Origin of the sequence: Pseudoclavibacter sp. Marseille-Q434, from assembly GCF_050315415.1 — a bacterium.
GTDB lineage: Bacteria > Actinomycetota > Actinomycetes > Actinomycetales > Microbacteriaceae > Pseudoclavibacter.
On record NZ_JBNPQH010000001.1, the window covers coordinates 55688 to 966617 of the forward strand.

The following is a 910930-nucleotide window of genomic DNA, read 5'->3' on the forward strand; positions in this document are numbered from 1 at the left end:
CAAGGCGCTGCGCGTCGCCACAGGCATCCCGCTCTACGCGGTGAACCACCTCGTCGGCCACGTCGCGGCAGACGTGCTCCGCGACGATGTCGGCCAGCTCGAGCTGCCCGCCGTCGCGCTGCTCGTCTCGGGCGGGCACACGTCTCTCCTGCACGTCCGCGACCTCGTCGATGATGTCGAGCTGCTCGGTGAGACGATCGACGACGCGGCGGGCGAGGCATTCGACAAGGTAGCGCGCCTGCTCCGCCTGCCGTACCCGGGCGGTCCGGAGATCGACAAGGCTGCCGCCGGCGGCGACCCGAGGGCGATCCGCTTCCCGCGGGGACTGACCAAGCCGAAGGACCTCGAGAAGCATCGCTACGACTTCTCGTTCTCGGGCCTCAAGACCGCTGTCGCCCGGTGGGTGGAGGCGCGGGAGGATGCAGGCGACCCCGTGCCCGTCGCCGACGTCGCCGCGAGCTTCCGGGAGGCGGTGGCCGATGTGCTCACCGCCAAAGCGGTCGCCGCCTGCACCGAACTCGGCGTGCCCCGTCTTGTTCTCGGCGGGGGAGTAGCGGCCAACGCCCGTGTGCGTGAGCTTGCCGAGGAGCGCTGCGCGGAAGCCGGGATCGAGCTGCGCATCCCACCCCTCCGTCTCTGCACGGACAACGGGGCGATGATCGCCGCGGTCGGTGCGATGCTCTTCGCCGCGGGCAAGGCGCCGGCGCCGCTCGACTTCGCCGCGGATTCGACCCTGCCGGTGGCGACGCCCCTCGGGGTGCAGGTGGGATCAGCGATGAGGGATTCAGCAGGAGGGGGAATCGCGTGACGACACCGGAGCAGCCGAAGCTGCCGCCGCGCAAACCGGTGGAGCTGCCGCCGATCGACCGCACCCCGGTCGAGGACACCAGCAACGCCGCCTACTCGGCGCTCACCCCGCGGACGACCGCAGACGGTCACCCGCCGGCGGAGGCCGGCACCGAAACCGCCGCGGTCGCGGCGTCGGCTCCGCGCGTGGAGGTCGACCCGGCCGTCGCGCATGTCCAGGCCAACGCGACCGCGTCAGCATCCGCTCCGACGACGAGATCGCCTGAGCCCGCAGGTCTGGGCCTGAGCCGGTTCGCGCTCGTCGTCTCCGCGCTGCTGTCGCTCACGGCCGGCATCGTCGCAACCGCGCTCTCGGTCGCGGTGACGCCGTCTCCGCTCTGGCCGCTGTACACCGGTGCGAGCATCGCCGCGGTCGCCGTGCTGCTGGCAGTGCTCGCGCGTCGGCATCGCGGTTGGGTCGTGGCTCTCGTGCTCGCGGCGGTCATCGCCGTCGGCTGCGTCGGCTTCGCGTTCGCCGTCGCCTGAGGCAAGCAGAGAGCCGCGGGTCGTCCTGCCTGCCGTGAAGTCATCCTGCGGGATGACGGTGCTCTGACCGCGGGGATGACGCTCCGCCAAGCCCGCGGCCGTACCGTTGGAGCATCCCAAGACGCTTTGAGAGGAGCGGACATGACCTGGTCAACACCAGAAGGCCACGGAGCGCGGATCCCCGCCCCGAATCTCAACGAACGTCCTGAAGACAGGGCCGCGGATGTGCGCCAGGACTCGCTCGATCAGCGGGGTGGCGGCGCATCCGTTCCACTCTTCTCGACCCCCGACGTCGCCTCGTCAGGCTACGATTCTGGATTCTCGACAGGCACAGCCAGCTCGACGGGGTACGGCCAGGGGTACGCGGGAAGTGGGCAGCCCATGCCCGCACAGCACCCCGCCTATCCGGTCGCCCCCTACACGCAAGCCCCATACGCCGGCCCGCGACCGCCAGTAGCCGGCACGCTCACCCTCAGCATCGTCGCGCTCTGCCTCAGCGGCGGCTCGTTCCTGGTCGCGCTGATCCCGGTGCTCCAGTTCGTGTGGTGGATGGTCGGCATCGCTGGCGTCGTGTGCGGTTTCATCGCGCTGCGCCGCGAGCCGCGAGGCCGCGCCCTCGCCGTCACCTCCATCGTGCTCGGGTTCATCTCCGTCTTCGGGCTGCTCCTCCTCATCGTCCTCGCGCTGCTCTTCTTCGGCGGTATCGGACTCCTCGGCGGCCTCAGCTCCTACTGAGCGTCAGCGACCGACCGCACCATGTGTGACGGTTCCCAGTCAAACCCTGGGAACCTAGGGTCTGACGGACGCCCGCAAGAGCACCCTCGCCTGCTCCACGCACGTGAACACCAGCCAACAACACCGCGAGAGCGGTGAACCGGAAGGAGCTCCGCAATGAGCGACAGCAACCAGGTCCCAGGAGACAAGCCCAAGCTTCCCGACGACGGGAACACGCCTCCCCAGTACGAGGCGCCCGCCGCCTACACGCCTCCCGCGGAGTCCGTGGACTACTCGGCACCCGCAGCTTCGGGAACCGACTACACGCCGCCGGCCGCGTCCGGCACGGACTCCTCGGCTCCCTCGTCCTCGGGAGGCGACTACACGCCGCCTTCGTCCTCGGGAGGCGACTACACGCCGCCTTCTGCCGCGGGCAGCCAGTACACGCCGCCAGCAGCTTCCGGGTCGGCCGCTTCCGGGTCGGCCGCTTCCGGGTCGGTGAGCTACACGCCGCCGAGCGAACCAGCTGCCGCGCCCAGTGCCGCTCCGTACTCCCAGGCGCCCTCAGCAGGACAGGCGCCCGCGTACGGGTCCGCGCCTGGACAGGGACAGGGACAGGGACAGCCGCAGGGCTACGGCGCCACGCAGGGCTATGCGACTCCCGGCTACCCGACGCAGTCGGCGACGCCGAAGCGCACGCTCAGCATCGTCGGACTCTCCCTAGGTGGAGTCGGCGTCCTGCTCGGGCTCCTCGGCCAGTTCTACCTCGGGCTCCCGCTCGGTGTCGCAGGCCTCATCTGCGCGATCATGGCGAAGAAGCGCGAACCGCAGGCCGGAGCGATCCGCACCTGGGGCTTCTGGGTCTCGATCGCCGCGATCGTCATCTCGGCCATCGTCGGCATCATTTTTATTGCCGGCGCTGCGCTGTTCCTGAACGAGATGTCGGGATACGGATACTGATCACCAGCTGACAGAACCGGCAGGAGTGCGGGCGGAAGTCTCCGCCCGCACTCTAAGCTTGAACAGCACCTGCAGCCTTGTCGACGACTGAGAAGGACACCATGTCTGACCCGAACGGCCCCCAGTACCCTCAGCAGCCTCACCAGGGCGGGCAGCCCCACAATGGTCAGCCCCAGAACGGGCAGGCGCCGTATGGCCAGCAACCATACGACCAGTCCCAGCAGTATGGGCAGGCCCAGCCGGGAGGGCAGCAGTTCGGCCAGCAGCCTGGCGGCTACGGTCAGCAGCCAGGCTATGGCCAAGGCGACGGCGGCTACGGTCAGCAGCAGCCCGGGTACCCGGGCTACGAGCAGCAGGCGCCGTCTGCCCAGCAGGCTCCAGCGCAGCAGGCCTACGGCGCACCCCAGCACGACCAGTACGGGCAGCCGCAGTTCGGTGCTCCGGCGCAACAGGGGCAGTACGGCCAGCCGCAGTACGGCGCGCCGCAGCAGGGACAGTTCGGTTCCGCTCAGCAGGCGCAGTACGGCCAGCAGCCCGGTCAGCAGTTCGGTGGACAGGGCTACGGGCAGCAGCCGAAGGCGCCAGCGCCCGTGCTCGGCATCATCGCGGTCGCACTCGGCGCGCTCTCGCTTCTTCTCCTCCTGCTCCCGGGGTGGGCCTACATCGTCTCGCTCGTCTTCGGCCTCGGAGCCGTCGGGCTCGGTATCGCCGGGCTCCGTGCGCCCAAGGGCCTCGGGCGCACGCTCGGGATCGTGGGCCTCATCACCGGTGGACTGGCCGTGCTGGTCGCCCTCGCGACGCTCATCGTCGTCCTGACCGTCTGAGGTCCTGTCCGTCAGCTCAGGCGATCGGCGAGGATCGCGACTCGCTTGTCGCCGATCCTGGTGAGGATCAGCACGGCGGAGCTGGCTCCCTTGAGCGCCAGCCTGCGCCGGAACTCCGCGGGGTCGATGTCGACGCCGCGCTTCTTGATCTCGAGCACGCCGATATCGCGCTTCCGCAGTTCGCTCTTCAGCGATGACACATGCAGGGGGAGCACCTCGCGGACCGAGAAGGCGCTCGCGAACGGGGAGGGCGCGAAGGTGTCCGCCGTCATCCACGCGATGCTCTCGGAGATCATGGTGGCCTCGAGCGACCGCGCGAGGTCGCCGATGAGGCGGGCACGGATGATCGCCGGGTCGGGTTCGTAGAGCACGGCCCCGAGCTCGCCGACCTCGGCATCGTGCACGTCCTCGCTGCTGGTGAGCTCGGTCGCCCCCCGCTTGCCGATGACCATCGCCGACCGGCGGATGCCCGCGCGCGCCGCGTCGTGCATCCACACCGTCGCCTCGACGAGGTCGCCGCCAGACGACACCCACTGGGTCTCGGCATCCGCCGGCAGGTACGAGTGGTCGATGCCAGGACCGAGCTTGACGCCTGTAGGGCGCTCGCGGCCAGCCGCGAACACGAAGTCGAGCGCCGGGCTCCAATCAGAGGGGTCGAAGTGCCGCGCGGTGCTTCCGCCGCTGGTCGTTCGCCGAGCCGGGTCGAACCAGAGCGCGTCGAAGCGGCCGAGGTCGACCTCCTCCGCCCTGCCGTGCTTGACCTCGGCGTTGGGGAACGGTGCGAGGTTGTGCGCCGCGATCGCCGCCGTGACCTCGTCGAGGTCGTAGGCGGTCACCTCGAGCCCGAGCGAGGCGAACGCCATCGAGTCGGCGCCGATGCCGCAGCCCAGGTCGGCGACGCTGACCGCGCCCGCTTGACGGAACCGGTCTGCGTGGTGGGCCGCGACCTGCAGCCTGGTCGCCTGCTGCAACCCGGCGTCGGTGAAGAGCATTCGCTCGGCGAAGGGCCCGAACTTGGCGAGCGCGCGACGCCGCAGCTTCGCCTGCGTCACCACGGCGGCGACGGTCGCGGGCGATCCGCCGGCGGCGCGGAGCCTGGTCACGAGCGCGAGCGCGTCTGCGGACGACGCGACGGCCGGGGCGTCGTCGAGCAGCGTCATCGCCTCGGGCGTGAGGAGGGCCAGGAGTTCGTCGCGCTGCACGTTCACTACGCTACCGGCGTACGCCCGAAGACGGCGCCGCGTTGCAACCCTCGCCGGATCGCCCCTACACTCGGAGTTAGCACTCTCATGGGGAGGGTGCTAATTCTGAACTTCCTATCGCTGAGAAAGAGGTCAACCGTGTCGGTGAACATTCAGCCGCTCGAGGATCGCATCGTCATCAAGCAGGTCGAGGCCGAGCAGACCACGGCTTCGGGTCTTGTGATTCCGGACACCGCCAAGGAGAAGCCCCAGGAGGGCGAAGTCGTCGCAGTCGGCCCCGGCCGCATCGACGACAACGGCAACCGCGTGCCGCTCGACCTCGTGGTCGGCGACAAGGTCATCTACTCCAAGTACGGCGGAACCGAGGTCAAGTACGGCGGCGAAGAGCTGCTCGTGCTCTCGGCTCGCGACATCCTCGCGAAGATCGTCTAGTCTCCAGCTCCACTGAGACTGCCAGGTCCTTCGGGACTGACTGGCTCGCAATGGCGTCCACCTCCGGGTGGGCGCCATTCGTGCATCCGGAGGCCGGCTCGGGCGTACGATCGCGAGGTGACGGAATCTCCTCGGTCCGGCCTCTGGCTGGCGTTCAGCGCGTACGCGCTCTGGGGGTTCATGCCCCTCTACGTCGTGGCGACCGCTCCGACGACACCTGTCGAGCTCATCGCGTGGCGCATCATCCTGAGTGTCGTGTTCTGCCTGCTCGGCGTGCTCGTCATGCGTGCATGGCGTCCGTTCCGGGAACTCATCTCGAAGAAGCGGGTCGTGCTCGGCCTCGGCGTGGCCGGGGTCCTGGTCTCCGCGAACTGGCTCTTCTACGTGCAGGCCGTCGCAACCGGGCACACGCTGGATGCCGCGCTCGGCTACTTCCTGAACCCGATCGTGTCAGTTGCGCTCGGTCTCGTCTTCCTCCGCGAGAGGCTGCGCCCGCTGCAGTGGGTTGCGGTGGGCCTCTCGCTCGTCGCCGTCCTCGTCATCTCGCTCGGCTACGGCCGCATCCCCTGGCTCGGCCTCGGCGTCGCCATGACGTTTGGACTGTACGGGCTCGTGAAGAAGCGGGTCGGTGTGCAGGCGGACGCGCTGAGCGGGCTCGCCGTCGAGACGACCCTGATCCTCCCCATCGGAGCGATCTGCCTCGTCTGGACGATCCTGTTCGGCGGAGGGATCACGTTCGGGACGGTGTCGGCGGTGAACACGGGCGTCCTCCTCTTCGCCGGCGTGGTGACGAGCGTGCCGCTGCTCCTCTTCGCCGCGGCGGCCAGACGTCTTCGCCTCATCGAGCTCGGACTGATGCAGTACATCGCGCCGATCCTGCAGTTCGTGCTCGCCGTCGCGGTCTTCTCGGAGCCCATGCCGCTGGAGCGGTGGATCGGGTTCGCGATCGTCTGGGTCGCGCTCATCCTCTTCACGATCGACCTCGTCCGGACGGCTAGACTTGGCGCCAGGATTCCCTCGGTGGCTGACCAGCTCGGTCCGCCGACACGGGGCTGAGGCCCGAGGGCCGCGGAGTGGGACGTCCCGGGAATGCGTCCGCGGTTCGCGCTGTTCCACCACCACTGAGCTGTTTCCCCACACACGCGGATGCCGCCGAGCGGCGCATCCCAGATACCTCCTGGAGCGTAATGACCGAGTCGGACCCCTTTGGCTTCACCGGATTGACCTACGACGATGTGCTGCTGCTCCCGGGGCACACCGACGTCATCCCGTCTGAGGTCGACACGACGACGCAGCTGACGCGCGGCATCACCTTGCGCGTCCCGCTCGTGTCGGCGGCGATGGACACGGTCACGGAGGCTCGCATGGCGATCGCCATGGCGCGCCAGGGCGGCATGGGCATCCTGCACCGCAACCTGTCGATCGACGACCAGGTCGAGATGGTCGATCGAGTCAAGCGGTCCGAGTCCGGGATGGTCACGAACCCGGTCACGACGACGCCGAACGCGACCGTCGCGGAGGTCGACGAGATCTGCGGGCAGTACCGCGTCTCCGGCCTCCCCGTGGTCGACGAGGTCACCGGCAAGCTCGTCGGCATCATCTCGAACCGCGACATGCGCTTCGTCCCGGAGTCCGAGAAACGTTCGACGCGCGTGCACGAGGTCATGACCGGTGAGGGGCTCGTGACGGCGCCCGTCGGCATCTCGGGCGACGACGCCTACAAGCTCCTCGGCAAGCACCGCATCGAGAAGCTCCCGCTCATCGACGACGAGGGCAAGCTCGCCGGGCTCATCACGGTGAAGGACTTCGACAAGAGCGACAAGTACCCGAACGCCACGAAGGACGACGCCGGGCGACTGCGCGTCGGAGCCGCGATCGGCTTCTTCGGCGACGGCTGGGAGCGCGCCGAGCGCCTCGTGGCGGCCGGGGTCGACGTGCTCGTCGTCGACACGGCCAACGGCCAGTCCGCGGGCGTGCTCGACATGATCCGGCGCCTCAAGAGCGACCCGGTCATCGGGCACGTGCAGGTCGTGGGCGGCAACGTCGCGACGCGCGAGGGCGCGCAGGCACTCGTGGATGCGGGTGCTGACGCGGTCAAGGTCGGTGTCGGTCCCGGCTCCATCTGCACCACGCGCATCGTCGCCGGCGTCGGCGTGCCGCAGATCACGGCCGTCTACGAGGCGTCGCTCGCCGCGACTCCCGCGGGCGTGCCGGTCATCGCGGACGGCGGACTGCAGTACTCCGGTGAGATCGCGAAGGCGCTCGTCGCTGGCGCGTCGGCCGTCATGGTGGGTTCGCTGCTCGCTGGCACGGACGAGTCGCCCGGTGATCTCATCTTCGTCAACGGCAAGCAGTTCAAGAGCTACCGCGGCATGGGCTCGCTCGGCGCCCTGCAGTCGCGCGGCGAGCGCACGTCGTACTCCAAGGACCGCTACTTCCAGGCGGACGTCCCGAGCGACGACGAGCTCATCGCGGAGGGCATCGAGGGCAAGGTCGCGTACCGCGGCTCCATCCGCCAGTCGGTGTTCCAGCTCACGGGTGGCCTACGCCAGTCGATGTTCTACGTCGGCGCTCGCACGGTGGCCGAGCTCAAGGCGAAGGGGCGCTTCGTGCGCATCACGCCTGCGGGGCTGAAGGAGTCGCACCCGCACGACGTGCAGATGGTGTCGGAAGCGCCGAACTACCGTCGCTAGCTGTCGCAGCGGCGTGGCGCGTCGGGGTCTCCCCGCCGCCGCGCCGCAGCAGCGGGCACGGGGGAGGGCTAGGCTAGGCAGGTGACTGAGATCGAGATCGGCCGCGCAAAGCGAGCCCGCCGCGTGTACTCCTTCGACGATGTGGCGATCGTGCCATCGCGGCGAACCCGTGACCCGGAGGATGTCTCCATCACGTGGAAGATCGACGCGTTCACGTTCGACATCCCGCTCATCGCAGCTCCCATGGACTCGGTCATGTCGCCCGAGACGGCGATCGGCTTCGGCAAGCTCGGCGGCCTCGGCGTGCTCGACCTCGAGGGCCTGTGGACTCGCTACGACGACCCGGCCCCGCTGCTCGCGCAGATCGCGGATCTGCCTGCCAAGCAGGCGACCGCCAAGCTCCAGGAGATCTACCGCGAGCCCGTCAAGGGCACGCTCATCAAGGAGCGCCTGCAGCAGATTCGCGAGGCCGGTGTGCCCGCGGCAGGTGCGCTCTCCCCGCAGCGCACGCAGCAGTTCATGAACGATGTGCTCGAGGCAGGCACCGACCTCTTCGTCATCCGCGGTACGACCGTGTCTGCCGAGCACGTCTCGCACAACCAGGAGCCCCTGAACCTCAAGCAGTTCATCTACGAGCTCGACGTGCCCGTCATCGTCGGCGGGGCCGCGACGTACACGGCCGCCCTGCACCTCATGCGCACGGGCGCCGCCGGCGTGCTCGTCGGCTTCGGCGGCGGAGCGGCGTCGACCACGCGTCGCGTGCTCGGCATCCACGCCCCCATGGCGACGGCCATCGCCGACGTCGCGGGTGCTCGACGCGACTACCTCGACGAGTCGGGCGGACGCTACGTGCACGTCATCGCGGACGGCGGCATCGGCACGTCCGGTGACCTCGTGAAGGCCATCGCCTCCGGCGCCGACGCGGTCATGATCGGCGCGGCGCTCGCACGTGCGACGGATGCGCCTGGCCGCGGCTGGCACTGGGGTGCCGAGGCGCGCCACGAGAAGCTCCCGCGCGGAAACCGCGTGCAGGTCGGGCAGGTGGCTCCCATGGCGGAGATCGTCGCGGGCCCCGCTGACAGCGCCGACGGCATCTCGAACCTCACGGGAGCCCTCCGCCACTCGATGGCGACGACCGGCTACTCGGGACTCAAGGAGTTCCAGCGCGCCGAGATGGTCGTCGCCCCCTACACGCCTACGGCCTAGCCGGAGCCGCGGTCGGGCCGGCTGACGGCTCGGTCAAAGGTTGAGCGTTCAGACTTCCCCTACAAGCAGCAACTGAGAACGAGGAGCAGGTTATGGCGAACAGCGTCTCTCGAAGCGACAAGCTCGGCCCGCAGGAACGTGCTGCGGCGATCGAGTCCCTCAAGACCAAGAACCTCGACGTGCTCGTCGTCGGCGGCGGCGTTGTCGGTGCGGGTGCCGCACTCGATGCCGTCACCCGAGGCCTCAGCGTCGGCATGGTCGAGGCGCGCGACTTCGCCTCCGGCACATCGAGCCGTTCGTCGAAGCTCATCCACGGCGGCATCCGGTACCTCGAGCAGATGAACTTCGGCCTCGTGCGCGAAGCGCTGCTCGAGCGCGGTCTGCTCCTGCAGCGCCTCGCCCCGCACCTCGTGAAGCCCATCCGCTTCCTCTACCCGCTGAAGAACCCGCTGGAGCGCTTCTACATCGGCGCCGGCATGCTCATGTACGACCTCTTCGCGAAGACCGGAGAGGTCAAGCCGGGCGTGCCCATGCATCGCCACTACACGCGCAGCCAGGTCGCGAAGATGTCTCCCGGGCTGTCCAAGAACTCGTTCTCGGGCGGGCTCACCTACTACGACGCGGGCGTCGACGACGCGCGGTTCGTCGCGGTCCTCGCCCGCACGGCGTCCTTCTACGGCGCCCACGTCGCGCCGCGCGTGCGAGTCGAAGGCTTCCTCAAGGTCGGCCAGCGCGTCGTCGGCGCCCAGGTCGTCGACCTCGAGACCGGCGAGCGCTTCGAGATCCGTGCGAAGCAGGTCGTGAACGCCACCGGAGTCTGGACCGACGACACCAACAAGATGGTCGGCGAGCGCGCCTCCTTCCGGGTCCGCGCCTCCAAGGGCGTCCACCTCGTCGTGCCCCGCGACCGTTTCCAGTCGGCGTCCGGCCTCCTCCTCCGCACGGAGAAGAGCGTGCTGTTCGTCATCCCGAACGGTCGCCACTGGATCATCGGCACGACGGACACCGACTGGAAGCTCGACAAGGCGCACCCCGCCGCGACGGCCGCCGACATCGACTACATCCTCAAGCACGTCAACGAGGTCCTCGCGGTGAAGCTCACCCGAGCCGACGTCGAGGGCGTCTACGCGGGCCTTCGGCCGCTGCTGTCCGGCGAGTCGGACGAGACCTCGAAGCTCTCCCGCGAGCACATGGTTGCGCACTCCGTGCCCGGCCTCGTGCTCATCGCCGGTGGCAAGTACACGACCTACCGCATCATGGCGAAGGACGCGATCGACGCGGCAGCGGATGCGCTCGACGGCAAGATCCCCGCCTCCACCACCAAGGACATCCCGCTGCTCGGCGCCGTCGGCTACAAGGCCGCCTGGAACCGACGCGGCAAGATCGCCCGAGCCTTCGGCCTGCACCGCGTGCGCATCGAGCACCTCCTCAACCGCTACGGAACGCTCACGGACGAGATCCTCGACCTCATCCGTCAGAACCCGAAGCTGGCGGAGCCCATGCCCGGTGCCGACGACTACCTGCAGGCGGAGATCACGTACGCGGCGACCCACGAAGGTGCCCTGCACCTCGACGACGTGCTCGCGCGCCGCACCCGCATCTCCATCGAGGCGTGGGACCGAGGCATCTCGGCGGCTCCGGTCGCCGCGCGCCTCATGGCGGACGCCCTCGGGTGGGACGAGGAGCGCACGCAGCGCGAGATCGACACCTACGTCGAGCGAGTGGCGGCAGAGATCGCGAGCCAGGAGCAGCCCGACGACGAGTCAGCCGACCGCATCCGCCTCGAAGCTCCCGACATCGACTCGGTCCTCGGCCACGCCGGTGACAACACGCCCTTCGGAACTGCTCCGGCTCTGCCGATGATCGAGGTCGACGAGACTGCAGACGTCGAGGCCGCGACGGTCAAGGCCGAGTCGAAGGATGCCCAGAAGTCCTGATGTCCGAAGCTGCCAGCGCTCATCCCGCGCCGCCGTCGATGGGTCGAGTGCTCGTGCGCCCCAAGTGGTTGGGCGTGCTTGCCCTCGCACTCGTCGTCGCGTCGGTCTTCGCGTGGCTCGGGCGCTGGCAGCTGGAATCCGCGTTCCTCTCACTGGAGCACGGCAGGACCGTCGCCCAGGAATCGACGCGGCCGCCCGTGGGTCTCGGAGAGCTGGCGCAGCCGCAGCAGCGGGTTGCTGATGCGGCCGTCGGCCGGCAGGTCACGTTCGCCGGTGTCGTGGATGCCCGCGATTTCGATGTCGTCGCCGAACGACTCCAAGGGGAGCGGCTCGGCTACTGGGTGATCGGGCACGTGGCGGTCACGGATGACGAGGCCGGCGGGTCCGGTGCGGCTGAGGTGGCCCCGGGGCTTGCGGTCGCGGTCGGGTGGACGGAGGATGCGGCTTCGGCGACCGAGCTGGCGACGAGGCTGCAGGCCTCGGCGGGCGATGGAGAGCTCGAGCTCTCCGGCAGGCTCGAGTACGGGCAGGCGCCGCAGGTCAATCGCGGTGACGACGCGCAGGCGCTCACCGCCATGGCGCCCACGCACCTCATCAACCGCTGGGCAGAGCCGGCCGCGCAGAACTACGGCATCTACGTGAGCCTCGACGAGCCCTCGATGCTGGCGGTTCTCGGTCCAGCTTCTGGCAGCGGGGAGCTCGAGGCCATCACGCCCCAGGCCCTCGAGGCTCCACAGCTCAACTGGCTGAATATCTTCTACGCCATCGAGTGGGCGCTCTTCGCCGGGTTCGCGATCTTCATGTGGTGGCGGCTCGCCCGCGACGAGTACGAGAAGGGGCGCCGTGAGGCGGCCGAGGCGCCGAGCGTGCTCGCCGAGCAGCTCAAACGCGACCGGCTCAAGGCCATGCTCGACGAGCGAACGAAGGGCGAGGCCCTTCGCCTAGACTAGAGGCCATGCCTCACGACGCCCTCCTGAACGCCAACCCCGGTTTCCGACGGGCGCTCCGCTTCTATCAGGTGACGGCGTACGTGACCGGCATCCTCCTGCTCTTGCTGTGCATCGAGATGTTCCTCAAGTACGCCTTCCACCTCGAGGTCGAGGCGTTCGGCCCGTTCGGGGTCATCGCGCTGGTCCAGGAGGGCACGACGACCGCGCTCAACCTGAGCCTGTGGGTGCTCATCGTGCACGGCTGGTTCTACGTCGTGTACCTCGTCGCCTCCTATGTGCTCTGGCAGCAGATGCGCTGGCCCATCGTCTGGCTCCTCGCCATGGCGGCTGGCGGTGTCGTGCCGTTCCTGTCGTTCGTCACCGAGTGGTTCATGTCGCGACGAGCGAAGCGCGACCTCGTGCTGCGAGAAGAACAGCGACTCGCCGCCGCCGGTGAGGAGCAAAAGCTCCGCGACTTCGAGGCGAGCCTGAGCGAGTCGGAACGCGAGCAGCTCGAGAGCGATGTGCAGCAGTCACTCGCCGAGCACCAGCGCCGCGCGAACTGACGCGCCAACTTTCCCAGCCGCACTCTCCGCACCACCCGAAAGGTGTCCATGGCAACCACCGACCCGCAGGCCACAGCTCCGCAGCAGTCGACAGATCAGCGCCCAGTGCTCGTCGTCGACTTCGGCGCGCAGTACGCCCAGCTCATCGCTCGGCGCGTTCGCGAGGCGAGCGTCTACTCCGAGATCGTGCCGCACACCATCTCGGCCGAGGAGGTGGCCGCGAAGAACCCCGTCGGCATCATCCTCTCGGGCGGCCCCTCCAGCGTGTACGCCGAGGCGGCTCCGTCGCTCGACTCGGGCATCCTCGACCTCGGAGTGCCGACGCTCGGCATCTGCTACGGCTTCCAGGTCATGGCGACGCAGCTCGGTGGCGAGGTCGCGAAGACCGGTCGTCGTGAGTACGGTTCCACCGCGGTGAAGCTCGCAGGCGGCGAGTCGAGCCTGCTCGACGGTCAGCCAGACGACCAGACGGTGTGGATGAGCCACGGCGACTCGGTCGCCCGCGCGCCCGAGGGCTTCACGGTGCTCGCCACGACGGAGGACACCCCCGTGGCGGCGTTCCAGAACACTGAGCGGGGCCTCTACGGGGTGCAGTGGCACCCCGAGGTGCTGCACTCCGAGCACGGTCAGGCGCTCCTCGAGGGTTTCCTGCACCGAGCCGCCGGCATTCCCAGCGACTGGACCCCCGCGTCGGTGATCGACGAGCAGGTCGCACGTATCCGCGAGCAGATCGGCGACGCCAAGGTCATCTGCGGCCTCTCCGGTGGTGTCGACTCCGCCGTCGCCGCCGCCCTCGTCTACAAGGCCGTCGGCGACCAGCTCACGTGCGTGTTCGTCGACCACGGCCTGCTCCGTCAGGACGAGCGCCGTCAGGTCGAGGAGGACTTCGTCGACGCGATCGGCGTGCGCCTCGTGACGGTGGATGCACGCGAGCAGTTCCTCACGGCACTCGCGGGCATCACCGACCCGGAGGACAAGCGCAAGACCATCGGCCGCGAGTTCATCCGCAGCTTCGAGCAGGCCGAGGTCGACCTCATCAAGGAAGCGCAGGAGTCGGGGGAGCGCATCCGCTTCCTCGTCCAGGGAACGCTCTACCCGGACGTCGTCGAGTCCGGCGGCGGCACCGGCACGGCCAACATCAAGAGCCACCACAACGTGGGCGGCCTGCCGGAGGACATGCAGTTCGAGCTGGTCGAGCCGTTGCGGACACTCTTCAAGGACGAGGTCCGCGCTGTCGGCCGCGAGCTCGGAGTTCCGGAGCCCATCGTCGCTCGCCAGCCGTTCCCTGGCCCGGGGCTCGGCATCCGCATCATCGGCGAGGTCACGCAGGAGCGGCTCGATCTGCTGCGCGAGGCCGATGCGATCGTGCGCCAGGAGTTGACCGCGGCTGGGCTCGACACGGAGATCTGGCAGTGCCCGGTCGTGCTGCTCGCCGACGTCCGCTCGGTGGGCGTTCAGGGTGACGGTCGCACCTACGGGCACCCCATCGTGCTGCGTCCCGTCTCCAGCGAGGACGCCATGACGGCCGACTGGACGCGTCTGCCCTACGATCTGCTCGCGCGCATCTCGAACCGCATCACGAACGAGGTCGACGACGTGAACCGCGTGGTGCTCGACGTGACGTCGAAGCCGCCGGGAACCATCGAGTGGGAGTAGTCCTCGGCGAAAGCTGAGCCGAGCGGGGATGCACACTGTGCATCCCCGTTCGTGCATTCTGTGCCAGATCAGGTGAAATCTGAGCAGAAGCGCGACACCAGCGTTCCGGAGCTCGCGGCGCGGCGGCGGTCGACCGGTGTCCGGGTGTAACGCCCCGGGCAAATGTGCCCGGACATAAATGCCTGGTTGGGGTGATCAAAACCGAGGAGGCGAAAGGTTTTCGGTTTCCGAGCCAGGGATTCCGGATTTCCGAGCCGGGAACCTCGGGTGCCCGGACGGGAGAAAACGCCTGTTTGGTGGGCGAATCGTGGCTAGTGATGCTCGTTGGGTGGTGGCATGGTTGAGGGGTTCCCAGATGTGCAACTTCACCTCCCCGCTCAGAGAGTTCGCGACATGGCACCACGTTTCCCAGCAGACCCGCTTCCCCAGGTACCCGCCGACACAGGGCTGATCTCGACGCCCCAGGGCGAGGACTCGACCTCAGGTCATCTCGTCGACCACGAGCTGCTGCAGGACGCCGCGGGTCAGCTCCTCGAGGCGGACCCCGAACACGGGCTCTCCGTCGAATACCAGGGCCAGTGGGCGTCAGTGCGGCCAGGCGAGCGCATCGAGATCGGGCGCGACGCCGACATCCGCCTCGACGCGAACCCGTTCCTGCACCGCAAGCTGCTCCGCATCGCCGCGAAGGACGGGCTCTGGTTCGTGTCCAACATCGGGACCCGGATGACGCTCAGCGTCGTCGACGGTTCGGGGCGCGTCCAGGGGCGGTTGCTGCCAGGCGCGCACCTTCCGATCGTCTTCGAACGCACGAGCATCCACTTCTCCGCCGGCGAGCGCCAGTACGAGGTCAAGGTGCACGCCGCCTCACCGGTGTACATGGATCTGCCGGGCGGCCCCGGCTCAGCTCCGGAGACCGCCGGGCGCGAGCTGACGCACATCGCGCTGACCCCCGCACAGCGCCTCCTGCTGCTCGCGCTCTGCGAATCGGTCCTGCTGCGAGGCGAGCACGGCCTCGGCGACATCCCCACGAGCGCTCGCGCCGCTGAACGCCTCGGCTGGACCGTCACCGCCTTCAACCGCAAGCTCGACAACGTGTGCGAGAAGCTCGACCGAATCGGCGTGGAAGGCCTCCGCGGAGGGGCTCGCTCCTACGCCACCAACCGTCGCGCTCGACTCGTGGACTACGTCGTGCGCAACAAGCTCGTCGGCGAAGACGAGCTGTACCTGCTCGATGTCGATCCCGACGCGGGGTTCGACGACCGGACGCTGCCGGCGCGCCGGTAACGCCACGCACCGCACGTCGGACGCACGAAGGGCCGCTCCTCTCGGAGCGGCCCTTCTCACATCCCGGGGGATGTTCTGCGCTAGTTGTTGCCTCGCAGGATGGCCAGCACGCGGATGATCTCCACGTAGATGAAGACGACGGTGGAGACGAGGCTGTACGCACCGATCCAGCCGTACTTGCGGGGAGCGCCACCCTCGACGCCGTTCTTGATGAGCTCGAAGTCCATGACGAGCATGTACGCGCCCATGAGGACGGCGAAGATGCCGAGGATCACGCCGAGCGGGATACCGAAGACCTCCATGGAGCGCATGCCCCACGGGCCAGCCGCGCTCTCGAACCCGAACATCATCATGCCGAAGTTGATGAGCGAGAAGAGCGCGTAGCCGAGCATCGCGACGAGCACGATCTTCGTCATTCGGGGCGAGGTGCGGACCTTGCCGAAGCGGAACAGCACAAGCGTCACGGCGACCACGGAGAACGTCGCGAGGACGGCCTGCATGGCGATGCCCGGGAACATCCCCTCGAGGATCGAGGAGAGGCCACCGACCAGGAGGCCCTCTGCCGCGGCGAACGCGAAGATGAGGCCCGTCTTGGGCTCGCGCTGGAACGCGAGCACGAGCGAGAGCACAAGCGCGCCGATCGCGCCGACGATCATGAGCATCGGCACGAACCAGGCCACAGCAGCCGCGACGAGCACGATGCCGAAGAGGCCAGCGGTCTTCGCGATGGTGTCCTCGTAGGACATCCGCTCCATCTGGTCGGGTGTCGCGGGCGGTGCCTGGAACTGGGCGTTCAGCTGGTCGGCGGTGAGCGGCGCGGGAGGCTGCTGCCCGTAGGTCGACGCGGACGGTGCGTTGCCGTAGGAGGGAGCGGTGGGCGCCTGGCCGAACTGTTGGCCGTGCTGCCTGCGTGCCTCCCCGTTGAAGTAGGGGTTGCGTTCTAGCGCGGAATTCGCCATGGCTGTCCGTGAGTCCGTTCTGTCTCGAAGGTCAAGATGCCCGCCAGAGACGGGGTTGCCGGGATTCTAACGAAAGAGTTCGTGAATACGACTTGGAGGTGTGCGCCCTCAGCGGACGGCGGCCCTCGCCTCGTTCGTCGAGCGGGCGTCGCGGCCGGTGCCGAGCAGCAGTCGCGGCAGGAGCAGGAACGCGCCGAGCACGATAGAGGCGACGATGATGAAGGGGACCTCGGCGGTGTCGCCGATCATGAGGCGCAGCAGCATCCCGCCGCCGACGGTCACGATCCAGACGAAGACGCCGGCCGGGAACGGGCGCCAGGGCTTCCAGCGGAAGAGCGTCACGAGCACCCAGGCGAGGAGCAGGCCCAGGACGAACGGCCAGCCGGTCGTCACGATGCCCGCAAGCGAGAGGCCCTCTGCGTGGCTCATCCGCCCGATGACCGCGAACACCACGACAAGGAGGAGATCGACGATGAGGGGGAGCGCGTAGCCGCCGCCAGCGCGATAGACCGAACGTGTTCGCCGCATGACACCAACCGTACGCCTGGGTCCGGCACACTGCGCGCGTGAACGCGCCAAGCCAGCACAAATGTCCCCTCGTCATCGGCCACCGCGGTGCCCCCGCGTACCGGCCGGAGCACACGGCCGAGGGGTACCTCCTCGCCGTGCGGCAGGGCGCTGATGCGCTCGAGCCGGATGTCGTCCCGACTCGCGACGGCGTGCTCCTGATCCGCCACGAGCCCATGCTCGGGGCGAGCACCGACATCGCCGCACGCCCAACCGAGTTCGGGCACGCTCGCACCCGCTCGACACCGGACGGGTCGCTCACCGACTGGTTTGCGCACGACTTCACGTGGGAACAGCTCGGGCCGCTGCGGGCGGTCGAGCGCATCCCCCACATCCGCCCCGCCAACGCCGTCTGCGACGGGACGTCAGCGCTGATGCGGCTTCGCGAGCTCGTCGAGCTGGTGGAGCACGAGCGGACCGCGGCGGGAGCACGGCCACGCCTGGTGATCGAGCTCAAGCACGCGAGCTGGTTCCGCGAGCTCGGGTTCGATCTGGCTGCGCTGCTCGAACGCGAGCTGGCCGGGCTGTGGGGTTCACCCGCGCTCGAGGGACTCGTCATCGAGAGCTTCGAGGGCGAGGTGCTGCGCGACCTTCGGCGGCGAGGCATCGCGGTGGACGCATCGCTGGTCTACCTGATCGACGACGAGGGGGCCCCGCACGATCGGCTCGCGCGGGACGGCTCCCGCGCGCAGAGCTACGCCAGCGACCTGACGGGGCCGGGGCTGGATGCGGTTGCGGGGTGGGCGGACGGTATCAGCCTCAGCCACCTGCTGCTCGGGGTCCGCGACGAGGCCAGCGCCGCGCATCCCCAGGCGGGCCGGAGGCTCGTCGAGCGAGCTCACGCCCGCGGCCTCGCGGTGTACACGTGGACCCTGCGTCCGGAGGACGCGTTCCTGCCGACGGCGTTCGAGGGGCGCCCAGAGGCGTACTGGCGGGGCATCCTGCGCACGGGTGTCGACGGCGTCTTCGCGGATGCGCCCGACCGCGTCCGCGCGCTCGTCGATGCGCAGACGCGGCGCACGGAGCGCACGGAGCGCTCGGACCCGGCCGCCCGGACGAGACATGCGAGAGATGCAGGTTCCCGCGACCGAGAACCTGCATCTCTCGCACCTCTCTGCTCGAGCGAGGAGCGAGCGGGCGCTGACTGCGCCTAGGCGACCTGCGCGGAGACGCGGTCGAGCGTCCGCAGCTCGTCGTCGGTGAGCGCGAGCGTGAACGCGTCCGTGATGAGCGGCAGCTGCTCAGCGGTGCGGGCGCTGGCGATAGGGGACACGACGCCGGGCTGAGCTGCGAGCCAGGCGAGCGCGACCGTTCCCGGCTGGGTGCCGTGGGCCTGCGCGATGTCCGCAACCGCATCCACGATCGCGTAGCCGCGATCGGTGCGGTACTGCTCCACGGAGCTCGCACGGGCCGAGTCGACCTCGACGTCCTTGCGGTACTTCCCGGTCAGGAAGCCGTGCGCAAGCGCGAAGTACGGGACGACCCCGAGGCCCGCCTCGCGGGCGAGCGGCAGGAGCTCGCCCTCGATGTCGCGCTCGAGGAGGTTGTACTCGGGTTGCAGCGCAGTGGGCTGGTGCAGTCGGTGGCTCTCGACGGCGGAGAGCCACTCGCGCAGACGGGTCGGCGAGTAGTTGGAGACGCCGATGGCCTTGATCTTGCCGGCATCGACGAGTTCGGAGAAGACCCCCGCCGTCTCGGCGATGGGCGTCTCCGGGTCGTCCCGGTGCGCGTAGTAGAGGTCGATCTGCTCGACGCCGAGGCGCTTGAGGCTGTCGTCGACCGCTGCACGCACGTTGTCGGCGCTGAGTCCGGGCCGCTTGGCGAACTGGGCGACCTTGGTCGCGATGACCAGATCCTCCGGACGCCCGCGCGAGCGGAGCCATTCGCCGATGATCGTCTCGGACTCGGCCCCCGAATTGCCGGGGATCCAGGCCGAGTAGACGTCGGCGGTGTCGATGAAGTTGCCACCGGCCTCGACATAGCCGTCGAGGATCGCGAACGACGCGTCGCGGTCGGCGGTCCAGCCGAACACGTTGCCGCCGAGCGCGACGGGGGAGACGGAGAGCGTGCCGCCGAGCGCGCGGCGGGCGGGGGAGAGCTGCGTGGTCAAGGTGATTCCCTTCCGCGGCCCACGCGATGTCGGTGGCCGCACCTACAATCAACGAGTCATGACGCTACTGCCACCAGTCTTCGATCCCTCTGAAAACGACCTCCTTGACGGACTCAATCCGCAACAGAAGGAAGCCGTCACCTACCGCGGCCCCGCGCTGCTCATCGTGGCGGGTGCGGGCTCCGGCAAGACGCGGGTGCTCACCCACCGCATCGCCGGCCTCATCGCATCCCGTGAGGCGTGGCCGAGCCAGATCCTCGCGATCACCTTCACCAACAAGGCCGCCGCCGAGATGCGCGAGCGCATCCAGCACATCGTGGGCGGTGCTGCGGATGGCATGTGGATCTCGACGTTCCACTCGGCCTGCGTGCGCATCCTGCGCCGCGAGGCAGATAAGTTCGGCTTCACCACGAGCTTCACCATCTACGACTCCGCCGACTCGAAGGCGCTCATCAAGCGCATCGTGAAGTCGCTCGAGGCTGATGTGCTTGGCTTCACGGTCTCGAGCGTCCAGTCGCGCATCTCGAAGCTCAAGAACGAGCTCACCGACGTCGACGGGTTCGCCCGCCAGGCCAACATGAGCGACCCCCGCGACGCCATGTTCCTCGACATCTACCGGCAGTACACGCAGTCGCTGCGCCGCGCCAACGCCTTCGACTTCGACGACCTCATCTCGCAGACGGTGTGGATGCTGCGCGCCTTCCCCGACGTCGCGGCGCAGTACCAGCGTCGGTTCCGCCACGTGCTCGTCGACGAGTACCAGGACACGAACCACGCCCAGTACTCGCTCATCCGGGAGCTCACGAGGCCCGTCGAGCCGCAGCACGTGCCGCTCGACACCCGGATGGAGCTCGACGAGCGCGGCGGCATCCCCGGCGCATCGCTCACGGTCGTCGGCGACTCCGATCAGTCGATCTACGCCTTCCGCGGTGCCGACATCCGCAACATCAGCGAGTTCGAGCGCGACTTCTCGAACGCCAAGGTCGTGCTGCTCGAGCAGAACTACCGCTCGACGCAGAACATCCTCTCGGCAGCCAACGCCGTCATCCGCAACAACTTCGATCGCGTCGACAAGAAGCTCTGGTCCGACGGCGGCGAGGGCGCGAAGATCGTCGGCTTCACCGGGTTCTCGGCGCATGACGAGGCGCAGTTCGTGGCCGATGAGATCCACAAGCTCCGCGACGCCGGCCAGAGCTACAACGACATGGCCGTCTTCTATCGCACCAACGCGCAGACGCGTGCGCTGGAGGAGATCTTCATCCGCTCCGCCGTGCCGTACCGCCTCGTGGGCGGCACGAAGTTCTACGAGCGCGCCGAGATCAAGGACCTCATCGCGTACCTGACCGCCCTCGTCAACCCGGCGGACGAGCTGTCGACGCGACGCATCCTCAACTCCCCGAAGCGCTCGATCGGCCCAGCCACCGAGACGGCGATCTGGGACTTCGCGAACAGGTACGGCATCACCTTCCGCGACGCCATGCGGCGTGCCGGCGAGCTCGGGCTCGGTCCGAAGGTCACCGGTGCGATCGCGCAGCTCGCGAAGCTGCTCGACGACGCGACGGCCGGCCTCGACATCGACTCGCCGACGGGACGCAAGACCGTGAGCCAGACGCTCAAGACGATCGTCAAGGGCACCGGCTACCTCGAGAAGCTGCTCCAGACCGGCAACCCGCAGGACGAGGCGCGTGCCGAGAACGTCGAAGAGCTCATCTCGGTCGCAGCCGAGTTCGACAAGAACAACGCTGGCGGCTCGGTCATCGACTTCCTCACCGACGTCGCGCTCGTCGCAGCCGCAGACGACCTCATCGACGAGTCAGGCGCGGTTGTGCTGATGACGCTCCACACCGCGAAGGGGCTCGAGTACGACTCGGTCTTCATCACGGGTGTCGAGGAGGAGCTGCTGCCGCACCGCATCGCCGCCGACGAGCCGGGCGGCCCCGCGGAAGAGCGACGCCTGTTCTACGTCGGCATCACGCGCGCCCGCAAGCGCCTCCACCTCTCGCTGGCGATGATGCGCTCGCAGTTCGGCGAGACCGCCGCCTCGCTCCCGAGTCGCTACCTGCAGGAGATTCCCGAGGAGCTCATCGAGTGGCGGGTCTCGCCCGGTGCCGCAGGCGGCCGTGGCGGCTACGAGCAGCGATCGGTCACCTCAGCACGCAAGCCGCTCGGCAGCGAAGGCTACGGAACGGCGGGCGGCTACGGCAGGAGCTCCTCCGACGCGGGCAGCGCCGGCTTCTCCAGCGCGGTCCGCTTCCGAGACTCGGATGCGGGTCGCGAGACGGCCCCCAAGGCGAAACCGAAGCAGAAGTGGATCAACGAGGTCACGGGACAGATGCGCGACAACAGCGGCATGGAGCTCGTCGCCGGCGATCGCATCTCGCACGTCGACTTCGGCGAGGGCACGGTGCGCGCGATCCTCGGCAGCGAGGCGAAGCGGATCGCGGAGGTCGACTTCGACAGTGCCGGGCGCAAGAAGTTGCTCGTGAAGCTCGCGCCGATCGAGAAGCTGACCAACTGAGGCGCGCGCGGGCACTAGGCTGGACGACGGACGTGTTTAGCCGGGCGGCGGGCACACACTGCCTGCCGGCGATGCGGTCCGCTCTGCAAATTCTGAAGGCTCGAGCGCGAGAATCCGAAGGCTCGGGCGAACGAACGCGACGACGCGTCGCGGATGGGATGAAACGTGGATCTCTTTGAGTACCAGGCGCGAGATGTATTCGACGCCCACGGTGTTCCAGTTCTCCAGGGACTCGTGGCCTACACGCCCGAGGAGGCGAAGGCCGCAGCCGAGAAGATCGGCGGCGTGACCGTCGTCAAGGCGCAGGTCAAGGTCGGCGGTCGAGGCAAGGCCGGCGGCGTCAAGCTCGCGAAGACCCCAGATGAGGCGTTCACCGCTGCGGAGGCCATCCTCGGCCTCGACATCAAGGGCCACATCGTCGAGAAGGTCATGATCGCGCAGGGTGCGGACATCGACCAGGAGTTCTACTTCTCCGTGCTCCTCGACCGTGCCAACCGCTCCTACCTCGCCATGGCGAGCGTTGAAGGCGGTATGGAGATCGAGCAGCTCGCTGTCGAGAAGCCTGAGGCCCTCGCGCGCATCGCCGTCGACCCCATCCGCGGCATCGACGCAGCCAAGGCGGAAGAGATCGCGCGCGCCGCGAACTTCCCAGAAGAGCTCGTCGCGAAGGTCGCCGACGTCTTCGTCAAGCTCTACGAGGTGTACAACCAGGAAGACGCGACGCTCGTCGAGGTCAACCCGCTGGTGCTCACCAAGGGCGGCGACATCGTCGCACTCGACGGCAAGGTCACGATCGACGAGAACGCTGAGTTCCGTCACGCCGACCACGTCGCGCTCGCCGAGGCGGCAGGCGGACTCGACCCGCTCGAGGTCAAGGCCAAGGCGCACGACCTCAACTACGTGAAGCTCGACGGCTCCGTCGGCATCATCGGAAACGGCGCAGGCCTCGTCATGTCGACGCTCGATGTCGTCGCTGGCGCAGGCGAGAAGCACGGCGGACAGAAGCCCGCCAACTTCCTGGACATCGGAGGCGGAGCATCCGCTGAGGTCATGGCCGCCGGTCTCGACGTCATCCTCGGTGACGAGCAGGTCAAGTCGGTCTTCGTGAACGTCTTCGGCGGCATCACGTCGTGCGACGCGGTCGCCAACGGCATCGTGGGCGCCCTCAACACGCTCGGCGACGCAGCCACCAAGCAGATCGTCGTCCGCATCGACGGCAACAACGTCGAGGAGGGCCGTCGCATCCTCGCCGAGGCGAACCACCCCCTCGTGACCGTCGTCGCCACCATGGACGAGGCAGCCGACAAGGCCGCCGAACTCGCCGCCCGCGCCTGAGTCGCCAGAAGAAAAGCAGAGAAGGAACAACAATGTCGATCTTCCTCGACGAGAACTCCAAGATCATCGTTCAGGGCATCACCGGCTCGGAGGGCTCCAAGCACGCCACGCGCATGCTCGAAGCCGGCTCCAACATCGTCGGCGGCACCAACCCTCGCAAGGCCGGGCAGACGCTCGAGCTCGCGGGCAAGGAACTCCCCATCTTCGGCACCGTGAAGGAGGCCATCGAGGCCACCGGCGCGAACGTCACCGTCATCTTCGTGCCGCCGGCCTTCGCCAAGGACGCCATCATCGAAGCCATCGACGCGGAGATCCCGCTGGCCGTGGCCATCACCGAGGGCATCCCGGTCAAGGACTCGTCCGAGGCCTGGTCGCACGCGCAGAGCGTCGGCAAGACCCGCCTCATCGGCCCGAACTGCCCCGGCATCATCTCGCCGGAGAAGTCGCTCGCCGGCATCACGCCCGCGAACATCACCGGTGCTGGCCCCATCGGCCTCGTCTCGAAGTCGGGCACGCTCACGTACCAGATGATGTACGAGCTCCGCGACCTCGGCATCTCGACCGCCATCGGCATCGGTGGCGACCCCGTCATCGGCACGACGCACATCGACGCCCTCGAGGCGTTCGAGGCTGACCCCGACACGAAGGCGATCGTCATGATCGGCGAGATCGGCGGCGACGCCGAAGAGCGTGCGGCCGAGTACATCAAGGCACACGTGACCAAGCCCGTCGTCGGCTACGTCGCAGGCTTCACGGCCCCCGAGGGCAAGACCATGGGCCACGCCGGCGCCATCGTCACCGGCTCCGCGGGAACCGCGCAGGCGAAGAAGGAGGCCCTCGAGGCCGCTGGCGTTCGCGTGGGCACGACGCCCACCGAGACGGCCAACCTCCTCCGCGAGGTCTACGCAGCGCTCTAGCGAGCGGCCGGGCGCCGCGAGGCGCCTCGCAACCAGCGCAGAGCATCGGCTCTGCACACAACGAAGTGGGCTGCAGTCCGTGGAAACACGGGCTGCAGCCCATTCGTCTCACCGCGACTCGACGCCCCCGCGTCGCGTCGCGCGCTTGAAGTTCCGCCGGATTCACGCCGACGGGCCAGGATTCGAGACAGGATGCACGTGTCACGACCAGAGTCGGCCCCCGCACGACCGCACGGTCACGCCGGCGCGCATCCGGGCGGGCGTCCCGGGGCGCGCCCCGGCCCCGCGCCCGCTGGGCGCCCGGCCGGACCCGCCGGAGTCGCCGGAGGGCATCGTGGCGACGGGTCGACTGGCCGCCCCGGCGGCCACCCGGGCGCCGCATCCGTCCCGCTCGACCCGCGGGTCGTCGCGGCGACCCCGAGGCACCGCATCGCCGGGCCGCTGGCGATCGGCTGGCTGCAGGCCCTCGCGCTCGCCTTCACGTTGCTGCTCGTCGGGGGAGTGCTCGACGGTGTCCTGAACCACGAGTCCCCGAGCCGCGGCACCGTCGCGCTGCTCGTGGTCCTGGTCCTCATCGCCTCCGCCGTGACGGCGGCCTCGACGATGCTCGTCCAGCGCAGCAAGAGCGCAACCGAACGCGCGCTCCGCCGCCTCCTCGTCGGCCAGTTCTTCACCATCGGGCCCCTCGCGCTCGGTCGGGAGCGCACAGGCTCGCTCGTCAGCCGCGCCACCGCATCCGTCGAACGCGCGGCCGCCTACCGCGCCGGCTTCCTCGGCCCCATCATCGCGTCGCTCACGACGCCACTCCTCGTCCTCGCGGTCATCGCCACCGCGATCGACCCGGTCACGGCCGGGCTGCTCCTTCTGCTCGTTCCGCTCATCCCGCTCATCATCGTCGGCGTGCAGCGCGCGTTCCGCTCCTCGACCGGCGCCTATCGGCGCAGCGCGGGGCAGCTCTCCGCGGCATTCCTGAGCGCCATCCAGGGGCTCACCACGCTCACGCTCAACCGCGCCGCGACGCGCACGGGGGACGAGCTCCGGGTCCGCGGCGAGCAGAACAGGCGCAACGTCATGCGGCTGCTCGCTGGCAACCAGGTGCTGATCCTGGCCGTCGACGCCGTGTTCTCGCTCGCCATGATCACGGGCGCCGCCGCGCTCGCCGTGTGGCGCCTCGGCGACGGCGCGATCACGCCTGGGCAGGCAGTCGCGATCGTGCTGCTGTCGACCTTGCTGACGGGCCCGGTCGACATCGTCGGCCAGTTCTTCTACATCGGCATGACCGGACGAGGCGCGGAGCGCGAGCTGAGCGCGGCCATCGCGGCGCGGCCGAGCCGAGACGCGGGCGGCCAAGCGACGGATGCAGCCGCGGCCGCAGCTGTGCACGCCGCCCTGGAACTCCGGGGCGTCACCGCAGGCTACGACCGGGCGCCGAACATCCTCAGCGACTACTCGCTCCGCGTCGAGGCCGGTGAGCGGGTCGTCATCACCGGGCCGAGCGGTTCGGGCAAGTCGACGCTGCTGACCCTCGCCCAGGGGCTGCTCGCGCCTCGCGAAGGGACAGTGCTCATCGGGGGAGCGCTCGCAGGAAGCTCAGACGCGCGAGCCGAACTCGCCGTCGTCGAGCAGAGCACGTTCCTCTTCACGGGCTCCGTCGCAGAGAACCTGCGGGTCGCGAAGCCGGACGCAAGCGACGACGAGCTGTGGGCCGCACTCGACGCGGCCGAGCTGCGCGACGACCTCGAGCGTGCGCCGGACGGGCTCGCGACGCAGGTCGGCGAGAGCGGACTCGCCATCTCGGGTGGCCAGGCGCAGCGTGTCGCAATCGCGCGGGCGTTCCTCCGCGATGCGAGTGTGCTGCTGCTGGACGAGCCGACGGCGCAGGTCGACCTGCGCTCCGAGCGCCTCATCACACGTGCCCTCGCACGGCTGGCCGAGGGGCGGACCGTGGTCATGGTCTCTCACCGGCCGACGAGCATCCTGGCCGCCGACCGCGTCATCAGCCTCGGCGCCGCCCGCTCCGAGCGCCGCGAAACTGCCAGCGGGCCCTCGCACTCCCGCGGGGTTGCGGATGAACCGTCGGCTCCCGGACAGCACGGCTCCAAGACCGCCAGCGGAACGGGGGAGCACCGATGAGCACCCTGACCACTCCAGCGACGCAGCAGCGCGAGCCGGCGCCGCCGAGCCGGCCCCAGCTGGTCGCCTGGCTCCTGCGCCAGACGGCGCCGCTGCTGTGGCCGCTCGCCCTGGCGACCGTGCTGCGAGTCGTCGGCCAGCTGGCCGGCATAGCGATCCTCGTCGTCGCGGTGCTCGGGGTCTCCGGCCAGCTCTCGCTCTCCGCCACCGTCGTGACGATGGTCGTCCTCGCGCTGGCGAAGGCGGTGCTGCGGTACCTCGAACAGTTCAGCGGGCATTTCGTCGCGTTCGCGGCGCTCGCTCGACTCCGCGACCTCTTCTACGCCCGCCTCGCGCCGCAGGCTCCCGCGGCCACAGAGGGGGCGGGCAGCGGCGAGCTGAGCGAGCGCGCCACCCGCGACATCGACCGCGTCGAGGTCTTCTTCGCGCACACGGCGCCGCCGGCTCTCTCTGCGGTGCTGGTGCCCGCCATCGCGCTCGCCTGGCTCGGCGGTACGCAGGACGTGATCCTCGCATCTGCCATCGCGCCATTCGTCATCCTCGTCGTGCTGGTCGTCCCAGCGCTCGGCGGCGGGGCGAGCTGGCGGGCATCGCGAGACGCGGTCGCGGCGAAGGGAGCCGTCGCGCAGCACGTCAGCGACTCGGTGCAAGGGGTCCGCGAGGTGCTCGCCTTCGAGCACACCGCAGCACGCCTCGATGACATGGACGCACGGAGCGAGTCCGGCGCTCGGTCATCGCTGCTCGCTGCCCGGATCTCCGCGGTCCGAGGTGCGCTCGTGCTGCTGCTCCAGTGGGGGTCGGTGCTGGCGGCACTCCTCGTCGGAAGCGCGGGCGTTGCGGCCGATGAGCTGACCTGGTCCCAGCTGCTCGTCGCCCTCGCCGTCGCCATCGGCCTCTTCGTGCCGACCCGCGCCGTGGAGAGCTTCGTGACCGACCTCAACGCGTCGTTCGCTAGCGCCGCGCGCCTCTACGAGGTCATCGAGCGGCCGCCGATCGTGACGGATGCACTCGCGCAGCCCGGTGGAGCCGGCCAGGCCGATTCCGCTCGGCGGGAGCACCGCGAGCATCCCGTGGCGCTCGCCTTCAATGGAGTCACGTTCGCGTATCCGGAGGGAGTCGGCTCGAATTCGGAAGCCCACGCCGCCCCCAGTCGGGTCGTCCTCGACGATGTCACCTTCGACCTGCGCACCGGGGAGCACCTGACTGTCGTCGGCCCCTCCGGAAGCGGCAAGTCGACGATCGCCTCCCTCGCCCTGCGATTCTGGGACCCACTCGGAGGGGTGGTCTCGCTCCGTCGCGACGCCGACGTCGCGCCAGAGCCGCTGCAGCACATCACGCTCGACGAACTGCGAACCCGTACGGCCCTCGTCCCGCAGCGTCCCTACCTGAGCGACGGCACGGTCGGCCAGAATGTGTCGCTCGCGAAGCCCGACGCGAGCGACGAGGAGATCCTCACCGCGCTGCGCGTCGCAGCACTCGACGAGTGGGTGCTGCAGCAGCCGAAGGGTCTCGACACCCCCGTCAGGGAACGCGGCGGCGGGCTCTCCGGCGGACAACGCCAGCGCGTCGCGATCGCGCGAGCCGTGCTGGCCGACCCGCAGCTGCTGGTGCTCGATGAGGCGACCAGCGCGCTCGATGCGGCCACCGAGCAGACCGTCCGTGATCGCCTCGCCGCGTGGGCCGCTGGACGTAGCATCCTCGAGATCAGCCACCGCATCGACACGCTCGGCGACACCGACCGGGTGCTCGTCCTCGACGCTGGCCGCATCGTCGAGGTCGGCTCGCCCGAGCGGTTGCGCCACGCGGGCGGCCCGTTCCAGCAGCTCCTCGAGCGCTGAGCAGCCGCGGCGGCATCGGCAGCTGCACCCCGTCTGCACGCCACTTCGCCGCTCCGCACGCCGCGCGCGCCCACGGGTCGCCGCTTGTCAGCCGCCCGCAGGATCGCCGCCGCGGGCCTGGCCAACTTGCGTGATGGATGGCGCCGTTGGGGCGTCTTCGCTCGCCCGCGGGTTGAGCGATCCCGGAAGTTGGTCAGGCCAAGGCCGAGGCCGAGGCCGAGTCCGAGTCGGAGTCGGAGTCGGAGTCCGAGGCGGAGTCGAGGGCCTCGTCGGCCTGCTCTCGCAGCTCGAGCGCGATGAAGGCACCGATCATGGCGCGGTAGGTGGCCTCGACGACGTCGGGTGACGCGTCGGCCGACTCGGCAAGCGAGCGCACCTTGGAGATGACCTGCTCCACACGCGCCGGAGCGCGAACGGCGCCCTGCCCTTGCCCTCGTTTCGCGACGGCTGCACGCTCCACCCACCGCTGCCGCTGGCCGATGAGGGCGACGATCTGCGCGTCGAGGGAGTCGATCGCCGCGCGGATGCCGGTCATGTCCTGCGGGCCTGTTGATCCAGTCATTCCGGCAGGTTAGCGGCTATCGTCGGGGTGCTATGCCTCGCCCGATCACGTACTTGTACTCGGCCGTCGACGCGCTTGTCGCGGCCGCGGTCGGCCTCGGCGTCCCGCTGATCGCGGTCGTCGCGGTGCAGTTGGCGACGGCTGGCTTCGGCAGTGATTTCCTGGCTGGGTTCCAGTACGCGGCCGCCGTCTGGGCGCTCTCGCTCGGCGGCTTCGTGAACGCTGCGATCGACCCGAGCTCAGGCCTCCTGCCTGCTGGCAGCGAAGCGATTGCCTTCACGTTGCGGGTCATGCCGCTCGGCCTGACGCTCATCACCGTGTGGCTGGCTCGCGTGACGGGCGTGCGCATCCGTGCCGGTTCCGACATGGTCTGGCCGGGCCTGCTCTTCACGACCGCCGTCTTCTCAGCCTGCGCGGCCGGCGTCTCCATTGCGGCCACCGGTCGTGGCATCGACATCGGCGTCTGGCAGACCACGATCGTGGGCGCAGTCATCTTCCTCGGCTCCGCGTTCATCGGAGCCAGGGCCTGGCAGGTCGCCCCCATCGAAGCCGCCGTCTCGAGCCTTGAAACGCGCGGCCGCGCGCTCCTCACACAGGGTCTCCGGGCCGCCGGCATCATGATCACGGGCGTGCTTGGTGCTGGTGCGGTGCTCCTCGTCATCGCCGTGGTGGTGGGCCTCGCGAGCATCCTGGCCCTGTTCCAATCGCTGCCGCTCGACGTGACCAGTGCGATCGTCGTGGGCCTGAGCCAGCTCGTGATCGCCGTCAACGGCGTCGTCTGGTCTGCGGCGTGGATGCTCGGCACCGGTTTCGCGCTCGGCACCGGCTCGAGTGTCACCCCGACCGAGACCCTGGTCGGCCCGATGCCGGTCGTGCCGCTCCTCGGTGCGATCTCCGCCTCGCCGCCGCTGCTCGCGATCTCCGTCATCGCGGTCCCCGTGCTCGTCGGCCTCGCGGCGATGGTCGGCGTACGGATGCACGCGCCAGCTGGTGCCGCGCGCGGGGTGTGGTCGCGCATCTCGGTCGCGCTTGTCGCCGCCGGTGTCGCCGCTGTCGCTATCGGGGTCCTGGCGCTCGCCGCGGGGGGCTCCGCCGGCCCCGGGCGGCTCGCCGACGTCGGGCCATTCCCGCTCCTCACTGGTGCGAGCGCCTTCGGGACGCTTGCGCTTGGCGCGCTGGTCGGCGCGCTCGTGCCGCTCTCCACCGAGGAGTTCGACGACGACGCGGATGAGTCCGACCGCCGCCGCGATGCGCGGGAGAACGACGAGCCGGTGGACGCGACGTCGACGGCGAAGGCAACAGCAAAGACGAAGGCAGGGTCAAGGACAGCGAGTTCTCGCGCCAGTGCGAACGCCGCGAAGCGAGATGCGCCTGCAGGCGCATCGACTGCGCCGGCTTCGTCCGGGAAGGGCGCGGGCGCCGCGGCCAAGTCGTCGGCCGCGAAGCGTCGCTCGTCAAGGGACAGCGCCGACGAGCGTCCGTGGGTGGCTGACGCCGTCTCGAAGCGCTTCGAGGACCCGGGCGAGTCCGAGAAGAAGCCGGGGACCGCGCTCGAGGTGCGGGCCGACGACCCGCCGGCGGAACGCCAGACGTCGGAGATCCGTCGCGCGAAGCGGCTCAAGGTCGAGAACCCGCGCTACGACGACGAGCCCGACATCTACGCCGATATCGACATCGACGACTGACGAGCCCCGACCTGCGACGACTCTCGGGATGACGGGAATGTCCACTCGACTAGACTGACCCGGTGCTCAAGGTCGTTGTCCTCATCTCCGGCGCTGGTTCGAACCTGCGTGCGCTGCTCGAGGCACTCCAGGCATCTGCCGCTTCCGCTTCGCCCATCGGGGCCGAGGTCGTCGCGATCGGCGCGGACACGCAGGCCGCTGGCCTCGCGCTCGCGGAGGAGTTCCGCATCCCGTCGTTCGTCGTGCGGCCGAAGGACTTCGCCGACAGGGCGGCCTGGGGTGAGGAACTGCTGGCGCAGATACAGCGATTCGAACCCGACCTGACGCTGCTCTCCGGGTTCATGCGCCTCGTGCCGCCTGCCGTGGTGGATGCGCTCGCCCCGCGCCTGCTGAACACCCACCCCGCGTACCTGCCCGAGTTCCCCGGTGCCCACGCCGTGCGCGATGCGCTCGAGGCCGGCGTCGCCGAGACGGGCGCCTCCATCATCGTCGTCGACAACGGTGTCGACACCGGACCGATCATCGATCGCGTCCGCATCCCCGTGCTCCCCGGTGACACCGAGGAGCTGCTTCACGACCGCATCAAGGTCGTGGAGCGCCGTCTGCTGGAAGACACCGTCAGAGGCGTCGCCTCCGGCGAAATCGCACTCGAGGAAAGAGCCACCGCATGAGCACCCCCGCCTCCCACGGACCTTCCCACGGGTCGCTGACGACCCTCGAGCGCATCGAGCCGAAGCGCGCGCTCGTCTCCGTGAGCGACAAGAGCGGCCTCACCGAGCTCGCGGCTGGCCTGAAGGCCGCCGGGGTCGAGATCGTCTCGACGGGGTCGACCGCGAAGACAATCCGTGAGGCCGGCTTCGACGTCACCGACGTGCAGCAGGTGACGGGGTTCCCCGAATCGCTGGACGGCCGCGTGAAGACCTTGCACCCCGGGGTGCACGCCGGCATCCTCGCCGACCGCCGCATCGACGACCACGTCCGCCAGCTCGAGGAGCTCGGCATCGCCCCGTTCGAGCTCATCGTCGTCAACCTGTACCCGTTCGTGGAGACGGTGGCGTCAGGGGCGGATGCGCCCGCGATCATCGAGCAGATCGACATCGGCGGGCCAGCGCTCGTGCGCGCGTCGGCGAAGAACTTCGCGAACGCCACGATCGTCACGTCTCCTGGGGACTACGCCAAGGTGCTCGAGGAGATCCAGGGCGGCGGCGTCACGCTGTCGACGCGTCGCGCGCTCGCGGCGGCCGCGTTCCAGCACACCTCGAGCTACGACCAGGCGGTCGGCGCATGGTTCGTCTCCCACATCGCAGAGGTCGGGGGAGTAGAGGCCGGGGACGGATCGATGCTGGCCACCGCCTCGGACACGCTTCCGGATTCGTTCACGCTCCAGGGCACGCAGCTCGCGACGCTGCGGTACGGCGAGAACTCGCACCAGGTCGCTGCCGTCTACGGCCGCGCCGACGGTCGGGGAATCGCCCAGGCTGAGCAGCTCCACGGCAAGGAGATGTCGTACAACAACTTCGTCGACGCGGATGCGGCGCTTCGCGCGGCGTTCGATCACGCGGCGCCAGCCGTCGCCATCATCAAGCACGCCAACCCCTGCGGCATCGCCGTGGCACCGGAAGGGCTCGCACCCGCTGAGGCAATCGCCGAGGCACACCGTCGCGCCCACGCCTGCGACCCGGTCAGCGCGTATGGCGGCGTGGTCGCTGCGAACCGCGAGGTGTCGCTCGAGATGGCGCAGACGCTCTCCAAGATCTTCACCGAGGTCGTCATCGCTCCGAGCTTCGCGCCGGAGGCGCTCGAGGTGCTGAGCGCGAAGAAGAACATCCGTCTCCTGCAGCTCCCGGCGAACCCCGCCCTCGAGGAGCGCGAGGTGCGTCAGATCTCCGGCGGCTTCCTCGTGCAGAGCGCAGATCGCTTCGAGCCGAACGCGTCGCTCATCGAGGGATGGACGCTCGTGGCGGGTGCGCCTGCCGCAGGTCAGGCCGTCGAGGACCTCGAGTTCGCGTGGCGAGCATGCCGCGCCGTGAAGTCGAACGCGATCCTCCTTGCCTCAGACGGAGCCTCCGTGGGTGTCGGGATGGGCCAGGTCAACCGCGTCGACTCCTGCCACCTCGCCGTCTCGCGCGCGGGGGAGCGCGCCGCCGGATCCGTCGCGGCGTCCGACGCGTTCTTCCCCTTCGCGGACGGCCTCGAAGTGCTGCTTGAAGCTGGCGTGAGCGCCGTCGTCCAGCCGGGTGGGTCCATCCGCGACGAGGAGGTCATCGCCGCCGCAGAGAAGGCAGGCGTCACGATGTACTTCACGGGCGAGCGCCACTTCTTCCACTGACCCGCGCCGATCTGCGTGTCGCGCAGGTCCGCCCGAACCCGCATCCGACTTCCACGAGAGCAGCAATTGAGCACCAACACCTCCCAACCCGTCACCCGCGTGAGCGAGCTCGACGGCGGAACACGCTTCAACGCGGCGCTCGTGAGCGCCATGGGGGTTGCACTGGCGACGCTCCTCACCTGCCTGGTCGTGATGAACGAGCGCGACCTGACCCTCGTCCTCTCGCCGTTCACCACCCTGAGCAACACGTTCGACTTCTACTCGCTGCCGGTGCTGGTTCTGCTGTTCCTCGTCACGCTCGTCGGCTGGCTCGGCTGGCTCAGGAACTGGTGGATCGCCGCGATCGCCGGGTTCGTGCTGGCGCTGATCGCTGGCACGGTCGGGTACGTCGTGCGGCTCGCGACGGGCGGTGCCGACTTCACTGGCGAGACCTGGTCGGCGATCTTCATGGAGTTCTTCGGACTCAACTTCGTGTTCCTCGTGTCCGCCACGGTGTACACGGCCATCATCGGGCCCGCCCTGTTCCGTCGGCAGGTCGCCGACATGCTCCGGGATGTGTCCGGGCGGGTCGCGCACGCCGGGGAGCTCCGACGGTTCTCCGAGTCGAACAGCAAGCTCGCGCTCGTGCGCATCCCCGCCGCGAACCCGCAGGACGCCCAGGTCACGTTCCAGGAGCGAGCCGAGGTCGATCGGGATCGCGCCAACGAGCAGTGGGAGTCCTATGTGGCGCTGCTCGATGAGCACGGTTGGGAGACGCGCGAGGTCCCTGCGGCCGAGACCATGCCGGATTCGGTCTTCACCGAGGACCAGGTGATCGTGCTAGGTGAGGTCGCGATTCTGGGTCGCAGCGGTGCGGCGTCCCGGCGCGCCGAGCTGCCCGGCGTGCGCGCGGCGCTCGCCGAGACCGAGCTCGTCACGATGGAGATCGAGGCCCCGGCGACGTTGGATGGCGGCGACGTGCTCCTGGCTGGCGACACGGTCTATGTGGGTGCCTCCACGCGCACCAACGCGGAGGGCATCCGCGCGCTCCGCGAGATCGCGCTCGACCTCGGCTACCGGGTCGTCGCGGTGCCCATCAGGGGTGCCCTGCACCTGAAGACCGTCGCGACGGCGCTGCCGGACGGCACCGTCATCGCGTGGACACCGGCCCTCGAGCAGCCGTCGCTCTTCGGCGGCTACATCGAGGCACCAGAGTTGCTGGGAGCCAGCGTCCTGCCGCTCGACTCCGAGACCGTTCTCGTGTCAGCGGCGGCCCCGGCGACCGCGAAGCTCGTGAAGCGCCTCGGCTACAGTGTCGTGTCCCTCGACATCTCGGAGTTCGAGAAGCTCGAGGGCGGCGTCACCTGCCTCTCGGCCCGCGCCTACTAGGCGGAAGCCGAGGGCGGCGGCACAGCTCGAGCTCGCGTCAGCGAATCACGGCATCGGCCCGCGTCACAGCGAGCCGGTGCCGTGGTCGTTGAGCACGCGCTCACCGATCGTCTCGCCGTACTGCGTCTCACCCGTGACGACGAAGCCCAGGCTCCGGAAGAAATCTCCCGGCCCCAGGTCGCCCTCTTCCCAGATGGTCGTCACCTTGTCGAACCCGCGGCGTGCGGCCTCGTCGAGGATCGCCGTGACGGCGAACGACCCGACGCCGCGGCGCTGGAAGTCCGCGTCGACGTTCATGCGCATGATCGTGGCCCTGAACAGCTCGTCGGGGGCGTCCTCATCGAAGTTCGCCATGATGAAGCCCACGACCCGACCGTCGAGCACCACGACCCTCGGCCACGACGTCGTCTGGTTGACGTAGGCCTCCGAGATCGAGTGCGAGACGGGCGCGACGAACGCCTCCTGGCCTGGTTTCAGCGTGAGCGTGTTGGCGGCGACGATGTTGTCGGCGGACAGCTCTTCGATATACAGCTCGCTCATGGATGCAGAGTAGCGGTCCGTCTGAGTATTTCTCCGAATGCGTCCCCGGTAGGCTGGAGGCAAACCGCGCGCAGAAGGAGGACTTTATGGCGAAGATCAAGGTCGAAGGAACGGTTGTCGAGCTCGACGGCGACGAGATGACCCGCATCATCTGGCAGAAGATCAAAGACACGCTCATCCACCCGTACCTCGACGTGAACCTCGAGTACTACGACCTGGGCATCGAGAAGCGCGACGAGACCGACGACCAGATCACGGTCGACGCGGCTCACGCGATCCAGAAGCATGGCGTCGGCATCAAGTGCGCGACGATCACTCCAGACGAGGCACGCGTCGAGGAGTTCGGCCTCAAGCAGATGTGGCGCTCCCCGAACGGCACCATCCGCAACATCCTGGGCGGCGTCATCTTCCGTGAGCCCATCATCATCTCGAACATCCCACGCCTCGTGCCGGGCTGGAACAAGCCCATCATCGTCGGCCGGCACGCATTCGGCGACCAGTACCGGGCTACCGACTTCCGCTTCGCCGGCGAGGGCAAGCTCACGGTCGAGTTCACGCCGGACGACGGCTCCGAGCCGCAGAAGTTCGAGGTCTTCCACTCGCCGGGCGACGGAATCGCCCAGGTGCAGTACAACCTCGACGCGTCGATCACCGACTTCGCTCGCGCGTCGCTCAACTACGGACTCACGCGCGGCTACCCAGTGTACCTGTCGACGAAGAACACGATCCTGAAGAAGTACGACGGTCGCTTCAAGGACATCTTCCAGGAGATCTTCGAGGCCGAGTTCAAGGACAAGTTCGAGGCTGCCGGCATCACGTACGAGCACCGCCTCATCGACGACATGGTCGCGGCGTCGCTCAAGTGGGAGGGCGGCTACGTCTGGGCCTGCAAGAACTACGACGGCGACGTGCAGTCGGACACCGTCGCGCAGGGCTTCGGCTCGCTCGGGCTCATGACGAGCGTGCTCACGACGCCCGACGGCAAGGTCGTCGAGGCTGAGGCCGCGCACGGCACGGTCACGCGCCACTACCGTCAGCACCAGCAGGGCAAGCCGACGTCGACGAACCCGATCGCTTCGATCTACGCCTGGACGCGCGGCCTCGCGCACCGCGGCAAGCTCGACGGCAACCAGGACCTCATCGACTTCACGCAGGCCCTCGAAGAGGTGGTCATCGAGACCGTCGAGTCCGGCAAGATGACGAAGGACCTCGCCGCGCTCGTCGGTGAGGGAACCCCGTACCAGACGACCGACGACTTCATGAACTCGATCGCCGAGAACCTCGCCGCACGAGTGTCCGCGTAGGCGACACCACTGCTCAGGGGCTCTCGCCTCACAAGCCCCGCATCCTGCTTCGGCAGGGTGCGGGGCTTCTGCATGCGGCCGGCTCCTGGCCTGCGGAGAATAGGGTGGATGCATGAGCACCTCGCCAGTCCGCATCACCGTCACGGGAGCAGCAGGCAACATCGGCTACTCGCTCCTCTTCCGCATCGCATCCGGCTCCATGCTCGGCGATACCCCGGTCGAGCTGCGGCTCCTGGAGATCCCGCAGGCCGTCAAGGCCGCCGAGGGAACGGCGATGGAGCTCGCGGACGGCGCCTTCCCGCTGCTCCGTTCCGTGGACGTCTTCGACGACGCCGATGCGGCCTTCGACGGCACGAGCATCGCGCTGCTCGTCGGCTCCATGCCGAGGCGCGACGGCATGGACCGCGCCGACCTGCTCGAGGCGAACGGCGGCATCTTCGCGCCCCAGGGGCGCGCGATCGGCGAGCATGCCGCTGACGACATCCGCGTGCTCGTCGTCGGAAACCCGGCCAACACGAACGCCTTGATCGCGCGCGCGGCAGCCCCCGACGTGCCGGGGGAGCGGTTCACGGCCATGATGCGCCTCGACCACAACCGCGCCATCGCGCAGCTCGCGGCCAAGGCAGGCGCTGGCGCCGGAGAGGTGTCGCGCATCCACGTCTGGGGCAACCACTCGAACACGCAGGTGCCGGATGTCGACCACGGCACGATCGGCGGCGTCCCGATTCGTGAGCGCATCGCCGATGACGCGTGGATCGACGGCGACTTCACCACGACCGTCGCGACGCGCGGAGCCGCCATCATCGCGGCCCGCGGGGCGTCCTCCGCCGCGTCTGCGGCCTCGGCCGCGGTCGATCACGTGCGCAACTGGGTGCTCGGCACACCGGAGGGGGACTGGACGACGGCGGCCCTGCCGTCGGAGGGCCACTACGGGATCCCCGAGGGGCTCGTCGCCGGAGTGCCGGTCATCTCGCGTGGCGGCCAGTGGGAGGTGGTGCAGGGCCTCGAGGTCAGCGAGCTGACGCGGACGCGCCTCGCCGCGACCGTCGCGGACCTCGAAGCGGAACGCGATAGCGTTGTCCGTCTGGGATTCGTTCCGTCGACCTCCTGAAGTGAGAAGAGCAGCAATGACCAATGCCGAACCGGACGTCCTCGCACTGGAGGTGCTGATCCGTCGTGACGGCGTCGGCGAGATCCGGGAAGGCGGCGCTGTCGAGCGCATCATCGCGGCCGACGCGGACGAGCTTCGCTCAGAGATCATGACGCGCGTCGTCGATCGCGCGACGCGCGAGGAGATCGTGATCGACCTCCGCACGATCGACATCGACGGCGTCTTCCCCCTCCGGGTGTCGCCAGATGGAAGCCTCGTCGAGACGGGCGACGTCGGCGAGCTCGCACCAGGCGACGACCAGCTGACCGACCGGCTCGCGCACGCCGAGCCAGCGGAGTCGGGCATTTCGACTGAGCCGGCCGTCGACGGCGGCTACGAGGCCTCGACAGGCGCGAACAGCGATGGCTTCCTCCCGCAGGGCAACGTGCACGAGACCGTGCGCATCCCTCGAGTCGAGATGATGCACCATGCGCTCGACCACGAGTCCGACGACGATGGCGTCATCCCCGGCCCGCCGCAGGGACAGGCAGCCGGGCCAGCCCCCGCGCCGGAGCTCCACGACGAACGCCACGACGCGACGCAGGGCGCGCCCGTGCCACAGGCGGAGACCCCACCCGTGTGGTTCGAGGACCGGATCGACGAAGACGGCCTCGAGGACACCCAGCCGTGGCAGCCGCGCTTCCCCCGCGACGCCCGCGCGCAGCGCGACCTCGACGAGGTCGAGAATGTCGAGACGGGACCGCGCGACATCATCCGACCCGGCCTGCCGCCCAGACCGACGAACACCGCACCGGTCGCCGCATCCGCCTCGGCAGGCACCGTGTCGAAGGCCGCATCCAGCACCGCCCCGGAGCGGCGCAAGAGCGACACCTCCGCGCCGACCCTCGCCGACCTCCTCGCCGACAAGCAGGCGGCGCCCGAAGCGCCCGCCCAGCAGGGATGGCGCAGCGCGCTGCGCGTCGGCACCGGAGGGCTCATCAAGCTCGGCCCGGGCGAAGCTGAGCGCATCAAGCGGGACGAGATCCGTCGAGTGCAGCGCCAGTTCGACGGATCAAGGACCGTCGTCGTCATGAACCCCAAGGGCGGCGCCCACAAGACCACGGCCACGCTCATGATCGCCGCCACGTTCGGTGAGATCCGCGGCGGCTACACGCTCGCCTGGGACAACAACGAGACGCGCGGCACCCTCGGGTGGCGCTCGCACCCAGGCAGCCACCGCAACACGGCCGTCGACTTCCTCAGGCAGCTGCCACGCTTCGAGGTCTCCGGAGGCGCGACCATCGCCGACGTCGACCGCTTCGTACGACCCCAGGGCGACGCCCAGTTCGACGTGCTCGCCTCCGACGACGACGCGGCCTCGGCCGCCATCATCGACGCAGAGGCGTTCTCGCGCATGCACCGCACCCTCAGCCGCTTCTACCGCGTGCTCGTCGTCGACACCGGCAACAACATGCGCGCCAGCAACTGGGAGGCCGCCCTCGACGTCGCCGACCAGCTCGTGATCGTCTCCACCGCGCGCGAGGACACCGCCGCATCCGCAGCATGGCTCGCCGACGGCCTCCGAGAGCGGGGCTTCGGGGACAAGCTCGAGAACGCGGTCACGATCCTCTCGAGCCCCTCCGCGAAGGAGGACCAGGCGCTCACCGTCCGTCTGCGTCACCACTTCGAACGGCTCACCCGCGCCGTCGTTGAGGTACCGTACGACCAGGCTTTCGTCGGCGGCGGTGAGCTGAGCGTGTCCAGTCTCAAGCCCGCGACGCGCGACGCGTGGCGCACCGCGACCGCCGCCATCGCGGAACGCCTCTGACCGAATCCCAGACCTAGGAACCCAGTGCTCACGATCACCCACACCTCCCGTGCTGCCAGCCCGGAGGAGATGGACGACATCCAGACCGGTCTCAACGACCGCTACGGAGTCGTCCTCTCGTCCGGCGTCGAGTACCCGGGCAGGTACACGCGATGGGACATCGGGTTCATCGATCCTCCGCTCATGATCGAGGGGCGAGGCTTCGCCCTGCGGATGCGCGCCCTCAACGAGCGCGGCAGCATCCCGCTGAAAGCCTTCACCGAGGCGTTCGAGCGCCTGGATGGCGTCACGGTGCGGGTGCTCGCCGACGGCGAGGTCGAGATCGACGTGACCTCGCAGCGCGACGAGATCATCCCGGAAGAGCAGCGCACGCGGAGGCGTTCCAGCTTCAGCGTGCTGCGAGCCATCATCGAGACCATGCCGGACGATGCGCCCCACCTCGGCCTCTACGGCTCGTTCGGCTACGACCTCGTGCGGCAGATCGAGGCCCTCGACGCCCCGAACGGCGGCGACCAGCGCGACCTCGTCGTGTTCCTTCCCGACTCCGTGCTCGCCGTCGACCGCCAGCGCGGCGACGCCACGCGCCACGACTTCGAGTTCTCCGACGGCATCACCTCGACCGAGGGCATGCCACGCACCCAGGTGCCGAGCCCCTTCGTCGCACCCGCAGCATCCGCGCAGTCATCGCGCGACCACGAGCCAGGCGAGTACGCTGCCCTCGTCGAGTCGGCCAAGGCCTCCTTCGCCCGCGGCGACCTGTTCGAGGTCGTGCCCGGTCAGGCCTTCCGACGCCCCGTCCGCACCACCCCAGCCGACGTCTTCGCCTACCTGAAGCGCAACAACCCGGCACCGTACGGCGCGCTCATGAACCTCGGCGGGCAGGAGTTCCTCGTGAGCGCCAGCCCCGAGATGTTCGTCCGCGTCGCGGGCAGCCGCGTCGAGACCGTGCCCATCTCCGGCACCATCGCCCGCGGGGCCGACGCGATCGAAGACGCCGACCGCATCCTCGAGCTCCTCAACAGCGACAAGGACCGCTCCGAGCTCACCATGTGCACCGACGTGGACCGCAACGACAAGTCGCGCGTCTGCGAGCCCGAGTCGATCAAGATCATCGGCCGACGCCAGGTCGAGCTGTACTCGAAGGTCATCCACACGGTCGACCATGTCGAGGGGCGACTGCGCCCCGAGTTCGACGGGCTGGATGCGTTCGCGACCCACATGTGGGCCGTCACCGTCACCGGGGCCCCGAAGATCTGGGCCATGCGCTTCATCGACGAGCACGAACGCAGCCCGCGCACCTGGTACGGCGGGGCCATCGGCGTGCTGCACGCCAACGGCGACGTCAACACCGGGCTGACGATCCGCACCGCCATGATTCGCGACGGCATCGCCGAGGTCCGCGCCGGCGGCACGCTGCTCATGGACTCGACCCCAGCCGCCGAAGAGCTCGAGACCGAGATGAAGGCCTCCGCGCTCCTCGAGGCGCTCGACGCCGCCGCCGAGTCCGCATCCCCCGAGGTCGCCGCCGAGCCGGCGCCTTCCTTGAGCGGCCGCGGTCACCGCATCCTCTTCCTCGACCACGAGGACTCGTTCGTGCAGATGCTGGCCGGCTATATGCGCGAGACCGGCGCAGAAGTGCGCACCGTGCGCATCCCCAAGGGCGGCATCGAGCGCGAGGAGATGGCCCGCATCCTGGACGAGCAGCAGCCATCGCTTGTCGTCATGTCGCCCGGGCCCGGCGCGCCGAGCGACTTCAAGTCGTCCGAGCTGCTCGACGAGATCGTCGACCGTTCGCTTCCCATCTTCGGCGTCTGCCTCGGGCAGCAGGCCATCGGGGAGTACTTCGGCGCATCCCTCGGCCAGCTCGGGTACCCGCTGCACGGGCAGGAGCGGGAGGTCGTCGTGACCAACCCGGGATTCCTGGACGCCCTGCCGGAGCGCTTCGTCACGGGCCGGTACCACTCGCTGCACATCGACCCCGCGACGATGCCGGAGAGCCTCGTGCTCGTCGCATCCGACGACGACGGCATCCCGATGGCGATCCAGCACCGAGACCTGCCGATCTTCGCTGTCCAGTTCCACCCGGAATCGCTCATGACGCTCCGCGACTCCGCCGGAAAGCGCATCATCGAGGCCGTCATGGAGCGCATTCCCGCGCGGGTGCCTGCGGCGTGAGCCACGTCCGTCATAGCGCGTGGCCGACTTCCGTGATGGACGGGAAGATCTGGCGTGCTGACGGGCGTCGGGAGCGTTTTCGTCACGCAAGTCGGTCAGGGCAAGCGTCAGGCACGGATGCCGGGCGCCGTCACGGGTGCCGTGGGCGTCAAGAGGCCGTGGGCGGAAGCGCCGCGGCGCTGCTCGTTGGCAGCGGAGCACTCAGCGACGACCTTTGACGCCTGCCAACGGCACCCGCAGTAGACCGGCCGGTCCAACTTCCGTGATGGATGCGCGTGGCTGAGGCGCCCGGGGCCCGTTGGCGTCGTCTCGTCTCGGAAGCGGGTCAGGCGCCGGGCCGTCGGCGCGAGCCGCGTAGGTGGCTGCCTTCGGCGAGAAGTGCCCGCAGTGTGGCCTCGACACGCGGCCACTGGAACATCACCTGCTCGTAGGTCAAGCGCAGGACTCGGTATCCGAGCCTGTTCAGCACCAGGTCTCGACGGCGGTCATTCCGAGAGTGCCACTCCGCGGAATGAAACTCCTTAGAGTCGCACTCGATGACGAGGCGATCGCCGACAAGCAGGTCCACATCGCCGACGCCGACCACGTGGAACTGCGGAGTGACGCGCACGCCGCGCAGCTGGAGCCACAACCGGACGATGCTCTCCGTGCCGGATTGGCTCCGCGCATCCACGAATTTCAGCTTCTCGCGCGCGCTCACGGCGAGCGGGGCGGCCAGCTCGGTGAGCGAGCTTCGCGTGATGAGGCGCAACTGGAGCGCCGAGTCGGCGACGACGACAAGGTCGCGTTCGGGGAGGCACAGGAGCGCGCATTCGAGAGCAAGATCGATGTCGTCAACCGCATGCTTCTCAAGCGGGCGAGCTTCATGGACTGAGGCTCGATGCAGGACCACTTCGCCCGTGCGGGGGTTGGAAGACGTTGTGCGCGTGATGCCGAGTGCGCTCGCTGCGATTCGCACATGCACCCCGGAGTGAGGCGGAGTCCATACTCCTTGCGAACTGAGAGCCGTGAGGCAAGTGGCGCGACCGTGCAGGCGCACAGCTTCAACGACTGCGGCGGAGGCGTCTGGCGTTGCAAACCAGCCAGGCGAAACCCGCCAGAAGGTCCCTTGTTTGAGCGACGCCTCTAACCCGCGGCGAGTTCCGCCCTCTCCATTCCATTCAGCGCGCGAGAAGACCCCTCCGTTGGTTCGCGCGGGCGCTCTCGCAGTTGCTGGTTCTGGCATGCGCCAAGCACAGCGCAGATCTACCGACCCGTGAACAGGAAGCTGGCCTCCTGTGGAGTCGTCGCCATCCACAGCTCGCCTGCTGCGAAGTACGTGTCCAACTTTCGTGATGGGAGGCGAGCACAGAGCGCCGGCGTGCCCGAAGTGGCCGATTCATCACGGAAGTTGGCCAGCAGCAGCAGCAGACTGACCGAAGCGAGCGGAATTCGGGTCAGTGGAAGATGATCGTGCGCTGCCCGTCGAGCAGCACGCGGTGCTCGGAGAACCACTTCACGGCCTGCGTGAGGGTGCGCGATTCTTCGTCCTGGCCGATGGCCATGAGCTCCTGGGGCGCACGCGTGTGGTCGACGCGGACGACGTTCTGCTCGATGATCGGGCCCTCGTCGAGGTCGCTCGTCACGAAGTGCGCCGTCGCGCCGATGAGCTTGACGCCGCGGGCGTGCGCCTGACGGTACGGGTTCGCACCCTTGAAGCCGGGCAGGAAGGAGTGGTGGATGTTGATGGCGTGGCCTGCGAGTTCTGCGCAGAGCTCGGGGGAGAGGATCTGCATGTAGCGGGCGAGGACGACCAGCTCGATCTGCTGCTCCTCGACGACCTGCAGGATGCGGGCCTCGAAGGCCGCTTTCTCGTCTGGCCCGGTGACGGGGAGGTATTCGAATGGCACCTCGTAGAACTCGGCGAGGCTCGCGAGGGCTTCGTTGTTCGCGAGGACAAGCGGGACGTCGATGTGGAGGTGGCCGGAGCGTTGACGGAAGAGGAGGTCGTTGACGCAGTGGCCGGCTTTCGTCGCGAGGATGAGGGTGCGAACGGGGCGGCCGGCCTCGTCGAGGGAGACCTCGGCGCTGAAGCGCTCGGCGACTGGCTCGAGGCGGGCGAGGAGGTCCTCGCGGCTGGCGTCGGTGCGGATGTCGACGCGCATGAAGAAGCGACCGGTGTCTGTCGAGGAGAACTGCTGGAGTTCTTCGATGTTGCCCGCGGAGTCGACGATGGCTCCCGTGATGGCGTGGACGATGCCGGGCTGGTCTGGGCAGTTGAGGGTGAGCACCCATCGAGTTGCTTCTTGAATCACCACATCAGGGTAGCCGTCCTGCGCCTGAGGGGTAGACTTCACTGTGGTCGTGCGTATCGCTCGGCCCCCGGCGTGCCGGTACGCACGCAGTCGACTCCCTGGCGAGGGTTCCCGCTCGCCCGGAGTGCGCCGTTCGGATATTGCGAATGACTTCTCTCTCTGCTCCTGTGATGACGTCTGCCCCCAGGCTGCCGCTCGTCCCCCTGATCGCGCTTGCGTTCTCCACGTTCATCAGCGTCACGATCGAGATGCTGCCAACTGGCCTGCTCGAGCTCATGACCGTCGACCTCGGCGCGACGCGTGCGGAGATCGGCTGGCTCATGACGATCTTCGCCTTCACGGTCGTCCTGACGAGCACCCCGCTGACGGCGCTCACGAAGCGCGTCCCTCGACACGCGCTGCTGGTCGTGGTCCTCGCGGTCTTCGCGATCGGCTCCATAGCTTCGGCGTTTGCGCCCACGTACGCGTGGCTCGTCGTGACGCGCGTGGTCACGGGCCTCGCCCACGGCGTGTTCTGGGCGGTCGTCGCCTCCTATATCTCGCTCATCGCCCCGAAGGAGCTGCTGACGCGGGCGGTGTCGATCACGCTCGGCGGCGGCGCGATCGCCTACGTCCTCGGGGTGCCGATCGGCACCGCGCTCGGGCAGGCGTTCGGCTGGCGGTTCGCGTTCGGCTCGCTCGCGGTCGTGACGCTGCTCGTGGCGGTGCTGCTCTGGTTCCTGCTGCCACGCGTCAACCACCTTGACGACTCCTATTACACGCGCCCGATCGCGCTTCCGGATGACTCGGATGAGGATGCGGTGTCTGCGAAGCGCGTCCGCTTCGCGCAGCGCTCGCTGCTGACGGTGATCCTGCTGTGCGTGATCACGCTCATCACGATGACGGCTCAGTACGCCTTCTACTCCTACATCTCGCCGTATTCGCTCGACGTCATCGGCTTCCCCGTCGAGACGCTGAGCCTCGTGCTCTTCGCCTACGGCATCGCCTCGGCGGGCGGGACGGCGCTCGCCGGTGTGTTCTTCACGGCACGGCCTCGCGTCGGCCTCGCGACCGGTTACGGCCTCATGCTCATCGCCGTGACGCTGCTGCTGTTCGCGCACGACACGACGGTGGCGCTCATCGCGCTGGTCATCTGGGGGCTCGGGATGGGTGTGCTGCCGCCGCTGCTGCAGTCGCGCATCCTGAACGCCGCCCCGTCGCGCCACCGCGACCTGTCGAGCGCGCTGTACACGTCGGGCTTCAACTTCGGTATCGGCTCGGGTGCGCTCGTGGGCGGTCTGCTGCTGGATGCGGCGGGTCTCGTGGCGCTGCCGGTGTTCTTCCTGGCGATGGTCGGGCTCGGCCTGGTGAGCGCGCTGGTGCTCGACGCGGTGCTGGCTAGGCGTCCGCTGCAGCAGACGAGCTGACGCCGGACGAGCTGAACGCCGCCGGGGTCGCCGCTGGCAGGGTGATGGCGGCGGTGCTGAGGCCGGTCGCGCTGAGGTCGTCGGCGACCCGCTGGAGTCCGTCGCGCACTGCGGCGATGGTCGGCGACGCCGCGCTCGCGGTTCGGATCGACGTGAAGATCTCGCGCCGTGGTGCACCCGCGAGGCTGAGGAATCGCACGTTGGGCGTGGAGTGGGCCCAGGTGAGGTCGTTGAGGATGCCGACGGCGTGGCCGGTCTCGATGAACCGCATCTGCGCCTGCAGGTCGGCGGTCTCGTAGCGCACGTCGGGTTCGAAGCCCGCGACGCGGCACTGCTGCTCTCCCCAGTGGCGGGATGCTGAGCCCTGCGGTTCCATGACCCAGGAGAGCTCCGCTGCGTCGGCGAGGGTGGTGACGGGGGAGTCGACGGGCACGGCGAGGCGCAGCGCGTCGCCGGTGAGGAGCCGCTGGTCGAGCCCGGGGTGGTGGGGCGCGGCGTGGCCGGGGTACTGCTCGGCGACGACGACGTCGAAGTCGCCCGCGAAGGTGTCGAAGAGCGCGGATTCCGGTTCGTGCTGCACCATCTCGATGCGGAGGCCCGGGTGCTCTTCTTCCAGGACGCGGAGGAGCGGCGGGATGAGCGTGAGGGCCGCGGATTGGAACACGGCGATGCGAACCGTGCCGACGGCGCGGCTGGTGGAGGCGAGGACCTCCTGCTCTGCGATCTCGAGTCGTTCGAGGATCTCGGCCGTGTGCCCTGCGAGGATCTCGGCCTGCTGGGTGAGCTGCACGCGGCGCCCGTGCTTGCGGAGGAGTTCGACGCCGAGTTCGGCTTCGAGGGCCGAGAGCTGCTGCGAGACGGCCGACGGCGAGAAGTTGAGCGCCTTGGCGACTTCGGCGAGGGTGCCGCGGAGCTGCACTTCGCGGAGGAGTCGGAGCTTGCGTACGTCGAGCATGATCAATCATCACACGCGCTGACGGAAACGCGTCAATTTCCTTCACTTTACCTAACGGAAGTCGGGTGCCGATACTGGTCACATGACCGCCACCGAGACGCCTGTCTTCCCCACAGATTCCCTCACCGAGCTCGCGCCGGAGGCTGTCGCGCTCGTGCGCCGATGGCTGACGGAGGCGGCCGAGATCCCGGTGGATGCATCCGCCGCTCAGCTCGCCGGCGTGCTGAAGGATCCGCAGGGTCTCGACTTCACGGTCGGGTTCGTGGACGGGGTGGTGCGTCCCGAGGACCTCAAGGTCGCTGCGCGCAAGCTCGGCGCGATCGCCGATCAGGTGCCCGGCTTCCTGCCCTGGTACATGAAGAGCGCCGTGCGGGTCGGTGGCACGGTCGCGCCCGTCCTGCCTGGCGTCGTCGTGCCGGCCGCACGCAAGGTGCTGCGGGACATGGTGGGGCACCTCATCATCGATGCGACGGATTCGAAGCTCGGGCCCGCGATCGAGAAGATCCGCGGCAAGGGCGTGCGGCTCAACATGAACCTCCTCGGCGAGGCGGTTCTCGGCAAGAAGGAAGCGGCGCGTCGTCTCGACGGCACGACGAAGCTCCTGGCTCGCGACGACGTCGACTACGTCTCGATCAAGGTCTCCTCCACAACCGCACCGCATCAGCCGTGGGCGTTCGACGAGGCCGTCGCCGATGTCGTCGAGGAGCTGACTCCGCTCTACCGGCTCGCCGTGAAGAGCCCGACGCGCAAGTTCATCAACCTCGACATGGAGGAGTACAAGGATCTCGAGATGACCATGGCGGTCTTCACGCGCATCCTGGACGACCCCGAGTTCCTGAACCTCGAGGCCGGCATCGTGCTGCAGGCCTACCTCCCAGACGCGCTCGGGGCGATGATCCGACTGCAGGAGTGGTCAGCGGAGCGCGTCGCGCGTGGCGGTGCACCGATCAAGGTGCGGCTCGTGAAGGGCGCGAACCTCCCCATGGAGCGCGTCGAGGCGTCGCTGCACGGCTGGCCGCTCGCGACGTGGGGCACGAAGCAGGATTCGGACACGAGCTACAAGCGGGTCATCGACTACGCGCTCACGCCTGAGCGCGTCAAGAACGTTCGCGTGGGTGTCGCTGGCCACAACCTCTTCGACGTCGCGTTCTCCTGGCTGCTCGCCCAGCGCCGGGGCGCAACCGACGGCATCGAGTACGAGATGCTGCTCGGCATGGCGCAGAGCCAGGCCGAGGTCGTGAAGCGCGAAGTCGGCGGGCTGCTGCTGTACGTGCCGGTCGTGCACCCGCAGGAGTTCGACGTGGCGATCGCCTACCTCATCCGCCGCCTCGAGGAGGGGGCGAGCCAGGACAACTTCATGTCGGCGGTGTTCGAGCTGGCTGACAACGAGGAGCTCTTCGAGCGCGAATCGCAGCGATTCATCGCGTCGCTCGACGTGCTCGACCGTGAGGTGCCAGCGAGCAACCGAGTGCAGGACCGCACGGCGCAGCCAGCCCCGCTGCCCGCTGATCGCTTCGAGGAGACTCCGGACACGGACCCGTCGCTGCCCGCCAACCAGGCGTGGGCGCGTGGAATCCGCGAACGCGCAGAGGCGTCCACGCTCGGCGCAGAGACCATCGAGGCGAACACGATCGGCACTGCCGGCGAACTGGATGCGCGCGTCACGCGTGCCGTCACGGGCAGCCAGTCGTGGGGTGCCCTGTCCGGCGCAGCGCGTGCCGAGATCCTGCACCGGGCGGGGGATGCGCTCGAGCGGCGCCGGGCTGATCTCATGGAGGTCGCCGCGTCCGAGGCGGGTAAGACCCTTGACCAGTCAGACCCCGAGATCTCTGAGGCCATCGACTTCGCGCACTACTACGCGGAGCTCGCCCGTGGGCTGGACAACGTCGACGGCGCATCCTTCGTGCCGTCGAAGGTCATCGTCGTGACGCCGCCCTGGAACTTCCCCGTCGCCATCCCGGCTGGATCGACCCTGGCCGCGCTCGCGGCGGGCGCCTCCGTCATCATCAAGCCGGCGCGGCCAGCGGCTCGCTGCAGTGCCGTCATGGTCGAGGCGCTCTGGGAGGCTGGCGTGCCGCGGGAGGTGCTGCAGTACGTGCAGTTCTCCGACCGCGAGCTGGGCAGCGAGCTCATCAAGAACCCGTCGGTCGACCGGGTCATCCTCACTGGTGGTATCGAGACGGCCGAACTGTTCCGGTCGTTCCGCCCCGAGCTGCCGCTGCTCGCTGAGACGAGCGGCAAGAACGCCATCATCGTGACGCCGAGCGCGGACTACGACCTCGCGGCGAAGGACGTCGTGGCGTCGGCGTTCGGCCACGCAGGGCAGAAGTGCTCCGCCGCCTCCCTCGTGGTGCTGGTCGGTCAGGCGCAGCGCTCACGCCGCTTCCGCGAGCAGCTGCTCGACGCGGTGCGCTCGCTCACGGTCGGCTACCCGTGGGACGCGCCGTCGCAGATGGGGCCGATCATCACGCCGGCCTCTGGCAAGCTGCTCGACGGGCTCACGACGCTCGGCGCGGGGGAGCGCTGGGTGGTCGAGCCTCGCCAGCTCGACGACAGCGGGAAGCTCTGGAGTCCTGGCGTGCGTGCGGGCGTGCAGCGCGGCTCCGAGTTCCACCTCGTCGAGTACTTCGGCCCGATCCTCGGCATCATGACGGCGGACACGCTCGAGGAGGCAATCGAGATCGTCAACGAGGTCGACTACGGGCTGACGTCCGGCATCCACTCGCTCGACCGCGGTGAGGTGGCGCAGTGGCTCGACACGATCCAGGCGGGAAACCTCTACGTGAACCGGGGCATCACGGGCGCGATCGTGCAGCGCCAGCCGTTCGGCGGGTGGAAGAAGTCGGTCGTCGGATGCACGACCAAGGCGGGCGGGCCGAACTACCTCGTCGGCCTCGGGACGTGGGAGCGGGCCCGCGCCGTCGACATCGCACCGGTCTCGAACGCCAGCGCGCAGACGCTCCTGGATGCGGCGGTGGCGATCGCGAAGGCGCAGCCGGCGGTGCTGACGAGTGGTGACACCGCGATGCTCGAACGCGCGCTCGGCAGCGACGCGCAGGCCTGGGCGGAGGAGTTCGGGCGCGACCGCGACGTGCAGGGGCTGTACGCCGAGCGCAACGTCTTCCGGTACCTGACGTTCCCGGGTGAGATCACGGTGCGGCTCTCCGAGGATGCACGCGTCGCGGATCTCCTGCGGGTCGTCGCGGCCGGACTCGTCGCCGGAGCGCAGCTGCGGGTCTCGACGGGGGTCGAGCTGCCCTCGGCGGCCAAGGCAGCGCTCGCGGGGGCCGGCGTGCGCATGCGGGCTGAGTCCGACGCGGAGTTCCTCTCGGTCGCAGGTTCGCTTCGAGGTGGGCGGATGCGTCTCATCGGCGGCGATGCGGTCGCGTTGGCGCGTGCCGTGGACGGCCGGGTGGACCTGGCGATCTACTCGGGAGCAGTGACCGAATCCGGTCGGGTGGAGACGCTGCCATTCCTTCGGGAGCAGGCGGTGTCCATAACGGCGCACCGTTTCGGCACGCCGAACGCGCTCACCGAGGGTCTTCTCTCTCGGTGATGTTCGATCGCATTCGAGGTCGCTGAATACCCCGCGATTCTCCAGCCCGTCTTCTCTCGGTATTCTGATCCGAAGGTTGGGCAGGCTGGTGTCGGGGGTATTCAGTGCCGGGGAATGCACGTCAGGATCTCAGTGAGTGGCTCGGTAGGATCGCGCACTCGGGGGAGTCGTCAGGCTTCTTCTCCGCCGATGACGTAGATCCCGGCGCATTCGAGGAATTCCGCGGAGAGTCGGGCTTGGCCCAATTCACGGGCACATCGACGACGATGAATGCCGCGGCGGGCGCGGATTTCCACGCGTACCTCCTGAATACGCACGTCGGAACCGTGCAGCTCTTCGGCAGCCTTCGCCGGAGTTCCGGCTCGGAACGCGAGGGCGTGGATATCTCTCGCATCGAGAGCGAGAAGCTCGTCGTCATCGGAATGATCCGCGGGTCGCTCAAGTTCCGAACCGGCAGCCTCTCTGGTGTGCTCAACCCCGGCGACGTCCTCGTCGTGAACTCGAAGCATCCACTTGTCACGGCGAGTCTCGGCCCCATCGAGACGCTCGGCTTGGCCGTGCCCCTCGACGATGTCGCGAACGATGCGAGAATCACCGTCAGCGACCGCGCCGTCCGCCTGCCCGAGACGGCTCTGACCGCTGCCTTCCTGGCGTTCATCGGCCGCTACCTGGTGGAGGCGACGTCGGGCACCGGGGGCGGTCGCCGGTCGCCGGCCAGCACGGAACCCGTGCTCCACGACCTGCTGCGGGCTGTCCTCGCGCAGGTGACGCTTCCGGCATTGACACCCGCCCAGCATTCGCTGCGGATGAAGGAGGCGGTGCGCGAACTCATCGAGAAGTACCACGTCATCCAGGGCTTCGACGCGGACAGCATCGCGCGCGCCCTGCACATCAGCAGGCGGAAGCTGTACCGCGATCTCGCCGATGAGGCCGACGGCATCGCGGGGCTCATCGCGGCACGCCGGGTCCAGTCGGCGGCGGCGCTCCTGGTCGAGCAGCCGCAGCTCTCGCTCAGCGACGTGTCGGCTGCGGCGGGTTTCGGGGATGCGACCACGATGCGGCGACATTTCCTCACGCGACTCGGCATGACACCCGCCGACTACCGCAAGGAACGCGCCTGACCGCGTAGCCTCATGTCTGCGGCTCCGGGCTCCCGCGGCGGGCTCGCCGAGGCGCCAGGCGCAGCGTAGCTCCCCGTTCCCTCATCGCCGACAGAAGGATGACCGTGGCCTCGTCCATTCACCGCCCAGCGCTCGTGACCGCGAAGATCGGGTTCGGTCTGCTCGCCTTCTCCTCGATCGTGTCGGAGATCGCGACGATCGTGGAGCGCGGCACCTGGGTGCCGGAGAACTTCTTCGCCTACTTCACGATCGAGACCAACATGCTCGTCGTGCTCTCGCTGCTGCTCAGCGCCGTCGCGACGGCGGCCAACGCGCAGGGGGCCCGGATCAACGCGTTCCGCGCCGCCGTCACGGTCTACATCCTCATCGTGGGCATCGGCTTCGCGCTGCTGCTCTCCGGCCTGACCGATGTCGACTTCACCGCCGTCCCGTGGAACAACACCGTGCTCCACTACGTCATGCCGGTCGTGATGCTGATCGATCTCCTCATCGACCGGCCGGCGAAGCGCATCCGGTTCGGCACGGCGCTCATCTGGCTCATCTTCCCCGCTGGCTACGCGGCCTTCTCGCTCGTGCGCGGCAACCTCATCGGCTGGTACCCCTACCCCTTCCTGAACCCAACGGAGCAGGGCTACGCGCCGGTTGTGCTCACGATCATCGGCCTCGTCGTGCTCGGGGTCGCGCTCACCTGGCTCGTCACGCTGCTCTCGCGGCGACCAGGCAAGTCGCGCTAGACTTCTGACGGCCGCGACTGGCGTTCAGGTGGGTCACCACCGGGGAGCGGCTCTTCGGGTTTCGAGCCGTTCGCCTGGGCTCGCCGGTTCACGACCACATGTTCGCCGTGCCATCCGGTTTTCTGAAGGAGCCTTCGTGACCGATACGTTCAATTCCCCACTGAGTGAAGTCGACCCCGAGATCGCAGCGGTCCTCGAGCAGGAGCTCGACCGCCAGCGCTCGACACTCGAGATGATCGCCAGCGAGAACTTCGTTCCGCGCGCGGTCCTCGAGGCCACCGGCAGCGTCCTCACCAACAAGTACGCCGAGGGCTACCCCGGTCGCCGCTACTACGGCGGCTGCGAAGTCGTCGACATCGCCGAGAACCTCGCCATCGAGCGCGCCAAGTCGCTGTTCGGCGCCGAGTTCGCGAACGTCCAGCCGCACTCCGGCGCAACCGCCAACGCCGCCGTCATGCACGCCCTCGCGCGCCCGGGCGACACCCTGCTCGGCCTCTCGCTCGACCACGGCGGACACCTCACGCACGGCATGAAGATCAACTTCTCCGGCCGCCTCTACAACATCGTCGCCTACGGCGTCGACGCCGAGACCTCGCAGATCGACATGGAGCAGGTGCGCGAGCTCGCGCTCGAGCACAAGCCGAAGGTCATCGTCGCCGGCTGGTCCGCATACCCGCGTCAGCTCGACTTCGCGAAGTTCCGCGAGATCGCGGACGAGGTCGGCGCCTACCTGTGGGTCGACATGGCGCACTTCGCCGGACTCGTCGCCGCTGGCCTGCACCCCAACCCGGTGCCGCACGCGCACGTCACGTCCAGCACTGTCCACAAGACCATCGGCGGACCCCGCTCCGGCTTCATCCTGACCAACGACGCCGACCTGGCGAAGAAGATCAACACGGCTGTCTTCCCCGGCCAGCAGGGTGGCCCCCTCATGCACGTCATCGCCGGCAAGGCGACGGCGTTCAAGCTCGCGGCGACGGACGACTTCAAGGACCGCCAGGAGCGCACGCTGCGCGGCGCGAAGATCGTCGCCGACCGCCTCCAGCAGGCCGACGTCGCCGGCGCCGGCATCTCGGTCCGCTCCGGCGGAACCGACGTGCACCTCATCCTCGTCGACCTCCGCAACGCGGAGATCGACGGCAGGCAGGCCGAAGACCTCCTCCACGAGGTCGGCGTCACCGTCAACCGCAACGCGGTCCCCAACGACCCGCGCCCGCCGCTCATCACGTCGGGCCTGCGCATCGGCACGCCCGCGCTCGCGACCCGTGGCTTCGGCGACGTCGAGTTCACCGAGGTGGCCGACGTCATCGCGCTGGCACTGCTTCCTGACGCGGATGTGCCCGCCCTGCGTGCTCGCACGAAGGCGCTCGCCGACGCGTTCCCGCTCTACCCGGGCCTCGGCGAAGCATGACCGCTGCCGCACTCGACGGCAAGAAGGCCGCGGCCGACATCAAGGCCGAGCTTCGTGAGCGCGTAGCCGCGCTCGCGGAGCGGGGCGTCGTGCCCGGACTCGGGACGATCCTCGTCGGCGACGACCCGGGGTCGAAGTGGTACGTCGCGGGCAAGCACCGCGACTGCGCCGAGGTGGGCATCGAGTCGATCCGCGTCGACCTCCCCACGGAGACGACGCAGGAGGAGCTCGAGGCGGAGATCGATCGCCTCAACGCGGATCCGGCCTGCACGGGGTACATCGTGCAGTTGCCGCTGCCGAAGCACATCGATCAGGACCGCGTGATCGAGCGCATCGACCCGTCGAAGGACGCGGACGGCCTGCATCCCACCAACCTGGGTCGCCTCGTGCTCAACGCCAACGACCCGATCGTGACGCCGCTGCCGTGCACGCCTCGCGGCGTGATCGAGCTGCTGCGCCGCAACGACATCTCGCTGAACGGCAAGCACGTGCTCGTCATCGGGCGCGGTGTCACTGTCGGCCGCTCCATCGGTCCGCTGCTCACGCGCCGCGAGAACAACGCGACGGTCACCCTCACGCACACGGGAACGCCCGACATCGGCGTGCTCGCGCGCGAGGCCGACGTCATCGTGTCCGCGGCGGGTGTCGCCGGCATCGTGCGCCCCGAGTGGGTCAAGCCTGGCGCTGCGGTGCTCGATGTCGGCGTGAGCCGTGTCGACGACCCTGAGACGGGCAAGTCGAAGGTCGCGGGCGACGTCGACCCCGGTGTCTGGGATGTGGCGGCCTGGGTGTCGCCGAACCCGGGCGGAGTCGGGCCGATGACTCGCGCGCTGCTGCTCGAGAACGTCGTCGAGCAGGCCGAGCGCCTCAACCCGGCGGTTTAGCCCCACACAGCGAAGGGCCCGAGCAGTTCATCGAACTGCTCGGGCCCTCTGCCGTCGCTCCCGGATCCCGCGCCGCGGCCGCCGCGCGTTATGCCTGGGGCCGTCGCTTGCGCACCGCAGTGATGCCGAGCACTCCAGCACCGCCGGCCACGAGGGCGACGGCGAGCGTCACGAGCCACGACGCGTCAGTCGCGCCAGTCTGGGCGAGGGTGGGGCTGCCGCCGGCCTCAGCCGTCGACGTCGGTGCCGTCACGGGCGGGGCCGCGGATGCGGTCGGCGCGACGGTCGTGCCGGGCGTGGGGACAGCGGTGGGCTCCGCCGTGGGTCCTGCCGTCGGTGGGGCGACCGTCTCGACTGGGCCTGCGGTTGTTGTCGGTGTCGGTGTCGGCGTGGGCGTCGGCACTTCGATTGCCAGCTCCGGGGTCGTCGAGGGGGCGACCCGGTGCAGGGTTGCCTGCTCGTAGTCGTAGGACATCGCGAGGAGTGCGGCGTCCTGGCTGCGCGGTGCGGCGAGCTCGAGGCCGACCGCGGCGCCCGTCGACGTGAAGCCGGCGGGCAGCGAGACGGTCGGGATGCCGGTGTTCGCGCCGAGGTCGCAGAACGTGGTGCCGGCCCAATCTGGCGTCGCGGAGGTGGCGCTCGTCGGCATCGCGAGGGCGTCGAGGTTGTTGTCGATGAAGAACTGGTCCATCGCGGCCTTGCCGGCATCCTGCTCCGCCACTGCGGCGTCGTAGGCCGCGTTCGGGATGTCCTCGTTGCTGAGGAAGTAGTCGATGTCGTCCTGCGTCATCGACGACTTCCCGTCGGCGATGACGTCGGCGAAGGTCAGCTCCTCCGGGTCGCCCGTGAGCTCCGCCAGCCCTTCCGGCCAGGACGCGGCCGTGCTGGTGAAGAACGAGTCGATGCTCGGGCGCATGTCGATCCAGCCACCGCTCTTGAGCGTGCCGGTGAGGAACTCGCTCGTGAAGGCCGGCACCTCGACGACCTCGGCGCCCTGGGCGCGGAGATCTTCGATCGCCTGGTCGATGAGGGCGGTCGTCTCCTCGAGGCCGGGGCGGTCCGGGTTCTCCTCGTAGTCCCAACGGATGTAGCCGATGCGCTGCCCTTCGAGGGCGGAGTCGCTGAGGCCCTCGACGTAGGAAGTGGTGTCCTGCTCGTTGGCGATGACGGTCTGCGGGTCGGTCGGGTCGTACCCGGCGAGCACCTCCATGAGGAGTGCGGCGTCGGTGACCGTGGTGGTCATGGGGCCGGAGACGTCCTGCCGCAGCGAGAGCGGCACGATGCCGGTGACGCTGGTCAGGCCCATCGTCGGGCGGTACCCGACGAGGCTCTGGTGGGCGCTGGGGCCGACGATCGAGCCGCAGGAATCGGTGCCGAGTCCGGCCGGTGCGAAGGCAGCGGCGACGGCCGCTCCGGTTCCGCCGCTCGAGCCGCTGGCGCTGTTCGCCTGGTTGTACGGGTTGTTGGTGCGCCCGCGTTCGGAGCTCAGCGTGTAGGTTCCGTGCCATGCGAACTCGGAGAGGTTCGTCTTGGCGATGATGATCGCGCCGGCGTCGCGGAGGCGCTGCACCGCTGTCGAGTCGAGCTCGGTCTGGTAGGTGTGCAGGGATGCGCTGCCGGCGGTCGTGGGCATGTCGAACGTCGCGTAGTTGTCCTTCACGAGGATCGGGACGCCGTGCAGCGGCCCGCGCAGGGTGCCGGCGGCGCGCTCGGCGTCGAGTTCGGCGGCCGTGCTGAGCGCCTCCGGGTTGGCGAGGATCACGGCTGCCAGGCCGGGCTGGTCGCCGTACGGGTTGTCGTAGGCGGCGATGCGGTCGAGGTACCGCTGTGTGAGGTCGACGGAGGTGGTCCGTCCCGCTTCGAGGAGCACGAGCGCATCCGTGATGCTGAGGTTCACGACCTCTGGTGCTGCGGGGAGCGTGACCTCGGTGCTTGGGGCACCGAATGCTGACGGTGCGGTGAGGGCGGCGCTCAGGGCCAGGCCGGAGCAGAGGGCGGTGGCGGCGGTGATCTGGGTGACTCGGCGGAATGCGGGCTTGTGTGGCAACGGAGACCTTTGCGAGGAGGGGACGACGGGGATGTCGTCAGTCTCGGCTGGTCTGGTTTCGCTGCTGTTTCGAGCGTGTTTTGTTTTTCGCACGGGTGCGCCCGGCAGATGCATCTGATCGATGCGCCCACCGGGCCGCGCGCCCAGGCGGTCAGTCGCGCGTCGCGACGACCCTTGTGAGCGTGATGCGGGTCTGCTTCTTGGGCAGGGCTTTGCCTTCGCGGCGATCCACGTACTCGGTCTCGCTGACGCGGAACGTGCGGCCGGGGCGGTGGGGCGTGTGCAGGTCGGGGAAGACCCCGCGGGCGACCTGCTCGAGCAGCTCGAGCCCTTCGGCCTCTGTGCCGACTGGCTCGGAGTGCCCGAGCTTGGTGCCGACTGCGCTGATGCTCACGGTCTCGGTGATGACAACATACTGCTCGCTCATGCTGATCCTCCAGTGCTCGGCCGGGGTGCATCCCGACACCTTCACGCTACGAGGAGGAAGGTGGCGGGCGCTTCGGCCGTGCGGCGGAGTTGCAGCGGGATCTGGCCGAGCGGTTCAGCCCTGAGGCTGAGCCTGGCGCTGCGCGTCGAACGAGGCGAGCAGCTGCTCGACGCGCTCCGTGATGACCTCGCTGCCGTATTCGGGGACGGATGCGATGGTGCCGTCGGCGGCCAGGAGGAGTGCTGCGGGGGTGGCTTCGGCTTCGAAGTACTCGGTGACCGCCTTCGCCCCGAAGTAGGTGGAGGGGAGGGCGCTCGGGTAGCTCTTCTTGATGGAGGCGCGGCTGGAGGAGGTGGCGACGATGATCTGCGCGTCGTCGCCCATGCGCCGCGACCAGTCGCCGATCTGGCTGAGCACGGGGCCGCAGGAGCCGCATCCGACTCTCGCGAAGATGAGGATGGTCGTCTTGCGAGGGATGACGACGAGGTTGTAGAGCAGCTCGGGGGAGCCGTCGCCCGACACGAGCTCGAGGTTGTGGGGAATCATGTCGCGCGCGCTCGGGTCCGAGATGAGGTCGGGGCCCTGCTCGACGAGTTCGAAGTCCTGCCCGGAGCTGGCCGCTCCGGCCGTCGACGTCACGGTGGGAGCCGGTGTCTTCACGAGGCTCGCGACGATGCCGAGCAGGGCGGCGATCGCGATCGCGACGAGCCACATCCAGTCGGCCAGCGAGAAGAGGGCCAGCTGGGTCGGCACGCCGAGGGCCATGCCAGGGATGACCGTCGCGAGCAGGGCGGCCACGGTGAGGCCGGCGTTGCGCCAGATCGTGATCTGGCTGACCGGTTCGGTGCTGAGGGCGCCGAAGCAGTTGCAGTCGACGGCCTGGCGCTTGGCGACGCTTCGGGCGACGACGGCGAGGTAGGCGGCCATGAGGAGGGTGCTGAGGCCGGCGGCGACGAGGTACGCGGGGCCGCTCAGGAGGAGGAGTGCTGCCCCCAGGATGATCTCGCCGATGGGCAGGGCGACGGCGGTCCAGGGTTTCCGGAGCGCGGCGGGTACGCCGAAGGCGGCGAACGACTGCAGTGTGCGGGAGCGTTGGGGGAGCTTCAGGGCTCCGCTCGCGATGAGCACGCAGGCGACGAGAACAGGGAAGATCACGAAGGTGGGAAGCACTCGTTCATTATCGCTGGTGTGCGGCGCGTCGCCTCGTCGAGCTTGACCGTCGGCTCGGCGGCGTCGAAGATCGACGCATGCGCCTGAATTCCCTCGATGTGGTGCGCGGCTTCGCGATCTTCGCCATGATCATCGCTCACACGGTCGTGTTCTTGGACGACCGCGAGCCGCGGGCGCTGGAGGTGCTGTTCCACTTCCTCAACGATGCGGCGTCGCCGCTGTTCGCGCTGGTGATCGGTGTGACTGCGGGCTACCAGCTGCGGGAGGCTTCGCGGTGGGATGCGCGCCGGAAGAGCTTCTTCGCGATCTCGTGGGTCATCAAGTCGATCGTGCTCATCCTCGTTGGCCTGCTGTTGAGCATCAATTTCTCTGGCGTGCTCATCGTGTTGGACTTCCTGGGCATCATGATGCTCGCGGCGACCCCGTTCCTCTTCCTTCCTGCGGCGTGGTCTGCGGGTGCTGCCCTGGTGTTCCTGGCGGCGGCGCCGCTCGTGAACGAGGCTGCCCGCAACTGGGCGCTCACGTCGGCGTTCTCGCCGACGTCGATGTACGACCCGACGGCGCTGCTGCTGGATTGGACGGTGCTGGGTTCGGCGTACCGCCTCACGAACTTGCTGCCGATGCTGCTGATCGGCTTCCTGCTGGCGCGGTGGCAGCTCGGCGATCTGCGCCGTACGGCGTGGGTGTTCGGCGGGGGAGCGGTGCTGCTCGGTGCATCATTGCTCATGCGCCGTTGGGAGGAGGCGACGACGGGGGTCGCCCAGTCCGGTTCGTATGGTGATGAGGCTCGTGATCTCGGGCTCGCGCTGCTCGCGTACGCGGGCATCCAGCTGCTCGGTGACTTCTCGGGTGAGCGGATGCGCACGTGGTTCGCTCGGCTGACGAGGCCGCTTGCCGATATGGGCACGATGGCGTTCACGATCTACTGCCTGCACGTGCTGATCCTGACGGCGATCTGGTCGCAGCTGCTGCTCGGCGAGGAGAACTGGCTGGCTGGGCCGGGGCTGATCTACCGGCAGCCGGAGGGTGTGCTGACGATGGTGGCCATCATGGTGGTGTGCATGCTGTTCGCCACGCTGTGGCGCCGGTATCTCGGGGTGGGGCCGCTGGAGCGGGTCATCGGCGTGCTGTCGCTCAGGCATCCGCCGGAAACATTGCTTGCAGTTCCTTCCGCTTCGACCAGGCGATCCGAACCAGCTCTTCAAGCACCTCGAGGTTGAGGGAGGAGAAGCGGCCGGCCCAGATGCAGTCCTTGCCGAGCTTCACCTTGCCGAGCTGCTCGATGAGGCCCTCCGGGGCCCACATCTGCAGACCGTAGATGGACATCGACGCTTTGCGCGGTGAGAACCCGAGGATCATCGCGTCGCCCGAATGGCCGCTCTCGTATGTGTAGTGGTAGCTGCCGTAGCCGATCATCGTCGGCCCCCACACGACGGCTTCCTCGCCCGTGGCCCGATCCATGATCTCCTTCAGGATGCGCGCATCTTCGCGCCGCCCCGCGGGCTCCGCCTGGTCGATGATGAGATCGGGTGAGACATCTGACGGCTTCGTCTTCGTTTCTGCCATGACGAGAGTATGGACCCAGCCGCCGACAAAACGTGTCCCAGCGGCGCTGAACCCTGGTCACGATTCGCGATAGGATTCCCCACGGTCGCCGCACTCCAGGCGACTGTGGGGCCTGTAGCTCAGTTGGCAGAGCATCGGACTTTTAATCCGCGGGTCGTGGGTTCGAGCCCCACCGGGCCCACTTATTCCACTCGCCTTCTCCTTCTGGCCTCAAAGGCTTATCGTCATCCGTCTCTCCGATCAGGTAGGCGACGGACGTGCCCAGAGCCTCGGCGATCCCTACAATTTCGAACAGATACCAGCGGCGGTTTCCGCGAAGCTTCGAACTGATGTTGGGGCGCGCGACGCCGATCGCATCGGAGAGGTCTGACTGGCGCATCTTGCGACGCCATAGAAGCGCAACGATGCGTTCCGATGTCAGATCTCGATCTTCGCCTTGGCTTGGCGTCTGTTCTTCCTCGATACGATTCGCGCTGCTCATGCGTCGATAGTACCTCAGTGGGACTTCCGTGCGCATGTGGATCCTATGGGTCAGTGGTTGACGCAGTGTACCAATGTGATCATCCGTGCTACTTTTCGTACATGCCACAGAACCTAACCGTCGCTCAGGTGGCGGCGCTGCTCGAAGTCACACCCATCACGGTGCGCCGCTGGATCAAGCGCAAGAAGCTCCCTGCCAAGCAGCTGTTTGGCGGCAACTGGCGTATCTCGCGTCAGGAGCTTGAGGGCGCTCTTGATATCGCGTTCACGGATGAGCAGATCGAAGCGGTGAAGCAGGCATGAGCGCGCGCACCTTCCACGTGCTGAACGAGGTCACTCTGGCCGCGACCGTCCTCGCGATCCTCGCCGCGGTCGTGTGCGCGTTCATGGGGCAGACAAATGGTGCCCTGATCGTCGCAGCGGGTGTCTCGCTCCTGGTTGGGGCCGGTGCCGTGGCTGCGAACGGGAGCCTCGAGAAGTACCGCCCCGCTTGCGAGTCGGCGGTGACGCGATGAGCGCGCACCTGGTGGCGATCGATGGGCTCGCTGCGGATCCCGAGTTCGTCGCGCTGTGCGATCACCTCTTCGATGGTGAGCCGCTGATACTTCCGCACGCGTACCTCGGGCACGAGCAGGCAACGTCGCCCGCGGCACACGCGCATGTCTCGCTCTCTGTCGTCAACGGCCAGGGCGTCGGCCTGACCCGCCACCCCTACAACGGTCGATACGCGGTGAGCGTGGAGGACCAGGGCCACCAGTTCTGGGCGTCGGTCGATCGCCTCGCGCACGACATGGCATGCGAGGAGTGCTGGACCCGTCTATGGGTTCCGATGAGTGAGCGCGCAGCGCAAGCGGGTCCCGGTGAAGGCATCTACGGTCTCGCGGATCTCGGCAGTGCTGTTTTCTCCGTGGACGCGGAGGACCTCCGATGAACGAGGGGCGCGAGCTGAGCGACGACTTCGTTGACGGCCTGGAAGCGATGCTGAAGTTCTTCCTGATCTCCCTTGCGGTCGGTTCCATTCTGGCCGCGGTCGTCTTGGGCGTCATTCTGGGCAGCGCTGCAGGCGACGCTCTGGTCACGTACCTTCCGGTGCTCTCGTGAGCGGCGTCAGCGTTCGCGCTTCGTCGCCGGTGCTCGCGTGGACGGTCGCTGCGGGTGTCGTGGTGCTGGCCGGGTCGAGCTTCGCGCTCTCGTTTAGTGCCCTTGCGGAGCTGGCTGTTGCGTCGGGCGTTCCCGAGCACCTCGCGTTCCTGTGGCCGGTCATCGTAGACGGCTTCATCGTCGTCGCGACGCTGGCTGCGTTCTCGTTCAGCGCTCGCCCGGGACGGGTGCAGTTGTACCCGTGGATGGCGCTGGGCGTGTTCGCGATCGTCTCGGTCGCCGGGAACGCGCTGCACGTGCAGACCCTCGCGCCCGGAGTTGTCGTGGTTGCGGACTGGATCGCGGTCACCGTGGCCTCGGTGCCGCCCGTGGCGCTGCTCATCGCCTCGCACCTGCTCGTGGTCATGATCTCCGGACGCCCAGACGCTGCCGAGCTCGCGTCGACCGATCCTGCGCCTTCGCGCGCGTCTGAGGACGTTGACTCAGAGCAGCTTCCGGATCGGCTCACGCGCGACATGGAGCCCGAATGGACTTCCGGCGAGTGGACCCGCGAGGCACCGACTGCTGGGTTCCCGGAGGGGCACCCCGTTCTCACGCTGCACTCGGACTGGGTCCCGGACGCCGAAACGCCGACCGCGGCGGATGCGCCGGCACAGGGCGAGGCCGACGTGGAGACGCCAGACGCGGACATGGCTGACTTTCTGCAGGTGCCCGAGCGGTTCTCCGCGCAGGGGGTGCGCCAGCCGGGGCCCGTCGCCCCGGCAATGACGGACGATGACCGCGCACCGATCTTGGCGCAGTCCGCGAGCCAGCCCGCCGTCACCCGTGCCGAGGCAGCGCCGTCCGCGGATCTCGAATTGATCCGCGATCACGAACAGCAGGGCGGGGAGCTGACGGCGAAGGCCGTTGCAGTGCTGCTGAACGTTTCCGAGCGCACCGGGCGGCGAAAGCTCGCCCAGTACCGCGAACTCTCTGCCTCCTAGGGCAGGGCCCAAAACAGCCGCACGCGTCGCGTCCGGCATGCCAATGAGGGGGCGTCATGACCATCACACCATCCACCACGACCGCACCAATCGAACTCCCAGAACTCGCCGCGCTCCGCTCGCGCACCTTGCCGATCGTGCTCGGCGTGCACGTCGACCGCCGCTTCGAGCAGCTCGGCTTGAACGCGCAGGCCCGGTTGCAGCGCGGCGAGCTTCGTGCGCGGTCCTACGACCACGAGCTCCCCGCCGCCCAGGCGCAGGAACTCGCGTGGCTCGAGGCGGACATCCTGCGCCGCCACGTTGAGGATCAGCGCGAATACCTCGAGCTGTATCGGCTGGCCGCGCAGGACGTGTTTCGGGAGCACGGCATCACTGCCCCAATCGAGGCGCTGAACATCAGCGGACTCCCGGGCGGGGCCTGGCAGTTCGAGAACACCCTGATCCGCTCGCTCGCTGAGCAGGCCCACGAGCGGACGCGCCTCCCGATGACCTGGGAGCCCGCCGACTACAGCGAAGGCTCTCCTGCAGACGCGCTCGCGCTCGACGGCTTCGACTACCTCTCCCGCGCCACCCGAACCCTCGCCACGAGCAGCGGCACTCCGGCTCTCGAAGCCGCACCCGCTGCGACTTCCGCGACGTACGCGTTCGAGCTCAGCGAGGGGGAGCTGATGCAGCTCGCCATGCTCCTCGGGCTCGTGAGCACTCGTGAGCGCGCCATCGCCGCAGATGGCGACGCGATCGCGCGCCGCATCGAAGCCGCCGCCGACTCCGTGCTCCACGCGGAACGGGCGGATCCTCGCTCGTCCCGGCACTAGCCATGCCCACGCACCTCATCACCGCCACCAAGACCTGGGAGCCCCCAATGATCCGATTCGCCCGCGCTGACAAGCCGGCCTTTCCCGCCTCGCGCGCCGAGGCAGACCGACGCGCGCTCGAACTGGCCGACGTGCACGAAGTCAGCAACGTCCTCGAGCACGTCGAGATCCGGCCCGCCACGCACGCCAGCGACCCGCGCCCGCAGCACGTCGACGTGCTCCGCTGCATTCCCACCGCGGGGACCGCGCACGCCGACGCGCTTTGGGTGCTGGAGCAAGAGCCCTACCAGCGCACCCGCGTGCAAACGGGCGTGCGGTTGCCGTGGGAAGCGCGACGCTTGGCGCAACTCGTTGCCCGCACCGTGGCTATCAGCGAGGCGCTCGACAAGCATGAGGTGGCAACGCTGGCCGTGCGCAGCGACCTTGACCTCATCTGGGCGCAGGGCACCTCTCACGACGTCGGCACTGAGGAGACCACCCGCCGGGCAGGACGTCCACTCCGAGCGTCCCACCACGACCTCGTCGCGACCGTGCGCCGCAACTTCTACGACGACGAGACCGCCGTGCGCCGCCTGATCGACGGCGTCCAGATCACCTTCGCCTGGTCGACGGGAGACGCCCTCACGGGGCGCATGTTCCTGCCCTCCCGCGCCTGGATGGGACTCACGAGCCCGCTCCGCGGCATGGACGTCATCGAGCACCCGATCCGGGTGCTGCCTGCGGCGCCCTACCGGCTCAGGAGCGACCGCGCCGACGCTCGACGGCTCCTTGCCTCAGTGCGCCGCACCGAGCCCGGAACGGTCGCCCTGCAGCGCCACAGCATGCGCCACCGAGCCTCAAACGCCAGCCGCTGACGACATCCGAACGCCCCCGCATTCATCGACTCATCAAGGGACAGACAGTGACCGAAGAACCCCTGCAGGGAGAGTTCCTGCGTGACGAGCTCGCGATCGACCGCGAGTTCTCCCAGGTGCGCAACTGGTGGGTGCGGTACCCGAAGATCGTCGGCAATCCGCTCTCGATCTACTTGTTCATCCGCTCTCACAGGGCCGGTTACCGGCTCACGCAAACGTCCGTGCGTGAGCAGCTCGGGCTCGGCAAGGACGCGTTCCTGAAAGCCCGTCGCTGCCTCGAGGAGCAGGGGTTCCTGGAAGTGCTGGACTACGTCTACCCGGCAGGGTCAAGGGACGGCCAGGGGCGATCCATCGGCGGTCATCGACTCAAACAGTTCCGACTCCTCGACCCGCCCAAACCAGTCGAGATGAGCGCCCAAACAACGTCCCGTGAGGCCACGGAGGAAAACCCGCCGAGGGTCCGAGCAGCCTGTGGACAAACCAAGGAGGATTTTCCGCCGAGGGTTGCCGCGACGTCCTCGCGTGGAGCCATGGAGGATTTCCCGCCAAGGCTCGTTCCGCACCAGGGCGCGGCAGAAGCCATGGAGGAAAACCCGCCGAGGGTTGCCGCGGCCTGTGGACAACCCAAGGAGGGAAACCCGACGTCGGGTTTCCCGCCTCTTAAAGAAGACCAAGATAAAGAAAACCAAGATCACTCATCATCAGTTGAGAACGTAACTCCGGAAGCCGTCGCGGCTTCGCCGGATGATGATGATTCGGATCTGAGCTCGTGGTTCGTGGATCTGGTTGCTGGCCGTGCGCAGCTCGTCGGGGTGCGCGTCGATGCCCGTGCTGTGCTCGAGCGCATCGCTCGCCAGCACCCCAGCATTCCGAGCTTCGACCTCGTCGCAGCAACCGTGGAGATCCTGAAGCGCGCACGTCTCTCAGGAACCCCGATCAAGCATCGAGACGGGTACGTTGCCTCGGCGCTGTCCGCTGACCTCGCCACGTTCGTCCGCAACTTCCCGGTTACCGCAGCACCGGCCGCGGCCCTCGCGGCACGGCCAACGCAGTCGGGCTTCGGAACGACGGCGCACGCGGCAACACGAGCATGCGAGGAGCGCGGCCACCGGTTCGTGATCGGCCCCGCGCACGATCGCTCCTGCGACAGGTGCGGGGCTCGCGAGCTGGACCTGCAGGCGGAGCGCGACGCCGCCCACGCAGCGGCGCAGCAGCAGTGCGCAGCGTCCGGGCATGACTGGGCGCAGCCCACGCCGCACCGGGTCGGCACGATCGCCGCGGGCACGATCCTGTGCCGCCGCTGCGACGTCGCCGCGTCCTCGAACCGTCAGGCGGTGTCCAGATGACGCTCGCACCCGACCGGCCAACCGTGGCCGCGCCCAGCGTGGAAACCCTCCACCGCGCCGTCGAGGAATGCCGGGGACGGGTCGGCGCGCGCGTCCCGGACCATCTGGTCGATGACGTGCTCTCGCTGACGCTGATCGAGGCGTGGAAGAAGGTCGCCACGTTCGACTCGACCCGCGGTCAGGTCGAAGCGTGGGTGTGGGGTATCTGCCACAACATGATCCGCAAGGCCCTCAGGGATGCAGGGCGTGTGGGGAGGATCGCGGAGGCCGCCGAGACGAACCGCATGCACAGCCAGCGCTCGTCCTCGGACCCGCAGCACCTCCTGACCGAACGCTATGACCACGTTGACTGGATGCAGCGCGTGGCTGAGTTCGTCGGCGACGAGGACTGGGACGTCATGCTCGACCTGGCCTTGACTGACGAGCATCCGAAGGACGTCGCGGACCGTCACGGTCTCTCGCTGCGCAAGGTGCAGGTCGTGCGCCAGCGGTGCGAGGCCATTGGGCGCGTCGTGCGCGCCGCCCAGGAAGCACCGTTGCCGAACCTGCACGCCGAGTTCCGGGACGCCGCTGTGGCGTGCGTCCCGCTCGACGTGTTCGACGCGGACCGAGTGCTTCCGCTGCTCAATCGCCACGATCTGAAGGCCTCGTCCGCGGACGAGCTCGCCGCGGAGCTCGGCGTCTCGGTGTCCACTGCGCGCCGTCTCCTCAAGGGCGTGCGCGAGCTGATCGATATCGCCTTCACCGTCCTCGACCAACGCTCACTGACCCGGGAGTTCTCATGACCACGCCCACCACTCTCCGCGACCGCATGCGCGAGCTTCGACGCTCTCGCAACGCGCAGCTGCTGTTCGTCGCACTCGCTGCGTCGCTGATCATCGCGCTGGCGGCGCTGCTCATGAACTGGAACCGCACCAGCAACGAGACGGCCCCGGAAAGCACGGAGACCGCGGCTGCTGCCGCGTCACCAGCGCAGACGCCCATCGGTGTGCGGGCGACGCCCGATGCCCCATCCGCTGCGCCCTCGGGAGTGCTGCAGCGCACGGTCGACGGGCTCATCATGCCGCCTGTCACAGGGGACCCTGCCGAGTACGCGTCGGCGGCAGCGTTGGCGCTGACGAACTACAACACCGGCCAGGTGTCGCGTGATCGCGTGCTCGAGAACTTCGTCACGTTCACGCAGCCCACGGACTCGTACGTCGGTCCCACGGCCCCCAACGGTGCGCAGAGCTTTGTGGATGCGGCCTTCCGAGAGAAGTCGGCGCTCAACCGCGGGGGCAAGTTCTTGCCGGCCGAATCGGCGTTCGAGCAGATGTGGCAGAACGGCGGGTGGATGACCTCTGAGGTGCGGTCCGTGCGCGTCGACGGGCAGCACGTGTCCTGGCCGAGCTGGGAGCCGAGCTACAACGACGCCGACGAAGGCTACGCCCTCGTGACCGTTGAGCTGGCAACGCTCGTGGGGAACGCAAGTGGTCTCACCACGGAGGGCACCCAGTGGGTGAGCTTCGAGCTTGACTGCGACGAGGACGACGCGGGTCAGCGCACCCAGTGCGGCGTCGTGCTGCTGGCCAACGAGGTCGTGCAGTGAAGCTCATGGTCGCTGCGAAAGCGGCCCAAGCGCTGAACTCGCCCACCACGCGACGCGCGGTGCTCGGCGTCGGATTCATCGGCCTTGTCGGGCTCCTCGGCACCGGTTCGATGCTCGCGCAGGCAGTGTCGGCGGGGATCACGGTTCCCGCGCTGCCGGGAGCACCGACAGCCCCAGGTGGTGCCGCGTGCGCGCCCGGCGCATGTGTGGTCTCGGAGTCCGAGCAGGAAGCGGCGCAGCAGCTCGCCGCAGCGATGGCAGCGGGACGTCTCGTGTTCCTGAACGGTCCGGGCGACGCATACGGGCAGCAGATCCTCGGCATGGCCGACGGGTCCGGATCCTGCCTGATCCAGCTGCCTGCCCTGCAGCTCATTCAGATCGCGCTCAACATGTTCGACTCCGTAGGCATCAGCGACCTCAACCGCGCCTGCACCGGCGATCTCCCGGGCTCCTCCGGGTACTCGGCGCACTGGGTGGGTCGCGCGATCGACTTCTACTCCTTCAACGGGGTCGCCCTCACCGGAGCAGACACGTACAGCGTTCAGTACGTCAACGCGGTCGCCGGGATACTCCCCGCGGGCAGCCAGATCGGGCAGATCAACGCACGGATCGCAAACGGCACCTACTTCGACATCCCGGGCGTCTCGCAGATCGACGACGCCCACAACCACTTGCACGTCGACGTCGGACGCTCCGTCACCGACGGCCTGCGCCTCTAGCCAGCTTTCACCTCACCATCACCACCAACCGCCGAGAAAGGCACCAACCATGTTCGAACTCATCACCGGAATCTCTGACCTCGCCCTCACCGCCCCGACGACGGTCCCTGACTGGTCATCCGTGATGTCCATCCCGGAGGTCAAGCCAGACCTGAGCAGCTCGTTCGCGCAGGCCGCTCTGCGCCTCACCACGATTGTCGCGGGTGTGGCCGTGATCCTGTGCATCCTCGCGCTCGCCGTCTGCGGCGTTCTGATCGCCACGAAGGGGCTCGGCAACGCACGCGTGCAGGAGGGTGCTGCGACCGCCTCTCTGTGGGTGCTCGGCGGGCTCGTGATCCTCGGTTCGCTCACGGGCATCGCTGGCTTCGCCATCGGTTTCAAGATCTTCTAACCCACCCCCTCTTCAAGCCCGGAAGGGGCAACGCATGGACTGGCTTTGGAACTCCGACGGGGCGCTGACCTTCATCTGGGACTCCACTCGCGACATCATGGAATGGACCCTCGACTGGGGCAGCGTCAGCCCAGGGACCGCCGGGTGGGCGGCAGCCAGCCAGCTGGCCGGGTTCTGGATCGGGCTGACCGCGCTGTTCGTCACCACCGGAGTCGGCGCGTTCGGCATCGCTCGAGGCGTGATTACGAACAAGCACGACGAGGCATGGCGAGCCGCCCTCGGGATGGCGTTCGCCGTGCCCGCCGCTCTCGTCACGATCTGGTTCATCGCGGAAGTCCTGAAGCTGCTCGAGTTCATCCCGGGCATGCTCACCGACCTCAACGACGACGTGCCCGCCGTGGAAGGCATCATCCAGTACTACGGACTGAACGAGGACTCCGATCTGCTGCTGGACATGACCGCGGGCAACGTCTTCGCGGCCATGACCAACGGAGTCCTCAGCTTCTTCGGGTTCTTCACCCTTGGAGCTGTACGCCTGGTGCGGGGGCTGGGGATCATGGCCCTGGTCGCGTTCGCCCCGTTCGTGTTCACGATGCTTCCCATACGTGAAGGGTCGGATGTCCACCGCAACTACACGATCTTGCTCACCGGCCTGCTCCTGACCGATCCGATCCTGCTCGGCATGATGCACATGCTCACGTTCATGGCCAAGGTGATCGAGGACCCGTGGAGCACCGACGGGCTGCTGCTCTCCTTCGGGCTCGCGATTCTCGGGATCGCGCCGATGGCCGTGCTCGGCATCTTCTCCTGGGCCGGAGCCGACCGCGACGCGGGTGGACACTCCACCTCGCGCGGACTCGAGCGCGGTGGACGTGCGGTCGGACGCGGCATCCGAACAGCGGCCCCCGTCGTGGGACGCGGTGCGACCGCCGCCGCTGGTGCCGCCGGACGCGGCGTGCAGACCCTGGCGACGAAGACGAAGTCCGGCATCGGACGGCTTCGTTCCGGAGGGCCTGGTAGCCGTGGCCGCTCGGGTGGGGGAACACCCGGCACGCCGGGAGCCGGCGGCAAGCCTGGCGGGGCGGGCACTGGCAAGCGACCCTCGCCCGGTCACTCAAAGCCCGCACCGTCGCCGGGTGGCGGGAGTCCCAACAATCCCGGACCCCGAGGCGGATCCCCGGGTGGCGGGTCGGGTTCGCCAGGCGGAGGCAGGCGCGGACCAGGTGGCGGCGGGCCCCGGACGCCGCCGTCATCGCCGCAACCACCTCCGTCTCGTCCAAAGCCCTAACCGGGCACACCACCAGTAGCTCGAGGGGGCATCACGATGTACGACGACTACGAGGAGCGCAAGTTCGCGTTCCCACGCCTACCGAAGCAGGGCATCATCCTGCACCTTCAGATGGAGAACCTCATCGTCACCGCAGTCGGCATCGTGCTGCTGCTCATCTGCGTGTACGCGACCGGTCAAGGGCCGCTCGGCGCGCTCATCGGGTTCCCGTTCTGGTTCCCGTTTGTCGCGATCGGGCTCGTGACGATCCGATCAACACCATTGCCCGTCATCGTGTGGAGAGAAATCATGTTCCAGTTCAGGAAGCTGCGCCGCCGCAACACATACGTGCTGCGCCCCGACGTGCCAGTGCTGTCCGAGATGCGCCGCGAAGGGACGCTGCTGCTCCCGGGACGCCTGCAGAACGCACGCCTGCTGGAAGCAGACGGTATCGCGATCGTGCACGACGCAGGGCAGCGCACCGCGACGATGATCGCCACCGTCGTTGCCCCGTCCTTCACGTACGCCGCACCCCGCCGCCAGGACGCGATGGTCGCTGGTCTTTCGTCCGTCCTGCGCGGGTGGACGCTGCGCCCCGGCATCAAGCGGTTCACGCAGATCGCACGCACCTCGACGGGATCCGTCGCGGCTGAGCGAGCACACGCGCGGGATCGAGTCTCCTCGCGCTCGAGCCTCGATGAGGCGCGCGAGTCGTACGAGGAGATGCTGACGTTGGCGGGCAACATCGTGCGCTCGCACGTCACCGAGATGGCCATCACCCTCGATCTGTATGCCCTCGCGGGGCAGATCAAGAACTCTGGAGGCGGCGTCGACGGGCTGCGCCGCGTGGCCCTGCTTGAGGCTGAGGCGATCCAGGCGGCGCTGCGCGGGGCTGGGTTCGTGCGCGTCGAATGGCAGAGCCCCGCGGGAATCCGCATGAGCATCCGCAGCCTGCTCGACCCGGTGATGCAACCGCAGCTCATGGAGCGCGCATCTCGGGAGCCCGAAGCCGGTGTCGAGGCGGGCGGGGAGGCGGTCATGTACTTCGAGGAGCACCGCGACTTCGTCCGCACCGACAGCGCCGTGCACCGCGTGTTTTGGATCGGACAGCTCCCCGCCTTCGAGGTGCGGCCAGGCCTGCTCGACTCCATCATCTTCGGACAGCTGCCGGACGGTCGCCCCGTGCGGCACATCGCGAGCATCACGTCCGCGCCCGTGTCGATCGCGCGAGCCATGAAGCGCATCGAGAGTTCCAAGAAGTCTTGGATCGCGTCCGAAGGGCTGCGGCAGAAGCGCAACCAGATCACGTCCGAGGCGGACAAGCACGAGTGGGAGCTGCTCGTCGAGCAGGAACAGGCGCTCGTGGCCGGTCAGGGCGAGTTCGAGCTGTCCGTCTACATCGCGGTGTCTGCGACCGATATCGACGAGCTCGACCAAGCATCGTCCGCGCTGCGCACGCACATCTCGAACGCGGGCATGGAACCGCACGTCCTGGTGGCCCAGCAGGGGGAAGCGCTCATGATGTGCGCGATCCCCACTGGGGAGGGACTCGCATGAGCATGCGCGGGCAAGAAGCACGCCGCCAAGCGGTCGGGCACATCGACGGAGACACGAAGTCGCAGCGCCAGTCGCGCAAGCAGATCCGTGACCGGCTTCGGCAACCAGTGCAGCTCGAACGCCGCTCGTGGACGAACTCCGAACTTCCGACGGTCGCCCGCGGGGCCAAGCACGGCCCCAAGGTCGGTCAGCCCGAGTCGGGTGGTTTCCGGTCGACGCTGCGCATTAAGCCGCCGTCGCACCGGCTCACGTCGGAGGAGGTGGCCGCGTTCTGGCCGTACCTGACCGGTCAGCCGTGGCCGGCCATCGGACCGGCCATGGGTATCGACCTGGAAACGGAACAGCTCTGGTGCTTCGACCCGTGGGAGGCGTACAACCGGGCCTTGATCCCGTCGACGGGCGTGCTCATCATGGGCGGCTACCGGAAGGGGAAGTCCTGGTTCCTCAAGCGGTTCATCGTGTTGCTGGTGCTCTTCGGGCGCCAGGCCATTAACACGTCCGACTCCAAGGGCGAGCATGTCCGCGTCGCGCACGCGGTCGGCGGCACCGTCATCCAGGTCGGCGTCCCCGGCTCGCGCCTGCGCATCAATGCCCTGGACGGTGGCCACCGGCCACGCGGGTGGGACGCTGACCAATGGGCGGACGCGGTCCGGACACGGCGCAGCCTCGTGCTGCAGCAGATCGTGACCATCCTCAACTCGGGACTGCGCGCGATGACCTCCCACGAGCGCAACGTCCTCGACGTCGCGCTGGCCAACGTCGTGAGCGCGACCGGTGACCGGCCAACGATTCGCCTCGTGTGGCTGGAGCTGGCCGCGATCGCGCGCGGCGACGTCCTTGACGAGGAGATGGGCGACATGCGGGAAGCTGGCCGCGAATTGTGGGCAACGCTGCGCCGCTTGACCGTCGGGAACCTGTCCGGGATGTTCGAGGACGAATCGACCGTGGAGTTCGACGTCGACAGCCCGTACACCGTGTTCGACACGGAAGCGATGGCGATCCGCGGCGAGGACGCCCTCGCGATCGCGCAAGCGGTCACGCAGGCGTGGGTGATGTCGGTGCTCTCGGACAAGAAGTCCGGACGCAAGTTCGTGGTCGCCCGCGAGGAGGGGTGGCGAGACATGAACTCCGTGACCGCGCTCGAGGCGCAACGCGCGCAGCAGAAGCTCGCGGGTGAGCTCGGCATCGTCCAGTTGCTCGTCGTCCACGAGGGCGGCGACTTCGACGCGGTCGGCCCTGCAGGGTCGAAAGAGCGTGAGCTCGCGCAGCAGCTGGCGAAGGGTTTCGCGGTCAAGATCAGCTTCGCGCAAGAGATCGGGCAGCTCGCAGCGTCCGCAGCATCCGTCGGTCTCACTCGAGAACAGTCCGACCTCATCGCGGACCTCGAGGTCGGGGAATGCGTCGTCGCGATCGGCTCCACCTCAATCGTGCTGAACACCACCGAGCTCACCACCGACTGGGAGCGCACCTACTTCGACACATCGGGCTCCATGCGGGACAACCCGGCAACCGACAGCACACCCACCGGAACACAGGAGGTCCTCGCATGAGCGAGCAACACATCACCATTCGCGTGCCCATCCAACTCGGTAACGAGCTCGGTGCGGCCCTCGATCTGCTCGACGAGCGCCTGATTGGCCACATTCCCGCATGCCTGGTCGAACTCGATCGGTTGATCCTGGAGAACACACTTCGACCGCGGGTCATGGTCATGGTCGGTTGGAACGGCGAGCCTGGGCCCTGGGAGAAACCCCGAGACTTGACACCGGACGAGGAAGCCGAACTCGACCGCATCACCGACGAAATGAACATTCCATCTCCGGAACAGCTGGCCGAGGAAGCGAGAGCAGAGCGGTTCCGGGCCTTCTGTACGTCGAAACAGGAGGAGACGAATCGCTGGCTCGAAGAGTGGTTCCAGGACTACGCGAACAAGTTCCAACGTGACCTCGCGCACCACCAACGGACCCAGGGCCGAGGCCTGCAGATGGCCTTCAGACGGCACGAGGCCGGCGCATGAACGGCGGGGGAGAAGCGCCCTGGGTGCGCGTCTTCGTGTTCGTGCTCGCCGGGGCAGGAATCGTCGCCGGACTGTGCGTCGCATCGGTATTTATCGCGTCGCTGATCGCGTGCGGACAGACACCAGCCTTGCCATCGATGTGGTCAGGGTTCGGGTTCCTGATCCACGCCGACGGCTCGAGCCTCGAGCTCCCTGAGTCGTGCCACGGCCCGGCTGCAGGCTGGGGGCGCGGGCTGATCATCGGCGTCCTGGTGCTCATCAGCGCGGGGACCCTCGTCGGGTTCCTGCTGTGGGGGTCATGGAAGCAATCGGACGCGTACTTCGTGAAGCAGCTCCGCGGGCGCGACGGCCTCGCACGAGGGCGGGAGGTGCGCCTCACGTTCGGGGCGAAGACCCGGCTGAAGTCGGCGGTCACGGTGCGACCGACGCTGAAGAATCCGCGTCCAGAAGACGTGGCGATCCACATCGGCCTCGGGCACGGACGCAGCGTGTACCTGTCAGTCGAGGACTCCGTGGTGGTCGAGGGATCCCCGCGTTCCGGCAAGGGATTCCGACTCCTCATTGGCGTCATCATCGACTGGCCCGGCCCCCTGATCACCACGTCGACGCGCAATGACAACCTGGCTGCGACGATGAAGCGCCGCGCGAAGCTCGGCACGGTGACCGTGTTCGACCCGCAGGGGCTGTCTGGGATCGCGAACTCGATGAAGATCAACCCGATCCGCGGCTGCGACGATGCGCTGGTCGCGAGACAGCGAGCCGCCGCACTCATCGGCGGCACGGAACTTGGCATGTCGAGCTCGAACTCGGAGTGGGCGCAGGAAGCCGAGGTGCTGCTCTCGCGGCTGCTGATGGCGTGCGCCCTGGGCAAGAAAGACGTGAACACGCTCCGGGACTGGGGCGCGTCTCCTGACCTCGCGCGGCCAGCGGTCAAGATCCTCGAGAACCAGGGCCCTCCCGGATGGGCGTCCGCACTCAAGACCGTGCTCGACGGCGACTCCAAGTTGCTCGGCTCACGATGGATGGGCGTCGCGGCCGCAACCGCACCGCTGCAGCTGCCAAGCGTCGCGGCCGCGATGTGCCCGACGGGGGACGACGACGAGTTCGACGTGCAGGCGTTCCTATCCGGGCAGAACACGCTCTACCTGATCGGGACTAGGTCAGGTGCGGGAGCCGCTGGCGGGTTCCTCGGCGCCCTGTTGGACGACGTCGTGGAGCAGGCACGCCGCAAGGCGCTCACCTCTCCCGGGAGTCGTCTGGATCCGCCGCTGGGGTTGGTGCTGGACGAGATCGCGAACATGTTCTCCTGGAAGGCGCTGCCGACGGTGCTCTCCGACGGTGGGGGCATCGGGATCTGGACGCTCGTCGTCCTGCAGGGGTTCTCCCAGGCGCGCACCGCGTGGAGCGCGGACGAGGCCGACACGATCTGGACGTCCGCGATCGCGAAGATCCTCTACGGCGGCGGGAGTGACGAGTCGCACCTGAAGGGGCTCGAGTCGATCCTCGGCACGCGGGAGGTGCGGACAAAGTCGCGGTCGGTTTCGATGCAGGGCAACTCCACGCAGCTCGGCATCGAACGCTTGCCCGTGCTCAGCATCGACGAGCTCCACCGCATCCCCACCGGGTACGGCGTGCTCGCCTACAAGAACAAGCGCGGCGTGCTCTTGGAGATGCCCGGATGGACGGAGCGAGCAGACGCTGACGACATCTCGACGGGTAAGAAGCAGACCGAAACGGAGCAAACGGACGAGTTCCGCCGGCAAGGCCGGCTGATGCCGCAGCCGCTGCAACTGGAGGTGTCATAGCCATGTCAAACGGTCGAGCAGGTATCGCGTCACGCGCGTACCGCCTCCAGTACCTGAAGTCGAAGCAGTGGCACGCCAGACGCGCCCGGTGGTTCGACCAGAACCCTGCCCAGCACCAGTGCTGCGTGTGCAAGCGGATGGAACCGCAGGCCAAGCGCCGCCTCGAGCTGCACCACATCGACTACCGCGGTGTGACGCAGCTCCTGAACGGCGGATGGCTCGCCAACGAACGCGACGAGGACCTGCTGCCGATGCACCCCCTCTGCCACCGACTGGTGCACGAGCTCATGGACAACGACGGCGCGCTTCGCTACATGCGCAGCCGCAAGGAAGCCACGCTGCTGGCGATCGCCAAAGTGCGATCCCGCCTGCGCAACCTGATTGGAGCACGATGACCGCCGACGACCACAACCCGGACGAAGCAGATCTGGACGAAGGGGACTTCGAATTCGATGATGACCTGTTCCCGACCGACGTGGACCCGGCCAATCGCGGCGAGGTCGTGCCGGGCTTGTACCCTACGGTGCTGGCCTGGCAGCGCTTCGCCGTCGAGAACGCCGACGTCGACAAGGAATGGACGGAGCTCGCGAAGTTCGTGCGCTGGGTCGTCGTCCGCTACGAACTCGACAGCATCCCCGAGTGCTGGCACCTGCACGGTGCACTCGTGGAAGAACTATCGGCGTTGAAATCTGCACACATCGCCTCGTTCGATGCTGGGGACTCCGGCATCGGCCCGATTGGCTGGCACGAACGATTCCACCTGGCACAGCAACGCATCAAGGAGTGGTATCGCGGCGACTGCCGAGACGGGCATATGCCTTCAGCCAGGAAGTGGGCCGAGCTCGGCACCGACGAATGGGCGACGTGGATAGACGGTGGGTGGCGCGAGCTGATCGAACCCGCCGTGGCTGCCTCGCCCCGCCAGGGGGCAACGGCATGATCACGGACACGCAAGGCAACGCACTGGCCGCAGCCGTGGACGTCGTCCTCGCTCTGCTCGCTGCCGCTGAACGCCGCTCGAGCTTCTCATCACCCGGTGAGGCCCCAAGCGACTTAGACGCAGAGAACGAACGCAAGAAACGCGAGGCGATGGCCAGAGAGCGAGCGCGGTACCGGTCGCTGCGCAAGCGGATCGACGCCGACGAAAAACACGGCGTGCCCGTTGCTCTCGATGCCCTGGACCTGGCCCTGGGGGTACGTCCTACGACATGGATTGACGACAACGATGACACGGAAGAGTTGTACAAGCTCTACGTCGAGAGCTTGTAGGCACCAACCGGTTAGAGGCTGCATTCGCTGGTGACATGACAATGCCCCGTTCGTGTCGAACGGGGCATTGTCGACTCGTCCAGACGGTAGGAATCTGTCATCCGCGCGCTGGACTATCCGCGGGCTACCGTCGAGAGGGACTCCAAAACGGCAGCCTTGCGCCAGTTGTAGGGAGGTAAGGTCGATCTATGGCTAGTAGCACTCCGATCAATAGGGCTCTCGGCCTGATCCCCAAGCGAGCCGAGCAGCAGGCTGACACGGAGTTGCGTTCGACTTTTGAAGACTCTGGTGTTGTGCAGAGCCTGGAGAGCATTGACAACCAGATTGTCTACGGACGTCGAGGAACGGGCAAGACGCACGCGCTTCGGTACCTAGCCACCACGCTCGCCGGTGAAGAGAACATCGCGGTCTACGTAGACCTACGCACCGTGGGTTCTCCCGAGGGGCTCTACGAGGGCGCGGAGATCGGACCAGTTCAACGAACCGCCCGCTTGCTAGTTGATCTGCTGACTTCAGTACATGATTCGATCTTCGCCGCGGCCGTGGAAGACGAGGGGCTGGGATCTGACTCGAATTTCGTTGCTTCGCTCGATGGTCTTCTAGCCTCGATCAGCACCATCCGCTTGGACGGTGAGGTAGAAACAACTAGCCACCAAGAGAACTCGACCAGCAACGTAGGCAAGTTCAGTCTTGGTCTCGGCAGTAAGCGTGGCATCGAAGCCGATGTTGCTGCCGAGAGTGGCGACCGTCATCAACGGCAGGTCACCGAAACTCGAAAGGGTGGCGAGAAACTTGCCATCAACTTCACCGACGTCGCTCGCGCCCTGCGTGCGCTGGCAGATTCACTCTCCGTGCACCGAATCTGGATTCTGCTCGACGAATGGACGAGCGTCCCACCCAAGGTTCAGCCCTATCTCGCGGCCTTTCTGACTCGCTGCGTGCTTCCGCTTCAATCCTTCACTGTAAAAATTACGGCTATTGAGCAACAAGCAGTCTTTAGGACCGTTGCCGATGACGGCACCGTAGTTGGGTTTGAGGTCGGAGCGGATATCACCGCGAACCTGAGCCTCGATGACTTTATGGTTTTTGAGCAGGAGGAGGATCGGGCACGCGAGTTCTTCCTCCGGCTCTTCTATAAACACCTCACTAGTGGGAAGTTCTCGAGCACCGTCAACGAACTGCATGGTGAGACGGACCTGATCACACATGGCTTCACGGACACTCGCGCGTTCGACGAGCTTGTCCGTGCAGCCGAAGGTGTGCCGCGAGACGCCATCAACATCGCCGCAATCGCTGCGCGTCGCGCGAATGACGGGCGCATCTCCATCCCTCACGTTCGAACAGCAGCTCGGCAGTGGTACCAAGGGGACAAGGAGCGGGCCGTGCGTGATCTGCCCGGTGCCCTGGATCTGCTGAACTGGGTCATCGACAAGGTGATCCGGGACAAAAAGGCCCGCGGGTTTCTGGTCAATCAGCGCGATAGCGGAGCTGATTCGTTACAAGCGCTCTTCGGTGCACGAGTTTTGCACCTGGTGCGCAGGGGGTATTCAGCTCAGGATGCCCCGGGCGAGCGTTTTGACGTGTACGTGATCGACTATGGGGCGTACGTAGACCTGATCAGCACGAAAAATGCCCCTCTGGGAGTCCTGCCGATCTATGGCGAAGGTGACGAACTTACCGGAGACTATGTGGATGTGCCGTCGCAGGACTTGCGCGCACTTCGAAGGGCTGTCTTGGATCTCAAGGAATTCAAGGGCGAGTAGGTTTTGATTCGTCCGAGACGTTGATCGACGCCGTTGGCTGAGGTCTCGTCAGGTGCGGTCAGCTGCCGAACGCGACCCTCCGAATAGCTCCACGCGCGGGGTCGAGACCTTACAGATGCAACTTTGTGGTCGTCATCCTCTCCTGCCGGAGACGTTTCCCGTTCGAACCGAACGGAATCGTTGGCGCTAAGCGAGGTTCGGTCGGGGACGAGCTTGAATCGTTAGCGTCGAGTGGTTCGCGCCCAGGCGGCTGAGTACGCCCGGTGCTGGCCCCCGGCCTTTGAGAGCGGTGTGGAGTGCGAGGGCTTCGCGGGTGTCGACGTCGACGAGGTGGTCTCGGTCGTCCAGGCGGATCGCCAGCTTCCCGTAGCTGGTGTACGACCTGTCAGCGGGGGGTGCTGCGGCTCGGACGGTGCAGGGGATGCTCCCCGCGGCGTCCGCCTGGACGGCGAGGTGCACAGTCACGGGAGGGACGGCCTCGCGGAGGGGGCGAACGCGCCGTGCTCTCCTGATGTTGCTGCGCACCCGCACAGCCTAGGAGCTGCCTCTCCCTCGTCGTGGGGATTGCCTGCGGAGTTCCTGATGCGTGCGTTCTCCGCGCGTGTTTGGGGGAGGTGCGGGCAATAGCTACTAGAGGGTGACACGGGAAGCGTGCCCCGCCAGTAGGAAGGGGCAGCTCGTGCCCGCGTTCGAGACAGACATGGCAGTTGAGGGGAACATCACCACCACCCCCGAGTTGAAGATGAAGGGCGAGCAGGTCTACACGCGGTTCCTGCTCGCGAAGAACGATCGCAACAAGGTCGACGGGGCCTGGGTCAACGGGGAGCGCACGTCAGTTCCTTGCGTCGCGTATGGGCAGGAGGCGGAGATGATCTGCCGCACGTTCCAGAGCGGCGACCTGGTCGTCGCCGCGGGCCGGTATGTGATGGGTACTCGCAACGGGAAGCCCAGCAACCAGTTGACGGTCAAGCTCGTCGGCCCGTCGCCCCGGTTCGCGACGGTGCACATCGACCGTGAACGCCGCGCCGCGCCCGAGACGGGCCCGGTGGTGGAGGTCACGACAACGTGGGCGACGAAGACGCCCGGCTCGGGCCTGGAGTAGGTGTCCGTCATGGAGCGAACGGTCGAACTGGTCTCCACCCCGGACTGCCAGCAATGCAAAGCCACGGAACGAGCCTTCGAGAAGGTAGGCGTCGAGTACGAGAAACGTGACGCGAGCGTGGATCCCGAAGCTGCTGCGGAAGTCAAAGCACTCGGCTACTTCCGCGCCCCCGTCGTGCTCGTGAAGCTCGACGGCAAGCTCATGACGCATTGGGGCGGGTTCCGGCCGGACAACGTGAGCGTTCTCGCCGCCTCCCAGAAGCCACGCGACGTCGAGCCTGTGCGGCCCGTCGACGTGCACGCGGACGAAGCGCGTGCAGCGCTCGATCGGCACCGCGTCGCGGCCTCCGTCGCTGGGGCGTCTCGGTCGATCTGACGCGACCCCAGGGCCTATCCGGCTCACTACACCCGACTAACAGAAGCCGGGCATTATACACTACGGTGATTCTAGTGCTGCGGCGTCTTCTTCACGAGAAACGAAGGATTCATGGCCCGCAAGGGAAAGCGCAGCACTGACTGGAATCAGATGGCGTTCGACATCTTCGGATTGCCGGAGTCGGTGGCCGATGCGAAGGTTGCCGCAGCACAACACGGAGGGATGGACGATGAGCCACAGGTACGAGTCGAACGTGCGGGACTACCTGCAGCGAGCGACGCCACGGGAGTGGGCCGCGATGCAAGACCGGGAGCAAACGGTGGTGAGCCTCGCGTCGCAGATCCGCGAGATGGTCGAGCAGACGGAGAACCAGCTGCTTGGGCAGACGTCTTCGAACCCGGACTACTTGCAGGAAGTGGGTCGGCGAAACCAGGCCAAGCGCACGGCCGAGGAGATCGCGTTCGACCAGATTCTTCACGAGGCGTACCCAGCAGAGGAGGCGGACGAGAACGAACCCGAGCCGATCACGGGACCCCTGTGGTCGAACTCGGACGAGCTACCACCGAACTTCCGCAGCATGCCATCGCTCGAGGGGATCGACGCGCGACTCCGGGAGCTGCCACAGACGTGGACCGAGCTGACCACGATGAAAGTGGTGCTCGAGATGGACGGATCGAACAGCCCGTCGTGGGCAGACGTCCCGGGCCGGGAAATGAACACGGGGGACCTGGGGCACGCGATGCACTTCCTGCGGGAGGAGCGGATCGTGGTGGCGTTCCTGTTAAGCCTGGACTGGCCGCAGTGGCGGGCGATTCGCCCGAGCCTGGAGCGGGTCGTAGCCGAGCAGCTGCAGCAACCGCTGTGGGACCTGCCGTGGGAGAGCTTCTTCGCGATCATGCGCGACGAGCTCAGAGCGGGGAACCCGCAGCGGATCCTGCAGGAGCAGCTGCTCCCGCAGTAGCGTTCCGCGTCGAGTCGTCGGCGCAACTCGCCCCGTCGGGTCCGAAGGCCCGGTACGCGGCGAACATCGCGGCGATCCGACTCGCGTTCCAGCTGCGGGACGCCGAGCGGGCCGCGACCGCAGACGAGCAGCAGCTCCTGGCACGGTACTCCAGTTGGGGTGCCGTGCCAGGCGTGTTTAATCCCGCCGACGGGGTCTGGGGCGATGAGTACACGGAGTTGCGTGAGCTCCTCAGCCAAGATGCGTGGGCGCAAGCACGCCGCACGACCCTGAATGCGCACTTTACCTCCCCGGAATTCACGACAGCCATGTGGGACGGCCTGCGCGAGCTCGGCTTCGACGGCGGGCGCGTACTCGAGCCAGGATCCGGGCTCGGCACGTTCATCGGCACCGCGCCGGACGGGGCGCGCATGACGGGCGTGGAGCTCGATGCGACCACCGCGCTCATCAGTCGTCTCCTGCAGCCGCAGGCGGAGATCCGCACGGGGAGCTTCGCGGACGTCCGCTTCCCGGATGGGTACTTCGACGCGACGATCGGCAACGTCCCTTTCGGTCAGGTGAAGCTGCGCGACGCGCTCCACAACCCGGGCCGCGCGCTGTCGCTGCACAACCACTTCCTCGCGAAGTCCTTGCACCTGACCCGCACGGGCGGCATGGTCGTGGCGCTCACGAGCCGCCACACGCTCGATGCGGCCGACGATTCCGCCAGGCGTCGTCTGTATGAGCTCGGAGACCTGGTGGGCGCGGTCCGCCTGCCCGAGCGAGCGCACAAGGAGCTGGCCGGCACGGACGTCATCACCGACGTGCTCGTGTTCCGCCGCCGCGAGGAGGGCGCCGAACGCGGCGACGCCCGCTGGCTGACCGTGGCCGACGTGGACACCGAGGGCGACGTGCCGGTGGCCATGAACCGGTACTTCCACGCGCACCCGGAACATGTGCTCGGGAACGTGTCCGCGGACATCGGCCGCTTCGGGCCGGAGTTGCGGGTCGTGGCGGAGGATGCGTGGGATGCGGCCCCGCTGCGGGAGGCGTTGTCCGGCATAGCGCGGTCAGCGGTCATGGCCGATCGCGGCATGACCGCCCGGACAGCGGACGCGGACACCGCCGCGGATACGGCCATGACCGACGATCTGACCGCAGCCCCAGAAGGAGCGTGGGAGGGCACCCTCCTCGAGCAGGACGGCGGCTTCTTCGAGGTGGCCGGTGGCCACCTCGCCCCGGTCAAGGTGGCCAAGGCCGCGTTGACCGAGCTGCGCAGCCTCGTGGCCATGCGGGACCTGTCCCGCGATCTGGTCACGCTCGAGGCGGAAACGTTGGAGGACACCGCGGAGCTGGCCGAGTTCCGGGTCGAGCTGCGCGCCACGTACGAGGCACACCTGGTTGCGTACGGTCCGGTCAGCCGTGTCAAGCTCATCGAGCTCAAGAGCGTCGACCCGGACACGGGTGAGCCGCGCGTGCAGCGCCGGACGCCTCCCGCGACGCGCGCGTTCCGGCAAGACCCGGGGGCGGCGCTCGTGTTCGCGCTGGAGAACTACGACGAGCAGGAACAACGGGCGACCCCCGCGGGCCTGTTGCTTGGCCGTGTCCGCGCGCCGCGGCCTGTGGTCACGAGCGTGGACACGCCAGCGGACGCGGTCGCGGTCAGCCTTGACCGGCATGACCGCATCGACGTTGAGACCATAGCCGGCCTTTTGGGCGTCGACGAGGAGCTAGCGCGCTCGCAGCTCGACGGGCTCGCGTTCGAGGATCCCGCGGACAACGTGCTGCAGCCTCGCGCCGAGTACCTGTCCGGGAATGTCCGCGTCAAGCTGCGCGAGGCGAGAGCTGCCGCGTTGGAGGAGCCGCGCTTCCAGATCAACGTCGCGGCGCTCGAGTGCGTGCAACCAGCGCCGCTCGGCGTTGAGGACGTGTACCCGCAGGTCGGGGCGTCATGGATCGACTCGCAAACGTTCCAGGAGTTCCTGCAGGCGCGCTCCAATGACCGGAACGCGCGTGTGGAGCGATTGGGAGCCTCCGAGTGGCGCGTCACGGGAGCCACCTTCGGTGTCGCGAACACGGACGAGTACGGCACGGCCCGTCGCCCGTTCGGCAAGCTCTTCGGCTCGCTCCTCAACATGAGTGAAATCAAGGTCACGGACCGAGACCCAGACGGTCGCGAGATCCCGAACCCGGAAGAGACCGCGGCCGCGCTGGAAAAGGCCGACGAGATCCGCGAGAAGTTCCAGGACTGGGTGTTCGATGACCCGGAACGAGCATCCCGGCTCCTGGCGATCTACAACGAGCGCTTCAATGCGATCGCGCTGCGGGACTACTCCACGGAGGGGCAGGCGCTGCAGCTGCCTGGCTTGGCGGAGACGTTCACGCCGCATCTGCATCAGCGGGCGGCGATCGCTCGCATGATCGCGGAGCCCACGGTCGGGCTCTTCCATGAGGTCGGGGCGGGCAAGACCGCGGAGATGGTGATCGGCACCATGGAGCTGCGCCGCCTCGGGTTCGTGACCAAGCCCGTCGTCGTGGTGCCCAACCACATGCTCGAGCAGTTCTCCCGCGAATGGCTCCAGCTCTACCCATCGGCGCGCGTCCTGGCCGCGGATTCGGGAGACGTGACGAAGGAGAACCGGCGCAGGTTCGTCGCGCGAGCGGTCACGAACCCGTGGGACGCGATCATCATGACCCGCACCGCGTTCAAGGGCATCCCCGTCTCGCCCGAGTGGGAGGACACCTACAGTCGCCGCGAGCTCGCGGCGCAGTCTTCCTACCTCGACCGGGCCGTGGAGTCCGGGTCCATGACGATCAAGGAAGCCGAAGACGCTCGCAGCAAGCTCGAGCAGGAGATCGCGAAGCAGGATCCGTTCGTGCGAGACCACGGTGTCGCGACGTTCGAGCAGATGGGCATCGACTACCTCGTCGTGGACGAGATGCATGACTTCAAGGGCCTCGCGATCGGCAGCAAGCTCAAGGGCGCGAACATTCCCGCCGTGTCGGGTCGCGCCACCGACCTGCACATGAAGATGGAGCTGCTGCGCGCTACCAGCGAGACGGGACGCATCGCGACGGTGGCCACGGCCACGCCGCTCTCGAACTCGCTGGTCGAGGCGTACACGATGCAGCGCTACCTGCGCCCCGACCTGCTCGAGGAGGCGGGCGTGCACGACTTCGACGCGTGGGCGGCGACCTTCGGGGAGCTGCACACGGAGATGGAAGTCGACGTCGCGGGCGGCATGAAGACGCAGACGCGGCTGAGCCGGTTCAAGAACCTGCCCGAGATGCTGCGCCTCTGGCGAGTCGCCGGTGACGTGAAGACCGCCGCGGACCTGAACCTGCCCACTCCCGAGCTCGCGCTCAACAGCAAGGGGCAGGCCCGCCCCGAGATGGTGATCGTTCCGGCCTCTCCCGCCGTGCGGGAGTACATCGGGGAGCTGCGCGTCCGCATCGACAAGCTCACCCGCGCCGACAAGAGCGACAACATGCTCCGCATCAGCTCCGACGGCCGCAAGGCCGCGCTGGACGCGGAACTTGTTGGCCTGTCCGACGACGGAGCGGAGACGAAGATCGACCGCGCAGTGGAGAACATCGCCCGCATCTACCGGGACAACGCGGTGAACTCGTACGCGGATCCCGACACTGGGAACGACGCGGCGCATAAGGGTGCGCTGCAGATCGTGTTCCTGGACCTCGGGACGCCGAACAAGGACCGCGGCTGGTCCGTGTACGAGAAGATGCGCGATCGCCTCGCGGCTGCCGGCGTGCCCCGGTCGGAGATTGCGTTCGTCCAGGACGCGAAGGGCAGCGCCAAGAAGGCGGCACTCTTCAAGGCTGCCCGGGACGGTCAGGTGTCGGTGCTGTTCGGATCGACGGAGACGATGGGCGTCGGCACGAACGTGCAGCGCCGTGCGATCGCGGTCCACGACATCGACTGCCCCTGGCGCCCATCCGACCTGCAGCAGCGGGCCGGACGCATCATGCGCCAGGGCAACCAGAACGACGTCGTACAGCACTACCGGTACGCGACGTCGCACTCCTTCGACGCGTTCATGTGGCAGAAGCAGGAGCAGAAGGGCCGCTTCATCGCCCAAGCCATGCGCGGCGACGCTCGCGTGCGCGACCTGGAAGATATCGGCACCGCCGAGCTCGAAGCGGGCGAGGCGAAAGCGCTGGCCACCGGAAACCCGAAGCTGGTGCAGCACGCGCAGCTGCGCACCGACGTGACGAAGCTGCGCCGCTTGGAGCGAGCCCACGCTCAGTCTCAGGCGACGCTGCGAATGACCGTCGACAACGCGCGAGCTCGCGTTTCCCGGCGCGAGCGGGAGATCGAGCAGTTGGAGTCAGCCTTGCCGCACCTGCGCGATCTCGACGGCGACCGCTTCTCCATGACCGTCGGACGCGGCACCTTCTCGAAGCGCACCGAGGCAGGGCAGCAACTCGTGCGGCTCTTTCACCGCGGCGGGATCCCGCAGGGACGCGGCGGCTACTCCACGTCCTCTGCTCGCGCTGCCGTGGGCGAGCTCAGCGGCATGACCGTACTCGCATCCCAAGGGAGAGAGTACGGGCAGCGCCTCGTGTACCTGGAGCTCCAAGACGTCCCCGGCAGCGAAATCAGCACCGACGCGGAGCGGTTCCTGCAGAGCCCCGAAGGCGCGGTCACGCGACTCGCCAACCGCGTCGCCGCGATCCCTGCAGGGCTGGCCGAGCGACGCCTCGACCGTGACGAGAAGCACCGAGTCGCCACGGAAGCCGAGGAACGCATCGGCTTGCCCTTCCGCCGAGCTGACGAGCTGCGCGACAAGTGGGCCGCGTTCCAGTCCCTCAGCAAGGAACTTGCCCGCGAAGCAGCTCGTCCCAAGACCCCCGAAGAGCGTCCCGCTCGCCCGGTCGACATTCACGCCGACCACACCCACACCCGACCCGTCAGCGGCCCCGCTGGCGCGTCCATCTGAAAGGAACCCTCATGAGCCGTCGATACCGCAAAGCGGTCGAACAGTACCTCACCACCCACGCACCCACAGCCCTCAAGCGCTCGAACGACCCGAAACAGCTCATCAACACGTACGCCGCAGAGATTGCTGACGCGGTGAGAGACGACGTGGACTTCGTGGCGGTGAACAATCTGGAGCGACCCACGCGTGAGCTGCGTACCCGCGTCGAGCGTGTCGTGTTCCCCGTCATCATGACGCGCGTCGCGCCACCCGAGCTCGAGAAGGCCAAAGGCATCGTCGAAGCCGAGACCTTCTATGTCGCGCTCTCCGACACCATCACCAGCGTTCCGACGCCGATGCGGTTGCGCGCGATGGAGGCCTACGACACGTTCCGGTGGGACACGAACCAGCCCGTGTTCCTCGTGAGCGGCGAGGTCGCGACGTCTCGGGAGCAGATCGACCAGGACCACCAGCTGCAGCGGGCGGCACTGCAGCAGTTGCGGCAGCTCGACGGGCAGAGCCTCGCCGACACGGAGGACTTGATCACAGCGGCCCTCGGCCGGGACGGGGCGAAGGGTCCGTGGGGGTCCGCGACGTGGGCCGGGACCGTTCGTGTCATGACGCAGGAGATCGCTGCTGGGACCTTCGAGACGCCCTCCACTCCGCCGCAGCTCGTGCGCTCGGAACTCGAGGAAGCCGGTGAATCCGAGATGTACGCCGGTCGCAACGAGGTAGGCGACCGCTTCCGACTCCGCACCCACCTCTACAACCTCGCAAACCCAGGCCAGGAGATAGCCGAGCGGATGCCGGACGCGCTCCGGGCGACAACAGCCGCGACCCTGGACTACGACTTCGTGCAATACACCGTGCAAACCTTCCAACGCGACGCGGATCCCGCAACGCGAGCTGCCGTGTCCGTGCTGCAAACGATCCGCCCAGAGCGCGTGGAGCAGCTTCGCGACCTGATCCGGTACGAGCACGTCGCGCCGGGAGCTGACCACCAGCGACTGTCCACAGCCAAACTCCTGGAATCGATCAAGGAGGAAATCGACGGGAACACCTTCACGGCCCCCAGACAACGTCCGCACACGCCCGCCTTCGGGGACCACCACGGTCACCTCGACAACGATGAGCGGGACGAATACTGGGAACGAGCTGCAGTCGGCTACGCGCGTGACATGTTCCGCGCCGACGCCTACGAGCGCAGCACGGCCAGACCCAACGACATCCACGCGACAGCAAGCATGCCGCGCCCAGCATCGTCCGAGGCCGTCGCCGGCCCGAGCCTCTGAGGGAGACGCCATGATCACGAAAGCCAACGCCGCCGTCGAACGGACGGTGCGTAGCTACTTCACGGACGGCCCAGTCGTCGACGGATTCGAGGACGTTGAAGACCAGGAGAATTTCCTGCACCACGTCGCGTGGAGCGCCACCCGGGAGATGCGCGCGCACGCCGTCGAATACGTGGCACGACGAGGCCAGACCGGAGACCTCAAGGACGTGAAGCGCAGCGCCGGACGCCGCGCGCTGCGTCTCGCCGTCCCGATCTGGCTCGAGTCCCGCTACCCGAGGCACGACCCGGCCCGCACAGCGCTCCCCTCACAACTGCGGCAGTCTGTGCGCGAGGGTGGCATGCCATCTGAGCAGCTGCTCCAGCTGCGCCACGAGCTCCGCGTGGAGCAGTTCACGCACGGCGAGTGGACCCTGCACACGCTGCCACCCACGAACGCATTCGGGTCTCGCCCCGGCCCCTACGCGATCGGCAAGCGGGAGGCACCGGTGCAGACGCTGGAATGGCTGGATGCGGCGTACCAGTCGGAGCTCGCGAGCGTGCGACTCTTGCGCGACCTCGACGCACATCAGTGCTCGGACCTCAGCGGGCTCGTGCGCTTCTCCAGCGGCCTCGACCGGCCCGAAACCGCTCCCTGGTCGACCTACGCGCACGTGTTGCAGGAAGAACGCGCGCGAGGCGGCCTCGCCGCCTACCTCGTCTCCCGGATCCCCGAAGTCGCGCCCGTGACCCCCGCCGTGAAGGCACTGTCCGACGAGTTCCGCGCCTACGCGCACGACACCAGCCTTGCGCGGCTCGCGCTCTTCAACAACAACAACCGCATCGAGCGTCGAAAAGTCGACCAGGTCGAAACCCTGCACAACGCACGTGGATACGGCATCCTCCAGTTCGAACTCAACGGACCCGCCCGATCCATCGCCATGGGCAACAAGCTGCTCCGCCAAGACGAGGCCGAATCAGACCGCCTCCGCGACGTCCTCTGTACCCCGTTCGCGCGAACAGAGGAGCTACGGCAAGCGACGAGAGGTCTCGACCTTCACAAGCTCGCCAAAGCGTCGACGGGCATCCGGTTCGGCAACGACGCGCGGTCCACCGTGCCCACACCCGCTGCAGGACACGCGGGAGTGTCCATGTAGTCCTTGTGCGAGCGCATGGGCTGGCTTCCCCGATCACCGGTGCAGCCGAACAACGACGATGCGGCCCCGGAGCCACCATGGTTTCGGGGCCGCGTTGTCGATGTAGCGCGAATGTCGGTGCTGACCCCTACGGCGACGTCATGGACGCTCTGGGGCGTCGTTGATCACACGGCCTTCGATGCGATGGGCGAGCCGACGTGCCACGGTAGTGGCAGGAGCGCCATTTGGTGGCCGACCAACGCTCGCCTGAACGGCCGACGGGACCGAGATCGAGAGGCTGGAGGCCCTGAGCGGTGGCACGCAGAGCCGCGTCCGCATGGGGTCGTTGGGAGGTCGCAATGGGGCTCACGTGCGCTCGCGCTGACTACCTATCGATCAACGCGACACACGCCAGCCGTGCCACGACCTCCGCACGCTCGAGCAATCGCTTCATGCCCGGGCGCTCGATCGCGGTCCGACTCCCGGACGTCACGTCGGTGAAGACGTCGCGCTTCTGCACGCCGACGCCCAGGAGTGCGTCGAGCTGAAGCTGCGCATCCTGAGACGCGGTACTGGCGCGGGTATAGCCAAGGGGCTCCACTCGGACAGTTTGCCTCAAATATTCCCTCGCTCATGGAGGCTGAGACGATTCACGATGAGGCGAGTTTTAAGACAAGTCGGATCCCGAGTTCACGGGGGAGTTGTCGCAACACGAGCAAACTGCCGCGGTGTCTCGGAAACCTAATGATCTCTGGCCCACCTGCAATGGCAGCAGACTTTTCCGTAGCGCTCCTGGCACGCGGATGCTCCCACTCGAACCCCGAGTAACCAGAACCAATGCCACGATAGAGCTGACAGCGCAGCCGAAACACCAACAGCATTCAGGGTGATCATGAACGCAACCAACCCGTCCGCAGCTTCGACTTTGCCCCGTGCCTGTCGAGGTCGAGTGACACCTGCCGTGATTCGAATCCAGACTCGTGCATCGCTCGGATTAGACCTAGCCATGGTCTCGACGTCCCGGTGACTAGAGAACACACGGAGGTCCCTGCGCCTCTAAGTAACCCTGAGGTCGGCGACACCTCCGCCCGCCTCAGCCCTCGCCGACAGTCGTTCGATCCAACTCCTGGTGCCGCCGGCCCCAAGCAATTCTCCAGAGACGATGCGACGCGAGTGAGCAGGGCTCTTCTCTTGCTCGTTCGCGCTCTCGAGCTCACGACATTCGAGACTGCGGCAGACCCGCCACCTCATGGCAGCACTGCAGACCACCTCTGGCGGAGTGCCGAAAGAAGCTACGCGCTTGATGGGTTCATCACCATGCAGTACGCGAATATGTCTGCGCTCGATCATGTTCGTGGATTTGTCGCTCTGGTGCGTACCCCCACCGTGCACTCCACGGCTTTGGCCACGATCGCGCGAGGTGCCCACGAATCGCTCGCTCGCACGTGGCACCTACTCTCACACTCCGGTGATAAGGACTTCATCTACCGGACCATCTGCCTCCTGCGGTCGGATTTACGCTATTCGGCACTCTTGAACGGAGCTCTGCGAACACGAGACGGCGACGCAGTGGATCCAACGGCCAAGCGTGCGTTCTACGCCGCCGAACTCACCCGGTTGGGCCTCCCTGCCCAAGCGCGCATGGACATGTCAACAATGGTCGCGGCCATGCTCGATGCTGAGTTCAGCGGTGACGGCGGCCGTGAGTACTACTCCGACTTGTCATCCATCGCCCATGCTCAACGACTGGGCCTGAACACGTTCGTGCTCGCAGACGACGAGGGAAAGATCTCTGGCCTAAGTGCCCCGCGTGCAGTTGTCGTTGAATTGGCAGTCCATCTGATCGGAGCGATCTACGGAACAGGGAGACAGTTCATCGCTTTCTACGGCGACCAGACACGACACGTTGAGCATATGGAGACTGCTCTGCAGCGCTCCTTGCGGGCCATCGATCCGATCACGAAAAGCATCTGGCCAGGACGGGATGAGGCCAGTACCGCGTAATCCAGTCGCACAGAGTCGCGGAACCCTAGGGTTACGCGACAGTGCCGATGAGACACCGGACCGGGGGAGCGGGCGGCGGAATCTCGCGGCGGTCAGATTCTCAAAACCATGTTTCGTAACCAACTCACCCAGGACGTGTCGCGGGGGTCGGTTTTGCGAGACGTATGGTGCATGAATGACCAAGCTCATCGAACCCTCGCATGTTGCAGTGAATGCAACTGTCCGTGCTTGCAATCGATACCTATTCGGCTCCTTCGGTGTCGAAGTGTTCCGACCATAACAGCGTGATCTCGCGGATGCGGAGATCTGGGTTGACACAGTGATGCACTGTCCCATACTTTGTTGCATCTAATGCAAGATTTTGAGGCTTCTCCAGCGGCGCTTCGGCTGATCACGTCAGCATCGAACGTCGCACTGGCGAACCCGGAAGCGCAGGTTTTCAGTGCGATGATCGATGGTTGGCGGAACCAGCAGCTGTCGCGCGGGCTCCGTGAGCAGACGATCCGGAACCGGACGGCGACGGTGACACGGTTCCGTGATTTCGTGGACAAACCGCCTTGGAGGTGGACTGTCGCGGATGTGGATGAGTTCACTGCTCAGTCTGGCGGTCGCACTCGGACGTTGTCGACGATGCGCGCCAACCATGGGTCTATCCGTGGGTTCTGTGACTACCTCACGAACCCGTTGTACGACTGGATGGAGATCTGCGATCGCGAGTTTGGGGAGGTCCCTTCGCAGGTGTGCCTGCCGTGGAACACCGTGGCGCACCGGTTCGAGTTCGAAGGCCATGGGAAGCGTCGCCCGTTCACGTACGACGAGATCGAGCGCCTGTTCGATACGGCCGACGCCCGCGTCGAGCTGCTCGTGAGTTCCGGGCGAAAGAGTGCGCTCGGCGCGTTGCGGGATGCCCAGTTGCTGAAGACGGTCTACGCGTTCGGTCTGCGCCGCACTGAGGCGGTGATGCTCGATACCGTCGATTTGCACCACAACGCGAAGATGCGCTAGTGGGGCCGCTACGGCGCGGTCCACGTGCGATGGGCGAAGGCGGCGGGCGGTGGCGCGCCACGACGTCGCACGGTGCTGCTGGTGCCGGAATTCGACTGGTGGGTCCCCGGCATGCAGCAATGGCTCGAGCAGCCCCGGGTCCGTTTCGCGCCCGGAGACGACCTCGACGCGCTCTGGGTGACCGAGCGCCGCACGCGTCTGTCTGCTGGGTATCTCGATCGGAGGTTCGCAGAGTTGCGTGATGAAGCCGGCCTGTCGAAGGACCTGACGTTGCACAGCCTCCGGCACTCCTATGTCACGCACCTTCTGGAGTTCGGGTACGCCGATCGATTCGTCCAAGAGCAGGTCGGGCATATGCATGCCTCGACGACCTCGATCTACGCCTCCGTCAGCTCGGACTACAAGAACCGTGTGCTCGCCGAAGCGCTGAAGGCCCTCATCGAAGGAGAAGCTGATGACCGTTGAGCTCGACACCGGCTGGAATCTGCGCAGCGTGATGGCGTCGCGCGGGATCTTCCAGACCTCCAAACTGAAACCCCTACTCGAAGAGCGCGGCATCGACCTGTCCCGGGAGCAGGTGTATCGGCTGGTGACTCAGCCGCCCCAGCGGGTGCGTCTCGACGTGTTGGCGGCGTTGTGCGATGCGCTGGAGTGCTCGCTCGACGATCTCGTGACGATCACTCGCCGGGAGGCCTCGACCCCGGTGGCGGTGGGTGAGGAGGCGACACGGGGGGCGATCGGTGATCTCCGTCCTGTTCGCGCGGCGATCCGTCGGCCGCGTACGAAGTAGCCGCGGTGGCCAAGCCTCCGCAGCTGCCGCGAGTCGCTGAAGTCGTCGCTCTCGTCCGCCCTCTCGTTCCCGAGATCTCTCCCGAGCGACTCACTGAGATCGTGCATACGGTCGCGCCAGTACCCCTCACGCAGCGGCTTCTTGAGCTCGCGCTGATCAAGCAGCCCGGAGTCCTGGAGGGGCAGCATGCGAACGTGCCAGCGACCGTTCAGAATCTGGCCCATGCGCTGGTCAAAGAAGGGGCGAGCCGGGTGGTGTTGCCGACGTGTGAGTCCTGCGGACGCGCGGTGAGAATGCCCCACAAGACGCCGGGCGGTGGTCGGCACTGCTCCCGATGCGAGCGGAAGGCCCGGTCCGTCTCCTGCGCGTCCTGTGGCCGGGTCCGGCCCGTGCAGCGCACCATCGACGGACAGCGTTTCTGCCGTGACTGTTGGCGAGCCGACCCTCGATCGTTCGGCGACTGCTCGCGGTGCGGTCAGCACGCGACCATCGTCGTCCGTCGCCCGGAACTCGTCTGCCTGGCCTGCTACACCGCACCGATCAAGACCTGTGGTCTTTGCGGAGAACCTGGCCGCGTCGCCTCGCACCTCGACGGACGACGAGTATGCGCGCGCTGCTACTACGCGATGCGCAGACCCCAACCTTGTCCCGAGTGCGCGCGCAGAGTGTTCCTCACCGGGTTCATGAATGGCCAGAAGGTCTGCGCCGACTGCGCGGGCACTCCGATCACGATGGCCTGCCCTGGATGCGGCTCGATCGAGGAAATCCGCAAACATCACCTCTGCGTCGAGTGCCGCCGGCCCGTCGCGATCCAACAGCTGCTCGCCGACGATGCGGGAGAGATCCGTGAGGATCTCCACCCGCTTGCTGACTATCTGCTCACGCACCATGGCAAAGCGGCGTCGCTCGAACGCTGGCTGCACAAGAGCAAGTGCGCGATGGTGCTCCGCGAGCTCGCGGACGGGACCCTGCCGCTCACCGCCGAGGCGATCATCACCCGAGCCCGGTCGGGACAGTCGGTCGCGTTCCTCCTCTCACTGCTGGTCCGTTCCGGCGTGCTGCCGGAGCTCGACGTCGAGGGCACGCGCTTCGACCACTGGCTCAACGACTGGCTCGGTGGCATCGACCATCCCGAGGACCGGCTGATCCTGCGCCGCTACTGCACCTGGGAGCTCCTCCGATCCACTCGGACACTGCGCAGCGCGTCCAGCCCTGCTTCCGGCTTCCAGAGGCAGAGGGCTGCACTGAAGTACTGCGCCGCGTTCCTCGGGGAGATCCGGGCGCAGCAGGAGACGCTGGCGACGTTCCCGCAGCGCCTACTCGACGCGTATCTGACCGATTCGCCTAGCCAACGCGACGCGCTGGCACCGTTCACTCGCTGGCTGCGAAAACACCGGCTGAGCACCCTTCGGGTCGAGTTTCGAGCCCATCGCCTCGAGGGGCGAGACTACGCCTCTGATCACCGATGGCAGATGGCCCGCAGGTTCCTGTCCGATGCCGACATGGACCCGAAGACCCGGGCCGCGGGTCTCCTCGTGCTGCTCTACGGGATCCAGCTGACCCGCATCGTCACGATCACCCGGGCACAGGTCGACACGAGCTCGCGGCCCGTGACGCTCACCGTCGGGGCCGAGCCGATCGAGGTCCCCGCGATCCTCGGCGACGCCATCGTCGAGCTCGTCGATGCCACAAAGGGCCATCCTGAAGGGTGGTCGTTCCCCGGCCGGAACCCGGGCCGTCACCTCACCCCGGGGCCGCTCAGCCGTCGCCTTCGCGCCGAAGGCCTGCTTGCCGGGAGCGCCCGCACGACAGCGCTCATCGAGCTCACCCGGCAACTGCATCCCCGGATCGTCTCGGATCTCCTCGGCATCACGACGGCATCCGCTGCCTCATGGTCGCGTCTCGCCGGTGGCGAGTGGTCCGATTACCCGGCTCTCCGCTCCACCCACCCCTGATCAAGCATCACCCGTCAGAGCCGGGCCGGAAATCGCTTCGCGCAGTTGCTCGACGGTCGGAGAGCCTCCCAGCCCGGCAGGGGTACGGAACACCCGGCAGGCGAGCCCGACCGGCGTGTGCTCGTCGGCGAAGGGATCGACGCCGTCGACGAGGACGGTCGGTGACCCGTGGAATCCGAGGCGCTCGGCGTCCTCGGCGGTCTCGACCAACTGTCGTGTGACGCGGATATCTGATCGACCGTCGAGCAGCTCAGCAAGCCGGCGGTCGAGTACTTCCCAGTTCGGGCAGCCGTCGAAGTACTGCAGGGTGATCTCCATGGTTGGCCCTCTCAGTTCTCGGTGCCGCGGAGCATCAGGAGCGCTCCGGCAATCGTAGCGGTGACGATCACGATGTCGGCGAGGTTCCCGATGAACCAGTTGCCGTAGGCGAGGAAGTCGACGACGTGCCCCCGGGCGAATCCTGGTTGGCGGAAAAGCCGGTCGCCGGCGTGCGAAGCAGCGGCCCCGCCGAGCGCACCGATCACGATCGCCCACCCGGGGCGTCGGACCCGGAACGCGAACACGATCGCGGTGGCCGTGGCCGCGACGGCGATGAGAGCGAACACCCAGGTGAAGCTCTCCCCGAAGGAGAACGCCGCGCCGGGGTTGTACGCGAGCTGCAGGCCCAACAGGTCGCCGATCAGCGGGATGCGCTCGTGCTCCGACAGGGTGGCCTCGGCCCACACTTTCGTTCCCTGATCGATCACGACGACGACCACGGCGATCAGAAGCGCCCAGGCAGTGAGCCGCCAGCGTCCTCTCTGCGGACGCTCTCCCGACGCCGATGCCGACTCAACGTCGGTATTCGTGTCCGGGGTCATGCGAGGGCCTCGAAGAGACGGACGATAACGCCGGATTCAATGAGGATGAACAGGCCCAGGCCGATGAACACGACGGGGACGAGCCAGTGCTCGACACGTTCGAGCGTTTCGGTGACGGCCTTGTGGGTGCCGATCAGTCGCCCGGCAGCGCACCAGACGGCGACGAGGATCAGGAACACGACGATCATGACCGCGACGTCGCCGGGCGAGCTGGTGCGGAAGATCGGCGTGTAGAGGGAGATGTTGTCGGCCCCGTTGGCGATCGTGATCCCGGCGACCCCCCATAGTCCGACCGCGGTGATCTTGGAGTCGTCATCATCGTCGTCGCCGTTACGGCGCAGGCCGCGAATGAGCGTCCAGATGCCGATGCCGAGCGGGATCAGACCCAGGAAGCCGACCCATTCGTCCGGGACGATCGTGAGACCGAGCGCGGCGATCACGCTGATCACGACGAGTGTGATGAACCCGAGGTACTGGCCTGCGACGATCTGCCACGGTCGCGGCTTTCCCCGGCTGGAGGCGAGGAACAGCACGGTGAGCACGACGATGTCGTCGATGTTGGTCGCCGCGAACAGGCCGATCACCGACCCGATGGTTGCGAGCATCAGCTTTCCATTCGTGGTGTGCGGGTGCGTGCGGCGCGCAGGCCGTTGAGGATCACGATGACCTCCGCGACCTCGTGGACCAGGACGACAGCCGCGAGCCCCAGGACCCCGAAGAGCGCGAGCGGGAGCAGTGCGGTGATGATCAGCAGGGACAGGATGATGTTCTGGTTGATGATCCGCCGGCCCCGCCGCGCGTGATCGAACGCCCGCGGGATGAGCCGCAGATCATGACCCGTGAAGGCCACGTCCGCAGACTCGATCGCCGCATCGGAGCCGGTCGCTCCCATCGCGATGCCGATGTCCGCGGACGCCAGGGCCGGGGCGTCGTTGATGCCGTCACCGATCATCGCGACCGATCCCGCCTTCGACAACTCGCCGATCGCGGTCGCCTTGTCCTCAGGGCGCAGCTCCGCGCGCACATCAGCGATCCCGGCCTGCGCAGCCAGCGCACGAGCGGTGCGGGCGTTGTCCCCGGTGAGCATCGTCATGCCGACGCCCTGATCCGCAAGCGTGCGGACCACCTCGGGGACTTCCGGACGCAGCTCGTCGCGGACGCCGATCGCCGCGACCGGTGCCTCGTCGCGGTGCACGATCACGACAGTCATGCCCTGCTCCTCAAGCCCTGCAACCCGGTCGCCGAGCTCGCCGGCGTCGAGCCAGCGGGGGCTGCCGACCGTGATACGAGCGCCATCGACGGTGCCGTCGATGCCGTGCCCGGCCTGCTCGGTCACATCCGCGGCCACGGGAACACCCGGGGCTGCAGCGGTGATCGCCGCCGCAAGGGGATGCGTGCTGTGCTGCTCCAGAGCCGCCGCCCAAGCCAGCGCCTGCTCCTCGGCAATGCCGTTCGCAGTGAGGACCGCGGTGACCGCGGGCTCGTTACGGGTCAGGGTGCCGGTCTTGTCGACCGCGACGTGCCGGACCGTGCCGAAGCGCTCGAAGACCGCGCCGGACTTGATGATCACGCCGAACTTGCTCGCCGCGCCGATCGCGGCAACGACCGTCAACGGCACCGAGATCGCCAGCGCGCACGGAGAGGCCGCTACCAGCACGACGAGCGCACGAGTGATCCATACCTCCGGGTCGCCCAGCAGTGACCCAATGATCGCGACGAGCGCTGCGAGAATCAGCACACCGGGTACGAGCGGGCGGGCGATCCGGTCCGCGAGACGCGCACGCTCGCCCTTCTCCGTCTGCGCTTTCTCGACCAACTCCACGATCGTCGTAAGCGAGTTATCGGTACCGGCCGCGGTCGCCTCGACCTCCAGCACGCCGGAGCTGTTAATCGCGCCGGCCGACACCGCGTCCCCGGGCTCGACCTCGACGGGGATCGACTCCCCGGTGATCGCCGAGGTGTCCAGGCTTGAGCGGCCAGAGCGGACGATCCCGTCGGTTGCGATCCGTTCGCCCGGGCGGACCACCATGACCTGGCCGACCGTCAACTCCCTCGCCGGCACCTGCGCAGAGACGCCGCTCTGCAGCACGGTCGCCGTCTCCGGCACGAGCTTCAGCAGCGCCCGCAGGCCGCCACGGGCACGGTCCATCGCCTTGTCCTCAAGCGCCTCAGCAATCGAGTACAAGAACGCCAGAGCAGCGGCCTCCTCCACATAGCCGAGGATGACCGCGCCGATCGCGCTGATCGTCATCAGCAGCCCGATCCCGAGCTTGCCCTTGAACAGCTTCCGAATCGCGCCAGGAGTGAACGTCGACGCGCCCAGCAGCAGGCCGATCCAGAACAGTACGAGCGCCGGGATCTCGAGCCCGGACCATTCAAGGATCAGACCAGCCAGGAACGCGACACCGGAGAAGACCGGCACCATGATCCCACGGTCCCTCCACCAGGGCCGCTCCACCTCTTCGGTCTCATCCTCCGCCGCAGTGGCAGGCTCGTGCTCGCAGCTACACGCCGCGCTCACGCGTCCGCCCCTGTACCGCAGCAGCCCGGCACCGTGCACGACGAGTCCACACACGGCGCGTGCTCATCGACCGCCAGCGTCACATCCACGAGCGCGACGAGCGCAGCCGCAAGATGCGGGTCAGCGATCTCGTAGCGCGTCTGGCGACCCTCAGGCTCGGCGACCACGATCCCGCAGTCACGCAGGCACGTCAGGTGGTTCGAGACGTTCGAGCGGGTCAGCTCCAGCTCGCGCGAGAGCACGGCTGGATAGCTCGGGGCGTTCAGCAGAGTCATCAAGATCCGGGAGCGCGTCGGGTCCGCCATGGCCCGGCCGAGCCGGTTCATGACGTCGAGGCGCGAAGCAATAGTCAGCATGTACTGAACTATACAGCAAGCGCTGATCAATCATTGGTGATCAGTTCCCCACCATTCATTGGGAGAAGAGTCGGAAGCCGCTGAATACGCAACGCAACAACAGTCGGCGCTACCAGTAGCTACGCCCGCGTCTCGACCCGACACCAGGACACCGATCGACAGGAAGTCGATCTGCGCGCAGCCGGTGTTCGCGCCGACGACCTCTACTTGGATCGAGGAGCGTCAGGCGCGAACGCCTCCCGACCCGCACTCGACGCAGCGTTGAGGGCGCTCGAACGTGACGACACCTTCGTGGTGACGACGCTTGATCGCCTCGGACGCTCGACCGGCAACATGCTCACGCTCGCCGAAGAGCTCCGCGACGAAGGAGTCGCACTGCGGGTTCTGAACTTGGGCGGGGGGGCGTGGACACGTCGACCCCGATGGGGTCCATGGTGTTCACCGTCATGGCTGCGCTCGCGGAGATGGAGTTGGAGATCAAACGCGAACGCGTCCTGGACTCCGTGAGTAAGCGTCGAGCATCTGGAGCTGACCTCGGGGGACGCCCCCGGAAGATCACAGACAGCCAACTGCGCAACGCCGCCCAGTTGATCGCGGCCGACGTCCCGGTGGCCGAAGTTGCCCGGAACCTCGGCATCTCCCGCGCCACGCTGTACCGGCGGCTGTCAGAGGTAAACCCCGCAGCCGCGGAGCTACACGAAGTCGCAGAGGGAACACACCCTCCGGCACTTCACGGCCTAACGACCCCAGTCAAGCGCCTGTAACTACCACAAGGCGGGCATCTGCTGAGTCGGGTGCGATCGTTCGCATGCGTACGGGAATACGGCGTCGAGCCTCGCTGTTTCGCCTGTACCCCCTAGGGGTATCTCAGAACAGAGACCGATCAGCGCACCGAGGAGGACCTCATGGTCCAGATGCATGCACATCACAATGAGCACGCCCACCACGACCATCAGCCGGAGAGCGAGCACGCGGGGCACGGCGGGCACTCTGGACACGGAGACCATGTCGCGCAATTCAGGAAGCTGTTCTGGGCGAACCTGATCCTCGCGGTCCCGGTGGTCGTCTTCTCGGGGATGTTCGCGATGCTCCTCGGCTATCAACTCCCTGATGCGGCGTGGGCGGTGTGGGTGTCACCGATCCTCGGCACGGTCATGTACGTGTGGGGTGGAGCTCCGTTCCTCACGGGCGCTGTTACCGAACTCCGTTCCCGGAAGCCCGGGATGATGCTCCTGATCGCTCTGGCGATTACGGTCGCGTTCGTCGCGTCGTGGGGTGCGAGCCTGGGGCTTCTCCACCACGAGCTCGAGTTCTGGTGGGAACTGGCGCTGCTGATCGTGATCATGCTGCTCGGGCACTGGATCGAGATGCGCTCCCTGGCGCAGACGACCTCGGCGTTGGATTCGCTCGCCGCACTCCTGCCCGACGAGGCGGAGCGCGTGCAGGGGGACGTTGTATCGAAGGTCGCGCCCGCCGATTTGGCGGTCGGTGACGTCGTGATCGTGCGCCCCGGGGGGAGCGTTCCTGCTGACGGAGTGATCGTCGACGGGCAGGCCGATATGGACGAGTCCATGGTGACCGGCGAATCGAGCACGGTCGCACGAGGTGTCGGCGATCCGGTCACTGCGGGCACCGTCGCGACCGATTCCGGGCTCCGTGTCGCCGTGCGAGCAGCCGGCGAGGACACGACGCTCGCCGGGATCCAGCGACTGGTCACCGATGCGCAGAACTCCACGTCGCGCGCGCAGCGCATCGCGGACCGCGCCGCGGCCTGGCTCTTCTGGTTCGCGCTGATCGCCGCGGCCATCACCGCGCTCGTGTGGACGCTGCTCGGCTCCCCGGATGCGGCCGTCATCCGCACCATCACCGTCTTGGTGATCGCCTGCCCCCACGCCTTGGGGCTGGCGATCCCGCTGGTGGTGTCGATCGCGACCGAACGCGCGGCACGAGGTGGGGTGCTCATCAAGGACCGCCTGGCGCTCGAGAGCATGCGCACCGTCGACGCCGTACTCTTCGACAAGACGGGCACACTGACCAGAGGCGAACCGATCGTGACGGCCATCGCCCCCACGACCGGGCATTCCGCTGAGCAGGTCCTCGCGCTTGCCGCTGCCGCCGAAGCCGACAGCGAGCATCCACTCGCCCGGGCGATCCTGCGCGCAGCCGCGGACCGGGAGCTGTCGGTGCCCACCGCGAGCGGGTTCAGGTCATCGCCCGCCGTCGGCGTGCGCGCGGACGTGGACGGCGCGGAGATTCGCGTGGGTGGCCCCCGCCTCCTCGCGGAGCTCGGCGAAGAGGAACTCGACGCGTCCGCCGATTGGAAGGCCGCGGGCGCGATCATCCTGCACGTCGCGCGAGAGGGCCGCGTCATCGGGGCGCTCAGTCTTGCCGACGAGATCCGCCCCGAATCCCGCGAGGCCGTCGACGCACTCCACAAGCTGGGCGTGGAGGTCGTCATGATCACGGGCGACGCGCAAGCGGTCGCCTCCGCCGTCGGCGACGAGCTCGGCATCGACCGAGTCTTCGCGGGGGTGCGTCCCGAGGACAAGTCAGCGAAGATCGCGGAACTGCAGAGCGAAGGCAAGAAGGTCGCGATGGTCGGTGACGGCGTGAACGACGCCCCTGCCCTCGCGCAGGCGGACGTGGGCATCGCGATCGGTGCCGGAACGGATGTGGCCATCGCGTCGGCCGGCGTGGTCCTCGCCAGCGACGACCCCCGCTCGGTGCTCTCGGTCATCGAGCTCTCGCGGGCGAGCTACCGCAAGATGCGGCAGAACCTCTGGTGGGCAGCTGGCTACAACCTGTTGTCTGTCCCTCTCGCCGCGGGCATCCTCGCCCCGATCGGATTCGTCCTCCCCATGTCGATCGGCGCGATCCTCATGTCCGCGTCCACCGTCGTCGTCGCCCTCAACGCGCAGCTGCTCCGACGCCTCGACATCGCTCCCGCGCTCAGCGCACGACGCATTCTCGACCGATAGCGAGCGGGAGTCGCGTGCGCGCCCCAAGCGGGAATCTGCCCCGGCTGCGCGCGCCACTCCCAGGCGCAGCTGGCACACGGCACGGTGCGCGCCGGCTGCTGGGCTGCGTGGGTTAGACGCCCGCACCTACCAGGGGTGGGGAAACGACGGTGCTGGGGGTGTTGTACTGCTTGAGGAACGCGAGGCCGTCGAGCTTCTGACCTGCGGCGTCCTGGACCTCGAGATGCAAATGCGGCCCCGTGGAAGTGCCGGTGTTGCCGACCTGGCCGATCTGGTCGCCCACTCCGACCACGGCTCCCACCTGGAGCGTCGCGGACCCCTCGAGCATGTGTGCGTACACGCTCCGGTACGTGGCCCCGTCGATGACGTGCTCGAGGGTGATATTCACTCCGAGACCACCGTTGTCCGTGGGGGTGACGCTCGTGACGACGCCATCCGCGATCGCCCCGATGGGCGTGCCCTGGGCTGGCGCGAAGTCCACGCCCATGTGGTTCGTACTTCCGATACCGCCCGGGGAGACCCGAGGTCCGAAGTCGTCCGTGATCGCGACACCGACCGGGAACGGCCACTGCACGGGGGCAGACAGGTCGTTCGCGAACGCGCCGTTATCGACCAACGTCGCGAGGTTCGCGGTGGCGGCCGATCCCACCGTCGTCACCGAGTAGACAGAGTCGCGCTCACGCGCGCTCGTTCCCTCACCAGTCACGGTGAGCGTCTGGCTTGGAGCACCGGACGCGGGCTGCACGAGCGCCGCCGCCCCAGTCTCGGCAACCCGATCATGGTTCGTTGGGACTGCCGTGGCTGGCAGCGCAGCGAACGCGGCGACACTGCCGGCGATCCCCAGCCCGAGCACACCACCCGCGAAGCGGAGCGCGGTCTTGCCGCTGCGGTGGGGGCGTCCCGAACGGATCGTCGCGCCCTCCACATCGAGATTGTGGAGGCCAGTGCCCTCACGCTCCGAGGATTCTGCGTCGACCTCAGCCAACACCAAAGCGGGCGTAGAGCTCTGGTTGGTCTCCGGCCGGCTCGCCGGAACACTAGTTGGAAGGCTGGGCGTGGACGCTGGCGCTGGCGACTCGCGCCGGTCGATGCGACCCGCGCGCTCCGCGTCACGTCGCTCCCGCCGCGTCGACAGAACTGGCGCTGCACTCGTGACCGGGCCACGACCCGCCTCAGCCAGGGCGCGCTCCTGCGCGCGCAGTTCCCGACGAGTACTCGCGTGTGAGTCATGGTGCATGTGGACACTCCCGCAGATCAAGCCACCCCTGGATGGGAGCCGCCCGGCAAAGATAACAGAACTATCACGTTTGTCTCGGATTCATAACGTAGGGTTCTGATAGGTGTCACGGGGCGGCGACTGACTCGCGGGCAACACAGGGATTGCCGCCAATGATCGGGTACCCTCCGGGGGTAACTGATGAGCGTGCGAACGGAGAGAGGTGGCGTCATGGAGACCACTCCTGAACGACCTCGCGGCATGCTGGCACGCACCACCGTCACGGTGCTCCTGCTCCTCGGGATACTGCTCGGGCTGGCGAGCGTGCACGCGCTCGCGACCCACTCTCTGCACGAAACCGCGCACAGCCACACGCTCGTCAGCGAACCCGCAGGACACGCTCCGTCCGCAGCGCAGGCGGGCCACGCTGCCGCGATCGACAATCCCCAGTACGGCGAGCAGCGAAGTGTCGTGCCCGTCATGCCGTGCGATGACTGCCTCATGGGGCCAGCGGGCGTGATGGTCGCGCTATGCGCAGCCCTCCTCCTCACTGTGGCCGCCGCAGCTGTCGTCTTCCGCCATCTTTCGACGGGGACGACCGGGACCGTGGCCACGGCGTGGCCACCTCGAGGTCCCACGCCCAGGGCCCAGTTCCATGTCTTCCGCATACCCCTGACCGTTCTGACTGTCTGCCGGATCTGATTGCTCGTTCGGTCGCGACGCGACCGCTCCGCCCCCTCAGGGCAACGCGCAGATCCCCACCCACAGACTCAGAACGGACAACCCCTCATGAAGCACTCACGCATCGTGCTGCTCTCAACGACCACGCTCGCCGCAGCTCTCGCCCTAGCCGCGTGCTCACCCACCAGCGCACCCGACAGCATGGGCGGCATGGACCACAGCACCATGACCGAAACCACGCCATCACCTTCATCCGCGGCGACCGGCGACGCCAACGACCAGGACGTGATGTTCGCGCAGATGATGGTCCCCCACCACGAACAAGCCGTCGAGATGTCGGACATGATCCTCGCCAAGAGCGACATCAACCCCGAGGTCACCACCCTCGCCGAGGAAATCAAAGCCGCGCAGGGACCCGAGATCGAACAACTCAACCAATGGTTGAGCGACTGGGGGGCTGAGTCCATGTCCGGGATGGACCACAGCATGGACGGCATGATGAGCGACGAGGACATGGCGAACCTCGACGCCGCCACCGGCGACGACGCCTCCCGCTTGTTCCTCGAGCAGATGATCGAGCATCACGAAGGAGCCGTCTCGATGGCTCAAGAAGAAGTCGACAACGGTCTGAACTCGGACGCCACTGCCCTCGCCCAGACGATCGTGGACACGCAAACAACCGAGATCGAGACCATGAGAGAGCTCCTCACCTCCCTCGCATAACGCACGGTCAGCGAAGCTCGACACACGTGCCCCGGGCGCAGCGCACGCCAGCGCCAGCCCGGGGCACCTCTCACGCCCAACGAATCCCCAAGCCAGGAACACGAGCGACACGGCACAGCTCGCTGCTTGCAGGGAGCTGTGCGACAGGAGCAATGACCATCCCGGCACGCAAAAATGAAACCCACACCTTATCCGTGCGCCGATGCGATCAGCACACTCACGAGCTGTCTCATAACTTCGATGCTTATGAGACACCTGAAGGCAGACTCCTGCATACTCAGAGGAGGATGCTTTTTTGAGCTACCGGCGGGGAACGCGGGCGAGCATGTCGCCAATCGCGCGGAGGATCGCCACCACGCGCTTTGCCGGGACACCACTACGACCGAAGAGTACGCGCAGAACAATCACCGCGGCGAGCGCGATGAGTATCAGGGCGAGCCCGGTCAGGATGACCAGCAGCGCGGTGGGATCCACCGAACCGAGGAGCTCAGGCAGCAGGTTCATCATGTGGACCTCCACTGAGTTCGGCGCACGAGTGTGCGCCAGGATTCACCGCCCGGGACGGGCGATGAGCTTGTCGAACGCTCGACACTGAGCGCTCGTGAATTCGGGACTTCCGTCTGCATGACAGAAGAGCGGGCCAGCAGGGCGGCCTGTGCCCGGGCATGAAAAAAAGCCGACACGAGGTGTCGGCGTCGAATCCGCAGGCAGACGGATCATCAATACGAAAGGAAAGTACCGGATTTCCCACTTTTCCGGCAACCACACAGCTCCATGCTCACGGTAGGAGCGGAAGTCGGTGCCGAGCAAGAGGATCCGGGGCCGACCCTGGATGACTATGCCATCTGGCACGCTCGGGCAGACGTCTCCCCGGAGCCTCGATCATCCCTCGAAAGACAGTCACGCTGCAACCCCGCTATGGAGCGCCCATCTTGAAGCTACTGGGTGACATCGCTCACGCGTCAAGACCTGCACCGATCGAGCTGGCACCGAAAAAGGCCAACCGCGCGGTTGGCCTTGGGCGGAGTGAACCGCCAGGGGCGATCCTATCCCGAAGGTGCGACATCCGCGCAAACAGTGGGATGTCGGTCCCTCGCATCTTCAACGTACTGGGTGAAGACAGTACGGCGTCAAGATCGTCCTGAAACGAGAAAAGGTCAGCTCATGGCTGACCTTTTGAGCGCAGAAGTCCGCGTAGGGACATCATCGCTCGATTTCCGCAGCGACGTCAAGACCCAGCCTCGAGGCTGCGCGCGTCAGATCCGTGCGTGGAGGACTTCGACGCGGGCGCGAATGTCGTCGCGGACGAGGCGCATGCGGTCCATGCCTTCGATGCCGCGCTCTGAGGGCTCGTCGGTGATCCACGTCTCGATCAGCACACCGGCAGTCTCCGGTACCCGCGCTTCTGCGCCGAGCACGACGATGAGGTCGGCCGCGTCGATCATCTCCGGCATGAGCTGCTTCGGATGCTCGTCGCCGACGCTCACGCCGATCTCGGCGAGCGAGTCCACGGACTGCTGATTCAGCGCAGCGCCGGGCTTCGTACCCGCGGAGGTGACGTGCACCTCGGGGCCGGCGACGGAACGCAGGAGAGCTGCGGCCATCTGGGACTTGCCGCCGTTCTTCTGGCAGACGAAGACGATGTTCGTGGGGCTGGAGGTCATCGGGTCGCTCCGGTGAGTTCGTTGCTGGTGAGGAGGGCGGCGAGCGAGTCGAGCGCGCCGGGGACGAGACTGAAGTAGGCCCACGAGCCGCGCTTCTCGCGGGCGAGGATGCCCGCCTCGACCAAGATCTTCAGGTGGTGGGAGACGGTGGGCTGCCCGAGTCCGAGCGGCTCCGTGAGGTCGCAGGCGCACGCCTCCGCCTTCTCCTGCGCAGCGATCATCGAGATGAGCCGCAACCGGGCCGGGTCAGCGATGACCTTGAGGGTGCGGGCCAGCTTCTCGGCGTTCTCCGCGGAGATCGCCTCGTCGGTGAGGGGCTCGCAGCACGCGGTCACGTCGGTGAGCGGCAGGAGTTGCGTGAACGACATCTGAACGTCCTCCAAGGAAATTGACAGTCATCGATACCCTAGCCATACTCGTATCGATCCGCATCAATATCGACCGAGATCAATATCTCTCTGGAGCTTCATGACTGCTGTCACCCCGCCCGTCAAGCTCGGCACCACGGACCGGTTCCTGCCGGTCTGGATCATCGCGGCCATGGCCCTCGGCCTCGCTCTCGCGGTGTTCGTCCCCGCCGTGGGGGAAGCACTGCACGCGTTCGAGATCGGCTCCGTGAGCGTCCCGATTGCCGTCGGGCTGCTGGTGATGATGTATCCGGTGCTCGCGAAGGTCCGTTACTCGGATGCCCGGGCCGTCGCCGGTGACCGGAAGCTGCTCATCTCCTCGCTCGTCATGAACTGGCTCGTGGGACCCGCCCTCATGTTCGCCCTCGCCTGGCTGCTGCTGCCAGACCTGCCCGAGTACCGGACCGGACTCATCATCGTGGGGCTCGCACGCTGCATCGCGATGGTGCTGATCTGGAACGACCTCGCCTGCGGAGACCGGGAAGCCGCCGCGTTCCTCGTGGCACTGAACTCCGTGTTCCAGGTCATCATGTTCGGGGCGCTCGGCTGGTTCTACCTGCAATTGCTGCCGTCCTGGCTGGGCCTGCCCACGACCAGCGCGGACTTCTCGTTCTGGGCGATCACCCTCAGCGTGCTCGTGTTCCTCGGCATCCCGCTGCTCGCCGGCTACCTGTCCCGCCGCATCGGGGAGTCAACGAAGGGCAGCGACTGGTACGAGTCCAGGTTCCTCCCCAGAGTCGGGCCGTTCGCGCTCTACGGGCTGCTGTTCACCATCGTCATGCTCTTCGCCCTCCAGGGGCAGCAGGTAATCGACCGCCCCTGGGACGTCGCCCGCATCGCCTTGCCGCTGCTCATCTACTTCGCCGTCACCTTCCTCCTCGGCTTCGGACTCGGGAAGCTGGTGGGCCTCGGTTACGAGCGCACGACGACGCTCGCGTTCACCGCGGCGGGCAACAACTTCGAGCTCGCCATCGCCGTCGCGATCGGCACGTTCGGCGCGACCAGCGGGCAGGCCCTCGCGGGCATCGTCGGCCCGCTGATCGAGGTTCCCGTGCTCGTAGCCCTCGTCTATGTCGCCCTCTGGCTGCGCCCCGGCTCTTCCCCGCCGCAGCAGCCACCCCGACACCCGCTGCGTCGACGTCCACGCTCGTCTGACCCCGCTCCACGTACCTCTCTGCCCCCGCTTCACCCACCTCTGTGAAAGGCCTCTGATGTCCACGAAACCTTCCGTGCTGTTCGTCTGCGTCCACAACGCTGGCCGCTCCCAGATGGCCGCCGGCTACCTCACCGCCCTCGCAGCCGGGCGCATCGAGGTGCTCTCCGCAGGGAGCGAGCCGAAAGACCAGATCAACCCCGTCGCCGTCGAGGCCATGGCCGAAGAGGGCATCGATATCGCGGGCAACACCCCGAAGGTGCTGACCACGGAAGCCGTCCGGGCCTCCGATGTCGTGATCACCATGGGCTGCGGCGACGCCTGCCCGTTCTTCCCCGGCAAGCGCTACGAGGACTGGAAGCTCGACGACCCCGCAGGCCAGGGCATCGAGGCCGTGCGCCCCATCCGCGACGACATCAAGCAGCGCGTCGAAGCGCTCATCGCTGATCTGCTTACCGAGAAGGCGTAGCCGACCATGACCGATCTCAGCCAGCGCCGGGGACTGCCGGGCCTCGCCTACCCCGAAGCCTCTCTCCAGCGCCTCGCGGGCGAGCTGGCCGAGCAGTTCACCGGCATCTTCACTCCAGAAACCGTCGAGCGGTACGTGCTCGAGTCCTACGCGGCCCTGCTGCGCACCTCCACCGTCAGAGCGCACCTGGTCACCAACACGACGAGGTTCGCGAAAGACCGCCTCACCGCGCTCGCGCAAGCCAAGGGCGACATCGCTCGCCCCGTGCCGGAAATCCTGTTCCTGTGCGAGCAGAACGCTGGCCGCTCGCAGATGGCCGCGGTCCTCACCCAGGCGCTCGTCGGCGACAAGGTGCACGTGCGCTCCGCGGGTTCCGCACCCGCGAAGGTGCTCCACCCGGAGGCGGTCGACGCGATGGCGGAGCTCGGCCTCGACCTCGGCCAGGAGTTCCCGAAGCCCCTCACCGACGACGTTGTGCAGGCCGCGGATGTCGTGATCACGATGGGCTGCGGCGACGCCTGCCCCGTCTACCCGGGCAAGCAATACCAGGACTGGAACCTCACCGATCCGTCCGGGCTGGGTGCCGACGAGGTGCGGGCGATCCGCGACCAGCTCCACAGGCACGTCACCGAGCTGCTCGCCAGCCTCGGCGTCACCCCCATCGCGCTCGAAGGCTCCCGCGCGTGAGCGTCGAGAACGTCATCGTCGTCGGCTCCGGCCCGGCCGGGTACACGGCTGCGATCTACCTGGCTCGCGCCGGCCTCTCCCCGGTGCTGCTCACCAGCGCTGTGGAAGCGGGCGGCGCGCTCGTGAACACCACGGAGGTCGAGAACTTCCCGGGCTTCCCGGCCGGCATCCTCGGCCCCGACCTGATGGAGAACATGCGCCAGCAGGCGGAACGGTTCGGGACGCGCATCGTCGTCGACGACGCCACCGCACTGCGGCTCGACGGCACGATCAAGGCCGTCGAAACGGGCTACTCGGGCACGTTCGAGGCGCACGCCATCGTCCTGGCCATGGGATCCGCGTACCGGAAACTCGGCATTCCGGGTGAGGAGCGGTTGACCGGGCATGGGGTGTCCTGGTGCGCGACGTGTGACGGGTTCTTCTTCAAGGGGCAAGACATTGCCGTCGTCGGGGGTGGGGACTCCGCTCTGGAGGAAGCGATGTTCCTGACTCGGTTCGCGAACAGCGTCACGCTCATCCACCGCCGCGGGCACCGGCTGCGCCGCAGCCCAGGACGCGGAGCACTACCTCGCCTCCGCGGGCCTCGCCACCTACCCGCAGGCCGTCACCGCGGAACTTGACGCGGCCTCCTCCCCCGTCCGCTAACCCAAGGAGCCAGTCATGACCACCTCCCCAGTCCTCACCCCAGCGTCGACCACCGGTCTCGATGCGTTGCCGGTCGCGATCATCGGCGCGGGGCCCGTTGGTCTCGCCGCCGCCGCGCAGCTGCTGGAGCGAGGGCAGGAGGTGGTTGTGTTCGAAGCGGGAGACCAAGCTGGATCCTCTGTCGCAGCGTGGGGGCACACGCGCCTGTTCTCACCGTGGGAGTACCTCGTGGACGAGGCCGCCGCGCGCCTCCTGGACGATGCTGACTGGAACGCACCACCCGCCAAAACCCTCCCCACCGGGCAGCAGCTCGTCGACGACTACCTCCTGCCGCTCGCCGCGGTCCCCGCCCTCGCGGACCGCATCCGCTACGGCCACCGTGTGCTCGCCGTCACCCGCCGCGGCATGGACCGCACCCGCACACTCGGACGCGAACGCGCCCCCTTCGTGCTCCGCACCGAATCCACTGCTGGGGTCACCGAAACGCTCGCGCGTGCCGTGATCGACGCGTCCGGCACGTACGAGACGAGCAACGCCATCGGCTCCAGCGGTTTGGAGCCCATCGGCGCGGACCAGGTGCGCGAGCACCTCAGCCACGCCCTGCCCGACGTGCTCGGACACGACCGTGCTCGATTCGCCGGGAAACGCGTCCTCGTCGTCGGTGCCGGCCACTCCGCCACGAACACCCTGCTGAAACTCGCCTCCCTCGCCAAGCGGGAACCTGCCACGCAGATCTTCTGGGCCATCCGTGGCAAGCAGCCCACCCGCGTATACGGGTCCGCCAACGACGAGCTCGCAGCGCGAGGCGAACTCGGCGGGGCCACCCGGGCGCTCGTGACCTCCGGGCAGGTCCAGCTCCTCGACGAGTTCGAAATCGATGCCCTCGCTCCCGCGGAGGATGGCGGCGTTCGAGTCACCGGGATTCGCGCGGGACTTGCCGCCTCCGTAGACGTCGACGTGATCGTGAACGCGACCGGGTTTCGCCCCAACCTTGACCTGCTGCGCGAACTCCGACTCGACCTCGACACCGTCGTGGAAGCACCCCGAGCGCTGGCACCGCTGATCGACCCGAATGCGCACTCCTGCGGCACCGTCTACCCACACGGCGTGGACGAGCTCACCCACCCCGAACCTGGCTTCTACATCGCTGGCATGAAGAGCTACGGCCGCGCCCCCACCTTCCTCCTCCTCACCGGATATGAGCAAGTGCGATCCATCGCGGACGAGCTCGCCGGACGCCACGAGCAGGCGCGCCTCGTCACGCTCGTCCTCCCGGAAACCGGAGTGTGCTCGACGGGTACTCCAGCTGAAGCCGAAGAAGCACGCTATGTCGCGCCCGACCTCATCAGCAACGACGGAAAAGCCGCAGCGCTCACTTCAAGCTGCTGCATCTAATCCACGGTGCGGTCGCCACCAACCCTCGCAAAATCCCGACACGGGGCACGCCTGGGGTACTGGCCAGTCAGAGGGATGGGCTTGAGAAGTCTCGCTCTGCTGGTCGCCCGTTACCCGGGGCGACCGGACCCGCATGCACGTCGACCGGTCTCGTACCTCGAGCGCGTCGCGCCTCCACCACGCGTTCCTGTTGCTCTCTGCTGGACGTGCTCGCGTCAAGCAGACGCTCGCGGGTGATGCGTTCAGCGTGGATTGCATCGAGCTTGCGCAGATCTGGCAAGGAGGCCCGCGTTGCTTCGCGCTCGAGACCGCGCGCTTCGTTCACCTGGACCTGGAGCGCATCGATTTCCTCGGTCTTTGGTCCCTCGCCCCGGCGCGGGTCCGAGTTCGCGTCGTTGCGGGCCTGGCGGAGCTGCCGCAGCTCGAATTCGAGGCGGTCGGCAGTGTCCTTGATGGCCTGCAGCTCCGCGTGCGTGTGCGCGGGGAGGATCTGCGCCTCAGCAGCGTCCAGGTCGAGCAGGTGCCCTGCAGGGCGCTGTTGCCAAGGCCCGGGCGCGAACACGCCTTCGCGGACCGAGATCCCGAGTTCGCGATGCAGCGCCCGGTAGTTGTCGTGCAGGCTGGCTTCGAGCTCACCGCGGCGCAGCGACTCCACGAGTTGCCGTTCCGCGGTGGCGTCGTCGCTCGCGACGAGGAACGCTTCGTTGACGCGCTTCCCTCGCGTGAGGCCGACGTAAAGGCCGGCGGCGTCGACGCCGGGGCCAACAATGGAGCCATGCACGGTCTCACCCTGGATCCCGTGAATCGTGGACGCGTAGGCAAGTGCGAGTTTGTCGGCCGCGTAGTCCGCGTCGACCGTGGTGGTGAGCCCCTTCTGGTCGACGGACTCGAGGAGCAGCTTCCCGGACAGCGTCTTCTTCCGGACGGTCCAGACCTGACGGTTCTCCACGTTCTGTTCGCTGTCGTTCTGCCTGGTCTGCACGACGTCGCCCGCGTAGATGACCGACCCGTCCGCCGTGCTGGCCAGCATCTGGCCAGTCACCTGACCGCGGACAATGCGCTCTTCTTGGATGAGGTCGTTAAGGGTGACCGCTTCCTCGTTCGTGGCCACGCATAAAGCGGCCCGGTCCTTGTGTCCGGCGAGTTCCAGGTACCGGTCACGCATGGCCGCGTGCAGCTCGGTCATGGTGGCCGCTGTCCGGACGTGACCGGTGGCCACGAGCTCGTGCGCCACGACGTCCGGGGCGTCGCCGGCGCGCATGCGCAGCGTGAGGTTCGCGTAGGCCCTGTCCGTCTCGCCCTTTTCGGTACGGAACCGGTGCACGGACTCGAGATCGACGTGCGTGTCCGCGTAGCGCTGGCCGAGCGCCATCGCGCCCGTGTGGCCGACGGGGTTGACCTGGGCGGGATCCCCGACGAGCGCGATCCCGGTGCCCGTCTCGGCGGTCACCTGGAGCAGCGCGTGCATGGTGTGGAGGTCGACCATGCCTGCCTCGTCCACCACAATGCGGGTCTTCCGGTCAACGACGGCGCTGTCCTTCGGCCCTCGGTAGGCGTGGCCGTCCTTGGACATGGGGTCTTTCTGACCGATGGCAAGGCGCTGCCAGACTGGCCGTCCGGTGTCCTTGTCCGCGGTCGATCGGAAGCCGTACTGGTAGAGCAGTGCGTGCAGGCTGGTCGCGTCCGCTCCCGTTTCGCGTCCGGCCACGGACGACGCTTTCTTCGTCGGCGCGACGATGAGCACCTTCCGGCCCTGGCCGGACAAGGAGGCCCTGGCCACTTTCAGCATGGTTGTCTTGCCCGCACCCGCTGGCCCGATGACCGTGACCAGACGCGACGAACCAGCGATCGCGGCTGCGGCCGCGGTCTGCTGCTCGTCGAGGCCGTGCTCGCCGCCGATCTTCGGGTTGCTGGCCAGCTGGTCGATGAGGTGCGTCGCCACGTTCTTCCCGCGCTTGGCCTGCGCCCGCATCCCCTCATCGACGTCGCGCTTCAAGGTGGCGGTTTCGGCCAGCATGTACCGGCCAACCCCACCCGGCACGTCGATGCTGTCCGCGGCCAAGTCGATCAGGTAGTGGTCGCGTGCCCGGTCGAGGGCAGCGTCCACGGCGGATGCGAGCACGTCGCGGTCGCCGGTGGCCACAACGCGAGCGACCGCGCGGACCGCGCCCGCGCGCAGCGTGAAGTCCGAGAACCGGCCACTGGAGGAGGTCGACCGGGAGTCGGCGTCCGCGATGGCCAGCCTGGCCACCCGGTCAATGTCCGCCGCAGATACGCGGACAGCCCGGTCAGTGACCGGGGGAGCGACCGGCTTCCGCCGCTTGAGGAGGGCCGGGTCGAGGTCAGTGAGCTCGCGGCGGACGCTCTCCGCCCAGTCCTCCTCGGACACCATGTCCGGCTTCTCTGGCCGTCCGACCGCCCACGCGCGCCGGTCAATGGCCATCTGGTCATTGACCGTCGGTTCCTGTCCGGGGTGGTCAGTTTGCCACTCGGCCAGGAAGCGGGCCTTGGCCGCTTCGATCTGGTTCGACCGCTTCGAGAACGACCGGACAAGATGCTGCAGTTGCTCGACTTCACCCGTGGCCGGGTCGATCGTGAAGCCCTTGGCCGCGAGCGTGGCCACCCATTCCGTGTCCGTGATCGCGGCCAACTGACCTTCCGCGTTCACCAGCGTCTGGAAACGCAGCATTGTCCGGGAATCGAGGTTTGACCAGCGGCCATCTTGTCCGAGGACACGAGCGTTGAGCCACATGTGGGTACGCGCGTGCGGGTCGAGGGACCGTGACCGGGCGTGCTTCAGCTCGACCACCTCGATCTGCGCGAGGTCCATGCTGATGCGACCTTGCGCGCCGCGGCGCGCGTTCAGTTCGGTGCGCCACATGTCGATGGTGCGATCGCGGATCCGTTCCTGCAGCGCGTCGAACGCGGCCGCGATCTCCGGGTCCAGCATCGCGGCGAGCGACAGCGTCTTGGGTGCGTTCACGGTCGCGTCGAACAGGAGATCCGCGTCGGGCCCCTGCACTTGGTAGCCGCGGTGCACGCCCGTGGCCGGGTCGCTGCCGGCGACCCACGCTTTCAGCTGCTCCACGCCCAGCTCATCGGCGGCGATGCCCGCTTCGGTGGCGGTGAAGCGGGTCACGGTCGATCCGGCGTGCGCGTACCCGATCGCAGCGTCGACGGACGCGAGTCGGTCGGCTCGAGCGCCGTCGCAGACGCCGTCGAAGGCGTAGTGGACCGCGGCTCGCAGGCCATGGCCTGCGACGCCCCGCTTCCATCTCGCTACTCCGCCGCGCACGGAATGAGCGTAGCTCACACTGAAAGTGCCTGCGTGCATTACATCCTTTCTCTCCTCGTGTCCGTCACTTCCCCTCTCTCCGTTTCCCTCGTCTTCTCCACTTATTTCTCCTCCCTTGTCTCCCTGATCCCGTCATTCCTCGTTCTCCCTCGTCCCCTCATTCGTTCGCTGCTCTCACTCCTTCGTTGTCCTCTCCGCGTGACTCTGACCGTTCCTCTCTCGACGCGAATCGAGGCGGTTCAGTCGTCGTTGACGCGTTCCGGGAGAGCTCACGCATAGAGGGGTAGGGAAAGCACACGGCTTGCCCTCCGGGGACGCCCAGCGCTGACCCGGGAACACCGTCGGGCGCGGCAACGCGACCCGGCGAGGAGAGGTCAGTCATGACACGCACGAACCGCACCGCAGCGAACCAGCTCCGCAAGCTCGACCAGCAGTGGGCAGCCGAAGACCACCAGGCGCTCGTCGCCTGGTTCACGAGACACCCGGACACGGCGTCACGGGAACTTCCCGAGCTCGAGGAACTCGTGACCGCGGCCACCGAATCCGGACACCCACCAGCGGCCGCGCTACTGGGCATGGCCGTGCTCGTCACGGACACCACGATCCGTCTCGCGGACCCGGCCACTCTCGACCCGGTGACAGGTCGTCTCGACCGCGCCGCGGTCGAGGGCTACCTGGCCGCGCTCGACCTCTGGGTCGGACCGCCGCTGGACGGCGCTGACCGCAAACCGGTCAAGCGGACACGTGACCTGTTCGGCAACGAGATTGGCCGCGCTCACCTCATCGAGGGCTGACCGGTCCCACGGGCACGCTTGTCCGGAGGTGCGGAGATCACGCTTCCGGACAAGCGGCTGCCGTGACGCGGCCACGAGCTTCCCGGACAAGATGCCACGTCCGGGCAGTGTCCACCTGGGCTGACCGGTCATTGGCCGGACAGTCGAGCACCAGACATCCGCTCCGAGCAGCCGGCGAGTGCCGCGCCCTTGTGGGGTGTGGCGTCCGCGTCGGTGAACTGATGACCAGCTCGGCGGGTTAAGCGCCACCACACCTGGAGGGGCGTCGCCTCGTGGGAAATGACCACCCTCGGTCTAGTACCGCAGCCGGATCCGGCTACGCAGTAATCTCGATTTCATGGACCGACAACCTGGGCTCACCGACTTGGACGACTTCTATCGGAGAACGAACGCGCAGGAAGATGTCGTTGTGCACCCGGTCGGGCGTTCGGGGAAGCCGTTCGTCATTGCAGCCCTGTTCGATGGCAAGGACGCCATGCTTCCCCCGGCCGCGACGGTGTACGTCGGGGACGAGATCGTGAGACAAGACGCGCGGGGTGGTGAGACTCGATACCTGGTCACCGATCACGTTCCACATGTGCATCCCAACCAGCCGTCTCGGAGCTTCTCCTTGGCCACGTTGGTGGACCGTCAGCAGGTGGATAGAGACCAGACTCGATCCCCGGGCGGCAACAACTTCTACATCAGCGGAGGTCACAACCAGCTCGCCGTTGGAGACGGAAACCGGCTGCAGCAGGAGAACCACGGTGACAGTGCAGCAGTCTCGGCCTTGCTCGCCAGCATCATCGAGAGGATGCCACGGGAGCTGCTCCCCGCATCGGTCGCCGCGGACATTGAGGATGCAGTGGAGGAAACCCGAGAAGTGCTGGCATCCGGTCCCACCCCGTCGAGGATGAAGCGCTCGCTGAGAGCACTGAAGGGGACTGTGGAGGACGTCGTAACCTCGGCACGCGCGGGACTGGCTGTCGGGGTCAAGACTTGGGCGAGTACGAGTGTGGCAGCAGTGATGCAGCAAATCGACGGACTCTAGGCAACTCTGCGCGGTGTCGCAAATGTCGGTGGTTCACCTGACGCTTCTTGCATGTTTCATGCCTTCGATCCCGGCGCGGACGTGCCCGCCGCGGAACTTGTGAGCGCTGATCAAGCGCTGGCATCGCTCACGTTGCGGTGCGCGCGAATCGAATACACCGGTTCTAAGGGGTATGTGCACCAGCGAGACGTCTATTGGGTGCCGCTCGCTGTGCGCCCGCGAGACGGGTCCTCGTGGCTACTGTGGGAGAAGGTCCCGCCGGTCTACCCAGACACCTCCCGCGCTCTTCCAGTGCAAGGTCTGAGCTCGTCGGCCATGGGGGTCGACGGTGAGGTGTACCGCGCTGAGCGCTTCAACTACCTCGACGTGCCGAACGTCGAAACGCTGCCGCCTGGTGGGTGGATGGCGTCGTAGATGGGCATTGATGGGCGTTGCGCCAACCTCTGGTTTTGAGCTGTCGAGATTCGGGACATGAGCAAGCGACGAACCGTGGTCGGTCATTGGCGTGATCGAGCTCATGGCGACGCGCTGGCTCGTCGGCCTTGGGGATGTGCCAGCGTAGATTAGCTGGACTGATCACGTCAAAGGGGCGCGGAATGGATATCGGCTGGATTCAGACACTCGTGGGCATTCTCGTTGGCGCGGTCACGCTGCTTACTGCGATGGTTAGCGTGTTCGGGTCGAGCGCGCGTTCCATCAGGAACGGACTCAAGACTGATGGAGAGCTGATCGATTTCCTCGACGGTGATGCGCGCGACCAGCTACGAGCCGACCTGCAGCGCCGGACGTATGCCTTGCTCGCGGCGATCCGTTACCCAGGACTGACGCTCTACGAGGTCCTTGAGGGATTGCTACTCGCTGCCATCTTCGCTCTACTGCTTCTGCTTCCGCGGGATATTGCGACGTACAGTCGAGAGGAACTCCTGTCCGGCGACGGCGCAATGCTCGCATTTGCGGTTCTGAACATGATGGTGATTGCGTTCCTGGTGTTCGCGCGCCTATCCCGGTCATGGTGTGGTCGAGCGAGGATGCGATTGGCCTACGTAAGGACGCACCTCGGTGATGACGACGCAACCCGTCTACACGCTCTCCTTAAATTTCCGGCATGGGCTGGATGCATCATCCTTACGGCAACTCTGAGCTGGGCCGTCCTGACGCAGCTGTCAGCGGCCAGCAAGATCGCAGGCTGGGGACTCGGCGTCGTGGTCTTGGGCGCGGTGATCACCGTCGCCATCGGTCTTGCCGTCGTCATGGGTGTGTCGATAAAGAACTCTTTTGATCCTGACTCCGCAGGAACGACGGACGCGACAGAGCCATCGCACCCCCAACCGGAGGCCGCTGTTGAGCAGCCATCTTCTTCGAACTCGAGGGTCGAGGGACAGGAGGACCACGAACGGATGCCCTCGATCCCTGTGGTTGGATCCGCCCTAGACGAAGATCCTCGCAACGCCGAGGACAATGTGGCCCGCACATAGCGGCTTGGCGTTCCGGCCCGCAACTCGACAGAGGAGCGCCACCCTTGGACGTCCGTGTCATCGAGTTGGCGATCAAAGCGAGTTATTCCTGGACTGGGCCTTACTCGCTAGTCGCTAGTTTTTGCGCATCTCCAACTCTCCACACACCACCTCGAAAAACTCGAGCGCACGGTGACTACCATTCCGGGAGAATCACCACCTCGAACACTCAGGCAACCTCCCCTTGGAGGCGTGGGATCGATCGGAGCGCAGCGGAGAGCGATCGCGCGGCAACCCCAGCCGCAGGCTGGCTCTCGACGACCGAGCCCTGCCCGCTAAGAAGCGGGTGACCTAGATCCAGCCGGAGTGAGTCTCAGGCCAGGCCACCTTGGCGTTGCTCACGAGTGAACTCCGCCCACTTCTGCTCGGGGCGTGCGATCGGCATGCTGCGCCGCCACTGACGGCGGATCCTGGCCGACCCATCCTGGTGACGGACGAGCCAGGCGGTCAGCAGCACCCAGTTGAGGACGAGGGCCGCGATCGCGATCCACGTCCCGGACTGGAGGTGAAAGTCGAAGCTGAGTTCGCTGTCCCTGATGTGCATCGTGATCTGTCCGAGCGCGATCCACACGACGACGACCGTGGCGATGATGCTCTGCCCGAGCCAGAACGTGCACAACCACAGGATTGTGATCAGGATCGCAGGCATCCAGGCGAACGGGTTGAACATGACAGCGCTGATGCTGAACGGGTAGCGGATCCAAGGCATGTCTGCACGCTAACCGCGACCACAGACATTCGTGAATGGAACTTCCTGAATTCGTGCGCGTTTCGTGCGCAAACAATCGGTGTCTCGGCAATGGGTAGTGAACATGTTCGTTCGTTACCTGAAGGGGCACCCTTGCAGTCCACACGAGTACTGGCCACCTCCACGGCCCTAGCCTGCGGAATCGGCTTCACGCTGCTGACCGCTCCCGTCGCTCACGCCACGGAACTCACCTCACCCGACTCGACACCTGCTGCTTCGACGCACGCGATGGTGATCGACGACGCCGAGCCACCCGCGGCCGACGACGGCACGGAGCCGACGGAGGAACCCGAACCGCCAATCGAACCTGAGCCGACGGGGGAGCCGGAACCCGAGCTGCCGCAGCCGGAGATGCCCGTCGTCCCGGTCGCCCCAGCAGTGCCGGACGCTCCCGCTCCCGACTTCGCGGAGTCGGAACTCGAGTACGACACCGACTCCGTGTCCACGAGCTCCGACTTCTCCGACGAGTCGGAGGATTCGACAGAGGAATCGGCCCCAACCAAGCTCGCGGTCACCGGCCCTGAGTCCTCCGGTGCCACCGTCACGGCGCTCGGACTCGCAGCCCTCGCCGCTGGCTTGGGCGCGCTCGGGATCCGCCGACGCTTCCGCCGCGCATGACTCGCAACCGCATCACCCGATCCGGCGCCGCTCCTGCGCGCGTCTCCATCACGACCGAAGGAACGACCACACGCATGAACACCACCCAGAACCGCGGCGCAGCATTCCGCACCAAGCAGACCGCCCGCATCGGCATCACCAGCGCAGCGCTGCTCGCGATCGTCGGCGGCGGCGTCCTCACTTCCGCTGCCGCCGCAAACGCCGCGCCCGGTGGCCCCGCCATTCAGCCCCAGGCTGAGATCACGAACAACATCGGCGACGTCATCAAGAACGTCAAGGTCGAGGCCATCGAGAACGCCCCAGCCAATCCGGACGTTGACCTGAGCTGGCGCTCCGCCCTCATCACGAGCTTCGACCTCCACGTGCCCAACGACGCGCAGCCGGGTGACACCATCGGCATTCGCGTTGGCGACGGACAGTTCCGCTTCCTCGCCTTCTCCGGCGTCGAGATCAAGACCGCCGCTGGCGAGCTCATCGGCACCGCCTCGCGATCCGCCGACGACCAGCGCATGATGTACATCAAGCTCGGTGACGCGGTGGCGACGTCCGAGAACATCGTGGGCAAGGTCACCGTGTCCGCGCAGCCGCTCCAGCACCGCGACCAGACCACGGGCACCTTCTCGCTGTTCAGCAACGACGGTGCGGTCAACCTCGGGCCGAACACCGAATACGTCATCTCGGCCACGTCCCCGGCCTCCACCAACACGATCCTCGCTCCGGCCACCTTCGGCAACGAGGTCGGCTTCAACACGCTCACGCACAGCACTGGTGGCGTGCCGGCTGATCTCAGCCAGGTCACCATGACCATCAAGCCGATCGAGGGACAGAAGGGGCTTGTTCCCGACTGCGAAAAGTCGCAGGTCAACTGGCTCTCGGACGGCAGCTACGTCCAGACCGACGCGGGCTTCAAGCCGCGCATCATCAGCTGCAACCTCGCCACCGGCGAAGTCACGCTCGGCTTCCCCGCAGGAGCTGTGGCCCCCGCAGACATCGACGGCAAGGCCCTCACTGGCTTCACGTTCCGCACGTTCTGGGTTGCCGACAAGCCGCAGACCGAGTACTCGCTCACCAGCTCGACCATCCGTGGAACGGGAGCAACCCCGCAGGTCACGACCGGCAAGGGCACGTCCCCGGCCATCGATGGCGTAGGCGAAGGTCAGGTGCGTCAGGCCGCAACGAGCATCACCAAGACGAGCAACGCCCCCGAGCGCCTCATCGTGGGTGCGAAGTTCGACTACGAGATCATCTCCTCCAACGACGAAGAGCTGCGCCCGGCGTACGCGATCCAGGACTTCGACAAGCTGCCCGAAGGCGTCGAGTTCGTCTCGGCAACCGCGGGCGGCAAGTACGACGCCAAGACCCGCACCGTCACCTGGCCCGCCGTCGACATTGAGGGCGCGGGTGAGCGCAAGCTCGGCGTGACCGTCAAGGTGCTCGACTCCGCAGCCGACGTCATCACGAACACCGCCTGGCACATCGGCACGAACACGCCGAAGGCCGAAGCGTCCGTGAGCGACACCCTCACTCGTCTGGGCCTGGAGCTCGAGAAGAAGCTCCTCGAGGTCGTCGACGCCAACAACGACGGCACGATCGGCAACGCCGGCGACGTCAACAAGTACGGCTTCGACGTCACGAACACCGGCACCGCCCCGGAGAAGGTCATCACCCTCAACGACAAGCTGCTCGGCATCGACGGACAGGAGATCATCCTGGACACCGCGCTCGAGCCCGGCGCGACGATCCAGCTCCCCGGCGAGTACGCGTACACGATCACCGCCGAGGACGAGAAGGCCGGCAAGGTCGTGAACGAGGCCAGTGTCTCCGTTCCCGGCATGCCCACCCCGGTGACGGACACCATCGAGACGGAGACCTCGACCGGTCCTGGCCCGACACCGGCACCGACGCCCGCGGCATCATCGACGCCCGCTCCTGCGGCAACGGTGGACCTCGCCAAGACGGGCGCTGACGCGTTCGGCATCTGGGCCGCGGTCCTCGGCGGCATCACCCTCCTCGGCGGGGGAGCAGTCGCCCTGCTCCGCCGCAACCGCACGGCGTCTCCTGCCGAATCGACGCCCAGCGAGTAGTCCTCGCTCCATCTGACAGCGACGGCCCACACCCCACGCGGGCGTGGGCCGTCGCCCATTTAACGGAAAGGACACTCCTCATGCATTCTCTGCTCACCGAACCCCCAGACACCCGCCAGCACCTGGTGCGGGCGCGTGCACGCAAACGCCGCAGCCGCAGCCGCTGGGGATCCGCGCTCATCGTCACTGTCATGGCCGCGGGTAGCGCCATGGTCCTCGGCGCGATCGCCGCTCCCGACCTCACCGAACAGCTCGCAGAGAAAGGCGTCGGCCAGGTCCGACATGTCGCGAACGCCGTCAGCGTGGAACTGGCCCAAGCCGCGGATCCGGACACGGAGCAGTTGCCCACCGTCACGCTCGGTGAGCTCGGCCCCGACGCGCTGCTCGATGTGTGCGCGACCGGCGTCTTCCCCGAGCTCGAGAGCTACCGAACCCAGGACGGCCTGCAGCCGGTGTTCGCCGCGCACAACAACTGCGGGGGAGACGTGATCCTGCCCCTCCAGCTCGGACAGCGCGTCGCGATCATCGACCAGGCGGGGACCGCCAGCACCTACCAGGTCACGGAGCTGCGCGACGTCGACAAGCACACGGCCACGACCGAAGACGTCACGGGCATGGCCGGCTCGCTGCTGCTGCAGACCTGCCACTGGGGCGATCCCATCATGCGCTTCGTCGCACTCCAGCCAGCCGCCGATCGCTGACCCCGCCACAGATTCGCGTGACCGCGCCGCGGTCAACGCCACCACCACTTCAAGGAGTTTCCCCTCATGTATGACCACCCAGCCGGCCTCTCACGACGTTCGATGCTCGCCAGCGCCCTCAGCCTCGGCGCGCTGGCCGCAGCCGCACAGATCGCTCTCCCGGCGCCCGCGCTCGCTGCCACTGCGATGCCGAAGCTCGCGGCCATCAAATCGCCCGCTCGCGCCCTCTTTGCCGAGAACGAGCAAGTGCTCGCTCGATACCTCATGAGCCTCTCGGGCATGACCAACGACATCGTCGACAACGAAGACGCCACCTACGGGTTCATGGGCGGCGGTTGGTGGCGACCTGCGGACACGCAGACCCCGACCAACTCGCGCATCATGGAGCACATCGCGACCCTCGCCTGGTTCTACGCCAACGAGCGGCCCTGGAACCCGTTCTACAAGAACGCGGATCTGCTCACGCGGCTCGAAGCGGCGATCAAGTACTACACGTCCCTGCAGCTGAAGGATGGCACCTACCCCGAGTACCGGGGAGAGCCGAGCCTGGCTGCGACGACGTTCGGTGTCGTCGCTCAGGCCGACGCCTACGAGTCGCTGCGCAAATTCGGCGTCTCCTACGACGCCCGCCTCCAGCTGCGCCAGAGCATGGAACGCGCCGTCACCTGGTTCATGAACCCGAAAGCGGCGCACTGGACGCCGCCCGTGCCGGTCTTCAACCAGGTCGCCGCGGGACTTGTCGCAGCGCAGCGCACGCTGCAGGTGCTGGACAAGCCCACCACCACACAAGCGGCGGTGAACGAGCGCATCACGTACCTCATGGCCAAGGGGCAAGCCCCGGCTGGGTTCTTCCACGAACCGTACGGCGTGGACTTCGGCTACAACTTCACGGTCACGCTGCCGGATCTCGCCTGGCTCTACCGGCACACGCAGCACCCAGACATCATCACCATGGTCCAGCGATACAGCGAGTTCATGCGCTACGCCGTGATCCGCGAACCTGACACCGGGCAGCTCTCGCACATCCCCGCCCTGCACGTGCGCAACAGCGTCTCCAACATCACCCGCCCAGCCGAGGACCTCTCCGATCGCGGCGCGCTCGCCAAGGACTTCCTCGCTCACGTTCCGGATCTCGCGGTGTTCTTCCCCTCCGTCGAGGAGAAGGCGCAAGTCAGATCCACGTTCGTGGCGTCGACGAAGGGCATCAGCGCGCTCGGGAAGCCGGACACATCCCCGCGCACGTGGATGTACGGCATCCTCGCCGCCCCTGGCCCGACCAAAGCAACGCGCGACGTTGCGGAGGCGAACCTGCCGATCCTCGTGAGCGAACGCTTCGTGAAGTACGGCAACGGGTCCAAGAAGGACCAGTACCTGTTCGTGCGCCGCCCCTCCTACTACGTCGCCAGCGTCTTCGGGAACTGGGGTGGAGACACCAGGTTCAAGGACGCGAGATCCACCCGTCAGCTCGGCACGCTCTGGAGCCCCACCATGGGCACCATCCTCACATCCGCCAACAACCTCGACGCTCCTGAGAGTTGGGAGACCGTCGGGCCGGACGGGGCGTTCTCCACCCGTCAGTCCAGCGCCAGTAGCCGATACTACGACGCACGCACCTCCGCCACCGGCCCTGAGCTCAGCGGCGACAAGCTGCCAGAGCGACCGGGCATGTTCTCGCAGCGCACCGAGTCATCAGCGGGCGCTGCCAAGTACGCAACGGGCTGGGGCTATTGGGACACCGGACTCCGATTCACCCTGATCACCAGGCTCACCGGCACCTGCACGCACCGGCTGCCCATGCTCCTCAAAGCCGGAGACACACTCACCTTCGCAGACGGCTCCACGTTCGCCTCCGGTGACGCTGATCGCGACGTCGTGAGCTCCAGCATAATCCTGACCCGAGGCGGCAAGCGCGTGCTGTTCAGCCTCGGCAAGACACCCCTCAAAATCTTCATCAAGCGCAGCAAGAACGAGATCGCCGGAGGCGTCATCCACCGCATCGGGATCCTCTTCGAGAAGCAGCTCGACCTCGGCATCGTCTTCCTCAGCGACGACCCGGGCCAAACCGTGCAGGTCGAAGCTCACCGCCACGCCAGCGGCGACATCTCCATGCGAGTCATCACCCTGCCGCAGCTGCGCGGAACAAAGCTCTCCTTCGCAGGAGCCGCGACCGGCGCTCAGGTCACTGTGCCAGACGTCGCGGACTACAACATCTCCGAACAGACCCTCCGGGCAGCGCCGGGCAATGCACGGACACGCAGCGTCGGAAGTGAAATTGTGACAGTGAGTGCCGCCACCCCTGACGGCATCGAGGTAGCTTCATCTGAAACGGCAATCGTCTGACAGTTGCAATCCAAATCGGGAATCCCTGCAGTCAAGGTGCAGGAGATGGGCTCGCCGCCTCTTCGCCGACCCCGTATTCATTCAGTCGTGCAGAGCGGGGCGATCTTTAATGCGCATTCGTGCTGCCCTGGTATGGACCTGTTGGCCAATGTCTAGGGGCGCGATGTTGCTTTGCAACCAGGCAGCCCTCCGATCGGCAGCCCTCAGATTGACACGCTCGGGCTCAGGGGCGTCAGCTCCGGCTCTGGGCCCGCGGGCCGGGAGGCGCGCGACAGCATCGCCCGGATGAGCTCGTTCTTCGCATGCTTACGCAATGGCGTCAGGTGTAGGGCAAGGTGATGGTAATCAGAGCCACACCGCAGTTGCTAGCGTGAGCCGCGAGAGCGAACGAGACTGCCCCTCACCAAAGCAGGATAGGTGAGGGGCAGCTGCTCACAGCACCCAGTCCTGAGTGCGAGCTGCGCCACGTGGGGGGACGTGACGCGGTACCAGCCTAGTGAAAAACGGTGCCAGAATGCGACGACTCAACGCCCCAACCGAGCAGCGGGTTGATGGGCAAAAGGCGACGACGCATGCCTCGCTAGCGCGAGCAGTTTGTCAGTCTGCTGGTCTGCGTCTCGACGCGCTCAGGCAGCGGCGCGGTATGTCGCAGTCCGCTGAGTGACTTCAACGCGCCCGCGTCGTGGCTGACCGTTCTAGCGGGGCGAGTTCGGACCAGTGATGCCTCGGCCGAGTCTCACGTCCAGCAGATTGGCTGCGCTAAGCACGTTGATACGCAGCGCGGCGACGTCGAAGACACCACTGCCGGAGGTCTGCGCGTTGATGGTGAAGTTGAGCACGTTGGTGAGGACGCTGAAGAGGTTCTGCAGGAGCACGTTCGTCGATCCGAGCGCCGTCACGATGGCGTCGCGGACGGCGGTTGTGATGGCCTGACGGATTGCTGCGACCGTGCCGGGCAGCAGGACCGGGATGCCGACGACGCCGATGCTCAGGTTGTTGAGCGTCCCGGTGGCGGTGACAATTCCCGCGACGTTGATGTTCACCGTGATGACGTTGAGCAGTGCCGCCAGGAGTCCGTCAGCGAGGGTTCCGATGGCGTTGCCGAGCGCGTTTGCTGGGAGGCCGGCCTCGACGAAGAGGCGCGTGTTCGGGGCGCGGTTGTTGAGGAACGGCGACTGTGCTCCGGTGTAGGCGCCGCCGAGGAGAGCTGCGAGGTCGACGACGACCGAGCCCGCGCCGAAGTTGATCGTGACGGGGTTGTTTCCCGACGAGGGGATGGACGCGTTCGTCAGTGCCCCGGTGTTCGCAGTCACGGACGCGCTGACCAGGGCAGGGCCGACTCCGGCAAGGAGCGGGCCGACGATCGGGATGCCCTGCAGTGCGGTGAGCAGGGTCGTGGTGTTGATCGAGAGCGACCCCAGGCTGGACAGGAGTGCGCCCACGACTGGGCTGACGGCGGCGACGCGGAGGGAGCCGAGCAGGTACTCGCGCGTCGCGACGGTCGGAACGCCTGCGAGGCGGCACTGCGCGTCGATGAAGGACCGGCCGGCGACGGCACCGATCTGGGCGTTCAGGGCGGTGACGTTGCTGAGGAGCGCGGTGAGCTCGGGGGATCCGGTGGCGTTCTGCAGGATCGTGCGGAGGTCCAGGGTCGCGAGCTGCGGGACGCCGGAACTGGTGTCCAGCTGGATGGTGCCGTTGTTCGCGATCGCGCCGCTCGCGCCGGTGGAGGTGCCGTCGTTGACGGCGCGTGCGTACTGGTTGATGATGCCGACCGGGACGTTGGTGGGGATCGTCAGGATGGAGCTGAGCGCGGTGGCTACGCCGCCGAGGTTCACGGTGATGGCGCTGAGGGCGGAGACGCTGAGGGGGTTGCTGACCTCGACGGCCGGCTGCGAGCTGGCGGTCGCGTTCGCAACCGCGCCGTTGAGGGATGCGACGGCGTCAAGGTTGGTGCCGCCGAGCGTGCCGCTGAGTAGGCGTCCTTGTGCGCTGGCGTTGAAGAGGGTGCTGTCGGGCAGGCAGGAGGCGGCCCAGGCGGGTGCTGCTGCTGCGGTGATGATGATCGGAGCCGACCAGGCGGCGCCGCGCACCACTGCGCGGCGGCTGACTTCGGAGGGCTTGGATGCAGGCTTGATGTCGTCCATATCGGGATCCATTCGCACGGGGGACAGCGCCGAGGGGAGGCGCTTGCCTGCGATTTCACCCGGAAATTCACCTGGATTCGGTCACGTGCGCAACTCGTCCGGTGGTATGCGCGAATCGTCCGTCATTTGATGTGTTTGCATGGAAGTCAGGCTTCCGGGGGTAGGTCTTTGAAGGCCCGTCGCATGACGTGTGCGGAAGAAAATCCGGCGTAGCGGGCGATCTGGTCCTTGGTGAGGGTCGCGTATCGGCTGTCGCGCAGCAGGGATTGGGCATGGCGGGCGCGAGCGTTGCGGATCTCGCCAGCGACGGTCTCACCGTGGTGGGCGAAGATCTTCTGCAGGAGACGGAGCGAGACGCCGGTGTCGTGCGCGAGCGTCGCGGGGGCGAATCCGTAGTCCGCGTGCTTGGCCTTGATGATCGCCTTCGACTGGCGGTAGACCGTGTGTCGGGGTGAGAGCTCGGGCTCCGCGTAGCTTGCGCTGCTGAGCAGGATGGCCCCGAGCTGTTCTTGGAGCAGCCGCTCGAGCAGGAACTTCGTGAGGTTCATATCAATGGCGTGGTGCTCGACAAGCGTTTCGCTAAAGCTCGCGATCGGGCGCAGGAGGTCGGTGTCCGCGTCGATACGGTTGCACTCCCCGTCGATCACGGCGCCGTATTCCTCGAGCACAGCCGTTGACGCCACGATGAGAATGAACCGTGTTGGGACTGTCCACGTGAGGTTGCAAGTTGCCGCGGACGTGATGTGGAAGCACTCACCGGGCAGGAAACGCAACGAAGCGCCGGACGGGATTTGTGCGTCGACGCGGCCTTGGGTGACGATGCCGACGATGAGGGTGTCCGCATCGATCCCGGGCGTCTTGGTCGCGGTGCCGGGAGAGGTCGACACCCGCCAGACCGAGGAGGTCTCGAAGACGGCCCCGTCCGCCCTCAGACGCCAGTTGCGATCCAGGGAAGATAGTCCACCGAACCCGGCGAACCGGACTGGGTCCACGCCTGACGTGGCGACCTGGTGGCTATCGACACGGATCGACGCAGCACCTGACTGGAACACGTCAGCCATGAGGACTCCTCGGGGGAAAGGACTACCAGGGGGGCGTTGCTGCAGGGGTGGGGGGGGGCTACTTCAGCGGAGCCGCACTTCGACCATAACGTCCTTCTTCTCAGGTCGTAAGAAAACGCCGCCGTACACCATGGCGACCCCAGTTACCCGGGACGTTCCCCATCCAATTCGCCGCTTACTCCGAACTGTCCGTGGTCATGTTGAGCTCGGCGCGTGCGCGCCCGCCTGACATGACGTCAGAACATGTATCAAGGAGAGAACGCTCGTGGACGAAACCGCAGCCGACACGGCGAACGCCGCAGCTACAGACGAGTGGACACCGGGATCCGGGCCTCGAGCCCAGCGGTCACCCGCCGTGGAGAGCTCCGATCGGTTGTCGCTGATTCTGGAAGATGGTCGGGCTCTCCTGAACGGCCAGGCCGTCGGCAAGGGAATGTCGACCCCCCTGGGGGAGTTCACGGGCCCGCATGATGGATGGGTCGCCCGTGCCGATGGCGTGATGGTTGGCGACAGTGGAGTCTTCATCGCGAACGTACAGTCCGGCAGCGTCCATCTCGAGGCGATCGAGGGGGGCACGTCCCTCCTAGTCGGGTTCCTCCTCGACGGCGCGCTCGAGGTCTCATCTGATGCTGATGGAACTGAACAGGTCGAGGTCGGGGGTGGTTTTGCCATGCGAGCCAGCACCTCCGGCACCTTCCACTGGCGTCAACCCTCCGCGGCCGTCATGCTGGTCGTCCCCGACACCGAGGGGTTCAGCGGGCACATCGGAGAAACTGTGGTGCGCCTTGATCCCAGCAACGCGCTCCTGCCACCGGTCACAGCGTTCCTGAAAGCGGTCGCCACTGCCCAGGCGAAGCCGTCCGAACAGTCCGCGAAACTCCTGGAGCAGCTCATTCGCAGCCAGATCGACGCGGTCCTCCTCACTCACCTCGCCGGCGCTGACGGCAACCACTCGATCGTCGGGGACCACGAATGCGCAAGCCAACTCAAGCACGGGTAGAGATTGGGGCATTCGAATCGCTCAGCGCCGTGAGAGCACGGCGGTGCTGAACCGATTTGTGCCGTCACCACGGCGGGACAGCTACTGCCTCTCACCGGAGTGCCCTTCGGTGAGAGGCAGTAGTCGGCTGACCTAAAGGCTTTGATCCGCGCCGCGGAAGTCGGGTCCCGCCTTCCTCCTGCGGCCACCATCAGGCGCCGGCGGCCCTGAAGGCTTGGGTAATGCGCCACAGGAGTCGGGTCCCCACCTTTGTCCTGCGGCCACCAACAGGAGCCGGCACCGATTGTAGCGGCCAGCTTTTGGCGCACCGTACCCCCGCTGCGAATCCGGGCGCACCGATATGCGTTCCGATTGGAAGCTGCCGCTGTCTGGGACACCGTAGGGATGGCTAGGGTGAAGGGCACGAGAGGGCGCTGACCGACGCAGGTCGGTGTTCGCCTGAAATTACGTTGCCGACCAGAAGGAAGTCAGGGACATGTCTGCCGACAGCAACCATGAATCCGTACCAGCGCCAGCCCTGCGAGCCGGACACCTGATGCTGGATCTTCTCGCGAGCAAAGATGACGACGCCGACCTCGCCTCCAACCAAGCCGCTTACGTAACTGCAGCGGCTGCCATCGATCAAGCGTTGTGGGACGAAGCGGATGCCGACCAGGCGGTCCAGCCCGCGGATCTTGTTGGTATGTCGTATGTCCTGCAGGACTGGTTCCTGAATCAGCTCGGAACCGCTGCAGGGGTGGATGCGCCCACGATCATCAGCCGGCTTCGCGAGTTCCTCGAGCTCTTGAGACAGGGGGAGCTGTCCTATGAAGAGATCTACGCGCAAACCGCGGTCTCGCTGCCGAAGGAAGAGCCCCACGCCGATGTGCGTCTCCTCGTGGTCCATCTCCCGAAGCAGGCGTTCAGCGCCGGAGGGATCATTGACTTGTCCTTCTCTGAGTACGAGGAGTTCACGAGGACGCACGGCCCAGGATGGCAAATCATGAGCCAAAGCGTCGTGTCCAGCGATGAGGAAACTGTCGTGCTCTCCTTCCTGCTGACGAGAAGCGCCCAGTAGCCGTGGACCAGACAGATTCTGCAGGCACGACCACTTGCTTGTTCCATACGAACCGTGCGCGTGGGTGTCCAGCGCTTCTCTGACCGACCAGCGGAAGGTTGCCGGTTCTCCCCGGGAGGTCAGCATGTCAGAACAGCAGCCAGGTGCCGCCGAGATTCCAGAAGAGGTCCCTCGCCGGACGATCAGTTCGGGGGCCGGGTGGCGGGTGCCCAGCTTGGAAGATCCGACCCAGTTCCAGGATCTCTACCAAGGGGCAGCCTGGACCGTCCCCGTCATCGCCGACGACGAGAACGGTCCGGAGGAGTCAGCCCCGTAGAAGCGCCAATCGCTGGTCGCTGGGGAGGTCAGCGGCTCAGCGATCGTGTAGCGAGATGTCCCGAGCCATCAGAGCTGCGGGATGCGTCGGCGCCGACTAAGCGGTCTTGGCGATGCGGGGTGCGTTCACGGCGATGTCGTCACCGGCGCCGGTTCCGGTTGCGGTGAATGTCCAGGCGTAAACGAACTGCACCGACGTGCGCTGCGTCACGGTGACAGTCAGCACGTTGCCGTTCCGGCTCGTGGCGGCCCCGGTCGTGGTGGTGAACGAAGTAGTCGCGAGTGGCGTTGCGGGACTGTTGACGTTGCGCACGCTCGCGGTGAGGGTGAGATTACGTGGGTTCGCGTTGTAGAGACGCGCATCGAACGTGAAGGTGTAGGTGCCGGGAGCCAGGCACGCGGTCACGCTCGTGAGCGTGGTCGAAGACGCAACGCCCGTGGGTGGGTCCGCGACGACCAACGCTGCGGCGGGCAATCCGTTGTAGGTGCCGGAGTACTCGACCACAGGCGCGGTCCCAGGGGTCCGGGCCGTCGTCCATGTCCCGAGATTGCCGTTGAACTGCCAGTTGGCCTGGATCGTCGCCGCGGCTTGCGGCGTGCAGTTCGCCGAAGCAGACGCAGCGGGCGCTCCCACGGCGAGCATGACGGTCGGGACTGACCAAGCGGCTCCCATCACGAGCGTGCGGCGCTTGATGCCAGTCTGGCGTTTGGTGTTGGCGGCGTCGGTGTTGCGCATGATTCCTTGGTGGTCCTCACGGACGCGATCAATGCCAACGCGCGACGGTAAATGCCACACGAAGCTCACCGTCGTCGTGTGAGGCCCTGCCGACCAGCATCCCATTCCCCTGGAGGCCTCGCAACGCCCCGGGGAACGGCCTGGCTGCCTCTTGTGCGCCAGCGTTTCGTGTTGCTGAGAGGGAAGTGCAATCCCTCGGGCACAGGTCCCGTGAACCCCTCAGCAGCCGGGAGGCTCATGCCGCGAGCGGGAGACGGAGCTTGGTCCCGAGTCCGTGACGGCCCACCGGAGGTGATGTGGCCGCGTGGCATCCTCGCGAATGAGGAAGACGTTCTGGTGATCTCTATCTCTGGGAAGTCGATCGTCTAGATACACCAAGTGCAAGACGAGAGCGGCCCTCTCGGGAGAGCTGCTCTCGCGTGACGGGTGGATCAGGGAGCCGGAGGCTTGCGCCATCGACGCGCAACGAATGGCTGTCGGCGGATCCATGAGGACATCGAATTGACACCTGTGGGCCAGTAGACGTCTCGAACCTCGCGACCACCTACTGCAAAGCTGCTGTAGACCTGGGCAAGAGGGGTAGGCGTCTGCCTGCTGTTGACCCAGAGTCCAGGGGTCAGTACCGGGGGAGACGCAGTCGCGAGCAGGTCGTGACGCTCGGCGGGTTGAATCTGCACCCATCCCTGCATGTCTCGGCTGAGCGACGCAAACACCTCGGCCCGGGCGAGCGCTTCGACTGGGGCTCGAACGGCTTCTAAGGACTCCCGCAATGTAGCCGCGGCCGCCATAGACAGAGCGGCGTAGTCCGCATCGGCGCGCGCCGATTGCAGACGCTGCAGCTGCAGACCAAGATGTTCTGTGATCGCGTTGAGATGCCCCGCTACGTCGAGTACGGCGCTCTCGACCTCACCGGGTGAATGGAACAGGTGCAGGTGGCCGTGTTCGTCCACGCCCGCGGGGTCCAGGACTGTGCCGGTCACGGAATGGATCCCTGCCTGGAATCTTGAAGCTGTCGTTGTCATATGTTTCCCCTAGAGGTGTCGAGGCCTAACCGGCCATCTCTTCGCGCACCGGGATGGTGGACTTGATGATGTCGATGTTCCAGCCATGCTGGGCGAGCTTGCCCGCGAGATGAGTCGCCTGACTGAGCAACTTGTCGAGAGGTTCACTTGTGTCAGGGTCGCGGGCGTTGGCGAAGCTTGTCGCTTCGGTGATAGCCGCGGTGCTGCGCCGGTCGAGCTCTACGTAGATCTCGGTCGTGGCCAAAGAAGAATGTCCCAAGAACTCCTGGGTTGCTCGTATGTCAAGCGTGCGTGTGTAGCCGGTCGTACCAGCCCGGTGGCGCAACGTGTGCAGACACTCGTGTGGCATCATGCGCTTCACATAGACGTAGACGGTTTGAGGGTGGAGATGGGAGCCGGCCCAGCGTCCCGGAAAGTAATAGCGAACCCCCGGGGCCGTTTCTGCCTCGATGGAGCGCAAGAGGTGCAGAGTGATGTCGTCCAAGATGAGTACGCGTTCGCGCTGGCCCTTGCCGACCACTGTTAGTTCGCGATCACTCCGGGCTGAGAGTTGTAGCGTGGCAATTTCGATCCTTCTGAGGCCCATGGTGGCGGCAAGTGCAAGGATCGCGCGCTCTCGTAGGGTGGCCTTGTCGAAGGCATCCAGGACCAGGTCGTCAGGTGCGGGACGGCGGTGCCTCTTCTTGGGGATCTTGACGCTGGGAAGGTCTCGGCTAGCGTCGATCTGGCCAGGCAACGTCATTGCGCGCCACTGGAAGTAGGAGCGGAAGCTAGAGCGGATCCGCTTACAGTACTGGGGTGCCCAGATGGCGTAGTGATCTGCCATGTACTCGAGCAGAATCTCCGGTGTCGCATCCTCGATCTCAGAGCCTGTGGATCGTTCGAAGCGCTGCAGGTCCCCGACTCGCTGTGCGATCGTTCCGGGGGCCTTCTGGCCCGCAAAAAGGTACTGCCGATAGCTCGTAAACTTATCTTTCACTGGGATTTCCTACCGCGCGCCTGGGCACAAACCAGTATTGCCCGCCGCCGGTAGCGGAAAATGAACGGAATTCGTTATGTCAGCGCCCAAAATTCTCACGCTGCAAGACAGTTGCCAGGACTAGCATCACAGTGAGCAGCGGCAGGGTGGGGACCCCTTCGCCGTGAGCAAGTGTGGGGGAATCTGAAATGACATAACCCGCGGGTCGTGGGTTCGAGCCCCACCGGGCCCACTCTTCATCGGTTCCTCGTTGAACCCCAGCTCCGTTGCAGTCGACGATCACAGTGTCGGTTGGACGGCCGTTGTCGCTCGGGCAGTGCTCGTCTAGCGCCCCTTGCGTACGATCACCGAGTGGATGCCGACTCTGAGACGCTGATCCAGCGGACCTCGAACGCGCCGTGGCTGCCGCCCGGTGGTACCGCCGAGGTCATCCGTCGGGTCACGCCGCCTCGCCCGATGAGCCTGGTCCGCGTCCTGCTCCGTCGAGCGGACACCGTGTTCTGCGTGCCGCGTCCGGAGTCCGGTCGCTTCGACCTCCCCACGGCGATCGCGAGCACCGACGATCCGAACGGCGTTCGTGCCGTCGAGGACCTCGCCGACCGGATCACGGGAACGCCGGACGGTCTCCAGTTCCTCGGAGCCGTGAAGAACATCGTGGTCTCACCGGCGGATGGATACGTCTGGCCGACGCCGCACGCGTACTTCGGGGTGTGGACGTTGCCAACGGATCCCATCGTCGACGGCTCCTGGCTGGCCCTCGGATCGCACTCCGAGTTGCGTGACCGTCACTGGTACCCGCTGGTGGGCTGACCTGCCGGCACCTGCCGGCACCTGCCGGCACCTGCCGGCACCTGCCGGCACCTGCCGGCACCTGCCTGCACCTGCCGGGTTATGCCGAGGGCGGGGGAGACCGCGCTGTGTCCCTCTTGCGTGATCGTCTAGGTTTATCCGGTGATGATGATGTCGAGGTGGGCCGCCTGTGCGCTCCTCGTGTCGGTTGCCGCGGGAAGTCTTGCCGCGGTGCTCGCAACCATCCGCCTCGACTGGGCCATGGGTCTGGCGACACTGACCGCGCTCGCGGCGGCGTGGGCGACGGTCTGGCTGGTCCTGAAGGACCACCAGCGCGACCGGAAGCGGCTCGAGGAGGTCACCGAGCTCAGCACGAGGCGCGCCGACCAGGCGTCGGTGCTCAGCCACGAGCTGCGCACGCCGCTCGCCGTCATCCAGGGGGCCGGTGAGCTGCTCGCCGAGGAACGCGCGGGTCCGCTCACCGAGAAGCAGGCGGTGTTCGTGCACCGCATCGTCGACAACGCGGTCCGCATGCACAACTTCTCGGAGCAGCTGCTCACCCGCGCTCGACTCGAGGCTGGCCTCGTGTCCATCGAACGCACGTGGGTGGACCTCCGCGTCCTGTTCCGCGGCGTCGTGGAGGAGCTGTCCGAGATCTCCGACGTCACCGTGGTGCTGGATGCGCCGGGCGCCCCGGTCAGCGCGTTCGTCGACCCGCAGCTCACCCGCCAGGTCATCACGAACCTCGTCAACAACGCGGCGAGGAGCGAATCCACCGGCGGGCGCGTGGAGGTGCGTATCGTTCCAGGAGACGACGAGGTCATGATCTCCGTCAGCGACGGGGGAACCGGGATGAGCGAGACGCAGCGGGAGCGGCTCTTCAGTCGCTTCTCGAGCGGCCGGCCGCTCGGCAACGGAACCGGGATCGGGCTCTTCATCTCGCAGCAGTTCGTTGAGCTGCAGGGCGGGCGCATACACGTCGACACGATCTCCGGGAAAGGGACGACCATGATGTTCACGCTGCCGCTCGCCGACCCGTCGCTTCGACGGCGGCGCCGATGACCGCGCCGAGCAGCCTCGCCTTCGTCGTCGACGATGAACCCGCGATGCTCGACATCGTCACCTTCGCGCTCGAGACGCAGGGGTTCACCACCGAGTCGTTCCGTTCGGCCGAGGCCGCCTGGTCCGCCCTCGAGCGCTCCCGCCCCGACCTCGTGGTGCTCGACATCATGCTGCCTGGCATCTCGGGCATCTCGCTCTGCCAGCGCATCAAGTCGCGCTGGGACGTGCCCGTCATGCTCGTCACGGCGAAGGGCGAGGTCTCCGACCGCATCGCCGGGCTGGAGGCGGAGGCCGACGACTACGTCGCGAAGCCGTTCCACCCCCGCGAGCTCGCACTTCGAGCGCAGCGGCTGGTGCGGCGCACGGACTCGTCACGCGTCGTCGTCACCGCGGGTGTCCGTCTTGAGCTCGACCCCGCGAGCCACGACGTGATCGTCGGGACCGAGCGGGTGTCGCTCACCAACACCGAGTACAAGCTGCTGGCCGCCCTCATCTCGCATCCGAATTCGCCGCTCGACTTCTCGCAGCTGCTGCTCATGTGCTGGGGTGAGTACGACCGCCACGGAGACCGGGAGATGATCAAGGCGGCGATCTACCGGATGCGCCACAAGCTCGAAGCCGCCGTGCCAGGCAGCGCCGCGGCCATCGAGAGCGTGCGAGGCACCGGCTACCTGCTCCGCGCCGACCGCTGACGGCTGGCGATGCCCGCCAAGCCCAGGTGAGCCCGGGTCCCGCAGCCGCTCGGTGACGAAGCTGTCACCGAGCATCACCAAGCTGTCACGGACGGATGCCCGCCCCGCTCCTAGCGTTGGCATCGTCAGGCACAGCGTCCTGATGCTCGACAGCACGGAAACAAGAACAAAGGAGTTCTCCAGCATGCAACGCAAAATGCTTCCTCTCGCAGTAGCGGCAACCGCCGCCACTGCTCTCCTCGCCGGTTGCTCGGCGGGTGCAGGCACTGAAGCTGGCGGCTCGAGTGAACCCGTCACGTTCATCTGCAGCCCGCAGGAGGACTGGTGCCAGCTCATCGCCGCCGAGTTCACGGCCGCGTCCGGCATCCCCGCCAACTACGTCCGCCTGAGCGGCGGCGAAGCGGTCGCCCGCCTCAGCGCGACCGGCGAGACGCCCGAGTTCGACGCGTGGTTCGGCGGAGGCGCTGAAGGGCACCTCGCGGCCGACGAGTCGGGCCTGCTCGAGCCGTACACCTCCCCGAACGCCGAGCAGATCCCCGACGAGTACAAGGACGCCGACGGCACCTGGACCGGCGTCTACGTCGGCGCGCTGAGCTTCTGCTCGAACACGGACGTGCTCGAGGAGATCGGCGCCGCAGCGCCCACCTCGTGGGAGGACCTGCTCGACCCCAAGTTCAAGGGCAACATCGCGATGGCGCACCCCGGAACGTCAGGCACGGCCTACCAGGCGCTGTGGACCGAGGTCGAGCTGAACGACGGCGACCAGGATGCGGCGATCGACTTCTTCGGGAAGCTCCACTCGAACATCCTCCAGTACTCGAAGAGCGGCAGCGCACCCGGCCAGATGGCGGGCCGCGGCGAGGTCGCCACGGGCGTGATCTTCGCCCAGGACTGCCAGAAGTTCGTGAACGAGGGCTTCACGAACCTCGAGACGACGTTCCCGTCAGAGGGAACCGGCTACGAGGTCGGGGCCGTCTCCCTCATCAAGAACGCCAAGAACCCGGAAGGCGCCAAGGCGTTCATCGACTGGAGCCTGACGGCCGAGGCGCAGGACCTCGCCGCGACGGTCGGCAGCTACAGCGTGCCGACGAACCCCGACGCGACGATCACCGAGGACATGGTCGACTTCGACACGCTCGAGCTCGTGCACGCCGACATCGACGCCGCAGGCAAGGCGCGCAACGAGCTCACGGGACGGTTCGACGCGGAGGTGGCGCCTGCTCCGAAGGAGTAGAAGCGCAGACGAACAATGACCTCCACACTCGAAGCAGTCGCGGGCGGCGTCACGCCGCCCGCGACCCCGGCCGCCCCCAGGCGCGGCAAGCGCCCGGCTCCACGAACGCGAGCACGCGCCGATCGCAGCGTCGTGATCCTCGGCCTTGCCGTCGCCCTCGTCCTCCTGCTGCTCATCGGCTACCCGGTGGTGAGCCTCCTCTCCGCGGCCTTCGCCCCGGACGGCCTCGCCGTGCTCGGCAGCATCGTCACCGACCCTGTCAACCACCGCATCATCCTCAACACCCTCACCCTCGGACTGATCGTCGGCGTGATCGGGACGATCATCGGCTTCCTGTTCGCCTTCGCCCAGGTGCGGGTCGCGTTCCGTGGGAAGCGCGCACTGCACCTGCTCGCGATGGTCCCGATCGTCGCACCGCCTTTCGCGGTCGCGACGGCCGTGATCACGCTCTTCGGGCGCAACGGCGCGATCAGCAACGGCATCTTCGGCATCAAGGGCGACATCTACGGCCTCACCGGCCTCGTTATCGTCCTCTCCCTCTCCTTCTTCCCCGTCGCCTACATGAACTTCCGGGGCATGCTCGAGTCGCTCGACCCGAGCCTCGACGAGGCCGCCGCCGGTCTCGGCGCGAGCAAGCTCAAGGTGTTCTTCTCCGTCACCATCCCCATGCTGGTCCCCGGCTTCGCCGGGTCCTTCCTGCTGCTGTTCGTGGAGTCGATCGCCGACCTCGCCAACCCGCTCGTCCTCGGCGGCGACTACACGGTGCTCGCCAGCAGGGCGTACCTCGCGGTCACGGGCGACTACAACACGAGTGCCGGCGCCGCCTACTCGCTCACGATCCTCGTCCCGGCCCTCCTCGTGTTCCTCGTGCAGCGCTACTGGGTCTCCAAGCGCAGCGTCGTGACGGTGACCGGGAAGCCGACCGGGCGATCCGAGCAGATCACCGCCGCGAGCATCCGCGTGCCCATCCTCCTGCTCGTCGGCTCGATCAGCGCGCTCATCGTCACCATCTACCTGACCGTGCTGTCCGGCGGCTTCATGAAGGTGCCGGGCGTCAACAACGAGTTCACCCTCGAGCACTTCCAGTTCGTGCTCACGGGCATCGGCTCCAAGGCGATGACCGATACCGCCACCCTGGCCCTCATCGCAGCACCCATCGCGGGTGTGCTCGGGATGCTCATCGCCTGGCTCGTGGTGCGCAAGCTTCGGCGCACGGCCGGCATCCTCGACTTCGTCGGGATGCTCGGGCTCGCCGTGCCTGGCACGGTGCTCGGCATCGGCTACGCGCTCAGCTACATCACGCCCACGACCATCTTCGGCGTGCAGATCCTGCCCGCGCTCGCGGGAGGCAGCGCCGCCTTCGCCGGTGGCATCGCGATCGTCATGGTCTACATCACGAGGTCGCTGCCGTCCGGTCAGCGCTCGGGCATCGCAGCGCTGAACCAGATCCACCCCGCCATCGAGGAGGCCTCAACCTCGCTCGGCGCGGGCTCTGGCACGACCTTCCGCAAGGTCACGCTGCCGCTCATCCAGTCGGCCCTCCTCACGGGCCTCACGTTCGCCTTCGCGCGGTCGATGACAACCCTGTCGCCCATCGTGTTCCTGACCACGCCCGGCATCAAGATCATGACCTCGCAGATCCTCGCCGAGGTCGACTCCGGCCGGTTCGGGAACGCGTTCGCGTACTGCACGGTGCTCATCCTCATCGTGCTGACGCTCATCCTCATCATCAACTTCCTCGTCCGAAAGGTGATCTTCCGTGGTCGCACACACCGTCGTTGACTCCGTCGAAGGCCTCGCCGAGGCCGTCGGCATCGACCCAGAGGCCGCGCTCGGCCGCATCACGCTCCGCAAGCTGACGAAGCGGTACGGCGCGAAAGCGGACGACCCGCTCGCGGTCGACTCCATCGACCTGGAGATCGAGCCGGGCGAGTTCATCACCCTCCTCGGCCCGTCCGGCTGCGGCAAGACCTCGACGCTGCGCATGATCGCCGGCTTCGAGGAGCCGACCTCCGGCGAGCTGGAACTCGACGGTGCGGACATGATCCGCGTCGCCCCCAACCAGCGGCCCATGTCGATGGTGTTCCAGTCGTACGCGCTGTTCCCGCACCTGTCGGTGCGCGAGAACGTGTCCTACGGCCTCAAGCTCAAGAAGATGCCGGCGGCGCGGATGCGCGAGGAGGTCGACACCGTCCTCACGATCATGAACCTCATGAACTTCGCCGACCGTGCCCCGCACCAGCTCTCGGGCGGCCAGCAGCAGCGTGTCGCCCTCGCCAGGGCCCTCGTCATGCGCCCGAAGGTGCTGCTCTTCGACGAGCCCCTGTCGAACCTCGACGCGAAGCTGCGCGTGCTCATGCGCAACGAGATCCGGCGCCTCCAGCGTCGCCTCGGCATCACGAGCATCTTCGTCACCCACGATCAGGACGAGGCGATGACCCTCTCCGACCGGATCGTCGTGATGAACCGGGGCCGGATCGAGCAGGTGGATGTGCCGGACACCGTCTACCGGCGTCCAGAGTCGGTCTTCGTCGCCGACTTCATCGGCCGGGCCACCTTCCTCGACGCGACCCTGCTCGCCGAGCCCACGGACGGCCGGGCTCGCGTCGTCGCGCTCGGGCGCGAATTCGAGACCGACTGCCAGGACAGGGTCACGATCGACACGGAGGTGCTGCTCATGATCAGGCCCGAGTCGGTTCGCCTCTCGGAGCGGGTGGATGCGGCAGACGTGCACGGGGACATCGGTCGCGTGCTCAACGCGATCTTCCACGGCGACAGCGTCGAGTACGAGATCGAGACGGACACCGGCACCATCGTCGCGCAGGTGTCCGACCCGTCCGTCGAGGACATCCTCCGGCCCATGGACTGCGTCCGCGTCAGCATCGCGCCTGACCGCGGGTGGCTGCTGCCGAAGACCGACTACGAGGAGGACGCCGCGGCGGCGCACTAGTCACGTCGGCACCGTGAACTCGGGCCGTCTGCTCCTCTCGGAGCCGGCGGCCCGATTTCCGTCATGGCGCTCACGTGCGCCTCCCGGGCGAGGTCCTTGCCCGTATCCGAACGGCTATAGTCGCGATCATGGAGCCAGAAGACACCTCGCCCGTTGGCATGGCCGGCATCGCCGCCGCCGCGGGCGTCTCCGTCTCCACCGTCTCCCGGGCGCTCAGCGGCGTGCCCGGCGTCTCCACGGCGAAGCGCGCGGAGATCCGCAGGATCGCGCGGGCCCAGGGGTACCTGGCCGACGACGTCGGCCGAGAGCAGAACCGGGACGCCCGAACCGCGGGGCGGATCACGGCCGTCATCCCGGAACCCGACCGCTGGGTCTTCGGCTCCATCCTCGCCGGGCTGCACGACGTGCTCACCCCGACGGGCGCGACGCTCACCGTCTACCAGGGGCTCTCCGGGCGCGAGCGGGCGAAGCTGTTCGAAGCCACCGCGCTCTCCCGCAGCAGTGACGTCGTGGTGCTCGTGCCGATGCCGCATCGCATGCCGGTCCCTGACGTGCGGCGCCTCGGCGTTCCCGTCGTCGTGGCTGGATCCGTCGTCGAGGGCGTCGCGAGCGTCGGCATCGATGACGTCGTCGTCGGCCAGCAGGCCACGAACTCCCTCATCAACGGCGGATGCACGAGCATCGTCTACGCGTCGAGCACCGACCACGAGGGCACGCCAGGCAACGCCTCCCGCCGCCGAGCCGAGGGCTTCGAGTCGCGCATGCAGCGAGCCGGACTCGACCCGAGCTGGCAGGTGCAGGTGCCGTTCGGCCCCACGGCGGGCCAGGTCGCCGCGGAGCAGCTGCTGGCCGGGGAGCGCCTGCCCGATGCGGTCTTCGCGTCGTCCGACGACCTCGCCTCCGGCATGATGTCCGCGTTCCGCAAGGCCGGGGTGCGCATCCCCGAGGACCTCTCGATCATCGGCGTCGACGACAGTCCGATCGCGAGCCTCATGCACCTCACCACGATCGCGCAGCCTGCACGCCAGCAAGGACACCTCGCGGCATCGATGGCGTTGCGTGCCCTGCAGGGTGACCCGCCGAGCGAGGCGGTCACGCTCGAGACGCGCCTCGTCATCCGCGAATCGACGGGGCACCCGACCGCGAGATAGCGCGCGCTTCGCGGTCTTGCGGGTGGTTCCGGCCAGTTGCGCAAAGGCACGCAACAGTCACGCAAGCGCCCCGAATCGCGTCGGCCCCGGTCCTAGGCTTCTGCCGATGCGTACTGAATCCAACGGCGGCTTCCAGCAGAGCACCGTCTACCAGATCTACCCGAAGTCCTTCCTCGACTCCACGGGCAGCGGCGTCGGCGACCTCCGCGGTGTGATCCGGAAGATCCCGTACATCGCGTCGCTTGGCGTGGACATGGTCTGGTTCAACCCGTTCTTCGCGTCGCCGCAGGCCGACAACGGCTACGACATCTCCGACTACTACCGCATCGACCCCGAGATGGGCACGATGGCGGACTTCGAGGAGCTCGTCGCCGGCCTCAGGGCAGCGGGCATCGACGTCATGCTCGACATGGTGCTCAACCACACGTCCACTGAGCACGAGTGGTTCCAGCGTGCGCTCGCGGGCGAGGACGAATACCGCGACTTCTACTTCGTGCGGCCGGCGGGCGCCGACGGCGGCCCCCCGAACAACTGGGTGTCCAAGTTCGGGGGAGCGGCGTGGGACCGCTTCGGCGACACCGACGAGTACTACCTGCATCTCTTCGACCGCACCCAGGCGGACCTCAACTGGCACAACCCTCGAGTGCGCAGCGAGATGGCCAAGATCGTCGAGTTCTGGCGGCTCAAGGGCGTGCGCGGGTTCCGCTTCGACGTCATCAACCTCATCTCCAAGCCCATCGACCTGCCCTCGGCGCCCGAGGGTGCCGACGACCGGTACATGTACACCGACGGCGAGCTCGTCACGACGTTCCTGCGCGAGCTGGCGGAGGCCTCCTACGGGAAGGATGCAGGATGCGTCACGGTCGGCGAGATGTCCTCGACCTCGATCGAGCGGTGCGTCGAGTACTCGCATCCCGAATCCGGGGCCCTCTCCATGGTGTTCAACTTCCACCACCTCAAGGTCGACTACATCGACGGCAAGAAGTGGTCGGTCGGGCGCTTCGAGCTCGACGCGCTGCGCCGTGTGCTCATGGAGTGGGCCGACGGCATGCAGGCTGGCGGCGGCTGGAACGCGCTGTTCTGGAACAACCACGACCAGCCCCGCGCGCTCAACCGCTTCGGTGACGCGGGCCGGTTCCGGGTCGAGTCGGCGATTATGCACGCCACGCTCCTGCACCTGTTCCGCGGCACGCCGTACGTGTACATGGGGGAGGAGATCGGCATGACCGACCCCGAGTACACGTCGATCGACGACTACGTCGACGTCGAGGCGATCAACGCGCACACGGCGCTTGTCGGCACCGGCCTGTCCGACGAGGACGCACTGCAGATCGTCCGCGCGAAGGCCAGAGACAACGCCCGCACCCCCATGCAGTGGGAGCCCGGCCCAACCGCCGGCTTCACCTCGGGCACGCCGTGGCTCCGGCCCACGAACGCCGAGCTCATCAACGTGGCTGCCGAGGAGCGGAACGGGCGCATCCTGCCCCACTACCGCCGGCTCATCGAGCTGCGGAAGGCGCACCCCGTCATCAGCCACGGCGAGATAGCCGGGTATGCGCCAGAGCACCCGCACGTCTTCGCCTACGAGCGCACGCTCGGCGAGACGCGCCTGCTCGTCCTCGCGAACTTCCTCGACAGCCCCACGCGCATCGACGTGCCGGCCGAGTTCACTTCGGGTCGCGTGCTCATCTCCACCATCGACCGCGCCGCCGCGCCGAGCTCGCCCGACGTCGAGCTCGCGCCGTACGAGGCACTCGCGATCCTCCTCGAACCTTCCGAAAGCTAGGAGCAGCAATGTCCCAGACCGAACTCAGCGGAGGCATCGTCGCGCCGCTCGCCGGCACGATGGTCGCCATCACCGATGTCCCAGACCCCATGTTCGCCTCGAAGGCCATGGGCGACGGGTTCGCCGTCGCGCCGAACGCAGACGATGTCGTCGCGCCGTGCAGCGGAACCGTCATCATGGTCGCCAAGACCGCGCACGCCTTCGGCATCCGCACCGACGACGGCCTTGAGGTGCTCGTGCACATGGGCATCGACACGGTCGAGCTCGAGGGCGCGCCCTTCGCGATGCACGTCGACGTCGACGACCGCGTCGAGGCCGGGCAGCCGCTCGGGCGCATGGATCTCGCTGCCGTCGAAGCCGCGGGCAAGAGCACCATGACCATGGTGATCTTCCTCAACCTGGCCCAGAAGAAGGGCTCCGTCGAAGCCGCGACCGGCCCCATCGGGCTCGGCGAGCGGGCTGCGACCCTCGACATCCCCGAGCAGGATGCGGATGCGCCAGCGGCGGCGCCAGCGGCAACGGCAACCACGGAGGCGTCAGCGCAGAGCGCGGCTTCGCCCGCGACTGCGAAGACCGCCGTGGCCACCGGGCACCCCTCCGGCGCGACCGGATTCGACGCCCTCGCCTACGACATCGTCGAGGGCATCGGCGGCAAGGACAACATCCGCAACGTCGTCCACTGCATCACCCGCGTTCGCTTCACGCTGAAGGACACGGAAGCGGCCAACGACGACCTCGTCAAGAACCTCGATGGCGTCATCGACGTCATCAAGGCCGGCGGCCAGTACCAGGTCGTCATCGGCCCGGCCGTGGAAGACGTCTACGACGCCGTGGTCCGTGTCATCGGCGGCACGGGGGAGGCGTCGCCTGACGACGAGACAGTCGAGCGGCCGACGACCATCGTCGGGTGGTTCCAGTTCGGCTTCAGCTCGCTCATCGGCGTCATCACCGGCTCGATGATCCCCGTGATCGGGCTGCTCGCCGCATCCGGAATCCTGAAGGGCATCCTGGCCCTGCTGACGCAGTTCGGGGTCGTCGAGAGCGACAGCTCGACCTACGCGCTCATCGACGCGATGTCGTCGTCGATGTTCTACTTCCTGCCCATCATCATCGGGTTCACGGCGGCACGCAGGTTCGGCTCCGACCCCATCATCGTCGCCATCATCGGCGGCGTGCTCGTGTTCCCCTCGGTCGTCTCGATGTCGGACCCTGCGGCCGATGGCTACACGGTCGTCAGCCAGCTCGGCAACACGATCTTCAACGCCGACTTCTTCGGCATCCCCGTGGCGCTGCCGCAGGGCAACGCCTACGCGTACTCGATCTTCCCGATCATCGTCGCCGCCTACCTCGCGTCGCTGCTCGAGCCGCAGCTCAAGAAGTACATTCCGGCGGTCGTGCGGATGATCTTCGCACCGCTGCTCGAGGTCTTCATCATCTCGACCGTCATGCTCGTGGTCTTCGGCCCCATCATCATGACCATCTCGGGCGGCATCGCGAACGGCATCAACGGCGTGCTCGAGGTCAACTACGCGATCGCTGGCCTCATCATCGGCGCCCTCTACCAGTGCCTCGTCATCTTCGGCCTGCACTGGGCGGTCATCCCGCTCGTCGCCTCGCAGATCGCGATCGACGGCTCGTCGCCGCTCAACGCGATCATCTCGGCGACCATGGTGGCGCAGGGTGGCGGCGCGCTGGCGATCTGGATCCGCACGCGCAGCCAGAAGATCAAGACCCTCGCGGGCCCCGCGACCATCTCGGCGTTCTGCGGCATCACGGAACCGGCGATGTACGGCTTGAACCTCAAGTACGGTCGAGTCTTCATCACCGCGTCCGCCGGTGGCGCGGTCGGCGGCTTCCTCACGGGGCTCATGGATGTGAACATGTACGGCTTCACGGGAGCGTTCGTCGGCTTCCCGTCGTTCGTGAACCCTGCAGGGCTCGACCACAGCTTCTTCGGATTCCTCATCGCCTCCACGGCTGCACTCGTGGTCTCGTTCACGCTCACCTACTTCTTCGGGTACAGCGACAACGACCTCGAGACGGAACGCGCCGTCAAGAAGGTTCGCCTCGGGAAGCGCGAGCCCGCGGGCGTCTAGAGTTCCCGCGCCGCCACGTCGTCGGCGGCGCGGGGCGACAGAGCGGAGACCCCGGTGGTCACCTCGAGGATGCGCCCTCGAGGTGGGCACCGGGGTTCTTCGGTTGAACGGGGCGGCACTTGCCGCCGGCTACTCCCGCTTCTTCTGCGTGTAGGCGACCGTGGCGGCGGCCGCGAGCGAGGCGCCGATGGCGACGAGCACCCCGCCGCCCCCGGTGAGCGGGGTGAGGAGCCCAGCCCCCGCCGGGATGAGCGACTGCGCGAGCCTGTTGCCGACGAGTCGGAGCGAGAGAGCGAGGCCGCGCTGATCCTCCGGCGCCACGTCGGTGAGCCAGGCCATCGTGATGGGCTGCGTGACACCGATCGCGAACCCGTAGAGCACGGCCGCGACGACGAGCCAGATCGGGCCGATCGGGAGGCCCGTGAGGGCGAGAGTCACGGCAGCCGCTCCCAGCGAGATCAGCAGCAGCATGCGCCGGGAGAGCCGTCGACTGAGCGCGGGGAGGGCCGCCCGGGAGGCGAGCGTCGCGAGGGCGCGGCTCGTCAGCATGAGGCTCACGAGCGCCGCGGAGATACCGGGCTGCGTGCTGAGCGCGGGCCAGAACGCGAGCGTCACGTCGACGGAGGCGATGGCGATCCCGCCCGCGACGACCGCCCGGAACGCGCCTGGCTCGCGCAGGATCTTCCGGCTCGACGCGAACGACCCCGGCCGCTTCGCGGTGCTGGCGCCTCGCGACCCGCTCCCCAGGAAGAGGCTGGCGACGCCGAGCAGGACGGCGGCTCCCATGGCGCACCAGAACACGAGCGAGAGGTTCGGGCCAGGGCCGGCGGGGTTCGGGATGGCCAGCAGCAGCGGGCCGAGCGTCTGGCCGATGGATGCGGCGAGCGTGTAGAGCCCGAACGCCGACTCCCGAGACCCCACCTTCGAGCGATTGGCGACTGCGGTCTGCTCGCTGATGATGCTGAGCAGATGTCCGACGCCGAGGACGAGGGCCGCGACCATGAGGCCTGCGACGCTCTGCAGGGACACCAGCGCGATGCCGATCGCGGCGATGAGCAGGACGCTGCCGAGCACCGCGATGGTGCGTTCGCCGCGCCCATCCGTGAGCCGGCCGGCGGGCAGGGCGAGGAGGAGAGCCGGGAGCGCGAACGACGTCGCGAGCAGGCCGATGACGGCCTCCTGGCCGCCCGCTTCGAGCACGGCGAACGAGAGCCCGGGGCGAACCGCATACGTGAGCACCTGGATGAGCACGGCGTGCACGATGATCCACGGCCACCGCGAGCCGGGTGTGCCCGGCATTCAGCGCACCTCCGTCGCGCGCGTCACTCCGCGGTCTCGGAGTCGCGCGCAGCGCTCGGCTCGAGGGTGCCGATCGCGCGACGCCCGAGGCTGTGCGTGATGTGCTTGCGGGAGCGCTCGCGGGCCAGCTCCGGATCGCCGGCGACGATCGCGTCTCGGAGGGCAGTGTGCTGCCGGTGCACCCGTGCCCGGTCCTCCGCCGTCGGGGACCAGGCGCGCAGCGCCCGCTGTCGGTAGAGGTCGGTCTTGTCCCAGAGTCCCTCGAGGATGCCGAGGAGTGTCGGGTTGGCGGCGGCCTCGTAGATGGCGAGGTGGAAGCGGCGGTGGGCGTCAAGCGCTTCCGGGGAAGCGACCCCGGTGAGTGGTTCGAGCTCACTGAGTGCCGCATCAATGCGCGCGATGTCCGCGTCGTCTCTTCGTTCCGCTGCGAGACCGCACGCGAGGGGGTCGGCGGCGGCGCGCACTTCGTACAGGTTCTGCGCCTCCGCCTGGGAGAGCGGGACGACCCGGGCGTCCCGGTGCGAGCCGAGCTCCACGAGTCCTTCGGTGGACAGGCGTTTGAGGGCTTCCCGCAGCGGGGTCGTGCTCAGGCCGAGTTCGGCGGCCAGCTTCGTCTGCCCGATGACCTCACCCGGTTCGATGACGCCGGTCAGGATGCGGCGGCGGAGTTCCTCGTAGGCGAGTTCGCTCTTGCTTCGGAACAGCGGCTGCAGCGGGGATGCAGGGGCGGGCATATGCCGATGGTAGCAACTCCCACGGCATCATGTAGCATCGAGCCTATAACCTACAACGTGGAATGAGACGGAGGAAGCGTGCTGACGGACACCGAGACGACGACGGTTCTCGCCACCGCATACGGCGACCTCGAGATCTGGCCCATCGCCGCGGTCCCCGGGGCGGAGCGGCTGCCGTTCGCGCACCGGATCATCCTCGAGAATCTGCTCAGGCATCAGGACGGCGAAGTCGTGACGCGAGGCGACATCGACGCGCTCGTCTCCGGGGGAGCTGGCACCCACGACATCGCCTTCCACCCCTCCCGCGTCTTCCTGCACGACACGAACGGCGTGCCCGTGCTCACCGACCTGGCGGCGATGCGAGACGCCTTCGCGGCCAGAGGCATGGACCCAGCGCTGCTCGACACCGAGGTTCCGGCGCAGCTGACCGTCGATCACTCCGTGGTCACCGACTTCTTCGCACGGCCGGATGCCCCGGCACTCAACGTGCGCCGCGAGTACGAGCGCAACGCCGAGCGCTACCGCTTCATCAAGTGGGGCCGTGAGGCCTTCTCGGGGCTGGAGGTCGTGCCGCCGGGCGCCGGGATCATGCACCAGGTCAACGTCGAGTACCTCGCCGACGTCGTCACGGTGCGCGATGGCCGGGCATTCCCCGACACCGTCGCGGGCACCGACTCCCACACCACGATGGTCAACGGACTCTCGGTGCTGGCGTGGGGTGTCGGCGGCATCGAGGCGGAGGCCGCCATGCTCGGCGAGCCCGTCACGATGCTCATTCCGCCCGTCGTGGGCGTCGAGCTCATCGGGCGCCTCCGACCAGGCGTGACGGCGACGGACCTGGTGCTGACGCTCACTGAGCGGATGCGCGCCCTTGGCGTCGTCGGGAACATCGTCGAGTTCCACGGGCCGGGCGTCGCCGAGGTCTCGCTCGCGACGCGCTGCACGATCGCCAACATGAGCCCGGAGTTCGGCTCGACGTCGGCGATCTTCCCGATCGACGACGCGACGATCGAGTTCCTGCTCATGACGGGGAGGAGCGAGCGGCAGGCGAGCCTCGTGGAGACCTACGCTCGGGCACAGGGGCTCTGGAGCGACCCCGCCAACCCTGCCGAGTACAACCGTCGGGTCGTCGTCGACCTCGACGGCATCACTCCGAGCCTGGCCGGCCCGCGGCGCCCGCAGGACCGCATCGAGCTGGCAGGTGCGCCCAGCGCGACCGCGCGTGCCCTCGCGGAGGCGCACCAGGTCGCGCCGCTCACCTCCGACGAGGGTGAGCGTGCGGTTCCGGACGGCGCCGTCGCGATCGCATCCATCACCTCCTGCACCAACACGTCGAACCCGGCCGTCATGATGGCGGCTGGGCTGCTCGCGCGAAACGCCAGGGCGCGCGGGCTGCGGTCGAAGTCGTGGGTGAAGACGAGCCTCGCCCCCGGGTCTCGAGTCGTCACCGACTACCTCGCGAAGGCGGGGCTCATGTCGCCGCTCGAGGAACTCGGCTTCGGACTCGTCGGGTTCGGCTGCATGACCTGCATCGGCAACTCGGGCGATCTCCTTCCCGAGGTGCTCAGCGGCATCGAGCAGGACGGCATCGTCGTCGCCTCCGTGTTGTCGGGCAACCGCAACTTCGACGGCCGCATCAACAACGACGTCGGCATGAACTTCCTGGCCTCGCCGCCGCTCGTCGTCGCCTACGCGCTCGCCGGCACGATGCACGTCGACCTGACGCGCGACCCGCTCGGGTACGACGCGGCAGGGGCCCCGGTCTACCTCGCCGACATCTGGCCGAGTGACCAGGAGATCCAGCAGGCCGTCTCGAGCTCCATCGACCCCGAGATGTACACCGACGCCTACTCGACCATCTTCGACGGCGACGAGAACTGGCAGGGGCTGGATGCTCCTGGCGGCGACGGCTTCGACTGGGATCAGGATTCGACCTATCTGCAGCGGCCGCCGTTCCTCGAGCTCGACGACGCCGCGGGCAGCGCCGACATCGAGGGTGCGAGAGTGCTCATGTTCCTCGAGGACTCGGTGACGACCGACCACATCTGCCCAGCCGGGCGCATCCCAGCGGCCAGTGCGGCGGGCCGACACCTGACCGAGCTCGGGGTAGGGGCCCGCGACCTGAGCAGCTACGCCTCGCGGCGCGGCAACTGGCGCGTCATGAAGCTCGGCGGGTTCACGAACACCCGCCTCGTCAACCGCCTGGTGCCAGCAGGCAACGGCGGGAGCACCCGCGACTTCCTCGCGGGGGAGCCGGCGGCGACGGCGCCGATCCGCGAGATCCACGCGGTCGCAGACGCCGCGGCCGACGCGGGGGTGCCGCTCATCGTGCTCGCCGGGCGTGAGTACGGAACCGGGTCGTCCCGCGACTGGGCCGCGAAGGTCACCCGCCTGCTCGGGGTCCGGGCCGTGATCGCGCAGTCCTTCGAACGCATCCACCGCTCCAACCTGGTCGGCATGGGCGTGCTCCCGCTGCAGTTCGAGGAGGGGACGAACGCCGACACGCTCGGGCTCGACGGCAGCGAGCGCTTCAGCATCCGCGGCCTCGCGGTCGACGCCGACGTGCCCGACCGTCTCGAGGTGGTGGCGGTGCATCCAGAGACCAGTGCGGTCACCTCGTTCGCCGTGCGCGCACGCGTCGACACGTCGCTCGAGCAGCGCTACCTCCGTTCGGGCGGCGTGCTGCCGTACGCGCTCGAGCGGGCGGCCTCGCGCCACGAGCAGAACCTGGCAACCTCCGAGAAGGGCGAATGAAGATGGCAGACAGTACCCACGTGAGCACAACCGATCTCGTCGACGAGCACGAGGACAGCATCCAGTCGTGCGACGTGCAGCTCCGCGACCTCGGCGGACTTATTCGGTTCTCCGGACGCATCGCGACGTTCCGCTCTCCCGTCGACAACCTCCAGCTGAAGGCCATCGTCGAGGAGCCTGGCGACGCCCGCGTGCTGGTCGTCGACGCCGGAGGGTCGCTGCACGCCGCGATGGCGGGCGGGAACATGGTCGCGAGGGCCGCGGCCAACGGCTGGGCGGGGCTCGTCGTGAACGGCGTCGTCCGAGACACCGAGGAACTCGCCGCGCTGCCCATCGGCGTCAAGGCGATCGGCACGAACCCGCGGCGCTCGACGAAGAACGGCCTCGGTGAGCGGGACGTCGAGGTCGAGTTCGGCTCGGTCGTGTTCCGACCGGGGGAGTTCCTCGCCGCCGATGAGGACGGCGTCGTCGTCCTCACCACACCAACGGGCTGAACCGCCCACGCCACCCTCCCCACAGGAAACAACGGAGTTTCATGTCAAAGACACCCAGAACACCGCTCCGACGCGTCGTGAACGTCGTCGTCGGAGTCTGTGCCGTCGCGATCGTCGCCTCGGCCACGGCGCTCTCCATCAGCCGTTCATCGGCAGCGGAGGACGTCAGCGCGAACCTCACGCTCATCGCTCCAGCCGGTCCTGGAGGCGGCTGGGACGGCTTCGCCCGCGAGCAGCAGCAGGCGCTGCGTGCGACTGGCCTCGTCGGCAACGTGCAGGTCGTCAACATCCCGGGTGCCGCCGGAACGATCGGGCTCGGCACGTTCACGACGATGACGGGCCGCAGCGACACCCTCCTCGTGACCGGGTCGGGAATGACCGGCGGCATCGCGCTCAACGACTCACCGGTCGGCTTCGACGACGTCCGGCCGGTCGCGAAGTTCGCCGAGGACTACGACGTGATCATCGTGCCGGCCGACTCCCCGTACACGACCCTCGAGGAGCTCGTGGGTGCGTGGGCTGCCGACCCGAAGTCCATCCCGTGGTCGGGCGGCTCCGCCGGCACCATCGACCACCTCCTCATCGCCGAGCTCGCGCAGGCCGCTGGCATCCAGCCTGCGGAGCTGACGTACATCCCGAAGTCGGGCGGTGGAGAGGCCATCCAGGCGCTGCTCAATGGAACGGTGGACGCGGTCGCCACCGGCTACAACGATGTCTCCGACCAGATCGAGGCCGGTCGAGTGCGTGCGCTCGCGGTCAGCGGGGCGGAGGAGCTGGAGGGTGTCGACATCCCGACGATCATGTCGCAGGGGTACGACGTCGAGGTCGCAAACTGGCGCGGGCTCCTCGCGGCCCCGGGGGTGAGCGACGAGGCCTTCCAACAGCAGCTCGAGATCTTCAGCGAGCTCAGGGAAAGCGACGAGTGGCAGGAAGTGCTGACTCGTCTGAGCTGGGAGGACTCCTGGCTGACGGGACCGGAGCTTGACGCGTTCCTTGTCGAAGACATGGCCCGAACCGAGGCACTGCTTGAGGAGCTGGGACTGTGACCGCACACACCGAGACGCATCTCGACGACTTCGACACCGGGGGAGCCCAGCAGAGATGGTGGACCGGCCGATCCGGGCTCATCTTCCCCGGCATCCTGGCCGCCTTCGCGAGCTACCTCCTCTACGGCCAGGTGACCATGGACGTCGCACCGGACACGGACCCACCCGGCCCCGGGTTCTTCCCCGGCGCGATCATCGCGCTCCTCTACCTGTTCGCGGTTCTGCTGGCCATCGGCATCATCCGCAAGCCGCAGCTGCCGGAGGACGTGCACAGCGACCTCCGCACCGCGGAGATCAGCGTGCTCGGCCAGGGCGGTCCGCGCTGGTACAGCGACTGGTCCCGCGTCGCGTGGGCGGTGGGCGGGTTCGTGGCCTTCATCCTGCTGCTGCAGCCGCTCGGCTGGATCATCGCGGCCGGCCTACTGTTCTGGACCATGGCGCGAGCGTTCGCGTCGCCGAGTCCCGTGCGGGACATCCTCGTCTCGCTCACCTTCTCATCAGTGCTGTATCTGCTGTTCGCCGGACTCCTCTCGGTGAACCTGCCAGCCGGATCGATCTTCGGCGGAGGGATCTGACATGGACATCATCAACAGCCTCCTCGGCGGCTTCGAAGGGGCGCTGACCCCGATCAACCTCATGTGGGTGCTCATCGGCTGCCTCCTCGGCACCGCCGTCGGCGTCCTCCCCGGCCTGGGTTCATCCATGGCGGTCGCGCTTCTGCTGCCGATGACGTTCGCGCTCGACCCGACCGGGGCGTTCATTCTCTTCGCCGGCGTCTACTTCGGCGGCCTCTTCGGCGACTCCACGATGGCCATCCTCATGAACACGCCAGGCTCGTCGTCGGCGATCGCCTCGACGTTCGAGGGGCACGCGATGGCGAAGGCCGGGCGGGCGCCACAGGCACTCGCCACGGCGGCCATCGGGGCATTCATCGGTGGCTTCGTCTCCTCGATCGCGGTCGTCTTCCTCGCACCGGCGCTCGCGGAGCTCTCGTCGAACTTCGGGCCAGCCGAGTACGTCGCCCTCGCCCTCTTCGCGTTCATCGCCACGTCCTCGATCGTCGCCGAGTCGGTGGTGGCAGGACTGGCGAGCCTCACGCTCGGGCTCGGCATCTCCGTCATCGGCATCGACTCGGTCACGGGCACGGAGCGCTTCACGGCTGGCGTGCCCGAGCTGTTCGACGGCATCTCACTGGTCACGGTGACGGTCGCCGTGCTCGCGCTCGGCGAGGTCTTCCGTGTCGCCTCCCGAGCCCGCCGCGAGCCGGCGAACGTCTCGATGATGTCGAGCCGCACGCCGCGCCTCTCACGCGTCGAGTTCTTCAATGCGCTCCCAGCGTGGATCCGAGGGACGGGTATCGGCCTGCCCTTCGGCGTCATCCCCGTTGGCGGCTCTGAGGTGCCGACGTTCATGGCCTACAGCCTGGAGAAGAAGATCGACAGCCGCCGGAAGGATCCCGAGTTCGGCAAGGGCGCCATCCGCGGTCTCGCCGCGCCGGAAGCGGCAGGCAACGCGACGACGGGCACCGCCATGGCCTCGCTGCTTGCCCTCGGCCTCCCGGTCTCCTCGACCGCGGCGATCATGCTCGCGGCCTTCCAGCAGTACGGCATCCAGCCTGGGCCACTGCTCTTCGAGCGGGCACCCGACCTGGTCTGGGGCCTGCTCGCGAGCTTCTTCATCGCCATGATCGTGCTGCTGCTGCTCAACCTGCCGCTCGCGCCGCTCTGGGCGAAGCTCGCCGACATCCCGAAGCAGTACCTGTACCCGGGCATCGCGGTGTTCTGCGCGATGGGCATCTTCGCGACGTCCGCTTCGATCTTCGACCTCTGGATGCTCCTGCTGCTGGCCCTGCTCGGCTTCGCCATGCGCCGCTTCGGCATCCCGCTCGCACCACTCATGATCGGGATGGTGCTCGGGCCGCTCATGGAGACGAACGTGCGGGACGCGCTCCTCAGCTCAGGCGGCGACTACTCGGTCTTCTTCTCGAGTCCCATCGCCGTCGCGCTCTACATCGTGCTGGCAGGCGTCATCGCCTTCACGATCGTCGGACGGGTGCGCTCGTACCGGCCGAAGAACGTCGAGTTCCAGACCACGCGCGAGACGAACTTCGAGGTGTCAGGCAAGAAGCGCCGCGACTGACGTCCGAGGCGAGGCCGGCAGCGCATGCTGCCGGCCTCTTCACGCCTGCGCCCACTCGCCCCGCACGTGCCCGATGTGCCGCGCGACGATCTCCTGCATCCGCTCGCGGTCGCCGTCGAGGGCCGCCTCGATCATCTGCTCGTGCTCGAGGGTGGATGCGGTGAGCTGGCCAGCCTCGGCGAGGGGCACCAGGTTGTGGAGGCGGCTGCGCTCGCGGGCGCGGCGCACGATCTGCACGAGCTCGGGGTTGCCGTGCACGGCGAGGAACGCGGTGTGGAACTCGGTGTCGGCCGTGAGGTACGCCACCATGTCGTTGGCCTTCTCCGCCTGCTTCATCGCCTCCACGAGAGGGCGAAGCGATCGGATGCGCGCGGCGTCGTCGTCGCTGCGGACCTCGGCGATGTCGCCCATGACAGGCACCTCGAGCAGCAGGCGCACCTCCGCGAGGTTGTCGAGTTCCGCGCGCGTGACCTCCGTCACCCGGAAGCCTGTGTTCGGAACGACCTCGACCATCCCGTCGCGCGCCAGGTCGAGCATCGCCTCGCGCACGGGGGTCGCCGACGAGTCAAAGCGCGCGGCGAGGGTGGGCGCCGAGTAGACCTGGCCTGGCGCGAGGTCGCCGCCGATGAGCGCCGCCCGCAGCTCGGCCGCCACCCGCTGGCGAACGGAATCCCGGCGCCCCGCCCCCGGGGGAGGCTCGGCGCCTGACGGCCGTGCTGGAGCCGAGCTCATCCTCGGCGCCCATCGGCGTCGGCGATCGCCTGCGCGAGCACGAGGTCCTCCCACGACATGCCGGCGCTCTTGAACACGACGGGCCGCCCGCCGCGAAGGCCGCGGCTGCCTCGCACGAGGTCGCCCATCGGGATGAGATCGTCGGCAGCGAGGTGCCCCTCGTCGATCGCCAGCACCACGTCGCCGCATTCGCGGAGCGCCGCGCCGATGTCCTCCACGATCACGTCCGACCGGCCGAGCAGGGCCCCCGGCAGCTCGCGCGCATCCGGCGAGTGCGAGCCCACGGCGACGACGACCGCGTCGTCGCGCACGACATCGTCCTCGAACAGCGGAGTCGAGGCGGTCGTCGTGCAGAGGATGAGCCCCGCGGCACGGGTCGCGGCTCCGGCCTCCTCGGTGCCCGCCGCCACGACCGCATCGAAGTCGGCACCCGTCGTCACGCGGGCGGGGGAGCGGACCACCGAGGTGACGCTGCCCACGAGTCGAGTGCCCTCGAGCACCGCGCGGACCGTCCGCACGTGCGCTCGGGCCTGTGGGCCCGCTCCGAACACGACGATGTCCAGCGTTCCGGAGTCGCGCTCGAGCGCATCCCTGATCGCCGCGACCGAGACGGCCGAGGTGCGGATGTCGGTGAGCGCGGGACCGTCGATGAGCGCGCGAGGGCTGAGCGTCGCCGAGTCGAACAGCACGTAGAGGCCCTGGATGCGCGCGAGGCCCCGCGCGGGATTGTCCGGCGCGATCGTGAGCACCTTGATGCCGGTGCTTGTCGCCGTCTCCGCGGGCATGAGCAGGAACTCGCCGCCATCGAGCTGCTCGAAGATGCGCGCGTGGTCGGTCTCGGGACGGAAGCCGCCCGCGAGGGCGCGGCGCAGCGCATCCACGGCCGCCGTGGGCGTGAGCAGGGCCTCGACATCGCTCGCGTCGAGGAACGGGATGCCGGCGCTCATCGCAGCACGAACCCGGGGGTCATCTCGTCGCGAGGGTCGACCTCGAACACATGCTCCCCGGTCTTGTGGGCGATGCCGGAGACCTGCGTCGTCGTCGCCCGGTGCCCGGCTTCGACGCCTTCCGCCACGACCCGCGCCAGGAATCTCGAGCCGACGATCGAGTCGTGCACCAGTTCTCCGCCGACGGGCAGGATGCCTTCCTCGGTCAGCGTGGCGACCCGCGCGCATGTGCCGGACCCGCAGGGAGAGCGGTCGAGCTCTCCGTCTGCGAAGACCGTCGCGTTGCGCTGGTGCACGACGCCGTCCGCGCTGTGGTCCGAGTACAGGATCGTGCCGTAGATGCCGTTCAGGCGTCGGTCGCTCGGATGCTCGGCGTGCGCCGAGTCGTTCAGGAGCCACTTCACCTCGCGGCCGAACGCGATGACCTCGCTCACGTCCTCCGGCTCGATGGACAGCCCGACCGCGGTCGCGTCGACCTGGGCGTAGATGGCCCCGGCGAAGGTGATGTCGGCGAGCACTTCACCGCGGGATGTCTGCACGGGCACACGTCGAGCAAGCACGTACCCGGGCACGTTGATGAAGTCGGCTCCGGTGACCGTTCCAGCCTGGTCCGTGCGGACCCGGGCCGTCACTCTTCCCGAGGGGACGTCGATGACGACGTCCGTCGTCCCGCTCTCGTCGGCAGTCACGAGCCCGCTCTCGATCGCCCACACGCCGAGCGCGATCGTGCCGTGCCCGCAGGCCGTCGAGAAGCCGTCCTTGTGCCAGAAGAGCACCCCGAGGTGAGCGCCGGCGTCGTCCGGCTCGACGATGAAGCCGCCGTACATATCGGCGTGCCCTCGCGGCTCGAAGCAGAGGAGACGACGAGCGCGGTCGACCTCGGGGGACGCTGCGGCGAAGACGCGCTTGCTGGCGACGTCATCACCGTCGATCGCGATGCCGAGATCCGGGACGATCCGGAACGGCTCGCCGGCTGTGTGGTAGTCGATCGTCGCGAACCGTTCGCGCATGATGCCTCCCCGTCGATTGCAATTGCAATAACACTACGCCTCGTCTGGCTCACGAGCGAGGATGGTGACACGCGACGCGCGCATCCCTCGAATGTGGCCTAGAACATAGGTACGATGGCGTGGTCATGAACTCGTACCTGCTCCATGCCGACGCCGATGCGTTCTTCGCGTCGGTCGCGCTGCGGGATCGGCCGGAGCTCGCGGCCAAGCCCGTCGCCGCAGTGGCGCACCTCTTCATCGCGAGCGCCAACTACCCGGCCCGCGAGTACGGCATCCACGCGGGCATGCTCGTGACCGAAGCCCGAGAGCTGTGCCCCCGCATCCTCCTCGTCGAGTCCTACCGGCAGGAGGTCGAAGCGGTGGGGGATGCGCTCTTCGCGCTCTTCGACTCGATCGCCAGGGGTATCGAGCCCGGTTCGATCGAGGAGGCGTTCCTCGACGTCGGAGCCACCACGCCGGAGGGGGCGCTCGAGGTCGCGCACGAGCTGCGACGGCGTGCCGCCACCGAACTGCGCATCCCGGTCAGCGTCGGCATCGGCCGCACGAAGCTCATGGCGAAGCTCGCGTCACGCAACGCGAAGCCCGACGGTGTGCACGTCATCGACCCGGCGCGCGAACTCGAGCTGCGCACGGAGCTGCCCATCGGCGACGTCTGGGGCATCGGAGCCCGCACCGAGGCGAGGCTCATCAAGCTGGGCGTCGCGCGCATCGGCGACGTCGACGTCATCCCGCGCGACGAGCTCCTCCGCGTGTGCGGCACGGCGATGGCGAGGCGGCTGTGGCGCATCCGCGCCGGCACGGACGAGGCCATGATCTCGCCCATCAGGCATCGCACGTCGCTCACCTCCGAGTCGTCGACGTCCGGGTATGCGCGCGCGGATCGCACGCCCGTCGAGGTCGTCGAGGGGTGCGTCGAACGCGTCTGCCATCGAGCCACCCGCGCCGGCCTCAGCGCGACCGGCATCAAGCTGGAGCTGCGCCCGACCGGTCTCGCCCCGATCCGCGAGAGGTATCAGGGCATCGACTCGAGCGCTTCGTTCGACGTGTGGATGCCCGTGGCTGAGCGGTTGCTCGTCGCCTCGAAGGCGACCGAGATCGAGTCGGCCAGCGTGACCCTCACGGGGCTCCTGCCCGTCGAGCTGGTGCAGCCGACGCTCTTCTGACCCGGGCGGGGCTCGTTCTCCTCGGTTCGCGAGTCTCAGCCCGCGGACAGCCAGGTGCGAACGCCGTCCCACGCACCGGGTGTGGCATCGTCGACCGTTGCTGCGAGGTCTGCGATCGAGACGCCGCGAAGCGAGTCACGCCAGGCGATCTCGGCCTTCGCCATGACCTTCGCGATGCCGCAGGGGGTGGTGCACGCCTCGGGTGGCGAGGCGAGGGGGCCCTGTTGGCGTATCTCCGTGCATCGGAATGCCCGCTCCGGTCCATCGATGGCTCGCACGACGTCGTAGACGGAGATGTCCTCGGGGCTTCGGGAGAGTCGGTAGCCGCCATCGCGCCCCTCGACGGCCGCGATGATGTCAGCCTTCGACAGCGCCTGCATGTGCTTGGCGAGGTAGCTCTTCGAGACGCCGTGGAGCTCGGCGAGCTGCGCGACGGGCACCGGGGACTCGCTGGCGCTGAGGACGGCGCAGCAGTGCAGTCCCCACTCGACCCCCGCGGACATCTTCACGCAGCTCATGATACTCGGATATGAAATGTCTGTGTATGCTCGTGATGACGGACAAGATTTGTCCGAGTTAGATGGGAGGAAGCACCATGCGCATCGCAATTGCCGGATCCACAGGTCTCGTCGGGCGGCACGTCGTCAGAGAAGCTCTCGCTGCAGGGCACGACGTCCTCGAGCTGTCACGTCAGAACGGGGTCGACCTCACGTCCCCTGACGGTCTGGCGGGCCGTCTCGAGGGCGTCGACGCCGTCGTCGACGTCACCCAGAGCCCGACCCTCGATGAGACGGAATCAACGCAGTTCTTCACGACCGTCGCCGGAAATCTGGGCGACGCGGCTCGGGAAGCCGGGGTCACCCGCAGCGTGACGCTCTCGATCATCGGCATCGACCACGTCCCCGACTACGGCTACTACGTCGCGAAGCTCGCCCAAGAGCGGACCGCCATCGAACGTGGACCCGCCGCCCGCATCCTGCGAGCCGCCCAGTTCCTCGAGTTCCCAGGTCAGATGCTCGACTGGAACCGTGACGGCGACAAGGTGGTCATCCCAGAGCTCAAGACCCAGCCGGTCGCGATCTCGGAGATCGCACGCCTCCTCGTCCGTCTCGCCGACGACAGGGTCCCAGAGGCCATGGTCGAGCTTGCCGGCCCCGAGTCCGGCGAGCTGACCGACTTCGTGCGCCGCGTCGCCGAGGCACGCGGCGTCGAAGTCGAGGTCATCGGGGTCCGCGCCAGCGAGGGAATGGCCGACGGGGCCTGCTTGCCGGGCCAGAACGCCATCATCGCCGGCCCGGGGTTCACCGACTGGCTGGCCACACAGGCGTAACCGGTCCCGTCGACCGCGGCTTCCCGCGGTTTCGTTGGCCCGCGCCCTGCCTCTACGCTGAACTGCAGATCGCGGGATGCGCGAGCGGACGAGACGAGGACCCCACGATGAGCAGCACCGTCGAGCCGCGCGAGGGCATCCTGCGCCCCATCTCGGCCGGCGTCGTCTCCGCGCTCGTCGCGTTCACGAGCTCGTTCATCGTCGTGCTGACCGGTCTGACCGCTGTCGGTGCCAGCGCAGACCAGGCGTCGAGCGGGCTCCTCGCGGTGAGCGTCACCATGGGCCTCGGCTGCATCCTCCTCGCGAGCTGGACCCGCCTGCCCATCACGGTCGCCTGGTCCACGCCCGGAGCGGCGCTGCTCGCGGCGACGGGCACGCTCGAGGGCGGGTGGCCAGTGGCCGTCGGCGCGTTCCTCGTCACGGGCATCCTCATCATCGTCACCGGCCTCATTCCACAGCTCGGTGCACTCGTGGCGCGGATCCCCGTCTCCGTCGCCCAGGCGATGCTCGCAGGGGTGCTGTTCCAGCTCTGCCTCGGACCGATCACCGGCATGGCCGAGAACCCGCTGGCCGTCGCGCCGGTCGTCGTCGCGTGGCTGCTCGCGCTGCGCTTCCTGCCGCGCTGGGCCGCGCCCATCGCGTTCCTCGTCGCCGCGATCGTCATCGGCGTCCACATCGTGGCCTCCGGGGCTTCTCTCGACGCCGCCGACCTGGCGCCGCGCATCCAGTTCACGGCACCCGAGTTCTCCGTCACCGGGATGATCGGCATCGCGCTTCCCCTGTACCTCGTGACGATGGCCTCCCAGAACGTGCCAGGCGTCGCCGTCATGAAGGGGCTCGGCTACGACGTCCCGTGGCGTCGCTCCCTCATCGTGACGGGCATCGGCACGGTCGCGGGAGCCCCGGCAGGTGGGCACGCCGTCAACCTGGCCGCCATCAGCGCCGCCCTCGCGGCCGGTCCGGAGGCCGGGGAGGACCGTTCGAGGCGCTGGATCGCGAGCGTCACCAACGGGGTCGTCGTCATCGTGCTCGGCGTCGCCTCCGCCGCGTTCGGGGCGCTCGTGCTGCTCGCCCCTGCTGGTGTCATCGCCGCCGTCGCCGGGCTCGCGCTCGTCGGCACGCTCGCGAGCTCGCTCAAAGCAGCGTTGGCAGAGACCGGGGAGCTCGTCCCCGCCGTCGTGACGTTCGCGACCGCCGCATCCGGCATCGCCATCGGCGGGGTCAGCGCCGCGTTCTGGGCGCTGGTCGCGGGCCTCATCGTCCGCGTCGTCGTGCGCCCGCGCCGCCCGCCCGCCCAGGGCTGAGTTGCGGTCCCTAAGACCGCGGAATGACGACCAGAAGTCCGCCGCGGGCCGCCGGCATAACCGCTGAGCGTGGCTCAGTCGTTGCGCGGCGCGGTGAGCCTCACGACCACGAGGAAGACGGCGAGCGCGGCGATCGCACCCACGATCGCGGAGGTCCAGTTCGGCAACGAGAAGGGGTCGCTCGTGCTGCTCCAGAAGAGCACGCTGCCGAGCCAGCCTCCGAAGAGCGCGCCGAGCGCGCCCACGAAGAGCGGCGCGATCCAGTCGTCCCGACGGCGAGTCGGGAGGAAGCGCTTCGCGACCACCCCCGCGACTAGGCCGATGGCGAGGAAGGCGAAGTAGCTCACGCGTGCTCCTGAGGTTCTGGGGACGAATCGACGGGCTTCAGCTCCCGGTACGCGAACGGCGGGATCTCGGCGACCGGAACGAGGACAACATCCCGCAGCTTCCAGTCGAGCCCACGACAATCCTCCGTGAGTCGATGCAGTTCCGCCAACTCGAGCGCGGCGCTGTCGCGAGGCACGATGAAGACCTCCGCCTGCAGCTCATGCCCTTGGTCTCGCACCCGGCACCCGACCTGCGCCACCCAGTCTCGTGCCTCCACGAACGTGTTGAGCTGTCCCGCCAGCGGGTGCGGGCGTTCGCCGTCGTAGGTGCGTGCCTGCTCATCCATGAGGTCGAGCACCGCGATGCGCAGGTTCCGAACACCGTCGTACAGGATGCTCGCCGAGATGAAGAGCGCCGCGACGGAGTCGAGCCACCAGAGGCCGATGCCGATCCCCGCGACCCCGACGGCCGACCCGACCGCGGTCTGCCAGTCGGCCTTGTTCATGTCGGCGTCCGCGTACAGCACCTTGTCGTGCAGCTTCGCGGCGAGCTTCATCTTGTGGTGCCCGATGATGACCGGTGGCCACGCGATGAAGATCATGACGCCGATCATCAGCCAGCCGAGCCAGATCTGCCGCCCGAACAGCTCGACTGAACCGATCGTGGGGTGCTCCTGTGCGAGCAGCCCGGAACTCGAGTCGACGATCAGGAACACGGCCATCGAGGTCAGTGCGATGCCGGACACCAGGTGCCCGATGCCGACGGCCCGGTGGTAGCCGTAGGGATGCTCCACGGTCGCAGCCCTCCGGCTGATGCGAGCGGCGATGAGGAACGCGAACGGCGGGATGAACGACAGCAGGTCCTCGAGCCAGGCGGCCTTCATGGCCTGCGAGTTGCCGAGCACCAGGTAGACAAGGGTGACCGTGACGGCCAGGAAGCCGATGGTGATCCACTCGAGCCGGATCGCCTTCCTGCGGACCTCGTCGTGGGAGTCGCTCATGAGGTGGCCTCCGCAAGGTACGTCTCGAGCTCGACGAGGTAGGCGTTCTCGCCCATGGGCGTGAGCATCACGTGGGATACCTTGCCGCCCGCGGCGTCCTCGGTCTCCAGGAACGGCTGCGTCGAACCGGCCTCGTCGACGTAGGGCGAGTCGTCGCGGAAGCCGGCGATCGCGAGGTCGAGCGTGCCGTCCTCGAGGCCCTGGACGAGGGCGGCCTCGGAACCGTCCACCCAGGTGATCGAGGCGCCGAGCTCGTCGGCGAATCCCTCGACGAGCTCGACCTCGACGCCCGTCGGGTCCGCGCCCTCAGCGATCCCCGTGAACGGCGGGTTGTGGGAGACGCCGACGCGGAGCTCACCGCCACGAACTCGATCGAGGGTCCCGTCCGGGTCGGTCGGGACGCTCATCCCGCACCCGCACAGCATCAGCACGGCGGTCGCGACCGCCATCGCCACGGCGATCGTCCGTCGCACGCTCGTCAACTCCCAGACGCGCAGAGCCATGTCAGCAGGTTAGGAGTTGTCGCTGTGCTCGAGCTCAGCACTCCGCGGCTGGCCGGGTTCCTGGACGACGACGCATGGCTCGTCGCCGAGACCGCCCTCGAGGAGGCCGAGCTCGCGAAACGCCTGCAGCCAGCCGACCATCGGCCACACCCGCCAGCGCTCGCGGAACAGGTTCGCGTTGCGCGCGATGTCGTGGAGGTGCTGCACCGGCGGATTCGAGGTGGGGTGCCACTGGTGGTAGGCGCGGGCACCGCCGACCCAGGCGAGCCCCACGCCCAGGTTCCCCGCGACTCGCGCGAAGTCGGTGTCCTCGGCGCCGTACCCGCGGTAGCCCTCGTGGAAGCCGCCGATGCGGCGCCAGTTGTCGGCGGTCACGGCGAAGGAGAGCGACCAGAAGAGGTTGCGATCGTCACCGAGCTGCACCTCGCCAGCCGCCGGGGCGGGGCGAGCGGGATGCGGGGCGTCCTTCAGCTCCACGCGTTCCGCGTCGTAGCCGTTCGGCCCAGGGGGCTCGAGGTAGGTGACCGGGCCGCTGAGCAGGCTCGACGCCCAGCGGGGATCCTGCGCCGCGTCCTGGTAGGCCTCGACGAGCCCACGGCCGGGGATGCAGTCGACGTCGAGGAACACGAGCAGCTCGGCACCCCGCTCCAGTGCGATCCGCGCCCCTTCGTTGCGGGCGGCGGCGAGGGGGAGCCCGTTCGCGTCCGCGGGCATCTCGACGGTTGTTCCCGGCAGCAGTCCGTCGGAGATGAGCTCCGCGATCTGCGGGTCGCCCATCGCGACGACGATGGCGTCGTCCGCGGGTACCGACTGCCGGAGGAGCCCCCGTCGCTGCTCGAGCAGGTGGCGATGGCGCCCGTGCGCCAGCGTGATCGTCGCGGTCTTCATCGGCTCGCCATCCGGTCGAGCAGCGCGGCCGCTCGCAACGCGCCACCGCCGTCGTTCCACGTCGCCCACTGCCTGCCGTCGAGCTCGGACGCGGCATCGAGGAGCCCCGCCCAGTCGTCGCGGTCGAACGTCTCGGCCACGATGACCGGCAGGTTCGGCGTCGCCGCGAGCACGCGCGCGGAGGTGATCTGCTCGTCGTGGGGCCGGGGCTGGGGTACGACGATCGCGGGGACCTGCGCCGCGGCGACGTCCGCGATCGCGCCCTGGCCCGCGTGCGTGATGACGAGCGACGCCTCGCGGATGCGGGGGCCGGGGTCGGCGACGCGGTTGCCGGGCGTCGTCCCGATCTCGTCCCACTCGACCCCGGGCGTCTGCCGTTTCGCTTCGCGGATCTGCGCCGACGTCATGCCGCCGCCGCCAGAACCGGCGAGCACGAGCACTCGTCTGATGGGGCCAGGGCCGGCGCTGTGGCCTCGCTCCGCAGCCGAGATCGCACCGACCTGATGGATGCGCGCTTCGATGTGGGACGGAACGCCTGGCAGCATTCCGGTGATGCCGACGGGCCAGGCCGCGAGGATCGCGTCGGACAGGCCGAAGCCCAGCGTGTGCGGCGCGTCGGTGCGCACTCCGGGGAGTGCCACCGAGACGACTGGAACCCCGTGGAGTCTGGCCAGCGCGGCAACTTCGACGGAGACGTCGGAGACGAAGACGGTGGGTGCGGTCTCAGCGATCCAGGCGGAGATGCGGGCCATGCGGCGCCGCATGCCCTCGTCGTCGACGGGCGCCCAGTGCAGCGCGCCGTTCGCCGTCGGCTCGAGGGGCGAGAGCGCCATGTCGTCGCGCTCCAGGCGAATCCAGGGTCCGAGCCAGGCGTCGGGCTTGGCGAGCGTCGAGAGTCCGGTGACGGGCATCGAGCATTCGCGGGCGATGGCAAGCGCACGGCGCGCGTGCCCGCCGCCCTGATGGTGGACGTAGTAGCCGATGGTGCCCGTGACCGCCGAATCACCGGCGTTCGGACCGTTCGCTCCCGAGATGGTCATGCGGCTACCCGCCCTTCTGTCACCGAGCGCAGCAGCGCTTCGTACTCGTCCACCATCCGCTCGAGCGAGCAGAAGGTCTCCGCGCGTTCCCGCGCGCCTGCTCGGGGCAGGTTCGCCGCCTGCAGCAGTGCAGCTGCGAGCGCGTGGATGTCGTCGCCGGGGGCGAGCCGTCCGCTGCGGTCGTCGAGGATCTCGCGCAGCGCGCCGCGATCGAACGCGGCGACGGGGGTGCCGGCCGCCAGCGACTCCGCGGCCACGAGCCCGTACGGTTCGTCCCAGCGCGGGGTCACGAGCGTGACGCTCGCCCGACGGAGATGCTCGAAGAGAACATCGTGGTCGAGGTGCCCGAGGTAGCGGACGCTCTCGCCCAGACGTGGGCCGATCGCAGACTCGAAGTAGTCGCTGTCGTAGGCGGGCCCCGCGATGTCCAGCGGGACGCCCGCGAGGTTCGCGGCGTCGATCGCGAACTCGAGCCCCTTCTCCGGCACGATGCGCCCCGACCAGAACGCGGGCCCGCCTCCGTCGCCCGGACGAAGGCGCTCGGTGTCCACGCCATTGAGGATCACCGAGCAGTCGATGCTGTCCGACCACGCCTCCCGCATGTGGGAGCTGACCGCGACGAACGTGCCGGCAGACCCGTCGACCCGAACCGCCGATTCGATCCAACCGACGGGAGGAGTGTGCAGCGTGGTGACGACGGGAACATCGAGCAGTCCCGACATGGCAACCGGGAGGTGATGGATGCTCACGTTGAGGACCGCGTCGAATCGGTCGCTCGAGTTCCGTGCGAGACCGACCATGAGCGACAGGTAGGCGTGATGCTCGCGCATCCACTCGGCCGGCATCGCTCCGACGTCGCGCCTCGCAGTCTCGCTCATGGAGAAGTCCGCGACGTCGAGGAACTCCACGCCGAGACTGGGGTCCGAACCGGGTGCCGCGAACAGCGTCACCTGGTGCCCGCGGCGCTTGAGCGCCGTGATCAACGCGTGCGTATGCGCCTCGAGCCCGCCGGCGAAGGGCTCGCTGATGGGGAAGCGCGAGGGGCCGATGACGCAGAGCCTCACTGGGTCACCCGCACTCGGGTCAGCGCCGCCGCATAGATGTCCGCGTGCGCGGCGGCGATCTCATCTCGCTGCGACGCCCGGAACTCGGGGGCGTGGCGGGGCGCGACGGCGCGTGACGCGGCGAGCACCGCATCACGCAGCGAACGGGCGTCGAGTGCGTCAGCCGCGCGCCGGTAGGTGAAGACGGGCCCCTGATCGGCGTAGAAGCCCACATCGGGGGCGATGACGGCCGTGCCGAGGTCCAGGCACGCCTCCAGCCAGCCCGAGTGCGTCCCGAAGCGATAGGGGAGCACCGACGCGTCGAGCGAGGCCAGGTAGCGCCACAGCTCTTCGTCGCTCAGGTAATCGTGGATGCGCAGCTCGATGTGGCCCGCGTCCGCGAGCTCCCGCAGGCGCGAGGCGAGCGCCTCTTCGTACTTGGCCCCACCCGGCTCGAGGATCTCACGGTGCCCGTTGACGTGGACGACGATCGACGGCTCGACACGCGCCAGCTCGACGAGCGCCTCGATCACGGGCAGCGGCTCCATGCTCGCGCGCAGGCTCTTCGCGTGCACGCCCACATGGAACTCGCCACGTGTGTCCACCCGCCCAGCCAGAGCGGTCTCGACTTCAGCAGGCTCGACGATGTGCGGGTGCGGGATCACGGCCGGTCGTCTGCCCCACCGTCGTTCGACCTCGTCCGCGGCCCCCTCCGTGAGGGTGATGAGCTCATCCGCCGCGGGGATCAGGATGTCGAGGTGAGCGAGGTGGGCCTCAGGCGTCGCGTGGTGTGGGTTCGTGAGGTCGTGCACGGTGTACACGAGCGGCTTGCCCTCGCGGCGGAGCGCATCCACGAGCTCCGTGAGGACGTCCGGCGAGAGTGCGTCGAATCCGAAGTGCACATGGAAGACGTCGAACTCGTCGGCGTGCTGTTCGATCCAGGACGGCTCGAGCATGACGGGGGGCCACCAGCGCTCGGCTGCAACTCGAGCGGAGCCGTCGGGGTGGGGGTCCGGGAGTCGGAGGATCGCTGCGCGCGATGGGTCTGGCGTGACGGCCGAGAGGTGCCTGACGTAGACGTGTCCCGCGGGAACGCTCGCAATCCGAATGGTTCGACTGAGGTCGTCGACGACGTCTGAGCTGCTGGGGGATGACACCCCTCCACCTAAACAGCTTCAACAGAGGAGCGTCGCGCTCTTGACAGTCCTCGACCATCGTGCATGCGTCCGCTCGGCCCTGGAACCAGGCGCGAGGCGGGTCAGTCGCCCGGGTTCGGCTCCACGACGACGAGGCCGATGCCAGGGCCGACCAGCAGGTTCGCCGGCTCGAGGCGTCCTTCACCGCGGTCCCCGCGCACCCAGAACCACTCTCCGCTCGCGACGCGAGCAAGGATCTCGGCCTGGAACGTCCCGATGTCGTCCACGAGCTTCGAGAACGTCTCCCCCTGGTAGAGGAGCTCGATCCTGGTCTGTCCGTTCATGACGCCCTCTCTGCGGGTTCAGCGATCACGGCCAGGCCGGCCTGCGAATTGGCGCCCTGCACCAGCGCCTCAACCCACGATCGGTTGATGTGCACCTGCCGACTGCCGAGGAATTTGAAGCGGATGGGGACAGCCGGGTGCATCCAGACGGTACTGCGACCGTCGCCACCTGCGTTGTTGTCCTTCCAGCTGAAGAAGAACGACTCGCCGCGGCGCAGCTTCGTGCCGATTGCGAGCTGGAGGTGCGCAAGCAGGCGATCCTCGAAGTCGACTGTGACCTCGGAGTTGTAGATGAACTTCCCCACGCTGAACCCTGCTTTCTGGTCTGTCGCGCATTGTGTGCGCCGTCCATTATCACTGTCTCGGAGCTGACGTTTCGCCAGCTCGGCGTCTAGAGCTCGTCGAGCCAGTCGGGATGCGGCACGCGCGGGTCGTTCGACGACCCCTCTTCGACGAGCGCCTCCGGTGCCCCGTGCTCTTCGGCGAGCTCGGCACGGAGTCTCTGGAAGGTCGCGAGCGCCTCGCCGTCGTCGAACTCCGGGACCTCGGAAGTGACCGTCTCGGTCGCGATCTGGCTCGACGGCCCGACCAGCACGGAGAGCATGTTGTCCGAGCCGTCGGCGTGGCGTACCGGGATCTCGACGATTCCGGCCTGATGGACAGCGGCAAGCGCCGCCGCATACTCGACCAGCTCTTTCGCGATCCTCGTGCTCGTGAAGTAGACGCCACCTGCGTAGTGAAGTTGGTCCATCGTTTCCCCAGACGATCGCGTGCGTGCAGAATTCCCCGAGTCTCGCAGGCCCAGTTGGGTGCGTTTGGAGTATTGCCTTCTGAACCGTTGTATGAAGCGGCGGCATCTGTTTCCCGAATGGAAACGCAGAAGGAGGCTCCGTAGCGCTACGCTCAGTGCAAATCCCACGCCTTGGCAGTGCCTGATTGGAGTCCCTGATGTCTACCCCTCAGCTCGACGCCCCGCTCTACCCACCGCTCTACGGAGCCAGCTTCGGTCAGGCGGTGAAGCGGTTCTTCAAGAAGTACGCCGTCTTCTCCGGTCGGGCCAGCCGCAGCGAGTACTGGTGGTGGATTCTCTTCGGCGTCATCGTCAACGCCGTGTTCTTCCTCATCGGCTCTCTCGCCGGCGGGCCGGGCACCATGGATTCCTCCGGCCAGTTCACCGGTGCCAGCGGTGGCTACACGGCCGTGTCGGTCGTGCAGTCGCTCTGGGGCCTCGCGACGCTCATCCCGGGGCTCGCGCTGCTCTTCCGCCGCCTGCACGACACGAACCGCTCCGGCTGGTGGTGGCTGCTCCTCTTCATCCCGCTCATCGGCGCGATCGTCATCCTCGTGTTCGTGATCAGCGACTCGCGCCCCGAGGGCGCCCGCTTCGACCGCCAGTAGCACTGGCCGCCGAACGACCGAACCGCCACCCTCGATCGAGGGTGGCGGTTGCGTCGGTCAGCGGGCTCGGTTCGTGAGCGTCACGACTCCGGGGTGACGGCCTCGGCGACCGCACCGAAGCGGCCGAGGAGTCCAGAGAAGACACGCAGCTCCTCTGGCGTCCAGTCCCGCAGCACAGCGTGCAGGCGGTGGCGGTTGCGGGCACGCACCTCCGTGACCCGTTCGACGGCGAACGGCGTCGGCGTCAGAATGCGCGCCCGCCCGTCGTTCGGGTCCGACCCGACCGTCAGCAGCTCGAACTCCTCGAGCATCCGCACCTGTCGACTCATGACGCTCTTGTCGACGGCGAGCTGCTCGCCGAGCATGCCGGCGTGCGCCGTTCCGTGCTGCACCAGTGCGGAGAGGATCTTGTAGCCGATCGGCTGCAGTGACGGGTGCACTGCGACGGCCGACTCGCTCCACGTGGTGCGGACACGGCGGTAGAAGGTGCCGAGCTCCGTCTCCACCGAGGCGATCGCCTCCGCGAAGTCGGCGTCGTCTGGGGACTCTGGCATGGTCGCCATCTTAGGTGCGGTCCGCCCGCCGCCCCGAGTCGCCGAGGATCGGGATGGCGCCGGTGCGGGGGATGCCGACCACGGCCTCGGCGACCTCCACGAGGTCCTCCGATGCCGACTCTGCACCCGCGTGTCCGCTGGGGTTCTCCTCACCCTTCGCGCGCTGCACCGCGTTCTGCGTGCCGAGCTGCGCGTTCGGGAGGAACGAGACCGCGACGAGGGTCACGATCGCGAGCGGCAGTGCTGCGAGGAAGATCGCACCGACCGAGGTGCCGTAGGCGTCCTCGACGAGGATCCGCAGCCACTCGGGGAGCGTCGCGAGCTGCGGGATGCTGCCGCCCGCGAGCGACTGCGCCGCAACCGCCTGCTGCTCAGGTGGCAGCGCCCGCACGCTCGTGGAGATCGTGTCCGCCACGACCGTTCCGAGGATCGACCCCATGACGGAGACGCCGATCGTGCCGCCGAGGCTGCGGAAGAACGTGACCGCGCTCGTCGCGACGCCCATGTTCTTGACCTCGGCCTTGTTCTGCACGACGAGCACGAGGTTCTGCATGACCATGCCGACGCCGGCGCCGAGCGCGAACATCGAGAGGCCAACGTAGAGGTACGGCGTGTCGTAGTGAAGGCGGCTCAGCAGGAAGAGGCCGACGACCATGAGCGCGCTGCCCGTGACGACGAACGCCTTCCACTTCCCGCGACGGCTGATGAGGTTTCCCACGATGGTCGAGGCGACGAGGAGGCCCGCCATCATCGGGATCGTGAGGATGCCCGACTCGGTCGGGGTCGCCCCTCGCGCGAGCTGCATGTACTGGCTGAGGAAGACGCTGGTGCCGAACATGGCGACGCCAACCGAGACGCTCGCGATCACCGCGAGGGTGAAGGTGCGGTCGCGGAAGAGCGTGAGCGGGATGAGCGGCTCCTTGACGCGCAGCTCGACGAGGACCGCGATGACGAGCAGCAGCACGCCGCCGCCGGCCATGAGCCAGGAGGGGAGCGAGTTCCACTCGAACTGCGAACCCGCGAGGGTCACCCAGATGAGCAGCAGCGAGACGCCGCTCGAGATGAGCACGATGCCGAAGTAGTCGATGCTGACCTTGCGCTTCTTGGGCTTCGGCAGGTGCAGTGTGACCTGCAGCAGGATGAGCGCCACGACCGCGAAGGGAAGCCCCACGAAGAAGTTCCAGCGCCATCCGAACGCGTCGGTGATGACGCCGCCGAGCAGGGGGCCGCCGACCGTGGCGAGCGCCATGACGGCACCGAAGAAGCCGGCGTAGCGGCCGCGCTCGCGGGGGCTGAGGATGTCGGCCATGACGATCTGGCTGAGCGCGCCGAGGCCACCGGCGCCGAGGCCCTGGAACACGCGCATCGTGATGAGCATGGACGTGTCCTGCGCGAAGCCGGCGATCGCCGAGCTGACGACGAAGATGACCAGCGAGATCTGCAGGAGCAGCTTGCGGTTCGTGAGGTCGGCGAGCTTGCCCCAGATGGGGGTTGAGACGGTCGTCGCGAGGAGGGTCGCGGTCACCACCCAGGTGAACGCGCTCTGGTCGCCCTTGAGGTCGCTGATGATGAGCGGCAGGGACGTGCTCACGACGGTCGACGCGAGCATCGACACGAACATGCCGAGCATCAGGCCGGAGAGGGCCTGGAGCACCTGGCGGCGGCTCATGCCGGATTCGGTGAGCGCTGCTGCTGGCTTGGTGCTGGGTCTGGGGTTCTTGCTAGACGACATCGACGCGGGGCCTCCTGATAGTTGACGACGGTCAACCATACATAGATGGTTGACCGCAGTCAACTACCAGAAAGGGCCCCGCGAACGGGGCCCTGATCCTGCGTACTGCTGACTGCGGCGCTGTGCCTAGTCGATCTTGCGCTTGAGGTTGTCGAGACCCTCCTTGGCGCCGTCCTTGACATCCTCGACCTTGTCCTTGAACCCGGCCTTCGCCTGGTCGGACCGGCCCTCGGCCTTCAGCTCCTCGTTGCCGGAGACCGCCCCAGCGGCTTCCTTCGCGCGTCCGCCGAGGTCTTCTGACTTGTTCTCAATACGATCGTCGATTCCCATGAGGGGATGCTCTCAGGCCAACTTGAGCGCCGCCTGTGGCGACGCATGACCCGGACGCTCCACGGATCGGGGTGCGGTCCCGCGGGCGCCTCAAGCCCCCTGGTGGCGTTCGGTCTGCCCGGACAGCGCCTCGAAGACGGCAGCAACAGCCTCGTCGTCGCCCACCCCCAGCTCGCGTGCCTCGACGGCAAACGCCCGCGCCGCTGCCGTGAGCCGCACATCCCCGTTCCGGCTGTTCGCCGTCACGAAGGTGCCGGCGCGCCCACGGCCCTCGACGACGCCCTGTTCCTCGAGGGCCGTGTAGCACTTCGCGACGGTGCCCGGTGCAACACCGAGGGTCTCGGCGAGGGAGCGCACAGGGGGCAGCCGCTCGCCGGGTTGGAGGTCACCGCGCTCGACGGCGAGGATGATCGCATCACGAAGCTGCCTGCCCGGCGCCTTCGACGAGTCACCCCCGATCGCGAGGTGCTCGAAGAAGTCACCTGTGCTCATGCGCGAGGTCGCTTGCCTGGGCTCGTGTTCTCGTCGATCGCAGTCTCCGAGCCGAGCGAGATCTCCTCGTCGTCATCCGGCTCGACGAGGTCATCGAACATCGCGGCACTCACGGCCTCGTCGTGCTTCTTCGCACGCTGCGGGCCGAAACCGAGCCACTTGCGAGTCGGGTAGTGGAGCTTCTCACGCCGCCACCACAGCGTCGCGAGCACCAGCGTCGCGATACTCGGCACCAGCGCCAGCCACGCTCCGTAGGCGATCGGGTACTGGCCGTTCGCCGCATCCACACGCAACGTCGCGAAGACGAACAGGAACAGGATGCCGAGCGTCGCGAGGGCGGCGTAGACCTGGAGGATTTTGGCCGAGATCACCGCGACACCGGAGATCCGCAGGATCAGCACCACGACGAGGCCGAGCAGGGGAATGGTCGGGACGAGCCCGAACAGGAAGGTGCCGAACCAGTTGTAGCCGAGCGCCTCGTCCATCTGGCTGAGGCCGGTGCCCGCCAGGAACAGCTGCCAGCCGTTCAGGGTCGGGGCGATGCGGTTGAGGGGGATCTCGGAGTTCCACCAGGGGAAGAACATCACCACGAGCAGCAGGGCCGCCAGGGCGCCGAACGCGATCTGCTTGGGGCGGTAGGCCGGGTACGACGACATCGCCGCCGTGTCCTCGACCAGCGAATCGTCGTCCTGCGCAGTAGCCATACCCCCAGCCTACGAGGCAGGTTCGCAATCGTGGCTCCGAACGCGCAGACTGGATGCGGCCCCTCACGAGGCCGAACGGTCTCAGGCGGCGAGAGGGGCAGCATGACGGAACGACACCACAGGCCCGTGCGCGTGCCATCGCAGGCGTTCGAAGCGCTCATCGGCGCCGATGACCCCGCGGCGGTGAGCCGCGTCGCCCACGATACGGCGAGGGCACTGCTGCAGCGGGCGCGCGGAGAGGGCGACCAGGCCGTCGTCGCGCGTCTCGTCGCCTACGCCGACGAGCACGGCATCGATGAGATCGCCGAGCTCTGGGCCGGCGCCAGCTCGCGGTCGCTGCCTGGCGCACTGTGGCGTCTCTACCTGCTGCGGCAGGCCGTGCGCGCGAACCCCGCGGAGACGAGCTACCTCTTCCGCCGCGGCTACGAGGTCGACCGCTCGATCAGCTCCGTCGTCGCAGGAGCCGCCACGCCGACCGGCCCAGAAGAGGTCGTCGCCCTCGCGGACGTCATCCTGCACGGCGCCTTCTCCGGAGACTTCGCGCTCGCGCTCGAGCGAGCCGCCGCGTTCTGCCGCGTCATGTCACAGGGCGCGACGAGTCTCGCGAAAGACGAGGAAGGGCCAGCGCCCGCTCGAGCCAGGCAATCGACGCGTCGTGCCGTCCGCTACCTGGAGATGGGCGACGACCTGCACGCCTCCGCCGGCATGTGGCGCCTCGACACCCTCGACTGAGCCGCGGCGCGCCGCATCCCGCCCACGCACCCGCTGCCGGCCGCTTCGCCCGCGACTTCGCCCAGAGGGCTGCCAAAGCGGCTCCGTGACCCCCCTTTGGGGCAAGTCGCGTGCGGAGCGGGCGTTCGAGCGAGCCTCTGCGACGAGCCGAGTGCAGCACGACGTCGGATGTGTTCGCGGAGAGCCGATCCGGCTTCCGGAGCGCCCGAGGTTCGGTAAACTCGACGTCGCCGGGCCGCAGTAACCCCGGGCTCCAATATTCGCCGCTGCGAGCGGCCTTCCGCCGAGAGGCGTTCCTGCGGCCTGGCTTTTCTCTTTCCCGCGGCCGCGCCCCGCATCCGTCGTCTCGGGATGGAAACCTCGCATCGTTGCGGGAAGTTCTCCAGCACGAAGTGAGAATCCCATCCCGAGTCGGTGCGTTGCCGTGTTGCCGGCCGCGCGGTCCATCCGTCGTTCGAGATGGGTTTCGCGCTTCGGGATGCGTTGCAACCCATCTGCAGGCGTGGAACCCATCTCGAGTCGGGAAGATCGAGGAGTGGCCCCGCGCGCGAGGACGGGGCCGACGCAGCGCGCGACGAAGGCCCCGGCGAGATCGCCGGGGCCTTCGTCATGATGCGGGGAGTGCGGTCTAGCCGAAACGGCCCGACACGTAGTCCTCCGTCGCCTGGACGGACGGGTTCTCGAAGATCGTCTTCGTCGTGTCGTACTCGATGAGCTTGCCCGGCATCCCGGTTCCGGCGATGTTGAAGAACGCCGTCTTGTCAGAGACGCGCGACGCCTGCTGCATGTTGTGGGTCACGATGACGATCGTGTACTCGGTCTTGAGGTCCTCGATGAGGTCCTCGATCGCGAGCGTCGAGATCGGGTCGAGGGCAGAGCAGGGCTCGTCCATGAGCAGCACGTCGGGGGAGACGGCGATGGCGCGGGCGATGCAGAGACGCTGCTGCTGTCCGCCGGAGAGGCCGGAGCCGGGGAGGTCGAGGCGGTCCTTGACCTCCTTCCACAGGTTGGCACCCTGCAGCGACTTCTCGACGAGGGCGTCCGCGTCGCCCTTGGAGATCTTCGTGTTGTTGAGCTTCACGCCGGCGAGCACGTTCTCGCGGATCGACATCGTCGGGAACGGGTTCGGGCGCTGGAAGACCATGCCGACCTGACGGCGCACGAGGACGGGGTCGACCCCCGGGCCGTAGAGGTTGTTGCCGTCGATGAGGACCTCGCCGTCGACCCACGCCTTCGGGATGACCTCATGCATGCGGTTGAGCGTGCGGAGGAACGTCGACTTGCCGCAGCCGGATGGGCCGATGAAGGCGGTGACGCTGCGGGGCTCGATCACCATGGAGACGTCTTCGACGGCCTTGAACTTGTCGTAGTAGACGTTGAGGTCGTTGACTTCGATGCGCTTGGACACTGTGTTTCCCTAACTTCCTGGCTGGTCGGCCTGGTCAGTCTGACCGGTTAGCCCTTGGGGGCGAAGAGCTTGGTGATCATGCGTGCGACGAGGTTGAGCAGCATGACGATGATGAGGAGGACAAGTGCGCCTGTCCAGGCGAGGTTGAGCATGTTCTCGGCCCCGGCTCCGACCTGCTGCGTGTAGGAGCGGTAGACGAAGACGGGGAGGCTCATCATGGCGCCCTGCGTCATGTTGTAGTTCATGTAGATGTTGAAGCCGGCGGCGATGAGCAGCGGCGCGCTCTCGCCGATGACGCGGGAGATGGCGAGCATGACGCCAGTCGTGATGCCGGCGAGCGCGGTGGGGAGCACGACCTTGGAGATCGTGAGCCACTTCGGCACGCCGAGCGCGTAGGAGGCTTCGCGGAGCTCGTTCGGGACGAGGCGGATCATCTCCTCCGAGGAGCGCACGACGGTCGGGATCATGAGCACGGTGAGGGCGATGGAGCCCGCGAGTCCCGTTCGCACGTTGGTGAGCGGGATGCCGAGCGTCTGCAGGATGAGCATGATCATCGTGTAGGCGAACAGACCCGCGACGATCGAGGGGACACCCGTCATGACATCCACGAAGAAGTTGATGGCCTTGGAGAGGCGGCCCTTGCCGTACTCGACGAGGTAGATCGAGGTGAAGAGTCCGATCGGCACCGAGATGAGGGTCGCGACGAGGGTGATGAGGAGGGTTCCGACGATGGCGTGGATGCCACCGCCGCCTTCCGTCACGACGCCGACCATCGAGGAGGTGAAGAACGTCATGTCGAAGCGGGCGAGGCCGTTCGCGACGAGGGTGAAGAGCAGAGAGAGCAGCGGCACGAGGGCGAGCACGAACGCGGCGGTGACGAGCGAGGTGACGAAGCGGTTCGTGGCCTGGCGGGGGCCCTCGATGATGCGGGCGATGATCCACTGGCCGGCGATGTAGAAGATCGCGCCGAGGACGGCGAAGCCGGTCCAGTTGAACTCGCCGCCGCCTGCCGCGAGGAGCAGGGTGATCACTGCGGAGAGCGCGAAGCCGCCGACGAGGATCGCGTACGGGCCCCACTTTGGGAGGCGACCGTGCGTGAGCGGGTTGATCATCTCGGGAGCCGACTGGTTCTGGGTTGGTTTCTGCAGTGTTGAGGTCATCAGTTGGCTCCTGAGAATTCCTTGCGGCGGCTCACGATCCATCGTGCGAGGGAGTTCACGAGGAGGGTGATGGCGAAGAGCACGAGACCGGATGCGATGAGCACGTTGATGTCGAGGTTCGACGCTTCCGGGAAGGAGAGGGCGATGTTGGCGGCGATCGTCGACGGGTTGGTGTTCGACGTCAGCTGGAAGGTGATCACGCCGGTCGCGGAGAGGACCATGGCGACGGCCATCGTCTCGCCGAGGGCGCGGCCGAGGCCGAGCATGACGGAGGAGACCATCCCGCCGCGTGCGAAGGGCAAGACGGCCATCTTGACCATCTCCCAGCGCGTCGCGCCGAGGGCGAGCGATGCCTCTTCGTGGAGCCGCGGCGTCTGGAGGAAGACTTCGCGGGTGAGGGCGGTGACGATGGGGAGCACCATGACGGCGAGCACGATGGCGGCCGTCAGGATTGTGCGGCCCGTTGCCGAGACTTGGCCCTGGAAGAAGGGGAGCCAGGAGAGGTTCTCGTTGAGCCAGACGTAGAACGGCTGCACGAACGGACCGAGCACGGTTGCACCCCAGAGGCCGAAGACGACCGAGGGAACTGCGGCGAGCAGGTCGATGACGTAGCCGAGGGGGGCGGCGAGCTTGCGCGACGCGTAGTGCGTGATGAAGAGCGCGACGCCGATGGCGACGGGGACTGCCATGAGCAGCGCGAGCAGCGAAGCCCAGAGCGTTCCGAAGATGAGCGGCAGCACGTACCAGAAGAAGTTGCCTTCGGCCTCCGGGTCGGCGAGGTTGCTCGCGCCGGCGACGAAGTGGCTGTTCTCGGCCGCGTCGGGGAAGAAGGCCGGGAGTCCCTGGAAGAGCAGGAAGAAGAACACGGCGGCGAGGATCGCGAGGATGAGCGATCCGGAGAACGTCGAGAGGAAGCTGAAGACGCGGTCGCCAGGACGCGACTTGGCCTTCACCGTTGTGCCCGCATCTGGGGCGAGTTCTGCAGTCATCTGCTGAGGGTTTCCCTACGTCATTTGGGTGGAGCGGGGCGAGGAGCTGAAGAGAGCCGAATCGCCCGGTGCCATGCTTTCACAGCACGGCACCGGGCTGAAACGGAACTTCAGTCCGCGCTGACTACTTGATGGCGTCGACTGCTGCCTGTGCCTGGGTGCGGAGGTCGTCCGAGATGGGCGCGGAGCCTGCGTTCTCGGCCGCCGCATCCTGCGCCTCGGGGCTGATGACGTAGTCGAAGTACGCCTTGACGTTGGCTCCGACGGCCGGGTCCGTGTACTCGGCGCAGCCGATGAGGTACGAGACGAGGACGATCGGGTAGACGCCTTCGGCCGAGCGGTCGAGCTCGAACGAGAGGTCGGTCGCTGCGCGGCCTTCCTCGAGCGTGGAGTTGTCGACGACGGCGGCTGCCGCCTCGGGGGAGAGCTCGACGAACTCGGAGCCCGTCTGGATGGCTGCCGTGCTGAGGTCGCCGGCTGCGGATGCGTCGAGGTAGCCGATGGTGCCGTTGCCGGAGGTCAGCGCCTGCTGGACGCCGGGGGTCTCCTGCGCGCCTTCGCCGCCTTCGATGGGCCAGTCGTCGCTGTCCTCGAAGGTCCACACGTCGGGGGCTGCCTCGACGAGGTAGGACGTGAAGTTGCCCGTCGTGCCCGAGGTGTCGGAGCGGTGGACCGGCGTGATGGCGAGGTCGGGGAACGTGACGCCCGCGTTGAGCGCCGCGATCTCGGGGGCGTTCCAGTTGGTGATCTCGCCCTTGAAGATCTTGGCGAGGGTCGCGGGGTCGAGGTTGAGCGTGTCGACGCCCTCGACGTTGAACGCGACGGCGATGGGGGAGATGTAGGCGGGGATCTCGACGAGGTCGGTGCCGTCGACGCAGTTGCCGAAGCCGCCTGCCTCGATCTCTTCCATCTTGAACGCGCGGTCGGAGCCGATGAAGGCCGACGTGCCGTTCGTGAAGTCGGTGCGGCCGGCGCCGGAGCCGCCACCCGCGTAGTTGATCTGGATGCCGGGCTGGACAGCCTGGAAGCCAGCGATCCACGAGGTCTGGGCGGTGCCCTGCGACGATGCGCCCGACGCGGCGAGGGTGCCCGTGAGCTGCTCTTCACCTGCAGCTGCGGTTCCCGGCTCTGCTGCGGTTGGCTCGTTGCTGGCGCAAGCCGCAAGCGTGAGTGCGGCGATTGCGGCCATGGCGACCGATGCGCCTACTCGCGTGAACTTCATGGAGTTTCCCTTCGGGGACAGGTGACATTCCGTTGGATCAGTTGCGATCCGTCGGTGACGCTATGCGCGAAGGGTGACGAGACGGGGCGGGGAAAGTGAACGGGGGGTGAACGGGCTGGGAATGCGCGCAGATTTCACCCGCATCCGTCACTTCATCTGCTCCAGGACGGGCTCGATCTGCGCCCGGAGGGTGGCGGAGATGGGCGCGGATCCGGCAGCTTCTGCCGATGCCGCCTGCCCCTCCTCGCTCACGACGTAGCTGAAGTAGGCCTTCGCGTTGGTGCCCTCGTCGGCGTCGGCGTACTCGGCGCAGCCGATGAGGTAGGAGACGAGCACGATCGGGTAGACGCCCGGCGTCGTGCGGTTGAGCTCGAAGGCGAGGTCGGTCGCGGCGCGACCTGCTTCGATCGTCGAGTTGTCGACGACGGCCGCGGCGGCTTCGGGGGAGAAGGGCACGTACTCGCCGCCCGTCTCGACGGAGGCGGTCGTGAGGCCGTCGGCCGCGGACGCATCCATGTACCCGATCGTGCCGTTGGCGCGGAGTGCCTGCTGCATGCCGGCGCTCTCCTGGGCCGCCTCGCCGCTCTCGACCGGCCACTCGTCGACTTCGCCGTAGCTCCAGGCGTCGCCTGCCGCCTCGTCGAGGTAGGCGGTGAAGTTGCCGGTCGTCCCGGACTTGTCCGAGCGGTGCACGGGGGTGATGGCCAGAGACGGCAAGGCGGCGTCCGGGTTCAGGGCCGCGATCTCCGGCGCATCCCACGAGTCGATGTCTCCGGCGAAGATTCCGGCGATCGTCGCCGCGTCGAGGCGCAGCTCGTCGACGCCGTCGAGCGCGAACGCCACGGCGATGGGGGAGATGTAGGCGGGGATCTCCACGAGGTCGCTGCCGTCTGCGCACGTCCGGAACGGGCCCTCCTCGATCTCCTCGAGGTCGAAGGCGCGGTCGGAGCCGATGAAGGCGGAGGTGCCGTTCTGGAAGTCCGAACGGCCGGCACCGGAGCCGCCACCCGCGTAGTTCACTCGAACGTCGGGCTCGATGGGGTAGAAGCCTGCGATCCACGCCGTCTGCGCGACGCCCTGCGAGGAGGCGCCCGACGCGCTCAGCACGCCGGACAGGTGCTGCGAGCGGGGGTCCTTGCTGACCGAGATCTCGTTGAGCGCGCATCCGCTCGTCGCCAGAACGGTGGTTGCGAGGAGCGCCAGGGCGGCGAGTGCTCGGGAGTGGTGCATCGAGTTCCTTCTGCCATCAGGTGTCAGGCGATCCCAGGACCCACGGGGACCGACTACGGGCCTGAATCAGTATGGACGAGAAGTGGACGGGACGTGACGCGCGGGTGAACGGATCGGCACCCGCACGGGCGGATCCGACGGCGGGGGTCAGGTGATCGGACCGTGCGTCTCGGCGGCGACGACGCCCGCCCTCGGGTGGTTGACGGGCACGTGGATGACGGAGCACTCACCGGTCGAGAGCATGGCGTGCCGCGCGAGCGAGCTCGGGCGCGTCGCGGTGTACAGCGCGATGGAGCGGACGATGGCGGGCATGACCGGTGAGTGACTGCAGATCACGGTGCTGCGGCGCTTGGCGATGAGCTTCCGGACGACCTCGTCGAGCTCCTCCTCGTCTCGCGTGTACGAGCCCTGAGCGATACTGCGCTCGACCTGCGGCGTCAGCCCGAGGAGCGAGCTGATGGGAGCGACCGTCGAGCGGCAGCGGACGGCGTTCGAGGTGATGACGGCCTCCGGTCCGAAGGCCCGGAGGATGGGCACGACCGTCTCCGCCTGCTCGAGACCGCGGGCGGTTATCGGCCGGGAGTCGTCGTCGCCAGGCCACGACTGCGGGGGCACGGCCGTCGCGTGGCGCAGCACGAGGATCGCGAAGGTCCGGTGCAGGCCACGGCGGTACCGGTCGGCGAAGACCTCGAGCAGCTCGCGGTCCCTGTCGTAGCTGAGGAGCTTCTTGGCCTTCTTCAGGGAGACCCACTCGATGGCGTCGACCTCGTCGTTCGGCTCGAAGACGTGCGCCTCGAAGGATGCCTCATCGACCTCGGCCGTCCAGTAGTGCACCTCTTTCGGTCGGCCGTTCGGCATGACGTACTCGATGTACCCGAGCGGCGCGCCGAGCTTCGCCTCGTATCCGGTCTCCTCCTCGACCTCGCGCGCGGCGGTCTCCGGCAGCGTCTCGCCGGGGTCCACCTTGCCCTTGGGCAGCGAGTAGTCGCCGTGGCGCCCACGATGGATGACCAGCACCTTGAGCTTGTCGTCCGCGATGTCTTCATGCCACAGCACAGCGCCTGCCGCGTAGACGGTGCGCGAGGCGGCAGGGGAGTCGATCGTCATCCGGTCAGGCCAGCGTGGTGGGCCTGCGACGCTTGCTGATGCGACGCATCATCTCGTCGTGGAGGTCGGTGAGTCGCTGCCCGTTCTCGTCCCTGGCGTGGCGGACCCACTCGGCGTCCGAGCCGAGGTGCCAGGTCGCGGTCGTGTCGTCCATCGCGAGGTCGAACATCGCCGCGATGTCGGCGGCGTGGTGCTCGTCGATGATGCGCACGAGTGCTTCGATGCGGCGGTCGAGGTTTCGGTGCATCATGTCGGCCGATCCGATGAAGACGCGTTCGTCGCCGTCGTTCGCGAAGCAGAAGATGCGGGAGTGCTCGAGGTAGCGTCCGACGACCGAGCGCACGCGGATGGTCTCGCTGAGGCCGGGGACTCCCGGGCGGAGGCCGCAGATGCCGCGGACCCAGATGTCGACGGGCACGCCCGCCTGGCTCGCGCGGTAGAGGGCGTCGATGATCTCCTCGTCGACCATGGAGTTGACCTTGATGCGGATGCGGCTCGGCTTGCCGTCGAGCGCGTTCTTGCGCTCCTTGTCGATGAGGTTGAGCAGTCCGGGGCGCAGGTGCATGGGGGCGACGAGGAGTCGCGTGAACTTGCGCTCGATGGCGTAGCCGGAGAGCTGGTTGAAGAGGCGCGTGATGTCGCGGGAGATCTTCTCGTTGCAGGTGAAGAGGCCGAGGTCCTCGTAGATGCGGCTCGTCTTCGGGTTGTAGTTGCCCGTGCCGATGTGGTTGTACATCTTGAGCTCGTTGTCTTCCTTGCGGATGACCTGGAGGAGCTTGCAGTGGGTCTTGAGCCCAACGGTTCCGTAGACGACGTGCACGCCGGCCTTCTCGAGCTTGCGTGCCCAGACGATGTTGTTCTGCTCGTCGAAGCGCGCCTTGATCTCGACGAGGACCAGCACCTGCTTGCCGGATTCTGCCGCCTTGATGAGGGCGTTCACGATGGGGCTATCGCCTGAGGTGCGGTAGAGCGTCTGCTTGATGGCGAGCACGTTCGGGTCGGCGGCGGCCACCTCGAGGAAGGCCTGCACGCTCGTCGAGAACGCCTCGTACGGGTGCTGGACGAGCACGTCGCGGCGGGCGATCGCACCGAACATGTCGGGCTTCTCGTCGCTCTCGGACGTGCGGAACGCTGCCGCTGTCACGGGCACGTGCGTCGGGTACTTGAGGTCGGGCCGGTTGATGGCGCCGAGCGCGAAGAGGCCGCCGAGGTCGAGTGGTCCCGGGAGCACGTAGACCTCGTTGTGGGTGATGTCGAGCTCGGTCATGAGCAGTTCGAGCGTCACGTCGTCCATGTCGTTGGACACCTCGAGGCGGATGGGCGGGCCGAAGCGTCGCCGCAGGAGCTCCTTCTCGAGGGCCTGCAGGAGGTTCTCGGTCTCGTCCTCCTCGATCGTCATGTCCTCGTTGCGCGTGAGGCGGAACGCGTGGTGATCGAGGATCTTCATGCCGGGGAAGACGTGGCCCAGGTGCTGGGCGATGAGGTCTTCGAGCAGGATGAAGCGAGCCTTGCCGTGGTCGGACTGCAGCGGGTAGAACCGCGGAAGCACGGGCGGCACCTTGAGGCGGGCGAACTCCTCCTTCTCACTGCGCGGGTTGTAGACGCGCACGGAGATGTTGAGGGAGAGGCCCGAGATGTAGGGGAACGGGTGCACCGGGTCGACGGCGAGCGGCATCAGCACGGGGAAGATCTGCTCGTCGAAGAGGTCGCCGAGCTCGACGCGCTCGGCATCGGAGAGCTCGTCCCAGCTGACGATGTGGATGCCCTGGTCGGCGAGCTCTGGGCGCACGCTGTCGTTGAAGATCGCCGCGTGCCGCTTCTGCAGCTCGTAGGCCTTGGAGCGGATGGTGTCGAGGGCCACCTGCGGCGGGACGCCAGCGGGGGTCGGGACGGCGAGGCCGGTCGCGATACGGCGCTTGAGGCCGGCGACGCGCACCATGAAGAACTCGTCGAGGTTCGAGGAGAAGATCGCGAGGAAGTTCGCCCGCTCGAGGAGCGGCGTCGAGGGGTCCTCGCCGAGCTCGAGCACACGCTGGTTGAAGGCGAGCCAGCTGAGCTCGCGGTCGACGAAGCGGCTTCGCGGCATGTCCGGCGAGTCTGCACCGGCCTCGGGGGCGCGGAGTTCGATTGTCATGCGGTCATCCTTGCAGGTGTGCGGAGAAGAACGGTGCCTCGATGCGCCTGTCCCGCAGGATCGAGGTGATCCTGTGGGGGTGAAGCTCAGCAGACCCATTCAAACGGATCATGAACGGGTGTGTCGGTACTGCACGTCGATCGAGAGCTGCTCGTAGCCGAGGGACCGGTAGAGCGCGAGTGCTGCCGTGTTGTCGCCCTCCACGTACAGCGAGGTCTCCCTGGCGCCGGTCGCGTGCATCCGCTGCAGGCCGGCCTGCATGAGGGCGCGGCCGAGCCCGCGGCCCGCTGCCTCCGGTGCGATGCCGACGACGTAGATCTCGACCTCATCGCCTTCTCGCTTGAGCCAGTTGTAGCCGAGGAGAGCGCCGTCTTCGTCGCGCAGGAGCAGGAAGTCGTCGGCGTCGAACCAGTCGGTCGACCGTCGCGCGTCGAGGCCTGCCGCGTCGAGCGCCCCCTGCTCCGGGTGGCTGCGGAACACGACGGCGTTCAGCGCCAGGAAGTCGTCGGCGTCCGCTTCCGTGAAGGGTGCCATCGTGAGGCCGTCGGGGGGAGGGGACCCGCCGGCATCGGCTTCCGTGATCGGCCGCCCGAGCTTGAGGAGCGTTCGCACGGCCTCGAGGCTCCGGCTCGAGGCGAGTGCCGATGCGCCCGCCAGGTTCCCGTGAGCCCACAGAACCGGGGCAGCATCAGCGGCTGAGGAGACAGCGTCGTAGAGCCGTGCGCCGAGGCCCGCTCGGCGATGCTTCGGATGCACGACCAGCTCGCCCTCGATCGTTCCGTCGCCGAGGTCTCTCGTGAGCGCCACGGCGACGAGCTGACCCGAGTCGTCGATGGCGGCGAGCCTCCGAGCGTCGAGCGACAGCATCGTGTCCTCGTTGAAGGGCGAGACTCCGTCCGCCGAGAGCGCGGCGTCGGTGATGGCGCGGATCTCCTCGCCGCGAACGTCGGCAGATGCCGCGGTGGAGATCTCGGACGTTTCGGGCATCTCGGCTCCTAGGCCTTGGCGGTCGCTTCGTCTGCGTGGCCCGTGGCCGAAGGCTCGTCGCGGGAAGCCTCGCCCCCGCGCAGCAGACGGTAGCCGACATTGCGGACCGTGCCGATGACGCTCTCCTGGTCGCCGAGCTTCGCGCGGAGACGCCGCACGTGCACGTCGACCGTGCGTGTGCCGCCGAAGTAGTCGTACCCCCACACCTCGCTCAGCAGCCGTTCGCGCGTGAACACGTGGTCGGGATGCGAGGCCAGGTAGCGCAGCAGCTCGAACTCCTTGAAGGTGAGGTCGAGGGTGCGTCCGCGGTACCTGGCGGTGTAGCTGTGCTCGTCGATCGTCAGGGGGCCGATGGCGATCGTGCCGCTCGGCTCCTCCACAGCGGCCTGTGGGCGCAGCAGACGGATGCGCGCATCCACCTCCGCCGGTCCTGCAGTGCGCAGGATGACGTCGCCGATGCCCCAGTCGGAGGAGATGGCCGGGAGGCCTCCCTCCGTGATGGCGAGGAGCACCGGAACCGACGACTCGATCGTGTTGAGCACCCCGCACAGTCGCTTCGCACTGGGGAGGTCGCTGGTGCCGTCGATGATGTTGGCATCGGCTTGGGGGGCCGACGCGAGGGCGGATGCGGTCGGAGGGAGTACCCGGACGCGGTGCGCCAGCAGAGTGAGGGAAGGGAGAGCGTGCTCGACGCCGCCGGCGCTGAACAAGAGGACGTCTGCCAAATGTGGCCTCCTCGATGTTTGGTCGGACTCGCTGGCTAGTCTACGCACCCTCGGGACAGCTCCAGCGTGCACAATGGGGCAATGACCCGCGAACGAGTGAGCATCGGCATCGTCTGGCTGGCGGCCATCGTCGGAGTGTTCGGCGTCGCGATCCTCGCCGACCCCTCGCGGCACCTGGTCTGGGTGAGCATCCTGATGCTGACGCTCATCTGTCTCACCTGCCTCCTCCAGCTCCGCCTGCAGGAGAGCGACGGGTTCATCATGAGGATGAGCCTCAGCCTCGTCGGCGCCCTCGTCGTGCTCGGCGTCGCCTCGCTCGGCTTCGCGCTGCTCGGTGGAGACGCGGTCGTGGGCACGCCGAGCCACAGCTAGCCGCGCCGCGTCTCGCGTGCATCCGCGCTGACTCTCGCGTGCATCCGCACTGACTCTCGCGTGCATCCGCACGGCTAGGATGGTCGGCATGGACACCGTGCTTGTTATCGAAATCATCTTCACCGGGCTGCTGGTGCTCGCGCTCGTCGCCATCAGCTTCGTCTCCGTGGTCGTGCTCAAGAACCTCTTCAAGGGCCAGAACTAAGCAGCCAAGCGGAGCGACACTGCAGCCGGATCGAGAGGAAACCATCGATGGTCTACGACATCCCCACTGACCTCCCGCCGGAGATCGTGCCGCTCTCCTGGCTTCTCGGCGTGTGGGAGGGAACCGGCCACGTCGAGTACAAGGTGGGCGAAGAGGTGCGCGAGCAGGCGTTCCGCCAGCGCGTGAGCTTCAGCCATGACGGTCTTCCCTACCTCAACTACTCTGCCCAGCTGTGGCTCGAGGAAGGCACCGGCGACGAGCCAGTGCAGGTCCCGCTCACGGGCGAGACCGGGTTCTGGCGGCTAGCTCGCACCCGGGACGACGGCGATGTCGGCCCCGGCTACCTGCCCCCGACCGCCCCGGCCACGATCACGGACGCCGATGGCGTCGAGGGACTGCGCGACGACGACCAGGCGTTCCCACTCGAGGTGTCGATCGTGCATCCGACCGGACTGCTCGAGCGGTACAGCGGCAGCGCCAGAGGCCCGCGCATCGACCTGAAGACCGAGGAAGTCCTGCTCGCGCCCGGCGCGAAGGAGTTCACCGCGTCGACCCGCATGTACGGCTACGTCGCGGGCGAGCTGCTGTGGGCGTGGGACATCGCGGCCCTCGGCCAGGAGCTGGCGACCCACGCGTCGGCGAAGCTGGCCAAGCTTGACTGAGCAGGCTGTTCCGAGCGGCTCGGCGGCGGCCGCCGACGAGCCCCAGCCGTATCGCTCGGCGTTCCTCGCGCTACCCGGAGCGGTGGAGGGCGTCGGCATCGACGCGGGCGTCGCCTGGCACTACGGGCAGGTGACGGCCGATCAGCGCGACCTCGCTGCGGGCCGCTCCGTGGTGGACGCATCGCATCTCGGGATCCTCCGCCTCACCGGCGGCGACAGGCTCAGCTGGCTCGACTCGCTCACCTCGCAGCGTCTCACAACGCTCCAGCCCGGTGAGAGCGCGGAGACCCTGCTCCTCGACATCCAGGGTCACATCGAGCACGGTGCGGCCGTCGTCGACGACGGCGCCGCCACCTGGCTGATCACGGAGCGAGATTTCGCCCCCGCCTTCGCGGCCTGGCTGAACCGCATGCGGTTCATGCTCGACGTGCAGGTCGCCGAGGTGACCGGAGAGTTCGCCGTGATGGCGACGCTCGGCGAGCTGGACCTCGGTGCAGCAGCCCCGAACGGCACCCCACTCGTGTGGAGCGACCCGTGGGCCGCGCCGCCGGAGCACGGCTGGAGCTACTCGCCATACCCGGTCGTGCCTGCTGAAGGCATCACCGACGCGCACCCGGGGGCCGACTTCCCCCTCAAGCTGCACGTGGTCGAACGTGCACGGCTGCAGACCATCGTCGACCGCGCTGCGTCCGGCGAGCTGCCCATCGCAGGCATGCATGCGCTCGAGGCGCTGCGCATCGCCGCCTGGCGGCCTCGCCTCGGCGCCGAGGTCGACTCCCGCGCCATCCCGCACGAATTCGATTGGCTCCGTAGCGCCGTACACCTGGAGAAGGGCTGCTACCGCGGGCAGGAGACCGTCGCGAAGGTGCACTTCCTGGGCCGCCCGCCGCGCAGGATCGTCCTGCTCGACCTCGACGGCTCGCTCGGTGAGCTTCCCGAGGCCGGGAGCACCCTGTCGGTCGAGGGCGACGCCGGGGCGCAGACGGTCGGTCGAATCAGCTCCGTGGCCATTCACCACGAGGACGGACCCATCGCACTCGCGCTCGTGAAGCGTTCCCTCCCGGAGGACGCCACCCTCGTCGCGCATCTCGCTGACGAGCAGCAGGTCACGGCGAGTGCCACGACGATCGTCTCGCCGGGTGCGGGACGAGCGGCCGAGGTGCCACGGCTGCCGCGCCTCGAGCGCCGCGGGCAGTAGACGTGGCGGCTCCGGCGGTCGGCGTCGGGGCCGCGTTCGCTCGCGTGCGCGCATCCCTGCCGGCGGTCGTGCAGATCACGGCGGCCGCGTTCGTGGCCTACGCGATTGCCCACTGGGGGCTCGGGCATCCCATACCGTTCCTCGCGGTGACGGTGGCGATCACGAGTCTCGGGCTGCAGCGGGATGCGCGGCCCCGTCGCGTGTTCGACACCGCGCTCGGCATCACCTTCGGGGTGCTGCTCTCCAATCTCTCGCTGGTGCTCTTCGGGCGCGGCGTCTGGCAGGTCGCGGTCGTCCTGGCCGTCGTGCTCCTGCTAGGGCGGCTCGTGCACCCGAGCCCGGGATTCGCGATCGGCGCCGCGGTGCAGGCTTCGCTGGTGCAGCTCATCCCGGTGCAGGGCGTGGCCGAGTACTCGCGGCTCCTGGACGCCGTCATCGGCGGGGCCGTCGCGATCGCGGCCACAGCGCTCGTGCCGCGCAACGCGGCGGCGCTCGCCAAGAACGAGGCCAAGGGTCTCATCGGGGCACTGGCGCAGGCGCTCGGTGACATCTCTCAGGCGCTGCGTCGCGGCGACAGCGACGCTGGGCTCGCCGCGCTCGAGGAGCTGCGCCGGACGCAGGACACGCTCGACGCCTGGTCGACGGAGCTCGAGAGCGCCGCATCCATCGCCCGCCTGTCGCCGTTCATGCGCCATCACCGCGGGCGAGTCGATCGCCTGGTGGAGCTCCGCACGAGCATCGACCTCGCCACTCGGAACCTGCGCGTGCTCGCCCGTCGCGCCTGGTCGCTGTCCTGGGACGGACGCCACCGCGAAGAGCTCGCTGACCTTCTCGGCGACATCCAGTCGGGCATGCTCGAGCTGCGGCTGGGCCTCGACGACGACGCCATGCTGCACCAGTCCCGGCAGACGCTGCTCATCGCGGCGGCGCGACTGGAGCCCGACCATCTGCACGGGGCGCAGCTCGCCGATTCCGTGCTGCTCATGCAGTGCAGGCCCCTCGTCGTCGACCTGCTCATCGCGAGCGGCATGGACCCGGAAGCTGCCCGCACGGCGCTCCCCGAGGTCAAGTAGCCCTCCTCTCGCCGATCGCTGCCAGTGAAGTGGCCGTTCTGGCCGGTTCGGAAGGGCCCTTCGGCTGGCAGCGATCGGCGGATGAGTGCGGGGCGCATCACCGGGGCTTCGGGGTACTGCTCAGGGGCGCGTCGGCGCGAGCGCGCCGGAGGAGGGCGCGACCGCGTCCCAGGCGACCGTGACCTCGCCGAGCCGCCAGCGCTTCTGCGTGTCGACGAGCGGCCAACCGGCCGCGCGCATCCGCTCGCACACGGCGAGAAAGCGCTGCCTGGCGCCGAACGTCTGCCGCGGGGCCTCGCGCTGCCAGGCGTCGTCGAGCGCCTTCAGGTAGTCGTGCACCCCCTCGCCGGGCACGTTGCGGTGGATGAGGGCCTTCGGCAGGCGCTCGGCGACGATCAGCGGTGAGTCGAGGCTCGCCGTGTGCAGCGAGACCGTGAACGTGCGGGGTCCGCCGGCGTCGATGCCGACCCAGGACGACACGCGGCCGACCTCGTTGCACGTTCCCTCGACCAGCAGTCCGCGCGGCGCGAGTCGCGCCGTCATGCGCGACCAGGCATCTGCGACCTCCGCCTCGTCGTACTGGCGCAGCACGTTCATGGCGCGGATCACGGCGGGCGGCTCGGACGTCGGCGTCGGCACCTCGAACCCGCCGACGGCGAACGAGACCCGGCCGGCCAGCTCGGGCCGCTCGGCGAGCTGCTGTCTGGCGAGCGCCACGCGCCCTGGGTCGATCTCCAGTCCGTGCACGCGCACGTCGGGGACCGCGCGACCGAGGCGCTCCGCCAGCTCGAAGGCTGTCGCTCCGCTCGCCCCGTAGCCGAGGTCGACCACGAGCGGGCGTTCGGCGGACGTGAGCGCCGGATGCTGCGCGATCCAGCGGTCGACGCGACGCAGACGGTTCGTTCCCGTCGTCCCGCGCGTGAGTCGACCCAATGGCATACGACAAGACTATTGAGCCACCGAGACTATTTCAGCGCGCGACGACTCCGCGTCGCACACGGGCCAGCCCCCACTCGGTACGCTTGGACGCATGACTGAAGCGCTGACCCTCATCCTGGTCCGTCACGGACAGAGCGAGTGGAACGAGAAGAACCTCTTTACCGGCTGGGTGGACGTTGAGCTCACCGAACAGGGCCGGGAGGAGGGCGCCCGTGCGGGCCGCCTCATCCGCGAGTCCGGCCTCAAGCCGAACGTGCTCTACACATCGCTGCTCACGCGCGCCATCGACACCGCCAACCTCGCGCTCAAGGAAGCGGGCCGCGGCTGGATCGACGTCAAGCGCACCTGGCGCCTCAACGAGCGCCACTATGGCGACCTGCAGGGCAAGGACAAGGCCCAGGTCCGCGACCAGTACGGCGAGGAGCAGTTCATGGAGTGGCGCCGCTCGTACGACACGCCGCCGCCCGCGCTCGACGACAGCAGCGAGTTCTCGCAGGCCCACGACGAGCGCTACGCCGACCTCGGCGACGAGCTGCCCCGTACCGAATGCCTCAAGGACGTCCTCGTGCGGTTCCTGCCCTACTGGGAAGATGAAGTCCTGCCGACGCTCGTGCAGCGTGGCACCGTCATGGTCGCCGCGCACGGCAACAGCCTCCGCGCGCTCGTGAAGCACCTCGAAGGCATCAGCGACGACGACATCGCCGCCGTCAACATCCCGACCGGCATGCCCCTCGTGTACCGATTCGACCCCGAGACGCACGAAGTGCTCGGCAAGGGCGAGTACCTGGACCCGGAGGCAGCAGCAGCGGGAGCCGCCGCCGTCGCCTCGCAGGGCAAGTAGCGCCGAGCGACCCCCAGGCCCCCGCCGGGCCACGCGAACGAGGAGCTCCCCGTCATCGGACGGGGAGCTCCTCGTTCGCGATCACCAGTGACCAGGAAGATTGTCAGTGGTCGTCGTGCTCGTGCTCGTGGTCGTGCTCGTGCTCATCTTCCAGGAGCATCCCGACCGACGTCGCGCAGGCATCGCCCTTCCAGGCCTCGATGCCCTCGCGCACCGCGAAGGCGGCGATGACGAGCCCGGCCACCGCGTCGGCCCACGCCAGGCCGAAGAGCGAGTTCAGCACGAGGCCGAGGAGGACGGCGGCGGACAGGTACGTGCAGATCAGGGTCTGCTTCGAGTCGGCCACGGCCGTCGCCGAGCCCAGCTCGCGCCCGGTGCGTCGCTCGATGAGCGACAGGAACGGCATCAGGACGACGCTCACGGCGGCGAGCACGATGCCGACGGTGCTGTGCTCGACGTCGGAGCCCGATGTGAGCGCGAGCACCGAACTGATCGTGACATAGGCGGCGAGCGCGAAGAAGGCGATCGCGATGACGCGCAGCGTCGGCTTCTCCCAGAGCTCCGGATCCTTTCGCGTGAACTGCCAGGCGACCGCTGCGGCTGAGAGCACCTCGATGATCGAGTCGAGGCCGAACCCGATGAGGGCCGCCGAGGATGAGGCTGCGCCCGCACTCAGCGCGACGGCCGCCTCGATCACGTTGTAGGCGATCGTGAACGTCACGACCAGGCGGATGCGGCGCTGCAGCAGCGCGCGGCGCGCCTCCCGGTTCCCGCGTGCGGCACCGACGCCGCCGGGACTGGTGTCTGCTGCGATCTTCGGCGTCGAGGTGGGTCGCTCGGTCACGAGACAGGCTCGCAGCAGCCTGGCACCGGGCAGGACGCGTCCTGGCACGGGGCGGCCTCGTCGACGGCGAGGACGACGCCGACGAGCGTCGTGAGCGACTGGGTCAGGTGCGGGTCGGCGATCTCGTATCGCGTCTGCCTGCCTTCCGGCTTCCCCACGACGATGCCGCAGTCACGAAGGCAGGTCAGGTGGTTCGACACGTTCTGCCGCGTCAGCTCCAGGTCCGCGGCGAGACGGGCGGGGTAGTCGGGGCCGTCCAGCAGGCGCATGAGGATGCGGGACCGCGAGGGATCGGCCATGGCGCGCCCGAGGCGGTTCATGACCTCGAGGCGTGAGGTGGTCGCGGTTGTCATGCACCCATTAATACAGTGCCCGCTGTATTAAGCAACCCGCGGGCGGCGACATGCGGCCCGAGAACAGACGACTGCACCCCTGGTCGCCGGCGTTCCCGGAGGAACACCGGCGGCAGGGGTGCAGTCGGTGGTGAGGTGCGTGGTGCTACGCGCCCGGGGTGACCGGTGCGACGGGCGTGGACGGCTCCTTCTCCTGCATCCACTCGCCGCTCGTCAGGTACTGCACCTTCTGCGCGATCGAGACCGCGTGGTCGGCGAAGCGCTCGAAGTAGCGGCTCGCGAGCGTCGCGTCGACGACCTCGACGCTCTGCGCCTGGATGTCGTCGGACAGGAGCGCGTCGAACGTGCTGCGGTGCAGGTCGTCGATCTGTGTATCGCTCGCCTTGATCTCGTCGGCGATGCGGTTCGTCTCCTCGTCGTTGCCCGCGTCGAGCAGGGCGACGAGCTGACGCGCAACCGCGACGTCGAGTCGGCTCATCTCGGCGAACACCGGACGGAGCGTGTTCGGGCCGACGCCGCCCGGGAAGCGGTAGCGGGCGAGCGCCGCGATGTGCGCCGCGAGGTCTCCCATGCGCTCGAGGGACGAGCTGATGCGCAGCGCGCTCACGACGAGTCGGAGGTCGCGTGCCACGGGGGACTGGCGGGCGATGATCTCGATGGTGTGCTCATCGAGGGCGATCGCGAGCTCGTCGATGCGGGCATCGTCGGAGATGACCTGCTCGGCGAGGGCGACGTCGGATGTGGTGAACGCAACGGCGGCGCGCTGCATGGCGGACTCGACGTGGCGGGCGATCTCCACGAGGCCGTTGCTGACCTCAGCGAGTTCCTGCTGGAAAACTTCGCGCATGTTTATCCTCTGTTTCGTGGCAACGAGCGATGTGCCGCTGCCCGTAGTTCTGGGAAGACCGGTCGTCCGGTGCCTTGGGAGTGACGCTGCCTTCGCGGGCGAGTCTACGGAGCCAAGGTAACGGACTCGTGTACGACGGGTGACACATCCGATGGCCCATATGCTGGGCACATGGACTCGTCCGTCGCAGTGGTCCTTGCGATCGTACTCGGCTTCCTCTTGGGCGCAGGTTTCGTCTGGCTGCTCCACGTCGCCTCAGTACGGCAGGCAAAGGCGCGAGCTGCCTTCTCACCCCGCCTCCCAGAGGGCATCGAGCATCTGCTCGGCGCCCTCGACTCCATCGTGATCGTCACTGACCCTTCGAGGAACGTCTACCAGTCGTCCCCTGGAGCCACCTCGAAAGGGCTCGTCCGCCCCGGCGGGCGCCTCGACGAGCGGGTCGGTGCCGTCGTCGACGAGGCCAGAAGGCAGGGCGAGGCCGTCACACGGGACCTCGAGATCGCGCGCGGCCCGTTCGGCCGCTCGGAGATCCACGTCCGCGTGCGAGCCGCGCCCCTCTCCACGAGGTTCTTCCTGGTGCTGGCCGAGGATCGAACCGAGGCGCTGCGCGTCGAGAGCGTGCGGCGGGACTTCGTCGCCAACGTCAGCCACGAGCTCAAGACGCCGATCGGGGCGGTCACACTCCTCGCCGAGGCGATCGCGGAGTCCGCGGGCGACGAAGAGCAGGTCAAGTACTTCACGGGGCGCCTCAGCAAGGAGAGCCTGCGCCTCGCATCGATCACCAACGAGCTCATCGAGCTGTCGAGGCTGCAGTCGAGCGACTCCCTCGCGCATCCGGAGCTGATCTCCATCCACGAGATCCTCTCGCTCGCCGTCGATCAGTCACGCGTCCCGGCCGACGTCGCCGGGGTCGAGATCGTACTCGGCGACGACGTGGATGCGTTCGTGTACGGCGAGCGGACCCACCTGCTCATGTGCTTCACGAACCTCGTCTCCAACGCCGTCCAGTACTCGTCGACGAACTCGCGCATCGGCATCGGCACGCGGCTCGTCGACGACACGGTCGAGGTCGCGATCTCCGACCAGGGCATCGGCATCGCCCCGGAGGACCAGGGGCGGATCTTCGAGCGGTTCTTCCGCGTCGATCAGGCGCGCTCTCGCCGGACCGGTGGAACCGGCCTCGGCCTCAGCATCGTGCGACACGTCGCGGAGAACCACGGTGGTGACGTCCGCGTCTGGTCGCAGCTTGGCAAGGGATCGACCTTCACCGTGCGTCTGCCCTCCGCGGACTCCGTCGTCGAGGAGATCGACCTGCAGCGGTTCACCGAGCGGCGCTCCGCCTGACCAGATCCAAGGTCCCGTCGCTCACCGCGCGCATCACGCGAGCCGTGACGCGCCGGTCCGCGTCCACGTCACTCAATGTTCACGAAAGATATGCACAATGACCACCGTGACCCGCATCCTCCTCGTCGAAGACGAATCAGCACTGCACGAGCCGCTCTCCTTCCTCCTCGGACGGGAGGGGTATGACGTCGCAGTCGCCGAGACCGGACTTGACGCGCTCGATCTGTTCGACCGCGACGGCGCCGACCTGGTGCTCCTCGACCTCATGCTCCCCGGCGTTCCAGGCACCGAGGTGTGCAAGCAGATCCGCCTCACCTCGAAGGTGCCGATCATCATGCTCACGGCGAAGGACAGCGAGGTCGACATCGTCGTGGGGCTCGAGCTCGGCGCCGACGATTACGTCACGAAGCCGTACTCGACGCGCGAGCTGCTGGCGCGTGTGCGTGCCGTGCTCCGCCGCAACGAGCAGGAGGAGGAAAGCGAGGACGACAGCATCATCGAGGTCGGCGAGGTGCGCATGGACCTCGACCGTCACACGCTCGAGGTCTCCGGCAAGGTGACGCCGATGCCGCTCAAGGAGTACGAGCTCCTCGAGTACCTCATGCGCAACTCGGGACGCGTGCTCACCCGCGGCCAGCTCATCGACCGCGTCTGGGGGCCCGACTACTACGGCGACACGAAGACGCTCGACGTGCACATCAAGCGCATCCGCAGCCGCATCGAGGACAAGCCGTCGACACCGGTCAGGCTCGTCACCGTTCGTGGCCTGGGCTACCGCTACGAGGGCTGAGCTCGCTCCTGGCCCATGCCAGGTGAACGCAAGAAGGGCGCATCCGGGTGGATGCGCCCTTCTCGGCGGTCTGCGGGTGGCGGCTAGGCCGTGCCGCCCTCTTCCGGCTCCTCGGTGGGGGCCGGGGTCGGGGCGATGCTCGGCGGTGCGGCCGGCGGCTCGGTCTGAGCGGGCCCAGGCACGAGCGTCGAGTACTCCGGAAGCGTGCCGTCGAGGACGGGAACACTGACGGCCTGCACCGACTGCTCGCCGTCGAGTGTCGCGGTGAACGTCACCTCGTGGGTCGAGCCCGGGGCGAAGTCCATGCCTTCGAGGAGTACGCTGGCGCCCTCGCCGAAGCCGACCTGGGTCACGCCTGCGGCGGCGTCGACGGGGACGGTCACGACGACGTCCTGCTCGACGCCGTTGATCAGTCCCGTGTAGGTGATGTCGAGCGAACCGGCGCTGCCTGTGTGGTTGACGACCGCGAAGATGAGGTTGGCACGGTCGGTGACGTCGGTGCCCGTCAGCGTGTCGGTGATGAGGATCGCGTTGCGAACCTCGAGCTCGCCGACGTTGGCGTTCGTGCCGTCACTCGCCGAGTACTGGGTCGTCGTGCGCTGGGGGGAGATGTAGTTGCAGCCGGCAAGCCCAACCGCGACTACGGCGGCAAGGGTGACGGACGCGACGGCGCGGATCTTCACGTCTGGAGCCTCCAGGTTCGGACCGTGCGACTGTCGCCGCACGAATTCACAGGATGAAGCAAGCCTATCTGATCTAGCTGCAGCTCCCGGACGACGCGGCGGCGGACTCTACCACTTCCACCCTCGGATGGGCCCTTTTGACATGGTACTCTTAGGTGCCGAAAGGGGCTTGTATTTATGCAGTTTGAGGTCGGGGAGACAGTCGTCTATCCCCATCACGGCGCGGCCACCATCTCAGAGGTGAAGATCCGAGTCATCAAGGGTGAAGAGAAGACGTTCCTCAAGTTGAACGTTGCACAGGGAGACCTCGTCATCGAGGTCCCTGCTGACAACGTCGACCTGGTCGGAGTGCGCGATGTCATCGGACAGGACGGTCTCGACCGTGTGTTCGAGGTTCTGCGAGCCCCCATCACCGAGGAACCGACGAACTGGTCCCGCAGGTACAAGTCGAACCTTGAGAAGCTCGCCTCTGGCGACGTCATCAAGGTCTCCGAGGTCGTCCGCGACCTCTGGCGCCGCGACCAGGACCGCGGTCTCTCCGCTGGAGAGAAGCGGATGCTCGCGAAGGCCAGGCAGATCCTCGTCTCGGAACTCGCTCTCGCGGAGAAGACCGACGAGGAGAAGGCCGGAGACGTGCTCGACAAGGTCCTCGCGTCCTAGTCGGCTGACATCGGCGGTCTCCCTCGGGACTGTCGTTCGGCACACGCCACACGCTTCATCGTCGGGGCCGCAGGGACGTTCACTCGTCCGTGCGGCCCCGACGCGTATGCTGGTGCAGTGAATCAGCGCATCTACGACACGCAGACGCAAGCACTCGGCGACTTCACGCCGCTCGTGCCAGGCGAGGTCTCGCTGTACGTCTGCGGGCCGACGGTGCAGTCCGCGCCGCACGCTGGTCACCTGCGTTCTGCGCTGGTCTACGACCAGTTCCGTGCATGGTTCGAGGCGACCGGGTCGCGCGTGACGCTGGTTCGCAATGTCACGGACATCGACGACAAGACCCTCGCCGGCGCGACGGCGGACGAGCCGTGGTGGGCGCTCGCGTACCGAGTCGAACGCGAGTTCAACGCGGCGTACTCGGCTCTCGGCATCCGCCCGCCCACGTACGAGCCCCGCGCGACCGGCTCCATCCCGGAGATGCAGCAGCTGATCTCGCTGCTCATCGAGCGCGGCCACGCCTATGCAGCGGCCGACGAGAGCGGCGACGTGTGGTTCGACACCGGCAGCTGGCCGAGCTACGGCGAGCTCACCCACCAGCGTCCTGAGGACATGGCGGAGGGGGAGGCCCCCAGCCGAGGGAAGCGGAGCGCCGCCGATTTCGCCCTCTGGAAGGGACAGAAGCCGGGCGAGCCGGACTCGGCGGCCTGGTCTTCGCCGTGGGGTTCGGGGCGACCGGGCTGGCACATCGAATGCTCGGCCATGTCGACGAAGTACCTCGGGCCGACCTTCGACATCCATGGCGGCGGACGAGATCTCCGCTTCCCGCACCACGAGAACGAGCTGGCGCAGTCCCGCGCGGCGGGCCTCGAGTTCGCTCGCACATGGGTGCACAACGGCCTCGTGTCGGTTGCCGGGCAGAAGATGTCGAAGTCGATCGGCAACACCGTCTCGGCCGCCGATCTCCTCGCCGCCGCGCGTCCGATCGTCGTTCGCTACTTCCTCGGATCCGCCCACTACCGCTCGACGATCGAGATCGGTGAGAACTCGCTCGACGAGGCGGCGGCATCCTTCGCGCGCGTCGAGGCGTTCCTCGAGCGTGCCGAGCGGGCAGGTCTGCTCGCATCCATCGTCGAGGACGCGCCGCCGAGCCTCGCCAACCTGCCCGAGGCGTTCGTCGCGGCGATGAACGACGACTTCGCAGTCCCTCAAGCCATCGCCGCGCTGCACGAGGCCATCACCGCCGGCAACCAGGCATTCGACACCGGCGCCCCCGACGCGGCGGCGCGCGCCGGCCGTGAGGTCACCGCGATGCTCGACATCCTCGGCATCAACCCACGCGCTGAGCAGTGGAGCGGGGGAGTGGATGCGACGGGCGAGACGGCCCTCGCCGCCCTCGTCGATGCGCTGCTCGTCGAGCGCACGCAAGCCCGCGGTGCGAAGGACTTCGCCCGCGCAGATCAGATTCGAGACACGCTGGCAGCAGCCGGCGTGCAGATTGAAGACTCGCCGAACGGCAGCTTCTGGACGTTGGAGAAGGCATGAGCACGAACTCGCGCGGAAATCGCAGCAAGAAGGGCCCCACGAAGGGCACCGGCGGCAATGGCCGCAAGTCCCTCGAAGGTCGGGGCAACACGCCTCGCGCCGAGGACCGCTCCTGGCACGTCGCCGGCAAGCGCAAGGCGGCGAAGGAACGCCTCGAGGCTGCTCGTGGCGGCTCCAAGCCGCGTCCGGCGCAGCGTGAGGGCGGGGCGCCCCGCCGCGCCCGCACCGACGACAGCACGGAACTCGTCACCGGCCGCAACTCGGTCGTCGAGGCGCTCCGCGCCGGCATCCCGGCGACGACGCTCTACGTCGCCGCCCGGGGCGAGATGGACGAGCGCGTCAAGGAGATCTTCAAGATCGCCACCGAGCGCAAGATCCCGATCCTCGAGGTCATGCGCCCCGAGCTCGATCGCATGGCGGGCCGCGACGCGGTGCACCAGGGCGTCATCATCAAGGTGCCGGCCTACACGTACGCGGACCCCATGGAGGAGCTCGACCGCGCCATCCAGCGCCGTCGCAACCCGCTCTTCGTCGCGCTCGACGGCATCACCGACCCCCGCAACCTCGGTGCCATCGTGCGCTCGGTGGCCGCGTTCGGTGGCGACGGCATCATCGTGCCGCAACGTCGCTCGGTCGGTATGACCGCCTCGGCGTGGAAGACCTCGGCAGGTGCCGCTTCGCGTCTCCCCGTCTCCATGGCCTCGAACCTGACGGCCACCATCAAGGCGTACAAGAAGGCCGGCGTGTTCGTCATCGGCCTCGACGGCGACGGCGACGTGTCGCTGCCCTCGCTAGAGCTTGCGACCTCACCGCTGCTCATCGTCGTAGGCAGCGAGGGCAAGGGCCTCTCGCGCCTCGTCACCGAGCACTGCGACGCGATCGTCTCGATCCCGATCGACGGGGCCACCGAGTCACTCAACGCCGGAATCGCCACGAGCATCACGATGTACGAGGTCTCGAAGCTCCGCGCGGAGAAGCGCGCGGCCAAGTAACCAGGGCGTTCGACGCCGAAGGGCCTCACCCCCGCGGGTGAGGCCCTTCGTCATGCCAGCACAGACGGATGACCGCTGGTAGCCGTCAGCGGCACCACGAGGTCAGGAAGCCGGTGAGCCGACGCAGTTCCGCGCCGCTCGCGATGTCGATGACGGTGGTCGTCGACTGCTTCATGCCAGGGAGCACCGCGTAGCCGTCCGGCCCCTGCGCGCCGAGCCCCGTCTCGACGGCGAGGTACTGGCCGTTGGGGGAGACGCAGATGTCGCGCAGCCATTCGCCGCTCTCGCCCGGGTCGAACAGCGTCCGCTGCCCAGCCGTGTCGGCGAGCTCGACCGTGACGTCGGCGAGCCCGGCAGCCGCATCCGCAACGGCTGAGATCTGCGTCCCATCTGGACTGAGCACGCTCGTCTGCGTGAGGTACTGCGTCTCGCTGAGCGAGATCGGGGCGGGGGTCAGTGCTTCGGCGGTGCCCGAGCTGAGATCGAACAGCGTGTAGCCGCCGACACCGGACGTGACTGCGGTTGCCGTGCCCGGCACGAAGCCGTGGAAGTGCTGCGCCTGGCCGATCGGCTCGGCGGGTGTGCCCGCCAGGACGTTGACGAGGTAGAGCTGCTCGTCGAGGGTCTGCGCGATGAGCGCGCCGGTTCGAGGGGCGAACGCCCACGCGGAGACCATGAGCGGGGTCCCGTCTGGTCCCGCGACCTGCTTCGGCCGGAACGAGGTGTCGCTCGTGTCGAAGACGAACAGCGACCGAACGAGCTCCGTCTGCCCGTCGGCGTGCATCCCGTCGATGACGAACCCGATGAGCCCACTCTCCGCATCCGCGGCGAGACTCGAGAAGTTGCCCGTCGCATCCACGTTCAGGGGTACGGCCGGGCCGGGCTCGGCGCGGGGTGCGACGCCCACGGTTCCGAGGCCCGCGGCGTCCTGCTCGACGACGGCGACGAACGCGTCGGTCAGCGCGTACTCCTGGATGCGAGGCGCGGTGAAGAGAATACGAGGCTCACCGCCGCCGGAGACGTTCGTCTCCACGACACGGTCCTCGAGGCTGCCGCCCGTGGAGATGGCACCGCGCACGAGCGTCGACACCTCGAGCTGGGGTGTCGTGAACTGCGTCTCGAGCGTCGATGCGACCCCCGTCGAGGAGCTGACCGCGTCTGTGACGGTGAGCGTGTAGTTCGTGTCGTAGGCGAGCAGCTGCTCGAAGGTGAGCGTGATGGTGCCGTTGTCCTGCGAGAGGCTGTAGGCGGCGGCCGGTTCGAGGACGACCTGTGCGGGGTCGATCTCCTGCAGCCGCTGGTTGGGTGTCAGTACGAGGCGCGTGCCCTGCTGCTCGACCGTGCCGATCGCGTTGACCGCCGTCGAGGCGACGCGCGGCCCCTGCAGGATGTTGCCGACGGCGAGACCCGCCGCGAGCAGGGCGAGCACGACGACCGCGAGGATGAACGTCTTCCGGAAGCCTCGTCCCGTGCGGGCGTCAGGCGAGCTGAGATCAGTAGACATATGGGTCGCTCGGCTGGTCGATGGCGGTGACGGTCGTGGGCATGAGCGCCACCCGTTCCGCGCTGGACGCGCTCGGGTTCGTGACGAACGCGCCGTCCACCTCGACCCAGGTGTCGACCGGGTAGTTCGCCTGCCAGCCGGGCTGGTGCACGGCGACGCCGACAGGCGCGGCGTCGATCGCGCAGCAGTTCACGACGAAGCGGGCGAGGATGAACGCATCCGGCGCGTCCGGATCGACGGTCACGAAGCCGACGAGCTTGGCGCGCTCGCCCAGGACCTGCTGCTCGCCGTCGCCCTGCCGGAGCATTGCCGCCCAGTCCTTGACCGTGAAGCTGCTGGTGTCGCGGCCGCGCAGCGTCTCGCCTTCGTCGATCGGAGAGTCCACGGTCTGCGCGTTGGCGTTCAGCGAGCGGTTCTCGACGGCCGCCGAGCTCAGGGTCACGGGCGGCGCGATGATGAGCGCGACGAACGCCGTCACGACGACGACCAGCGTGACCGTCGTCGAGGCGATGACAGCGATCCGCTGGCGGGCGCCGAGGCGCGGACGTCGATTGTTGCGCCGGGCGCTCGACGTGCCGAGCGCATCCGACTCATGCGAGTGGTCGTGGTCGTGCTCGTCACGGGAGGGCGTGGCCGCGATCGCGGCGATCGCCAGGATCCCGCCGATGACCGCCATGATCGAGGTGAAGACGAAGTAGCGCGGGTGGATGTATAGCGAGAGGCCGCCGGTCATCGAGAGCCATACCGTCGCGACGACGGTGATGAGGGTGAGGGCGACTCCGCGCCACCTGGAGAGCAGTCGTTCAAGCAATGAGGTTCACTCCGAGTCCGAGGGTGAAGGCCGACAGCGCGACGATGAGGGTGATGCGGGCGAGGACCGCGCTCGTGTAGGTCGTGCGCATGAGGGCGAGCATCTTGACGTCGATCATGGGGCCCATCACGAGGAAGGCGACGATGCCGCCAGGCATGAAGGTGCCGACGAACGAGAGCGCGAAGAACGCGTCGACGTTCGCGCAGATCGAGATGACGAAGCCGAGGGTCATGAGCACGAGCACGGAGAGCACCGGATGCTCTCCGAGGGTGGTGAGCAGGTCGCGCGAGACGCCGACTTGGATGGCCCCGGCGATGGCCGATCCGACGAAGAGCGCGGGCAGCATCGTCGAGGTCTCCGCACCGAACATCGACGCGCTCGCGCGGAACCGCTCGCGCACGCTCGAGCCCGTCTCGTGGCCGTGTTTCGCCTCCAGCTCGCACGTCGCGGCGAAACTCGGTGTGAGCAGGTCCTGTGGCTTCGGGTGGCGGCTGAAGAGGAACCCGATGACGTTCGCGATGACGAAGCCCCCGATGATGCGGGCGGCGAGGATGCCGTGGTCCCAGCCGAACGCCTGGTACGTCGTGACGATCGTGATGGGGTTCAGGATGGGGGCCGCCAGCAGGAACGTGATCGACTCGGCGGGCGTGAAGCCGCGCAGCACGAGGCCGCGTGCGAGCGGAACGTTGCCGCACTCGCAGACGGGCAGCGCGATGCCGAACAGTGAGATGACGGCACGCCGAAGCCACGGCGTGTGCGGCAGGATGCGCATGAGGAAGCCCGGCGGAAGCCAGTGCTGCACGACGATCGAGAGCAGGATGCCGAGGATGATGAACGGCATCGACTCGATGACGACGCTCAGCGAGAGCGTGACGAAGTCGGTGATCGGCCCGAGTGCCGGCTGGTCGTCGAGCGACGCCGTGAGCGTGCGGATCGCGATGAGCGTGAGCACGAGGCCCGCCCCGATCGTCAGCCCGAGAACTCCGCGGTTGGCGGCCGTGCGCTGCTGCGGGAGCTTGGTGCGCTGCGCGGTCGTGTGCTCGTGCATCCAGCCGAGTATAGTTCGGGCCGCTTTCACGAGGTGTCGACGTGTCAGGGCTGTGCGCCGGAAGACGCATCGTGGAGCCGACTGCGAGGTTCGAACTCGCGACATCCGCTTTACAAGAGCGGTGCTCTACCAGCTGAGCTAAGTCGGCCTGCTGCAATCGCAGCGGCACCATCATAGTCATGCGGTGCACGTCCCCGCGCACCGCATGGCTGTTGATGGATGCCCGTGCGCTTACTCGGCGGAGGTCTCTTCCTCGGGTGTGAAGGAGAGCGACAGCGAGTTCATGCAGTAGCGGTCGCCCGTTGGCGTGCCGAAGCCGTCAGGGAAGACGTGACCGAGGTGGGAGCCGCAGTTGGCGCAGCGCACCTCGGTGCGCACCATTCCGAGCGAGCGGTCCTCGAGCAGCTCGACCGCGTCCGGCCGCACGGACTCGTAGAAGCTCGGCCAGCCGCATCCGGAGTCGAACTTCGTTCCGGCCTTGAACAGCTCTGAGCCGCAGGCGCGGCAGGTGTAGAGGCCTGCGCGACCCTCCTCGAGGAGCTCTCCCGTGTAGGCCCGCTCCGTGCCTGCCTCGCGCAGCACGTGGTACTCCTGCGGCGTGAGCTCCGCGCGCCACTCGGAATCGGGCTTGTTGACGGCGTAGGACACCGTGCCTCCTGGAAAATCGACGAGACCGCTGGGAGCGGCCGGGGAGGATCGAGCATACGCGCGTTGCGTGAGTCCAGTCGGTGAACCCTGCTCGTACACTTCGTGCATGGCACGGGACGTGGAGCTCAGCGACCTCGAGCGCGCGCTGCTGGATTTCGAAGACGGGAATCCGAGGCAGAATGCGGCGAAGGCGGCAGCGATCAGGGATCGCTTCGGCTGGTCGACGACGCAGTACTACCGAAATCTCGCTACGCTCATCGAGACACCAGCTGCGCTTGTCCATCAGCCGATGCTCGTCGGCCGCCTGCGGCGTGCGCGCGAGCGGCGAGCGGACGAGCGCCAGTTGCGGCGCGAGCAGCGAATGTCCAGCGCCTCTCCCACCTCAGGACGGATTCGGTAGACACGTGAATTACCCCAAGGATCGCTTCGACGACATCCCACCAGGGCTTGACCGCCGCGGAGCGCATCGCGCGCCCCGCACGCGCCTCGCCAAGCTCGCCTCGTGGCTCTGGGGTCTGCTCGCCGTCGTCGTGATCGTCGCCGTTGCCGCCGTCGCGATGCAGGTCATCAACGGCGCCGTCTCCTTCAGCCCGACCGCGGAGACAGAGACGAGTGAGACTCCGACGGCGGAGGCGCCGGTCGAGGAGGCTCCGGCCGAGGTCGTGCCGCAGCTCGACCCGAACGTCTCAGTGCGCGTTCTCAACGGAACCGAGCTGGCGGGCGTCGCTGGCGGCACCACCACGGAGCTCGCAGCCGCGGGCTGGAACGTCACCGAGACGGCGGACGCTCCGACGTCCGACTACGAGACGACGACCGTCTCCTACAACGACGCCTCCCAGGAGGCTGCGGCGCTCGCCCTCGTCCAGTCGCTCGGTGGGGGAACCGCCGTCCTCGACCCGAACGTCGCCGCAGCAGGCACGATCGTGGTCATCGTCGGCCTCGACCTCGCCGGGTAGCCATTCGCGCGTCCACGGTGGCTCGACACGGAGGATGATCCGAGGATTCTCCGGGGAATGCGGCTCGTGTGTTCCGTGCGTGTGAACATCTGGAGACAAAACGTCGCCAGGTGACGTGATCCCGGTTTTGGGCTTCCTCGCTCAACAGGTCGCCACCTAGTATCTTGCTCGAGTCCTGGGCACCATCGTTCGTCCCCCTCGCACGCATGCAGGGCTCCGCGGGTTGGCGCCTGCGAGTACTACTGAGCAATGGAGACAAACATGGCGAATGGAACCGTGAAGTGGTTCAACGCTGACAAGGGCTACGGCTTCATCACTGTGGATGCGCTCGACGGCGCTGCTGCACAGGATGTGTTCGTGCACTACAAGGCCATCGAGATGCAGGGCTACCGAGTCCTCGAAGAGGGCCAGAAGGTCGAGTTCGAGATCGGTGCGGGCGACAAGGGCCCGCAGGCGGAGTCCGTGCGCGCGCTCTGACCGCAGGCTGGGAACGGCGTCGGCCCTCATGGGTCGGCGCCGTTCCGTGTTCAGGCGGACATCGGCGTCTCTTCAGGCCCGGCTCGTTCGCCCGCAGCGAGAAGGCGTGGGGTGGCTTGCACTCGACAGGGTCGAGTGCCAATATGGATTTGCACTCGCCTCGTTCGAGTGCCAACCACGAACCTCACGAACCACGTCCGGAAAGGACGCAGTACACATATGTCGAAGATCATCGCTTTTGACGAAGAGGCCCGTCGCGGGCTTGAGCGTGGACTGAACACGCTCGCCGACGCGGTCAAGGTCACGCTCGGCCCACGTGGCCGCAATGTCGTGCTCGAGAAGAAGTGGGGCGCGCCCACGATCACGAACGACGGCGTCTCCATCGCCAAGGAGATCGAGCTCGAGGACCCGTTCGAGAAGATCGGCGCCGAGCTCGTCAAGGAGGTCGCGAAGAAGACCGACGACGTCGCCGGTGACGGAACGACCACGGCTACCGTCCTCGCTCAGGCACTCGTCCGCGAGGGCCTCCGCAACGTCGCAGCTGGCGCCGACCCGATCTCGCTCAAGCGCGGCATCGAGAAGGCCGTCGAGGCTGTCGTCGCCGAGCTCCTCTCCTCCGCCAAGGAGGTCGAGACCAAGGAGCAGATCGCTGCCACCGCGTCCATCTCGGCCGCAGACGCTCAGATCGGCGAGATCATCGCCGAGGCCATCGACAAGGTCGGCAAGGAAGGCGTCGTCACCGTCGAGGAGTCGAACACCTTCGGCACGACGCTCGAGCTCACCGAGGGCATGCGCTTCGACAAGGGCTACCTCTCGCAGTACTTCGTCACCGACCCCGAGCGCCAGGAAGCCGTCTTCGAAGACGCGTACATCCTGATCGTCAACGGCAAGATCTCCAACATCAAGGACCTCCTGCCTGTCGTCGACAAGGTCATCCAGGCCGGCAAGCAGCTCCTCATCATCGCCGAGGACGTCGAGGGCGAAGCTCTCGCGACGCTCATCGTCAACAAGGTCCGCGGCATCTTCAAGTCGGTCGCCGTCAAGGCTCCCGGCTTCGGAGACCGCCGCAAGGCTCAGCTGCAGGACATCGCCATCCTCACCGGTGGTCAGGTCATCAGCGAAGAGGTCGGCCTCAAGCTCGAGAACACGACGCTCGACCTCCTCGGAACCGCCCGCAAGGTCGTCGTCACCAAGGACGAGACCACGATCGTCGAGGGCGCTGGCTCGCCCGAGCAGATCGCCGGCCGCGTTGCGCAGATCCGCGCCGAGATCGAGAACAGCGACAGCGACTACGACCGCGAGAAGCTCCAGGAGCGCCTCGCGAAGCTCGCCGGTGGCGTCGCCGTCATCAAGGCCGGAGCCGCGACCGAGGTCGAGCTCAAGGAGCGCAAGCACCGCATCGAGGACGCCGTCCGCAACGCGAAGGCTGCCGTCGAAGAGGGCATCGTCGCCGGTGGTGGCGTTGCGCTCATCCAGGCTGGCGCTCGCGTGCTCGGCTCGCTCGACCTCCAGGGCGACGAGGCGACCGGCGTGAACATCGTCAAGGTCGGCATCCTCGCACCGCTCAAGCAGATCGCAACGAACGCTGGTCTCGAGCCCGGCGTCGTGGCCGAGAAGGTCGCCGGACTCGAAGACGGCTGGGGCCTCAACGCCGCAACCGGCGAGTACGTCAACCTCATCGAGGCCGGCGTGCTCGACCCAGTGAAGGTCACGCGCTCCGCGCTGCTCAACGCAGCGTCGATCGCTGGTCTCTTCCTCACGACCGAGGTCGTCGTCGCCGACAAGCCCGAGAAGGCTGGCGCACCGGCGATGGACCCGGGCGCTGGAATGGACTTCTAAGCACCACACGCAAGTAGACAAGCGGGCGGCTCCCCAGGGAGCCGCCCGCTTCGTCGTGCCGTCGCCGGGTGAGCGGGACCAGGTCGGTCAGACGCTGAAGAGCCGCCTCACGTCACCCTCGACGGTGCCGTAGCTCGCGCTCGCGCTGCCGAGGGCACCGTTGATGGTGGAGATGCTCGACTCAACCTGCGCCTGCGTGGCTCGCCACTGCTGCACGAGTCCCTGGAAGGCGGTGGCGGCCTCGCCGGTCCACGAGCCCTCCAGGGCGGTCAGGTTGCCCAGCAGAGCGGCCACCTCCGCCTGGACGCGGCCGATGGATGCCTGCGTGTTGGTCACCGTGAGTTGCAGCTGCTCGCTGTCGACCATGTAGACGGCCATGGATGTTCCCCCTTCGTCGGCCGCCGAGCGGTTCCGGCGGCTCTTCGCGAGAAGGCTACGGGGGAGGAGGGCGGTGCCGGCCTCAGGAGTTCGGGGCTGTGGACGAGGCGCTGTCCACAGGCGCGGACATGAGGAGTGGGAACTTGAGGCGGAAGGTGGCCCCGCCGCCCGGCGTCTCGAACACGTCGACCTCGCCGTCGTGCGCCTTCATGATCGCGGAGACGATCGAGAGGCCGAGTCCCGAGCCGCCGGTCTCGCGGGCTCGCGAGGTGTCCGCGCGCCAGAATCGCTCGAAGATCTTCTGCCTGATCTGCGGTGGGATACCTTCGCCGTGGTCGATGATGTCGACGATCGCGAGCTGATTCGGCAGGTCCACGGTGACACCGACTTCCAGCGGCGAGCCCTCAGGTGTGTACCGCATGGCGTTGCCGAGCAGGTTCGAGATCGCCTGGCGAACCTTGTCCTCGTTCGCGTGCACCATGGCTGGCACGTCGCCGTAGTCGTCGTCGACTTCCGGGGCCTCACCCGTGCTCGGCTCGACGCCGCGGCGGCGGATCGGGAAGCCGCGGAGGGCGGGCCGTGGCAGAGGCCGCCTGCGCCAGATGGCGCGCCTCGCGGCGGCGGCTTCCGGGGCAGCGGCGTCACCGGCGGGCACCACGTCCGCCTCGATCGGCGCTGGCAACTCGCCCGTGGTTGCCGTTCCGGGGACGTCAGCCTCATCTCGCGGCTCCTGGATGATCCGCACGGGGAGCGCTCGGACGACGCGGTCCTTCGAGGTCGCGTGCGCATCCATGGCAGCATCTTCTGCGATGGGCTCGAGGTCGATGACATCCTTTACGAGCTCGCGGGTCTCGTCGAGTCTCGCGAGCTGCAGGAGGTCCTCGACGAGGCCGCCCATGCGGAGGGCCTCCTTCTCGATGCGTTCCATGGCCTGCCCGACCTTCTCCGGGTCGTTGAGGGCGCCCATGCGGTAGAGCTCGGCGTAGCCGCGCACCGTGACGAGCGGCGTTCGCAGCTCGTGGCTCGCGTCGCCGACGAAGCGGCGCATCTGGGCGATGGTGCGGGTGCGCTCGTCGAAGGCATGGTCGATGCGCACCAGCATCGTGTTGAGCGAGCGCGAGAGGCGCCCGACCTCGGTGTTCGGCGTGCCAGCAGGCAGCCGCTGCGAGTAGTCGCCGGAGGCGAACTGCATGGCCGTCGCCTCGACCTGGCGCAGCGGCAGCAGGGTCGCGGAGACGAGGACTCGTGTCAGAGCTGCGCCGAAGATGACGACGGTCAGCCCGAACCCGAAGAAGATGGCGAGGAAGTTGACCATGGTCGCATTGACGCTCGTGAGCGGAGCGGCGATGAGCAGCGTGCCACGGACCTGGTCGGCGGCGTACTCGCCCTCTGGCACGGTGATCGTCCGCCACGTCGCGCCGAGCGGGTCCTCCATGTCGAAGAGGCTCTGGCTTCCTCGGTTCGCGGCATCGGAGGGCACTTCCGGCGCGAGGGCCTGCGGGCGCTGCCACTGCCCCCAGTTGTCGACGACGACATTGCCCTCGGCGTCGAGCACCGCGACGTACAGCGTCGAGGGCGCGATGCGGATCGCATCGTAGGTGATCAGCCGGGACGAGGGGTCGGCGGCGAGGAACTGGGTCGGATCGCTCGCGTAGACGCTCAGCTGCGAGTCGGTCTGCGACACGAGTGTCGGTCGCAGCAGCAACGTCGTGCCGATGCCGGCGACGACGATGCCGAACGTCAACAGGGTGATGTTGACGATCGTCAGCTTGTTGCGGAGCGAGAGCCGATCCCAGCGCCAGGCTTTGAACGGCACCGCCTAGTTCCCCTCGTGACCGAGCCTGGCCACCTCTGTCAGGCCTTGGCCCCGGAGACCTTCAGCATGTAGCCGAAGCCGCGCTTGGTCTGGATCAGGGGCTCCTCGGTGAACTGGTCGAGCTTGCGACGCAGGTAGGAGATGTACGACTCGACGATTCCGGCGTCGCCGTTGAAGTCGTACTCCCACACGTGGTCGAGGATCTGCGCCTTGGAGAGCACGCGGTTCGGGTTGAGCATGAGGTATCGCAGCAGCTTGAACTCGGTGGGGGAGAGCTCGATGGGCTCGTCTCCGATGAACACCTCGTGGGTGTCCTGGTCCATGGTGAGCTCGCCTGTGCGGATGACCGCTTCTTCTTCGGCCTGCATCGTGCGGCGGAGGATCGCCTTGATGCGGGCGACGATCTCGTCGAGGCTGAATGGCTTGGTGACGTAGTCGTCACCGCCTGCGTTGAGGCCCTCGATCTTGTCGTCGGTGTCATCCTTCGCCGTGAGGAAGAGGATGGGGCTCGTGTACCCGGATGCGCGGAGGCGCTTGGTGACACCGAAGCCGTTCATATCGGGGAGCATGACATCGAGGACGATGAGGTCGGGCTCCTCCTCGATGACGGCGGAGATCGCAGCGGCGCCGTTGCCGACGGCACGCACCATGAACCCTGCGAAACGCAGGCTGGTCGACAGGAGTTCGCGGATGTTTGGCTCGTCGTCAACGACGAGAATCTTGGGGCCATCAGTCATGCACTAAGTATCTTGACGCCGTCTGAGTGAAGTCTGACGGCGCGCGGTGTCGCGGCTACGCGGGTGCGCTAATCTGCTGGGCCGCGTTCTGTCGGATGCTCGGACGAAGGCGCTGCGCTACTGTGCCGACATGGATGACTCCGCAGCACCGAGGTACACCCACGGCCATCACTCGAGCGTGCTCCGATCCCATGGTCGACGCACGGCGGAGAACTCCGCCGCCTACCTGCTTCCCGAGCTCCATGCGGGGATGCGCGTGCTCGACGTCGGTTGCGGGCCCGGTTCGATAACGCTCGACCTCGCAGGGCGGGTCGGGAGCACCGGGCAGGTCACGGGCATCGAGGTCGTCGACGAGCCACTCGGCGTTGCGCGTGCCGCGGCCGCCGATCGCGGGGACACTCGCACGAGGTTCCTCCTGGGTGACGTCTATGCGCTCGACTTCGCTGACGGCGAGTTCGACGTGGTGCACGCGCATCAGGTGCTCCAGCATCTGGCCGACCCGGTCGCCGCGCTGAGGGAGATGCGCCGTGTGACGAAGCCTGGCGGGCTCATCGCGGTGAGGGACGTCGACTACGGGACCTGCGTCTGGGCTCCCCAGCTCCCGGCCCTCGACCACTGGCTCGCGGTCTACGACCGCGTCGCGCGTTCGAACGATGGCGAGCCGAACGCGGGACGGTTCCTGCGGCGCTGGGCGCGGGCCGCCGGCCTCGAGAACACGCGCCTCACGGCGAGCGCCTGGATCTTCGCGACGGCCGACGAACTCGAGTGGTGGGGATCCACGTGGGCGGAGCGCGCTACGCGGTCGCGCTTCGCGGAGGACGCGCGCGCGAGGGGCATCGCCTCGGCGGGTGATCTCCAGCAGATCGCCGACGCCTGGTCCGCGTGGGCCGAGGATGACGACGCGGAGTTCGTGATGACCCACGTGGAGCTGCTCGCCCGCGTGTGATCGGTTCGGTCGGTTGCTGCTAGGCGGGTGCGAGGATCGCGTCGGCGTCCAGGATCTCGTAGGAGTAGCCCTGCTCGGCGAGGAAGCGCTGCCGGTTCTGCGCGAAGTCCTGGTCGACCGTCTCGCGCGAGACGAGCGTGTAGAACGACGCGGTCACGCCGCTCGAGCTCGGACGCAGCAGGCGACCGAGGCGCTGGGCCTCCTCTTGCCTCGACCCGTACGAGCCGGAGATCTGCACGGCGACGGACGCGTCGGGGAGGTCGACCGAGAAGTTCGCCACCTTCGATACGACGAGCACCTTCTCACGTCCCTCGCGGAACGCCTGGAACAGCTCCTCGCGTTCGGCGATGGGCGTCTGACCGGTGAGCTTCGGCACGCCCAGCTCCTCGGCGATGCTGTCGATCTGATCGAGGTACTGCGCGATGACGAGGATGTTCTCGCCTTCGTGCTTGCGGATGAGGGCCTTCACGAGCTCGTGCTTTGCCGGTGCCGTGGCGGCGATGCGGTAGCGTTCGTCGTCGCTCGCCGCGGCGTACTCCATGCGGGTCTCGTACGGGAGGTCGACGCGCACCTCGTAGCACTTGGCCGGCGAGATGTAGCCCTGCGCCTCGATGTCCTTCCACGGGGCATCGAACCGCTTGGGCCCGATGAGGCTGAACACGTCGCCCTCGCGGCCGTCCTCGCGCACGAGCGTCGCGGTGAGGCCGAGCCGTCGGCGCGCCTGCAGCTCGGCCGTGAGCTTGAAGACGGGGGCCGGGAGGAGGTGCACCTCGTCGTAGACGATGAGGCCCCAGTCGAGGGCATCGAGCAGCGAGAGGTGCGTGTAGACACCCTTCCGGCGCGCCGTGAGGATCTGGTACGTGGCGATCGTGACGGGCTTGATCTCCTTGATCTCGCCCGAGTACTCACCGATCTCCTCCTCCGTGAGCGTGGTTCGGCGCAGCAGCTCGTCGCGCCACTGCCTCGCGGAGACGGTGTTGGTCACGAGGATGAGGGTGCTTGTGGACGCCGTGGCCATCGCACCGGCACCCACCAGGGTCTTTCCTGCGCCGCAGGGAAGCACGACGACTCCAGAGCCGCCCTCGAAGAAGTGGTCGACGGCGGAGCGCTGGTAGTCGCGCAGCTGCCACTCGGACTCGTCGAGCGCGATGGCGTGCGGCGTGCCAGGGGTGTACCCGGCGAGGTCCTCGGCCGGCCAGCCGAGCTTCACGAGCTGCTGCTTGAGCTCGCCGCGTGCCCAGGCCTGGACACGGAATCCTGACTCGCCGGTCGGTCCTTCGAGGAGCGGCGCGACGTGCTTGGCCTTGGAGATCTGGAGGAGCACGGCGGGGTCGTCGCTGGAGACGATGAGCTCACCGTCATCGTCTCGGGAGATCACGAGCTTGCCGTAGCGCGCCACCGTCTCGCGGATCTCCGCGGAGACCGAGGCGGGCACCGGGAACTTCGCGAAGCGCTCGAGCACGTCGAGCATCTCGTCGGCCTCGTGCCCGGCGGCGCGTGCGTTCCAGAGCCCGAGGCGCGTGATGCGGTAGGTGTGAATGTGCTCGGGTGCGCGTTCCAGTTCGGCGAACACGGCCAGCGCGTGGCGGGCTGCTTCGGCGTCGGGATGCGCCACTTCGAGCAGGACAGTTCTGTCGCTCTGTACGATCAACGGTCCAAGTGCCATAACGGTCGATCATACTCGTCGGCATCGGTGCGCCTGAGTGCTTGTCGGTGAAGCGCTCCGAATGCGTGGGCGCTACTCGACGTCCGGCTGTTCGGAGAGCTGGACTTCGAGGATCGCGCGGATCGGCAGGGTTCGCTCGACGTCGGCCGCGAGGTCGCGCGCTCGCAGGCGTCCCGCCGCGACGCTCATCGGGACGAGTCGGAGGGTGGTCTCCTTGCCGCCGCCGAGGTCGACTCTCACCGTCACTTCGCTCTTCGCCCGCCTGGCGACCTCCAGCTGCCGCTGCACCCACGTCTGCGCGTCGTCGCCGGCATCGAGCCGGGTCGCCTCGTCGTGCAACGCGTCGGCGAAGCGCAGTGCCGCGTCACTGGGACCGAGCTCCCGGTCGGGGGCCGTCTCCCTCGGTCGCAGAGGAACGAGCTGGCCCTCGGCGTTCTCGGCGCTGGCCGGGTATCGAGCGTCGAGGAGCATCAGCACGACCGTGTCTCGAGAGGCTGAGGAGACGAGCGCGCCTTCCCCCGACTGGCGCAGCCCGAGCGGAGCGACCGCGGCATCCACCCGGAGCGCGTCCATGAGGGCTGGGTCCTGGCTCGTGACGATGGTCCCCGGTCTCACGGGATGCTCGCGGACCCGGACCCGACCGTGCCGGTTCGAGGCCTCGCGGAGCAGGTACTCGACCGGTTGCGGGATGCCCGTGAGGGAGAGCCTCGCCAGCGTCGCCTCGATCTCGGCGATGGAGAGGCCCGTGCCGAGGGCGTGCGTGACGGACGCCTCGGAGAGGCGGTAGCTCGACGCGAGCCCGCGTCGCTCGAGGGACGCCACCGCCTGCAGCGCCTGCTCGTCGACGGGGGCGAGCGGGCCGGGCGCGATGATCGAGAGGTCGGGCTGCAGGTAGACGCCTGCCACCTCCTCAGGGAGCGCGGACGCGAGGAGCTCTGCCGCGGCCCGGAGGTCGTCGTGCGTGAGCAGGAGCCCGAGCTGGCTGAGTCGGCCCTCGACGGTCAGCCCGAGGAGCTCCGTCTGCGGGGTCGCGTGGCTCGCGCTGTCGCGGAGCAGGCCTGCGCGGTTCGCCACGCTGAGCTCGGCCAGCCAGCACTCGGCCAGTCGGCGCCAGCGATCGAGCGGGGCGCTCAATCTGAATGCGCGCCCGGCGGCCGTCGGGCGCATGGCATCCGCGACCGGACTGCAGAGGCCCAGGTCGAGCATCCACTCGAAGAGCGGCGAGAGCACGGTCTGCTCGGTGTGCAGCTCGGCGGCGATGCGCCGGACCGTCGTGGCGCCGAGTTGCAGGCCACCCCGACCGTCCCGGTAGGCGCGCGGGGCGAGGTCGAGCGAGGCGATCGCGTCCGCCGCGAGCTGCGCTGCGCCGTGGGCGCGCTCTGTGGCCTGGGGGAGCGGCGCGAGGTTCGCCCGCTCGACCGACACGTCGTCGCCCGCCCCGGCGAGCTGTCGGGTGAGCGCGGCGGATGCGGCGGGCAGGAGCTCGGGAGCCTCCGGTGTGCCGACGGCGAGACCGCGAAGCCGCGCGTTCTGCAGCGCCTCCACCGAGCCCGAAGCCAAGCGGGATGCATCCCGCCAGCCGAGCTTGCCCACGGCCTCGCCGATGTCGGCCTCATCTGCGAGGGCCTCGGCGATGTCCATGGCCCCGTTCGAGCCGCGCATCGACAACCTGCGCCAGCTTGCGAGGGCGGCGAGGTCGGTGCGATCGAGGCTGCGGAGGAGTTGGAGCACCCGCAGCGCGCTCGGGGAGGCGTCGATCAGTTCTCGGACCTGCCCCGCGAACGTCGGTTCGCGACGACGCGCCAGATGATGAGCGAGAGGATGAGGAGGAACGCGATCGGGAACCCGAGGTAGGTGACGAAGAGCAGCGTCGGCCAGATGGGATTGGTTGCGTCCACTTCGATGCCGAGAAGCGGCGTCGCGAGAAGCACCAGGAGCGCGATGAACGAGATCGCCGCGATGCCGAGGGACATGAATGCGAGGATGCGTTCGCCCTTCGCGATGGGGGCGCCGTTGGAAGAGGTCACCGAACCAGACTAATCGACATGCGCGCCACCGTAGACTGGTTCGGATCAGCCGCACGCCGCGGCCGACCAGGGGAGACGAAGTTCGCCGCCCCGCCTGTGAAAGTTCGATCTGGTGCTCTACGCGCCGAACAAGGAGATGGCCATGCCCACCGGCAAGGTGAAGTTCTACGACGAGGACAAGGGATTCGGTTTCATTGCGGCCGACGACGGTCAGGAGATCTTCCTGCACGCGACGGCGCTGCCAGCAGGGACCTCGTCGGTGCGCCCGGGAACGAAGCTCGAGTTCGGCATCGCCGACGGCCGACGCGGTGCGCAGGCGCTGTCGGTTCGCGTCCTCGAGGCGCCCCCGAGCGTCGCGCGCATCCAGCGCAAGTCGCCTGATGACATGGCGGTCATCATCGAGGACCTCGTGAAGCTGCTCGACACGGTCGGCGGCGCGATGCGTCGAGGCCGCTACCCAGAGAAGCCGCAGGGCGCGAAGATCGCAGCGATGCTCCGTCGCGTCGCGGACGACTTGGACGCCTGATGACGAACGAGGCCGTGCTTCCAGCCCCGCTCGGGGTCGCCCTCGACGCGGCCGAGCTCGAACCTTCGCGACGGCTCGCGTGGGCCGCGCTGCTGGACGTGACGCCGGCCTCGGAGCTCGGCGAGCTCGTCGCCGTCGTCCCGGAGACGGATGACGGGGTCTACACCCTGCAGTACACGACCCGCCTGCCTGGATACCCGGACTGGCGCTGGAACGTCTCGCTGGTTCGGCTCGTCGACCAGGCGGAGCCGACGGTGCTCGAGGTCGAGCTGCTGCCCGGAGACGGGGCTCTGCTCGCACCCTCGTGGGTGCCGTGGTCCGACCGACTCGCCGATTACGAGGCCGCCCAGCTGCTCGAGGCCGGTGAAGCCGCCGAGGTCGGCGGCGAGCCGGCCGAGGCGACGGGTGAGGAGCCCGCTCCGAAGTCGAGCAAGCGCATCCGCCGCACTCGTACGCGTCGCCGCATCGGCGCCGATGGGACCGCCGAAGTCGAGCCGACAGGCGCTGAGTCGGGTGAGGACGAGGCCACCGCCGCTGAGCCGGGTCAGCTCGCTTCCGCCGAGGATATCGACGCGGGCGCAGCGGCTGAGAAGCCGAAGAAGAAGAAGCGCAAGAAGGACAAGTCCGCGAAGAAGGCGAAATCGGAGGCTGGAGACGAGCTCGCGGCTGGCAGCGTTGAGCGCGGTGGCACTCCCGAGGACGCCTCCGGCGCTGCCGTCGACGAAGCACCGAGCGAGGGCAAGCCGAAGAAGTCGCGGCGCAAGCGTGTCGACCAGGCCAGTCCCGAGGCGATCGAGCTGACCGACGGCAGGCCGGACGAGGCATCCGACGAGACTGCCCCGCAGAAGCCCGAGCGTCGGAAGCGCAAGAAGGCCGTCAAGGCGGCAGACGCCGCGCCGGTCGTTGAAACGGGTGCGGCCGACTCGGCCGACGGGCCCGTCGCATCCGACCGGGTCGCTGCGGTGCACGCCGAGCCCGCGAAGGCCAAGGCTCGGGGCAAGCGCCGCCGCGTGGTGGTCGTGCCGAGAAGCGAGGACGAGCTCCCGGCGCAGGATCCCGTCGAATTCGGTGAGGCAGCCGACATCCGCGAGTTCGCCGACGACATGGACGACGTGTTCGATGGCGTCGATTTCGAGCCTGAGACGCCTCCCGACGACTCGCGGGCCGCGGACTCGACCGCTGCGGACACGGCTCGCACGGAGGACTAGCGCGACGCGGGCACCTTCCGCGGAGAGGGAAGGGGCGTCACCAGCAGCTGCTGGTGACGCCCCTTCTTCGTGCGTCGCTTCTCGCTCAGCGCGAGAGATCGACTCAGCCCAGGTGCTCGATCACGTAGTCGATAGCACCGGTGAGACGTCGGACATCGTCGGGGTCGACGGAGGTGAAGGTCGCGACCCGCAGCTGATTGCGGCCGAGCTTGCGGTAGGGCTCCGTGTCGACGATGCCGTTGGCACGGAGAGCCGCAGCGATCGCGGCGGCGTCCACGTCGTCGTTGAAGTCGATCGTCGTGACGACCTGCGAGCGTTCCGCCGGGTTCGAGACGAACGGGGTCGCATACGCCGAGGCCTCGGCCCAGTCGTACATGATCCCGGAGGATGTGCGGGTCCGGCTGTCGGCCCAGGCGAGTCCGCCGTTGCCGTTGATCCAGTCGAGCTGGGCCTCGAGGAGCAGGAGCGTCGAGATCGCGGGGGTGTTGAGCGTCTGGTTCTTCCGCGAGTTCTCGACCACGTGGCTGAGCTTCAGGAAGTCGGGGATGTAGCGGTCTGAGGCCGCGATGCGCTCGATTCGCTCGAGAGCGGCGGGCGACGCGATCGCGATCCAGAGGCCACCGTCCGAACCGAAGTTCTTCTGCGGAGCGAAGTAGTAGACGTCCGTCTCGCTGATGTCGATGTCGACGCCGCCGGCAGCGCTCGTCGCGTCGATGACGGTCAGTGCGCCCTCGTCACCGTGCACGCGGCGGATGGGGGCCATCGCGCCCGTCGACGTCTCGTTGTGCGGCCAGGCATAGACGTCCACACCGGCAAGGGCCTCGGGGGCGGCGATGGTGCCGGGCTCGGCGGAGCGCACGTCAGGGGCTGTGAGCCACGGGGCGGCTGCGGCCTTGGCGAACTTCCCGCCGAACTCGCCGAACGTCAGGTTCTGGGCGCGGTCGGCGATCAGGCCGAAGGCAGCCGAGTCCCAGAACGCGGTCGACCCGCCGTTGCCGAGGAGGACCTCGTAGCCGTCGGGAAGTCGGTAGAGCGACGAGAGCCCGGAGCGGACCCGGCCGACCAGGTCCTTCACCGGCGCTTGGCGGTGCGAGGTGCCGAGGATGCTCGTGGCCCCTGCGACGAGGTGGTCGATCTGTGCGGGCCGTACAACCGACGGGCCGCAGCCGAATCGGCCGTCGAGCGGAATGAACTCAGTCGGGATGCGAATGTCAGGCATGCTGCAAGCCTATGCGCGCGAGTGGCCTCGCTCGCCGCTAGGCTTGGCGGACCAATGCAACGGGAGGTGGCGGGGCGTGACCAATCTGGTGGACACCACGGAGATGTATCTCCGCACCATTCTCGACCTCGAGGAAGAGGGCATCACCCCGCTTCGCGCTCGGATCTCCGAGCGGCTCGGCCACTCGGGGCCGACGGTGTCGCAGACGATCGCCCGCATGGAGCGCGACGGACTCGTCTCCGTCGCGAGCGACCGCAGGCTCGTGCTCACCATCGACGGTCGGGCGAAAGCCACCCGAGTGCTTCGGAAGCACCGCATCGCCGAGGGGCTGCTCGCGAACGTGATCGGCCTGGACCTCGCGCAGGTGCATGAAGAAGCCTGCCGCTGGGAGCACGTCATGAGCGACGAGGCCGAGCAGCGCATCTTCGAGATGCTCGGGCGCCCGAGCGAGTCGCCGTACGGCACGCCGATTCCCGGGCTCGACGAGTTCGGCGCCGAGCCCGCTGAGGAGTTCCTGTCCGGCGTCGTGAGCGTCTCGACGCTGCTCGAGGTCGCGGCGAGCGGCGCGACGTCGACCGAGCCGGTCCTCGCGAAGGTGCGTCGCCTCGGCGAGCCAGTCCAGTCCGACCTGCAGACCCTTACGCTGCTCCGCGAGGCCGGGGTCCTTCCTGGCACCCAGGTCACGCTGCAGCGTCGCGGTGCGTGGATCGGTCTCCTGCCCGCGTCCGGCGGCATCGGTGTGGAGGTCTCGCTGGAAACCGCAGAACACGTCTACGTGGATGCGATCCTGAGCCCCGAAGGTGCGCTAGGCTGAGATCTGGTCACGGCCAGCTGAAGATCTCCTCCGCGTTCTGCGGACCTCGAAGCGCCTGACTTCCGCTCTATTCCGGGACTCGTTACCTCGGCGTTAGGGTTCTGACACCGAAGCGTGACAATTCACAGGTTTTCCACTAGTGTTGTCCGAGTCATGAGCTATGCAATCTGCATAGCTGGCAGGCCGAGGCGCCGCATCCCGCTCCTCGACCTAGCTTCCCCTGGTAACAGGCAAGAGCGGGATCGGCTCCCAGGAGTCAGGCGCTGGAGGAACGACTTGGAAAACTTTTCGAACGCCACGGCACCGCTGACGCGACGCCAGGCTCGTGAGATCGAGCGCCGCACGGGCCAGCGCCCGGTGGCGACCGTCGGTGTCGCGGGTGTGTCCGCGCCGGTGATCGAGGCTTCGGTCGCAGAGATCACCTCAGCGCCCTCTGCATCTGTGCACGACACAGCTCACATCGAGCGCAACGAACTCGGTGCGCTCGTCTCCGTGCTTCCCACGACCACGGCACTGCCACAGGTCGCTGGCGATGAGGCCGTCGAGACGAAGCTCGCCGAGGTCATCGAGATCCCCGAGGCATTCACGGGGCGCTCGCTGAGCATCCGCGCTGCCAAGCCTGCCGCAGTCGTCGCTCGCCAGCGTCGACGCACGGCAGGTGGCTTCGCCGCCGCTGCCACGGCAGCCGCGATTGCGACGGCTGGCGTCGTCGTTCCGGCCGCAGTGGCTGACGGCAACGGTGCCGACCAGGCCCAGGCCAACCTCGTCGCCGCTACGACCGTTGAGACGGACGCTCCGGCGGCCGAGCCCAGCGCGACAGCCGAGGCCACCGAGGAAGCGACCGCTGAGCAGGTCTCTGTCGACCTCGTCGCGGCCCCCGAGGTCGCGGTCGACCGCACCGAGTCGAGCGTCGTGACGTTCTCGAGCGACCAGGTCGCCGAAGTCGTCGCAACTCCTGAGCCCTCGGCAACGGCAGACACCCGCGCCTCGACCGGTGGCACGACGTCCACCGGCGGAAGCACCTCCGGCCAGGCCACTTCGGCTTCGACCGGTGGACTCAGCGTCGACTCGTCGAGCGTCTCTTCCGCCGCCATGAGCTACGTCGGCACGCTCTTCGGGTCGTGTGACCTGCTGACGCAGGCTGCGTATGCAGCAGTCGGCATCTCGCTCCCGCGTGGCGTCTCCGCGCAGGCAGCGATGGGCACACCGACCACGAACCCGCAGCCCGGCGACCTCGTCGTCTGGCCCGGCGAGCACATCGGCATCTACGCGGGCAACGGAATGGTCATCGACGATCCGGGCGACGGCTCGCGGTCGGTCATGTACCGCTCGATCTCGTGGGGCAGCCCCTACTACGTGACGCTCCGCTAAGCAGCGATTCACCTCGACAAGCGCGTCCAGCTTCTGCTGGGCGCGCTTCGTCGTTATGGCTCCGTGATTCCACGTGCATCGATTTGTGACCTGGCCGTGACAATTCTGTGACCTTTGTGTAGGCTCGTACGCGTCGAGGATGCCGGCTCCAACGGTGTTCGAAAACACCCGAGGAGAAGTCTTGAGCACATCGAGCACCCCGCGCACGGACAGCACCAAGGTGCTGACCCGCCGCGAAGCCCGCGCGATCGAGCGGCAGACCGGAGTTCGGCCCGCCGCGGCTCCCGCGGCAGTCACCGGCGTCTCTGCCCCGGTCATCGACGCGTCCATCGCCGAGCTCTCGGCTGCGGAGACCTCGCGCCCTGACGCCACAGCAGCATCCGTGCACGACACGGCTCGCATCGAGCGCAACCAGCACGGCTCGCTCGTCTCTGTCCTTCCCGTTGCGCCCGCTGTCGACCGCGCCGCCTTCCAGGCAGCCGAGCAGGCCGACGATGCGCCCTCGGCCGACGTGACCCCCATCTCGGAAGCCCTCACGGGCCGAGCGGTGAGCATCCGTGCGGCCAAGCCGGCCGCGCTCGTAGCCCGCGGTCGCCGCCGCACGGCCGCGAGCTTCGCCGCCGCCGCGACGGTTGCCGCCGCCGCCACGGCAGGCATCGTCGTCCCAGCGGCTGTCGCAGATGGCAAGAGCGAGGTGCAGTCACAGGCCAACCTGGTCGCAGCGACCGCACCGGACGCAACTGCCGCTCCCGCCGACGCCACCACGACTCCCGCCGCGGAAGCTGCGCCCGCCGAGGAAGTCGCCCTCGTTGCGGCTCCCGAGGTCGCCGTCGACCGCACTGACTCGACCGTCGTCTCCATCTCGAGCGACGACCTGGCCGCGGTCGCCGAGACCCCGACCCCGACGCCGACTCCCGAGGAGACTCAGGAGCCAGAGGCGGAGTCGTCGACGTCGTCCAGCACATCGTCCGGCGGCGGCACCAGCAGCCAGACCTCGACGACCTCGTCGTCGTCATCCTCGTCAGGTGCTTCCTCATCAGGATCGGGCAACGTCGACACGTCGAGCTTGATCGCCGCCGCGCACAGCTACGTCGGCTCGTACTTCCCCGCCTGCACCGATCTCACCAAGGCCGTCTACGCCACGCAGGGCATCTCGCTGTCTGGATCGGTCAGCAACCAGATCGCAGGCGCCCGCCAGACGTCCAGCCCCCAGCCCGGCGACCTCGTCGTGCAGCCAGGAGCGCACATCGGCATCTATGCCGGCGACGGAATGGTCATCGACTCACCCGGATACGGCGGCAAGGTCGTGCAGTACCGCTCCATCTGGTGGAGCAACCCCGTGTACTACACGTTCAACTAGGTTCGGCCAGTTCGGACTCGTTGCATCACGACGCCGCGCACAGCATCTGCTGTGCGCGGCGTCGTTGTTCGTGACCTAAACGTGACGTTTTGGGATGCTTCTGTGATCTGAGCGTGACAATTCCGTTATAAACGGTTACGCTCGTCGGAGTCCAGGGCACCGGTTGGTGCTCAGCTCCACCCGAAGGAAATCCATGAGCACCACGCTGACTCGTCGCGAGGCACGCGCCATCGAACGCCAGACCGGTGTGCGCCCCGTCGCAGCTGCCACGAAGTCGCTGAGCGCATCGGCGTTCGCCTCCGTCGCCAACCATCTGTCCTCTGCATCCGCTCAGATCGAAGAGACGGGTCGCATCGAGCGCAACGCGATGACCTCGCTTCTCTCGGTCGTCCCTGCCGAGCAGGCCGCGGCCACGTCCGCCGGAGCGGCCTCATCCGGACCCGCGGTTCCAGCATCGTTCGCGGGCGAGCGCGCCATGACGATCCGTGCCCCACGCCCCAAGCAGCTCGTCGCCCGGCGCCGCGTCGCCGGCGGCCTCGCCATCGCGGCGTCGCTCGCCGCCGTCACGACCGCAGGCGCCATCGTGCCGAGCACGATGGCGGCGCCGGCCAGCGAGGCAAGCCTCTCCAGTGCCGTGACAGCCCAGGACGGCACCTCCGACGACACCAACGCAGACGCGCAGAACGACCAGGCATCCGTCGAGGCGGCCATCGCCGATGCGGTTGCCGATGCGACTCCCGCCGTTCCTGCACCAGAGACCGTCACCGACCGCACCGAGACATCGGTCGTCAGCTTCAGTGCAGACCAGGTCGCCGCCGTGGCGACGCCCGAGCCAACGGCCGACGCGACTTCGGCAGACGCGACAAGGGCTGACGCCAGCGGAGCGACCGGACAGAGTGCTGTCGGCGCCAGCGTCGTCGAGACCGCCTCGCAGTTCATCGGCGTCTCGCCGTACGTGTTCGGGGGAGCGACGCCAGACGGCTTCGACTGCTCCGGTCTCGTGAAGTACGTCTTCGGCCTCCACGGTGTGGATGTCGCGCACGGCGTGAGCGCGCAGGCGGCCGCCGGAACGCGTGTCTCCGACCCGCAGCCGGGCGACCTCGTCATCTTCCCGAACTTCCATGTCGGCATCTACGCCGGCAACGGACAGATGATCGACGCTCCGACCGAGGGTCGCATGGTCGAGCTCGGCGGCCTCGACGCCGGTGGCAGCTACTACTTCGTGCGCCTCTGACCCCTCGGTCCTCCTGATGCGGGAGGGGCAGCTTCCTGTCTCGGGCCTTTCCGGCCCGTGAACAAGCGAAGATGCCCCTCCCGCATTCTGCATGCGTGGTCTACGCTGATGCCAGATCGACGACACTCGGGAGCGTCAATGAGGGCACGCAGCAGCATCCACGCCACGGATGCGCGCGCGTGCTCAGCCCTCGACGTCTACCAGAGCGGTGAAGCCTGTCAGACCATGCGAATACAGGCCGACGAGTCTCGTCAGTCCATCTACCTACTCGATTCAAGGGTGCCGCCGATCCGGGCGGTGCCCTTTTTTCGTACGGATGCGAAAGCAGGTCCGCGATGCGAACTCTCGTCCTGAACGCAGGCTACGAACCACTCGGGGTGGTCTCCGACCGGCGGGCGCTCGTGCTGGTGCTCCACGGCAAGGCGAGCGTCATCGACGTGGATGAGGAGCACCCCGTGCTCGCGTCCAGCGGCGTCTGGGAGCGGCCTCGCGTCATCCTGCTCACCAGGTACGTGCGCGTGCCCATGGCGCGCATGCAGCCCGTCAGCCGGAAGGGAGTGCTGCGCCGGGACGCGAACCGGTGCGGCTACTGCGACGGGTTCGCGAACACGATCGACCACATCCTGCCCCGCTCGAGAGGAGGGCGCGACAGCTGGGAGAACCTCGTCGCGTGCTGCCTGCGCTGCAACAACGTCAAGGGCGACAAGACGCCGGGGGAGATGGGGTGGCGACTTCGCCTCACCCCACGGCCGCCGCGGGCCACCGGCTGGTCACCGCGCAGCGTCGAGCGTGAGCTGCCGGAGTGGGCCGCCTACCTGCCAGCCGCTTAGCGGTTCCGCTGTCAGACGGCGGCGAGCTGCTCGGCCCATGATGCGAACGCGTCGGCACGTTCCTTGAGCTCGCGGTCGAATACGGGCTTCGTCGCAGCTCCGAGCGTCGAGGCGAAGACCGGGGAAGCGAGCTTGTACGTGTACTTCCAGGTCGCCTTCGTGCCGCCGTCGACGGCCTCGAACCGCCAGCCCTCACCGAACGAGGCGAGCCAGGCCGGGCCCTTGACCATCTCTGCGGCGCTCATGAGCGGCGCGTGCACAACACGCAGCTCGAGGATCATGCGCCGCCCGCTCGGGGTCTTCGTGAAGAAGTGCGCGCCAGGGTGGGGTGCGCTTGCGCCGCGGATGTACTGGCTGCGGACGACGCCAGGGTCCCAGCTGCGTGCCTCGCCGACGGTGTGCGCGAGCGCGAACGCGTCGTCGGGGGAGAGTGGCACGATCACGGACGCTTCCAGCTGAGGCATGGAACCAAGTCTAGGAGTGACTAGCCTGGTGCCATGACTGACGCCGATGCCCGTATCGAAGCCGCACGCAGAGCACTCGAGGAAGCCACGGCCGCCCTCGCTGCCGCCGAGGCAGAGGCTGAGGCCTCCGCGGCCGCCGAGTCCGAGCCCGTGCCCGAGCCCGCTCCCGCTCCCGCCACCGCGGCGAGCGTCTCCGGTCCGCTGGACGAGCAGCAGCTCGAGGCCGTGCGTGCCGGGTACGCGTTCGAGGCGGCTGCGCTCGAGATCGGCGCCATCGTGAACGGCGAGGCCGTGCCAGGGGTGCCGGTGCGCATCCCGCTTGCGATGACGAATCGCCACGGGCTCGTCGCTGGGGCAACTGGCACCGGCAAGACGAAGACCCTGCAGGTGCTCGCCGAGCAGCTCTCGGCGGCTGGGGTGCCCGTGTTCGCGGCCGACATCAAGGGAGACCTGTCCGGCATCGCCACCCCGGGTGAGCCGAACGACAAGCTGCTCGCGCGCACGCGGGGCATCGGCCAGGACTGGGTGCCCGCTGCCGCGCCGACCGAGGTGTTCTCGCTCGGCGGGCGGGGCATCGGCGTTCCGATCCGCGCGACCGTGTCGAGCTTCGGACCCCTCATGCTGTCCAAGGTGCTCGGCCTCAACAAGACGCAGGAGTCGAGCCTCGGCCTCGTCTTCCACTTCGCAGATGAGCACGGGCTCGCGCTCGTGGACCTGTCGGACCTGCGCACGGTGCTCCAGTACCTCACGAGCGCAGAAGGCAAGGCCGAGCTCGAGGGAATCGGCGGCCTCTCGAAGCAGACCGCCGGCGTGATCCTGCGGGAGCTCGTGAACTTCTCCGAGCAGGGCGCTGACATCTTCTTCGGCGAGACCGAGATCGATACCCGTGAGTTCCTGCGTGTCACGGACGACGGGCGTGGGGTCGTCAGCCTGCTCGAGCTCCCCGGAGTGGCCAGCAACCCGGCGCTCTTCTCGACGTTCCTCATGTGGCTGCTCGCGGACCTGTTCAACGAGCTCCCCGAGGTCGGCGACCTCGACAAGCCGAAGCTCGTGTTCTTCTTCGACGAGGCGCACCTGCTCTTCTCCGGCGCCTCGAAGGCATTCATCGAGCAGATCACGCAGACGGTTCGGCTCATCCGCTCCAAGGGCGTCGGCATCTTCTTCGTCACGCAGACGCCCAAGGACGTGCCGGACGACGTGCTCGCCCAGCTCGGCTCGCGCATCCAGCACCAGCTGCGGGCACACACGCCAGACGACGCGACCGCTCTGCGGCAGACGGTGCGCACGTATCCCAAGAGCGGGTACGACCTCGAAGAGGTGCTCACGCAGCTCGCCACCGGTGAGGCGATCGTCACGGTCATGAACGAGAAGGGCGCGCCCTCACCGGTCGCCTGGACTCGGCTGCGCGCCCCGCAGGCATCCATGTCGCCGACCCCGGAAGATGGCCTCCGGCAGCTCGTCGCCTCGTCGTCCCTGTACCCGCGGTATGCGCCGGTGCTCGATCCGCAGTCGGCGCATGAGGTGCTCACGTCGAAGATGAACGCCGCGGCAGAGCGGGAGCGCGCGGAAGCTGCGGCCGCCGAGGCCGAGAAGCAGGCCGCGAAGGATGCGAAGGAGCGGGAGCGCGCCGAGAGGGCCACGCGCTCGCGCACGCAGACCCGCACCACCACCAGGGCGAGGCAGGATACGGGCGGCGGCAATGTCGTGAGCGACCTCCTCGGCTCGCGCACCGGCCAGACGATCGTGCGCGAGGTCGTGCGCGGCGTGTTCGGCACGCTCTTCAAGAAGCGACGCTGACCGGCCGAGCGCGGTCCGGCCGGGCATGACGGAGGCGGGTGGCGGATCTCCTCGATCCACCACCCGCCTCCGTCATGCTGCCGCGTCGTTCAGCTCAGTGCGCTTGAACCGACGTCGACGACGAACTCGGTGCCGCCCTTCAGCGCCGAACCTGCCCGGTCTCCTCAGGCGGTGGCGACGATCGGCACGCCCTCGCTCGGCTGCACGACGACGAACCCGGGCCCGTGGAATGCCAGCTGGAACGACTCGCCCGAGCCGCGGCCGATGAGCGAGCCCATCTTGAAGTCGTTCTTGATGGTCGGCTGCAGGTTCTGCGACCAGCAGATCGCCGCCTGCGGGTCGACGAAGGTGGGCTGCACGGAGCAGTCGAGGACCATGGGCGGGCCGTCGCTCGAGACGGCGACGGTGCCGTGTCCGCCGACCTCGAGGTTGAAGAGGCCGCCCGTCATCATGCCCGCGTTCGCGAGCATCTTGATGTCCCACTGCAGGTTCGCGTCGAAGGCGAGGAGGTTGGACGTGTTGATGGTGATGCCCTCGCCCTCGAGCGTGAGCGTGAAGACGTCCGCGCCCTGGCGGGCGAAGAAGACCTCACCCTGGCCGCCGACGCGCATGAGCGAGCCGCCCTCGCCCGAGACCATCTTCTTCATGAACTTGCCGAGGCCGCCGGAGCCCTCGTGCTTGAAGTCGAACTGGCCCTGGTAGGCGACCATGGCGCCCTTGGCCGCGAGGACCTCTGGGCCGAAGCCGACGCGCAGCATCTTCTTCGACTGCAGCACCCAACGCTCGGTGCTCTGGCTCTCCCGGTTCGCTTCCGCGAATAGCTCGCTGCGCATGCTCATTCTCCTTGTCGTCTGCTTCACTGAAGCACGATGCCTGCAATCGCGGGGCTGAGGGCCTCGCTGTTCAGAATCATATTGCCGTTCGCTTGCGGGGCGCATGGGGAGTGCTCCCCATGCGCCCCGGGTTTCGCTCAGGCTCGTGCGGTACTGCCGAGCCGCGGAATCCTGCGGGTGGCCGCTCTAGCTCAGCGCGATCTCGTTCGGCACACCGGGGAGCGTCTCCGAGGTGGTGATCTCCTCGGTCTCGAGGTCGACCGCGTGGATGCTGCTGGTCGCCGGGTCGGTGACGTACGCGATGCCGTCCTGCACCTTCAGCGCGGGGTGGGCATCCTGCCACTCGGCCGGCCCCTCCCACGCGTCGATGACCGGGATCGAGGTGATGAGCGAGCCGTCCGCCTCAGAGAAGAGGTGCAGCGAGCCATCGGAGCCGAGGATGATCGCCTCGTTGTCCGAGCCGCGACCGAGGTCGCGGAAGGTGTAGCCGACACCCTCGGGGAGCTCGTGCACCGAGATGGTGCCGGCCGCCGTGTCGACGAGGCTGAAGGCCTGGAGGAGGTAGCCCTCGGCGTCCGGATCCGACTTGTAGTCGCCGAGCGCGATGGCCGATTCCTCGGTCGTGAACATGTTGCCGATTCGACCGAAGTCGTCCGGCGACGAGAGCTTGGTGATCTCGCCGTTCGCGTAGGCGAGCGCGCCATTCTCGCACCCCACGATGACGACCTCATCCTTCACGGTGCCCTCGCCGTGCACGCCGGGGCACTCGGTCGAGCGGGCGACCTCGTTGCCGTCGGCGTCGGTCGCGACGATGCCGGTGCGGTCGCTGAGCGTGGTCACGAACGTGCCGTCGGAGAGCTCGATCGACACCCCGTGGTGAGCGGCGTCGCTCTCGACCGTCGTCGTCTCCGGCAGCGTCGTGTTGTCGGCGAGGAGCGCATCCGTGTCGAAGATGACGGAGTCGCCGGTGCCGTCGAAGAACAGCACGGTCTTGCCGGCGTGCGGCACGGCGTGGCCGGCCTTGGAGCCCTCGAACGTGAGGCCGGTCAGGGCCGGCTGCTGGGTGTCGAGCACCTGGAATCCGGTCTCGGTCGTCACCAGCACGTTCTGGCCGTCGCCGACGGGGTTGACGCGCGTGAATCCCTCGATGGGCACGTCGCCGACCACCTCGAGGGTCGCGGCGTCGAGAACGACGAGTCCGCCGTCGTAGGTGAGCGTGACCGTCTCGGATGCAGGTGCGGAGGCGGACCCGGGGGTTGCCGCCGCTTCACCGGGGCGGCCGGGGTGGTCTGCGCGCAGCCGGTCAGGGCGAGGATGCCGAGGGCGGTGACGGCGATGGCGCCGCGCGTCTTCGATGGTGATGCGATGGTCATGGAGACCTTTCTGTGTGCGGACTTGCTTCTGGGATGGGGGATCGTGGTCGGGGCCGGTCGGAGCATCAGGGCGCGAGGCCTGAGGTGATGCGCTCCGTGTTGGCGCGCATCATCTCGAGGTAGCTCTCGGCACCGCCGCCCGCCGGGGTGAGCGATTCCGTGAACAGCGGCTCGACGCGCACGTCGATGCCAGCCTCGTTCGCGAGGGCGCGGGCGAGGTCGTCCGGGCTCGATGCATCGGCGAAGATCGTGGAGACGCCGGCGGTCGTGATGTCCGCGCTGAGCTCGGCGAAGTCGGCGGCGCTCGGCGCGGCCAGCGTCGTCCCACCGGGGATGACGGTGCCCACGATGGTGAAGCCGAACCGGTCTGCCAGGTAGCCGAAGACGTGGTGGTTGGTGACGAGGCTCTTCGACGCGCTCGGGATGGTGTCGAACTGGGCCTGCATCCACGTGTCGAGCTCGTCGAGCTGACCGGAGTAGTCGGCGACCGAGGCATCGAGCGCCGCCTGGTCGAGGCCGTCGACGTCCGTCGAGAGCTGGCGGCTCAGGGCGTCGACGACCGCCGACATCCTGGCCGGGTCGGTCCAGAAGTGAGGGTCGTCCATGCCTTCCGCGTCCCCTTCCGTGTAGGCGAGTGGCTCGAAGGCGTCGCTCGCGACGAAGTGGGGGATGCCCGCCGCGTCGACCTGCGTGAGGTGCTGCGCGACTCCCTCCTCCAGGCCGAGCCCGTTGGAGACGACGAGGTCGGCGTTCTCGATGGAGGCGGCCTCCTGCGCGGAGAGGCTGAAGGAGTGCGGGTCGGCGCCGGGTCTCATGAGGGTCGTGACGGTGGCCTGGTCGCCGACGAGCTCGGTGACGACGTCGCCGAGGATGTTCGTGGTCACGACGATCTCGGGTCGGTCGTCGGTTCCCGTCGCGCCGCAGGACGCGAGACTCGCCGTGATGGTCACGGCGGCGAACGCGGCGGCGATCGTCCGGAGGGTCGGGGGCTGGGTGCGGCTGGTCATGGTCAGTTCCCCGTCTCGAAGGCGAAGGCCGGGGCGGAGGAGAGGTCGAGGGTGCGGGCGATGCGGGCGCTGTCCTTGTAGTCGATCTCGTGCAGGTCGGTGGAGGCTGGAGTGCTCAGGTAGGCGCGGCTCGTGTCGACGGAGAGGTGGACGCTCGCGGCGGAGTCCGGGGTGCCGATGAGCCCGGCCTGCGTGCCGGTCACCTCACCGGTCTCCCCGTCGATGACCAGCAGCGTGCCTTGGCGGTCGACAGCGACGATGCGGCTGCTGTCGTCGGCGACTGCCACGGCGGTGAGGATCGGGTCCGCAGTGGGGATGAAGCTCAGCTCCTGCGTTCTGGACGAGGCGAGCCAGATGCCTGCGTCTCCGGCCGGGCCTGCGACGGCGGGCCGGTGCGGGCGGTTCTCGAGCGAGCTCGCCGGGCCGACGGGTGCAGCGCCCTGGGCTGTCGTGCTGCTGACCGCCGGATAGGCGACCTTGGTGAGGGCGGGGGCCGCGGACTCGGCGCCTGCCTCCGCGGCAGCTGCGAACACGAGGCCGTCGGAGCACGCGAAGGTCGCACCGAGGCTCGTCTGCTGGACGTCGCCCAGTCCCGGGCATTCGACGTCGACGCCCAGGTCCTGACCGTCGAGCGAATAGGCGCCCAGCGTCGGCGCTCCGCCTGGCGACTCGACGCTGCTGGCGACGACCGCATCGCCGACCGGGGCTGCGGCCGCACCGTGGGCGGTGGACTCGACTCGGGCGAGCTCGACCACCTCGCCCTGTCCGAGTGCGTGACGATCGAGGATGACGGTGGTCCCGGAGTCTTCGAAGCTGAGGGCTGCGACGGCCTCGTCCGAGGAGACGCGGGCGGGTCCCGCCTCCGCGAGCTCCCCGGTGATGCCCGGAGCTGTGCGGTAGTAGTGCACGTGGTCGCCGTGCGGCACCGTCCACACACCCGTGTCGATCACTTGCGTGGTGCCGTCGCCGTCAGCTCCGGACCCCGTGAAGACGAATCGCCCATCGCTCGCCGCCCAGACGGGGTTGGCGACGGAGTCGAGCGTCGAGCTCTCGCCAGTCAGGAGGTTGAGCACGTTCACGGAGCCGTCCGCTCCGATGCTCGCGATGCTCGACTGGGCTTCCGTGAGCTCCTCGGCGCCGGCGACGAAGCCGTGCGGCTGCTCCTCGGGCGCAGCGCTTCCGGCGGGCGCCGCATCCTCGGGAACGGGGGAGGCGCACCCGGCGAGGGTGAGCATCCCGACCGCCGCCAGGGTGGCGACGAGGGGGTGTCGACGAACGGATGCGGGGGAGAGGCGGAGGGTTAGGCGTGTGCGGGGCAAGACGTGACGCTTTCTGCTGGAGCGGTGGATGCGGAGGAGGTGCGGGCGTGCGCGCCGCGGAGCCGGGCCGGACGCACGAGCGCGGCGACGGCGACGGACAGCACGGCGGCGAGCGCGATGGCGGGGCCGGCGGCGATCGCGAGGTGCCAGGAGGCGTAGAGGCCGACCACCACAGCGGCGACGCCGATGGCGCTGCCGAGCGCCATGATGCCGACGACGCTCTTGCGTGTGAGGGATGCGGCGGCAGGCGGAGCCAGGAGGAGCGCCGTCACGAGCAGGGTGCCGATGGCCTGATACGACGCGATGACGGCGAGCGCGACGAGCGCGATGAGGGCGAGGCTCGCGCGCTCCGGGCGCAGGCCGAGGGTGAAGGCCTTGCGCTCGTCGAAGGCGAGTGCCGTGAACCCGCGGTGGAAGAAGGCGAGTCCGGCGACCGCGAGCACGAGGGATGCGCCGATGAGCCAGAGCTCTGCCGGTCCGATGGCCAGCACGTCGCCGAACAGCATGGCCGTGACGTCGACCGCGAAGCTCCCCGATCTCGAGACGATCGCGATGCCGAGCGCGAGCATCCCGACGAAGAGGATGCCGATGGCGGTGTCGTTCGAGAGGCGGGTGCGCTTCGTCAGGGTGCGCACGCCGACAGCCATGACGGCGGCAGAGGCGGCGGCGCCGGCGACGGGCGGGAAGCCGAGGAGCACAGAGAGTGCGACGCCGGGCAGGATGCCGTGGGCCAGCGCCTCGCCGAGGAAGGCCATGCCGCGCAGCACGACCCAGGTGCCGACGCAGGCGCACAGGACGGCGGCGAGGGAGCCGCCGATGAGGGCTCTGGCGAAGAAGCTCGCTTCGAGGGGATCGGTGAGGAAGGGCACGAGGAAGGACCGTAGCATAATGAAAACGCTTCTCATTACCGATAGGGTTCGAGCATGGCCGCCCTCACCACACTCGCGAACGCAACTGTCCGCTACGACTCCCACGAGGCGCTCGCGGGAGTCTCGCTCGAGATCGCCCGCGCCGCGATCACGGTCGTCGTCGGACACAACGGCTCAGGCAAGAGCACGCTGCTCGGCGTGCTCGCCGGAACCACGCCGCTCACCTCCGGATCACTCGAATGGCACGACTTCGACGCATCCCCTGGGCGGATCGCCTTCGTGCCGCAACACGCCCGACTCCCAGAGGCCTTCCCGATGACCGTCGGGGCAGCGGTCGCGATGGGCAGGTGGGCCGAGCGAGCACGAACCGGCCTCCGCCTGCGCCGTCGAGCGCACGCGGATGGGCGCCGGAGCTCCGACGCCCAGCACGTGCGCGAAGCCATCGAGCAACTCGGCCTCGGCCCTCTGCGCGGACGGCTCCTCGGCGAGCTCTCCGGCGGCCAACGGCAGCGCACGCTCATCGCGCAGGGCATCGCGCAGGACACCGAGCTGCTCCTCCTCGACGAGCCGACGGCAGGCGTCGACGCCGAATCGAACGAGCGCATCGCAACCTGCCTCGCCGCACTCGCGGCACGCGGCAGGACGATCGTCGTCGCGAGTCACGACGCCCACGAGATCTCGGCGGCAGACGCCGTCATCACCCTCAGGGACGGTCGGAGGATGGACGAAGAGCCCACGCCGTCGGTGGGCCTGCGACGCGCGCTTCGTCACTAGGATGACGGCAACCCCTCGCTCTCCGGACGAGGGGCGTCGACGCCGCGCGCGGCGCATCCCCCGCTGAAGGAGTCCGCAGTGAGCCAGTCCACCCCCATCGTGCGTTTCAACCTCAACCCGACGCGCCTGAGCCCGAAGCAGGTGACGACGCTGCGCTGGATCTTCGGCATCGGCGGCGCAGTCGCACTCGCCCTCGGCATCGTCGCGTTGGCCTTCCCCGAGAAGGCGCTCACCGCCATCGCGTGGGTCTTCGGCATCTTCTTCGTGTTCACCGGAGTGCTGCGTCTCGTGCGCGCCATCGTCTCCAAGGGGCTCCCCACCGGGTGGCGCGTCTTCAACGCGGTGGTCGGCCTGCTGCTGATCGCCGGTGGAATCCTCGCGCTCGTGCAGCCCGCGGCGCTCATCGACGCGCTCGGCATCCTCATCGCCATCACCTGGATCATCGAGGGCATCGCATCGCTCGCGGATGCGTCCCCCGACCAGTCGCGCTGGTTCGCGATCATCTCGGGCGCGCTCAGCATCGTCGCAGGTCTGCTGATCCTGCTGTGGCCGGCTGGGATCGTCGTCGTGATGCTCTGGATCGTCGCGTTCATCCTCATCATCGGCGGCATCACGCAGCTCGTGATGGCATTCCGGTTCGGCAAGACGGCCCGGAAGGCGTGACGATCATGGCGATCAAGAGCACGGATATCCGACTCGCCGACGAGGCACCCACCTCGCGGCTTCGGACCGTCAAGCGCGTGCTCCTCGGCGGCTTCCTCGTCTTCGCGGGGGTCACGCACCTAACCGTCGCGCGGGATGAGTTCAAGGCGCAGGTGCCGAAGTCGGTGATCAGGTACGCGCCCCTGACGACCGACCAGGTGGTGCTCGCATCCGGAGTCGCCGAGATCGCGCTTGGCCTGTCGCTGCTCTTCGCCCGTCGAGCCCAGCGGCCGACCGTCGGCTGGGTGGCCGCGGCGTTCTTCGCGGCCGTGTTCCCCGGCAACCTCGCGCAGTTCGTGCACCGCCGGGACGCGTTCGGGCTCGACACCGACAAGAAGCGCTTCCTTCGCCTCTTCTTCCAGCCCGTGCTCATCGCCTGGTCGCTGTACGCGACCGGAGCCTGGCGCCGCCGCGTCAGGTAGGAGGGGCGGGCGCGCGCGAGCCGCCGCCAGTCTCGTCCCGGGCGCCAGCAGACTCGGGATGGGTGGAGACGCGGCGGCACCCGCGGCGGAGCTAGTGGGGCGCGGGCGCGTCCTGCTCGATGCGGTCGAGGTGCGCCGCGGCGTGGCGGTGCCCCACCGACTCGTAGCCGATCACGACGACGACGGGTGCGAGCATCCCGACGAGCAGGCTGACCGAGATGCTGGCGCCGTTGGCGGCCATGACGACACTGGCAGCGAGCACGGCGACGGATGCGAGCGCGAGCAGCGTGTGGAACGCGTCGATCGTGCGCAGCAGGTACGAGTAGAGCGTGAACACCGTGAGCAGGAAGATCAGCACGGGGATCGCGACGGCGAGCACCGCCGTGACGTCGCTCACGTGGTAGTGCTCGTCGAACGTGTACGCCACGATGTGGAGACCAGCTCCGGTCGCGGCGATCGACGCGAAGATGAAGAAGTGGCCGTAGCCCCACGGGAACGAGCGCTCGCGGTGGACGTGCAGCACCTCGGCCGCTGGCACCATGAAGTACACCCACCACATGCCGAAGATGAGCACCATGCCGACGACGACGAGCACGATCGCGTCGAAGCTCCAGCCGTACTCGGTCGTGATGGTCGTGACGGCGGCGATCGTGCCGAAGACCCCTTCTCCGAGCGCGATGATCGCAAGCAGCGAGTAGCGCTCGGCGATGTGGTGCGCGTGCCAGGGCGTTGCCGTGCCGTTCTTGGCACCGCGGCTTTCGGCGACGAGAGGGCCGGCGATCTCGACGAGGAGAGCGAGGAGCCCGCCCAGCAATGCGAAGACGAGCGTGAGCGGCAGGATCGCGACGACGATCCAGAGGATCTGGGCGACGGAGACGAAGACCGCGTACGTCATGGCCGTCGTCCGGTACCGCGAGCCGCCCCTGGCCGCGCGGAGCCACTGGCAGACGAGTGCGACGCGCATGACGACGTAGCCCGCGATCATGACGCGGTTGTCGAGCACCTCGCCGTGATCGATGGACTCGAACATGGCCGGGAGCCCGAGGGCGAGGATGACAACGCCCGCCATCTGCACCATCGTCAGCAGCCGGAAGAGCCAGTCGTCGGTGTCGAAGGCCGAGGCGAACCAGGAGAAGTTGATCCAGGCCCAGACCAGCGAGAACATCGCGAAGCCGAAGCCGATGATCGCGGGCACCGTGTGTCCCTCCGCGATGCCGTGGGCGAAGAGATTCCCGGCGGCGGCGAACGACGCGGCGAACGCGAGGTCGTAGAGCAGCTCGAGCGGCGTCGCGGCGCGCCCCTGCTCGTGGGTGTCGCGACCGAGCATCCGCTGGAGTCCGTGGTTCAGCCGCCGCGGGGCAGGCGTGAGCGTTTCTGAGGTCATGAAGTCGTCCGATCTGGCGAAGTGAGCGAGCTTCGGAGGTCTCGCAGACCGACGCTGATGTTCCCCCACCGGCTCCGAAGCCTGTACATGTTACGTCGTCCTCCGCGTTCCCGCGCGTCGTCTCCGACTGAGCACATGTGCAGATGCGACACTGCGGGGGTGGATGCACACCTCCGACCATGGGTGGCCGACGATGCCCCTGCCCTTGCGAACGCGATGCGAACGTCGCCCGATCTCGCAGCGCAATTCCCGGGAGGGGTGCCTTCGACGGAACTCGACTTCGTCTCGTACATGGCGCAGCACCTCGTCTCCGGCACGGCGAAGCACGACTTGGCGATCATCGTCGACGGCATCGCCGTCGGCAACGTGGGGCTCAGCAACATCGAGCACGTGCACCAGACGGGCTGGGCCTACTACTGGCTTGCGAAGGGGGCGCGGGAGGGCCTCGCCACGCGGGGCCTCGCGACGATCGCCGACCTGGCGTTCACGGAACTCGGCCTCTTCCGCCTCGAGCTGGGGCATCGAACAGGCAACGCCGCGTCCTGCCGCGTCGCGAGCCGCGCTGGCTTCCGGCCGGAGGGCATCGAACGACAGAAGCTGCGCTACGGGAAGCAGCGCTTCGACGTGGAGACGCACGCGCGCCTGACGCTCGACCCGGTGCCGGACATCGAGCTCATCCCGCGCACGGCCTCCTTGACCGGACCCCGGCAGCCGGATCTGACGCGCCCGGATCTCGGCACCGCCTGACCGAGCGCGAGCGATGCGGGACCGGTGTCCCGGTCGGGTGCCGTCGAGTTCATGCGGGGTAACGCAATTGCACGGGGCCCCGCCGGTGGTGGCAGTTTGGTATCTGATCTCCCCCGAACTCCACTGCTGAGGACCCCCACGTGCGCATCTCCCCGACGGTTCCCGAGTCGATCGCCTCGCTGACGGCAGCCAAGCCCGAGGTCATCGAGCAGACGCTCGCCGCCTACTCGGCGCTCTACGAGGCACCCCAGGCGCTCGAAGCCACGCTTCTGCACGGGTTCGCCCGCACGGTGGCCCGCTGGCAGGGCAACGCCCAGCTCGCGGAGTGGCACCTCGCGCAGGGCGCGGACGCACGCCTCGTCGGCGACGAGCTGCCCGCCGACCCGAAGCTCCGTGCGCTTGTCGAGCACGTCGACCTCATCACGGTGTCGCCGGCGCTCGCGACCCACGAGGACCAGCACGTGCTGCCGCTCACCGGCGTCACCCCTGACGAGATCGTGCTCCTGAGCGAGCTCGTCGCGTTCGAGAGCTACCTCGCGCGCGTGCTCGACGGCGACGCGCTCCTCGCAGGCCGGTCGCCGGAGCGGGTGGATGCGCCTGCGCGCTCGACGGTCGCGGCCGGCCGCTCGAAGGACCTGAGCGGACGCACGATCTCCGGCCTGCAGAAGCCGACCGCGTACACCCAAGAGCAACTCGAGTGGTCGCCGTGGATCGCCGCTCCCGCGGAGGACGAGCTCACTCCCGAGCAGGTCGATTCCTTCGCCGCGAAGGCCACCACCAACAGCGTCTACTTCAGGCTCCTGTCCCGCGTTCCCGCCGTGCTGAAGGCGCGCAGCGCGATCGACAACGCCGTCTTCCTGAGCAAGGACGGACTGCCGCGTGCCGAGCGCGAGCTCGCGGCGGCGGTCGCCAGCAAGGTCAACGACTGCATCTACTGCGCGTCCGTGCATTCGCGGAAGGCGACGTTCCAGTCGAAGCGTCACGACGACGTCCAGCTGGTCATCGACGCGAGCCTGCCGAGGGACGCGAACTGGCAGCCGACCGCGCTCGAGGCGCTGAGTGCGAAGCAGGATGCACGCTGGTCCGCCATCATCCGCTTCGCGGCCAGCCTCTCGACGCTGCGCCCGAGTGCGACGCCCAGCCAGATCGAGGAGCTCCGTGCTCTCGGCCTCGACGACGCCGAGCTGTTCGACCTCGTCGGGTCGACCGCGTTCTTCGCGTGGGCGAACCGCCTCATGCTCAGCCTCGGCGAGCCCAACTGGCCCGCGTCCGCCGCGTCCGCCAGCTGAGCATCCCGACCCTCTTCCTCGCACCTTCTTCTGCACCCCCAGCCACCGAGAGGTTCCCCTATGCCCATCGCACGTCGACTTCCCGCCGCCATCGCGGCCCTCGTCGCCAGCACGCTGCTGCTCACCGGCTGCGGCACCGTCACCCCCGAGGGCGGGGCCGACGCCGAGACGATCACCGTCATCGACGACCAGGACCGCGAGGTCACCATCGACGGACCCGTCGAGCGCGCGGTCGTGCTCAACAGCTACGGCAACGAGTTCGTGCGTGCGATCGGCGCGGGCGACACGGTCGTCGGCGTCGACCGCGCCTCCATCAACCGCCTCCCGTACCTGCCAGTCGACGAGGCAGACGTCATCGCCGAGGGCCTCGACCAGATCAACTACGAGGCGGTCGCCGAACTCGACCCCGACGTCGTCATCATGCCCCGCAACGCCGTCTGGCGTGAGGCTGCAGAGCAGCTCGAGTCGTTCGGCATCCCCGTCGTCGTCGCGACCGCGTGGGACTACGCGGTCTTTGACGAGACCGTGAGCCTCCTCGGACAGGTCTTCCAGAAGGAAGAGGGCGCGCAGGCGGTCACCGACTTCTCGAGCGAGATCCTCGACGTCGTCGCGGAGCGCACCGAGGGCGTCGAGCCCGTGCCCGTGTACTGGGAGACAGTCGACCCGTACCTGACGGTGCTCCCCGGCTCCGGCTTCCACGCGATCATCGAGGCGGCCGGCGGCACCAACGTGTTCGAGAACGCCGCGGGCGGCGGTGACGAGCAGGAGGAGATCACGGTCGACCCCGCCGAGGTCGTCACCCGCAACCCCGCCGTCATCGTGCACGAGTTCGAACCAAGCGCCACGCCGACAGGCCAGGAGCGCTTCGATTCGCTCGGCGCGGAGATCACGGCCCGCCCGGGCTGGTCGAACGTCGACGCCATCAAGAACGGTGAGGTGTACCTCGCGAACGGATGGGCGACCAGCGCCGTCGCGAAGTCCATCGGCGCGCTCTACCTGGCGAAGTGGCTGCACCCGGAGGAGTTCTCCGACGTCAACCCCGACGAGTTCCTCGAGCGCTGGGTCGTCGACTTCCAGGACACCGACTTCCCCGGTGCAAGCGAGTACATCCAGCAGTACCAGGCGGGCGCGTAGTGACGGTCGCGGCACCAGAGGCCGGCACAGGCTCGGCCGGCGAGCAGAACGCGGTCGCGTCGAGCGAGCGCAAGCGCGCCAACGTCAAACGGCTCGCGATCGTCGGCGGCCTGATCGTGAGCGCGCTCGCGATCATCGCCGCCGTCACGATCGGCACGGCGGGCGTTACATTCGGGGACGTCTGGGCCGCGGTCGTGCTGTCGATCTTCGGCGGCACGCTCGAGAACGACTTCGCCCAGAAGTTCTCGATCGTGACGGAGCTGCGCCTGCCGCGTGTGCTGCTGGCCTTCGCCGCCGGCGCGGGACTCTCGCTGTCCGGCGTGCTCATGCAGGGGCTGCTGCGCAACCCCCTGGTCAGCCCCTTCACCCTCGGCGTCTCGCCCGCGGCCGCGTTCGGCGCAGCCCTCGCGATCACCATCGCGGGCGGCACGACCCTCCCGTCGTGGGCGATCATCGCGAGCGCGCTGGTCGTCTCCCTCGCCGTGTCTGCGCTTGTGCTCGGCCTCGCATCCGCCAAGGGAATGGCGATCGCCACCCTGCTGCTGCTCGGCATCGCCATCACGCAGCTCTTCGAGGCGCTCACCGCCGCCCTGCAGTTCACGGCCAACGAGAACACGCTGCAGGCGATCGTGCGATGGACCTTCGGCTCGGTGAACGACGCGACCTGGGGGGACGTGCAGACGGTCGGGATCCTGGTGCTCGCGACGATCCCGTTCGTGCTGTGGTTCGCGAAGGACCTCAACGCCGTCGCCTTCGCCGGCGACGACGCCGCGAAGAGCCTCGGCGTGAACGTGCAGGCGCTTCGCGTGGGGCTCATCATCGTGGCGGTTGTCCTCGCCGCGGTCATCGTGAGCTTCTGCGGCGTCATCGGCTTCGTGGGCCTCGTCGGGCCGCACATCGCGCGCCTCATCATCGGCGCGGACCACCGCTACCTCATCCCGTTCTCGGTGGTCACCGGCGGCCTCCTGCTGCTCGTCGCCGACACGGTCGGGCGCACGATCCTCGCGCCCGCCGTCATCCCCGTGGGCATCGTCGTCGCCTTCATCGGCGCGCCCATCTTCATCCAGCTCATCCTCACGAGGAAGACGGCCCTCAAATGAGCCTGACGATCGACGGCATCGAGTTCGCCTACGGCAAGCACAAGGTGCTGAAGGGTGTGAGCCTCGAGGTGCAGGACGGCACGTTCTGCGCGCTCCTCGGCCCCAACGGCTCCGGCAAGTCGACGCTCACGAAGGTCATCGCCCGCGTGCACAAGCCCAGCGAGGGCACCGTCACGTTCGACGGCACGGATGTGCTGAGCCTCGGGAGGCGCGAGCACGCTCGGACGGTGGCCTACGTGCCGCAGTCCGGCGAGGCTCCGTTCGATCTGACCGTGCGGGAGGCGGTGCTCCTCGGCCGCACCCCGCACTACGGCATGGCCCCCGGTGCCGAGGACTGGCGCCACGTGCAGGACGCCATCACGCTGCTCAACCTCGACGAGCTCGTCGACCGCAACATGTCGGAGCTGTCCGGAGGGCAGGCGCAGCGTGTGCTCGTGGCCAGGGCGCTCGCGCAGGACCCGAAGGTGCTGCTGCTCGACGAGCCGACCAGCGCCCTCGACCTGCGCTACCAGATCGAGACGCTGCAGATCGTGCGCCGCATCACGCGCACGAAGGGCATCACGGCGCTCATCGCGATCCACGACCTCAACCACGCCGGCCGCTTCTGCGACCAGATCGTCATGCTCGACCAGGGCACGATCATCAAGAGCGGCACGCCAGCCGAGGCGCTGCAGGAGGACACCCTCAAGCAGGTCTACGGGCTGCGCGTGACGGTCGAGGAGCGCGAAGGCTTCGTCGAGGTGCGCCCCGTCGTCGAGGACGACCTGGAGTACCGCATCTGATGTTCGACGCCGTCATCGTCGGGGGAGGGCCGCGCGCCGTCGCCACGGCGCTCCGGGTGGCGGCTCGCCGGCCCGCGACGCGCATCCACCTGGCCATCGTCGACGCGATCGACGTCGGCGCCGGGGCGACCTGGCGCATCGACCAGCCGGCCGAGTTCCTCAACAACACGACGTCCGGTTCGACGACCATCCACGCCGACGAGTCGACCAGGATGTCCGGGCCCGTGGTGCCAGGCCCAGACCTCGTCGACTGGGCGGAGGCGATCGTGCAGCGCGGCGAGCACCCCACCCCGTGGGTCCTGGACGAAGCCCGAGCCGTCCGGCCCGGGAGCTTCCCTTCGAGACGCCTGCAGGGCATCTACTTCCGCGAGCAGCTGGAGGCCGCCGAAGCGAGCGGGTACGTCAGCGTCACTCGCATCGAGGGGACAGCCGTGGATGTGCGTGGCGACGGTGCCGCAACGCGCACCGTGGTCCTCTCCGACGGCACCGAGCTGACGGCGTCGGTCGTGGTGCTCGCCCAGGGCATGGTGCAGGCGCTGCCGAGCGAGGAGACGGAGCGATTCGAGCGAGCCGCTCGCGAGCGGGGCCTCGTCTACATCGCACCGGGAATGCCAGCCGAGCAGGACTGGGCGGTCGTGCCCGGGGGCGAGGACGTCATCGTCCGCGGCCTCGGCGCGAACTTCTTCGATGTCGTCGCCGTGCTCACGGCGGGCCGCGGAGGCAGGTTCGAGCCCATCGCGGGCGACGAGAGGGGCCGACTGCGCTACCTGCCCTCCGGCCGGGAGCCGCTCCTGCACGCAGGCTCGCGCCGCGGCGTGCCGTACCGTGCGAAGGCTGACGGCTGGGCGGAGGCGACACCCTTCTCCGCCCGACTCGCCGACCGTGCCTGGTTCGACGCGCTCGCCGCGGCGGAACCGGCATCGCTCGACTTCCGCCGAGACGTGTGGCCCGCGATCGCCCGCGAGTTCGCCGTCGCGTACCTGACGGCACTCGCCGGCTGGGCCCCGGGAGCGATGCTGGTGCCGCTGGACGCCGCCCTCGAGGAACTCGACCGGGCGCAGGACGTGGCCGCTCTCGACGAGGTGCTCACCGCATCGATCGACCAGGACCTGGACGATGGAGCGCACGCCTTCACGATCGACTCCCTCCGCCGGCCCACGCGAGGCGAGCAGGTGACGGCAGAGCAGTGGGCGCGGCAGGTCGCGCAGCTCGTCGAAGCGGAGCTCGGCTCCATGTCCGCACCGGACACGCACCCGCGCGCCGCCGTCAACCGCGCGATGGGCGCGCTCCGAGGCCAGGCCGGACGGCTCTCCGCCGCCGGCGTCCTCGAAGGGCGATCCGCCGTGCTGGACTTCGAGGGGTGGTTCAACGCCGACGGCCTGTTCCTCGCATCCGGCCCGCCCTCAGGGCGCACCCGCGAGGTCCTCTCGCTCATCGACGCCGGGATCCTCCACCTCACCGGGCCCGAGACCGAGGTCTCCCTCGACGAGGCAGCAGGCGAGTTCGTCGCCCGCTCGGCGATCACCGGCGCCGTCGTCCGGGCCCGCGCGCTCATCGAGCCCCGCATGTCCAAGGGCAAGGTGCCCGCCACGAACGACCCGCTGCTCCGAGCACTGCTCGACTCAGGCCGCGCCCGCGTGCACACGCGGCGCTCGCGGGACGGTGTCGACGTGGAGACGGACAGCATGGAGGCGACCGGGGCAGTACTGGACGATCACGCGCCAGGCCTCAACCTCGTGCGCGGCGACGGCTCCGTGGACGAGCGTGTCGTCGTGCTCGGGATACCGGCGCTCAGCACGCAGCCTGGCAGCGCGATCGGGGCGACCCCGGGCAAGCCGTCGCCGCTGCTTGCGGGTGCGGATGTCGCGGCCAGGCAGATCATCGCGGCCGCGCGGTCGAAGCCGCAAACGCCGGGTGTGGGACAGCTGCGGGCCTGAGACGGGCCCAGCCGCGCCGCGCATCCCCCCTCCCTCTCGGGATGGCCCCTCTCTCTCGGGATAGGCCCCTCTCTCTCTCGGGATGGGCCGTGCCTCTCGGGATGGGAAAGTCGCTTCGTGCTGGGAAGTTTCCCGCAAAGAAGCGACTTTCCCATCCCGAGACCGAGACCGAGCGCGGCGCGAGCTCAGACCTGGGCGGGCTCCGGGCGTCGATCGTGCGCGCCACGACCTGCCCAGGTCAGCGCGGCGACGACCGTCGCGACAAGGCTGACCCCGCCGAGCACCACGGCGGTCGGCGCGAGTCCGAGCCAGGCGCCGAGGAAACCCGCCGCCGGGTAGCAGAGGATGTAGCAGGCATGCGAGAGCGAGAACTGGGCCGCGAAGACGGCCGGCCGCTCATCGCTCGACGCCGCCCGGCGCAGGAGGCGAGACGACGGGGTCAGCACGAGTGAGGTGGCCGCGCCGAGGAGCGCCCACACCGGGAGGGCGAGCATCCACCCCAGCTCGCTCGACGTCGAGAGGGCGCCGGCCGCAGCGAGGAGGCTGACGGGGACCAGCGCGGCACCTGCGAGCATCACCCTGCGGTCGGAGACTCGCTCCAGCACGCGCGGCAGGCCGAGCGCGACGAGCATGGACCCCGCACCGGAACACGCGAGCAGCACGGCGAGGTCGGATTGCGGCCGCCCGAGTTGCGCCTGCACGAGCACGACGGAGTTGACGATGACCATCGCCGTCCCGGCGGCGACCGCCAGGTTGAGTGCCAGGAGCGCCCTGAGGTCGCGGCTGCGCCAGAAGACCCGGATGCCCGCGGTCAGTCGAGCGAGGAAGGGGCTTGGCGCGGCGAGCGCGACGCTCGGGAACCTGGTCGCGGCGACCAGGGTTGCCGAGACGAGAAAGCCGACGACGGTGCCGACGAACAGGGAGTTGTAGGTGACGACCGTCAGCAGGAGGGCTGCGAGGACGGGGCTTGCGAGCGCCTCGAGGTCGTAGGCGAGGCGGGAGAGTGAGAGTGCGCGTGTGTAGCGGCGCTCGTCCGGGAGCACGTCGGGGATCACGGCCTGGAACGTCGGCGTGAAGGTCGCCGACGCCGCCTGCAGCACGAAGATCAGCAGGTAGACCTGCCAGACCTCGCCCACGAACGGCAGCCCGAGAGCGATGGCGGCCCGGATGAGGTCGGCCGAGATGAGAACTCGCCTCCTCGACCACCGGCTCGTCACCGCGGCCATGACCGGGGAGACCACGACGTAGGCGATCATCTTGATCGTGAGCGCCGTGCCGAGCACGATGCCGGCGTCGCCGCCTGCGAGGTCGAACGCGAGGAGGCCGAGCGCGACCGTGAGGAGGCCCGTCCCGACGAGGGCGACGACCTGCGCCCCGAAGAGGTGCCGGAACGCCCGGTTCTCGAGCAGGTCACGCATCGGAGTCCCCAGCGGTGACCGGTCCGCGCGCGTCGTCGTTCCGGTGATGCGGCGGGATGGCGTCGGCGCCACCGACTCCGGCGACGGAGTGCTCGGCCTGGAAGATGGCATCCGCGACGAGACGCCTGGCGTGCCCGTTGATGAGCCGGTAGAAGACGCGCGTCCCCTCTTGTCTGGTCGCGACGATCCTCGCGAGTCGCAGCTTCGCGAGGTGCTGCGAGACGCTCGCCGGCGTCTTCCCGACGGCTTCGGCGAGGTCGTTGACGGCGTGCTCGCCGGTGCTGAGGACCAGCACGATGCGCACGCGGGTGGCGTCGGCGAGCATCCCGAAGACCTCGGCCGCGAGTTCGACGGTGGGGCTGTCCAGCTCGACGAGCGGTGCGGTGTCAGCGGGACCGAGCGAGGCACCCGTCGATGTCTGCTTATCTGCATGCATACGCAGATAATGTCACGTGGCCTCCGCCTGGTCCAGTGCGGCACCGGTGCGCCGGCTCGAATCGCCGCGCCAGACCGCCTTCAGGACGTAGCTGACGGGCGGGACCTACGCTGGAGGCATGTCTGCAGTTGAAGATTTCACGCGCTTCCCGATCGACGAGACCTCGAAGGCGAAGCTCGCCGAGTCCGGCCTGCGCTACGAGACGCTGGACGCGAGCGACGCAGCTGGCTTCGCCGCGTGGGCGCGGGCCGACCTGCGCGGGTTCCTCGCGGCAGAGCCCAGCGAGAAGCACCTCGAGGGCATGCGGGCATCGCTCGGCTACCGGCGCACGACTGGCGTCTGGGACGATTCCGCTCCCCAGGCGGATGAGCCCGTCGCGACCACGAGCTCGTGGCCAGCCGAGCTCACGCTGCCAGGCGGCACCCAGCTGCGCGTGTGGGCCATCAGCTCGGTCACCGTCTCGCAGGCGCGCCGCAGGCGGGGGATCGCCAGGAACCTGCTCGAAGGCGAGCTGCGCACGGCGGCTGCGCTGGGCATTCCGCTCGCGGCGCTCACCGTCTCCGAGTCGACGATCTACGGGCGCTTCGGATTCGGGCCCGCGACCTTCGCGGCGAACCTCAGCATCGACACCCGTCGCGTTCGATGGAGCGGCCCCACGCCGAATGGTCGCGTCGACTACGTCAGCCGCGAGCAGTGGGTGGAGCAGATCGCGGGCCTCTTCGACACCGCCCGGACGTCGACGGTCGGCGAGATCGAGGGCTGGGACGGCATGTGGCCGCGCCTCGCAGGAACGGTGCACGACGAGGAGGGTGAGGGCAAGAAGCTCCGAGCCGTCACCTATACGTCGGAGTCCGGCGAGCTGCAGGGGGCGGCGCTCTTCAAGTACGAGGGCGGAGACAACGATTACGCGAGCCACACGCTGAGCGTCGAGTTCCTCCGCTCGGTGAGCGATGACGCGTACGCGGCCCTCTGGCGCTTCTTCCTCGAGGCGGACCTCGTCTCCACCGTCAAGGCGGAGCACGTCGCCGTCGACGAGCCGGTCAGGTGGATGCTCGGTGACCAGCGGGCTGCGAGCGTCACGACGACGGATCACCAGTGGCTGCGGATCCTCGATGTGAAGGCGGCGCTGGAGGCGCGAAGCTACGCGTCGCCTGGAGTGCTCGGCCTGGAGGTCGAGGATGCGCTCGGATTCGCGGACGGGTCGTTCCTCCTCACGGTCGGCTCGGACGGGGCCGGAAGCGTCGAAGCGGTCGACCGCCTCCCGGAGGCGGTGCCTGCGGTGCGCCTGCGCGTGGATGCCCTCTCGTCGCTCCTGCTCGGTGGGGTCGCACCCGCCGCGCTTCGCGCAGCAGGGGTGCTCAGCGAGGTGACGGACGGGGCGAGCGCTCAGGCCGCGCGCCTGTTGCGGGTCTCGCCGGAGCCCGCTCCCGGCATCTGGTACTGAGCCGGGCTGCGGGGCGCTCCGCCGGCGGTGAACATCGACAGCTTCGCCCGGTGACGCGCAACTAGAATCTGCGGCATGGCATCTGGATTCTGGGGGCGCGCTCGCCGCGCGAAGCAAGCGCAGCAGGCCGAGATCGACGCTCACGACAAAGACCTGGCGATGAAGGCGGGAGTGGCGCTGGTCGACGCCGACGAGCGCATCCGCCTCATGAACGACGAGCTGTCGTTCGCGGAGGCCGAGCTCGGCTCGGGTGCCACGCAGGACCTCAGGGACACGCTCGTCAATGTGCGCAAGTACATGGGCGAGGCGTTCCATCTCAATCAGCTCAACGTCGACGACATCCCGGACACGCCAGAGGAGCTGCGCACCAGGAACGCGCGCATCGTGCAGATCTGCGAGTGGGCGATGGGCCTGCTCGAGGAGAAGTCCTCTGTGCTGGAAGAGGCTGTCGCGGTGGTTCGTCAGACCCCAGCCGTGCTGGAGGGCGTCAAGCGCGACTCGGAGCGTCTCCGGGCGCGCATCCCTGACGCGCAGGCGAGCATCGATCGGCTTGCGCTCCGGTACTCGGATGCCGCACTTCACCAGGTCGGCGACAACCCGGCGGAGGCGGCGCAGCTGCTCACCTTCGCCGAGCACAGTGCCGACGTGTCGCTGCGTCGACGCGAGGCGGGCCAGAACGAGCAGTCCCGGCTCGCGCTCGAGGCATCGACGGAGGCCGTGCGCCGAGTGCACACGCTGCTCGACGCCGTCGAGAACTACGAGATCGAGGCGCTTCGTGCCGAGTCGACGCTCGCCGCGGTCATCGCCGATTCCCGAGGCGACCTCGTCGCGGCGCGAGACGTGCCGCGCAGTCGCGAGGTGGAGGAGGCAGCCGAGCGGCTCACAGAGGCGCTCGCCTCGCTCCCTCCGGCGGGTGAGCGTACCGACCCGTTCGCGTCGCTCTCGCGACTCCGGGCTGCGAACACGGGGCTTGACGAGGCGGTGGCGAAGGCGAGGGATCGAGCGGCGCGCCCCATCCCGTCGCAGGCGCAGGTCGCGACGGCGATCGATGACGCAGACCGGCAGATCGCCGTCGCGAACGACGTGATCTCCGGGCACCGAGGGTGGATCGGGTCCGCGCCGCGGACGCGCCTGGCCGAGGCCGAGCGCATCCGGAACGAGCTCGTCAGCTACCGCGGCGGTGAGGAGGAGCGTGAGCAGGCCCTGTCGCTTGCACGGCGGGCGGGTTCGCTTGCGAGCGAGGCGCTGCAGCTCGCGCAGCGCGACATCGACCAGTCGCGCCCACAGCAGCAGCAGGGTTACGACGAGTGGGGCCAGCCGCGCGGTGGCGGATACCAGGGCGGGTACGGCGGTCGCGGGGGTCGACGTGGTGGCGACATGGGGGACGTCGTCGGGGGTGTGCTCGGCGGTCTCATGATCGGCGGACTGCTCGACGGGATGTTCGACTAGGGCACTGTTTCACGTCCCTCACCGTTCGGTTGGTTGAGATGGGTGAATATCCGGGTGAATCACCACGTGTGACGCGGATATGTGGATCAGACTCCAGGACGCTGTGGTACTGCGCTATGTTCTTGTCCTAGCGCGTGATTTCGGAGTCGAAGTACCCAGCGTCTCCGACGCACGTGGTCCCACTGCCATTCGTCCCCCCAGCGAAAGAGTGCCGCCGAATGCCCAGCACATCCCAAGAATCATCTGCCCAGACCCCGCAGGTGCCGAGTGCCTTCGCGGCGACTCCGACACGCACCGGGACCGTCACACGTCGCTCCATCGTCGCCGGCGCCGCCTGGACGGCACCGCTCGTCGTTGCCGCCGCATCCGCGCCCCTCGCCGCCGCGTCACTGACGACCGCCGGCTGCCTCCCGACCGGCACCCTGTTCAACGCCGGCTCGAACGGTCGCCTCCTGAGTGGGACGCTGCTCGGCACGGAGCTGCTCGGCGGGCTGCTGGCCGGTCTCACGGGCGCCCCGACGCAGCTCTCGGGGAACACCGTCCAGGCCGACAACACGTCGCCGCTCGACGGAGTCATCGACCTGCTCTCCGGCGTGCTCCAGATCGTCACGGGGCCCCAGTCGCTCGGCCTCCTGAACCAGCGCTCCTACGCGAACCAGTACGGCACGACGGACGGCTCGAGCGGCGCGGTCGCGAACGACGGCCTCATCGCCCTGACTCCCGCCCAGAGCGAGCTGACGCTCGGAAACCTCGACCTCACGAAGGTCTTCACGCAGCTCGGCACTCTCATCGGCTCGCCGGTCGCTGCCGACCTCCTGAACTCGCTGACCGACCTCGACCTCGACATCGGGGCGGTGGCCGGCCGCACCTAGGCGAACGTCCTGTGCGTCCCGCCGCAGACCGTCGTCGGCACGCCGCCGGCGCCGAACACCACCACTGGTTCTGTCTCGGAGGCGTTCCGCGGTGCAACAGCCCCGCCCGTCACCGTGCAGCCACCGACCGGCGGCATCCAGCGCCAGTACATCCTCAGCCACCTGCGTGCCAAGGTGACCTCGGGAGTCGTCGGTGCGCTCGGCACGGCCCTCCAGACGACCATTCCGGTCAACCTCCCCGTCAGCACCCAGGCGATCTTCGACGTCCTCGCCGGTATCCCGCTCCTCAGCGGACTGGTCGCCGCGCTCGGCGGCGCCGCCGCGCTGAACGTCTCTGCCACCGTGGATCTCGCGGCCCTCACCGCTGCGCCCATCGGCGGGGCGAACTCGCCGCTTCGCCTCGACCTCACCGCCGGCACCGTCACGGTCGATCTCGCCACGCTGCTCAATACGCCGGATGGCAAGACCTTCAACAACCTGCCAGCCAACACCCGCCTGTTCGCCGACCTGGCACTGCCCACCAACGCCGTCGTCGCCGCGCTCAACACGCTCGTCGAGGACATCATCACGCGGCTCGCGGGCTCGATCGCGATCTCCATCACGGCGAGCGTGCTTGGAGGCGTCACGACCGTCAACATCAGCGGCACGCTTGCACAGTTCCTGGCCGGTCCGACGGGCGGAGCAACGGCAGTGATCCGTGTTGCCCTGGTCACTCTCAACCTCACGCCTATCCTCGGCACGCTCCTCGGCGGGATTGCGGGCGTCGTGGCGGGCACGGTCCGCAACCTGCTCGCTCCGAACGGCACGCTCAACGCGATCTTCACGCCGCTGAACAACCTGCTGTCGTCGCTGTTCAGCGCGCTCACGAACGTCCTCGTGATCACGATCAACGCGCAGAACGACGGATCGTCGAAGGATCCGTTCAGCAGCGTGCGCGTGCCGCTGCCAGCGGGAGGCACCATTCCCGCCTCGCCGACGTTCCGCGTCTTCGAGACGGCGGCGCTCCAGGTCGGGGCGATCGGGTTCCTGAACCTGCTCAACCTGTTCGTGGCTCGCGGCTCGAGCGGACCGAACCCGCTGCGCCCGTAACACCGACTGCGGGGTTCTCCGCAGAGAACGAGCCCCGTCGGCGCTTCCCAGCGCTGACGGGGCCCGTTCTCGTCGACGGAACCAGCGGTCTCCACGGGCCAGGCACCCCTGGGGGGCGCCAGTGCTGCCTACTTCGTCGAGCGGACCGAGAGCAGCTCGTACCCTTCCGGCACCATGGCTTCGATCTTCGACTTCGCTTCTTCGTAGGAGTCGGCTTCCGCCTCGATCGTCTCGCTCGCGACGGGACGGATGACTGCAATGACCTTGACCATCCGCTGATCATAAGGCTCTCGGTCGCCACTGTCGGAGAAGGACGCGACCGCCCCTAGTCGGTGTCGGTGTCGGCGTCGGCGTCGCGGAGGATGCGCTTCGTCGCCCTCGCCCGCCACGCCTCCTGCAGGACTTCGCCCAGTCTCGCCGCGGACACGGCCTCGAGCCGCACGAGCACGCTCGGGTGGCCGTCGTAGTGCGGGGTGGTGAAGAACGCCTCCGGCTCGCCCTGCAGGAGCGCCTCGCGCTCACCCAGATCGGCGCGCCAGCACACCAGCACTCCGGGCTGATCGTGGAAGCGTGCGAACATCTTCCTCCCGACGTAGAACGCCGGAGTGCCGTACGCGGTGCGCTCCTCGGTCTCGGGGAGCGCGAGCGCCAATCGCCGAACATCGTCGTCGCTGCTCATGACGCCATCGTGTCACTGCTTCTGCCAGGGAACCAGGCTGAGCGCGGAAATCGGCCGAGGAGGCTCGCCGAGCGGGGAATACCTCGCGCCTCGGCCGTGCTGGACCTTGGTATGAAGGCAATCGTCTACGCATCCACCGGTCCCTCCGACGTCCTCTCCCTGGTCGAGCGCGAAGTCGCGCAGCCGGGGCCAGGGGAGGTGCGCATCAGGGTCGTCGCCTCGGGCGTGAACCCGACGGACTGGAAGGCACGCGAGGGAGGCGGAGCCGGAAGCGCACTCGGCTTCGACGAAGTCGTCCCGAACCAGGACGGTGCCGGGGTCGTGGATGCGCTGGGCGAGGGCGTGACGGGGCTGGCGGTCGGCGACCGCGTCTGGCTCTACCTCGCGGCGCACGAGCGCCCGACGGGTACCGCGCAGGAGTTCACGGTGCTGCCCGCCGATCGGATCGTCGCCCTGCCCGAGGGCATCGACTTCGATGTGGCTGCCAGCCTTGGCGTGCCGGCCATGACGGCGCACCGGGCGCTGACCGTGCACGAGCACGGCCCCGCCCGTCTCTCGCCCGGGGCGCTCACCGGCCGCACGGTGCTCGTGCACGGTGGCGCCGGCGCGGTCGGGCACGCGGCGATCCAGCTCGCGGCGTGGGCAGGTGCGACGGTCATCACCTCGGTCAGCAGTGACGAGAAGGAGGCACTGGCTCGGGCTGCCGGAGCCCACCACGTGGTGCGCTACCCCGACCCCGCGCTCGCCGAGCGCATCCAGGAGCTCGCCCCGAACGGCGTCGACCACATCGTGGAGGTCGCGCCGACGCAGAATGCGGCGCTCGACGTCGAGGTCATCGCGAATCACGGCAGCATCGCCTACTACGCGAACAACAACGGCGACGAGTTCACCGTGCCCATCATCGCGAGCTTCGCGAAGAACGTCCGCTGGCAGGGACTGCTGCTGTACACGGTGGGGCCGGATGCGCTGCACGCGGCCGCCGAGGACGTGACGGCGGCGCTCATCGACGGTGCGCTGCCCGTGGGGGAGTCGGCAGGTCTGCCCATCACGTGGTTCCCGCTCGAGGAGACCGCGGCGGCGCACGACGCTGTCGAGGGTGGCGCGGTCGGGAAGGTGCTGATCCGCGTGGCTGACGAGGCCTGATCCCGACCCCGCGGTGCGGCCTCGCCCTCGGGGCCGTCACCCAGGGAAGCGGGGGTCGCGGCGATACTCGTCGAGCCTCGCGCCCAAGGCGGCGTGCACCTGTGGTGGGGCGTCGTCGCCGATCAGCAGTCGCACTCTCGTGTCATCCGGGTCGGCGACGTGCGCGAGGATCTCTGCGGCGGCATCCGCGGGCGAGGTGCCACTGGCCTGCGGCTCGTCGGTGGCCGACGCAGACGGCCACGGCACCTGCGGCGTCCCGAAGAGGCTTGTGCGCAGCTCGTCGTAGGCGGCCAGTGGCTCGCTGAACTGCATGCTGCCGCCGGCCCAGTCGGTGCGGAGCTCGCCGGGTTCCACGATCGTGACGCGCACCCCGAAGCTGGCGACTTCGGCGGCCATGGCCTCGCTGAACCCCTCGAGGCCCCACTTCGCCGCGTTGTAGAGGCCGAGCGTCGGCATGGTCCCAACCGCGCCGACCGTCGAGATCTGCACGATGTGCCCCGATCCCTGCTCGCGCATCCCGGGCAGCACCGCCTGGCTGAGCCAGAGCGGGCCGAGCAGGTCGGTGTCCAGGATGCCCCTCGCATCCTCCTCCGAGACCTCCTCGGCAGCCCCGATGAGCCCGTAGCCGGCGTTGTTGACGAGGACGTCAATCGCGCCGAAGCGGGTGGTGGCGCGGTCGACCGCCGCGAACGCGTCGGCTCGGTCGCGGACGTCGAGCGACAGCACCAGCAGGTGTTCGTGCGCCGGGAGCGAGTGCTGGCCGCGGGCCGTCGCGACGACGTCGTGGCCGGCATCGAGTGCGGCGATGGTGAGGGCGCGTCCGAGTCCGCGGTTCGCGCCGGTGATCAGCCAGGTCTGCGATGAGGTCATGTCCGCAAGGGTAGGAGGCGATCCTCGCCGAGACGTGTGTGCAGCGGGGAGCCGGAGTCCCTACTCGCCGACGCTCCCGTCGATCGCCTGGCGGAGCAGGTCGGCGTGCCCGTTGTGCCGCGAGTACTCCTCGACCATGTGGATGAGGATCCACCGCAGCCGCGGGATGCGGCCGTCCGAGAAGCCGCTCGCCGCGGGGTGCTCGAGGCCGCCGAGCTGGAAGGCGCGCTCGGCCGCGGCTCGTGACCGCGACACGGCCGCCTCCCACGCTGCGAGGAGCTCGGTGGGCTCGCTGTCGCGGGCGGTGTCCCACTCCCAGTCGGGCGTGGCTTTCCAATCAATCGAGGCCCACGGTTCGCGCGGCTCTTCACCGAGGAGGACGACGCCGAACCAGTCGTCCTCGACGTACGTGAGGTGCTTGACGAGGCCCCCGAGGGTCATTGTGCTGGGTGACAGCGTCTTCGCAAGGTCACCCGCGCTGAGCCCTGACACCTTCCAGGCGAGTGTGGCCCGGTGGAAGTCGAGGAAGCCGTTCAACGTCGACCACTCATCCTCGCCGAGCGGCGGCTCCGGGCGATGCTGCTCGTCGAAGATCGTCGTCATGGTCCGATCCTACGGACCCACTCGTGCCAGCGCGGGATTGCGGCCGCTGCGATGCACCGAAGAACTGGTGCCCCTGGAGGGACTCGAACCCCCAACCGTTTGCTTAGGACGCAACTGCTCTTCCATTGAGCTACAGAGGCTGGCGCGACAATGCTACCGGTGCTCGCGGACTTCCGCGCGCACTGCGACCCGCTGCAGCCTGGGAGCGGCCGGAAGTTCATCATGATTTCGCAACGAACGGGTCCGTGGACCGCTCGAAGTGGAAGTGTTGGGTCATGAGCACCTCAGAACAGCGAAGGGCGAGCCTCGCGGGCCCGATCGGCCTCGGCGTCGGGCTCATCATCATGGGCACCGCCTACCTTCTTGACCGCCTCGGCGTGCTCCCCATCGAATGGGGCATCCTCTGGCCGATCTTCCCCATGATCGTGGGCGCCGTCGCCCTGATCACGAGCATCCGCAACTGGTGGGGGTGGATCCTCATCGCCGTCGGCGCGTTCTTCTTACTCAACGAGCTCGTGCTCGGCGGGCTCGGCAACATCTGGGAGCTGTGGCCGGCTGCCGTCATCGTCGTCGGCATCGTGTTCATCGTGAACGCCATCCGGGGGCGGAACAGGTCGGAGACGGTCGGCGGGGATGGGGCAGCCGGTCAGGTGCCGCCGTACGGTACCGACCCCGAGTCGCGCGAAAACTAGGCCAAGCTCGGCGCAACCCACGCGCGCCTCCACCCTCCGACCGGCCGAGACACTTACAGTGTCACGCGTGTGGGGTCTGTTTCGTAAACGAGGTTCAGAGCCGGGCGACGCGAAGAGCGACGATCACGGCTCCGGCAAGGGTGCGCCCACAAACAATGAGACGGAGCCGATTCCCGACCTGAGTCCGGTGCGGGAACGCCTCGAGCGCGAGCGCGCCGAGCGTGGTGATGGCGACCGCGATGACCACGACGACGGGCAGTCCCTCGACCTCGGACGCGACCACGAGGACGGGGTGCGCGCACGGAGCGCCGACGGTCCGAGTCTCACGCGCGGCCGTTCCTGGGTAGCGGATGCGGTAGCGCACGAACGCAAGACCCATCCAGTGCCGTCGGCGGACGAGCAGGCGCTCACCGCGCTCGACCTCGAACGCGCCGAGCAGGCGCGGGCGCTCGAAGCGGCCGTCGACGCAGCCCAGGACGCCTGGCTGCACGAGCTGGCGCAACTCGGCGGGCCATCTCCGCTCCTCGACTTCGCCGACGAACCAGGCACGTATGTCGAGCTCACCAGCGCGCACCCAGGCGGAATCGCGCCCTTTGCTGCGGGCAAGACCGTGCTGCTGTCGGCGCTCGTGCGCGAGAACTCGTCATTCCGTGGCGCTCGGGACGCCGCCGACCTCATCGCGCAGAAGGGCACCGAGCTGCTCGCCGGCCGCGGCATGAGCACGATCCAGCTCGCCACGGGCTTCGCCGAGTGGACGCAGGACGGGAAGCACTTCCGCGCGCCCATCCTCACCCGCACGGTCGACCTGCGCCGTGCAGGTCGCGACTACGAGTTCACGCTCAAGGGCCCGAGTCGCGTGAACGCCTCACTCGTGCGCCACCTCGCGCAGCACTTCGGCGTGCGCCTCCCGGTGGCCGAGCTCCTTGAGCTCGCGAAGTCCAACGACGCCTTCCTGCCGCAGCAGGTCTTCGACCGCACGCGAGCGCTCGGCGCGTCCATCCCGCAGTTCACGGTCTCGGCCCGCGCCGTCATCTCGAGCTTCGGCGAGGTGGCAAGCGCCATGCTCCGCGACACCAACGAGCTCACCCACCCGGTGCTTCGAGCCCTCGCGGGTGACGAGGAAGCACGCCGCCAGGTCGCCGCGCCGCGGCCCGCCGAGCAGCGGCCGAGCCCAGACCGTCGCGACCCGGTCGGGGACCGGTTCCTGCTGGACGCGGACACCGAGCAGGAGCGCGTCGTCGACGCGATCGCGGCCGGCAACTCAGCCGTCATCAACACGATGCCGGGCACCGGCCTCACGCAGACCGTCATCAACGCGCTCGGTCTGCTCGTCGCCGACGGCAAGCGCGTCCTCGTCGTCACGCCACGCTCAGCGAGCATCCGCGCCATCAGGGCTCGCCTCAAGAGCGTGGGACTCGAGGGCCTCGCCGTGACGCCACGAACCCTCCGCCGTGACGCGATCGCATCCATCTCGCGCAACGAGAAGGCTCGCAAGCCCGCGATGCACGAGCTCGACGACGCGCTCGTCCGTCTCCGCCACGTGCTCGCCGACTACCGCGACGCACTCGTGCACCCTGACCCCGCGCTCGGCGTCTCCGCGCTCGACGCCCTCGAGGAGCTCTCCCGCCTCGAGCTGCGAGAGCACCCGCCCATCACGACGGCGCGTCTCGACCGCGACGCCATCGAGGCCATCGCCACGGGCCGCGATGCGATCGCGCGTCAGCTCCGCGCCGCCGGCGAGCTCGGCCAGTTCAAGTACGGCCCGGACGACTCGCCCTGGTACGGCGTCTCGTTCGAGTCAACCGACGAAGCGAACCGCGCGCAAGAAGCAGCCGTTGAGCTCGACGCGGGAGTGCTGGTCGAGGTCATCGACCGGGCGCAGGAGCTCGTCGGCAGAACCCGGATGCGCCCCGCCGAGACGTACGGCGAGCTCGGCATCTACCTCCGCCTGCTGCTCGACCTGCGCGAGACGCTCGACCGCTTCCGCCCGGCGGTCTTCGACCACTCGCTGACGGACGTCATCCACGCCACGAATCCCAAGCGGGAGGGCAGCGACCTGACGTCGGCGCGCCGCCGCCAGCTGCGGCAGCTCGCGAAGGACTACGTGCGGCCCGGCGTCGTCGTGGAGGACCTCCACGAGTCGCTCAAGCTCGCCCAGCGTCAGCGCATCCTCTGGCACCGCTACGTCACGGATGGCTCCACCCCGACCGTCCCCACCGGCATCTCGGACGTCAGGAAGTTCCACCGCGAGGTCGCCGAGAAGCTGCGCCTCCTCGACGAGCCGCTCGTCGACGCCGGCGCCGTCTCGCTGAGCGAGCTGCCGCTGGCCGACCTCCCGGCCCGCATCACGGAACTCGCGGCCGACAGCGAGGTGCTGCACAACATCGTCGAGCGCCTCACCATCATCGAGCGCCTCGAGAACCTCGGCCTCACCCCGCTGCTCGAGGACCTCTCCGAGCGTCACGTCGAGGCGGATGCGCTCGGCGACGAGCTCGAGCTCGCGTGGTGGCAGTCGGTGCTGGAGGACCTCCTCGACCGCGACAAGGCCCTCCTCAACGCCAACACCCGGGTCGTGACGCGACTCGAGAGCGACTTCAGGGTCGTCGACCAGGCGCACACCGATCACTCCGCGGCGCAGCTCGCCTGGCAGCTCGCCGAGGCATGGAAGGTCGCGATCGTCGACTACAGCGAGCAGGCGGATGCGCTGCGGCAGCTGCTGCGCCGCCCCGGCGTGCCCTCCACGAAGCTCGCCCTCGAAGCTGGCGACGTCTCGAAGAGCATCGCTCAGCTCTGGCTCACGACTCCATACGATGTGCCGCTCGTCAGCGAGCGCATCCACTTCGACACCGTCGTCCTGGTGGATGCGGGAACGATGTCGATCGCCGAGAGCATCGGGGCGATCCGTCGCGGCGACCAGGTCGTCGCGTTCGGAGACCCGGTCACCCAGTACCCGACGCCGTTCACGGTCGCCGTGACCCGACCGTCGGCCGACAGCACGGACACGTGGGGTCTCCGGCACACCGACCAGGTCGGCGAGTCCGTGTACTCGCGGCTCGCCGAGTTCCTGCCAGAGCACGCGCTCACGCGCAGCTACCGAGCGGGCGGCGAAGACCTCGCTGAACTCGTCAACCGGCGCTTCTACAAGGGGCGGATCCGCTCCATGCCCTGGGCTGGCACGTTGCTCGGCCACTCGAGCCTCAGCTTCTCGTTCGTGGAGAACGGAACGGGGCTTCCCGACCCGATCACCGGCGGCGTCGAATCGACGGACGCCGAGGTGAGCCGCGTCGTCGAACTCGTCGTCGACCACGCCGTCCACCGCCCACGCGAGTCACTCATGGTGGTCACCGCGTCTGCCCTGCACGCCCGTCGAGTCGAGCAGGCCGTCTACTCCGCGGCTTCCCGACGGAGCGACATCGCAGAGTTCTTCACCTCAGCCCGCGGCGAGCCGTTCACCGTCACGACGATCGAGCTGGCCACCGCCCAGTCGCGCGACCGCGTGATCTTCTCGATCGGCTTCGGACGAACGCCGCACGGCCGCGTCCTCGCGAACTTCGGAGTGCTCGGCACCGAGCTCGGCGAACGTGCGCTTGCCGTCGCCATGACGCGTGCCCGCCGGTCTCTCGTAGTCGTCTCCTGCATCCGGCCCGGCGAGCTCGACCCGTCGCGCATGTCGCGGGGCGTTCTCGGCCTGGCGCAGATCCTCGGTGAAGCCGACCCGGACGCGGCCAAGGCAGGCACGCCCGCTGGCAGCGCCGCACCGTCTGAGCCCACTGCCGGAGACCCCGCGACCGACGAGGAGGGTGACGGCGAGGCACGCGACGTCGAGGCGCCGCCCATGCTGCTCGACCTCGCGAACCGTCTCGAGTCGTTCGGCATGACCGTCGAGCTGTTCCACCGCGGGCGCATCCCGCTGGCCGCCGCCTACCGCGGCCGTGCGATCGCGATCGACACGGACGGGCTCGACCTGCGCATCGCGGGCTCCGCGGATGCGACGCTGCGCGAGACGCTGCGCCTGCGCCCAGAACTCCTCAAGCGCCTCGGCTGGTACTACCTCCGCGTGCACTCCTTCGAGCTGTTCGCGCACCCGGAGGCCGTCGCGCGTCGCATCGGCAAGGCCCTCAAGGTGCCACTGCCCGCGGAGACGGCCGGGATCTCGGCCGGCTCGATGCAGGGGGAGCTGGGTGAGCTGACCTCCGGTCGGTCGACGATGGATGCGGGGGCCGCGGCAAGCGCGAGCCTCGCGTCGGTGACGCTGCCCGATGGCAATCAGCAGATCGCGATCGCTCGCCCGGGCGAGCCCGGCGGTTCGAGCTGAGCGTGACCCATTCGGACGACCAGAGCGAGGACGCAGCGACGCGCATCGGGGGCAAGCCGCGACGCCGCGTGACGACGGCGCCGCCGCACGGCAGCGACCCAGCGCCGCAGTCGGTGGACGGCAGGCGTGAGCCCGCCGTGCTCGCCGGCGAGGACTCTCCGAGCGCCTGGGGCGACGCCGACGTGCGCTACGCCGACGACCGTGCTGAAAGCCCCAGGGGGCCCAACGACGACCGGCTGCGCGCCGACAAGCCACCGCACTATGGCTGAGCGGGCCATCGAACCGAACGACCCCAACGTGCCGGGTTCGGATCCCGAGCATCCCACCACCGGACAGACCCCCGTCGTCTCGAGCGCGGACGGCCCCAGGCCACCGATTCCCGCGGAGATCTGGGTGCTGCTCGTCGCCACGTTCTTCATCGCGATCGGCTTCGCGCTCATCGTGCCCGTGCTGCCCCAGTACGCGTTGAGCTTCGGCGTCGGCGCGACGCTGGTCTCGGTGGTCGTGAGCGCGTTCGCGTTCATGAGACTCGTGTTCGCCCCCGGGGCAGGCGCCCTCATCAACAAGCTGGGGGAGCGGCGCATCTACGTCGCGGGACTCCTCATCGTGGCCGCATCGACGGCGGCCGTGGCGTTCGCTCAGGACTACTGGCAGCTGCTCGTCTTCCGGGGGCTCGGTGGCGTCGGGTCCGTGATGTTCACGATCTCCGCCGCCGGCATGATCGCGCGCTACTCGCCGCCGCAGATCCGCGGGCGCATCTCGGCCCTCTGGGGCGGCATCTTCCTCGTCGGCAACATCGCCGGACCCGCGGTCGGCGGGGCGCTCGCGCAGTTCGGCATCGGCGTGCCGTTCCTCGTCTACTCGGGCACCCTCGTCATCGCCGCGGCCATCGTCGGGGTCATGATGGGGCGCGCGCACCGCGTCACTGCCAAGAAGGCCGCCGAGGAGGCCGGACTGCACGATGCCGGCGACGACCGAGCCCCCGGCATGAGGAAGCTCGAGCCGAAGTCCCTGCGCGAGGCGCTCCAGGACTCCGCCTATCGTGCCTCGCTCGTGTTCGGCTTCGCGAACGGATGGGCGAACTTCGGCGTGCGGACGGCGATCCTTCCCTTGTTCGTCGTGACAAGCATCAGCCAGGAGCCCTGGGTGATCGGGGTCGTCATCGCCGTCGGCGCGGTCGGCAACGTCGTCTCGCTGCAGTATGCGGGGCGGAAGACGGACCGTGTCGGGCGTCGCCCGTTCATCCTCATCGGCCTCGGCGTCTCGGCGGTGGCGATGTTCGCGACGGCGTTCGCCAGCGATATCGTCACGATGCTCGCCTTGAGCTTTGTGCTCGGACTGGGCTCGGGGCTCGCAGCCCCCGCGGAGCAGGCCGTAATCTCCGACATCATCGGCTACGGACGCAGCGGCGGCCAGGTGCTCTCCACGTACCAGATGACGCAGGACGGTGGGAGCATCCTCGGCCCGATCGTGGCCGGCGTCATCGCCGACCTCTTCGGGTTCACCTGGGCGATCATCGTCTCGTCGCTGATGCTCGCCATCGCGTGCCTCTCCTGGGTGTGGGGCCGCGAGACGTTCCGTTCGTCCTGATCGGCCCATGGCCTGCCCTTGAGACGGCGCCGAGACGCAAGAACGCCGCCGGGGTGACCGGCGGCGTTCTTGCGCAGCGCTTGGGGCTGCGGCGCTGTAGCGAGTTCGACTAGGCGCGAGTCTCGGGGCCTTCGCCCTGGAGCTTCGCTGGCGACTCCTGCTGGGCCTTGAGGAGGTCGCGGATCTCCTCGAGGATGTCCTTCTCGGTCACGGCGGCCTCGACGGCGGGCTTCGGCTTGCCGTGGATGAGGCGGTAGCTCATGTCGTTGAGCTTGTTGATCGGCACGATGATCGCGAAGTACACGACCGCTGCGATCAGGACGAACTGGATGATCGCCGCGATGACCGCGCCGAAGCCGATCTGCGCCCCGGCGATGTTGACGGTCGCGGCCGCGATGTCGTCAGCCTGGAAGATGGTAGCGATGATCGGGTTGAAGATGCCATCGACGATGGCGGTGACGATGCCGGTGAACGCGGCGCCGATGATGACGGCGACGGCAAGCTCGATGACGTTGCCACGCATGATGAATTCGCGGAATCCCTTCACGGGGTCCCCTTTCGTTCTGTACTCGCGTACGGAGAAGTTGTCAGTTCAGGAAGAAGCTGAAGTGCTGCTGCTGGAGGTGCTGGAGGCCGCGGCTGGAGCCGGGTCCTTCTTGGCAGGTGCTGGCTTCGACTCGGAGGTGGCCCCCGAAGAGGAAGCGGAGCCGGAGCCGGAGCCCTTCTTGGCGCTGGCCGCGGAGTCGGTCCGGTAGAAACCGGATCCCTTGAAGGAGACGCCGACGGCACCGAAGACCTTGCGCAGCTTGCCTCCGCACGCGTCGCAGACCGTGAGGCTCGAGTCGGCGAACCCCTGCTGGATGTCGAAGGCGTTGTCACATTCGGTGCAACGGTAGGAATAGGTAGGCATAATCTCGCTTTCGGGACCAGGACAGCATAAACGCGCCGGAGGGCCCGCGGGGTAATGCGTCAGAAACGTGTGATCCCGGACGGCGTGACGACGCCATCCACCCGCTCGTCGTGCACCTCGCGGGGGACAACGCCGACGAGTTCGTCGTCGAAGACCACGGCGAAGACGGGCGGCCTGTCGGCCATCGAGCCGAGCGTCCGGTCGTAGTAGCCGCGCCCCCAGCCCATCCGGTAGCCCTCCAGATCGATGGATGCGGCGGGCACGATGAGGAGGTCCGCGTCGCCGAGCGCTATGGGCCCGAGGAGCTCGCCGATGGCTTCGGGAAAGCCGAGCTCGTGCGGGTGCTCCGATTCGCCGTCGGAGACGACCCAGTCGAGGAGTCCGTCTTCACGTGTGACGGGGAGGAGCACGGTGATGCCAGCGTCGCTCGCCCAGTTGAGGAACGGCCTGGTGCTCGGCTCGAACTCGCCAGAGAGGTAGCAGGAGATGCGTGTCGCGCCGTGGGCGACGACGAGCTCCCGCAGGTGGTGCGCGAGGTGTTCGGCGTGCTCCGAGAGCAGCAGCTCTCCGTGACTGCGTCGTCGCTGTCGGATCTCCGCGCGGAGGGCGCGCTTCTCGGTCTTCGCGTCGGTCGCCATGGCAAGGAGCCTAGCGAAGGGCACGTGCGCGGCTCACGCGCGGCCGTCGAGGGACCCGCAGGTGCCGCGCCGCGATGACGCGCGCGGGCGCTTCGCGTTTCGCGACGACCTGCGAGGGCCATACGATACGGCCTATGTCCTCGCGCATCACAAAGGCCGTTATTCCTGCTGCGGGTCTCGGGACGAGGTTCCTGCCTGCGACGAAAGCCATACCGAAGGAGATGCTGCCGGTGGTGGACCGGCCGGCGATCCAGTACGTGGTCGAGGAAGCAGTCGAGGCGGGCCTGTCGGACGTGCTCATGATCACCGGGCGCAACAAGACGACCCTCGAGAACCACTTCGACCGGGTCGCCGAGATCGAGGCGCTCCTCGAGGCGCGGGGCGAGACGGAGAAGCTCGCGAGGGTGCGGGCGGCGACGAATCTCGCCGACGTGCACTACCTGCGTCAGGGCGACCCGCTCGGGCTCGGGCACGCTGTGCTGCGCGCGCGTCAGCACGTCGGCGACGAGGCGTTCGCCGTGCTGCTCGGTGACGACATCATGGCGGGTGGCGGTTCGCTGCTCTCGCGCATGATCGAGGTGCACGAGGCGACGGGGGCGAGCGTCGTCGCCCTGCAGGAGGTCGACCCGGCCATGATCTCCTCCTACGGGGTCGTTGCCTATGACGCCGCCTCGAGCGTCGCGGAGGGTGTGCCGGGCGCCGGTCCGGACACGATCCAGATCACGGGTCTCGTCGAGAAGCCGTCTGTCGAGGACGCGCCCTCGAACTTCGCGGTCATCGGCCGCTACCTGCTGCGCCCCGAGGTCTTCGCCGTGCTCGAGCAGACGAAGCCGGGCGCCGGGGGAGAGATCCAGCTCACCGACGCCCTCCAGGTGCTGGCCGCGAACCGGGCGGAACTCGGCGGTGTCGTGGGCGTGGTCTACCGTGAGCGTCGCTTCGACACGGGGAACAAGCTCGACTACATCAAGGCGATCGTCGAGCTCGCCGTCGACGACCCCAAGCTGGGGCCGGCGCTCAGCCCGTGGCTGCGGCAGTTCGCGAAGTCGCTCGCAGAGTAGACTCCGCTTCCTATGAGCGCTTCCGTTCCCACGCTGACGCACGGCCCGGTGTCGCTGCGTCCCATCAGGGTCCGGGATGCGCGGGAACTCGAGTCAGTGCTGCTCGCGAACCGCGAGTGGCTGCAGCCGTGGGAGGCGACGAGCCCCGGTGGTGGCGGTCGCTGGGACGTGCGCGGCGGCATCCGCTCTCTGCTGTCCCAGGCCTCGGCGCACACGGCCCTGCCGTTCGTGATCACGTACGAGGGTCGATTCGCCGGCCAGCTGACGGTGTCTGGCATCAGCTACGGTGCCCTGTCCTCGGCGACACTCGGCTACTGGGTCGCGCGTGACTTCGCGGGGAAGGGGCTTGCGACTATCGCGACGGCGATGGCCACCGACCACTGCCTGCAGGGGCTCGGTCTGCACCGCATGGAGATCTGCATCAGACCCGAGAACGCGAAGTCCCTGCGGGTCGTCGAGAAGCTGGGCTTCCGGTACGAGGGCCTTCGTCGTCGGTACATCCACATCGACGGTGACTGGCGCGACCACTTCTGCTTCGCCGTCGTGCGCGAAGAGGTGCCGCAGGGGGTGCTGCGACGGTGGCGCGAGGGCGCCGCCGACGAGCGTGAGGCGCAGGTGCCCGAGGCTGATTGGGAGCGGACGTCGAACCCTCTCCGGTGAGGTTCAGCCCGCGCGTCGCGAGAAGTTCAGGATTCCCGAATCTGACACTCCGCAGCAATCGGCGGCCGCGGGTGCGTCCGCGCTTAATGTTGACGCCATGCAGTTCGGCAGCAGTCTCGTCCTCGCCCTGGCGGTGACGCTCTGGCTCGCCTATTTCGTGCCGACGTGGGTGCGCCGCCGCAACTACCTCGCCACTGAGCAGAACGCCATCCGCATGCAGCAGGCGCTGCACTCGCTCGCGACCACGAGCGATCTCGGTGGGGCTCGCGTGCGGGCCGACGGGCGTGGCGTGAGCGAGCAGGAGCGCCGCATCAAGCGTGCGAGGGCCGAGGCCGAGCGCGCGGAACGTGAACGCGATGAGGCGGCTCGTCGGGCACTGCCTGCCGTGACCGTGCCTCGCTCTGCTGAAGACCGCCAGCGCGCCGCGCGTGCGACCCGGCGCGGTCGTCTCGTCACCTCTCTCGTGACGCTCGTGGGCATCGTCGCGGTCGGAGTGGGCATCTCGCTCGGCGCGGCCGCAGGGGTCTGGTGGGTGCTGGTTGCCGGTGTGGTGACGGTGCTCGCCGGAGTCGCGGGCCTGCAGCGTCTCGCTCGCATCGCGAACGCGCAGCGGCTCGCGGCACGAGTCGCGGTTGGCGCCGAGCGCCAGCCGAAGGCTGAACGACGCGCGGATGCAACGATCGACTTCTCGGTGAGCGACGCGGCCGGCCCCGCAGCTCAGCCAGCCGCGGAGGTCCAGGTCACGGAGCCGCTTGACGGCTGGGTTCCCGTTCCAGTGCCGAAGCCCCTGTACCTCGAGCGTGCGTCCGCGGAGTCGCTGACTGCTCTTGAGGAGGAGTCGGGGACCCCCGGGCGGCCCGGTCCGGACGGTCCTGGCGGCGGTGTCGAGGTCGAGAAGGTCAACCACCTCGAGCTGCTTCGTGAGGCAGCGCGTCGGTCCGAGCAGAAGATTCGGGATGCGCACGCGCAGCCAGGGATCGCGACGTTCTCGACGCGCGCTTCCGCTGCGATGCAGGGGGTGCCCCTCGCGCAGACCGCGGCCACGCGTGCCGGGCTGGCCCAGTCGTCGCCGCAGCTGAGCGAGGCCGTGCTGAACCCCATCGTGGTGGCCCCGGTCGAGAAGCGGCCGAGCCGCTGGGCGAGCATGGGCATTCTGGACGAGGTCGAGCCCGGCATGGGCGATCTCGACGCCGCGCTTCGGCGTCGCCGCGTCGGCTAGTCGCCGCCAGGCGGTGCAGGCGATCCACTAGTGTGGTCGGATCATGGCAACACCAGTAGACGGCGACCCGTTCGCGAAGACCGACGACTCATCGATCGATGTGCCGAACGGGATCTTCGCGGCCGGCGATGAGACGCTCGACCGCACCGGCGCGACGAACGCTCGTCTCCTCCTCGGTGGTCCCTTCGCGCGCTTCCGTGCCGCTCCGGCTGCCGCCCGCGTGAGCTGGTTCGTGGCCGCCGTCGCACTTGTGGTCGTCGTCGTGGTGATCCCCGTCTCGATCGGCTCGTTCGCCGCGGTCCGCAAGGAGGCGCTCGCAGCCTCCACGGCTGCCCCTGCGCAGCCGGCCGTCGTGGTCCTAAGCCCGGAGACCCTCGCGGTGAGTGCGCAGGTCGACGCGATCGAGCCGGCGTACGTCATGTCGAACGGTCTTGTGACGGACGAGTCGAAGACCAAGATGGGCGACCTGCTCGCGACGGCTCGGGATCAGATCGACGCGAACGACGCCGCCGGCGCCACTTCGACGATGCAATCCGCCGTGCCGTACTTCGTCGCGGAGTACTCGCAGCGGGTTGCGACCGCAGCGGAGACCGAGGTCGAAGAGTACGACCAGTCCGAGTGGGAGACCGATGAGCGGCTGGCTGAGCTCATCGAGATCGTCCGCGCCAACGCGCAGGGTCAGGATCTGACGGCGCTGGTCGCCGCGGTCATCGAGATCCCGCAGGTGGTTGGCGATGCCCGAGCCGAGCACTTCGGCAACCGCCGCACCTACGTTCCGCCTGCTCCCACGACCGCTGCGCCTGCCCCCTCGGCGCCTGCGGCGACGCAGCCACCAGCGACCGAGGCTCCGCAGATGACGCAGGCGCCTGCGCCGTCGCAGGCTCCTGAGCCGGAAGAGACGAAGCCCCCGGAGCCGAAGCCGGAGCCGCAGCCCAGCGGTGGCCCCAACTTCACATCAGCCCCCAACGGCGACTGACCCGGCCGCCCCTCAGTTCTCTGCCCGGCCGATCTTCCAGTACCCCGAGAAGGTGATCGAGCTCGGCGGCAGGTCGCACTGGCGGACGAGGTGTCGGCGGATGACCTTCACCGTCGACGATTCGCCGGCCAGCCACGCGTAGAACGAACCGGAGATCTCCGTCGCGACGGCCCAGGCATCCACGGCCTGGGTGAGCCGCTCGCCGTATGGGTGCTGCCCTCTCACGAGCCACGTGACGACGACGTCCGCGTTGCCGGTGGGGAGGGGAACGCAATCGGCGGCCGACGGGACTTCGAGGAACACGCTCGCCGCGGTCGTCGTCGGGAGGCGCTGCAGGATGTTGCGCACGGCTGGCAGCCCCGTCTCGTCGGCAGCGAGCAGGAGGCGCCTCGCCCCGTGGGGTTGGAAGTCCATGCCGCCGGTCGAGTCGTCCGCTCGGACGTCGGGGCCGACGACGATGAGCTCGTCCCCGGGCCTGGCGTTCGCCGCCCACGCGGTGGCGGGGCCGGCCGGCTGGTGGAGGACGAAGTCGATGTCGATCTCCCGGAGCGATGGGCGCGTCGCACTGGGTGTGTAGGTGCGGATGGGGTTCCGCTGCTCGTCTGGCAGCGTGCGCCACTTCGAGTACCAGTCGGTGAGCGCGGGTGCTGGAGAGCCCTTGATACCGAAGTCGCCGTAGCTGCCGTCGGCGTGCTGGAAGACGAGCTTGATGCGGTGGTCGTTGCCGTGCGGCGCGAAGTGCTCGAGGCCGTCGGCACCGAGCGTGATCCGCACGTAGCTGGGGGAGACGCGAGCCACCCGCTTGACCTGGGTGACGAATGGCGGGAATGGCGTGTATTCCTCGGTCATGCAGGCATTGTCGTGGGAGACCGCTGCACGAGGGCGGAGTGGGCGAGGGGAACGACGAGCGGCGTGTCCGTCTCAGGGTCCGGCACGATCCGTGCTCGAACGCCGAAGACTTCGGCGACGAGCTCCTCGGTGACGACGCTTGCCGGGGGCCCTTCGGCGATGAGCTCACCCGCGTTCAACGCGATGAGGTGCGTCGCGTAGCGTGCTGCCTGATTGAGGTCGTGCAGGACGGCGATGAGGGTCTTGCCTTGGCGGTGCAGCTCGGCGCAGAGTTCGAGGACGTCGATCTGGTGCGCGAGATCGAGGTAGGTGGTCGGCTCGTCGAGAAGCACGACGGGGGTGTCCTGAGCCAGCACCATGGCGATCCACACGCGCTGGCGCTGACCGCCGGACAGTTCGTCAACGCTGCGCGCCGCGAGGTCGGTGAGGCCGGTCCGCACGAGGGCCTCTTCGACCGCGTCGTCGTCGTCGTGAGACCACCGCTGGAGGATGCCCTGGTGCGGGTGCCGGCCGCGCGACACGAGGTCGGCGACCGTGATCGTGTCGGGGGCGATCGAAGACTGGGGGAGCAGCCCGATGCGCTTGGCCAGCTCCTTGGCTTTCAGCGTGCGGATATCCGTGGAGTCGAGGAGCACGCTGCCGCCAGCAGCGGGCAGCAGACGGGCGAGCGAGCGCAAGAGGGTGGATTTGCCGCACGCGTTGGGTCCGACGATGACGGTGAAGGAGTTCGCCGGGATGGTGACGTCGAACCCATCGAGGACGGTCCGCTGGTCGTAGGCGACCGTGAGGTCGGCGGCGCGCAGCTCTCCGCTCACGCGAGGCCGCGCTTGCGAGCCTCGGCGATCGGCGGTGCACTCGCAGGGGTGAGCTCGGTGGTGTCTCGCATGTTGTGGACCTACTTCGTCTGGCGGGCACAGGCTAGGCTTGCCTTGCTCCCGAGTATCCCACGGTTCGGCTGTGTCTGGTGTTGAGAGTCCGGTCCTGCGCCTCCCGGGACGCTCCGCGGTTCAGGCGATGAGGGCGTGCGCGCGGTACTGGCCCGGGGTCATCGCGAGCACTCGTCTGAAGGCGTCGATGAACGTGCTGGTCTGCGCGTACCCGAGCGTTCGGGCGACGAGCGCAACGCTGTGCCCGTTCGAGAGCTGCTCGAGCGCTGATTGCACGCGGACCAGCTGGCGCCAGCTGTGGAACGAGACGCCCGTCTCGTTCTGGAAGATCCGGGCGAGCGTCTTGCTGCTCACTGCGAGCGATTCGGCCCATTCGTCGAGCGATCGGCGGTCGCCCGGGTCTGCGCTGAGCACGTCTGCGATGGGCAGGATGCGCTGGTCGCGGGGCATGCGGACGCGGAGGTCGTGAGACGTTGGGGCGAGGTTGTCGAAGAGGACCCGCTCGATGTTGCGGCGCTGCACCTGGGTGAGGTCGGCGGCCTGGAGGCGGACCAGCAGTTCCTGCAGCAACGGCGTGACCGTCACTCCGTAGGCGTCTCGGGGGCGGAGGAACGACTCCCGCTCAGAGAAGAACGTCGCCTGGAACTCGCAGTCTGCGGAGACGCGGCTCGTGTGGACGATGCCGGCAGGGACCCAGACGGCGAAGTGAGGCGGCACCACCCAGACGCTTCGCTCTACCACGAGCTTCATGATCCCGCGTTGCACGGAGAGGAGCTGGCTCACGGGATGCGAATGCGGCTCCCACTGGACAGCGTGGCCCTGCTCTTGCCTTGGCAGGGTTCTCGCCGCGGGAAGCAAGGCGAGAGGCGGGGAGACGTCCGGCTCGATCACGGAGGTGTGCGAGTCACGTTGCCACGTAGGCGGGAGTCCGGCGGTGCGCATACCTCGAGATGGTACACACTGTGGGACCGTTCCAAACGATCCGTATGAGTAGTCAAGAAGCTCATACGGATTCCTCCAATGTTGACGTCCGTGATCCAGGATCGTGGAACCTTATGCGGGATGCACGGTGGCTCTGATTCGGCGACGGCTCGCGCGGGTCGCGTTGGCAGTCCGTGCTGCCCAGTGGTAATGTTTCCTCCCGTCAGGGCCTATGGCGCAGTTGGTAGCGCGCCTCGTTCGCATCGAGGAGGTCAGGAGTTCGAATCTCCTTAGGTCCACAGCACTGAGGGCCCGATCACTCGATCGGGCCCTCTTTTCGTGCGCTCCGCGTCGCTGGCTATCAGCTGAGGTCGCGGTAGCGCTTCGCCTCGGCGAGCGCCGCCACCAGCTGGGGTTTCGTCGCTCGGGCTCCATAGCCCGGGGTGTCGCGCTGGATGCGCCACCCCTCGGCGAGCGGCGTCACCTCGACCGTGTCGAAGCCGAACTCGTCGTAGAGTCCGCGGACCACGTCGAGGGCGTCCTGGCTGTCGCTGGCCGCGACCAGAGCGCGCCGATCGGCGTCTCCCGCGGGGCGAGCATCCCTGGTGATGTCGGCGGCGCCGATGTGATTGAACGCCTTGACGACCCGCGACTGGGGGAGGTGCTGCTGGAGCAGCTCGGATGTGGTGGTGGTCTCGTCGTCGAGTTCGGCGATGGCACCGTCGCGCTGCGGATAGTAGTTGCTGGTGTCGAGCACGATCTTGCCGGCGAGTGCCTCGACCGGCACGGCGCTGTATGCGTGGAGCGGGATGGTCACGACGGCCACCTCCGCGGCTTCGGCAACTTCTATGGCCGTCGCCGCGCGAGCCGTCGGTCCGAGTTCCGCGACGAGCGACGCGAGCGTCTCCGGCCCGCGGGAGTTGCTGATGACGACGTCGTACCCCGCCTCCACCGCCTTCCGAGCGACCTGGCTGCCGATATTGCCTGCACCGATGATTCCGAGAGTTGTCATGCTCGAACCAACTCCGGATGCGCGCGGAATCTTCCGATGTGACAGCGCGTGACGGCAGGTGACGTCGCTAGAATCTGGACAACACGAGGGAGCTGACATGGCAGGCCATCGCATCTACGGGACCGCGTTCGCGGACGTCTACCCGCACTACGTCACGAAGGCGGAGCGGAAGGGGCGCACGAAGGCCGAGGTCGATGAGATCATCCGCTGGCTCACCGGGTACTCCGAGGAGCAGCTCGACGGGACCATCGAGCGCCGCGTCGACTTCGAGGGCTTCTTCGGCGATGCGCCGCTCATGCAGCCGAACCGCGCCCTCATCAAGGGCGTCGTCTGCGGCATCCGAGTGGAGGAGATCGAGGAGCCTCTCATGCAGGAGATCCGCTACCTCGACAAGCTCGTCGACGAGCTCGCGAAGGGGAAATCGATGGAGAAGATCCTCCGGAGCTGACTCCGCCTCCCCGCGGGGACGTGCGCGTCGGCGCGCCGTGACGGTAGCGTGAATGCGTGAGCGCCCAGAGCATGCCAGGCAAGCCGGCCGCACCCCTCCGAGGTGGTGGGCCTGCCGGCGAGGGCGCTCGGCGCGCGGGACGCATCACGGGCCTCGACCTCGCGCGCTTCCTGGCGCTCATCGGCATGATGGCTACGCACGTGTGGGTCACCAACTCGGATGGATCCACGCCTGCCCTCGCCGCGTTCCTCGGCGGCAAGGCGGCCGCCCTCTTCGCGGTGCTCGCCGGGATCGGCGTCGTGCTCACCACGAGGAAGCAGCGGGACCGCCGCGCCTTCGGAGCGGCTGCCCTCAACGTCTTCGGGCGAGGCCTGGCCCTCATGGTGATCGGTATGACCCTCGGCCTCGTGCCCGGCCCGATCGCCGTGATCCTGGTCTACTACGGGCTCGTGTTCTGGCTCGTCGCGCCGCTCCTCCGGCTCTCGAACGTGTCGCTGCTCATGGTCGCGACCGCCTGGGCCGGGCTGTGGCCGTTCCTGTCGATGCTCCTGCGCGCGCCCCTCAACGTCGGCTCCGAGCTCGGCACACCCAGCTGGCTCGACCTCGCGCATCCGCTCGAGCTCCTCCGGGGGCTCTTCGTCACGGGCACCTACCCGGTGCTGACCTGGGTGGTCTACGCGATCGTCGGCATGGTGGTCGGGCGGATGCTCCTCGTCGCCCGCGAGCGCGGCACGATCCTGCAGCTGAGCCTCGGACTCACGGCCTTGGGATCAGTGCTTGCGCTCCTGGGCGTCGGCATCAGCATGCTGCTCGCCGGGCCGTTCGGCGGTCTGAGCTCGATCAGCGCCTCGACGGGTGCCGGAGATCAGGCGTCCGAGCTCTTCTACTCCGCCGCCTTCGGCACCACCCCGACGGAGAGCGGCTGGTTCCTGGCATCGCCCGCCCCTCACTCCGGGACGACGTTCGACCTGGCGATCACGGCGGGCACCTCAATCATCGCCATCGGCCTGTGCCTCGCCGTCTGCCTGCGACTCGGCGACGCGACACTCCGCGTCCTCGGACCGGCTCTCGGTGCGGGGGCGACACCGCTGACGATCTACACCCTGCACGTCATCGTGGCAGGGGTCACCTATACGGCGCTGGTCCACGGCGGTGTGCTCGCGGATGCCCCGGAGCTGTTCTGGCTCGTCTCGAGCGCCCCGATCTGGCTTATCCATGTCGCGTGCGCGCTCGCCGTCGGCGCCGTCTTCTTCTGGTGGCGGCATCGGGGCCCGCTCGAGGCGGCCGTGACCTGGACAGGGCAGCGATTCGCGTCCCTCATGGATGCGCGTCGCGAGTGAGCGCGCCGAAGGTGCGCAGGCGGAGACGGCGCCCGCCACCGGGACTCGGTGGGCGGGCGCCGTCTGCGTCAGGGTGCGCGCTACTTGCCGGCGAGCGCCGTCTGGATCTGCGGGGCGACCTGGTCGATGGCGTACTGCACGGCGAGCGTCGTGCCGAGTGAGTACGCCGAGGCGACGTCGCCGTCGATGACGACGGCACGCCCGTCCGCGACTGCGGGAATCTGCTGCCACTGCGCGTCATCGGTGATGGCCGACTTCTCGATGAAGATCGGGAACGCGACGATCAGGTCTGCGTCGAGCAGGTCGAGCTGCTCGTTGGAGACGGTCGAGGTGAAGCCAGACTCGGCGACAGGGAGCTCGGCGATCTTCGGGCTCTGCACGAAGCCGAGGTTCTCGAGGAACGCGACACGCTCGCTGCCGTCGATGTACGCGCCCCAGCCCTCGGACGTCTTCGTGGCCGCGGTCGCCGTCTTGCCAGCCCACTCCGGGTTGGCGTCTGCGACAGCAGCGAAGGCCGCGTCCACGTCCGCGAGCAGCTCGTCACCCTTCTCGGGGACGCCGAGTGCGCTCGAGATGAGCTGCATCTGCTGCTCGGTCGACGTCAGGTAGCTGTCGCCTCCCTCCGGCACACCGACCGTGGTGGTGATCGAGGAGAGACGGTCGTAGCGGTCCTGGTCTCCGGAGCTCTTCGTGTCGAGGATGAGATCGGGTTCGAGGGCCGCAATCGCCTCGTAGTCGGGCTCCATGGTCTCGATGATGACCGGGGCCGTGTCGTAGAGACCCTCAGCCCAGGGGCCGACACCTTCACCGCCGAACGCCAGCCAGTCCGACGCGCCGACAGGCTGGACGCCGAGCGAGAGCGCGGTCTCGGCATCACCCCATCCGAGGGCGACGATGCGGGTCGGTGCCTCATCGATTGTGACCTCGCCGAACTTGGTGTCGACGACCGCTGGGAACGTGCCACCGGCTGCCGGGGCGGACGTGTCTCCTGCATCGGTGTCGGCGGTCGCGGAGCATCCCGTCAGCAGGAGAGCGGCTGCGGAAGCGAGGGCGAGGCCCTTGGCGAGGTGTTTCATGGAGACCTTCTGTCTGAGTGAGCGGCAGTCGATGTAGGTTAGCCTAAACTCGGTTGTCGTGACGACAGAAGTGAAAGCCGGGCCACCTGGCGGCGTGGTCCGTTCCGCGGCAGGCTCGACCAAGCGCGTCTCAGCGGCGCGGCGAGGCTCCATGCTCCTGATCTCGACCCTCCTGCTCGCCCTCGCCTGCGCCCTCAGCATCGCGATCGGCTCCCGGGAAGTGCCGCTCGGGCAGGTCTGGGCCGCGGTCACCGGGGGAGACGTCGACCAGGCCACGCGCACGGCGATTCTCGACCTGCGTGTCACGCGCACCATCATCGGCCTGCTCGTCGGCGCCGGCCTGGCAGTCGCTGGTGCCATCATCCAATCCGTCACCCGGAACCCCCTCGCGGACCCCGGCATCCTCGGCGTCACCTCGGGGGCATCCTTCGCCGTCGCGCTCGCCGTGGCCGTGCTCGGCGTGACCAGCCCCAACGGATACGTGTGGTTCGCGTTCCTGGGCGCCGCGGCGACAACCGTGCTCGTCTACTTCCTGGGCAGCGGAAAAGGCGGGCCGAACCCGCTCAGGCTCACACTCGCCGGCATGGCGTTCGGGGCAGTGCTGAGCGGCATCATCGCCGCGATCCGCTTCTCCGACCCGCAGCGGTTCAACGCCCTGCTCGTGTGGGAGTCCGGCTCCTTTCAATTTCGAACGCTCGAGACCACGCTGCCGGTCGCGCCGTTCGTCGTCGCAGGAGTGGTGCTGGCGCTCTCGCTGGGCCGCTCGCTGAATGCGCTGGCGCTTGGCGACGACCTCGCGCACTCGCTCGGCTCCTCGGTCGCGCGCACCAGGGTGCTGTCCATCGTCGCCGTCACGCTGCTCGCGGGAGGCGCCACGGCGATCGCCGGCCCGATCGCGTTCGTCGGCCTCATGGTGCCGCACCTCGCACGGGCCATGGTCGGTCAGGATCAGCGCTGGATCCTCGGACTCAGCGTCCTCCTCGGCCCCTCTCTCATGCTCGTCGCAGACGTCCTCGGCCGGGTCGTGCTCCGGCCAGGCGAGCTCCCCGTCGGCATCGTCACAGCGTTCATCGGCGCCCCGGTGCTCATCGCCCTGGCACGCCGGAAGAAGGTGAGCGGCCTGTGACCAGGCAGGACATCACGCCGCGGCGCGATCACCAGGCGGCACCGTCGAGGCCCGCAGGTCCCGCGAGGGTCGCGCGCGAGTTCCGACTGCGGCGCACCGTCGTGGTGACGCTCATCCTCAGCGGCGTCGCCGTCCTGCTCGCCGTCGTGGCGCTCGGGCTCGGCAAGTACCCGCTCACCCCCATCGAAGTGCTCGAGGCGGTCTTCGTCCCCGACGGCGGCTTCGCAACGACCGTCGTGCTCGAGTGGCGAGCGCCGCGAGTCGTCGCGGCACTCGTGTTCGGGGCGGCCCTCGCCGTATCCGGCGCGCTCTTCCAGTCGCTGACGCGGAATCCGCTCGGCTCGCCAGACGTCATCGGGTTCTCGACCGGCGCGTACACGGGCGCCGTCATCGTCATCATCGCCGGCGCGGGCACCTTCGTCGGGACGGCACTCGGAGCGCTCGCCGGCGGCCTGCTCACGGCCATCCTGGTCTACGCCCTCGCACGTCGGGGAGGCGTCAGCAGCTTCCGCCTCATCGTGGTCGGCATCGGCGTGACGGCCTTCCTGCACGCCCTCAACACCTGGATGCTCCTGCGCGCGCAGACGGAGGTCGCGATGACGGCGTCCATCTGGGGCGCCGGGTCGCTTGCGCTCGCCCAGTGGTCGCAGCTGGTGCCCGCCGCGGTCATCCTGATCCTCCTCGTGCCCGCCGTCGCGCTGCTCGCCGGCCCGCTGCGGCAGCTCGAACTGGGCGACGAGACCGCGAGGAGCCACGGCGTGCGGGTCGAGCCGACACGCTTCGCAGTGCTCATCGTCGGCGTCATGCTGACGGCAGTCGTGACCGCGGCGACAGGCCCCATCGCCTTCGTCGCGCTGTCGGCGCCGCAGCTCGCGCTGCGTCTCGAGCGCGGGCCGGGTGTGCCGATTCTGTCCTCCGCGGTCCTCGGGGGAGTGCTGCTGCTCGCGGCCGACCTCGTCGCGCAGCACGCGCTCGGCGGCGCTGTCCCGGTGGGAGTCGTGACGATCGTCATGGGCGGCGCCTACCTGGTCGTCCTGCTGGCTCTGCAGGCCCGGCGGTAGGGCGAGGCGCACGTGCTGTGCTTGGATTGCATCATGCTCAGCAAGCACCACGACGACGCGGTCGGGGAGTGACCTCCCGGGCTGACCGGCGGGCGCGCATCGCCGTCGCCGCCATGTTCCTCACCAACGGGGCGCTCTTCGCGAACCTCCTCCCCCGGTATCCTGGGCTCAAAGCCGAGCTCGCGCTCAGCAACGTCGAGTTCGGGCTCGTCGTCGCCGCCTATCCGAGTGGCGCGCTCCTCGCAGGGCTCGCCGCGGCCGCGCTCATCCGCCGCTTCTGGTCGTCGCGCCTCGCGGTGGCCGGCACGGCGATCACCAGCGTCGCCTTGTTCGCGGCGAGCTTCGCGCCGAACGGGGTGCTGCTGGCAGCGGCGTTCGCGCTCGGCGGCGCGGCGGATGCGCTCACCGACGTCGCGCAGAACTCGCACGGACTGCGAGTTCAGCGCCGCTTCGGGCGCTCCATCATCAACGGATTCCATGCGATCTGGTCGATCGGCGCAGTGCTCGGCGGGCTCATGGGAGCGGCGGCCGTGGCGCTGCATGTTCCCCTTCCGCTGCACCTCGGCATCAGCGGCGTGCTCTTCACGATCGTGGCGGTTCTCGCGTACCGGTGGATGATCCCGGGCCCAGAGCACGACGACGTCGAGGTGTCGACTGCCGGAATCAGGGTCGTGCAAGCGGGCACGGCCTCTCGGGGTGGGTCGGCGAAGTACGTCGTGCTCCTCGCGCTTGTCCTCCTGACCGTCGCCGGCTCGGTGGTCGAGGACTCGGGCAGCACCTGGGCGGCCCTCTACCTCGCCGGCTCGCTCGATGCACCTCAGGCGCTCGCCGCGTTCGGCTTCATCGCGCTCGTGGGCGCGCAGTTCGTCGGGCGGATGCTCGGGGACCGCCTCGTCGACCGGTTCGGGGAGCGCCGAGTCGCGCAGGCGGGTGGTCTCGTGACGGCGCTGGGCATGGGGGTCGCCTTGCTGTTCCCGAGCGTTGGCGGGACCATCGCAGGGTTCGCCGCTGCAGGCTTGGGCATCGCGACGCTCGTGCCTGCCGCGCTGCACACGGCTGATGAGCTGCCCGGGTTCAAGCCGGGCACGGCTATCACGCTCGTCTCCTGGCTCATGCGACTCGGGTTTCTCGCGGCACCGCCCCTCGTGGGGCTGCTTGCCGATGCAACCTCGCTCCGGGTGGGTCTCATCGTGGTGCCGGTCGCGGGAATCGTCGCGTTCCTGTGCGCCGGTGTGCTCGCCGGACGCCACCGCAGGCACGAATAAGCAGACAGGGGAGCTGGAATGCAGGAATCAATGGACCGCGTGTTCGAGATCGTGGCGGTCGCCGTCGAGGTCCTCGGTGCCGCCGCGATCATCATCGGCATCATCGTCGCGATCGTGCTCGCCGGCTTGGCGCTCCTGCGCGGGCAGGGCGGAACCGCCGCTCTTGCGACGCTGCGCACGTCGCTCGGGGCTGGCATCCTCCTGGGGCTCGAGGTGCTCGTCGCCGCCGACCTCGTGCGCACCATCACGTCGAAGCCCTCGCTGGAGGACGCGCTCATCCTCGGACTCATCGTGGTGATCCGGACGGTGCTGAGCATGTCGATCCAGATCGAGATCGAGGGGGTTCTGCCGTGGCGTCGGGCCCTCACCACGAGCGGCGCGCAGGTGCTCGCCGATCAGGTGCGAGCTGCGCGGCGCCCGCCCATCGGCGAGGACGGAGCGGCGGGAGTCCACGGCACCGACCCGCGGTGACGGCTGCGGCCCGCGCCCGTGCCAGGCGCGGGCCGCAGACTGCGGTGCGGGTCAGACGCCCAGGACGGCGCGCAGCATGTGCGCGACGCGCGCGCGGTTGCTCGGCGTGTCCTGCCAGGCAAGCACACGCCCGAGCGAATCCACGACGTGGAAACCGGCATGGGCGATGCAGCGGGCTTCGGAGGCGGAGAACTGCGGCTTGACCGCGCGCAGCAGCCCAGCCCACTCCTCGATGTGGTCCCGCTGCAGGGCCAGCAGGCGCTCACGCTCTTCGTCGCTGAGGTTCGTCGACTCGGCGATGTAGACCTGCAGCAGCTTGTGGTGCGCGAGCTGTGCTTCGACGTACGCGTCGATCAGGCCATCCAACGCCGCATCGTTGGAATCGACGGCCGCGAACACGTCACGCGTCACCTGACCGAGGTACTCGGCGGCCCGGGAGCAGGCGGCTGCGAGGATCCCGCTCTTGCTCTCGAAGTGCCGGTACACCCCGGAGGCCGTGATGCCGACGGCACCGCCGATCTCCTCGATGCTGACGAGGTTGTATCCCCGGGCGAAGAACAGGTCGATCGAGTGCGCCACGATCTGCTCGCGCTTGGCGGTCGACGGGATCCCCGTGGCGGCAGGAGCGACGTACGCCTCCGTCTCGGGGAGGTCGGCTTCGAGAGCACGCTGCGAGGCAGTGCGCAAGTACTCGGAGGTCGCCGCGGAGATGCTCGTCCGGTGCATGGACACGCTCGCGAGCACAGCGAACGCCGCCCGGCTCTGCAGCGCGCGGTCCTCGCTGCTCAAGCCTGGACGCAGCTCCTTCAGCACGCTCGAAAAGCGTCCGTAGACCTTCGCGAGGCGCTGGTCCACCGAGGCGCGGTCGGCCGGTTCGAGGTAGCGAGACTCCCAGCGGATGATCTCGCCGGTCCCTCGGCACTTGATGAGACTGTCGAGCGTCGCGTGGATGAGCGCAGCAGCCCGCTCCTCGGCGGGGGCACCGGCGGCGACGGTGGTCTCGGTGACGTCATCCGTTGCGCCCTCGACGGCGTCGACGATACCGAAGGCCGTGTGCTTGAACAGGTCGTACTTGTTGGCGAAGTGGCGGTACAGGGCCGGGGCGGAGATGCCGACCGAGGCAGCCACGTCGCTCATGCTCACCTGGTGGTAGCCCCGAAGCGCGAACGCCTGCGTGGCGGCCGACTCGATGCGCTGCTTGCGGTCCTTGGGGCGGATTGTCGGAGTGTGAGGCCACGTGGGGGGAGTGGTCATGGAGGGGGTGTTGCTCCGTTCAAGATCTGGTGCTGGTAGTGAACGAGGTCTTCGGCGCTCGGGGGTTCGCCTCTCGCCCCAGAAGGATACCCGTCCTACCGGTGGTTCTTCTTCGAACACACCCGATCTGCGGAGCGCGAACGGTGTCGTCCGTGAACGACGAATGCCACCCTGTCGAGGACAGGGTGGCATTCGAGAGCTCGCGCGTTAGGGCTGCGAGCGCCTGGTGCGTGCAAGAAGCATTGCACCAACTGCCAGGAGCAAGGCGGCTGCGGCCGCTGCGAACGGCGCAAGCGTTTCGGCTCCGGTCGTCGCGAGGCTACTCTCCGGAGTCGGCGTGACCGTCGGCGTCACAGGAGGATGCGAGGCACTCGTTGGCGTCGGCGTGAGGGCTGGTGTCGGTGTCGGTGTCTGCGTGGCGGTTGGCGTGGGTGTCTGCGTGGCAGTTGGAGTTGGTGTTGGTGTCGGTGTCGGCGTCGGCGTCGGCGTCGGCGTGGCAGTTGGAGTTGGTGTCGGCGTCGGCGTGGCAGTCGGTGTCGGCGTGGCAGTCGGAGGCGTTCCCGTGCCGTTTCCGCCGCCCTGCTGTTTGACCGTCGTGATGTGCTCGACGGTGCTGCCGTCGACGTTCGCGCTGTTGCCGAACTTCTGCCCGAGCACGAGAGGGCCCGTTGCGGTGGTCCTGTACATGAGGCGGTATCGAGCGTCAGACGTGATCGGACCCGCGAACGTGAAGGTGTAGCTCAGCAGGTCATCACTCACCGAGACGGAGTACTCGGACGGGTCGACATCCGTGAGTTCGCCATCCCCCGTGGCTGCGGCGAACGAGAACGACCCGGGATCGATCTCGTGGGGCGCGAATCCTGCGCCCGCATTGAGCGCATCCGTGATCGTCAACGTCTCCTGGCCCGCGAACTGCGAACCGGGCACGTAGATGCGCCACGTCATGCTGCCACTGGCCGTGATCGGGAAGGAGTCCTTGACCAACGACGTCACCGGCGGCTCACCGGCCGGGACGCCGATACCACCGCCAGGGAGGGGGACGACCGTCACGACGCCGTTGACCACGAAGTCCAGTCCGTCTTTCTCCGTGACCTCACTTGCCTCGGCCCAGAACCACAGGTCGCCGGCAACGTCCTGGAGGGCGTCGACGTGGTCGGTGAGGGTGCAGGTCACCACCGGGGCGTCATCGTCGCTGACTGTGCAGTTCGCGACGGTCGTGTCCGGGTCCTCCGGCGCGGAGATCGAGAACGTGCCGGCGCCCGCTATGCCGAATTCCGGGGGGAGCGTGATGCCGAACGTCTCACCGGCCGTCGCCCCAGTTGGGACTGACCATTCTGCGTCGATGCGGAGCCAGTCCCACTTCTTCGCTTCCTCCGACGATGAGCCGCTATTGGTCGTGATCGTGATCGACGAGGGATCGATCGCGGTCGGGTAGGTGAAGTCCGCTTCCGCGGCACCCGCCGTGGTGATGCCGCCGCCGATTGCGAGTGTGCTCGCGGCGAGCGTTGTCGCGAGAGCGAGGCTGGTTCCGCGGTGTTCCGCTCGGTTCGTCTGTGTTGCGCTCAATCTTCCCCCTGAAGTCGGTGTGGTGCGCGCCGCATGGCGCGCGACCCGATCAGGGTAGGCAGGAGCCCCATCGAGCGCCCGCATCTCAGGGGAGGGTGGTGCCGGATTTAGTCCGCTTCGATAGCTCACCAACCCGGAGCTGCGTCCGCATACAAACACAGCGAGTGCGACCCGAAGGTCGCACTCGCTGGGCGTGGTCAGCTCGTCGGAGGACGAGGACCGCTGAGAGCCTGTATTTAGAGCGGGCGGATGCTCTCGGCCTGGAGACCCTTGGGTCCCTGGGTCACATCGAACTCCACGCGCTGGTTCTCTTCAAGCGTGCGGAAACCCTGGACGTCGATTGCGGAGTGGTGCGCGAAGACGTCGGGCGTTCCGTCGTCCGGAGCGATGAAGCCGTAGCCCTTGTCTGCGTTGAACCACTTCACGATGCCAGTTGCCATGTTTTTCTTCCTTCATTGTTATGCAGCCCGTACTTCGGGCGATTGATCCGCGTACGGATCTGTGCTTATTAGGCACGGTCTATTTCGCGCAGGACTGCGCTGTCCGAATCTGGAGCGATTCGGGTTGCTGTTCACGACAGCGTGAACGAGCAAAGATCAGGGGTGGATAAGTACTTGGGTCGGTGCTGTCTGGGGGCAGTTCCGATTCGGATGGGGCGCGCGCTCGACCCGTATTCACTGCGGTGCTACTGGACGGCTTCCCGACACTCAGCGCGTGAGCCCAACGCTATCACGCTCTGCGCCCGCTATCGCGGGCGAATTCAGGCGAAAATTGTCACGCGGGGTCATAGGCCGGAAACCCACCGTCTGGTCAGCTGTGGGTGGCGTCGACATTGCCGAGTTTCCGGTACCCGCAGAAGGTGACCTGTGCTTTCGGAACGCGGTCCAGGTGGTGATGTTGGACATGCGGCGCTTCTCTGGGGTTAGGTTGGCCTCAGTGATGAACCGGCATCCGACGAGCGTGAGTTGGGATGCTCGACCGAGCGCTCCCTCTGCCTCGGAACGGCCGGGCGGCCGCCACCGCGTCTACGCTGGAGCGTGAATGCGTACCATTGAGAGCCAGCGAAGGAGTGGATCGCATGACGGGTGATGAGGCAATCTCGCCCGTGCGCGCGCTCCGCGCCCTCCACGCGGCACGGCGGTCCGGCCGTGCATCCGGGTCCGAAGGATCGCGCGTGGAGCTCGATGTGGGGCCCGTCGAAGTCCTCGAGTGGCTCTCCTCCCAAGGGCGCAAGTATGACAACCTCCTGGTCCTCGACGAGCGACGTTCGGCGACCGCGGGAGTCCTCGCCGAGCTGCTTCCGGACGCGCACGTGCTGGCGCCGTCTCTCGACGACCTCGGCTGGGCCCAGAGGTCAGAGGTCGCTCCGTCGACCAGCATCCCGGCTGTCGTTCAGCTGCTCGACCATTTTTCCATCGAGCGCGCAGTGCTTGTCGGGGCTGCGGACGCCGCAGACCTCGCCATCGCCGTCGCCGGAGCGCATCCAGATCGTGTGGGGGCGCTCGTGCTGGTCAACGGTGGTATCGGGCCGTCTGAGGAGCGCGCCGGCGTGACCGAGGGCACCGGGTCCGGTTCGCGCGACGCGCTGTCAGGGCTGCGGGTGCCCGTTGCCTTCCTGTTCGGTGGGCCCCTGGCCGAGTCCATGGGCTACACACCCGCATCGGTCCGAGCGACCACGTCCTGGCTGCGGCACGTCGACGCGCAGCATGTGGCTGCGGACGAGCATGAGCAGTTCGAGGAGCGGGCGCTCGCTCTCGTCGCCGACATCGTCGAGGCCCAGCTCGCCGCGGTACGTGCGCGGGCGGCGCATCCCGCGACCGGCTCCCACCGCGTGATCACGCCGGTCGACGACGCGAACTGATCGCCGCTCGCCCGCTGTCTGAGCGACTGCGCGCGGCGTCGTCGTATGCTGGACAGTTGCACATACGGGCGCGTCGAGCCCGGAGAAGTATTGGATGGTCTATGAGCGTCGCAGCTAGCGTCGAGCCACGCACGAACACGAACCCGGGCAGTTTCATCGTCCGAGAAGCCCGAGTGGACGAATTCGAGGCCGTTGGGGCGCTGACGGTTCGCTCCTTCGATGCTGGCTCCCACGGCAGCGCACGGTGGCGCGAGTGGCGTCGCCCTGCGGAGCGGGACGTCCTCGCGCGAAGCGAGGCCGGCACGGTGCTCGTGGCGGTCACCGATGGCAGCGAATCGCAGGCCTCCGTGGTGATCGGGACGACGACGGTCCTTCGCGCCGGAACGGACCCCGCACGTCTCGCACGCGGGGACGAGGCCGAGCTGCGCTTCACCGCGGTGGCTCCCGAAGCGCGAGGCGCGGGAGTTGCGGATGCCCTGGTTCACTCGGGCCTGGAGCTCGCCCGCCGGGGTGGCGCGAGGGCGGTCGTCCTCGACGTCGGTGCCGCGAACACGCAGGCCAGACGGCTGGCCGAGCGGGTCGGATTCGCCAGGGTGAAGGGCCGGGACACCCAGGACGAGACCGCCGGCGTGGAGCTGGCCTACCGCTACGACCTGACGCAGACCGAGGGCATCCGCATCCGCCTGGTCAGGCACGGTGAGATCGAAGCCATCGGCAGGCTCACCGAGCGTGCTTACAGCAACGACTACGAGGTGACGCCGAGCTACGCGGAGGATCTGCGCGACGCCGCCAGCCGCGCGCGACGCGACGAGGTCTGGGTGGCAGAGGATATCGCTACCGGGCAGATCCTCGGCTCGGTGTGGACGCCGCGTCCTGGGGAGCGGATCTCCCAGCTCGCCCGGCCGGGAGAGCTGGACTTCCGCATGCTCGCGGTCGCTCCTGAAGCCCGAGGTCGGGGCATCGGTCAGGCGCTCGCTGGCCACGTCATCGCGCTCGGCCGTGACCGCGGGGCATCGCGCGTGGTCATGAACAGCGGCCCGGAGATGCTCGGCGCCCACCGCCTCTACGAACGTCTCGGATTCGTGCATCTCACCGACCGTGAGGGGCCGAAGGAAGTGGCCCCCGGCATCGTCGTGCACCTCTACGCCTTCGGCTACGACCTCAGCGCCTCCCCGGCAGTGGAGATCTGACGCTCCTAGACTCGGTGCATCCAATCTCTCGTTCGGCGGTGAGGAGCAGACGATGCCCAGGTACGAGCGCTTCGACGCAGGGGACCCCTGCTGGGTGGAACTCGCGACATCGGACCCGCGGGGGTCGGCGTCCTTCTATTCCGCGGTTCTCGGCTGGACCCTGGAGGACATGGGGCCGGAAAGCGGGCACTCCCACCTGATCGAGGCGGGTCCCCTCCCCGACGGTGGCTCGGCAGTCGTCGGCGGGCTCGGTGCGGCCGAGTCCGGCCAGCGGACCTCATGGATCGTGTACTTCGCGGCACCGGATATCGAAGCGGCCCACGCACGCGCCCCCGGGTGCGGGCGCGTCATCGCTCGTCGACCCGAGTGATGTCGTGGACCAGGGGCGGATGGCGCTGCTCGCCGACCGACAAGGCGCGACGTTCGGACTCTGGCAGCCCGGCGGGCGCCGAGGCTTCGACGCCTGGGGCGAGCCCGGTACCACCGCGTGGTTCGAGCTGCACACGACCGAGCTGGACGAGGCGACCGAGTTCTACGCGGCGGCCACGGGGTTCGACCCGCATCCCATGGCTGGGCCGCCCGAGTTCCGGTACACGCAGTTCGGGCCGAGGCCGGGCGGCGAGGATGCACGCTTCGGTGCCTTCGAGGACTCGGCCGGGAGCGGGACCGTCACCAGGGGTGCAGCGCAGCGGCCAGACGCCGAGTGGGTCGTGTACTTCGTGACGCCCTCCGTCGATGAAGCCACGTCCAGAGCTCGCAGCCTCGGGGCAGACGTGCTCGGCGAGCCCGCGGACGCCCCCTTCGGAAGGATGGCGAACCTCGTCGATCCGTTCGGCGCGGGCTTCTGCCTGGTCGAGGCGATGGAAGGGGCTGGAGAGTGAGGGCACCCAGCGAGTACGGGCCGCATGACCTGACGGGTCGCCGCTACCTGATCACCGGGGCCTCGACGGGGCTCGGCTTCTTCACGGCGAGGAGCCTCGTCGGACGGGGCGCGGACGTGGTCATCACGGGCCGCAGCGCCACGCGCCTCGCCGCGGCTGCAGCCGGGACCGGACGTCCTGACCTCACCACCACGCTGCCGTTCGACATCGCCGAGCTGGGGGAGGTCGAAGTTGCCGCGCAGACGCTGCTCGATGGGCAGAGCGGCGGAGGCGGGTTCGACGGCGTCGTGCTCAACGCCGGTGTCGTTCATCCGCCCGCAGATCGCGAGACGACGAGCGACGGCATCGAGCGGGTCTTCGCGACCAACGTGCTCGGACACTTCGCCCTGCTGAGCCGCCTGACGGCGGGGGAAGCGCTCCGCGAGAGCGCGGCGGTCGTGTGGCTCGGCAGCATCGCGCCCGCCCTGACTCGCGCGCACCTGCAGGACGTGCAGCTGCGCGGCGGTTACACGTCGTGGAACGCGTATGCGCAGTCGAAGCTCGCGACGCAGGTGCTCGCCATCGAGGGCGATCGGCGGGCGCGCGGCGCCGGCGGGCACGTGCGGAGCCTCGTCGCGCATCCGGGATACTCGACGGGTGGGCTCACGCCGACCGTAGCGGGCGTGCACGAACCCTCGGTGGGCAAGCGCGCCATCGACGGGATGCTCGCCTTCGCTGCCCAGGGCAAGGACGATGGCGCCCTGTGCCAGCTCCGGGCCGTGACCGACCCGGAGCTCCGTGGCGGGGAGACCATCGTCCCGGCGCGTCTCACGCGAGGGCGCCCGGTGCTGGGCACCTCGCACTGGCGCAGCTACGACAGCGAGCTGGGCGAGCGCCTCTGGGACTACTGCGCGTCGCTCGCCGGCGCCGCGCCCGACTTCTCGGCGATCTCGGCGCGGACCTGATCCATGTCGACGTTCTCGAGCGCCTCGATGAGCTTCTCCACCCCGGCGAGGGGCATCGCACCGGGCTCGCGGTAGAGCAGCACACCGTCACGGAATGCCATCAGCGTCGGAATCGACGTGATCTGCAGGCCAGCGGACAGCTCCTGGTTGCTCTCGGTGTCGACCTTCGCGAACGTGATGTCGTCGTGGCGCTCCGACGCGGCGGAGTAGATGGGACCGAACTGACGGCACGGGCCGCACCATTCTGCCCAGAAGTCCACGAGCACGATGCCCGAGGAGTCGACCGTGTCCTTGAACGTCTCAGTGGTGATGTCGATGGTTGCCATGCGTCTCCTATCTCGGGGCGTACGGGGAGCACAACGCCCCACGGATGCACGCTATTCCGTCGGCGCTGAGCGTGGCATCTGCAAGGCGCGTAGCATCCCCCCTCGTGGAAACTGTCTCCCGCCCCTGGCCCGCCCTCTGGGCCCTCGTCATCGGCTTCTTCATGATCCTGGTCGATTCGACGATCGTCTCCATCGCGAACCCGGCCATCCTCCGGGACCTGCAGACCGACATCACCGCGGTCATCTGGGTCACCAGCGCCTACCTGCTCAGCTACGCCGTGCCGCTGCTCATCACGGGCCGGCTCGGCGACCGCTTCGGGCCCAAGCGCATCTACCTCATCGGCCTCGTCGTGTTCACGCTCGCCTCACTCTGGTGCGGCCTGTCGGGTGACATCGAGACCCTGATCGCCGCCCGCGCGGTCCAGGGCCTCGGCGCCGCGCTCATGACACCGCAGACCATGTCCGTCATCACCCGGATCTTCGCGCCAGACAAGCGCGGCGCCGCGATGGGCCTCTGGGGTGCGGTTGCCGGCGTCGCCACGCTGGTCGGGCCCATCCTCGGAGGGTTCCTGGTCGACGGCCTCGGTTGGGAGTGGATCTTCTTCGTGAACGTGCCGGTCGGCGTCGTGGCGTTCATCCTGGCCTGGCGCCTCGTGCCGACGCTCGAGACGAAAGCGCATTCCTTCGACTGGCTCGGGGTCGTGCTGAGCGCCGTCGGCCTGTTCCTGCTCGTGTTCGGCATCCAGGAGGGCCAGACCTTCGACTGGGGGCAGATCGCCGGACCCATCTCGGTGTGGAGCCTCATCGTGGCCGGCGGTGTCGTGCTCGCCGGCTTCGTCGTCTGGCAGCGCTTCAATCGCAGGGAGCCCCTCCTGCCGCTCGGCCTCTTCCGGGACCGGAACTTCACGGTCGCCAACCTCGCTATCTCCGTGCTCGGACTCGCGATCGTCTCCATGCCGCTGCCCATCGCCTTCTACTTCCAGACCGCGCGTGCCCTCGAGCCCACCCAGGCAGCGCTCATGCTCGTGCCCATGGCGGTCGTCTCCGGAGTCATGGCGCCCTTCGTCGGCCGGCTCACCGACCGAACCCAGCCGCGCTGGATCGCGTTCGCCGGCTTCCTCATCGTCGCCGTGTCGCTCGCCTGGCTGTCGCTGCTCATGACGGCGGATCGGCCGCTCTGGCAGCTGCTCATCCCGCCCGCATTCCTGGGTCTCGGACTCTCCGGCCTCTGGGCTCCGCTCGCGACGAGCGCGACGAGGAACCTCCCGCCGGCGCTCGCGGGGGCGGGTTCGGGGGTCTACAACATGACGCGCCAGGTCGGGTCCGTGCTCGGCTCTGCCGCGATCGCGGCCCTCATCAGCTCGCGCCTCGCGGCTGAACTGCCGGGGATGCCGCCGGAGGCTGCCGAGCAGAGCAGCGGCGAGCTGCCCGCCGCAGTCGCCGAGGGGTTCTCGACCGCGATGGGGCAGGCGCTGCTCCTGCCGATCGCGGCGTTCCTCGTTGGGGCGGTCATCGTCCTCTTCTTCGAGAAGCCCCGAGTCGAGGAGACCGCGCGGGCCGAGAGCCGCGCATAGGCGACCGAACCGAGACGAAGCCGGCCGCCGCGAGTGCGGCGACCGGCTTCGTCCACGAGGTTCGTGCGGTTACGGGACGAACGGACCGAAGACCGGGGTCCACTCGTAGACATCGGTCTGGCGGATGACGCCGACCTGCGCGAACGGATCGGCGGGGATCAGCTCGCGCAGCGATGCTTCGTCGTCGCTCTCCCACAGGAGCAGCGCGCCGGCGTGCGGTGCCGCCCACGGGCCCGAGGCCTTCAGGATGCCCGCATCCTTCTGCTCGCCGAGCCAGGCTCGGTGCGCGGGGCGGTGCTCGTCGCGGGTCGCGTCTGAATCGTCGTCGTAGTGGTAGATCGTGGCGAAGATAGGCACGGAGGCTCCTAGGTGCGGTCGGTGGTGCTCGGGTCGGTCGTCTCGTCGTTCGGGCGCTGGAAGCCGATCTCTTCCCACTCGTTGACGGTGGGCGCCTCGAACTCGTCATCGTCGGCCGCTGCCTCGGCCGTCGCGATGAGGCGAGTGTCGTCGTCATCGGCGGTGAGTAGCGGTGCCGCCGTCTCGTGGGCGTCGAGGCTGGCTTCCGTGTCGAACGCCGAATCCGAGACGGACTCGGCGAGCAGCGCATCCTCGGCCAGGGTCGCCTCGTCGGTCTCGCCGATGTCGTCGCTGCTTCCCTCGAAGACGACCGGAGCGCTGCCGGGGCGCAGCTCGCTCCCGCCTTCGACGAGGCTCGTCTCGGTGCCGTTCTCGGGCATGCGACCGGGAACCTCGTAGTGCACGTAGAGAGCGTCCTCCTCGGCGGGGCTGAGGTTCTGGTCGACCTCGGTGCTCGGCGCGCTCGTCACAAGCGACTTCGCGTACGGGACGAGGATCCGCTTCTCGTCGAGCTCCGCGAGGTCGAGCGGGATGAAGTACTCCTTGGTGCCGAAGAGGCCCGTCTTGACAGTGACCCAGTTCGGGTCGCGAGTCTGGTCGTCGAGGTACACCTGGCCGACACGGCCGATGCGCTCGTCGCCGGGGCCGAAGACCGTCGCCTGGAAGATGCGGGTGAGCTTGGCCTCGTGCGCCTTCAGCTCGGCGGCAGCGTTGCTCTCCCCGCTGAGAGCGGGGCCGCCCGCCGTCAGGGAGTCGGAGCCCTCGTCGACCTGCTGCGGGGGCGCGATCGGGTCGTCCTCGAGTCCGCCAGCGACCTCGGCGTCGGTCAGGCCCCGCTCGGGGCCCCCGGTGGCGTCGATGCGCGTAGTGTCGTCGTCGCCCGGCTCGAAATCAGGGTCGAACTTGGTGTTCGTGTCGTCGGCAGCCATGCTGTGCTCCTCGGTCAACGTGGATGTGGCGGGTCGCTCGCGCCGGCCTGCGCGCGAGAGACCTGCACAAGACTAGCGATCGCGGCGGTGCGCTCGCCGAGTCGCGGCTAGGACGAGGCTCCGGGCGGCGCCGTCTCCCCGGATGCCGACGGCCCCGTCGAGGCCTGTGGGCCCGCAGGTGCGTGGTTCGGGACGGCTGGCGCTGCCGCTCGCCGGGCGGCCCTTTGCCCTGCACCCTTCACGCTGAGCCGCACGATGAGCCATGCCGCGGCACCAAGGACGGTCAGGAGCACGAGGCCGGGCAACGCGAAGCCGAACGCGGTCCAGAAGGCCGCGAATCCGCGGAACAGGGCAGCCATGCCATCACGCAGTCCCGCCAGGAACCCGGCCGGCTCACCGCCGGGCGATGGTGCGTCGCTCGAGATCGAGATGGACACGGTCGAGTAGGCGATGCTCTCCTCGAGCACTTCGAGCTGTGCGCGCAGGCTCTGCAGCTCGCCGGTGCGCTCGGTGAGCGTCGTCTCGATCGCAAGGAGGTCGTCGACCTCCGTCGCTGAGGAGAGCATTCCCCGCAGGGAGGTGACCGAGGCCTCCAGCGTCGCCACCCGGGAGGACATGTCCGTCTTCTGCAGGGTCACGTCGACCGCCGAGGTCTCGACCGAGACGACATCGCCGACGTCGCGCAGCTCGGTGATGAACGCGTCGTAGTCGTCAGCGGGGACGCGGGCTGTCAGCTGCGCGGAGATGAAGTCCCCGCCGGTCTCCGACCGAGCGTCGATGCGCCCGTCGCGTGCCTTGACGAGAGCCTCGACCTGCTCTCGAACGCCCGGCACGTCACCCGTCTGGATCCCCACGTACCCCGTCGTCACGACATCGCGATTCTCCTCGGTGGCGCCCGTCATGGGGGCCTGGCCGGCGTCTTCCTGCGCGACTCCTTGCGGAGCCCCGGCGGACTCGGCCGAGGAGGTGCCATTGCCTGCGCATCCGGCGAGCAGGAGGGCCGACAGGGTGAGGGCGGTCGCGGCTCCGAGCCGCCTCAATGTGGTGCGCATAGCTGTCATGCAAGCACCTGTAGGGGGCGGGCGCGCTCCGAGTTCCCCCAGAGAACGCGCGTCGAGGAGTGCGTCGCGTTCGATCTGCGCCGGGGGAGAGGCGCTCAGAAGAAGAGGTCGGGGTCCTTGCCGGTCCGTTCGCCGGATTCGAGTGCGGCGATCACGGCGAGGTCCTCGGCGTCGAGGCTGAAGTCGAAGACCTCGAGGTTCGAGGCGAGCCGCTCGCGGTGGACGGACTTGGGGATGACGACGTTGCCGAGGTCCAGCTGCCATCGCAGCACCACCTGAGCGACGGTCTTGCCGTGCTTCTCGGCGAGTGCGACGAGCGCGGGCTCCTGGAGCAGCGTGCCTCTGGCGAGCGGGGACCACGCTTCCGTCAGGATGCTGTGGGCGCTGTTGTAGGCGCGCGTCTCGGTCTGCGGCAGCCGGGGGTGCAGCTCGATCTGGTTGACGGCCGGGACGGTGCCGGTCTCCGCGGCCAGGCGGTCGAGGTGATGCCCCTTGAAGTTCGAGACGCCGATCGAGCGCGCACGGCCTTCGTCGCGCAGCCGTTCGAGGGCTTGCCACGTCTCGACGTATCGGTCCTGCGCGGGGGCTGGCCAGTGGATGAGGTAGAGGTCCACGTAGTCCAGCCCGAGCCGCTCGAGGCTCTCGTCGAACGAGGCGAGCGTCTCGTCGAAGCCGTGCCGGTCGTGCCAGACCTTCGTCGCGACGAAGAGGTCATCGCGAGACGCCCCGGTCTCGCGGATTCCGCGCCCCACGCCCACCTCGTTGTCGTAGAACGCGGCCGTGTCGATGTGGCGGTAGCCGAGGTCGATGGCGTCGACGACGACTCGCGTCGCCTCCTCGTCAGGCACCTTGTAGACCCCGAGCCCCAGCTGCGGGATCTCGATGCCGTCGTTCATGGTCAGGCTGGGGGAGAGCGGCGAGGTCATGGAGGCCTTTCGTTCGGCGTGCGGCTGAGCGAGGGTCGATCAGGAGGGCGCGTTCAGGACGTTCATCGGCTCGGTGTCGGGGCGCGGAGCGATGTCGGTGCCGCGGAGGTCCGGGATGCTCCGACGCCAGACGAGCGCGACGGCAGCGCCGAGGAGCGCGAAGGCCGCGCTGACGAGGAAGCCGCCGAGAGAGCCGGCGAGGTCGTTGGCGATGCCGGCGAGCGCGGAGCCCGCGGCCGCGCCGATGAGCTGGCCGGTCGCCATCCACCCGTACGACTCTGCGCTCTCGCTGAACCTGACGCTCGAGGACACGGCCGAGAAGCTGCCGGAGAAGACCGGCGCGATGCCGAGGCCGCTCACGAAGAACGCCGCGCCGAGCCAGATCGGGTTCGTCGAGATGAGTGCGAGACCGATGCCGAGGAACACGATGCCCATGCGGCGCGCCAAGGACGCTGGGGCCAGCGGGAGGTGTCCGAACGCGAGGCCTCCGACGAGGGAGCCCACGGCGAACACCGCCAGCAGTATCCCGGTCTCGACTCGCTCGTGCCCGAACTCGGCGACGACGGCGGCCTCGATGGCGGAGCAGCCGCCGACGAGCAGCGCGCCGATGATCGACATGAGAACGACCACGGGATTGCGGAGCACCGCCCCGGCCCTCCTCCTCGACTTCGGGATGCGGACCTTCCCCACCTCGGGCGCTGCCACGAACCAGAGGCCGCCGAGGAGCAGGATGCCGGCCGCGACGAGGATGCCGGCGGCGGGGGAGATCGCGAACGCGACGGCCGTGGTGGCGACCGGGCCGATGACCCAGATGACCTCCTGGAGGGAGGCGTCGAGGGAGAAGAGCCGAGAGAGGAGGGCCGCGTTGACAACCTTGGGGTAGATGGTCCGTACGGCAGGGGAGACGGGAGGGATGGTGAGGCCGGCGAGGACGGCGATGATCGCGGCCTGCCAGAGCACCGGCGGCCAGAGGGCGAGGGCCGTGAGCGATACGGAGCACGCGACCATCGTCGCGATGAGAACGGGGCGCATGCCCCAGAACGTCATGAGGCGACCCGCCACCGGTCCGGAGACCGCCTGGCCGATGCTCAACGCGGCAAGGACGACGCCGGCCGAGGTGAAGTTGGAGTACGTGTCCTCGATGTGCATGAGGATCGCGAGCGAGAGCATGCCGGCGGGGAACCTGGCGACGAGCTGCGAGAGCAGGAGTCGTGCCAGGCCAGGGGTTCTGAGTACAGTCGCGTAGTTCGTCACAGCGCCGACAATCGTACGCCTCAGACACAGAATGTCGGTGGTTGGGGACAGACTGTGCACAACCGCCGAAAACCGGTGGAGAAACGCCGGAAACAGGGGCATTTTCTGTGGAGGACTTGTGGAGAACTACACGGTTGTAACACCGCATCTAGTGGTGGTAGCCTCATCGAGCACAAGATGTAGTGGCCGCGGGAAACTGCGACACAACGGGGGTTCATCCACCTGGCACCGCGTGAGACTGCTCCGGCAGGGCCGCGGAAGACCGGGCGAGACGCGTTCACCGCACTGCACGAATAGCACTCCCAAGCACTTAGGAACCAGGAGAAAACCCATGGCAATCGCCGTCTACAGCAAGCCGTCATGCGTGCAGTGCACCGCCACCTACCGTGCCCTCGACAAGCAGGGCATCGAGTACGAGATCTTCGACGTCTCGGCCGACGAGAAGGCACTCCAGACCGTCAAGGAGCTCGGCTACATGCAGGCTCCCGTCGTCATCGCCGGTGACGACCACTGGTCGGGCTTCCGTCCCGACAAGATCAGCCAGCTGGCTGCTCTCGCCACGGCCTAGCCGTCGCACCGCGCTGCTCTCGCCGCTGCTGAAGAAGGGACTGCACCCATGACCGGGCTCATCTACTTCTCGAGCGTCTCAGAGAACACGCGTCGCTTCGTCGAGAAGCTCGAGCGGCCAGCGAGCCGCATCCCGCTCTTCCCGAGCGAACCCCAGCTTGTCGCGGACGAGCCCTACGTGCTCATCCTCCCCACCTACGGTGGGGGAGATGGGCGCGGGGCCGTCCCCAAGCAGGTCATCAGGTTCCTCAACGAGCCGCGCAATCGCGAGCTCCTCCGCGGCGTCATCGCCGGCGGCAACACGAACTTCGGCAAGGGCTACGGCCTGGCAGCCGACATCATCTCCGCGAAGTGCGGCGTACCCACGCTCTACCGCTTCGAACTCTTCGGCACGCCAGACGACGTCGCCGCAGTCAACTCTGGATTGGACAGGTTTTGGCAGCAACAACCGCTCTCGACGACGCAAGTGTCATCACGATGAACGCACCAACGGCGGCGAACACGCTCGACTACCACTCGCTGAACGCGATGCTCAACCTGTACGACGAGAACGGCCAGATCCAGTTCGACAAGGACCGCGAAGCCGCTCACCAGTACTTCATCCAGCACGTCAACCAGAACACGGTCTTCTTCCACGACCTCGAAGAGCGCCTCGAGTACCTCGTCGAGAACGAGTACTACGAGCCCGAGACGCTCGCGATGTACTCCCACTCGTTCATCGAGCAGCTCCGCAACCGCCTCTACGCGAAGAAGTTCCGCTTCCCCACGTTCCTCGGCGCGTTCAAGTTCTACACCTCGTATGCCCTGAAGACGTTCGATGGCAAGCGCTACCTCGAGCGCTTCGAGGACCGCGTGCTCATGGTCGCGCTCGGCCTCGCGCAGGGTGACGAGGCGCTCGCAACCTCGCTCGCCGACGAGATGATCGCCGGTCGCTTTCAGCCAGCAACCCCCACGTTCCTCAACACGGGCAAGAAGCAGCGCGGCGAGCTCGTCTCCTGCTTCCTCCTCCGCATCGAGGACAACATGGAGTCCATCGGCCGCTCCATCAACTCCGCGCTGCAGCTCTCCAAGCGCGGCGGTGGCGTCGCCTTCAACCTCTCCAACATCCGCGAGTCCGGCGCTCCGATCAAGCAGATCCAGAACCAGTCCTCTGGCATCATTCCGATCATGAAGCTGCTGGAGGACTCCTTCTCCTACGCGAACCAGCTCGGCGCGCGGCAGGGTGCCGGAGCCGTGTACCTCAACGTGCACCACCCGGACATCATGCGGTTCCTCGACACGAAGCGCGAGAACGCCGACGAGAAGATCCGCATCAAGACGCTCTCGCTCGGCGTCGTGGTTCCCGACATCACGTTCGAGCTCGCCAAGCGGGGCGAGGACATGTACCTCTTCTCCCCGTACGACGTCGAGCGCGTCTATGGCAAGCCGTTCGGCGACATCTCCGTCACGGAGAAGTACTACGAGATGGTCGACGACGCGCGCATCCAGAAGACGAAGATCAGCGCACGCACGCTGTTCCAGACGCTCGCCGAGATCCAGTTCGAGTCCGGCTACCCGTACATCATGTACGAGGACACGGTGAACCGTGCGAACCCCATCGAGGGCCGCATCAACATGTCGAACCTCTGCTCGGAGATCCTCCAGGTCAACTCGCCGACGACCTACACCGACGACCTCGGCTACGAGACCATCGGCAACGACATCTCCTGCAACCTGGGTTCGATGAACATCGCGGCAGCCATGGACTCCCGCGACCTGGCGACGGCCGTCGAGACGGCCATCCGCGGTCTCACCGCCGTGAGCGACATGAGCCACATCGCCTCGGTGCCGTCCATCGCGAAGGGCAACGACGAGTCGCACGCCATCGGCCTGGGCCAGATGAACCTGCACGGATTCCTGGGACGCGAGCGCATCTTCTACGGTTCGGAAGAGGCTCTCGACTTCACGAACATGTACTTCTACACGGTCGTGTTCCACGCGATCCGTGCCTCGAACCTCATCGCGACCGAGCGCGGCCGCTCCTTCGCCGGCTTCGAGCGCTCCACCTACGCGACGGGCGAGTTCTTCGACAAGTACGTCGACGTCGAGTGGGCTCCCAAGACGGAACGCGTCCGCGAGCTCTTCGAGGGCATGCACATCCCGACCCAGGCCGACTGGGCTGAACTGCGCGAGCTCGTGCAGAAGCACGGCATGTACAACCGCAACCTCCAGGCTGTGCCGCCGACCGGGTCGATCAGCTACATCAACCACTCGACCTCGTCGATCCACCCGATCGCGTCGAAGATCGAGATCCGCAAGGAAGGCAAGCTCGGCCGCGTCTACTACCCGGCGCCGTACCTCTCGAACGACAACCTCGAGTACTTCGAGGACGCCTACGAGATCGGCTACGAGAAGATCATCGACACGTACGCCGAGGCGACGCAGCACGTCGACCAGGGCCTGTCGCTGACGCTGTTCTTCAAGGACACGGCGACGACCCGCGACATCAACCGCGCGCAGATCTACGCGTGGAAGAAGGGCATCAAGACGATCTACTACATCCGTCTTCGTCAGCTCGCGCTCGAGGGCACCGAGGTCGACGGCTGCGTCAGCTGCATGCTGTAACAGCACTCCTCGGCCAGGCCGGCCTCCGGGCGAATGCCCGACTATTCCCGCACGAACGCGACAGAAAAGAACTCACGCAGATGAACCCGCAGGTCGAGACGAGCCACCTCCTCCAAAAAGTCGAGGCGATCAACTGGAACCGCATCCCGGATGAGAAGGATGTCGAGGTCTGGAACCGACTCGTCAACAACTTCTGGCTTCCGGAGAAGGTGCCGCTGTCGAACGACGTGCAGTCGTGGAACACGCTCACGCCGGCCGAGCAGACGCTCACGATGCGCGTCTTCACGGGGCTCACGCTGCTCGACACGATCCAGGGAACCGTTGGCGCTGTCAGCCTCATCCCTGACTCGCTGACGCCGCACGAGGAGGCCGTCTACACGAACATCGCGTTCATGGAGTCGGTGCACGCCAAGAGCTACTCGTCGATCTTCTCGACGCTCTCGAGCACGCCGCAGATCGACGACGCGTTCCGCTGGTCCACGGAGAACGAGAACCTGCAGCGCAAGGCGCAGATCGTCATGAACTACTACCACGGCAACGACCCGCTCAAGCGGAAGATCGCGTCGACGCTGCTGGAGTCGTTCCTGTTCTACTCGGGCTTCTACCTGCCCATGTACTGGTCGAGCCACGCGAAGCTCACCAACACGGCCGACCTCATCCGCCTCATCATCCGTGACGAGGCAGTGCACGGCTACTACATCGGGTACAAGTTCCAGAAGGGCCTCGAGCTCGTCGACGAGGCCAAGCGCCAGGAGCTGAAGGACTACACGTTCGAGCTGCTCTTCGAGCTGTACGAGAACGAGGTGCAGTACACGCACGACCTCTACGACGAAGTCGGCCTGGCCGAGGACGTCAAGAAGTTCCTGCACTACAACGCCAACAAGGCGCTCATGAACCTCGGCTACGAGCCCATGTTCCCCTCCAGCGTCACCGACGTGAACCCGGCGATCCTGTCGGCGCTCTCGCCGAACGCCGACGAGAACCACGACTTCTTCTCCGGGTCCGGCTCCTCCTACGTCATCGGTAAGGCCGTCAACACGGAAGACGAGGACTGGGACTTCTAACCCCAGGCCCCCGCAGCGCCACCCTCGAGGCGGCACCGACCAGGAACCTGGCCGGTGCCGCCTCGAGGCGTCTCTCTCGACAACGCGCCCCTGACTTTCTTCCCGCAGCCCGCCCCCCGGGCTCGTGGCGTCGAGCTCTGTGTGGCTTTGGGGAGTCCGACTTCTGGTCCGATCCAGGCCGCGCGCGCTACGCTCTGGGCAGCGGCACCCCGCCGCCGGAGGGCGAGCACGGTTCCCCCGAGCACGATCGAAGGAGATCCCATGGGACACGACAAGAACGAGGAACTTCGCGAGGAGCACGAGCACCAGGAGGAGCACCGCCAGGAGCGCCGCGACCAGACGTTCGAGGCGGGCAGCGGTGCCGTCGACGACGAGGGCTCGCAGGACCGCCGACGCCAGGACGGCGTCAGCGACCTCTCCTGACCGCTGAGTCCGGCGCGCCCCCGACCCTCGGCTCGGGGAGCGCCGGACCACCAGCACAACGAAATACCCGGCACCTCCAGGAACGCAGGAGAAGTCATGGTCGACAACGAGGTCACCACCACGCCTGACGACGGGCGCGACGAGACTCCGAACGAGCGCTACGACAGGAACTGGAACGAGCTCATGCAGGAGTTCCGCGTGCTGCAGACGGGCACGCAGATCATGGCCGGGTTCCTCCTGACACTGCCGTTCCAGCAGCGCTTCACCGAACTCGGGACGTTCGACCACGTGCTCTACCTGTGCCTCGTCATCTTCGCCGTCGTCGTCACCCTGTTAGCCCTCGCACCGGTCATGTTGCACCGAGTGCTCTTCCAGGAGCGCGCGAAAGCCCAGCTCGTGCACGCGGGGAGCGTGATCCTCCTCGTCTGCCTCGTCGCAGCCACGCTCCTCTTCGTCGGCATCGTGCTCTTCGTCTTCGACTTCGTCGTCTCACCCACCGCCGGCCTATGGGCCGGCGGCGGGATCGCCGTGCTCGCCGTCCTGCTGTGGACCTTCGGCCCCAAGCTCCTCAGGGCCGCACGTGACCGCGCCGCAGACGACTACCCCAGCGGGAACGCGTCGAAGAGCTGAGCGGGGGCGTCCGGGCTGCGCGAGTCGACCACGTAGCTCGAGACCTCCGCACCCGCATCCGCTGACGCGGTCAGGACGCTGAAGACACTCAGCTCGGGGTCGGCGACGTATGGGAGCGGCTGGTCTTCGGGTCCCAACCGGGGGCGGATGTTCGGCACGATGGGGGTGAGGCCGCCCGGGTCGCCCTGAGCGAGGGCGTCGTGGGCATTCCAGAGGCGAGGCGGGCGGGCGCGCTGCCGTCCGCCGCCGCTCGCGAACGCTCCGTGGGTGCTGCCCGCGTGCGAGGTCTCGAGGTAGTGCACGCCCGCTGGCGACGTGAACCTCGACCAGAGGTGGGAGTGCCCGCCGATCACGAGCTCGACGCCTGCCGCTTCCAGCAGCGGCGCGACGTCGCGAAGCAGGATGTTCTCGCTCGACGGGTAGTCGTAGCGCACCCCGGTCACCTGCCCAGTCGCATCCCGCTCCTCGAGGCGAACGGGATGCGCGAAATGCGGCATCGCGTTCACGCCGATGCTGTGCGGGCTCTCGTGCATGACGACGATCCGCAACCTCGCCTCCGCGAACTCGGGACTCCGCAGTTCGCGTCGCAGCCAGTTGTACTGCGGGCTCCCGGCGCTCAGGTCGTCGATGATGTGCGAACCGTAGCGCTGGGCGAGCGGGTCGTCGAGCACGTCGCGCGACTCCTGGTACCTGCTCGAGGCGACACGGTCCTCGGGGTGCTCCTCCGCGCGGTCGGATCGCCAGACACGCGCCGCGCTGAGCGCGATGATGCGCACGCCGCCGAAGGTGATGGCGAAGAAGCGCGACCCTGACGGGGACGGGAACAGCATCTCGTAGATCGAGAGGCTCAGGCCGTCCGGGCTGACGGCGAGCGGCAGCGCGCTCTCGAACGATTCCGCGAGCGTGGCCCCGGCCTCTCGCATCCCTTGGACTTCATGGTTGCCGACAACCGAGAGCATCGGCGTGTCGGGCAGGATGCCTCGCATCGAGGGGAAGAACGCCGAGCCGCGGGCGTCATCGAACCACTCTGACGCGCGGTCGGGGACATTCACGAAGTCGCCCGCGTAGAGCACGGCGTCGAAGCCCCCGGTTGCGGCGATCGCCTGCTGCATCGTGGCGGGCACCGTCGCTCCGAGCTGGTGGTCGCTGGTCAGCAGCAGCCTCAACGAGGGCGAATCCGCTGGGGGAGCGGCTGACAGGCGGGCGACGTCGGATGCGACCCCGGAGCTGGCAACTCGGTACGCGTACGCCCGCCCGGGTTCGAGGCCCGTCGCTCTCGCGGCGATCCGCCAAACCTCGCGTGGCACGGTCACGCCGCTTGTCTCGCCGCTCTGCAAAGCGAGACGAAGGTCGACCAGCCGCGCGGGGAGCATGCTCTCTCGGTCTTCGGCCATCGCGGACAGGCGCGTGCTGGCGGCCTGCACCCGGACAGCGGCGGGAAGCTCGCCGCCGATCGACGCATCCAGCAGCTCGTCCGGGCTCAGCTGCTCGAGGCGGTCGGCAAGCTCCCACGGCGCGAAGACCAGGCGGCTCGCGCGCGGCCTCCGATCGGTCACCCAGGCGACCTCGACACCTGTCTCGTCCGGCAGCAGCAGGTACGGCTTGCACAGCAGTCCGATTTCGTCGCTCACACGCCCCATTCCGTCATCTGAGCCGCTCCGACTCTTGCGGGTCTTCCCACCAGTGGCAAGAGTATGCACATGGACACCCCTGTGACGCCTCCCGCCAGCGAGAATCCCCTGACGATCTTCAGCAGCGCCGATGAGCTCGCGCCGCTTCCGAAGCTGGAGCTGCCCGAGCACGGGACGAGGAGCGAGGTCGCGCACCAGCTCGTGCGTGACGACGCGATGCTCGACGGCAATGCCAGGCAGAACCTCGCCACGTTCGTGAGCACGTACATGGACGAGCACGCCGACCGCCTCTACTCGGAGACGTTCGACAAGAACATCGTCGACAAGGACGAGTACCGACGGACTGCCGAGATCGAGCAGCGGTGCTGGAAGATGATCGCGAACCTGTGGCACGTGCCCGACGTCGCGAAGGCGATCGGCACGAGCACGGTCGGCTCCTCGGAGGCCGCCATGCTCGCGGGCCTTGCCCTCAAGAAGCGCTGGGCCGCTGCGCGCAAGGCCAAGGGGCAGTCGGCGGATGCACCCAACATCGTGATGTCGAGTGCCGTGCAGGTGTGCTGGGAGAAGTTCTGCGTCTACTGGGACGTGGAGGCCCGCTTCGTGCCCATCGACGACGCGCATCCGACACTGACGGGCGATCAGCTCGACGCCGTCGTCGACGAGAACACCATCGGCGTCGTCGCCATCATGGGCGTCACCTACACGGGCGCGTACGAGCCGGTGAAGGAGATCTCGGCGGCGCTCGACCGGATCCAGGCCGCGCACGGACTGGACATCCCCGTTCACGTCGACGGCGCGTCCGGCGGCATGATCGCGCCGTTCCTCAACCGGGACCTCGAGTGGGACTTCCGCGTCGACCGGGTCGTGTCGATCAACACCTCTGGCCACAAGTACGGGCTCGTGTACCCGGGCCTCGGCTGGGTCGTCTGGCGAGACGTCGACCTCGTGCCGCCCGAGCTGATCTTCCGGGTCAGCTACCTGGGCGGCGACATCCCCACCCTCACCCTCAACTTCTCGCGCCCCGGCGCGCAGGTGCTGCTGCAGTACTACCAGTTCCTGCACCTGGGCTTCTCGGGGTACGAGCGCGTGCAGCGCGCGACGATGGACGTGGCGCAGTTCCTCGCGCAGGCGATCGACTCCATGAACGAGTTCGTCCTCTTCAACAAGCAGCTCGACATCCCCGTCTTCGCCTGGCAGCGCACCGACGCGGGCGGCGCGTGGACCCTCGCCGATGTCTCCGACCGGCTGCGCATGACCGGCTGGCTCGTGCCCTCGTACCCGCTGCCGGACAATCTCTCGGACAGGCTCGTCCAGCGCATCGTGGTTCGCAACGGGCTCGGACGAGACCTCGCCGACGACCTCATGGGCGATCTCCGCGCCGCGGTCCGGGATCTCGAGTCGGGCGCAGCAGGGCGCTCCGGCCGAGGGGATGACAAGCGCGGGTTCACGCACTAGGAGTGCTCCCGCAGTTCTCCCTGTCGGCCGCACGCGCGCGGCGAGCGGCACCGTCAAGGCGCCTCCCGTGAGACCGGAATTGGCGATTCGCTGCGTCGGATGAACATCACAAGGCGAGCACGATCTGCGGATCGCGTCATCCAGCTGACTCTCAGGCAGGTAGCGTTGCGCACACAATTCGGCTGAGGCGATCTGCGTCAGCCGACAGACCGGTAGACGCGGGGGCAGCCGGGTTCCGACAGGTTCCAACGCTGCTCCAGGTTCTGCCCTGGCCGAGGAGCACGATGCGAATTTCGCTCACCTCACTCCTGCAACGAGTCGCAGACTCACGAAACCAAGTCCTGTCCGTCATCGCGGTGGCACTGCTGCTGCTGTTGACCGGCGGCGCCATCGCGGGAACCGCCCAGGCGGCCACGATCGGCAAGAGCTCGGTCGAGGGACAGACCTTCACGATCGCCACCGACACCACGTGGGCGCCGTTCGAGTTCGAGATCGACGGCGAGCTCCGCGGTATCGACATGGACCTCATCAACGCCATCGCGGACGATCAGGGCTTCACGGTCGACATCAAGTCGCTCGGGTTCGATGGCGCGTTGCAGGCAGTGCAGACCAATGCCGTCGACGGCATGATCGCCGGCATGTCGATCACCGATGAGCGGAAGGGCACGTTCGACTTCTCGAACCCCTACTTCGACTCGGGCATCCAGATGGCCGTCGCCAAGAACAACGGCGACGTCACCACGTACGAGGACCTCGCGGGCAAGACCGTCGCCGCCAAGAACGGCACCGAGGGCTTCACCTTCGCCGAGACCCTGGGCAAGGAGATCGGCTTCACCGTCACCGGCTTCCAGGATGCATCCGACGCGTTCAACGACGTCACGAGCGGCAACTCGGTCGCGGTGTTCGACGACTTCCCGATCCTCCAGTACGGCATCGAGACCGGCGAGATCAACCTCAAGACGGTCACCGAGCCGGAGCGCGCGTCGTCGTACGGCTTCGCGGTCAACAAGGGCCAGAACGCGGAGCTCCGCGAGGCCTTCAACGAGGGCCTGAAGAACGTCGTCGAGAACGGCACCTATCAGGGCATCCTGGACGAGTACCTCGGCGACGGCGCGCCTGACGCGACCAAGATCTCCGGTGGCGTCGTCACGCTCGGCAACGAGGTCATCGAGGACGACGGTCCGGGCACACTGCCCAAGAACCCGCTCTTCGCGGTCGACACCCCGCAGGACAAGGGCTCGTTCGTCATCGCGACGGACAACACGTACGCGCCGTTCGAGTTCGAGCAGAACGGCGAGACGATCGGCATCGACATGGACCTGATGCGCGCGATCGCCGCGAACCAGGGCTTCACCGTCGACATCAAGCCGCTCGGCTTCGACGCAGCACTCCAGGCCGTCCAGTCGGGTCAGGCCGACGGCATCATCGCCGGCATGACCATCACGGATGAGCGCAAGGAGGTCTTCGACTTCTCGGAGCCGTACTTCACCTCCGGTGTGCAGATGGCCGTCGCCGACGGCGACACCAGCATCGCCGGCTACGAGGACCTGGCAGGCAAGAACGTCGCCGTCAAGACCGGAACCGTGGGCGCCACCACCGCCGAGGAGCTCTCGACCGAGTACGGCTTCACGATCCGCACGTTCTCCGACACCGCCGACATGATCGCGGAGGTGCAGACGGGCAACTCCGTTGCACTGTTCGAGGACTTCCCTGTGCTGCAGTACGGCATCCAGCAGGGCAACGGCCTCATGACCGTCGGAGACCCCATCGAGGGTGGCGAGTACGGCTTCGCGGTACTCAAGGGACAGAACGCGGACCTGCTCGAGATGTTCGACGCCGGCCTCGCCAACGCCGAAGACACGGGCGTGCTCGACACGATCAACGACCGCTACCTCGGCAGCGAGGAGGAATCGGGACAGCTCGGCTTCTTCGAGCTCGTCGTGGCCGCCTTCCCGTCGCTCATGGTCGGCCTCGGCTACACGCTGCTGGCCACCGCGCTGTCGCTCGTCTTCGCCATGATCCTCGGCCTCGCGTTCGGCTTCCTGAAGATCTCGAAGAACCTGCTGCTCCGCGGCATCGCGTCGACGTACGTGAACATCTTCCGAGGCACCCCGGTGCTGGTGCAGGCGTTCTTCTTCTACTTCGGTGTGCCAGCCGTGACGGGCATCTCGCTCGACGCGCTGACGGCCGGTGTGATCACGCTGAGCCTCAACGCCGGCGCGTACATCACGGAGACGGTGCGCTCGGGCATCCAGTCGGTCGACCCCGGCCAGATGGAGGCGGCTCGCTCGCTCGGCCTCACGCGCGGCAAGTCCATGCGTCGAGTCGTGCTGCCGCAGGCGTTCAAGATCATGACGCCGTCGCTCATCAACCAGTTCATCATCACGCTGAAGGACACCTCGCTGCTGTCCGTCCTCGGCTTCGCTGAGCTCACCTACCAGGGCCGCATCGTCATCGCCTCGACCTTCCGGTCGTTCGAGATCTGGCTCGTCGTCGGTGTGCTCTACTTCATCGTCATCTACCTGCTGACGGTCCTCTCCAACTACGTCGACAAGAGGTTCAACAAATGAGTGACGTGAACAACTCAGCGTCGGATGCGTCAGCCGTGGAGCAGACGCCATTCACCGGTCGCTTCGACGCGGTCAACTCGGGCGAGCCGCGCGTGCGCGTCGTCGAGATGCACAAGTCGTTCGGCCCCGTGGAGGTGCTGAAGGGCATCGACCTCGAGATCGCCAACGGCGAGGTCATCGCCATCATCGGTCCGTCCGGTTCGGGGAAGTCGACGCTGCTGCGCTGCCTCAACCGCCTCGAAGAGGTCACCAAGGGCCACGTCTTCATCGACGACGACGACATCACGGCACCCAAGACGAACCTCGACAAGGTGCGCCAGCGCATCGGCATGGTGTTCCAGCACTTCAACCTCTTCCCGCACATGACCGTGCTGGAGAACGTGACGCTGGCGCCCCGCGAGATCAAGGGCACGAGCAAGGAAGCGGCCAACAAGCGTGGCGAGGAGCTGCTGCGCCGAGTCGGTCTCGACCACCTCATGGACCGCCGCCCCTCGCAGCTCTCCGGCGGACAGAAGCAGCGTGTGGCGATCGCCCGCGCGCTCGCCATGGACCCTGAGATCATGCTCTTCGACGAGGCGACCAGCGCCCTCGACCCCGAGATGGTGGGTGAGGTGCTGCAGGTCATCCGCGACCTGGCCAAGTCGGGCATGACGATGGCCCTGGTCACGCACGAGATGGGCTTCGCGCGCGAAGTCGCCGACCGTGTCGTGTTCATGGCCGAAGGCAAGATCGTCGAGATGGGAACGCCGGACGAGCTGTTCGGCAACCCGAAGGAGTCGCGCACACAGGACTTCCTCGGGAAGGTGCTCTAGCACTTCCGCGTTCCCGGCACCGAAGAACGCGGCACCCCCTGTCCGGTGGACAGGGGGTGCCGCGTTTCCACTAGCCTGTCGAGGTGACGCTCAACGATGCACCCACAGCAGCCCAGTTCGCGAAGGACACCACCCCCGGATCCGAATGGTGGCGCTCGGCCGTCATCTACCAGGTCTACCCGCGTTCGTTCGCGGACGGCACCGGTGACGGCATCGGCGATCTCGCCGGCGTGACCGCGCACATCCCGGACCTCGCCGACCTCGGCATCGACGCCATCTGGCTCTCCCCGTTCTACCCGTCGCCCCTCAACGACGCCGGCTACGACGTCGCCGACTACTGCGATGTCGACCCCGTCTTCGGTACGCTCGACGAGTTCGACCGGATGCTCGAGGCCGCTCACGAGCGGGGCATCCGCATCATCGTCGACATCGTCCCGAACCACTCCTCCTCGGAGCACGCCTGGTTCAAGGCGGCCGTGGCCGCTGGCCCCGGCAGCCCCGAGCGCGCCCGCTACCTGTTCCGCGAGGGCAAGGGCGAGCATGGTGAGCTGCCGCCGAACAACTGGCAGTCGCTGTTCGGCGGGCCCGCCTGGACGCGCCTCACGGAAGCCGACGGGACTCCCGGCCAGTGGTACCTGCACCTGTTCGACTCGACGCAGCCCGACTTCGACTGGTCGAACCCGGTGGTGCACCAGGACTTCGAGAACATTCTCCGATTCTGGCTGGACCGCGGCGTCGACGGCTTCCGCATCGACGTCGCCCACGGCCTCGCGAAGGAAGACGGACTGCCCGACTACATCCCCGTCGAGAGCAACCTTCCCATCGTCGGCGACCCCCGCACCCCGTACCTCGGCCAGGAGGCCGTGCACGACATCTTCCGCGCCTGGCACCTCGTGGCCGCCGAGTACGACGGCGACCGCGTGCTGTGCGGCGAGGCCTGGCTGCCGAGCGTCGAGGAGATGGCCGAGTGGGTCCGCCCCGGCCAGCTGCACCAGACCTTCAACTTCGCGTACCTGCGCGCCCCGTGGGACGCGGACGGACAGAAGGAGGTCGTGACGCGCTCGCTCGCCGCGTTCGCCGCATCCGGTGCCCCCAGCACGTGGGTGCTGTCGAACCACGACACGGTGCGCCACGCGACCCGCCTCGCGCTGACCGAGCCGAACGCGCACGGCGAGGGCGTCGGCCCGAAGACACCAGGCCAGCCGGACCCCATCGTGGGCGAGCGTCGTGCCCGCGCCGCGACCGCGCTCATGCTCGGACTCCCGGGCTCGAGCTACCTGTACCAGGGCGAGGAGCTCGGCCTGCCCGACGTCATCGACCTCGCCGACGACGCACGGCAGGATCCGATCTTCATCCGCTCCGAAGGCGAGCTGTACGGTCGCGACGGGTGCCGCGTACCCATCCCGTGGGAGACCGAGGGCGACAGCTACGGCTTCAGCGCGACGGGGGAGTCATGGCTTCCGCAGCCTGAGCTGTGGGCGAAGCTCGCCCGCAGCGAGCAGGTGCACGACCCCGCCTCGACGCTCAACCTCTACCGTTCGCTGCTCGCGCTCCGACGCGAGCACGACCTCGGGCTGGGGGATGCGCGCTTCGAATGGGTCGACGGCTTCGGCGACGAGGTGCTCGCCTACCGGAACGGCGACGTCACCGTCATCACCAACTTCGGCACCGAGCCGGTCGCGCTGCCGGAAGGTCTTCGCGTGCTCGCCCGCAGCGAGGTCGCGCACGTCGAGGATGCGGCTCAGCTGCTGACCGACACGACGGCCTGGCTGGGCACCGCCGAGTAGCGCTGGCGGATCGGGCGCGCCTGGCGCGCCTGCACGCAGCTGCAGGCGGCGACTCATCACCGAGCTCGCGTGCATGGATACAGCTCACTCGGATCGTACGCCTCTTCGCTGACCCGAGACACAGCCATCTGCGGCTGCGCGGGAGGACACTCGAAGCGACGGCCGGATCCCACCGGCCCAGCTTCGGAAGGAATCAGCAGATGGCATTTCAGGACAAAGTCGCGATCGTGACCGGCGGCGGTTCCGGGATCGGCGAGGCGATCGCCAAGGACCTCGCAGCGAACGGCGTCAAGGTCGTCGTCTCCGACATCAACCTCGATGGCGCGAAGCGCGTCGTCGGCGAGATCGAGGCAGCCGGCGGCACGGCGTCGCCGTTCGAAGCGAACACGGCCATCGCCGAGGACAGCGTCCGCACCGTCGAGCACGCCGTCGCGACCTACGGCAAGCTCAACTACGCCGTGAACAACGCCGGCATCGGCGGCAAGGCTGCTCCGGCGGCCGAAGTCGAGGTCGACGACTGGGACCGCGTCATCAACATCAACCTCAACGGCGTGCTCTACGGCCTGCGCGCGCAGATCCCCGCGATCCTCGACGCAGGTGCCGACGAGGGCGCGATCGTCAACATGGCGTCGATCCATGGCACCGTGGCTGCGATCGGCAGCGGCGCGTACACCGCGGCGAAGCACGGCGTCGTCGGCCTCACCAAGAACGCGGCGGCAGAGTACGGTCCGCAGGGGCTGCGCATCAACGCGGTCGGGCCCGCGTACATCCGCACCCCGCTGCTTGAGCAGCACCTGGACGCGGCCGGTTTCGCGGCGCTCGAGGCGAAGCATCCCCTTGGCCGCCTGGGCCAGCCCCAGGAGGTTGCAAACCTCGCCACGTTCCTGCTCTCCGACAAGGCGAGCTTCATGACGGGCTCCTACGTGCTCGTCGACGGCGGCTACACGGCGGTCTAACCCTCAGGCGCGTCATCGCTGCCTGAGAGGCCACCCTCTCGTTCGCTCGAGGGGTTGGGTTCTCAGGCAGCGATCTGCGTTGCGGGGCGCTACTTCTCCGCGAGGGCCTGGCGGATGCGCTTGAGCGAGACGGTCTCGGCCGTGCCGAGCTGCTGCGCGAAGAGGCTCACGCGGAACTCCTCGAGCATCCACCTGGCCTGCACGACGGACGCGGGCGCAGTGCGCGCGACGGGGAACGTGCCCCCGGCCTCCGTGTACAGCGCCGTGGCCTGCTCGACCTGCATGAGCCCAGCGCGCTCGATGCTCGAGTGGCTGAGCACCCGCTCGAGGCGGTACGTGAGCGCGCGCAGGTAGCGGGGCAGGTGCGCGAGGCGCGCGACGCCCGTCTTCAACACGAACCCCGGGTACACAAGCGCCTGGAGCTGCGACCTGGCGTCGGCGAGCGATGGCAGCACTGAGATGTGGTTGGCCGACTTGAGCGCCTTGTTGGCTTCGCGGAAGCGGTCGAGCACCTCGGAGACGAGCTTCGTCTGCGCGAACATGCGGTCGACGAGCGTCGCGTTGAAGGCTTCGCGCAGCTCGTCGAAGGCCGCACGCGTGCGCACGGGCCCGCCGTGCTCCACGGAGTACGAGGCAACCGCATCCTGGGCGAGCGCGGCGACGATGTCGTTGAAGAGCGCCGGCGTCGAGTGGTACGGGCTCGTCGCGAGGGCGAGCTTCTCCTTCGCCGTCAGGTGCTCCTGCACGTAGCTCGCGGGGGAGGGCACCGATGCGGCGAGGAGCGCGGCGACGCCGACCGGATGCTCGCGCGCCTGGTCTTCTGGGGTCGTCACGAGGCGCAGGTCGATGCTGCCCTTGACGACGGCCAGCGACGGGTAGGCGCGGATGACGCCGTGCTTGCGCTTGATGTCGATGAGCTCTGGGATCTCATCGAGCGGCCACTCGGTGAGCCCGTGCTGGTCGTAGCGGAGCTCCGCCGTCGACGCGCTCTGCGCGGGCACCGAGCCGGCCTCGCGCACGCCGTTCCCTGGTCGAGCCGGTGCGGCGACCTGTTGCGTGGCGCGCAGCACCGACGCCTCCGACGCCTTCTTGAGCTTGTCCTGCAGCGTCTTGAGGTCTTCGCCCGTGCCGAGCTCGCGGCCGCGGTCGTCGAGCACCCGGAATCGCACGCGCAGGTGCGACGGCACACGGCTCCAGTCGAACTCGGAGACGTCGAAGCGGATGCCCGCCTGCCGCTGCATGATCTGCCGGAGCGTGTCGTCGAAGTCGCCAGGAACCTCCTGGCCGAGGTCGGGCCTCGCCTCGCCGAGCTCGCCGAGCAGCTTGTCGGCCCAGTCGGCGGAGGGCACGAAGTTTCGACGGGTCGCCTTCGGCAGCGACTTCAGCAGCGCGATGACGAGCTCGCGGCGCATGCCGGGCACCTGCCAGTCGAAGCCGCGGTCGTCGAGTCGGGACAGGAGGGGCAGCGGGATGTTGACGGTCACGCCGTCATCTGGCGCGCCCGGGTCGAAGCGGTACCTGAGGCGCAGCCGCTGGTCGCCCTGCTTCCACTCGGTCGGGAACCCGGCACCTTGTTCGTCGGGGTCGGCGTGCTCCTCGCCGAGCACATCCGCCCGCGTCATGGTGAGCAGCTGCGGGGTCTGCTTCTGCGCGCCCTGCCACCACTTCTCGAATGTGGACTGCGAGACGACGTCGCGGGGGAGCCGTTCGTCGTAGAACTCGAAGACGGCGTCCTCGTCGTCGGTGTACGCGCCGCGCGACCGGGTGCGCTCCTCGAGGTCGGCGAGGCTCTTGCGCAGCGCCCGGTTCTTCGAGTCGAAGCTGTGGCGGCCGTTCCAGTCGCCCTCGACGAGGGCGTGGCGGATGAACAGGTCGCGGGACCAGGCCGGGTCGATCTTCGAGAACTGCACCGTGCGTCCGCGGACGATGGGCACGCCGTAGAGGGTCACGCGTTCGATCGCGACGGCGGAGCCCTGCTTCTTCTCCCAGTGCGGGTCGGAGTGGTTCCGCTTCGCGAGGTCGCCCGCGAGCACCTCGGCCCAGGCTGGATCGATCTTGGCGACGGTGCGCGCGAAGAGGCGGCTCGTCTCGACGAGCTCGGCGGCCATGACGACGTCCGGCTGCTTCTTCGCCTTCGCGAGGCCCGAGCCGGGGAAGATCTGGAAGCGCGTGCCGCGGGCTCCCGCGTAGTCGCGCTTCAACTCGTCGCGGATGCCGATGTGGCTGAGGAGGCCGGCGAGCATGGAGCGGTGGATGGCATCGGCCAACGCACCGGGCTCCTGCACCTGGCCGGCGGCGGGCCGCTGCACCTTGAGCCCGATGGGGCCGGCGAGCTGACGCAGCTGCCGGAAGACGTCCTGCCATTCGCGGAAGCGGACGAAGTTGATGAACTCGTCGCGGCACTTGCGCCGGAACGCGCTCGAGCCGAGCTCGTGGCTCTGCTCCTCGAGATAGTTCCAGAGGTTCACGAGCGTGAGGAAGTCGCTGGTCGGGTCGCGGAAGCGGGCGTGCAGCTCGTCGGCCTTCTGCCGGTGGTCGAGCGGCCGCTCGCGGATGTCCTGCACCGTCATGCCGGCCACGATGATGAGCACCTCACGGCTCACGTCGTGCTGCTTCGACTCGATGACCATGCGCCCGAAGCGGGGGTCGATGGGCAGGCGGGCGAGGCTGCGGCCGATCTTCGTGAGGCGCAGCTGGCTGGCCTTCCCCTGGCCGGCCTTGCCCGGTTCGACGGCACCGAGCTCGCTGAGCAGGTCGGTGCCGTCCTTGATGCCGCGTGCGTCCGGCGGCTGCAGGAACGGGAACTCGGAGAGCGCGCCGAGGCCGAGCTCGAGCATCTGCAGGAGCACGCTCGCGAGGTTCGTGCGGAGGATCTCGGGCTCGGTGAACTCGGGGCGGCGGTCGAAGTCCGCCTCGGAGTAGAGGCGGATCGCGACGCCCGCCGAGGTGCGGCCGGCGCGGCCGGAGCGCTGCTTGGCGGAGGCCTGCGAGATTGCCTCGATGGGGAGGCGCTGCACCTTGGCACGCGTCGAGTAGCGGGAGATGCGCGCGGTGCCCGTGTCGATGACGGCCACGATGCCCGGCACCGTGAGGCTCGTCTCGGCGACGTTCGTCGCGAGCACCACACGCCGCCGCACGCCCGGTGGGCGCTTCGACTCGAACACGCGGTGCTGCTCGGCGGAGGAGAGGCGCCCGAAGAGCGGGAGCACCTCGGTGGACTCGGGGCGGCGGTCGCGCGCGACGTGCGCGCGGATCGCGTCCTGCGCATCCCGGATCTCCTGCTCGCCCGAGAGGAACACGAGCACGTCACCCGGCAGGTCGCGGTCGAGCTCGTCGAGCGCATCCACGATGCCCTCGAACATGTCGCGCTCCGGAGTCTGCGGGGCCGCGTCCTCGTCCTCTTCACCGGGGAGCGGCGCGTCCGCGACGAGCGGCCGGTAGCGCACGTCGACGGGGAAGGTGCGGCCCGAGACCTCGATCATGGGGGCGTCGTTGAAGTGCTTCGAGAACGACTCCGGGTCGATCGTCGCCGACGTGATGATGACCTTCAGGTCGGGGCGCTTCGGCAGGAGCGTCTTCAGATAGCCGAGGAGGAAGTCGATGTTGAGGCTGCGCTCGTGCGCCTCGTCGATGATGATCGTGTCGTACTTGCGCAGCAGGCGATCGCGGTGGATCTCGTTGAGGAGGATGCCGTCGGTCATGAGCTTGACGCGCGTCTCGGCCGACACCTCGTCGGTGAAGCGGACCTGGTAGCCGACGAGCCCGCCGATGTCGCCGCCGAGCTCATCGGCGATGCGCTCGGCGATCGTGCGCGCGGCGATGCGGCGCGGCTGCGTGTGCCCGATCATGGTGCGCCCGAGCTCGAGGCAGATCTTCGGCAGCTGCGTCGTCTTGCCCGAGCCGGTCTCGCCCGCGACGATGACCACCTGGTTGGCGGCGATGGCGTCGCGGATCTCGTCCCGCATCTGGCTGACGGGCAGCTCCGGCGGGTAGGAGATCTCGAGGGGCGTCGTAGTCATGAGCAGTTCAGTCTATTGCCAGGTGGCTCGCGAATGTGCCCCGCACCGGCCACTCAGCGGTCGCGATCCGCGCTCGTTCGCTTCCAGCGTCGCTCGCCAACTCGCTTTAGTTGCACACGCTTGGTAAAACTGTGGAATGACCGCATTGCAGATCCCAAACGTATCCCTCAACGACGGCACCAGCATCCCCCAGCTTGGCTTCGGCGTCTTCAAGGTCGACCCGGCGGAGACCGAGCGCATCGTCTCCGACGCCCTCGAGGTCGGGTACCGCCACATCGACACCGCGAAGATCTACGGCAACGAGGAGGGCGTGGGCCGCGCCATCGCGAAGTCGGGCATCCCGCGCGAAGAGCTCTACATCACCGCGAAGCTCTGGAACGACGAGCAGGGACGCGACACGCCCCGCGCCGCGATCGACGCGAGCCTCGAGCGCCTCGGCCTCGAGAAGGCCGACCTCTACCTCATCCACTGGCCGACGCCGAAGCAGAAGAAGTACGTCGAGAGCTGGGAGGCGCTCGTCGAGCTGCAGCAGGCCGGTCTCACCACGTCGATCGGCGTGTGCAACTTCTTCGAGTCGCACCTGCGCGACATCATCTCCGCAACGGGCGTGAAGCCGGTCGTCAACCAGATCGAGCAGCACCCGATCTTCCAGCAGCCGGAGCTCGACGCCTACCTGCAGGCCGAGGACATCAAGACCGAGGCGTGGGGCCCGCTCGGCCAGGCCAAGTACCCGCTCTTCGAGCTCGAGCCCGTCAAGGCCGCAGCGGATGCACACGGCAAGACGCCCGCGCAGGTCGTCATCCGCTGGCACATCCAGAAGGGCAACATCGTGTTCCCGAAGACCACGTCGCGTGAGCGCATGGTCGAGAACGCTCAGGTCTTCGACTTCGAGCTGTCCGGCGCCGAGTACGACGCCATCACGGCGCTCGAGCGCGGTGAAGAGGGTCGCGTCGCGGCGCACCCCAACGAGGTGAACTAGCCTCCAGCAGGCAACAAGACGGCCGGCGCTCCCTCAGGGGACGCCGGCCGTCTCGCGTGCGCGCCGCATCCACACGGGGAATGCTGGCTCCTGGCGGCAGGAACCGGCAGCTCTGGGGTGGCTCCAGCGAGTCGGGGCGGCACGAAGCAGGGGGGCCTGTCAAGCGACGTCGCCACCGAGTTCGTCGTCGATACCGTCGAGAGCATGAGTTCCCCCGCACCTGCTCACGGCACCATCGAGCGCATCGCGCGGGAGCGGTTCGGGTGGGAGTCATTCCTCCCCGGCCAGAGCGACGCGATCCGCTCGGCGGCCGCGGGACGCGACACGCTGCTCGTGCTCGCGACCGGTGGTGGGAAGTCCGCGGTCTACCAGGTCGCGGGCGCTGCGCGCGGCGGCATCGTCCTCGTGGTCTCGCCGCTCATCGCCCTGCAGGCGGACCAGCGCGCGTCGATCGAGGCCGCCCCGGATGCCCCGGACGTCGTCGCCATCAACTCCTCGCGGGGTGCTGCCGCCGTGGCTCGCGCTTGGGAGCGCATCGACGAGGGCGGATCGCTCTACGTGCTCCTCGCGCCCGAGCAGCTCGCGGACGAGGACAACGTCGCCCGGCTCGCGGCGCAGGACGTGTCGCTGCTCGTCGTGGACGAGGCGCACTGCGTCTCCTCCTGGGGGCACGATTTCCGGCCCGACTACCTGCGGCTCGGCGACGTGCGCTCAGCACTCGGCGACCCGCCGGTGCTCGCGATGACCGCGACGGCCTCGAAGCCCGTGAGGGCGGAGATCGTCGAGCGGCTGCGGATGCAGGACCCGGACGTGCAGGTGCACGGCGTCGACCGCCCGGAGATCCGTCTCGTGGTGCAACGCCACGAGAGCGACGACGACAAGCGGGCCGCCGTCATCCTGGAGGCGCGCAGCTGGACCGCCCCCGGCCTCATCTACGTGGCCTCGCGCCGGGAGACCGAGGAATACGCGGCGGAGCTCACCGCGGAAGGCCGCCACGTCGCCGCCTACCACGCAGGGCTCAAGGTCGCCGAGCGCCGAGCGGTCCAGGATCGGTGGCGCGACGGCGAGCTCGACGTGGTCGTCGCGACCTCCGCGTTCGGCATGGGCATCGACCGGGGTGACGTTCGCTTCGTGCTGCACGCCGCGACGACGGAGTCGCTCGACGCCTACTACCAGGAGGTGGGGCGCGCGGGCCGCGACGGCGAGCCGGCGACGGCCGTGCTGCACTACCGCGTCGAGGACCTCGCGCTGCGGCGCTTCTTCGCGAAGCGCTCGGTCGACAAGGCCGCGCTGCAGGACCTCTGGCGCGCCATCAAGCGCAAGCCGGGCGCCAGCGTTCGAGAGCTCGCCGAGGCCGTCGATCGGCCCGCCAGAACCGTCTCGAGGCTCCTCAACCAGCTGGTGGACGCGGAGCTCGTCGATACGGCCGACGGAGTGCGTCCGCTGCGCAAGACCCGAGTCGATGTTGTCGTTCGGGCCGTCAAGGATGCGGTCGCCGCCAGGGGGCGCATCGCCGAATCGCGCCTCTCGATGATGCGCGCCTACGCGGAGGAGTCGCAGTGCCGCCGTCGGGTGCTGCTCGACTACTTCGGGGTGGACGGGCCGGAGTGGTGCGGCAACTGCGACGGCTGCGAGCGGCGCGAGGCCGCGGGAGATGCCGGAGTCGCTTCGGACGCCGCGGGCGCCGGCGGCCCCCGCGACGCGGGCTCGGGCGTCGAGAGCGCTCCTGACGCGCCACTGTCCGTCGACGAGCCCGTCGAGCACCGCGAATGGGGACCGGGCACGGTCGTCAGCGTGGAGGAGGACCGTGCGACGATCTTCTTCGAGTCGGAGGGGTACAAGGTCGTCGCGCTCGCGGCCCTGGACGCCGACGTGCTGCGCCAGGTGGAGACCGCCTGACGGGGGTGACGACGACGCGTCGCCGAGGAGTGCTTCACCTCGTTCCGCGAGGGACCGGAAGCAGCGTCTGAGCCGGTGCGCGGGCCGGGAGGCGCCCTCCGACTCGGCCGTCTAGGGGAGACCGCGAGCGATCGCTGCGAGGTCGCTCACTGAACCGTCGGCGATGACCCGGACGCGCTCGGTGATGGTCTCGATCGGCCAGTCCCACCAGGCGACGTCGAGCAGCGTCTCGACGTCGGCGTCGTCGAAGCGGCGGCGGATGAGCGTGGCCGGGTTGCCGCCGACGATCCCGTAGTCGGGCACGTCCTTCGTGATCACCGACGCGGTGGAGATGATCGCCCCGTGCCCGATGCGCACGCCTGGCATGATCGTGACGTCGCTGCCGATCCAGACGTCGTTGCCGATGACGGTGTCGCCGCGGTTCGGCAGGTCGGTGACGAGGTCGAGGTGCTGCGCCCACGAGCCGCCCATGATCGGGAACGGGTACGTCGAGGGGCCCGACATGCGGTGGTTGGCCCCGTTCATGATGAATCGGGTGCCCGCCGCGATCGCGCAGAACTTGCCGATGATCAGACGCTCGGGCCCGTAATGGTGGAGGACGTTGCGCGTCTCGAACGACGTCGGGTCGTCGGGGTCGTCGGAGTAGGTGAAGTCTCCGACGCTGATGAGCGGGTTCGTGATGAGCGGCTTCAGGAGGACAACGCGGTCCTGACCCCCGATGGGATGCAGCGTGTCGGGGTCGGGAGGGAGCGCGGGATCAGTCACGGGCCCAGCCTAGGTCTCCGCCTGTCTGGGCTTGCTGGTCCTGGAATATCGACCTTCGCCGCCTCGTTGCACCCCTGATGACCTCGAACTCGAACGACACCACCGAAACGCAGAAGACCGCGCTCGTCGTGGGAGCCTCCGGGATCACCGGCTCGGCCCTCGTGGATCGCCTGACCGAGGACGGCTGGGAGGTGCTCGCGCTCTCGCGCAGCGCCGCGAGCACCGACAGGGTGCGGGGCATCGCCGCCGACCTGCGCGACCCTGTGGGCCTCAAGGCGGCGCTGGCTTCCGAGGCCCCGACGCATGTCTTCTTCACCGCGTGGCAGCGCCAGGCGACGGAGGCGGAGAACATCGCCGTGAACGGCGCCATGGTCCGCGACCTCCTGGCCGCGTTGGCGCACGCGCCCGTGCAGCACGCGGCCTTGGTCACCGGACTCAAGCATTACTTGGGCCCATTCGAGGCGTATGCGGCTGGCGAGATGCCGGACACCCCGTTCCGCGAGGAGTCCGAGCGGCTCGACACCCCGAACTTCTACTACGCGCAGGAGGACGAGCTGTTCGCCGCGGCCGCCCGCCAGCAGTTCACCTGGTCGGTGCATCGCTCGCACACCGTCATCGGGCACGCCGTCGGCAACGCGATGAACATGGGCCTGACGATCGCCGTGCAGGCCGCGCTCACGAAGCACCTCGGCGTGCCGTTCGTGTTCCCCGGCAGCGAGGCGCAGTGGAACGGCCTCACCGACATGACGGATGCGGGAGTCCTCGCCGAGCAGATGGTGTGGGCGTCCACCGAGCCTGCCGGCCAGAACGAGGCGTTCAACATCGTGAACGGCGACATCTTCCGCTGGCGGTGGATGTGGCCGCGCCTGGCGGAGCTGCTCGGGGTCCCGGCGGAGCGGGTCGTCGGGTTCGAGGGCGTGGCGCGCCCGCTCGAGGTGCAGATGGCGCAGCTCGAGCAGCACTGGCCGGCCGTCGTCGCCGAGCACGACCTCGTCGAGTCCGACATCTCGCGGCTCGCATCCTGGTGGCACACCGACGCCGATCTCGGCCGCGAGATGGAGGTCGTCACCGACATGGGCAAGAGCCGCGACGCCGGCTTCCTCAGCTTCCGCCGAACCGACCAGGCCTTCGCCGACCTCTTCGAGCGCTACCGCGCCGACCGCCTCATCCCCTGAGCTCATCCCGGTGCGCGCGTCCGCTGCTCACTCGAAGAGGCCACTTTCGCCCCTTCAGCGGGCGCACACCGGGTCGAAAGTGACCCATGCTCGGCCAGGAGTCACCGCGCGAGCGCCGCACGCAACCGGTCGAGGAACGTCGCGGGGCTCGGGAACAGGTCGGCGTGCGTGATGCGGATGACACGCCACCCGGCGGCGATCAACGACTCGGTGCGCGTGATGTCACGTCGGAATTGCGCAGGGCTCAGATGCCCTTCGCCCTCGTACTCGACGACGACGCGCTGGTCTCGAAACACCAGGTCGCCGCGCGCCAGGAAGCGTCCGCCTTCGTAGATGTCCGCGTTGACTGCGGGCTCCTCGATGCCGGCATCCACGATGATGCAGCGGAGCCAGCTCTCGGGCGGTGAGGCGACATGTTCCCGAAGGCGAGGCAGCGCCCTATGCAGCACAGCTCCGCCCCGGAGCCTGCCCCAGCGCTCACCCATGTCGAACAGGCTCGACAGCCGCACAAGCGGACCGGGGGACATGCGCCCCGGGTAGCGGTCGAAGCTGCTGATCATCGCGTCGCCGACCGTGATCAGCTCTGTCTCGCTGAACGAACCCGCGAGGAGGGCGAAGAGCAGCGGGAGGGTGACCACCTGGACCCCCTCGATTCGGTCCGCCGCCCAGAGGTCATCTCGTATGCGCCGCGCGAGAACACCCTCCGCCCGTGGTCGTGACGCCGACTGCCTGACCAGCACATCCACGATCGCGGAGCGATGGCGTCTGGGAAGCGGTAGCCCGTAGACGAGCAGTGCGGAGCGGGCACTCAGTGCCTGGCCATCCCGAAGTCGCGGCCCGAAGCGGAGGACCTGCTCCCTGCTGTCATGCGCCGGCTCTGTCGCTCGCACACCGCGATACGGCCGAACGAGGCTCTGCCGCGCGAGCGCTTTCGTGCTGAGTCCGGCGGCGTTCCCCTCAGCGATCCCGAACGCTCGTCCCCGCAGCTCGTCTGGAATCGGTCTGCGATCGGCCATGCCGGGAACCTACGCACGTCGTGGACGTCGCGCTGAAGTTCTCCACAGCTTGACGCATCCAGTCCCTTTCCCGGACGCAGCTGCACCGCGTGAAGAGGTCAGTTCGAGCCCAAGTCGGACGTCGTGGCGGGGCGGAAGTGACCTAGCTGGGGGCGAGGAGTGCAAGCGGGTGACGGATGCGGGGCACGCGCGGCCGCAGGGCCTGAGCCGCCGCTACCGCCAGCTGGGCAGCCAGTGGGTCAGCGACCAGTAGGAGGTCGAGATCATCTGCCCGGTCCACACGGGCCAGAACAGCACTGAGACGAGCGCCATGATCACGAGCAGCACCCCGACCGCGGAGACGCCGATCGTCCGAGACGTGCGCGGCGTCTCCCGGTCGCCGGCGATCGTCTGGACCACCACGAGCGACGCGAGGATCATGAACGGCAGGAACGCGATCGCGTAGAAGTGGAAGACGGCCTGGCGCTCGAGGTAGGCGAGCCACGGGAAGTAGCCGGCGCCGTACCCGACGAGGATCGCGAAGTACTGCCATTTCGGCCGCAGGAAGCACATGATGATCAGGAACAGGATCGACACGGTGCCGAACCAGAAGATGATCGGGTTCGAGATCGACGTGATGGCCTCGACGCACTGGTCGACGTCGCAGCCTGAGCCGTCGCCCTTGCCGCTGTAGATGTAGCTGAACGCGGTCGGGCGGATGAGGAACGGCCACTCCTGCGGCCCCGACTGGTACGGGTGCTCGGCGCTCAGGCCGCGGTGGAAGTTGTACGCCTCCACCTGGTAGTGCCAGAGGCTCTGCAGGGGGAGCGGCACCCAGGACAGGAGCCCCGTCCAGGCGTTGCCTGCCTGCTCGGCCCAGTCGCGGTAGAAGCCACCGGTCGTCGTGAGCCAGCGGGTCCACGTGGCGAGGTAGGTGAGCACGGCAAGGGGCACGGTCAGGATGAACGAAACGGGGCCCTGCAGGAGGATCGCGGCCGACCCCCAGAACGTCACGCCGAGTCGCTTGCGCTCGATCATGTCGACGACGAGCGTGTAGACGCAGAACGCGGCGAGGAAGTAGAGGCCCGACCACTTCACGGCGGAGGCGGCGCCGAGGGTGACGGCGGCGGCCATGAGCCACGGGCGCCACCACAGGCGCGGCCCCCAGTCGGGGCCGACCGGCTTCACATCCGGGGCGCGCGAGGTGGTCGTGGCCTTCGTCGGAACGGGCTCGCCCTCGAGCCCCTCCTCGGCGCGCCACGCCATGATCTTGGAGCGCAGCTTGCGCCGCTGGTCGTCGCGGTCGAGCAGCACGAACAGGAAGGCCAGCAGCACGAAGAACATGAGGATGCCATCGAGGATCCCCACCCGCGACATGACGATCGCGTGCCCGTCGATGGCCAGCATGCCGGCGCCGATGGTGGCGAGCACGGGCGAGCGGAACAGCTTCTTCGCGATGACCCATAGGAGCGGCACGGCGAGGGTGCCGACGAGGGCCACGCCGAACCGCCAGCCGAAGGGGTTGTCGGCGCCGAAGACGAGCATCCCGAGCCCGATGATGTACTTGCCGAGCGGCGGATGCACGACGTACGACGGGTCGGTCGTGTAGCCGTTCGGGTCGCCCGCGTTGAACGCGTCGTTCGGGTTGTCGGGCCACTCTGCCTCGTAGCCGAGGTTGAGGAGCGTCCACGCGTCCTTCACGTAGAACGTCTCGTCGAAGATCAGGTAGTGCGCGCCGCCCAGGTTCCAGAACCGCAGGACGGCGGCGAGCAGCGTGACGACGCCGAGGAGGATCCACTCGGTGCGCACGCGGAGTCGCGGCGTGCTGGTGACGCGGGCCCAGAGGTCGTCGAAGACCGAGCCTCGCTCGACCTGGGCCCTCGGGGCAGGATCCGTCGCTGGCGAAGCGGAGTCGGCCGCCGGAGCCTCGACCTGAGCCGTCGCGGGGGCAGCCGCCGCGGGGGACGTGGCCGCCTCGTCTGGGGTTCCGGTCTCTGCTTGCTCGCTCACGCAAGCAATCGTAGGGGGCCATGCGCCCAGCGCGTGGGAGGATCGCAGCCATGATCATCCTCGCGGGCACCCCCATCGGGAACCTCGGTGACGCTTCGGCGCGTCTCATCGACACGTTCAAGAACGCCTCCCTCGTGGCGTGCGAGGACACCAGGTCGACGGCGAAGCTGCTCGGGATGCTCGGGGTCGAGAACCGACCGAGGCTCGTCGCCCTGCACGAGCACAACGAGGACGAGCTGGCCAAGACGATCGTCGAGCAGGCGCGCGACTCCGACGTCGTGCTCGTGAGCGACGCCGGGATGCCGGGCATCTCCGACCCCGGGTACCCGATCGTCGCGCTCGCGGCGAAGGAGGGGGTGACCGTCACCAGTGTGCCCGGCCCGAGCGCCGTCATCACGGCGCTCGCGATCTCGGGGCTGCCCACCGACCGCTTCACGTTCGACGGCTTCCTGCCGCGCAAGGCGGGGGAGCGGGAGACGTTCCTCCGATCCCTCGCGAACGAGCCGCGCACCGTCGTGCTGTTCGAGTCGCCGCACCGCCTGGCGAGGACGCTCGCCGACATGGCCGCGATCTGGCCGGCCGACCGCCGCATCGCGGTGTGCCGCGAGCTGACGAAGCTCTATGAGGAGGTCAAGCGCGGCACGGCGGCCGAGCTCGCGCCCTGGGCCGAGGAGGGCGTGCGCGGCGAGATCGTGATCGTCGTCGAGGGGGCGGCACCCGCGGTCGTCGACGCCGCCGGCGCGCAGGCGATGGTCGCCGACCTCGTGGCAGGCGGGATGCGCCTCAAGGAGGCGGCCGCGCAGGTCGCCACGGAGACGGGCATGAGCAAGCGCGACCTCTACCAGGGGCACCTCGCGTCGTAACAGGGCCCAGCCGACAATAGGATGATCTCCATGGCTTCCGGCGAATCGTTCTACATCACGACACCGATCTTCTACGTCAACGACGTTCCCCACATCGGTCACGCGTACACGGAGGTCGCCGTCGACGCGCTCGCCAGGTGGCACCGCCAGCGCGGTGACACGACATGGCTGCTCACGGGAACCGACGAGCACGGCCAGAAGATCATGCGCTCGGCGCTCGCGAACAACGTCACCCCGCAGGCGTGGGCCGACAAGCTCGTCAGCGAGGCGTGGAAGCCCATGCTCGAGACCCTGAACATCTCGAACGACGACTTCATCCGCACGACCGACGAGCGTCACGAGACGCGCGTGCAGCGCTTCCTGCAGAAGCTCAACGACGCCGGCTTCATCTACGACGCCGAGTTCGAGGCGCTCTACTGCGTCGGCTGCGAGGAGTTCAAGCCCGAGTCGGAGATCGTCGCCGGCACCGGCCAGTACGAGGGCGAGAAGGTCTGCGCCATCCACTCGAAGCCGCTCGAGCTGCTGCAGGAGCAGAACTACTTCTTCAAGCTCAGCGACTTCCAGGAGCGCCTGCTCGCGCTCTACGAGGAGAACCCCGAGTTCATCCAGCCCTCGTCGGCGCGCAACGAGGTCGTCTCGTTCGTGCGCTCGGGCCTCCGCGACCTCTCGATCTCCCGCACCACGTTCGACTGGGGCGTGAAGGTGCCGTGGGACGAGTCGCACGTCGTCTACGTGTGGTTCGACGCGCTGCTCAACTACATCACGGCCATCGGCTACGGTGACGACGAGTCGGAGCTCGAGAAGCTCTGGCCCGCGCACCACGTGGTGGGCAAGGACATCCTCCGCTTCCACGCCGTCATCTGGCCCGCCATGCTCATGGCCGCCGGACTCCAGGTTCCTGCCGGCATCTTCGCGCACGGCTGGCTGCTCGTCGGCGGCGAGAAGATGTCGAAGTCGAAGCTCACTGGCATCGCGCCGACCGAGATCACCGACGTCTTCGGCTCCGACGCGTTCCGCTACTACTTCCTGCGCGCCATCCACTTCGGCCAGGACGGCTCGTTCTCGTGGGAGGACCTGTCGGCCCGCTACCAGTCCGAGCTCGCGAACGGCTTCGGCAACCTGGCCTCCCGCGTCATCGCCATGGTCAACAAGTACTTCGACGGGGTCGTGCCGGAGCAGTCGACGCTGCTCGACTCCGAGCAGGTCATCATCGACCTCGCGACCGACGTCGCGGTGAAGGCCGACGAGGCGATGCTCGCCTTCGACATCGATGGTGCGCTCGCGCACATCTGGCGGCTCGTGGATGCGCTCAACGGCTACATCACGGAGCAGGAGCCGTGGGCGCTCTCGAAGCAGGGCGACGAGGGGCGCGCTCGCCTCGCCGCGGTGCTCGAGGTGACGACCCGCTGTCTCGGCCACCTCGCCGTGCTCCTCAACCCGTTCATCCCGATCGCCGCCGAGAAGCTGTGGTCCGCGATCGGCGGAGACGGCGAACTCGCCGCTACCCGCATCGCCAACGCCTACGCGCTGGTCGGCTCGCGCCCGCTGAGCGAGCTGCCGCCGCTCTTCCCGCGCATCGAGCAGGAAGTCCAGCGCTGACGGTGCCCGAGTCTCAGCAGGGCGAGCAGGGCGAAGCCCAGCAGGGCGAGGCGGAGCGGGCGGCCGAGAAGCTGCGCCGCCGCTCGGCGACGAGCGAGTCGGGGCACACGCGCATCCTCGCCTACCCGCCGTACCCCGAGGCGCTGGATGTGCCCTGCTACGACAACCACACCCACCTCGAGATCGAGGACGGCGAGGAGGACGAGCGCCTGTCGCTCGACGAGCACCTCGACGCCGCCGCCGCTGCGGGAGTGAAGGGCGTCGTCCAGGTCGGGAACGACGTGCCCTCGAGCCGGTGGTCGGCCCGCATCGCCGCGACGAACGAGCGAGTGCTCGCCGCGGTGGCCCTGCACCCGAACGTGGTGCCCGAGCTCGCCGCCGCTGGCACCCTCGACGAGGCGATCGCCGAAATCGACCGCCTCGCGGCCGAGCCGCGCGTGCGCGCCATCGGCGAGACGGGGCTCGACTACTTCCGCACGCCGGAGAAAGCTGACCAGCTGCTGCAGGTCGGCGCGTTCGAGCGGCACATCGAGCTCGCGAAGCGGCACGGCATCGCCATGCAGATCCACGACCGGGACGCGCACGACGACGTCATCTCGACGCTCAAGCGCGTCGGTGCCCCGGAGCACACGGTCTTCCACTGCTTCTCCGGAGACGCCGACATGGCCCGCATCGCGGCCGACGAGGGGTGGTACCTCTCATTCGCGGGGACGGTCACGTTCAAGAACGCGGCCACGCTGCGGGAGGCGCTCACGGTGACGCCCCTCGACCGCATCCTCGTGGAGACCGACGCGCCGTTCCTCACCCCCGTCCCGTTCCGCGGACGCCCGAACGCGCCCTACCTCATCCCCGTGACGTTGCGCGCGATGGCCGAGCACCTCGACGTGCCGGTCGACGAGCTCAGCGCGCAGATCAGCGCGAATACCGAGGCTGTCTACGGCAGCTGGAACCTGTCGGGCGACGCACCCGCCGCCGCATCCACCCAGAGAGATTCCGCATGAGCGTGAGCCTGCTTGGCGCCAACGAGATCCGCGAGCTCGCGGCCGAGCTTGACGTGACCCCCACGAAGAAGCTCGGGCAGAACTTCGTGCACGACCCAGGCACGGTGCGGCGCATCGTGCAGACCGCGAAGGTCTGCGCCGGCGAGCACATCCTCGAAGTCGGGCCCGGCCTCGGATCGCTGACGCTCGGCCTGCTCGAGACGGGCGCGAGCGTCACCGCCATCGAGATCGACGAGCGCCTCGCCGCCCGCCTGCCGCAGACGGTCGCCGAGCACGCGCCCGGCGCCCAGCTCGACGTGATCGTCTCCGACGCCCTCCAGGTGCAGGATGTGCCGGGCGAACCGGTCGCGCTTGTCGCGAACCTGCCGTACAACGTGTCCGTGCCCGTGCTGCTGCACCTCCTCGAGCGGCTGCCGTCGCTCGAACGCGGCGTTGTGATGGTGCAGGCCGAGGTGGGGGAGCGCATCGTCGCGGGCCCCGGCTCGAAGGTCTACGGATCGCCGAGCGTGAAGGCCGCCTGGTATGGCTCCTGGACGAGCGCCGGCCTCGTGGGCCGCAAGGTGTTCTGGCCTGTGCCGAACGTCGACTCCATCCTCATCTCCTACACGGAGCGTGACACACCGCGCGGCTCGGAGGAGCTGCGCCGCAAGGTGTTCCGCATCGTCGACGCCGCCTTCGGGCAGCGGCGCAAGATGCTGCGACAGGCGCTCTCCCCGCTGCTCGGCGAGAACGCAGCGTCGACCTCCCTCGTCCTGGAGGCATCGGGGATCGACCCGACGGCCCGCGGTGAGACGGTCGGCATCGACGACTACGTGCGCCTCGCGCAGGCCTGGCAGCCCGAGGCCTGAGGCCTGCGTCAGCGAGGAGCCAGACGACGAGAGCTCTTCGAGCCTCGGGCCTGACGCGCACCGGCTGAGATCTCCGCCATTTCGCCGCATCTTCGCGGGGACTCGTGCAGACTACGAGGACAGCACCACAACGAGGTCGGTGCCCCGGAGCTAGGCGAGGGATTGGGAATGGGCGAGTCCGCCGCGGCTGACGCAGACGTTCCGCTGCCGTCCCGCCGCGCGCGCATGCTGACGATCGGTGCGATCGTCGTGGTGCTGGCGCTCGCCGCGGGCTGGGTGGTCCTCGCCTTCACCGGTGACGGTGACACCTCTTCGACGGACGTTGTGAGCGAGTCGACGCTCCCCGGCTACCCGACCCGTGGTGCCGAGGCGAAGCTCGACGAGCAACGGCCGCTGGTTGCTGCGGCCGATGCCTGGCGCGACTATGCCGAGGGCGACACCCTTCAACTCCCGGAGGGGCAGGCCATCGAGCTCCTCTGGGCGGGAGACGTCGACTCGACGAAGGTCGGCACCTCATCCGTGCGCGCCTCGTTCTCCGCGCGGCTCGTCATCCTCCGATCGGACAACGCGGTAGCCGCGCTCGTCCGCCCGCTCGACGGCGCGGGCAGCGGCGACGACACGGCCTACTCGGTGCTCGGCACCTCATCGATCGCGACGGCCCGCTACGAGCGCGGTTTCACCGTCGCGACGGGCGTGCTGCTCTTCAACGAGCGGATGCAGCGGGGCACGTCACTCGAGACCGTCACCTTCGCCGCTGGGGCGGCCCCCTCGCTCGGTGAGACATCCACCTCGGACGGACTCCTTCTGCTCGCAACCCGTTCGCTGCTGCGGATCCCGGATGCGGGCGGTTCGGGGATCGACGTGGTCGAGGGCTTCGCCTACGTGCATCCCAGCTCGGGCCTCACGCTCCTGCAGACGGAGGACGCCGACGGGGACTGGTCCGCCGTCATCGACGCTGAGCGGGGTAACGCGAGGTTCGCGGCGCTCTCGCGGGGCATCATCACGGCTCGGGAGGAGGAGAAGGGCCGGCGTCTGCGCGCCTCGATCCTCGACGACCAGACCATGCCGTCCGGCGCCCCGCTTTCGCTCGTCGAGGTGGCGCACCTCGAGAGCCAGGGGAGCGGGTCCGGTGTCCTCTGGGCGGTGGTCGTCGCAACACGCGACGACGACGATCCGACGCTGCTCGGTGCAGGTCCCGTCGCGAGTCCCGTGAACGGGGCGCCGCAACTTCCCGTCATCGCCGCGAGGTGGCTGCGTGACGACGGCGTGGACGTGCTTGTCGTCGCCGGCTCCAAGGGAATCACCTCGTTCGAGGTCGAGGCGTCCGGCGGCACGACGAGCCGGAACGGCTCGAGCGGCGTCCTCGAACGCGCAGCCCTCGCGCTCACCTGGGAAGACGATCCCGAGAACAACGTGACGCGTCCGGCCCTGGTGGTCGTCGGCAGGTCCGGGGCCGGCCCAGTGCAGCCGCTCGAGCCGGTCAGCTGAGCGCAGACCTCGCGGGGACTGGTTGGATGACAGTCATGAACACGCAGAGCGTCACGAACCTGCCATGGAACGACGGGCAGTGGACCAACGAGCCGGTGTCCGTAGAAGTCGTCGACGGCGACCTCCTCGTCACGGCCGTCGAAGGCAGCGACGCGTGGCGCACAACCTCCTACGGGTTCATCCACGACACCGAGCACGCGCTCCTGCGTGACCTCGAGCAGGATTCCGCCGTCGAGGTGGAGTTCCTCGCCGACTTCAGCGAGCAGTTCGACCAGGCGGGCATCTTCCTGCGGAGCGACGAGACGACGTGGATCAAGGCCGGCATCGAGCTCAGTGACGGGCAGGAGCAGCTGGGTGCGGTCGTGACCAGGGGCGAGTCCGACTGGTCGCTCGCACCGGTTCCGAGCTGGGGCGGCCGCCGCGTCACGGTGCGGGCGAGCCGCGCCGGCAACGCGGTCATCGTCCGCGCTCGGGTCGATGAGGAGCCGTGGCGGCTCGTCCGCGTTGCGCCGTTGGCGACGGATGCGCGAGTGCAGGCTGGCCCGTTCTGCTGCGCGCCGTCTCGCAGCGGCCTGACCGTGCGCTTCCTGGCCTGGCGCATGACGCCCGCTGACGCCTCGCTGCATCCGTGAGGGTTCGCGGCGATGGCAATCGCAGTATCGTTGGCGCCCTCCCGCCAGACCGACGCCAGCCGCTCGACGTCTGACCCCGAGACCGGAAACCGGAAACCGGAGACCGGAAACCGGAGACCGGAAACCGGAGACCGGAGACCGGAACCCCGCGATTGGAGACCGGAAGCCGGCGCTCTGGCCCCTCAGCCCGCGAGTTCGAGAGACAGCGCGAAGATCTGCGTCCACGCCTCTTCGCCGTGCTCGAGCTCAGGGCGGCGCTCGAAGCCGAGTTGCTCGAGGAGGCGCTGCATGGCGACGTTCTGCTCGGCGACGTACGTATCGATGCCCGTCGCGAGGTGCAGGTCGGCCCACGTGATGGCCGCCCGCGTCACTCGGGTGCCGATGCCGTTGCCGCGCAATTCTGGCGCGACCCAGAGCTCGTCGAAGACCAGCTCGGCGCCGACTCCGTCGAGGTCGCCGGAGAGGGCGGCGGTGGCGACGACTCGTGTGCCGTCGAAGGGAATGGCGTGGAACTCCACGCGGTCGGCGCCTGCTCGGGTGGTGGTCACACGGACGGCGTTGCCGATCGACGTGTGCAGCCCGAGGCTCATTGCGGCGCCAGCCTGCCCGTCTCGACGCGCTGCTGGCACATGAAGTTCAGGCCTGTCGTCGTGTGTGTCATCTTCATGCTCCTTCCACGGTCGGGGTCGTGCGGTCCGCTCCTCGGTGGGGCGGGCTTGTGCTCGTGGTGGGTACCGTACGCCTCACTTCGCGGGGCGCGCATCCAGTGTTGCGTCAGAAGTCCTCCGGGGGCGGCAGGTGAAGCGCAGCCCGTCACACAGTGATGCGCGGTTCCTAGTCTGCGAGGCATGACTCACGAGAACCCGCCGTTTGCCATCGCCGTCGAAGCCGGCAGCGAGGGCGTCAGCCCGACCCGCATCCGCGCGGCGATCGCCGCCCTCGAGCGCTTCGGCGCGACGATCGCGACGTTCGAGGACGCAGGCTTCCCCGAGCTCGGCGAGACGGCTCCGCGACTGGATGCGGTGACGCAGGCGGCGTTCGCCGCCCCGCTCTCCGGCGCGACCGGGCTGGTGCCGCTCGTGCGCGTCACCGCGGTCGAGCCGTTCCACCTCGCGACGCAGCTCGCGACCCTCGACTACGCCTCGCACGGCCGAGCCGGCTGGATCGGCGAGGCCGACGGCGGCGCGCTCGAGGCCGCGGCGTTCGACCGGGCGCCGCTCGACGGACCAGGATCGCGTCGCACTGAGCTCGACGACACCATCGAGGTGCTCGGTCGCCTCTGGGACTCGTGGGAAGACGACGCCGTGATCCGCGACAGGGCGACGGGCCGGTACCTCGACCGCGACAAGCTGCACTACGCCGACTTCGAGGGCGCACGCTTCAGCGTGAAGGGCCCGTCGATCATCCCGCGCCCGCACCAGGGGCTCCTCCCGACGTTCGCGGTCTACGGCTCGGCCGCGCCCGAGCTCATCGACGTCGCGCTGATCCGCGAGCGAACAGTCCTCGAGGCGAGCGCCGCCGCCGGGCAGGCGGACACCCAGGGAATCGAGCGCACGGTCGTCGAGGTCTCGTTCGCGCTCGACGCGCGCGGGAGCGCTGCGGCCGACCGTGTCGGGAACCGGGCGTCTGAGGCCGAAGCGGCGGGGCGCATCCACTACTCGGGCGACGCCGCTGGCCTCGCCGAGCTCATCACCGAGGTCGCCTCCTTCGCGAACGGCGTGCGCCTGCTGCCGGCCGACTTCGGCGCCGACGTGCAGGAGCTCGGCCGTGCCGTGCTCCCTAGCCTGCGCCGCGCCGGCGTCTTCACCTCGCCGCGGGCAGGCGAGCACCTGAGGGGCGCCCTCGGGCTCGCGCACCCCGTCAACCGCTACGCCGCCCAGGCACTCTGAACGCGAAGGATCACGACGATGACACAGCACAGCACGGGCGCGACTCGGCCATCGGCGAGCGCCGAGGGCTCCGGCCAGATCCAGTTCGGCGTCTTCTTCCAGGGCGTGAACTCGACGACCATCTGGTCGAGCGAGCAGAGCGGCTCACAGACCGAATTCGAGTCGTTCCGCCGCATCGCCCAGACGGCCGAGCGCGGCCTCTTCTCGGCGTTCTTCCTCGGCGAGGGTCTTCGCCTGCGCGAGCACCTCGGCAAGATCCACGACAACGACGTGGCCGGGCGACCGGATGGCATCACGCAGCTCGCCGCGCTCGCACCCATCACCGAGAAGATCGGCCTCGTCGCCACGCAGAACACGACCTACAACGAGCCGGCCGACCTCGCGTACCGCCTCGCGAGCCTCGACCTCCTCAGCGAGGGACGCGCCGCGTGGAATATCGTCACGACCGACAACGCGTGGACCGGCGCCAACTTCCGCCGCGGCGGGCACCTCGCGCACGAGCACCGGTACGACCGCGCTGCTGAGTTCGTTCGGGCGGCCAAGCAGCTGTGGGCGAACCGGGGCGGAGTCGACTTCGACGGCGAGTTCATCCGCTTCGTCTCCGATCGTGTCCTCCCGCAGAGCCCGCAGTCGCGGCCCGTGCTGTTCCAGGCCGGCGACTCGAGCCAGGGGCGTGACTTCGGAGCCGAGCACGCCGACGTCATCTTCTCCGCGCATCCCGAGCTGGAGGGCGCGACCGCGTTTGCCGCCGACCTGCGCGAGCGGCTCACGAAGTTCGGTCGTGCCCGCGACGAGCTCGCATTCTTCCCCGGCGCGACCATCGTCGTCGGCGGGACGCCGAAGGAGGCCCAGGAGAAGGCGCGCTGGGTGCGCGAGCACCAGATCTCGCCCGCGACGTCCCTGCGCTATCTCGAGCAGTTCTGGGGCAAGGATCTCTCGCACCTCGACCCAAACGGACCGCTGCCCACCGAGGACCCGGTGGTCGCCGTCACCGACGGCACTCGTGGCACCGCGTTCCAGAACGCGAAGGCGCTTGAGCTCGCGCAGCAGTGGCGCGAGAAGTCCGAAGCGCTCGGCCTCTCCATCCGCGACTTCGTCATCCACCTGTCCTCGCAGCGCGGATTCGTCGGCAGTGTCGACGAGGTCGCCGACACGCTCACGGAGCTGGCCCGGAGCGGGGCGGTGACGGGGATCAACCTCACCCCGTACCTCGTGCCCTCCGGTCTCGACGACATCGTCGACGACCTCATCCCGGCGCTCCAGGAGCGTGGCTCGTACCGCACCGAGTACCCGGGGACGACGCTGCGCGAGAACCTCGGACTGCCTGCGGTCGTCGAGGACCTGGTGCCCGCGGGCGCCTGAGCGTCGCTGTCATCACGCCGGCCGCAGCGCCGGCAGCCGGCCGATTCCTCTGCGAAGGGCGTTCGTGGACGTGCACCGGTGGTGTCGACTGGCGGCTTCTGGGACCCCGGCCCTGCACGTTCGCGCGTGCCCGGCAGGCCACGTGACCCCGTGCAACGCCCGAGCACGCGGACCCGCCGCCTTTCGCCCAGGATGAGGGCATGACTTCGCTTCGCGACGAGACCGTGGCCCTCCTGCAGCAGCTCATTTGCGCCGAGACCGTCAACGACGGCGCGCTCGCCTCCGGCAACGAATGGCGCGCCGCCGCGGTGCTCGAGGCGTTCTTCGCCGGCAGCGGCGTCGAGCTGACGCGCGTCGAGCCGTTCCCGGGACGCGTCTCGGTGGTCGCTCGTCTCGCGGGCACGGACCCCGCGGCGGAATCGCTGGCGCTCGTCGGGCACACCGACGTCGTGCCCGTGAAGGCCGCCGACTGGGTGCATCCGCCACACTCGGGTGAGCTCATCGACGGCGAGGTGTGGGGCCGCGGCGCCGTGGACATGCTGTTCCTCACCGCCTCCTACGCCGTCATCTTCAAGCGGCTCGCGACGAGCGGCTTCGCACCGACGGGCGATCTCGTCTTCGCGGCTGTCGCCGACGAGGAGCAGGGCAGTAGGGCGGGCGTCGGCTGGTTCTCGGAGAACGACTGGGCGACGATCGCTGCAGACAACGTGCTCACCGAGTGGGGAGGCGCGCGCCTCGGCGGTGTCGGCAGCACCGCCATCACGGTGGGCGTCGGCGAGAAGGGTGCAGCTCCGCGGCGCATCGTCGTGCGCGGCGACGCGGCCCACGCGTCTGCTCCGTGGGGGCGCTCGAACGCCGCGGTCACGCTCGCGAAGGTCATCGACCGCCTGCAGGCTGTGGCCCCGGCGCCGCGCATCAGCGAGCAGTGGCTTGAGACGCTCGCGGCGCTGGAACTGCCCGCCGAGCTGAGCCGTCGTCTCGCGGACCCGGCCACGATCGACGCCGCCATCGACGAGCTGAGCGGGCATCCCAAGCTCGGCGAGCTCGCCCCGTTCGTGCACGCCTGGACCCACACGACTGTCGCCGTGACGATCGTCGAAGCTGGCTCGAAGGTCAACGTGATTCCCGACAGCGGGTCGATCTCGCTCGACATCCGCGTGCTGCCCGGTGTCACGGAGGAGGACGTCGCGGCGCACCTCGCGGCGGTCGCCGCTGAGTTCCCCGGCCTCGTGAGCGTGGAGGGGGACTGGTTCTCGCCGGCCAACGAATCGGCGACGACCACGCGTCTCTACGCACAGATCGAGCAGACCCTCGCCGAGTTCGTGCCCGGAGCGAAGCCCGCGCCGATCCTCGGCGTCGGCGGCTCCGATGCCCGCTTCTACCGGCTGCACGGCGCGAACGCGTTCGGCTTCGGGATCCTCAGCCCCGAGCTGACCTTCTCCGTCGCGCGCAACCGCTTCCACTCCGCCAACGAGCGTCTCGACCTCGAGTCGATCGACCTCACGGTGCGCGGCCTCGACCACGTCGTCAGGAACTTCCTCTCAGCGTGACGCTTGACCTTGACGTTGCGTCAACTTCTACAGTCGTTCTCGAGCGGTTCGCTTCTCCCGAAGATCGGGGGAGCCGCTCGTACGATCTGGGAGAGGATGCGGTCATGGAGTGGTCGATCGGCGAGGTGGCGAAGCAGTCGGGGGTGACCTCGCGCACTTTGCGGCACTACGAGAGCATCGGCTTGCTGCGGCCGAGCAGCACGGGCAGAAACGGCTATCGCTACTACGACGAGGGCGCGCTCGTGCGACTGCAGCGCATCCTGTTGCTTCGCGAGCTGGGCGTCGGCCTCGTCGCCATCGGCGATGCGCTTGCCGGGCGGAGCGACGACGTCGCTGCCCTCGAGACGCACCTCGGCTGGCTGAACGACGAACGAAGCCGCCTCACGACGCAGATCGGATCGGTGCGCGCGACTCTCGCCGCGCTCCAAGGGAAGGAGACGCTCATGCCTGAGCAGATGTTCGACGGGTTCGACCACACGCAGTACGAGGACGAGGTTGAGGAGCGCTGGGGCGCCAAGGCGTACGCCGACGGCGACACCTGGTGGCGTGGTCTCGGCGAGGAGGGCAAGCAGGGGTTCCTGGAGGAGCAGACGCGGATCCAGGATGCGTTCAGCGCGGCCCAGACTGCAGGTCACGGCCCCGACAGCGACGAGGCGCAGGCCGCGGCGCGCCGGCAGTTCGAGTGGGTCAAGGCCGGCTGGAACGGAGAGATCCCCAGCGCGGAGGCGTTCGCGGGCCTCGGCGAGATGTACATCGCCGACGAGCGGTTCGGCAAGAACTACACGCGCGTGCACGCCACGGGCGCCGAGTTCGTGCGCGACGCGATGCGCGTCTACGCCGAGCGCAACCTCGCGTAGGGCGAGTGCCGGCCCCGCGAGCTGCCGCAAAGGGTCGCCGTTCGTCGCGAATGGCGACCCTTTGCGGCAACTCGCGAGGTGTCTTGGAGGGGCGAGCTCAGGCTACGCTTCGAGCACCTCGGAGAGCTCGAGCCAGCGCTCTTCGAGGGCGTCGACCTCGGCCGCGAGCGCCTGGCGCTTCGCGGTGATGACGCCGAGCCCTTCGTAGTCGCCCTGGTCGTGGGCGGCGAGCTCCGCGTCGACCTTTTTCATCGACTGCTCGATCTTCTGGATCTTCCTCGTGATGCCCTGCACCTCCTTCTCTGCCGAGCGGCGGTCGGCGCCTCCCAGAGAGAGGCCGGTCGAGGCAGATGCGGAGGAGGACGACGAACCGCTGGCCGCCGCATCCGTCGTGCTGGAGAGCGTGGCGGGGGCTGAGCCCTTGAGGCTGTTCGAGCGCAGCTCGAGGTACTGGTCGACGCCGCCGGGGAGGTGGCGGAGGCCGCCATCCCACACCGCGTACTGCTGGTCGGTGACGCGCTCGAGCAGGTACCGGTCGTGCGAGACGACGAGGAGGGTGCCAGGCCACGTGTCGAGGAGGTCCTCCATGGCGGCGAGCATGTCGGTGTCGAGGTCGTTGGTGGGCTCGTCGAGGATGAGCACGTTCGGCTCGTCGAGCAGGATGAGGAGCAGCTGCAGGCGGCGGCGCTGGCCACCCGAGAGGTCCTTGACGGGGGTCTGCAGCTGGGTGGTCGTGAAGCCGAGGCGCTCGAGCAGCTGCGACGGCGTCATCTCCTTGCCGCCGGACACGTAGCTCGACTTCTGGCGGGCGACGACCTCGCGGACGCGGTCGTTCTGGTGCTCGTCGAGCTCGGCGAGGCGCTGCGAGAGGGTCGCGATCTTGACGGTCTTGCCGCGCTTGACCTTGCCGCTCGTGGGCTCGAGGCTGCCGGCGACGAGGTTGAGCAGGGTCGACTTGCCGGCGCCGTTGACGCCGAGGATGCCGGTGCGCTCGCCGGGCGCGATGCGCCACTCGATGTCGCGCAGCACTTCCTTGTCGCCGAAGGTCACGCCCACGTCGAGGAGGTCGACGACGTCCTTGCCGAGGCGGGCGGTCGCGAGCTGGGACAGCTCGACGGGGTTGCGGACGGGCGGCTCGTCCTCGATGAGCTGCGTGGCCGCCTCGATGCGGAACTTCGGCTTCGCCGTGCGGGCGGGGGCGCCGCGGCGCAGCCAGGCGAGCTCCTTGCGCATGAGGTTCTGGCGCTTCGACTCGATGGCGGCGGACTGGCGGTCGCGTTCGACGCGTTGCAGGATGTACGCCGCGTAGCCGCCCTCGAACGGGTCGAGCACGCGGTCGTGCACCTCCCACGTGGTCTGGCACACCGCATCCAGGAACCACCGGTCGTGGGTGACGACCACGAGCCCGCCCTGGTTCTTCGACCAGCGGGAGTTGAGGTGCCCCGCGAGCCACGCGATGCCCTCCACGTCGAGGTGGTTGGTGGGCTCGTCGAGCATGATGATGTCGTCGTCGCCGATGAGCAGGGCGGCGAGGGCGACGCGCCGCTGCTGTCCGCCGGAGAGGTCGCCGATCTTGTCGGTCCACTCGAGGTCGCCGGCGAGGCCGTTGACGACGTCGCGGATCTTCGCGTCGGAGGCCCAGTCGTGGTCGTCCATGTCGCCGACGATGGCCTGCTTGACGGTGAGCTCGGGGTCGAGGGTGTCTGCCTGGTCGAGCATCCCGACGCGCACGCCGCGCCGCCGCGTGACCTTGCCGCCGTCTGGCTGGATGCGGTCGGCGAGCAGCTTGAGGAGGGTCGACTTGCCGTCGCCGTTGCGCCCGACGATGCCGATGCGGTCGCCCTCTTGGATGCCGACGGAGACGCTGTCGAAGACGACTCGGGTCGGGAACTCGAGGTGGAGCGCTTCCGCGCCGAGGAGATGGGCCATCAGACCAGCTTAAGGCCGGAGTGGCCCGGCGCCCGCCGAGAAAGGGGGGGCGGAGCTCAGTGCGCCGGGTCGTCCATGCGCAGCGAGAGTGTGCGCAGGGCAGTGGCCAGGTCGTCGCGCGTCTCCAGGTCGAGCTCGGCGAGCAGCTCGCGCTCAGCAGCGACGAGGCGGGTGAGGGCCTCGTCGACGAGGTCGCGCCCGTCGACGGTCATGGTCACGAGGATGCCGCGCCCATCATTGGGGTCGACCTCGCGGGTGACGAGGCCGCGGCCCACGAGCCGGTCGATGCGGTTCGTCATGGTGCCGCTCGAGACGAGGTTCGAGGCGAGCAGGTGCTTGGGGCTGAGGCGGTGCGGGGATCCGGCGCGGCGCAGGGCCGAGAGGACATCGAACTCCCAGAGCTCGAGGCCCGTCTCGGCGAAGGCCGCCTTGCGGAGGGCGTCGAGCTGCTTCGCGATGCGCTTCACGCGAGAGAAGATGCGCAGCGGGTCGACGTCGAGATCCGGGCGCTCCCGCGACCAGTCGCGCACGATCGTGTCGACGGTGTCGACCGGATGTGCGGCATACACGGGGCGGCCGCCCGCGTTCAGCTCACCCGCGTCGCGCGAGAAGTCGCGCTGCTGAGCTGCACGTCCGGGGGCATCCATACCCCCATTATGGCGAGTCCCGCGGTCCGGGGGCGACGCGCCGACGGGGAGCACGGCCACCGCCGAGCACTCGCGGGGTCTCCCGCCTACGAGTTGGGGTGGTGGGCATCCACTTCACGCTTCGTCACGACGAGCCCCGTCTCGGCATTGACGGGCGCCGACGTGTGCTCGTGCGCAATGGCCCACTCGCCCTTGTGCCGCACGAGCGCCCACGTGAGTCGGTTGTCCATCCATTCGAGCTCACCCTCGGGGCTGTGCCACGAGTAGCGCACGTAGCTCTCCACGACGATGACGTCGTGGTCGCCGTATGCGCGCAGGTCGGTGAACGTCGCGGAGTGCGTGCCCGACTCGATGGAGTCGAACCATTCGCCGATCGAGTCCCCCCAGGTGCCGGCCCCCTCGTGGGACCAGGTGCTCCACAGGTCGAAGACCCGGACGTCCGGTGCGTAGAGCGACATGATCGCGGTCTTGTCGCGCCCCGTGACGGCGGCCGAGTACGTGTCGGTGAATCGATTCGCGACGGCGAGGGCTTCGGACATGACGCCTCCTTGGGTCTTGTGATCCGCCAGTCTGGCGCACTCACCTCCACACCACCACCGTGGCAAGCGCGCGGCCCTCCCGGTTCTGGCACAATTGGCGAGTGCGCGCGTGAGCGGGCACGTTCCTCCTTGGTGTAACGGCAGCACGACAGCCTTTGGAGCTGTTAGGTCCAGGTTCGAATCCTGGGGGAGGAGCGGCGCGGGGGTGCTGCATGCCACCGTGGACCGTGATGGCGTTCGCATCGCGGCGCCCACAACGAGGAGGATCTGTGACCGATCGAGAACTCGCAATCGTCATCCTGGCGGCTGGCCAGGGAACACGGATGCGCTCGAGCACCCCGAAGGTGCTGCACCGACTCGGAGGCATTCCCCTCGTCGGGCACGTGCTGCACACCGCCGCCGAGCTCGGCCCTGCGCACACCGTCACCGTGGTGCGCCACGATCGTGACCGCGTCGTCTCAGCCATCCAGGACCTGGCTCCAGACACGCAGTTCGCGGACCAGGACGACGTTCCCGGCACTGGGCGGGCACTCGAGGTGGGTCTTGAGTCGCTGCCCGCGGACTTCGACGGTGTCGTCGTCGTCCTCTCCGGCGACGTGCCTCTTCTCGACTCGGGCACGATCGCCCGCATGGTCGAGCAGCACCGTCACGCGAAGAACCAGCTCACCCTCCTGAGCGCCTTCGTGCGGGAGCCGGCAGGCTTCGGGCGCATCGTCCGTTCGTCCGGCGGCGACTTCGACGAGATCGTCGAGCACAAGGACGCGAGTGAGGAGCTGCTGCGCATCTCCGAGATCAACGCGGGCGTGTACGCGTTCGACGCTCGCACGGTCCGCCAGGTGCTGAGCCGCATCGACGACTCGAACTCGCAGCGCGAGAAGTACCTCACCGACGCGGCGAGGCTCATCAAGGCGGATGCGGGGCGCATCGAGGCGATCGCCGTCACCGACCCGGAGATCGTGCAGGGCATCAACGACCGGGTGCAGCTCGCGGAGGCGCAGCGCTACTACAACGCTCGGCAGATCCGGCACTGGCAGCTCGAGGGCGTCACCGTGCACGACCCGGCGACGACCGTCATCGAGGGCAACGTGTCGCTCGGGCGCGACGTGGAGCTGCTGCCCGGCACGCAGCTGCGCGGGGCGACCTCGGTCGCCGACGGCGCCATCATCGGGCCTGACACCACGCTCGTCGACTGCGAGGTCGGCGAGGGGGCCGTCGTGAAGCGCACCGACGCGACGCTGAGCGTCATCGGGGCCGGCGCATCCGTGGGCCCGTGGGCCTACCTGCGCCCGAACACGATCCTGGGTGCCGGCGGCAAGATCGGCACGTTCGTGGAGACGAAGAACGCGCAGATCGGCGACGGCTCGAAGGTGCCGCACCTCTCGTACATCGGCGATACGGAGGTGGGTGTCAACTCGAACGTCGGAGCGGGCACGATCACCGCGAACTACGACGGCGTGAACAAGCACCGGACGACCGTTGGCGACAACGTGCGCTCCGGCTCGCACAACGTCTTCGTCGCCCCGGTTAGGATTGGCGACGGCGCTTACACCGGGGCTGGGACGGTGGTCCGCAAGGACGTTCCAGCGGGTGCACTCGCCATCAACGTCGCACCTCAGCGCAACGCCGAGGGGTGGGTGCTCAAGAATCGAGCAGGCACCGCCGCGGCCGAGGCCGCTGAGGCTGCCTCGTCGCGCGAATCAGAACCGAACGCGTAACAACAGAGCAAGCACAGGAAACGGGCGGTACAGCGTGTCTGGCATCATCACCTCCACTGAGAAACGACTTGTTCTCGTCTCCGGCAGGGCTCATCCCGAGCTGGCCGAAGCAGTCGCGGCAGAACTCGGCATCGAGCTCGGGGAGACCGAGTCGCGCACTTTCGCGAACGGCGAGATCTACGCTCGCTACGGGGAGAGCATGCGAGGGGCCGACGTGTTCGTGCTCCAGTCGCATTGCCCGCCGATCAACGAGTGGCTGATGGAGCAGCTCATCATGCTCGACGCGCTCAAGCGTGCGTCGGCGAAGCGCATCACGGTCGTGGCTCCCTTCTACCCGTATGCGCGTCAGGACAAGAAGGGTCGCGGCCGTGAGCCGATCTCGGCCCGCCTCGTCGCCGACCTCTTCAAGGCCGCTGGTGCCGACCGCATCATGTCGGTCGACCTGCACGCGCCGCAGGTGCAGGGCTTCTTCGACGGCCCCGTCGACCACCTGTTTGCAATGCCGGTGCTGCTCGAGCACTTCCGTCAGAAGCTCGACCCGGCGACGCTCACCGTCGTGTCGCCCGACATGGGCCGCGTGCGCGTCGCCGACGTCTGGAGCGACCAGCTGGATGCGCCGCTCGCGATCATCCACAAGCGCCGTGACCCGAAGGTCGCGAACCAGGTGAGCGTGCACGAGATCGTCGGTGACGTCGAGGGCCGCGTGTGCCTGCTCGTCGACGACCTCATCGACACCGGTGGAACCATCGTCAAGGCCGCGGAGGCTCTCAAGGCCGCCGGCGCGATCGGTGTCGTGGTCGCCGCGACGCACGCCGTCTTCTCGCACCCGGCCGTCGAGCGTCTCAGCTCGGACGCCATCGACGAGGTCGTCGTCACCGACACGCTGCCGCTCCCGCCCGAGAAGCGCTTCGACAAGCTCACGATCCTGCCGATCGCGCCGACCCTCGCTCGCGCGATCACCGAGGTCTTCACGGACGGCTCGGTCACGTCGATGTTCGACGGCGCCGCGTAGGCGGACGAGCCTCCAGAACGCACAGACGCCCCGGCGGAACCACTCGGTTCCGTCGGGGCGTCTGGCGTTTGCGTGAGCCGATGCTGCAGGCTTGCTACCGGAGGCGCTCGAGCGGGTTCTCCTCGAGCTTGCGGAGCAGCCCGCCGTCGACGAGCCTGCGGGCTGAGGTCGTCGGCTTTCGCGACGCCTGGTCGGTGACGCACCTGCCGAACTCGGCGGCGAGGGTGCCGCGCGGGTGCGCCGTGAGGACTTCCCGCAGGAACACCTCGGGCAGCGCGTCGGGTTGGCTACCCGTGATGTCGAGGCCGGTGGCGCGCTCGAGCAGGTACCCCTCGAGGTCGAGTTCCGGGTCGACGCTCGGCCAGTTGTGCCGCACGATGACGTCGAGGACCCGGTGGCGGCGCTCGGCGGGCCAGCCGGCGCCGGCTGTCAGGGCGACGGCGACGTGCCCGCCGGCGTGCTCGTACGAGACGGTGTGGTTGTCGTACTCGGTCACCGTTCCGAGGTCGTGCAGGACGGCGGCCACGTAGAGGAGTTCGTGGTCGATGCCGGTGCGGCCCTCGGCCGCCGCGATGCCCTCGGCCCACAGCCACGACCGCAGGGCGTGCGCGGTGATGGCGGCCGACTGGTATTCGGTGGCCAGCTCGAGGGCACCGCGAGCGGCAGCCGTGTCCGGCACAGGGAAGTCAGCGATGCGCATGGCCAACTGTCGCACAGTGGGAGGGTCGTGTCGTGAGGGGGCGTCGCGCTCGCAGAGAGGGGCCCGCCCGATGACTCGACGTCATCGGACGGGCCCCGCTGTGGTGCTCAGTCGGTGGTGGCTACGCGGAGAGCCGCGGGTAGTCGGTGTATCCGACCGCGCTGTCGCCGTAGAAGGTCGCCGGGTTCGGCTCGTTCTCGGGGTGCTCGCCGAGCCAGCGCTCGACGAGATCGGGGTTGGCGATCGCGAGGCGACCGACGGCGACGGCGTCGGCGTTGCCCTCCTTGACGAGGTTGACGGCTTCCTCGCGGGTCGTGACACGGCTGAAGCCGCTGTTCGCGATGAAGGCGCCGCCGAAGCGTACACGCAGGTCCTGCACGAGCTCGCCCTCGGGGTCGCTGTGGAGCACGCTCAGGTAGGCGAGGCCGAGGGGTGCGAGGCCGTCGGCGACGGCGTCGTAGGTCGCGCGCACGTCGGCGTCGTCGGTCTCGACGACGTCCTGGATGTTGTGGGCGGGCGAGAGGCGCAGGCCCACGCGGCCGGCCCCGATCGCTTCCGCGACGGCCGCGGTGACCTCGACCACAAAGCGAGCGCGCGCCTCGGGGGAGCCGCCGTACTCGTCGGTGCGCTGGTTGGATACGGGGGACAGGAACTCGTGCAGGAGGTACCCGTTGGCGCCGTGGATCTCGACGCCGTCGAGGCCTGCCTCGATGGCGCGGCGGGCCGCATCCACGAACTCCTCGCGAACATCGGCGAGCTCGGCCGTCGTGAGGGCGTGCGGGACCGGGTACGGCTTCTTGCCGTTGGGTGTGCGCACCTCGCCGTCGATCGCGATGGCGCTCGGGGCGACGATGCGGGACGTGCCCGTGATGTCGGGGTGCGAGACGCGTCCGCCGTTCATGATCTGCATGACGATGCGGCCACCCTTGGCGTGCACGGCCTCGGCGACTCGGCGCCAGCCTTCGGTCTGCTCGGGGGTGACGATGCCCGGCTGGCCGGGGTAGGAGCGAGACTCGGCGCTCGGGTACGTGCCCTCGGTGATGATGAGGCCCAGGCTGGCGCGCTGCGCGTAGTGCTCCGCCACAAGCTCACCCGGTACACCCTCCGCGCTCGCACGTGTGCGAGTCAGCGGCGCCATGACGACGCGGTTGGCGAGCTGGATGTCGCCGAGGGTCAAAGGAGAGAAGAGGTCCACTGATAGTGCCTTTCGGATCGGGGGCTGAGCGCTGGTGCGTTGCCCCCCAGATCGAACAGCACGGTTGCTCGCCGCATTCCACGTCGGTGTGTTGCCGGGCGGTGAGCATTCGGTCTCTTCACCTGCGGATGGTCAGGATTCAGGACCCCAGGGGTTCAGATCCACAGCGCTACAGGTCGAGGATGCCGTCGCGCAGTGAGCGAAGCGCGTGCTGGACGGCGCCCACGGAGACCACGCCGGCTCCGAGCTCGGAGCGGACGAGCTCTGGCACCGGCAGGTGCAGGAGCGCCGGCAGCTCCTCGCGGGCCGCCGCGATGAGGCCGTCGGCTCCGGGTGCGACGCCGCCGGCGATGATGACCCGTTCGGGATCGAACAGGCTGGCCACGAGTCCGACGATGCGCGCGAGGACGCCGCCGACTTCGGCGACGATGCGGAGGGCATCGATGTCGCCCTCGTTCGCCGCCTCGAGGACGAGCTTGCCGTTGATCTCGTGGGGTGGGACGCCGAGCAGGGCGCTGTTCGGCGCCACTGCGTTCTGCTCGACGGCTGTCCGCGCGAGGCGTGCGGCGCGAAGCCCCAATCCGTCGACACCCTCCGCTCCAGCGACGAGGTCGAGGCCGAGCATCTCACCGACCCCGCCGTGCGCGCCGCGCAGCAGGCGTCCGTCGACGACGATGCCAGCGCCGAACCGCTCGCCGCTGAGGAACGTGACGAAGTCGCTGCAGTCGACGCCTCCTCCCACGCTGCCCTCGGCGACGGCCGCGAGCAGGGCGTCGTTCTCGACGCGGATGATCGGGACCTGGTCCTCGAAGACGGTGGCGAAGTCGGGGTTGGTGCGCTGCCAGAACCCCTCGACGTGCGCGGGGGAGGTGCCGCGGGCGTCCACGGGCGCCGGGACACCGACACACAGGGCGGCCACCTGATCGATGGTGTGCCTGGTCGTAGACAGCTGGTCGGTGACGACCTTCCGGAGGAGCGCTCGCCGGGTCTCAGGGGAGTCAGCGCCCGGGTCGACCTCGACCTGGCCGGAGCTGATGGTGATGCCGCGGAGGTTCGACACAGTCGTGGTCAGGTGCTCGCGTCCCGCGTCGACGCCGACCACGATGCCAGCGTCGGCCGTGAACTCAAACCGCCTAGCCGGGCGCCCCTTCTGGTAGCTGCCGTCCTCGCGGGCATTCGGCAGCTCGGTGACGAGGCCGCAGCCGGCGAGCTCGTCGAGCAGGTCGATGATCGTCGACCGAGTGAGGCCGATGCTCAAGGCCTCGGTTGCCGTGAACGCTCCTGAATCCCATGCGTACTCGAGCAGCAGCTGCAGGTTCGCGCGCTTGAGGGGCGCTGGGGTGGCGGGGAGTCTGAACACGGTGTTGACCTTTCGCTGGCCGTCGGCTTACATTACCTCCAGTAGTAAATTTAGACACAAAATTTAGTGTTCGTTTCAATGTCTGGCCTCCCCGAATCTCCCTAGGGCTGCCAGCTCAGCCCAAGGGACAATGACGTGCCATCACCATCGAAACGCTTCCGGCCCCGCACCCTGCTCCGCGCCCTCGTGGCCACGCTTGTGCTCGTGCTCGCCGGCTCCGGCCTCGTGGCCTGCAGCAGCACCGGCCCGACCGAGGTGCGCTTCTTCCTCAGCAAGCCAGAGGCCATCCCGTACTTCCGCGAGCTCATCCAGGACTACAACTCCTCGCAGAGTGAGGTTCGCGTCGTGCTCGACACCTCCTCGAACCTGCAGGCCGGCTTCCTCCGGGGCAACCCGCCGGACCTCGGACTCCTCAACTACAACATGGAGATGGCTCGGTTCATGGAGCGCGGCGCGCTCTCCGACCTCTCCGACCTGCCGGAGGCCGAACGCATCCTGCCGGAGATCCAGGACCTCGTCGACCAGTACGCGAGCTACCCGGGACGCACGAGCGTGCTGCCCTACTCGGTGATGGCCGCATCCGTCATCTACAACAAGGACATCTTCGAGGAGCAGGGCCTCGAGGTCCCGACGACCTACAGCGAGCTCATCGAGGTCTGCGAGCAGCTCAAGGAGGCGGGCATCGACCCCTTCTACGCGACTTTCAAGGACCCGTGGACCGTGAGTCAGGGCTGGTTCGACTACACCGTGGGTGGCTCCATCGACGTCGCTGGCTTCTACGACGAGCTCAACGAGCTCGGTACCGAAGTCGGCCCGGACTCACCCGTCTCGTTCGAGTCGACCATGACCGACTCCGTCACCCGCATGACCGAGCTCGCGAGCGAGTACACGAACGCGGACGCCGGCAGCCGGGGCTATGGCGACGGCAACGTGGCCTTCGCGGAAGGCAAGGCCGGCATGTACCTGCAGGGCCCGTGGGCGCTCGGCGAGATCGCCAAGACGAACCCGGATGCGAACCTCGGTATGTTCCCGCTGCCCATGACCGAGAACGCCGACGACCGCGAGGTGCGCGTCAACATCGACCTCGCCGCCTGGATCCCCGAAGCCTCGAAGCACAAGGAGGAGGCGCGCGAGTTCCTGCAGTACCTCTTCCAGCCGGACATCATCAACGCCTACAACGCCGCACAGCTCGGCTTCGGCACCACGGTCGACGCCGACCCGGTCACCGACCCGCGGCTCGTCGAGCTCCAGCCGTACTACGAGAGTGCCGCCTTCTACCAAGGCCCGTCAAAGGCGATCCCGCTGACGATCCCCACCGAGAACTACATGCAGGGACTCGTCACCGGGGGAGCGAGCGTCGAATCGACGCTCAGCACACTCGACGCCGACTGGGCCCGCCTCGCGCTGCGCCAATAGATCCGCTCATGGAAACGGGCAGCACCACTCGATCACGAACCGGAATGGAGACAACAGTGTCGACCACCACCGAGGCGATCCGCACCGACGAAGCCCAGCGGGCAGGCAAGAAGCTCAGGCCACGCAGCACACGTCGAGTCGACCGGGTCTTCTACCTCTTCCTCGTCCCGACGCTCGTGCTGTTCACGATCGCCATCACGATCCCCGCCGTCATCGGCATCTTCTTCAGCTTCACGAACTCCATCGGCTTCGGCGAGTGGAACTTCGTCGGCGTCACCAACTACATCGCCATGTTCGGCGACCCCGCCATCTGGCAGAGCTACGGCTTCACGATGGGCTTCGCGGCCGTCACCGTGATCCTCGTCAACGTGCTCGCGTTCCTCCTGGCGGTGGGGCTCGTGGCGCGCATCCGTCTCAAGGCCCCGCTGCGCACCGTGTTCGTGATCCCCATGGTCATCTCGGGAATCGTCATCGCGTTCGTGTTCAACTTCCTGTTCTCCAACGCGGTGCCGGCCCTCGGGCAGAGCCTCAACATCCCGTGGCTCTCGGAGAGTATCCTCGCGAACCCCAACCTCGCCTGGATCGGGATCGTCATCGTCACGGCCTGGCAGGCGATTCCCGGCACGCTGCTCATCTACATCGCGGGCCTCCTCGCGGTGCCCGGGGACGTGTACGAGGCCGCCGAGCTCGACGGTGCGACGAAGCTGCAGCAAATGATGCAGATCACGCTGCCGCTCGTCGCGGGCTACGTCGTCATCAACGTCATCCTCGGGTTCAAGAACTTCCTCAACGCCTACGACATCATCGTCGGCCTCACCGACGGCGGCCCGGGCACGTCGACTCGAAGCATCGCAATGACTATCTTCACCGGCTTCAGCGGTGGCGACTACGCCTACCAGATGGCTAACGCGACGTTCTTCTTCGTGATCGTCGTCGTCATCTCCCTTCTCCAGCTCCGCCTCACCCAGGGAAAGAACCAACTCTGATGGCCCTTCAGCAACCCATCGTCGGCCGCGCCAGCTTGGCCCCGGCGAACAAGAACTTCGGCGGGCGGAACCGATGGTCGACGACGATCATCCTGCTTCTGTGCGCCGTGACCGTGCTCATCCCGCTCTACGTGACCGTGGTGACCGCCTTCAAGACGACGTCGCAGGCCGTGAGCGGCAACGTCTTCGCGCTGCCGGCGCCGTTCAGCGTCGACGGCTTCGTCGAGGCCTGGAACCTCACGAACTTCCCGCAGGCCTTCGGCGTCTCCGTGTTCATCACGGCGGGCACGGTGGCCGGCGTGATCCTGCTCGCGGCGCTCGCGTCGTACGCCATCACGCGCAACTGGAACCACCGCTTCTTCCGGGGGTCGTTCTACTACCTGCTCGCGGCGATGTTCCTGCCGTTCCCGGCGGTCGCGCTGCCGCAGATCCAGATGAGCGGACTCTTCGGCCTCGACAACCCGGTCGGCGTCATCATCCTGCACGTCATGTTCCAGCTGAGCTTCTCGATCCTGCTCTTCACCGCGTTCCTGCGGTCGATCCCGGGCGAGCTCGAAGAGAGCGCGCGCATCGACGGGGCCAGCACCTGGCAGACGTTCTGGCGGGTCATCTTCCCGCTGCTCGCCCCGATGAGCGCCACGGTCGGCATCTTCGCCTTCCTCGCGTCCTGGAACGACTTCATGATGCCGTCGCTCATCATCTCCGACCCGGCGATGCAGACGCTGCCCGTCGTGCAGAAGATCTTCCAGACGCAGTTCAGCAACAACTACAACGTGTCCTTCGCCTCCTACCTCATGGCGATGGCGCCCGCCCTGATCGCCTACCTGTTCACGCAGCGGTGGGTCATGGAGGGCGTCACGCAGGGCGCGGTCAAGGGCTGAACGCATCCCCGGCCAGCGCCTCCTCCTCCCAAGCAACGCCTCTCTCACCCCAGACCACCAACAACCCCAAGGAATACTTCGACTATGAGCTCGACCTTCTCGGCAGAGACCGACGTCCTCACCCGCTCCCACCCGCACGACGCCGACTGGTGGCGTCAGGCGGCTGTCTACCAGATCTACCCGCGCAGCTTCGCGGACGCGAACGGCGATGGGCTCGGCGACCTGCCCGGCATCACCGCGAAGGTGCCGTACCTGCAGGGGCTCGGCATCGATGCCGTCTGGCTCAGCCCCTTCTACCCTTCGGAGCTCGCCGACGGCGGCTACGACGTCGCCGACTACCGGAACGTGGATGCGCGTCTGGGCACGCTCGACGACTTCGACGTCATGGTCGCGGCCCTCCACGGCGCAGGGATCCGCGTGATCGTGGACATCGTGCCCAACCACTCGTCGGATCAGCACGCGTGGTTCCAGGCTGCCCTCGCGGCGGGGCCGGGGTCGCCGGAGCGCGAGCGCTACATCTTCCGTGACGGGAAGGGGCCGGATGGAGCCGAGGCGCCGACCGACTGGGAGTCGGTATTCGGCGGACCGGCCTGGCACCGGGTCGAGGACGGCCAGTGGTACTTCCACAACTTCGCGGTCGAGCAGCCCGATTTCAACTGGGCGAACCCGGAGGTGCGCGAGGACTTCCTGCACACGCTGCGCTTCTGGTCGGATCGTGGCGTCGACGGCTTCCGCATCGACGTCGCCCACATGCTGACGAAGGACCTCAGCGGGGAGCTGCCGACGAAGGCTCAGCTCGACGCGCTGCCCTTCGACGGACACCACCCGATCATCGACCGTGACGACGTGCACGAGGTGTACGCCGAGTGGCGCAAGGTGTTCGATTCGTATGACCCGCCGCGCACGGCGGTCGCGGAGGCGTGGGTTGAGCGTGACCGTCGGCCGCGCTACGCGAGCCCGGAGGGGCTCGGGCAGGCGTTCAACTTCGACCTTCTGGAAGCCGACTTCGAGGCGGCGCAGTTCTCGAGCATCGTCGCGGACAATCTCGAGCTGGCGGAGCGTTCCGGTTCGTCGACCACCTGGGTGCTGTCGAACCATGACGTGGTGCGGCACGCGACCCGGTACGGCCTCCCGCATGCGGAGCGGAACGAGAAGGGGCACCCCCTCGTGAAGCACGGCTCGGAGTGGCTGCTCTCTGGTGGTGCGCGTCCGACGCTCGACGCTGAGGGCGGCCTGCGTCGTGCTCGCGCGGCGACGCTGTTCACGCTCGGGCTGCCGGGTTCGGCGTACCTCTATCAGGGTGAGGAGCTCGGTCTTCACGAGGTCGCCGAGATCCCGGACGCTGACCGCCAGGATCCGACGTTCTTCCGCAACCCGGGGGTGGACATCGGTCGCGATGGCTGCCGTGTTCCCCTGCCCTGGGCGGCCGAGGGCCGGTCGTTCGGCTTCGGGGAAGCTGATGGGCACCTTCCTCAGCCTGAGTGGTTCGGTGCGTCGGCCGTCGAAGTGCAGGATGGCGATGCGAGCTCTGTGCTCGCGCTCTACCGCCGTGCGCTTGCGCTCCGTCACGAGCTGCAGAGCGGGGAGCATCTTGAGTGGCTGCCGAGCGATCGGGGCGACGTTCTTCGTTTCTCTCGCCCGAACGGGTGGGAGGTCGTCACGAACTTCGGCGCAGAACCCTTCGATCTGGGTTCCGATGCCGAGGTTCTGCTGCGCAGCGACCTCGGGGATGGCACGACGCTGGCGGGGGAGACCACCGCCTGGGTGCGCCGCCGCGGGTAGCCAGCCCAGACTGCCACTGTGGCGCGCCCCCTCTCGACCAGGGAGTGGGGCGCATCTCAGCGCAGGGCATCGTCGGGTCAGAACGGTGGTGTCATCGGCAGGTGCCCGAGCCTCGACGATGGGTCGTCGGATTGTCGCGGTCCTGGTTCGCGGTCCGGGTCCTTGCGAAGTCGTGGGAGCTCATCCGTCGGTCTGAAGAGTTGGTCGGTTGGTCTGAAGATCACGCCGTGTGGTTCGGGTCTGCTGATGTAGATCTTCCCGCTTGGTGTGGTCCATTCGAGGACGCCGCCGCCGAGCTGTCTGACTTTCCAGGCGGTGTGGTGCTTGACGATGTGGTGGTTCTTGCAGAAGTCGCTGAGGTTCCAGACCGCGGTCTTGCCGCCGTGCTGGTAGTCCTCGGTGTGGTCGAGCTCGCACCTCACGGCGGGTTGTCGGCAGCCGATGAAGCGGCAGTGGATGTCGCGGGCCTGCAGGAATGCGCGCATCGCCGCGGTGGGCTTGTAGGAGTCGACGGCTTGTACGGCCCCGGTGATGGGGTGCGTGAGGACGCGGAGGAAGGCTGGTGCGGTCGCGGCGAGGCGTTTCGCGTCCTCGATCGGCATGGGTGTCATCCCGTCGAGCAGCGCGGGCGCCCGGCCCGGCTGGTCGCTGGCGGGGTCGCTGTCGGCGAGTACCGTCGTGATCGGGATCGAGAGCTGCACGTTGGCCTGGATGCCGGCGGCGGCGGAGTTGCCCATCGGATCGCTGGTGAGGAGCATGTCGGCGACGACGTCGGACATGACCTCGTTCAGACTCCGCTCGTCCAGGGCCGCGGCACTCTCCGCCCCGCTGTCGACACCACTGTTCAGCTCAGACGCAAGGGCAGGGTCATCGCCTGCGCGAGCATGGTCGACGGCGGCCCCGAACGCACTCGCGGATTCGGACGCGGAACTTGACGACCCCGAGCTGTCTTGGTCTCCGACCTTCTGGCGCGCCTTGATGATCGCGAGCGCCTGCTTCCGCACCCGGTCGCGGATCGCGTGCGCGACGAACGTGTCCGTCGTGACCCGAATGATGCTCATGCCGTCGCCAAGATCTTCGACCGTCGCTCGGCGCTGCAGCCTCGCCCGCGTATGCCGCTGATCGATGGACTCGCCAGTCAGCTCCTCCGCGACCCGCTCCGCGGCCTTCCGCAGTGCCTGCGGCGGCAACGGCTCCCGCCGCACGCGCTCGAGCATCACCTCCACGAACAGCGCCCGCCGCTCCGCCTGCTCGACCGGATCCTCGTGGTTGACTTTGAGGCCTACCTCGACGAGCTTGTGCACCTGCGCGGGCGTCACGACGTTCTCGTCCAACGCGACCGCCAAGGCAGGGAAGTCCTGCTGCGTCATCGACGCGAGCGCCAGCTGTCCCTGAGCAGCCCCGGACGTCACCTGCATGACCAGCGCAACCTCGTTCGCGATCGACCGCACATGCATCGCCGACTCCGCGCACCCCTCCGCCGCATCCAACGCGTGACCGAAGTCGTACGCCGCAGCGTGCGCCCGCAACTGCAACGCGGACCCTGCCGCGATCATCGCGGCCGCCCGCTCCTCCAACGCCAGAATGTCCGACCTACGCGCAGCAACAGACGCCGGATCCGAAGGGTCGAACCCCGGATCCGAAACGTCGGAGGAGCGGTGCTGTTGCATGACCCCAACGCTACGGACAACCACCGACATTCTGCAGATTCGCGGATAACTTTTCTTCCAACTGAGGTTCCCGTGAAGGGAGGCCCGTGGTCGTTGCACAGGAATCACGACGAGGCGACGAGTCGATCGTCGTCTCGGTAGGCCCACCTCGTGCGCTGATCAGAACGCAACCGCACCCGGGGGGTCTTCTTCCCCTTCGATACCCGAGCGCGTCTCGCATCTATCCGCGTCCCGGCTCCGCCAGCATCTCCCGCAGCGCGGTCAGCATTCGCTGGGCCGCGAGGCGCCCGTTGTTCGGGTCGATCGCGTGGTGGGCGGCCATGCACGCTCCGTGCAGCCTGCCCTCATCGACTCCTGCGGGCAGACTGATCTCCCAGTCGACGCCGAATGGCTGCTCGGGAACGCCCGCGTGAGCGAGGTATTCGGCGGTCGTGACATGGATGAGCGTGCGGATCTCGTCCGTGGCGGGCTCCAGCGGGTGCCCGTCTCGGCTGTGGGTGGGGTACGTCGCGGGCCGCTGGGACACGTACTCGGGGCCAGCCAGGTACGCGATGAGCGCCGTCCACCCGTTCAGGTCGAGGTGCACACGCGTTCCTGCGCGTGTGCTCTCAGTCGGGAAGTCGCTCCACTTTCAGGTTGGCAACTCGGGCTCGGCAGGCCGGGACGCCTCATCGGCGAGGAGCGACTCGGAGAGCTCCCACAGGCGCCGCGCGGCAGTCTCGTCGAGCGCGTGGGCGACGACGCCGTGAACGCCGTCGACGATCTCATCGACCACCTTCGCCGGGTGGCAGTCCTCGTAGTAGGCGGGCGTGCCTGGTCCAAGCGTTGCGAGCGTCGCGACGAACACCGAAGTCGCGGCGCCCTGCTCCGGCGTCTTGGTCGGGAAGCGCCGCTTCATGTCGGCCAGCACCTCCGGGTCCCAGTGTCGCTGCAGGTTGGTCCAGATCCCACCCGGCATGAGCGCCGCTGCCGCGATGCCGCGGTCCGCCCAGCGTCTGGTCGCCTCGAGCGCGAACAGCACGTTCGCGGTCTTCGACTGGCCGTAGGCGAGCCCGCGGTCGTACGCATCTCGCACGAAGAACGGGTCGTCGAAGCGGATGCCGCTCGAGGCGTGGCCGCTCGAGCTCACGGCCACGATGCGCGCGTTTCCCGCCTCGGTGAGTGCGGGAAGGAGGGCGTTGGCGAGCGCGAAGTGCCCGAGGTGGTTGACCGCGAACTGCAGCTCCCAGCCGTCCGGGGTGCGGAGCTCCGGGGTGTGCATGATCCCCGCGTTGTTGATGAGCAGGTCCAGGGGTCCCGCCCAAGTTGAGGCCAGCTCACGCACCGTGGCGAGGTCGGCGAGGTCGAGGTGCACTACCCGGATGTCGTCGTTGCCGGTGGAGGCTCGCAGCTCGGCCGCAGCACGCTCGCCCGCCTCGGTGTCCCGCACGGCGAGCGTGACGTGCGCGCCCGCCGCCGCGAGCGCCCGGGCCGTCTCGACGCCGATCCCGGAACTCGCCCCGGTGACGAGCGCCGTCTTGCCGCTGAGGTCCACGCCTTCGACCACTTCGAGGGCGGTTGATGCTGCGTCGAACGTGGGGGAGTCCGCTTCCGTCATGGTCTGTTCCTACCAGTTCAGCGTTGCGGATCCCTGGTCGGGCCGTCAGGACTGCGCGTGAGGGACGGCCACGACGCGGACGCTGCCCGCTGGCACTGGATCGTCCGACGAGACCGACTCGCCCGTCAGCAGGTCATGCCCCGAGATCCCGGCCCTCGCATCCTGCGCTCCGTGGTTGATCTGGAACACGTAGTCGACGCCGTCACCGCGGCGCACGACGCGCTCGACGTCGCCGACGGGGGAGTAGTCGACCGCCGCACCGTCGAGCACCCGCGTCACGAATCCGTCGAGGTCGGCGCCGTCGAGCGCGGTGGCGAGGTACCAGGCCGTGCCGTCGCCGAAGCTGTTCTTGGTGACCGCCGGACGGCCGACGCCCGGGCCGTCGGCGAACTCGGCGACGCTCGTGGCGCCCCGCAGCTCGATGTCGTCGCTCCAGACGCGCCCGCGCGCACCGTCGCTGAGCGTGATCCGCTCGCCGGCCCGCAGGGGCAGGAACTCCTCGATGACGAGGCCGAGCACCTCACGGAGCTGGCCGGGGTATGGGCCGGTGGGGACATCGTCGTTGCTCGACACGATGCCGGAGAAGTAGGAGAACGCCAGCGTGCCGCCCTGCGCCGCGTACTCGCGCAGGTTCGCTGCCGCGTCGTCTTCGATGAGGTAGAGCGCGGGGGCGAAGACGACGTCGTACCTCGTGAGGTCGGCGGCGGGATGCACGAAGTCGACCGTGACCCCGCGGCGCCAGAGCGCCGCGTAGAAGGCCTCGATGCGCTCCCGGTGGTCGAGGTCGACCGAGGGGCGCCAGTCGAGATCCTGCGCCCAGAACGACTCCCAGTCCCAGGCGATCGCGACCCGCGCATCCACTCGCGAGCCGAGAACCGGCGCCAGGGCGGCGACGTCGGCGCCGAGCGCCACCGACTCCCGCCACTTGCGCGACGTCGCGCCGGCCTGCGGGATGAGGGCCGAGTGGAACTTCTCGGCGCCCCTCTGCCCGGCCCGCACCTGGAAGAAGAGCACCGCGTCGGCGCCGCGGGCCGCGTGGGCGAGGCTGTTGCGACGCATCTCGCCCGGTCGCTTCGCGATGTTGCGCGGCTGCCAGTTCACCGCCGACGTCGAGTGCTCCATGAGGATCCACGGCTTGCCCCGCGCGAGTGAGCGGGTGAGGTCGGCGGCCCGGGACAGCTGGATGTGGTTGTCCTGCTGCTCGGCGGAGAGGTAATGGTCGTTGGCGACGATGTCGACCTCGTCGGCCCACCGCCAGAGGTCGACGCTGGGGCACATGCCGGCCATGAAGTTCGTCGTGATCGGCTGCGAGGCGTGCTCGCGGATCGCGTCACGCTCGGCCTTGAAGCACTCGAGCAGTGCCGCCGAGCTGAACCGTGCGAAGTCGAGGCGGTGGGCGGGGTTGCTTGCCGTGCCCGAGGTTCGCGGCGCATCGATCTCCTCCCAGGCGCCGTAGCGCTGACCCCAGAAGTTCGTGCCCCACGCCACGTTGAGGGTCTCGAGCGTCGCGTAGTGCTCCTGCAGCCACGCCTGGAACGCCGTGACGGAGGCGTCGTCGTAGCTCTCCGTGACCGGGGTGCCGTATTCGTTGTGGACATGCCAGAGCACAACTGCCGGATGCTCGGAATAGCGCTCGGCGAGCTTCGCCGCGATCGCCGTCGCGGCGCGTCGGTACTCGGGGGAGCTCGGGCTGACGATGCCGCGCGACCCGAAGGCGAGGGGCATGCCGTCGCGCGTCACGGCTCTCGAATGCGGGTACTTCCGGTAGAACCAGGCTGGCGGCGAGGCCGTCGGGGTCGCGAGGTCGACGTCGATGCCTGCGGTGTGCAGGAGGTCGATGATCTCGTCGAGCACCGCGAAGTCGTAGACGCCTTCCTCCGGCTCGAGGAGCGCCCACGAGAAGATGCCGATGCTGACGAGGTTCACGCCGGCGTCTCGCATGAGGCGGATGTCCTCATCCCACACCTCGCGGGGCCACTGCTCTGGATTGTAGTCGCCGCCGAAGCGGACTGTCTGGCGGCCGGGCATCCACGTCGATGTCTTCACCCGAACGAGCTTACGTCATCGTAAACGAGGCACGCCATTGACTTACGAATGCGAAAGTGGCTGAATCGGACCATGACCGCAGTCGCGCACTCCGAGTACACCGCCGCCGCCGATCGATACGAGCGGATGCGCTACGCACGAGCGGGGCGAAGCGGGTTGAAGCTCCCCGAGCTCTCCCTCGGCCTGTGGCACAACTTCGGCCGCGAGCGGCCGGTCGAGACGCAGCGCGCGATCATCCGCCGAGCGTTCGACCTCGGCATCACCCACTTCGATCTCGCGAACAACTACGGGCCGCCGCCAGGGTCGGCGGAGGTGAACTTCGGTCGGATCCTCGCGGCCGACCTCTCCGCCCACCGGGACGAGATCATCGTGTCGTCGAAGGCCGGCTACGCGATGTGGCCAGGACCGTATGGCGAGTGGGGCTCGCGGAAGAGCGTGCTCGCGTCGCTCGACCAGTCGCTCGCTCGCCTCGGCCTCGACTACGTCGACATCTTCTACTCGCATCGCTTCGATCCCGAGACGCCGCTCGAGGAGACCATGGGAGCGCTCGCGACTGCCGTCACCTCCGGGCGCGCACTCTATGTCGGGGTCTCGAACTACGACCCCGCCCAGACGCGCGAGGCCGCGCGCATCCTGGCGAGCCACGGCATCCCGCTCACGATCCACCAGCCGCGCTACTCCATGTTCGACCGCCACATCGAGCGGGGCCTGCTCCCGGCGCTCGATGAGGTGGGAGCTGGCGGGATCGTCTTCTCACCGCTCGCGCAGGGCCTGCTCACCGATCGCTACCTCGACGGCGAGGTGCCCGAGAACTCGCGCGCTGCCACGTCGAGATTCCTCCCAGCCGCTGGCATCGACGACGAGTACCTCGCGCGGGCTCGCGCGCTGAACGAGATCGCCGCCGGCCGCGGCCAGACGCTCGCGCAGCTCGCCCTGAGCTGGGTGCTGCGCCACCCGCAGGTCACGAGCGCGCTCATCGGTGCCTCGAGCGTCGCGCAGCTCGAGCAGAACGTCGCCGCGTTGGATGCCCCCGGGCTCACGGAAGCCGAGCTCGCGGAGATCGACCCACTGGCGGTGGACGGCACGGGCCAGGTCGCCAGGTAGGTGCCGGCTGAGACGGTGCTCGGTCTCGTCGATCGGGTGCGTCTGGCCGGCCCGTGCTGATCTCCTCCTGCCCCGTTCCCTGAGTGTCCGCCGAGAGCCACAGGAACTTTGTGACGCTCCGGCGTCGGCGCACGTCTCCTCTGTAACGCCCCCGATCGGTGCACACGCACCAGGGCTCGATCTCAAGGAGAACCGCACATGTCGAACGTCACCCCCAACACGACTGCCACCCCGAGCGTCGTCGCTCCGTCCAAGGCGGGCACGGGGTCCACTGACAAGAGTGTCGTTCCCACCAGCCGCACCGGCTCGGAGGTCGCAACCGGCCACGGCACGACGACGGTCGTCGACAGCGTCGTCGCCCGCGTCGCCGGTATCGCCGCTCGCGAGGCGCACGGCGTCTACGACCTCGGCGGTGGCGCAGCCCGCGCCATCGGCGCCATCCGCAACGCCATCAACGCCACCGACCAGGGCCAGGGTGTGAGCGTCGAGGTCGGTGAGACGCAGGTCGCCGTCGACGTGACCATCGTGGCCGAGTACCCGGTCGCGCTGCAGGATGTCGCCAACGGCGTGCGCGCCGACGTCATCCGTGCGATCGAGACGATCGTCGGCCTCGAGGTCACCGAGGTCAACGTCACGATCAACGACGTGCACCTGCCGAGCGACGAGCAGGACGAGCCGGCCGAAGCTCGCGTCCAGTAGCTCATACCGCCTCACCTCTTCAGCCGGCCTGGCCGCCGTTCGGTGGCCAGGCCGCGGCACTTAACCCCGCACGATCTCACCTCACCGAAAGCAGGCAACCATGTTCCTCCGCATCGTCACATTCGTGCTCGGAATCGTCGTCAAGAAGCAGAGCGCCAAGAAGAAGCGCGAGCAGCAGGCCGCGTCGCGTGCCAAGCAGTCGAAGCGCTCGAAGCACGGCAAGCCCGGGAGCGCTCAGCGGGGCGGACGCTCGAAGCGCGCGTCGTCGAAGCGCAGCCGTCGGCGCTGACCCGAACCTGAGCCGATCCCGCCGAGCTGCCGCGCACCTCCAAGGTCGGCGAGGTACTCCTCAACGCGGTCTCGCGCAGGTTCGCTCCCGTCAGCGGGGAAGTGGGCGTAGGGTCGGTCCGCGGTGGGTTCGGGGGCGCGTGTCGCGGTCGCGGACTGCGGACGACGCCTCACCGACATCCGACGTGCTAGGAGGGCAGCCCATGGCCTTGATCGACAACGGGATCTACGTGAAAGGGCGTCGGTGCTTCACGCCGGCAACACTCGACGAGACGTTCGAGAAGCTCCGCGAGCATGCGGGGATGGCCTGGATCGGCCTCTTCCAGCCAAGCAACCAGGAACTCGACGCCGTCGCGAAGGAGTTCGACCTGCATCCGCTCGCCGTCGAGGACGCACGGGTCGGGCATCAGCGACCGAAGATAGAACGCTACGGCAGCACCCTCTTCGTGGTCCTCCGACCAGCCTGGTACGTCGACGCCACCGAGACGGTCCACTTCGGGGAGATCCACCTGTTCGTCGGCCCCGAGTTCGTGGTCACGGTCAGGCAGGCCGCACGCCCGGAGCTGGGCGACGTCCGGCACCGGATGGAGCAGAGCCCGGCGCTCCTCAGCCTCGGTCCCGAGGCGGTCCTCTATTCGGTGCTCGACCAGGTCGTCGACGGGTACGCCCCGGTGACCGCCGGTCTCGAGAATGACATCGACGAGATCGAGGATCAGCTGTTCGCGGGCGACGAGCGGGTCACGCGCCGCATCTACGAACTCCTCGGCGAGGTCATCAACTTCCAACGCGCGACGAGTCCGCTGCGAACCATCCTCGAAGCGCTCCTGCGGGGCGCCGAGAAGTACAACACCAGCGAGGAGATCCGCGCTCGCTACCGGGACGTCCTGGACCATGCGCTGCGCATCGCGGAGCGCGCCGACTCGTTCCGGGTGCTCCTCGAGAACGCCCTCACCGTGCACAGCACGCTGGTCACGCAGCAGCAGAACGAGGCGATGCGGGAACTCTCGGAGGCGAGCCTCGCGCAGAGCGAGGAGACGAAGAAGCTGTCGGAGCAGAGCATCGCGCAGAACGAGGAGATCAAGAAGATCACCAGCTGGGCGGCGATCCTCTTCGCGCCGAGCCTGGTGGGCACCGTGTACGGCATGAACTTCACGAACATGCCGGAGCTCGACGCCGAGTGGGGCTACCCGCTCTCGTTGCTGGCGATGCTCGGCCTGGCCGTCACCCTGTGGTCGGTCTTCAAATGGAGGAAGTGGCTGTAGTCGACGGCCGCGCTCGCGGACTCCGTCACGTCGGACGCGGCGGCCGGCACACCGATTCTCGGTTTCCCACTTCTCACACCCTCCCCGGATCCGTGTGCCAAGGAAGTTGCCTCGGGGAAACAGCAGCACGCACCCCGTGAAACATGCGGTTTCTACGCTCTGAGCATGTCAGCGACCGACCGTCGCCGTTCATCCACGGAGGAGCCAGCATGCGCACACCAAGTCGAAGCGACCGGGACGAGCTGTGATGAGCACGAAACATTCGCCGCACGGTGACGAAACATCCCAGACCTACGCTCGCGACATGCTCCCCCCGGCACCGCGCTCCCGTCACGTCGTGGTGATCGGCGCGGGCATGGTCGCGCACCGCTTCGTCGAGTCGCTGCGCTCGCAGGACACGGACCACGTCTGGGCGATCACCGTCATCGGCGACGAACCGTGGCGGCCGTACGACCGAGTCCAGCTCACGAGCACGTTCTCGGGCGTCGACCCGGCTGCCCTGGAGCTGGGCAGGCCGCTCATGTGGTCGCACCCGAACGTCACGCTCCGCACCTCCGAGACGGTCACGAGCATCCACCCAGGCACCCGCACGCTCGTGACGTCGCTCGGCGCGACCGAGCACTACGACGAGCTGGTCATCGCGACGGGCTCGTCCGCCGCGAAGCCGCCCATCGCCGGGGTGGATGCGCCCGGCGTCCACGTCTACCGCACCGTCCACGACGTGGTCGCGCTCAAGGCCGAGGTTGCCGAGTTGTCACAGCGGCTCGGCCGCACGGTCCGCGGTGCGGTCGTCGGCGGCGGCCTGCTCGGGCTCGAAGCCGCGGGCGCCATGGTCGCCCTCGGCGCGGAATGCACCGTCGTCCAGTCCTCCGGCCACCTCATGTCCGCCCAGCTCGACGCGGGCGGCGGCGAGTCGCTGCGGCTCCTCATCGAGCACCTCGGGGTGGATGTGCGAACCGGGTCCCGAGCCAGCGCGGTTGCCCTCGACGCCGACGGCCGCGCGGCCGGCCTCGACTTCCCGAACGGCGAGCCCGAGCCCGCCGACCTCGTCGTCTTCGCCGTCGGCATCACGCCCCGCGACGAGCTGGCTCGCGACGCCGGGCTGACGCTCGGCGCTCGCGGTGGCATCGAGGTCGACGAGGCGTGCCGCGCATCCGCCGCCAGCATCTGGGCGATCGGCGAGGTCGCCTCGATCGGCGGTGAGTGCTTCGGCCTCGTCGCCCCCGGCTACTCGATGGCCGAGGTCGTCGCCAACCGGCTCACCGGCGGAGCGGCGACGTTCCCCGGCGTGGACCTCTCGACGAAGCTCAAGCTCACGGGTGTGGATGTCGCGAGCTTCGGCGACGCCTTCGCCGAGTCGCCGGGCGCGCTCGAGGTCACGTACGCCGACCCGGTCGGCGGCGTCTACAAGAAGCTCGTCATGTCGGACGACGGCAAGGTGCTGCTCGGCGGCATGCTCGTCGGGGACGCCTCGGCCTACACCTCGCTGCGCCCCATGGTCGGGCGCGAGCTCGGCACGGACCCCGCCGCCTACCTGCTGCCCGCCGACGGCATGCCGGAGGTCGGTGGCGACCTGCCGGACGACGCCACGGTCTGCTCCTGCAACAACGTGTCCGTCGGCGCGGTGCGCGGCGCCGTCACCGACCACGCCTGCACCGACCTCGCCGGCGTCAAGGCCTGCACGAACGCCGGCACCGCCTGCGGCTCCTGCGTGCCGCTCGTGAAGAAGATCTTCTCGACCGAGCTCGCCAAGACGGGGGTCGAGGTCAGCAACGCCCTCTGCGAGCACTTCGCGCTCTCCAGGGCGGGGCTCTTCGACGCCGTGCGCGTCACGGGCCTCTCGACCTTCACGAGCATCATCGAACGCCACGGCAACGGCGGTCGCGGCTGCGACATCTGCCGCCCCGTCGTCGCCTCGATCCTCGCCTCGCTCGGCAACGGGCACATCCTCAAGGGCGAGCAGGCGGCGCTGCAGGACACCAACGACCACGTCATGGCCAACATGCAGAAGGACGGCACCTACTCGGTCGTCCCGCGCATCCCGGGCGGCGAGGTCACCCCCGACGGGCTCATCGCGATCGGGGCCGTCGCCAAGGAGTACGGGCTCTACACGAAGATCACGGGTGGCCAGCGCATCGACCTCTTCGGGGCCCGCATCGAGCAGCTGCCGGAGATCTGGAAGAAGCTCATCGATGCCGGCTTCGAGTCGGGCCAGGCCTACGGCAAGGCCCTGCGCAACGTGAAGTCGTGCGTCGGCTCGACGTGGTGCCGGTACGGCGTGCAGGACTCCGTTGCGATGGCCATCTTCCTCGAGCTCCGCTTCCGTGGCCTCCGCTCGCCGCACAAGCTGAAGTTCGGCGTCTCCGGATGCGCGCGCGAGTGCGCCGAGGCGCGCGCGAAGGACGTCGGCGTGATCGCCACCGAGAAGGGCTGGAACCTCTACGTCGGCGGCAACGGCGGCTTCACGCCCCGCCACGCGGAGCTCCTCGTGGAGGACCTCGACGACGAGCAGCTCATCACCGCCATCGACCGATTCATCGGCTACTACATCCGCACCGCCGACCGGATGCAGCGCACCGCGCGCTGGATCGAGGACCTCGACGGCGGCATCGACACGCTTCGGGCTGTCGTGCTCGAGGACAGCCTCGGCATCGCGGCCGACCTGGACGCCATGGTCGCGAACCACGTCGACAACTACAAGGACGAATGGCAGGAGGCGCTGAACGACCCGGAGGTCATGCAGCGCTTCGTGTCCTTCGTCAACGCGCCCACCACGCCTGACCCGTCGCTCGGCTACGTGCCGGAGCGCGGCCAGCTCCGCCCGGCCAACGAGGCCGACCGAAGCGCCGGAACAGTAATCGCAGGAACAACCCTGGAGGTCCGACGATGACCATCGCACTCGACACTCGCAGCGCCACCCGCGAACGCCCCTCCGAGGACGCCGGCCAGCACTGGATCGCGGTCTGCCCCCTCGACGCCCTCCACCCCGAGCGTGGCGTCGCCGCAATCCTGGACGGCACCCAGATCGCGCTGTTCCGGCTCCGCGACGAGCGGGTCTTCGCCGTCCAGCAGGCAGACCCGTACTCGGGCTCGCAGGTCATGAGCCGCGGCCTCGTCGGCTCCAGGAGCGGACGCGTCACCGTCGCCTCCCCGATGTTCAAGCAGATCTTCGACCTTGCCACGGGCGAGTGCCTCGACACCGTCGGCAAGGATGCGCGCACCCTCACGACCTACCCGGTGCGCATCGACGACGACGGCACGGTCCTCGTCGACCTGAGCCTGCGCCTCGAGGGAAGGCAGACGCGATGAGCACGCTCATGGCCCTCGACTTCACCGGCCGCGACGTCCTCATCGTGGGGGCAGGAGCCGTCTCCGCGAGACGCGCCCAGAAGTTCGTCACGGCCGGCGCATCCGTCACCGTCGTGGCCCCCGAGCTCGGCGGCACGCTCGGCGGTCTCGTCGCCGACGGGCTCGCGACCTGGCTGCAGGAGCCCGTGCAGGCACACCACCTCGACGGAGCCTGGTTCGTGCACACCGCGACGGGCGACAGGGCCACCGACCTCCTCGTCGCCGAGTGGGCGAACGAGCGCCGCGTGTGGTGCGTGAACGCGAGCGACGCCTCCGCCGGCAGCGCCAAGACCCCGGCGACCTCGGATGCCGGGGCCGTCGAGATCGGCGTCGTCTCCAAGGAGGGCGCCGACCCGCGCCGCAGCCGCCTCATCTGCGACCAGCTCGCCGAAGGGCTCCGTGCCGGCAACGTCGACCTGCGCAGGCACCGACCAGGTGCCGGCAGGGTTGTGCTCGTCGGCGGGGGACCGGGCGACGCCGACCTCATGACCCTCCGCGGGCGGCGCGCGCTCGCGGAAGCCGACGTCGTCGTGACGGATCGCCTCGGCCCGCGCTCCGTGCTCGCCGAGCTCCCCGCCGAGGTCGAGATCATCGACGTCGGCAAGCAGCCCACCCACCACCCCGTGCCGCAGGAGGAGATCAACCGCATCCTCGTCGAGAAGGCCCAGCAGGGGCTTGTCGTCGTGCGGCTCAAGGGCGGCGACCCGTTCGTGTACGGGCGCGGCGGCGAGGAGGTGCTCGCGTGCAACGCGGAAGGCATCGCCGTCGAGGTCGTCCCCGGCATCAGCAGCGCCATCTCGGTGCCCGCGGCCGCCGGCATCCCCGTCACGCACCGCGGCGTCGCCAACTCCTTCCAGGTCGTGACCGGGCACCAGCGCCTGGGCGCCGAGCTCCTCTGTTCCGTCAAGGGCGACACCTGCACGCTCGTCGTGCTCATGGGCGTCTCAGCGCTCGGCCGCATCTGCCAGGAGCTCGTGGATGCGGGAGTGCGCGACGACATGCCCGTCGCCATCGTCGAGAACGGCCACACCCCTCGCCAGCGCGTCACGAGGGGAAGCCTGCGCACGATCGACGCCACGGCGCGCAGCGTCGGTGTCGCCAACCCCGCCATCATCGTCATCGGCGAGGTCGCCCAGTTCGGCCTCCTGCAGGCGACACGGTCGCTCCAGGAACAGGACGCGCTGTCAGCATGAGCCCCGAACCCGCGAGCGGGGCGCGCGGCCGCGCACCCCAGGAACAGCACCTGGCCGGCGTCGTCGTCGTCGTGACGAGCGACCGCCGTTCCGGTGAGCTCGCGACGGCGCTCGAGCGACGCGGGGCCATCATCCGCCACTCGCCGTCGCTCAGCATGACCGCGGTCGAAGACGACGCCGACCTCCTCGACGCGACGAAGCGCGTCATCGCTGACCCGCCCGACATCGTCGTCGCGACGACGGGCGTCGGCTTCCGCGGCTGGATCGACGCGGCGGATGCACACGGGCTGGTCGAGGATCTCGTCGCGGTGCTCGCCCGCGCGCGCATCGTGGCGAGAGGCCCGAAAGCACGCGGGGCGATCCAGGCGGCGGGGCTCAACGCCGACTGGGTCGCCGAATCGGAGACCTCGGCGGAACTCGCCCAGTTCCTCCTCGCCGAGGGAGTCGAGGGCGCCCGCATCGCCCTCCAGCACCACGGCTCGGGAGCCGACGGCCTCGACGAGCAGTTCGCGGTCGCGGGCGCCGACGTCGAGAGCCTCATCGTCTACAAGTGGGGACCGCCAGCCGACCCTGCGCTGCTCGCTCGGTGGGCGCTCAAGGCGGCAGACGGCGAGGTCGACGCCATCGTCTTCACCTCGGCTCCCGGGGTCTCCGCGTGGCTCGGATCCTTCGCGGACGAGTCGGGTCCGGCAGACGGCGACGACGCGCTTGACGTGGGGACTTCCGGAGCCCTCGAACGACTCAAGGCACGCTGCCGTGACGGCTCGCTGGTCACCGTCGCGGTCGGCCCCATCACCGCGGCGCCCCTGCGGGCCGTCGGCATCGAGCCCGTCGTGCCGAAGCGCGGACGACTCGGCGCGCTCATCCGCGAGCTCATCGAGCACTACGCCCAGCGAGCGGCCGAGGGCATCGAGACCGAGGCTGGCCGCCTCTTCCTCCGCTCGAGCTGCGCCGTCATCGGCGACGACGTCGTCGAGCTCTCGCCCGGAGCGCTGCGCGTGCTGCGGCTGCTCGCCGGCAACCCGGGTGGCGTCGTGAGCCGCGAGCAGATCCTCGCTCGGCTGCCCGGCAACCCGACGACCAACCATGCCGCCGACGTCGCCGTCGCGCGCCTCCGTGAGTCGTTCGGCGACCGGGCCATCGTGCAGACCGTCGTGAAGCGGGGCTACCGGCTGCGCGTCCGCGCGACGTGAGCGTGCAGCGCAACGTGACCGAAGCCCACGCGATGTCAGGGTCCCGCGTGACCGCGCACGCCGACGGGCGAGCATCAGGAACGACCATCAGCACGGAGAGCGAGCACCGAATGAACGAGCAGCACCCGCGGCAGACGATCCTGGTGGGCGCATCCCACGGAACCGACAACACCGAAGGTCAGGCCATCATCCGCGAGCTGCTGCGCCGCGCGCAGGCGATGCGGCCGAGCGTGCAGGTCGTCGAGGCGTTTGTCGACGTGCAGCAGCCGAGCCTCGTCGAGGTGCTCGCCGGACTGCCCGCCGACGCTGATGTCGTCATCGTGCCAGTGCTGCTCACGGTCGGCTTCCACACGCAGGTCGACATCGCGGAAGCCGCGGCCGCCCGACCCGGCACCTCGGTCGCGGCGCCCCTCGGACCGGACCCCAGACTCTCGCAGCTGCTGTGGGACCGGTTCCTCGAAGCTGGCGGGAGTGCCGACGACGGGGTCGTCATTGCCGTCGCGGGCTCCACGGCGGCCGCCGCCGTGCCCCGCTTCCATGAGCTGCGCGAGCAGTTCAACGCCATCGGCGGCGCGGATGCGGTGCTCGGCTACGGAGCGGCCCTCGACCCGCGCGTGCCAGCGGCGGTGCAGCTCGCTCGAGGAGCGGCTGGCGTGCGCCGCGGGGGAGGCGCCCAGGCGCGGCGGGTCAGCATCGCGAGCTACCTGCTCACCCCCGGCTTCTTCCACGACCGCGTCACCGAGGCGGGCGGCGACATCGTGGCGGCCCCCCTCGGCGTCGACGACCGTATCGCGCACATCATCCTCGAGCGCTTCGACGCCGTCGTCCCCGCCGCGGCCCCCGTCTGATCGCACTTCTCACAGCCCCGCGGCGGGGACGAGAGGGAAAAGAAACCAGAACGCACCGCACGAGCCACGGGGCCGAAACTGCACCCCAATAGCTTGTGGATATCGGGCCGAACATGGCCGCAGAGCATCGCCAGAGCGAAAGGGAACCCGTGTCCTACGTCAAGCCGAATGACCTCGTCACCACCATGATCGATGCCGGGGAGAGCAAGATCTTCCTGTCGACCCGCGACACCATCATCCGCTCGACCATGGGAGGCGCGTTCCTCACGATCGCGGCCGCCTTCGCCGTGACCGTCAGCGTCACGACCGGCGTCCCGCTACTCGGCGCCCTGCTCTTCCCCGTCGGCTTCATCATGCTGTACCTGCTCGGCTACGACCTCCTCACGGGGGTCTTCGTGCTCGGGCCGCTCGCCTGGCTCGACAAGCGGCCGGGCGTCACCCTCCGCGGCGTGCTCCGCAACTGGGGCCTCGTGTTCGTCGGCAACTTCCTCGGCGCCTTCACCATCGCCGTGCTCATGGCCATCGTCGTGACGAACGGCTTCGCAACACCCCCGAACGAGGTCGGCGAGGCCATCGGGCACATCGGGGAGGGCAGGACCGTCGGCTACGCCGAGCACGGCGCCTCCGGCATGCTCACCCTCTTCGTCCGCGCCGTGCTCTGCAACGCGATGGTCGCGACGGGAGTTGCCCTCGCCATGATCTCGAAGAGCGTCTCCGGCAAGGTCATCGCCATGTGGATGCCCATCATGCTGTTCTTCTTCATGGGCTTCGAGCACTCCATCGTGAACATGTTCCTGTTCCCCTCCGGCCTGCTCCTCGGCGCCGACTTCACGCTCATGGACTACCTCATCTGGAACGAGATCCCCACGGTCGTCGGCAACCTCGTCGGCGGACTGCTCTTCGTCGGACTCCCGCTGTACTACACGCACGGCCGCACCCGAGCATCCCGTGCTCTCGCGCCGAAGGTCGCCGCATCCGACGCGAAGACCCCCGCCGCGGTCTAGCCCCTCTGCGCAGTGAGGCGGCTGCGCGGCCAGGAAGCCACACGCTAACGAGCGACGCACGACAAGGCCCCGTCCTCCCAGCTGATGCTGGGAGGACGGGGCCTTCTTGGCGCCGAGCTACGCGTTGTGCTCGGTGCGGTCGCCGGACCAGTCGGTGTGGAAGACGCCGTCGCGGTCGACGCGCTTGTAGGTGTGGGCGCCGAAGAAGTCGCGCTGTCCCTGGATGAGGGCGGCGGGGAGGCGCTCGGCGCGCAGTCCGTCGTAGTACGACAGGCTGGAGGAGAACGCGGGGGCGGGGATGCCGGCCTGCGCTGCCTGCACGACGACGCGGCGCCACGCCGCCTGGGCCGTGTTGACGGCGTCGGTGAAGAAGGGCGCGGTGACGAGGGCCACGAGGTTCGGGTTCTCGGCGTAGGCGTCGGTGATGCGGTTCAGGAAGCGGGCGCGGATGATGCAGCCTGCTCGCCAGATCGCGGCGATGTCGCCCTTCTTGATGTCCCAGCCGTACTGCTCGGCGCCGGCGATGATGGCGTCGAAGCCCTGCGAGTAGGCGATGATCTTGGACGCGTAGAGCGCGAGGCGCACGTCCTCGACGAACGCGTCGGCGTCCTCGACCTGGAAGCCGTCGGGGCCGGGGAGGGTGCGGGATGCGGCGCGCTGCTCGAGCTTGGAGGACACGGAGCGGGCGAACACGGCTTCGGCGATGCCGGAGACGGGCACGCCGAGGTCGAGGGCCGTCTGGACCGTCCAGGCGCCGGTTCCCTTGGCACCGGCGGCGTCGAGGATGACGTCCACGAGTGGCTTCCCGGTGTCGGCGTCGACCTGGCGGAGGACCTCCGCGGTGATCTCGATGAGGTACGACTCGAGCTCGCCCTTGTTCCACTCGGCGAAGATCTCGGCGATCTCGGCGGGGGTCTTGCCGGTGCCGCGGCGGATGAGGTCGTAGGCCTCGGCGATGAGCTGCATGTCGGCGTACTCGATGCCGTTGTGGATCATCTTCACGAAGTGGCCGGCGCCGTCGGTGCCGACGTGGGTGACGCAGGGCTCGCCCTCGGCGACCGCGGCGATGGTGCGCAGGATGGGGCCGAGCGTCTCGTACGACTCGGCGGTGCCGCCCGGCATGAGGGAGGGGCCGTTGAGGGCGCCCTCTTCGCCGCCGGAGATGCCGCAGCCCACGAAGTGGATGCCCGTCTCTCGCACGGCTGCCTCGCGGCGGCGGGTGTCGGTGAAGAGGGCGTTGCCGCCATCCACGATGATGTCGCCCGGCTCGAACGCCTCGACGAGCTGGTTGATGACCGCGTCGGTGCCGGCGCCTGCCTGGACCATGATGATCGCGGTGCGGGGCTTCTGGAGTGACGCTGCGAAGTCGGCCACCGACTCGGAGGGCACGAATCCTGCTTCGGGGTGCTCGGCGACGAGAGTGCGGGTGCGTTCGGGGGAGCGGTTGTAGACCGCGACGGTGTTGCCCTCGCGGCTCGCGAGGTTCCTGGCGAGGTTGGAGCCCATGACGGCCATGCCGACAACGCCGATGTTCGCGCTGGGGGACGAGCCGGTTTCCGAGGAGATCGAGGGGGCAGCGTCAGTGGTCATAGATGCGTCTCTTTCAGAGTGGATGCTTGTCTCCCGTCAGGGCGATGCACGGGACACTCCACGGTATTGCACGACGGGCAGTCGTACGCTGACTTGTGGCACGAGCACGGCAACGATTTCCGAACATGACGAAACGTCGCCGAACTCGGCGCACGGCCAGGACCAGATCTGGCGGTGCGCGCGACCGCGAGCACCTAGACAGGGAGACACTCAGTGGCTGATCACGACGCCCGCACGAGAGCCTACGATTTCGGGCGCCCAGACGATGATGGCGACGCCATCACCGACGAGCAGCCGACGACGGCGATGCCGAGGACGCGTGCGACGCCGAGCGCTCCATCCGCTCGCTCGTCGTCGAGTCTCTACGCCGGCAGCGAGGAATCGACCCGCGTCATCCCGCAGCAGGCACCGCCGCCCGCGGTGACACCCGTCGCTCCGACCCGCACGCCCAAGGAGGGCAGGCAGCAGCCACCCGCCGCGCAGCAGCCGGGGCAGACGGATGCGCGGGGGCAGGCGAACAAGTACGGCCGAGCCCGCGAGTCGGCCAGCCCCAGCGTCTGGGCGCGCATCGGCTCCGTCTTCCTCGCCGTGCCCCTCTACGCCATCTGCGTGGTCGCCTTCAGCGCCATCCCCCTGCTCATCATCGTCTCCGGCGTCTCGTCGTCAGCAGGCAGCTTCATCGGGGACGGTGGGGGAGTCTCACCCGTCTGGACGATGCTCGTCACCATGCTGGCGGCCGTCGGCTTCTTCCTCATGGCGCTCACGATGCGACTGTCCGGAACCGGGTCGGTCGTCGCGGGGGCGCTGTCCGTCCTGGCGGGGCTCGCCTCGTTCCTCTTCCACGCCCAGCTCACATCCGCCATCGCCGCCGCGCCGCTGTGGCAGGACCAGCTCGCGACGTTCGCACTGTTCGCGGGCCCTGCATCCGGAATGGCTGTCTCGCTGCTCGCCGCAGAGCTGGTGGTCTTCGGGTTCGCGATGCTGGGTGCCGGCGCCGCCGTGAGCAGCGCTCGCCGCCACGGCTGGCGCAAGGCCGTCGGCTTCTGACGGGGAGCTCAGCAGAGCTTTGCAAGAACGTGCCCACCCGCGCGCTCGATGACGTAAAGTGGGGGGCTGAACTTCGGCGAGGGGCCGTGAGGCCCGTGATCGACGCGGTGATGTGTCCTTGAATGGGCCTCCACACGCTTCCTCAGTCTGTCGAGAACCACCACCAAGGAGACAACATGGCAGAGACCAACAAGCTCAGCGTCGAACTGCGCAACCAGTTCGGCAAGGGTGCGGCACGCAAGATCCGCGCCGCAGGCAAGATCCCCGCGGTCCTCTACGGCCACGGCACCGAGCCCCGCCACCTGACCCTCCCGGGTCACGAGACGATGCTGCTCATCCGCAAGGCGAACGCGCTCATCGAGCTCGACATCGAAGGCGACAAGCAGCTCGCGCTCGTCCGCGACGTCCAGCGCGACCCGGTGCGTCAGATCATCGAGCACCTCGACCTCGCGGTCATCCGCAAGGGCGAGCGCGTCGAGGTCGACGTGCCGCTGCACCTCGTCGGCGACCCGTTCCCCGGCACGATCGCCGTGCAGGACGCGACGACGATCCTCGTCTCGGCCGACGCCACCACGATCCCGAGCTTCATCGAGGTCTCGGTCGAGGGCCTCGAGGATGGCACGCTCATCCACCGCGAAGACCTCAAGCTGCCCGAGGGCACCGAGCTGGTCGACCTCGCGGAAGACGCAGAAGAGGTTGCCCTCGTCTCGATCCAGACGCCTCGCGGCGAGGACGAGGACGAGGACGAAGAGTCCGAAGAAGCAGCCGCCGAGTAATCTCGCGTCTGGCGTCGTCGACTCGACGCATCTTCGTCGAAAGGCGGGCGGCTCCGGCCGTCCGCCTTTCGCGTTCCAGAGATCCCACGGGTCGTCGCGCGGCGCATCCCGTCGCATGAAAGGCTTTGCAGCATGGCAGCAGACACCTGGCTCGTGGTCGGACTCGGCAATCCCGGCGAGAAGTACGCGAAGAACCGGCACAACGTCGGTCAGTTCGTCGTGGACGAGCTCGCGAAGCGACTCGGCGCGAGCTTCTCGCGGCACAACAAGGCGAACGCCCGCACCGCCGAGGGGCGCACGGCCCCGGGTGGGCCGAAGCTCGTGCTCGCGAAGTCGAACGGCTACATGAACACCTCGGGCGGACCGGTCTCGCAGCTCGTCGACTACTACGGTGTCGACGTCGACCACGTGATCGTCGTGCACGACGAGCTCGATCTCCCGTTCGACACCCTCAAGCTGAAGGTCGGTGGCGGCCACGGCGGTCACAACGGCCTCCGCGACATCAGCGCGGCACTCGGCGACCCGAGCTACCTGCGCGTGCGAGTCGGCATCGGGCGTCCTCCGGGCCGGCAGGACGCGGCCGACTTCGTCCTCAAGGACTTCGCGGGCAGCGAGCGCGAGGTCCTCCCAGTGCTCGTCGGTGACGCGGCGGACGCCGTCGAGCTGATCGCGAGCGACGGCATCCAGGCCGCTCAGCTGCGCGTGCACACGGCAGCGGGCGCGTGAAGCTCGTCATCCAGCGCGTCACCGAGGCGAGCGTCACGGTCGACGAGCGGACCGTCGGCCGCATCGACGAGCCGGGGCTCCTGATCCTCGTCGGCGTCACGCACACCGACACCGACGCGGATGCGGCGAAGCTCGCCCGCAAGGTGCTCGGGCTGCGCATCCTGAACGACGAGAAGAGTGTGCTCGACACCGGCGCCCCGGCGCTGGTCGTCAGTCAGTTCACGCTCTACGGGGATGCACGCAAGGGGCGACGGCCATCGTGGTCGCTCGCGAGTGGGAGGGCCCACTCGGAGCCGCTTGTCGCCGCGTTCGTCGCGGCCCTCCGGGAGGGTGGAGTGCACGTCGAGACCGGTGAGTTCGGCGCCATGATGAAGGTCGCGAGCGTCAACGACGGTCCCTTCACCGTGCTCCTCGAATCGGCAGACCTGGCGTAGATCGCCGACAGCGGGACAGCGAGCCTGGGCACTGTAGGAAGTATCTTCGCCTCGGCGCGTACAATTCCCCGAGTGACTCTGCACGGCTTCGTACGCTCCATCCAGTCCACCCCTTCCTTCGAGCGCGCCATGGGGCGAGCCGGTCGTGACACCGACTTCTCGCTCGTCGACGGGGCGAGGGCGCCGCTCATCGCGAACCTCCTCGCTGCGCGCCAGGCCGAGCTCGGCGCGGCACCCATGCTGTTCGTGCTCACGGCGACGAGCCGCGAGACCGAGCAGTTCGGCACAGACCTGCAGACGTTCGTCCCGGACGCGCACATCGCCGAGTTCCCCGCGTGGGAGACGCTGCCGCACGAGCGCCTGAGCCCATCGGTCGAGACGACGGGCAAGCGACTGCGCGCGATGCGCGAGCTCACCGAGTGGAAGGCCAGCGAGCGGACGTCTCCGTTCGTGCTGCTCGCCTCCGTGCGCGCCGCCCTGCAGCCGCTCCTGCCCGGTCTCGACGCGGCCACGACCATCCGCCTCGAGCGCGGCTCCCGCGGCAACGACCTCTCGAGCCTCGCCCTGCAGCTCGTCGACCTCGCCTACTCGCGCGTCGACATGGTCACCCGCCGCGGCGAGTTCGCCGTGCGCGGCGGCATCCTCGACGTGTTCCCGCCGGACGCCTCGCACGCGCTGCGCATCGACTTCTTCGGCGACGAGGTCGACGAGATCCGAGTGTTCTCGGTCGCCGACCAGCGCTCGCTCGAGTCAGAGGTCACGGAGGCGCTCATCACGCCGGCGCGCGAGCTGCTGCTGACGGAGCGCGTTCGCCAGCGGGCTCGCGAGATGCAGCACGAGTTCCCGAACCTCCAGCAGATGCTCGCCAAGATCGCCGAGGGCATCCCGTCGGAGGGCATGGAGTCGCTCGCGCCGGCGCTCGTGAGCGAGCTCGTGCCCATCACGAGCTACCTGCCAGAGGACGCCGCCATGGCGGTGCTCTCGCCCGAGCGAGTCGCCACGCGCGCCGTCCACCTCTCCGAGACCAACCACGAGTTCCTCGAGGCCGCCTGGAGCGCGGCGACGGCCGGCGCCGACGCCCCCATCGACCTCAGCTCCGGCGACTTCCTCACCGTCTCAGGGCTGCGGGATGCCCGCGGCGCGAGGCCGTGGTGGTCGCTGTCGCCGTTCCAGTCGCTGGAGATCCCGGAGGAGCAGCTCGACGCGAGCGAGATCCTCGCCGTCAAGATCGAGGGCGACGCCGTGCCGAGCTTCGCCGGCAACGCCGACGGCGCCATCGAGCACGTGTCGGCTCTCCTCAAGGACGGCTGGCGGGTCGTCGTCACGAGCCAGGGGCCAGGGCTCGTCGAGCGCGCGAGCCAGCTGCTCTCCGAGCACGGCGACGGGGCGCGGCTCGTCGATGAGCTCCCCGACGAGCTCGAGCCCGGCGTCGCCTACCTGACCCAGTCGCCCGTCTCCACCGGCGTGCAGGTGCCCGGGGAGAAGCTCGCGCTGGTCACCGAGACCGACTTCTTCGGTCGCTCCGTCGGCTACGACTCCAGGCAGCCGAAGAAGCTCGCCAGGCGCCGCACGAACTCGGTCGTCGACCCGCTGCAGCTCAAGGCGGGCGACTTCGTCGTGCACGAGACGCACGGCATCGGCAAGTTCATCGAGCTGCGACAGCGAGAGGTGCAGGCCGGCGGCCGGAACGCCCCGAAGACCGTACGCGAGTACCTCCTCATCGAGTACGCGCCCTCCAAGCGCGGGCAGCCCGGCGACAAGCTCTTCATCCCCACCGAGCAGCTCGACCAGCTGACCAAGTACGTCGGTGGCGAGGCGCCAGCCCTGTCGAAGATGGGCGGTTCCGACTGGTCCGCCGCGAAGGGCAAGGCGCGCAAGGCGGTCCGCGACATCGCCGTGGAGCTCGTGAAGCTCTACAGCACGCGCATGGCGTCGAAGGGCCACGCGTTCGGGCCGGACACGCCATGGCAGCATGAGCTCGAGGAGGCGTTCCCCTTCGTCGAGACGCCCGACCAGCTCCAGACCGTGGACGAGATCAAGCGCGACATGGAGCGGCCCATCCCCATGGACCGCCTCGTCTCCGGCGACGTCGGCTTCGGCAAGACGGAAGTCGCCGTTCGCGCCGCGTTCAAGGCCGTGCAGGACGGCAAGCAGGTGGTCATCCTCGTGCCGACGACGCTGCTCGTGCGCCAGCACCACGAGACGTTCTCCGAGCGGATGGCGGGCTTCCCCGTCACCATCAAGCCGCTCAGCCGCTTCCAGTCGAAGAAGGAGTCCGAGGAGACCATCCGCGGGCTCGCGGACGGCTCGGTCGACATCGTCATCGGCACGCATCGCCTCCTCACCGACTCGATCGCGTACAAGGACGTCGGGCTCATCGTCATCGACGAGGAGCAGCGCTTCGGCGTCGAGCACAAGGACGCCCTCAAGAAGCTCAAGGCCAACGTCGACATCCTCGCGATGAGCGCGACGCCCATCCCGAGAACCCTCGAGATGGCCGTCACCGGCATCCGCGAGATGTCGACCCTCGCGACGCCGCCGGAAGACCGGCACCCGATCCTCACCTTCGTCGGCGCCAAGTCCGACCGCCAGGTCGCAGCCGCGATCCGCCGCGAGCTGCTGCGTGAGGGCCAGGTCTTCTACGTGCACAACCGCACCGCATCCATCAACCGGGTCGCGGCCGAGATCGCCGAGCTCGTGCCTGAGGCGCGTGTCGCGGTCGCCCACGGCAAGCTCAGCGAGGCACGCCTCGAGCAGATCATCGTCGACTTCTGGGAGCGCAAGTTCGACGTGCTCGTGTCGACGACGATCGTCGAGACGGGCCTCGACATCGCCAACGCGAACACGCTCATCATCGACGACGCGGAGCGGTACGGCCTCAGCCAGCTGCATCAGCTGCGCGGGCGTGTTGGCCGCGGCCGCGAGCGCGCCTACGCGTACCTGCTGTACGACGGAACGCGTCCGCTCACGGAGACCGCCACCGACCGCCTCGAGACGATCGCCGCGAACAACGAGCTCGGCTCCGGCATGCAGGTGGCGCTCAAGGACCTCGAGATCCGTGGCGCCGGAAACCTGCTCGGCGGCGAGCAGTCCGGACACATCGCGGGCGTCGGCTTCGACCTCTACCTGCGCATGATCGGCGAGGCCGTCAACACGTTCCGCGGCGAGGTCGCGGAAGGCCAGACCGAGCTGCGCCTCGAGATCCCCGTGGATGCACGCGTGCCAGAGGACTACGTCGCGAGCGAGCGACTGCGCCTCGAGGCGTACCAGAAGCTGTCGAGCGCCTCGAGCCCCAACGCGAAGCCCGGCCAGATCGGGCTCGTCCTCGAGGAGCTCCAGGACCGCTACGGCGAGCCGCCCATCGAGGTGCAGCGTCTCATCGAGGTCTCGAAGCTGCGTCGCCTCGCCGTCAAGGCCGGCCTCGGCGAGCTCGTCGTCTTCGGCAAGACGCTGCGCATCGGGCCCGCCGAGCTCAGCGACTCCAAGCAGATGCGCCTCCGCCGCATGTACCCGGGGTCGAAGGTCGTCGACGCCACCCATTCGCTCGCCATCCCGGTGCTCGAGGGCCGCGATGGCACCCTGCCGAGCGACGAGGAGATGCTCATCTGGGTGCGCGGCATCCTCAAGTCGATCTTCGAGTTGGAAGACGAGACCGTCGAGGTGACGAGCGACGCGGAGGCGAAGTAGCCGTGGCCGACGCGAGCGAGCGGTCGGGGCACTGCGAGCATCCGGAGCTCCTCCGTCTGCTTGAAGTCGTCGGGGCGTTTCGCGGCGACGGCGGATGCGCCTGGTACGAGGAGCAGACGCACGCGACGCTCGTGAAGTACCTCACGGAGGAGACGGCGGAGCTCGTCGAGGCCCTCGAGGACGACAACCCGGCCGACATCAAGGAGGAGCTGGGAGACGTGCTCTTCCAGGTGCTCTTCCATTCCGACATAGCCTCCACGCGGGGGAGCGGCGCGTTCACGCTCGAGGACGTCGCGCGTGAGCAGGCCGACAAGCTCGTGCGCCGCAACCCGCACGTCTTCGGGCCGACCCCGACCCGTGACATCGACGAGATCATCCGCCTGTGGCAGGAGGCCAAGGCCGTCGAGAAGCGCGACCGCACGAGCGTGCTCGATGGCGTGCCCCGCGACATGTCGGCGCTTGCGCTCGCCCAGAAGCTCCTCGGGAAGGAGCGCCAGGTCGCCGCGGCGGTGTCGCCCGCCGTCGCGGCTGACACCGCATCCGTCGCCACCACTCTCGATTCGGGATGGGGAAATCACCTCGGGATGGAAAACAAACCATCCGGAAGCGAGAAAGCCATCCCGAAACCTGGGGTGGAGGTCGGTGCGGCCGGAGTCGACTCGGTCGACTCGGTCAGCTCGGTCAGCGAGGAACTGGAACTTGGGCGGACGCTGCTGGCGCTCGTGCGAGACGCGGATGCGCGGGGCCTCGACGCCGAACGCGCGATGCGGCTCGCGAACCGCGAACTCGAGCAACGCATCCGCGCGGCCGAAACCCGACGCGGCTGATTTCCGTCACCGGCGCCGCCTCACGAGGCCCCGTCCGGCCGCCCCTCGTCCCGGTGCTGCGGCCGCGCATCGCTGCCAGGCAGATGGCCGCTTCTGCCGGCCTCCCGCGAACTGCTGCCAGTCAAGTGGCCGCTTTGGCGCGGCCTAACGGGCTCATCGGTGGCAGCGTTGGCTCGCGGCGCAGTTGGGCCAGCGCAATGTCAGCGCGTCGTCGTCAGCGCGCCAGGTCAGGCCAGGACAGGTCAGGTCGTGAGGGCGCCCGCGAGGTCGCGGGCGAGGGTGCCGCGGTCGGCCACGACGATATCGTCGAGGTTCTGCCAGGCGGCCGCGTCACGGAGCAGGAGCGCGGTGCGCTCGGCGATATCGGTGGGCGCATCCGCTTCGCTCCACGCAGATTGCACGCGCAGGATGCGCGACTGGCGGTCGTTCTTCAGGTCGACGCGGCCGACGACGGCGTCGCCGAGGAGGATGGGCAGTGAGTAGTAGCCGTACACGCGCTTGTGGGCGGGGGTGTAGATCTCGATGCGGTAGTGGAAGTCGTGCATCCGCTCGGCTCTCGGCCGGTACCAGACGACGGGGTCGAACGGTGAGAGGAGCGCGGCCGCGTCCATCGCGCGTGGGCGGCGGGCGTCCCGGTGCAGCCACGCGAGGCCGGGCTGGCCGTCTTTGCCCCACTCGGCGACTCGCACGGGGAGGACCTCGCCAGAGTCGGCGAGCTCTTCGAGCGCGGTCTTCGTGAGCGCCATCGGCACGCGGAAGTAGTCGGCCAGGTCAGCCGTGGTGCCGATGCCGTGGGCGGCGGCGGCCATCCCGGTGAGCTCGCGGACCGCGTCGCGCGTGCTCACCTCAGCACCACGCACCTCGGCGGGAAGCGCCTGCTCGGGAAGCGCGTAGCGTCGCTCGAAGCCCTTGCGGGGAGCTGACGCCAGCTCGCCCCACCGGAAGAGGTACTCGAGCACGATCTTGACGTCTGACCACTCCCACCACGATCCGCGCCGTTTGTTGGCCTCGTGCTCGAACTCGCTGGCGGCGAGCGGTCCGCGCTCAAGGAGCTCGGCGCGCAGCCAGGCGATCGTCGCCGCGTGGCCCTCGAGGAACTCCGCGTTCTTGCGCCGGTCGCGTTCCGCTTTGTCGCGCATGCGCCACCCGAACAAGGGGAGCGACGCGACCGGGAGCAGCGCCGCCTCGTGGGCCCAGTATTCGGTGAGCCGCGGGGTGCGGCCGGACGCGAGCCGGTCGAGTACGGCTTTGTCGTAGCCGCCGAGGCGCGAGAAGACGGGCATGTAGTGGCTCCGCTCCCACACGTTGACGGAGTCGATCTGCAGGAGGTGGATGCGCGAGAGCAGCGAGCCGAGCTGCCTGGTGCCGACTTCGGTCGCGGCACTTCGGGTACCGAAGCCCTGGGCTGCGAGCGCGATGCGCCGGGCCTGGCCTGCACTGACGAGGGGGAGCTGGGCGGTCATGCCTCGTCACGCCGTTCGAGCGTGATCTCGACGCGGCCGGTCTCAACCGGCAGCGGGCCACCGGTGACCGGGGTGGGGGCAGGCATCACGCGCTCCGCCTCGAGTGCCTCCGCGGCCTCGGCGTGGGTCGGGGCGAATGCCTGGTCGACTCCGGTCATGGCGCCGGACAGGGCGCCGCCGACGCGTGGGCGGCCCGGGCGTCCGATGCGCGAGAAGCTCCAGAACATGCAGGCAGCGAAGAGAAGCGCCGCCGAGAGGATGATGAGGCCGGTCACCGCGCGCCCCCGGACGTCTCGCGTGCGATCATCCTGCGAGAATAGTGCAATGGCTTCTCAGATCACCCCGCCTCGTGGCATGCGCGATTTCCTCCCGGCAGACAAGCGCAGGCGCGAGCGCATCCTCGGCACGATCCGCGAGGTGTACACGAGGCACGGCTTCGATGAGATCGAGACGCCCGTCGTCGAGGACACAGCGCGGCTGCACTCGGGGCTCGGTGGCGATAACGAGAAGCTCTCGTTCGCCGTCATGAAGCGGGCGCTCGACGGGGACGCGCTGGCCGCCGCGGCTGAGGCTGGGGACCCGCTTGCGCTCAGCGACCTCGGCCTGCGCTTCGACCTGACGGTGCCGCTCGCCCGATTCGTCGCGACGCACCGCGGCACGCTGCCCGGCGTCTTCCGCAGCCTGCAGATCGCCCCCGTCTGGCGCGCCGAGCGCCCACAGAAGGGCCGCTACCGGCAGTTCGTGCAGTGCGACATCGACATCATCGGCGAGCCGGGGGCGCTCGCGGAGGTCGAGTTGCTCGTGGCTTCGTCGGCTGCGCTCGTGGAGCTCGGCCTGGACGACTGCACCATGCGAGTCAACGACCGACGCCTGCTGACCGCGCTGCTCGTGCACTGCGGATTCGCGGATGCCGAGCACGGCGCCGCGCTCATCACCATCGACAAGCTCGACAAGATCGGACCGGAGGGGGTCGCCGCGGAGCTCGCGACGATCAACGCGACGGCGGCCCTGCAGCTCGCGGCGGCGCTCGCCACCTGGGCCCCGCTGCTCGAGTCGGGCATCCGCTTCGACCGCGAGACCATCCTCACGAGCCTGCCCGGCGCGCTCCGCGAGGACCCGGCCGTCGTCGAGGTCGTCGACGGCATGGTCGAGATCGCGGATGCTGCTGCCGCTGCTGGCGCGTCGACCCGGCTCGTATTCGACCCGAGCCTCGTGCGCGGGATGGGCTACTACACGGGCACGATCTTCGAAGCCGCTCACCCCGAGTCCGGTTCATCGGTCGGTGGCGGCGGTCGGTACGACGGCATGATCGGCCGCTTCCTCGGCCAGGATGTGCCGGCCTGCGGCTTCTCGATCGGCTTCGAGCGCATCGTCGATCTGGCGCAGCTGCCGGAGACGGGGGCGGAACGGGCCATCGCGCTGCTCTTCGACAAGCGCGCATCCGTTGCCGACATCGCGAAGGTCAAGGGCGCGGTCGTGCGCTCGGGGGCCTCGCGAGTGCGCGTCGCGAAGAAGCCCAAGAACGTGCGTGGCCTCCTCGCCTCGCTGGCCGAGCAGGGGTTCACGCATGTCGCTCACGTGCGTGACGAGCACGTCGAGGCGCCGGAGACGCTCAGCTTCGAAGCGCTCCAGGACTCGTAGTCTGGCACCTCCGAACGAGGGGGAGCTTTGGAATCGAGCGCGCTACGAGTGAAGCCAGTCAGCAGAGTCCGAGGGCGTTGGCTCGCGTCCGCCGGCCTCGCGCTGGCAATGGCAACGTCAGTGAGCGGGTGCTCACTGCTCGGCGAGTGGGACGACCCCTTCACCTTCCAGGAGGTCGTCATCCCTGAATCAGTTGCCGAGCCCGGCAGCCGATTCGAGTACCAGGAGACCGCGCTGCTCCCGCTCGAGGACGGTCGCGAGGTCGCCGTCACCTTCTCGGTGCTGTCGATCGGTGGTCCGGAGAACGCGGGCCTCGCGGAGATCGGCGACGAGTGGACGCACCCGGAATCGGTGAACGTCGAAGTCGGATTGCAGGGTGACGCGCAAGATGGGACGTCGGCGCTTCCACCGGATCTGGTCGGCATCCTCGACGACGGTTCGGTGGCGCCGCGCGAGACCGTCGACGAAGCGCCTGACGCAGTCGTCTGCGAAGAAGCCCTGGGCGTCCCCAAGCAGGACGAAGCCGACTCGCAGCAGCTCCGCTGCGCTCTCTATCTCGTACCTCCCGGCAGGGCGCTCGAGCAATTGCAGTGGAATCCGGCGGGCGCAGCTGCCGAGTACGCGCAGAACCCGGTGGTGTGGCGGGTCCCGAGCATGGCGGAGCTGATGGCGGGGGAGACTGCCGGGTTGCCGTCGCCCACCCCGTGAGCTCGTCAAGCCCCTCCTTCCTCACGTTCCACCGACCCCGATACACTGACGAAGGACCGCGTCTCTGGCGGTCCGTACGCTACTGATTCGCAAGGAGCATCCTGTGGCCCTTATTGACGTCGTCCACGCCCGCGAGATCCTCGATTCCCGAGGCAACCCAACCGTCGAGGTCGAGGTTCTGCTCGATGACGGATCGACCGGCCGCGCGGCCGTGCCGTCCGGTGCATCCACCGGTGCCTTCGAAGCCTTCGAGCTGCGCGACGGCGACGCCGACCGCTACCTCGGCAAGGGCGTCCAGAAGGCCGTCGAGGCAGTCATCGACGAGATCGACCCCGCCATCGAGTTCTTCGACGCCAGCGACCAGCGCCTCGTCGACGAGGAGCTCAAGGAGCTCGACGGCACCCCGAACAAGAAGCGCCTCGGCGCGAACGCCATCCTCGGCGTGAGCCTCGCGGTCGCCAAGGCTGCAGCCGACTCGGCTGGCCTCCCGCTCTTCCGCTACGTCGGCGGCCCGAACGCCCACGTGCTGCCCGTGCCGATGATGAACATCATCAACGGCGGCGCTCACGCTGACAACGGCATCGACGTGCAGGAGTTCATGATCCTCCCCATCGGTGCAGAGACCTTCAGCGAGGCGCTTCGCTGGGGCACCGAGGTGTACCACCAGCTCAAGAAGACGCTGCACTCCAAGGGCTACGCGACGGGCCTCGGCGACGAGGGCGGCTTCGCCCCCGACCTGCCCAACACGCGTGCGGCTCTCGACCTCATCGTCGAGGCCATCGGCGCGACGAAGTACGAGCTCGGCACCGACATCGTGCTCGGCATGGACGTCGCCTCGAGCGAGTTCTTCAAGGACGGCAAGTACCACTTCGAGGGTGCTGAGGTCTCGGCCGAGGAGATGACATCCTTCTACGAGAAGCTCGTCGCCGACTACCCGATCGTCACGATCGAGGACCCGCTGGACGAGGACGACTGGTCGGGCTACCAGGCCCTCACCGCCGCCATCGGCGACAAGGTGCAGATCGTCGGCGACGACCTGTTCGTCACCAACCCGGAGCGCCTCCAGCGCGGCATCACAGAGGGCGCGGCCAACTCGCTCCTCGTGAAGGTCAACCAGATCGGCACGCTCACGGAGACGCTCGACGCTGTCTCGCTCGCGCAGCGCGCCGGCTACACGGCGATCCTCTCGCACCGTTCGGGCGAGACCGAGGACGCGACGATCGCGCACCTCGCAGTCGCCACGAACTCCGGGCAGATCAAGACGGGTGCGCCCGCCCGCACCGACCGCGTCGCGAAGTACAACGAGCTCCTCCGCATCGAGGAAGAGCTCGGCGACGCCGCCGTCTACGCGGGACGCAGCGCCTTCCCTCGCCACAAGGCGTAGGCACTGCGCCGCGCTGATCAGCGCGACACACGAACGGGTCGGGGCAAGTCCCCGGCCCGTTCGGCATGATGGAGAGTCGACACGGAGAGGGGGATGAGCATGCCCAACTCGACAGGCAAGTCCGGCGCAGGCAGGAAGACGGGCGCAGCGGGCGATTCGAGCACCAGCGCGGGTTCGCGAGCTGGCTCGAAGTCCACCCCGAACACGACGTCGAAGACGCGGCCAGCAACTGCCGCGCCCCCGAAATCGAACGCGAAGGCCAAGTCGAACGCGCAGGACAAATCGAACGCGAAGGCCAAGTCGAGCGCGAAGCCGAAGTCCAAGCCCCGCGCCAAGTCCACGTCGACGTCGCCCCGCACATCCGGGCAGGGCGCTTCCGGCTCGCGCAGCCGCATCCCGACCGTGCGCCCGAACGGCGCGACCGTGCTCGTCGCCCTCGTGGTGATCCTCGGCATCGCCGTGCTCGCGCCCACGGCCCAGCGCTACATCGCGCAGCGGCAGTACGTGGCGCAGCTGCAGGCCGAGCTCACCCAGACGCAGCAGAGCGTGGACGAGATCGCCACGGAACGCGACAGGTGGAGCGACCCCGCGTACATCCAGTCGCAGGCACGCGGTCGACTCCTCTTCGTCATGCCGGGGGACACGAGCTACCTCGTGCTCGACCCGCCGGCGACCACCAAGCAGCAGCAGAGCAACATCAGCACCGACCTCCACGAGACGCAGTCAAGCTGGCTCGACAGCTTCGCCGAGTCGCTCGTGACCGCGGGCACGGCCCCGGCGCCGACTCCGACCGACTAGCAGCAGACGCACCACCACGATCAGTGGATGCGCGTGAACGCGGATCCACCCGCACAGCCGAAAGCGACCAATGCTCGAGTACTCAGAAGCCACCGAACGCGATCTCGACGTCATGCGCGAGCAGCTCGGCCGCCCCATGCGGGGGGTCGTCGGCATCGGCGCGCGCTGCGCGTGCGGCAACCCGACCGTCGTCGTCACCCGCCCGCGCCTTCCCGACGGCACGCCGTTCCCCACGCTCTACTACCTCTCCCACCCGGCCGCGACCATCGCCATGTCGCAGATCGAGGCAGACCAGATCATGCCAGAGATGCAGCAGCGCCTCAGCGAGGACGACGAGTTCCGGGCCGCCTACCTCGCCGCGCACGAGCGCTACCTGGCGGAGCGCGAATCCCTCGAGGTCGTCGAGGAGATCTCGGGCGTCACCGCGGGGGGCATGCCGACACGCGTCAAGTGCCTGCACGCGCTCGCCGCCCATTCGCTGGTCGCGGGGCCCGGTGTGAACCCGGTCGGCGACTGGGCCCTCGAGCTGTCAACGTGGTCACCGCAGCGCTGCGTGTGCGCCAACCCCGGTGATGCACTCACCGGTGATGTGCAGGAGTAGACTTGACAAGGTTTTCCTCGCCCAACCATCGCATGCAGGGAGTACAAGTACGTGACTAAGATTCTCATCGTTGGCGGAGGTTACGCCGGCTTCTACACGGCATGGCAGCTCGAGAAGCAGCTGAACCCGGGCGAAGCCCAGGTCACGGTTGTCGACCCACTGCCGTACATGACGTACCAGCCGTTCCTTCCCGAGGTCATCAGCGGAAACATCGAGCCGCGTCACGCGGTCGTCTCGCTGCGACGTCACCTCAAGCGCTCGCGTGTCATCACGGCTGAGGTCACGAACATCGACCACGCCACGAAGACGGCGACCATCACGCCTGAGATCGGCGAGCCCTACACGGTCAACTACGACATCATCGTGGTCACCGCGGGTGCTGTGTCGCGCACGTTCCCGATCCCGGGCATCGCCGACAACGCCATCGGCGTGAAGACGGTCGAAGAGGCCACGTGGATCCGCGACACGATGATCGACAACTTCAACAAGGCGTCGACGATGGCCCCCGGCCCGGAGCGCACGCGCCTCCTGACCTTCGTGGTCGTCGGCGGCGGCTTCGCCGGCATCGAGTCGTTCGCTGAGATGCGCTCGCTCGCGACCGCGCTGCTCGAGGACTACCCGTCGCTGCAGTTCGACGACGTGCACTTCCACCTCATCGAAGCCGCCGGGCGCATCATGCCCGAGGTCTCCGAGGACACGGCTCTCTGGGTCATCAAGAACCTCGCCGAGCGCGGCGCGACCGTGCACCTCAACACGCAGGTCACCTCTGCTGTCGACGGTGTCGTCGAGACGTCGGCCGGCGACAAGTTCCCCACGGACGTCATCGTCTGGACGGCTGGCGTCATGGCTGCTCCGATCATCAAGAGCAACAGCGACCTCCCCGTCGACGAGCGTGGACGCCTCCGCGCCCGCGCCGACCTCCGGGTCGAGGGCGACAACGGCATCGTGCAGGACGCCTGGGCGGCCGGCGACGTGTCCGCTGTCCCGGACCTCTCCGGTGGCGGAGTCGGCGGCTTCTGCGTGCCGAACGCGCAGCACGCGGTTCGCCAGGGCAAGCTCATGGCCTCGAACCTCGTCGCAACGCTTCGCGGCGGAACGCCGAAGGACTACTACCACGAGAACATGGGCGCGGTTGCCGGCCTCGGTATCGGCGTCGGCGCCTTCCAGTCGGGCACCTTCGCCCTGACCGGCGTGCTCGCCTGGCTCGCGCACCGCGGCTACCACGACCTCGCGATCCCGACCGTCGAGCGCAAGATCCGCGTCCTCACGGGCTGGATCAACAACTTCGTGCTCGGGCGCGACTTCGTGTCGCTCAGCGCCCGCGAGACGCCTCGCGCCGGCTTCGAGCGGTTCGCTTCGCGTCCCCGCCCGGCCGTCGCCGACGCGAAGAAGGACGCGCCTGAGAAGCTCCCCGCGTCGAGCGAGCACGGCGGCGGCAAGCCCGCTGCGCCGTCGGACAAGCCCGCCGCTGACACGAGCGGCAAGAACGCTGCCGAGAAGGTCACGGCTGAGGCAGGTTCGGCCGCTCCCAAGCCCGCCGCCCGCTCGGCGAAGGCTCCCGCTGGCGACAGCAAGTAGCGACGCTCGTCGGGGCCGCCTCATCTCCGGATGCGGCGGCCCCGACGTGTACGCCCCTATAGCCCAACTGGCAGAGGCAGAGGACTTAAAATCCTTGTGTTCTGGGTTCGAATCCCAGTGGGGGCACTTCGCAAGCTCCTCGCTTGCTCCGAGGTCCGCGTGGCACCATGCCCACATGGTGATCGAGGTTCGGGCGGCGAAGCGGTTCGCCGACGTGCAGACGATGGTCGGCCCCAAGCGTCCCGACGCCAATGTGTGCTGGTGCCTCAGCTACCGCATCCCGTCGAAGGAGAACCAGTCGTTGGCGGGCGTCGAGCGTGGTGAGCGCGTCAAGCGTCTGCTCCGCCAGAAGATTCCGCCGGGCGTGCTCGCCTACGACGGCGACGAGGTCGTCGGCTGGGCCGCCGTGCACCCGCGAAGCGACACGAGCTTCGCCCGCAACCGCCGCATCCCGCGCCTCGACGATCTGCCCGTGTGGTCGCTGTGGTGCGTTCGGGTGCGTCCCGGGTTCCGCGGCCAAGGGCTCTCGCATCGCCTCGTCGAGGGTGCTGTTCAGCTCGCGAGGGAGCACGACGCCCCTGTCGTGGAGGCGTATCCCGTCGACAACGGGGGAGCGAAGGTCGATCTCACGATGGCCTATGTCGGCACGCGGGCGCTCTTCGAGAAGGCCGGCTTCTCGAAGGCGTCCGACACCGACTCCGTGCTGAACGGCTTCCCGCGTGTCCTCATGCGTCTCGATCTGCGCTGAAGCGGCCGCGTCGAGGACGCGCCATACTGGCGTCATGCCGATTCTGAATAAGGACATGACCCTCTGCATCTCGCTCGCCGCCCGGCCGTCGAACCTCGGGACGCGCTTCCACAATTTCCTCTATGACGAGCTCGGCCTCAACTTCATCTACAAGGCCTTCACCACGGAGGACATCGAGGGTGCCGTTCGCGGCGTTCGTGCACTCGGTATCCGCGGCTGCTCGGTGTCGATGCCGTTCAAGGAAGCCGTCATCCCGCTCGTGGACGAGCTGGACGCGTCAGCGCTCGCGATCGAGTCGGTCAACACGATCGTGAACGACGGAGGGAAGCTCGTCGCCTCCAACACCGACTACGAAGCGATCGCCGCTCTCATCGCAGAGCACGACATCCGACCGTCGCTGCCCGTCGTCGTGCGCGGGGCGGGTGGCATGGCGAAGGCCGTCGTGGCCGCGTTCCGGGATGCGGGCTTCGCGGATGTCACGGTCGTCGCGCGCAACGAGACGACAGGCTCCGCGCTTGCCGAGAAGTACGGCTTCCGGTGGCAGGCCGCCGACCCGTCGCCTGGCCCGTTCGCCCTCGTCAACGTCACCCCGCTCGGCATGACGGGTGCCGACGAGGGGGAGCTGTCATTCAGCGAGGAGCACGTTGCCGCAGCCGAGCTCGTCTTCGATGTCGTCGCGTTCCCCGCGGAGACCCCGCTCATCCGCCTCGCACGTGCTCGTGGAGTCCCCGTGATCACGGGCGCGGCCGTGGCTGCCCTGCAGGCCGCGCGGCAGTTCGAGAAGTACACGGGGACCACGATCACCGCCGATCAGGTGGAGCGTGCCGCCGCATTCTCGCGGCAGGCCATCTAGGCGGTGATCGCTGCTCGGCGTCCGACGCGCTCAGGCCGCTGGGCACCGAGCATTGCGTGCACGATCATGTCCTCGTCGAGCAGCTCGGAGCGGCCTTCGAGCGCAGTGCGTCCGTTGGCGAGGACCACGACCCGGTGGCTCCACTGCAGGAGCTCCGTCATGTCGGTGCCGAGGAACACCACCGCGGTGCCGGTCTCGGCGAGGCTGTGGAGGAACGCGAATACGGACCGTCTGGCACCGACGTCGACGCCCTGCGTCGGGTGAGCCAGCACCAGGACGCTGCCGCCGCGTTCCACGGCGCGGATGAACTCGGCTTTCTGCTGATCGCCGCCGGAGAGCTCATCGAGCGCGGCGTGGATGTTCGTCGTATTGATGCGCAGACGGTGCACCAGGTCGATCATCTTCCGAGCCCGCGTGATCTCGGCGCTGAGCGAGCTGTCGGCCGGATCGACGCCCTGGCTGAGGCTCCGGTCCGAGTCGAACGAGGGAACGGCGTCCGGGAGGAAGCTCACTCCGTGCGCTTCCGCGGCCCCTGACTCCGTCAGATCGATCGGCTCGCCGAACAGCTCCACGTGACCTTGCCCGGGGTGCTGGGCGCCGCCGAGGATCTCGATGAGCTGGCGGACGCCCGAGTCGTGTGTGCCGGTGATGCCGACGACCTCGCCTGGGCGGACATGTAGATCGACGCCGTGCAGAAGCTGGCCGTCTCCGACGCCGAAGGCAGCGAGTGCCGCGCGATGAGCGTCATCGGCGGCGACCGCGAGCGTCGCATCGGATTCCGGCAGCTCGCCCAGGAGCATGATCGTGAGCTCTTCCGAGCTGAGCCCCGCGATGGGGGTGTCGATGGCGATCCTGCCCTCGCGGAGCACGAGAACACGGTCGACGATGGACTGCACCTCGTCCATCCGGTGCGTGATGTAGAGGATGCCGCGTCCTTGCCCGGCAAGCTGGCGCAGGACCCGGTGGAGCAGCGCGATCTCGTGATCTGCGAGCGTGACGGCCACCTCGTCGATCACCACGAGCTGTGCCTCCTCGGCGAGCATGCGCACGACCTCGACGAGCGCGCGTCGACCACGATCGAGCTCGCTGACCATGGCGCCGAGGTCCAGCTCGGCACCGGTCTGGTCGAGCAGCTCGGTCGCGCGTTCGAGGACCTCCTCGTGCGCTTCGCCCGCCCGGTAGGTGTTCCGGAAGAGCGCCTGCGCAACCGTCAAGCCGGTCGGCGGTTCCGCGTTCTGCGTGATGACGCCGACTCCGCATGCCTGCGCTTCGTCGAGCGACTCCGGCGCGTACGGCTCGTCGCCGAGAATCATGGTTCCGGAATCGAGCTGGTGTCGTCCGACGAGCGTGTTGACGAGCGTGCTCTTCCCGGCCCCGTTGACCCCGATCAGGCCGACGATCTGACCTCGGTACAGGGTGAGGTCGATGTCTCGAAGTACGTGCCGGTTGCCGTACGAAGCGGTCGCATCAGTCATATGCACAAGAGTGTCCATCGTTCCCCCTCGATAGCTCTGCGACGCGTGATTCTGGGATCGACAACGCGCCGTTCGTCCGCCCCCTCCGCAGCGAACTGCGAACTCGGACGAGCCAAATCTATACGATCGCTGACCTCTGCCGCGTATTTCTGGGGTCCAGGTGTGCGTTATGGTCATGTCGGCTGCCGTCGGCAGCCAACACCGACTGGATCTTCGATGCGGCTGAGGTTTGACGTGCGGACACCCGATTCACTGCCATGGTGGCGGTGCTTCCTGGGCCTGGCTGCCGCGGATGTCACGGCCGGGTCTGGAGCTGCGACTGCTGCGGAGCATTCTCCGGGACGCATGAACGATGGCTCGGATGCGTTGGGGAATCTGGTCGGCAAGGGGGAGTCGGACGACGAAACCGCTTCGGAATGGACGATAACGCAGGACGATCTTTCGCCTGCCGTTCCTGAAGGTGTGGAGTCGGCGACTCGAAACGCAAAGGGGAAACACCACATGAGTTCACTCGACGAAGCCATCAGGCAGCTGCTCAGCATCGAGGGCGCCACCGGCGCTGCGATCGTCGACTATGCCAGCGGCATGGCGCTCGCGCAGGGCGGCAATCCGTCCTTCGACCTCGGCATCGCGGCCGCCGGCAACTCCAACGTCGTGCGGGCGAAGCTCGCGACGATGAGCGAGCTCGGCGTCACCGACGAGATCGACGACATCCTGATCACGCTGAGCTCGCAGTACCACCTGATCAACGTGCTCAACACGCAGGGGTCGAACGGCCTGTTCATCTACCTCGTGCTGAGCCGTACGAGCGCGAACCTGGCGCTGGCGCGGCACAAGCTGAAGGCGGTCTCGTCGCAGATCGCGGTGTGACGGCCGGCGACGGGCGCGCGGAGGGGTGACCAATGGTCGCCCCTCTTTGCACCGAGCAACGTTCTTGTACTGCGTCCACAATATGCGACACTAGTGCCATGATGCATGTGCTGACACCGGGATTCGGGCCAGAGGCCGTCGAGTACGCCGAGGCGCTCGGGATGCAGCGCGCGCTGCACGCCGAGCGGGTCGCCGGTTCGCGCGCTGACACGGTCGTCCTGCTCGAGCACCCGAGCGTCTACACCGCCGGGCGGCTGACACGGGCCAGTGAGCGTCCCGTGGACGGGACACCGGTCGTTGATGCAGACAGGGGCGGCCGTCTGACCTGGCACGGGCCGGGCCAGCTCGTCGGGTATCCGATCGTGCGGCTTCCGGAGCCGATCGATGTCGTGGCGCACGTCCGTCGGCTCGAGGTGGCGCTCATCGAGCTGATCGGCGAACTCGGCGTCGTCGGCCGCCAAGTGGCCGGACGGTCGGGAGTTTGGGTGGGACCTGAGGATGCACCTCGGAAGATCGCCTCGATCGGCGTCCGCGTGGTCGAGGCGTGCACCATGCACGGCTTCGCCCTGAACTGCTCGAACGAGCTCGAGCCGTTCCAGCGCATCGTGCCGTGCGGGATCAGCGACGCAGGCGTCACCTCCCTGAGCGTGGAGCTCGGACGGGCGGTCACGCCGGCGGAGATCGCCCCACGAGTCGCCGAGCTGCTCACCGAGCACCTCGGCATCCGAAACGAGGTCGCGGCATGACGATCAAGCCCGAGGGGCGAAAGCTGCTCCGTGTCGAGGCGCGCAACGCGGCGACGCCGATCGAGCGCAAGCCGGAGTGGATCAAGACGAGAGCCAGGATGGGGCCCGAGTTCACGAGGGTCTCCGAGCTCGTGAAGGAGGGCGGTCTGCACACGGTCTGCCAGGAGGCAGCCTGCCCCAACATCTACGAGTGCTGGGAAGACAGAGAAGCCACGTTCCTCATCGGGGGATCGCAGTGCACGCGCCGGTGCGACTTCTGCCAGATCGACACGGGCAAGCCAGCTGAGTACGACACCGACGAGCCGCGGAGGGTCGCTGAATCGGTGACCGCGATGGGGCTTCGCTACGCGACGGTGACGGGCGTCGCGCGAGATGACCTGCCTGACGAAGGCGCATGGCTTCATGCGGAGACCGTGCGGCGCATCCACGCCGACAACCCGGCAACAGGCGTCGAGATCCTCGCGACGGACTTCTCCGGGAACCCGGAGCTGCTCGCGGAGGTCTTCTCGTCGCGGCCGGAGGTGTTCGCACACAACGTCGAGACCGTGCCGCGGATCTTCAAGCGCATCCGCCCCGCGTTCCGCTATGAGCGGTCGCTCGGCGTCATCACCCAGGCGAGGAACGCGGGCCTCGTCACGAAGTCCAATCTGATCCTCGGCATGGGGGAGGAGCGCCATGAGATCGAGCAGGCGCTCGCCGACCTCCGCGAAGCCGGCTGCGACATCATCACGCTCACGCAGTACCTGCGCCCCAGCCCACGACACCTGCCGGTCGCCCGGTGGGTGAAGCCGCAGGAGTTCGTCGAGCTGAAATCGGTCGCCGAGGAGATCGGCTTCCTCGGCGTCCTGGCCGGCCCGCTCGTGCGGTCCTCGTACCGTGCGGGGCGCCTGTGGGCGCAGGCTGCTCGGCGCCGGGGGATGCCCATCCCCGAGCACCTTCGGCACCTGGCGGAGTCGGCGTCCAGTGAATTCGCTCAGGCGGTGAGCTGACCCCGCCGCCTCGCAGTCGATGCGGGATACCATTCCGGCATGCTCGAAGTCTGGATCGCCGTCGGAGCCGTGCTCCTCATCGTCATTGCCATCGCCGTGTACGCGGTCGCCACGAGCCGCGCGTTGAAGCGGCTGCAGACGCGCGTGGATGCAGCCTGGACTGACATCACCGCGCAGCTCGTTGCCCGCGAGGAGCTCCTGCCGCAGCTCGAGAGCAGCGTGCGGACGTTCGCGACGCACGAGGACAAGGCCTTCGCCGCGTTCGCCGAGGCGCGTCAGGTCAGCTCGCAGGCGCAGACCCCTGAAGAAGTGAGCGCCGCAGAGAACGGGGTGCAGGGCGCGCTCCGCGGTCTCTTCGCCGCCGCAGAGGCCTACCCACAGCTGCAGGCGAGTCGGGAGTTCCTGCAGCTGCAGTCCGACCTCGTCGACGTGGAGAACCGCATTCAGGCATCGCGTCGCTTCTACAACGGAGGCGTTCGCGAGTACAACACCAAGGTCAAGGTGTTCCCCAACAATCTCGTCGCCGGCCCGCTCCATTACGGGCAGCGCTCGTTCTTCGAGGTGGCCGACCGTGCCGCCATCTCGCAGCCCCCTCGGGTGCAGTTCTAGTGGCACCGACGCGCCCGCGGGCGCTCCTAGTATTGAGCCTATGACCGAACGAGACCTCGACGAGACGACCGCCACGGCGGCCTCGGCGAGAACCGGCTCCACACTGGCGCAGAACCCCTCGCCAGCGCTGCGCAACGAGAGCGAAGACGAACTCGTCCCACGCGGTCTTCGCATCGGCGCCGCCTGGGCCTGGCGCAGCGTGGCCATCCTGCTCGCGCTCATCCCGCTCGGCTGGCTCGTGACCCAGGCGTCGCTGCTCGTCATCCCCCTGCTCGTGGCCGCACTGCTCGCATCGCTGCTAGCCCCACTCATGAAGTGGCTGGTGGGGAGCGGGCTGCCGCGCTGGGCCGCGCTCATCCTGTCGCTCATCGTGCTGCTGGTCGCCATCGGCACCCTCATCACGCTGGTCATCAGCCAGTTCGCGCAGGGGTTCAACCTCGACCTCGGAAAGCTCGAGGCGCAATACCAGCTGGCCCTGCAGTTCCTCAGGGACTCCCCGCTGCACGTCACCGAGGAACAGGTCGATGCGGGGCTGAGCGAGATCGTCGGCTGGGTGCAGTCGAACGTCAATTCCATCGCGTCGCAAGCGGTCTCGGTCGGGTCGAACGTCGCCGCCTTCCTCGCGGGGACGCTCGTCACCGCGTTCGCGCTGATCTTCTACCTGCTCGACGGGCGCAGCATCTGGCTCTTCATCGTGTCGATCTTCCCGAAGAAGGCGCGCGCCGCCATCGACGGAGCGGGGCAGCGTGGGTGGATCTCCGTGGGCCACTACGTGCGCGTGCAGGTGCTGGTCGCCCTCATCGATGCCGTCGGCATCTACCTCGGTGCCGTCATCCTCCAGGTGCCGTTCGCGCTGCCGATCGGCGTCATCGTGTTCCTCGCCTCGTTCGTGCCCTACATCGGAGCGATCTCGGCGGGCACGATCGCCGTCGCGGTCGCCCTGGCGTACAACGGCTTCCTCAACGCCCTCATCATGCTGATCGTCGTCGTCGCCGTCATGCAGATCGAGTCGCACATCCTGCAGCCGCTGATCATGGGCAGCGCCGTCAAGCTGCATCCGCTCGCCGTGCTGCTGTCGGTGAGCGCCGGAACCATCTTCGGCGGCATCGCCGGTGCCGTCTTCGCGGTCCCGCTCGTTGCAGCGGGCAAGGTCATGGTCCAGTACATCTCGCGGGGCTCCTGGCGAGACGAACCCGACCCGACCAAGCTCACCAAGCCCCCAACACCCCAGCGCGAGAAGTCGCAGCGCGAACAGAAGGCAAGCACGGTATGACCGCTCCCATCATCACGCTGGACCAGATCGTCGCGGCACGCGAAATCGTGCGGCAGGTCATCTCGCAGACGCCCATCGACTCGGCACGCTTCCTCTCGGAGAAGCTCGGCTCGCCTGTGCTGCTCAAGTGCGAGAACATGCAGCGCACCGGGTCGTACAAGATCCGCGGCGCCACGTACCGCCTCTCGCAGCTGAGCGAGGAGCAGCGGTCTCGCGGAGTCGTGGCGGCCTCGGCAGGAAACCATGCGCAGGGCGTCGCGTTTGCTGCGCGAGAGCTCGGCATCAAGGCGACCATCTTCATGCCAGTGGGCGTGCCCCTCCCCAAGCTGCAGGCCACGCGCGGATACGGCGCCGACGTGGTCCTGACCGGTGTCAACGTCGCCGACGCTCTGGTCGCTGCGAAGCAGTTCGCGGTCGACACGGGAGCGGAGTTCATCCACCCGTACGACCACGCCGACATCATCACGGGGCAGGCCACGCTCGCGCTCGACATCCTCGAGCAGGCACCCGACGTCGACACGATCATCGTGCCCATCGGCGGGGGCGGCCTCATCTCGGGCGTCAGCGTCGCGGCGTCGCTCCTCGGCGAGCAGCGTGGTCGGCCGATCCGCATCATCGGCGTGCAGGCCGCGAACTCCGCGCCCTTCCCGGTCTCACTCGAGGCGGGCTACCCGGTGAAGATCCAGGCGCGACCGACGATCGCCGACGGCATCGCCGTCGACGTGCCAGGGGACATCACGTTCGAGGTCGTCCGCAACCTCGTGGATGAGGTGGTCACGGTCTCCGAGGACGACATCTCGCGGGCGATCCTGCTGCTCGTCGAGCGCGCCAAGCTCGTCGCCGAGCCAGCCGGGGCGACTGCCGTCGCGGCGATCCTCGCCGGCAAGATCAAGGACGCGGGCACGACCGTCGCGATCCTCTCGGGCGGCAACATCGACCCGCTCATGCTCGAGAAGGTGCTGAGCCGCGGCCTCGCCGCATCCGATCGCTACCTGAAGCTCGTCATCGAGCTGCAGGACGTTCCGGGTCAGCTCGCGCTCATCGCGAAGACCATCAGCGAGGTCAACGCGAACGTGGTCGAAGTCCTGCACACACGCCACAACAAGGGCCTGCAGGTGAGCCACGTCGAGCTCGAGGTCTCCGTCGAGACGCGCGGCACCGAGCACTCCCATCAGGTGATGGATGCGCTTCGCGCGCTCGGCTACCAGCCGCGCACGAGCCGGGACGCGGCTCCGATGCCGTGACCCGAGCATCCGGCGCGCAGCCCTGACACAGAAGAGGACCTCCCACGGGAGGTCCTCTTCTGCTGCACCGCGTGCGCGCTGCGGCTGGCGCCTACGGGTGGAAGGTCTCGACCTCGACGATCTCGACGTCGATGGAGTTGCCGTTCGGCGCCTCGTAGCTGGTGGATGCGCCGACTGCGAGGCCCAGGATGGAAGCCCCGAGCGGGCTCTCACCCGAGTACACGCGCAACTGCGTCTGCGAGGCCATCTCGCGGCTGCCGAGGAGGAACTTCTGCTCCTTGCCGCCGATCTTGGCCGTCACGACGGTTCCGGTCTCGACGATGCCGGATGCTTCCGGCGCTTCGCGGACCTCGGAGTTCTTCAGCATCGTCTCGAGCTGGTTGATGCGGGCCTCGATCTTGCCCTGCTCGTCCTTCGCCGCGTGGTAGCCGGCGTTCTCCTTGAGGTCGCCGTCTTCGCGCGCCTCTTCGATGCGCTTGGCGATCTCTTCACGACCGTTCACGGCGAGCTCGTCGAGCTCCGCCTTGAGCCGGTCATACGTCTCCTGGGTGAGCCAGGTCACCGATGGGTTAGCCATGCTGGAACTCCTTGTGCAGCCGGATACGACCAAAGCCCTGACGCGAGTCAGGGCCTCAGTCGCCATTCTACGGCAACCAGCATTCCTTCACCAAAGCCGTCGTGCCCGCCTTCGTCGTCCGGACCTGGACATTCAGCACCTGGGACGCCTCGTCGGTGGGTGGGACGTCCACGACGTCCCAGCCGACGACTGCCTGCTGCTCGTCGCGGATCTCGATGGCGCAGGTCACCTCGGTGCCTGCCGGGGCCGTGATGCGGTAGTCGAAGCTCACGTTCGCGTCGTCCAGGATGGAGAACCGGACGGTGTCGGCGCGGATCGCCGAGGAGGAGACCGGGCCGACGGTCGTCGTCGCCCAGAACGCGACGACCGCGATGACGAAGATGCCGACCAACATCCAGATCCAGCGTTCCGGCTTCTTCTCGGAGCGGGGGGCGCGCGCGCCATATCGATCGACGAGATCAGCGCGGGATGCGAGGTCGGCTGCGGGGGTGGCCGCGGCGACGGTTTCGCGTTCAGCTGACACTGGGGGTTCCTCTCGGCGGGAGGGCGTGCACGGCCAGAAACTGGCGGCCGCGCGAGATAGGCTCTCTACCTAGGTTAACGTTCCACGAGGAGACCAGTGACACTTCGACTGATGGCGGTCCACGCCCATCCCGATGACGAGTCCAGCAAGGGTGCCGCGACCTACGCCGCGTACCGTGCGAGGGGTGCCGAGGTCATGGTGGTCAGCTGCACCGGTGGCGAGGCTGGCGACATCCTCAACCCGGGGCTCGAATCCGTCTTCCACGCGCAGCGTGACCTCGCGGGCCTCCGCCGCGTCGAGATGGCCGCCGCACAGGAGTTCCTCGGCGTCGAGCACCGCTGGCTCGGGTACGTCGACTCCGGAATGGCGTCGGAAGACGGCTCGCTGCCCGTGAACTCGTTCGCGAGCATCCCACTCGACATCTCCGCGCGGCCGCTGCTGCGCCTCGTCCGTGAGTTCCGCCCGCACGTGCTCGTCACGTACGACGAGAATGGCGGCTACCCGCACCCAGACCACATCCGCACGCATGACGTCTCCATGCGCGTCTGGCGAGAGTCCGGACTCGCGTCGCACCCCGAACTCGGAGCACCCTGGCGCATCTCGAAGCTCTACTACGACCGCACCATGAACGGCAAGCGGGCGGACAGCCTCCTGCAGCACATAAAGGGACTCGACCCGGAGTCGCCGCTCCTCGAGCGCCTCGAGCAGATGCTCGCCTGGATGCGCGACAAGCCCAGCAACGTCACGACCCAGATCCAGATCGACGAGTTCTTCGACGCCCGCGACTCGGCCCTGCGTTCGCACGCCAGCCAGGTGGCACCCGATAGCGGTTTCTTCGCGATTCCACGCGACATCGAGGCGGCGGCCTACCCGTACGACGACTTCGAGCTGGTGGACTCACGCGTCGATGCTCCGACGCCGGAGACCGACCTCTTCAGCGGTGTCGACGAGCGGAATGACGACAAGCAGCGCTCCCCGGGGGCTTCCGCGTGATGCTCGTCGCGCAGGCCCAGACCTGGATGCTGACACTCGCCGCGACCGCGCCGACGCCGGGGGAGGAACTGCCTTTCAACCCGGATGACGTGACCCCGGGCCCGCTCGGCTTCTTCGTCTTCATCTTCGTCGCGGTCGCGACCGGACTGCTCGTGATGGACCTCATCCGACGGACGAGCCGCGTCCAGGCGCGAGCGCGCATCCGCGAGCAGCTGCAGGCCGAGGTCGCTGCGGGCAAGGCCGCGGACGCTGCGGCCGCTGCGCGGCCGGCAGGCTCGGGCGCCGTGGCGACGGGAGATGCCCACCCGGACGGACAGGCCGCACCGGACGCAGAGCAGGCCGCAGGCGAGAAGAAGATCGCCGACTAGGTCCGTCCGGTCAGCCGGTGAAGACCGGCGGGTCGATGCACAGCAGCAGGATGCCCGTCCACTGGCTCAGGAACGCGAGCACCGTGAAGACGTGGAACAGCTCGTGGAAGCCAAAATGGCCCGGCCAGAAGTTCGGACGCTTGAGCGCGTAGAAGACCGCGCCGACGGTGTAGAAGAGACCTCCGACGACGATGAGCACCACCGTCGCCACGTTGACAGCCGCGATATCGCCGAGGTACGCGACGGCCGCCCACCCGAGTGCGATGTACAGCGCCACGTAGAGCCAGCGCGGAGCGCCGATCCAGAACACGCGGAAGCAGATGCCGAGCAGCGCGGCGACCCAGACGACTGCGAACAGCGGCCACCCCTCCTCCGGTGGCAAGGCGACGAGCGCGATGGGCGCGTACGTCCCCGAGATGAGCAGGAAGATGTTGGCGTGGTCGAAGCGCTTGAGCGCGACACGAGCCTTCTCGCTCCAGTTGAAGCGGTGGTAGAGCGCTGAGATGCCGAACAGCAGCCACGAGCAGAGCGCGTAGAGCGCGCAGGCGAGCTTCGCGGTGGTGCCCTCGGCGAGCACGATGAGCACGATGCCGGCAACGACCGACACGGGAAGCGTGCCGGCGTGCACCCAGCCGCGCCAGGACGGTTTCGCCTCCACGACGGGAGCCCCCGACTCTGCCTCGAGCACCGGCAGGTGCACCGTGGGCTCCGGCCCCGGGTCGAGTTCATCGTCTGCGTGATGTTCTGAAGCCACCCTCGAACTCTACGCGGCCTCGTGCACGTGTATCCGACCCGGGGTCCGGTACGTTGGCTGAACCATGTCGATGATTCCCACCAGCTTGCGGAGCTTCCTGTACGGGCTGTACACGAGGCGTCTGCGTCGATCTCTGCACGGACGTCCCAAGCCGAAGCACGTCGCGATGATCATCGACGGCAACCGGCGCTGGGCCAGGCAGCTCGGCCTGCGCGACGCCGCGCAGGGGCACGCGGCGGGCGCGGCCAAGATGATGGAGTTCCTCGCCTGGTGCGACCGGGAGGGAGTGCAGGTCGTCACGCTCTACCTGCTCTCGAACGACAACCTCAAGAACCGCAGCAGCGAGGAGCTCGACGCCCTCATCGACATCATCGAGAAGCTCGCGGTGCAGATCGCCGACAACGCGCGCTGGCGAGTGCACCATGCGGGGTCCTCGGAGCATCTCCCAGCCGGGCTCGGGGCGACGCTCGAGCGCCTGCAGCGCGACACGGCCCAGCGCCGTGGCATGCACGTGAACCTTGCCGTGGGGTACGGAGGCCGCAGCGAGATCGTCGACGCGATGCGGCGGATCGTGCGAGCGCACGCAGCAGACGGGGGCGATGTCGCCGCACTCGCGGACATCCTCACCCCCGATCTCATCGCGGAGCACCTCTACACAGGCGGGCAGCCAGACCCCGACCTCGTGATCCGCACCTCGGGTGAGCAGCGGCTCAGCGACTTCATGCTGTGGCAGTCGGCCCACTCGGAGTTCTACTTCGTCGAGGCGCTCGGGCCGGACCTGCGAGAGGTCGATTTCCTGCGCGCCCTGCGCGACTTCGCTTCGCGCCAACGCCGCTACGGGCAGTAGCGGCCGCGCTCCCAGACACGAGCCAAGATTTAACGTTCGCCTGCGCGTGGCGTGCGCGGCATCGTCGTACGTTAATGCCATCAGGTACGGTGCCTGATCGAAACGGCCACAGGTTCCCGAAGTTCGTTTCACCCTACCGAGTGCCCCTGTGGTCGGAACGTAACCCAACGACGAGCGAGAGCTTGGCGAAGGAGCGGAACTGCCGTGACACCCGCACAGCGCAACACCGACCACCTCGAGAACGAGGAAGGGAGCGCCGTGCACGTCGCGGTTCCCGACACCGCGACCTCGACCCGCACCTACGTGCTCGACACGTCGGTGCTCCTCAGCGATCCGAGGGCCCTGTTCCGTTTCGCGGAGCATGCCGTCGTCATTCCCGTCGTCGTCATCACGGAGCTCGAGAAGAAGCGGCACGACCCGGAGATCGGGTACTTCGCACGCCAGGCGCTCCGGTTCCTCGATGAGCTGCGCATCAAGCATGAGCGCCTCGACTTCCCGATCGCCATCGGGGAGGCCGGAGGCACGTTGCGAGTCGAGCTCAACCACTCGAACATGAGCGTGCTGCCCAGCGGGATGCAGCTCGGAGACAACGACACGCGCATCCTGGCGGTCGCGCAGAACCTGGCTGGCGAGGGGCTCGCGGTCACCGTCGTCTCCAAGGACCTGCCGATGCGCGTCAAGGCGTCGGCGATCGGCCTCGCCGCTGAGGAGTATCGGGCCGAGTTGGCTCGCGACACCGGCTACACGGGGGTCGCCGAGATCTCGCTCGGGGCGGACGAGCTCGACACGCTGTACACCGACGAGAATGTCGCGACCGGGGCCGTCGACGAGCTGCCCGTCAACACGAGCCTCGTGATCCACTCGGATCGCGGCTCCGCGCTCGGACGCGTGTCGGGGAAGGGCGCCGTCCGACTTGTGCGGGGCGATCTGGATGTGTTCGGCGTGCACGGGCGTTCGGCGGAGCAGCGTCTCGCCATCGACCTGCTCCTCGATCAGTCGATCGGCATCGTGTCGCTCGGCGGACGCGCGGGTACTGGGAAGAGTGCCCTCGCCCTGGCCGCGGGCCTCGAGTCGGTCCTCGAACGCGGGCTGCACCGGAAGATCATGGTCTTCCGCCCGCTCTTCGCGGTGGGCGGGCAGGAGCTCGGCTTCCTGCCCGGCGACCAGGGCGAGAAGATGAACCCTTGGGGGCAGGCGGTCTACGACGCCCTGTCGGCGATCGTCTCCGAGAACGTCATCGACGAGGTCATGGATCGTGGCATGCTCGAGATCCTCCCTCTCACGCACATCCGCGGGCGGTCGCTCCACGACGCCTTCGTGATCGTGGATGAGGCGCAGTCGCTCGAACGGAACGTGCTGCTCACGATGCTCTCGCGCATCGGCAAGAACTCGCGCGTGGTGCTCACCCACGATGTCGCTCAGCGCGACAATCTGCGCGTCGGTCGGCATGATGGCGTCGCCTCGGTGATCGAGACGCTCAAGGGGCACAAGCTCTTCGCCCACATGACGCTGACGAGGTCCGAGCGCAGCGACATCGCCGCGCTGGTCACCGAGCTGCTGGGTGACTACGAGGTGTGACGCTGCGGACGGGCGCGGGGACTGCCCGGATTGCACTTCGGGCAGCGCCCACGCCCTCGATCCTGTGGATAACTTCTGCGCGGCACGAGTGTGGTGACTAGCGTTCTGGCATGGCAGAGAGAGCAAGGGGGAGCTCTTCTGCCGTGACGAGGCTGGGCTCCGCGCGCGAACACGGGGGAGCGCGGGGCCCGGCCTCTTCGTCACGGCGGTGGAGCTTCGGGGAGTTGCTGTGCGTTGGCGCCCTGGTCGGCGTGGCGGTCGCCGCGGCGGTTGCGGGGCGGCTCGGCGAGCTCCCGGTGATGGTCGCGCTCGCGATCGTCACGCCCCGTCTCGTCGTCACTGACGTGAGGGAGCACCGACTGCCGAATCCGCTTGTGGTGTTCGCCGCGCTTGGCCTGCTGCTCGCGTGCTGCCTCGACTGGCTCCTCACCGGGAGCCTCGACGTGGTGGCGATCGTCATCGGCGTGCTGGTCGGAGCTGTGCTCCTGCTCTGCTCGGTGCTCGGCGGGCTGGGCATGGGTGACGTGAAACTCGGGGCCGTCCTCGCGGCCGCGGCGGCTCTGGTGCACCCGTCCCTCGCCGCTCTCCTCGTCTTCCTCGCCGTCCTGTTCGGGGGACTGCAGAGCATCGTCGTGCTCGCCTGCACCCGCGATCGGCGGCGGAGCATCGCGTTCGGGCCGGCGCTGCTCGCCGGTTACTGGCTCCCCGTGGCGTGGCTGGCCGTGTCCGGGCCGGTGTGACCGCCACGCGCGTGCGACGGCGCCCGCCCGCTTGAGGACAGCGCCGGGGGATGACAGCAATGACCCGCCGTGTCGCCACGGCGGGTCATTGCTGCGCAGACGCGCGCTTACAGGTTCGGCGAGGTCATGCTGAGCACGTCGAGCTTCTCGTCGAGCTGCTCTTCCGTGATGTCGCCACGCTCGACGTAGCCGAGGTCGATGACGGCCTGGCGGACGGTGACCTTGTTGGCAACCGAGTACTTCGCGATCTTCGCGGCGGCCTCGTACCCGATGACGCGGTTGAGCGGAGTGACGATCGACGGGGAGGACTCGGCCAGGGCGCGAGCGCGCTCTTCGTTGGCGACGAGGCCATCGACGGTCTTGTCAGCGAGCACGCGGACGCTGTTCGCGAGGAGACGGATGGACTCGAGCAGCGCGGTTCCCATGACGGGGATCTGCACGTTCAGCTCGAACGAACCAGAGGCTCCTCCGAAGACGATGGCCGCGTCGTTGCCGATGACGCGCGATGCCACCATGAGGACCGCCTCTGGCACGACCGGGTTGACCTTGCCCGGCATGATCGAGGAGCCCGGCTGCAGGTCGGGGATCAGGATCTCGCCGAGGCCCGTGTTCGGCCCCGATCCCATCCAGCGGAGGTCGTTGTTGATCTTGATGAGGCTCACCGCGATCGTCCGCAGCGCGCCCGAGGCTTCGACGAGGCCGTCACGCGCACCCTGTGCCTCGAAGTGGTCGAGCGCCTCGGTGAGGGGGAGCTTCGAGTTCTCGGCCAGCTCGGCGATGACCTGCTGCGAGAACCCGGCCGGGGTGTTGATGCCGGTGCCCGTCGCGGTTCCACCGAGGGGGACCTCGGCGACGCGTGAGATCGTCGACTGCACGCGCTCGATGCCGAGGCGGATCTGCCTGGCGTAGCCGGCGAACTCCTGGCCGAGTGTGACCGGGGTCGCATCCATGAGGTGCGTGCGGCCGGCCTTCACGGTGGTCGCCCACTGCTGGGCTTTGCGCTCGAGGGCTTCAGCGAGGTGCTCGAGACCGGGGACGAGGTTGTTGAGCAGCGCGTCCGTGACGGCGACGTGCACCGACGTCGGGAACACGTCATTCGACGACTGCGAGGCGTTCACGTGGTCGTTCGGGTGAACGGTCTCCCCGAGGCCTCGTGTGGCGAGAGTCGCGAGGACCTCGTTGATGTTCATGTTCGACGAGGTGCCAGAGCCGGTCTGGTAGACGTCGATCGGGAACTGATCGAGGTGCTCTCCGTCGATGATCTGCTGTGCGGCGGCCACGATGGCGTCGGCCACGGGCTGCTCGATGATGCCGAGCTTGGCGTTCACGATCGCGGCGGCGCGCTTGATGCGTGCGAGGGCGATGATCTGGCCCGGTTCGAGGCCCGCACCGGAGATGGGGAAGTTCTCGACGGCGCGCTGAGTCTGCGCAGCGTAGAGGGCGTTCTTGGGAACGCGGACCTCGCCCATCGTGTCGTGCTCGATGCGGTACTCGTCTTGATTTTCCACCACGTTGTGTGACCTTTCCAGGTAGCCGATCTCTGTAGAGGCCAGCCTACCGAGTACTGGCCTCAGCCGAGGTCGGCAGCGACGAGCTCTGCCAGTTTCGTGACGGTCTCCGGCTTGTTGTTGCCGTAGACGAGGTAGGCCTGGTCGCCCTGCTCGTGGACGAGCATGTAGGCACGGTTGCCGGCGTCCTCCGGGCTGAGGTTCGTCGCGTCGTACTCGATCCAGTCGAGGCCGCCGACCTGCACGGTGCCCGTCGGCGTGCGCTCGCGCGTTGCGTCGAGCAACCAGGTCGGGTTGACGCCGATGCCCTGGCTCAGCCCCACGTACTCCGTCGGGGCATCCTTCGGGCCGACGAGGAAGCCGATGTACCACTCGCTCACGCCGTCGGCGCTCGTGCGGATCTCGGCCTCGTTCGCGGTCCAGTCTGCCGGGACCTGCGGCACGACGAGCGGCTCGGCGAAGTCGCCCTGCGCGCTCTCGGCCTCCGAGGCGAAGTCGACGTCGAAGGACACCGGCGTCTCGTTGCGCGGAACGATGGCGACGATGAAGACAACGAGGCCGAGCGAGACGAGGAGCGAGTAGACGAGATTGTTGATCGTCTTGCGCTTGCGGTACAGGCGCGAGGACTCGGCCTTTCGCGCGAAGGTCTCTTCCGGAGTCTCGGGGCGACCGAGCTCCGCGACGATCGGGGGTTGCTTCTGCTTGGCCATCAGGACTCGTCGGTGTCGTCGGTGCGCCGGCGTGCCGCCTCGAGGCGCTTGCGTGCGCCGAGCAGCCACGACTCGCAGTGCGCCGCGAGCTGCTCGCCGCGCTCCCAGAGCTTGAGTGAGGCCTCGAGCGAGGCACTGCCCTGTTCGAGCTGGCTCACGACGGAGATGAGCTCGTCGCGTGCCTGCTCGTAGCTGAGCTCTGCGATGTCGGACTGTTCCTGCATGGTGGTCATTCTACGTTCGCCTCCGTTGCGCCATTCGAGGCGCCGGTCGTGATGATGGGCTCGCCGCCGAGGGACGAGGCCGTGATGCGGCCGTCAGCCGTGCGGATACGGAGCTCGGCGGATGCTGGGGCGTCCTGCCAGGCCGTGACGAGTGTGCGAGCGGCGCCGTCGACGCGCTCGACGATCGAGTATCCGCGCTCGAGCGTGCCCTGCGGGGAGAGGCCGCGCAGATGGCGGGCCAGCGACTCGAGCTTGTCCTGTTCTCGGTCGAGGCGACGGGTGATGAGCTCTTCGCCGCGCTGCGAGGCACGCATGAGCTCCTCGCCGCGCTGGTCGATGATCCAGGACGGGTTGGCGAGCGCCGGGCGAGACACGAGGGATTCGAGGGCATTCGACTCGCTGCGAACGCGGTCGACGATGCGCTGCAGGATTCGGGACCTTGCCTGCTGGACTCCAGCGAGTTCCTCCGCCACGTCTGGCACGACCCGCTTGGCGGCGTCCGTCGGGGTGGAGGCTCGGAGATCGGCGACATCGTCGAGGATCGGTCGATCGGCTTCGTGGCCGATGGCGCTGACGACGGGTGTCGAGAGCTCGGAGACGAGCCGCACGAGGCTCTCGTCGCTGAAGGGGAGGAGGTGCTGGAAGTCGCCACCGCCTCGCGCGACGATGATGACATCGACCTCTGGGTCTGCGTCGAGCTGCAGCAATGCGGCCGAGACCTCGGCGACCGTGCGCTCGCCCTGCACGGAGGTGTGGATCGTGCGGAACTGCACTGCTGGCCAGCGGAGCTCCGAGTTGCGTCGCACGTCCTTCTCAGCATCGGACTCTCGCCCCGTGATGAGTCCGATGGTGCCGGGCAGGAAGGGGAGAGCCTTCTTGCGGCCATCGGCGAAGAGGCCCTCGGCGGCCAGCTGCTTGCGGAGCCGTTCGAGCCGTTCGAGGAGGTCGCCGAGTCCGACGTGCCGCAGGTCGGAGACTTGCATCGAGAGCGTGCCGCCCTTGACCCAGAAGTCTGGTTTGACGCTCGCGATGACGCGGTCGCCTTGCTTGAACTCGCCGTCGAGACGCTGGACGACGCTGCGCCAGGCGGTGACCGAGAGCGTGGCGTCCGCGTCGAGGTCCTTGATCTTGCCGTAGGCGTGCCCGCCTCGGATGCTCCAGCCGGTGAGCTCGCCCTCGATCCAGACGGAGCCGAGGCGCGCGATCCAGTCTCGAACGAGTTCGGAGACGACGCTGACCGGCCAGGGTGCATCCGGTGTCGACTTCGGGGGCTGGATGACGACCACGTGCCTCTTTCGGAGATCTGGGCTGTCCCGCACGGATGCGATCAGGACTGCGCATCAGGACCGAGAAACTCGGCCCTGGCTTGCGATATCGAGGATATCGCGTGCCAGGGCCGAGTTCTCGTGCCTGTGGAGAGCGCCACCGCGCTCTTCGGTGGCTACCGGGCGTGTCGCGTCAGGTGGACGTCGGCGTCGCGGTTGGCAGTGCGCCGGTCGAGAGCGCCTGAAGTAGCTCTCCGTGGAGCAGGATCGCGGTCAACGTGAAGCCGAAGATCGTGATCAAGGTGACGACGGCGCCGATGACGGGAATCCACATGGCGCGCTTGCCTGCTTTCCAGCGGATGAGCGTGAGGTACAGCGTGAGCGCGTAGATCGCGGGAAGCACGAGGATCGCCGTCGTGGACAACACGCCGAGTCCTTCAGGCCGGACGTAGTCGCTGATCCCGAAGTCCTCATAGAGCAGGGCCATCTGGCCCGCCAGCGAGTTCTCCGTGAACGTCGTCATGTTCAGGATCGTGGCGACGAGGCCGAGCACCAGGAACCCGATGCCGAGGAAGCGGTCGTTCTTGCGTTTCGCTTCCTGCACCGTGTCCTGCTGCTCGGCTCCCGGCGTCACACTCACGCCGCTGAGTGACCGAACGAGCCGAGCTGCTTGGTGGCCTCGACGACGCGAGCCGCCATGGCGGACTCGGCCTTCTTGCCCCACGAGCGGGGGTCGTAGACCTTCTTGTTGCCGACTTCCCCGTCGATCTTGAGGAAGCCGTCGTAGTTCTTGAGCACCGTGTCGGCGACCGAGCGGCTGAACGCGTACTGCGTGTCCGTGTCGATGTTCATCTTGATGACGCCGTTGCGCACTGCCTCGGCGATCTCTTCGTCGGTGGAGCCCGAGCCGCCGTGGAAGACGAGGTCGAGCGGCTTGGCCCCGGTGCCGTACTTCTCAGCCAGGCCCGCCTGGATCTCCGCGAGGAGTTCAGGGCGGAGCTTGACGTTGCCGGGCTTGTAGACGCCGTGGACGTTGCCGAACGTGAGCGCGGCCATGTAGCGGCCACGGTCGCCGAGACCGAGAGCTTCGACGGTCGCGATCGCGTCATCGAGCGTCGTGTAGAGGTGCTCGTTGATCTCGTGCGCGACGCCATCTTCTTCGCCGCCGACGACACCGATCTCGACCTCGAGAATCTGGTTGTTGGCCTGGGTGAGCTTGAGGATCTTCGAAGCGATCTCGAGGTTCTCAGCGAGCGGCACAGCCGAGCCGTCCCACATGTGCGACTGGAAGATCGGCTCGCCGCCGCGCTTGATCTGCTCGGCGGATGCCTCGAGGAGCGGGTAGACGAATCCGTCGAGCGCATCCTTCGGGCAGTGGTCGGTGTGGAGTGCGACCGTGATGGGGTAGTTCTTCGCGACCTCGTGTGCGAATGCGGCCATGGCCAGCGCGCCGGAGGCGCGTGCCTTCACGGACTGGCCGGCGAAGTAGTCCGCACCGCCCGTCGTGACCTGGAGGATGCCGTCAGAGCCGGCTTCGGTGAGACCCTGGAGGACGGAGTTGATGGTCGACGAGCTGGAGACGTTGATCGCGGGGTACGCGAAGCCGCCTTCCTTGGCTCGGTTCAGCATCTCGGCGTACTGGTCCGGTGTTGCGATGGGCATGTGTGCTCCTTCAGCGCTTGGAACTTACGCGTGAAGTCTAGCCAGGGCCGCCGACTTTCTCCGAGCGCGCGTACTAGGGTTGGGAACTGGATAGCGCGGAGCAATGGTGTCGTGTGATTGCTCGGCGAGAACGTCCACAACGCCAGCGAAAGGGACCCCTGTGACCTCGACTTCCGCCACTCCGACTCCTGAGCACGGGCAGCTCTTCGCGAACCCGGACCGCAACCTCGCTATGGAGTTGGTGCGCGCAACCGAGGCCGCTGCCATCCGAGCGACGCCGTTCATCGGGCGAGGCGACAAGAACGCTGCCGATGGCGCCGCGGTCGATGCCATGCGCAAATTCCTTTCGACCGTCGACTTCGCCGGCGTGGTCGTCATCGGCGAGGGTGAGAAGGATGAAGCCCCGATGCTGTTCAACGGCGAGCAGGTCGGCAACGGTCAGGGCCCTGACTGCGACATCGCGGTCGACCCGATCGACGGGACGAGCTTGACCGCCGCCGGGCGCCAGAACGCGTTGAGCGTCATCGCCGTGGCTGACCGCGGTTCGATGTACAACCCGAAGGATCTCTTCTACATGGAGAAGATCGTGACCGGCCCCGAGGGGGTCGGCGTCATCGATCTCGCTCGCCCGATCGGCGAGAACATCCGCGCGCTGTCGAAGGCGAAGAACAAGCCGGTCGAGGACATGGTCATCGCCGTGCTCGATCGACCTCGCCACGAAGAGCTCATCAACGAGATCCGCGAGGCCGGAGCAGGGACGCAGCTCATGCTCGACGGTGATGTAGCTGGCGGCATCAACGCGGCGCGGGGCACCGGGCGCATCGACATGTGCGTCGGCATCGGCGGAACGCCGGAGGGCATCATCACCGCCTGTGCGATCAAGGCCCTGGGCGGCGTGCTCCAAGGCCGCTGGTACCCGCGCAACGCTGAGGAGCGCGAGCGGGCGATCGCTGCTGGACACGATCTGGATGCGGTGCTCACGCAGGACGATCTGGTCCGCACGGAGAACACGTACTTCGTGGCCACGGGTGTGACTGACGGTGGTCTGTGCGCGGGTGTCCGCCGGGTCGGCAACCGCATCATGACGGATTCGGTTGTGCTCCGTTCGCGTTCGGGCACGGTCCGCAGAGTCACGGCTGAGCACCTCGCCGACAAGTGGCTCTGACCCGGGTCTCTCTCTGACACATTCGCTGTTCTTCGGATGCTCCGCCCGCCACCAGGCCGGTGAAGCACCCTGGGGCAGCGATGTCTCGGGTGACTTGGGGTGCGCGTCAGCGCCCGCCTGGCGCGCTCTCTGCCGCTCCGGACAGCGTGGGTTCGGTCAGTTCTGGCGCCGTGAGCCCGCGGAGCTGGTCCTCGACCGGCCGCGGGGTCGAGATCGGCGAGCCGATGTTGAGCGCGTCGAGTTTCCGGGCCGTTGGCAGCACGCGCGTCTCGAGCGAGCCGAGGAACGCGTTGTAGCTGGTCGTCGCCCCTGCGAGTGACCGACCGAGCTTGTCGATGTGGGTCGCGAGGGTGCCGAGGCGCGCGTGGAGTTGCGTGCTCAGCTCGAAGATCTCGTGTGCACGGTCTTCGAGGACGTCCTGCTGCCAGGCGTATGCGATGGCACGGAGCGTGGCCCACAGCGAGACCGGCGACGTGACCGCGACGCCACGGTGGATGGCGTCCTCGAGCAGCGAGGGATCGGCGGCGACGGCGGCCGAGAGCGCCGACTCGCTCGGCACGAACGCGATCACGAGCTCGGGCGATCCCGAGACCGCACCGGGGTAGCCGCGAGCGGCGAGCGCCGTGACGTGCGCCCTGAGCGTTTTCGCGTGTTCGCCCAGGAGGGTCCGCCGTCTGCTGGTCTCCTCCTCGTCGCCGAGCTCGCTGAGCTGGCTCGCTGCCAAGTACTTGGCCATCGGTGCCTTCGCGTCGATGACGAGGTGCTTGTCTCCGGGGAGGTGCACGAGCATGTCGGGGCGACCCGCTCCCTGCTCGCCGCTGACGCTCACCTGCGTGTCGAAGTCGACCCGTTCGAGCATCCCCGAGGCCTCGACGATGTTGCGAAGCTGCGCCTCGCCCCATACGCCGCGCGCCTGGTTGGACTGGAGCGCGGAGGCGAGCGAGTCGGTCGTCGCCCTGAGGCGTTCGTCTGCCTCGTGCTGGTTGCGGAGCTGCTCGCTGAGCTCGCCATGCTGCTGGAGCCGCTGCTCCTCGATGGACGCGACGGCCCGGCGCATGAGCTCGAGCTGCTTGTTCACCGGGGCGAGGGCCGTGAGCACCTGCTGCTCACCGACCTCCTTCGACCGTCGTGCCTCGAGCTGCGCTCGCTCACGCGCGAGAACACCCTCGAGGTGATGCTCCGCGGTCGCACGCGCCTCGTCTGCTGCTTCGGCTCGCGCGCTCGCACCGGCCAGCTCAGCTGCGAGCTGCTGACGCTGTGCTGCGCCGCGCATCGCGGCGACGGCGAAGCCGACGACGAGGCCGAGGAGGAGCCCGATGGCGAGGAGAAGAAGATCCATGCGTCCACCCTCGCAGGTGCCACCGACATTTCAGGCGAAGGTGGCCGCCGCAGTGAGTGTCGCCGCGCGTTCCCGCTCCTGATCGAGTTCGATCCGCTCGATGGCGACGTCACGGCTCGCTGCCAATGAGGCGAGGTCCGGAGCGCCGAACCGCCGTGCGCTGTCGATGACGATGGCCGCGCTCGCCTCTGCATCCGAAACAGGGTCGTGGTGGACCAGTGTCCGAAACCCTGCGGCTTCGGCGGCAACCGGGAGACGATACGAGTGCAGCTCGTAGCTTCGGCGCGCCAGTCGGAGGGAGCAGAAGTAGCGCAGGGCCGGCAATGCTGCCTGCGTCGCGAGGCTCGTCGCCAGCAGCACGCCGATGTCGAACCTCGCGTTGTGTGCCACGAGCACGTCGTCGCCGAGGAAGGCGAGCAGCGCCGGCAGCTGTCGCTCCCAGGGTTGGGACCCGCGGGTCATCTCCCGGCTGATGCCGTGCAGCTGCACGTTGAACGGGCGGAACTCATCGTGAGCGCTCGGCGGTCGGATGAGCCAGGTCGCACGATCGGCGATCCGCCCGTCGCGGACTCGGACCAGACCGACCGCGCACGCCGAGGCGGGGGAGCCGTTGGCGGTCTCGAAATCGATCGCCGTGAAGTCGATGGTCACGTCGTCCATGCTCGCACGCTGCGCCGTATTCGACCGCTCCCGGACGGAGAGTGGGAAGATGCTGGACTAACTTCATGGACTACTGACCTGATATTGCGGGATCACGAAGAAAGGCGTGCGGGCAAGCCGCCGTAAGATTCCCACAGCGGAATAGCACCCCGATGAGATGCAGGGGCGTTCGCCTCTGTGCAGGAAGAAGAAGGAATCTTCATGATCGTTGCGGTCCTCGGGGCTTCAGCGTGTCTGGGGCTCATCCTCTACGTGGCCGTGCGCATGGACAGGGCCCTGGTGTCAGCGGAGGTCGGGCCACCGGTGCGCTGGATGCTGCTCCTGTTCGCGAGCTTGCTCGGCTTCGCCTACTTCTTCCTGATCTTCCACGCTCAGGGCGACGATCACGCGCCGACGCAGCTGGAGGTGCTGGGAACAGTGGCGCTGTGCCTGCTCGCGGGGCTGCTCGTCGTCTTCATCGAGGCCGTGCACGCCAGGAGGCCGTCGGTCGTGCAGCCGAAGCGCGTCCTCGTGGTCGGGGCGCATCCGGATGACCTGGAGCTCGCGTGCGGCGGCACTGTCGCCTCGTACGTCGATGGCGGACACCAGGTCAAGGTCCTCGTGATGAGTCGTGGTCAGCGGGGCGGCGATCCGTCGGCGCGCATCCTCGAGGCACACGCCGGGGCGGCGATGCTCGGTGTCGACGATGTCACGGTGCACGACTTCCCGGACACGCAGCTGGCCGACGCGAACGGCAGCATGATCCGCGCGATCGAGAGCGCGATCGCATCCTTCGCGCCGACGGTCATCCTCACGCACTCGGAGCACGACCACCACCAGGACCACCAGGCGGTGCACCGTGCAGTCGTTCGAGCGGGGAGGCAGGCGTCGTCCATCCTCTGCTTCGAGTCTCCCTCGGTCACGCGGCAGTTCAACCCATCGATGTTCGTCGACATCGACGCGTTCATCGACGTCAAAGTCAAGGCGGTGCAGACGCACCGCGACCAGGCAGGGAAGCCGTACATGACCTCGAATCGGGTGCGCGGGATAGCGGCCTTCCGAGGGGCGCAGGCCAAGTGCGATCACGCGGAAGGGTTCGAGCTCGTGCGATATCTGCAGAACACAGGAGGACGCTTCTCATGATGAGGACAGTCTTGGTCACCGGGGCCGGAGGTCCCGCGGGGAAGGCGCTCGGACGGCAGCTCGCTTCTCTGCGCGCCAACGGTCTCGAGATCTTCGCGATCGGTACCGACATCACCGCTCTGTCGGACGAGAACTTCTCGATGACGGTGCAGGTACCGCGCGCGGACTCGCCGGACTACGCTCCGGCGCTTCGAGAGCTCGTCGTGCAGACGCGAGCCGACGTCGTCATTCCGACGGTGTCAGAAGAGCTCGTTCGGATCGCTGGAATCGCGCACCTGCTCGGAGAAGGTGAGCGGGAGCCAGCGGTCGTCGTCTCGCCGCCCGCTGCGACCACGCTCTGCGAGGACAAGCTCTTCACCATGTGGGCCCTTGACGCGGCCGGCGTCGCCGTGCCGAAGTTCACGGGTGGTGCCGAGCACGCGACCGCGCAGAGCGCACTCGATGCGTTCAATGGCCCGGTCATCGTGAAACCACGCGTGTCCCGCGGAGGCAGAGGCGTTCGCCTCATCGAAGACGCCCGCGACGACTGGGGTGGTGTGGACGCCCGAAGCCTCATCCAGGCCTTCGCGCCCGGCATCGAATACGCGCCCCAGGTCTACCGCTCACCTCGGACCGGAGAAACCAGCGTCGTGGTGCTGGAGAAGACCGTCATGAAGGAGGGCCGCATCGGGAACGCCGTCGAGACGACGCGGCTTGCCGCGCACGAGGCCGTCGATGTCGCGTGGCTGGCAGAGTCGGCCGTCACGAGGCTCGGACTCGTGGGGCCCGTCGACCTGGACATCCGGCGCGATGAGCATGGCGTGCCCGTCGTGCTCGAGGTCAACGCGCGCTTCGGGGCCAATTCAGAGCACGCTCCCGAGCTGCTCGCCTCGGTGCTCGCCGACTGGGCGTCCTTGGTGGAGCAACTGGACCCTGCATGACCCCGTGGCTCTTCTGGCCGCTGCTGATCCTCGGCACGCTCATCCTCGTGCTCGGGGCGCTGAAGCTGGTCTACCTGCCGCTCGCGGTGGCCTACGAGGTCTCGGCGAGTCGCCGTCGTCGCCATCGACCGCGTCATTCCGAAACGACGATCTTCGGGGCGAGCGCACCGTTCGTGAGCGTTGTCGTGCCCGCGTTCAACGAGGCGAATGTGCTCGAGAACTGCGTTCGGTCGCTGGCGCGTTCGAACTATCCAGCGTTCGAGATCATCCTGGTCGACGACGGATCCACGGATTCGACGTTCGCGCGGATGCAGGAGCTCGCGGCCGAGTATCCAGGGGTCACCGCGCTGACCAAAGCCAACGGCGGCAAGGGGTCTGCGCTGAACGTCGGCATCAAGGCTGCGCAGGGCGAAGTCCTGCTGTTGAGCGATGCCGACGGAGTATTCGGTGAGGACGCCATCGCGAGCATGATCGAAGCCTTCGCGGATCCGTCGGTCGGGGCTGTCTGCGGGGACGATCGGCCCGTCAACCTCGATCGAGTCCAGACGCGGTTCCTCGCCGTGATCAGCCACGTGGGCACGGGCCTCGTGCGCCGTGCCCTGCACGTGCTGCGGTGCCTCCCGATCGTCTCCGGCAACATCGGCGCGTTCCGTCGCGACGTGCTCGAACGCAGTGGGCTGCTCGCCGAGGACACACTTGGGGAGGATCTCGAGCTCACCTGGCGCATCTACCGCGCCGGGTTCCGAGTTGCGTTCGCACCGAGAGCGGTCGTCTTCGCCGAGAGCCCGTCGACGATCAGGGGACTGTGGCGCCAGCGAGTGCGGTGGGGTCGAGGCCTGCTGCAGACCTGCGGGAAGCACGCTGACATGATCGGGAATCCCCGCTTCGGGATCTTCGGCCTTTCCTTGATCTATCTGGTCGCCACATCGATCGTCGTGCCGATCGCCCAGCTGTTGATCGTGCCCCTGCTCATTCTTGCCGTCATGCTCGGCGACAGTTCGGCCGTTGCCTCGGATGCGTGGCAGTTCGTGCTCTGGCTCGGACTCCCGGTCGCGGTTCTCTTCCTGCTCGTCGCTGTCGCGCTCAACCGCGCCTGGGGTGATCTGCGGTTCGCGTGGACCCTGGTGCTGTGGCCCGTCTATTCCTCGCTCATGAGCGTGGTGTTCGTGCGGGCGCTCTCCCTGGAACTCCGAAAGGCCCCACAACGATGGAACAAGCTCGAACGAACCGGGGTCGTGTCCCGCACCAGCACGGAGCGCGTCGCCGCGCCGCTCTCTGCGTCCTGACCGTGGTCTCGCTCTTGGGCCTCACCGCATGTGCCGACGACTCGCTGATCGTCGACCCGGAGGTGCGGGCCGTGAGCCTCGGCTTCGAGGACGTCGCCAACGCCGACACGGATTGGTCTGCGGTCCGAGCCGACCTCGAATCTGTGAACGCGAATGCCGTGCACCTCGCAGTGGGGCGTGTCGAGTGGTCGGCCTTCCCCTGGGCGAAGCATGCGGATCGCAACTCGTCTCTTGTCGAAGAGACCGGAACCGACTACGTGCAGCGTGCGATCGATGAGGTCGGCACCCAGCCGGACGGGACACCTCGACGGATCGTGCTGACGATCGACGCCCTGATCCCCGAGCTCATCGCCGCTGACCCCGAGCTCGCAGGGGTCGACGCATCTGGCCAGCGGTCGGAATCCTTCTCGTCCGCGTCTGCGCTCGCGGACGGACCGGTGGGGGACCGGCTCGTCGAGATGGTCGGGTACGTCGCCAGGACCTACGACGCTGACGAGGTCACGCTCACGGAGATCATGTTCGATGGGTCCACATTCGGCGATGACGACCGCGAACTGTACATGTCGATGTTCGGCGCAGCCGACTGGCCACGAGACGCAGACGGTGCGATCGATACCGGGCATCCGTCGATCGGCGCGTGGCGGTCGCAGGTGATCGCCCAGCTCGCATCCCGTGCACGTGTGGCGGCGAACGCGGCCGGCAGTGAGCTGGCGCTGGATGTGCGCACGTCGTGGGAAGACCCGGTCTCCGGACGCGCCGAGAGCGGCCACGACCTCTCGGTGCTCGCGGGGGCCGTCGATCGGCTCATCGTCTGGAACTACTTCGGCATGAGCGGTGCGTCTGGCGATGACTCGACCACCCTGACGCGCGCGTTCCGTGACGCGGGTATCGATCCGACGATGGTGACGATGTCAGTGGGGCTGTGGACCGACGACGGGGACGTGTTGCTCGATCCGGCTGATTTCGGGGCAGGGGTTCGCGCTTCCGCGAGCTACGGGGTGACGAGTGTCGCCGTCACGCCGCGCTCGCTCATGACGCGAGCGCACTGGGACGCGCTCGCGTCGGTCTGGAGTGCCGAATGACGCTCGGCCCCGTACGATAGACCCTCGTGGCTCTTACTCTTGGCATCGTCGGCCTGCCCAACGTCGGCAAATCGACCCTTTTCAACGCACTCACGAAGAACCAGGTTCTCGCGGCGAACTACCCGTTCGCGACGATCGAGCCGAACGTGGGGGTCGTCGAGCTGCCCGACGCTCGCCTGAAGGTGCTGGCCGAGATCTTCGGCTCGGAGCGCATCCTCCCCGCAGCGGTGTCGTTCGTCGACATCGCCGGCATCGTGCGCGGTGCGAGCGAGGGGGAGGGCCTCGGCAACCAGTTCCTCGCGAACATCCGTGAAGCGGATGCGATCGTGCAGGTTGTGCGCGGCTTCGAAGACGGCGACGTGGTGCATGTCGACGGCAAGGTCGAGCCGGCCAGCGACATGGAGACGATCAACACCGAGCTGATCCTCGCCGATCTGCAGACCATCGAGAAGGCGCTGCCGCGCTTCGAGAAGGAGGTCAAGCAGAAGCGTCTTGACTCGTCCGTGCTCGAGGCGGCGAACGAGGCCAAGGCGGCGCTCGACGAGGGCACGCTGCTCTCGGCGACGAAGATCGATCTCGAGCCCGTCAAGGAGCTCGGCCTGCTGACGGCCAAGCCCATGATCTTCGTCTTCAACATCGACGAGGCCGCGCTGAGCAGCGAGGAGAAGCTGGCCGAGCTGGCCGCGCTCGTCGCACCCGCGAAGGCGATCTTCCTCGACGCGCAGACCGAGTCGGAGCTCATCGACCTGGACCCCGAAGAAGCGGCAGAGCTGCTCGCGTCGCTCGGCCAGGACGAGTCGGGCCTCAGCCAGCTCGCGCGCATCGGCTTCGACACGCTCGGCCTGCAGACGTACCTCACCGCCGGCCCAAAGGAGTCGCGCGCGTGGACGATCCGCAAGGGCTGGAAGGCCCCGGCTGCGGCCGGCGTCATCCACACCGATTTCGAGCGCGGCTTCATCAAGGCCGAGGTCATCTCGTTCGATGACCTCGTCGAGACCGGCTCCACCGCCGAGGCTCGCGCCAAGGGCAAGGCCCGCATGGAGGGCAAGGACTACGTCATGCAGGACGGCGACGTCGTCGAGTTCCGCTTCAACGTGTAGCGGTGGCAGCGTCCACCGTCTGATTCGTGCAGACCAGCCTCGGACCGTCGATGGAAGGAACTGCAGTGAGTGACGCGCCCGTTTTCGCGCCCGTCCCTGCCAGGGAGCGTCGGGAGTCGCCGCTTGGTGGTCGGAAACCTCTGACTTCCGAGCTTGCAGCGTTCCAGGGCAGCGACGCCGATGCCGTGGACGACATTCTCCCCGTCGATCTCGCGACGGTCCGTCTCCTCATCGTGGGCGTCAACCCGGGGCTGTGGACGGCGGCGGTCAACGCCCCGTTCGCCCGACCGGGCAACCGATTCTGGCCCTCGTTGCACCGAGCCGGGTTCACGGACCACGTCGTCGACGCCTCGCGCGGACTTCTGGCCGACGACGAGCAGTCGCTGTTGCGCCGCGGCATCGCGATCACGAACCTGGTCGGTCGCGCCACGGTACGAGCGGACGAGCTCTCGCGCTCAGAGTTGCAGACCGGTGGGCGGCGACTCGTCGAACGTGTGCGGGACATGCGTCCGGACGCGGTGGCCGTTGCGGGTATCACCGCCTTCCGGACCGCATTCGCGCTGCCCAAGGCGGTGCTCGGACGGCAGGATGTGCTCGCGATCGACGGTTGGCCTGAAGGCGTCGACCTCTGGGTCGTTCCTCAGCCGAGCGGGCTGAACGCGCATGAGACGATCGACTCGCTCGCGGCCAAATGGCGAGAGGTCTGGGATTCGCTGCCACCCGAGTGACGCTCCGTACCTGGACTGAACAGGTCAGGTCCCGGACCGAGCAGAGGGCTACGCCGCGAGCGCCGCTGGGACTGGGCCTCAGCGGTCGCGGTGCGGCAGCCAGAGGTGGACGTCGATGTCTTCCGGCTGCTCCAGGCTCACCGCGATGGTCGTGATGTGCACGCCGTCGCGTGCGTGCACGTGGATCCAGCCCTGCTCGAAGTCGCGCAGATCGTCGTGCTCGCCGATGTACGTCGGCACTCCGAACGGGAGGTCCTTCCGCGTCGGACTGGCGGGAGTCCCGTCGACGAACGCGGCGAAGCGCTCGGGCTGGGAGCCTGCGCCGCCGATCTCGACACGCTCGAGACAGCCATCGCGGAACGAGAGGTCGACCCCGTCGAGCCGGCCGACCGCCAACACCAGCGGATGCTCTTCCGGCAGGCCGAGGGCGTCGAGGAACATCGTGAACTCGCCGGAACGCCACCGGTGGATGCGGTGCGACACGCTCACCCCGACAGGGAGCGCCGTCAGCTCGATCACCGCCGCGTCGGCTTCGGCCGAGCTGTACTCCGTCATCAGATCGCAGGCGCCGAACCGTCGGAGCTCCATCCGGCCGGTCGTCGACAGCGGTGCACCAAGCGTGTGGCGTGCCTCCTCCCGTGTCCGCGGGTAGCGCGGACCACGCGCGAGCGCCGTCACACCGACCGGCGGTGGAGCGACCGACTCAGGGGAGGGGCGGAGGCGAACGCTCAGCACGCGGGCGTCTTCGACCTGCACCTCCGCGCCGCTGTCGAACTCGAGGAGGCGCCTCGGGAACCCCGACGACACGGCCCAGCGCCGACGGACCTCCCCGAGCAGCTCGCTCCCGCGCGTCCACGCGAAGCCACCCTCCAGCTCGCCGAGCATCCCGAAGACGGGCTTCAACGGCCCGTCCGGCAGCGGACGCGGCTCGGGACGCTCGAGGAGGACCTCGGCAAGACCCTCAGCGTCGTAGCGGACGCGCACGAGATCACCCTCGAGGCCGTGCACGTCCGAGTCTGCCTCGGCGGGAGCGCCCAGCACCGCCGACACCTGAGGTCGACTCGCCCCGGCACCGAGCCCGGCGATGAGGCCAGCCGGTCGCGGATAGGCGGGGTCCCCGCTCAGCGTGAAGCGGATGCCTGCGACGCGCCCGGCATCCACGGTCACGTCCTCCGTCCCGCCCGCGAGCGCCCGCGAGACCGTCGCGCGTTCCGAATCCAGCGCCTCACCCAGGGCGTCCACGTGGTGCCAGATCTCCCCGTCGACGCGGGGAGGGAACATGCGGCTCCTCGCGGGGACCCACTGCTCGGGGTACCAGGACCCGCCACGGGGGTCGAAGAGCCTGAGGTCGTCGTGCTTGCCAGACCAGCACTCGCCGACGAACCCTGGTTTGACCGAGTCCCAGAGCAGCTCCCCGACGTACTGCTGGGCGGTGAGCTCGAAGAGCGCATCCGCGGAGCCGTGCCCGACCTGCTGGTCGACGCCGACCCAGGTGGTTCCGGTCGACGTCTCGACGCCGAGGCTCGGCTGGCTCCTGACCTGCACGAAGCACCGCGAGTCCCGCCCTGCCGCCTTCGATCTGCTTCTGCGCTTCGACACTCGGGGTCCGCCAATCCGGTCTGCCAGGGCAGGGGCAGCGCACTGACAGCAGCAACTGTGCCCGGATGCTTGTCGACGGTGCCCTCAAGCACCGCCGGTGCCGGTCGCCGAATCGGCACGGAACGCTGCTCGGGCACACGCGTGCCGCCTCGCATACTGGTGGCGTCGGTTGAGCCTCGAGGAAGTGGTGGTCATGAGCAGAGACGTGAACATGCCGAGCATCGATGTCTCGCGGGACGGGCTGCGCATCGACGGCGTGCCCGTCGACGCGCAGAGCGTCCGAGCCCTGACGGACGCGCTGGGTTCACCGCGCACCCTTCCACCGAACGGGAGCACGACCTGGGTCGTCTGGGACGACGTCGGCGTGCGCGCGTCCACGAAGGACGGCGAAGTAGCGACGGGCGTCTCCGTGACCCTGGCGACCGATGCGCGCAGAGAGGCGAAGCGCGACGAATCGGCGAGTCTCTACCGCCCGTCTGGTGCCTACACGGGTGCGTTCACCATCGAGGGGCAGCCGCCGATCGCAGCAGCCCCGGATGCGGAGCTCCGGAAGGCGTACCTGATGCTTCGGTTCAGGGTCGGGGATTGGGAGTTCGTCCTGCTCCTGAACGCCACCGAGCTGCGAGAGCTCCACGCGATGGAGGCCCGGGAGCGCTTCGCCAGACAGCAGACCGAGGAGCTGGCGGACATGGTCCGGTCAGCGCACGCTCCGGTCACGGAGATCATCGCCTCGTACAGGCCCGTGCCGCCGGTGAAGAAGCCGTCCGGGAAATGGAAGCTTCCGGTGCTCGAGGAGCCGACACTCCCGCTGAAGTCGTTCCCGTTCCGTCTCGCGATCCTCAACGAGCTCATGTTCGTTCAGCGGGTGCTCGGTCCGCGCTTCAACGTGTACGACTTCGCTCAGGATCAAGGAGCGAAGAACTTCGATCCGGACGCGTACTACGACACCATGATCCCTTCCGTGCGCGCCTGGCTGCGCAGGTATCCGATCCCTACGCGCGTAGCAGGGAAGGTCGAGGAGCTCGTCCTCGACGGAGGCAATGAAATCTACGCGCAGCTGATTCCGCAGTGGGATGGGGAGGACAGCAGCTTCGACATCGCAACGATCACCGACCACGACCTCGCGCCGTTCACGAACCTCCGGCGAGTGGACGACATCGGCGGTCTCCTCGGGCCCCGCGCACGCAGGGCGCTCGCGCGGCGCGACGTGCAGGTCGACCGTGCCGACTGAGCCGTCCTTCTGTGAGCAGCACGCGAGGGCCTCGTCATCCAGGAGCACTCGGTCGACGGCGACGGGCATCTTCAGCACGGCCTGGGTAGGGTCGTCGCGAGGACACGTCCCCAGAGGAGGCCCACGATGATCGCGTATTCAGAGATAGGCACGCTCGACGACGAGCAGCAGGAACGCATCCAGAGTCTCTTCGAGCGCAGCTCCGCTATCTGGGACCTCCCCGAAGACGAGGGGAAGCTCGAGGTCTGGGACGAGTTCATCGCGGACTGCGAACGTGCGGAGTTCCCGCACCTCGTCGCCAGTGCGCGCTTCGGTCAGTACACCACCCTCATCAAAGGGGGACTCGCGCTGCGGGCGCTCGACGCATACGTGCGCCTCATGCAGGTCATCCACCGCCACGGCGACCTCATCGCGCCCGAGAACGTGAACCGCATGCTCAACTCCATCGCGACGGCAAGCATGACGCTCGTCGACGACCCGGTCGTGCCGCTCGAGCAGATCACCCGTGCCATCGATCTCGTCGAGCAGCAGATACGACAGCGGGGTGCCGACGTCGTCGGCGTCTACGTCGCCCGAGCCGCCGTCGCGGCCGCGAAAGGAGACGCCGCGGCGACGCTCGACTGGGTGCAGCGTTGGCGATCCGAGAACAGCGTCGAATGGCGTCCGGACGACTCCGGTGTCATCCAGATGGAGCTGCCTCTGGTGGCCCGCTTCGATCTGCCGCGCGCGACGGAGACGCTCGAGCAGCGGTTGCGGATGCTCGAGATCGACCCTCGCGCGTTCGACGAGGCGCGTTCCGAGGCGGTGAACGCCTTGCCGCTGCTCATCATGCTCGCCTTCTTCTACGTTCGCGCGGGTCGGCGAGCGGACGCGAACCTCATCGCCGACCAGTTGCTCGCCGAGGTCGGATCCGCCCGGCTCGCTCGAGACGGTGTCGCCGAGTTCCTCATCCCCGTCCTGGAAGAGCGGCCGGATGCAGCGCTCGCTTCCGTCGACCACACCCTCCGCAACCTGCACCTCGATGGGAGTGACTGGGAGGCGACAGCCGCCGTCGCGCGCAGCCGCATCCTCGCCGACCCGACCGGGGAGGAGGGCAAGCTGCTGAGGGCGCTGGCCGAGCAGTCCGCCGCCGCCTTGGACCGGCGTGGCGGCACCGACGTGCACTCTCGCGAACTCGAGACATTCTGGTGGGCGGGGCTCCCCACCCATCCACGGCCCACCCTCGTCGATGACCCGGAGGTCTGGGGCGATGTGGAAGAACGAGCCGAGGCGATTCTCGCCGCGGGCTGGCTGCCTCGCACGGCGTCGGTGAGCTCCGAGGACCCGCCTATCTCCATCAAGCACCGCTACGTCGCGCACCTCGGCGACACGATGGAGCTGCTCTCCGCCGAGACGCCCGAAGAAGCCGACGCCCTCGCGGCCTCCCTCGCGGCGCGCTCGGAGCAGCTCGAGTGCGCGTCGACCCGCTACTGCGTGCCGTTGCTCCACGGTCTCAGGGCGGGTCAGCAGGGCAGGATCGCCACGCTCGTTCGCGACTTCCGCAGTTCGCAGACGGAGCTCCTGCGCGCGCACGACGCCATCGAGGACGCCTTCCAGGCGATCGGCGAGCGCTTCTTCGCGGTGACCGTCGAACAGGCAGTCGCATCGCCCGACGTCGCGTGGTCGGAGATCGAGGAGCTCATCCAGACCGAGACTCGCCTGCGGGAGGTCACCGGTGGCCCGCTCGCGCACCTCTCGCTCGCGCGCGCGGAGATCGCCGCCCACCGCGACGATGGCTCGGCCCTGCGCGCGGCCGTCGAGCAGGTGCAGCACGAGCTGGCGGCAGAGGAGAAGCTGCTCGACCGGGTCACAGTCGACCTCGAAGTCGTTCGGCTGACCGCCCTGGTCGAGCCCGCCTTCGCGGCGGCGACGGCCAAACGCGTCCGCGCGATCGGGGATGCTGAGCAGATTCGAGCCGCGACCGCGTGGCTGTGCTGGCTGGATGCCCGTTCCGGAGACAGGGCGGCCTCAGCCGAGCTTGTTCGGCTCCTGGAGAGCGTCGACGGGGATGTCACAGAGTTCGGGCCGTTACCCGGATGGGTGCTGCTCGAGGGGATAGCCGCCCCCGGTGCCGACTTCGGACGGATCGTCGATGCGCTGCTCGATGAGGTCGACGAGTCGCCAAGCGAACTCATGGTCCTCGCCGCCTGCGGCAGCGCGCTGCTCGCCACATCCCCTGACGATCCGCGGGGCCCGAGACTCCGTTCGCGGGTCGCGGACCTCACCCGCGGTCTGGACGCCCGGAACGGGGATGACGGGTGGAGCACCTGGGTGCGGGACCGGTGGTTCCCGGGCGACACCTCCTTCGGGGTGTCCGCATGAGCGGGGAGAGCTTCCGAGTCGACCTGCGCGGCATCGTCGACATCCTGTCCCACCACCTGTACTCCAGCCCGCGCGTGTACCTCCGCGAGCTGATCCAGAACGCCAGGGACGCGGTGGTGGCCAGAAGCGAATCCGATCCGTCCGCCCCTCGGGAGATCGCGATCGAGATCGAAGACGGCGGGGCCGTGCTGGTCCGCGACTCCGGCATCGGGCTGACCGAGGAGGAGATGCGGTCGGTGCTCGCGACCATCGGCGCCTCGAGCAAGCGGAGCGACTTCACGCGAGTGCGTCGTCAGTACCTGGGCCAGTTCGGCATCGGGCTGCTGTCGTGCTTCCTCATCGCCGATCGCATCGAGGTGCGGTCGCGCAGCGCCCGTTCGGCCGACGCGCCGACGCTGAGCTGGGTCGGGGACTCTGATGGCACATTCACGATCACCAGCGCCCAGACGCCTCTCCCGGACGCCGGCACCGAGGTGCGAGTGCAGGCGCGCGCCGACGACCGGGAGTGGGTCGAACCGGTGCGGGTGCAACTGCTCGCTGAGCGTTTCGCGAGCTTGCTCGAGCTGCCCATCAAGCTGCAGACCGGTGCGCACGCGCAGTCCGAGATCGTCAGCACCCGGACGCCGCCATGGAGAGGCTCCGGCCTCGAGGCGACCGCCTGGTGTCATCGCGAGCTCGGATTCGCGCCCCTCGCCGTGCTTCCCATCGACGTGCCCACGGCCGGTGTGGTCGGGGTGGCCTTCATCTCGGACAGCCCGGGGCGGGTCGGGAACCGACACGGTGACACCGTCTACTCTCACGGCATGTTCGTCGCCGACGACAACGTGCAGCTGGCTCCGAACTGGGCCTACTTCGTGCGACTCGCCGTCGAGGGCGGCGACCTCGCCCTGACCGCCTCCCGAGAATCCCTGCAGGACTCGCCGGCGATCGGCGACGTGAAAGCGCAGATCGGGACGCAGCTCAGGCAGGGGATCGAGCACTTCGCGCTGAGCGACCCGGTCGGCTTCGACCGATTCATGGACGTCCACGCGAAGGGCATCCTCGCCATGGCGGCGGGCGATGACGACATGCTCGACCTCGTGATCGGCCACGTGCCCTGGGCGACCAGCGAAGGCACGATGACGCTCGCGCAGATCCTGCGCCTCTCGGACGATGTGCGGTACACGACGTCGATGACCGACTTCACCGCGTTCGCCCCGCTCCTGCGCGCGAAGCGATCGCTGCTCGTCAACGGCTCCTATGTCTACGGCAGCGAGATCCTCCGCAAGGTGCGTGAGCGCCGCGGGCATACGGCGCGCGTGCGCGCCTTCGACCCGCACGCGTTCCTCGACTCCCTCCCGGAACCGCGCGAGGGTGGCGCGGAGGCCCGCGGGTTCGAGGTGCACGCCCGTGCAGTCCTCGAACGGCTCGGCGTGGACCTCGATCTACGGGCGTTCGCGCCTGCATCCACGCCTTCCCTGTTCGTGGCCGCCGGTGATGACCACTTGAGTCAGCTGGCGGATGACGGTGCTGAGGCAGACCCTTGGGCGGGGTTGCTCAGCGAGCCTGAGGCGTCGCCTGCGCGACCGCGGCTCGTCATGAACGTCACGAGCGACGCGGTGCGCTCCCTCGTGCACGTGCGCGACGAGCGAGTGCGGGCGGAAGCCATCAGCGGGCTCTATGTCATCGGCCTCCTTCGGGCCGGCCAGACGCTCGACGAACGGCACGGTGAACTGCTCAGCAGCACGTTGCACACCCTGATCACGGCGGCGGGTGGCGGGGAGTGATGCCCGGGCTGAATCGGGAGTAGGGTCGCGGTCACGATCTGATCTCGTGTCCAACGGAGGGCCCCGAATGTCCGACACCACGTGCCACATGTCCATCTCCCTGGACGGCTTCGTCGCCGGCCCCGAGCAGAGCCGCGAGCATCCCCTCGGCCGGGGAGGGCACGGCCTCCACACGTGGCACATGGGGGATCCGCGCGCGACCGACGCCGACGAGGTCGCGGCCAGCTGGCTCATGCGGCCCCGAGGCGCCTACGTCATGGGCCGGAACATGTTCGGCCCGATTCGCGGCGAATGGGACGGAGAGTGGCGAGGATGGTGGGGCGATGAGCCCCCGTACCATGCGCCGGTGTTCGTGCTCACGCATCACGCCCGCGAGCCAATCGAGATGGAAGGCGGCACGACCTTCCACTTCGTGACCGACGGGTTCGACGCCGCCTTCGCCCGGGCCCTGTCCGTCGCGGACGGCAACGGCGTCGACATCGCCGGTGGCGCCTCCACGGTCCGACAGGCACTGCAGGCCGGCGTCATCGACGAGCTCGCCCTCGACATCGCGCCCGTGCTGCTCGGTGGCGGCGAGCGGATGTTCGACGGCGTCGAGACGTTCGGGTACGAACCGGTCGAGGTGCTGCACTCACCGCTCGCCACGCACATCCGGTACCGCAGAGCCGCACACGGCTGAGAGAGCGGGCCAGGCGGGAAGCCCCTGCCTGGCCCGAGTCCGACTCCGTCGCGCTTACGCGCCCGCGGCCCTGCGCACGTAATCGGCGATGGTCTTCTCAGTCTCCGGCGTCAGCGTGATGAGCGCGAACGACGTCACCCAGAGGTCGCCGTCATCGAGCTTCGCGGCCTCCTCGAAGCCGAGCGTTGCGTACCGAGTCGTGAACTTCGATGCCGCCTTGAAGAACACGACGACCTTGCCGTCTGCGTCGGTGTAGGCGGGGAAGCCGTACCAGGTCTTCGGCATGAGCTGCGGGGCGACGTCCTTCACGATGCGGTCGACGCCCTCGGCGAGCGCCTTGTCCTCGTCGGTCATCTCCGCGATCGCCTTCTGGATAGCCGCGTCGCCCGCGGCCCGGTTCTTGCCCGCCTTCTGCTCGGCGCGCAGCTCCGCGGCACGCTGCTTGACCGCCTCGCGCTCGTCCTTCGAGAGTCCGGTCGTCTTCTCCGCCATGGCAGCTTCCTTCGTTCAGTCGTGAGCAGGTGAATCACGACTACGGTACGACCCCTGGCGCGGGGATGCTTCTCCGAACCTGCTCGGTCTCCTCGAGCTCGCGAGTTCGAGGTCGTCTCGGGCCGGGTGGCGCGAATCCCCAGCTCGGTCGCCGAGGATGGGCGCGTCTGAGGAGGCGCACATGGGACTTCGCTGGTATTCGACCGTCATCGATTCGACAGATCATCGCGCTCTTGCGGCCTGGTGGGCGGAGACGCTCGACTGGCAGGTCTCCTTCGAGGACGGCGACGAGGCGGTCATCATCCCGAAGTGGCTCGATGAGGACAACCCTGGTGTGCCCTTCGAGCGGGTCGGCCCCGGACTGGTCTTCGTCCCGGTCGGCGACGACAAGACCGTGAAGAACAGGCTCCACATCGACCTCGCGGCTCCACTGCACGAGAGCCAGGTCGCCCATGTCGACGCCTTGATCGCGAGGGGCGCCACCCGCGCCGACGTCGGGCAGGGCGACGACGTCAACTGGGTTGTCCTGCGCGACCCGGAGGGCAACGAGTTCTGCGTGCTCTCGTCTCGCGAGAGCTGAATCGCGGCGGCGTGCTGTGGACGTGCGCACTGCGACAGAGATTGTCGGTGGTCCGGTCCAATATCAGGTCATGACAGATCAGCGAATCGACCAAGAAGCCGAGACCCTCGTCCAGACGATGGCGAACGACCTGCTCGAACCCGGGCCGCGCGAATGCCTGCTGTGCTATGTCGCCGTGCAGCTCGACGAGTTCGGCTGCGACGGCGCTCACCGCTTCTCGCAGTGGTACCAGGAACGCACGGCCCCGCGAGCGACCGCACTCCTCGAGCGCCTCGACCGGCTGGGCGCGTACTGCGACTGCGAGATCTTCCTCAACGCCTACGACGCGTGCGGGGGTGAGCCGGAGACGCTGCCGCCTTGCCTCGGCGTTCGGCGAGGTTCCACGCAGCCGTGCAGGCTGTGGTGGAGAGAGCGGCGATCCGCCTACTGACGGCCGCGGCCTCGCCGTTGCTCTGCGCAGGAGACGCAGTGCTCCGCGAAGGGACGAACCCGCAGCCTGATGTTCGGGATGCGCTGGCCGCACGTCGAGCAGACGCCGTAGCGGCCCTCTTCGAGGCGCAGAAGCGCTGCCTCGATCTGCCTGAGTTCCGACTGCGCCGCGTCCACCTGCCCGGCAAGGCGGGACCACTCGGCCGACAGCGGAGCGCCGTCGGGGTCGTGCTCGTCGTCGTCGTTGAGCGAGGAGCGGTCCTGGACAAGCGCCCGCAGTGCCGCGGACGTACTGGTGACGCGGTCGACGGCGTCCGCGCGGAGCGAGGCCAGTCGCTTCGCGTGCGTGGCGGGGGAGTCGGACTCCTCCATCTCATGAACGCCGTGCATGCGGGCCATTCTGCGCCACCAGCACCCCGGCCTGCCGAGGACCGCGCCCACCAGCGTTCGCGAGCCCGCGCTCAGGGACGGCCCGGGTTGCTCCCGCAGACTGACGGACCAGTCGAGCGAAGCCCATCGAACGGAGCCATATGGACACGGACGTCGTCGTCATTGGAGCAGGGCTCGCCGGCCTCAGGGCCGCGCGGAGCCTCGAGGAGCGCGGGCGCAGCGTCGTTGTCCTCGAGTCGGAGGACGAGGTCGGCGGCAGAGTCGGCACGGACGCCATCGACGGCTTCCTCTGCGACCGCGGCTTCCAGGTCCTCAACCCCGCTTACCCGGCGTTGCGCGCCTCCGTGGACCTCGCTGCGCTCGACCTCAAGCGCTTCGGGGTCGGGGCCATCGTCCGTTCGCGGGAGCGGACGTCGACGCTCGCGCACCCGCTCCGCCATCCGCGGTTCGCGTTGCAGACGCTGCTCAGCGGGCACGTGCCGGTCTCCGACGTCCTGGCCCTCGCACGCTGGCTCGGCCCGACGCTTGCACAGCCAGACCCGCAGGCTGCTGGGCCGGATACGACGCTCAGCGCCTCATTCGACGATGCGGGCCTCACCGGGCGGCTCCGACTCGACCTGCTCGACACGTTCCTCGCCGGAGTCCTGGCCGACAGCAGCGGAGGCAGCTCGGCGAACCACGTCAAGCAGCTCGTCCGCTACTTCGCGCTCGGCGCGCCAGGGCTCCCCGCCGACGGGATGCGCGCACTGCCTGCCCAGATCGCCGCCTCGCTGCACGAACCCGTCCGGCTCGGCACCGCCGCGCGGGAGGTGACCGAGACCGGGGGTGGCGTGCGGGTCGTCACCGACCGCGGGACGATCCTCGCCCGAGCCGCGATCGTCGCGGTCGCCCCGAACGACCTCCCTGCGCTGACCGGCCAGACGGCTCCGAAGACGCACGGCCTGACAACATGGTGGTTCCGGGCCACGGGGACGCCGCGAACCGGGCCGTTCCTCCTTCTGGATGCCTCGAACATCGGCGGCGGGCCGGCCGGGCCGATCTGGAACACCGCCGTCATCTCGGAGGTGGCCCCTTCCTACGCCCCGGCCGGACAGCACCTCGTGCAGGCGACCACCCTCCTCGACCGCCTGGACGGATTCGCGAGCGAAGCGGACGTCAGACGCGACCTCGCCCGTCTATACGGCACGCCCACCGACGGCTGGGAGGTGCTCGCGCACCACGTCATCCCGCACACCCTCCCCGCCCAGCCACCGCCCCTCGTCGACCGCGGGCCGGAGCGAGTCGGAGAGCGGCTCATCGTGACGGGCGACCACCGCGAGACAGGGTCCATCCAAGGTGCGCTGGTCGCCGGAGACCGGGCCGCAGACGCCACCGTCGAGCTCCTTGGCTGAACCGAGAGCGGCAGGGCGGGAGCTGCGGCTCGTCCTGCCTCACCAGCTGTTCGAGGCGCACTTCGCCGAGCCGACCGGAACCGTGTTCGTGCTCATCGAACACGATCTCCTCTTCCGCCGATACGCCTTCCACTCGCACAAGCTGGTCCTGCACCGAGCATCCATGTCCCGGTTCGCGCAGCGTCTCTGCGTTGCAGGGCACGTCGTCGAGTACCTGGAGAGCGATGCGGCTGCTCCCTCCGGCCAGCAGGTGGCCGCGCTCGTCCGCCGACACTCGCCGACCCGGGTGACGTGGTTCGACGTCGTCGACGACTGGCTTGAACGCGACCTGACCCGGGCACTGGCCGCAGGGGGCTACGCCGCGGCTGCGGACGACGAACTCGAGACGCCGAACTTCCTCACCGACCGGGCGCAGCTGGACTCCTGGTTCGCGCACAACGAATCACGCATGCACGAGTTCTACATCTGGCAGCGTCGCAGACTCGGCATCCTCCTCGACGGCGACGGCCCATGCGGCGGCCGCTGGTCGTTCGATGCGGACAACCGCAAGCGCGTGCCGAGGGGATACGTGCCGCCGACGGTCTCGCGCTTCCGCGGACACCCGAGCGTGCATCCCCAGGGTGCCTTCGACCTGGACGCACTCATGTCTCCCACCCCGCCATCAGATGGCCGCGACGAAGGGAAGGAACAGGTCGAACTCGCCGTCGCCTGGGTTCGCGAGGAGTTCCCCCAAGCCCCGGGCGACCCGACGACGTTCGCCTGGCCGACGACCGCGGACGAGGCGCGCGAGCACCTCCGAGAATTCGTCCGCACGCGCCTCGACGACTTCGGCCCGTACGAGGACGCGATCTCCGCGGAGCATCCCTTCCTCAACCACAGCCTGCTCACGCCAGCACTCAACATCGGTCTGCTCGACCCGCGCGAGGTGCTGCAGATGACGCTCTCGAGCGCCCGCGCGGACACACCCCTCGCCTCCCTCGAGGGCTTCGTGCGTCAGGTGATCGGGTGGAGGGAGTACATGCGGGCCACCTACCGGCTCCGTGGCCGGGAACTCCGGACATCGAACGTCCTCGGACACACGAATCGCCTGGGGCGCGGATGGTGGACCGCCAGCACCGGACTGGACCCCGTCGACCTCGTCATCCGTCGCGTCCTCGCGACCGGGTACGCCCACCACATCGAACGCCTCATGGTGCTCGGCAACGCGATGTCACTGCTCCGCATCCACCCGGACGACGTCTACCGGTGGTTCATGGAGCAGTTCGTGGACGCCTACGACTGGGTCATGGTGCCGAACGTCTACGCCATGAGCCAGTTCGCGGCCGGCGAGACGGTGACCACCAAGCCCTACGTCTCCGGCAGCAACTACCTGCGGAAGATGTCCGACCTTCCTTCGGGGGCGTGGACTGAAGCCTGGGATGCCCTGTACTGGGACTTCGTCGCCCACCACCGGGCGGTCTTCGCCCGCAACCCGCGCACCCAGATGACGATCGCGCTCCTCCAGAACATGGAGCCGGAGACGCTCGCACGACACCGTGCTCGAGCGCAGGGACTCCTGCAGGACCCCGACGAAAGCCCACTCGTGATCGGGACGACCCCCGACGCCACGTGACGCGCTTCCGGTGGACTGTTCGGACTCCTATGATCGTGCTACGACGCGTAATCCGTCGTCACATGTCTCGAGCGCAAAGGAGCCCATGATGGGCGTATCCATGGTCTTCCCGAACCTGCCCGTCGCCGACGTCAAGGCGGCCACCGACTTCTACGTCGGACTTGGCTTCACCATCAACCCGATGTTCTCCGACGACAGCACCAGCTGCGTCGTCGTCAACGACCAGGTCGCGATCATGCTGCTGCAGACCGAGCGCTTCCAGGGCTTCCTGCCGGAGGGCGCGGAGACCATCGTGGGCGGAAACCGACACGAGAGCACGACAGCGCTCCTCCTCGGCAGCACCGAGGAGGTCGACGAGATCACGGCCAAGGCGGAGGCTGGTGGGGGCAGAATCCACCGTCCGGCTGAGGCGAACGAGTTCGGGATGTACGGCTCAGCGTTCGACGACCTCGACGGCCACCTGTGGGAGGTCTTCTACATGGCGTCCCCTGAGGCCTGACTCGCAGAGAGCGCTGCTCCGCGGGCCTCCGTTGCGCAATGCGGCAGCGGGGCTGGTGGAGCCGTTTCCTGTCTGGCACGGTTAGTCGTCCCCTCCACCCCGCACCCTTGGATACGCACATGACCGAGCGCACCCCGGCTGACCGCCACGCCGCAGCGACAGAGCAGGCGGCGCCCACGCGCAATCAGCGCCTCGATCGCCTCCCGTTCACCGGCAGGCACCGCAAGCTCCTGTTCGGGTCCGGCATCGGCTGGGCGCTCGACGCCATGGACGTGAGCCTCATCTCGTTCGTCATGGCCGCGCTCGCGGTGCAGTGGAGCCTCGACGCGACGACGCTGTCGTTCATCGCCTCGATCGGCTTCGTCGGCATGGCGATCGGCGCGAGCGTCGGCGGACTGCTCGCCGACAAGCTCGGGCGGCGTCAGGTGTTCGCGGCGACCCTCCTCATCTACGGTCTCGCCACGGGTGCCTCCGCGCTCGCGGCGTCGGTGGGCGCGCTCATGGTGCTGCGCTTCATCGTCGGTCTGGGGCTCGGCGCCGAGCTTCCCGTCGCCTCGACGCTCGTGAGCGAGTACGCGCCGAAGCGCATCCGCGGACGGGTCGTCGTGCTGCTGGAGGCGTTCTGGGCTGTCGGCTGGATCGGCGCCGCCCTCATCGGGGCCTTCATCATCCCGCTGTCGGCGGATGGATGGCGCTGGGCCCTCCTGACGGGCCTCCTGCCTGCCGTCTACGCGGTGGTCGTGCGGTTCGGGCTCCCCGAATCCGTCCGCTTCCTGGAGAGCAAGGGCAGGTACGCGGAGGCCGAGCGAGCGGTCCGGCAGTTCGAGGAGTCGGCTGGCGTCGATGCGCCCCCGGCGGCGGGTATCGACGCGTCTGACCGCGGACACTCTGCAGCGCGAGCATCCGTGTCACCGGATTCCCAGCGGGCACGATGGCGCGACCTCTGGGCGCCGTCGCTGCGCCGACGGACGGCCGCCCTGTGGGCCGTGTGGTTCTGCATCAACCTCAGCTACTACGGCGCGTTCATCTGGATTCCGAGCCTCCTCGTCGGCCAGGGTTTCACCCTTGTGAAGTCGTTCGAGTTCACGCTCATCATCACGCTGGCGCAGCTGCCCGGCTACTTCGTCGCGGCCTTCCTCATCGAGCGCATCGGCCGGCGTGCGACGCTCGCCATCTTCCTGCTCGGTTCCGCGTGTGCCGCGTTCTGGTTCGGCTTCGCGACGACCGAGGGCGCGATCCTCGCCGCGGGCATGTGCCTGTCCTTCTTCAACCTCGGCGCGTGGGGAGCGCTCTACGCGATCGGCCCCGAGCTCTATCCGACGAGGCTGCGCGCGTCGGGAACCGGGGCGGCCGCGGGCTTCGGCCGCATCGCGTCGATCATCGCGCCGCTGCTGGTGCCCGTCATGCTCGCGGGTGGTGGCAGCGTGCTCGTCTTCGGCGTGTTCGCCGCGGCGTTCCTGCTCGCCGCCGGTGCCGCATTCACCCTGCCGGAGCTCATGGGGCGGGAACTCGAGGAGTAGTCGACGCGGGGAGTGGCTCGCGCGCGCCGCGGCCCGCTCAGCCACGCGCCGACTAGCCTTGACGTGTGAGCGAACGACGAGATCCTTCACGACGCGGGGTCATACGGGGAAGCGCGGCTGTCGGCGGCGGAATCGCGACGGCGGCGCTGCTTGCCGCGTGCGGAGGCGACGACGCCGGTGGACAGGATGCGGATGCCACGTCGACGGTGAGCGGCGCCGTGCCCGTCGGCGACGTCCCGGTCGGAGGCGGGGTCGTCATCGCGGACACCGAGACGGTCGTCACCCAGCCCGCCGCGGGTGAGTACTTCGGCTTCAGCTCGATCTGCACGCACCAGGGGTGCCCGGTCGCCACGGTGACCGCGGAGCACATCATCTGCCCCTGCCATTCGAGCCACTACGACACGAGGACCGGGGAGCCGGTCGCCGGACCGGCGGACCAGCCGCTCACCCCTCGCACCATCACCGTCACCGAAACTGAGGTCGAATACTCGTGAGCATCACCAATCTGACCGCGATCCGCGATCTCGCGACGGACGCGGGTCTCGAAGTCGAGTACTGGGGCTGGCGGGGCGAGAAGGAGCAGGTCGCGCCCGAGACGCTCGCGGCGGTCCTCGGTGCCCTCGGTCTCCCGGCATCCAACGACGAGGACGTCGCCGCCTCGGCCCGCGAGTTCGAGAACCGGCCGTGGCGTCGAGCGGTGCCGTCCTGCACGACGGTGCGGGAGGGCAGCGACGCCACGATCTTCGTCCACGTTCCTCACGGGAGCGCCGTCCAGGTCGACGTGCTCCTCGAAGACGGGTCGACTCGCAGCCTGCAGCAGGTCGAGAACTGGGTCGATCCGAAGGACCTCGACGGCGCGCTGATCGGTCGCGCGACGTTCGCGCTGCCCGCGGACCTGCCGACGGGCTGGCACGAGGTCGTCGCGAAGGTCGGGGACGACCTCTCGGAGCATGCGCCTGCTGGCACGCTGATCGTCGTGCCGACGAGGACGCCCTGGCCAGACGAGCGCTCGTGGGGGCTGTTCACCCAGCTCTACCAGCTTCGCTCGACCACGTCCTGGGGGATCGGCGACCTCCGGGACCTCGCCACGTTGACGGCCTGGGGTGCGCAGCGTGACGCGGACTTTGTGCTCGTCAACCCCCTCAACGCGAACCCTCCGGTGTCTCCCATGGAGCCGTCTCCGTACCTGCCGACCTCACGGCAGTTCGGCGACCCCCTGATCCTCACCGTCGACTGGGCGGCCGCCTTCGTCGCGCAGCGCACCGAGGTGCCGGCCGACACGGTGGAGCTGCTCTCGCGCCTTGCGGGCGAGGCGATCCTGGGCAACGGCGTCGACAGCATCGATCGTGACGCCGCCTGGGCGCTGAAGGAACCAGCGCTCCGTGCGCTCTTCGACGTCTGGCAGTCGGCGAATGTGATCGACGACGACTTCACGGAGTTCCGCAAGGAGGCCGGGGAGCCGCTCGAGCGGTTCGGTGTCTTCTGCGCCATCTCGCGCGTGCATGGGCGAGATGCTCGCAACTGGCCGAGCGAGCTGGCCACCGCGAACGGTGCCGACGTGCTCGACTTCGCGGCTGCTCACGCCGAGGACGCCGAGTTCTACGTCTGGCTGCAGTGTCTCCTGGAAGCGCAGGCGAAGCAGGTGCAGTCCGATGCGAGGTCGGCCGGCATGTCGATCGGCATCGTGCACGATCTGCCCGTCGGTGTGCACGCCGGTGGAGCTGATGCGTGGTCGTTCGGGGCGGCGATGGCCCGCGGCGTGACGGTCGGCGTGCCGGCCGACCAGTACAACCAGTTCGGGCAGAACTGGTCGCAGCCGCCGTGGCGCCCCGACATGCTGGCCGAGCTCGGCTACGCGCCGTACCGGGACATGCTGCGCGCCGTCTTCCGCAACGCTGGCGCTGTGCGCATCGACCACATCCTGGGCTTCTTCCGCCTGTGGTGGATCCCGGAGGGCAACACCGCGAAGGATGGCTGCTTCGTGCGCACCGACGCAGAGGCCATGCTGGGCATCCTCGCGCTCGAGGCGCAGCGAGCGGGCGCCGTGGTGATCGGCGAGGACCTCGGCACGGTTCCGCCGGAGGCCAGGGATGCGCTGGCCGAGCGCGGCATGCTCGGTGCCTCCGTCCTGTGGTTCGAATGGTCGGACGATGGGGTCCCGCTGGCCCCTGAGGACTACCGGCGCGCCTGTCTCGCGACGGTGACGACGCACGACCTCCCGCCGACGGCTGGGTTCCTCGCGCTCGAGCACCTCGACGTTCGAGAGCGCCTCGGGCTGCTCGAAGGTTCGGTCGAGGAGGCGCGGGCCGAGGAGACCGAGACGATCTCGAAGGTCGTCGACCGACTCCGGCGAGCTGGCCTGGTGGGGGAGGAGCCGAGCAACGAGGACATCGTCGTGGCGCTGCACGAGTACCTCTCGGGTTCGGCTGCCCAGCTGTTCGGTGTGGGCGTGTCCGATCTCGCGGGTGACCGCCGCGGCGTGAATCAGCCGGGGACCGCCGACGAGTATCCGAACTGGCGAGTGCCCATGACGGATGCCGAGGGCAGGCTGGTCTCGCTCGAAGCGCTCCTGGGCTCGCCGCTCGCCGCCCGGATCGCGGCGGCGTCGGGGAGAACCGAGTAGCGCGGTGAGGCTCTCCGGCGGGTGGCGGCCACGGGGTGTCCGCGGCCTCCTCCTGGCGTCGGCGCTCGGTGCGTCGCTGCTGCTCGCGGCGTGCGTTCCGCCGGTGGCCGCGACGCGCGAGTCCGCTGATGCGGTGGCCGTCATCGCCACCCCGGGCGTCACCCAGACGCCGACGCCGACGGTCACCCCGATCAACGTGCAGGTCGTGGCCGCGCCACGAGTCGCGGAGAACGAGAACCCGAAGCCTGTCGACGGCGAGCTCAGGTTCACGAGGGGCCAGTGGGCGACGGTGCTCGGCGCGAGTGGCGAACCCGTCGGCCGCTTCACCATCGCGGGTGTGGCCTTCGACGTTCGGTGTCTCGAAGAGGATGCTCCGAAGGCCGGCGGCAGCTACGTCGCGATCCAGCTGCAGGTCGAGGGATACGGGGCGCTCAGCGCCGAGGATGAGGAGGGCGCGTTCGCGCCCGTGTTCGCCTTCGACAGCCTTCGCCTGCTCGAGAAGAACGGCGACTCGAAGCTGGGGGCCTCGCTCGCGGACGACTGCATCGGGAGCTCCGTGCAGCAGCGCGAGTACGGGGTCGGCGCAGAGTCCGGGTACGTCGTGTTCGACGTTCCGAAGGAGCGCTTCGACGTGGTCTGGGAGTACGGCGACCAGTCGTTCCGGTTCGTGAATCTCACCGTCTGAGGGCTCCGCGACGTGACCGGTCTCAGGTGAAGAGCTGCGGGAGGAGCGCCGCGGCGAGGGGATAGCCGAGGAACGAGACGGCGTCGAGGATGAAGTGCGCGACGACGAGGCCGCCCACGCGCCCCTTCCGGAGGAACCACCAGGAGAGCAGCACGCCCATGGCGACGTTGCCGAGCGCCATCCCGGGCCCCTGGTACAGGTGGTAGGAGCCGCGGAGGAGCGAGGACGCGACGATGATCTGCCAGGTCGCCCACCCCAGCTCGCGCAGGCGGGTCGCGAGATACCCGACGACGACGACCTCCTCCAGAAGCGCGGCACGCAGCGCCGCGAGCAGGAGCAGGATCACGGTCCACCACGTGATCTCCTGCGCGCTCGCCTCGACGGAGAGCGTGAGCCCGAGTGCCCTGGTCGCGAGGTAGAAGACGATGCCGGGCACGCCGACGCAGGCGGCCAGCAGAAGGCCCTGCCCGAGGTCGCCGAGGGGCTGCCTCGTGTCCAGGCCCAGCTTGCGGAAGCCGGAGACGGTGGGCGTCCAGAGCAGCCAGATCACCAGAGCGACGGGTACGAGGTCGGTGAGGATGCTCGAGAGCTGCAGGAGCGCGTCGAACAGTGGCCGCGCGTCGCGGGAAGCGTTCAGCGTCGTCGTCTGGTCGGCGAGCGCGGTATCGCGCGTCGCACGATCCGCGAGGGAGATGATCGCGTACAGGCTCGACGGGATGATCGCGAGTGCCAATACGATCCAGATCTCCCAGCGCAGCCGCACGCGCGCGGAGCGGTCCAGTTCCTCCGGACCCTGGCTGACCGTAACGTCAATGCGCGAATGTGACATGTCCGCAGTCTACGAACGGCGAACGGCTTGTAAGAGTTGAACAAGACCCGTTTCGTGTGAGTAACGATCCCCTGAATTGGTGAAACCCCTCGCGCGAGGGGGCGTAGGTTCAACGGGTATTTGTCGATAATTCACAGAGTTCGTGGATGTTCGACGTTCACAGCCCCTGTTTCCCCAAGGAGGTCCTATGAGGACATCACGAGTTATCGCCGTGGGAGCCGTCGTCGCCACAAGCGCGTTGGTTCTCGCCGGCTGCTCTGCCCCGAATCGCGATCCGGAGATCGTCGGTGGCTCCGCCATCACGGTTGCATGGAACGACCCGTTCTTCGCGTTCAACGTGAACACCTCGGCCAACAACGCCGCGGCGAACGCCAACATCGTCCACGTCACGTCTGATGGCTTCATCGACTACGACCCGACCCCCGAGCTCGTGGAGAACACCGAGTTCGGCACGGTCGAAGAGGTCTCGACCGACCCGCTGACCATCAAGTACACGGTCAACGACGCGGTCACCTGGAGCGATGGAACGCCGTTCGACGGCGCCGACCTGCTGCTCACCTGGGCCGCCAACACCACGCACCGCGAAGCGGGCGAGGTGCCAGAGGCCGAGTACGACGACGAGGGCAACGTCACGAACCAGGACGCGATCGACGCGGCCGCGGACGCCGGTGTCTACTGGGGAACCGACCCGGCACCCGGTCTGCAGCTCGACCTCGCCTCGCAGGCTCCGACGCTCGCCGACGACAACAAGTCGTTCACGGTCGTCTACGACCAGCCGTACGCCGACTGGAAGACCATGTTCGCGCCGGACACGACGGCGATCTCGGCACACGGCACCGTCCAGCTCGCCTACCCGGGTGAGTACGACGACGCGCAGGCCGCGAAGGATGCCTTCATCACCGCGGTCAACGACAACGACAGCGAGTTCCTGAGCAAGGTCGCCTCCGCCTACCGCACCGGCTACGACTACACGTCGATGCCGGAGGAGCCGCAGAAGACCCTCTCCAACGGCCCGTACACGATCACGGATCTGGTCGAGAACCAGTACGTGACGCTCACGGCCCGTGAGGACTACACGTGGGGCCCGCTGCCGCACTACGAGACCATCACGATCCGCTTCATCCCGGACCCGCAGGCACAGGTGCAGGCGCTCCAGAACGGTGAGGTCCAGATCGTCTCCGGTCAGCCGACGACCGACCTCCTGCAGCAGCTCGAGGCCACCGAGGGCATCGAGTGGGAGTCCTCGCTCGAGGGCACCTACGAGCACGTCGACCTCCAGGTCGCCAACGGCGGTGTCTTCGACCCAGCCACGTACGGTGGCGACGAGGCCAAGGCCCAGCAGATCCGCGAGGCCTTCCTCCTCACGATCCCGCGTCAGGAGATCGTCGAGAAGCTCATCACGCCGATCGCCCCGGATGCGACCACGCGCGACTCGCTCGTGTTCCTTCCCGGCGCCGACGGCTACGAGGAGTCGGTCGCCGACAGCGGCGTCTCCCGCTACTCGGGCGACGACGCTGCCATCGAAGAGGCCAAGGGCCTCCTCGCGCAGGCTGGCGTGGCCAACCCCTCCGTCCGCTTCATGACGGCATCCACCAACCCGCGTCGTCAGCAGGAGCTGCAGCTCATCAAGGCCTCGGCCGAGAAGGCCGGCTTCACGATCGTCGACGCGAGCGCCGAGGACTGGTCCACCGTGCTCACGACGCAGACCGACGCCTACGACGCTGCCCTCTTCGGATGGCAGTCCGAGGGTCTCGGTGTCGGCGAGCCGTCCCCGAACTACATCACGGGCGGCATCAACAACTACTACGGCTGGAGCGACCCCGAGCTCGACCAGATCCTCAAGGACGTCGACGTCACGATCGACCCAGCCGAGGCTCAGGGCAAGCTCGTCGAGGCCGAGAAGATCATCATGGAAAACTCGTGGTCCGTGCCGATCTTCCAGTTCCCCGGTGTCGTCGCCTGGAGCGACGAGGTCGCGAACGTCAAGCCCGGGTTCCTCTCTCCCCAGTACTTCTGGAACGCCTGGGAGTGGGCACCCGTGGAAGCCGCTGAGTAGTCACACCAGCGTCGAGCTCTCGACGCGCTGACCGCTGCGCGGTCAGATCTAGCGACGGCGGGAGTACCGTAGTCTTCTCGACTGCGGGACTCCCGCCTCGTCTGTTCACGGCCACATCCCCGGCCGAATGCCCCTTCCAGAACAGGACCCATCTGTGCTGAGATTCACCCTCCGACGCCTCTTCGTGTCGATCTTCATCCTGCTGGGCGCGCTCTTCATCGTGTACAACCTCGTCGCGATCTCGAAGGACCCGCTCGCGGACATCTTGGAGTCCACGGCTCCCAACAAGGAGCAGCTCATCGCCGCGCGCGTGGAGCTCCTGCAACTGGATGTGCCAGCCCCCGCCCGCTTCTTCCTGTGGCTCGGCGGCATCCTCGGGTTCTTCATCCCGACCTTCGACGACCCGAACGGCCTGTTCGGCTTCCTCGGCAACAACTTCTCCATGGGCGTGAACATCGCCAACCAGGACGTCGGCCCGCTCATCGCCTCGGCGGTCGGCCAGACCCTGCAGCTCGTCACGGCCGCGACGCTCATCGCCGTCGTCATCGGCGTCGCCGTCGGTGTGACGACCGCCCTCCGCCAGTACTCCGGCTACGACTACACGGTCACGTTCCTGTCGTTCCTCACGTACTCGCTGCCGATCTTCTTCGTGGCCGTGCTGCTCAAGCAGTACATGGCCATCGGCTTCAACGACTTCCTGCAGGACCCCGAGATACCGATACCGCTGCTGCTGCTCATCGGCGTGATCATGGGCTTCATCTTCATGTCGATCATCGGAGGGCCCGCAAAGACGCGCGCCACCGTGTTCGGTGCTGGTGCCGTCGGCACGATCGCGATTCTGTTCGGGATGGAGCTGCTCGACTGGTTCCGCAATCCCGGGCTCGGCACGGTGCTCATCATCGTGCTCGGCCTCGCCACGGTGCTGCTGACCGCCGCGCTCACGGTGGGCCTCTCGCACCGTCGCAACCTCATCGTCACCGGTGCCGTCGCGGTCGTCGGGGGAGCGCTCTGGTACCCGCTGCAGTTCGCGATGACCAACGAGATCGGCGCCTGGTTCCCCATCGCCCTCATCGTGGTCTTCACGGTCATCGCCTGGTTCGTCGGCAAGTACTTCGGAGGCCTCGACAAGCGCAACGTGGCGAGCAACGCCGCCATCGTCGGCTTCGTCGTGTCGCTGCTGCTCGTCATCGACCGCGTCATGCAGACCTGGTCCGGCTACTACGACCAGACCGGCGGCCGTCCGATCGCGACCGTCGGAGCATCCAGCCCGCAGCTCGGCTCCGACCCGTCGATCTGGCTGCAGATGCTGGACGGCTTCACGCACCTCCTGCTGCCGACGATCGCCATCATGGTCATCTCCATCGCGAGCTACAGCCGCTACTCGCGCTCCAGCCTGCTCGAGATCATGAACCAGGACTACGTCCGCACGGCACGCGCGAAGGGCCTCCCCGAGCGCACCGTGGTCATGCGTCACGCGCTGCGCAACTCGCTCATCCCGATCACCACGATCGTGGCCGCCGACGTCGGCGCCATCATCTCGGGAGCGATCGTCACCGAGCAGATCTTCGGCTGGCGCGCGATGGGATCGATCTTCTCCGAGTCGCTGCGCAACGTCGACCTGAACCCGCTCATGGGCTACATCCTCGTGACCGCGGCGCTCACCGTGATCTTCAACCTGATCGCCGACATCCTGTACTCCGTCCTCGACCCGCGAATCCGCCTGAGCTGAGAGAGGGCTGAGCTATGACGACTCCGAACTTCACCGAGATCACCGCCGCGCAGCCTCACGGCCCCGGCGACGAGCTGACCATCGAGCAGCGTGAGACCATCGGCCTCAGCCAGGGCCAGATCGTGTGGCGGCGCTTCGTGCGCCACACGGGTGCCATGGTGTCCACCGCCGTCCTCCTGGTCATCGTGCTGCTCGTCTTCACGTCCGTCGGCATCGTCGTGCCGTGGTGGGACTTCTCCGAGGGCAAGTTCACGCAGATCCAGGTCTCGGGCTGGTGGGCCTACGACTGGAACTCCATCGCGCCGATCGTGAACGGCGGCAATCCGACCTTCGTGAGCCTCTTCGACTGGGGCTCGCATCCGTTCGGTCAGGACGAGATCGGCCGCGACATCTTCGCCCGCGTCATGCGCGGCACGCAGCAGTCGCTGACGGTCATGTTCATCTACGGCATCCTCGCGGCGGTCATCGGCATCATCGTCGGCGGCATCGCGGGCTACTACCGGGGTTGGGTCGACAACGTGCTCATGCGCGTCACCGACCTCTTCCTCGTCATCCCGACGCTCGTCTTCGCGGCCGTCCTCGGACAGCTCGCTGGACAGAACGAGGTGCTCCGGGCCTACGGCGCCGTCTCGCTCGCCGTCGTCCTCGGCCTCGTCGGCTGGATGTCCCTCGCCCGCCTGGTTCGCGGCGAGTTCCTCACCCTTCGCGAGCGCGAGTTCGTGGACGCTGCGCGCGTCGCCGGCGCCTCCGGCCGGCGCATCATCTTCCGCCACATCCTGCCGAACGCTCTCGGCGTGGTGATCGTCTCGACGACCCTGCTGATGAGCGCCGCCATCATCCTCGAGGCGAACCTCTCGTTCCTGGGCTTCGGCATCCAGCCGCCCGACGTGTCGCTCGGCCAGATCGTGCAGGAGTACCAGGGCGCGTTCGCCACCCGTCCGTGGCTGTTCTGGTTCCCCGGCGCCTTCATCGTGGCGATCGCCCTGTGCATCAACTTCATCGGCGACGGCCTGCGAGACGCCTTCGACCCGCGTCAGCGCAAGATCCCGGGCAACGGCACCTGGTCGCGCATGTGGCGCACGCTCACCTCACGCGACGGCCGTCCGACCAAGGGCGACGCGGCTGACCGCGACTCGAGCAAGGCGGATGCGTGACGGTCCTCGTCGCAGAGCGCGCCGGGTCGCTGGCCCCTGTGGGGCTAGAACGCGAAGAGCGCGCCGACGACCAGCAGGGTGGTGATCAGCACCACCGTGTTCGCCACGTTCTGCGTGCGCACGACCGGGGCGAGCGGGGCTCCGGCCTCACGCTGCTGCTGGGCCCTGCGGTGCGTGAGGTTCACGGCCGCGTCTCCCGAGTACGTGCCGGGAGCGGCGCTCGTGCGGATGCTCTGCGACTCGTCGGTGAGTCGGCGAGGATCCTTCCACAGGAGCGGGTCGCGCGGGTCCATTCGCTCAGCGCTGAGCCGGTCGGGCGGGGGAGCGGCCCACGCGCTGACCTTGCCTTCCGGCGTGGTGACGGTGAAGCCGCGCGTCGTCTCGACCAGCTCGATGTGGCCGTATGGCACCACGGTCTTCTTGAGGGGGTTGTTCACCTCGAGCGCATCATCGGTGAAGACGACGCTCGGGCTCACGAGGGTGATCCACCCGACGCCGAGCGCCAGGATGGGCAGCGGCAGCACCGAGAGCAGGTGGCGGCCGGCACCGGGCGTCACCGCCACGGAGATGACGGCGACCAGCGCCATGGCGGCGATGACGCCGTAGACGACAAGACCCATGCGGGGGCGGAGAACTGTTCGCTCGGACACGAGCCAAGTGTCGCAGACGAATCCCGTCCCACCGCGGTGAGCGGACCGGCAGTCGGTCCGCTCGCACCTCAGACTCCACGCACTTCGACCGCAGCCCACCGGGAGGCACGCTCATGAGCACGACTTCACGCAAAGACGACACGACGCCCATCCTCGAGGTGCAGGACCTGAGCGTCGAGTTCTGGGTCGGCGGAGACTGGGTCCCCGCCGCGAAGGACATCAACTACGTGGTCCGGCCGGGCGAGGTGCTCGCCATCGTGGGCGAGTCCGGCTCCGGCAAGTCGGTGTCGTCGATGACGCTGCTGGACCTGCTCCCGAAGAACGGGCGCACGTCCGGGAGTGCGAAGCTCAACGGCACCGAGCTCATCGGCGCCCCGCAGTCGACGCTTCGTCGCGCGCGTGGCAATGACATCGCGGTCATCTTCCAGGAGCCGATGACCGCGCTCAACCCCGTGCTCACGATCGGATTCCAGATCTCCGAGGCCCTGCGCATCCACAACCCGACGATGACGCCGAACGATGCGCGCGAGCGTGCGCTCGAGCTGCTTCGCCTCGTGGAGATGCCGAACCCGGCCAAGGCGTTCGACTCGTACCCGCATCAGCTCTCCGGCGGCCAGCGCCAGCGCGCCATGATCGCGCAGTCCCTGAGCTGCGACCCCGACCTCCTCATCGCGGATGAGCCGACGACAGCGCTCGACGTGACGATCCAGGCCGAGATCCTGGAGCTCATGCGCTCACTCCACGAGCGCCTGAACTCGGCCATCGTCATCATCACGCACGACATGGGCGTCGTCGCCGACATCGCCGACAACGTGATCGTCATGAAGGGTGGAGAGATCGTCGAGCGCGGCACGGTGCGCGAGATCTTCAAGAACCCGCAGCACGCCTACACGAAGACGCTGCTCGACGCCGTGCCGCACCTCGGCACGGGGGAGGCGAGCGGGCTGGACGCGCGCGAGTTCACGGGCGAGCCGGCTCTCGTCGTGCAGAACGCCGACATCGAGTACCCGAAGCAGGGGCGCGTCCCAGCGTTCAAGGCGGTCGAGGACGCGACGTTCGAGATCTACCCTGGCGAGATCGTCAGCGTCGTCGGCGAGTCCGGCTCCGGCAAGACCACGGTCGCGCGAGCGGTCGTCGGCCTGCTGCCGGTCGCGGCTGGCTCCATGAAGCTCAACGGCGTCGAGCTCAACGGCGTCTCCCGGCAGGACCTCGCGAAGGTGCGCCGCGACATCGGCATCGTCTTCCAGGATCCGGGCTCGTCGCTCAACCCCCGCTGGCCCGTCGGGCAGTCGATCGCCGAGCCGCTCATCCTCGAGAAGAAGCTCACGAAGGCCGAGATCGAGGCCCGCGTCGGCGAGCTGCTCGACCAGGTCGAGCTGCCCCGGTCCTTCCGGAACCGCTACCCGAACGAGCTCTCCGGCGGCCAGCGTCAGCGCATCGGCATCGCTCGAGCCCTCGCGCTCGAGCCGAAGCTCCTCGTCGCCGACGAGCCGACGTCGGCACTGGACGTTTCGGTGCAGAAGCGCGTGCTGGAGCTGCTCGTCGAGATCCAGCAGCGCCTGCAGTTCGCGGTGCTCTTCGTGACCCACGACCTCGCCGTCGTGGACCAGCTCGCCAACCGCGTGATCGTCATGAACCACGGCAAGATCGTGGAGCAGGGGCCGACGGACCAGATTCTGCGCGCACCCCAGGATCCGTACACGCAGCGCCTCGTCGCTGCCGTGCCGGTTCCCGACCCTGACGAGCAGGCGATGCGTCGCGAGGAGCGCGCCGCGCTCAAGCGGGCGACGGCCGCTGCGGTAACGAACGAGGTGCTCGGCGACGACATCGTGGTCTCCGACGCGCCGAGCGGGCAGCAGGAGAACGTGCTGCGGGCGGAAGCCGAGGAGCGCGAATCCGGGCAGTGACCCGGTAGAAACTTCGACCAGCGTGAGGCCCATCTCACGCTGGTCGGGAGGCGTGCCCTCCGTGACGTAGGATGAACTGCCCTTTTCTCAAATGAAAGCACCCCTGAATGACTGCTGTGCCTGTCGCCCACCGTTCTGAACTCCGTAACGTCGCCATCGTGGCGCACGTCGACCACGGCAAGACGACCCTCGTCGACGCCATGCTGAAGCAGACGGGCTCGTTTGGCGAGCACGACAGCAACTCGACCGAGGCCCGAGTCATGGACTCGAACGACCTCGAGCGTGAAAAGGGCATCACCATCCTCGCCAAGAACACGGCGATCTCGTACAAGGGGAAGCACGCCACGGATGGCCCGATCACGATCAACGTGATCGACACCCCCGGCCACGCCGACTTCGGCGGTGAGGTCGAGCGCGGCCTGTCGATGGTCGACGGCGTCGTCCTGCTCGTCGACGCGTCCGAGGGTCCCCTCCCGCAGACTCGCTTCGTGCTCCGCAAGGCGCTCGCCGCGAACCTGCCCGTCATCCTCTGCGTCAACAAGACCGACCGTCCCGATGCCCGCATCGACGAGGTCGTCGCCGAGAGCCAGGACCTGCTCCTCGGCCTCGCCTCCGACATGGCCGACGAAGCACCGGATCTCGACATCGACGCGCTGCTCGACCTGCCCGTCCTCTACGCCTCCGGGCGTGCCGGTGCCGCTTCGCACAACCAGCCCGCTGACGGCGAGCTGCCGGACAACGACGACCTCGAGCCCCTCTTCGAGACGATCCTCAAGCACATCCAGCCGCCCGCCTTCGACCCGGAGGCGCCGCTGCAGGCGCACGTGACGAACCTGGACAGCTCGCCGTTCCTCGGACGTCTCGCTCTGCTGCGCGTCTTCAACGGCACGCTCAAGAAGGGCCAGAACGTGGCCTGGGTCAAGAACGACGGCTCGGTGCACAACGTGCGCATCACGGAGCTGCTCGAGACGAAGGCGCTCGACCGCGTCCCCACCGACTCCGCGGGCCCCGGTGACATCGTCGCCGTCGCCGGCATCCCCGAGATCATGATCGGCGAGACGATCGCCGACCCCGAGGACATCCGCCCGCTCCCCGGCATCACGGTGGACGAGCCGGCCATCTCGATGACGATCGGCACGAACACCTCGCCCATCATGGGCAAGGTCAAGGGCCACAAGCTCACCTCGCGCATGGTCAAGGACCGTCTCGACCGCGAGCTCATCGGCAACGTCTCGATCCGTGTCCTCGACATCGGCCGCCCGGACGCCTGGGAAGTCCAGGGCCGTGGCGAGCTCGCGCTCTCCGTCCTCATCGAGAACATGCGTCGCGAAGGCTTCGAGCTGACCGCCGGCAAGCCGCAGGTCGTCACGAAGATCGTCGACGGCAAGACGCACGAGCCGTACGAGCACCTCACGATCGACTCGCCAGAGGAGCACCTCGGTGCCATCACGCAGCTCCTCGCGGCGCGCAAGGGCCGCATGGAGTCCATGTCGAACCACGGCACCGGCTGGGTGCGCATGGAGTTCGTCATCCCGTCGCGTGGCCTCATCGGCTTCCGCAGCGAGTTCATGACCAGCACACGCGGCACCGGTATCGCCAACGCCATCTCGCACGGCTACGAGCCATGGGCCGGCCCGATCACGACCCGCACGTCGGGCTCGATCGTCGCCGACCGCGCCGGAGTGGCGACGCCGTTCGCGATGATCGCCCTGCAGGAGCGCATGTCGTTCTTCGTGCAGCCGACCGAAGAGGTCTACGAGGGCATGGTCATCGGCGAGAACTCGCGCGCCGACGACATGGACGTCAACGTGACCAAGGAGAAGAAGCTCACGAACATGCGTTCCGCCAACGCGGACACGTTCGAGTCGATGACCCCGTCGCGCCAGCTCACGCTCGAGGAGTGCCTCGAGTTCGCTCGCGAAGACGAGTGCGTCGAGGTCACGCCCGAGAAGATCCGCATCCGCAAGCTGCTCCTCGACGGCAACGCACGTGCACGTGCCACGTCGCGCGCCAAGAAGCAGTAGTCGAACGTGCGAACTCGCACGGTTCGCAGTGAAGATTAAGGTCGTATGACGGAAGTCATCGAACAGCCTGCCGGAGAGCAGCGAACCGGGGAGCGAATCCTCGGGGCGCTGCTCTACGCGCTTTTCGGCCTCATCGTCGGCACGGTCACGACGTTCCTGCACCGCGGTCGCGTCGAGCTCTTCGACACCACGCTGTGGGTCGGTATCGTGCTCGGACTCGCCTGCATCCTTTGCCTCGGCATCGGCCTCCGCATGTACCTCGTCGACCGGTGGATGACCACGGGCTTCGCGGCCGGCGTCGTCGCGGCGGTCGGCGCCCTCGGACTCTGGAACCCCGGGTCCAGCGTCGTCGTCGTCGGGGACGCATTCGGCCTCGCGTGGCTGGCGCTCGCATCGCTCATCGCGGCGGCCTGCGCATTCTGGCCGCAGCTCCCGAGCCGTCGCGCGCGAACGACGCCCGTCCGCGACGAGTACGATGGGAGATCGCCCACGAACTTGGAGGAGTCACCCAAGTGACCTACGTCATCGCCCTTCCCTGTGTCGACGTGAAAGACCGGGCCTGCATCGACGAGTGCCCCGTCGACTGCATCTACGAGGGCGACCGGATGCTCTACATCCATCCGGACGAATGCGTCGACTGCGGGGCCTGTGAGCCCGTGTGCCCCGTCGAGGCCATCTACTACGAAGATGACCTGCCCGACGAGTGGAGCGAGTACTACACCGCGAACGTCGACTTCTTCAGCGAGATCGGCTCCCCGGGAGGCGCGGCCAAGGTGGGCGTCATCCATCACGACCACCCCCTCATCGCGGCGCTCGACCCCCAGGGGGACGGCGCGTGACGCTGGGTGAGCTTCCCGACTATCCGTGGGACAACCTCGCGCCGTACGTCGAACGAGCGAAGTCGCATCCTGACGGCGCCGTGGACCTGTCGATCGGCTCGCCGGTCGACCCGACTCCCGAGATCGTGCGGACGGCGCTGCGCGAGCACGCCGACGCGCACTCCTACCCGACGACAATCGGCACCCCTGAGGCGCGGGATGCAGTGGTCGAGTGGTTCGCGAGGAGCCGGGGTGTCACGGGGCTCGGGCGAGCGAACACGATGCTCACGGTGGGCTCGAAGGAGTTCGTCGCCACGGCGGCGTTCTTCCTGCGCCTCGGTGCAGGCGATACCGTCGTCTACCCGGCACGCGCCTACCCCACGTACGAGATCGGCGCCGTCTTCGCTGGGGCGGCGGGGTTCTCAGGTGACGACCCGGCTTCCTGGCCCGCGTCGACGAAGCTCATCTGGCTGAACAGCCCCGGGAATCCGGACGGACGCGTCCTCGGCGTCGACGAGCTCAGGGCCGCGGTCGAACGTGCGCGGGAGCTGGGCGCCATCATCGTGAACGACGAGTGCTACGCCGAACTCGGCTGGGGTGAATGGTCGGGGGAGCGCATCCCGAGCATCCTCGACGATCGGGTCACCGATGGTGACCTGACGAACATCCTCGCCTGCTCCTCGCTGTCGAAGCGCTCGAACCTCGCCGGATACCGAGCGGCGTACATCGCTGGTGATGCCTCGCTGATCGAGAGACTCCTCGTCGCGCGCAAGCATGCCGGCCTCATCGTGCCAGCTCCTGTGCAGGCGGCGGTCGCGACGGCGCTCGGCGATGACGAGCACGCCAGGGAGCAGTACCACCGCTACCGCCGACGCCGCGAGGTGCTGCTGCCGGCCCTGCAGTCCTGGGGGCTGCGCATCGAGCACAGCGAGGCGGGGCTCTACCTCTGGGGCACGACAGGACATGACTCGTGGACCACGATCGGCGCGCTCGCCGATCTGGGCATCATCGGCGGGCCGGGCGTCTTCTACGGCGACGCCGGAGCCCAGTACGTCCGCATCTCACTCACGGCCACCGATGCGCAGATCGCTGAGGCCGCCCGGCGCCTGATTGCGGCCAATGCTGACCAATCGGTGCACGCGCAGTAGACAACAGACAGCACATCGCGGGTTTCATTGTGGATTCGCATAGTCACCTTGTCGACCGATTAGGCTATGAGGACACTGCGCGTTCTGCGTGCTCGCCGGGGAGCATCCCCCACTCGCTCGAGGAGGATCTGTGACTGAACAGCACAAGCAGGCTGAGGCCCACCAGCACGAGGCGGACTCGGCCACCTTCAGGATCGGCGACAGGACCGCGGAGTTCCCAGTCCTGCGCGCCACCGAAGGCGCTGACGCGGTCGACATCTCGACGTTCATGAAGCAGACGGGATACACGACGCTCGACCAGGGCTTCGTCAACACGTCGTCGACCAAGTCCGCCATCACGTACATCGATGGTGCCAACGGCATCCTGCGTTACCGCGGCTATCCGATCGAGGAGCTCGCCTCCAAGTCGAGCTTCCTCGAAGTCGCCTACCTGCTCCTCTACGGTCAGCTCCCCACCGAGTCCGAGTACGAGAGCTTCACGGATCGCATCCGCCATCACACCCTCCTGCACGAGGACCTCAAGCGCTTCTTCACGGCACTGCCGCCGCACGCTCACCCCATGTCGGTGCTCTCCAGCGCGGTCAACGCGCTCTCGACCTACTACGAGGACTCGCTCGACGTCCACAACCCCGAGATGGTCGAGCAGTCGACCATCCGGCTCCTCGCGAAGATCCCGGTCATCGCCGCCTACGCGCACAAGAAGAGCATCGGCCAGGCCTTCCTGTACCCGGACAACTCGCTCGACTTCGTCGACAACTTCCTCAAGCTGAACTTCGGCAACCTCGCCGAGCCATATGAGGTCAACCCAGTGCTCTCGAAGGCGCTCGAGCGCCTCCTCATCCTGCACGCCGACCACGAGCAGAACGCATCGACGTCGACGGTCCGCCTCGTCGGCTCGACCGAGGCGAACATGTACTCGTCGATCTCAGCCGGCATCAGCGCGCTCAACGGCCCGCTGCACGGTGGCGCGAACGAGGCAGTCCTGAAGATGCTCGCGCAGATCCAGGAATCGGGCGAGGGCGTCGACCGCTTCGTCGAGCGCGTGAAGAACAAGGAAGACGGCGTCCGCCTCATGGGCTTCGGGCACCGCGTCTACAAGAGCTACGACCCGCGCGCGAAGCTCGTCAAGGAGTCCGCCGACGAGGTGCTCGCCGCCCTCGGCGTCAACGACCCGCTCCTGGAGCTCGCCACGCAGCTCGAGCAGGTCGCGCTCAACGACGACTACTTCAAAGAGCGCAGCCTCTACCCGAACGTCGACTTCTACACGGGCCTCATCTACAAGGCCATGGGGTTCCCCACGCGCATGTTCACGGTGCTCTTCGCCATCGGCCGGCTGCCCGGCTGGCTCGCGCACTGGCGTGAGGCGAACGCCGACGCCAAGACGAAGATCGGTCGCCCGCAGCAGCTGTACACGGGGGAGCCGGAGCGGCATTACCCGGAGAACCGCGGCTTCCAGCTTCTCTGACGCTGGCCGCGCGACGACAAGAGAGAGCCGCCGGAACCTGGAATCCCCTGAGAGGGCTTCCGATCCGGCGGCTCTCGCTCTACGCTGAACGAACAAGACACTCCCCGCTCGAGCCGCACGACAGGTGGCCAGCGGGGAGTGTTGTTTCGTCTCCGAGTTGCGGGGGTTGCCGCTAGGCGTGCAGCGCGTCGTTGAGCTGGATGCCAGCCCCCGTGCGGGCCAGGGCCTCGACGGCACCGTTAAGCGAGTTGCGACGGAACAGCAGGTTGGGCACACCGGAGAGCTCGGCGGCCTTCACCGAGCGGGGCTCGCCGATCTGACCGTCGGGGTCGCTCACGCCGATGAGGGAGACCTTCGTGCCGGCCGTGACATAGAGGCCGGCCTCGACGATCGAGTCGTCGCCAAGCGAGATGCCGATGCCGGAGTTCGCGCCCAGCAGCGCGCGCTCCCCGATGCGGATACGCTCCTTGCCGCCGCCCGAGAGCGTGCCCATGATCGATGCGCCGCCGCCGATGTCGCTGCCGGCCCCGAGGACGACGCCTTGCGAGACGCGGCCCTCGACCATGGAACGGCCGAGCGTGCCCGCGTTGAAGTTGACGAAGCCCTCGTGCATGACGACCGTCCCCGGCGCGAGGTGCGCGCCGAGCCGCACCCGTCCGCCGTCCGCGATGCGCACATCCGCCGGCATGACGTAGTCGAGGAGGCGCGGGAACTTGTCGACGGCGTAGACCTGGATGCCCTCACGCTGGAGGCCCGCGCGCGAGCTCGCCGCGAGCTCGGGGCGCATGGGCCCGACGTTGGTCCACGCGTTGGTCGGCAGGTGGCCGAAGATGCCGTCGAGATTGATGCTGTTGGGCTCGACGATGAGGTGGCTCAGGAGGTGCAGGCGCAGGTAGGCATCGACGACGCTCTCGACGGGACCGTCCAGCTCCACGGTCACCGTGACGGGGCTGACCTGGACCTGGCGACGCTCGTCATCGTAGGCGAGGGCGGCGAAGCTCGCGGGCGAGATGTGCGGGTCTCGGCCCTCTGGCAGGGCGCCGAGCGCGGGTGTCGGGAACCAGGCGTCGAGCACCTGTCCGTCGTTCGTGATGGTGGCGAGGCCGTCGCCCCACGCGGTCCGCGGGTCGTTGGAGGTTGGTGCATCGTTGGTCATGGCTCCAGGCTACCCAGCGAAGGGCTCGCGCGGGCACGAGCGGGCCCGTTCCGGTGGAGGACTTAGGCTTGAGCGCATGTCTTCTCTCGCGAGCGCCGACGCCATCGATCTGACGCGACGTTCGACCGAACTCACGAGGCTGCTGTGCGACATCCCGTCGGTGTCTGGCGACGAGGCGGCGATCGCCGACACGATCGAGGCTGCGCTCTCGCCGTTCGAGCATCTCGAAGTGCTCCGGCTCGGCAACACGATCGTCGCGCGCACGTCGCTTGGTCGCACGCAGCGGGTCGCGATCGCCGGGCACATCGACACGGTTCCGATCAACGAGAACCTCCCGACCCGCAGCGAGGTGCTGACGCCCGAGCAGGCGGCCGCGGACGTGCCGGGCACGCCGGCCGGCGAGTACCTCTGGGGTCGCGGCACCGTCGACATGAAGGCGGGTGTCGCCGTGCAGCTGCGGCTCGCGGCAGAGCTCACGGAACCCGCCGTCGACGTCACCTGGATCTGGTACGACAACGAAGAGGTCGCCTCGGACCTCAACGGCCTCGGTCGGCTCGCCGATGCGCGACCCGATCTGCTCGCCGCGGACTTCGCGATCCTCGGCGAACCCACGAAGGGGGAGGTCGAGGGTGGCTGCAACGGCACGATCCGCGTCGACATCCGCACGAGAGGCAAGCGCGCGCACTCCGCGCGCGCCTGGGTGGGCGAGAACGCCATCCACAGGGCGGCGCCGATCCTCGCGAGGCTCGCAGCGTTCGAGCCGGCCACCGTTCCCGTCGAGGGGCTCAACTACCGGGAGGGGCTCAACGCCGTCCGCATCTCAGGGGGAGTGGCCGGCAACGTCATCCCCGACGAGTGCGTCGTGCATGTCAACTACCGCTTCGCTCCGGACAAGTCGCTCGACGAGGCCGAGGCCAAGCTCCGAGAGTGGTTCGGCGACTTCGAGCTCGACTTCGTGGACCGCTCTCCCGCCGCTCGTCCCGGGCTGGACGCACCGCTCGCCCGCGGCTTCCTGGAGGCGGTTGGGGCGGAAGCCAAGCCGAAGTACGGGTGGACGGACGTCGCGCGCTTCTCGGCCCTGGGCATCCCGGCCGTCAACTACGGCCCAGGCGACCCGTTGAAGGCGCACGCGGACGACGAGCGGGTGCTGCTGACCGAGATCACGCGCGTCGAGGAGGGGCTGCGCACGTGGCTGACCTCACGCTAGCCAGGACGGGGCGCGACGACTTCACCGTCGCGGCTGACACACGACCCACCTACTTCTCCTACTACTGGAATCGCCTGCCGCCGCTTGCGCAGGTCGCCATCATCTTCGCCGTCTCCCGCGTCGTGACGACCACGTTCCTGCTGGCGTTCGCATCGCAGCAGCAGGAGACCTGGCAGTCGCCGGCCAAGCCCGACCTGTGGACCTTCTCGAACCTCTGGGACTCCGCCTGGTACGAGCGCATCGCGACGGGGCCGTACGGCTACTCCAGTGACCTGCCGAGGAACGACGAAGGGCAGGTGACCGAGAACGCGTGGGCGTTCATGCCCGTGTACCCCGTGCTCGTCCGCGCGCTGATGCTCGTGACGACGCTCCCCTGGGAGATCGCGTCGGTGCTCGTCGCGACGGCCTTCGGGTTCGGCGCGGCATGGGTCTTCAACCGAACGCTGGCCCTGGTCGTCGACAAGAGCACGACGTCGTTCGCGACGCTGCTCTTCTGCATCGGGCCGACGAGCCCGCTGCTGCAGCTCGGCTATGCGGAGAGCGCGCAGAACTTCTTCGTCGCGCTGCTGCTGTACCTGCTCATCAAGCGCCAGTGGCTCGTCATGCTCCCCGTCATCGTCATCGCGTCCTTCACCCGCCCGACCGGGCTCGCGTGGGCCATGACGCTCGGCCTGTACTTCCTCGCTCGCTGGTGGATGCATGCCAAAGGCCGGGAGGACTTCCCGAAGCCGGAGGTCATCAAGGTCATGGCGGCCGGTCTGCTCTCGGCGCTCGCCGGCTTCGGCTGGCTCCTCATCGCGTGGGCCGTCACCGGCGTTCCGTCGGCCTACATCGACACTGAGCTGGCCTGGCGCATCCACTACACCGGCCCCATCGAGCTCGTGCCATTCACCGGCTGGTTCCACGGTGCGACGTTCTGGTTCGGGCAGCCGATCGGTGCCATCATCGTCGTCCTGTTCGTCGTCGTCGTGCTCGGCGTCATCGCGCTCCCGGTCATGCGAAGGCTCGGCATCGAGATCAGGATCTGGCTGCTCAGCTACTTCACATACCTGTTCGCCGTGTTCTTCCCGCAGTCGAGCACCTTCCGTCTGCTCATGCCGATGTTCCCCGTTCTCGGCGCGGTCGCCATCCCCAAGTCACCGCTCTACCGGGTCGGTGTGGTCGTCGTCATGCTCGTCGGCCAGCTGGTCTGGCTGTACATCTGCTGGTACACCGTGGAGGGTGACTGGACCCCGGCTTAGCCCGGTCCAAAACGTCACCGTTCCGTGGCCGGAGCGTTATCGTTTCCGGCACAGAAAGCCCTGGTGAACCCCTACATTGAGTGCAGGCAACAGCACCGACGCAGCAGCGTCGACAGAACACGGGGGAGCAGGACATGGAACGACTCGGGGCGGGGCGGATCGCAGTAATCGCGGCGGTCGGGATGCTGGCACTTTCGGGGTGTCAGGCGACACCGGGGGAGGCGGGCCCCACGACCACGTCGTCACCCACCGCTCCCTCCTCGGCGACGCCCGAGGAGACGGAGCAGCCCGCTGCGGTTTGGGCTGTCGCTTCGATCGACTCAGCGGATCAGTGCGACCAGTTCACTGAGGCCATGAAAGGCGAGCTGTTGGCTCCTGAGGTCGTGACGTTCCGGTCCATCTTCTTCGGGCAGCAGGGGGACGAGTTCGTCCAGCTCGGGGATGCAAGTGACAATGTCTGCAGCTGGACGCCGGTAAAGTCTGCCGAGCAGAAGTGGCGTGAGACGTCGCTGCACATCGCGACTATTCCCGCGAGCGAGGATTTTGACGCGGCCTCGACGTTTGACGAGTTCGAGAGCTCGGCCGAGGGGCAGAGTCTCGGGACCTCCACGTACGCGTCAGAGCCGCTTGGGGCTGGCACCGTCTACGAGCTCGAAGACGTCGTGCACGGAGAGACGGTCAATGCGGATATCTGCCACTACGTCGAGGACAGGACCGTCGTGACGATCACGCGCCAGACCGACGGGCAGTGCGTCGCGGCCCTCGAGCAGGCCGTCGCCGTCGCCAAGGGCTGACCTGCTCGCCCGAGCCCGCAGACAGCGATCGCCGCATCCAGCACGGATGCGGCGATCGTCGTCTGCGGGTCGCCCCGCTGGCTGAGCTAGGAGCGTGCGGCCTCGAGGCGCTCGCCGACGTTCTTCCAGTTCACGATGTTCCAGAACGCCTTGATGTAGTCGGCACGGACGTTCTGGTAGTCGAGGTAGTAGGCGTGCTCCCACACGTCGAGCTGGAGGAGCGGCGTGACCCCGAACGGGATGTTGCCCTGCTGGTCGAAGAGCTGGAACGTCGTCAGGTTGCCGCCGGTCTGGTCGTAGCCGAGCACCGCCCAGCCGGAACCCTGGACGCCGAGGGCCACCGCGGTGAACTGCGCCTGGAACTTCTCGAGTCCGCCGAACTGCTCGTCGATGGCGTCCTTGATGCCACCCTCGGGCTCTCCGCCGTCGGGGGAGAGGTTGGTCCAGAACACGCTGTGGTTGACGTGCCCGCCGAGGTTGAAGGCGAGGTCCTTCTCGAGCTTGTTGATGTTCGCGAGGTTGCCGCTGTCTCGCGCCTCGGCGATCTGCTCGAGGGCCGTGTTCGCGCCCTTGACGTACGTCGCGTGGTGCTTGTCGTGGTGCAGCTCCATGATGCGAGCTGAGATGTGGGGCTCGAGTGCCGCGTAGTCGTATGGAAGGTCGGGAAGCGTGTATTCAGCCACGGAAAGTCCTTTCGATCATCTGGCAAGAGCAGGAGGCGTCGTCGACGCCAACGCCTTTCGACGCTACACCTCGCTTCTGGTCGTTCCCCCGTCGATTCCCCGCAAGTCTGCGTGCATCCAGAACACGACTTTTCACATTCCGGAGGGCCGAATGCACACTCCGTCCACGAATTTGGGATACTAGGAGGACACTGCACAAATCTTGGAGGCGCAATTATGGCCGCGATGAAACCGCGTACTGGTGACGGACCTATGGAAGCCATCCGCGAAACACGGCTGATCATCGTCCGTGTACCCCTCGAGGGTGGCGGGCGCCTCGTGGTGTCCGTCAACGACGACGAAGCACGCGAGCTTCGCGATGCGCTGAGCTCGGTCGTCGGCGAATAGCCGTTCCGCACGAAGCAGAAGGGCGTCGACCATTCGGTCGGCGCCCTTCTGCTGTGCCTGCTCGTCTGCTGTGCCTGCTCGGGGTCCTCTTGTCTAGCGCAGCTTCGTGAGCTGCAGGATCCCGCCGTCAAGAGGCAGGAGTGAGAGCCGCAGGTCGTCTTGCAGGTCGAACTCGGCGTAGAGCGCGCGGAGGCCGCTCGTCAGCGCATCGCGGCGGGCCGGCGATGCCACCTTGCCGCCATTGAGCGCGCCGAGTGCCACGATCGTGCCGCCCGGGCGGATGAGCCGGAGTCCGTGCTGCAGGTGAGCGCCGATGTGCGCCACGTCGCCGCCGATGACGACGAGGTCGTACCCGCCCTCCGTCATGCGGGGGAGCACGTCCTGCGGGTGGCCCGTGATGAATCGGAGGCTCGCGCCTCGCGCACCCGCCGAGATGAGCAGGCGACGAGCGTGGCCGAGGTACTCGGGCTCGGCATCGATGCAGGTGATCGTCGCGCCGGGCGCGCCGCGCCAGACCGCGTGGGTCAGTACTCCCGCCCCGGTGCCGATCTCGATGATCGTGGATGCGCCGGTGGCGGCGGCGAGGAACGTCAGGTGGGCGGCGGCTGCCGCCGAGGGGAGCGGGAGTCCGAGTTCGAGCGTCAGCTGACGAGCATCCCGGACGAGGGCATCGTCCACGATTCGCTCGTTGATGTAGCGCGAGCTGAGCTCCAGTTCAGACATTCTCCAAGACTAGCGTCGGCCTGGCCCTCGGGGCTCGAATGGGAGTCCCGGCTGGCGTCCCTCGAGTGCCGTGTTGGCGCAGACCAGAGCCTATGATGGGACGGTGTTTGGGCTGACGTTTGAGAAATTGCTGTTGATCGGCATTATCGCGGCCTTCATCATCGGTCCCGACAAGCTCCCGAAAGCTGCCGAGCGTCTCGCTGATGCGGTCAAGTGGCTTCGTGGTGCGTCCACGAACGCCAAGTCGCGCATGAAAGAGGAGATGGGCGACGACTTCGCGGACGTCGACTGGCGCAAGCTCGACCCCAGACAGTACGATCCCCGCCGCATCATCCGCGACGCGCTCCTCGCTGAAGACGAGCCCGTGGCCCCTGAACCCGCTGTCGCGAAGCCGACCTCGACAGGAGCGGCTGCGAGCACCGCGGCGCTGGCCGCTGGAGGAGCCGCCGCCGCGATCGGCGGTGCTTCGCGACCGAGCTGGGCAGCAGGCGCCGCTCCAGCTCCCGCCGTGGTCGGGCCCGTGCCCTTCGACGGCGAGGCGACCTGATCCTGACGCCCTTCGACGCTCACGCGTTCGGGCGCGCTGCATGTCTGCCAGCCCTGTCTAGACGAGCGACACGGGCAGCCTGCGCCCGCTGAGCCCCCTCGGCTGGGCGAGCAGCGCTTCCGCCGCCTGCTGCAGGGCGATGCCCGCCGGAGTGGTCGGTGCGTGCCGGAGCAGGGGCGTGCCTGCATCGCCGGACTCGCGCAGAGACTGGCTGACGGGCACTTCGGCGAGCAGCTCGACGGGGGAGCCGTCTTCGCTCAGACGATCAGCGACGGCCCTTCCGCCGCCCTCTCCGAAGAGCGCGACACGCTGACCGTCGGCCGAAGCGAACGGCGACATCGTCTCGATGACGCCGATGACGCGCTGGCCGGTCTTCCTGGCGAGCGCACCCGAGCGCCACGCGACTTCGGCCGCCGCGGCCTGGGGTGTCGTGACGACGACGACCTCGGCTCCCGGCAGCAGCTGTCCGAGGGAGATGGCGATGTCGCCGGTTCCCGGCGGCAGGTCGAGAAGCAGGACGTCGAGGTCGCCGAAGTACACGTCGGTGAGGAACTGCTCGATCGTGCGGTGCAGCATCGGGCCGCGCCACGCGACCACCTGCGCGTCGTCGCCGAGGAACATGCCGATCGAGATGAGCCTGACCCCGTGCGCCTCAGGCGGCACGATCATGTCGCCGACCCGAGTGGGCGAGACATCTTCACCCAACCCGAAGAGACCCGGAATCGAGTATCCGTGCACATCCGCGTCGATGAGGCCCACGCTGAGCCCGCGTCGAGCGAACGCCGCGGCGAGGTTCGCCGTCACCGTCGACTTCCCGACACCGCCCTTGCCGCTCGTCACGGCGATGACACGCGTCAGCGAGTCCTTGCCGAACGGATGCACGCGTCCGGCTCGCGAGCCGCGGAGCCGTTCGGTGAGCGCGGTCCGCTGCTCGCGCGTCATGACGCCCACCACGAGCTCGTAGGGCGCGCCGTCGATGACCGACTCGATCGCAGATCGCACGTCCCGCTCGATCTGGCGGGCAGCAGGACAGCCCACGATCGTGAGGCGGAGCTCGACCTCGAACGACCCGTCCCCGCGCTCGTCGACGCGCTCGATCATGCCGAGCTCGGTCAGCGGTCGACGCAGCTCAGGGTCGCTGACCTCGCCGAGCGCGCCCCAGATGTCCGCAGCGACGGTCACGCCGCTCACACCTGCTCTTCTGCCGACTTGGCCGCGCGCTTCCTGTCCCGGATGGCTTCCGCACGTCGCCTCGCTGAGTCGCTGACCCGCTGCTCTTCGCGCGAGATGGTCTCAGAGCCCTCCTCGTCGGGATCATCGAGGTCCTCGATGTCCTCGAGCAGGGCGCGCAGCTCGGCCCGGATGAAGTCCTTGGAGGCCAGATCCTTGGTCAGGACGCGCAATGCCACGATCTCGCGCGCGAGGTACTCGAGGTCGGCCGAGTTGCGCTCGGCGCGCTGCCGGTCCTGCGCGATCTGCACGCGGTCGCGGTCATCCTGCCGGTTCTGGGCGAGCAGCAGCATGGGGGCCGCGTAGGACGCCTGGAGCGAGAGCATGAGCGTGAGGGCGATGAAGCCGAGGTCGGCGGAGTCGAAGCGCAGCTCGATGGGTGCCATCGAGTTCCACACGACCCAGAAGATGACGAACAGCGACAGACCGACGAGGAAGGCGGGGGTGCCCATGGCTCGGGCGAACGCCTCCATGCCGCGGCCGAACGCATCGCTGCGCTCGTGGTCGCGGTTCTCTGAGTCGTCTCCACGAGCGTCACGCCTCGGCTTCGGGCGCGGCCGACGGAGGTGGAGGCCCTTGACCTTCGGGCGCTCGAGATCGTCTTCACGACGTGCCATGAGTCCTCCGGACCACTGGAGAGTTCGCGGGGGCGGTGACGGCGCGCTTCGTGCCGACACGCTGCGAGACGCGGCTGGGCACGACCTCGCCTTCCGCGTCGACCTGTCGCCAGTCCTCTGGCAGGAGGTGATCGAGGACGTCGTCGATCGTCACGACGCCCACGAGGCGGTGCGCCTCGTCGATGACGGGCAGCGCGACGAGGTCGTAGCTCGCGAGCACACGAGCAACCTCGGCGTCGCGCATCGTCGTCGGCGCTGGCTCCATCTCGCGGTCGAGGATGGTGTCGAGGCGCTCGTGCGGCGGATATCTGAGGAGCCGTTGGAAGTGCACGAGGCCGAGGTACCGGCCGGTCGGCGGCTCGTAGGGGGAGAGGGTCACGAAGACACTGGTCGCGAGAGCAGCCGGGAGGTCCTTCCGGCGGATCAGCACGAGCGCCTCTGCCACCGTGGCGTCCCCGGGGAGGATGACGGGATCGGTGGTCATGAGACCACCAGCGGTGTCCGGTGCGAACTCGAGGAGCATGCGGACCTCTTCCGCCTCCTCCGGGTCCATTCGCTGCAGGAGCGCCTCGCTCTTGACCGCGTCCAGCTTGGCCACGAGATCGGCGGCGTCATCAGGCTGCATCTTGTCGAGCACGTCAGCCGCATGCTCCTCATCGAGCCACTCGATGATCGTCACCTGGTCGGACTCCCGCATCTCCTCGAGCACATCCGCGAGCCGCTCGTCCGGCAGCATGCTCACGACCTCCTTGAGGCGTGCATCCGGCAGATCGAGGAGCGCTGTCGCGAAGTCGCTCGGCTTCATGTCGGAGTGAGCCGTGAGGAACTGGGTCGCCGCCTGCTGCTCACCGAGCGTCACCTCTGGAGTGACCTCGTCCCACGTCGCGAAGCGCGTCGGGCCGGTGCCGAAGAGCTGCTTGCTCTTGCGAGGCAGGCGGACGAACAGCTGGCCCACGTTCCAGTACCCCTGCGCGTCCTCCTCGATCTGGACATCCTCGATGGTGCCAGTCGCCGTCCCGTCGTTGAAGGTCACGGAGCGGTCAGCGAGGTCCGCGAGCACACGCACCTCCTGCCCGTGCTGCACGAACGGGCGCGAGTCGATCTCACCGCTCACGACGATCTGCCCCGAGCCGATCGACTCGACCTGACGGATCGGGATGAAGATGAGTCGCTTGCTCTTCGTCTCGACGACGAGCCCGTTGACGCGCGGGGAGTGCGCTGCGCGGTACTCGACGATGACGTCGCGCACCTTGCCGATGCGGTCGCCGTCCTCGTCGAAGACGGGGCACGCGGAAAGTCGCGCTGTAAAGACCTTGGAGACGCTCACGGGCCAATGGTAGTCGCCCGTGAGGGCTCGCCAGCCGAGAGCGAACATGTGACCGGGCCGCCGCGTTTCCTACTGGCGTGCTGAGAGAATGGCGGCATGACAACCCCAGGCACGACGACACGTGGCGCGCGCAGTCGGTTCCCGAAGGTCCCAGAGGGCGACGTGATCGCGAGCCTCGAGAGCTACGAGGAAGCCCGCGCCGTCGTGGACGGTCTCGCGAAGCAGGACTTCCCGGTCTCGACGGTCTCGATCCTCGGCAGTCACCTGCGCACCGTCGAGCGGGTCACGGGCCGCATGTCGTTCGGCAAGGCGGCGCTCGGTGCTGTCGGCACGGGCGTCATGCTCGGTCTCTTCGTCGGGCTGCTCGTGCTCATCGTCACGCCCGGGGTCGGCTTCGAGACCCTCATCGCGATCCTGCCGGTCGCGATCGGCTTCTCCGTGATCTGGAGTGTCATCGGATACGCGGCGAACCCGCAGCGTCGGCAGTTCACCTCGGTCATGCAGGTCGTCGCGACGCACTTCGACGTCGTCGTGCCGCGGGAGCACGCCGGGAAGGCGCGCGGTCTCCTCGGCACGCAGCAGGCACCTGCCGCTGCGGTGCCAGCCCAGCAGGCGCCGGCTCACGTGCCGCCCGCCGCACCTCCCGCGCAGCAGCCCGGGCTCGACGCGCCGGCAGCTGACGCGGCGAGCACGGACACCGAAGCTGCCCCCGCAGCGCCCCGCCGCACCTACTCAGAAGCGCAGGCCGAGCTGCGGCGGCTCGAGCGCGAGAAGCGCTCCCAGCAGGCAGACCAGGGACGGCCGGGGGCCAACGGCACGTCCTGAGCCAGCGGCCCCGCCGCTATTCGCCGTGAAGCCTCGCGAACCACGACTCGACATCCGCAACCGTCCGCGGAATGGCTGACGAGAGGTTCTCGGCGCCGTCGGCCGTGACGAGGATGTCGTCCTCGATGCGCACGCCGATGCCCCTGAGCTGCTCTGGCACCGTGAGGTCGTCCGGCTGCAGGTACAGCCCCGGCTCGATCGTGAACACCATGCCCGCCTCGAGCACGCCGTCGAGGTAGAGCTCGCGGCGCGCCTTCGCGCAGTCGTGCACGTCGATGCCGAGGTGATGGCTCGTGCCGTGGACCATGTAGCGGCGGTACAGCTGCTCGGCGGGGTCCGTCTCGCCGACCCCCAGCGGCATGCCGAGCTCCTGCGTGCGCTTGGCGATGACCTCCATCGCCGTGTCATGGATCGTGCGGAACGTGATCCCCGGGCGAACGATCGCGAACGCGGCATCCGCGGCCTCGAGGACGATCTCGTACACGAGGCGCTGCTCCGCGCTGAACCGTCCCGTCACCGGGATCGTCCGCGTGATGTCCGCCGTGAACAGCGAGTCGACCTCGACCCCCGCATCCACGAGGATCAGCTCGCCTGGGCGCACCGCGCCGGAGTTCTTCGTCCAGTGGAGGATGCAGGCGTGGCTCCCGGAGGCCGCGATGGTGTCGTAGCCGACGTCGTTGCCCTCGAGGCGCGCCCGCTGCTGGAAGACGCCCTCCACGATCCGCTCACCGCGCGGATGGGCCGACGCCTGCGCCAGCGCCGCGACGATGTCGTCGAAGCCCGCGGCCACGCGCATCTGGCCGATCTCGTAGGCATCCTTCACAAGCCTGAGCTCGCTGAGGTCCTGGGCGAGGAGGGCGTCGTCGGCGAGGAGCTCATCGAACTCGGCGTCGGGGAGCGACATGGTGCGCCGAGCCTCGTCGACTCGGTCCGTGAGCGCAGCATCGGCCTCGCGAAGCACGAGCGTGCGCGCGTCCGTCACCAGACCGAGCTCGGAGAACTCGGCGAGATCCCGAGCCGCGACGTCGAGGTCGGCGGCGGTCTGCGCGAGCGACGGCCGTGGGCCGATCCAGAATTCGCCGATCTCGGAGTTCGCGTAGAACTCGTCGCTGTCACGGCCGGCGCGTTCGCGGAAGTACAGCGTCGCGTCGTGGCCGTCGTCGACGGGGTCGAGCACCAGGACGGCGCCAGGCTCGGCGTCCGAGCCCCACCCCGTCAGCTGCGAGAAGGCGGAGTGCGCTCGGAAGCGGTAGTCGGTGTCGTTCGAGCGCTGCTTCAGACTCCCCGCTGGGATCACAAGCCGCGCGCCCCGATGACGTGCGGAGATCGCGTCGCGGTGGGCGGCGGCTGTCGGCACCGACACTCGGGCCTCCGGCAGCGGCTCGTCGCGCTCTGCCCAGCCGCGCATGATCTGCGACCGGAACACGTCGCTCTTCGGCGTCGTGCTGCGGTTCTCGTTGGCAGGCGCTTCGACAGCCTGCGCGCCTTCGTCCACGGCCGATGCCGCCTCCGTGGCGGATGCTGTGGCAGGTGCTGTGGCGGACAGGGTGCGGGAGCGGTCGGAGGTAGTCACCCCACCATTGTCGCGCGGAAAACTGGACGACGCGGTCACCGTCGAGGCGCTCTCGATGAGAAGGCGCGTCAGCTCAGCGACGACGGGGAAAGCTGCGCGAACACCGGCCGGTGGTCGCTGCCGGCGTCGTCGCGGGAGACCACCACCTCGAAGCCCGTGACGCTCCACTCCGGCGTCGCCATGACACGGTCGATGTTGGCACCGAGCAGCGGAGGCACTCCCGCGGTCCAGGTGCCCACGGCGCCGTTGCCCGTCGCCAGCGCCGCATCCGCGCACGAGCCGAGCTGGCTGGCGCCACTCTCTCCAAGACCCGAGAGGTGGTCGAGCGTCGAGTTGAAGTCGCCGGCGACGATCGTGTTGCTCGTGCACTGCGCCGCGAGCCATTCCAGGTCGGCCTTCCATGCCTCCATGTTGCCCGGCGTCGGCGAGACGGGGTGCGCGGCGATGATCGTGGGGCCGCTGCCGTCGACCGGGACCGCGATGACCGTCGGAAGCGTGCTCGTATCACCGCGGTCGGTGACGACCTCGTAGTCGCCGAGGTCCGGAGAGATGAGGAGCGTCGTCGACGTGGCCTTGTAGTCCTCATCGATGGTCTGGGTGTGCACCCACATGGGTGAGCCGGCCTCGGACATCTGTGCGGCGATCTCCACGCCCAGCTCCTCGGTCGTCTCCGGGAGCACGACGACATCCGCACCGACTTCCACGGCGAGCTCGGCGATCGAGGGGGAGCCGGGAGCGTCGCCGCGCGTGTTCCAGCTCAGGATGTTGATGGACCCCGGCGCGTCGCTCGCGGCGAGGGGAGCACCGAGGCCCCGGTCGAAGAGCACAGCGACCGTCGACGCGACGAACAGCGCGATGACCAGAGCGGTCATCCCGAGGACCGCGCGCGCCTTCCGAGAGGCGAGGACCGGAATGAGCAGGAGCAGGAGGATCGCCGTCGCCCCGATGGCCACGGGCAGCCGGAACGAGATCGCCTGGGCCACCAGCGGCGCGCGCTGCAGGTCGAGCAGCTGCGGCCAGCCGAGGACGATCGCCGCGGCGAGCGCGACCAGCCCGAGGAGGATCCCCGCTGCACGGTGGCCGGCGAGAGAGGAACGTCTGGGGTGTGAAGAGCTGCGCGGCATGACCGCCTCAGCGTAGCCCCAGAGCCGAAGAGAGCCTGGGAGGCGCGTGGCGTTCACTTCCGGACCCCCTGTGATTTGATCGAAGCATGACCCCCTCCGACAAGCCAGGCATCGATCTCCACACCCACTCGGTGGTCTCAGACGGGACCGAGTCGCCTGGTGACGTCGTGCGGCAGGCGGCGAGGGCGGGCCTCGACGTCATCGCCCTCACCGACCACGACACGACGGCGGGCTGGGCGGATGCCAGCGTCGCGGCGCGGGAGACGGGCATGACGCTCATCCCAGGTATCGAGTTCTCCTCCCAGCTGAACCACGCGAGCATTCACGTGCTGGGCTACCTCATCGACCCCGCGAACGATGTCATGCTGGCGGAGATGCAGCAGGTACGAGAGTCCAGAGTCTCGCGTGCCGAGCGGATGGTGCAGATGATCGGCGGCGACCACGACCTGGACTGGAACGACGTGCTCGCCGTCACGGAGCCCGGCGCGACGGTCGGCCGTCCGCACATCGCCGATGCGCTGGTGTCCAAGGGCATCGTCGAGAGCCGTGTCGCCGCGTTCGAGACCATCCTGCACTGGAGAGGCGGCTATTACGTCGCGCACTACGCTCCCAGCCCGTTCGACGCCGTCAGGCTCATCCGGAGGGCCGGTGGGGTGCCCGTGCTCGCGCATCCGGGATCGAGGGGAAGGCGGGGAATGGCAGCCGACGTCCTCGAGCAGCTGGTGCAGGCCGGCCTCGGCGGGCTCGAGGTGGGGCACAGGGAGAACGATGCGGAGAGCCGGCGCCTCCTGCTGGACATCGCGGCAGAGCACGACCTCATCGTCACGGGGTCGAGCGACTACCACGGTGCGGGGAAGCCGAACCGACTCGGCGAGAACACGACGGCGCCCGAGCAGCTGGAGCGGATCCTGGAGCAGGCGACGGGCAGCGGTCCAGTGATCGGCGGAGCTACCCCGCTCTGACCAGCCTGAGATCGGCGACGGGCGGCGGCGTCGCCGGGGAGGCGAACGGCGCCGAGCTGGTGCTCGGCGCCGTCTGCATTCGTGCAGCGATCATCTCGGCGCGCCGCGGATGCCCGCTGAGCTGCGACTACTCGCTGGGCTGCGACTCCTGGCGAGAGGCGCCTGACTCGCTGCCGGCTCCACCGCCGCGACGACGACGACGTCGCCGAGCGGGGCGTTCTGCCCCGGCCTCGGCGGCAGGCTGCTCCCCGGACGCGGCCTGCGCTGCCGGCGCCTGGCCTTCCGGAGCGGCGCTCGAGTCGTCGCTGCGGCGACGCGAGCGTGAACGTGCGGGCCGCTCCGACGAGCCTCGCGTCGAAGAGCCGCCGCGTTCGCTGCGTTCGTTGCGCTCACTCGAGCTGTGGCGGCTGCCGGGCGACTGCACCTCGCGCTTCGGCGCGGCGATGCGCCCCTTCGTGCCTTCCGGGATGCGCATGTCGGCGTAGAAGTGCGGGGAGGAGGAGTACGTCTCGACGGGCTCCTCCGCTCCGAGCTCAAGCGCCTTCGAGATGAGCGCCCACTTGTGCAGGTCGTCCCAGTCGATGAAGGTCACGGCGATGCCCGTGTTGCCGGCACGACCCGTGCGGCCCACACGGTGCAGGTAGGCCTTCTCATCCTCCGGGATCGTGTGGTTGATGACGTGCGACACGTCGTCGACGTCGATGCCCCGAGCCGCGACGTCGGTCGCGATGAGCACGTCCTTCTTGCCGGCCTTGAACGCCGCCATGGCACGCTCACGCTGCTCCTGGTTGAGGTCGCCGTGGACGGCGGCGGCTTTGAAGCCACGGTCGGTGAGCTCCTCCATGAGCTTTGCCGCTGCGCGCTTGGTGCGCGTGAAGATGACGGTCTTCCCGCGGCCCTCGGCCTGCAGGATGCGGGCGATCATCTCGTCCTTGTCGAGCGGGTGGGCGCGGTAGATGACGTGCTCGATGTTCGCCTGCGTGATGCCCTCATCCGGGTCGGTCGCGCGGATGTGGATCGGCTTCGTCATGAAGCGGCGGGCGAGGGCGACGATCGGCCCGGGCATCGTCGCGGAGAAGAGCATGGTGTGGCGGGTCGCCGGCGTCTGCGCGAAGAGGCGCTCGATGTCGGAGAGGAAGCCGAGGTCGAGCATCTTGTCGGCCTCGTCGAGCACCATCTCGCGCACGTTGGAGAGGTTGAGCATGCGCTGCTGCGCGAGGTCGAGGAGACGGCCCGGGGTGCCGACGACGATCTGGGCGCCGGCCTTGAGCTGCTCGATCTGGCCCTCGTACGCCTTGCCGCCGTAGATCGGGACGACGGTCGTGGTGCGACCGGAGACGGCGATCTCGAGGTCTTCGTAGACCTGGACCGCGAGCTCGCGGGTGGGCACGACGACCAGCGCCTGCACGCCATGGGCGGGGTCGAGGCCGAGGCGCTGGATGAGGGGGAGGCCGAAGCCGAAGGTCTTGCCAGTGCCGGTCTTGGCCTGGCCGATGATGTCCTGCCCGCTCAGCGCGAGAGGAATCGTCTGCTCCTGGATGGGGAACGGCTCGGTGATGCCGTGTCCCTCGAGGGCCGAGACGATGTCGGCATCGATGGAAAGGTCGGAGAACTTCACGAGTGAAACGCCCTGTCTGCAGTTGTGGGATGCGCCCGGGAAGTCGAAGGGCGCCGAACGGCCGCGGTCGCGGCATCGCCACAGTCTAGCGAATAGCTGCTTTCTGGTCCTCCGGACATCGGCGGGGACCGAAAACGCCTGACGCGGACCGGCCAGGAGCTGCACCAGGACGGACTCGTCTGGCGCATAGGATGTGCGTGTGAAGCCAGTATTCGGAAGGCGCAGCGGAGACCGATCCCAGGACGACGCAGCCCCGGCATCCGCGCCGAAGCCAGCAACGTCGCTGGGAGACCTGCTGGTTCCCGTCGACGTGCTTGTCGCGCGCGCCGCGTACCTCGAGCTGCTGCTGTTCCAGGAGCTGTCGGCCATCGTCAACGAAGCGCCCGCGCTCGCCAACAAGCAGCACATCGGAGCGGCCGCCAACGCCGCGCTCGAGCGGCACAGGACCCTGCTCGGCGGTGCAGAGGCCGCGGCGGAGCAGACGTCCATCGCGCGCATCGGCGAGGCTGCCGAGCACTTCTCCGGCTACCCGGAACGAGTGCTCGGGCACGACTGGGCGCAGCGTCTGCTGAGCTGCCACCTCTCGTCCGGCTTCTTCCGCGACTTCTTCGGGGAGGTTGCCGAGCAGGGCGGCGAGCAGTACCGGGCGGCGCTTGCGGCCGTCTTCATCACCGACGAGGAGCGGGATCAGCTGCTGCCGGTGATCGAGGCGGCCATCCTCTACGAAGACGGCCTCGGCGACCGACTCGCGATGTGGGGACGCCGCATCGTCGGCGACACCGTGCTCGCGATCAGGCTCGCCCTCGACGTGCCGCTGGGAGCGAGTGGAGATGCCCTCATCCCCGACGGGGAAGCGCAGCTCGAGAAGCTCGCGTCGGTGCTGTACGCCGGTCATTCCCGGCGGATGAACACACTCGGGCTCGCTGCCTGACGGACCTGCACGACCCTGCCCCTGTATCGGGGCACGGCGAAGGCCCCCGGCCCGGCCACTCCAGTCGGAGTGTCGGGACACGGGGGCCTGATCGTCTGCGGCGAGCGGGAGACCGACTCGCCTACGACGTGGTCGTCTGCGCGCGGCCGAGGTGGCTGAGACGGTGCAGCAGGTCGTCGTCATCGTGCTGGCGGCGAGCGCTCAGCGTCCAGCCGACGGCGATGGTCACGACCGCGGCGACAACGAGGGTGATGACCCAGATCCAGCCTCCGTCATAGGCGAGCCATGGCGCTGGGCCCTGGAGCCAGGTGAGCGCCTGCCAGGCCACGAGCGCGACGATGCCGCCCAGCGCGGGAAGGAGCACCGTGCCCCGCGTGGCCCGATGGGGTGCCGCGAATTGCACAGCCACACCGAGCAGGATTCCCGCAAGGCCCGCGAACATGAGTTCCATGGTGGTGGTCTAGGCGATGAAGCCGACGCGGCGAGCCTGGTCGCCGGAGAGCTCCACGTAGAGGATGTTCTCTGTCGCGACGAGGTAGGAGCGCGACTTCGAGTCGTGCAGCTTCACGATGGCTGCTTCCTTCGCGACTGCCTCTTCGATGATGCGCTCGAAGTCGTCCTTGGTGAGATCGGTCTCGAACGAGAGCTCTCGTGGGGCGTGCTTGATGCCGATGCGAACTTCCACTTGGCGCCTTTCGGATGCGAACGGGTGTCTGGCAAGGCTACCGGCAGGCCGCCGGGCTCGCGCGCATTCGCCTCGTCTTTCGCCGTGGGCGCAACGCGTGCTGGCCACGTCGGACTGCGGCCATGGCTGCGCGTCGAATGTCGGTGCCCCGGGATACCGTGACTGCATGACTTCCGGACCAGTGCTCGATGCAGTGCTCCTCGACGCCACGCAGATGGCCGTTCTCGAGGCTGACGAGACGTCGCATCTCAGCGTTGTGGGTGCCCCGGGCTCGGGGAAGACGACGACGCTCATCGAGATGCTCGCGCGGCGCGTCCTCGTGGACGGCCTCCGCACCACCGAGGTGCTTGCGCTGACCCCCGACCGACGCAGCGCTGCACGGCTCCGCGAGAGCATCGCCGAGCGACTCGCGGTCAGCACCCCTGGTGCCATGGCGCGCACGCCGGAGTCGCTCGCCTTCGAGATCGTGCGTGCCGACCGCGCGAGGCGCGGTATGCAGGCCCCGCAGCTGCTCACGGGCGCCGACGAGGACACGATCCTGGCCGAGCTCATCCAGAGCGACCTCGAGGCGCGCGCCGCGGCCGTCCCGGAGGGGCTGCACGCGGCGCCCGTCGAATGGGCACCGCCCGTGACCCCGGAGACGATCGGGCTGCGTGGCTTCAGGGCCGAGCTGCGCGACCTCCTGGCCGCCATGTCGGAGTACGACGTGACACCGGAGCGACTCGAGGAGCTCGCCCATCTCAGGCCCGTGTGGTCGGGTGCTGCGGCGGTCGCACGACAGTTCCGCGAGAGCATCGAGCAGGCGAAGCCGAACGCGTTCGACACGCCTGGCATCGTGCTCGAAGCGGCCAGTCTCGTGCACTCCGCGGCCAGCCTCGACGCCTTCGCCGAGCTCAAGCTCCTCCTGGTCGACGACGTCCAGGAGTTCACCGAGTCGGGGCGAAGGCTCCTCGCGGCCTTCGCCCTGCGAGGCGTGCGCATCGTCTCGTTCGGCGACCCCGACATCACGACGGGTGGCTTCCGCGGTTCGAGACCGGAACTGGCGGCAGACTGGCGCGGAGAGACGCGCGGCGCGCTCGCGGCGCCGATTCGGCTCGTCCTCGGCACCGTGCATCGAGGGGGTGCGGAGCTCAGAGCGTTCGTGCGGCGTGTCACGGAGGGCATCGGCGTGCAGCGAGAATCCGGACACCGAGGGGCGGATGCGGCTCGGGCCGGTGCCTCAGCGGCGGCCGCCCGAACGCCGGCCGCCCCACCGACGGTGGCTCGCTTCTCCGCCACGTCGGCGGCGGCCGAGTGCCGTGGGATCGCCGACTACCTCCGTGAACTGCACCTCCTTCACGACGTGCCCTGGGATGACATGGCGGTCATCACGCGCCGCGGTGGCAGCATCGAGTCGCTGCGCCGCCAGCTCGCGAAGCTGGAAGTGCCGACGAGTTCCTCGCAGGCCCTTCCCGCGGCGAGAGACAAGGCGGTGCAGGCGGTGGTTCGTCTTGCGGCCATCGCGAGCGGGGCTGATGAGCTCACCCCGGAAGCCATCGCGGAGCTCGCCGCCTCACCGGTCTTCGCGATCGATCCCGTGCAGCTGCGGCGAGTCCGGCGTGCCCTGCGGCTGGACGAGATCGCGGCGGGGGGAAACCGCGCCGCCGACGAGCTGCTCGTCGAGGCCGTCTCCCGCGTTGCCGGCCTCCGCCTCCTGACCGACCCGGACGCGCCCGTCTCGGCGACATTCGAGCGCCTGCTGGCGACAGGCGGCTCGGCAAGCGGACGCAGCGCGACGCGGGCCCTCCAGCAGCTGGGTTCGGTGATCCGTGCAGTCGCAGCCGAGATCGAAGCCGCGAGTGGCCAGCAGCGCAGCATCGCGGCCGACGAGGTCCTGTTCGCCGTGTGGGAGCGCCTCGGCCTCGCGAGACCGTGGCGCGAGGCAGCGCTGGGTTCGGGGCCGCGAGCGGAGCAGATCGGTGCCCACCTCGACGCCCTGGTCACGCTCTTCGACGTCGGCAAGCGCTTCGTGGAGCGGCAGCCGGACGCGGGCATCCACGACTTCATCCTGCAGTGGACCGGGAGCGAGGTCACCGCCGACTCCCTGGCGAGTCGCGCGCACGGCGGCACGGTCACCGTCACGACTCCGGCCGCCGTGCTCGGTCGCGAGTTCCGAGTCGTCGTGGTCGCCGGTCTCTCAGACGGCGTCTGGCCGAACCTGCGTCTCCGCGATTCGCTGCTCGGGGCAGGTCAGCTCGCTGAGCTCGAACGAGGCATCGACACCACTCGCGATCTCGTGGACCGACGACTCGAAGTACTGCACGACGAGCGACGCATGTTCGCCCAGGCCGTCTCCAGGTCCTCGGAGTGGCTGCTGCTGACTGCAGAGGAAAGCGAGGACAGCGCGCCGTCGCCGTTCTTCCTGCTGTCCTCGACCTCGTGGAACGACTCGGTCGCGGGGCCGGGGCAGGCAGCGCTCGGGTCCCTGACCCTGCGTGGCCTCGTCGGCGAGCTGCGTCGTGCCGCGATCGTCGACGGGGTCGAGACCTCCGGCGCGGCAGGTCTCGCGAAGCTCTCGGCGGAGGGCGTGCCCGGCGCGGACCCGGCCGACTGGTACGGACTCCTGCCGCCTACCACCGGCAGGCCACTGCACGACCCGTCCGACCCCGACGCGAGCATCCCGGTCTCGCCGTCCAGCATCGAGAGCTTCGAGGACTGCGGCGTGAACTGGTTCGTGAGCTCGCACGGAGGCGGGAGCACGAGCGAGAGTATGAACGTCGGCAACATCGTGCACGCGGCCGCCGAGTTCGACTTCCCCAGCTTGGAGGCTCGAACGGCCTTCGCGCAGGCGCGCCTGCGCTCGAGTGACTTCGACGCACCCTGGCAGGAGAAAGCCGTTCGAGCGAAGGTCGACGAGCTCGTACGCAACCTCTCCGCCTACCTGCACCGCGTCAGTCTCAGCGGCGGCGCGCTGCTCGGGGCCGAGCGCGGATTCAGCATCGAGGTGCGCGTCGAGGGCGACGCCAGCGCCCAGGTCGTGCTGCGCGGCAAGATCGACCGCATCGAGAGCACCGCTGCCGGTTCCGTCGACGTCGTCGACTTCAAGACCGGCAAGTCGATGCCGTCCAACGACTCCATGACCAGGAACGCGCAGCTTGCCGCCTACCAGCTCGCCCTCTCGACGGGAGCGGTGAGCGACCCCGTCGATCGTCCGCCCCAGTCCGTCGAGCTTCCCCCGCGAAGCGACCAGGGAGGGGAGATCCCCGCCGCAGAGGTGCACGAGGCGAAGCTCGTCTTCCTCGCGAAGCCGACCTCGAAACTCGAGTGGAGCGAGCGCACCCAGCAGCCGTTCGACGAAGCGGCAACCGCGGAGTTCTTCGACCGCGTCCGCACCGTCGCCCTCGGCATGGTCGGAATCCCTGAGCCCTCCCGTGAGACGGGAGGCAGCGACCACGTCGCCGACGCCCACTATCTTGCCCACCTCGAGTCGCACTGCCTCGGCTCGTTCGGTGGCGGACGAGCGTGCGCACTGCACGCCGCACCGGAGGTCACCGAATGACGCACACCTGGCCCGCAGCAGCCGTCACGCACGGCGACATCGCGCTGGCACTCGCCGACAACGACCCGTCGCGAATGCTCGAACCGACCCCGGAGCAGCGTCTCGTCATCGAAGCGCCCCCCGCGCCGAGTCTCGTGATGGCCGGAGCTGGCAGCGGCAAGACCCAGACCATGGTGCAGCGCATCGTCTGGCTCGTGGCCGCTCAGGGCGTGCATCCCACCGAGATCCTCGGTCTGACCTTCACCAGGAAGGCAGCGGGGGAACTCCGAGAACGCGTGCAGCTGGCCCTCGCCCGGCTTCGCAGCGAAGGGCTGGTCGGGGGTGACGAGTTCGCTTCCCCCGAGGTGTCGACCTACAACTCGTTCGCGAACCGCGTGTTCTCGGAGAACGCCCTCCTCATCGGACAAGAGCCGGACGCCCGAATCGTCGACGAGATGACCGCATTCGCGCTCATGCGCAGCGTCGTGCTCGCGAGCGACGACGAACGCCTCAGCTCGCTCGATCTGCAGCTCGCGGCCATCACGGCCCTCGCGCTCAACGTCGCGAGGGCGATGAGAGACAACCAGCTCTCCGCCGACGCGTGCGACGCGTTCGTCGCCGAGTTCCGGCGGGTCGGTCAGCTGCCGGGCCGAGGCAAGGCGAACACGCCGAGCAAGCCGGTGACCGACGCCGTCGCCATCCTGGAAGAGCTGCCGATCTTCGTCGCGCTCGCCGAGCGCTACCAGTTCGAGAAGCGCAAGCGCGGTCTCATCGAGTTCTCCGACCAGGTGACGTTCGCGGCGGAGATCTGCGCGGGCACACCGGCCGTCGTCGCGGAGCTGCGAAGCAGGCACCGGTTCGTCATCCTCGACGAATACCAGGACACGAGCGTCGGCCAGACTCGCCTCCTCGGAACGATCTTCGGCGATCACCCGGTCCTCGCTGTCGGCGACCCGAAGCAGTCCATCTACGGGTGGAGAGGCGCGAGCCCCGGCAACATGCGTCGATTCCACCGCGACTTCAGAACGCGCATCGCACCGCCAGGGGAAGAGCCCACCTTCCAGCTGTCGATCTCCTGGCGAAACGACGCGCGCATCCTCGACGCAGCGAACCAGGTCGCCTCCAGGCTCCCTGAGGCCAATGACCCCGGCGTCACCCAGCTCGGCACGCGGCCGGGTGCGGCGGCGGGCACGGTCTCGCTGGCGTTCCCCGAGACCCTCGATGATGAGGCGGATGCCGTCGCCACTTGGATGCGCGACCGCATCGTCGGCATCGGCGGTGGCGAGACGAAGCCGCCCTCGGGAGCCGTGCTGCTCCGCGCCCGCAAGCTCCTGCCGCTCTTCTCAGCGGCACTGACCCGTGCCGGTGTGCCCAACAGGGTCATCGGCTTGGGCGGGCTCCTCTCCTCGCCGGAGGTCGTCGACCTCCGCTGTGCCATGCGCGTCGCGCACGATTCCACCGCGGGCAACGAGCTCATCCGGCTGCTCGTCGGCGCGAAGTACCGGTTCGGCCTCGCCGACGTGAAGGTCATCCACGACATCTCGCGGCGCCTCGCCAACCGGGACGTCACCATGGCTGCCCTCGCGGACGACGTCCGTGCGAGCCGACGAGAACTCGCGAGCGGCGACGACGAGGTGCCGTTGCAGGAGGCGCTCGACTTCCTCGCCACCCGCATCCGGGGCGCGGCCAGGCGTGACGAGCCGGACGCCTGGCTGACCGAACTCAGCGACGAGGCGCTCCGCCGCATCCCGAAGGTGAACGACCTGATCTCCGAGCTCCGACGAAACTCGGGACTCCCGATCACCAGCTTCGTCGACACCACCATCTCGATCATGGGTCTCGACCTCGAAGTGACCGCGAACCCCAGCAACATCGCCAGAGTGGGCAACCTCGACGCGTTCGTCGAAGCGGCCGCGTCATTCGCGTCCGCCGAGCCGGATGCAGATCTGGGCGCGTTCCTCGACTGGGTCGAGATCGCCGCGGGGGACGACACGCTCGCCCCCGTCCAGGAGCAGGCCGAGCCAGGGGTCGTGCAGCTGCTCAGCATCCACGGTTCCAAAGGACTCGAGTGGGACTTCGTCGCCGTGCCCCGGAGTGTCGAGGGGGAGATGCCAAGCTCATCACGCGACGGCCTCGGCTGGATCCGGCGCGGTGCCATCCCGTACGAGCTCCTGCTCGACGCCCACGACCGGCCGGAGCTGCCCTGGCGGGAAGCGGAGTCGCAGAAGGAGCTCGCCGACCTCATGGTCGAGCTCAAGGAGCGCATCAGGGAGCGCAACGACGACGAGGAACGGCGACTCGCCTACGTCGCCTACACGCGTGCGCGCCACGAGCTGCTCATCACGGGTTCCTACTGGAGCGCCATCCACAAGGCGCCACGGAAGGTCTCGACCTTCGTCAGCGAGCTCGCCGACGCGGGCATCATCGAGACCCCGCCGGAGAACACGCTCGAGGATGCGCCGGAATCACTCGCCGCGGACAGCGTGGCGTGGCCGCATCAGCCATTCACCGAGGCCCGCCGTCGGCGGGTGGGCGAGCTCGCAGAGGCCGTCGCCAGTGCTCAGCACGGCGCGACGATCCCGGACGCAGCGCTCGATCGACGCATCGACCTCCTCCTCCGGGAACGCGCCGACCGCAGCACGGTGACGCACATCCAGCTCCCGTCACGTTTCGCGGCCTCGAAGTTCAAGGACCTCGTCACCGATCCCGCCGAGATCGCGGCGCAGTTGCGACGCCCGATGCCGCAGAAGCCGTTCAGACAGACCCGGATCGGGACGATGTTCCACGCCTGGGTGGAGGCTCACTACGCTGCGCCCAACGTCGGCGGAGACCTCCTCGGCATGGCCGAGATCTTCGGCACGGAAGACGCGGCACTTGGCAGCCTCGCGGACGCGTCAGGCGCCGACTTCGCCGAACTCGAACGCCTGCAGGACGCGTTCCTCGAGACGCCGTGGCCGCACAGGACCCCGATTCTCGTGGAGCAGACCATCGAGTTCCGCCTCGGAGACCGCACCGTGGTCTGCAAGATCGACGCCGTCTTCGAGCACGACGGCCGAATCGAGGTCGTCGACTGGAAGACCGGTCGCGTGCCGAGCGGCGAGAGCGCCCGATGGGAGCGTCAGCTGCAGCTCGCGCTCTACACACTCGCCTACTCCGAGCACACCGGTATCGCGCCCGAGCTCATCGACGCCGTGCTCGTCTACGTCCGCGAAGGCGAGGAGATCCGAGTCCCGGAGATCACAGGGCGCCGAGAGCTCGAACGTCTGCTCGCAGAGGCGGAAGCTGCGCTCAGCGCCGCGAGTCCGTCTGCATGAAGTCGTTCGGGGGAGTGTCGTCGTCGAGGTCGTCCTCGGCTGCGTGATCGACGTCGACCTCCGGGCTGTCGTCAGGATGCACGCCGGCAGGGGCCCCGGAGTCGGCGCCGTGCAGCAGTCCGGTCAGCACGGCGCTCCCCGTGTCCTGCGTGGCAGGCTGGTGCGCCGGGCGGCGACCAGCGGCCTCCTTCAAGAGCTCCTGCACCTCGGCGATATCGAGCACAGGAAGCGTCTCGTGGACCAGCGGCTGAGCGGGCGCACGGTGGATGCGGTCGACCAGAGAGTCGAGCATCCCCTCCGCGTCCGAGATGATGTCCGCGTCGCCGGCATCCACGCCGTGGAGCAGCCAGCGGGCGAGCTCGAGCTCTGCGTAGAGCAGCGCGCGCTGTCGAAGCTGCCGATCCACGGTCCCGGGGGCCTCGTCCGTGTACTCATCGAGAATCCCGCGAGCGATAGCGCCATCGAGGGACGAGATCCAGTGGAGGTCTCGAGCAGGATCGCCGACGCGCAGGTCACTCCAACCGAGAACACCGCGCACCTGATTGCCGTCGGTGATGATCGACGAGAGCCCGAGCGCCCCATGGATGACCGTCGGCTGGAACTGCCAGAGCGAATCGTCGTCGACGGCCGCCGACCACCGGCGGTCCAGCGTCACCGGAAGACGGCCGGTCTCCTTCGCTCGGGCGATCGTCTGCGCGGCGGCCTGCCTCGCTTCAGTCGCGGTGAGCGTCGGCATGCCCGCGGCCTCGACGGGCCCCTTCGGAAGAGAGTGGATGGCGGCGATGGCACGACCGAGGCTCACGAGGAAGAGCGTGCCGGGCTCGAGCGTCTCCTGGTCGGCGGGGATCCCGCGCAGATACGTGTACACGGCGACCCGCTCGCGCTGACCGGCCAGGCTGCCGAGCACCTCGGACACCTGGAACGGGAGTCGGCTGCGCATCCCGGGTGTCAACACGGCCAGCGCACGCACGTCGGCCAGCTGCTCCTGAGCCGCGGCGGACGACGTCGGGCGCCGAGCGATGATCGTCTCGCCGTCCGCGAGCGTCAGCAGAGCGGCGTCGAAGTCGCCGTGCGCCCCATACGTGTGCTCGAGGGCCGCAGCCACATCGAGGTCGGGGACAGCGGCCACGGCAAGTGCCGCGAGTTCCAGCGAGAGCTCAGCCATGGGTCCAGGTTAGGAGGCAGGGTCCAGGCTGAGCGAGTGCCACGCCCGCACAGCGTCGAGGCGACCTAGGATGAGTCCGCCTATGAATCACTTCATGTCTCGTCTTCCCCTCGCCCAGCAGCAGACCGATCGCGACCACGAGCGTCGGAGCCAGCCCGGTCTCGTTCAGGCGCTCTTCGCCGATGACGCCACCCGCGTGCTCGTCCTGAGCGGAGGCCAGGCGCTCATGCGCTCCGACGGCGACGGGCCGAAGCTCGAGCTGCTGGTCGCGACGAGCGAACGCGCCTCGATCCTGGCACCCGTCATCGGCGAGGCCATCTACCTCGGTCGCACACTCGCCGACGACGACGGGCTGCCTCAGGGCACCTCCGTCGTGTCCGTCAGCGTCGGCGAGCATCTCGCGGCCGCCCTCGAGCCGGATGCGCGCCTCTGGGCGGGGCTCATGGAGACCGCCGCGCACCTGGGCGCTGTGCACTGCGGGCTGTTCACGGAGGCGCTCGCCATCACGAACTGGCACGACACCCACGGGTTCTCGCCGCGCACCGGCTCCGCGACCAGCTCGGGCCTCGCCGGCTGGGTGCGCCAGGCGGAGGGCGAGTCGCACGTCAGCTTCCCTCGCACGGACGCGGCTATCATCGCGGCCGTCCTCGACCGGGATGATCGCATCCTCCTCGGCGCGAATGTGCGGTGGAACCCGCGACGCTTCTCGCTCCTGGCGGGCTTCGTCGAGCCGGGAGAGTCGTTCGAGGCCGCCGTCGCACGCGAGATCTACGAGGAGGCCAGGGCCCACGTCGTCGAACCGAGGTACCTGGGTTCGCAGCCGTGGCCATTCCCCGCGAGCATCATGGTCGGCTTCACCGCCAAGCTCCACCCGGACCAGGACCCCGCGAGCGTCGAACCTGACAACGACGAGATCGTCGAGCTCGGCTGGTTCACTCGAGACGAGGTGCGCGCCATCGAGGATCGGCTCCCCGGCCCCACCTCGATCGCCCGCGCGATCATCGATGCGTGGCTCAGTGGTCACCTCGACTGAATCGGAGACACCGGCGCAGGCCTCGACGGCAGACGTCAGCCTCCTCGCCTCCCTCAACGACGCGCAGCGTGAGGCCGCGCTGGCCCTGGTCGGACCGGTCTGCATCCTCGCCGGCGCCGGGACGGGCAAGACCCGCACCATCACGCACCGCATCGCCTACGGCATCCGCGCCGGCGTGTACGACCCGTCCCGAGTGCTCGCCCTGACCTTCACCTCGAAGGCGGCGGGCGAGTTGCGCGGACGCCTCCGCGATCTCGGAGCCTCCGGTGTTGCCGCTCGAACGTTCCACGCCGCCGCGCTGAGTCAGCTCGGCTTCTTCTGGCCGCACACCGTCGGCGGGCCCGCGCCGGCGATCGTGAAGGGCAAGGGGAGACTCATCGCCGAGGCCGCCGAGCGCATCCGCCTGCGCCTCGACCCGGCGGGGGTGCGGGACATGGCGACGGAGATCGAATGGCGCAAGGTGCGCGAGCTCTCGATCGAGGAGTACGCGATCCAGCTGCGAACGACGCGATCTCTGCCGAAGGGCGTCGGCGACGACGCGGCTCTCGCTCTGCTGCAGGCGTACGAGGACATCAAGGACGAGCGTCGTCAGATGGACTTCGAGGACGTCCTCCTGGCCACCGTCGGCATGCTCGAGCTCGAACCGTGGGTGACCCAGCGTGTCCGCGAGCAGTACCGGTTCTTCGTCGTGGACGAATACCAGGACGTCTCGCCGCTGCAGCAGCGACTGCTGCAGCTGTGGCTCGGGGAGCGACGCGAGCTGTGCGTCGTCGGCGATGCGGCGCAGACGATCTACTCGTTCGCCGGGGCGTCCAGCTCCTTCCTGACGGGGTTCCCCGAGCGCTATCCGGACGCGCGGGTCGTGCGTCTCGAAGACAACTACCGCTCGACATCCGCGATCATCGGCGTCGCCAACGAGGTCGCCCGTCACGTGCCCTACGCGCTCACGCTCGAGCCGGCCGCCGAGACACCGAGGCGTGAGCCGCTGCCAGAGGTGCTGCAGTTCCACGATGACGATGATGAGGCGCGCGGGGTCGTGCACCGCATCGGCGAGGATCTCCGCGGCGGCATCCCGATCGAGAGCATCGCCGTGCTCTACCGAACGAACGTGCAGGCCGCCGCCGTGGAACGGGCCCTGCAGGACGCGGGGATCGCCTACTCGGCCATCGGGCAGCGCCGGTTCTTCGAGCAGCCGGAGGTGCGCCAGGCGCTCAGCGCACTGCGTGCCGCCGTCATGCAGGAGACCGAGGGGCCCCTGTTCCAGGCGGTCAGCGACGTACTCCGCGACCTCGGGTGGACACACGAGCCGCCCGCCGACTCCGGCGCGCTCCGCGACCGTTGGAACTCGTGGGACGCGCTTCTGCGGCTGGCCGATGCGCAGCCGCACGGCACGAAGCTCGCTGAGTTCTCGGCGGAGCTGCAGCAGCGGGCCAAGATGCAGTACGAACCGGAGCTGCGAGCCGTGACGCTCTCGAGCATCCACGCGGCGAAGGGGCTCGAGTGGGACAGCGTCACCATCATCGGGGCGAGCGAGGGCCTGCTGCCCATCTGGTACGCCGAGTCGCAGGCGGAGCTCGACGAGGAACGGCGCCTGCTGTACGTGGCCGTCACGCGCGCACGGAAGCGGCTCCGCCTGACGCATGCGCAGTTCGGGGGGAGACGCGACGCGGAGCGCCCCGCGTCTCGCTTCCTGGCAGAGCTCGGCACCCGCATTCGCCGTGGAACGAACGGTGCGTTCGGTGGACCTCGCCGCTGACGGCGTCGAGCTTCCAGGACTCGGAACCGCAATCTGCTGACGCGGGTCCCTCGGCGAGCCAGGAGGCCACCGATCTCGTCACGAGGCTGCGCACGATCTCTCGAGTGGACCGCGGCAGCGGGACCCGGTCGGTGACAGCGAGCTGCGTGGCGATGGCCGCCCAGGCCCGGTCGGCGTCGAGTCGGTGCAGATCGTCGCAGCGCACGCAGGGCGTGCGGCCGGGAACGACGAACGGCCCTACGGTCGCCCCGAGGTCCTCCGCGATGACGGCGAGGTGGGGGACATCGTCGGCCATCAGCGGCGCGTATCGCCGCGGCGGCAGGACGTAGTCGGCGCAGTCGACGACCACCCCGATCTCGGCGGGTCCCGGAGGCCGGTAGTCGGCTCCGGCACGCCTCACGGTGCATCCGAGCGCCGCGATGTGCTCGGAGAGGTCGTCGCCCGCGACGGTGCCGCGCACCAGGACGACCGGTGGTCGCCGCGGTACGCCCCTCGCGGGTCTCGTCGCCCGTCTGCGCGGCGAAACCGGCGCCACCTCGAGCAGCGGGCTGACGGCGTCCAGCAGGTCGCGCACTTCGGCGCTGGTCAGCCCGAGTCGGGAGCCACGCTCCTGGAACTGCTCGAGCGTGCCCTGCTGACGCAGCGATTCGAGGAAGCGCTCGGCTCCCGTGCTCGGCACGTCGATGATCGCGTGAGCGGCAACCCCGCCGAGCTGGAGAACCGTGGGGGAGCGCCACACGATCGGCACACCGGGAGGCAGTCGCAGGTCCATGCGGAGATCATGCTGGAACTCGTGGTCCAGCGCAGGAGTTCTCCACAGGCAGGCTGGGGCGCGGCCGGAGGGTCGAGCCCGCCGGCCGCAGCCCGCTAGCCGGTGGGCTTGTCGCCGCCCTCGGGCGCATCTCCGAACGCCGTCGGGTCGTCGAGGAACTTCGCGAGCGCCTCGTCGTACTCGTCCGCCGGAAGCTCGCCGAAGCCGAGCCTCGTCACGAGCGCCTCCGGGTGGTCGATGTCCTCACTGGTGGGAAGGGCGTCGAAGTGCGCCCAGAGCTCGTCGCGAACCTGAGCGCCGTGGGCTTCGGACACGGCCCTCCACATGGCTGCCGCTTCGCGGAGGCGGCGGGGACGCAGCTCTAACCCGACGAGCGACGCGAACGCGCGCTCCGCCGGTCCACCAACGGCTCGCCGACGGCGGACCGTCTCGGCCAGCGCAACGGACTTCGGGAGCCGCGCGGTCGCGTCCTCCGTCACGACGTCGACCCAGCCCTCGATGAGCGCGAGCATAGTCTCGAGTCGCGCCAGCGCCGCCTCCTGCTGCTCGGTGCGAGGCGGGATGAACGCGCCTTCGGAGAGCGCGGCCCTGATGCCGTCCGGGTCGCTCGGGTCGAGGGTCTGCGCGAGCTCCTCCATGCGGGACACGTCGATGCTCACCCCTCTGGCGAACTCGGTGATCGACGAGATGAGATGCAGGCGGAGCCATTTAGCGTGCTGGAAGAGACGCGCGTGGGCGGTCTCGCGCACCGCGAGGTACAGCTCGACCTGCTCGCGGTCGACGTCGAGGCCCTCGGCGAAGTCGTCGATGTTCTGCGGCAGCAGCGAGGGCCTGCTGTGGTCGAGGACCGGCACGCCGATGTCGCCTCCGGCGACGACCTCCTCTGCGAGGTTCCCCACGACCTGGCCGAGCTGCACCGCGAACATGGCACCGCCGATGCCGCGCATCATCGAGGAGGACTGGCCGAGCAGCTGCGCCATCTCTGGTGGTGTCTGCTCGGTGAGCACGTTCATGAGCGCATCCGCGATGCTCGTGGCGACCGGCTCGGACAGCGACGTCCAGAACTGGATCGAGCCCGTGATCCACTCGAGTCTGGTCAGCGTCGCGGGGGATTCGTTGAGCTCGCCGAGTTCGGTCGCCTCGCTCAGCCACAGCTGCGCCACGCGGAACGCCTGGTCGAAGCGGGCAGCCTCTTCCGAGCTGATCTCGCGGTTCTTCGGCTGCGCGACCCGGCGCGCCTGGTCTCGTGCGACCTGCCAGTCGAGCCCGTTTCCCGGGTTCGCCACGGCCGCCTGCAGCTGCGACAGCAGCGCCTGCACCGCGGCAGGGTCGTTCGGGAGCCCCGCGACCCCAGCCAGCTTCGCAGGGTCGAAGCCGCCCTGGCCGCTCAGCAGCTCACGAAGCAGCTTGCGCAGCTCGTCCTCGGATCCGTCGTCGGGAATCGGTCCCTGTGCATCACTCATTCCGCACCTCCCAGCGCTTGGATCTACGCTAGCTCGTGGCCCCTCGAAGGAAGGGTCGCCGTGACTGCGTATGCGCCGAGTGCCTTGCGCCACGGGCGAACAATGGCCGCAGGACATCGAAACGAGCGCAGTGACCTTCTTCTCAGAGCCCTCACCAGAGGGTGAAGCGCGTGTGCGCGAGCAGTCCGAGGCGTTCGCCAGAGCGCACGAGGCGAACCGTCGTCGAAGCGAAGAGGGGACCCGCCGGGCGCGCATCGGCCTCGTCTTCCTGTCGATCGGCATGCTGCTGCTCGTCGCGCTCGGGTTCAGCCCGGCCCCGTACGTCGTGCGCTCGCCCGGTCCCGTCTTCGATGCGCTCGGCACCGTGCAGGCGTCGCAGGAGGACCCCACGCAGGTCGAGGTCATCACGATCGGCGGAGCGGACACGTTCGAGCCTTCTGACGGGCAGCTGGATGTCATGACCGTCAACGTGGGCGGAAGGCCGGAGAACCTGCCCAACTGGTTCGAGGTGTTCCTCGCCCTCGTCACGCCGTCCAACGACGTGCTTCCCGTGGAGGCGTACTACGCAGATGCCGAGACCGGCGAGCAGCGCGACGCGCAGAACGCTGCGCTGATGCAGGGTTCGGAAGCGGATGCGATCGCTGCCGCGCTCCTCAATGAGGGGTACGACGTCGGAACGGCACTCGCGATCGTCTCGGTGGGCGAGGACGGGGCAGCGGCAGGGATGCTCGAGCCGGGTGACCTCGTCACCTCGGTGAGCGGCATCCCGGTCGACTCGACCGAGGGCCTCCCGGCGGCGGTCGCCGAGGCCTCAGGCGGCAATCTGGACGACCTGCAGCCGGTGGACGTCGCTGTCGACCGGGGCGGCGAGTCCAAGACCTTCTCGATCACGCCACGCGCGGGTGTCGTCGAGGGGGAGGAGCGAGCCCTGCTGGGCGTCACCGTCTCCACGCAGCACGACTTCCCCATCGATGTGAGCATCGAGCTCGGCAACGTCGGGGGGCCGAGCGCGGGGCTCATCTTCGCGCTGGCCGTGTCGGACAAGCTCGTCGACGGCGACCTCACCCAGGGGCTTCACGTCGCCGGCACCGGCACGATGTCCCCGGACGGCACCGTCGGCAGCATCGGCGGCATCACGCAGAAGCTGTACGCGGCCGTCGAGGTCGGGGCGGACCTCTTCCTCGCTCCGGCCGACAACTGTCAGGACGTCATCGACGGCGGTATCCCGGGTGGGATCCCCGTGTACGCGGTCTCGTCGCTCACCGAGGCTGAGCAGGTCATCCAGACCGTCGGCGAAGGCGCCGACACGACCTCGCTGCGCACCTGCGAGTCGGTGCTCGGCTCCTGAGGCGGCGGTGTCTCAGTTTTGCCAGGCACTTGCCAGATAAACTCTCCTAGTTCCCCTTTCTCGGAAAACAAACGGCCCTTCCAGGCAATGACAGGTACGACGTGACAAGCACTGCAGCTCAACAGCCCCAGAGTCCGAAACCCGCCAGCCGACGTCGGATGGGACCGCTCACGATCACACTGCTGATCGTCGTGGCGCTTCTCGTCGTCTTCTTCTGGTTCGCCGGCCGATACGCGGACGTGCTCTGGTACGACCAGCTCGGCTTCCTCCAGGTCCTCCTCACCGAGTGGGGAGCTGGCGCGATCATGTTCGCGATCGGACTCGTCGCCATGGCGGTGCCCCTGTATGTGAACCTGCAGATCGCCTACCGCGCGCGTCCCGTCTACGCGAAGCTCAACGAGCAGCTCGACCGCTATCAGCAGGTCATCGAGCCCATCCGTCGCGGGGCAATGGTGTTCGTGCCCGCCATCTTCGGCCTTTTCGCCGGTGTGGCGCTCATCGCGTCCTGGCAGACCGTGCTCATGTGGATGAACTCGACCCCGTTCGGCGAGACCGACCCGGTGTTCAACCTCGACGTCTCGTTCTACGTCTTCCAGCTTCCCCTGTACCGCGGTGTGGTCGCCTTCGTGAGCGCCGTCGTGCTGCTCTCCCTCATCCTCACGGCCGCGACGCTGTACCTGTACGGCGGTATCCGCGTGACCGGTCGCGAGGTCGTCATCTCGAAGAGCGCGCGAACGCACATCGCGATCCTCGCCGGCCTGTACATGCTCGTCCAGGCAGTGAGCTTCTGGCTCGACCGCTACGCGGCGCTGAACACGCTCTCCGGCCGCTGGACCGGTGTGCTCTACACCGAGGCGAACGCGACGATCCCCGGCCAGGGCATCCTCGCCGGAGCCGCGATCGTCGTCGCTGTGCTCTTCTTCATCGCGGCAGCCATCGGCCGCTGGCGTCTTCCGCTCGTCGGAACCGCGCTGCTCGTCATCGTCGGACTCGTCGTCGGCATGGTCTACCCCTGGATCGTGCAGCAGTTCCAGGTCGGACCGAGCGAGCAGGCACTCGAGACCCCGTACATCCAGAACAACATCGACGCGACCCGCGCCGCCTACGGCCTCGACAAGATCGAAGAGGTCAACTACGCGGCCGAGACGACGGTCAGCCAGGGGCAGCTGCGTGACGACGCCGACACCACGGCGAACATCCGCATCCTCGACCCGTCGCTCGTCTCGCCGACGTTCGCGCAGTTCGAGCAGGAGCGCGCCTACTACCAGTTCCCGGAGAGGCTCGACGTCGACCGCTACGAGATCGACGGCCAGGTCCAGGATGCGGTCGGCTCCGTCCGAGACATCAACATCGCCGGCCTCGGCGCCGACGCCCAGTCCTGGGTCAACAACACCATCGTCTACACGCACGGCTATGGGCTCGTCACGGCCTTCGGCAACCAGCGCGGCCCAGACGGCCAGCCCCTCTTCATCGAGGGTGGCATGCCAAGCGAGGGCGCGCTCGGCGAGTTCGAGCCCCGCGTCTACTTCGGCGAGACCTCGCCCGAGTACTCCATCGTCGGTGCCCCCGAGGGGTCCGAGCCAGCTGAGTTCGACCACGTGTCGGGCGCGGATGGCGCAACCCAGACGTACAACACGTTCACGGGAGACGGCGGCCCCGATCTCGGCAACCTCTTCAACCGTCTCGTCTACGCGATCAAGTTCCAGTCGGAGCAGATCCTGCTCTCGGAGTACGTCAACGACGAGTCGCAGATCCTCTACGACCGCGACCCGGCCGAGCGAGTGCAGGCGGCTGCCCCGTACCTGACGATCGACTCCGACCCGTACCCCTCGGTCGTGGACGGACGCCTCACGTGGATCGTCGACGGCTACACCACGAGCAACAAGTACCCGTACTCGGAGCTCGCCGGCCTGCAGAATCTGCTCGAGGACGCGGACACGCCGGCCTCCTCGCTGCCTCCAGAGGTCATCAACTACATGCGCAACTCGGTGAAGGCGACCGTCGACGCGTACGACGGCAGCGTCACGCTCTACGCCTTCGACGAGACGGACCCGATCCTGCAGACGTGGCAGAAGGTCTTCCCGTCGACGCTGAAGAACGTGTCGGAGATGTCGGGTGACCTGCTCAGCCACATCCGCTACCCCACGGACATGTTCAAGGTGCAGCGCGAGATGTTCGCGCGGTACCACGTGACCGACGCGAGCACGTTCTACAACCAGACGAACGCGTGGCAGCTGCCGCAGAACCCGACTGGTGGCGAAGCGTCGCAGCCCCCGTACTACCTGACGATGCAGCTCCCCGGGCAGGAATCGGCCTTCTCGATCTACTCCACGTACATTCCGCTGACGAACGCGAACGCGCAGTCGAGGAACGTGCTGAGGGGGTACCTGGCGGCGAACTCCAACGCGGGTTCCACAGACGGTACGGTCGCTGACACCTACGGGCGCATCACGCTCCTCCGGGTCGAGAACGACAACGTCAACGGTCCGGGTCAGGTGCAGAACATCTTCAACTCGAACGAGACGGTCGCCAACCAGCTGAACCTGCTCGAGCGAGGCGGCCAGACGCAGGTGCTGCGAGGCAACCTGCTGACCGTGCCCGTCGGCGAGGGCTTCCTGTACGTGCAGCCGGTCTACGTCGAGTCCACCGGTGAGACCAGCTACCCGCTGCTCAGGCGCGTGCTCGTCGCGTTCGGCGACAAGATCGCGTTCCAGCCGACGCTCGACGAGGCGCTCGACGAGCTCTTCGGTGGCGACGCCGGTGCGGACGCGGGTGACGGTGGCGTCGAGGTCTCCGACGACGATGTGCCCGTCGACTCCATCCCGGACGACACCGCTGGGACGCCGGCTCCGACTGCCACGACTCCGCCGGCTGGCGGGGGAACGGGGACTCCACAGGAGCAGCTCTCGACGGCCCTGGCCGACGCTGAGCAGGCACTTGAGGACCGCACGACGGCGTACGCGAACAACGACCTCGTTGCCGCAGCTGAGGCTGACAAGCGACTCACGGACGCCTTGAACCGCGCCCGTGAGGCTGATGGTCAGATCTCGGGCACCTCGGGCGAGTCCCCGGAGCCGACGCCCACCACGTAGGCGGCCGAGCTCCACACGCCGACGGGCGTCGTCCTCACTGAGGACGGCGCCCGTCGGCGTCTGTGCCTGCGTGTCCTCCCCGCAGCGCGCCCCGACGCCTTGCCCCGGCCCACGATTCGTCAGCAGAGGTGGGCCGTGTGCACCTGCTGTGCGGTCGGCGGCTGCACAAGACCCAAGTCTGAGGTGCACACGCGGTTGCCGCGGAGGCGCGACGCGCCCGGGATGCGGTGCCTGCCCGGCCGGGCGAAGCCGTTTTCGACGAATTCGCGTCCTTCGGGCGGTTGCTCGGCCCGTTCTAGCCCGATGTGTTGTCGCCCCTGGACCCCCGACACGCCGCGTTTTCCGGGGAACGAGCACCCGGAGTTGCACGACGTCAGGACCGCGTGTAATGTTTTCTCTTGTGCCGCGGGGTGGAGCAGTTCGGTAGCTCGCCGGGCTCATAACCCGGAGGTCGTAGGTTCAAATCCTGCCCCCGCAACCAAAGCCGCACAAGTTGGGTTGCTCGAAAGAGCAAGTATGAACTGCGGCACAAGGCCCGTTTCCTCTCGAGGAAGCGGGCCTTTCACGTTCCCGTTTGCCTTGGGCCGCCCCTCATCCGTCTCCGGGGCCCACTGCCGACCTGGAAGTGCGCGGGTGTCGTGGCCCGCCTCAGCGGGTTCGCGGTCTGAAGCCGCTAGTCTCGGCCATTCGACGTGCGCCGATCGTTGGCGCGGTAGGAAAGCGGCGGTGCCAGGTGGCCAGATTCACGAGCCTCGAGCGGCGCATCGACGACGTCGCCGGGCGGCTTCTCGAGAACTCCCCGTCTCACGGCCTCAGGGCCGGCCTGGTGGAGTTCCTGGTGTTCGGCCTGAAGCAGGCGTGGGCGTGCATCTTCGGCGCGCTCATGCTCGTCATGATCCTCGCGGCGAGGCTCGGGTATCCGGACGACGCCCTGCTCGCTCGGAACGATGCGCTCGTCATCGGCGCCGTCGTCATCCAGGTCGTCATGATCGCCGCACGGCTCGAGACGGGGCGCGAGCTGCTCGTGATCCTCGCCTTCCACATCGTCGGCACCGGTATGGAGCTCTTCAAGACGAGCGTCGGCTCGTGGAGCTACGCGTCAGGGGGAGTGCTGCACATCGGCCCCGTGCCGCTCTACACGGGGTTCATGTACGCCGCCGTGGGCTCGTACATGTGCCGCGTCCATCGCCTCTTCGACCTGCGCTTCTCGAGGTACCCGCGCATCTGGCTGACCGTCATCGCCGCCGTCTTGATCTACGTGAACTTCTTCACGCACCACTACGCCTACGACTTCCGCTACGTGCTGCTGCTCTTCGTGGCGGTGCTGTGGGGTCGCACGTGGATGCACTTCCGCGTGTTCCGCAGGACGCTCCGCATGCCGCTGCTCGTCGCGTTCCTGCTCGTCGCGCTCTTCATCTGGTTCGCGGAGAACATCGGCACGCTCGCGGGGGCGTGGGTGTACCCGAACCAGGAGCACGGCTGGGAGCTCGTGTCGATCACGAAGCTGCTCTCGTGGTTCCTGCTCATGATCATCTCGGTGGTCATGGTGACGCTCGCGTACCCGCCGAAACCTCCGCTCGCCGACGCGGAGCCATCGGGGCGGGAGGCGAGCGCGGCTCGCTAGTCCCAGGCCTTGGCGGCGGGGATGCGCACGATGAATGCCGCGCCGTCATCTGACTCGACGGCGATCTGTCCGCCGTGGGCCTCGACGATGGACTTCACGATCGCGAGCCCGAGCCCGGTGCTGCCTGAGGCCCGTGTCCTGGCCGAGTCGCCGCGTGCGAACCGCGAGAAGAGGTCCTGACGCAGGGCGGCGGGGATGCCGGGGCCGTCGTCGCGAACCACCAGGACGGCTTCGCGCCCGGTCGCAGACGCGGTGGCGAGTTCGTAGCGGACGGACACGTTGACGTGGGTGCCTTGCGGGGTGTGCTGGCTGGCGTTCGAGAGGAGGTTCACGACGATCTGGTGCAGGCGCTCCCAGTCGCCGAGCACGGAGACCTCGCTCGGGGGCACGGTGGCGCTCCAGTGGCGGTCGGCGTCACTGGCCTGCGCGTCGCTGACGGCATTGATGACGAGCTCGGACAGGTCCACGGTGTCGAGCTGGAGGTCCTGGCCTTCGTCGAGGCGGGCGAGCAGCAGGAGGTCGTTGACCAGCGAGCTCATGCGGGTCGCCTCCGACTCGATGCGGGCCAGGGAGCGCTCGGTGGTGTCCGGCAGGGATGCGGAGTCCTGCCTAGTGAGTTCCGCGTAGCCCTGGATCGCTGCCAGGGGGGTGCGCAGCTCGTGGCTGGCGTCGGTGACGAAGCGGCGCATCCGCTGGTCGGCTGCGGAGCGAACCGCGAAGGCCTCGTCGACGTGCGCGAGGAGCTTGTCGAGCGCCTCGCTGACCTTGCCGACCTCGGTTCGGGGGTCGATGTCGTTGAGCTTCACGGCCTGGCGGAGTCCCACCTCGCCCGATGCGAGGGGCATCTGCGCCACGTTCTCGGCCGCGTTGACGACCCGGGAGAGGGGACGCATCGCGACGCGCATGACCAGGGCGACGAGGAGCACGATGAGCCCGATGCCCAGCGAGGAGAGCACGAGCGTGAGCACGGTCTGGTTGAGGGTCGCCTCTCGGGCGGTGTCGAGCGACACCGCGGAGATGAGGGCGTAGCTGGGATCGCCCTCCCATTCGTGGATCATGACGCGGAAGTCGCCGGCGACGTCGTCGAGCTTGATGGTCTCGAGCAGGGAGTGCTGGACTGCGAAGTCGTCGGACTGCGCGAGGGCGGCGAGCTCGTTCTTGATGGTCTGGTCGCACTCGACCGCGGAGGTCTCGCTGAAGGACGCCGAGTCGATGATCTCGCCGTTGTGCGCGAGGGCGATGATGGTGCCTGGCGCGTGTCCGACGAAGTTGATGAGCGGCTTGACCTTCGGGGCGCTTGTCTCGCCGTTCTTCGGCGGGTGCGGGTGGGTGCCGGGGATGTCGTCCCGGTACTTGTCGACGGAGTTCTCGAGCACCGACATGGAGGCGGCGAGCTGTGTGTTCACGACGCTCGTGATCGCCGAGTTGAGGGTGACGACGTTCATGATGCCGATGACGCTCATGACGAACGCGACCACGAGGGTGACGCCGACGATGATGCGCGCCCGGAGCGTCCACGGTCTCATTCGGCTGGCCTGATCACGTAGCCGACGCCGCGGACGGTGTGGATCATCGGCGTGCGCCCGGCGTCGATCTTCTTGCGCAGGTAGGAGACGTAGAGGTCGACGATGCTGGCCTTGCCGGCGAAGTCGTAGTTCCAGACGCGGTCGAGGATCTGGGCGCGACTCAGTACGCGCTTGGGATTGCGCATGAAGTAGCGCAGCAGCTCGAACTCGGTTGTCGTGAGGGCGATCGGGTCGCTGCCGCGGCGCACCTCGTAGCTGCTCTCGTCGAGGAAGAGGTCGCCGACCCGGAGCTGTGAAGCGTCATCCGCGACGGCTTCGCCCGCTCGTTGGATGAGTCCGCGGAGCCTGGCGACGAGCTCCTCCAGGCTGAAGGGCTTGGTCATGTAGTCGTCGCCGCCCGCGGTGAGCCCGATGATGCGGTCGTCGATCGAGTCCTTCGCGGTGAGGAAGAGCACGGGCGTGGCGTGTCCTTGACCTCGGAGGTTCCTGAGAATGCTGAGGCCGTCGATGTCGGGAAGCATGATGTCGAGGACGACGACGTCGGGCCGTTCCGCCGTGAACTTCGCGAGCGCGTCGCGACCGTTGCTGGCCACGTCGACCTGCCAACCCTCGTAGGAGAGGGCCAGGCTGACGAGGTTCGTGAGCGTCTCTTCGTCGTCGACAAGCAGCACGCGGATGGGGGTGCCGTCCGGGCGGTGGAGACGGGGGAGCTGGGCGAGGACCGCCCGACGGCGCCCGGGCTCGATGATCGGGTCAGCGGAAGCAGAATCGGGCATTGGATCATCGTGTCACGAGCGGGCCCCGCGGGTGGTATGTGGGCCCGTCCTCATAGGAAGCTCAAATCTTCTCTTACCGAGGGCATGGAGGGAGTTCGTAACCTGCGACGCATGACACTCCAGCGAATTCAGCAGCCCGGCCTCGCTAGCCGTACGCCGGGGGTCAAGAAGGACCTGCAGGGTGGGCTGTTCCACCGTCCCCGGTTCCTGCGCGGCCCCCGCACTGAGCGTCCGTTCGACGCGCCCCAGCTGTTCACGGAGCGCCTTGTGCTCCGTCCCCACACCGTCCGCGACGCGGGGGCGTGGCACGAGATCGTGTCGAACGCCGACGTGGTGCGCTACCTGCATTGGAAGCGGCGCGATCTCGCGGAGGCGACGGAGCATCTGAGCCGTCGCACCACGCAGACGCGGCTGTGGCAGTCGGGGGACTTCATGGCCCTTGCGGTCGAGCATGACGGTCAGCTCGTCGGCGACGTGTCCGTGCACCTGCGGGAGGTCGAGCCTGAGCATCGGTCGGCTGAGCTCGGGTGGATCATGCATCCGGGATTCGCCGGGCAGGGCTTCGCCACCGAGGCTGCGGATGCGCTCGTCGAGTACCTGCGCGACTATGTCGGGGTGAAACGGGTGATTGCGGTCATGGACCTCGAGAACGAGGCGTCCTACGCGCTCGCGAGGCGTCTCGGCCTCACGGAGGTGTCCCGCTCCGACGATTCGAGGACCACGGCGCTCGATCTGGTCTGAGCGGGGTCGCTGCCGCGCATCCGCTGGGCACCGCCTGTGCTCGCGGGGTGCGACGCCGCCATGAGCTGCGCGACCTCCAGGAGGTCCCACGCCATGTCGCCGGTGACGGAGATTCCCCTGGCCCCTGATCTGCGTGTCGTGCCTCGAACGAGCATGTAGTGCGTGCGGAACACGCGATTGCCAGCCCGCTCCTGTGCGTCGTGGAAGAACACGGTCTGCGAGAGGCCGGTGCTGTCGTCGAGGGAGACGAACACCGTGCGGCGGCCCCCGCGCATCGGTGGCGTGTTCGTCGCACGGCGAACCCCGGCGATGAGCACCTCAGTGCCGCCGGGCAGGTCGATGAGCGTGCTTGCCGGCACGACGCCGAGCTGTCGGAACAGCGGGAAGAAGCGCTCCATCTGGTGACGGCTCACGCCGAGGCCGAGCTCCTGCAATTCGAGATCGGTCTGCGTCTTGCCGTGCAGGTCCATGGCGCTCACTCCCCGTAGCTGGGGGACGGGCAGCGCGAACGCGAACGCCTGCTGATGCTCCGGCACGCGTGTCGGGCTGCTGGTGAGCGAGCGGATGAACGCGAGCAGCTCGTGCCGCCTGCGCGGCTCGTAGTCGATGAAGGCGTCGAGCGCTCCGACCCTGGCCAGGGAGTCCAACGTGCTGCGACGGGGCCGCACTCGTGCCCGGAAGTCGGCGAGCGAGTCGAACGGCTGGTGCTCGGCGACCCTGTCGCGTTCCGCCGATGACATGCCGCGCACATCCGCGAGGGACATGCGCACCCCGTCACGCCCGTCAGGGAGCGGCTCGACCGTGTACTCGAGGCCGGACCGCTGCACGTCGATCGGCAGCAGCGGGATGCCGAGGTGCCTTGCCTCGGCGATGATCAGGTCCTTGCCCCACATGCCGGGGTCGTGGGTGAGGAGGCCTGCCCAGAAATGCGCGGCGCGGTGGGTCTTGAGCCAGGCGCTCTGGAAGGTGGGCAGGGCGAACGCGGCGCCGTGGGCCTTCGCGAAGCCGAAGCTGCCGAAGCCGGCGAGGACCTTCCACGACCGTTCGATGATCTCGGGCGGGAACCCGCGCTCGGCGGCTTTGCCGCGCACCAGCTGCTCGATGCGCGGGACGAGGTCGGGCTTCGCGAGCCAGCGTCGGTACACGTCGGCCAGTTCGAGGCCGCACCCGGTGAGTTCGTCGAAGATGCGCATCACCTGCTCGTGGAAGATGACGACGCCCTTCGTCTCGAGCAGGATGGGCTTGAGTCTCGGGTGGATGTAGTCGGGCATGACCTCCCCGTGGCGTGCCCTGAGGAAGTTGAGGGGCATGTTGTTCTGCATGGGGCCGGGGCGGAACAGGGAGATGTCGATGACGAGGTCGTTGAACACCTCGGGCTGCAGCTTCCCGACGAGTTCCATCTGGCCTGGGCTCTCGACCTGGAAGATGCCGAGGGTCTTCGTCGAGCGGATGGTCTCGTAGGTCGCTTCGTCGTCGAGGGGCAGCGCGTCGAGGTCGAGCTCCTCGCCGCGGGTGCGCTTCAGCTCCTTCACGGCGTGGGCCATGGCGCTCTGCATGCGCACGCCGAGGATGTCGAGCTTGATGAGGCCCATCGGGTCCATGTCGTGCTTGTCGAACTGGCTCATGGGCAGGCCGATGCCGGACATCTGCACTGGTGTGCGGTCGAGCAGGGAGATGTCGGAGAGGATGACGCCGCAGGGGTGCACGGAGATGTGCCTCGGCAGGGAGTCGAGTCGCTCTGTCGCCTCGACGAGCACGTCGAGCTGGCGAGAGCGGCGCACCTCTTCGGCGAACTCCCGAAGCTCCGGCTTCTCGGCGAGGGCCTGTCGGAAGCGCTTCGCGGAGAAGCGCCACAGCTCCTTGGCGATGCGGTCGACTTCCCCGTCGGCGAGCCCGAGCGCGAGTCCGGCGTCGCGTACGGCGCCTCTCGATCCGTAGGTGTTCACCATCGACATGAGTGTGACCCGCTCGCCACCGAACTCGTCGAAGATGCGGTGGTACACGCGGTGGCGTTCGGCGCTCTCCACGTCGAGGTCGATGTCCGGCAGCGTGCGTCGCTCGTCGGAGAGGAAGCGCTCCCAGATGAGTCCGAGGGAGACGGGTTCGACGTGGCTCGTGTACAGGAGGTAGTTGAGGAGCGAGCCGACCCCTGACCCCCTGGCCTGTACGCGGACCCCCATCTCCTTGATGAGTTCGACGACGTGCGAGACGGTGAGGAAGTAGGGGGCGAAGCCCAGCTTCCGCACGGTCTTCAGCTCATGGGCGAGGCGGTCGTGCAGCTCGCGCTCGTGGGCACTGGATGCACCGGGGTAGCGGGCAGGGATCGCGGCCTCGGCCTTCACCCGCAGCACCTCGAACGGGTCGCCGTCGATGCCGAAGCGCGTGACCTCCGGCATGCGCGGGGTGCCGATCCCCGCATCCCGTTCGAGGTCGATGATGCAGGCTTCGGCGAGCGCTCTCGTCTGCGCGATGAGGTCGTCGGCGGCGGAGGCGTCGTGCCCGCCCGCATCCGCGACCATGCGCGCGACCTGCCGCATGAGGCTCGCAGGCTTGAGCCACGCCTGCGCGGTGGGGGCGAGCTCGATCTCGTCGAGCGCCCGCCGAGCACGGACGGCGTCTGCGATGTCGACCGTCGCCGCTTCCTCGGGGGAGGCGTAGCGGACCGCGTTCGTGAGCACCGCTCGCAGCCTGGACTCCGTGGCGAGACCGAGCATCCGCGTCGCAGCCGTGACCGAACCGGGAGTGCCTGGCTCTGCGAGGTGGCACACGACCTCCACGACCAGCGAGGAGTGGGGGAGTGCGTGCACCCACGCTCGCAGTCGCTCCCGCGCCAGCCCCAGCTGCGCCACGGAAGCCGCCGTGCCGACATCGCTGCTCGGGCCGAGCATCACCGTCAGGCGGGTGGCCCCCTCTTCGTCCTTGGCGAGCTGGGCCAGGCGGGCGAGTGGGATGCTCGGCTCATGCACCCCCGTTGGGGCGCTCGCGGTGGTCTCGTGCGCTGCGGACACGGCCCGGCACAGTGCCGCATAGCCGGAGCCGCCGTCTCCACCGGTCGCGAGCACGACAACCCGCCCGAGGGGCTCGCCCCGTTCGTCGTGCACGGCGAGCTCGCTGCCGAGCACGGCCCGCAGCTTCGCGTCTCTGCAGGCGAGGAGGTGCTTGACCGCGCCGGAGATGCCGTCCCGGTCGGTGAGGGCGATCGTGTCGAGGCCCCGCTCGACGGCGGCCTGCGCGAGCACCTCGGGAGGGGAGACCGCATAGTGCGCGCTGAAGCCGGACGAGACGTGCAGGTGGGGGAAGCTCATCGTGTCCTCACTCCCAGCTCAGCGCCAGGAGCCAGCCGCCGGAGGCGCGGCAGAGGTCGTAGAGGTGTCCGTCGTGCTGCCCGTGTGCGCTGTCGCGGACCGCGGTGACGCGCCACAGCTCCTGGTCGATGCGCTCGGGGGATGAGCCTCCGTGCCACCACGGCGGGAGCCTGCGGAAGTAGGCCTGGGGTTGGCCCGTGACGGTGTAGAGGAAGCGCTGCCACACGAAGGAGACCGGCTGCCCGTCTGGGCTGACGGCGACGTCGATGGTGTCGTCGATGACGGTTGGCATGGTTCCCTCCTTCGCTGATTCGAATCTGTATTCGAACGTGGATCAAGCGTAAATCGCACCACCGACAGTGGCAACCGCAAGTCTCAGTCAGAGGGTGAGGGTGTGCTGCAGCTAGACAGGTTCTAAAGCTGTCTGATAGCTTTTCTGCAGAACGTCACCCTCAAGGACGAAGGCATATGACTCACACCCCAGACTCGCTCCGCTCGGCAGACTCGATCCGCTCAATACGGCTCTCGACGCTCCGCCTCCCGCTTGCCACCCCCATCTCCGACGCGAAGGTCTTCACTGGCAGGCAGAAGCCCATGACCGAGGTCGTCTTCCTCATCGCCGAGATCCGCACCGAGCAGGGCCTCTCCGGCCACGGGTTCAGCTACTCGAAGCGTGCAGGCGGTGCCGCCCAGTACGCCCATGCGCGGGAGGTCGCCGAAGTCGCCCTCGGCGAAGACCCGAACGACATCCAGAAGCTGTACACCAAGCTGCTCTGGGCCGGCGCCTCCGTCGGGCGCTCGGGCGTCGCCACCCAGGCGCTCGCGGCGTTGGACATCGCGCTCTACGACCTGAAGGCCAAGCGCGCCGGCCTGCCGCTCTCGAAGCTGCTCGGCGCGCACCGCGACTCGGTGCGCACCTACAACACGTCAGGCGGGTTCCTCCACGCGTCGCTCGACGAGGTGCGCGAGCGCGCGACGCAGTCACTCGCAGAAGGCATCGGCGGCATCAAGATCAAGGTCGGCCTCCCGGATACGGCCGAGGACCTGCGCCGCGTCCGCGCGGTGCGCGAGCACATCGGGGCGAGCGTTCCGCTCATGGTGGATGCGAACCAGCAGTGGGACCGGGCGACGGCCCTGCGCATGGGCCGCCGCCTCGAGGACCTCGACCTCACGTGGATCGAGGAGCCGCTCGACGCCTACGACGCGGAGGGGCATGCGGATCTCGCGCGTGCGCTCGACACCCCGATCGCGACGGGCGAGATGCTCGCCTCCGTGGCCGAGCACCGTCAGCTCATCACCGCCCGCGCGTGCGACATCATCCAGCCGGACGCGCCGCGCATCGGCGGAATCACGAACTTCCTCCGTCTCATGACCCTCGCCGACGAGGCGGGCCTCGACCTCGCCCCGCACTTCGCGATGGAGATCCACCTGCACCTGGCCGCCTGCTACCCGCGCGAGCCGTGGGTCGAGCACTTCGACTGGCTCGACCCGCTCTTCGAGGAGCGACTCGAGACGCGAGACGGACGGATGATCGTGCCCGACCGTCCGGGCCTCGGGTTCACGTTCAGCGAGCAGGCGCGGGCCTGGACGACCGACAGCGTGACGCTCTCGGTCTGAGCGCGGGGTGGGGCGTCCAGCATGAAGCCAGCGAGTGGCTGAGCCCGGCACGGCGGGCCAGCTCTTGGCTCGCTTCAGGGATGGCACGATGTCTCCATGAGCATGACGCGCGCCGAGGAGATCGCCAGGGTCCTCGCCGACCGCATCGTCGAAGGAGTCATCGCCCCCGGTGACCGCCTGCCGAGCGAGGGCGGCCTCGTCGAGGAGTTCGGGGCGAGCAGGACGGTCGTGCGTGAGGCGCTGCACCGCCTGCAGTCGCGCGGCCTCGTTCGCACGCGCGTCGGCTCCGGAAGCTACGCGCTCACCCCTCCCGCGCCCACGGCGGGTGACGACTGGCTCGGGGCGCACACCGAGGCTGAGCGCGCGGAGCTGCACGCGTTCCGGATCGCCGTCGAGGTCGAGGCCGCCGCGCTCGCGGCGCGCTCCCCGTCGCCCCAGGAGATCGCCGAGATCGACGCAGCCCTCGACTCCCTCGCGAAGGCCACCCTGCCCAGCGAGACGGTGGATGCGGACTTCGCCTTCCACCGCGCGATCGCCGCAGCATCCGGCAACCGCTACTTCCTCACGGCCCTCGACCGCATGGGCGCACGCGCCATCATCCTGCCGCCCGCGCGCATCTCCGACAGAGAGCGCAACGCCGCGGACTCGGCCGCCGTGCTGGCCGAGCATCGGGCCATCGCCGACGCGATCCGCCTCAAGGACCCCGTCGCCGCCGCGGCCGCGGTGCGCACGCACCTCTCGGCATCGACGGCCCGACGAGCGGCGCGCGAGTCGAGGGCGTGACCCGCACGGCGCTTCCGTCGCAAGCGCACCGGCCCGCAGGCCTGTGGAGCCGCGGGTCCGACTAGCCCTGGGACGACACCGGGGCCATGAGCTGCGGCCCTGAGCTCGCGACCCGACCCACCTCCGGGCCGACCTCGTGCATCACGAGTGTCGAGGCCAGCTCCACGCCCGCCAGGCTCGCCTCGTCGAGCAACCCCTGCGTGCCGACCACCGACTGGTCCAGCCACTGATCCCACAGCGCCCGCGGCAGCATGAGAGGCATGCGGTCGTGGATGCTCGCCAGCTCGCCCGTGGACCCTCGCGTCAGGATCGTCGTCGAGAGCACCCAGCGGGACGGGTCGTCGCCGGGCTTCGTCGGGTCAGCCCACCACGAGTACAGACCAGCAAACGCGATCAGGTCATCGCTCCGCCCCGGGTGGATGAAGAACGGCGTCTTCGAACCCGCCTTCGTGCCATCCGCCGTCTTGCTCCACTCGTAGTAGCCGACCGCTGGCACGATCGCCCGCCGCTGCTTCACCGGGCCGCGGAACGTCGGCTTCTCCAGCACCGTCTCGATACGCGCGTTGAACGCCTTCGACGAGAAGCTCGGATCCTTCGCGAACGGAGGCAGCAGCCCCCACCTGGCGCGCTCGACGCGCCGCACCGCATCCCCGCCGCCCTTCGGCTCCGGCTCGACGACAACCGGCACCGGATCCGTCGGAGGAGTGTTGTACGACGGCTCCGGCAGGTCAGCGCCGAGCGCCTCGATGTCGAAGAGCGCCTCGACGTGCTCGACTGCTGGGGTGACGTAACGACCGCACATGACTCAACGCTACGACGCGGGGACCCACGACGCGCTCTCCAAGCTTCGGATTCTCTGTACGCTCAGAGCATGGTCAAGCAGCGCAGCGCCCTCGAGCGCATCCCCGCGTACAAGCAGGGCGCCATGCCCAGCACCAGCGACGTCGTGAAGCTCTCCTCCAACGAGAACCCCTTCCCGCCCCTCGCCTCGGTTCGCGACGCGGTCGCCGCCGAGCTCGAGCGCATCCACCTCTACCCCTCGATGGCCGCCCCCGAGCTGACCGCACGCATCGCTGAGCTGCAGGGCGTCGAGCCGGAGAACATCGTCTTCGGAGCCGGGTCCGTCGAAGTGGCGACGCAGCTCGTGCAGGCCAGCGCAGGAGAGGGCGACGAGGTGATGTTCGCCTGGCGCAGCTTCGAGGCCTACCCGATCATCGCGATCGGGGCAGGCGCGACGCCCGTGCAGGTGCCGCTCACGCACGACGAACGCCACGACCTCGACGCCATGGCAGCGGCCATCACCGAGCGCACCGCCATCATCTTCGTCTGCAACCCCAACAACCCGACGGGGGCGAGCCTCACCCACGCCGAGGTGCGGGCCTTCCTCGACCGCGTCCCGAGCGACGTGCTCGTCGTGATCGACGAGGCCTACGAGCACTTCAACAGGGACGCCGAGACCGCCATCGGCATCGACCTCTACCGCGAGTACCCAAACGTCGCCGTGCTCCACACCTTCTCCAAGGCCTACGGCCTCGCCGGACTCCGCATCGGCTACGCCGTCGCCCAAGCCGACGTCGCAGCCAACCTCCGCAAGGTCGCCGTCCCCTTCGCCGTCTCCGCCCTCGCCCAGACCGCCGCCGCCGCGTCGCTCGACGCCGAAGCCGAGCTCGCCAACCGCATCGACGACATCGTCGCCGAACGCGCCCGCGTCACCTCCGAGCTCCGAGCCCAGGGGTGGAACATCGGAGACTCCCAGGCGAACTTCGTCTGGCTCAGGCTCGGCGACGACACCGCACGCATCGACGCCGCCCTCACCGAAGCTGGCGTCCTCGCCAGGGCATTCCCCGGCGAAGGCATCCGCATCACCATCGGCTCAACAGACGCCAACAGTCGCGCGCTCACCGCGCTCGCGGGAGTGCATGCGGGGGCACGGGGATGAGCACCTGGCGCATCCGCGACTTCCAGCCGACCGACATGGATGCGCTGCTGCGGCTCTGGGAGCAGCACCGCAGCTCGGGCAGCGAACCGGTGTACGGGCTGAGCGAGGTCATCGCGTCGACCCGGAAGGACACCGCCGTCGTCGCGGTCGCGGGGGAGAAGATCGTCGGCGTGGCCGTGGCGCGGGCAGCCCACGACCAGGGCTGGATCGTGTTCTTCGCGACTGACGACGAGTGGCGCAGGCGCGGCATCGGCGGCGCGCTGCTCGCCTCCCTCGAGCAGCGGATGGCCCAGCACGGCCTCCAGAAGCTCACGATCCTCGTGCCGGACGAGCAGACCCAGGTCGGCGCGCTCACGAAGGCCGGTTTCGCCGACAAGCGGCACCTGCGCTACTTCGAGCGGGAGATCCGGGTCAAGCAGCAGGAGATGGTCGCGCTGCGCGAGCTCGGCGGTCGCATCCTGCCACCCGACCGCTGGGACGCGATCGGCGGCATGCAGCACGAGAAGGACGTGCTGGAGCGGCGCCTCGTGCTGCCGCTCAGCGACCCAGACCTCGCGGAGGAGTACGGCGTCGTGCCACCACGCGCGATCGTGCTCTTCGGCCCTCCCGGCACGGGCAAGACGACGTTCGCCAAGGGCATCGCCTCCCGCCTCGGGTGGCCGTTCGTCGAGGTCTTCCCGTCCCGACTCTCGGCGTCGCCCAGGGGCCTCGCCGGCGAGCTGCGCGAGACGTTCGAGCAGGTCGAGTCGCTCGAGCACGCCGTCGTGTTCATCGACGAGGTCGAGGAAATCGCCTCGCACCGAGGGGGAGAGCCGCCGTCGCCCACGCAGGGCGTCACGAACGAGCTCCTCAAGATCATCCCGGCGTTCCGCGAGAAGCCGGGGCGTCTTCTCATCTGCGCGACGAACTTCATCCGAGCCCTCGACCAGGCCTTCCTGCGCCACGGGCGCTTCGACTACGTCATCCCCATCGGATTACCGGACGCCGCAGCCCGCCGGGCGATCTGGGAGCGATACGTGCCCGAATCGGCCAGCGACTCGGTCGACGTGCCGGCGCTGGTCGAGCAGACCAGCGGGTACTCGCCGGCTGACATCGAGTTCGCCGCTCGCCGCGCCTCGCAGGTCGCCCTCGAGCGCGCCGTCGCGGCCCGGAACTCGGGGGACGTCGTGCCCCTCGGGCCGACCACGGACGACTTCCTCGCCTCCGTCGCGTCCACGCGCACCACGGTCTCCTCCGACGTCGAGCGCGAGTTCGAGGAGGACATCCAGGCGATCGCTCGCGTGTAGCGCAGGATCGCTGCGAGGCTCGCTGTCCAACTTCAGTGCGATATCGCGGCGAACGCCGCGCTTCCGGGTCAATCGGCCGAATATCGCACTGATGCTGGTCACAGGTGCGTCGGCCGGGAAGCCAGCGGCCTCTGGCGGGGACAGACGAGGGGCCGGATGCGATGCATCCGGCCCCTCGATCGTGCAGCTGAGGCTAGGCCTTCTTCGCTGCGGAGTCCTCGTCGTCCGAGGTGATGTCGAAGTCGTCGACCTCGTCGTCACCCTCCGGGTCGAGCTCGGCCTCGACGTCGTCGAGGTCGTCGTCTTCGTCGTCGGCGTCTTCGAGTTCGCTCTCGATCTCGTCGATCCACTCGTCGAGCAGGTCTTCAGCGGCTTCGTCGTCTGCGGCGGTCTGCACCTCGAGGGTGCCGTCGCCCCACAGGCGCGAGGAGACGCGGACGTCGTCGGTGTCCTCGACGGCGTCGTGAGCCTCGGATTCGTACTCGTTGGCGATCTTCGCGGCTTCGTCTTCGGATTCGGCTTCGATGACGAGCGCCGAGACGACCTCGTATTTCAAGAGCACGGCGTAGGTAGGCATGGGGCGACTCCTCGTGACTGCGAGCACACCGCTCGCAGAATGAAGGTACTCGTGACGGTGCGCGCAGACAAGCTGGGGTCGGTGCGTCGCGGGTGACGCGTTGGTGAAGACTTCCCGCCCGAGCGCACCTCACCGTAGGCTCGCGTCATGCCTTCCGACGCTCGCACCCCCCTCCAAGCACCCCTCGGATCCCCTGACGGTGGGCAGAAGCGTCCGATCCTCGGTGTCGCGGTCGCGCAGTACGCGCCAGGTGCGGACCTTGTCGAGAACGAGCGGCTGCTGCGTGAGCACGTCGCCACGGCGGCCGGTCGGGGCGCGCAGCTCGTCGTCGTGCCCGAGTACGCGAGCTTCTTCCTCCCGGACCTCGGGGAAGAGCTCGTGCGCCAGGCGCAGAGCCTGGACGGGCCGTTCGTCTCGCTCATGCGATCGCTCGCCGTGGAGCATGGCGTTGCCATCGTGGCCGGCCTCGTGGCCGAGTCCGAGGATCCGGGCCGGTTCGCCAACACGCTCGTCGCGGTCGATTCGAGCGGCGAGGTCGTCGCCCAGTACCGCAAGGTGCACCTGTACGACGCGTTCGGCGCGAAGGAGAGCGACTGGGTTGTCCCTGGTGAGATCTCGGTGCCGCAGACGTTTGTCGTCGGAGGCGTTCGGGTCGGCCTGCAGACCTGCTACGACCTGCGCTTCCCCGAGGTGACGAGGACGCTCGTGGATGCGGGCGCGCAGCTCATCGCCATCCCCGCCGAATGGGTGCGCGGCCCGCTGAAGGAGCACCACTGGAAGTCGCTGCTCGCTGCGCGGGCGATCGAGAACACCGTGTACTTCGCGGCGGCCGACCACCCTGCGCCGATCGGCGTGGGGCACAGTGCCGTCGTCGATCCGCGCGGAGCGACCCTCGCCGGTGCGGGTGTCGACCCGGGCGTCTCCATCGGTTGGGTCTCGCTCGACGTGATCGATGCGGTGCGGGAGCAGAACCCGGCGCTCGAGCTGCGGCGATACCGAGTGCTGCCGATCGACTGAGCTTCTACCGGCTGAGTTCGCCGAGCCGGTCGAGACGGCGCATGCCCTCTTCGAGGATCTGGTCGCTCTTGCAGAACGCGAAGCGCACCAGCGAGCGGTAGTCTCCCTGCCGTTCCGGGGTGCAGAGGGCAGCGACCGGGATGCCGACCACTCCGATCTCCCGGGGCAGGCGGCGGCAGAGCTCGGTGGCGTCGGTGTAGCCGATGCTGGCGGCGTCGGCGATCGCGAAGTATCCGGCGGCCGGGGTCGCCGTCTCGAGACCACGACTGCGAAGCGCGGAGACCAGCAGATCGCGCTTGTGGCGAAGGCGGTCGCGTTCCTGGTCGAAGCGCGCCGCCGGCAGGCGCAGGCCTGCGGCGACGGCGGGTTGGAAGGGGCCACTGCCGACGTAGCTCAGGTACTGCTTGACGGCGAGGACCGCGTCGATCAGGACAGCGGGCCCCGTGACCCAGCCGACTTTCCATCCGGTCACGCTGAAGGTCTTGCCCGCCGAACCGATGCTGAGCGTTCGCGAGGCGGCACCGGGCAAGCTCGCGATGGCGACGTGCTCGCCATCGAAGACGAGGTGCTCGTACACCTCGTCGGTGACGATGATCGCGTCGTGGCGAGCCGCGAGCTCGACGATGAGCTGCAGTGTCTCGCGGCGGAGAACCGCGCCCGTGGGGTTGTGCGGGGTGTTGACGACGATCAGTCTGGTTCGGTCGGTGACGGCTCGCCTGAGCTGGTCGTGGTCTGGCTGGAACTCGGGCCACCGGAGGGGCACGGTCACCAGGCGGGCGTCGGCGAGGTGCGCGAGGGCGCCGTAGGCGTCGTAGTGCGGTTCGATGACGACGATGTCCTCACCGGGCTCGACGAGGCCGAGCACCGTTGCCGCCAGCGCTTCGGTGGCGCCGACGGTGACCAGCACTTCGCGGTCAGGGTCGAGCGAGACCCCTCGGAAGCGGAGCTGGTGCTCGGCGATGGCAGCGCGCAGGTCGGCGGTGCCCCTGGGCGGCGGATACTGGTTCTCGCCCCGGGAGATCGCGTCGATCGCCTCGTCCAGCAGCTCCTGCGGGCCGGAGTAGTCGGGGAACCCCTGGCCGAGATTCACGGACCCGGTGGTCCGCGCGAGTTCGCTCATCTCCCCGAAGACGGTGCCCTGCAGCTCTCCGCTCGGTGAGAGGAGGCCAGCACCCTGGGCTGCCCGAAGCCACGGTCCATCTCTGCGCATGCATCCAGTCTGTCATCGGCTGAGTCACGATCGAATCTCGAACTGCGACGTGCCGCGGAAACCAGAGCGTCCACTCCGCCTGCTCCCTAGACTGGCGCCACCGATGCGCCCCGACGCATGGAGCGAACGTCAGGATTCACATGCTCGACACACCTTCCCCTGCCGGCGCCGACGCGACGAGCGCCGACGCGCCCACGAAGGCTGCGCAACAGGATGAGCATGGGCGGCACCGCGCGGGTGCCCACCTGCACTCCATCCACGACGATGCGCCCGTCGTGACTCGACGCATCGGGCTGCTGCTCGCGGCAGGCGTCGCCGTCGTGGCTGCGGTTGTCGGGGGTGTGAGCGGTGCGCTCATCACGGCGAATCTCATCGGCGAGCCCAACCAGGACGCGCAGCGTCTCACGCAGCCGCTCGGGTCCCCGAGCGAGCCCACGGCTCCGCTGCCGGGGGAGGCGAGCGGCGCGATCGCGTTCGCCGCTCCGAGTGTCGTCACGCTGACGGTCTCGACGCCGACCAGGACCGAGACCGGGTCTGCGGTCGTGTACTCGGGTGATGGGCTCGTCATCACCAACGCGCACGTCGTGACGCTCGACGGCACGGTCTCTGATGCGCAGATCACGGCGACGACCAGCGACGGTCGGGTCTTCACCACGAGCCGCGTCGGACTGGACGTGCTCGCCGATGTGGCCGTGCTGCGCTTGACCGGGGCAAGCGGTCTCCAGCCGGCCAGGTTCGCGGACTCCGACCAGCTGATCGTCGGGCAGTCGACGATCGTGCTGGGCGCGCCGCTCGGGCTCACTGGCACGGCGACGACCGGTGTCGTCTCGGCGATCAACCGCAGCATCGAGATCGCGTCGGCGGCGGTCCCGCCGACGGTTGACGAGAACGCCGCGACCGATACTCCGCTCAGCTCGACGGCCGATCCGGGCAAGAGCATCGTCCAGCTGCCCGTCATCCAGACTGATGCCGCCATCAACCCGGGAAACTCGGGTGGCGCGATGCTCAACGCGAAGGGCGAGGTGATCGGCATCAACGTCGCGATCGCCGGCACGAAGCCCGGCGGCCAGGGGCAGGCGGCCTCCAGCGGCAGCATCGGACTGGGGTTCGCGCTGCCGGCGAACTATGCGGTCCAGATCGCGGCGCAGCTCGCAGATGGCCAGACGCCATCGCATGGTGCGCTGGGCGCGACGGTCCGCAACGCGGCGACGGTCGCGACGAGCGGTCAGAGCATCGTGGGCGCCTACGTGGACAGCGTCGTGGAGAACGGTGCCGCCTCCCTCGCCGGTCTGCGTCGGGGAGACATCGTCACGTACATCGGCACGATCCCGGTGTCGAACGCCAACGACCTGATCGCGCACGTGCGCGTGTACGAGGCGGGTGAGGATGCGACCCTGACGGTGGTCCGCCAGGGAGAGGTCATCGAGGTCGAGGTCTCGCTCGACGCTGCGGCCTAGGCTTCCGCGTCTTGGTTCTTGTCTTTCCCGCGGGTGAGGGCGAGTGGGACGCGGAAGAAGGAGAACGGCCCGCGCGTCAGCGCCTTGTGGTCGTCTCCGGTGTCGTCCTTGGGTGCGGCGTAGGTGGGGTGCAGTTCGATGGGGAAGCTGGAAGGTGCGACGCCGAACGCCTCGCGTGCGGTGCGGACGACCTCGTTGCTGAGCATCCGGTTGCCGGCTCCGCCGATGACGGCGCCGATGCCGAACGGGACGAGTCGTCCGACGGTGCTGGCCGACTGCCGCACGACGAACCTCTTGAGGAACATCGACTGGATGCGTCCGGACAGTTCGCCGACCATGGCGCGGGGGAGGCTCTTCGTCACCATCTCGCCCCAGAAGACCTGCTTGGTCGGGCCTTTCCCGAAGACTTGGCCCGCGAACTGCTGGATGAGGTTCTTGCTCGCTTTGCCGAGCATGAGCGACTGGATGAGGGTGCGTGCGCGGACGGGGTCCGAGATGGGGAGGCCGTGGATCTCGGCGACCGCCTGCCCGAAGAGCGAGGTCATCTCGAGGAATCCGGCGGTCTCGACACCGGTGACGGCGAGCGAGGCGGCGGTTCCGACTCCGGGCACCATGGCGGCGGCACCGGCTGCACCGCCGCTGACGGTGGTCGCGTTGAGGTACTGCTGCTCGATCTTCTTGATGAGCTCGCTCGGCGTCGCGTCCGGGTACTTGCCACGGAGGATGCGGATCTGCCGGACCACGATGGGTCGCTGGATGGCCATGAGGCGGTCGAGCCAGATCTTGTCCTGTTCGCCGGGCGCCGCGCCGGTCTGCTCCTCGCGAGGCGGCAGGGGTGCGTAGGCGGTCGCGTCTGCGGCGTCGTCGAAGCGCTGCGTGCTGGAATCGGACACTTGACCTCCTCGTGGTGGCACCGCCCCGGTCTTGCAGAGGGCGACGCGAGCAGTGTATGAGGGGCCGCCTGGGGAGAGCTTGGAGCTGGCGCGGCGGCGCGCCACGCCGGATCGTTGGTACGGTTGAGCGATGTCTTCGAAGAGCTCAGACGTCGGCGATGGCACCGCCGACGATGTGAACGAGAGTGCTGCCAGCCCCGACGTGCCGGAGGGCGACGCGAGTCGACCCCAGCCGATCATGGTCGAGGCGATCGTCGTCGACGACACCGTGACCGTCTCCTCGCTGGCAGAGGAGGCGACTGCGGAGCAGGAGACCGGCCTCCCGGCCGCCGTCAGGAACCCGGTGCTGGGTGCCGCGACCGCCGAGGGGCTCTCGACGATGACGCCGGTGACCCGCGTCACGGAGGCTCCGGATCGTGAACTCGGCGACACCGTCCTGTCGGTCAACGGGCTCACGAAGCGCTTCGGTTCGGATGTCGCGGTGAACGATGTCACGTTCGAGGTTCGTCGCGGCTCCTTCACGGGCATCGTCGGACCCAACGGTGCGGGGAAGACGACGACCCTGTCGATGGCGACGGGGTTGCTGAAGCCCACGAGCGGCAACGTGGAGGTCCTCGGCCTCGACGTGTGGAAGAACCCGAAGGCCGCGCATCCGCACATCGGCATCCTGCCCGACCGTCTGCGCCTCTTCGACCAGCTCACGGGTGGGCAGCTCCTCTACTACTCTGGACTCCTTCGGGGGTTGTCGCCTGCTGATTCGCGGGCGCGCACGGAGTCGCTGGTGCACGCGTTCGAGCTCGAATCGGCGGCGAACCGGCTGGTCGTGGACTACTCGGCCGGCATGTCGAAGAAGATCTCGCTCGCCGCGGCACTGATCCACTCGCCGGAGCTCCTGGTGCTCGATGAGCCGTTCGACACGATTGACCCGGTGTCGGCGGGACAGCTCATCGACATCCTCCTCGAGTACGTGCAGCGCGGCGGCACCGTGCTGCTGTCGAGCCACAGCATGGACCTCGTCCAGCGCGTCTGCGACCACGTCGCGGTGATCGTGCGGGGCGAGCTGCTCGCTTCCGGCACCGTCAGTGACGTGCGCGGCAACATCACGCTCGAAGAACGCTTCCGCGACCTGGTCCGCGGCACGCCACAGATGGAGGGGCTGGATTGGCTGGACATCTCCTTCAACTGAAGCTGCAGTCGATCCGCAACGGCGCTCGACGCGACTCGCAGCATCGGGGGGCGTGGATCGGCACGCTGCTGCTCTCGATCGCCCTCGCGGTCTTCGCGGTGCTCACGGTCGTCTCGATGCTGGATTCGGATATCGAGGCGAAGCGCGAGAGTGCGATCATCGTCGGCTCGCTCGTCACGGTCGCGACCGGCCTCGTGAGCGTCTTCGTGACGCCTGTCGCGGCCATCGACCCTCGGTCGCTGACCGTCATGGGCTTCTCGCCCCGACGTTCCGCGTGGCTCGCGCTCGGGACCGCCTTCGTGAGCGTGCCGTCGTTCGCGATCACCATCGTCCTCCTCGCGGGTCTGCTGCTGTGGGCGAGTGCTGGCACGGCGCTCCTGGTCGGCGTGGTCGGGTCTGCAGTGGTGCTCGCGACGCTGGTCGTGCTCTCCCGCCTGGCTGGGCTCGTGGGCGAGGATCTGCGGGCCAGACGGCTGGTCAGCGATGCTCGCGCCGCCCTCGTCCTCGTGCTGCTCCTGCTCGCCTCGCCGCTCGTCTTCGTGGCCGTATCCGTCGACTGGCAGCTCGGTCAGCACGAGGCGATCAGCGCCGCGCTCGAGGTGCTCTCGCTGTCCCCGATCGCCGCACCGTGGGCCGCCGCGGCCAGCGCCGCCGGGGGAGACCTGCAGCTCGCGTTCGCGCAGCTCGGCATCGGCGCCGCGACCCTCCTCGTCCTGCTCGTCCTCTGGCAGGTCATCGCCGGTCGGGTCGCGTCGGCGGCACTCGGCGGTGACGAGACCGAGCTGGTCGACCTCGGCGTGTTCGGTGCGTTCGGTCGGTCGCCGGCCCTCGTCGTCGCCGCCCGCACGGTCACGTACTGGATGCGCGACCCGCGGTACGTCGTCGTGAACGTCTCGATCATCCTCATCCCGCTTCTCGCGCTCATCCCGCTCGCTGTCGTCGGCGTCGAGCCGAGGCATCTCGCGCTCCTGCCGCTGCCGCTGCTGGCGTTCTTCATCGGGTGGACGCTCCACAACGACCTCGCCTTCGACGGCTCGGCGGTGTGGATGCACGTGACGAGCGGCATGTCGGGGCTATCAGACCGCTTCGGTCGCGCCCTGCCGACCCTGGTGTTCGGCTCAGTCGTCGTTCTGCTCGGTGCGGTCATCACGTGGCTGATCGTCGGCGACTGGGGCACGATCCTCGCGCTCGTCGGGCTCTCGCTCGGTCTGCTGTTCTCGGCGACCGGGTTCTCGAGCATCGGCAGCGTGCTGCACCCGTATCCGGTGGCGCGCCCGGGCGACTCGCCGTTCAGCCAGCCGGTCCGCTCCTGGGGGTCCGGCGTGTTCTGGCACCCGACGACCGGCTTCATCGCGATCCTGCTCATGGGCCCCGCCGTCTACGCGGGCCTCGTGGCGCTCAACGGCGGCGAGTCGTGGTGGAACTTCGTGGCTCTCGGCTGGGGTCTTGTCGTCGGGCTCCTCGTGCTGCTCGTCGGCCTGCTGGCCGGAGCTCGCCAGTTCGAGCGTCGTTCGAGCGAGATCATGGCCTTCGCGCAGAGCGCGTAGACCTCGGCTGTTCTTCGAGAGGCGTCACCGGGTCGTGCATCCGGTGACGCCTCCGTTTTGCGCTCTAAGATGTTCGGCATGACGTTCTCCAGCACCCCAACCGGCCCGGGCGGGCCAGACGAGACCGGCGGCGGCACGGCGATCCTCGACCGCGAGCTCGAGAAGCTCCTCAACGAGGAGCAGACCGACGACCCCGGCGACCACGACAAGTTCTCGCACTACGTGCGCAAGGAGAAGATCCTCGAGTCGGCAGTGACGGGAAAGCCCGTGCGCGCGCTGTGCGGGAAGAAATGGCTGCCGAACAGCAACCCCGACCGCTTCCCGGTCTGCCCGAACTGCAAGGCCGTGTACGACAAGATGAAGGGCTGAGAACCCTCACCGGTGTCGACGGCTTCTGCCGGATGCACAACGGCCGCGAACCCGGAGACGGGTCGCGGCCGTTGTGCGTGGTGGCGTGGCTGGAATCAGACCCAGACGGTCTCGCGGCCGTCCTGCTCGACGAACACGGTGGGCAGCGCCGCTTCACCGGCGTGCAAGCGGAGGGCACCGATCGGCAGCTCGTCGATGGCCGTTCGGTGGTGCTCGCGGGCGCGCTGCACGCCGGCCTCGCCGGTGAACTCATCGTTGATGACGCCGTCGACGACGAGGTCGACGAGCAGGGACCTGTCGCTCTTGTCGGAGACGGGTGGTGCGCCGATGCCGACGACCTCGGCTTCCGCCACGCCGTGCTCGTCGCGGCGGCGGACGGGGAACTTCTCGCCGCCGACGCTCGCCTTGCCAGCGGAGCGCTTCGCGACGGAGACCCAGTCGCCGTCTTCACCGCGGCGGGCGACGAGCTTGTAGACCATGCCGGAGGCGACGGCGCCGGAGCCGGTGACGACGCTCGTGCCGACCCCGAAGGAGTCGACCGGGCTCGCGCCGAGGCCGGCGATGGCGAACTCGTCGAGGTCGTTGGTGACCGTGATGCTCGTCTCGGTGTTGCCGAGCTCGTCGAGCTGCGCGCGCACCTCCGCGACGAGTGTGGGGAGGTCGCCGGAGTCGAGGCGGACGCCGCCGAGCTCGCGCCCCGCGACCTCCACGGCGAGCCGGACTCCTTCCCGGACGTCGTACGTGTCGACGAGGAGGGTCGTGCCTGCGCCGAGCGTCGCGACCTGCGAGGCGAATGCCTCGCGCTCGGAGTCGTGCAGGAGCGTGAAGGAGTGCGCGGCGGTTCCCATCGTCGGGACGCCCCAGCTGCGGCCCGCCTCGAGGTTGCTCGTCGCCTTGAAGCCCGCGATGTAGGCGGCGCGCGCCGCGGCGACGGCCGAGCGCTCGCCCGTGCGGCGTGATCCCATCTCGGCGAGCGGGCGTCCGCGGGCGACCGAGACCATGCGTGCTGCGGCGGAGGCGACGGCGCAGTCGTAGTTGTAGATGCTGAGCAGCAGCGTCTCGAGGATGACACCCTCGGCGAAGCTCGACCGGACCTCGAGGATGGGGGAGCCGGGGAAGTAGATCTCGCCTTCGCGGTAGCCGCGGATCGTGCCGGAGAACCGGTAGTTCGCGAGCCAGTCGAGGGTCTCGGGCGAGACGATGGAGTGCGCACGCAGGTGCTCGAGCTCCGCGTCACCGAAGCGGAAGTCGCGCAGCAGCTCCAGGGCGCGGCCCACCCCCGCCACGACCCCGTAACGGCGTCCGCTCGGCAGTCGCCTCCCGAAGAGCTCGAAGACGCTGTCACGATCGGCGGTGCCCGCGTGGATCGCGGCATCGATCATCGTGAACTCGTACTGGTCGGTGAGGAAGCCGGTGGACGGGCGTTCGGAAGTCACCGCCCCAGCCTAGGCCCCACCGCGGGGAGCGCACGGGATCTCGGCGCGCGCATCTACGCTCGAAGGTGCCTGGGAGTAGACTCGGCACCCATGAGCGAGGCACCGATCGGCGTATTTGACTCTGGTGTCGGCGGGCTGACGGTGGCGAGGGAGATCCGGGCGCAGCTGCCGGGGGAGTCGCTCCTCTACGTCGGTGACACCGAGCACACGCCGTACGGACCGAAGCCGATCGCCGACGTCCGGCGCCTGTCGCTCGCGATCCTCGACGAGCTTGTCGAGCAGGACGTGAAGATGCTTGTGATCGCCTGCAACACGGCCTCTGCCGCCGTGCTGCGGGATGCCCGCGAGCGGTACGACGTGCCCGTCGTCGAGGTCATCGCCCCCGCCGTCCGCGCCGCCGTCAGCGCCACCCACAACAACCGCATCGGCGTGCTCGGCACCGAGGCGACCGTGTCATCTCGCGCCTACGACGACGCCTTCGCGGCGGCCCCTCACCTCGAGATCTTCTCGCAGGCCTGCCCGATTTTCGTCGAGTACGTCGAACGCGGCGACACGACGAGTCCCGAGCTCGTCCGCTACGCGGAGGAGTACCTCGCCCCCATCAAGGCAGCTGGCGTCGACACGGTGGTACTCGGATGCACGCACTACCCGTTCCTGAAGGGTGTGCTCGGCTACGTGCTCGGCCCGGGCGTCCGCCTAGTGTCGAGCGACGTCGAGACGGCCCAGGACGTGTACCGAGTCCTCGCCTCCAACGGGCTGCTCAACTCGAGCGGGCGCGCCCCGCAGTACTCGTACCGCGCGACTGGCGAGAACACGGAGGCGTTCGTGAACCTCGCTGGCCGCTTCCTCGGGCCCGATGTGCGCCACGTCGAGCGCCTCATGACGGAGGCCATCAACCTGCCGCCGTCGATGCGCCGCGCCTGACGCATCCGCCCGCCAGCTCCCACCGCTTTCCCGTACCCATCAGACTCCTTGGAGGACCAATGACCGAAGCACGCGCAGACGGCCGCACCCACGACCAGCTCCGCCCCGTGACGATCGAGAAGGGCTGGAGCGAGCAGGCAGAGGGCTCCGCCCTCATCTCGTTCGGGAAGACGAAGGTGCTCTGCACGGCGTCGTTCACGCCCGGCGTGCCGCGCTGGCTGAAGGGCCAGGGCAAGGGCTGGGTCACGGCCGAGTACGCGATGCTCCCGCGGGCCACGAACGACCGCAACAGCCGCGAGTCGGTCAAGGGCAAGATCGGCGGGCGCACGCACGAGATCTCGCGCCTCGTCGGGCGCTCGCTCCGCGCCGCCGTCGACATGTCCGCGCTCGGCGAGAACACGATCGTCATCGACTGCGACGTGCTGCAGGCCGATGGCGGCACCCGCACGGCAGCGATCACGGGCGCCTACGTCGCGCTCGCTCAGTCCATCGAATGGGCGAAGGCCAACAAGCACGTTCCGGCGAAGGCCGACGTGCTCACGCGTTCCATCGCCGCGATCTCGGTGGGCATCGTCGACGGAGTCCCGCTGCTCGACCTCGCCTACGTGGAAGACGTACGGGCTGGCACGGACATGAACGTCGTCGCGACCGGCGACGGCAAGCTCATCGAGGTGCAGGGCACCGCCGAGGGGCAGCCGTTCGACCGCGAGGAGCTCGACCGTCTCCTCGACATCGCCCTCGCGGGCACCGCGACGCTCACCGAGCTGCAGAACGAGGCGCTCAAGGCATGAGCGAGCCCGCCCGGGTTGTCCTCGCCTCCCACAACGCGCACAAGCTGGTCGAGCTGCGACGCATCCTCGGCAACCAGCTCGACGGCATCGAGCTCGTCTCCTACGACGGGCCAGAGCCACGCGAGACCGGTCTGAGCTTCGAGGCCAACGCGCTGCTGAAGGCCCGCGCCGCCGCCGAGCACACGGGGCTCCCGGCGCTCGCCGACGACTCCGGCATCTCGGTGGACGTGCTGGGCGGGTCGCCCGGCATCTTCTCCGCCCGGTGGTCCGGGCCAGCGAAGGACGCCACCGAGAACCTCGAGCTGCTGCTCTGGCAGCTGAGCGACGTCTCGCATCCGCACCGCACGGCCCAGTTCGTCGCCGCGGCTGCACTTGTCGTGCCGGCCACAGCTTCATCGACGGGCGAGGAACAGAGCGAGGCCGTGCTGGGTGTGTGGCCCGGTCGCATCCTGGAGCAGCGGAGCGGGGACCACGGCTTCGGCTACGACCCGATCTTCCAGCCCGATGGGGCGGAAGGTTCGGCGGCCGACCTCACCGACGCGGAGAAGGACGCCGCGAGCCACCGCCGCCGCGCCTTCGACGCGCTCGCGCCCAAGCTGCGCACTGCCCTCGGCCTCGAATAGCGACTCGGGATGGGAAGCTCGCTTCGTGCTGGAGAACGTTCCAGCACGAAGCGAGTTTGCCATCCGGAGCTTTTCGGGTTGCCGTCGGTGACGACGACGAGCCCGTGTCAGAGGAGCGAGCTCGCCTCGGTGAGCACCCCTCGCAGCGTCTGCTCGATCTCGTCGAACTCGGCCCGGCCGATCGTGAGGGGCGGGGCGAGCTGGATGACGGGGTCGCCACGGTCGTCGGCGCGGCAGTACAGGCCTGCGTCGAAGAGCGCCTTCGACAGGAAGCCGCGCAGCAGGCGCTCTGACTCCTCGTCGTTGAAGGTCTCGCGCGTGTCCTTGTCCTTGACGAGCTCGATGCCGAAGAAGTAGCCGTCGCCGCGCACGTCGCCGACGATCGGGATGTCGAGGAGCTTCTCGAGGGCAGCACGGAAGTGCGGCGAGTTCTCCTTGACGTTCTGCGTGAGCCGCTCCTCCTCGAAGATCTTGAGGTTCTCGAGCGCCACGGCCGCCGACACCGGGTGGCCGCCGAACGTGTAGCCGTGCGAGAACGACGTCTGGCCGTGCTTGAACGGCTCGTAGATGCGGTCGCTGACGATGGTGGCGCCGATTGGCGAGTAGCCGCTTGTCATGCCCTTGGCGCACGTGATCATGTCGGGCTGGATGTCGTAGGTCGTCGATGCGAACATGTCGCCGATCCGGCCGAAGCCCGTGATGACCTCGTCGGCGACGAGCAGCACGTCGTACTTCGTGCAGATCTCCCGCACGCGCTGGAAGTAGCCAGGGGGAGGCGTGAAGCATCCGCCGGAGTTCTGGACGGGCTCGAGGAACACGGCGGCGACCGTCTCGGGGCCTTCGAAGAGGATCATCTCCTCGATGCGGTTCGCGGCCCACTGGCCGAACTCGACGAGGTTGTCGCCGTGCTCCGGCGCACGGTAGAAGTTCGTGTTCGGCACGCGGAAGCCGCCGGGCGTGAGGGGCTCGAACATCGCCTTCATGGCGGGGATGCCCGTGATCGCCAGTGCACCCTGCGGCGTGCCGTGGTAGGCCACCGAGCGAGAGATGACCTTGTGCTTGGTGGGCTTGCCCTGCAGCTTCCAGTAGTACTTGGCCAGCTTGAAGGCGGTCTCGACGGCTTCGCCGCCGCCCGTCGAGAAGAAGACGCGGTTGAGGTCACCAGGTGCGTAGTCGGCAAGGCGATCAGCGAGCTCGATGGCGTTCGGGTGCGCGTACGACCAGATGGGGAAGAACGCGAGCTCGGCGGCCTGCTTGGCGGCGGTCTCGGCGAGACGCGTGCGGCCGTGTCCTGCGTTGACGACGAAGAGGCCGGAGAGGCCGTCGAAGTACTTCTTGCCCTTCGAGTCCCAGATGTGGTGCCCGTCGCCCTTGACGATGATCGGCACGCCGGCGCCGTCTTCCATCACGGACTGGCGCGAGAAGTGCATCCAGAGGTGGTCTTTCGCCTTCTGTTGCAGGTCGGCTTCGTTGAACTCGGTCATCGTCGATGCTCCTTCGCAGTGCTGGTACTGGAACCGTACCCGTTGGTCGGGGGAGACGGACCAGACAGTCTGTCGAGTCGGAGGAGCCTGACACTCCAGTGCGGAAGGCGGGACTTGAACCCGCACGCTCGAAAGCACAGGAACCTAAATCCTGCGTGTCTGCCAATTTCACCACTCCCGCGGGCACGGGCGAACCCGTGTGCGGGAACCAGTCTAGGGCGGGAGCGACAGCCCTCGAAGTCGGGGCGCGTCATCGGAGGCCGACCGACGGTGGGCGCGGCTACCCCAGGAGCGCCTGGATCGTGAGTGCGATCGCTGCGCCGAGGATGCACAGGCCGATGGCTCCGCCGGCAGTCCACAGTCCGATCAGCACGGACCTGCTCGGGCCAGGCTTCAGGCCGAGCTCCTGCCCGATCGCCGTGATGCGGGCGCGTTCCTCCTCCGGGCTGAACGACACCTCGAACCCGCCCGGTGCAAGGCCGAGCTGGATGACCCGGCCGTACTTCACCCGACCCGACTGGAAGGACGTCGAGAAGCCGACTCGCGGGACCATCCCGGACACCCCTGCGCTCCAGCTGATCCGGCGGAGGGTGTCGTTGATGCTGAACTTCCCAGCACGCTCGTTGACCCGAACGTTGTAGGTGATGCTGTCGCGAACGTCGTTGACGGCGAGGATGCTCACCCATCGGGCATCTGCGAGCGCGAACCCGACGTCGAATCCGCCTGGCACGCGCACGACCGCGAAGGGCTTGTCGGCGAGCTCGGCTTCGACGAGGTCGGCGAATCGTTCGGTGGTGGGCACCGGCTCAGCGTAGCCGTGCGTGGACCGTCGGGGTGCGGTCTGCGAAGGAGCCGGCGACTCATGCTCCGTGAGCTGGTGAGCGCCGGTGTCCGTGACACGTGGTCGGCCGTTTCCCTGCATTTGCTGGCCTGTGGATAACTTCTGCGGGGTTCTCTGGTTTTCGGCATGCTGACGGCGTGAGCATCGCGGTAAGCACCATCACCGACCGAATCCGTCGTCGTGTCCTGCTCGAGGGCATCGACCTCGGCGGCGACCGTGCACGGGCCGCGGACATCGCACGGGAAGAGGTGCGCGGCTACGCCGAGGAGGCTCTCGGGTCCTCGTTGCCGCTCGTGCACGACGAGGAGTCGACGACGCGCGAGGTCCTCGCGCGGGTCACCGGCTTCGGCGTGCTCCAGCCGTACCTCGACGATCCGGAGATCGAGGAGATCTGGATCAACGCCCCGTCACGCGTGTTCGTCGCGCGCGGCGGCGTCCCCGAGCTCACGCCGACGGTCGTCCCCGAGGGCGACCTGCGCGACCTCATCGAGCGGATGCTCCAGTCGAGCGGCCGGCGCGTCGACCTGTCTTCCCCATTCGTCGACGCTTCCCTCCCCAACGGCGAACGCCTGCACGTGGCTGTGCCGGAGGTGACGCGCCGGTACCCGTCGGTGAACATCAGGAAGTTCACGCGCCGCATCCGTGATCTTTCTCACCTCGTCGAGCGAGAGGCGCTCACCGCCCAGGCGGCGGAGTTCCTGCAGCTCGCGGTCCTGGCCGGATGCAACATCCTCGTCTCCGGCGCCACGCACACGGGCAAGACGACCATGATCAATGCGCTCCTCTCCTCCGTGCGCAGCGAAGAGCGCATCGTCACCGTCGAGGAGACCTTCGAACTCGATCTCGTCGCGCGCGACGTGGTCGCGCTGCAGTGCAGGCAGGCGAACCTCGAGGGCACCGGGGAGATCACCCTTCGCCGACTCATCAAAGAGGCGCTTCGGATGCGACCCGACTGGCTCGTGGTCGGCGAGGTGCGGGAAGCCGAGAGCCTCGACCTGCTGATCGCCCTCAACAGCGGTATGCCGGGCATGTGCAGCATCCACGCCAACTCGGCTCGGGACGCGCTCATCAAGCTGTCGACGCTGCCGCTCCTGGCTGGGCGCAACATCGACAGCGCGTTCGTCGTGCCGACGGTCGCCAGCTGCATCGACCTCGTGGTGCACCTGGAGATGACTGCCTCGGGGACTCGACACGTGGGCGAGATCCTCGCACCCACGGGTGTCGCCACGGGCCAGGTCATCGAGGCGGCGACGCTCTTCCGCCGCGGTCGCGGGCAGCTCGAATCCACGGGGTCACCGCCGCCACGCATCGCGAAGTACGAGGCGCACGGTCTCGATGCTGCTCGGATTCTGCGGAGGTCGCTGTGAACGTGCTGCTCGCGCTCGTCATGGGAGCGGGTGTCTCCAGCATCGTGAGTGCGTGGCTCTGGCCCCCGAGCGCCGAGCGCGTCGAGGTCCGTGGCTCCCGCATCGACGACTTCCGCGCAGACTTGAGGCGCGCAGGCTTCGAACGTGTTCCGGTGGCCGTGTTCGCGGGCGCCGCCGTTGTCCTCGGCCTCACGCTCGGCGCCGCCGGACTCGCGCTCACCGGTGTGTTCGCTGTTGCTGTGCTGGCCTTCCTGGCGGGCTGCGCCGGTCCTTTCCTGATCGTCCGAATGCGTTCCGTGCAGCGGCGCAGCCGCAACCGTCTCGTCTGGCCGGATGTCATCGACCATCTCGTCGCTTCCGTCCGGTCCGGCGTCGCCCTGCCGGAGGGAGTCGCGAGCCTCGCGGAGTCTGGCCCGACCGTGCTACGAGAGGACTTCGCCGCCTTCACGAGGCAGTACCGCCTCACGGGAAGCTTCCGGGTCGCGCTGGACGACCTCAAGGAACGGCTCGCAGACCCAACCGCCGACCGCATCGTCGAAACACTCCGCATGTCCAGGGACGTCGGCGGTGCCGAACTCCCCACGGTGCTCAAGAGCCTCGGCAGCTACCTCCGTGAGGAGCAAGCGGTGCGCCACGAAGTCGAGGCGAAGCAGTCCTGGGTCATGAACGCCGCCAAGCTCGGATCCGCCGCACCCTGGATCGTCCTGCTCATGCTGGGCACGCGGCCGGAGGCCGCCGCCGCATTCAACAGCTACGAAGGCGCCGTCGTCATCCTCATCGGCCTCGGGACGACAGTCCTCGCCTACCTCGTGATGCTCCGGATCGCGAAGCTGAAGGACGACCGCAGGTGGTTCGCATGAACGAGACCCTCGGCTGGGCCGTCCTCTGCGGACTCGGTCTGGGCATCGGCCTCTGGACGATGCTCGCCGCCGTGCCCCGACTCTCCAGACCGAATCTCGCCGAACGCCTCGCACCGCACCTCCTCGACGTGTCGGCAGCCGCTCGCGCCGACGTGCAGAAGACCGCGACCGACCCGCTCCCCGTCCTCGGCACCCTCGCGGCCCCGCTCATGGCGAAGGGGCGCGCACTGCTCGGCGAAGTCCTCGGCGGCAACGACCGCATCATCGGCCAGCTTCGCCAAAGCGGCTCCTCCGCCAGCGTCGAACGCTTCCGAGCCGAACAGCTCACCTGGGGGCTGATCGCGGCAGGAATCGGACTCGCCGCCGCACTGATGCTCGGCGTGACCCGAGGGATGCCGGTCATCGCTCAGGTCCTGCTTCCCCTCCTCCTCGGCGGCGTCGGAATCTTCGCCCGTGACCAGGCACTCGGGCGCGCAGCGCACCGTCGGCATCGACAAGTGGCCAGCGAGTTCCCGACCGTGATCGAGTTCCTCTCCCTCAGCATCTCGGCCGGCGAGGGAGTCTTCGACAGCCTCAGGCGCGTCGCGAGCGTCAGCACCGGCGAACTGGCCAAGGAATTCGCACGCGTCGTCCACCACGTGAACACGGGCGTCTCGCTCGCCGACGCGCTCCACGAGATGACCAGGGGCGTCAAGTACCTGCCGCTCGACCGCTGCGTCGAGCACATGATCTCCGCACTGGAACGCGGCGCGCCCCTCGTCGAAGTGCTCCGCGCTCAGGCAAGCGACGCCCGAGAGCTCGGGAAGCGCGAGCTCCTCGAAGCGGCGGGGCGCAAAGAAGTGCAGATGCTCGTCCCGCTGATCTTCCTCATCCTGCCCACCACCATCCTGTTCGCGCTCTACCCGGCAGTCTTCGTGCTCCGCACGAGCTTCTAGAGCCCCACCCGAAAGGCACGACCATGCAGTTCCTGCACGCACTCCGAACCAGAGCCGCCTCCGAACGCGGAGACGTCCCCGGCTGGGTCTTGATCACGATCATGTCCGCCGGAATCGTCATCCTTCTCTGGACCGTCGCCGGCGACCTCCTCGTCAACGTGTTCGAGAACGCCATCACCCGAGTCAGTGACTTCAGCTGACAGGCCGGCCCGCTCACGCCGCCCCATGATCCGAGACGACCGGGGGTCGGCGGTCGCCGAGTGGGTCATGGTCTCGGCGATGCTCGTGCTGCTCACCGTCACGGTCCTGCAGATCGGCTTCGCGTTGCACGTGCGCACAACGCTCCTCGATGCGGCAGGAGAGGGCGCGAGGCATGCGGGACTCTTCGGTGCCGGTCTCGAAGCGGGCGAGGAACGAGCCGCAGACCTCATCGCCATGAGCATCGGCGGCGGGTACGCCGAGTCCGTGGTGGCGAGCACGACCGAGCTCGACGGGGCCCCCGTCGTCGCCGTCACCGTGCGCTCGCCGCTTCCGCTCATCGGCCTCCTCGGGCTGCCGGACGCGCTGGAGGTGACCGGACATGCCCCGCAGGAGACGCTGGATGCCGAGTGACGATCGCGGGTCGGCCTCGCTCGAGTTCCTGACACTCGGCACACTGCTGATCGTGCCACTCGCCTACCTCATGCTCACCCTCTCCGCGCTGCAGGGCGCGAGCATCGCCGGAGAGTCGGCGGCGAGAAGCGCGGCACGTCTGCTGGCGTCCGACCCCGAGTCGGTCGAGACGCAGGCGCTCGCCGCGGCGGCGATCGACCTCGCCGCTGCCGACCACGGCTTCGAGGCCGGCACCGTCGCACAGCACGTCGAATGCAGCAGCACGGCCGGTGCCTGCCAGGCAGCGGGTGCCGTCGTCTCCGTCACCGTCACGATCGACGTGCCCCTGCCGTTCGCGCCGAACCTGACCGGGGAAGCAGCTCCGCTGTCCATCCCGACCAGCGCCACGGCCTCGTTCGCCGTCACCAGGTTCGGGCTCTCCTCGTGACGGGCGCTCGGGCACGACTGCGCGACAGCCTGCGCCGGATGCACGGCGAGCGCGGCAGCGTGCTCCCGCTCATCCTGGTCTTCCTCGTGATCGGGCTCACCGCCGCCTACGTGCTGGTCGCCGCCACGTCGCTGTCCATCGAGCGCAAGCGACTCCTCACGATCGCGGACGCGGTGGCGCTCTCCGCCTCGGAGAGCTTCGCGGTGGCGGACGTCGCCTTCGTCGATGCTGAGCTGCAGCCGGTCCTCCACCCCACGAAGGTGCACGAACGCGCCCTCGCGACGCTCGAGGACCTCGCCGGGGCGAGCCCGGACAGCGTTGCGCTCGTCTCCGCGTCGACGCCAGACGGCGTCACGGCCGCCGTCGTCATCACCGGCCACTGGACCCCGCCCCTCACCCATGCGCTGCTCCCATCTGGGCTCGAGATCACCGTCTCCAGTGACGCCAGGGTGGTGCTCTCCTGACGCCACGCGCGCCCAACAGCGCCGCCCAGCCCTGGCGGCTAGTCTTGGGGGATCATGATCAACCTTGACCTCGCTTCGGAGATCGCCGCCCTGCGCAGCACCTTCGGAGACATCAGCGCCGTGCTCAACCCCGACAAGCTCCGCGCGAAGGTGGTGGAGCTCGAAGCCGCAGCATCCGTCCCCGACCTCTGGAACGACACCGAGAACGCGCAGAAGGTCACCTCCGCACTCAGCCACGCGCAGGCAGATCTCAAGCGCCTCGACGAGATCGAACGACGCCTCGACGACCTCGAAGTGCTCGCGCAGATGGCCGTCGAGATGGAAGACGAGGACACGGCCGAGGAAGCCCGCGCCGAGCTCAAGTCGATCACCAAGGTCATCGGCAACCTCGAGGTCCAGACGCTGCTCGACGGCGAATTCGACCCGCGCCCCGCGGTCATCACGATCCGCGCCGGCGCCGGAGGCGTCGACGCCTCCGACTTCGCCGAGATGCTCCTCCGCATGTACCTCCGCTGGGCCGAGCAGCACAGCTACAAGGTCTCCGTCCTCGACACCAGCTACGCCGAGCAGGCCGGCATCAAGTCGGCCACCATCGAGATCGACAGCCCATACGCCTTCGGCACCCTCTCCGTCGAAGCCGGCACGCACCGGCTCGTGCGCATGAGCCCCTTCAATTCAGCCGGAAGCCGCGAGACGAGCTTCGCCGCCGTCGAGGTCGTCCCGCTCATCGAGCAGACCGAGTCGATCGAGATCCCAGACAACGACATGCGCGTGGACGTCTTCCGCTCCTCCGGTCCGGGCGGGCAGTCCGTCAACACGACCGACTCGGCCGTCCGCATCACGCACCTCCCAACCGGGATCGTCGTGAGCTGCCAGAACGAGAAGAGCCAGATCCAGAACCGCGCCGCCGCACTCCGCGTGCTCCAGTCACGCCTCCTCCTGCTCCGCCGCGAAGAGGAGAACGCGCAGAAGAAGGAGCTCGCGGGCAACATCACCGCAAGCTGGGGTGACCAGATGCGCTCCTACGTCCTCGCGCCATACAAGATGGTCAAGGACCTCCGCAGCCAGCACGAGACCGGCAACACCGACAAAGTCTTCGACGGCGACATCGACGCGTTCATCGCCGCCGGCATCCGCTGGCGCAAGCGCGGCGAAGCCGACGCCGCCTAGGAACACGAAGAAGGCGCCAGGGAGCATCGAGCCGGGACACCCACGTCTGACGTGTTCTGCATGTCGCGCCGGGCTGCGGCCACTCCGGTGCCTACCCTGTTAGCGCCATGATCAGATTCGATAACGTCGCCAAGGTCTACCCTGGCACCGCCGCCCCCGCACTCGACGACATCACCTTCGAGGTGCTGCGCGGTGAGTTCGTGTTCCTCGTCGGCCCCTCCGGGTCCGGAAAATCCAGCGTCCTCCGCCTCATCCTCCGCGAGGACGCCCCGAGCCGCGGACAGGTGCACGTGCTCGGCCAGGACCTGCGCCGCATCTCCAACCGCAAGGTGCCGTACTACCGACGCAGCATCGGCATGGTGTTCCAGGACTTCCGCCTCCTCGCAGGCAAGACCGTGTTCGAGAACGTCGCCTACGCGCTCGAAGCGCTCGGCAAGTCCCGCGGCCACGTCGCGAAAGCCGTCCCCGATGTCCTCGAGACCGTGGGCCTCGGCGACAAGGCGAACCGCTTCCCCCACGAACTCTCCGGCGGCGAGCAGCAGCGCGTCGCCATCGCCCGAGCCGTCGTCAACAAGCCGGACATCCTCCTCGCGGACGAGCCGACCGGAAACCTCGACCCCGTCACGAGCCGAGGCATCATGCGCCTCCTCACCCGCATCAACGCGAACGGCACCACCGTCGTCATGGCCACGCACGACGTCTCGATCGTCGACGAGGAGCGCAGGCGCGTCATCGAGCTCGACGGCGGCGTCATCATGCGCGACGAGTCCGATGGCGTCTACCAGCCGGGCATCGTGCCGCTCACCGAAGCGGAGACCGCCAACCAGCTCGAGCAGAACGACGACACCGAAGCTCAGGTCGCGTCGCAAGCCCCCACATCCATCGCCGACTCGATCGCCTCGCGCGTCGCCGGCGAGAAGACCACGAAGAACTCTGGAGACGTCAAATGATCGGCCGCGTATTCGCCGAGATGTGGCAGGGACTTCGCCGCAACTCGAGCATGGTCATCTCCGTCGTGCTCGTGACCTTCGTCTCCCTGACGTTCGTCGGCGCCGGAATCCTCATGCAGCAGCAGATCAGCAGCATGAAGGCCTTCTGGTACGACCGCGCTCAGGTGTCCGTCGACCTCTGCTCGTCCGTCTCGACCGCCCCGAACTGCGCAGGCGGCCAGGCCAGCGACACCCAGCGCGACGCCGTCGAGGCGGCCCTCCAGGGCGCCGTCCTCACCCCGTACATCAGCGAGTACGAGTTCGAAGACCAAGAACAGGCCTACGAGAACTTCCAGCAGCAGTTCGCCGGCGACCCCATCGTGTCCTTCGTCGAGCCCGAGTTCCTCTCGGAGAGCTTCCTCATCACGCTCACCGACCCCGACCAGGCCGACATCATCATCGAGCAGCTCTCCAACTACGACGGTGTGGAGGCGGTCACCGACCAGCGCCAGTACCTCGAGAGCATCTTCGAGCTCCTCAACGTCGCCAGTCTGTCTGCGATCGGAGTCGCAGTGGTCATGCTCGTCGCGGCGGCGCTCCTCATCGCGACCACGATCCGCCTGTCTGCGATCAGCAGGCGCCGCGAGATCGGCATCATGCGCCTCGTCGGCGCATCCAACCGCTACATCCAGGCGCCCTTCATCCTCGAAGGCGTCGTCGCGGCCCTCATCGGTGCCGTGCTCGCCTCGGCAGCAACCGTCGCGATCGCGCACTTCTTCGTGCAGGGCTACCTCGGCAGGCAGCTGCCGTTCGTCTCCCTCATCGGAGTCCCGGAGGCGCTCCTCGCGATCCCCGTCCTCCTGATCGTCAGCGTGCTGCTCGCCTGGGTCTCCGCGCGCATCGCGATCAACAAGTACCTCAAGGTCTGACCCGCACGCAACAGCAAGGTAGACCGATGGACAGCCCGTGTCGTAAGATAGCGGGCTGTCCATCGTCTGCCGTCGAGAGAGGAAGAGGCCATGCCAAAGGAGCAAGGGACGAAGCCTGTCGCGACGAACCGTCGAGCCAGGCACGACTACCTGATCGAGGACACCCTCGAAGCGGGCATCGTGCTGAACGGAACCGAGGTGAAGTCGCTCCGGCAGGGGCGCGCCTCCCTCGTCGACGGATACGCGTACATCGACCGCGGTGAGGCGTGGCTCGACGCCGTGCACATCCCCGAGTACCTCGAGGGCACGTGGAACAATCACGCACCACGCCGCAAGCGGAAGCTGCTGCTGCACAAGGAGCAGATCCGCAAGCTCGCCATGAAGACCAAAGAGGGCGGCTACACGCTCGTCCCGCTGACGCTCTACTTCCTCAACGGCCGTGCAAAGGTCGAGCTGGCCGTCGCGAAGGGCAAGCGCGAGTTCGACAAGCGCCACGCACTGCGTGAGCGCCAGGACAAGCGCGAGGCCGACCGCGCCGTCGCGTCCCGCAAGTACATGGGGGAGTAGATCGCGCCTCGAGCACCGATGCGCTGCACCCCCGAAGAGCGATGCGGCCCCCGATCCACTGGATCGGGGGCCGCATCGCTGTGTGTGCTTGGAACCGCTAGCGCACGCTCTCGACGAGCGTCGCGATGGAGCTCTCGTGCGCGGAGAGCAGCGTCTTCAGGCTTCGCGACTGCCAGCCACGGTCCGTCTGCCCGTCTGACGACGGGTCGGCGCTCCACCAGGCCGTCTGCACGGCCGCGTCGGCCGCGTCGAACGTGTCGAACATCGCGGTGAACAGCGTTGACGAGTTGGCGAACGGAACGGCCCCGACGGTGAGGCTCAGCGTCTCAGAGCGGTACGAGTCGGCGGCGGCCTGCGCAGCATCCGCGGCCTTCCCGAACTCGGTGCTGTAGCTCGTGCAGACGTCCGCGAGCTCGTCGAGGAAGCACTCCGATGCGGCCAGGTCCGCGATGCCACGGTAGAAGTCGACGTAGGTCGACTTGATGCCGTCGGCGATCGTCGTGCCGATGTTCGGGTTGCTGTAGTCCGGGCATCCCGTCGACACGTTGCACGGGTAGTACAGGTTGTTGCCGAGGTCGATGTTCTGACCGTCCGGGATGGTGAAGATCGTCGACGAGAACGACGCGAGCTGCGTGCCGAACGTGTTGTAGATCGAGTTGTACTTCGGGAACGCCTCGCAGAACTGCTGCAGCGCCGCGACATCCGCGCTTGCCGTGTCAGCGAAGTTCGCGACGATGTCGCGTCGCTCGCTGAGGCCGTCGCTCTCGGTCTGAGCGGCCTTGTATGCCTCGGAGGCGTCGGCACCGTCCTCGACCGCAAGCGAGGGCACGGTGGACCCGGCGAGATCGTTGATCGTCGTCTCCGCCGTCGCGACGTTCCCGCAGCGAGTCGAGAAGTCGGTCATCTGGGCCGCCGACTGCGAGAAGAAGTCGGTGTTCTCGCCCAGTGAGGCCGAGATGGTGACGTTGGCGGCAAGGTCGAGGTTCTCGGTCGTCCAGTCCGCGTAATGCGCGTCGAGGTCCGTCTGGAACGCAGCCGCGAGCTCGTCGCCGCGGTTCACGTTGTTGTTGTGGATGGTGACGGGGATCGCTACGGCGGCTCCCACCAGGACCACGACGCCGATGATCGCGGGGATGAGGATTGCGGGCTTCCGGAACCAGGGCTTCTTGGCGGGGGCTCCGTTGCCGAAGTCGTTGGGGCCGGACGGTCCGCCGCCCTGGTAGCCACCGCCACCGTTGCCACCGAACGCGGGTGCCCCGAACTCCTGGCCGGGTGCCTGGCCGGGAGCGTAGGGGGCTGGGGTCTGGTTCTCCGGAGCGCCGTTCCACGCGCCTGCCTGCTGCTGCGCGCCATAGCCGGCGCCGAAGGCAGCGGCACCCGCCTCGGGGGCGGTCGAGCCGAACGCGGGCGACTCGTTCTGGCCGCCGTAGCTCGGCGCGCTGTTCACCTCGCCGTACGCCGGCGCCTCGAGGCCGCCGTTCGCCTGACTCGCCCCAGCCTGGCCGGCACCCGGTGCGTTCCACGCCGGAGTCTGCGTCGTCTGGGCGTCCTGCGCGTCCGGAGCCGACTGGCCCCACGCCGGAGCGGAGGGCTGCTGGTCCCAGGCTGCGGGAGCCTGGGCCGGTGCGCTCTGGTCGTTCCAGGCGTTGGGGTCGTGCTGGGCTGTCTGGTCCCAGCCAGTTGGAGCTGGGGCGGATCTGCCCTGGTCGTTCCAGGTGCTCGAGTCCTGTGGGGGAGTCTGCTCCCAACTCGGGGCGGCCGGCGCACCGGAGTCGAGGATCTCCGTCTGGTTGTGGTCTCCGCGACCGAGCACAGCGGTCTCGTTTCCCTCGCCGAAGCCGAGGACCTCGGTGCTGTTCTCGTCGGGGTGAGACTGGTCGCCGCTGGCCGGTTCCACGCCTTCGCCGACTGCATCGGCGGCTGGTGCTGACTCGGCATCACGCGGCCAGGTGGGCGCCGCGGGCGCCTCGTACTGGACCGGCGCGGGTACCTCGCCGTCGCTCACCTCTGGCTGGCCGGGCCCATCCTCGGAGGGCGCGGGAGCGTCCGGCTCCTCAGCCGGCCTGCCGAAGTGCGCACCGAAGCCTTCGTGCCCAGAGGTCTGGTCTTCCGAAACGGAGTCCCCGGATTCCTGGGCGTGCTCGTCGCCGTTCTCGGGCTTCTGCCAATTCGGGCGCCCGAATCCTTCAAAGTCATTGCCGCTCATGGGGTTCAGGTTACTGGTCCTCCCGGGAATCGCCTCCAGGCTTGCCCTGAGCACGCCAGGACGTGGATTTTCCGGCCGTCTTGACGTATGTTTAGGAGCTGCCAGTTCTTCTGGCAGCTGCAACTCAACAGAGCTCATGACGTGGAACGCCGCCGAGGAGACTCGGCTCACGGGGATGATCGGTTTCGACATGACTGGTGAATCGGCGTGAAGCGGGTCGAGGATGCGGGGTTATCTCGTAAACGCCCCTCGCAAAACATAGGTGCTAACGCTAAGCGCACCGACTTCGCCCTCGCTGCTTAAGCGAGTCCGATAGTCCGTCAGCCCGGGGGTGTTCCCGCTCCGGTAGCTGGCGTCATTAAGGGAACTTGCTGTGGTGTTGTGTTTCAGGGCACCACGGGACTTGCACTGGAACTGGGCTCGTCGATCAAGGTGTCTGTCCCCATGATCGGAGCCAAGTAGAACAGTAGACAGACTGCACCCGGAGAAGCCGCGGTTTCGTAGTTGTGGACGGGGGTTCGATTCCCCCCATCTCCACGAAACCCACGTCATGAGCGAAGGCCCCGACTGCCCAGTTGAACACTGGGGAGTCGGGGTTTTGTTGTCTGCAGTGTGCGGTGCCTGGGTCAGTCCGCCGGCCACACGCCGGATGTACCGCGACGATGGCTGCCGACGAGGTGCGTGTCGACGATGCCGATGGCCTCCATGAGGGCGAAGAGGTTGGTTGGGCCGACGAAGCTGAAGCCGCGCGCCTTGAGACTCTTCGTGAGCTGTCGCGACTCGTCGCTGGAGCTGGGCACGTCTGCCGCTGACGCGGGTCTCGGCGTTGTCGTCGGCTTGGCGCCCCAGACCAGTTCGTTGAGTGGCTCGCTCTCGCGCAGCGCGACCGTCGCGCGAGCGTTCCTCATGACCGACGAGATCTTCAGTCGGTTCCGGATCACTCCGGGGTCGCTCATCAGTCGCTCGAAGTCGTCATCGCCGAACCCGGCCACCGCGTCGACGTCGAAACCTGCGAACGCCTCGCGCAGCAACGGCCTCCGCTGCAGGATGAGGCGCCAAGAGAGCCCGGACTGGAAGATCTCGAGGCACAACCGCTCGAAGACGCCACGCTCGTCGGTGACGGGCATGCCCCATTCCGTGTCGTAGTACTGCATGAGCAGCTCGTCGCGGCTCGCCCACAGCGGCCGGGCGAGGCCATCCTCGCCGACGACGAGGTCAGGGGTGATGCTGGTAGCTGGCAAGGGCTTTCCTCTCCGGATGCGGAATCCTGCAATCTCCGCGAACCGGAAGGGACACGGACGGCGCTGATCGAGAACCTGCTGTGCGCAGAACGCTACCCGGCACCTCCGACACGCGCCGCCGCTGTCCACAGGCGGCAGGCCCGCCAGGAAACGGAACCTAGCCGTTGGTCGGCAGGCGTGAGCCGCTCAGCTCGTCACCCTTGCTGCTTGCAATGAGGCAGACCAGGTTGCGGTCGCCCTCGCTCCAGCTCCGTTCGCTCGGAACAAGATGCAGCGCAGTGAGGCCCGCGACCGCGTCTCGCCCGAGCTCGGCGAACTGAGCTGAGCACCGTGCATCCGCTTCGGAGGCCAGAGCGTCATCGCCCGGGAACGCCTCACCGAGTTCGCTCGGTGCCGCCGAGAGCACCTCGTAGAGGTGTGGGTCCGCGCACGACGCCGCAAGCGTCGCAACGGTGAGGTCCGCGTCCGACGAGAAGCAATCGCCAGCTCTCACATCCGTGATCGGAACCGCGCGGGGCGTCTCCGGGGAGCTCGCACAGGCCGTCAGCGCTCCGCTGACGACGAGCACGGCCAAGAGCGTTGCGGGGATTCGGGAGGACACCCCACCAGGCTAGCTGGCGGAACCCGCAGCCGTCCCCGCAGTGGCCTGGCCGTCGAGGGGCGTCACGATGCACAGCACTTCTCGGTCGCCGCTGGCCCATGACTCGGCGCTCGGCACGATGCCCGTGTAGTTCCATTCGGTCAGGAACGGCTCCGCCCCGATGAAGCCCGTGAACGCTGCGGAGCAGATGTCCTCGAGGGCAGTGTCGATCGCCGAGTCGCCGGGGAAGGTGTCACCGCCCGACATGTTCTCGGAGTGATACGCCTCGTACGTGTGCAGCGAGTCGCAGTTCGGGAAGAGCTCAGCGTCGTCGGAATCCGATTCGAGGTCGAAGCAGTCGCCGACCGCGAGGTCCTCGATGCCGGTCATCGTGCCAGCCACCGCGGTTGGTGTTGGTGTTGCCGTCTCGGATGCGGTGGGCGTGGCCGACTCGGTCTCCTCGGCAGTGGACGTCGACGTCGTCGTCACCACGGGGTCGGAGCCCCCACTGGCCAGTGTCGTCACGAGGGTGCATCCACTGAGGAGCAGGAGGGCGGCGAGCCCCAGGGACGCGCCAGCGGCGCTTCGTACGGCGGCGGTTCGCATCGTTGCTCCTCTTGGGGGTGAACATCGGTTCAGAGGTCCTGTTGCCGCTCCTGCAGACGCGACGCGACCAGTGTATTGCCGTGTTCCCGAAGATCACCACTGAGGCGATCGCAGTTGCTGCCACCCTGGCGTGTCGTCCCGCGGGCGTAGCATTGGCTCCCTATGTCTGCAGACGCGAGTTCCCCCACCCAGCAGTCGACCGTCCGGCAGGGTGGACCCTCTTCCTCCGCCACAGCACCCCAGGAGGCCTCCCGCTGGCCCGCCTTTGCGGTGTGCGCGGCGGTCGCCGTGCTCACGATCCTCGATCTGGCCAAGGTCAACGTCACGCTCGGCCCGATCGAGCACACGCTCGGCGCGGCCTCCTCCGACGTGCAGCTCATCGTCGCCGGCTACGTGCTGGCGTTCGGAATCCTGCTGGTTCCCTCGGGGCGACTCGGCGACCTGTGGAATCGCAAGCGCCTGTTCCTGATCGGTCTCGTCGCCTTCGCGCTCGCGTCGCTCGTGTGCGCGCTGAGTGTGAGCACCGAGATGCTGATCGGCGGTCGCATCCTGCAGGGTTTCGCCGCCGGCATCCTGATGCCGCAGGTGCTCGGCCTCATCCAGCAGCTCTTCACGGGCCAGGAGCGTGGGCGGGCCTTCGGGATCTTCGGCGCCATCGTCGGGCTCGGCACGGCGTTCGGTCCGACGATCGGCGGCTTGCTCATCGGCCTGCTGGGGGAGGAGGCCGGCTGGCGCTGGACCTTCGCGATGAACGTGCCCCTCGCCCTTGTCGTGCTGCCGTTCGCCTGGCGGCTCCTCCCATCGAGGCAGGAAGTGGCGAAGGGGCAGACGCTCGACCTCTTCGGCGTCGCCCTCCTCGGGCTGGCCGTGCTGACGACGATGCTCCCATTCGTGCTGACGTCGGGGCGGGACACTGACGACCCGGCCCGGTGGTGGCTGCTCGCCCCAGCGCTCGGCTTCTTCGTCGCGTTCATCCTCTGGGAACGGCGCTACCTCCGGATCGGGAAGACGCCCGTCGTCGACTTCGCGCTCTTCCGCACGCCCTCGTATCGCTACGGGGTGCTCATCACGACGCTGTTCTTCGCCGCGATGCCCGTCGGCTTCCTGCTCGTGACGCTGTTCCTGCAGCAGGGGCTCGGACACCCGGCCGTGCTGGTCGGTGCCGTCTCGGTCCCGTACGCGCTCACCTCGGCGGTCGTGGCAGCCGTGTCGGGCAAGTGGACGTTCCAGCACGGGGCCACGCTCGTCGCCGTCGGCGTCGCGCTGTTCGTTGTGGGCTACAGCGTGGTGCTCGTCGTGACCCAGCTGGCTGAGCCGGCGCTGTCGCCCTACCTGGTCAGCGCGTCCCTGGTCATCTCGGGTGCGGGCGCGGGGCTGGTGATGGGGGCGAACCAGATGCGGATGCTCCTGCACGTCCCCGTCGAGCAGGCGGGCATCGCGGGCTCGTTCGCGCAGGTCGGGCAGCGCCTCGGCAACGCCATGGGCTTGGCGATCGGCAGCTCCGTCTTCTTCGCGGGGGTCGCCGCCCTGCAGGTCACGGGAGCCGTGCAGGACACGAGTTCGCCTGTCGTGCAGGAGGCCTACAAGACGTCCGTCGCCGGCGGCCTGCTCGTGGTCATCTGCCTGGCCTGTCTCACGCTCGTGGTCGCCGTCGTGGACCTTGTCGGGCATCGGCGACGCCAGCGCGAGCAGCAAGTGGGGGAGTGACGTCTGATCTCCGGCCGAGTCGCGAACCGGATCAGCGGGCTGCGAGGGCCTTGAGCGCCTGATCGTGCAGAAGGCCATTCGTGGCGAGCGCACTGCCGTGCCACGGTCCTTCTTCCCCGTCCATGCTGGTGAACGTGCCGCCTGCCTCCACGACGATCGGCACGATCGCGGCCATGTCGTACGGCTGCAGATCGAACTCTCCCGCGATCTCGAGCGCGCCCTCCGCGACGAGCATGTAGGACCAGACCTCGCCGACGGCGCGCGTGCGCCAGATGGCTCGGCTGAACTCGAGCAGCTGCGCTGAGCGGCCCGCGTCATCCCAGCCCTTGAGGCTGTTGTAGCTGAGGGATGCCCGTTCGAGCTCGTCGACGGCGCTCACCTGAATGCGCCGGTCGGTGGCGACATCGCGGTCGCTGAGGTCGTCGTCGAGGTACGCACCCTGGCCGGTCGCGCCCCACCAGCGCCTGTTGAGGCCGGGTGCCGACACGACACCCACCTCGGGAACGCCGTCGATGACCAGCGAGATCAGGGTCGCCCAGATCGGGATGCCGCGCATGAAGTTGGCGGTGCCGTCGATCGGGTCGATGATCCACTGCCGGCGAGAGGTGCCCTGCGAGCCGTACTCCTCGCCGAGGATGGAGTCGCTCGGGCGGGTCTCCGCGAGGCGCGCGCGCAGGGCCTGCTCGACGGCCCGGTCCGCGTCGGTCACCGGCGTCCGGTCCTCTTTCTCGTACACCCCGAGCGAGCGCGAGTTGAAGTGCTGCATCGAGACCGCATCGGCGATGTCGGCGAGCTCTCGTGCGAGGCGGAGGTCGGAGGAGAGCGGGTGCAGGAGTTCGGTGGCCACACGGTCAGCCTAGGCCAGGGCCAGCTAGTAGCTCGCGTCGGCCGCCTGGTCGAGCGACATGAACAGGCGTCGCAGCGAGTCGAGCCTGGCGATGCCAGCCTCGTCGAGCTCGCCGTCACGCGCAGCGTCGTCGAGCGCGCAGTCCGGGGCGTCAGCCCGGTGCGTGCATCCGCGCGGGCAGTCCTCGGCGATGTCGGCGAGTTCGGTGAAGCCGCGCAGCACGTTGTCGCGATCGACGTGCCCGAGTCCGAATGACCGGACTCCGGGTGTGTCGATGATCCAGCCGGTGCGCCCCTCGGCGTCCTCGATCCGAACGGCGAGGGTGGATGAGGAGGTGTGCCTGCCGCGACCGGTGACGGCGTTGACGACTCCCGTCTCGCGAAGCGTGCCGGGCACGAGCGCGTTCACGAGCGTCGACTTCCCGACGCCGGAGTGGCCGACGGCGACCGTCGTGTGCCCCGTGAGCGCGGCTCGGAGCTCGTCGATGGGCTCGCCTCCCGGGCGAGACTCGAAGACCTTCACGCCGAGGGGCTCGACGAGCGCGCGCAGCTCGTCAGCGGGCGCCACGTCCGTCTTGGTCAGAACAAGCAGCGGCTGGATGCCCGCATCCAGGGCCGCCACGAGGTAGCGGTCGATGAGTCGTGGTCGCGGCTCCGGCTGAGCTGTGGCCGCGACGATGAGCATCTGGTCGGCGTTGGCGACGATGACGCGCTCGACCTGATCGGTGTCGTCCGCGCTGCGGCGGAGGAGCGTCTTGCGTTCGACGATGCGCACGATGCGGGAGAGGCTGCCGGCGTCGCCGGTCGTGTCGCCGACGATGTCGACGAGGTCTCCCGTGACGATCGCCGTCCGGCCGATCTCTCGCGCCTTGGCGGCGGTGACGGTTCGCTCCTCCGGCGTGCCCTCGTCGAGCAGCACCGTGTAGCGTCCGCGGTCGACGGTCACGACGCGTCCGGTCACGGCGTCGGAGTGCTTCGGACGCTGCTTCGATCGGGGCCTGTTCGCCTTGGGGTTCGGGCGCCCCCGGAAGTCGTCCTCGTCCCAGTCGCCGTAGGCGTCGAACGCGTCGCCGAGTGAGCGAGCCACGGTCAGATGCTGAAGGCGGTGAGGTCGACGCTGCCGTCGTCCTCGCCCTCGTCCGGGTCGCCGACCGTGCCCTGGTCCAGCATGTCCTGCCAGAGCTGGGTGAACTGGGGGAGCGTCTTGCTCGTGGCGTGGATGTCGTCGACGGTCACGCCCTCGATCGCGAGGCCGACGATGGCACCTGAGGTGGCCATGCGGTGGTCCTCGTAGCTGCGCCATTCGTGGGCGGTGCGCGGTCCGGGAACGATCTCGAGCCCGTCGTCGAGCTCGGTCACCTCGCAGCCGATGCCGCGCAGCTCTGCGGCGATGGCCGCCACGCGGTCGGTCTCGTGGCCCCGGAGGTGGGCGATGCCCGTGATGCGGCTCGTGGTGGTGCAGAGCCCGCAGAGCGCCGCGAGGTTGGGGGCGAGCTCTCCCGCCTCGGAGAGATCGAGGTCGACTCCCGGCAGCTCGGCTCCCTCGGCGATGCCTCGTTCAACCGTGCACGTGAGCACGCCGTCCGCGACCGAGATCTGCGCGCCGAAGAGCGGGAGCAGGTGCTCGAGGTGAGATCCGACCTGCGTGGTCGTCGCCGGCCAATCTTCAATGGAGACGCTGCCGCCCGCGACGATCGCCGCGATGAGGAAGGGCTCCGCATTGGAGAGGTCGGGCTCGATCGTGAGCTCGCGCCCGTCGATGCTGCCAGGCGACACACGCCACGTGCCCGCCTCCGAGTCGTCGATCTCGACCCCGCGGTCACGCAGGGCGGCGAGCGTCATGTCGATATGCGGTTGGCTCGGGACCCGATCGCCCGAGTGGATGAGCGTGAGCCCGTCCTCGAAGCGCGCGCCGGCCATGAGGAGCCCAGAGACGAACTGGCTGGAGGCTCCAGCGTCGATCGTGACCTCGCCTCCCGTCACCTCGCCGGTCCCGTAGAGCGAGAAGGGCAGCCCGCCCCTCCCGTCGTCGCGGACCTCGACACCGAGCGCCTTGAGCGCATCCACCGTGCCCTTCATCGGGCGTCGGCGAGCCGCCTCGTCGCCGTCGAAGGCGACGGGACCGAGGGCGAGGGATGCGAGGGGCGGGACGAAGCGCATGACGGTGCCCGCGAGGCCGCAGTCGATGGAGACGCCGCCCTCGAGCTCGCCCGGCGTGATCTCGAGATCGTTCCCGAACCGACCGTCGCCGGGGACCTCGACGATCCTCGTGCCGAGCTGCCTGAGCGCCTCGATCATGAGCTCGGTGTCTCGGGCCCACAGGGGGTGCCGAAGCAGTGATGGTGCGCCGGCCAGTGCGGAGAGCACCAGTTCACGGTTGGTGAGGCTCTTCGACCCAGGGATCTGCAGGCGCGCGTCGATCGGCGCAGTCGCCGTCGGGGCCTCCCACGGGCCGTCGCCGAGGGTCAGGGGCTCGCTGCCCTCGTCGTCTCGGTACAAATCGAAGCGTGGTCCGGAATAGCCAAAGATCTCCATTGGTTGACAACGATACCGCCAGTGGCGCTCGTATCACCCGGAAAGACGATTCCGCCAGACAACGAAGGGGAGGGCAGCCCTTGCAGACAACCCTCGCGCCGCCGAGGCGTCAAGCCGCCGAGAGGCGCACAGCAGTACACTCACGCGTAATGAGTGAGCAGAAGTCGCCTCAGGCGACCCCAGATCAGGACGAACTCCGGCAGCTGTTCGAGGAGCAGGCGCTGCAGTACATCGACCAGTTGTACGCGGCGGCTATGCGCATGACTCGAAACCCCGCAGACGCGCAGGACCTAGTGCAGGAGACCTTCGTGAAGGCCTTCGTCGCCTTCGCGCGCTTCGAGCAGGGCACGAACCTCAAAGCGTGGCTGTACCGCATCCTCACGAACCTCTTCATCAACTCGTACCGAAAGAAGCAGCGGGAGCCGTACGCGAACGCGCTCGAGGACCTCGAGGACTGGCAGCTCGGCGGTGCCGAGTCGGCGACGGCGCAGACCTCGTCGCGCTCGGCCGAGGCTGAGGCCATCGACCACCTTCCCGACTCGACGGTGAAGGACGCCCTCCAGGCGATTCCGGAGGACTTCCGCCTGGCGGTGTTCCTCGCAGACGTGGAGGGATTCTCCTACAAGGAGATCGCAGACATCATGAAGACCCCCGTCGGCACCGTCATGTCGCGGCTTCACCGCGGCAGGCGACTGCTTCGCGAGCGCCTCACCGGCTACGCGCGAGAGAACGGCATCATTCCGGCCCTGGACGGGGACGAGCAGGAAACAGGGAGCAAGAAATGACCGATTGCGGCTGCGAGAAAGCCAAGGACGCCCTCGAGGAGTACCTGCGCAACGAACTCGCCAGTACGGATGCGAGCGATATTCGCGAGCACCTCGAGCACTGCAAGGATTGCGAGAGCGAGCTGCACGTGAACCGCTCGCTCATGGAGGTCGTCCAGCGCGCCTGCAAGGAGCGCGCCCCCGAAGAGCTGCGCCTGCACGTCCTCGACCAGCTGCGCAACATCCAGCGTTCGCACGGCACGCCGGTCGCGAACTGACACGGGGCGCCCGCGAACTCGTGTCCTGCCCATGACTCCGGATCCCGAGGAGGACGCCTGGCGCCTGCTCTCTGCCCGCGTCGACGAGGCCATCTCCGAGCTGCGGGAACGGGATGCCAGGCGGGAGACGCTCGCCGAGCTGGTCGAGCGTCGCCCCGTCCTCGGCGTCCGTCGGGGCCCCGTCCTGCGGCGCGTCTCGAACGTGTGGCGGTTGCGTGAGCTGCTGCTCGACGAGAGCGGCGGTCTGTTCCGCGTCGGCTCCGTCATCCGGGTCGCGAAGCAGCCAGACCACTACAGCGAGCAGTCGGCGCTTGCGGCCGAGCGACGTCGCGTGCAGCTGGCCGCGCTGAAGTCCGGGTTCGCCCTTGGCGAGGTCGTCAACTACGGCGCGGCGCGTATCCAGCTCTCCGACAGCGGGGGTGCCGACGCGCATCCCGGCCTTGAGGTGGTGGGCGGCGAGGTGGTCCTGCACTGGGGAGCTGTCCCTGGCGCGCAGGCCGGTCTCGGCGCAAGCAGCTCGACGCCACTCGCCGCGTACCTCGACGACGCCGTCGCTCTCCTGACCGGGCGCTAGCAGGCCGTTCAGACAGCACACGAAGGCGCCCGCCCCGATTGCTCGGGACGGGCGCCTTCTGCGTTCGCGGAGGACCTGCCTAGTCGGCCAGCACTCCCTCGATGAGCTCGGCCTGCTGACGCTGGTGCGCCTTCATCGTGCCGACCGAAGGTGCCGACGACTCCGGGCGGGTGACCGCGCGGATCGTGCGTCCTTCGAGCATCGGCGCGAGGTGCGTGCGGATGAAGGGCCAAGCACCCTGGTTCTCCGGCTCGTCCTGCGCGTAGATGATCTCCGCGTTCGGGTACTCGGCGAGGATGCGGTTGATCTCCTCGCCCGGCATCGGGTAGAACTGCTCGAGCCGCACCAGGGCGACCGTCGAGTCCTCGCGCTTGTCGAGCTCCGCACGGAGGTCGTAGTGCAGCTTGCCGGCGTGCAGCACGACGCGCCGAACCGCGGCCTTGTCGGTGATGCGCTCGTCGTCCAGGACGGGCCGGAACGCGCCGTTCGTGAAGTCCTCGACCGGCGAGACGGCGCTGCGCAGGCGCAGCATCGACTTCGGCGTGAAGATCACGAGCGGCTTGCGCGGACGCGCGTAGGCCTGACGGCGCAGCAGGTGGAAGTGCGACGCGGGCGTCGATGGCATCGCGACCGTCATGTTCTCCTCTGCCGCGAGCGTGAGGAAGCGCTCGATGCGCGCCGAGGAGTGGTCGGGACCCTGACCCTCGTAGCCGTGGGGGAGCAGCAGCACGACGCTCGAGCGCTGGTTCCACTTCTGCTCGGACGCCGAGATGAACTCGTCGATGATCGTCTGTGCGCCGTTCACGAAGTCACCGAACTGCGCCTCCCAGAGGACAAGCGCGTCGGGACGCTCCACCGAGTAGCCGTACTCGAAGCCGAGCACCGCGTACTCGCTCAGGAACGAGTCGTAGATCGAGATGGGTGCCTGGTTGTCGCTCAGGTTGGAGAGCGGCAACCAGTTCTGGCCGTTGAGGCGATCGTGGAAGAGCGCGTGACGCTGCACGAACGTCCCGCGGCGCGAGTCCTGGCCGGACATGCGCACGGGCGTGCCCTCCATGAGCAGCGAGCCGAGGGCGAGGAGCTCGCCGAAGGCCCAATCGATGCCGCCTTCACGGCTCATCTGCTCGCGCTTCGACAGCACGGCCTTGAGCTTCGTGTGCACCGAGAAGCCCTCTGGCGGGTTCCCGTGCGCGTCGCCGATGGTCTCGATGACCTCGCGGGCGACAGCCGTCGACTCCGGCTCGGAGCGGTGGTTCTCCTCGCGGGAGCCCACTGCTGAGAGCTCGGCGGCCGAGATCGGGGTCGACTGCGTCTGGGCCTGGTGCGTCTCCGCGAAGGCGCGCTCGAGGCGGTCGTGGAAGTCCTTCTGCGCCGCATCGAACTCGTCCTGTGTGATGTCGCCACGTCCGACGAGCGCCTCGGCGTACAGCTTGCGCACGGAGCGCTTCGCCTCGATGAGGTTGTACATGAGGGGCTGCGTCATCGAGGGGTCGTCGCCCTCGTTGTGGCCGCGGCGGCGGTAGGAGATGAGGTCGATGACCACATCGCGCTTGAAGCGCTGGCGGTAGGCGAACGCGAGCTCGGCGACGCGCGCCACCGACTCGGGGTCGTCGCCGTTCACGTGGAACACGGGAGCCGAGATGGCCTTGGCCACATCGGTCGAGTACATCGACGAACGGGCGTCGCGAGGCGTCGTCGTGAAGCCGACCTGGTTGTTGATGTTCACGTGGATCGTGCCGCCCGTGCGGTAGGCGCGGAGCTGTGACATCTGCATCGTCTCGTAGACGACGCCCTGACCCGCCATGGCGGCGTCACCGTGGATGAGGATCGGCAGGACCGCATCCCGGCCGTCGGCCTTGCGGTCGAGCTTGCCGCGCACGATGCCCTCGAGCACGCCGTTGACAGCCTCGAGGTGCGAGGGGTTGGCGGCGAGGTAGACCGGGATCGTCGCGCCGGAAGCGGCCGTGAACGTTCCCTCGATGCCGAGGTGGTACTTCACATCGCCCGAGTTGCCGCGGCCCGAGCTGGACTGCACACCCTCGAACTCGCGGAAGATCTGGCCGTACGTCTTGCCGGCGATGTTGGTGAGCACGTTGAGGCGGCCGCGGTGGGCCATGCCGATCGCGACCTCGTCGAGGTCTTCCTCGGCGGCACCCTGGATGATCGTGTCGAGCAGGGAGATGACCGACTCGGAACCCTCGAGCGAGAAGCGCTTCTGGCCGACGTACTTCGTCTGCAGGAACGTCTCGAACGCCTCAGCCTCGTTGAGCTTGTTGAGGATGCGCATCTGCTCTTCGTGCGTGGGCTTCGTGTACGGGTGCTCCAGCTCGTCCTGGAACCAGGCGCGCTGCTCCGGGTCCTGGATGTGCATGTACTCGATGCCGATGGTGCGGCAGTAGGAGTCGCGGAGGATGCCGAGGATGTCGCGGAGCTTGAGCATCCGTTGGCTTCCGCCGAACCCGTCCGCGACGAACTCGCGCTCGAGGTCCCAGAACGTGAGCCCGTGGTTCTCGATCTCGAGGTCCGGGTGCGTGCGCTGCACGTACTGCAGCGGGTCGATGTCAGCCATCATGTGGCCGCGCACGCGGTACATGTTGATGAGCTGCTGCACGCGAGCCGTCTTGTTGATGGCGGCGGCGAGGTCGACGTGGACGTCCTGCGACCACACGACGGGCTTGTACGGGATGCGCAGCGACGCGAAGATCTCTTCGTAGAAGTTGTGCTGGCCCGTGAGGTGCTCGTGCACGATCTTCAGGAACTCGCCGGAGCCAGCGCCCTGGATGACGCGGTGGTCGTACGTGCTCGAGATCGTGAGGCGCTTGGAGATGGCGAGATCGTCGAGGACGTGCTGCGCCATTCCCTGGTAGGGGGCCGGGTAGTCGAGGGCGCCGGCGCCGATGATCGCTCCCTGGCCCTTCATGAGCCTCGGGACGGACTGCAGGGTGCCCATTCCGCCCGGGTTCGTGAGCGAGATCGTCGTGCCCGCGTAGTCGTCGCCGCTGAGCTTGTTCTGGCGACCGCGCTTGATGAGCTCCTCGTACGCGCCGAGGAACTCGCGGAAGTTGAGCGTCTCGGCCTGCTTGATGCTCGGGACCACGAGGGCGCGGGTTCCGTCGGGCTTCGGCACGTCGATCGCGATGCCGAGGTTGACGTGGGCGGGTTCGATGGCGGATGGCTTGCCGTCGACCTCGTCGTAGTACACGTTCATGCTCGGGAATTTGATGAGCGCCTTCACGAGCGCCCAGCCGATGAGGTGCGTGAACGAGACCTTGCCGCCGCGGGTGCGGCGAAGGTGGTTGTTGATGACGATGCGGTTGTCGATCATGAGCTTCGCGGGGATCTCGCGGTAGCTCGTCGCGGTCGGCACCTGCAGCGAGATGTCCATGTTCTTGGCGATGGCCTTCGCCATGCCCTTCAGCGGCGACACGATGTTCTCGCGTGACGGCGCCTTCTCCTTGTCAGCTGCCGGCGCATCCGCGGGGATGAGCTTCTCCTGCGGGGCCGCGGCAGTGGTCTTCGCCTGCTTTCGCGCTTCGCCGTCGGCGGCCGGCTTCTTCGCCTCTGCCTCAGCGGCTGGAGCTGCCTGCGCCTTCGCGGGCTGGGCTGCCGGTGCCGTCTTCGCCGGGGCAGCGGTCTGCTGCTTGGCGTACTGCTCGAGTGTCGGCCACCAGGCCTCGTCGACACTCTTCGGGTCCTTGACGTACTTCTCGTACATCTCTTCGACGAGCCAATCGTTGGCTCCGAAATCGGACTTTGCTTCGTCTGTACCCGCACTGGTCAAATGACTCGCCACCTGAGTTTGTCTCGCGTTCGTCTGTTGATGCGGGACACGCCGAATCTGGGCGGCGGCCCCATCGAGTGACCAGCCTAACGCCCTTGGCGAGCGCTCTGCGCGAAAGTGGCCGGTTCGGCGTCTGGGCAACGTATTCTGGAGGCCATGCACTTCTCTGGTCCCGCCCCACACCACGAGCTCACGTACTCGGACGTCTTCCTGATTCCGAGCAGGTCGGATGTGGGATCGAGGCTGAATGTCTCGCTCGCCCCGGATGACGGCACCGGCATGACGATCCCGCTGGTCGCCTCGAACATGAACGCGGTGACCGGTCCCCGCATGGCGGCGGCCATCGCACGGCGAGGCGGTCTCGGCGTGCTGCCGCAGGACATGTCCCTCGAGGCTCTGCAGACCGCGATCGCCTGGGTTAAATCGCAGGACCCGGTCCTCGACACGCCCTTCACCGCGTCGGGCGACGCGACGGTGGGCGCGGTGCTCGAAATCGTCCCGCCCGTCGCCGGGTTCGGGGTCTCCGTGCTGGCTCCCGATGGGGAGGTGCTCGGTGTGCTGCAGGCGTCGACGCTGGCGCGTGTCCCGAGCGACGCCGTGCTGGCCGATCTGAGCCACCACTTCGTCGACGAGGTGCCGCTGGCCCTCGCCCGCGACTCCCGCGCGGTCTTCAACTCCTTCGCCGAGGCTGGCGAGAGCTTCGCGCCCGTGCGGACCGAGCGTGGTGAGATCGCGACGGTCACGGCAAGCGGCGCGCTGCGCAGCACGATCTACCAGCCGGCGCTGGATGCTCAGGGGCGCCTTCGTGTCGCGGTCGCCGTCGGCGTGTCGCGCAACGCGCTCGAGCGTGCACGCGCGCTTGTCGAGGCCGGCGCCGATGTGCTGGTCCTGGATACCGCGCACGGACATCAGGGCAGCATGCTGCGAGCGATCGAGGCGGTGCGTGGGGCGGAGCTCGGCGTTCCGATCGTCGCGGGCAACGTCGTCTCCGGAAGCGGCGTCCACGACCTCGTCTCGGCGGGGGCGAGCATCATCAAGGTCGGCGTCGGCCCCGGCGCCATGTGCACCACGCGCATGATGACCGCGGTCGGTCGTCCGCAGTTCTCCGCGGTGCTGGAGACATCGGAGACCGCGCACGCGCTCGGCGCGCGGGTCTGGGCGGACGGGGGAGTGCGCTATCCGCGTGACGTCGCCCTCGCGCTCGCCGCCGGTGGGTCCGCCGTCATGATCGGCTCATGGTTCGCCGGCACGGTCGAGGCGCCGGGAACGGTGCGGACCGACGATGCTGGCAACTGGTTCAAGGAGTCGTTCGGCATGGCATCCACGAAGGCGGTCGAAGCGCGTTTCGGGGACCTCGAGCCCTACGAGCGCGCGCGAAAGCTCCTCTTCGCGGAGGGCATCTCGTCGTCGAAGATCATGCTCGACCCCAAGCGACCTGGGCTCGACGACCTGATCGACATGATCACGACCGGCGTCCGCTCATCGTTCACCTACGCGGGTGCTGACTCACTCCCCGAATTCCGCCAGCGGGCCAAGGTCGGCATCCAGTCGGCGGCCGGCTACGAAGAGGGCAAGGCCCTCCCGGTGTCCTGGTAGACGCGGCCGGCTGACGGGGGTCTCGGATATGTGTGCTCGACAGGGTGGTGACCGGGCGTGAACGAGTGGCTCATGCTCGGGGTCGGCGTCCTCCTCACCTTGGGAACCGGCGTCTTCGTCGGCTCGGAGTTCTCGCTCGTCAACCTCGACCGCAACGATCTCGAGAAGCGGCGGGAACGAGGAGAGAAGCGCCTCACCCCGACGATCAACGCGCTCAAGCACACGTCCACGCACCTCTCGAGCGCGCAGCTCGGCATCACGCTCACGACGCTCCTCACCGGCTACACGATGGAGCCGGCGATCTCATCGCTGCTCGCGACGCCGCTCGGCGCGGTCGGACTGCCGGAGGACGCCGTGCGCCCCGTCGGAGCCGTGCTGGCCATCGTCATCGCGACGGCCCTGTCGATGGTCGTCGGCGAGCTCATCCCGAAGAACTTCGCGCTCGCCGTGCCACGGACGACGGCGAAGTTCCTCATCCCGCTGCAGGTCGCCTTCACGACGGTGTTCAGGCCGGCGGTCGCGGTGCTGAACGGCAGCGCGAACGGACTCATCCGCTCCGTCGGCATCGAGCCGAAGGAAGAGCTCTCCGGCGCGCGCACCGCGGAGGAGCTGTCGAGCCTCGTGCGGCGCTCAGCGCTCGTCGGCATCCTCGAAGGTGAGCGGGCCGTGCTGCTGAGTCGCACGCTGCGCTTCGCCGACCACATCGCAGCGGATGTGATGACGCCGAGGCCTCGAGTGCAGTCCATCGCCGTCGACGCGCCGGTGCAGGACCTCATCGATCTCGCGAAGTCGACGGGGCACTCGCGCTTCCCGGTGACCGGTGAGGACATCGACGAGATCGTGGGCGTGGCGCACCTCAAGAACGCCGTCTCGCTTCCGCTCGACCGGAGGCGCTCCGTGCCGGTCGGGGCGATCAAGACCGACGCGCTGCTCGTCCCCGAGACGCTCGGCTTGGACGCGCTGCTCGCCGAGCTGCGATCCGGCGGCTTCCAGCTGGCGGTTGTGCTCGACGAGTACGGCGGCACGAATGGCGTCGTGACGCTCGAGGACCTCGTCGAGGAGATCGTCGGCGAGCTCGTCGACGAGCACGACCGCGCACATCTCGATGTGGTCCGCGCCAAGGGACGGACCACGTTCGACGGCATGCTCCGACCAGACGAGGTGCGTGACCGGCTCAACATCGAGCTCGACGACCACGGACCGTACGAGACGGTCGCAGGCTTCATCATGAACGCCCTCGAGCGCATCCCGGCCGTGGGTGACGAGGTCCAGGTCCCCGTCGGCACGTTCCGGGTCGAGCGGATGGAGGGCCGCCGCGTCGACCGCGTCGCGTTCACTCCCAACGAGTCCTACGAGTCGAGGGAGGCCCTCATGCAGCGCCTCGCCGACCAGCACGCCGAGAAGGAGAACCGTGGCTGAGTACTGGTCTGGACTCGCCTGGCTTGTCGTCCTCCTCGCGGCGAACGCCTTCTTCGTCGGGGCGGAGTTCGCCGTCATCTCCGCGAAGCGCTCGCAGATCGAACCCAGGGCGGAGCGGGGCAGCAAAGCAGCCCAGCAGACGCTCTACGCGATGGAGCACGCGACCGGCATGCTCGCGACGAGCCAGCTCGGCATCACGGTCTGCTCGCTCCTCATCCTCAACGTGTCCGAGCCCGCGCTCCACCACCTCCTCGAGATCCCGCTGTCGGCCACGGGTCTCAGCGAGGAGATGATCTCGACCATCGCGTTCGTCATCGCGCTCGTCGTCGTCTCCTACCTGCACGTCGTCCTCGGCGAGATGGTGCCGAAGAACATCTCGTTCTCGGTTCCCGACCGCGCGGCCCTGCTGCTCGCGCCGCCGCTCGTGTTCTTCTCGCGCCTGTTCGCGCCGGTCATCTGGGCGCTGAACGGCATCGCGAACACGACCCTGCGCCTCTTCGGCGTCGAGCCGAAGGCCGAGACGACCAGTGCCTTCACCTTCGACGAGGTCGCCGGGATCGTCGAGCAGTCGAAGCGAGAGGGGGTGCTCATGGACCGCGCGGGCACCCTGTCGAACACCTTCGAGTTCACGGCCAAGAAGGTCGCCTCCGTCGCGATCGCCGGAGACCAGCTCGTCGTGCTCCCGCCGGACGCGACGCCGGAGATGCTGCAGCGCGCCGTCTCCGAGCACGGCTACTCGCGCTACATCATCCTCGACAGCGAGGGCGGGTACGCGGGCTACGTGCACCTGAAGGACGTGCTCGACCTCGACGAGCCGGGCGAGTTCGACCAGCCGATCCCGGCCAAGCGCATCCGCTCGCTCGATGGGGTCCATGACGAGGCCGATCTCGAGGACGCCCTCGCGATGATGCGCCGCACAGGCAACCACCTGGCGCGGGTGCTCGACCGGGAAGGCAGCACGCGCGGCGTGCTGTTCCTCGAGGACATCATCGAGGAGCTTGTCGGCGAGATCCGGGATGCGACCGCCCGACACTGAGGTCCGGACCCCCTGAGCCCTCTCCATCGACTTGGCGTGTCGCCGAAGAGCGACCAGGATGGCCGGGTGAGGGAATTCGAAGCTCAGGACGCCGCGGCCAGCGTGTTCGCGCCGCGCGAGGACGACCACAAGTACCGAAGGGGCGTCGCCGCGTTCGTCACGGGCTCGACGCACTACCCCGGCGCCGCCGTGCTCGGCACGAGAGCCGCCCTCGCGACCGGCATCGGCATGGTGCGGTACTCGGGCGGCGAGGCCGAGACGAAGGCCGTGCTGTGGCAGAGTCCTGAGGTCGTGGCCGACCTCGCGTCGTTCGACGCGCTCATCGTGGGCTCCGGTGTGGACCCGAAGGACGTGCGACGCACCAGCGAGGCACGCGAGGCCCTTGACCGTGCGCGTGAGCTCGACGCGACGGTCATCGCCGACTCGGGGGCCCTCGGGCAGATCGCCAAGCGCGTCCTCGGCGGGCACCATGTGCGCCGGTGCATCCTCACACCGCACGCGGCTGAGCTCGCAGCGCTCATCACGAAGCTCGAGAACACCGAGGTGCATGCGAGCGACGTCATCAAGGAGCCGGAGCAGGCCGTCCGCCTCGTCACCGACCGCCTCGGATGCACGCTTGTGCTCAAAGGGCACCGCACCCACATCGCAGGTGACGGCCCCACGATCATCGTGGATGCGCCCGGCGCCTGGCTCGCGACTGCAGGCACCGGAGACGTGCTCGCGGGCGCCATGGGGGCGCTGAGCGCCGTCGCCTCCAAGCGCGAGGTCAGCGAGCAGCCAGAGCCCCAGCAGCTCGCCGCCGCCGCCGTCTGGCTGCACGCGCGCGCCGGCTGGTTCGCCTCGCAGATCAACGCGGGCAACTCGGCCGCCGCGGCCGACCTCCTTGCGCCCATCGACCAGCTCCAGCGGCACGGGCCCGGCTCTCCCATCAGGGCGAGCGACGCGACCGCAGTCCTGCCTCGGCTGGTCGGCGCACTCGTGGCGTCCAAGATCCACGCCTGAGCTGGGGTAGCTTGTCCCGCATGACTACGTCGTGGATCGCCCGTCACTGGCGAGGCCCTCTCTCGATCGTGACGCTCTGGCTGGCCTTCGCCGGCGTGCACTACGTGCTGATCCTCGTGAACCTGTACTCGCTCTCGAACCCGATGGGCGACGTCTTCCAGGTGTACCGCGGGTGGGTGGATCAGGCGCAGCAGGGGCAGGTGCCCGGCATCGACGCGACGTTCGTGTATCCGCTGCCGTCGCTGCTCCCGATGCTGCTCGCCGACGTGGTGGGCGGGCAGGCGAACTACGGTCTCGGCTGGCTGCTAGTGGTCACGGCGGGCAATGCGGTGGCGTTCGCGGCCCTGACGCTCTGGCGGCCGTCGTCGCGCGACGCTCGCCTCCGGCAGGTGGCTGCCTGGTGGTGGCTCGTCCTGATGGCGCTGCTCGGTCCCGTCGCCCTCGGGCGGATCGACGCCATCAGCGTCCCCATCGCGCTCCTCGCGCTCCTGTCGCTCCGACGAAGGCCGGAGATCGCGGGTGCGCTCCTCACCTTCGGGGCCTGGCTCAAGATCTGGCCCGCCGCCGTGTTCGCGGCCGCCTTCATCGTGCTGCGGCACCGCCTCTGGCTCGTGGCGGGCGCTCTCGTCGTCTGCGCCGCCGTGCTCATTCCGGCGTTCGCTCTCGGTGGGGGATCGAACGTGCTCTCCTTCGTGACCGAGCAGACCGGCCGTGGGCTCCAGGTCGAGGCGGTCGCGGCGACCGTGCCCATGTGGCTGGCCTCGATGCAGGTGCCCGGCTACAGCGCTTCCTACTCCATGGAGATCCTGACCTTCCAGGTCTACGGGCCCGGCACCGAGTTCGTCAGCGCACTGCTCACTCCGGTGCTGGCCGTGGCCGTGCTCGGCGTGGTCCTGCTCGCGCTCGTCTCCAAGCGCCGGGGGATGCCGTTCACCCGGTTGTTCCCGGCGCTCTCGCTCGCGCTTGTGCTCTCGTTCATCGTCTTCAACAAGGTCGGGTCACCGCAGTTCATCACCTGGCTGGCGCCGGTCATCGTGTTCGGCCTCATCGTGGATGTCAGGCGGTTCGCGCTGCCTGCGGGGATCGCGCTGTGCATCGCCTGGCTGACGCAGGTCATCTACCCCGGCAACTACAACTTCGTGACCGACGCCCACGCCGCGGGCGTGGCCCTCCTCGCCGGGCGAAACGGCCTCCTGGTGGTGCTGCTCGTCTGGTCGCTGTGGGCCATGTGGCCGCGCAGCAGGCGTGCCGCGCCCACGGCGGCGAGGTCAGCCGTTGGCGAGCATCGAGCGGATCGCGTCGCCGACGTGATGGATCTCCAGCAGGAACCCGTCGTGGCCGAAGTTCGATCGAATCGTGACGGCCCGGTCACCTGAGTAGCTGTTCGGCACGCCGGCCGCGATGCGGTGCTGCGTCTCCGGCGGGAACAGCACATCGGTGGAGATGCCGATGACCATGGTTGATGCCGTGACGCGCCCGAGGGCCGCATCCACCCCGCCACGGTCACGGCCGACGTTGTGCGAGCTCATCGCCGTGAGCAGCGTGATGTAGCTGTTGGCGTCGAATCGACGCGTGAACCGATTGCCGTGGAAGTCGAGGTAGGACTCGACGGCGTAGCGGCCCTCGTCCTGCTCAGGGCTGAGGTTCGACTGCCAGCTGCGGCCGAAACGGTCGTCGAGCTCAGTGCCCGAGCGGTAGTTGAGCATGGCGAGCCGCCGCGCCAGGGCGAGTCCCCGGTGCGGCCCGAAGCCGGCGGGCTCGTCCGCGTAGTCGCCGTCGTTGAAGTTCGGGTCGAGCCTGATGGCATCGATCTGCAGCGTGTTCTGCGCGATGGTCTGCGCGTCCGACGCGGCTGGCGCGCTCATCACGATGAGCCGCTGCGTGCGGTCGGGGTGCATGATGCCCCATTCGAGCGCGTGCATGCCGCCCATGGAGCCGCCGATGACGGCCGCGAACGTCGAGATGCCGAGCTGGTCGGCGAGCAGGGCCTGAGCGCGCACCTGGTCGCGGATTGTCAGGACGGGGAACGAAGCACCGTACGCATTGCCGCGTGCGTCGAGGCTGGCTGGACCCGTCGAGCCCTGGCAGCCCCCGAGCATGTTGGGAGCGATGACGAAGTAGCGGTCCGTGTCGAGGGGCGCCCCCGGGCCGATGATGCCGGGCCACCAGCCGGCGGTGGGGTGCCCTGGGCCGAGCTGCCCTTCGACGTGGGAGTCGCCGGTGAGCGCGTGGAGGACGAGGATCGCGTTCGACCTGTCGGCGTTCAGCGTGCCCCAGGTCTCGTAGGCGAGTCTGATGAGCGGCAGCTCGCCTCCGTGCTCGGGGCTGAAGGCCCCGAGCCATGCGAATTGGCGGTCGCCGACATCGTCGCCGTCGCGCCACGCGCCGGAGGCGGGCGGCCTCAACGAGGCCGCCCGCAGTTCGTCGTTCGGGATTCTGCCGCTCGGCGGCGAGATTCCGTGATCTGTCCAGTCCATCAGCGCCAGGCTACGGGCAATTCCGCGCCTACGCGCGGAGGGAGTCGAGTGCCTGCGCGAGGTCCGCGATGAGGTCGTCGACGTTCTCGAGACCGACCGACAGGCGCACGAGTCCAGGGTTGATGCCCGAGGCGAGCAGCTGCTCGGGCGTCAGCTGCGAGTGCGTCGTCGACGGCGGGTGCACGATGAGGCTGCGCACGTCGCCGATGTTCGCCAGGTGGCTGAAGAGCTGGACGCGCTCGACGAGCTTGCGGCCGGCTTCGACGCCTCCGCGGAGCTCGAACGAGAGGATCGCGCCTGCGCCGTTGGGGGCGTAGCGCTTCGCGAGCGCGTTCCACGGGCTGGACTCGAGTCCCGCGTAGTTCACGTTCTGCACTTCCGCGTTGCCCTGCAGCCAGCTCGCGATGGCGGTCGCGTTGGACACGTGGCGTTCCATGCGGAGGCTGAGCGTCTCCACGCCCTGGAGGATCTGCCAGGAGGACGCGGGGGCGATGGATGCGCCGATGTCGCGCAGGAGCTGCACGCGGGCCTTCGTGTGGAAGGCGTTCGCGTTGCCCAGGGCGCCCGTGTAGCTCAGTCCGTCGTAGCTCGGGTCTGGCTCGGAGAGGCCGGGGAAGCGGGCCTTGTGCTCATCCCACGGGAAGCTGCCACCGTCGACGATGATGCCGCCGATGACGGCGCCGTGGCCGCCGAGGAACTTCGTGGCGGAGTGGACGACGATGTCGGCCCCGTGCTCGAAGGGGCGGATGAGGTAGGGCGTCGCGATGGTGTTGTCGACGATGAGGGGCACGCCGACCTCGTGTGCGACGTTCGCGACGGTCTCGATGTCGAGGATGTTCACGGCGGGGTTGCCGATCGTCTCGCCGAAGAAGAGCTTCGTGTTCTCCTTGGCGGCGGCCCGCCAGGCGTCCGGGTTGTTCTGGTCCTCGACGAACGTGACGTCGATGCCGAGCTTGGCGAACGTGTACTTGAAGAGGTTGAACGTGCCCCCGTAGATGGAGGTGGAGGACACGATGTGGTCGCCGGCTCCGGCGATGTTCAGGATCGCGAAGGTCTCGGCGGCCTGGCCGGAGGCGAGGGCGAGGGCGCCGCTGCCGCCCTCGAGGTCGGCGATCCGGGCCTCGAGCACGGCCGTTGTCGGGTTGGTGATGCGCGTGTAGATGTTGCCCGCGCGGGAGAGGGAGAACAGGTCGGCCGCGTGCTGTGCGTCGTCGAACACGTACGAGGTCGTCTGATAGATGGGGGTGACCACCGCGTTGGTCGTCGGGTCTGGGGCGGAACCGGCATGGATCTGCCTGGTCTCGAAGCTCTGGGTCATAGGTAGCCTCCGGGTCGGCTGCGACCCGACTGGACTGTCGGGTGGCACCGAGTGTGGCAGTGGGAGCACTGGGGGGCAACGGAACGGGACACAAATCGTCACGCGTTGAGCGTTCGCGACATGCGCGCATGCCACGATGGAGGCATGCCTGAACAACAGAGAACGCGTGTGGTCGTGGTCACGGGAGCGAGCAGCGGGATCGGCCGTTCGACGGTCAGATCCCTGCGCGCCGCAGGGCGGACGGTGCTCGCGACGGCTCGTCGTGCGGATCGGCTCGACGAGCTCGCCGCCGAGACCGGGGCAGAGGTGCTCGCGGGCGACATCACGAGCGATGCGTTCGTCGCCGAGCTGCGGGATCGCGCGGCCCAGCTCGGCGTGGTCGAGGCGCTGGTGAACGTCGCGGGCGGGGCGTTCGGCACCGAGAGCGTCGAGGAGAGCAGCATCGATGACTGGCAGCGGATGTTCGACCTGAACGTTCTCGGCACCAAGCGCGTCATCACGGCGTTGCTGCCGCTCCTGCGCGCCTCCGCCGCGAGCAGCCAGGACGAGTTCCCGCACGCCGACATCGTCACCGTCACGTCGACGGCAGGGCGAGTCATCTACCAGGGTGGCGGAGGGTACGTCGCGGTCAAGGCGGCGGAGGCGGCGATGATCGGCGTGCTCCGACTCGAGCTCGGCGGCGAGCCCATCCGCGTCATCGACATCGCGCCCGGCATGGTGCACACCGATGAGTTCACGCTCAAGCGGATGCGCGGTGACGAGGAGTCGGCCGCGAAGCTCTACGAGGGTGTCGACCATCCGCTCACAGCCGACGACATCGCTGCGACCATCCAGCTTGCACTGCAGCTGCCCGGGCACGTCAACGTCGACGAGCTCATCGTGCGGCCGGTGGCCCAGCGAGAGCAGTTCCAGTTGCATCGTGGGCGTCTCGAGATGAAGGACACGGCGAAGGAGTCGAGCGAATGAGCATCTTCCTGGTTGGCGGCGGCGACGGACCGGGGGTGGAGCTCGCGCTCTCCCAGCTCGCAAGCGACGCACGGCTGCGGGCTGGCGGCGAGACTCCCGTCATCGCGATCATCGCGGTCGGGGAGGCACCCCGACCCATCGCGGACTGGTTCGCCGATCGTCTGCGCTCGCTCGACCCCGGCGTCCTCGCCACGCCGGTGCTCGCGCGCAGCACCGACGCCGGCGAACCGCTCGACGAGATCGACCTCGCGAGCTTCTCGACGGCGCACGCTATCCTCGTCGCCGGTGGGCACACGCCCGCCTATCTGGCCGCGTTGGCCCCGCTCGCGACGGACGTGCGTCGCCTCGTCAGCGAGGGCGTGTCGTACCTCGGCTACTCCGCCGGGGCGGCGATCGCGGCCGATGAGGCCATCATCGGGGGTTGGCGCATCGGTGGCGTGCCCGTGGCTCCCGAGGAGTCCGGTGAGGGGCTCGACGAGGTGACGCTCGAGGCGGGACTCGGGTTGGTCGACCTGACCATCGAGGCGCACGCAGCGCAGTGGGGTCTCGTCGCGCTATGCGCAGCGAGCATCGAGGCGGGGCTGGCTGAGCGCATCCTCGCCATCGACGAGGACACGGTTCTGAAGGTGGGGGAGGGCGCACTCGAGATCCTCGGTTCGGGCAGCGTCTGGCAGCTCACTGCGGCAGAGGGCGGCGTCACGGTCTCGTCCAGTCGCGCTTCCGGATGACCGTGCCAGCGGGCCTCGCTGACCTGGGGCGACTCGAGCAGGGCTGGGCCAGGGCGCTCGAACCGGAGGCGGGCGCACTTGCCCGGATCGAGCGATGCCTCGAGGCGGAGGTCGAGGCCGGCCGCGGATTCCTTCCCGCCGCAGAGCACGTCTTACGAGCCTTTACCCAGCCCTTGGATCAGGTGCGAGTGCTGATCGTCGGTCAGGATCCGTACCCGACGCCCGGACACCCCATCGGCCTCTCGTTCGCCACCGACTCGCACGTGCGGCCGCTCCCGCGCAGCCTCGCCAACATCTACCGGGAGCTGCACGACGACCTCGGCATCGAGCCGGCCGCGAGCGGCGACCTCTCCCGCTGGAGCGAGCAGGGTGTCCTCCTGCTGAACCGGGTGCTCACGGTCTCCCCGGGGGCAGCGGGGTCGCATCGCAGCCTCGGCTGGCAGGCGGTCACCGACGCCGCGATCACGGCGCTCGTCGCCAGGCAGTCGCCGCTCGTCGCGATCCTGTGGGGCAAGGACGCACAGGCCCTCGGCCCGATGCTGGGCGATACTCCACGCATCGAGAGCCCGCACCCGAGCCCGCTGTCCGCATCCAGGGGGTTCTTCGGCTCGCGGCCATTCTCCAGGGCCAACGAGCTCCTCCGTGACCAGGGAGCGGCTCCCGTCGACTGGCGTGTTGAGACGACGGACAGCGTCGTCTCGCAGCCCTCTCTCTTCTGACTCTTCCCGCCAGGGCGCGACGTGCCCGTTCCTCGAAAGGCGCACCATGAGCGAACCGCTGCACGAACTCGGTGCCATGCGGCAACGCGAGCTGATCGCCGCTGGCGACCTCTCGCCCGTCGACCTCGTGAGCGCCTACCTCGCGAGGATCGACGCCGATGCTGGCAGGTCGGGCGCGTTCATCACCGTGACGCGCGAACGCGCACTCGACCGGGCGCGTCAGCTCGAGCAGGATCCCGAGGCTCGCTCGCAGCGCGCCGACAGGCGCTCAGCCCCGCTCTGGGGCATGCCGTTCGCGGACAAGGACCTCGAGGCACGTGCTGGCGTGCCGACGACGTTCGGCTCTCGAGCCTTCGCCGGCCACGTGCCTGAGGCGAGCTCGGCACTGGTCGAGACGATGGATGCGGCGGGCGGCATCAGTCTGGGCAAGACGAACACTCCAGAGTTCGGGCTTCCCGCGTACACCGAGAATGCGGTCGCCGCCCCGGCCGTCACCCCATGGGGGTCCGGGCTCGGTGCCGGCGGCTCCTCGGGTGGAGCCGCCGCGGCGGTCGCGGCGGGGCTGCTGCCCTTCGCGCCGGGCTCCGACGGTGGCGGCTCCATCCGCATCCCCGCCGCGGCCTGCGGTCTCGTCGGCCTCAAGCCGAGTCGGGGTCGTGTGCCAGACGGGTCCGGCGTCGGATCGCTGGCCGGACTGCCCGTCGCCGGGCCGCTCGCGAGGACAACAGCGGATGCAGCGCTGCTGCTCGACGGCATGATCGCCCGCCGCGCCGACGGGGGCCAGGCTGACCGGAGCGCGCTGACGGCCCCGGCGGGAGAGCGGTCCTACGTCGACGCGCTGGAGGCGCCCGTCCGGAGACTCCGCATCGGCTTCACCACGTGGTCGCCGTGGTCGACCACCTACGCCATCGACCTCGACGATGGCGTCGCCGAGGTCTTCGAGGCGACCAAGGAGCACCTCGTCCGGCTCGGGCACCAGCTCGTGCCGGCGACCCCGGTGGATGCGCCCGAGTACTTCGAGGCGTTCCGCATGGTCTGGCAAGCGGGAGCATCCACCATCCCGCTCGAGGGGGAAGCGCTTGCTGCGCTTGAGCCGTTGACACGCTGGCTGGTCGGCGTCGGGAGGACGAAGTCGGCGGCGGACCTGGCCGCCTCGCTCGCGTCCCTCGGTGCGTTCGAGCGCAGCATGATCGCCCAGTACTCGGAGTTCGACGTCGTGCTGACCCCGACCCTGGCGATGACCCCGAGGCCGCTGGGATGGTTCGATGCGGAGGACGGCGAGCGGAACTTCGAGCAGCAGTGCCAGTTCACCCCGTACACCTCGTACGTGAACGTGACCGGGCTGCCGGCGATCACGATGCCGACGGGGTCAGCGCGCGGTCTACCGGTCGGCGTGCAGGCCATCGGGCGCCCCGGGGACGACGTGACGCTGCTTCGACTCTCGAACGAGCTCGAGCGGGAGCTGGACTGGCCGAGGCGGCACCCGCCTACGTGGTGAGCGGCGACGTGCTCGCGTCCGGTCAGCCGCGCGGGGCTGGACGCCGGCGTGGCGGCAGGTAGTTGCCGTCTTCCAGGCCGGCTTCGATCTCGAAGCGGTTCTTGAGCGGGTCGAAACCCGCTAGCCAGTAGAGGGGCGGGAACAGGAAGCCGTAGCGCTTCCACTGCTCGACGTGCACGCGTTCGTGACGGAACACCCGCTCGCCGACGACGTCGCGCGTCAGATAGACACGGCCGACACAGGTCCCTCCTCGGCGGAAGGCCCACTTCGGGAGGCCGCGACAGACGATGAGCCCGTCGTGCACTTCCACGCGGCCCGTCGAGAGCGGGACTCCGACGACGAGACCGACGGCGGTCGCTGCGTGGTAGCCGAGTCGCGAGATCGGCGAGTCGAGGAACAGGCTCTTGAGGGGGTTCATGGTGACGACCTTCGTACGCTGATTGTGGTGCCGCGGAAAGGCTGGGGGAGAAGGACGCCGCTGAGACCCGACCGTGTGCGACGGGTCTCAGCGGCGAACACTGCCGGTTTCGAGGTCTAGAAGCTCTGCTCCGGGGCGTCGATGGCGGCGGGGGAGCGCTGCCCCTGCTTGAGCGCGGCGAGGCGAGCCTCGACCTCGGTCAGCTTGCCGAGGTCCTCGAGCTGGTTGAACTGCGAGTCGAGGCTGGAGGTCTGCAGCTCCTGCTGGCCGCGGACGAGCGCCTCCTGGCGGCGCACCTTCTCCTCGAAGCGGCCGAGGTCGCTGGTCGGGTCCATGACGTTGATGCTGCCGAGGGCTTCGTTGACCTTCTGCTGCGCCTCGGCCGTCTTGGCGCGAGCGGCGAGCTGATCGCGCTTGGCGCCGAGCTGACGCAGCTTCTCGCGCATCCCCTCGAGGCCGCCCTTCAGCTGGTCGACGACCTGCGTCTGGGCGCGGATCTGCGGTTCGGCAGTGCGCGCCTCGGTCTCGGACTCGATCTGGCGCGAGAGCGCGACCTTGGCGAGGTTGTCGAACTTCTGCGCGTCGACCTCATCGTTCGCGGCTCGGAGCTCGTCGGCCTTTCGGCTCGCGGCGAGCGCCTTGTTGCCCCACTCCGACGCAGCCTGCACGTCCTCGCGGTAGTCATCCTCCAGCATGCGCAGCTGGCCGATGGTCTGCGCGATGGCCGACTCGGCTTCCTTGATGTTCGCGGTGAAGTCGCGGATGAGCTGGTCGATCATGAGCTGCGGGTCTTCCGCGTTGTCGATGAGCGAGTTGATGTTCGCGCGGACGAGCTGGCTGATTCGTCCGAAGATGGACTGCTTGTTGGACATCGAGTGCTTCCTTCTTGCTGGTCGGTTCCTGGTGGATGGCAGTGCTGTGAAGTGGTGTGTTGCGGGCTGTGTGCTCCCGGGAGCGGCGTCAGCGCCGTCGGCCGCCGCCCGAGGAGCGGAAGCCGCCGCCTGAGGAGCGGAAGCCCCCGGACGACCTGAACCCGGAGGAGCCGCCTGAGCGGCGGCTCGAGCCGCCTCCCCAGGAGCTTCCGCCTCCCCAAGAGCTGCGACTCGAGGAGCCGCTGTTGCTGATGAGGCCGCCGAGGATTCCGCCCAGGAGCCCCGAGTTGAAGTTGCTGTTCGAGTTGACGCCAGACGACATGCCCCAGCTCTGCTCGTAGCCGCTGCGCTGCATCTGCACCTGGCTCCTGGCCTGCTCGGTCGCCCGTTCGGCGAGGCTGATCGCGCTCTTGGCTCGTTGCATCGCCTCTTCGGGCTGCGTCGCGGCGAGCTGCTCCGCCGTTCGGAGCTCGGTCTCGGCCTGCTGGATGCGCGCGCGGGGTTCGCTCTCGACGGCCCCTCGTCGTCCGTCGATGAACTGGAGCCCGCCCGTGACCGCGGAGCGGGCTTGTGCCAGCGCGACGTCGAGCTGGCGACGCAGACCGGCGAGGCGCTCATGCTCCTGCAGCAGCGATGCGATGGCGGTGTCGAGCGCCTCGTCGGCCTCGCGGAGAGCGCCGAGGGTCCGGAGGGGATCGGCCGCTGCCGTCCCGCCGGAGCGGGCACGGCCGATGGCCTCGTGGGCCGCAGTCTGAGCTGCCGCCGCCGCAGCGGCGACGTCGGGCTGCAGCGACGCCTGCTGGACGAGCTGGGAGCTGCGCGCGAGCCCGGACTCCAGCTCCCCGATCTCTGGCGGATGAGCTGCTCCGCGTTCTCCAGGTCGCTCGCTGCGGCGCCGATCGAGCCGAGCACCGAGCTCACCCGTGCGAGCGCGAGCTGCGCGTCACTGATGTCGACGGCCGCGGGCCCGGTCCGGCCCTCACGAAGACCGCCGTCCGCGTTCTCCGTCTCCGTGCGCGCCAACGCGAGCAGCTCCCTCGCGTGCTGCGTGGAATCGTCGACGGTCGAGAGCGCCTGTGCGCTATACCGGGCACGCAAGGCTGTCAGCTGCGACTCGGCACCCTGCATCTGGCCTTCCAGCCGGTCGAGCTCGCCGCGCACCTGCCTGAGCAGTTCCGGCGCGTTGCGTTCCATGTCCCGCAGCTTCTCGAAGCGCGCGGCCTGCTCGGCGACGCGCTGCTCGGCCTGGTTCGCGAAACCCAGGATGGCCTCGTTCATCTGAATCTTGGCGGGCTCCGGCTCCGGGGTCGCGTCGAGGTACTGCCCCTGAACGTCGAACGCTCGTCGCAGCTGCTCGCGCGCATCCGCCACGGCCGCCCGGTACTCGGCGACCGGCTCCTGACCGAACTGCGCCTCGGCGAAGCTCACTTCCTGGTCGGCGGCGGTCACGAGGTTGTCGACCCTGACGAGCTCGCCTGCTGCGCGCTGCGCCAGCTGCTCGAGCTGCGCCGTGCGCTGAGCCTGGGTTGCCCGCTGTCCCTGCTTCTTCTTGCGCCGGGCCATCAGGACGACGACCAGGATGATGAGGGCCACGACGACGATGAATCCGCCCGCGAAGAGGAAGATCGGCCCCGCATCGATGCTCGGGGCGGCTCCGGCCGACCCACTTCCTGCCCCTGTCAGCTCCTGGCGGAGGGAGTCGGCGGCAGAGACGGCGGCTTGGCCGTAGTCGCCAGCATCGAGGTTGGGTGCGATGGACTGCGTCTCGATGTCGCGGAGCGCCCCGTCTCCGAGAGGGAAGGTGCTGTCGGTGTTGAGCCCGAAGTCGAGCTGATCGACGCCGACATAGAGGATGACCGCCTCAGAGCCGAGGTCGTTGACGGACGCGAACTCGCTCGCCCAGTCGAACCCCTCACTCGGGTTCGAGAATCGATCGACGATCGCGAAGTACATGGTGAAGTCGGTGTCTGCCTCGAGTGCGGAGATCGCCTGCTCGATGTCGGCGGTCTCACCCGTGACGACCCCGTCGGGGTCGAAGATGTGCCCGTCGGGGGCCCCTGGGCTCGTCGCTGGCGCGATGGCAGCGGAAGTGATCGGAGAGACCTCGGCGGATGCTGGTGCACTCGTCCCGAGGAGTGCAACGGCAGCGATGCCGAGCAGAGAGAGCGCACGACGCACGGAGACCCCTTTCTGGCCGGTCAGCGGCCTCGCTCGTAACGCTAGCGGGACCAAGCCGTGAAGAACGTGATTGTTGTGCGCGTCGTCGCCGTGCCGGTGAACACATGGGGAACGTCGGGCATCGTGGTGGTGGCCAACGTGAGCACTTGGTGACGATCGGGCGTCGATGTGTGATTCCGCATGGAGTTCCGTAGAATTGTCGTGCACCGGACAAGCGCACCTTGTCCGGTTTTCACATGAGACACAGGAGGTCCAACGTGCGAAGTGAAGACGTACGCACCAAGCGGTTCAACGCGCTGAAGTTCGACGGCTGCTACGACGTGCAGGAGGTCGACCAGTTTCTCGACCAGGCAGCGGCGACGCTGGAGGCGTTCGAGAGCGGCCACCCGGAGGAAGCCCAGATCGCGGGAGCCCATGAAGTCGAGGCGGTGAAGTTCACCTCGCGCGTCTATGAGCGCGGATACTCGGCGCAGGAGGTCGACGTATTCCTGGAGGAGCTCGCCGATGCGATCGCGCGCTACAAGCGCTCGGAGGACGCCACCGACGCCCAGGGGTCGTGAACCCGGTTCCATCACCCGTTCCCGGCGAGGGTTGTTAGGCTGTCCTAACTCATGCCCCCATCGTCAGGAGCCCCCACGTGACCGAAGCCGTCGTCCAGAAGCCACGCAAGCGCGGACCCACCGTCCGTCTGACGGTGGTGCGGACCGAGCGCCTCAGCCGTTCGCTCGTCCGCGTCCATTTCTCCGGCGCGGACCTCGACGACTTCGATCTCGAGCACGCCGACACCTACCTGAAGCTGCACTTCGGGGCAGGCATCGGCGAGCTCGAGCTCCCCTTCGACCTGCAGGAGCTCCGGGCCACGCTCCCGATCGACCGGGTGCCGGTCCGTCGCACCTACACGGTCCGCGGCATCGACCGTGCGAGCGGAACCGTCTCGGTCGACTTCGTCGTGCACGGCGACGCTGGGGTGGCCGGACCCTGGGCCCGAGACGCCAATCCGGGCGACGTCATCGTCGCAAGTACCCCGCACGGGGCCTACTCCCCGCTGCCCGAGAGCGACTGGCACCTCATCTGCGGTGACGAATCCGCCCTCCCGGCCATCGCCCGCACGCTCGAGGCGATGCCGGACGACGCCAAGGGCGCAGTGCTCGTCGAGGTTGGCGGGGACGAGGACCACATCCAGCTCGAAGCGCCGACGGGGGTCACCGTCACCTGGATCCACCGGGGCGAGCACGGCGGTTTCGACCGTCAGCTGCTCGCAGCCGCGGTCGAAGAACTCGAACTCCCGGACGGGAGGGTCCAGGTGTTCGCACACGGCGAGCGCGAGCAGATGAAGCGGCTGCGGAAGAACTTCTCCGCGCGAGGCATCGATCGATCGCAGCTCTCCCTGTCCGGCTACTGGGCGGCGGGCCGGACCGAGGACGCCTTCCAGAGCGAGAAGCGCGAGCCGGTTGGCCAGATCTTCTAGTCGGGTGGCCAGATCTTCTAGTCGGGACACCGTCCGTCTGGCTCGGCGGGCAGGTCCGGTGGTCGGCCGTGCTGGCGGGGTGGCGGGTGGACGCCAGCCCGCCTGCTACCAGGAGCCCGGCTTGTAGTCCTTCAGGAAGACGCCGAAGAGGTCCTCGCCGGTCTCGCCTCGAACGATCGGGTCGTAGACGCGCGCGGCTCCGTCGACGAGATCGAGCGGAGCGTGGAAGCCCTCCTCGGCGAGCCGGACCTTGGTGAAGTGCGGCCGCTCGTCGGTGATCCAGCCGGTGTCGACGGCGGTCATGAGGATGCGATCGCTCTCGAACATCTCCCTCGCGCTTGTGCGCGTGAGCATGTTCAGTGCGGCTTTCGCCATGTTCGTGTGGGGGTGACCTGGGCCCTTGTAGCCACGACCGAACACGCCCTCCATCGCGGAGACGTTGACGATGTAGGTGCGTCGAGCCGACGATGCCTTGAGGGCGCCACGCAGCTTGCTGACCAGCAGGAACGGGGCGGTCATGTTGGCGAGCTGCACTTCGAGCATCTCGATGGGCTCGACCTGGTCGACGTGCTGGGTCCAGGAGTTGATGTGCAGCTCGTCCGGCACGAGTCCGCCGGCGTCGATCGCGGTGCCAGCGGCGAGGCGTTCGAGCGACGAAGAGCCCGCGGCCATCGCGTCGGCGCTGAGCTCCTCCGCGGTTCGACCGGCAGCCGACGAGAGAATCGGGTGCGCCGCAACCGACTCCGCGAGGGCGAGCGGATGCGCGTCGTTGGTGTGCCCGAACGTCACGAGCTCCGGGAGCGGGCCGTCCGGCAGCGGCGCCAGCTCAGCCTCCACGAGCGGCGCGTAGGCGCCGGGGGAGCGACGCACGGTCTGCGCCGCGTTGTTGATGAGGATGTCGAGCGGCCCGGCAGCGGTGACCGAATCTGCGAGACCCATGACCTGAGCCGGGTCGCGGAGATCGATGCCGACGATCTTCAGCCGGTCGATCCATTCGGCGGAGTCCGGCAGCGCCGAGAAGCGGCGCACGGCGTCGCGCGGGAAGCGCGTCGTGATCGTCGTGTGGGCACCATCGCGCAGGAGACGCAGCGCGATGTACATGCCGATCTTCGCGCGACCGCCCGTGAGCAGCGCGCGCTTCCCCGTGAGGTCGGCTCGTGCATCCCGCTTCGAGTGGCTGAACGCCGCGCAGTCGGGGCAGAGCTGGTGGTAGAACGCATCGACGACCGTGTAGGGCTGCTTGCAGATGTAGCAGGCGCGTGGCTTGAGGAGCTCGCCCGCGCTCGGGGTCGTCGTCGAGGTGGAGATCGGGATGCCGCGGGTCTCGTCGTCGATGCGATCGGGCGCGCCGGTCGCGGTCGCCGCGACGACCGCCTTGTCGGCGTCCGCGATGCGCTGCCGCTTCGCGGCGCGTCCCACCCGCTTCACGTCCTTGAAGAACTGGGCCGTCGCGCGTCGCACGGCGATGAAGTCCGGGTCCTCACGGTCGTACGCGGACAGCTGCTCGAGCACCCGCAGGGTCGTCGCGAGGTCGGCTTCGCCGATGCGCTCCGGAGCGCTGCTCGCGATGGTCGCATCGTCGGGCGCCGCCGTGGGCGTCTCGTCTGGGGTCTCTGAAGGCACACGAGATTGTAGAGGCCAGCGGGCAGGCGCGCCACATGCGCCCACCCGCGGCCCCAGATGACGGCGGGTCCTCTCAGGAGGCGACGGCCCTCGGCGCCCCCATGCCCGGGTCGATCTGATGCGGCCCGCGTGCGGAGGGCCGAACGTCGAAGTCGAAGATCGCCGTCGGCAGGTACACCGTGGAACAGGAGTTGGGGATGTCCACGACGCCAGACAGACGGCCCTCGATCGGCGCCGATCCGAGCAGCAGGTAGGCCTGCTCGGGGGCGTAGCCGAACTTCGTGAGGTAGTCGATGGCGTGCAGGCATGCTCGCTGGTAGGAGAGGTGGGAGTCGAGGTAGCGCTGCTCCCCGTCGAGCGTCACGGAGGTGCCGCTGAACGCGATCCACTCGCTGTAGTTCGGCTCCACGTTCCCTGGCATGAAGATCGCGTTCTCCGAGACCCCGTACGTGTCCATGCCGCCCTTGATGACGTCGACCCGCACATCCATGAACCCGCCCATCTCGATGGCGCCGCAGAAGGTGATCTCGCCGTCGCCCTGGGAGAAGTGCAGGTCGCCCATCGAGAGGTTCGCTCCGTCCACGAAGACGGGGTAGAAGATGCGGGTGCCCTTCGAGAGGTTCTTGATGTCCTGGTTGCCGCCGTTCTCCCGCGGGGGCGCGGTCCTGGCGGCCTCACCCGCGACGCGGTCGAACTCCGAGTCGGGGAGCGAGCCGAGCACCGCGAACTGCGGCTCGGGCGGCAGTGCGAGCGGCGGCACACGGTTCGGGTCGGTCGCGATGAGCTTCCCTTCCCGGGCGTTCCAGGTCGCGAGCAGCTCCGCCGACGGAGCCGTGCCCATCAGCCCTGGGTGGATGAGCCCGGTGAAGGACACCCCGGGCACGTGGCGAGAAGTTGCGGTCTGTCCGCTGAAATCCCAGATCGCCTTGTACGCGTCCGGGAACTGATCGGTGAGGAAGCCGCCGCCGTTCTGCTTCGCGAAGATCCCGGTGTACCCCCAGCCCTGGCCCGCGAGTGGGCCCTTCTCCTGCGGGATAGGACCGACGTCGAGGATGTCGACGATGAGCAGGTCGCCGGGCTTCGCTCCCTCGATGCGGAACGGGCCGCTGAGCTTGTGCACCGTGAGCAGCGGTGCGTTGAGGATGTCTTCGGCCGAGTCGTCGTTGACGATCGCGCCGTCGAACCACTCGCGGCAGTCGACTCGGAACTCGTCGCCTGGTTTCACAGTGGCCACCGGTGGGATCTCCGGGTGCCACCGGTTGTGGCCGATCTTCTCCTGGTCCTCGAACTTCTTCGAGGAATCGAGGGGAAACAGCACGTCTGGCATGGGGCGGTCCTTTCGTTGGTGCGAGCCCCACGACGTCAGTGTCGTGGCAGCTTCGCGTGGAGCGGATTGCGGGTGACGCCGGTTCCGGCCCGGCGCGGAGTGCCGGGGAGCGAGCTCACGACGGCGGGCTCGTGCGCAGACCTGGCGGAGGCATCGATGAGGCCGTACGCGGAAGAGCCCGCGGCGGACAGATGCGGCGCGCCGGGACGCCGCAGCGCCTCGCCTCCGCACTCCGGGCAGGTGGATGCATCCGGTATGGAACTCATCGTGTGAACCTCGTCGAAGCGATGCGAGCTGTCGCATCGGTACGTGTAGGTGGGCATCCTTGCCTCCCCTCGTCGAGGTACTGCTGACCGTAGCCCTGCGTCGCGACGGCTGTCAACGGTGCCATGTCGACGGTCGATGGGTCCCGGCCCACGCGCAGACGGCCCGGCTCTGCGCTGCAGAACCGGGCCGTGCGTGATGCCTCGCGACATCGAGATGTGCCCCCGACAGGAGTCGAACCTGCGACCTTCGGTACCGGAAACCGGTGCTCTATCCACTGAGCTACGGAGGCGGGCGCGGAGCTGAGCATTCAGCAACGCGGGGCCAATACTAACAGGGCCAGAGGGCATCCCGACGCCACCCTGCGAGGCCGCACACACTTGTGCTGGAACGCCATGACGGCGTGACACAATCCGCTGGTGATGCGAAAGATCGAATCTGCCATTGACCTCGAACTCGACGGGGAAGCCGACCTCGTGTTCTCGATAGCCGCCCACACGCTGGCGAGCCTCGAGAGCGAGACGTTCACGATCACGGGTGACGGACAGCCGCTCGAGGTCATCGAGTCGATCGACCGCTCCGAGTGCCGGCTGCACCGCGTGACGACCTCAGCCAGGCACATCGAGATGCGCTACAGCGCGACGGTTCTCGGACGCGCGCAGGCGAACGAGCCGGAGGAGCTCGATCTCATCCAGTTCCGCCGCCCCTCTCGCTACGCGGAGTCCGACCTGCTCGGGCCCACGGCCCGCTCGATGTTCCGCGGCAAGCAGGGTTTCGAGCTCGTGGATGCGGTCGTCGACTGGGTCTCGAGGAACATCAGCTACGTGCCAGGCTCCAGCGCGCCGACCGACGGTGCGCGAGATACGTTCCTGAAGCGCCAGGGAGTCTGCCGTGACTTCGCGCACCTGACCATCGCGTTCCTGCGCGCCAACGACCTGCCGGCGCGGCTCGTGTCCGTCTACGCTCCCGGCCTGGTGCCCATGGACTTCCACGCCGTGGTCGAGGTGCTCGTCGACGGAGCCTGGTATGTCGTGGATGCCACGCACCTGGCGCCGCGCCGCCTCATGCAGCGCATCGCGAGCGGTCGTGATGCCGCCGACACCGCCTTCCTCAGCAACACCATTGCGAATCTCCGCCTCTCGAAACTCCACGTGAACGCGACGTCGAGCGAGGTCATCCTCGAGGACTGGACCGAGCGGGTCCAGCTGGGCTGACCCCGGCGCTCCTTCGCGCCGCCGGAGCGCCCGTCTCGGCTCTAGGATGGGTGGTCTATGACTTCTCCAGCTCTCGTCACGGCTCTCACCACCGCTGTCAACGCCGCGCTCGCACCCCTCGAGGGCGCGGCAGGCATCACGGTCCCCGAAGCGGACATCGTGCTCGAGCGTCCGCGGAACCGCGACCACGGCGACTGGGCCTCGAACGTCGCGATGCGGCTCGCGAAGCGTGTCGGCACGAACCCGCGTGAGCTGGCCGCGAGCATCGTCGAGCAGCTGGTGCTCGACGCGCAGGTGGCGAGCGCCGAGGTCGCCGGCCCCGGCTTCATCAACATCACGCTCGACACGGCCACGGCTGGCTCGCTCGCGAAGGTCATCGTCGACGCCGGTGCGGCCTACGGCAATGGCGACTCGCTTGCCGACGTCAAGATCAACCTGGAGTTCGTGTCGGCCAACCCGACGGGCCCCATCCACATGGGCGGCGTCCGCTGGGCCGCGGTCGGCGACTCGCTGGCACGCGTGCTCATCGCTGCCGGCGCTGACGTGACACGCGAGTACTACTTCAACGACCACGGCGCGCAGATCGACCGCTTCGCCCGCTCGCTGCTCGCCGCCTACCTCGGCGAGGGCACGCCGGAGGACGGCTACGGCGGCGCGTACATCTCCGACATCGCGGGGCAGGTGGCTGCGGCCTACGGCGACGGGCTCGCCGAGCTCGATCGGGAGGCGCAGCAGGAAGTCTTCCGCTCGAAGGGCGTCGAGCAGATGTTCGGCGAGATCAAGCAGAAGCTCCACGACTTCGGTGTCGACTTCGACGTCTTCTTCCATGAGGATTCGGTGCACGAGTCCGGCGCCGTGGGACGCGCCATCGAGCGTCTGCGCGAGCAGGGTCAGATCTTCGAGCAGGACGGCGCGCAGTGGCTGCGCACGACGGAGTACGGCGACGACAAAGATCGTGTCGTCGTGCGCTCGAACGGCAGCCCGACCTACATGGCCGGCGACATCGGCTACTACCTCGACAAGCGCGAGCGGGGCTTCGACCAGTGCATCATCATGCTCGGCGCCGACCACCACGGGTACGTCGCACGCATGATGGCCATGGTCGCGGCCTTCGGCGACCAGCCCGGCGTGAACCTGCAGATCCTCATCGGCCAGATGGTGAACCTCGTGAAGGACGGCGAGCCGGTTCGCATGTCGAAGCGCGCTGGCACGATCGTCACGCTCGACGACCTCGTCGACGCAGTGGGCGTGGACGCGGGTCGGTACGCGCTTGTGCGCTCGTCCGCCAACTCGACCCTCGACATCGACCTTGATGTCCTCGCGCAGCGCACGAACGACAACCCCGTCTACTACGTGCAGTACGCGCACGCCCGCACGTGCGCCGTGGGGCGAAACGCGGCTGAGTCCGGCGTCGACCGCTCGGCCTTCGAGCCGTCCCTCCTCGACCACGAGTCCGAGTCCGCGCTGCTCGGCGCGCTCCAGGACTTCCCGCGCGTCGTGGCGGCGGCCGCCGAGCTGCGCGAGCCGCACCGCGTCGCGCGCTTCGCGGAGGAGCTCGCAGGGCTCTACCACCGGTGGTACGACAGCTGCCGCGTCATTCCGCGGGGGGACGACGAGATCACCGACCTGCACCGCACGCGCCTCTGGCTGAACGACGCCACGAGCACGGTCCTGCGCTCTGCGCTCACGATGCTCGGGGTCTCCGCGCCAGAGCGGATGTGAGCTCCGCGTGACGCCGGTCATCTCCGCCGAGCCGCCGCTCGGCCCCGGACAGGTCCCGAGGCCGCAGCGGAGACGGGGGATGCGCCGCTGGGTGAAGGCCGCGCTCTGGGCGCTCGGCGCCCTGCTGCTCCTCGTCGGACTCGATGTCGGCGTGCGCCTCGTCGCGCAGGACCGGATCGCGCAGCACGTGCAGGACTCGCTCCCGCCCGGGGTCGAGGGTGATGTCGAAGCCCGCGTGCACGGCTTCTCGACGCTCTGGCAGCTCGCATCCGGTCGGGCGAGTCACGTCACGGTGTCGGCGGATGAGCTGACGGCGTTCGGACTGAACCTGGCGGCGAGCGTCGACGCCTACGGCGTGCACATCTTCGACGGCATGCGGACGGAGATGCTCACGGGCACCCTCGACGTTCCCGAGGCGACGCTCGAAGGGGTCGCGGCCCTGCCAGGAACGGATGCATCGCTGACGCTCGGTGAAGATGAGCTGTCGTACGCATCCACGGTCTCCTTCCTCGGCATCACCGGTGTGCTCACCGTGGATGCGCAGCTGCGGCTCGTTGACGGCGAGGTGGTCATCGACCCCACGAACGTCGAGGTCTCCGGCAGCGCGTTCGGGCAGGCGCTCACGCAGGCCCTTCCCGACATCGAGGAGTTCGCGGTGCCCATCTGCACCGCCGACTACCTGCCCGCGGGTCTGCACGTTTCGGAGTTGCGCATCGGCGAGGGGATGCTGACGGTCGGTGTCGAAGCGAGGAACATCGCGCTCACGGCCGAGATCCCGGATTCCGGGGAGTTCTCCACCTGTCGCGACTAGTTTCGAGCTGAGACGATGGGGTCCGTGCCGACGAGGCCACCCTGGGCTCGACGGCTCGCCTTCAGCGCGTCGCCGACTCAGCCGCTGAGGAACTGGAGAACTGAGATGAGCATCCCGCCGAACGGACAGGGCTTCGGGCATCAGCCAGGTCAGGGTCAGCAGCAGCCGGGGTACGGTCAGCAAGCCCAGCAGCCCGGCTTCGGTCAACCGCAGCCGGGCCAGGGCCAGCAGCAGGGATACGGGCAGCAGCCTCAGCAGGCTGGCTTCGGTCAGCGCCCAGGGTACGGCCAGCAGCAGCCGCAGCAGCAGCCTGGGTACGGTCAGCAACCCCATGGTCCCGCCTACGGCCAGCCTCAGCAGCGTCCGTTCGGCCAGCCGCAGGGGAGCGGCTACGGCCAGCAGGTCGCGGGCGGTCCGCCCCCGAACGGTCAGCAGCCGGGCCCGTGGCAAGGCGGTCAGCCCCCGCAGGGCAAGAGGCCGCGGCCCTGGTACGCGCAGTGGTGGCTGTGGACCGCCGTCGGGGTCGTGGTGGTCGCGGGTGGCCTGGTCATCGGCGAGTTCGCGGCTCGGGCGAACGTGACCAGCGCGCTCGAGGAGCAAGCGAGCAAGATCGTCATCGACAACTACGGGGAGGCTTCGGCTCCGACGGAGTACACCGTCGCCGTGGACGGCTTCAGCGTGCTCGCGCAGGTGCTCACCGGCAAGATCGAGCACGCGACCCTGACCTCGGTGGGCGATGAAGGGATCACGGTCGGCATCGACCTCAGGGGCATCGACGCATCGCTCGAGGGTCAGGTGGACGCCACGACCGTCGATCTCTCGGTGGCGACCGACGTTCTCGATGGCGTTCCGACCGCTCTCCAGGGCGAGGAGAGCGAGATCGACACCGAGTCCTACGAGACGACGATCAGCTACGGCGACGATGTCATCAACATCGAGGCCGTGAGCGGAACTGGTGAGTTCCAGGTCAAGGTCGAGTCTGAGCTCGGGTACGAGACCGCCGACGGGAAGCTCTTCGTGACGAACGACAGCAGCATGACGCTGTTCGGGACGAGCATTCCCTTCGGGTCCGACGAGAAGGTCGAGGTGCCGACGTGCGCGGACTCGGGGCTCGAGGCGACGGTCACCGACGCGGGTGTCTCCAGCGAGGCGATCACGTTCTCCTGGCAGGTCGATGGTGCGAGGCTCGACGAGCTCCCCGCGGTGGCCGACTGCCTGTAGCCCTGCGTGTCGGCGCCGGCGGCCTGTTCCGCCGAGAGGCCAGCCGATAGCATGCTCTGGTGCCTGAAGCTCTCCGCGAACCACAAGCCGTCCACCTGACCGGAGCGAACCCGCTCGCCCCTGCTGCCCTCGAGGTGCCGAGTGACCTGAACGAGCTCGACGCCCACGTCTGGTCGAGGAATGCGAACCGCGCCGAAGACGGCGCGGTCTCCATTGCGGGTGCGGATGTCCGCGTGCTCGCAGAGCAGTTCGGCACCCCGCTCTACATCGTCGACGAGTCGGATGCGCGAGCGAGGGCAAGCGAGACCGTCGCGGCCTTCACCGACGCCTTCGCGCCACTCGGGGTCTCGGCCAAGGTCTACTACGCGGGCAAGGCGTTTCTGAGCGCCGACGTCGTGAGGTGGATGCTCGAGGCTGGCTGCGCGATCGACGTGTGCAGCGAGGGGGAGCTGGCGCTGGCGCTGGCGGCCGGCGCGCCGCCCGCGCTGATCGGCTTCCACGGGAACAACAAGTCGAACCGAGAGATCGGCCTCGCCGTCGCCGCCGGGATCGGCGGGATCGTGCTGGACAGCACCCAGGAGCTCGATCGCGTCGCCGCGGCCGCTGCCGCCGCGGGGGTCAGGCAGCCCGTGCGCGTCCGCGTCAACTCCGGGGTGCACGCCTCCACGCACGAGTTCCTCGCCACGAGTCGCGAAGACCAGAAGTTCGGCATCCCGCTCGATGAGGTGGAGGCGTTCGTCGCGCGTATCCGGGAGCACCACTCGCTCGAGTTCCTCGGGTTGCACTCGCACATCGGTTCGCAGATCTTCGACGCGGACGGGTTCGGCGAGGCGGCGGACCGCCTCGTCGCCGTGCACGCGCGCCTGCTCGCCGGAGGGCCGGTGCCCGAGCTGAACCTCGGCGGCGGGTACGGCATCGCCTACCTGCCGCGCGAGACGCCGACCGACATCCGCACGATGGCCGCCCACATCGCCTCCCACGTGGCGGACGCCTGCTCGCGGCTGGGCATCGCCGTCCCGAACATGGCGTTCGAGCCGGGCCGCACCATCATCGGGCCGGCCGGCACGGCGCTCTACGAGGTGGGCACGACGAAGAACGTCCGCGTCCCACTCGACGCCGGGGGCAGCGCCGACCGCCTCTACGTCTCCGTGGACGGCGGCATGAGCGACAACGTCAGGGCCGCGCTCTACGAGGCCGAATACAGCGTCCGCCTCGCGTCGCGGGCGTCCGCTGCCGGGCCAGCGCTCGTTCGTGTCGTTGGAAAACACTGCGAATCCGGCGACATCGTCGTTCTGGCAGACTATCTCCCGAGCGATGTCGCCCCCGGCGACCTCGTCGCCGTGCCAGCGACCGGCGCGTACTGCTGGTCGCTCTCGAGCAACTACAACATGATCGGCCGACCGGCCGTCGTCGCGGTTCGCGACGGCGAGACGCGCACGCTGATCCGTGCCGAGACCGTGACCGATCTGCTTGCCAGAGACGCGGGACTCGCAGCTGCCGTGACCGATGAGCGCCCGTAACCGAGGAGAACCGATGAACCAGAACCGACCCATCCGTGTCGCCCTGCTTGGCGCGGGATCCGTCGGCTCGCAGGTCGCCCGCATCCTGCTCGAGAACGCCGAGGAACTCGCTGCCAGGGTGGGGGCCCCGCTGCTGCTCACCGGCATCGCGGTGCGCAACGTCGACGCGAAGCGCGACGTCGACCTGCCCAAGGAGCTGTTCACCGACGACGCCGAACGCCTCATCCTGGGCTCGGACATCGTCATCGAGCTCATGGGCGGCATCGACCCGGCGAAGCACCTCATCTCCCTGGCGCTGTCCACGGGCGCCGACGTCGTCACCGCGAACAAGGCGCTCGTCGCGGCGCATGGGCCCGAGCTGTTCGACCAGGCGCGCCGGGTCGGCGCGCAGCTCACGTACGAGGCCGCCGTGGCGGGCGCCATCCCGATCATCCGCCCGCTGCGCGACAGCCTCGCCGGCGACAGGGTCGAGCGCATCCTGGGCATCGTGAACGGCACGACTAACTTCATCCTCGACCGGATGCACACCAGGGGCGACTCCCTGGAGGAGGCCCTGCGCATCGCGACCGAACTCGGCTACGCCGAAGCAGACCCGACGGCCGACATCGGCGGCTACGACGCGCAGCAGAAGGCGGCCATCCTGGCGTCCATCGCCTTCCACACCGAGGTGCCCGTCGAGCTCGTGCACCGTGAGGGCATCACGGAGATCACCATCGAGCAGATCGAGCGAGCGAAGGCGGCTGGCTTCGTGGTCAAGCTGCTCGCGATCTGCGAGCGCGTGACGGGCTCCGACGGCGTCGAGGGCATCTCGGCGCGCGTCTACCCGGCGCTCGTCGACGAACAGCACCCGCTCGCCTCGGTGCACGGCGGGAACAACGCCGTCTTCGTGCAGGCGCAGGCCGCCGGCGACCTCATGTTCTACGGTGCTGGAGCCGGGGGAGTGGAGACCGCCTCGGCCGTCCTCGGTGACCTCGTCTCCTCCGCCAGGCGCCGCGTCAACGGCGGACCCGGCCTGGGTGAGTCGACGCACGCGGACCTGCCGGTACTCGAGGTCGGCGAGATCACGACCCGCTACCAGATCATCCTCGAAGTGCACGACCGTCCCGGTGTGCTCGCGGAGATCGCGAAGGTCTTCAGCGACTTCGGCGTCTCGGTCTCGACGCTCGAGCAGCGCAGCGCCGGTGGTCAGGATGGCTCGCCCGCGGGCCACTCCGCAGACTCAGCCGAGGGCGGGGCGACCCTCGTCATCGGCACGCACGCCGCAACCGAACGAGCCCTCTCGGCCCTCGCCGAGGCCCTGGCCGCTCACGAGGCATCGCGTCGCGTCACGGGGGTTCTCCGTGTCGAGGGCGCGCTCTAGCGCACGGCCCACCGGCGCCACCGACCACGACGCACCGCCCGTGGTGTCCGTCGAATTCACTCACATCGCAACAGTCCTCTGCCTAGGAGTCGCAGCATGAAGCAGGTCGAACAGGCGCGTCGCGTCGAAGTCAAGGTCCCCGCGACGAGCGCCAACCTCGGACCGGGCTTCGACACGCTCGGTCTCGCGCTTGCCGTCTACGACACGCTCGTCGTCGAGAGCGCGCCGGCTGGCGTTCTCGAGATCGACGTGGAAGGTGTCGGCTCCGAGAGCGTGCCACGCGACGCCTCGCACCTCGTCGTCCAGTCGATCGAGCACACGCTCACCGGCCTCGGCTACGAGCTGCCCGGGCTGCGCATCCACGCCGTCAACACGATCCCGCACGGGCGCGGCATGGGGTCCTCTGGCGCCGCGATCGTCTCCGGCGTCATGGCAGCAGCCGCGCTCGTCTCCAACGAGGTGGAGCTCGACGCGGACACGCTCCTGCGATTCGCGACCGAGCTCGAAGGTCACCCGGACAACGTCGCGCCGTGCCTCTTCGGTGGTCTGACGATCGCCTGGGTCGGAGAGAACGGGCCCCGCTCGAAGCAGCTGCTCGTGCATCGCGGCGTCTCGCCGATCGTCCTGATCCCGACCGAGACGATGTCCACCAAGCTCGCCCGCAGCCTCCAGCCCGAGAGCGTCCCGCACGCCGACGCGATCTTCAACCTCTCCCGCTCCGCCCTGCTCGTCGCCGCACTCGTCCAGAGCCCGGAGCTGCTCTTCGAGGCGACGGAAGACCGCCTCCACCAGAGCTACCGCGCATCCGCCATGCCCTTCACGAGCGGCCTCGTCGCCGAGCTGCGGGCCGCAGGATTGCCCGCAGTCGTCTCCGGCGCGGGCCCGAGCGTGCTCGTGCTCTGCGAGAGCCCCGAGCAGCGGCTCCGCGCCGCGGCGGTCGCGGAGGCCAACACGCAGACCGAGTGGAACGCCATCATGCCTGCCGTTGATTTCCTCGGTGCTACAGTGGAGGTGCTGTCGGGCGACGCGGCCACACTCTCGGTGTAGGCACAGCGCGACAGCTTCAACTCTCCGAGCAGCGGAGTACGCACCCCCCTCGATTTCTGTCGATGTGGTTCAGAGTGCGTGAGAAGTCCCGCTCGCTCGATCTGAACACCGCAGAACGCGGTAGAGGTAAGGACTCACAGCAGATGACTGACACGACACCCACTGCGGAGCAGGAAGCTCCGCTCACTTCCATGAAGGTCGCGGACCTCCAGGCGCTTGCCGCCGGTCTGCAGATCCGTGGCGCTCGGAGCTTGCGCAAGGGCGCGCTCATCGACGCCATCGAGGCCGCACGCGCAAGCGCCGCTCCCGAGGCGCCGGCCGTCGAAGCCGACGTGGCACCGCTCGAAGCTGACGTCGTCGAGACGGATACCGCACCGGTCGAGGCCGCTACGGCACCCGAGGCGGAAACCCAGGCCGAGTCGGCGCCTCTCACCGATGAGGAAGCGCCCGTCGTCATCGATGACTCCGCAGCTCAGGAAGCGACCGCACCGGCCGCGCCCGCGGCTCCGGAGCTGTCGCTCGACGACCTCGTCCTCCCTCCCGCACGCGGCGAGGCCTCGGAGCAGGACGACGCACGCGACGAGGACCAGGGACGCGCAGGCCAGCGGAAGCGTGGCCGCGGCCGCGGCCGTCGTGGTCGCACCAACGACACCGAGCAGAGCACCACCGACAACGCAGAACCCGCCGCCAAGCAGGACGAGCCGGCCACGGAGTCCAACGGCGACGCGCAGGATGACGAGCAGCAGGGCGGGCGCCGTCAGCGCGGACGCTCGCGCGGACGCGGCGGAGACCAGGCGCAGGGGCGCGCGGAAGGCCAGCAGGCACAGGACACGCCCGCTGACGACGAGACGGACGAGCAGCGTCGTGGCCGCGGCGGTCGCTACCGCGACCGCAAGCGCGGACGCGGGGGAGCGGAGGACACCGAGCCCGAGATCGCAGCGGACGACGTGCTCCTCCCCATCGCGGGCATCCTCGACGTGCTCGACAACTATGCCTTCGTGCGCACGAGCGGCTACCTGCCAGGCCCGAACGACGTCTACGTGTCGCTCGCGCAGGTCAAGAAGTACCAGCTGCGCAAGGGCGACGCCGTCGTCGGCGCCATCCGCCAGCCGCGCGAGGGCGAGAACCAGCACGGCCGTCAGAAGTTCAACGCCATCGTGCGCTTCGACGCCATCAACGGCCAGTCGCCGGAAGAGCCGCGCCAGCGCCCCGACTTCGACTCGCTGACCGCCCTGTACCCCCAGGAGCGACTGCGCCTCGAGACGAGCGAGGACCGCGTCGCCACTCGCCTCATGGACCTCTTCGCCCCCATCGGCAAGGGGACCCGCGGCCTCATCGTCGCACCGCCGAAATCGGGCAAGTCCATCGTGCTCGAGCAGGTCGCCGCCGCAGTTGCGAAGAACAGCCCCGACGTGCACCTCATGGTCGTCCTCATCGACGAGCGTCCGGAAGAGGTGACGCACATGCAGCGCACCATCCAGGGCGAGGTCGTCGCGGCCACGTTCGACCTCCCCGCCGACGACCAGACCACCGTCGCGGAGCTCGCCATCGAGCGGGCGAAGCGCCTCGTCGAGCTCGGCCACGACGTGGTCGTGCTGCTCGACGGCGTGACCCAGCTGTGCCGCGCCTACAACCTCGCGGCTCCCGCATCCGGTCGCATCCTGCCTGGTGGCGTGGACGCCTCCGCGCTGACCCCGGTTCGCCGCTTCTTCGGCTCAGCCAAGAACGTCGAGAACGGCGGGTCCCTCACGATCCTCGCCACGGCCATGATCGGCACCGGCTCCAAGACGGAAGACACGATCCTCGAGTCGTTCGCCGGCACGGGCAACATGGAGCTGCGCCTGTCCCGCGACATCGCCGACAAGCGCGTCTTCCCCGCCATCGACATCTCGCACTCCCAGACGCTCCGCGAGGAGCAGCTGCTCACGCAGCAGGAGGTCGAGGCGACCTGGAGCATCCGCCGAGCCCTCACAGGCGGCGACCCGCTCCTGCTGCTCGAGGCCGTGCTCGCCCGCGTCGCAGGCACGAGCACCAACGCGGAGTTCCTCGCCTCTGTCGCGAAGCAGCCCATCCGCGCCGCCAAGGCATAGTCATGGCCAGACACGAGATGGCCGACTCCGTTCGGCAGCTTCGAGCCGAGCACGAGGACCTGCAAGAGCAGCTGGCCGACCCTGAGCTGCACGCCAACCCGGCGCGCGCGAAGAAGGTCAACCGTCGGTATGCCCAGCTCGCGCAGATCCTCGCGGCGGACGCCTCCCGCGCCGAGCTCGAGGACGACCTCGAGGCCGCCAGGGAACTCGCCAAGGAGGACCAGTCGTTCGCCGAGGAAGTCCCCGTGCTGGAGGAGAACCTGCGTGTCGCGCAGGAGAAGCTGCGGCGACTCCTCATCCCGCGCGACCCCGACGACGGACGTGACGTCATCATGGAGATCAAGGGCGGTGAAGGCGGCGAGGAATCGGCGCTCTTCGCAGCCGACCTCCTCCGCATGTACTCGCACTACGCGGAGCAGCGCGGCTGGAAGACCGAGATGATCTCCTCGACGGAGAGCGACCTCGGGGGCTTCAAGGACGTGCAGGTCGCGATCAAGGGCAATGCCAACGACCCGGCGCTCGGCGTCTGGGCGAGTCTCAAGTACGAGGGTGGCGTGCATCGCGTGCAGAGGGTCCCCGCGACCGAGTCGCAGGGACGCATCCACACGTCGACCACTGGCGTCCTCGTGTTCCCTGAGGTCGACGAGCCGGAGGAGATCGAGGTCAGCCCCAACGACCTCAAGATCGACGTCTTCCGCTCGTCCGGCCCCGGCGGCCAGTCGGTCAACACGACCGACTCTGCCGTGCGCATCACGCACATCCCCACGGGAATCGTGGTGTCGATGCAGAACGAGAAGAGCCAGATCCAGAACCGCGCAGCCGGCATGCGCGTGCTGCTCGCGAGGCTCCTCGCCCACCAGCAGGAGCAGATCGCGGCAGCGGAGTCGGAGGCGCGATCCGGGCAGATCCGCACGATGGACCGTTCGGAGCGCATCCGCACGTACAACTTCCCGGAGAACCGCATCGCGGACCACCGCACCGGGTACAAGGCGTACAACCTCGACCACGTCATGAACGGAGCCCTCGGGCCCGTCATCCAGTCGGCGATCGCCGCCGACGAGGAGGCACGTCTCGCGGCCCTCTCCGGCAGCGACGACTGAGGTCGACGCTCACATCGCACCGAAACGGCGGCCAGCACTGCTGGCCGCCGTTTCGCTGTCCCGGGGCTGGGACCCTTGAGATCTTTTAGATCTCGTAGTACCCGACGAGGTCCTGCTCGGCGGGAGTGCGCTGACGGACGCGAGCTGGCACACCCGTGAGCACCGAGTTCGCGGGTGCGTCCCGCGTGACCACGGCGTTCGCACCGATCCGCGAGTCGTCGCCGATCGTGATGTTGCCGAGCAGCTTCGCCCCGGCGCCGATGAGCACCCGGCTGCCCACGGTGGGGTGCCGCTTCACGCGGTGGCCGGAGGTGCCGCCCAGGGTGACCCCGTGGTAGATGAGCACGTCGTCTCCGACGACCGCGGTCTCGCCGATGACGATGCCCATGCCGTGGTCGATGACGACCCGGCGACCGATCTGCGCGCCCGGGTGGATCTCGACGCCCGTCGCGAAGCGATTGAACTGCGAGAGCGTGCGTGCGAGCAGCTTCGTGTCAGCGCGCATCCACAGTCGGTGGGCGATCCGGTGCAGCCAGAGCGCGTGCATGCCCGAGTAGTTGATCACGATCTCGGCCTTGGAACGGGCCGCCGGATCGTTCTTCCGGGTCGCCGCGATGTCCTCCCTGACGCGACGCCAAACGCCGACACCTTGGGGTGCCGGCGTTCGACGTGGTGTTGCCAGTGCCACTCGCTAGTCGCGGAGGTCGTCGAAGAGCACCGTCGAGAGGTAGCGCTCGCCGGTGTCGCAGATGATCACCACGATGTTCTTCCCGGCATTCTCGGGACGCTTCGCGATCTCGAGAGCCGCCCAGAGGTTCGCTCCGCTCGAGATGCCGCTGAAGATGCCCTCGGTCGAGGTCAGGGCGCGGGAGACGCGGATGCTGTCCTCGAGCGTCGCGTCGAGGACCTCGTCGATGACATCGCGGTCGAGCACGTCCGGAACGAAGTTGGCGCCGAGGCCCTGGATCTTGTGGGGGCCGGCCTTGCCCTCGGTGAGGAGCGGCGAGTCCTTCGGCTCGACGGCGACGATCTTGACCTCGGGCTTGCGCTCCTTGAGCACCTGTCCGACGCCGGAGATCGTTCCGCCCGTGCCGACGCCCGCGACGAAGATGTCGATCTCGCCGTCGGTGTCTGCCCAGATCTCCTCGGCAGTGGTCTCGCGGTGGATCTGGACGTTCGCCTCGTTCTCGAACTGGCGAGCGAGGATCGCGCCCGGCGTCTCGTCGACGATCTGCTTGGCGCGGGCGACGGCGCCACGCATGCCCTCGGGGCCGGGCGTGAGGACGAGCTCGGCGCCGAACGCCTTGAGCAGCTGTCGGCGTTCGATCGACATGGTCTCGGGCATGGCGAGGATGACGCGGTAGCCGCGAGACGCGCCGAGCATCGCGAGCGCGATGCCGGTGTTGCCCGAGGTGCCCTCGACGATGGTGCCACCCGGCTGCAGCTCGCCACTCTGCTCAGCTGCGCGGATGATGCCGAGGCCGAGGCGGTCCTTCACCGACGACCCGGGCCCGAAGAACTCGAGCTTGGCGAAGATGTTCGCGCCGGTCTCGTTGATGCGACCGAGCTTGACGAGCGGGGTGCGGCCGACGACCTCGGTGATGTCGTTGTAGATCTTTCCAGTCACTTCGTGCCCTTCTGGGATGCTGTGTGAACTTCGTGGGTGTCGCTGGCAGCGTTCGCCCGCGTCAATCGTCCCAATCATCTCGCGCGCGAGTGCCGTGCATGACGCTGCGAGTCAATGTGCGGGAGACTCTCTCCATGATCTTGCACGTAGACGCGCAGAGAAAGCTGGTTCGCGAACAGCTGAAGGCGGCCGGCATCGCCGAGAGCAGCGTCGAAGCGGACCTGCTGCTCGCGGGTGTGCTCGGCATCTCACGTGGCGAGGTGCAGATGCGCTCGCTGCTCGGCCGAGAGCTGTCGGAGCAGGAAGCACTGGAGGTAGGTGCTGCGGCGGCGAGGCGAGCCCGTCGCGAGCCCCTCCAGCATGTGCTCGGCGTGGCGCCCTTCCTCGACATGGAGCTCGCCGTCGGCCCGGGGGTCTTCGTCCCGCGGCCCGAGACCGAATCGCTCGTGACCGCCGCGGTGTCCCTGCTCGGCCAGGATTCGAACGGCACCGACCTGGCGGGCATCGATGTCGGCTCCGGGAGCGGGGCGGTGGCGCTCGGCGTCGCCCGGACGCACGGTCGCATCCGCATGACGGCGATCGAGCGTTCGAGTGCCGCCTGGCCCTGGCTGCGCGCGAACGTCGAGGCGTTCGGCGGCGGGCAGGTGAACGCGTTCTTCGGAGATGCCGCGCGCGCCTTCTCGGCGGTGCCGCCCGGATCGCTTGATCTCGTCGTCTCCAACCCGCCGTACGTGCCCGCCGCGAATCGGCCGGAGAGCCGCGAGGTCTGGCGACACGACCCCGACGACGCGCTCTACTCCGGAGCCGACGGCCTCGACTTCATCCGGGAGGTCGCGACCTGGTCGTCCGCTTCGCTCGCTCGGGGCGGCGTGCTCATCGTCGAGCACGAGGACTCCCAGGGGGCGGAGATCAGACAGATCTTCGCCGACGCCGGCTTCATCGACGCCGCCACCGGTCAGGACCTCACCGGCAGGGACCGCATCACATCCGCGGTGCTCTCCGCGTCGGGCCAGGGTGGAAGCGGCCAGCCGACTATCATGTGACGAAGAATGGGACAGATCTACGCCACCACAGACTCACTCGACCTCCTGGCAGCGGTCCGCGCGGCACGCACGGCCATCGCGAGCGGCGAGGTCATCGTCATGCCGACCGACACGGTCTACGGCATCGCGGCCGATGCCTTCTCGGCATCTGCCGTCCAGCGTCTGCTGGACGCCAAGGGGCGCACACGCGCGACCCCGCCGCCGGTGCTCGTGGCGAACCACGAGACGCTCGACGCGCTCGCCGAGAACGTCCCCGCGCTCGCGCGGCAGCTCTTCGAGCGCTTCACGCCGGGCCCCCTCACCGTCATCCTGCAGGCCAGGGGCTCGCTGCAGTGGGACCTCGGCGAGACGAACGGAACGGTCGCCCTGCGCATCCCCGACAGCCGCCTCGCACGCGAGCTGCTCAAGGAGACCGGACCGCTCGCCGTCTCGAGCGCCAACAAGCACGGCGAGCCCGCGGCGACGACGGCGCAGGAGGCGCTTGATGCCCTCGGCGAGGTCGTCGGTGTGTTCCTCGACGGTGGCCCGGCAGGGGGCGAGCCCTCCACGATCGTCGATGCGACCCCGCTGACGCGCGGTGAACCCGCCCGCATCGTCCGACAGGGAGCGCTTTCACGCGAGCTCATCGAAGAGGTGCTCGGAGACAAGCTCGCGCCGGTCGATGCCCCGGCGGCGGAACCGGCAGTCGAAGCGGAACCGGCAACCGTGCCGGAGCCGGCAGGAGAAACACAGCCGGCAGTCGTCGCTGCGAACCCGGAGCAGGTGGCCAGCGCACCCGAGGCGCAGCCGAAGCCGTCGACGGGGCACGAGTCCTAGCGTGCGGATCTACCTCGCCCTCGTGGTCGGCACGGCGCTCGTCACGCTTGTGCTCGTCTACGTGGTCTGGCGACTCGCGATGCGCTACAAGTGGTACCCGCCTGTCCGCGACAGGGACGTCCACACGACACCCAAGCCGAGACTCGGCGGCGTCGCGATGTTCGTCGGCATGCTGCTCGCGCTCGCCGCGGCCTCGCAGATCCCGTTCTTCTCGCTCGTCTTCGAACAGCCGGGACGGGTATGGGCCCTCGTCGGCGCCGCGTCCCTCATCGTGCTGATCGGCGTCATCGACGACTTCATCGACCTCGATTGGATGACGAAGCTCGCAGGCCAGATCCTCGCCGCCATCCTTCTCGCCTGGCAGGGCGTCGCGATCACCTCGCTCCCGATCGGGGGCATCACGGTCGGCTCCCAGTGGATGTCGATCGCCATCACGGTGCTCGCCGTCGTCCTGGTGATGAACGCCGTCAACTTCATCGACGGGCTCGACGGGCTCGTGGCCGGAGTCGCGATCATCGCGAACGGCGTGTTCCTCGTCTACAGCTACGTGCTCAGCGAGTTCGCGGGGCAGACGGGGCGCTTCACGATGGGTGCGCTGCTCTCGGCGATCGTGATCGGCATCTGCCTCGGCTTCCTGGTCCTCAACTGGTACCCGTCGAAGATGTTCATGGGGGATGGGGGAGCGCTGCTCGTGGGGCTCCTCATGGCCGCCAGCGCTGTCGCGGTCACGGGCGAAGTCGACCCGCAGACGATCAGCCGCACGGAGCTCTGGCCCGCCTTCCTGCCCATGATCATCCCGTTCGCGGTGCTGATCGTGCCGCTGCTCGACTTCTCCCTCGCCGTGTTCCGACGGATGCGCGCGGGCAAGTCGCCCTTCACCGCCGACAGGAAGCACCTCCACCACCGCCTGCTCGACATGGGTCACTCCCAGCGCTGGGCGGTCGTGGTCTTCTACTCCTGGACGGCTGTCGTCTCGGTGGGGGCGCTCATGGCGTTCGCCGCCGATCTGATCTCGATCCCCATCGGCCTCGTCATCGGCTTCGTCGTCGTCGGCTTCGTGCTCTGCACGCTCGTGACGATCGCGCCGCTCAGCCGGCGCAAGTCGAGGGAGCGCCACGCGCAGAAGGCTCCGGGCGAGAACGCCCACGACGAGCTCGCCGATGCACACGCCTCGCTGCTCAAGGCAGCACCAGAATCCGGAATGGACGCATGAACTCCTCTACGACCCCCACCTCCGTGCCCATCTTCAAGAGCATCCTGAAGTGGTCCGTCGTGGTCGCCATCGCGGTCGCCGTCATCGGCGGCGCCGCTGGCTTCTTCGCGGTCGGGATCAACGGCCTGTGGAGCGCGCTCTTCGCCGCGGCCATCACGCTGCTCTTCACGGGTATCACGGTCGTCTCCGTCATCCTGGCGTCGCACCTCGATCAGATCTTCTTCATGGCGACCATCCTCGGCGCCTGGATCCTCAAGTTCATCGTGTTCCTCGGCGCGCTCTTCCTCATCAGGGACCTGCCGATCGTCCACCTCTTCACCCTCTGGCTGTGTCTCGTCGTGGCTGTCATCGCGACGGTCATCGTGGACGTCGTCTGCGTCGTGCGCGGGCGGATGGGCAACGTCAGCGACGTGCGCCTGCCCGGCGACGACAAATAGTAGAAAAGTTGGCTCTGGAGGCCCGAACTGCACTCCTGCCTGGGGATTTCTTGATAGGCTGATCCAGGTGCGCCGAGAAGGGGTCCTTCTCGTGTGCTCACCCGCCCGAACTCATCGAAGCGCAGCAAAGACAGCTGCGCCCCGAGACAGGAGAGTGCTCTGTTCGCCTCAGCCCTGAATCTGCCAGTTTTCATCGCTGCCGCGGAGGACAACAGCATCTTCCACCCGCCGTCGCTTGACCACGAGTTCTTCCTCGAGGCAGTGGCGTTCGCCGGCACCCCCTTCGAGCTGAACCGCATCATCCTCGTGCGGCTCTTCGCGATCGCGATCCTCCTGCTCCTCTTCTGGCTTGCACTGCGCAGCCCGAAGGTCATCCCGGGCAAGGGACAGTCGCTCGCTGAGATCGCCATCGGCTTCGTGAAGTCGCAGATCGCGGACGGCATCCTCGGAGAGAAGCTCGGCCATAAGTACCTGCCGCTGCTCTCCGCCATGTTCTTCGGCATCTTCGCGATGAACATCACCGGCATCATCCCCGGCCTGAACATCGCCGGAACCGCGCTCATCGGCATGCCGCTCGTGCTGGCCGTCGTCTCGTACATCGCCTTCATCTACGCGGGCTTCCGCGAGGCCGGGCCCGGAACGTTCTTCAAGAACGCGCTCTTCCCGAGCGGTGTGCCGTGGCCGATGTACATCCTCCTGACGCCGATCGAGTTCATCAACATCTTCATCGTGCGCCCCGTGTCGCTCGCCCTGCGACTCTTCCTCAACATGATGGTCGGCCACCTCCTGCTCGTCCTGACGTTCAGCGCGACGAACTTCTTCGTCATCCAGTACTCGATGAACGGCCCAGGCGGCCCCCTCGACATGCTGTTCGGCATCCCCACGCTCCTTGGCGGCTTCGTCATGACGCTCGTCGAGATCCTCGCGTCGGTCCTCCAGGCCTTCGTATTCACCCTCCTGACCGCGGTCTTCATCCAGCAGGCCGCCGCCAAGAGCCACTAAGACCCACCTGACTCACGCGAAGCACCCTGCTTCACCACCCATACGGAAGGAAACCCCTGTGGAAACCACCACGCTCGCCGAGATCTCCGGCAACATCGCTACCGTCGGCTACGGCCTCTCTGCAATCGGCCCCGGCATCGGCATCGGTATCGTCGCCGGCAAGACCGTCGAGGCCATGGCACGTCAGCCCGAGATGGCTGGCCGCCTCCAGGTCACCATGTTCCTCGGTATCGCCTTCACCGAGCTGCTCGCCTTCATCGGCGTCGCAACGTTCTTCATCTTCCAGTAAGCGGGTCCGCACATGAGCACCTTCGTACTGTCGGCGGCAACGTCGACGCTCGCAGCGGAAGAGGGCGGCAACGTCCTCCTTCCCGCTACGTATGACATTGTCTGGTCGTTGGTCGTCTTCGTTGTGCTCGGATTCTTCTTCTGGAAGTTCGCCATCCCGGCACTCCGCAAGGTTCTCGACGAGCGCGAAGCGCAGATCGAGGGCGGCATCCGCAAGGCGGAGATCGCTCAGGCCGAGGCCGCTGCCAAGCGCGACGAGAACGAGAAGCTTCTCGCCGCCGCGCGAACCGAAGCCGCGGAGATCCGCGAGCAGGCTCGCGTCGACGCAGACCAGATCAAGGTCCAGAAGAAGGCCGAGACGCAGGCTGAGCTCGACCGGATGACCGCTTCCGCAAAGGCGCAGATCGAGGCGGAGCGCCAGACGGCGATCGTCTCGCTCCGCGCCGAGGTGGGCACGCTCGCACTCGACCTCGCCTCCGGCGTCGTCGGTGAGAGCCTGCGCGAGGACAGCCGTTCGACGGCCTACGTCGACCGGTTCCTGAGCGACCTCGACAACGACCAGAAGGCAGGAACGCACAGCTGATGGGAAGCGCGACCAGACACGCACTGGCAGCCCTCAAGAACAGCGTCGACGGCTGGGGCCAGGCAGAGCTTGGAGATGCTGAGCAGGTGTTCGCGGCGGTCAACGCGGCGGGCGCCAACCAGCACCTCCTCGCAGCACTGTCCAACCCCGCCGCCGACGTCAGCGCCAGGCGCGAGCTCGCAGGGAAGGTCTTCGGATCGCACCTCGGCCCGCGTGCGCTGCAGCTCCTCCAGGACGCTGTCAGCCAGACCTGGTCGAGCAACCATGAGTTCGCGCTCGGCCTGCAGGAACTCGCAGTCCGTGCCACGGCCCAGACCGCAGGAGAGCAGTCGGCGATCGCCGGCGAGCTCACCACGGTCGCTGACACGATCAGCGCCAACCCGGAGCTCGAGCTCACGCTCGGGTCGCGCCTCGGAGACTCGGCTGTCAAGTCGCAGCTCATCGAACGCCTCTTCGCGGGCAAGATCAGCGCGCCAAGCCTCCTGATCCTCCGTGAGCTCGTGGGCAACCCGCTCGGTCGCCGCACGCGCCGCCTCCTCACGTGGGCTGGCGAAGTGGTTGCCGACCAGGCAGGCCGCTCGGTCGCAACGGTCACGGTGGCGAGTCCGCTCGCCCCCGAGCAGCTTGCGAAGCTCGAGGCGGGACTGACGCGTCGCTTCAACCGACGCGTCTCCGTCACGACGGTCATCGACCCGAAGATCATCGGCGGCCTGCGCGTGCAGCTTGGCGATGACGTGATCGACGACAGCGTCGCCGCTCGACTCAACAACCTCCGCCTGCAGCTCGCCTGAGCCTCACGCACTGAAACTCTCGGGGCGAGGCCCCGGACGACAAGGGAAGAACATGTCAGAACTCACAATCAATCCGGATGAGATCCGCGACGCGCTTCAGCAGTTCGCTTCCTCATACCGTCCGGAAGGCGCCACGGCGACCGAGGTCGGCACCGTGGTTGACGCCTCGGACGGCATCGCGCACGTCGAGGGTCTCCCTGGCGTCATGGCCAACGAGCTCATCACCTTCGCCGACGGAACGCTCGGTCTGGCCCAGAACCTCGACGAGAGCAGCATCGGCGTCATCGTCCTCGGCGAGTTCCAGGGCATCGTCGAGGGCATGGAAGTCCGCCGCACCGGCGAGGTCCTCTCCGTCCCAGTCGGCGACGGCTACCTCGGCCGCGTCGTCGACCCGCTCGGGAACGCGATCGACGGACTCGGCGAGATCGCGACGTCCGGTCGCCGCGCCCTCGAGCTCCAGGCTCCAGGCGTCATGGACCGCAAGTCGGTGCACGAGCCACTCGAGACCGGCATCAAGGCCATCGACGCGATGATCCCCGTCGGCCGTGGCCAGCGACAGCTGATCATCGGCGACCGCCAGACCGGCAAGACGGCCATCGCGATCGACGCCATCATCAACCAGAAGGCCAACTGGGAGTCGGGCGACGTCAACAAGCAGGTTCGCTGCATCTACGTCGCCGTCGGCCAGAAGGGCTCGACCATCGCCTCCGTCAAGGGCGCGCTGGAAGACGCCGGAGCAATGGAGTACACGACGATCGTCGCGTCTCCCGCATCCGACCCTGCAGGCTTCAAGTACCTCGCTCCGTACACCGGCTCGGCCATCGGCCAGCAGTGGATGTACGAGGGCAAGCACGTCCTCATCGTCTTCGACGACCTGTCGAAGCAGGCTGAGGCCTACCGCGCCGTCTCGCTCCTCCTGCGCCGCCCGCCGGGCCGCGAGGCCTACCCGGGTGACGTGTTCTACCTGCACTCCCGTCTGCTCGAGCGTTGCGCGAAGCTCTCCGACGCGATGGGTGCAGGCTCGATGACCGGTCTTCCGATCATCGAGACGAAGGCCAACGACGTCTCCGCGTACATCCCGACCAACGTGATCTCGATCACGGACGGCCAGATCTTCCTCCAGTCCGACCTCTTCAACGCCAACCAGCGTCCTGCGGTCGACGTCGGAATCTCCGTCTCGCGAGTCGGTGGCGACGCGCAGCAGAAGCACATCAAGAAGGTCTCGGGAACGCTCAAGCTCGAGCTCGCCCAGTACCGTTCGCAGCAGGCCTTCGCGATGTTCGCGTCCGACCTCGACGCGACGACGCGCAAGCAGCTCGAGCGTGGCGCACGCCTCACCGAGCTCCTCAAGCAGCCGCAGTACTCGCCGTACCCCGTCGAGCAGCAGGTCGTCGCGATCTGGGCCGGAACCAACGGCAAGCTCGACCTCGTCCCGGTCGACGAGGTGCTCCGCTTCGAGCGCGAGCTCCTCGAGTACCTCGAGCGCAACACCGACGTCCTCAGCCTCCTCCGCGACAGCGGGAAGCTCGAAGACGACACGCTGAAGGCCATGGCCGACGGTGTCGACGCCTTCGTGAAGACGTACCTCAAGAACGACGGAACTCCGCTCGTCGCAAGCGCCGAACAGGTCGCCGCTGACGAGATCGAGCAGGAGAAGATCGTCAAGAAGCGCCGCTAGGCGCCCTCGACGACTTCGACGACGAGCACAGGAGAAGCATGGGAGCACAACTTCGGGTCTACCGGCAGAAGATCAAGTCTGCCCAGACGATGAAGAAGGTCACCCGCGCCATGGAGCTGATCGCCACTTCGCGCATCACCAAGGCGCGGAAACGCATGGCCGAGTCGAACCCGTACGCGCAGGCGATCACCGAGGCAGTCTCGGCAGTGGCCAGCTACACGGACATCGATCACATCCTCGTCACCGAGCGTGAAGAGGTCCGCCGCGTCGCGGTCGTCGTCTTCACGAGCGACCGAGGCCTCAACGGAGCCTTCTCCTCGAGCGTGCTTCGCGAGGCCGAGGGCCTCACGAACCTCCTCGAATCAGAGGGCAAGGAAGTCGTCCACTACCTCATCGGGCGCAAGGCGGTCGGCTACTTCGCCTTCCGCAAGCGCGCGAGCGAGAAGCAGTGGACGGGCTCGACGGACCTCCCGGTCTTCCAGACCGCGAAGGAGCTCGGCGAGGCACTGGTCGAACGGTTCACGATTCCGTTCGAAGAAGGCGGCGTGGAGGAGATCCACTACGTCTACAACCGGTTCCAGTCGATGGTCACGCAGACGCCGACCGTCGTGCGGCTCCTGCCGCTCGAGGTCGTCGAAAGCGACGACGTCGCGGAAGAGGCCCCGCTGCTCCCGCTGTACGAGTTCGAGCCGGATGCGGAGACGGTGCTCCACGCACTGCTTCCCGACTACATCCAGGCGCGGCTCTTCAACGCCATGCTGCACTCCGCCGCATCCGAGCACGCTGCCCGTCAGCGCGCGATGAGCGCGGCTTCCGACAACGCAGACACCCTGGTGCGCGACTACACCAGGCTCGCGAACAACGCGCGCCAGGCAGAGATCACGCAGCAGATTTCCGAGATCGTGGGCGGCGCGGACGCGCTCGCAACCGCATAACCGCGCGAACACGCAAGAAAAGGACAAGACATGACGACGCACATCGTCTCCGACAGGGAAGACACGAAGGCTCCGGCCGGTGTCGGCCGGATCGCCCGTGTCACGGGTCCCGTTGTCGACATCGAGTTCCCGCATGACGCCATCCCAGGCATCTACCACGCGCTCGAGACCGAGGTCAGCCTCGGCGACCAGTCGCTCAAGCTCACGCTCGAGGTCGCACAGCACCTCGGCGACGACCTCGTCCGCGCCATCGCGCTCAAGCCGACCGACGGACTCGTCCGCGGCCAGGAAGTCCGCGACACAGGAGCCCCCATCTCGGTGCCCGTCGGCGACGTCACCAAGGGCAAGGTCTTCAGCGTCACCGGTGAAGTGCTCAACGAGACGATGATCTCCGAGCCCTACGAGATCACCGAGCGCTGGCCCATCCACCGCGAGCCCCCGGCCTTCGACCAGCTCGAGTCGAAGACCGAGCTCTTCGAGACCGGCATCAAGAGCATCGACCTGCTCACCCCGTACGTCCAGGGTGGAAAGATCGGCCTCTTCGGTGGAGCCGGCGTCGGCAAGACCGTCCTCATCCAGGAGATGATCCAGCGCGTCGCACAGGACCACGGCGGCGTCTCGGTGTTCGCCGGTGTCGGCGAGCGCACGCGTGAGGGCAACGACCTCATCTACGAGATGGAAGAAGCAGGCGTCTTCGACAAGACCGCGCTCGTATTCGGCCAGATGGACGAGCCGCCGGGAACTCGACTCCGCGTCGCACTCTCGGCCCTCACCATGGCTGAGTACTTCCGCGACGTGCAGAAGCAGGACGTGCTGCTCTTCATCGACAACATCTTCCGCTTCACGCAGGCCGGTTCCGAGGTCTCCACGCTGCTCGGCCGCATGCCCTCCGCCGTTGGATACCAGCCCAACCTCGCCGACGAGATGGGTGTGCTCCAGGAGCGCATCACGTCCACGCGTGGTCACTCGATCACGTCGCTCCAGGCCATCTACGTGCCTGCTGACGACTACACCGACCCGGCCCCCGCGACGACGTTCGCCCACCTCGACGCCACGACGGAGCTCTCGCGAGAGATCGCCTCGAAGGGCCTCTACCCGGCCATCGACCCGCTCACGTCGACGAGCCGCATCCTCGACCCCCGTTACCTGGGTGCCGACCACTACCGGGTTGCGACCGAGGTCAAGCAGATCCTCCAGAAGAACAAGGAACTGCAGGAGATCATCGCGATCCTCGGTGTCGACGAGCTCTCCGAGGAAGACAAGATCACCGTCTCCCGCGCTCGCCGCATCCAGCAGTTCCTCTCGCAGAACACCTACATGGCGAAGAAGTTCACGGGTGTCGAGGGTTCGACGGTTCCGCTCAAGGAGACCATCGAGTCGTTCGACGCCATCGCCAAGGGTGACTTCGACCACGTCGCCGAGCAGGCCTTCTTCAACGTCGGTGGAATCAACGACGTCGAAGAGAAGTGGGCGCAGATGCAGAAGGACAACGCATAGTCATGGCAGGCAAAGGCGAACTGACCGTCAAGGTCGTCGAAGCAACCAAGCTCGTCTGGGAAGGCAGCGCGACCATGGTCGTCGCTCGCACCTCCGAGGGCGAGATCGGAATCCTCTCCGGCCACGAGCCTGTGCTCGCTGCCCTGGGTGCCGGACAGGTTCGCATCACGGCTTCCGACGGATCGAAGATCGTCGCCAACGCCGAGGGCGGCTTCCTCTCGGTGAACAGCGACGTCGTCACGGTCGTCGCCGGCGAGGCTGAACTCGTCTCCGGGGAGTGACCGAAGGTCTCCTGCTGCTGTTGCCGCCGTCCGAAACCAAACGGGACGGCGGCAACGCTGCGTTCACGGGCGAATTGGTCGAGAGCCCGGAAGCAGGCGGGCTCAGCTGGTCGGAGACATTCGCGGCGACGCGCGAGCTCGTCGTCAGCGAGCTGCACAGCCTCTCCCACAACCGCGAGACAGCCCGCAAAGTGCTCAAGATCTCCGAGAAGCAAGCGGAGATCGAACTCAACAGGAACCGCACGCTCCGCTCAGCCCCTCGCATGCCAGCGCTGCTCCGGTATACAGGTGTGCTCTACGACGCCCTCGACGCCCCGACCCTGACGGCGTCCCAGCTGAGCTGGGCGGCGCACCACGTGGCGGTTCACTCCGCCCTGTTCGGGCTCGTCGGCGGGGGAGAAGGCATCCCCGCCTACCGGCTCTCTGCGGCGTCACGGCTCGGCGGTGTCGCGGCCGCACGCCGGTGGGCTCCAGCGGCGAGCCAGGCGCTGTCGGCGCACAGAGGTCTTGTGGTGGACCTTCGATCAAAGGCGTATTCCGCGCTCGGGCCCGTCGAAGCCGCTCAGCAGCATGTGTCCATCGACGTCGTCTCGAGGTCCGCCGACGGCGCCGTGCGCTCACTCAACCACTTCAACAAGCGAGGCAAGGGCCTCTTCACCCGCGGTCTCATCACGCGCGCCTCATCGCAGCCCGACCGGGCGGCGGCGCTGCAGGATGCGGAAGAGCTGTCGGACTTCTGCCGCGAGGCCGGTTGGGAACTCGAACCAACAGGACCGGGCGCCGCGCGGCTGATCGTGCCGGAAGGCCATTGATCTCTCCACGAGGGGCATCGGTGTTGCCGAACACAGGCGCGCAGGGGAGCGCTCCCCATCGACAAAGTCGTTGAAACGCCGCTACTTTGTACCATGTCTGCGATTTCTGGCTCATGCGCACTCCCCGCGCTCGACGCAGACATCGATTGAATATCAGAAAGTGACTCCTCAATGGAAATCATCGCTTACGGCGATCAGGCTGCTGCCGGTATCGGCGCCCTCGGGATCCTCCTGTGGCTCGTCATCGTGCTCGGCGCGTACGCGCTCACCGCGTGGATCATGTCGAAGGTGTTCACGAAGATGGGCATCGAGGCCTGGAAGGCCTGGGTTCCGGTCTACAACTCGTGGACATTCGTCGAGGCCGCGGGCTTCCCCGGTTGGTGGGTCCTCGTCGGCTTCATCCCCGGCGTCAACATCGCGCTCGTCGTCCTCATGGCGATCGCCGCCTACCGCATCGGTCTTGGCTTCGGCAAGAGCGGCGTCTGGGTGCTGCTTTACATCTTCCTTCCCATCGTGTGGCTCGCCATCATCGGCTTCGACAGCTCGCGTTGGAACCCGGCACTCATGAACCTCGGTGGCCAGTACGGCCAGCAGCAGGGCGCAGTCGGTTACGCGCCTGGGGCCCAGGGGCAGGCGTACGGACAGGCACCGGTGCAGTCGGGCTACGGACAGACTCCCGCCCAGCCCTATGGTCAGGCCCCGGCCCAGCCCAACGGCCAGCAGCCCTATGGTCAGGCCCCGGCGCAGCAGCCGTATGGGCAGCAGCCGTACGGTCAGGCCCCGGCGCAGCAGCCGTACGGGCAGCCTCCCGTTCAGCAGCCGCCGCTTGGCCGGGCCCCCGAGAACCAGCAGCCCTACGGTCAGCAGCCCCCGGCTCAGCACTGACAGCGCACTGGACGCGGCGTCGTCCAGCCCCGAAGCACGGCACGCGGATATTCTTCCGCGTGCCGTGCTTCTTTCACGTCGTCGTCTGCTCCGTTCACTTCGTCGTCACAGACGCGTGAGTTTCGCGCTGTCCACAGGCGAGGCCGCCACGGAACCGCGCCGTTGACGTGAGGCCTAGCGTCTGGGCATGCAACAGATTCGCCTCAGCACGCCGAAGCAGATCCTCGACGCCGTGCCTCGTCTCCTCGGCTACTCACCCGTCGGCTCCCTTGTCGCCATACCGCTCAGCGGGAAACGGGGAGGCGTGGTCCTTCGCTTCGACTTGCCGGAGGTGCCGGAGCCATCTTCGGCGGGTGCGGCCCCGTACGCGAACGCGGTGATCGGTCACCTCTCGCACCTGAGAAGCATCGAGCGAGTCGTCTTCGTCCTGTGCCCGGACCTGCCCTTCGGGTCCGGGCCGCGGCCCCCCTTCTCCGTGGTTGCCGAGGAGCTCGTCGCAGCGGCAGACCGCGCGGGAATCGAGGTGGCTGCCTGCATCTGCCGAGCTGCTGACGCCTGGGGTGTCTACGGATGCGACGACGTCGACTGCTGTGACATCGGCCCGCGCGCGCTGGGCTCGCAGGAGGAGTGGGTGCAGGCTACGGCAAAGCCGGGGGACGAGTCGCTGATCACGCCCGCGTCCGTGACCAGGAGGCTTCGATTTGCGGAGGAGGATGAGCGACACTGGCAGCACCACGACGGCGAGGATGACCTACCATCGATGCGGCAGCGGTGGCTTGCGGCCTTCGCGCCTGACACGTTCCGCGCTGCTCCGGCAGACGCGGAACTCGCACATCTGCTCTGCATGCTCCGAGGCCGCCACACCTCGGAACTCCTCCTCGTGACGATCGGGTTCGGCGCCCACATCGACCTGCTCTCGCTGGCGCCGGTCTGGAGCACGGTGATGGGCGAGGAGGACGTGCACCGACCCTTGCCCGAGTTCTCCCGCAGACGTGTTCGCCAAGCCGCCGCGATCCTCCGACGTCTTGCCGAGCTCGTCGACCTCGACGATGAACCCGTGCTCCTTGCCAGCATGAGCTGGCTCGAATGGGCCTCGGGGCGTTCGGGCGCCGCGGCGGCCTTCGCGAAGAGAGCCCTCGGCGTCAGCGCGGACGATCCGCTTGCCTCGAGTGTCGCCTGGCTCGTCGAACGGTGCGTGGTTCCACCCTGGCTCGCCGTTGTCGAACAGTGGTCGGATGAGCCGGAAGCCGCCGCTGCAGGACGTGACGACTGAGCGGAGTGACGGGCCGCCGGACGAGCAGGCGCGGCCCCGGCTGATCGAGCCCGTCCTGTGCCTGCCGTCGCCCGTCGCCGATGCGAGAGTGGTGGCGTTTCCCATCATCATGGCCTCGGCTCCGGTCGTCGTTGCGATCCTGCTCTGGCTGCTTCTGGGGTCACCCGCGATGCTTGCGTTCGCCCTGATCGGTCCCGTCATGGCGGTGGCCAGCTACGCGGAGTCGAGACGTCAGGCGAGCGCCCAGCAGACGCGCGCGCAGGCCGTGTTCGACCGCGAACTCGACGCGTGCATCCAGCAGGCTCGGTCGCTCGCCGCGGACGAGCTGCGGAGGTTGGAGGCCCTCGCTGCGGAGACCTGCACCGCTCGGGCGGCACCTCGCCTGGAAGCGCAGGAGCGCTTCTGCCTCGGATCCGGCTCGGTGCGCGTGCGCGTCCCCATGTCCGGTGAGCTGCGCCACCTCCCCGAAGACGTGCGTTCACGTCTCGATCACGTCCTCACGCTCGACGACGCTCCCGTCTTCGGAGGCGGTGCGACGTTCGAGATAACCGGGAGTACCAGCCTGGTGCTCGCGGCAGGGCGCGCGCTGCTCGTCCAGCATGCGGCGTGCGCGGGCGAGGTCCGCATCTGTGCCGGCATTCCTGGGGCAGTCTTGGCTCAGGAACTGTCCACGCTTGGCCGCCCGTGGAGGTGGGGCGACGCGCAGGTCGCCGAGGGCGGGTTGCTCCTTGATCTCTCCGAAGGCCGAGGTATCGAATCGTCGAACGCGGCGCCGGTTCGCGTCCATGTGCAGAGCGCGTCGGCCGCGAGCGTCGTGCTCGAGGACGGCAGTCGCGTCACGCTGCGGCCCAGGTTCATGACGGCGGAGCAGCTGCGCGCGTCCGGTCCGAGCCGTTCCGACGAGGCTGGTCAGGCGGGCGTCGACGGCAAGGACGCAGGAGAACTGCGACGTGCCGCTTCGATCACGAGCCGAGGCGGGGCCCAGCCAGCGAGGCTGGAAGGCGCCGGCCTGTTCGCCCAGCTGGGCACGCACGGCACCGCGCTGTTCGGCATCGACCTCGTCGCCGACGGCCCGCACGCGGTCATCGGGGGCACGACCGGTTCGGGGAAGAGCGAGCTGCTCGTGACCTGGGTGCTGGCGCTGACAGAATCGAGGTCCAGTCGCGAGGTACAGGTGCTGTGCTTCGACTTCAAGGGCGGCGCGACGTTCGACCCTCTGGCCGAGCTCCCGCACTGTGTGGGGATCGTGACCGACTTGGATGCTGCCGAGGCGCAACGGGCGGCGATCAGCCTGCGCGCCGAGCTCCGCGAGCGTGAACGTGCGCTCCGAGCTGCCGGTGCGACCCACATCGGCCAGCTGCCCGGCCTCGCACGGTTGGTCGTCATCGTCGACGAGTACCAGGCGCTTGTGGACGCCGGTGCCGCGCTGCATTCCGTGTTCGCGGACATATCAGCGAGGGGGAGGAGCCTCGGGATGCACCTCGTCCTGTGCTCCCAGCAGCCTGCGATCGCGGTCCGTGGGACGACGCTGGCCAACTGCAGCATCCGCATCTGCCTCCGCGTGGTCGCGGAAGCGGACAGCACCGCGCTGATCGGCACCGCGTCCGCCGCGCGCCTGCCGGCCGACTCACCCGGGCTCGCCCTGGTCGTGCGCGACAGCCGGATCGTCGAAGTCCAGGTGCGGCAGCGTGAGCGACTGGCCGTGGCGGACCTCGTCCTGGCGGCCGTCGAACGTGAAGCTCACCTCGGTCATCTGCCGCCGCAGCGGCCGTGGCTCCCTGCCCTTCCCTCGCGGATCGCGCTTGCCGCGATCGCGGGGGACGGTCCGGGCCTCGCATTCGGGCTGAGCGACGACACGGACGCTCGCGAGCAGCGACCGGCTCGCTTTGATGCAGGTCTCGGGGCGATGGCCGTCATCGGCGGGCCTCGAACCGGCAAGACCGGCTGCCTCACGGTGCTCGTCGAGGCGTCCGGCGAGGGGTCCGACTCTGCCGTCGGGCGGGTCACCGTCCTCTCGTCGGACCCTGAGTCCGCCTGGGACCAGCTGTGCGCCGTAGACCTCGCTTCGAACCCGGGCTTGCTGGTCGTCGATGACACCGATGCGCTCCTCGCCGGGGTGGAGGAACCGCACCGCACCGCCATGACCGAGCACCTCGTGCGCCTCATCAAGGCCTCCGCAACCTGCTCACCGGCTGTTGCGTTCTCGCTGAGTCGGGTGACGGGCGGGACAGCCGCGCTCGTCGCCTCCGCCGCCCAGACGCTCCGCCTGGTCGGCGGAGACCGCAGCGCGTACGTCATGGCGGGCGGGCAGGCTTCGGAGCACGACGCGGATGCCCCAGTCGGCCGGGCGGTCTGGCGGGGGAGAGCCTGTCAGGTCGCACAGGCGTCCCGGCCGATCAGCAACCGCGATCGCGACGCCGAGGCTGCGACGGATCGGCTCGCTCCGGTGCACGGAGAGACCGACCGAGAGCTGCTCGTGGTGGCGCGGCAGCCCGCCACGATGCGGCGCCTCCTCGAGGCAAGGGGGTTCGTGTGCACGGACCTCGCGGACTGGTGCGCGGCGACAACCGTGACTCGTGGCCACCCCGAGCGGGGCGGCTCGGAGCCGCGGAGCGTTCAGCGAGCCGTCATCGGCGACGTCGAGACGTGGCAAGGTCGCTTCGGGGTCCTGGCGAGGCTCTCCGCCGAGCACCGCGTGCTGCTGTCCGGTGTGACCCCCGGAGAGCACCGGTCGCTCCTCAGAGGCGATCCTCTGCCACCGCTGGTCGTCGACGCGTCGCGCAGCGCTGTGCTCCGCCACGGTCGAGGCACGATGGAACGCATCCGCTGGTCGAACGAGGAGAGGTCCCTCAGCAGTGCCTAGAGGCTCGTCGGAACTCCGCTGCCGACCATGATCTCGCCGACGAGGACGCCACCGCCCATGACCTCGAGCCCAAGCCGCGGCAGCAGCTGCTGCACTCGGCCCACATCGACGGCACCGGCGGCAACGAGCAGCTGCAGTCCCACGAGCGTCGTTCCACGACTGGAGCCGTCGAGCATCTTCATCGCGACAGCGGTGCCGTCCGGCGAGGCGAGGATGAGGACACCTTCAGCGCCGGACTTCGCGAGGACACCGAGCTCGGAGATGACGAGGGAGTTCGGGCGCCCGTGGCCCTCGAGAAGCCAGCCGTTGGAGAGCACGGAGCGCCACACCGCGGCGGCAGCTTTGAAGAGCGGAAACGGGGAAGACGGACTCGCCGTGGCGAGCCGGCTCGCCGCCGCCGCGAGACCGACGAGGCTCACGGCGAAGACCGGCGCGCCGCATCCGTCGACACCGACCGCGCTCGGGCGCTCCCTGGTCATGCGCTCGACCGTGTCCTTGATAGCCACCTGGAGCGGATGATCTGCCGCCAGGTACCCCTCCGTCGGCCACCCCTGGGCGACGCAGGCCGCCAGCATCGCAGCGTGCTTGCCGCTGCACTCCATGTACACGGGGGAGGATGCCTCGCCGGCGCGTACGAGCGCGTCTCTGGATGCACGATCTCGGGGCCAGGAGGCGGGGCAGGCGAGCGCCCGGTCGTCGAGCCCGCTGGCGTGCAGGATCTCCCGCACGTGTGCGACGTGGTCTGGAGATCCGGAGTGGCTGCCGCAGGCGATCGCCGTCTGCTCGTCGGTCAGCTGCGCGCCGAGCGTCAGGGCGGTCTGCGCTTGGAAGAGCTTGAGGCTCGAGCGTGGGAACACCGGCTGACGCCCGTCTCCCAGCTCGGCTCGGATCGTAGCGTCCGGGTTGGTCAGGACCGCAGCGCCGACGTGCCGGGATTCGATGAACCCTGAGCGGACGACAACGGCGAGTTCGACGGCGGCTGCAGCGTGCAGCGTTGATGCTTCGCTCATGATCGGGCAAGCCTACGCGGTGGGGGACTCGCACCGCCGGTACGCGGGCGGCCCGGCGGGCAAGGCAGATCGACAGCATGCGAGCGACAAGGCAGGTCTACGCTTGACCCCCGTGGAATCAGTCTTGCTCTTCATCGTCGGCGTCCTGGCCGCAGTCATCGGCCTCGCCGCGTCTGTCGCGCTCCACGAAGTCGGCCACCTCGTCCCGGCCAAGCGCTTCGGAGTGCGTGTCACGCAGTACATGGTGGGGTTCGGGCCGACGCTCTTCTCGCGCAAGCGGGGTGAGACGGAGTACGGCGTGAAGGCCATCCCGCTCGGCGGCTACGTCGCCATGATCGGCATGTACCCGCCTGCCAAGGCTGGCCAGGCCGCACGCACGGGTGGGACCGGGTTCATGTCGAGCATGATCGACGATGCCAGGCTGGCGTCCGCGGAAGGAGTGGCTCCAGGGGAAGAGTCGCGCACGTATTCTGCGCTCCCCGTGTGGAAGCGCATCGTCATCATGGTCGGGGGACCAGCCATGAACTTCGTCATCGCGATCCTCGGGTTCATGATCGTCTGCTCCGGATTCGGCCTGTACCAGCCGTCGACGACGGTCGGCACGGTCTACGAGTGCGTGGTCCCCGCCGGCTCGGTGGCGCCCGAACCAGGGGAAACGTGCGAGACGCCGGCACCGGCCTTCGAGGCCGGCCTCCTCCCCGGCGACAGGATCACCAGCGTTGACGGCACCGCCACCGACAGCTGGGACCTCCTCCAGGAGACGATCCGCGTGAGCCCGGGGGAGCCGGTCTCCGTGGGGGTCGATCGCGCGGGGCAGCAGCTGGAGGTGGAGCTCACCCCACGCGTCAACACCGTCTACGAGCTCGACGAGCTGACGGGAGCGCGCGTCGAGGCTGCGGACGGCTCGTTCGTGACGCAAGAGGTCGGGTTCGTCGGCATCACGCCCACGCAGGAGCGCGTCAGGCAGTCGCCGCTCTACGCGTTCACGATGGCCGAGGCCAATGTGCGCGCCGTCGGCAACTTCCTGATCACGATCCCCGAGCGCATCGTCGAGATGTGGAACGCCGGCTTCGGGGGCGCCGAGCGCGACCCGAATGGTCCGATGAGCGTTGTCGGGGTCGGACGGATCACGGGCGAGGTGGCGGCTGAGAGCAGCATCCCCGTCGTCGATCGGGTCGCGACCATCGTGCAGCTGGTCGCATCCGTCAACATCGCCCTCGGCGTCATCAACCTCGTCCCGCTGCCGCCGCTCGACGGCGGGCATGTGCTCGCCGCGCTCATCGATGGTGTCCGCCGCCGGCTGGCCAAGCTGTTCGGTCGCCCCGATCCCGGTCCGTTCGACACGGCGAAGCTCCTCCCCGTCACCCTCGTCATCGCCGGATGCCTCATGGCGATGAGCGCACTCTTCATCTATGTCGACATCGTCAATCCGATCCGGCTCTTTCCATAGTCGCTCGCGCGAGACTCGCGGGAGGCTGAACGCGAGTGCCGCACGGTGTCACTACGCTTTCCCTTGCGAATCACTGAAATGCCCCAGACGAGATCAGAAGAGTCGGCAGGTGTGTCCAGCCGCAGGAAGAAGGATCCGTGACGATTGTCGGCGGTCAGCAGCTCAAGCTCAGCCAGCAGGAGCTCCAGGAGGCGGGGCGTGCCATCGGGGCCGTCTCGCAAGCCTTCGCACACAAGGTCGTCGGCCAGACGCAGCTGCGCGAGACACTGCTCGTCGGGCTCATGTCGGGCGGGCATGTCCTCCTCGAGTCCGTTCCCGGCCTCGCGAAGACGACGGCCGCCCAGACGCTCGCCCAGTCGGTCCGTGGGTCGTTCAGCCGCATCCAGTGCACGCCGGACCTCCTGCCGTCAGACATCGTCGGCACACAGATCTACGATGCGGCGGAGCACCGTTTCTCGACTCAGCTCGGGCCCGTGCATGCGAACTTCGTCCTGCTCGACGAGATCAACCGCTCGAGCGCGAAGACGCAGTCCGCGATGCTCGAGGCGATGCAGGAGCGCCAGACCACGATCGGCGGCACGCTGTACCCGCTGCCGGATCCGTTCCTCGTGATCGCCACGCAGAACCCAATCGAGCAGGAAGGCACGTACGTGCTGCCTGAGGCGCAGCTCGACCGCTTCATGCTCAAGGACGTGCTCGAGTACCCGAACCCCGCGGAGGAGGCCGAGATCCTGCGTCGCATCGACGAGGGCGTCTTCGAGCACGGGGAACCAGCCGCGGTGGGGCTGCAGGATGTGACGAGGCTGCAGGAGCTGACGTCGCGGGTGTACGTCGACAAGGCGATCACGGAGTACATCGTCGGGCTCGTCTACGTGACGCGTCACGCCGGGGAGTACATCGGCCCGGAGCTGGCACGGCTCGTCGAGGTCGGCGCGTCGCCGCGCGCCTCGATCAACTTCGCCAAGGGCGCCAGGGCAGTCGCGCTTCTGCAGGGCCGCGACCATGTCGTGCCGGAGGACGTTCGCCGGCTGGCGCACCGCATCCTGCGCCACCGCATCATCCTCGGCTTCGAGGCGGATGCAACGGGTGTCCGCGTCGAGCAGATCATCGACGCGGTGCTCGGGGCTGTTCGTACTCCGTGACCATGTCGAGCGAACGCCCCCTTCTGGCGAAGGTCAAGTCGAAGATGTTCCTGCACGCGCGAAGGCGCGTGCTGCACCTGCTCGACGGCCAGTACGCCTCGCATCTGCGTGGTCGGAGCATGGATTTCGATGACCTCCGCGAGTACGTGGCGGGAGACGAGATCAAGGACATCGACTGGAAGGCGAGCGCGCGAACTGGGCAGCCGCTCGTGAAGCGCTACGTCGCCGAGCGGCGCCACCGTGTGCTCTTCGCCGTCGATGGTGGCCGCAACATGGCGGCGATCTCGGCGAGCGGCGAGCCGAAGCGAGAGGTGCTCGTCACGGCCCTGGGTGTTCTCGGATATCTCGCCATCCGGCATGGTGATGACGTCGGCCTCGTGACGGGCAGCTCCGAGGGCATCAGGCAGCTCCCGTTCCGCAGCACGTCGTCCGCGCTCGAGCGGATGCTCCACGCGGTCTACGACTCGGTTGGACTCGAGACGGCGACCAGTGACATGAACGCGGTCCTCGACCGAGTCCGGCTCACGGTGAGGCACCGTGCGCTGCTCGTCGTCATCGCGGACGAGTTCGACTGGGACGAGGAACGTGCTGCTCTCGTGCGTCGGCTCGCGGCTCAGCATGAGATCGTCTGGCTCCAGATCACGGATGCCGAACCCCATCAGCGGGGCGCCCGCGGCGAGCTGGCCTTCGACGTGGAAGGGAACTGGGCGATGCCGAGCCTCTTCGGCGGGGACCGGCTCCTCGAGCGCGAGTTCGAGTACGCGGAGCAGAAGCGAGCGCTCGACATGGAGCGGACGTTCGAGGCGAACGCGGTCTCGTACGCGGAGATCGCGAGCGAGCAGCAGGTCGCGCCGACGCTCCTGGCGCTCTTGAAGGCGAGGGCGAATGTTCGTCGCTGATGTCCAACCGCCGGAGGGAACCGTCGTTCCAGTCATCGACTACGCGCAGTTCTGGCTGGTTCTCGGGTTCCTGATCTTGGCGTCCATCGTCGCGTACTACTTCCTCGTGGTCTTCCTGACGCGACCGCGCCCGCCGAAGGCCGCCCCGGTGCTCCCGGCCGCGAGACCGCCAGTCCACGCGCTGCAGCAGGAGTATCTCGAGCGCGTGGACGAGGTCGCCCGTCGTGCGGCGGCCGGCGAGCTGACGCCACGACGTGCTCACGCCGAGCTGAGCGTGCTCGTGCGTGGTTTCGTCGCTGCCGTCTCGACTGTTCCGGCGGACAAGATGACGCTCACCGACTTGAGGCGCACCGAGCTCCGGGGGGTCTCGCACACGGTCGGCCAGTACTACCCCATGGTCTTCGGGGCGCACGATCCGAGCGGCACAGCGGCCGGGATCGCGGCTGCGCGGGAGGTGATCGCGACATGGCGATAGCGATGTGGTGGGTCAGTCTGTCGCTGATCGCAGTGGCGGGGGCCGTCGCGGCCATCGCCTGGTGGCGTGCCCGCAAGCGTGGGCAGTCCGGCGCGATTCCCGTCGCCAACTCCAGGCGCCTCACGAGGCTCCCGGCGTATCGGCGAGCGTTGCTCCGATACTCGAGTCTCATGACCGCGATCGGGGTCGTGCTCGCGATCCTCCTCGCCGTGACGAGCGTCGCGGCCGGCCGCTGGGTGTACCAGCGTGTCGAGTCGCCGGAGAAGTTCAACCGCGACATCGTGCTCTGCCTCGACATCTCGGGCTCCATGGTCGACTACGACGTCGAGGTGCTCGACAGGTACCTCGAGATGCTCCCCGGGTTCGACGGGGAGCGCATGTCGCTCATGCTGTGGGACGCGACGGCGGTGCAGCTGTTCCCGCTGACGGACGACTACGCGTTCGTCGAGACCCAGCTGCAGCAGGTGCGGGATGAGATGGAGTCAGCCTCGGGCGGGTCCAACAGCGAGTACTCGTTCGCCCAGGGCACGCAGGGCGCTGCAGGTGCGTCCCTCGTCGGCGATGGCCTGGCCTCCTGCGCGATGACCTTCGGCGAGTACGATCCGGCCGCCGACGACGGAAGGTCCCGGTCCATCATCTTCGCGACGGACAACGCGGTGAACGGCGACCCGCTCGTCTCGTTCCCGGAGGCCGCCGAGTACACGGAGGAGCGGGGGATCACCATCTACGCGCTTGATGCCAACCAGTTCGAGGATGCGTTCGCGGACCAGTTCCGGACGACGATCCTGCAGGCGGATGGCAGCTACTTCAAGCTCACCGACCCGGCCAGCGTGTCCGGCATCGTCGATCAGATCACGAGCGAGCAGACCTCGCTCATGGTCGGCCAGCCCCAGCTGCTCGTCACCGACCGGCCGAACGTGTGGCTCGTGCTGATGCTCGTCTTCGCATCCATCTACGTCGTGCTGGCCTGGAGGCTCCGACTATGACCTGGAATCCCATACTTCCCCCGGCGCTCCTTGCGCTCGTCGGCATGGTCCTGCTCGGCTTCTGCGTCTTCGCGCTTGTCAGGGCATCCGATCGCCGACGGCGCGTCAACTGGGTCCTGCGCCTCGCCGCCTGTGCGCTGATCGTGGTCGCCGCGTTCCGCCCTGGCATCGGCAGCGCTCCGGCACCGAACCTCCAGAGCGAGGTTGACGTGCTCTTCGTGGTCGACACGACGGCGAGCATGGTCGCAGAGGACTGGGACGGTGCACCGCGGCTCGACGGCGTGAAAGCGGACATCTCAGCGCTGACGGCCGCGCACGAGGGTGCCAGGTTCGGACTCGTGACCTTCGACGCCGCCGCCGTCCAGCGGCTGCCGTTCACCGCCGACACGACCGCGCTCGACGCTCTGCTGCAGACGCTGCGTCCGGAGGTCACCCAGTACTCCCGTGGCAGCTCCATCTCCATCGCAGAGCCGCTGGTCCGGGATGTGCTGGAAGCGGCAGCCGAGGCCGAGCCGGAGCGCGCGAGGCTCGTGTACTACCTGGGCGACGGTGAGCAGACAGCCGAGACGGAGCCGGAGTCGTTCAGCGCTGTCGCGGGCTATCTGGCCGGGGGCGCCGTGCTCGGCTACGGCACTGAGGAGGGCGGGCCCATGAAGGCGACTGCTGGCACGCTCGCGACGGACGAGCCGAGCTACATCCTCGACGGACAGGGCCAGCAGGCTCGCTCCGTCATCGACACGGCGGCTCTGCAGAGCATCGCGGACGACCTCGCGCTGCCGCTCGAGGTGCGCGAGCCTGGCACCGAAGTGGTGCCCGCGGAGGTCGACGGCACGAGGGTGACGCAGACCGGCGGCAGCGCGGAGACAGCGTTCGAGGTGTACTGGATCCTCGCCGCGGCCGCGTTCCTCCTGCTGCTCCGAGACGTCTGGGAGTCCGTGAAGCACTCGATCGAGCTCAGCAGAGCAAGGGGAGGAACGGTATGAGTCCTCGCCGGAAGAAGTCAGGCGGTGCCCTGCCGGTGGCCGCCGTCGCCGCGAAGCGCAGGCGCAGGTTCATCCTCTTCAGCATCCCGTTCGCGCTCCTGGCGGCCGCATTCGCAACGAAGCTGATCAGCATGTCGATCATCGCCGACCGCACGGTGTCGCTCTACGCCGACTCCGAGTACGAGGGGAGCATGAACTCCGCGCAGCAGCAGAAGTTCGTGAACATCCTCGAGAGCTGGAAAGCCCCGTACAACACGGGCACGTCGATGCTCCAGCTGGGGCTGCTCGACGAGGCGCGCACCGAGCTCGAAGCGGCCCTGCCCATGGCCGAGCCTCCGCAGCAGTGCCCGATCCGCGCGAATCTCGCCATCACGATCGAGCGCCAGGGCGATGCGCGACTGGCCGCGGACGACACCGCTGGGGCGGTGGCGCTCTGGCAGGAGGCGCTCGCAGTCCTGGATGCCCGCGACCCGAGTTGCGCGTCCACCGAATTCGAGCCCCCGGCGGTCGAGTCGAGCGAACGCATCCAGCAGAAGCTGCAGCAGCAGTCGGAGGCGCAGGAGCCGAACGAGGGGGAGGAGCCCCCGGAATCGACGCAGTCGCCGGAGATGACCGAGCTCGAAGAGCAGCTGCAGGAGAATCAGCAGGACCGACAGGACGAGCTCGACCAGGAGCGCGGCGAGACAGAGGGTGATTCGCTGTACGACAAGCCCTGGTGACGCAGATCGGTGCCCGCGGCGGTCGATCAGCCCTCTGCCAGGGTCCAGCGCGGCCAGCGCGTGGACCCTGGCACGACTAGCATTGGCCGGGTGACTACTCGCCTCTCCAAGCTCTTTGTCCGCACGCTCCGCGAAGACCCCGTCGACGCAGAGGTGGCAAGCCACAGGCTCCTCGTGCGCGCCGGCTACATCCGCCGCCAGGCGCCAGGCGTCTTTGCATGGCTGCCGCTCGGTCTCAAGGTGAAGCGCCGCATCGAGCAGATCGTGCGCGAGGAGATGGAAGCCGCGGGTGCCCAGGAGGTTCATTTCCCAGGCATCCTGCCTGCCGACTTCTACGAGGCCACGGGGCGCCTCGACGATTTCGGCGACGGGATCTTCCGCTTGGAGGACCGCAAGGGGGCGCCGCTGGTGCTCGCGCCGACACACGAGGAGGCCTTCACTCTCGCCGTCAAGGACCTCTACTCCTCGTACAAGGACCTGCCGCTCGCGATCTACCAGATCCAGGACAAGTACCGCGACGAGGCTCGTCCCCGCGCTGGGCTGCTGCGCGGCCGTGAGTTCACGATGAAGGACGCCTACTCGTTCGACATCGACGACGCCGGTCTCGACATCAGCTACCAGGCTCAGCGAGACGCCTACGAGCGCATCTTCGACCGCCTCGGACTCGAGTACGTCATCGTCGCGGCGAACGCCGGCGCGATGGGCGGCTCGCGGAGCGAGGAGTTCCTGCACCCCACACCCGTCGGCGAGGACACCTTCGTGCGCTCACCCGGTGGCTACGCGGCGAACGTCGAGGCCTACGCCGCGCCGGCTCCCGTCGCAGTGGACCCCAGCTCGACCGGGGCCGCGACCGTCTTCGATTCGCCGGACACGCCGACCATCGCGACGCTCGTCGCACACGCGAATGCGGTCGTCCCGAAGACCGGGGACCGCGACTGGACCGCGGCGGACACACTCAAGAACGTGGTCGTGGCACGTCTCCACACAGACGGCACTCGCGACCTGGTCGTCGTCGGCATCCCCGGCGACCGTGAGGTCGACATGAAGCGCCTCGAGACGGCCCTTCAGCCTGCCGAGGTCGAGGCTGCGACTGCGGAGGACTTCGCGAAGCACCCCGGTCTCGTTCGCGGGTACATCGGACCATGGTCGGCCGCGGGCCAGGTGCTCGGTGAGGAGTCGACCACCGGTGTGGCGTACTTCCTCGACGAGACGGTCGCGGACGGCTCCAGCTGGATCACCGGCGCCAACATCGCTGGCAAGCACGTCCACTCGCTGGTCGTCGGACGGGACTTCACGGCGGATGCGCGCATCGGCGCCGCCGAGATCCGTGACGGCGACCCTGCCCCCGACGGCAGCGGAGCCATCACGACGGCTCGCGGCACGGAGATCGGGCATGTCTTCCAGCTCGGTCGCAAGTACGCGGAGGCCCTCGGGTTGAAGGTCCTCAATGAGCAGGGCAAGCTCACAACCGTGACGATGGGGTCGTACGGCATCGGCGTGACCCGGAACCTCGCGCTCATCGCCGAGGCCAACCACGACGACCGTGGTCTCATCTGGCCTGAGCAGGTGGCGCCTTTCGACGTGCAGATCATCGCAACCGGGCGCAACGAGGAGCCGTTCGCGGTTGCGGAGGAGCTCTCCGCGGCGTTCGACGCCGCCGGCCTCGACGTGCTCTACGACGACCGGAAGAAGGTCTCACCCGGCGTCAAGTTCGGAGATGCGGAGCTCCTGGGCGTTCCGTGGATCGTCATCGCGGGCAAGGGCGCCGCCGACGGCCAGGTCGAGCTGTGGAACCGCCGGACGAACGAGCGCGACGCGGTCGCCAAGGACGAGGTGCTGGCGCTCCTGCAGTCCAAGCGCGCCAGCTGAGGGCGGCCCGGGACGAGGCACCGCGTCGCCTCGTCCCGCGTGCCTGGCCTGAGGACGAGTCTGCCCCGCATGGGGTAAACTCGTCCTTTCATCTGAATAGAGGGAGCGCCATGAAGATCGACCTTGCTGTCCTGAGGATTCTCGAGCGAGAGCGTGAGATTCCGTTTGAGGAACTTGCCAGCATTCTCGAGCAGGCGATCCTGACCGCGTACGAGAAGCACGTCTCGCAGGAACTGGGCCAGGACGTGCCGCCGGCCTCGACCCGCGTGCACCTCGACCGCAAGAGCGGCGAGGTCAACGTCTTCGTTCCCGAGCTCGACGACGACGGCGAGATCGTCGGCGAAGCCCAGCTCCCCGCCGACGACTTCGGCCGAGTTGCCGCGTTCGCAGCCAAGCAGGTCATCAACCAGCGCATCCGCGACATCGGCGACGACAAGGTGCTCGGCGAGTTCCGCGGACGCGAAGGCGACATCATCGCCGGCGTCATCCAGCAGGGGCCGAACCCCCGCATGATCCACGTCGACCTCGGAACCGTCGAGGCGATCCTGCCCCCTGAAGAGCAGGTGCCGGGTGAGGACTACTCGCACGGCCGCCGGCTGCGGGTCTTCGTGACGAAGGTCGAGCGGGGCAGCAAGGGCCCCCAGATCACCGTCTCCCGCACCCACCCGTCTCTCGTGCGCAAGCTCTTCGCACTCGAGGTTCCTGAGATCGCGAGCGGCGTCGTCGAGATCGTGTCGCTGGCCCGTGAGGCCGGCCACCGCTCGAAGATCGCGGTGCGCGCGACGCAGGAGGGCATCAACCCGAAGGGCGCATGCATCGGTGAGCTCGGGGCACGCGTGCGTGCCGTCACCAACGAGCTCGGCGACGAGAAGATCGACATCGTCGACTACTCGGATGATCTGCCGACGTTCGTGGCCAGCGCACTGAGCCCTGCGAAGGTCTCGAGCGCGTTTGTCATCGACCGGGCGACCAAGGCCGTCCGGGCACTTGTTCCGGACTTCCAGCTGTCGCTCGCGATCGGCAAGGAAGGCCAGAATGCGCGTCTCGCGGCCAAGCTCACGGGGGCGAGAATCGACATCCAGCCCGACTCGATCCTCGAAGACGGAGACGAAGCGCGCGCAGAGGGGTAGTATGTCGTCTGTACGAACGTGCGTTGGATGCCGTTCGCGCTCCGCACGGAGTCAGCTCCTCAGGGTTGTGCTCCGTCAGGGAAGCCTCGAAGTCGATATCTCGGCGAGTCTTCCAGGGCGCGGAGCCTGGATCCATCCGACCGCGGAGTGCACCAGGCTAGCGATCGAGCGGCGCGCATTCTTGCGGGCCTTCAAGACCGGCACGGTGGACACCGAGGCGCTCAGCAGGCACGCGAGCACACTGGAGCAGGGCGAACGCACTGCTCCTACCACGAGAAAAGGCTGATCGGACCATGGACTAATCATGAGTGACTCACGATGAGGCACATCCGACTTTAATGGTCCGCTCCTGTTTGGGCGGGCCCCAGACAGGAGAAAAGTGGCAAAACCACGCGTACACGAAATCGCCAGCGAGATGGGCGTCGACTCGAAGACCGCCCTCAAGACTCTGCAGGACATGGGCGAGTTCGTTAAGAGCGCATCGTCGAGCGTCGAGCCCCCCGTGGCCCGTCGCCTTCGCGAGGCGCTGAAGACCAACGCAGCCGGTGGCGCACAGCCGCAGGCCGCGGCTCCCGCGGCATCGAAACCCGGCTCCCCGCGTCCCGGTGGCGCGACGCCGTCGAGCGTGCGCCCGGGCACGAAGCCCGGACCTTCCGCCCCCTCGGCGCCGGCCGCACCCGCTGCGCCCGCCGCGACGCAGAAGGCTGCCGGTTCCTCGGCTCCGACTCCCGGACCGAAGCGCAAGCCTGAGCCAGCACCGGCTCCGGCCGCAACTGAAGCTCCGGCTCCGGCTCCCGCAGCTGCCGCGCCCGCGGCTCCTGCCGCTCCCGCAGCCGAGGCTGGCGCACCGAAGCCGAACGCGCAGCGTCCCGCTGCTCCCGGCGACGCCAAGCCTGCCCAGGCCGAGGGCGGCGCAAGCCCCTCGATCCCGCGCCCCCGCGGCCCGCGTCCCGGACCCCGTCCGGGCAACAACCCCTTCGCGTCCAGCCAGGGCATGGGTCGTTCGCGACCCGGCAACAACCCATTCGCCTCGAACCAGGGCATGCGCCCCGGTGGCGGCGCCGGTGGCGGCCCCCGTCCGGGCGGCGCAGGCGGGCCCCGTCCTGCAGGTGCAGGCGGACCCCGTCCGGCAGCTCCGCGTCCCGGTCAGCCCCGCGTCCTCCCAGGTGCCCGCCCCGCGGGTGCGGGCCGGCCAGGCGGTCGTCCGGGTGCAGGTGGCGCTGGTGGCGGACGCCCAGGTGGCGCTCCAGGCGCCGGTGGCGGTTTCGCGCCGCGTCCAGGTGGCGGCGGAGGTCGCCCTGGTGGCGGCGGTCGCGGTCGCGGCTCGACGGCCGGAGCGTTCGGTCGTGGCGGCGGCAAGTCGAAGGCGCGCAAGTCCAAGCGGACGAAGCGGGCAGAATTCGAGATGCGGGAAGCCCCGAGCGTCGGCGGCGTCAAGGTTCGTCGCGGAGACGGCTCGACGCCGATCCGCCTGCGCCGCGGTGCCTCCATCTCGGACTTCGCTGAGAAGATCGACGCCAGCCCAGGCGACCTCGTGACGGTGCTGTTCCACCTCGGTGAGATGGCGACCGCAACGGAGTCGCTCGACGAGGCCACGTTCGAGGTCCTCGGCGAGGAGCTCGGCTACCGCATCCAGATCGTCAGCCCCGAGGACGAAGACCGCGAGCTCCTCGAGGGCTTCTCGATCGACCTCGACCAGGAAGCAGAGGACGAAGGAGACGACGTCCTCGAGATCCGCCCGCCCGTCGTCACGGTCATGGGTCACGTCGACCACGGAAAGACGCGCCTCCTCGACGCGATTCGCAACGCGAACGTCGTCGAAGGCGAAGCCGGTGGCATCACGCAGCACATCGGTGCGTACCAGGTCTGGCACGAGCACGAGGGCATCGAGCGCGCGATCACGTTCATCGACACGCCAGGTCACGAGGCCTTCACGGCCATGCGTGCCCGTGGTGCGCAGGTCACCGACATCGCGATCCTCGTGGTCGCGGCGGATGACGGCATCATGCCGCAGACGGTCGAGGCGCTCAACCACGCCCAGGCTGCCAACGTGCCGATCGTCGTCGCGGTCAACAAGGTGGACAAGGAAGACGCGAACCCGTCGAAGGTCCGCGCGCAGCTGACCGAGTACGGGCTCGTCGCCGAGGAGTTCGGTGGCGACACGATGTTCGTCGACGTCTCCGCTCGCAACAACCTCAACATCGACAGCCTCATCGAGGCGGTCCTCCTGACGGCTGACGCAGGTCTCGACCTTCGCGCCAACCCGAACAAGGAGGCGCGCGGTATCGCCATCGAGGCGAAGCTCGACAAGGGACGCGGTGCGGTTGCGACCGTCCTCATCCAGTCGGGAACGCTGCGGGTCGGCGACCCGATCGTCGCCGGAACGGCGTACGGCCGCGTCAGGGCCATGCTCGACGAGAACGGTCAGGTCGTCACCGAGGCTGAGCCTTCGCGCCCAGTCCAGGTGCAGGGCCTCTCGAGCGTTCCTCGTGCAGGCGACACCTTCATCGTCACGGAAGAGGACCGCACCGCGCGTCAGATCGCCGAGAAGCGTGAAGCCGTCGAGCGCAACGCGAGCCTCGCGAAGTCCCGCAAGCGCATCAGCCTCGAGGACTTCACCCGTGCACTCGAAGAGGGCAAGGTCGAGTCGCTCAACCTCATCATCAAGGGTGACGTCTCCGGTGCCGTCGAGGCACTCGAGGAGTCGCTGCTCAAGATCGATGTGGATGACTCGGTGCAGCTGCGCATCATCCACCGCGGTGTCGGCGCCATCACGGAGTCCGACGTCAACCTCGCCACGGTCGACAACGCCATCATCATCGGCTTCAACGTGCGCCCCGACACGAAGGCGCGCGAGCGTGCCGCTCGTGAAGGCGTGGATGTCCGGTTCTACTCGGTCATCTACGGAGCGCTCGAGGACATCGAGAACTCGCTCAAGGGCATGCTCAAGCCCGAGTTCGAAGAGGTCCAGTCGGGTGTCGCCGAGATCCGCGAGGTGTTCCGTTCCTCCAAGTTCGGGAACATCGCCGGATGTATCGTGCGCAGCGGAACGATCACGAGGAACGCGACTGCTCGCGTCATCCGCGACGGCATCGTCATCGCGGACAACCTCGCGATCGACTCGCTCCGCCGGTTCAAGGACGACGTCACCGAGGTCCGCACGGACTTCGAGTGCGGTATCGGCCTCGGCAAGTACAACGACATCCAGATCGGCGACGAGATCGAGACGACTGAGCTCGTCGAGAAGCCGCGCGTCTAGCTGTCGACCGAGCTGCCGCGCTGCCTGAAGCGCGGCGCGTACTCGGGGCGGGGTCCTGGCCAACCGGCCGGGGCCCCGCCTTCAGGTTCTGCGCAGTTTGAGACACTGCAGACGCATTTGACTGTCTGCATCAGCACACGAGAAAGTAGCCATCATGGTCGATCATTCACGGGCCCTGCGACTCGCAGACCGCATCAAGGTCATCGTCGCGAAGACCCTCGAGCGAGGCGTCAAGGACCCGCGGCTCGGGTTCGTCACGATCACGGACGTGCGCGTCACGGGTGACCTGCAGCATGCCACGATCTTCTACACCGTCTACGGCGACCAGAAGGAGCGTCGGGACACCGCCGCGGCGCTTAGGAGCGCGACCGGGATGCTTCGCACGGAGGTGGGCAAGAACATCACGTCGCGCCTCACCCCGAGCCTCGAATTCGTGCCGGATGCGATCCCCGAGAACGCCGACGCCATCGCGGCGCTGCTGCGGGAAGCGCACGAGCGTGATAGCGCATCCGCGGAGCAGGCCAAGGGGGCAAGCTACGCGGGTGACGCCGATCCGTACGAGAAGAAGGACGAGCCCGAGGACGCCTGACGCTCCTCTGCTCACTGCTCCAGCGTTCGCCGGTGACTGCTCAGTCGCCGGCGAGCGCTATCTCCGCCGCTTCGCGTTCCACGATGAGTCCGTCGCTCTTCAGCGAGGCGATCGCACGCGTGAAGCGGTCTGCATCCGCACCGGATGGGTCGAGGTGCTGCTGCAGGAACGCTATCTCCACGCCGCCCGGGATCGACCGGAGCTCGCGGAGCACCAGGCCTCGCATCTCACGGTCGGATCCGGCGAACGTCGCCTGGCGCTTCCTGGCGGCGCCGCTGGAGGCTGGCCGGCCAGCTCGGAACCACGCGCACAGGCCCATGACGGGGCACTCCTCGCACTTCGGCCGCTTTGCGGTGCAGACAACGGCACCCAGCTCCATCGCTGCGGCGTTCCAGGCGTTCGCGGCGTCGGGATCCGCGGGGGAGACTGCCCGCATCTCCGTGGCGTCGCGCACGGCAGACGGCCCCCACGGAGCCTCCACGCCCCCGAACGCGCGCGCGAGCACTCGACGAACATTCGTATCGACAACCGGTTCAGGCACGCCGTAGGCGAACGACATCACGGCTGATGCCGTGTAGGGACCGACGCCTGGCAGCGCGAGCAGCTCCTCGCGTGTGCGCGGGACGGCGCCAGCGTGGTCAGCCACGATGGAGCGGGCGCACGCGAGGAGCCAGAGAGCTCGCCGCGGGTAGCCGAGCCGATCCCAGAACCGGAGCACTTCGGCCTCCGATGCGGAGGCCATCGCAGCTGGCGTGGGCCAGCGGTCGATGAAGTCGAGCCATTTCGGTTCCACTCTGGCGGCCTGGGTCTGCTGCAGCATCGTCTCGCTCACGAGCACACCCCACGGCGTGGTCGTGGGCAGGCGCCACGCGAGTGCCCGATGGCCGCGGTCGAACCAGGCGTTGATGGCGGCCGTCACCGTTGAGCGGTGGACCGCGGAGGGGGAGAAGTGGGGTTGCCCGCGCTCGATGTCGTGGACGAGCTCCGCAAGGGTCGCGTTCACCGGAGCGGGCAGACCGAGCGCGCGACCGTGGGCGACCACGGCTCCATTGAGTGCGTCGATCTCTGTCGCCTCGCCGCGGCGGATGCTCTGCAGCGTCGATGCGTAGTTCGGCGTCGGACCGAAGGCGGCGGACAGCTCGCGCGCCAGTCGCTCGTTCCGAGCGTTGGCGTCACCCGGCTCGCGAGGTTGGCTGTTCGCGAGAGATGCGAGCGCCGCGTCGAACGGGCCGACCTCGACGTGGTGTGCGCCACTGGCCGCCGCGACGGTGAGCAGCTCGCCCATGCTCGCAGCGAGGACGCCCAGGAGGGTTGGGTGCTCACCCACTTCCTGCACGCTGAGCCCGGTGATGGCCGGCAGCGCGTTGACCTGATTGATGAGGAGCTTGCTCCACAGCGCTGAGGCCAGGTCATCGGTGGCCCGGGCCTCGATCGCGGGTGACAGATCCGCTGCGAGCTGCGCGAGGCGCGGAGCGTCGGCGCTGGATGCCGTTCCGAGCGTCAGCGATCCAGCCGCCGTTGCCCGGACCTCATCGGACGAGGGCCGGTTGACGGCGAACGTGGCAAGCCCTCCTGCGACGAATCCACTCCTCAGCGCCTCCGGGATCGATGTGAGCATCCGTTCGACGGTCGACGCACCCTCGAGGCCGTTCTGCACGACGACCGTCACGGCGCGAGCCACCGCTTCGAGGTGCGGCTCGACCGCGCGCACGGTGTCCTGCGCCTTCACGGCGACCAGGATGAGGTCGAACGCTCCGGACAGCTCTCGGCGCGTCGCGAGCTCTGCGTCGTGCGTGCCGAACGCGCCGGTGAGCACGATGTGCCGTCGGTCGGCGGGGGACACCCGCGCGTCATCTCGCTCGACGAGCACGACCTCGTGCCCTGCTCGATCCAGGAGGAGCGCCAGCGTACCCCCGACCGCGCCCGCGCCGATGACCGCAACCCGCATCTGATCTCCTCCGCGCGTGTGGAAGGGCGGTCGCCGGGATGTCCCGGCGCCGTCCGGTGGCCGGGAACGAGCCTACGGGCACCGTAGGATATTGGGGACATGACGACTCCATCTTCCGGCCCAAGCGGTGTCCTCCTCCTTGACAAGCCCCAGGGGCCGACGAGTCACACGCTCGTCGCGATGACGAGGCGGGCGCTCGGGACGCGGAAGGTCGGCCACGCCGGCACGCTCGACCCGATGGCGACCGGGCTCATGATCTTGGGCGTGGGCGGCGCCACGCGTCTGCTCACCTACTTCGTCGGCGACGACAAGGAGTACTTCGCGACGGTGCGTCTGGGGGTCTCGACGAACACCGAGGACGCGGAGGGGGAGGTCACAGCCACTGCCCCCGCGTCAGCTGTCGCGGCGGTCACCCCAGAGCGTGTGGAGGCGGCGATGTCTGCGCTTCGTGGGCCGATCAGCCAGATCCCCTCCGCGGTGAGTGCGATCAAGGTCGACGGGGTTCGTGCCTACAAGCGCGTTCGCGACGGCGAGGCCGTGCAGCTCGCAGCCCGCGACGTGACGATCTCCGAGCTCGAGCTCCTCGATTCGCGGTCGTCGACCGCAGAAGAGCAGCCCGTCCTCGACCTCGACATCCGTGTCTCCTGCTCGTCCGGCACCTACATCAGGGCCCTGGCACGAGACCTCGGCGCTGCGCTCTCCACGGGTGCGCACCTGACGGCGCTCAGGCGCACGCGCGTCGGCGACTTCGGCATCGAGGATGCGGTCGCACCGGACGCGGACGACCTCGGAGCGCGCCTCCTGGCGCCGGCGCAAGCTGCGCTCCGACGGTTCCGCGCCTTCGAGGCGACCGCCGAGCAGGCTGCCGACCTCAGAAACGGCAAGAAGCTGCGCCTCGATGCGGGCGCCGACGACGGGGTGCTCGCCGCGATCGACCCGGACGGCGACCTCATCGGCATCGCCAGAGCCAAGGCCGGCGTGCTCAAGTCGGAGTTCAACATGCCGACGGAGGCCAAGGCGTGATCGACTGGTTCACCTGGACGCTCTGCCTCGTGAGCGCCGCAGCCGGTGTCTTCTGCGTCATCGCGGGCGTCGCCGGCCGCAAGCCCGGCGATGTGACGGTGGGCGCCGTCACCCTCGTCGAGCTGCTGCTCGTGGCGCAGCTCGTGATCGCGCTCATCGCGCCCGCCACGGGGAATGCGCCGGTCGGGGACGCCCTCGAGTTCTGGATGTACTGGGTGGTGGCGGTCATCATCCCGCCCGCGGCGGTCTTCTGGGGTCTCGTCGAGCGCACACGGTGGTCGACCGTGATCCTCGGCATCGCCGCCCTCACCGTCGGCGTGATGGTCTTCAGGATGCACCAGATCTGGATCGGCGCCAGCCCGTTCATCGGGGCACAGGCGTGAGCCGAGCCGAGCGCGAGCCCGGCAGCGACGGCGGGTACCAGGGTGCGCGGGGCTCGGGGCGAGTGCTGGTCGTCATCTACGCGGTGCTCGCGCTGGCGTCGATCGGCAGGAGCTCGTACCAGCTGCTCTCCAAGCTCGGCGAGGCGCCTCTCGCGTACTCGCTCTCCGCGGCCGCGGCGCTTGTGTACCTGCTCGCCACGATCGCGCTCGTCCGGCGCGGGCGCGTCTGGAATCGAATCGCCTGGTTCACGATCGTCTTCGAGCTCGTCGGCGTCCTCGTGGTCGGGTCGCTGACGGAGTTCCACCCTGAACTGTTCCCCTCCGACACCGTGTGGTCGGACTTCGGGGTGGGCTACGCGTATATTCCTCTTGTGCTCCCGATCCTCGGCATCGCGTGGCTTGAGACGGGACGATCGAGACGAAAGAGGGAACGTGCGGCTGTTCACTGAACTGGCTGAGCTGCCTGTCGAGCTCGCGCCGAGTGCCATCACCGTCGGCAAGTTCGACGGCGTGCACCGCGGCCACCGGTGGCTTCTCTCGCGTCTCGTCGACGAGGCCTCCTCGCGCGGGCTGGAGCCGGTCGCGGTCACCTTCGACCGCCATCCGCTCTCGCTCATCACGCCTGGCGTCGAGCCAGAGCCGATCACGTCGCTGAGCCAGAAGATCGACCTGCTCGCCCAGACCGGCTTGGGCTCGACGATCGTCCTGCCCTTCGACGACACCCTCGCTGGCATGAGTCCGGAGGCGTTCGTCCGGGACCTGCTCGTGGGTACGCTCCGGATGCGGCTCATCGTCGTGGGACAGGACTTCCGTTTCGGCGCCAAGGGGGCCGGCGACGTCGCTCTGCTGCGCGAGCTCGCCGCCAGCTGCGGATTCGAGATCGTCATCGCCGATGACGAGATGGCGGAGGACGAGCGCTCGCGCGCCGAACGCCGCGCATCCTCGACCTGGGTTCGCGAGCTCCTCGGAGCCGGTGAGGTCCGTGCCGCCGCCGAAGTGCTCGGGCACAACCACACCGTGACGGGGGAGGTCGTCCACGGCGCGAAGCGCGGTCGGGAGCTCGGCTTCCCGACGGCGAACCTGTCGCCGGAGCTCGAGGGCCTCATTCCAGCCGACGGGGTCTACGCGGGCTGGTTCAGGGGCGGGGATCTGAGCGCTCCGGCGGCGATCTCGATCGGCAACAACCCCACCTTCGACGGGGTGCCCCGCAAGCAGGTCGAGGCGCACCTCATCGGCGAGACGGTCGACCTCTACGGGCTCATGGCCCACGTGGAGTTCGTCGAGCGGATACGCGGCATGGAGAAGTTCGACAGCATCGACGCGCTCAAGGACCGCATGGCGCTCGATGTCGTCGAGGCTGCGGAGACGCTCGGCGGCAGCTACGCCGTCTGAGTCGCACTTCCGGGGAGATCCGACAGATCGTCGGCGCCCGCCGGAGGCCGGACCGATCGTCTCAGCGTGGGCACCGTGGGACGTGCTTAGTCGTCGAGCTGCACGCCGCGCCCGAAGAGCTTGAGCACGAGCTGCGCCGCGGTCCCCTCGACCACAGGTCCCTTGTCGCCGATCTGCCACCGCGCATCTGTCGCGCGGAGCCGATTGCGCTTCGCGAGGGATGCCGCCGAGCTGAGCGGCACCCGCGTGCGCACGAGGGCAACCGCGCTCGTCGACCGTGGGCTGAGACGGATCCGCAGACCGAGCGCCTCGGTCATGTCGTAGGTGTGCACGACCGCCTCGGTGAGCTCGGAGATACCGGCTCGCGTCGGGGAGACGACCTTCGTGGCCGCGATGGAGCGGATGCGCGCGACGAGTTCCTCGGTCGGGGCTGCTCCCTCGCGCTTCGCGATGTCGTCCAGGTAGGCGTCGACCCGCAGTCCCTTGCGGAAGACGCCCTTGGACGCCTCACGCACGAGGGAGGATGTGGGGGAGCCGAGTCTCCAGGCGAGGTGCCCGGCCACGTCACGAACGCTCCAGCCGTCGCACTTGCTGGGAGTCTCCCATTGTTCGGGCGTCAACCCTGCGAGCAGCGTGGCGGTGCGGTCGAGCGTCGTCGCGATGTGAGCGCTCCAGTCGCCGGCGACCCGCTTCGACGGCGTGAAGTACGGCCGGTCGGGATCTGGGAAAGGGCGTTGTGGCACCTGACGATTATCGCACCCGCGCAGAGTCTGTGCGGGGCAACGACACGTCGTTCCCGAGTCGAAACCTGCGGGTCGCCTGGCGTACACTGTCAACGCTGGTGTCTGAGGGAATCTGAACTCTCCTCGAGACCTGCATGACATCCGGGAGCTCGTCACTCGAGTGGGCCGACGCCCGCCTCACTGCCGGTCGCCGCGTTCGGCGCCGATGCTGCGACCTCCGCCCGGCTCAACTTCCCGATCCCTGCCACGTTGCATAAGGAGGGGCATGTCTCGTAGGACACGCGCCCAAGCCGGCGGTCGCGCCGGCGTTCACACGGCGCCACGCCACCGTAAGCCCGTCGACAACACCGGCGTCATCCCTCAGCTCGCCAAGGCGGCGAGGGAAGTCGAGGCCTCCGCTCAGCGAGGCAAGGTCTCGCCGTCGAACCGCACGAAGTTCCAGGTCATCGCCCTGCTGATGCGCGAAGAGCGCGCGAAGGCGAAGGAGTCGACGGAGCTCGGCGAGCACGACAGGGCCGAGGCGCTCAAGCGTCTCGACGGTCTCGCCTCGATTCTCGCGAAGACCGCTGCCCGTGACACGTCGCTCATCAGCCTGCTCGAACCGGGCGCTCCTGTCAGCGAGGCGGCGAAGGCCCTGCGCAAGCAGATGCTCTTCGCTGGCGGCATCGAGATGGTCGTCGACGAGCAGCCGGAACCCGAGGCCCAGGCGGAGAAGCTGCCGCCGGAGATCGCGCAACGTCAGGTCCTTCCCGGGTCCGTCAAGGCGCGGACGCGTTCCAACCCGTTCCTCGCTCCCGTGCTCACCAGCGTGAACACGACGACGCCGCACTATTCGCGCCTCTCCAACTGGGAGCTGCTCGGGCCGCTGCTCCGTGCCTTCGAGACCGGTGCGGGCGGCAACGCGGCTTCGATGGAGCTGCCTCCCGCCCCTCGGTGGGACCGAATCTCCCCGCCAGGGCAGGAGCTCATGGATCACCAGGCGAGGCTCCTCGCGAGCGTCGCCGAGGGGCACAGGGCGTACCTGCTCGCCGACGAGCCCGGACTCGGCAAGACCGCGCAGGCACTGCTCGCGGCGTCGGTCGCCGACGCGTATCCGCTGCTGTGCGTCGTCCCGAACGTCGTGAAGACGAACTGGGCACGCGAGGTCCAGCGATGGACCCCGAACCGCCGCGTCACCGTCATCTCCGGTGACGGTCAGGGCATCGACGCCTTCGCGGACGTGTTCGTCGTCAACTACGAGATCCTCGACCGCCACCTGGGGTGGCTCACCTCTCTCGGGTTCAAGGGCATGGTGCTCGACGAGGCGCACTTCATCAAGAACCTGCAGTCGCAGCGGTCGCGGTTGGTCATGCAGCTCGCGAACAGCATCCGCGCGCGCGTTCCAGGCGCAGATCCGCTGCTCATGGCGCTGACGGGAACGCCGCTCATCAACGATGTCGACGACTTCAAGGCCATCTGGCAGTTCCTCGGCTGGCTCGAGGGCGATCGGCCCTCCCAGCTGCTGCTCGATCGCCTGGACGAGACGGGACTCGTGCCGAGCGACCCCGGCTTCCTCGCCGCCGCGCGACAGACGGTCATCGATCTCGGCATCGTGCGCAGGCGGAAGATCGACGTCGCGGCGGACCTCCCCGCGAAGCGTGTCGTCGACATGCCTGTCGAGCTCGACTCCGACGAAGGCCGGAGCATCCGAGCGGCGGAGGCGGCGCTCGTCGCGCGCCTCCTGGAGCGCTACCGCCGGATGGCGTCTGCCGCGGGTCTCGAACTCGGCGTCGTCGACCTCGATCGGGTGCGGATGATCGCACGACAGGAAGTCGAGGAGTCGAAGGCCTCCTCGACTGGAGCGAGCATCTTCACCATGCTCCGCACGATCGGTGCCGCCAAGGCGCGCCTCGCGGCGGAGTACGCGGGGCAGATCGCGCGTTCGGCCGGCAAGGTCGTGTTCTTCGCGAAGCACATCGAGGTCATGGACGCGGCCGAGCGCACCTTCGCCGAGAACGAGATCTCATCCGTCTCCATTCGTGGCGACCAGTCGCCAGCGGCGCGCCAGGCCGCGATCGATGCCTTCCAGAACGACCCGAGCGTGCAGGTGGTCGTCTGCTCGCTCCTCGCCGCCGGCGTCGGCCTCAACCTGCAGGCCGCGTCTGACGTGGTGCTCGCCGAGCTCAGCTGGACCGCAGCCGAGCAGACCCAGGCCATCGACCGCGTGCACCGCATCGGTCAGGAAGAGCCGGTCACGGCGTGGCGCATCGTCGCGGCCCAGACCATCGATGCCCGCATCGCGGAGCTGATCGACGCCAAGCAGGGCCTCGCGCTGCGCGCGCTCGAGGGCATCGACGCGGGTGAGCAGTCCGCCGACAGCATCCAGGTGGATGCGCTGGCGAGTCTCCTCGAAGCGGCGATCCGAGGAGCGCGCCGGCAGTAGGCTGAGGTCAGCGCGGAAACTCAGACGACGAAGTTGGAGGACCATCAGGTCATGTCAGAAACGCAGGAATTCCGTGTCGAACGCGACTCGCTCGGCGAGATGCGGATCCCCGCAGGTGCCTACTGGGGCGTGAACACCGCGCGTGCCCTCGAGAACTTCTCGATCAGCCGACGACAGATCAGCGTGTACCCGGACTTCATCGTGGCCTACGCGCAGGTCAAGCAGGCGGCGGCACGTGCGAACCTCGAGATCGGCGTGCTCGATCAGGAACGCTCGTGGCTCATCGATCGCGCCTGCCAGGACATCGTCGACGGCAAGCTCCACGAGGAGTTCGTCGTCGGTGTCATCCAGGGCGGCGCGGGCACGAGCACGAACATGAACGTGAACGAGGTCATCGCCAACCGAGCGCTCGAGCTCGCCGGCCGGCCGTTCGGCGACTACGAGTTCCTCTCGCCGAACGACCACGTCAACCGCTCGCAGTCGACCAATGACACGTACCCGAGCGCCGTCAAGGTGGCGCTCGTGCACGCCACCGAACGGCTCATCGACGAGTTCACGCTTCTGCAGAACGCGTTCCGCGTCAAGGGGAGCGAGTTCAAGCACATCCTGAAGATCGGTCGCACGCAGCTGCAGGACGCGGTGCCGATGACTCTCGGCCAGGAGTTCAGCGGCTTCTCGACGACGATCGGCGAGGACATCGAGCGCCTGCGCGACGTGCTGCCGCTGCTCCTCGAGCTCAACCTCGGCGCGACGGCGATCGGCACCGGCATCACGGCGGAAGCGAGCTACGCGTCCGCGGTCATGCGACAGCTTCGCAAGATCACGGGCTACAACGACCTGCAGACGGCGCACGACCTCATCGAGGCCACGAGCGACACGGGCGTCTTCATGTCGCTCTCGAGCGTCATCAAGCGCACGGCGATGAAGCTGTCGAAGATCTGCAACGACCTGCGACTGCTGTCATCCGGCCCGCAGGCGGGTCTCGGCGAGATCAACCTGCCGGCACGCCAGGCAGGTTCGTCGATCATGCCGGGCAAGGTCAACCCGGTCATTCCTGAGGCGGTCAATCAGGTCGCGTTCGTCATCGCGGGTGCCGACGTGACGATCTCCATGGCCTCCGAAGCCGGTCAGCTGCAGCTCAACGCGTTCGAGCCCGTCATGCTCCACACGCTCATGCAGAACTCGGCCTGGCTCCGCAGGGCAGCCCGCACCCTGCGGGTGAACTGCATCGACGGCATCACCGCCAACGAGGAGCTTCTCGAGTCCAGGGTCTCCAGCTCCGTCGGCGTCGTGACGGCCCTGACGCCGTACATCGGCTACTCGGAGGCCTCGAAGCTCGCGAAGGAGGCCCTCAACACGAAGGCCACCATCGCGGACCTCGTCGTAGAGCGGGGGCTCCTCAGCCGAGAAGAGGTCACGAGCATCCTCTCGCCTGAACGCCTCTCGGGTATTCAGGCGGTGACCAGCGCGATCCCCATCATCACGCAGGCGCAGGCCATGGCGCTCGAGGACAGCCTCGACCGAGCTGACCTGCGCGACTTCTCGTAGCGTCAGCCCGTCGTTCGCGAGGCGAGCGTCTTGCAAGCAGTTAGGCCCCGCCGGTGCATGTGCACCGGCGGGGCCGAACCGGTCAGGCCTCGAGAGGTCAGTTGGATTGCTTCTCGTCCGATGCCGCAGGGGCATCGTCGGCGCGAGCCGCGTGGCGGGGCGACGTCGTCTCAGTGGGGGAGACCATGGCGTCCGCGTCATCGTCCTCGAAGGTCTCGAGCACGTCCTCGCGGGCCTGGCCAGCACGGACGAGCGTCTGCACCTGGGACTCGATGCTCTTCTCGACTTCCTCCTCGACCCGACGCTTGACGTCGTCGAACCCATCGTCGACTCGCTTGCGCATGTCCTCGAGCTGCTCGTCCACGCGCCGGCGCATGTCCTCGAGCTGGGTGTCGCTGCGTCGCCGCAGATCCTCCGCCGACACCGTCATGCGCTCGGCGAACGCCTTCGACTTGCCGCCGATGTCCTTCGCGACCTCTTCTGCATGCACGCGACTCGTGCTGATACCAGCGATGAAGCCGACAGTGGCACCGAGAAGGAATCCGAGACGCATCATGGGTCCCAATCTACCGTGCGACTGCCGCCGCCGACTGGCCGTTCGCTCGACGCGCCCCGGCTTGGCTAAGCTGACCGCAGCGTGTCGACGAGACGGGGCAACCCGCGCGCGCCGCGATCCCGGCAGCCCCTGATCCGGACACCCACCCAACGCACGGAGGACCATCGATGAGCAGTGCCACGTCCGTCGCGCCGAAGAAGCGTCGGAGGCTGACGCGCGGCAGGCTCACCTGGCTGCTGCTGCTCGGCTTCGCCGTCCTGCTCTCCGTCGGCGTCGTCGCCTGGCTCTTCAGCGAGCTGCGCTTCGCCGCCCTCACCATGGCCATCCCAGCCCTCGTCCCGCTCGGCCTCGTGCTCGCCGCAGTCTGGTGGCTCGACAGATGGGAGCCGGAGCCCCGCATCCTGCTTGCCTTCGGGCTGTTCTGGGGAGCAGGCGCATCCGTCGTCGGCACCCTCGTGACGGGCGGGATGATGCTCGACGTCGCGCGGTCCTACCTGTCGACCGAAGGTGACGTCAGCAAGTTCTCCGTGCTGATCCAGGCGCCCGTCTCGGAGGAGGCCATCAAGGCCGTCGGGCTGTTCCTCATCCTGGTGTTCGCGAGGCGACACTTCGACAGCCCGCTCGACGGGTTCAGCTACGCCGCCGTCATCGGGGCCGGCTTCGCCTTCACCGAGAACATCATCTACTTCTCGCAGGCAGCCGACTCCGCCGCGGGTTTCGCGTCCACGTTCATCGTGCGTGGCATCCTCTCGCCGTTCGCGCACGCCCTCTTCACGGGCATCACCGGCATGGCGATCGGCTGGGGAGCCCGGCGCGGCGGATGGATGCGCCCCGTCCTCATGGGGCTCGGCGGCCTGGTCATCGCGATTCTCGCGCACGCCTTCTGGAACGGAGGCAGCCTTCTCATCCTGCCGCTCCTCGGCGTCGACCCCACCAACCAGTTCGGATGGCTCATCTTCTACCTCGTCGTCCAGCTGCCCATCTTCCTGCTGCTCGCCTGGCTTCTCGTGAAGCTGCACGACCGCGACCGTCTCATCATCGTCGACCGGCTCGGCGAGTACGCAGACGCCGGCTGGTTCACGACCTCAGAGGTCGCCATGATCGGTGACTGGAGCGCACGGGAGCAGGCCTTCGCGTGGGCCAAGTCGGTGAGCCCCGAAGCCGACCGCGCGATGCGTGGCTTCGTGCAGGACTCGTCCCGCTTGGCCTTCGCCCGCGAGCACGCGCGTGTCAACAAGCGCGATCCGAACCGACGCGTCGTGGAGAAGCGGATGCTCGACCGCGTCAAGGAGCACCGCTCGCAGCTTGCCGCGTTCGGCGTCGCCGGCACCAGGTCGGCCGCGTCGTGACCGCGCCTCAGCCACAGCAGGGTGCCTGGGCGGCAGCCGGCGCGCAGCGTCAGCTCGACCCGCAGTTCGCGGTCCCGCAGCCCCCGACCAGGGGCGAACTCGCGATGCGCATCACCACGATCGTCGTGATGAGCCTCGCGGCGCTCATCATCGCCGTCGTCCTCTTCCTCGCCTACCTCGGCAGCAGCGACGTGGTGCTCCTCGGCAGCGTCCTGGCCGCCCTCATCCCGCTCTTCGTCGTTTGGATGGTCGTCTGGCTCATCGACCGCTGGGAGCCGGAGCCGCGCATCCTGCTCATCGGGGCGGTGTTCTGGGGTGGCGGCATCGCGGTCGGCGGTGCGCTGCTCACCGGTCTGGTGCGCGAAGCGCTCCTGCCCGGCGCACTCCCGGCCTGGTGGGGGCCATCCGTCGAGGCTCCCGTCGGCGAGGAGATCTGGAAGGGCCTCGGCCTTATCGTCATCTATGCGGTGGCTCGGCGCCACTTCAACGGCCCGACCGACGGCCTTGTCTACGGTGCGCTGCTCGGCGCCGGGTTCGCCTTCACCGAGAACATCCTCTACTTCTCCTCGATGTGGCAGGAGGCAGGCGTCGGCGGGTTCGTCGCCCAGTACTTCATCCGCGGTATAGCCCTTCCGCTTCTGCACCCGATGTGCGTCTCCCTGACGGGGATCGGCATGGGCATCGGCGCACGCCGCGGTGGCTGGGGATCCGCGCTCGGCGGCTTCGCGCTCGGCCTGATTCCCGCCATGGGACTGCACGCGCTCTGGAACGTGGGCTCCGGTCTCGTGCAGCAGTCCGCGGGCATCCTCGGCCTCATCCTGTTCTTCGCCGTCGTGATGGTGCCCATCTTCATCGCCTGGATCGTCACGATCTTCCTGCTTCGGAGAAGAGACGCGCGCATCATCGTCGACCGACTCTCCGAGTACGCGGCCGTCGGCTGGTACTCGCCCGCGGAGATCAGAATGCTCTCGACCATGCGGGGCAGGTCGAGCGCACGCGCCTGGGCGCGACGATCAGGCAAGCGCGCTGACAAGGCCATGCGTGACTTCATCACGGAGTCCACGCGCCTTGCCAGTGTGCGTCACCAGGTCGTCCTCGACCCCAATCGGACCAGCAAGCTGCTGGACGAGCGGCTCCTCCTGCGCCGTCTCGGCGAGCTTCGCGGCGAGCTCATCATGGCGCAGGCGCAGGCGCACGGCGCGTCATCCGGGACTCGTCCAGGCTCCGGCGCTTGGATGTAGGACATGACAAACACTGATCGCACCAAGCCAGAAGTCGACTTCCCAGGTGGAGAGGCACCAGCAGAGCTGGTCATCGAAGACATCATCGTGGGCGACGGGGCAGTCGCGGAGCCGTCCTCGACGGTCGACGTGCACTACCTCGGCGTCGAATTCGAGTCGGGGGAGGAGTTCGACTCCTCGTGGAACCGTGGCGAGTCGGTCAACTTCCCGCTCAAGGCGCTCGTGCGCGGCTGGCAGGAAGGCATTCCCGGCATGCAGGTCGGTGGACGGCGCAAGCTCGTGCTCCCACCCCACCTCGCCTACGGCGCGGCAGGCGGAGGACACCCGCTGTCCGGCAAGACGCTCGTCTTCATCATCGACCTGCTGGGTGTGAGCTGAGCCTTCGAACCTGATATGCTCTTTCGGTTGCCGTGAAACGGCCGCGGATCAAGAGAGCTCGCACACTGTGTGCTGAGCGCCGCGCAACGAAAGAGAAGGGGGTCTGTCAATGGCACTAAGCGCTGAGGGCAAGAAGGCCATCATCGAAGAGTACGCAACGCACCCGGGTGATACTGGCTCCCCTGAAGTTCAGGTTGCCATCCTCTCCACGCGAATCAAGGAGCTCACCGAGCACCTCAAGGAGCACAAGCACGACCACCACTCGCGTCGTGGTCTCCTGCTGCTTGTGGGTCAGCGTCGTCGTCTGCTCGGCTACCTCGCCGACGTCGACATCGCGCGTTACCGTTCGCTCATCGGACGACTCGGCCTCCGCCGCTAAGCACTTGCTGCGAAGAGCCCCTGCCATCGGCAGGGGCTCTTTTCGCGTTCGACGGGCTGACCGCGTGCGAGAAGTCGAACCGTCTCGGCGGTGCCCGCTCGCCGAGGCGCGACTAGGCTGTCGTCATGGCAGCCTCTCGCACCCCAGCTCAGCACCAGGCAGGTTCAAAGGGCCAGGCAAAGGCCGCATCCGACGGCGATGGAGCCCTCGTCGATGGAAACAAGGCTGCCGACGGCTCGAACGGTCGCTCCCGCAGATCCGCCCAAGGAACTCAGGCCGCGTACCGCCTGAACCGGGCAGGTATCCCGGACACGACTCCCGAGATCGACGAGCTCGCAGAGCTGCGAGACGAGGACCCGCTCGGCGAGGCCTGGCGGCACGGCTACCCGTACGACACGAAGCTCCCGCGCAAGGAGTATGAGAAGCAGAAGCGCGCACTGCAGATCGAGCTGCTGAAGCTCCAGACCTGGGTCAAGGAGACCGGCCAGAAGGTCGTCATCATCTTCGAGGGGCGTGACGCGGCAGGCAAGGGCGGGGCGATCAAGCGCTTCATGGAGCACCTGAACCCCCGCGGTGCACGCACCGTCGCGCTCGAGAAGCCCACGGAGAAAGAGCAATCGCAGTGGTACTTCCAGCGCTACGTCGAGCACCTGCCCTCCGGTGGCGAGATCGTGCTCCTCGACCGCTCCTGGTACAACCGCGCTGGCGTCGAGCGCGTCATGGGCTACTGCACGCCGACGGAGTACCTCGAGTTCACCCGGTCGGCTCCTGAGTTCGAGCGGATGCTCGTGAACTCCGGCACCACGATCATCAAGTTCTGGTTCTCCGTCGGTCGGGCCGAGCAGCTCGCTCGCTTCGCCGCCCGGCGGGACGACCCGGTGCGCCAGTGGAAGCTGAGCCCGACCGACCTCGCCTCGTTGGACAAGTGGGACGAGTACAGCGAGGCCAAGGAGGCGATGTTCTTCTACACGGACACCGCGGAGTCGCCGTGGACGGTCGTCAAGTCGAACGACAAGAAGCGGGCGAGGCTCGAGGCCATGCGCTACGTCCTCTCGCAGTTCGACTACCCGTCGAAGGACGAGGGCGTCGCGCACGCGGCCGACAAGAAGATCGTCGGATCCCCGAGCAAGCTCTACGACGAGGGGGAGAAGCCGACCGGCGAGTTCCCGCTCGTGACGGAGCTGCCTCGAGCGTCGCGCAAGAAATAGGGCCAGGTCTGCAGTGTTGCGCGGCTCGTCGGCAATCGCCGCACGGGTTCCAGCTGCTCGGTGCCCTCCGCTGGTAGAGTCGATGTCGCAAACACTCAAGATACGCGGGGCGGCGAGTAGCTGGTCCTCGGTGGTGGGTTCCTGTCGTGGCTTCGCGTCGAAGCGCGAACAAGACAGAGGTCTTCTACTGACGATCAGCCCGGGATGACCCGGTCGCGCTTTCCCTTCGCGTGCACACGCAAAAGGAGGAGACCTCTTGGAAGGTCCCGAAATCAAGTTCTCTGAAGTCGTTCTCGACAACGGCAAGCACGGCCAGCGCAAGATCCGCTTCGAAGCAGGGCGCCTCGCCCAGCAGGCGCAGGGCTCCGCCGTCGCCTACCTCGACGACGAGACCATGCTGCTCTCGGCCACGAGCATCTCGAAGAATCCGAAGGAGAACTTCGACTTCTTCCCGCTCACGATCGACGTCGAGGAACGCAGCTACGCCGCCGGAAAGATCCCCGGATCGTTCTTCCGCCGTGAGGGTCGCCCCTCGACCGAGGCCATCCTGGTCTGCCGCTTGATCGACCGCCCTCTGCGCCCGTCCTTCGTCAAGGGCCTGCGCAACGAGGTCCAGGTCGTCGTCACCGTGCTCTCCATCGCACCGGGCGAGTTCTACGACGCCCTCGCCATCAACGCCGCGTCGCTCTCGTCGCAGCTGAGCGGCGTGCCGTTCTCTGGCCCGATCGCCGGTGTGCGTCTCGCGCTCATCGACGGCCAGTGGGTCGCATTCCCGAAGTTCGAGCAGCTCGCTGACGCGGTCTTCGACCTCACCGTCGCCGGCCGCCTCGTCACCAAGGCTGACGGCACCGAAGACATCGCCATCATGATGGTCGAGGCCGAGGCCACCGAGCACGCGTGGGGCCTCATCCAGGCCGGCGCGCAGAAGCCGGACGAAGCGGTCGTCGCACAGGGCCTCGAGGCCGCGAAGCCGTTCCTCACGCAGCTCGTGAAGGCACAGCAGGAGCTCGCAGACCAGGCCGCGAAGCCCGTCGTCGAGTACCCCGTCTTCCTGCCCTACACGCAGGAGGCGCTCGACGCCGTCACCGCGCTCTCGCACGACGGCCTCGTCGACGTGTACCAGATCGCCGGCAAGGTCGAGCGACAGGACGCGGACGACGCCCTCAAGGCGAGCGTCAAAGAGCAGATCGCCGCGAAGATCGAAAGCGGAGAGCTCGACGCCTCCGTCGCCGGTCAGATGTCCGCCGCGTACAAGACCGTCACGAAGGACGTCGTCCGCGGACGCATCCTCCGTGAGGGCAAGCGCATGGACGGACGCGGCGTCGCCGACATCCGCCAGCTCGACGCAGAGGTCGACGTCGTGCCTCGCGTGCACGGCTCGGCTATCTTCCAGCGCGGCGAGACGCAGATCCTCGGCGTCACCACGCTGAACATGCTCAAGCTCGAGCAGCAGATCGACTCGCTCTCGCCGATCACGTCGAAGCGCTACCTGCACCACTACAACTTCCCGCCGTACTCGACGGGTGAGACCGGACGCGTCGGCTCGCCGAAGCGTCGCGAGATCGGGCACGGCTTCCTCGCCGAGCGCGCTATCGTGCCGGTGCTCCCCAGCCGCGAGGAGTTCCCCTACGCGATCCGCCAGGTCTCGGAGGCGCTCAGCTCGAACGGCTCGACGTCGATGGGCTCGGTCTGCGCCTCCACGCTGTCGCTCCTCAACGCCGGCGTGCCGCTGCGCGCGCCCGTTGCCGGCATCGCCATGGGCCTCGTCTCCGACGAGGTCGACGGAGAGACGCGCTACGCCGCCCTCACCGACATCCTCGGCGCTGAAGACGCACTCGGCGACATGGACTTCAAGGTCGCCGGCACGGCCGAGTTCGTGACGGCCATCCAGCTCGACACGAAGCTCGACGGCATCCCGACGTCGGTCCTCGACGGCGCGCTGACCCAGGCTCGGGATGCTCGCATCCAGATCCTCGACAAGGCGATCAACGCAGTCATCGACACGCCGGATGAGCTGGCAGCCACGGCTCCGCGCATCATCTCGGTCCGCGTGCCGATCGACAAGATCGGCGAGGTGATCGGGCCAAAGGGCAAGGTCATCAACCAGATCCAGGACGACACCGGCGCCGACATCTCGATCGAGGACGACGGCACCGTGTACATCGGCGCTGTCGATGGTCCGTCCGCCGAAGCCGCTCGGGCAGCGGTGAACGCGATCGCGAACCCGACCAACCCCGAGGTCGGCGAGCAGTACCTGGGCACGGTCGTCAAGATCGCGTCGTTCGGTGCCTTCGTCTCGCTCCTCCCGGGCAAGGACGGCCTCCTGCACATCTCCGAGGTGCGCAAGCTCGCCGGTGGCAAGCGCGTCGAGAACGTCGAGGACGTGCTCGGAGTCGGCCAGAAGATCCTCGTCGAGATCACCAAGGTCGACGACCGCGGAAAGCTGTCGCTCGCCCCAGTCGTCGAGGAAGCAGCAGCTGAAGAGGGCGTCGCCCTCGAGGCAGGCGCCGAGTAACTCCGGCCCCGTATCGCCGAGACGGCCCCGCGCATCCCTGCGCGGGGCCGTCTTGCTGTCCTGCGGCTGCGCTTCCGCCTCGCTGCTGGGAGTTCCCACGTCGCTGACGCTCGCACCGCTGGGACGCTCTAGGCTTGACTGGTTATGCGCGATGCCATTGAACTGCCACTTGACCTTCCCGAGATCGAAGCACGTGTGTCGAACGGCGGCCTCTTCCGCCGATCCGTCCTCCCCAGCGGCGTGCGCCTCCTGACCGAGGAGGTCGTCGGGGCCGCCAGCTCCAGCATCGGGCTGTGGGTGCCGGTCGGCTCGCGCGACGAGCAGCCTCACGAGTACGGATCCACACACTTCCTGGAGCACCTGCTCTTCAAGGGGACGCCCTCGCGTACCGCCTTCGAGGTCTCGGCCGCGTTCGAGCGGGTGGGCGGCGAGGTCAACGCGCAGACGGCGAAGGAGCACACGCTCTACCACGCCAAGGTTCGTGATGCGGACCTGCCGATGGCCGTCGACGTGCTCAGCGACATGATCACCTCGAGCGTGATCGACGCGGCGGAATTCGAGATCGAGCGCGGTGTCATCATCGAAGAACTGGCGATGGCCGACGACGACCCGAACGACGTCGTCTGGGAGCGCTTCTACGAGACGCTGCTCGGCACGCATCCGCTCGCGCGACCTATCGGCGGGACCCCGGCCTCGATCAGGGCGGCCGAACGCGACTCCGTCTGGAGCTCCTACCGCCAGCACTACCGTCCCGAGGAACTCGTCGTGACGATCGCGGGCGCGGTCAAGCACGAGGAGGTCCGTGCGCAGCTCGAGAGGAACCTGAAGGCCGGAGGGTGGGACCTCGACGTGCCGTCCGCCCCCGTGGCCCGTCGGGAGACGGCCCTGCAGCCCGGGTCCGCAGTGCCCACCGGCCCGCTGTCCGCCATCGACCGCCCGCTCGAGCAGCTGGCGCTCGTCATCGGCGGGCAAGGCATCACCCAGCTCGACCCGCGTCGGGAGGCGTTCGGCCTCATGCACCGGATCTTCGGGGGTGGCATGTCATCGCGCCTGTTCCAGGAGATCAGGGAGAAGCGCGGGCTCGCGTACTCGGTGTACTCCTTCGGCGGAAGTCACTCAGACCTCGGCGTCACGGGCATGTACGCCGGATGCGCGCCAGACAACGTGCTCGAGACCGTCCGAGTGCTGCGCCAGGAAGCCGAGAAGCTCGTGCAGGACGGTGTGACGGCCACGGAGCTGGCGGATGCGAAGAGCGCGAGCGCTGGCGGCTCCGCGCTGGCGATCGAGGACGCGGACACTCGCATGTCCCGCCTCGGCCGCGCGGAGATTCACACGGGTCGGTTCTACGACCTCGAGGCGGCACTCTCGCGAGTCGAGGCCGTGACACTCGATGAGGTGCAGTCGGTCGCCGCCGACATGTTCAGCGGCGAGCTCGTCGCATCCGCTGTCGGTAAACTGTCGTCCGAAGCAAGGACCGAACTGGAGCGCCGCTGATGTCGCACTACCTCTACCTCGTCAGACACGGCGAGCAGGAGAACGCAGAGCACGGTATCAACGACGGCCCGCTCTCCGAGCGAGGCCGTGCGCAGGCCCACCTGATCGGCCGTCGTCTCGCCGCCGTCCCGCTCAGCGAGACCTACACCTCCCCGCTCGATCGTGCCGTGCAGACGAGCGCGATCATCGACCAGTACACGAGCGGCCCGGCGGCTCTCGAGTCGACGCTGCTGTTCGACTGCATCCCCACTGGACAAGACGGCGCGCCCTCCATCTACGACGGCTTCTTCGGCGGCATCGGCGATGAGGTCATCGAGGCGGGTGTCGCGCAGATGAGCGACGCCTACGACACGTTCTTCAGCAAGAGCCGAGACGATCGGCACACGCTCCTCGTGACCCACAACTTCGTGATCGGCGAGTTCGTGCGTCGGGTCGTCGACGCTCCAGACTGGCGCTGGCTCGGGCTCAACTCGGTGAACACGGGGCTGACCGTCGTGCGTGTCCGCACGCGCAAGCCCGCGGAGCTACTGCTGTTCAACGACCAGGCGCACCTGGCGCCGGAGCTGCGCACGGGCGTCAGCGCCTCGATCGCGGTCTGACCACTCGCGGCGTTCGGCGCCGCCGCGCAGCCAGACGCTCCCTCCACAGCGACCTGGACCGACGGCGGTTGCCCGTACCCTTGGAGACATGGAAACTCAGGTCGCCGTGCTCGGCGCATCCGGTCGCATGGGAAGCCTCGTGGAGCGCATCATCGACTCGACGGAGGGGCTTGCGCTCCACGCGGGGCTGACGAGTGCCACTCCGCTTGAGGAGATGCTCGGCGCCGACGTGCTCGTGGACGTGTCGCACCTCGACGCCTCGGAGATCGCGGTGCCGTTCGCGCTCGAGCACGGGCTCGATGTGGTCGTCGGCACGAGCGGGTGGGATGAGCAGCGCATCGCGAGCGTCGCGGCGGTCGTGCCGGCCGGACGAGCAGCCGTGTTCGTCCCCAACTTCTCGCTCGGCTCCGTGCTCGGCACGGCGCTGGCGAGCGTGGCCGGCCGGTTCTTCGACTCGATCGAGATCCTCGAGGCCCACCACGACAAGAAGGTGGACTCCCCGTCCGGGACGGCGGTCCGCACCGCGGAGCGCATCGCGGCAGCGCGAGAGCACCCGCTGACCCCACCGAACGCCGACCAGGAGGCGCGAGGACAGCAGGTCGCAGGCGTGCCGATCCACAGCATGCGTCTGCGCGGTGTTGTCGCCGACCAGCAGGTCGTTCTCGGGGGAGCTGGGGAGGTGCTCACGATCCGCCACGAGACGATCTCACAAGAGGCGTATGTGCAGGGCATCAGGCTTGCGATCGGGCACGCGCGGTCCTCGCAGGGCACGACGGTCGGCCTTGACGATGTGCTCGGCCTCGGCGAACTGCTGGGCAGAGCGTGAAGCGCAACCTCGCCACCAAGCTGGGCGTCGCGGCTGTCACACTGCTCCTGCTGCTCTACGTCGTCTTCGTCGCCGGTATGGCGGTCTCCCTGTTCGCTGGCGACATCGTCGCGAAGATCATGGGCGCGGCGCTCATCGTCTTCCCGGTCCTCGCGGTCGTCTTCATCGCACGCGAGCTGCTGTTCGGGATGCAGACGGAGCGGCTGCTCCGGCGCCTCGCTGACGCAGGTGAGCTGCCGGAGGACGACCTGCCGAAGCGCCCGAGCGGCCGAGTCGTGCGGGAGGCCGCCGACGAGGACTTCCCGAAGTGGAAGGCCGAGGTCGAAGCCGCCCCCGACGACTGGCGAGCCTGGATGCGCCTCGGGCTGGCCTACTCGGCGTCCGGAGATCGGAAGCGAGCGAGGTCGGCGCTTCGCGAGGGTATCCGCCTGGAGAAGGTGCGCCCCGAGGCGGCGTGAACCGCGGTCAGGCTCAGGTCAGACACCAGCCCCCGGCTCCGGCTCGAACTCAGGAGACTTCAGCGCGAGCTCCACGGCTTGCGTGGCGGTGCGGTCCTTGAACGCGAATCCGGCGTCGAGGAGGCGCTTCGGACGGATCTGCTGGTCGGCGAGGAACAGCTCGCGGCCGGCTTTCTGCAGGGTGAGGTCGATGAGGGTCGACGGCGCCTTCAGCTTGTAGGGGCGACCAAGCTCGGTCGCCAGCTGCTGCTGGATCTCGTCGGCCGTCGCGGGGGTGGGACCGACCAGGTTGTAGGCGCCTTGCGCGTCGTCGGATTCGAGCAGGAACCTGAGGGCGCGCACCTCGTCGCGCAGGCTGACCCACGGCCAGTGCTGCGTGCCGTCACCCAGCTGGGAGAGGAGCCCGACGCTCGCCAGCGTCTTGAGGACCGTGAGGACTCCGCCGCGGCCCAGTACGAGCCCCGTGCGCGCGAGCACCACCCTGGTGCCCTCCGGCGCCGTCTGCGCCGCTCGCTCCCACCGGTCGACGACGCGGGGCAGGAACTCGTCGGTCTCCGGAAGCAGGGAGTCCTCGTCGAGGACCTGACCTGGCCGGTCGCCGTACGCGCCGGACGCCGAGCCATTGATGAGCAGGGTCGGCGGGTTCGCCGACGCGGCCATCGCACCAGTGATCGTGAGCGTGGCATTCACGCGCGACCGGAGGATCTCCTTCTTCACGTTGTAGGTCCACGGGAGCTTGCTGAGCGGTGACCCCGAGAGATTCACCACCGCGTCCACCCCGTCGAGCACCCTCGCGTCGAGGGTGCGCTGCGCGGGGTTCCACCGGAACTCGGTGCTGTCCTTCGGCTCGCGCCTGACGAGCCGCGTGACACGGTGGCCGTGCGCGTGGAGTTCCTCGATCAGGCTGTGGCCGATCATGCCGGATGCCCCGGAGACGAGAACGTGCTTATGGGAGGTCGCCTGGCTGCTCATGACTGAGACGGTAGTCCCCTCAGTTGGGCGGGAGCGCAACGCACGGTGGGGCTCGGGTGATGTGGCGACAGAAACCGCCTAGGCTGTCCGGGTGCATCACGAGACTCGCGCCCCGAGCTGGGCCAAGCTGAACGGCCATCTTGGCGCCTAGCGCCCTGCCTCTTGGCGAGCCTGTCCCGCCGAGCGGCGAGCTCCCGGCTCAGGCTCTCATCGGCGCCGAAGCACGCGACTTCGGCGTGTACATCCACGTTCCCTTCTGCCGTGTCAGGTGCGGGTACTGCGACTTCAACACGTACACGGCCGAGGAGCTCGGCGGGGTGTCTCGCTCGAGCTACGCGGGTGAGGTCGAGAAGGAGATGGCGATCGCGGAGCGCGTTCTCACAGGATCGCCCCGCCAGGTCTCGACCGTCTTCTTCGGCGGTGGGACGCCGACCCTCCTGCCGGTCAGCGACCTCGCGGCGATGCTCGATGGCGTTCGGAGCCGCTGGGGCCTCGCCCCTGACGCCGAGGTGACGGTCGAGGCGAACCCGGACTCCGTCGGCGAACGTGAACTCGCGCAGCTGCGCGAGGCCGGCGTGACCCGCGTGAGCTTCGGGATGCAGTCGGCGGTCCCGCATGTGCTGGCCGTGCTCGAGCGCACGCACGACCCCGCCCGCATCCCGATCGTGGTCGCTGCCGCCAAGAGGGTTGGGCTCGAGCCGAGTCTCGATCTCATCTACGGCACGCCAGGGGAGTCGCTCGAGGACTGGCGCCGTTCGCTCGACATGGCCCTCGAGCAGGAGCCGCTCCACGTGAGCGCGTACGCCCTCATCATCGAGGACGGCACGAAGCTCGCCAGGCAGATTCGCCGCGGTGAGGTGCCCGCCGTCGACGACGACCTGCAAGCGGACATGTACGAGCTCGCGGAGGAGCGCTTGGCTTCGGCCGGCTTCGAGTGGTACGAGGTCAGCAACTGGTCGCTGCGAGGCGAGCATCCGTCGCGCCACAACCTGTCCTACTGGCGCGACGCCGACTGGTGGGGCTTCGGACCGGGAGCGCACAGCCATGTCGGCGGAGTGCGCTGGTGGAACGCGAAGCACCCGAGCGCGTACGCGTCGAGGCTCGCCGACGGCATCACCCCGGCCATGGGGCGGGAGGTGCTCGACGAGGACACGAAGCGGTTCGAGCGCATCATGCTCGGGTCACGACTCCGCGAAGGGCTCGCGATCTCCGAGCTCGAGGATTCCAGTGTGGTCGCCGAGCTCATCGCCGAGTCGCTCGTCGACGGCAGGGCGGCGCTGCAGGGGAGGCTCGTGCCCACGCTGCGGGGCCGCCTCATGGCGGATGCGATCGTCAGGCGCATCGCCGTCTGAGACGTGCCCTCGTCAGCTGACGAACCGGAAGGTCACCGGGTAGCGGTACGGTCGGCCCTGATTGGCCTGCACTGCACCGAGGATCGCGTACACGACGACGGCGACCCAGAGCAGCGGGTACAGCAGTGGCACGAGCAGTGCCAACGGTCCGCCGAACAGGGACAGCAGCGAGATGACCCCGATGCCGACGTAGATGATCGCGACGGTGATGCCGAAGTTGAGGGCTTCACGGCCCTCGCTGTTGGCGAGTGGGCCGCGTCGCCTCGTCACGAGCCAGAGGATCAGTGGGCCGACAGCGGGCGCGACGATGTTGAGCAGGTGATCGAACGTCGCGACGAGGCGGTCCCCGTCCGCCGTCAGCGGCGGTTCCGAGCTCGTGGCACCGCTCGAGTGCGGCCCGGCCTGCTGCTGGCCGTACTGCGGCTGACTGTACTGGGGCTGCTGTCCGTATGGCGCCTGCTGTCCGAATGGGGGCTGCTGCCCGTATGGGGGCTGCTGCCCGTACGGGCCGGGCTGGCTGTACGGCTGGTGCTGAGCAGGATCCTCATTCCCAGACTGCGGGTTCGGTGCGTTGTGATCGGACATGGGATTCCTCTCGACGGTTTTCACCCAGGCTATTTCGGTTGCTCGGTGACGGCCTGGGCATTCTGCCCCTGCCGTCGACCGAACGCGGTAGGATTGGCAGTCTCTGACTGGGAGTGCCAGATGGGCGCCCCGTCGAGGGCCAGCGGTCGGAAGCGGAAGGGGCATCGTGGTTTCGGACAGAAGCATGCAGGTGCTCCGAGTCATCGTCACCGACTACGTGACGAGCCGAGAGCCCGTCGGCTCGAAGTCGATCGCCGACCGTCACGACTTCGGCGTCTCAGCCGCGACCATCCGCAACGACATGGCGCAGCTCGAGGACGCGGAGCTCATCGTCGCCCCGCACACGTCCTCCGGGCGCATCCCGACGGACAAGGGCTACCGGCTCTTCGTCGACCGGCTTGCCGAGTTCCGACCGCTCTCGGGTGCGCAGCGACGCGCGATCGAGACCTTCATCGAGGGCAGCGAGGACGTCGACGAGGTGCTCGGGCGTTCGGTGCGCCTGCTCGCCCAGCTGACGAACTCCGTGGCGATCGCGCAGTACCCGTCGCTCGCGAACGCGTCGATCCAGCACGTCGAGTTCGTGCTGCTCTCGAGCAGGCGGGTGCTCACCGTCCTCATCACCGACTCTGGCCGCGTCGAGCAGCGCATCGGGCATCTCGGGGCTGAGGTGAGTGTCGAGCAGCTTCACGTGCTCCGCGATCGCCTCGCGGGTCGCCTCGTCGGCCGGACCGTCGCGCACGCATCCACTGAGCTGAGGGACGTGAGCGGCATCATGGGGGAGCAGGACGCGGAGCTCTTCGCGCCCGTCGTGGCCAACCTGCTCGAGCTCGTGCTCGCGCATCGCCAAGAGCGCCTCGTCATGGCAGGGACCGCCAACCTCGCCCGAACGGAACGCGACTTCCCCTCGAGCATCCTCCCGGTGCTCGAGGCGATCGAGGAGCAGGTCGTGCTGCTGCGCCTGCTCGACGAGCTCCACTCCAGCACCGAGGCCTACTCGGTCAGCATCGGCCAGGAGAACGTCGACCTCGGCCTCGGCGAGACGGCCATCCTGACCAGCGGATATCGCAGCTCTGGCAGCGATGCGCGCCTCGGGGTGGTGGGACCGACGAGAATGGACTACCCGCGGAATATCCAGGCCGTGCGGGTCGTTGCGAGTTACCTGTCACGGGTGCTCGACGAAAGACACCTGGACGCCTGACCGACACCGACCGGCTCGCCGGCGGTTGCACCCGGTGCCTGACAACACAGGCACACATTCACAGATGCAAAGAAGGAGTCGCCACTCTTGGCAGACCACTACGACGTGCTCGGCGTGAGCCGCGAGGCGTCCCAGGACGAGATCAAGAAGGCCTACCGCAAGCTGGCCCGCCAGCTGCACCCGGACGTCAACCCGTCCGCGGACGCCGCGGAGCGCTTCAAGTCCGTCACGCACGCCTACGACACGCTCAGCGACACCGAGCGACGCAGACAGTACGACCAGGGCGGACCGGACGGGCAGTCCTTCGGTGGCTTCGGGGACATCTTCGAGACCTTCTTCGGGCAGCAGGGTTCCCGGGGTCCGCGGTCGCGGGCAGAGCGTGGTCAGGATGCGCTGGTTCGCGTCGAGCTGGACCTCGACGAGGTCATGTTCGGCACGCACCGCGACCTCGAGGTCACCACTGCGGTCGCCTGCGAGAACTGCCAGGGAACGTGCTGCGCTCCGGGCACCTCGCCGACGACGTGCTCGGCATGCGGGGGAGCCGGTTCGGTCCAGCGCCAGGTGCGCTCCATCCTGGGCATGGTCGTCACGAACCAGCCGTGCGCGCAGTGCCGCGGCTACGGAACCGTCATCGAGCACCCGTGCGAGACGTGCCATGGCCAGGGACGCGTGCGCGCCAACGTGAGCATTCCCGTCGACATCCCCTCCGGCGTCGACTCCGGCTTGCGCATCCACCTTCCCGGCCGAGGCGAAGCCGGCCCGGCTGGCGGAGCGAACGGCGACCTCTACCTGGAGATCCGGGTCCGACCGCACGAGGTCTTCTCTCGTGACGGCGACGACCTGCAGTGCGTCATCGAGGTGTCGATGGCTGACGCGATCCTCGGCACCTCGACCACGGTCGGCGCCCTTGACGGCGATGTCGACCTGCAGATCCCGGCCGGCGTTCAGTCGGGCGAGGTCCTCACCGTTCGCGGTCGTGGGATCACGCGTCTGCGCTCGACGCACCGAGGCGACCTCGACATCGCGGTGCAGGTCGTGACGCCCGCGAAGCTCGACGGGAAGTCGCGCAAGCTGATCGAGGAGTTCGCGACCCGTCATCGTCACGAGGCACCGCGCCTCGCGCGCGAGAAGCAGGGGATGTTCTCGAAGCTCCGCGACCGATTCGGCCGCTGACATGGCCTGGCTCTACCTCGTTGAGGACCTCGACGAGGCGCTTCGTGCGGGCGACGTCACGCAGGTCCGCGGGGCGGAGGCCAAGCACATGGGCGTCGCGCGCATGCGCGTGGGCGAGCACCTGCAGCTCGGCAACGGGCGCGGCTTCGTCGTCGACGGCGAGCTCGCCGCACTCGAACGCGACCTGGCGGTCGTGAACGTCCTCCGGGCCAGCCGGGTTCCAGAGCCCGAGCCCCGAGTCGTCGTCGTGCAGGCGCTGGCGAAAGCCGGACGGGACGATCTCGCGGTTCAGGTGGCCACAGAGCTCGGCGCCGCGGCCTTCGTCCCCTGGCAGGCGAAGCGCAGCGTGAGTCGCTGGGACCAGAAGGCGGAGAAGGGCCGAGAGCGCTGGGCCGCCGTCGCCAGGGAGGCCAGCAAGCAGAGCCTGTCGCCGTGGGTTCCCGACGTCGCTGCTCTGCACTCGACGGCACAGGTCGCTGGGCTCGCCGCGGAAGGTCCGCTGCTGGTGCTCGACCCTCTCGGCGACATCTCGCTGAGAGACGCGCTCGAGGAGCGTCCAACCGCGGGTCTGGGGCGGCTGACGCTCGTCGTCGGCCCTGAAGGCGGGATCGACAGCAGCGAGTTCGAGACGTTCGAGGCTGCCGGCGGTCGCCGCGTGCATCTCGGCGCCTCCGTCCTGCGGACCTCGAGTGCGGCTCCAGCCGCCATCGCCGCGATCCTCGCCCTGAGCGGCTCGTGGGACTCGCGGCTCCGCTCGGGCGCCGAGTCGTAGGCTGGCTGCATGTCGAGTTCAGAGCCGTCCATCTTCACGCGCATCATCAACCGCGAGATCCCAGCCGACATCGTCTTCGAGTCGGAGCGGGTCATCGCGTTCAAGGACATCAGCCCGAAGGCACCCGTGCACCTCCTGGTCGTCCCGAAGACTCAGGAGTACGCGAACGTCTCCCAGCTGGCAGCCGGAGACCCCGAGCTGCTCGCCGAGGTCGTCGCCGTCGCCCAGGGGCTCGCCGACCAGCACACGGACAGCGAGTTCCGCCTCGTCTTCAACTCGGGAGCGGCCGCGGGCCAGACCGTCTTCCACGTACACGCCCACGTCCTCGGCGGAGGACTCTCGGAAGGATCCCTTGCCTAGTCAAGACAGTTCATCGACCCGCGGCGCCGAGCAATCGGGCGTCGAGGACGACTTCGTCGAGCAGACCACGACGGTGGAGGGGGTCGCCATGGTGCGTCTCCTCGGACCGGGGGACCGGCTGCTCAAGTCAGTGGAGCGCGAGCATCCACGCGTGCGGGTGCTCGCCCGCGGCAACGAGATCACCTTCAGTGGGCAGCGCGGCGACGTCGCGGCCGCTGAGGCGCTCCTGCGCGAGATCACCGAGATGGCCAGGAGCGGCGTCGACCTCGAGCCCGCCCAGGTCGAGCGCTCGCAGCGTCTCATCGATCGCGGCGAGGAGACCCCGACCGACGTCCTCGGACAGGCGATCGTCCAGTCCCGCGGCAAGATCATCCGCCCGAAGACGCTCGGCCAGAAGCAGTATGTGGATGCGATCGACGACAACACGATCGTCTTCGGCATCGGACCGGCGGGAACCGGCAAGACCTACCTGGCGATGGCGAAGGCTGTCCAGGCCCTGCAGCGCAAGGAGGTCACCCGGATCATCCTGACTCGCCCTGCCGTCGAGGCTGGCGAGCGGCTCGGATACCTGCCCGGCACGCTCAACGACAAGATCGACCCGTACCTGCGCCCGCTCTTCGACGCGCTCAACGAGATGCTCGACCCTGAAGTGGTCGTCAAGCTCATGGCGAGCGGCACGATCGAGGTCGCTCCCCTCGCGTACATGCGCGGACGCACACTCAACGACGCGTTCGTCGTGCTCGACGAGGCGCAGAACACGACGCCAGAGCAGATGAAGATGTTCCTCACGAGGCTCGGGTTCGGCTCGAAGATGGTCGTCACGGGCGACATCACACAGCTCGACCTGCCGATGGGGGCCTCCGGCCTGAAGCTCGTCACGCACGTGCTCGGCGGTATCGACGAGGTGCACTTCTCGCACCTGACGAGCGACGACGTCGTCAGGCACACCCTCGTGGCGCGCATCGTCGACGCCTACACCGAGTACGACCAGAAGAAACAGGCCGACGATCACCGTCGCCGGGACAGGAACGAGGGCCGATGAGCATCGAGGTCAACAACGAGGCCAGCTACGAGGTCGACGAGGGTGCCCTGCAGCGTGTCGCGGCGTACGCGCTCGACCAGCTGCATGTCCACGCCGAGTCTGAGCTCGCCATCGTTCTCGTCGAGGTCGGTCCCATGGAGGAGCTGCACGTGCAGTGGATGGGCGAGCCCGGTCCGACCGACGTGCTGAGCTTCCCCATGGACGAGCTCCGGCCAGGCAACGTCGACAGGCAGACTCCTCCGGGGCTCCTGGGCGACATCGTGCTGTGCCCGCAGGTCGCCACGGATCAGGCCAAGGCCGCGGGACACTCCATGATGGACGAGCTGCTGCTGCTGACGACGCACGGCGTCCTCCACCTCCTGGGCTTCGATCACGCCGAGCCCGAGGAGGAGAAGCAGATGTTCGGGCTCCAGCGCGACATCCTCGTCGGCTTCCACCTCCAGGAGAGGAAGCGCGCCAGATGACCGCGGTTCTGCTCGTCGCCGCCATCGTCCTGATGGTGGCGCTGAGCGGACTGCTCGCCGCAACTGAAGCGGTCATCGCTCGCCTCTCCCGGCCCGAGCTCGAGCAGGTGGCGGCTGGGAGCCGCGCACGGCGCTCCATCGAGGCCATCGCCGCCGATCCAGGCGCGCACAGCAACGCGCTGACCTTCGCGCGCGTCCTGTTCGAGAGCATGTCCGCGGTGCTCGTGACGCTCATCCTGACCGACCTCTTCGACGTCAGGTGGCAGGCGTTCCTCGTCTCCGTGGCCATCATGATCCTGGTGTCGTTCATCATCGCGGGGACCAGCCCGAGAAGCGTCGCCCGCGCGCATCCGCAGCAGGTCATGAGCTTCGCCGCGCCGATCGCACGCGCCGTCCGGGTGGTCATCGGGCCGGTCGCAGACCTTCTTGTCGTGCTCGGCGACCGGGTGACTCCTGGACGACCACAGCGCATCGGCTCGGTCTCCAGCGAAGAGGAGCTGCTCAACATGGTCGACGAGGCCGCCGACCTCAAGGTGCTCGAGCACGGCGACCGCGAGCTCATCCACTCCGTCTTCGAGTTCTCCGACCGGCTCGTCCGCGAGGTCATGGTCGCCCGCACGGACATGGTGACGATCGACGGCGACGAGGGCGTCAGAGACGCACTCGAGCAGTTCCTCGAGACCGGCATCTCCCGCGCCCCCGTCGTGGGGCGCGACAGCGACGACATTCTCGGAGTGCTCTATCTGAAGGACCTCGTGCGGCAGTCGCTGCAGGAGGAGAACCGGTCGAAGCCCGCCGTGGAGCTGGCGCGCCAGGCAGACTTCGTTCCTGAGTCACTCCGCGCCGATCTGCTGCTGCGGCGCATGCAGGCCTCCGCGACCCACCTCTCCATGGTCGTCGACGAGTACGGCGGTATCGCGGGCCTCGTCACCCTGGAGGATCTCATCGAGGAGCTCGTCGGCGAGATCAGCGACGAGTACGATCGACCGGGCGACGAACCACGAAAGCTGCTCGACGGCGGCTACCGGGTCTCCTCCCGGCTCGCTACCGGCGAGCTCGGAGACCTCTTCGACATCGACCTCGAGTTCGATGACGTCGACTCCGTGGGCGGCCTGCTCGCGAAGTCGCTGTCGAAGATCCCCGAGCGCGGGGACAGGGCGGTCGTCGACGGCATCGAGCTCGTCGCCGAGCGCGTCGGCCCCCGCAAGCGCATCCTCACCGTCCTGGCGCGTCGCCTGGAACCACTTCAAGAGTCAGGAATCGAAGCATGACGAACTACCGAGCAGGATTCGTGACCTTCGTGGGTCGCCCGAACGTCGGGAAGTCGACCCTGACGAACGCGCTGGTCGGCGAGAAGATCGCCATCATCTCGGACAAGCCCCAGACGACCCGCCGGGCCGTTCGAGGTATCGTCCACCGTGAGGACGGCCAGGTCATCATCGTCGACACGCCTGGAATGCATCGCCCGCGCACGCTGCTCGGCGAGCGTCTCAACGACGTCGTGCACGCGACGCTCGCCGAGGTTGACGTCATCGGATTCTGCGTCCCGGCGAACGAGCCGGTCGGCCCGGGGGACCGCTTCATCAACGAGCAGCTCGAGGAGGCTCCGAAGGCGCGCAAGATCGCCATCGTCACGAAGGCAGAGACGGTGAGCCGCGACGTCCTCGCGGCGCGCCTCGTCGACGTGCAGGGCCTCCGCGAATGGGACGACATCGTGCCGGTCTCGGCGGCCGAGGACATCCAGCTCGACACGCTGACCGGCATCATCCTCGCGCTCCTCCCGGAATCGGAACCGCTCTACCCGAGCGATATGAAGACCGAGGAGTCGTTCGAGCAGCGCGCAGCCGAGCTCGTCCGCGAGGCCGCCCTCGAGGGTGTGCACGACGAGCTCCCGCACTCGATCGCCGTCACCGTCGAGGAGATCGTCACCCGCGACGACGGCGTGACCCGCGAGCTCTACGTCAACATCGTCGTCGAGCGCGACAGCCAGAAGGGCATCATCATCGGGCGCGGCGGGGAACGGCTCAAGCGCATCCGCGAGCAGGCGCAACGGGAGATCTCGCAGATCACCGAGGGACGCGTCATCGTCTCGATCCGCGTGAAGGTGGCGAAGGAGTGGCAGCGTGACCCGAAGCAGCTCGGACGCCTCGGTTTCTGAGACGGCCAGCCCGGCTGCCCGGTCGGTGGAGCCGAAGAAGCGGGAATCGCTGCTCGCCGCGGTGACACGCCTCTGGACGCAGCACACCCACCGCCTGACCTGGCTCCAGTGGGTGACCGACATCATCCTCGGTGTGCTCTTCGCCGTCAGCCTGGGGCTGCCGTTCGATTACGACGCGTCGAACGGCACCACCCTGACCTGGCTGCTGCTGCCCTCCTGGGTGCTCTTCACGGTCGCCATCATCCTCCGCCGCTACGCTCCGTGGCCGAGCTTCCTCATCGTCGTGCTGGCGGCTCTGCTGAAGTCGATCTTCGCGTTCGGGCCCCATCCGCAGGACGTGGCGATCTACCTCAGCATCTACGCTGCCGTCGCGTACGGAAGCCGAGCGCTGCTTGTCACCTCCGGCGCCTACGGGATCATCGCGCCCACCCTCATCGTCGCCTTGATGCCGCATTGGGACCCCGGCACCTTCACCTGGGCATCGATCGCGTCGAATCTCGACGGAAGCAGAGACGAGTTCCTCCTCTCGGCGGCCCTCATCTGGCTTCTGTTCGTGGGGGCTGGCGTCGTCGCCTGGCTGGCCGGGCTGCTGCGCCGCATGCACCTGAGGGCGCAGGAGGTCAAGAACCGCGCGGCCATCACCGAGCTGGAGCGCCTGCGCGCGAAGGAGCAGCTGACGGCGGAGCAGGAGCGCTCGCAGATCGCTCGCGACATGCACGACGTGGTCGCGCATTCGCTCGCCGTCGTCGTCGCGCAGGCCGATGGCGCCAGATACGCGATGAAGAGCAGCCCGGAAGCTGCGGAAGCCGCCCTCGTGACGATCTCGTCGACGGCGAGGAGCGCCCTCGTCGACGTCCGAGGACTCCTCGGGCAGCTGCGTCACAGCCAGGAGGCGGGCCCCGAGCCGGGGCTCGATGAGCTTCCAGCTCTCTACTCCCGAATGCGCGCCGCGGGCCTCGACCTGCAGCTCGAGACCCGCGGGCAGCCTGGGACGCTCTCGACGCAGGCGCAGGGCGCGGTCTTCCGCCTGCTGCAGGAGTCGCTCACGAACGTCCTCAAGCATGGCGATGCGACGCAGCAGGTCGTCGTCCGGTTGAGCTGGGGGCAGGTCTTCGAGGTCACCATCGTGAACGCCATCGCCGACCCGCCCCGTCCGCGGACCGACACGGGACACGGTCTCATCGGCATGGCCGAGCGCATCGGCATAGCAGGCGGTAACGTGCAGGCAGAGCGACTGGGTGGGCAGTTCCGCGTCCATGCCTGGCTGCCGCTCGCTTCAGCACAGCCGACCGGCATGGGAGAGCTCGAGGGCGACCGTGCCCGCACGACAACCGAGAGGCAGGACCTGTGACCAGCAGTCAGATCACCGTCGCGCTCGTCGACGACCAGCCTCTGTTCCGCAGCGGCATCAGGATGCTCATCGAGAGCCAGGACGACATGCGCTTCATCGGGGAGGCCAGCGACGGGGCCGCCGGGGTAGCGCTTGCGAAGGCGCTGAAGCCGGACGTGATGCTCATGGATGTGCGCATGCCGGGTCAAGACGGGCTCGAGTCCACGAAGCAGATCGTCGCGAGCGGCTCGGCGACGCGCATCCTCGTCCTCACGACGTTCGACCTCGACGAGGCCGTCGCGAAGGCCGTCGGCGCGGGCGCCAGCGGCTTCCTGCTGAAGGACGCCGACCCCGAGTTCCTCCTCGCCGCGGTTCGCACGGTCAACACCGGCGCGGAGGTCTTCGCGGCTCAGGCCACGGCTGACCTCATCCGTCGGTACTCCGCAGCGGTCCCAGAGGCGGTGGCTGTCCCAGAGCGCTACCTGACCCTCACGGAACGTGAGCGGGAGATGTTCGCGCTCGCCTCGCGGGGCCTCTCGAACGGGGAGATCGCGCGGCAGGAGTTCCTCAGCGAGGCGACGGTGAAGACGCACATCTCGCGGGTGCTCGCGAAACTCGGGCTGCGGGATCGCGTGCAGCTCGTCGTCTTCGCCTACGAGCACGGACTCAACTGATCGAGCAAGTGAGCGAGTGCCTCGGTGTTACGCTGTGACCATGCTGTTCGGCACGCTCCTTCTTCGCTGCCGCGGCGAGGCTTCGCTCTAAGCCCCCCTCGCCGCGGAGTCTGCTGTCGGCTTAGCACGTCTCGAAGCCAATCTCGGAGCCAAAAATGAAGAACATGCAGCAGCCGTCGTCGATGCCAGCGCATCGCTATGTCCCGCACCACGAGCAGATCACCGTCGAGCTGCCCGACCGCACCTGGCCGTCGAAGCGCATCGAGCGCGCACCCCGCTGGTGCGCCGTCGACCTGCGCGATGGGAACCAGGCCCTCATCGACCCGATGTCGCCCGAGCGCAAGCGTGCGCTCTTCGACCTCCTGGTCCGCATGGGCTACAAGGAGATCGAGGTGGGCTTCCCGTCGGCCAGCCAGACCGACTTCGACTTCGTGCGTTCGCTCATCGAAGAGAACGTCATTCCCGACGACGTGACGATCCAGGTGCTGACGCAGGCCCGCGGCCACCTCATCACGCGCACCTTCGAGTCCCTCAAGGGCGCCAAGCAGGCAATCGTCCACCTCTACAACTCCACCAGCGTGCTGCAGCGTGAGGTCGTCTTCCGCAAGGATCGCCAGGGCATCATCGACATCGCGCTCGAGGGTGTGCGCCTCTGCCGCGAGGCCGAGGCGATCGTGCCAGACACGAAGATCTACTACGAGTACTCCCCGGAGAGCTACACGGGCACCGAGCTCGACTTCGCCGTCGACATCTGCAACCAGGTCATCGAGGGCTTCGACGCGAGCCCCGAGCGTCCGGTCATCATCAACCTGCCGGCGACCGTCGAGATGTCGACCCCGAACGTGTACGCGGACTCGATCGAGTGGATGCACCGCAACCTGGCCCGGCGCGAGAGCGTCGTGCTCTCCCTCCACCCGCACAACGACCGGGGCACCGGCGTCGCGGCAGCCGAGCTCGGCTACCTCGCCGGGGCCGACCGCATCGAAGGCTGCCTCTTCGGCAACGGCGAGCGCACGGGCAACGTGGACCTGGTGACGCTCGGCGTCAACATGTTCACGCAGGGTGTCGACCCGCAGATCGACTTCTCCGACATCGACGGCATCCGACGCACGGTCGAGTACTGCACGCAGCTCCCGGTGGGCGAGCGTGCGCCGTGGGGCGGGGACCTGGTCTACACGGCCTTCTCCGGCTCGCATCAGGACGCCATCAAGAAGGGGTTCGAGGCGATGGCCGCAAAGGCCGAAGCCCTCGGGGTCTCCGTCGAAGAGCTGACCTGGGAGGTCCCGTACCTGCCCGTCGACCCGCGCGACCTCGGCCGCAGCTACGAGGCGGTCATCCGCGTCAACTCGCAGTCGGGCAAGGGCGGTGTCGCGTACCTGCTCAAGGAGCACCACAACCTGGACCTGCCGCGTCGCCTGCAGATCGAGTTCTCCGGCGTCGTGCAGAACAAGACCGACTCCGAAGGTGGAGAGGTCTCGACCGACGCCATCTGGCGCATCTTCAACGACGAGTACCTGCCAGCGGAGAGCGAGCAGCACAAGTGGGGCCGCTTCGAGCTGTTCCGCACCGCGACGAGCTCCGCGCTCGACGGCGCGGTCGACCTCAGCGTCTCGCTGCGAGACGGGACCGCGGTCGAGGACCACGCGTCCAAGGGGAACGGTCCGCTCGACGCCTTCATGAAGCTGCTCGGTGAGCAGGGTCTGCAGGTCGAGCTGCTCGACTACGTCGAGCATGCGCTCTCGGTCGGCGGCGACGCTCGTGCCGCTGCCTACATCGAGCTCGACGTCGCCGGCGTGCGCCTGTGGGGTGTCGGCATCGACAGCGACATCTCGACCGCCTCGCTCAAGGCCATCGTGTCGGGCGTCAACCGCGCGCTGCGCGGGCAGACCGAGGCCGAGCTGGACGCGCAGCTGACGACCGTCGCGTAGGCGCGACCACCAAGGAGGGCGGGCGCCCGACCGGAGCTCACTCCGAGTCCGGGTCGCTCGCCCTCTTCTGCTCGTGGTTGGCCCGCTTCTCCTCGAGGACTGCGATGGGGCGCGTGTCCAGGGCGTGGAAGCCCGACGCCTCGAGGATCTCCCGGTCGGTGAACGGCCGCTCCCGCTCGGTCTTCCCCGTGCGCGCAGATCGTCGGAACCGGGGCATCCGCAGCGCTATCTGCTCAGGAAGGCTGAGTCCGAACCAGACACTCGCCATGCGCACTGCGAACGTCACCGCGACGCAGATCACGATGCCGATGATCTGGGAGACGCCGAGGTAGTCGGCGAGCACGAACGCGGCGCTTCCCGCCGTTGCCGCGATCGCGTACAGCGAGCCGACGAAGAGGATGCCGACGGGCATTCCGAGCAGCATGTCCCGAACCACGCCGCCGCCGGCTGCGGTGACGGTGCCCACGAGCAGCGTCGGCAGGATGGGGAGCTCGAAGTTCATCGCCTTCAGGGTGCCGACCGCGCAGAAGAACCCGAGCGCGGCGGCATCGAGCACCGACACGAGTCCGTCCATTCGTCGCAGCACGCGCTGCAGCAGCATCCCTCCGAGCGCCGCCGCTCCGGCCGTGAACAGGAACCACTCGGTCTCCATGCTCACCGGGCGGATGCCGAGCAGGAGGTCGCGGATGATGCCCCCGCCGAGACCGACCGTGATGCCGATGATCACGACCCCGAGCCAGTCGAGCTTCTTGTCGCGGAACTGCTCCGCGACCATGGCCGCCGTGATGGCGCCGATAGCGATGGCGGTGAGGTCCAGCCAGAGGGGGAGCGTCGTGGCGGGCGAGTCCATGGACTCAATGCTCGCACAGCACCGTCATCGGCTCGGTCACGCGTGGTTCCGGCCTCTCGGCGAGAGGAGGTTCATACTGGATGGATGCCCACCTATCGCGACGAGGCGGTCGTCCTTCGCACCCAGCGTCTCGGCGAAGCCGACCGCATCGTGACGCTGCTCGGCAAGGAGCGGGGGAAGGTGCGCGCCGTCGCGCGCGGCGTGAGACGCACCTCCTCGAAGTTCGGGGCACGACTCGAGCCGTTCATGGTCGTGGATGTGCAGTGCTACGCGGGCCGCAATCTCGACACGGTCACGCAGGCGGTGACGTTGGCCGCGTACGGCCGCGACCTGGTCGACGACTACTCGCGCTACTCGGCGGCGTCGGTGATCGTCGAGGCTGCCGAGCGGATCGCCGAGGCTGAGCCTTCGCCGCAGCAGTACACGCTGGTCATCGGGGCTCTGCGTGCCCTGACCATGGGCGCGAGGGCGTCCCAGGACATTCTCGACTCGTACCTGCTGCGTGCACTCTCGCTGGCGGGCTGGGCCCCGGCGCTGGATGACTGCGCGCGATGTGGGGCCCCCGGGCCGCATGAGCGGTTCAGCGTGCAGCTCGGCGGTGTGGTGTGCGCGCGGTGCACGCCGGCCGGCGTCATGCGTGTGGATGCTGCGACCATCGACGCGCTCCGAGCCCTGCTGTCTGGCGACTGGGCGACGCTGGATACGCTCGATGCGCCGCCGAGGGCCCGCGCAAGCGGTATCGTCTCGGCGTACTCGCAGCAGTACCTCGAGAAGAAGCTCCGATCCATGCAGGTGCTCGAGCACGATCGACTGCTCGGCAGGCTGGAGCCGCCCAGCGCAGCAGCATCCGTTCGCGAAGAGGCCGTCGAGCCCAGCATTGAGGAGAAGGCATGAGCCGCAGCAAGCAACCGCGGGAGTTCAAGCCCGTCGACTGGACCGGCGTGTATCCGCCGCAGTTCGATGCGTCCGAGGTGCCGTCTCACGTCGCCGTCGTCATGGACGGCAACGGGAGATGGGCGAACCAGCGTGGTCTGCCGCGGATTGAGGGACATCGAGCCGGCGAGGCCGCGCTGCTCGACGTCGTGGCCGGGGCCCTGCAGGTCGGTGTGAAGCACCTAAGCGCCTATGCCTTCTCGACGGAGAACTGGAAGCGCTCGCCGGAGGAGGTGCGCTTCCTCATGGGGTTCAACCGCGACGTCCTGCACCGCCAGCGCGATCAGCTCAACGAGTGGGGTGTGCGCATCCGTTGGGCGGGTCGTGAGCCGCGGCTGTGGAAGTCGGTCATCAAGGACCTCCAGCTTGCTGAGCGCTTGACGAAGGACAACACGCGGATGACGCTCACGATGTGCGTCAACTACGGCGGTCGCCTCGAGATCGCGGACGCTGTCAGGAGCATCGCGGAGGAGGTTCGCGCGGGCCGGCTGCGCCCGGAGCGCGTCACCGAGCAGACGATCGCCAAGCACCTCTACGACCCGGAGATGCCTGATGTCGACCTGTTCGTCCGCTCGAGTGGCGAGCAGCGCACCAGCAACTTCCTTCTCTGGCAGGCGGCCTACGCGGAGATGTGCTTCCTGGACACGCTGTGGCCGGACTTCTCGAGGACGGACCTCTGGGAAGCCATCGAGCGATATGCCGGTCGGGATCGGCGTTTCGGGGGAGCGGTCGACGCGCCGACGGCGCCGACAGGCTCGCCCCCGAGCGCCCTCAGCTGAACTCGATCGTGACAGTGCCTCCGACGACTGTGAAGGTCCCCGTCGTCCGGATGGGACTGGAGCCCGTGCTCGTCCGACCGCTGCTTCCGGTGTACGAGAAGCTCGCGAGGCCATCCTCGACCTCGAATCGGTCTGACGTCGTGCTCACTGACACGTCCGGGTAGCTGGTGACCTGCCAGCTCAGGGGCGTGTCCGCGCCGTAGACGTAGGTGTCGAACGGGCAGCCGTCGGGCGCCGCGTCGGTTGACAGCACGCACTCGTCGATCATGGCTGTGACGGCGGCGTCCACCGCTTCGGTGAGGGCGTCGGTGGGGGTGTAGACCAGGTTGCGATCAGGCACGTGCTCGGCTTCGACTGGGCCGACCCGGACGGGCTCGCTGGCAACCGAGTAGAACGTCGACTCGGTCCCGCTCACCGGGTAGATGGCCGGGTACGCGCTGAACGGAACCCAGCTCACCGGCTGGCTGCCCTCCCAGGTCAGCGTCTCAACTGGTCCGGGTGCTGCCGCCACAGCGCCGATGGTGAAGTCCATGGCGTGGCTGGTGCCGGCGACGGACTCGAAGACGAGTGGGGTGACGACCCGCCAGGTCTCGAGGACGAGGAACTCGTTCTCGATCCGCTCTACGGCGAGCACGGTGCTCTCCGTCGTGCCGCCGAGCCGGTAGGTGACCTGCACGTTCCGCGTCTCTCGGCCGGATCCGTGCGACTCCTGGGCGGGTTCCTCGAACCAGCTCGTGGTCGGGGCCGCCGGGCTCAGCTCCGTCTCGACCACGTCCAGGACGGTGATCCGCTCGGTGGCGGATGCGAGCATCGCATCGCTCACGTAGTCGCGTTGCGACGTCTCTACGTTGGGGTCGACCAGCTCGCCGGCGTGCGTCGCGTCGCCCGCGGCGATCGCTTCCACGTACTCGCGGACCTTCGCGACCGCACCGCGCTGCGTGTTGACCGACGTGATCGCGATCGCGGAAGCCGTGACGACCAGCACTGCGACCGTGGTGCAGACGCCGACGATGCGAAGTCGGCGCTTGGTCCTCGCGGTCATGGGCTGAGGCTGGGGTCCTCCGGATTCGTGCCGAGGCTCTGGGAGCGAGGACGCCTGGTGGGGCGACGCCGACGCCGACGCCGACGCCGACGCCGACACCGACGGCAGCGAGACGGGCGCGGTGCCTGCCCACTCCACGCTGGCTGGCGATCCCGAGCCCCCGAGTTGCGTCCGGATCCGGATCGCGACGGCGTGGGCCCTCGGTGTGAGGGCCCTGGCGCGGTCTGGGAGCGCCCACGCGCCGAGCTCGACGCCCAGGGCCCAGACGGCGAAGAGCGCAGGGGTCCAGAATGCGGGCCGAGCGGCGAGCTCGAGTTCCCCGAGCGTGAAGCCGAGCACCGTCGCCGAACCGGAGAGTGTCACGGGGAGGAAGACCAGCGAGCCCACCATCCACAGGACGAAGACCGCGGCGGGGAGGCGCCAGATCTTCGAGAGGTCCGGGGTGCGCGTTCGGGAGCGTCCGACACCGATGACGAGCGCCGAACCGAGCGAGGCCAGGACGACGGGAAGGACCGAGATCCAGGCGAACGGGAGTTCCGGTGACAGGACGGAGATGCCCTGGAGGGCGGTGTACGGTGCCGTCACCGTGACGGCTCCGAGGTGCGCGAGGATGAGCGCCCAGAAGCCCGCGTGCGGGGCACCGGCGAGCAGCATGGGAAGCAGTGCGATCTGAGCGCCGGTCTGCACGAAGACGACCACGAGGGTGACGGTGCCCAGCACCGCGCCGGTGAGTGAGAGCGCTCCTGCGTAGACGCCGAGGTCGGTGGCGAGGCTCGCGAGCTCGTGCGCCAGCGGCCCTCGTGGTCTCCTGGCCGGCCCGACTTCGAGTCGCTTGCGGGTTGCGAGGGACCTGCCGAGCCAGCCGCTCGCGAACACGGTCGCGAACGAGAACGGCGCGAGCGCGGGTCCGAGAGCCGAGACGGTGGCGACCGCGCCTGGCGCATCGAAGCGGACGCCCGGCACGGCGACGAGAAGCATGAGCACGGCGAAAGCGGCCCCAGCGGCCGCGGCGGCTCCCGCGCGCATTCCGCCGCTGCGCTGCGGGTGACGACGTTCGAGCAGATACGCGCCGAGAAGGCTTGCGAGGACCACACAGGCCAGCGAGGCGAGCGGCCACACGCCCAGGGTGAACCCCTCGTCGCCCGTGCTGACGAAACCGCCGATGGTCTCGAACCCCGCCTCGAGACGCCCGCTGAACGGCAGCGAGGTCAGCAGGAGGAACATTCGCCAGAGCTGATCGGCGAACTGCATGCCGGAGCTGCCGGGGCCGGATGTGCCGGACCCCGCGTTCAGGGCCTCGCTCAGGAAGAGGGCCGTCGCACCGCAGAGTGCGGCGCCGGCGAAGGCCGCGGCGCCTGCGGTGATGCCGGCGTGCGCGGCCGCTGAGGTGAGGAATTGCTTGTCGCCGGCGATTCTGCGCGCTGATTGGAGGGTCACTGGTGTCCTTCGGATGACAGACGCCCTGGGAGACCGCGTCATTCGAGTGTTCAGGTGGTCCGCGACATGGTTGCAGGAGTGAGGAGCGCACCGGTGGTTCACGCTGGCATCTGTGGATAACTTCCACGCCATCGCGTCGACTGGGCCCGCCGCGAGTTCGGCGGCTGACTAGACTGGCGACTTGCGGCGAGCACGACCCTGGGCTCGCCTTCGACACCCTCAGCAGGAGTTTTTCTCAATGGCGCAATCCACGCTCGATAAGGTCATCGCCCTCGCGAAGCGACGCGGCTTCGTCTTCCAGGCCGGCGAGATCTACGGAGGCACGCGCGCCTCGTGGGACTACGGCCCCCTCGGCGTCGAGCTCAAGGAGAACATCAAGAAGCAGTGGTGGCAGACGTTCGTCCGCGGGCGCGCCGACATGGTGGGTCTCGACTCCTCGATCATCCTCCCCAAGGCCGTCTGGGAGGCCTCCGGCCACGTCGCCACGTTCACGGACCCGCTGGTCGAGTGCCTCAGCTGCCACAAGCGCCACCGCCAGGACCACCTCGTCGAGGCGTTCGAGGCGAAGAAGAAGCGCGCGCCAGAAGGCATGTCGGAGATCGTCTGCCCTGACTGCGGCACCAAGGGCCAGTGGACGGAGCCGCAGCTGTTCTCCGGACTCGTCAAGACCTACCTCGGTCCGGTCGACAACGAGGCTGGCCTCCACTACATGCGCCCTGAGACCGCGCAGGGCATCTTCGTGAACTTCAACAACGTGCTCACGACGTCGCGCAAGAAGCCGCCGTTCGGCATCGGCCAGGTCGGCAAGGCGTTCCGCAACGAGATCACGCCAGGCAACTTCATCTTCCGCACGCGTGAGTTCGAGCAGATGGAGATCGAGTTCTTCGTGCACCCCGACGAGGCGCAGAAGTGGTTCGAGGACTGGGTGGAGGCCTGCTGGAACTGGTTCACGGACCTCGGTCTGAACCCGGACAACATGCGCCGTTTCGACGTTCCCAAGGAGGAGCGCGCGCACTACTCCGCCGGCACGATCGACTTCGAGTACCAGTTCGGGTTCAAGGGCACCGGATGGGGCGAGCTGATGGGTGTCGCGAACCGCACCGACTACGACCTCACGTCGCATTCGACGGCGTCCGGCACGGGCCTCAACTACTTCGACCAGGCAACCGGCGAGCGCTACACGCCGTTCGTGATCGAGCCGAGCTTCGGCCTGACGCGGTCGATGATGGCGTTCCTCGTCGACTCCTATGTCGAGGAGGAGGCGCCGAACGCCAAGGGCGGCGTCGACATCCGTACCGTGCTGCGCCTCGACCCGCGCCTCGCGCCCATCAAGGTGGCTGTGCTGCCGCTGAGCCGCGACGAGCGCCTCAGCCCGGTGGCCCGTGAGCTCGGCGACAAGCTCCGCAAGCACTGGAGCATCGATGTGGATGACGCGGGCCAGATCGGTCGCCGCTACCGCCGCCAGGACGAGATCGGCACGCCGTTCTGCGTCACCGTCGACTTCGACACCCTCGAGGACAACGCCGTGACGGTTCGCGAGCGCGACTCGATGGCCCAGGAGCGCGTCGCCCTCGACCAGCTCGAGGCCTATCTCGCGGCTCGTCTCCTCGGGGCCTGACCCAGTCGGCGTGAGCCCGAGCAAGACCGACGGTGCCGAGCGCCCGCCTGCGACTTCGCGGGCGGGCCGCTCGTGGCGCGTCACCCTGCTGGCGCTCGCCTCGCTGCTCGTCGTCCTCGCTGTGGTCGGCTACGTCCACGTGTCGAGCCGAGCGACCGACCGTGGCGAGGCAGCGCTGACGGCGGGCGAGGCGACGCCTGCCTGGCGCGGCGAGGGGTCCGAGCTCACGAGCCGCGGTTCGGTCGAGGTCGATGGCGTGCGGTTGACGGCCAGTGAGATCCAGTGCGGTCTGCCGAGGCACGACTGGCAGGGCGGCAGCGCGCGGGCATCCGGTCAGTTCTGCGTCGTCGACATCGAGCTCCGCAACGACGGTGACGCGGCGCTGGTGATCGCCCCCGGTGTCTTCGAGATCATCGACGGGGAGGGATCGCGGGCTGTCGCCGACGAGCGCGTCACCGCATACGGCACCGACCTCCCGCCGGGTCCGCCAAGTGCTCGTGAGCTCCCGCTCGGGGCAGGTACGCGCATCCATCTGGTGTTCGACGTTCCCGCCGATGCCTCCGGACCGATGGGGCTGCGCTTCACGCCCTCCGAGCAGCTGTCGATCACCGTCTGACCTGGCCTGGGGTCGCACGTCGTCGCGTTGAGGCAGCGCGCGTGCGAAAGTCGACGCGACCTGCGAGAATTGATCGGTTATGACCTTGACTGCACTCGACTCGAAGCCGCTGCGCATCGGACCCCTGGTTCTCGACGTTCCGGTGGTACTGGCGCCTATGGCTGGCATCACGAACTCCGCCTTCCGACGCCTGTGCCGTGAGTACGGCGCCGGCCTCTATGTCTCCGAGATGATCACGTCCCGTGCGCTCGTCGAGCGCACGCCCGTGACCATGCGGCTCATCGAGCATCACGAGTCGGAAGACACCAGGAGCATCCAGCTCTACGGCGTCGACCCCAAGACGGTGCGCGAGGCCGTCACGATGCTCGTCGCGGAGGACCGCGCGGACCACATCGACCTCAACTTCGGGTGCCCGGTGCCGAAGGTCACCAAGCGTGGCGGCGGGGCCGCGCTTCCCTGGAAGACGTCCCTGTTCCGCTCCATCGTGGAGGGCGCCGCCGAGGCCGCGGGCGACATCCCCCTGACCATCAAGATGCGCAAGGGCATCGACGATGAGCACCTCACGTATCTCGAGGCCGGTCGCATCGCCGAGGGCGCCGGCGTCGCCGCCGTCGCGCTTCACGGGCGAACCGCCTCGCAGTTCTACTCCGGTCAGGCCGACTGGGACGCCATCGGGAAGCTCAAGGAGACCGTCACGAGCGTCCCGGTCCTCGGGAACGGCGACATCTGGGCGGGCGAGGATGCGCTGCGCATGATGGAGCAGACCGGATGCGACGGGGTCGTGGTCGGCCGCGGCTGCCTCGGCAGGCCGTGGCTGTTCGGCGACCTCGCGGCTGCCTTCCGGGGCGAGACGACCCGCATCCAGCCGACCCTCGGGGGCGTCGGGGACGCCATCCGTCGGCACACCGAGCTGCTCGCGGAGTTCCACCAGGAGGAAGCAAGGGCGTGCCGGGAGATGCGCAAGCACATGGCGTGGTACCTGAAGGGCTACCCGGTGGGTTCCGACATCCGCTCCGGGTTGGCTCTCATGTCGACGCTCGAGGAGCTCGACGGGCTTCTCACCCACCTGGACCGCGACCAGCCGTACCCGGGTCGAGACGCGGAAGGACCGCGGGGGCGAGCGGGAACGCCGAAGCGCCCGTCGCTGCCAGACCGCTGGCTCGAGTCGCGAGAGCTGAACGACGACCAGAAGGCGAACATCTCCGCGGCCGAGCTCTCGCACTCGGGAGGCTGAGGGTGTCGCTTCCTCCAGAGCCGATCGACCGCAGCCCGTACGGCGACCACGACCGGGAGCGGTTCCTGCCCGAGCATCACGAGAACCGTCGGCGGTCGACGTTCGCCCGCGACCGGGCGCGCCTCGTCCACTCGAGCGCGCTGCGTCGGCTGGCCGCGAAGACCCAGGTGCTGTCGCCGACCGCTGGCATCGATGCCGCCCGGAACCGGCTGACCCACTCGCTCGAGGTCGCGCAGGTGGGGCGGGAGATCGCCGGCACGCTCGAGCTCGACCCGGACATCGTCGACACCGCCTGTCTCGCCCACGACCTGGGGCATCCGCCGTTCGGTCACAACGGGGAGAAGGCGCTCAACGAGTGGGCGCGGGACATCGGCGGCTTCGAGGGCAATGCGCAGACGCTGCGCATCGTCGCGCGGCTCGAGCCCAAGGTGTTCGGCCCAGACGGGCAGCACTACGGGTTGAACCTGACGCGCGCGAGCCTCGACGCCAGCTGCAAGTACCCGTGGACGCGCGAGGTCGGCGCGGCACGCGGCACCGGCAAGTTCGGCGTGTACGCGGATGACCGTGCGGTCTTCGACTGGGTGAGGCAAGGCGCTCCGGAGTCGCAGACGAGCATCGAGGCGCAGGTCATGGATCTGAGCGACGACATCGCGTACTCGGTCCACGACCTCGAGGATGCGATCGTCGAGTCGTTCGTGTCGCTCCCGGAGCTCGATGACCCCGCGAACAGGCCGGCGATCCTCTTCGCCGCCTCCGACTGGTCCGGATCGAAGTTCACGGAAGAGGAGCTCGACGAGGCGTTCGTGCGGCTGCAGCTGCAGCCGTACTGGATGCGCGAGTACGACGCCTCGAGGCAGGCCCAGGCGGGTCTCAAGAACCTGACATCGCAGCTCATCGGACGGTTCGCGAAGGCTGCGACGGCGGCGACGTGGGCGGCGCAGCCGGGGGAGTCGCTCATCCGGTATCGCGCCTCGCTGGTCGTGCCGCGCGAGATCCGCGCTGAGATCGCGCTGCTGAAGGGCATCGTCGCGGGCTTCGTCATGTCGCTGGATGCGCGTCGCCCCATCTACGAGCATCAGCGGAAGATCCTGGTGGAGCTCGCCGAGATGTTCTGGCAGACCGGGGACCAGCATCTCGATGCGGCCTTCGCGGCCGATTTTCGGGCCGCGGACGACGACACGGCGCGCAAGCGGGTCGTCGTCGACCAGGTCGCCAACCTGACCGACAAGGGCGCTCTCGTCTGGCACGACCGGCTCGCTGCGGCGTCGGAGGTGCCGTCTAGGGTGGCTTCATGGCACTGATCCGCAAGAGCGATATCGAGGAGGTTCGCTCTCGCACGGACATCTCCGAGATCGTGGGTGACCACGTCACGCTCAAGAACGCGGGTATCGGTTCCAAGAAGGGGCTCTGCCCGTTCCACGACGAGCGCACGCCGAGCTTCCACGTCCGCCCGCAGCTGGGCTACTACCACTGCTTCGGCTGCGGCGAATCGGGCGACGTCTTCACGTTCCTGCAGAAGATCGACCACGTCACGTTCTCGGAGGCCGTGGAACGCCTGGCCGGCCGGCTCGGCTACGCGCTGACCTACGAGGACGGCGGGCACGCCCCGGACCATTCGAAGCGGCTCCGTCTCCTCCAGGCGCACACTGCGGCTGAGACCTACTACCGCGAGCAGCTGCAGGCTCCGGGTGCCGAGGCGGCCCGGGAGTTCCTCGGGGGTCGCGGGTTCGACCCGAACGCGGCGGCGATGTTCGGTGTCGGGTACGCCCCGCAAGGCTGGGACTCGCTGTCGAAGCACCTGACGGGGCTCGGTTTCACGCTGCCGGAGCTCAAGGAGTCGGGCCTGCTCTCGACCAACGAGCGCGGGTCCAGCTACGACCGCTTCCGCGGGCGCGTTATGTGGCCCATCCGGGACACTTCGGGACAGACCGTCGGGTTCGGCGCGCGCAAGCTCTACGACGACGACAAGGGGCCGAAGTACCTCAATACGCCTGAGTCGCCGATCTACCACAAGGCCCAGGTGCTGTACGGGCTCGATGTCGCGAAGCGCGAGATCGCGAAGCAGCACAAGGTCGTCGTCGTCGAGGGATACACGGACGTCATGGCCGCGCACCTCGCGGGGGTGCCGACTGCGGTCGCGACCTGCGGGACGTCCTTCGGTGTCGATCACATCAAGGTGCTGCGCCGGATCATGGATGATGAGTCGGCCGGTGGACAGGTGATCTTCACGTTCGACCCGGATGAGGCGGGCAAGAAGGCTGCGATGCGTGCGTTCGCTGAGGAGCAGCGCTTCGTGGCTCAGACGTTCGTCGCGGTGGCGCGCGACGGTCTCGACCCCTGCGACCTGCGTCTCGCGCGTGGTGACGCCGCTGTGCGGGATCTCGTCGACCATCCGACGCCGATGTACGAGTTCGTCATCGCCCAGCAGCTGCTCGGCCACGACCTCGACACGGTTGAGGGGCGAGTCGCTGCGTTGCGTCAGGCCGCGCCGGTTGTGGCGGGAATCCGCGACCCAGCGATGCGCCCCGGGTACTCACGACGACTTGCGAAGATGCTCGGCATCGATCTGGTGCAGGTCGAACAGGCCGTGCGGGCGGCGCGGGGGGCGAGCAAGAACACGCCCAGGCGACAGGCGGAGACCCGTGCGCCGGTTCGAGCGGCCGACCAGCGGTCCCGGGTGCCGGCGCAGCGTGGGCCAGCCCCCGGCCAGTTCGAGGAGGAGCCGCCATTCCCGGATGGGGAGGGCTATGACTTTCCGCCGGACGCCAGCGACTTCGGCGGCGGTGCGGTGCGCGCGGTTCGGATGAGCGATCTGCCGAATGACCCGGTGACGCGTCTGGAGCGGGACACGCTCATGGCGGTGCTGCAGCACCCCAGGCGTCTGTCGGATGAGCGGTTCCAGCAGGTCATGGCGGCTGGTTTCACCAACGCGTCGCTCTCGACGGTGCGCGACGGGATCGTCGCGACGCGCGACTCTCTGGGGTCGATGGAGTGGATCACCCGCATCGGCGAGGAGGTGCCGCAGGCGTTCACGACCCTCGTCACCGAGTTGGCGATGGCCTCGATCCCGGCGGGAAACAAGGACGAGCAGATCGACCTCTACGTTCGCTCGCTGAGCGCGTCTCTGGTCGAGCGTGACCTGCTGCGCAGGAAGGCTGAGCTGCTCGGAGCGCTGCAGCGGACAGATGGCAGGACGGAGCCGGACCGGTTCCGGGCCCTGAACGAGCAGCTTGTGTCCATCGAGAATCAGAAGCGCGAGCTGCGCGAGGGCTAGGCTCGCACGGTGAGCCCGGAGCGGCGGAGGACGCGCTTCGCCAGCGTTCCGGTGGGCTCGGAGAACAAAAGGGGAGACCAGGCATGGCAACCAGTGCAGATCATCAGCGGGCCGTCGTCGCCGACGACCTGTCGATCTCCTACATCGAGCACGGGTCGAATCGGAAGCACGAGGCGGTCAGCGGCATCTCGTTCGAGCTCGAGCCTGGCGAGATCCTCGGCGTCGTCGGCACGGCGGGGTCAGGCAAGTCGGCGTTGGGTCGCATCCTCTCCGGCCGCCGCAGGCCGGGCAAGGGGGAGTGGCCGTTCATCACGGGCGGCACGCTCGAGGTGGTCGGCATGGACCTGCGCCACCCGTCGCGGCTCGACCGCCGCCGCATCGACCTCGACATCGGCTACCTGGCCCAGGACTCCGGCGACCAGCTCCGGAACGACCTGACGGTCGCCGAGAACATCGCCGAGCCGATCCTGTCCCGCGACAGGACGTTCGATCGGAAGCGTCTCGGGCGCGCGGCGGCGATGCTGATCGACGCCGTCGATCTCGAGCTGGGCATGCTGGGCAAGTTCCCGTTCGAGCTGTCGCGTGGTCAGCGGCAGCGTGTGGCGTTCGCGCAGGCGCTCATCGTGGAGCCGAGCGTGCTGGTGGTCGACGAGCCGGCGCAGGGAGTCGACATCATCGCGAGGCCGGCGCTGTTCAGCCTGCTGGAGCGCATCAACGTCGCTCGCAACTGCACGATGATCCTCCTGAGCCATGACCTGCGCGCGATCGAGCGGCTCACGAAGAACGTGCTTGTCCTCGATCGCGGCTTCGTGCTGGCTCGCGGCACGATCGACGAGGTTCTCACCGACCCGCATCACGCGTACTTGAAGCGGATGCGCGAGGCGCGGGAGTACGCGCTCACGCCTCTGCCTGGCCTCGTCGAACGCGAGACGCTCGCCGCCATGGATCTGGTCGCGGACGGTCTGTTCGGCGATCCAGACCCCGAGCAGCTGGGCGCGGATGCTGAGCGTTCCGCCCGCGAGCAGCTCGTCTCCCAGCGCGCTGAGTTCGCGCGCTTCCACACCGACGACGCCGACGAGAAGGAGTAGCAGCGGATGAGCGCAGGCAGCGGGCAGGTTCAGCACCAAGCGAGACTGGCGGAGGAGTCGACGCTGCTGGAAGGCGATGCGAGACCGGAGTCCGGCGCCATCACTCTGCTTCCTGTGAGCCACGCCGAGCCGTTCAGGGAGGCCGTCGTCGCCGGCGACGGGCGGCTTGTCGACCTCGGGCCCGAGACGCGGGGGATCGTCTACCTGTCGGCATCCAAGGTCCAGGGGCTCATCGACGCGCTCGAGGCCAACCCGCAGGTGACCTGGGTGCAGTTGCCCTTCGCTGGCATCGACAACTTCGCTGCCAAGCTGAAGCCGTATGCGGAGCGTGGTGTGCTCTTCACCTCCGCGAAGGGCGCGTACGCCGAGCCCGTCGCCGAGCACGCGCTGGCGCTGACGCTGGCGTTGCTGCGCGAGTTCCCGCGGCGGCTCGCTGCTCGCACGTGGGAGAAGAAGACGGGAACCTCGCTCTACGGCAAGCACGTGGTGATCGTCGGCGCGGGCGGCATCGCGCTCGAGCTCCTCGACCTGCTGAAGCCCTTCCGCGTGACGACGACGATCGTCCGAGCTCGCAACCTGCCGGTCGAGAGTGCGACGCGGACGGTCACGGCGGATCGCTTCGACGAGGTCCTGCCACAGGCCGACGCGGTCATCCTCGCCGCGGCGGCCACAGACGGGACGCGGGGGCTCATCAACGAAGCGCGCCTCCGAGTCATGAAGGAATCGGCGGTGCTCGTCAACATCGCGCGGGGGCCGCTCGTCGACCTGGCCGCTCTGCAGGTGGCACTCGAGGAGTCGTGGATCGCGGGGGCCGGGATCGACGTGACGTCGCCGGAACCGCTGCCTGACGGCCACCCGCTGTGGACCGCGCCGCGCCTCATCATCACGCCGCACTCGGCAGACACCCCCGATATGGTCCGGCCGCTGCTGCAGGAGCGTGTGCGTCAGAACGTCGACGCCTTCGTGTCGACGGGGCGTTTCGTGGGCGTCGCTGACCCCGTGCGAGGCTACTGAGTCCCGCCCCGACGCGGGGTCGGAGAGACTCCCGCGACACGCCAGCCGCTCGATTTCGCATTCGGTCGAAGGTGTTGCTATTCTCTTCGAGTTGCCAATCCCTGATAGCTCAATTGGCAGAGCAGCCGGCTGTTAACCGGCAGGTTGATGGTTCGAGTCCATCTCAGGGAGCTCTTCGAAAAGCCGTGCCACCTTCACACTCAGAAGGTGGGCGGCTTTTTCCATGTCGTCCGGGGACCAGTCGGTCGTTCCGTTGATGCGTCGGCTCATGGAGCCCTGCGTGACCCCGAGGGCCACGGCGAGCTGCTTCTGAGTGATACGGCGCATCCGCATGATGATGCTGACGTTCATTCCTACGCGCTTGTTGACGGGCTTTGCGCCGTCGTCAATAGGTTGCGGTTCCGGGAAGATGCTTGCCACGTTCGTCATGTGTGCCACCGTATGCCAAACCATGCCGCCTGCGCAAGCGTATGCAATTTATGGCACTACTTGGCGTAGATCCGTGCTAGCGTCCCGACCATGCAAAAAACGCAAGAGGTTCTCGCGGATGAATACCTCACCGCCGCCGAAGCGATGGATGCTCTGAACATCAGTCGCCGCACCCTCGACCGCTACGTCGAGGACGGACGCCTCGAGGCGTCCAAGCTCCCGACCGGGCATCGCCGCTTCAAGCGAGTCGACGTCGCTGCGCTGCTGACGCCGGCCGACGTCGCCCAGCCCGCTAGCGCGCAGGTCTAGCTCACAAAGAAGTGAGCCCCCGCGGCTGGTACTCGCGAGGGCTCTGAACGAAAGGCAACCCAATGTCCTTCTCGAAGAAGAATAGCCGAGGCTCTGCCCGTTTGGCGGTTCTCGGCAACATCGCAGGAGGCGCTCTCGCGCTCGCGGTGTTAATCCCGTTCGTGTGGGTGCTCGATGCGATGCGTCGCGATGCTCCCGCCGGACCGAGTGTCAGGCGCTCGCCGCTGGTCGAGCCGCGCCCGTCGTGCTCCGCCCACCCATCGGGGACGGCCATCGCGTGCCGCCCGTGCGGCATTGCCAGGGTGCAGAACATCGCTTGGCGCGAGGCGCACTCGATGGAGGCGATGGCCCGATGAGCTACGTCGACTCCCCAGCGCACGGCGCCGTGCAGCTCGTATTCATCCTCGCGATCCTCGTCCTCGCCCTGCACGTCCGCCAGACGCTGCGCACGCGCGCTGCTCTGCGGGTCGCACTCGCTGAGAGTGGCCCCCTGCACACGACGCCACTGGGCGAGCCCGCCCAGTTTCGGCCCGGGGTGTGGGTGGTCCGCCTCTCCTCGTCGGAGGCCGTCTTCGGGCGCTCTCGCGATGAGGTCATGGAGCGAGCATTTCAGCCTCGGCAGATCGGACTGACGGCATGAGCAAGTCAGCTGAGCAGCGCGTGGCCACGGACCAGGTGGCGGTGTTCTTCACGCGTGACGAGATCCAAGCGCTGGCGAAGCAGGCCCGGCCGAAAAACGGGTTCCCCTCCGCGGAGGAGCTCGCGCTCCAGCAGGATGCGTGGAAGCGGATCCTCAAGGCAGAGTCGGTCGACCGCAACGCGCAGGCGAAGGCGGCGGGCAAGTGATCGCGCCGACGGACGAGGTGCGCACGGAGGTCTACTTCCGCGATGGCAACCAGTGTGCTGCGTGCGGTCGCCGGACCCTGCTGACGTTCCAGCATCGCGCGGCCGTTGGCTCGGGTGGGTCGAAGATCCACCCGACCTGCGAAGAGGGACTGACGCTCTGCAACGACTGCAACGGCCGCGCCGAACGCGACCGGCAGTCGGTCTCGCTCGCCCGTGGGTGGAAGGTCCGCCGTTGGGTGCAGGAGCAGGGCAAATGCAATGCCGTGCCGGTCTTCTACGAGCCGCTCGGCGCGTGGTTCCGCCTCGACGGGGTGGAGCGCATCCGGATCACGGATGCCACGGCGATCGCCATGATGCACGCCGTCTACGGCCGCGCTGAGTACGAGAGGTGGGAGCTCGCCGCATGAGCGACCAGAAGACTGATCACGAGGTCGCGGCCGACGCGCTGGAGCTTGCCGCTTGGCACCTCGGCGACACCGAGCTCGACACGGTGTGGGAAGCGATCGCCTGGCTGAACGGACAGGCGAGCGCGGTCCGTGCAACGGGTGCGTTCGCGGAGGATGGCGTGGAGGCACTGCCGGCGTCGGCCGAGCAGATCGAACGCGCGGCTCGCGCCATGTACGACGAGAATCGCTCCACGTACCTGAATCGCGACCAGCACGACGCCGAGTGGACGGGCCCCGTGCGTGATGCGTACGTGCGTCTGGCGATCGCTGGCCTTGCCGCGGTGGGTCGGGTGCAGCATGTCTGACCTGGTTCCGCAGGACGCGATCGAGATCATCGTGGGCGCCGAGCGCCACGAGGCGCTGCACATCGCTCGCATGGTGTCGGGTGAAGAGGTCATCTACGTCCTTCACTCGCGTTCGTGCCTGGTGACGCGCGAGGAGTTGAAGATCGATCTTCGCGAGTGCCCGTACGCGAAGACCACGGACAAGGGGCTGAAGCTTGAGGACTGGAAGGACTGCTCCGACCGGGCTGTCGTGGTCCGCATCGTCAATCAGCGTCTGAAGCCGGCTCCTGAGCTGAGCACGGAGATCAAGGCGGTGCTCGGATGAGCGCGCCGGATCTCCGCACGACGTACGTGGCGTGGTGGCCGGAGTCGGGCGTGCTGAAGGTGGGCCGTGCGGTGCCGAGCGGCTCGCGTATCCGTGAGCTCGTGGAGCACGGCGCCCGCATCCTCTTCGCGTTCCGCCGTACGCCGGCGTCGTGGGAGGTGTCGGCGCTCGCCGAGCTGCGGCGCGTCTTCGAGCCGGCGTTCCGCGACAACCTCGACGCGTGGGAGCACATGCCTCGCGGTCATGGCTGGTCGGAGTGCGTTCGCGTCTCCGCTCGGCAGATTGACCGCGCTATCGACTTGATCTTGAAGGGAACGCAGGCATATGCAGATGCGGAGGCAGAGGACGGTGAAGCCGTCATTCTTCCGCGATCCGCGGGTGACGGCGGTGCCGATGGGGATGCGGTTCTTCGCGACCGCGTTGATGGCGTGGGCGGACGATCACGGACGGGGGGAGGTGCTGCCGCGCCGGATGCAGCGGGAGATGTTGTCGGACGACGACGTCGTGTCGCCGGATCGGATCGAGGAGGTCATGTTGCACCTCGCCGAGTCCGGGTTCCTGCTGTTGTGGGCGGACGAGGACGGCCGGTCGCTGTTCCAGATCGCCCCGGATCTGCTGGGCACGGTCGACCGCCGCAACCCATCGACCTACCCGGAGCCCCCGTTCGCGAATTCTTTCGCGAATCGTGTCGCGAATCGTGGCTTAGGGGAGAGGGAGAGTGTGCGGGTCGAGTTCGGGAGCGCGAGCGGGGGAGGCGAGCGCGAGAGCGTGAGGCTCCCACCGGAGCCCTTCTGCCATCGTCACCCCGCTGGGGCCGAGTACGACTGCAGGCATTGCGGCACTGCTCGCTCGAAGAACCGCCAATGGGAGCTGCTCCGCCGCGCAGGGAAAGACAACTCGCACCTGGAAGGGCCAGCTGATGCCTTCGAAGACAGCGACTTCACGACCACCTTCTAGCCGTTCGGTGACGTTCTCGGAGGACTCCTGGGGACAGCTCGCATCCATCGCTGATGACCGCTCTGTGTCGATCGCTGACGTGGTCGTGGTCGGGGCGAAGACGGCTCTGTCTCTGGTCAAGCCCATCGAGCGCACCTCTGTGTTCGTGGTCACCGAACTCGAGGCGGCGAACATCCGCAACATGCTGCCGACCGGGTGCACAGATGCAGAAATCGCTGAGTGGGTGCATGTCGAGCTGGCCGTGGTTGCGCATCTGCGTGCTGAGGTCTCCGGGGCGGTGCAGTCATGAGCGGCAAGTCGCAGTGCTCGAGGCGAGATTGTGCGGCTCCGGTCGTCGGTCGTCGCCTGTGCAGGAAGCACTATCAGCAGGCGTGGGTGAGGGGTGACTTCGACAACGAGCCGCTGCCACCGAAGCGGGAGGGTGCGACCGTCTGCCCGCAGGATCACAAGCACGCCGAGACGGGCACCTGCTACGTCTTCCACAAATGTCGGTGCACTCCGTGCCGCGAGGGCCGTGCGCGTGCTGAGCAGAGGCGCCGCAAGGCGAAAGCGTATGGCCGGTTCGACACGGGCCTCGTCGACGTCGAGCCGGTTCGTGAGCACATGCTCGCGCTCTCCGAGCTCGGCGTCGGCTACAAGCGTGTGGCCGAGCTCGCGGGGCTCGGCATCACTCCGGTTCGCAACATCATCTTCGGTCGCCAGGACCCAGGGCCCCGCAAGGGCGAGATGTTGAAGCACGTCAAGCGAGAGACAGCCGAGGCGATCCTCGCAGTCACGGCTGACGCTTCCGCGCTCGCGGGTGGTGCATCCATGTCGTCGCTCGGCGCTCGCCGCCGCGTGCAGGCGCTGGTGGCTCGTGGCTGGACGCTCTCGAAGCTCGGGAAGCAGCTGGGCGAGACGCCGACGAACTTCATCACGAGCCTCGGCCGCGCTTCGATCACGGTGCGCCGGCACAAGGCGATCGCTGACCTGTACGAGCAGCTGTGGAACGTGGCCCCGCCGGCCGAGCTCTGGCACGACAAGACCGCCCGTACCCGTGCTCTCAACTACGCTGCCGCTCGCCGCTGGCTTCCACCCATGGCCTGGGACGACATCGATACCGACCCGGAACCACCCGTGGCAGAGGCAGACGACGACGCCGTCGACCATGCGGTCATCACCCTCGCGCTCGCGGGGGACTCGGTGCGTCTCTCGTCGTCCGAGCGACGGGAGTGCGTGCGCATCCTCACGGACCGCGAATGGAGCGCCCAGCGCATCGCCGACCAGTTGCAGTGCACGCCCCGCACTGTCGTCCGCATCCGCGGCGAACTGACCAACTCAGCAAGCAAGACCACTCAAGCCGCGTAGCCGGCCCACCGAAAGGACATGACCAATGACACCGACGACAACCCCTCCGGGAACGCTCGAGCACGTAGCTCCCGCCGACCTGGTGATCGAGGAGAACGTGCGCCAGTCGGCGCCGCTCACTCCCGACTTCATCCGCAGCATCAAGGAGAACGGCGTCATCACCCCGGTGCTCGCTCATCGTCGCGATGGGGTGCTCGTGGTGCGGGCCGGACAGCGGCGCACCCTCGCGGCTCGCGAGGCGGGCTTACAGACGATTCCGGTCTACACCGTCGAGGCGGACGACGAGCTCACGGAACGCATTGTGCTGCAGCTCGTGGAGAACGACCAGCGCGAGGAGCTCACGACGGGAGAGCGCGTCGAGTCGTACAAGCAGCTCGAGCTCGCCGGGTTGAAGCTTCACATGATCGTGAAGCGAACCGGCGCGAAGAGGGAGACAGTCAAGACGGCGCTCGCGGTGGCTCACTCGGATGCCGCGTCGCGGATCACGGATGAGCACCAGCTCACGCTCGAGCAGGCGGCCGCGCTCGTCGAGTTCGAGGATGACGCCGAGGTGCTCGCGACCCTGACCGACGTCGTCTCGCGGACGCCTGGACAGTTCGAGCACGAGCTGCAGCGCCAGCGCGACGAGCGAGCCCGACGGCAGATCCATGCGGCGGCACAGGAGAAGCTCCGCGAGCAGGGGTTCGAGATCCTGGACGATCGCCCGTCCTACTCGAGCTCCTCGTGGCTGGAGACCTACCAGGTGTCGCGGGAGGACGGCGGACGGGTCTCTGCAGAGCACCTGGTCGGCGTGCCCGGTGTCGCGGTGCACGTGGTCGTGTACCGCGGGAGGGAAGCCGCCAACGTCGAGTACTTCCTGCCCGTGCCAGTGCCTGAGGGGTTCAAGACGAACTCGGGGGCGGCCGCGGCAACGAAGGGGCCGATGAACGATGAGCAGCTGGAGGAGCGCCGCACAGTCATCGCCAACAACAAGGCTTGGGACTCGGCGGAGACGGTGCGCCGCGCCTGGCTGTCGGAGTTCCTGGGCCGCACGAAGTTCCCGACCGACGCGCTGCAGTTCGTGGCGATCGCTTCCACTCGCATGCACCGCTCGCTCGAGGCGGGCATGGCCACGGGCAACGACCTGGCGCACAGGCTGATGAGCATCGAGCGCAAGCACGGCGGTCAGGACCTGCTCGGCTCTCTCGTCACGACGGCACCGAACAAGGCGACGCAGGTGCTCGTCGCTGTCGCGCTGGCGGGTATCGAGTCGACGACGAGCCGCAACACGTGGCGCACGAAGTCGCCGTTCGTCGCGGAGTACTTCGAGCGCATCGAGGCGTGGGGATACACCCTCTCTGACGTCGAGCGCCTGGTCGTGGAGATGGCGAGGGAGTCATGAGCGAGCCAACTGACCTGCAGCTCGTGCAGGCAGCACGCGACGTCCTCGCCCGCACACACCCGACGAATCCGGTCCTGATCGGCGTGCGCACCTTCGCGCTCGCCGAGCTCAGCCAAGCCGAGCACGACGCACACCAGGGGAGGGGCGTTCGCTCCTCGGCGCTTGTACTTGCTCGTCGGCTCACGAAGGACGAACGATCGTGAGCGCCTGGCCTGACGAGCTCACCGTCGATCCGATCGGTGAGTGGCCCGGCACTCTCACGGTTGTTCGCCGCCGTTCGGACTTCGCGTCCACCTGGACGCAGACGCTCGAGCTCCTCGACCGTGAGACTCGGATGCTCGGTGGAAAGAACGTCCGCCTGCAGGTCGCGATCCCGCCGCAGCACTTCCGCCTTGACGGTCGCCCACGTGCGACCGCGAAGGCCGAGCATCCCGGCGTGATTCTCACTCTCGACTCGAAGCACGGCGCCCTCAGCTACCCGTGCGACACGTTCGAGCACTGGATGGACAACGTGCGCGCGATCGCCCTCGCCCTCGAGGCGCTCCGCAAGGTCGACCGGTACGGCGTGACGACCGGCGGGGAGCAGTACCGCGGCTTCCTCGCCCTCGAAGGCCCGCCGAGCATGACGAACGACTCGGCTTGGCAGATCCTCTGGCACGCCGCATGGGAAGACGAGCGCCCCGCAGACAACGTCACCGCGCGCGAGACGATTCGCGCTGCGCAGCGCCGAACACACCCGGACAACGGAGGCAGCGCCGCGGCGTTCCAACGTGTCACCGAAGCCGAGCAGTACCTACGAGAAGCAGGAGAGATCTGATGGTCGAGAACGTCTATCCGGAGTCCACCCCCGGGGCCCCCGTGGTGTCGAGTGATCTGGCTTCCGCGCTCGCGGAGTTCCAGAGCGCGATCGCGAAGTCGGAGCGTACTGCTGAGGGGGACAGCAACGATGCGGAGTTCGAGGCGGCGGCTGATCTGCGTGAGGCGGGCGAGCACTTCCTGGCGTTGGCTCAGTCCGCGCTGGCGCATCACCCGCGACCGGCGGATCTCGGTTACCTCTTCCGCCCTGCACTGCCGGTGTTCCTGGTGTTGGGTAATCGCTATCACGCGGTCGCGTTCCGTGAGGCGCATGGGCTGAAGAGCCAGGACGTGGTGTGCGCGCTGTCGACGCCTGAGTCGGGGGATTGGTTTCGGATGCATGAGGTGCGTCGTATCGAGGCTGTCATCGCGGACGACTGGGTGCCGCGTCAGACGAAGGAGTGGGATGCGTGGAACGCGTCTCTGGAGCGCGCGCTGGAGCTGAATAGGCGCAATGGCTGGCTGGATGCTGCCTCGTCGGTGGTGGTCCCGTGAGCGGGGAGATGGTGGAGCCTCGCCAGTCGTTGGTGGGTCGGTGCCGGGTGTCGGTGGCGTGCGAGCGGGGCGAGGGTCATGAGGGGCTGTGTGCTGCTCGTGTGGTGACGCCGCTCGCGACGGTGGCGCTGGTGTTCTCGGAGGACGAGCTGCTGGAGTTCGCGCGCTACTTCGAGGGTCTGCCTGCGCTGATGAGACCGGATCAGGAGACGCCGGCGGGGGACGCGGCGGATCGTCTGGTCGCCGCGGCTCGGGAGCTCATCCACGCGTCGCGTGCGTCTCGTCGGGCGGTGCGGCGATGAGCGGGGACACCTTCGTGCGGGTGGATGCGGAGGATCTGTTCGAGGGCTGGACCGTCTGCATCGGGCAGTACGGTGCGAACCGGTCGGTGGTGGAGCGTCACGAGGGGGAGCTGGTGCTGCGGCCGCTGGATGGCGACATGCGCTTCCCGGTCGACACGGTGCAGGTCTACGGCTTGTATCGGGTGTTCCCTCCGCTGCCGACGTCGCCTGGCTTGTACGTCACCGAGGATCCCGACCTGGAGGTCATCGAGCTGGTCGCTGACTCGGGCTGGCGGGCGACGGACACGGAGGGCAGGCAGCTCGAGGTGGCCGAGGTTCGTGAGCTCGGTGACCTGGTGCATCACGTGCGCTCGGATGCGGCGGCCAAGGCGCTGATTCATGCCATGGACGAGATGAAGGTCGCGGCGATGGCCGGGATTCGCGACGCATGGGCGCAGCTTGACGCTCACGAGGCGCGGGGACGCCGGCGTGCGCTCGCCGAGGTCAGGTCCCTGCTGCGCTCGCGGTGGTGGTTGTGGCCGGTTCGTGTGGTGTTCGGTCGCCGGTTTGGTGCCGAGCTGTTGGAGACGGGAGACGGACGATGACGACGACGAAGACGCAGGTGACGAACGCTCAGCTGGGCCTCACGGTGCACGAGCTCGGCGAGGACGGCGGCGCTTGGCTGGTGCTGGGCACGATGGATGTGCGGCTGGCGCGCGAGGCGGTGATCCGGTGGGCTCTGGATCTCGGTGTGGATGACGTGATGATCGCTGACGTCGTGCGTGAGCTCCTCGAGGTGACGACGCAGCCTGGCTGGGGTTGGTATTTCGAGACGTCTCCGAACGGTGATGGCATCGTGCGTCACGCGGAGCGGGAGGCGGAGAACTCGACGGCGGTGTCGGTGGGTGTCGCTTTCGGGATTCCTCGCATCAAGCATGAGGGCCGACCGGATCTACTTCCTGCCGCTCGCCGCACGAGGCGCCGCTTCGCTCACGAGCTGTACCCGCATGGCGGCGAGTACGAGGTGCGTCCGCTGTCCGTTGAGGTGCCGTACCTGCTGTCGCGAGCGGTTGGCTTGGATACGTGGGACACGGGTTGGAAACTGGCCTCGACGGCGGAGTACAACGATCGGGTGCATCAGCTCATTGAGGCCCGCATGCTCGCGTTCGTGGCTGATGCTCTCCTGCAGGGCATGTCGGGCGATGAGGCCTGGGCGTGGGCGTCGCAGATGAACGAGGACCCGTCCGGCGAGCTCGTCTACGACAGGGCCGGGCATTACGGCGTCGAGCCCGAACACATCAAGCCGTATCCGTGCGGCCCGACTCCGCAGGATCACAAGCACGTGAGCTCGTCGGGCTACGCGGCCGGCAACGGCATCGTCTCCATGATCGAGGGGGCCGAAGAGGCGTGCGAGGCGTGCACTGAGCCTCTCGCGCTCGCACAGGAAGGTGAGACGAAATGACGAAGCTCTACCACTTCACGTGCGACGACAAGCTGCCGAGCATCCTCCGCGATGGCGTGGTGAAGCCGGGCAAGACGGGCCTCGCCTGGTTTACGAGCGACCCGGACGCCTCTCGAGAGCAACTGGGCCTGACGTCGCGCACGCTCGACTGCGACCGCATGGCTCATTGGCTGGAGGTGTCCGCCACCGAGGACGTCTATCCATGGGGCCGGGTACGGTCCCGCTTCCCGAGGCATGTGCTCGATGACCTCGAGACGACCCCTGGCGCCGAGCCTCGGTCCTGGTTCGTGTCGAAGAAGCCTGTCCCTCTCGCGCTCGCGGGTGGTGATGAGCGTGCCTGAGCAGGAGTACACGCCGACCGAGGCGGAGGTCGCCAGCTGGTACGCGCACGGCCGCGCTCGGGTGGTGTTTAGGCCAGCGAGTCAGCTCGAAGAGGAAGTCGCCCGGACGTTCGTCAAGGTCAGGGCCGACGAGCGCGCGAAGCGACTCGACCGTGAGCAGGGCGCACGTGCGATGTTCGACGCGGACTTCGAGGGGTTCAAGCACATCGAAGAGGCGTGGGAGCGCGTCGGCGATCTGTACCTCAAGCGCATGGACGCCGTGCTCGCTCTCGCACCCGAGGCCCGCGAGGTCACGGGCGCGGAGGCGGAGGCCGCTGTGCTGGCCGTGGAGAAGCTGCTCGAGGAGGGCTTGCGTCTCGCGTTGCTCGGCCCAGCCGTGACGTTGGACGCGCTCGACAAGCACCTACCGGGAATCCTTGCCGGGTTCGCCGGGCAGGCTGCTCGTGCCGCTCTCGAAGCTGCTCGGGAGGTGTCTCGTGCCTGAGTGGGTTTTGCCCGCCTATGTGGTCATCGCGGCGCTGATGATCCTCTTGGCGGTGGTGGTCTGGGCTCAGGACGAGGACGATCTGCGGGTGCCGGCGCGGCTGGTGTTCACTGCTCCGGTTTGGCCGCTCGTCCTGGCCTGGCAGTTCGGCAGGCTCATGGTGAGGCTGTGGTGTGCGGCTGAGTGGCGGGAGTGGTTCCGTGGCTGAGACGTTCGAGATGCCGCGGGCGCAGTCCCTGGCCGAAGCGATCCGAGACGCCGTGCGGGTGGGGGCCATGGGTCCGAACTCGTCGTTCTTGCTGGCTCGTGGTCATCCGGTGGCGCTGACTCCGCAGGAGGCTGAGGACGCGTCGAAGCGGCTCACTCCGTGGCTGATGTCGTTCGTGGACACGCTGGTGGCGCAGCGCGAGGCGGAGGTGCTCGAGGCGGCTCGTGTGCGTGCTGAGGGTGAGGTCGAGTCCGCGTTGGCGGCAGTGCGTGGTGAGCCAGTGTCGTGGACGGTTCTTCTTGATGATCCGCCGGCGGTCAACCCGGTGCCGATCGGGTCGCTCATGGTCGCTCACCTCGAAGAGGGTGGCGAGCTCGTGCCGGTCCGGGTCTTGTGGTCGCCGTCGTCTCGGGGTGGTCGCTGATGCAGGGGCATTGTGAGCATGGCTGGCCTCCGAGCGAGTGCCTGATGTGCGAGGCCTCTGCGTGGACGGAGGGCTTCGTGTCGGGTGTGGAGGAGGCGCTGGGGTTGTCGCGTAGGGAACGAAGGAAGCTCGCTCGTCGGGAGCGGAAGCAGGATCGCAAGGCGGCTCGTGCCGCAGGAGGGTCGGAGGACTCATGAGCAGTGGTCAGAGGCAGCGGACGCCGGCGGAGTTCCCGCGGATGAAGTATCGGGCGCGAGCTCGTCATGCTCGTTCCGCTCGCGAGGCGGAGCGGGCTCAGCAGGCAACGGACGCGGTTGCGGAGATCCCAGGCTTGACGAAGGTGGTCGCGGCCGCGCTGGACGTGGTGGGGGAGGTGTTCTCGGGTGTGGGTCGCGCGCTAGCTGGCTTCGCGGATGCGCTGCGTCCCCCGCAGGACCGAAAGGTGGTGCTGGGGTTCGACGGATCGAGCGATCGCGGTGCGATGCTCGCGACCATCCAGGGCGGAATGAACCTGCAGCCCGACCGATGGGTCGTGCCCTTCAGCGTCGACGAGCCGTCGAGCGCTATCCCAGCGGGCCCCGTGGCGCCGGCCATTCGCCCTGCCTCGAGCATGGTCGAGATGTGGCGGGAGTCGCCGGCACGAGTCGAAGCCATCGAACACAACCAGGAGCGCTACCGGCAACTGATGAACCTCCGCCGAGGCCAGTCGAGCACCTACAACCAGACGGAGTACCGATGAACCACCACCACATCTATCCCGCGCTCGCGGTGGCCGTCGCATGAGCGTCAGGACGCACTGCCTCGCGTCTGGGCGCACGATTCGTGTGCTCGAGGAGTTCGAGGCCATCCGCATCCTGAAAGGCGTGCCCGAGCTGTGCGGCCACCTCGCGGCCCTGACGCTGCCGACGGCGCAGTCGAATGACGACCCCACGAGCTTCACGCCGACCGAGGTGCGTCGCCTGCCGCTGCGGGGTGCTCCGCTGGATGCACTCGACTCGCTGTTCCGTGAGCTCCACAACTCGGTGTCGTACTGGGCTGAGCTCCTCGAGATGCCGGCGTGGGAGTCGCTGGACTACATGGTGCGTCGCTCGGAGCGCGGAGACGTGCTCGGCCCTCGTCTCGTAGTCACTGAGGCGCACGGCATCGACACGATCACGCTCTGGGCCAAGACGCTCACGAACCGCCTGGAGACGTGGTGGCCAGAGATCGTCCTGCGGTCGGAGTTCCCCGCCTGGCTGCAGTTCGCCGACGAGTGGTTCGGGAAGCCGACCGTGCGCTGGCCTCTCTGGGATCGCGACCCCGTGCCGCAGCGCCCGCGAGAGTGTGCCAACTGCAAGGCCAAGGATGTCTTCGCTGATCCCGTGGTGCCGAACCAGGCGCTCTGCGGCTCGTGCTGGAAGGTGTTCCAGCCCGAGGTGTGGATGCCGATCGGGGAAGCCGCTGACCTCGTGAGTCGATCGATCAAGACGCTCGAGGCGTGGGTGTACGCCGAGCGCCTGGTGCAGGAGAAGCGGGGCGGGAAGCGCTTTGTGGAGATCGGTGCAGTGCGGCGCTTAGCCAAGGTGATGGACGAACAGGTCGCCGAGGCGCGAAGTGCTGGGGGTAAGGCTCGCGCGCGCACGCGCCCCTGATACGCGAAGTGGTGGCTGCTAACTAGGAAGTCTTCCTATAGGATGCACCTGTGCGACTCGTATGCCATGAGCATTGCGAAGATCGAAGCCCCGGCCCTCGTGCTGGGGTTTCGTCGTTTCACGACTACTTGCGGGCGCGTCAACGAGGTCTGACTTTCCCCTCGAAGGACGCTCATCACCGGCTGACACCTTGCGGCCCAGGCGCACCTGCGCGCCCGCACTCGACACGACAGAGGAGCCAGCATGCGCACGCGAACAGACGCGAAGAGCGTCAGCTCATGAGCCGAGCGACGATGCAGCGCCTCGAGGAAGCCATCCGAGCGCATCACGAAGACGTCAGCGACGACGAGACCGCCGGCGAGCTGACGGCATGGGTGGTCGCCTTCGAGGTGACCCGCTTGGGTAGCGATCCGGCGGCGCCTGTCGAGTACCTGAGTGACTACGCGGCCGGCCCCGGATCACCTCACCAGTCGGCGTCGCTCGCGGCATGGGCGTCTGCGAACATCCTCGAAGCCGTCGAGATGCACGATGAGTGACATCGACCCCGACGTCGAGAAGCAGAAGCTCGCTGAGGCCATTCGCGCCTACCACGCCGCGGTCGAGCCGGACGCGTACGTTGCCGACTGGGTGCTGGTGAGCCACAAGATGTCTCCAGAGCTCGAGCAAGCGAACCAGTCCGCGGTCGGCGTCCTGATGCCCACTGGACAGACGTTCGTCACCACACACGGACTGCTCGGAGTTGCGGTGCACCAGTCGCAGAACGGCTGGTCGGTAGGTGGCTAGGGGTTGGGTTGGCTCCACGCGCAGAGCTCGCCTACCGCGCAACTGGCGCCCCGAGATCGTGCCGCGCATCATGCGCCGCGCCGGCGGCCAGTGCGAGCGCCTGCGACGCGACGATGGGAAGCGCTGCCCACAGCCGGCCACCGACGTCGACCACATCAAGCCGGGCGACGATCACAGCGACACGAACCTCGCGGCCCTGTGCACCTGGCACCACAAGCAGAAGACCGACCTCGAAGGTGGCACAGCCTCTGCGATCGCGCGGAAAGCGCGCGAACTCGCAGATGCACCGAAGCATCCTGGCATGATCTGACTCGCACGCGATGAAAAACCCCTGGTCAGGGGCACACCCCGGGTGGGACCCCCCTCCCCGGTCGTTGGCCGTCACACCGCTTCGCGTTCTGGCGCTCGCTGTGTGTACGGGTCTGGGGAAGTTGAGAGGGTCGCGGATGGTGATGTTTGTGCTGGGCGAAACGCTGGCCGATGCCCGTCGTTTCCAGCTTCGAAACCCGGATCTGCGCGCCGCCATCCCGGTCTCGTACCAGTCGCTGCGCGCGATCGAGGATCGCCGTGACGTCACCGACTTCGTGCTCACCCCGACCGCGCGCAGCCTCGCGACCGACGCCGGCCCTCGCGGCCGAGCCGTCGCGGTGGTGGCCCGGACGCTCGCGCGCAACGTGCTCAAGAGGTGGGCGGAACCGGAGGTTGCACGTGGCCGGTGTTGGTCCTGCTCCCAAGCCGGGGGCTGTTCGCCGGAATGCCGGGCCAGAGAAGACTCGGCTCGTGGCGGGGGACAAGCCAGTCGGCCCGACGCTGCCGAAAGCGAGCCTCGTGTTCCCCGTCGAGGTCGACGAGCTCACCGGCGCCGTTACGCAGCCTGACTGGCACCCGATGACCCGGCGCTGGTGGAACCACTGGCGCCGCTCCCCGCAGGCGAGCCGCATGCTCTCGCAGCCCGACTGGGATTTCCTCCTCGACACCGCGCTCATGCACCACGTCATGTGGGAGAAGAAGCGCTGGGAGTTCGCCTCCGAGATTCGGCTGCGCGTCGCGAAGTTCGGTGCCACTCCCGAGGACCGCCTGCGACTGCGTCAGGAGATCGACATCCCCGAGACCACCCCCGCCGGCGACGGCGAGGGCGCCACCGTCACGAGCATGGCCGGTCGACGGGGGCGTCTGCAGGACGACTGACGGAGGTGTCATGCCTCACGAGCGCACCCGCCATCCCGACCACTCGCGCCGCCGTGCGCTCTGGGTCGCGCTCTGGTGGATCGAGACGTTCGTGGTGCACGGCCCCGGCGACGTCGAGGGCGAAGCCATCCGGCACGGCGACGAGTACTCCGGATTCATCCTCGACTGCTACACGCAGGACGCGTCCGGAAGACGCCTCTACGACTCAGCGTTCTTCTCCCGCCCCAAGGGCGGCAACAAGTCCGGACTCGCCGGCGAGCTCGTGCTCCTCGAGGCTGTCGGCCCATCCCGCTTCGCCGGGTGGGCCAAGGGCGGCGAGACCTACGAGTTCCTCGGCCAGACCTACACCTACGAGCCAGGCGAGGCGATGGCCCGCCCGGTCAAGATGCCGTACATCCGCATCATGGCCACGGAGGAAGGTCAGACCGGCAACGTCTTCGACCTGGTCTACCGCAACCTGGAATCCGGCCCGCTCTCGCAGCTCAAGGCGTACGGCATCGATGTCGGCCGCACCCGCATCCTGCTCGCCGACGGCGGCGAGATCATCCCCTCGACCGCCGGCGCCGCCTCTAAGGACGGCGGCAAGGAGACCTTCGCGGTCGCCGACGAGACGCACCTCTACGACACCCCGACGCTGCGCTCGATGTACAACACGGTCAGCCGCAACCTGCCCAAGCGCGGCAAGATCGCCGAGCCGTGGATGCTCGAGACCTCCACGATGTACAGCCCCGGCGCCGACTCGATCGCCGAGCGCACCTACAAGTACGCGCAGAATATCCGCGACGGCAAGACGCGCCGCGGTCGCCTGCTCGTGGACCACCGCTGGGGCCTCATCGAGGAGGAGCAGCTCGGCGACGAGCAGCTGCTCCGCGCTGCTCTCACGGACGCCTACGGCGAAGCCCTCGACTGGAACTCGCTCGAGGATCTCGTCGACAAGATCTTCGACGCCCGCACGTCTCCCCGCGAGGCGCTGCGCTACTACCTCAACGCGCTGACCGCCGCGTCGGATGCGTGGGTCACCCCGCAGCAGATGACGAAGGTCAAGGCGTTCGAGGCGGAGTGGCAGGAGCACGCCGACCGCGGCGAGGGCGAGAACGCCTGGAAGTCGATCATCGCCGAGGGTGAGCAGATCGCGCTCGGCTTCGACGGCGCGCTCACGGGCGACTCCACGGCGCTGGTCGGCTGCCGCATCTCCGACGGCCTCCTCTTCACGATCAAGCTCGAGGAAGTCCCCGACGGGCCAGAGGCCGCGACGTGGCGCGTCGACGAGGAAGCGTTCGACGCGATCGTCGCACAGGTCATGGAACGCCAAGACGTGGTCGCGTTCTTCGCTGACCCGCCGTACTGGCAACGCTGGGTCGACGCCTGGGAAACCACCTACGGGCCGAACCTCCGCGTCAAGTCGATGGCGTCAAACGCCATCCGCTTCTGGACGGAAAACCCCCGCCCGATGGTGGCCGCGCTCGAGCGCCTCCACACGGCGATCAGCGGCCAGCAGGACGTGCGCGTCTTCGCCGACCCTCGGCTCATCCGCCACTTCGAGAACGCACGCCGGCGCGCGCGCAAACAGGGCGACCTGATCTTCAAGGAGACCCCGAAGTCGCCGCTGAAAATCGACGCCGCCATGGCAGCGACGCTCGCCTACGCGGCACGCAACGCCTACCTGCTCATGCTCCTCGGCCAGACCGAAGAGCCCGAGCCCGAGTTCTACATGCCCAAGCGGCTTCGATGAGAGGGGGCGCGAATGTTCGCATCCGTGACGACTCCCGGCAGTGACGAGTGGGTCGCGACCCGCCTCGCGACGAAGCTCGGTGCCGACTACCCACGCCTGGCGCTGCTCGCAGAGCACCAGGCAGGCACGGTCTCCGTCCCTGACGGCGGCAACGGGTCCATGCGCGACTCCTACGCACGGTTCTTGAACCTCGCGCGACTCAACCTCGCACAGCTCCTCGTCGCGGCCGTGACCGACCGGTGGCGCCCGGTGGGATTCACGAGCGCCACAGCGACCGGCCTCGCTAGTGACCGGGAAGCCGCGCATCTGTACCGCCGCATCCACGGCAAGGCCGTATCCCGTGACGTGCTCCACGACGTCGCGGTCTACGGCCGCGGCATCGCGCTCGCGGGGCGCTTCGCCGGGAGGGCAACAGCCCGCCGCCTCTCGCCGTGGCGGGCGCTGGTCGATGCCCCGGACGGTGAGCCATGGAACGCGACTTCCGCGATCGCCATCAGCTGGCTCCCCGAAGAGGGCGCCGACCAGCTCACGCTCTGGCGAGTCGTCGACGGCCGCGTCTACTCCCGCCGAGCTCGCCGCGCCTCCAAGGTGTCCACGATCCCAGACGAAGGCACACGTCTCGCGTCCTGGTACCCCGGCATGGGGTGGGGCTGGATCGAAGAAGCGCAGCTGATCCCCTGGGCGGCCGGACGACTCCCCGTGGTCCCTGTCGGATCCGAAGATGGCAAAGGGCAGTTCGAGCCGCACCTCGACTCGCTCGACCGCATCAACCACCAGATCTTCCAGCGAATCACGATCACGGTCATGCAGGCATTCCGCCAGCGCGCGATCAAGGGGCTCCCGAAGTTCTACCCAGAGGGGCACCCGCAAGCTGGCCAGGAGATCGACTACGGCTCAGTCTTCGAGGCGGGCCCCGCGGCCCTCTGGCAGCTCCCGCTCGGCGCGGAGATCTGGGAGTCAGCGGTCACCGATATCGGCCCCCTCCGGCTGGCGATCGCGGATGACGTCAAGCATCTGTCCGCAGTCTCCCGCACGCCTAGTTACATGCTGGGGTCGGACGGCGCGAACAACTCCGCAGAGAGTGCCTCGCTCGCCCGTGAGGGGCTCGTGTTCAAGGTTGAAGACCTCCAGGCGCGTGCTGATGAACCGCTCGGCCTCCTCATGGAGATGTGCTTCGCCGCGGACGGCCAGCCACGAACTGACGGCATCGCGATCGTGTGGGCGCCGGCAGACCGCTCCAGCATTGCGGAGCGCTCACAGGCAGCCTCGCAGGCATCTACGACGCTGCCGCGTCGGTCGATCTGGCGGCTCGTCTTCCGGTTCACGCCAGAGGAGATCGAGCAGATCGAGCAAGACGAGCGCGACGAGCGCCTCCTGGATCCTGAACCGGCGGCCGCCTGATGGCAATCGGAGAGCTCGCGGAGCGCGAGGCGTCGAATATAGACAGCCTCGTGCTCCGCCTGGTCCGGGCGCTCTGGCGCCGCTGGAACGCAGGGACACCGGAGCAGTACTGGTCTGACGCCTGGGTCCAGACCATGGCCAGTGCATCCGCCACGGACATCGAGGACGCCCTCGCTTCCGCCGGTCGTACCGGTTTCGCGTTCGGGCGGCAGATGGTCAAGCAGGTGTCGGCACCGTTCCCAACGGGGGCGACCCCGAGGGTCAACTACCCACGGGCTGGGGCCGTTGCGATCGACGAGGTCTACTCGCGTCCTGCAGCGCAGTTCCGCTACGCCTTCTCGCAGGCGGCTGACCGCGAGGTCGCCGAGCGAGAACGTCTCGGCAAGCGCGCCGCGCTGCTCCGCTTGGAGAAGCTCGTCGACGCGGACGTGCAACGCGCTGTGGACCAGGGCGAGCAACTCGCCTACGAGGCGTCACAGCTCGAGTCCGACCGCCTCTGGGCCGAGGCTGAGGCCGCGGAGTCGGACGGCATCGAGTCACCGGCGCGCGCACGCTCGCGCACGGCCGACGTCGAGCGCAAGACGATCCTCGGGTTTCGCCGCGTCCTGCACCCCGAGCTGTCCCGCTCGGGCCCGTGCGGCCTGTGCATCGTCGCGTCGACCGGCTTCTACACGATCGGCGAGCTCAAGCGGCTGCACCTGCTCTGCAAGTGCACCACCGCACCGCTCACGGACACCTTCGATCCTGGTCTGCAGCTCAATAAGGCGGACCTGAAGGCGCTGTACGAAGCCGCCGGCGGAACGCAGGGGCGGACGCTCCGCGATCTGCACCTGCGCGACGTCACGCACGGCGAGCTCGGCCCGCTCCTGACCATCAACGACGACCGCACCTCGCAGGCGGTGTGGCGGGATCCGTCCGACGCGCTCGACGCGCAGCGCTGGAGCGAGGAAGCAGCGCGAGTCGACGCCTTGACGGAGTCGATCCGCGCCGCACTTCGGGATCCGGACCGGCAGGAAGTCACCTACGTGGGCGCCGGTGAGCTCAACCAGCTCGAGAAGCGAGCGCGACGCCTCGAGAAGCAGATGGACGCCTACGCCCAGCGCCGGTCAGATGCTCGGGCCGCCGAGCGTCGCGCTGAACGTGAGGCGCGCAACACCCCCGCGCAGGCCGCTGCGCGCCGAGCTCGCCGCGCGAAGAAGGCTCGCGAGAGGCGCGCCGCCGAGCGCGCCACACGAGAAGCGAAGACCGCCGAGGAGGCACTCAATGCAGCATGACCACCACCGCCCGCCCGTCATCGGGTTCCGCACGAGGTTCGACGCGATGGGCATCCGCTACTTGGTGCCGCCCGCGGACGGTTCCAACCAGACACCGGCAACTGGAACGCGGCCCGCGGACCCTGCCGTGCCGCCCGCGGATCCGGAAGGTGTCACGCCGCCAGCTGAGACGCCCCCGCCTGCAGGCGAGCAGGCGCCGCCCGCGGATGCGACGCCGCCCGCTGACCCAGAACCGCCTGCAGATCCCCCTGCAGACCCGCCGGCGGATCCGCCCGTCACGAACGAGGCGGGACCAACGGTCAGCGCCTACCAGGAACGCCTCGTGCATTCCGAGCTCGGGCGCCTGATCGCACAGACCGGCGGCACCATCCCGCCCCGAGTACTCGCGTCCATCCGCGCCGACAAGCTGCTCGGTGAGGACGGGTTCCCGGATGCCGACGCGCTCGCGGATCTCGCGGCCGAGTTCGCACCCAAGGATCCGGACGACTCCTACTCGGCCGACCTGAACCAGCACCGCCCCGGAGAGACCTCCGCGGGTTCCGTCACGGCCCTGCAGCAGCAGTTCGCCGAGAAGTACAACACCAACCGGAGGTAACCCCATGCCTAGCTTTGGCACCACCACCCAGTACACGCCCGGCTCCGGAGACTTCCGGTGGCTTGGCTCTAAGCACGCCAGCGACACCGGCGTCACGGTCGCGATCAGCACCGAGCTGCTCACGTCCGGCACGCACTACGACGCCCAGACCGGCGTGATCCCGTCGGGCCTGCCGCTCGGCAAGCTCACCGGACTCGATGTCTACGGCCCGTACAGCGCCACAGCGACGGACGGTCGCCAGATCCTGGCCGGCTTCCTCCTCGCGCCCGAGCAGCTGCCCACCTTCGGCAGCAAGCCCGAGTTCATGAACGGCGCCCTCCTCGAGCACGGCTCGATCGTGCCCGAGTTCGTGCCCACCTCGCCGGTCCTCACGACGGCCACCAAGACCACGGGATCGTTCGTGTTCCGCGGTGTCGACTACGTGGCCGCTGTCTAGCGCCAGATCTGGAGAAGAACATGACGATTAACCTGGCTCACGCCACCGCCGTCCAGCTGACCGCGGCGGCACGTGCCGCCGCGGCTGCGGTCACCGCCCAGCTGCCCCTCGCGCAGTACCTTCCCGACCGCTCGAACGCGACGCTCTCGTTCGAGTTCTCGGACAACTCGGCGTCCATCGACACGGCGGAGTACCGCGCGTACGACACCGAGGCGCCCTACGGGAACTCCGAGGGGAAGATGACCCGCTCGGGCAAGCTTCCCCCGCTGTCGCGCAAGCGCCGCGTGACGGAGTACGACGAGCTCATGCTGAACGGTCGGAGCACGACGGCGCTCTACGACAAGCTCGTCGACCACGCGGAGCACCTCGGCCGCGGCATCGCGCTGCGTCTCGAGTTCGCGCGTGCCGAGGCGTTCCGCAAGGGGCGACTCACGCTCTCCGAGAACGGGCTCCGCGCAGACATCAACTACGGACGCAAGGCAGAGCGGACGGTCAAGCTCACGGGAACGGCACGCTGGGGGCAGTCCGCGGCTAAGCCGCTCGAAGACCTCATCAAGTGGTCACAGCTCGGCGTCAACGACGCAGACACAATCACGCCGACCCGCCTCGTGATGACGGCCGACGTTCTCGAGTTCCTTTCGAAGAACGCGGAGATCATCGGAGCAGCCTTGAGCCGCTCGGACAACCTCCCCGGCCGCATCTCCTACGACGCGGTCAAGTCCGTCCTCGCTCAGTACGGATTCATCACCGTCACGGACGTCGCAACCCTCTACGCAGGGTTCAACGTCGGAGCCATCCTCCCCGCCGGCACAGTGCTCCTGCTCCCGCAGCCCAGCATCAACGGGCTCGGCGGACTCGGCAGCACCGACTACGGCGTCCCGACCGAGGCGCTGCAGCCGAACTACGGGATCAGCGGACCCGAACAGCCCGGCATCTTCGCCGGCGCATTCGGACGCACCGACCCCGAAGGACTCGACGTGCTCGGCACCGCCATCGCACTCCCGGTCCTCACCGGCGCCAACTCCACGTTCGCCGCAGAGGTCTTCTAACCGCGCTCGCGGGGCCCGGCGATCCCGGGCCCTGCTGGCACGTTCCCGAGGGGAGATGCATGGACGAGATCGACTGGCCGCAGGAGCTGCACAACCGCGATCGCCAGAAGAAGCTCACGCCGTACTCGGAGGACGAGCTGAAGACCGAGCTCGTGGATGCTCTGGACTTTGTGCTCGCCAACCGTCGCGCGCTCGTCGTGCGGCGCATCGCCACTGGCGCGCTCAGCCTCACCTCGTTGACGCGCATCGTGTGCGAGGTGGTGCTGCGCAAGCTGACCAACCTCGAGGGCAAGACCAAAGAGTCAGACGGGGTCTACTCCTTCGACCTCTCGCCCACGGTCAGCTCGGGGGACTTCTGGCTTCCAGAGAAAGACCGACAGGTGCTCGACGGCGCCGACCCCGGCCAGCAGGCCGTGGGCACCGTGAGCATGAGCAGTGATCGGGGGTGGGGCCGATGAGCGCGTTCGATAGCCACCTCGTCACGGTGCAGCCCCGCAAGGTGCACCGCACCCCACACGGCACAGAGCTCGTCCCGGACGGCCCGCCGATCCGCAAGGTGAAGTGCGGGTTCCGCGAGACCGGCTCATCCGAGCAGCTCTCCGCCGGCGAGGTGCCCTCGAGCGATGCCCGCATCCTGGCGCGAGAGTGGCCCGGGGATGCTCGCTCGCTCGTGACGCACCGAGGGGTGGAGTACTCGACCGTTGGGCGCCCCAAGCGCCGCGACGGATCTCCTCGCACCGCGCACATCGAGGTGCTCCTGAAGGAGACGAACGCTGATGGCTGAGGTGTTCAAGAACGCGAATGCCATCGCGGCCCAGATCGCGGGGGAGTCGCGCGAGATGGACCTCGCCGCGGCCGAGGTGGCCGCATCCGCAAAGGCCGGCGCTGCCGCGCACAACCTCGCAGGACACATCCACATCGAGGTCGCCGGCCGCGGCAAGGATCGCTTGATCGTCTTCGAGCACCCGCAGGCAGGCCCCATCGAGTTCGGCCACCTGCACAACAACTTCGAGCCTGGCCCCGTCTCGCCCGGCGCGAAGTGGGTGCGCGGTCTCTGGTTCATGCGTCGCGCCGCGCAGAAGCACGGCAGCGGTTGATGTCGCGGCATGAACTCCTCGACCTCGACAGTGTCGCCATGGAGCTCCTCTCGGAGATCCAGGATGTGACGGTCGTTCCTGACGTCGAGGACAAGCTGCAGTTGCCGGCGATCGTCTACACGCCTTCGGGTGAGGGGCAGACGGGCAACGGCCCCGGGCTGTGGCTCGTGCGGCTCGACGTGCAGGCGCTTGGCGCTGCGTCGGCTGCGTGGAACACCGTCAGCGACGTCTACGCGGCCGCGCATCGCTGGCCGGGTCGCACCACCAAGCACGGGCATATCGCATCCGTGGAAGACCTCATGCTGCCCGAGCGGCAGCCGACCACAGTGCTCGGCCAGAAATCGGTCGGGCAGTACTCGGCGGCCTTCCGGCTCGTCATCGACACCAACAGAAAGGCTCCCTGATGAGCACCAAGACCACGTTCGCGATCCCCGGCAACGGAGCATTCTTCCACGCGCCACCCAACACAGAACTGCCCTCCGGTGGCATCAAGGCATTCACGCTCGCCGCCGCCCGCGGCAACCCGCCTGTGGGTTGGGAGTCGCTCGGTCACACGTCCGAGGAGAACCTCCCCTCGCTTGCACTCGAAGGCGGCGAGGCCACCACGAAGGGCTCCTGGCTCGCCTCGAGCCTCTACACGTTCTACTCGAACGTGAACGCGTCGCTCTCCGGCAACAGCATCCAGCTCGACCGCGAGACGTTCAACCTCATCATGGGCGCATGGTCCGGCCCTGCCGAGACCGGCGGCTCTGTGGTCGGGACCAAGAAGCGCACGTCGCCGCGTTCGCTCGTCATGATCGCCTCGCACGACTCGGGCGGCTTCGGCATCTACGCCCCGAACGCGGCGATCGGCTTCGGTGGGGAGCTTGAGCTCGACAAGGAGAACTTCGTCGAGCTGCCGTTCGTCGCCCCCTTCCTCGTCCCCGAGGCGGGGCTCCTGCCTGACAGCCCCGAGGGTGACCCTGGCGTCTGGCAGTGGTTCGGGCCAGACGACTTCATCGCCGGCGGAGAGGGCGGCGAGTAGACATGGCAGCTCGCAAGCCCACCGCGGCCCAGAAGCGCGAAGAGGAACTCGAAGTGAAGGCTCTGATTGCTGGAGCTCCCACGCTCCTGCCGGCAAGTCAGTTCCGTCAGCGCCACAAGTCGCAGCTGAAGATCCACGCGCTCTCGCTCAAGGAGTACGTGAACGAGGACGGGGTGGTGAACGAGGACGACCCCAAGATGTTGTCGGCGTTCTTCACGCTGCTCGGTGAGGTCGACGAGTTCTTCGAGTCGATCGCCGCCGACAAGACCGCGTACATCGAGTGGTCGCAGGGCCTCAAGGACTCGGAGATGGTGTTCTCCGCGCTGCTCTCGGAGTACATGCGCGAACTGGGGGAATAGAGCTGGCGTGCGCGTGGCTGGACGAGTATCCGATGCTCGTCTGGGACTACCAAGAGATCTACCAGATGCGATACCGCGCTGCGATCGAAGGCCCGACACCCGCGCGCCATGTTCTTGAGCTCCTCGACGGCCTGCTGTCGCACCCGCACTCGCGGTTCCGCGCGCAGTACCTGACGGACCATCCGCCGAAACCGAACCAGGACGGCCCGTCCTGGTTGTGGTGGACGCCGGACACGTCCGCACTCACCACGCTGGCTGATCTCCTCATGGGGCTCGCCGGCAAGAAGGCGGAACCGATGCAGCGCCCCGGGAACGGTGCGCGGCATCACCGCCCGAAAACAATCCAGGAGCTCGTGGCTGCCCTCAAGGGGAGCTGACCGCGCGCCACCCCTATCGGTCTACGACCGGGAAGGGGTGGCGCGTGAGCACTGTCGGCAGAGTCCAGATCCGCACGACTCCGGACACCGCAGGTTTCTCGACGTCGCTGCGCAGGTTCCTCCTGAAGGTGGAGAAGGCCGCGCGCGTGAACGTCGCGGTCGTCGCCGACTTCACCAAGGCCGAAGACGGCCTGCGTCGCTTCGTCGCGGAGGGCTCGCGCCAGGCGATCGAGGTCGGCGCCGAGATCGATGAGGCCGAGCTCGCCAGGTCCGCTCGCCGCGCCAGCGAGTCAGCGCAGAAGGAGACCGCGCGCCGCCCCGTGCGCGTGCCCGTGTCCGCCGACGAGAAGGTCTTCCGTCGCAGTGTCGACCGCGACCTCACGCGAGCACTCAGCGACTTCGAGGCACTCGTGCCGGCCACCGTCGACGGCGAGAAGATGCGCCGAGAGGTCGCCGGCCTCGCCGAGCAGATCGAGACGCAGTCGCGCCTCGAGATCCCCGCCGGTGTCGAGGACGCGGCCAAGTTCCGTCGCGAGATCTCCGAGCTCATCGACCAGGTCACCGCTCGCACCGCGCACCTCCGCGTCGCCGCGGACACCCGCGATGCTGCCGAGCAGATCGACGACATCATCGATGCCGAGCACGAGGCGACCGTGCAGGCCGAGGCGGACACGCTCGCGGCCGAGGCGCAGCTCGCCGTCGCTTCCCGCCGGCGTCTTGTGTCGCTGGTGGTCCGCGTCAACCAGGCTTCCCTCGCCACTGCCGCAACCGCGATCGCTCGCCTGTCGGGCGCACGAGTCCTCTCCAACACGTTCGAGAACATTGGCCGTTCGCTCTCGAACATGGACAAGAACCTGCCGTCCATCGCACTGCTCGCCACCGCCATCACGGGACTCAGTGCGGCCGCGTTCTCCAGTCTCGGCGGCCTGCTCGCGATCGCCGGCGGCATCGCATCGATCGCCGGCGCAGCTCTGCTCCTCCCGGGCATCCTCGCCGGCGTGATCGTCTCGGCGATCGCCCTCGGCGTCGCGTTCGCGGACGCCGGCGCGCAGCTCGAGTCACTGGCCCCGGCCATGACCGGACTGCGCGAGATAATCTCGGGCCGCTTCTGGGAGCAGGCTCGCCAGCCCATCCTCGACATGGTCAACTCCCTGCTGCCGCAGCTGGAGTCCGGCTTCGGTCGCGTCTCCACCCAGCTCGGTGCCTTCACGGGAGACTTCGCTGCTGCGCTGCAGTCCTTCATGGGTGGCGGCGTACTCGAGTTCATGTTCGCCGGCCTGGCCACGGGCATCGAGAACGCTCGCGCCGGCGCTTCCGCCATGGCTGAGGCCATCACCACGCTCGGCTTCGTTGGCGCCGAGTACATGCCCGCCCTGGGCACGTGGATCTCCGACATCGCGAACCAGTTCAACAATTGGTTGCAGGGTGCTGACGCCGACGGCCAGCTGCGCACGTGGATCGACACGGGCATCACGGCCCTGCAGGATCTCGGCTCGGTCATCGCTTCGACCTCGTCGATCCTCGCCGGCCTCGTCCGCGCCGCCAATGACGCCGAGTTCGGCGGCCTCGCTGGACTCGCTGTCGGGCTGCGCGGCATCGCCGAAGTGGTGAACTCGCCAGGCTTCCAGACGGGCCTCACGACCGTGTTCGCGGGGGCGAAGGCTGGCATCGATGCTCTCGGTCCTGGAGTGTCCGCCGCCGGTGGCACGCTCGCTCAGCTCGCAGGCACGATCGCCACCGTCTTCACGCAGGCCGGCGGTATCCTGTCCACCGCGCTCCAGGGCATCGCCACGGCCCTCGCGCAGCCGGCGTTCGCGACCGGCCTCACAGCGTTCTTCGCCGGGATCCAGACGGGCATCTCTGCCCTCCTGCCGATGATGCCGGCGATCGGTGACGCCTTCGGCGCGCTGCTCAGCGTCGCGGGCACCCTCGTCTCACAGCTCGGCCCCCTACTGGGTGCCGCGCTGGGCGGACTCGCACCGGTGCTCACCGAGGTACTCACCGCGCTAGGCCCGGTCATCGAGGTGCTCGGCTCTGCCCTCACGGGTGCAGTCGGTCAGCTCATCCCGCCAATCGCTTCCCTGGTGTCCGCACTCCTGCCGCCCCTCGCCGCCCTGCTCGTGACCGTCGCGCAGGCCGTGGGGCCACTGCTCTCGGCGCTCATGCCGCTTGTGGAGGCCGCGCTCGTACCGATCGCCTCGGTGCTGGGAGTGCTCGCGCCCCTGTTCGCGCAGCTCGGCCCGATCCTCGGCATGGTCGCGGGCTTCATCGCTCAGCTAGCGACCGCGCTCACGCCAGTCCTGGCCGCGCTCGCGGGCGTGCTGGCTCCGGTGCTCAGCCTCCTCTCGCCACTCCTGGGTCTGGTGGCCGCGCTGCTCGAGCCGATCCTCGGCCTATTCGTACTGCTGCTCCAGCCGGTCCTGGGCCTGGCCACCAACCTGGTGTCCCTCCTGGTGCCTGCGCTCACGTTCGTCGCGGACGTGCTCGCGGCAGTCGTGACCGGCATCACCGAGGCCATCAAGTGGTTCACCGACCTGGTGTCGGGCGGAGGCTCGTCCGCTGCGGATCTGACGTCCGTGTGGCAGACCGTGTCCGATTTCTTCTCCGGACTGTGGGCCGGGATCGCGACGATCTTCACGGATGCGTGGGCTTCGCTGAGCTCCACCGTCTCCGCCGGATGGTCCGCGATCTCGTCGTTCTTCACGGACGCGTGGACGTCGATCTCCTCGGTCGTGCAGGCCGGATGGGACTACGTCGCCGGGATCTTCAGCTCCGCCTTCGCGGTGGTGCAGGCAGTCGTGCAGACAGCCTGGTCCGTCATCTCGACGATCTTCACCACGGCCTGGGCCATCATCCAGCAGATCGTCGCAGCGGCGATCCTCGTGGTCGTCTCGCTCTTCTCCGGCAACTTCGCGGCGATCGGCGAAATCGTGACCGTCGCCTGGACCAACATCCAGGCGCTCTTCGGTCAAGCAGCCGCGTTCATCATGAACATCCTGGCCACCGCTTGGGCCACGATCACCACCGGAGTGAGCACCGCCTGGGCATGGATCGTCGGATTCCTGACAGTCACAGTCCTCTCGATCTGGGACAACATCCAGCGCACCTTCAACAACATCGTCTTCGCGATCGAGGGTGCCTGGGCCAGAGCGCAGGGATTCGTGGCCACGGGAGTCGCCGCCATCAAGCAGTTCATCGTCGACGGATTCAACGCAGCAGTTGCCTGGGTCACCTCGACGATGTCGCAGATGGCGTCCGGCGTCGAGACCGGCATCAACAACATGGTGACCTGGTTCACGAACCTGCCGACAACGATCCAGACGGCGCTCGCGGATGCGGCGACTTGGCTGGTGCAGGTCGGCAAGGACATCATCGCCGGGCTCGTGGGCGGTATCACCGGCGCGATCGACGGTGCGGTGTCCTCGGTGAAGGACGGTATCGGATCGATCATCGACGGGGCCAAGGACATCCTCGGCATCGCGTCGCCGTCGCGGGTGTTCCGGTTCGAGGTCGGTAAGCAGATTAGCGCAGGCCTCGCGCTCGGTATCTCTGACGGGGTGCCGGTCGTGCAGCACGCGTTCGACGATCTCATGTCGCGCAGCCCGTCGGTCGCCGGCCTCACGAGCACACCTCGCCTGCCGTCGTTCCAGTCGAACTCGCCGCTGCAGAGCGCAGCTGCTGGCTCGTCGGGTCCGCTGGTGCAGGTCGACGTCGTCGCTCGGGACTACATGAGCGAGGCGGCAATCGGTCACGTGGCGGCAGCCGACATCGAGGCTCGTCTCGCGGACCTGGGGGTGGGTTAGTGCGCACATTCAAGATCGACGACCTCGAGTTCCTCGACCACCAGCCGTCGGTCGACTGGGAGGGCTACCTCATCGAGGAGAACGGGGTCACCGGCTGGCACGATGGCGTCGACGCTCGGCGTGACGCGGATGAGCGTCACTACGGACACGGCGCCTTCGGTCAGCCGGGCGACTTGGATGCGCGCGTCATCGTCGTGCGAGGAAAGGTCGTCGCGCGCACGGTCCTCAAGCTCGAGCATCTGCGCCGTCGACTCACGTCGTTTCTCGCGGACGGACACCTCGCACGCATCAGCGAGGACGTCGCCGGCGAGACGTGGTGGGCGCAGGGCAGGCAGGGCACGCGCCCGACCGCGCCGCTCGCCAACTCGGGTGACACCTTCTCGCCGTTCCAGCTCAACTTGTGGTGCGAGAACCCTCGCATCTTCAGCGACACCTTCGATTTCGGCCCCAACCCGGGGAGCGTGTTCATCGAGCAGACGTCGGGCACGTTCGAGGCGGAGGTCGAGCTCGAGATCACGGCCATCACGTCCATGGTCGGCGGCTACGGCGTGCACCTCATGTCGGGAGCCGCGACGCTCGGGCACGTGCGAGTGCAAGCGACGCTCTCCGCAGGCCAGACGCACGTGATCCGTGACGGCGTGGTGTACCAGAACGGTGCCCCGATTCTGGGGGCTGTGCAATCCGGCGACTCGTGGACGCTTCCGCCGAATGGCACCTACCTCGCCTACCTGGCGCCGGTCTCTGAAGCCGGCTCGGGCTCGGTGCGCGTCCGCGGTCTCAACACTCGCGTTTGAGTCACGGCGAAAGGGGCTGAGTGTTCACCTACGAGATATCCGAGAGCATCACAGGGAAGCCCGTGCAGAACGTGACGCGCCTTGCGACTCGCGAGAGCAGCTGGGAACGGCTCGTTGGGCAGGTCACCTCCGGCTCGACGACGTTCTCGCTTGCCGCGTCGCCGTTCTCCCGGGCGCAGCACCGCACGCTGTTCATGCCGTGGACGCACCAGCTCAACATCTGCTGGAATCGCTGGCCCATCTATTCCGGTCTCATCACGCAGGCGGGCTGGACGCAGCGCACGAAACGGCTCACCGTCAAGAGCTCGTCGCTCCGCATCCTGCTCTCGCGGCGCCTGATGTTCCCGGTTGGCGGGTGGGGGACCGGCACCGTCGACGCGTACTCGCTCGACATCCGCCGTGCCATGGCGCTCTTCGTGCGTAAGGCGCTGCTCGACGGCAACCCGCGATGGAAGGTGCCCCTGACGATCATCGGGCATGTGGGCGGCAGCCGCAGGGACACGGTGCACAACGACTCGTTCCAGACGGCAGAGGACATCATCTCTGCGCTGGAGGCGGAAGCGAACGCTCCCGACATCGACTTCCGACCGCGCCGCGTTCCACTCTCGGACTACTTCGAGCACGAGGTGCGCATCGGGGATCCCGCGAACGGGGGGCTGCTCGACGGCCCATCCCTCGAATGGGCCAGGGGTGCGCAGGACGTGAAGACGGTGACCGAGGGCATCGACATGGTGACCGGCGCCTTCACGCCCGGCGAGGGCAGCGAGCAGATTCGACCCTTCGGGCAATCCGCGCTCGACACTGGCCTCGAGCCGTACCAGGGCCCGTATCTCGACAAGGTGCAGACCTTCTCCCGCGCTGCTTCTCTCGACCAGCTCGACGCGTTCGCACGCGCGATCCGAATCGCGAACTCCGAGCCGCGTGAGCTCATGAGCTTCACGGTGCGCTCCGATGGTCGCAACAAGCTCGATCAGTTCATGCCAGGCATGCGAGCGCGCGCCCTGGTCCGTGGCGATGAGTGGCTGCCGCCGGGATGGTCCCCGTGGCAGTACGTGCTCGGCTACTCGGGTGGATCGAACCGGAGCGTCACGCTCAAGGTCAAGGGGGGCTGATGCCCGACCACGGACTCAGTTCCCGCCTCGGAGCTCTCGAGCGACGCCTCAGAGAGATCTCCCTGAACGCGCAGCACAACTCGGCGAGCGTCTCGCGCGGCGCGTTCGAGATCCGCTCACCTCAAGGGCTCATCGTCCGCGGCGGCGCCGGCATTCTCCTCATCGGCAACATGGACGCCACGGGAAAGATCGGCGTCACCGGTGAGCTCAACTTGCTCGACGGGTCGCTCTTCACGTTGAACGGAACCGGCAATGTGACCGGCCTGTTCAACCTCCTCGACGGATCAACTCTGAGCGTCGACGGCTTCCTGAGAGGGAATGGCGATCTGGAGTGGGAGGGCCCCGCCAAGTTCAAGGGGCTGAGTATCTTCGACGGCGACGTCGCGGTCACCAAGACCCTCGACGTCACGGCCGACTCTCGCTTCCGTGCCCGCGTCCGCATCGAGGACGACCTCGAGCTCGTCGACAACGGCAAGTTCAAAGCCGGCGCGATCGAGATCGATCCGGCCAACCACAACGGCGGAATCCGATGGGGTTGGGGTCAGGAGCTCATCGCATGGGCGGGCGCGCTCGAGCTCTACTCGGCGGGCAGCGTTAAGTACGGCATTCAGCTGCGCCCCGACGGCGTGCACATCCCGCTACTGCCGGCCGTCACGAACTCCTCGCAGCTCGACTCCATGGATTGGCTCGCGTACGAACGCATTGGCGGGAAGATCTGGCGCGTCCCCAACGACGTGGGCTCACCGCTCGGCGGTGACCTGCGCTGGCCGTTCAACCCGGACAACATCACGGACGGCTTCGGCCCCCGCGTCTCACCGGGCGGCATCGGCTCCACAGACCACAAGGGCGTCGACTGGCCACTCCCGGGCGGCACACAGATCCCGGCCGCAGGGAACGGCACCGTCACCTTCTCCGGCGGCAACGCCTCGAGCGGCTTCGGCTACCACGTGATCATCGACCACGGCGACGGCATCGAAACGCTCTACGCCCACCAGCAAGTACCGTCCACGCTCGTCGTCGGACAGCGCGTCACCGCAGGACAGATCGTCGGCATCGTCGGCACGACCGGAACGTCCACGGGCGACCACCTCCACTTCGAGGTACGCCAAGACGGCGTCCAGATCGACCCCGAGGGGTTCATCACCAAACCCTGGGAGCCCTGGCTATGACGCACGCAGTCAAGTACGAACCCACCGACGCCGAACGCATCTTCTCCTGGCCCATCGACATGACCCTCGCCAGGTTCACCCCGGGCAACGGCTTCGGGAAGAGACGCCGCCCCGGCACACCACCCGGCGAGTTCGAGGACCACCGCGCGCTCGACATCGGAGCGCCGGCAGGAACACCCGTCTACGCAGCTGCCGACGGAATCGTCGACGTCGCGCTCGCGGACGGCGCCGGCGGGGACACTCGCAGCGGCAATCACGTGTGGATCCGGCACGAGAACTGGCTGACTGGCTACTTCCATCTGCAGGCCGCCCCGCTCGTCAATGAGGGCCAGACAGTGAAGCGCGGCGACCTCATCGGCTACGTCGGCTCGACCGGCAACGGCGGCGGAGAGCACCTCTGCTGGCACACGCAACTCACCCGCGGAGGCCAAGCCCTCGCGATGAACCCGCGCCAGGTCATGCGCGACTACGGGAGGTCTGATGCCTGAGTACAGAACAGTGGTCACGGACGCCGGCTTGGATCCCGCGAACGTGACTCGCGTATGGGTACAGCCCGAGCGGGAGTCCATCAGGATGGCCGCCGGCGCACCAGCGGGAGCGATCACCGGCGAACGTGTGTACGCCATCCCGTCGTCCTCGGGCACGGTCATCTTCCCCAACCTCGTGGCCTCGCCAGACCTCAGACCGCGCGGCTGGTACCTGCTAGGCGCGACCACCTCCAACGGCCGAGAGATGCACATCTGGCGGTTCTGGGCACAACCCGGGGGCGGCATCATCCGCCCCCCGGAGGAGACCGTGCTGTCGCCGGGGTCGGTGCTCTACGGGTTCGGTCCTGATGTGCAGGGCGTGCCCGGTGCCGCTGTCTTCAAGGATGGCGGGTCCACGTTGAAGCTGATCGTAGAGAAGGGTGCGGTGATGCCGTAATGGCTGAGTATGTGGAGATCGACCTGGGTGGTGTTGCATCCGATCAGGTCACCGCGATCAACGTGTCGACGCCGGGCCGGAAGACACGCCAAGCGGTGATCGACGCCATCGGTCCCGCGCTCGCGGAGGGCCTTCCGCCAGAGACGCTCGATGAGGTCGTGTCGAACGTGACGGAGTTCATCGAGACAGATGCTCGCCTGATCCGTGCGATGGATGCCCCGGATATCGACCTGATGTTCAAGACCGCGTCGGGGAAGAAGTCCTGGCTGGGGATCTCCCCGACGGGTTCTCTTGCGCGGATCACGGTGTCGGCGATCGCGAACGCCCTGCATGTGTGGGCGGGTGCTGATCGGCCTCGGCCTTATCCGGGGAACTTCATCGTGTGGCTTCGCATCGATGGTGACGAACTGACTTTCACGATTGTGAGGAACACATGACGGTGACGATGACTGACCTTTCGGTGGGCGGTGGGGGTGGCGTCATGGACCCACGCAAGTTCGATGTGACGTCGGGGGTGCTGCGAAAGCGCGGCACTGTCGTCGGCCACTCGACGTTCGAGAACGGCACGGATGGCTGGGTGGACCACTTCCACTACGCGGACGCGGCGACCGTCATCTCTCGCACTCGAAGGCACCCGTTCCACGGCAGCAAGGCGCTCTTGGTGTCCCCGTCTGAGCTCCCGTACAGTCAGGCGACCCGCTACCACGGCGCATCGGCGTACAAGCGCGTCGGGTGGCCGAAGGAAGTCGGGCCGCAGTCCCTGTCTGGGTGGTTCGCGATCCGCGCGGGTTCGGGCGCCAATCTCCTGACGGAGCGTAAGTACCCGTTCTCGCAGATGTGGATCGGAATGGACTCGCAGCTGCCTGACGGCACATCGCGCGCGTTCGGCACCGTCTCTCTGCGGGACAATGGGGACGGTTCCTGCTCCTGGTGGTTGAAGGGTGGGAAGCGCGGCACCGGCTCGACCGCGGAGACGCGCCCTGACATCGAGATCGCCGGCACCCGCATGTGGTTCACCGGTCTCAACGAGAACAAGGCGAACGCGTTCTACACGCGCCTCACCACGAACCCGGCGTCGATGTTCGCGGGCGGCGACTACTACCTGGAGTTCCAGGTGAACGGGAAGGTGTTCGACCTGCGCGGGCTCACGGGCATCCCCTACGACCTGCTCCTCAACAACGGGTCGCATGACATGTTCACGGGTGGCAACAACATCGGCATGGGCATCGCGCGCTCGTCGGTGAACCAGGAGCAGAACGTCGTGCAGCTGCTCGCCGACGAGATCCTGTTCACCACCAATGACCGGATCGGAGCGTAACCATGGGCGCAACTCACGTCATCGCCGCGGCCACGACAGGTGACCGCGTTAGGAACCAGGGCAACGCGCTCTACCCGGACGGGGTGCTGAACGGCCTCATCTTCCCCCAGAACCATGTCGAGTTCGAAGGACGCTCTGTGACGCACATGGTCAGCATCCGCGGCGTCGTCGGAGCACCCACGACATGGACGCTCGAAGCTCGGTTCCTGAACATCATCGAGCACTCCTCCGGCCCGCAGTTCGGCGCTCCCGAGATGGTGCCGTTCTCGGAGCTCGAGACAGCGAACTTCGTCGCCGGCGGCGTCGCGTGGGGCAAGGCGTCCACCCCGGTCGCGAACCTCGGAAAGAACGCCGGCGAGTACCAGGCGATCGCGGACCACACGGACAACCCCTCGAGCGGCAACATCCTGCGCTTTTCGCGCACGGTCGAGAACTTCTCGCTGCGCCACAAGCTGCAGTTCCGATTCACGAACGTCACGGGTGGCACCGACCCGAGCCTCGTGTGGACCTACCTGATTCAGGAGAACGACTGATGGCGCGCGAGATACGCATCCCCGGGTTCGAGATCACCGGCCCTGGGCTGCAGGAGCCGCCGGTGGATGACCTCGCCGACTCGCCGGGCGCGCTCCTGTACATGGACCTCTCGCACCCGGCGGCGCCGGTCTCGGGAACGCCTGGCACGGTGCCGAACCTCGCCGCTGAGAACGCCGCCGTGATCTCAGCCACGCCAGTCGCGCCGATCACCCTTGCGAACACGTTCACGTCCGCGTCGGGGAAACTCGAGCGGACCGCGAAGGGCGGCTTGCTTGTGCTGCCGTCCAAGGTGAACGACGTCGTCGGGCAGACCGTACAGGCGCAGATGTCGACCGGGCTCGCATCCTGGGCGCGCACGCGCCAGACGGACTGGTGGTTCCTGTCGGCATCGGTTCGTTTAGTGCGCACCGGCAACGCTGGGGTGGATCAGCAGATACTCCGCCTCGGGCAGAACACGGCGAGCACCATCGTTTCGGTCTCGGAGGGGTCGAACGGTGCGTCCGTCTTCGGATCACCGCCCCCGAACCGCACATCCCTGGCGGTACCGTCTACCCCCACGCTGGCATGCCTGTCAGTTGCGGCGCAGGGGTCCGGTTCGCTGACCTCAATCGCTCAGTCGTTCCTCCTCGGCGGTCCGATCAACGCGACGTTCAAGGGCAAGAGCGTGGCCTACGTCCTGTACTTCGCGTTCATGGACAACCTGACCCTGTCGGGGCGGTCGTACGCGGAGTCTCGGGCACTGGCCGAGGCGACCCACGCAGCCGGTCACTCCGTGGGCGGCCGTTGGCACGGCGACACCTGGACGAACCCCACGACCTTCCCGTAGATCCGATGTGCCTAAAGCTCGACGTATTGTTGGTCAGTGGCTTGGACGATGGAAAAGTACAGTCGAGTTCGGTGGACGGCGATCGGTCTCGTGTGGGGCAGCGGTCTCGTATCCGTCGCCGTCGACCTCATTGCAGTCGACTGGACCGAGGTCCGATCCAAGGCCCTCTTCGTCGTCGCGGCCGCACTTGTCTGCCTGACGATCTTGTCGTTTGTCCCAGACCTTGTTGATCACACGCGTCGCCGGTTGGCCAAACGCCGCAGAGCACTTCGTCCCATCTCGCTGGGTGTCTGTGATGGGTGGCTCGCCCAGTCCTACCGCGCCGAGCCCTTAGACACTTACGTCCTGACCATTAATCCATCCGGCACATACAACCGGAGGCCGTTGGCGCTGCTCGGATTCTTCGATGGTCCGAGCGGGCCGGGGCCTCATACTCGCGAGGTCAGATTGTCCCTGTCGAAGCATGGTCTGCTGGCGGTGGCTCCCGACCGAGTCCTCATTACTTGGAGGGACGACACGGGGGTACACGCGACTGTTGTTCCAGTGAGGCCTTATTCGAGCGCTTGACCTTCATCGATGAGCTCGGCACCGAACCATCGGCCGACGAGGAGGGTTCCTTTCTCGGTGAGGGTGTATCGGTCTACCCCCTCGACGCGTCGCCGTCCGTTGGGGCTGAGCTTCGGACTTTGGTGCGGCTTGTCCATGCGCGAGGGCACGGCAGTGACGATGTCGCCTTGGATGATCTCTTCTAGACCCCCTGGAAGCGGTTCGATGTGCACGAGCTCGTCGCGAACTACGTTGCGCAGCATGAGATCGATGGTTGCGCTCAGCTCCATCTCGACGTGCGTTCCGGGAGCCGACGCGAGGTGCTCGAGAAGTCGGCGTTCGAAGTCGTTGTAGCGACCGTTCATCACCGCGAGATTGCGTTTGTAAGCCCGTATCGACTCCTGGGTGATCTCGCCCAGCTGGTCGTAACGCCAATGGTCCTTTTGGCACAGCATGATCAGGTTGTCGAAGTCGTCATCACCCGTTTTCGCGTGCGGCTCGATATGCGCGCGCTCAAGGCCGACGGTCTCACCGCATCCGGGTAGGGCGCATCGGTAGCCGCACTCCTCCAGGAGATGCCGGGTCACTGCAACGGGGATCGCCTTGCGTGGGGACATCGGTCTCTCTTTCAGTGGTCGAGCGGTCTTTTGAACCATATCTAGAAGGGGGTCTCCATGTGGGATCGCGATCTTCCCCAAGAAGTTGATCCGCTCGAGCTGTATGCGGGCGATCATGTTGTGCAGGAGTACTTGGTCGACCAGCTAGACGAGGATGGTGCGCTGATCGGCCCGTTCAATTTCTCGGGCTGGTCGATCTCGTCCCAGTGGCGCGGTAACGGCCGCGAGGTCGATCTGGACGCTGTGGCCACGGAGCCAGGCGTGCTGCGCCTCACCCTCGACAAGACGGCCACCCGGGCTATGCGCGTCGAGGGTCGCCTCGACATTCAGGGCATCGACGTCGAGGGTCGCGTGCTGACGTTCGTGAAGTGCGATGTGATCGTCGAAGCCGACGTGACGAGGGAGGCCTGATGTCGGAACGCATCCGCGTGACCGCGCGACCTCGGCAGGCCGTGCGCGTGCAGACCCGCTACGTCATCCCGGCTCCCGAGGCTGGCTGGTCGCTCGAGCTCCAGCAGACGGAGACGCACCTGCAGGTTCGCCAGGTCCGAGATGAGGAGACGCGACCCTGGGTTGATGTCGTCGCGCTCGCGGAGCTCGCTGGCCCTGCTGGTGCGGTGCCGGTGTTCGCGGTCGTGGATGGCGCTCTCGCGTACCGGTTCGGTGATTCGGGCCCGTGGGGTCAGCTGCTCACGATCGAGTCGCTCAAGGGCAACGACGGGCTCTCGGCGTATCAGCTGTGGGTTGCGGCGGGGAACGTCGGCACGGTTGTCGAGTTCCTCGAGTCGCTGAAGGGTGAGACTCCCGAGCTCCCGTCGTTCGTCGCGTCGTCGACGGTGGGTGTGGTCGGCTCGGTGCCGAGTGTCGCGCTTGAGGAGATCGACGGGGAGGCGCGGTTCAAGTTCGTGCTGCCGCCGCCTCGTGACGGCGTCTCGCCGCCGCCGCTGAGCCTGTCCGTGACGTCGTCCGAGGTCGGGCAGGGGCAGCCGATGACGGCGAGCCTGTCGGGCTCGTACCCGAACCTGACGCTCGCGCTCGGACTCCGAGCCGGGACGCCGGGTGGTCAGGGCGACCCGGGCCCGCAGGGCGCGTCCGGCATGCCGAATGTGGACCTCGTCGGCACCGTCATGCCGAACGGCGTCGTTACCGCGGCCCCGGGGACGATCTACCGTGACACAACAGTCAGCAACGGCTTGCTCGGTACCAACGGGGCGTCGCTCTGGATCAAGGCCAGCGGCACCGGTAACACCGGGTGGCGCGTCCTCGACGGGGACACGGGCTGGCGGCGCATCGATCAGCAGTCGTTCTTCAAGCAGAGCGCGACCACCACGCTCATGCCGATCATCTCGACACGCGGACTACTTGTGCGGCGCACGGGCAACCGCATCGACGCCAAGGGGTACCGCGTCACGATCGACCGAACGCAAGAACCTTCTGCCGGACCATGGATCATCCCGCCGAGCGGTTTCGCGCCGGACGGCGATCTGTACTGGCCGTGGTCCCGCTGGGACAGCACCGCGCAGTTCGGCCTCTACTGGAGCGGGACCGCGTTCTTCGCTTCCTCCGGCGTCCAGAATCCATGGGCCGGGACGACAAACCAACTGCCGACGACGACCTTCTCGTGGACCACTGCACAGGCGTGGCCCACATCGCTGCCGGGCACGCCTGGCTGATCGAAAGGACTCTGCCTTGTCCCTCGCAGAGCTACCCTCACTCACCGACGATCAACTCGACGACCTGCGCATCGCCGCGGCGACGGAGCAGGAACGCCGGGCGCGCATGCGTCAGGTGCCGCTCGACATCGCCGCATCCGCGAAGCGGTTCGTGGAGGACGGCGGCGACCCGGAGGAGATCCGGGCCGCGCTCACGGACACGCTGCCGGTGGTCGAGATTGCCGGCGTCGTCTGATCTGCCCAGCGTTAGCCCTTGCGTCGGGCCATGAGCTTTCTCCGCTCGGCGCTTCGCTTGTCAATGTGTTGACGTTGCTCGGCGGTCAAAATGCCAAGGTCGCGGTACATCAGCGCGTATGAATGGGTCGATGCATTCTCGAGGCGGGCTTCCACGTCCGCACTGGGCGTGCCGTCTACGACTTCTGCGGCGGCCTTGGCTAGTTCATGCGTGTAGGCCAAAATAGCGGCCTGAACTTCGGTGCTTCCGATTGTGCGTACCCGCGCTGCTGCGCTCTTGATCCTGCCGAGGCTCTCGACCATCGCCGCGCAGGACGTCTCGAATCCTCGAGTTAGGTCAGCCAGTAGCGCCGAGTCCACCTCCGCACCGGGTGAGCGGTTGGCTCGTCGGGTTTCCATGATCGCCGCGTGGTTGTGCACCTCACTGCGCTTCCGAAGTGCGTCGAGCAAGAGGTCTTCGTTTGTCGTATCTGTGTCGATGAAGCTGGCGTACACCTCGAACCTCCGTTCACGGAGCCACTGCTCGACGCTCGCGTCTACCTGCCGGCGTTGGACTCGGACCGGGGTGAGTGCAGAAACCGCTAGCCCCGCTGCCGAGACTCCGACGGCTCCGACTGCTGCTATCAGGGTCCAATCTTCAGCGGATATCGACGACACGTAAGCCCACATACCGCGAACCCTACTGGCCTCGCCGCTCGGCGGGGCTTTTCTCATGCAACCCAGGAGGCATCACATGGCCGTTTGGCCCCTCAGTAACCCCAGGGTGAGCGACCGCTTCGGCTGGCGCATCCACCCGATCCACGGAGGCCGACGCTTCCACTACGGCACGGACTACGCGGCAGCCGGCGGCACGGAGCTGCTCGCCGTCCAGCGGGCGAAGGTCGTCGCGAAGGGGTACGGCGTCGCTGGCGCTGGCCACTGGGTGACGATCGAGTCCATCAGCGAGCCAGGCCTGCAGTGGTCGTACTGGCACATGAACCAGGCGTCGCCGCTGCAGCGCGGTCAGACGATCGCGGAGGGCTCGGTCGTTGGCTGGGTCGGCACGACGGGTTCGTCGACCGGCAATCACCTGCACCTCGAGCAGTACTTCCACGGCGCGCACATGGACGCGCACGCGTGGCTTCTTGTCGCGACGTCGGTGCGGCCCGCGGGGCCGGCGAGCCCGGGCACTCTGCAGCAGGACATGCTACTGGGCGTCGACATCTCCCGCTGGCAGGAGAGCGTGGACTACGGGCGTCTGTCCGCGGCGGTCGGCTTCGCGTACCTGAAGGCGGGCGGCTCGAACACGGGCAGCGCGTACACCGACTCGCGCTACAACCAGCACGGCGCCGGCCTCGCCCCGCACCTCGAGACGGTCGGCTCGTACTGGATGAACGGCCGCGGCGATCCGATCGCTGACGCGAAGTACTTCCTCTCGATCCTGCGCAGCGACGCGGACGCGTTCGTGGCGCTCGACCTCGAGCACCTGGAGAACGAGGGAGTCGCGGGCTGGAACCCGACGCAGGCGCTCGCGTGGATTCGGGAGGTCCGCAAGGGCTACTCGGGTCCGATCTTCGCGTACATGAACTCGGCGTTCACCGCTCAGTACGACTGGGCGCCGGTCGAGGCGGAGACCGCGGGGCTGATCCTCGCGAACTACGGAGCCAACAACGGTTCCCTCTCGAGCACCAACCCGGGGACCGGCACTTGGTCCACGTGGAAGGTGCACCAGTTCACCGACGCCGGCACGATCCCTGGGATCTCTGGCGGCGTCGACCTCAACCGCGCCAAGCCTGGCGTGTTCACCTCTCTCGAAGGAGATCTCACCGTGTCCCAGCTCAACGAGCTCATGAAGCACATCACGTCGGAGGCGGAGAAGACGCGCAAGCTGATCTCCGTCACGGCCCCGGTCCGCGCGATCACGTACAAGGACGGCCCCGACAAGGGGAAGATCTTCATGGTCAGCACGCGCACGGGCAACCGCGTGCACATTCCCAACCCGGACTTCTATGTCCTCAACCAGGCGTTCGGTCTGTTCGTCGGTGACGCGGTGACGGCCGAGGGGCATGTCGCAGAGCACCTGCGCAACACCTACCGGCTGCTCGCGGACGGCACGGCTACTCAGGCGTCGCTCGACGCGACGCGCGATGAGCTGCTTACGGAGCTCGGCAAGCTCTCGCCGGCGGAGCGCAAGGCGCTGATCGAGTCTCCGGAGAACATCGGGGCACTCGAGGTCATCGAGGTGTCGGCAGCCGAAGTCACGAGCTGATGCCACGGACCCGTGCGTGGCTCCGCTGGTTGTGGTCGGAGTTCACGTATCCGCCGCACATGCGGGCGATCTACGTGTGGGTGTACATCCTCACGATCTGCGGAGGCGTGGTCACGTGGACCTCGCCTCCGCGCACGATCGCGTCGGAGATCGGCCCGATCCTGTCGAACGTCTGGGCGCTCGCGCTGCTCTGCGGTGGCATCCTCGGGCTGATCTTCGTAGCAACGCCGTGGTGGGCCATGGAGCGTGCAGCGGTGCTGCTCTCGATGAGCGGCCTGGGCGTGTACGCCTACGTGGTGCTGATACTCCACCTCGGATCTGAGCCCGGATCAAGCCGCCTCCTGCAGCTCGTGGTCATCGTGCTCGCCGCGACGCTGTATTTCATCCGCCTCGTGAGCGTCAGGCACTACTCATTCCAGCCGCTCTCGAGGAGGACGATGCCCCATGCAGGGTGACTTCGGAGTCGTTGCGGTTGTCGCGGCCATCCTCGGTGCCGGCGGCGGCGCATTCGGCAAGACCCTCGTCGAGCAGCTCTTCCAGGTCATCACGGGCCGCTCGAACCACAAGCGCCGCGAGATCGACCGAGCGTTCGACCAGCGAGACAAGGCCTTCCGCTCGCGCAACATCTGGACGGAGAACTTCCGGAAGGTGAGCAACTGGGGCCTGAAGATCGACAAGCTCGCGCGCTCGTCGGAGTGCTTCGACGATGCGCTCCTTCCGGAGTACCCGGAGATCGTCTACGACAACGACCAGCCGGATCCTCCGTCCGGCCCGATCACGAAGGGGTGAGCGATGTCTCACGCATCCCCGTCCATCGAGGACCGCTACCCGACATCCGTGTCGGCCGGCCCACCCACGGATGAGCAGAAGGCCGCATCTACGGAGCTCCGCGCCGCGATCGTCAACGCTGCGGAGGCCGTCGAGCGACACGTCCCAAGAGGCCGCGACAACAGCCTCGCCCACACCGCCCTCGAAGACGCGCTGATGCGTGGCAATCGGGGCATCTTCAATCCACCGAAGGAGCAATCATGACGAAGCCCAAGACCCATCCCGCCGAAGAGTCAGAGGCGACGTTCGGCACGATCCGTGTCGACGCCTCCGAGCTCGCCGAGCTCGAGACTGATCTCGCGCTCATCGGTCAGCTTGCCGAGACGATCAACGTCGCCGGCGACCTGCACGTGTCCATCACTCGCATCGAGTCGTTGGGGGAGTCCGAATGAGCCTGCACGAAGAACCGTTCGAGACGCGCGAGCAGCGCATCAATCACGACGCCGAGCTCGCCGCTCAGCAGGAAGCCCTCGAGGCGCAGCGGGGCGGCACCGTGACAGGTGAAGCCACGCAGTCGGCGCACCCGGCGCGGGCGACGTTCCGCACGGCGCTCGCCGTCATCCTTCCCGCGGCGCTCGGACTCCTCGTCCTGCTGCCGCTCATCGCGCCGGCCCTCGTGGCATGGGCGCAGGAGAGCGGCGAGGTCGTGCCGCCCGAGGTCACCGCAGCGCTCGTCGGCTTCGCGGCCTACGTCGCGGCGATCGCGTCGCTCATCACCCGCATCCTCGCCGTCCCCGGCGTGGAGACGTGGCTGCGCTCGCACGTCCCGTGGCTCGCCGCCGCACCCCGCATCGAGCACTGACGAGCAAGTGAGTTGGAGCGTCGCCTCGACGCTCCAACGCTCGGCCCGCTCCGTTGCATCTGGCACGACTGCGCCCCCTCTCGCTGAAGCGATCCCGGACACCCGGGACGACGCTTCGCGGGAGGGGGCGGTTTCGCGTGTCGCGATCTGACCGACGCATAGATCGTGAATATTTGACAGGTGCTTTTTTATAGGGCACGATGTGGGCATGAGGCCTGAACTGATCAGCAAAACCGAAGCCGAGGAGCTTCTCGCTCCGCACCTTGCGGCGTTGCAGAAGTGCATCAGGGAGGCGTGGGCGGACTGGCTTCAGCAGATCAAAGAACGTCCCCAGGATGCGACGTTGAGCAAGTCGTCCAGGGCGCGGGTCACCTACGATCGCATCGCAGATCGGGCCGAGGCTTACTTCGACGCGGTCGGCGTCCACACCACACGCGAACGTGATTTCTTGGAAGTCAGCCTCGCTGACGGACTCGTACGCCTCCGTTTCAAGAAGTTCCGTGACGGCAGCCTCCGGACATCTGGCATTCCGACAGACCAAGCACTGGAGATCTACTATCAGCAAGTCTCTCTTGAGGGCATGAGCGTGACTTATCTGAGCGCTGGGTACCTTCCGGACGAGCTCGGGCTTGAGCTCGACAAAGTATCCATCGTGTGTTCGTACGCAGGCAAGGCTCTGTGGGAGATCCCGCTCGAGCAGGACGCTGCGGGGGTTGCCGCGCACGGAACCCCGAAGCGGCCGACTGGGCCCTCAGTCACCAGTAACCGTCCTGCTGCGCAGGAAGATCAACTCGAAGGGCTCTGATGAACCCGCGCATGATCACACTCCTGCGCGAATCGAGAGGGTTGAGCGGAGCAAAGCTGGCGGAAGCGGCTGATGTTTCGCAGTCGACGTTGTCCAAGATGGAGAACGGGCTGGTTCCTCTCGACCCTGATCGCATGCAGCGAATCGCACGTGTGCTGGAGTACCCGCTCGGCGCTTTCGAGTGGACGGATCCTATCTACGGCTTCGGGCACACAGCTTTCTACCATCGAAAGCAGCAAGCGCTTCCCCAGACCCTTCTCCGGAAGATTCAGGCGAACGTGAATCTGACTCGAATTCGCCTGGAGCGACTGATGAGATCTGCGGTTATTGGCGCGAATTACGAGATGCCAGTAGTCGAAGCATCGACGCTTGGAGGGCCCATCAATGTGGCGCGGGTCGTTCGTGCTATGTGGCAGATACCCATGGGGCCGATCGAGAACATGGCGACGACGGTTGAGTCCGCGGGGGTGATAGTCTTGCGCCTCGATTTTGGCTCACCCAAGATCTCTGCGATCAGCATGGATGCCGTGGGGACGTACCCGCCGGTGATCATCCTCAATGAGGCACATCCAGCGGACCGGGAACGCTTCACTCTCGCTCACGAACTGGGACACCTCGTAATGCATTCGTCAGTAGAGCTTCCGGACGAGGCGGAGGCTGAGGCCGATGCGTTCGCTGCCGAGTTCTTGATGCCTGCGTCTGAAATCAAGACGCAACTTCGCGCGATCACCCTGGAGCGTGCGGCCCAGCTCAAACTCAAATGGCGTGTATCCATGGGGGCGCTCATCCGCCGTGCGCGAGATCTTGGGGTCATTGACGAGCGTCGGTATCGGAGCCTCAACGTTTCGATATCCCAGAAGGGTTGGCGGAAAGTTGAGCCCGTTGAGCTCTCGCGCGATGAGCCGAGCGTTCTCGCAGCTCTCATCAGACTGCACCTCGAAGAGCATGGATACTCGAAGGAGGACATGGGGCAGCTGTTGCAGCTCGAACCGGTCGAGCTGACCGCTCGTCTCCATGCAGCTGCCCCAGACGTGCGCGTGGTGTCTCCGGGGCAGGCGGGTCACCTCCGCGCTGTCCTGTAGCACAGTCGCCACGAGATACCGCCCCATCTCCTTCGCGAGGTGGGGCGGTTTTGTGCGTTCACCACCCCTTCTTCCGCGTCGCTCGCTGCGCCATGTAGAGCAGCGCGATGGAGAGCTCGGAGGTAAGCCGCTCGGCGGCGAGAGCATCACCTTCGAGGGTGACGGTGCCGCGGATCTGCGAGTTGCCGTGTGAGATCGCCCACTCCTTCTGACTCATCGTCCCGACTTCGAGTGCCTGGCGCACCTCGGTGCGGACGTCACCCTCGGTTACCCACTGCAGCATCTCGAGCCACGCGTCGAACACCTCGAGCGGTTCGAGGAGGATCGGCTCGTAGGTGGCGCCGTCGACGGCCACGGGTGCCGGAACGAGCTCGCCGTCGACTTCACGCAGCGGGGGAGTCTCGCCCCAGATGAGCCAGGACATGCCGTCAACCGGCCGGGTTGCGACAGGGCGCCAGCAGACGATGCGCCTCGTCCACTTCCCGTCGACGCGCTCGGCGACCGTCTCGCACCTCAGTGCTAAGGCACCTAGCGTAGCCTCGGCGGGCACATGCTCAACTGGTTCATTCATGCCCATGGTGATGGCCCGAAGGGAATGCCATGCGCACGTCTACAGCCCGAGCGCCTGCTTTTTGGCGGCGGAGAACTCTTCGTCTGTGAGCGCGCCGGCCAAGTGGAGATCGGTCAACTGCTGGAGGCGGTCGATGAGGTCGGGCCCTGCTGTCTGGGCCGCTGGTGTCGCGGGTGCCGGTGCGGCTGACGGTGCCGAGTACGCGGGCGGGTGTGCGTAGACCGGCTGCTGCAGGAGGCGTTGCCTTCGCTGCAACTCATGCTTGCGAGCTCGGGCGACTTCGTTGATGAGCTGCTGGACCTCGCGCACGTCGGGGATCGATTCCAGGATGACGCTCTCGGCATCGGTGTGTACGACTAGGTCGCTGACTCCGCGGGCCTTCTGGGCCATGGACTGCCTCACGTCCACGTCAGTAATTCGTTCGACGCCGATCTGCTGTCCGTTGGTCGAGAGCATGCCCCGCTCGAAGTGCAGGTAGTAGCGGGTGAGTCGGTAGCGTCCGCCGCCGACGCCGGTCATCGTCTTTGAGCTGCCCTCCCAGATGAGGTCGTCGCTGGAGACGTCGCTGTCTTCGCCGACGCTCGCGCCAGTAGCTGAGGAGGATCCGGTGGCGGTGCGGAACTTGGAGAGGGCCGCAGCAGCGCGGCTGGTGGTCGGTTCTGCTGATGATCCCGATGGTTCGGCCACTCGTGGTGCCGAGACGGCTGCCGGCGCTGACGTCGTGAGTGCTGGAGCGGGTGCACGATCGTCGACGACGACTTGCCAGCCTTCTGGCGCTGCGGGCCAGGTCGGGTCTGGTTGCCATCCTTCGTGGGGCATCCAGCCTTCTGGTGCTGCTGGCCATCCGGGGGCGGGGTTGAAGCGGGGCACGGTGGTCTCCTCGGCGTCGCTGGCGTGTGAGCCACGAGCCTACCGGCGGGTGTTGACGGGGTGAATCCCCGGGTACGCGAAGGGCCCGCCGAGCTGTCGCTCGACGGGCCTTGGCGTGTTCACGCGACGAGTCGCAGTGATGTTCCGTGCGCGACGGCTCTGCGTGCGCGGTCGTCGAGGTGGAGGTAGCGCTGGGTGGTGGCGATGCTGGCGTGGCCGAGCATCTCCTGGACGGCGCGGAGGTCGCCGGTGGCCTGGTAGGCAGCGGTTGCGCCCGCATGCCGGAGCGCGTGCGGGTTGTATCCAGTGGTGTCGCGAATGAGGCGGTACACCCAGGAGCGGCTCGCGTGGCTGCCGTACCGGCCCGGGAAGAAGTAACCCCGCCCCTGCATGGCCTGCAGGCCTCGGAGGGCTCCGTCGAGGTCGGGGTGCAGGTAGACCACTCGCTCTCGTCCTCCCTTGCCCTCGAAGCGGATGGAGTCGCCGTCTCTCGCGTCGGTGCGGAGGGTGGTGATCTCGGCGAGGCGGAGGCATCCGAGGCGTGCGAGGGTCACGGCAGCGCGGGCTTCCATGGACATGGGACGGTTGAGGACTCGCGCGAGCTCGTAGTCTTTCGCGACGCGGGCGACCGAGTAGGGGATGCTCACGGGGTCGAGGTCGGCCGCTGGGTTCGTCGCGAGGTGCCCCCGCTTGTGTGCCCAGGCGTAGAAACTGCGGGCCGCGGTTCGGATGCTCTTCTTGGTCTGGGGGCCGGCCTGGTTAGAGATGAACGTCTCGAGCATGGCGGCTGTAATGTGCTCGAGGGGGCCGTTCTCTCGGCGGATGCGGTCGATCCAGTAGAGGTAGAGCTCGATGGTGCGCTCGCGTCGGTTCATCGCGTAGAGGTGGTGGCGGTATTCGCGGATCATGGTGCACTCCTTCGTGTCTGGTGTGCTTTCGATCCTGTTACCAGTGTTGCCGGAGCGGCCGAGCATTTGGTCGGTCTCCCGCGAGGCGTTCTGCGACTCGCCGCGGGCGCTCATCGGTTGGCCACCAACATAGCGACGGGGGCGATCGGCGCGTCGAGGCTCGGTTCGCTGTCGTCGCGGCGCGGGTGAAGCTCGGTGACGGAGGCCAGGTCGCTTGCTGTCGCGGCAGAGTCACTATCGGCAGGTTGATGGTTCGAGTCCATCTCAGGGAGCAAACGGAAAAGCCGCGGGACCTTCCTTCAGAGAAGGCCTGCGGCTTTTCGCTTCGCTGGCAGGCTGCCAGGGCGCCGAGGGGAGCCGTCGCTGGCGCCCCCGGGCCCTCCGTTCATCAGGCCCGGTGCATCCGCCCCGGCGCTTCCGCATCGCTGCCAGCCGAATGGCCCTTCTAAACTCCCCAGAGGGGCCATTTGACTGGCAGTGACGACGGCTGAGCGACGCTAGAGGGCCATTTGCCTGGCGGTGATCGCCCGGCGAAAGCGAGGGCCATTTGACTGGCAGTGACGACGGCTGAGCGACACTGGGTGTATCGACATGGCTGACGCCGGCGTGAGTCCGCGCTGCTCCGTGCTGCTCCTCCGCGCCTTTTCGCCGCTGTCCTTGGGGTCGCTCTGCGCCTAGTGTGAGACCTGCTCGTTTCGCTGGACTTCGCTGTCTTCTGGAGGGCTTGATGTCGGTCAGATCGGTATCCGCGTCGGCGTCGGCGTCCGCGTGGGCGCCGATGGCGATCACGGCGTTTCGCGTGCTGTGGTTCGCGCAGCTCGGCAGCAATATCGGCACCTGGATGCAGACGGTCGGGGCGCAGTGGTACCTCGTCGAGGCTGCCGCAGGTGCAACGGTCATCGCGCTCGTGCAGACCGCGAGCCTCGCACCGGCGATGCTGTTCTCGCTCCCGGCGGGTGTGCTCGCCGATTCTCTCGACCGCCGCAAGCTGCTCATCTGGGGCTCGACCGCCAGCGCGCTGATCGCCACGGGACTGGCGGTGATCGCCCTCTTCGACGGGCTCACGCCGTGGACGATACTGGGGTTCACCTTCCTCCTCGGCATCACGTCGACCCTGACGTCTCCCGCATGGCAGGCGATTCAGCCCGAACTCGTGCCGCGGGAGCTGATCGGCGCGTCCTCAGCGCTCGGCGGTGTCACCGTCAACGGGGCCCGCGCGGTTGGGCCCGCCCTCGCGGGCGTAGTGCTCTCTATCGCGGGAGCACCGGTCGTGTTCGGCATCAACGCGCTGAGCTTCGTCGCCGCCATCGTCGCCCTCTGGTGGTGGAAGAGGCCGCCCCAGGAGGGGCTTGAGGACCGTGAAGCGTTCGGACCGGCCCTGCGCGCCGGCGTGCGCTACGTCGCATCCGCTGGCCTCGTGCGGCGCATCCTTCTGCGGTCAGCACTGTTCGCGCTTCCCGCCAGCGCATTGTGGGCGCTCCTGCCAGTCACCGCCACACGCCTCGGGCTCGACTCCAGCGGGTACGGCTTCCTGCTCGGAGCCCTGGGCCTCGGAGCGGTCCTCGGGATCTTCGTCCTCCCGTTCGCCCGAGCGCACCTGTCGGACAATGCCGTCATCGCAGCCAGCGCCGTCCTGTTCGCGGCCGGTGCAGTCGCCGCCGCGGTGCTGCCGTTCGGCGTGATGCTGGTGCTGCTCGTCCTGGCCGGCCTTGCCTGGATCGGCACCTTGACGGTGCTGAACGCCGCCCTGCAGCTCACACTCCCGCAGTGGGTGCGCTCGCGTGGCGCGTCGGTCTACATCCTCGTCTTCATGGGAACGATGGCGATCGGGTCGTTCGTCTGGGGCATCGTGGCGCAGCTCATCGGGACGGCAGCCGCACTTGGCGCTTCGGCCGTGCTGCTGCTGCTCGTGGCGGCCAGTGTCCGACTGCTTCCGCTGCTGCCAGGTACGGGCACAGTCGACCGCACCATCTCCCTGACCTGGGCGACCCCCATGCTCGTGTTCGAGCCCGACCCTGCAGACGGGCCCGTCCTGGTGCAGATCTCCTACACGGTCCGTCCGGGGGCGCTTCGAGAGTTCCGCGCTGCCATGCGCCTCGTCGAGGGCTCGCGCCGCCGCACGGGCGGTTCTCGCTGGGGCCTGTACCGCAGCGGTGAGGACGAGGATGTGCAGCTCGAGTCGTTCGTCGTCCCGTCCTGGGGCGAGCACCGACGGCAGGAGACGCAGCGCCTCACGGGTCGCGATCGCGAGATCCGGGCTGCGGCGCTCGCCGTCTGCGACGGCGAGCCGGTCGAGCGGCATTACTTCGCGAATGGGGATCCGCAGTCGCACGGGTCCCCATGAGACTATCCACCATGGAAGCCACGAGGACGCGCAGTCGATGACGACATCCAGTGCTGGTCAGCATTGGACGAACTGGGCCGGGTCGCTGACCTACACGGCTCGCGAGATCGTGACGCCGAGATCGATCGCGGAGGCAGCGAGCGTCGTGGCGGAAGCGGACCAGGTGCATGCGCTCGGCACACGACACTCCTTCAGCGATGTCGCTGATGCCGCGGGCGTGCTCATCGACCTCAGCCGCCTTCCACTGGACCTCGTCATCGATGAGCAGGCAGGAACCGCGTCGATGAGTGCGGCGGTGTCGTACGGTCTCGTCGCCCCGGAGATCGATCGGGCAGGCCTCGCGCTGCACAACGAGGGCTCGCTGCCGCACATCTCCGTCGGCGGGGCGACTGCGACGGGCACTCACGGTTCGGGCACGGCACTCGGTTCCCTCAGCACAGCCGTGCGGTCGTTGGAGATCCTGGGCTCTGACGGCTCGCTGCGAACGCTGACGCGAGACTCGCCTGCCTTCGACGGCTCCGTCCTGCACCTCGGCCTGCTCGGGGTCATCACCAGGGTGACGCTCGACCTCGAGCCGAGCTATCGAATGCGCCAGGATGCCTACGGGCCGATGCGCTGGGACACCTACCTCGAATGGCTCCCTCAGATTCATGACTCCGCGTACTCGGTCAGCGCGTTCACGACATTCGACGGAACCGTGAGCGAGGTGCTCGTGAAGACACGAATTCCGGATGGGGCGGAGAATACGGAGGTTGCTGGCACCCTTTATGGCGCTCAGCTGCTCGCCGCAGATCCGGGTGGGGCGTCTCACACGGCTCGCGACGGAACGGCGGGGCCATGGTGGGATCGGCTTCCGCACTTCCCGGTCCACGCCGCACCTAGCTTCGGATCCGAGCTCCAGAGCGAGCACTTCGTGCCGCTCCGACACGCGGCCTCGGCTCTCGAGGCCGTCCGGGCAGCTGCGCCGCGCCTCCAGCCGCTCCTGCACGTGTGCGAGCTGCGGACCATGGCAGGCGACAACCTCTGGCTCAGTCCGAGCCAGGGCGAGGACGTCCTCTGCATCGCCTTCACCTGGAAGAAGCTCGCTGAGCCCGTCTCGGCCCTGCTCGCCGAACTCGAGAGGAAGCTCCTGCCGTTCGATGCGCGGCCGCACTGGGGCAAGCTCAGTCTGCTCGATAGCACTGAGATCGCGGCGCTCTACCCGTTGCTCCCGGAGTTCCGCGAGCTGGCATCCGGTATCGACCCGAACCGCAAGTTCTCCTCGTCCTTCGGCACGCGAGTGCTCGATATCTGAATGGCTCGTGGAAAGGCTTTCTCGGATTCGCCGAATGCGGTCTGAATGCCCTTTCACGCGGGAGAACCGGAAATCAGCCCTTCCCTATTCGAAGAAGGCTCCTTAGACTCGGACACGTTGCCCCGAAGCACCAATCGCAGGAGACTCCTTTGCCGAAGTCGTCCACCGCTCCGTCAGAACCTCACCTCGACGTTCCTGGCCGCCGCGCCCGTCGCGCGCGCGAGCGCCGACGTGCCAGGCTCCTCGCCGTGCCGGTTGTCGCGGCGACGCTCGGGCTGATCGCGGCCGCCTCCATCGGCGCAGCCGCCGTGACGGGTGCCGTGGACGACGGACAGTCGACCGTTCCGGTCGTGAGCTCCGAGAAGACTGACGGGGTCACGTACACGGTCTCGGGGAGCGTTCCAGGACAGCTCATCGGAACGCGCGATCTGCCCGTGGTGCAGAACGCGGCGGCCGTCGCTCCCGACGGCACGGCATCGCCCGGCGTCCAGTGGCCGGTGGACATGAGCGTCGTGAGCATCTCCGACGGGTTCGGCCCACGCAATTCCCCGTGCTCCGGATGCTCCTCGAATCACCGCGGCCTCGATCTCGCTGGGCCGCAGGGGACGCGGGTCGGCAGCATCGCGAACGGGATCGTCATCGAGTCCGTCCCGACAGACAGCGGCGGACTCGGCGCCCACGTGGTCGTCGAGCACCGGATCGACGGCTTGCAGGTGCGGTCCGTGTACGCCCACTTCGTGGCCGGGTCCCCAGCGGTGAAGGTCGGCGACCAGGTCAAGACGGGGCAGCTGGTCGGTCTCCTCGGCAACACCGGCGCATCCACCGGGCCGCACCTCCACCTGGAGACTATCGTCGACGGGGCCCACGTCGACCCCCAGAAGTTCCTCAACAAGTACGCGGACGGTGTCGCAGTCGACATCTTCGGCGAGGTCCCGACGTGGAATCCGCCGACTGGTGACCCAGACGAGAAGGACTACTGGGAGCAGAACGAGGACACACGCGTGCCACCGGCCGACGCCGTGCCTGACACGACCCTGCCTGCGGCCACCCCTCCGGCGTCGACGCCGCCGAAGGGCACCAGCACACCGACGGCACCGCCGACGCAGAGCAGCTCTCCGACACCTCCGCCGCCTTCGACGACACCGAGCGGAGAGCCCGAGACGGCGAGCCCCGAACCCTCGCAGTCAGCGAACCCGACACCGCCGAGCTCCTCGACGGAGACGAAGACCGAGTCAACCTCCGAGACAACGAGCACGCCGAAGTCCTGAGCCAGCGCTCACCCCGGGCAGCAGCCTGACCGCCCTCGCGCGGTGTTCTCCGAGGATTCTCGATGCGCAGCCCTAATGTAGCTGTGGTGGACCGCTCGAGCGGTCCCCGGCGTGAGCCGAGAGCAGCGAGGATGGGCCGACTTTGATCCGCACGTACAGTGCTCCGCGAGCCGATTGGCGAGCGCGCTTCGACTCCATCGGCTTCACGTTCTACGACATGGAGTCGGAGGGTGGTCGACCGTACTGGCAGGAGGAAGCCGCCTACGGCTTCTCCGGCGCCGAGATCGACGACTTCGAGCAGGCGACCGCCGAGCTCTTCCGCCTCTGCATGGAGGCTTGCGAGCGCATCGTCCGTGACCGTCGCTTCGAGGAGTTCGGCATCCCGGTCGAGCTGTGGGACCTGGTCGAGAAGTCCTGGGACGAGGACGACCCGACGGTCTACGGACGCTTCGATCTCGCCTACGACGGAGCCGGCACGATCAAGCTGCTCGAGTTCAACGCGGATACCCCCACGTCGCTCGTGGAATCCGCAGCTGCGCAGTGGCAGTGGCTCGTGGAGACCAGAGGTGAGCGCGCCGACCAGTTCAACCTCCTGCACGAGCTGCTCGTCGAGCAATGGGTGCACATCCGCATGCAGCGGTGGTTCCTGCCGCAGGGAGCCCGACTGCACCTGGCCTCCCTGCACGATGGCGGCGACGGGCAGCTGATCGTCGAAGACGCTGACACGGTGAGCTACATGGCGGAGACGGCTCGTCTCGCCGGCTTCGACGTCAAGCAGATCTACATGGAGGACGTCCAGTTCGACGAGGCCTCGCACGGTTTCGTCGACGGCGACGGCGAGCGCATCGACCGCATCTTCAAGCTCTACCCCTGGGAGTGGATGGTGCGCGAGGAGTTCGCGACGTACTTCCCGACGACACGCGCGACGACGGCCTGGGTCGAGCCGATCTGGAAGATGCTGCTCTCCAACAAGCAGCTGCTGGTCGTGCTGTGGGAGCTCTTCCCCGACCACCCGCTGCTGCTGGCCGCCTACGCGACACCCGAGCGGCTCCGCGGGCGCTCGTATGTCGAGAAGCCGAAGCTGGGGCGCGAAGGCGCCAACGTCACGATCTACGATCTCGTCGGGCGCAAGACCGCCGAGAACGGCGGCGACTACGGGGAAGAGGGCTTCGTCTACCAGGAGCGTGCTCGGCTGGCGAACATCGACGGGAAGACCGTCATCATCGGCTCGTGGGTCGTGGGCGAGACACCAGCCGGCATCGACGTGCGCGAGACGAGCGGCCCGATCACGGGCGACCTCGCCGAGTTCGTACCCCACTACATCAGCGATCGCGAGGAGCGGCCATGACCTACGAACCGAAGCTGCGGCGCAGCACCGGCGTCACCCTCTCGGGGATCACGCGTCCCTCGACCACCAAGACGGTGGGAGCCATGGGGGTCGCCACCGCGATGATGCTCCTCGCGGGTTGCAGCACGGTGCCCGACGAGGGCATCGTCGTCGAGGGTGCTGACGGGGAGAACTATGTGCTGCCCGAGGGAGCTGAGCGGCCCACGTACACGTCGAAAGAGGACTGCCTCGCCGACGTGAACGAGCAGATCCAGCTCCTCGAGCAGGAAGGTGAGCAGGTGGAAGGCGACGCCGAGTCGCTCTGCGAGTCGTCGAGCAGCTACGGAACGCACTACAGCTCCGCGCTTTGGCTCGGACCGGTGCTGTTCGCCTCATCGCGATGGAACAGCACGCGCGTGAGCTCCTGGGCGCCGGTCACCTCCGGAGGCTTCGCGGCGCCCGGCTCGGCCGCCCACTCGGATGTGGCGCAGCGTGCTCCGGCGGGAGCGACCGTCGGGTCGCGGGCCCCGTTGAAGAACGGGCTCGGCTCGACCGGGAAGTCGGGTTTCGGGTCGACGGTCAAAGGCAAGGCCGGGGGAGGCGGCTCGACCGGGGGCTGACCCAAGGCCCGTCCCGGCCGGGCGCAGCAGAATGGATGCATGACCGCTCCGCGTGTACTTCGTTACGACGACCTCGAGCCGACGCCTTGGCGCAACGGACAAGGCGTGACGCGGACGCTGCGGGCGATGTCGGATGGCGGGGGATGGGCGCTGAGCATCGCAACGATCGAGGGCCCGGCTGCGTTCTCCGTCATCCCGAGCACGCAGCGGGTGCAGCTCGCCATCGATGCGGTGCGTCTCGAGATCGATGGCGACGAGGTGCGGTTGAACAGCGGAGAGCAGGTGCGCTTCACCGGCGAGCAGCGCGTGACCGGAGCATCCGCCGCCATGTCTTCGCGGGTGCTGAACCTCATGTATGCCGATGGCGGGCCGGAACTCCGGCTCGTCGTCGCACGGACCGTGCCGCAGATTCCCCGAGCGGCCGAGGCAGTGGTCGTTCTGGCCGGGTCGCTCGAGACGGGAGACGAGACGCTGGGCCCCCTCGACTCGGTCCTCTTCTCGGGGTCGCCAGATCATTCGCGGGACTTCGCTGGTCGGGGGGTGTTCGCGGTCGTTCTCCCGCGCAGCTGAGCGCGGTTGGGGCAGAACACCAACCCGGGTCGTCCGAATCCAACACGCCTCTTGCCATGCACTGACATCTTCGTTTTACTGAGTGCAACAAGGCCGACGGACATCACGACGTCGGCAACCGTGCCCGCCTGCGACGAGGGAGTCACGTTGGCCGAACCATCGACGCGGACCGTCGAACGAGCACTGACCCTCCTCGCGTCCGTCTGCGAGCGGGACGGTCTGAGCCTGGCGGAAAGCGCGCGCCTCGCCGACCTCTCGCCGAGCACCTCCCTTCGGCTCCTTCGAACGTTGGAATCGGCCGGATTCGTGAGCCGCGACGACCAAGGAGACTTCCGCGCGGGGAGTCGCATGGTCCAGCTCGGAGCGCGAGCCCTCTCGAACGACAACCTCGCGCAGCTCTCTGCGCCCGCAATGAAGCTCCTCGCGGAGAAGACCGGCGAGTCGGTCTACCTGTGCGTCGAGGGCCATGCGGAGCAGGCGCTGTACATCGCCATCCACGAGGGCACGCACTCGGTGCGCCATACGAACTGGGTCGGACGCACCATCCCCCTCGACGGGTCCGCGTCCGGCCAGGTCCTTCGCGGCGAGACCCCGCCGATCGGCTACGTGACGGTCGAGCGCGGCGTCGAGCCGGACGTCACCGCGATCGCAGCTCCGGTGGAGCTCCATCATCGCGTCCTCGGTTCAGTGAGCCTGCTGGTGCCGAGCTACCGAGTCACGCCGAGCAGAGCGGCCCGCTTCGGCGAGCTGCTCACCGACGCCGCGGCGAGCATCGAGCGACGCCTCGGCACACCACCGCAGGAAGGGATCTGAACATGAACACGCACAAGAACATCAGGGCAGCACGCGGCACGAAGCTGACCGCGAAGAGCTGGCAGACCGAGGCACCGCTTCGCATGCTCATGAACAACCTCGACCCCGAAGTGGCCGAGCATCCAGAGAGCCTCGTCGTCTACGGCGGCACGGGCAGAGCCGCACGCAGCTGGGAGGCGTACGACGCCATCGTTCGCACGCTCACGACACTCGAAGACGACGAGACGCTCCTCGTCCAGTCTGGAAAGCCGGTCGGCGTCTTCCGCACACACGAGTGGGCTCCTCGCGTGCTGATCGCGAACTCCAACCTCGTCGGAGACTGGGCCAACTGGCCCGAGTTCCGGCGCCTCGAGGCAGCTGGCCTCACGATGTACGGGCAGATGACGGCGGGATCCTGGATCTACATCGGCACGCAGGGGATCCTCCAGGGGACCTACGAGACGTTCGCCGCCGCCGCCGAGAAACGCTTCGGCGGGACGCTCGCGGGGACCCTCACGCTCACGGGCGGCGCTGGAGGCATGGGAGGCGCGCAACCCCTCGCCGTCACGATGAACGAGGGCGTCGTCCTCATCGTGGATGTCGACGCCAGCCGCCTCGAGCGGCGAGTCCAGCACGGCTACCTCGACGAGATGACACACGACCTCGACGACGCCATCGAGCGTGTGCTCGCCGCGAAGGAAGCCCGCCAGCCCCGCTCCGTGGGCGTCGTCGGCAACGCGGCGACGATCTTTCCGCTGCTCCTCGAGCGCGGCGTCGCGATCGACATGGTCACCGACCAGACGAGCGCGCACGACCCACTCGCCTACCTCCCCGAGGGGGTGGGCGTCGAGGAGTGGAAGGCCGAGGCCGGACGAGACCCGGTCGGCTTCACCGAGCGAGCCCGTGCGTCCATGGCCAAGCAGGTCAAGGCGATGGTCGAGTTCCAGGATGCCGGGGCCGAGGTCTTCGACTACGGCAATTCGATTCGCGCGGAGGCGAGACTCGGCGGCTACGAGCGGGCGTTCGATTTTCCCGGATTCGTGCCAGCCCACATCCGCCCCCAGTTCGAGGAGGGGCGCGGCCCGTTCCGGTGGGCGGCGCTCTCCGGCGACCCCGCCGACATCGCCGTGACGGACCGCGCGATCCTCGAGCTGTTCCCGGATGACGAGCGCCTGCACCGCTGGGTGAAGGCCGCGGGGGAGAAGGTGCGCTTCGAGGGTCTGCCTGCGCGCATCTGCTGGCTCGGCTATAAGGAGCGTCATCTGGCCGGACTCAGGTTCAACGAGATGGTCGCGTCCGGCGAGCTCTCCGCGCCCGTCGTGATCGGCCGGGACCACCTTGACTCCGGCTCGGTCGCCTCGCCCTACCGCGAGACCGAGTCGATGAAGGACGGTTCGGATGCCATCGCCGACTGGCCCCTGCTGAACGCCCTGCTGAACACCGCCTCCGGCGCAACCTGGGTGTCGCTGCACCACGGCGGCGGCGTCGGGATCGGCAGATCGATCCACTCGGGCCAGGTCATCGTCGCCGACGGCACGGATCTCGCGGCGCAGAAGATCGAACGCGTCCTCACCAACGACCCAGGCACGGGAGTCATGCGCCACGTGGATGCCGGCTACGAGCACGCCGCCGACATCGCGAGGGAGCGCGGACTGCGCGTCCCGATGTGGGAGGGCGAGTGACCCATCATCGCACCGCGCTCGGGCTGCCCGACGAAGGCTGGATCTGGGCCGACACACTCGTGCGGGGTGCGGACACGGTGCGGTCCGTGCGACTCAAGAACGAAGCGGGCGTGCTGGTCGACGAGCAGGTGGGCGTGCGCGCGCAGGACGACGACCTCGTGCTCGGCACCGCCTTCCCCGCGTTCGGCAACGCCCACTCGCACGTCTTCCACCGCCTGCTGCGGGGGCGCACTCACGCAGACGGTGGCACCTTCTGGTCGTGGCGAGACAAGATGTACGCCGTGGCGGGTGCGCTCGAGCCACACGCCTTCGAGCGCATCGCCGCCGCAGGTTTCACCGAGATGGTCGCCAACGGATGGGGGGCTGTCGGGGAATTCCACTACGTGCACCACCGCGCGGATGGCGAGTCATACCCTGACCACGACATGGAGTTGGCGCTCGCCAACGCCGCACGGACAGCAGGCATCCGCCTGACACTGCTCGACACCTGCTACCTCACGGGGTCCATCGGAGCGGACCTCTCGCCCCAGCAGCGGAGGTTCGGAGACGCGGACGCAGAGCGCTGGCTCGAGCGGTGGTTCCGTCTGCGAAGCCGCCTCGCATCCACACACCCCGAAGTCCTCCTGGGAGCGGCGATCCACTCGGTTCGGGCTGTCCCAGCCGACGCGATCGCCAGCATCGTCCGAGGGCTCCCGACCGACGTGCCACTCCACATCCACCTCTCAGAGCAGGCCGCGGAGAACGAGCAGAGCCTGACGGCCTACGGTCGGACGCCGGCGAACGTGCTCGCGGATGCCGGTGCCCTCTCCAGCCGCCTGAGCGTTGTGCACGCGACGCATCTGACCGACGACGACATCACGCATCTCGGGGAGACCGGGGTGCACGCCGTGTTCTGCCCGACCACGGAAGCAGACCTCGGCGACGGCATCGGCCCGGCCACCGAACTGGTCGCAGCCGGCGCACGTCTGGCCGTCGGGTCCGACCAGAACGCGGTGGTCGACCCGCTGCTCGAGCTGCGCGGCCTCGAAGCAGGGGAGCGACTTCGCTCCCAGACCCGAGGCAGGTTCTCACCGCAGGAGCTGCTGACGATCGGCACGCAAGGCGGGTACTCCTCGCTCGGCGTCCCAGCGCCCGGCGCGGTCGGCGGTCCATTCGACTTCGTCGAGGTGGACTCGTCCTCGGTCCGCACGGCAGGCTCGATGCCGCCTCAGCTGCTGCTCGCCGGGACAGGGAGCGACGTGGTCCGAACGATCGTGGGCGGGCGCGTCGTCTACGACCGCGGCAGGGACGGGCCGCGGCTTGCACACGCAGCCGCCGAGCTCGCGCGCTTCGCCGCCGATCCGGCGTCACGATCCGAAGGAGCCTCATGACCTCGACCGTGTTCACGAGCATCGGCGAACTCACGACCAACGGCGACGATGGCGTGCTGAGCGATGCCGCCCTCGTCATCGACGGTGACCGGGTTGCGTGGATCGGTCCGACCCTGCGGGCGCCCGCGGCAGACCGCGGTGTCGACGTCGGCGGCCGTGCCGTGCTTCCGGGCTGGGTCGACTCGCACACGCACCTCGCGTTCGCCGGAGACCGTTCGACCGAGTTCGCGGCACGCATGGCGGGGGAGGCGTACGCGGCCGGCGGCATCAAGGTGTCGGTCGAGCGAACTCGTGCCGCCAGCAGTGAGGAGCTGCGGGCGCTGATGGCCGAGCGCGTCCGCGCAGCCAATGTCGGAGGCACGACCTGGCTTGAGACGAAGACCGGGTATGGGCTCGACATCGAGACCGAGGAGCGCTCCGCCCGCCTTGCGGCCGAGATCTCCGACGACGTCACCTACCTCGGCGCCCACGTCGTCCCGGCGGGGTGGCATGCCGACGACTACGTGGGGCTCGTCACGGGCCCGATGCTCGACGCCGTCCGCCCGTACGTGAAATGGATGGACGTGTTCTGCGAGCGCGGCGCGTTCGATGAGGAGCAATCGCGTGCTGTGCTGCAGGCGGGCCGTGATGCAGGGCTGGGTCTGCGTGTCCACGGCAACCAGCTCGGTCCGGGCCCCGGGGTGAAGCTCGCCGTTGAGCTGGGGGCCGCGAGCGTCGACCACTGCAACTTCCTCGACGACGAAGACATCGACCTGCTCGGGGCATCGGCCACCGTCGCCACGCTGCTGCCGGCGTGCGACCTGTCGACACGGCAGCCGTTCCCGCCGGCAAGGGCCCTGCTCGACGCGGGCTCGACGGTAGCCCTGGCGAGCAACTGCAACCCGGGCACCTCGTACACGACCTCGATGGCGTTCTGTGTCACAACCGCCGTGCTGCAGATGCGGATGACCGTGGAGGAGGCGGTGTGGTCCGCCACGATGGGCGGGGCGATCGCGCTCCGGAGACACGAGGGTGAACTGCCCGTCGGCGCGCTGGTGCCAGGCTCTCGTGCGGATCTCCAGGTGCTGGACGCGCCCTCGGTCACGCACCTCGCCTACCGCCCGGGCATGCAGCTCACCCACTCTGTCTGGCAGGCCGGGCAGCGCATCGTGTGAGATAGCGGCGCCTCGACGACGTCGCGGGTGAATCACTCCCACCGCAGCACCAGCCGCCAGCCGTCCGGGTCCCTTCGCAGGTCGAAGAGGGAAGCCTCGCCGTCGGAGCCATCACGTTTCGCGCTGACGCGCCAGAACTCGGTGTCGAGGCGAGACGGGTCACCCTCGCCCGTCCACCACCGTTGCTGCACGCGCCGGTAGAACGCCTGCGGCAGACCGTGCACGACGTAGGCGAAACGCTCCCACCAGAAGACGGACGGGAGCTCGTCGACGAGTTCGACCTCGATGGGGTCGTTCAGCGCTGTGGTCATGTCGGAACCCTCGCAGGAGCCACCGACATTGACCGGCGGAGTCAGCCCTCGAGGTCGTCGACCCCAGGCAGCCAGCTCTTGCCGGGCCCGCCCCAGCTGCGCTTGCGCATGACCTTGAACGCGTCCTTGTACCAGGGGTGCTCCAGACGATCCGCGTAGATGACGCCGTTGAGGTGGTCGAACTCGTGCTGCAGGATGCGCGCGAACCAGCCTTCTGCCTCGATCTCGTACTGCTCGCCCTCGAGATCGGACGCACGCAGGAGCGCACGCTCCGATCGTCGCAATGGGTAGCGCTCGCCGGGGAACGAGAGGCACCCCTCGGATTCGAGCTCGTCGTCCAGCTCCAGCAGCGACTCAGGTGCGGCGGGAGTCACGTACAGCTCCGGGTTGATGGCGACACCGCGATGCATGGTCCCGTCGGCGTCCTCGTACGAGTACACGAAGAGGCGCCTGCCGACGCCGACCTGCGGGCCTGCGAGGCCGACACCCGGCGCTGCATCCATCGTCTCGAACATGTCCGAGACGAGTTCACGGATCTCGTCGGTGATGTCGCCCACCGGGGCTGCGGGCTCGTGGAGGACGGGCTCGCCGTAGATGCGAATTGGGAGAGTTGTCATCCCATCAGCGTATCTTCGCGCCAACCTCCCTCTCTGACTCGCGCCGCCCAATAGGATTGCCCATCATGACCATCGCACCCCTCAGTGATCTGGCAGTGCTCCCGGGGCTCAGTCCGGTCCAGATGATCGGCATCCCGCTCGCTCTCATAGGCGCGGTGTTCCTGTCGCTCGGCGCCATGTACCAGCACCGCGGAGTGAGCAAGGTCGAGGCAGCGAGCGGCACGAGCGGTGCTGCGGGGCTGAACCTGAAGCACCTGCTCGCCCTCCTGAGCCGCCCCTCCTGGGTGATCGGCACGGTCATGCTCGGGCTGGCAGTCGTGATGCAGCTGTCCTCGTTCGTGTTCTCGCCGATCATCGTGGTGCAGCCGCTCGGCGTCGTCTCGCTGCTCCTGACGACACTGCTCACAGCTCGCGCCATCAGGCAGCGACTGCCGAACGTGAAGATCTTCGCGGTGGCGCTCTGCATCATCGGCGTCGGCGCCTTCGTCACGGTCGCGGCGCTCTTCGCGAAGGAGCGCGCGATCTCAGACGAGCAGGTCGCCACCGTCCTCGTGCTGCTCGCCGTGGTCGTCGTGGTCTTCGGCACCGCCTTCTTCCTCCTGCGCAAGCGGTTCAAGGCGCTCATCTACGTTCTTGGCGCCGGAGTGATCTACGGCTTCGTCGCGACGCTCGCGAAGATCACCATCAACCGCATCCAGCACGACAACTTCGAATGGCTCACGCTCATCTGCCTCGTCGCGCTGCTCGTCGCCACGGGGGTGGGCGGTTACTTCGTCCAGAACGCCTACGCCTCGGGACCGCCTGACATGGTCATCGCCGGCCTCACCGTCATCGACCCGATCATCGCTGTCGGCATCGCCATCGCCGTGCTCGGCGAGGCGAACGCGGCGCCCTGGTACGCCTTCCTCATGTTCGTCGTCTCGGGCGCCATCGCCGTCACGGGCGTGTTCGTGCTCGAGCGTGGGCAGACGGATGCGGAGGTCGAGGCCGTGCGTCGAAATGCCGTCGAAGGTCGTGGCACGCAGGATCCCCAAGGGCACCACCACGACTCTGAGGCCCGAGTCATCGAGCAATAGCAGCGTCCCAGCGTGTGCTGAAGCCCCCTCGCGGAGCGCGGCCAGTAGCATGACGTGAGATTCCGCGAGCGACGACCACACCCTGTCGCGAGCCCCCAGACGAGATCGAGGTCACCACCCCGTGCCGAATGAAGGTCACTCAAGCAGCACCCCCGCCGTCGCAGCTGACGGCGAGCGGCCGCTCAAGATCCTGATCGCAGGGGACACCTTCACGCCCAACGTCAACGGCGCCGCGAAGTTCACCGAGCACCTCGCTTCCGGCATGGCGGCCAGGGGGCACGACGTGCACGTCATGGTGCCCGCCGCCAGCCGCCGCCACGGAACCTGGACCGAGCAGTACGACGGGCAGAACATCACCGCTCACCGCCTCCGCTCGCACCGGTGGTGGGCCCACGACTGGCTGCGCTACGCACCCCCGTGGCGCATCCGCTCCGAGTCGCAGCGCGTCGTCGACGAGGTGCGTCCCGACGTCGTTCACTTCCAGTCGGCGGTCATCATCGGCCGCGGGGTGGCGATCGAGGCGGAGAAACGCGGCATCCGCATCATCGGCACGAACCATCTGATGATCGAGAACCTCGTCGACCACTCCCTGCTGCCGCAGGCTCTGCGTGGCCTCGCGGCCAGGATCTGGTGGAACGACGCTCGCTCGACGCTCGGGCGCGCGACGGCGATCACGACCCCGACACGGCGTGCCGCCGACTTCCTGGAGGCAAACGGGGGGATCTCCGACGTGCTCGCGATCTCGTGCGGCATCCGGACCTCCGACTACGCGTTCGACTTCTCGGCGCGAGAAGCCAAGCGCATCCTCTTCGTCGGCCGTGTGACGGGCGAGAAGAAGATCGACGTGCTCTTGCGCGCGCTCACTCTGCTGCCCCCTGACGTGCAGCTCGACATCGTCGGTGGTGGAGACCAGAAGAAGAATCTTCAGTCGCTCGCCAAGCAGCTCGGTCTCGCGGATCGGGTCACGTTCCACGGCTATCTGAGCGACCAGGAGCTTCGTCGCATCTACACGCGCGCCTCGGTGTTCGCGATGCCGTCGATCGCCGAACTGCAGTCGATCGCGACCATGGAGGCGATGGCCTCCGGCCAGCCGGTTGTCGCAGCCGACGCCATGGCGCTTCCGCACCTCGTGCACGACGGCGAGAACGGCTTCCTCTTCGAGCCGAACAACGAGCATGACCTCGCGGACAAGCTCGCGAAGGTGCTGTCGCTCTCGGACGCCGAGCGTGAGGAGATGGGCCGGACGGGCCTCGACCTCGTTCGTATGCACGACATCGACCGCACGCTCGAGCTCTTCGAGCGCCTCTACCGGGGCGCCTCCGTCAAGGACGTCGCCCGTGACTCGGTGAACGAGCAGGACCACTCGCTCGACTGACCGCTCGGCCGTTCGTCAGTCGACCGGCCCGGCGGGGAGGGTCAGGATGCGTGGCCCGTCTTCGAGGATCGCGATCGTGTGCTCGGAGTGGGCGGTTCGGCATCCCGTCGCGCTGCGGAGCGTCCAGCCGTCGTCGTCCGTGACGAGCTCGCCGGTGTCGGCCATGACCCACGGTTCGATGGCGAGCAGCATGCCACGGCGGAGACGCACTCCGCGGCCCGGTCGGCCGTTGTTCGCGACGTGCGGATGCTGATGCATGGTGGAGCCGATGCCGTGTCCACCGAACTCCATGTTGATGTTGTAGCCCGCCGACGCGAGCACCGTGCCGATCGCGTGTGAGAGGTCGCCGATTCGAGCACCGGGGCGTGCGACGTCGATGGCAGCCGCGAGGGCTCGCTCCGTGACGGCGATGAGCGCTTCGTCACCGGCGTCCCGCGTCGAGCCGACGATGAAGCTGATCGCGGCGTCAGCCGCTACCCCGTCCTTGACGATGGCCAGGTCGAGGGTCAGGAGGTCCCCGTCAGCGAGCAGGTAGTCGCGAGGCTTGGCGTGCAGCACGGCGTCGTTCACCCCTGTGCAGATGTAGTGGCCGAACGGCCCACGTCCGAAGGATGGCTCGTAGTCGACGTAGCAGGAGGTCGCGCCCGCATCGAGGATCATCGACCTCGCCCACCGGTCGACCTCGAGCAGGTTGGTGCCTACTCGGATCCTCGATCGCAGTTCCTGGAGAATCGACCCGACCAGCTGCCCGGTGACTGCCGCCCGCGCCAGCTCTTCGTCGTTGAGGATCTCGATCATGCGGTGCCTTCCGTAGTCCGACGCGAAAGCGACCCAATAAGTATCCCGGTAAAGATATACCGGATTAGTATCGGGTCATGGTCAGACTGCCGCTCAGCCCCGAGGAGATCGAGCGCGGGGAGCGTCTCGGCGAGTTCCTACGACGATCTCGGGAGAACAGATCGATGCTGCGCGTGGCACTCGACGCCGGCGTCTCGCCGGAGACGCTTCGCAAGATCGAATCTGGCCGAGTCGCGACGCCGGCGTTCACGACGATCGCCGCTATCGCGGGGGTGCTGTCCGTTTCGCTTGATGAGATCTGGGCGCAGATCAGCACGCCAGACGACCGGGCGGAGTCCGCGACCGGCGCGGGCATCCGCGCCGTGAGCTGACGCCGACTAGCTCGAGCGGGCCTCGCGTGCCTCGAGGGCGGCCTCCAGGCGCTCGACCTTTCCATCGAGCTCGCCCGTGTGCCCGGGCCGGATGTCCGCCTTCAGCACCAGGGAGACTCGGCTGCCGAACTGGCCGACCGCCTCGGTGGCCGCTTTGACGACGGCGAAGACCTCGTCCCACTCGCCCTCGATCGTCGTGAACATCGAGTCAGTGCGGTTGGGGAGCCCGGACTCGCGCACGACCGCGACGGCTGCTGCCACTGCGTTGTGCAGCGAGGCGTCGCCCTCACCCGGTGAAGGGGCGTTGGGGCTCGGAGTTCCGCTGGGGGCGACAGAGAAGGCAACGATCATGCCACCATCGTGCCACGCGGGCGCTCCGACAGGGAGTGCCGAACAGAGGAGAGTAGGGCGGGTGGGACTCGAACCCACGCATCGTCCAGTTATGAGCCGGATGCCTTAACCAGCTTGGCTACCGCCCCAAGCGCTGTCGATTCTAGCCAGAATTCGCTCCCGCGTGCGGCAGGCCGATGGTCGGGGTGTGCGCAGGTCTAGACTGGTGCCCCACAAGCGGGGTCGACGTCGATCCTGCATGCACGAAAAGCAGGGGATGATGAAGCGAGCTGAACAGCGAGCGCAGACGAGGCAGGCGCTTCTCGAGGCCGCCTCGCTCGAGTTCGAGGCAAACGGATACGCCGCGACGGTGCTCAGCGATATCTCTGATCGACTCGGCATGACCAAGGGAACCGTGTACTTCCACTTCCCGACGAAGGCGCTGCTCGCTCAGGCGGTCACTGTGAGCTGGACGGTCATGTGGGATGAGGAGCTCGCGGCGTCTCGTGCTCGCGGCATGTCGCTCGACGAGCTCGAGTCCCTGATGATCCGCATCGCTGAGCGCTTCCAGTCCGATGCGCTCATCCGCGCGACGATCAGGCTCGTCCGTGAGCGGGAGCTCATCGAGGAAGAGCTGCCCCGCCCGTTCGACCGGTGGCTCGAGGTGACGAAGGAGGCCCTCCAGGCGTCGCGTGAGTCCGGTGCACTCAGGGATGACATCGACGTGGATGCGGCCGCGTGGCAGATCCTCGCGAACCTGGTCGGCATCCAGCTGCTGATCGACGATCTGAACGACGGCAGGAGCATCGTCGACCGCGTCCGCGAGATGTGGGCGGTCCACCGGGTGACGCTCGCGAACCCGGGACGTGGTGCCACGCACTCCTGATCCGGCGGTCGGCGCACTACCAGAGCCGCGCTGTTCCCGCCGCGCCGGGGTGGCCTTTCGGTCAAAGATCAGCCTCAAGTAGGGCATTGGTCAGACGGAACCCGTCCTTTCGGGCGATTCAGAGGAATCACCCCGGCGACAGGATTGAGGAGCGCCAGGTCATCGCTCGGCGTCGTATCGCGTCGAAAGGGCCCTCTGTGTCTGTGCTCACCCGTCTGAGTCTCAAGTATCGAATTCTGATCGGACTGCTCACGGCGGCGATCGCAGCCGCGGGGATCATCTCGACGGCCCAGCTCAAGCAGGAGCTCATGCCGTCGATGGAGATCCCCCAGGGCTTCGTGACGGCGACACTCGACGGCGCTTCTCCCGATGTGATGGTGTCGGAGGTCACCGAGCCGATCGAGAACGCCTTGCGCGCGGTCTCGGAGGTGCAGTCGGTCACCTCGACGACCTCGGAGGGCTTTGCCCAGATCGTCGTCGCGTGGAGCTTCGACGCGGACAAGACGCAGGTCGAGGCCGAGCTGCGCTCCGCCGTCGAGTCGACGGAGTCCCAGCGTCCTGAGTCATCGACGGCTGAGCTCATGACGTTCTCGCTCGATGCCCTGCCGGTGCTCACGCTCGGTGTGTCGTCGGATGCTGATACGGCCACCCTGTCGAAGACGATGACCGACACCGTGGTGCCTGCCCTCTCGCAGGTCGACGGGGTCCAGAACGTCGAGGTCTCCGGGGCGCGCGAAGAGCGCGTCGAGATCAATCTCCGCCAAGCCGACGTGGATGCTCTCGAGATCGACACGGCGACGATCGAGCCGACGTTGACGGCGGCGGGTCTTGTGCTCCCGGCGGGCGACGTGACGGGCGGCAGCGGCGAGATCTCCGTGCAGGTCGGCTCGCAGCTCGACACGCTCGATGCCATCCGCGCCCTGCCGTTCACCACAGAGGACTCGACGGTCCTGCTCTCGCAGTTCGCGGATGTCGACGTCAAGGAGATCCCCGCGACGTCGATCTCCCGCGTCAACGGTGCGGAGACCCTGACGCTCAGCGTCACCAAGGCCGCCGACGCGAGCACCGTCTCCGTGGCTCACGGGGTGACCGAGAAGCTCGCCGAGCTCACGCCGACGCTTCCGTCCAACGTCATCTTCACGGAGATCGAGAACCAGGCGCCGTACATCGAGCAGTCGATCCACGATCTCTCGGTGGAGGGCGGGTTGGGCCTGATCTTCGCCGTCCTCGTCATCTTCCTGTTCCTCGCCTCGTTCCGTTCGACCATCGTCGCCGCGATCTCCATCCCGATGTCGCTGCTCATCACGATGGTCGGCCTCAACGTGGGTGAGTACTCGCTGAACATCCTGACGCTCGGAGCGCTCACGATCGCCGTGGGTCGCGTGGTCGACGACTCGATCGTCGTGATCGAGAACATCAAGCGAAGGCAGGGGATTGGTCCTCTCACGATCGAGGGCATCGTCGGCTCCGTCGGCCAGGTGGCAGGCGCCATCACGGCGTCGACGCTCGCGACGGTCGCCGTGTTCCTGCCCATCGCGTTCGTCGGGGATATCGTCGGCCAGCTGTTCCAGCCGTTCGCTCTGACGGTCTCGATCGCCCTCGTGGCCTCCCTGGTCGTCGCGCTCACCATCGTGCCCGTCTTCGCCTACTGGATGCTCCGTCGCCCGTCGAAGCCCATGAAGCGGGAGCGGTTCATCCGGGCTCGAGCGACGCACGCAGCGTGGACCGAACGGCAGGAGGAGTCTGCCGAGCGCCGCCGGGCGCGCCAGGCGGCGAAGCTCGACGCGAAGAACGCGAAACGCGAAACGCGCGGGAAGACGCTCCTGCCGGTCCCCACCACAGCCACCGGTGTGGTCCAGGCGCGAGGCGATGGCGAGGAGGGGTCGCCGTATGACGGCCTGCAGCGCGCCTTCGTCCCGATTCTCGATGCGACGCTGCGCCACCCCCGCCGCACGGTCGCGGCCGCGCTCGCGCTCCTGCTCCTCACCGGTGTCGGGGCGACCGCCCTTCGCAGTGATTTCCTCGGCAGCATGGGCGACGAGACCATCGTGGTCGAGCAGAAGCTCGCACAGGGCACGACCATCGAGCAGAGCCTCGCGGGCGCGGAGAAGCTCGAGGCTGTCATCGCCACGAAGGACAGCGTCGAGACGTTCGTCAGCTCGATCGGGGCCGGCGGGGCGAGCGCGTTCGGTGGTGGCGGGGGAGACACCTCGATCACCGTGATCCCTGTCGAGGGGCAGGATGCGGAAACCGTCGCGAACAGCCTCAGAACTGACTTCGGCGGACTGAGCGACGTCGGTGAAGTGACCGTGACGACCGCCGCTTCGTCTGCGCTGGCGAGTGACGTGCAGCTCGCGATCCAAGGCAACGACGCGGACGCCCTCAGCCAAGCCGCGACGCAGCTCGGAGACGCGGTCAAGGATCTGCCTGGCGTGACCGCCGTCACGAACGACCTCAGCACTGGAGGGAACGTCGTCGTCGTCGACGTCGACCGCAGCAAGGCCGCGGGCTTCGGCTACACGCAGGCCACGGTCGGCCAGGCGGTCTCCGCCGCCCTCAACGGAACCCCGCTCGGATCCGTGCGCCTCGAAGGCGTCGACCGGGACATCGTGATCGCTCCGACCCAGGGCGCCGTCGCGCTTGACCAGCTTGCGCTCATGCAGCTTCCGGTGACCGCGGTCCAGCAGCAGCGCGCCATCCAGGATGCGACGGATGCCTTCGCGGACGAGCAGGAGGCGAAGGCCGAAGAGCAGCAGGCTGAGGCGGTCGAGCAGATGCAGCAGACGGTCGACGACGCCGTCGAGGCGCGAGACACGGTCTCGTCTCAGCTCGCAGAGCTGCAGACGCAGCTTGCGACCCTGCAGACAGCCCCGCTGACGCCGATGACCCCCGAAGTCGGTTCTGCGATGACGCCGGAGCAGGCAGCGCAGGCCGAGCGCGATGCGCAGATCGCGGCGCTCACCGAGGCGATCGCGCAAGCGGAGTCGGGTATCGAGCAGGCGAACGCCGGCGTCGACGCGGCCGTCAAGGCGCAGGAGGACATGGCGGCCCAGACGCTCGAGGCGGAGGAGACGCAGGCCAGGCAGGAGGGGCTTGCCGACACGAGAGCGACGCCCATCCGCCTCGGCGACATCGCCGCCGTGCGCGAGGAGGCGACGCCGAGTGCGATCACCCGCCACGACGGGGCGCGTCAGGTGACGGTCTCGATCACGCCAGCCGAGGGGCAGCTGGGAACCGTCACGCAGTCCGTGTATGCGGCGACCGACGGCCTCGCATTGCCGGCAGGCGTCACGTTCGTGGTCGGCGGCGCATCGGCTGACCAGAGCGAGTCGTTCGAGCAGCTCGGCATGGCGATGCTGCTTGCGATCGTCCTCGTGTTCCTCATCATGGTGGCGACGTTCCGCAGCCTCATGCAGCCGCTGATCCTGCTCGTCTCGGTGCCGTTCGCGGCCACGGGAGCTGTCGCGCTCCTGCTGCTCACGGACACGCCGCTCGGGCTCCCGTCGCTCATCGGCCTGCTGATGCTGATCGGCATCGTGGTGACCAACGCGATCGTGCTGATCGACCTCATCAACCACGTCAGGGAGCGCGGAGCGAGCGTGCATGACGCGATCGTGCACGGCACCAGGCTTCGCCTCAGGCCGATCCTCATGACGGCCGCGGCGACGATCTTCGCGCTCATCCCGATGTCGCTGGGGCTCACCGGTGGCGGGGTCTTCATCTCGAAGCCGCTCGCCATCGTCGTCATCGGCGGTCTGATCAGCTCCACGCTGCTGACGCTGGTGCTCGTCCCCGTGCTCTACTCGAGCGTGGAGCGGCGCGCCGATCGCCGAGCCGCGAAGCGGGCGGCGCGAGCGGACCGGAGGGCCGAGGCCGCGGCGCGGAAGAAGGAGCTGGGCGCCGCCCCGCGGCCAGCTGAGTGAGGCGGCGCCGCACGAGAGCGCGGCGCCGTCATCCCACCGTGACCGCGACGTTTCGCGACGCAATTCGGCACGCGCCGAGGATCAGGGGAGAATAGGCGGATGCATCCGATCGCCGCCCGTGCTCAGCTCTCGACCGCCCACCGCATCGTGGTCAAGATCGGGTCCTCATCGCTGACCGGCGCCGACGGACACCTCAACCTCGATGCGCTCCGCAAGCTGGTGCAGGTGATCGCCGACCGTCACGAGAGCGGCCTGCAGACCCTGCTCGTGACCTCTGGCGCAGTTGCCGCGGGTATCGGCCCACTCGGGCTGCCCTCGAGACCGCGTGACGTCGCGACGGCTCAGGCGGCCGCATCCGTTGGACAGGGGATGCTCGTGGCCAGGTACGCGGAGGCCTTCGCCGACCGGGCGATCACGGTTGGGCAGATCCTGCTCACCGCGGAGGACACCGTGCGCCGAACGCGCTACAAGAACGCGCAGCGGTCGCTCGAGCGGCTCTTCCGACTCGGCGTCGTCCCTATCGTGAACGAGAACGATGCCGTCGTGACCGATGAGCTGCGCTTCGGCGACAACGACCGTCTCGCGGCGCTGGTCGCGCAGCTCGTCGGCGCCGACGCGCTCGTGCTGCTCACCGACGTCGACGGCCTCTACGACGGACCGCCCACGAGGGAGGGCACACGGCGCATCTCGGAGGTGCTCGGCCCGAGCGACCTCGAGGGCATCGAGGTGTCCGGGAGGGGAAGCGACGTCGGAACGGGCGGCATGCTCACGAAGCTCGAGTCGGTGTCGATCGCCACGGGGTCGGGCATCCCCGTCGTCCTGACGAAGGCGGACAACGCACGACCGGCGATCGCGGGGGAGCGCGTCGGGACATGGTTCGCGCCCACTGGGAAGCGCGCGTCGCGGAAACGCCTGTGGATCGCGCACGCGGCACGTGTGCAGGGGAAGATCGTCCTCGACGACGGTGCCGTGGATGCCGTCCTCGGCGGCCGCGCCTCCCTCCTCGCGGCAGGCATCGTCGGCGTCGAAGGCGAGTTCGTCGCGGGTGACCCCGTCGAGCTCGTCTCCAGGAGCGGTTCCGTGATCGCCCGCGGCCTCACCGGCTTCGATGCCGTCGAGATCCCGGACATGCTCGGGCAGTCCTCGAGCGCGCTCCGCGCATCGCTGGGCTCAGGGTACGACCGCGAGGTCATCCACCGTGACGACCTCGTGCTGGTGCGCCCGAAGGGGCTCCGTGTCAGCTGAGTCGGGCGCAGCGGGCTGAGGGGCTCCCACGCCGCATAGAATGCACTGTCATGACGATCTTGCAGGGTGAGCGCGCGGAAACGGCCGACCAGGGTGATGCGGACGAGGCGGCGACAGCCGCGATCGTCGAGCTCGCCGGACGCGCACGAGCATCGTCCCGAGTCCTGGCGCGGGCGACGCGCGCACAGAAGGACGGTGCACTCCTCGCGCTCGCCGACGCGCTCGTGGCCGCCAGTCCGGAGGTCCTCGCCGGCAATGCCCTCGACCTCGAGCGAGGGCGTGCCTCCGGTATGTCCGGGGGACTTCTCGACCGGCTCGCGCTCGACGACGCACGCATCCGCGCGATCGCAGACTCGCTCCGCGAAGTCGCGGCGCTTCCGGACCCGGTTGGGGCAGTCGTCCGTGGGTCGACACTCGCGAACGGCCTCCGGCTCCGTCAGCTGCGCGTGCCCATGGGTGTCATCGGCGTCATCTACGAGGCACGTCCGAACGTGACCGTCGATGTCGCGGGCCTCGCCTTGAAGAGCGGCAACGCGGTGATGCTGCGTGGCGGATCTGCGGCCGAGTCCTCGAACGAAGCCATCATCGGGACGATGCGCGCGGCACTCGAGGCCTACGGGCTGCCCGCCGACCTGGTGCAGTCCATCGACGAGTACGGGCGAGCCGGAGCGCGCGCGCTCATGCGCGCCCGCGGCCATGTCGACCTCGTCGTCCCGCGCGGCGGGGCTGGGCTCATCCATACCGTGGTCCGCGAGTCCCGTGTCCCCGTCATCGAGACAGGGGTCGGCAACTGCCACGTCTTCGTCGACAGCTCGGCCGAGCTCGACATGGCCCTCGACATCATCATCAACTCCAAGACGCATCGGGTCGGGGTCTGCAACGCGGCCGAGACACTCCTCGTGCACGCAGATGCCGCCGCCGCGTTCCTTCCTGGCGCGCTCTCCGAGCTGAACCAGCGCGGGGTTCGTCTGCACGGCGACGAGCGCACGCGGTCGGCCGCCCCGGGCGGCATCGAAGTCCACGAGGCGACGCACGAGGACTGGGCGACTGAGTACCTCGACTACGAGATCGCAGTGCGAGTCGTCGACGACTTCGACCAGGCCCTCGAGCACATCCGCGAGTTCAGCACGGGTCACACGGAGGCGATCGTGACGAGCTCGCTGCAGGCGGCAGAGCGGTTCACCGCCGAGGTGGATGCGGCCGCTGTGATCGTCAACGCGTCGACTCGTTTCACCGATGGCGGCCAGTTCGGTCTCGGCGCAGAACTGGGCATCTCGACGCAGAAGCTGCACGCACGTGGGCCCATGGGGCTCGAGGAGCTCACGACGACGAAGTGGGTCGTCACGGGCGACGGTCAGATCCGCTCCTGACAACCGCCAGGTGCGGGCGCCCAGAAGATCAGACCAGGTGATGACGCGCTCGGTCAGGTGCGCCACGTAGCCTTCTGGAAGTCGAGGAAGGGACGATCATGACCAGCACCCCACTGCCCATCGAGAACCAGCAGCAGAATCTCGACCGAGTGTTCCTCGGCGAACTCGAGGTGTCTCGCGATCGCATCGCCGGTCCCTACGGCTCGCTGCCGACCGCGGGCTCAACGGTCTTCGTCACGAACATGTCGCGAGTCGAGCGGGCGATCCCCACGTGGGCGATCATCGTCGCCATCGCGGGCTTCTTCGTCCTGACGATCTTCAGCCTGCTCTTCCTGCTCGTCAAAGAGGACAGGGTCGTCGGCGGCTACGAGGTGCGCATCTCGAATCCCACCGGCACGCTGACGAGCTTCGTGCCGGTCGATGCGCGGTCTGCCGCATGGATCTGGCAGGACCTCCAGGGGCGCGCAGCCGCCGCACGAGAGATCATCGCGTCGGTCACTTCTTCCGTTCACTGACGTTCACTCGCGCGACGCTGCGATCGCGCGTTGTGGGGCTACGCTGTACCGCGTGAAGGCCTACGACTCGCTGCCCGTATCCACTGTCCTCCCCGATGAGCTCGCCGCTCTGCGGCTACTTGCGAAGAACCTCCGCTGGTCTTGGCGCCCGAGCGCCGAGCGACTGTTCGCGGGCATCGACGAGCGGTTGTGGCGCGAGTGCGGTCGCAATCCGGTCGTGATGCTGCGCTCACTTTCAGCGTCGCGGGTCGCCGAGCTCGCCGCTGACGACGCGTTCCTCGCCCGTCTCGGACAGGAGGCCGAGAACCTGGCCGCCTACCTCAAGAGCGACCGCTGGTTCCACGAGCGCACGCGCGCGAGCGAAGACGAGGTCACGAGCGTCGCCTACTTCTCCATGGAGTTCGGCATCACCGAATCGCTGCCCGTCTACTCCGGGGGCCTTGGCGTGCTCGCCGGCGACCACCTCAAGAGTGCGAGCGATCTCGGTGCGCCCGTCATCGGCATCGGACTCCTCTACACCTACGGGTACTTCTCGCAGACGCTCTCCCGGGAAGGCTGGCAGCAGGAGGCGTACACGGAGCATCCTCCGACGGATCTCGCGGTCGATCCCGTGCTTGACGCCGAGGGGCAGCAGGTACATGTAGCGCTCGGCTTCCCCGACGGGAGATCCCTCGACATCGCCGTCTGGGAGGCGCAGATCGGGAGCGTGCCTCTGCTGCTGCTCGACACGAACCTGCCGACGAACCCCGAGGACTTCCGCGCGATCACCGACCGTCTCTACGGTGGTGACGCGGAGCACCGCATCCGCCAGGAGATCGTGCTGGGCGTCGGTGGTGTTCGCGCTGTCCAGGCCTATGCGGAACTTCGCGGGCGTCGGCAGCCGACGGTCTTCCACCTCAACGAGGGCCACGCCGGCTTCTCAGGGATCGAGCGGATCGGGCAGCTCATGGCTGACGGCGAGACGTTCGACACGGCCCTGGCGATCGTCCGCTCGAGCACCGTCTTCACGACCCACACGCCGGTTCCCGCAGGCATCGACCGATTCGATGCGCACCTCGTCCAGCGCTACCTGGGCTCGTCGGGCGGCCACACCCTTGTGCCAGAGGTCCCCGCTGCCCGCATCATGGACCTGGGAGCGGAAGACGATCCAGGTCGCTTCAACATGGCGCACCTCGGCCTCCGGCTCGCCCAGTACGCCAACGGCGTCGCCAAGCTCCACGGCGTCGTCTCACGTGACATGTTCGCGAAGCTCTACCCGGGTGTGGAACCCGAGGAGGTGCCGATTGTATCCATCACCAACGGCGTGCACATCCCGAGCTGGACCCGACCGGCGATGATGCCAGTCATCGAGACGATGAACGGCGGTCAGGACCTGGCCACCTCCAACACCTGGGACAACCCTGGCGCGGTCAGCGCTGAAGAGCTGTGGCGCATCCGCGGCGAGCTGCGTGCCGAGCTGGTGGGTCGCGCGCGCGACTCCGTGCGCGCGTCGTGGAAGGCACGCGGTGCGCAGGATGCGGAGCTCGGCTGGGTCAGGGACATCCTCGATCCCAGCCGGCTCACCGTCGGCTTCGCGCGCCGGGTCTCGACCTACAAGCGCCTGACGCTGATGCTCCAGGACCGGGAACGGCTGGCGCGAATCCTGAACAATCCCGAGCGGCCCGTGCAGTTCGTGATCGCCGGCAAAGCGCATCCAGCCGATATGGGCGGCAAGCAGCTCCTGCAGCAGCTCGTCGCGTTCGCGGACGAGGCAGGTGTGCGGGATCGCATCGTGTTCCTGCCCGACTACAACGTCACGATCGCCAGGCACCTCGTAGCCGGGAGCGACGTCTGGCTCAACAATCCCGTGCGTCCACAGGAAGCCTCGGGGACGTCGGGGATGAAAGCCGTCATGAACGGCTGCCTGACCTTCTCGATCTCAGACGGCTGGTGGGACGAGATGGCGGATGACAGCGTCGGCTGGACCATCCCGGACACGAGCGGTGTCGACGAGCACACCCGGGACGCGCTCGAGGCCGGGGCCCTCTACGACATCCTCGAGCATGAGATCGCCCCGCTCTTCTACGATCGTGACGAGCGCGGCCTGCCCGTCGAATGGGTCGAGAAGGTGCGCCGCTCGATCGCGATCGTCGGGCCGAAAGTCGCCGCCGAACGCATGGTCCGCGACTACGTGAACGACTTGTACCTCCCAGCGGGGCGTTCGGCGCGGATCGCCGCTGATCGGGTCGAGACCCGTGCATTCGCCAGCTGGCTGGGCGAGGTGCGCGCTGCCTGGCCCAGTGTTCGGGTCGAGTCCGTGGGAGCAGCGGACCCGGCTCCGAGGACCGGGGAGAGCCTCCGCCTGTCCGCTCGTGTTGAGCTCGGGCAGCTCACCACGGACGACGTGCTGGTCGAGGCGATCGTCGGGACGCCTGGCGAGCAGGGGGAGCTGCAGGGGGCTCGCATCGTGGAGATGCGCCCCGCCAGCGAGTGGCCGTCGGAGTTCCTGGCCGATGTGCCGCTGGACGCTCCGGGTCACCTCGGCTACACGGTTCGAGTGCAGCCCAAGCATGCCTACCTGCAGGCGCCGGCGGAGCTAGGCCTGGTTCGCTACCCGGCCTAGCGGCGAACTTCCGGGCGGCGGCGTCGAATGTAATGACAGGCTTGTCATTCGGCGTCGCCGTCGGGCATAATTCAAGAGACGACAGAAATGTCGACGTCTGGTAAACGATGCAGTTCGCATCCATTCATCACGTGATCGTTGGGGAAGACGAATCACCAAACGAATGGAGGAGAACTCATGGTTGCACCAAACGCAGGAGGGGTGCTCTACGTGCACTCCTCTCCTAAGGCGCTTTGCCAGCACGTCGAATGGGGTGTCGGTCGCGCCCTCGGGTACGCCGTCAACCTTCCTTGGATCGACCAGCCGGTCATTCCGGGGCAGTTGCGTGCGGAGTTCACCTGGGAAGGCGAGCCCGGGGCGGGGGCGGCGATTGCGTCGCATCTGCGCGGGTGGGCTCACCTTCGCTTCGAAGTCACCGAGGACGCGCGTCCTGGCGTCGATGGCGGTCGTTGGATGCACACGCCTGAGCTTGGTATCTACTATGCCCAGACGGATGCCTCTGGCGGCGTCGTGGTTCCGGAAGAACGCGTCCGGTACGCGATGGAGATCGCGGGCGGCAACGCCTCTGAGCTCCACCGTGAGCTGCGCCTCGCGCTTGGGCAGGCTTGGGACGACGAGTTGGAGCCTTTCCGCATCGCCGGAGACGAGAGTCCCGTCGTTTGGATGCACCACCGCGTCGGCTAGGTCAGCCACGCCGTAGGCCCACCGTGAGGTGAGTCTGCAGCTGTTCTCGATACTCCAAGGACTGTGGCCCCTCAGGTTTCCACCTGAGGGGCCACAGTTCTGTCTGCGCGCGGCGAACCGCGTGCAGGTCTTGCCTAGATGCCGCGGAACGCGACGACGGCGTTGTGCCCGCCGAAGCCGAACGACGTCGAGATCGCGACCTTGCCGGACGCCTCGAACGGGCGCGGTTCGGTCACCACGTCGAGGTGGATGGCCGGGTCCTGCTCGTTGAGGTTGATCGTCGGGGGCAGCGTGCCCTCTGAGAGGGCGAGCACCGTGAACATCGCCTCGATGGCGCCGGCCCCACCGAGGAGGTGGCCAGTGGATGCCTTCGTCGCCGAGACGGGGATCGACGCGAGGTGGTCCCCGAAGACGGACTTGAGGGCCGTGAACTCGGCGATGTCCCCGACGGGTGTCGAGGTCGCGTGGGCGTTGATGTGGGTGACGTCCTCGACTGAGACCCCGGCTTGCTCGAGTGCAGCCCTGATGGCGCGGGCAGCCCCCGTACCTTCTGGGTCCGGCGCGGTGATGTGGTGCGCGTCTGCGGTCACTCCGCCGCCGATGAGCTCGGCGTAGATGCGTGCGCCACGGGCGAGCGCGTGCTCCTCCGTCTCAAGCACGAGCGCCGCGGCGCCTTCGCCGAGCACGAAGCCGTCGCGGCTCACGTCGTAGGGGCGTGACGCGTGCGACGGGTCGTCGTTGCGCTTGGAGAGCGCCTGCATGGCCGCGAAGGATGCGACGGGCAGGGGGTGGATGGCCGCTTCCGATCCGCCGGCGACCACGACGTCCGCGAGGCCCTGCTGGAGGTGCTCGTAGGCGTCGGCGATTGCTTCAGTGCTCGAAGCGCACGCGGAGACGACGGTGCGGACGCCGGCGCGGGCCTGGATGTCCATGCCGATCGCGGCTCCGGGGCCGTTCGGCATGAGCATGGGAACCGTCAGCGGCATGACGCGGCGCGGCCCCTTCTCGCGGAGCGTGTCCCAGGCGTCGAGCAGGGTCCATACGCCGCCGATGCCGGTGGCCCAGTCGACGAGGAGTCGCTCGGCGGGGATGTCGCCAACCGTGAGCCCGGCGTCGGCGAAGGCTTCACGGCCAGCGATAAGCGCGAACTGGCTCGAGGGGTCGAGGCGCTTCGCCTCGTGGCGGGGGAGCACCTCGCTTGCCGGGACCTTGGCGGTCGCGGCGAATTCGATGGGGATCTCGTACTTCGCGACCCATTCGGCCTCGAGCGTCCGGGCTCCGGACTCACCGGCGAGGAGTGCTTCCCAGGTGCTGCGGGCGTCTCCGCCGAGCGGGGAAGTCGCCCCGATTCCGGTGACGACGATTTTCTTGGTCATGACAATTGCTCCTGAATGAACTGGGGCGAAGGTGAAACAGTCACCAAGAGTGGGCGGCGGATGCCGCCCACTCGAAGTGGAGGACCGTCCTTAGGACGCTGCGACGATGAAGTTGACGGCGTCGCCCACGGTCTTGAGGTTTGCGACCTCGTCGTCCGGGATCTTGACGTCGAACTTCTCTTCGGCGTTGACGACGATCGTCATCATGGAGATCGAGTCGATGTCGAGGTCGTCGGTGAAAGACTTCTCAACGGTGACCGTGTCAGCCGCGATCCCGGTCTCGTCGTTCACGAGCTCAGCGAGTCCCGCGAGAACTTCGTCGTTGGTAAGTGCCATGGTGTTTCTCCTTGATTGTCAATGACCGAGCCAAGTGTATTGGTCGGCGGCGGTGCGTGGTGGAGGCGTGCGGGGAGTTCTTGGCCGCGTTAGGGGAGCACGACGACCTGGGCGCCGTACACGAGGCCGGCGCCGAAGCCGATCTGCAGTGCGAGGCCGCCCGAGAGCTCGGGGTTCTCTTCGAGCAGCCGGTGCGTTGCGAGCGGCACCGAGGCGGCCGAGGTGTTGCCGGTCGTCGCGATGTCACGGGCGATGACGACGTGGTCTGGCAGGGCGAGCTGCTTCGCGAACTCGTCGACGATGCGCATGTTGGCCTGGTGAGGGATGAACGCGGCGAGCTGGTCGGGGGTGACGCCCGCCTCTTCGAGTGCGCGTCGCGCGACCTTCGCCATGTCCCAGACCGCCCAGCGGAAGACGCTCGGCCCGTCCTGGCGCAGCGTGGGCCATTCGGAGCCGCCTTGGCGGTACTCCTGCAGGCTCGCGTTCATGGAGACTGCCTCCCAGCGCGAGCCGTCGGATCCGAGGATCGACTTGGAGATGCCAGGAGTGTCGCTCGGCCCGATGATCGCCGCTCCGGCGCCGTCACCGAGGAGGAACGAGATGGTGCGGTCGGTGGGGTCGATGAGGTCGGAGAGCTTCTCCGTGCCGACCACGAGGACGTGCTCGGCGACGCCGGTGCGCACGAGCGCGTCGGCCTGGGCGACGGCGTAGCAGTAGCCGGCACATGCGGCGTTGAGGTCGTAGGCTGCCGCGGGCGTCGTGCCGACGAGGTCGGCGAGGCGGGCGGCGAGCGAGGGCGTCTGCATCCCGTTGCTGATCGTCGCGACGATCACGGCACCGATCCTGCTCGGGTCGATGCCGGAACGCTCGATGGCCTCGCGGGAGGCGTCGACGGCGAGGTCGAGTGCGCTCGTGTCCTCGTTAGCGCGGACTCGAGTGACGACGCCGGTGCGCTGGCGGATCCACTCGTCTGACGAGTTGATCGGCTCGATGATCTCCGAGTTCGGCACGACGCGCTCACCGCGGGCGGCGCCCATTGCGAGGATGCGCGTGAACTGCGCGCCCGTCGACTGCACGAGGGTGGGTGTTGCTGTGGTCATGCGAGTCCTCTCGAGGATGCTCTTGGCGGGTCAGGCGTCGGCGGCGATGCGCTCGCGCGCGACGTCGAGGTCTGCGGGAGTGGAGAGCGCGAGCGTCGGCGTTCCCCTGAGGGCGCGCTTGGCGAGCCCGCTGAGGGTGCCGGCGGGCGCGAGCTCGATGAGCGAGGTGACGCCGGCGGCCGCGAAGGAGCGCATGCAGGCGTCCCAGCGCACGGGCTGCGCGAGCTGGCGGATGAGGGCTGCGCGAAACTCGACGCCGTCCGTCACGGTCTCGCCGGTCTCGTTGGACCAGATGGTGCGCACTGGATCGCGAACCTCGAAGAGCTCGGCGTCCGCGCCGAGCTCGGAACGAGCCTGTTCCATGTACCGCGTGTGGAACGCACCGGCGACTTTGAGCGGGATGACGCGCGTCCCAGCGGCTGGTTCGCTGCGGAGAGCGTCGAGGGCCTCCGGTGCGCCTGCGGCGACGATCTGGCCGCCGCCGTTGAAGTTGGCCGGGGTGAGGTCGAGCTCTGCGAGGCGCGCGAGAACGGCTTCTTCGTCTCCGCCAAGCACTGCGCTCATGCTGGTCGGCGTCGCGGCCGCATCCTGTGCCATGAGCTGGGAGCGGCGGGCGACGAAGCGCATCGCGGTATCGGCGTCGAAGATGCCGGCAGCGTAGGCGGCTGTGATCTCGCCGACCGAGTGTCCGGCGACACCGCGGACGGCGGACGCCGCTCCGGGGAGTTCCATGAGCGAGTTCCACGCGAGGATGCCGGCGGCGACGATGAGGGGCTGGGCGATCGCCGTGTCACGGATCGTGTCGGCGTCTGACTCGGTGCCGTGCTTGACGAGGTCGATGCCGGAGGAGGCGGACAGCTGCTCGAGCGTGTCTCGGTTCCTCGCGTCTTCGATCCAGGGGAGCAGGAAGCCTGGAGTCTGAGAACCCTGGCCTGGGCAGGTGACGACAATCATGGATTCCATCATGACAGCACCTGAGCCCTCAGCCCTGTAGCAACAGTCCCAAGAAGTCGAGAATTCATTAGAGGATCTCTAGTGGGAGGTGCGCCGACCGCGTCGCGGAACGTTGGCTGCTCCGGTCGTGCCGGCTTGGCGTCGCGGTTCAGGCTGCTTGGGTTCGGCGATGTTGCCGAGGATGAGCGCGCACTGCAGGATGAGGGCCTCGCGTGGTCCGGTCGCGTCCCAGCCGATGACTTCGCTGACCCGCTTGAGGCGGTAGCGAACGGTGTTGGGGTGCACGAAGAGCTCGCGTGCGGTCGCTTCGAGTGAGCGGCCGTTGTCGAGGTAGCACCAGAGCGTCGTGAGGAGGTCGCTCTGGTGGTCGGCGAGCGGCCTGAACACGCGGGCGACGAGCGTCTGTCTCGCGAGCGGGTCGCCTGCGAGTGCTCGCTCCGGCAGCAGTTCGTCGGCGAGCATGGGCCGCTGCGCCTTGCGCCAGGCGCCGGCGACCGCGAAGCCGGCGAGTGCGGCGCGCGCGCTTCTGGAGGCCTCGACGACGCTCGGCACGGGTGGGCCGAGCACCAGACGTCCGTCACCGAAGCTCGGTTCGAGGCGCTCGGCGATCTCCATGAACGGAACCTGCTCGGTCTCGTCACCCTCCCCGTTGGGGTGCGCGCGCCCGATGACGAGCACGAGGCGCCCGCCTTGGACGCCGACGAGCAGGTCGACCTTGTTGTGTCTGGCGGTTCGACGGATCTGGTCGACCTCGAGGATCCTCGGGGTGGTCCCGACGAGGACGCTCACCTCGCCGTGGCCGTGCCAGCCGAGTGCCGCGATGCGGCTCGGGAGCTCATCATCGTGCTCGCCCGTGAGGATCGAGTCGACGACCAGCGCCTCGAGGCGCGCATCCCACAACCCGCGAGCCTCCGCGGCGCGGGCGTAGACGTCCGCAGCCGCGAAGGCGATGTCACGCGAGTACTTCAGCACCGCTTCACGCACGTCGCCGTCCGTGGACTTCGTCCGTTCCTCGACGACCTCCACGACCACTCGGATGAGCTGCAGCGTCTGCTGCAGGCTCACCGAGCGGAGGAGCTCGCGCGGAGCGGAGTCGAAGACGTCCGCCGCCACCCAGGGGGTGGCGGTCGGGTCCTCGAACCAGGCGATGAAGGAGGAGATGCCCGACTGGGCGACGAGGCCGACGGCGCTTCGTCGCCCAGGGGGCATGTCCCCGAACCAGGGAAGGGTGTCTTCCAAGCGCTTCACTGTCGCGGTCGAGAGCTCTCCCGAGATCGACCGAAGCCAGTTGAGTGTCTGGTCCTTTGTGCGTGGAGCGGGCATGATTCCGAACTGTGAGGTGGCGAGCAGGGGAGGAGGGCCGTTAGGCGTCTCCGCCCGCGCTGCCGCTCGTGCCGGCCTTCGGGTTGTGCAGGTCGTACTTGTCGATGGCCTCCTGCACGACCGAGCGGTCGAGCTTGCCCTGCGTCGCGAGGCGCTCGAGGGCGCGGACGACGACGGAGTGGCTGTCGATGAGGTAGTAGCGACGAGCTGCCGGACGAGTGTCGGAGATGCCGAAGTCATCGGCGCCGAGCGTCGTGAAGTCGTTCTTCACGAACGGACGGATCTGGTCCTGCACGGCGTGCGAGAAGTCGCTCACCGCGATGACCGGGCCCTCTGACGCCTGGAGCTTGTCCGTGACGAAGGGAACCTTCGGCTCCTCGTTCGGGTGCGTCCAGTTGTACTCCTCGGTACGGAGGCCGTCGCGACGGAGCTCGTTCCAGGACGTGACCGACCAGACCTCGGCGGCAACGCCCCAGTCCTTCTCGAGAATCTCCTGCGCCTCGAGAACCCACGGCACACCCACGCCAGACGCGAGCAGCTGCACGCGCGGCCCGGAGGCCTCGGTTCCCTTGAGGTAGTAGATGCCCTTGAGGATGCCCTCGACGTCGACGTTCTCCGGCTCAGCTGGCTGCGCCATCGGCTCGTTGTACACCGTGAGGTAGTACATGACGTTCGGGTCCTGCTTCGGGTTCTCCGACTGGGAGTCCGGGCCGTACATCCGCTCGATGCCTGCCTGCATGATGTGTGCGAGCTCGTAGGCGTAAGCAGGGTCGTAGGTGATGACTGCCGGGTTGGTTGCGGCGATGATCGGCGAGTGGCCGTCCATGTGCTGCAGGCCTTCGCCGGCGAGTGTGGTGCGTCCGGCGGTGGCTCCGATGAGGAAGCCCCGCGAGAGCTGGTCGGCTGCCGCCCACATGGCGTCCGCCGTGCGCTGGAACCCGAACATCGAGTAGTACATGTAGATCGGGATCATGGCTTCGCCGTGCGTCGAGTACGACGAACCGGCTGCCGTGAATGCGCCCATGGCGCCGGCCTCGTTGATGCCGACATGGTTGATCTGACCCTGTTCGCTCTCGCGGTAGGCGAGGAGCAGCTCACGGTCGACCGACATGTAGTGCTGGCCGTTGGGGTTGTAGATCTTCGCGGTCGGGAAGAACGCGTCGACACCGAAGGTGCGGGCCTCGTCCGGGATGATCGGGACGATGCGTGCGCCGAAGTCCTTGACGCGCATGAGGTCCTTGAGGAGGCGGACGAACGCCATCGTCGAGGCGATCTCCTGCGTTCCGGATCCCTTCTTGACGGACGCGTACGTCTTGTCTTCCGGGACCGCGATCTGCGTGAACTTCGAGCGACGCTCCGGCACGAAGCCGCCGAGCTCGCGGCGACGCTCCTGCATGTACTGGATGGCCTCGTTGTCCGCGCCGGGGTGGTAGTACGGCGGCTGGTAGACGTCGGCTTCGAGCGCTGCGTCCGAGATGGGGATGTGCAGCTGGTCGCGGAACGCCTTCAGGTCGGGAAGCGTGAGCTTCTTCATCTGGTGCGTCGCGTTGCGGCCCTCGAAGTGCGGTCCGAGGCCGTAGCCCTTGATCGTGTGGGCGAGGATGACGGTCGGCTGGCCCTTGTGCTCAGTCGCTGCCTTGTAGGCCGCGTAGACCTTGCGGTAGTCGTGGCCGCCTCGCTTGAGGCCCCAGATCTCGTCATCGCTGTAGTTCTCGACGAGCTTGAGCGCCTCTGGGTCGCGTCCGAAGAAGTTATCGCGGACGAATCCACCCGACTCCGTCTTGTACGTCTGGAAGTCGCCGTCCGGCGTCTCGTTCATGAGCGTGCGGAGCGCGCCCTTGTCGTCGCGCTCGAGCAGCGAGTCCCACTCGCGACCCCAGACGACCTTGATGACGTGCCAGCCGGCGCCGCGGAAGAAGCTCTCGAGCTCCTGGATGATCTTGCCGTTTCCGCGGACGGGGCCGTCGAGGCGCTGCAGGTTGCAGTTGACGACGAAGGTCAGGTTGTCGAGGTTCTGGTTGGCTGCGACCTGCAGCTGACCACGCGACTCGACCTCATCCATCTCGCCGTCGCCCAGGTACGCCCACACGTGCGAACCGGAGGCATCCTTGATGCCGCGGTTGGTGAGGTACTTGTTGAACTGCGCCTGCCAGATCGCGTTGAGCGGCCCGATACCCATCGAGACGGTCGGGAACTGCCAGAAGTCCTTCATGAGGCGCGGGTGCGGGTACGACGGCATGCCGAACGGAGCAGCGGACTGCTCCTGGCGGAAGCCGTCGAGCTGCTCCGACGAGATCTGCCCCTGCAGGAAGGCACGCGAGTAGTTGCCGGGGGAGGCGTGCCCCTGGAAGAAGACCTGGTCGGGTCCGTCCGCGTGGTCGTAGCCCTTGAAGAAGTGGTTCAGACCCACTTCGTAGAGCGTCGCCTGCGACGCGTAGGAGGAGATGTGGCCGCCGACTGCGACCCCTTCGCGCTGCGCGCGCTGCACCGTCATGGCCGCGTTCCAGCGGATCCACGAACGGTACGTGCGCTCCAGCGACTCGTCACCGGGGAACTCTGGCTCATCCTCGGGCGCAATCGAGTTCACGTAGTCGGTGGTTGGAACCATGGGAACGCCGAGGTGGCGCTCCCGAGACCGCTCAAGAAGGCTGAGCATGATGTCTCGTCCGCGCTGATGTCCCTGCGCGTCTACGACCGCATCGAGCGATTCTCGCCATTCGGCGGTCTCCTCGGGGTCGCTGTCAACGTAATGCTCTGAGTACGGATCCTGGTTGTTAACAGCCACCGTCGACCTCATTTCGTTCCGGGTTCGTCACGTCAATGGCGCACGCCAGGTTATGACGCGCAGTCCACCCGCTAGCCTATCTATGGTTTGTGCGATGCACACGCAGGTTGAGGGGAATCCTTGTCGAAGCGCGCACAACCGAACATCGTGAGTGGAGAGGACCTGATCGTGAGCGAATTCGCGCCCCCACTCGAATCCATCTCCCTGGTCGATCATCGCGGCGGGATGCGCGTCGTCGCGGGCCCGGCAGCGTCGGCTCGGCTGCTCGTGTTCGTGCCAGGGGCGTTCACACCCGTGTGCGCCGATGAGGTTCGAGAGCTCGTCGAGCTGGTCGACTCGGCTCGGAATACGGGGAGATCCAGCGCCCTCGCTCCAGGCTTCGAGGTCTTCGTCGTCGCTACCGACAGTGCGGCGACGCTGAGAGCCTGGCTGCACGACCTCGGCGCTGACGGAGTGCTCACCGGATGCAGCGACTTCTGGCCGCACGGGCGGGCCGCGCGCGCCTACGGCGCATTCGACGAGGGTTCTGGCGCAGCCACGCGCCGCACCTTCCTGTTGCGAGCGGATGGCAGCTACCGTCTCGTCGCGTCCGCTCGCCCGGGGGAGGCGCGTGTTCGAGCGGACCACGCCGCCGCGCTACACTTGCTCGCCGAGGGCCTTTAGCTCAGCTGGTAGAGCGCCACGTTTACACCGTGGATGTCGTCGGTTCGATCCCGGCAGGGCCCACCACTCTGTATTCCTGGTCAGAGCGCGTTGGCGCCGAGGTTGTCGCTCCCAGGCTCTCGACCGACCAGCGGCGAGGCGGCCGGGTGACGCGGTGCGCCTTGCGGTGGTGCTGCGTGTGTCCCGCCGCCGAAATCGAATCCGGGTGCGCGGACGGGTGGGGAGTCGCTCGCCGGCATGTGCGGGGCCGCGGAAGACATCACCGAGAACGTTCACGTCGAACGTGACCAACCTTGACAGCAAGGACTTCGTGATCAAGTAGCCGAGACCGCGGTAGGCACTTGCACCCGCAGGCCCATGGCGGCTCGGGTGCGAGTTTGCCAGGCTCCGTTCGTGCGCAAACCGACGCCGGGCCACCGGCATGCCGTTGCCGGGGAATGCGCGCCAAGGTCCAGGCCACTTCGCGCGACTGATAGCGCATAGCGACCCTTTTCCGTCTGTATCGCGCCAAAGAGCGTCTCCGCCTCGTCGGGTTCCAAGCTCGTAGCTAGGCTCGCGCAGTCGAACTCCGGACGGTCGTCTCGACCAGCCGCGGTGAGAATCCGGTGACCCGGTGGGCGCCCCGTTCCGCCGATGCAGGTCAGGCGCACCATGCCGACGCGGCGCCGGTGACGAAACGAACGGAAACTGATGCGAATCCCCGCCACACGCTTGCTCTCTGCCCTGGTGCTGAGCGCAGCCGTCATCGGCACGACGTTGACACCCGCTGTCGCTGCCACGCTGGACTCGGCAACGATACCCAAGGTAGTAACTTGCACGCCAGCGAGCACAGGTGCGCCGACGCCCCGCGCAGCGGCGACTCCGACCGGGAACGGTTGTTCATCACATACGGCGCCGACGAACGCGACGGCACGGCAAGCTGCAGTAACCACCACCGGGACAACGACCGCGAACCCCGTTCCGACTCCACTGGACGTGACCACGGCAACCGCGACGCCAACAACGTCGAGCCCTGTCCAGACGCCTCCCGATGTGCCCACGCCATCCGCGACGCCGAAGCCCCTGGCATCACCCACCATGACGCTGAACGATCCTCCAAAGACGACTCCCGATCCGGTTGAATCGCTCCCGCCGGACAGCGCCCAAGAAGGTGACCCCTCAGTGCCGGAGCAGCTGCGCGCAGCGAGCCCAGAGAGCGCCCAGTGCTACGGATCGTCCAGCCTGAACTGGATCTGCAGCGGACCTTTCCAGAACGCCGTCCCCGGCTGGAACATCATCAACAACGCCGAAGGAGGCATGACCTCAGCCGGCATCGCGACCGCGGGCGGCGTGCACCAGCTGTACCTGAGCCGTAGCGTCACGATCCCCGCATCCGGATCGGTGCAGCTCGCCTCTCCCGTAGGTAAGCCCTACCCGGACGCAAAGCTCGGCCGCCTCGTCATGGACGCGCAGATCGGCGGCATTGACGGCAAGCTCACCCAGCGCCCCGACCTGACCGACCCACGTCAGCTCTGGGTCTTCACCCGGGACGCGGCCGGCGCGGCCAAGACTGTCGCCCAGAACGCCCCCATCGTGTCGCTCGACAAGCCCCGCCCGGGCGCGACATCGATCTTCTGGCTCGGTTCGAACAACCTCGACGACATGGCCCGCGTCAAGGACGACACCGCCCGCATGATTGAGCTGCACCAGGCGACTTCCAACGCGCCGTTCTACGTCGTCGAGCTGCCGCCGGCCTGGGGCGGTAACGAGCACCCTGTGACCGCCAACCGGAAGAGCCTCAACGCTTGGATCAAGCAGAACTACGGAGAGCGCGTCATTCCTCTCGCCGACTACCTTTCGAACGGGGCCCTCTACGACGCTGGAATCACACGCACCCAGGCTGACCTCGATGCCATCGCTCGAGGCGTCAATCCTCGCTCGTTCTGGATGTCGGCCACCGACCTCACGCACATGAACAGCACTGGTCAAAATGTCGCGGCCCGTTACTTCGCCAGGTTCGTCCGTGACGACGAGACTTACAGCCAGGCGTACTCCCGCTTCAACGCGCAGTCGACTATGAACGTCAGCGTCAATGGGGGACAGGTGACCGTCTCCGGCCACGCCTTCGACTACTCGGACCTGTTCCAGTCGATACCGGTCGGGATCACCGTCAACGGCGCGTGGAACGCGACGATGGCCTCCGGCGCATCGACCAACCTGTTCGCGTACGGCATCCCCGGTCGCCACTCCTACTCGATGACGTTCAACCTGAACCCGGGCAAGCACTTCATCTGCTCCGTGGGCGTCAACTTCGGTGCCGGAAACGACTATTTCCCGGCGTGCCAGACGGTCACCGTCCAGAAGGCTGCTGCGCCCATCGGGCAGGTGATGGATGCACCCGCGTCGAACCGAATGCACCAGTTCGCCGGGTGGACGTACACGCCGGGCAACCCGGCCCGCTCGATCCCCGTAGCGATCCTCGTCGACGGGAAATGGCGCCACGCCATCACAGCCAACCGGGACTCGCCCTACCTCAAAGGCGTCCCCGGTAAGCACGCCTTCTGGACAGCGGCTGTCTTCGCTCCCGGTAAGCACTCCATGTGCGCCGTCGCGATCGAGTCCGACACCAACATGACCAACCTCGGTTGCAAGGACTTCGTCATCAAGTAGCGCTGAGCAGTCTCGTCGCTTCGGCCCTGCGTAGATGGGCATGAACCCATCCAGTCCCGTCGCTTTCGCCGCGCACTCCGGCGGCATCCTCCTGTTGCGGCGCACGTTCGATGCGGTCTTCATCTCGCTCGGGGCTCTCCTGCTCGCCTTCGCGGCCGATTCCGCCCTCAACCCGCCCACCAGCGACACCGTCATGTTCACCATCACGGCGACGAACACGGGGACGAAGCCCATCGGCAACGGGCGCATCCACGACGCCGCGGGCGACGAGCTCGGCGGGACCCTCTCCTGCCCCGGCGCACCCCTCGAACTAAGGAAGAAGCTGTCCTGCAACGCAGACATCGCTTGGAAAGCCGACTCGGCTCAGGCAACCCGAATCATCTCCGGCGTTCTCGTCGGTGCCGCATCCCTGACCGCGGGAATCCTTGTGCTCCGGTTCCCCGGGCGGCCCAGCGTCACAGCGACGGGGCCCGAGGCATGAAGGACCGTTTTGCGCCCAAATCCCTCTATCTCCCGTCATTCCATCCCAGCGATCGTGTCGCTCGTCCGCACCGGTCCAAGCCATCCCTACGTTGAGGCCCGCTCATGAAACGAACCACCGCCATCACCTCGGCCGCAGCGATCACCGTCACGCTCCTCGCGATGGCCGCGCTCACCGTCAACGCCCGCCAGCAGCTGCCCGTCAGCGACGCCGTCACGTGCACCGTCACCGCTAAGGGAGCCGAAGACGGCGCAGAACAGATCAAGCATCTGCGCATCGACACCGTGGACTGCGGCAGCTTCCGAGTCGCCGACCCGATCCTCATCGACGTTGGGACCCGCGCTGACCTCTACCGTTCGATCGAGACCGGGCAGACATACACGTTCGACACTCGCGGCGACCGAATCGAGTTCCTCGGGCTAGTCCCCGGCATCGTCGCCGCGACTCCCGCCGGGTAGCGCCCGCGTGAGCGCGTGGCAGGACGTGCCCACCGGCGCCTGGTTGCTGGTCATAGTGCACCTATTCCGCGCCGGCGACGACAGGTGGATCGTCGTCGACTCCGAAGCGCGAACGTGACGAGGAACGAGGCACCGTCTACTCGCGCGAGCTGGCGAACATGCACACTGGCATCGCGGACGTCCTGGATGCCGTGTCCCGCTTCGATGACGGCTCCGGGGCACGTGAGCGATGATCGACTGGTCGAAGTTCAGCGAGCAGCAGGAGCAGGACTGCAAGCGCCTCATTGAGTACTCCGGCGAGGCGTAGCCGCACTCGTGCTCGGCGGACTAGAGGTGACATGGTCCTCCTTCACGCCCGGGACGTGTGTGCCGGCACTGGCCGTCGTGACACCAGGCGGTCTTCATTCGGCGGGTGTGCCGGTGACTGACCTGAAGCCCCTCCGGCCGTGGCCGCACCGGTCACTGCAGAGTCCCGCTGGCATCACCCATCTTCATGTAGTGAATGCTCAGTCCGCGCGACAGTTTGCGACAATCTTCTGCCTTCTTGCGTCTGAACAGGGCCAACGGCGTGGCACGGGATCCAGCTATGCCTACGGTGAACGCTGCTTCTGTATCCCAGGGGCTTCACCGAGCTGGGTCGCAGGGCGCGAGCAGTGCGCCCGCGTTCACCAGAGGGTCCCGATGACACCACCAGGCCATGTCCACAATCCTGCAGGAGACACTGGCACACCCAGCCGCCGAGCGCTGCTGAAACGCGGTGCCTGGGCGGCACCCGTCGTTGCTCTCACCGTCGCGACACCCCAAGCTGCGGCGTCAGCAGGGCAAGCGACGACACGCTTCAACACGACGCCGCAGATGTTCATCCAGGGCTCCGCGTGGAGCCCGGCACGGAACGGCAGCGTCGCCCTTGGCTACCGGTTCGAGACCAAGTTCGAGAACATCTACCAGCCCCACGCCGTCACGATCCTCACCACCGACCTCGTGATTTCCTACCCATCCGCGTACATAGCGGACCTACCCCTCACCAATCTCAGCAACGGACTCGTCGAGGTTGGCCGGGCCGTGAGCGGCGAAACGATCACCTTCAGATTGCGGCTCACGGAGACGATTGCGAACGCTGCGTCATCGTCAGACATGAGTTGGGTCGCCACTGCCGCCCCCGGCGTCTCAACCTCCCAGGCCGTCCCGTTCTCCGTCACGCTGACTTCGCCCCAGTCGTCCACGACACTCGCGCACTCCGGCACCAACCCGACCTGGTAGCCGCCGCTCCACCCCTGCAAGGTCACGCGTTCAGCGCGCGAATCTCCCTTCTTGGCAACCGGTGGGACCGACCGCCGCGCACAGTCCCCGTGACCCACGAGGAGACTTGCCCTTGACCCACACTTCTGACGCTTGCCGCGAGTCCGCCCGCGGCAACAGAGTCGCCGACGCGGGCACCGTTGTTCCCATCGATTCGCTCAGGGAAGGCGACCGCGTGGACATGCGCCAGGTGATCGAAGCCCACATCGACCGCGCGGACTGAGACCTGGATAGCGCGGTCCGCGAGCTCATGCGCTCCTCGCCCTGTTCCCGACCGCCGTTCGCGCGGATGTGACGTTCACCGATCGCATCGGTCGCTTCGACGGGCCCGTGGAAGACCCGGACGTCGTGCGAGTCCAGGATTTCGCGATCTCCGACACGGACCACGTTGACCTGGTGGAGTAACTCGACGAGGACATCGAGCAGATCAAGGACACCGCGGCCGAGAAACATCGCAAGCTCACGAAGGCGGAGCAGAACAAGCTCACCACCCTCGAGGCCGAACGCGCCACGTTGCGGGAGCACGCGGAAATCGCGCCCTCCGCGATGGAGCACCAGGCCATGTCGGCCGACTTCAACCGCGAGTACCAGCTGAGCATCTCGAAGGTGGACCTCTCCGTCGACGAAGCGAAGGACATCCACTTCGAGGCGATGGACCGAGCCCGCGCCGCAGCCCACGCCACCATCGACCTGTGCCGACAGGACCTCGCCGCCTACGCCGAGGACTACCGGCTCGACAAGGTCGACCACGTCGAGGTCCACACTCGCGCCGCGGACGCGTTTGAGGAAGAGCACGAGAACAGATACATCAACCGGATCTTCGACCGCGACGGCGAGGTCGTCTACGGCTACGCGACCGGCAGGAGAGCGACGACGTGTACGAGCTCGCGGAGTTCGCCGAGCAGGGCATCTACTACCCGAACGCGAAGACGAACGATGCGAACCTGCTTCAGATGTCGAAGCTCGCCCGCGACGCCGCCACCTTTGGCATCGACCCGCAGTACCCTTCCAAGGGACTGCCGGCATCGACCGGGACGTCCGGGAAGCTGCCGCTGTGGGACCCGAGTTCCGACCCGACCAGCGTCTTTCTCTTCGATGCCTGAGCTGATCGCCAGTCTGGACTAGGCATCGTTCTGGATCGGTGTCGCGGCCGCCGTGCTCGTGCCGGCTCTGATCTTCGCGACCTGGTTCGCCGCCATATGCGTCTACGTCCTCGCCACCAACCGGCGCTTCGGGCTCGGCGGATGCATGGTCTGCAATCGGGCGCCCGTGTGCGAGATGAAGGAGAAGACGGAACTGCAGGTGCCGTTCCCGAAGCTCTGGCACAACTAGGTGCTGGCGCGGATGCCCGCGCATCGGAAGGCGTGGCGAGCGCACCGCTGACGCCCCGACAACTGCGCCGCCCGAACCCGCTGAACCCGCCGACCGAAGTTTCACGCATACAAAAGGATTGGCTCGCTATGACGACTGCAGCAAGTTCAGGACGTGAAGCCGCCCGCGGCAACGGCACCACGGGAGGCCAGTTGGCTTCCAGGACCACAGACTGCCAGCGGCCGCTCCCCAGTCGACTTGAACGAGCTCGAGGCAACCCGCATCCAGGTGTTCAACCCGCAGGCGACGTCCGTGAGGAACATGGCGGTGACGACCGCCGCGATCCACCGCGACGTCGGCTTCGAGGACCTGTCGCGGTCCGAACGGCGTGCGCACCAGCACGTGGACAAGGACCGCGGCTGGATCCTCGACGAGCTCCCGCGGGATGACCGAGGCGAGATGAACGGTCTGGAAGCCCTGTGGCAGGTTGCAATAGCTCCGAATAACCCCGAGCAGACCTGGGGGATCCGGGCCGGGGCCTCCACGACCGCGATCGCAGCACAGCAGCGCACCAACGTCCTGGCCGCCAGTCACGGGCTCGAGTTCGACCCCGCGACGGCGGAACGTTCCCCGGCTTCGGAGACGGACGCGCCACGCTGAGCCACCGTCGCGGGTGAGGAGCGTGCGCGGGCTTCCGGAGCGCGCCCATCCGCAGACGTGACCGGATTAGCTGTCAGTTCGTCAAGGGTCTAGTTGCAACTGGTGTCGTGTGTATCGACCCGCTGAGAAAAACTGGTCGAAATTTGAGAAGAACTGGTCGGGTACCCCGGGATCAGCCATTTCGCGACAGTGCCGACGTGTACGTGACGCAAAATGAACGCTTGCGCGTCGGAAGACGTGTCAGCGCTCGCATCCGGGCCGGATGCATGTCTTTGCACGCGCATACGCTTGCCGGAACTTCTCACTGGAGGTGGAATGTGCATGAAGCGAGCGCTCATGGAGCGGCAGCGGGTGCTGTCACGCGTGAAGTCGTCCTTGATGACGACGCCGCGATCGAGTGGGTTGCCGCACTCGGCTGGGTGGCTGAGCCCATCAACTCGCGCTTCCAAATTGTCGCTGACCTGATCCGAACCGACAGCTTCGCGATCGGCCGCATCTGGCACACGCCGGCTTACCTCTCGTGCGTCGTCGACGACGAGACCCCGCCGGGCCTGTTCCACTCGATGTACGGCATCGAGGGCACCCAGATCCTGACGTCCGAATCGGAACGAGTCGATCTGCGCCCCGGCCAGATGCACGTGGAATCCTTCGGGGAGCCGCTCACGATCACGTCCCACGAGCCGGTCGCACGTTTGTTCTTCGTCTCCAGCTGGGCGCGCTTGCGAGACTTAGAGGGGCGCGTCGCCGAACCGCATTCGGGCCTCTTCGGCGCCTGCAACGCGTACCAGGATATCTTCACCAGCGCAGCACACGCAGCACTGAACTCCGTGACCACCGTCGAAGGCGCAGGATTCAACCGCGTCAGGACCGGGCTGGACCAGCTCTTCGCTGGTGTGCTCGCCGATGACGCGCCGGCACGACCTAGGCGAGCGCGCGGGGTCGGAACCTCGGGAGAGGGGAGAGATGGCATCCGAGTCACGCCATCGTTGCTTCGGCGGGCGTCGCAGCGGATCGAAGCCTCCGCAAGTGACGTCACCTTCGACGCTGGCAGGCTCGCACGCGACCTCGGAGTCTCCACGGCGAGTCTGTATCGGGCGTACGAAGACACAAACCTGACGCCGGCCTCTCAGCTTCGACGGGTTCGAGCTCGGCTCGCGCGAGACCTGTTGGAAGCACCGGGGGAGTTCGGTGACGTCGACACCCAAGATCTGAAGTGCATCGCTGCGGCTGCCGGTTTCGGCTCGGTGCGTGCCATGCGTCGCGCCCTCGATGGGCTCTCGGACAGCGAGAGCGAAGCTCAGTCGGACATCTCAGCAGACGAATTTGGCATCGCTCGGATCTGAGCGCTGACGCTCACATTCCCACTAGCTGAGAAAGACCGACCGGAAAGTCGGCCGCTCTCGGGTCGACTCTCGCTATTACTGCCACTGTTTCTCAAACTGAGTGCTGATTCTTCTCTGAGTTTGGACCCGGAAGGAGCTTCAGATAGCTTTCAGAAGGGGTTGCGGTTTCATCAAAAGCAGACCTCGCGCTTGGTGGTAGCGCACTTGCGTTCGTGCCGAGATGCAATGCAGTAATGACCTGGGATCTCCGACCGATGGCAGTTTGCCAATAATCCCTCACGGTCTCGTTCAAGTGGACCGCCGTGGTCTATTCGCGACCTCGTTTCAGCGACAGAGAAAGAGCACACATTGACAAAGAACACCTCTGAGAACCACGGCGCGGCCGGGGACACAACGCGTCGTCGGGTCTTGCAGACGGCGGCCTGGACGGTGCCGGTGATCGCGATGACCACCGCAGCTCCAGCATTCGCGGCATCGCCGCCGCGAACGTTCGAGATCCAGTCCAGATTCGGCTTGGGTTGGTATCCAGCGACGCAGGGGTCGTCGACCGACGGCGCGCTCCAGTACGACGCGAAGAGCCCGGGGCAGTATCTGCGCGTGGCAGGAACACAGCCCGGAGACGTGCTCTCGAACATCTACTACGAGGTGCTCATCTCCACCGGGTGGCCAGCCCCGACCTTCGCGCCTATCCCTGGCTCGAACACCGCGTGGTCGACACTCGCCAACACGGGCACGACGACCGTCGTCGGTGGCGTCACCTACCGCGTCTATCGCTCGAGCTACACCGGCACCGTGACCGCGACAGGAGCGACGACCAACATCCCGGTCGACTTCTTCTTCCGTTCCGATGGCCCTTACTACAGCGGCCAGACTGGACAGACGCGTCGATACGTGACGGTCAACAGCCAGCCCGTCGAGCTCATCAGGGACCCGGCCGACATCAACAACACGAACGTCGTGAACTACCCCACGCCGTAACTCCTGGCGTCAACAGCCAGAGCGCTCGAGCAGATCCCGGACCTGTGAGACCAGAGAGGGGGCCAAGACTGCTGCAGTCTTGGCCCCCTTTCTCGGTTCCCGAGATGCCCGTTGCCAGCCTACGAGCGGCAGCCGGCCGCGGAAATGCGGGGCAGTCCGATCCGAATGTCGTCGTTGGTGCGGCCGGCGTTGTTGGTCACCCCCGGGACGAGGAAGACGATCGCGAACGTCACAGCGGCATTGCTGGGGGCCGTCCAGGTGAATGAGTGGGTTTGCACGCCACTGAGGTTGTTCGCTGGGCCGCCGGCGGTCGACTTCGTGATGCCCGCCCACTGGGTTGTGGTGTTGATGCGCATGTTCAGTGTCTGCGAGTCGGTCAACGTGGTGTTCGTGCTCGTGACGAACGTGAAGGTGTAGCTCGTCCCGCTGACCGGGACGAACACCGTCGACCACTGCACGGTCGTGGTGCCACCGGCAACGTTCCTGTCCTGCACGGACAGGAACGAGTTCGCGTTGTTCTCGGGCAGCGCGAGGTATGTCCCGCCGACGCGGTTGTTGTAGGTCGGATCGGGGTGCACTCGCAACTGACCGGTTGTGCTCGCCGTCCAGCTCGCCGCCGACTCAAACTGCGGGCACGGTGGGGACGCCGCTGCCATCGGGGCTGCGGCCGCGACGGCGATCACGGGGATGGACCAGGCAGCGCCGGCCACGATCGTGCGTCGCTTCAACGATCCTGGCGCGTCGGCCTGGTTCGAGCTGTCGAGAGAATCCGACATGAGTTCCCTTTCCTTGGTGACCACTGCGCTCCAACGGGAACTTCCTGCGGATACCGATCACGATGCACGCGAGGTGGCTCTATGAATTGCACGCCGAGAATCAGACGTCAATCCAAACGGTATCGACTTCACGCGCTCCGCGTGCGCTCAGAGAAAGAACGGCGGAAGAAATGGCACGCGAGCATTCGCGACGGCTCCACTCGAATTCCCCAGGGGTTTGGAGAGGTGCGGGTGACGAGAAATCTCGCGCGATCCTTTTGCGACGAATTGCGCTCATTTTGCGTCAAACGGGCCTTTGTGAAATGGAAGCAACAATTCCTGCGGCATTCTGACTACCGCCGGTCGGTGGTGTGCTCTGGGGAGCCGCGTCTTCGCGGGGATCTCGGGGGAGATCCGCGCACCACCCATCCGTGCCGGACTCCTGCGGGTCGACGGCCCCCACTGCCGCCCGCAGGAGTCTCTCTTGTGCGCGCCACAGGCCTCCGGTTCCGACGCAGATGAGCCGCGTGTGGGTCGGGAGCTGATGTTGGCGCGCGTCGCCGCGGACGCTTCACGTCACCACCCACGGTCCCACCACCGACCGCCGCCGAGGCACATCGTTCTAATCGACTTGGAGGACCCATGGAGCGCGTCGCTCGTGCCCACTACAACGAAGCCACCGGCTGGAGTCCCTTTCCTGGATACCGCACGCAGCAGTTCAGAATCCGAGGCCCGCTGCCCCCGGGCATTGACAAGGCGCTCAGGGCCGGCGTGGACCTGCGTGCGACCTCGGGTACCGCGACGATCGAGGCCTCGTTGCTGCGCTTCGACCGGTACCTGATCGTGCGGGGCGAGAGCTCGCCGATCGACCTTGTCTGGAAGCGCGAGCGCGCCTCAGCCCAGGATCGAGCACTGGTGCTGTTCCTCGAGCAAGGATCGCTCGAGGTGGCTTCCGACCAGCGACGGCTTCGGCTCGAGGCGTCGCAGATCGCGATCGTGCCACCCGGGGCCGGCCCAGTCGTCCTCCACGCCCACGAGAAAATCGCCGGGGTCATCTTCTCCTTCGCAGCCAGCGAGCTCGCACCGCTCCAGACTCGGTGGTACCACTCCGACGGAGGCGTGGTCCGCGAGAGCGTGCTCGCACTCCTGACTGCAGCCGCGACAGCGTCGCCGGTGCCGGACCCGCAAGCCGCGACCTCACTGCGGTCGTTGCTGCGCGCTGCCGCTCACTCGCTGCTGGTCGAATCCACCCATGTCGCCAACCTGCGCGACACCGACACGCTCGCGCTGGTCAGGCTCATCGTGGAGAACCGATTCCAGGTGCCGGGCTTCTCCGTCGACGGCATCGCCCGCGAAGCTGGCCTCAGCCGCAGAGTCCTCGAGCGCAGACTCCAGGCAGGTGGCGCGAGCGCCGCCGCGATCCTCCGCGAGCGACGCGTCCAGAACGCCGAAGCCCTGATGCGAGAACAGCCGGGACTACCTGCTCGAGAGGTCGCGTCACAAAGCGGATTCTCCTCGCCGGTGACCCTGCGACGAGCGCTCGCCTCGCAGCGCACCAGCCTCGAGCCCTGACCGTTGCCCACCGCCCCGGCAGGATGCTGGGACAGTTGTTCTCAGATGCCGTGCCGGTCTTTCTCTCAACGCCTAGCACCGGCGGCCGGCGCATAGCTTGATGGTGAAGCCGCGAAGCACGTGCGCAATACTCCATCCCCCGGAGGACACCCTGCACCCCCCCCACGACGATTCCTCAGCCCCCGGTGGTGCGCGTCACGAGCGACGAGTTGTCGTGCGAAGCCCTGGCTGGCTCCTCCCGATCACCGCGCCTCCCGGCTCGCACACCCCCATGCCAGCTACCGAGAAAGAGCACACATTGACGCAGCACGACACTGAACCTCAGGACCCCTCCGGATCATCGACGCGCCGGCAGGTCCTCCAGACCGCGGCATGGACGGTGCCCGTCCTCGCCACCGCCGTCGCGGCACCGCTCGCCGCAGCTTCGCCAGGCGGATGCGGGACCCTAAACTGGTCAGCCGCGCCGGTCACCGTCAACAACACTCGAGTGGCGACCGTGTCCACGGGCGGCAGCAGCGCCAGCATCACGATCGTTCGTTCCACGATCGCAGGGACTCCTCTGACGGGATCCTTCACGCCGCTTGGAGCACCCCCGAACCCGTCGATCGCGCCGTCCGGTTCGCTCTACATGGTTCAGCAGACCGCGGCTGCAAACGCGCCTGCGCGTCAGCGGCTCACGTTCACCAGCACCGTCCCTATCCGAAGCGTGCGGTTCATCGTGCATGACCACACGAGAGGCATCACCTACAGCGATGGCGTGAGCATCGAAGGCTTCGCTACACGTGACGCAACCTTCCTGGACACCAGGCCTGCAGGCATCACCCGCACCGGAACCGGATCCAACGCATCCCCGTGGGGACTGTCCGGCGTCGACACGGTGAACGCGACCGGACGTACTCAGATCACAGCATCGTCTCCGACCGCCAACGTGTCGTCGTTCACCTTCGACTACAGCAACCTGACCACGCCGGTCGTAGCCGGCGGCTCGAGCATGCAGTACATCGCGCTCTCCAACATCGAGATCTGCTTCTAGGGCAACGAGCCAAAAGCCCACACCCAAACGGAACCGCCCCGATGAGTCACCTCATCGGGGCGGTTCTGCGTAGGGGGAGGGGTGCGCCATCGCCCAGGAAGGCAACCGGCGGCAACTCTCCGGATGAACGGGCCTTAGCAGGCGATCTGCACGGTGAACCTGATCGAGCTGATGGCGATGAAATGCCATCCCTGGTTCCCGTTGAACGACGTGTAGTCCATGGTGCTGCCGTTCGGGAACGAGTCGAAGCGGAACTCGTCCTGGTACTGCGCCTGCTCCATCGGGTTGGTGGGGAAGAGTCCACCGCTTCTACGGAACGGGTCGGCGAGCGTACCGGTTCCTGCTCCCTGATCGAGCGTCGGCTCCGAAACGATCGACGCAGGCGTGACGCTGAAACCAACTGCGTCCCAGTAGGAGGCACGCCAGGCGGGCACCTCGACGGAGGTGATGTCGAAGATGTCGATCGCGACGTTCGTGGCAGAGATCGCAGCGCCTGATGCGTCGAAGAACTCGAAGGTCAGCGTCTGGCTATCGGTGCCCGGACCGATGGGTGCGGTGGTGCCTTCCTTGCGCTGGTTCAGCACGATCGCGCCGGCCGGACCGAACCCGGAGTAGGTGTAGTCGCCGCTGCCATCGTCCGCGAAGTCGCCGTTCCAGCCGGAGCCGTTCTGGCTGAAGTTGTAGGACTGGCCATTCTGCGTGGTCGTCGTTCCGGGGGCGAGCGTTGACGTGATCCGCACGGTGTACGTGTCAGCTGTGTCCGGGCTCGTCGCGTTCAGCACCTTCACCGACCCCGAGTCCGAGTTCGTCACGAACACAGCGTCGAACTCGGCTGTCGGGCAGGCTGAGGCTGCTGCGAGCGGCACAGCGGTGGCCACGGCCATCACGGGGATTGACCAGGCGGCTCCGGCGACGAGTGTGCGCCTGCCGACGATGGCCGGGGAGGTGCGTGGTGTCGGGTCCTGCGTGGGGTCTGACATGCGAGGTCCTTTCGAGGACGAGAACGAGCTCCGCGCCGGGGGCACTCGCGGGGTGGGGGAGGGGTGATGCGGTGATGCCCGTGTCAGCATTGGGCGCTGCACGTCACAATTTGGCTGCCCAGTGAATCGTAGGGAGCCTGCAACGTGCGAATGGGTTCTGAGAAGAACTGTCGAGAAGAAAAAGCAGCGCGACTGAATGAGGCCGTGGGAAGTGGACTGGATCAGTTGTGGCGCCTGACCAGGGAAGATGAGCGCGAGCCATCGAGGGTACTCAGTACTCTCGACGCCGACTCGCCCCGCCCGCGGTCGGAGGCCGGTCCGCGCCTGGCTCATATTTGTGCAACTCTTCGATTGAGGAGCCGCGAACATTGCCCGCCAAGCGGGGGCGCGAGCCTGCTCAGGTGTTGAGGTGTCGCCGTGCGCGGGATTCGATTGTGCGAGGAGGGTCAATGGAGCAGAACGCGAACGTCAAGTACGACGAAGACCGAGGTTGGGGCTCGTTCCCGGGCTATCAGGCACACTCCTTCCGGCACAAAGGACCACTGCCTCCCTCCATCGACACGGTGCTCAGAGCGGGCGTTGACCTGTTCGCTCCGACCGGATCCGTCACAACGGAGGTGACCATCCTCCGCTTCGACCAGTACGTTGTCGCGCATTGGAGGTGCTCGCCTGTCGACTTCATTTGGAAGCGTGAGCGTTCCTGGTCCCACGGGCGTGGGTTGGCCGTCTTCCTCGAGCGTGGATCGCTGCTGATCACCTCCGGAGACCGCAGCATTGAGCTTGAGGCGAAGCAGCTGGCGATCGTGCCGCCCGGCACCGAGCGCGTCGTCATGCACGCGGATCGGGAATTCGAAGTCACGCTCTTCTCGTTCGACGTGAGCGAAGTGGACTCCACGCGCTTGAGCTGGCACCACGCCGCTGGCGGCATCGTGCGGCAGAGTGTTCTCGGCCTTCTGGAAGCTGCCGCGAAGAGACCACAACCATCGAATCCGCAGTCATCGAGTTCTCTACGCGCCCTCCTCAGGACCGCAGCCACTGCCTTGGTCGTCGAGTCGAGAGACTTTTCCAACCAGGAAGACACAGACACATTCGCTCTCGTTCACCTGATCGTCGAGAACCGATTCCATGACCCGAGCTTCTCCGTCGACGGAATCGCACGTGAAGCCGGTCTCTCTCGCAGGGCCCTCGAACGCCGACTGCGCGGTTCCGGGGCGACTCCTGGCCGAATGCTTCGCACCCGACGCGTGCAGAAGGCACTGGAGTTGAAGCGCGAGATGCCTGGTCTGCCCTTGAGCGAAGTCGCACTGCGCAGCGGTTTCGCAAGCCCCGTCACTATGAGGCGCGCCATCGCTGCCGAGACCGCCGACCAGGAGACGAACCAGGACGCCACACCATGACAGGGCGTTGACGCCAGCTGTCTCCTACGCACGCAGTTGTCACGATGACCGTCAGAATGCGTCGGGCCGACGGCAGGGAGGTGCTTGCCGGCATCGCGCAATCCACGGCCTATCCGCACCGGCGCGCTGCCGTTCACCACGACCCCCGCAGACGGAAACCCCCGCCGAACAGCCTTCAGACGCGTGAGGTGCGAGTGCGGGGTTCCGCATCCTCGCGACCCGCTGATGTGACCCCGGCGAAGCCTGCTGTCTCTTCCGAACCCGATAGTCACGATGGCGGATCGTTCACCGCGATCGCCCTCCATACGGCCACACGTGTACCCGGGAGGCGTCCAGGATCGATTGGGAGCGTGGTCGCGTCACCCGTGCACGGAGAACAGGCGAACGAAGCGAGGTCCAGATGACCGCAAACCCCCCAACTCAGAGCTAGCAGCACCTCCCGAATTGGAGGCCGTGATCGGACGCGGGTGGATCGTGGAAGTACGCCGCTACACCCTCTGGATCCTCGCGATTGCCGTGTTCCACACCATCGCGAGCAGCGGTTCGCGTAGCTACTGTCCGGGTGGTGTGACCGGGGCTGGAGACTATCTCGACGCGAATGGGGAGATCACGGACCAGGTCCCGAATTGTCTCGCGATGACGCTGCAGCCCAGTCCGTTCGCGTACCTTGCGTTGGCGCTCGGATTCGTGAGCATCCTCACCGTGCTCATCCGCCGGGGAACGATCCTCCCAGACGCTCGACGCCAGTTCACTCGTTCATCCATCCTGTTCACCATCGTGATCGTGCTCTGGACCGGAGCGTCGCTCTACTCCCTCTTCACGTTCCCGATCGAGCTCTATGACGGCGGCCTCGCTCGTCCTGACGGATTCATCTTCGGCGATGTCGAAGTCGACATCTCTCCTATGCAGGTCCAGCTGCCGAACCCGAGTTGACCGGCGGCGCTCGGCGATGCCCATCCACAACCACGGACACAGCAAGGAGCACACCCCCACGCCGCCAGCCGGCCACAGGAAGACCGTGCTCGTCGCATTCCGCGCCCTCATGGATCGCAAACGTGGACCCGCGTCCCCTCAGGAATTGTTCACACGCCTTAAACGTGAACAATCCCCAGAGTCGTGTTGAACAACATAGGGTCGATTGATACCCGGGTGTTCGCACCGGCGATCTTGATCCCTGAGCGCGACCCGCGGTGTACCCACCCCTCTGCCGACGGCGCCGGAGCGCCATGAGTCCGACGCCCCCACACCTAGGACAAGAGACCATGACACGCGTCACCAGACGACTCCTCGCCGCACTCGGCACCGGGGCCATCCTCGCCACCGCGCTCGCCCCGCCGGCGCAGGCGGCACCCGACCCCCGCCTCGAGAGCACCGAGCTCGACGTCGAGGAGCTCCGTCTCAGCGCCACGCTCCCCGGCGAGACCGTTCCCTTCTCCACCCAGATGATCGCATCCACCGGGCTTGAGGCCGCGCTCGACAACTTCTCGGCCACGCTCGCCGGGACCGCACCCGACAACGCCGACACGCTTATCGTGGAGACGGGACGTGAGATCTGGGACATCGCCGTCCAGAACGCTCAAGACGTCGGAGCAGCCACCCGTTACGAGGACCGCGGTCTCTACTGGGCGCGGCTCGCGATGCGCGCCGAGGTCAAGGACTGGGCCGCCTCCTCCGCCGTCTCGGCTGAGCAGCTCACCGACCTGCTGCACATCCTGGAGGAGGCGACTCGCGGCCTGCTCGAGCTCGGCTTCGACGAGGACCCTGGCGTCACCAAGGTGATGATCAGCGGATTCGACCCGTTCCAGCTTCCCGCCCTGCTTGAGCGCTCGAACCCCTCCGGTGCCGTCGCCCTCTCCCTCTCCGGCCGTGTCATCGAGACGGCCTCCGGGCCAGTGCAGATCCAGGCCGTCGTGCTGCCCGTGACGTGGTCGCGCTTCGACGGCGGAATCGTCGAGGACGCGTACGGTCCCCAGTTCCTCGCGGGTCCCGCGTCACCCCAGATGGCGATGACCATCAGCCAGGGGCGCACCGGCTACGACATCGAGCGCTGGGCGAGCAGTTGGCGCGGCGGCGGCGTCGACAACCTCGACGAGCGCGCTCTCGAAGAGGCACCGGATGCGGCGGCGTGGCCGCAGACCGTCGACGGTGCGCAGTTCATCGAGACGACGCTGCCGTTCGAAGAGATGGTTGCCGCAGAGACGGGCCCGTTCCCGGTGCAGCTCAACAACGCCTTCTGCTACTCCTTCAGCGAAGCTCGGGATGACGAGGCGCAGTGTGTCGGCACGAACGACCCAACGGCGCCGCCCGAGGGATCCTTCGCAGTGAGTGGTGGAGGCGGCGACTACCTCTCGAACGAGAGCATGTACCGCGCGAACCGTCTCCGCGTCGGCCTGGACCGTCAGGATGTGGCCGGCGGCCACCTGCACGTCCCAGTGCTCGACTACGCCAACCTCGCCGCCAACCGGGCGACGAACGTCGAGCAGACGCAGCAGCTCATCTTGGCCGCGGCCGCCGCGCTTCCGACACCCGCAAGCCCGGAGCCCACGCCCACGGCAACCCCGTCAACCACTCCGACCGTCGCGCCCGAGCCCACGCAGGAACCGAAACCCACCGTTGCGCCTGAACCATCGACGGCTCCGAGCCCCGTCGAGACCGCGACGTCCGCGCCAGCGGCTCCCGTCGACGGTGACTCGAGTGCATCACTCGCCACGACAGGAAGCGCCGGATTGCCGTTCCTGACGATCACCGCGGTTGCGATCGCCGCACTCGGCTGGCTTGTCCTGCTGCTGCGTCGCCGACGCAGCTAACGCTCGCGTGGCGGGGAAGGTGGCGTATCCGTCTTCCCGGAGCCAGCACAGCCTCCCCGGCTCGCCGACCGCCGCCCCGACTTCGTGGGTCCAGACGGTCGGCCGGTCGGGGAGGAACCCACCCTGTGCGGATGAGCCGTGACGACGATCATCCCGATTTCGCTAGGCTCGCTGTGACACCAGCAGGGGGCAGCAACCGCCTTGGAGGGGATCATGCCGAACCGAGCACATCGCGCGGAGGAAGAGTCGCTCGTAGAGTTCCTCGCCGACTACACGCCCGATGAAGTGACGTTCTCGCTATCCACCGGCGAGACGCCGCTGCTCAGGGCGATGCTGAACCCCGATATCGAGGCCCGCCTGGGCATCGCTGAGCGGCTGCTCGACGACGGCGCGGATGCATCCGTCACCCTCTCGTCCGGTCTCAACGCCCTGCACCTGCTGTTCTCGAACCGCGAGCACGACCTCGACCGCGAGGCGGCGCTTGCCGCTCGGCTCATCGCGGGCGGCGCCGACGTGAACGCGATCTCAAAGCGGCAGGGACCGCCGCTGCTCACCATGATCGACTCAGGTATGGCCTCGCTGACCGGCATCGGCGTCGTCATCGACGCGATCACCGAGTCGACGATGATCGACCTCGAGGTCCTCGTCAACCGCAGAGGAAGGCCTCGAAAGACACTTCGCGAGGAGATCGCGACATCGGCGTGGCACATTCCCGAGGTGAGGGAGCGTCTCGGGATCTCGTATCAGCCCTGACCGAGGCGATAGCCTCGCCAGCCTCAGGTGGTCTCCCCGGAGCGTCGCTAGCCTCGACGGGGCATCCGGCGCGCTCAGCTTCAGGTCTCGCTTGCGGTCAATGCCCGAAGGTACCGGCGGGTCATCCGAGTCTGCACCGTTCGAGCTATTGGGCCGCCGAGGATGGTGAACCAGCGCGCGGGTGCGGAGAAGGCGACGATGCTGAAGGTCACAGTCCCGGAATCCGCCAGGTCCAGCACGAAGCGCTCCTCACCTCGCTCGGGGTGGCCGGGGAGCGTGCCGTAGGCGAAGCCGCAGGAGGTCGAGGTCCGCTCCGCCCAGACGACGAGGCAGGGGATCGTGAACTTCAGCGGACCCATCCGCAGTCGCATGACGACGCGCGATCCCTCCCGCAGGGGGACCTCCGAGAGCTCGACCGAGGCGCCAGCTCTGCTCTGCGCGCGGCCAGCGAGCAGGTCGTCGGCCGCCCGCTCGAACGTGTCGCGCCCGTGCCCGATGACCAGCGATTCGCGCACGTGGTGGTAGCCGTCAGGCAGTTGTCCGGCGGTCGCTCCGACCTCCGCGTACGTGAGCCGCGTCATGAGGTGCTTGCCAGCTCGCACATCATGCGGGCGAGCTCATGCGACGGTGAGGCGAGATACGCCGAGGCGGAGGCGGTCGGCATGAACCTAGAACCTCTCCTCCTCGTCGATGGCTGCGGGAGACACGACGGCGGCGATCTGCGTGCCCTCCTCCGCGCTCGTGAAGAGGGCCACGACGATGTCGTCGGTGACCGGCCAGAGGTCGACGTGCTGGATCCACGTCACCTCGAGCTTGTTGACTGCCCACGAGCCTGGCGCCGGCGCCTCAGCCCGAGGGGTTCCCCACTGTGCGATGAAGGCGGCTCGCACATCGCTCATGACCCGAGCGAGCGCTGCCACATCAGCGGGGCTCCCTGGCTCGTGGGTGTCGATGACGGCAAGCTCATGCCCCCACGCTGCCGTGGTGCGTGGCAGGCCGAGCACCACCACACGGATGGCGTCCGAGGGGTCGCGCCAGAGCGCGGCGAAGCTTCCGGTGCCGTCGGTCTGCCCGAGCGGGAAGAGGCGGTCGTACCCCGCTTCGTCCGGCTCGAACCAGCCGGTCAGCGACTCGGTGGGGGAGAAGACGATGCCGAGCTCCGCGGTTCCCGCGTATGGGGTGAGGAAGTAGCCGTTCCGGTTCTCGAAGCCCCAGCCCTGTCCTTCCATCCATGTCCACGCCCGCTCGAGCGGCTCGGGGATGGTCATACCGTCGGGGAGCTTCGGCGCCAGGAGGTCTGCGAGATGTGACATGCGTTCAGGATGGCCGCCGAGCTTGAGCGGATCCAGGGAGCGCCGTGCAGAACGCCCCGCCCTGTGACGGGCGGGGCGTTCGGGAAGCCGATGCCTGCGGCGCTAGGGGCGAAGCAGGACCTTGCCGACCCGGCCCGAGGTGAGGCTCGCCTCGACCGCGTCGGTGATCTGCTCGAACGGGAACACGTCGGCCACGGGAAGCGTCAGCTGACCCGAGCTGAGGTGCTGAAGCAGCTCGCCGAAGAGACGCTGCTTCAGGCCGGCGTCGATGGACTGGCTGACCTTGCTGCCCCAGAACCCGCGGACTGTCGCCTGCTTGAAGATGACGTCGCCGGAGGACAGCTCGAGCGTCGGTGACGCCATCGCGCCGAAGACGACGAGCTCGCCGTTCTCCGCAAGGAGCGAGAGCACCTCGCCAGCCGACTTGCCACCCACGGATTCGATGCCAACCTTGATGGGCGCACCACCGGTGATCGCCTCGACCTCGTCCCGCCAGCCGTCCACGTTCGTCGCGACGATGCGCTCGATGCCCTGCTCGCGAAGCTCGTCAACACCCTCGGACCGACGCACGAGGCCGACCACGTTGACGCCGCGTGCCGCCGCGATCTGGGCGACCATGCGGCCGACGGCGCCGTTCGCGGCGTTCTGCACAAGCCAGTCGCCGGACTCGAGGCCGAGCGACTCGAGCAGGCTGATGGCGCTGAACGGCATCGCGACGAGCTGCGCGGCCGATTCGTCCGGCACGCTGTCCGGGACGGGGATGAGGCCAGCGGCGGGGGTGGTCACGTACTCGGCCCACGCGCCGAACGATCCGCCGGTCGCTACCCGCTGGCCGACACTCAGCCCCTCGACGTCGGAGCCGATCGCATCCACGACCCCGACAGCTTCGGTCCCAGCTCGTGCGGGCAGCTCGGGCTTGAAGCCGTAGGTGCCGCGCACGGTCCAGAGGTCATGGTTGTGGATGGGGGAGAGCAGGATGCGCAGGCGCACCTCGCCGGGGCCGGGCTGGGGGAGTTCCTGTTCCTCGACCGTCAGGACGTCCTGCGGCTCGCCGAAGGTGGGATGGGTGATGGTGCGCATGATCAGTCCTCCGAGACCGTGATGGTGACGTCGATGTTGCCGCGAGTGGCGTTGGAGTATGGGCAGACCTGGTGTGCCGCGTCGGCGAGGGCCTGAGCTTCGTCGTGGGCCAGGTTGGGGATGACGACCTCGAGCAGCACGGCGAGCTGGAACCCGCCCTCGCCGTTCGGTCCGATCTGCACGCGTCCGCCGACGCTGGAGTCGCCGAGGTCGAGCTTCTTGCCTCGCGCGACGGCGTTCAGGGCGGAGTGGAAGCAGGCTGCGTACCCGGCGGCGAACAGCTGCTCGGGGTTCGAGCCAGCTCCCGACCCGCCCATCTCCTTGGGTACGGCCATCGTGAGGTCGACGGTGCCGTCGCTCGAGACGACGCGACCGTCTCGGCCTTGGCCGGTCGAGAGAGCTTCCGCGGTGTAGAGCACGTCCACAGCTAGTCCTTCTTTCCTTGTGCGTCCGCCTGGTCGGCGGTGGCTTGCATGGTCTCGGTCAGGTGCTGGAGGGTGCGCAGCAGCGCTGCACCTGATTCCTCGGTCCCGAGACCGGTCCCCGCGGCGATGCGGGCTGGGATGTGCGAGAGCTCGGTGCGGAGCGCGACGGCTCGGTCGGTGAGCCTGACGTCGACAATCCTCTCGTCGTCCTGGCGACGTTCGCGTGCGATCAGGTCCGCCTGGGCCATGCGCTTCAGCAGCGGCGACAGGGTGCCGGAGTCGAGCTGCAGCAGCTCGCCGAGTGTCTTCACCGACTGCTGCCCGTCGTTCCAGAGCACGACGAGCACGAGGTACTGCGGGTAGGTGAGGCCGAACGGCTCCAGGAGCTTTCGGTAGGCCTGCGTGGTCGCCCTGCTCGCCGCGTAGAGCGAGAAGCAGATCATGTCGTCGGTAACGGGCATGTCTAAAGCATTGCACACAACTCAATTGTGCACAATCGAACAGTGCATCAGTCATCGCCGTCGAACAGTCCTCCGTCGAGCACCCAGTTGTAGCGGAGGCGGAGCGCGCGTTCGGTGCTCGCCACCAGGCTCGCGACGACGAGAGAGATGTTGAGCCACGACGGAAGATGGATCGGCGAGGAGAACGTGCCGACCCGATCCGCGATCGGCGGGATGCTCGTCAGCTGCTCTGCGATCTGCGGCACGCCGAGCACGAGCGCGACGACGAGGATGCTCACCGAGGCGATGCCGAGGAAGCGGCCCAGGCCGGGCCGGTCGCGCTGCAGTCGCGCTCTGCGCCCCTCTGCGGAGCCAGGGTCGGGCACCAGCTGCTGTTCGCGTCCCTCCGCCGAGACGAAGTGGCAGCGCTTGAGCCCGTAGCCGCTGGCGACGACCTCGATCGTGCCGCCGGGGGCCTGGAACAGGGCGGGGAGCTTCGACTGCGCCACATGGCGTCCATCCCGGTAGAGGCCCGCCACAACCTCGCCGTCAGAGTCTCCCCAGAGCTTCACGTCCACCGACCAGAGGTGCTGCACGCCGTCGCCTTCGACGAGCCGGAGGTGGAACAGGGCTCGTGAGAAGGGCTGCCACCACCGATACCGCTTGAGCTCGTGGCCATCGCCGGCCGTCACCCTCTGGGCGGCCCGCTTGCGCTTCCAGTCCGAGAACATCGCGGCCACGGTAGCAAGCGGCCCTGCGCGGCTCCCGGACACCGTGACCGGAACGTAGCCGTTCGGGGTCCTGCAGCCGGATAGATTGAAGTCTTCCCAACCCGGAGGATCGCCCGTGACTGGCCCGTCGCCCAAGAAGCGCTCCCGCGCCGGAAGAGCCTCTGCCAAGCGCGCGCCGACGACAGCTGGTCCAGGCCGGAAGCGGGTCGCGCCGCGCTCAGCGTCCGCGACGTCGAGGCCGCGCACGCCTCGCCGCGCGAGCACGCCGCCTGCCAGGGGCGCCCGCACGAGCGCGAGCAGATCGGCGCGGCCAGCCGCCGCGAGGCGAGCGCCCGTGTGGTGGATGCAGGCGAAGCCGGTCACCTCCACGCTGCGCTATCCGCGGCTCGCCGCGCTCGCATTCCTGCTGGCGGTCACGCTCGTGACACTCGCTGCGACACTCGGCATTCTCTGGCTCTTCGTGCCGGAAGTCGCTGCGCGTACGGTCGAGCAGGCTCTCCTGCTGGCCCTCGGACTCGCCCAGGTCGTGCAGTCCGCCGTCTCGTGGCTCGGGTCGGTGCTCTAGCGCCTCGAACGTACAGGCCACCTGTCACGGTCTCCCTCACCCGGTCTCGCATCCTCCACGTTCAGCCGCGCACATACCCCCGGAAGCGGCTCGCCCACCAGACGAACGTGGCCGCCACGAGAAGAGCACCGAGCAGGCCCACGACGTGCAGGAACAGAGAAACGGGCCCGTGCTCCGGCAGCAGGAACCCGTAGGGCACCCAGCCGTCGGTCGCACCTCGGAGCAGCACGACGAGCATCCAGAGCAGCGGGTAGGGCAGCACGACCCACAGCCGCTGCCAGGCCAGTCGCGGGCGATCACCGACGAGCAGCCAGTCGAGGACCACGTAGGCGGGGAAGACGACGTGCAGGATGGCGCTCACCCACGGAGGCGCAGAACCGGTCCCAGGCACGAGCGTGTTGTAGATGACACCCACGATGATCATGCAGCTCGTAGCGACACCACGGAGAACCGCGAGCCATGCGGGAGCATCGCGCCCGAGCATGGCGAGCACTCCCGCCGCGATGAGGAGTCCGCTCGTGATGAGGCTCGTCTGATTCGTGAAGTAGCCGAAGAAGTCGAACGGGTTGCTGTCGCCGACACCGATGCGGCCGACGTAGGTGGAGACGAGCATCGCGATGACGGCGAGACCGACGCCGATCCGCACCACGCCGACAACTCGGCGTGCCGACTTGGACGCCTGGTGCTCTGTCGTGCTCGTCATCTGCGTCAGCCTAGGGCCGCAAGGCTGGCACAGGACTGCGACCCGCGCTCGTAGGATCTGGAGCGTGACCGACGACTTCCCCCTTCGCGACCCCGCTGCCACCACCGCCCACGTGGCGGAGTCCGATCTCACCGACGCCATCGACGAGGTCCTCGATGCCGCGATGGCGTTGCTCTCGGAACGCGGCGATGCGGCGGTCGAAGATGGCGACCTCGATCCCGTCTTCCGCGCCCACGTCGTGGAGATCCTCACCGAGGCCTGGACGAGGCTCGCGGGACTCCGCGATTTCGGGTACCTGCAAGCCCCCGCCTCGCTGGACCTCGGCCTCATGCAGGCGACGGCCGACGTGCTGCTCGCCCAGGGCCTGCACCCGGCCCAGCCTCTCGTATCGGCGAACGTCCTCTTCGAGGTCGCCCTTCCCGCGTTCGCTTCCCGGATGCCGGTGCCGACGGTGACGGTCGCCCAGGTGCTGCACTCGAGCGTCTTCGGCAGGTTCGTCCCGGGGGCCCTCGCCTACGCCGAGACGCTCCGCGGCCAGCTCTCCGGAGTTCAGCGCGTCGCGGAGCTCCGCCTCGCGCGTCAGCTGCGGGAGTCGATCCTGCCCGAGCTCGGCGGTGACCGTCCCGCTCGAGCAGCGGCGCTCGTCGACGCGCTCAGCTGGGACCTCGAGCACCCGGCACCGCAGGACTTCCCGGACGCCTTGTTCGAGTACGCGAGCCACGATCTGCCGATCCTGACGCCTGTGGAGGTGACCGAGATCGGCACCAGGGGCCGAGTCTCCGCGCCCGCAGCTGAGGAACTGCACGCCATCGCGGTCGAGGCGATCAGGAACGCGCGGCGTCACGCTGGGGCGAGTCGGATCGACGTCGTGCTGCTCTGGCGGCCATCGACGCTGGTGCTCACGGTCACGGACGACGGACACGGCGCCGCCGCGCCGCTCGAGGAGCTCGGGGCACGAACTCACGGCATCGCATCCATGCGGCAGCGGGCGGCGCTTGTCCACGCACGCATCCGCTTCGAGACGAACGAGACGGGCACGACCGTGACGCTCACGTGCCCGACGGATGCAGACGAGGACGCCCGCGCCTGAGGCGCGGGCGTCCGACGTCGACGAATGAGCCGAGTGCTACGGCGTGGGCATGCCGCCGTTCACGTTGAGCGTCTCGCCGAGCACGTAGCTCGACTCGGGTGAAGCCAGGAAGACATACGCGGGCGCGAGCTCTGCTGGCTGCCCCATGCGCCCGAGCGGTGTGTCCTCGCCGAACTGCTCGACCTTCTCCGGCGGCTGGCCGTCCGTGACCTGGAGGGGCGTCCAGATCGGGCCGGGAGCGACCGCGTTGACGCGGATGCCCTTCGGCGCGAGCTGCTGCGCGAGGCCCTTGGTGAAGGCGTTGATGGTCGCCTTCGTCGATGCGTAGTCGACGAGGATCGGAGCCGGCGAGTAGGCCTGGATCGACGTGGTGTTGATGATCGTCGACCCCGGGGGGAGGTGCGGGATCGCGGCCTTCGAGATCTCGAACATCGCGTACACGTTGACCTTGAACGTCTCGTCGAACTGCTTGCTCGTGAGCGTCGTCAGGTCCTCGTTGTAGATCTGCTTCCCGGCATTGTTGACGAGGATGTCGAGTCCGCCGAGCTTCGCGACGGCAGCATCCGCAAGGCCCTTCACGTACTTCTCGTCGGTCAGGTCGCCGGGCAGCTGCACGACGTTGACCCCAGCGTCCTGGGCGATCGCGGTGATGCGGTCTGCATCCTCCTGCTCTTCGGGCAGGTAGGCGAGCGCGACGTCTGCACCCTCGCGGGCGAAGGCGATGACGGTTGCAGCCCCGATGCCGGAGTCGCCGCCCGTGACGAGGGCGCGGCGGCCCTTGAGTCGGCCGGAACCCTCGTAGGTGCTCTCGCCGAGGTCGGCGGTGTCGCGGAGCTTCGCGTCGAGTCCCGGCTCCGTCTGGTCGTCGGAGTTCGGCTCGATCTCGCTGTAGAGCTTGGTCGGATCGGTGAAGGTGTACTGATTGGCCATGTTCGACTCCTGTTCGTTCGGTTGATCGTTCGTGGGTGAGGGGAAAGCGAGTCCGCGCGAAGCGGATGACGCTCAGATGGTCGCTACCGAGCCCGCGTCGACTCGGTAGTTCGAGCCGTTCACGAAGGAGGCTCGGTCTGAGCAGAGGAAGGCGATGACGGAGGCGACTTCGTGGGCCTCCCCGCGGCGGCCGAGCTCCATGTACGGGCGCTCCTCGTCGAGGAACGACTCGATGGCCTCGTCGAAGCTCGTGCCGAGCTCGTCGGCGCGCTTCTTCATCATCGCGTCGGTCATGGGCGTCGAGATGAAGGCGGGGGACACCGCGTTCACGAGCAGTCCCTCGGAGGCGTAGCTGCGGGACAGCCCCTTCGAGAGCGCGAGGATGCCCGCTTTGGCCGCGCAGTAGGGCAGCTCGTCGTCGTACGGCTGGACCGCATCCTCGGAAGCGAGGAACACGATGCGCCCCCAGCCGCCCTTGCGGAGCGAGGGGAGGAACTGGCGGACGAGGCGGACCGGCCCGAGCAGATCGATCTCGACGGTCTTGGTCCAGCCCTCGTCGTCGATCTCATGGAAGAGGCCCTGCGCGCCGGTGATCCCGGCGGACTGGACGAGGATGTCGATGTCTCCGACGTGCTCCTGCACGAAGCCGTGGAGTTCCGCGAGATCGTCGAGCTTCGTGATGTCGGCGGCGTACGAGTGGAGGCGCCCCTCGGGTGCGTCCAGTTTCGCCGCGGCCGCCGCCAGCGACTCCTCGTCGCGGTCGCTCAGGACGACGGTCGCGCCCTCTTCGAGGAGCTGCTTCGCGGTCTCCCAGCCGATGCCGGAGTCGCCGCCCGTGATGAGTGCCTTCTTGCCGGTGATGCCTAGATCCATGTCTTCTTCCCGTCTGCGATGTTCGTGTGGTGTGCGGTGCGGTCGAGTTGAGGATGGAGACGTCAGGGAGCACCGGTGGTCTGCCCGAAGACAGACGCGGCGCGCCCGCGGCCCATGCCCTCGACGGCGAAGATCGACCCGCTCAACGGGGCGTCGACCAGGTCGCGTTCCGTGAGGTTCTCGCGCGCCGTGCCGACGAAGAGGGTCGACAGGGCTTGACCGCCGAAGGCGACGGACGTCACGTTCGGGGCGGGAACGCTCAGATCCCCGAGGGGGTCGCCGTCTGAGCTCCAGTGCGCGACGCTCCCGGCTCCGTAGATGCCGTTCCAGAACGAGCCGTCGACAGCGCGTGCGAGACCATCCGAGTTGCGACCGCGGATGAACGGCTCGAGCTCGCCGAGGTCCTCGGGGCCGGGTCCGTACGCTGCACGGTAGATCGTCTGCGTCGAGGTGTCAGTGACGTACATGGTGTCGCCCGAGTCGCTCCACTCGAGGCCGTTGGTCGTGTGGAACCCGCCCAGCAGCATCCGCACCGTTCCTTCGGCGTCGAACGTGTAGAGCGCGCCGTCTGGGGCCGTCGAGGTCATGTTCATGGAGCCGACGACGAAGCGGCCGAACGGGTCGACCTTGCCTTCGTTGAAGCGGATGCCACCGTGCGAGTGCTCGACCGAGGCGAGGGTCTTCGTGAGGCGACCGTCAGCGTCGAGCTCGACGATGCGGTCCTGGAGTGAGGCCACGAACCCACCGCCCGCGGCTGGCTGGATGGCGCTCACCGGAGCCGGGAGCTCGGCGACACGGTCGTCGCTGCCGTCCCTCGCTCCGTCGATGCTCCCCAGGTGGAACGTGCCCTCGGTGATGTCCACCCAGGCCAGGTCCTCCGTTCGGGCGTCCCACCAGATGCTCTCCACGAGCACGGAGCGCAATTCGCGAAAGACGGTCGGCTCACCGGTCATCATGGGCCTCCTTCGGCACCAGGTCCTTGATCATGAGGGCCGCGTTGATGAGCGCCAGGTGACTGAGTCCCTGTGGCAGGTTGCCCCAGAACGCTCCGTCGCCTGCGGCGATCATCTCGGCGAGCAGGCCGACGTCGTTGGTCTGCGTCACGAGGTCGTCCATGGCTGAGACCGCTTCTTCGTGCCTGCCCACGCACGCGAGCGCGGACACCCGCCAGAAGGCGCAGGCCACGAACGTGTGCTCCTCCGCTGAGACGCCCGAGTACCGGTAGAGCAGCGACCCCTGGCCGAGCTCCCGAGTCAGGGCGTCGATGGTGGACGACATCCGCTCACCTCGATCGAAGCCGCTCGGCGCATGCAGCAGCACCGAGGCGTCGAGGCGGTCCGTCCCGGGGTGCATGACGTAGCTTGCGAGGTCCTCGGACCAGCAGTGCTCGTCGGTCCAATCGTGAATCCGGTCGCGTTCCGCCTTCCAGCGTGCGACGTCGCCGTTGATGTGCGAACCCTCGGCGAGCGCGATCGCGTCGGTCAGCGCCTGCCAGCACCCCATCTTCGAGGACGTGTAGTGCTGCTCGTCCCCGAGCTCCCACATCCCCGCATCGCGGCTGCGCCACTCGTCGCACACCTTGTCGGCGACCTTGGCGAGCAGGCGCGCAGTCTCGACATCCAGCAGATTGCCATCGTCGACGTAGGTGCGGCTGATGGCGATGAGGTCGCCGTAGATGCCCAGCTGGAGCTGGCCCTGCGCGGGGTTGCCGGAGACGACGGGGCCGATGCCGCGCCAGCCCGGCACGTCGTATTCGACGACGCCGGCGCAGGTCGAACCGCCGAGCGAGTACATGACGAGGACGTCTGGCCCCTGCTCGCGGATGGTCCGGAGCAACCAGGAGATCGCAGCGTGCGTCTCCTCCCGAAGTCCGAACCAGGTCAAGGAGTGTGCCGTGTAGGCGAGGTCACGGATCCAGGCGAAGCGGTAGTCCCAGTTCTTGCCGCCAGCGGGGTTCTCTGGCAGAGAGCTCGTCGCGGCGGCCGCGATGGCACCGGTCGGGCTGTGGATGAGGAGCTTGAGGGCGAGAGCGCTGCGCTGAACCTGCTCGGACCACGGACCCTCGTAGGAGAACTCATCCGACCAGGTCAGCCAGCTGTCGATCGTCCGGTCGATGCCCTGGTCGACCTTCGCCGGGTCTGGCACCCGGAGCGGCTCGCCTTCCGTCGCTGTCAGGACGAGGAGGTGCCGTGAGCCCACGGTGGTGGTGAAGTGGCCGTGGAGTTCGGCGGGGTCAGCGCTGGTCGGGTCGGAGGAGGCCGGGCCGTGGTCTGAGCCGACGACGGCCATCGACAGCTGACCGCAGCGGATGATGGTGTGCTCGCCAACCCGGTCGAGCCACGGGGACTTGGTCCCGAGCATCGTTCCGGGCGAGATCTGCCAGGTGAACTCGACGGATCCGTCGAGCCCCTCCACACGACGCGCGAACTCGGCCCAGGGGAGGCGTCCGGCGACTCCCGTGACCATGGCGTCCGTGACACGGGCGACGCCGCCGGCGGTCGTGAAGGTCGTCTCCAGCACGTTCGTCTTCTCGATGTAGCGGCGTGACGATTCGTAGGCCTCGCGTGGGACGAGCTCGACGGATCCGCCTGTCTCCTCGTCGAGGATGCGCGCGAAGACGGGTACGGAATCGAGGTTCGGGAGGGGCAGCCAGTCGACCCGACCGTTCGGGGCGACGAGGGCGACGGTGCGGCCGTCGCCGAGGGCGGCGTAGTCGCGAAGGGGGAGTCCGGGGGGAGTCTTCGTCATGAGGGTGACGACGCTACGGGACGTCCCGGCTGACTCCGTGGGAATTTGCTCCGCGTGCCTGGGCGTCTGTCGGTACTCGTGAGCGCGCGTGATTACTGGGTTGCGGGACCGGTGTCAACCCTCCCGTGGACTCACGGTCGAGGTGCGTAGCGTGCCACGTTCGGGCCATGTGTCGGTTCCGTTGGATGGACTTCCGGAAGGAGAGCACGTGTCTGAACGCTTCCAGGGCATCGACGTCGATCCCGGATTCTGGGATGGTTCGTCCGCACTCCTGGCGGCGGCTGGCTCGTGCAATGGAGTCGCTGCGCCGCTCATCGACGCCCTGCGCGCTTCGCCCTCGCCGCCAGTTCCCGGCAACGGCAGGACGCGGTCGCTGTTCGGCTTGCTCGCCAGCTTCGGCGCGCTCGACCTGACGGCCGCCCGAGTCATCGAGCCGCATTTCGACGCGGCGGCCATCATGGCCCAGTCCGGTTCCTCGATCGACCCCGGGACGAGCTGGGGGGTCTTCGCCTCCGCCTCGCCTGTCGAGGTCCGGTGGGAACCGGAGTCGGCGCGCGACGACAGCCCACCGCGTCGCGCGACCCTCTCGGGAACGAAGCGGTGGTGTTCCCTCGCGTCGAGCCTCGACCGCGCGCTCGTGACGGCGTCGGACCATCACGGCGAGTGGATGTTCGTGCTCGACCTCAGCCAGGACGCCGTCAGTCCTCATGAAGGGGGCGCGCCCCTCACCGGCCTCAGCGGGGTGCCAAGCGGACCGGTGGAACTCGATGCGGCGTCAGCGTGGACCGTCGGCGACGATGCCGACTGGTACACCTCGCGTCCGGGCTTCGCCTGGGGTGGCATCGGCGTCGCGGCCGTCTGGTTCGGTGCCGCTGTTGCGCTCGGTCGGTCGCTTCAAAGCTTGGCGAGCTCTCGTGAGCCGGACCAGCTGGCGTGCGCCTGGCTCGGGGAAGCCGACCGCCTGCTGCATGGCATCCGCGTGCAGCTGGAGGACGCGGCCGACCGCATTGACGCGGGGACGGCGGACTGGGGGCTCGCGCAGCGGGTGCGCGGGAACACGGCGAGCGGATGCACACGGCTCCTCGCGATCTGCGGGGAAGCGCTCGGACCGGCACCCCTCGCCTTTGATCCCGTCCACGCCAGGCGCGTCGCGGACCTGACCATGTACCTCCGGCAGCATCACGGTGCGCGCGATGACGCGGCCCGCGGCCGGTCGCTCTCCGATGCGGTTCGGGCAGAGCACGATGCGTCGCCCGGGGGAGGAGCCTCGTGATCGGGGCCGCGCAGCCTGCGTTCACGCACCTGCGGGGCGGAACTCCCGAAGCTGCCTGGCTGGAGGCTGGCGTCACCGGCTTGCCGAACCTTGATCCTGAGCTGTTCGCGCTGGACCGCGGAGCGGAGACGTTGCTGCTGGTCGGCGCGGCGCATCCCGACGACGAGTCCCTCGGCGCCGCAGGACTCGTCGTCTCCGCGCTCGCCGTGGGCGCCGATGTGAGCGTTCTGCTGTGCACCAGGGGTGAGGCCTCCCATCCGGGGTCGCAGAGCGTCTCCAAGCAACGCCTCGGCGAACTCCGACGGGCTGAGTTCGAGGTCGCTCTCCGCGAGCTGCACGAGGGTGCGGCGGTGATCGCCCGCCAGGCTGGACGTGCAGTCGGTCGCCTCGACCTCACCGAACTCGGACTGGCTGATGGGCAGCTGTCGAGCGCCGTCGACGAGATCGTAGCGGCCGCAGGATCGAGGCTGCGCGACGGCCCGGAGCGGCGGCTGGTCGTTGCTGCCCCGTACCGGCGGGACGGGCACGCCGACCATGACGCCGTGGGCGAGGCTTTGGCCCGAGCTGCTCTCGGCGCCGGTGCGGTGCTGCTGGAGTTCCCGATCTGGTTCTGGCACTGGGCAGACCCGGTGACGGATACGGAGTGGCGCCACTGGCGGAGCCTCCCGCTCGCCCCGGAGGCCGCCCAGGCGAAAGACCGCGCCATCTTCGCCCACGCGTCCCAGGTGCGTCCCCTCTCCGACGCTGCAGGCGACGAGCCGGTGCTGAGCCACGCGCACCAGCAGCACTTCCGGCGTGACCTCGAGGTCTTCCGGGTGACGGCTTCCGCCACCCGCGACTCCGGCTCCGCGCGCTGGGCCTTCGACGAGGTCCACGCTGCTGCGGTCGACCCGTGGGAGCTTCGCTCGAGCTGGTACGAGCGGCGCAAGCTCGACGTGCTGCTCGCGATGCTCCCGGCCGAGCGCTACGAACGGGCCCTCGAGATCGGCTGCTCGATCGGCGAGAGCACGTCGAAGCTCGCGGGCCGGTGCTCCCGGATCCTGGCCGCGGATGCGAGCCCTGAGGCGTTGAGGCTCGCCGAGGAGAGGCTGACGGGCAGCGAACATGTCGAGTTGGTCCTCGCGACCCTCCCACGTGACTGGGCCGCGCTCGACGTGGCGGATGGGCAGCTGGACCTCGTGGTGCTCTCCGAGACGGGCTACTACCTGGCCGAGGATGAGCTGTGCGAGCTCATCGCGAGGTCGCGTCGGGCGCTGGCCCCGGCGGGAGTGCTGGTGCTCTGCCATTGGCGTGGTCCCATCGTCGGCTGGCCGCTCGACGGAGATCGCGTCCACTCGCTGACCGCCCGTCTCGGTATGCGCCGCCTGGCCTCCTACTCGCAGGAGGAGACGCTGATCGACATCTACGAGAACGGGAACGACGCTGGGAGTTCCTGCTTCGCCAGCCCGTCCATGACTGCGACGGCGGCCTCGGACGTCGACAGCGGCCGACGTTCGGAAGAGCCCTCGTGAGCGTCGCGTCGCGACCACGAGGCGTCGACGAGGATGCCCGCATTCGCGACGTGCGCATCGTCGTCCCGGCACGCGATGAGGAGCGCACACTCGAGACCTGCCTCACTGCGCTGACCGCAGCGATGGACGCCCTCGGCAGAGCTCAGCGAGACTTCCACGTGCGGGCTCACGTCGTGCTGGTTCTCGACTCATGCCGCGACTCGAGCCTCGAGATCGCAAAGCGCGCCGCGGACCGCGATCCCCGCATCCACCTGATCGAACGTGCGCACGGATCCGTGGGCCGCGCGAGACGCGACGGTGTCCGTACCGCACTCACCCTGTCGACAGCCCACTCGGGTGACACCCCATTCGAACTGCACAGCGTCTGGATCGCCTCGACGGACGCGGACTCGGCTGTGCCGAGGGACTGGCTGGTCGGGCAGCTCGAGTTCGCCGACGACGGAGCCGACCTGCTGCTCGGCACGGTGCTCCTCGCGCGCAGCGGCGACCCCCGAGACACGGAACTCGAGACCAGATGGCTCGAGGACTACGTCTTCGAGGAGGGTCATCCCCACATCCACGCCGCGAACCTCGGTATTCGAGCCTCCACGTACCTGCAGGCCGGCGAGTACCCTCCACTGCGCGAGCACGAGGACGTCGAGCTCACCTCGGCGGTCATACGGCTCGGTGGCGTCGTGCGCTCGAGCGCCAGACATCCGGTCGTGACCTCCGCACGTACGACCGGACGCACCCCCGGAGGGTTCGCGATGTTCCTCAGCCGTCTTTGCGGTGAGGAGCAGACACCACGAGAGAATCAAGAAACGACGATCGTCAGGAGCATCCGATGACAACGACACGAGGCTTCGACCACGAGGTCTACGCGGGCTACCTCAACGCGCACCTCCTTGCCTCGGAGGCTGGCCTGAGGGCCTTCAAATCCGCCACTGCCACCTGGGCGGGCACGCCCCACGAGGAGACCATGCGTGTACTCGTGGCACACATCGCCGCAGACCGGCGCGACCTCAAGACGCTGATCGAAGGGCTCGGCTACCAGGAGTCCTTCCTCAAGCTGTGGCTCACCAACGGCGCTCGTCTCGCGGGCACCTTCAACCCCGTGAACATCCTTCGCCTGCGCCGTCGACCGAGCACCCAGCTCGAACTGGACATGCTCACTGGAATGGTCCGCGCCAAGCTGTCCATGTGGGAGGCGCTCATCGCGGTGCAGCCTCGCGATCCGCGCCTCGTGCTCTCCGGGCTCGAAGAGCTCCTGGCGCGTTCGCAAGCGCAGATCGATCTCCTCCAGAGCATCAGCCAAGACTCCGTGGAGGAGCGCTTCCTCGAGCAGGCCTCGAGGGACGTCAGGTCATGAATCGCCGCGCGATCGTCGTCGGCGCGGGGCCGAACGGCCTCACGGCAGCGGCGCTGCTCGCCAAGCGCGGCGTCGAAGTCGTCGTCTACGAGCGCGCCGCGAAGATCGGGGGAGCGTCCAGGTCGGCGGAACTCTTCGGCGACGGGTATGTGAGCGATCTCGGTGCCGCGGCGCATCCGATCGGCATCGCGAGCCCCGCCTTCCGAGAGCTGGAACTCGAGGCCAACGGTCTCACGTGGGTGCACCCTGACATCCCGATGGCCCATCCGCTGCCAGGCGGTCGCGCCGCGATGCTGCACCGGGACATCGAGCGGACCGCCCACGAGCTCGGCGTCGACGGGCCGGCCTGGAGGTGGTTGCACGAGCACTTCTCGCACCACCCGTTCGAGACGGTGGAGAACACCATGGGGCCGCTCCTGCGGATCCCGCCGCACCCGTTCGACATGGTGCGCCTCGGAGCGCTCGGTGCGCTCCCCGCCGCGACGATCGCCGGCCTGCTCTTCCGCAGCGGAGCCGCCAAGGCGCTGTTCGCTGGCTCATCCGCGCACGCGACGCTCCCGCTGACCCACGCGCTGACCGCGGCGTTCGGCATCACCTTCGGCGCGCTCGGCCACAGCACCGGATGGCCGGTCGCCAAGGGCGGTTCGAGCAGCATCACCGACGCGCTCGCCCGGGTCGTGCTCGCGCACGGTGGCCGCATCGAGACGAACGCCGAGGTGACCGACCTCCGGGACCTGCCGGACGCCGACGCGGTGCTGCTCGACCTCACCCCGAAGCAGATCCTGCGCGTCGCGCACGAGCAGCTGGGGTCTCGGTACGCCGCCCACCTCGCCGGGTGGAAGTACGGGGTCGGCGTCCATAAGATCGACTACCTGCTCGACGGTCCGGTGCCGTGGGCGGATCAGCGCGTGACCGGTGCCGGCACCGTGCACGTCGGTGGTCGCATGCAGGAGATCGTCGCCGCGGAGCGGGCCGTGAACCGTGGCCGCATGCCCGACCGCCCGTTCGTGATGGTGACGCAGCAGTCCAACGCGGACCCGAGCCGCACCCACGACGGCAAGCAGGTGCTGTGGACCTACGCGCACGTCCCCAACGGAGCGGACCTCGACGTGCGTCCCGCGCTCGAGGCGCAGATCGAGCGCTTCGCCCCTGGCTTCTCGGAGGTCATCCGTGACCGCCGCGAGTGGAAGCCCAGTGCCCTCGAGGCCTGGAACCCGAACCTCGTTGGCGGCGATATCGGCGGAGGAACGCTCGCCGGCACGCAGCAGATCTTCAGACCTGCTCCGTCGTTGCACCCGTACCGAGCTGGCCGCCGTGGACTCTACGTCTGCTCCTCGTCCACCCCGCCAGGGGGAGGAGTGCACGGGATGCCGGGGATGCACGCCGCGCGAGCCGTGCTGCGCGATTGGTCACGCAGCCGCTGACCGCGGGCTCCGAGCGCTACGGTGGATGCATGCACCCACCCGTCACCGGCGTTCAGCACCATCTCGAGAATGGGCGTGTCCGCGTCGCGGTCGGCACCGTCGCGGCGGTGCTTCGATCTCTCGACGTCGACGGCGTGCAGCTGGTCGAGGACTTCGGCGACGACGTCCTCCCGCCGTTCGGGGCCGGCATCACCCTCTTCCCGTGGCCGAACCGGGTCCGCGATGGCAGATGGAGCTTCGGCGGCAAGACTCAGCAGCTCGACATCACGGAGCCGAGCAAGGGCAACGCGTCGCACGGCCTGCTCCGAAACACCGAGTACGCGGTCCTCGACACCGATTCCTCGAGCATCGAGCTGGGGGCGACGGTCTACCCCCAGCACGGATGGCCGTTCACCCTCCGACACTGCGTTCGGTATCGGGCGAGGCAGGACGGACTCGAGGTCACGCACACCGTCGCCAATCTCGGGGCGCAGGACGCGGTGTTCGCGGTTGGCGCGCATCCGTACTTCCGGCTGGGCGACGAGCCCATCGGGGACCTTGTGGTCACGTCCGACCTGACCGAGCGGGTCCTCCTCGACGACCGCCTGCTCCCTGTCGGCACGGAGCCTGTCGTCACCGGAGGCGAGTTCGACCTGACATCGGGACGCGAGCTTCGGGAGCTCGACCTGAACTACGCGTTCAAGGTCCGCCCGAGCGGCGAGAAGACGCTGGTCACTCTCTCGTCCCGGTCGGGCGCCCGACTCGAGTTGTGGGGCGACGACGACTTCCGGTACGTCCAGCTCTACACGCCGAGCGACTTCCCTCGTCCCGAGGGGCACCATGGCGGTACGGGCCTCGCATTCGCTGCGGAGCCCATGACGGCACCACCGGACGCCCTGAATTCCGGCACCGACCTCATCCGGATCGAACCGGGCGGGGTCTGGACAGCCTCGTGGGGAGTCACGTTCACGAGATAGCGGAAGCCTGCCTGCACGGCTGCCGCTGCCGTTGCCGTCAGATGCCGGAGCCTGAAGACCGTCGTACGACGAGGCGCGGCTCGATGAGCAGCTCATGCGGCAGCGAGTCGTTACCGGCCTCGGCTTCGATGAGCCAACGCGCCGCCTCGCGTCCGATGACGCCGTTGTGCGGGTCGACTGACGTGAGGGAGACCCCGGCTATCGACGCGAGGAACGAGTTGTCGTACCCGGTGAGCGCCACGTCCTCGGGGGTCAGCCCCCGCTCATCGAGAGCACGCTGCACGCCGAGGGCTGCGAGGTCGTTCGCCGCGATGATAGCTGTCGGCGGGGTCCCGCGAGACAGCAGGCTGGTCGCGGCCACGTAGCCGCCGAGTTCGGTGAAGTCGCTGTCCTGCACGTGCACGTGACGCGCGAGCCCGTGCGTGGTCATGGCTTCCTCGTACGCCTCCGCTCGGCTGCGACCGACGGCCGTCACACCGCCGAGGTGCGCGATATCGCTGTGCCCGAGGCCGGTGAGGTGCTCGACGAGGAGGGCGAGGCCCTTCCTGTCATCGGTTCGCACGCTGCCCGCGTTCGGAAGGCCCTCCGCCAGGCCCGAGGCCACGACGACCGGCCGGTCCTCGGCGAGCGATCCGAGTGACGTCACATCCGGGAGGGAACCCGCGATGAGGACGCTTCGGGGACGCAGGTCGCTGAGCGTCGCGATCGTTCCCTCGTTCAGCCGACGAACAGTCCCGGATTTCGGCAGCACGGCGGTTGTCATCAAGCCGCGGCGCCCTGCCCGGTCGAACTCCAGGCTCGCGGCGTCGATGATCTCGGCGAAGACCGGATTCACGGGGTCGGCGACGAGGATGCCGATGAAGTCGCTCATGTTCGTCGCGAGGGAACGGGCGAGCAGGTTGGGGCGGAAGCCGAGCTCCTCGGCGGCCGCGAGAACGCGCCCCTTGCGAGCTTCACTGACCTTCTCCGGGTCGCTGTAGACGAGTGACACCAGAGACTTGGAGACGCCAGCGACCGCAGCCACATCGCGGATGGTCGGACGCTTCGCGGGATTCGCGACAGGGCCGCGCTCTTGTTCTGACAAGACGTCTCCTGGGGGAAACTCTGATAGAAGGACTCCCGGGGGAAGGAGCAATGAACTGCTCACTCTACGCGGAAAGTCCAGTGGTTGGCCGCATCACCGCGGCTAGGATCGCCCTATGGTGACCCGACTGCGCGACGTGCTGGAATTTGCCGAGAGAAGCTGGCCAACCGCGGGGGCGGAGGCCTGGGATTCGGTCGGACTGGTGTCCGGTTCGCCCGAGGCGGCCATCACCCGAATCCTGCTGGCGGTGGATGCGACTCAGATCACCGTCGGCGAGGCGGTCGATACCTCGTCTGACCTCCTGCTCGTGCATCACCCGCTGCTCCTGCGCGGTGTCACGACCGTCGCGGAGACGACCGCGAAGGGGGCACTCCTCGCGACCCTCATCCGAGCCCGGTGCGCGTTGATCGCGGCCCACACCAACGCGGACGTCGTGGAGACCGGGACCTCCGCCGCGCTCGCCGCAGCGCTTGGCCTCGAGGGTGCTGTCCCCATCGTCGTATCGAGCGACCACCCGAGTCGCGGACTCGGCCGCGTCGGTCTCCTGCCGGAACCGATGACGCTCGGTGCGCTCGCCCGGAGGGTCGCCAGCATCCTGCCGGCAACCGCCACGGGCATCCGGGCCGCGGGCGCGTTCGACCGGGTCGTCGAGACGGTCGCACTCTGCGGAGGTGCGGGCGACTCGCTGCTCAGCGAGCCAGCAGTCGTGAGCGCCGATGTCTACATCACGAGCGACCTCCGGCATCATCCCGCGTCCGAGGCTCTCGAAGAGACCCTCGCGAGGGGGAGCGGCCCGGCGCTCATCGACACCTCGCACTGGGCGAGTGAGTGGCTGTGGCTGGATCACGCCGCGCGCGAGCTGCGGGAGGCGTTCCCCGAGGTGGAGGTCGAGGTCTCGGAGCTGCGGACGGACCCATGGGACTTCGCCATCCCGCAGTAGTCGACTCAGCGCACGAGAGCGCGCCCTGTGCGGGCAGCGCGCGACTTCACGACAGAATGAGAGCACTATGAACGTCATCCAAGACATGAACACGGGCCGGGCATGAAGGCCAGCGAGGCGGACCAGCGGCGTCTGCTCGAACTCGCCGACGTCGACACCAAGCGTCGACGGGTGCAGCACGTCGCGAAGAATCTGCCGGAGCAGCATCACCTGAACGCCCTCGATGAGGAACGGACGCAGCATCGCGCGGAGGTCGTGCGGTTGCTGGGCCAGCTCGAGGATTCCCGGAGTGAGCTCAGCAAGATCGAGTCGGATGTGGCGACTGTGGAGGCGCGTCTCAAACGAGACGACGAGCGCCTGCAGGGCGCATCGAGCCGCAAGGACATCGAGGCGCTGCAGCGCGAGATCGAGGTGCTCCAGCGTCGTCGCTCGATCCTCGAGGACGGCGAACTCGAGGTCATGCAGCGCGTCGAAGAGCAGACCGCCGCTCACCAGGCAGCGCTCGAGTCGCAGCGCGGGGTCGAGGAACGCGCGACCGATCTCACCGTGCTGCGGGATGCCGCCCGCGACAACTTGAAAGGCGAGTATCGAGTGCTCGCCGAACAGCGGGAGAGCGTGCTTGCCACGCTCCCGAGCGATCTCGTGGCGCTCTACGAGAAGCAGCGGGAGCGGTACGGGGTCGGCGCGGCCGAGCTCATCGGCATCATCACGACCGGCACGAACGTCGCGCTCGATCGGCCGGAGCTCGAGAAGATCCGCCGCGCCGCGCCGGATGACGTCGTGATCTGCCCGGATTCCGGTGCGATCCTCGTGCGCACGGAGAAATCCTCGCTCTGACTCGAACAAGTCGCGCGCCCGCCGCTGAGTTCTGACATACTCAGTGGTGGAGCGCCGACGGCGTCGCTTGAAGTGAAACGCATCGTTGCTCCTCACCTATTACTACGGATCGTCCGGCACGTACCTGCCGGTAATGAGGGAGTACTCCTATGGCAACTGTGACCTTTGAAAGCGCCTCGCGCATCTACACCGAGGGCGCTCGCCCAGCGGTCGACAGCTTGGACCTCGAGATCGACGACGGAGAGTTCCTCGTCCTCGTCGGCCCGTCCGGCTGCGGCAAGTCGACATCGCTCCGCATGCTCGCAGGCCTCGAAGAGGTGAACCGCGGACGCATTCTCATCGGCGACCGCGACGTCACGCACCTCCCTCCCAAGGACCGCGACATCGCCATGGTGTTCCAGAGCTACGCGCTCTACCCGCACATGACCGTCGGCGAGAACATGGGCTTCGCGCTCAAGATCGCCGGCATCAACAAGGAAGAGCGTGCGAAGCGCGTCCTCGAAGCCGCCAAGATCCTCGACCTCGAGCCCTACCTCGACCGCAAGCCGAAGGCGCTCTCGGGTGGCCAGCGTCAGCGCGTCGCCATGGGCCGCGCCATCGTCCGCAGCCCCCAGGTCTTCCTCATGGATGAGCCGCTCTCGAACCTCGACGCGAAGCTGCGCGTGCAGACGCGCACGCAGATCGCGAGCCTCACCCGCCGTCTCGGCGTCACGACGGTCTACGTCACGCACGACCAGACCGAGGCGCTCACGATGGGCGACCGCATCGCCGTGCTCAAGGACGGCGTGCTGCAGCAGGTCGGCACACCGCGTGAACTCTACGCGAAGCCGAAGAACGTCTTCGTCGCCGGCTTCATCGGCAGCCCGTCGATGAACATCTTCGGTGCCGACCTGACCTCCGAGGGCGTCCGCTTCGGCACCGACGTCATCCCGCTCGAGCGCGCGACGCTGGCGAAGCTCAAGTCGGGCACCGCGACCGTCGGCGTTCGCCCGGACGACATCATCATCTCGCGTGAAGAGAAGCCCGGCCTCAAGGTCGAGGTCGACCTGGTCGAGGAGCTCGGCGCCGAGGGCTACCTCTACGGCCACTCGATGATCGACGGGAAGCGCACGGACATCGTCGCTCGCGTCGACGGTCGCAGCCACCCCGAGGTCGGCGAGACGATCTACGTCACGACCGACAACGACCACATCCACATCTTCGACCCGGAGACGGAGCAGCGCATCAGCGGTGCGCTCACGGAGGCCATCCGCCTCCAGGAGGCGAATGACGCTCTCGCGAGCGGCGCGGCTACCAGCTAGCACTCTTCGAAAGCACGGAACGCCCTCCGCAGATCTCGCGATCTGCGGAGGGCGTTCTGCTGTCCGTATCCACCTGCGCGCCGCCGTCTCCCTGCGCCGCGGTCCTCCCCGCGGTTCGGATGCAGCGCGGAGACGCGCGCCGCACACGAAGGAGGGGGAGCCTCGCGGCTCCCCCTCCTCGGTGTTGCTGGCACGTGATGGTGCCGGCGGGGTTCTACCCCTTTGTGGATCCAGCCAGGAGGCCGCGGACGAAGTATCGCTGCAGCGAGAAGAACACGATGAGCGGAACCAGGATGGACAGGAACGCGCCGGCTGTGAGCAGCGGCCATTCCTGACCGCGGGAGCCCGTGATCTCGGCGAGCAGCTTTGTCATCGGGGCGACCGCACCGTCGGCGAACACGAGCGCGACGAGCAGGTCGTTCCAGACCCAGAGGAACTGGAAGATGCCGAACGAGGCCACTGCGGGCAGCGTCAGCGGGACGATGATGCGGAAGAAGATCTGGCCGTGGCTCGCGCCGTCGACCCGGGCCGCTTCGATGACCTCACGCGGAATCTCTGCGATGAAGTTGTGCAGCAGGAAGATCGCGAGCGGCATGGCGAAGATCGAGTGGGCGATCCATACCTGCGCGAATCCGGCGTCGGCGCCGAACGCCGCGATGACGGGGACGCCGAAGATCTCGCCGCGAGCGAAGAGCTGCAGGAGCGGGACGAGCGCCATCTGGATGGGCACGACCTGCAGTGCGAAGACCAGGATGAACAGCCAGTTCTTGCCCTTGAAGTCCATCCAGGCGAACCCGTAGGCGGCGAGCAGCGCGATCGCGAGCGGGATGACCGTCGCGGGGAGGGCGATCACGATCGAGTTGAGGAAGGCCTGCGCCATCGTCAGCTGCGTGTTGCCCGATGCGAGCACTTCGACGTAGTTGTCGAAGGTGAAGCCCCAGTTCTCGAAGATCGTCCACCAACCGGTGCTGACGACCTCCGCCTTGGGGCGGAACGAGGAGACGAAGAGCCCGAACGTCGGGATGGTCCAGATGACGGCGATGGCGATCGCCGCGACGGTCGCCCATCGACTGGTGAGATTCTTCTTGACCTTGCCGCTTGTGCTCTGCTCGCCTCGCGCGAGCTGCTCCGCCGTCTTGGTGTCGACGGGAAGTTCGACTGGAACGATGGCGCTCATCGGATCTCCCTCTGCTTCTTCATCTGGTTCGCGTTGTAGATGATGATCGGCAGCACGAGGATGAACAGCACGACCGCGAAGGCGGCCGATCGTCCGGTCTCGAAGGTCTTGAACTGCGTGTACATCTCGTTGGCGATGACGCTCGTGTCGTTGGCGCCTGCGGTCATCGTGCGAACGATGTCGAAGACCTTCAGCGACGCGATGGAGATCGTCGTCACGACGACGACGAGCGACGAGCGGATGCCGGGAACCGTGACGTTGATGAAACGCTGCCACGGGTTGGCGCCGTCGAGCGAGGCGGCCTCGATCTGGTCCATCGGCACGCCCTTGATGGCCGCTGACAGCACGACCATGGCGAAACCGGTCTGCACCCAGATCAGGACGATGATGAGGAAGAACGTGTTGAGCGGCGACTCGGCCAGGAAGTCGTACGGCTGTCCGCCGAACCAGACGAGGATCTGGTTGAGGAGGCCGATCTGGTCCTGGTCTGCGGGCCGTGCCGTGTACATGAACCGGAAGATGATCGACGCGCCGACGAACGAGATGGCCATCGGCATGAAGACGAGCGCCTTCAGGAACTTCTCGCCGCGCGACTTGTCGATGAAGACCGCGTATGCGAGGCCCGCGACCGTCGACAGGATCGGCGTCACGACGACCCAGATGATCGTGTTGAAGACCGTCCGGAGCCCGCTCGGCTGCGTGAAGATCCAGATGAAGTTCTCGAGGCCGACGAAGTCACCGGCCTTGTTCGTGAACGCCTGCCCGGTCGTCTGGATGCTCGGCACGATGAGGCCGACGACGACGAGGATCAGGGCTGGGCCGAAGAAGCCGATGAGACCGATCAGGTAGCCGGCGCCTTCACGCGACCGGCTGTCGAGCCAGAAGAGGAGCGCGCCGAGCACGATGGCGATGATGGCCGCCCACGTGTAGGTGCCGAGGATGAAGACGAGCGCGACCGGGACTGCGATGCAGACCACGAGACGGAGCACCGTGTACTTGGTGCCGGGACGAGGAGCGAGCTCGACGAAGTAGACGATGAGCGCGACCACCGCGAGGAACGCGATGATGACGATCGGGACTTGCAGAAATGGTGGCAATTGAGCCAACCACGTGAAGAAACTTGCCATGGTGACCTTCCAGGGTGGCAGACAAGCACGTTCGTTCGCGGGGGACGACGTCGTCCGTGCGGTGGAATGCGTGTGGAGCACCCGGCGGACGCCGGGTGCTCCACACGAGTGCTTAGCTGGAGGGCCAGCCGGATTCGATCTGGGTCGTCACGGTGTTGACGTCCGTGCCGTTGATCCAGTCGATGATGCCCTTCCAGAACGTACCTGCGCCCACTGCCGACGGCATGAGGTCAGAGCCGTCGAAGCGGAAGGTCGTCTCGGGGTCCTGAAGGATCTGGATGGACTCCTGCAGGATCGGGCTCTTCGCGTTGGCAGGGTCGAGACCCGTGTTCGCGCTGATCACGCCGCCGAGTGCGACGCGGCTGTTCGCCCACTCCGGGCTGGAGAGGTACTCGAGCACCTTGACCGTGTCCTCGTCCGAGTTGAACGATCCGACGATCTCGCCGCCACCGGTGACAGCCTGCTCCTTGCCCTCTGCGGGGGGCGTCATGAAGGCCCAGACGTCGCCGTCCTCACCCACGGTGCCGCCGGCTTCGGTGATGAAGCCGTCGTAGAAGGAAGCCTGGTGGTGCAGTGCGCACGTGCCGTCGACGAGCTTGGGGGCGACGTCGCCGAATGCCGTCGAGTTGATGGAGCGAACGTCACCGAAACCTGCGTTGACGTAGTCGGGGTTCGTGAGGATCTTGCCTGCCTCTTCGAACGACGCCTGGATGCGCTCGTCGGTGAAGGGGATCTCGTTGGCGACCCACTGGTCGTACACCTCCGGTCCGTGCATGCGGATGACGAGGTCTTCGATCCAGTCGGTTCCGGGCCAGCCGGTTGCCGCGTCGGAGCCGAAGCCCGCGCACCAGGGCGCGGTTCCCGTCTTGCCCTGGATCTCACCCGTCAGCGTGACGAGCTCTTCCCACGTCTTCGGGACCTCGTAGCCGTTGTCCTTGAAGAACTTGGGGGAGTACCAGACGAAGCCCTTGAGGTTCGCCATGAGCGGTGCGCCGTAGACGGTGCCGTCGTAGGACGAGTACGTCTTCCAGTCCTCGGACCAGTACTCTTCGAGGTTGCTCACGACGCCCTCGGGGGCTTCGGTGAGCAGTCCCGTGCTGGCGAGGTCGCCCATGAGGCCAGGCTGCGGGAAGATCGCGATGTCGGGCGGCGTGCCACCCTGTGCGCGCACGGAGATCTGCGTCTCGAACTCCTTGGAGCCCTCGTAGACGATCTCGATGCCGTTCTCCTCCGCCCAGCCGGACCAGGACTCCTCGAGGAGCTCTGCTTCGGCGTCAACGATGGTGCCGTAGATCGTGACCTTGTTGTCACTGGGGGCACCTGAGTTGTCCTGCACGCCGGGTCCGCCTGAACAGGCGGTCAGACCCAGACCGGCAACTGCGAGTGCGGCAACCGCTGTTGCGGCTCGCCGCTTCGTGGATGTTGTCATTGAACTCCTCCTTAAGTCCTTGACTGCGAGTGAACCGCCGTTACGGGCAGTCATTGCCCGGATTCGCTGCGAGAACGCGGCGGGTCGTGCACAGCATTCCTGAGATCTGCGTGTGGAAATGCCGTGCGCTTTTGGAGCGTACACGAACATATGAGTTCATCCACGCCGTTCACTAAGTCGTTATCAAGCGATGTCCCGCGCGGTAGGAAGTGCCTCGGCGTGCGCCGAATTTGTTGTCTGACACGACGATGCCAGCTCGCTCGCGAGTGCCGCGGCGTCGCGACGGTTCGTAGCCACGTCCAGGGCGGTAGCATGGCACGTGAGTAGGTCGACCAGGCGGTCGCGTCATGGGAGACCATGCCGAGGAACGTCCGGGCTCCACAGAGCAGGACGGTGGGTAACGCCCACCCGGGGAAACCCGCGAGACAGTGCCACAGAAAGCAGACCGCCCCGCCGCCGCTTCCTTCGAGGAGCGGGACGTCCTCCGGGACGCAGGGGTAAGGGTGAAAGGGTGGGGTAAGAGCCCACCGGGTGCCTGGTGACAGGTGCCGCACGGTAAACCTCGTCCGGAGCAAGGCCATACAGGGGATGACGACGCTGCTCGCCGAGTCCCCGGGTAGGCCGCTAGATTCGCGCGGCAACGTGCGAGCGAGAGAGATGGCCGCCCCCGACGCAAGTCGGGACAGAACCCGGCGTATCGGTCGGCCTGCTCACCTCAGCTTGGAGACAGGAGGCCGGGGGCGACGCGTCGCCCCCGGCCTCCTGTCGTGGAGAGCAGCCCTACACCCAGTGCTCTGCCGCAAGGCACGCGGATCCGACGATCCCGGCGTTGTTCATGAACTCTGCGACGACGATCGGCGTCTCCACATCGATGTAGTGGAGGAACTCATCGGCCTGTTTCGAGATGCCCCCGGAGACGATGAACACGTCGGGGGAGAACAGCGCTTCGAGCTGGCGGTAGTAGGGGGTGAGGCGGGCGCCCCACTCCGCGAACGAAAGCTCCTCGCGCTCCCGAACCTTCGACGAGGCGTACTTCTCGTAGTCGCTGTGCTCGCCGATGCTGATGTGGCCGAGCTCCGAGTTCGGGAACAGGTGGCCGCCGTAGAACATCGCGGTGCCGATGCCGGTGCCGAGCGTGGTCATGATGACGCTGTCGAGCCTGCCGTGCGCGACACCGAATCGAACCTCGGCGATGCCGGCCGCATCCGCGTCGTTGGCGAGTGCGACCTCGCGGCCCACAGCTTCCGAGAACGCCGCGCGTGCCGCGAAGTTGATCCACAGCGGTGAGATGTTGGCGGCGGATCGGGTCACGCCGTGCTTGACGATCGCAGGGACGCTGATGCCGACCGGCACGTCGGTGTCGCCGTCGAGGTCCTTCGCCCAGATCTTCCGGACGATCTCCATGGTCGCGTCGATGACCTCGCGGGGGTCCCCACCGACCGGCGTCGGGACCTTCCGCCGCTTGGAGAGCAGCTCTCCCGTTCGCAGGTCGACAAGCGCTCCCTTGATGCCGGTCCCGCCGATGTCGATGCCGATGGCCTTCGTGGCTCTGCTCTTCCCCATGCCCGCGAGCATATCGGGCGCGGAAGCCATAGCCCTTCTGTGCCGTGGGCGTCAGGCGGTGGGAACCGTGAGCAGGCGCGCACCGTCGGCGGTCACCACGACGGTGTGCTCCCACTGCGCGCAGCGGGACCCGTCGGCGGTCACGACCGTCCATCCGTCATCCCAGAGACGCCAGTCCGACGTTCCGAGCGTGAGCATCGGCTCGACCGTGAAGACCATGCCCTCTTCGATCACGGTCGTGTACTGGGGAGCGTCGTAGTGCGGGATGATGAGGCCGGAGTGGAAGGCCCCGCCGACCCCGTGACCCGTGTAGTCCCGGACGACCCCGTAGCCGAACCGGCCCGCGTACTTCTCGATGACTCGGCCGATGATGTTGACCTGGCGACCCGGCTTCGCGGCGGCGATACCGCGCATCATGGCCTCGTGGGTTCGCTCGACGAGCAGCCGCGACTCTTCATCCACCTCACCGACGAGGTACATGCGGTTCGTGTCGCCGTGCATCCCCTCGAAGTAGGCGGTGATGTCGACGTTGAGGATGTCGCCCGATTCGAGCCGTGTGCCGTCGGGGATCCCGTGGCAGATGACTTCGTTGAGCGAAGTGCAGCTCGCCTTCGGGAACCCGCGGTAGCCCAGCGTCGATGGGTAGGCGCCGCGGGCCGTCACGAAGTCGTGGGCGATGCTGTCGAGCTCGTCCGTCGTGATGCCAGGTACGACGTGCTGCTCCAGGTGCTGGAGCGCGTCGGCGGCGATGGCGGATGCGCGAGCGATGCGTGCAACCTCGTCCGGTGTGTACACGTCACCACCGGTCCACGCGTCCGGTGCCTGCTTGCCGACGTACGGCGGGCGTGCGATCGAGGAGGGAACGGATCGGACTGGTGCGCTTGGGCCGGGCGTGAGGAGTCCGGTTCTCGGGTCTTTCGGCATACGCTTGAGCCTATGACCGATACGCATGCACAGGAATTCTGGTACAACTCGCGCACGGGAGAGGTGGAGGTCGGAAAGCAGTCCCTCGGCTCCGAGCTCGTCGGCCCGTTCACCTCCGAGGCGGAGGCCAGGCGCGCCCCCGAGAAGCTTCAGGAGCGCGCCAAGGCCTGGGCTGAGGAGGAAGCCGACGAGGACCGCTGACTCGCACCTCCGTCGGTTGGTCGACGGGGCTAGCTGGTCTGGTCTTCGAAGCTCTCGGCGGCAGAGGGGAACGCGCCGGACTTGACCTCGTCGCGGTACGCGGAAGCCGCCTCGAGCAGCGTCGTGCGAAGGTCCGCGTACTTGCGGACGAATCGCGGAACGCGCCCGGTGCCGAGGCCCATCGCGTCAGTCCAGACGAGGATCTGCCCGTCGCACTCGGCACCGGCGCCGATGCCGATGGTGGGGATCTCGAGTTCTCGCGTGATCTCGGCGGCGAGCACGGCCGGCACCATCTCGAGCACGACGCTGAAGGCGCCAGCATCCTGCACGGCTCGTGCGTCTGCGCGCACGCGCTCAGCGGTGTCGCCCCGGCCCTGCACGACGTGCCCGCCGAGACCATGCTCGCTCTGGGGCGTGTAGCCGATGTGCGCCATGACCGGGATGCCCGCCTCCACGATGCGCTTGATGGTCGCGTGCGATCGCACGCCGCCCTCGAGCTTCACCGCCTGCACGCCTGCTTCCTTCATGAAGCGGACCGCCGTGTCCAGCGCCTGCTCCGGTCCGCGCTCGTAGCTGCCGAACGGGAGATCTGCGACGACGAGGGCTCGCGACACGCCGCGCGCGACGGAGCGCGCCATGGGAATCAGCTCGTCGACCGTGACGGGAAGCGTGGACGTCTCGCCGAGCACGGTCGTCGCCGCAGAATCGCCGACGAGAAGGACATCGATGCCGGCTTCGTCAAACACCGCAGCGGTCATGGCGTCGTAGCTGGTGAGCGCGGTGATGCGCTCACCAGCGGCCTTGGCCGCCTGGAAGTGTCGAATTCGGACTCGCTTCGGTGCACTGGCCTGAGACATGCAGGCCATCATACGGCGGGGCGGGCTCAGGCCCAGTAGCCTATGGAGAGGCGCACAACAAGAATTGGAGCCCGAGTGGACAAGCAGCAGGACTTCGTACTCCGCCAGATCGAGGAGCGCGGGATCAAGTTCATCCGCCTGTGGTTCACGGATGTTCTCGGAACATTGAAGTCCGTGGCTATCGCACCGGCGGAGGTCGAGGGTGCCTTCAATGAGGGCATCGGGCTCGACGGCTCCGCCGTCGAGGGCTTCACGAGGCGCTCCGAGGCGGACATGCTCCTCCACCCGGACCCATCGACCTTCCAGATGCTGCCGTGGCGTGGGGACATCGACCCGACGGCGCGCATGTTCTGCGACATCTCGACGCCTGATGGCCAGCCCTCCGTGACCGATCCCCGTCGGGTCCTCCGCCGTGCGCTCGACGTGGCCTCGGCGCAGGGCTTCACGTTCTACGTGCACCCCGAGATCGAGTTCTACCTGCTGAAGTCGGATGAGGCGCTCAACGGCGAGCCCGTGCCCGCCGACAACGCCGGCTACTTCGACAACGTCCCCGGTGGCACCGCGCACGACTTCCGTCGCCGCGCCGTCCGCATCCTGGAAGACCTCGGCATCTCGGTGGAGTACAGCCACCATGAGGCTGGCCCCGGGCAGAACGAGATCGACCTCCGCTTCTCCGACGCGCTCAACACGGCCGACAACGTCATGACGTTCCGCACGGTCGTCAAGGAGGTGGCCATCGAACAGGGCGTGTACGCGACGTTCATGCCGAAGCCCATGTGGCAGCACCCGGGCAGCGGCATGCACACGCACGTCTCGCTGTTCGAGGGCGACACCAACGTCTTCCACGAGCCGGGCGCCGAGTACCAGCTCTCGAAGATCGGCAGGCACTTCGTCGCGGGTCTCCTCAAGCACGCACCGGAGATCACGGCCGTGACGAACCAGTTCGTGAACTCCTACAAGCGCATCTGGGGTGGAGACGAAGCCCCCAGTTACGCCTGCTGGGGCCACAACAACAGCTCGGCGCTCGTGCGCATCCCGACCTACAAGCCCAACAAGGGCGGCTCGGCGCGTGTCGAGTACCGCGGCATCGACTCGGCGGCGAACCCGTACCTCGCGTACGCGGTCCTGCTCTCCGCCGGGCTCAAGGGCGTCTCGGAGGAGTACGAGCTTCCCGCCGAGATCGAAGGCGACATCTGGGAGATGTCGCCTCGCGAGCGCAGTGTGCTCGGCTTCGACCCGCTGCCCTCGAGCCTCAACGAGGCCATCTCCATCATGGAGAACTCGGAACTCGTGGCCGAGACGCTCGGCGAGCAGGTGTTCGCGTACTTCCTCGCGAACAAGCGCGCCGAGTGGAAGCAGTACCGCGCTCAGGTCACCCCGTTCGAGCTGGCCTCGAACCTGCACGCCTTGTAAGCCGTGCGCTCCGACGGACTGCGCACACGCCTCGCGAGGGCTGGTTTCGCCGCGCCAAGCGAGGCCGAGCCGCACCTCGCGGAACTGACCGAGCTCACGGGCGTGCGCGCGGACGACCTGTTCTCGGTCGTCGACGAGCGCGTCGCAGACCCGGACCAAGCGCTGCAGTGGCTCGTGTACCTCGCCAGGCAGCACCCGAGCGCGGTGGACTCGCTGTTCGCCGAGCGGCCCAACGCGAAGACGGTGGTGCGCCTGCTCGGCGCATCGACTGGTCTCGCCGAGTTCTTCCTCCGGCATCCGCGCACGATGGAGGTCGTCCAGTCGGGCGAGGCGGAGCTGCCGACCCGTGAGGAGCTGCAGCGTCGCATGGCGGCGAGCGTGGGCGTGGACGCCGAACGTGCCGACGCCGACGGCGGCTTCGGCATGGCGGTGGCGCAGCTGACCGGTTCCGATGCGATTCGCTCGCTCCGCGTCCGCTACCGCACCGAACTGGCGCGCATCACCGCGTTCGACCTCGCCCAGGACGATCAACGCGGGTGCGTTCGAGAGGTGAGCCGCGCGCTCGCCGACCTCGCCGGAGAGACGCTGGATGCAGCCATCATGGTCGCGCGAGCTGAGGCGCAGTCGCCGCCGAGCGGTTTCGGTCGCTTCCCCACCGAGCAGGTCGAGTGCGTCCGCCTCGCAGTCATCGGCATGGGCAAGGCGGGCGCGGAAGAGCTCAACTACATCAGCGACGTGGACATCATGTTCGTCGCCGAGTCGTCAGACCCCGAACAGGTCGCCGTGCCGAAGGCCGTCGAGATCGGGACACGGCTCGCGAGCCTCACGATGCGCGTCATCGATTCCACCGACGTCGAGCCGGCCCTGTGGGAAGTGGACGCGAATCTCCGCCCGGAGGGCAAGGACGGCGCGCTGGTCCGGACCATCGACTCGTACGCCAAGTACTACGAGCGCTGGGCGAAGAACTGGGAGTTCCAGGCCCTCATCAAGTCACGGGCCATGGCGGGTGACCTGCGCCTCGGCTCGGACTTCGAGCGCAGAGTCGAACCGCTGATCTGGGCGAGCGCGAGCCGGGCCGACTTCGTCAAGCAGGTGCGCGCCATGCGTGAGCGCGTGACCGACCACATCCCCGCCGAGGAGGTCGACCTGCAGCTCAAGCTCGGCCCGGGCGGTCTGCGAGACATCGAGTTCACGGTGCAGCTGCTCCAGCTCGTGCACGGGCAGCACGATGAGAGCGTCCGAGAGCGCTCGACGCTCGCGGCCCTCGAAGCGCTCAGCGAGGGCGGGTACATCGGGCGGGATGACGCGAACCAGTTCTCCTCGGACTACGAGTTCCTGAGGCTGCTCGAGCACCGTATCCAGCTGCGAGCGCTCCGACGCACCCACCTCATGCCGACCAGCGACATCGAGCGTGCCGTGCTCGCGCGCTCCGCCAGCTTCGCGAACTCCCGAGAGCTCACGGACGAGTGGCAGCGGGTGAAGCTGCGGGTCAGAGGCCTGCACGAGAAGGTCTTCTACCGGCCGCTGCTCTCTGCGGTCGCCGCCCTGCCGACGGCTGGCTTCGCGCTGAGCTCCGACCAGGCCGAGGCCCGACTGCGCGCGATCGGCTTCCTCGACCCCAAGGGTGCGCTCGCGCACATCACCGCCCTCGTGAAGGGCGTCTCCCGGCGGGCCATCATGCAGCGCACGCTGCTCCCGGTGCTCATCGGCTGGTTCTCGCAGGGGAGCGACCCGGACAGCGGGTTCCTCGCCTTCCGGAAGCTCTCCGAGCGTCTCGGCGACACCGCCTGGTATCTGCGGCTGCTCCGCGACAGCTCGGCCGCTGCGAAGCGGCTGACCCAGCTGCTCTCGGGTTCCAAGTTCGCCGCGGAGTTCTTCGAGCTCTACCCGGAGGCCGTCAAGTGGCTCGACGACGACGCGCAGCTGAAGCCGCGCTCGCTCAACGCGTTGCTCGACGAGGTCGCGACGACGATCCGTCGTCACGACGACGAGGTGGCCCTCAGGCGTGCTCTGCGCACGTTCCGCCGCCGAGAGGTGCTCCGTCTGGCGATCGGCGGGCTGCTGAGCCTCATCGACATCAAGCAGACGGGGGCCGGCCTCTCGGACATCGCGACGGCGACCCTGCAGGGCGCGTACGACGCGGTCCGTCGCATCGACAAGGTCGAGTATCCGCCATTCGCGATCATCGCCATGGGCCGCTACGGCGGCCGCGAGCTCGGTTTCGGCTCGGACCTCGACGTGCTCTACGTGTTCGAGCCCGGTGACTTCTCCAACCCGGACCTCGCGAGCCGACGAGCCCTGGCGCTCGTGCACCGCATCGTCGAGTTCACGGCGGACCCGCGGATGCCGATCGACCTTGATGCGGGTCTCCGGCCCGAGGGCAAGTCGGGCCCGCTCGTGCGTTCCCTGTCGGCCTACCGCAGCTACTACGCGCGGTGGTCGCTCGGGTGGGAGACGCAGGCGCTGCTCCGCGCCCACGATGTCGTCGGCGACGCGAACGTGCGCGACCGCTTCATGGACCTGGTCGACGATGTGCGCTACGGCAAGGAGCTCTCCGAGGACGGACTGCGTGAGGTGCGCCGGATCAAGGCGCGCGTGGAGAACGAGCGGCTTCCGCAGGGAGCTGACCCGAAACGCCACCTGAAGCTCGGCCGCGGATCCCTGAGCGACGTCGAGTGGCTCGCGCAGACCCTGCAGCTGCAGCACGCGATGCACACCGCGCCGCTTCGCACGACGTCAACCCTCGAGACCCTCGACGCCGCCCAGGAGGCGGAGCTACTGACCCTCGCTGAGGCCAATCAGCTCAAGGACGCATGGCTCTTGGCGTCTCGCGTGCGTTCGGCGCTGTACCTGGCCACGAACAAGCAGTCGGACCTCCTCCCGCAGGACGGTCCGACGCTCGACGCCGTCGCGCGGGCGCTCGGCTACGCCCCTGGCTCGGGTCCGCTGCTGGAGGACGACTACTTGGGTGAGACGCGCCGCGCACGGCGCGTGTTCGAGCGACGCTTCTACGGGGAGTAGCGCCGACGCGAGACCGTCACGCGCGGACCGGCCGGGACTCCGTGGAACGGGTCTAGGACCCTGCGGCCTGCTGGTCGAGAATCGCCCGCTCGAGGCTGTCCGCGATCAGGACGGCATCGAGCCCGGATTGACGGCCGATGCCGACGGCGTGCTGCGCCTCGTGGGCGGCGAGGGCCTGCAACGCAGACTTCGCGGTGGTGAACTCGTGGGCGAGGAGCTCGTCGATGCGGCGATCCACGTCGGCATTGTGCCGCTGCCAGTCCTCGCTCTGCGGCTCGGACGACAGGCGGCGGACGGCCGCCGCGTGGATGCTCGCCGCGAGGCGCTTGTGGTGGTCGATGGCGGCCAGGGCTTGCGCGCGAAGCTCTTCGTCATCCATCCGTCCAGCTTGCCACGTCCTCGGGCGCCAGCCTGAGCGGAGACAGAGACACCGCCACCCGCTCCGGACGTGAACGGAACCGGCCCGCCTCGCAGGAGCGAGACGGGCCGGGTGCGGAACTGCGCTACAGGCTAGACGCCGTAGTAGAGCTCGAACTCGTACGGGTGCGGGCGCTGCGCGAGCGGCTGCACCTCGTTGACCGTCTTGTAGTTGATCCAGTTCTCGATGAGCTCCGGCGTGAAGACGTTGCCCTTCGTCAGGTACTCGTGGTCAGCCTCGAGCGCTGCGAGCGCCTCGGGCAGCGAGGTCGCGAGCTGGGGAATGCTCTTCGCCTCCTCCGGGGGAAGCTCGTAGAGGTCCTTGTCGACGGGCTCGTGCGGCTCGATGCGGTTCTGGATGCCGTCGAGGCCAGCCATGAGCTGGGCGGCGAACGCGAGGTACGGGTTGGCTGAAGCATCCGGTGCGCGGAACTCGATGCGCTTCGCCTTCGGGTTGGAGCCCGTGATCGGGATGCGGATCGCAGCCGAGCGGTTGCCCGCCGAGTAGACGAGGTTGATGGGGGCTTCGAAGCCCTTCACCAGGCGGTGGTAGGAGTTCGTGGTCGGGTTCGTGAACGCGGCGAGCGAGTTGGCGTGCGCGAGCAGTCCACCGATGTACCAACGAGCTGTGTCGGAGAGCGAGCCGTAGCCGGCCTCGTCGTAGAAGAGCGGCTCGCCGTCCTTCCACAGCGACTGGTGCGTGTGCATTCCCGAGCCGTTGTCGTTGTAGAGCGGCTTCGGCATGAACGTGGCCGACTTGCCCCACTGCTCGGCCGTGTTCTTGACGATGTACTTGAACTTCAGGATGTCGTCAGCGGCGCTGACCATCGTGTCGAAGCGGTAGTTGATCTCCTGCTGGCCACCCGTGCCCACCTCGTGATGTGAGCGCTCGAGGATGAAACCGGCTTCGATGAGCTTGAGCGTGATGTCGTCACGCAGGTCAGCCGTCTTGTCGACGGGGGAGACGGGGAAGTATCCGCCCTTGAACGGCGTCTTGTTGCCGAGGTTGCCGCCCTCTTCTTCGCGGCCCGAGTTCCAGGCGCCCTCTTCGGAGTCGACCGAGTAGAAGCTCTGGTTCGACGTCACGGAGTAGCGCACGTCGTCGAAGATGTAGAACTCTGCCTCGGGAGCGAAGAACGCGGTGTCGGCGATTCCCGTCGAGGACAGGTAGTCGACAGCCTTCTTCGCGACCTGGCGGGGGTCGCGGTGGTAGATCTCACCCGTGCGGGGGTTGTAGATGTCGAAGACCATGATCAGGGTCTTCGCCTCGCGGAACGGGTCGAGGTACGCCGTCGTGACGTCGGGGATGAGCTGCATGTCCGACTCGTGGATCGACGCGAAACCGCGGATCGAGGAGCCATCGAAGAGCTGGCCGACGGAGAAGAACTCCTCATCGACGGTCGACGCGGGGATGTTGAAGTGCTGCTGCACACCGGGGAGGTCGGTGAAGCGGATGTCGAGGAACTTGACATCGTTGTCGGTGATATAGGCGAGGACTTCAGACGGTTCTTTGAACATGGCTTCTCCGGGTCGTGTCGAAGGTGTTGGCGGACGGGGTCCTGTCATAAGCTAACCACTCGCTGTTGCCCCGTGGTCACTGTTATGTTTCGCGCACGTTACGCAGAGCGTGATAGTGCGCCGTCAGCGGCCCGATCTCTGCCTCGCTCCGACGGTAAGCTTCTCGGATGCCCGCACAGTCAAGCAGCCCGGAGTTCGCACGTCCGGAGAACAACCGCTACCCGGGCTACCGCCTCGGGTATCCGGAAGAAGGGCGTGGCAGCATGGCGCCGATGCGCCGCCGCGTGCCAGCGCTCATCATCGACTACGCGGCCGCCGCGGGTCTTGCATTCGTGTTCTTCGAGTACGACTCGATCGCGATCCTGCTGCTCTTCTTCGCGATGACGACCGTCGGCATCATGCTGTTCGGCGGCTCCCTCGGGCACCTGGTGTTCCGGATGCGCGTCACGCGCCTCGACGGCTCAGCGCCCGGCTACCTTCGACCCCTGCTCCGTCAGCTGCTGGTGACGCTCGTGCTCCCCATGCTCGTGTGGGACAGCGACCAGCGCGGCGGCCACGACATCATGACGAGACTCGCCCTGCGGCTCGTGTAGAGCAGCAGGGCGAGTCTGTGGCGGGGATGCTGCAGATCAGCGCATCTGCGAACGCGAGGAGCGCATCCGCATCGGGTCGATGCCCTTGGGGATAGGGAGCGCGTTGCTGCCGAGGGCCTTCAAGCGGCTCGTCACGGCGACGATCTCTGGCTTGGTGAGCTTCTTCGGGAGCTTGTTGAGCGTCTTCCGGATCTTCACGAGCTTCACGTCGTCGGCGCCGGTGCCCACGTGGAAGTGGTGGATCGGCACGTTCGGCAGGATGCGAGCCGTCTTGCGGCGCTCGTCGTCGAGCAGCCGCTTCGTGCCGGCCTTGCTGCCCTCGGTGAGAATCACGACGCCGGGCTTGCCGATGGCGCGGTAGACCGCGTCCTGCGTCTTCGCGTTGAACGCGACGGGCATCTCGCTCGTCTGCCACGTTCCGCGCAGGGCGCTTGTGAGCACCTGGCCGGCGGCACCCGCACGGCCTTCGAGCTGCCCGAACGCAACGCGTTCGGCCCGCCAGTTCAGCGTGAACATGAAGAGGAGCACACCGACCATGAGGCCGAGGATCATCGTGAGGATCCAGATGAGCGCGTTCGACCCGGGGAGGAAGATGCTTACGAGCGCTGCGATGATCAGGGGGACGAGCACGGCAGCGGCCATGATCCAAGGTGCGGTCTTGTCGTACTTGACCGTCATCTTGAGGACTTGCCAGATCTGCTTGAAGCGACCCGGCTCTTTTTCCGCTGCTGCGCTGGCTTGTGGAGAGTTCGCCATAGTGCATCCAGAATACCGGCACTTCACCCCGTATTCACATTCGGACTCGTGACGACTTCTCCACAGACGATGAAGCTCGTCCGCTCCGGTCCCGAACGGGGCGTCAGGATCTTCGTGTGCAAGCCAGAGATCAGCGCAGAACCGACCGCAGCCCGGCTCCCACCTACCTCGATATCGCGGGTTGGCGGGTCGTCGACGTGCTGTCCAGCGACGGCCCCTGGCACCGCTACCTGGCTGTGGCGCGGGAGCGGGCGGCGTTGGAAGAGGACGACTGGCTGGCGAGCGCATCGCGATCGCGCCGGCAAGCGACCGCTCCCGTGCCCACGGAGGCCGTCGAGCTTGTTGTAGAGGCATCAGCCGGCCAGGGACTCACGCTCTCTGAGGTATGCGTGCTGCTCGAGGAGATCGATGCGCCGAGTGCTCCTGTGCTCCGGGATATCGGTCAGAACGAGCAGCGGCAGGCGGTGGCCGTCCTCGAGGCCACCCCTGGGTCGAGTGTGGAGGAACTGCTCGACCGGCCTCACCCCCTCACAGCCGGCGAGATCGTGACGATCCTTGCTCCCATCGCGGAGACCCTCGTCGAGCTCCACGAGCACGGCGTGGCGATGGGCACGTTCGGGTGCGACGACGTCCGCCTGACCCTGGCCGGGCGACCGGTGCTCAAGAACTGGCAGCTGCTGACTCGTCTCGAGCAGAAGGGCCGTCCGCACGCCGGTGCTCTCCGAGACTGGCGATCCTTCGAGTCCCTCGCGGATCTCGTGCTGGCGCAGCTGCCGACGGAGACGGAGCTGCCCGCCGCACTGGAGCGGGAATTCGATCGCTGCCTGTCGGGGGAGGTGGATGAGGGGCTCGGTGCGCGACTCCTCGACGCCCTGTTCACGTGGCAGGACGCCACGGACATCCAGGACCCGGCGGCAGGTGAGCCGGGGCCCTGGCGTGCGGTGCTGGCCGAGCAGGCGCCGGGGCCTGCCGCGGGCAGTCCCGTCATGGCCCCGTCCGCGGATGGCACCGTGGGCCGAGTCGCTGGTCCGACGCTTCTCGATGGGGAGGACCCGAGCCAAGCCCGGTCAGCGGATGTCGTTCACCGGGGGGACATCGATGGACTCCGACGTCCGTTCGCCGCCAGGGGGCGCGACGCCCAGTTTTCGCGCGAGGCCGCCAGCAGACATGAACGGCGGTCGCGACGACGTTCCGGCTCGAGGGTGCCACTCCTGTCGGCCATCCGGATGCCCTACCGAGTCGCGGCGGTGGCCGCGCTGGTCATGTGCCTGTGCGCGGTGTTCGTGGGAGTGGTCGGCAGTCGCAGCGGGGGAGCGGACGCTGGGAGCGCGAGCGGTGGCAGCGCCGCTCCGGCTGCGAGCTGGCAGACGCAGCAGCCTCACGGAGAAGCCTCCCCCGAAGCGCAGATGGCCGCACCTCCCGAACAGCCGGCACCGACGGAGGAAGTGCCAGACTGGCGAACCGCGGCTGCGAGCGATGATCCTGCCGCGGCTGCTGCGGCGCTCGTGGGACGACGGACCGAATGCCTCGCCACGGCGGCCGCCGGCTGCCTCGAGGAGGTCTACCAGAGCGACGCGCCGGGACTCCCTGCCGACCTCAACCGGCCCGCAGGAGCCGAGGACGAGCTGGTTGGCCTCTCAGTGGCGACGCTCCGCGATCGCTTTGGAGATTTCGCGGTCGTGGAACTGTGGCCCCAGAACGCGGTGCAGACGGCGGAAACGCCACCGGCCTCCCTCACGATCGCTCGTGGGGAGGCCGGATGGCGTCTACGCGATGTTCGAGTGGCGTGAGCCCCTCGAGGAGCGCTGCTAGATCCCGAGGTTGCCCTCGAACGCGCCCTCTTCGAGGCGGTTCTTGATCTGCGAGAGAAAACGAGCCGCGTCCGCACCGTCGATGATGCGGTGGTCGTAGCTCAGCGCGAGGAAGACGAGCGAGCGAATCGCGATCGACTCCTGCCCATCGGCCGTCTTGACGACCGCGGGACGCTTCGCGACGATCCCGGTACCGAGGATCGCGCTCTGCGGGAGGAACACGACGGGCGTGTCGAACAGCGCGCCACGCGAGCCCGTGTTCGTGACGGTGAACGTGCCACCGGCAAGCTCATCGGGGAGCAGCTTGTTGTCACGCGTGCGCTCCGCGAGGTCAGCGATCTGACCTGCGAGACCCGCGATGTCGAGCTCCGACGCCTTCTTGATAACCGGCGTGAGCAGTCCGCGCTCCGTGTCGACCGCCATGGCGATGTTCTCGGACTCCGGGTAGACGATGGAGTCACCGTCGACCGTGGAGTTGATGATCGGGAAGCTCTGCAGAGCCTCGGCCGCTGCCAGCGTGAAGAACGGCAGGAAGGAGAGCTTGTTGCCCGTCTTCGAGTGGAAGTCGCCCTTGACGCGATCGCGCAGCTGCGCGATGCGAGTCACGTCGACCTCGACGACCGTCGTGAGCTGAGCCGTCGAGTTCATCGATGCGACCGCGCGCTCGGCGACGACCTTGCGGAGACGCGACATCTTCGCGGTCGTGCCACGCAGCTCGGAGACCTCGAACGGAGTCGGCTCGCCCGGCGTGCCAGCCGAAGCTGCCTGCGCGGGGGCTGCGCTCTTGCTCGACTCGGCGAAGGCGACGACGTCTTCCTTGCGGATACGTCCGCCGACGCCCGTGCCCTGGACCTTCGTGAGGTCGACGCCTGCGTCAGCCGCGAGCTTGCGCACGAGCGGCGTCACGTAGCGCGGGTCGGAGCTCGAGGCGGCCGATGCCGACTCGCCGCCCTGCTTGGGCTGCGACGGCTGCTTGGGCTGCGCCGGCGGCTTCGGAGCGGATGCCGACTGCTGCGCGGTCTGCGCTGCGGGCGTCGCCGCCTCCTTGGCGGGAGCCTCGGACGTCGTCTCCTTCTCGGGAGCAGGCTCGGCGTAGCCTTCGTCTTCCTTCTCGGCGGGTGCCTCTTCGGTCTCAGGAGCCGCGGCGGGCTGCGAGGTGGCTTCCGCCGCCTCCTCAACCTCTGGCTCCGCCGTTGCCGCTTCTTCTTCAGCCGGGGCGCTGTCGTCGGACGAGGCTGCGCCCGAGCCATCACCGAGGCGTGCGAGGACAGCGCCGACCTCGACGGTCTCGTCTTCTCCGACGAGGATCTCCTCGAGGACGCCGGCGATCGGCGACGGGATCTCGGTGTCGACCTTGTCAGTCGAGACCTCGAGCAGCGGCTCGTCGACCTCGACGGTGTCGCCGACGCTCTTCAGCCAACGGGTGACGGTTCCTTCTGTGACACTCTCGCCGAGTGCCGGGAGCGTTACGTCTTCGCTCATGATGTTGGTTCTCCTTGAGTGGTTCTGGCGGGTCAGAGGGCGTGCAGCGGGACACCGGCGAGCAGACGGGCTGCTTCGCCGATCGTCTCACCCTGCGTCGGGTGGGCGTGGATGAGGTGTGCGACGTCCTCTGGGTAGGCCTCCCAGTTGACGATGAGCTGAGCTTCGCTGACGAGCTCGCCGACGCGGCCACCGATCATGTGGACGCCGACGATCGGGCCGTCGTTGACGCGGACGAGCTTGACAGTTCCGCTCGTGCCGAGGATCGAGCTCTTCGCGTTGCCCGCGAGGTTGTACTCGGCGGTGGAGATCGCGTCGTCGCCGAACTTCTCCTTGGCCTTGACCTCGGAGTAGCCGACGGAGGCGATCTCCGGGTCGGAGTACGTGATCTTGGGGATGTTGATGTCCTCGACCTGAACGGGGTTGAGACCCGCGATCTGCTCGGCGACGAAGATGCCGTGCTGGTAGCTGCGGTGCGCGAGCTGGAGGCCGGGAACGATGTCACCGATCGCGTAGACGCCGGGCACGTTGGTCTGGAGCGTCTCATCCACCGGGACGAATCCGCGGTCGGTCGTGACGCCGACCTCCTCAAGGCCGATACCGGCCGTGACGGGGCCGCGGCCGACCGCCACGAGGAGCAGGTCTGCGTCGAGCACGTCACCGGACTCGAGCTCGACGTGCACGCCGTAGTCGTCCTGCGTGACGCCCTTGAAGCGGACACCGAGCTTGAAGTCGATGCCGCGCTTCTTGTACGCCCGCTCAAGCTGCTTGGAGACCGATTCCTCCTCGGCGGGCGCGAGGTGCTTGAGGCCCTCGACGATCGTCACCTCGACACCGAAGGAGCGCCAGACGCTGGCGAACTCGAGTCCGATGACGCCGCCACCGAGGATGACGACGCGGTTCGGGAGCCAGTTGAGCTCGAGCGCCTGCTCGCTCGTGATGACGTTGCCCGAGATCTCGAGGCCCGGAAGCGATCGCGAGAAGGAGCCGGTCGCGAGGACGACGTTCTTGCCCGTGAGGGTGTCGTCGCCGACCTGGACGCTCGTGGGCGAGACGAGCTTCCCCTCGCCCTGGAAGACGGTGACGCCCTTGGCCTTCAGGAGGCCCTGCAGGCCCTTGAACTTGCTGGCGACGATGCCCTCGCGGAAGGCGTTGACCTTCTCGATGTCGACGCCCTGGAATTCGGTCAGCACGCCGACGGATGCGGCTTCGTGTGCGTTGTCTGCAAGCTCTGCAGCGTGGAGCATGGCCTTCGTAGGCACGCAGCCACGGTGGAGGCACGTGCCTCCGAGCTTGTCCTTCTCAACGAGAGCGACGGTTGAGCCCAGCTGAACGGCGCGGATAGCTGCGGCGTATCCCGCACTTCCTCCGCCAAGGACGACGAGGTCGAAATTGTGTTCTGACACCCGGAAAACTCCCTCAATGGAATTCATAGAGAAGCGGCGGCCGGTCTGTGGTCGCCACGCGCGGCGAAATTACCCCTCACGGAAGCCTACACGCGTCGAACTGGCAGGAATAACCAGCTCAGGCCCGTGACTCGAGCAACGCGATGAGCGTGCGGACCATCACCCCGGTTGCGCCCTTGGGCACGTAGCCGTACGCCGCCGACTCGTTGTTGGACGGGCCTGCGATGTCGAGGTGCACCCAGGGGAGGGCCCCGTTTCCGTCAGCCCGGTCGCCGACGAATCGCTCGAGGAACGCCGCGGCCACGAGCATCCCTGCCGAGCGGTTGCCGGAGCGCATGTTCGCGAGATCCGCGACGGGCGACTTCAGGGTGTCGCCGACCTCCTCGGGGATCGGCATCGCCCACGAGGGCTCGCCGACGGAGCGCGACGCGTCGACGACGCTGCGGATCCACGCGTCGTCGTTGCCCATGACCGCGGTGGTGCGGTCGCCGAGTGCGACGACCTGGGCGCCCGTGAGCGTCGCGATGTCCATGATGAGGTCGGGGTGCTCCTCGCTCGCAGCTGCGATGCCATCGGCCATCACGATGCGTCCTTCGGCATCGGTGTTGGTGATCTCGACGGTCTTGCCCCCGTAGATCGTCACGACGTCATCTGGACGTGTGGCCGTGCTCGACGGCATGTTCTCCGCGATGCACAGCCACCCGGTGACGGCGACCTTGATGCCGAGCTCGGCGGCCGCCTGGAGGACTCCGACGATGGTCGCGGCGCCGGCCATGTCGAACTTCATCCCGACCATGGAGGCGGCGGGCTTGAGCGACAGGCCGCCGGTGTCGAAGGTGATTCCCTTGCCCACGAGCGCGATGTGCAGTTCCGCTCCTTCGGGGCGGTAGGCGAGGCGGACGAGGCGGGGGCCGCGCGAAGACCCCTGGCCGACAGCCGTGAGGCCGCCGAACCCACCGTCACGGAGCTGCTGCTCGTCCCAGACACGGGACTCGAGGCCGTTCTCGTCGGCGACTCGGAGCGCGAGGTCGGCCAGCGCGGCGGGCGGGAGGTCGTTCGGCGGCGTGTTGACGGCGTCCTGGACGAGAGCGACGGCGTTCGCGAGCGTGGCGGCACGCGTGTTCTCTGCAGCAGCGCGGTCACGGTCACCCGTGACGACCGTGATCGTCGTGAGCGCGTCGTCGTCGAGCTCCGACTTATAGGCGGTGAAGCGATAGCTCGCGAGCAGCGCTCCGAGCAGGACCGCCTGTCGGATCGCCGGCTCGAGCGCATCCGCGTCGATCGCGATCGCGGATGTCCCCACGGCACGAGCGAGAGCCCCTCCCGCGCGTCGCGCCTGCTCCTCGTCGCTGCCGTCGCCGAGCCCGAGCGCGATGGCAGCACGCACCCCGCCCTCGTGCTGAATCGCGATCTTCTGCGTCTCGCCGCTCTTCCCGCGGAACCCGGTCGCCTCGAGAGACGGCTCCAGGTCCGGGAGCCCGGGGGGAGCCGAGATCGTCAGAGCGTCATCGAGTCGGAGTACGGGAAGCACCAGGAGGTGTGCATCGGGGGCTGATTCGGCGAGTTCCAGGATGGCGTGCGTCATGCACGCAAGCCTATTGCGGGCCCGAGGGGCCAGGCGGGCGGGCTCGTGCGCCAAGCGCGAACGCCCGCGCAGGGGTCAGCGTTCCGACCTAGCATTGTGCCTATGAGCGAGACTGAGCGCATCTTCCGAGTGGCTGCCGCATGGCACGACGTGCCTGCCGGTCTGCCCCTCATCGTGGCGTTGCGTGGCGGCCACGACGCAGGTGCCGTGGCAGCGCAGGTCTCCGACGAGATCGTGGGGCTGGATGAGGACGCGCGGATCGTCGCGGAGTTCGATGTCGACGAGCTGTACGACTACCGGGCACGTCGTCCGATCGTGTCCGTGTCGAATGGTCGCGTGAAGTCTGTGACGGAGCCGAGGCTCGATCTGCGTCTCGTCACGGACGAGCTCGGTCAGGAGTTCCTGTTCCTCTCCGGCTTCGAACCCGACTACCGCTGGCGGCTCTTCAGCGAGGCGCTCGTGAGCGCAGTCGACGCGCTCGAGGTCTCGTCGACGACGTGGGTCCATGCCGTGCCGATGCCGGTGCCGCATACGCGGCCGATCCGCATCGCGGCGACGGGCAACCGTGAAGAGCTCGTCGATTCGCTGTCCGTCTGGAACCCGACCACGGAGGCCCCGGCGCACGTGATGCAGTACTTCCAGGTTCGCGCGGAGGAGCTGGGGCATCCCGTGCTCAGCCTCGCGATGCTCATCCCGCACTACGTTGCCGACTCGTCGGTACCGGCGGGCGCCGTCGCTGCGCTCTCTGCGCTCGGCAGCGCGACAGGACGGATGATCGCGACCGAGGCCCTGCGTGAGCGCGACCGCACCTTCCGTGCCGGGGTGGATGCCGAGCTCGAGTCGAATCCCGATGGGCAGAAGCTCATCCACGCCCTCGAGACGCAGCACGACGCCTACCTGCAGAATCTCGCCGTCAGCAACGACTTCGAAGATGCGGCGGGGGAGCTGCCCTCCGCTGACCAGCTCGCCGCCGAGATCGAGCGCTACCTGGCGCTGGGTCGGGACGACGACGCCTGAGCCGAACGCCGGGCGTTCGCTGCGTCCGATCGGCTGAAGAACCGGTCGATTCGCTCTGTGTGATCGACCGGTTCGCCGACGCGAGAGAATAGACGAGATGAACCCTCGTCTTGCTCCCGCGATGTTCGCCATCACGGCGACTGCCTACATGGTCGCGGTGACGCAGCGCTCGTCGCTCGGGGTCGCCGGCGTGCTTGCGAGCGAGCGCTTCGATGTCGGGGCGACCGCGCTCTCCACGTTGGCGGTCGCGCAGCTGGCGGTGTACGCGGCACTGCAGATCCCCGTCGGCATGCTGCTCGACAGGTTCGGGCCCTCGCGGTTGATCCTGGTAGGCGCCCTGCTCATGTCGGGTGGTCAACTGATCGTGGCGCTGGCGCCGGAGCTCGGTGTCGCCGTCCTCGGCCGGATGCTCGTCGGCGCGGGGGATGCGACGACCTTCGTCTCCGGGCTCCGCATCATCGCCGCATGGTTCCCGCCCCGCCGGGTGCCGATCTTCGTGCAGTGGTACGGCAACCTGGGTCAGCTCGGGCAGGTGCTCTCCGCGGTGCCGTTCGGGTTCCTGCTGCGCGCCACGTCCTGGACGCCTGCCTTCCTCTCGGTCGCGAGCCTCGCGGTCATCACGGCAGCTGCCGTGGCCATCTTCCTCCGCGACAGCCCGGAACTGCGTCGAGCCGGCGAGGCGATCAGCGTCCGCGGTGTCCTCGGCAAGGTCGGCCAGGCCGCCAAGCGCCCTGGAACGAGGCTCGGGTTCTGGGCGCATTTCACGACCCAGTTCCCCGGCACGGTCTTCGGCCTGCTCTGGGGGTACCCGCTCATGACCCAGGGGCTCGGCCTCGAACCTGCTGTGGCGTCGTCGCTCCTGCCGGTCATCGTGCTCGCCGGCATGGTCCTCGGTCCCTTCCTCGGCGTGCTGACGGGGCGCTACCCGCTGAGACGCTCCAATCTCGTGCTCATCTGTGCGCTCCTCATCCTTGTCGTCTGGGTTGCGATGCTCCTCTGGCCTGGCCTGCCACCGCTCTGGCTCCTGATCGTGCTGCTCGTCGTCATGGGCATCGGCGGCTCCGGATCGGCGATCGGCTTCGACTATGCGCGGACGTTCAACCCAGCGTCGAGCCTCGGCTCTGCCTCCGGCATCGTGAACGTCGGTGGGTTCGTCGCGAGCTTCACGACGATGTTCCTCATCGGCATCTCCCTCGATGCGCTCGGGATCGGCGTCACCGGCGCCGTCGACTGGCAGCAGTACAAGCTCGCGTTCTGGGTGATTCCAGGCATCATGCTCGTCGGCCTCTGCGGCCTTCTGCTCAGTCGACGGCGAACCCGCGGCCGCATGGCGCGCGACGAGGGAATAATCATCGACCCTATCTGGGTTGCTATAGGCAGGAAATGGTTCGGTTCAGGACGACGGGGATTGTGACTGCACGGCCCCAATCCAGGGTTTCGTCCGAAACCGTGCCATAATCAACGGATGGACCCTGCGGGTCTGCCTTCGAGCAGACTTGACAAGGGCCTTCCTTATGCCCGCACCGTGACGAGAGGGGTCTGAACATGGCGACACGCACGGGAGCTACCACGGCTACTGCAGAAGCAACCGAGGAAGTCAGCAAGAAGGCGCCAGCGCGGAAGCGCGCGACGCCGGTCAAGGAGGCGAGCGCCGACGCAAGCGCCGCAGCCACGACCGAGAGCACCACTGACGACGCCGCGACGGCGAAGAAGCCCGCCGCCAAGCGCGCACCCGCAAAGCGCAAGGCCGCCGCTGCGGCCGATGGCGCGCCCGCGAAGGCGGCGCCTCGCAAGCGCGCGGCTGCCAAGAAGAAGGTCGACGGCGACGAGCCGGAAGACGGCGTCGACGAGGCTGAGATCGAAGAGGCCGATGCGGAGGCGGATGTCGCTGACAGCCCGGAGTCCGACGACGACTCGGTCAAGCCCGCTGACCCGAAGGACGCCAAGGCCGACGCCGAGCAGGCACGCGTCCAGGGCGCGATCGTCCTCACGCCGAGCGACGACGAGGAAGAGACCCCGGTCTACTCCGCGGCCATCACCGGCGCGACCGCCGACCCGGTCAAGGACTACCTCAAGCAGATCGGAAAGGTCGCGCTGCTGAACGCAGCCGAAGAGGTCGACCTCGCCATGCGCATCGAGGCGGGACTGTTCGCTGCCGAGAAGCTCAAGGAGCAGGAGGGCGAGCTCGACAAGCAGCTCGTGCGTGAGCTGAAGTGGGTTGCCCGCGACGGCGACCGCGCGAAGAGCCACCTCCTCGGAGCCAACCTCCGCCTCGTCGTCAGCCTCGCGAAGCGCTACACGGGCCGCGGAATGCAGTTCCTGGATCTCATCCAGGAGGGGAACATGGGCCTCATCCGTGCCGTCGAGAAGTTCGACTACACGAAGGGCTTCAAATTCTCGACCTACGCCACCTGGTGGATCCGTCAGGCGATCACGCGAGCCATGGCAGACCAGGCGCGCACCATCCGCATCCCGGTGCACATGGTCGAGGTCATCAACAAGCTCGCCCGCGTGCAGCGCCAGATGCTGCAGGACCTGGGCCGCGAGCCCACGCCGGAAGAGCTCGCCAAGGAGCTCGACATGACGCCCGAGAAGGTCGTCGAGGTGCAGAAGTACGGCCGCGAGCCCATCTCGCTGCACACGCCGCTCGGTGAGGACGGCGATAGCGAGTTCGGTGACCTCATCGAGGACACCGAGGCTGTTGTGCCCGCCGACGCGGTGAGCTTCACGATGCTGCAGCGTCAGCTCGAGTCGCTCCTCGACTCTCTCGCTGAGCGTGAGGCCGGCGTCATCCGCATGCGCTTCGGCCTCGGCGACGGCATGCCGAAGACGCTCGACCAGATCGGTGACACGTTCGGCGTGACGCGAGAGCGCATCCGCCAGATCGAGTCGAAGACCATGGCCAAGCTGCGTCATCCATCGCGGTCGCAGTCGCTGCGCGACTATCTCGAGTAGCGAGCACTGCCAGGCTGGCGTCATGCCAGCAACGCAGGAGGCCCGGATGCATCTGCATCCGGGCCTTCTTCGTGTGCGGCGCTGGGCGAGCCAGCGCGTCGTGTGTGTGGGCGACTACTCCGCGGTCTGTCCCGCAGCGGCCTTCTCGCCGTGCAGGCGAGCGGTCTCGTCGTGCCAGGCGACTGCCTGCTGGCGGAGCTTCTCTTCGTGGCGCGTCGCGTGGTGTGCGCAGAAGAGGAGCTCTCCGGCGCTCAGCTGGACTCGGACGTACGCCTGAGCTCCGCACGCGTCGCAACGGTCTGTTGCGGCGATGGGCGCCGAGTCGGTGCGCAGGGCCGTTGTGCTCTCCGTCATGATGCCTCCAAAGCTTCGGTGATCTTGCGATCACGACAATTAGAGCACGCGAGTCGGAGTCCCGCGTGGTTTGAGGGGTCAGGTTCGCCCTGCGCGTAGCCGTCTTCGGCCGGGGTGACGTCGGGCGCCTGGTCGCGGGCCCGTGAGATACTGGCGGCGGTCGGCGAGACGGGGGATTCTCGTCGCTTCGACGACAGCGCAGGCACTGCGCGGAAACGGGAGTGTGCATGGGTGGCAAGCTGCGGCGGATGATCGCCGTCGGTCTCGGACGGAGCGCGCGCGGCGCGATGCGTCTTCGCGGGGGAGGCTCCGCGGTGCCCGGCAGGGTGGCGCTCGCCATCTCCCCGGATTTCCTCGAGACCGCAGTCGCGAAGCTTCCGCTCGGCGTCATCTTCGTCTCCGGCTCGAACGGCAAGTCCACGACGACGCACTTCCTGACCAGGATGCTGCGCCGCCACGGGCTCCGCGTCTTCACGAACTCCTCGGGGGGAAACCTGCCGCAGGGCATCGCGTCGTCGATGCTCCCCGACGTCGACGTCAACGGGAACCTGCGCGCTGACATCGCGGTCCTCGAGGTCGATGAGGCGTACGGGCCGCGGCTGCTCGGTCACCTCCACCCACGTGGCGTCCTGCTGCTCAACGTGCAGGTCGACCAGCTGAACCGCTTCTACGACCCATCGCGGGTGACGGAGTTCCTCCGCACCATCGCCGCGGCGTGCGGTGACTTCAGCGTGCTCAACGCCGATGACGCCTCGCTGCGGAGCCTGCCGCCATCGTTGGACGCGCCCGTGACCTGGTTCGGCGTCGCCCCGGAACTGATCGAGCAGTCCCCGAACGGGCTTTCGAACTTCGATGACATCTCCGCAGCGAGCGTCGAGGTCGCCGCCGGCGAGCGCGCTGTGCAGGTCGTCGCGCTCAAGGGACGGGACGCGATGCTTCGCATCGGCGACGACGAACTCGCTATCAAGCTGCCCGCACGAGGCCTCCACTACGCGCTCGACGCGGCCGGCGCGGCCGCGACCGCTCAGCGCATCCTCGGAGACTCCTTCGTGCCTGCCCTCGTCGCAGAGGCACTCGGCGAATCGCAGACCGTCTACGGGCGCGGTGAGGTCATGAGCGTTCGCGGTGAGGACATCGAGATCATCATGATGAAGAACCCGCCGAGCCTCCAGATGAACCTGGATGCGCTCGAAGAGGCACCTGAGCAGGTCTTCATCTCCGTCGACGAGGGAACGCCAGATCCTTCTTGGATCTTCGGCGCCGACCTGAGCAGGCTCGACCACGTCGACGTGGTCTCGGGTACCAAGGCCTGGCAGATCGCAACGCGCCTCGGCTACGGGGACATCCCTGTGGGACACGTCGAGCCGAACCTGGGTGAAGCCCTCGACAGGTTCCTCGCGCTGCCGAAGCCGAGCAGGGGCATGAAGACCATGATCGTGAACTACGAGCAGATGATGTCGATCCGGCGCCGCCTCGGGCAGTCCGGCATCGAGGGGAAGGTCAACTCATGAAGCTGCGGATCGCGCACCTCTACCCGGTCGAGCTCGGGATCAACGGGGATGTCGGCAACGTGACGGTCCTCGCGAAGCGCGCACGAGCGCGCGGTCTCGAGGTCGAGGTCGTCAACGTCGGTCGTGGCACCGCCTCGCTCCCGGAGCGCATCGACGTCCTCCACGTCGGATCCGGCCCACTCGCCGCAGTGCAGACGGTCCAGGCAGACGCCCTGCGGCACGCGGCCGAGCTGCGCGACCTCGTCGGAGCCGGGCTGCCCCTGCTCGCGGTCGGCGGAGGCTGGGAGCTGCTCGGCACCAGCATCACGCACGATGACGGCGAACTCGAGGGCCTCGGCGTGTTCGCCTCCAGGGCCGTTCGCGAAGCGTCGCAGAGCGTTGCCGAGACGGTGGTGCGGGGCGACGGCGGGCTGCTCGCCGGGTTCGCCAACCACAACGCGATCACGGCCCTCGGCGCTGGGGCGGAACCGCTCGGGGAGATCGTGCGGGGCTTCGGCAACGGAGGATCGGCGGCCGAGAACACCGGCGCAGAGGGCATCCGCCACCTCGCCGCGATGGGAACGCACCTCCACGGACCGGTCCTCGCCCTGAACCCCTCTCTCGCGGACCAGCTGCTCGAGCGGGCCGTTCATCGTCACGACGCCGACCGCAGTCTCGGGGACGGTGGCGAGGAACTCGCCCGCCTCGACCTCTGGTCGCAGAACGCGCGTCTGGCCCTCATGCGACGGATCGGCGTGGCGGCCCCGGCGTCCTGACCGACGGCAGGGCCGCACCAAGGCGCGCCCGAACGGCCTGCTCGCGTGGATCCGTCAGGCCGCTTGGGCCTGACGACTGGGCGCGTCAGGAGACCCCGAAGCTCCGGGCCACTCGTCGGGTGAGGCCGGTCACGATCTCATCGCCGACCGTCTCTCCCCAGATCGCCCACTGCTCGGCCGTCGCCTCGCCGTTCGAGCCATCGCCGAAGACGATGCACTCTCCGCCGGCAGCCACGGCCGCCGCACCCTGTGGGAGCGCCACGACCGTCTCGTCGACGCCGACCTCCACGACGGGGGCGATGTGCCCGTCGACGATGACGTAGGCGCCGCCCTCCGGGTCGGACTGGATGCCGTCGCCGTACCCGACGGCGATGCTTGCCAGACCGTGGCGCGCATCCAGCACCGGGGCGCGCAGCTGCATCGCGGGCCTCAGGCCGAGGTCGGCGGCGCTGCGGTCGCCGAAGGGGGAGATGCCGTACGCGGCGATGCCGACGCGCACGAGATCGAAGTGAGCCTGGGGGAGGTCGATGACGGCGGCGCTCGCCCCGAGGTGCAGCAGCTCGAAGTCGGCGCCGAGCGCGCGGGCCTCCTCGACCGCCGCGATGAAGACCTCGGTCGACTCGAGGTCGGCGCTGTGCGAGGTGTCCGAGAGGTGGCTCCAGGCCGCGACGACGTCGAGCTTCCCGAGCGCCTGCAGGCGCAGCGCCTCGGTCACGAACTCGGCCCAGCGCGGCCGGTCCGCGCCACCACGGTGCAGGCCCGTGTCGATCTTCAGGTGCACGCGAGGTCGGACGCGCGCATCGCTGGCGGCGATCGCCTCGAGCTGCCAGAACGTCTGCACGCCCAGGTCGACCCTTGCTTCGGCCGCCGCCGCGAAGTCGCTGCCCTGGCCGTGCATCCAGGCGAAGAGCGGGACCTCGACCCCGGATTCGCGCAGCTCGATGCCGACGTTGGCCTCCAGCACGCCGAACGAGTCGACGCCGGAGTCCAGTCCAGTGCGGACCACCTCGTGGAGTCCGTGCCCGTAGGCGTTCGACTTCACCGCGAGCATGAACTTGGACTGCGGCGCAAGGGCGGCGAGCGCACGGATGTTGCTGCCGATCGCCTCGAGGTCGACGTGCGCGACTGCAGCGCTCATGTGTAACTCCGTTCGAATCGCGGGCTCATCCTGCTTGCGATCGCGGCGGCCCGGATCCCCGTGGCGTGCTGCCAGTCGAGGATGCTGGGCTCGCCGGCTGCGGGGTCGCCGAAGAGGATCGTCAGGTCGCCTGGCTGGGCTGGAGCGCCGAGCAGATCGACGGAGAACTGGTCCATGGAGATGGCGCCGACGATGGTCCGGGTCGCCTCTCCGATGAGCACGGGTGCCGTGTTGGATGCGCGCCGGACGACGCCGTGCGCGTAGCCGATGCCCACCAGCGCAAGTTGTGTTCGCTGCGAGGTCACGTAGCTGTAGCCGTAGGAGACGCCCTCGCCGGCTTCGACATCCTTGACCGCCAGGATCTCAGCGCTGACGCGCATGGCTGGGCGGTAGGCGCGGTCCGTGAGGCCGAACAGCGAGCCGCCGGTGATCCTGTCCGAGTTCACGGCATCGGCGTGCAGGAGGGGCGTGCTGAGGTGCAGGAGGGACGCGCGATCCATCTCGGGGGAGACGATGAAGCCCTCGTACCCCTCGGCGTCGAGCGCTTCGGCGACGCGGACCGCGCCGTGTCCATACGCGTCCGCGCGGAGGTCTGCATAGCTGGCGGTCTCCGACCCGAGGAGGCGGGTCGAGTTCTCGCGGATCGCGCGAAGGTCGATGTGGATGCGTCTGCGCACCGGCTCGGGAGTCTGCACGTTGTGCCCTCTCTGGTCGTCGCTGGGCGTGGTCAGGCTAGCACCGGCCGTTCTGGCCTCCGCTGAGGCGCGCGTGGGCCGCGCTGGTGTGGGAGGCGCGCGAAATTCCGCATCCGGTCTACGCTCGAAGGTGGCCCGCCGCTGCCCTGCGGCCGGGTCGAGATCGAACGCACGACGACGCAGAAGAAGGACGTGGACCTCGGTGGCGAATTCCGGAGACGCATACTCAGCCAGACACCTCTCGGTGCTCGATGGGCTCGATGCGGTTCGGAAGAGGCCGGGCATGTACATCGGGTCGACCGACTCCCGGGGACTCATGCACTGCCTGTGGGAGATCATCGACAACTCGGTCGACGAGGCCCTCGCGGGTCACGGCTCCCGCATCCGCGTCCAGCTGCACAGCGACGGGTCCGTCAGCGTCGACGACGACGGACGTGGGGTGCCCGTCGACATCGAGCCGAAGACCGGTCTCAGCGGTGTCGAGGTGGTGTTCACGAAGCTGCACGCCGGTGGCAAGTTCGGCGCGAGCAACTACGGTTCCGCGGGTGGCCTCCACGGCGTGGGCGCATCCGTCGTGAACGCGCTCTCCGCTCGCCTCGACGTCGAGGTGGACCGTGGCGGCAAGACCTACGCCATGAGCTTCCGCCGCGGCGAGCCCGGAATCTTCGAGGACGGCGCTGACGGGCCGAGCCCGGCCTCGAACTTCGTCCCGTTCACCAGCACCAGCGAGCTGCGGGTCGTCGGAAAGGCCAAGCGCGGGGTCACGGGAACGCGGGTGCGGTACTGGGCGGACCCGCAGGTCTTCATCCGCGAGGCGAGCTTCCAGACGAACGACCTCGCCGAGCGCGCGAGGCAGACGGCGTTCCTGGTGCCCGGCCTCGAGATGGTGATCGAGGACGCGCGCGACGAGTCGACAGCTCCGACGACGCAGCAGTTCCGGTTCGACGGCGGCATCACCGAGTTCGCCGACTTCCTGGCTCCGGACGCCCCCACGACCGACACGTGGCGCATCGAAGGCAGCGGGGAGTTCACCGAGACCATCCCAGTGCTCGACGACGAGGGCCTCCAGCTCGTGACGAAAGAGGTGGCGAGGACCATGCACGTCGACCTCGCTCTGCGCTGGGGAACCGGGTACGAGACGAACGTGAAGAGCTTCGTCAACATCATCTCGACCCCGAAGGGCGGATCTCACCTCGCGGGCTTCGAGCAGGGCATGCTCCGCTTCTTCCGCGCAGAGGTCGAGAAGAACGCCAGGCGTCTGAAAGTCGGCAACGACAAGCTCGACAAGGACGACGTCCTCGCCGGGCTCACCGCCGTCGTGACGGTCCGCATTCCCGAGCCGCAGTTCGAGGGGCAGACCAAGGAGGTGCTCGGCACGCCGGCGGCGCGCGCCATCGTGCAGAAGGCCGTGACGGCCGGCCTGACCGAGAAGTTCGCCTCCACGAAGCGCCAGGACAAGGCCGAGACGAACCTCCTGCTCGACAAGGTCGTGCAGGAGATGAAGTCGCGCCTCTCCGCGCGCGCCCACAAGGAGACACAGCGTCGCAAGAACGCGCTCGAGAGCTCCTCGCTGCCGACGAAGCTCGTCGACTGCCGGTCGAACGACGTCGCGCAGAGCGAGCTGTTCATCGTCGAGGGAGACTCCGCGCTCGGGACGGCGAAGCCGGCGCGCAACTCGGAGTTCCAGGCCCTGCTGCCGATTCGCGGCAAGATCCTGAACGTGCAGAAGGCCTCGATCTCGGACATGCTCTCGAACTCCGAGTGCGCGTCGATCATCCAGGTCGTCGGCGCGGGTTCCGGTCGGAGCTTCGACATCGGCCAGGCGCGGTACGGCAAGGTGATCCTGATGAGCGACGCCGACGTCGATGGCGCGCACATCCGCACCCTGCTCCTCACGCTGTTCTTCCGCTACATGCGCCCCATGCTCGACGAAGGGCGGGTCTTCGCTGCCGTGCCGCCGCTTCACCGGGTCGTGATCATGCATGCCGGACGCAAGCCGAACGAGACGGTCTACACGTACTCCGAGAAGGAGCTGCACACGCTCCTCTCCAAGCTGGAGAAGCAGGGGAAGCGCTACCAGGACCCCATCCAGCGCTACAAGGGTCTCGGGGAGATGGACGAGGACCAGCTCTGGAACACGACGATGGACCCGAGCGCGCGGCTCCTGAGACGAGTCACGAACGCTGACGCCCACAATGCGGAGCGAGTCTTCGACCTGCTCATGGGCAGCGATGTGGCGCCCCGCAAGGAGTTCATCATCGAGGGATCCGAGCAGGTCGCGCGGGCGGACATCGACGTCTAGCTGCCCCGACTCGCCGCGTAGAGGAAGGCAGGCTCCTCCGGGAGCCTGCCTTCTCGCTGTCTTGCGGAGCCGACGGGTCAGTCGGCGACGGAAGCACCGGCCCCGGCGTCTGAGTGCGCCGTTCCCTCTTCATCGTCGGCGCTCGGGACCGGCGTCGGATCGCCGATGCCGCGGCCGATGAGGTCCACGACCTGCTCGAGTGGGGTTCCGGACGCGTCGCGCTTCGCGCCACCCGCCGGCAGCGCGCGCACGGCGCCGTCCCGCGCGTTTCCGAAGGGGGCGCCTGGCCCGACCCAGGCCGCGCTGAGGCGGCGCTCGCCGCGGAGAAGGCGCTGAGCTCTGACCCCACCCGTCGCGCGGCCCTTCGCCGGGAACTCGCTCAGGCTCGAGACCTTCGCGGTTCCCGAGTCCGTGCCTTCCAGCGCGTCCTCGTTGCGTGCGACGCTCGCGACCTCGGCAATGTCGATGTTGGCCGCCGCGACGACGGCGAACGAGAGCACGGCTGCCACGTCCGACAGCTTCATGCCGGCCATTCCCGCCGCCGAGCGGCCCTGTGGACGCACGAGCTTGCCGGAGAATCGCAGCAGCTGCGCGTCGTCGGAGACGAACACGAGCTCGTCGTCGTCGGCGGCGAGCGCTGCACCGACGACTTCGTCGCCCGCCTTGAGCGTCATGATCTCGAGTTCGCGGTTCTTCCCGAAGTCGATGCCCGTGACCCGCTTGACGACGCCGAGCTTCGTCCCGAGGGCGATGGGCGTCTCCTGGTCGATCGGCACCAGGGCGACGACCTGCTCCTTCGGGCTCGTCAGGCCCACGAAGTCGTGTGCCTTCACCCCAGCCGAGAGCAGCACTGACCCCTGCGGGCTCGACGGGAGCGCCACCACTGGGACACGCAGGAGCCGTCCGAGGTTGGTGACAGCGCCGAGCTCGCCCTGCACGGTCGTGGTCACGTGCGAGCGGACGGCGTCGTGCTTGCTCCGCCTCGGCGGCTGCTGCAGGCGTGCATCCGCCTCGGTCGTGTCGATGCGGAGCAGGCGGCCCGTCGTGGAGAGCAGCACCTGCGTCGGCGAGTCGGCGAGCTGCAGCTGCGTCGTCTCGATGGCCTTCCCGCGCTTCGGGGGAGTACCGACTCCCTCGGTGAGCAGCGTTCGGCGAGGCGTCGCGAATCTGTCGCTGGTCTCGCGGAGCTCCGCGCCGACACGTGCGCGGAGCAGGATCTCGTCGCCGAGGAGCCGCTCGAGCTCGGCGATCTCCTGCCGCAGCTGGTCGCGCTCAGCCTCAAGCTCGATGCGCGAGAACTTCGTGAGGCGTCGGAGTCGGAGCTCGAGGATGTACTCCGACTGGAGCTCCGAGAGGTCGAAGACGATCCGCAGGCGCTCGCCGGCGGCCGAGGCGTCGTCGCTCGAGCGAATGATCTGGATGACCTCGTCGATGTCGAGGATCGCGATGAGCAGGCCCTCGACGAGATGGAGGCGTTCGAGCTTGCGCGCGAGCCGGAAGGCGCTCCGCCTGCGCACCACCTGGATGCGGTGGTCGAGGTAGACGCGAAGCAGCTCGATGAGGCCGAGCGTCTGAGGCCCGCCGTTGACGAGCGCCACGTTGTTGATGTGGAACATATCCTCGAGCGGCGTGTGCCGGTACAGCTGCTCGAGCACGGCCTCGGGGTCGAAGCCGGTCTTGATCTCGATGACGAGCCGCAGTCCGTGCTTGCGGTCCGTGAGGTCGGCGACGTCGCTGATGCCGGCCAGCTTCTTGGCCTGCACCCCGTCCTTGATCTTCTCGATGACCTTCTCGGGACCGACCATGTAGGGGAGCTCGGTGACGACGATGCCGGACTTGCGCGCCGTGACGCGCTCGACGCTCGCCGTCGCGCGCGTCCGGAACGAGCCCCTGCCGCTCGCGTACGCGTCCCGGATGCCGTCGAGGCCCGTGATGCGAGCCCCAGAGGGCAGGTCGGGCCCGGGGATGAACTGCATCATCTCCTCGAGCGTCGCTCCCGGGTTCTCGAGCAGGTGCAGCGCTCCCGCGATCACCTCGCCGAGGTTGTGCGGCGCCATGTTCGTCGCCATGCCGACGGCGATGCCGCTCGCGCCGTTCACGAGCAGGTGCGGCCATGCGGCAGGAAGCACCTCTGGCTGCGTCGTCGAGTTGTCGTAGTTGGGAACGAAGTCGACGACGTCCTCGTCGAGCTCAGCCGTGAGCGCCAGGGCGGCGGCGTCGAGTCTCGCCTCCGTGTAGCGGGGAGCCGCGGGGCCGTCGTCGAGCGACCCGAAGTTGCCGTGGCCGTCGATCGTGGGCACGCGTTGCACGAACCCCTGAGCCATGCGGACGAGCGCGTCGTAGATGGCGGTGTCACCGTGAGGGTGCAGACGCCCCATGACCTCACCGACGACACGCGCCGACTTCACGTGCCCACGATCCGGACGGAGCCCCATCTCCGCCATCTGGTAGAGGATGCGACGCTGCACGGGCTTGAGCCCATCCCGCGCGTCGGGAAGCGCCCTGGCATAGATGACCGAGTAGGCGTACTCGAGGAAGGAGGACTGCATCTCGGTCGAGACGTCGATGTCCTCGATGCGCTGCTCGCTCATTGCCGAGGAGTCGTTGTTGCGTGTTGTGCTCATGTCACCTGTCGGAAGGGAGGTTGCCGCGGTGCCCCTGTGGGAGACTGGGACGGATGTCGTCCATGCTATTCAGCGCGGCGAGCGGTCGCCCGACGCTCTCCGACGTGTTGCCGAATTCGCTTGCCTCGCTGCGAGGTGAACGCGGGCCGCTGGGTCTCCCAACGGCTCGGTCTGCGGTCGTCATGCTCGTCGACGGGCTCGGTGCTGCGATGCTCCGTTCCCGAGCCGGGCACGCGCGGCGGCTGAGCGCCGGCTGGCGCAAGAAGGACACCGCCTTCTCGTTCCCCTCGACGACCGTCGCGGGGATCACCTCCCTCACGACGGCCACCCGCGCAGGCGAGCATGGGCTGCTCGGATACTCGCTCTACGACCGAGACGCCGGAGTCATCCGCAACCAGCTGTCCGGCTGGGGTGATGGCATGGACCCAGCCACCTGGCAGCTGCAGCGGACGGTCTTCGAGCAGCTGCGCGACGCGTCATCCGGAGTGCAGAGCATCGTGGTCGGCATGCCCCAGTACCGGGACTCCGGGCTGACGCACGCTTCGCTCCGGGGCGCCATGTACCTCGAGGGCGAGTCGATGCAGGAGCGGGTCGAGGTGACCCTCGCCGCCCTCGACGCGCACCCGCGCGCGCTCATCTACCTCTACAACGCCGAGCTCGATCAGGCTGGCCATGCGCACGGATGGGAATCCGACGTCTGGCTGGCGCGGCTCGAGGAACTCGATGCGGCCTTCGACTCACTGACTCGCGGGGTGGATGCGGGAATCGGCATCCTCGTGACGGCAGACCACGGCATGATCGACATCCCGCGACATCGGCAGATAGACATCGACGATGACGACCCGCTCTTCGACGGGGTCATCGCGATGGCGGGTGAGCCCAGGCTCCGTCACCTGTACCTGGCGCCGGACGCGCATGCTTCGGCGACGGAGGAGCTTCGCAGGCGGTGGCACGAGTCGCAGAGCTCTCGCGCCACTGTCCTCACGCGTGCAGCGGCGATCTCCGAGGGCTGGTACGGGCCCGTCGTCGCCCCGGAGGCGGCAGCACGCATCGGCGATGTCATCGTCGCGGCCACCAAGGGTGTGACCTACTACCCCTCGTCCGTGCAGTCAGGGGCGAGACTCGTCGTCGGACAGCACGGATCGATCACGCCGGAGGAGACCATCGTCCCCCTCATCCGGGCCGGCGCCTACGCGCACTGACCCGCAGGGCAGGTCGATGGTCGGCGACTACTCGTCGCTGCGGGTGCCGAAGACGATCTCGTCCCAGCTCGGCATCGCCGCACGCCCTGAGCGCTTCGGCGAGTGCTTCGAGTGCGTCGGCTCGTCAGGGTCACGCGCAGGCTCGTCGAGCCCGTCGAGCGGCACATCGACGGCGCGCACGCCGCCAGCGCCGAGGTCGCTCGGCTCGATGGTCTCCGTCTCGAAACGATCCTCGTCGCGGGCGCGAGGAGCGAAGAGCTTCACGGGACTGCGCTCGGGAGAGGGCGATCCGCTCTCGTCGAGGGCGCCCTCGGGGCTCGACTCGTCCTCATCCGTGCCATCTTCGTCGTCGAACGACTGCGGGACTCGCTCACCCCGGCGTCGACGGAGTGCCTCCAGCAGATCGGCCGTCTCGTGGTGCTGCTGCTCAGTCGCACGCTCGAGTCGGGATGCCGCCGCGCCGATCCACGAGACCGGCTCCTTCGCGGAGGGCTCAGCGCTGGCGGCCGGTGCCGCCTCGCGCTGGGGAGCTTCGACGACGGCCCGCAACCGGGGGCTGCCGAGCGCAGGCGCCTCTCCTTGCTGCGAGAGCATCGTCGCCGTGGGGTTGAGCGGGGTCAGGGCCTGCGTCTTCGGCTCGAAGCCCCACAGGGCCTCTCGCGAGATCTCGTCGACAGCGAATGAGAGGCCGACGCGCCAGCCTTCCTCGTCGTCCTTCCAGGCATCCCAGACGACGGCGGTGGCACTCGACGCCTCGAGGCGGTCGTCGATGACCTCGCCGAAGCTCGTCCCGTCTTGTCCGAGCGGGTCTGCATCGGTCTTCAGGCGCACCGTCACGGCCCGGGCCTGCCGAACCAGATAGTCGCGCTCTGCGCGCACGGGACCCTCGAAGCGCACCACGTCCTCGCGAGCGGCCCCGGTGAGGTCGATCACCTCGTCGATCGTCTTCCCTGCGCGGATGAGCTGCTGGATCGCCCGCGGGGGCACCTTGGGCGCATCGACGCGCGTCGAGATGCGCGGCCGCAGGGCATCGCGGAGCGCTTCGTCGATCACGACTCGGAAGCGCTGGCCGTCATCTCCGGACACGACGAGGGCACCTTCATCCAGGTCGATGAATCTGAGCTCTTGCATGCTCGTACTCCTTGGCGTTGCCGATTCCTGGGGCACAGCATCACACGTCGGGACGGTGCAAGCGGGGAGCCCCGGGGCGCGCCGCCCAAGTCGGAAGGACATTTGATCTCGCTCCGCGCGAACACCGCTCGTCTGGGTTTGAGTTTCACCCCTGAGTCGTGCACAATTGCCGCGCCTGGGGGAGTTCCCCTCGTTTGAAGAGATTTGGATAGGTATGGCGACCGACTACGACGCACCTCGCAAGACCGACGATGACGCAGAGTCCATCGAGGCGCTGAAGGAGCGAGTGCCGGATCGTCTCTCCGGCAGCGTTGACGCCGAGGACGCGGACAACCCCGGCAGCTTCGACCTCTCGGCTGCAGACCTCGCAGACGTCGAGCTCGAGACCGTGGTGATCCCGCCGCAGGCCGACGAGTTCACCTGCGTCGAGTGCTTCCTCGTCAAGCACCGCTCTCAGCTCGAGAAGAGCTCGGCACTCGGACCCGTGTGCCACGACTGCGCGACCGCCTGACGGACTGATCGCCAGCACGACCCACGAACGAAGCCGCATCCGACCGGATGCGGCTTCGTTCTTTTGTCTGCCCCAAGCAGGCGGCGGGTTGTTCAGCCGGCCTGTCGTCGCGCGCCCGCCCGGGCTTCGGTGATCGCGGAGGCGAGCTCCGAGGGCCTGCGCGTCGACACCAGCCAGTACGGAACCGGATCTGCCTCATCCGTGATCTCGATCGTGAGCGAGGTCGGAATCCATCCTCTGATGCACAGCCACGCGCGGAGGTCGAGCTCAGGACCGGCCGCCAGGCGGGCCTTCTCCCTGGTCGTATGGGGGATGCACTGGCCTGTGAAGCTCAGTGGGACGTGCGCCCCGGCGACGCGGACCTGGGTCGCCGTGACCTCGATGATGGGGGAGTACGCCAAGATCAGCGTCAAGAACGCCGCGTAGAGGGTGACCGCGATCGCGGCGCCGATCCAGACGTTGATGGGCGTGAAGACGAGGATGACGGCAGGCACCATGAGGAAGCCGACGGCGTAGACCCAGGCGGCGGGCCACAGGCGCTCGTGGAAAACTGGCATGGCGATATTGGATCACGCTTTGCCGGGCATCGCTGTCAGATCACGATCCGGTCACGCCTCAGCTAGGCTCGTACGGTGAGCTTTGTCATAGATGTGCCCGTCTCGGGCGTCCTCCCTGCGTTCGCCCAGCCAGGCGACGCCGGTGCCGACCTGACCGCCACGGAGGCGGTCACCCTGGCCCCTGGCCAGCGAGCTGTGGTCGGCACAGGCGTTCGACTCGCACTCCCAGAGGGGACCGTCGGCTTCGTGATGCCCCGGTCGGGCCTCGCGGCCAAGCACGGCATCACGCTCGTGAACGCCCCCGGCACCATCGACTCCGGGTATCGCGGTGAGATCAAGGTCATCCTGCTCAACACCGACGCGGCAGAGACATACGCCGTCGCTGCGGGTGACCGCATCGCCCAGCTCGTCGTGATGCAGCTCGCGCCGGTGAACTTCATCCAGACCGAGCAGCTCTCCGCGTCACAGCGCGGCGAGGGCGGTTTCGGCTCCACCGGCTACGCATCTGACCAGGAGGCTCACCATGGGACTGTTTGATTTCCTCAAGAAGGAAGAAGAGAAGCCTGAGAAGGCCGACAAGCTCACCGTCGACGACGAGCTGCTCGACGACGATGAGCTGCTCGACGACGATGAGCTCGAGGTCGGGCTCGACGACGACGACGAGCACGACGAGGAGGCGAAGTCCGCCCCCATCGATCGGGAGACTCGGGGCCCGTTCGACATCAGCGAGGCCAGCCCGGCGAAGCGATACGTGGACCTCGGTGCACTGCGGATCCCCGCCCGCGAGGGGCTCGGTCTTCGTCTCGAGGTCGAGGAGAAGACCAAGCGGCTCGTCGCGGTCGCCCTCGACTACAAGGAATCGACGATGCAGATCCAGGCGTTCGCCGCCCCGCGATCGACGGGCCTGTGGCATTCGATCATGGCTCAGCTCGCCGAGCAGGTGCGAAAGCAGGGTGGCACTGCAGAAGAGGTCGAGGGCATCCTCGGGCCGGTGCTGGACACCAAGATCCCAGTCGTCGTCAAGGGAGCCGCGTCCTCCCAGACGCGCTCGGCGCGCTTCTTCGGGGTCGATGGACCTCGCTGGTTCCTCCGCGGCGTGCTCACGGGGAAGGCGCTCCGCGATGAGGCGACGCGAGTCGAGCTGGTCGAGCTCTTCCGGAGCGTCGTCGTGGTGCGTGGAGACGCTCCGCTGCCGCCGCGCGAGCTCCTGACGCTCGTCGTGCCGAAGGCCATGGCCGACCCAACGTCGAAGACCGCCACGGAGGACGCCGCATCGGGGGCGGCAGACAAGGCATGACCATCCCCGACGGTGAGAGGCAGGACGCTCCACAGCCGGCATCTGACGCGCCGAACATGCGCAAGCTCGAGGAGGCCGCGAAGTCATCCTCCCTCGGGCGGCTCACCGAAGGTGGAATCAGCGGCGCGTCGCTGCTCGCGGCCATGGGCGGTATCCGGGGACTCATCGAGACCCTGCTGCCCGGCATCGTGTTCCTGGTCCTGTTCACGCTCGGAACCGAGCTCTGGGTCGCCGTCATCGCGCCCGCGGCTCTCGGCCTGCTGTTCATCCTCATCCGTGCGCTGCAGAAGGAGCCGGTCGTGCCGGCGATCTCGGGCCTCGTGGCATTGCTGATCTCCGGTGTCCTCGCCATGACCACCGGCCGGGGGGAGAACTTCTACCTCGTCGGGTTCTACACCAACGCCGCGTACGGAGCAGCGCTGCTCGTCTCGGTTCTCGTCCGCTGGCCCGTCATCGGGCTCGTCACGGGGCTCATCACCGGTCAGGGATCCAGCTGGCGTCAGGACCGCTCGATGCTGCGGTGGATGTCCATCATCACGCTCGTCTGGGTCGGGTTCTTCGCGCTGCGCCTCGCCGTGCAGCTGCCGCTGTACTTCGCTGGCAACGTCGAGGCGCTCGGGTTGGCGAGGCTGCTCATGGGAACACCCATGTACGCGGTGGTCCTCGTCGTCACCGTGCTCTTCGTGCGCGCGCTGCTGAGCGCGTCACGGTCCCGAGCGCAGAGTGAAGCAGGTAAAGTATCTTGATGTCAAGATAAAAGCGTCTCGATCAACTCAGGATCACCTTCGAGGCAAGCCACGGCGAGACGCGAGATGATTGCTGGGCGCGGGCCGCGCACCCAGAGTTGCAAAGAAGGAGCCGAGACGTGACCGCAGTCAACAGCTTCGGGGCCAAGGACACGCTCAGTGTCGACGGCACCGAGTACGAGATCTTCCGCATCGACAAGGTTGAGGGCTTTGAGAAGCTCCCCTTCAGCCTCAAGGTTCTCCTCGAGAACCTCCTCCGCACCGAAGACGGTGCCAACGTGACCGCAGAGCAGATCCAGAAGCTCGGTTCGTGGGTGCCTTCGGCAGACCCCGACACCGAGATCCAGTTCTCGCCCGCCCGAGTCGTCCTCCAGGACTTCACCGGCGTTCCCTGCATCGTCGACCTCGCCACCATGCGCGAGGCCGTCACCCAGCTCGGCGGCGACCCCGAGAAGGTCAACCCGCTCGCTCCAGCCGAGCTCGTCATCGACCACTCGGTCATCGCCGACCTCTTCGGTCAGGCCGACGCGCTCGAGCGCAACGTCGAGATCGAGTACCAGCGCAACGGCGAGCGCTACCAGTTCCTCCGCTGGGGTCAGACGGCCTTCGAGGACTTCAAGGTCGTCCCCCCGGGAACCGGCATCGTCCACCAGGTCAACATCGAGTACCTGGCGCGCGTGACCTTCGTCCGCGAGGTCGGCGGCGTCCTGCAGGCCTACCCGGACACGCTTGTCGGCACCGACTCGCACACGACGATGGTCAACGGCCTCGGCGTGCTCGGCTGGGGCGTCGGCGGCATCGAGGCAGAGGCGGCCATGCTCGGCCAGCCCGTGTCGATGCTCATCCCCAAGGTCGTCGGCTTCAAGCTCAAGGGCCAGATCCCCATGGGCGTCACGGCGACCGACGTCGTCCTCACGATCACCGACCTGCTGCGCAAGCACGGCGTCGTCGGAAAGTTCGTCGAGTTCTACGGCGAGGGCGTCGGGGCGGTCCCGCTCGCAAACCGCGCCACCATCGGCAACATGAGCCCCGAGTTCGGCTCGACGGCCGCGATGTTCCCGATCGACGACGAGACCCTCAACTACCTGCGCCTCACGGGCCGCAGCGAGGAGCAGGTCAAGCTCGTCGAGGCGTACGCGAAGGAACAGCACCTCTGGCACGACCCGAGCAAGGAGCTCTCGTACTCCGAGTACCTCGAGCTCGACCTCTCGACGGTCGTACCATCGATCGCCGGACCGCGCCGCCCTCAGGACCGCATCGAGCTCTCGAAGGCCAAGGGCCAGTTCGGCGCCGACCTGACCGACTACACCGCCGAGGACTTCGGTCTCGTCGATGTCGCCGGTGAGGACAGCTTCCCGGCGTCCGACCCCGCGAAGCTCACGCCGTCCTCGCAGGACTCGGATGTCCGCGAGCGTCAGACGGCCCCCACGTTCTCGCACGAGCGCAAGCCCGTGCAGGTACAGGGTTCAGACGGCCAGAGCTACACGATCGACCACGGCTCCGTGGCCATCGCCGCCATCACGAGCTGCACGAACACCTCGAACCCCTCGGTCATGCTCGCAGCCGGTCTCCTCGCGAAGAAGGCGAGCGAGCGCGGACTCAAGGCGAAGCCGTGGGTCAAGACCACGCTCGCGCCCGGCTCCAAGGTCGTGACGAACTACTACGAGAAGGCCGGTCTGACCGACTCGCTCGAGGCGCTCGGCTTCTACACCGTCGGCTACGGCTGCACGACCTGCATCGGCAACTCGGGACCGCTGAACGAGGAGATCTCCGAAGCGATCAACGACAACGATCTCGCCGTCACCGCGGTCCTCTCCGGAAACCGCAACTTCGAGGGGCGCATCAACCCCGACGTGAAGATGAACTACCTGGCATCCCCGCCGCTCGTCATCGCCTACGCGCTCGCAGGCACCATGGACTTCGACTTCGAGACCCAGCCGCTCGGTACGGACTCGGATGGCAAGGACGTCTTCCTGAGCGAGATCTGGCCATCCGCTGACGAGGTGCAGTCGACGATCGACACGTCGATCGACACCGACATGTTCACGCGCGAGTACGGTGCCGTGTTCGACGGCGACGAGCGCTGGCGCTCGCTGCCGACGCCGACCGGCGCCACGTTCGAGTGGGACGACCAGTCGACGTACGTGCGTAAGCCCCCGTACTTCGACGGCATGGTCATGGAGCTCACGCCGGTCACCGACATCAAGGGCGCCCGCGTCCTCGCGAAGCTGGGCGACTCGGTCACGACCGACCACATCAGCCCCGCTGGCTCGATCAAGGCCGACAGCCCGGCTGGCCGCTACCTGTCCGAGCACGGCGTCGACCGCAAGGACTTCAACTCCTACGGCTCGCGTCGCGGCAACCACGAGATCATGATCCGCGGCACCTTCGCGAACATCCGCCTCAAGAACCAGCTCCTCGACGGCGTCGAGGGCGGATACACCCGCGACTTCACCCAGGCAGACGGACCGCAGGCGTTCATCTACGACGCAGCCCAGAACTACGCGGAGGCCGGCACACCCCTGGTCGTCCTCGGCGGCAAGGAGTACGGCTCCGGCTCGTCACGTGACTGGGCCGCCAAGGGCACGAGCCTCCTCGGCGTCCGCGCCGTGATCGTGGAGAGCTTCGAGCGCATCCACCGCTCGAACCTCATCGGCATGGGCGTCGTCCCGCTGCAGTTCCCCGCCGGTGAGACCTGGGCAACGCTCGGTCTCGACGGCACGGAGTCGATCTCCATCCAGGGCATCGAGCAGCTCAACGAGGGCTTCACTCCTAAGACGGTGCACGTGATCGCCGAGCCCACGTCCGACTCGCCAGAGGGCAAGCAGACGATTGAGTTCGACGCTGTCGTCCGCATCGACACCCCCGGTGAGGCCGACTACTACCGCAACGGCGGAATCCTGCAGTACGTGCTCCGCCAGCTCGCCGCGGCGTAGCCAGCAGCAGCACGGGAGGACCGAAGGGCGGAGCCGAGAGGCTCCGCCCTTCGGCGTTCTCCTACACGCTCTCCGTTCTCTGTCTCTGAGAACAACCGTGGTCCGCGCCCATCTGCGCTCGTTAGCGTTGGGGCGATTTCCGATTACGAAGGAGTTCCCCATGACGAATGAGACCCCCATCCGCACAGTCCTCAGCCCCGGCCGATACGTGCAGGGCAAGGGCGCGCTGGCGCGCCTCGGCGAGTTCGTCGCGCAGATCGGCCAGTCGCCCCTGCTTCTCACCGACGACTTCGTCTGGGACCTGCTCGGCGAGCGCCTCACGACCTCCTTCACCGGTGGGGACGCAGAGGTGCCGCGCGAGCGTTTCAACGGTGTCGCCTCGTCCGGTGAGATCGACCGCATCGTCGAGGTGATCACGCAGAGCGGCAGCGACGTCATCGTCGCCGTTGGCGGCGGCAGCACGATCGACGCCGCGAAGGCAGCCGGCTTCCTGGCGGGAATCCGCTGGGTGAGCGTGCCGACCGTCGCGTCCACCGACGCGCCGACCTCCGCGCTCGCCGTCGTCTACACCGAGTCGGGCGAGTTCGAGGAGTACCGCTTCTTCCCTCGCAACCCCGACCTCGTGCTCATCGACTCGCAGCTCGTCGCGGACGCTCCCGCTCGATTCCTCGTCGCGGGCTTCGGCGACGCTCTCGCGACCTGGCTCGAGGCGCGTGCCACCAGCCGCTCGAACTCGAAGACGATGGCAGGCGGACTCCCGACGCAGACCGGCACGGCGCTGGCGAAGCTCAGCTGGGACGTGCTCTGGGAGAACGCTCCGACCGCGCTCGACGCGGTAGAGGACGGCGTCGTGACGCCGGCACTCGACCGTGCCATCGAAGCGAACACCCTGCTCTCGGGACTCGGCTTCGAGTCGGGCGGCCTCGCCGCCGCGCACGCGATCCACAACGGCCTGACGGCAGCCCCGCAGACGCACGGCCTCCAGCACGGCGAGAAGGTCAACATCGGCTCCATCGCACAGCTCATCCTCGAGGGCGCACCCGAGGAGGAGATCCGCGACTTCATCGTCTTCACCACGAAGCTCGGGCTGCCGACGACCCTCACGGAGATCGGGCTCTCGACGGACGACAAGCACGAGCTCCGGCTCATCGCCGAGGCCGCGACGGTGCCGGGGGAGACCATCCACAACATGCCGTTCGCCGTGACCGCCGACGACGTGATCGCGGCCCTGACCTCGCTCGAGCGGCTCTCCCGGCGCATCCGTGCCGAGGCCGGCCTGCCGGAACCGGTGAAGTACCACGCCGCGCACTAGCCTCGCTCGACGAAGGCGCCTCCCCACCCGAGACGGGCAGGGAGGCGCCTTCGATGTTGGCGGCCCGGGTCAGCGGGTGGCAGCCCCGCGGATGGGCGGCGTGTGGAAGGTGCCGCCGAACGCCTTCTCAGAGGCGCCGATCCGGTCGAGGTATGGCGTGATGCCGCCAGCCTGGAAGGGGTACCCTGCGCCCAGGATGAGGCACAGATCGATGTCCTCAGGAGCGGCGACCACCTGCTCGTCGAGCATGCGCTTGATCTCGTCGGCGAGGCCGACCTCGACCCGCTCCGCGAACGACTCTGCGGTCATCGGGGTCTTGCCGCCCGCGACGATCTGCACGGCCTTCTTGTCGAAGCCCTTCTTCTTGCCCTTCCCGTCGCGGTCGTACAGCTTGCCGTAGTCGGCGAGCCTGTGCAGGTTCTCCGATTCGAAGAAGCGGTCAGGGAACGCGGCGTGGTGAGTGTCGAGGACGTGTGCTCCCACCTTCAGGCCAACGAGCTCGAGAAGCTCGAAGGGTGTCATGGGCAAGCCGATGCGGTCGAGCGCATGGTCGACCGTCTCGAAGGACGTCCCGGTGTCGACAGCGTTCATCGCCTCGCCGAGCACCTTCGCGAGGACTCGGTTCACGACGAAGCCTGGAGCGTCCCTCGTGATGACGGCGGTCTTCTTGAGGTTCTTGGCTGTTGCCATCGCCGTCGCGAGTGTCGCGTCGTCGGTGCTCTGCGTCTTCACCACCTCGATGAGGGGCATCTGTGCAACAGGGTTGAAGAAGTGGAAGCCGACCAGGCGCTCCGGGTGCTCGAGCTGCGCGCCGATCTGCGCGACCGACAGCGACGAGGTGTTCGTGGCGAGGACGGCCTCAGGTCCCACGATCTTCTCGAAGTCGGCGAAGACCTGCTGCTTCACGCCGAGTTCCTCGAAGACAGCCTCGATGACCCAGTCGCAGTCGGCGAACTCGCTCCTGTTCGTGGTTCCGTGCACGAGCCCGGTCAGGCGCCCGTATTCGTCTCCGTCGATCCGACCCTTCTCGTGAAGCTTCTCGAGTTCGCGACGCACCGCGGCGACGCCCGAGTCGACCCGTGCCTGGTCGAGGTCGGTGATGACGACGGGGACTTTGAGGCGGCGCACGAACAGCGTCGCGAACTGCGTCGCCATGAGCCCGGCGCCGATGACGCCGACCTTGTTGACCGGGCGCGCCAGTGCCTTGTCCGGCGCCCCCGCTGGACGCTTGGCGCGCTTCTGCACGAGGTTGAACGCGTAGATGGATGCCACGAACTGGTCGCCGGAGATGAGATCGGCGAGCGCTTCGTCCTCGGCCGCGAACCCCTTCTCCCGGTCGTCGCCCTTGGCGAGCTTGAGGAGGTCGAGAGCCCGGTATGGGGCAAGCGCGACCGTGCCGAGCTTCTCCTCCAGCGTCCGCCGCGCGACCCCGAGTGCGAGGTCCCACTTCGCGAGTCGCTCGAGACGTCCCGGCGCGTGGGGGCGCTTGACCTCGATATCCCCGGTGATGACCTTGTCGGCCCACCCGAGCGAGTCCTCGAGGAAGTTGAGGCTCGGGAAGATCGCGTCCGCGATGCCGAGCTCGGCGACCTGGGGCCCCTTGAGCATCCGGTTCTGCTTCAGCGGATTCTCGATGATGACCTTGAGCGCGTTCTCGATGCCGATGAGGTTCGGCAGGATGCTGGCGCCTCCCCAGCCCGGCACCAGGCCGAGGAAGGTCTCGGGGAGCGCGAAGGCCGGAACCGTGGCGTCGACCGTGCGGTAGTCGGAGTTCAGGCCGATCTCGACCCCGCCGCCGAGCGCGAGTCCGTTGTAGAACGTGAAGCTGGGCACGCCGAGCCTGCCGAGTGAGCCGAGCACCTCGTGGCCGAGCTGCGCGAGCTGCAGGGCAACCTCACGGCTGGGGATCGAGCCGACGTTGGAGAGGTCGGCACCCGCGGCGAAATTGAAGCGCTTGCCGGTGATGGCGACCGCGTCGATGTCGTGCGACGACGCTCGCGCTCGGAGACGCGAGAGCACCTCCCCGAGCTCGGCGAGCGTCTCGGGCCCGAGCGTGTTCGGCCGCGTGTAGTCGTGGCCGTTGTCGAGCGTGATGAGCGCCAGCGTTCGGCCGCTCGGCAGGGTGACGTCGCGGACAAGCGAGTGCGTCACGACCTCGTCGGTGCTCATGGCGAGCAGGGGAGCGTAGCGTGCTCGGAGATCAGTTGCCATGGTGATCAGCGTCCCTTCTTGCCGAAGCCTCGGCGTGCGTGCGACTTGCCGTTCCAGTTGGGGTTCTCCCAGATGACGGTGCCGCCCTGTCCGAGGCCGACGCACATGGCGGTCAGGCCGAAGCGGACCTCCGGATGCTCTTCGAACTGCTTCGCGAGCTGGGTCATCAGGCGGACGCCGGATGAGGCGAGCGGGTGGCCGATCGCGATGGCGCCGCCGTACGGGTTCACCGATGGGTCGTCGTCGTCGATGCCGTAGTGGTCGAGGAAGGACAGCACCTGCACGGCGAATGCCTCGTTCAACTCGAAGAGACCGATGTCGTCGATGGTCATGCCGGCCCGGGCGAGGGCCTTCTCCGTCGAGGGCACGGGTCCGAGGCCCATGACCTCGGGCTGGACGCCGGCGAACGCGAACGTGACCATGCGCATCTTGGGCTTGAGAGAGAACTCCTTGGCGGCGGCGCTCGATGCGATGATCGCGGCGGTCGCGCCGTCGTTCAGGCCGCTGGCGTTCCCAGCGGTCACTCGACCGTGCGGGCGGAAGGGCGTCTTCAGAGTGGAGAGCGTCTCCATGTTCGTCTCGGGCCGCAGCGTCTCGTCTCGAGTCGCGAGTCCCCAGCCAGCCTCGGACTCGATCGCCACGGGGATGAGGTCGGGCTGCAGCTGGCCGTTGTCGTACGCGGCGGCGGCCTTCTGCTGGCTGCGCATGGCGTAGCGGTCGCTGCGCTCGCGCGTGAGCTGAGGGAAGCGGTCGTGCAGGCGCTCTGCGGTCTTGCCCATGTTGAGGGCGTCACCGCTCACGAGCTGCTCGGCGACGAACCTCGGGTTCGGGTCGGCCCCGATGCCGAGCGGGTGCCGGCCCATGTGCTCGACGCCGCCGGCGATCGTGACGTCGTAGGCGCCGAAGCCGACGCCGGAGCCCATGGTCGTGACCGCCGTCATGGCGCCGGCGCACATCCGGTCGATGGCGAGACCCGGAACCGTGTTCGGGAGACCGGCGAGGATGGCGGTCGAGCGACCGAGGGTCAGGCCCTGGTCACCCTGCTGCGTGGTCGCCGCGATGGCGACGTCGTCGTAGCGGTCGTGTGGGATCTGCGGGTTCCGGTCGAGGAGCCCCTTGATCGCCTTGACGGCGAGGTCATCCGCACGGGTCTTCCAGTACATGCCCTTCTCGCCGGCACGTCCGAAGGGGGTCCGAACGCCGTCGATGAACAACACTTCTCGATTGGCCACACTGCCTCCAAGCATCTATTGACTCGGTCATCCTATGGATGCCCGCCTGATGGGAGGCCAATGCCTCGTGCGAAGCTACGAAGCCTCTCCGTCCGGAGCGGAAGTCAATTGGTCAGCTCCTACAAAAGCGGCGGCGATTCCCTGTGCGACCTCGCTGGTCTGCCACGGTCGAGCGCCCAGCTCGCGCAGGTGCTCGGCAACCGCGTCTGCCGAGATCGGCTGGCGCGGGTTCCAGGCCGCGCGCCTGAGCAGCTCGGGTGTCAGCAGGTTCTCGACCGGCATGTGGAGCTGCTCGGCGTGGGCCACGAGGAACTCACGAGCGAGCTTGAGGCGGCGGTCTGCCTCAGGGGCCCGCTGCTCCCACTGGCGGTGGTGCGGCATGCGGTCCGGGTCGCGCGGCGCCTGCGGTGGCAGCTCGTCCGTCGTGAGCCCGCGCTCGACGGCGCCCCACCAGCGATCGAGTTGCGTTCGGGATGCCCGCCCCGTGAATTCCTTCAGTCGCGCCAGCTCGCCACGCGTCCGGGGCATCGCCGTCGCAACGGCGGCAAGTGCGCGATCCGGGAAGAGGCGCCCAGGCGCGGTGTCGGAGCTTCTCGCCATCTCATCGCGCGAGAGCCACAGCTCCCTCGCCACTGCAAGAGCCCGCGGACTGCGGAGCCGGCTGATGCCGCCGATCCGACGCCAGGCGTCTGGCTTCTTCACTCCCAGCTCACGCTCCAGGATATCGGCGAACTCTTCGCGAGCCGCTTCCAGCTTCCCGGCATCCACGAGCTCCTGGTGCAGCTGGTCACGGACATCGATCAGCAGTTCCACGTCGAGCGCCGCGTAGGCGAGCCAGGTCTCCGGAAGCGGCCTCGTCGACCAATCTGCCGCGGAGTGCGCCTTCTCGAGTGAGATGCCGAGGAGGCGCTCGATGACGGCGCCGAGCCCGACTCGCTCGTAGCCGAGCAGTCGCGCGGCGAGCTCCGTGTCGAAGATGAGCGTCGGGTCCAGCTCGAGTTCGCGCAGGCAGGGCAGGTCCTGGGTAGCCGCGTGGAAGATCCACTCCTCCTCGCCGATGATCTCCTGCAGGCGAGCAAGCGACCCCGTCGCGATCGGGTCGATCAGCAGCGTGCCGCTTCCGCGACGGAACAGCTGAACGAGGTAGGCACGCTCTGAATACCGATACCCGGACGCGCGCTCGGCGTCCACGGCGACCGGTCCTGTTCCAGCGACGAGCCTGTCGAGTCCCGCCCGCAGCTGGTCCTCTGTCTCGATCACGTCGAGTCCGCCTGCCTTCAGGCGGTCCGCGTCAAGCCCCATCTTTGGCCTTTCGAAGGTGCCGCAGGACCTGGACGCCGTCGTCTGCCTCGGCTTCGGGCGGCATGCCGGCGAGCAGGCACAGCAGCTCGCCCCACGCCTCGGCGTGAGCCGCGAGGTCGGTCTCGCGGGGTGTCCAGGATGCGCGCAGCTCGATCTGAGCGCCCTCTCCCTGGTCTTCGAGCTCACCGAAACCGCGACCGTTGATCGTCGTCGCGGTTCCGGAGGGATGCTCGAAGGCGGCGCCCCTGGATTCGAGGGCATCCATGAGCCAGGACCACGCGACAGGCGCGAGGAAGGGGTCGACGCCGATCTCGGGCTCCAGCGGAGCTTGTGCGAAGCAGACGACGCGGAACGCTCCGCGCCAGGCTTCCGGCTCGCTCTCGTCGTGGAGCAGGATGAACCTGCCGGTGCCGAGCTCTGAATCGCTGGCGTGGGCAGTTGGTCGCACGTCTCCGGAGAGAGCGAGCGATTCGGGGGCCAGGTTCGCTGGGGGACGGATCTCGCTCACCGTGAGGGCAGAGCGGAACTCGGCCGCACGGACCGCCTCTACGGCGGCCTCGAACTCCGGGGCAGATCGATGCAACGGGACAACCACGCGACGAGACTAGGCCTGGCCTCCAGCAACGCAGATCAGGCGCGCCGTAAGCGGCGCGCCAGCCGTTCGGCGTGTTCACGGGCGGTGTGCGCCATCATCGTCATGATGTGTGCCGCAAAACGTGCCTCGGCTGAGTCGACCGCGACTGCTGCGAAGTTCGCGGCGGCGACGCTCGGCGCAGTCGTCGTCGGCCTCGCCGCTATCGCCGGCACCGCGGCCACCATGGTTGCGCGCGCCGTCGTCACGCCACCCCGGCGCCGCCGGGACCCGGTGCGCCTGCTCCGCGTGGACAAGCAGGCGGGCACGGTCACCCTCGCTCGCACCCCCGAGACGGCGGCGCCCGGCCACTACAGTCTCGTCTTCGCTGCGGAGACGGGCCGGGCCAACGTCGGGGCCGTCGTCGACGAGTCGGAGCGCACGGTGACCAGGCGCTTCTGGGGCGAGCAGGGCGCGCAGCTCGAGCGCGTCCGGTCCGTTCGTCTCGCGTCGGCTCCGCAGCTCTGGGTGCGGGACCTCGATCTGCCGTGGCGCTGGGTCGACGTGCAGACCCCGCTCGGTGCGATGCCCGCCTGGCTGATCCCCGCGGCGCAGGCCAGCGATTCGTGGGCGATCCACGTGCACGGTCGGGGCGCCGTCATGACGGAGCCCCTGCGGGCTGTCCCGCTGTTTCGCGGTCGAGGCTGGAACTCGCTGGTGGTGAGCTACCGGAACGACGCGCTCGCGCCGCCATCGCCAGACGGGAAGTTCGGTCTCGGCGCGACGGAGTGGCGCGACGTCGAGTCCGCAATGGATTGGGCCGCTGAGCGCGGCGCGAAGCGGATCATCCTCGTCGGGTGGTCCATGGGTGGTGGAACCGTCGTGCAGGCGTCGCTCAATGCCCGCCACCGCGAGCTCGTCGCCGGCATCTTCCTGGAGTCGCCTGCGTTGAGCTGGCGCTCGATCCTCCGATACCAGGGTCGGGCCATGCGGCTTCCTCGGGCGGTTACGGCTCTCGGGGTCTGGCTCATCGGGAGTCCCTTCGCGCGCCCTCTGCTCGGCCTCGATGCGCCGATCCCGCTTGCCGAGCTCGAGATCCCGAGCCGGCTCGGGGAGCTTCGCGTGCCCATCCTCTTGTTCCACTCCAGCGCTGACACCGTCGTGCCGGTCGAAGCGAGTCGAGAGGTGGCACGTCGCCGCCCCGACCTCGTCACCTACCGCGAATTCGAGCGTGCCTTGCACACGCGCCTCTGGAATGTCGACAGTGGTCGCTGGGAGCAGTCGCTCGACGAGTGGCTCGCGACGTTCTAGGACGCGAGTCGGTCCCTAGGAGCGCTCCTCGACGGCGATGCGCTCGAGCAGCTGCCTCTTCGCGCGCGCCTGCAGCGCGACCATTCCGCTGCGGCGGAGCGGGGAGACGAGGTCGGCCAGGCCGAGGACACTCGGGAGGTCCTCAGGGAGTCCGAGGAGCGCGGCTGGCTCTTGACCGTCGACGCCCTGCACGAGAGCCGCCGCGAAGCCGCGCGTCATCGGCGCGCCGGGCGGGACGGAGATACGCAGCCGGATGCGTGCGTCCCCGCTCAGCGAGACGTCGAGGTACACCGGCGACTGGCATTCGATGACGCGCTCGAACGCCTCGACCTCGGGGGCGTCGACAGGTGGGAGCTCGGCACCGATCTCGGCGAGGAGCTCGAGGCGATCGCGGGGGGAGACCTCGAGGAGCTCCTCACGGAGCAGCTCGAGCGGTTCAGGCAGCGTGACGTCGTGCATGTGACCACGGTACCGGCCCTCGATACGGGACGACCGGCGGGAGCGGCTGACGGTAAGATCTGTTGTGCCCGCACCGGGCATCTGTCACTGGAAAGTACGAGGACTCCGTGGGCGAAGGCCGCTTGCTGCACCTGACCGAACTCTCGCCGACCGTCACAGCGGCTGAGATGGTGAAGGACCTCGTGCCTCCCCGGCAGTTCGACGGTGCTCAGTTCTCGACGTATCGACCGGATCCCGAGTACCCCTCGCAGGCAGCCGCCGTCGAGGCGGGCGAGCGGTTCGCCGGGGTCAAGGCGGCCGCGAACACCGGAGGCAAGGGGCTCTTCGGGTTCCTCAAGAAGGCGCCGCCGGTCAAGCCGGGCATCTACCTCGACGGCGGGTTCGGTGTCGGCAAGACGCACCTCCTCGCCTCCATCTGGCACGCGCACCCCGGGCGCAAGTACTTCGGCACGTTCATCGAGTACACGGCGCTGGTCGGAGCCCTCGGCTACGCAGAAGCCGTCCGCTCGCTCAAGGGCACGAGCCTCATCGCCATCGACGAGTTCGAGCTCGACGACCCGGGCGACACGATGGTCATGTCCCGGCTCCTCGGGGAGCTCGTGGACTCCGGCACGAGCGTCGCCGCGACGAGCAACACCCCGCCGAATGCGCTGGGCGAGGGACGCTTCGCGGCGTCCGACTTCCTCCGCGAGATCACGAAGCTCGCCGGCGTCTTCGACACGCTGCGCATCGACGGCACCGACTACCGACGGCGCGACATGTCCGGCCACGCGGCCGTCACCCCGGCCGAACGACTGGACGTGCTCGTGGATGAAGCGGTCGCCGACGGCAGGAGCGTCGCCTACGACAGCTTCGATGACCTCGTCCAGCACCTTGCGACCGTCCACCCCTCGAAGTACGTGCGCCTCGTCGAGAAGGTCGACCTCCTTGCACTCCGTGACGTGCATGAGCTCACCGATCAGGCCGAGGCGCTGAGGTTCGTCGCCTTCATCGACCGCGTCTACGACGCACAGATCCCCATCGCCGCCTCCGGTCTCGCTCTCGACCAGATCTTCGGGGGCGGAATGCTCGACGGCGGCTATCGGAAGAAGTACCTGCGCTGCGTGTCGCGCCTCATCGCCTCGACTGCCCAGGAGCAGACCGCCTCCGTCTGAGATCCCGCCGAACCGACCCGGCTCCGTTCCCGACACAGACTCGTAACACGCCGGGCCGCTCCGAAACATGATCGAAACGGCACCGCCCCACCAGCGACACGAGCCCCTAGCAGACTCGTTGCATCTCCCCACACCGTGTCACGACGACGCGTCCTCCAGGCCGCAGCACGGGTGGCGAAAGCGAGGATGCAATGGATACCGGTGGAACCGCGTGGCTGATGATCAGCGCAGCGCTTGTGCTCTTCATGACACCAGGACTCGCCCTCTTCTACGGCGGCATGGTCAAGGAGAAGAGCGTCGTGAGCATGATGATGCTCTCGTTCGGGGCGCTCGGCCTCGTCGCCGTGCTGTGGATTCTGTACGGCTACAACATGTCGTCCGTGTCGGGCGACTCCTTCTTCCAGTTCGCTGGGGATCCGCTCTCTGACTTCGCACTGACCGACCTCATCCAGGACAGCAACGCGACGGCCGGTGCGGCCTACGGCGGCACGTTCGCCATCATCACGACCGCCCTGATCTCCGGGGCCATCGCGGACCGCGCCAAGTTCGGTTCCTGGATGCTCTTCGCCGGCATCTTCGCCACGTTCGTCTACTTCCCCGTCGCTGCGTGGGTCTGGGGCGGCGGCTGGATCATGCAGCTCGGCGCTCAGCTCGGCTTCGAGGGCATCGAGGTCATCGACTACGCAGGTGGAACCGCCGTGCACATCAACGCAGGAGCGGCAGCACTCGCACTCGCACTGGTCCTCGGCAAGCGCGTCGGCTTCGCGAAGGGCATCACGCAGCCCCACAACGTGCCACTCGTGCTCCTGGGCACGGCGATCCTGTGGTTCGGGTGGTTCGGCTTCAACGTCGGCGCCGCATGGGGCGACCTCGGCGGCTCGGAATTCCCCGGCCCCGGACTGCTCTTCATCAACACGATCGCCGCTCCCGCCGCGGGCATCCTCGGCTGGATCATGGTCGAGAAGCTGCGCAACGGCAAGGCGACGTCCATCGGCGCCGCATCCGGTGCCATCGCGGGCCTCGTCGCCATCACGCCGGCGTGCGCCGTGCTGACGCCGGGCTGGGCGCTCCTCCTCGGCCTCGTCTCCGGCGGCCTCTGCGCGTTCGCCATCGAGCTGAAGTTCAAGCTCGGTTTCGATGACTCGCTCGACGTCGTCGGTCTGCACCTCGTCGGCGGTCTCGTCGGATCCATCTGGCCTGGTCTCTTCGCCTTCGACACCGGCCTCTTCACCGGCGGCGGAGTCGAGCAGCTCATCGTCCAGCTCATCGCATCGCTCGGTGTCCTCCTCTACTCCTTCGGTGTGAGCTTCCTCGTGGCCTGGGCCATCCAGAAGACCATCGGCTTCCGGGTGCGCCACGAGGATGAAGTGGCCGGCGTCGACGTGGTCGTGCACGGCGAGACCGGTTACGCGCTGTCCCGCTGATCACGCGGACGGCCTTCGGGGGCCGTGCATCCACTCTCCTGTGGATGCACGGCCCCCGTTCTCATGCGCCGCCACCCAGGAGGGGCGTTCGGGAACCGATACGGTTGACCCATGAGTGCCCCCGTGATCGCTGCAATCGTCGCCGTGGTCCTCGCGATCATCGGCATCATCGGCATCATCGTGCCGGTGCTGCCCGGCAGCATCACCATCGTCATCGGCTTCCTCGTGTGGGCGATCTTCGCTGGCACCTGGCCCGTCTGGGTTGCCTTCGGGGTCGGGGCGGCGCTGCTCATCACCGGCATGATCATCGGCTGGGTGCTCACGGGGCGCGGGCTCAAGAAGAAGCAGGTCCCGAACCGCTCGGTGCTCATCGGCCTCGCAGCCGGCATCGTCGGCCTGTTCGTGCTCCCGGCGTTCGGCCTTCCGATCGGCTTCGCGGTCGGCCTCGTGGCCTCTGAGTATGCACGGGTACGCGAGTTCCACGAGGCCCTGGACTCGAGCTGGACCGCGGTCAAGGCGCTTGGGCTCGGCATGGTCATCGAGCTCATGTGCGCGCTGGTCGCCACGACCATCCTCGCGCTGTCGATCTTCATCCAGTTCGTCTGGCTCTGAGTTTCCTGAGCGACCCGGGCAGTTCTGACTTCGACTTTCGGCGGGATCGTCTTACTCTTAGGGAAGCTGTGCGCGGAATGCGCGCCACAGCAGAACGTCGTAGAGGAGCCGTATGTCGAACGGGGAGACCTCGAACGCCATACTGGCGTTCGTCAAGAAGCGCCCGGGTGAGCTCGCCGCCGCGACGATGAGCGTCATTGCCGTGGGGGCGGTCGTTGCTGCCCTGACGGTCACGAACGGCCAGGGGGGCGACGTCGCGGCGCCCGTCGAGACCGTGGCCGTCCCTGCGACGACGAGCGCTGCCGTGGCGAGTGCCAGCTCCAGTGACGTCGTCAACCTGCACATGCTGGCCCAGCCGCTCGCGAGCCTTCCGTCTGAGCGGGTCGGAACGGCCGAGAAGGCTGCGTTGGAAGATGCCCTCGGCCAGGTCAAGGATGCGCTGAGTTCGACGTCGTCAGCGTCGAACGCGCTGCAGACCTCCTACACCGCCCTGCAGAACGCCGTGGGCGGCATGGCGACGAGCACGCTCGCCCTCGGCCAAGAGCACCGCCTTCAAGTCACGCTGGCTTCGGCAGACATCCTGACCGCGTACGACGCCGCACTCATCGAGCTGGCGGATGCGGCCGATGATCGCGCGCGCACGACGGGGATCTCGTCGGTCGTTCGCCAGGCGACTGCAGCGCAGAGCTCGCACAGCGCGGCGGTCGACACGCAACAGGGTGAGGACACGAGCGTTCCCGAGCAGCCCGTCGACGACTCGGGTGTCGACGCCCCCACGCAGGCACCCGCGCCCGCAGACCCGACCACGCCGACTCTGACCTCGCAGCCGGTTCCGGACGGGGCCGGAGGCAGCACGACGCCACCCGCGCCTGTGGAGACGCCAGAGCCCACTCAGCCGCCAGTCCCAGATCCCACCGACGAGCCCGTCGACCCGCAGCCGACGAGTGAGCCCACTCCGTCCGAGCAGTCCGGGAGCGACTCCGGACCGTGATCGCGGGCTGCGGTCCTGACGTCTGATGACCGGCCGTGAAGCAATTGCGCTTCACGGCCGGTCATCTCAGTTGAGGCGATTCTGCGCGCGCCCCTGATGATCAGGTCAGGCGCGGTCGATGCGGCGCCTCAGCAGGAATGCAAGCGCACCCGCAAGGAGCGCGGCACCGGCCGTGATGGGCAGGAGGGCGCTGAGTTCGACGCCGGTGGTGGCCAGCTGCTGTCCGTCGGCGTCCGGGGCCCCGGGACTGGTCGGCTGGCTGGTCGTCGGGCCGCCCGCGGCCGGTGGGTTCGCGCTCGCCGAGGGCGACGCTCCTGGCACGGTCCCGTCGGTCTGCGTGGGCTCGGGAGTCATTGTCGCCGTCGGCGTCGGGCCTGCCGTCGCCGTCGGCGTCGGCGCCACGGAGAAGTCGAGGCCGATCAGGAAGGGATTGTGGTCGGACGACCGGTAGACGTCATCCGTGTAGAGCTGGGTGACGTTGGAGTTGAAGCGGCTGTACTCGGTGCCGACCTGCTCATACGCGTTGATCGTCCACACGTCGGCGCCCGTCACTGCTTCGGCCGCTGCGCCGCTCGCGAGGATGTGATCGAGTGAGCCGACGGTGCCGCCGAAGCTGTACGAGTACTCGGTGCCTGAAGAGCCGGGCTCGCCAGCCGCCCGGTTGCGCGAGTCCCCGAGGTTCTCGTAGCCGGCGTCCTCGAGCACCCGCATGGGCTCCTCCTGCGAGTAGCTGTTGAAGTCGCCGGTGAGGAACAGCAGGTCCGTGCCGTGCTCGGCGCGTTGCGCTTCCGTGAAGCCGGCGAGCGCCTGAGCCTGCCGCGTCCGGTCGCCGTTCCACCCGCCGACGGCCCCAGCGGGCCCGACGATATCGTCCTCGTTCGCGTTGTCGCCCTCGCCGGAGCCGCCCTTCGACTTGAAGTGGTTGGCGACCACGATGAAGTCGGTGTCCGTCGCGGGATCCGAGAACGTCTGCGCGAGCGGAGCGCGTCCGTTGATGAACGCGGGGTCGTCGAGGATGCTCGAGGACCCGCTCAGCCCGACCGTCGCGGGCTGGTAGATGAAGGCGGTGCGGATGACGTCGTCACCCGTAGCCGGGATGTCCGCGGGCGAGGGGACGTGCGCCCACCGGTCCGCGCCGGCCGCGACGTTGAGCGCGTCCACGAGATCCACGAGCGCCGCATCGCGATCCTTGCCGAAGTCCGAGGAGTCCTCGATCTCCTCGAGCGCGACGATGTCGGCGTCGAGCTGGTTGATCGCGGCGACGATCTTCGACTCCTGCCGCCCCAGGTTCTCGGCGTCCCAGGCACCGCGCGGAAGGCATCCGTTCGCGCTGATGGGGTTGCCCTCACGGTCGGTGTAGCTCTGGCTTGCGTCGCAGGAGTCGACGCCGAGGCTCGTGAAGTAGTTGAGCACGTTGAACGTGCCGATCTGCAGGCTGCCGCCGACGGAGTCCGGGCCGACCTCTCGCACGTCGGAGAAGGTGACGGGTGCATCTTCCGTGCCCGTGAGGGTCGTCGTCGGCTGGAAGCGGTAGCTGTCGAAGGAGTAGTGAACGACGACGGGCTCGCTGAAGGTCGCCGTCGCGCCGACGGTGACGGGGGTCTCGATACTCAGGTAGGGAAGCGGGATGTCCGCGTTGACCATGCTGCCGCCTTCGCGTCGCAGGAAGTCCGTCGAAGCGCCGTCGTCGAGGATGACGCTGTGAGCGGCGTTGTACTCGGCCTGCGCGACCGCCTCGGGACTGCCCGGGGCTCCGACCTCGGTCGGCGTCACGAGCAGTCGCTCTCCGACGGAGAGCCCCACCTCGCCGTACTGGTTGAGCGCGTAGTTCTCTGAGACACGGTAGGTGCCGGTTGGCGCGAGCAGCATCCCCTCGTAGCGTTCCCGCTCCTCCTCGGTCTCCGGCCATTCGATCGCGACGGGCTCGACGACGTGCTCCGGTCGGACTTCGAGCTGCTCGACTCCGCTCGCGCTGATCTGGGTGGACTCGAAGCGCTCGCCGACTCGCCCGGTGACCGCGACTCGGTCGCCGATGCTGACCGTGGCCGCAGCGGCAGGGCCGTAGATGAAGACCCCGGTCGAGGCGCTGTGGGTGGTCGGGTCTGTGACCCCTGGCGTCTGGATGTTGAAGCCACCGAGCCCGCCTTCGGCGTAGACCGCCGTCACGATGCCCTCGGTGGTGACCGTCTGGTCGACGAGCGGTGTTTCGGCCCCCGTGCCCTGGATCTCCGCGATCGACACGAGCGCCGCCTCCGGCGGGACGGTCGGAACCGCGGTCGTCGTCGGCGCTGGGGTCGCGGTCGAGCCACCCGCGGAGTTCTCCGGCGTCGGCGCCGCCGCGACGAAGTCGGCCGCGTTCTCGTCGGTGTCGACTCCCGCAGCGGCGCGCTGGGCGCTGAGCGCATTGCCGAGCTCCGGCGCGGGGGCGGCACCCTCGAAGGCGCTCGCGCTCCCGTAGCCGAGGAGGTCGACGACGCCGACCGCATCCACGGCCGTGCCCGCGGGGAGCGTGACCGCTTCGGCCGTGTCGGCGAGGGCGACGATGCCTCCGCGCGCGCCCATCGCGATCTCCCCGCTCGCATCCGGCACCGGGAGCTCACCGGTCTGCGAGTTACCGGCCGAGAGGGCGACCAGGTAGTGCGAGGACGGTGCGACGGTGCCCGAGAGCTCCGCCACGCCGCCGAGATTGCCGCCCGCGGAGAAGTACTGGACTGACCAGCCATCGACGCTGATCGCAGCCGGGCCCGGGTTGTAGAGCTCCACGAAGTCGTTCGAGTACAGCGAGCCGGAGTTGCCCCCGCCCCCGTATGCCTCGTTGATCACGAGCTCGGTTCCGCTGGGTGCAGCGTCGGTCGGGGGAGCGGCTGCGACGAGCAGGCCGCCTCCGGTGAGCGTCGTCGCGGCTCCCACCGCGAGGAGCTTCTGCCAAGGTCGTGTCACGTGCGTCCTCCTGGGGCGTGCGTCTCTGACGGGATCGCCGTCACCGTACCCGCACCGTCTCGCGGGGGGACTTCCCGCACGTAAACACCCGGTGAACTGGAGGACGTCTCAGGCGCTCTTCCGCTCTTTCGCTGGCGCTGCCTTCTTCGTCGCCGTCTTCGTGTCAGCGGCCTTCTTCGTGGCCGACTTCGTCTCGCTCTTCGCGGTCTTCCTGGGAGCGCTCTTCGTCGCCCCGGTCTTCTTTGGCGAAGGCTTCTTCGACGTCGAGTTCTTCGACGTTCGCTTCTTCGCCGCCGTCTTCCCCGAGGAGGTCTTGCTCGCGCCCGCCTTGTCGTCCTTGGTGTCGCCCTGCTTCCCTGCGGCCTGACCCGACGGCGTCCTCCGCCCCTTGTCGATGCTCCGGCGGAGTGCGTCCATGAGGTCGATGACCTCGCCGCCCGCTTCGTCGTCGTCCTCGGGCTCGCCGAACGTCGCGGCGGTGTCGAGTGCGTCGCCCTCCGCGAGCTTCGCGTCGATGAGCTGCTGCAGCTGCTCCTGGTAGTCGTCGGTGAAACGGTCGGGCGCGAAGTCTGCCGCGAACGAGTCGACGAGCGATGCAGACATCTTCAGCTCCTTCGCCGAGATCCTCACCCGTTCATCGAGGGATGCGAAGTTTGCCTCCCTGACCTCGTCGTCCCAGAGGAGCGACTGGAGCATGAGCACGTCACCGCGTGTCCGCAGCGCTCCGAGCCGAGACTTCTGCCGGAGCGAGAAGTGCACGATCGCGGTTCGGTCCGTCTTCTCGAGGGTCTTCCGAAGCAGCACGTAGGCCTTCGCCGATTTCGAGTCTGGCTCGAGGAAATAGCTACGATCGAACATGATCGGGTCGAGCTGGTGGCTCGGCACGAACTCGACGACGTCGATCTCACGGCTTCGCTCTTCCGGCAGCGAGCTGAGGTCGTCCTCGGTGAGCACCACCGTCCGGTCCTCGTCGGCGTAGGCCTTGTCGATGTGCTCGTAGTCGACCACCTTCCCGCAGATCTCGCAGCGTCGCTGATAGCGGATGCGCCCGCCGTCCTTGTCGTGCACCTGGTGCAGGCGCACGTCGTGGTCCTCCGTCGCGCTGTACAGCTTCACTGGGACATTGACGAGGCCGAATGCGATGGAGCCCTTCCAGATGGATCTCATGCTGCAAGTACATCGGACGCGGGAGTTCGGGAGCCGAGTCGACGCTGAGTGTTCACCGGTGATCGCCTCAGGCTCGGGGTGCATCCTGGGCGGATGGTGACCCCGAAGCAGACGGTGACGGTTGATGGCCACCGTGTGACGCTCACGAATCTCGACAAGGTGCTCTACCCGGAGACCGGCACCACGAAGGCCGAGGTGCTCGCGTACTACGCGGAGATCGCTCCGTTCCTGCTGCCGCACGTGCGGGAGCGTCCCGTGACCCGCAAACGCTGGGTCGACGGTGTCGGGACCGCCGAGCACCCCGGCAAGGTCTTCTTCCAGAAGAACCTCGAGGCCAGTGCGCCGGCCTGGGTGCCGAGGGAGGGGATCGAGCACCGGGAGCACCGCAACGAGTACCCCATCGTGCGGGATGTCGCGACGCTCACCTGGCTCGCGCAGGTCGCCGCCCTCGAGCTGCATGTCCCTCAGTGGCGTTTCGGTCCGGGCGGAACGCCGATGAACCCCGACCGCCTGGTCCTGGACCTCGACCCGGGCGAGGGCGCCGGCCTCGTCGAATGCGCCGAGGTGGCGCGACTCGCTCGTCGGATCCTGCAGGGCATGGACCTCGACCCCGTCCCGGTGACGAGCGGCAGCAAGGGCATCCACCTGTACGCAGCCCTCGACGGAGCGCACACCTCTGATGAGGTGTCGCAGGTTGCGCACGAGCTCGCGAGGTCGCTGGAGGCCGACTACCCGGACCTCATCGTCAGCGACATGAAGAAGACCCTGCGGGCGGGCAAGGTGCTCGTCGACTGGAGCCAGAACAACGCGTCGAAGACGACCATCGCTCCGTACTCCCTCCGCGGACGCGCGCGGCCGACCGTGGCCGTCCCACGTACCTGGCGCGAGCTCGCGTCACCGCAGCTGCGCCACCTCGAGTACGACGAGGTGCTGACACGGATGCGCACCCGGCTGGACCCGCTCGCTCCCGTCGCCGAGGCCGCCAGGGAGGACCGGCTGAAGCGCTACCGGTCCATGCGCGATGCGTCCAAGACCAACGAGCCGGTGCCGGCGGCTGCCCCGCCTTCCTCATCCGGCCGTACCTTCGTCATCCAGGAGCACCACGCGAGACGGCTCCACTACGACTTCCGGCTCGAGCACGATGGCGTGCTGGTCTCCTGGGCTGTGCCCAAGGGCATTCCAGCGGATACGAAGAAGAACCACCTGGCGGTGCAGACCGAGGACCACCCCCTGGAGTACGGCACCTTCGAGGGCACGATCCCGAAGGGCGAGTACGGGGCCGGTGAGGTGTACATCTGGGACACGGGGACCTACGAGCTCGAGAAATGGCGCGAGGGCGAGGAGGTGATCGTCACCTTGCACGGCCAGGCCGCCGGAGGCCTCGGGGAGCCGACGCGGGTTGCGCTCATCCACACGCGGGGGAGCGGTGATGACAAGAGCAACTGGCTGCTGCACCGGATGTCAGCCGAGAAGTCGCCGAGGACGGGTGCGACAGCGTCACACCGCACCACGAGGCGGACCGGGCGCTCCAAGCCCTCGATCCCACCCATGCTCGCGACCTCGCGTAACACGAGCGTCTTCGACGACGAGGGTGACTGGGCGTTCGAGATGAAATGGGACGGCATCCGCATCGTGGCATCCGTCGAGCCCGCCGGGCCACGGCTGCTGACGAGGAACGGCAATGACGTGACGGCTGCGTACCCGGAGGTCGCCGATGCACTGCGCGCGAGCCTGAGCGGGCGGGTGGCGGTTCTGGACGGCGAGGTCGTGGCGTTGGACCGCCGGGGACGCCCTGACTTCGGCCGGCTCCAGTCGAGGATGGGCTTGCGCGTACCGCGCGACGTCGAGCGGGCGGCCGCGGAGGTGCCGGTGCACTACTTCGTCTTCGACCTGCTCGAAGCTGACGGCGAGAGCCTGATCGATCGACCGTACGAGGAGCGGCGCGACCTGCTCGTCGAGTACGTGCGCGAGCATCGCGGGCTGCGTGTTCCTCCGGTCGTCGAAGGCGACGCGAAGCTGGCGCTGACGAGCAGCGCTGAGCTCGGGCTGGAGGGTATCGTGGCGAAGCGGCGAGACAGCGTCTACCGTCCGGGTCGCCGTTCCGAGAGCTGGGTCAAGGTCAAGCACCACAGGTCCCAGGAAGTTGTCGTCGGGGGATGGCGTCCCGGACGGGGACGACGTGCCGACAGTATCGGCTCGTTGCTGCTCGGCGTCCCAGGCCCGGACGGACTCCGCTACGTGGGCCGTGTCGGCACAGGATTCACCGACCGACAGCTCGAACGGACCGCCCAGGAGCTGGCGTCCCGCGAGCGTGACGCGCCGCCGTTCGCCGACATCCCGGCGGCGGATGCGCGGGGTGCGGTCTGGGTGGAACCGGAGCTGGTCGGGGAGGTCGAGTTCGCAGAGTGGACCGCCGGTGGCCGCCTCAGGCAGCCGAGCTGGCGCGGATGGCGCCCCGACAAGTCTCCGGCGGAGATCAGCCTCGAGTGAGCCCGAGGGGCTTGCGTCCCAGGCGCGCCGCGCGCGGTGGAGGCCGGGGCACTAGCGCGACCCGGCCTCCGATACTGCGGTTCAGCCGTTGACACCCGCTGGCGGGACGGTGTCGTCGCGGTGCTGCGCCGCGTCATCGCGGACCTGCGTGGGCGGCTGGTCCGGCCGTTCCCGGTTGGGCTCACCCGTGCCGAGGCCCTGGATCGATTCTGCTTCGAGCCGCTCGTTGGTCTCGTCGAGGGTGGCGTCTTCGTCGTGGTCGGGGGTTGCATGCTGTTCTGTCATGCTCCGACCGTACGCACGCCAGCCGAGACGAAGATGAGTGCCCGGCGCTGCCTCGCTCGAACGCGCGCATCCGTTCACACGCAGCGCATAAGGTGCTGTTGCAGAATCTGACGCGTCTGACCACGAGGAGACCTCTGCCTATGACGAGCACCCGGCCCGCGCCGCCAGCCCACGCCCGATCCGCGTCTCCACGCCGACGGCGGTCGATGGGAAACGCGGTCCTCGGGGTGCTCGGCACGACACTCGTCCTCGCCGGGGCTGTCGTCCTGGCGATGTCTCTCTTGACGCCGACGACCGTGGAACGCGGGTACGGGCAGGTGAAAGCCGCAGTGAACGACATCGCCGCGGAGGTGCAGCTCCCCGCGGTCCGGCTCGGGGTCGAAGGCGGCCAGGAGGAACTCGACGTGTGCGACGGATCATTCATCGAGATGACCAGCTACCGCAACACCGTCGGAGTTCCGGCCGTGTACGCGGCGCACAACAACTGCGGGGGAGACATCGTCCTGAACTGGGCGGTCGGGACGCAGTTCGAGGTCGAGGGGCAGCCGGGCACGTTCGAGGTCGTCGACGTGCGGCACACGGCGAAGCACTGGGAGACGACGGAATCACTGATCGGACTGCAGGGGGACTTCGCACTGCAGTCGTGCTTCTACGGCGAGGATCGCATGCAGTTCGTCGGCATCAGACCGGTGGCCGGTTGACGTCACCCGCCTGGGCCATACAGAGGTGACGGCTGAAAAGCAAGAGCGGGTCATCTCGTTATGTCCTGACCTACTCTTCAGGCATGATCACCGCACGAGCAAGGGCGCTCCTGGAGTTCGAGGCAGCTCACCCTGGCCGCGACCGTCCGAAGCTCGACAAGATCCGGCAGCTTGGCCTCACTCCGGAGGGGTATGAGGCCAGGCTCGAGGTGCTCGTCGCCGACGTCGACGTCATGGCCGAATACCCCGAGCTCGTCTATCGCTACTGGAACCAGCGCCGCGATCGCGCGCCCGGCCCTGAAGTCAGGTCCCGGATGCGCTAGGCGCTTGTGGTGACGCTCGCCCAGTCGGCGAGGTCGGCCTCCGCTCGGTAGGTCGCCGTCAGGAAGTCCTGGACCAGCGCATCGGGGTCGGCCGCCTCGCGAACGACTTCGTACGGCAGGAGGTACTCGCCGAGGGCCTCGTCCCAGTAGGCCCCCTCCGGCACTCGCGCGTCCGCGAACCCGACGGGAGCGGGGTAGGCATACGAGTAGTAGGCGCCCTCGCGCCCGCCACCAGGCCAGAACCCGGCGCTCGAGATCTCGTGCGAGTACCCCTCGATCATGACCTCGTTGGGGCAGTTCGGGGCGCCGCCCGGGTGCCGCGGCGCTTCGCGGCCGGAGAAGCGCGTCACGGCGAGATCCATGGCTCCCCAGAAGAAGTGCACGGGGCTCACCTTCCCGGTGAATGCTGCGCGGAACCGCGAGAGCGCCCGGTCCGCGTCGACGAGCTGTCGCCAGAACGCGTGGGCCGCGTCGCGGTCGTAGCTGGCGTGCCGTGTGTCCTCGGCGAAGGGGATCGCGACCTCCACCTCATTCGGAGCGCCGTGGATGCGCGGGTGGAGGTTGACCTCTCCCAGCAAGGCGAACAGGCGGGACGAGAAGTCGGCGACGGACATCGGCTCGAGGTGCAGCACTCGCTCCCCGCCGTCGCTGTGCCGGATGACGAGACGGTGCTCCACGAAGTCGAACTCGATGTCGAAGATCGCGTCGCCGAGCGATTGCGTGCCCGTCCCGAGCCCGCGAGGAGTGACGTGCAGGGTCACGTTCCACCAGTGGTTGACGTGCGGCGTGCTGACCATGCGGATCTTTCCCACGATCTGCAGCCAGCGGTGCAGGGTGTCGCGGGTGTCGGTCCAGCTGTCCACGGCGAGGATCGGTCGAGTCGTCACATGCTGACGATAGCGGAATGGGCCTCGAGCTGGGTCACTCCCAGGGAACCTCGCGCATTGACTCCAGGTCGACGAGTCGTCCGCCGGCGATCACCGCAGACCGGTCAACGCGGCGCACGAGCGCGTCCATCGCATTCTCCGCGTCGAGCAGCACGATGTCTGCCCGGTCACCGACCCGGAGGTCGTGTGACTCGTCGGTCGCGCACCAGGCGCCGTCGCTCGAGGCGAGCTGGACGATCCGGGTGAGGTCCTCGTCCCTGACGAGCCCAGATGAGCGGCCGTACTGCCAGGCGATGCCGAGGATATCGCCGTCGCCGTACGGGCTCCACAGGTCCCGGATGCCGTCGGTACCGAACCCGAACCGGACTCCAGCCGCATCCAGCTCGTGCAGGGGCAGCTGGCGCATCCGCACGGGAGCGACCGTCGTCATGCTGACGCCCAGCTCGCCCATGCGCTGGAGGAGGTCGCGCCGCCGCTCGGCGTCGACGTCGACGAGCGCGAATCCGTGGGCGATGTTCACGAGGCCGGCCGGCAACCCGTCGCGCTCGACCCGGTCGAGGATGAGGTCGAACTCGAACGCGCCGAGGTCTCCCGGTTCGTGCAGGTGGATGTCGAGTCCGCAGCCGTGGCGCGATGCGATGTCGAAGAGACCGTCCAGCTGTCCGACCGGGTCCCGGTCGATGAGCGCTGGGTCGAGGCCCCCGATGTGCTCGGCCCCGTCCGCGGCGGCTCTCTCGAGCAGCTCGAGGACGCCGGGTCTGCGCAGCACGCCGTCCTGCGGGAACGCCACGATCGAGAGTTCGATGGCGCCGTCGAGGCGTTCTGCCGCCTCTCGGACGAACTCGATGCCGTCCAGGCCCACGCCGAGATCCACATCGACGTGCGTGCGCATCCGCGTCGTGCCGGTCAGCAGCGACTGCTGCAGCACCCGCAGCGTGGTCTCGACGCTCGGGATGCCGAGCGCATCCCTCCGCGCTCGCTCGTGGGCGATCCTGCCCTGCGTGCTGGACTCTCCGCCGAAGGACTCCCACGGCTTCCCCCACCAGCTCTTGTCGACGTGGGCGTGCGCGTTGACGAGACCCGGGAGGGCCAGAAGGTTCCCTGCGTCGAATTCGACGTCGCACGCGGCCTGTGCGGCGGCCTCGCCGACCGCGTGGACGCGGCCACCGGCGAGCAGCAGCTGCGTTGGTTCACCGCCCCAGACTCGCGCGTTCGTGACCTTCAGGGACGGTGAGGGCAGGGGACTCATGCGGGCAGTCTAGGGATGGGCACCTCTCGTACGCATGTGGTCGGGGTCCCCCCTCGTGACGAGGAGGCTCGCCCCAGCCTTCGGCACCCTTGACGAGTACTCGTAAGCACTGTCCACTCGTCCGCAGTCGCATCACCTCGCATACTGAGGATGCGGAATCGATCTTCACAGGGAAGTGACGGTCGCGCGAGAACGAGGAGTACCGATGAGCACACGAGGTTCGTCCCAGTCGATCATGCGGCGGAAGCCGATCGAGGAGATGGAGGAGGACAACAAGAGCAGCGGCCTCTTCAAATCGCTGGGGCTCTGGCAGCTCACGGCGATCGGCGTCGGCGGCATCATCGGCGTCGGCATCTTCTCCCTTGCTGGGCTCGTCGCCGCAGGCAGCGAGGGGACCCCGGGAGCTGGACCAGCTGTCCTCATCTCGTTCCTCATCGCCGGCCTCGCCTCGGCCGCCGCCGCGCTCTCCTACGCGGAATTCGCCGGCATGATCCCAAGGGCGGGCTCGGCCTACACGTACGGGTATGTCGCCCTCGGGGAGGTCATCGGCTGGTTCATCGGCTGGGACCTCCTGCTGGAGTACATCGCCATCGTGGCCGTCGTCGCCATCGGCATCTCCGGGTACTTCGACGCCTTCCTGTCGGGCCTGGGCATTCACATGCCGGTCTGGATGACCTCCACCGTCGACGAGGGCAAGGGAGGGATCGTCAACATCCCGGCCATCGCCGTCTGCCTGCTCGTGACCTGGATCCTGTCTCGCGGCACGAAGGCCTTCGGACGGTTCGAGCTCGTCGCGGTCGCCATCAAGGTGATCCTGATCCTGTTCATCATCGGCCTCGGCGTCTTCTACATCGACGCGAACAACTACAACCCGTTCATGCCGAGCGGCTTCGGCCCGGTGCTCGCCGGCTCGGCCACGGTGTTCTTCGCCGTCTTCGGCTACGACGCCATGAGCACCGCGGCAGAGGAGGCCAAGGACGGCAAGAAGCACATGCCGAAGGCCATCATCCTGTCGCTGATCATCGCGATGCTGCTGTACGTGGCGGCGACGCTCGTGCTGACGGGAATGCAGAACTGGGAGGAGATCGACCCGACGGCGGGCTTCGCCTCCGCGTTCAACAGCGTCGGCCTGCCGGTGATCGCCACGATCATCTCCGTCTTCGCAGTGCTGTCCATCCTGACCGTGATGCTGACGTTCCTCCTCGGCGTCACCCGTGTCTGGTTCTCGATGAGTCGAGACGGGCTGCTCCCGGGCTGGTTCGCGAAGACGGACCGCAACGGGACCCCGCAGCGCGTCACGTGGATCGCAGGCGTCGCGTCAGCCCTCCTTGCGGGTGTGTTCCCGATCAAGGCCGTCGCGGACCTCACCAACATCGGCATCCTCGCCGCGTTCGTCGTGGTCTGCCTCTCGGTCATCATCTTCCGCTACAAGCGCCCGGATGCTCCCCGAACGTTCAGGCTGCCGCTCATGCCCCTAGTGCCCGCGTTCGGCATGCTCGCGTCGGGGTTCCTGATGCTGCAGCTGTACTGGGAGACCTGGCTGCGGTTCGGCGGGTGGCTCGTCATCGGCCTGATCATCTACTTCGCGTACGGTCGCAGGCACTCGCTCATGAACCCGAACAGCCCGCGGCATACGGCGCTGAGCGACGGGAAGGGCAGCCAGCACGACTAGGCCGGTGCTGAGGCGGGCAGGCGTCATGCGGCCCAGCCTCGGTCCCGCCGCGGGTGTTCCGGCGTTCGGGTAGCGTCAGGGGATGGACCTCGAACAGGACGGACCGACAGCCCGCTCTGAGCCGCCGGAGCCGCCTCGCGCGGGACCGGGCCTCGCGCTCAACGGGCGGCGGAGCGGACCGTACATCGGCGCCGCGCTCGCGACGGTCCTCGGGTGCATCTTCCTCCTGCCGCTGGTCGACAGCTGGTGGCTCAAGGTGGCGGTGTTCTGCGTGTGCATCCTCCCGATCGTGATCGCTGTGTGGATCACCCGGAGAGCCATCCGCCGCGAGACGAACAGGCGGGCCGGGGAGCGCTGATGCGCGGTCGTGCACGCGGTCGTCAGCCTCGAGGGAGACGGAGGGCGGGGATCTCGAGCGCTGCCGTCCCGAGGTCGCGGGCCTCCCACTGCTCGGCCGTGTAGCTCGCCCCGTCAGGGAACACCTGCGGGTCCCGCCACGCGGTGTAGGTGAGCAGCCGCGGACTCTCGACGCTGTACCCATCACGAAGCACGGTGACCGACATCTCCGCAAGCGCACGCGTGACCGGGCGGCCGTCGTGCCGACGGGCGGTTGCCGACCAGTTCGGCTGGCTCGGACCCGGCGGCGTCCAGCCCGCGCCCCGGAGGACGCGCTCGTCGGCATCGGCGACGACACTGCGCCCGGGCGCCTCTGCCTCCATCACGTCGGGTCCTCCCGCGAACTGCACGTACCTTCGCGCGTCACCGGACGCGGACACGATGACGAAGACCCGGTCGGTGACCTGCTCGATCGCCGCGGCGAGCGCTCCGGCGAAGTCGCTCCACGTCGTGGGCACGCCCGTCGGCGTGCGCTCCCTCTCGTTCCGCAGCCACGGCGGGGCCGACGGAGTCCGCGTCGTCCTCACCTGCAACTCGGGGTCATCGAGCGCGACCGAGTGCACGTACTCCTGGATCTCCGGGCGCTCGAAGCCGAACTGCACGAATCCGCGGTCCACCGAACGTCGGTCCCGAGTCGAGAGCTGCACGGCGTGCGCGGACGTCGGCCTGACCTGGACCGACAGCTCACGGTACGTCCCGGGGTGCAGGATCGTGACGTATGCAAGCTGATCCTCGGGGGTGATCGTTCGGAGATGCTCTCCCCGCTGCGGCACGAAACCGGGTTGCGGCTCCTCGGAGCGCAGCGCCCACCCAGTGCTCCGCCGCACGACCGGGTACTCGAGGCCATCGAGCACCGCATACAGCCCCGGGGCCTGGAGCCGCGGAGAAATCGCCGCACCGCTCCGCTTGCCCGGAGCGGTGCGAGCACCCGCCCGTGCAGGCTCTCGGGGCGGAAGGACCTCCTCGGGGTGTCCTTCCCAAGGGATCGGCTTGCGAACCCTGGTGCTCGTGACCGTCAGCTCGGGGTCTCCATTGGTCACGGTCTTCCGCCAGTCGTGGCCACCGCGACGCAGCGCCTCGGCCGTGAACCCAAGGTCCGCCGACGAGCGGTCGGTCGAGACGAGGAGCAGTTCGGCGCCGCCGGGACGCGGCGCGACGTGCACCGGCAGCCCCCGGTAGGTGCCGGTGTGCTCGAACCCGAAGCACTCGACCTCATCGTCGATGGCGATCGGGCGGATGTACACGTCGTGATCGACGACGAAGCCCCGCACGGGGCTGGCCGAGCGGAACGCCCACCTGCCGTCGTGCACTCGCAGCGGGTACACCACACCGTCGTGGGTGGCGTAGAGCCCGGGCCCCGGAACCAGGTTCGATGCGGTGTGGTCCATGATGTCCTCTTCCTGCTTGTCAGCGCCTGCTGAGCATGCCGAACGTCAATGATCCCGGAGTCGACGCGCCTCGCGGTCGTACGCTTCGGCGTCGAAGTACGAGTCGGGTGCGAGCATGACCGGTTCCGAGTCAATCCAGACGGCGTTCCCATCGACCCGGAGGATCGCGATGACCATGACGTGGTCGCGCTCTGACGACCAGATCGTCAGCAGGCGGTCGTCACCGTTCGCGTGCTGCGCTAACGCAAGTGCCTCGACCGCCGGCTGGCGACGAGTGCTTCCCCGCTCCAGGGCACCGACGACGTCGTCGAGGGGGTAGCCGTGCCGCACCCCAAGGATGACTGAGTTCTGGAGGACACCACCGCCGCGTACTCGCCACCGGCGGGCGATGAGGAACGCCAGGACGATACAGGCGACGAAGGCTAGCGGGGGGAGAACAAACGCACCGGCAACCGCCTGACCGCTCCGCACTCGCCCGCCCAGCAATTCGACGGTGGCTGTCGGGTTGAGGTAAACGAGCAGCGCGACGAGGCCGGCGGCGACAGCTGAGGCCAGCCAGAACACCGTCTTGCGCGGCGATCTCTCAGACACGAACAGCTCCGGTCGCGTCGCGAACCAGACCGACAAGTCGCGTGACCTCGAGCGAAGCGGTTGGAACCCCATGACCCCACCCTACGGAACGTCCGGTGCGCTCGAACTCCGGCTGCTGGCGGCACGGACCTCAGGAAGCTCGCCTCCCGAGTCACCCGACTGGCGCGTTCATGCCGGCTGCCCAGTCGCGGATCGCCTGGCGCTCGCTGTCGCCGCAGACGTAGCCGTAGCCGGTCTCCTTGACGCCGTCGCTCAGCGTCCACTCGTTGAGATACGTCAAGGCGTAGCAGTCGGCCATGACCTCCTCGCTGCCCTGGAACAACCCCTGCGCGAGGAGGGCCTGGTAGCCGCCGTCGTCGTCCGGGTATCTGACGTCGTCTGCGCGTTGGTACACGTGCGCGAGCTCGTGGACGGTGGTCATCTTGGCATGCCACTCGGTGCGCTCGGCATCGGGGAGGAGGTGCACGATGAGGGGGCTGCCGCCCTTGACGCATCCGACAGTCTGGTAGCCCTGGTCTGCGTTCTCGTGGGTGCCGCAGGCGGTGGCCGCGTCGTACTGGACGTCGATGAACCCGTTCCCGGCGGCGTCGATGAGGCCTTCGCTCATGGACCCGCTCGCGTTCGTGCGGCGCGTCTCCGCGTCGGTGACGCTCTGTTCCAGGTCCGCGCGGAAGGTGCTCATCTGGTCGGCGAGGAGTTCCGCCGAGTACGCGGTGAGGTTCGGGTCCGTCATCTTGGCGTCCTGGTCCTCCATCCAGTCGAAGAGGGCCACGAGGGGCTTGACTGGGTTTGCCTCGAGCGCTGTCGAGAGCTCATCGATCTTCGTCCGCTCCTGCTCGTACAGCGCGATGTGATCGGCGAGGTCCGCGGCGCCGGTGTCGACCGGGGCTGCTTCGACAGAGGGGCTCGGGGTTGTTGCCGCGTCGCTCAAGCCGAGGATCGCGCCAAGGCCGGCGAACGCGAACAGGCCCATGAACGCGACCACGACCAGGCAGCCGCAACCGGCGAACCAGTACCCCGCCTTGCCTTTCCTGCGCGGCGGGTATGGGCTTGGACCGGGGGCGTACGGGGCGGCGGCCAGGCCTGCACGCGGCGGGTACGCGCCTTGACCGGGGGAGTAGGGGGCAGCGGCGAGCCCCGGATGCGTTGGGCGGGGCCCGTACCCGGTACGCGTCGGCGTCGGCTGCGGCTGCGGCTGCGGCTTGCCTGGCCCGCTGACCCCGTTCATCCATCGGATCAGCTCGGGCGTGGCGCCCGGGTTCGCGGCGATGTCCGCGCGGAGATCGGGGCGGCGCATGGCGATGTTGGTCAGGACGTGCGGTGGCGTTCCCGCGGCTCGCGCCGCTGCCCGATCCCGGTCCCATCCCACGTTCGCCATTGCTCTCCTCGTCGTCGGCCCTGATGCCGAGTTTAGAGCCGACCGGAGCCGACGAACCCGCAGTGGACCCGTCGGTCGCTCGCGTCACAGCGACTGTCGCCCGTCCCACCGGCCCGGCCGCGCCCGAGACCAGTGCCGCATAGCATGTGAGCGTGACGTATCCCAATCACTCTCCTCACGCGACCTTCTCGGGTGCACTCGGAGTCAGCGGCGGGGGAGGCTATGTGCCCGCCACTGCCGAGATCGGCGACGGCTGGATGACGTTGTGGGCCCTCGCGCCAGAAGGGTGGACCGTCGTCGTCCGCGCACCTGCATCCCAGGTCACGGTGACGTCGAGGGCGCAGAGCATCCATCTCGCCGTCGGGGGAGTGAAGTACCCGCTGCTCGCCGACCCTGGTGCCGTGAACCGCGCACTCGGGTACACCACCGCAGGCGCAGTCGCCGCAGTCCTCGACCGTCCGATGGCTGGCGCCGCAGCGGATGTCGGCGCCCTCCGGAATCAGATCTCGGCCGCGTCTTCCTGGAGCGCCGGCGGCGGACCGCAGTTCCTGGACGCGGCACGCCAGTCCGGCGCGCGCGTCTCACGCCTCGGCTACGGCGCTATCGCCGCCATCGGCTGCGGCACGGGCATCGCGGTCGTCGTCGTCGTCACGGTGCTCACCGTCTTCGCGGTCAACTTCTGAGGGCGGCCGGACCACAGTGGGTCCGTGCCGTTCCGAGGAGCAATCGCGAGAAAGACAGAAACCCCGGCGGACGAGACTCGATGTCTCGACGACCGGGGTTTCTCGCGGTGGGTGATGCGGGACTCGAACCCACGACCTCTTCCGTGTGAAGGAAGCGCGCTACCAACTGCGCCAATCACCCGCGACGAGGACTAATCATGCCACAGAATCCGGCGGGGGATGAGCACGCGGCACTGAAGTGCCGAACCGTGTCGCCGTGTCGTCCACGTGCACGAGTCAGTCGTGCACGCCCCGGGGCTGCGGACGTGCTTGCAGCGCCTCGAACGGCACCCTCCGGCGACTGTTCGCACCAGCCCCTCGTGCAGGAGACCCAAGACGCCCGCCGCGGCTTGCCGTTCTGACCAGGACTTTCGGCGAATTACACCGGTGGATTTTGTATCGCGGCTCGAGTTCCTATAGAGTCATTCTCGCGCTGGTCAAGCCGGAACGGAAGTTCCCGAGACAAGCGCGATGCGGATGTGGCGCAGTGGTAGCGCATCACCTTGCCAAGGTGAGGGTCGCGAGTTCGAATCTCGTCATCCGCTCGAGTGTGACTCAGTCTGGTGGTAAACACCAAGCGGAGTTTGCACGGGTTTCAACCCACAACACGGTGACGTGGCCGAGAGGCGAGGCAGCGGCCTGCAAAGCCGTCCACACGGGTTCGAATCCCGTCGTCACCTCGCAATGGGCGATTGGCGCAGCGGTAGCGCGCTTCCCTGACACGGAAGAGGTCACTGGTTCGATCCCAGTATCGCCCACCATTGAGAAGAAGGCCCCTGAATTTCAGGGGCCTTCTTCGTGTCCGCCGTCACTGCCGAACAAGCGGAGGATCCTCACCATGACGTCCGCGAGGGATACGACAGGCTCCGCAGCCGCAGGCAGTCAGCGCTCGAGACTCGAGGAACGCTACTTCCGGCGCATGGCGGCCGCCGTCGACGAGAAGACCGAGCTCACCTACTGGCTTCGCGGTGGACGCATTCTCGACATCGGCGCCGGCGGGGGAGAGCTGGCGGCCAGGATCGCAGCACTTCCTGACGTGGACGACGTCATAGCGCTCGACGACTCCGCCGACGCGGTCGCCCACTTGCGTGCTATCCCCGGCATTACGGTGCGGTCAGGGACCGCCGAGCAGCTTTCGGAACTCGGGTTGCGCGACCTCGACGGCATCGTCATGAGCTCGGTGCTGCACGAGATCGCCTCGTACAACCCGCGGGGACCAGAGCACGGTCGACAGGCTGCGCTAGCGAACCTCGCCGTTATCGGGAGGGCGCTCGCCCCCGACGGGGTGCTGATCATCCGCGACTTCGTCATGCCGAGCAACCCGGACCGGCCGCTGACGCTCGTCACCCCGGGACGGGATGGGGACGATCTGCTCGGCGCCTACCGGGAGCAGGTCCCAGTGCCCGAGCTCGCGGACTTCACCGCACGCGGCCCCCACACGTTCATGGCGACAGCGCGTGCTGTCACGGAGGCGCTCCTCACGGTCAGCTGGGGTGAGGGGTCGCTGCCGAGAGAGGCCCAGGAGCAGTACTGCCAGTTCGAGTTCGACGAACTTCCACACGCGGTTCTGGCCATGGACCCGGAGCTGTCGCTCCTGCACAGGGAGACATGGATCCAGCCCGGGTATCGACAGCACCTCGCGGGATGGACTGTTCTCGAGGAGGACGGGACGCCCTGGTTCCCGGACACGAAGGCCGTCTGGGTCTTCGAACGGAGTCAGGCGAGGGCCCACGACGGCGGCCGGGATCGCCGAGCGCTCACGCCGTGAGGTCCCGTTCGACTCGGAGAACGCCGAGTTCGCCATCGACGGTGAATTCCCCGTCGTCGAGGCGGCGGGCCAGACTCGTCAACCAGGCCCCGTAGGAGACTGCGATCGGAGCAGGAGTCGGTCCGTCGATCGGCAGCCAGATGACCTGCCCACGTTGGCCTGCGGGGAGCGGATCGAGGTCCACGGCGTGACCCGTCCCGTCAGAATCCGTGAAGCGGAGCCAGCCGCTGCTGTTCGGAATCGCTCGCACCCGATCCGGAGCCATCCACGAGTACTCCGTCGAGCCCACATCGTCGCCGAGCGCTTCGGACCGCACGCGGTGATCTTCGAGCATTGCCTCGATGCTCAGGAAGGTCAGGTGGTCGAAGAGGTCGAGGAGCTGCGTCGGGTTGTCCTGCCCGTCATGAATGCGCAGGCTCGCCACCAGTTCGTCTGGCAGGTCACCGACTGCGCCTGCAAGCTGGTCAAGCGAAGCGTCGTCTGCGCCGGGACGCAACGTGTCAGCGACGGCGGGGACGTGACGGCGCAGGACGCGCTCGATCGTCTCCCAGGCCTCTGCGATGTGCGGCATCTCGGCCATGAGCGCAATCCTCTCTTCGTGTGCGGACCTGCAAGGTGCCCGGTTCTTCCAGGGAACGACTCAGTCGCTCCACTCCCACACGGTCGTGCGGCCCCTGAGCTTGACGCCCGTCGTGTCGGTGGTGACCCGCACGACACCGGTTCCCTCGAGCCAGCGTCGGAAGTTCGGGCGATCGTACGGCTCCGATTCCAGCGCTGCACCCAGCGTGAGGGCGGTGCCAGAGGTGAACTTCTCGCCGAGCAGCGCTCGCGTGACCTCCCAGTCCCGCCAGACGATCTCACCGAGCCGCACACGCGCCGCCGCTACGATCACCGTGTGGTCGAAGGGCAGGCGCGGCACGTCGTCGAGCGGATGCCAGACCAGTTCGCCGGCACGGGCACCCGGTTCGAGGAACACGAGACTCGCGAGGGAGATTGTCGCGCTGCGCGGGTCGCGCATGGTGCCGTCGAACCAGCCGAGCTGGCGGGTGAACCGCACCTCGGACTCCGGGATACCGGCTTTCGTGCGCATGGCACGCAGCACTGGGCCTGGCCCGTGCTCGCCCGCAAGCAGGAGCACCCCCGGAAGAGCCTCTACGCCCGCATGCGGGTCGTACTGTCGCACCGCCAGACCGAACTCCAGCCGCTCGTCGCGATATCGCACGGGCAGTGCATCCATCGCGACGAGCGGCTGATCGTACGCTTCGCTCAACGCAGCACCGTCTGTGCGGCCAGCACCGCGCGAACGTCGGAGAACGTCTGACGGCGAACGAACGCCCCGTCCTCCCACACGGTCTGCAGGAGGGACTCGGCCTCCTCCGCGGGCGTGGCGCGCTCGATGAGGCGCATCCGAGCGTCTGCGTCTCGGACGACGGCGAGTCGCCCCGTGGCGCTCTTCTTCGTTCCGCTGTCGGTCACTGGATCCTTCCGGATGTCGACGCCGCGACCATCGACTCGAATCCACGTCGCCTTGATCGCGGACATGAACGTGTCCCTGGTCTGGTACTGGTACCCGAAGCTTCCCATGCCGAAGACGACGTTTCCAGATGCGAAGCCCTTCGCCGCGAGTCGCCCCGTGATGCGCACAGCACGCTCGCGGGTGATGGAATCGCCGTAGATCGCGCCGATGTGCGGGTCGAGCTCCCGGAAGCCCGCGGCATTCACGGTGCCGCCGAACGTGTCCCAGAGGAGCTCGATGACCCCCTTCCGCTCGGCCGTGCCGACGTCCCGGCCCTCGTCCTCGACTCCGCACAGGATGTCGACGGGGTCACCGGAGTCCGGCCGGATGACGAGCTTGCCGTCACGCGCGAGCACCTCCTGCTTGAGGGCGGGCAGGTACTCGGTGAGGACGCGCCAGAGGTCGAACGTGTCGGAGACCACGGAGACGATGCCACTCGGGTACAGGTGCAGGAGCCGCTCGAACAGCTCGCGCTCGCCGACCGTGGCGATGCCGGCGCACATCACGGAGTGCTCGGTCGCAGGCACGCTCCCCGCGACGAACTCGCCGCCGTAGTGGCGCTCGATCCAGTCGATGGAGACGAGGGAGTCGGTTCCCGTGAAGCTGAGCAGGTGCGCGGCGCCGCTCATCGCCGCAGTCTCGTTGGAGGACATGCCACGGTAGGAGAAGTCGTGTCCCTGCCAGTCGACGGCTGCGGGCGGCGTGCCCGTCCTGGCGGCCGCGACCTCGAGCGTCTCTCGCATCGCCCTGGCGAGCGTCGCCGTGGTCGAGGCCTGCCAGATCTCCGCGCTCAGGACCGTCTCGACGTAGTTCGTCAGCCAGAAGAAGTCCGGGTGCGTGTTCTCGATCGTGAAGCTCGGGATGCGCAGCGGCACCGCAGTGCCTTCCGGCACGGCGCAGAACCGCAAGGGGAGGAACCCGAGCCGGTGCAGTGCGCGGATGTGCGCGCTCCCGATCGTGTTCGGGCCGAGGATGCGCGCGAGTCGCGCCTCGTAGGCCGCGCAGACCTCGTCCTCGTCGGCGTCGAAGAAGACGCGGAACGAGTCAGCGTAGCGCTCGAGGAACGCCTGCAGCCCGAAGTGCACGACGGCCCCGATGTCGGCGACGCGGGATCCGCGGTTCGTGTAGTTGGAGTAGACGCCCGTGACGTTCCCCGCGAGTCCGTACTGCTGCAGGTGGCCGAGCTTGTACGCGTCCGTCTGGAAGAGGGGAGCGATTGCCGTGAAGTCCATGGTCGTGCCTTTCTGGTGGCGTGGTCGAGGTCGTCGTCGCGCTGCTCAGCGCTCGACGAAGGGGGCAAGGATGTTACGAATCGAGAGCACCTTGGTCGCCACACCTTTGCGAGCGGAACCGGGGTGCGAATCGGTGGTGATGATCTCGGCGAAGTGCTGGCGCAGGGCAGGCGCATCCCCGGAGAACACGCCGTGGCTCACGAACAGGGAGAGCCGCTCGCGCTTCAGGCCCGTCGCCTCTGCAAGTCCTCTGAACGTGCCGCCGCCGTCGCAGATGTCGTCGACCACAAGCAGTCGTCCGTGCTCCGGCAGCTGCTCGCAGCTGAAGCCGGAAAGTCTGCCCGTGGCGAAGTCGCGGTGCTTCTGTGCGCGGAAGAGCGGAAGGTGCAACGCGTCGGCCGCAGCCTGCGCACGGGTGACGGCGCCCGCGTCCGGCGCGATGACGCCCGTGAAGTCGTGGGTGTCGCCGACACGACCGATCGTGGCACGACGGATGTACGGTGCGGAGCCGATCACCTTGACGTTGTCGATCAGCGCGGGCGCGACTCGGGAGTGCGGGTCGAAGACGATCACCTGGTCGAGCCGGAAGCTGTTGATGAGGTCGGCGTAGACCCTCGCGCCGAACGGCACGCCGCGGTCGGCCCGGGCCGCGGGCAGGTACGGGAGGAGGGCGACGGCGCGGTGCCCGAGCCCGTGGGTGTAGTCGGCCCACATCCCGAGGGCAACGAGGTCCGACGGGTCAGCACCGGTCACGGTGGCGTAGGCCGGCACCTCCTCAAGGGAGTCGAGCACGACGAGGGAGACCTCGCCGCCCGGGAAGCGCATGGTGCGGATGGCGCTCGTCGCCTTCCAGCCGGAAGGCATCTGTGCTTGGAAGTGGATGCTCATGACTCGAGCATACGCCCTATTCGTAGATTTACGAATAGATGTCGGCGAGTGACCTGGGAGGGAGACGAAAAAGGCCCACCCGGATGATCCGGATGGGCCTTCGAGCACGTGTGGGGTCAGGTCACACGCGACGGAACTGATTGACGAGCGGGCAGTCGAACGGATCGCGTGCCTGCAGGCCGACGCGGTTCAGGTACTCGATCACGATGCCGTACGACTTGATGAGCGTCGTCTCGGTGTACGGCACCTCGAGGTTCTGGCAGTGCTCGCGGATGATCTCGCGAGCTCGAGCGAGGTGCGGACGCGGCATGCTCGGGAAGAGGTGGTGCTCGACTTGGTAGTTGAGACCGCCCATGAGCGCGCTGGCCCACCAGCCACCGCTGACATTGCGGGACGTGAGCACCTGCTTGCTGAAGAAGTCCATCTTGACGTCTGCCGGGATGATCGGCATGCCCTTGTGATTCGGCGCGAAGGAGGCGCCCATGTAGACGCCGAAGACGGCCATCTGCACGGCGACGAACGCGAAGGCCATGCCGACGGGCAGGAGCCAGAAGATGGCGCCGAAGTAGATCGCGAAGCGCACTGCGATCATGGTGAACTCGACCCAGCGACCCTTGATCGGCTGTCGCGTGAAGAGCGACTTGATCGAGCGGAAGTGGAGGTTGTAGCCCTCGAAGGTGAGCAGCGGGAAGAAGAGGTAGCCCTGCTTGCGCGTGATCAGTGCGAGGAGACCGGTCTGCTTCCGGGCGTCTTCCTCGGTGAACGAGATCGTGTCGAAGTCGATGTCAGGGTCTTTGCCCATCTTGTTCGGGTTCACGTGGTGCTTCGTGTGCTTCGTCATCCACCAGCTGTAGCTCATGCCGACGACGCCCGCCGCGAGGAAGCGACCGAGGCGGTCGTTGCCCGGGCCGGACTCGAGCACCTGTCGGTGCGAGGCCTCGTGCGCGATGAACGCGAACTGCGTGAAGATGATGCCGAGCGCCGCGGCGATGAGCAGCTGGAACCAGCTGTCGCCGAGCAGGATGAAGCCGGTGATCGCGCCACCCAGGGCGACGATGAGGCCGGCAGCCAGCATTCCGTAGAACCAGCGAGTGCGCTTGAGGAGGCCCATCTCACGGATGACCTTCGACACTGCGCTGTAGCTCTGCGTGACGGACTTCGCTCCCGGTGTGCGGGGCTTCGTGGTTCGGACGCGGCCGAGACCCTGAAGCGGGCCTGAGGCCTGGGGGAGCGCAGAAGATGAAGTCGTGATGTGAGGATCCCCTCGGTCGGCAACCTTCGGTTGTTCGTACGCCAAAGGCAGTCCGCCGATCGCTGACTTCAGGCTAGCCGGATGTGCCGCCTTCTTGGCTGTGTATCTGCACGCGTCGCGTCACCCAGCGTCTTCACACGCGATGTATCTCGACCCGGCGTATCTTGTTCCCATCACGGATCGCGCCGAGCGGCGCACTTGGAGGAACCATGTCTTCGACGGGCAGCAGCGCAGGTGCGAACACGGGCGAGCCGAGGGGCGGTCGAGTGCGCGACTCCGCGAACTCGGGAGCGCGCGTGCAGGCCGTGCACACGGGGCTCAAGAAGGTCGTCACGGGTCGCGAGAGCGTCATCAAGGAGCAGGCGGTGAAGCTTGCCGAGAAGCTCGACGTGAAGACGGACGGGCGACACCATCAGAAGATCCGACTCGCGCTCCTCGCCCTGAACAGCCTCGTGGACACGCTCGGCAGAGACGGCACGTCCGCCTCAGAGAAGAAGAGTTCCGCTCGTGACGAGGGCACGGACCCTGCCGGGAACTCGAAGCGGCCCACGACGACATCAGCGAGTTCGGACGAGCCCGAGGACATCGGCACCTTCACCGCCAAGGGAAACCGTCCCGCGAAGTAGGAGAACTCGTTCGTCGCGCGTCGACCGGTGCTCGGCGTGAGCCGGTGCCGCGATAAAGTGGTCGCTTGTTCATGCCTAACGACAAGGAGCATCGTGACCAGCGATCCCGTTGACCTCGAGACCGAACCCCGCCAGAGCGATGCCGGCGGCGCGACGACCACCGGATTCGAGCTCTTCACCGACCGCTCCGTCGTCGCGATGAAGCTGGACGGGGAGCTCGTGGACCTCGCCCGCGAGGTACCGGAGGGCGCAGTCGCAGAGCCGGTCACGATTGACAGCGAAGAGGGGCTGAGCATCCTCCGCCACTCCGCCGCGCACGTCATCGCGCAGGCCGTGCAGAAGATCAACCCGGACGCCAAGCTCGGTATCGGTCCCCCCATCACCGACGGCTTCTACTACGACTTCGACGTCGAGACCCCGTTCACGCCGGAGGACCTCAAGGCCATCGAGAAGGAAGCCCAGCGCATCCAGCGTCAGGGCCAGCGCTTCGTGCGACGCGTCGTCACCGACGACGAGGCGCGAGCGGAACTCGCGAACGAGCCGTACAAGCTCGAGCTCATCAGCATCAAGGGGTCCGGCGCGAACGCGGACAACGAGTCCGTCGAGGTCGGGGCCGGTGAGCTGACGATCTACGACAACGTCGACCCGAAGACCGGCGAGGTCTACTGGAAGGACCTCTGCCGAGGCCCGCACGTGCCGTCGACTCGCATGCTCAGCAACGGCTTCGCCATCCTCCGCTCCGCCGCCGCCTACTGGCGCGGATCAGAGAAGAACCCTCAGCTGCAGCGCATCTACGGCACCGCGTGGCCGACGAAGGACGAGCTGCGCGCCTACAAGGAGCGCATCGAAGAGGCCATGAAGCGCGACCACCGTCGCCTCGGCCGCGAGCTCGACCTGTTCAGCTTCCCGGACGAGCTCGGCTCCGGGCTTCCGGTGTTCCACCCCAAGGGCGGCATCATCAAGCTCGAGATGGAGGAGCACTCCCGGAAGCGCCACGTGCAGGAGGGCTACAGCTTCGTCTCTACCCCGCACATCACGAAGGGGCGCCTCTACGAGATCTCGGGCCACCTCGACTGGTACCGCGACGGAATGTACCCGCCGATGCGCATCGACGAGGAAGTCGACGAGGCGGGCAACGTCACGAAGCAGGGACAGGACTACTACCTGAAGCCCATGAACTGCCCCATGCACAACCTGATCTACAACCAGGGCGCGCACTCGTACCGCGAGCTGCCGTTGCGCATGTTCGAGTTCGGCACCGTCTACCGCATGGAGAAGTCCGGGGTCGTGCACGGCTTGACCCGTGCCCGCGGTTTCACGCAGGACGATGCGCACATCTACTGCACGCGTGAGCAGATGCGCGACGAGCTGTCGAGGACGCTCGAATTCGTGCTCTCGCTCCTCAAGGACTACGGCCTCGACGACTTCTACCTCGAGCTGTCGACGAAGAACCCGGAGAAGTTCGTCGGAGACGACGCGACCTGGGAGGAAGCGACTCGCACGCTCGAGGAGGTCGCGACGGCGTCGGGGCTCGACCTGGTCCCCGATCCGGGCGGAGCGGCCTTCTACGGGCCCAAGATCTCGGTGCAGGCCCGCGACGCCATCGGTCGCACCTGGCAGATGTCGACCATCCAGCTCGACTTCAATCTCCCCGAGCTCTTCGACATGGAGTACGCGGCCCCCGACGGCACGCGTCAGCGGCCCGTCATGATCCACCGAGCGCTCTTCGGGTCCATCGAGCGCTTCTTCGGCGTGCTCGTCGAGCACTACGCCGGTGCGTTCCCGGTCTGGCTCTCGCCGGTCCAGCTCGTCGCCATCCCTGTCGCCGAGCAGTACGGGGACTACCTGCAGGGCATCGTCGACGAGCTGCGTTCACACGGCGTCCGCGCGGAGCTCGACGCCTCAGATGACCGCATGCCCAAGAAGATCCGCAACCACACGAAGGCGAAGGTGCCGTTCCAGCTCATCGCCGGCGAGGACGACCGCGCCGCCAAGACGGTCTCCTTCCGATTCCGTGACGGCACGCAGCGCAACGGCGTCCCGATCGAGGACGCGATCCGTCTCGTCCGCGGGGCTGTCGACGAGCACCTGCTCGTGAACACGGCAGAAGACCTGGCATGAGCGCCCTCGGGTTCCCGGACGGCGAGCTGGATGGTCTCGAGATCGAGCGCTCCACCGACTTCGCCGGGGTGCCCGACTCGTTCCAGCGGCTCTGGACGCCGCACCGGATGGCGTACATCCAGGACGGGCAGGACCCGGCCGCGGACGCCTGCCCGTTCTGCGTCGGGCCCACGATGGACGACGAGAAGTCGCTCATCGTGGCCAGGGGCGAGCACGCGTTCGTGGTCATGAACCTGTACCCGTACAACTCCGGCCACCTGCTCGTCTGCCCGTACCGCCACGTCGCGATGTACGACGAGGCCACGGAGGACGAGGTGCTCGAGATCGCACACCTCACGCAGACCGCGATGCGCGTGCTGCGTGAGGTCTCGAACGTGGACGGCTTCAACATCGGCATGAACCAGGGCCGACTGGCCGGGGCTGGGATCGCCGGCCACCTGCACCAGCACATCGTGCCGCGGTGGCAGTTCGACGCCAACTTCTTCCCGATCATCGCCAAGACGAAGGCGTTCCCATCGCTCCTCGGAGAGACCAGGCAGGCTCTCGCGGACGCTTGGCCGCGGGCCTGACATCCAGCGTTTTCATTGGGCAGTCGCCCAACCATGCGTCGACCGCGCCGCGTCTACACTTGAGCACACTTCACACCCGAACCGCCTCGCACTGACTGCGCGCGGAGACTAAGGACATCATGAGCGAACGCACTGCCACCTCTGTCGGCGCCGACGGAACCGTCGGCTCCAACCGCGTCAAGCGCGGACTTGCCGAGATGCTCAAGGGCGGCGTGATCATGGACGTCGTGACCGCCGAGCAGGCTCGCATCGCCGAGGACGCTGGCGCCGTCGCCGTCATGGCGCTCGAGCGCGTTCCTGCGGACATCCGCGCACAGGGCGGCGTCGCGCGCATGAGCGACCCGGACCTCATCGAGAGCATCATCGCCGAGGTCTCCATCCCCGTCATGGCGAAGGCCCGCATCGGGCACTTCGTCGAGGCACAGGTGCTGCAGGCCCTCGACGTCGACTACATCGACGAGTCCGAGGTGCTGAGCCCTGCTGACTACGTGAACCACATCGACAAGTGGCAGTTCACGACGCCCTTCGTCTGCGGCGCCACGAACCTCGGCGAGGCCCTGCGTCGCATCAACGAGGGTGCCGCGATGATCCGCTCCAAGGGCGAGGCCGGCACGGGAGACGTCTCCGAGGCGACCAAGCACATCCGAAAGATCCGCGGCGAGGTCGCGGCCCTCACCTCGATGACGCGTGACGAGCTCTACGTCGCGGCCAAGGAGCTGCAGGCGCCGTACGAGCTCGTCCGTGAGATCGCCGAGACCGGCAAGCTGCCGGTCGTGCTCTTCACGGCGGGAGGCGTCGCCACCCCGGCCGACGCCGCCATGATGATGCAGCTCGGCGCCGACGGCGTCTTCGTCGGCTCAGGCATCTTCAAGTCGGGCAACCCCGCCCAGCGAGCGGCGGCGATCGTCAAGGCGACCACCGCGTTCGACGACCCCGCCGTCATCGCGGCAGCCTCGCGCGGGCTCGGCGAGGCCATGGTCGGCATCAACGTCTCCGACCTGGCTGCCCCCCACCGCCTCGCAGAGCGCGGCTGGTAGCAGGTCGTTGGCAGCTCCCACGGTCGGCGTCCTGGCGCTGCAAGGCGACGTCCGTGAGCACCAGCAGGTGCTCACGGACCTCGGCGCCGAGGTCGTGCTCGTCCGCACGCCGGCGCAGCTCGAAACCGTCGCCGGTCTCGTCATCCCCGGTGGGGAATCGAGCGTCATCGACAAGCTCTCGCGCATCTTCGACATCGCCGAGCCCATCACGACGCGGATCGCGTCAGGGATGCCGGTGCTCGGCACCTGCGCCGGACTCATCATGCTCGCAGACACCGTGCTCGACGCCATCGACGGGCAGCGGAGCTTCGGCGGGCTCGACGTCGCCGTCCGCAGGAACGCCTTCGGATCGCAGAACCAGTCGTTCGAGACCGAGCTCGACGTTCCCGAACTGGGCGGGCCAGCGGTTCATGCCACGTTCATCCGCGGCCCAGTCGTGGAGACGGTGGGCGACCGAGCCCGGATCATGGCCGCGCTGCCGGACGGCCGCGTGGTGGCGGTGTCGCAGGGGAACGTGCTCGGCACCTCATTCCACCCGGAGATGAACGGCGAGACGCGATTCCACAGCTACTTCCTGGATCGCGTCGCCGATCACGCCGCCTGACCACACCTATCCACGCACCGACTCGAGAGAAGCCAGGAGACGAACATGGCCAGACGCCGACCGAGCAGAGCCGCGCGAAGCAAGCAGGTCAGCGATTCGCTCGCCGCCTTCATCCGCGACGCGCCGTCGTCCTTCCATGCGGCGGCTGAGGTGGCCAGGCGGCTCGAGGACGCGGGCTTCACCACCCTCGACGAGCGCGAGGAATGGCCGCAGGACGCAGGAGGGTACGTCGTCGTGCGTGATGGCGCCGTCATCGCCTGGCGCGTCCCAGAATCCACCACTCCGACGACGCCGTTCGCGATCGTCGGAGCGCACACGGACTCACCCGGGTTCAAGGTCAAGCCGACCCCCGAATCGTCAGCGCACGGCTGGCAGCGCCTCGAGGTCGAGGTCTACGGCGGTCCGCTGCTCAACTCCTGGCTCGACCGCGAGCTGCGAGTCGCGGGACGTCTCGCGCTCGCCGACGGCACGACGGTGCTCGCGGCCTCGGGACCCATCGCGCGCATCCCGCAGCTCGCCATCCACCTCGACAGGGGAGTGAACGAGCGCGGCCTTGTCCTCGACCCGCAACGGCACACGCACCCCGTACTCGGGCTCGAGGCGGCGGGCGGCGTCGTAGCGGCTCTCGCAGAGAGCGCGGGCGTGGATCCGGAGACGATCGCCGGGTTCGACCTCTTCCTCGCCGACGCGCAGGAAGCGCAGCTCTTCGGCCATGGAGAGACGATGTTCGCCGGCGCTCGCCTCGACAACCTCGTCAGTGTCCACGCGGCCACCACCGCACTCGTCGAGACGGTCCCGAACGGCGTGATCCCCGTCATCGCGGCGTTCGATCACGAAGAAGTAGGGTCCGCGAGCCGGTCCGGAGCGGCAGGTCCCTTCCTCGGCGACGTCCTCGCGCGCATCCAGGAGGGGCTCGGTGCGGGACCCGCGCAGCAACGGCGCGCGCTCGCAGCCTCGTGGCTCGTCTCCAGCGACCTCGGCCACAGCGTGCACCCGAACTACCCGGAGAAGCACGACGACGAATCCCGGCCGATCGCGGGACGAGGCACGCTCCTCAAGCTGAACGCGAACCAGCGGTACGCGACCGATGCCAGGGGGAGCGCGCTCTGGAACGGCGTCTGCCAGAACGCGGGCGTCGCCGTGCAGCCGTTCGTCTCCAACAACGCGCTGCCGTGCGGCTCGACCATCGGCCCGATCTCAGCCACCAGGCTGGGCGTCTCGACCGTCGACGTCGGCATCCCCATCCTCTCCATGCACTCGGCACGCGAGCTGGCGGCCATCGCCGACATCGAAGCCCTCGAACGCGCACTGGCGGTCTTCCTGGCCGGAGCCTGGCCAGAGCACGCGTAAGCCGGCTCGCCTCGAGCAGGCGGAGCCCAGGAGCACGAGTAAACTGGGGACAGACCGCGCGCCGACGACGACCGGTCGTGTCCCGATTCTTGGGCAACGGTGTCGGCGCGCACACGATCAGAAGCAGGCGCCCGCCTCCGGCGAGACGCGCGAGAACAACGGAGAACACATGTCCGGACACTCCAAGTGGGCGACGACGAAGCACAAGAAGGCCATCATCGACTCGCGCCGCGCGAAGTCGTTCGCCAAGCTCATCAAGAACATCGAGGTCGCCGCCAAGATCGGCGGCGCTGACGTCGCAGGAAACCCCACGCTGGCCGACGCGATCCAGAAGGCGAAGAAGACCAGCGTCCCGATCGACAACATCAACCGCGCCGTCAAGCGCGGGGCGGGTCTGACCGGCGAATCGATCGACTACACGACCATCATGTACGAGGGCTACGGCCCCGGAGGCATCGCGCTCCTCATCGAGTGTCTGACCGACAACAAGAACCGGGCAGCCGCCGAGGTGCGCACCGCCATGAGCCGCAACGGCGGGAACATGGCAGACCCGGGCTCGGTCGCCTTCAACTTCGAGCGCAAGGGCGTCATCGTCGTCCCGCACGAGGAGACGCCCACCGAGGACGACATCCTCGAGGTCGTCCTCGACGCTGGCGCCGAAGAGGTCATCGACCACGGACACGTATTCGAGATCCGCACCGAGGCGAGCGAGATGGTCGGCGCACGCGCGGCCCTGCAGGCCGCCGGCATCGACTACGACTCCGCGGACGCCGAGTTCGTCCCGAACGTCAAGGTCGAGGCCGACGCTGAGACCGCACGCAAGGTCTTCCGCCTCGTTGACGCCCTCGAGGACAGCGACGACGTGCAGAACATCTTCACCAACATCGACGTGTCGCCAGAGGTGCAGCAGCAGCTCTCGGAAGACGACGAGTAGTCCGAGTGCCGCGGCGCATCCTGGGCATCGATCCGGGTCTCACCCGCTGCGGCCTCGGCATCGTCGACGTGCACGGGCGACAGCGGGTCGAGTTCGTGCACGTCTCGGTCGTCACGTCATCACCTGCTGACGAGCTGCCACGGCGCCTCCGGCTCCTCGCCGACGGCATCGAGGCGATCCTCGACGAGTACACGCCCGATGCCATCGCGCTCGAGCGCGTCTTCGCGCAGCAGAACCTTCCGAGCGTCATGGGTGTCGCCCAGATCTCCGGGGTCGTGCTCGTCGCCGCCGAGCGCCGGGGCATCGCGGCCGCCCTGCACACTCCCTCGGAGGTGAAGGCGGCAGTCACCGGCTACGGATCTGCCGAGAAGAAGCAGGTCGGCACGATGGTGCAGCGCATCCTGCGCCTGGACGACATCCCCAAGCCCGCCGACGCGGCCGATGCGCTGGCCCTCGCCATCTGCTCGGCCTGGAAGACCCCGCTGGGAGCCGCCGCGGGCAGCGCTGCCGAGGCGGCCCCGCCCCGGCGAGCCTCAGCAGCTGCCGGGCGCACGCCTGATGCGCCGACGGCGGCGCAGAGCGCGTGGCTCGCCGCCGAGCGTGCCGCGAAAACTCGCGGCCGCCGCGTACGGTAGACCGGTGATTGCTTCCCTCCGCGGCCAGGTGCTGTACCGAACCGCCACCACGGTCACGATCGAGGCCGCCGGTGTCGGCTACCAGGTCTTCGTGACTCCGGCCCACGCACTCCAGCTGCGCCTGGACGCCGAGGTGCTGGTGCGCACGCACCTCGTCGTGCGCGAGGACGCGTGGACCCTGTACGGCTTCCAGCGACCCGAGGAGCTCGAGATCTTCGAGCACCTCATCACGGTGACCGGCGTCGGACCGAAGTCGGCGCTCGGAGTGCTCGCGCACCTCGAGCCGGAGCAGGTCGCACGCGCCGTCGCCGAGGAGGACGTCAAGGCCTTCACCGCAGTCAGCGGCATCGGCCCCAAGACGGCCAAGCTCATCATCCTCTCCCTCGCCGGCAAGATCGCTCTCGCCCTCTCCCCGATTCCTGCGGCTGGCGAGCCAGTCGGCCAGAGCGGTTCGGCGGCACTGCGCCGCGACGTCGTCGAGGCGCTGCTCGGCCTCGGCTACGCGGAACGCCAGGCGGCTCCCGCGGTCGAAGACGCCGCGAAGGCGCTCGACGGTGAGGACCCCGACGTCGCAGCGCTGCTGCGCGCGACGCTGAAGCTCCTCGGACCCGCGGGGAGCCGCTCGTGACCGACGTCTCGCGCATCCCCGAGTCACCGGAATCAGAGGCGGAGATCGCCTTCGAGGGGGCGCTTCGTCCCGCGAACCTCGCCGAGTTCGTCGGCCAGGCGAAGGTTCGCGTGCAGCTCGAGCTCCTGCTCAAGGCAGCGGCCATGCAGAGCCGGACGCCCGACCACATCCTGCTGGCCGGCCCCCCGGGACTCGGAAAGACGACGCTCGCCCTCATCGTCGCGGAGGAGACGGGGCAGCCCATCCGCCTGACGAGCGGCCCGGCCCTCCAGCATGCCGGCGACCTCGCGGCCGTGCTTTCGAGCCTCGTGCCCGGCGAGCTGCTCTTCATCGACGAGATCCATCGGATGGCGCGCACCGCCGAGGAGATGCTCTACCTCGCGATGGAGGACTTCCGGATCGACATCATGGTCGGCAAGGGGGCCGGGGCGACCAGCGTGCCCCTCGAGCTCGCCCCCTTCACCGTCATCGGCGCCACCACCCGCGCCGGACTCCTGCCGAACCCGCTCCGAGACCGCTTCGGCTTCACCGCCCACCTCGAGTTCTACGAGGACGGGGAGCTCGAGCGTGTCCTCGCGCGCGCGGCTCGCCTCCTCGATCTCCGGGTCGACGACGCGGCGCTCGCCGAGATCGCGACCCGCAGTCGGGGAACGCCCCGAATCGCGAACCGGCTCCTGCGGCGAGTCCGCGACTACGCGCTGGTCCACGAGACCGATGCAGACGAGCAGGCCGTGCAGCACGCGCTGCTCGTCTACGACGTGGATGCGCTTGGCCTCGACAGGCTCGACCGGGCCGTCCTGCAGGCGCTCATCGATCGCTTCGCCGGGGGACCGGTCGGCGTCAAGTCGCTCGCCGTCTCCGTCGGCGAGGAAGCAGAAACGGTCGAGAGCGTCGTCGAGCCGTTCCTCGTCCGCACGGGACTCGTCACGCGAACGCAGCGGGGCCGCGTCGCCACGCAGCAGGCCTACGCGCACCTCGGCCGGGCGCTGCCGGGCGGCGCCGTGCCGCAGGGGCCCCGCCTCGATATCTAGTCCTCCCGCCAACCTTCGATCACTGGCTGAGCGACATCCGCACGACCGCGACGTACACTAGATGCGTTTGCCGTCGTTCCGGGCGTGCATAGTCGTAGTACGGACTGCCAGAAAGGCACCCACATATGGATCTCACGCTCCTTCTTCCCCTCGTCCTCCTCGGCGTCATGATCTTCTTCATGTGGCGCAGCAACAAGAAGAGGACCCAGCAGCAGCAGGAGATGCGCAGCAGCGCCGTCATCGGCGCAGACGTCATGACGCAGAGCGGCGTGTACGGCACCATCGTCGACATCGACGAGGACAACAACATCACGACGATCGAGTCCGAGCCCGGCACGCGCCTCCGCGTCCACTCGATGACGATCGCGAACATCCTCACCCCGTCCGTCCCGGACGACGCCTCCGCGCTCTCCGTCGAGGAGACGGTGGAAGAGTTCCCCGCCACGGAGCCCGAGCACCGCGACGCCGCGGACGCAGACCGCCGCGACGGCGACAACGGCTCCGAGTCCGGACCCAACACCAACAAGGCGTAGGCGACTCCCTCACCTCTCACGCACGGGCCTCGTCTTGAGGTCAGAAGGCAGAACTCTCTTGGCGAAGTCGACAACGTCATCGGCGCGTCGTGGTCGGGGTGCTGGCATCGTCCAGCGCGCCTGGCGCACGCTCACGTGGCTCCTGATCCTCATCCTTGCCCTCGTGGGCCTCAACTGGCTGGCCGTCGCCACGCAGGGCGGTCAGTGGACCCCGCGCCTCGCGCTCGACCTCGAGGGTGGCACCCAGGTTGTGCTCGCCGCTCAGCTTCCAGAGGGGCAGGCCGACCCGTCATCTGAGCAGATGCAGCAGGCGGTCTCCATCATCCGCCAGCGCATCGACGCCTCCGGTGTCTCCGAGGCCGAGATCACCACGCAGGGCGGACGCAACATCGTCGTCTCCGTGCCCGGCGAGATGGACCAGCTCACCCGCGACCGCATCGAGAACTCGGCCAAGCTCGAGTTCCGCGCCGTGCTCGTCGCCGACCAGGCTGCGAACACCCAGGCCATCCCTGCAGACCAGCTGCCGGAGGAGCTCTCGACGACGCCGACCGCCGAGCCGACCGATGCGAGCGACCTCAACTGGGTCACCGAGCAGATGTACGTCGACTTCCTGCAGTTCAACTGCGCAGACCTCGCTCCGGCCGCCGACATCGACCCGACCCAGCCGCTCATCACGTGCGACGACACGGGCACGGAGAAGTACGTCCTCGGACCCGTCGAAGTCACCGGCGAGCGCATCGCCGACGCCACGAGCGGTCTCACCACGACGAGCACAGGCGCCACCACGAACCAGTGGGCGGTGAACATCGAGTTCGACGCGCAGGGCACCCAGGAGTTCGCTGCCGTCACCGAGCGTCTCGTCGGCCTCACGGAGAACCAGAACAGGTTCGCCGTGACGCTCGACAACCAGGTCATCGTCGCCCCGACCACCAACGCCGCGATCACCGACGGCAAGCCGCAGATCTCGGGCAACTTCAACGAGGAGAGCGCGAAGGCGCTCGCCGACCAGCTGAAGTTCGGTGCGCTGCCGTTCAACTTCGTCGCGCAGTCCACCTCCACCATCTCGGCCACGCTGGGAAGCTCGCAGCTCGTGAACGGCCTCATCGCGGGCCTCATCGGACTCGCCGCCGTCGTGGTCTACTCGCTCTTCCAGTACCGGACGCTCGGGCTCGTGACCGTGGCCTCGCTGGTCATCGCCGCGGCCTTGACCTACATCGTGGTCACCTACCTCTCCAACCAAGAGGGGTACCGGCTGTCACTCGCGGGTGTCGCGGGCCTCATCGTCGCCATCGGCATCACGGCGGACTCGTTCATCGTGTACTTCGAGCGCATCAAGGATGAGCTGAGAGACGGCAAGGGACTCGTCTCCGCCGTCGAAGGCGGGTGGGCGCGCGCGATCCGCACGATCCTCGCGTCCGACGCCGTCAACTTCCTCGTCGCGATCGTGCTGCTGTTCGTCGCCGTCGGCAACGTGCGCGGCTTCGCGCTGACCCTCGGCATCACGACCATCATCGACATCATCGTCGTGACCCTCTTCACGCACCCGCTCATGCGACTCCTCGCACGGACCTCGTTCTTCGCAGACGGCCACCCGGCCTCCGGCCTCGACCCGCGCTCGCTCGGCGCCGTCTACCGCGGCCGCGGAACGTTCCGCACCCCCGAGCAGAAGAAGCGCGGCGCGTCGCGTGAGGCGACGAAGCGCCAGACCCTCGCCGAGCGCAAGGCGGAAGCCGCCAAGAAGGGCGGAGCCGACGACCTCGTGAGCGCAGGAACGCCTGCGGCGGAGCAGACGTCGACGACAAGCAAGGGGGAGAAGGCCTGATGAGCAAGTTCCAGACGCTCGGCAACGACCTGTACACCGGTGAGCGCTCGATCGACTTCGTCGGCAGGCGGAAGATCTGGTTCTCCATCGCGGGGATCGCCGTCCTCATCTCCATCCTCGTCCCGATCCTCCGTGGTGGCCTCGAACTCGGCATCGAGTTCACCGGCGGTTCGGAGTTCCTCGTCTCGCAGCCGGCGACCGACGAGCAGGAGCCGGCCATCGCGGCGGCGGCCGAGTTCACGCCCACGCCGGCCAAGGTCGCCGTCCTCGGCGACGGCGGCATCCGAGTACAGACCGACTCCCTGTCCGAAGAGGCCAACACCGAGCTGCGCGCGCAGCTCGCCGAGGCCTACTCCGTTCCCGTCGAGGACGTCAACCTGTCGACGATCGGGCCATCCTGGGGCCAGGACATCACCAGGCAGATGGTGATCGGCCTCGCGGTCTTCGTCGCGGTCGCCGCCATCCTCATGTCGCTGTACTTCCGCACCTGGAAGATGTCCATAGCGGCGCTCGTCGCCCTCGCCCACGACCTCGTCGTCACGGCGGGCGTCTACGCCATCACCGGCGTCGAAGTCACCCCGGCGGCCGTGATCGGCTTCCTCACCATCCTCGGCTACTCGCTGTACGACACCGTCGTGGTGTTCGACAAGATCCGCGAGAACGCCGAGGACTACAACGCGGAGTCCTCGAGGACGTTCGGCGAACTCGTCAACCTCGCGATCAACCAGACGCTGGTGCGCTCGATCAACACGTCGGTCGTCGCGCTCCTCCCGGTCGGCGGGATCCTCTTCATCGGCGCCTTCCTCATGGGAGCAGGCACGCTGCGCGACATCGCACTCGCGCTGTTCATCGGGATCTTCGTCGGGGCACTCTCGACGATCTTCGTCGCCGGCCCGCTCTACGCGGCGCTCCGGTCGCGAGAGCCGGAGATCGCACGCACCGACAAGCGCATTCTGGCAGCGCGCGCTCGCACGCAGAAGGATGGCGGCGACGTGGAGGGCGACGCTCTCGACGACGACGCGGAGACCCCGGAGGCATCCGAGTCGGCGTCGAAGGCATCGGCGTCCTGACGACCGTCCGCACGGTGATAACTTGTCATCACCCTGGTCCGCGTATTCACGCAGGCCAGGGTGATGATGCATATGGAGGTGCTGCATGAGCGAAGTTTCCTCGCTGCGCTGGCGAATGCCGAGAATGTTCGCGAAGCAGCCTGTGCACGTTCTCGAGCCGATTCTCAAATCGCTCAGGAAGCACGACCCCCGCGCCAACACCGCGCTCGTGCAGCGCGCCTACGAGGTCGCGAAGGATGCGCACGAGGGGCAGTTCCGACGCAGCGGCGAGCCGTACATCACCCACCCGGTCGCCGTCGCCAAGATCCTCGCCGACCTCGGCATCGGCTCGATCACCGTGGCAGCGGCCCTGCTCCATGACACGGTCGAGGACACGGAGTACACGCTCGACGAGCTCCGCTCCGATTTCGGTGACGAGATCGCGATGCTCGTCGACGGCGTCACCAAGCTCGACAAGGTCAAATACGGCGACAACGCGCAGGCGGAGACCGTTCGAAAGATGGTCGTCGCGATGTCGAAGGACATCCGCGTTCTCGTGATCAAGCTCGCCGACCGTCTCCACAACGCCCGCACCTGGGGCTTCATGTCGCCGGAGAAGGCCAAGAGCAAGGCCAAGGAGACCCTGGAGATCTACGCCCCGCTCGCGCACCGGATGGGCATCCAGGCGATGAAGAACGAGCTCGAGGACCTCTCGTTCGCCGTCATCAATCCCAAGATCTACTCAGAGATCAAGAACCTCGTCGCCCACCGGCAGCCGGAGCGCGAGAAGTACGTCCAGCGCGTCATCGCAGAGGTGCAGTCCGACCTCCGTCAGCTGAAGATGCGCGGCGACGTCTACGGGCGCCCCAAGGAGCTCTACTCGATCTACCAGAAGATGATCGTCCGCGGACGGGACTTCGACGAGATCTACGATCTCACCGCCATCAGACTCATCGTCGACTCGGTCCGCGACTGCTACGGCGTGCTGGGAGCGATCCACGCCAGGTGGACGCCGATGCCCGGCAGGTTCAAGGACTACATCGCGACGCCCAAGTTCAACCTCTACCAGTCGCTGCACACGACGGTCATCGGGCCGGACGGCAAGCCGGTCGAAATCCAGATCCGCACCGTCGAGATGCACCGCCGCGCCGAGTTCGGTGTCGCGGCGCACTGGATGTACAAGCAGAACGCCCAGTCGGGCAAGCAGGACAAGGCGGATGAGACCCAGACCGAGATGGCCTGGCTCAAGCACCTCAGCGACTGGCAGCAGGAGACGACGGACCCGGGGGAGTTCCTCGACTCGCTGCGCTTCGACCTCGGCGCGAAAGAGGTCTACGTCTTCACACCGCAGGGCAAGGTCATCGGTCTCAGCGCAGGGGCGACACCCGTCGACTTCGCGTACGCCATCCACACCGACGTCGGTCACCGGACGATGGGCGCGAAGGTCAACGGGCGGCTCCTCCCGCTCGACTCGAAACTGCAGAACGGCGATGTCGTCGAGGTGTTCACCTCGAAGAACCCGGACGCGGGACCGAAGCAGGACTGGCTGACGTTCGTCGCGAGCGCCAGGGCGAAGAACAAGATCAGGCAGTGGTTCTCGAAGGAGCGCCGCGACGAGGCGATCGAGCAGGGCAAGGACTCCGTCGCGAAGGCACTCCGCAAGGCGGGCCTCCCGCTCAACAAGGACCACGTCCAGGAGGCGTTCTCGTCGGTCGCCTCCAACCTCCGCTACCTCGACGTGACCGCCCTCTACGCGGCCGTCGGCGACGGCCACGTCTCGACGCAATCCGTCATGGAGAAGCTGCAGGCCGCGCTTCGGCAGGAGCAGGACGTCCCGGCCGCCGATGAGGCGCCGCAGTTCACGCCCGGCACCACCATCCCGACCACGAGCGACTCCGGGGTGCTCGTCCGCGGCGCGCCCGACATCCTCGTCAAGGTCGCCAAGTGCTGCACGCCGGTTCCGGGTGACGAGATCCTCGGCTTCGTCACGCGTGGGCAGGGCGTCTCGGTGCACCGAGCCGACTGCAACAACGTGGCGAGCCTGCTCCGCGAGCCGGAGCGCATGATCGAAGTCCAGTGGGCGCCGAGCTCGTCGAGCGTGTTCCTCGTCAACATACAGGTCGAGGCGCTCGACAGGTCTGGCTTGCTGAGCGACGTCACGCGGGTGCTGAGCGAGCACCATGTCAACATCCTCTCGGCGACGGTGCACACCTCGAAGGCGCGCCTCGCGATCAGCAAGTTCTCGTTCCAGATGGGCGACACGACGCACCTCGACCGGGTGCTGAATGCCGTGCGCCGCATCGACGGCGTCTACGACGTGTACCGCGTCAAGACCCAGTAGCAGCTGTCGCCAACATCGCACGTCTCCTCGCCAGAGCAGCGAACGGCCGGCGCAGCGTGACGTGGGTCGCGAGCAGCTCGACGGGATCCAGTTCAAGTCGCCTCACGGCGAGTTCGATGGTCGCCTGGTCGGCTGTCGGGTCGTGGAGCAGATCGAACAACGCCAGCCACGGCACGACGACCCGGACGCCTCCGACGAGCCGGACCGCAGCGTCTGGCGGAGCAGTGGACCGATAGCGGACGCCGACGAGATGCTGCCTGGGCGGACGCGCTCCACGCTGCGTGGAGATGGTGAGCTCCGACGGCGCAAGTCCGCCCGCGTGCACCCAGACGGCTGAGGCACCACCCACCGCGGCGGTTCCCATCACCAGGGGAGCGAGCGATGCGGCTCGGTCTCCCGGGGTCAACCGGTCGGCCACCGACGCATACGCGACTGCGCAGGCGTGACCGAAGCGGACGACGACGCCATCGCGCCTCATGACCTGCAGCTCCACATCGGGCAGCAGACGAAGCGGGGCAGGATGCACACTCGCATCCTGCCCCACTTCGTGGTCTTCGCGCCGCTCAGCCTGGTGAGCTGTGGACAGCGCTCGACGGTCTAGCTGCCGATGGCCCCGAGCCACACGCGGCGGGCTTCGAGCGCCTCCTCGGCTTCCTTCACGGCACGCTTGTCGCCACGAGCCTCCGCGGCGGCACGCTCGGCTTCGAGCTTCTCGATCGCCTCGGTGAGCTGGCTGTGCATGCCCTGGCTACGCGCCTGGCGCTCCGGGTTGGACTTCTGCCAGTGGTCGTCGTCGAGCTTGCGAACGTGCTGCTCGATCGCGCGAAGGCGGTCTTCTGTCGACTTGAAGTTCTCGCGAGGAACACGGCCGATCTCATCCCAGCGTCGCTGGATATCGGCGAGCTTCTCGCGTGCCGCACGGCGGTCGGTGATCTGGAGGATCGGCGTCGCCTCCTCGAGCAGCGCTGCCTTGGCCTCGTAGTTCGCCGCGTACTCGACGTTCTCGGCCGCGTCGACCTCGCCCTTCGCCTGGAAGAGCACGTCTCCAGCCGCCTTGAACTGGTTCCACAGGGCGTCGTCGTACTTGCGGCCAGCACGGCCAGCGGCCTTCCATTCGTCGAGCAGGCGGCGGTACTCAGCCACGCCGTCCGCGCCGCGAGGGGCGAGCGCCTCGGCGCGCTCGAGGATCTTCGTCTTCGCATCCCGAGCGGTCTTGTGGCTCGCGTCGAGTTCGGCGAAGAACGCACGACGCTCGCGCTCGAGCGTGCTCCTGGCACCACGGAAGCGCTTCCAGAGCGCGTTGGCCTCGGCCTTCGGCAGGCGCGGCCCGTCCTGCTGGTGCGCCTTCCACTTCGTGAAGAGCTCGTCGATGCTCGCCGTCGTCTGCTTCCACTGGATGGAGGCTGGGGGCTGGGCGGCGAGGCGCTCGGCCTCGACCACGATCGCTTCGCGTTCCGCGAGAGCCCCGGCGATCTCCTCCTGCTGCGCTTCGCGCTGCTGCTCGGTGAGCTCGCTCACCGTCCCGCCGAGCGCGTCGAGGCGCGACCGGAGCGCCGCAAGGTCTCCGACGGCGTTCGCGTCGCTCAGCTGCGCGCTGAGGTGCTTGGCCGACTTCGCGATGTCGGAGGCCGGTGCGCCGTTCTTGACGCGCTGCTCGAGCAGCGAGACCTGACCCTCGAGGTCAGAGAACTTGCGGACGAAGTACGCGAGAGCCTCCTCGGCCGTGCCGTCAGGGTACTGGCCGACCTTGCGCTCAGTCCCTTCTTCGATCACGTACACGGTGCCGTCTTCTTCGACGCGGCCCCACGGGTTCTGGGGGAGTGCAGACATGGCGGGTATTCCCTCACGGTAGGCGTTTGCGCAGCTTGCGCGACTGACTCCCCATGCTAGGACACTGCGGACGCTTCGTTCACCAGCGCATGCCCAGTCTCTGCAGATGACGGGGAGTCCCGTCGCCGCGTCAGCGCGGTCCGACCCGCTACTCGAGCGTGAGCGACGTGATCACCGCGGGTGCGACCGGCGCACCATCGCCGCCCCCTGAAGCGGGGTCGACGCCGGCATCCACGATGCCCGTGATGAGCTGGTCCAGTCCGTCCGTGACCTGACCCATGACGGTGTACCCGCCTGCGGCGTCACCGGGGAGGGTGGTGTCCTCGTAGACGATGAAGAACTGGCTCCCCATGCTCTCGGCGTTGCCGCCCTGGCGGGCCATGGCGATCGTGCCGGCCGGGTAGACCCCGTCCTCCGGTGCGTTCTCGATCGGGCCCCAGCTGTAGCCGGGCCCACCCGTCCCGGTGCCGGTCGGATCGCCGCACTGCAGCACGAAGAGCCCCTCGGTCGTGAGGCGGTGGCAGGAGGTGTCCGTGAAGTAGTTCTCACCGCTGAGGGAGACCATGTTCGCGACCGCCTGGGGAGCTGCCGCGCCGTCGAGCTCGATGCCGAGCGTGAGGTCGTCGTTGAACGTCAGCTCGCCGGTCCACGTGCGCGCCTCGGCGATGGCCGGGTCTGGCACCTCGCCGGCGGGCGTGGCCGCAGGCGTCGAGGTCGCGTCCGCTGCGGGTGCTGGCGCGCCGGGGCCGCCGGTGAAGTAGAAGACCTGCAGGGCGCCGACGACAAGCGCCACGACGACGAGGGCGACGGTCCAGACGCGGTTGTCTCGACTGCGACGCCGGACACCCCGTTCGTGGACGGCGACGCGCGCCTCGTACTCGCGGGTACGCCGACGCTGTTCACGCGTGTTCTTCTCCGAAGTTGCCACTGTGCCTCATTCGCTTGTCCTCAGCATGCCGTGCAGGCACCAGAGGGGAGTTTACTAACATCGGGCCTCATGACCGGTGACGCGCCAAGCCTGGCGGGTACAACCGCGCCCCTCGCGGTGCGGATGCGCCCGCGTTCCCTCGACGAGGTCGTCGGTCAGCGGCACCTCCTGCGCCCGGGCTCACCCCTCCGCGCGCTCGCATCCCCCGAGCAGGACGCTCGGGCTGGCACCTCCGTGATCCTCTGGGGTCCGCCCGGAACGGGCAAGACGACGCTCGCGCAGGCGATCGCGCATACCTCGGGCAAGCGCTTCACCCAGCTCTCCGCGATCTCGGCCGGCGTCAAGGACGTGCGCCAGGTGATGGACGAGGCGCTCACGCAACGCGATCTCTACGGCATCCAGTCTGTGCTGTTCCTCGATGAGATCCACCGGTTCACGAAGGCGCAGCAGGACGCGCTCCTGCCAGGCGTTGAGAACGGCTGGGTGACGCTCGTCGCAGCCACGACGGAGAATCCGTCGTTCTCGGTCATCAGCCCGCTGCTCTCCAGGAGCCTGCTGCTCACGCTGCAGCCGCTCGACGAAGCAGATCTGATCGAGCTCATCGACCGCGCCTCCACCGACAAGCGAGGACTCTCAGGGGTCTTCGAGGTCGCGGACGACGCCAAACGGGCCATCGTCCAGTTCTCCTCCGGAGACGCGCGGCGCGCGCTCACCACACTCGAGGCCGCGGCCGCCGCAGCGCAGGCCTCAGAGCACACGACCATCGACGCCGAGATCGTCGCGAGCGCCTCCGACCAGGCGCTCCTGCGCTATGACAGGGACGGCGACGAGCACTACGACGTCATCAGCGCGTTCATCAAGTCCGTCCGAGGGAGCGACCCGGATGCTGCGCTCCACTACCTTGCGCGGATGATCGTCGCGGGGGAGGACCCGCGCTTCATCGCCCGGCGCCTCATCGTGCTGGCGAGCGAGGACATCGGTCTCGCGGAGCCACGTGGGCTCGAGATGGCAGTCGCCGCGGCAGACGCCGTGCAGCTCATCGGCATGCCGGAGGGGCGGATTCCGCTGGCTCAGGCGACCGTGTTCCTGGCTACGGCACCGAAGTCCAACGCCGCCTACTCCGGCATCAACGCCGCCATCGCCGATGTCAAGGCGGGCGGCATCGGCCGAGTTCCCAAGCACCTCAGGGACGCGCACTACGCAGGAGCGAAGCGCCTCGGTCACGGCAAGGGGTACAAGTACCCTCATGACGACGCGCGCGGCGTCTCCGAGCAGCAGTACCTCCCCGACGAGCTGAGCCAGCGCGAGTACTACTCGCCGACCCGCTTCGGCGAAGAGCGCGAGATCGCTGCCAGGCTCGAGAAGCTCCGCGCCATCACCAAGCCGGGTACGTGACGGTACGCCGCACTGTGCTAGTCTTTCTCGGTCTACGTCCCGGGACCGTGCGGCTGCGCGTCTGGGAGTAAGGCGTGCAGTCTGTAGCCGACGCACGCGCGACACTGCTCAAGTTTGACGCCGGGGCATGGCCTTGGCGGAGAGCAACTTCATTTCTGCGCGCTCACGCGCGCCAAACTTCGCTCGAAAGGCAATTGTGTCCAAGACCTCACGTTCACGCAGCAAGGTGCGCCTCAGCCGCGCACTCGGCATCGCGCTCACCCCGAAGGCTGAGCGCGCGCTCGAGAAGCGCCCGTACGCACCGGGCGAGCACGGCCGCACGCGTCGCAAGACCGACAGCGACTACGCCGTCCGTCTGCGCGAGAAGCAGCGCCTGCGCGCCCAGTACGGGCTCCGCGAGAAGCAGCTTCGCATCGTCTTCGAAGAGTCGCGTCGCGCGGCAGGCCTGACGGGTGAGAACCTCGTCGAGCTGCTCGAGATGCGCCTCGACGCGCTTGTCCTGCGTTCGGGCTTCGCCCGCACGACGGCTCAGGCTCGTCAGCTCGTGGTGCACCGCCACATCCTCGTCGACGGCAAGCTCGTCGACCGCCCCAGCTTCCGCGTGAAGCCGGGACAGCTCATCCAGGTCAAGCAGCGCTCGGAGGCCCTCGAGGTCTTCCAGGTTGCCGCAGCCGGTGGCCACGCGGACGTCCTCCCGAAGCTCCCCGCCTACCTCGATGTCGACCTCGCAACGCTCCAGGCGCGCCTCGTGCGTCGCCCGAAGCGCGTCGAGGTCCCGGTGACGTGTGAAGTCCAGCTCGTCGTCGAGTACTACGCTGCTCGCTAGCCAAGCTGGCGCTCCGGTTCGCCGGAACTGGCAGTTCGGGGCAACCCGAGCCGCCGGAGCCAACTAACATAGGGGCGGGTCATCGCAAGATGACCCGCCCTTTTGTCTGTCCTGCGGCGCTGCGGCGTTCGTCTATCCGTGCGGCGACGCGCCGCGCTCACTAAGGAGCAAGCACCATGTCTGGTGGCGACATCGCCGGCCTCATCGCGGCCGCAGTCTTCCTCATCCTCGTCCTCCTGCTCGCTGTTCCCCTGCTGAAGCTCGGCGGGGTGCTCGACGAGGTGCGCAGCGGCATCCGCGAGTCCGTCGACGCGATCACGCCAACCCTCGCCGAGACGCAGGTCACCGTGCTCGAGGCCAACAAGCAGCTCGCGAAGATCGACAGCATCACGACCCACGTCTCCGAGACCACGAGCAACGTCTCAAGCCTCGTCGCACTCACCGCGGCGACCGTCGGCGGCCCCCTCATCAAGCTCGCCGGCTTCTCAGCCGCCGTGCGCGCCGGCATCTCCAGCCTCAAGAGCGATGGACCTGCGACGGTCAAGTCCACCTCGAAGCCGAAGAAGCCGAAGAAGCGCGCAACGCGCTGACCCGCCAGACACCCGCTCACCACGTTCCAGGAGATCTCATGCGCACAGCGCTCAGCATCATCGGCGGTATCGCCGCAGGCTTCGCCCTCGCCCACCTCGTCAACTCGACCCCAGCAGGCCGCACGTTCTTCTCCGGCGTGAACGGACGCGTCGACGAGTTCACCGAAGCCGTGGCGGAGGGCTACCGCGCGCGCACGCAGGACCTCACCGCGGCTATCGCCGACATCAAGTAGCGCGACACCCCACCCACATCCCGGGGGGCCTCGTCGCCCGTCGCCAGTCGCCACAGAAAGAGCCACACAGCACTATGCAAACCGCCGAGATCCGTCGCCGCTACCTCGACTTCTTCGAGAAGCGGGGGCACACCGCAGTCCCCTCAGCGCCCCTGGTGAGCGACGACCCGACGATCATGTTCACGATCGCGGGCATGGTTCCGTTCATCCCGTACTTCACGGGAGTGGTCCCGGCCCCGTTCGACCGCGCGGTCAGCGTGCAGAAGTGCATCAGGACCAACGACATCGAGGAAGTCGGCAAGACCCCTCGACACGGCACCTTCTTCCAGATGTGCGGGAACTTCTCGTTCGGCGACTACTTCAAGCAGGGCGCGATCGAGTTCGCCTGGGAGCTGCTGACCACGCCGGAGAGTGCGGGCGGGCTCGGGTTCAAGCCGGAGGACCTCTGGATCACGGTCTACGAGAAGGACGACGTCGCACGCGGCATCTGGCGTGAGGTGACGGGGTTCCCGGATGCACGCATCCAGGGCCTCGGCATGAAGGACAACTTCTGGTCGGCGGGCGGCCCCGGCAGCCCCGCCGGTCCCTGCTCCGAGATCTTCTTCGACCGTGGCCCCGCATACGGAGCGGACGGGGGACCGGCAACCGACGACGACCGCTACGTCGAGATCTGGAACCTCGTGTTCATGCAGTACGAGCGCGGTGAGGGAACCACGAAGGACGACTACGAGATCGTCGCCGACCTCCCGAAGCAGAACATCGACACGGGCATGGGCCTCGAGCGCATCGCCTTCATCAAGCAGGGCGTCGACAACATGTACGAGATCGACCAGGTTCGCCCGGTCCTCGACAGGGCCGCTGAGATCTCCGGCAAGGCCTATGGTGCCTCCCACGCGGACGACGTGCGCATGCGCGTCGTCGCCGACCACGTGCGCTCCTCGCTCATGCTGATGGCCGACCGGGTCGAGCCGGGCAACGAGGGACGCGGGTACATCCTGCGACGCCTCCTGCGCCGGGTCGTCCGAGCCATGCGCCTCCTCGGGTTCGAAGGCGCCAGCCTCCCGCAGCTCCTGCCCGCTTCCAAAGACGCGATGAAGGACGCCTACCCAGAGCTCGTGGACGAGTTCCCGCGCATCGCGCGTCTCGCCTACGCAGAAGAAGAGACCTTCCTCCGCACACTCGCAGCTGGCACGGCCATCCTCGAGACCGCCGTCACCGAGACGCGTGCGAGCGGGGTGCAGCACCTCTCCGGTGAGACCGCGTTCAAGCTCCACGACACCTTCGGCTTCCCCATCGACCTCACCGTTGAGATCGCCGAGGAGGCGGGCGTCAGCGTCAACCGCGAGGCGTTCGAGCGGCTGATGAGCGAGCAGCGCACGCGTGCGAAGGCGGATGCGAAGTCAAAGCGCTCCGCCCTTGCCGACGTCTCGGTGTACAGCGAGTTCCGCTCGCTGGGAGAGACCACGTTCGTCGGCTACACCGACCTGGCCCACGAGAGCGAGGTGCTCGGGCTCATCGTCGACGGTCACCCCGCCGTCAGCGCCAACTCCGGACAGCAGGTCGAGATCATCCTGGCCAGCACGGCGCTCTACGCGGAGTCGGGCGGACAGGAAGCAGACTCTGGCCAGATCACCTCAGCTGCCCGTGGACTCGTCGCGGACGTCGTCGACGTCCAGCGGCCCATCGCGGGCCTCGTGAGCCACACCGTCACCATCGTCTCCGGTGAGGTCGCCGTCGGCGATCGCGTCGAGACGATCGTCGACCCGGCATACCGTCGCAGCGCCAACCAGGCCCACACGGCGACGCACCTCCTCCACGCCGCGCTCCGAGACGTGCTCGGACCCGACGCGCACCAGTCCGGCTCGTACAACAAGGCCGGGTACCTGCGCCTCGACTTCTCCTGGAGCCAGGGACTCACGAACGACACGAAGGCCGAGCTCGAAGGCATCGTCAACGACGCCATCCGCGCCAACCACGTCGTCACGACCCGCGAGATGGACCTCGACGAGGCCAAGTCGCTCGGGGCTCGCGCCCTGTTCGGCGAGAAGTACGGCAGCCGGGTGCGGATGGTCGACATCGGCGGCCCCTGGTCGCGAGAGCTGTGCGGCGGCACGCACGTCGGCAGCTCGTCGGAGATCGGGATCGTCACCCTGGTGGGGGAGTCCTCCGTCGGCTCGAGCAACCGCCGCATCGAGTCGCTTGTCGGGCGAGACGCCTTCGCGGACTTCGCCGTCGAGCGCGCCATCGTCTCGCAGCTCACGAGCAACCTCAAGGCCCCGCGCGAGCAGCTCGCCGACCGCGTCCAGGACCTGGCGACGAGCCTCAAGGCCGCTCAGAAGCGCATCGCGGAGCTCGAAGCCGCCGAGGCCATGCGGCGCGTGCCCGCGATCGCCGCCGAGGCCAGCTCCGCTGGGAGCGTCCTGCTCGTCGCGAAGCACCTCGGCGAGGTCCGTAGCGCGGACGAGCTCCGCTCGCTCGCGCTCGCCGTCCGCGAGCAGCTCGGCGACCGACCTGCCGTCGTCGCGCTCGGCGCCGCCTCCAACGGCAAGCCGATCGTGCTCGTCGCCACCAACCCGGCCGCGCGTGACGCTGGGGCCGCAGCAGGCGCCCTCGTTCGCATCGCGGCCCCGATCCTCGGCGGAGGCGGCGGCGGGAAGCCGGACGTCGCGCAGGGCGGCGGCACCGACGTCGAGCGCCTCGACGACGCGCTCGCCGCGATCCGCACTGAACTCGCGAATGGCTGACATCCGTCCAGGCACGCGCCTCGGCGTCGACGTGGGCAAGGCCCGCGTCGGCGTGAGCAGGAGCGACCCGCACGGAATGCTCGCGACGCCGCTCGAAACGGTGCCGCGGGACGGAGCCAAGGGCGATGCCCACGCCAGGCGGATCGCGGAGCTCGTCGTCGAGTACGGCGCCATCGAGATCGTCGTGGGCCTCCCGCTGTCGCTCTCAGGTGCCGAGACCGCATCGACTGCGGACGCGCGGGCGGTGGCCGAGCAGATCGCCGCCCACTCTCCGGTTCCACTCAGGTTGGTGGACGAGCGTCTGACGACGGTCAGCGCGAGCCGGCAGCTTCGCGACGTGGGCCGGAAGGCCTCCAGATCTCGGAACATCATCGACCAGGTGGCGGCAGTCGTCATCTTGCAGACCTCGCTCGACGCGGAGCGCCAATCCGGACGTGCGCCGGGTGAGCTCCTCTCCCGAAAGGATCAGGACTCTGACGGACAACCAGCCCCCAGGTAGCCAAGAAGGTCGCAAGCGATTCACCCCGGACGATCCGTTCGGTGACCTCTTCTCCGACGAGACCGCGAAGCAGGCGGACGCCAACGACGGCAGTCCGCGAAGGTCCGGCGGGAACCGCAGGCGCCAGTCGGCCGCGGTCAAGCAGGGCAAGCGCAGCCTGATCGTCATCCTCGTGCTCGTCGTTGTCGTGGCAGTGAGCGCGGCGGTCGTCTGGTTCGGCTTCGGCTCCCAGCTGCGCAGCCTGTTCGGGGGTGGTGCGTCCTCTGCGGACTTCGAGGGCAGCGGGAACGGCACGGAGATGGCGTTCACCATCGAATCCGGCGACACCGGCACCTCCATCGGCGAGCGACTCGCCGAGGTCGGCATCGTGAAATCCCCTGGCGCCTTCGTGGATGAGGTGCTCGCGCAGCCCGAGGATCCGGTCTTCATCCCAGGCAGCTACGGAATGCAGGAGGAGATGAGCGCCGAATCCGCGCTCGCCTCGCTGCTCGACCCCGCGAACCGCCAGGAGTCGACCGTCGTGATTCCGGAGGGCACAGCACTCCAGGACGTCTACGCACTCATCGAGGGTGGCGTCGGCATTCCCGTCGCCGATCTCGAGGCGGCCGCCATCCCGGCGAACTTCGGACTCCCCGCTGAGGCGACGACGCTTGAAGGGTTCCTGTTCCCGGCGACCTACAGCTTCGACCCCGGCGTCGACGCGAACACGGTGCTGAAGACGCTGGTCGACCGCATGTTCCAGTCACTCGACGAGCACGGCGTCGCTCCAGAGGCACGCTGGGTCACGATCCGCCTGGCCTCGCTCATCCAGAAGGAAGCGGGCCTCCGCGAGGACTACTACAAGGTCTCGCGGGTGTTCCTCAACAGGCTCGACATGGGCATGCTCCTGCAGTCCGACGCGACGGTGGCCTATGGCACCGGCAACACGCACCGAGTCTCGACGAGCGACGCGGAACGCGCCGACGCTGCGAACATCTACAACACGTACGTGCATCCGGGGATGGTCGCGGGGCCGATCTCGAACCCGGGTGACATCGCTATCGACGCGGCCGTGAACCCCGCCGACGGGCCGTGGGTGTACTTCGTGACCTGGAACCTCGACACGGGGGAGACCATCTTCTCCGAGACGTTCGAGGAGCACGAGGTCGCAGTCGCCAAGTGGCTCGCGTGGATGGAAGACCACCCAGAATATGGCTGAGGCAGGCGTGGACTCGCCGGTGACCAGGCTCGCCGTCCTCGGCTCGCCGATCGACCATTCGAAGTCGCCGGCGATCCATGCCGCGGCGTACAGGGAGCTCGGGCTGGACTGGCGCTACGAGCGGTTCGACGTTCCGGAAGGCGAGCTCGCCGGCTTCATGTCGACGCGCGGAGCGGGGTGGCGGGGGTTCTCCGTCACGATGCCCCTCAAACAGGAGGCGCATGAATTCGCTTCCTGGCTCGCCCCGGCCGCTGTCGGGATCGGGGCCGTCAACACGCTCGTCTTCGACGATCCGGACGCAGGCGGCGCCGCTCGTGGGTGGAACACGGACGTGCTCGGGTTCGTCGCAGCGCTGAACGCTGCGGGGATGCAGGCCGCGCCGAGGGTCCGCCTGCTCGGGGCCGGTGGCACGGCGGCGGCCGTGGTCGCAGCGCTGCCCTCGCTCGGCACGTCTGAGCTGCGTGTCGTCGTCCGCGCGCCCGAGCGCGCGCGGGAGCTGGCCACGCTGGCATCATCGCTCGGGGTCGGCGTCGACGTGCTGACCTTCGCCCAGTTCGACGCCCTGCCTGCCGAGTCCAAGCACGCCGAGCTCGTCGTCAACACCATCCCGGGTGACCAGGACCATCTCCTAGTCGACGAGGCCTGGGTCGACGGAGCACTCCTGTTCGACGTGCTCTACGACCCGTGGCCGACGAATCTCGCGTCGCGCTGGCTGTCGGCGGGCGGACGGGTCGTCTCCGGACTCGAGCTCCTGCTCGAGCAGGCTCTTGTGCAAGTGCGTCTCTTCACGGGACGCGGGGTGTCCGAACGGCTGCCGCGAGAGGCCGAGGTGCGGGCCGCGATGCGGAGCGCCGCGTTGCGCGTGTCAGAATAGTCCAATGCTTCGATGGCTCACGGCCGGGGAATCCCACGGCCCAGAACTCCTTGCGATCCTCGAGGGACTCCCAGCTGGTGTCCCGCTGTCCCTCGACGATCTCCGCACCGACCTCGCGCGGCGAAAGCTCGGCCACGGCCGGGGAGCGCGAATGAAGTTCGAGCAGGACGAGCTGACGCTCTCCGCGGGCGTGCGCCACGGCGCCACGATGGGTTCGCCCATCGGCATCCGCATCGGCAACACGGAGTGGCCCAAGTGGGTCGAGGTCATGAGTCCGGAGCCGGTGGATGCCGCCGTATTCGACACCGGCCGGGGTGCGAAGCTCACGCGTCCACGCCCGGGACATGCCGATCTCATCGGCATGCAGAAGCACGGCTTCGACGACGCCCGCCCCGTCCTCGAGCGCGCGAGCGCCCGTGAGACAGCGGCGCGCGTCGCGCTCGGCGCGATCGCGAAGCGCTTCCTGGCCGAGCTGGGAATCACCACGCTCAGTCACACGCTGGCCATCGGCACGGTTCGCGTCCCAGACGACGCGCCCCTGCCCGTCTACGCGGACCTCGCGGCGATCGACGCCGATCCCGTCCGCGTCTTCGATGTGGAGACGTCGGCGGCGGCCGTCGCGCTCATCGACGAGGTCCGCAAGAGCGGCGACACGCTCGGCGGGGTCACGGAGGTCCTCGTGTGGGGACTGCCGCCTGGCATCGGCTCCTACGTGCACTGGGACCGTCGACTCGACGCGCGTCTCGCGAAGGCGCTCATGAGCGTCCAGGCCATCAAGGGCGTCGAGGTCGGCGACGGGTTCGAGACGACTCGTCGTCCGGGAACCTCGGCGCACGACCCGCTCTACGTCCGGGATGGCTCCATCGTGCGCTCGAGCGACCGCGCCGGCGGTATCGAGGGTGGCATGGCGACGGGCACGGTCCTGCGCGTGCGCGCGGGCATGAAGCCGATCGCGACCGTTCCGAAGGCGCTGCACACCGTGGATGTCGCCACCGGTCAGGACGCGGCGGCACACCACCAGCGCTCCGACGTGTGCGCGGTCCCGGCCTCCGGCGTCGTCGTCGAGGCCATGGTGGCCCTCACGATCGCGGACTCGATCCTGGAGAAGTTCGGCGGGGACTCGGTGGCGGAGACGAAGCGGAACATCGAGAGCTACCTCGGGAGCATCCCACCCCTGCTGCGCACGTCCCACGAGTCGGTCTCCGAGTCCGAGCTGCAGGCTGGTCCCGTCGACGAGACGCCGATGGGGGACTCGCTCAGCGAGTGGCGCGTATGAGCGTCGTCCTCATCGGCCCGCCGGCGGCCGGCAAGTCGAGGGCCGGGCGCCGCCTCGCGAAGGTGCTCGGCGCGAGCTACGCCGACACCGACAAGGTGATCGTGGCGCGCCACGGGGCGATTCCCGACATCTTCGCCGCGCACGGGGAAGTCGAGTTCCGGCGACTCGAACGCGACGTGATCGCGGAGCACCTCGAGACGACCGAGGTCCTCTCACTCGGGGGCGGGGCGGTCATGGACGTCGAGACGCAGTCGCGGCTCGACGGCCACACCGTCGTGCTGCTGACCGCGTCCCCCGCTGCCATCACGGAGCGCATCACCGGCAACTCGAAGCGGCCGCTCATCACGGGCATCGAGAGCTGGACGCAGATCTACGAAGCCCGTCGCGAGACGTACGAGCGTCTCGCGGACGTGAGCTTCGACACCTCATTCCGGCCCATGGTCCGCGTCGTCGACGACATCGCGGAGTGGCTGGAGCAGAACTCCAAGGAAGGACCAAGCGACGTTGCCTGAGATCATCGAGGTTCCCGGCGCCCACGGCGACATCATCATCGGGGGCGGCCAGTTCCGCGACGCGGCCGCCGTGGTCCCGGCGCTGCTCGGCGAGGGCGTCGCCAAGGTCCTGATCGTGCACGCCCCCCACCTCGCGAATGTGGCGGAGCGTGTCCGGGAGCAGCTCGTCGGCGAGTACACCCAGGTTCTGATCGCCGAGATCCCGGATGCGGAGGGCGCGAAGCGCATCGAGGTGGCGGCGTTCTGCTGGCAGATCCTCGGCCAGGCGGACTTCACGAGGTCGGACGCCGTCATCACGATCGGCGGAGGCGCGACGAGCGACATCGGCGGCTTCATCGCCGCGACGTGGCTGCGTGGCGTCAAGGTCGTGCACATGCCCACGACGGTGCTCGCGATGGTCGACGCAGCGATCGGCGGCAAGACAGGGCTGAACACGAACGAGGGCAAGAATCTCGTCGGGTCCTTCCACCCTCCTGCTGGCGTCGTCATCGATCCGGAGATCCTCGACAGCCTGCCGCGAAACGAGCTCCTGGCCGGCTTCGCCGAGGTCGTTAAGGCCGGCTTCATCGCGGAGCCGGAGATCCTCGACATCATCGAGCGTGACCCGGAGCGGGCTACCGACCCGACGACCCCCGAGTTCCTCCGGGTGCTCGAGCTCGCGATCCGCGTCAAGGCGCGGGTCGTCGGCGAGGACTTCACCGAGCAGGGGCTGCGGGAGATCCTCAACTACGGCCATACGCTCGGGCACGCCATCGAGAACGCGGAGCGCTACCAGTGGCGCCACGGTGCCGCCATCTCCATCGGCATGGTGTTCGTCGCCGAGCTGGCGAGGCTCTCCGGGCGCCTGGACGACGCGACCGCGGACCGCCACACGGCGATCCTCGAGCTCCTCGGTCTCCCCACGAGCTATCCAGCCGGCCGCTGGAAGACGTTGCTCGCCACGATGCGCCGCGACAAGAAGGCGCGGGGCGCCATGCTCCGGTTCGTCGTCCTCGATGGCCTCGGGCGTCCGACGATCATGCGCGCGCCGGACGAGAGCCTGCTCTTCGCCGCGTACCAGGAGATCGCCAGCTAAGCGCCCCGGCGTTCGTCGCACCGAACATACTCATCAATCGTCACGCCCGATTCGAAGCGCCGCGTCGCGCTCAGGGTGAATGCCTGCGGTGAGTATCCAGCGTGGCCGAAGAGCGGAACGCCGGCACCGAAGACGACCGGGTTCCGCTTCAGAACGAGGCGGTCGATCTCGCTGCGCAGCGAGCCGGCGAGCTCCCCTCCGCCGCAGAGCCAGATCGGCAGCCCGTCCTCGTCCTTCAGCCGCCGGACGGTGTCGACGGGGTCGCTCGTGAGCGTCATGTCATCAGCGACGCGCCGGTCGCCGCGGCTCGCGACGACCTGACGCAGATGCGGGTACGGGCTCTCGATGCCGACATCGAGAGCTGGGCGTAGGGTGTTCCAGCCCATGATGACGGTGTCGAACCTCGTGCCGGGGGCCCGCATTCCGAGCGCATCAAGGACATGCGCAGGGAACGCGTCGGGGTAGTCCGCGAGCAGGGTGGCCATGTGGTCGCCCTCCATCGGGAAGGCGTCGAAGCCTCCGCTCGGGTCGGCGATGAAACCGTCGATGCTCGTCGCGACGTAGTACACGAGCTCTCGCATGGGCTGCTCCTCTGTCTCACTGGTGCGAGGACCCTACGACGCGGCCCTGGGTCGCCGCTGCCAGGGCGGCGTTCAGCAGCAGCCGGTCCGCTCTGGACCCTCCAGGTATCGGAACGCCCCGAGCCGGTGGTAGCCCAGCCGGTCGAAGAGCCGGAGCGAGGCGTCGTTGCCGTCGACCACCATGGCGAGGCACGACGATGCGCCGAGCGCGAAGGCCTCGTGCTGCGCGCGTTCGAGCAGCAGACGGGCGTACCCACGGCCCCGGCTCGCGCGAGCCGTGACCAGGCAGTCGACGACCCCGATGCCGTCGAGCACCGAGAGCCGCGCGGTCGCCACGTTGGAACCGTCGACGCTCACGCTGAGGAAGCTCGGCGTGCCCTGGCGCAGGATGCGCGGGGCGAGGCGGCGGTCGCTCGGCAGGCGTCGGCCGCTCCAGGTCAGCCAGGCGTCGAGCCAGTCGGGTGGGAGCTGCGGGGCGGATACCGAGAGGACCGCGGATGGATGTGAGCCAGCGAGCGACTGGTGAGGGCCGTCTGCTGGGCCGAGCGCACGCGCGAGGACTCCGCCGGAGAGTGACGTCACGTAGCCGAACGCCCGCAGCGCCGCCACTTCGTCCGAGTCACTCGAGTCGGTCGTGAGGAAGCGGCTGGGGAGGCCACGCACACGGTACGCCTCCTCGACCGTGCCGATGGCCGTCTCCACGTCCCCCACCTCGCCGAGCATCCACACGCTGTTCGCACGCCGCGTGAACCCCTCGGAGAATCCGACGGCCCAGCCGCCGAGACGCCGTTCGTCCAGCGCGGGCCAGCTGGCGCGCAGGGCTCTGCTGGCGTCCTCGACGGACGGCGTGGACGACCCCGTGGTCGCCAGGGTCTCGAACTCGGCGGACATGGTCCGAGGCTAGGTCGTCAGGGACAGCGCCGCCAGCCCTCAGGTGCCGTCCGCGTGCTCGCATCGTCTAGCCTGGTGGACGGCCCAGCTGCAGCGTCATCCTCGTTCGACGAGGCGCCGGAGCTATCGGCCGCACTCATGAGCAGAAGGACACAGTTGACCAGGCGCATCGTCTTCCTCGACATCGACGGCACTCTCATCGACGAGCAGGAGCGCATCCAGCCGTCGACGGTCGAGGCCGTCAGCCGCGCGAGGGCCGCCGGCCACCTGGTCTTCATCTGCACCGGCCGGTCGCGCGCGGAGATCTACCCCCAGATCCTCGACATCGGCTTCGACGGAATCGTGAGCGCCGGCGGCAGCTTCGTGTGGTTCGACGGGGAGACGCGCGTCTCACGCACGATGTCGCTCGACGACGTCGCCTTCGCCATCGACGTGTTCACCCGGTCTGGGATCGATTTCTACGTGCAGAGCGACTCGGCAGTCGTCGCAAGTCCCGGCTTCCGCGCGCACCTCCGGAGGCTGCTCGCCGTCGAGCTCGCCGACTCCGACCGTGTCGAGGCCGACGGAGCGCTGCAGTTCGAGACGTTCTTCGAGGAGGGTGGCGAGGTGCTGCGAGACGACATCGGCAAGATGTGCTTCCTGAGCGCCGAAACCCCCATCGACGCTATCCGCGAGGCCTTCGCCGGACGCTTCGACGTCATCAACGCCACGGTCCCTGTTCTCGGCCCCCACAGCGGCGAGCTCCTGCAACTCGGCGTGAACAAGGGGAGCGCCATCCTCGAGGTGTGCGGCCTGAAGGGGCTCGAGCGGGCGGACACGATCGGGATCGGCGACAGCATCAACGACGTCGAGATGCTCCAGCTCACGGGAGTCGGCGTCGCGATGGGCAACGCACCCGATGCCATCAAGGCCTACGCCGACCAGGTGACGACCGGCGTCGACGACAACGGGGTCTGGAACGCGTTCGTGCGCAACGAGCTCATCTCGGCGGACGAGTCGGTCGTCCCGACCGCGGCCTTCGCCTGACCCCGTCTATAGACTGACCCGCATGCGCATCCTCGTTCTCGGCGGCCCCAACCTCGATCGACTCGGCACCCGCGAGCCGGAGACGTACGGCACGCAGACGCTCGCCGACATCCTCGAGCTCCTCCGCGCTGCAGCTGGCGGCGGCGTCGAGATCGACGCACGGCAGTCCAACTTCGAGGGCCAGCTGGTCGAGTGGCTGCATGAAGCGGCGGATGCGCGCACCCCGGTCATCCTGAACCCCGCCGCGCTCACCCATTACTCCATCGCGCTCCGCGACGCGGTCTCGATCGTCACGGAGACGGGGACCCCGGTCATCGAGGTGCACCTGTCGAACCCGCACGCACGCGAGGCGTTCCGGCACACGAGCGTCATCTCGGCGGTCGCGACGGGCGTCGTCGCAGGTCTCGGCGCAGGCTCGTACCTGGCGGCACTCGAAGGCATCCGCGCCATGAGCGAGGCGAAACAGGCCTCTTCGGAGACCCTGCACTAGACTTCTCCGGGGCCGCTGGGGCAAACGCCTCGCGCCGACAGCTCGCGCGTACCTCAACCAGGTGGCGATAACTGAAGAATCCCGCTCTTGCGCGGGATGGACACGGAGAAACTTCCATGGCAACTACGGCAGACATCAAGAACGGCGTTGTGCTTCTCATCGAGAAGCAACTCTGGCAGGTCATCGACTTCCAGCACGTCAAGCCCGGCAAGGGCGGTGCCTTCGTGCGCACCAAGCTCAAGCAGGTCGTCAGCGGCAAGACCGTCGACCGCACGTTCAACGCCGGCGCCAAGATCGAGACCGCGACGGTCGACCGCCGCGACTTCCAGTACCTCTACCGCGACGGCGACGGCTACGTCTTCATGGACCAGACCGACTACGACCAGATCACGCTCGACGAGCGGATCGTGGGTGACGCGGCCAAGTACATGCTCGAGCAGCAGAGCGTGCAGATCGCGCTGAACGAGGGCGAGCCGCTCTACATCGAGCTCCCGCCGTCGGTGGTGCTCGAGATCACGTACACCGAGCCGGGCCTGCAGGGCGACCGCTCCAATGCGGGCACCAAGCCCGCGACCGTCGAGACCGGCGCGGAGATCCAGGTGCCGCTGTTCGTCGACGCCGGCACGAAGGTCAAGATCGACACCCGCACGGGCGACTACCTGGGCCGCGTCAACGACTAGTGAGCGCGCGCACGAAGGCGCGCAAGCGCGCCATGGACATCCTGTTCGCCTCCGACGTTCGCGGGACCCCGATCCCCGAGCTCCTCGGCCAGGAAGCGGAGCGGGCCGCTGATGAGCCCGACCGCGCGGCGAGCTGGCGCTACGCCAGGGAGATCGTGCTCGGCGTCATCGAGCACGCAGATGAGATCGACGGCTACATCGTCGAGACCGCTCGCGACTGGACGCTGGAGCGCATGCCCGCGCTCGACCGCTCGATCCTCCGCGTCGCGATCTGGGAGCTCAAGTACAACGACGAGATCCCCGCCGCCGTGGCCATCACCGAGGCCGTCAGCGCCGCCGGTGAGTACTCGACGGACGCGTCGGGCAAGTTCATCCACGGCGTGCTCGGCCGTATCAGCGAGCAGTAGCCGATGCTAGGCTGGGGGCTCGAGCCGAGACCGCCACAGGCGAGACGGCCCGGCCCCCAGTTCCAGACATCCTTTAACACCGTCCAGTGAGGCGGGGAAGGAGGTCGACGTGCCCCAGCGAACCGTGCTGAATCACGACGACGTTCAACGAGCCCTCGTGCGAATCGCGCACCAGATCCTCGAGCAGAACCGTGGGTCGAAGGACCTGCTCCTGCTCGGCATCCCGAGCCGAGGAGTTCCCCTCGCGAAGCGCCTCGCCAGCCTCATCGCCGGCTTCGAGGCCTCGAACGGGACACACGTCGACGCCGCGGAGATCGCTGGCGCACTCGACGTGACGATGTACCGTGACGATCTGCGTCGCGGACCGGCACGCGTCTCGCAGCCCACGCACATCCCTGTGGGCGGCATCGACGGCAAGACCGTGGTGCTCGTCGATGACGTGCTCTTCTCCGGCCGCACGGTGCGAGCCGCCCTCGACGCGCTCAGCGATACCGGCCGGCCTCGTGCCGTGCAGCTCGCCGTCCTGGTCGACCGCGGGCACCGCGAGCTCCCGATCCGCGCGGACTACGTCGGGAAGAACCTGCCCTCCGCCCGGAGCGAGCGCATCGGCGTCGAGCTCACGGAGCTCGACGGCGGCGACCGCGTCGTCATCACCGACGGGGGACGCGCATGAAGCACCTGCTCTCCACGAAGGGCATGAGTCGCGAGGACGCGATCATGCTGCTCGACGTCGCCGAGGACATGTCGGATGTCGGCGACCGCGAGGTGAAGAAGCTGCCAGCTCTTCGAGGCATCACCGTCGTGAACCTGTTCTATGAGGACTCGACGCGCACCCGCATCTCGTTCGAAGCCGCGGAGAAGCGGCTCTCCGCTGACGTCATCAACTTCGGCGCCAAGGGATCGAGCGTCTCCAAGGGAGAGTCGCTCAAGGACACGGCGCAGACGCTCAAGGCCATCGGCGCCGACGCCGTCGTCATCAGGCACCCCTCGAGCGGCGCGCCGCAGCTCCTCGCCGAGCGTGACTGGATCGACGCCCCCATCCTGAACGCCGGCGACGGCATGCACGAGCACCCCACGCAGGCGCTCCTCGACGCGTTCACGCTGCGACGTCGCGTCCACGGACGCGCCGCGGCCCGGGGAAAGGGACTCGACGGCTGCCACATCGTCATCGTCGGTGACATCCTGCACTCGCGAGTGGCCAGATCGAACGTGTGGCTCCTCACGACGCTCGGGGCCGAGGTCACGCTCGTCGGCCCGCCGACCCTCGTCCCCGTGCGCACGGAGTCCTGGCCGGCGACGATCACGAGCGACCTCGACGCGGCGCTCGCCACGCACCCGACCGCGGTCATGCTGCTCCGCATCCAGGCGGAGCGGATGCACGATGCCTTCTTCCCGAACACGCGCGAGTACGCCAAGAACTGGGGGCTCGGCGAGACCCGGTTCCGGAGCCTGCCCGAGGCTACGATGGTCATGCATCCCGGCCCCATGAACCGCGGTCTGGAGATCTCCTCGATCGCCGCCGACTCAGCGCAGTCGACCGTCCTCGAGCAGGTCGCGAACGGCGTCGCCGTCCGCATGGCCGCGCTCTACGTGCTCTGCTCCGGCGAGCGCGAGGGGAGCGGCTCGTGAACCAGGGCCCAGGAAACGAGAAAGGCACCATGACCACGCTGTATCGAGGCGCCAAGCTGCTCGGCGCCGACCCCGTCGACGTGCTCGTCGCCGGAACCACGATCGCCGAAGTCGCCCCGGTCGGATCCGTCTCCGTGGACGGCGTGGAACGCGTCATCGACGTCCAGGGCCTCGTGCTCCTGCCCGGCCTCGTCGACCTCCACACGCACCTGCGCGAACCTGGCTTCGAGTCGAGCGAGACGGTGCTCACCGGCACCCGCGCTGCGGCGTTCGGCGGGTACACGACGGTGTTCGCCATGGCGAACACCTCTCCGGTCCAGGACACGGCGGGTGTCGTCGAGGCGGTCGCCGCGCTCGGTCGCGCCGCCGGATACGCCGATGTCCGGCCCATCGGGGCCGTGACGGTCGGGCTCGAGGGCGAGCAGCTCTCCGAGATCGGCGCGATGGCTCAGTCGAACGCCGGCGTCCGCGTGTTCTCCGACGACGGCAAGTGCGTCTTCGATCCGCTCATCATGCGTCGCGCCCTCGAGTACGTGAAGGCGTTCGGCGGAGTCGTCGCCCAGCACGCCCAGGACCCTCGCCTCACGGCAGGGGCCCAGATGAACGAAGGAGCGCTCTCGGCCGAGCTCGGCCTCGGCGGGTGGCCGGCGGTGGCCGAATCCTCGATCATCGCGCGCGACGCACTGCTCGCCGATCACGTCTCCTCGCGCCTGCACGTCTGCCACGTCTCCACCCGCGAAGGTGTGGATGTCGTGCGCTGGGCAAAGACACGCGGCATCGACGTGACCGCTGAGGTCACGCCCCACCACCTCCTCCTCACCGAGGAGCTCGTGCGCGGCTACGACGCCCGGTTCAAGGTCAACCCGCCGCTTCGGACGCAGGATGACGTGCTCGCGGTGCGAGAAGCGCTGGCCGACGGCACGATCGACATCGTCGCCACCGACCACGCGCCGCATCCCGTCGATGCCAAGGAGACCGAGTGGGACCAGGCCGCGATGGGCATGGTCGGGCTCGAGTCCGCCCTGCGCGTCGTGCAGCACACCATGGTCGACACGGGCGCGCTCAGCTGGGCGGACGTGGCGCGGATCATGTCCGAGACTCCCGCTCGCATCGGGGGCGACTCCGCATCTGGGCGCCCCGTCGCGGCCGGTGAGCTCGCCAACCTCGTCTTCTACGACCCAGCTCCGACGGCTGACTTCACGACGGCCGCACTCGGAGGCAAGAGCATCAACTCGCCATTCCTCGGCATGCCGCTGCCCGGCCGGGTCGTGCACACCGTCTACCGCGGAACCCGCACGCTCGACGACGGCGTCCTCCTCTCGGCCGAAGGTGCGGCCGCCGCCGCCCGAGCGCGCGAGCAGGAACTCGCCTGATGGACGACCGCGTTCTCCCCGCCGCCCTCACGATCGTCGCGTTCCTCGTCATCGTCGCGCTCATGTGGCTCGGTTGGCGACGCCGGACACGGGCGCAGGCCGGCATCGCCACGCCCCTGAGCCCCCCGCAGTCGACGGAGCAGCCGCTCGGGCACTGGCACGACGTGCACTACGTGTCGACGAGCCGCACGGGTGACACCCTCGACCGCATCGTCGTCCCGCCGCTCGGATTCCGGGGGCGGGCTGAGGTGACCGTGTTCCGGGAAGGACCCGTCGTGCGCATCGCAGGCGAACGAGCCTTCTTCATCCCCGCGGCAGACATCGAGGCCACCATCGACGGCACCGTCACGATCGACCGAGTCGTCGAGAACGGCGGGCTCACGATCATCCGGTGGCTCCTGCCCGGCGACGACGCAGCGAGCGACCGCGTGAGCGTCGAGACCTCCCTCCGAGTTGTCGACGCCACCGCGCGAGAACAGCTCAAGACCGCGCTGCACTCGCTGCAGCGAACACCAGCCCCCACGACCGAGGAGTCCTCATGACGCCACCAATTCCCGCCGTGCTCGTCCTGGAGGACGGGACGCGATACGAGGGCGACGCGTACGGCGCCGTCGGCGAGACGCTCGGCGAAGTCGTGTTCTCGACCGGCATGACCGGCTACCAGGAGACGCTGACGGACCCGAGCTACGCAGGCCAGATCGTCGTCCAGACCGCCCCGCACATCGGCAACACCGGGGTCAACGCGGAGGACATGGAGTCGCGCCAGATCTGGGTCGACGGCTACGTCGTCCGCGACCCCTCCCGCGTCGTCTCGAACTGGCGCTCCGAGGACACGCTCGAGAACGCCCTGACCGAGACCAGCATCGTCGGCATCGCCGGCGTCGACACCCGTGCGCTCACGCGACGCATCCGCAGCGAGGGCTCGATGCGCGGCGGGATCTTCTCCGGCGAGGCGGCCTCGGCCGACGAGACCACGCTGCTCGAGAAGGTGCGTTCGCAGCCGAGCATGGCGGGCCGCAACCTCAGCGACCGCGTCTCGACGCCGGAGCCCATCGTGCACCCGTCGACGGCCGACGAGCGGATCGGCTCCGTCGCCATCATCGACCTGGGCATCAAGACGGCCACGATCAAGGCGCTGGCCGAGCGTGGCTTCGACGTGCACGTGCTGCCGCACGCCACGACCATCGACCAGCTCCGCGAGCTCGCCCCCACCGCCGTCTTCTACTCCAACGGGCCGGGCGACCCTGCATCCAGCGACGCGCACGTGGAGCTGCTGCAGAACGTCCTCCGCGACGGCACACCGTTCTTCGGCATCTGCTTCGGCAACCAGCTGCTCGGCCGTGCCCTCGGCTTCGACACGTACAAGCTGCCCTTCGGCCACCGCGGCATCAACCAGCCCGTCGTCGACACGTTCTCCGGCCGCATCGAGATCACCGCCCAGAACCACGGCTTCGCCGTCCAGGCTCCACTCGACGGCCCCGTCGAGACGCCAGCCGGCTTCGGCCGCGCGCAGGTCAGCCACATCGGCCTCAACGACCAGGTCGTCGAAGGCCTCCGCTGCCTCGACATCCCGGCGTTCAGCGTGCAGTTCCACCCAGAGGCGGCGGCGGGCCCCCACGACTCGGCCCCGCTCTTCGACCAGTTCAGGGAGATGGTGCGCGAGCACCTCGCCACCTCATCCACCCCCACCAACGGCCAGGAGAACGCGTAAGCATGCCAAAGCGCACAGACATCTCGAGCGTCCTCGTCATCGGCTCGGGACCCATCGTCATCGGCCAGGCGGCCGAGTTCGACTACTCGGGCACGCAGGCCTGCCGCGTGCTCCGCGAGGAGGGCGTCCGCGTCATCCTCGTGAACTCGAACCCCGCGACGATCATGACCGACCCGGACTTCGCCGACGCCACGTACGTCGAGCCGATCACCCCGGACATCATCGAGTCGATCATCATCAAGGAGCGCCCTGACGCGATCCTCCCCACCCTCGGCGGGCAGACGGCGCTCAACGCGGCCATCGCGCTCCATGAGGAGGGCATCCTCGAGCGTCACGGCGTCGAGCTCATCGGCGCGAAGGTGGACGCGATCCGCCGCGGCGAGGACCGCCAGATCTTCAAGGACCTCGTCATCGAGGCCGGCGCCGAGGTCGCGCGCTCCCACATCGCGACGAGCGTCGAGCAGGCGATCGGCTTCGCCGAGGACCTCGGCTACCCGCTTGTCGTCCGTCCCTCGTTCACCATGGGCGGCCTCGGCTCCGGCTTCGCCTACAACGAAGCCGACCTGATCCGCTTCGTCGCCGACGGCGTGCAGTCGAGCCCGACGGGCGAGGTGCTCCTCGAGGAGTCGATCCTCGGCTGGAAGGAGTACGAGCTCGAGCTCATGCGCGACACCGCCGACAACACGGTGGTCGTCTGCTCGATCGAGAACGTCGACCCCGTCGGCGTCCACACGGGCGACTCCATCACGGTCGCGCCCGCGCTCACGCTGACCGACCGCGAGTACCAGCGCCTCCGCGACATCGGCATCGCGATCATCCGACTCGTGGGCGTCGACACCGGTGGATGCAACATCCAGTTCGCCATCGACCCCTCGAACGGTCGCATCATCGTCATCGAGATGAACCCTCGCGTGTCCCGCTCGTCGGCGCTGGCGTCCAAGGCGACGGGCTTCCCGATCGCGAAGATCGCTGCGAAGCTCGCCATCGGCTACCGCCTGGATGAGATCCCCAACGACATCACGAAGGTGACGCCCGCGAGCTTCGAGCCGACGCTCGACTACGTCGTCGTCAAGGTGCCCCGCTTCAACTTCGAGAAGTTCCCGGCCGCCGACACGACGCTGACGACCACCATGAAGTCGGTCGGCGAGGCCATGGCCATCGGCCGGAACTTCTCGACCGCGCTGCAGAAGGCACTGCGCTCGCTCGAGAAGCGGGGATCGTCGTTCACGTGGGCTGCAGACGAGGTCTCCGTCGAGGAGCTCCTCGAGACGATCAAGATCCCGACCGACGGCCGCATCGTCAACGTGCAGCGCGCGCTCTGGAAGGGTGCGACGCCGGAGCGGATCTTCGAATCCACGGCCATCGACCCCTGGTTCATCGACCAGATCGTGCTCATCAACGAGGTCGCGGCCGAGATCAGCTCCGCAGACGTCGTCGACGCCCGCCTGCTCCGGCACGCGAAGCGCCACGGCTTCTCCGACGCCCAGATCGCGGAGCTCCGCGGGAGCCGCGAGGACGAGGTCCGCGCGATCCGCCACAACTTCGGAGTCCGCCCGGTCTTCAAGACCGTGGACACGTGCGCCGGTGAGTTCCCGGCCTTCACGCCGTACCACTACTCGAGCTACGACCAGGAGTCCGAGGTCACGCCGAGCGACCGCCGCAAGGTGATCATCCTCGGCTCGGGCCCGAACCGCATCGGTCAGGGCATCGAGTTCGACTACTCGTGCGTGCACGCGTCGTTCGCGCTCTCGGACGCCGGCTTCGAGACCATCATGATCAACTGCAACCCGGAGACGGTCTCCACCGACTACGACACGAGCGACCGCCTCTACTTCGAGCCGCTCACGCTCGAGGACGTCCTCGAGATCGTCGAGGTCGAGCGCGGTGCCGGCGAGCTGCTCGGCGTCGTCGTTCAGCTCGGCGGCCAGACTGCGCTGGGACTCGCGAAGGGGCTCGAGGCGGCTGGCGTCCCGATCCTCGGCACGAGCCCGGCAGCGATCGACCTCGCCGAGGAGCGCGGACTCTTCTCCGGCGTCCTCGACCGCGCCGGCCTGATCTCGCCGGAGAACGGCACCGCGACCGACCTCGACGGGGCCCTCGATGTCGCCACGGGCATCGGCTACCCGGTGCTCGTGCGCCCCAGCTTCGTGCTCGGCGGACGCGGGATGGAGATCGTGTACGACGCAGAGCAGATGCAGGACTACTTCTCGCGCATCGAGGGTCAGGCGATCGTCGGACCCGCTCATCCGCTGCTGGTCGATCGGTTCCTCGACGAGGCCACGGAGATCGACGTCGACGCCCTGTTCGACGGCGACGAGCTCTACATCGGCGGCATCATGGAGCACATCGAGGAGGCCGGCATCCACTCCGGCGACTCGGCGTGCACCCTGCCTCCTGTCACCCTCTCGAGCGCTGTCCTGGACAACGTGCGCGACGCGACCCTCGCCATCGCCCAGGGCGTCGGCGTCCGTGGCCTGCTCAACGTGCAGTTCGCGCTGTCGGGCGGCAAGCTGTACGTGCTCGAAGCCAACCCGCGCGCCTCCCGGACCGTGCCCTTCGTCTCGAAGGCCCTCGGTACGCAGCTCGCGAAGGCCGCCGCCCGTGTCATGACGGGGATCTCCATCGCCGAACTGAAGGCCGAGGGACTCCTCCGCGACCAGGACGGCACGCACCAGCCGGCCTCGAGCCCCGTCGCCGTGAAGGAGGCAGTGCTTCCCTTCAAGCGCTTCCGCACGAAGGACGGACGCATCGTCGACTCGCTGCTCTCGCCGGAGATGCGCTCCACCGGCGAGGTCATGGGCATCGACACCGACTTCCCGACCGCATTCGCCAAGAGCCAGCTCGCGGCCTACGGCGGCCTGCCGAAGTCCGGCACCGTGTTCGTCTCGGTCTCCGACCGCGACAAGCGTGCGATCGTGCTTCCTGTCGCGAAGTTCGTCGAGCTCGGGTTCTCGATCGCGGCCACCGAGGGCACAGCTGCCGTCCTCGCGCGCCACGGCATCACCGCCAAGGTCGTCGGAAAGTTCACTCCGGATTCGCCCGACGGCACCACTCCCGGCCAGGACCGCAATATCGTGGACATGATCCACGGGGGAGAGGTCGACATGGTCATCAACACCCCATCGGGCCGCGCGTCACGGGCCGACGGCTACGAGATCCGCACGGCGGCAGTCTCCGCCGACCTGCCCATCTTCACCACGATCTCGGAGCTGTCCGCCGCTGTCGGTTCGCTCTCCGCGCTGCGAAGCGGATTCACGGTGACGAGCCTGCAGGAGTACAACACCCAGAGGGGGGACAGCTAGTTGACTGAGGCGTTCGCGGCGCGTGCTGGAGGGAGCGGGTTCGGAGCCCGACTCCAGCACGCCGTGGAGAACCGGGGCAGGCTGTGCATCGGCATCGATCCGCATGAGTTCCTGCTCGACGCGTGGGGGCTGCCGAACACCGCGGCGGGTGCCAGGGAGTTCGGACTCCGCGTCGTCGAGGCATCGGCGGAGCGCGTCGGCGTGATCAAGCCGCAGATCGCGTTCTACGAGCGATTCGGCTCCAGCGGATTCGCGGCGCTCGAGTCAGTGCTCGGCGCCGCGCGGGAGGCGGGCCTGCTCGTCATCGCCGACGTCAAGCGCGGGGACGTCGGCACGACCCTCGAGGCCTACGCCAAGGCATGGCTCGACGAGGGCTCGCCGCTCGAAGCGGACGCCATGACCGTGAACCCCTACCAGGGCTTCGACTCCCTCGCATCGGCGCTGGAGCTCGCCGACCGTCTCGGCAAGGGACTCTTCGTGCTCGCCGCCACCTCGAACCCGGAGTCGACCTCGATCCAGACGGCCCGCCGAGACCGCGGCTCCCAGCTCGGCGAGACCGTCGCCGGGGGAGTCGCGAAGCGCGCGGCCGCCTGGAATGCCGAGCACACGACCGGCGCGCTCGGCTCAGTCGGCGTCGTCCTCGGCGGCACGGTCGACTTCGACCTCCTCGGCGTCGACCTCGCGATGCTCGGCGCCTCACCCCGGACCCCGATCCTCGCCCCAGGCTTCGGCCACCAGGGTGCCGAGTTCGCGCGCATCAAGGAGACGTTCGGCGCAGCAGCTGAGTCCGTCATCGTCAACGTCTCACGCAGTGTCCTGGCCGCGGGGCCAAATGGCATCGCCGACGCCATCGACCAGCAAGCCGCTGAGCTGGAGGACGCCCTCTCATGACCCAGGTCCCACCTCCGGTCGATCGCGTCGCCGCGTCGCGCGCGGCGGTCCTCGCACGCCAGGCTCGCGCTGAGGTCAAACGCGCCCTTGCGAACGGAACCCGCTCGCCGATCTCCGTGCTCGACGCGAGCCAGTCCGCAGAGCACGCCGCCGAGCACTCCCTCCGCGTGACGCAGTTCCTGCTCAGCATCCCGCACATCGGAGCCACGAAGCAGGCGCGCATCCTCGAAGAGCTCGCGATCTCGCCCTCAAAGCGCCTCGGTGGCCTCGGCCGCAACCAGCGCATCCGTCTCCGCTCGTTCCTGGAGGAGCGGCTGGGCGCGCAGACCGGCGACCGTCGTCTCGTCGTGCTGGCCGGCCCCACGGCGGTCGGCAAGGGCACCGTCGCGAACTACATCCGAGAGCACTACCCGGAAGTCGAGCTCTCGGTGTCCGCCACGACGCGTGCCCCGCGTCCCGGTGAAGTCGACGGCGTGAACTACCACTTCACCGACGACGAGGGCTTCGACCGGCTCGTCGCCGACGAGCAGCTCCTCGAGTACGCCACCGTGCACAACGCCTTCAGATACGGAACCCCGCGCGGACCCATCGACGACGCCATCTCCTCGGGACGCTCGGTCCTCCTCGAAATCGACATTCAGGGCGCAAGACAGGTCCGATCGCGCATGCCAGAGGCTAGACTGGTATTTTTGTTGCCTCCGAGCTGGGACGAGCTCGTGCGGCGCCTCGTCGGGCGCGGCACGGAATCGGCCGAAGAACAGGCTCGGCGCCTCGAAACCGCGAAGGTCGAACTCGCCGCCCAGGACGAGTTCGATGCACTGGTCGTCAACGACTCCGTGCCTGAGGCTGCGGCACGCGTAGTCGAACATCTGGGACTGAACAAGGAGCACGCATGATTGAGAAGCCAAAGGGCATCATCGACCCGCCCATGGACGAGCTGCTGCAGCGAGTCGACAACAAGTACCAGCTGGTCATCTTCGCATCGCGTCGCGCGCGTCAGATCAACGACTACTACTCCGACCTGCACGACGGAGCGATCTACCAGAATGTCGGCCCGCTGATCGACTCCTCGATCGACGACAAGCCCCTGTCGATCGCGCTGCACGAGATCAACGAGCAGAAGATCGTCATGGTCGAGGCTCGCCCGCTCGAGACCCCAGACGACGTCATCGTGTTCGATGACGAGATCAACTTCGAAGACGACGCCCCTCAGGCATAGCACGACCGTGAGCGAGACCGCCGGCGCGCATCCGGCTGACCACGGGACCGACGCGTCCGACGGCCAGCCGATGCGCGTCGTCGTCGGTGTGACCGGCGGCATCGCCGCCTACAAGGCCGTCCAGGTCATCCGCGACCTCGTCCTCCTCGGTCACCACGTCGACGTCGTCCCCACGGAGTCCGCTCTGCGATTCGTGGGCCGTCCGACGTTCGAAGCCATCTCACGCAACCCCGTGCGAACGGACGTCTTCGACGACGTGGCCGAGGTGCGGCACGTCGCATTGGGTCAGCAGGCCGACGTCATCGCAGTGGTCCCGGCCACCGCGAACTCCATGGCGAAGATCGCCGCTGGGCTCTCCGACGACCTGCTGGGCACGACCATCCTCGCGTCGACGGCTCCGCTCATCCTCGCCCCGGCCATGCACACCGAGATGTGGCTCAACCAGGCGACACAGGCCAATGCGGCGCGGCTCGATGCACGCGGCGTCGTCCTCGTCGGGCCTGCCGAGGGTCAGCTGACGGGCAACGACTCGGGCCCGGGACGCCTCGCCGAGCCCAGTGAGATCGTCGCGACGATCCTGAGCGCCGGCCGCGGCGAGCGACGCCGTCGCAGGGACGCCGAACTCGCCAGCGATCTCCGAGGCAGGCGGGTCCTCATCACCGCCGGCGGCACGCGCGAGCCGCTCGATCCTGTCCGGTTCATCGGCAACCGATCGAGCGGACGGCAGGGCTTCGCGCTCGCCGAGCGGGCACTCGCCCGTGGCGCGGAGGTCACCCTCGTGGCGGCCAACGCCGAGGTCCGCCCGCCAGACGGCGTCAAGCTCGTCACGGTCTCGAGCGCCCAGCAGCTCGCGCAGGCCTGCGCCGAGATCGCCCCACGACACGACGTCATCATCATGGCCGCCGCAGTCGCCGACTACCGTCCGGTCACCGTGGCGGAGGGCAAGATCAAGAAAGAGCAGGCTGGCGAGGAGCTGACGCTCACGTTCACTCGCAATCCCGACATCCTGCAGGATCTCGCCTCCGCCCGCGGCAGCGAGCAGGTCATCATCGGCTTCGCCGCCGAGACAGAGACGGACGACGCGGCACTGCTCGAGCTCGGTCGCGCGAAGATCGCTCGCAAGGGGTGCGACTACCTCGTCGTGAACCGGGTCGGCTGGAACCTCGGATTCCAGTCGGACGAGAACTCGATCTTCGTCCTCTCAGCGTCCGGCGACGTTGTCTCGCGTCACACTGGCGACAAAGTGTCGGTGGCCGATGCCATCCTGGACCTGCTCGTCAACGTCTAGCCGTACCGGCCGGTCCAAACCGTCCGGCCGCAACTTCACCGCAAGGGGTTCTTCTTGTCTACGCTTCGCCTGTTCACCTCGGAGTCGGTCACCGAGGGTCACCCTGACAAGATCTGCGACCAGATCTCCGACCGCATCCTCGACGACCTCCTCGCCCAGGACCCGGCTTCACGCGTCGCGGTCGAGACGCTCGTCACGACCGGCCAGGTGCACGTCGCCGGGGAGGTCACGACCAACGCCTACTCGGACATCGCGGGCATCGTCAGGCGCACCATCAGCGAGATCGGCTACACGTCGAGCGATGTCGGCTTCGACGGCTCGTCGTGCGGTGTGTCGATCTCCGTGGGCGAGCAGTCGCCGGAGATCGGGGAGGGCGTCACGACCTCGCTGGAGCACCGCTCTGAGAGCTCGGAGGACGAGATCGCCAAGCAGGGCGCCGGCGACCAGGGCATCATGTTCGGCTACGCGACCCGAGAGACGGACGCGCTCATGCCGCTTCCGATCCACCTCGCCCATCAGCTCGCCCAGCAGCTCGCCGCGGTGCGCAAGTCCGGCGAAGTCGCCTACCTGCGGCCCGACGGCAAGACCCAGGTCACGGTCGGCTACGAGGGAAGCGTGCCGCGTTCCATCGAGACGGTGGTCCTCTCGACCCAGCACGACCCGGGCCTCGAGCAGGCACAGATCCGGGAGGACGTCATCGCGCACGTCGTGCGGCCCGTCCTGGAGCGGAACGGCTTCGCGGGGGCCGAGCCCACCTTCCTCGTGAACCCGTCTGGCAGCTTCATCGACGGAGGCCCCCGCGCCGACGCGGGTCTCACGGGGCGCAAGATCATCGTCGACACCTACGGCGGCATGGCCAGGCACGGCGGTGGGGCGTTCAGCGGCAAGGACCCGTCGAAGGTCGACCGCTCTGCCGCCTACGCCATGCGGTGGGTCGCGAAGAATGCCGTCGCGGCCGGGCTCGCGGATCGACTCGAGGTCCAGATCGCCTACGCGATCGGCAAGGCCGAGCCTGTGGGACTGTACGTCGAGACGTTCGGCACCGGCGCCGTCGCGGATGACAAGATCATCGCGGCGATCCTGAAGACCTTCGACCTCCGCCCCGGTGCGCTTGTCGATGACCTCGATCTCCGCCGCCCCATCTACTCGCAGACCTCGGCGTACGGGCACTTCGGACGCGAGCTGCCCGACTTCACGTGGGAGCGCACCGACCGGGCTGAGGAGCTCCGCCAAGCGGCAGGCCTCTGATCAGCCGACTCACCATGAACGACACGCTTCCGCGGGTCGCGCGAGTTGTCGTCGCCTCGCCGCTCCCGCAGCTCGATCGGGAACTCGAATACGAGATCCCCGTCGAGCTGCGCGAGCGGATCGGCGTCGGCATGCGCGTCGCGGTGCCGCTTCGCACCTCGAACCGCCAGCTGCAGGGGTTCGTGGTCGCGCTCGAGCAGGCGGCCGAGTACGGGGGGAAGCTCGCCTCGATCACCGAGCTCGTCTCGATCGCTCGCGTGCTGACCCCCGAGATCGCCGGGCTCGCACGAGCGGTTGCGGACCGGCAGGCGGGATGTGCGGCCGATGTGCTGCGCCTCGCGATCCCGGCCCGGTCCGTGCGCGTCGAGCAGCGGTGGCTGGAAGCACAGGCGGCGCGAGACGACACGGACGACCAGGCGGCGCCGGCCAGCACCGAGGATCAGGCCTCGGCAGACCAGGCCGCGACTTCGGTCGCGGCGCAGCCCACCCCCGCAGTCCCCGCCGTGCTCGAGGACACCGAGGACGCGCTTGTGCCCATGTACGGCGCGGACGCGGCTGCGCTCCTTGCGAGGGGTTCGGCAGCGAGGCTCGCGATCGATGCGCCCGTCGGCGTCGACGCTGGCGTGCCTCGCTCGCTCCTCGCTCTCGCAGCTGTGGCCGCGGCGAGGGTTCGTGCGGGGGAGTCCGTCATCCTCGCCGTCCCGGACTACCGAGACGTCGAGCTCGCGCTGAAGGCCCTCGGACGATTCCTCGAGACGTCCCGCATCCGCCGCCTCGACACGCGGGCCAAGCCCGCCGAGCGGTACGCCGCCTTCCTCGCCTGCCTCGATGACACCCCGGGCGTCGTCGTCGGGACGAGAAGCGTCATCTACGCCCCGGCGTCGCGCCTCGGCGCAGTTCTCGTGTGGGACGACGGAGACGAGAGCTTCACCGAGCAGCTCGCCCCCTACGCGAGCACGCGCGACGTCGCCCTGCTGCGAGCAGAGCGGGAGTCGCTCACGCTCGTGTTCGCCGCTCACACGCCGAGCCTCGAGGTCGCGCGTCTTGTCGGCATGCACTGGCTCACGCCCGTGCCGCTGGCCCGGCCCGAGGCCCCGAAAGTCATCTCGGGGAGCCAGGCGCTCGCCGAGGAGACGCCAGCCGCGCACGCTCGCATCCCAGCCCTCGCGTGGCAGGAGGCACGACGTGCACTCGAGCACGGGCCCGTGCTGCTGCAGGTCGTCAGGGCCGGCTACATCCCGAGTCTCAGCTGCGCCAGGTGCCGCACGCCAGCTCGTTGCACCGTCTGCGGCGGGGCGCTCGAGTTCGCGCGTCCGTCCGCGCCGCCGTCGTGCCGGGTGTGCGACGCCCTCCACCCCGAGTGGCAGTGCCCCGAGTGCGGAGACAAGCGCCTTCGCAACACCTCGCTCGGAGCCGAGCGGACCGCCGAGGAGCTCGGTCGTGCGTTCCCCGGTACCCGTGTGGTCGTGGCCGACGGAGCGTCAGAGACGGTGTCCATCGACGACCGCCCCTGCCTCGTCGTCGCGACACGAGGAGCTGAGCCCGTGCCGACTTCCGGCTACGCCGGCATCGTGCTGCTCGACACGGAGCGCTCCCTCGCGCAGGAGCGCCTCGACGCGGGCGTCGACGCGCTGCGCGGGTGGTCGAACGCCGCCGCGCTCGCGCACCCGAACGCCAAGGTAGTCATCGTCGGCGGCGAGACACCGGCCGCGCACGCCCTCCGCACCTGGCAGCAGCCCGAGTACGCGACTCGTGAACTGTCCGAACGACGCGAGCTGCACTTCCCACCGGCCGTGCGCGTCGTCGCGCTGACGGGAACTGACGAGGAAGTTCGTCGGGCCCTCTCAACCCTCGAGGCGGTGCCAGAGCTCCAGCCGGGCGGCGCGCTGCAGGTCCTCGGACCGACGCCACAGGAGGTCGGGAGCAGGGTCGTCATCAAGTTCGGCTACGCGCTCGGCACGCCACTCGCGAAAGCGCTCAAGAGCGAGCTCGTGCGTTCGGCCACCAGCAGGCGCCCGCGGGTCGCCGGCAGAGGAGGCGGCCACGCGTCGACCCTGCGCGTACGATTTGACCCGCCGGGGATCTTCTGACCCTCGGCCCAGCTCCACGTTCCACACAACCTCGAGAGGCACCAGCTATGCGGCTCGTCTTCGCCGGCACACCCACCACCGCTGTCCCCAGCCTCGATGCGCTGGTCGACGACGGCCACGAGATCGTGGCTGTGCTGACGCGCGACGATGCGAAGGTCGGTCGGTCCAGGGCGCTGACGCCGTCCCCGGTGGCTGCCCGCGCCCATGAGCTCGGGCTGCATGTCATCAAGAGCAACCGGATGACGCCTGAGGTGACGGAAGAGCTCACGGGGCTCGGGGCCGAGCTCGGGGTCATCGTGGCCTACGGCGCCCTCATCGATGCTGCGACCCTGACGGCGCCGTCGCTCGGCTGGATCAACCTGCACTTCTCCCTCCTCCCCGACCTCCGCGGCGCCGCCCCGGCCCAGCGCGCCGTGATGCGAGGCGACACCACCACCGGCATGACCATCTTCCAGCTCACCGCCGGGCTCGACGAGGGGCCGATCTTCGCTGTGCAGCACTCCCCGATCGGCGAAGAGGAGACCGCTGGCGACCTCCTGGAGCGTCTCGCGGGGGAGGGCGCGGCCTTCCTCACCCGGACTGTCGGCGCCATCTGCTCCGGAACGCTGAGCGCCGAGCCGCAGACTGGCGAGGCGACCTTCGCGCCGAAGCTCGGCAAGCACGACTCGATCATCGACTGGGCGGCTCCCCTCGACCTCGTCGAAGCCCACATCCGCGGAGTCACTCCAGAGCCAGGAGCGGTGGCCCAGGTCGACGGACAACCGCTGCGCATCCTGCGCGTGGCGCGCCCCGATGTGGCGGCCGACGCGCCCACGCTCACCCCCGGCCAGCTCGGTGCGGTCGGCAAGGACGTCTTCGTGGGCACGGGAACCGGCCCGCTCCGGCTGCTCTCCGTGCAGCCGGCGGGAAAGAAGCCCATGCCTGCCAGAGACTGGCTCCGCGGCCGCCGCGACGCAGCGACGCTGGTGCTCGCATGAGCCCCGCAGGAGCTGGTGGCCGCGGCGGCAGCCCCTACCAGGGACGGCGACGACCAGATCAGCCTCCGGCCGGGCGCGGAGTGACTCGCTCACGCCAGGTGGCGTTCGAGGTGCTGAGGGCCGTCGACGAGGACGACGCCTACGCGAACCTGCTGCTTCCGCATCGCATCTCGGCGGCGCGGCTCTCGCCGTCCGACGCGGGGCTCGCCACGGAGCTGACCTACGGCACGCTCCGACGCAGGGGCACCTACGACGCCATCATCGCGGAGGCCTCCGGTCGCGACATCCGGGACATCGACCCACCTCTCCTCGACGTGCTGCGTCTGGGAGCGCACCAGCTGCTCAGCATGCGCACACCGAGCCACGCGGCGGTCAACGAATCCGTCGAGCAGGCCGCGCGCATCGCGTCCCGCGGTGCCTCTGGCTTCGTGAACGCGATCCTGCGCAAGATCTCCCGCACGGACCTCGACGACTGGCTCGACCAGGTCTCCGAGGGCCTGACCGAGGAACGGGCGCTCGCCGTCCGAAACTCGCATCCGGACTGGATCGTGCGCGCGCTCCGCGATGCCCTCACCGCGGAGCATCGCGGCGACGAACTCGCGGCGAGCCTTGCCGCCAACAACGAGTCGCCTGCGGTCAGCGTCGTGGCACTGCCAGGATTCGACACGCCGGATGAACTCGTCGCGTCCAACCCCGACCTGCTGGTCCCGGGTCGCGTCTCACCGCGCGGCCTGACGCTCGCGTCGGGCGACCCCTCGTGGGTGCCGCAGGTCAAGGCCGGGCGCGCCCGCGTGCAGGACGAGGGCTCGCAGCTCGTCACGCTCGCGCTGCTCGAGGCGGAGCCCGTGCGGCCGGGGGAGCGCTGGCTCGACATGTGCGCCGGCCCCGGTGGCAAGGCAGCCCTGCTCGCCGCAAGCGCCACGGAGCTGCAGGCGAAGCTGACGGCCAACGAGCTCGTGCCGGCGCGCGCCGGGCTCGTGCGCGCCGCCCTCGCACCCCTCGCGGCCCCCGTCACCGTCACGAACGAGGACGGCCGCGCCTTCGCGGACACGCACCCGGGCACGTTCGATCGCGTGCTGCTCGACGCACCCTGCACGGGCCTCGGCGCGCTGCGTCGCCGACCGGAGGCGCGATGGCGCAAGCAGAGCAGCGACGTCGCCGAGCTCGTCCAGCTGCAGGAGGAGCTGCTCCAAGCAGCACTCGTCGCCGTGCGGCCGGGCGGGATCGTGGCCTACGTCACCTGTTCGCCGCACCAGGCGGAGACGACGGCCGTCGTCCGCCGAGCGGTTCGACTCTCGGGCGCGGAGGTGCTGGACGCCGCGGCCATCGTGACGCGCGCATCGCACGCTCCCGATCTCGATCTCGGAGCCCGCCCTCTCGGCGACGGCACGCTCGTGCAGCTGTGGCCGCACCGCCACGGCACCGACGCGATGTTCCTGGCGCTGCTGCGTCGTGCGCCTGCCGCGAATCCCGACGAGCAGACGACGCGGACCCCGTAGGATCGGCCCGTGAACGCGCGCATCAACCCCAGCATCCTGGCCGCCGACTTCGCGAACTTCGAGCGTGATCTCAACCTGATCTCCACTGCTGACGCGGCCCACGTCGATGTCATGGACAACCACTTCGTCCCGAACCTCACGTTCGGGCAGCCGATGGTCGAGCGCCTGCAGGAGATCACTCCCGTCCCGCTCGACCTGCACCTCATGATCGAGGACCCGGACCAGTGGGCACCGCAGTTCGCCGAGATGGGGGTCTTCTCGGTGACGTTCCACGCGGAGGCTGCGACAAGCCCAGTGACGCTCGCGAGAAAGCTCAGGGAGCGAGGGGCGCGAGCCGGAATCGCCATCAACCCGGCAACCCCGCTGAGCGCCGTCGAGGAGATCCTTCCCCATTTCGACCAGCTGCTGATCATGACCGTCGAGCCAGGCTTCGGCGGACAGTCCTTCATGGCGGACATGATGCCGAAGCTCGCCAAGGCCGACGCGCTGCGGCGCGCACACGGCCTGGAGACCTGGCTGCAGGTCGACGGAGGGATCTCCCTCGACACCATCGAGCTCGCCGCGGCGAACGGGGCGGACACGTTCGTCGCAGGATCCGCGGTCTTCCGAGGCGACCCCGGCGAGCAGATCGCCGCGCTGCGCGCCGCGGCGACGGCGGCTGGGCACGCGCACTGACCGGCAAGCGACTACGCTGTGCCTGTGAAATCCTTCGACACGCTGTTCGCAGAACTCTCCGAGAAAATCAGCTCCCGCCCCGAGGATTCCGGGACGGTCCGAGAGTTCGACGCCGGCGTTCATACGATCGGGAAGAAGATCGTGGAGGAGGCCGCCGAGGTCTGGATGGCCGCGGAATACGAGAGCGACGAGGAGACAGCCGAGGAGATCTCGCAGCTGCTCTACCATCTGCAGGTCCTCATGCTGGCCAAGGGCCTCACCCTCGACGACGTCTACAGCAAGCTCTAGGCAGCAGGACCCGGCCAACGCTCCAACCAGCGCGCACGAGCCAGCGCAGCACGCGCGCCGCTGAGACGGCGCCCCGGGTGCACACCCGGCGCCGCGCATCCACCCCCGACGCACACTTCCAGAACCAAGGACGTTCCCACAATGCTTCGCATCGCCGTGCCAAACAAGGGCATGCTCGCCGAGACGGCCAACGAAATGCTCCAGGAGGCCGGATACCGCGGCCGCGGTGACAGCCGAGAGCTCGTCGCCATCGACCCCATCAACGACGTCGAGTTCTTCTACCTGCGCCCGCGTGACATCGCGACCTACGTGGGGTCCGGTGTCCTCGATGCCGGCATCACCGGCCGCGACTTCCTCCTGAACACCGAGTCGGCAGCCAAGGAGGTGCGGGCGCTCGACTTCGGCGACTCGACCTTCCGCTTCGCGGGGCCAGCCGGGGAGTTCACGGACGTGAACCAGCTCCAGGGCAAGCGCGTCGCGACGAGCTACACGGGTCTCCTGGGGTCCTGGTTCGCTCGGGCCGGCATCGAAGCCGAGCTCGTGCCGCTTGAGGGCGCCGTGGAGTCGGCCATCCGCCTGGGCGTCGCTGACGCCGTCGCCGACGTCGTGTCAACCGGTGGGACGCTGCGCAAGGCCGGCCTCGAGGTCTTCGGCCCCGTGATCCTCGAGTCGACCGCCGTGCTCATCTCCACGCCCGAGAAGGAGCACGCAGCGAGGCGTCTCCTCGGTCGCCTGGACGGGGTGCTCGTCGCGCGCCGCTACGCGATCATGGACTACGACATCGAGTCCTCGAAGCTCGACGCGGCCCTCGCCATCACGCCCGGCTTCCAGTCGCCGACGATCTCGCCCCTGCGCGACTCCGACTGGGTCGCCGTGCGCTCGATGGTCCCGCAGAACGAGCTCAACCAGGTCATGGACCGGCTCCAGGACGCCGGTGCGAAGGCCATCATCGTGACGGCCCTGCAAGCCGTCCGGATGTGATCTCGATGACCGCCTCATCCTCCACGCAGAAGTCGACCGGCCTCGCGACGCGTGTCATCCCCTGCCTGGACGTCGCAGCGGGGCGCGTGGTGAAGGGGGTGAACTTCCTCGACCTCCAGGACGCCGGTGACCCGGTCGAGCTCGCCGCCCGCTACGCACAAGAGGGCGCGGATGAGCTCACGTTCCTCGACGTCACGGCTTCGACGGAGGGGCGGGGCACAACCTACGACCTCGTCACCCGCACGGCGGAGCAGGTCTTCATCCCCCTCACCGTCGGGGGTGGCGTGCGCAGCGTCGAGGATGTTCGCGTCCTGCTGGCGTGCGGCGCGGACAAGGTCGGCGTCAACTCGGCGGCCATCGTCCGCCCCTCGCTCCTCGACGAGATCTCGTCGACCTTCGGCAACCAGGTGCTCGTGCTGTCGCTGGACGTCAAGCGCTCCGCCTCGACAGAGTCCGGGTTCGTCGTGACGTCGCATGGAGGCCGCACCGACACGGGCATCGACGCGCTGTCCTGGGCCAGCGAGGCCATCGAACGCGGCGCGGGGGAGCTCCTCGTCAACTCGATGGACGCCGACGGCACCAAGGCCGGTTTCGATCTGGAGCTGACGAGACTCGTCCGCGAGATCTCCCCGGTCCCGGTCATCGCCTCAGGCGGTGCCGGAGCGCTCGAGCATTTCGCGCCGGCCGTGGAGGCGGGCGCTGACGCGGTCCTCGCTGCGAGTGTCTTCCACCACAGGCAGTTCACGATCGGCGAGGTCAAGGACTCCCTGGCCGAGGCCGGGGTCACCGTGAGGAGGAGCGTCCGATGAGCACCGCCAGCTTCCCTGTGCCCTCCGAGCAGCTCGACCAGATAGTGGCCAGGACCTCCTTCGACGACCGCGGACTCGTCCCCGTCATCGTCACGCAGCACGACACCCGCGAGGTGCTCATGCTCGCCTACATGAACGAGGAGTCGCTCCGCATGACGCTCACGGAGGGCCGGGTCGTGTACTGGTCCCGGTCGCGCGCTGAGCTGTGGCGCAAGGGCGACACCTCGGGCAACACGCAGCGACTCGTGAGCTTCGCACTCGACTGCGATGCCGACACGATCCTCATCCGCGTCGACCAGCACGGCCCTGCCTGCCACACCGGCACGCGGACGTGCTTCGACGGCGACCAGCAAGCCCTGGACTTCGAAGCTCATGAGCGCGCCTGACGCCGCCGGAAAGCGAGGCAAGCGCACGGCGCTGATGTCGATCGTCGTCGGCGCCGGGCTGGCGATCCTCGCGTGGTCACAGGCGTGGTTCTCGTTCGACCTCGTCCTCGGACCGGAGAGCTACAGCGGTGAGGTCCGCGGAGACGTCGCAGCTCCCGCCGTCATGGCGCTCGCACTCGCCGCGCTTGCCGTGCTCGCCGCGCTGGCGCTGGCTGGCCTCATCTTCCGCTATGTTCTCGGCGGCCTGCTGACGCTCGTCGGCGCCGTCCTCGTGCTGCAGTCGTTCATCGCAGTTGGGAACCCGGCTCCGGCGATCGCGCCGGAGGTGACGGCGGCGTCCGGCCTCGCAGGGGAGCAGACGATCGCGGACGCGGTCGCGGCCGGCACGGTGGCGGTCACCTTCTGGCCATGGCTCGCGGTTCTCGCGGGAGCGATCCTCGTGCTCGCGGGCCTCGCCGTCATCACCACGGCTCGCAGATGGCCGACCGGGGGACGCCGCTTCACGACCACCTCGCTCGAGCCCGCGGATGCGACTGCGGGCGGCGACGATGAGCCGGCCGCCGCACCGGCTGTCGCACCGACCGACAGCGACCGGCGGGTCGAGCAATGGGATGCGCTCAGTCACGGGGACGATCCCACCGACACCGGTGGCACACGAGCATCCAGCTAGACTTACCCAAGCGCACGTGACAAGGAGCACCCTCATGACTGAAATGTCCGCGAAGACGTCCCACGAACCCACGAACATCGCCGAAGCCGAGGAGGTGCAGGAAGCTCCGCTGCAGGAGCCGCACGAGAGCCACGGGCACTCGGTCGCCGCCTGGACCGGCGTGCTCATCATGCTCGCGGGCTTCACGATCGGCACCCTCGGGATCTGGTTCGATCAGGCCGTCCTGACCTGGGTCGGCGTCGCCGCCGTCGCGGTCGGTGCCGTCGCCTGGCCAGTGCTCGCGCGCCTCGGCTTCGGGCCGAAGGCGCACTAGCTTGCTCGAGTCGCTCTACCACGGCGCACTCGAGGACGCCGCAGAACGGCGGGAGCGGACGCCGGCACGTGCGCTCGAGGCACGAATCGCCGACGTTCCGCCAGCGCTCGACGCCTATGCGGCGCTCGCGCGCTCGGAGCGCGTGAATATCATCGCCGAGGTCAAGCGCGCCAGCCCATCGCGCGGCCGTCTCGCTGACATCCCGGACCCGGCCGTCCTCGCCGCCTCCTACGAGCGTGGGGGAGCAGCCGCGATCTCGGTCCTCACCGAGCAGCGCAAGTTCCTCGGCTCGCTCGACGACCTCCGAGCCGTGCGCGACACGGTAGCCGTTCCGGTGCTGCGCAAGGAGTTCATCGCCGAGGAGTACCAGCTGCTCGAGGCTCGTGCCTGCGGCGCCGACCTCGCCCTGCTCATCGTCGCCGGCCTCGACCAGTCAACGCTGGTGCGACTCGCGGAGTTCACCGAGCAGCTCGGCATGACGGCCCTCGTCGAGGCGCACTCGAAGGACGAGCTGCTGCGTGGCCTCGACGCTGGCGCTCGCATCCTCGGCGTCAACGCGCGCAACCTGGCAACGTTCGAGCTGCACCCCGAGCTCTTCGGAGAGCTCGCCCCCCTGTACCCGAGTGACGTGGTGAAGGTCGCCGAATCGGCCGTCCTCGAGCCAGCCCACGTCCGCCGCTACCGCGATGCGGGCGCGGACGCAGTCCTCATCGGGGAGGCCCTCGTCACGGGCGGCGACCCCGAAACTACCTTGGAGACCTTCCACCTCGCATGAGCATTCAGCCCCCCAGCACGACATCGTTGCGCGACGCCTCAGGCCCCTACTTCGGCGAATTCGGCGGGAGGTTCGTTCCCGAGAGCCTCATGGCCGCTCTCGACGAGCTCGCGACCGCGTGGGAGGCGGCGAAGGCGGACGACGAGTTCTGGGCGGAGCTCGGTCGCCTGCACCGCGACTACTCGGGACGCCCGTCGATCATCACTGAGGCCCCTCGGTTCGCGGCGCACGGCGGCGGAGCGCGCATCATCCTGAAGCGCGAGGACCTCAATCACACGGGCTCGCACAAGATCAACAACGTACTCGGCCAGGCGCTCCTGACGAAGCGCATCGGGAAGACACGGGTCATCGCCGAGACCGGTGCCGGCCAGCACGGTGTTGCGACCGCCACCGCCGCCGCGCTCTTCGGGCTCGACTGCACGATCTACATGGGGGCCGTCGACACGGCCCGTCAGGCCCTCAACGTCGCCCGGATGCGCCTCCTCGGCGCCGAGGTGGTCGCGGTGGAAGCCGGCTCAGCCACGCTGAAGGATGCGATCAACGACGCCATGCGCGACTGGGTGGCGTCCGTCGACACCACGAACTACCTCTTCGGGACCGCCGCCGGGCCGCATCCGTTCCCCGCGCTCGTGCGCGACCTGCAGGCAGTGATCGGCGAGGAAGCTCGTCAGCAGGTCATCGACCTGACGGGGTCGCTGCCCGATGCGGTGGTGGCCTGTGTCGGCGGTGGTTCGAACGCCATCGGCATCTTCAGCGCCTTCCTCGACGACGAGAAGGTCGCCCTGTACGGCTACGAGGCGGCGGGTGATGGCGTCGACACGCCGCGCCACGCTGCCACGATCGGCGGCGGACGGCCAGGAGTGCTCCACGGCGCGCGCACGCTGCTGCTGCAGGACACGGACGGGCAGACGGTGGAGTCGCATTCGATCTCGGCCGGCCTCGACTACCCCGGGGTCGGGCCTGAGCACGCCTACCTCGCGTCCATCGGGCGCGCACGCTACCTTCCGGTGACCGACGCCGCGGCCATGGACGCGTTCCGACTCCTGGCTCGCACCGAGGGCATCATCCCGGCGATCGAGTCGAGCCACGCGCTCGCCGGGGCGCTCGAGCTCGGGAAGGAGCTCGGGCCAGACGCCACGATCCTGGTCTCGCTCTCCGGGCGCGGTGACAAGGACATGGAGACGGCCGCCGAGTACTTCGGGCTCGGAGACCCGGACCGCACCGAGGGCCTCGACGCATCAGAAGGACAGGGCAAATGACCTCAGCACCCTCCGCACTCGAGAGCGTCATCGACGCCGCGAACCGGGACCGCAGGGGCGCGCTCGTCGCGTACCTGCCCGTCGGGTTCCCCGATTTCGAGACCTCCGTCGCGGCGGCCATCGCGGTCGTGAAGGCCGGGGCGGACGTGCTGGAACTCGGCATGCCGTACTCCGACCCCGTCATGGACGGCCCCGTCATCCAGGCTGCGGCCGTGCAGGCGCTTGAGGGCGGCTTCCGCACGGAGCACGTGTTCGAGGCCATCAGACGGATCCGCGCCGAGGTCGACGCGCCGATCGTCGTCATGACCTACTGGAACCTCGTCATGCAGTACGGCGTCGACGCGTTCGCGCGGGACCTGGCCGAGGCTGGCGGCAACGGGCTCATCACCCCGGACCTCGTGCCAGACGAGGGCGCCGAGTGGATCGCGGCGGCCAAGAGCCATGACCTTGACCGGGTCTTCCTCGCAGCGCCCAGCTCGAGTGACACTCGCCTCGACCTCGTCATCGACTCCAGCAGGGGCTTCGTGTACACGGTCTCCACGATGGGCATCACCGGCGCCCGCGCTGATGTCGACCAGGCGGCGCGGACGCTCGCAGATCGACTGCACGCGCACGGCTGCACTCGGGCCTGCGTCGGACTCGGCATCTCCAGCGCGGAGCAGGTGCGCGAAGTCCTCGAATACGCCGAGGGCGCCATCGTCGGCTCCGCCCTCGTCAAGGCCCTCGCCGCCGGAGGCGTCGAGGCGGTCGCGGAGACCGCGGCCCAGCTCGCGCGCGGCACGGCCCTCGAGGCCACGACTTCGAAGGAACACGCATGACGCCCCTGACCGGAATCCCCAGCCCGCCCCTCGATTGGGCGAGCTTCGAGGTCGGCCCCCTGACGGTGCACCTCTACGCGCTGTTCATCGTCGCCGGCATGGTGCTCGCGGTGCTGTGGACCGACCGGCGCCTGACCGCTCGTGGTGGGGAGAAGTGGATCACGGTCGACTTCGCCATCTGGGCCGTCCTGCTCGGCCTGCTCGGCGCGCGTCTCTATCACGTCTTCACGCACCCCGCCGACTACTTCTTCGAGGGCGCGAACTTCTGGCGCATCTTCTTCATCTGGGAGGGCGGCAACGCCATCATCGGCTCCCTCATCGGCGGCGCGATCGGCATCTTCATCGCGAGCCGCATGACGGGCATCCGGATGCTCGCCTTCTCCGACGCGCTGATCCCCGGACTGCTGCTCGCGCAGGCCGTCGGACGCCTCGGAAATTACTTCAACCATGAGCTCTACGGGTGGCCGACCGATCTGCCCTGGGGCCTGCAGATCGAGGCGAGCAACCCGGCGTTCCCCGTCGGGCTGCCGGAAGGCACGCTCTTCCACCCCACGTTCCTCTACGAGATGCTGTGGAACCTCGCGGGCATCGCGATCATCGTGCTCCTCGAGCGCATGTTCCGGTGGCGCGCCGGAAAGACGCTCGCCTCCTACCTCATCTGGTACGGCACGGGTCGCATCTGGATCGAGTCGATCCGCGTCGACTACTCCGAGGTCATCCTCGGCATGCGCTCGAACGTCTTCGGTGCCCTGTGCCTCGTCATCGTCGGCATCGCGCTGTTCGTCGTCGTCTCACGCCTCCCGGTCTCGCAGCTGAGCGACAGCGTCTATCTGCCCGGGCGCGACCCGGAGTCGGAAGCAGCGGCCAAGGCCGCCGAGGAAGACGAGCTGGGTGAGCAGGAGTCGGATGAGGGCGACGAGGACGAAGCGGACGCAGAGGAAACCTCCGCGCAATCTGAGGTTCACGACGAGGAAACTTCCGTAGCCAAGCCTAACTCGCCCGACGGTGAAGAAACACCTGATGAGCGCAAGGAAGCTTCCGACTCGTCGAGGGTGTGATCCGCCGGGCACGACCCTCCTGGGCTGCCTGGAGTCGCACGCGAAACACAGAGGTAACACAGCGGTCGTACTCTGCTGAATGGACCGACGGACGCCTGTAGGCACCCGCCCCCACGGGCTCCGTCAACATCAGTCTTCTGTCGAGTCCGCCAAGCGACCCATGGCACCACCGACGAGGGGACGAGTTATGACCTCCGCCGCCTTTCCAACGAATGGCTACCCAGAAGCAGCCGGTCTCTATGACCCTGCGAATGAGCGCGATGCCTGCGGGCTCGCGATGGTCGCCACCCTGCGCGGCACGCCGGGCCACGACATCATCGATCACGCGCTCGACGCGCTGCGCCACATGGAGCACCGCGGCGCGGTCGGCTCGGACGCCGGAACGGGTGACGGCGCCGGCATCCTGACCCAGATCCCCGACGAGTTCTTCCGCGCGGTGAGCGGGTTCGAGCTTCCGGCAGAGGGGCGCTACGCCGTCGGCAACGCCTACCTTCCGGTGGACCCTGACGAGCGGGCGCGCGTCAAGGCCGGAATCGTCAAGCTCGCGGCAGAAGAGGACCTCCGGGTCATCGGCTGGCGCGAGGTCCCCGTGCAGCCGGATGAGCTCGGCAAGCTCGCACGCGCCGCGATGCCGGTCATCGAGCAGCTCTACGTGCGCAGCGAGCGCCAGAACTTCCGGGGCAACCCGCGCAAGGGTGCGTCCCTCGACCGTCAGTGCTACCGCCTGCGCAAGCGCGCGGAGCACTCGCTCGGGGTCTACTTCATGTCGCTCTCGTGCCGCATGATCACCTACAAGGGCATGGTGACGACGCTCCAGCTGGAGCCGTTCTTCCCCGACCTCGGCGACGAGCGCTTCGCGTCCAAGCTCGCGATCGTCCACTCTCGCTACTCGACCAACACGTTCCCGTCGTGGCAGCTCGCGCAGCCCATGCGCATGATGGCCCACAACGGCGAGATCAACACCGTGCGCGGCAACCGCAACTGGATGCGCGCCCGCCAGTCGCAGCTTCGATCCGAGATCCTCGGTGACGTCTCCGATCTCTTCCCGATCGTGACCGAGGGCGCGAGCGACTCCGCGTCCTTCGACGAGGTGCTCGAACTCCTCACGCTGTCCGGCCGCTCGCTGTCGCACGCCGTGCACATGATGGTGCCGGCCGCATGGGAGACCGCAGAGGACCTGAGCGCTGAAGTTCGCGACTTCTACGAGTACCACTCGCTGATCATGGAGCCGTGGGACGGCCCCGCCGCCATGGCCTTCACCGATGGCCGCTACGTGTGCGCGACCCTCGACCGCAACGGTCTGCGCCCCGGACGCTTCGTCCAGACCGCCGACGGGCTCATCGTCCTCGGCTCCGAGGTCGGCGTCGCCAGCCTCGACCCAGCCACCGTCATCCGCAAGGGGCGCCTGCGTCCCGGCCAGGTGCTCCTCGTGGACACCGAGGTCGGCCGTCTCATCGAGGACGAAGAGGTCAAGCACGATCTCGCCGAGCTCCAGCCGTGGGGCGACTGGCTCGACGAGGGCCGCATCAACCTCGCGGAGCTGCCCGAGCGCGAGCACGTGACGCACACCCCCGCATCCGTCGAGCGCCGCCAGCGCACGTTCGGGTACACGGAGGAGGAGCTTCGCATCCTGCTCGCCCCTATGGCGAAGAACGGCGCGGAGCCGATCGGCGCCATGGGCACTGACACGCCCATCGCGATCCTCACCGACCGACCGCGCCTCGTCTTCGACTACTTCACGCAGAACTTCGCGCAGGTCACCAACCCGCCGCTGGATGCGATCCGCGAGGAGGTCGTGACGAGCCTCACGACGAGCATCGGCCCCCAGGAGAACCTCCTGAGCGCGGGCCCAGAGCACGCTCGCCAGGTCGTCCTCGACTTCCCGGTCATCGACAACGACCAGCTCGCGAAGATCCAGCACATCGAGCAGCGCCCAGGCATCGACGCGGCCGAGACGCTTCGCGGCTGCTACCGCGTCGACGACGGCGTCGAGGGACTGCGCAAGCGCCTCGAGGAGCTGTGCGAGGAAGCAGACCGCGCCATCGACGCCGGCGCGGGATTCCTCGTGCTCTCCGACCGCGACTCGAACCGTGACTACGCCCCCATCCCATCGCTGCTCATGACGAGCGCGGTGCACCACCACCTGATCCGCACCGAGCGCCGCATGCGTGTCGGGCTCGTCATCGAGGCGGGCGATGTGCGTGAGGTCCACCACGTCGCCGTGCTGCTCGGCTACGGCGCGTCCGCAGTCAACCCGTACCTCGCCATGGAGTCCTGCGAGGACATGGTGCGCCAGGGCAAGCTCACCGGGGTCACCGAGGAGAAGGCGGTCGCGAACCTCATCAAGGCGCTGGGCAAGGGCGTCCTGAAGATCATGTCGAAGATGGGCATCTCAGCAGTCGCCTCGTACGCTGGTGCGCAGTGCTTCGAGGCCGTGGGCCTCTCGAACGAGCTCGTCAGCGAGTACTTCACCGGCACGGCGTCGAAGATCTCCGGCATGGGGCTCGAGGGCATCGCTCGCGAGAACGAGCTGCGTCACCGCCACGCCTACCCCGCCCAGGCGGCTCCCGCATCGCACCGCCCGCTCGACATCGGCGGCGAGTACCAGTGGCGCCGCGAGGGGCCGCCCCACCTCTTCAACCCGAACACGATCTTCCGCCTCCAGCACTCCACGCGCGAGGGTCGCTACGACATCTTCAAGGAGTACACGAAGCTCGTCGACGACCAGGCGGCCGAGACGATGACCCTCCGCGGGCTGTTCAAGCTCAAGGTCGGCGAACGGCCTCCCGTGCCGATCGACGAGGTCGAGCCAGCCTCCGCGATCCTCAGGCGCTTCCAGACCGGAGCGATGAGCTACGGCTCCATCTCGAAGGAAGCGCACGAGACGCTCGCGATCGCGATGAACCGCATCGGCGGCAAGTCCAACACGGGCGAGGGCGGCGAAGATGTCGAGCGTCTGCTCGACCCGGAGCGCCGCAGCGCGATCAAGCAGGTCGCTTCCGGGCGCTTCGGCGTCACGAGCATGTACCTGACGCACGCCGATGACATCCAGATCAAGCTCGCGCAGGGCGCGAAGCCGGGCGAGGGCGGGCAGCTGCCCCCGACGAAGGTCTACCCGTGGGTGGCCCGCACACGCCACGCGACGCCGGGCGTCGGGCTCATCTCGCCGCCCCCGCACCACGACATCTACTCGATCGAAGACCTCAAGCAGCTCATCTTCGACCTGAAGCGGGCCAACCCGTCTGCGCGCATCCACGTGAAGCTCGTGAGCGAGAACGGCATCGGGGCAGTGGCCGCCGGGGTCACGAAGGCACTCGCCGACGTGGTCCTCGTCTCCGGCCACGACGGCGGAACCGGCGCCTCGCCGCTCAACTCGCTCAAGCACGCAGGAACGCCCTGGGAGCTCGGCCTCGCCGAGACCCAGCAGACGCTCATGCTCAACGGCCTCCGCGACCGAGTGGTCGTGCAGGTGGATGGGCAGCTCAAGACGGGCCGCGACGTCATCGTCGGCGCGCTGCTGGGCGCCGAGGAGTTCGGCTTCGCGACGGCCGCCCTCGTCGTCTCCGGCTGCATCATGATGCGCGTCTGCCACCTCGACACGTGCCCCGTCGGCGTCGCGACTCAGAACCCTGAGCTGCGTTCGCGCTACACCGGCCAGGCGGATCACGTCGTCAACTTCTTCGAGTTCGTGGCGCAGGAGGTCCGCGAGTATCTCGCGGAGCTCGGCGTGCGCTCGCTCGACGAGATCATCGGCAAGCGCGAGCTGCTCGAAGTCGACGACGCCATGCATCACTGGAAGACCGAGGGCCTCGATCTCTCCCGCGTCCTCACGGGCCACGAGTTCGGCGACGCGCCCACGCGCAGCCTCGTCACCCAGGAGCACGAGCTCGACCAGCACTTCGACCAGAAGCTCCTCGAGCTCGCCGAGAAGGCCCTCGAGAACGGCGAGTCGGTCAAGGTGTCGATGGACGTCATCAACACCGACCGCGCCGTCGGCACGATGCTCGGACACCACGTGACGCGCGGGCACGGCGAACACGGGCTCCCGGCCGGCACGATCAACATCGAGCTGCGGGGGACCGCCGGGCAGTCGCTCGGTGCGTTCCTGCCGAACGGCATCCGCATCCGCCTCGTCGGCGACTCGAACGACTACGTCGGCAAGGGGCTCAGCGGTGGGGAGATCATCCTGCGCCCTGACGAGCGCGCACCGTTCAAGTCCCACGAGAACGTCATCGCCGGCAACGTCATCGGCTACGGCGCGACCAGCGGCACGATGTTCCTCAGCGGCGTCGTCGGCGAGCGCTTCCTCGTGCGCAACTCCGGTGCGACGGCCGTCGCGGAAGCCGTGGGCGACCACGCGCTCGAGTACATGACGGGAGGCCTCGCCGTGATCCTGGGCGAGACCGGCAAGAACTTCGGCGCCGGCATGTCGGGCGGCATCGCCTACGTGCACAAGCTCGACCCGAAGCTCGTCAACCCCGACATGCTCTCGACGGGCGAGCTCGGTCTCACGACGCTCACGAGCGCCGATGCGGACATCCTCCGCGACATCCTCGAACGGCATGCCACGGAGACCGACTCGCAGCTGGCCCGCGAGATGCTCGACGACTTCGACGCGGTGTCGAAGGAGTTCACGAAGGTGCTCCCTCGCGACTACGCGAAGGTCACCGAGATCCGCAACGCCGCCGTCGAACGCGGTGGCGACCCCGACGACAGCACGACCTGGCACGAGATTCTGGAGGCGACCCGTGGCTGACCCGAGAGGATTCCTCACCAACCGCGAGCGGGAGCTCCCGACGCGCCGTCCAGTGCCCGTGCGGATCATGGACTTCAGTGAGGTCTACGACCCGCAGGAGCCAACCCAGTTGCGCCGCCAGGCGGGGCGCTGCATGGACTGCGGCGTGCCCTTCTGCCACCAGGGCTGCCCCCTCGGCAACATCATCCCGGAATGGAACGACCTGACGTTCCGCGGTGACATGGCCGGAGCGAGCGAGCGACTGCACGCCACGAACAACTTCCCAGAGTTCACGGGCCGCCTGTGCCCGGCTCCGTGCGAGTCGTCGTGCGTGCTCGGCATCAACCAGCCGGCCGTCACGATCAAGCGCGTGGAGCAGTCGATCGCTGACACGGCGTTCGCCGAGGGCAACGTACGTCCGCACCCGCCCGAGCGTCTCACGGGCAAGACGGTCGCCGTCGTCGGCTCGGGCCCCGCCGGCCTCGCCGCCGCCCAGCAGCTGACGCGTGCGGGCCACACGGTCGCCGTCTTCGAACGGGACGACCGCATCGGGGGACTCCTCCGCTACGGCATCCCGGACTTCAAGATGGAGAAGTCAGTCCTCGACGCCCGCCTCTCGCAGATGCGCGCCGAGGGCACTCGGTTCCGCACCGGCATCGAGATCGGCCGGGACATCACGTGGGACAACCTGCGACAGCGCTACGACGCCGTCGTGGTCTGCACAGGGGCGATGGTCCCGCGCGACCTGCCCGTTCCCGGGCGCGAGCTCAAGGGCGTCCACTACGCGATGGACTTCCTGACGCAGTCGAACCGCGTGGTCGCAGGCGACGACCTCGCCTCGCAGATCCACGCTGAAGACAAGCACGTCATCGTCATCGGCGGTGGCGACACGGGAGCCGACTGCATCGGCACGTCCCACCGCCAGGGCGCAGCCTCGGTCACGAACCTCGCCATCGGCAAGGAGCCGCCGACGGAGCGCCCGGCGCACCAGCCCTGGCCGACGACGCCGACGCTGTTCGAGGTGTCGACCTCGCACGAAGAGGGCGGCGAGCGAGCGTTCCAGGCGTCGACGGTCGAGTTCATCGGCGACGAGTCGGGGCGCGTGCGCGCGATCCGCCTCGCCGAGACGGAGTTCCGCGCGGATGGCTCGCGCGGTCCGAAGGCGGGAACAGAGCGTGAGCTGCCCGCCGACCTCGTGCTGCTCGCCATGGGATTCACGGGACCGGAGCGGCACACGATCGAGCCGCAGCTCCAGCTTCCCTTCACATCCCGCGGGGCGTTGGATCGCACGGCGGAGTACGAGACGGAGCTGCCCGGCGTGTTCGTCGCGGGCGACGCGGGCCGCGGCCAGTCGCTCATCGTCTGGGCGATCGCCGAGGGACGTGCGGCGGCCGCCTCCGTCGACCGGTATCTTGAACAGTCGACGGAACTTCCCGAGCCGATCCTCGCCACCGAGCGCGCGATCTCGCTCTGAGTCCGCCACCACGCGCCGCAGGGCGCACCTCAGTCTCGACGAACCGGAGATATGCATGAGCCGTAGAGCGAAGATCGTCGCCACCCTCGGACCAGCCGTCAACACCCCTGAAGGGATCCGCGCCCTCATCGCCGCTGGCGTCAACGTCACGCGCTTCAACCTCAGCCACGGCGACCACACCGTGCACACCGACAACTACAAGCTGGTGCGGGATGCGGCCGAGGAGCTCGGCGTTCCCGTCGCCATCCTCGTCGACCTGCAGGGCCCGAAGATCCGTCTCGAGAAGTTCGAGAACGGCCCTCACGACCTCGCGGTCGGTGACATCTTCAAGATCACCTCGCAGGACGTGCCCGGCACGAAGGAACTCGTCGGCACGACCTACAAGGGCCTGCCCACCGACGTGAAGCCGGGCGACCCGCTCCTCATCGACGACGGCAAGGTGCTCGTGCGCGTCGTGGAGACCGACGGCGTGACCGTCACGACCCGCGTCGAGGTGCCAGGCAAGGTCTCGAACAACAAGGGCATCAACCTGCCCGGTGTCGCCGTGAACGTGCCGGCCCTGTCCGAGAAGGACGAGGACGACCTGCGCTGGGGTCTGCGCATCGGCGCCGACATCATCGCGCTCTCGTTCGTGCGCTCGGCGGAGGACATCAACCGCGTGCACGCGATCATGGACGAGGAGGGCATCCGCCTCCCCGTCATCGCGAAGATCGAGAAGCCGCAGGCGGTCGAGAACCTCAACGAGATCGTCGACGCGTTCGACGGCATCATGGTCGCCCGCGGCGACCTCGGCGTGGAGCTGCCGCTCGAGCAGGTCCCGATCGTGCAGAAGAACGCGATCCAGCAGGCCCGCCGCTGGGCGAAGCCCGTCATCGTCGCGACGCAGATGCTCGAGACGATGATCGAGAACCCGCGCCCCACCCGCGCGGAGGCGTCCGACTGCGCGAACGCCGTCCTCGACGGCGCCGACGCGCTCATGCTGTCCGGTGAGACGAGCGTCGGCGCGTTCCCGATCGAGGCGGTGCGCACCATGGCGCGCATCATCGAGTCGACCGAGACGCACGGCCTGGACCGCATCCCGCCGCTGGGCACGAAGCCGTTCACGCAGGGCGGCGCGATCACCCTCGCCGCGTCGGAAGTGGGCGAGTTCCTCAAGGCGAAGTACTACTGCGTGTTCACGGAGTCCGGTGACTCCGTGCGCCGAATGGCGCGCCTGCGCACCGAGATCCCCGTGCTCGGGTTCACCCCCTCGCCGCACATCGCTCGTCGCATGAACCTCTACTGGGGCGTCACGGCAGCGATCGTCGACCGCGTCACGCACACGGACGAGATGATCGGGCAGGTCGACAAGTACCTCATGGAGAACGGCCTCGCCCAGGCGGGCGACGTCGTCGTGGTCGTGGCCGGCATGCCGCCGGGACGCGCCGGCACCACCAACGACCTCCGGGTGCACCGCGTGGGCGTCGACGACGACCGCGTCGTGCCCGCGTACGAGGGCAAGCACACGCGCTGAGCCAGATCGGCAACGCGGAGGCCGGACAGCACCGACATGCTGTCCGGCCTCTGTGCATCCCCGGCGCGCGCTCGCCTTCGCGCGCCCACGCCGCACCCGGTGCGACGGGTATCGTTTCACCATGGTGAAGTCCGAGACGGAACAGACGATATGAGTCCGCTGCAGGGATCCGTCGACACGGACCCGATGGACTCGCTCGCCGCCGCGACGTCGTGGCGTCCCGACGTCCTCGGCGCTGGCTTCGCCGCGCTCGACCTTCCCCTCAAGCCAGACCAGGAGGGCAAGGTGCTCGCCACGCTCGTCCGCGGGCCGAGAGCTGACCGCTTCGCACGCGGTCCCGCCCGGGGCGCCGACGTGCTCTACGTGCACGGCTGGTCCGACTACTTCTTCCAGAAGCATCACGCGCACTACTGGGCAGGGGAGGGAGCGCGGTTCTTCGCCCTCGATCTCCGCAAGTACGGTCGCAGCCTCCGCGACCACCAGACACCCGGGTTCGTCACCGATCTCGCCACCTACGACGAGGAGCTGGACCGCGCGCTGGAGATCATGGGGCATGGGCCGGGCGGGCATCGCCGCGGTCGCCATCCGCTCATCCTCATCGGCCACTCCACTGGCGGTCTGACGCTGAGCCTGTGGGCCGACAGGCACCCTGGGCGAGCCAGCGCGCTCATTCTGAACAGTCCTTGGCTGGAGCTGCAGACGCGCGCCGCGGTTCGCACGGCCCTCATGCCGCTCATGACACTCGCGGCCCAGCTCCGCCCGACGGACACGTTCAACAACATCGATTTCGGCTTCTACACGAGGGCAGTGAAGAAGAGCCTCGGGGGAGAGTGGGAGTTCGACGAGCGCTGGCGGCCGACGCCGAGCTTCACCGTGCGGGCTGGCTGGCTCAACGCCATCCTCGCGGGCCATGCGGCCGTCGCCGTCGGTCTCGACATCAAGGCGCCGGTCCTGACGATGCTCTCGGCGCGCAGCACGCTGTCCCCGATCTGGCACGAGGCGATGAGGCGGACGGACTCCGTGCTGCGCGTCGACGACATCGCGAGACGCACCCTCAATCTGGGTGACACCGTGACCGTTCGCCGTCTGGATGGCGCACTCCACGACGTGCTCCTCTCGGCGCCACCCGTCCGAGCGAAGGCGTTCGACGCGATGACCACCTGGCTCAAGGGATACCTGGACTGACCGGAGCAGGGAACAACGCAGGCTCGCGGACTGTTGGACTGCGTGTACCCAGCGCCACCGCACCCGAAAGGTCAGTATGAGCCGCCTCCTGTCGCCGATCACCCTTCCGAGCATCGCTGGCGACGGCCTGCCGCTGCGCAACGCCACGTTCCTCGCTCCCATGTGCCAGTACTCCGTGACGGAACGCGACGGCCTGCCGACCTCATGGCAGCTGGTGCACCTCGGCGCGCGGGCCAGCGGTGGCTTCGGGCTGGTCTGGACGGAGGCGACCGCGATCGTCCCAGAGGGACGCATCTCCCCAGAGGACGCGGGCATCTGGAGCGACGAGCACACCGAGGCGTGGCGCCCGATCGTGGAGTTCATTCATGCGCAGGGCGCGGCGGCCGGCATCCAGCTCGCGCACGCCGGCGGGAAGGCGTCCACGTATCCCGCGCTGCCCGAGACGGCGCGCGGCCGGGTTCCTGCTGACGAGGGTGGGTGGACGGCGGAAGCACCGTCGAGCAACGATGCACTCGGCCTTGAGCCCCCGGTCGCTCTGAGCGTCGAAGAGATCGCCGAGATCGTGAGCGCTTGGGGCATCGCGGCGCGTCGGGCGGATGCGGCCGGTTTCGACGCGCTGCAGATCCACGCAGCCCACGGATACCTGGTGCACGAGTTCCTGTCACCGCGCTCGAACCAGCGGAGCGACGAGTACGGCGGATCGTTCGACAACCGCATCCGCTTCGCCCTCGAGGTCGTGAGCGAGGTGCGACGCAACTGGCCTGCCGAGAAGCCGCTCGCGATCCGCTTCTCGGGTGAGGACTGGGTCGAAGGCGGTTGGACCATCGACGAGACCGTCGAGCTCGCCAAGCGCGTGCACGAACTCGGCGTCACCGTATTCGACCTGTCGAGTGGTGGCATCGGCGCGTTCACCGGGCCGGTCGGCCCCGGGTACCAGGTGACACTGGCGCGCGCCGTGCGCGCGGCGCTGCCACGAGAGGGCACGTTCGTGACGGCGGTCGGCCAGATCACGGATGCGCGCCATGCTGAGGCGATCCTCGTGGCCGGTGACGCCGACGGGATCACGATCGGCCGTGCGGCACTCGCGAACCCGAACTGGCCTGTCCATGCCGCAGTCGCGTTGGGGGACGGCCAGGAAGGACTCGTCGCGCCCCAGTACTGGCGCGCGAACATGGCCTAGCCGCTGAGCGCGGCCGGCTCGGGAGCTCGGCCCCGCAGGTGGGCGTCAGCTCTCGTCGCGACCATCTCCGCCGCGGTCGCTCCGTGCGGACGTGGAGTCGGCCAGCAGCTGCGTGAGCGTGTCCTTGAGCGCCTCGAGTTCTGGAATGCTCCAGCCGAGCTCGGCAACGACCTTGACTGGGACTTCCTCAGCCTTCCGCCTGAGGCCGCGCCCCGCGTCCGTGAGCCGGATCTCGACGGCGCGCTCGTCCGCTGGCCTGCGGTTCCGCGTGATGAGTCCCGACGCCTCAAGCCGCTTCACGAGCGGGCTCAGGGTCGCCGGTTCGAGATGCAGCGCTCGGGCGAGCTGACCGAGCGTCTGCCCGTCGTCCTCCCAGAGGCCCAGCATCACGAGGTACTGGGGGTGGGTGAGACCGAGGGGCTCGAGGATGGGGCGGTACAGCGAGATGACGCTCCTGCTCGCAGCGGCGAGGGCGAAGCACAGTTGCTTGTCGAGCGCGAGGAGGTCCACGCGTCCAGACTAGCCGAAGCAACCGAGTCCACGAATAGTTAGTACACTAACAACATGCCGAGCGACAGACTCCCGAACCCCTACAAGGGTCAGCCGGGCTGGTGGAACCGAATCAACCAGGCCCTCTTCCCATTCATGGGCCCCGCCCAGGTGGGTACCGGGGGAGTCGCGCGCACCGACCCCGTGCGCGCACCGTCCGCCTGTCGCGAGTGCGGGCACCCCTATTCGGAGCATCAGGTGCGCCGTGGTGTCGGCGCGAACCAGCCGAGCAGCATCCTCTGCCCGGCGACCCCTTCCGCCGACAACTAGAGCGAGACTACCAGCACCACGAGACCGGCCGCGGCAGTCAGCTTGATGACGATGAGTGTCCACCACCAGTCACGCGGGAAGCGCACGCCGTCGAGGCAGTCCCGGATGAACTCGGGCGGTTTGAGCGACATCACGGCGTGGGCGGCGAGCACGACGGCGAGCGCGAGAGTTGGCCACCACGGGTCTGGGAGAAGTATCACCCTTTCTCCTTGCAGGTGCAGATCGCGGCGAACGCGCGGTGCAGATCCGCGGAGAGATCAGCGGGGTCGGCGGTGCGGCGGGCCGACGCCGTGAAGAGCAGGCCCAGGAATGCGAAGTACAGCGCGCCGGCCTTCTGGGCGGCTTCTGCGCGCGGAGTGCAGCCCCGCACCGTGATCGCGGTGCGGAACTCCTCGGTAAGTCGCGCCGCGAGCTCTGAGAAGAGGCTCGATGAGTGACCACCGGAGACGAGGATCGACGCGTAGACGCGCGCGAGGTCGTCATTCCGCATGAAGACGGCGACAAATGGGGAGGCCAGAGCGACCAGGCGGCCTGAACAGGTGCTGCTGCCCGCGAAGCGCGATTCGATGCGAGGGGCCGGCCCTGGTCGGGTCGTCTCCCACTCGACGATCGCGCCTGCTGCATGCCGGTCGTGCTCAGCTTCGATGAGGCGATCAAAGACCCGGACGAGCAGCGCGTTCTTGTCGCCGACCGATATGACGGTTCCAGCGCTGACGCCCGCTGACTTGGCGATACCGCGGATGCTGGCTCCAGCGAACCCTTCCTCCTGAAAGATCTGTTCGGCGGCGCCGAGCACGCGGGTCTGAGTGAGCCTCTTGATCTCCGCGCGTGTGCTCGACATGGACCGAGCCTATAGTGAACGGGTTCAATGAACACGTTCACTGAAGTCAGGGGCAGGGGGTGCGTCGAGATGCTGCGCCGACCAAGTGTTGTCACGTGATCAGTCCGGCGTCGAACACAGGTTCTGAGTTTTTCCACAATCCCTGGTCAACGGCTGGTTTCTGGGGCGGTCCAGTGCTAGGCTGGTGGTGATCTTGGGGGAGGTTATCGTGGCATCGAAGTTCGAGCAGGAGTCGCATCGCCAGTCGTCGACGGAGACGGCTGTGGTCGATGCGTTGCTCGAGGCGCGGTGTCAGCTGGCGGGGCTTCCGGATGCGGAGATCGTGGTCGCGTTGCGGGAGTTGGCGGCTCGTCGGCGCGTGGTGGATGCGGCGTTGGTGGAGGTCGCTGGGGAGTTGCTGCTCCGGGAGGACGAGTCGCCGCGGGCGGAGTCGGTGGCGCGGAAGTCGGGGTTCCGGAACCTGACGGCCATGCTGGAGCAGGTGCTCGCGGTGCGGCCGTTCGAGGCGAGCACGCTGGTGCGGGTGGCCGCGGCGACGCGGGAGCGGATGAGCGTCACGGGCGAGCCGATCCCGGCGAAGTATCCGGCCGTATCGAAAGCGGTCGGGTCAGCGGTCATGTCGATCGCGCAGGCGTCGGCGATCACGAAGGGCCTGGACCACACCGGGAACCGCGTGGGCGTCGACGAGCTCGAGCGGGCCGAAATGGAGCTGGTCGCGTCGGCGTGCGGGGTGAACCCGGAAGACGAGCAGCCCGCAGTGCCGAAGGTGCTGGAGGTGCAGGCCGCGACGTGGGTGTCATACCTCGACCCGGACGGTGACGAGCCGCGGGCCGACAAGATCGCCGAGGAACGCGGGCTGTGGATCTCCCGGCGCAGCGACGGCGCGGTCACCGGGAAGTTCGTGGCGACGCCGGAGCAGGGCGAGCAGCTGCTGTCGGTGTTCGATGCGCTGCTCTCGCCGCGGCGCAGGGTGGAGTTCCCGGTGGCGTCCGAGTGCGGGGAACCACTCGCCCCGGCCCTCGGCGCCAACGAGCTCCCGCTGGACGAAGACAACGCGCACACCGACAGCGACAACGTCAACGACAACGACAACGACAACGTCGAGGTTCCGCTGGTGGACCCGCGCTCGATCGAGCAGCAGCGCATCGACGCGCTCACGATGCTCGTGCGCGCTTACGCCGAATCCCCAGACGCGCCCAGAACCGGAGGCGAAGCGCCCACCGTCATCATCGTGACCACCAAGGCCGGCATCGCCGGAACCGCAGAACGTCCCGAAGACGTCCCGCACCTCGAGCGCACCGGGGAACCAGTCCCGCCGAGCGTCGCCGCGCAGCTGCTGTGCGACGGGTTCATCCGCGTCGCAACCCGCAGCAGCACCGGGGAGATCCTCGACCTCGGCCGCAAACAACGACTCTTCACCACCGCCCAACGCCGCGCCATCGCGATCCGCGACCGGCAATGCCGGGCCCCCGGCTGCAGCGCACCCGTGCGCTGGTGCGAAGTGCACCACGCACAGCCCTGGAGCGAAGGCGGACCCACCGACGCGAAACACGGCATCCTGCTGTGCTCCTTCCACCACCACGAAGTCCACCGCGGACGGCTCGTCCTCACCAACGGCAACAACGGCAGCAACGGACGCAACGGCAACAACAGCAACGGCAACGGCAGCAGCGGACGCTGGCACGTCGTCCCCGCCCTCGGGCACCACGCCCCACGCAGAACCGCCCGCCGCCGCAGCTACACCACCAACAGCGTCCAAACCGCACGCCCAGCAATCAACCGAAGACCCTGAAACCACCCACCAGCAACCAAGCAGCCGCGGCTCATGTGGCGGGCAGCGACTCCATCATCTGCTCCCATGCGCGGTACGTTTCGGCGCCGACGATCTCGAGCCGCGTCACCACGGCCACGCACTGCGCTCGCACGTCGCACATCTCCAGCCTGGAGGTGCGGCCGTGCGGACCCGGGACGTCATCGGCAAGCACGACCGAACCGCCGCATGAGTCAATACACGTCCCTCACGTAGCGCTTCTGGCGCTTCAGGGCGCCGACGTACTCGGCAGCCACCTCAGCCGTCACTCCGCGCTCCCGCGCGACCACGGCATGCAGCGCATCATCGACGTCCCTTGCCATGCGCGAAGCGTCGCCGCACACGTAGAAGTGGCCACCCTCCTCGAGCCACGCGTACAGCTCTGCACTGTGCTCGAGCATCCGCGTCTGCACGTAGATCTTCTCGGCCTGGTCGCGCGAGAACGCGAGGTCGAGGCGGTCGAGGACACCCCGCTCGCTGAGCCCCGTCAGCTCGTCCTCGTAGATGAAGTCGCTCTCCCGATGCTGGTCACCGAACAGCAGCCAGTTGCGCCCGGAGGCGCCCCGCGCCTCGCGCTCGTGCAGGAAGCCACGGAACGGCGCGATGCCCGTGCCAGGGCCGACCATGATCATGGGCGCGTCATCGTCCTCGGGCACGCGGAACGCAGCGTTCGGCTGCAGGAACAGGTGCACCGGGTCGGCCTCACCCACACGGTCAGCGAGGAACGTCGAGCAGACGCCGCCGTACCGGCGGGCCTCGCTGCCGTAGCGGACGGAAGCGACGGTGAGGTGGATGCGGTCCGGGCTGGCCAGGGGGCTCGACGAGATCGAGTACGCACGGTGCTGCATCGGGCGCAGCAGCGCCGCGAACTCGTCCGCACCAAACGCCACGCCCTGTGCGGCCTTGAGGACGTCGAGCGTGTCCTTCCCCCACAGCCAGCTGTCGAGCTGCGCCTTGTCGCCGCGCTGCACGAGCTCCGCGACGGCGCCGCTTGGCTCGCGCGCCGAGAGCTCCGCGAGCAGGTCCTTCGACGGCGCCGTGATGTCGAGCTCACGTTCGAACGCCGTGCGCAGGCTGGAGCCGTTCTCGAGCGCCTCGTCTCCCGAGAATCCGAGGTGTCCGAGCAGCTCGTCGACGAGTGCCGGCGCGTTGACCGGGACGACCGCGAGGGCGTCGCCCGCCGCATACGTGATGCCGCTGTCGCCGAGCTCGAACTCGTAGTGGCGGATCTCCTTCGAGCTCCGCGGCCCGGAGAGCACGCGGTTCACGGCGAGCCGCGACGGGTACGGGGTCTTCTTGTTCCAGGGAGAGCGCACGCGGGCAGGGGCGGCCGCGGCGGCGGGCGCCGGGGCTGCCGTGTTCGGCTGCAGCGCAGCGAAGTGCTCGACAACCTCTGCGATCCAGGCGGCGGCTGCGTCCTCGTAGTCGACGTCGCAGTCGACGCGCTGCACCACCCGAGTGGCGCCGAGCTGCTCGAGGCGTGTGTCAATGAGCTTGCCTGCCTGGCAGTAGTCGTCGTAGCTGCTGTCACCGAGCGCCAGCACGGCGAACTTCGCAGACTCGAGACGCGGCGCACCGTCGGCAGAGAGCTCCTCCCAGAACAGCTCCGCGTTGTCCGGCATCTCGCCCTCGCCGTACGTGGACGTGACGACGACGATGTTGCGTTCCCCGCCGAGCGCCTCGGGCGAGACGGAGTCGAGCGGGGCGAGCGTCGCCGCGAGACCCGCGCCGCGGGCCGCGGCCGCGAGATCCTCAGCCACGAACTCGCAGTTGCCGGTCTGCGTGCCGATCAGGATCTCGAGCGTGAGCGTCGCCGACTCCACCTCCTTGTCGGCCGTCGGGATCGCGGCCAGGCCCGCCATGAAACCTGAGAGCCAGGCCTGCTGCTCCTTGGTGAACGGGGCGTCCACCGGGATGAACGGCGCGCTCATGCCAGACCTCCGGCGGTTGCCGTGAGACCCGCCATGGCGGCCGAAGGCTGCTGACGCTTCTCCGTGACGACGAGGTCGCGGGCGATGTCCACCAGCGCCGCGGTCGCCAGGATCTCGTCGGTGCCAACCGACTCGAGCAGGCGGCGGTTCTTCACGTTCTGGTGCATGATCCATCCCGTCGTTCCAGGCGCGTCGATGCTGCGCACGTTGCGCAGACGGAGCGCGTCCTTGTAATCCTCCAGGCGCTTGGCAGCGATGAGGGCCGCCAGCGCAGCGTCCTCGAAGCGCTCGAGCTCCCCACGCAGGTACTTGTTGACGCGCTGCATGACGAAGAAGTCCTCGGTGAGGATCAGCTTCCGCACCGCATCCACCACCCGGGGGTCGTCGGGTCCGCTCGCGTCCGGGACGCGTGTGAGCGCGATGCCCTGCGAGATGTTCAGCACGGCGTAGGAGGCGAGCAGCGCGAACCGGTCGTCCCGGTCCGCTTCGGAGCCACTCGGCGTGCGCCCGCCGATGACCGGGTGAGCGCCGCGGTAGGCCTCCTTGAAGAGGCGGATGCGCTGGGTCGCGATCGACGCCGAGAGCTCGTCGAGGAGCTCCTTGCGGCCCTTGGCCGCGAGGATCTCGTCCGCGTCCTGGTACAGGAGCAGCGCCCGGGGCATGCCGCAGAAGAACTTGCTGCGCTCCGCCTCCCAGTCGCCGAGGATCCGCGCGGCGAGCGGAGACCCGGTCGCGTCGAGGTGCCAGTGCAGCAGGAGCTTGACGGCCGCCTCGTGGAAGTCCCCGTGGCTCGTGTCGGTGATGGGGAACACCAGCAGCGAGTCGGCGCTGACGTTGGCGCGAGTCGACCCGTCCGCGTCGTACTGGTAGACGAAGCCGCCGCTCATCCCGTTGCCGAGGCCCTTGCCCGCGCTCCCGAGGTTGAGCACGGCTCCGTTGGTCATGTACTCGCAGCCGAAGTCGCCGATGCCCTCGACGACGGCCGTCGCGCCGGAGTTGCGCACCGCGAAGCGGTCACCCGCCTCGCCCTGCACGAACGTGCGTCCACCGGTCGCGCCGAAGAGTGCGAAGTTGCCGATGAGCACGTTCTCGCCGGGCTGCGAGCCACCTCCGCCGGGGGAGAGGATCACGATGGTGCCGCCTCCTTGGCTCTTGCCGACGCCGTCGTTCGCGGTTCCCGTATGCACGAGGCGCATGCCGTCGTTGCTGAACGCGCCGTATGACTGGCCCGCCGACCCCTGGGTCGTGACGGTCACGCTGCCGTCGACGAGCGAGCGCCGTCCGCGGTCGTCCTCGACGACCGAGGGAAGGTCCGCCACGGTCGCGGCATCGAGCTCGTAGTTGAGCATCCGCTCGATGTCGATGGACAGCTGGCCACCGACCGACTTGAAGCGGTTGCCCATCTCGACGCCCTCGATGAGAACTGCGGGCTCAGCGCGCTCGATGAGCGCGGCCCGGATCTGCTCGACGAGCGAGTCGTCGATGCTGAAGTCCTTCTCGAGGGAGATGGGGTCGGTGACGATCTTCTCCGGCACCTTCGCGAGCATGTCGCGCACATCCAGGTCGCCGACGCTCGCGGGGTGCGCGAGGAGCTGCAGCAGGTCGCCGCGGCCGCGTGCCTCGCCGAGCGAACGAAGGCCGAGGGAGGCGAGGATCTCGCGCACCTCGTGGGAGATGTTGAGCAGGTACTGCGCGAGCGCGCGCGGGTCGCCGTCGAACACCTCCGGGTTCGTCGTGAGGCCGGCTGGGCACTTGATGTTGCAGTTCTTCGCCATGACGCAGCCGAGCATCATCAGCGCCGTCGTGCCGAACTCGAAGCTGTCCCCGCCGAGGAGCGCCGAGGTGACGACGTCACTCGCCATCTGGTGGGCGCCCGAGCAGCGCAGCACGACCTTCTGCCGGAGTCCGTTCGCGAGGAGCGCCTGGTGCACCTCGGCGACGCCGATCTCGGCCGAGCGGCCCGCGTACTTGAGGCTCGTGACGGCCGCAGCCCCCGTGCCGCCCGTGTTGCCCGCCACGTTGATGACGTCGGCGCCGGCCTTCGCGACGCCCACGGCGATCGTGCCGATGCCCTCGGACGAGACGAGCTTGACGACGACGCGAACTCGCGCCGCCTTGCAGTCGTGGATGAGCTGGGCGAGGTCCTCGATCGAGTACGTGTCGTGGTGCGGTGGCGGGGAGACGAGCTCGACGCCTGGCGTCCCGCCTCGGGCCGCGGCGATGTCGACCGTGACCTTGGGGGCAGGCAGCTGCCCGCCCTCGCCTGGCTTCGCGCCCTGGCCGATCTTGATCTCGAGCTCCTGCAGCATCGGGTCGGCGAGGTAGCCGGCCCAGATGCCGAAGCGTCCGGAGGCGAACTGCTTGATGCGCGAGCCGCGGATCGTGTTGTAGCGGGTGATGTGCTCGCCACCCTCACCGCAGTTCGACATGCCGCCGACCATGTTCGTGCCGTGCGCGACCGACTCGTGCGCCGTGGCGACGAGCGCCCCGTGGCTCATGGCGCCGGAGGCGAGCGTGCGGGCGATCTCGTGCGCTGGCTGCACTTCGTCGAGCGAGATGCTGTCCGGTGCCGTCCTCAGCAGGCTGAGAACGCTGGAGATGCCGGGGACCACGCGGACCTCGAGTCCCGCATCCGTCGCCGTGGTCTCGACGATGGCCTCGCCATCGAGTGCGGTGAGGACCTGCGCGAGCGCGTCGTAGCGCGCGGCTTCGTCGTCGAGGGGACCCGTCAGGGTGAGCAGGTAGCGCTCGTTCTCGACGCGCTCGATCTCGAGGCCGCGCACGCGGACGTCGCTGTTCCCGTCGAGCGAGAACCGACTGAGCTCGCGCGCGAACTCGGAGGGGGTCGACGCGAGGCGCACGTCGGCGGGCAGCGAGAGGACATCGCGCAGCGCGGATGGTCGGCGCGTGCGCTCCTGGATCGTGTTGGTGACGAAGTCGCGGTAGCCGGGGGTGATCTCGAACGCGTCGATCTGCTCGGGGGTGAGCGCCCCGTATCCGTTGTACGTGTAGGCCTTGTCGTCGAGCCCGAAGGCGTCGCCGAGCTGGCCGAGCGTGAGGAGGCGCAGCGAGTCGTGGCCCGGGTGCGGCTCGGCGGCCGCCTCGCCCGGTTCCGTCGCCTCAGCAGCCCCCGGCGACTCGAGGACGCGCGGCTCCTCTGTCATGTCGATGAACCCGCGAACGGCCGTGGTCCCGAAGGAATGGCCTGCACCTTCCTGGCGCTCCTTGAAGAGTCCGAGGAGCGGGATCTGCTTCTCGTCGGCGACGGTGACGGCCCGCTCGTGCCACTCGGCGACCGCGAGGGCGATGCGCTCGAAGCGCACCCCGCCGACGGGCGCCGCGAGGTGCGGGAAGTAGCCGGCGAGCACGGGGTCCTTCGTGTCGAGGTAGTTGGGTTCGAAGAACTCGCCACCGATGTAGCTCTCGACCGTGCAGAGGCCGACGCGACCCATCGTCTTCATGAGCGACTTCTCCGCAGCCTTCGCGAAGCGCGCGACCGCGAGGTCCGTCTCGGTGATCGTGTCGACGGATGCGGCGCCGCTCGGGTAGCGCTCCTCCGCGCGCAGCCGCACGCAGAGCGGGTAGACGGCGGCCGCGCCGAAGCCCAGCGCCGACGCGATGTGGTGCGAGGACGGCAGCTGGCCGCTCTCGGCGATGATCGAGACCCGGAGTCTGAGCCCTTCGCGGATCAGCCGCTGGTTCACGGCCGCGATCACCAGGATGAGCGGGATGGCTGCCGCCTTCCTGGACACGTTGCGATCAGTGAGGACCGCGATGCCGCCCTGCGTGCGCGCGAACTCGGCCACGGCGTCGCAGACCCGCTCGACCGCGTCGCGCAGTGATGCCGCGTTGGCCGCGGCGTCACCCTGCACGGGCGTGTAGAGGATCTCGAAGCGCTCGAGCGGCGCGAGGCGCTGCTCCCGCAGCGCGACCATGTTGAGGTGGCTGAGGATCGGGGACGGCACGACGATCTGCCTCGTGCGGTTGCCGCCGTCCGGCTTCGCGCCGAGCGCCACGCGGAGCGTCATCCCGTCGGCTTCGCGGATGCTGTCGAGCGGCGGGTTGGTGACCTGCGCGAACCGCTGCGAGAAGTACTTCGCGAGGCCGCCCTCCTGGTCGGAGAGCGCGTTGATCGCGTTGCCGTAGCCCATCGCGGAGATGCGCTCGGTGCCGTTCGCGAGCATCGGGTCCATCATGAACTTGAAGCTCTCCTGGTTGAGCGAGTACGCAACGTACCTGCCGGCGGGGGAGAGGTCGCCGTCGTAGCCGAGCGTGGAGCTGCCTCGGGTGATCTCGGGCAGCTCGATGTCCTCGATGTTGACTCTGGCCGCTTCGAGCTCCGCGCTGTAGTCGCGGCGCCTGGCGAGCTGCTCGAGCGCCTCTCTCGTGCGGTAGCTGCGTCCCTGACGGTGATCGAAGTACAGCATCCCGCCAGCCTCGATGCGGCCGCGGCGGATGATCGTGCCCGGCGCGAACTGGATCTGTCCCGCCTCGGAGCTCACGACGAGGTAGTCGTCCGTCTCGACGGTTCGCAGCGGCCGCAGGCCGAGGCGGTCGAGCCGGGTGCCGATGATGTCGCCGTTGCTGAAGACGAGGGCGGCCGGACCGTCGTTCTTCTCCTCGTACAGGGAGAAGAACTCGAGCATGTCGCGCACCTCGGGGGTCAGCGTGCGGTCGTTCTCCCACGCCGGCGGCATGGTCGAGACAACGGCCTCGACGAGCTCGAGCCCGTCGTCGAAGACACGGCTCTGGAGCGTCTGGTCGAACCGGCTGCTGTCCGACTGGCCGGGCGGATGCACGATGACGCGTCCGCGGGCGGTCGCGAGGGCGTTCTCGGAGAGGCGGTTCTTGCGGTCGGTGTTGAGCTCGCCGTTGTGCGCGAGCATGCGGAACGGCTGCGCCATGCTCGGGTGCGGTTCCGTGTTGGTCGAGAAGCGCGTGTGGAAGAACAGCGTGCGCACCGACTGGCGCTCGTCGAGCAGGTCGGTGAAGTAGGGGATGACCTCGTTCGAGTTGAGGCGCCCCTTGAGGGTCTGCGTGCGCGCGCTCAGGGAGAGGGGGTAGAGGCCCTGGAGCGCGGGGTCCGCGTACGCGACGCCCTCGATGTCGAGGAGTGCGGCGTTCGCCGCCGAATCCATCTCGGCTCGGCTCCATCCTTCCGCGGCCTCGAACACCCACTGCACGATGGGGAGCTGGTAGTGCGCCGCGGCCGGGCGCGCGACGGAGGGGTCGACGGGAACGTCGCGCACGAGCACGGGCTCGATGCCGTTGGCCCGCAGCGTGCCGGAGATGAGCTCGTGAGCGGCCTCGAGCAGTGCCTCGTCGCTCGGCATGAAGAAGTTGCCGACCCCGAAGAGGCCGGCCGTGAGCTGTCGGCCGACGAGCGCACTGAAGAACTCCACCGACAGGTCGACGTTGACGCCGGCGCCGTCCCCGACACCCTCAGCTGACATCCCTCCGCGGTGCGGGATCGCGCAGAGCGCCTCGTTGCCGAGCCGGATGACGTCGTGGTGCTGGACGCCGTCCTTCCGCGTGATGAAGCCGACGCCACAGTCGCTCTTCTCGAGCTCGGGACGGTACAGACCGGTGATTTTTTGCGACACGAAGATGCCTCCTGGGGACAGCAGCGAGGGGAAAGGCGACGCGAACACTGCAACGTTGGAGGTTTCGTCTGCGGGAGTCGGCACTTGGTGCGGTGCGAGCTTCCCAGCGGCAAAGCGGTATACGTACGGTAAGGGGTGCCTAAGGCTGATGCAAGGCCACGCGCCGTGCGCGCGCACGATCGCTGACCTACCACCTGGTGGGGTGAGGAGTACGATCCGGAGCGCGCACCCGCGTCAGCACCAACAGGGAAGAGGCACCATGAGCACCATCTTCATCACGGGGACTTCGACCGGACTCGGCCGTGCGGCCGTCGAGCTCTTCTCCGCCAGGGGCTGGCGAGTGATCGCCACCATGCGGGCGCCGGAGAAGCAGACGGAGCTTGGTGACCTCCCGGGGGTGACGCTCAAGCGGCTCGACGTGACGGACCCAGAGGCCATCGTCCGCGTCGTGGCCGAGACGCTTGCCGAGGAGCCCGTCGACGTCCTCTTCAACAACGCGGGCTACGGGCTCGCGGGCCCGTTCGAGGCCGCAACGGACGAGCAGATCGTCCAGAACATCACCACCAACCTCCTCGGCGTCATGCGCGTCACGAAGGAGTTCATCCCGCACTTCCGTGAGCGCGGCGCAGGCGTGATCCTCACGACGACGTCCATCGGCGGCAAGGTCACGATGCCCTTCAACTCCGTCTACCACGCCGCGAAGTTCGGCGCCGAGGGGTGGAGCGAGGGCCTCGCCTACGAGCTGGCTCCGTTCGGCATCCGGGTCAAGACCCTTGCACCTGGCGGCATCCGCACCGACTTCGGCGGCCGCAGCCTCGACCAGACCGCTCACCCCGACTACCTGGAAGCGCTCATCCGGGCGACGTCGCGGTTCCGGGACCCGTCCCGCGACTCGACGCGCTCGTCCGCCGAGCAGGTCGCCCAGGCCGCATTCGATGCGGTGACGGACGGGACCGAGCAGATCACGTACGTCGTCGGCCAGGACGCGCAAGAGTACATGGGCATGCGTGAGCAGCTCGGGCAGTCAGGCTTCGTCTCGGCATCCACGAGGCTCTTCTTCGGCTGAGATGGTCGCGGTGGCTGAGATGATGGACGCATGAGCGAAGTCAAGACATACATGCGCACCGCCTCTGCCGAGGCGGATGCTGGCGAAGAGGCCCTCACGGAGGTCACCGACAAGCTGGTGCAGCGCCTCGTCGAGGCAGGGGCCTCCGACGGCGTCACGATTCCCCAGAGCGAAGTCGAGGTCGACGTGCTGGTCGACGACACGCTGAACCTCTGGGACGCGACCGCGACCTGGTCGGGAACCGGTGCGACCTCGTCGGAACCTGAGGAGACGCCCATGACGGGCGAGTAGCGCCGAGCACGAACACCGAGAACGAGACAAGCCCCGGTTCGGCCAGTGATTCACTGGCACGACCGGGGCTTCCCGTCTGGTGCCGGCTGTGGGATTCGAACCCACACGCCCTCTCGGACAGAGCATTTTGAGTGCACCGCGTCTGCCATTCCGCCAAGCCGGCGCAACACCACGGACACAGTATCGTAAGCTCACTACGTGACTGAACAGGAAACCTCTCAAGCCCCGCGACGTGTTGTCGTCGCTGAAGACGAGTCGCTCATCCGGCTCGACATCGTGGAGATCCTCCGCGACAACGGCTTCGACGTGGTCGGAGAGGCCGGCGACGGGGAGACCGCGGTCGCCCTCGCGAAGGAACTCCGCCCCGACCTCGTCATCATGGACGTCAAGATGCCGCA

854 protein-coding genes, 17 tRNA genes, 2 other RNA genes, 4 pseudogenes and 1 riboswitch (2 of these 878 cut by a window edge) are annotated in these 910930 nt (G+C 68.1%); of the genes and pseudogenes, 600 read left to right on the forward strand and 277 right to left on the reverse strand.

All coding sequences use genetic code 11. The features are described 5' to 3' along the window. The 5 genes from tsaD to ACQFZP_RS00330 all read left to right on the forward strand — a co-directional run. A protein-coding gene (gene tsaD, locus ACQFZP_RS00310) for a tRNA (adenosine(37)-N6)-threonylcarbamoyltransferase complex transferase subunit TsaD (protein ID WP_211890725.1) crosses the window boundary here: on the forward strand, window positions 1-808 show its 3' portion. It extends 788 nt beyond the left edge of the window; the window shows 808 of its 1596 coding nt (coding positions 789-1596); its start codon lies off the left edge, out of view; its stop codon occupies window positions 806-808. Beyond that, a complete protein-coding gene (locus ACQFZP_RS00315; RefSeq protein WP_104312693.1) occupies window positions 805-1332 on the forward strand; it encodes a hypothetical protein in 528 nt (175 codons plus the stop codon). Before tsaD ends, ACQFZP_RS00315 begins: the two co-directional genes overlap by 4 nt. Window positions 1333-1473: 141 nt before the next feature. Next, a complete protein-coding gene (locus ACQFZP_RS00320; RefSeq protein WP_211889973.1) occupies window positions 1474-2067 on the forward strand; it encodes a DUF4190 domain-containing protein in 594 nt (197 codons plus the stop codon). A gap of 156 nt (window positions 2068-2223) precedes the next feature. Continuing rightward, the gene (locus ACQFZP_RS00325) at window positions 2224-3006 is read left to right on the forward strand and encodes a hypothetical protein (protein ID WP_211889974.1); all 783 of its coding nucleotides are present in this window, start codon (window positions 2224-2226) and stop codon (window positions 3004-3006) included. 101 nt (window positions 3007-3107) lie between these two features. Then, window positions 3108-3830: a hypothetical protein gene (locus ACQFZP_RS00330; RefSeq protein ID WP_211889975.1), complete on the forward strand. Its 723-nt coding sequence runs from the start codon at window positions 3108-3110 to the stop codon at window positions 3828-3830. 11 nt (window positions 3831-3841) lie between these two features. On the opposite strand, the gene ACQFZP_RS00335 is transcribed toward ACQFZP_RS00330, so the two are convergent. Then, a complete protein-coding gene (locus ACQFZP_RS00335; RefSeq protein WP_211889976.1) occupies window positions 3842-5032 on the reverse strand; it encodes a class I SAM-dependent methyltransferase in 1191 nt (396 codons plus the stop codon). A gap of 138 nt (window positions 5033-5170) precedes the next feature. Here ACQFZP_RS00335 and groES point away from each other — a divergent pair, with 138 nt between their 5' ends. The 9 genes from groES to ACQFZP_RS00380 all read left to right on the forward strand — a co-directional run bounded on the left by groES (window position 5171) and on the right by ACQFZP_RS00380 (window position 15735). Beyond that, complete coding sequence (gene groES, locus ACQFZP_RS00340; RefSeq protein WP_068479200.1) at window positions 5171-5464, forward strand: co-chaperone GroES; 294 nt, start codon at window positions 5171-5173, stop codon at window positions 5462-5464. 117 nt (window positions 5465-5581) lie between these two features. Next, window positions 5582-6520 (forward strand): EamA family transporter RarD, encoded by a 939-nt coding sequence (gene rarD / locus ACQFZP_RS00345; protein ID WP_258068284.1) that lies wholly within the window; start codon window positions 5582-5584, stop codon window positions 6518-6520. A 131-nt stretch (window positions 6521-6651) separates the two neighbouring features. Further along, window positions 6652-8157, forward strand: coding sequence for an IMP dehydrogenase (gene guaB / locus ACQFZP_RS00350; protein ID WP_104312689.1), 1506 nt, complete (start codon window positions 6652-6654; stop codon window positions 8155-8157). Between the two features lie 81 nt (window positions 8158-8238). Beyond that, complete coding sequence (locus ACQFZP_RS00355) at window positions 8239-9363, forward strand: GuaB3 family IMP dehydrogenase-related protein (protein WP_104254001.1); 1125 nt, start codon at window positions 8239-8241, stop codon at window positions 9361-9363. A gap of 92 nt (window positions 9364-9455) precedes the next feature. After that, on the forward strand, window positions 9456-11300 hold the full coding sequence (locus tag ACQFZP_RS00360) for a glycerol-3-phosphate dehydrogenase/oxidase (protein ID WP_104312688.1): 1845 nt from the start codon (window positions 9456-9458) through the stop codon (window positions 11298-11300). Continuing rightward, window positions 11300-12250 carry an SURF1 family protein gene (locus ACQFZP_RS00365; protein ID WP_211889977.1) on the forward strand — a complete coding sequence of 317 codons (951 nt, stop codon included), beginning with the start codon at window positions 11300-11302 and terminating at the stop codon, window positions 12248-12250. The genes ACQFZP_RS00360 and ACQFZP_RS00365 overlap by 1 nt, the downstream gene beginning before the upstream one ends. A 5-nt stretch (window positions 12251-12255) precedes the next feature. Further along, entirely contained in the window at window positions 12256-12795 is a 540-nt protein-coding gene (locus ACQFZP_RS00370; protein WP_104312686.1) for a DUF3817 domain-containing protein, read from the forward strand. Window positions 12796-12843: 48 nt separating this feature from the next. Beyond that, complete coding sequence (gene guaA / locus ACQFZP_RS00375; protein ID WP_179556267.1) at window positions 12844-14451, forward strand: glutamine-hydrolyzing GMP synthase; 1608 nt, start codon at window positions 12844-12846, stop codon at window positions 14449-14451. A gap of 393 nt (window positions 14452-14844) precedes the next feature. Beyond that, a complete protein-coding gene (locus ACQFZP_RS00380; protein WP_249311971.1) occupies window positions 14845-15735 on the forward strand; it encodes a hypothetical protein in 891 nt (296 codons plus the stop codon). Window positions 15736-15815: 80 nt separating this feature from the next. Here ACQFZP_RS00380 and ACQFZP_RS00385 read toward each other — a convergent pair whose 3' ends face one another. Both ACQFZP_RS00385 and ACQFZP_RS00390 read right to left on the reverse strand, forming a co-directional pair. Next, window positions 15816-16694 (reverse strand): Bax inhibitor-1/YccA family protein, encoded by an 879-nt coding sequence (locus ACQFZP_RS00385; RefSeq protein WP_211889978.1) that lies wholly within the window; start codon window positions 16692-16694, stop codon window positions 15816-15818. Between the two features lie 108 nt (window positions 16695-16802). Then, window positions 16803-17222 carry a DUF3054 domain-containing protein gene (locus tag ACQFZP_RS00390; protein ID WP_211889979.1) on the reverse strand — a complete coding sequence of 140 codons (420 nt, stop codon included), beginning with the start codon at window positions 17220-17222 and terminating at the stop codon, window positions 16803-16805. Between the two features lie 38 nt (window positions 17223-17260). On the opposite strand from ACQFZP_RS00390, the gene ACQFZP_RS00395 reads away from it, so the two are divergent. Further along, window positions 17261-18415, forward strand: a complete 1155-nt coding sequence (locus tag ACQFZP_RS00395; RefSeq protein WP_211889980.1) for a glycerophosphodiester phosphodiesterase family protein — start codon at window positions 17261-17263, stop codon at window positions 18413-18415. Here ACQFZP_RS00395 and ACQFZP_RS00400 read toward each other — a convergent pair. Beyond that, window positions 18412-19371, reverse strand: coding sequence for an aldo/keto reductase (locus tag ACQFZP_RS00400; RefSeq protein WP_179556270.1), 960 nt, complete (start codon window positions 19369-19371; stop codon window positions 18412-18414). The genes ACQFZP_RS00395 and ACQFZP_RS00400 overlap by 4 nt on opposite strands. A 58-nt stretch (window positions 19372-19429) precedes the next feature. On the opposite strand from ACQFZP_RS00400, the gene ACQFZP_RS00405 reads away from it, so the two are divergent. From ACQFZP_RS00405 to ACQFZP_RS00425, 5 genes are all read left to right on the forward strand, one after another. After that, window positions 19430-21889, forward strand: a complete 2460-nt coding sequence (locus ACQFZP_RS00405; protein ID WP_104312775.1) for an ATP-dependent helicase — start codon at window positions 19430-19432, stop codon at window positions 21887-21889. 165 nt (window positions 21890-22054) lie between these two features. Further along, window positions 22055-23224 (forward strand): ADP-forming succinate--CoA ligase subunit beta, encoded by a 1170-nt coding sequence (gene sucC / locus ACQFZP_RS00410; RefSeq protein ID WP_104312680.1) that lies wholly within the window; start codon window positions 22055-22057, stop codon window positions 23222-23224. Between the two features lie 32 nt (window positions 23225-23256). Then, a complete protein-coding gene (sucD, locus tag ACQFZP_RS00415) occupies window positions 23257-24141 on the forward strand; it encodes a succinate--CoA ligase subunit alpha (protein ID WP_068479974.1) in 885 nt (294 codons plus the stop codon). 198 nt (window positions 24142-24339) lie between these two features. Continuing rightward, window positions 24340-26274: an ABC transporter ATP-binding protein/permease gene (locus tag ACQFZP_RS00420; protein WP_211889981.1), complete on the forward strand. Its 1935-nt coding sequence runs from the start codon at window positions 24340-24342 to the stop codon at window positions 26272-26274. Then, window positions 26271-28112 (forward strand): ABC transporter ATP-binding protein, encoded by a 1842-nt coding sequence (locus ACQFZP_RS00425; RefSeq protein ID WP_211889982.1) that lies wholly within the window; start codon window positions 26271-26273, stop codon window positions 28110-28112. The genes ACQFZP_RS00420 and ACQFZP_RS00425 overlap by 4 nt, the downstream gene beginning before the upstream one ends. 193 nt (window positions 28113-28305) lie before the next feature. Here ACQFZP_RS00425 and ACQFZP_RS00430 read toward each other — a convergent pair whose 3' ends face one another. Then, window positions 28306-28674 (reverse strand): chorismate mutase, encoded by a 369-nt coding sequence (locus ACQFZP_RS00430; RefSeq protein WP_211889983.1) that lies wholly within the window; start codon window positions 28672-28674, stop codon window positions 28306-28308. A 32-nt stretch (window positions 28675-28706) separates the two neighbouring features. Here ACQFZP_RS00430 and ACQFZP_RS00435 point away from each other — a divergent pair, with 32 nt between their 5' ends. The 4 genes from ACQFZP_RS00435 (at window position 28707) to ACQFZP_RS00450 (ending at window position 34056) form a co-directional block, all read left to right on the forward strand. Continuing rightward, the gene (locus ACQFZP_RS00435) at window positions 28707-30359 is read left to right on the forward strand and encodes a cell division protein PerM (RefSeq protein ID WP_211889984.1); all 1653 of its coding nucleotides are present in this window, start codon (window positions 28707-28709) and stop codon (window positions 30357-30359) included. Between the two features lie 62 nt (window positions 30360-30421). Continuing rightward, the gene (purN, locus tag ACQFZP_RS00440) at window positions 30422-31030 is read left to right on the forward strand and encodes a phosphoribosylglycinamide formyltransferase (protein WP_104312675.1); all 609 of its coding nucleotides are present in this window, start codon (window positions 30422-30424) and stop codon (window positions 31028-31030) included. Beyond that, window positions 31027-32688 (forward strand): bifunctional phosphoribosylaminoimidazolecarboxamide formyltransferase/IMP cyclohydrolase, encoded by a 1662-nt coding sequence (gene purH / locus ACQFZP_RS00445; protein WP_211889985.1) that lies wholly within the window; start codon window positions 31027-31029, stop codon window positions 32686-32688. The genes purN and purH overlap by 4 nt, the downstream gene beginning before the upstream one ends. 66 nt (window positions 32689-32754) lie before the next feature. Next, on the forward strand, window positions 32755-34056 hold the full coding sequence (locus ACQFZP_RS00450; protein ID WP_249311975.1) for a dimethylarginine dimethylaminohydrolase family protein: 1302 nt from the start codon (window positions 32755-32757) through the stop codon (window positions 34054-34056). A gap of 63 nt (window positions 34057-34119) precedes the next feature. Here ACQFZP_RS00450 and ACQFZP_RS00455 read toward each other — a convergent pair whose 3' ends face one another. Then, complete coding sequence (locus ACQFZP_RS00455; RefSeq protein WP_104312673.1) at window positions 34120-34596, reverse strand: GNAT family N-acetyltransferase; 477 nt, start codon at window positions 34594-34596, stop codon at window positions 34120-34122. 86 nt (window positions 34597-34682) lie between these two features. On the opposite strand from ACQFZP_RS00455, the gene ACQFZP_RS00460 reads away from it, so the two are divergent. The 4 genes from ACQFZP_RS00460 (at window position 34683) to ACQFZP_RS00475 (ending at window position 40993) form a co-directional block, all read left to right on the forward strand. Continuing rightward, window positions 34683-35900 carry an NADP-dependent isocitrate dehydrogenase gene (locus ACQFZP_RS00460; RefSeq protein WP_104312672.1) on the forward strand — a complete coding sequence of 406 codons (1218 nt, stop codon included), beginning with the start codon at window positions 34683-34685 and terminating at the stop codon, window positions 35898-35900. 112 nt (window positions 35901-36012) lie between these two features. Beyond that, entirely contained in the window at window positions 36013-37011 is a 999-nt protein-coding gene (locus tag ACQFZP_RS00465; protein WP_211889986.1) for a malate dehydrogenase, read from the forward strand. Between the two features lie 16 nt (window positions 37012-37027). Further along, window positions 37028-38818 carry a MinD/ParA family ATP-binding protein gene (locus ACQFZP_RS00470; RefSeq protein WP_211889987.1) on the forward strand — a complete coding sequence of 597 codons (1791 nt, stop codon included), beginning with the start codon at window positions 37028-37030 and terminating at the stop codon, window positions 38816-38818. A 24-nt stretch (window positions 38819-38842) separates the two neighbouring features. Next, the gene (locus tag ACQFZP_RS00475) at window positions 38843-40993 is read left to right on the forward strand and encodes an anthranilate synthase component I (protein WP_307852709.1); all 2151 of its coding nucleotides are present in this window, start codon (window positions 38843-38845) and stop codon (window positions 40991-40993) included. A gap of 325 nt (window positions 40994-41318) precedes the next feature. Here the strand turns inward: ACQFZP_RS00475 and ACQFZP_RS00480 are convergent, their stop codons facing one another. Then, complete coding sequence (locus tag ACQFZP_RS00480) at window positions 41319-41603, reverse strand: endonuclease domain-containing protein (protein WP_374100750.1); 285 nt, start codon at window positions 41601-41603, stop codon at window positions 41319-41321. Between ACQFZP_RS00480 and ACQFZP_RS00485 the strand changes: the two genes are divergently transcribed. Beyond that, window positions 41505-41867, forward strand: a complete 363-nt coding sequence (locus tag ACQFZP_RS00485; protein WP_249311977.1) for a hypothetical protein — start codon at window positions 41505-41507, stop codon at window positions 41865-41867. The two genes, ACQFZP_RS00480 and ACQFZP_RS00485, sit on opposite strands and share 99 nt — an antisense overlap. Window positions 41868-42429: 562 nt before the next feature. Here the strand turns inward: ACQFZP_RS00485 and purU are convergent. Then, on the reverse strand, window positions 42430-43287 hold the full coding sequence (gene purU / locus ACQFZP_RS00490; RefSeq protein ID WP_374100733.1) for a formyltetrahydrofolate deformylase: 858 nt from the start codon (window positions 43285-43287) through the stop codon (window positions 42430-42432). Between the two features lie 170 nt (window positions 43288-43457). On the opposite strand from purU, the gene ACQFZP_RS00495 reads away from it, so the two are divergent. Further along, complete coding sequence (locus ACQFZP_RS00495) at window positions 43458-44693, forward strand: MFS transporter (protein WP_249311979.1); 1236 nt, start codon at window positions 43458-43460, stop codon at window positions 44691-44693. Here ACQFZP_RS00495 and ACQFZP_RS00500 read toward each other — a convergent pair. Continuing rightward, the gene (locus ACQFZP_RS00500; RefSeq protein ID WP_211889989.1) at window positions 44665-45648 is read right to left on the reverse strand and encodes a LysR family transcriptional regulator; all 984 of its coding nucleotides are present in this window, start codon (window positions 45646-45648) and stop codon (window positions 44665-44667) included. The two genes, ACQFZP_RS00495 and ACQFZP_RS00500, sit on opposite strands and share 29 nt — an antisense overlap. An 82-nt stretch (window positions 45649-45730) precedes the next feature. On the opposite strand from ACQFZP_RS00500, the gene ACQFZP_RS00505 reads away from it, so the two are divergent. From ACQFZP_RS00505 to ACQFZP_RS00525, 5 genes are all read left to right on the forward strand, one after another. Continuing rightward, entirely contained in the window at window positions 45731-49204 is a 3474-nt protein-coding gene (locus tag ACQFZP_RS00505) for a bifunctional proline dehydrogenase/L-glutamate gamma-semialdehyde dehydrogenase (protein ID WP_211889990.1), read from the forward strand. 236 nt (window positions 49205-49440) lie between these two features. Then, window positions 49441-50325, forward strand: a complete 885-nt coding sequence (locus ACQFZP_RS00510; protein WP_211889991.1) for an AraC family transcriptional regulator — start codon at window positions 49441-49443, stop codon at window positions 50323-50325. A gap of 104 nt (window positions 50326-50429) precedes the next feature. Continuing rightward, window positions 50430-51059, forward strand: a complete 630-nt coding sequence (locus ACQFZP_RS00515; RefSeq protein WP_179556283.1) for a Pr6Pr family membrane protein — start codon at window positions 50430-50432, stop codon at window positions 51057-51059. A gap of 3 nt (window positions 51060-51062) precedes the next feature. Next, window positions 51063-51146: riboswitch (ZMP/ZTP riboswitch) on the forward strand. Window positions 51147-51195: 49 nt separating this feature from the next. Then, window positions 51196-52470, forward strand: a complete 1275-nt coding sequence (gene glyA / locus ACQFZP_RS00520) for a serine hydroxymethyltransferase (RefSeq protein ID WP_104253973.1) — start codon at window positions 51196-51198, stop codon at window positions 52468-52470. Next, complete coding sequence (locus ACQFZP_RS00525) at window positions 52467-53354, forward strand: bifunctional methylenetetrahydrofolate dehydrogenase/methenyltetrahydrofolate cyclohydrolase (protein WP_211889992.1); 888 nt, start codon at window positions 52467-52469, stop codon at window positions 53352-53354. Before glyA ends, ACQFZP_RS00525 begins: the two co-directional genes overlap by 4 nt. An 88-nt stretch (window positions 53355-53442) precedes the next feature. Here the strand turns inward: ACQFZP_RS00525 and ACQFZP_RS00530 are convergent, their stop codons facing one another. The 3 genes from ACQFZP_RS00530 to ACQFZP_RS00540 form a co-directional block, all read right to left on the reverse strand. After that, window positions 53443-55401 carry an amidase gene (locus tag ACQFZP_RS00530; protein WP_249311980.1) on the reverse strand — a complete coding sequence of 653 codons (1959 nt, stop codon included), beginning with the start codon at window positions 55399-55401 and terminating at the stop codon, window positions 53443-53445. Window positions 55402-55552: 151 nt separating this feature from the next. Further along, window positions 55553-55828 (reverse strand): hypothetical protein, encoded by a 276-nt coding sequence (locus ACQFZP_RS00535; protein WP_104312661.1) that lies wholly within the window; start codon window positions 55826-55828, stop codon window positions 55553-55555. Window positions 55829-55942: 114 nt separating this feature from the next. Further along, entirely contained in the window at window positions 55943-56998 is a 1056-nt protein-coding gene (locus tag ACQFZP_RS00540) for a MauE/DoxX family redox-associated membrane protein (RefSeq protein ID WP_211889994.1), read from the reverse strand. Between the two features lie 77 nt (window positions 56999-57075). Between ACQFZP_RS00540 and ACQFZP_RS00545 the strand changes: the two genes are divergently transcribed. Next, entirely contained in the window at window positions 57076-58218 is a 1143-nt protein-coding gene (locus ACQFZP_RS00545; protein WP_211889995.1) for an acyltransferase family protein, read from the forward strand. Here ACQFZP_RS00545 and ACQFZP_RS00550 read toward each other — a convergent pair. Beyond that, window positions 58133-58564: a DUF1801 domain-containing protein gene (locus ACQFZP_RS00550; RefSeq protein WP_211889996.1), complete on the reverse strand. Its 432-nt coding sequence runs from the start codon at window positions 58562-58564 to the stop codon at window positions 58133-58135. The two genes, ACQFZP_RS00545 and ACQFZP_RS00550, sit on opposite strands and share 86 nt — an antisense overlap. Window positions 58565-58672: 108 nt before the next feature. Between ACQFZP_RS00550 and ACQFZP_RS00555 the strand changes: the two genes are divergently transcribed. Then, window positions 58673-58745 (forward strand) — tRNA-Lys (locus tag ACQFZP_RS00555). Here ACQFZP_RS00555 and ACQFZP_RS00560 read toward each other — a convergent pair. Then, window positions 58707-59081: a helix-turn-helix domain-containing protein gene (locus ACQFZP_RS00560; RefSeq protein ID WP_374100751.1), complete on the reverse strand. Its 375-nt coding sequence runs from the start codon at window positions 59079-59081 to the stop codon at window positions 58707-58709. The genes ACQFZP_RS00555 and ACQFZP_RS00560 overlap by 39 nt on opposite strands. A 65-nt stretch (window positions 59082-59146) precedes the next feature. Here ACQFZP_RS00560 and ACQFZP_RS00565 point away from each other — a divergent pair, with 65 nt between their 5' ends. The 27 genes from ACQFZP_RS00565 to ACQFZP_RS00695 all read left to right on the forward strand — a co-directional run bounded on the left by ACQFZP_RS00565 (window position 59147) and on the right by ACQFZP_RS00695 (window position 86300). Beyond that, window positions 59147-59347 (forward strand): helix-turn-helix domain-containing protein, encoded by a 201-nt coding sequence (locus ACQFZP_RS00565; protein WP_211889997.1) that lies wholly within the window; start codon window positions 59147-59149, stop codon window positions 59345-59347. Continuing rightward, window positions 59344-59559: a hypothetical protein gene (locus ACQFZP_RS00570; protein WP_211889998.1), complete on the forward strand. Its 216-nt coding sequence runs from the start codon at window positions 59344-59346 to the stop codon at window positions 59557-59559. Before ACQFZP_RS00565 ends, ACQFZP_RS00570 begins: the two co-directional genes overlap by 4 nt. Next, window positions 59556-59975: a hypothetical protein gene (locus ACQFZP_RS00575; protein ID WP_211889999.1), complete on the forward strand. Its 420-nt coding sequence runs from the start codon at window positions 59556-59558 to the stop codon at window positions 59973-59975. Before ACQFZP_RS00570 ends, ACQFZP_RS00575 begins: the two co-directional genes overlap by 4 nt. Further along, complete coding sequence (locus ACQFZP_RS00580) at window positions 59972-60145, forward strand: hypothetical protein (RefSeq protein WP_211890000.1); 174 nt, start codon at window positions 59972-59974, stop codon at window positions 60143-60145. Before ACQFZP_RS00575 ends, ACQFZP_RS00580 begins: the two co-directional genes overlap by 4 nt. Beyond that, window positions 60142-61128 (forward strand): DUF2637 domain-containing protein, encoded by a 987-nt coding sequence (locus tag ACQFZP_RS00585; protein ID WP_211890001.1) that lies wholly within the window; start codon window positions 60142-60144, stop codon window positions 61126-61128. The genes ACQFZP_RS00580 and ACQFZP_RS00585 overlap by 4 nt, the downstream gene beginning before the upstream one ends. A gap of 56 nt (window positions 61129-61184) precedes the next feature. Then, a complete protein-coding gene (locus ACQFZP_RS00590; protein ID WP_211890002.1) occupies window positions 61185-61943 on the forward strand; it encodes a hypothetical protein in 759 nt (252 codons plus the stop codon). Window positions 61944-61990: 47 nt separating this feature from the next. Beyond that, complete coding sequence (locus tag ACQFZP_RS00595; protein ID WP_211890003.1) at window positions 61991-62797, forward strand: hypothetical protein; 807 nt, start codon at window positions 61991-61993, stop codon at window positions 62795-62797. A 47-nt stretch (window positions 62798-62844) separates the two neighbouring features. Continuing rightward, on the forward strand, window positions 62845-64143 hold the full coding sequence (locus ACQFZP_RS00600; protein ID WP_211890004.1) for a hypothetical protein: 1299 nt from the start codon (window positions 62845-62847) through the stop codon (window positions 64141-64143). Further along, window positions 64140-64928, forward strand: a complete 789-nt coding sequence (locus ACQFZP_RS00605; RefSeq protein ID WP_211890005.1) for a sigma-70 family RNA polymerase sigma factor — start codon at window positions 64140-64142, stop codon at window positions 64926-64928. The genes ACQFZP_RS00600 and ACQFZP_RS00605 overlap by 4 nt, the downstream gene beginning before the upstream one ends. Beyond that, window positions 64925-65731, forward strand: a complete 807-nt coding sequence (locus ACQFZP_RS00610; RefSeq protein ID WP_211890006.1) for a hypothetical protein — start codon at window positions 64925-64927, stop codon at window positions 65729-65731. Before ACQFZP_RS00605 ends, ACQFZP_RS00610 begins: the two co-directional genes overlap by 4 nt. Further along, on the forward strand, window positions 65728-66450 hold the full coding sequence (locus ACQFZP_RS00615) for a hypothetical protein (RefSeq protein WP_211890007.1): 723 nt from the start codon (window positions 65728-65730) through the stop codon (window positions 66448-66450). Before ACQFZP_RS00610 ends, ACQFZP_RS00615 begins: the two co-directional genes overlap by 4 nt. A gap of 49 nt (window positions 66451-66499) precedes the next feature. Next, on the forward strand, window positions 66500-66841 hold the full coding sequence (locus ACQFZP_RS00620; RefSeq protein ID WP_211890008.1) for a hypothetical protein: 342 nt from the start codon (window positions 66500-66502) through the stop codon (window positions 66839-66841). 34 nt (window positions 66842-66875) lie between these two features. Next, complete coding sequence (locus ACQFZP_RS00625) at window positions 66876-68129, forward strand: hypothetical protein (RefSeq protein WP_211890009.1); 1254 nt, start codon at window positions 66876-66878, stop codon at window positions 68127-68129. Window positions 68130-68165: 36 nt separating this feature from the next. Then, window positions 68166-69665 (forward strand): SCO6880 family protein, encoded by a 1500-nt coding sequence (locus tag ACQFZP_RS00630; RefSeq protein ID WP_211890010.1) that lies wholly within the window; start codon window positions 68166-68168, stop codon window positions 69663-69665. After that, window positions 69662-71215 carry a hypothetical protein gene (locus ACQFZP_RS00635; RefSeq protein ID WP_211890011.1) on the forward strand — a complete coding sequence of 518 codons (1554 nt, stop codon included), beginning with the start codon at window positions 69662-69664 and terminating at the stop codon, window positions 71213-71215. Before ACQFZP_RS00630 ends, ACQFZP_RS00635 begins: the two co-directional genes overlap by 4 nt. Next, window positions 71212-71682 carry a hypothetical protein gene (locus ACQFZP_RS00640; protein ID WP_211890012.1) on the forward strand — a complete coding sequence of 157 codons (471 nt, stop codon included), beginning with the start codon at window positions 71212-71214 and terminating at the stop codon, window positions 71680-71682. Before ACQFZP_RS00635 ends, ACQFZP_RS00640 begins: the two co-directional genes overlap by 4 nt. Beyond that, complete coding sequence (locus tag ACQFZP_RS00645) at window positions 71679-73487, forward strand: type IV secretory system conjugative DNA transfer family protein (protein ID WP_211890013.1); 1809 nt, start codon at window positions 71679-71681, stop codon at window positions 73485-73487. Before ACQFZP_RS00640 ends, ACQFZP_RS00645 begins: the two co-directional genes overlap by 4 nt. A 2-nt stretch (window positions 73488-73489) precedes the next feature. Next, window positions 73490-73882 (forward strand): hypothetical protein, encoded by a 393-nt coding sequence (locus ACQFZP_RS00650; protein ID WP_211890014.1) that lies wholly within the window; start codon window positions 73490-73492, stop codon window positions 73880-73882. Further along, a complete protein-coding gene (locus ACQFZP_RS00655; protein WP_211890015.1) occupies window positions 73879-74427 on the forward strand; it encodes a hypothetical protein in 549 nt (182 codons plus the stop codon). Before ACQFZP_RS00650 ends, ACQFZP_RS00655 begins: the two co-directional genes overlap by 4 nt. Further along, the gene (locus ACQFZP_RS00660) at window positions 74424-74756 is read left to right on the forward strand and encodes a hypothetical protein (protein WP_211890016.1); all 333 of its coding nucleotides are present in this window, start codon (window positions 74424-74426) and stop codon (window positions 74754-74756) included. The genes ACQFZP_RS00655 and ACQFZP_RS00660 overlap by 4 nt, the downstream gene beginning before the upstream one ends. 188 nt (window positions 74757-74944) lie before the next feature. Then, on the forward strand, window positions 74945-76519 hold the full coding sequence (locus ACQFZP_RS00665) for a hypothetical protein (RefSeq protein ID WP_211890017.1): 1575 nt from the start codon (window positions 74945-74947) through the stop codon (window positions 76517-76519). 679 nt (window positions 76520-77198) lie between these two features. Beyond that, window positions 77199-77621: a single-stranded DNA-binding protein gene (locus ACQFZP_RS00670; RefSeq protein ID WP_211890018.1), complete on the forward strand. Its 423-nt coding sequence runs from the start codon at window positions 77199-77201 to the stop codon at window positions 77619-77621. Between the two features lie 9 nt (window positions 77622-77630). Beyond that, window positions 77631-77996 carry a glutaredoxin domain-containing protein gene (locus ACQFZP_RS00675; protein WP_211890019.1) on the forward strand — a complete coding sequence of 122 codons (366 nt, stop codon included), beginning with the start codon at window positions 77631-77633 and terminating at the stop codon, window positions 77994-77996. 229 nt (window positions 77997-78225) lie between these two features. Next, a complete protein-coding gene (locus tag ACQFZP_RS00680) occupies window positions 78226-78957 on the forward strand; it encodes a hypothetical protein (protein ID WP_211890020.1) in 732 nt (243 codons plus the stop codon). Beyond that, complete coding sequence (locus ACQFZP_RS00685) at window positions 78870-83894, forward strand: helicase-related protein (protein WP_211890021.1); 5025 nt, start codon at window positions 78870-78872, stop codon at window positions 83892-83894. Before ACQFZP_RS00680 ends, ACQFZP_RS00685 begins: the two co-directional genes overlap by 88 nt. Before the next feature lie 11 nt (window positions 83895-83905). Beyond that, window positions 83906-85165, forward strand: a complete 1260-nt coding sequence (locus ACQFZP_RS00690; protein WP_211890022.1) for a hypothetical protein — start codon at window positions 83906-83908, stop codon at window positions 85163-85165. A 10-nt stretch (window positions 85166-85175) separates the two neighbouring features. Continuing rightward, window positions 85176-86300: a hypothetical protein gene (locus ACQFZP_RS00695; RefSeq protein ID WP_211890023.1), complete on the forward strand. Its 1125-nt coding sequence runs from the start codon at window positions 85176-85178 to the stop codon at window positions 86298-86300. Window positions 86301-86664: 364 nt separating this feature from the next. Here the strand turns inward: ACQFZP_RS00695 and ACQFZP_RS00700 are convergent, their stop codons facing one another. Next, window positions 86665-86880, reverse strand: coding sequence for a recombinase family protein (locus ACQFZP_RS00700; RefSeq protein WP_374100734.1), 216 nt, complete (start codon window positions 86878-86880; stop codon window positions 86665-86667). Window positions 86881-87596: 716 nt separating this feature from the next. Between ACQFZP_RS00700 and ACQFZP_RS00705 the strand changes: the two genes are divergently transcribed. The 5 genes from ACQFZP_RS00705 to ACQFZP_RS00725 all read left to right on the forward strand — a co-directional run bounded on the left by ACQFZP_RS00705 (window position 87597) and on the right by ACQFZP_RS00725 (window position 92033). After that, window positions 87597-88283: a hypothetical protein gene (locus tag ACQFZP_RS00705; protein WP_211890024.1), complete on the forward strand. Its 687-nt coding sequence runs from the start codon at window positions 87597-87599 to the stop codon at window positions 88281-88283. A 351-nt stretch (window positions 88284-88634) separates the two neighbouring features. Then, complete coding sequence (locus tag ACQFZP_RS00710; protein WP_283245112.1) at window positions 88635-89288, forward strand: hypothetical protein; 654 nt, start codon at window positions 88635-88637, stop codon at window positions 89286-89288. 72 nt (window positions 89289-89360) lie between these two features. Then, a complete protein-coding gene (locus ACQFZP_RS00715) occupies window positions 89361-89753 on the forward strand; it encodes a tyrosine-type recombinase/integrase (RefSeq protein ID WP_307852711.1) in 393 nt (130 codons plus the stop codon). After that, window positions 89743-90078: a helix-turn-helix domain-containing protein gene (locus ACQFZP_RS00720; protein WP_058631822.1), complete on the forward strand. Its 336-nt coding sequence runs from the start codon at window positions 89743-89745 to the stop codon at window positions 90076-90078. The genes ACQFZP_RS00715 and ACQFZP_RS00720 overlap by 11 nt, the downstream gene beginning before the upstream one ends. Before the next feature lie 683 nt (window positions 90079-90761). Further along, a complete protein-coding gene (locus ACQFZP_RS00725; protein ID WP_249311982.1) occupies window positions 90762-92033 on the forward strand; it encodes a hypothetical protein in 1272 nt (423 codons plus the stop codon). Here ACQFZP_RS00725 and ACQFZP_RS00730 read toward each other — a convergent pair whose 3' ends face one another. Genes ACQFZP_RS00730 through cmtR (ACQFZP_RS00750) form a run of 5 tightly spaced genes read right to left on the reverse strand, consistent with a single transcriptional unit; the run spans window position 92034 to window position 95770 of the window. Beyond that, window positions 92034-92351 carry a hypothetical protein gene (locus ACQFZP_RS00730; RefSeq protein WP_058631820.1) on the reverse strand — a complete coding sequence of 106 codons (318 nt, stop codon included), beginning with the start codon at window positions 92349-92351 and terminating at the stop codon, window positions 92034-92036. It lies immediately after the preceding gene. An 11-nt stretch (window positions 92352-92362) separates the two neighbouring features. After that, window positions 92363-92893 (reverse strand): signal peptidase II, encoded by a 531-nt coding sequence (locus ACQFZP_RS00735; protein ID WP_036297873.1) that lies wholly within the window; start codon window positions 92891-92893, stop codon window positions 92363-92365. Continuing rightward, complete coding sequence (locus ACQFZP_RS00740) at window positions 92890-93498, reverse strand: cadmium resistance transporter (protein WP_211890026.1); 609 nt, start codon at window positions 93496-93498, stop codon at window positions 92890-92892. Before ACQFZP_RS00740 ends, ACQFZP_RS00735 begins: the two co-directional genes overlap by 4 nt. Further along, the gene (locus ACQFZP_RS00745; RefSeq protein ID WP_036297919.1) at window positions 93498-95414 is read right to left on the reverse strand and encodes a heavy metal translocating P-type ATPase; all 1917 of its coding nucleotides are present in this window, start codon (window positions 95412-95414) and stop codon (window positions 93498-93500) included. The genes ACQFZP_RS00740 and ACQFZP_RS00745 overlap by 1 nt, the downstream gene beginning before the upstream one ends. Further along, on the reverse strand, window positions 95411-95770 hold the full coding sequence (gene cmtR, locus ACQFZP_RS00750; RefSeq protein ID WP_036297877.1) for a Cd(II)/Pb(II)-sensing metalloregulatory transcriptional regulator CmtR: 360 nt from the start codon (window positions 95768-95770) through the stop codon (window positions 95411-95413). Before cmtR (ACQFZP_RS00750) ends, ACQFZP_RS00745 begins: the two co-directional genes overlap by 4 nt. Window positions 95771-95854: 84 nt before the next feature. Between cmtR (ACQFZP_RS00750) and ACQFZP_RS00755 the strand changes: the two are divergent. Both ACQFZP_RS00755 and ACQFZP_RS00760 read left to right on the forward strand, forming a co-directional pair. After that, window positions 95855-96534 (forward strand): annotated as a pseudogene (locus ACQFZP_RS00755) (recombinase family protein). A 150-nt stretch (window positions 96535-96684) separates the two neighbouring features. Next, the gene (locus ACQFZP_RS00760) at window positions 96685-98748 is read left to right on the forward strand and encodes a heavy metal translocating P-type ATPase (RefSeq protein ID WP_249312068.1); all 2064 of its coding nucleotides are present in this window, start codon (window positions 96685-96687) and stop codon (window positions 98746-98748) included. A 112-nt stretch (window positions 98749-98860) separates the two neighbouring features. On the opposite strand, the gene ACQFZP_RS00765 is transcribed toward ACQFZP_RS00760, so the two are convergent. After that, a complete protein-coding gene (locus ACQFZP_RS00765) occupies window positions 98861-99673 on the reverse strand; it encodes a M23 family metallopeptidase (protein WP_211890028.1) in 813 nt (270 codons plus the stop codon). 522 nt (window positions 99674-100195) lie between these two features. Between ACQFZP_RS00765 and ACQFZP_RS00770 the strand changes: the two genes are divergently transcribed. Continuing rightward, window positions 100196-100666 (forward strand): hypothetical protein, encoded by a 471-nt coding sequence (locus ACQFZP_RS00770; protein ID WP_211890029.1) that lies wholly within the window; start codon window positions 100196-100198, stop codon window positions 100664-100666. 180 nt (window positions 100667-100846) lie between these two features. After that, entirely contained in the window at window positions 100847-101368 is a 522-nt protein-coding gene (locus tag ACQFZP_RS00775) for a DUF305 domain-containing protein (protein ID WP_249311984.1), read from the forward strand. 300 nt (window positions 101369-101668) lie between these two features. Here the strand turns inward: ACQFZP_RS00775 and ACQFZP_RS00780 are convergent, their stop codons facing one another. The 3 genes from ACQFZP_RS00780 to ACQFZP_RS00790 form a co-directional block, all read right to left on the reverse strand. Then, window positions 101669-101875 (reverse strand): hypothetical protein, encoded by a 207-nt coding sequence (locus ACQFZP_RS00780; protein WP_211890031.1) that lies wholly within the window; start codon window positions 101873-101875, stop codon window positions 101669-101671. Window positions 101876-102624: 749 nt separating this feature from the next. After that, a complete protein-coding gene (locus tag ACQFZP_RS00785; RefSeq protein WP_211890032.1) occupies window positions 102625-103032 on the reverse strand; it encodes a low molecular weight phosphatase family protein in 408 nt (135 codons plus the stop codon). Continuing rightward, a complete protein-coding gene (locus ACQFZP_RS00790) occupies window positions 103029-103400 on the reverse strand; it encodes an ArsR/SmtB family transcription factor (RefSeq protein ID WP_068495214.1) in 372 nt (123 codons plus the stop codon). The genes ACQFZP_RS00785 and ACQFZP_RS00790 overlap by 4 nt, the downstream gene beginning before the upstream one ends. Window positions 103401-103500: 100 nt before the next feature. Here ACQFZP_RS00790 and arsB point away from each other — a divergent pair, with 100 nt between their 5' ends. The 5 genes and pseudogenes from arsB (at window position 103501) to ACQFZP_RS00815 (ending at window position 107788) form a co-directional block, all read left to right on the forward strand. Next, complete coding sequence (arsB, locus tag ACQFZP_RS00795) at window positions 103501-104640, forward strand: ACR3 family arsenite efflux transporter (RefSeq protein WP_211890033.1); 1140 nt, start codon at window positions 103501-103503, stop codon at window positions 104638-104640. 10 nt (window positions 104641-104650) lie between these two features. Next, complete coding sequence (locus ACQFZP_RS00800) at window positions 104651-105061, forward strand: arsenate reductase ArsC (protein WP_211890034.1); 411 nt, start codon at window positions 104651-104653, stop codon at window positions 105059-105061. Between the two features lie 6 nt (window positions 105062-105067). Further along, window positions 105068-105748 (forward strand): arsenate reductase ArsC, encoded by a 681-nt coding sequence (locus ACQFZP_RS00805; RefSeq protein ID WP_211890035.1) that lies wholly within the window; start codon window positions 105068-105070, stop codon window positions 105746-105748. After that, window positions 105745-106275 (forward strand): annotated as a pseudogene (locus ACQFZP_RS00810) (NAD(P)/FAD-dependent oxidoreductase); the annotation flags it as partial. The gene ACQFZP_RS00805 and the pseudogene ACQFZP_RS00810, both read left to right, overlap by 4 nt. 133 nt (window positions 106276-106408) lie before the next feature. Then, window positions 106409-107788: an FAD-dependent oxidoreductase gene (locus ACQFZP_RS00815; RefSeq protein ID WP_211890037.1), complete on the forward strand. Its 1380-nt coding sequence runs from the start codon at window positions 106409-106411 to the stop codon at window positions 107786-107788. 67 nt (window positions 107789-107855) lie between these two features. On the opposite strand, the gene ACQFZP_RS00820 is transcribed toward ACQFZP_RS00815, so the two are convergent. Beyond that, window positions 107856-111083, reverse strand: a complete 3228-nt coding sequence (locus ACQFZP_RS00820) for an AAA family ATPase (RefSeq protein ID WP_211890038.1) — start codon at window positions 111081-111083, stop codon at window positions 107856-107858. A 380-nt stretch (window positions 111084-111463) separates the two neighbouring features. On the opposite strand from ACQFZP_RS00820, the gene ACQFZP_RS00825 reads away from it, so the two are divergent. From ACQFZP_RS00825 to ACQFZP_RS00840, 4 genes are all read left to right on the forward strand, one after another. Further along, window positions 111464-111877 (forward strand): hypothetical protein, encoded by a 414-nt coding sequence (locus ACQFZP_RS00825; RefSeq protein WP_211890039.1) that lies wholly within the window; start codon window positions 111464-111466, stop codon window positions 111875-111877. Window positions 111878-112214: 337 nt separating this feature from the next. After that, a complete protein-coding gene (locus tag ACQFZP_RS00830) occupies window positions 112215-112907 on the forward strand; it encodes a hypothetical protein (RefSeq protein WP_211890040.1) in 693 nt (230 codons plus the stop codon). 291 nt (window positions 112908-113198) lie between these two features. Further along, on the forward strand, window positions 113199-113321 hold the full coding sequence (locus ACQFZP_RS00835) for a hypothetical protein (protein WP_283245113.1): 123 nt from the start codon (window positions 113199-113201) through the stop codon (window positions 113319-113321). A 182-nt stretch (window positions 113322-113503) separates the two neighbouring features. Then, window positions 113504-114382: a hypothetical protein gene (locus ACQFZP_RS00840; protein WP_211890041.1), complete on the forward strand. Its 879-nt coding sequence runs from the start codon at window positions 113504-113506 to the stop codon at window positions 114380-114382. A 352-nt stretch (window positions 114383-114734) separates the two neighbouring features. Here ACQFZP_RS00840 and ACQFZP_RS00845 read toward each other — a convergent pair whose 3' ends face one another. Next, window positions 114735-115130 carry a hypothetical protein gene (locus tag ACQFZP_RS00845; protein WP_211890042.1) on the reverse strand — a complete coding sequence of 132 codons (396 nt, stop codon included), beginning with the start codon at window positions 115128-115130 and terminating at the stop codon, window positions 114735-114737. Window positions 115131-115262: 132 nt separating this feature from the next. Between ACQFZP_RS00845 and ACQFZP_RS00850 the strand changes: the two genes are divergently transcribed. From ACQFZP_RS00850 to ACQFZP_RS00865, 4 genes are all read left to right on the forward strand, one after another. Beyond that, a complete protein-coding gene (locus ACQFZP_RS00850; RefSeq protein WP_211890043.1) occupies window positions 115263-115787 on the forward strand; it encodes an LPXTG cell wall anchor domain-containing protein in 525 nt (174 codons plus the stop codon). A gap of 74 nt (window positions 115788-115861) precedes the next feature. Next, on the forward strand, window positions 115862-117871 hold the full coding sequence (locus tag ACQFZP_RS00855) for a DUF7507 domain-containing protein (protein WP_211890044.1): 2010 nt from the start codon (window positions 115862-115864) through the stop codon (window positions 117869-117871). Between the two features lie 80 nt (window positions 117872-117951). Continuing rightward, entirely contained in the window at window positions 117952-118572 is a 621-nt protein-coding gene (locus ACQFZP_RS00860; protein ID WP_211890045.1) for a hypothetical protein, read from the forward strand. Window positions 118573-118638: 66 nt separating this feature from the next. After that, window positions 118639-120912 (forward strand): hypothetical protein, encoded by a 2274-nt coding sequence (locus tag ACQFZP_RS00865; protein ID WP_211890046.1) that lies wholly within the window; start codon window positions 118639-118641, stop codon window positions 120910-120912. Window positions 120913-121607: 695 nt separating this feature from the next. Here the strand turns inward: ACQFZP_RS00865 and ACQFZP_RS00870 are convergent. Together ACQFZP_RS00870 and ACQFZP_RS00875 are read right to left on the reverse strand one after the other, a co-directional pair. Then, on the reverse strand, window positions 121608-123059 hold the full coding sequence (locus ACQFZP_RS00870) for a choice-of-anchor G family protein (protein ID WP_211890047.1): 1452 nt from the start codon (window positions 123057-123059) through the stop codon (window positions 121608-121610). Window positions 123060-123205: 146 nt separating this feature from the next. Then, window positions 123206-124120 carry a helix-turn-helix transcriptional regulator gene (locus ACQFZP_RS00875; RefSeq protein ID WP_211890048.1) on the reverse strand — a complete coding sequence of 305 codons (915 nt, stop codon included), beginning with the start codon at window positions 124118-124120 and terminating at the stop codon, window positions 123206-123208. A 355-nt stretch (window positions 124121-124475) separates the two neighbouring features. Here ACQFZP_RS00875 and ACQFZP_RS00880 point away from each other — a divergent pair, with 355 nt between their 5' ends. The 3 genes from ACQFZP_RS00880 to ACQFZP_RS00890 all read left to right on the forward strand — a co-directional run bounded on the left by ACQFZP_RS00880 (window position 124476) and on the right by ACQFZP_RS00890 (window position 126493). Beyond that, a complete protein-coding gene (locus ACQFZP_RS00880; RefSeq protein WP_211890049.1) occupies window positions 124476-125120 on the forward strand; it encodes a hypothetical protein in 645 nt (214 codons plus the stop codon). A gap of 475 nt (window positions 125121-125595) precedes the next feature. Further along, window positions 125596-126177: a hypothetical protein gene (locus tag ACQFZP_RS00885; protein WP_211890050.1), complete on the forward strand. Its 582-nt coding sequence runs from the start codon at window positions 125596-125598 to the stop codon at window positions 126175-126177. A 124-nt stretch (window positions 126178-126301) separates the two neighbouring features. Next, the gene (locus ACQFZP_RS00890) at window positions 126302-126493 is read left to right on the forward strand and encodes a hypothetical protein (RefSeq protein WP_211890051.1); all 192 of its coding nucleotides are present in this window, start codon (window positions 126302-126304) and stop codon (window positions 126491-126493) included. 96 nt (window positions 126494-126589) lie between these two features. Here the strand turns inward: ACQFZP_RS00890 and ACQFZP_RS00895 are convergent, their stop codons facing one another. The 3 genes from ACQFZP_RS00895 to ACQFZP_RS00905 all read right to left on the reverse strand — a co-directional run bounded on the left by ACQFZP_RS00895 (window position 126590) and on the right by ACQFZP_RS00905 (window position 129229). Next, window positions 126590-127228 (reverse strand): hypothetical protein, encoded by a 639-nt coding sequence (locus ACQFZP_RS00895; protein ID WP_211890052.1) that lies wholly within the window; start codon window positions 127226-127228, stop codon window positions 126590-126592. 431 nt (window positions 127229-127659) lie between these two features. Next, the gene (locus ACQFZP_RS00900) at window positions 127660-128208 is read right to left on the reverse strand and encodes a hypothetical protein (RefSeq protein WP_211890053.1); all 549 of its coding nucleotides are present in this window, start codon (window positions 128206-128208) and stop codon (window positions 127660-127662) included. Window positions 128209-128275: 67 nt separating this feature from the next. Then, window positions 128276-129229, reverse strand: coding sequence for a tyrosine-type recombinase/integrase (locus tag ACQFZP_RS00905; protein WP_211890054.1), 954 nt, complete (start codon window positions 129227-129229; stop codon window positions 128276-128278). Between the two features lie 351 nt (window positions 129230-129580). On the opposite strand from ACQFZP_RS00905, the gene ACQFZP_RS00910 reads away from it, so the two are divergent. The 9 genes from ACQFZP_RS00910 to ACQFZP_RS00950 all read left to right on the forward strand — a co-directional run bounded on the left by ACQFZP_RS00910 (window position 129581) and on the right by ACQFZP_RS00950 (window position 140989). After that, window positions 129581-130039 carry an NUDIX hydrolase gene (locus ACQFZP_RS00910; protein ID WP_211890055.1) on the forward strand — a complete coding sequence of 153 codons (459 nt, stop codon included), beginning with the start codon at window positions 129581-129583 and terminating at the stop codon, window positions 130037-130039. 210 nt (window positions 130040-130249) lie between these two features. Then, on the forward strand, window positions 130250-131080 hold the full coding sequence (locus ACQFZP_RS00915; RefSeq protein ID WP_211890056.1) for a sensor histidine kinase: 831 nt from the start codon (window positions 130250-130252) through the stop codon (window positions 131078-131080). Then, window positions 131077-131772, forward strand: a complete 696-nt coding sequence (locus tag ACQFZP_RS00920) for a response regulator transcription factor (protein ID WP_211890057.1) — start codon at window positions 131077-131079, stop codon at window positions 131770-131772. Before ACQFZP_RS00915 ends, ACQFZP_RS00920 begins: the two co-directional genes overlap by 4 nt. Before the next feature lie 184 nt (window positions 131773-131956). After that, window positions 131957-133006, forward strand: coding sequence for an ABC transporter substrate-binding protein (locus tag ACQFZP_RS00925; RefSeq protein ID WP_211890058.1), 1050 nt, complete (start codon window positions 131957-131959; stop codon window positions 133004-133006). 15 nt (window positions 133007-133021) lie between these two features. Further along, window positions 133022-134788, forward strand: a complete 1767-nt coding sequence (locus tag ACQFZP_RS00930) for an ABC transporter permease (RefSeq protein WP_211890059.1) — start codon at window positions 133022-133024, stop codon at window positions 134786-134788. After that, a complete protein-coding gene (locus ACQFZP_RS00935; RefSeq protein WP_307852712.1) occupies window positions 134766-135956 on the forward strand; it encodes an ABC transporter ATP-binding protein in 1191 nt (396 codons plus the stop codon). The genes ACQFZP_RS00930 and ACQFZP_RS00935 overlap by 23 nt, the downstream gene beginning before the upstream one ends. Window positions 135957-136084: 128 nt before the next feature. Beyond that, a complete protein-coding gene (locus ACQFZP_RS00940) occupies window positions 136085-137107 on the forward strand; it encodes a LacI family DNA-binding transcriptional regulator (RefSeq protein ID WP_104312528.1) in 1023 nt (340 codons plus the stop codon). Between the two features lie 106 nt (window positions 137108-137213). Continuing rightward, entirely contained in the window at window positions 137214-138893 is a 1680-nt protein-coding gene (locus ACQFZP_RS00945) for an alpha,alpha-phosphotrehalase (protein ID WP_211890060.1), read from the forward strand. A gap of 8 nt (window positions 138894-138901) precedes the next feature. Next, window positions 138902-140989, forward strand: coding sequence for a glucose PTS transporter subunit IIA (locus ACQFZP_RS00950; RefSeq protein ID WP_211890061.1), 2088 nt, complete (start codon window positions 138902-138904; stop codon window positions 140987-140989). 129 nt (window positions 140990-141118) lie between these two features. Here ACQFZP_RS00950 and ACQFZP_RS00955 read toward each other — a convergent pair whose 3' ends face one another. Both ACQFZP_RS00955 and ACQFZP_RS00960 read right to left on the reverse strand, forming a co-directional pair. Further along, window positions 141119-142288 (reverse strand): MFS transporter, encoded by a 1170-nt coding sequence (locus ACQFZP_RS00955; RefSeq protein WP_211890062.1) that lies wholly within the window; start codon window positions 142286-142288, stop codon window positions 141119-141121. 23 nt (window positions 142289-142311) lie between these two features. Beyond that, on the reverse strand, window positions 142312-143022 hold the full coding sequence (locus tag ACQFZP_RS00960) for a GntR family transcriptional regulator (protein ID WP_104312524.1): 711 nt from the start codon (window positions 143020-143022) through the stop codon (window positions 142312-142314). Window positions 143023-143100: 78 nt separating this feature from the next. Here ACQFZP_RS00960 and acnA (ACQFZP_RS00965) point away from each other — a divergent pair, with 78 nt between their 5' ends. From acnA (ACQFZP_RS00965) to ACQFZP_RS00985, 5 genes are read left to right on the forward strand one after another with little or no spacing between them, the layout of a single operon-like run. Then, window positions 143101-145776, forward strand: a complete 2676-nt coding sequence (gene acnA, locus ACQFZP_RS00965; RefSeq protein WP_211890063.1) for an aconitate hydratase AcnA — start codon at window positions 143101-143103, stop codon at window positions 145774-145776. Window positions 145777-145796: 20 nt separating this feature from the next. Continuing rightward, window positions 145797-146270, forward strand: coding sequence for a ribonuclease E activity regulator RraA (gene rraA / locus ACQFZP_RS00970; protein ID WP_258066212.1), 474 nt, complete (start codon window positions 145797-145799; stop codon window positions 146268-146270). A gap of 41 nt (window positions 146271-146311) precedes the next feature. Next, complete coding sequence (locus ACQFZP_RS00975; protein ID WP_104312521.1) at window positions 146312-147316, forward strand: Bug family tripartite tricarboxylate transporter substrate binding protein; 1005 nt, start codon at window positions 146312-146314, stop codon at window positions 147314-147316. Continuing rightward, the gene (locus ACQFZP_RS00980; protein ID WP_104312520.1) at window positions 147313-147891 is read left to right on the forward strand and encodes a tripartite tricarboxylate transporter TctB family protein; all 579 of its coding nucleotides are present in this window, start codon (window positions 147313-147315) and stop codon (window positions 147889-147891) included. Before ACQFZP_RS00975 ends, ACQFZP_RS00980 begins: the two co-directional genes overlap by 4 nt. A 1-nt stretch (window position 147892) precedes the next feature. Further along, a complete protein-coding gene (locus ACQFZP_RS00985; RefSeq protein ID WP_104312519.1) occupies window positions 147893-149455 on the forward strand; it encodes a tripartite tricarboxylate transporter permease in 1563 nt (520 codons plus the stop codon). A 39-nt stretch (window positions 149456-149494) separates the two neighbouring features. Here ACQFZP_RS00985 and ACQFZP_RS00990 read toward each other — a convergent pair whose 3' ends face one another. The 3 genes from ACQFZP_RS00990 to ACQFZP_RS01000 are packed head-to-tail and all read right to left on the reverse strand — an operon-like array spanning window position 149495 to window position 152144. Then, the gene (locus ACQFZP_RS00990) at window positions 149495-150187 is read right to left on the reverse strand and encodes a GntR family transcriptional regulator (protein WP_211890065.1); all 693 of its coding nucleotides are present in this window, start codon (window positions 150185-150187) and stop codon (window positions 149495-149497) included. Further along, entirely contained in the window at window positions 150184-151134 is a 951-nt protein-coding gene (locus tag ACQFZP_RS00995) for an ornithine cyclodeaminase family protein (RefSeq protein WP_211890066.1), read from the reverse strand. Before ACQFZP_RS00995 ends, ACQFZP_RS00990 begins: the two co-directional genes overlap by 4 nt. After that, entirely contained in the window at window positions 151131-152144 is a 1014-nt protein-coding gene (locus tag ACQFZP_RS01000) for a proline racemase family protein (RefSeq protein ID WP_104312516.1), read from the reverse strand. The genes ACQFZP_RS00995 and ACQFZP_RS01000 overlap by 4 nt, the downstream gene beginning before the upstream one ends. 125 nt (window positions 152145-152269) lie before the next feature. Between ACQFZP_RS01000 and ACQFZP_RS01005 the strand changes: the two genes are divergently transcribed. Further along, the gene (locus tag ACQFZP_RS01005) at window positions 152270-153307 is read left to right on the forward strand and encodes a DNA polymerase IV (RefSeq protein WP_104312515.1); all 1038 of its coding nucleotides are present in this window, start codon (window positions 152270-152272) and stop codon (window positions 153305-153307) included. 35 nt (window positions 153308-153342) lie between these two features. On the opposite strand, the gene ACQFZP_RS01010 is transcribed toward ACQFZP_RS01005, so the two are convergent. Next, the gene (locus ACQFZP_RS01010) at window positions 153343-153810 is read right to left on the reverse strand and encodes an RrF2 family transcriptional regulator (RefSeq protein ID WP_249312076.1); all 468 of its coding nucleotides are present in this window, start codon (window positions 153808-153810) and stop codon (window positions 153343-153345) included. A gap of 92 nt (window positions 153811-153902) precedes the next feature. Here ACQFZP_RS01010 and ACQFZP_RS01015 point away from each other — a divergent pair, with 92 nt between their 5' ends. Both ACQFZP_RS01015 and ACQFZP_RS01020 read left to right on the forward strand, forming a co-directional pair. Next, window positions 153903-154637, forward strand: a complete 735-nt coding sequence (locus tag ACQFZP_RS01015; protein WP_211890067.1) for an SDR family oxidoreductase — start codon at window positions 153903-153905, stop codon at window positions 154635-154637. A 107-nt stretch (window positions 154638-154744) separates the two neighbouring features. Next, a complete protein-coding gene (locus ACQFZP_RS01020; protein ID WP_211890068.1) occupies window positions 154745-155941 on the forward strand; it encodes a benzoate/H(+) symporter BenE family transporter in 1197 nt (398 codons plus the stop codon). A 74-nt stretch (window positions 155942-156015) separates the two neighbouring features. Here the strand turns inward: ACQFZP_RS01020 and ACQFZP_RS01025 are convergent, their stop codons facing one another. From ACQFZP_RS01025 to ACQFZP_RS01070, 10 genes are all read right to left on the reverse strand, one after another. After that, window positions 156016-156288 carry a GlsB/YeaQ/YmgE family stress response membrane protein gene (locus ACQFZP_RS01025; protein ID WP_211890069.1) on the reverse strand — a complete coding sequence of 91 codons (273 nt, stop codon included), beginning with the start codon at window positions 156286-156288 and terminating at the stop codon, window positions 156016-156018. Continuing rightward, a complete protein-coding gene (locus ACQFZP_RS01030) occupies window positions 156285-157268 on the reverse strand; it encodes a cation diffusion facilitator family transporter (RefSeq protein WP_211890070.1) in 984 nt (327 codons plus the stop codon). The genes ACQFZP_RS01025 and ACQFZP_RS01030 overlap by 4 nt, the downstream gene beginning before the upstream one ends. Then, window positions 157265-157771 carry a transporter substrate-binding domain-containing protein gene (locus ACQFZP_RS01035; protein WP_249311988.1) on the reverse strand — a complete coding sequence of 169 codons (507 nt, stop codon included), beginning with the start codon at window positions 157769-157771 and terminating at the stop codon, window positions 157265-157267. Before ACQFZP_RS01035 ends, ACQFZP_RS01030 begins: the two co-directional genes overlap by 4 nt. Before the next feature lie 9 nt (window positions 157772-157780). Beyond that, window positions 157781-158659 carry a glycosyltransferase family 2 protein gene (locus ACQFZP_RS01040; protein WP_211890071.1) on the reverse strand — a complete coding sequence of 293 codons (879 nt, stop codon included), beginning with the start codon at window positions 158657-158659 and terminating at the stop codon, window positions 157781-157783. Then, the gene (locus tag ACQFZP_RS01045; protein WP_211890072.1) at window positions 158656-159699 is read right to left on the reverse strand and encodes a glycosyltransferase; all 1044 of its coding nucleotides are present in this window, start codon (window positions 159697-159699) and stop codon (window positions 158656-158658) included. The genes ACQFZP_RS01040 and ACQFZP_RS01045 overlap by 4 nt, the downstream gene beginning before the upstream one ends. After that, window positions 159696-160763, reverse strand: a complete 1068-nt coding sequence (locus tag ACQFZP_RS01050) for a glycosyltransferase (RefSeq protein WP_211890073.1) — start codon at window positions 160761-160763, stop codon at window positions 159696-159698. Before ACQFZP_RS01050 ends, ACQFZP_RS01045 begins: the two co-directional genes overlap by 4 nt. Beyond that, window positions 160760-161899, reverse strand: a complete 1140-nt coding sequence (locus ACQFZP_RS01055) for a glycosyltransferase (protein ID WP_307852713.1) — start codon at window positions 161897-161899, stop codon at window positions 160760-160762. The genes ACQFZP_RS01050 and ACQFZP_RS01055 overlap by 4 nt, the downstream gene beginning before the upstream one ends. A gap of 101 nt (window positions 161900-162000) precedes the next feature. Next, window positions 162001-162222: a hypothetical protein gene (locus ACQFZP_RS01060; RefSeq protein WP_104312507.1), complete on the reverse strand. Its 222-nt coding sequence runs from the start codon at window positions 162220-162222 to the stop codon at window positions 162001-162003. Next, window positions 162219-162527, reverse strand: a complete 309-nt coding sequence (locus tag ACQFZP_RS01065; RefSeq protein ID WP_104253917.1) for an ATP-dependent DNA ligase — start codon at window positions 162525-162527, stop codon at window positions 162219-162221. Before ACQFZP_RS01065 ends, ACQFZP_RS01060 begins: the two co-directional genes overlap by 4 nt. An 86-nt stretch (window positions 162528-162613) precedes the next feature. Continuing rightward, on the reverse strand, window positions 162614-162973 hold the full coding sequence (locus ACQFZP_RS01070; protein ID WP_104312506.1) for a hypothetical protein: 360 nt from the start codon (window positions 162971-162973) through the stop codon (window positions 162614-162616). 197 nt (window positions 162974-163170) lie between these two features. Between ACQFZP_RS01070 and ACQFZP_RS01075 the strand changes: the two genes are divergently transcribed. Beyond that, complete coding sequence (locus ACQFZP_RS01075) at window positions 163171-163620, forward strand: DUF805 domain-containing protein (protein WP_104312505.1); 450 nt, start codon at window positions 163171-163173, stop codon at window positions 163618-163620. 80 nt (window positions 163621-163700) lie between these two features. Here the strand turns inward: ACQFZP_RS01075 and ACQFZP_RS01080 are convergent, their stop codons facing one another. The 5 genes from ACQFZP_RS01080 to ACQFZP_RS01100 form a co-directional block, all read right to left on the reverse strand. Beyond that, window positions 163701-164174, reverse strand: a complete 474-nt coding sequence (locus ACQFZP_RS01080) for a MarR family winged helix-turn-helix transcriptional regulator (protein WP_181027011.1) — start codon at window positions 164172-164174, stop codon at window positions 163701-163703. Between the two features lie 10 nt (window positions 164175-164184). Then, window positions 164185-165843: an MDR family MFS transporter gene (locus tag ACQFZP_RS01085; protein ID WP_104312503.1), complete on the reverse strand. Its 1659-nt coding sequence runs from the start codon at window positions 165841-165843 to the stop codon at window positions 164185-164187. A 189-nt stretch (window positions 165844-166032) separates the two neighbouring features. Then, entirely contained in the window at window positions 166033-166236 is a 204-nt protein-coding gene (locus tag ACQFZP_RS01090) for a CsbD family protein (protein ID WP_104312502.1), read from the reverse strand. Between the two features lie 90 nt (window positions 166237-166326). Beyond that, a complete protein-coding gene (locus ACQFZP_RS01095) occupies window positions 166327-166728 on the reverse strand; it encodes a GntR family transcriptional regulator (RefSeq protein ID WP_104312501.1) in 402 nt (133 codons plus the stop codon). Beyond that, on the reverse strand, window positions 166725-167432 hold the full coding sequence (locus tag ACQFZP_RS01100; protein WP_211890074.1) for a hypothetical protein: 708 nt from the start codon (window positions 167430-167432) through the stop codon (window positions 166725-166727). The genes ACQFZP_RS01095 and ACQFZP_RS01100 overlap by 4 nt, the downstream gene beginning before the upstream one ends. A gap of 102 nt (window positions 167433-167534) precedes the next feature. On the opposite strand from ACQFZP_RS01100, the gene ACQFZP_RS01105 reads away from it, so the two are divergent. Then, window positions 167535-168164: a DNA-directed RNA polymerase subunit beta gene (locus tag ACQFZP_RS01105; RefSeq protein WP_104312499.1), complete on the forward strand. Its 630-nt coding sequence runs from the start codon at window positions 167535-167537 to the stop codon at window positions 168162-168164. 628 nt (window positions 168165-168792) lie between these two features. Here ACQFZP_RS01105 and pstB read toward each other — a convergent pair. The 9 genes from pstB to ACQFZP_RS01150 form a co-directional block, all read right to left on the reverse strand. Continuing rightward, window positions 168793-169572 (reverse strand): phosphate ABC transporter ATP-binding protein PstB, encoded by a 780-nt coding sequence (gene pstB / locus ACQFZP_RS01110; RefSeq protein ID WP_211890075.1) that lies wholly within the window; start codon window positions 169570-169572, stop codon window positions 168793-168795. A 47-nt stretch (window positions 169573-169619) separates the two neighbouring features. Further along, the gene (gene pstA / locus ACQFZP_RS01115) at window positions 169620-170732 is read right to left on the reverse strand and encodes a phosphate ABC transporter permease PstA (protein WP_104312498.1); all 1113 of its coding nucleotides are present in this window, start codon (window positions 170730-170732) and stop codon (window positions 169620-169622) included. Continuing rightward, the gene (gene pstC / locus ACQFZP_RS01120) at window positions 170732-171721 is read right to left on the reverse strand and encodes a phosphate ABC transporter permease subunit PstC (RefSeq protein ID WP_211890076.1); all 990 of its coding nucleotides are present in this window, start codon (window positions 171719-171721) and stop codon (window positions 170732-170734) included. Before pstC ends, pstA begins: the two co-directional genes overlap by 1 nt. A gap of 124 nt (window positions 171722-171845) precedes the next feature. Further along, entirely contained in the window at window positions 171846-172943 is a 1098-nt protein-coding gene (locus ACQFZP_RS01125; protein ID WP_211890077.1) for a phosphate ABC transporter substrate-binding protein PstS, read from the reverse strand. Between the two features lie 147 nt (window positions 172944-173090). Further along, the gene (locus ACQFZP_RS01130; RefSeq protein ID WP_179556314.1) at window positions 173091-174173 is read right to left on the reverse strand and encodes a phosphate ABC transporter substrate-binding protein PstS; all 1083 of its coding nucleotides are present in this window, start codon (window positions 174171-174173) and stop codon (window positions 173091-173093) included. A 147-nt stretch (window positions 174174-174320) separates the two neighbouring features. Beyond that, complete coding sequence (locus ACQFZP_RS01135; protein ID WP_104312494.1) at window positions 174321-175280, reverse strand: NUDIX hydrolase; 960 nt, start codon at window positions 175278-175280, stop codon at window positions 174321-174323. 4 nt (window positions 175281-175284) lie between these two features. Continuing rightward, window positions 175285-177414 carry an RNA degradosome polyphosphate kinase gene (locus ACQFZP_RS01140; RefSeq protein ID WP_104312493.1) on the reverse strand — a complete coding sequence of 710 codons (2130 nt, stop codon included), beginning with the start codon at window positions 177412-177414 and terminating at the stop codon, window positions 175285-175287. Window positions 177415-177522: 108 nt separating this feature from the next. Continuing rightward, the gene (gene mshD, locus ACQFZP_RS01145) at window positions 177523-178401 is read right to left on the reverse strand and encodes a mycothiol synthase (RefSeq protein WP_211890078.1); all 879 of its coding nucleotides are present in this window, start codon (window positions 178399-178401) and stop codon (window positions 177523-177525) included. Between the two features lie 8 nt (window positions 178402-178409). Next, the gene (locus ACQFZP_RS01150; RefSeq protein WP_249311990.1) at window positions 178410-179126 is read right to left on the reverse strand and encodes a winged helix family transcriptional regulator; all 717 of its coding nucleotides are present in this window, start codon (window positions 179124-179126) and stop codon (window positions 178410-178412) included. An 81-nt stretch (window positions 179127-179207) separates the two neighbouring features. On the opposite strand from ACQFZP_RS01150, the gene ACQFZP_RS01155 reads away from it, so the two are divergent. The 4 genes from ACQFZP_RS01155 (at window position 179208) to ACQFZP_RS01170 (ending at window position 182636) form a co-directional block, all read left to right on the forward strand. Beyond that, the gene (locus tag ACQFZP_RS01155; protein WP_249311991.1) at window positions 179208-179498 is read left to right on the forward strand and encodes a hypothetical protein; all 291 of its coding nucleotides are present in this window, start codon (window positions 179208-179210) and stop codon (window positions 179496-179498) included. A gap of 252 nt (window positions 179499-179750) precedes the next feature. Further along, on the forward strand, window positions 179751-180365 hold the full coding sequence (locus tag ACQFZP_RS01160; protein WP_104312490.1) for an FABP family protein: 615 nt from the start codon (window positions 179751-179753) through the stop codon (window positions 180363-180365). Further along, the gene (locus ACQFZP_RS01165) at window positions 180358-181563 is read left to right on the forward strand and encodes a YgfZ/GcvT domain-containing protein (protein WP_211890079.1); all 1206 of its coding nucleotides are present in this window, start codon (window positions 180358-180360) and stop codon (window positions 181561-181563) included. Before ACQFZP_RS01160 ends, ACQFZP_RS01165 begins: the two co-directional genes overlap by 8 nt. Before the next feature lie 2 nt (window positions 181564-181565). Continuing rightward, window positions 181566-182636, forward strand: coding sequence for an FUSC family protein (locus tag ACQFZP_RS01170; protein WP_179556318.1), 1071 nt, complete (start codon window positions 181566-181568; stop codon window positions 182634-182636). A 120-nt stretch (window positions 182637-182756) separates the two neighbouring features. Here the strand turns inward: ACQFZP_RS01170 and ACQFZP_RS01175 are convergent, their stop codons facing one another. Then, a complete protein-coding gene (locus tag ACQFZP_RS01175; protein WP_211890080.1) occupies window positions 182757-183575 on the reverse strand; it encodes a class I SAM-dependent methyltransferase in 819 nt (272 codons plus the stop codon). 91 nt (window positions 183576-183666) lie between these two features. Here ACQFZP_RS01175 and ACQFZP_RS01180 point away from each other — a divergent pair, with 91 nt between their 5' ends. Then, a complete protein-coding gene (locus ACQFZP_RS01180) occupies window positions 183667-184416 on the forward strand; it encodes a phosphoglyceromutase (RefSeq protein WP_104312486.1) in 750 nt (249 codons plus the stop codon). Window positions 184417-184519: 103 nt separating this feature from the next. Here the strand turns inward: ACQFZP_RS01180 and ACQFZP_RS01185 are convergent, their stop codons facing one another. The 3 genes from ACQFZP_RS01185 to phoU all read right to left on the reverse strand — a co-directional run bounded on the left by ACQFZP_RS01185 (window position 184520) and on the right by phoU (window position 186460). Continuing rightward, window positions 184520-185230, reverse strand: coding sequence for a cation transporter (locus tag ACQFZP_RS01185; protein ID WP_211890733.1), 711 nt, complete (start codon window positions 185228-185230; stop codon window positions 184520-184522). Between the two features lie 26 nt (window positions 185231-185256). Further along, the gene (gene cmtR, locus ACQFZP_RS01190; protein ID WP_104312485.1) at window positions 185257-185613 is read right to left on the reverse strand and encodes a Cd(II)/Pb(II)-sensing metalloregulatory transcriptional regulator CmtR; all 357 of its coding nucleotides are present in this window, start codon (window positions 185611-185613) and stop codon (window positions 185257-185259) included. A gap of 145 nt (window positions 185614-185758) precedes the next feature. Then, on the reverse strand, window positions 185759-186460 hold the full coding sequence (gene phoU, locus ACQFZP_RS01195; RefSeq protein WP_104241934.1) for a phosphate signaling complex protein PhoU: 702 nt from the start codon (window positions 186458-186460) through the stop codon (window positions 185759-185761). 171 nt (window positions 186461-186631) lie between these two features. Here phoU and ACQFZP_RS01200 point away from each other — a divergent pair, with 171 nt between their 5' ends. Together ACQFZP_RS01200 and ACQFZP_RS01205 are read left to right on the forward strand one after the other, a co-directional pair. Next, the gene (locus ACQFZP_RS01200; RefSeq protein WP_104253832.1) at window positions 186632-187804 is read left to right on the forward strand and encodes a sensor histidine kinase; all 1173 of its coding nucleotides are present in this window, start codon (window positions 186632-186634) and stop codon (window positions 187802-187804) included. A gap of 106 nt (window positions 187805-187910) precedes the next feature. Next, window positions 187911-188594: a response regulator transcription factor gene (locus ACQFZP_RS01205; RefSeq protein WP_179557116.1), complete on the forward strand. Its 684-nt coding sequence runs from the start codon at window positions 187911-187913 to the stop codon at window positions 188592-188594. A gap of 83 nt (window positions 188595-188677) precedes the next feature. Here the strand turns inward: ACQFZP_RS01205 and ACQFZP_RS01210 are convergent, their stop codons facing one another. Continuing rightward, entirely contained in the window at window positions 188678-189277 is a 600-nt protein-coding gene (locus ACQFZP_RS01210; protein ID WP_104312484.1) for a DNA modification methylase, read from the reverse strand. Window positions 189278-189454: 177 nt separating this feature from the next. Here ACQFZP_RS01210 and ACQFZP_RS01215 point away from each other — a divergent pair, with 177 nt between their 5' ends. The 3 genes from ACQFZP_RS01215 (at window position 189455) to rlmB (ending at window position 192471) form a co-directional block, all read left to right on the forward strand. Beyond that, window positions 189455-189937, forward strand: coding sequence for a CarD family transcriptional regulator (locus ACQFZP_RS01215; RefSeq protein WP_068479837.1), 483 nt, complete (start codon window positions 189455-189457; stop codon window positions 189935-189937). A 117-nt stretch (window positions 189938-190054) separates the two neighbouring features. Beyond that, window positions 190055-191479, forward strand: coding sequence for a cysteine--tRNA ligase (gene cysS, locus ACQFZP_RS01220; protein ID WP_104312483.1), 1425 nt, complete (start codon window positions 190055-190057; stop codon window positions 191477-191479). Next, entirely contained in the window at window positions 191476-192471 is a 996-nt protein-coding gene (gene rlmB / locus ACQFZP_RS01225; RefSeq protein ID WP_104312482.1) for a 23S rRNA (guanosine(2251)-2'-O)-methyltransferase RlmB, read from the forward strand. The genes cysS and rlmB overlap by 4 nt, the downstream gene beginning before the upstream one ends. Window positions 192472-192556: 85 nt before the next feature. On the opposite strand, the gene ACQFZP_RS01230 is transcribed toward rlmB, so the two are convergent. The 5 genes from ACQFZP_RS01230 to msrB all read right to left on the reverse strand — a co-directional run bounded on the left by ACQFZP_RS01230 (window position 192557) and on the right by msrB (window position 196482). Further along, window positions 192557-193975 (reverse strand): hypothetical protein, encoded by a 1419-nt coding sequence (locus ACQFZP_RS01230; RefSeq protein WP_211890081.1) that lies wholly within the window; start codon window positions 193973-193975, stop codon window positions 192557-192559. Next, window positions 193965-194786 (reverse strand): TIGR03943 family putative permease subunit, encoded by an 822-nt coding sequence (locus ACQFZP_RS01235; protein ID WP_104312480.1) that lies wholly within the window; start codon window positions 194784-194786, stop codon window positions 193965-193967. Before ACQFZP_RS01235 ends, ACQFZP_RS01230 begins: the two co-directional genes overlap by 11 nt. Continuing rightward, complete coding sequence (locus ACQFZP_RS01240; RefSeq protein ID WP_211890082.1) at window positions 194779-195834, reverse strand: permease; 1056 nt, start codon at window positions 195832-195834, stop codon at window positions 194779-194781. The genes ACQFZP_RS01235 and ACQFZP_RS01240 overlap by 8 nt, the downstream gene beginning before the upstream one ends. Window positions 195835-195906: 72 nt before the next feature. Then, window positions 195907-195982 (reverse strand) — tRNA-Thr (locus tag ACQFZP_RS01245). 83 nt (window positions 195983-196065) lie between these two features. Next, on the reverse strand, window positions 196066-196482 hold the full coding sequence (gene msrB / locus ACQFZP_RS01250) for a peptide-methionine (R)-S-oxide reductase MsrB (RefSeq protein ID WP_179556323.1): 417 nt from the start codon (window positions 196480-196482) through the stop codon (window positions 196066-196068). 106 nt (window positions 196483-196588) lie between these two features. Between msrB and ACQFZP_RS01255 the strand changes: the two genes are divergently transcribed. The 4 genes from ACQFZP_RS01255 (at window position 196589) to groL (ending at window position 199754) form a co-directional block, all read left to right on the forward strand. After that, the gene (locus ACQFZP_RS01255) at window positions 196589-196882 is read left to right on the forward strand and encodes a DUF3263 domain-containing protein (protein WP_104253823.1); all 294 of its coding nucleotides are present in this window, start codon (window positions 196589-196591) and stop codon (window positions 196880-196882) included. Between the two features lie 4 nt (window positions 196883-196886). Beyond that, entirely contained in the window at window positions 196887-197438 is a 552-nt protein-coding gene (locus tag ACQFZP_RS01260) for a LytR C-terminal domain-containing protein (protein WP_104312477.1), read from the forward strand. 261 nt (window positions 197439-197699) lie between these two features. Next, window positions 197700-197915, forward strand: a complete 216-nt coding sequence (locus tag ACQFZP_RS01265) for a cold-shock protein (RefSeq protein WP_068479823.1) — start codon at window positions 197700-197702, stop codon at window positions 197913-197915. A 219-nt stretch (window positions 197916-198134) separates the two neighbouring features. Then, window positions 198135-199754: a chaperonin GroEL gene (groL, locus tag ACQFZP_RS01270; RefSeq protein WP_104253821.1), complete on the forward strand. Its 1620-nt coding sequence runs from the start codon at window positions 198135-198137 to the stop codon at window positions 199752-199754. Between the two features lie 87 nt (window positions 199755-199841). On the opposite strand, the gene ACQFZP_RS01275 is transcribed toward groL, so the two are convergent. From ACQFZP_RS01275 to ACQFZP_RS01285, 3 genes are all read right to left on the reverse strand, one after another. Beyond that, entirely contained in the window at window positions 199842-200132 is a 291-nt protein-coding gene (locus ACQFZP_RS01275) for a WXG100 family type VII secretion target (RefSeq protein ID WP_104312476.1), read from the reverse strand. A gap of 82 nt (window positions 200133-200214) precedes the next feature. Next, window positions 200215-201948 carry a sensor histidine kinase gene (locus ACQFZP_RS01280; protein ID WP_211890083.1) on the reverse strand — a complete coding sequence of 578 codons (1734 nt, stop codon included), beginning with the start codon at window positions 201946-201948 and terminating at the stop codon, window positions 200215-200217. A 38-nt stretch (window positions 201949-201986) separates the two neighbouring features. Further along, complete coding sequence (locus tag ACQFZP_RS01285) at window positions 201987-202685, reverse strand: response regulator transcription factor (protein ID WP_068479813.1); 699 nt, start codon at window positions 202683-202685, stop codon at window positions 201987-201989. A 130-nt stretch (window positions 202686-202815) separates the two neighbouring features. Here ACQFZP_RS01285 and ACQFZP_RS01290 point away from each other — a divergent pair, with 130 nt between their 5' ends. Further along, window positions 202816-203631, forward strand: coding sequence for a methyltransferase domain-containing protein (locus ACQFZP_RS01290; protein ID WP_211890084.1), 816 nt, complete (start codon window positions 202816-202818; stop codon window positions 203629-203631). A 19-nt stretch (window positions 203632-203650) separates the two neighbouring features. On the opposite strand, the gene ACQFZP_RS01295 is transcribed toward ACQFZP_RS01290, so the two are convergent. From ACQFZP_RS01295 to ACQFZP_RS01305, 3 genes are all read right to left on the reverse strand, one after another. Further along, on the reverse strand, window positions 203651-205297 hold the full coding sequence (locus ACQFZP_RS01295; protein ID WP_104312473.1) for a DNA repair helicase XPB: 1647 nt from the start codon (window positions 205295-205297) through the stop codon (window positions 203651-203653). Between the two features lie 72 nt (window positions 205298-205369). Further along, window positions 205370-207028 (reverse strand): helicase-associated domain-containing protein, encoded by a 1659-nt coding sequence (locus tag ACQFZP_RS01300; protein ID WP_211890085.1) that lies wholly within the window; start codon window positions 207026-207028, stop codon window positions 205370-205372. A 26-nt stretch (window positions 207029-207054) separates the two neighbouring features. After that, window positions 207055-207324, reverse strand: coding sequence for a hypothetical protein (locus ACQFZP_RS01305; RefSeq protein WP_104253815.1), 270 nt, complete (start codon window positions 207322-207324; stop codon window positions 207055-207057). Between the two features lie 142 nt (window positions 207325-207466). Between ACQFZP_RS01305 and ACQFZP_RS01310 the strand changes: the two genes are divergently transcribed. Further along, complete coding sequence (locus tag ACQFZP_RS01310; RefSeq protein ID WP_104253894.1) at window positions 207467-207850, forward strand: cold-shock protein; 384 nt, start codon at window positions 207467-207469, stop codon at window positions 207848-207850. Beyond that, window positions 207850-209058 carry a DUF3027 domain-containing protein gene (locus tag ACQFZP_RS01315; RefSeq protein ID WP_211890086.1) on the forward strand — a complete coding sequence of 403 codons (1209 nt, stop codon included), beginning with the start codon at window positions 207850-207852 and terminating at the stop codon, window positions 209056-209058. The genes ACQFZP_RS01310 and ACQFZP_RS01315 overlap by 1 nt, the downstream gene beginning before the upstream one ends. A 103-nt stretch (window positions 209059-209161) precedes the next feature. Here the strand turns inward: ACQFZP_RS01315 and serC are convergent, their stop codons facing one another. After that, entirely contained in the window at window positions 209162-210277 is a 1116-nt protein-coding gene (serC, locus tag ACQFZP_RS01320; RefSeq protein ID WP_179556327.1) for a phosphoserine transaminase, read from the reverse strand. A 76-nt stretch (window positions 210278-210353) separates the two neighbouring features. Between serC and ACQFZP_RS01325 the strand changes: the two genes are divergently transcribed. The 5 genes from ACQFZP_RS01325 (at window position 210354) to ACQFZP_RS01345 (ending at window position 215886) form a co-directional block, all read left to right on the forward strand. Beyond that, entirely contained in the window at window positions 210354-211091 is a 738-nt protein-coding gene (locus ACQFZP_RS01325; RefSeq protein ID WP_179556328.1) for a metal-dependent transcriptional regulator, read from the forward strand. Between the two features lie 276 nt (window positions 211092-211367). Beyond that, window positions 211368-212462 (forward strand): C40 family peptidase, encoded by a 1095-nt coding sequence (locus ACQFZP_RS01330; RefSeq protein WP_211890087.1) that lies wholly within the window; start codon window positions 211368-211370, stop codon window positions 212460-212462. A gap of 181 nt (window positions 212463-212643) precedes the next feature. Then, a complete protein-coding gene (locus ACQFZP_RS01335; protein WP_211890088.1) occupies window positions 212644-213822 on the forward strand; it encodes an NlpC/P60 family protein in 1179 nt (392 codons plus the stop codon). Between the two features lie 193 nt (window positions 213823-214015). Beyond that, window positions 214016-215056, forward strand: a complete 1041-nt coding sequence (locus tag ACQFZP_RS01340; RefSeq protein WP_249311993.1) for a C40 family peptidase — start codon at window positions 214016-214018, stop codon at window positions 215054-215056. A 335-nt stretch (window positions 215057-215391) separates the two neighbouring features. Continuing rightward, window positions 215392-215886: an HNH endonuclease gene (locus ACQFZP_RS01345; protein WP_104253808.1), complete on the forward strand. Its 495-nt coding sequence runs from the start codon at window positions 215392-215394 to the stop codon at window positions 215884-215886. Between the two features lie 11 nt (window positions 215887-215897). Here ACQFZP_RS01345 and ACQFZP_RS01350 read toward each other — a convergent pair whose 3' ends face one another. Further along, window positions 215898-216350 (reverse strand): SRPBCC family protein, encoded by a 453-nt coding sequence (locus tag ACQFZP_RS01350; RefSeq protein WP_211890089.1) that lies wholly within the window; start codon window positions 216348-216350, stop codon window positions 215898-215900. Window positions 216351-216383: 33 nt separating this feature from the next. On the opposite strand from ACQFZP_RS01350, the gene ACQFZP_RS01355 reads away from it, so the two are divergent. Beyond that, on the forward strand, window positions 216384-218147 hold the full coding sequence (locus ACQFZP_RS01355) for a helicase HerA-like domain-containing protein (RefSeq protein WP_211890090.1): 1764 nt from the start codon (window positions 216384-216386) through the stop codon (window positions 218145-218147). A 164-nt stretch (window positions 218148-218311) separates the two neighbouring features. On the opposite strand, the gene ACQFZP_RS01360 is transcribed toward ACQFZP_RS01355, so the two are convergent. The 5 genes from ACQFZP_RS01360 to aztB form a co-directional block, all read right to left on the reverse strand. Continuing rightward, window positions 218312-218980, reverse strand: a complete 669-nt coding sequence (locus ACQFZP_RS01360; protein ID WP_104312463.1) for an AIM24 family protein — start codon at window positions 218978-218980, stop codon at window positions 218312-218314. A gap of 186 nt (window positions 218981-219166) precedes the next feature. Then, a complete protein-coding gene (locus ACQFZP_RS01365; RefSeq protein WP_307852714.1) occupies window positions 219167-220147 on the reverse strand; it encodes a hypothetical protein in 981 nt (326 codons plus the stop codon). A 271-nt stretch (window positions 220148-220418) separates the two neighbouring features. Next, entirely contained in the window at window positions 220419-221360 is a 942-nt protein-coding gene (gene aztC / locus ACQFZP_RS01370; protein WP_211890092.1) for a zinc ABC transporter substrate-binding protein AztC, read from the reverse strand. A gap of 2 nt (window positions 221361-221362) precedes the next feature. Then, a complete protein-coding gene (locus ACQFZP_RS01375) occupies window positions 221363-222679 on the reverse strand; it encodes a hypothetical protein (RefSeq protein ID WP_211890093.1) in 1317 nt (438 codons plus the stop codon). Further along, the gene (aztB, locus tag ACQFZP_RS01380; protein ID WP_307852715.1) at window positions 222661-223548 is read right to left on the reverse strand and encodes a zinc ABC transporter permease AztB; all 888 of its coding nucleotides are present in this window, start codon (window positions 223546-223548) and stop codon (window positions 222661-222663) included. Before aztB ends, ACQFZP_RS01375 begins: the two co-directional genes overlap by 19 nt. A 54-nt stretch (window positions 223549-223602) precedes the next feature. On the opposite strand from aztB, the gene ACQFZP_RS01385 reads away from it, so the two are divergent. The 3 genes from ACQFZP_RS01385 (at window position 223603) to ACQFZP_RS01395 (ending at window position 225446) form a co-directional block, all read left to right on the forward strand. Further along, window positions 223603-224322, forward strand: a complete 720-nt coding sequence (locus tag ACQFZP_RS01385; protein ID WP_211890095.1) for a metal ABC transporter ATP-binding protein — start codon at window positions 223603-223605, stop codon at window positions 224320-224322. Window positions 224323-224400: 78 nt separating this feature from the next. Further along, entirely contained in the window at window positions 224401-224985 is a 585-nt protein-coding gene (locus ACQFZP_RS01390) for an HdeD family acid-resistance protein (RefSeq protein WP_211890096.1), read from the forward strand. Between the two features lie 5 nt (window positions 224986-224990). Beyond that, on the forward strand, window positions 224991-225446 hold the full coding sequence (locus ACQFZP_RS01395) for a DoxX family protein (RefSeq protein WP_211890097.1): 456 nt from the start codon (window positions 224991-224993) through the stop codon (window positions 225444-225446). A gap of 91 nt (window positions 225447-225537) precedes the next feature. Here the strand turns inward: ACQFZP_RS01395 and ACQFZP_RS01400 are convergent, their stop codons facing one another. Next, window positions 225538-226830 carry a low temperature requirement protein A gene (locus ACQFZP_RS01400; RefSeq protein WP_211890098.1) on the reverse strand — a complete coding sequence of 431 codons (1293 nt, stop codon included), beginning with the start codon at window positions 226828-226830 and terminating at the stop codon, window positions 225538-225540. A gap of 135 nt (window positions 226831-226965) precedes the next feature. Between ACQFZP_RS01400 and ACQFZP_RS01405 the strand changes: the two genes are divergently transcribed. The 6 genes from ACQFZP_RS01405 (at window position 226966) to ACQFZP_RS01430 (ending at window position 233819) form a co-directional block, all read left to right on the forward strand. Beyond that, the gene (locus ACQFZP_RS01405) at window positions 226966-227577 is read left to right on the forward strand and encodes a GNAT family N-acetyltransferase (RefSeq protein WP_283245116.1); all 612 of its coding nucleotides are present in this window, start codon (window positions 226966-226968) and stop codon (window positions 227575-227577) included. Window positions 227578-227717: 140 nt separating this feature from the next. Next, entirely contained in the window at window positions 227718-228866 is a 1149-nt protein-coding gene (locus ACQFZP_RS01410) for a peroxidase-related enzyme (protein WP_211890100.1), read from the forward strand. 60 nt (window positions 228867-228926) lie between these two features. Next, window positions 228927-230000, forward strand: coding sequence for an ABC transporter substrate-binding protein (locus ACQFZP_RS01415; RefSeq protein WP_211890101.1), 1074 nt, complete (start codon window positions 228927-228929; stop codon window positions 229998-230000). Next, complete coding sequence (locus tag ACQFZP_RS01420; protein ID WP_211890102.1) at window positions 230000-231100, forward strand: FecCD family ABC transporter permease; 1101 nt, start codon at window positions 230000-230002, stop codon at window positions 231098-231100. The genes ACQFZP_RS01415 and ACQFZP_RS01420 overlap by 1 nt, the downstream gene beginning before the upstream one ends. Then, window positions 231097-231882: an ABC transporter ATP-binding protein gene (locus ACQFZP_RS01425; RefSeq protein ID WP_104253794.1), complete on the forward strand. Its 786-nt coding sequence runs from the start codon at window positions 231097-231099 to the stop codon at window positions 231880-231882. The genes ACQFZP_RS01420 and ACQFZP_RS01425 overlap by 4 nt, the downstream gene beginning before the upstream one ends. Then, on the forward strand, window positions 231882-233819 hold the full coding sequence (locus ACQFZP_RS01430) for an FAD/NAD(P)-binding protein (RefSeq protein WP_211890103.1): 1938 nt from the start codon (window positions 231882-231884) through the stop codon (window positions 233817-233819). Before ACQFZP_RS01425 ends, ACQFZP_RS01430 begins: the two co-directional genes overlap by 1 nt. Window positions 233820-234004: 185 nt before the next feature. On the opposite strand, the gene ACQFZP_RS01435 is transcribed toward ACQFZP_RS01430, so the two are convergent. Beyond that, window positions 234005-235237: an MFS transporter gene (locus ACQFZP_RS01435; RefSeq protein WP_211890104.1), complete on the reverse strand. Its 1233-nt coding sequence runs from the start codon at window positions 235235-235237 to the stop codon at window positions 234005-234007. Beyond that, window positions 235230-235673: an ArsR/SmtB family transcription factor gene (locus ACQFZP_RS01440; protein ID WP_211890105.1), complete on the reverse strand. Its 444-nt coding sequence runs from the start codon at window positions 235671-235673 to the stop codon at window positions 235230-235232. The genes ACQFZP_RS01435 and ACQFZP_RS01440 overlap by 8 nt, the downstream gene beginning before the upstream one ends. A gap of 118 nt (window positions 235674-235791) precedes the next feature. On the opposite strand from ACQFZP_RS01440, the gene ACQFZP_RS01445 reads away from it, so the two are divergent. From ACQFZP_RS01445 to ACQFZP_RS01455, 3 genes and pseudogenes are all read left to right on the forward strand, one after another. Next, window positions 235792-237117 carry a GNAT family N-acetyltransferase gene (locus ACQFZP_RS01445; protein WP_211890106.1) on the forward strand — a complete coding sequence of 442 codons (1326 nt, stop codon included), beginning with the start codon at window positions 235792-235794 and terminating at the stop codon, window positions 237115-237117. 75 nt (window positions 237118-237192) lie between these two features. Further along, complete coding sequence (locus ACQFZP_RS01450; RefSeq protein WP_211890107.1) at window positions 237193-238566, forward strand: hypothetical protein; 1374 nt, start codon at window positions 237193-237195, stop codon at window positions 238564-238566. Between the two features lie 218 nt (window positions 238567-238784). Next, a pseudogene (locus ACQFZP_RS01455) lies at window positions 238785-240527 on the forward strand (choice-of-anchor G family protein). Between the two features lie 128 nt (window positions 240528-240655). Here ACQFZP_RS01455 and ACQFZP_RS01460 read toward each other — a convergent pair. Continuing rightward, a complete protein-coding gene (locus ACQFZP_RS01460) occupies window positions 240656-240799 on the reverse strand; it encodes a hypothetical protein (protein WP_167516459.1) in 144 nt (47 codons plus the stop codon). A gap of 53 nt (window positions 240800-240852) precedes the next feature. After that, window positions 240853-241206 carry an MmcQ/YjbR family DNA-binding protein gene (locus tag ACQFZP_RS01465; protein WP_211890110.1) on the reverse strand — a complete coding sequence of 118 codons (354 nt, stop codon included), beginning with the start codon at window positions 241204-241206 and terminating at the stop codon, window positions 240853-240855. Window positions 241207-241317: 111 nt separating this feature from the next. On the opposite strand from ACQFZP_RS01465, the gene ACQFZP_RS01470 reads away from it, so the two are divergent. Then, a complete protein-coding gene (locus tag ACQFZP_RS01470) occupies window positions 241318-242349 on the forward strand; it encodes an NADPH:quinone reductase (RefSeq protein ID WP_211890111.1) in 1032 nt (343 codons plus the stop codon). A 36-nt stretch (window positions 242350-242385) separates the two neighbouring features. On the opposite strand, the gene ACQFZP_RS01475 is transcribed toward ACQFZP_RS01470, so the two are convergent. The 3 genes from ACQFZP_RS01475 to ACQFZP_RS01485 all read right to left on the reverse strand — a co-directional run bounded on the left by ACQFZP_RS01475 (window position 242386) and on the right by ACQFZP_RS01485 (window position 243962). Further along, on the reverse strand, window positions 242386-243219 hold the full coding sequence (locus ACQFZP_RS01475; protein ID WP_249311994.1) for an SDR family NAD(P)-dependent oxidoreductase: 834 nt from the start codon (window positions 243217-243219) through the stop codon (window positions 242386-242388). A gap of 60 nt (window positions 243220-243279) precedes the next feature. Further along, window positions 243280-243822: a DinB family protein gene (locus tag ACQFZP_RS01480; RefSeq protein ID WP_211890112.1), complete on the reverse strand. Its 543-nt coding sequence runs from the start codon at window positions 243820-243822 to the stop codon at window positions 243280-243282. Between the two features lie 65 nt (window positions 243823-243887). Then, window positions 243888-243962: transfer RNA gene (locus ACQFZP_RS01485), tRNA-Arg, on the reverse strand. Window positions 243963-244097: 135 nt separating this feature from the next. Here ACQFZP_RS01485 and ACQFZP_RS01490 point away from each other — a divergent pair. Continuing rightward, entirely contained in the window at window positions 244098-244514 is a 417-nt protein-coding gene (locus ACQFZP_RS01490; protein WP_211890113.1) for a LiaI-LiaF-like domain-containing protein, read from the forward strand. A gap of 94 nt (window positions 244515-244608) precedes the next feature. Here ACQFZP_RS01490 and ACQFZP_RS01495 read toward each other — a convergent pair whose 3' ends face one another. After that, window positions 244609-244893 carry a hypothetical protein gene (locus ACQFZP_RS01495; protein ID WP_211890114.1) on the reverse strand — a complete coding sequence of 95 codons (285 nt, stop codon included), beginning with the start codon at window positions 244891-244893 and terminating at the stop codon, window positions 244609-244611. 3 nt (window positions 244894-244896) lie between these two features. On the opposite strand from ACQFZP_RS01495, the gene ACQFZP_RS01500 reads away from it, so the two are divergent. From ACQFZP_RS01500 to ACQFZP_RS01510, 3 genes are read left to right on the forward strand one after another with little or no spacing between them, the layout of a single operon-like run. After that, the gene (locus ACQFZP_RS01500; protein WP_211890115.1) at window positions 244897-248829 is read left to right on the forward strand and encodes an AAA family ATPase; all 3933 of its coding nucleotides are present in this window, start codon (window positions 244897-244899) and stop codon (window positions 248827-248829) included. A gap of 2 nt (window positions 248830-248831) precedes the next feature. Next, on the forward strand, window positions 248832-249098 hold the full coding sequence (locus ACQFZP_RS01505) for a hypothetical protein (protein WP_249311996.1): 267 nt from the start codon (window positions 248832-248834) through the stop codon (window positions 249096-249098). Then, complete coding sequence (locus ACQFZP_RS01510; protein WP_211890116.1) at window positions 249091-250419, forward strand: MFS transporter; 1329 nt, start codon at window positions 249091-249093, stop codon at window positions 250417-250419. Before ACQFZP_RS01505 ends, ACQFZP_RS01510 begins: the two co-directional genes overlap by 8 nt. A 109-nt stretch (window positions 250420-250528) precedes the next feature. Here ACQFZP_RS01510 and mscL read toward each other — a convergent pair whose 3' ends face one another. From mscL to ACQFZP_RS01525, 3 genes are read right to left on the reverse strand one after another with little or no spacing between them, the layout of a single operon-like run. Next, window positions 250529-250966 carry a large conductance mechanosensitive channel protein MscL gene (gene mscL, locus ACQFZP_RS01515; protein WP_104253781.1) on the reverse strand — a complete coding sequence of 146 codons (438 nt, stop codon included), beginning with the start codon at window positions 250964-250966 and terminating at the stop codon, window positions 250529-250531. Window positions 250967-251011: 45 nt separating this feature from the next. After that, the gene (locus tag ACQFZP_RS01520; RefSeq protein ID WP_104312437.1) at window positions 251012-251329 is read right to left on the reverse strand and encodes an FmdB family zinc ribbon protein; all 318 of its coding nucleotides are present in this window, start codon (window positions 251327-251329) and stop codon (window positions 251012-251014) included. 59 nt (window positions 251330-251388) lie between these two features. Further along, the gene (locus ACQFZP_RS01525) at window positions 251389-251967 is read right to left on the reverse strand and encodes a 5-formyltetrahydrofolate cyclo-ligase (RefSeq protein WP_211890117.1); all 579 of its coding nucleotides are present in this window, start codon (window positions 251965-251967) and stop codon (window positions 251389-251391) included. A gap of 134 nt (window positions 251968-252101) precedes the next feature. Between ACQFZP_RS01525 and ACQFZP_RS01530 the strand changes: the two genes are divergently transcribed. From ACQFZP_RS01530 to ACQFZP_RS01545, 4 genes are all read left to right on the forward strand, one after another. After that, window positions 252102-253025 (forward strand): UTP--glucose-1-phosphate uridylyltransferase, encoded by a 924-nt coding sequence (locus ACQFZP_RS01530; protein ID WP_104312435.1) that lies wholly within the window; start codon window positions 252102-252104, stop codon window positions 253023-253025. A gap of 12 nt (window positions 253026-253037) precedes the next feature. After that, a complete protein-coding gene (locus ACQFZP_RS01535) occupies window positions 253038-253685 on the forward strand; it encodes a GNAT family N-acetyltransferase (protein ID WP_104312434.1) in 648 nt (215 codons plus the stop codon). Between the two features lie 97 nt (window positions 253686-253782). Then, entirely contained in the window at window positions 253783-254904 is a 1122-nt protein-coding gene (locus tag ACQFZP_RS01540) for a hypothetical protein (protein ID WP_211890118.1), read from the forward strand. A 43-nt stretch (window positions 254905-254947) separates the two neighbouring features. Further along, on the forward strand, window positions 254948-255880 hold the full coding sequence (locus ACQFZP_RS01545) for a hypothetical protein (protein WP_211890119.1): 933 nt from the start codon (window positions 254948-254950) through the stop codon (window positions 255878-255880). Window positions 255881-255892: 12 nt separating this feature from the next. Here the strand turns inward: ACQFZP_RS01545 and ACQFZP_RS01550 are convergent, their stop codons facing one another. The 3 genes from ACQFZP_RS01550 to ACQFZP_RS01560 all read right to left on the reverse strand — a co-directional run bounded on the left by ACQFZP_RS01550 (window position 255893) and on the right by ACQFZP_RS01560 (window position 258366). Next, complete coding sequence (locus tag ACQFZP_RS01550) at window positions 255893-256729, reverse strand: siderophore-interacting protein (protein WP_211890120.1); 837 nt, start codon at window positions 256727-256729, stop codon at window positions 255893-255895. Beyond that, window positions 256726-257544, reverse strand: a complete 819-nt coding sequence (locus ACQFZP_RS01555; protein ID WP_211890121.1) for an ABC transporter ATP-binding protein — start codon at window positions 257542-257544, stop codon at window positions 256726-256728. The genes ACQFZP_RS01550 and ACQFZP_RS01555 overlap by 4 nt, the downstream gene beginning before the upstream one ends. A gap of 192 nt (window positions 257545-257736) precedes the next feature. Beyond that, the gene (locus tag ACQFZP_RS01560; protein WP_181027006.1) at window positions 257737-258366 is read right to left on the reverse strand and encodes an AraC family transcriptional regulator; all 630 of its coding nucleotides are present in this window, start codon (window positions 258364-258366) and stop codon (window positions 257737-257739) included. A 397-nt stretch (window positions 258367-258763) separates the two neighbouring features. On the opposite strand from ACQFZP_RS01560, the gene ACQFZP_RS01565 reads away from it, so the two are divergent. Beyond that, window positions 258764-258836: transfer RNA gene (locus tag ACQFZP_RS01565), tRNA-Ala, on the forward strand. A gap of 62 nt (window positions 258837-258898) precedes the next feature. Here the strand turns inward: ACQFZP_RS01565 and ACQFZP_RS01570 are convergent. Next, window positions 258899-259579, reverse strand: coding sequence for an NADPH-dependent F420 reductase (locus ACQFZP_RS01570; protein ID WP_374100752.1), 681 nt, complete (start codon window positions 259577-259579; stop codon window positions 258899-258901). A 67-nt stretch (window positions 259580-259646) separates the two neighbouring features. Here ACQFZP_RS01570 and ACQFZP_RS01575 point away from each other — a divergent pair, with 67 nt between their 5' ends. Next, window positions 259647-259997, forward strand: a complete 351-nt coding sequence (locus tag ACQFZP_RS01575; RefSeq protein WP_104312427.1) for a DUF2200 domain-containing protein — start codon at window positions 259647-259649, stop codon at window positions 259995-259997. A 56-nt stretch (window positions 259998-260053) separates the two neighbouring features. Continuing rightward, the gene (locus ACQFZP_RS01580) at window positions 260054-261337 is read left to right on the forward strand and encodes a heparan-alpha-glucosaminide N-acetyltransferase domain-containing protein (RefSeq protein WP_211890123.1); all 1284 of its coding nucleotides are present in this window, start codon (window positions 260054-260056) and stop codon (window positions 261335-261337) included. An 80-nt stretch (window positions 261338-261417) separates the two neighbouring features. Here the strand turns inward: ACQFZP_RS01580 and ACQFZP_RS01585 are convergent, their stop codons facing one another. Next, window positions 261418-262413 carry an ABC transporter substrate-binding protein gene (locus ACQFZP_RS01585; protein WP_211890124.1) on the reverse strand — a complete coding sequence of 332 codons (996 nt, stop codon included), beginning with the start codon at window positions 262411-262413 and terminating at the stop codon, window positions 261418-261420. 58 nt (window positions 262414-262471) lie between these two features. Here ACQFZP_RS01585 and ACQFZP_RS01590 point away from each other — a divergent pair, with 58 nt between their 5' ends. The 4 genes from ACQFZP_RS01590 (at window position 262472) to ACQFZP_RS01605 (ending at window position 266336) form a co-directional block, all read left to right on the forward strand. Further along, window positions 262472-263539, forward strand: a complete 1068-nt coding sequence (locus ACQFZP_RS01590) for a FecCD family ABC transporter permease (protein WP_307852717.1) — start codon at window positions 262472-262474, stop codon at window positions 263537-263539. After that, entirely contained in the window at window positions 263536-264600 is a 1065-nt protein-coding gene (locus ACQFZP_RS01595; protein ID WP_104312423.1) for a FecCD family ABC transporter permease, read from the forward strand. Before ACQFZP_RS01590 ends, ACQFZP_RS01595 begins: the two co-directional genes overlap by 4 nt. A 68-nt stretch (window positions 264601-264668) precedes the next feature. Further along, the gene (locus ACQFZP_RS01600) at window positions 264669-265865 is read left to right on the forward strand and encodes an MFS transporter (protein WP_307852718.1); all 1197 of its coding nucleotides are present in this window, start codon (window positions 264669-264671) and stop codon (window positions 265863-265865) included. Window positions 265866-265883: 18 nt separating this feature from the next. Beyond that, window positions 265884-266336 (forward strand): DUF1622 domain-containing protein, encoded by a 453-nt coding sequence (locus ACQFZP_RS01605; protein ID WP_307852719.1) that lies wholly within the window; start codon window positions 265884-265886, stop codon window positions 266334-266336. 51 nt (window positions 266337-266387) lie between these two features. Here the strand turns inward: ACQFZP_RS01605 and ACQFZP_RS01610 are convergent, their stop codons facing one another. The 3 genes from ACQFZP_RS01610 to ACQFZP_RS01620 form a co-directional block, all read right to left on the reverse strand. Next, on the reverse strand, window positions 266388-267590 hold the full coding sequence (locus ACQFZP_RS01610; protein ID WP_211890125.1) for a TetR/AcrR family transcriptional regulator: 1203 nt from the start codon (window positions 267588-267590) through the stop codon (window positions 266388-266390). 207 nt (window positions 267591-267797) lie between these two features. Then, window positions 267798-269156 carry an Ig-like domain-containing protein gene (locus ACQFZP_RS01615; protein ID WP_211890126.1) on the reverse strand — a complete coding sequence of 453 codons (1359 nt, stop codon included), beginning with the start codon at window positions 269154-269156 and terminating at the stop codon, window positions 267798-267800. 236 nt (window positions 269157-269392) lie between these two features. Then, on the reverse strand, window positions 269393-269596 hold the full coding sequence (locus ACQFZP_RS01620; RefSeq protein ID WP_068478769.1) for a cold-shock protein: 204 nt from the start codon (window positions 269594-269596) through the stop codon (window positions 269393-269395). A 638-nt stretch (window positions 269597-270234) separates the two neighbouring features. On the opposite strand from ACQFZP_RS01620, the gene ACQFZP_RS01625 reads away from it, so the two are divergent. The 5 genes from ACQFZP_RS01625 to ACQFZP_RS01645 all read left to right on the forward strand — a co-directional run bounded on the left by ACQFZP_RS01625 (window position 270235) and on the right by ACQFZP_RS01645 (window position 274032). Then, a complete protein-coding gene (locus ACQFZP_RS01625; RefSeq protein ID WP_211890127.1) occupies window positions 270235-271017 on the forward strand; it encodes an alpha/beta fold hydrolase in 783 nt (260 codons plus the stop codon). Between the two features lie 101 nt (window positions 271018-271118). Beyond that, the gene (locus tag ACQFZP_RS01630; RefSeq protein ID WP_211890128.1) at window positions 271119-272207 is read left to right on the forward strand and encodes a GNAT family N-acetyltransferase; all 1089 of its coding nucleotides are present in this window, start codon (window positions 271119-271121) and stop codon (window positions 272205-272207) included. 52 nt (window positions 272208-272259) lie between these two features. Beyond that, complete coding sequence (locus ACQFZP_RS01635) at window positions 272260-272577, forward strand: VOC family protein (RefSeq protein WP_211890129.1); 318 nt, start codon at window positions 272260-272262, stop codon at window positions 272575-272577. 4 nt (window positions 272578-272581) lie between these two features. Then, on the forward strand, window positions 272582-273088 hold the full coding sequence (locus ACQFZP_RS01640; RefSeq protein ID WP_211890130.1) for a VOC family protein: 507 nt from the start codon (window positions 272582-272584) through the stop codon (window positions 273086-273088). Next, window positions 273085-274032 (forward strand): SDR family NAD(P)-dependent oxidoreductase, encoded by a 948-nt coding sequence (locus tag ACQFZP_RS01645; RefSeq protein WP_211890131.1) that lies wholly within the window; start codon window positions 273085-273087, stop codon window positions 274030-274032. Before ACQFZP_RS01640 ends, ACQFZP_RS01645 begins: the two co-directional genes overlap by 4 nt. Here ACQFZP_RS01645 and ACQFZP_RS01650 read toward each other — a convergent pair. Continuing rightward, window positions 273972-274358: a thioredoxin family protein gene (locus ACQFZP_RS01650; protein ID WP_179556374.1), complete on the reverse strand. Its 387-nt coding sequence runs from the start codon at window positions 274356-274358 to the stop codon at window positions 273972-273974. The two genes, ACQFZP_RS01645 and ACQFZP_RS01650, sit on opposite strands and share 61 nt — an antisense overlap. A gap of 104 nt (window positions 274359-274462) precedes the next feature. On the opposite strand from ACQFZP_RS01650, the gene ACQFZP_RS01655 reads away from it, so the two are divergent. After that, complete coding sequence (locus ACQFZP_RS01655; RefSeq protein ID WP_211890132.1) at window positions 274463-275932, forward strand: DHA2 family efflux MFS transporter permease subunit; 1470 nt, start codon at window positions 274463-274465, stop codon at window positions 275930-275932. 69 nt (window positions 275933-276001) lie between these two features. Here the strand turns inward: ACQFZP_RS01655 and ACQFZP_RS01660 are convergent, their stop codons facing one another. From ACQFZP_RS01660 to ACQFZP_RS01680, 5 genes are all read right to left on the reverse strand, one after another. Further along, window positions 276002-276289, reverse strand: coding sequence for a YciI family protein (locus ACQFZP_RS01660; RefSeq protein WP_104312416.1), 288 nt, complete (start codon window positions 276287-276289; stop codon window positions 276002-276004). Between the two features lie 8 nt (window positions 276290-276297). After that, a complete protein-coding gene (locus tag ACQFZP_RS01665; RefSeq protein ID WP_211890133.1) occupies window positions 276298-277218 on the reverse strand; it encodes a PRC-barrel domain-containing protein in 921 nt (306 codons plus the stop codon). Window positions 277219-277325: 107 nt separating this feature from the next. After that, the gene (locus tag ACQFZP_RS01670) at window positions 277326-278270 is read right to left on the reverse strand and encodes a DUF4349 domain-containing protein (protein WP_211890134.1); all 945 of its coding nucleotides are present in this window, start codon (window positions 278268-278270) and stop codon (window positions 277326-277328) included. A gap of 104 nt (window positions 278271-278374) precedes the next feature. Continuing rightward, the gene (locus tag ACQFZP_RS01675) at window positions 278375-279205 is read right to left on the reverse strand and encodes an aldo/keto reductase (protein WP_211890135.1); all 831 of its coding nucleotides are present in this window, start codon (window positions 279203-279205) and stop codon (window positions 278375-278377) included. 39 nt (window positions 279206-279244) lie between these two features. Then, window positions 279245-280459, reverse strand: coding sequence for an MFS transporter (locus ACQFZP_RS01680; protein ID WP_211890136.1), 1215 nt, complete (start codon window positions 280457-280459; stop codon window positions 279245-279247). Between the two features lie 331 nt (window positions 280460-280790). Here ACQFZP_RS01680 and nrdH point away from each other — a divergent pair, with 331 nt between their 5' ends. The 6 genes from nrdH (at window position 280791) to ACQFZP_RS01710 (ending at window position 285747) form a co-directional block, all read left to right on the forward strand. Then, window positions 280791-281027 carry a glutaredoxin-like protein NrdH gene (gene nrdH / locus ACQFZP_RS01685; protein ID WP_068478736.1) on the forward strand — a complete coding sequence of 79 codons (237 nt, stop codon included), beginning with the start codon at window positions 280791-280793 and terminating at the stop codon, window positions 281025-281027. A 48-nt stretch (window positions 281028-281075) separates the two neighbouring features. Continuing rightward, a complete protein-coding gene (nrdI, locus tag ACQFZP_RS01690) occupies window positions 281076-281507 on the forward strand; it encodes a class Ib ribonucleoside-diphosphate reductase assembly flavoprotein NrdI (RefSeq protein WP_104312411.1) in 432 nt (143 codons plus the stop codon). Next, window positions 281504-283630 carry a class 1b ribonucleoside-diphosphate reductase subunit alpha gene (gene nrdE, locus ACQFZP_RS01695; protein WP_211890137.1) on the forward strand — a complete coding sequence of 709 codons (2127 nt, stop codon included), beginning with the start codon at window positions 281504-281506 and terminating at the stop codon, window positions 283628-283630. Before nrdI ends, nrdE begins: the two co-directional genes overlap by 4 nt. Window positions 283631-283710: 80 nt before the next feature. Next, window positions 283711-284694, forward strand: a complete 984-nt coding sequence (gene nrdF, locus ACQFZP_RS01700) for a class 1b ribonucleoside-diphosphate reductase subunit beta (RefSeq protein ID WP_104312409.1) — start codon at window positions 283711-283713, stop codon at window positions 284692-284694. Window positions 284695-284955: 261 nt separating this feature from the next. Beyond that, complete coding sequence (locus tag ACQFZP_RS01705; RefSeq protein ID WP_211890138.1) at window positions 284956-285117, forward strand: hypothetical protein; 162 nt, start codon at window positions 284956-284958, stop codon at window positions 285115-285117. Window positions 285118-285213: 96 nt separating this feature from the next. After that, window positions 285214-285747, forward strand: coding sequence for a DUF6328 family protein (locus tag ACQFZP_RS01710; protein WP_104312408.1), 534 nt, complete (start codon window positions 285214-285216; stop codon window positions 285745-285747). Here the strand turns inward: ACQFZP_RS01710 and ACQFZP_RS01715 are convergent. Continuing rightward, a complete protein-coding gene (locus ACQFZP_RS01715) occupies window positions 285717-287378 on the reverse strand; it encodes a metallophosphoesterase family protein (protein ID WP_211890139.1) in 1662 nt (553 codons plus the stop codon). The two genes, ACQFZP_RS01710 and ACQFZP_RS01715, sit on opposite strands and share 31 nt — an antisense overlap. A 69-nt stretch (window positions 287379-287447) precedes the next feature. Here ACQFZP_RS01715 and ACQFZP_RS01720 point away from each other — a divergent pair, with 69 nt between their 5' ends. The 5 genes from ACQFZP_RS01720 (at window position 287448) to ACQFZP_RS01740 (ending at window position 294958) form a co-directional block, all read left to right on the forward strand. Next, window positions 287448-288833 (forward strand): glutamate decarboxylase, encoded by a 1386-nt coding sequence (locus tag ACQFZP_RS01720; RefSeq protein WP_211890140.1) that lies wholly within the window; start codon window positions 287448-287450, stop codon window positions 288831-288833. A 284-nt stretch (window positions 288834-289117) separates the two neighbouring features. After that, a complete protein-coding gene (locus ACQFZP_RS01725) occupies window positions 289118-291403 on the forward strand; it encodes an ABC transporter substrate-binding protein/permease (protein ID WP_211890141.1) in 2286 nt (761 codons plus the stop codon). A gap of 107 nt (window positions 291404-291510) precedes the next feature. Further along, a complete protein-coding gene (locus ACQFZP_RS01730; protein ID WP_181027020.1) occupies window positions 291511-292215 on the forward strand; it encodes an amino acid ABC transporter ATP-binding protein in 705 nt (234 codons plus the stop codon). Window positions 292216-292298: 83 nt separating this feature from the next. Next, entirely contained in the window at window positions 292299-294002 is a 1704-nt protein-coding gene (locus ACQFZP_RS01735; protein ID WP_211890142.1) for a glycoside hydrolase family 13 protein, read from the forward strand. Window positions 294003-294202: 200 nt separating this feature from the next. Further along, window positions 294203-294958, forward strand: coding sequence for an SDR family NAD(P)-dependent oxidoreductase (locus tag ACQFZP_RS01740; RefSeq protein WP_179556386.1), 756 nt, complete (start codon window positions 294203-294205; stop codon window positions 294956-294958). A gap of 89 nt (window positions 294959-295047) precedes the next feature. Here the strand turns inward: ACQFZP_RS01740 and hrpA are convergent, their stop codons facing one another. Next, complete coding sequence (hrpA, locus tag ACQFZP_RS01745) at window positions 295048-298977, reverse strand: ATP-dependent RNA helicase HrpA (protein ID WP_211890143.1); 3930 nt, start codon at window positions 298975-298977, stop codon at window positions 295048-295050. A gap of 145 nt (window positions 298978-299122) precedes the next feature. Between hrpA and ACQFZP_RS01750 the strand changes: the two genes are divergently transcribed. Continuing rightward, window positions 299123-299956 carry an aldo/keto reductase gene (locus ACQFZP_RS01750; protein ID WP_211890740.1) on the forward strand — a complete coding sequence of 278 codons (834 nt, stop codon included), beginning with the start codon at window positions 299123-299125 and terminating at the stop codon, window positions 299954-299956. A 204-nt stretch (window positions 299957-300160) separates the two neighbouring features. Continuing rightward, window positions 300161-301855 carry a RecQ family ATP-dependent DNA helicase gene (locus ACQFZP_RS01755; protein WP_211890144.1) on the forward strand — a complete coding sequence of 565 codons (1695 nt, stop codon included), beginning with the start codon at window positions 300161-300163 and terminating at the stop codon, window positions 301853-301855. Between the two features lie 111 nt (window positions 301856-301966). Here the strand turns inward: ACQFZP_RS01755 and ACQFZP_RS01760 are convergent, their stop codons facing one another. Continuing rightward, on the reverse strand, window positions 301967-302620 hold the full coding sequence (locus ACQFZP_RS01760; RefSeq protein ID WP_211890145.1) for a CatB-related O-acetyltransferase: 654 nt from the start codon (window positions 302618-302620) through the stop codon (window positions 301967-301969). A 77-nt stretch (window positions 302621-302697) separates the two neighbouring features. On the opposite strand from ACQFZP_RS01760, the gene ACQFZP_RS01765 reads away from it, so the two are divergent. Continuing rightward, on the forward strand, window positions 302698-303795 hold the full coding sequence (locus ACQFZP_RS01765) for an SDR family oxidoreductase (protein WP_211890146.1): 1098 nt from the start codon (window positions 302698-302700) through the stop codon (window positions 303793-303795). A 101-nt stretch (window positions 303796-303896) separates the two neighbouring features. Here ACQFZP_RS01765 and ACQFZP_RS01770 read toward each other — a convergent pair whose 3' ends face one another. Continuing rightward, entirely contained in the window at window positions 303897-304433 is a 537-nt protein-coding gene (locus tag ACQFZP_RS01770; RefSeq protein ID WP_181026999.1) for an endonuclease domain-containing protein, read from the reverse strand. 591 nt (window positions 304434-305024) lie between these two features. After that, window positions 305025-306800, reverse strand: coding sequence for a dolichyl-phosphate-mannose--protein mannosyltransferase (locus ACQFZP_RS01775; RefSeq protein WP_211890147.1), 1776 nt, complete (start codon window positions 306798-306800; stop codon window positions 305025-305027). Between the two features lie 50 nt (window positions 306801-306850). Here ACQFZP_RS01775 and rsmI point away from each other — a divergent pair, with 50 nt between their 5' ends. The 6 genes from rsmI to ACQFZP_RS01805 all read left to right on the forward strand — a co-directional run bounded on the left by rsmI (window position 306851) and on the right by ACQFZP_RS01805 (window position 313231). Continuing rightward, window positions 306851-307663 (forward strand): 16S rRNA (cytidine(1402)-2'-O)-methyltransferase, encoded by an 813-nt coding sequence (gene rsmI, locus ACQFZP_RS01780; protein ID WP_211890148.1) that lies wholly within the window; start codon window positions 306851-306853, stop codon window positions 307661-307663. A gap of 30 nt (window positions 307664-307693) precedes the next feature. After that, complete coding sequence (metG, locus tag ACQFZP_RS01785; protein WP_211890149.1) at window positions 307694-309262, forward strand: methionine--tRNA ligase; 1569 nt, start codon at window positions 307694-307696, stop codon at window positions 309260-309262. Window positions 309263-309333: 71 nt separating this feature from the next. Then, window positions 309334-310263, forward strand: a complete 930-nt coding sequence (locus ACQFZP_RS01790) for a TatD family hydrolase (protein WP_211890741.1) — start codon at window positions 309334-309336, stop codon at window positions 310261-310263. Continuing rightward, entirely contained in the window at window positions 310260-311111 is an 852-nt protein-coding gene (gene rsmA / locus ACQFZP_RS01795) for a 16S rRNA (adenine(1518)-N(6)/adenine(1519)-N(6))-dimethyltransferase RsmA (protein ID WP_211890150.1), read from the forward strand. Before ACQFZP_RS01790 ends, rsmA begins: the two co-directional genes overlap by 4 nt. Before the next feature lie 168 nt (window positions 311112-311279). Continuing rightward, entirely contained in the window at window positions 311280-312599 is a 1320-nt protein-coding gene (locus tag ACQFZP_RS01800) for a hypothetical protein (RefSeq protein WP_211890151.1), read from the forward strand. A gap of 35 nt (window positions 312600-312634) precedes the next feature. Further along, complete coding sequence (locus tag ACQFZP_RS01805; protein ID WP_211890152.1) at window positions 312635-313231, forward strand: DUF1349 domain-containing protein; 597 nt, start codon at window positions 312635-312637, stop codon at window positions 313229-313231. A 182-nt stretch (window positions 313232-313413) separates the two neighbouring features. On the opposite strand, the gene ACQFZP_RS01810 is transcribed toward ACQFZP_RS01805, so the two are convergent. Then, window positions 313414-313821 (reverse strand): GNAT family N-acetyltransferase, encoded by a 408-nt coding sequence (locus ACQFZP_RS01810; protein ID WP_211890153.1) that lies wholly within the window; start codon window positions 313819-313821, stop codon window positions 313414-313416. Window positions 313822-314079: 258 nt separating this feature from the next. Here ACQFZP_RS01810 and ACQFZP_RS01815 point away from each other — a divergent pair, with 258 nt between their 5' ends. The 4 genes from ACQFZP_RS01815 (at window position 314080) to ACQFZP_RS01830 (ending at window position 318889) form a co-directional block, all read left to right on the forward strand. Further along, window positions 314080-315120 (forward strand): LLM class flavin-dependent oxidoreductase, encoded by a 1041-nt coding sequence (locus tag ACQFZP_RS01815; RefSeq protein ID WP_211890154.1) that lies wholly within the window; start codon window positions 314080-314082, stop codon window positions 315118-315120. A gap of 18 nt (window positions 315121-315138) precedes the next feature. Next, window positions 315139-316482, forward strand: a complete 1344-nt coding sequence (locus ACQFZP_RS01820) for an LLM class flavin-dependent oxidoreductase (protein WP_211890155.1) — start codon at window positions 315139-315141, stop codon at window positions 316480-316482. Between the two features lie 200 nt (window positions 316483-316682). Then, a complete protein-coding gene (locus ACQFZP_RS01825) occupies window positions 316683-318032 on the forward strand; it encodes a M20/M25/M40 family metallo-hydrolase (protein ID WP_211890156.1) in 1350 nt (449 codons plus the stop codon). Window positions 318033-318136: 104 nt separating this feature from the next. Then, on the forward strand, window positions 318137-318889 hold the full coding sequence (locus ACQFZP_RS01830) for a MerR family transcriptional regulator (protein WP_104312387.1): 753 nt from the start codon (window positions 318137-318139) through the stop codon (window positions 318887-318889). A 102-nt stretch (window positions 318890-318991) separates the two neighbouring features. On the opposite strand, the gene ACQFZP_RS01835 is transcribed toward ACQFZP_RS01830, so the two are convergent. From ACQFZP_RS01835 to ACQFZP_RS01845, 3 genes are all read right to left on the reverse strand, one after another. After that, a complete protein-coding gene (locus ACQFZP_RS01835) occupies window positions 318992-320818 on the reverse strand; it encodes an ABC-F family ATP-binding cassette domain-containing protein (protein WP_104312386.1) in 1827 nt (608 codons plus the stop codon). 56 nt (window positions 320819-320874) lie between these two features. Beyond that, a complete protein-coding gene (locus tag ACQFZP_RS01840) occupies window positions 320875-321465 on the reverse strand; it encodes a MarR family winged helix-turn-helix transcriptional regulator (protein ID WP_104312385.1) in 591 nt (196 codons plus the stop codon). An 86-nt stretch (window positions 321466-321551) separates the two neighbouring features. After that, the gene (locus ACQFZP_RS01845) at window positions 321552-322004 is read right to left on the reverse strand and encodes a YybH family protein (protein WP_104312384.1); all 453 of its coding nucleotides are present in this window, start codon (window positions 322002-322004) and stop codon (window positions 321552-321554) included. A gap of 123 nt (window positions 322005-322127) precedes the next feature. Here ACQFZP_RS01845 and ACQFZP_RS01850 point away from each other — a divergent pair. The 3 genes from ACQFZP_RS01850 (at window position 322128) to ACQFZP_RS01860 (ending at window position 324731) form a co-directional block, all read left to right on the forward strand. Further along, window positions 322128-322199: transfer RNA gene (locus ACQFZP_RS01850), tRNA-Gln, on the forward strand. Window positions 322200-322273: 74 nt separating this feature from the next. After that, window positions 322274-323719, forward strand: a complete 1446-nt coding sequence (gene glmU, locus ACQFZP_RS01855) for a bifunctional UDP-N-acetylglucosamine diphosphorylase/glucosamine-1-phosphate N-acetyltransferase GlmU (protein WP_211890157.1) — start codon at window positions 322274-322276, stop codon at window positions 323717-323719. A 34-nt stretch (window positions 323720-323753) separates the two neighbouring features. Further along, the gene (locus tag ACQFZP_RS01860; protein ID WP_104312382.1) at window positions 323754-324731 is read left to right on the forward strand and encodes a ribose-phosphate diphosphokinase; all 978 of its coding nucleotides are present in this window, start codon (window positions 323754-323756) and stop codon (window positions 324729-324731) included. Between the two features lie 94 nt (window positions 324732-324825). Here the strand turns inward: ACQFZP_RS01860 and ACQFZP_RS01865 are convergent, their stop codons facing one another. From ACQFZP_RS01865 to ACQFZP_RS01875, 3 genes are all read right to left on the reverse strand, one after another. Then, window positions 324826-325431, reverse strand: a complete 606-nt coding sequence (locus ACQFZP_RS01865; protein WP_211890158.1) for an HD domain-containing protein — start codon at window positions 325429-325431, stop codon at window positions 324826-324828. A gap of 121 nt (window positions 325432-325552) precedes the next feature. Next, window positions 325553-326626, reverse strand: coding sequence for an alkene reductase (locus tag ACQFZP_RS01870; protein WP_211890159.1), 1074 nt, complete (start codon window positions 326624-326626; stop codon window positions 325553-325555). 169 nt (window positions 326627-326795) lie between these two features. After that, window positions 326796-327986, reverse strand: coding sequence for an ROK family protein (locus ACQFZP_RS01875; RefSeq protein ID WP_104312375.1), 1191 nt, complete (start codon window positions 327984-327986; stop codon window positions 326796-326798). A 135-nt stretch (window positions 327987-328121) separates the two neighbouring features. Here ACQFZP_RS01875 and ACQFZP_RS01880 point away from each other — a divergent pair, with 135 nt between their 5' ends. The 4 genes from ACQFZP_RS01880 to ACQFZP_RS01895 all read left to right on the forward strand — a co-directional run bounded on the left by ACQFZP_RS01880 (window position 328122) and on the right by ACQFZP_RS01895 (window position 333051). Continuing rightward, window positions 328122-329402, forward strand: coding sequence for an ABC transporter substrate-binding protein (locus ACQFZP_RS01880; RefSeq protein WP_307852720.1), 1281 nt, complete (start codon window positions 328122-328124; stop codon window positions 329400-329402). Window positions 329403-329458: 56 nt separating this feature from the next. After that, window positions 329459-330388 (forward strand): carbohydrate ABC transporter permease, encoded by a 930-nt coding sequence (locus ACQFZP_RS01885; protein WP_371030932.1) that lies wholly within the window; start codon window positions 329459-329461, stop codon window positions 330386-330388. Next, the gene (locus tag ACQFZP_RS01890; protein ID WP_211890161.1) at window positions 330388-331269 is read left to right on the forward strand and encodes a carbohydrate ABC transporter permease; all 882 of its coding nucleotides are present in this window, start codon (window positions 330388-330390) and stop codon (window positions 331267-331269) included. The genes ACQFZP_RS01885 and ACQFZP_RS01890 overlap by 1 nt, the downstream gene beginning before the upstream one ends. A gap of 84 nt (window positions 331270-331353) precedes the next feature. After that, a complete protein-coding gene (locus ACQFZP_RS01895; RefSeq protein ID WP_211890162.1) occupies window positions 331354-333051 on the forward strand; it encodes a glycoside hydrolase family 13 protein in 1698 nt (565 codons plus the stop codon). Between the two features lie 77 nt (window positions 333052-333128). Here the strand turns inward: ACQFZP_RS01895 and ACQFZP_RS01900 are convergent, their stop codons facing one another. The 4 genes from ACQFZP_RS01900 to ACQFZP_RS01915 all read right to left on the reverse strand — a co-directional run bounded on the left by ACQFZP_RS01900 (window position 333129) and on the right by ACQFZP_RS01915 (window position 338346). Then, a complete protein-coding gene (locus ACQFZP_RS01900; protein ID WP_211890163.1) occupies window positions 333129-334607 on the reverse strand; it encodes an HNH endonuclease signature motif containing protein in 1479 nt (492 codons plus the stop codon). A 334-nt stretch (window positions 334608-334941) separates the two neighbouring features. After that, complete coding sequence (locus ACQFZP_RS01905) at window positions 334942-335307, reverse strand: DUF5956 family protein (protein WP_211890164.1); 366 nt, start codon at window positions 335305-335307, stop codon at window positions 334942-334944. A 45-nt stretch (window positions 335308-335352) separates the two neighbouring features. Next, entirely contained in the window at window positions 335353-336318 is a 966-nt protein-coding gene (locus tag ACQFZP_RS01910) for an SDR family NAD(P)-dependent oxidoreductase (RefSeq protein ID WP_211890165.1), read from the reverse strand. Between the two features lie 45 nt (window positions 336319-336363). After that, window positions 336364-338346, reverse strand: a complete 1983-nt coding sequence (locus ACQFZP_RS01915; RefSeq protein ID WP_211890743.1) for a beta-galactosidase — start codon at window positions 338344-338346, stop codon at window positions 336364-336366. A 90-nt stretch (window positions 338347-338436) separates the two neighbouring features. Between ACQFZP_RS01915 and ACQFZP_RS01920 the strand changes: the two genes are divergently transcribed. The 10 genes from ACQFZP_RS01920 to ACQFZP_RS01965 all read left to right on the forward strand — a co-directional run bounded on the left by ACQFZP_RS01920 (window position 338437) and on the right by ACQFZP_RS01965 (window position 349303). After that, window positions 338437-339468, forward strand: coding sequence for an aldo/keto reductase (locus tag ACQFZP_RS01920; RefSeq protein WP_211890166.1), 1032 nt, complete (start codon window positions 338437-338439; stop codon window positions 339466-339468). A 198-nt stretch (window positions 339469-339666) separates the two neighbouring features. Beyond that, window positions 339667-340167, forward strand: coding sequence for an Asp23/Gls24 family envelope stress response protein (locus ACQFZP_RS01925; protein ID WP_179556424.1), 501 nt, complete (start codon window positions 339667-339669; stop codon window positions 340165-340167). A 100-nt stretch (window positions 340168-340267) separates the two neighbouring features. Then, the gene (locus tag ACQFZP_RS01930) at window positions 340268-340456 is read left to right on the forward strand and encodes a hypothetical protein (protein ID WP_211890167.1); all 189 of its coding nucleotides are present in this window, start codon (window positions 340268-340270) and stop codon (window positions 340454-340456) included. A 202-nt stretch (window positions 340457-340658) separates the two neighbouring features. Then, on the forward strand, window positions 340659-341717 hold the full coding sequence (locus ACQFZP_RS01935) for a magnesium and cobalt transport protein CorA (protein ID WP_179556426.1): 1059 nt from the start codon (window positions 340659-340661) through the stop codon (window positions 341715-341717). A gap of 304 nt (window positions 341718-342021) precedes the next feature. Further along, window positions 342022-344607: a nitrite reductase large subunit NirB gene (nirB, locus tag ACQFZP_RS01940; RefSeq protein ID WP_211890168.1), complete on the forward strand. Its 2586-nt coding sequence runs from the start codon at window positions 342022-342024 to the stop codon at window positions 344605-344607. Continuing rightward, complete coding sequence (gene nirD, locus ACQFZP_RS01945) at window positions 344604-345026, forward strand: nitrite reductase small subunit NirD (protein WP_179556428.1); 423 nt, start codon at window positions 344604-344606, stop codon at window positions 345024-345026. Before nirB ends, nirD begins: the two co-directional genes overlap by 4 nt. Beyond that, complete coding sequence (gene cobA, locus ACQFZP_RS01950) at window positions 345023-346258, forward strand: uroporphyrinogen-III C-methyltransferase (RefSeq protein ID WP_211890169.1); 1236 nt, start codon at window positions 345023-345025, stop codon at window positions 346256-346258. The genes nirD and cobA overlap by 4 nt, the downstream gene beginning before the upstream one ends. Further along, window positions 346255-347451 carry a uroporphyrinogen-III synthase gene (locus ACQFZP_RS01955; RefSeq protein WP_211890170.1) on the forward strand — a complete coding sequence of 399 codons (1197 nt, stop codon included), beginning with the start codon at window positions 346255-346257 and terminating at the stop codon, window positions 347449-347451. The genes cobA and ACQFZP_RS01955 overlap by 4 nt, the downstream gene beginning before the upstream one ends. A 14-nt stretch (window positions 347452-347465) precedes the next feature. Beyond that, window positions 347466-348299: a sirohydrochlorin chelatase gene (locus ACQFZP_RS01960; RefSeq protein ID WP_307852721.1), complete on the forward strand. Its 834-nt coding sequence runs from the start codon at window positions 347466-347468 to the stop codon at window positions 348297-348299. A gap of 149 nt (window positions 348300-348448) precedes the next feature. Next, window positions 348449-349303 (forward strand): formate/nitrite transporter family protein, encoded by an 855-nt coding sequence (locus ACQFZP_RS01965; RefSeq protein ID WP_211890171.1) that lies wholly within the window; start codon window positions 348449-348451, stop codon window positions 349301-349303. Window positions 349304-349420: 117 nt separating this feature from the next. Here the strand turns inward: ACQFZP_RS01965 and gndA are convergent, their stop codons facing one another. Further along, complete coding sequence (gene gndA / locus ACQFZP_RS01970) at window positions 349421-350893, reverse strand: NADP-dependent phosphogluconate dehydrogenase (RefSeq protein ID WP_179556432.1); 1473 nt, start codon at window positions 350891-350893, stop codon at window positions 349421-349423. 213 nt (window positions 350894-351106) lie between these two features. On the opposite strand from gndA, the gene ACQFZP_RS01975 reads away from it, so the two are divergent. The 6 genes from ACQFZP_RS01975 (at window position 351107) to ACQFZP_RS02000 (ending at window position 358390) form a co-directional block, all read left to right on the forward strand. Next, window positions 351107-351940, forward strand: coding sequence for a hypothetical protein (locus ACQFZP_RS01975; RefSeq protein WP_211890172.1), 834 nt, complete (start codon window positions 351107-351109; stop codon window positions 351938-351940). Between the two features lie 176 nt (window positions 351941-352116). Next, complete coding sequence (locus ACQFZP_RS01980; RefSeq protein WP_104253694.1) at window positions 352117-352716, forward strand: 50S ribosomal protein L25/general stress protein Ctc; 600 nt, start codon at window positions 352117-352119, stop codon at window positions 352714-352716. A gap of 132 nt (window positions 352717-352848) precedes the next feature. Continuing rightward, on the forward strand, window positions 352849-353442 hold the full coding sequence (gene pth / locus ACQFZP_RS01985) for an aminoacyl-tRNA hydrolase (RefSeq protein ID WP_104312358.1): 594 nt from the start codon (window positions 352849-352851) through the stop codon (window positions 353440-353442). Further along, window positions 353439-353876, forward strand: coding sequence for a D-aminoacyl-tRNA deacylase (gene dtd / locus ACQFZP_RS01990; protein WP_211890173.1), 438 nt, complete (start codon window positions 353439-353441; stop codon window positions 353874-353876). Before pth ends, dtd begins: the two co-directional genes overlap by 4 nt. A gap of 72 nt (window positions 353877-353948) precedes the next feature. Continuing rightward, a complete protein-coding gene (gene mfd, locus ACQFZP_RS01995; protein ID WP_374100735.1) occupies window positions 353949-357563 on the forward strand; it encodes a transcription-repair coupling factor in 3615 nt (1204 codons plus the stop codon). Between the two features lie 2 nt (window positions 357564-357565). Then, window positions 357566-358390, forward strand: coding sequence for a MazG nucleotide pyrophosphohydrolase domain-containing protein (locus tag ACQFZP_RS02000; protein ID WP_307852722.1), 825 nt, complete (start codon window positions 357566-357568; stop codon window positions 358388-358390). Window positions 358391-358632: 242 nt separating this feature from the next. Here the strand turns inward: ACQFZP_RS02000 and ACQFZP_RS02005 are convergent, their stop codons facing one another. Both ACQFZP_RS02005 and ACQFZP_RS02010 read right to left on the reverse strand, forming a co-directional pair. Next, complete coding sequence (locus ACQFZP_RS02005) at window positions 358633-359853, reverse strand: winged helix-turn-helix domain-containing protein (protein WP_211890174.1); 1221 nt, start codon at window positions 359851-359853, stop codon at window positions 358633-358635. Next, a complete protein-coding gene (locus ACQFZP_RS02010; protein WP_104312354.1) occupies window positions 359850-360128 on the reverse strand; it encodes a hypothetical protein in 279 nt (92 codons plus the stop codon). Before ACQFZP_RS02010 ends, ACQFZP_RS02005 begins: the two co-directional genes overlap by 4 nt. A 49-nt stretch (window positions 360129-360177) precedes the next feature. Here ACQFZP_RS02010 and hisS point away from each other — a divergent pair, with 49 nt between their 5' ends. From hisS to ACQFZP_RS02055, 9 genes are all read left to right on the forward strand, one after another. Beyond that, the gene (gene hisS, locus ACQFZP_RS02015; protein WP_211890175.1) at window positions 360178-361494 is read left to right on the forward strand and encodes a histidine--tRNA ligase; all 1317 of its coding nucleotides are present in this window, start codon (window positions 360178-360180) and stop codon (window positions 361492-361494) included. 120 nt (window positions 361495-361614) lie between these two features. Beyond that, window positions 361615-362202: a hypothetical protein gene (locus ACQFZP_RS02020; protein ID WP_211890176.1), complete on the forward strand. Its 588-nt coding sequence runs from the start codon at window positions 361615-361617 to the stop codon at window positions 362200-362202. Between the two features lie 103 nt (window positions 362203-362305). Continuing rightward, window positions 362306-363586 (forward strand): phosphopyruvate hydratase, encoded by a 1281-nt coding sequence (gene eno / locus ACQFZP_RS02025; RefSeq protein ID WP_104253687.1) that lies wholly within the window; start codon window positions 362306-362308, stop codon window positions 363584-363586. Between the two features lie 99 nt (window positions 363587-363685). Next, the gene (locus ACQFZP_RS02030) at window positions 363686-364384 is read left to right on the forward strand and encodes a septum formation initiator family protein (RefSeq protein WP_211890177.1); all 699 of its coding nucleotides are present in this window, start codon (window positions 363686-363688) and stop codon (window positions 364382-364384) included. Between the two features lie 70 nt (window positions 364385-364454). Beyond that, a complete protein-coding gene (locus ACQFZP_RS02035) occupies window positions 364455-364985 on the forward strand; it encodes a DUF501 domain-containing protein (protein WP_249311999.1) in 531 nt (176 codons plus the stop codon). 51 nt (window positions 364986-365036) lie between these two features. Then, a complete protein-coding gene (locus ACQFZP_RS02040) occupies window positions 365037-366563 on the forward strand; it encodes an FAD-dependent oxidoreductase (RefSeq protein ID WP_211890178.1) in 1527 nt (508 codons plus the stop codon). Between the two features lie 52 nt (window positions 366564-366615). Beyond that, window positions 366616-366689 (forward strand) — tRNA-Leu (locus tag ACQFZP_RS02045). 49 nt (window positions 366690-366738) lie between these two features. Then, complete coding sequence (locus ACQFZP_RS02050) at window positions 366739-367311, forward strand: GNAT family N-acetyltransferase (RefSeq protein WP_179556439.1); 573 nt, start codon at window positions 366739-366741, stop codon at window positions 367309-367311. 34 nt (window positions 367312-367345) lie between these two features. Next, window positions 367346-368164: a shikimate 5-dehydrogenase gene (locus tag ACQFZP_RS02055; RefSeq protein ID WP_211890179.1), complete on the forward strand. Its 819-nt coding sequence runs from the start codon at window positions 367346-367348 to the stop codon at window positions 368162-368164. Here the strand turns inward: ACQFZP_RS02055 and ACQFZP_RS02060 are convergent. Further along, the gene (locus ACQFZP_RS02060; RefSeq protein ID WP_211890180.1) at window positions 368161-369639 is read right to left on the reverse strand and encodes an ATP-binding cassette domain-containing protein; all 1479 of its coding nucleotides are present in this window, start codon (window positions 369637-369639) and stop codon (window positions 368161-368163) included. The two genes, ACQFZP_RS02055 and ACQFZP_RS02060, sit on opposite strands and share 4 nt — an antisense overlap. Window positions 369640-370140: 501 nt before the next feature. Between ACQFZP_RS02060 and ACQFZP_RS02065 the strand changes: the two genes are divergently transcribed. The 6 genes from ACQFZP_RS02065 to ilvA all read left to right on the forward strand — a co-directional run bounded on the left by ACQFZP_RS02065 (window position 370141) and on the right by ilvA (window position 375370). Next, entirely contained in the window at window positions 370141-370509 is a 369-nt protein-coding gene (locus tag ACQFZP_RS02065) for a hypothetical protein (protein ID WP_104312347.1), read from the forward strand. Window positions 370510-370607: 98 nt separating this feature from the next. Next, window positions 370608-371255: a lipoyl(octanoyl) transferase LipB gene (lipB, locus tag ACQFZP_RS02070; RefSeq protein WP_211890181.1), complete on the forward strand. Its 648-nt coding sequence runs from the start codon at window positions 370608-370610 to the stop codon at window positions 371253-371255. Next, window positions 371252-372244, forward strand: coding sequence for a lipoyl synthase (gene lipA, locus ACQFZP_RS02075; RefSeq protein WP_179556443.1), 993 nt, complete (start codon window positions 371252-371254; stop codon window positions 372242-372244). Before lipB ends, lipA begins: the two co-directional genes overlap by 4 nt. A gap of 39 nt (window positions 372245-372283) precedes the next feature. Beyond that, window positions 372284-372853 carry a LemA family protein gene (locus ACQFZP_RS02080; protein ID WP_211890182.1) on the forward strand — a complete coding sequence of 190 codons (570 nt, stop codon included), beginning with the start codon at window positions 372284-372286 and terminating at the stop codon, window positions 372851-372853. 40 nt (window positions 372854-372893) lie between these two features. Continuing rightward, entirely contained in the window at window positions 372894-374126 is a 1233-nt protein-coding gene (locus ACQFZP_RS02085; RefSeq protein WP_179556445.1) for an AI-2E family transporter, read from the forward strand. Continuing rightward, window positions 374123-375370, forward strand: coding sequence for a threonine ammonia-lyase (gene ilvA, locus ACQFZP_RS02090; protein ID WP_179556446.1), 1248 nt, complete (start codon window positions 374123-374125; stop codon window positions 375368-375370). Before ACQFZP_RS02085 ends, ilvA begins: the two co-directional genes overlap by 4 nt. Before the next feature lie 91 nt (window positions 375371-375461). On the opposite strand, the gene greA is transcribed toward ilvA, so the two are convergent. After that, a complete protein-coding gene (gene greA / locus ACQFZP_RS02095; RefSeq protein WP_104253676.1) occupies window positions 375462-375947 on the reverse strand; it encodes a transcription elongation factor GreA in 486 nt (161 codons plus the stop codon). A gap of 67 nt (window positions 375948-376014) precedes the next feature. Continuing rightward, window positions 376015-376470 carry a DUF4307 domain-containing protein gene (locus ACQFZP_RS02100; protein WP_211890183.1) on the reverse strand — a complete coding sequence of 152 codons (456 nt, stop codon included), beginning with the start codon at window positions 376468-376470 and terminating at the stop codon, window positions 376015-376017. Between the two features lie 96 nt (window positions 376471-376566). On the opposite strand from ACQFZP_RS02100, the gene mca reads away from it, so the two are divergent. Both mca and ACQFZP_RS02110 read left to right on the forward strand, forming a co-directional pair. Beyond that, a complete protein-coding gene (gene mca, locus ACQFZP_RS02105) occupies window positions 376567-377463 on the forward strand; it encodes a mycothiol conjugate amidase Mca (RefSeq protein WP_307852723.1) in 897 nt (298 codons plus the stop codon). Beyond that, window positions 377460-377831: a hypothetical protein gene (locus ACQFZP_RS02110; RefSeq protein ID WP_179556448.1), complete on the forward strand. Its 372-nt coding sequence runs from the start codon at window positions 377460-377462 to the stop codon at window positions 377829-377831. The genes mca and ACQFZP_RS02110 overlap by 4 nt, the downstream gene beginning before the upstream one ends. Before the next feature lie 10 nt (window positions 377832-377841). Here ACQFZP_RS02110 and trhA read toward each other — a convergent pair whose 3' ends face one another. Further along, window positions 377842-378585, reverse strand: coding sequence for a PAQR family membrane homeostasis protein TrhA (gene trhA, locus ACQFZP_RS02115; RefSeq protein ID WP_211890184.1), 744 nt, complete (start codon window positions 378583-378585; stop codon window positions 377842-377844). A 70-nt stretch (window positions 378586-378655) separates the two neighbouring features. On the opposite strand from trhA, the gene ACQFZP_RS02120 reads away from it, so the two are divergent. From ACQFZP_RS02120 to ACQFZP_RS02130, 3 genes are all read left to right on the forward strand, one after another. Beyond that, entirely contained in the window at window positions 378656-379432 is a 777-nt protein-coding gene (locus tag ACQFZP_RS02120; RefSeq protein WP_371030422.1) for an isoprenyl transferase, read from the forward strand. A gap of 258 nt (window positions 379433-379690) precedes the next feature. Further along, window positions 379691-381010 carry a PhoH family protein gene (locus ACQFZP_RS02125; RefSeq protein ID WP_307852774.1) on the forward strand — a complete coding sequence of 440 codons (1320 nt, stop codon included), beginning with the start codon at window positions 379691-379693 and terminating at the stop codon, window positions 381008-381010. Between the two features lie 110 nt (window positions 381011-381120). Continuing rightward, window positions 381121-381750: a prepilin peptidase gene (locus ACQFZP_RS02130; protein ID WP_211890186.1), complete on the forward strand. Its 630-nt coding sequence runs from the start codon at window positions 381121-381123 to the stop codon at window positions 381748-381750. A gap of 107 nt (window positions 381751-381857) precedes the next feature. On the opposite strand, the gene ACQFZP_RS02135 is transcribed toward ACQFZP_RS02130, so the two are convergent. From ACQFZP_RS02135 to fbaA, 6 genes are all read right to left on the reverse strand, one after another. Beyond that, window positions 381858-383261 (reverse strand): class II fumarate hydratase, encoded by a 1404-nt coding sequence (locus ACQFZP_RS02135; RefSeq protein ID WP_374100736.1) that lies wholly within the window; start codon window positions 383259-383261, stop codon window positions 381858-381860. A 59-nt stretch (window positions 383262-383320) separates the two neighbouring features. Beyond that, complete coding sequence (locus ACQFZP_RS02140; protein ID WP_104312333.1) at window positions 383321-383968, reverse strand: DUF4245 domain-containing protein; 648 nt, start codon at window positions 383966-383968, stop codon at window positions 383321-383323. Continuing rightward, window positions 383968-384192, reverse strand: a complete 225-nt coding sequence (locus ACQFZP_RS02145; protein WP_371030391.1) for an exodeoxyribonuclease VII small subunit — start codon at window positions 384190-384192, stop codon at window positions 383968-383970. Before ACQFZP_RS02145 ends, ACQFZP_RS02140 begins: the two co-directional genes overlap by 1 nt. 5 nt (window positions 384193-384197) lie before the next feature. After that, on the reverse strand, window positions 384198-385478 hold the full coding sequence (gene xseA / locus ACQFZP_RS02150) for an exodeoxyribonuclease VII large subunit (RefSeq protein ID WP_258068218.1): 1281 nt from the start codon (window positions 385476-385478) through the stop codon (window positions 384198-384200). Between the two features lie 172 nt (window positions 385479-385650). Next, window positions 385651-386097, reverse strand: a complete 447-nt coding sequence (locus tag ACQFZP_RS02155; protein ID WP_211890187.1) for a DUF6264 family protein — start codon at window positions 386095-386097, stop codon at window positions 385651-385653. Then, a complete protein-coding gene (fbaA, locus tag ACQFZP_RS02160; protein WP_104312330.1) occupies window positions 386094-387119 on the reverse strand; it encodes a class II fructose-bisphosphate aldolase in 1026 nt (341 codons plus the stop codon). The genes ACQFZP_RS02155 and fbaA overlap by 4 nt, the downstream gene beginning before the upstream one ends. Before the next feature lie 232 nt (window positions 387120-387351). On the opposite strand from fbaA, the gene glpX reads away from it, so the two are divergent. After that, entirely contained in the window at window positions 387352-388284 is a 933-nt protein-coding gene (gene glpX, locus ACQFZP_RS02165) for a class II fructose-bisphosphatase (protein WP_244295971.1), read from the forward strand. A gap of 106 nt (window positions 388285-388390) precedes the next feature. Here the strand turns inward: glpX and ACQFZP_RS02170 are convergent, their stop codons facing one another. Next, window positions 388391-389623 (reverse strand): DNA recombination protein RmuC, encoded by a 1233-nt coding sequence (locus ACQFZP_RS02170; RefSeq protein WP_211890188.1) that lies wholly within the window; start codon window positions 389621-389623, stop codon window positions 388391-388393. Window positions 389624-389653: 30 nt separating this feature from the next. After that, window positions 389654-390283 carry a 3'-5' exonuclease gene (locus ACQFZP_RS02175; protein ID WP_249312001.1) on the reverse strand — a complete coding sequence of 210 codons (630 nt, stop codon included), beginning with the start codon at window positions 390281-390283 and terminating at the stop codon, window positions 389654-389656. Window positions 390284-390484: 201 nt separating this feature from the next. Between ACQFZP_RS02175 and ACQFZP_RS02180 the strand changes: the two genes are divergently transcribed. The 6 genes from ACQFZP_RS02180 (at window position 390485) to ACQFZP_RS02205 (ending at window position 396521) form a co-directional block, all read left to right on the forward strand. Next, window positions 390485-391405 (forward strand): PIG-L deacetylase family protein, encoded by a 921-nt coding sequence (locus tag ACQFZP_RS02180; protein ID WP_104312327.1) that lies wholly within the window; start codon window positions 390485-390487, stop codon window positions 391403-391405. After that, window positions 391402-392325, forward strand: a complete 924-nt coding sequence (locus ACQFZP_RS02185; protein WP_211890189.1) for an ATP-grasp domain-containing protein — start codon at window positions 391402-391404, stop codon at window positions 392323-392325. Before ACQFZP_RS02180 ends, ACQFZP_RS02185 begins: the two co-directional genes overlap by 4 nt. Continuing rightward, window positions 392322-393611, forward strand: coding sequence for a glycosyltransferase (locus ACQFZP_RS02190; protein ID WP_211890190.1), 1290 nt, complete (start codon window positions 392322-392324; stop codon window positions 393609-393611). The genes ACQFZP_RS02185 and ACQFZP_RS02190 overlap by 4 nt, the downstream gene beginning before the upstream one ends. Before the next feature lie 2 nt (window positions 393612-393613). Continuing rightward, a complete protein-coding gene (locus ACQFZP_RS02195) occupies window positions 393614-394693 on the forward strand; it encodes a hypothetical protein (RefSeq protein WP_211890191.1) in 1080 nt (359 codons plus the stop codon). Window positions 394694-394719: 26 nt separating this feature from the next. Further along, on the forward strand, window positions 394720-395793 hold the full coding sequence (ychF, locus tag ACQFZP_RS02200; RefSeq protein ID WP_104312323.1) for a redox-regulated ATPase YchF: 1074 nt from the start codon (window positions 394720-394722) through the stop codon (window positions 395791-395793). A gap of 185 nt (window positions 395794-395978) precedes the next feature. Then, window positions 395979-396521, forward strand: a complete 543-nt coding sequence (locus ACQFZP_RS02205) for a mismatch-specific DNA-glycosylase (protein ID WP_307852724.1) — start codon at window positions 395979-395981, stop codon at window positions 396519-396521. A 78-nt stretch (window positions 396522-396599) separates the two neighbouring features. On the opposite strand, the gene ACQFZP_RS02210 is transcribed toward ACQFZP_RS02205, so the two are convergent. Further along, a complete protein-coding gene (locus tag ACQFZP_RS02210; RefSeq protein WP_211890192.1) occupies window positions 396600-398066 on the reverse strand; it encodes a hypothetical protein in 1467 nt (488 codons plus the stop codon). A 247-nt stretch (window positions 398067-398313) separates the two neighbouring features. Between ACQFZP_RS02210 and ACQFZP_RS02215 the strand changes: the two genes are divergently transcribed. From ACQFZP_RS02215 to ACQFZP_RS02230, 4 genes are all read left to right on the forward strand, one after another. Next, window positions 398314-399351 (forward strand): DUF6892 domain-containing protein, encoded by a 1038-nt coding sequence (locus ACQFZP_RS02215; protein ID WP_211890193.1) that lies wholly within the window; start codon window positions 398314-398316, stop codon window positions 399349-399351. A gap of 126 nt (window positions 399352-399477) precedes the next feature. Next, window positions 399478-401712, forward strand: a complete 2235-nt coding sequence (locus ACQFZP_RS02220) for a hypothetical protein (RefSeq protein WP_211890194.1) — start codon at window positions 399478-399480, stop codon at window positions 401710-401712. Beyond that, a complete protein-coding gene (locus tag ACQFZP_RS02225) occupies window positions 401709-403478 on the forward strand; it encodes an HSP90 family protein (protein WP_211890195.1) in 1770 nt (589 codons plus the stop codon). The genes ACQFZP_RS02220 and ACQFZP_RS02225 overlap by 4 nt, the downstream gene beginning before the upstream one ends. A gap of 67 nt (window positions 403479-403545) precedes the next feature. Then, complete coding sequence (locus ACQFZP_RS02230) at window positions 403546-404157, forward strand: dihydrofolate reductase family protein (RefSeq protein ID WP_104312317.1); 612 nt, start codon at window positions 403546-403548, stop codon at window positions 404155-404157. A gap of 54 nt (window positions 404158-404211) precedes the next feature. On the opposite strand, the gene ACQFZP_RS02235 is transcribed toward ACQFZP_RS02230, so the two are convergent. Further along, window positions 404212-404649: a hypothetical protein gene (locus ACQFZP_RS02235; RefSeq protein WP_104312316.1), complete on the reverse strand. Its 438-nt coding sequence runs from the start codon at window positions 404647-404649 to the stop codon at window positions 404212-404214. Between the two features lie 181 nt (window positions 404650-404830). Between ACQFZP_RS02235 and ACQFZP_RS02240 the strand changes: the two genes are divergently transcribed. Both ACQFZP_RS02240 and ACQFZP_RS02245 read left to right on the forward strand, forming a co-directional pair. Next, entirely contained in the window at window positions 404831-405229 is a 399-nt protein-coding gene (locus tag ACQFZP_RS02240; protein ID WP_211890196.1) for a VOC family protein, read from the forward strand. 70 nt (window positions 405230-405299) lie between these two features. Next, the gene (locus ACQFZP_RS02245) at window positions 405300-405659 is read left to right on the forward strand and encodes a DUF2695 domain-containing protein (protein ID WP_211890197.1); all 360 of its coding nucleotides are present in this window, start codon (window positions 405300-405302) and stop codon (window positions 405657-405659) included. Here the strand turns inward: ACQFZP_RS02245 and ACQFZP_RS02250 are convergent. After that, on the reverse strand, window positions 405653-406048 hold the full coding sequence (locus tag ACQFZP_RS02250; protein ID WP_249312003.1) for a TraR/DksA family transcriptional regulator: 396 nt from the start codon (window positions 406046-406048) through the stop codon (window positions 405653-405655). The genes ACQFZP_RS02245 and ACQFZP_RS02250 overlap by 7 nt on opposite strands. A 140-nt stretch (window positions 406049-406188) precedes the next feature. Here ACQFZP_RS02250 and ACQFZP_RS02255 point away from each other — a divergent pair, with 140 nt between their 5' ends. The 7 genes from ACQFZP_RS02255 to ACQFZP_RS02285 all read left to right on the forward strand — a co-directional run bounded on the left by ACQFZP_RS02255 (window position 406189) and on the right by ACQFZP_RS02285 (window position 414378). Next, a complete protein-coding gene (locus ACQFZP_RS02255; RefSeq protein ID WP_211890198.1) occupies window positions 406189-407439 on the forward strand; it encodes an NAD(P)/FAD-dependent oxidoreductase in 1251 nt (416 codons plus the stop codon). Further along, window positions 407432-409051: a cryptochrome/photolyase family protein gene (locus ACQFZP_RS02260; protein WP_211890199.1), complete on the forward strand. Its 1620-nt coding sequence runs from the start codon at window positions 407432-407434 to the stop codon at window positions 409049-409051. Before ACQFZP_RS02255 ends, ACQFZP_RS02260 begins: the two co-directional genes overlap by 8 nt. A gap of 85 nt (window positions 409052-409136) precedes the next feature. Then, window positions 409137-409550 carry a VOC family protein gene (locus tag ACQFZP_RS02265; RefSeq protein ID WP_211890200.1) on the forward strand — a complete coding sequence of 138 codons (414 nt, stop codon included), beginning with the start codon at window positions 409137-409139 and terminating at the stop codon, window positions 409548-409550. Between the two features lie 119 nt (window positions 409551-409669). Further along, entirely contained in the window at window positions 409670-411070 is a 1401-nt protein-coding gene (locus tag ACQFZP_RS02270) for an MFS transporter (RefSeq protein ID WP_211890201.1), read from the forward strand. A 65-nt stretch (window positions 411071-411135) separates the two neighbouring features. Further along, window positions 411136-411564, forward strand: a complete 429-nt coding sequence (locus tag ACQFZP_RS02275; RefSeq protein ID WP_211890202.1) for a Rieske (2Fe-2S) protein — start codon at window positions 411136-411138, stop codon at window positions 411562-411564. Next, window positions 411561-413693 carry a 4-alpha-glucanotransferase gene (gene malQ, locus ACQFZP_RS02280; RefSeq protein WP_211890203.1) on the forward strand — a complete coding sequence of 711 codons (2133 nt, stop codon included), beginning with the start codon at window positions 411561-411563 and terminating at the stop codon, window positions 413691-413693. Before ACQFZP_RS02275 ends, malQ begins: the two co-directional genes overlap by 4 nt. A gap of 4 nt (window positions 413694-413697) precedes the next feature. Next, window positions 413698-414378 (forward strand): hypothetical protein, encoded by a 681-nt coding sequence (locus tag ACQFZP_RS02285; RefSeq protein ID WP_211890204.1) that lies wholly within the window; start codon window positions 413698-413700, stop codon window positions 414376-414378. Between the two features lie 22 nt (window positions 414379-414400). Here the strand turns inward: ACQFZP_RS02285 and ACQFZP_RS02290 are convergent, their stop codons facing one another. Further along, window positions 414401-415207, reverse strand: coding sequence for a CPBP family intramembrane glutamic endopeptidase (locus ACQFZP_RS02290; protein WP_211890205.1), 807 nt, complete (start codon window positions 415205-415207; stop codon window positions 414401-414403). Between the two features lie 187 nt (window positions 415208-415394). Here ACQFZP_RS02290 and ACQFZP_RS02295 point away from each other — a divergent pair, with 187 nt between their 5' ends. From ACQFZP_RS02295 to ACQFZP_RS02305, 3 genes are all read left to right on the forward strand, one after another. Then, a complete protein-coding gene (locus ACQFZP_RS02295) occupies window positions 415395-417263 on the forward strand; it encodes an ABC transporter family substrate-binding protein (protein WP_211890206.1) in 1869 nt (622 codons plus the stop codon). Between the two features lie 154 nt (window positions 417264-417417). Continuing rightward, window positions 417418-418992 carry an ABC transporter permease gene (locus ACQFZP_RS02300; RefSeq protein WP_179556471.1) on the forward strand — a complete coding sequence of 525 codons (1575 nt, stop codon included), beginning with the start codon at window positions 417418-417420 and terminating at the stop codon, window positions 418990-418992. Window positions 418993-419006: 14 nt separating this feature from the next. After that, window positions 419007-420146 carry an ABC transporter permease gene (locus ACQFZP_RS02305; RefSeq protein WP_211890207.1) on the forward strand — a complete coding sequence of 380 codons (1140 nt, stop codon included), beginning with the start codon at window positions 419007-419009 and terminating at the stop codon, window positions 420144-420146. A gap of 44 nt (window positions 420147-420190) precedes the next feature. Here ACQFZP_RS02305 and ACQFZP_RS02310 read toward each other — a convergent pair whose 3' ends face one another. After that, window positions 420191-420796 (reverse strand): hypothetical protein, encoded by a 606-nt coding sequence (locus tag ACQFZP_RS02310; RefSeq protein WP_179556472.1) that lies wholly within the window; start codon window positions 420794-420796, stop codon window positions 420191-420193. A 113-nt stretch (window positions 420797-420909) separates the two neighbouring features. Here ACQFZP_RS02310 and ACQFZP_RS02315 point away from each other — a divergent pair, with 113 nt between their 5' ends. The 6 genes from ACQFZP_RS02315 to ACQFZP_RS02340 all read left to right on the forward strand — a co-directional run bounded on the left by ACQFZP_RS02315 (window position 420910) and on the right by ACQFZP_RS02340 (window position 428158). Continuing rightward, complete coding sequence (locus ACQFZP_RS02315; RefSeq protein ID WP_179556473.1) at window positions 420910-422703, forward strand: ABC transporter ATP-binding protein; 1794 nt, start codon at window positions 420910-420912, stop codon at window positions 422701-422703. Window positions 422704-422810: 107 nt separating this feature from the next. Next, window positions 422811-424727, forward strand: a complete 1917-nt coding sequence (gene typA / locus ACQFZP_RS02320; protein ID WP_179556474.1) for a translational GTPase TypA — start codon at window positions 422811-422813, stop codon at window positions 424725-424727. A 45-nt stretch (window positions 424728-424772) separates the two neighbouring features. Then, window positions 424773-425243 carry a hypothetical protein gene (locus ACQFZP_RS02325; protein ID WP_211890208.1) on the forward strand — a complete coding sequence of 157 codons (471 nt, stop codon included), beginning with the start codon at window positions 424773-424775 and terminating at the stop codon, window positions 425241-425243. After that, the gene (gene fdxA, locus ACQFZP_RS02330) at window positions 425240-425566 is read left to right on the forward strand and encodes a ferredoxin (RefSeq protein WP_104253637.1); all 327 of its coding nucleotides are present in this window, start codon (window positions 425240-425242) and stop codon (window positions 425564-425566) included. The genes ACQFZP_RS02325 and fdxA overlap by 4 nt, the downstream gene beginning before the upstream one ends. After that, entirely contained in the window at window positions 425563-426693 is a 1131-nt protein-coding gene (dapC, locus tag ACQFZP_RS02335; RefSeq protein ID WP_307852725.1) for a succinyldiaminopimelate transaminase, read from the forward strand. Before fdxA ends, dapC begins: the two co-directional genes overlap by 4 nt. A 130-nt stretch (window positions 426694-426823) precedes the next feature. Further along, window positions 426824-428158 carry a citrate synthase gene (locus tag ACQFZP_RS02340; RefSeq protein ID WP_104312298.1) on the forward strand — a complete coding sequence of 445 codons (1335 nt, stop codon included), beginning with the start codon at window positions 426824-426826 and terminating at the stop codon, window positions 428156-428158. A 172-nt stretch (window positions 428159-428330) separates the two neighbouring features. Here ACQFZP_RS02340 and dapD read toward each other — a convergent pair whose 3' ends face one another. Beyond that, on the reverse strand, window positions 428331-429314 hold the full coding sequence (dapD, locus tag ACQFZP_RS02345) for a 2,3,4,5-tetrahydropyridine-2,6-dicarboxylate N-succinyltransferase (RefSeq protein WP_104312297.1): 984 nt from the start codon (window positions 429312-429314) through the stop codon (window positions 428331-428333). A 76-nt stretch (window positions 429315-429390) separates the two neighbouring features. Between dapD and dapE the strand changes: the two genes are divergently transcribed. The 3 genes from dapE to ACQFZP_RS02360 all read left to right on the forward strand — a co-directional run bounded on the left by dapE (window position 429391) and on the right by ACQFZP_RS02360 (window position 432556). Then, window positions 429391-430521 (forward strand): succinyl-diaminopimelate desuccinylase, encoded by a 1131-nt coding sequence (gene dapE, locus ACQFZP_RS02350; protein WP_211890209.1) that lies wholly within the window; start codon window positions 429391-429393, stop codon window positions 430519-430521. Then, window positions 430503-431762, forward strand: a complete 1260-nt coding sequence (locus ACQFZP_RS02355; RefSeq protein ID WP_211890210.1) for a hypothetical protein — start codon at window positions 430503-430505, stop codon at window positions 431760-431762. The genes dapE and ACQFZP_RS02355 overlap by 19 nt, the downstream gene beginning before the upstream one ends. A 353-nt stretch (window positions 431763-432115) precedes the next feature. After that, window positions 432116-432556, forward strand: a complete 441-nt coding sequence (locus ACQFZP_RS02360; protein WP_211890211.1) for a hypothetical protein — start codon at window positions 432116-432118, stop codon at window positions 432554-432556. Window positions 432557-432642: 86 nt separating this feature from the next. On the opposite strand, the gene ACQFZP_RS02365 is transcribed toward ACQFZP_RS02360, so the two are convergent. Next, on the reverse strand, window positions 432643-433239 hold the full coding sequence (locus tag ACQFZP_RS02365; RefSeq protein ID WP_211890212.1) for a superoxide dismutase: 597 nt from the start codon (window positions 433237-433239) through the stop codon (window positions 432643-432645). A gap of 216 nt (window positions 433240-433455) precedes the next feature. On the opposite strand from ACQFZP_RS02365, the gene ACQFZP_RS02370 reads away from it, so the two are divergent. Then, window positions 433456-433626, forward strand: a complete 171-nt coding sequence (locus ACQFZP_RS02370; RefSeq protein ID WP_104253630.1) for a DUF3117 domain-containing protein — start codon at window positions 433456-433458, stop codon at window positions 433624-433626. A gap of 93 nt (window positions 433627-433719) precedes the next feature. On the opposite strand, the gene ACQFZP_RS02375 is transcribed toward ACQFZP_RS02370, so the two are convergent. Continuing rightward, the gene (locus ACQFZP_RS02375; protein WP_104312293.1) at window positions 433720-434349 is read right to left on the reverse strand and encodes an O-methyltransferase; all 630 of its coding nucleotides are present in this window, start codon (window positions 434347-434349) and stop codon (window positions 433720-433722) included. A 133-nt stretch (window positions 434350-434482) separates the two neighbouring features. Between ACQFZP_RS02375 and ACQFZP_RS02380 the strand changes: the two genes are divergently transcribed. After that, window positions 434483-434896 carry a Sec-independent protein translocase TatB gene (locus tag ACQFZP_RS02380; protein ID WP_249312005.1) on the forward strand — a complete coding sequence of 138 codons (414 nt, stop codon included), beginning with the start codon at window positions 434483-434485 and terminating at the stop codon, window positions 434894-434896. Window positions 434897-434953: 57 nt separating this feature from the next. Here ACQFZP_RS02380 and ACQFZP_RS02385 read toward each other — a convergent pair whose 3' ends face one another. Genes ACQFZP_RS02385 through ACQFZP_RS02395 form a run of 3 tightly spaced genes read right to left on the reverse strand, consistent with a single transcriptional unit; the run spans window position 434954 to window position 438070 of the window. Then, window positions 434954-436078: an Mrp/NBP35 family ATP-binding protein gene (locus ACQFZP_RS02385; RefSeq protein WP_374100737.1), complete on the reverse strand. Its 1125-nt coding sequence runs from the start codon at window positions 436076-436078 to the stop codon at window positions 434954-434956. A 5-nt stretch (window positions 436079-436083) separates the two neighbouring features. Beyond that, window positions 436084-436743: a DUF1003 domain-containing protein gene (locus ACQFZP_RS02390; protein ID WP_104312291.1), complete on the reverse strand. Its 660-nt coding sequence runs from the start codon at window positions 436741-436743 to the stop codon at window positions 436084-436086. Beyond that, on the reverse strand, window positions 436730-438070 hold the full coding sequence (locus ACQFZP_RS02395) for a magnesium transporter MgtE N-terminal domain-containing protein (RefSeq protein ID WP_104312612.1): 1341 nt from the start codon (window positions 438068-438070) through the stop codon (window positions 436730-436732). Before ACQFZP_RS02395 ends, ACQFZP_RS02390 begins: the two co-directional genes overlap by 14 nt. Before the next feature lie 96 nt (window positions 438071-438166). Between ACQFZP_RS02395 and ACQFZP_RS02400 the strand changes: the two genes are divergently transcribed. Next, entirely contained in the window at window positions 438167-438895 is a 729-nt protein-coding gene (locus tag ACQFZP_RS02400) for a general stress protein (RefSeq protein WP_211890214.1), read from the forward strand. Between the two features lie 16 nt (window positions 438896-438911). On the opposite strand, the gene ACQFZP_RS02405 is transcribed toward ACQFZP_RS02400, so the two are convergent. Both ACQFZP_RS02405 and ACQFZP_RS02410 read right to left on the reverse strand, forming a co-directional pair. After that, window positions 438912-440468: an aminopeptidase P family protein gene (locus ACQFZP_RS02405; RefSeq protein ID WP_374100738.1), complete on the reverse strand. Its 1557-nt coding sequence runs from the start codon at window positions 440466-440468 to the stop codon at window positions 438912-438914. A 68-nt stretch (window positions 440469-440536) separates the two neighbouring features. Further along, window positions 440537-441592, reverse strand: a complete 1056-nt coding sequence (locus ACQFZP_RS02410; protein ID WP_179556482.1) for an endonuclease/exonuclease/phosphatase family protein — start codon at window positions 441590-441592, stop codon at window positions 440537-440539. Window positions 441593-441678: 86 nt separating this feature from the next. On the opposite strand from ACQFZP_RS02410, the gene ACQFZP_RS02415 reads away from it, so the two are divergent. Then, entirely contained in the window at window positions 441679-442554 is an 876-nt protein-coding gene (locus ACQFZP_RS02415; protein ID WP_211890215.1) for a PHP domain-containing protein, read from the forward strand. Between the two features lie 127 nt (window positions 442555-442681). On the opposite strand, the gene ACQFZP_RS02420 is transcribed toward ACQFZP_RS02415, so the two are convergent. Then, window positions 442682-444172 carry a DEAD/DEAH box helicase gene (locus ACQFZP_RS02420; protein WP_104312287.1) on the reverse strand — a complete coding sequence of 497 codons (1491 nt, stop codon included), beginning with the start codon at window positions 444170-444172 and terminating at the stop codon, window positions 442682-442684. Between the two features lie 199 nt (window positions 444173-444371). Here ACQFZP_RS02420 and ACQFZP_RS02425 point away from each other — a divergent pair, with 199 nt between their 5' ends. Continuing rightward, on the forward strand, window positions 444372-445103 hold the full coding sequence (locus ACQFZP_RS02425) for a ferritin-like fold-containing protein (protein WP_211890216.1): 732 nt from the start codon (window positions 444372-444374) through the stop codon (window positions 445101-445103). 121 nt (window positions 445104-445224) lie between these two features. On the opposite strand, the gene ACQFZP_RS02430 is transcribed toward ACQFZP_RS02425, so the two are convergent. Together ACQFZP_RS02430 and ACQFZP_RS02435 are read right to left on the reverse strand one after the other, a co-directional pair. Continuing rightward, complete coding sequence (locus ACQFZP_RS02430; protein ID WP_211890217.1) at window positions 445225-445554, reverse strand: hypothetical protein; 330 nt, start codon at window positions 445552-445554, stop codon at window positions 445225-445227. Between the two features lie 9 nt (window positions 445555-445563). Continuing rightward, on the reverse strand, window positions 445564-445788 hold the full coding sequence (locus ACQFZP_RS02435) for a DUF3107 domain-containing protein (RefSeq protein ID WP_104253871.1): 225 nt from the start codon (window positions 445786-445788) through the stop codon (window positions 445564-445566). A gap of 166 nt (window positions 445789-445954) precedes the next feature. Between ACQFZP_RS02435 and ACQFZP_RS02440 the strand changes: the two genes are divergently transcribed. Both ACQFZP_RS02440 and ACQFZP_RS02445 read left to right on the forward strand, forming a co-directional pair. Continuing rightward, window positions 445955-449326, forward strand: a complete 3372-nt coding sequence (locus ACQFZP_RS02440; RefSeq protein WP_211890218.1) for a UrvD/REP family ATP-dependent DNA helicase — start codon at window positions 445955-445957, stop codon at window positions 449324-449326. Further along, window positions 449323-452619: an ATP-dependent helicase gene (locus ACQFZP_RS02445; protein WP_104312283.1), complete on the forward strand. Its 3297-nt coding sequence runs from the start codon at window positions 449323-449325 to the stop codon at window positions 452617-452619. The genes ACQFZP_RS02440 and ACQFZP_RS02445 overlap by 4 nt, the downstream gene beginning before the upstream one ends. Here the strand turns inward: ACQFZP_RS02445 and ACQFZP_RS02450 are convergent. Further along, complete coding sequence (locus tag ACQFZP_RS02450; protein WP_179556486.1) at window positions 452594-453784, reverse strand: phosphotransferase; 1191 nt, start codon at window positions 453782-453784, stop codon at window positions 452594-452596. The genes ACQFZP_RS02445 and ACQFZP_RS02450 overlap by 26 nt on opposite strands. Before the next feature lie 94 nt (window positions 453785-453878). On the opposite strand from ACQFZP_RS02450, the gene nudC reads away from it, so the two are divergent. Together nudC and ACQFZP_RS02460 are read left to right on the forward strand one after the other, a co-directional pair. Further along, a complete protein-coding gene (nudC, locus tag ACQFZP_RS02455; RefSeq protein ID WP_249312007.1) occupies window positions 453879-454817 on the forward strand; it encodes an NAD(+) diphosphatase in 939 nt (312 codons plus the stop codon). Continuing rightward, window positions 454789-456573 (forward strand): ATP-dependent helicase, encoded by a 1785-nt coding sequence (locus tag ACQFZP_RS02460; RefSeq protein ID WP_211890220.1) that lies wholly within the window; start codon window positions 454789-454791, stop codon window positions 456571-456573. The genes nudC and ACQFZP_RS02460 overlap by 29 nt, the downstream gene beginning before the upstream one ends. Window positions 456574-457440: 867 nt before the next feature. Here the strand turns inward: ACQFZP_RS02460 and ACQFZP_RS02465 are convergent. Beyond that, window positions 457441-458808, reverse strand: coding sequence for a zinc-dependent metalloprotease (locus ACQFZP_RS02465; RefSeq protein WP_179556488.1), 1368 nt, complete (start codon window positions 458806-458808; stop codon window positions 457441-457443). A 130-nt stretch (window positions 458809-458938) separates the two neighbouring features. Here ACQFZP_RS02465 and ACQFZP_RS02470 point away from each other — a divergent pair, with 130 nt between their 5' ends. The 4 genes from ACQFZP_RS02470 (at window position 458939) to ACQFZP_RS02485 (ending at window position 464872) form a co-directional block, all read left to right on the forward strand. Then, complete coding sequence (locus tag ACQFZP_RS02470; RefSeq protein ID WP_104312278.1) at window positions 458939-460156, forward strand: YlbL family protein; 1218 nt, start codon at window positions 458939-458941, stop codon at window positions 460154-460156. 158 nt (window positions 460157-460314) lie between these two features. Beyond that, entirely contained in the window at window positions 460315-463248 is a 2934-nt protein-coding gene (locus ACQFZP_RS02475) for a UPF0182 family protein (protein WP_179556489.1), read from the forward strand. Window positions 463249-463652: 404 nt separating this feature from the next. Beyond that, window positions 463653-463729, forward strand: a tRNA-Met gene (locus tag ACQFZP_RS02480). A 252-nt stretch (window positions 463730-463981) separates the two neighbouring features. Beyond that, window positions 463982-464872, forward strand: coding sequence for a DUF817 domain-containing protein (locus tag ACQFZP_RS02485; RefSeq protein ID WP_211890221.1), 891 nt, complete (start codon window positions 463982-463984; stop codon window positions 464870-464872). On the opposite strand, the gene ACQFZP_RS02490 is transcribed toward ACQFZP_RS02485, so the two are convergent. Together ACQFZP_RS02490 and ACQFZP_RS02495 are read right to left on the reverse strand one after the other, a co-directional pair. Next, a complete protein-coding gene (locus ACQFZP_RS02490) occupies window positions 464869-466398 on the reverse strand; it encodes a sensor histidine kinase (protein ID WP_104312276.1) in 1530 nt (509 codons plus the stop codon). The genes ACQFZP_RS02485 and ACQFZP_RS02490 overlap by 4 nt on opposite strands. Next, window positions 466395-467174, reverse strand: coding sequence for a response regulator transcription factor (locus ACQFZP_RS02495; protein ID WP_104253611.1), 780 nt, complete (start codon window positions 467172-467174; stop codon window positions 466395-466397). Before ACQFZP_RS02495 ends, ACQFZP_RS02490 begins: the two co-directional genes overlap by 4 nt. A 111-nt stretch (window positions 467175-467285) precedes the next feature. On the opposite strand from ACQFZP_RS02495, the gene ACQFZP_RS02500 reads away from it, so the two are divergent. Then, complete coding sequence (locus tag ACQFZP_RS02500; protein ID WP_211890222.1) at window positions 467286-467915, forward strand: GNAT family N-acetyltransferase; 630 nt, start codon at window positions 467286-467288, stop codon at window positions 467913-467915. On the opposite strand, the gene dnaE is transcribed toward ACQFZP_RS02500, so the two are convergent. Then, the gene (gene dnaE, locus ACQFZP_RS02505) at window positions 467834-471220 is read right to left on the reverse strand and encodes a DNA polymerase III subunit alpha (RefSeq protein ID WP_211890223.1); all 3387 of its coding nucleotides are present in this window, start codon (window positions 471218-471220) and stop codon (window positions 467834-467836) included. The two genes, ACQFZP_RS02500 and dnaE, sit on opposite strands and share 82 nt — an antisense overlap. Window positions 471221-471227: 7 nt before the next feature. Next, on the reverse strand, window positions 471228-471512 hold the full coding sequence (locus ACQFZP_RS02510; protein WP_104312273.1) for a hypothetical protein: 285 nt from the start codon (window positions 471510-471512) through the stop codon (window positions 471228-471230). A 176-nt stretch (window positions 471513-471688) separates the two neighbouring features. Between ACQFZP_RS02510 and ACQFZP_RS02515 the strand changes: the two genes are divergently transcribed. Both ACQFZP_RS02515 and ACQFZP_RS02520 read left to right on the forward strand, forming a co-directional pair. Further along, window positions 471689-472837 carry an L-talarate/galactarate dehydratase gene (locus ACQFZP_RS02515; protein ID WP_211890224.1) on the forward strand — a complete coding sequence of 383 codons (1149 nt, stop codon included), beginning with the start codon at window positions 471689-471691 and terminating at the stop codon, window positions 472835-472837. A 96-nt stretch (window positions 472838-472933) separates the two neighbouring features. Further along, window positions 472934-473620 (forward strand): FadR/GntR family transcriptional regulator, encoded by a 687-nt coding sequence (locus ACQFZP_RS02520; RefSeq protein WP_104312271.1) that lies wholly within the window; start codon window positions 472934-472936, stop codon window positions 473618-473620. A 61-nt stretch (window positions 473621-473681) separates the two neighbouring features. Here the strand turns inward: ACQFZP_RS02520 and ACQFZP_RS02525 are convergent, their stop codons facing one another. Then, on the reverse strand, window positions 473682-474422 hold the full coding sequence (locus tag ACQFZP_RS02525; RefSeq protein ID WP_211890225.1) for an SOS response-associated peptidase: 741 nt from the start codon (window positions 474420-474422) through the stop codon (window positions 473682-473684). 69 nt (window positions 474423-474491) lie between these two features. Here ACQFZP_RS02525 and hisC point away from each other — a divergent pair, with 69 nt between their 5' ends. Then, window positions 474492-475559, forward strand: coding sequence for a histidinol-phosphate transaminase (hisC, locus tag ACQFZP_RS02530; protein WP_211890226.1), 1068 nt, complete (start codon window positions 474492-474494; stop codon window positions 475557-475559). Beyond that, window positions 475556-476845: an ATP-binding protein gene (locus ACQFZP_RS02535; protein WP_211890227.1), complete on the forward strand. Its 1290-nt coding sequence runs from the start codon at window positions 475556-475558 to the stop codon at window positions 476843-476845. Before hisC ends, ACQFZP_RS02535 begins: the two co-directional genes overlap by 4 nt. 193 nt (window positions 476846-477038) lie before the next feature. On the opposite strand, the gene ACQFZP_RS02540 is transcribed toward ACQFZP_RS02535, so the two are convergent. Then, window positions 477039-477422: a hypothetical protein gene (locus ACQFZP_RS02540; protein ID WP_104312267.1), complete on the reverse strand. Its 384-nt coding sequence runs from the start codon at window positions 477420-477422 to the stop codon at window positions 477039-477041. Window positions 477423-477569: 147 nt separating this feature from the next. On the opposite strand from ACQFZP_RS02540, the gene ACQFZP_RS02545 reads away from it, so the two are divergent. Continuing rightward, window positions 477570-478439 (forward strand): carbon-nitrogen hydrolase family protein, encoded by an 870-nt coding sequence (locus ACQFZP_RS02545; RefSeq protein ID WP_211890228.1) that lies wholly within the window; start codon window positions 477570-477572, stop codon window positions 478437-478439. A gap of 4 nt (window positions 478440-478443) precedes the next feature. On the opposite strand, the gene ACQFZP_RS02550 is transcribed toward ACQFZP_RS02545, so the two are convergent. Further along, window positions 478444-479649, reverse strand: a complete 1206-nt coding sequence (locus tag ACQFZP_RS02550; protein WP_211890229.1) for an aminotransferase class I/II-fold pyridoxal phosphate-dependent enzyme — start codon at window positions 479647-479649, stop codon at window positions 478444-478446. A 140-nt stretch (window positions 479650-479789) separates the two neighbouring features. Here ACQFZP_RS02550 and ACQFZP_RS02555 point away from each other — a divergent pair, with 140 nt between their 5' ends. Continuing rightward, complete coding sequence (locus ACQFZP_RS02555; RefSeq protein WP_211890230.1) at window positions 479790-481106, forward strand: S1C family serine protease; 1317 nt, start codon at window positions 479790-479792, stop codon at window positions 481104-481106. Here ACQFZP_RS02555 and ACQFZP_RS02560 read toward each other — a convergent pair. After that, entirely contained in the window at window positions 481103-481999 is an 897-nt protein-coding gene (locus tag ACQFZP_RS02560; RefSeq protein ID WP_211890231.1) for a hypothetical protein, read from the reverse strand. The genes ACQFZP_RS02555 and ACQFZP_RS02560 overlap by 4 nt on opposite strands. 130 nt (window positions 482000-482129) lie before the next feature. Between ACQFZP_RS02560 and ACQFZP_RS02565 the strand changes: the two genes are divergently transcribed. From ACQFZP_RS02565 to ACQFZP_RS02575, 3 genes are all read left to right on the forward strand, one after another. Further along, a complete protein-coding gene (locus tag ACQFZP_RS02565) occupies window positions 482130-483185 on the forward strand; it encodes an ABC transporter ATP-binding protein (RefSeq protein ID WP_306455467.1) in 1056 nt (351 codons plus the stop codon). Further along, complete coding sequence (locus ACQFZP_RS02570) at window positions 483161-484732, forward strand: hypothetical protein (protein WP_211890232.1); 1572 nt, start codon at window positions 483161-483163, stop codon at window positions 484730-484732. Before ACQFZP_RS02565 ends, ACQFZP_RS02570 begins: the two co-directional genes overlap by 25 nt. Window positions 484733-484810: 78 nt before the next feature. Next, a complete protein-coding gene (locus tag ACQFZP_RS02575) occupies window positions 484811-485101 on the forward strand; it encodes a DUF3039 domain-containing protein (RefSeq protein WP_104253865.1) in 291 nt (96 codons plus the stop codon). 95 nt (window positions 485102-485196) lie between these two features. Here the strand turns inward: ACQFZP_RS02575 and ACQFZP_RS02580 are convergent, their stop codons facing one another. After that, window positions 485197-486537 carry a nicotinate phosphoribosyltransferase gene (locus ACQFZP_RS02580; protein WP_211890233.1) on the reverse strand — a complete coding sequence of 447 codons (1341 nt, stop codon included), beginning with the start codon at window positions 486535-486537 and terminating at the stop codon, window positions 485197-485199. Between the two features lie 90 nt (window positions 486538-486627). Between ACQFZP_RS02580 and murI the strand changes: the two genes are divergently transcribed. The 3 genes from murI to rdgB are packed head-to-tail and all read left to right on the forward strand — an operon-like array spanning window position 486628 to window position 488875. Continuing rightward, window positions 486628-487461 carry a glutamate racemase gene (murI, locus tag ACQFZP_RS02585; RefSeq protein WP_211890234.1) on the forward strand — a complete coding sequence of 278 codons (834 nt, stop codon included), beginning with the start codon at window positions 486628-486630 and terminating at the stop codon, window positions 487459-487461. Window positions 487462-487520: 59 nt separating this feature from the next. Next, on the forward strand, window positions 487521-488252 hold the full coding sequence (gene rph, locus ACQFZP_RS02590; RefSeq protein ID WP_211890235.1) for a ribonuclease PH: 732 nt from the start codon (window positions 487521-487523) through the stop codon (window positions 488250-488252). Continuing rightward, window positions 488249-488875: an RdgB/HAM1 family non-canonical purine NTP pyrophosphatase gene (gene rdgB, locus ACQFZP_RS02595; protein ID WP_211890236.1), complete on the forward strand. Its 627-nt coding sequence runs from the start codon at window positions 488249-488251 to the stop codon at window positions 488873-488875. Before rph ends, rdgB begins: the two co-directional genes overlap by 4 nt. Window positions 488876-488982: 107 nt before the next feature. Here the strand turns inward: rdgB and ACQFZP_RS02600 are convergent, their stop codons facing one another. From ACQFZP_RS02600 to ACQFZP_RS02610, 3 genes are all read right to left on the reverse strand, one after another. Next, window positions 488983-490359: an aspartate aminotransferase family protein gene (locus ACQFZP_RS02600; protein ID WP_211890237.1), complete on the reverse strand. Its 1377-nt coding sequence runs from the start codon at window positions 490357-490359 to the stop codon at window positions 488983-488985. Window positions 490360-490458: 99 nt separating this feature from the next. Continuing rightward, window positions 490459-490540: transfer RNA gene (locus ACQFZP_RS02605), tRNA-Leu, on the reverse strand. A 99-nt stretch (window positions 490541-490639) separates the two neighbouring features. Next, the gene (locus tag ACQFZP_RS02610) at window positions 490640-491161 is read right to left on the reverse strand and encodes a hypothetical protein (RefSeq protein ID WP_211890238.1); all 522 of its coding nucleotides are present in this window, start codon (window positions 491159-491161) and stop codon (window positions 490640-490642) included. 176 nt (window positions 491162-491337) lie between these two features. Between ACQFZP_RS02610 and ACQFZP_RS02615 the strand changes: the two genes are divergently transcribed. From ACQFZP_RS02615 to smpB, 11 genes are all read left to right on the forward strand, one after another. Further along, window positions 491338-492567, forward strand: coding sequence for a CpaF family protein (locus tag ACQFZP_RS02615; protein ID WP_104312256.1), 1230 nt, complete (start codon window positions 491338-491340; stop codon window positions 492565-492567). Further along, entirely contained in the window at window positions 492564-493427 is an 864-nt protein-coding gene (locus ACQFZP_RS02620; protein ID WP_211890239.1) for a type II secretion system F family protein, read from the forward strand. Before ACQFZP_RS02615 ends, ACQFZP_RS02620 begins: the two co-directional genes overlap by 4 nt. Further along, window positions 493424-494362, forward strand: coding sequence for a type II secretion system F family protein (locus tag ACQFZP_RS02625; protein ID WP_211890240.1), 939 nt, complete (start codon window positions 493424-493426; stop codon window positions 494360-494362). The genes ACQFZP_RS02620 and ACQFZP_RS02625 overlap by 4 nt, the downstream gene beginning before the upstream one ends. 23 nt (window positions 494363-494385) lie before the next feature. Beyond that, on the forward strand, window positions 494386-494562 hold the full coding sequence (locus tag ACQFZP_RS02630) for a hypothetical protein (protein ID WP_167516480.1): 177 nt from the start codon (window positions 494386-494388) through the stop codon (window positions 494560-494562). Between the two features lie 25 nt (window positions 494563-494587). Continuing rightward, complete coding sequence (locus ACQFZP_RS02635; protein WP_218854926.1) at window positions 494588-494974, forward strand: TadE family protein; 387 nt, start codon at window positions 494588-494590, stop codon at window positions 494972-494974. Continuing rightward, on the forward strand, window positions 494964-495401 hold the full coding sequence (locus ACQFZP_RS02640; RefSeq protein WP_104312254.1) for a hypothetical protein: 438 nt from the start codon (window positions 494964-494966) through the stop codon (window positions 495399-495401). Before ACQFZP_RS02635 ends, ACQFZP_RS02640 begins: the two co-directional genes overlap by 11 nt. Before the next feature lie 38 nt (window positions 495402-495439). Further along, entirely contained in the window at window positions 495440-495865 is a 426-nt protein-coding gene (locus ACQFZP_RS02645; protein ID WP_211890241.1) for a hypothetical protein, read from the forward strand. 54 nt (window positions 495866-495919) lie between these two features. Beyond that, complete coding sequence (gene prfB / locus ACQFZP_RS02650; RefSeq protein WP_104312252.1) at window positions 495920-497035, forward strand: peptide chain release factor 2; 1116 nt, start codon at window positions 495920-495922, stop codon at window positions 497033-497035. Between the two features lie 107 nt (window positions 497036-497142). Beyond that, complete coding sequence (gene ftsE / locus ACQFZP_RS02655) at window positions 497143-497985, forward strand: cell division ATP-binding protein FtsE (RefSeq protein ID WP_179556512.1); 843 nt, start codon at window positions 497143-497145, stop codon at window positions 497983-497985. After that, on the forward strand, window positions 497982-498893 hold the full coding sequence (gene ftsX / locus ACQFZP_RS02660; RefSeq protein WP_104312250.1) for a permease-like cell division protein FtsX: 912 nt from the start codon (window positions 497982-497984) through the stop codon (window positions 498891-498893). Before ftsE ends, ftsX begins: the two co-directional genes overlap by 4 nt. Before the next feature lie 90 nt (window positions 498894-498983). Further along, window positions 498984-499460 (forward strand): SsrA-binding protein SmpB, encoded by a 477-nt coding sequence (gene smpB, locus ACQFZP_RS02665; protein ID WP_104241539.1) that lies wholly within the window; start codon window positions 498984-498986, stop codon window positions 499458-499460. A 97-nt stretch (window positions 499461-499557) separates the two neighbouring features. On the opposite strand, the gene ACQFZP_RS02670 is transcribed toward smpB, so the two are convergent. Continuing rightward, entirely contained in the window at window positions 499558-501666 is a 2109-nt protein-coding gene (locus ACQFZP_RS02670) for a hypothetical protein (protein WP_211890242.1), read from the reverse strand. Between the two features lie 171 nt (window positions 501667-501837). On the opposite strand from ACQFZP_RS02670, the gene ssrA reads away from it, so the two are divergent. Continuing rightward, window positions 501838-502206: a transfer-messenger RNA gene (gene ssrA, locus ACQFZP_RS02675) on the forward strand. A gap of 86 nt (window positions 502207-502292) precedes the next feature. On the opposite strand, the gene ACQFZP_RS02680 is transcribed toward ssrA, so the two are convergent. The 3 genes from ACQFZP_RS02680 to ACQFZP_RS02690 all read right to left on the reverse strand — a co-directional run bounded on the left by ACQFZP_RS02680 (window position 502293) and on the right by ACQFZP_RS02690 (window position 504093). Next, window positions 502293-502907 carry a DNA-3-methyladenine glycosylase I gene (locus ACQFZP_RS02680; RefSeq protein WP_218854927.1) on the reverse strand — a complete coding sequence of 205 codons (615 nt, stop codon included), beginning with the start codon at window positions 502905-502907 and terminating at the stop codon, window positions 502293-502295. Between the two features lie 157 nt (window positions 502908-503064). After that, window positions 503065-503508: a septum formation family protein gene (locus ACQFZP_RS02685; RefSeq protein ID WP_211890243.1), complete on the reverse strand. Its 444-nt coding sequence runs from the start codon at window positions 503506-503508 to the stop codon at window positions 503065-503067. 9 nt (window positions 503509-503517) lie between these two features. After that, complete coding sequence (locus ACQFZP_RS02690; RefSeq protein ID WP_179556516.1) at window positions 503518-504093, reverse strand: septum formation family protein; 576 nt, start codon at window positions 504091-504093, stop codon at window positions 503518-503520. Between the two features lie 162 nt (window positions 504094-504255). Here ACQFZP_RS02690 and ACQFZP_RS02695 point away from each other — a divergent pair, with 162 nt between their 5' ends. Further along, window positions 504256-505800: an MFS transporter gene (locus ACQFZP_RS02695; RefSeq protein WP_211890244.1), complete on the forward strand. Its 1545-nt coding sequence runs from the start codon at window positions 504256-504258 to the stop codon at window positions 505798-505800. A 31-nt stretch (window positions 505801-505831) separates the two neighbouring features. On the opposite strand, the gene ACQFZP_RS02700 is transcribed toward ACQFZP_RS02695, so the two are convergent. From ACQFZP_RS02700 to aroA, 3 genes are read right to left on the reverse strand one after another with little or no spacing between them, the layout of a single operon-like run. Beyond that, complete coding sequence (locus ACQFZP_RS02700; RefSeq protein WP_104312183.1) at window positions 505832-506647, reverse strand: inositol monophosphatase family protein; 816 nt, start codon at window positions 506645-506647, stop codon at window positions 505832-505834. Between the two features lie 24 nt (window positions 506648-506671). Beyond that, window positions 506672-507733 carry a ribosome small subunit-dependent GTPase A gene (gene rsgA, locus ACQFZP_RS02705; RefSeq protein ID WP_179556518.1) on the reverse strand — a complete coding sequence of 354 codons (1062 nt, stop codon included), beginning with the start codon at window positions 507731-507733 and terminating at the stop codon, window positions 506672-506674. Between the two features lie 2 nt (window positions 507734-507735). Further along, entirely contained in the window at window positions 507736-509181 is a 1446-nt protein-coding gene (gene aroA / locus ACQFZP_RS02710; RefSeq protein ID WP_211890245.1) for a 3-phosphoshikimate 1-carboxyvinyltransferase, read from the reverse strand. Window positions 509182-509330: 149 nt separating this feature from the next. Between aroA and ACQFZP_RS02715 the strand changes: the two genes are divergently transcribed. The 3 genes from ACQFZP_RS02715 to ACQFZP_RS02725 are packed head-to-tail and all read left to right on the forward strand — an operon-like array spanning window position 509331 to window position 510797. Further along, window positions 509331-509966, forward strand: coding sequence for a sigma-70 family RNA polymerase sigma factor (locus tag ACQFZP_RS02715; RefSeq protein WP_104312180.1), 636 nt, complete (start codon window positions 509331-509333; stop codon window positions 509964-509966). Then, a complete protein-coding gene (locus ACQFZP_RS02720; protein ID WP_104253513.1) occupies window positions 509963-510223 on the forward strand; it encodes a zf-HC2 domain-containing protein in 261 nt (86 codons plus the stop codon). Before ACQFZP_RS02715 ends, ACQFZP_RS02720 begins: the two co-directional genes overlap by 4 nt. Before the next feature lie 31 nt (window positions 510224-510254). Then, the gene (locus ACQFZP_RS02725) at window positions 510255-510797 is read left to right on the forward strand and encodes a hypothetical protein (protein WP_104312179.1); all 543 of its coding nucleotides are present in this window, start codon (window positions 510255-510257) and stop codon (window positions 510795-510797) included. 79 nt (window positions 510798-510876) lie between these two features. Here ACQFZP_RS02725 and ACQFZP_RS02730 read toward each other — a convergent pair whose 3' ends face one another. After that, window positions 510877-514590 (reverse strand): multifunctional oxoglutarate decarboxylase/oxoglutarate dehydrogenase thiamine pyrophosphate-binding subunit/dihydrolipoyllysine-residue succinyltransferase subunit, encoded by a 3714-nt coding sequence (locus ACQFZP_RS02730; RefSeq protein WP_104312178.1) that lies wholly within the window; start codon window positions 514588-514590, stop codon window positions 510877-510879. A gap of 144 nt (window positions 514591-514734) precedes the next feature. On the opposite strand from ACQFZP_RS02730, the gene ACQFZP_RS02735 reads away from it, so the two are divergent. The 5 genes from ACQFZP_RS02735 (at window position 514735) to ACQFZP_RS02755 (ending at window position 521007) form a co-directional block, all read left to right on the forward strand. Then, complete coding sequence (locus ACQFZP_RS02735; RefSeq protein ID WP_211890246.1) at window positions 514735-516174, forward strand: GuaB1 family IMP dehydrogenase-related protein; 1440 nt, start codon at window positions 514735-514737, stop codon at window positions 516172-516174. A 72-nt stretch (window positions 516175-516246) separates the two neighbouring features. Continuing rightward, on the forward strand, window positions 516247-517593 hold the full coding sequence (locus ACQFZP_RS02740; RefSeq protein ID WP_211890751.1) for a hemolysin family protein: 1347 nt from the start codon (window positions 516247-516249) through the stop codon (window positions 517591-517593). Beyond that, complete coding sequence (locus ACQFZP_RS02745; protein WP_104312175.1) at window positions 517586-518629, forward strand: hemolysin family protein; 1044 nt, start codon at window positions 517586-517588, stop codon at window positions 518627-518629. Before ACQFZP_RS02740 ends, ACQFZP_RS02745 begins: the two co-directional genes overlap by 8 nt. 66 nt (window positions 518630-518695) lie before the next feature. After that, complete coding sequence (locus tag ACQFZP_RS02750) at window positions 518696-519631, forward strand: ADP-dependent NAD(P)H-hydrate dehydratase (protein WP_179556521.1); 936 nt, start codon at window positions 518696-518698, stop codon at window positions 519629-519631. 20 nt (window positions 519632-519651) lie between these two features. Continuing rightward, window positions 519652-521007, forward strand: a complete 1356-nt coding sequence (locus ACQFZP_RS02755; RefSeq protein WP_211890247.1) for a glycosyltransferase 87 family protein — start codon at window positions 519652-519654, stop codon at window positions 521005-521007. Here the strand turns inward: ACQFZP_RS02755 and metX are convergent. Together metX and ACQFZP_RS02765 are read right to left on the reverse strand one after the other, a co-directional pair. Further along, window positions 520900-522108, reverse strand: a complete 1209-nt coding sequence (gene metX / locus ACQFZP_RS02760; RefSeq protein ID WP_179556523.1) for a homoserine O-acetyltransferase MetX — start codon at window positions 522106-522108, stop codon at window positions 520900-520902. The two genes, ACQFZP_RS02755 and metX, sit on opposite strands and share 108 nt — an antisense overlap. A gap of 28 nt (window positions 522109-522136) precedes the next feature. Next, window positions 522137-523426, reverse strand: coding sequence for a bifunctional o-acetylhomoserine/o-acetylserine sulfhydrylase (locus tag ACQFZP_RS02765; RefSeq protein ID WP_211890248.1), 1290 nt, complete (start codon window positions 523424-523426; stop codon window positions 522137-522139). A gap of 144 nt (window positions 523427-523570) precedes the next feature. On the opposite strand from ACQFZP_RS02765, the gene ACQFZP_RS02770 reads away from it, so the two are divergent. Genes ACQFZP_RS02770 through ACQFZP_RS02785 form a run of 4 tightly spaced genes read left to right on the forward strand, consistent with a single transcriptional unit; the run spans window position 523571 to window position 527337 of the window. Then, window positions 523571-524392, forward strand: coding sequence for an SDR family oxidoreductase (locus tag ACQFZP_RS02770; RefSeq protein WP_211890249.1), 822 nt, complete (start codon window positions 523571-523573; stop codon window positions 524390-524392). After that, window positions 524389-525120: a Type 1 glutamine amidotransferase-like domain-containing protein gene (locus tag ACQFZP_RS02775; RefSeq protein WP_211890250.1), complete on the forward strand. Its 732-nt coding sequence runs from the start codon at window positions 524389-524391 to the stop codon at window positions 525118-525120. The genes ACQFZP_RS02770 and ACQFZP_RS02775 overlap by 4 nt, the downstream gene beginning before the upstream one ends. After that, window positions 525117-525839: a uracil-DNA glycosylase gene (locus ACQFZP_RS02780; protein ID WP_179556527.1), complete on the forward strand. Its 723-nt coding sequence runs from the start codon at window positions 525117-525119 to the stop codon at window positions 525837-525839. Before ACQFZP_RS02775 ends, ACQFZP_RS02780 begins: the two co-directional genes overlap by 4 nt. Window positions 525840-525885: 46 nt before the next feature. Further along, complete coding sequence (locus ACQFZP_RS02785; RefSeq protein ID WP_211890251.1) at window positions 525886-527337, forward strand: amidase; 1452 nt, start codon at window positions 525886-525888, stop codon at window positions 527335-527337. 22 nt (window positions 527338-527359) lie between these two features. Here the strand turns inward: ACQFZP_RS02785 and ACQFZP_RS02790 are convergent, their stop codons facing one another. The 3 genes and pseudogenes from ACQFZP_RS02790 to ACQFZP_RS02800 form a co-directional block, all read right to left on the reverse strand. Next, a complete protein-coding gene (locus ACQFZP_RS02790) occupies window positions 527360-527755 on the reverse strand; it encodes a Fe-S oxidoreductase (protein ID WP_104312166.1) in 396 nt (131 codons plus the stop codon). Window positions 527756-527871: 116 nt separating this feature from the next. Further along, complete coding sequence (locus ACQFZP_RS02795; protein ID WP_104312165.1) at window positions 527872-528627, reverse strand: PspA/IM30 family protein; 756 nt, start codon at window positions 528625-528627, stop codon at window positions 527872-527874. Between the two features lie 1698 nt (window positions 528628-530325). Next, window positions 530326-531012, reverse strand: a pseudogene (locus ACQFZP_RS02800) (TPM domain-containing protein); the annotation flags it as partial. 50 nt (window positions 531013-531062) lie between these two features. Between ACQFZP_RS02800 and ACQFZP_RS02805 the strand changes: the two are divergent. After that, complete coding sequence (locus ACQFZP_RS02805; RefSeq protein WP_211890253.1) at window positions 531063-531365, forward strand: DivIVA domain-containing protein; 303 nt, start codon at window positions 531063-531065, stop codon at window positions 531363-531365. A gap of 77 nt (window positions 531366-531442) precedes the next feature. After that, complete coding sequence (locus tag ACQFZP_RS02810) at window positions 531443-532273, forward strand: siderophore-interacting protein (protein WP_211890254.1); 831 nt, start codon at window positions 531443-531445, stop codon at window positions 532271-532273. A gap of 105 nt (window positions 532274-532378) precedes the next feature. On the opposite strand, the gene ACQFZP_RS02815 is transcribed toward ACQFZP_RS02810, so the two are convergent. The 4 genes from ACQFZP_RS02815 to ACQFZP_RS02830 form a co-directional block, all read right to left on the reverse strand. Further along, window positions 532379-533896: an SDR family NAD(P)-dependent oxidoreductase gene (locus ACQFZP_RS02815; RefSeq protein WP_374100739.1), complete on the reverse strand. Its 1518-nt coding sequence runs from the start codon at window positions 533894-533896 to the stop codon at window positions 532379-532381. Between the two features lie 73 nt (window positions 533897-533969). After that, window positions 533970-535223: a formamidase gene (gene fmdA / locus ACQFZP_RS02820; protein ID WP_179556532.1), complete on the reverse strand. Its 1254-nt coding sequence runs from the start codon at window positions 535221-535223 to the stop codon at window positions 533970-533972. 35 nt (window positions 535224-535258) lie between these two features. Then, on the reverse strand, window positions 535259-535546 hold the full coding sequence (locus tag ACQFZP_RS02825) for an FmdB family zinc ribbon protein (protein ID WP_211890255.1): 288 nt from the start codon (window positions 535544-535546) through the stop codon (window positions 535259-535261). Between the two features lie 160 nt (window positions 535547-535706). Continuing rightward, a tRNA-Arg gene (locus ACQFZP_RS02830) sits at window positions 535707-535779 on the reverse strand. Window positions 535780-535909: 130 nt separating this feature from the next. On the opposite strand from ACQFZP_RS02830, the gene ACQFZP_RS02835 reads away from it, so the two are divergent. From ACQFZP_RS02835 to prfA, 9 genes are all read left to right on the forward strand, one after another. Continuing rightward, complete coding sequence (locus ACQFZP_RS02835) at window positions 535910-536701, forward strand: transglutaminase-like domain-containing protein (protein ID WP_179556534.1); 792 nt, start codon at window positions 535910-535912, stop codon at window positions 536699-536701. A 57-nt stretch (window positions 536702-536758) separates the two neighbouring features. Next, a complete protein-coding gene (gene argS, locus ACQFZP_RS02840; RefSeq protein ID WP_104312158.1) occupies window positions 536759-538423 on the forward strand; it encodes an arginine--tRNA ligase in 1665 nt (554 codons plus the stop codon). A 7-nt stretch (window positions 538424-538430) separates the two neighbouring features. Beyond that, window positions 538431-539234, forward strand: coding sequence for an LmeA family phospholipid-binding protein (locus ACQFZP_RS02845; protein WP_211890256.1), 804 nt, complete (start codon window positions 538431-538433; stop codon window positions 539232-539234). Window positions 539235-539339: 105 nt separating this feature from the next. Beyond that, a complete protein-coding gene (locus tag ACQFZP_RS02850) occupies window positions 539340-540455 on the forward strand; it encodes a hypothetical protein (protein ID WP_211890257.1) in 1116 nt (371 codons plus the stop codon). 59 nt (window positions 540456-540514) lie between these two features. After that, window positions 540515-541975 (forward strand): diaminopimelate decarboxylase, encoded by a 1461-nt coding sequence (gene lysA / locus ACQFZP_RS02855; RefSeq protein WP_307852727.1) that lies wholly within the window; start codon window positions 540515-540517, stop codon window positions 541973-541975. Between the two features lie 13 nt (window positions 541976-541988). Continuing rightward, complete coding sequence (locus ACQFZP_RS02860) at window positions 541989-543335, forward strand: homoserine dehydrogenase (protein WP_104312156.1); 1347 nt, start codon at window positions 541989-541991, stop codon at window positions 543333-543335. Window positions 543336-543431: 96 nt separating this feature from the next. Then, complete coding sequence (thrB, locus tag ACQFZP_RS02865; RefSeq protein WP_104312155.1) at window positions 543432-544382, forward strand: homoserine kinase; 951 nt, start codon at window positions 543432-543434, stop codon at window positions 544380-544382. A 143-nt stretch (window positions 544383-544525) separates the two neighbouring features. Then, entirely contained in the window at window positions 544526-546472 is a 1947-nt protein-coding gene (gene rho, locus ACQFZP_RS02870) for a transcription termination factor Rho (RefSeq protein ID WP_104312154.1), read from the forward strand. Window positions 546473-546489: 17 nt separating this feature from the next. Beyond that, window positions 546490-547572 (forward strand): peptide chain release factor 1, encoded by a 1083-nt coding sequence (prfA, locus tag ACQFZP_RS02875; protein WP_104312601.1) that lies wholly within the window; start codon window positions 546490-546492, stop codon window positions 547570-547572. Between the two features lie 85 nt (window positions 547573-547657). On the opposite strand, the gene cysE is transcribed toward prfA, so the two are convergent. Together cysE and cysK are read right to left on the reverse strand one after the other, a co-directional pair. After that, on the reverse strand, window positions 547658-548254 hold the full coding sequence (cysE, locus tag ACQFZP_RS02880; RefSeq protein WP_104312600.1) for a serine O-acetyltransferase: 597 nt from the start codon (window positions 548252-548254) through the stop codon (window positions 547658-547660). A 9-nt stretch (window positions 548255-548263) separates the two neighbouring features. Then, the gene (gene cysK, locus ACQFZP_RS02885; RefSeq protein ID WP_244295926.1) at window positions 548264-549199 is read right to left on the reverse strand and encodes a cysteine synthase A; all 936 of its coding nucleotides are present in this window, start codon (window positions 549197-549199) and stop codon (window positions 548264-548266) included. 134 nt (window positions 549200-549333) lie between these two features. Here cysK and prmC point away from each other — a divergent pair, with 134 nt between their 5' ends. From prmC to ACQFZP_RS02965, 16 genes are all read left to right on the forward strand, one after another. Further along, window positions 549334-550242: a peptide chain release factor N(5)-glutamine methyltransferase gene (gene prmC / locus ACQFZP_RS02890; RefSeq protein ID WP_211890258.1), complete on the forward strand. Its 909-nt coding sequence runs from the start codon at window positions 549334-549336 to the stop codon at window positions 550240-550242. A gap of 6 nt (window positions 550243-550248) precedes the next feature. Further along, window positions 550249-551058 (forward strand): L-threonylcarbamoyladenylate synthase, encoded by an 810-nt coding sequence (locus ACQFZP_RS02895; protein WP_211890259.1) that lies wholly within the window; start codon window positions 550249-550251, stop codon window positions 551056-551058. Between the two features lies 1 nt (window position 551059). Continuing rightward, entirely contained in the window at window positions 551060-552271 is a 1212-nt protein-coding gene (locus ACQFZP_RS02900; protein WP_104312151.1) for an MraY family glycosyltransferase, read from the forward strand. After that, complete coding sequence (locus ACQFZP_RS02905; RefSeq protein WP_104312150.1) at window positions 552268-552708, forward strand: hypothetical protein; 441 nt, start codon at window positions 552268-552270, stop codon at window positions 552706-552708. The genes ACQFZP_RS02900 and ACQFZP_RS02905 overlap by 4 nt, the downstream gene beginning before the upstream one ends. A gap of 174 nt (window positions 552709-552882) precedes the next feature. After that, a complete protein-coding gene (gene atpB, locus ACQFZP_RS02910; RefSeq protein ID WP_104312599.1) occupies window positions 552883-553710 on the forward strand; it encodes a F0F1 ATP synthase subunit A in 828 nt (275 codons plus the stop codon). A 58-nt stretch (window positions 553711-553768) separates the two neighbouring features. Beyond that, window positions 553769-553999: an ATP synthase F0 subunit C gene (atpE, locus tag ACQFZP_RS02915; RefSeq protein ID WP_104241494.1), complete on the forward strand. Its 231-nt coding sequence runs from the start codon at window positions 553769-553771 to the stop codon at window positions 553997-553999. Window positions 554000-554011: 12 nt separating this feature from the next. Then, window positions 554012-554581 carry a F0F1 ATP synthase subunit B gene (locus tag ACQFZP_RS02920; protein WP_104312149.1) on the forward strand — a complete coding sequence of 190 codons (570 nt, stop codon included), beginning with the start codon at window positions 554012-554014 and terminating at the stop codon, window positions 554579-554581. Then, a complete protein-coding gene (locus tag ACQFZP_RS02925) occupies window positions 554581-555372 on the forward strand; it encodes a F0F1 ATP synthase subunit delta (RefSeq protein ID WP_179556541.1) in 792 nt (263 codons plus the stop codon). The genes ACQFZP_RS02920 and ACQFZP_RS02925 overlap by 1 nt, the downstream gene beginning before the upstream one ends. Before the next feature lie 52 nt (window positions 555373-555424). Then, a complete protein-coding gene (gene atpA, locus ACQFZP_RS02930) occupies window positions 555425-557050 on the forward strand; it encodes a F0F1 ATP synthase subunit alpha (protein ID WP_104312147.1) in 1626 nt (541 codons plus the stop codon). Window positions 557051-557088: 38 nt separating this feature from the next. Further along, window positions 557089-557985, forward strand: coding sequence for a F0F1 ATP synthase subunit gamma (locus tag ACQFZP_RS02935; RefSeq protein WP_179556543.1), 897 nt, complete (start codon window positions 557089-557091; stop codon window positions 557983-557985). Between the two features lie 30 nt (window positions 557986-558015). Next, complete coding sequence (gene atpD / locus ACQFZP_RS02940; RefSeq protein ID WP_104312145.1) at window positions 558016-559482, forward strand: F0F1 ATP synthase subunit beta; 1467 nt, start codon at window positions 558016-558018, stop codon at window positions 559480-559482. Between the two features lie 2 nt (window positions 559483-559484). Beyond that, entirely contained in the window at window positions 559485-559763 is a 279-nt protein-coding gene (locus ACQFZP_RS02945) for a F0F1 ATP synthase subunit epsilon (RefSeq protein WP_104253476.1), read from the forward strand. Then, window positions 559760-560575: a YaaA family protein gene (locus tag ACQFZP_RS02950; protein ID WP_211890260.1), complete on the forward strand. Its 816-nt coding sequence runs from the start codon at window positions 559760-559762 to the stop codon at window positions 560573-560575. Before ACQFZP_RS02945 ends, ACQFZP_RS02950 begins: the two co-directional genes overlap by 4 nt. A 171-nt stretch (window positions 560576-560746) precedes the next feature. Next, the gene (locus tag ACQFZP_RS02955; RefSeq protein WP_211890261.1) at window positions 560747-561460 is read left to right on the forward strand and encodes a DUF5684 domain-containing protein; all 714 of its coding nucleotides are present in this window, start codon (window positions 560747-560749) and stop codon (window positions 561458-561460) included. A gap of 187 nt (window positions 561461-561647) precedes the next feature. Then, on the forward strand, window positions 561648-562733 hold the full coding sequence (locus ACQFZP_RS02960) for a DUF4192 family protein (RefSeq protein ID WP_211890262.1): 1086 nt from the start codon (window positions 561648-561650) through the stop codon (window positions 562731-562733). Then, a complete protein-coding gene (locus tag ACQFZP_RS02965) occupies window positions 562696-565596 on the forward strand; it encodes an FtsK/SpoIIIE domain-containing protein (RefSeq protein WP_211890263.1) in 2901 nt (966 codons plus the stop codon). The genes ACQFZP_RS02960 and ACQFZP_RS02965 overlap by 38 nt, the downstream gene beginning before the upstream one ends. Here ACQFZP_RS02965 and ACQFZP_RS02970 read toward each other — a convergent pair. After that, window positions 565593-566606 carry an asparaginase gene (locus ACQFZP_RS02970; protein ID WP_211890264.1) on the reverse strand — a complete coding sequence of 338 codons (1014 nt, stop codon included), beginning with the start codon at window positions 566604-566606 and terminating at the stop codon, window positions 565593-565595. The genes ACQFZP_RS02965 and ACQFZP_RS02970 overlap by 4 nt on opposite strands. A gap of 112 nt (window positions 566607-566718) precedes the next feature. On the opposite strand from ACQFZP_RS02970, the gene ACQFZP_RS02975 reads away from it, so the two are divergent. The 12 genes from ACQFZP_RS02975 to rbfA all read left to right on the forward strand — a co-directional run bounded on the left by ACQFZP_RS02975 (window position 566719) and on the right by rbfA (window position 580107). Then, window positions 566719-568056, forward strand: a complete 1338-nt coding sequence (locus tag ACQFZP_RS02975; RefSeq protein ID WP_307852729.1) for a M50 family metallopeptidase — start codon at window positions 566719-566721, stop codon at window positions 568054-568056. 137 nt (window positions 568057-568193) lie between these two features. Beyond that, the gene (locus ACQFZP_RS02980) at window positions 568194-569198 is read left to right on the forward strand and encodes an AAA family ATPase (RefSeq protein WP_371029531.1); all 1005 of its coding nucleotides are present in this window, start codon (window positions 568194-568196) and stop codon (window positions 569196-569198) included. 2 nt (window positions 569199-569200) lie between these two features. After that, a complete protein-coding gene (locus ACQFZP_RS02985; RefSeq protein ID WP_104312137.1) occupies window positions 569201-570097 on the forward strand; it encodes a DUF58 domain-containing protein in 897 nt (298 codons plus the stop codon). After that, a complete protein-coding gene (locus ACQFZP_RS02990; RefSeq protein ID WP_179556550.1) occupies window positions 570084-570572 on the forward strand; it encodes a hypothetical protein in 489 nt (162 codons plus the stop codon). The genes ACQFZP_RS02985 and ACQFZP_RS02990 overlap by 14 nt, the downstream gene beginning before the upstream one ends. Then, entirely contained in the window at window positions 570563-571558 is a 996-nt protein-coding gene (locus tag ACQFZP_RS02995; RefSeq protein WP_211890266.1) for a vWA domain-containing protein, read from the forward strand. The genes ACQFZP_RS02990 and ACQFZP_RS02995 overlap by 10 nt, the downstream gene beginning before the upstream one ends. Continuing rightward, complete coding sequence (locus tag ACQFZP_RS03000) at window positions 571555-572541, forward strand: VWA domain-containing protein (RefSeq protein WP_211890267.1); 987 nt, start codon at window positions 571555-571557, stop codon at window positions 572539-572541. Before ACQFZP_RS02995 ends, ACQFZP_RS03000 begins: the two co-directional genes overlap by 4 nt. Then, the gene (locus ACQFZP_RS03005) at window positions 572538-573260 is read left to right on the forward strand and encodes a hypothetical protein (RefSeq protein ID WP_211890268.1); all 723 of its coding nucleotides are present in this window, start codon (window positions 572538-572540) and stop codon (window positions 573258-573260) included. The genes ACQFZP_RS03000 and ACQFZP_RS03005 overlap by 4 nt, the downstream gene beginning before the upstream one ends. Window positions 573261-573350: 90 nt before the next feature. Then, window positions 573351-575129 (forward strand): proline--tRNA ligase, encoded by a 1779-nt coding sequence (locus ACQFZP_RS03010; protein ID WP_211890269.1) that lies wholly within the window; start codon window positions 573351-573353, stop codon window positions 575127-575129. Window positions 575130-575239: 110 nt separating this feature from the next. Beyond that, entirely contained in the window at window positions 575240-576259 is a 1020-nt protein-coding gene (gene nusA / locus ACQFZP_RS03015; RefSeq protein WP_104312131.1) for a transcription termination factor NusA, read from the forward strand. Between the two features lies 1 nt (window position 576260). Beyond that, entirely contained in the window at window positions 576261-576545 is a 285-nt protein-coding gene (locus tag ACQFZP_RS03020) for a YlxR family protein (RefSeq protein WP_104312130.1), read from the forward strand. Window positions 576546-576638: 93 nt separating this feature from the next. Beyond that, complete coding sequence (gene infB / locus ACQFZP_RS03025) at window positions 576639-579518, forward strand: translation initiation factor IF-2 (RefSeq protein WP_211890270.1); 2880 nt, start codon at window positions 576639-576641, stop codon at window positions 579516-579518. A gap of 154 nt (window positions 579519-579672) precedes the next feature. After that, on the forward strand, window positions 579673-580107 hold the full coding sequence (gene rbfA, locus ACQFZP_RS03030; RefSeq protein WP_179556555.1) for a 30S ribosome-binding factor RbfA: 435 nt from the start codon (window positions 579673-579675) through the stop codon (window positions 580105-580107). Between the two features lie 40 nt (window positions 580108-580147). Here rbfA and ACQFZP_RS03035 read toward each other — a convergent pair whose 3' ends face one another. Then, a complete protein-coding gene (locus ACQFZP_RS03035) occupies window positions 580148-582055 on the reverse strand; it encodes a 2-dehydropantoate 2-reductase (RefSeq protein WP_211890271.1) in 1908 nt (635 codons plus the stop codon). A gap of 99 nt (window positions 582056-582154) precedes the next feature. Here ACQFZP_RS03035 and truB point away from each other — a divergent pair, with 99 nt between their 5' ends. From truB to ACQFZP_RS03055, 4 genes are read left to right on the forward strand one after another with little or no spacing between them, the layout of a single operon-like run. After that, on the forward strand, window positions 582155-583078 hold the full coding sequence (gene truB, locus ACQFZP_RS03040) for a tRNA pseudouridine(55) synthase TruB (RefSeq protein ID WP_211890272.1): 924 nt from the start codon (window positions 582155-582157) through the stop codon (window positions 583076-583078). After that, window positions 583075-583461 (forward strand): hypothetical protein, encoded by a 387-nt coding sequence (locus ACQFZP_RS03045; protein WP_211890273.1) that lies wholly within the window; start codon window positions 583075-583077, stop codon window positions 583459-583461. The genes truB and ACQFZP_RS03045 overlap by 4 nt, the downstream gene beginning before the upstream one ends. Further along, window positions 583458-583910 carry a hypothetical protein gene (locus ACQFZP_RS03050; protein ID WP_104312124.1) on the forward strand — a complete coding sequence of 151 codons (453 nt, stop codon included), beginning with the start codon at window positions 583458-583460 and terminating at the stop codon, window positions 583908-583910. The genes ACQFZP_RS03045 and ACQFZP_RS03050 overlap by 4 nt, the downstream gene beginning before the upstream one ends. Next, on the forward strand, window positions 583894-584853 hold the full coding sequence (locus ACQFZP_RS03055) for a bifunctional riboflavin kinase/FAD synthetase (RefSeq protein ID WP_211890274.1): 960 nt from the start codon (window positions 583894-583896) through the stop codon (window positions 584851-584853). Before ACQFZP_RS03050 ends, ACQFZP_RS03055 begins: the two co-directional genes overlap by 17 nt. Before the next feature lie 86 nt (window positions 584854-584939). Here ACQFZP_RS03055 and ACQFZP_RS03060 read toward each other — a convergent pair whose 3' ends face one another. After that, on the reverse strand, window positions 584940-585596 hold the full coding sequence (locus ACQFZP_RS03060; RefSeq protein ID WP_181026984.1) for a maleylpyruvate isomerase family mycothiol-dependent enzyme: 657 nt from the start codon (window positions 585594-585596) through the stop codon (window positions 584940-584942). A 265-nt stretch (window positions 585597-585861) separates the two neighbouring features. Between ACQFZP_RS03060 and ACQFZP_RS03065 the strand changes: the two genes are divergently transcribed. Then, entirely contained in the window at window positions 585862-588018 is a 2157-nt protein-coding gene (locus ACQFZP_RS03065) for a DEAD/DEAH box helicase (RefSeq protein WP_211890275.1), read from the forward strand. 51 nt (window positions 588019-588069) lie between these two features. Then, window positions 588070-589566 (forward strand): aspartate ammonia-lyase, encoded by a 1497-nt coding sequence (locus ACQFZP_RS03070; RefSeq protein ID WP_211890276.1) that lies wholly within the window; start codon window positions 588070-588072, stop codon window positions 589564-589566. A 97-nt stretch (window positions 589567-589663) separates the two neighbouring features. On the opposite strand, the gene ACQFZP_RS03075 is transcribed toward ACQFZP_RS03070, so the two are convergent. After that, window positions 589664-590122: a hypothetical protein gene (locus ACQFZP_RS03075; protein ID WP_211890277.1), complete on the reverse strand. Its 459-nt coding sequence runs from the start codon at window positions 590120-590122 to the stop codon at window positions 589664-589666. 167 nt (window positions 590123-590289) lie between these two features. Between ACQFZP_RS03075 and ACQFZP_RS03080 the strand changes: the two genes are divergently transcribed. From ACQFZP_RS03080 to ACQFZP_RS03125, 10 genes are all read left to right on the forward strand, one after another. Then, a complete protein-coding gene (locus ACQFZP_RS03080) occupies window positions 590290-591471 on the forward strand; it encodes a PrsW family intramembrane metalloprotease (protein ID WP_104312119.1) in 1182 nt (393 codons plus the stop codon). After that, window positions 591468-592712: a PrsW family intramembrane metalloprotease gene (locus ACQFZP_RS03085; protein ID WP_211890278.1), complete on the forward strand. Its 1245-nt coding sequence runs from the start codon at window positions 591468-591470 to the stop codon at window positions 592710-592712. Before ACQFZP_RS03080 ends, ACQFZP_RS03085 begins: the two co-directional genes overlap by 4 nt. A gap of 3 nt (window positions 592713-592715) precedes the next feature. After that, entirely contained in the window at window positions 592716-593090 is a 375-nt protein-coding gene (locus tag ACQFZP_RS03090) for an FKBP-type peptidyl-prolyl cis-trans isomerase (protein WP_068480291.1), read from the forward strand. Between the two features lie 109 nt (window positions 593091-593199). After that, a complete protein-coding gene (gene rpsO, locus ACQFZP_RS03095) occupies window positions 593200-593469 on the forward strand; it encodes a 30S ribosomal protein S15 (RefSeq protein ID WP_104253448.1) in 270 nt (89 codons plus the stop codon). Between the two features lie 125 nt (window positions 593470-593594). Beyond that, complete coding sequence (ppk2, locus tag ACQFZP_RS03100) at window positions 593595-594677, forward strand: polyphosphate kinase 2 (protein ID WP_211890279.1); 1083 nt, start codon at window positions 593595-593597, stop codon at window positions 594675-594677. A gap of 256 nt (window positions 594678-594933) precedes the next feature. After that, window positions 594934-597192, forward strand: coding sequence for a polyribonucleotide nucleotidyltransferase (locus tag ACQFZP_RS03105; RefSeq protein ID WP_211890280.1), 2259 nt, complete (start codon window positions 594934-594936; stop codon window positions 597190-597192). Between the two features lie 144 nt (window positions 597193-597336). Continuing rightward, window positions 597337-598686 carry a M16 family metallopeptidase gene (locus tag ACQFZP_RS03110; protein WP_211890281.1) on the forward strand — a complete coding sequence of 450 codons (1350 nt, stop codon included), beginning with the start codon at window positions 597337-597339 and terminating at the stop codon, window positions 598684-598686. Continuing rightward, window positions 598686-599285 (forward strand): histidine phosphatase family protein, encoded by a 600-nt coding sequence (locus ACQFZP_RS03115; protein ID WP_104312114.1) that lies wholly within the window; start codon window positions 598686-598688, stop codon window positions 599283-599285. Before ACQFZP_RS03110 ends, ACQFZP_RS03115 begins: the two co-directional genes overlap by 1 nt. A gap of 88 nt (window positions 599286-599373) precedes the next feature. Continuing rightward, window positions 599374-600111 carry a 4-hydroxy-tetrahydrodipicolinate reductase gene (gene dapB, locus ACQFZP_RS03120; RefSeq protein ID WP_211890282.1) on the forward strand — a complete coding sequence of 246 codons (738 nt, stop codon included), beginning with the start codon at window positions 599374-599376 and terminating at the stop codon, window positions 600109-600111. Further along, the gene (locus ACQFZP_RS03125; protein ID WP_211890283.1) at window positions 600108-600569 is read left to right on the forward strand and encodes a hypothetical protein; all 462 of its coding nucleotides are present in this window, start codon (window positions 600108-600110) and stop codon (window positions 600567-600569) included. The genes dapB and ACQFZP_RS03125 overlap by 4 nt, the downstream gene beginning before the upstream one ends. Before the next feature lie 18 nt (window positions 600570-600587). Here the strand turns inward: ACQFZP_RS03125 and ACQFZP_RS03130 are convergent, their stop codons facing one another. Continuing rightward, window positions 600588-601541 carry a TIGR01777 family oxidoreductase gene (locus ACQFZP_RS03130; RefSeq protein ID WP_211890284.1) on the reverse strand — a complete coding sequence of 318 codons (954 nt, stop codon included), beginning with the start codon at window positions 601539-601541 and terminating at the stop codon, window positions 600588-600590. Between the two features lie 140 nt (window positions 601542-601681). Between ACQFZP_RS03130 and hemW the strand changes: the two genes are divergently transcribed. Next, entirely contained in the window at window positions 601682-602893 is a 1212-nt protein-coding gene (gene hemW / locus ACQFZP_RS03135; RefSeq protein ID WP_211890285.1) for a radical SAM family heme chaperone HemW, read from the forward strand. Window positions 602894-602905: 12 nt separating this feature from the next. Here hemW and ACQFZP_RS03140 read toward each other — a convergent pair whose 3' ends face one another. After that, on the reverse strand, window positions 602906-603478 hold the full coding sequence (locus tag ACQFZP_RS03140) for a DUF4870 domain-containing protein (protein WP_211890286.1): 573 nt from the start codon (window positions 603476-603478) through the stop codon (window positions 602906-602908). 166 nt (window positions 603479-603644) lie between these two features. Here ACQFZP_RS03140 and hrcA point away from each other — a divergent pair, with 166 nt between their 5' ends. From hrcA to leuA, 11 genes are all read left to right on the forward strand, one after another. Further along, window positions 603645-604676 (forward strand): heat-inducible transcriptional repressor HrcA, encoded by a 1032-nt coding sequence (gene hrcA / locus ACQFZP_RS03145; RefSeq protein ID WP_104253439.1) that lies wholly within the window; start codon window positions 603645-603647, stop codon window positions 604674-604676. A gap of 87 nt (window positions 604677-604763) precedes the next feature. Beyond that, window positions 604764-605849, forward strand: a complete 1086-nt coding sequence (gene dnaJ / locus ACQFZP_RS03150) for a molecular chaperone DnaJ (RefSeq protein WP_104312109.1) — start codon at window positions 604764-604766, stop codon at window positions 605847-605849. Between the two features lies 1 nt (window position 605850). Further along, the gene (locus tag ACQFZP_RS03155; protein ID WP_211890287.1) at window positions 605851-606621 is read left to right on the forward strand and encodes a 16S rRNA (uracil(1498)-N(3))-methyltransferase; all 771 of its coding nucleotides are present in this window, start codon (window positions 605851-605853) and stop codon (window positions 606619-606621) included. A gap of 9 nt (window positions 606622-606630) precedes the next feature. Beyond that, window positions 606631-606981 (forward strand): histidine triad nucleotide-binding protein, encoded by a 351-nt coding sequence (locus ACQFZP_RS03160; protein WP_104312107.1) that lies wholly within the window; start codon window positions 606631-606633, stop codon window positions 606979-606981. 88 nt (window positions 606982-607069) lie between these two features. After that, window positions 607070-608023, forward strand: coding sequence for a PhoH family protein (locus ACQFZP_RS03165; protein ID WP_104312597.1), 954 nt, complete (start codon window positions 607070-607072; stop codon window positions 608021-608023). Then, window positions 608020-608487 carry an rRNA maturation RNase YbeY gene (gene ybeY / locus ACQFZP_RS03170; protein WP_068480328.1) on the forward strand — a complete coding sequence of 156 codons (468 nt, stop codon included), beginning with the start codon at window positions 608020-608022 and terminating at the stop codon, window positions 608485-608487. Before ACQFZP_RS03165 ends, ybeY begins: the two co-directional genes overlap by 4 nt. Further along, window positions 608484-609758, forward strand: coding sequence for a hemolysin family protein (locus tag ACQFZP_RS03175; RefSeq protein WP_104312106.1), 1275 nt, complete (start codon window positions 608484-608486; stop codon window positions 609756-609758). Before ybeY ends, ACQFZP_RS03175 begins: the two co-directional genes overlap by 4 nt. Beyond that, window positions 609755-610645 (forward strand): GTPase Era, encoded by an 891-nt coding sequence (gene era / locus ACQFZP_RS03180; protein ID WP_104312105.1) that lies wholly within the window; start codon window positions 609755-609757, stop codon window positions 610643-610645. Before ACQFZP_RS03175 ends, era begins: the two co-directional genes overlap by 4 nt. Beyond that, a complete protein-coding gene (locus ACQFZP_RS03185) occupies window positions 610611-611996 on the forward strand; it encodes a sensor histidine kinase (RefSeq protein ID WP_211890288.1) in 1386 nt (461 codons plus the stop codon). The genes era and ACQFZP_RS03185 overlap by 35 nt, the downstream gene beginning before the upstream one ends. Beyond that, window positions 611993-612649: a response regulator gene (locus ACQFZP_RS03190; protein WP_104312103.1), complete on the forward strand. Its 657-nt coding sequence runs from the start codon at window positions 611993-611995 to the stop codon at window positions 612647-612649. Before ACQFZP_RS03185 ends, ACQFZP_RS03190 begins: the two co-directional genes overlap by 4 nt. Before the next feature lie 155 nt (window positions 612650-612804). Next, complete coding sequence (gene leuA, locus ACQFZP_RS03195; RefSeq protein ID WP_104312102.1) at window positions 612805-614577, forward strand: 2-isopropylmalate synthase; 1773 nt, start codon at window positions 612805-612807, stop codon at window positions 614575-614577. 37 nt (window positions 614578-614614) lie between these two features. On the opposite strand, the gene ACQFZP_RS03200 is transcribed toward leuA, so the two are convergent. Next, complete coding sequence (locus ACQFZP_RS03200; RefSeq protein ID WP_211890289.1) at window positions 614615-615427, reverse strand: trimeric intracellular cation channel family protein; 813 nt, start codon at window positions 615425-615427, stop codon at window positions 614615-614617. A gap of 84 nt (window positions 615428-615511) precedes the next feature. Here ACQFZP_RS03200 and recO point away from each other — a divergent pair, with 84 nt between their 5' ends. Together recO and ACQFZP_RS03210 are read left to right on the forward strand one after the other, a co-directional pair. Continuing rightward, a complete protein-coding gene (recO, locus tag ACQFZP_RS03205) occupies window positions 615512-616321 on the forward strand; it encodes a DNA repair protein RecO (RefSeq protein WP_179556574.1) in 810 nt (269 codons plus the stop codon). Next, window positions 616318-617139: an isoprenyl transferase gene (locus ACQFZP_RS03210; RefSeq protein WP_104312099.1), complete on the forward strand. Its 822-nt coding sequence runs from the start codon at window positions 616318-616320 to the stop codon at window positions 617137-617139. Before recO ends, ACQFZP_RS03210 begins: the two co-directional genes overlap by 4 nt. On the opposite strand, the gene ACQFZP_RS03215 is transcribed toward ACQFZP_RS03210, so the two are convergent. Continuing rightward, complete coding sequence (locus ACQFZP_RS03215) at window positions 617132-619618, reverse strand: hypothetical protein (RefSeq protein WP_211890290.1); 2487 nt, start codon at window positions 619616-619618, stop codon at window positions 617132-617134. The two genes, ACQFZP_RS03210 and ACQFZP_RS03215, sit on opposite strands and share 8 nt — an antisense overlap. 238 nt (window positions 619619-619856) lie before the next feature. On the opposite strand from ACQFZP_RS03215, the gene ACQFZP_RS03220 reads away from it, so the two are divergent. The 8 genes from ACQFZP_RS03220 (at window position 619857) to ACQFZP_RS03255 (ending at window position 628633) form a co-directional block, all read left to right on the forward strand. After that, window positions 619857-621236, forward strand: a complete 1380-nt coding sequence (locus ACQFZP_RS03220) for a glycine--tRNA ligase (protein WP_179556577.1) — start codon at window positions 619857-619859, stop codon at window positions 621234-621236. A 10-nt stretch (window positions 621237-621246) separates the two neighbouring features. Then, window positions 621247-621852, forward strand: a complete 606-nt coding sequence (locus tag ACQFZP_RS03225; RefSeq protein ID WP_211890291.1) for a DUF4352 domain-containing protein — start codon at window positions 621247-621249, stop codon at window positions 621850-621852. Between the two features lie 79 nt (window positions 621853-621931). Next, window positions 621932-623086, forward strand: a complete 1155-nt coding sequence (gene dusB / locus ACQFZP_RS03230) for a tRNA dihydrouridine synthase DusB (RefSeq protein ID WP_211890292.1) — start codon at window positions 621932-621934, stop codon at window positions 623084-623086. Between the two features lie 2 nt (window positions 623087-623088). After that, window positions 623089-624387, forward strand: coding sequence for a deoxyguanosinetriphosphate triphosphohydrolase (locus ACQFZP_RS03235; RefSeq protein WP_258068163.1), 1299 nt, complete (start codon window positions 623089-623091; stop codon window positions 624385-624387). Then, window positions 624378-626360, forward strand: a complete 1983-nt coding sequence (gene dnaG, locus ACQFZP_RS03240; RefSeq protein WP_211890293.1) for a DNA primase — start codon at window positions 624378-624380, stop codon at window positions 626358-626360. Before ACQFZP_RS03235 ends, dnaG begins: the two co-directional genes overlap by 10 nt. A gap of 83 nt (window positions 626361-626443) precedes the next feature. Further along, the gene (locus ACQFZP_RS03245) at window positions 626444-627448 is read left to right on the forward strand and encodes an ATP-binding cassette domain-containing protein (protein WP_104253421.1); all 1005 of its coding nucleotides are present in this window, start codon (window positions 626444-626446) and stop codon (window positions 627446-627448) included. 6 nt (window positions 627449-627454) lie between these two features. Next, window positions 627455-628462 (forward strand): NAD(P)-dependent oxidoreductase, encoded by a 1008-nt coding sequence (locus tag ACQFZP_RS03250; RefSeq protein ID WP_211890294.1) that lies wholly within the window; start codon window positions 627455-627457, stop codon window positions 628460-628462. A gap of 98 nt (window positions 628463-628560) precedes the next feature. Beyond that, a tRNA-Asn gene (locus ACQFZP_RS03255) sits at window positions 628561-628633 on the forward strand. On the opposite strand, the gene ACQFZP_RS03260 is transcribed toward ACQFZP_RS03255, so the two are convergent. After that, the gene (locus tag ACQFZP_RS03260) at window positions 628595-628915 is read right to left on the reverse strand and encodes a helix-turn-helix domain-containing protein (protein WP_211890754.1); all 321 of its coding nucleotides are present in this window, start codon (window positions 628913-628915) and stop codon (window positions 628595-628597) included. The genes ACQFZP_RS03255 and ACQFZP_RS03260 overlap by 39 nt on opposite strands. 66 nt (window positions 628916-628981) lie before the next feature. Here ACQFZP_RS03260 and ACQFZP_RS03265 point away from each other — a divergent pair, with 66 nt between their 5' ends. The 49 genes from ACQFZP_RS03265 to ACQFZP_RS03505 all read left to right on the forward strand — a co-directional run bounded on the left by ACQFZP_RS03265 (window position 628982) and on the right by ACQFZP_RS03505 (window position 662762). Further along, entirely contained in the window at window positions 628982-629200 is a 219-nt protein-coding gene (locus tag ACQFZP_RS03265) for a helix-turn-helix domain-containing protein (RefSeq protein WP_211890295.1), read from the forward strand. A gap of 352 nt (window positions 629201-629552) precedes the next feature. Next, window positions 629553-629840 carry a hypothetical protein gene (locus ACQFZP_RS03270; protein WP_211890296.1) on the forward strand — a complete coding sequence of 96 codons (288 nt, stop codon included), beginning with the start codon at window positions 629553-629555 and terminating at the stop codon, window positions 629838-629840. After that, a complete protein-coding gene (locus ACQFZP_RS03275) occupies window positions 629837-630046 on the forward strand; it encodes a hypothetical protein (protein ID WP_211890297.1) in 210 nt (69 codons plus the stop codon). The genes ACQFZP_RS03270 and ACQFZP_RS03275 overlap by 4 nt, the downstream gene beginning before the upstream one ends. Further along, window positions 630043-630453, forward strand: coding sequence for a hypothetical protein (locus tag ACQFZP_RS03280; RefSeq protein ID WP_211890298.1), 411 nt, complete (start codon window positions 630043-630045; stop codon window positions 630451-630453). Before ACQFZP_RS03275 ends, ACQFZP_RS03280 begins: the two co-directional genes overlap by 4 nt. After that, window positions 630450-630797, forward strand: coding sequence for a hypothetical protein (locus ACQFZP_RS03285; RefSeq protein ID WP_211890299.1), 348 nt, complete (start codon window positions 630450-630452; stop codon window positions 630795-630797). The genes ACQFZP_RS03280 and ACQFZP_RS03285 overlap by 4 nt, the downstream gene beginning before the upstream one ends. Continuing rightward, on the forward strand, window positions 630790-631101 hold the full coding sequence (locus tag ACQFZP_RS03290; protein WP_211890300.1) for a hypothetical protein: 312 nt from the start codon (window positions 630790-630792) through the stop codon (window positions 631099-631101). The genes ACQFZP_RS03285 and ACQFZP_RS03290 overlap by 8 nt, the downstream gene beginning before the upstream one ends. Window positions 631102-631449: 348 nt before the next feature. Next, on the forward strand, window positions 631450-632058 hold the full coding sequence (locus ACQFZP_RS03295; RefSeq protein ID WP_211890301.1) for a hypothetical protein: 609 nt from the start codon (window positions 631450-631452) through the stop codon (window positions 632056-632058). Between the two features lie 7 nt (window positions 632059-632065). After that, window positions 632066-632347, forward strand: a complete 282-nt coding sequence (locus tag ACQFZP_RS03300; RefSeq protein WP_211890302.1) for a hypothetical protein — start codon at window positions 632066-632068, stop codon at window positions 632345-632347. Further along, on the forward strand, window positions 632344-633405 hold the full coding sequence (locus tag ACQFZP_RS03305; protein WP_211890303.1) for a hypothetical protein: 1062 nt from the start codon (window positions 632344-632346) through the stop codon (window positions 633403-633405). The genes ACQFZP_RS03300 and ACQFZP_RS03305 overlap by 4 nt, the downstream gene beginning before the upstream one ends. Window positions 633406-633430: 25 nt before the next feature. Next, a complete protein-coding gene (locus ACQFZP_RS03310) occupies window positions 633431-634786 on the forward strand; it encodes a ParB/RepB/Spo0J family partition protein (protein ID WP_211890304.1) in 1356 nt (451 codons plus the stop codon). After that, complete coding sequence (locus ACQFZP_RS03315; protein WP_211890305.1) at window positions 634783-634989, forward strand: hypothetical protein; 207 nt, start codon at window positions 634783-634785, stop codon at window positions 634987-634989. Before ACQFZP_RS03310 ends, ACQFZP_RS03315 begins: the two co-directional genes overlap by 4 nt. Next, on the forward strand, window positions 634986-635603 hold the full coding sequence (locus ACQFZP_RS03320) for a hypothetical protein (RefSeq protein ID WP_211890306.1): 618 nt from the start codon (window positions 634986-634988) through the stop codon (window positions 635601-635603). The genes ACQFZP_RS03315 and ACQFZP_RS03320 overlap by 4 nt, the downstream gene beginning before the upstream one ends. Next, window positions 635603-636136 (forward strand): hypothetical protein, encoded by a 534-nt coding sequence (locus tag ACQFZP_RS03325; protein ID WP_211890307.1) that lies wholly within the window; start codon window positions 635603-635605, stop codon window positions 636134-636136. Before ACQFZP_RS03320 ends, ACQFZP_RS03325 begins: the two co-directional genes overlap by 1 nt. Before the next feature lie 101 nt (window positions 636137-636237). After that, window positions 636238-636438 (forward strand): hypothetical protein, encoded by a 201-nt coding sequence (locus tag ACQFZP_RS03330; protein ID WP_211890308.1) that lies wholly within the window; start codon window positions 636238-636240, stop codon window positions 636436-636438. A gap of 20 nt (window positions 636439-636458) precedes the next feature. Continuing rightward, window positions 636459-637022, forward strand: a complete 564-nt coding sequence (locus ACQFZP_RS03335; protein ID WP_211890309.1) for a hypothetical protein — start codon at window positions 636459-636461, stop codon at window positions 637020-637022. Further along, window positions 637019-637879: a hypothetical protein gene (locus tag ACQFZP_RS03340; RefSeq protein WP_211890310.1), complete on the forward strand. Its 861-nt coding sequence runs from the start codon at window positions 637019-637021 to the stop codon at window positions 637877-637879. The genes ACQFZP_RS03335 and ACQFZP_RS03340 overlap by 4 nt, the downstream gene beginning before the upstream one ends. Beyond that, window positions 637876-638220, forward strand: a complete 345-nt coding sequence (locus tag ACQFZP_RS03345) for a hypothetical protein (protein WP_211890311.1) — start codon at window positions 637876-637878, stop codon at window positions 638218-638220. Before ACQFZP_RS03340 ends, ACQFZP_RS03345 begins: the two co-directional genes overlap by 4 nt. After that, window positions 638213-638704, forward strand: a complete 492-nt coding sequence (locus ACQFZP_RS03350; RefSeq protein WP_211890312.1) for a hypothetical protein — start codon at window positions 638213-638215, stop codon at window positions 638702-638704. Before ACQFZP_RS03345 ends, ACQFZP_RS03350 begins: the two co-directional genes overlap by 8 nt. Beyond that, window positions 638697-638912 carry a hypothetical protein gene (locus tag ACQFZP_RS03355; protein ID WP_211890313.1) on the forward strand — a complete coding sequence of 72 codons (216 nt, stop codon included), beginning with the start codon at window positions 638697-638699 and terminating at the stop codon, window positions 638910-638912. Before ACQFZP_RS03350 ends, ACQFZP_RS03355 begins: the two co-directional genes overlap by 8 nt. Continuing rightward, a complete protein-coding gene (locus ACQFZP_RS03360; RefSeq protein ID WP_211890314.1) occupies window positions 638905-639336 on the forward strand; it encodes a hypothetical protein in 432 nt (143 codons plus the stop codon). The genes ACQFZP_RS03355 and ACQFZP_RS03360 overlap by 8 nt, the downstream gene beginning before the upstream one ends. A 193-nt stretch (window positions 639337-639529) precedes the next feature. Then, complete coding sequence (locus ACQFZP_RS03365) at window positions 639530-640075, forward strand: hypothetical protein (RefSeq protein WP_211890315.1); 546 nt, start codon at window positions 639530-639532, stop codon at window positions 640073-640075. Window positions 640076-640115: 40 nt separating this feature from the next. Next, on the forward strand, window positions 640116-640967 hold the full coding sequence (locus tag ACQFZP_RS03370; protein ID WP_211890316.1) for a hypothetical protein: 852 nt from the start codon (window positions 640116-640118) through the stop codon (window positions 640965-640967). A 278-nt stretch (window positions 640968-641245) separates the two neighbouring features. After that, complete coding sequence (locus ACQFZP_RS03375; RefSeq protein ID WP_211890317.1) at window positions 641246-641503, forward strand: hypothetical protein; 258 nt, start codon at window positions 641246-641248, stop codon at window positions 641501-641503. After that, the gene (locus tag ACQFZP_RS03380; protein ID WP_211890318.1) at window positions 641496-641750 is read left to right on the forward strand and encodes a hypothetical protein; all 255 of its coding nucleotides are present in this window, start codon (window positions 641496-641498) and stop codon (window positions 641748-641750) included. The genes ACQFZP_RS03375 and ACQFZP_RS03380 overlap by 8 nt, the downstream gene beginning before the upstream one ends. A 70-nt stretch (window positions 641751-641820) precedes the next feature. Beyond that, window positions 641821-642060 (forward strand): HNH endonuclease, encoded by a 240-nt coding sequence (locus ACQFZP_RS03385; protein WP_211890319.1) that lies wholly within the window; start codon window positions 641821-641823, stop codon window positions 642058-642060. Between the two features lie 470 nt (window positions 642061-642530). Next, the gene (locus tag ACQFZP_RS03390) at window positions 642531-642938 is read left to right on the forward strand and encodes a hypothetical protein (protein ID WP_211890320.1); all 408 of its coding nucleotides are present in this window, start codon (window positions 642531-642533) and stop codon (window positions 642936-642938) included. 10 nt (window positions 642939-642948) lie between these two features. Beyond that, a complete protein-coding gene (locus tag ACQFZP_RS03395) occupies window positions 642949-644670 on the forward strand; it encodes a hypothetical protein (RefSeq protein WP_211890321.1) in 1722 nt (573 codons plus the stop codon). A 12-nt stretch (window positions 644671-644682) separates the two neighbouring features. Next, on the forward strand, window positions 644683-646071 hold the full coding sequence (locus tag ACQFZP_RS03400; RefSeq protein ID WP_211890322.1) for a hypothetical protein: 1389 nt from the start codon (window positions 644683-644685) through the stop codon (window positions 646069-646071). Then, window positions 646071-647345: a hypothetical protein gene (locus tag ACQFZP_RS03405; protein WP_211890323.1), complete on the forward strand. Its 1275-nt coding sequence runs from the start codon at window positions 646071-646073 to the stop codon at window positions 647343-647345. Before ACQFZP_RS03400 ends, ACQFZP_RS03405 begins: the two co-directional genes overlap by 1 nt. After that, the gene (locus ACQFZP_RS03410) at window positions 647335-647940 is read left to right on the forward strand and encodes a hypothetical protein (protein ID WP_211890324.1); all 606 of its coding nucleotides are present in this window, start codon (window positions 647335-647337) and stop codon (window positions 647938-647940) included. Before ACQFZP_RS03405 ends, ACQFZP_RS03410 begins: the two co-directional genes overlap by 11 nt. A 4-nt stretch (window positions 647941-647944) precedes the next feature. Further along, window positions 647945-648376 (forward strand): hypothetical protein, encoded by a 432-nt coding sequence (locus ACQFZP_RS03415; protein WP_211890325.1) that lies wholly within the window; start codon window positions 647945-647947, stop codon window positions 648374-648376. A 20-nt stretch (window positions 648377-648396) separates the two neighbouring features. Further along, window positions 648397-649425 (forward strand): major capsid protein, encoded by a 1029-nt coding sequence (locus ACQFZP_RS03420; RefSeq protein WP_211890326.1) that lies wholly within the window; start codon window positions 648397-648399, stop codon window positions 649423-649425. Between the two features lie 59 nt (window positions 649426-649484). Beyond that, a complete protein-coding gene (locus tag ACQFZP_RS03425; RefSeq protein ID WP_211890327.1) occupies window positions 649485-649883 on the forward strand; it encodes a hypothetical protein in 399 nt (132 codons plus the stop codon). Beyond that, window positions 649880-650209, forward strand: coding sequence for a hypothetical protein (locus ACQFZP_RS03430; protein ID WP_211890328.1), 330 nt, complete (start codon window positions 649880-649882; stop codon window positions 650207-650209). The genes ACQFZP_RS03425 and ACQFZP_RS03430 overlap by 4 nt, the downstream gene beginning before the upstream one ends. After that, complete coding sequence (locus ACQFZP_RS03435) at window positions 650202-650522, forward strand: DUF5403 family protein (RefSeq protein WP_211890329.1); 321 nt, start codon at window positions 650202-650204, stop codon at window positions 650520-650522. Before ACQFZP_RS03430 ends, ACQFZP_RS03435 begins: the two co-directional genes overlap by 8 nt. A 38-nt stretch (window positions 650523-650560) precedes the next feature. Then, complete coding sequence (locus ACQFZP_RS03440) at window positions 650561-650926, forward strand: hypothetical protein (protein ID WP_211890330.1); 366 nt, start codon at window positions 650561-650563, stop codon at window positions 650924-650926. Beyond that, entirely contained in the window at window positions 650926-651546 is a 621-nt protein-coding gene (locus ACQFZP_RS03445) for a hypothetical protein (RefSeq protein WP_211890331.1), read from the forward strand. Before ACQFZP_RS03440 ends, ACQFZP_RS03445 begins: the two co-directional genes overlap by 1 nt. A gap of 2 nt (window positions 651547-651548) precedes the next feature. Then, the gene (locus ACQFZP_RS03450; RefSeq protein WP_211890332.1) at window positions 651549-651905 is read left to right on the forward strand and encodes a hypothetical protein; all 357 of its coding nucleotides are present in this window, start codon (window positions 651549-651551) and stop codon (window positions 651903-651905) included. Between the two features lie 32 nt (window positions 651906-651937). Beyond that, window positions 651938-652282: a hypothetical protein gene (locus ACQFZP_RS03455; RefSeq protein ID WP_211890333.1), complete on the forward strand. Its 345-nt coding sequence runs from the start codon at window positions 651938-651940 to the stop codon at window positions 652280-652282. A 44-nt stretch (window positions 652283-652326) separates the two neighbouring features. Continuing rightward, entirely contained in the window at window positions 652327-656085 is a 3759-nt protein-coding gene (locus ACQFZP_RS03460; protein WP_211890334.1) for a hypothetical protein, read from the forward strand. Further along, a complete protein-coding gene (locus ACQFZP_RS03465; RefSeq protein WP_211890335.1) occupies window positions 656085-656879 on the forward strand; it encodes a hypothetical protein in 795 nt (264 codons plus the stop codon). The genes ACQFZP_RS03460 and ACQFZP_RS03465 overlap by 1 nt, the downstream gene beginning before the upstream one ends. 20 nt (window positions 656880-656899) lie before the next feature. Next, window positions 656900-657991 (forward strand): hypothetical protein, encoded by a 1092-nt coding sequence (locus ACQFZP_RS03470; RefSeq protein WP_211890336.1) that lies wholly within the window; start codon window positions 656900-656902, stop codon window positions 657989-657991. Beyond that, on the forward strand, window positions 657991-659160 hold the full coding sequence (locus ACQFZP_RS03475) for a M23 family metallopeptidase (RefSeq protein WP_211890337.1): 1170 nt from the start codon (window positions 657991-657993) through the stop codon (window positions 659158-659160). Before ACQFZP_RS03470 ends, ACQFZP_RS03475 begins: the two co-directional genes overlap by 1 nt. Beyond that, window positions 659157-659648 (forward strand): M23 family metallopeptidase, encoded by a 492-nt coding sequence (locus ACQFZP_RS03480; protein ID WP_211890338.1) that lies wholly within the window; start codon window positions 659157-659159, stop codon window positions 659646-659648. The genes ACQFZP_RS03475 and ACQFZP_RS03480 overlap by 4 nt, the downstream gene beginning before the upstream one ends. Further along, window positions 659641-660084: a hypothetical protein gene (locus ACQFZP_RS03485; RefSeq protein WP_211890339.1), complete on the forward strand. Its 444-nt coding sequence runs from the start codon at window positions 659641-659643 to the stop codon at window positions 660082-660084. The genes ACQFZP_RS03480 and ACQFZP_RS03485 overlap by 8 nt, the downstream gene beginning before the upstream one ends. An 11-nt stretch (window positions 660085-660095) precedes the next feature. Beyond that, window positions 660096-660521 (forward strand): hypothetical protein, encoded by a 426-nt coding sequence (locus ACQFZP_RS03490; RefSeq protein WP_211890340.1) that lies wholly within the window; start codon window positions 660096-660098, stop codon window positions 660519-660521. Between the two features lie 8 nt (window positions 660522-660529). Beyond that, a complete protein-coding gene (locus tag ACQFZP_RS03495; RefSeq protein ID WP_211890341.1) occupies window positions 660530-661402 on the forward strand; it encodes a hypothetical protein in 873 nt (290 codons plus the stop codon). A gap of 2 nt (window positions 661403-661404) precedes the next feature. Beyond that, window positions 661405-661935: a hypothetical protein gene (locus ACQFZP_RS03500; RefSeq protein WP_211890342.1), complete on the forward strand. Its 531-nt coding sequence runs from the start codon at window positions 661405-661407 to the stop codon at window positions 661933-661935. Continuing rightward, a complete protein-coding gene (locus ACQFZP_RS03505; RefSeq protein ID WP_211890343.1) occupies window positions 661935-662762 on the forward strand; it encodes a hypothetical protein in 828 nt (275 codons plus the stop codon). Before ACQFZP_RS03500 ends, ACQFZP_RS03505 begins: the two co-directional genes overlap by 1 nt. A gap of 551 nt (window positions 662763-663313) precedes the next feature. Here the strand turns inward: ACQFZP_RS03505 and ACQFZP_RS03510 are convergent. Further along, on the reverse strand, window positions 663314-663925 hold the full coding sequence (locus ACQFZP_RS03510) for an HNH endonuclease signature motif containing protein (RefSeq protein ID WP_211890344.1): 612 nt from the start codon (window positions 663923-663925) through the stop codon (window positions 663314-663316). Between the two features lie 57 nt (window positions 663926-663982). Here ACQFZP_RS03510 and ACQFZP_RS03515 point away from each other — a divergent pair, with 57 nt between their 5' ends. From ACQFZP_RS03515 to ACQFZP_RS03525, 3 genes are read left to right on the forward strand one after another with little or no spacing between them, the layout of a single operon-like run. Then, window positions 663983-664336: a hypothetical protein gene (locus ACQFZP_RS03515; RefSeq protein WP_211890345.1), complete on the forward strand. Its 354-nt coding sequence runs from the start codon at window positions 663983-663985 to the stop codon at window positions 664334-664336. After that, on the forward strand, window positions 664336-665598 hold the full coding sequence (locus tag ACQFZP_RS03520; protein ID WP_211890346.1) for a hypothetical protein: 1263 nt from the start codon (window positions 664336-664338) through the stop codon (window positions 665596-665598). The genes ACQFZP_RS03515 and ACQFZP_RS03520 overlap by 1 nt, the downstream gene beginning before the upstream one ends. A 16-nt stretch (window positions 665599-665614) precedes the next feature. Next, on the forward strand, window positions 665615-665833 hold the full coding sequence (locus tag ACQFZP_RS03525; protein WP_211890347.1) for a hypothetical protein: 219 nt from the start codon (window positions 665615-665617) through the stop codon (window positions 665831-665833). An 11-nt stretch (window positions 665834-665844) separates the two neighbouring features. Here ACQFZP_RS03525 and ACQFZP_RS03530 read toward each other — a convergent pair whose 3' ends face one another. Beyond that, window positions 665845-666327: a hypothetical protein gene (locus tag ACQFZP_RS03530; protein WP_211890348.1), complete on the reverse strand. Its 483-nt coding sequence runs from the start codon at window positions 666325-666327 to the stop codon at window positions 665845-665847. Between the two features lie 238 nt (window positions 666328-666565). Between ACQFZP_RS03530 and ACQFZP_RS03535 the strand changes: the two genes are divergently transcribed. The 8 genes from ACQFZP_RS03535 (at window position 666566) to ACQFZP_RS03570 (ending at window position 671597) form a co-directional block, all read left to right on the forward strand. Next, window positions 666566-668080, forward strand: a complete 1515-nt coding sequence (locus ACQFZP_RS03535; RefSeq protein ID WP_211890349.1) for a peptidoglycan DD-metalloendopeptidase family protein — start codon at window positions 666566-666568, stop codon at window positions 668078-668080. Next, entirely contained in the window at window positions 668080-668535 is a 456-nt protein-coding gene (locus tag ACQFZP_RS03540; protein ID WP_211890350.1) for a hypothetical protein, read from the forward strand. The genes ACQFZP_RS03535 and ACQFZP_RS03540 overlap by 1 nt, the downstream gene beginning before the upstream one ends. Continuing rightward, window positions 668525-668869 carry a hypothetical protein gene (locus ACQFZP_RS03545; protein ID WP_211890351.1) on the forward strand — a complete coding sequence of 115 codons (345 nt, stop codon included), beginning with the start codon at window positions 668525-668527 and terminating at the stop codon, window positions 668867-668869. The genes ACQFZP_RS03540 and ACQFZP_RS03545 overlap by 11 nt, the downstream gene beginning before the upstream one ends. 3 nt (window positions 668870-668872) lie before the next feature. Continuing rightward, a complete protein-coding gene (locus ACQFZP_RS03550) occupies window positions 668873-669112 on the forward strand; it encodes a DUF7681 family protein (RefSeq protein ID WP_211890352.1) in 240 nt (79 codons plus the stop codon). After that, window positions 669109-669300, forward strand: a complete 192-nt coding sequence (locus tag ACQFZP_RS03555) for a hypothetical protein (RefSeq protein WP_211890353.1) — start codon at window positions 669109-669111, stop codon at window positions 669298-669300. Before ACQFZP_RS03550 ends, ACQFZP_RS03555 begins: the two co-directional genes overlap by 4 nt. Beyond that, window positions 669297-669710 carry a hypothetical protein gene (locus ACQFZP_RS03560; RefSeq protein ID WP_211890354.1) on the forward strand — a complete coding sequence of 138 codons (414 nt, stop codon included), beginning with the start codon at window positions 669297-669299 and terminating at the stop codon, window positions 669708-669710. The genes ACQFZP_RS03555 and ACQFZP_RS03560 overlap by 4 nt, the downstream gene beginning before the upstream one ends. Window positions 669711-669918: 208 nt before the next feature. Further along, on the forward strand, window positions 669919-670515 hold the full coding sequence (locus tag ACQFZP_RS03565; RefSeq protein ID WP_211890355.1) for a hypothetical protein: 597 nt from the start codon (window positions 669919-669921) through the stop codon (window positions 670513-670515). An 11-nt stretch (window positions 670516-670526) separates the two neighbouring features. Further along, a complete protein-coding gene (locus ACQFZP_RS03570; protein WP_211890356.1) occupies window positions 670527-671597 on the forward strand; it encodes a helix-turn-helix domain-containing protein in 1071 nt (356 codons plus the stop codon). A gap of 58 nt (window positions 671598-671655) precedes the next feature. Here the strand turns inward: ACQFZP_RS03570 and ACQFZP_RS03575 are convergent, their stop codons facing one another. The 3 genes from ACQFZP_RS03575 to ACQFZP_RS03585 form a co-directional block, all read right to left on the reverse strand. Further along, window positions 671656-672021: a hypothetical protein gene (locus tag ACQFZP_RS03575; protein ID WP_211890357.1), complete on the reverse strand. Its 366-nt coding sequence runs from the start codon at window positions 672019-672021 to the stop codon at window positions 671656-671658. A 186-nt stretch (window positions 672022-672207) separates the two neighbouring features. Next, window positions 672208-673038 carry a PH domain-containing protein gene (locus tag ACQFZP_RS03580; protein ID WP_211890358.1) on the reverse strand — a complete coding sequence of 277 codons (831 nt, stop codon included), beginning with the start codon at window positions 673036-673038 and terminating at the stop codon, window positions 672208-672210. A 119-nt stretch (window positions 673039-673157) separates the two neighbouring features. Then, complete coding sequence (locus tag ACQFZP_RS03585; RefSeq protein ID WP_211890359.1) at window positions 673158-673946, reverse strand: tyrosine-type recombinase/integrase; 789 nt, start codon at window positions 673944-673946, stop codon at window positions 673158-673160. Between the two features lie 727 nt (window positions 673947-674673). On the opposite strand from ACQFZP_RS03585, the gene ACQFZP_RS03590 reads away from it, so the two are divergent. The 10 genes from ACQFZP_RS03590 to hutI all read left to right on the forward strand — a co-directional run bounded on the left by ACQFZP_RS03590 (window position 674674) and on the right by hutI (window position 686367). Then, complete coding sequence (locus ACQFZP_RS03590) at window positions 674674-676290, forward strand: MFS transporter (RefSeq protein WP_249312014.1); 1617 nt, start codon at window positions 674674-674676, stop codon at window positions 676288-676290. 37 nt (window positions 676291-676327) lie between these two features. Beyond that, the gene (locus ACQFZP_RS03595) at window positions 676328-677584 is read left to right on the forward strand and encodes an FAD-binding protein (RefSeq protein WP_211890361.1); all 1257 of its coding nucleotides are present in this window, start codon (window positions 676328-676330) and stop codon (window positions 677582-677584) included. A gap of 149 nt (window positions 677585-677733) precedes the next feature. Next, window positions 677734-678852: a M23 family metallopeptidase gene (locus ACQFZP_RS03600; protein WP_211890362.1), complete on the forward strand. Its 1119-nt coding sequence runs from the start codon at window positions 677734-677736 to the stop codon at window positions 678850-678852. Between the two features lie 142 nt (window positions 678853-678994). Continuing rightward, window positions 678995-680200, forward strand: a complete 1206-nt coding sequence (locus tag ACQFZP_RS03605) for a glutathionylspermidine synthase family protein (protein WP_211890363.1) — start codon at window positions 678995-678997, stop codon at window positions 680198-680200. After that, complete coding sequence (locus ACQFZP_RS03610; RefSeq protein WP_211890364.1) at window positions 680197-680799, forward strand: hypothetical protein; 603 nt, start codon at window positions 680197-680199, stop codon at window positions 680797-680799. Before ACQFZP_RS03605 ends, ACQFZP_RS03610 begins: the two co-directional genes overlap by 4 nt. Window positions 680800-680838: 39 nt before the next feature. Next, window positions 680839-681369 (forward strand): HutD family protein, encoded by a 531-nt coding sequence (locus tag ACQFZP_RS03615; RefSeq protein WP_211890365.1) that lies wholly within the window; start codon window positions 680839-680841, stop codon window positions 681367-681369. A 147-nt stretch (window positions 681370-681516) separates the two neighbouring features. Beyond that, the gene (locus ACQFZP_RS03620; RefSeq protein ID WP_211890366.1) at window positions 681517-682182 is read left to right on the forward strand and encodes an IclR family transcriptional regulator; all 666 of its coding nucleotides are present in this window, start codon (window positions 681517-681519) and stop codon (window positions 682180-682182) included. Window positions 682183-682184: 2 nt separating this feature from the next. After that, the gene (hutU, locus tag ACQFZP_RS03625; RefSeq protein ID WP_104312087.1) at window positions 682185-683843 is read left to right on the forward strand and encodes a urocanate hydratase; all 1659 of its coding nucleotides are present in this window, start codon (window positions 682185-682187) and stop codon (window positions 683841-683843) included. Continuing rightward, complete coding sequence (locus ACQFZP_RS03630) at window positions 683840-685213, forward strand: formimidoylglutamate deiminase (protein ID WP_307852730.1); 1374 nt, start codon at window positions 683840-683842, stop codon at window positions 685211-685213. The genes hutU and ACQFZP_RS03630 overlap by 4 nt, the downstream gene beginning before the upstream one ends. Further along, the gene (hutI, locus tag ACQFZP_RS03635; protein WP_211890367.1) at window positions 685210-686367 is read left to right on the forward strand and encodes an imidazolonepropionase; all 1158 of its coding nucleotides are present in this window, start codon (window positions 685210-685212) and stop codon (window positions 686365-686367) included. The genes ACQFZP_RS03630 and hutI overlap by 4 nt, the downstream gene beginning before the upstream one ends. A gap of 32 nt (window positions 686368-686399) precedes the next feature. On the opposite strand, the gene ACQFZP_RS03640 is transcribed toward hutI, so the two are convergent. Beyond that, window positions 686400-686678, reverse strand: a complete 279-nt coding sequence (locus ACQFZP_RS03640) for a hypothetical protein (protein ID WP_104312085.1) — start codon at window positions 686676-686678, stop codon at window positions 686400-686402. A 41-nt stretch (window positions 686679-686719) separates the two neighbouring features. After that, window positions 686720-687295 (reverse strand): peptide deformylase, encoded by a 576-nt coding sequence (gene def, locus ACQFZP_RS03645; RefSeq protein ID WP_211890368.1) that lies wholly within the window; start codon window positions 687293-687295, stop codon window positions 686720-686722. A 65-nt stretch (window positions 687296-687360) separates the two neighbouring features. Between def and ACQFZP_RS03650 the strand changes: the two genes are divergently transcribed. Continuing rightward, complete coding sequence (locus ACQFZP_RS03650; protein WP_211890369.1) at window positions 687361-688371, forward strand: DMT family transporter; 1011 nt, start codon at window positions 687361-687363, stop codon at window positions 688369-688371. 121 nt (window positions 688372-688492) lie between these two features. Then, on the forward strand, window positions 688493-689746 hold the full coding sequence (locus ACQFZP_RS03655) for a glycosyltransferase (RefSeq protein ID WP_258068155.1): 1254 nt from the start codon (window positions 688493-688495) through the stop codon (window positions 689744-689746). Window positions 689747-689761: 15 nt separating this feature from the next. Here ACQFZP_RS03655 and map (ACQFZP_RS03660) read toward each other — a convergent pair whose 3' ends face one another. Then, window positions 689762-690544 (reverse strand): type I methionyl aminopeptidase, encoded by a 783-nt coding sequence (gene map, locus ACQFZP_RS03660; protein ID WP_211890370.1) that lies wholly within the window; start codon window positions 690542-690544, stop codon window positions 689762-689764. A gap of 77 nt (window positions 690545-690621) precedes the next feature. On the opposite strand from map (ACQFZP_RS03660), the gene ACQFZP_RS03665 reads away from it, so the two are divergent. Next, entirely contained in the window at window positions 690622-690915 is a 294-nt protein-coding gene (locus ACQFZP_RS03665; RefSeq protein ID WP_211890371.1) for a helix-turn-helix domain-containing protein, read from the forward strand. Window positions 690916-690921: 6 nt separating this feature from the next. On the opposite strand, the gene ACQFZP_RS03670 is transcribed toward ACQFZP_RS03665, so the two are convergent. After that, entirely contained in the window at window positions 690922-691266 is a 345-nt protein-coding gene (locus tag ACQFZP_RS03670; protein ID WP_104312080.1) for a thiamine-binding protein, read from the reverse strand. Window positions 691267-691319: 53 nt separating this feature from the next. Beyond that, window positions 691320-691394, reverse strand: a tRNA-Ile gene (locus ACQFZP_RS03675). A 110-nt stretch (window positions 691395-691504) separates the two neighbouring features. Between ACQFZP_RS03675 and ACQFZP_RS03680 the strand changes: the two genes are divergently transcribed. From ACQFZP_RS03680 to ACQFZP_RS03710, 7 genes are all read left to right on the forward strand, one after another. Continuing rightward, entirely contained in the window at window positions 691505-692131 is a 627-nt protein-coding gene (locus ACQFZP_RS03680; protein ID WP_104312079.1) for a TetR/AcrR family transcriptional regulator, read from the forward strand. A 197-nt stretch (window positions 692132-692328) separates the two neighbouring features. Further along, complete coding sequence (locus tag ACQFZP_RS03685; RefSeq protein ID WP_211890372.1) at window positions 692329-696054, forward strand: efflux RND transporter permease subunit; 3726 nt, start codon at window positions 692329-692331, stop codon at window positions 696052-696054. Window positions 696055-696153: 99 nt separating this feature from the next. Continuing rightward, the gene (gene proB, locus ACQFZP_RS03690) at window positions 696154-697299 is read left to right on the forward strand and encodes a glutamate 5-kinase (RefSeq protein WP_179556594.1); all 1146 of its coding nucleotides are present in this window, start codon (window positions 696154-696156) and stop codon (window positions 697297-697299) included. Between the two features lie 50 nt (window positions 697300-697349). Continuing rightward, entirely contained in the window at window positions 697350-698669 is a 1320-nt protein-coding gene (locus tag ACQFZP_RS03695; RefSeq protein ID WP_211890373.1) for a glutamate-5-semialdehyde dehydrogenase, read from the forward strand. Between the two features lie 98 nt (window positions 698670-698767). Further along, window positions 698768-699184, forward strand: coding sequence for a hypothetical protein (locus tag ACQFZP_RS03700; protein WP_104312075.1), 417 nt, complete (start codon window positions 698768-698770; stop codon window positions 699182-699184). Between the two features lie 52 nt (window positions 699185-699236). Continuing rightward, window positions 699237-701786, forward strand: coding sequence for an alpha-glucan family phosphorylase (gene glgP, locus ACQFZP_RS03705; protein WP_211890374.1), 2550 nt, complete (start codon window positions 699237-699239; stop codon window positions 701784-701786). Window positions 701787-701963: 177 nt separating this feature from the next. After that, on the forward strand, window positions 701964-702470 hold the full coding sequence (locus ACQFZP_RS03710) for a DUF3145 domain-containing protein (protein ID WP_104253399.1): 507 nt from the start codon (window positions 701964-701966) through the stop codon (window positions 702468-702470). Between the two features lie 134 nt (window positions 702471-702604). Here ACQFZP_RS03710 and fabF read toward each other — a convergent pair whose 3' ends face one another. From fabF to aceE, 6 genes are all read right to left on the reverse strand, one after another. Continuing rightward, complete coding sequence (gene fabF / locus ACQFZP_RS03715) at window positions 702605-703846, reverse strand: beta-ketoacyl-ACP synthase II (protein ID WP_211890375.1); 1242 nt, start codon at window positions 703844-703846, stop codon at window positions 702605-702607. A 90-nt stretch (window positions 703847-703936) separates the two neighbouring features. After that, window positions 703937-704182 carry an acyl carrier protein gene (locus tag ACQFZP_RS03720; RefSeq protein ID WP_068479114.1) on the reverse strand — a complete coding sequence of 82 codons (246 nt, stop codon included), beginning with the start codon at window positions 704180-704182 and terminating at the stop codon, window positions 703937-703939. Between the two features lie 89 nt (window positions 704183-704271). Next, window positions 704272-705282, reverse strand: a complete 1011-nt coding sequence (locus ACQFZP_RS03725; protein WP_211890376.1) for a beta-ketoacyl-ACP synthase III — start codon at window positions 705280-705282, stop codon at window positions 704272-704274. Window positions 705283-705312: 30 nt separating this feature from the next. Beyond that, on the reverse strand, window positions 705313-706236 hold the full coding sequence (locus tag ACQFZP_RS03730; protein ID WP_211890756.1) for an ACP S-malonyltransferase: 924 nt from the start codon (window positions 706234-706236) through the stop codon (window positions 705313-705315). Between the two features lie 78 nt (window positions 706237-706314). Then, entirely contained in the window at window positions 706315-707559 is a 1245-nt protein-coding gene (locus ACQFZP_RS03735; RefSeq protein WP_211890377.1) for a PucR family transcriptional regulator, read from the reverse strand. 40 nt (window positions 707560-707599) lie between these two features. Beyond that, complete coding sequence (gene aceE, locus ACQFZP_RS03740) at window positions 707600-710344, reverse strand: pyruvate dehydrogenase (acetyl-transferring), homodimeric type (protein ID WP_211890378.1); 2745 nt, start codon at window positions 710342-710344, stop codon at window positions 707600-707602. A 168-nt stretch (window positions 710345-710512) separates the two neighbouring features. Here aceE and ACQFZP_RS03745 point away from each other — a divergent pair, with 168 nt between their 5' ends. The 6 genes from ACQFZP_RS03745 to ACQFZP_RS03770 all read left to right on the forward strand — a co-directional run bounded on the left by ACQFZP_RS03745 (window position 710513) and on the right by ACQFZP_RS03770 (window position 715855). After that, on the forward strand, window positions 710513-711007 hold the full coding sequence (locus tag ACQFZP_RS03745; protein WP_146080793.1) for a redoxin domain-containing protein: 495 nt from the start codon (window positions 710513-710515) through the stop codon (window positions 711005-711007). Continuing rightward, a tRNA-Val gene (locus tag ACQFZP_RS03750) sits at window positions 710998-711073 on the forward strand. Before ACQFZP_RS03745 ends, ACQFZP_RS03750 begins: the two co-directional genes overlap by 10 nt. A 1230-nt stretch (window positions 711074-712303) precedes the next feature. Then, window positions 712304-713656 (forward strand): hypothetical protein, encoded by a 1353-nt coding sequence (locus ACQFZP_RS03755; RefSeq protein ID WP_211890379.1) that lies wholly within the window; start codon window positions 712304-712306, stop codon window positions 713654-713656. 40 nt (window positions 713657-713696) lie between these two features. Beyond that, on the forward strand, window positions 713697-714137 hold the full coding sequence (locus tag ACQFZP_RS03760; RefSeq protein WP_211890380.1) for a hypothetical protein: 441 nt from the start codon (window positions 713697-713699) through the stop codon (window positions 714135-714137). Window positions 714138-714241: 104 nt separating this feature from the next. Further along, window positions 714242-714595, forward strand: a complete 354-nt coding sequence (locus ACQFZP_RS03765) for a hypothetical protein (protein ID WP_211890381.1) — start codon at window positions 714242-714244, stop codon at window positions 714593-714595. A 681-nt stretch (window positions 714596-715276) separates the two neighbouring features. Continuing rightward, window positions 715277-715855 carry a hypothetical protein gene (locus ACQFZP_RS03770; RefSeq protein ID WP_211890382.1) on the forward strand — a complete coding sequence of 193 codons (579 nt, stop codon included), beginning with the start codon at window positions 715277-715279 and terminating at the stop codon, window positions 715853-715855. Window positions 715856-715885: 30 nt separating this feature from the next. Here the strand turns inward: ACQFZP_RS03770 and ACQFZP_RS03775 are convergent, their stop codons facing one another. Next, window positions 715886-716689 carry a hypothetical protein gene (locus ACQFZP_RS03775; RefSeq protein ID WP_211890383.1) on the reverse strand — a complete coding sequence of 268 codons (804 nt, stop codon included), beginning with the start codon at window positions 716687-716689 and terminating at the stop codon, window positions 715886-715888. A gap of 80 nt (window positions 716690-716769) precedes the next feature. On the opposite strand from ACQFZP_RS03775, the gene ACQFZP_RS03780 reads away from it, so the two are divergent. The 5 genes from ACQFZP_RS03780 (at window position 716770) to ACQFZP_RS03800 (ending at window position 720186) form a co-directional block, all read left to right on the forward strand. Further along, window positions 716770-716997, forward strand: coding sequence for a hypothetical protein (locus ACQFZP_RS03780; RefSeq protein WP_211890384.1), 228 nt, complete (start codon window positions 716770-716772; stop codon window positions 716995-716997). Window positions 716998-717049: 52 nt separating this feature from the next. Next, the gene (locus ACQFZP_RS03785; RefSeq protein ID WP_211890385.1) at window positions 717050-717226 is read left to right on the forward strand and encodes a hypothetical protein; all 177 of its coding nucleotides are present in this window, start codon (window positions 717050-717052) and stop codon (window positions 717224-717226) included. A gap of 237 nt (window positions 717227-717463) precedes the next feature. Beyond that, window positions 717464-717865, forward strand: a complete 402-nt coding sequence (locus ACQFZP_RS03790) for a hypothetical protein (RefSeq protein WP_211890386.1) — start codon at window positions 717464-717466, stop codon at window positions 717863-717865. A 107-nt stretch (window positions 717866-717972) separates the two neighbouring features. Then, window positions 717973-719208 carry a helix-turn-helix domain-containing protein gene (locus ACQFZP_RS03795; RefSeq protein ID WP_211890387.1) on the forward strand — a complete coding sequence of 412 codons (1236 nt, stop codon included), beginning with the start codon at window positions 717973-717975 and terminating at the stop codon, window positions 719206-719208. 348 nt (window positions 719209-719556) lie between these two features. After that, window positions 719557-720186, forward strand: a complete 630-nt coding sequence (locus tag ACQFZP_RS03800) for a hypothetical protein (protein WP_211890388.1) — start codon at window positions 719557-719559, stop codon at window positions 720184-720186. Between the two features lie 119 nt (window positions 720187-720305). Here the strand turns inward: ACQFZP_RS03800 and ACQFZP_RS03805 are convergent, their stop codons facing one another. Continuing rightward, the gene (locus tag ACQFZP_RS03805; protein ID WP_211890389.1) at window positions 720306-720962 is read right to left on the reverse strand and encodes a hypothetical protein; all 657 of its coding nucleotides are present in this window, start codon (window positions 720960-720962) and stop codon (window positions 720306-720308) included. Window positions 720963-721583: 621 nt separating this feature from the next. On the opposite strand from ACQFZP_RS03805, the gene ACQFZP_RS03810 reads away from it, so the two are divergent. Beyond that, complete coding sequence (locus ACQFZP_RS03810) at window positions 721584-722513, forward strand: helix-turn-helix domain-containing protein (protein ID WP_211890390.1); 930 nt, start codon at window positions 721584-721586, stop codon at window positions 722511-722513. Window positions 722514-722811: 298 nt separating this feature from the next. Then, window positions 722812-723546 carry a hypothetical protein gene (locus tag ACQFZP_RS03815; RefSeq protein WP_211890391.1) on the forward strand — a complete coding sequence of 245 codons (735 nt, stop codon included), beginning with the start codon at window positions 722812-722814 and terminating at the stop codon, window positions 723544-723546. 134 nt (window positions 723547-723680) lie between these two features. Here ACQFZP_RS03815 and ACQFZP_RS03820 read toward each other — a convergent pair whose 3' ends face one another. Further along, on the reverse strand, window positions 723681-724526 hold the full coding sequence (locus tag ACQFZP_RS03820) for a hypothetical protein (RefSeq protein ID WP_211890392.1): 846 nt from the start codon (window positions 724524-724526) through the stop codon (window positions 723681-723683). Window positions 724527-724975: 449 nt separating this feature from the next. On the opposite strand from ACQFZP_RS03820, the gene ACQFZP_RS03825 reads away from it, so the two are divergent. The 4 genes from ACQFZP_RS03825 to ACQFZP_RS03840 all read left to right on the forward strand — a co-directional run bounded on the left by ACQFZP_RS03825 (window position 724976) and on the right by ACQFZP_RS03840 (window position 729483). Then, window positions 724976-725923 (forward strand): AraC family transcriptional regulator, encoded by a 948-nt coding sequence (locus ACQFZP_RS03825; protein WP_211890393.1) that lies wholly within the window; start codon window positions 724976-724978, stop codon window positions 725921-725923. A gap of 453 nt (window positions 725924-726376) precedes the next feature. After that, window positions 726377-726856: a hypothetical protein gene (locus tag ACQFZP_RS03830; RefSeq protein ID WP_104312065.1), complete on the forward strand. Its 480-nt coding sequence runs from the start codon at window positions 726377-726379 to the stop codon at window positions 726854-726856. Window positions 726857-727185: 329 nt separating this feature from the next. Then, window positions 727186-728730 (forward strand): hypothetical protein, encoded by a 1545-nt coding sequence (locus ACQFZP_RS03835; protein WP_211890394.1) that lies wholly within the window; start codon window positions 727186-727188, stop codon window positions 728728-728730. 213 nt (window positions 728731-728943) lie between these two features. Then, window positions 728944-729483, forward strand: a complete 540-nt coding sequence (locus ACQFZP_RS03840; protein ID WP_211890395.1) for a hypothetical protein — start codon at window positions 728944-728946, stop codon at window positions 729481-729483. Window positions 729484-729563: 80 nt separating this feature from the next. Here ACQFZP_RS03840 and ACQFZP_RS03845 read toward each other — a convergent pair whose 3' ends face one another. The 6 genes from ACQFZP_RS03845 to ACQFZP_RS03870 form a co-directional block, all read right to left on the reverse strand. Then, a complete protein-coding gene (locus tag ACQFZP_RS03845; protein ID WP_211890396.1) occupies window positions 729564-730064 on the reverse strand; it encodes a DUF1990 family protein in 501 nt (166 codons plus the stop codon). Window positions 730065-730151: 87 nt separating this feature from the next. Then, window positions 730152-730796, reverse strand: coding sequence for a hypothetical protein (locus ACQFZP_RS03850; protein ID WP_211890397.1), 645 nt, complete (start codon window positions 730794-730796; stop codon window positions 730152-730154). Window positions 730797-730898: 102 nt separating this feature from the next. Then, window positions 730899-731876, reverse strand: a complete 978-nt coding sequence (locus ACQFZP_RS03855) for a zinc-binding dehydrogenase (RefSeq protein ID WP_104312061.1) — start codon at window positions 731874-731876, stop codon at window positions 730899-730901. A 2-nt stretch (window positions 731877-731878) separates the two neighbouring features. Then, window positions 731879-732301, reverse strand: coding sequence for an organic hydroperoxide resistance protein (locus ACQFZP_RS03860; protein ID WP_104312060.1), 423 nt, complete (start codon window positions 732299-732301; stop codon window positions 731879-731881). A 2-nt stretch (window positions 732302-732303) separates the two neighbouring features. Then, the gene (locus ACQFZP_RS03865) at window positions 732304-732762 is read right to left on the reverse strand and encodes a MarR family winged helix-turn-helix transcriptional regulator (RefSeq protein WP_181026978.1); all 459 of its coding nucleotides are present in this window, start codon (window positions 732760-732762) and stop codon (window positions 732304-732306) included. A 47-nt stretch (window positions 732763-732809) separates the two neighbouring features. Continuing rightward, window positions 732810-733841 (reverse strand): hypothetical protein, encoded by a 1032-nt coding sequence (locus ACQFZP_RS03870; protein ID WP_249312019.1) that lies wholly within the window; start codon window positions 733839-733841, stop codon window positions 732810-732812. Between ACQFZP_RS03870 and ACQFZP_RS03875 the strand changes: the two genes are divergently transcribed. Beyond that, window positions 733807-734037 (forward strand): hypothetical protein, encoded by a 231-nt coding sequence (locus tag ACQFZP_RS03875; RefSeq protein WP_179556623.1) that lies wholly within the window; start codon window positions 733807-733809, stop codon window positions 734035-734037. The two genes, ACQFZP_RS03870 and ACQFZP_RS03875, sit on opposite strands and share 35 nt — an antisense overlap. 61 nt (window positions 734038-734098) lie before the next feature. On the opposite strand, the gene ACQFZP_RS03880 is transcribed toward ACQFZP_RS03875, so the two are convergent. After that, a complete protein-coding gene (locus tag ACQFZP_RS03880) occupies window positions 734099-734740 on the reverse strand; it encodes a Pr6Pr family membrane protein (RefSeq protein WP_104312057.1) in 642 nt (213 codons plus the stop codon). Window positions 734741-734804: 64 nt separating this feature from the next. Here ACQFZP_RS03880 and ACQFZP_RS03885 point away from each other — a divergent pair, with 64 nt between their 5' ends. Beyond that, the gene (locus tag ACQFZP_RS03885; RefSeq protein WP_211890398.1) at window positions 734805-735830 is read left to right on the forward strand and encodes a sensor histidine kinase; all 1026 of its coding nucleotides are present in this window, start codon (window positions 734805-734807) and stop codon (window positions 735828-735830) included. A 36-nt stretch (window positions 735831-735866) separates the two neighbouring features. On the opposite strand, the gene ACQFZP_RS03890 is transcribed toward ACQFZP_RS03885, so the two are convergent. The 4 genes from ACQFZP_RS03890 to ACQFZP_RS03905 all read right to left on the reverse strand — a co-directional run bounded on the left by ACQFZP_RS03890 (window position 735867) and on the right by ACQFZP_RS03905 (window position 740381). Further along, window positions 735867-736760 (reverse strand): SDR family oxidoreductase, encoded by an 894-nt coding sequence (locus tag ACQFZP_RS03890; RefSeq protein WP_211890399.1) that lies wholly within the window; start codon window positions 736758-736760, stop codon window positions 735867-735869. 72 nt (window positions 736761-736832) lie between these two features. Further along, window positions 736833-737633 carry an SDR family NAD(P)-dependent oxidoreductase gene (locus tag ACQFZP_RS03895; protein ID WP_211890400.1) on the reverse strand — a complete coding sequence of 267 codons (801 nt, stop codon included), beginning with the start codon at window positions 737631-737633 and terminating at the stop codon, window positions 736833-736835. A 62-nt stretch (window positions 737634-737695) separates the two neighbouring features. Then, window positions 737696-738589, reverse strand: a complete 894-nt coding sequence (locus ACQFZP_RS03900; protein ID WP_211890401.1) for an SMP-30/gluconolactonase/LRE family protein — start codon at window positions 738587-738589, stop codon at window positions 737696-737698. After that, window positions 738576-740381: a glycoside hydrolase family 15 protein gene (locus tag ACQFZP_RS03905; protein ID WP_104312052.1), complete on the reverse strand. Its 1806-nt coding sequence runs from the start codon at window positions 740379-740381 to the stop codon at window positions 738576-738578. The genes ACQFZP_RS03900 and ACQFZP_RS03905 overlap by 14 nt, the downstream gene beginning before the upstream one ends. A gap of 208 nt (window positions 740382-740589) precedes the next feature. Here ACQFZP_RS03905 and ACQFZP_RS03910 point away from each other — a divergent pair, with 208 nt between their 5' ends. The 6 genes from ACQFZP_RS03910 to ACQFZP_RS03935 are packed head-to-tail and all read left to right on the forward strand — an operon-like array spanning window position 740590 to window position 746893. Beyond that, window positions 740590-741654 carry an acyl-CoA/acyl-ACP dehydrogenase gene (locus ACQFZP_RS03910; RefSeq protein ID WP_211890402.1) on the forward strand — a complete coding sequence of 355 codons (1065 nt, stop codon included), beginning with the start codon at window positions 740590-740592 and terminating at the stop codon, window positions 741652-741654. Beyond that, entirely contained in the window at window positions 741651-743165 is a 1515-nt protein-coding gene (locus tag ACQFZP_RS03915) for a PIG-L family deacetylase (protein ID WP_211890403.1), read from the forward strand. Before ACQFZP_RS03910 ends, ACQFZP_RS03915 begins: the two co-directional genes overlap by 4 nt. After that, window positions 743162-743992 carry a glycosyltransferase gene (locus tag ACQFZP_RS03920; RefSeq protein WP_211890404.1) on the forward strand — a complete coding sequence of 277 codons (831 nt, stop codon included), beginning with the start codon at window positions 743162-743164 and terminating at the stop codon, window positions 743990-743992. The genes ACQFZP_RS03915 and ACQFZP_RS03920 overlap by 4 nt, the downstream gene beginning before the upstream one ends. Continuing rightward, on the forward strand, window positions 743989-744513 hold the full coding sequence (locus ACQFZP_RS03925) for a hypothetical protein (protein WP_104312049.1): 525 nt from the start codon (window positions 743989-743991) through the stop codon (window positions 744511-744513). Before ACQFZP_RS03920 ends, ACQFZP_RS03925 begins: the two co-directional genes overlap by 4 nt. Beyond that, entirely contained in the window at window positions 744510-745937 is a 1428-nt protein-coding gene (locus ACQFZP_RS03930) for a phytoene desaturase family protein (RefSeq protein ID WP_211890405.1), read from the forward strand. The genes ACQFZP_RS03925 and ACQFZP_RS03930 overlap by 4 nt, the downstream gene beginning before the upstream one ends. A gap of 29 nt (window positions 745938-745966) precedes the next feature. Beyond that, window positions 745967-746893, forward strand: a complete 927-nt coding sequence (locus ACQFZP_RS03935) for an aldose 1-epimerase family protein (protein WP_211890406.1) — start codon at window positions 745967-745969, stop codon at window positions 746891-746893. 37 nt (window positions 746894-746930) lie between these two features. Here ACQFZP_RS03935 and ACQFZP_RS03940 read toward each other — a convergent pair whose 3' ends face one another. Next, window positions 746931-747977, reverse strand: coding sequence for a LacI family DNA-binding transcriptional regulator (locus tag ACQFZP_RS03940; RefSeq protein ID WP_179556635.1), 1047 nt, complete (start codon window positions 747975-747977; stop codon window positions 746931-746933). Window positions 747978-748092: 115 nt separating this feature from the next. Here ACQFZP_RS03940 and ACQFZP_RS03945 point away from each other — a divergent pair, with 115 nt between their 5' ends. The 3 genes from ACQFZP_RS03945 (at window position 748093) to ACQFZP_RS03955 (ending at window position 751055) form a co-directional block, all read left to right on the forward strand. After that, complete coding sequence (locus tag ACQFZP_RS03945; RefSeq protein ID WP_179556636.1) at window positions 748093-748917, forward strand: Nif3-like dinuclear metal center hexameric protein; 825 nt, start codon at window positions 748093-748095, stop codon at window positions 748915-748917. 102 nt (window positions 748918-749019) lie between these two features. Beyond that, window positions 749020-749754 carry a zinc ribbon domain-containing protein gene (locus ACQFZP_RS03950; RefSeq protein ID WP_211890407.1) on the forward strand — a complete coding sequence of 245 codons (735 nt, stop codon included), beginning with the start codon at window positions 749020-749022 and terminating at the stop codon, window positions 749752-749754. 149 nt (window positions 749755-749903) lie between these two features. Continuing rightward, window positions 749904-751055, forward strand: a complete 1152-nt coding sequence (locus ACQFZP_RS03955) for an ABC transporter ATP-binding protein (RefSeq protein WP_104253354.1) — start codon at window positions 749904-749906, stop codon at window positions 751053-751055. 214 nt (window positions 751056-751269) lie between these two features. Here the strand turns inward: ACQFZP_RS03955 and ACQFZP_RS03960 are convergent, their stop codons facing one another. From ACQFZP_RS03960 to ACQFZP_RS03970, 3 genes are all read right to left on the reverse strand, one after another. Next, entirely contained in the window at window positions 751270-752232 is a 963-nt protein-coding gene (locus ACQFZP_RS03960) for a carbohydrate ABC transporter permease (protein WP_104312043.1), read from the reverse strand. Next, window positions 752229-753359, reverse strand: a complete 1131-nt coding sequence (locus ACQFZP_RS03965) for a carbohydrate ABC transporter permease (RefSeq protein ID WP_179556637.1) — start codon at window positions 753357-753359, stop codon at window positions 752229-752231. Before ACQFZP_RS03965 ends, ACQFZP_RS03960 begins: the two co-directional genes overlap by 4 nt. Before the next feature lie 112 nt (window positions 753360-753471). After that, window positions 753472-754788: an ABC transporter substrate-binding protein gene (locus tag ACQFZP_RS03970; RefSeq protein WP_104312041.1), complete on the reverse strand. Its 1317-nt coding sequence runs from the start codon at window positions 754786-754788 to the stop codon at window positions 753472-753474. A 324-nt stretch (window positions 754789-755112) separates the two neighbouring features. Between ACQFZP_RS03970 and rnpB the strand changes: the two genes are divergently transcribed. Continuing rightward, an RNA gene (rnpB, locus tag ACQFZP_RS03975) (RNase P RNA component class A) lies at window positions 755113-755501 on the forward strand. Between the two features lie 67 nt (window positions 755502-755568). On the opposite strand, the gene ppgK is transcribed toward rnpB, so the two are convergent. Both ppgK and map (ACQFZP_RS03985) read right to left on the reverse strand, forming a co-directional pair. Further along, window positions 755569-756351, reverse strand: a complete 783-nt coding sequence (ppgK, locus tag ACQFZP_RS03980; RefSeq protein ID WP_179556638.1) for a polyphosphate--glucose phosphotransferase — start codon at window positions 756349-756351, stop codon at window positions 755569-755571. Between the two features lie 51 nt (window positions 756352-756402). Then, window positions 756403-757275, reverse strand: coding sequence for a type I methionyl aminopeptidase (gene map, locus ACQFZP_RS03985; RefSeq protein WP_179556639.1), 873 nt, complete (start codon window positions 757273-757275; stop codon window positions 756403-756405). A 12-nt stretch (window positions 757276-757287) separates the two neighbouring features. Between map (ACQFZP_RS03985) and ACQFZP_RS03990 the strand changes: the two genes are divergently transcribed. Continuing rightward, entirely contained in the window at window positions 757288-757476 is a 189-nt protein-coding gene (locus tag ACQFZP_RS03990; RefSeq protein ID WP_104312039.1) for a hypothetical protein, read from the forward strand. Window positions 757477-757505: 29 nt separating this feature from the next. Here the strand turns inward: ACQFZP_RS03990 and panB are convergent, their stop codons facing one another. Further along, window positions 757506-758333 carry a 3-methyl-2-oxobutanoate hydroxymethyltransferase gene (gene panB / locus ACQFZP_RS03995; protein WP_249312021.1) on the reverse strand — a complete coding sequence of 276 codons (828 nt, stop codon included), beginning with the start codon at window positions 758331-758333 and terminating at the stop codon, window positions 757506-757508. 75 nt (window positions 758334-758408) lie between these two features. On the opposite strand from panB, the gene ACQFZP_RS04000 reads away from it, so the two are divergent. Continuing rightward, window positions 758409-759746, forward strand: coding sequence for a glutamine synthetase family protein (locus tag ACQFZP_RS04000; protein ID WP_104253347.1), 1338 nt, complete (start codon window positions 758409-758411; stop codon window positions 759744-759746). Window positions 759747-759749: 3 nt separating this feature from the next. Then, window positions 759750-762767, forward strand: coding sequence for a bifunctional [glutamine synthetase] adenylyltransferase/[glutamine synthetase]-adenylyl-L-tyrosine phosphorylase (locus tag ACQFZP_RS04005; protein ID WP_211890408.1), 3018 nt, complete (start codon window positions 759750-759752; stop codon window positions 762765-762767). A gap of 52 nt (window positions 762768-762819) precedes the next feature. Here the strand turns inward: ACQFZP_RS04005 and ACQFZP_RS04010 are convergent, their stop codons facing one another. After that, window positions 762820-763146: a hypothetical protein gene (locus ACQFZP_RS04010; RefSeq protein ID WP_104312036.1), complete on the reverse strand. Its 327-nt coding sequence runs from the start codon at window positions 763144-763146 to the stop codon at window positions 762820-762822. Between the two features lie 131 nt (window positions 763147-763277). Beyond that, window positions 763278-764702 carry a type I glutamate--ammonia ligase gene (glnA, locus tag ACQFZP_RS04015; protein WP_104312035.1) on the reverse strand — a complete coding sequence of 475 codons (1425 nt, stop codon included), beginning with the start codon at window positions 764700-764702 and terminating at the stop codon, window positions 763278-763280. A 167-nt stretch (window positions 764703-764869) separates the two neighbouring features. On the opposite strand from glnA, the gene ACQFZP_RS04020 reads away from it, so the two are divergent. Further along, entirely contained in the window at window positions 764870-765295 is a 426-nt protein-coding gene (locus ACQFZP_RS04020; protein ID WP_179556644.1) for an RDD family protein, read from the forward strand. 36 nt (window positions 765296-765331) lie between these two features. On the opposite strand, the gene ACQFZP_RS04025 is transcribed toward ACQFZP_RS04020, so the two are convergent. Further along, window positions 765332-766051 (reverse strand): DUF4191 domain-containing protein, encoded by a 720-nt coding sequence (locus ACQFZP_RS04025; RefSeq protein WP_104312033.1) that lies wholly within the window; start codon window positions 766049-766051, stop codon window positions 765332-765334. A gap of 116 nt (window positions 766052-766167) precedes the next feature. On the opposite strand from ACQFZP_RS04025, the gene ACQFZP_RS04030 reads away from it, so the two are divergent. After that, complete coding sequence (locus ACQFZP_RS04030) at window positions 766168-767841, forward strand: hypothetical protein (protein WP_211890409.1); 1674 nt, start codon at window positions 766168-766170, stop codon at window positions 767839-767841. Window positions 767842-767859: 18 nt separating this feature from the next. Here ACQFZP_RS04030 and sucB read toward each other — a convergent pair whose 3' ends face one another. The 3 genes from sucB to ACQFZP_RS04045 form a co-directional block, all read right to left on the reverse strand. Further along, on the reverse strand, window positions 767860-769344 hold the full coding sequence (sucB, locus tag ACQFZP_RS04035) for a 2-oxoglutarate dehydrogenase, E2 component, dihydrolipoamide succinyltransferase (protein ID WP_211890410.1): 1485 nt from the start codon (window positions 769342-769344) through the stop codon (window positions 767860-767862). 32 nt (window positions 769345-769376) lie between these two features. Then, window positions 769377-770777: a dihydrolipoyl dehydrogenase gene (gene lpdA / locus ACQFZP_RS04040; RefSeq protein ID WP_218854935.1), complete on the reverse strand. Its 1401-nt coding sequence runs from the start codon at window positions 770775-770777 to the stop codon at window positions 769377-769379. A 91-nt stretch (window positions 770778-770868) separates the two neighbouring features. Next, entirely contained in the window at window positions 770869-772335 is a 1467-nt protein-coding gene (locus tag ACQFZP_RS04045) for a leucyl aminopeptidase (protein ID WP_211890411.1), read from the reverse strand. Window positions 772336-772437: 102 nt separating this feature from the next. On the opposite strand from ACQFZP_RS04045, the gene ACQFZP_RS04050 reads away from it, so the two are divergent. The 3 genes from ACQFZP_RS04050 (at window position 772438) to ACQFZP_RS04060 (ending at window position 776307) form a co-directional block, all read left to right on the forward strand. Further along, window positions 772438-773352 (forward strand): proteasome assembly chaperone family protein, encoded by a 915-nt coding sequence (locus tag ACQFZP_RS04050; RefSeq protein WP_104253337.1) that lies wholly within the window; start codon window positions 772438-772440, stop codon window positions 773350-773352. Between the two features lie 97 nt (window positions 773353-773449). After that, on the forward strand, window positions 773450-774766 hold the full coding sequence (locus ACQFZP_RS04055; RefSeq protein ID WP_104312028.1) for an MFS transporter: 1317 nt from the start codon (window positions 773450-773452) through the stop codon (window positions 774764-774766). Window positions 774767-774897: 131 nt separating this feature from the next. Continuing rightward, entirely contained in the window at window positions 774898-776307 is a 1410-nt protein-coding gene (locus ACQFZP_RS04060; protein ID WP_104312027.1) for an RNA polymerase sigma factor, read from the forward strand. 114 nt (window positions 776308-776421) lie between these two features. Here the strand turns inward: ACQFZP_RS04060 and ACQFZP_RS04065 are convergent, their stop codons facing one another. Then, window positions 776422-776661, reverse strand: a complete 240-nt coding sequence (locus ACQFZP_RS04065; RefSeq protein ID WP_104253334.1) for a DUF7455 domain-containing protein — start codon at window positions 776659-776661, stop codon at window positions 776422-776424. 227 nt (window positions 776662-776888) lie between these two features. Between ACQFZP_RS04065 and ACQFZP_RS04070 the strand changes: the two genes are divergently transcribed. Together ACQFZP_RS04070 and ACQFZP_RS04075 are read left to right on the forward strand one after the other, a co-directional pair. Then, window positions 776889-778172 carry a Mur ligase family protein gene (locus ACQFZP_RS04070; RefSeq protein WP_249312025.1) on the forward strand — a complete coding sequence of 428 codons (1284 nt, stop codon included), beginning with the start codon at window positions 776889-776891 and terminating at the stop codon, window positions 778170-778172. Then, window positions 778169-778927 carry a type 1 glutamine amidotransferase gene (locus tag ACQFZP_RS04075; protein WP_104312026.1) on the forward strand — a complete coding sequence of 253 codons (759 nt, stop codon included), beginning with the start codon at window positions 778169-778171 and terminating at the stop codon, window positions 778925-778927. The genes ACQFZP_RS04070 and ACQFZP_RS04075 overlap by 4 nt, the downstream gene beginning before the upstream one ends. Before the next feature lie 85 nt (window positions 778928-779012). Here the strand turns inward: ACQFZP_RS04075 and ACQFZP_RS04080 are convergent, their stop codons facing one another. After that, window positions 779013-780065, reverse strand: a complete 1053-nt coding sequence (locus tag ACQFZP_RS04080) for an alanine racemase (protein ID WP_211890412.1) — start codon at window positions 780063-780065, stop codon at window positions 779013-779015. Next, entirely contained in the window at window positions 780062-780742 is a 681-nt protein-coding gene (locus tag ACQFZP_RS04085; RefSeq protein ID WP_211890413.1) for an alanine racemase C-terminal domain-containing protein, read from the reverse strand. Before ACQFZP_RS04085 ends, ACQFZP_RS04080 begins: the two co-directional genes overlap by 4 nt. 220 nt (window positions 780743-780962) lie before the next feature. Here ACQFZP_RS04085 and ACQFZP_RS04090 point away from each other — a divergent pair, with 220 nt between their 5' ends. Continuing rightward, window positions 780963-783062, forward strand: a complete 2100-nt coding sequence (locus ACQFZP_RS04090; protein ID WP_307852731.1) for a DNA gyrase/topoisomerase IV subunit B — start codon at window positions 780963-780965, stop codon at window positions 783060-783062. A gap of 77 nt (window positions 783063-783139) precedes the next feature. Here ACQFZP_RS04090 and ACQFZP_RS04095 read toward each other — a convergent pair whose 3' ends face one another. After that, on the reverse strand, window positions 783140-785686 hold the full coding sequence (locus ACQFZP_RS04095; RefSeq protein WP_249312027.1) for a DNA gyrase/topoisomerase IV subunit A: 2547 nt from the start codon (window positions 785684-785686) through the stop codon (window positions 783140-783142). Between the two features lie 53 nt (window positions 785687-785739). Here ACQFZP_RS04095 and ACQFZP_RS04100 point away from each other — a divergent pair, with 53 nt between their 5' ends. Further along, on the forward strand, window positions 785740-786888 hold the full coding sequence (locus tag ACQFZP_RS04100) for an alkaline phosphatase family protein (protein WP_211890415.1): 1149 nt from the start codon (window positions 785740-785742) through the stop codon (window positions 786886-786888). 27 nt (window positions 786889-786915) lie between these two features. On the opposite strand, the gene sepH is transcribed toward ACQFZP_RS04100, so the two are convergent. Then, window positions 786916-788019, reverse strand: a complete 1104-nt coding sequence (gene sepH, locus ACQFZP_RS04105) for a septation protein SepH (protein ID WP_179556653.1) — start codon at window positions 788017-788019, stop codon at window positions 786916-786918. Between the two features lie 214 nt (window positions 788020-788233). Between sepH and ACQFZP_RS04110 the strand changes: the two genes are divergently transcribed. Next, window positions 788234-788530: a DUF4193 domain-containing protein gene (locus ACQFZP_RS04110; RefSeq protein WP_104312021.1), complete on the forward strand. Its 297-nt coding sequence runs from the start codon at window positions 788234-788236 to the stop codon at window positions 788528-788530. Window positions 788531-788622: 92 nt separating this feature from the next. On the opposite strand, the gene ACQFZP_RS04115 is transcribed toward ACQFZP_RS04110, so the two are convergent. After that, window positions 788623-789087, reverse strand: coding sequence for a DUF3093 domain-containing protein (locus ACQFZP_RS04115; RefSeq protein WP_179556654.1), 465 nt, complete (start codon window positions 789085-789087; stop codon window positions 788623-788625). A 75-nt stretch (window positions 789088-789162) separates the two neighbouring features. Here ACQFZP_RS04115 and dut point away from each other — a divergent pair, with 75 nt between their 5' ends. The 5 genes from dut to ACQFZP_RS04140 all read left to right on the forward strand — a co-directional run bounded on the left by dut (window position 789163) and on the right by ACQFZP_RS04140 (window position 795378). After that, on the forward strand, window positions 789163-789624 hold the full coding sequence (dut, locus tag ACQFZP_RS04120) for a dUTP diphosphatase (RefSeq protein WP_211890416.1): 462 nt from the start codon (window positions 789163-789165) through the stop codon (window positions 789622-789624). Next, window positions 789611-790384: a DUF3710 domain-containing protein gene (locus tag ACQFZP_RS04125; protein WP_211890417.1), complete on the forward strand. Its 774-nt coding sequence runs from the start codon at window positions 789611-789613 to the stop codon at window positions 790382-790384. The genes dut and ACQFZP_RS04125 overlap by 14 nt, the downstream gene beginning before the upstream one ends. Beyond that, complete coding sequence (locus tag ACQFZP_RS04130; RefSeq protein ID WP_249312029.1) at window positions 790381-791130, forward strand: DUF3159 domain-containing protein; 750 nt, start codon at window positions 790381-790383, stop codon at window positions 791128-791130. Before ACQFZP_RS04125 ends, ACQFZP_RS04130 begins: the two co-directional genes overlap by 4 nt. Window positions 791131-791249: 119 nt before the next feature. Beyond that, complete coding sequence (gene acnA, locus ACQFZP_RS04135) at window positions 791250-794066, forward strand: aconitate hydratase AcnA (protein ID WP_211890418.1); 2817 nt, start codon at window positions 791250-791252, stop codon at window positions 794064-794066. 160 nt (window positions 794067-794226) lie between these two features. Then, window positions 794227-795378, forward strand: a complete 1152-nt coding sequence (locus tag ACQFZP_RS04140; RefSeq protein WP_179556659.1) for a glycerol dehydrogenase — start codon at window positions 794227-794229, stop codon at window positions 795376-795378. 69 nt (window positions 795379-795447) lie between these two features. Here ACQFZP_RS04140 and ACQFZP_RS04145 read toward each other — a convergent pair whose 3' ends face one another. From ACQFZP_RS04145 to ACQFZP_RS04160, 4 genes are all read right to left on the reverse strand, one after another. Continuing rightward, window positions 795448-797589 carry a 3-hydroxyacyl-CoA dehydrogenase NAD-binding domain-containing protein gene (locus ACQFZP_RS04145; RefSeq protein ID WP_211890419.1) on the reverse strand — a complete coding sequence of 714 codons (2142 nt, stop codon included), beginning with the start codon at window positions 797587-797589 and terminating at the stop codon, window positions 795448-795450. 5 nt (window positions 797590-797594) lie between these two features. Continuing rightward, complete coding sequence (locus ACQFZP_RS04150; RefSeq protein ID WP_258068137.1) at window positions 797595-798821, reverse strand: thiolase family protein; 1227 nt, start codon at window positions 798819-798821, stop codon at window positions 797595-797597. A gap of 75 nt (window positions 798822-798896) precedes the next feature. Further along, window positions 798897-800123, reverse strand: a complete 1227-nt coding sequence (locus ACQFZP_RS04155) for a ribonuclease D (RefSeq protein WP_104312014.1) — start codon at window positions 800121-800123, stop codon at window positions 798897-798899. Further along, window positions 800113-800718, reverse strand: a complete 606-nt coding sequence (locus ACQFZP_RS04160) for a DUF3000 domain-containing protein (RefSeq protein ID WP_104312013.1) — start codon at window positions 800716-800718, stop codon at window positions 800113-800115. The genes ACQFZP_RS04155 and ACQFZP_RS04160 overlap by 11 nt, the downstream gene beginning before the upstream one ends. Window positions 800719-800820: 102 nt before the next feature. Here ACQFZP_RS04160 and ACQFZP_RS04165 point away from each other — a divergent pair, with 102 nt between their 5' ends. After that, a complete protein-coding gene (locus tag ACQFZP_RS04165; protein ID WP_146080788.1) occupies window positions 800821-802005 on the forward strand; it encodes an alpha/beta hydrolase in 1185 nt (394 codons plus the stop codon). A gap of 15 nt (window positions 802006-802020) precedes the next feature. Here ACQFZP_RS04165 and ACQFZP_RS04170 read toward each other — a convergent pair whose 3' ends face one another. Beyond that, window positions 802021-802464, reverse strand: coding sequence for a SufE family protein (locus tag ACQFZP_RS04170; protein ID WP_211890420.1), 444 nt, complete (start codon window positions 802462-802464; stop codon window positions 802021-802023). Between the two features lie 107 nt (window positions 802465-802571). Between ACQFZP_RS04170 and zapE the strand changes: the two genes are divergently transcribed. The 4 genes from zapE (at window position 802572) to ACQFZP_RS04190 (ending at window position 806645) form a co-directional block, all read left to right on the forward strand. Further along, window positions 802572-803618 (forward strand): cell division protein ZapE, encoded by a 1047-nt coding sequence (zapE, locus tag ACQFZP_RS04175; protein WP_374100740.1) that lies wholly within the window; start codon window positions 802572-802574, stop codon window positions 803616-803618. A 191-nt stretch (window positions 803619-803809) separates the two neighbouring features. Then, on the forward strand, window positions 803810-805042 hold the full coding sequence (locus ACQFZP_RS04180) for an ammonium transporter (RefSeq protein WP_211890421.1): 1233 nt from the start codon (window positions 803810-803812) through the stop codon (window positions 805040-805042). A gap of 111 nt (window positions 805043-805153) precedes the next feature. Next, window positions 805154-805654: a DUF456 domain-containing protein gene (locus ACQFZP_RS04185; RefSeq protein ID WP_211890422.1), complete on the forward strand. Its 501-nt coding sequence runs from the start codon at window positions 805154-805156 to the stop codon at window positions 805652-805654. 112 nt (window positions 805655-805766) lie between these two features. Then, window positions 805767-806645: a hypothetical protein gene (locus ACQFZP_RS04190; RefSeq protein WP_179556666.1), complete on the forward strand. Its 879-nt coding sequence runs from the start codon at window positions 805767-805769 to the stop codon at window positions 806643-806645. Window positions 806646-806750: 105 nt separating this feature from the next. On the opposite strand, the gene ACQFZP_RS04195 is transcribed toward ACQFZP_RS04190, so the two are convergent. Together ACQFZP_RS04195 and ACQFZP_RS04200 are read right to left on the reverse strand one after the other, a co-directional pair. Then, on the reverse strand, window positions 806751-809585 hold the full coding sequence (locus ACQFZP_RS04195; RefSeq protein WP_211890423.1) for an ExeM/NucH family extracellular endonuclease: 2835 nt from the start codon (window positions 809583-809585) through the stop codon (window positions 806751-806753). A 108-nt stretch (window positions 809586-809693) separates the two neighbouring features. Then, window positions 809694-810752: a Ku protein gene (locus ACQFZP_RS04200; RefSeq protein WP_211890424.1), complete on the reverse strand. Its 1059-nt coding sequence runs from the start codon at window positions 810750-810752 to the stop codon at window positions 809694-809696. A gap of 93 nt (window positions 810753-810845) precedes the next feature. Between ACQFZP_RS04200 and ACQFZP_RS04205 the strand changes: the two genes are divergently transcribed. Beyond that, window positions 810846-813242: an ATP-dependent DNA ligase gene (locus tag ACQFZP_RS04205; protein ID WP_211890425.1), complete on the forward strand. Its 2397-nt coding sequence runs from the start codon at window positions 810846-810848 to the stop codon at window positions 813240-813242. Window positions 813243-813323: 81 nt separating this feature from the next. Here the strand turns inward: ACQFZP_RS04205 and ACQFZP_RS04210 are convergent, their stop codons facing one another. After that, on the reverse strand, window positions 813324-813527 hold the full coding sequence (locus tag ACQFZP_RS04210; RefSeq protein ID WP_104312004.1) for a hypothetical protein: 204 nt from the start codon (window positions 813525-813527) through the stop codon (window positions 813324-813326). Window positions 813528-813733: 206 nt separating this feature from the next. Between ACQFZP_RS04210 and ACQFZP_RS04215 the strand changes: the two genes are divergently transcribed. Together ACQFZP_RS04215 and ACQFZP_RS04220 are read left to right on the forward strand one after the other, a co-directional pair. Then, on the forward strand, window positions 813734-814228 hold the full coding sequence (locus tag ACQFZP_RS04215) for a hypothetical protein (protein WP_211890426.1): 495 nt from the start codon (window positions 813734-813736) through the stop codon (window positions 814226-814228). A gap of 83 nt (window positions 814229-814311) precedes the next feature. Further along, the gene (locus tag ACQFZP_RS04220; protein WP_104312002.1) at window positions 814312-814551 is read left to right on the forward strand and encodes a DUF3263 domain-containing protein; all 240 of its coding nucleotides are present in this window, start codon (window positions 814312-814314) and stop codon (window positions 814549-814551) included. Here ACQFZP_RS04220 and ACQFZP_RS04225 read toward each other — a convergent pair. After that, the gene (locus ACQFZP_RS04225) at window positions 814548-815438 is read right to left on the reverse strand and encodes a DUF5996 family protein (protein WP_211890427.1); all 891 of its coding nucleotides are present in this window, start codon (window positions 815436-815438) and stop codon (window positions 814548-814550) included. The two genes, ACQFZP_RS04220 and ACQFZP_RS04225, sit on opposite strands and share 4 nt — an antisense overlap. Window positions 815439-815472: 34 nt before the next feature. Further along, window positions 815473-816687 (reverse strand): amidohydrolase family protein, encoded by a 1215-nt coding sequence (locus ACQFZP_RS04230; protein WP_211890428.1) that lies wholly within the window; start codon window positions 816685-816687, stop codon window positions 815473-815475. 205 nt (window positions 816688-816892) lie between these two features. Between ACQFZP_RS04230 and ACQFZP_RS04235 the strand changes: the two genes are divergently transcribed. Together ACQFZP_RS04235 and ACQFZP_RS04240 are read left to right on the forward strand one after the other, a co-directional pair. Further along, window positions 816893-818359, forward strand: coding sequence for an amino acid permease (locus tag ACQFZP_RS04235; protein WP_211890429.1), 1467 nt, complete (start codon window positions 816893-816895; stop codon window positions 818357-818359). An 82-nt stretch (window positions 818360-818441) separates the two neighbouring features. After that, complete coding sequence (locus tag ACQFZP_RS04240; protein WP_104311998.1) at window positions 818442-818717, forward strand: hypothetical protein; 276 nt, start codon at window positions 818442-818444, stop codon at window positions 818715-818717. A 22-nt stretch (window positions 818718-818739) separates the two neighbouring features. On the opposite strand, the gene ACQFZP_RS04245 is transcribed toward ACQFZP_RS04240, so the two are convergent. From ACQFZP_RS04245 to ACQFZP_RS04255, 3 genes are all read right to left on the reverse strand, one after another. Next, the gene (locus tag ACQFZP_RS04245; RefSeq protein WP_211890430.1) at window positions 818740-820143 is read right to left on the reverse strand and encodes a TY-Chap domain-containing protein; all 1404 of its coding nucleotides are present in this window, start codon (window positions 820141-820143) and stop codon (window positions 818740-818742) included. A gap of 45 nt (window positions 820144-820188) precedes the next feature. Continuing rightward, a complete protein-coding gene (locus tag ACQFZP_RS04250) occupies window positions 820189-820770 on the reverse strand; it encodes a hypothetical protein (RefSeq protein WP_249312032.1) in 582 nt (193 codons plus the stop codon). A gap of 115 nt (window positions 820771-820885) precedes the next feature. Then, entirely contained in the window at window positions 820886-822112 is a 1227-nt protein-coding gene (locus ACQFZP_RS04255) for a hypothetical protein (protein WP_211890432.1), read from the reverse strand. A gap of 152 nt (window positions 822113-822264) precedes the next feature. Between ACQFZP_RS04255 and ACQFZP_RS04260 the strand changes: the two genes are divergently transcribed. Then, entirely contained in the window at window positions 822265-822795 is a 531-nt protein-coding gene (locus ACQFZP_RS04260; protein WP_211890433.1) for a hypothetical protein, read from the forward strand. A gap of 108 nt (window positions 822796-822903) precedes the next feature. Here ACQFZP_RS04260 and ACQFZP_RS04265 read toward each other — a convergent pair. After that, window positions 822904-822976, reverse strand: a tRNA-Val gene (locus tag ACQFZP_RS04265). 331 nt (window positions 822977-823307) lie between these two features. Here ACQFZP_RS04265 and ACQFZP_RS04270 point away from each other — a divergent pair. From ACQFZP_RS04270 to ACQFZP_RS04285, 4 genes are all read left to right on the forward strand, one after another. After that, window positions 823308-823379 (forward strand) — tRNA-Gly (locus ACQFZP_RS04270). A 64-nt stretch (window positions 823380-823443) separates the two neighbouring features. Next, window positions 823444-823514: transfer RNA gene (locus ACQFZP_RS04275), tRNA-Cys, on the forward strand. Between the two features lie 6 nt (window positions 823515-823520). Further along, window positions 823521-823595 (forward strand) — tRNA-Val (locus ACQFZP_RS04280). Between the two features lie 77 nt (window positions 823596-823672). After that, on the forward strand, window positions 823673-824602 hold the full coding sequence (locus ACQFZP_RS04285) for a methyltransferase domain-containing protein (RefSeq protein ID WP_211890434.1): 930 nt from the start codon (window positions 823673-823675) through the stop codon (window positions 824600-824602). Here ACQFZP_RS04285 and ACQFZP_RS04290 read toward each other — a convergent pair. From ACQFZP_RS04290 to ACQFZP_RS04310, 5 genes are all read right to left on the reverse strand, one after another. Next, entirely contained in the window at window positions 824592-825182 is a 591-nt protein-coding gene (locus ACQFZP_RS04290; RefSeq protein ID WP_211890435.1) for an SMI1/KNR4 family protein, read from the reverse strand. The two genes, ACQFZP_RS04285 and ACQFZP_RS04290, sit on opposite strands and share 11 nt — an antisense overlap. Window positions 825183-825242: 60 nt before the next feature. Beyond that, entirely contained in the window at window positions 825243-825872 is a 630-nt protein-coding gene (locus ACQFZP_RS04295) for an NUDIX hydrolase (protein WP_211890436.1), read from the reverse strand. Further along, on the reverse strand, window positions 825869-827350 hold the full coding sequence (locus ACQFZP_RS04300) for a nicotinate phosphoribosyltransferase (protein ID WP_211890437.1): 1482 nt from the start codon (window positions 827348-827350) through the stop codon (window positions 825869-825871). Before ACQFZP_RS04300 ends, ACQFZP_RS04295 begins: the two co-directional genes overlap by 4 nt. A gap of 45 nt (window positions 827351-827395) precedes the next feature. Further along, on the reverse strand, window positions 827396-828238 hold the full coding sequence (locus tag ACQFZP_RS04305; protein ID WP_211890438.1) for a phosphoribosyltransferase family protein: 843 nt from the start codon (window positions 828236-828238) through the stop codon (window positions 827396-827398). Window positions 828239-828359: 121 nt separating this feature from the next. Next, window positions 828360-829370 (reverse strand): fatty acid desaturase family protein, encoded by a 1011-nt coding sequence (locus ACQFZP_RS04310; protein WP_258068132.1) that lies wholly within the window; start codon window positions 829368-829370, stop codon window positions 828360-828362. Window positions 829371-829699: 329 nt separating this feature from the next. Between ACQFZP_RS04310 and ACQFZP_RS04315 the strand changes: the two genes are divergently transcribed. From ACQFZP_RS04315 to ACQFZP_RS04390, 16 genes are all read left to right on the forward strand, one after another. Further along, window positions 829700-830116 carry a hypothetical protein gene (locus tag ACQFZP_RS04315; RefSeq protein WP_211890439.1) on the forward strand — a complete coding sequence of 139 codons (417 nt, stop codon included), beginning with the start codon at window positions 829700-829702 and terminating at the stop codon, window positions 830114-830116. A 198-nt stretch (window positions 830117-830314) separates the two neighbouring features. Further along, window positions 830315-832237, forward strand: a complete 1923-nt coding sequence (gene thrS / locus ACQFZP_RS04320) for a threonine--tRNA ligase (protein ID WP_104312581.1) — start codon at window positions 830315-830317, stop codon at window positions 832235-832237. Next, window positions 832234-832806, forward strand: a complete 573-nt coding sequence (locus ACQFZP_RS04325) for an HIT family protein (protein WP_179556690.1) — start codon at window positions 832234-832236, stop codon at window positions 832804-832806. Before thrS ends, ACQFZP_RS04325 begins: the two co-directional genes overlap by 4 nt. Before the next feature lie 119 nt (window positions 832807-832925). Next, window positions 832926-833843 (forward strand): pyridoxal 5'-phosphate synthase lyase subunit PdxS, encoded by a 918-nt coding sequence (gene pdxS, locus ACQFZP_RS04330; protein ID WP_104311987.1) that lies wholly within the window; start codon window positions 832926-832928, stop codon window positions 833841-833843. A 7-nt stretch (window positions 833844-833850) separates the two neighbouring features. After that, entirely contained in the window at window positions 833851-834447 is a 597-nt protein-coding gene (gene pdxT / locus ACQFZP_RS04335) for a pyridoxal 5'-phosphate synthase glutaminase subunit PdxT (protein ID WP_211890440.1), read from the forward strand. Window positions 834448-834492: 45 nt separating this feature from the next. Further along, window positions 834493-835797 carry a M18 family aminopeptidase gene (locus ACQFZP_RS04340; protein ID WP_211890441.1) on the forward strand — a complete coding sequence of 435 codons (1305 nt, stop codon included), beginning with the start codon at window positions 834493-834495 and terminating at the stop codon, window positions 835795-835797. A gap of 169 nt (window positions 835798-835966) precedes the next feature. Next, window positions 835967-836731 carry a YebC/PmpR family DNA-binding transcriptional regulator gene (locus ACQFZP_RS04345; RefSeq protein WP_104311984.1) on the forward strand — a complete coding sequence of 255 codons (765 nt, stop codon included), beginning with the start codon at window positions 835967-835969 and terminating at the stop codon, window positions 836729-836731. 5 nt (window positions 836732-836736) lie between these two features. Beyond that, window positions 836737-837366 carry a crossover junction endodeoxyribonuclease RuvC gene (gene ruvC / locus ACQFZP_RS04350; RefSeq protein WP_179556694.1) on the forward strand — a complete coding sequence of 210 codons (630 nt, stop codon included), beginning with the start codon at window positions 836737-836739 and terminating at the stop codon, window positions 837364-837366. A 4-nt stretch (window positions 837367-837370) separates the two neighbouring features. Beyond that, the gene (ruvA, locus tag ACQFZP_RS04355) at window positions 837371-837994 is read left to right on the forward strand and encodes a Holliday junction branch migration protein RuvA (RefSeq protein ID WP_211890442.1); all 624 of its coding nucleotides are present in this window, start codon (window positions 837371-837373) and stop codon (window positions 837992-837994) included. Next, window positions 837991-839025 (forward strand): Holliday junction branch migration DNA helicase RuvB, encoded by a 1035-nt coding sequence (gene ruvB, locus ACQFZP_RS04360; protein ID WP_104311981.1) that lies wholly within the window; start codon window positions 837991-837993, stop codon window positions 839023-839025. The genes ruvA and ruvB overlap by 4 nt, the downstream gene beginning before the upstream one ends. A 125-nt stretch (window positions 839026-839150) precedes the next feature. After that, window positions 839151-839558, forward strand: coding sequence for a preprotein translocase subunit YajC (yajC, locus tag ACQFZP_RS04365; RefSeq protein WP_104311980.1), 408 nt, complete (start codon window positions 839151-839153; stop codon window positions 839556-839558). A gap of 58 nt (window positions 839559-839616) precedes the next feature. Then, the gene (secD, locus tag ACQFZP_RS04370) at window positions 839617-841380 is read left to right on the forward strand and encodes a protein translocase subunit SecD (RefSeq protein ID WP_249312033.1); all 1764 of its coding nucleotides are present in this window, start codon (window positions 839617-839619) and stop codon (window positions 841378-841380) included. Then, a complete protein-coding gene (secF, locus tag ACQFZP_RS04375) occupies window positions 841380-842450 on the forward strand; it encodes a protein translocase subunit SecF (protein ID WP_104311979.1) in 1071 nt (356 codons plus the stop codon). The genes secD and secF overlap by 1 nt, the downstream gene beginning before the upstream one ends. Before the next feature lie 85 nt (window positions 842451-842535). After that, entirely contained in the window at window positions 842536-844770 is a 2235-nt protein-coding gene (locus ACQFZP_RS04380; protein WP_211890443.1) for a RelA/SpoT family protein, read from the forward strand. Between the two features lie 61 nt (window positions 844771-844831). Beyond that, window positions 844832-845107, forward strand: coding sequence for a hypothetical protein (locus ACQFZP_RS04385; RefSeq protein ID WP_211890444.1), 276 nt, complete (start codon window positions 844832-844834; stop codon window positions 845105-845107). A gap of 105 nt (window positions 845108-845212) precedes the next feature. Beyond that, a complete protein-coding gene (locus ACQFZP_RS04390) occupies window positions 845213-845371 on the forward strand; it encodes a hypothetical protein (protein WP_211890445.1) in 159 nt (52 codons plus the stop codon). On the opposite strand, the gene ACQFZP_RS04395 is transcribed toward ACQFZP_RS04390, so the two are convergent. Together ACQFZP_RS04395 and ACQFZP_RS04400 are read right to left on the reverse strand one after the other, a co-directional pair. Continuing rightward, window positions 845368-846600, reverse strand: coding sequence for a DUF349 domain-containing protein (locus ACQFZP_RS04395; protein ID WP_211890446.1), 1233 nt, complete (start codon window positions 846598-846600; stop codon window positions 845368-845370). The two genes, ACQFZP_RS04390 and ACQFZP_RS04395, sit on opposite strands and share 4 nt — an antisense overlap. A 148-nt stretch (window positions 846601-846748) precedes the next feature. After that, on the reverse strand, window positions 846749-847528 hold the full coding sequence (locus tag ACQFZP_RS04400) for a peptidylprolyl isomerase (RefSeq protein ID WP_104311975.1): 780 nt from the start codon (window positions 847526-847528) through the stop codon (window positions 846749-846751). A 69-nt stretch (window positions 847529-847597) separates the two neighbouring features. Between ACQFZP_RS04400 and ACQFZP_RS04405 the strand changes: the two genes are divergently transcribed. The 11 genes from ACQFZP_RS04405 (at window position 847598) to aroB (ending at window position 858750) form a co-directional block, all read left to right on the forward strand. Beyond that, window positions 847598-848923, forward strand: a complete 1326-nt coding sequence (locus ACQFZP_RS04405; protein ID WP_211890447.1) for a replication-associated recombination protein A — start codon at window positions 847598-847600, stop codon at window positions 848921-848923. 196 nt (window positions 848924-849119) lie between these two features. Next, entirely contained in the window at window positions 849120-849749 is a 630-nt protein-coding gene (gene rpsD / locus ACQFZP_RS04410; RefSeq protein ID WP_068484404.1) for a 30S ribosomal protein S4, read from the forward strand. 176 nt (window positions 849750-849925) lie between these two features. Further along, the gene (locus ACQFZP_RS04415) at window positions 849926-850339 is read left to right on the forward strand and encodes a DUF948 domain-containing protein (RefSeq protein ID WP_211890448.1); all 414 of its coding nucleotides are present in this window, start codon (window positions 849926-849928) and stop codon (window positions 850337-850339) included. Between the two features lie 38 nt (window positions 850340-850377). Then, the gene (locus ACQFZP_RS04420; RefSeq protein ID WP_104311972.1) at window positions 850378-850572 is read left to right on the forward strand and encodes a Na+ dependent nucleoside transporter N-terminal domain-containing protein; all 195 of its coding nucleotides are present in this window, start codon (window positions 850378-850380) and stop codon (window positions 850570-850572) included. Between the two features lie 74 nt (window positions 850573-850646). Further along, entirely contained in the window at window positions 850647-853316 is a 2670-nt protein-coding gene (alaS, locus tag ACQFZP_RS04425) for an alanine--tRNA ligase (protein WP_211890449.1), read from the forward strand. Window position 853317: 1 nt separating this feature from the next. Next, window positions 853318-853815: a Holliday junction resolvase RuvX gene (gene ruvX / locus ACQFZP_RS04430; protein ID WP_219819811.1), complete on the forward strand. Its 498-nt coding sequence runs from the start codon at window positions 853318-853320 to the stop codon at window positions 853813-853815. Further along, window positions 853760-855013: an endolytic transglycosylase MltG gene (gene mltG / locus ACQFZP_RS04435; protein ID WP_307852732.1), complete on the forward strand. Its 1254-nt coding sequence runs from the start codon at window positions 853760-853762 to the stop codon at window positions 855011-855013. Before ruvX ends, mltG begins: the two co-directional genes overlap by 56 nt. Continuing rightward, a complete protein-coding gene (locus ACQFZP_RS04440) occupies window positions 855006-855887 on the forward strand; it encodes a shikimate dehydrogenase (protein ID WP_211890451.1) in 882 nt (293 codons plus the stop codon). Before mltG ends, ACQFZP_RS04440 begins: the two co-directional genes overlap by 8 nt. Before the next feature lie 4 nt (window positions 855888-855891). Further along, complete coding sequence (gene aroC / locus ACQFZP_RS04445; protein ID WP_211890452.1) at window positions 855892-857163, forward strand: chorismate synthase; 1272 nt, start codon at window positions 855892-855894, stop codon at window positions 857161-857163. Beyond that, the gene (locus ACQFZP_RS04450; RefSeq protein ID WP_104311966.1) at window positions 857160-857675 is read left to right on the forward strand and encodes a shikimate kinase; all 516 of its coding nucleotides are present in this window, start codon (window positions 857160-857162) and stop codon (window positions 857673-857675) included. Before aroC ends, ACQFZP_RS04450 begins: the two co-directional genes overlap by 4 nt. Next, window positions 857668-858750 carry a 3-dehydroquinate synthase gene (gene aroB / locus ACQFZP_RS04455; protein ID WP_104311965.1) on the forward strand — a complete coding sequence of 361 codons (1083 nt, stop codon included), beginning with the start codon at window positions 857668-857670 and terminating at the stop codon, window positions 858748-858750. Before ACQFZP_RS04450 ends, aroB begins: the two co-directional genes overlap by 8 nt. Here aroB and ACQFZP_RS04460 read toward each other — a convergent pair. Further along, window positions 858747-859331 carry a dihydrofolate reductase family protein gene (locus ACQFZP_RS04460; protein WP_104311964.1) on the reverse strand — a complete coding sequence of 195 codons (585 nt, stop codon included), beginning with the start codon at window positions 859329-859331 and terminating at the stop codon, window positions 858747-858749. The two genes, aroB and ACQFZP_RS04460, sit on opposite strands and share 4 nt — an antisense overlap. A 72-nt stretch (window positions 859332-859403) precedes the next feature. Next, window positions 859404-860222, reverse strand: a complete 819-nt coding sequence (locus ACQFZP_RS04465) for a GNAT family N-acetyltransferase (RefSeq protein WP_104311963.1) — start codon at window positions 860220-860222, stop codon at window positions 859404-859406. Window positions 860223-860378: 156 nt separating this feature from the next. Here ACQFZP_RS04465 and ACQFZP_RS04470 point away from each other — a divergent pair, with 156 nt between their 5' ends. From ACQFZP_RS04470 to ACQFZP_RS04635, 34 genes are all read left to right on the forward strand, one after another. Beyond that, entirely contained in the window at window positions 860379-861248 is an 870-nt protein-coding gene (locus tag ACQFZP_RS04470) for a Cof-type HAD-IIB family hydrolase (protein ID WP_211890453.1), read from the forward strand. Window positions 861249-861270: 22 nt separating this feature from the next. Then, a complete protein-coding gene (locus ACQFZP_RS04475) occupies window positions 861271-861738 on the forward strand; it encodes a type II 3-dehydroquinate dehydratase (protein WP_211890454.1) in 468 nt (155 codons plus the stop codon). Window positions 861739-861854: 116 nt separating this feature from the next. Continuing rightward, on the forward strand, window positions 861855-862418 hold the full coding sequence (efp, locus tag ACQFZP_RS04480; protein ID WP_068484432.1) for an elongation factor P: 564 nt from the start codon (window positions 861855-861857) through the stop codon (window positions 862416-862418). Beyond that, window positions 862418-862825, forward strand: a complete 408-nt coding sequence (nusB, locus tag ACQFZP_RS04485) for a transcription antitermination factor NusB (protein WP_068484434.1) — start codon at window positions 862418-862420, stop codon at window positions 862823-862825. Before efp ends, nusB begins: the two co-directional genes overlap by 1 nt. A gap of 109 nt (window positions 862826-862934) precedes the next feature. Continuing rightward, on the forward strand, window positions 862935-863498 hold the full coding sequence (pyrR, locus tag ACQFZP_RS04490) for a bifunctional pyr operon transcriptional regulator/uracil phosphoribosyltransferase PyrR (protein WP_104253262.1): 564 nt from the start codon (window positions 862935-862937) through the stop codon (window positions 863496-863498). Further along, complete coding sequence (locus ACQFZP_RS04495; protein WP_211890455.1) at window positions 863495-864454, forward strand: aspartate carbamoyltransferase catalytic subunit; 960 nt, start codon at window positions 863495-863497, stop codon at window positions 864452-864454. The genes pyrR and ACQFZP_RS04495 overlap by 4 nt, the downstream gene beginning before the upstream one ends. Before the next feature lie 29 nt (window positions 864455-864483). After that, entirely contained in the window at window positions 864484-865827 is a 1344-nt protein-coding gene (locus ACQFZP_RS04500) for a dihydroorotase (RefSeq protein WP_179556726.1), read from the forward strand. Continuing rightward, entirely contained in the window at window positions 865827-866369 is a 543-nt protein-coding gene (locus ACQFZP_RS04505; RefSeq protein ID WP_211890456.1) for a hypothetical protein, read from the forward strand. The genes ACQFZP_RS04500 and ACQFZP_RS04505 overlap by 1 nt, the downstream gene beginning before the upstream one ends. Next, complete coding sequence (carA, locus tag ACQFZP_RS04510; RefSeq protein WP_104311957.1) at window positions 866366-867538, forward strand: glutamine-hydrolyzing carbamoyl-phosphate synthase small subunit; 1173 nt, start codon at window positions 866366-866368, stop codon at window positions 867536-867538. The genes ACQFZP_RS04505 and carA overlap by 4 nt, the downstream gene beginning before the upstream one ends. Before the next feature lie 2 nt (window positions 867539-867540). Further along, on the forward strand, window positions 867541-870840 hold the full coding sequence (gene carB, locus ACQFZP_RS04515; RefSeq protein WP_211890457.1) for a carbamoyl-phosphate synthase large subunit: 3300 nt from the start codon (window positions 867541-867543) through the stop codon (window positions 870838-870840). Beyond that, the gene (gene pyrF, locus ACQFZP_RS04520) at window positions 870841-871731 is read left to right on the forward strand and encodes an orotidine-5'-phosphate decarboxylase (protein WP_104311955.1); all 891 of its coding nucleotides are present in this window, start codon (window positions 870841-870843) and stop codon (window positions 871729-871731) included. Further along, on the forward strand, window positions 871728-872627 hold the full coding sequence (gene gmk, locus ACQFZP_RS04525; protein WP_211890458.1) for a guanylate kinase: 900 nt from the start codon (window positions 871728-871730) through the stop codon (window positions 872625-872627). The genes pyrF and gmk overlap by 4 nt, the downstream gene beginning before the upstream one ends. Next, a complete protein-coding gene (gene rpoZ / locus ACQFZP_RS04530; protein WP_068484449.1) occupies window positions 872624-872950 on the forward strand; it encodes a DNA-directed RNA polymerase subunit omega in 327 nt (108 codons plus the stop codon). The genes gmk and rpoZ overlap by 4 nt, the downstream gene beginning before the upstream one ends. Before the next feature lie 70 nt (window positions 872951-873020). Further along, window positions 873021-874238 carry a bifunctional phosphopantothenoylcysteine decarboxylase/phosphopantothenate--cysteine ligase CoaBC gene (gene coaBC, locus ACQFZP_RS04535; protein ID WP_211890761.1) on the forward strand — a complete coding sequence of 406 codons (1218 nt, stop codon included), beginning with the start codon at window positions 873021-873023 and terminating at the stop codon, window positions 874236-874238. Between the two features lie 54 nt (window positions 874239-874292). Further along, complete coding sequence (gene metK, locus ACQFZP_RS04540; protein WP_211890459.1) at window positions 874293-875486, forward strand: methionine adenosyltransferase; 1194 nt, start codon at window positions 874293-874295, stop codon at window positions 875484-875486. 14 nt (window positions 875487-875500) lie between these two features. Then, window positions 875501-877576 (forward strand): primosomal protein N', encoded by a 2076-nt coding sequence (locus ACQFZP_RS04545; protein ID WP_211890460.1) that lies wholly within the window; start codon window positions 875501-875503, stop codon window positions 877574-877576. Between the two features lie 47 nt (window positions 877577-877623). Then, window positions 877624-878553 carry a methionyl-tRNA formyltransferase gene (gene fmt / locus ACQFZP_RS04550; RefSeq protein ID WP_104311950.1) on the forward strand — a complete coding sequence of 310 codons (930 nt, stop codon included), beginning with the start codon at window positions 877624-877626 and terminating at the stop codon, window positions 878551-878553. Further along, window positions 878550-880052 (forward strand): RsmB/NOP family class I SAM-dependent RNA methyltransferase, encoded by a 1503-nt coding sequence (locus ACQFZP_RS04555; protein WP_211890461.1) that lies wholly within the window; start codon window positions 878550-878552, stop codon window positions 880050-880052. Before fmt ends, ACQFZP_RS04555 begins: the two co-directional genes overlap by 4 nt. Window positions 880053-880061: 9 nt before the next feature. Continuing rightward, window positions 880062-880727: a ribulose-phosphate 3-epimerase gene (rpe, locus tag ACQFZP_RS04560; RefSeq protein ID WP_104311948.1), complete on the forward strand. Its 666-nt coding sequence runs from the start codon at window positions 880062-880064 to the stop codon at window positions 880725-880727. A gap of 24 nt (window positions 880728-880751) precedes the next feature. Beyond that, window positions 880752-881015, forward strand: a complete 264-nt coding sequence (locus ACQFZP_RS04565) for a phosphoribosyl-ATP diphosphatase (protein WP_211890462.1) — start codon at window positions 880752-880754, stop codon at window positions 881013-881015. Between the two features lie 141 nt (window positions 881016-881156). Then, window positions 881157-881996 carry an ATP phosphoribosyltransferase gene (gene hisG / locus ACQFZP_RS04570; RefSeq protein WP_104311947.1) on the forward strand — a complete coding sequence of 280 codons (840 nt, stop codon included), beginning with the start codon at window positions 881157-881159 and terminating at the stop codon, window positions 881994-881996. A gap of 5 nt (window positions 881997-882001) precedes the next feature. Next, window positions 882002-882805: an imidazole glycerol phosphate synthase subunit HisF gene (gene hisF / locus ACQFZP_RS04575; RefSeq protein WP_211890463.1), complete on the forward strand. Its 804-nt coding sequence runs from the start codon at window positions 882002-882004 to the stop codon at window positions 882803-882805. Further along, window positions 882802-883191: a phosphoribosyl-AMP cyclohydrolase gene (hisI, locus tag ACQFZP_RS04580; RefSeq protein ID WP_104311946.1), complete on the forward strand. Its 390-nt coding sequence runs from the start codon at window positions 882802-882804 to the stop codon at window positions 883189-883191. The genes hisF and hisI overlap by 4 nt, the downstream gene beginning before the upstream one ends. Further along, window positions 883178-883861, forward strand: a complete 684-nt coding sequence (locus ACQFZP_RS04585; RefSeq protein WP_211890464.1) for a Trp biosynthesis-associated membrane protein — start codon at window positions 883178-883180, stop codon at window positions 883859-883861. The genes hisI and ACQFZP_RS04585 overlap by 14 nt, the downstream gene beginning before the upstream one ends. A 34-nt stretch (window positions 883862-883895) precedes the next feature. Beyond that, window positions 883896-884174 (forward strand): HGxxPAAW family protein, encoded by a 279-nt coding sequence (locus tag ACQFZP_RS04590; protein ID WP_146080783.1) that lies wholly within the window; start codon window positions 883896-883898, stop codon window positions 884172-884174. A gap of 1 nt (window position 884175) precedes the next feature. After that, the gene (gene trpC, locus ACQFZP_RS04595) at window positions 884176-884949 is read left to right on the forward strand and encodes an indole-3-glycerol phosphate synthase TrpC (RefSeq protein WP_104311943.1); all 774 of its coding nucleotides are present in this window, start codon (window positions 884176-884178) and stop codon (window positions 884947-884949) included. Then, complete coding sequence (gene trpB, locus ACQFZP_RS04600; protein ID WP_104311942.1) at window positions 884946-886208, forward strand: tryptophan synthase subunit beta; 1263 nt, start codon at window positions 884946-884948, stop codon at window positions 886206-886208. Before trpC ends, trpB begins: the two co-directional genes overlap by 4 nt. Beyond that, window positions 886205-887026, forward strand: coding sequence for a tryptophan synthase subunit alpha (gene trpA, locus ACQFZP_RS04605; RefSeq protein WP_104311941.1), 822 nt, complete (start codon window positions 886205-886207; stop codon window positions 887024-887026). The genes trpB and trpA overlap by 4 nt, the downstream gene beginning before the upstream one ends. After that, window positions 887023-888084: a prolipoprotein diacylglyceryl transferase gene (lgt, locus tag ACQFZP_RS04610; protein ID WP_211890465.1), complete on the forward strand. Its 1062-nt coding sequence runs from the start codon at window positions 887023-887025 to the stop codon at window positions 888082-888084. The genes trpA and lgt overlap by 4 nt, the downstream gene beginning before the upstream one ends. 187 nt (window positions 888085-888271) lie before the next feature. Then, entirely contained in the window at window positions 888272-892840 is a 4569-nt protein-coding gene (gene gltB / locus ACQFZP_RS04615; protein WP_211890466.1) for a glutamate synthase large subunit, read from the forward strand. Then, on the forward strand, window positions 892833-894293 hold the full coding sequence (locus ACQFZP_RS04620) for a glutamate synthase subunit beta (protein ID WP_104253241.1): 1461 nt from the start codon (window positions 892833-892835) through the stop codon (window positions 894291-894293). The genes gltB and ACQFZP_RS04620 overlap by 8 nt, the downstream gene beginning before the upstream one ends. Window positions 894294-894348: 55 nt before the next feature. Further along, a complete protein-coding gene (gene pyk, locus ACQFZP_RS04625; protein ID WP_104311938.1) occupies window positions 894349-895806 on the forward strand; it encodes a pyruvate kinase in 1458 nt (485 codons plus the stop codon). Window positions 895807-895956: 150 nt separating this feature from the next. Further along, window positions 895957-896991 carry an alpha/beta hydrolase gene (locus ACQFZP_RS04630; protein WP_249312036.1) on the forward strand — a complete coding sequence of 345 codons (1035 nt, stop codon included), beginning with the start codon at window positions 895957-895959 and terminating at the stop codon, window positions 896989-896991. A 76-nt stretch (window positions 896992-897067) separates the two neighbouring features. After that, the gene (locus tag ACQFZP_RS04635) at window positions 897068-898171 is read left to right on the forward strand and encodes an NADH:flavin oxidoreductase/NADH oxidase (RefSeq protein WP_211890467.1); all 1104 of its coding nucleotides are present in this window, start codon (window positions 897068-897070) and stop codon (window positions 898169-898171) included. Window positions 898172-898216: 45 nt separating this feature from the next. Here the strand turns inward: ACQFZP_RS04635 and ACQFZP_RS04640 are convergent, their stop codons facing one another. Next, a complete protein-coding gene (locus ACQFZP_RS04640) occupies window positions 898217-898681 on the reverse strand; it encodes a MarR family winged helix-turn-helix transcriptional regulator (RefSeq protein WP_104311936.1) in 465 nt (154 codons plus the stop codon). 54 nt (window positions 898682-898735) lie between these two features. Between ACQFZP_RS04640 and ACQFZP_RS04645 the strand changes: the two genes are divergently transcribed. Continuing rightward, window positions 898736-898990: a hypothetical protein gene (locus ACQFZP_RS04645; protein WP_146080782.1), complete on the forward strand. Its 255-nt coding sequence runs from the start codon at window positions 898736-898738 to the stop codon at window positions 898988-898990. Here the strand turns inward: ACQFZP_RS04645 and ACQFZP_RS04650 are convergent. Next, a complete protein-coding gene (locus ACQFZP_RS04650; protein ID WP_211890468.1) occupies window positions 898987-899190 on the reverse strand; it encodes a hypothetical protein in 204 nt (67 codons plus the stop codon). The two genes, ACQFZP_RS04645 and ACQFZP_RS04650, sit on opposite strands and share 4 nt — an antisense overlap. Beyond that, a complete protein-coding gene (locus ACQFZP_RS04655) occupies window positions 899187-899831 on the reverse strand; it encodes a TetR/AcrR family transcriptional regulator (protein ID WP_211890469.1) in 645 nt (214 codons plus the stop codon). Before ACQFZP_RS04655 ends, ACQFZP_RS04650 begins: the two co-directional genes overlap by 4 nt. Window positions 899832-900039: 208 nt before the next feature. On the opposite strand from ACQFZP_RS04655, the gene ACQFZP_RS04660 reads away from it, so the two are divergent. Continuing rightward, window positions 900040-901623: an HNH endonuclease signature motif containing protein gene (locus tag ACQFZP_RS04660; RefSeq protein ID WP_211890470.1), complete on the forward strand. Its 1584-nt coding sequence runs from the start codon at window positions 900040-900042 to the stop codon at window positions 901621-901623. A 212-nt stretch (window positions 901624-901835) separates the two neighbouring features. On the opposite strand, the gene ACQFZP_RS04665 is transcribed toward ACQFZP_RS04660, so the two are convergent. Next, complete coding sequence (locus ACQFZP_RS04665; RefSeq protein WP_211890471.1) at window positions 901836-903572, reverse strand: diflavin oxidoreductase; 1737 nt, start codon at window positions 903570-903572, stop codon at window positions 901836-901838. After that, on the reverse strand, window positions 903569-909175 hold the full coding sequence (locus ACQFZP_RS04670) for a glutamate synthase-related protein (RefSeq protein WP_211890472.1): 5607 nt from the start codon (window positions 909173-909175) through the stop codon (window positions 903569-903571). The genes ACQFZP_RS04665 and ACQFZP_RS04670 overlap by 4 nt, the downstream gene beginning before the upstream one ends. Before the next feature lie 259 nt (window positions 909176-909434). Between ACQFZP_RS04670 and ACQFZP_RS04675 the strand changes: the two genes are divergently transcribed. Then, the gene (locus ACQFZP_RS04675) at window positions 909435-910241 is read left to right on the forward strand and encodes an SDR family oxidoreductase (RefSeq protein WP_211890473.1); all 807 of its coding nucleotides are present in this window, start codon (window positions 909435-909437) and stop codon (window positions 910239-910241) included. 30 nt (window positions 910242-910271) lie between these two features. Next, window positions 910272-910532 (forward strand): hypothetical protein, encoded by a 261-nt coding sequence (locus ACQFZP_RS04680; protein WP_146080781.1) that lies wholly within the window; start codon window positions 910272-910274, stop codon window positions 910530-910532. 77 nt (window positions 910533-910609) lie between these two features. Here the strand turns inward: ACQFZP_RS04680 and ACQFZP_RS04685 are convergent. Continuing rightward, window positions 910610-910695, reverse strand: a tRNA-Leu gene (locus tag ACQFZP_RS04685). 35 nt (window positions 910696-910730) lie between these two features. On the opposite strand from ACQFZP_RS04685, the gene ACQFZP_RS04690 reads away from it, so the two are divergent. After that, window positions 910731-910930, forward strand: partial view of an ANTAR domain-containing response regulator gene (locus ACQFZP_RS04690; protein ID WP_104241240.1) — the beginning only. Its footprint extends 403 nt past the window's final position; only the first 200 of its 603 coding nucleotides appear in the window; it begins with the start codon at window positions 910731-910733; the stop codon falls past the right edge of the window.

Excerpts from the sequence above, each read along its gene's own strand:
- ACQFZP_RS03445 (WP_211890331.1), top strand. The coding sequence starts at position 650,926 with ATGAGCACCAAGACCACGTTCGCGATCCCCGGCAACGGAGCATTCTTC.
- ACQFZP_RS01705 (WP_211890138.1), top strand. The coding sequence starts at position 284,956 with ATGGGACACGACAAGAACGAGGAACTTCGCGAGGAGCACGAGCACCAG.
- ACQFZP_RS00565 (WP_211889997.1), top strand. The coding sequence starts at position 59,147 with ATGCCACAGAACCTAACCGTCGCTCAGGTGGCGGCGCTGCTCGAAGTC.
- metX (WP_179556523.1), bottom strand. The coding sequence starts at position 522,108 with ATGGACTGGACAGATCACGGAATCTCGCCGCCGAGCGGCAGAATCCCG.
- rho (WP_104312154.1), top strand. The coding sequence starts at position 544,526 with ATGACTGACACGACACCCACTGCGGAGCAGGAAGCTCCGCTCACTTCC.
- hutI (WP_211890367.1), top strand. The coding sequence starts at position 685,210 with ATGACCTCGACCGTGTTCACGAGCATCGGCGAACTCACGACCAACGGC.
- ACQFZP_RS03710 (WP_104253399.1), top strand. The coding sequence starts at position 701,964 with ATGGTTGCACCAAACGCAGGAGGGGTGCTCTACGTGCACTCCTCTCCT.
- ACQFZP_RS04245 (WP_211890430.1), bottom strand. The coding sequence starts at position 820,143 with ATGGACCACACCGCATCGAACCTGGTTCCGGGGCCCGGGCTCTACGCC.
- ACQFZP_RS01560 (WP_181027006.1), bottom strand. The coding sequence starts at position 258,366 with ATGAAGCTCGTGGTAGAGCGAAGCGTCTGGGTGGTGCCGCCTCACTTC.
- ACQFZP_RS02895 (WP_211890259.1), top strand. The coding sequence starts at position 550,249 with ATGGGACAGATCTACGCCACCACAGACTCACTCGACCTCCTGGCAGCG.
- ACQFZP_RS00580 (WP_211890000.1), top strand. The coding sequence starts at position 59,972 with ATGAACGAGGGGCGCGAGCTGAGCGACGACTTCGTTGACGGCCTGGAA.
- ACQFZP_RS01070 (WP_104312506.1), bottom strand. The coding sequence starts at position 162,973 with ATGGACCAACTTCACTACGCAGGTGGCGTCTACTTCACGAGCACGAGG.
- ACQFZP_RS03080 (WP_104312119.1), top strand. The coding sequence starts at position 590,290 with ATGAGCAGTGCCACGTCCGTCGCGCCGAAGAAGCGTCGGAGGCTGACG.
- ACQFZP_RS02500 (WP_211890222.1), top strand. The coding sequence starts at position 467,286 with ATGACACTCCAGCGAATTCAGCAGCCCGGCCTCGCTAGCCGTACGCCG.
- carB (WP_211890457.1), top strand. The coding sequence starts at position 867,541 with ATGCCAAAGCGCACAGACATCTCGAGCGTCCTCGTCATCGGCTCGGGA.
- ACQFZP_RS02860 (WP_104312156.1), top strand. The coding sequence starts at position 541,989 with ATGAACCAGAACCGACCCATCCGTGTCGCCCTGCTTGGCGCGGGATCC.
- ACQFZP_RS03550 (WP_211890352.1), top strand. The coding sequence starts at position 668,873 with ATGTCTCACGCATCCCCGTCCATCGAGGACCGCTACCCGACATCCGTG.
- ACQFZP_RS04325 (WP_179556690.1), top strand. The coding sequence starts at position 832,234 with ATGAGCGCCCTCGGGTTCCCGGACGGCGAGCTGGATGGTCTCGAGATC.
- ACQFZP_RS04415 (WP_211890448.1), top strand. The coding sequence starts at position 849,926 with ATGTCTGGTGGCGACATCGCCGGCCTCATCGCGGCCGCAGTCTTCCTC.
- ACQFZP_RS00590 (WP_211890002.1), top strand. The coding sequence starts at position 61,185 with ATGACCATCACACCATCCACCACGACCGCACCAATCGAACTCCCAGAA.
- ACQFZP_RS03430 (WP_211890328.1), top strand. The coding sequence starts at position 649,880 with ATGAGCGCGTTCGATAGCCACCTCGTCACGGTGCAGCCCCGCAAGGTG.
- ACQFZP_RS01470 (WP_211890111.1), top strand. The coding sequence starts at position 241,318 with ATGAAGGCAATCGTCTACGCATCCACCGGTCCCTCCGACGTCCTCTCC.
- ACQFZP_RS03315 (WP_211890305.1), top strand. The coding sequence starts at position 634,783 with ATGAGCGAGCCAACTGACCTGCAGCTCGTGCAGGCAGCACGCGACGTC.
- ACQFZP_RS00770 (WP_211890029.1), top strand. The coding sequence starts at position 100,196 with ATGGAGACCACTCCTGAACGACCTCGCGGCATGCTGGCACGCACCACC.
- ACQFZP_RS04655 (WP_211890469.1), bottom strand. The coding sequence starts at position 899,831 with ATGTCGAGCACACGCGCGGAGATCAAGAGGCTCACTCAGACCCGCGTG.
- argS (WP_104312158.1), top strand. The coding sequence starts at position 536,759 with ATGACTTCTCCAGCTCTCGTCACGGCTCTCACCACCGCTGTCAACGCC.
- ACQFZP_RS02220 (WP_211890194.1), top strand. The coding sequence starts at position 399,478 with ATGATCGCGTATTCAGAGATAGGCACGCTCGACGACGAGCAGCAGGAA.
- ACQFZP_RS04230 (WP_211890428.1), bottom strand. The coding sequence starts at position 816,687 with ATGAGTCCCCTGCCCTCACCGTCCCTGAAGGTCACGAACGCGCGAGTC.
- aroA (WP_211890245.1), bottom strand. The coding sequence starts at position 509,181 with ATGGAGATCTTTGGCTATTCCGGACCACGCTTCGATTTGTACCGAGAC.
- ACQFZP_RS00840 (WP_211890041.1), top strand. The coding sequence starts at position 113,504 with ATGGATATCGGCTGGATTCAGACACTCGTGGGCATTCTCGTTGGCGCG.
- ACQFZP_RS01275 (WP_104312476.1), bottom strand. The coding sequence starts at position 200,132 with ATGGCCGTCTACATGGTCGACAGCGAGCAGCTGCAACTCACGGTGACC.
- ACQFZP_RS00710 (WP_283245112.1), top strand. The coding sequence starts at position 88,635 with ATGCAAGATTTTGAGGCTTCTCCAGCGGCGCTTCGGCTGATCACGTCA.
- ACQFZP_RS04065 (WP_104253334.1), bottom strand. The coding sequence starts at position 776,661 with ATGACGGAGAGCACAACGGCCCTGCGCACCGACTCGGCGCCCATCGCC.
- ACQFZP_RS01935 (WP_179556426.1), top strand. The coding sequence starts at position 340,659 with ATGGCCTTGATCGACAACGGGATCTACGTGAAAGGGCGTCGGTGCTTC.
- ACQFZP_RS01740 (WP_179556386.1), top strand. The coding sequence starts at position 294,203 with ATGGCATTTCAGGACAAAGTCGCGATCGTGACCGGCGGCGGTTCCGGG.
- ACQFZP_RS03945 (WP_179556636.1), top strand. The coding sequence starts at position 748,093 with ATGGTGACCCGACTGCGCGACGTGCTGGAATTTGCCGAGAGAAGCTGG.
- ACQFZP_RS00950 (WP_211890061.1), top strand. The coding sequence starts at position 138,902 with ATGTCCCAGACCGAACTCAGCGGAGGCATCGTCGCGCCGCTCGCCGGC.
- ACQFZP_RS03090 (WP_068480291.1), top strand. The coding sequence starts at position 592,716 with ATGACAAACACTGATCGCACCAAGCCAGAAGTCGACTTCCCAGGTGGA.
- ACQFZP_RS01430 (WP_211890103.1), top strand. The coding sequence starts at position 231,882 with ATGTTCGACGCCGTCATCGTCGGGGGAGGGCCGCGCGCCGTCGCCACG.
- ACQFZP_RS00975 (WP_104312521.1), top strand. The coding sequence starts at position 146,312 with ATGTCAAAGACACCCAGAACACCGCTCCGACGCGTCGTGAACGTCGTC.
- ACQFZP_RS02245 (WP_211890197.1), top strand. The coding sequence starts at position 405,300 with ATGACAGATCAGCGAATCGACCAAGAAGCCGAGACCCTCGTCCAGACG.
- ACQFZP_RS02525 (WP_211890225.1), bottom strand. The coding sequence starts at position 474,422 with ATGTGCGGTCGTTACGTCACCCCAGCAGTCGAGCACGTCGAGGCGCTC.
- rsmA (WP_211890150.1), top strand. The coding sequence starts at position 310,260 with ATGAGCGTGAGCCTGCTTGGCGCCAACGAGATCCGCGAGCTCGCGGCC.
- ACQFZP_RS01350 (WP_211890089.1), bottom strand. The coding sequence starts at position 216,350 with ATGCCTCAGCTGGAAGCGTCCGTGATCGTGCCACTCTCCCCCGACGAC.
- ACQFZP_RS03615 (WP_211890365.1), top strand. The coding sequence starts at position 680,839 with ATGACCGCTCCGCGTGTACTTCGTTACGACGACCTCGAGCCGACGCCT.
- ACQFZP_RS00405 (WP_104312775.1), top strand. The coding sequence starts at position 19,430 with ATGACGCTACTGCCACCAGTCTTCGATCCCTCTGAAAACGACCTCCTT.
- ACQFZP_RS03850 (WP_211890397.1), bottom strand. The coding sequence starts at position 730,796 with ATGTCACATCTCGCAGACCTCCTGGCGCCGAAGCTCCCCGACGGTATG.
- ACQFZP_RS01810 (WP_211890153.1), bottom strand. The coding sequence starts at position 313,821 with ATGAGCCTCGGGCTGCACACGTCGATCGGCAACGCCGTCCGTGTGACC.
- gndA (WP_179556432.1), bottom strand. The coding sequence starts at position 350,893 with ATGACCACTGACGCTGCCCCCTCGATCTCCTCGGAAACCGGCTCGTCC.
- ACQFZP_RS02145 (WP_371030391.1), bottom strand. The coding sequence starts at position 384,192 with ATGCAGGAACAGTCCGACATCGCAGAGCTCAGCTACGAGCAGGCACGC.
- map (WP_211890370.1), bottom strand. The coding sequence starts at position 690,544 with ATGATCGAGATCCTCAACGACGAAGAGCTGGCGCGGGCGGCAGTCACC.
- sucB (WP_211890410.1), bottom strand. The coding sequence starts at position 769,344 with ATGAGCGAAGACGTAACGCTCCCGGCACTCGGCGAGAGTGTCACAGAA.
- ACQFZP_RS02265 (WP_211890200.1), top strand. The coding sequence starts at position 409,137 with ATGATGGGCGTATCCATGGTCTTCCCGAACCTGCCCGTCGCCGACGTC.
- ACQFZP_RS03595 (WP_211890361.1), top strand. The coding sequence starts at position 676,328 with ATGACGACATCCAGTGCTGGTCAGCATTGGACGAACTGGGCCGGGTCG.
- pth (WP_104312358.1), top strand. The coding sequence starts at position 352,849 with ATGGCAGCAGACACCTGGCTCGTGGTCGGACTCGGCAATCCCGGCGAG.
- ACQFZP_RS01385 (WP_211890095.1), top strand. The coding sequence starts at position 223,603 with ATGGCCGCCCTCACCACACTCGCGAACGCAACTGTCCGCTACGACTCC.
- era (WP_104312105.1), top strand. The coding sequence starts at position 609,755 with ATGACGAACTACCGAGCAGGATTCGTGACCTTCGTGGGTCGCCCGAAC.
- ACQFZP_RS04115 (WP_179556654.1), bottom strand. The coding sequence starts at position 789,087 with ATGCCAGTTTTCCACGAGCGCCTGTGGCCCGCCGCCTGGGTCTACGCC.
- ACQFZP_RS04465 (WP_104311963.1), bottom strand. The coding sequence starts at position 860,222 with ATGTCCGCCGAGTTCGAGACCCTGGCGACCACGGGGTCGTCCACGCCG.
- ACQFZP_RS01415 (WP_211890101.1), top strand. The coding sequence starts at position 228,927 with ATGCCCATCGCACGTCGACTTCCCGCCGCCATCGCGGCCCTCGTCGCC.
- hisS (WP_211890175.1), top strand. The coding sequence starts at position 360,178 with ATGGCTTCTCAGATCACCCCGCCTCGTGGCATGCGCGATTTCCTCCCG.
- ACQFZP_RS02170 (WP_211890188.1), bottom strand. The coding sequence starts at position 389,623 with ATGGATCTTCTTCTCCTCGCCATCGGGCTCCTCCTCGGCCTCGTCGTC.
- ACQFZP_RS01915 (WP_211890743.1), bottom strand. The coding sequence starts at position 338,346 with ATGCCCGGCCGCCAGACAGTCCGCTTCGGCGGCGACTACAATCCAGAG.
- ACQFZP_RS03755 (WP_211890379.1), top strand. The coding sequence starts at position 712,304 with ATGACCTCAGCCGGCATCGCGACCGCGGGCGGCGTGCACCAGCTGTAC.
- ACQFZP_RS01675 (WP_211890135.1), bottom strand. The coding sequence starts at position 279,205 with ATGACCTCGCCGCTCTCCCCCAGCCTGACCATGAACGACGGCATCGAG.
- ACQFZP_RS04220 (WP_104312002.1), top strand. The coding sequence starts at position 814,312 with ATGATCACCGCACGAGCAAGGGCGCTCCTGGAGTTCGAGGCAGCTCAC.
- yajC (WP_104311980.1), top strand. The coding sequence starts at position 839,151 with ATGGATCTCACGCTCCTTCTTCCCCTCGTCCTCCTCGGCGTCATGATC.
- ACQFZP_RS02825 (WP_211890255.1), bottom strand. The coding sequence starts at position 535,546 with ATGCCCACCTACACGTACCGATGCGACAGCTCGCATCGCTTCGACGAG.
- ACQFZP_RS03485 (WP_211890339.1), top strand. The coding sequence starts at position 659,641 with ATGCCTGAGTACAGAACAGTGGTCACGGACGCCGGCTTGGATCCCGCG.
- ACQFZP_RS04010 (WP_104312036.1), bottom strand. The coding sequence starts at position 763,146 with ATGGATGACGAAGAGCTTCGCGCGCAAGCCCTGGCCGCCATCGACCAC.
- ACQFZP_RS00730 (WP_058631820.1), bottom strand. The coding sequence starts at position 92,351 with ATGGAGATCACCCTGCAGTACTTCGACGGCTGCCCGAACTGGGAAGTA.
- groL (WP_104253821.1), top strand. The coding sequence starts at position 198,135 with ATGTCGAAGATCATCGCTTTTGACGAAGAGGCCCGTCGCGGGCTTGAG.
- ACQFZP_RS00995 (WP_211890066.1), bottom strand. The coding sequence starts at position 151,134 with ATGAGCGCCGGCATCCCGTTCCTCGACGCGAGCGATGTCGAGGCCCTG.
- ACQFZP_RS01040 (WP_211890071.1), bottom strand. The coding sequence starts at position 158,659 with ATGAAGACCGCGACGATCACGCTGGCGCACGGGCGCCATCGCCACCTG.
- ACQFZP_RS03565 (WP_211890355.1), top strand. The coding sequence starts at position 669,919 with ATGAGGCCTGAACTGATCAGCAAAACCGAAGCCGAGGAGCTTCTCGCT.
- ACQFZP_RS04450 (WP_104311966.1), top strand. The coding sequence starts at position 857,160 with ATGAGCGTCGTCCTCATCGGCCCGCCGGCGGCCGGCAAGTCGAGGGCC.
- ACQFZP_RS02230 (WP_104312317.1), top strand. The coding sequence starts at position 403,546 with ATGTCCGACACCACGTGCCACATGTCCATCTCCCTGGACGGCTTCGTC.
- ACQFZP_RS03345 (WP_211890311.1), top strand. The coding sequence starts at position 637,876 with ATGACGAAGCTCTACCACTTCACGTGCGACGACAAGCTGCCGAGCATC.
- ACQFZP_RS00645 (WP_211890013.1), top strand. The coding sequence starts at position 71,679 with ATGAACGGCGGGGGAGAAGCGCCCTGGGTGCGCGTCTTCGTGTTCGTG.
- ACQFZP_RS02770 (WP_211890249.1), top strand. The coding sequence starts at position 523,571 with ATGCCTGAACAACAGAGAACGCGTGTGGTCGTGGTCACGGGAGCGAGC.
- hutU (WP_104312087.1), top strand. The coding sequence starts at position 682,185 with ATGAACACGCACAAGAACATCAGGGCAGCACGCGGCACGAAGCTGACC.
- ACQFZP_RS00725 (WP_249311982.1), top strand. The coding sequence starts at position 90,762 with ATGAATGGCCAGAAGGTCTGCGCCGACTGCGCGGGCACTCCGATCACG.
- guaB (WP_104312689.1), top strand. The coding sequence starts at position 6,652 with ATGACCGAGTCGGACCCCTTTGGCTTCACCGGATTGACCTACGACGAT.
- ACQFZP_RS01435 (WP_211890104.1), bottom strand. The coding sequence starts at position 235,237 with ATGCGTGACCTGCTCGAGAACCGGGCGTTCCGGCACCTCTTCGGGGCG.
- ACQFZP_RS03175 (WP_104312106.1), top strand. The coding sequence starts at position 608,484 with ATGACCGCGGTTCTGCTCGTCGCCGCCATCGTCCTGATGGTGGCGCTG.
- ACQFZP_RS01360 (WP_104312463.1), bottom strand. The coding sequence starts at position 218,980 with ATGCGCAGCGAGCTATTCGCGGAAGCGAACCGGGAGAGCCAGAGCACC.
- ACQFZP_RS04545 (WP_211890460.1), top strand. The coding sequence starts at position 875,501 with ATGAACGACACGCTTCCGCGGGTCGCGCGAGTTGTCGTCGCCTCGCCG.
- ACQFZP_RS02965 (WP_211890263.1), top strand. The coding sequence starts at position 562,696 with ATGAGCCGGAAGCCGCCGCTGCAGGACGTGACGACTGAGCGGAGTGAC.
- ACQFZP_RS03760 (WP_211890380.1), top strand. The coding sequence starts at position 713,697 with ATGAACCCATCCAGTCCCGTCGCTTTCGCCGCGCACTCCGGCGGCATC.
- ACQFZP_RS01240 (WP_211890082.1), bottom strand. The coding sequence starts at position 195,834 with ATGCACGAGCACACGACCGCGCAGCGCACCAAGCTCCCGCAGCAGCGC.
- ACQFZP_RS02535 (WP_211890227.1), top strand. The coding sequence starts at position 475,556 with ATGAGCACCTGGCGCATCCGCGACTTCCAGCCGACCGACATGGATGCG.
- fmt (WP_104311950.1), top strand. The coding sequence starts at position 877,624 with ATGCGGCTCGTCTTCGCCGGCACACCCACCACCGCTGTCCCCAGCCTC.
- ACQFZP_RS01230 (WP_211890081.1), bottom strand. The coding sequence starts at position 193,975 with ATGTCTACTGATCTCAGCTCGCCTGACGCCCGCACGGGACGAGGCTTC.
- prfA (WP_104312601.1), top strand. The coding sequence starts at position 546,490 with ATGGCCGACTCCGTTCGGCAGCTTCGAGCCGAGCACGAGGACCTGCAA.
- ACQFZP_RS04130 (WP_249312029.1), top strand. The coding sequence starts at position 790,381 with ATGACCATCCCCGACGGTGAGAGGCAGGACGCTCCACAGCCGGCATCT.
- ACQFZP_RS01075 (WP_104312505.1), top strand. The coding sequence starts at position 163,171 with ATGTCTACCCCTCAGCTCGACGCCCCGCTCTACCCACCGCTCTACGGA.
- ACQFZP_RS01355 (WP_211890090.1), top strand. The coding sequence starts at position 216,384 with ATGACTGACGCCGATGCCCGTATCGAAGCCGCACGCAGAGCACTCGAG.
- ACQFZP_RS01460 (WP_167516459.1), bottom strand. The coding sequence starts at position 240,799 with ATGGTCAAGGTCATTGCAGTCATCCGTCCCGTCGCGAGCGAGACGATC.
- ACQFZP_RS03700 (WP_104312075.1), top strand. The coding sequence starts at position 698,768 with ATGACCAGCACCCCACTGCCCATCGAGAACCAGCAGCAGAATCTCGAC.
- ACQFZP_RS00660 (WP_211890016.1), top strand. The coding sequence starts at position 74,424 with ATGATCACGGACACGCAAGGCAACGCACTGGCCGCAGCCGTGGACGTC.
- ACQFZP_RS00985 (WP_104312519.1), top strand. The coding sequence starts at position 147,893 with ATGGACATCATCAACAGCCTCCTCGGCGGCTTCGAAGGGGCGCTGACC.
- ACQFZP_RS03250 (WP_211890294.1), top strand. The coding sequence starts at position 627,455 with ATGAGCGCAGGCAGCGGGCAGGTTCAGCACCAAGCGAGACTGGCGGAG.
- trpA (WP_104311941.1), top strand. The coding sequence starts at position 886,205 with ATGACCTCAGCACCCTCCGCACTCGAGAGCGTCATCGACGCCGCGAAC.
- ACQFZP_RS01290 (WP_211890084.1), top strand. The coding sequence starts at position 202,816 with ATGGATGACTCCGCAGCACCGAGGTACACCCACGGCCATCACTCGAGC.
- ACQFZP_RS03245 (WP_104253421.1), top strand. The coding sequence starts at position 626,444 with ATGGCAACCAGTGCAGATCATCAGCGGGCCGTCGTCGCCGACGACCTG.
- ACQFZP_RS02290 (WP_211890205.1), bottom strand. The coding sequence starts at position 415,207 with ATGTCACATTCGCGCATTGACGTTACGGTCAGCCAGGGTCCGGAGGAA.
- ACQFZP_RS00370 (WP_104312686.1), top strand. The coding sequence starts at position 12,256 with ATGCCTCACGACGCCCTCCTGAACGCCAACCCCGGTTTCCGACGGGCG.
- ACQFZP_RS04205 (WP_211890425.1), top strand. The coding sequence starts at position 810,846 with ATGGTGACCCCGAAGCAGACGGTGACGGTTGATGGCCACCGTGTGACG.
- ACQFZP_RS02450 (WP_179556486.1), bottom strand. The coding sequence starts at position 453,784 with ATGGCTGAGCTCTCGCTGGAACTCGCGGCACTTGCCGTGGCCGCTGTC.
- ACQFZP_RS00610 (WP_211890006.1), top strand. The coding sequence starts at position 64,925 with ATGACCACGCCCACCACTCTCCGCGACCGCATGCGCGAGCTTCGACGC.
- ACQFZP_RS00940 (WP_104312528.1), top strand. The coding sequence starts at position 136,085 with ATGGAGCCAGAAGACACCTCGCCCGTTGGCATGGCCGGCATCGCCGCC.
- ACQFZP_RS03965 (WP_179556637.1), bottom strand. The coding sequence starts at position 753,359 with ATGGCAAGTTTCTTCACGTGGTTGGCTCAATTGCCACCATTTCTGCAA.
- ACQFZP_RS01930 (WP_211890167.1), top strand. The coding sequence starts at position 340,268 with ATGTTCCTCCGCATCGTCACATTCGTGCTCGGAATCGTCGTCAAGAAG.
- ACQFZP_RS00760 (WP_249312068.1), top strand. The coding sequence starts at position 96,685 with ATGCATGCACATCACAATGAGCACGCCCACCACGACCATCAGCCGGAG.
- ACQFZP_RS01635 (WP_211890129.1), top strand. The coding sequence starts at position 272,260 with ATGCCCAGGTACGAGCGCTTCGACGCAGGGGACCCCTGCTGGGTGGAA.
- sucD (WP_068479974.1), top strand. The coding sequence starts at position 23,257 with ATGTCGATCTTCCTCGACGAGAACTCCAAGATCATCGTTCAGGGCATC.
- ACQFZP_RS01630 (WP_211890128.1), top strand. The coding sequence starts at position 271,119 with ATGAGCGTCGCAGCTAGCGTCGAGCCACGCACGAACACGAACCCGGGC.
- ACQFZP_RS03200 (WP_211890289.1), bottom strand. The coding sequence starts at position 615,427 with ATGGACTCGCCCGCCACGACGCTCCCCCTCTGGCTGGACCTCACCGCC.
- ACQFZP_RS00505 (WP_211889990.1), top strand. The coding sequence starts at position 45,731 with ATGACCGCCACCGAGACGCCTGTCTTCCCCACAGATTCCCTCACCGAG.
- ACQFZP_RS01020 (WP_211890068.1), top strand. The coding sequence starts at position 154,745 with ATGAGCAGCACCGTCGAGCCGCGCGAGGGCATCCTGCGCCCCATCTCG.
- ACQFZP_RS03840 (WP_211890395.1), top strand. The coding sequence starts at position 728,944 with ATGCCGAACCGAGCACATCGCGCGGAGGAAGAGTCGCTCGTAGAGTTC.
- ACQFZP_RS00560 (WP_374100751.1), bottom strand. The coding sequence starts at position 59,081 with ATGCGCACGGAAGTCCCACTGAGGTACTATCGACGCATGAGCAGCGCG.
- ACQFZP_RS02625 (WP_211890240.1), top strand. The coding sequence starts at position 493,424 with ATGAACGAGACCCTCGGCTGGGCCGTCCTCTGCGGACTCGGTCTGGGC.
- rpoZ (WP_068484449.1), top strand. The coding sequence starts at position 872,624 with ATGATTGAGAAGCCAAAGGGCATCATCGACCCGCCCATGGACGAGCTG.
- ybeY (WP_068480328.1), top strand. The coding sequence starts at position 608,020 with ATGAGCATCGAGGTCAACAACGAGGCCAGCTACGAGGTCGACGAGGGT.
- ACQFZP_RS00740 (WP_211890026.1), bottom strand. The coding sequence starts at position 93,498 with ATGCTCGCAACCATCGGGTCGGTGATCGGCCTGTTCGCGGCGACCAAC.
- ACQFZP_RS03555 (WP_211890353.1), top strand. The coding sequence starts at position 669,109 with ATGACGAAGCCCAAGACCCATCCCGCCGAAGAGTCAGAGGCGACGTTC.
- ACQFZP_RS01725 (WP_211890141.1), top strand. The coding sequence starts at position 289,118 with ATGCGAATTTCGCTCACCTCACTCCTGCAACGAGTCGCAGACTCACGA.
- ACQFZP_RS01980 (WP_104253694.1), top strand. The coding sequence starts at position 352,117 with ATGGCAGAGACCAACAAGCTCAGCGTCGAACTGCGCAACCAGTTCGGC.
- ACQFZP_RS03515 (WP_211890345.1), top strand. The coding sequence starts at position 663,983 with ATGTGGGATCGCGATCTTCCCCAAGAAGTTGATCCGCTCGAGCTGTAT.
- ACQFZP_RS00325 (WP_211889974.1), top strand. The coding sequence starts at position 2,224 with ATGAGCGACAGCAACCAGGTCCCAGGAGACAAGCCCAAGCTTCCCGAC.
- ACQFZP_RS01625 (WP_211890127.1), top strand. The coding sequence starts at position 270,235 with ATGACGGGTGATGAGGCAATCTCGCCCGTGCGCGCGCTCCGCGCCCTC.
- ACQFZP_RS04110 (WP_104312021.1), top strand. The coding sequence starts at position 788,234 with ATGGCGACCGACTACGACGCACCTCGCAAGACCGACGATGACGCAGAG.
- ACQFZP_RS01465 (WP_211890110.1), bottom strand. The coding sequence starts at position 241,206 with ATGAGCAGCGACGACGATGTTCGGCGATTGGCGCTCGCGCTCCCCGAG.
- ACQFZP_RS03585 (WP_211890359.1), bottom strand. The coding sequence starts at position 673,946 with ATGATCCGCGAATACCGCCACCACCTCTACGCGATGAACCGACGCGAG.
- ACQFZP_RS03160 (WP_104312107.1), top strand. The coding sequence starts at position 606,631 with ATGTCGAGTTCAGAGCCGTCCATCTTCACGCGCATCATCAACCGCGAG.
- ACQFZP_RS03410 (WP_211890324.1), top strand. The coding sequence starts at position 647,335 with ATGCAGCATGACCACCACCGCCCGCCCGTCATCGGGTTCCGCACGAGG.
- ACQFZP_RS03480 (WP_211890338.1), top strand. The coding sequence starts at position 659,157 with ATGACGCACGCAGTCAAGTACGAACCCACCGACGCCGAACGCATCTTC.
- ACQFZP_RS03535 (WP_211890349.1), top strand. The coding sequence starts at position 666,566 with ATGGCCGTTTGGCCCCTCAGTAACCCCAGGGTGAGCGACCGCTTCGGC.
- ACQFZP_RS00775 (WP_249311984.1), top strand. The coding sequence starts at position 100,847 with ATGGGCGGCATGGACCACAGCACCATGACCGAAACCACGCCATCACCT.
- ACQFZP_RS00955 (WP_211890062.1), bottom strand. The coding sequence starts at position 142,288 with ATGCCGGGCACACCCGGCTCGCGGTGGCCGTGGATCATCGTGCACGCC.
- ACQFZP_RS04165 (WP_146080788.1), top strand. The coding sequence starts at position 800,821 with ATGATGTGTGCCGCAAAACGTGCCTCGGCTGAGTCGACCGCGACTGCT.
- ACQFZP_RS01095 (WP_104312501.1), bottom strand. The coding sequence starts at position 166,728 with ATGAGCACAGGTGACTTCTTCGAGCACCTCGCGATCGGGGGTGACTCG.
- ACQFZP_RS00535 (WP_104312661.1), bottom strand. The coding sequence starts at position 55,828 with ATGAGCGAGCAGTATGTTGTCATCACCGAGACCGTGAGCATCAGCGCA.
- ACQFZP_RS01840 (WP_104312385.1), bottom strand. The coding sequence starts at position 321,465 with ATGGATGCCCCCGGACGTGCAGCTCAGCAGCGCGACTTCTCGCGCGAC.
- ACQFZP_RS04590 (WP_146080783.1), top strand. The coding sequence starts at position 883,896 with ATGACTGAAATGTCCGCGAAGACGTCCCACGAACCCACGAACATCGCC.
- ACQFZP_RS01845 (WP_104312384.1), bottom strand. The coding sequence starts at position 322,004 with ATGTCCGAAGCCCTCGCCGTCGCGAATCGATTCACCGACACGTACTCG.
- ACQFZP_RS02430 (WP_211890217.1), bottom strand. The coding sequence starts at position 445,554 with ATGGAACTCATGTTCGCGGGCCTTGCGGGAATCCTGCTCGGTGTGGCT.
- ACQFZP_RS00960 (WP_104312524.1), bottom strand. The coding sequence starts at position 143,022 with ATGCCCGCCCCTGCATCCCCGCTGCAGCCGCTGTTCCGAAGCAAGAGC.
- ACQFZP_RS01030 (WP_211890070.1), bottom strand. The coding sequence starts at position 157,268 with ATGAGCGACTCCCACGACGAGGTCCGCAGGAAGGCGATCCGGCTCGAG.
- ACQFZP_RS01665 (WP_211890133.1), bottom strand. The coding sequence starts at position 277,218 with ATGGCTGCCGACGACACGAACACCAAGTTCGACCCTGATTTCGAGCCG.
- ACQFZP_RS00545 (WP_211889995.1), top strand. The coding sequence starts at position 57,076 with ATGCGCCTGAATTCCCTCGATGTGGTGCGCGGCTTCGCGATCTTCGCC.
- prfB (WP_104312252.1), top strand. The coding sequence starts at position 495,920 with ATGATCAACCTTGACCTCGCTTCGGAGATCGCCGCCCTGCGCAGCACC.
- ACQFZP_RS04170 (WP_211890420.1), bottom strand. The coding sequence starts at position 802,464 with ATGCACGACGTCACGCTGCCTGAACCGCTCGAGCTGCTCCGTGAGGAG.
- ACQFZP_RS01545 (WP_211890119.1), top strand. The coding sequence starts at position 254,948 with ATGGCAACACCAGTAGACGGCGACCCGTTCGCGAAGACCGACGACTCA.
- ACQFZP_RS02785 (WP_211890251.1), top strand. The coding sequence starts at position 525,886 with ATGAGCGAACCGCTGCACGAACTCGGTGCCATGCGGCAACGCGAGCTG.
- ACQFZP_RS00890 (WP_211890051.1), top strand. The coding sequence starts at position 126,302 with ATGTCAGAACAGCAGCCAGGTGCCGCCGAGATTCCAGAAGAGGTCCCT.
- hrpA (WP_211890143.1), bottom strand. The coding sequence starts at position 298,977 with ATGACTACGACGCCCCTCGAGATCTCCTACCCGCCGGAGCTGCCCGTC.
- ACQFZP_RS02325 (WP_211890208.1), top strand. The coding sequence starts at position 424,773 with ATGACGGAAGTCATCGAACAGCCTGCCGGAGAGCAGCGAACCGGGGAG.
- ACQFZP_RS03370 (WP_211890316.1), top strand. The coding sequence starts at position 640,116 with ATGAGCGTCAGGACGCACTGCCTCGCGTCTGGGCGCACGATTCGTGTG.
- ACQFZP_RS01610 (WP_211890125.1), bottom strand. The coding sequence starts at position 267,590 with ATGACCACTCCCCCCACGTGGCCTCACACTCCGACAATCCGCCCCAAG.
- dnaG (WP_211890293.1), top strand. The coding sequence starts at position 624,378 with ATGGCACTGATCCGCAAGAGCGATATCGAGGAGGTTCGCTCTCGCACG.
- atpA (WP_104312147.1), top strand. The coding sequence starts at position 555,425 with ATGTCAGAACTCACAATCAATCCGGATGAGATCCGCGACGCGCTTCAG.
- ACQFZP_RS03955 (WP_104253354.1), top strand. The coding sequence starts at position 749,904 with ATGGCAACTGTGACCTTTGAAAGCGCCTCGCGCATCTACACCGAGGGC.
- ACQFZP_RS04145 (WP_211890419.1), bottom strand. The coding sequence starts at position 797,589 with ATGGCAACTGATCTCCGAGCACGCTACGCTCCCCTGCTCGCCATGAGC.
- murI (WP_211890234.1), top strand. The coding sequence starts at position 486,628 with ATGAGCGAGGCACCGATCGGCGTATTTGACTCTGGTGTCGGCGGGCTG.
- dapB (WP_211890282.1), top strand. The coding sequence starts at position 599,374 with ATGGAAACTCAGGTCGCCGTGCTCGGCGCATCCGGTCGCATGGGAAGC.
- ACQFZP_RS03455 (WP_211890333.1), top strand. The coding sequence starts at position 651,938 with ATGCTCGTCTGGGACTACCAAGAGATCTACCAGATGCGATACCGCGCT.
- ACQFZP_RS01015 (WP_211890067.1), top strand. The coding sequence starts at position 153,903 with ATGCGCATCGCAATTGCCGGATCCACAGGTCTCGTCGGGCGGCACGTC.
- ACQFZP_RS04495 (WP_211890455.1), top strand. The coding sequence starts at position 863,495 with ATGAAGCACCTGCTCTCCACGAAGGGCATGAGTCGCGAGGACGCGATC.
- ilvA (WP_179556446.1), top strand. The coding sequence starts at position 374,123 with ATGACCGCTCCCATCATCACGCTGGACCAGATCGTCGCGGCACGCGAA.
- ACQFZP_RS02755 (WP_211890247.1), top strand. The coding sequence starts at position 519,652 with ATGACTACGTCGTGGATCGCCCGTCACTGGCGAGGCCCTCTCTCGATC.
- ACQFZP_RS03770 (WP_211890382.1), top strand. The coding sequence starts at position 715,277 with ATGACACCACCAGGCCATGTCCACAATCCTGCAGGAGACACTGGCACA.
- pyk (WP_104311938.1), top strand. The coding sequence starts at position 894,349 with ATGAGCCGTAGAGCGAAGATCGTCGCCACCCTCGGACCAGCCGTCAAC.
- ACQFZP_RS02935 (WP_179556543.1), top strand. The coding sequence starts at position 557,089 with ATGGGAGCACAACTTCGGGTCTACCGGCAGAAGATCAAGTCTGCCCAG.
- ACQFZP_RS03310 (WP_211890304.1), top strand. The coding sequence starts at position 633,431 with ATGACACCGACGACAACCCCTCCGGGAACGCTCGAGCACGTAGCTCCC.
- ACQFZP_RS02410 (WP_179556482.1), bottom strand. The coding sequence starts at position 441,592 with ATGCCGCGCAGCTCTTCACACCCCAGACGTTCCTCTCTCGCCGGCCAC.
- ACQFZP_RS00460 (WP_104312672.1), top strand. The coding sequence starts at position 34,683 with ATGGCGAAGATCAAGGTCGAAGGAACGGTTGTCGAGCTCGACGGCGAC.
- ACQFZP_RS03440 (WP_211890330.1), top strand. The coding sequence starts at position 650,561 with ATGGAGCTCCTCTCGGAGATCCAGGATGTGACGGTCGTTCCTGACGTC.
- ACQFZP_RS03420 (WP_211890326.1), top strand. The coding sequence starts at position 648,397 with ATGACGATTAACCTGGCTCACGCCACCGCCGTCCAGCTGACCGCGGCG.
- thrB (WP_104312155.1), top strand. The coding sequence starts at position 543,432 with ATGAAGCAGGTCGAACAGGCGCGTCGCGTCGAAGTCAAGGTCCCCGCG.
- ACQFZP_RS01265 (WP_068479823.1), top strand. The coding sequence starts at position 197,700 with ATGGCGAATGGAACCGTGAAGTGGTTCAACGCTGACAAGGGCTACGGC.
- ACQFZP_RS04055 (WP_104312028.1), top strand. The coding sequence starts at position 773,450 with ATGAACCCTCGTCTTGCTCCCGCGATGTTCGCCATCACGGCGACTGCC.
- ACQFZP_RS02955 (WP_211890261.1), top strand. The coding sequence starts at position 560,747 with ATGGAAATCATCGCTTACGGCGATCAGGCTGCTGCCGGTATCGGCGCC.
- ACQFZP_RS01825 (WP_211890156.1), top strand. The coding sequence starts at position 316,683 with ATGACTTCGCTTCGCGACGAGACCGTGGCCCTCCTGCAGCAGCTCATT.
- rbfA (WP_179556555.1), top strand. The coding sequence starts at position 579,673 with ATGGTCGATCATTCACGGGCCCTGCGACTCGCAGACCGCATCAAGGTC.
- ACQFZP_RS00380 (WP_249311971.1), top strand. The coding sequence starts at position 14,845 with ATGGCACCACGTTTCCCAGCAGACCCGCTTCCCCAGGTACCCGCCGAC.
- hisI (WP_104311946.1), top strand. The coding sequence starts at position 882,802 with ATGAGCACCGCCAGCTTCCCTGTGCCCTCCGAGCAGCTCGACCAGATA.
- ACQFZP_RS03510 (WP_211890344.1), bottom strand. The coding sequence starts at position 663,925 with ATGTCCCCACGCAAGGCGATCCCCGTTGCAGTGACCCGGCATCTCCTG.
- ACQFZP_RS02375 (WP_104312293.1), bottom strand. The coding sequence starts at position 434,349 with ATGTCTGAACTGGAGCTCAGCTCGCGCTACATCAACGAGCGAATCGTG.
- ACQFZP_RS02970 (WP_211890264.1), bottom strand. The coding sequence starts at position 566,606 with ATGAGCGAAGCATCAACGCTGCACGCTGCAGCCGCCGTCGAACTCGCC.
- sepH (WP_179556653.1), bottom strand. The coding sequence starts at position 788,019 with ATGCAAGAGCTCAGATTCATCGACCTGGATGAAGGTGCCCTCGTCGTG.
- ACQFZP_RS03570 (WP_211890356.1), top strand. The coding sequence starts at position 670,527 with ATGATCACACTCCTGCGCGAATCGAGAGGGTTGAGCGGAGCAAAGCTG.
- ACQFZP_RS02370 (WP_104253630.1), top strand. The coding sequence starts at position 433,456 with ATGGCCGCGATGAAACCGCGTACTGGTGACGGACCTATGGAAGCCATC.
- ACQFZP_RS00360 (WP_104312688.1), top strand. The coding sequence starts at position 9,456 with ATGGCGAACAGCGTCTCTCGAAGCGACAAGCTCGGCCCGCAGGAACGT.
- ACQFZP_RS00800 (WP_211890034.1), top strand. The coding sequence starts at position 104,651 with ATGTCCACGAAACCTTCCGTGCTGTTCGTCTGCGTCCACAACGCTGGC.
- recO (WP_179556574.1), top strand. The coding sequence starts at position 615,512 with ATGCCCACCTATCGCGACGAGGCGGTCGTCCTTCGCACCCAGCGTCTC.
- ACQFZP_RS04025 (WP_104312033.1), bottom strand. The coding sequence starts at position 766,051 with ATGGCGAACTCTCCACAAGCCAGCGCAGCAGCGGAAAAAGAGCCGGGT.
- typA (WP_179556474.1), top strand. The coding sequence starts at position 422,811 with ATGACTGCTGTGCCTGTCGCCCACCGTTCTGAACTCCGTAACGTCGCC.
- ACQFZP_RS01475 (WP_249311994.1), bottom strand. The coding sequence starts at position 243,219 with ATGACCTCATCGCAGACCTGGCTGATCACCGGCGCGAACCGCGGACTC.
- ACQFZP_RS03960 (WP_104312043.1), bottom strand. The coding sequence starts at position 752,232 with ATGAGCGCCATCGTTCCAGTCGAACTTCCCGTCGACACCAAGACGGCG.
- ACQFZP_RS03725 (WP_211890376.1), bottom strand. The coding sequence starts at position 705,282 with ATGACCACAGCAACACCCACCCTCGTGCAGTCGACGGGCGCGCAGTTC.
- ACQFZP_RS04290 (WP_211890435.1), bottom strand. The coding sequence starts at position 825,182 with ATGGCCGAGATGCCGCACATCGCAGAGGCCTGGGAGACGATCGAGCGC.
- ACQFZP_RS03865 (WP_181026978.1), bottom strand. The coding sequence starts at position 732,762 with ATGCCCGTTACCGACGACATGATCTGCTTCTCGCTCTACGCGGCGAGC.
- ACQFZP_RS02635 (WP_218854926.1), top strand. The coding sequence starts at position 494,588 with ATGATCCGAGACGACCGGGGGTCGGCGGTCGCCGAGTGGGTCATGGTC.
- ACQFZP_RS04045 (WP_211890411.1), bottom strand. The coding sequence starts at position 772,335 with ATGACGCACGCCATCCTGGAACTCGCCGAATCAGCCCCCGATGCACAC.
- ACQFZP_RS03810 (WP_211890390.1), top strand. The coding sequence starts at position 721,584 with ATGGAGCGCGTCGCTCGTGCCCACTACAACGAAGCCACCGGCTGGAGT.
- ACQFZP_RS03210 (WP_104312099.1), top strand. The coding sequence starts at position 616,318 with ATGAGCCGCAGCAAGCAACCGCGGGAGTTCAAGCCCGTCGACTGGACC.
- ACQFZP_RS02720 (WP_104253513.1), top strand. The coding sequence starts at position 509,963 with ATGACCGATTGCGGCTGCGAGAAAGCCAAGGACGCCCTCGAGGAGTAC.
- ACQFZP_RS01125 (WP_211890077.1), bottom strand. The coding sequence starts at position 172,943 with ATGAAGTTCACGCGAGTAGGCGCATCGGTCGCCATGGCCGCAATCGCC.
- ACQFZP_RS04305 (WP_211890438.1), bottom strand. The coding sequence starts at position 828,238 with ATGAGCATCCACTTCCAAGCACAGATGCCTTCCGGCTGGAAGGCGACG.
- ACQFZP_RS03495 (WP_211890341.1), top strand. The coding sequence starts at position 660,530 with ATGACTGACCTTTCGGTGGGCGGTGGGGGTGGCGTCATGGACCCACGC.
- ACQFZP_RS00895 (WP_211890052.1), bottom strand. The coding sequence starts at position 127,228 with ATGCGCAACACCGACGCCGCCAACACCAAACGCCAGACTGGCATCAAG.
- ACQFZP_RS03735 (WP_211890377.1), bottom strand. The coding sequence starts at position 707,559 with ATGCCCGCTCCACGCACAAAGGACCAGACACTCAACTGGCTTCGGTCG.
- ACQFZP_RS01525 (WP_211890117.1), bottom strand. The coding sequence starts at position 251,967 with ATGGCGACCGACGCGAAGACCGAGAAGCGCGCCCTCCGCGCGGAGATC.
- map (WP_179556639.1), bottom strand. The coding sequence starts at position 757,275 with ATGCCGAAAGACCCGAGAACCGGACTCCTCACGCCCGGCCCAAGCGCA.
- ACQFZP_RS02640 (WP_104312254.1), top strand. The coding sequence starts at position 494,964 with ATGCCGAGTGACGATCGCGGGTCGGCCTCGCTCGAGTTCCTGACACTC.
- truB (WP_211890272.1), top strand. The coding sequence starts at position 582,155 with ATGACGACTCCATCTTCCGGCCCAAGCGGTGTCCTCCTCCTTGACAAG.
- rpsO (WP_104253448.1), top strand. The coding sequence starts at position 593,200 with ATGGCACTAAGCGCTGAGGGCAAGAAGGCCATCATCGAAGAGTACGCA.
- ACQFZP_RS01535 (WP_104312434.1), top strand. The coding sequence starts at position 253,038 with ATGAGCGCTTCCGTTCCCACGCTGACGCACGGCCCGGTGTCGCTGCGT.
- ACQFZP_RS00705 (WP_211890024.1), top strand. The coding sequence starts at position 87,597 with ATGCAGTACGCGAATATGTCTGCGCTCGATCATGTTCGTGGATTTGTC.
- ACQFZP_RS03990 (WP_104312039.1), top strand. The coding sequence starts at position 757,288 with ATGACCGATACGCATGCACAGGAATTCTGGTACAACTCGCGCACGGGA.
- nrdH (WP_068478736.1), top strand. The coding sequence starts at position 280,791 with ATGGCAATCGCCGTCTACAGCAAGCCGTCATGCGTGCAGTGCACCGCC.
- ACQFZP_RS01800 (WP_211890151.1), top strand. The coding sequence starts at position 311,280 with ATGGGCGAGTCCGCCGCGGCTGACGCAGACGTTCCGCTGCCGTCCCGC.
- ACQFZP_RS00550 (WP_211889996.1), bottom strand. The coding sequence starts at position 58,564 with ATGGCAGAAACGAAGACGAAGCCGTCAGATGTCTCACCCGATCTCATC.
- ACQFZP_RS00430 (WP_211889983.1), bottom strand. The coding sequence starts at position 28,674 with ATGACTGGATCAACAGGCCCGCAGGACATGACCGGCATCCGCGCGGCG.
- ACQFZP_RS04345 (WP_104311984.1), top strand. The coding sequence starts at position 835,967 with ATGTCCGGACACTCCAAGTGGGCGACGACGAAGCACAAGAAGGCCATC.
- cobA (WP_211890169.1), top strand. The coding sequence starts at position 345,023 with ATGAGCACGCTCATGGCCCTCGACTTCACCGGCCGCGACGTCCTCATC.
- thrS (WP_104312581.1), top strand. The coding sequence starts at position 830,315 with ATGAAGCTGGACGGGGAGCTCGTGGACCTCGCCCGCGAGGTACCGGAG.
- ACQFZP_RS02985 (WP_104312137.1), top strand. The coding sequence starts at position 569,201 with ATGTCGAGCGAACGCCCCCTTCTGGCGAAGGTCAAGTCGAAGATGTTC.
- ACQFZP_RS02050 (WP_179556439.1), top strand. The coding sequence starts at position 366,739 with ATGGTGATCGAGGTTCGGGCGGCGAAGCGGTTCGCCGACGTGCAGACG.
- ACQFZP_RS01520 (WP_104312437.1), bottom strand. The coding sequence starts at position 251,329 with ATGCCTACCTATTCCTACCGTTGCACCGAATGTGACAACGCCTTCGAC.
- ACQFZP_RS00595 (WP_211890003.1), top strand. The coding sequence starts at position 61,991 with ATGATCCGATTCGCCCGCGCTGACAAGCCGGCCTTTCCCGCCTCGCGC.
- ACQFZP_RS03820 (WP_211890392.1), bottom strand. The coding sequence starts at position 724,526 with ATGTCAGACCCCACGCAGGACCCGACACCACGCACCTCCCCGGCCATC.
- ACQFZP_RS04050 (WP_104253337.1), top strand. The coding sequence starts at position 772,438 with ATGAGCGAGACTGAGCGCATCTTCCGAGTGGCTGCCGCATGGCACGAC.
- ACQFZP_RS03415 (WP_211890325.1), top strand. The coding sequence starts at position 647,945 with ATGCCTAGCTTTGGCACCACCACCCAGTACACGCCCGGCTCCGGAGAC.
- ACQFZP_RS01540 (WP_211890118.1), top strand. The coding sequence starts at position 253,783 with ATGCAGTTCGGCAGCAGTCTCGTCCTCGCCCTGGCGGTGACGCTCTGG.
- ACQFZP_RS02630 (WP_167516480.1), top strand. The coding sequence starts at position 494,386 with ATGCAGTTCCTGCACGCACTCCGAACCAGAGCCGCCTCCGAACGCGGA.
- ACQFZP_RS00525 (WP_211889992.1), top strand. The coding sequence starts at position 52,467 with ATGACCGCTGCCGCACTCGACGGCAAGAAGGCCGCGGCCGACATCAAG.
- ACQFZP_RS00680 (WP_211890020.1), top strand. The coding sequence starts at position 78,226 with ATGAGCCACAGGTACGAGTCGAACGTGCGGGACTACCTGCAGCGAGCG.
- ACQFZP_RS02780 (WP_179556527.1), top strand. The coding sequence starts at position 525,117 with ATGACCGTGCCAGCGGGCCTCGCTGACCTGGGGCGACTCGAGCAGGGC.
- aztC (WP_211890092.1), bottom strand. The coding sequence starts at position 221,360 with ATGACCAGCCGCACCCAGCCCCCGACCCTCCGGACGATCGCCGCCGCG.
- ACQFZP_RS00780 (WP_211890031.1), bottom strand. The coding sequence starts at position 101,875 with ATGATGAACCTGCTGCCTGAGCTCCTCGGTTCGGTGGATCCCACCGCG.
- nirD (WP_179556428.1), top strand. The coding sequence starts at position 344,604 with ATGACCATCGCACTCGACACTCGCAGCGCCACCCGCGAACGCCCCTCC.
- ACQFZP_RS01550 (WP_211890120.1), bottom strand. The coding sequence starts at position 256,729 with ATGACCGAGGAATACACGCCATTCCCGCCATTCGTCACCCAGGTCAAG.
- ACQFZP_RS01005 (WP_104312515.1), top strand. The coding sequence starts at position 152,270 with ATGAACTCGTACCTGCTCCATGCCGACGCCGATGCGTTCTTCGCGTCG.
- ACQFZP_RS03035 (WP_211890271.1), bottom strand. The coding sequence starts at position 582,055 with ATGCGGGTTGCGGTCATCGGCGCGGGCGCGGTCGGGGGTACGCTGGCG.
- dapD (WP_104312297.1), bottom strand. The coding sequence starts at position 429,314 with ATGACCAACGATGCACCAACCTCCAACGACCCGCGGACCGCGTGGGGC.
- ACQFZP_RS00920 (WP_211890057.1), top strand. The coding sequence starts at position 131,077 with ATGACCGCGCCGAGCAGCCTCGCCTTCGTCGTCGACGATGAACCCGCG.
- ACQFZP_RS04475 (WP_211890454.1), top strand. The coding sequence starts at position 861,271 with ATGCGCATCCTCGTTCTCGGCGGCCCCAACCTCGATCGACTCGGCACC.
- ACQFZP_RS04680 (WP_146080781.1), top strand. The coding sequence starts at position 910,272 with ATGAGCGAAGTCAAGACATACATGCGCACCGCCTCTGCCGAGGCGGAT.
- ppk2 (WP_211890279.1), top strand. The coding sequence starts at position 593,595 with ATGGCAGCCTCTCGCACCCCAGCTCAGCACCAGGCAGGTTCAAAGGGC.
- ACQFZP_RS01175 (WP_211890080.1), bottom strand. The coding sequence starts at position 183,575 with ATGCCATTGGGTCGACTCACGCGCGGGACGACGGGAACGAACCGTCTG.
- ACQFZP_RS03520 (WP_211890346.1), top strand. The coding sequence starts at position 664,336 with ATGTCGGAACGCATCCGCGTGACCGCGCGACCTCGGCAGGCCGTGCGC.
- ACQFZP_RS01045 (WP_211890072.1), bottom strand. The coding sequence starts at position 159,699 with ATGACCATCTCGGGAGCGAACGGTCCGAACGCCGGTGATTCGGCGGTC.
- ACQFZP_RS01140 (WP_104312493.1), bottom strand. The coding sequence starts at position 177,414 with ATGACAATCGAACTCCGCGCCCCCGAGGCCGGTGCAGACTCGCCGGAC.
- cmtR (WP_104312485.1), bottom strand. The coding sequence starts at position 185,613 with ATGACAACCGCGACCACCTCACGCCTCGAGGTCATGAACCGCCTCGGG.
- ACQFZP_RS03560 (WP_211890354.1), top strand. The coding sequence starts at position 669,297 with ATGAGCCTGCACGAAGAACCGTTCGAGACGCGCGAGCAGCGCATCAAT.
- leuA (WP_104312102.1), top strand. The coding sequence starts at position 612,805 with ATGAAGAACATGCAGCAGCCGTCGTCGATGCCAGCGCATCGCTATGTC.
- ACQFZP_RS01155 (WP_249311991.1), top strand. The coding sequence starts at position 179,208 with ATGACCCGCGAACGAGTGAGCATCGGCATCGTCTGGCTGGCGGCCATC.
- ACQFZP_RS03065 (WP_211890275.1), top strand. The coding sequence starts at position 585,862 with ATGTCTCGTAGGACACGCGCCCAAGCCGGCGGTCGCGCCGGCGTTCAC.
- ACQFZP_RS01895 (WP_211890162.1), top strand. The coding sequence starts at position 331,354 with ATGAGCTCGACCTTCTCGGCAGAGACCGACGTCCTCACCCGCTCCCAC.
- ACQFZP_RS03110 (WP_211890281.1), top strand. The coding sequence starts at position 597,337 with ATGCGCGATGCCATTGAACTGCCACTTGACCTTCCCGAGATCGAAGCA.
- ACQFZP_RS01255 (WP_104253823.1), top strand. The coding sequence starts at position 196,589 with ATGGCACGGGACGTGGAGCTCAGCGACCTCGAGCGCGCGCTGCTGGAT.
- ACQFZP_RS03845 (WP_211890396.1), bottom strand. The coding sequence starts at position 730,064 with ATGACGCGGCTCACGTACGCGGAGGTCGGAGCGACCGCCGGACAACTG.
- ACQFZP_RS03970 (WP_104312041.1), bottom strand. The coding sequence starts at position 754,788 with ATGACAACATCCACGAAGCGGCGAGCCGCAACAGCGGTTGCCGCACTC.
- ACQFZP_RS03000 (WP_211890267.1), top strand. The coding sequence starts at position 571,555 with ATGACCTGGAATCCCATACTTCCCCCGGCGCTCCTTGCGCTCGTCGGC.
- ACQFZP_RS00815 (WP_211890037.1), top strand. The coding sequence starts at position 106,409 with ATGACCACCTCCCCAGTCCTCACCCCAGCGTCGACCACCGGTCTCGAT.
- ACQFZP_RS01445 (WP_211890106.1), top strand. The coding sequence starts at position 235,792 with ATGTCTGCAGTTGAAGATTTCACGCGCTTCCCGATCGACGAGACCTCG.
- ACQFZP_RS00845 (WP_211890042.1), bottom strand. The coding sequence starts at position 115,130 with ATGCCTTGGATCCGCTACCCGTTCAGCATCAGCGCTGTCATGTTCAAC.
- ACQFZP_RS03380 (WP_211890318.1), top strand. The coding sequence starts at position 641,496 with ATGAGTGACATCGACCCCGACGTCGAGAAGCAGAAGCTCGCTGAGGCC.
- ACQFZP_RS04070 (WP_249312025.1), top strand. The coding sequence starts at position 776,889 with ATGGGTGGCAAGCTGCGGCGGATGATCGCCGTCGGTCTCGGACGGAGC.
- ACQFZP_RS01425 (WP_104253794.1), top strand. The coding sequence starts at position 231,097 with ATGAGCCTGACGATCGACGGCATCGAGTTCGCCTACGGCAAGCACAAG.
- ACQFZP_RS03545 (WP_211890351.1), top strand. The coding sequence starts at position 668,525 with ATGCAGGGTGACTTCGGAGTCGTTGCGGTTGTCGCGGCCATCCTCGGT.
- ACQFZP_RS00945 (WP_211890060.1), top strand. The coding sequence starts at position 137,214 with ATGCGTACTGAATCCAACGGCGGCTTCCAGCAGAGCACCGTCTACCAG.
- ACQFZP_RS03325 (WP_211890307.1), top strand. The coding sequence starts at position 635,603 with ATGGTCGAGAACGTCTATCCGGAGTCCACCCCCGGGGCCCCCGTGGTG.
- ACQFZP_RS00485 (WP_249311977.1), top strand. The coding sequence starts at position 41,505 with ATGAAACTCCTTAGAGTCGCACTCGATGACGAGGCGATCGCCGACAAG.
- ACQFZP_RS01215 (WP_068479837.1), top strand. The coding sequence starts at position 189,455 with ATGCAGTTTGAGGTCGGGGAGACAGTCGTCTATCCCCATCACGGCGCG.
- ACQFZP_RS03835 (WP_211890394.1), top strand. The coding sequence starts at position 727,186 with ATGACACGCGTCACCAGACGACTCCTCGCCGCACTCGGCACCGGGGCC.
- ACQFZP_RS02690 (WP_179556516.1), bottom strand. The coding sequence starts at position 504,093 with ATGCGAACCGCCGCCGTACGAAGCGCCGCTGGCGCGTCCCTGGGGCTC.
- ACQFZP_RS03075 (WP_211890277.1), bottom strand. The coding sequence starts at position 590,122 with ATGATGCGTCTCGGATTCCTTCTCGGTGCCACTGTCGGCTTCATCGCT.
- ACQFZP_RS01830 (WP_104312387.1), top strand. The coding sequence starts at position 318,137 with ATGGAGTGGTCGATCGGCGAGGTGGCGAAGCAGTCGGGGGTGACCTCG.
- ACQFZP_RS03895 (WP_211890400.1), bottom strand. The coding sequence starts at position 737,633 with ATGGATCTAGGCATCACCGGCAAGAAGGCACTCATCACGGGCGGCGAC.
- ACQFZP_RS00425 (WP_211889982.1), top strand. The coding sequence starts at position 26,271 with ATGAGCACCCTGACCACTCCAGCGACGCAGCAGCGCGAGCCGGCGCCG.
- ACQFZP_RS03695 (WP_211890373.1), top strand. The coding sequence starts at position 697,350 with ATGACGATCTTGCAGGGTGAGCGCGCGGAAACGGCCGACCAGGGTGAT.
- ACQFZP_RS04500 (WP_179556726.1), top strand. The coding sequence starts at position 864,484 with ATGACCACGCTGTATCGAGGCGCCAAGCTGCTCGGCGCCGACCCCGTC.
- ACQFZP_RS02315 (WP_179556473.1), top strand. The coding sequence starts at position 420,910 with ATGAGCACGACTTCACGCAAAGACGACACGACGCCCATCCTCGAGGTG.
- ACQFZP_RS00860 (WP_211890045.1), top strand. The coding sequence starts at position 117,952 with ATGCATTCTCTGCTCACCGAACCCCCAGACACCCGCCAGCACCTGGTG.
- ACQFZP_RS04020 (WP_179556644.1), top strand. The coding sequence starts at position 764,870 with ATGCCCGCACAGTCAAGCAGCCCGGAGTTCGCACGTCCGGAGAACAAC.
- ACQFZP_RS01310 (WP_104253894.1), top strand. The coding sequence starts at position 207,467 with ATGCCCACCGGCAAGGTGAAGTTCTACGACGAGGACAAGGGATTCGGT.
- ACQFZP_RS02055 (WP_211890179.1), top strand. The coding sequence starts at position 367,346 with ATGCCGATTCTGAATAAGGACATGACCCTCTGCATCTCGCTCGCCGCC.
- ACQFZP_RS01585 (WP_211890124.1), bottom strand. The coding sequence starts at position 262,413 with ATGAAACACCTCGCCAAGGGCCTCGCCCTCGCTTCCGCAGCCGCTCTC.
- ACQFZP_RS00385 (WP_211889978.1), bottom strand. The coding sequence starts at position 16,694 with ATGGCGAATTCCGCGCTAGAACGCAACCCCTACTTCAACGGGGAGGCA.
- ACQFZP_RS02565 (WP_306455467.1), top strand. The coding sequence starts at position 482,130 with ATGTCTTCGAAGAGCTCAGACGTCGGCGATGGCACCGCCGACGATGTG.
- ACQFZP_RS01135 (WP_104312494.1), bottom strand. The coding sequence starts at position 175,280 with ATGACGATCGACTCCCCTGCCGCCTCGCGCACCGTCTACGCGGCAGGC.
- nudC (WP_249312007.1), top strand. The coding sequence starts at position 453,879 with ATGTCTCGTCTTCCCCTCGCCCAGCAGCAGACCGATCGCGACCACGAG.
- ACQFZP_RS00930 (WP_211890059.1), top strand. The coding sequence starts at position 133,022 with ATGACCTCCACACTCGAAGCAGTCGCGGGCGGCGTCACGCCGCCCGCG.
- ACQFZP_RS01285 (WP_068479813.1), bottom strand. The coding sequence starts at position 202,685 with ATGACTGATGGCCCCAAGATTCTCGTCGTTGACGACGAGCCAAACATC.
- ACQFZP_RS03665 (WP_211890371.1), top strand. The coding sequence starts at position 690,622 with ATGGTCAGACTGCCGCTCAGCCCCGAGGAGATCGAGCGCGGGGAGCGT.
- ACQFZP_RS04095 (WP_249312027.1), bottom strand. The coding sequence starts at position 785,686 with ATGAGCACAACACGCAACAACGACTCCTCGGCAATGAGCGAGCAGCGC.
- ACQFZP_RS02960 (WP_211890262.1), top strand. The coding sequence starts at position 561,648 with ATGCAACAGATTCGCCTCAGCACGCCGAAGCAGATCCTCGACGCCGTG.
- ACQFZP_RS02555 (WP_211890230.1), top strand. The coding sequence starts at position 479,790 with ATGCTCGACACACCTTCCCCTGCCGGCGCCGACGCGACGAGCGCCGAC.
- ACQFZP_RS03005 (WP_211890268.1), top strand. The coding sequence starts at position 572,538 with ATGAGTCCTCGCCGGAAGAAGTCAGGCGGTGCCCTGCCGGTGGCCGCC.
- ACQFZP_RS02740 (WP_211890751.1), top strand. The coding sequence starts at position 516,247 with ATGCTCGGGGTCGGCGTCCTCCTCACCTTGGGAACCGGCGTCTTCGTC.
- ACQFZP_RS04125 (WP_211890417.1), top strand. The coding sequence starts at position 789,611 with ATGGGACTGTTTGATTTCCTCAAGAAGGAAGAAGAGAAGCCTGAGAAG.
- coaBC (WP_211890761.1), top strand. The coding sequence starts at position 873,021 with ATGCGCGTCGTCGTCGGTGTGACCGGCGGCATCGCCGCCTACAAGGCC.
- ACQFZP_RS04190 (WP_179556666.1), top strand. The coding sequence starts at position 805,767 with ATGTCGAACGGGGAGACCTCGAACGCCATACTGGCGTTCGTCAAGAAG.
- ACQFZP_RS03270 (WP_211890296.1), top strand. The coding sequence starts at position 629,553 with ATGAGCTACGTCGACTCCCCAGCGCACGGCGCCGTGCAGCTCGTATTC.
- ACQFZP_RS01910 (WP_211890165.1), bottom strand. The coding sequence starts at position 336,318 with ATGACGGAAGCGGACTCCCCCACGTTCGACGCAGCATCAACCGCCCTC.
- ACQFZP_RS02235 (WP_104312316.1), bottom strand. The coding sequence starts at position 404,649 with ATGGCGGAGAAGACGACCGGACTCTCGAAGGACGAGCGCGAGGCGGTC.
- ACQFZP_RS00320 (WP_211889973.1), top strand. The coding sequence starts at position 1,474 with ATGACCTGGTCAACACCAGAAGGCCACGGAGCGCGGATCCCCGCCCCG.
- smpB (WP_104241539.1), top strand. The coding sequence starts at position 498,984 with ATGCCAAAGGAGCAAGGGACGAAGCCTGTCGCGACGAACCGTCGAGCC.
- ACQFZP_RS02510 (WP_104312273.1), bottom strand. The coding sequence starts at position 471,512 with ATGCCAACCGTCATCGACGACACCATCGACGTCGCCGTCAGCCCAGAC.
- ACQFZP_RS00455 (WP_104312673.1), bottom strand. The coding sequence starts at position 34,596 with ATGAGCGAGCTGTATATCGAAGAGCTGTCCGCCGACAACATCGTCGCC.
- ACQFZP_RS01710 (WP_104312408.1), top strand. The coding sequence starts at position 285,214 with ATGGTCGACAACGAGGTCACCACCACGCCTGACGACGGGCGCGACGAG.
- ACQFZP_RS03575 (WP_211890357.1), bottom strand. The coding sequence starts at position 672,021 with ATGTCCTGGCTCATCTGGGGCGAGACTCCCCCGCTGCGTGAAGTCGAC.
- ACQFZP_RS00435 (WP_211889984.1), top strand. The coding sequence starts at position 28,707 with ATGCCTCGCCCGATCACGTACTTGTACTCGGCCGTCGACGCGCTTGTC.
- ACQFZP_RS01480 (WP_211890112.1), bottom strand. The coding sequence starts at position 243,822 with ATGACGACGATCTTCGACGAGCAGCATCGCCCGGAGCCGCCGCTCGGC.
- serC (WP_179556327.1), bottom strand. The coding sequence starts at position 210,277 with ATGCCTGACATTCGCATCCCGACTGAGTTCATTCCGCTCGACGGCCGA.
- ACQFZP_RS03925 (WP_104312049.1), top strand. The coding sequence starts at position 743,989 with ATGACAACGACACGAGGCTTCGACCACGAGGTCTACGCGGGCTACCTC.
- ACQFZP_RS03070 (WP_211890276.1), top strand. The coding sequence starts at position 588,070 with ATGTCAGAAACGCAGGAATTCCGTGTCGAACGCGACTCGCTCGGCGAG.
- ACQFZP_RS03305 (WP_211890303.1), top strand. The coding sequence starts at position 632,344 with ATGAGCGGCAAGTCGCAGTGCTCGAGGCGAGATTGTGCGGCTCCGGTC.
- ACQFZP_RS01080 (WP_181027011.1), bottom strand. The coding sequence starts at position 164,174 with ATGCCAGAGTCCCCAGACGACGCCGACTTCGCGGAGGCGATCGCCTCG.
- ACQFZP_RS03365 (WP_211890315.1), top strand. The coding sequence starts at position 639,530 with ATGAGCAGTGGTCAGAGGCAGCGGACGCCGGCGGAGTTCCCGCGGATG.
- ACQFZP_RS03650 (WP_211890369.1), top strand. The coding sequence starts at position 687,361 with ATGACCATCGCACCCCTCAGTGATCTGGCAGTGCTCCCGGGGCTCAGT.
- ACQFZP_RS00830 (WP_211890040.1), top strand. The coding sequence starts at position 112,215 with ATGGACCGACAACCTGGGCTCACCGACTTGGACGACTTCTATCGGAGA.
- ACQFZP_RS01835 (WP_104312386.1), bottom strand. The coding sequence starts at position 320,818 with ATGGCCCATCTCCTCGGCGCGGAAGCGCTCCACCTCGAGTTCCCGACC.
- ACQFZP_RS01815 (WP_211890154.1), top strand. The coding sequence starts at position 314,080 with ATGACTCACGAGAACCCGCCGTTTGCCATCGCCGTCGAAGCCGGCAGC.
- ACQFZP_RS00575 (WP_211889999.1), top strand. The coding sequence starts at position 59,556 with ATGAGCGCGCACCTGGTGGCGATCGATGGGCTCGCTGCGGATCCCGAG.
- ACQFZP_RS02445 (WP_104312283.1), top strand. The coding sequence starts at position 449,323 with ATGACGCACACCTGGCCCGCAGCAGCCGTCACGCACGGCGACATCGCG.
- ACQFZP_RS01755 (WP_211890144.1), top strand. The coding sequence starts at position 300,161 with ATGAGTTCCCCCGCACCTGCTCACGGCACCATCGAGCGCATCGCGCGG.
- ACQFZP_RS00720 (WP_058631822.1), top strand. The coding sequence starts at position 89,743 with ATGACCGTTGAGCTCGACACCGGCTGGAATCTGCGCAGCGTGATGGCG.
- ACQFZP_RS00735 (WP_036297873.1), bottom strand. The coding sequence starts at position 92,893 with ATGACCCCGGACACGAATACCGACGTTGAGTCGGCATCGGCGTCGGGA.
- ACQFZP_RS00390 (WP_211889979.1), bottom strand. The coding sequence starts at position 17,222 with ATGCGGCGAACACGTTCGGTCTATCGCGCTGGCGGCGGCTACGCGCTC.
- ACQFZP_RS03425 (WP_211890327.1), top strand. The coding sequence starts at position 649,485 with ATGGACGAGATCGACTGGCCGCAGGAGCTGCACAACCGCGATCGCCAG.
- trpB (WP_104311942.1), top strand. The coding sequence starts at position 884,946 with ATGAGCATTCAGCCCCCCAGCACGACATCGTTGCGCGACGCCTCAGGC.
- ACQFZP_RS01100 (WP_211890074.1), bottom strand. The coding sequence starts at position 167,432 with ATGGCTACTGCGCAGGACGACGATTCGCTGGTCGAGGACACGGCGGCG.
- rdgB (WP_211890236.1), top strand. The coding sequence starts at position 488,249 with ATGAGCGAGCCCGCCCGGGTTGTCCTCGCCTCCCACAACGCGCACAAG.
- ACQFZP_RS00885 (WP_211890050.1), top strand. The coding sequence starts at position 125,596 with ATGTCTGCCGACAGCAACCATGAATCCGTACCAGCGCCAGCCCTGCGA.
- glnA (WP_104312035.1), bottom strand. The coding sequence starts at position 764,702 with ATGTTCAAAGAACCGTCTGAAGTCCTCGCCTATATCACCGACAACGAT.
- ACQFZP_RS03285 (WP_211890299.1), top strand. The coding sequence starts at position 630,450 with ATGAGCGACCAGAAGACTGATCACGAGGTCGCGGCCGACGCGCTGGAG.
- ACQFZP_RS02795 (WP_104312165.1), bottom strand. The coding sequence starts at position 528,627 with ATGTCCAACAAGCAGTCCATCTTCGGACGAATCAGCCAGCTCGTCCGC.
- alaS (WP_211890449.1), top strand. The coding sequence starts at position 850,647 with ATGCAAACCGCCGAGATCCGTCGCCGCTACCTCGACTTCTTCGAGAAG.
- ACQFZP_RS04460 (WP_104311964.1), bottom strand. The coding sequence starts at position 859,331 with ATGCGAGAGCTCGTGTACTACGTCGCGACGAGCATCGACGGTTTCATC.
- ACQFZP_RS01315 (WP_211890086.1), top strand. The coding sequence starts at position 207,850 with ATGACGAACGAGGCCGTGCTTCCAGCCCCGCTCGGGGTCGCCCTCGAC.
- ACQFZP_RS04675 (WP_211890473.1), top strand. The coding sequence starts at position 909,435 with ATGAGCACCATCTTCATCACGGGGACTTCGACCGGACTCGGCCGTGCG.
- ACQFZP_RS02990 (WP_179556550.1), top strand. The coding sequence starts at position 570,084 with ATGTTCGTCGCTGATGTCCAACCGCCGGAGGGAACCGTCGTTCCAGTC.
- ACQFZP_RS02030 (WP_211890177.1), top strand. The coding sequence starts at position 363,686 with ATGCCCAACTCGACAGGCAAGTCCGGCGCAGGCAGGAAGACGGGCGCA.
- ACQFZP_RS04380 (WP_211890443.1), top strand. The coding sequence starts at position 842,536 with ATGAGCGAAGTTTCCTCGCTGCGCTGGCGAATGCCGAGAATGTTCGCG.
- ACQFZP_RS01900 (WP_211890163.1), bottom strand. The coding sequence starts at position 334,607 with ATGATCGCGGCAGGGTCCGCGTTGCAGTTGCGGGCGCACGCTGCGGCG.
- purH (WP_211889985.1), top strand. The coding sequence starts at position 31,027 with ATGAGCACCCCCGCCTCCCACGGACCTTCCCACGGGTCGCTGACGACC.
- ACQFZP_RS00855 (WP_211890044.1), top strand. The coding sequence starts at position 115,862 with ATGAACACCACCCAGAACCGCGGCGCAGCATTCCGCACCAAGCAGACC.
- pdxS (WP_104311987.1), top strand. The coding sequence starts at position 832,926 with ATGAGCGAACGCACTGCCACCTCTGTCGGCGCCGACGGAACCGTCGGC.
- ACQFZP_RS01060 (WP_104312507.1), bottom strand. The coding sequence starts at position 162,222 with ATGAACGGACAGACCAGGATCGAGCTCCTCTACCAGGGGGAGACGTTC.
- ACQFZP_RS02495 (WP_104253611.1), bottom strand. The coding sequence starts at position 467,174 with ATGCCCGATTCTGCTTCCGCTGACCCGATCATCGAGCCCGGGCGCCGT.
- ACQFZP_RS00470 (WP_211889987.1), top strand. The coding sequence starts at position 37,028 with ATGACCAATGCCGAACCGGACGTCCTCGCACTGGAGGTGCTGATCCGT.
- ACQFZP_RS01085 (WP_104312503.1), bottom strand. The coding sequence starts at position 165,843 with ATGAGCCGCCGCCAGGTGCTCCAGGCCCTCTCCGGCCTGATGCTCGGC.
- ACQFZP_RS00640 (WP_211890012.1), top strand. The coding sequence starts at position 71,212 with ATGAGCGAGCAACACATCACCATTCGCGTGCCCATCCAACTCGGTAAC.
- ACQFZP_RS03220 (WP_179556577.1), top strand. The coding sequence starts at position 619,857 with ATGGCGCAATCCACGCTCGATAAGGTCATCGCCCTCGCGAAGCGACGC.
- ACQFZP_RS01105 (WP_104312499.1), top strand. The coding sequence starts at position 167,535 with ATGACGGAACGACACCACAGGCCCGTGCGCGTGCCATCGCAGGCGTTC.
- ftsX (WP_104312250.1), top strand. The coding sequence starts at position 497,982 with ATGATCGGCCGCGTATTCGCCGAGATGTGGCAGGGACTTCGCCGCAAC.
- ACQFZP_RS01925 (WP_179556424.1), top strand. The coding sequence starts at position 339,667 with ATGTCGAACGTCACCCCCAACACGACTGCCACCCCGAGCGTCGTCGCT.
- ACQFZP_RS01395 (WP_211890097.1), top strand. The coding sequence starts at position 224,991 with ATGGCGATCAAGAGCACGGATATCCGACTCGCCGACGAGGCACCCACC.
- ACQFZP_RS03165 (WP_104312597.1), top strand. The coding sequence starts at position 607,070 with ATGGTGCGTCTCCTCGGACCGGGGGACCGGCTGCTCAAGTCAGTGGAG.
- ACQFZP_RS03890 (WP_211890399.1), bottom strand. The coding sequence starts at position 736,760 with ATGGCCAATCAGTACACCTTCACCGATCCGACCAAGCTCTACAGCGAG.
- ACQFZP_RS03400 (WP_211890322.1), top strand. The coding sequence starts at position 644,683 with ATGTTCGCATCCGTGACGACTCCCGGCAGTGACGAGTGGGTCGCGACC.
- ACQFZP_RS00605 (WP_211890005.1), top strand. The coding sequence starts at position 64,140 with ATGACGCTCGCACCCGACCGGCCAACCGTGGCCGCGCCCAGCGTGGAA.
- pstC (WP_211890076.1), bottom strand. The coding sequence starts at position 171,721 with ATGACTGCAGAACTCGCCCCAGATGCGGGCACAACGGTGAAGGCCAAG.
- ACQFZP_RS01295 (WP_104312473.1), bottom strand. The coding sequence starts at position 205,297 with ATGGCACTTGGACCGTTGATCGTACAGAGCGACAGAACTGTCCTGCTC.
- ACQFZP_RS02735 (WP_211890246.1), top strand. The coding sequence starts at position 514,735 with ATGCACTTCTCTGGTCCCGCCCCACACCACGAGCTCACGTACTCGGAC.
- ACQFZP_RS02085 (WP_179556445.1), top strand. The coding sequence starts at position 372,894 with ATGACCGAACGAGACCTCGACGAGACGACCGCCACGGCGGCCTCGGCG.
- ACQFZP_RS04340 (WP_211890441.1), top strand. The coding sequence starts at position 834,493 with ATGGCCAGACGCCGACCGAGCAGAGCCGCGCGAAGCAAGCAGGTCAGC.
- ACQFZP_RS04630 (WP_249312036.1), top strand. The coding sequence starts at position 895,957 with ATGAGTCCGCTGCAGGGATCCGTCGACACGGACCCGATGGACTCGCTC.
- ACQFZP_RS02695 (WP_211890244.1), top strand. The coding sequence starts at position 504,256 with ATGTCTGCAGACGCGAGTTCCCCCACCCAGCAGTCGACCGTCCGGCAG.
- ACQFZP_RS01620 (WP_068478769.1), bottom strand. The coding sequence starts at position 269,596 with ATGGCAACTGGCATCGTGAAGTGGTTCAACGCAGACAAGGGCTACGGC.
- proB (WP_179556594.1), top strand. The coding sequence starts at position 696,154 with ATGCATCCGATCGCCGCCCGTGCTCAGCTCTCGACCGCCCACCGCATC.
- ACQFZP_RS04645 (WP_146080782.1), top strand. The coding sequence starts at position 898,736 with ATGCCGAGCGACAGACTCCCGAACCCCTACAAGGGTCAGCCGGGCTGG.
- ACQFZP_RS02465 (WP_179556488.1), bottom strand. The coding sequence starts at position 458,808 with ATGAGTGATGCACAGGGACCGATTCCCGACGACGGATCCGAGGACGAG.
- ACQFZP_RS02460 (WP_211890220.1), top strand. The coding sequence starts at position 454,789 with ATGCGTGGCTCAGTGGTCACCTCGACTGAATCGGAGACACCGGCGCAG.
- ACQFZP_RS03670 (WP_104312080.1), bottom strand. The coding sequence starts at position 691,266 with ATGATCGTTGCCTTCTCTGTCGCCCCCAGCGGAACTCCGAGCCCCAAC.
- ACQFZP_RS02775 (WP_211890250.1), top strand. The coding sequence starts at position 524,389 with ATGAGCATCTTCCTGGTTGGCGGCGGCGACGGACCGGGGGTGGAGCTC.
- ACQFZP_RS03340 (WP_211890310.1), top strand. The coding sequence starts at position 637,019 with ATGACGACGACGAAGACGCAGGTGACGAACGCTCAGCTGGGCCTCACG.
- ACQFZP_RS03610 (WP_211890364.1), top strand. The coding sequence starts at position 680,197 with ATGACCTACGAACCGAAGCTGCGGCGCAGCACCGGCGTCACCCTCTCG.
- fmdA (WP_179556532.1), bottom strand. The coding sequence starts at position 535,223 with ATGCCAGACGTGCTGTTTCCCCTCGATTCCTCGAAGAAGTTCGAGGAC.
- ACQFZP_RS03730 (WP_211890756.1), bottom strand. The coding sequence starts at position 706,236 with ATGATTGTCGTCACCTGCCCAGGCCAGGGTTCTCAGACTCCAGGCTTC.
- efp (WP_068484432.1), top strand. The coding sequence starts at position 861,855 with ATGGCAACTACGGCAGACATCAAGAACGGCGTTGTGCTTCTCATCGAG.
- ACQFZP_RS04140 (WP_179556659.1), top strand. The coding sequence starts at position 794,227 with ATGACGAATGAGACCCCCATCCGCACAGTCCTCAGCCCCGGCCGATAC.
- ACQFZP_RS04635 (WP_211890467.1), top strand. The coding sequence starts at position 897,068 with ATGAGCCGCCTCCTGTCGCCGATCACCCTTCCGAGCATCGCTGGCGAC.
- ACQFZP_RS00790 (WP_068495214.1), bottom strand. The coding sequence starts at position 103,400 with ATGTCGTTCACGCAACTCCTGCCGCTCACCGACGTGACCGCGTGCTGC.
- ACQFZP_RS03260 (WP_211890754.1), bottom strand. The coding sequence starts at position 628,915 with ATGGTTTGGCATACGGTGGCACACATGACGAACGTGGCAAGCATCTTC.
- ACQFZP_RS03500 (WP_211890342.1), top strand. The coding sequence starts at position 661,405 with ATGGGCGCAACTCACGTCATCGCCGCGGCCACGACAGGTGACCGCGTT.
- ACQFZP_RS01490 (WP_211890113.1), top strand. The coding sequence starts at position 244,098 with ATGAGCACCTCAGAACAGCGAAGGGCGAGCCTCGCGGGCCCGATCGGC.
- ACQFZP_RS00495 (WP_249311979.1), top strand. The coding sequence starts at position 43,458 with ATGACGTCTGCCCCCAGGCTGCCGCTCGTCCCCCTGATCGCGCTTGCG.
- glpX (WP_244295971.1), top strand. The coding sequence starts at position 387,352 with ATGGAGTTGGTGCGCGCAACCGAGGCCGCTGCCATCCGAGCGACGCCG.
- ACQFZP_RS03450 (WP_211890332.1), top strand. The coding sequence starts at position 651,549 with ATGGCAGCTCGCAAGCCCACCGCGGCCCAGAAGCGCGAAGAGGAACTC.
- rlmB (WP_104312482.1), top strand. The coding sequence starts at position 191,476 with ATGAGCACGAACTCGCGCGGAAATCGCAGCAAGAAGGGCCCCACGAAG.
- gltB (WP_211890466.1), top strand. The coding sequence starts at position 888,272 with ATGACCTCCGCCGCCTTTCCAACGAATGGCTACCCAGAAGCAGCCGGT.
- ACQFZP_RS04100 (WP_211890415.1), top strand. The coding sequence starts at position 785,740 with ATGTCGTCCATGCTATTCAGCGCGGCGAGCGGTCGCCCGACGCTCTCC.
- ACQFZP_RS02035 (WP_249311999.1), top strand. The coding sequence starts at position 364,455 with ATGCTCGAGTACTCAGAAGCCACCGAACGCGATCTCGACGTCATGCGC.
- ACQFZP_RS02945 (WP_104253476.1), top strand. The coding sequence starts at position 559,485 with ATGGCAGGCAAAGGCGAACTGACCGTCAAGGTCGTCGAAGCAACCAAG.
- ACQFZP_RS00665 (WP_211890017.1), top strand. The coding sequence starts at position 74,945 with ATGGCTAGTAGCACTCCGATCAATAGGGCTCTCGGCCTGATCCCCAAG.
- ACQFZP_RS03405 (WP_211890323.1), top strand. The coding sequence starts at position 646,071 with ATGGCAATCGGAGAGCTCGCGGAGCGCGAGGCGTCGAATATAGACAGC.
- ACQFZP_RS04210 (WP_104312004.1), bottom strand. The coding sequence starts at position 813,527 with ATGACAGAACAGCATGCAACCCCCGACCACGACGAAGACGCCACCCTC.
- ACQFZP_RS01650 (WP_179556374.1), bottom strand. The coding sequence starts at position 274,358 with ATGGCAACCATCGACATCACCACTGAGACGTTCAAGGACACGGTCGAC.
- ACQFZP_RS02415 (WP_211890215.1), top strand. The coding sequence starts at position 441,679 with ATGACCCCCTCCGACAAGCCAGGCATCGATCTCCACACCCACTCGGTG.
- ACQFZP_RS02360 (WP_211890211.1), top strand. The coding sequence starts at position 432,116 with ATGAAAGGCGAGCTGTTGGCTCCTGAGGTCGTGACGTTCCGGTCCATC.
- rph (WP_211890235.1), top strand. The coding sequence starts at position 487,521 with ATGACCGAAGCACGCGCAGACGGCCGCACCCACGACCAGCTCCGCCCC.
- ACQFZP_RS00630 (WP_211890010.1), top strand. The coding sequence starts at position 68,166 with ATGTACGACGACTACGAGGAGCGCAAGTTCGCGTTCCCACGCCTACCG.
- ACQFZP_RS00655 (WP_211890015.1), top strand. The coding sequence starts at position 73,879 with ATGACCGCCGACGACCACAACCCGGACGAAGCAGATCTGGACGAAGGG.
- ACQFZP_RS02180 (WP_104312327.1), top strand. The coding sequence starts at position 390,485 with ATGATCGTTGCGGTCCTCGGGGCTTCAGCGTGTCTGGGGCTCATCCTC.
- metG (WP_211890149.1), top strand. The coding sequence starts at position 307,694 with ATGGCTTCCGGCGAATCGTTCTACATCACGACACCGATCTTCTACGTC.
- ACQFZP_RS00570 (WP_211889998.1), top strand. The coding sequence starts at position 59,344 with ATGAGCGCGCGCACCTTCCACGTGCTGAACGAGGTCACTCTGGCCGCG.
- ppgK (WP_179556638.1), bottom strand. The coding sequence starts at position 756,351 with ATGGGGAAGAGCAGAGCCACGAAGGCCATCGGCATCGACATCGGCGGG.
- ACQFZP_RS04300 (WP_211890437.1), bottom strand. The coding sequence starts at position 827,350 with ATGGACTTCACGGCAATCGCTCCCCTCTTCCAGACGGACGCGTACAAG.
- ACQFZP_RS02140 (WP_104312333.1), bottom strand. The coding sequence starts at position 383,968 with ATGGCCAAGCAGAAGCAACCCCCGATCGTCGCGGAGCTCGGTCGCCCC.
- mshD (WP_211890078.1), bottom strand. The coding sequence starts at position 178,401 with ATGCCCGAAACGTCCGAGATCTCCACCGCGGCATCTGCCGACGTTCGC.
- nrdF (WP_104312409.1), top strand. The coding sequence starts at position 283,711 with ATGAACCCGCAGGTCGAGACGAGCCACCTCCTCCAAAAAGTCGAGGCG.
- ACQFZP_RS02835 (WP_179556534.1), top strand. The coding sequence starts at position 535,910 with ATGCGAAAGATCGAATCTGCCATTGACCTCGAACTCGACGGGGAAGCC.
- ACQFZP_RS02545 (WP_211890228.1), top strand. The coding sequence starts at position 477,570 with ATGCCTTCCGACGCTCGCACCCCCCTCCAAGCACCCCTCGGATCCCCT.
- ACQFZP_RS03720 (WP_068479114.1), bottom strand. The coding sequence starts at position 704,182 with ATGGCACTTACCAACGACGAAGTTCTCGCGGGACTCGCTGAGCTCGTG.
- ACQFZP_RS00330 (WP_211889975.1), top strand. The coding sequence starts at position 3,108 with ATGTCTGACCCGAACGGCCCCCAGTACCCTCAGCAGCCTCACCAGGGC.
- ACQFZP_RS01920 (WP_211890166.1), top strand. The coding sequence starts at position 338,437 with ATGACCGCAGTCGCGCACTCCGAGTACACCGCCGCCGCCGATCGATAC.
- nusA (WP_104312131.1), top strand. The coding sequence starts at position 575,240 with ATGAAGATCGACCTTGCTGTCCTGAGGATTCTCGAGCGAGAGCGTGAG.
- ACQFZP_RS02715 (WP_104312180.1), top strand. The coding sequence starts at position 509,331 with ATGAGTGAGCAGAAGTCGCCTCAGGCGACCCCAGATCAGGACGAACTC.
- ACQFZP_RS04215 (WP_211890426.1), top strand. The coding sequence starts at position 813,734 with ATGGGAAACGCGGTCCTCGGGGTGCTCGGCACGACACTCGTCCTCGCC.
- ACQFZP_RS04405 (WP_211890447.1), top strand. The coding sequence starts at position 847,598 with ATGACCGGTGACGCGCCAAGCCTGGCGGGTACAACCGCGCCCCTCGCG.
- ACQFZP_RS01000 (WP_104312516.1), bottom strand. The coding sequence starts at position 152,144 with ATGCGCGAACGGTTCGCGACGATCGACTACCACACAGCCGGCGAGCCG.
- ACQFZP_RS03905 (WP_104312052.1), bottom strand. The coding sequence starts at position 740,381 with ATGACGAAGACTCCCCCCGGACTCCCCCTTCGCGACTACGCCGCCCTC.
- ACQFZP_RS02850 (WP_211890257.1), top strand. The coding sequence starts at position 539,340 with ATGAGCATCCCGCCGAACGGACAGGGCTTCGGGCATCAGCCAGGTCAG.
- ACQFZP_RS04505 (WP_211890456.1), top strand. The coding sequence starts at position 865,827 with ATGGACGACCGCGTTCTCCCCGCCGCCCTCACGATCGTCGCGTTCCTC.
- ACQFZP_RS00650 (WP_211890014.1), top strand. The coding sequence starts at position 73,490 with ATGTCAAACGGTCGAGCAGGTATCGCGTCACGCGCGTACCGCCTCCAG.
- ACQFZP_RS04315 (WP_211890439.1), top strand. The coding sequence starts at position 829,700 with ATGTCTTCGACGGGCAGCAGCGCAGGTGCGAACACGGGCGAGCCGAGG.
- ACQFZP_RS02175 (WP_249312001.1), bottom strand. The coding sequence starts at position 390,283 with ATGGACGACGTGACCATCGACTTCACGGCGATCGATTTCGAGACCGCC.
- ACQFZP_RS04665 (WP_211890471.1), bottom strand. The coding sequence starts at position 903,572 with ATGAGCGCGCCGTTCATCCCGGTGGACGCCCCGTTCACCAAGGAGCAG.
- ACQFZP_RS01605 (WP_307852719.1), top strand. The coding sequence starts at position 265,884 with ATGCAGGAATCAATGGACCGCGTGTTCGAGATCGTGGCGGTCGCCGTC.
- aroC (WP_211890452.1), top strand. The coding sequence starts at position 855,892 with ATGCTTCGATGGCTCACGGCCGGGGAATCCCACGGCCCAGAACTCCTT.
- ACQFZP_RS02550 (WP_211890229.1), bottom strand. The coding sequence starts at position 479,649 with ATGCGCAGAGATGGACCGTGGCTTCGGGCAGCCCAGGGTGCTGGCCTC.
- ACQFZP_RS01865 (WP_211890158.1), bottom strand. The coding sequence starts at position 325,431 with ATGCGCATCGCTGACTTCCCTGTGCCGGACACGGCTGCCGCTCGCGGT.
- ACQFZP_RS00365 (WP_211889977.1), top strand. The coding sequence starts at position 11,300 with ATGTCCGAAGCTGCCAGCGCTCATCCCGCGCCGCCGTCGATGGGTCGA.
- ACQFZP_RS03640 (WP_104312085.1), bottom strand. The coding sequence starts at position 686,678 with ATGACCACAGCGCTGAACGACCCCATCGAGGTCGAACTCGTCGACGAG.
- ACQFZP_RS01010 (WP_249312076.1), bottom strand. The coding sequence starts at position 153,810 with ATGTCCGCGGGGGTCGAGTGGGGACTGCACTGCTGCGCCGTCCTCAGC.
- ACQFZP_RS03805 (WP_211890389.1), bottom strand. The coding sequence starts at position 720,962 with ATGTCGGATTCTCTCGACAGCTCGAACCAGGCCGACGCGCCAGGATCG.
- ACQFZP_RS03930 (WP_211890405.1), top strand. The coding sequence starts at position 744,510 with ATGAATCGCCGCGCGATCGTCGTCGGCGCGGGGCCGAACGGCCTCACG.
- lipB (WP_211890181.1), top strand. The coding sequence starts at position 370,608 with ATGATGCATGTGCTGACACCGGGATTCGGGCCAGAGGCCGTCGAGTAC.
- dusB (WP_211890292.1), top strand. The coding sequence starts at position 621,932 with ATGACCTTGACTGCACTCGACTCGAAGCCGCTGCGCATCGGACCCCTG.
- ACQFZP_RS01400 (WP_211890098.1), bottom strand. The coding sequence starts at position 226,830 with ATGACCTCAGAAACGCTCACGCCTGCCCCGCGGCGGCTGAACCACGGA.
- ACQFZP_RS00635 (WP_211890011.1), top strand. The coding sequence starts at position 69,662 with ATGAGCATGCGCGGGCAAGAAGCACGCCGCCAAGCGGTCGGGCACATC.
- ACQFZP_RS00870 (WP_211890047.1), bottom strand. The coding sequence starts at position 123,059 with ATGGACGACATCAAGCCTGCATCCAAGCCCTCCGAAGTCAGCCGCCGC.
- ACQFZP_RS03155 (WP_211890287.1), top strand. The coding sequence starts at position 605,851 with ATGGCCTGGCTCTACCTCGTTGAGGACCTCGACGAGGCGCTTCGTGCG.
- ACQFZP_RS03375 (WP_211890317.1), top strand. The coding sequence starts at position 641,246 with ATGAGCCGAGCGACGATGCAGCGCCTCGAGGAAGCCATCCGAGCGCAT.
- ACQFZP_RS02440 (WP_211890218.1), top strand. The coding sequence starts at position 445,955 with ATGACTTCCGGACCAGTGCTCGATGCAGTGCTCCTCGACGCCACGCAG.
- ACQFZP_RS03020 (WP_104312130.1), top strand. The coding sequence starts at position 576,261 with ATGTCGTCTGTACGAACGTGCGTTGGATGCCGTTCGCGCTCCGCACGG.
- gmk (WP_211890458.1), top strand. The coding sequence starts at position 871,728 with ATGACCCAGGTCCCACCTCCGGTCGATCGCGTCGCCGCGTCGCGCGCG.
- ACQFZP_RS01530 (WP_104312435.1), top strand. The coding sequence starts at position 252,102 with ATGTCCTCGCGCATCACAAAGGCCGTTATTCCTGCTGCGGGTCTCGGG.
- ACQFZP_RS03505 (WP_211890343.1), top strand. The coding sequence starts at position 661,935 with ATGGCGCGCGAGATACGCATCCCCGGGTTCGAGATCACCGGCCCTGGG.
- ACQFZP_RS02995 (WP_211890266.1), top strand. The coding sequence starts at position 570,563 with ATGGCGATAGCGATGTGGTGGGTCAGTCTGTCGCTGATCGCAGTGGCG.
- ACQFZP_RS02920 (WP_104312149.1), top strand. The coding sequence starts at position 554,012 with ATGAGCACCTTCGTACTGTCGGCGGCAACGTCGACGCTCGCAGCGGAA.
- ACQFZP_RS03265 (WP_211890295.1), top strand. The coding sequence starts at position 628,982 with ATGCAAAAAACGCAAGAGGTTCTCGCGGATGAATACCTCACCGCCGCC.
- ACQFZP_RS02475 (WP_179556489.1), top strand. The coding sequence starts at position 460,315 with ATGGGACCGCTCACGATCACACTGCTGATCGTCGTGGCGCTTCTCGTC.
- nrdE (WP_211890137.1), top strand. The coding sequence starts at position 281,504 with ATGAACGCACCAACGGCGGCGAACACGCTCGACTACCACTCGCTGAAC.
- ACQFZP_RS01345 (WP_104253808.1), top strand. The coding sequence starts at position 215,392 with ATGCGAACTCTCGTCCTGAACGCAGGCTACGAACCACTCGGGGTGGTC.
- ACQFZP_RS03880 (WP_104312057.1), bottom strand. The coding sequence starts at position 734,740 with ATGACGAGCACGACAGAGCACCAGGCGTCCAAGTCGGCACGCCGAGTT.
- ACQFZP_RS00990 (WP_211890065.1), bottom strand. The coding sequence starts at position 150,187 with ATGAGCTCGGCTCCAGCACGGCCGTCAGGCGCCGAGCCTCCCCCGGGG.
- ACQFZP_RS00500 (WP_211889989.1), bottom strand. The coding sequence starts at position 45,648 with ATGCTCGACGTACGCAAGCTCCGACTCCTCCGCGAAGTGCAGCTCCGC.
- ACQFZP_RS00690 (WP_211890022.1), top strand. The coding sequence starts at position 83,906 with ATGAGCCGTCGATACCGCAAAGCGGTCGAACAGTACCTCACCACCCAC.
- carA (WP_104311957.1), top strand. The coding sequence starts at position 866,366 with ATGACGCCACCAATTCCCGCCGTGCTCGTCCTGGAGGACGGGACGCGA.
- ACQFZP_RS02575 (WP_104253865.1), top strand. The coding sequence starts at position 484,811 with ATGACGTTCTCCAGCACCCCAACCGGCCCGGGCGGGCCAGACGAGACC.
- fabF (WP_211890375.1), bottom strand. The coding sequence starts at position 703,846 with ATGACCAAGAAAATCGTCGTCACCGGAATCGGGGCGACTTCCCCGCTC.
- ACQFZP_RS03475 (WP_211890337.1), top strand. The coding sequence starts at position 657,991 with ATGCCCGACCACGGACTCAGTTCCCGCCTCGGAGCTCTCGAGCGACGC.
- ACQFZP_RS02765 (WP_211890248.1), bottom strand. The coding sequence starts at position 523,426 with ATGACCCAGAGCTTCGAGACCAGGCAGATCCATGCCGGTTCCGCCCCA.
- ACQFZP_RS00825 (WP_211890039.1), top strand. The coding sequence starts at position 111,464 with ATGACACGCACGAACCGCACCGCAGCGAACCAGCTCCGCAAGCTCGAC.
- ACQFZP_RS02390 (WP_104312291.1), bottom strand. The coding sequence starts at position 436,743 with ATGGCACGTCGTGAAGACGATCTCGAGCGCCCGAAGGTCAAGGGCCTC.
- ACQFZP_RS00465 (WP_211889986.1), top strand. The coding sequence starts at position 36,013 with ATGAGCACCTCGCCAGTCCGCATCACCGTCACGGGAGCAGCAGGCAAC.
- ACQFZP_RS04420 (WP_104311972.1), top strand. The coding sequence starts at position 850,378 with ATGCGCACAGCGCTCAGCATCATCGGCGGTATCGCCGCAGGCTTCGCC.
- ACQFZP_RS03935 (WP_211890406.1), top strand. The coding sequence starts at position 745,967 with ATGCACCCACCCGTCACCGGCGTTCAGCACCATCTCGAGAATGGGCGT.
- phoU (WP_104241934.1), bottom strand. The coding sequence starts at position 186,460 with ATGCGCGAAGTTTTCCAGCAGGAACTCGCTGAGGTCAGCAACGGCCTC.
- ACQFZP_RS02520 (WP_104312271.1), top strand. The coding sequence starts at position 472,934 with ATGAGCATGACGCGCGCCGAGGAGATCGCCAGGGTCCTCGCCGACCGC.
- lipA (WP_179556443.1), top strand. The coding sequence starts at position 371,252 with ATGACGATCAAGCCCGAGGGGCGAAAGCTGCTCCGTGTCGAGGCGCGC.
- ACQFZP_RS03130 (WP_211890284.1), bottom strand. The coding sequence starts at position 601,541 with ATGAGCAGCCAGGCGACCTCCCATAAGCACGTTCTCGTCTCCGGGGCA.
- guaA (WP_179556267.1), top strand. The coding sequence starts at position 12,844 with ATGGCAACCACCGACCCGCAGGCCACAGCTCCGCAGCAGTCGACAGAT.
- pstA (WP_104312498.1), bottom strand. The coding sequence starts at position 170,732 with ATGACCTCAACACTGCAGAAACCAACCCAGAACCAGTCGGCTCCCGAG.
- dapE (WP_211890209.1), top strand. The coding sequence starts at position 429,391 with ATGTCTTCTCTCGCGAGCGCCGACGCCATCGATCTGACGCGACGTTCG.
- atpD (WP_104312145.1), top strand. The coding sequence starts at position 558,016 with ATGACGACGCACATCGTCTCCGACAGGGAAGACACGAAGGCTCCGGCC.
- ACQFZP_RS00785 (WP_211890032.1), bottom strand. The coding sequence starts at position 103,032 with ATGACCTCCAGCCCCACGAACATCGTCTTCGTCTGCCAGAAGAACGGC.
- ACQFZP_RS02065 (WP_104312347.1), top strand. The coding sequence starts at position 370,141 with ATGAGTTCACTCGACGAAGCCATCAGGCAGCTGCTCAGCATCGAGGGC.
- panB (WP_249312021.1), bottom strand. The coding sequence starts at position 758,333 with ATGTCTCAGGCCAGTGCACCGAAGCGAGTCCGAATTCGACACTTCCAG.
- ACQFZP_RS02225 (WP_211890195.1), top strand. The coding sequence starts at position 401,709 with ATGAGCGGGGAGAGCTTCCGAGTCGACCTGCGCGGCATCGTCGACATC.
- ACQFZP_RS01180 (WP_104312486.1), top strand. The coding sequence starts at position 183,667 with ATGACTGAAGCGCTGACCCTCATCCTGGTCCGTCACGGACAGAGCGAG.
- ACQFZP_RS00620 (WP_211890008.1), top strand. The coding sequence starts at position 66,500 with ATGTTCGAACTCATCACCGGAATCTCTGACCTCGCCCTCACCGCCCCG.
- ACQFZP_RS01160 (WP_104312490.1), top strand. The coding sequence starts at position 179,751 with ATGGTCTACGACATCCCCACTGACCTCCCGCCGGAGATCGTGCCGCTC.
- ACQFZP_RS02255 (WP_211890198.1), top strand. The coding sequence starts at position 406,189 with ATGGACACGGACGTCGTCGTCATTGGAGCAGGGCTCGCCGGCCTCAGG.
- ACQFZP_RS03590 (WP_249312014.1), top strand. The coding sequence starts at position 674,674 with ATGTCGGTCAGATCGGTATCCGCGTCGGCGTCGGCGTCCGCGTGGGCG.
- ACQFZP_RS01510 (WP_211890116.1), top strand. The coding sequence starts at position 249,091 with ATGGCTGAGCGGGCCATCGAACCGAACGACCCCAACGTGCCGGGTTCG.
- ACQFZP_RS04555 (WP_211890461.1), top strand. The coding sequence starts at position 878,550 with ATGAGCCCCGCAGGAGCTGGTGGCCGCGGCGGCAGCCCCTACCAGGGA.
- ACQFZP_RS01955 (WP_211890170.1), top strand. The coding sequence starts at position 346,255 with ATGAGCCCCGAACCCGCGAGCGGGGCGCGCGGCCGCGCACCCCAGGAA.
- ACQFZP_RS04075 (WP_104312026.1), top strand. The coding sequence starts at position 778,169 with ATGAAGCTGCGGATCGCGCACCTCTACCCGGTCGAGCTCGGGATCAAC.
- ACQFZP_RS04395 (WP_211890446.1), bottom strand. The coding sequence starts at position 846,600 with ATGTCTGCACTCCCCCAGAACCCGTGGGGCCGCGTCGAAGAAGACGGC.
- ACQFZP_RS02645 (WP_211890241.1), top strand. The coding sequence starts at position 495,440 with ATGCACGGCGAGCGCGGCAGCGTGCTCCCGCTCATCCTGGTCTTCCTC.
- ACQFZP_RS02540 (WP_104312267.1), bottom strand. The coding sequence starts at position 477,422 with ATGCCTACCTACGCCGTGCTCTTGAAATACGAGGTCGTCTCGGCGCTC.
- ACQFZP_RS04235 (WP_211890429.1), top strand. The coding sequence starts at position 816,893 with ATGAGCACACGAGGTTCGTCCCAGTCGATCATGCGGCGGAAGCCGATC.
- ACQFZP_RS02725 (WP_104312179.1), top strand. The coding sequence starts at position 510,255 with ATGACTCCGGATCCCGAGGAGGACGCCTGGCGCCTGCTCTCTGCCCGC.
- ACQFZP_RS01730 (WP_181027020.1), top strand. The coding sequence starts at position 291,511 with ATGCACAAGTCGTTCGGCCCCGTGGAGGTGCTGAAGGGCATCGACCTC.
- ACQFZP_RS00865 (WP_211890046.1), top strand. The coding sequence starts at position 118,639 with ATGTATGACCACCCAGCCGGCCTCTCACGACGTTCGATGCTCGCCAGC.
- ACQFZP_RS04200 (WP_211890424.1), bottom strand. The coding sequence starts at position 810,752 with ATGAGATCCATCTGGAAGGGCTCCATCGCATTCGGCCTCGTCAATGTC.
- ACQFZP_RS03765 (WP_211890381.1), top strand. The coding sequence starts at position 714,242 with ATGAAACGAACCACCGCCATCACCTCGGCCGCAGCGATCACCGTCACG.
- lpdA (WP_218854935.1), bottom strand. The coding sequence starts at position 770,777 with ATGAATTCCATTGAGGGAGTTTTCCGGGTGTCAGAACACAATTTCGAC.
- ACQFZP_RS01090 (WP_104312502.1), bottom strand. The coding sequence starts at position 166,236 with ATGGGAATCGACGATCGTATTGAGAACAAGTCAGAAGACCTCGGCGGA.
- ACQFZP_RS02515 (WP_211890224.1), top strand. The coding sequence starts at position 471,689 with ATGACTCACACCCCAGACTCGCTCCGCTCGGCAGACTCGATCCGCTCA.
- ACQFZP_RS01200 (WP_104253832.1), top strand. The coding sequence starts at position 186,632 with ATGGACTCGTCCGTCGCAGTGGTCCTTGCGATCGTACTCGGCTTCCTC.
- ACQFZP_RS02490 (WP_104312276.1), bottom strand. The coding sequence starts at position 466,398 with ATGAGACCGTGGACGCTCCGGGCGCGCATCATCGTCGGCGTCACCCTC.
- dnaE (WP_211890223.1), bottom strand. The coding sequence starts at position 471,220 with ATGAGCTTCCCCCACCTGCACGTCTCGTCCGGCTTCAGCGCGCACTAT.
- rsmI (WP_211890148.1), top strand. The coding sequence starts at position 306,851 with ATGATCATCCTCGCGGGCACCCCCATCGGGAACCTCGGTGACGCTTCG.
- ACQFZP_RS00925 (WP_211890058.1), top strand. The coding sequence starts at position 131,957 with ATGCAACGCAAAATGCTTCCTCTCGCAGTAGCGGCAACCGCCGCCACT.
- ACQFZP_RS03900 (WP_211890401.1), bottom strand. The coding sequence starts at position 738,589 with ATGATGACCGGTGAGCCGACCGTCTTTCGCGAATTGCGCTCCGTGCTC.
- ACQFZP_RS04180 (WP_211890421.1), top strand. The coding sequence starts at position 803,810 with ATGGATACCGGTGGAACCGCGTGGCTGATGATCAGCGCAGCGCTTGTG.
- hisG (WP_104311947.1), top strand. The coding sequence starts at position 881,157 with ATGCTTCGCATCGCCGTGCCAAACAAGGGCATGCTCGCCGAGACGGCC.
- ACQFZP_RS01670 (WP_211890134.1), bottom strand. The coding sequence starts at position 278,270 with ATGCGCACCACATTGAGGCGGCTCGGAGCCGCGACCGCCCTCACCCTG.
- ACQFZP_RS01820 (WP_211890155.1), top strand. The coding sequence starts at position 315,139 with ATGACACAGCACAGCACGGGCGCGACTCGGCCATCGGCGAGCGCCGAG.
- ACQFZP_RS03140 (WP_211890286.1), bottom strand. The coding sequence starts at position 603,478 with ATGTCCGATCACAACGCACCGAACCCGCAGTCTGGGAATGAGGATCCT.
- ACQFZP_RS04185 (WP_211890422.1), top strand. The coding sequence starts at position 805,154 with ATGAGTGCCCCCGTGATCGCTGCAATCGTCGCCGTGGTCCTCGCGATC.
- nrdI (WP_104312411.1), top strand. The coding sequence starts at position 281,076 with ATGACCGGGCTCATCTACTTCTCGAGCGTCTCAGAGAACACGCGTCGC.
- ACQFZP_RS03290 (WP_211890300.1), top strand. The coding sequence starts at position 630,790 with ATGTCTGACCTGGTTCCGCAGGACGCGATCGAGATCATCGTGGGCGCC.
- ACQFZP_RS00875 (WP_211890048.1), bottom strand. The coding sequence starts at position 124,120 with ATGGCTGACGTGTTCCAGTCAGGTGCTGCGTCGATCCGTGTCGATAGC.
- ACQFZP_RS01720 (WP_211890140.1), top strand. The coding sequence starts at position 287,448 with ATGGACACCCCTGTGACGCCTCCCGCCAGCGAGAATCCCCTGACGATC.
- arsB (WP_211890033.1), top strand. The coding sequence starts at position 103,501 with ATGACTGCTGTCACCCCGCCCGTCAAGCTCGGCACCACGGACCGGTTC.
- ACQFZP_RS03855 (WP_104312061.1), bottom strand. The coding sequence starts at position 731,876 with ATGCGCACCATCACCCATCCCACCTTCGGCGAGCCGCAGGACGTCCTG.
- def (WP_211890368.1), bottom strand. The coding sequence starts at position 687,295 with ATGACAACTCTCCCAATTCGCATCTACGGCGAGCCCGTCCTCCACGAG.
- ACQFZP_RS04155 (WP_104312014.1), bottom strand. The coding sequence starts at position 800,123 with ATGGGGCTTGACGCGGACCGCCTGAAGGCAGGCGGACTCGACGTGATC.
- ACQFZP_RS01890 (WP_211890161.1), top strand. The coding sequence starts at position 330,388 with ATGGCCCTTCAGCAACCCATCGTCGGCCGCGCCAGCTTGGCCCCGGCG.
- ACQFZP_RS01440 (WP_211890105.1), bottom strand. The coding sequence starts at position 235,673 with ATGCATGCAGATAAGCAGACATCGACGGGTGCCTCGCTCGGTCCCGCT.
- ACQFZP_RS03115 (WP_104312114.1), top strand. The coding sequence starts at position 598,686 with ATGTCGCACTACCTCTACCTCGTCAGACACGGCGAGCAGGAGAACGCA.
- ACQFZP_RS02190 (WP_211890190.1), top strand. The coding sequence starts at position 392,322 with ATGACCCCGTGGCTCTTCTGGCCGCTGCTGATCCTCGGCACGCTCATC.
- ACQFZP_RS03825 (WP_211890393.1), top strand. The coding sequence starts at position 724,976 with ATGGAGCAGAACGCGAACGTCAAGTACGACGAAGACCGAGGTTGGGGC.
- ACQFZP_RS02305 (WP_211890207.1), top strand. The coding sequence starts at position 419,007 with ATGACGACTCCGAACTTCACCGAGATCACCGCCGCGCAGCCTCACGGC.
- ACQFZP_RS03275 (WP_211890297.1), top strand. The coding sequence starts at position 629,837 with ATGAGCAAGTCAGCTGAGCAGCGCGTGGCCACGGACCAGGTGGCGGTG.
- ACQFZP_RS04440 (WP_211890451.1), top strand. The coding sequence starts at position 855,006 with ATGGCTGAGGCAGGCGTGGACTCGCCGGTGACCAGGCTCGCCGTCCTC.
- ACQFZP_RS03395 (WP_211890321.1), top strand. The coding sequence starts at position 642,949 with ATGCCTCACGAGCGCACCCGCCATCCCGACCACTCGCGCCGCCGTGCG.
- ftsE (WP_179556512.1), top strand. The coding sequence starts at position 497,143 with ATGATCAGATTCGATAACGTCGCCAAGGTCTACCCTGGCACCGCCGCC.
- hisC (WP_211890226.1), top strand. The coding sequence starts at position 474,492 with ATGGTCAAGCAGCGCAGCGCCCTCGAGCGCATCCCCGCGTACAAGCAG.
- ACQFZP_RS01575 (WP_104312427.1), top strand. The coding sequence starts at position 259,647 with ATGGCAGGCCATCGCATCTACGGGACCGCGTTCGCGGACGTCTACCCG.
- ACQFZP_RS04080 (WP_211890412.1), bottom strand. The coding sequence starts at position 780,065 with ATGAGCGCTGCAGTCGCGCACGTCGACCTCGAGGCGATCGGCAGCAAC.
- ACQFZP_RS01450 (WP_211890107.1), top strand. The coding sequence starts at position 237,193 with ATGGCATCTGGATTCTGGGGGCGCGCTCGCCGCGCGAAGCAAGCGCAG.
- ACQFZP_RS01405 (WP_283245116.1), top strand. The coding sequence starts at position 226,966 with ATGTGCAGATGCGACACTGCGGGGGTGGATGCACACCTCCGACCATGG.
- ACQFZP_RS00695 (WP_211890023.1), top strand. The coding sequence starts at position 85,176 with ATGATCACGAAAGCCAACGCCGCCGTCGAACGGACGGTGCGTAGCTAC.
- ACQFZP_RS02905 (WP_104312150.1), top strand. The coding sequence starts at position 552,268 with ATGAACTCCTCTACGACCCCCACCTCCGTGCCCATCTTCAAGAGCATC.
- ACQFZP_RS02250 (WP_249312003.1), bottom strand. The coding sequence starts at position 406,048 with ATGCACGGCGTTCATGAGATGGAGGAGTCCGACTCCCCCGCCACGCAC.
- ACQFZP_RS02215 (WP_211890193.1), top strand. The coding sequence starts at position 398,314 with ATGAGCAGAGACGTGAACATGCCGAGCATCGATGTCTCGCGGGACGGG.
- ACQFZP_RS02120 (WP_371030422.1), top strand. The coding sequence starts at position 378,656 with ATGATTCCCACCAGCTTGCGGAGCTTCCTGTACGGGCTGTACACGAGG.
- ACQFZP_RS00805 (WP_211890035.1), top strand. The coding sequence starts at position 105,068 with ATGACCGATCTCAGCCAGCGCCGGGGACTGCCGGGCCTCGCCTACCCC.
- ACQFZP_RS04585 (WP_211890464.1), top strand. The coding sequence starts at position 883,178 with ATGAGCGCGCCTGACGCCGCCGGAAAGCGAGGCAAGCGCACGGCGCTG.
- ACQFZP_RS01495 (WP_211890114.1), bottom strand. The coding sequence starts at position 244,893 with ATGGGTCTTGCGTTCGTGCGCTACCGCATCCGCTACCCAGGAACGGCC.
- ACQFZP_RS02400 (WP_211890214.1), top strand. The coding sequence starts at position 438,167 with ATGACAACCCCAGGCACGACGACACGTGGCGCGCGCAGTCGGTTCCCG.
- ACQFZP_RS02080 (WP_211890182.1), top strand. The coding sequence starts at position 372,284 with ATGCTCGAAGTCTGGATCGCCGTCGGAGCCGTGCTCCTCATCGTCATT.
- ACQFZP_RS03385 (WP_211890319.1), top strand. The coding sequence starts at position 641,821 with ATGCGCCGCGCCGGCGGCCAGTGCGAGCGCCTGCGACGCGACGATGGG.
- ACQFZP_RS01805 (WP_211890152.1), top strand. The coding sequence starts at position 312,635 with ATGAACACGCAGAGCGTCACGAACCTGCCATGGAACGACGGGCAGTGG.
- cmtR (WP_036297877.1), bottom strand. The coding sequence starts at position 95,770 with ATGCTGACTATTGCTTCGCGCCTCGACGTCATGAACCGGCTCGGCCGG.
- ACQFZP_RS02295 (WP_211890206.1), top strand. The coding sequence starts at position 415,395 with ATGAGGACATCACGAGTTATCGCCGTGGGAGCCGTCGTCGCCACAAGC.
- ACQFZP_RS02240 (WP_211890196.1), top strand. The coding sequence starts at position 404,831 with ATGGGACTTCGCTGGTATTCGACCGTCATCGATTCGACAGATCATCGC.
- ACQFZP_RS03680 (WP_104312079.1), top strand. The coding sequence starts at position 691,505 with ATGCACGAAAAGCAGGGGATGATGAAGCGAGCTGAACAGCGAGCGCAG.
- ACQFZP_RS03540 (WP_211890350.1), top strand. The coding sequence starts at position 668,080 with ATGCCACGGACCCGTGCGTGGCTCCGCTGGTTGTGGTCGGAGTTCACG.
- ACQFZP_RS02185 (WP_211890189.1), top strand. The coding sequence starts at position 391,402 with ATGATGAGGACAGTCTTGGTCACCGGGGCCGGAGGTCCCGCGGGGAAG.
- ACQFZP_RS04255 (WP_211890432.1), bottom strand. The coding sequence starts at position 822,112 with ATGGCGAACGTGGGATGGGACCGGGATCGGGCAGCGGCGCGAGCCGCG.
- ACQFZP_RS02060 (WP_211890180.1), bottom strand. The coding sequence starts at position 369,639 with ATGACTGATGCGACCGCTTCGTACGGCAACCGGCACGTACTTCGAGAC.
- greA (WP_104253676.1), bottom strand. The coding sequence starts at position 375,947 with ATGGCTAACCCATCGGTGACCTGGCTCACCCAGGAGACGTATGACCGG.
- ACQFZP_RS02005 (WP_211890174.1), bottom strand. The coding sequence starts at position 359,853 with ATGACCGCCCAGCTCCCCCTCGTCAGTGCAGGCCAGGCCCGGCGCATC.
- ACQFZP_RS02270 (WP_211890201.1), top strand. The coding sequence starts at position 409,670 with ATGACCGAGCGCACCCCGGCTGACCGCCACGCCGCAGCGACAGAGCAG.
- ACQFZP_RS01130 (WP_179556314.1), bottom strand. The coding sequence starts at position 174,173 with ATGCACCACTCCCGAGCACTCGCCGCCCTGGCGCTCCTCGCAACCACC.
- ACQFZP_RS02925 (WP_179556541.1), top strand. The coding sequence starts at position 554,581 with ATGGGAAGCGCGACCAGACACGCACTGGCAGCCCTCAAGAACAGCGTC.
- nirB (WP_211890168.1), top strand. The coding sequence starts at position 342,022 with ATGCTCCCCCCGGCACCGCGCTCCCGTCACGTCGTGGTGATCGGCGCG.
- ACQFZP_RS04240 (WP_104311998.1), top strand. The coding sequence starts at position 818,442 with ATGGACCTCGAACAGGACGGACCGACAGCCCGCTCTGAGCCGCCGGAG.
- ACQFZP_RS02670 (WP_211890242.1), bottom strand. The coding sequence starts at position 501,666 with ATGAGCGGCAATGACTTTGAAGGATTCGGGCGCCCGAATTGGCAGAAG.
- ACQFZP_RS04060 (WP_104312027.1), top strand. The coding sequence starts at position 774,898 with ATGGCGACACGCACGGGAGCTACCACGGCTACTGCAGAAGCAACCGAG.
- ACQFZP_RS01765 (WP_211890146.1), top strand. The coding sequence starts at position 302,698 with ATGACCTCGAACTCGAACGACACCACCGAAACGCAGAAGACCGCGCTC.
- ACQFZP_RS03950 (WP_211890407.1), top strand. The coding sequence starts at position 749,020 with ATGAAGGCCAGCGAGGCGGACCAGCGGCGTCTGCTCGAACTCGCCGAC.
- ACQFZP_RS01340 (WP_249311993.1), top strand. The coding sequence starts at position 214,016 with ATGAGCACCACGCTGACTCGTCGCGAGGCACGCGCCATCGAACGCCAG.
- ACQFZP_RS03435 (WP_211890329.1), top strand. The coding sequence starts at position 650,202 with ATGGCTGAGGTGTTCAAGAACGCGAATGCCATCGCGGCCCAGATCGCG.
- ACQFZP_RS02130 (WP_211890186.1), top strand. The coding sequence starts at position 381,121 with ATGGCAGAGAGAGCAAGGGGGAGCTCTTCTGCCGTGACGAGGCTGGGC.
- secF (WP_104311979.1), top strand. The coding sequence starts at position 841,380 with ATGAGCAAGTTCCAGACGCTCGGCAACGACCTGTACACCGGTGAGCGC.
- ACQFZP_RS01035 (WP_249311988.1), bottom strand. The coding sequence starts at position 157,771 with ATGGCTCTGCGCGTCTGGGAGTTGACGAGCGTGCGACGGACGATCGCC.
- ACQFZP_RS02790 (WP_104312166.1), bottom strand. The coding sequence starts at position 527,755 with ATGAACCCCCTCAAGAGCCTGTTCCTCGACTCGCCGATCTCGCGACTC.
- ACQFZP_RS00675 (WP_211890019.1), top strand. The coding sequence starts at position 77,631 with ATGGAGCGAACGGTCGAACTGGTCTCCACCCCGGACTGCCAGCAATGC.
- ACQFZP_RS00625 (WP_211890009.1), top strand. The coding sequence starts at position 66,876 with ATGGACTGGCTTTGGAACTCCGACGGGGCGCTGACCTTCATCTGGGAC.
- prmC (WP_211890258.1), top strand. The coding sequence starts at position 549,334 with ATGATCTTGCACGTAGACGCGCAGAGAAAGCTGGTTCGCGAACAGCTG.
- ACQFZP_RS04285 (WP_211890434.1), top strand. The coding sequence starts at position 823,673 with ATGACGTCCGCGAGGGATACGACAGGCTCCGCAGCCGCAGGCAGTCAG.
- hisF (WP_211890463.1), top strand. The coding sequence starts at position 882,002 with ATGACCGCCTCATCCTCCACGCAGAAGTCGACCGGCCTCGCGACGCGT.
- fbaA (WP_104312330.1), bottom strand. The coding sequence starts at position 387,119 with ATGCCCATCGCAACACCGGACCAGTACGCCGAGATGCTGAACCGAGCC.
- lgt (WP_211890465.1), top strand. The coding sequence starts at position 887,023 with ATGACGCCCCTGACCGGAATCCCCAGCCCGCCCCTCGATTGGGCGAGC.
- ACQFZP_RS02600 (WP_211890237.1), bottom strand. The coding sequence starts at position 490,359 with ATGACCGAGTTCAACGAAGCCGACCTGCAACAGAAGGCGAAAGACCAC.